The sequence below is a fragment of the Halomonas sp. MS1 genome, assembly GCF_024182575.1.
GTDB lineage: Bacteria > Pseudomonadota > Gammaproteobacteria > Pseudomonadales > Halomonadaceae > Vreelandella.
In genome coordinates this window covers 2,304,936-3,227,681 of the sequence record NZ_CP098926.1, presented here as the reverse complement: position 1 = coordinate 3,227,681, position 922,746 = coordinate 2,304,936, and the positions used below count along the sequence as shown (strand labels likewise).

810 protein-coding genes, 21 tRNA genes, 3 rRNA genes, 6 pseudogenes and 2 riboswitches (2 of these 842 running past the window's edge) are annotated in these 922,746 nt (G+C 53.0%); of the genes and pseudogenes, 348 read left to right on the top strand and 492 right to left on the bottom strand.

From position 1 onward, the window contains the following. Positions 1-781, top strand: the 3' portion of a protein-coding gene (locus NF683_RS14675) for a DMT family transporter (protein ID WP_253920313.1). Its footprint begins 158 nt before the window's first position; only the last 781 of its 939 coding nucleotides appear in the window; the start codon falls outside the window, past its left edge; its stop codon occupies positions 779-781. A 42-nt stretch (positions 782-823) separates the two neighbouring features. Here NF683_RS14675 and NF683_RS14670 read toward each other — a convergent pair whose 3' ends face one another. The 12 genes from NF683_RS14670 to cobT all read right to left on the bottom strand — a co-directional run bounded on the left by NF683_RS14670 (position 824) and on the right by cobT (position 11,865). Continuing rightward, the gene (locus NF683_RS14670; protein WP_253920312.1) at positions 824-1,594 is read right to left on the bottom strand and encodes an ABC transporter ATP-binding protein; all 771 of its coding nucleotides are present in this window, start codon (positions 1,592-1,594) and stop codon (positions 824-826) included. Next, positions 1,594-2,589 (bottom strand): FecCD family ABC transporter permease, encoded by a 996-nt coding sequence (locus tag NF683_RS14665; protein WP_253920311.1) that lies wholly within the window; start codon positions 2,587-2,589, stop codon positions 1,594-1,596. The genes NF683_RS14670 and NF683_RS14665 overlap by 1 nt, the downstream gene beginning before the upstream one ends. Then, entirely contained in the window at positions 2,590-3,555 is a 966-nt protein-coding gene (locus tag NF683_RS14660) for a cobalamin-binding protein (RefSeq protein WP_456362349.1), read from the bottom strand. It lies immediately after the preceding gene. Further along, positions 3,545-5,347, bottom strand: a complete 1,803-nt coding sequence (locus tag NF683_RS14655) for a TonB-dependent receptor domain-containing protein (RefSeq protein ID WP_253920310.1) — start codon at positions 5,345-5,347, stop codon at positions 3,545-3,547. The genes NF683_RS14660 and NF683_RS14655 overlap by 11 nt, the downstream gene beginning before the upstream one ends. 138 nt (positions 5,348-5,485) lie before the next feature. Continuing rightward, positions 5,486-5,714, bottom strand: a riboswitch (cobalamin riboswitch). Positions 5,715-5,747: 33 nt separating this feature from the next. Then, positions 5,748-6,179 carry a bifunctional adenosylcobinamide kinase/adenosylcobinamide-phosphate guanylyltransferase gene (locus NF683_RS14650; RefSeq protein WP_253920309.1) on the bottom strand — a complete coding sequence of 144 codons (432 nt, stop codon included), beginning with the start codon at positions 6,177-6,179 and terminating at the stop codon, positions 5,748-5,750. Next, positions 6,131-6,784, bottom strand: coding sequence for a histidine phosphatase family protein (locus NF683_RS14645; RefSeq protein WP_253920308.1), 654 nt, complete (start codon positions 6,782-6,784; stop codon positions 6,131-6,133). The genes NF683_RS14650 and NF683_RS14645 overlap by 49 nt, the downstream gene beginning before the upstream one ends. Further along, on the bottom strand, positions 6,721-7,497 hold the full coding sequence (gene cobS, locus NF683_RS14640; protein WP_253920307.1) for an adenosylcobinamide-GDP ribazoletransferase: 777 nt from the start codon (positions 7,495-7,497) through the stop codon (positions 6,721-6,723). Before cobS ends, NF683_RS14645 begins: the two co-directional genes overlap by 64 nt. Beyond that, on the bottom strand, positions 7,494-8,027 hold the full coding sequence (locus NF683_RS14635; RefSeq protein WP_253920306.1) for a bifunctional adenosylcobinamide kinase/adenosylcobinamide-phosphate guanylyltransferase: 534 nt from the start codon (positions 8,025-8,027) through the stop codon (positions 7,494-7,496). The genes cobS and NF683_RS14635 overlap by 4 nt, the downstream gene beginning before the upstream one ends. Then, positions 8,011-9,126 carry a threonine-phosphate decarboxylase CobD gene (cobD, locus tag NF683_RS14630; RefSeq protein ID WP_253920305.1) on the bottom strand — a complete coding sequence of 372 codons (1,116 nt, stop codon included), beginning with the start codon at positions 9,124-9,126 and terminating at the stop codon, positions 8,011-8,013. Before cobD ends, NF683_RS14635 begins: the two co-directional genes overlap by 17 nt. Continuing rightward, positions 9,123-10,112 (bottom strand): adenosylcobinamide-phosphate synthase CbiB, encoded by a 990-nt coding sequence (gene cbiB / locus NF683_RS14625; RefSeq protein WP_253920304.1) that lies wholly within the window; start codon positions 10,110-10,112, stop codon positions 9,123-9,125. Before cbiB ends, cobD begins: the two co-directional genes overlap by 4 nt. Then, positions 10,106-10,819 carry an adenosylcobinamide amidohydrolase gene (locus NF683_RS14620; RefSeq protein WP_253920303.1) on the bottom strand — a complete coding sequence of 238 codons (714 nt, stop codon included), beginning with the start codon at positions 10,817-10,819 and terminating at the stop codon, positions 10,106-10,108. The genes cbiB and NF683_RS14620 overlap by 7 nt, the downstream gene beginning before the upstream one ends. Then, on the bottom strand, positions 10,816-11,865 hold the full coding sequence (cobT, locus tag NF683_RS14615; protein WP_253920302.1) for a nicotinate-nucleotide--dimethylbenzimidazole phosphoribosyltransferase: 1,050 nt from the start codon (positions 11,863-11,865) through the stop codon (positions 10,816-10,818). The genes NF683_RS14620 and cobT overlap by 4 nt, the downstream gene beginning before the upstream one ends. Positions 11,866-12,158: 293 nt before the next feature. On the opposite strand from cobT, the gene edd reads away from it, so the two are divergent. Genes edd through NF683_RS14595 form a run of 4 tightly spaced genes read left to right on the top strand, consistent with a single transcriptional unit; the run spans position 12,159 to position 16,902 of the window. Further along, positions 12,159-14,048, top strand: a complete 1,890-nt coding sequence (gene edd, locus NF683_RS14610) for a phosphogluconate dehydratase (RefSeq protein WP_089037972.1) — start codon at positions 12,159-12,161, stop codon at positions 14,046-14,048. Then, positions 14,048-15,013 (top strand): glucokinase, encoded by a 966-nt coding sequence (gene glk, locus NF683_RS14605; protein ID WP_253920301.1) that lies wholly within the window; start codon positions 14,048-14,050, stop codon positions 15,011-15,013. Before edd ends, glk begins: the two co-directional genes overlap by 1 nt. A gap of 16 nt (positions 15,014-15,029) precedes the next feature. After that, positions 15,030-15,899, top strand: coding sequence for an aldo/keto reductase (locus tag NF683_RS14600; protein WP_253920300.1), 870 nt, complete (start codon positions 15,030-15,032; stop codon positions 15,897-15,899). Between the two features lie 40 nt (positions 15,900-15,939). Next, complete coding sequence (locus tag NF683_RS14595; protein ID WP_253920299.1) at positions 15,940-16,902, top strand: carbohydrate kinase family protein; 963 nt, start codon at positions 15,940-15,942, stop codon at positions 16,900-16,902. 66 nt (positions 16,903-16,968) lie between these two features. On the opposite strand, the gene NF683_RS14590 is transcribed toward NF683_RS14595, so the two are convergent. Next, complete coding sequence (locus tag NF683_RS14590; protein WP_253920298.1) at positions 16,969-18,465, bottom strand: glycoside hydrolase family 32 protein; 1,497 nt, start codon at positions 18,463-18,465, stop codon at positions 16,969-16,971. Between the two features lie 236 nt (positions 18,466-18,701). Further along, positions 18,702-19,514 carry an AraC family transcriptional regulator gene (locus NF683_RS14585; RefSeq protein WP_089040847.1) on the bottom strand — a complete coding sequence of 271 codons (813 nt, stop codon included), beginning with the start codon at positions 19,512-19,514 and terminating at the stop codon, positions 18,702-18,704. A gap of 98 nt (positions 19,515-19,612) precedes the next feature. On the opposite strand from NF683_RS14585, the gene NF683_RS14580 reads away from it, so the two are divergent. Beyond that, positions 19,613-20,734, top strand: a complete 1,122-nt coding sequence (locus NF683_RS14580; protein ID WP_089037967.1) for a multidrug effflux MFS transporter — start codon at positions 19,613-19,615, stop codon at positions 20,732-20,734. Positions 20,735-20,860: 126 nt separating this feature from the next. Here NF683_RS14580 and NF683_RS14575 read toward each other — a convergent pair whose 3' ends face one another. The 3 genes from NF683_RS14575 to zwf are packed head-to-tail and all read right to left on the bottom strand — an operon-like array spanning position 20,861 to position 23,740. Beyond that, positions 20,861-21,523, bottom strand: a complete 663-nt coding sequence (locus tag NF683_RS14575; RefSeq protein ID WP_038483316.1) for a bifunctional 4-hydroxy-2-oxoglutarate aldolase/2-dehydro-3-deoxy-phosphogluconate aldolase — start codon at positions 21,521-21,523, stop codon at positions 20,861-20,863. Positions 21,524-21,579: 56 nt separating this feature from the next. After that, positions 21,580-22,245 (bottom strand): 6-phosphogluconolactonase, encoded by a 666-nt coding sequence (gene pgl / locus NF683_RS14570; RefSeq protein ID WP_089037966.1) that lies wholly within the window; start codon positions 22,243-22,245, stop codon positions 21,580-21,582. A gap of 1 nt (position 22,246) precedes the next feature. Then, a complete protein-coding gene (gene zwf, locus NF683_RS14565; protein ID WP_089037965.1) occupies positions 22,247-23,740 on the bottom strand; it encodes a glucose-6-phosphate dehydrogenase in 1,494 nt (497 codons plus the stop codon). 376 nt (positions 23,741-24,116) lie between these two features. Between zwf and malE the strand changes: the two genes are divergently transcribed. The 4 genes from malE (at position 24,117) to NF683_RS14545 (ending at position 29,521) form a co-directional block, all read left to right on the top strand. After that, a complete protein-coding gene (gene malE / locus NF683_RS14560) occupies positions 24,117-25,304 on the top strand; it encodes a maltose/maltodextrin ABC transporter substrate-binding protein MalE (RefSeq protein ID WP_253920297.1) in 1,188 nt (395 codons plus the stop codon). Between the two features lie 59 nt (positions 25,305-25,363). After that, on the top strand, positions 25,364-26,932 hold the full coding sequence (gene malF / locus NF683_RS14555) for a maltose ABC transporter permease MalF (RefSeq protein ID WP_253920296.1): 1,569 nt from the start codon (positions 25,364-25,366) through the stop codon (positions 26,930-26,932). Between the two features lie 10 nt (positions 26,933-26,942). Continuing rightward, positions 26,943-27,833 (top strand): maltose ABC transporter permease MalG, encoded by an 891-nt coding sequence (gene malG, locus NF683_RS14550; RefSeq protein ID WP_089037962.1) that lies wholly within the window; start codon positions 26,943-26,945, stop codon positions 27,831-27,833. Positions 27,834-28,033: 200 nt separating this feature from the next. Next, on the top strand, positions 28,034-29,521 hold the full coding sequence (locus NF683_RS14545) for a TrkH family potassium uptake protein (protein WP_253920295.1): 1,488 nt from the start codon (positions 28,034-28,036) through the stop codon (positions 29,519-29,521). A gap of 16 nt (positions 29,522-29,537) precedes the next feature. On the opposite strand, the gene NF683_RS14540 is transcribed toward NF683_RS14545, so the two are convergent. The 6 genes from NF683_RS14540 to kdpF are packed head-to-tail and all read right to left on the bottom strand — an operon-like array spanning position 29,538 to position 37,461. After that, on the bottom strand, positions 29,538-30,260 hold the full coding sequence (locus NF683_RS14540) for a response regulator (RefSeq protein ID WP_089037960.1): 723 nt from the start codon (positions 30,258-30,260) through the stop codon (positions 29,538-29,540). Next, positions 30,250-32,934, bottom strand: a complete 2,685-nt coding sequence (locus NF683_RS14535) for a sensor histidine kinase (protein ID WP_253920294.1) — start codon at positions 32,932-32,934, stop codon at positions 30,250-30,252. Before NF683_RS14535 ends, NF683_RS14540 begins: the two co-directional genes overlap by 11 nt. Before the next feature lie 4 nt (positions 32,935-32,938). Next, positions 32,939-33,622, bottom strand: a complete 684-nt coding sequence (gene kdpC, locus NF683_RS14530; protein ID WP_253920293.1) for a potassium-transporting ATPase subunit KdpC — start codon at positions 33,620-33,622, stop codon at positions 32,939-32,941. A gap of 10 nt (positions 33,623-33,632) precedes the next feature. Beyond that, a complete protein-coding gene (gene kdpB, locus NF683_RS14525) occupies positions 33,633-35,669 on the bottom strand; it encodes a potassium-transporting ATPase subunit KdpB (RefSeq protein ID WP_253920292.1) in 2,037 nt (678 codons plus the stop codon). 10 nt (positions 35,670-35,679) lie between these two features. Beyond that, positions 35,680-37,371 (bottom strand): potassium-transporting ATPase subunit KdpA, encoded by a 1,692-nt coding sequence (gene kdpA / locus NF683_RS14520; RefSeq protein WP_198349914.1) that lies wholly within the window; start codon positions 37,369-37,371, stop codon positions 35,680-35,682. A 9-nt stretch (positions 37,372-37,380) separates the two neighbouring features. Further along, positions 37,381-37,461 (bottom strand): K(+)-transporting ATPase subunit F, encoded by an 81-nt coding sequence (gene kdpF / locus NF683_RS21445; RefSeq protein WP_084183678.1) that lies wholly within the window; start codon positions 37,459-37,461, stop codon positions 37,381-37,383. Positions 37,462-37,668: 207 nt separating this feature from the next. On the opposite strand from kdpF, the gene trkA reads away from it, so the two are divergent. Further along, positions 37,669-39,042, top strand: coding sequence for a Trk system potassium transporter TrkA (gene trkA, locus NF683_RS14515; protein ID WP_089037956.1), 1,374 nt, complete (start codon positions 37,669-37,671; stop codon positions 39,040-39,042). Positions 39,043-39,094: 52 nt separating this feature from the next. On the opposite strand, the gene NF683_RS14510 is transcribed toward trkA, so the two are convergent. The 7 genes from NF683_RS14510 to NF683_RS14480 all read right to left on the bottom strand — a co-directional run bounded on the left by NF683_RS14510 (position 39,095) and on the right by NF683_RS14480 (position 48,551). Next, entirely contained in the window at positions 39,095-39,817 is a 723-nt protein-coding gene (locus NF683_RS14510) for an anti-sigma factor (protein WP_253920291.1), read from the bottom strand. Then, entirely contained in the window at positions 39,814-40,395 is a 582-nt protein-coding gene (locus tag NF683_RS14505) for a sigma-70 family RNA polymerase sigma factor (protein ID WP_253920290.1), read from the bottom strand. The genes NF683_RS14510 and NF683_RS14505 overlap by 4 nt, the downstream gene beginning before the upstream one ends. Before the next feature lie 174 nt (positions 40,396-40,569). After that, entirely contained in the window at positions 40,570-41,094 is a 525-nt protein-coding gene (locus NF683_RS14500; protein WP_089037954.1) for a DUF3455 domain-containing protein, read from the bottom strand. Positions 41,095-41,253: 159 nt separating this feature from the next. Then, complete coding sequence (gene ugpC, locus NF683_RS14495; protein WP_089037953.1) at positions 41,254-42,369, bottom strand: sn-glycerol-3-phosphate ABC transporter ATP-binding protein UgpC; 1,116 nt, start codon at positions 42,367-42,369, stop codon at positions 41,254-41,256. Continuing rightward, positions 42,357-44,051, bottom strand: coding sequence for an alpha-amylase family glycosyl hydrolase (locus tag NF683_RS14490; protein ID WP_253920289.1), 1,695 nt, complete (start codon positions 44,049-44,051; stop codon positions 42,357-42,359). The genes ugpC and NF683_RS14490 overlap by 13 nt, the downstream gene beginning before the upstream one ends. A gap of 152 nt (positions 44,052-44,203) precedes the next feature. Further along, positions 44,204-46,909 carry an HTH-type transcriptional regulator MalT gene (gene malT / locus NF683_RS14485; RefSeq protein ID WP_253920288.1) on the bottom strand — a complete coding sequence of 902 codons (2,706 nt, stop codon included), beginning with the start codon at positions 46,907-46,909 and terminating at the stop codon, positions 44,204-44,206. Between the two features lie 118 nt (positions 46,910-47,027). Beyond that, positions 47,028-48,551, bottom strand: coding sequence for a carbohydrate porin (locus NF683_RS14480; RefSeq protein WP_193067663.1), 1,524 nt, complete (start codon positions 48,549-48,551; stop codon positions 47,028-47,030). 627 nt (positions 48,552-49,178) lie between these two features. Between NF683_RS14480 and NF683_RS14475 the strand changes: the two genes are divergently transcribed. From NF683_RS14475 to NF683_RS14450, 6 genes are all read left to right on the top strand, one after another. Then, positions 49,179-50,450 (top strand): ABC transporter substrate-binding protein, encoded by a 1,272-nt coding sequence (locus NF683_RS14475; protein ID WP_089037949.1) that lies wholly within the window; start codon positions 49,179-49,181, stop codon positions 50,448-50,450. A 14-nt stretch (positions 50,451-50,464) separates the two neighbouring features. Next, a complete protein-coding gene (locus NF683_RS14470) occupies positions 50,465-51,451 on the top strand; it encodes a carbohydrate ABC transporter permease (RefSeq protein ID WP_038483262.1) in 987 nt (328 codons plus the stop codon). Then, positions 51,451-52,293, top strand: coding sequence for a carbohydrate ABC transporter permease (locus tag NF683_RS14465; RefSeq protein WP_038483259.1), 843 nt, complete (start codon positions 51,451-51,453; stop codon positions 52,291-52,293). Before NF683_RS14470 ends, NF683_RS14465 begins: the two co-directional genes overlap by 1 nt. Before the next feature lie 37 nt (positions 52,294-52,330). Further along, entirely contained in the window at positions 52,331-53,947 is a 1,617-nt protein-coding gene (locus NF683_RS14460; RefSeq protein ID WP_253920287.1) for an alpha-glucosidase, read from the top strand. 92 nt (positions 53,948-54,039) lie between these two features. Next, complete coding sequence (locus tag NF683_RS14455; protein WP_253920286.1) at positions 54,040-55,146, top strand: ABC transporter ATP-binding protein; 1,107 nt, start codon at positions 54,040-54,042, stop codon at positions 55,144-55,146. 188 nt (positions 55,147-55,334) lie between these two features. Continuing rightward, positions 55,335-56,366 (top strand): LacI family DNA-binding transcriptional regulator, encoded by a 1,032-nt coding sequence (locus NF683_RS14450; protein WP_456362362.1) that lies wholly within the window; start codon positions 55,335-55,337, stop codon positions 56,364-56,366. A 14-nt stretch (positions 56,367-56,380) separates the two neighbouring features. Here the strand turns inward: NF683_RS14450 and gap are convergent, their stop codons facing one another. Then, a complete protein-coding gene (gene gap / locus NF683_RS14445) occupies positions 56,381-57,385 on the bottom strand; it encodes a type I glyceraldehyde-3-phosphate dehydrogenase (RefSeq protein ID WP_253920284.1) in 1,005 nt (334 codons plus the stop codon). A 211-nt stretch (positions 57,386-57,596) separates the two neighbouring features. On the opposite strand from gap, the gene pyk reads away from it, so the two are divergent. Together pyk and NF683_RS14435 are read left to right on the top strand one after the other, a co-directional pair. Further along, on the top strand, positions 57,597-59,063 hold the full coding sequence (pyk, locus tag NF683_RS14440; protein WP_038483243.1) for a pyruvate kinase: 1,467 nt from the start codon (positions 57,597-57,599) through the stop codon (positions 59,061-59,063). Between the two features lie 49 nt (positions 59,064-59,112). Beyond that, a complete protein-coding gene (locus NF683_RS14435; RefSeq protein ID WP_038483239.1) occupies positions 59,113-59,589 on the top strand; it encodes a methylglyoxal synthase in 477 nt (158 codons plus the stop codon). Positions 59,590-59,626: 37 nt separating this feature from the next. Here the strand turns inward: NF683_RS14435 and cra are convergent, their stop codons facing one another. Next, on the bottom strand, positions 59,627-60,604 hold the full coding sequence (gene cra / locus NF683_RS14430; protein ID WP_253920283.1) for a catabolite repressor/activator: 978 nt from the start codon (positions 60,602-60,604) through the stop codon (positions 59,627-59,629). A gap of 226 nt (positions 60,605-60,830) precedes the next feature. Here cra and ptsP point away from each other — a divergent pair, with 226 nt between their 5' ends. The 4 genes from ptsP to pgi all read left to right on the top strand — a co-directional run bounded on the left by ptsP (position 60,831) and on the right by pgi (position 68,316). Continuing rightward, entirely contained in the window at positions 60,831-63,698 is a 2,868-nt protein-coding gene (gene ptsP, locus NF683_RS14425) for a phosphoenolpyruvate--protein phosphotransferase (RefSeq protein WP_253920282.1), read from the top strand. Further along, a complete protein-coding gene (gene pfkB, locus NF683_RS14420; RefSeq protein WP_253920281.1) occupies positions 63,698-64,669 on the top strand; it encodes a 1-phosphofructokinase in 972 nt (323 codons plus the stop codon). Before ptsP ends, pfkB begins: the two co-directional genes overlap by 1 nt. Continuing rightward, the gene (locus tag NF683_RS14415) at positions 64,666-66,402 is read left to right on the top strand and encodes a PTS fructose-like transporter subunit IIB (protein ID WP_253920280.1); all 1,737 of its coding nucleotides are present in this window, start codon (positions 64,666-64,668) and stop codon (positions 66,400-66,402) included. The genes pfkB and NF683_RS14415 overlap by 4 nt, the downstream gene beginning before the upstream one ends. Before the next feature lie 249 nt (positions 66,403-66,651). Continuing rightward, on the top strand, positions 66,652-68,316 hold the full coding sequence (pgi, locus tag NF683_RS14410; protein WP_253920279.1) for a glucose-6-phosphate isomerase: 1,665 nt from the start codon (positions 66,652-66,654) through the stop codon (positions 68,314-68,316). A 126-nt stretch (positions 68,317-68,442) separates the two neighbouring features. Here the strand turns inward: pgi and NF683_RS14405 are convergent, their stop codons facing one another. The 4 genes from NF683_RS14405 to NF683_RS14390 all read right to left on the bottom strand — a co-directional run bounded on the left by NF683_RS14405 (position 68,443) and on the right by NF683_RS14390 (position 70,728). Continuing rightward, positions 68,443-68,838: a GFA family protein gene (locus tag NF683_RS14405; RefSeq protein WP_089037938.1), complete on the bottom strand. Its 396-nt coding sequence runs from the start codon at positions 68,836-68,838 to the stop codon at positions 68,443-68,445. A 57-nt stretch (positions 68,839-68,895) separates the two neighbouring features. Next, positions 68,896-69,261, bottom strand: coding sequence for a glyoxalase superfamily protein (locus tag NF683_RS14400; protein WP_089037937.1), 366 nt, complete (start codon positions 69,259-69,261; stop codon positions 68,896-68,898). Between the two features lie 90 nt (positions 69,262-69,351). Further along, entirely contained in the window at positions 69,352-70,035 is a 684-nt protein-coding gene (locus NF683_RS14395; protein ID WP_253920278.1) for an HAD family hydrolase, read from the bottom strand. A 114-nt stretch (positions 70,036-70,149) separates the two neighbouring features. Then, on the bottom strand, positions 70,150-70,728 hold the full coding sequence (locus tag NF683_RS14390) for a TetR/AcrR family transcriptional regulator (RefSeq protein ID WP_253920277.1): 579 nt from the start codon (positions 70,726-70,728) through the stop codon (positions 70,150-70,152). Between the two features lie 128 nt (positions 70,729-70,856). Between NF683_RS14390 and NF683_RS14385 the strand changes: the two genes are divergently transcribed. Further along, positions 70,857-71,339: an HPP family protein gene (locus tag NF683_RS14385; protein ID WP_038483211.1), complete on the top strand. Its 483-nt coding sequence runs from the start codon at positions 70,857-70,859 to the stop codon at positions 71,337-71,339. Between the two features lie 199 nt (positions 71,340-71,538). On the opposite strand, the gene NF683_RS14380 is transcribed toward NF683_RS14385, so the two are convergent. Then, positions 71,539-72,513: an Rpn family recombination-promoting nuclease/putative transposase gene (locus tag NF683_RS14380; protein ID WP_089037934.1), complete on the bottom strand. Its 975-nt coding sequence runs from the start codon at positions 72,511-72,513 to the stop codon at positions 71,539-71,541. A gap of 248 nt (positions 72,514-72,761) precedes the next feature. Continuing rightward, positions 72,762-73,628 carry a hypothetical protein gene (locus NF683_RS14375; protein WP_253920276.1) on the bottom strand — a complete coding sequence of 289 codons (867 nt, stop codon included), beginning with the start codon at positions 73,626-73,628 and terminating at the stop codon, positions 72,762-72,764. A gap of 226 nt (positions 73,629-73,854) precedes the next feature. Here NF683_RS14375 and uraD point away from each other — a divergent pair, with 226 nt between their 5' ends. The 3 genes from uraD (at position 73,855) to aceF (ending at position 78,923) form a co-directional block, all read left to right on the top strand. After that, a complete protein-coding gene (gene uraD, locus NF683_RS14370; RefSeq protein ID WP_253920275.1) occupies positions 73,855-74,388 on the top strand; it encodes a 2-oxo-4-hydroxy-4-carboxy-5-ureidoimidazoline decarboxylase in 534 nt (177 codons plus the stop codon). 103 nt (positions 74,389-74,491) lie between these two features. Next, positions 74,492-77,164, top strand: a complete 2,673-nt coding sequence (gene aceE, locus NF683_RS14365; RefSeq protein ID WP_193061858.1) for a pyruvate dehydrogenase (acetyl-transferring), homodimeric type — start codon at positions 74,492-74,494, stop codon at positions 77,162-77,164. Between the two features lie 58 nt (positions 77,165-77,222). After that, entirely contained in the window at positions 77,223-78,923 is a 1,701-nt protein-coding gene (gene aceF / locus NF683_RS14360) for a dihydrolipoyllysine-residue acetyltransferase (RefSeq protein WP_253920274.1), read from the top strand. 156 nt (positions 78,924-79,079) lie between these two features. Here the strand turns inward: aceF and NF683_RS14355 are convergent, their stop codons facing one another. The 8 genes from NF683_RS14355 to uraH all read right to left on the bottom strand — a co-directional run bounded on the left by NF683_RS14355 (position 79,080) and on the right by uraH (position 88,046). After that, positions 79,080-79,811, bottom strand: a complete 732-nt coding sequence (locus NF683_RS14355) for a GntR family transcriptional regulator (RefSeq protein ID WP_089037690.1) — start codon at positions 79,809-79,811, stop codon at positions 79,080-79,082. Positions 79,812-79,934: 123 nt separating this feature from the next. Then, complete coding sequence (locus NF683_RS14350; RefSeq protein ID WP_253920273.1) at positions 79,935-81,257, bottom strand: glycerate kinase type-2 family protein; 1,323 nt, start codon at positions 81,255-81,257, stop codon at positions 79,935-79,937. Between the two features lie 160 nt (positions 81,258-81,417). Further along, on the bottom strand, positions 81,418-82,302 hold the full coding sequence (locus NF683_RS14345) for a 2-hydroxy-3-oxopropionate reductase (RefSeq protein WP_193068404.1): 885 nt from the start codon (positions 82,300-82,302) through the stop codon (positions 81,418-81,420). A 109-nt stretch (positions 82,303-82,411) separates the two neighbouring features. Further along, the gene (hyi, locus tag NF683_RS14340) at positions 82,412-83,188 is read right to left on the bottom strand and encodes a hydroxypyruvate isomerase (protein WP_089037687.1); all 777 of its coding nucleotides are present in this window, start codon (positions 83,186-83,188) and stop codon (positions 82,412-82,414) included. Between the two features lie 68 nt (positions 83,189-83,256). Then, a complete protein-coding gene (gene gcl / locus NF683_RS14335) occupies positions 83,257-85,044 on the bottom strand; it encodes a glyoxylate carboligase (protein WP_089037686.1) in 1,788 nt (595 codons plus the stop codon). Between the two features lie 352 nt (positions 85,045-85,396). After that, positions 85,397-86,194 carry an IclR family transcriptional regulator gene (locus tag NF683_RS14330; RefSeq protein WP_009724987.1) on the bottom strand — a complete coding sequence of 266 codons (798 nt, stop codon included), beginning with the start codon at positions 86,192-86,194 and terminating at the stop codon, positions 85,397-85,399. Positions 86,195-86,394: 200 nt separating this feature from the next. Further along, the gene (locus NF683_RS14325; protein WP_089037685.1) at positions 86,395-87,594 is read right to left on the bottom strand and encodes a urate hydroxylase PuuD; all 1,200 of its coding nucleotides are present in this window, start codon (positions 87,592-87,594) and stop codon (positions 86,395-86,397) included. A 92-nt stretch (positions 87,595-87,686) separates the two neighbouring features. Next, a complete protein-coding gene (gene uraH / locus NF683_RS14320) occupies positions 87,687-88,046 on the bottom strand; it encodes a hydroxyisourate hydrolase (RefSeq protein WP_089037684.1) in 360 nt (119 codons plus the stop codon). Positions 88,047-88,563: 517 nt separating this feature from the next. On the opposite strand from uraH, the gene NF683_RS14315 reads away from it, so the two are divergent. The 4 genes from NF683_RS14315 (at position 88,564) to NF683_RS14300 (ending at position 93,261) form a co-directional block, all read left to right on the top strand. Beyond that, positions 88,564-90,018 (top strand): uracil-xanthine permease family protein, encoded by a 1,455-nt coding sequence (locus NF683_RS14315; protein ID WP_253920272.1) that lies wholly within the window; start codon positions 88,564-88,566, stop codon positions 90,016-90,018. A 120-nt stretch (positions 90,019-90,138) separates the two neighbouring features. Further along, positions 90,139-91,776 carry a methyl-accepting chemotaxis protein gene (locus NF683_RS14310; protein ID WP_253920271.1) on the top strand — a complete coding sequence of 546 codons (1,638 nt, stop codon included), beginning with the start codon at positions 90,139-90,141 and terminating at the stop codon, positions 91,774-91,776. A gap of 68 nt (positions 91,777-91,844) precedes the next feature. Next, positions 91,845-92,921: a PA0069 family radical SAM protein gene (locus NF683_RS14305; protein WP_089037681.1), complete on the top strand. Its 1,077-nt coding sequence runs from the start codon at positions 91,845-91,847 to the stop codon at positions 92,919-92,921. A gap of 43 nt (positions 92,922-92,964) precedes the next feature. After that, the gene (locus NF683_RS14300) at positions 92,965-93,261 is read left to right on the top strand and encodes a winged helix-turn-helix domain-containing protein (RefSeq protein ID WP_089037680.1); all 297 of its coding nucleotides are present in this window, start codon (positions 92,965-92,967) and stop codon (positions 93,259-93,261) included. An 11-nt stretch (positions 93,262-93,272) separates the two neighbouring features. On the opposite strand, the gene NF683_RS14295 is transcribed toward NF683_RS14300, so the two are convergent. Further along, complete coding sequence (locus NF683_RS14295; protein ID WP_198361447.1) at positions 93,273-94,052, bottom strand: sulfite exporter TauE/SafE family protein; 780 nt, start codon at positions 94,050-94,052, stop codon at positions 93,273-93,275. Positions 94,053-94,109: 57 nt separating this feature from the next. Here NF683_RS14295 and NF683_RS14290 point away from each other — a divergent pair, with 57 nt between their 5' ends. Further along, on the top strand, positions 94,110-94,994 hold the full coding sequence (locus NF683_RS14290) for a LysR family transcriptional regulator (protein WP_089037679.1): 885 nt from the start codon (positions 94,110-94,112) through the stop codon (positions 94,992-94,994). Between the two features lie 118 nt (positions 94,995-95,112). Here NF683_RS14290 and NF683_RS14285 read toward each other — a convergent pair whose 3' ends face one another. From NF683_RS14285 to NF683_RS14255, 7 genes are all read right to left on the bottom strand, one after another. Continuing rightward, positions 95,113-95,994, bottom strand: coding sequence for a DUF2797 domain-containing protein (locus NF683_RS14285; protein WP_089037678.1), 882 nt, complete (start codon positions 95,992-95,994; stop codon positions 95,113-95,115). Further along, the gene (locus NF683_RS14280) at positions 95,978-96,262 is read right to left on the bottom strand and encodes a YeaC family protein (protein ID WP_089037677.1); all 285 of its coding nucleotides are present in this window, start codon (positions 96,260-96,262) and stop codon (positions 95,978-95,980) included. The genes NF683_RS14285 and NF683_RS14280 overlap by 17 nt, the downstream gene beginning before the upstream one ends. Before the next feature lie 11 nt (positions 96,263-96,273). Next, a complete protein-coding gene (locus NF683_RS14275; protein ID WP_089037676.1) occupies positions 96,274-97,125 on the bottom strand; it encodes a rhomboid family intramembrane serine protease in 852 nt (283 codons plus the stop codon). Between the two features lie 207 nt (positions 97,126-97,332). Further along, positions 97,333-98,319, bottom strand: a complete 987-nt coding sequence (locus NF683_RS14270; protein ID WP_089037675.1) for a metallophosphoesterase — start codon at positions 98,317-98,319, stop codon at positions 97,333-97,335. Between the two features lies 1 nt (position 98,320). Further along, the gene (locus NF683_RS14265; RefSeq protein WP_089037674.1) at positions 98,321-99,301 is read right to left on the bottom strand and encodes an NAD(+) kinase; all 981 of its coding nucleotides are present in this window, start codon (positions 99,299-99,301) and stop codon (positions 98,321-98,323) included. A 116-nt stretch (positions 99,302-99,417) separates the two neighbouring features. Then, entirely contained in the window at positions 99,418-100,287 is an 870-nt protein-coding gene (locus tag NF683_RS14260) for a carboxylate/amino acid/amine transporter (RefSeq protein ID WP_089037673.1), read from the bottom strand. Positions 100,288-100,372: 85 nt separating this feature from the next. Next, entirely contained in the window at positions 100,373-100,918 is a 546-nt protein-coding gene (locus tag NF683_RS14255; protein WP_089037672.1) for a YqaE/Pmp3 family membrane protein, read from the bottom strand. Positions 100,919-101,175: 257 nt separating this feature from the next. Between NF683_RS14255 and NF683_RS14250 the strand changes: the two genes are divergently transcribed. The 8 genes and pseudogenes from NF683_RS14250 (at position 101,176) to NF683_RS14220 (ending at position 109,965) form a co-directional block, all read left to right on the top strand. Beyond that, positions 101,176-101,583 carry a CBS domain-containing protein gene (locus tag NF683_RS14250; RefSeq protein WP_038483124.1) on the top strand — a complete coding sequence of 136 codons (408 nt, stop codon included), beginning with the start codon at positions 101,176-101,178 and terminating at the stop codon, positions 101,581-101,583. A 292-nt stretch (positions 101,584-101,875) separates the two neighbouring features. Then, a complete protein-coding gene (locus NF683_RS14245) occupies positions 101,876-102,235 on the top strand; it encodes a hypothetical protein (RefSeq protein ID WP_089037671.1) in 360 nt (119 codons plus the stop codon). Positions 102,236-102,261: 26 nt separating this feature from the next. Then, complete coding sequence (locus NF683_RS14240; protein ID WP_089037670.1) at positions 102,262-103,155, top strand: AraC family transcriptional regulator; 894 nt, start codon at positions 102,262-102,264, stop codon at positions 103,153-103,155. A 248-nt stretch (positions 103,156-103,403) separates the two neighbouring features. Beyond that, on the top strand, positions 103,404-103,562 hold the full coding sequence (locus NF683_RS14235; RefSeq protein ID WP_157697980.1) for a hypothetical protein: 159 nt from the start codon (positions 103,404-103,406) through the stop codon (positions 103,560-103,562). Further along, positions 103,535-103,636: pseudogene (locus NF683_RS21440) on the top strand (1-pyrroline-5-carboxylate dehydrogenase); the annotation flags it as partial. The gene NF683_RS14235 and the pseudogene NF683_RS21440, both read left to right, overlap by 28 nt. Before the next feature lie 46 nt (positions 103,637-103,682). After that, on the top strand, positions 103,683-107,348 hold the full coding sequence (putA, locus tag NF683_RS14230; RefSeq protein WP_089037669.1) for a bifunctional proline dehydrogenase/L-glutamate gamma-semialdehyde dehydrogenase PutA: 3,666 nt from the start codon (positions 103,683-103,685) through the stop codon (positions 107,346-107,348). A gap of 237 nt (positions 107,349-107,585) precedes the next feature. After that, positions 107,586-109,076 carry a sodium/proline symporter PutP gene (putP, locus tag NF683_RS14225; RefSeq protein ID WP_089037668.1) on the top strand — a complete coding sequence of 497 codons (1,491 nt, stop codon included), beginning with the start codon at positions 107,586-107,588 and terminating at the stop codon, positions 109,074-109,076. A gap of 262 nt (positions 109,077-109,338) precedes the next feature. Continuing rightward, positions 109,339-109,965 carry an OmpW/AlkL family protein gene (locus NF683_RS14220; RefSeq protein WP_089037667.1) on the top strand — a complete coding sequence of 209 codons (627 nt, stop codon included), beginning with the start codon at positions 109,339-109,341 and terminating at the stop codon, positions 109,963-109,965. Positions 109,966-110,092: 127 nt separating this feature from the next. On the opposite strand, the gene NF683_RS14215 is transcribed toward NF683_RS14220, so the two are convergent. Further along, on the bottom strand, positions 110,093-110,425 hold the full coding sequence (locus NF683_RS14215) for a YqcC family protein (RefSeq protein ID WP_089037666.1): 333 nt from the start codon (positions 110,423-110,425) through the stop codon (positions 110,093-110,095). Between the two features lie 285 nt (positions 110,426-110,710). On the opposite strand from NF683_RS14215, the gene NF683_RS14210 reads away from it, so the two are divergent. From NF683_RS14210 to NF683_RS14195, 4 genes are all read left to right on the top strand, one after another. Then, positions 110,711-111,760, top strand: a complete 1,050-nt coding sequence (locus tag NF683_RS14210) for a DUF3549 family protein (protein ID WP_089037665.1) — start codon at positions 110,711-110,713, stop codon at positions 111,758-111,760. A gap of 69 nt (positions 111,761-111,829) precedes the next feature. Next, on the top strand, positions 111,830-112,270 hold the full coding sequence (locus NF683_RS14205) for an ATP-dependent zinc protease family protein (protein ID WP_009724956.1): 441 nt from the start codon (positions 111,830-111,832) through the stop codon (positions 112,268-112,270). Between the two features lie 40 nt (positions 112,271-112,310). Next, positions 112,311-113,219 (top strand): 30S ribosomal protein S6--L-glutamate ligase, encoded by a 909-nt coding sequence (gene rimK, locus NF683_RS14200; RefSeq protein WP_038483098.1) that lies wholly within the window; start codon positions 112,311-112,313, stop codon positions 113,217-113,219. An 87-nt stretch (positions 113,220-113,306) separates the two neighbouring features. Further along, the gene (locus NF683_RS14195; protein WP_089037664.1) at positions 113,307-113,753 is read left to right on the top strand and encodes a hypothetical protein; all 447 of its coding nucleotides are present in this window, start codon (positions 113,307-113,309) and stop codon (positions 113,751-113,753) included. A gap of 1 nt (position 113,754) precedes the next feature. Here NF683_RS14195 and NF683_RS14190 read toward each other — a convergent pair whose 3' ends face one another. The 10 genes from NF683_RS14190 to NF683_RS14145 all read right to left on the bottom strand — a co-directional run bounded on the left by NF683_RS14190 (position 113,755) and on the right by NF683_RS14145 (position 122,302). Then, positions 113,755-114,528 (bottom strand): SanA/YdcF family protein, encoded by a 774-nt coding sequence (locus NF683_RS14190; RefSeq protein WP_226912725.1) that lies wholly within the window; start codon positions 114,526-114,528, stop codon positions 113,755-113,757. 18 nt (positions 114,529-114,546) lie between these two features. Next, positions 114,547-115,116: a putative Fe-S cluster assembly protein SufT gene (sufT, locus tag NF683_RS14185; protein WP_193059323.1), complete on the bottom strand. Its 570-nt coding sequence runs from the start codon at positions 115,114-115,116 to the stop codon at positions 114,547-114,549. 22 nt (positions 115,117-115,138) lie between these two features. Then, on the bottom strand, positions 115,139-116,404 hold the full coding sequence (locus NF683_RS14180) for an aminotransferase class V-fold PLP-dependent enzyme (RefSeq protein ID WP_089037662.1): 1,266 nt from the start codon (positions 116,402-116,404) through the stop codon (positions 115,139-115,141). Between the two features lie 30 nt (positions 116,405-116,434). Beyond that, complete coding sequence (gene sufD, locus NF683_RS14175; protein ID WP_089037661.1) at positions 116,435-117,775, bottom strand: Fe-S cluster assembly protein SufD; 1,341 nt, start codon at positions 117,773-117,775, stop codon at positions 116,435-116,437. Continuing rightward, on the bottom strand, positions 117,772-118,521 hold the full coding sequence (gene sufC / locus NF683_RS14170; RefSeq protein ID WP_089037660.1) for a Fe-S cluster assembly ATPase SufC: 750 nt from the start codon (positions 118,519-118,521) through the stop codon (positions 117,772-117,774). Before sufC ends, sufD begins: the two co-directional genes overlap by 4 nt. A 69-nt stretch (positions 118,522-118,590) precedes the next feature. Continuing rightward, positions 118,591-120,033 carry a Fe-S cluster assembly protein SufB gene (gene sufB / locus NF683_RS14165; protein ID WP_089037659.1) on the bottom strand — a complete coding sequence of 481 codons (1,443 nt, stop codon included), beginning with the start codon at positions 120,031-120,033 and terminating at the stop codon, positions 118,591-118,593. Between the two features lie 71 nt (positions 120,034-120,104). Beyond that, positions 120,105-120,563 (bottom strand): SUF system Fe-S cluster assembly regulator, encoded by a 459-nt coding sequence (locus tag NF683_RS14160; RefSeq protein ID WP_083002775.1) that lies wholly within the window; start codon positions 120,561-120,563, stop codon positions 120,105-120,107. Positions 120,564-120,842: 279 nt separating this feature from the next. Then, entirely contained in the window at positions 120,843-121,184 is a 342-nt protein-coding gene (locus NF683_RS14155; RefSeq protein ID WP_089037658.1) for a zinc ribbon domain-containing protein YjdM, read from the bottom strand. 151 nt (positions 121,185-121,335) lie between these two features. After that, positions 121,336-121,899: a hypothetical protein gene (locus tag NF683_RS14150; RefSeq protein ID WP_089037657.1), complete on the bottom strand. Its 564-nt coding sequence runs from the start codon at positions 121,897-121,899 to the stop codon at positions 121,336-121,338. 28 nt (positions 121,900-121,927) lie between these two features. Beyond that, on the bottom strand, positions 121,928-122,302 hold the full coding sequence (locus tag NF683_RS14145) for a thiol-disulfide oxidoreductase DCC family protein (RefSeq protein WP_089037656.1): 375 nt from the start codon (positions 122,300-122,302) through the stop codon (positions 121,928-121,930). 81 nt (positions 122,303-122,383) lie between these two features. Between NF683_RS14145 and NF683_RS14140 the strand changes: the two genes are divergently transcribed. Next, positions 122,384-122,845: a flavodoxin family protein gene (locus NF683_RS14140; protein WP_089037655.1), complete on the top strand. Its 462-nt coding sequence runs from the start codon at positions 122,384-122,386 to the stop codon at positions 122,843-122,845. A 60-nt stretch (positions 122,846-122,905) separates the two neighbouring features. Here the strand turns inward: NF683_RS14140 and fadA are convergent, their stop codons facing one another. Further along, positions 122,906-124,084: an acetyl-CoA C-acyltransferase FadA gene (gene fadA, locus NF683_RS14135; protein ID WP_089037654.1), complete on the bottom strand. Its 1,179-nt coding sequence runs from the start codon at positions 124,082-124,084 to the stop codon at positions 122,906-122,908. A gap of 23 nt (positions 124,085-124,107) precedes the next feature. Next, entirely contained in the window at positions 124,108-126,282 is a 2,175-nt protein-coding gene (gene fadB / locus NF683_RS14130; protein ID WP_089037653.1) for a fatty acid oxidation complex subunit alpha FadB, read from the bottom strand. A gap of 271 nt (positions 126,283-126,553) precedes the next feature. Here fadB and NF683_RS14125 point away from each other — a divergent pair, with 271 nt between their 5' ends. Together NF683_RS14125 and slyA are read left to right on the top strand one after the other, a co-directional pair. Next, complete coding sequence (locus NF683_RS14125; protein WP_089037652.1) at positions 126,554-127,711, top strand: DUF5924 family protein; 1,158 nt, start codon at positions 126,554-126,556, stop codon at positions 127,709-127,711. Positions 127,712-127,782: 71 nt separating this feature from the next. Next, positions 127,783-128,235: a transcriptional regulator SlyA gene (gene slyA / locus NF683_RS14120; RefSeq protein WP_089037651.1), complete on the top strand. Its 453-nt coding sequence runs from the start codon at positions 127,783-127,785 to the stop codon at positions 128,233-128,235. 8 nt (positions 128,236-128,243) lie between these two features. Here the strand turns inward: slyA and NF683_RS14115 are convergent, their stop codons facing one another. After that, positions 128,244-128,786 carry a preprotein translocase subunit YajC gene (locus NF683_RS14115; protein WP_089037650.1) on the bottom strand — a complete coding sequence of 181 codons (543 nt, stop codon included), beginning with the start codon at positions 128,784-128,786 and terminating at the stop codon, positions 128,244-128,246. 179 nt (positions 128,787-128,965) lie between these two features. Between NF683_RS14115 and NF683_RS14110 the strand changes: the two genes are divergently transcribed. Further along, entirely contained in the window at positions 128,966-129,418 is a 453-nt protein-coding gene (locus tag NF683_RS14110) for a universal stress protein (protein ID WP_038483043.1), read from the top strand. Between the two features lie 50 nt (positions 129,419-129,468). On the opposite strand, the gene NF683_RS14105 is transcribed toward NF683_RS14110, so the two are convergent. Then, positions 129,469-131,388, bottom strand: coding sequence for an ATP-binding cassette domain-containing protein (locus NF683_RS14105; protein ID WP_089037649.1), 1,920 nt, complete (start codon positions 131,386-131,388; stop codon positions 129,469-129,471). A gap of 153 nt (positions 131,389-131,541) precedes the next feature. Between NF683_RS14105 and NF683_RS14100 the strand changes: the two genes are divergently transcribed. Then, positions 131,542-132,555 carry an AraC family transcriptional regulator gene (locus NF683_RS14100; protein WP_089037648.1) on the top strand — a complete coding sequence of 338 codons (1,014 nt, stop codon included), beginning with the start codon at positions 131,542-131,544 and terminating at the stop codon, positions 132,553-132,555. 3 nt (positions 132,556-132,558) lie between these two features. Here the strand turns inward: NF683_RS14100 and NF683_RS14095 are convergent, their stop codons facing one another. The 5 genes from NF683_RS14095 to NF683_RS14075 form a co-directional block, all read right to left on the bottom strand. Beyond that, positions 132,559-134,226 (bottom strand): fatty acid--CoA ligase, encoded by a 1,668-nt coding sequence (locus tag NF683_RS14095; RefSeq protein ID WP_089037647.1) that lies wholly within the window; start codon positions 134,224-134,226, stop codon positions 132,559-132,561. Positions 134,227-134,263: 37 nt separating this feature from the next. After that, positions 134,264-135,451 carry a beta-ketothiolase BktB gene (gene bktB, locus NF683_RS14090; protein ID WP_253920270.1) on the bottom strand — a complete coding sequence of 396 codons (1,188 nt, stop codon included), beginning with the start codon at positions 135,449-135,451 and terminating at the stop codon, positions 134,264-134,266. 76 nt (positions 135,452-135,527) lie between these two features. Further along, positions 135,528-136,670 carry an acyl-CoA dehydrogenase family protein gene (locus NF683_RS14085; protein ID WP_125746921.1) on the bottom strand — a complete coding sequence of 381 codons (1,143 nt, stop codon included), beginning with the start codon at positions 136,668-136,670 and terminating at the stop codon, positions 135,528-135,530. Between the two features lie 2 nt (positions 136,671-136,672). After that, a complete protein-coding gene (locus tag NF683_RS14080; protein ID WP_253920269.1) occupies positions 136,673-138,229 on the bottom strand; it encodes a fatty acyl-CoA synthetase in 1,557 nt (518 codons plus the stop codon). A 41-nt stretch (positions 138,230-138,270) separates the two neighbouring features. Beyond that, entirely contained in the window at positions 138,271-139,503 is a 1,233-nt protein-coding gene (locus NF683_RS14075; RefSeq protein WP_089037643.1) for an ABC transporter substrate-binding protein, read from the bottom strand. Between the two features lie 269 nt (positions 139,504-139,772). On the opposite strand from NF683_RS14075, the gene NF683_RS14070 reads away from it, so the two are divergent. Both NF683_RS14070 and NF683_RS14065 read left to right on the top strand, forming a co-directional pair. Then, the gene (locus NF683_RS14070; RefSeq protein WP_083002708.1) at positions 139,773-140,624 is read left to right on the top strand and encodes a TatD family hydrolase; all 852 of its coding nucleotides are present in this window, start codon (positions 139,773-139,775) and stop codon (positions 140,622-140,624) included. Between the two features lie 12 nt (positions 140,625-140,636). Then, positions 140,637-141,116 (top strand): hypothetical protein, encoded by a 480-nt coding sequence (locus NF683_RS14065; protein WP_038483013.1) that lies wholly within the window; start codon positions 140,637-140,639, stop codon positions 141,114-141,116. Here the strand turns inward: NF683_RS14065 and NF683_RS14060 are convergent. Continuing rightward, positions 141,113-141,694: an elongation factor P hydroxylase gene (locus tag NF683_RS14060; RefSeq protein ID WP_253920268.1), complete on the bottom strand. Its 582-nt coding sequence runs from the start codon at positions 141,692-141,694 to the stop codon at positions 141,113-141,115. The two genes, NF683_RS14065 and NF683_RS14060, sit on opposite strands and share 4 nt — an antisense overlap. A gap of 155 nt (positions 141,695-141,849) precedes the next feature. On the opposite strand from NF683_RS14060, the gene NF683_RS14055 reads away from it, so the two are divergent. The 3 genes from NF683_RS14055 to NF683_RS14045 all read left to right on the top strand — a co-directional run bounded on the left by NF683_RS14055 (position 141,850) and on the right by NF683_RS14045 (position 145,084). Next, positions 141,850-143,268 (top strand): MATE family efflux transporter, encoded by a 1,419-nt coding sequence (locus tag NF683_RS14055; RefSeq protein WP_253920267.1) that lies wholly within the window; start codon positions 141,850-141,852, stop codon positions 143,266-143,268. Between the two features lie 3 nt (positions 143,269-143,271). Continuing rightward, the gene (locus tag NF683_RS14050; RefSeq protein WP_253920266.1) at positions 143,272-144,270 is read left to right on the top strand and encodes a DUF3080 family protein; all 999 of its coding nucleotides are present in this window, start codon (positions 143,272-143,274) and stop codon (positions 144,268-144,270) included. Positions 144,271-144,382: 112 nt separating this feature from the next. Further along, the gene (locus tag NF683_RS14045) at positions 144,383-145,084 is read left to right on the top strand and encodes a hypothetical protein (RefSeq protein WP_089037638.1); all 702 of its coding nucleotides are present in this window, start codon (positions 144,383-144,385) and stop codon (positions 145,082-145,084) included. Positions 145,085-145,171: 87 nt separating this feature from the next. Here the strand turns inward: NF683_RS14045 and tusA are convergent, their stop codons facing one another. Beyond that, on the bottom strand, positions 145,172-145,423 hold the full coding sequence (gene tusA / locus NF683_RS14040) for a sulfurtransferase TusA (RefSeq protein ID WP_089037637.1): 252 nt from the start codon (positions 145,421-145,423) through the stop codon (positions 145,172-145,174). 28 nt (positions 145,424-145,451) lie between these two features. On the opposite strand from tusA, the gene NF683_RS14035 reads away from it, so the two are divergent. Continuing rightward, positions 145,452-145,739, top strand: a complete 288-nt coding sequence (locus NF683_RS14035; protein WP_089037636.1) for an antibiotic biosynthesis monooxygenase family protein — start codon at positions 145,452-145,454, stop codon at positions 145,737-145,739. 30 nt (positions 145,740-145,769) lie between these two features. On the opposite strand, the gene rlmM is transcribed toward NF683_RS14035, so the two are convergent. From rlmM to NF683_RS13995, 8 genes are all read right to left on the bottom strand, one after another. Beyond that, positions 145,770-146,837 (bottom strand): 23S rRNA (cytidine(2498)-2'-O)-methyltransferase RlmM, encoded by a 1,068-nt coding sequence (gene rlmM / locus NF683_RS14030; RefSeq protein ID WP_253920265.1) that lies wholly within the window; start codon positions 146,835-146,837, stop codon positions 145,770-145,772. Between the two features lie 537 nt (positions 146,838-147,374). After that, a 5S ribosomal RNA gene (gene rrf, locus NF683_RS14025) occupies positions 147,375-147,490 on the bottom strand. Between the two features lie 128 nt (positions 147,491-147,618). Continuing rightward, positions 147,619-150,512 (bottom strand): 23S ribosomal RNA (locus tag NF683_RS14020). Positions 150,513-150,806: 294 nt separating this feature from the next. Continuing rightward, a 16S ribosomal RNA gene (locus NF683_RS14015) occupies positions 150,807-152,341 on the bottom strand. The 16S, 23S and 5S rRNA genes sit together here, the layout of an rRNA operon. A gap of 671 nt (positions 152,342-153,012) precedes the next feature. Beyond that, the gene (locus NF683_RS14010) at positions 153,013-154,818 is read right to left on the bottom strand and encodes an acyl-CoA dehydrogenase C-terminal domain-containing protein (protein ID WP_193060501.1); all 1,806 of its coding nucleotides are present in this window, start codon (positions 154,816-154,818) and stop codon (positions 153,013-153,015) included. Between the two features lie 253 nt (positions 154,819-155,071). Next, positions 155,072-155,839 (bottom strand): SDR family NAD(P)-dependent oxidoreductase, encoded by a 768-nt coding sequence (locus tag NF683_RS14005; protein WP_089037914.1) that lies wholly within the window; start codon positions 155,837-155,839, stop codon positions 155,072-155,074. A 16-nt stretch (positions 155,840-155,855) separates the two neighbouring features. Next, positions 155,856-157,526 (bottom strand): AMP-binding protein, encoded by a 1,671-nt coding sequence (locus NF683_RS14000; RefSeq protein WP_089037913.1) that lies wholly within the window; start codon positions 157,524-157,526, stop codon positions 155,856-155,858. 191 nt (positions 157,527-157,717) lie between these two features. Beyond that, positions 157,718-158,281 carry a TetR/AcrR family transcriptional regulator gene (locus tag NF683_RS13995; RefSeq protein WP_253920264.1) on the bottom strand — a complete coding sequence of 188 codons (564 nt, stop codon included), beginning with the start codon at positions 158,279-158,281 and terminating at the stop codon, positions 157,718-157,720. A gap of 128 nt (positions 158,282-158,409) precedes the next feature. On the opposite strand from NF683_RS13995, the gene NF683_RS13990 reads away from it, so the two are divergent. Next, entirely contained in the window at positions 158,410-159,597 is a 1,188-nt protein-coding gene (locus NF683_RS13990; RefSeq protein ID WP_089037911.1) for an acetyl-CoA C-acyltransferase, read from the top strand. A 33-nt stretch (positions 159,598-159,630) separates the two neighbouring features. Here the strand turns inward: NF683_RS13990 and NF683_RS13985 are convergent, their stop codons facing one another. Beyond that, entirely contained in the window at positions 159,631-161,307 is a 1,677-nt protein-coding gene (locus NF683_RS13985) for a methyl-accepting chemotaxis protein (RefSeq protein WP_253920263.1), read from the bottom strand. A gap of 14 nt (positions 161,308-161,321) precedes the next feature. Continuing rightward, positions 161,322-161,747: an arsenate reductase ArsC gene (locus NF683_RS13980; RefSeq protein WP_089037909.1), complete on the bottom strand. Its 426-nt coding sequence runs from the start codon at positions 161,745-161,747 to the stop codon at positions 161,322-161,324. 154 nt (positions 161,748-161,901) lie between these two features. Here NF683_RS13980 and arsH point away from each other — a divergent pair, with 154 nt between their 5' ends. Genes arsH through NF683_RS13960 form a run of 4 tightly spaced genes read left to right on the top strand, consistent with a single transcriptional unit; the run spans position 161,902 to position 164,472 of the window. Beyond that, positions 161,902-162,621, top strand: coding sequence for an arsenical resistance protein ArsH (arsH, locus tag NF683_RS13975; RefSeq protein WP_089037908.1), 720 nt, complete (start codon positions 161,902-161,904; stop codon positions 162,619-162,621). A 15-nt stretch (positions 162,622-162,636) separates the two neighbouring features. Further along, positions 162,637-163,707: an ACR3 family arsenite efflux transporter gene (gene arsB / locus NF683_RS13970; RefSeq protein WP_089037907.1), complete on the top strand. Its 1,071-nt coding sequence runs from the start codon at positions 162,637-162,639 to the stop codon at positions 163,705-163,707. Between the two features lie 26 nt (positions 163,708-163,733). Next, positions 163,734-164,138, top strand: coding sequence for an arsenate reductase (glutaredoxin) (gene arsC, locus NF683_RS13965; RefSeq protein ID WP_089037906.1), 405 nt, complete (start codon positions 163,734-163,736; stop codon positions 164,136-164,138). A 40-nt stretch (positions 164,139-164,178) separates the two neighbouring features. Then, positions 164,179-164,472 carry a CC/Se motif family (seleno)protein gene (locus NF683_RS13960; protein WP_089037905.1) on the top strand — a complete coding sequence of 98 codons (294 nt, stop codon included), beginning with the start codon at positions 164,179-164,181 and terminating at the stop codon, positions 164,470-164,472. 10 nt (positions 164,473-164,482) lie between these two features. Here the strand turns inward: NF683_RS13960 and arsJ are convergent, their stop codons facing one another. From arsJ to NF683_RS13920, 8 genes are all read right to left on the bottom strand, one after another. Further along, positions 164,483-165,694 carry an organoarsenical effux MFS transporter ArsJ gene (arsJ, locus tag NF683_RS13955; RefSeq protein ID WP_089040843.1) on the bottom strand — a complete coding sequence of 404 codons (1,212 nt, stop codon included), beginning with the start codon at positions 165,692-165,694 and terminating at the stop codon, positions 164,483-164,485. A 16-nt stretch (positions 165,695-165,710) separates the two neighbouring features. Continuing rightward, the gene (locus tag NF683_RS13950) at positions 165,711-166,757 is read right to left on the bottom strand and encodes an ArsJ-associated glyceraldehyde-3-phosphate dehydrogenase (protein WP_089037904.1); all 1,047 of its coding nucleotides are present in this window, start codon (positions 166,755-166,757) and stop codon (positions 165,711-165,713) included. A 149-nt stretch (positions 166,758-166,906) separates the two neighbouring features. Beyond that, positions 166,907-167,746 carry a phosphate ABC transporter ATP-binding protein PstB gene (gene pstB, locus NF683_RS13945; RefSeq protein ID WP_089040842.1) on the bottom strand — a complete coding sequence of 280 codons (840 nt, stop codon included), beginning with the start codon at positions 167,744-167,746 and terminating at the stop codon, positions 166,907-166,909. 45 nt (positions 167,747-167,791) lie between these two features. Next, positions 167,792-168,958 (bottom strand): phosphate ABC transporter permease PstA, encoded by a 1,167-nt coding sequence (pstA, locus tag NF683_RS13940; RefSeq protein ID WP_089037903.1) that lies wholly within the window; start codon positions 168,956-168,958, stop codon positions 167,792-167,794. 18 nt (positions 168,959-168,976) lie between these two features. Next, positions 168,977-170,227: a phosphate ABC transporter permease subunit PstC gene (gene pstC, locus NF683_RS13935; protein WP_089037902.1), complete on the bottom strand. Its 1,251-nt coding sequence runs from the start codon at positions 170,225-170,227 to the stop codon at positions 168,977-168,979. Positions 170,228-170,323: 96 nt separating this feature from the next. Continuing rightward, on the bottom strand, positions 170,324-171,337 hold the full coding sequence (locus tag NF683_RS13930; RefSeq protein ID WP_089037901.1) for a substrate-binding domain-containing protein: 1,014 nt from the start codon (positions 171,335-171,337) through the stop codon (positions 170,324-170,326). Between the two features lie 130 nt (positions 171,338-171,467). Beyond that, positions 171,468-172,199: a sulfite exporter TauE/SafE family protein gene (locus NF683_RS13925; RefSeq protein WP_089037900.1), complete on the bottom strand. Its 732-nt coding sequence runs from the start codon at positions 172,197-172,199 to the stop codon at positions 171,468-171,470. 25 nt (positions 172,200-172,224) lie between these two features. Further along, complete coding sequence (locus NF683_RS13920) at positions 172,225-173,418, bottom strand: Bcr/CflA family multidrug efflux MFS transporter (RefSeq protein WP_089037899.1); 1,194 nt, start codon at positions 173,416-173,418, stop codon at positions 172,225-172,227. A gap of 162 nt (positions 173,419-173,580) precedes the next feature. Between NF683_RS13920 and tal the strand changes: the two genes are divergently transcribed. Continuing rightward, positions 173,581-174,519, top strand: coding sequence for a transaldolase (gene tal, locus NF683_RS13915; RefSeq protein WP_089037898.1), 939 nt, complete (start codon positions 173,581-173,583; stop codon positions 174,517-174,519). Between the two features lie 138 nt (positions 174,520-174,657). Here the strand turns inward: tal and NF683_RS13910 are convergent, their stop codons facing one another. From NF683_RS13910 to NF683_RS13875, 8 genes are all read right to left on the bottom strand, one after another. After that, entirely contained in the window at positions 174,658-175,173 is a 516-nt protein-coding gene (locus tag NF683_RS13910; RefSeq protein ID WP_089037897.1) for an STAS domain-containing protein, read from the bottom strand. Next, positions 175,163-176,356: a PP2C family protein-serine/threonine phosphatase gene (locus NF683_RS13905; RefSeq protein WP_089037896.1), complete on the bottom strand. Its 1,194-nt coding sequence runs from the start codon at positions 176,354-176,356 to the stop codon at positions 175,163-175,165. Before NF683_RS13905 ends, NF683_RS13910 begins: the two co-directional genes overlap by 11 nt. 8 nt (positions 176,357-176,364) lie before the next feature. Beyond that, a complete protein-coding gene (locus NF683_RS13900; protein WP_253920262.1) occupies positions 176,365-177,165 on the bottom strand; it encodes an MlaA family lipoprotein in 801 nt (266 codons plus the stop codon). A gap of 76 nt (positions 177,166-177,241) precedes the next feature. Further along, positions 177,242-178,363, bottom strand: coding sequence for a beta-ketoacyl-ACP synthase III (locus tag NF683_RS13895; protein WP_089037894.1), 1,122 nt, complete (start codon positions 178,361-178,363; stop codon positions 177,242-177,244). A 108-nt stretch (positions 178,364-178,471) separates the two neighbouring features. Then, positions 178,472-182,485: an ATP-dependent RNA helicase HrpA gene (hrpA, locus tag NF683_RS13890; protein WP_253920261.1), complete on the bottom strand. Its 4,014-nt coding sequence runs from the start codon at positions 182,483-182,485 to the stop codon at positions 178,472-178,474. Between the two features lie 100 nt (positions 182,486-182,585). Next, positions 182,586-184,256 carry an AMP-binding protein gene (locus NF683_RS13885; RefSeq protein WP_253920260.1) on the bottom strand — a complete coding sequence of 557 codons (1,671 nt, stop codon included), beginning with the start codon at positions 184,254-184,256 and terminating at the stop codon, positions 182,586-182,588. 185 nt (positions 184,257-184,441) lie between these two features. Next, on the bottom strand, positions 184,442-185,227 hold the full coding sequence (locus tag NF683_RS13880; protein WP_089037892.1) for a class II glutamine amidotransferase: 786 nt from the start codon (positions 185,225-185,227) through the stop codon (positions 184,442-184,444). Between the two features lie 33 nt (positions 185,228-185,260). Beyond that, on the bottom strand, positions 185,261-185,686 hold the full coding sequence (locus tag NF683_RS13875) for a hypothetical protein (protein WP_089037891.1): 426 nt from the start codon (positions 185,684-185,686) through the stop codon (positions 185,261-185,263). 62 nt (positions 185,687-185,748) lie between these two features. Here NF683_RS13875 and NF683_RS13870 point away from each other — a divergent pair, with 62 nt between their 5' ends. Both NF683_RS13870 and NF683_RS13865 read left to right on the top strand, forming a co-directional pair. Further along, the gene (locus tag NF683_RS13870) at positions 185,749-187,854 is read left to right on the top strand and encodes a S9 family peptidase (RefSeq protein ID WP_253920259.1); all 2,106 of its coding nucleotides are present in this window, start codon (positions 185,749-185,751) and stop codon (positions 187,852-187,854) included. Between the two features lie 174 nt (positions 187,855-188,028). After that, on the top strand, positions 188,029-188,196 hold the full coding sequence (locus NF683_RS13865) for a hypothetical protein (RefSeq protein WP_253920258.1): 168 nt from the start codon (positions 188,029-188,031) through the stop codon (positions 188,194-188,196). A gap of 56 nt (positions 188,197-188,252) precedes the next feature. Here NF683_RS13865 and NF683_RS13860 read toward each other — a convergent pair whose 3' ends face one another. The 8 genes and pseudogenes from NF683_RS13860 to grxD form a co-directional block, all read right to left on the bottom strand. Continuing rightward, positions 188,253-188,711 carry a YcgN family cysteine cluster protein gene (locus NF683_RS13860; RefSeq protein ID WP_038482916.1) on the bottom strand — a complete coding sequence of 153 codons (459 nt, stop codon included), beginning with the start codon at positions 188,709-188,711 and terminating at the stop codon, positions 188,253-188,255. Then, entirely contained in the window at positions 188,692-189,327 is a 636-nt protein-coding gene (locus NF683_RS13855; RefSeq protein ID WP_253920257.1) for an acyl carrier protein phosphodiesterase, read from the bottom strand. Before NF683_RS13855 ends, NF683_RS13860 begins: the two co-directional genes overlap by 20 nt. 47 nt (positions 189,328-189,374) lie before the next feature. Beyond that, complete coding sequence (locus NF683_RS13850) at positions 189,375-189,668, bottom strand: YcgL domain-containing protein (RefSeq protein ID WP_253920256.1); 294 nt, start codon at positions 189,666-189,668, stop codon at positions 189,375-189,377. Then, a pseudogene (rnd, locus tag NF683_RS13845) lies at positions 189,668-190,799 on the bottom strand (ribonuclease D). The gene NF683_RS13850 and the pseudogene rnd overlap by 1 nt, the downstream one beginning before the upstream one ends. Before the next feature lie 53 nt (positions 190,800-190,852). Further along, positions 190,853-191,458, bottom strand: coding sequence for a recombination mediator RecR (gene recR, locus NF683_RS13840; RefSeq protein WP_089037889.1), 606 nt, complete (start codon positions 191,456-191,458; stop codon positions 190,853-190,855). Positions 191,459-191,460: 2 nt separating this feature from the next. Beyond that, positions 191,461-191,787, bottom strand: a complete 327-nt coding sequence (locus NF683_RS13835; RefSeq protein ID WP_038482905.1) for a YbaB/EbfC family nucleoid-associated protein — start codon at positions 191,785-191,787, stop codon at positions 191,461-191,463. Positions 191,788-191,841: 54 nt separating this feature from the next. After that, complete coding sequence (dnaX, locus tag NF683_RS13830) at positions 191,842-193,857, bottom strand: DNA polymerase III subunit gamma/tau (RefSeq protein WP_253920255.1); 2,016 nt, start codon at positions 193,855-193,857, stop codon at positions 191,842-191,844. 135 nt (positions 193,858-193,992) lie between these two features. Further along, complete coding sequence (gene grxD, locus NF683_RS13825) at positions 193,993-194,343, bottom strand: Grx4 family monothiol glutaredoxin (RefSeq protein ID WP_038482899.1); 351 nt, start codon at positions 194,341-194,343, stop codon at positions 193,993-193,995. Positions 194,344-194,564: 221 nt separating this feature from the next. Here grxD and argF point away from each other — a divergent pair, with 221 nt between their 5' ends. Beyond that, entirely contained in the window at positions 194,565-195,488 is a 924-nt protein-coding gene (gene argF / locus NF683_RS13820) for an ornithine carbamoyltransferase (protein ID WP_253920254.1), read from the top strand. 181 nt (positions 195,489-195,669) lie between these two features. Here the strand turns inward: argF and NF683_RS13815 are convergent. Next, positions 195,670-195,745 (bottom strand) — tRNA-Ala (locus tag NF683_RS13815). A gap of 193 nt (positions 195,746-195,938) precedes the next feature. Between NF683_RS13815 and uvrY the strand changes: the two genes are divergently transcribed. From uvrY to nadB, 7 genes are all read left to right on the top strand, one after another. After that, on the top strand, positions 195,939-196,589 hold the full coding sequence (gene uvrY, locus NF683_RS13810) for a UvrY/SirA/GacA family response regulator transcription factor (RefSeq protein WP_253920253.1): 651 nt from the start codon (positions 195,939-195,941) through the stop codon (positions 196,587-196,589). Positions 196,590-196,635: 46 nt separating this feature from the next. Continuing rightward, positions 196,636-198,450 carry an excinuclease ABC subunit UvrC gene (gene uvrC, locus NF683_RS13805; protein ID WP_253920252.1) on the top strand — a complete coding sequence of 605 codons (1,815 nt, stop codon included), beginning with the start codon at positions 196,636-196,638 and terminating at the stop codon, positions 198,448-198,450. 97 nt (positions 198,451-198,547) lie between these two features. After that, positions 198,548-199,096, top strand: a complete 549-nt coding sequence (gene pgsA, locus NF683_RS13800; protein ID WP_038482886.1) for a CDP-diacylglycerol--glycerol-3-phosphate 3-phosphatidyltransferase — start codon at positions 198,548-198,550, stop codon at positions 199,094-199,096. Between the two features lie 84 nt (positions 199,097-199,180). Next, a tRNA-Gly gene (locus tag NF683_RS13795) sits at positions 199,181-199,255 on the top strand. Between the two features lie 87 nt (positions 199,256-199,342). Continuing rightward, positions 199,343-199,416: transfer RNA gene (locus tag NF683_RS13790), tRNA-Cys, on the top strand. A gap of 40 nt (positions 199,417-199,456) precedes the next feature. Further along, a tRNA-Leu gene (locus tag NF683_RS13785) sits at positions 199,457-199,543 on the top strand. A 337-nt stretch (positions 199,544-199,880) separates the two neighbouring features. Then, a complete protein-coding gene (gene nadB / locus NF683_RS13780; protein WP_253920251.1) occupies positions 199,881-201,575 on the top strand; it encodes an L-aspartate oxidase in 1,695 nt (564 codons plus the stop codon). On the opposite strand, the gene NF683_RS13775 is transcribed toward nadB, so the two are convergent. Together NF683_RS13775 and NF683_RS13770 are read right to left on the bottom strand one after the other, a co-directional pair. After that, positions 201,552-201,863, bottom strand: a complete 312-nt coding sequence (locus NF683_RS13775; protein WP_253920250.1) for a hypothetical protein — start codon at positions 201,861-201,863, stop codon at positions 201,552-201,554. The genes nadB and NF683_RS13775 overlap by 24 nt on opposite strands. Positions 201,864-201,909: 46 nt before the next feature. Continuing rightward, positions 201,910-202,203 (bottom strand): FAD assembly factor SdhE, encoded by a 294-nt coding sequence (locus tag NF683_RS13770; RefSeq protein WP_009722716.1) that lies wholly within the window; start codon positions 202,201-202,203, stop codon positions 201,910-201,912. Positions 202,204-202,408: 205 nt separating this feature from the next. On the opposite strand from NF683_RS13770, the gene NF683_RS13765 reads away from it, so the two are divergent. The 3 genes from NF683_RS13765 (at position 202,409) to lapB (ending at position 204,354) form a co-directional block, all read left to right on the top strand. After that, entirely contained in the window at positions 202,409-202,705 is a 297-nt protein-coding gene (locus tag NF683_RS13765) for an integration host factor subunit beta (RefSeq protein ID WP_009722715.1), read from the top strand. A 143-nt stretch (positions 202,706-202,848) separates the two neighbouring features. Further along, positions 202,849-203,154 (top strand): lipopolysaccharide assembly protein LapA domain-containing protein, encoded by a 306-nt coding sequence (locus NF683_RS13760; RefSeq protein WP_038482879.1) that lies wholly within the window; start codon positions 202,849-202,851, stop codon positions 203,152-203,154. Further along, on the top strand, positions 203,155-204,354 hold the full coding sequence (gene lapB, locus NF683_RS13755; protein WP_193068228.1) for a lipopolysaccharide assembly protein LapB: 1,200 nt from the start codon (positions 203,155-203,157) through the stop codon (positions 204,352-204,354). Positions 204,355-204,367: 13 nt separating this feature from the next. Here lapB and pyrF read toward each other — a convergent pair whose 3' ends face one another. Further along, entirely contained in the window at positions 204,368-205,066 is a 699-nt protein-coding gene (pyrF, locus tag NF683_RS13750) for an orotidine-5'-phosphate decarboxylase (protein WP_253920249.1), read from the bottom strand. Between the two features lie 274 nt (positions 205,067-205,340). Between pyrF and NF683_RS13745 the strand changes: the two genes are divergently transcribed. Further along, on the top strand, positions 205,341-205,625 hold the full coding sequence (locus tag NF683_RS13745; RefSeq protein WP_089038599.1) for a ComEA family DNA-binding protein: 285 nt from the start codon (positions 205,341-205,343) through the stop codon (positions 205,623-205,625). Between the two features lie 114 nt (positions 205,626-205,739). Here the strand turns inward: NF683_RS13745 and prpF are convergent, their stop codons facing one another. The 5 genes from prpF to NF683_RS13720 form a co-directional block, all read right to left on the bottom strand. Beyond that, positions 205,740-206,918: a 2-methylaconitate cis-trans isomerase PrpF gene (prpF, locus tag NF683_RS13740; protein WP_253920248.1), complete on the bottom strand. Its 1,179-nt coding sequence runs from the start codon at positions 206,916-206,918 to the stop codon at positions 205,740-205,742. 160 nt (positions 206,919-207,078) lie between these two features. Next, positions 207,079-209,718 (bottom strand): Fe/S-dependent 2-methylisocitrate dehydratase AcnD, encoded by a 2,640-nt coding sequence (acnD, locus tag NF683_RS13735; RefSeq protein ID WP_089038601.1) that lies wholly within the window; start codon positions 209,716-209,718, stop codon positions 207,079-207,081. 33 nt (positions 209,719-209,751) lie between these two features. Then, positions 209,752-210,879 (bottom strand): bifunctional 2-methylcitrate synthase/citrate synthase, encoded by a 1,128-nt coding sequence (gene prpC, locus NF683_RS13730; RefSeq protein WP_253920247.1) that lies wholly within the window; start codon positions 210,877-210,879, stop codon positions 209,752-209,754. A 57-nt stretch (positions 210,880-210,936) separates the two neighbouring features. Continuing rightward, a complete protein-coding gene (gene prpB / locus NF683_RS13725) occupies positions 210,937-211,833 on the bottom strand; it encodes a methylisocitrate lyase (RefSeq protein WP_226912621.1) in 897 nt (298 codons plus the stop codon). A gap of 43 nt (positions 211,834-211,876) precedes the next feature. Then, a complete protein-coding gene (locus NF683_RS13720; protein WP_089038604.1) occupies positions 211,877-212,620 on the bottom strand; it encodes a GntR family transcriptional regulator in 744 nt (247 codons plus the stop codon). Positions 212,621-212,872: 252 nt separating this feature from the next. On the opposite strand from NF683_RS13720, the gene pabB reads away from it, so the two are divergent. Both pabB and NF683_RS13710 read left to right on the top strand, forming a co-directional pair. Beyond that, entirely contained in the window at positions 212,873-214,231 is a 1,359-nt protein-coding gene (gene pabB, locus NF683_RS13715; RefSeq protein WP_089038605.1) for an aminodeoxychorismate synthase component I, read from the top strand. A gap of 115 nt (positions 214,232-214,346) precedes the next feature. Next, positions 214,347-214,967, top strand: coding sequence for a phosphoadenosine phosphosulfate reductase domain-containing protein (locus NF683_RS13710; RefSeq protein WP_253920246.1), 621 nt, complete (start codon positions 214,347-214,349; stop codon positions 214,965-214,967). Between the two features lie 64 nt (positions 214,968-215,031). Here NF683_RS13710 and cysB read toward each other — a convergent pair whose 3' ends face one another. Further along, positions 215,032-216,006, bottom strand: coding sequence for an HTH-type transcriptional regulator CysB (gene cysB, locus NF683_RS13705; protein ID WP_089038607.1), 975 nt, complete (start codon positions 216,004-216,006; stop codon positions 215,032-215,034). A gap of 298 nt (positions 216,007-216,304) precedes the next feature. Here cysB and trxA point away from each other — a divergent pair, with 298 nt between their 5' ends. Continuing rightward, positions 216,305-216,688, top strand: a complete 384-nt coding sequence (gene trxA, locus NF683_RS13700) for a thioredoxin (protein ID WP_009722702.1) — start codon at positions 216,305-216,307, stop codon at positions 216,686-216,688. A gap of 68 nt (positions 216,689-216,756) precedes the next feature. Here the strand turns inward: trxA and NF683_RS13695 are convergent, their stop codons facing one another. Further along, on the bottom strand, positions 216,757-217,854 hold the full coding sequence (locus NF683_RS13695; RefSeq protein WP_089038608.1) for an AI-2E family transporter: 1,098 nt from the start codon (positions 217,852-217,854) through the stop codon (positions 216,757-216,759). 192 nt (positions 217,855-218,046) lie between these two features. Here NF683_RS13695 and NF683_RS13690 point away from each other — a divergent pair, with 192 nt between their 5' ends. After that, positions 218,047-218,874, top strand: coding sequence for an SIMPL domain-containing protein (locus NF683_RS13690; RefSeq protein WP_089038609.1), 828 nt, complete (start codon positions 218,047-218,049; stop codon positions 218,872-218,874). Here NF683_RS13690 and serS read toward each other — a convergent pair. Then, positions 218,819-220,096, bottom strand: coding sequence for a serine--tRNA ligase (serS, locus tag NF683_RS13685; RefSeq protein WP_089038610.1), 1,278 nt, complete (start codon positions 220,094-220,096; stop codon positions 218,819-218,821). The genes NF683_RS13690 and serS overlap by 56 nt on opposite strands. A 339-nt stretch (positions 220,097-220,435) precedes the next feature. Here serS and NF683_RS13680 point away from each other — a divergent pair, with 339 nt between their 5' ends. The 3 genes from NF683_RS13680 to ydiJ all read left to right on the top strand — a co-directional run bounded on the left by NF683_RS13680 (position 220,436) and on the right by ydiJ (position 225,588). Continuing rightward, positions 220,436-221,689: a dicarboxylate/amino acid:cation symporter gene (locus NF683_RS13680; RefSeq protein WP_089038611.1), complete on the top strand. Its 1,254-nt coding sequence runs from the start codon at positions 220,436-220,438 to the stop codon at positions 221,687-221,689. Between the two features lie 116 nt (positions 221,690-221,805). Next, a complete protein-coding gene (locus NF683_RS13675) occupies positions 221,806-222,396 on the top strand; it encodes a DUF4202 domain-containing protein (RefSeq protein ID WP_089038612.1) in 591 nt (196 codons plus the stop codon). 87 nt (positions 222,397-222,483) lie between these two features. Then, positions 222,484-225,588 carry a D-2-hydroxyglutarate dehydrogenase YdiJ gene (gene ydiJ / locus NF683_RS13670; RefSeq protein WP_089038613.1) on the top strand — a complete coding sequence of 1,035 codons (3,105 nt, stop codon included), beginning with the start codon at positions 222,484-222,486 and terminating at the stop codon, positions 225,586-225,588. Between the two features lie 20 nt (positions 225,589-225,608). Here the strand turns inward: ydiJ and trpC are convergent, their stop codons facing one another. From trpC to NF683_RS13655, 3 genes are read right to left on the bottom strand one after another with little or no spacing between them, the layout of a single operon-like run. Then, positions 225,609-226,412 (bottom strand): indole-3-glycerol phosphate synthase TrpC, encoded by an 804-nt coding sequence (gene trpC, locus NF683_RS13665; RefSeq protein ID WP_089038614.1) that lies wholly within the window; start codon positions 226,410-226,412, stop codon positions 225,609-225,611. An 8-nt stretch (positions 226,413-226,420) separates the two neighbouring features. Next, positions 226,421-227,440: an anthranilate phosphoribosyltransferase gene (gene trpD / locus NF683_RS13660; protein ID WP_089038615.1), complete on the bottom strand. Its 1,020-nt coding sequence runs from the start codon at positions 227,438-227,440 to the stop codon at positions 226,421-226,423. Positions 227,441-227,476: 36 nt separating this feature from the next. Continuing rightward, entirely contained in the window at positions 227,477-228,082 is a 606-nt protein-coding gene (locus tag NF683_RS13655; protein WP_038482817.1) for an anthranilate synthase component II, read from the bottom strand. A 308-nt stretch (positions 228,083-228,390) separates the two neighbouring features. On the opposite strand from NF683_RS13655, the gene NF683_RS13650 reads away from it, so the two are divergent. Further along, on the top strand, positions 228,391-229,314 hold the full coding sequence (locus NF683_RS13650; RefSeq protein ID WP_253920245.1) for a metal ABC transporter solute-binding protein, Zn/Mn family: 924 nt from the start codon (positions 228,391-228,393) through the stop codon (positions 229,312-229,314). A gap of 26 nt (positions 229,315-229,340) precedes the next feature. Here NF683_RS13650 and NF683_RS13645 read toward each other — a convergent pair whose 3' ends face one another. After that, entirely contained in the window at positions 229,341-230,009 is a 669-nt protein-coding gene (locus tag NF683_RS13645; RefSeq protein ID WP_089038617.1) for a phosphoglycolate phosphatase, read from the bottom strand. A gap of 152 nt (positions 230,010-230,161) precedes the next feature. Here NF683_RS13645 and NF683_RS13640 point away from each other — a divergent pair, with 152 nt between their 5' ends. Then, positions 230,162-231,460: an NAD(P)/FAD-dependent oxidoreductase gene (locus tag NF683_RS13640; protein ID WP_193060904.1), complete on the top strand. Its 1,299-nt coding sequence runs from the start codon at positions 230,162-230,164 to the stop codon at positions 231,458-231,460. A gap of 9 nt (positions 231,461-231,469) precedes the next feature. On the opposite strand, the gene rpe is transcribed toward NF683_RS13640, so the two are convergent. Beyond that, complete coding sequence (gene rpe, locus NF683_RS13635; protein WP_253920244.1) at positions 231,470-232,171, bottom strand: ribulose-phosphate 3-epimerase; 702 nt, start codon at positions 232,169-232,171, stop codon at positions 231,470-231,472. Between the two features lie 220 nt (positions 232,172-232,391). Between rpe and cysP the strand changes: the two genes are divergently transcribed. From cysP to NF683_RS13615, 4 genes are read left to right on the top strand one after another with little or no spacing between them, the layout of a single operon-like run. Further along, positions 232,392-233,429 (top strand): thiosulfate ABC transporter substrate-binding protein CysP, encoded by a 1,038-nt coding sequence (cysP, locus tag NF683_RS13630; protein WP_253920243.1) that lies wholly within the window; start codon positions 232,392-232,394, stop codon positions 233,427-233,429. A 9-nt stretch (positions 233,430-233,438) separates the two neighbouring features. Next, positions 233,439-234,293, top strand: a complete 855-nt coding sequence (gene cysT, locus NF683_RS13625; protein WP_253920242.1) for a sulfate ABC transporter permease subunit CysT — start codon at positions 233,439-233,441, stop codon at positions 234,291-234,293. Continuing rightward, on the top strand, positions 234,293-235,120 hold the full coding sequence (gene cysW / locus NF683_RS13620) for a sulfate ABC transporter permease subunit CysW (RefSeq protein WP_089038622.1): 828 nt from the start codon (positions 234,293-234,295) through the stop codon (positions 235,118-235,120). Before cysT ends, cysW begins: the two co-directional genes overlap by 1 nt. After that, complete coding sequence (locus NF683_RS13615; RefSeq protein ID WP_089038623.1) at positions 235,117-236,211, top strand: sulfate/molybdate ABC transporter ATP-binding protein; 1,095 nt, start codon at positions 235,117-235,119, stop codon at positions 236,209-236,211. The genes cysW and NF683_RS13615 overlap by 4 nt, the downstream gene beginning before the upstream one ends. Before the next feature lie 119 nt (positions 236,212-236,330). On the opposite strand, the gene NF683_RS13610 is transcribed toward NF683_RS13615, so the two are convergent. Then, positions 236,331-236,945, bottom strand: coding sequence for an alpha-ketoglutarate-dependent dioxygenase AlkB family protein (locus NF683_RS13610; protein WP_253920241.1), 615 nt, complete (start codon positions 236,943-236,945; stop codon positions 236,331-236,333). A gap of 138 nt (positions 236,946-237,083) precedes the next feature. Here NF683_RS13610 and NF683_RS13605 point away from each other — a divergent pair, with 138 nt between their 5' ends. Both NF683_RS13605 and NF683_RS13600 read left to right on the top strand, forming a co-directional pair. Continuing rightward, positions 237,084-237,977 carry a DMT family transporter gene (locus NF683_RS13605; protein ID WP_253920240.1) on the top strand — a complete coding sequence of 298 codons (894 nt, stop codon included), beginning with the start codon at positions 237,084-237,086 and terminating at the stop codon, positions 237,975-237,977. Between the two features lie 136 nt (positions 237,978-238,113). Continuing rightward, positions 238,114-238,707, top strand: a complete 594-nt coding sequence (locus NF683_RS13600; RefSeq protein WP_089038625.1) for a YajG family lipoprotein — start codon at positions 238,114-238,116, stop codon at positions 238,705-238,707. Positions 238,708-238,762: 55 nt separating this feature from the next. Here NF683_RS13600 and NF683_RS13595 read toward each other — a convergent pair whose 3' ends face one another. From NF683_RS13595 to NF683_RS13585, 3 genes are all read right to left on the bottom strand, one after another. After that, a complete protein-coding gene (locus NF683_RS13595; RefSeq protein ID WP_253920239.1) occupies positions 238,763-239,395 on the bottom strand; it encodes a thiopurine S-methyltransferase in 633 nt (210 codons plus the stop codon). Between the two features lie 54 nt (positions 239,396-239,449). Further along, positions 239,450-240,085 carry a TIGR04211 family SH3 domain-containing protein gene (locus tag NF683_RS13590; protein WP_089038627.1) on the bottom strand — a complete coding sequence of 212 codons (636 nt, stop codon included), beginning with the start codon at positions 240,083-240,085 and terminating at the stop codon, positions 239,450-239,452. 84 nt (positions 240,086-240,169) lie between these two features. Then, on the bottom strand, positions 240,170-240,499 hold the full coding sequence (locus NF683_RS13585) for a DUF1820 family protein (RefSeq protein ID WP_083002455.1): 330 nt from the start codon (positions 240,497-240,499) through the stop codon (positions 240,170-240,172). A gap of 213 nt (positions 240,500-240,712) precedes the next feature. Here NF683_RS13585 and NF683_RS13580 point away from each other — a divergent pair, with 213 nt between their 5' ends. Genes NF683_RS13580 through NF683_RS13570 form a run of 3 tightly spaced genes read left to right on the top strand, consistent with a single transcriptional unit; the run spans position 240,713 to position 244,817 of the window. After that, entirely contained in the window at positions 240,713-241,936 is a 1,224-nt protein-coding gene (locus NF683_RS13580) for an ATP-grasp domain-containing protein (RefSeq protein ID WP_089038628.1), read from the top strand. A gap of 30 nt (positions 241,937-241,966) precedes the next feature. Then, on the top strand, positions 241,967-243,997 hold the full coding sequence (locus tag NF683_RS13575) for a hypothetical protein (protein WP_253920238.1): 2,031 nt from the start codon (positions 241,967-241,969) through the stop codon (positions 243,995-243,997). Positions 243,998-244,040: 43 nt separating this feature from the next. Continuing rightward, positions 244,041-244,817, top strand: coding sequence for a TlyA family RNA methyltransferase (locus tag NF683_RS13570; RefSeq protein WP_089038630.1), 777 nt, complete (start codon positions 244,041-244,043; stop codon positions 244,815-244,817). 43 nt (positions 244,818-244,860) lie between these two features. On the opposite strand, the gene mscK is transcribed toward NF683_RS13570, so the two are convergent. Further along, the gene (gene mscK, locus NF683_RS13565; RefSeq protein WP_253920237.1) at positions 244,861-248,202 is read right to left on the bottom strand and encodes a mechanosensitive channel MscK; all 3,342 of its coding nucleotides are present in this window, start codon (positions 248,200-248,202) and stop codon (positions 244,861-244,863) included. A gap of 177 nt (positions 248,203-248,379) precedes the next feature. On the opposite strand from mscK, the gene NF683_RS13560 reads away from it, so the two are divergent. The 4 genes from NF683_RS13560 (at position 248,380) to NF683_RS13545 (ending at position 250,490) form a co-directional block, all read left to right on the top strand. Beyond that, positions 248,380-249,399 (top strand): phospholipase A, encoded by a 1,020-nt coding sequence (locus NF683_RS13560; RefSeq protein WP_253920236.1) that lies wholly within the window; start codon positions 248,380-248,382, stop codon positions 249,397-249,399. A gap of 80 nt (positions 249,400-249,479) precedes the next feature. Beyond that, positions 249,480-249,812, top strand: a complete 333-nt coding sequence (locus NF683_RS13555) for a DUF883 family protein (protein ID WP_030070257.1) — start codon at positions 249,480-249,482, stop codon at positions 249,810-249,812. Then, positions 249,812-250,216 (top strand): phage holin family protein, encoded by a 405-nt coding sequence (locus NF683_RS13550; protein ID WP_089038633.1) that lies wholly within the window; start codon positions 249,812-249,814, stop codon positions 250,214-250,216. Before NF683_RS13555 ends, NF683_RS13550 begins: the two co-directional genes overlap by 1 nt. Then, entirely contained in the window at positions 250,191-250,490 is a 300-nt protein-coding gene (locus NF683_RS13545; protein WP_253920235.1) for a YqjK family protein, read from the top strand. The genes NF683_RS13550 and NF683_RS13545 overlap by 26 nt, the downstream gene beginning before the upstream one ends. 100 nt (positions 250,491-250,590) lie before the next feature. Here the strand turns inward: NF683_RS13545 and NF683_RS13540 are convergent, their stop codons facing one another. After that, positions 250,591-251,775 carry a BaiN/RdsA family NAD(P)/FAD-dependent oxidoreductase gene (locus NF683_RS13540; protein WP_253920234.1) on the bottom strand — a complete coding sequence of 395 codons (1,185 nt, stop codon included), beginning with the start codon at positions 251,773-251,775 and terminating at the stop codon, positions 250,591-250,593. A 193-nt stretch (positions 251,776-251,968) separates the two neighbouring features. Here NF683_RS13540 and NF683_RS13535 point away from each other — a divergent pair, with 193 nt between their 5' ends. Both NF683_RS13535 and NF683_RS13530 read left to right on the top strand, forming a co-directional pair. Continuing rightward, a complete protein-coding gene (locus tag NF683_RS13535) occupies positions 251,969-253,036 on the top strand; it encodes an efflux RND transporter periplasmic adaptor subunit (protein ID WP_089038636.1) in 1,068 nt (355 codons plus the stop codon). Next, complete coding sequence (locus NF683_RS13530) at positions 253,036-256,176, top strand: efflux RND transporter permease subunit (RefSeq protein ID WP_253920233.1); 3,141 nt, start codon at positions 253,036-253,038, stop codon at positions 256,174-256,176. Before NF683_RS13535 ends, NF683_RS13530 begins: the two co-directional genes overlap by 1 nt. 100 nt (positions 256,177-256,276) lie before the next feature. On the opposite strand, the gene NF683_RS13525 is transcribed toward NF683_RS13530, so the two are convergent. Beyond that, positions 256,277-256,705 carry a DUF3617 domain-containing protein gene (locus NF683_RS13525; RefSeq protein WP_193061666.1) on the bottom strand — a complete coding sequence of 143 codons (429 nt, stop codon included), beginning with the start codon at positions 256,703-256,705 and terminating at the stop codon, positions 256,277-256,279. A 167-nt stretch (positions 256,706-256,872) separates the two neighbouring features. Between NF683_RS13525 and NF683_RS13520 the strand changes: the two genes are divergently transcribed. Further along, the gene (locus NF683_RS13520; protein WP_089038639.1) at positions 256,873-257,082 is read left to right on the top strand and encodes a CPXCG motif-containing cysteine-rich protein; all 210 of its coding nucleotides are present in this window, start codon (positions 256,873-256,875) and stop codon (positions 257,080-257,082) included. 9 nt (positions 257,083-257,091) lie between these two features. Here NF683_RS13520 and NF683_RS13515 read toward each other — a convergent pair whose 3' ends face one another. The 4 genes from NF683_RS13515 to NF683_RS13500 form a co-directional block, all read right to left on the bottom strand. Further along, positions 257,092-257,934 carry an ABC transporter permease subunit gene (locus NF683_RS13515; protein ID WP_172420359.1) on the bottom strand — a complete coding sequence of 281 codons (843 nt, stop codon included), beginning with the start codon at positions 257,932-257,934 and terminating at the stop codon, positions 257,092-257,094. Next, on the bottom strand, positions 257,934-258,842 hold the full coding sequence (locus NF683_RS13510; protein ID WP_089038641.1) for an ABC transporter permease subunit: 909 nt from the start codon (positions 258,840-258,842) through the stop codon (positions 257,934-257,936). Before NF683_RS13510 ends, NF683_RS13515 begins: the two co-directional genes overlap by 1 nt. 31 nt (positions 258,843-258,873) lie before the next feature. Then, positions 258,874-260,058, bottom strand: coding sequence for an ABC transporter ATP-binding protein (locus NF683_RS13505; RefSeq protein ID WP_089038642.1), 1,185 nt, complete (start codon positions 260,056-260,058; stop codon positions 258,874-258,876). Positions 260,059-260,151: 93 nt separating this feature from the next. Further along, complete coding sequence (locus tag NF683_RS13500; protein WP_193061665.1) at positions 260,152-261,255, bottom strand: polyamine ABC transporter substrate-binding protein; 1,104 nt, start codon at positions 261,253-261,255, stop codon at positions 260,152-260,154. Between the two features lie 332 nt (positions 261,256-261,587). Between NF683_RS13500 and ahpC the strand changes: the two genes are divergently transcribed. Continuing rightward, a complete protein-coding gene (ahpC, locus tag NF683_RS13495) occupies positions 261,588-262,151 on the top strand; it encodes an alkyl hydroperoxide reductase subunit C (RefSeq protein WP_038482734.1) in 564 nt (187 codons plus the stop codon). Positions 262,152-262,364: 213 nt separating this feature from the next. Next, positions 262,365-263,921 carry an alkyl hydroperoxide reductase subunit F gene (gene ahpF, locus NF683_RS13490; RefSeq protein ID WP_193068057.1) on the top strand — a complete coding sequence of 519 codons (1,557 nt, stop codon included), beginning with the start codon at positions 262,365-262,367 and terminating at the stop codon, positions 263,919-263,921. A gap of 123 nt (positions 263,922-264,044) precedes the next feature. Here the strand turns inward: ahpF and NF683_RS13485 are convergent, their stop codons facing one another. Genes NF683_RS13485 through hemA form a run of 5 tightly spaced genes read right to left on the bottom strand, consistent with a single transcriptional unit; the run spans position 264,045 to position 268,594 of the window. Further along, positions 264,045-264,800, bottom strand: a complete 756-nt coding sequence (locus NF683_RS13485; protein ID WP_253920232.1) for a HesA/MoeB/ThiF family protein — start codon at positions 264,798-264,800, stop codon at positions 264,045-264,047. Between the two features lie 4 nt (positions 264,801-264,804). Beyond that, positions 264,805-265,305 carry an Lrp/AsnC ligand binding domain-containing protein gene (locus NF683_RS13480; RefSeq protein ID WP_038482725.1) on the bottom strand — a complete coding sequence of 167 codons (501 nt, stop codon included), beginning with the start codon at positions 265,303-265,305 and terminating at the stop codon, positions 264,805-264,807. 33 nt (positions 265,306-265,338) lie between these two features. After that, positions 265,339-266,184 (bottom strand): peptide chain release factor N(5)-glutamine methyltransferase, encoded by an 846-nt coding sequence (gene prmC, locus NF683_RS13475; protein ID WP_275050938.1) that lies wholly within the window; start codon positions 266,182-266,184, stop codon positions 265,339-265,341. Positions 266,185-266,198: 14 nt separating this feature from the next. Continuing rightward, positions 266,199-267,287: a peptide chain release factor 1 gene (gene prfA / locus NF683_RS13470; protein WP_089038646.1), complete on the bottom strand. Its 1,089-nt coding sequence runs from the start codon at positions 267,285-267,287 to the stop codon at positions 266,199-266,201. Continuing rightward, a complete protein-coding gene (gene hemA, locus NF683_RS13465; RefSeq protein WP_089038647.1) occupies positions 267,284-268,594 on the bottom strand; it encodes a glutamyl-tRNA reductase in 1,311 nt (436 codons plus the stop codon). Before hemA ends, prfA begins: the two co-directional genes overlap by 4 nt. A gap of 265 nt (positions 268,595-268,859) precedes the next feature. Between hemA and NF683_RS13460 the strand changes: the two genes are divergently transcribed. The 10 genes from NF683_RS13460 (at position 268,860) to NF683_RS13415 (ending at position 278,270) form a co-directional block, all read left to right on the top strand. Continuing rightward, positions 268,860-270,653: a tetratricopeptide repeat protein gene (locus NF683_RS13460; RefSeq protein WP_253920230.1), complete on the top strand. Its 1,794-nt coding sequence runs from the start codon at positions 268,860-268,862 to the stop codon at positions 270,651-270,653. A gap of 102 nt (positions 270,654-270,755) precedes the next feature. Next, entirely contained in the window at positions 270,756-271,409 is a 654-nt protein-coding gene (gene lolB, locus NF683_RS13455; protein WP_253920229.1) for a lipoprotein insertase outer membrane protein LolB, read from the top strand. 17 nt (positions 271,410-271,426) lie between these two features. Continuing rightward, complete coding sequence (gene ispE, locus NF683_RS13450) at positions 271,427-272,287, top strand: 4-(cytidine 5'-diphospho)-2-C-methyl-D-erythritol kinase (protein WP_253920228.1); 861 nt, start codon at positions 271,427-271,429, stop codon at positions 272,285-272,287. Between the two features lie 31 nt (positions 272,288-272,318). Next, positions 272,319-272,393, top strand: a tRNA-Gln gene (locus NF683_RS13445). 58 nt (positions 272,394-272,451) lie between these two features. After that, complete coding sequence (locus NF683_RS13440) at positions 272,452-273,393, top strand: ribose-phosphate pyrophosphokinase (RefSeq protein ID WP_171880177.1); 942 nt, start codon at positions 272,452-272,454, stop codon at positions 273,391-273,393. 96 nt (positions 273,394-273,489) lie between these two features. Further along, positions 273,490-274,131 (top strand): 50S ribosomal protein L25/general stress protein Ctc, encoded by a 642-nt coding sequence (locus NF683_RS13435; RefSeq protein ID WP_095602305.1) that lies wholly within the window; start codon positions 273,490-273,492, stop codon positions 274,129-274,131. Between the two features lie 162 nt (positions 274,132-274,293). Next, positions 274,294-274,875, top strand: coding sequence for an aminoacyl-tRNA hydrolase (gene pth, locus NF683_RS13430; protein ID WP_089038651.1), 582 nt, complete (start codon positions 274,294-274,296; stop codon positions 274,873-274,875). A gap of 109 nt (positions 274,876-274,984) precedes the next feature. After that, complete coding sequence (gene ychF / locus NF683_RS13425) at positions 274,985-276,076, top strand: redox-regulated ATPase YchF (protein ID WP_038482699.1); 1,092 nt, start codon at positions 274,985-274,987, stop codon at positions 276,074-276,076. A gap of 215 nt (positions 276,077-276,291) precedes the next feature. After that, positions 276,292-276,543, top strand: a complete 252-nt coding sequence (locus NF683_RS13420; protein ID WP_089038652.1) for an Arm DNA-binding domain-containing protein — start codon at positions 276,292-276,294, stop codon at positions 276,541-276,543. A gap of 326 nt (positions 276,544-276,869) precedes the next feature. After that, a complete protein-coding gene (locus NF683_RS13415; RefSeq protein ID WP_198361480.1) occupies positions 276,870-278,270 on the top strand; it encodes an aminotransferase-like domain-containing protein in 1,401 nt (466 codons plus the stop codon). 6 nt (positions 278,271-278,276) lie between these two features. Here the strand turns inward: NF683_RS13415 and panB are convergent, their stop codons facing one another. Next, a complete protein-coding gene (gene panB / locus NF683_RS13410; RefSeq protein WP_089038653.1) occupies positions 278,277-279,092 on the bottom strand; it encodes a 3-methyl-2-oxobutanoate hydroxymethyltransferase in 816 nt (271 codons plus the stop codon). A 322-nt stretch (positions 279,093-279,414) separates the two neighbouring features. Between panB and NF683_RS13405 the strand changes: the two genes are divergently transcribed. The 5 genes from NF683_RS13405 to NF683_RS13385 all read left to right on the top strand — a co-directional run bounded on the left by NF683_RS13405 (position 279,415) and on the right by NF683_RS13385 (position 282,091). After that, positions 279,415-279,756, top strand: coding sequence for a hypothetical protein (locus NF683_RS13405; protein ID WP_198361481.1), 342 nt, complete (start codon positions 279,415-279,417; stop codon positions 279,754-279,756). Positions 279,757-279,778: 22 nt separating this feature from the next. Next, positions 279,779-280,105: a hypothetical protein gene (locus NF683_RS13400; protein WP_198361482.1), complete on the top strand. Its 327-nt coding sequence runs from the start codon at positions 279,779-279,781 to the stop codon at positions 280,103-280,105. Between the two features lie 24 nt (positions 280,106-280,129). Beyond that, complete coding sequence (locus NF683_RS13395) at positions 280,130-280,342, top strand: amidase family protein (RefSeq protein WP_342760377.1); 213 nt, start codon at positions 280,130-280,132, stop codon at positions 280,340-280,342. A 61-nt stretch (positions 280,343-280,403) separates the two neighbouring features. Continuing rightward, the gene (locus NF683_RS13390) at positions 280,404-281,501 is read left to right on the top strand and encodes an OprD family outer membrane porin (RefSeq protein WP_198361484.1); all 1,098 of its coding nucleotides are present in this window, start codon (positions 280,404-280,406) and stop codon (positions 281,499-281,501) included. Positions 281,502-282,014: 513 nt separating this feature from the next. Next, positions 282,015-282,091 (top strand) — tRNA-Met (locus tag NF683_RS13385). Between the two features lie 64 nt (positions 282,092-282,155). On the opposite strand, the gene NF683_RS13380 is transcribed toward NF683_RS13385, so the two are convergent. Then, positions 282,156-283,460, bottom strand: a complete 1,305-nt coding sequence (locus NF683_RS13380; RefSeq protein ID WP_253920227.1) for a M18 family aminopeptidase — start codon at positions 283,458-283,460, stop codon at positions 282,156-282,158. A gap of 138 nt (positions 283,461-283,598) precedes the next feature. Here NF683_RS13380 and NF683_RS13375 point away from each other — a divergent pair, with 138 nt between their 5' ends. Then, complete coding sequence (locus NF683_RS13375) at positions 283,599-285,698, top strand: carboxy terminal-processing peptidase (RefSeq protein WP_253920226.1); 2,100 nt, start codon at positions 283,599-283,601, stop codon at positions 285,696-285,698. Positions 285,699-285,854: 156 nt separating this feature from the next. Here NF683_RS13375 and NF683_RS13370 read toward each other — a convergent pair whose 3' ends face one another. The 4 genes from NF683_RS13370 to NF683_RS13355 are packed head-to-tail and all read right to left on the bottom strand — an operon-like array spanning position 285,855 to position 288,825. Next, positions 285,855-286,514 (bottom strand): potassium channel family protein, encoded by a 660-nt coding sequence (locus NF683_RS13370; protein WP_253920225.1) that lies wholly within the window; start codon positions 286,512-286,514, stop codon positions 285,855-285,857. Next, entirely contained in the window at positions 286,511-287,692 is a 1,182-nt protein-coding gene (locus tag NF683_RS13365) for a low temperature requirement protein A (protein WP_253920224.1), read from the bottom strand. Before NF683_RS13365 ends, NF683_RS13370 begins: the two co-directional genes overlap by 4 nt. Before the next feature lie 48 nt (positions 287,693-287,740). After that, positions 287,741-287,992, bottom strand: coding sequence for a hypothetical protein (locus tag NF683_RS13360; RefSeq protein ID WP_253920223.1), 252 nt, complete (start codon positions 287,990-287,992; stop codon positions 287,741-287,743). A gap of 59 nt (positions 287,993-288,051) precedes the next feature. After that, complete coding sequence (locus NF683_RS13355) at positions 288,052-288,825, bottom strand: SDR family oxidoreductase (RefSeq protein WP_089038659.1); 774 nt, start codon at positions 288,823-288,825, stop codon at positions 288,052-288,054. A 145-nt stretch (positions 288,826-288,970) separates the two neighbouring features. Between NF683_RS13355 and NF683_RS13350 the strand changes: the two genes are divergently transcribed. Continuing rightward, positions 288,971-289,897, top strand: a complete 927-nt coding sequence (locus NF683_RS13350; protein ID WP_253920222.1) for a LysR family transcriptional regulator — start codon at positions 288,971-288,973, stop codon at positions 289,895-289,897. 64 nt (positions 289,898-289,961) lie between these two features. Here NF683_RS13350 and NF683_RS13345 read toward each other — a convergent pair whose 3' ends face one another. The 4 genes from NF683_RS13345 to NF683_RS13330 all read right to left on the bottom strand — a co-directional run bounded on the left by NF683_RS13345 (position 289,962) and on the right by NF683_RS13330 (position 290,878). Beyond that, on the bottom strand, positions 289,962-290,330 hold the full coding sequence (locus tag NF683_RS13345; protein WP_275050919.1) for a metalloregulator ArsR/SmtB family transcription factor: 369 nt from the start codon (positions 290,328-290,330) through the stop codon (positions 289,962-289,964). 212 nt (positions 290,331-290,542) lie between these two features. Further along, a tRNA-Asn gene (locus tag NF683_RS13340) sits at positions 290,543-290,618 on the bottom strand. A 39-nt stretch (positions 290,619-290,657) separates the two neighbouring features. Continuing rightward, positions 290,658-290,733 (bottom strand) — tRNA-Asn (locus NF683_RS13335). Between the two features lie 69 nt (positions 290,734-290,802). Then, positions 290,803-290,878, bottom strand: a tRNA-Asn gene (locus tag NF683_RS13330). A gap of 198 nt (positions 290,879-291,076) precedes the next feature. On the opposite strand from NF683_RS13330, the gene miaB reads away from it, so the two are divergent. The 5 genes from miaB to lnt all read left to right on the top strand — a co-directional run bounded on the left by miaB (position 291,077) and on the right by lnt (position 296,785). Further along, positions 291,077-292,420 (top strand): tRNA (N6-isopentenyl adenosine(37)-C2)-methylthiotransferase MiaB, encoded by a 1,344-nt coding sequence (miaB, locus tag NF683_RS13325; protein WP_038482686.1) that lies wholly within the window; start codon positions 291,077-291,079, stop codon positions 292,418-292,420. Positions 292,421-292,506: 86 nt separating this feature from the next. After that, entirely contained in the window at positions 292,507-293,586 is a 1,080-nt protein-coding gene (locus NF683_RS13320) for a PhoH family protein (protein WP_089040887.1), read from the top strand. Further along, positions 293,583-294,044 (top strand): rRNA maturation RNase YbeY, encoded by a 462-nt coding sequence (ybeY, locus tag NF683_RS13315; RefSeq protein WP_253920221.1) that lies wholly within the window; start codon positions 293,583-293,585, stop codon positions 294,042-294,044. The genes NF683_RS13320 and ybeY overlap by 4 nt, the downstream gene beginning before the upstream one ends. A 352-nt stretch (positions 294,045-294,396) precedes the next feature. Then, positions 294,397-295,290, top strand: a complete 894-nt coding sequence (locus NF683_RS13310) for an HlyC/CorC family transporter (RefSeq protein ID WP_089038679.1) — start codon at positions 294,397-294,399, stop codon at positions 295,288-295,290. Positions 295,291-295,327: 37 nt separating this feature from the next. Then, positions 295,328-296,785, top strand: coding sequence for an apolipoprotein N-acyltransferase (gene lnt / locus NF683_RS13305; RefSeq protein ID WP_253920220.1), 1,458 nt, complete (start codon positions 295,328-295,330; stop codon positions 296,783-296,785). Between the two features lie 237 nt (positions 296,786-297,022). Here lnt and NF683_RS13300 read toward each other — a convergent pair whose 3' ends face one another. Further along, positions 297,023-298,387, bottom strand: a complete 1,365-nt coding sequence (locus NF683_RS13300; RefSeq protein WP_249017706.1) for a metal-dependent hydrolase family protein — start codon at positions 298,385-298,387, stop codon at positions 297,023-297,025. A gap of 424 nt (positions 298,388-298,811) precedes the next feature. Between NF683_RS13300 and NF683_RS13295 the strand changes: the two genes are divergently transcribed. The 4 genes from NF683_RS13295 to NF683_RS13280 are packed head-to-tail and all read left to right on the top strand — an operon-like array spanning position 298,812 to position 303,577. Next, positions 298,812-300,245: a TolC family protein gene (locus tag NF683_RS13295; RefSeq protein ID WP_253920219.1), complete on the top strand. Its 1,434-nt coding sequence runs from the start codon at positions 298,812-298,814 to the stop codon at positions 300,243-300,245. Further along, positions 300,242-301,255 carry an HlyD family secretion protein gene (locus NF683_RS13290; RefSeq protein WP_253920218.1) on the top strand — a complete coding sequence of 338 codons (1,014 nt, stop codon included), beginning with the start codon at positions 300,242-300,244 and terminating at the stop codon, positions 301,253-301,255. Before NF683_RS13295 ends, NF683_RS13290 begins: the two co-directional genes overlap by 4 nt. Further along, a complete protein-coding gene (locus tag NF683_RS13285) occupies positions 301,242-302,387 on the top strand; it encodes an ABC transporter permease (protein WP_253920217.1) in 1,146 nt (381 codons plus the stop codon). The genes NF683_RS13290 and NF683_RS13285 overlap by 14 nt, the downstream gene beginning before the upstream one ends. Continuing rightward, positions 302,387-303,577 (top strand): ABC transporter permease, encoded by a 1,191-nt coding sequence (locus NF683_RS13280; protein WP_253920216.1) that lies wholly within the window; start codon positions 302,387-302,389, stop codon positions 303,575-303,577. The genes NF683_RS13285 and NF683_RS13280 overlap by 1 nt, the downstream gene beginning before the upstream one ends. A 163-nt stretch (positions 303,578-303,740) precedes the next feature. Here NF683_RS13280 and phaC read toward each other — a convergent pair whose 3' ends face one another. The 5 genes from phaC to prmB form a co-directional block, all read right to left on the bottom strand. Further along, on the bottom strand, positions 303,741-305,594 hold the full coding sequence (gene phaC / locus NF683_RS13275) for a class I poly(R)-hydroxyalkanoic acid synthase (protein WP_253920215.1): 1,854 nt from the start codon (positions 305,592-305,594) through the stop codon (positions 303,741-303,743). Positions 305,595-305,687: 93 nt separating this feature from the next. After that, positions 305,688-306,098: a phasin family protein gene (locus NF683_RS13270; protein ID WP_038482660.1), complete on the bottom strand. Its 411-nt coding sequence runs from the start codon at positions 306,096-306,098 to the stop codon at positions 305,688-305,690. Between the two features lie 155 nt (positions 306,099-306,253). Continuing rightward, complete coding sequence (locus tag NF683_RS13265) at positions 306,254-306,664, bottom strand: hypothetical protein (protein ID WP_089038687.1); 411 nt, start codon at positions 306,662-306,664, stop codon at positions 306,254-306,256. A 60-nt stretch (positions 306,665-306,724) separates the two neighbouring features. Then, on the bottom strand, positions 306,725-307,816 hold the full coding sequence (aroC, locus tag NF683_RS13260; protein WP_038482654.1) for a chorismate synthase: 1,092 nt from the start codon (positions 307,814-307,816) through the stop codon (positions 306,725-306,727). Between the two features lie 13 nt (positions 307,817-307,829). After that, positions 307,830-308,789, bottom strand: coding sequence for a 50S ribosomal protein L3 N(5)-glutamine methyltransferase (gene prmB / locus NF683_RS13255; protein WP_253920214.1), 960 nt, complete (start codon positions 308,787-308,789; stop codon positions 307,830-307,832). A 170-nt stretch (positions 308,790-308,959) separates the two neighbouring features. Here prmB and NF683_RS13250 point away from each other — a divergent pair, with 170 nt between their 5' ends. Continuing rightward, positions 308,960-309,526: a Smr/MutS family protein gene (locus tag NF683_RS13250; protein ID WP_089038690.1), complete on the top strand. Its 567-nt coding sequence runs from the start codon at positions 308,960-308,962 to the stop codon at positions 309,524-309,526. A 9-nt stretch (positions 309,527-309,535) separates the two neighbouring features. Here NF683_RS13250 and NF683_RS13245 read toward each other — a convergent pair whose 3' ends face one another. Next, positions 309,536-310,579: a patatin-like phospholipase family protein gene (locus NF683_RS13245; RefSeq protein WP_253920213.1), complete on the bottom strand. Its 1,044-nt coding sequence runs from the start codon at positions 310,577-310,579 to the stop codon at positions 309,536-309,538. Positions 310,580-310,613: 34 nt separating this feature from the next. Beyond that, positions 310,614-311,492: an alpha/beta fold hydrolase gene (locus tag NF683_RS13240; RefSeq protein WP_193068080.1), complete on the bottom strand. Its 879-nt coding sequence runs from the start codon at positions 311,490-311,492 to the stop codon at positions 310,614-310,616. A 462-nt stretch (positions 311,493-311,954) separates the two neighbouring features. On the opposite strand from NF683_RS13240, the gene NF683_RS13235 reads away from it, so the two are divergent. Together NF683_RS13235 and NF683_RS13230 are read left to right on the top strand one after the other, a co-directional pair. After that, positions 311,955-312,380 carry a LexA family protein gene (locus NF683_RS13235; RefSeq protein WP_038482639.1) on the top strand — a complete coding sequence of 142 codons (426 nt, stop codon included), beginning with the start codon at positions 311,955-311,957 and terminating at the stop codon, positions 312,378-312,380. Then, complete coding sequence (locus tag NF683_RS13230; RefSeq protein ID WP_253920212.1) at positions 312,377-313,723, top strand: Y-family DNA polymerase; 1,347 nt, start codon at positions 312,377-312,379, stop codon at positions 313,721-313,723. The genes NF683_RS13235 and NF683_RS13230 overlap by 4 nt, the downstream gene beginning before the upstream one ends. Here NF683_RS13230 and NF683_RS13225 read toward each other — a convergent pair. After that, on the bottom strand, positions 313,685-315,148 hold the full coding sequence (locus NF683_RS13225; protein WP_253920211.1) for a sodium-dependent transporter: 1,464 nt from the start codon (positions 315,146-315,148) through the stop codon (positions 313,685-313,687). The genes NF683_RS13230 and NF683_RS13225 overlap by 39 nt on opposite strands. A 157-nt stretch (positions 315,149-315,305) precedes the next feature. On the opposite strand from NF683_RS13225, the gene NF683_RS13220 reads away from it, so the two are divergent. After that, positions 315,306-316,589 (top strand): M20/M25/M40 family metallo-hydrolase, encoded by a 1,284-nt coding sequence (locus tag NF683_RS13220; RefSeq protein ID WP_253920210.1) that lies wholly within the window; start codon positions 315,306-315,308, stop codon positions 316,587-316,589. A 948-nt stretch (positions 316,590-317,537) separates the two neighbouring features. Further along, on the top strand, positions 317,538-318,338 hold the full coding sequence (locus NF683_RS13215; RefSeq protein WP_089038697.1) for a MipA/OmpV family protein: 801 nt from the start codon (positions 317,538-317,540) through the stop codon (positions 318,336-318,338). A 226-nt stretch (positions 318,339-318,564) separates the two neighbouring features. Here NF683_RS13215 and pdxR (NF683_RS13210) read toward each other — a convergent pair whose 3' ends face one another. After that, positions 318,565-320,031, bottom strand: coding sequence for a MocR-like pyridoxine biosynthesis transcription factor PdxR (gene pdxR, locus NF683_RS13210; protein ID WP_253920209.1), 1,467 nt, complete (start codon positions 320,029-320,031; stop codon positions 318,565-318,567). Between the two features lie 103 nt (positions 320,032-320,134). On the opposite strand from pdxR (NF683_RS13210), the gene NF683_RS13205 reads away from it, so the two are divergent. Together NF683_RS13205 and NF683_RS13200 are read left to right on the top strand one after the other, a co-directional pair. After that, positions 320,135-320,911, top strand: a complete 777-nt coding sequence (locus NF683_RS13205) for an aldolase (protein ID WP_125746622.1) — start codon at positions 320,135-320,137, stop codon at positions 320,909-320,911. 10 nt (positions 320,912-320,921) lie between these two features. After that, positions 320,922-321,803, top strand: a complete 882-nt coding sequence (locus tag NF683_RS13200) for a dihydrodipicolinate synthase family protein (RefSeq protein WP_253920208.1) — start codon at positions 320,922-320,924, stop codon at positions 321,801-321,803. A 373-nt stretch (positions 321,804-322,176) separates the two neighbouring features. On the opposite strand, the gene NF683_RS13195 is transcribed toward NF683_RS13200, so the two are convergent. Beyond that, positions 322,177-322,863: a type 1 glutamine amidotransferase domain-containing protein gene (locus NF683_RS13195; RefSeq protein WP_253920207.1), complete on the bottom strand. Its 687-nt coding sequence runs from the start codon at positions 322,861-322,863 to the stop codon at positions 322,177-322,179. A gap of 108 nt (positions 322,864-322,971) precedes the next feature. Continuing rightward, the gene (locus tag NF683_RS13190) at positions 322,972-323,709 is read right to left on the bottom strand and encodes a MauE/DoxX family redox-associated membrane protein (protein ID WP_089038701.1); all 738 of its coding nucleotides are present in this window, start codon (positions 323,707-323,709) and stop codon (positions 322,972-322,974) included. A 158-nt stretch (positions 323,710-323,867) separates the two neighbouring features. On the opposite strand from NF683_RS13190, the gene NF683_RS13185 reads away from it, so the two are divergent. Next, positions 323,868-324,653 (top strand): CLCA_X family protein, encoded by a 786-nt coding sequence (locus NF683_RS13185; RefSeq protein ID WP_253920206.1) that lies wholly within the window; start codon positions 323,868-323,870, stop codon positions 324,651-324,653. Between the two features lie 379 nt (positions 324,654-325,032). Here the strand turns inward: NF683_RS13185 and NF683_RS13180 are convergent, their stop codons facing one another. The 13 genes from NF683_RS13180 to NF683_RS13120 all read right to left on the bottom strand — a co-directional run bounded on the left by NF683_RS13180 (position 325,033) and on the right by NF683_RS13120 (position 330,932). Next, complete coding sequence (locus NF683_RS13180) at positions 325,033-325,797, bottom strand: SDR family oxidoreductase (protein WP_253920205.1); 765 nt, start codon at positions 325,795-325,797, stop codon at positions 325,033-325,035. Between the two features lie 343 nt (positions 325,798-326,140). Next, positions 326,141-326,228 (bottom strand) — tRNA-Ser (locus NF683_RS13175). Positions 326,229-326,321: 93 nt separating this feature from the next. Then, complete coding sequence (locus NF683_RS13170; protein WP_253920204.1) at positions 326,322-326,840, bottom strand: YiiD C-terminal domain-containing protein; 519 nt, start codon at positions 326,838-326,840, stop codon at positions 326,322-326,324. A 5-nt stretch (positions 326,841-326,845) separates the two neighbouring features. Then, entirely contained in the window at positions 326,846-327,406 is a 561-nt protein-coding gene (locus NF683_RS13165; protein WP_253920203.1) for a nitroreductase family protein, read from the bottom strand. Between the two features lie 47 nt (positions 327,407-327,453). Beyond that, entirely contained in the window at positions 327,454-328,287 is an 834-nt protein-coding gene (queF, locus tag NF683_RS13160; protein ID WP_253920202.1) for an NADPH-dependent 7-cyano-7-deazaguanine reductase QueF, read from the bottom strand. A gap of 57 nt (positions 328,288-328,344) precedes the next feature. Then, the gene (locus NF683_RS13155; protein ID WP_038482594.1) at positions 328,345-329,118 is read right to left on the bottom strand and encodes an ABC transporter permease; all 774 of its coding nucleotides are present in this window, start codon (positions 329,116-329,118) and stop codon (positions 328,345-328,347) included. After that, positions 329,115-330,077 carry an ABC transporter ATP-binding protein gene (locus NF683_RS13150; RefSeq protein ID WP_253920201.1) on the bottom strand — a complete coding sequence of 321 codons (963 nt, stop codon included), beginning with the start codon at positions 330,075-330,077 and terminating at the stop codon, positions 329,115-329,117. The genes NF683_RS13155 and NF683_RS13150 overlap by 4 nt, the downstream gene beginning before the upstream one ends. A gap of 263 nt (positions 330,078-330,340) precedes the next feature. Further along, positions 330,341-330,415 (bottom strand) — tRNA-Gly (locus NF683_RS13145). 32 nt (positions 330,416-330,447) lie between these two features. After that, a tRNA-Glu gene (locus tag NF683_RS13140) sits at positions 330,448-330,523 on the bottom strand. Between the two features lie 4 nt (positions 330,524-330,527). Next, positions 330,528-330,602 (bottom strand) — tRNA-Gly (locus NF683_RS13135). A gap of 27 nt (positions 330,603-330,629) precedes the next feature. Then, positions 330,630-330,705, bottom strand: a tRNA-Glu gene (locus NF683_RS13130). Between the two features lie 21 nt (positions 330,706-330,726). Further along, positions 330,727-330,801, bottom strand: a tRNA-Gly gene (locus NF683_RS13125). Positions 330,802-330,856: 55 nt separating this feature from the next. Beyond that, positions 330,857-330,932, bottom strand: a tRNA-Glu gene (locus tag NF683_RS13120). Positions 330,933-331,270: 338 nt separating this feature from the next. Here NF683_RS13120 and msrB point away from each other — a divergent pair. The 4 genes from msrB to htpX all read left to right on the top strand — a co-directional run bounded on the left by msrB (position 331,271) and on the right by htpX (position 335,059). Beyond that, the gene (msrB, locus tag NF683_RS13115) at positions 331,271-331,669 is read left to right on the top strand and encodes a peptide-methionine (R)-S-oxide reductase MsrB (protein ID WP_038482587.1); all 399 of its coding nucleotides are present in this window, start codon (positions 331,271-331,273) and stop codon (positions 331,667-331,669) included. Between the two features lie 120 nt (positions 331,670-331,789). After that, positions 331,790-332,743 carry a ribosome biogenesis GTPase YlqF gene (ylqF, locus tag NF683_RS13110; protein ID WP_089038710.1) on the top strand — a complete coding sequence of 318 codons (954 nt, stop codon included), beginning with the start codon at positions 331,790-331,792 and terminating at the stop codon, positions 332,741-332,743. Positions 332,744-332,798: 55 nt separating this feature from the next. After that, positions 332,799-334,046, top strand: a complete 1,248-nt coding sequence (locus tag NF683_RS13105) for a pyridoxal phosphate-dependent aminotransferase (RefSeq protein WP_253920200.1) — start codon at positions 332,799-332,801, stop codon at positions 334,044-334,046. Positions 334,047-334,153: 107 nt separating this feature from the next. Then, entirely contained in the window at positions 334,154-335,059 is a 906-nt protein-coding gene (gene htpX, locus NF683_RS13100; protein WP_089038712.1) for a protease HtpX, read from the top strand. 95 nt (positions 335,060-335,154) lie between these two features. Here htpX and pdxB read toward each other — a convergent pair whose 3' ends face one another. Next, positions 335,155-336,330, bottom strand: a complete 1,176-nt coding sequence (pdxB, locus tag NF683_RS13095; RefSeq protein ID WP_089038713.1) for a 4-phosphoerythronate dehydrogenase PdxB — start codon at positions 336,328-336,330, stop codon at positions 335,155-335,157. An 84-nt stretch (positions 336,331-336,414) separates the two neighbouring features. Here pdxB and NF683_RS13090 point away from each other — a divergent pair, with 84 nt between their 5' ends. Beyond that, the gene (locus NF683_RS13090; protein ID WP_038486583.1) at positions 336,415-336,696 is read left to right on the top strand and encodes a hypothetical protein; all 282 of its coding nucleotides are present in this window, start codon (positions 336,415-336,417) and stop codon (positions 336,694-336,696) included. A 62-nt stretch (positions 336,697-336,758) separates the two neighbouring features. Here the strand turns inward: NF683_RS13090 and NF683_RS13085 are convergent, their stop codons facing one another. Both NF683_RS13085 and rlmKL read right to left on the bottom strand, forming a co-directional pair. Further along, positions 336,759-337,094 carry a glutaredoxin family protein gene (locus NF683_RS13085; RefSeq protein ID WP_193068091.1) on the bottom strand — a complete coding sequence of 112 codons (336 nt, stop codon included), beginning with the start codon at positions 337,092-337,094 and terminating at the stop codon, positions 336,759-336,761. A 19-nt stretch (positions 337,095-337,113) separates the two neighbouring features. Next, the gene (gene rlmKL / locus NF683_RS13080; RefSeq protein ID WP_253920199.1) at positions 337,114-339,336 is read right to left on the bottom strand and encodes a bifunctional 23S rRNA (guanine(2069)-N(7))-methyltransferase RlmK/23S rRNA (guanine(2445)-N(2))-methyltransferase RlmL; all 2,223 of its coding nucleotides are present in this window, start codon (positions 339,334-339,336) and stop codon (positions 337,114-337,116) included. Positions 339,337-339,678: 342 nt separating this feature from the next. Between rlmKL and rmf the strand changes: the two genes are divergently transcribed. Continuing rightward, positions 339,679-339,888 carry a ribosome modulation factor gene (gene rmf / locus NF683_RS13075; RefSeq protein ID WP_009722578.1) on the top strand — a complete coding sequence of 70 codons (210 nt, stop codon included), beginning with the start codon at positions 339,679-339,681 and terminating at the stop codon, positions 339,886-339,888. A gap of 71 nt (positions 339,889-339,959) precedes the next feature. Here the strand turns inward: rmf and NF683_RS13070 are convergent, their stop codons facing one another. The 5 genes from NF683_RS13070 to NF683_RS13050 form a co-directional block, all read right to left on the bottom strand. Then, positions 339,960-340,973: a quinone-dependent dihydroorotate dehydrogenase gene (locus tag NF683_RS13070; RefSeq protein ID WP_253920198.1), complete on the bottom strand. Its 1,014-nt coding sequence runs from the start codon at positions 340,971-340,973 to the stop codon at positions 339,960-339,962. Positions 340,974-341,233: 260 nt separating this feature from the next. Next, positions 341,234-346,057, bottom strand: coding sequence for an NAD-glutamate dehydrogenase (locus NF683_RS13065; RefSeq protein WP_089038717.1), 4,824 nt, complete (start codon positions 346,055-346,057; stop codon positions 341,234-341,236). Positions 346,058-346,254: 197 nt separating this feature from the next. Then, positions 346,255-347,367 (bottom strand): tRNA (uridine(54)-C5)-methyltransferase TrmA, encoded by a 1,113-nt coding sequence (trmA, locus tag NF683_RS13060; protein ID WP_089038718.1) that lies wholly within the window; start codon positions 347,365-347,367, stop codon positions 346,255-346,257. 57 nt (positions 347,368-347,424) lie between these two features. Next, positions 347,425-348,222: a glutamate racemase gene (gene murI, locus NF683_RS13055; RefSeq protein ID WP_089038719.1), complete on the bottom strand. Its 798-nt coding sequence runs from the start codon at positions 348,220-348,222 to the stop codon at positions 347,425-347,427. A gap of 113 nt (positions 348,223-348,335) precedes the next feature. Continuing rightward, entirely contained in the window at positions 348,336-348,881 is a 546-nt protein-coding gene (locus NF683_RS13050) for a hemerythrin domain-containing protein (protein WP_089038720.1), read from the bottom strand. A gap of 254 nt (positions 348,882-349,135) precedes the next feature. Between NF683_RS13050 and NF683_RS13045 the strand changes: the two genes are divergently transcribed. Further along, complete coding sequence (locus NF683_RS13045; protein ID WP_089038721.1) at positions 349,136-350,470, top strand: replication-associated recombination protein A; 1,335 nt, start codon at positions 349,136-349,138, stop codon at positions 350,468-350,470. Between the two features lie 64 nt (positions 350,471-350,534). Here the strand turns inward: NF683_RS13045 and lolA are convergent, their stop codons facing one another. After that, positions 350,535-351,188: an outer membrane lipoprotein chaperone LolA gene (lolA, locus tag NF683_RS13040; RefSeq protein WP_089038722.1), complete on the bottom strand. Its 654-nt coding sequence runs from the start codon at positions 351,186-351,188 to the stop codon at positions 350,535-350,537. 168 nt (positions 351,189-351,356) lie between these two features. Further along, the gene (locus NF683_RS13035; protein WP_253920197.1) at positions 351,357-354,821 is read right to left on the bottom strand and encodes a DNA translocase FtsK; all 3,465 of its coding nucleotides are present in this window, start codon (positions 354,819-354,821) and stop codon (positions 351,357-351,359) included. 118 nt (positions 354,822-354,939) lie between these two features. On the opposite strand from NF683_RS13035, the gene aat reads away from it, so the two are divergent. From aat to infA, 3 genes are all read left to right on the top strand, one after another. Then, entirely contained in the window at positions 354,940-355,692 is a 753-nt protein-coding gene (gene aat, locus NF683_RS13030) for a leucyl/phenylalanyl-tRNA--protein transferase (RefSeq protein WP_253920196.1), read from the top strand. A gap of 62 nt (positions 355,693-355,754) precedes the next feature. Then, the gene (locus tag NF683_RS13025) at positions 355,755-356,489 is read left to right on the top strand and encodes an arginyltransferase (RefSeq protein WP_038482539.1); all 735 of its coding nucleotides are present in this window, start codon (positions 355,755-355,757) and stop codon (positions 356,487-356,489) included. 139 nt (positions 356,490-356,628) lie between these two features. After that, positions 356,629-356,847, top strand: coding sequence for a translation initiation factor IF-1 (gene infA / locus NF683_RS13020; RefSeq protein WP_007111068.1), 219 nt, complete (start codon positions 356,629-356,631; stop codon positions 356,845-356,847). Between the two features lie 172 nt (positions 356,848-357,019). Here infA and clpA read toward each other — a convergent pair whose 3' ends face one another. The 3 genes from clpA to NF683_RS13005 form a co-directional block, all read right to left on the bottom strand. Next, positions 357,020-359,296, bottom strand: a complete 2,277-nt coding sequence (gene clpA / locus NF683_RS13015) for an ATP-dependent Clp protease ATP-binding subunit ClpA (RefSeq protein ID WP_253920195.1) — start codon at positions 359,294-359,296, stop codon at positions 357,020-357,022. Between the two features lie 138 nt (positions 359,297-359,434). Then, complete coding sequence (gene clpS / locus NF683_RS13010; protein ID WP_174412716.1) at positions 359,435-359,779, bottom strand: ATP-dependent Clp protease adapter ClpS; 345 nt, start codon at positions 359,777-359,779, stop codon at positions 359,435-359,437. 310 nt (positions 359,780-360,089) lie between these two features. Continuing rightward, positions 360,090-362,327: an NADP-dependent isocitrate dehydrogenase gene (locus NF683_RS13005; RefSeq protein WP_253920194.1), complete on the bottom strand. Its 2,238-nt coding sequence runs from the start codon at positions 362,325-362,327 to the stop codon at positions 360,090-360,092. A 305-nt stretch (positions 362,328-362,632) separates the two neighbouring features. On the opposite strand from NF683_RS13005, the gene NF683_RS13000 reads away from it, so the two are divergent. The 9 genes from NF683_RS13000 (at position 362,633) to NF683_RS12960 (ending at position 371,478) form a co-directional block, all read left to right on the top strand. Next, on the top strand, positions 362,633-363,235 hold the full coding sequence (locus NF683_RS13000) for a pseudouridine synthase (protein ID WP_089038726.1): 603 nt from the start codon (positions 362,633-362,635) through the stop codon (positions 363,233-363,235). 8 nt (positions 363,236-363,243) lie between these two features. Beyond that, complete coding sequence (locus tag NF683_RS12995) at positions 363,244-363,693, top strand: NUDIX domain-containing protein (RefSeq protein ID WP_038482525.1); 450 nt, start codon at positions 363,244-363,246, stop codon at positions 363,691-363,693. 73 nt (positions 363,694-363,766) lie between these two features. Then, entirely contained in the window at positions 363,767-364,909 is a 1,143-nt protein-coding gene (mnmA, locus tag NF683_RS12990; protein WP_089038728.1) for a tRNA 2-thiouridine(34) synthase MnmA, read from the top strand. Continuing rightward, a complete protein-coding gene (gene hflD / locus NF683_RS12985; RefSeq protein ID WP_125746560.1) occupies positions 364,906-365,544 on the top strand; it encodes a high frequency lysogenization protein HflD in 639 nt (212 codons plus the stop codon). The genes mnmA and hflD overlap by 4 nt, the downstream gene beginning before the upstream one ends. 93 nt (positions 365,545-365,637) lie before the next feature. Further along, entirely contained in the window at positions 365,638-367,023 is a 1,386-nt protein-coding gene (purB, locus tag NF683_RS12980) for an adenylosuccinate lyase (protein ID WP_253920193.1), read from the top strand. Positions 367,024-367,078: 55 nt separating this feature from the next. Then, complete coding sequence (locus NF683_RS12975) at positions 367,079-368,260, top strand: cupin domain-containing protein (RefSeq protein WP_193061614.1); 1,182 nt, start codon at positions 367,079-367,081, stop codon at positions 368,258-368,260. 6 nt (positions 368,261-368,266) lie between these two features. Continuing rightward, on the top strand, positions 368,267-368,689 hold the full coding sequence (locus tag NF683_RS12970; RefSeq protein ID WP_253920192.1) for a GNAT family N-acetyltransferase: 423 nt from the start codon (positions 368,267-368,269) through the stop codon (positions 368,687-368,689). 447 nt (positions 368,690-369,136) lie between these two features. Next, the gene (locus NF683_RS12965) at positions 369,137-370,735 is read left to right on the top strand and encodes an isocitrate lyase (protein ID WP_038482507.1); all 1,599 of its coding nucleotides are present in this window, start codon (positions 369,137-369,139) and stop codon (positions 370,733-370,735) included. Positions 370,736-371,010: 275 nt separating this feature from the next. Next, a complete protein-coding gene (locus NF683_RS12960) occupies positions 371,011-371,478 on the top strand; it encodes an outer membrane lipoprotein (protein ID WP_030070161.1) in 468 nt (155 codons plus the stop codon). A gap of 122 nt (positions 371,479-371,600) precedes the next feature. Here NF683_RS12960 and NF683_RS12955 read toward each other — a convergent pair whose 3' ends face one another. Next, complete coding sequence (locus NF683_RS12955) at positions 371,601-371,882, bottom strand: hypothetical protein (protein ID WP_193061612.1); 282 nt, start codon at positions 371,880-371,882, stop codon at positions 371,601-371,603. 179 nt (positions 371,883-372,061) lie between these two features. On the opposite strand from NF683_RS12955, the gene NF683_RS12950 reads away from it, so the two are divergent. Next, the gene (locus NF683_RS12950) at positions 372,062-372,544 is read left to right on the top strand and encodes an FKBP-type peptidyl-prolyl cis-trans isomerase (RefSeq protein WP_009722554.1); all 483 of its coding nucleotides are present in this window, start codon (positions 372,062-372,064) and stop codon (positions 372,542-372,544) included. A gap of 63 nt (positions 372,545-372,607) precedes the next feature. Here the strand turns inward: NF683_RS12950 and nikR are convergent, their stop codons facing one another. Next, positions 372,608-373,009 (bottom strand): nickel-responsive transcriptional regulator NikR, encoded by a 402-nt coding sequence (gene nikR / locus NF683_RS12945; RefSeq protein ID WP_038482498.1) that lies wholly within the window; start codon positions 373,007-373,009, stop codon positions 372,608-372,610. Between the two features lie 106 nt (positions 373,010-373,115). Between nikR and NF683_RS12940 the strand changes: the two genes are divergently transcribed. Genes NF683_RS12940 through NF683_RS12920 form a run of 5 tightly spaced genes read left to right on the top strand, consistent with a single transcriptional unit; the run spans position 373,116 to position 377,971 of the window. Next, the gene (locus NF683_RS12940) at positions 373,116-374,696 is read left to right on the top strand and encodes an ABC transporter substrate-binding protein (RefSeq protein ID WP_089038734.1); all 1,581 of its coding nucleotides are present in this window, start codon (positions 373,116-373,118) and stop codon (positions 374,694-374,696) included. Next, positions 374,687-375,667, top strand: a complete 981-nt coding sequence (locus NF683_RS12935) for an ABC transporter permease (RefSeq protein ID WP_253920191.1) — start codon at positions 374,687-374,689, stop codon at positions 375,665-375,667. Before NF683_RS12940 ends, NF683_RS12935 begins: the two co-directional genes overlap by 10 nt. Continuing rightward, positions 375,664-376,464: an ABC transporter permease gene (locus tag NF683_RS12930; RefSeq protein ID WP_089038736.1), complete on the top strand. Its 801-nt coding sequence runs from the start codon at positions 375,664-375,666 to the stop codon at positions 376,462-376,464. The genes NF683_RS12935 and NF683_RS12930 overlap by 4 nt, the downstream gene beginning before the upstream one ends. 15 nt (positions 376,465-376,479) lie before the next feature. Beyond that, the gene (locus tag NF683_RS12925; protein WP_089038737.1) at positions 376,480-377,334 is read left to right on the top strand and encodes an ATP-binding cassette domain-containing protein; all 855 of its coding nucleotides are present in this window, start codon (positions 376,480-376,482) and stop codon (positions 377,332-377,334) included. Continuing rightward, positions 377,327-377,971 carry an ABC transporter ATP-binding protein gene (locus tag NF683_RS12920; RefSeq protein ID WP_253920190.1) on the top strand — a complete coding sequence of 215 codons (645 nt, stop codon included), beginning with the start codon at positions 377,327-377,329 and terminating at the stop codon, positions 377,969-377,971. The genes NF683_RS12925 and NF683_RS12920 overlap by 8 nt, the downstream gene beginning before the upstream one ends. Here NF683_RS12920 and NF683_RS12915 read toward each other — a convergent pair. From NF683_RS12915 to NF683_RS12900, 4 genes are all read right to left on the bottom strand, one after another. After that, entirely contained in the window at positions 377,928-379,115 is a 1,188-nt protein-coding gene (locus NF683_RS12915) for an MFS transporter (RefSeq protein ID WP_089038739.1), read from the bottom strand. The genes NF683_RS12920 and NF683_RS12915 overlap by 44 nt on opposite strands. Positions 379,116-379,151: 36 nt before the next feature. Then, positions 379,152-379,790 (bottom strand): C40 family peptidase, encoded by a 639-nt coding sequence (locus NF683_RS12910; RefSeq protein ID WP_089038740.1) that lies wholly within the window; start codon positions 379,788-379,790, stop codon positions 379,152-379,154. Between the two features lie 107 nt (positions 379,791-379,897). Next, positions 379,898-382,363: a DUF1266 domain-containing protein gene (locus NF683_RS12905; protein ID WP_253920189.1), complete on the bottom strand. Its 2,466-nt coding sequence runs from the start codon at positions 382,361-382,363 to the stop codon at positions 379,898-379,900. A gap of 259 nt (positions 382,364-382,622) precedes the next feature. Beyond that, positions 382,623-382,865, bottom strand: a complete 243-nt coding sequence (locus NF683_RS12900; protein ID WP_009722543.1) for a GlsB/YeaQ/YmgE family stress response membrane protein — start codon at positions 382,863-382,865, stop codon at positions 382,623-382,625. 159 nt (positions 382,866-383,024) lie between these two features. Here NF683_RS12900 and NF683_RS12895 point away from each other — a divergent pair, with 159 nt between their 5' ends. Genes NF683_RS12895 through NF683_RS12880 form a run of 4 tightly spaced genes read left to right on the top strand, consistent with a single transcriptional unit; the run spans position 383,025 to position 386,561 of the window. Next, a complete protein-coding gene (locus tag NF683_RS12895; RefSeq protein WP_253920188.1) occupies positions 383,025-383,894 on the top strand; it encodes a D-hexose-6-phosphate mutarotase in 870 nt (289 codons plus the stop codon). 60 nt (positions 383,895-383,954) lie between these two features. Then, positions 383,955-384,143: a hypothetical protein gene (locus tag NF683_RS12890; RefSeq protein ID WP_038482470.1), complete on the top strand. Its 189-nt coding sequence runs from the start codon at positions 383,955-383,957 to the stop codon at positions 384,141-384,143. Positions 384,144-384,147: 4 nt separating this feature from the next. Continuing rightward, complete coding sequence (locus NF683_RS12885) at positions 384,148-385,536, top strand: YcjX family GTP-binding protein (RefSeq protein ID WP_253920187.1); 1,389 nt, start codon at positions 384,148-384,150, stop codon at positions 385,534-385,536. After that, the gene (locus NF683_RS12880; protein WP_253920186.1) at positions 385,533-386,561 is read left to right on the top strand and encodes a YcjF family protein; all 1,029 of its coding nucleotides are present in this window, start codon (positions 385,533-385,535) and stop codon (positions 386,559-386,561) included. The genes NF683_RS12885 and NF683_RS12880 overlap by 4 nt, the downstream gene beginning before the upstream one ends. On the opposite strand, the gene NF683_RS12875 is transcribed toward NF683_RS12880, so the two are convergent. Further along, positions 386,558-387,460 (bottom strand): LysR substrate-binding domain-containing protein, encoded by a 903-nt coding sequence (locus NF683_RS12875; RefSeq protein WP_253920185.1) that lies wholly within the window; start codon positions 387,458-387,460, stop codon positions 386,558-386,560. The two genes, NF683_RS12880 and NF683_RS12875, sit on opposite strands and share 4 nt — an antisense overlap. Positions 387,461-387,567: 107 nt before the next feature. Here NF683_RS12875 and betC point away from each other — a divergent pair, with 107 nt between their 5' ends. Together betC and NF683_RS12865 are read left to right on the top strand one after the other, a co-directional pair. Next, positions 387,568-389,106, top strand: a complete 1,539-nt coding sequence (gene betC, locus NF683_RS12870; protein ID WP_253920184.1) for a choline-sulfatase — start codon at positions 387,568-387,570, stop codon at positions 389,104-389,106. An 84-nt stretch (positions 389,107-389,190) separates the two neighbouring features. Continuing rightward, entirely contained in the window at positions 389,191-390,831 is a 1,641-nt protein-coding gene (locus NF683_RS12865; RefSeq protein WP_253920183.1) for a BCCT family transporter, read from the top strand. Positions 390,832-390,915: 84 nt separating this feature from the next. Here NF683_RS12865 and NF683_RS12860 read toward each other — a convergent pair whose 3' ends face one another. The 15 genes from NF683_RS12860 to NF683_RS12790 form a co-directional block, all read right to left on the bottom strand. After that, positions 390,916-392,037 carry an ABC transporter ATP-binding protein gene (locus tag NF683_RS12860; protein ID WP_089038748.1) on the bottom strand — a complete coding sequence of 374 codons (1,122 nt, stop codon included), beginning with the start codon at positions 392,035-392,037 and terminating at the stop codon, positions 390,916-390,918. A 185-nt stretch (positions 392,038-392,222) separates the two neighbouring features. After that, positions 392,223-393,101: a carbohydrate ABC transporter permease gene (locus NF683_RS12855; RefSeq protein WP_253920182.1), complete on the bottom strand. Its 879-nt coding sequence runs from the start codon at positions 393,099-393,101 to the stop codon at positions 392,223-392,225. Then, entirely contained in the window at positions 393,094-394,008 is a 915-nt protein-coding gene (locus NF683_RS12850) for a carbohydrate ABC transporter permease (protein ID WP_253920181.1), read from the bottom strand. Before NF683_RS12850 ends, NF683_RS12855 begins: the two co-directional genes overlap by 8 nt. An 82-nt stretch (positions 394,009-394,090) precedes the next feature. After that, on the bottom strand, positions 394,091-395,386 hold the full coding sequence (locus tag NF683_RS12845; RefSeq protein ID WP_089038751.1) for an ABC transporter substrate-binding protein: 1,296 nt from the start codon (positions 395,384-395,386) through the stop codon (positions 394,091-394,093). A 168-nt stretch (positions 395,387-395,554) separates the two neighbouring features. Further along, the gene (locus NF683_RS12840) at positions 395,555-397,027 is read right to left on the bottom strand and encodes an ATP-binding protein (RefSeq protein ID WP_089038752.1); all 1,473 of its coding nucleotides are present in this window, start codon (positions 397,025-397,027) and stop codon (positions 395,555-395,557) included. Further along, positions 397,024-397,749: a response regulator gene (locus NF683_RS12835; RefSeq protein WP_089038753.1), complete on the bottom strand. Its 726-nt coding sequence runs from the start codon at positions 397,747-397,749 to the stop codon at positions 397,024-397,026. Before NF683_RS12835 ends, NF683_RS12840 begins: the two co-directional genes overlap by 4 nt. Before the next feature lie 119 nt (positions 397,750-397,868). Continuing rightward, positions 397,869-398,666 (bottom strand): Cof-type HAD-IIB family hydrolase, encoded by a 798-nt coding sequence (locus NF683_RS12830; protein WP_253920180.1) that lies wholly within the window; start codon positions 398,664-398,666, stop codon positions 397,869-397,871. A gap of 129 nt (positions 398,667-398,795) precedes the next feature. After that, the gene (locus tag NF683_RS12825; RefSeq protein WP_253920179.1) at positions 398,796-401,489 is read right to left on the bottom strand and encodes a beta-N-acetylhexosaminidase; all 2,694 of its coding nucleotides are present in this window, start codon (positions 401,487-401,489) and stop codon (positions 398,796-398,798) included. A 17-nt stretch (positions 401,490-401,506) separates the two neighbouring features. Then, positions 401,507-402,913: an OprD family outer membrane porin gene (locus tag NF683_RS12820; RefSeq protein WP_253920178.1), complete on the bottom strand. Its 1,407-nt coding sequence runs from the start codon at positions 402,911-402,913 to the stop codon at positions 401,507-401,509. A gap of 192 nt (positions 402,914-403,105) precedes the next feature. Continuing rightward, positions 403,106-404,860 carry an N-acetylglucosamine-specific PTS transporter subunit IIBC gene (gene nagE, locus NF683_RS12815; protein ID WP_253920177.1) on the bottom strand — a complete coding sequence of 585 codons (1,755 nt, stop codon included), beginning with the start codon at positions 404,858-404,860 and terminating at the stop codon, positions 403,106-403,108. A 1-nt stretch (position 404,861) separates the two neighbouring features. Beyond that, positions 404,862-405,818, bottom strand: coding sequence for a putative PEP-binding protein (locus NF683_RS12810; protein WP_253920176.1), 957 nt, complete (start codon positions 405,816-405,818; stop codon positions 404,862-404,864). Beyond that, positions 405,733-407,430 carry a glucose PTS transporter subunit IIA gene (locus tag NF683_RS12805; protein WP_253920175.1) on the bottom strand — a complete coding sequence of 566 codons (1,698 nt, stop codon included), beginning with the start codon at positions 407,428-407,430 and terminating at the stop codon, positions 405,733-405,735. The genes NF683_RS12810 and NF683_RS12805 overlap by 86 nt, the downstream gene beginning before the upstream one ends. A 29-nt stretch (positions 407,431-407,459) precedes the next feature. Beyond that, positions 407,460-408,479, bottom strand: a complete 1,020-nt coding sequence (locus tag NF683_RS12800) for an SIS domain-containing protein (RefSeq protein ID WP_089038760.1) — start codon at positions 408,477-408,479, stop codon at positions 407,460-407,462. After that, positions 408,480-409,595 (bottom strand): N-acetylglucosamine-6-phosphate deacetylase, encoded by a 1,116-nt coding sequence (nagA, locus tag NF683_RS12795; RefSeq protein ID WP_089038761.1) that lies wholly within the window; start codon positions 409,593-409,595, stop codon positions 408,480-408,482. It lies immediately after the preceding gene. Between the two features lie 8 nt (positions 409,596-409,603). Continuing rightward, positions 409,604-410,338, bottom strand: a complete 735-nt coding sequence (locus NF683_RS12790) for a GntR family transcriptional regulator (RefSeq protein WP_253920174.1) — start codon at positions 410,336-410,338, stop codon at positions 409,604-409,606. Positions 410,339-410,592: 254 nt separating this feature from the next. Between NF683_RS12790 and NF683_RS12785 the strand changes: the two genes are divergently transcribed. The 3 genes from NF683_RS12785 to NF683_RS12775 all read left to right on the top strand — a co-directional run bounded on the left by NF683_RS12785 (position 410,593) and on the right by NF683_RS12775 (position 414,802). Further along, on the top strand, positions 410,593-412,533 hold the full coding sequence (locus NF683_RS12785; RefSeq protein ID WP_253921900.1) for an exoribonuclease II: 1,941 nt from the start codon (positions 410,593-410,595) through the stop codon (positions 412,531-412,533). Positions 412,534-412,665: 132 nt separating this feature from the next. Next, positions 412,666-413,784 carry a glycosyltransferase family 4 protein gene (locus NF683_RS12780; protein ID WP_253920173.1) on the top strand — a complete coding sequence of 373 codons (1,119 nt, stop codon included), beginning with the start codon at positions 412,666-412,668 and terminating at the stop codon, positions 413,782-413,784. Further along, positions 413,762-414,802: a lysylphosphatidylglycerol synthase transmembrane domain-containing protein gene (locus NF683_RS12775; RefSeq protein ID WP_253920172.1), complete on the top strand. Its 1,041-nt coding sequence runs from the start codon at positions 413,762-413,764 to the stop codon at positions 414,800-414,802. Before NF683_RS12780 ends, NF683_RS12775 begins: the two co-directional genes overlap by 23 nt. A 66-nt stretch (positions 414,803-414,868) precedes the next feature. Here NF683_RS12775 and sucD read toward each other — a convergent pair whose 3' ends face one another. The 9 genes from sucD to sdhC all read right to left on the bottom strand — a co-directional run bounded on the left by sucD (position 414,869) and on the right by sdhC (position 426,716). After that, entirely contained in the window at positions 414,869-415,741 is an 873-nt protein-coding gene (gene sucD, locus NF683_RS12770) for a succinate--CoA ligase subunit alpha (protein ID WP_009722518.1), read from the bottom strand. After that, positions 415,741-416,907, bottom strand: coding sequence for an ADP-forming succinate--CoA ligase subunit beta (gene sucC, locus NF683_RS12765; RefSeq protein ID WP_009722517.1), 1,167 nt, complete (start codon positions 416,905-416,907; stop codon positions 415,741-415,743). The genes sucD and sucC overlap by 1 nt, the downstream gene beginning before the upstream one ends. A gap of 149 nt (positions 416,908-417,056) precedes the next feature. Further along, a complete protein-coding gene (gene lpdA / locus NF683_RS12760) occupies positions 417,057-418,496 on the bottom strand; it encodes a dihydrolipoyl dehydrogenase (protein ID WP_089038765.1) in 1,440 nt (479 codons plus the stop codon). Between the two features lie 114 nt (positions 418,497-418,610). Next, positions 418,611-420,176, bottom strand: coding sequence for a 2-oxoglutarate dehydrogenase complex dihydrolipoyllysine-residue succinyltransferase (odhB, locus tag NF683_RS12755; protein WP_089038766.1), 1,566 nt, complete (start codon positions 420,174-420,176; stop codon positions 418,611-418,613). 38 nt (positions 420,177-420,214) lie between these two features. After that, positions 420,215-423,049, bottom strand: coding sequence for a 2-oxoglutarate dehydrogenase E1 component (locus NF683_RS12750; RefSeq protein WP_253921899.1), 2,835 nt, complete (start codon positions 423,047-423,049; stop codon positions 420,215-420,217). Between the two features lie 434 nt (positions 423,050-423,483). Beyond that, on the bottom strand, positions 423,484-424,194 hold the full coding sequence (locus NF683_RS12745; protein WP_253920171.1) for a succinate dehydrogenase iron-sulfur subunit: 711 nt from the start codon (positions 424,192-424,194) through the stop codon (positions 423,484-423,486). A gap of 27 nt (positions 424,195-424,221) precedes the next feature. Next, positions 424,222-425,994 carry a succinate dehydrogenase flavoprotein subunit gene (gene sdhA, locus NF683_RS12740; protein WP_009722512.1) on the bottom strand — a complete coding sequence of 591 codons (1,773 nt, stop codon included), beginning with the start codon at positions 425,992-425,994 and terminating at the stop codon, positions 424,222-424,224. 3 nt (positions 425,995-425,997) lie between these two features. Then, positions 425,998-426,345 carry a succinate dehydrogenase, hydrophobic membrane anchor protein gene (gene sdhD / locus NF683_RS12735; RefSeq protein WP_038482412.1) on the bottom strand — a complete coding sequence of 116 codons (348 nt, stop codon included), beginning with the start codon at positions 426,343-426,345 and terminating at the stop codon, positions 425,998-426,000. Next, positions 426,339-426,716: a succinate dehydrogenase, cytochrome b556 subunit gene (gene sdhC / locus NF683_RS12730; protein ID WP_171880175.1), complete on the bottom strand. Its 378-nt coding sequence runs from the start codon at positions 426,714-426,716 to the stop codon at positions 426,339-426,341. The genes sdhD and sdhC overlap by 7 nt, the downstream gene beginning before the upstream one ends. Before the next feature lie 486 nt (positions 426,717-427,202). On the opposite strand from sdhC, the gene gltA reads away from it, so the two are divergent. After that, on the top strand, positions 427,203-428,489 hold the full coding sequence (gene gltA, locus NF683_RS12725) for a citrate synthase (protein WP_083002030.1): 1,287 nt from the start codon (positions 427,203-427,205) through the stop codon (positions 428,487-428,489). A gap of 143 nt (positions 428,490-428,632) precedes the next feature. Beyond that, on the top strand, positions 428,633-429,514 hold the full coding sequence (locus tag NF683_RS12720; RefSeq protein WP_089038767.1) for an NAD(P)-dependent oxidoreductase: 882 nt from the start codon (positions 428,633-428,635) through the stop codon (positions 429,512-429,514). A 420-nt stretch (positions 429,515-429,934) separates the two neighbouring features. Here the strand turns inward: NF683_RS12720 and NF683_RS12715 are convergent. The 3 genes from NF683_RS12715 to gltX form a co-directional block, all read right to left on the bottom strand. Continuing rightward, a tRNA-Glu gene (locus tag NF683_RS12715) sits at positions 429,935-430,010 on the bottom strand. A 75-nt stretch (positions 430,011-430,085) separates the two neighbouring features. Next, positions 430,086-430,161 (bottom strand) — tRNA-Ala (locus tag NF683_RS12710). Between the two features lie 137 nt (positions 430,162-430,298). Beyond that, complete coding sequence (gltX, locus tag NF683_RS12705; RefSeq protein ID WP_253920170.1) at positions 430,299-431,777, bottom strand: glutamate--tRNA ligase; 1,479 nt, start codon at positions 431,775-431,777, stop codon at positions 430,299-430,301. A 285-nt stretch (positions 431,778-432,062) separates the two neighbouring features. On the opposite strand from gltX, the gene NF683_RS12700 reads away from it, so the two are divergent. Continuing rightward, a complete protein-coding gene (locus NF683_RS12700; protein ID WP_089038769.1) occupies positions 432,063-432,587 on the top strand; it encodes a helix-turn-helix domain-containing protein in 525 nt (174 codons plus the stop codon). A gap of 23 nt (positions 432,588-432,610) precedes the next feature. On the opposite strand, the gene NF683_RS12695 is transcribed toward NF683_RS12700, so the two are convergent. Beyond that, positions 432,611-433,192, bottom strand: a complete 582-nt coding sequence (locus NF683_RS12695; protein WP_089038770.1) for a hypothetical protein — start codon at positions 433,190-433,192, stop codon at positions 432,611-432,613. Positions 433,193-433,525: 333 nt separating this feature from the next. Here NF683_RS12695 and dusA point away from each other — a divergent pair, with 333 nt between their 5' ends. Beyond that, positions 433,526-434,554: a tRNA dihydrouridine(20/20a) synthase DusA gene (dusA, locus tag NF683_RS12690; protein ID WP_253920169.1), complete on the top strand. Its 1,029-nt coding sequence runs from the start codon at positions 433,526-433,528 to the stop codon at positions 434,552-434,554. Positions 434,555-434,616: 62 nt separating this feature from the next. Here dusA and NF683_RS12685 read toward each other — a convergent pair. From NF683_RS12685 to NF683_RS12665, 5 genes and pseudogenes are all read right to left on the bottom strand, one after another. Further along, positions 434,617-434,721 (bottom strand): annotated as a pseudogene (locus NF683_RS12685) (catalase); the annotation flags it as partial. A gap of 19 nt (positions 434,722-434,740) precedes the next feature. After that, positions 434,741-435,109, bottom strand: a complete 369-nt coding sequence (locus NF683_RS12680) for a hypothetical protein (protein WP_253920168.1) — start codon at positions 435,107-435,109, stop codon at positions 434,741-434,743. A 75-nt stretch (positions 435,110-435,184) separates the two neighbouring features. Then, positions 435,185-436,852 (bottom strand): phosphoethanolamine transferase, encoded by a 1,668-nt coding sequence (locus NF683_RS12675; RefSeq protein WP_253920167.1) that lies wholly within the window; start codon positions 436,850-436,852, stop codon positions 435,185-435,187. 24 nt (positions 436,853-436,876) lie between these two features. Then, a complete protein-coding gene (locus tag NF683_RS12670; protein WP_253920166.1) occupies positions 436,877-437,569 on the bottom strand; it encodes a phosphatase PAP2 family protein in 693 nt (230 codons plus the stop codon). Then, the gene (locus NF683_RS12665; RefSeq protein WP_232471494.1) at positions 437,545-437,922 is read right to left on the bottom strand and encodes a diacylglycerol kinase; all 378 of its coding nucleotides are present in this window, start codon (positions 437,920-437,922) and stop codon (positions 437,545-437,547) included. Before NF683_RS12665 ends, NF683_RS12670 begins: the two co-directional genes overlap by 25 nt. A gap of 245 nt (positions 437,923-438,167) precedes the next feature. On the opposite strand from NF683_RS12665, the gene NF683_RS12660 reads away from it, so the two are divergent. Further along, the gene (locus NF683_RS12660; protein ID WP_089038774.1) at positions 438,168-438,830 is read left to right on the top strand and encodes a response regulator; all 663 of its coding nucleotides are present in this window, start codon (positions 438,168-438,170) and stop codon (positions 438,828-438,830) included. Beyond that, positions 438,827-440,239, top strand: a complete 1,413-nt coding sequence (locus tag NF683_RS12655; RefSeq protein WP_089038775.1) for an ATP-binding protein — start codon at positions 438,827-438,829, stop codon at positions 440,237-440,239. Before NF683_RS12660 ends, NF683_RS12655 begins: the two co-directional genes overlap by 4 nt. Before the next feature lie 71 nt (positions 440,240-440,310). Here the strand turns inward: NF683_RS12655 and NF683_RS12650 are convergent, their stop codons facing one another. Further along, positions 440,311-441,342, bottom strand: coding sequence for a succinylglutamate desuccinylase/aspartoacylase family protein (locus NF683_RS12650; protein ID WP_095602439.1), 1,032 nt, complete (start codon positions 441,340-441,342; stop codon positions 440,311-440,313). 207 nt (positions 441,343-441,549) lie between these two features. Between NF683_RS12650 and NF683_RS12645 the strand changes: the two genes are divergently transcribed. Together NF683_RS12645 and NF683_RS12640 are read left to right on the top strand one after the other, a co-directional pair. Further along, positions 441,550-442,161, top strand: coding sequence for a TetR family transcriptional regulator (locus NF683_RS12645; RefSeq protein WP_253920165.1), 612 nt, complete (start codon positions 441,550-441,552; stop codon positions 442,159-442,161). A 62-nt stretch (positions 442,162-442,223) separates the two neighbouring features. After that, positions 442,224-443,156: an alpha/beta fold hydrolase gene (locus tag NF683_RS12640; protein WP_253920164.1), complete on the top strand. Its 933-nt coding sequence runs from the start codon at positions 442,224-442,226 to the stop codon at positions 443,154-443,156. Between the two features lie 26 nt (positions 443,157-443,182). Here NF683_RS12640 and NF683_RS12635 read toward each other — a convergent pair whose 3' ends face one another. From NF683_RS12635 to NF683_RS12560, 16 genes are all read right to left on the bottom strand, one after another. After that, positions 443,183-443,857: a hypothetical protein gene (locus NF683_RS12635; protein WP_253921898.1), complete on the bottom strand. Its 675-nt coding sequence runs from the start codon at positions 443,855-443,857 to the stop codon at positions 443,183-443,185. Positions 443,858-444,104: 247 nt separating this feature from the next. Beyond that, positions 444,105-446,123, bottom strand: coding sequence for an oleate hydratase (locus tag NF683_RS12630; RefSeq protein ID WP_253920163.1), 2,019 nt, complete (start codon positions 446,121-446,123; stop codon positions 444,105-444,107). 204 nt (positions 446,124-446,327) lie between these two features. Further along, positions 446,328-449,519 (bottom strand): efflux RND transporter permease subunit, encoded by a 3,192-nt coding sequence (locus NF683_RS12625; RefSeq protein WP_253920162.1) that lies wholly within the window; start codon positions 449,517-449,519, stop codon positions 446,328-446,330. Beyond that, positions 449,519-450,787 (bottom strand): efflux RND transporter periplasmic adaptor subunit, encoded by a 1,269-nt coding sequence (locus NF683_RS12620; protein WP_253920161.1) that lies wholly within the window; start codon positions 450,785-450,787, stop codon positions 449,519-449,521. The genes NF683_RS12625 and NF683_RS12620 overlap by 1 nt, the downstream gene beginning before the upstream one ends. A gap of 91 nt (positions 450,788-450,878) precedes the next feature. Then, positions 450,879-452,342 carry a TolC family outer membrane protein gene (locus NF683_RS12615; protein WP_253920160.1) on the bottom strand — a complete coding sequence of 488 codons (1,464 nt, stop codon included), beginning with the start codon at positions 452,340-452,342 and terminating at the stop codon, positions 450,879-450,881. A 379-nt stretch (positions 452,343-452,721) separates the two neighbouring features. Next, positions 452,722-453,567 carry a fructosamine kinase family protein gene (locus NF683_RS12610; RefSeq protein WP_253920159.1) on the bottom strand — a complete coding sequence of 282 codons (846 nt, stop codon included), beginning with the start codon at positions 453,565-453,567 and terminating at the stop codon, positions 452,722-452,724. A gap of 89 nt (positions 453,568-453,656) precedes the next feature. Continuing rightward, positions 453,657-455,141, bottom strand: coding sequence for a xylulokinase (xylB, locus tag NF683_RS12605; RefSeq protein ID WP_253920158.1), 1,485 nt, complete (start codon positions 455,139-455,141; stop codon positions 453,657-453,659). After that, on the bottom strand, positions 455,141-456,628 hold the full coding sequence (locus NF683_RS12600) for a mannitol dehydrogenase family protein (protein WP_253920157.1): 1,488 nt from the start codon (positions 456,626-456,628) through the stop codon (positions 455,141-455,143). Before NF683_RS12600 ends, xylB begins: the two co-directional genes overlap by 1 nt. Positions 456,629-456,665: 37 nt before the next feature. Next, entirely contained in the window at positions 456,666-457,286 is a 621-nt protein-coding gene (locus tag NF683_RS12595; RefSeq protein WP_253920156.1) for a nucleoside/nucleotide kinase family protein, read from the bottom strand. 7 nt (positions 457,287-457,293) lie between these two features. Further along, complete coding sequence (locus tag NF683_RS12590; protein ID WP_253920155.1) at positions 457,294-458,079, bottom strand: L-iditol 2-dehydrogenase; 786 nt, start codon at positions 458,077-458,079, stop codon at positions 457,294-457,296. Next, positions 458,063-458,761: an HAD family hydrolase gene (locus tag NF683_RS12585; RefSeq protein WP_253920154.1), complete on the bottom strand. Its 699-nt coding sequence runs from the start codon at positions 458,759-458,761 to the stop codon at positions 458,063-458,065. The genes NF683_RS12590 and NF683_RS12585 overlap by 17 nt, the downstream gene beginning before the upstream one ends. After that, the gene (locus tag NF683_RS12580; protein ID WP_253920153.1) at positions 458,758-459,915 is read right to left on the bottom strand and encodes an ABC transporter ATP-binding protein; all 1,158 of its coding nucleotides are present in this window, start codon (positions 459,913-459,915) and stop codon (positions 458,758-458,760) included. Before NF683_RS12580 ends, NF683_RS12585 begins: the two co-directional genes overlap by 4 nt. Before the next feature lie 11 nt (positions 459,916-459,926). Continuing rightward, the gene (locus NF683_RS12575) at positions 459,927-460,781 is read right to left on the bottom strand and encodes a carbohydrate ABC transporter permease (protein ID WP_089038790.1); all 855 of its coding nucleotides are present in this window, start codon (positions 460,779-460,781) and stop codon (positions 459,927-459,929) included. Between the two features lie 32 nt (positions 460,782-460,813). Further along, a complete protein-coding gene (locus NF683_RS12570; RefSeq protein ID WP_089038791.1) occupies positions 460,814-461,704 on the bottom strand; it encodes a carbohydrate ABC transporter permease in 891 nt (296 codons plus the stop codon). A 78-nt stretch (positions 461,705-461,782) separates the two neighbouring features. Next, on the bottom strand, positions 461,783-463,105 hold the full coding sequence (locus NF683_RS12565) for an ABC transporter substrate-binding protein (RefSeq protein ID WP_089038792.1): 1,323 nt from the start codon (positions 463,103-463,105) through the stop codon (positions 461,783-461,785). A gap of 251 nt (positions 463,106-463,356) precedes the next feature. Beyond that, complete coding sequence (locus tag NF683_RS12560) at positions 463,357-464,313, bottom strand: sugar-binding transcriptional regulator (RefSeq protein ID WP_089038793.1); 957 nt, start codon at positions 464,311-464,313, stop codon at positions 463,357-463,359. A gap of 95 nt (positions 464,314-464,408) precedes the next feature. Between NF683_RS12560 and NF683_RS12555 the strand changes: the two genes are divergently transcribed. Continuing rightward, positions 464,409-464,720, top strand: a complete 312-nt coding sequence (locus tag NF683_RS12555) for an NGG1p interacting factor NIF3 (protein WP_172422519.1) — start codon at positions 464,409-464,411, stop codon at positions 464,718-464,720. Between the two features lie 60 nt (positions 464,721-464,780). Here the strand turns inward: NF683_RS12555 and NF683_RS12550 are convergent, their stop codons facing one another. Next, positions 464,781-465,338, bottom strand: coding sequence for an NUDIX hydrolase (locus NF683_RS12550; RefSeq protein WP_089038795.1), 558 nt, complete (start codon positions 465,336-465,338; stop codon positions 464,781-464,783). A 94-nt stretch (positions 465,339-465,432) separates the two neighbouring features. Between NF683_RS12550 and NF683_RS12545 the strand changes: the two genes are divergently transcribed. The 4 genes from NF683_RS12545 to NF683_RS12530 are packed head-to-tail and all read left to right on the top strand — an operon-like array spanning position 465,433 to position 469,018. Next, positions 465,433-466,092 (top strand): CoA pyrophosphatase, encoded by a 660-nt coding sequence (locus NF683_RS12545; protein WP_253920152.1) that lies wholly within the window; start codon positions 465,433-465,435, stop codon positions 466,090-466,092. After that, positions 466,089-466,778: a 2OG-Fe(II) oxygenase gene (locus NF683_RS12540; protein WP_193061563.1), complete on the top strand. Its 690-nt coding sequence runs from the start codon at positions 466,089-466,091 to the stop codon at positions 466,776-466,778. The genes NF683_RS12545 and NF683_RS12540 overlap by 4 nt, the downstream gene beginning before the upstream one ends. Before the next feature lie 6 nt (positions 466,779-466,784). Then, entirely contained in the window at positions 466,785-468,317 is a 1,533-nt protein-coding gene (locus tag NF683_RS12535) for a PAS domain-containing sensor histidine kinase (RefSeq protein ID WP_089038798.1), read from the top strand. Next, positions 468,314-469,018 carry a response regulator transcription factor gene (locus NF683_RS12530; protein WP_232471495.1) on the top strand — a complete coding sequence of 235 codons (705 nt, stop codon included), beginning with the start codon at positions 468,314-468,316 and terminating at the stop codon, positions 469,016-469,018. Before NF683_RS12535 ends, NF683_RS12530 begins: the two co-directional genes overlap by 4 nt. Here the strand turns inward: NF683_RS12530 and NF683_RS12525 are convergent. Continuing rightward, positions 469,011-469,976, bottom strand: coding sequence for a L,D-transpeptidase family protein (locus tag NF683_RS12525; RefSeq protein ID WP_089038799.1), 966 nt, complete (start codon positions 469,974-469,976; stop codon positions 469,011-469,013). The two genes, NF683_RS12530 and NF683_RS12525, sit on opposite strands and share 8 nt — an antisense overlap. A gap of 391 nt (positions 469,977-470,367) precedes the next feature. After that, on the bottom strand, positions 470,368-470,790 hold the full coding sequence (locus tag NF683_RS12520) for an OsmC family protein (RefSeq protein WP_038482328.1): 423 nt from the start codon (positions 470,788-470,790) through the stop codon (positions 470,368-470,370). Between the two features lie 238 nt (positions 470,791-471,028). Between NF683_RS12520 and NF683_RS12515 the strand changes: the two genes are divergently transcribed. Next, positions 471,029-471,934: a DMT family transporter gene (locus NF683_RS12515; protein WP_089038800.1), complete on the top strand. Its 906-nt coding sequence runs from the start codon at positions 471,029-471,031 to the stop codon at positions 471,932-471,934. Here NF683_RS12515 and NF683_RS12510 read toward each other — a convergent pair. From NF683_RS12510 to NF683_RS12485, 6 genes are all read right to left on the bottom strand, one after another. Further along, positions 471,888-472,733 carry an MOSC domain-containing protein gene (locus NF683_RS12510; protein ID WP_089038801.1) on the bottom strand — a complete coding sequence of 282 codons (846 nt, stop codon included), beginning with the start codon at positions 472,731-472,733 and terminating at the stop codon, positions 471,888-471,890. The two genes, NF683_RS12515 and NF683_RS12510, sit on opposite strands and share 47 nt — an antisense overlap. Positions 472,734-472,826: 93 nt before the next feature. Then, the gene (gene gntR / locus NF683_RS12505; RefSeq protein ID WP_089040895.1) at positions 472,827-473,822 is read right to left on the bottom strand and encodes a gluconate operon transcriptional repressor GntR; all 996 of its coding nucleotides are present in this window, start codon (positions 473,820-473,822) and stop codon (positions 472,827-472,829) included. A 132-nt stretch (positions 473,823-473,954) separates the two neighbouring features. Then, positions 473,955-474,479 carry a gluconokinase gene (locus NF683_RS12500; protein WP_089038802.1) on the bottom strand — a complete coding sequence of 175 codons (525 nt, stop codon included), beginning with the start codon at positions 474,477-474,479 and terminating at the stop codon, positions 473,955-473,957. 12 nt (positions 474,480-474,491) lie between these two features. After that, positions 474,492-475,772: a TRAP transporter large permease gene (locus NF683_RS12495; RefSeq protein ID WP_089038803.1), complete on the bottom strand. Its 1,281-nt coding sequence runs from the start codon at positions 475,770-475,772 to the stop codon at positions 474,492-474,494. A 2-nt stretch (positions 475,773-475,774) separates the two neighbouring features. Continuing rightward, on the bottom strand, positions 475,775-476,401 hold the full coding sequence (locus NF683_RS12490) for a TRAP transporter small permease (RefSeq protein ID WP_089038804.1): 627 nt from the start codon (positions 476,399-476,401) through the stop codon (positions 475,775-475,777). Between the two features lie 72 nt (positions 476,402-476,473). Next, on the bottom strand, positions 476,474-477,547 hold the full coding sequence (locus NF683_RS12485; RefSeq protein WP_089038805.1) for a TRAP transporter substrate-binding protein: 1,074 nt from the start codon (positions 477,545-477,547) through the stop codon (positions 476,474-476,476). Positions 477,548-477,796: 249 nt separating this feature from the next. Here NF683_RS12485 and NF683_RS12480 point away from each other — a divergent pair, with 249 nt between their 5' ends. Together NF683_RS12480 and NF683_RS12475 are read left to right on the top strand one after the other, a co-directional pair. Further along, positions 477,797-478,246: a MarR family winged helix-turn-helix transcriptional regulator gene (locus tag NF683_RS12480; RefSeq protein ID WP_089038806.1), complete on the top strand. Its 450-nt coding sequence runs from the start codon at positions 477,797-477,799 to the stop codon at positions 478,244-478,246. Positions 478,247-478,418: 172 nt separating this feature from the next. Next, positions 478,419-478,844 carry an organic hydroperoxide resistance protein gene (locus NF683_RS12475; RefSeq protein ID WP_193060485.1) on the top strand — a complete coding sequence of 142 codons (426 nt, stop codon included), beginning with the start codon at positions 478,419-478,421 and terminating at the stop codon, positions 478,842-478,844. Here the strand turns inward: NF683_RS12475 and NF683_RS12470 are convergent. Further along, entirely contained in the window at positions 478,841-479,536 is a 696-nt protein-coding gene (locus NF683_RS12470; RefSeq protein WP_253920151.1) for an aspartate/glutamate racemase family protein, read from the bottom strand. The two genes, NF683_RS12475 and NF683_RS12470, sit on opposite strands and share 4 nt — an antisense overlap. A gap of 154 nt (positions 479,537-479,690) precedes the next feature. Here NF683_RS12470 and yghU point away from each other — a divergent pair, with 154 nt between their 5' ends. Both yghU and NF683_RS12460 read left to right on the top strand, forming a co-directional pair. Continuing rightward, the gene (gene yghU, locus NF683_RS12465) at positions 479,691-480,554 is read left to right on the top strand and encodes a glutathione-dependent disulfide-bond oxidoreductase (protein ID WP_089038809.1); all 864 of its coding nucleotides are present in this window, start codon (positions 479,691-479,693) and stop codon (positions 480,552-480,554) included. Between the two features lie 161 nt (positions 480,555-480,715). Beyond that, a complete protein-coding gene (locus tag NF683_RS12460; protein ID WP_089038810.1) occupies positions 480,716-480,946 on the top strand; it encodes a DUF2798 domain-containing protein in 231 nt (76 codons plus the stop codon). A 210-nt stretch (positions 480,947-481,156) separates the two neighbouring features. On the opposite strand, the gene NF683_RS12455 is transcribed toward NF683_RS12460, so the two are convergent. The 10 genes from NF683_RS12455 to NF683_RS12410 form a co-directional block, all read right to left on the bottom strand. Further along, positions 481,157-481,474 carry a DUF6693 family protein gene (locus NF683_RS12455; protein ID WP_089038811.1) on the bottom strand — a complete coding sequence of 106 codons (318 nt, stop codon included), beginning with the start codon at positions 481,472-481,474 and terminating at the stop codon, positions 481,157-481,159. A gap of 179 nt (positions 481,475-481,653) precedes the next feature. Beyond that, positions 481,654-482,643: a lipid A deacylase LpxR family protein gene (locus NF683_RS12450; RefSeq protein WP_253920150.1), complete on the bottom strand. Its 990-nt coding sequence runs from the start codon at positions 482,641-482,643 to the stop codon at positions 481,654-481,656. A gap of 196 nt (positions 482,644-482,839) precedes the next feature. Continuing rightward, on the bottom strand, positions 482,840-483,379 hold the full coding sequence (locus NF683_RS12445) for a YaeQ family protein (RefSeq protein WP_253920149.1): 540 nt from the start codon (positions 483,377-483,379) through the stop codon (positions 482,840-482,842). A 124-nt stretch (positions 483,380-483,503) separates the two neighbouring features. Further along, positions 483,504-484,121, bottom strand: a complete 618-nt coding sequence (locus tag NF683_RS12440) for a LysE family translocator (RefSeq protein WP_193068260.1) — start codon at positions 484,119-484,121, stop codon at positions 483,504-483,506. A 100-nt stretch (positions 484,122-484,221) separates the two neighbouring features. Then, on the bottom strand, positions 484,222-484,995 hold the full coding sequence (locus NF683_RS12435) for an enoyl-CoA hydratase-related protein (protein ID WP_253920148.1): 774 nt from the start codon (positions 484,993-484,995) through the stop codon (positions 484,222-484,224). A 121-nt stretch (positions 484,996-485,116) separates the two neighbouring features. Continuing rightward, positions 485,117-485,965: a 3-hydroxybutyryl-CoA dehydrogenase gene (locus NF683_RS12430; protein WP_253920147.1), complete on the bottom strand. Its 849-nt coding sequence runs from the start codon at positions 485,963-485,965 to the stop codon at positions 485,117-485,119. An 18-nt stretch (positions 485,966-485,983) separates the two neighbouring features. Further along, positions 485,984-487,615, bottom strand: coding sequence for an acyl-CoA synthetase (locus NF683_RS12425; RefSeq protein ID WP_089038816.1), 1,632 nt, complete (start codon positions 487,613-487,615; stop codon positions 485,984-485,986). Between the two features lie 46 nt (positions 487,616-487,661). Next, positions 487,662-489,035, bottom strand: coding sequence for a solute carrier family 23 protein (locus NF683_RS12420; RefSeq protein WP_089038817.1), 1,374 nt, complete (start codon positions 489,033-489,035; stop codon positions 487,662-487,664). A gap of 199 nt (positions 489,036-489,234) precedes the next feature. Further along, entirely contained in the window at positions 489,235-491,025 is a 1,791-nt protein-coding gene (locus tag NF683_RS12415) for an acyl-CoA dehydrogenase (RefSeq protein WP_253920146.1), read from the bottom strand. A gap of 180 nt (positions 491,026-491,205) precedes the next feature. Continuing rightward, positions 491,206-492,576, bottom strand: a complete 1,371-nt coding sequence (locus NF683_RS12410) for an MFS transporter (protein WP_253920145.1) — start codon at positions 492,574-492,576, stop codon at positions 491,206-491,208. A 347-nt stretch (positions 492,577-492,923) separates the two neighbouring features. On the opposite strand from NF683_RS12410, the gene NF683_RS12405 reads away from it, so the two are divergent. From NF683_RS12405 to NF683_RS12390, 4 genes are read left to right on the top strand one after another with little or no spacing between them, the layout of a single operon-like run. Next, a complete protein-coding gene (locus NF683_RS12405) occupies positions 492,924-494,426 on the top strand; it encodes an efflux transporter outer membrane subunit (protein WP_253920144.1) in 1,503 nt (500 codons plus the stop codon). Positions 494,427-494,443: 17 nt separating this feature from the next. Next, positions 494,444-495,514 carry an HlyD family secretion protein gene (locus NF683_RS12400; protein WP_089038820.1) on the top strand — a complete coding sequence of 357 codons (1,071 nt, stop codon included), beginning with the start codon at positions 494,444-494,446 and terminating at the stop codon, positions 495,512-495,514. Continuing rightward, complete coding sequence (rbbA, locus tag NF683_RS12395; protein WP_253920143.1) at positions 495,511-498,276, top strand: ribosome-associated ATPase/putative transporter RbbA; 2,766 nt, start codon at positions 495,511-495,513, stop codon at positions 498,274-498,276. Before NF683_RS12400 ends, rbbA begins: the two co-directional genes overlap by 4 nt. A gap of 1 nt (position 498,277) precedes the next feature. Further along, positions 498,278-499,402: an ABC transporter permease gene (locus NF683_RS12390; protein WP_253920142.1), complete on the top strand. Its 1,125-nt coding sequence runs from the start codon at positions 498,278-498,280 to the stop codon at positions 499,400-499,402. A gap of 24 nt (positions 499,403-499,426) precedes the next feature. On the opposite strand, the gene NF683_RS12385 is transcribed toward NF683_RS12390, so the two are convergent. Then, on the bottom strand, positions 499,427-500,074 hold the full coding sequence (locus NF683_RS12385) for a class I SAM-dependent methyltransferase (protein ID WP_089038823.1): 648 nt from the start codon (positions 500,072-500,074) through the stop codon (positions 499,427-499,429). A gap of 39 nt (positions 500,075-500,113) precedes the next feature. Here NF683_RS12385 and NF683_RS12380 point away from each other — a divergent pair, with 39 nt between their 5' ends. The 4 genes from NF683_RS12380 to NF683_RS12365 all read left to right on the top strand — a co-directional run bounded on the left by NF683_RS12380 (position 500,114) and on the right by NF683_RS12365 (position 502,282). Next, positions 500,114-500,497, top strand: a complete 384-nt coding sequence (locus tag NF683_RS12380) for a VOC family protein (protein ID WP_038482244.1) — start codon at positions 500,114-500,116, stop codon at positions 500,495-500,497. A gap of 87 nt (positions 500,498-500,584) precedes the next feature. Continuing rightward, on the top strand, positions 500,585-500,977 hold the full coding sequence (locus NF683_RS12375; protein ID WP_038482241.1) for a DUF4870 family protein: 393 nt from the start codon (positions 500,585-500,587) through the stop codon (positions 500,975-500,977). 3 nt (positions 500,978-500,980) lie between these two features. After that, the gene (locus tag NF683_RS12370) at positions 500,981-501,913 is read left to right on the top strand and encodes a lysophospholipid acyltransferase family protein (protein ID WP_253920141.1); all 933 of its coding nucleotides are present in this window, start codon (positions 500,981-500,983) and stop codon (positions 501,911-501,913) included. A gap of 18 nt (positions 501,914-501,931) precedes the next feature. After that, positions 501,932-502,282, top strand: coding sequence for a DUF4870 family protein (locus NF683_RS12365; protein WP_089038825.1), 351 nt, complete (start codon positions 501,932-501,934; stop codon positions 502,280-502,282). Positions 502,283-502,332: 50 nt separating this feature from the next. On the opposite strand, the gene NF683_RS12360 is transcribed toward NF683_RS12365, so the two are convergent. Next, entirely contained in the window at positions 502,333-503,946 is a 1,614-nt protein-coding gene (locus NF683_RS12360) for an alkaline phosphatase family protein (RefSeq protein ID WP_253920140.1), read from the bottom strand. 176 nt (positions 503,947-504,122) lie between these two features. Here NF683_RS12360 and NF683_RS12355 point away from each other — a divergent pair, with 176 nt between their 5' ends. The 4 genes from NF683_RS12355 to NF683_RS12340 all read left to right on the top strand — a co-directional run bounded on the left by NF683_RS12355 (position 504,123) and on the right by NF683_RS12340 (position 509,273). Then, the gene (locus NF683_RS12355; RefSeq protein WP_253920139.1) at positions 504,123-505,652 is read left to right on the top strand and encodes a glucan biosynthesis protein; all 1,530 of its coding nucleotides are present in this window, start codon (positions 504,123-504,125) and stop codon (positions 505,650-505,652) included. After that, complete coding sequence (gene mdoH, locus NF683_RS12350) at positions 505,645-507,624, top strand: glucans biosynthesis glucosyltransferase MdoH (protein WP_253920138.1); 1,980 nt, start codon at positions 505,645-505,647, stop codon at positions 507,622-507,624. Before NF683_RS12355 ends, mdoH begins: the two co-directional genes overlap by 8 nt. Then, a complete protein-coding gene (locus NF683_RS12345) occupies positions 507,624-508,406 on the top strand; it encodes an FkbM family methyltransferase (protein ID WP_253920137.1) in 783 nt (260 codons plus the stop codon). Before mdoH ends, NF683_RS12345 begins: the two co-directional genes overlap by 1 nt. A gap of 78 nt (positions 508,407-508,484) precedes the next feature. Next, complete coding sequence (locus tag NF683_RS12340; protein WP_253920136.1) at positions 508,485-509,273, top strand: creatininase family protein; 789 nt, start codon at positions 508,485-508,487, stop codon at positions 509,271-509,273. Here the strand turns inward: NF683_RS12340 and ribA are convergent. Further along, positions 509,270-510,373 carry a GTP cyclohydrolase II RibA gene (gene ribA / locus NF683_RS12335; protein ID WP_253920135.1) on the bottom strand — a complete coding sequence of 368 codons (1,104 nt, stop codon included), beginning with the start codon at positions 510,371-510,373 and terminating at the stop codon, positions 509,270-509,272. The two genes, NF683_RS12340 and ribA, sit on opposite strands and share 4 nt — an antisense overlap. A 64-nt stretch (positions 510,374-510,437) precedes the next feature. Between ribA and NF683_RS12330 the strand changes: the two genes are divergently transcribed. Next, on the top strand, positions 510,438-511,295 hold the full coding sequence (locus tag NF683_RS12330; protein ID WP_342760376.1) for a RibD family protein: 858 nt from the start codon (positions 510,438-510,440) through the stop codon (positions 511,293-511,295). Positions 511,296-511,358: 63 nt separating this feature from the next. Here NF683_RS12330 and NF683_RS12325 read toward each other — a convergent pair. From NF683_RS12325 to NF683_RS12310, 4 genes and pseudogenes are all read right to left on the bottom strand, one after another. Next, positions 511,359-512,240: pseudogene (locus NF683_RS12325) on the bottom strand (lysylphosphatidylglycerol synthase transmembrane domain-containing protein); the annotation flags it as partial. A gap of 4 nt (positions 512,241-512,244) precedes the next feature. Then, a complete protein-coding gene (locus NF683_RS12320) occupies positions 512,245-514,191 on the bottom strand; it encodes a glycosyltransferase (RefSeq protein WP_253920134.1) in 1,947 nt (648 codons plus the stop codon). Continuing rightward, a complete protein-coding gene (locus NF683_RS12315; protein ID WP_253920133.1) occupies positions 514,188-514,586 on the bottom strand; it encodes a 6-pyruvoyl trahydropterin synthase family protein in 399 nt (132 codons plus the stop codon). The genes NF683_RS12320 and NF683_RS12315 overlap by 4 nt, the downstream gene beginning before the upstream one ends. Positions 514,587-514,620: 34 nt before the next feature. Continuing rightward, a complete protein-coding gene (locus tag NF683_RS12310; RefSeq protein ID WP_253920132.1) occupies positions 514,621-515,610 on the bottom strand; it encodes a zinc-dependent alcohol dehydrogenase in 990 nt (329 codons plus the stop codon). A 227-nt stretch (positions 515,611-515,837) separates the two neighbouring features. Here NF683_RS12310 and NF683_RS12305 point away from each other — a divergent pair, with 227 nt between their 5' ends. Further along, positions 515,838-516,572: a CDP-alcohol phosphatidyltransferase family protein gene (locus NF683_RS12305; RefSeq protein ID WP_253920131.1), complete on the top strand. Its 735-nt coding sequence runs from the start codon at positions 515,838-515,840 to the stop codon at positions 516,570-516,572. Between the two features lie 168 nt (positions 516,573-516,740). Here NF683_RS12305 and NF683_RS12300 read toward each other — a convergent pair whose 3' ends face one another. Together NF683_RS12300 and NF683_RS12295 are read right to left on the bottom strand one after the other, a co-directional pair. Further along, positions 516,741-519,902 (bottom strand): efflux RND transporter permease subunit, encoded by a 3,162-nt coding sequence (locus NF683_RS12300; protein WP_253920130.1) that lies wholly within the window; start codon positions 519,900-519,902, stop codon positions 516,741-516,743. A 6-nt stretch (positions 519,903-519,908) separates the two neighbouring features. Continuing rightward, positions 519,909-521,093, bottom strand: a complete 1,185-nt coding sequence (locus tag NF683_RS12295) for an efflux RND transporter periplasmic adaptor subunit (RefSeq protein WP_253920129.1) — start codon at positions 521,091-521,093, stop codon at positions 519,909-519,911. Positions 521,094-521,573: 480 nt separating this feature from the next. Between NF683_RS12295 and NF683_RS12290 the strand changes: the two genes are divergently transcribed. Both NF683_RS12290 and NF683_RS12285 read left to right on the top strand, forming a co-directional pair. After that, positions 521,574-522,533 (top strand): AraC family transcriptional regulator, encoded by a 960-nt coding sequence (locus tag NF683_RS12290; RefSeq protein WP_253920128.1) that lies wholly within the window; start codon positions 521,574-521,576, stop codon positions 522,531-522,533. Between the two features lie 394 nt (positions 522,534-522,927). Next, positions 522,928-523,494: a manganese efflux pump MntP gene (locus NF683_RS12285; protein WP_253920127.1), complete on the top strand. Its 567-nt coding sequence runs from the start codon at positions 522,928-522,930 to the stop codon at positions 523,492-523,494. Positions 523,495-523,844: 350 nt separating this feature from the next. Here NF683_RS12285 and NF683_RS12280 read toward each other — a convergent pair whose 3' ends face one another. The 5 genes from NF683_RS12280 to NF683_RS12260 form a co-directional block, all read right to left on the bottom strand. Beyond that, positions 523,845-525,041, bottom strand: coding sequence for a multidrug effflux MFS transporter (locus tag NF683_RS12280; protein ID WP_253920126.1), 1,197 nt, complete (start codon positions 525,039-525,041; stop codon positions 523,845-523,847). 159 nt (positions 525,042-525,200) lie between these two features. Continuing rightward, positions 525,201-525,629: an SRPBCC family protein gene (locus NF683_RS12275; protein ID WP_253920125.1), complete on the bottom strand. Its 429-nt coding sequence runs from the start codon at positions 525,627-525,629 to the stop codon at positions 525,201-525,203. After that, positions 525,616-526,107 carry an SRPBCC family protein gene (locus tag NF683_RS12270; protein WP_089038842.1) on the bottom strand — a complete coding sequence of 164 codons (492 nt, stop codon included), beginning with the start codon at positions 526,105-526,107 and terminating at the stop codon, positions 525,616-525,618. The genes NF683_RS12275 and NF683_RS12270 overlap by 14 nt, the downstream gene beginning before the upstream one ends. After that, positions 526,100-526,429 (bottom strand): ArsR/SmtB family transcription factor, encoded by a 330-nt coding sequence (locus NF683_RS12265; RefSeq protein ID WP_083007844.1) that lies wholly within the window; start codon positions 526,427-526,429, stop codon positions 526,100-526,102. Before NF683_RS12265 ends, NF683_RS12270 begins: the two co-directional genes overlap by 8 nt. Before the next feature lie 37 nt (positions 526,430-526,466). Next, entirely contained in the window at positions 526,467-528,062 is a 1,596-nt protein-coding gene (locus NF683_RS12260) for an MFS transporter (RefSeq protein ID WP_253920124.1), read from the bottom strand. 93 nt (positions 528,063-528,155) lie between these two features. Here NF683_RS12260 and NF683_RS12255 point away from each other — a divergent pair, with 93 nt between their 5' ends. Continuing rightward, complete coding sequence (locus NF683_RS12255; protein ID WP_253920123.1) at positions 528,156-528,950, top strand: helix-turn-helix transcriptional regulator; 795 nt, start codon at positions 528,156-528,158, stop codon at positions 528,948-528,950. A gap of 48 nt (positions 528,951-528,998) precedes the next feature. On the opposite strand, the gene NF683_RS12250 is transcribed toward NF683_RS12255, so the two are convergent. Beyond that, complete coding sequence (locus NF683_RS12250; RefSeq protein WP_253920122.1) at positions 528,999-529,847, bottom strand: LysR family transcriptional regulator; 849 nt, start codon at positions 529,845-529,847, stop codon at positions 528,999-529,001. Between the two features lie 140 nt (positions 529,848-529,987). Here NF683_RS12250 and NF683_RS12245 point away from each other — a divergent pair, with 140 nt between their 5' ends. Beyond that, a complete protein-coding gene (locus NF683_RS12245; RefSeq protein WP_231657379.1) occupies positions 529,988-530,656 on the top strand; it encodes an FMN-dependent NADH-azoreductase in 669 nt (222 codons plus the stop codon). A gap of 57 nt (positions 530,657-530,713) precedes the next feature. On the opposite strand, the gene NF683_RS12240 is transcribed toward NF683_RS12245, so the two are convergent. The 12 genes from NF683_RS12240 to NF683_RS12185 all read right to left on the bottom strand — a co-directional run bounded on the left by NF683_RS12240 (position 530,714) and on the right by NF683_RS12185 (position 539,018). Beyond that, the gene (locus tag NF683_RS12240; protein ID WP_253920121.1) at positions 530,714-531,049 is read right to left on the bottom strand and encodes a TfoX/Sxy family protein; all 336 of its coding nucleotides are present in this window, start codon (positions 531,047-531,049) and stop codon (positions 530,714-530,716) included. A gap of 162 nt (positions 531,050-531,211) precedes the next feature. Then, a complete protein-coding gene (locus NF683_RS12235) occupies positions 531,212-531,811 on the bottom strand; it encodes a GNAT family N-acetyltransferase (protein ID WP_253920120.1) in 600 nt (199 codons plus the stop codon). A 164-nt stretch (positions 531,812-531,975) separates the two neighbouring features. Further along, positions 531,976-532,443, bottom strand: a complete 468-nt coding sequence (locus NF683_RS12230) for a GNAT family N-acetyltransferase (RefSeq protein ID WP_253920119.1) — start codon at positions 532,441-532,443, stop codon at positions 531,976-531,978. A gap of 98 nt (positions 532,444-532,541) precedes the next feature. Next, positions 532,542-532,835, bottom strand: coding sequence for a YciI family protein (locus NF683_RS12225; RefSeq protein ID WP_253920118.1), 294 nt, complete (start codon positions 532,833-532,835; stop codon positions 532,542-532,544). Positions 532,836-532,931: 96 nt separating this feature from the next. Then, complete coding sequence (locus NF683_RS12220; protein ID WP_253920117.1) at positions 532,932-533,378, bottom strand: hypothetical protein; 447 nt, start codon at positions 533,376-533,378, stop codon at positions 532,932-532,934. 203 nt (positions 533,379-533,581) lie between these two features. After that, positions 533,582-533,734: a transposase gene (locus NF683_RS12215; RefSeq protein WP_253920116.1), complete on the bottom strand. Its 153-nt coding sequence runs from the start codon at positions 533,732-533,734 to the stop codon at positions 533,582-533,584. A 56-nt stretch (positions 533,735-533,790) separates the two neighbouring features. Then, positions 533,791-534,024, bottom strand: a complete 234-nt coding sequence (locus tag NF683_RS12210; protein ID WP_253920115.1) for a transposase — start codon at positions 534,022-534,024, stop codon at positions 533,791-533,793. A 186-nt stretch (positions 534,025-534,210) separates the two neighbouring features. After that, positions 534,211-534,525, bottom strand: a complete 315-nt coding sequence (locus NF683_RS12205) for a chorismate mutase (protein WP_253920114.1) — start codon at positions 534,523-534,525, stop codon at positions 534,211-534,213. Between the two features lie 100 nt (positions 534,526-534,625). Continuing rightward, positions 534,626-535,084 carry a GNAT family N-acetyltransferase gene (locus NF683_RS12200; RefSeq protein ID WP_253920113.1) on the bottom strand — a complete coding sequence of 153 codons (459 nt, stop codon included), beginning with the start codon at positions 535,082-535,084 and terminating at the stop codon, positions 534,626-534,628. A gap of 546 nt (positions 535,085-535,630) precedes the next feature. Continuing rightward, entirely contained in the window at positions 535,631-536,278 is a 648-nt protein-coding gene (locus NF683_RS12195; RefSeq protein WP_253920112.1) for a response regulator, read from the bottom strand. Between the two features lie 204 nt (positions 536,279-536,482). After that, positions 536,483-538,057, bottom strand: coding sequence for a transposase (locus NF683_RS12190; protein ID WP_253920111.1), 1,575 nt, complete (start codon positions 538,055-538,057; stop codon positions 536,483-536,485). A gap of 154 nt (positions 538,058-538,211) precedes the next feature. Then, complete coding sequence (locus NF683_RS12185; RefSeq protein ID WP_253920110.1) at positions 538,212-539,018, bottom strand: FRG domain-containing protein; 807 nt, start codon at positions 539,016-539,018, stop codon at positions 538,212-538,214. Positions 539,019-539,245: 227 nt separating this feature from the next. Beyond that, a riboswitch (TPP riboswitch) is annotated at positions 539,246-539,404 on the top strand. Between the two features lie 78 nt (positions 539,405-539,482). Here NF683_RS12185 and tenA point away from each other — a divergent pair. The 3 genes from tenA to NF683_RS12170 all read left to right on the top strand — a co-directional run bounded on the left by tenA (position 539,483) and on the right by NF683_RS12170 (position 544,063). Beyond that, entirely contained in the window at positions 539,483-540,181 is a 699-nt protein-coding gene (tenA, locus tag NF683_RS12180) for a thiaminase II (protein ID WP_253920109.1), read from the top strand. 44 nt (positions 540,182-540,225) lie between these two features. Beyond that, complete coding sequence (thiC, locus tag NF683_RS12175) at positions 540,226-542,172, top strand: phosphomethylpyrimidine synthase ThiC (RefSeq protein WP_089038857.1); 1,947 nt, start codon at positions 540,226-540,228, stop codon at positions 542,170-542,172. Positions 542,173-542,353: 181 nt separating this feature from the next. Continuing rightward, positions 542,354-544,063, top strand: coding sequence for a hypothetical protein (locus tag NF683_RS12170; protein ID WP_089038858.1), 1,710 nt, complete (start codon positions 542,354-542,356; stop codon positions 544,061-544,063). A gap of 139 nt (positions 544,064-544,202) precedes the next feature. Here the strand turns inward: NF683_RS12170 and NF683_RS12165 are convergent, their stop codons facing one another. Beyond that, positions 544,203-545,282, bottom strand: a complete 1,080-nt coding sequence (locus tag NF683_RS12165; RefSeq protein ID WP_193084889.1) for an NAD(P)-dependent alcohol dehydrogenase — start codon at positions 545,280-545,282, stop codon at positions 544,203-544,205. Positions 545,283-545,470: 188 nt separating this feature from the next. On the opposite strand from NF683_RS12165, the gene NF683_RS12160 reads away from it, so the two are divergent. After that, complete coding sequence (locus tag NF683_RS12160) at positions 545,471-546,937, top strand: DASS family sodium-coupled anion symporter (RefSeq protein ID WP_253920108.1); 1,467 nt, start codon at positions 545,471-545,473, stop codon at positions 546,935-546,937. Between the two features lie 65 nt (positions 546,938-547,002). Here NF683_RS12160 and NF683_RS12155 read toward each other — a convergent pair whose 3' ends face one another. From NF683_RS12155 to NF683_RS12085, 15 genes are all read right to left on the bottom strand, one after another. Continuing rightward, positions 547,003-547,182 carry a CsbD family protein gene (locus NF683_RS12155; RefSeq protein ID WP_038486547.1) on the bottom strand — a complete coding sequence of 60 codons (180 nt, stop codon included), beginning with the start codon at positions 547,180-547,182 and terminating at the stop codon, positions 547,003-547,005. Between the two features lie 106 nt (positions 547,183-547,288). Further along, entirely contained in the window at positions 547,289-548,371 is a 1,083-nt protein-coding gene (locus NF683_RS12150; RefSeq protein ID WP_253920107.1) for a DUF2955 domain-containing protein, read from the bottom strand. Beyond that, positions 548,361-549,422 carry an HlyD family secretion protein gene (locus tag NF683_RS12145; RefSeq protein ID WP_253920106.1) on the bottom strand — a complete coding sequence of 354 codons (1,062 nt, stop codon included), beginning with the start codon at positions 549,420-549,422 and terminating at the stop codon, positions 548,361-548,363. The genes NF683_RS12150 and NF683_RS12145 overlap by 11 nt, the downstream gene beginning before the upstream one ends. Before the next feature lie 173 nt (positions 549,423-549,595). Next, positions 549,596-550,924, bottom strand: coding sequence for a TRAP transporter large permease (locus NF683_RS12140; protein ID WP_253920105.1), 1,329 nt, complete (start codon positions 550,922-550,924; stop codon positions 549,596-549,598). Then, complete coding sequence (locus NF683_RS12135; protein WP_253920104.1) at positions 550,921-551,436, bottom strand: TRAP transporter small permease subunit; 516 nt, start codon at positions 551,434-551,436, stop codon at positions 550,921-550,923. The genes NF683_RS12140 and NF683_RS12135 overlap by 4 nt, the downstream gene beginning before the upstream one ends. 95 nt (positions 551,437-551,531) lie before the next feature. Next, positions 551,532-552,584, bottom strand: coding sequence for a type 2 periplasmic-binding domain-containing protein (locus tag NF683_RS12130; protein WP_253920103.1), 1,053 nt, complete (start codon positions 552,582-552,584; stop codon positions 551,532-551,534). Positions 552,585-552,935: 351 nt separating this feature from the next. After that, positions 552,936-553,445 (bottom strand): porin family protein, encoded by a 510-nt coding sequence (locus NF683_RS12125; protein ID WP_193059933.1) that lies wholly within the window; start codon positions 553,443-553,445, stop codon positions 552,936-552,938. A 117-nt stretch (positions 553,446-553,562) separates the two neighbouring features. Then, complete coding sequence (locus tag NF683_RS12120) at positions 553,563-554,483, bottom strand: EamA family transporter (protein WP_089038864.1); 921 nt, start codon at positions 554,481-554,483, stop codon at positions 553,563-553,565. 311 nt (positions 554,484-554,794) lie between these two features. Further along, positions 554,795-556,576, bottom strand: a complete 1,782-nt coding sequence (locus tag NF683_RS12115; protein ID WP_253920102.1) for a DUF4153 domain-containing protein — start codon at positions 556,574-556,576, stop codon at positions 554,795-554,797. 222 nt (positions 556,577-556,798) lie between these two features. Beyond that, positions 556,799-557,722, bottom strand: a complete 924-nt coding sequence (gene cyoE, locus NF683_RS12110) for a heme o synthase (protein WP_038482136.1) — start codon at positions 557,720-557,722, stop codon at positions 556,799-556,801. Beyond that, positions 557,680-558,009 (bottom strand): cytochrome o ubiquinol oxidase subunit IV, encoded by a 330-nt coding sequence (gene cyoD, locus NF683_RS12105; protein ID WP_089038866.1) that lies wholly within the window; start codon positions 558,007-558,009, stop codon positions 557,680-557,682. The genes cyoE and cyoD overlap by 43 nt, the downstream gene beginning before the upstream one ends. A 1-nt stretch (position 558,010) precedes the next feature. Then, positions 558,011-558,622, bottom strand: coding sequence for a cytochrome o ubiquinol oxidase subunit III (gene cyoC / locus NF683_RS12100; RefSeq protein ID WP_089038867.1), 612 nt, complete (start codon positions 558,620-558,622; stop codon positions 558,011-558,013). Then, entirely contained in the window at positions 558,622-560,649 is a 2,028-nt protein-coding gene (cyoB, locus tag NF683_RS12095) for a cytochrome o ubiquinol oxidase subunit I (RefSeq protein WP_193084777.1), read from the bottom strand. Before cyoB ends, cyoC begins: the two co-directional genes overlap by 1 nt. A 2-nt stretch (positions 560,650-560,651) precedes the next feature. Further along, positions 560,652-561,704, bottom strand: a complete 1,053-nt coding sequence (cyoA, locus tag NF683_RS12090) for a ubiquinol oxidase subunit II (RefSeq protein WP_193084776.1) — start codon at positions 561,702-561,704, stop codon at positions 560,652-560,654. 273 nt (positions 561,705-561,977) lie between these two features. After that, the gene (locus NF683_RS12085) at positions 561,978-562,745 is read right to left on the bottom strand and encodes a DeoR/GlpR family DNA-binding transcription regulator (RefSeq protein ID WP_089038870.1); all 768 of its coding nucleotides are present in this window, start codon (positions 562,743-562,745) and stop codon (positions 561,978-561,980) included. A 260-nt stretch (positions 562,746-563,005) separates the two neighbouring features. On the opposite strand from NF683_RS12085, the gene NF683_RS12080 reads away from it, so the two are divergent. From NF683_RS12080 to cdd, 7 genes are all read left to right on the top strand, one after another. After that, entirely contained in the window at positions 563,006-563,848 is an 843-nt protein-coding gene (locus tag NF683_RS12080; RefSeq protein WP_253920101.1) for an outer membrane protein OmpK, read from the top strand. A 33-nt stretch (positions 563,849-563,881) separates the two neighbouring features. Next, positions 563,882-565,165, top strand: coding sequence for a NupC/NupG family nucleoside CNT transporter (locus NF683_RS12075; RefSeq protein ID WP_089038872.1), 1,284 nt, complete (start codon positions 563,882-563,884; stop codon positions 565,163-565,165). Positions 565,166-565,248: 83 nt separating this feature from the next. Next, the gene (gene deoC / locus NF683_RS12070) at positions 565,249-566,067 is read left to right on the top strand and encodes a deoxyribose-phosphate aldolase (protein WP_193084775.1); all 819 of its coding nucleotides are present in this window, start codon (positions 565,249-565,251) and stop codon (positions 566,065-566,067) included. Then, positions 566,068-567,420, top strand: coding sequence for a thymidine phosphorylase (deoA, locus tag NF683_RS12065; RefSeq protein WP_089038874.1), 1,353 nt, complete (start codon positions 566,068-566,070; stop codon positions 567,418-567,420). Next, on the top strand, positions 567,420-568,664 hold the full coding sequence (locus NF683_RS12060) for a phosphopentomutase (RefSeq protein WP_253920100.1): 1,245 nt from the start codon (positions 567,420-567,422) through the stop codon (positions 568,662-568,664). The genes deoA and NF683_RS12060 overlap by 1 nt, the downstream gene beginning before the upstream one ends. Positions 568,665-568,718: 54 nt before the next feature. After that, positions 568,719-569,444, top strand: a complete 726-nt coding sequence (deoD, locus tag NF683_RS12055) for a purine-nucleoside phosphorylase (RefSeq protein WP_083001709.1) — start codon at positions 568,719-568,721, stop codon at positions 569,442-569,444. Positions 569,445-569,467: 23 nt separating this feature from the next. Further along, entirely contained in the window at positions 569,468-569,875 is a 408-nt protein-coding gene (cdd, locus tag NF683_RS12050; protein ID WP_089038876.1) for a cytidine deaminase, read from the top strand. Between the two features lie 4 nt (positions 569,876-569,879). Here cdd and NF683_RS12045 read toward each other — a convergent pair whose 3' ends face one another. The 6 genes from NF683_RS12045 to NF683_RS12020 all read right to left on the bottom strand — a co-directional run bounded on the left by NF683_RS12045 (position 569,880) and on the right by NF683_RS12020 (position 576,535). Beyond that, complete coding sequence (locus NF683_RS12045; RefSeq protein WP_253920099.1) at positions 569,880-570,872, bottom strand: LacI family DNA-binding transcriptional regulator; 993 nt, start codon at positions 570,870-570,872, stop codon at positions 569,880-569,882. A 76-nt stretch (positions 570,873-570,948) separates the two neighbouring features. Next, positions 570,949-572,211: an ABC transporter substrate-binding protein gene (locus tag NF683_RS12040; RefSeq protein WP_253920098.1), complete on the bottom strand. Its 1,263-nt coding sequence runs from the start codon at positions 572,209-572,211 to the stop codon at positions 570,949-570,951. 60 nt (positions 572,212-572,271) lie between these two features. Then, a complete protein-coding gene (locus tag NF683_RS12035; protein ID WP_253920097.1) occupies positions 572,272-573,321 on the bottom strand; it encodes a Gfo/Idh/MocA family protein in 1,050 nt (349 codons plus the stop codon). Continuing rightward, the gene (locus NF683_RS12030) at positions 573,318-574,097 is read right to left on the bottom strand and encodes a ThuA domain-containing protein (protein WP_089038880.1); all 780 of its coding nucleotides are present in this window, start codon (positions 574,095-574,097) and stop codon (positions 573,318-573,320) included. Before NF683_RS12030 ends, NF683_RS12035 begins: the two co-directional genes overlap by 4 nt. Before the next feature lie 194 nt (positions 574,098-574,291). Beyond that, on the bottom strand, positions 574,292-574,981 hold the full coding sequence (locus tag NF683_RS12025; protein ID WP_253920096.1) for a CBS domain-containing protein: 690 nt from the start codon (positions 574,979-574,981) through the stop codon (positions 574,292-574,294). A 123-nt stretch (positions 574,982-575,104) separates the two neighbouring features. Then, positions 575,105-576,535: a hypothetical protein gene (locus NF683_RS12020; protein ID WP_253920095.1), complete on the bottom strand. Its 1,431-nt coding sequence runs from the start codon at positions 576,533-576,535 to the stop codon at positions 575,105-575,107. Positions 576,536-576,647: 112 nt separating this feature from the next. Here NF683_RS12020 and NF683_RS12015 point away from each other — a divergent pair, with 112 nt between their 5' ends. Together NF683_RS12015 and NF683_RS12010 are read left to right on the top strand one after the other, a co-directional pair. Continuing rightward, positions 576,648-577,646 (top strand): J domain-containing protein, encoded by a 999-nt coding sequence (locus tag NF683_RS12015; RefSeq protein WP_253920094.1) that lies wholly within the window; start codon positions 576,648-576,650, stop codon positions 577,644-577,646. Between the two features lie 65 nt (positions 577,647-577,711). After that, positions 577,712-578,143: a hypothetical protein gene (locus NF683_RS12010; protein ID WP_253920093.1), complete on the top strand. Its 432-nt coding sequence runs from the start codon at positions 577,712-577,714 to the stop codon at positions 578,141-578,143. Here the strand turns inward: NF683_RS12010 and NF683_RS12005 are convergent. After that, positions 578,060-580,558, bottom strand: coding sequence for a mechanosensitive ion channel family protein (locus NF683_RS12005; RefSeq protein WP_253920092.1), 2,499 nt, complete (start codon positions 580,556-580,558; stop codon positions 578,060-578,062). The two genes, NF683_RS12010 and NF683_RS12005, sit on opposite strands and share 84 nt — an antisense overlap. A 128-nt stretch (positions 580,559-580,686) precedes the next feature. On the opposite strand from NF683_RS12005, the gene NF683_RS12000 reads away from it, so the two are divergent. Together NF683_RS12000 and NF683_RS11995 are read left to right on the top strand one after the other, a co-directional pair. Beyond that, complete coding sequence (locus NF683_RS12000; protein WP_089038886.1) at positions 580,687-581,694, top strand: amidoligase family protein; 1,008 nt, start codon at positions 580,687-580,689, stop codon at positions 581,692-581,694. Between the two features lie 29 nt (positions 581,695-581,723). After that, the gene (locus tag NF683_RS11995; RefSeq protein ID WP_172420176.1) at positions 581,724-582,395 is read left to right on the top strand and encodes a gamma-glutamyl-gamma-aminobutyrate hydrolase family protein; all 672 of its coding nucleotides are present in this window, start codon (positions 581,724-581,726) and stop codon (positions 582,393-582,395) included. Positions 582,396-582,416: 21 nt separating this feature from the next. On the opposite strand, the gene tpx is transcribed toward NF683_RS11995, so the two are convergent. After that, on the bottom strand, positions 582,417-582,920 hold the full coding sequence (gene tpx / locus NF683_RS11990) for a thiol peroxidase (RefSeq protein WP_089038888.1): 504 nt from the start codon (positions 582,918-582,920) through the stop codon (positions 582,417-582,419). 150 nt (positions 582,921-583,070) lie between these two features. On the opposite strand from tpx, the gene NF683_RS11985 reads away from it, so the two are divergent. Beyond that, positions 583,071-583,787, top strand: a complete 717-nt coding sequence (locus NF683_RS11985; protein ID WP_193061405.1) for a glutamine amidotransferase — start codon at positions 583,071-583,073, stop codon at positions 583,785-583,787. Here the strand turns inward: NF683_RS11985 and nfi are convergent. After that, positions 583,780-584,472 carry a deoxyribonuclease V gene (gene nfi / locus NF683_RS11980; RefSeq protein ID WP_193061406.1) on the bottom strand — a complete coding sequence of 231 codons (693 nt, stop codon included), beginning with the start codon at positions 584,470-584,472 and terminating at the stop codon, positions 583,780-583,782. The two genes, NF683_RS11985 and nfi, sit on opposite strands and share 8 nt — an antisense overlap. A 158-nt stretch (positions 584,473-584,630) precedes the next feature. Further along, on the bottom strand, positions 584,631-586,343 hold the full coding sequence (locus tag NF683_RS11975; RefSeq protein ID WP_089038891.1) for a DEAD/DEAH box helicase: 1,713 nt from the start codon (positions 586,341-586,343) through the stop codon (positions 584,631-584,633). 507 nt (positions 586,344-586,850) lie between these two features. Between NF683_RS11975 and NF683_RS11970 the strand changes: the two genes are divergently transcribed. Both NF683_RS11970 and NF683_RS11965 read left to right on the top strand, forming a co-directional pair. Beyond that, positions 586,851-587,048 carry a CsbD family protein gene (locus NF683_RS11970; protein WP_038482059.1) on the top strand — a complete coding sequence of 66 codons (198 nt, stop codon included), beginning with the start codon at positions 586,851-586,853 and terminating at the stop codon, positions 587,046-587,048. A 49-nt stretch (positions 587,049-587,097) separates the two neighbouring features. After that, a complete protein-coding gene (locus NF683_RS11965) occupies positions 587,098-587,580 on the top strand; it encodes a PRC-barrel domain-containing protein (protein ID WP_089038892.1) in 483 nt (160 codons plus the stop codon). Between the two features lie 119 nt (positions 587,581-587,699). Here NF683_RS11965 and NF683_RS11960 read toward each other — a convergent pair whose 3' ends face one another. Next, positions 587,700-588,737, bottom strand: coding sequence for a glutathione S-transferase family protein (locus NF683_RS11960; protein ID WP_253920091.1), 1,038 nt, complete (start codon positions 588,735-588,737; stop codon positions 587,700-587,702). 99 nt (positions 588,738-588,836) lie between these two features. Next, positions 588,837-589,757, bottom strand: a complete 921-nt coding sequence (locus tag NF683_RS11955) for a LysR family transcriptional regulator (RefSeq protein WP_146942787.1) — start codon at positions 589,755-589,757, stop codon at positions 588,837-588,839. A gap of 636 nt (positions 589,758-590,393) precedes the next feature. Between NF683_RS11955 and NF683_RS11950 the strand changes: the two genes are divergently transcribed. Further along, a complete protein-coding gene (locus tag NF683_RS11950) occupies positions 590,394-592,079 on the top strand; it encodes a peptidoglycan DD-metalloendopeptidase family protein (RefSeq protein WP_253920090.1) in 1,686 nt (561 codons plus the stop codon). 134 nt (positions 592,080-592,213) lie between these two features. Here the strand turns inward: NF683_RS11950 and NF683_RS11945 are convergent, their stop codons facing one another. Then, positions 592,214-593,854, bottom strand: a complete 1,641-nt coding sequence (locus NF683_RS11945; protein ID WP_253920089.1) for a L,D-transpeptidase family protein — start codon at positions 593,852-593,854, stop codon at positions 592,214-592,216. Positions 593,855-593,981: 127 nt separating this feature from the next. Here NF683_RS11945 and NF683_RS11940 point away from each other — a divergent pair, with 127 nt between their 5' ends. From NF683_RS11940 to NF683_RS11905, 8 genes are all read left to right on the top strand, one after another. Beyond that, positions 593,982-594,707 (top strand): murein L,D-transpeptidase catalytic domain family protein, encoded by a 726-nt coding sequence (locus NF683_RS11940; protein WP_089038896.1) that lies wholly within the window; start codon positions 593,982-593,984, stop codon positions 594,705-594,707. 279 nt (positions 594,708-594,986) lie between these two features. Next, positions 594,987-596,084, top strand: coding sequence for a CZB domain-containing protein (locus NF683_RS11935; protein WP_253920088.1), 1,098 nt, complete (start codon positions 594,987-594,989; stop codon positions 596,082-596,084). 104 nt (positions 596,085-596,188) lie between these two features. Continuing rightward, the gene (locus NF683_RS11930; RefSeq protein ID WP_253920087.1) at positions 596,189-597,208 is read left to right on the top strand and encodes a patatin-like phospholipase family protein; all 1,020 of its coding nucleotides are present in this window, start codon (positions 596,189-596,191) and stop codon (positions 597,206-597,208) included. Between the two features lie 301 nt (positions 597,209-597,509). Continuing rightward, positions 597,510-598,862 (top strand): NarK family nitrate/nitrite MFS transporter, encoded by a 1,353-nt coding sequence (locus tag NF683_RS11925; protein WP_253920086.1) that lies wholly within the window; start codon positions 597,510-597,512, stop codon positions 598,860-598,862. A gap of 115 nt (positions 598,863-598,977) precedes the next feature. After that, entirely contained in the window at positions 598,978-600,264 is a 1,287-nt protein-coding gene (locus NF683_RS11920; RefSeq protein WP_253920085.1) for a nitrate regulatory protein, read from the top strand. A 76-nt stretch (positions 600,265-600,340) separates the two neighbouring features. Further along, positions 600,341-601,027 (top strand): SDR family oxidoreductase, encoded by a 687-nt coding sequence (locus NF683_RS11915; RefSeq protein WP_089038901.1) that lies wholly within the window; start codon positions 600,341-600,343, stop codon positions 601,025-601,027. A gap of 133 nt (positions 601,028-601,160) precedes the next feature. Further along, complete coding sequence (locus NF683_RS11910) at positions 601,161-602,153, top strand: LLM class flavin-dependent oxidoreductase (RefSeq protein WP_089038902.1); 993 nt, start codon at positions 601,161-601,163, stop codon at positions 602,151-602,153. A 23-nt stretch (positions 602,154-602,176) separates the two neighbouring features. Then, a complete protein-coding gene (locus NF683_RS11905) occupies positions 602,177-602,671 on the top strand; it encodes a GNAT family N-acetyltransferase (protein ID WP_253920084.1) in 495 nt (164 codons plus the stop codon). Positions 602,672-602,729: 58 nt separating this feature from the next. Here NF683_RS11905 and NF683_RS11900 read toward each other — a convergent pair whose 3' ends face one another. Further along, a complete protein-coding gene (locus tag NF683_RS11900; protein ID WP_089038904.1) occupies positions 602,730-603,278 on the bottom strand; it encodes a DUF1415 domain-containing protein in 549 nt (182 codons plus the stop codon). A 97-nt stretch (positions 603,279-603,375) separates the two neighbouring features. Further along, entirely contained in the window at positions 603,376-604,044 is a 669-nt protein-coding gene (locus NF683_RS11895) for a GntR family transcriptional regulator (RefSeq protein ID WP_089038905.1), read from the bottom strand. Positions 604,045-604,234: 190 nt separating this feature from the next. On the opposite strand from NF683_RS11895, the gene NF683_RS11890 reads away from it, so the two are divergent. The 8 genes from NF683_RS11890 to NF683_RS11855 all read left to right on the top strand — a co-directional run bounded on the left by NF683_RS11890 (position 604,235) and on the right by NF683_RS11855 (position 612,591). Beyond that, on the top strand, positions 604,235-604,792 hold the full coding sequence (locus NF683_RS11890) for a chromate transporter (protein WP_089038906.1): 558 nt from the start codon (positions 604,235-604,237) through the stop codon (positions 604,790-604,792). After that, positions 604,789-605,319, top strand: coding sequence for a chromate transporter (locus NF683_RS11885; RefSeq protein ID WP_089038907.1), 531 nt, complete (start codon positions 604,789-604,791; stop codon positions 605,317-605,319). The genes NF683_RS11890 and NF683_RS11885 overlap by 4 nt, the downstream gene beginning before the upstream one ends. Before the next feature lie 96 nt (positions 605,320-605,415). Further along, positions 605,416-606,366, top strand: coding sequence for a tripartite tricarboxylate transporter substrate binding protein (locus NF683_RS11880; protein WP_089038908.1), 951 nt, complete (start codon positions 605,416-605,418; stop codon positions 606,364-606,366). Positions 606,367-606,393: 27 nt separating this feature from the next. Further along, a complete protein-coding gene (locus NF683_RS11875; protein WP_089038909.1) occupies positions 606,394-606,891 on the top strand; it encodes a tripartite tricarboxylate transporter TctB family protein in 498 nt (165 codons plus the stop codon). A gap of 8 nt (positions 606,892-606,899) precedes the next feature. Continuing rightward, positions 606,900-608,423 carry a tripartite tricarboxylate transporter permease gene (locus tag NF683_RS11870; RefSeq protein ID WP_089038910.1) on the top strand — a complete coding sequence of 508 codons (1,524 nt, stop codon included), beginning with the start codon at positions 606,900-606,902 and terminating at the stop codon, positions 608,421-608,423. Positions 608,424-608,431: 8 nt separating this feature from the next. Continuing rightward, positions 608,432-610,039: a gamma-glutamyltransferase family protein gene (locus tag NF683_RS11865; protein ID WP_089038911.1), complete on the top strand. Its 1,608-nt coding sequence runs from the start codon at positions 608,432-608,434 to the stop codon at positions 610,037-610,039. Between the two features lie 161 nt (positions 610,040-610,200). Next, positions 610,201-612,051 (top strand): ABC transporter ATP-binding protein, encoded by a 1,851-nt coding sequence (locus tag NF683_RS11860; protein WP_253920083.1) that lies wholly within the window; start codon positions 610,201-610,203, stop codon positions 612,049-612,051. Between the two features lie 291 nt (positions 612,052-612,342). Beyond that, positions 612,343-612,591, top strand: coding sequence for a hypothetical protein (locus NF683_RS11855; protein WP_089038913.1), 249 nt, complete (start codon positions 612,343-612,345; stop codon positions 612,589-612,591). A gap of 116 nt (positions 612,592-612,707) precedes the next feature. On the opposite strand, the pseudogene NF683_RS11850 reads toward NF683_RS11855, so the two are convergent. Next, positions 612,708-612,989 (bottom strand): annotated as a pseudogene (locus NF683_RS11850) (IS30 family transposase); the annotation flags it as partial. Positions 612,990-613,074: 85 nt separating this feature from the next. Between NF683_RS11850 and NF683_RS11845 the strand changes: the two are divergent. Continuing rightward, complete coding sequence (locus tag NF683_RS11845) at positions 613,075-614,316, top strand: IS110 family RNA-guided transposase (protein ID WP_089038914.1); 1,242 nt, start codon at positions 613,075-613,077, stop codon at positions 614,314-614,316. A gap of 224 nt (positions 614,317-614,540) precedes the next feature. On the opposite strand, the pseudogene NF683_RS21435 reads toward NF683_RS11845, so the two are convergent. The 8 genes and pseudogenes from NF683_RS21435 to rhmD all read right to left on the bottom strand — a co-directional run. Next, a pseudogene (locus tag NF683_RS21435) lies at positions 614,541-615,213 on the bottom strand (IS30 family transposase); the annotation flags it as partial. An 84-nt stretch (positions 615,214-615,297) separates the two neighbouring features. Then, positions 615,298-615,519, bottom strand: coding sequence for a hypothetical protein (locus tag NF683_RS11835; protein ID WP_253920082.1), 222 nt, complete (start codon positions 615,517-615,519; stop codon positions 615,298-615,300). Between the two features lie 41 nt (positions 615,520-615,560). Then, positions 615,561-616,997: an aldehyde dehydrogenase gene (gene aldA / locus NF683_RS11830; protein ID WP_089038917.1), complete on the bottom strand. Its 1,437-nt coding sequence runs from the start codon at positions 616,995-616,997 to the stop codon at positions 615,561-615,563. 106 nt (positions 616,998-617,103) lie between these two features. Next, positions 617,104-617,901 carry an HpcH/HpaI aldolase family protein gene (locus NF683_RS11825; protein WP_253921896.1) on the bottom strand — a complete coding sequence of 266 codons (798 nt, stop codon included), beginning with the start codon at positions 617,899-617,901 and terminating at the stop codon, positions 617,104-617,106. 21 nt (positions 617,902-617,922) lie between these two features. After that, complete coding sequence (locus NF683_RS11820; protein ID WP_089038918.1) at positions 617,923-619,206, bottom strand: TRAP transporter large permease; 1,284 nt, start codon at positions 619,204-619,206, stop codon at positions 617,923-617,925. Beyond that, positions 619,203-619,682: a TRAP transporter small permease gene (locus tag NF683_RS11815; protein WP_089038919.1), complete on the bottom strand. Its 480-nt coding sequence runs from the start codon at positions 619,680-619,682 to the stop codon at positions 619,203-619,205. Before NF683_RS11815 ends, NF683_RS11820 begins: the two co-directional genes overlap by 4 nt. 20 nt (positions 619,683-619,702) lie before the next feature. Beyond that, a complete protein-coding gene (locus NF683_RS11810; RefSeq protein ID WP_089038920.1) occupies positions 619,703-620,707 on the bottom strand; it encodes a TRAP transporter substrate-binding protein in 1,005 nt (334 codons plus the stop codon). Positions 620,708-620,781: 74 nt separating this feature from the next. Next, positions 620,782-621,966, bottom strand: a complete 1,185-nt coding sequence (rhmD, locus tag NF683_RS11805) for an L-rhamnonate dehydratase (protein ID WP_089038921.1) — start codon at positions 621,964-621,966, stop codon at positions 620,782-620,784. A 250-nt stretch (positions 621,967-622,216) separates the two neighbouring features. On the opposite strand from rhmD, the gene NF683_RS11800 reads away from it, so the two are divergent. Further along, on the top strand, positions 622,217-623,152 hold the full coding sequence (locus tag NF683_RS11800) for a LysR family transcriptional regulator (protein ID WP_232471498.1): 936 nt from the start codon (positions 622,217-622,219) through the stop codon (positions 623,150-623,152). Between the two features lie 102 nt (positions 623,153-623,254). Here NF683_RS11800 and arfA read toward each other — a convergent pair whose 3' ends face one another. The 4 genes from arfA to NF683_RS11780 form a co-directional block, all read right to left on the bottom strand. Next, on the bottom strand, positions 623,255-623,404 hold the full coding sequence (gene arfA, locus NF683_RS11795) for an alternative ribosome rescue factor ArfA (protein WP_084183661.1): 150 nt from the start codon (positions 623,402-623,404) through the stop codon (positions 623,255-623,257). A gap of 162 nt (positions 623,405-623,566) precedes the next feature. Beyond that, complete coding sequence (cobA, locus tag NF683_RS11790) at positions 623,567-624,454, bottom strand: uroporphyrinogen-III C-methyltransferase (protein WP_253920081.1); 888 nt, start codon at positions 624,452-624,454, stop codon at positions 623,567-623,569. Continuing rightward, positions 624,442-624,831: a hypothetical protein gene (locus tag NF683_RS11785; RefSeq protein WP_253920080.1), complete on the bottom strand. Its 390-nt coding sequence runs from the start codon at positions 624,829-624,831 to the stop codon at positions 624,442-624,444. Before NF683_RS11785 ends, cobA begins: the two co-directional genes overlap by 13 nt. After that, on the bottom strand, positions 624,791-627,544 hold the full coding sequence (locus NF683_RS11780) for a nitrate reductase (RefSeq protein WP_253920079.1): 2,754 nt from the start codon (positions 627,542-627,544) through the stop codon (positions 624,791-624,793). Before NF683_RS11780 ends, NF683_RS11785 begins: the two co-directional genes overlap by 41 nt. Positions 627,545-628,303: 759 nt before the next feature. Between NF683_RS11780 and NF683_RS11775 the strand changes: the two genes are divergently transcribed. From NF683_RS11775 to nirD, 3 genes are read left to right on the top strand one after another with little or no spacing between them, the layout of a single operon-like run. Next, positions 628,304-629,623, top strand: coding sequence for an NAD(P)/FAD-dependent oxidoreductase (locus NF683_RS11775; protein WP_253920078.1), 1,320 nt, complete (start codon positions 628,304-628,306; stop codon positions 629,621-629,623). Beyond that, positions 629,623-632,145, top strand: coding sequence for a nitrite reductase large subunit NirB (gene nirB, locus NF683_RS11770; protein WP_253920077.1), 2,523 nt, complete (start codon positions 629,623-629,625; stop codon positions 632,143-632,145). Before NF683_RS11775 ends, nirB begins: the two co-directional genes overlap by 1 nt. A gap of 37 nt (positions 632,146-632,182) precedes the next feature. Continuing rightward, complete coding sequence (gene nirD / locus NF683_RS11765) at positions 632,183-632,572, top strand: nitrite reductase small subunit NirD (RefSeq protein ID WP_253920076.1); 390 nt, start codon at positions 632,183-632,185, stop codon at positions 632,570-632,572. Between the two features lie 23 nt (positions 632,573-632,595). Here nirD and NF683_RS11760 read toward each other — a convergent pair whose 3' ends face one another. After that, positions 632,596-633,483 carry a MurR/RpiR family transcriptional regulator gene (locus NF683_RS11760; protein WP_253920075.1) on the bottom strand — a complete coding sequence of 296 codons (888 nt, stop codon included), beginning with the start codon at positions 633,481-633,483 and terminating at the stop codon, positions 632,596-632,598. Between the two features lie 188 nt (positions 633,484-633,671). On the opposite strand from NF683_RS11760, the gene NF683_RS11755 reads away from it, so the two are divergent. Both NF683_RS11755 and NF683_RS11750 read left to right on the top strand, forming a co-directional pair. After that, entirely contained in the window at positions 633,672-634,997 is a 1,326-nt protein-coding gene (locus NF683_RS11755) for an aspartate aminotransferase family protein (RefSeq protein WP_089038932.1), read from the top strand. 32 nt (positions 634,998-635,029) lie between these two features. Further along, positions 635,030-635,584: a carboxymuconolactone decarboxylase family protein gene (locus NF683_RS11750; protein WP_089038933.1), complete on the top strand. Its 555-nt coding sequence runs from the start codon at positions 635,030-635,032 to the stop codon at positions 635,582-635,584. Between the two features lie 291 nt (positions 635,585-635,875). Here the strand turns inward: NF683_RS11750 and NF683_RS11745 are convergent, their stop codons facing one another. After that, on the bottom strand, positions 635,876-636,394 hold the full coding sequence (locus NF683_RS11745; protein WP_089038934.1) for a GNAT family N-acetyltransferase: 519 nt from the start codon (positions 636,392-636,394) through the stop codon (positions 635,876-635,878). A 142-nt stretch (positions 636,395-636,536) separates the two neighbouring features. Between NF683_RS11745 and NF683_RS11740 the strand changes: the two genes are divergently transcribed. After that, complete coding sequence (locus NF683_RS11740; protein ID WP_089038935.1) at positions 636,537-637,472, top strand: cation diffusion facilitator family transporter; 936 nt, start codon at positions 636,537-636,539, stop codon at positions 637,470-637,472. A gap of 83 nt (positions 637,473-637,555) precedes the next feature. Here NF683_RS11740 and NF683_RS11735 read toward each other — a convergent pair whose 3' ends face one another. Further along, a complete protein-coding gene (locus NF683_RS11735) occupies positions 637,556-638,983 on the bottom strand; it encodes a Glu/Leu/Phe/Val family dehydrogenase (RefSeq protein ID WP_253920074.1) in 1,428 nt (475 codons plus the stop codon). A gap of 233 nt (positions 638,984-639,216) precedes the next feature. Continuing rightward, complete coding sequence (locus NF683_RS11730; RefSeq protein ID WP_089038937.1) at positions 639,217-640,377, bottom strand: MFS transporter; 1,161 nt, start codon at positions 640,375-640,377, stop codon at positions 639,217-639,219. A 136-nt stretch (positions 640,378-640,513) separates the two neighbouring features. Here NF683_RS11730 and NF683_RS11725 point away from each other — a divergent pair, with 136 nt between their 5' ends. Next, positions 640,514-641,890 carry an aminotransferase-like domain-containing protein gene (locus tag NF683_RS11725; protein ID WP_089038938.1) on the top strand — a complete coding sequence of 459 codons (1,377 nt, stop codon included), beginning with the start codon at positions 640,514-640,516 and terminating at the stop codon, positions 641,888-641,890. Positions 641,891-641,902: 12 nt separating this feature from the next. Here the strand turns inward: NF683_RS11725 and NF683_RS11720 are convergent, their stop codons facing one another. Continuing rightward, positions 641,903-642,667, bottom strand: a complete 765-nt coding sequence (locus NF683_RS11720) for a metallophosphoesterase (protein WP_089038939.1) — start codon at positions 642,665-642,667, stop codon at positions 641,903-641,905. Between the two features lie 34 nt (positions 642,668-642,701). After that, positions 642,702-643,529: an alpha/beta fold hydrolase gene (locus tag NF683_RS11715; RefSeq protein ID WP_089038940.1), complete on the bottom strand. Its 828-nt coding sequence runs from the start codon at positions 643,527-643,529 to the stop codon at positions 642,702-642,704. Positions 643,530-644,134: 605 nt separating this feature from the next. Here NF683_RS11715 and NF683_RS21290 point away from each other — a divergent pair. Next, the gene (locus tag NF683_RS21290; RefSeq protein WP_264298800.1) at positions 644,135-644,257 is read left to right on the top strand and encodes a hypothetical protein; all 123 of its coding nucleotides are present in this window, start codon (positions 644,135-644,137) and stop codon (positions 644,255-644,257) included. Between the two features lie 57 nt (positions 644,258-644,314). On the opposite strand, the gene speG is transcribed toward NF683_RS21290, so the two are convergent. Then, a complete protein-coding gene (gene speG / locus NF683_RS11710) occupies positions 644,315-644,830 on the bottom strand; it encodes a spermidine N1-acetyltransferase (RefSeq protein ID WP_253920073.1) in 516 nt (171 codons plus the stop codon). A 98-nt stretch (positions 644,831-644,928) separates the two neighbouring features. Here speG and ltaE point away from each other — a divergent pair, with 98 nt between their 5' ends. Continuing rightward, positions 644,929-645,936, top strand: a complete 1,008-nt coding sequence (gene ltaE / locus NF683_RS11705) for a low-specificity L-threonine aldolase (protein ID WP_089038941.1) — start codon at positions 644,929-644,931, stop codon at positions 645,934-645,936. 16 nt (positions 645,937-645,952) lie between these two features. On the opposite strand, the gene NF683_RS11700 is transcribed toward ltaE, so the two are convergent. The 4 genes from NF683_RS11700 to fhuB form a co-directional block, all read right to left on the bottom strand. After that, positions 645,953-646,564, bottom strand: coding sequence for a LysE/ArgO family amino acid transporter (locus NF683_RS11700; protein ID WP_089038942.1), 612 nt, complete (start codon positions 646,562-646,564; stop codon positions 645,953-645,955). Positions 646,565-646,739: 175 nt separating this feature from the next. Further along, positions 646,740-648,398, bottom strand: coding sequence for a multidrug ABC transporter permease/ATP-binding protein (locus tag NF683_RS11695; RefSeq protein WP_253920072.1), 1,659 nt, complete (start codon positions 648,396-648,398; stop codon positions 646,740-646,742). Between the two features lie 46 nt (positions 648,399-648,444). Beyond that, complete coding sequence (fhuF, locus tag NF683_RS11690) at positions 648,445-649,224, bottom strand: siderophore-iron reductase FhuF (RefSeq protein WP_253920071.1); 780 nt, start codon at positions 649,222-649,224, stop codon at positions 648,445-648,447. Beyond that, positions 649,221-651,221, bottom strand: coding sequence for a Fe(3+)-hydroxamate ABC transporter permease FhuB (gene fhuB, locus NF683_RS11685; protein ID WP_253920070.1), 2,001 nt, complete (start codon positions 651,219-651,221; stop codon positions 649,221-649,223). Before fhuB ends, fhuF begins: the two co-directional genes overlap by 4 nt. A gap of 175 nt (positions 651,222-651,396) precedes the next feature. Here fhuB and NF683_RS11680 point away from each other — a divergent pair, with 175 nt between their 5' ends. Beyond that, positions 651,397-652,338, top strand: coding sequence for a siderophore-interacting protein (locus NF683_RS11680; RefSeq protein ID WP_253920069.1), 942 nt, complete (start codon positions 651,397-651,399; stop codon positions 652,336-652,338). 153 nt (positions 652,339-652,491) lie between these two features. Here the strand turns inward: NF683_RS11680 and NF683_RS11675 are convergent, their stop codons facing one another. Beyond that, complete coding sequence (locus tag NF683_RS11675; RefSeq protein WP_253920068.1) at positions 652,492-654,138, bottom strand: cyclic peptide export ABC transporter; 1,647 nt, start codon at positions 654,136-654,138, stop codon at positions 652,492-652,494. A gap of 177 nt (positions 654,139-654,315) precedes the next feature. On the opposite strand from NF683_RS11675, the gene NF683_RS11670 reads away from it, so the two are divergent. The 4 genes from NF683_RS11670 (at position 654,316) to NF683_RS11655 (ending at position 660,118) form a co-directional block, all read left to right on the top strand. Next, entirely contained in the window at positions 654,316-655,608 is a 1,293-nt protein-coding gene (locus NF683_RS11670) for a lysine N(6)-hydroxylase/L-ornithine N(5)-oxygenase family protein (RefSeq protein WP_253920067.1), read from the top strand. Between the two features lie 177 nt (positions 655,609-655,785). Beyond that, complete coding sequence (locus tag NF683_RS11665; RefSeq protein WP_193085808.1) at positions 655,786-656,631, top strand: formyltransferase family protein; 846 nt, start codon at positions 655,786-655,788, stop codon at positions 656,629-656,631. A gap of 240 nt (positions 656,632-656,871) precedes the next feature. Further along, on the top strand, positions 656,872-659,073 hold the full coding sequence (locus NF683_RS11660; RefSeq protein ID WP_253920066.1) for a TonB-dependent siderophore receptor: 2,202 nt from the start codon (positions 656,872-656,874) through the stop codon (positions 659,071-659,073). A gap of 172 nt (positions 659,074-659,245) precedes the next feature. After that, positions 659,246-660,118: an ABC transporter substrate-binding protein gene (locus tag NF683_RS11655; protein ID WP_089038951.1), complete on the top strand. Its 873-nt coding sequence runs from the start codon at positions 659,246-659,248 to the stop codon at positions 660,116-660,118. Between the two features lie 92 nt (positions 660,119-660,210). On the opposite strand, the gene NF683_RS11650 is transcribed toward NF683_RS11655, so the two are convergent. From NF683_RS11650 to NF683_RS11615, 8 genes are all read right to left on the bottom strand, one after another. Next, positions 660,211-672,111: an amino acid adenylation domain-containing protein gene (locus tag NF683_RS11650; protein ID WP_253920065.1), complete on the bottom strand. Its 11,901-nt coding sequence runs from the start codon at positions 672,109-672,111 to the stop codon at positions 660,211-660,213. A gap of 3 nt (positions 672,112-672,114) precedes the next feature. After that, positions 672,115-677,505 carry a non-ribosomal peptide synthetase gene (locus NF683_RS11645; RefSeq protein WP_253920064.1) on the bottom strand — a complete coding sequence of 1,797 codons (5,391 nt, stop codon included), beginning with the start codon at positions 677,503-677,505 and terminating at the stop codon, positions 672,115-672,117. Between the two features lie 51 nt (positions 677,506-677,556). After that, positions 677,557-678,558, bottom strand: a complete 1,002-nt coding sequence (locus NF683_RS11640; protein ID WP_089038953.1) for a TauD/TfdA family dioxygenase — start codon at positions 678,556-678,558, stop codon at positions 677,557-677,559. A gap of 30 nt (positions 678,559-678,588) precedes the next feature. Continuing rightward, entirely contained in the window at positions 678,589-679,245 is a 657-nt protein-coding gene (locus NF683_RS11635; protein ID WP_089038954.1) for a 4'-phosphopantetheinyl transferase family protein, read from the bottom strand. Further along, positions 679,223-679,963 carry a thioesterase II family protein gene (locus tag NF683_RS11630; RefSeq protein ID WP_089038955.1) on the bottom strand — a complete coding sequence of 247 codons (741 nt, stop codon included), beginning with the start codon at positions 679,961-679,963 and terminating at the stop codon, positions 679,223-679,225. The genes NF683_RS11635 and NF683_RS11630 overlap by 23 nt, the downstream gene beginning before the upstream one ends. After that, entirely contained in the window at positions 679,953-680,198 is a 246-nt protein-coding gene (locus tag NF683_RS11625) for an MbtH family protein (protein WP_089038956.1), read from the bottom strand. The genes NF683_RS11630 and NF683_RS11625 overlap by 11 nt, the downstream gene beginning before the upstream one ends. Positions 680,199-680,425: 227 nt before the next feature. Continuing rightward, complete coding sequence (locus NF683_RS11620; RefSeq protein WP_089038957.1) at positions 680,426-680,632, bottom strand: FecR/PupR family sigma factor regulator; 207 nt, start codon at positions 680,630-680,632, stop codon at positions 680,426-680,428. A 131-nt stretch (positions 680,633-680,763) separates the two neighbouring features. Beyond that, positions 680,764-681,291: an RNA polymerase factor sigma-70 gene (locus NF683_RS11615; RefSeq protein WP_041157719.1), complete on the bottom strand. Its 528-nt coding sequence runs from the start codon at positions 681,289-681,291 to the stop codon at positions 680,764-680,766. A gap of 236 nt (positions 681,292-681,527) precedes the next feature. Here NF683_RS11615 and NF683_RS11610 point away from each other — a divergent pair, with 236 nt between their 5' ends. Continuing rightward, positions 681,528-682,325: an inositol monophosphatase family protein gene (locus NF683_RS11610; RefSeq protein WP_089038958.1), complete on the top strand. Its 798-nt coding sequence runs from the start codon at positions 681,528-681,530 to the stop codon at positions 682,323-682,325. Positions 682,326-682,740: 415 nt separating this feature from the next. On the opposite strand, the gene ykgO is transcribed toward NF683_RS11610, so the two are convergent. Then, complete coding sequence (gene ykgO, locus NF683_RS11605; RefSeq protein WP_082072625.1) at positions 682,741-682,881, bottom strand: type B 50S ribosomal protein L36; 141 nt, start codon at positions 682,879-682,881, stop codon at positions 682,741-682,743. A gap of 12 nt (positions 682,882-682,893) precedes the next feature. Then, positions 682,894-683,163, bottom strand: coding sequence for a type B 50S ribosomal protein L31 (locus NF683_RS11600; protein ID WP_253920063.1), 270 nt, complete (start codon positions 683,161-683,163; stop codon positions 682,894-682,896). Positions 683,164-683,431: 268 nt separating this feature from the next. On the opposite strand from NF683_RS11600, the gene NF683_RS11595 reads away from it, so the two are divergent. Then, positions 683,432-684,199, top strand: a complete 768-nt coding sequence (locus NF683_RS11595) for an ABC transporter ATP-binding protein (RefSeq protein WP_089038960.1) — start codon at positions 683,432-683,434, stop codon at positions 684,197-684,199. Positions 684,200-684,297: 98 nt separating this feature from the next. Here the strand turns inward: NF683_RS11595 and NF683_RS11590 are convergent, their stop codons facing one another. Then, positions 684,298-685,401, bottom strand: coding sequence for a zinc ABC transporter substrate-binding protein (locus NF683_RS11590; RefSeq protein WP_253920062.1), 1,104 nt, complete (start codon positions 685,399-685,401; stop codon positions 684,298-684,300). A gap of 157 nt (positions 685,402-685,558) precedes the next feature. Between NF683_RS11590 and NF683_RS11585 the strand changes: the two genes are divergently transcribed. Further along, the gene (locus NF683_RS11585; protein ID WP_089038962.1) at positions 685,559-686,299 is read left to right on the top strand and encodes a metal ABC transporter ATP-binding protein; all 741 of its coding nucleotides are present in this window, start codon (positions 685,559-685,561) and stop codon (positions 686,297-686,299) included. After that, positions 686,289-687,092 (top strand): metal ABC transporter permease, encoded by an 804-nt coding sequence (locus NF683_RS11580; RefSeq protein ID WP_193060928.1) that lies wholly within the window; start codon positions 686,289-686,291, stop codon positions 687,090-687,092. The genes NF683_RS11585 and NF683_RS11580 overlap by 11 nt, the downstream gene beginning before the upstream one ends. Positions 687,093-687,099: 7 nt before the next feature. Here the strand turns inward: NF683_RS11580 and NF683_RS11575 are convergent, their stop codons facing one another. The 4 genes from NF683_RS11575 to NF683_RS11560 form a co-directional block, all read right to left on the bottom strand. Beyond that, entirely contained in the window at positions 687,100-688,188 is a 1,089-nt protein-coding gene (locus NF683_RS11575) for a DUF1513 domain-containing protein (RefSeq protein ID WP_253920061.1), read from the bottom strand. Positions 688,189-688,191: 3 nt separating this feature from the next. Then, positions 688,192-689,223 (bottom strand): imelysin family protein, encoded by a 1,032-nt coding sequence (locus NF683_RS11570; RefSeq protein ID WP_253920060.1) that lies wholly within the window; start codon positions 689,221-689,223, stop codon positions 688,192-688,194. A gap of 49 nt (positions 689,224-689,272) precedes the next feature. Beyond that, positions 689,273-690,712, bottom strand: a complete 1,440-nt coding sequence (locus NF683_RS11565) for a di-heme oxidoreductase family protein (protein ID WP_253920059.1) — start codon at positions 690,710-690,712, stop codon at positions 689,273-689,275. 77 nt (positions 690,713-690,789) lie between these two features. Next, positions 690,790-692,070 (bottom strand): imelysin family protein, encoded by a 1,281-nt coding sequence (locus NF683_RS11560; protein ID WP_253920058.1) that lies wholly within the window; start codon positions 692,068-692,070, stop codon positions 690,790-690,792. A gap of 173 nt (positions 692,071-692,243) precedes the next feature. Between NF683_RS11560 and NF683_RS11555 the strand changes: the two genes are divergently transcribed. After that, on the top strand, positions 692,244-693,110 hold the full coding sequence (locus NF683_RS11555) for a LysR family transcriptional regulator ArgP (RefSeq protein ID WP_089038967.1): 867 nt from the start codon (positions 692,244-692,246) through the stop codon (positions 693,108-693,110). 141 nt (positions 693,111-693,251) lie between these two features. Next, entirely contained in the window at positions 693,252-695,045 is a 1,794-nt protein-coding gene (locus tag NF683_RS11550) for a diguanylate cyclase (RefSeq protein WP_253920057.1), read from the top strand. 22 nt (positions 695,046-695,067) lie between these two features. Here the strand turns inward: NF683_RS11550 and NF683_RS11545 are convergent, their stop codons facing one another. The 3 genes from NF683_RS11545 to NF683_RS11535 all read right to left on the bottom strand — a co-directional run bounded on the left by NF683_RS11545 (position 695,068) and on the right by NF683_RS11535 (position 696,955). Beyond that, entirely contained in the window at positions 695,068-695,625 is a 558-nt protein-coding gene (locus tag NF683_RS11545) for a cytochrome b (RefSeq protein WP_089038969.1), read from the bottom strand. A gap of 225 nt (positions 695,626-695,850) precedes the next feature. Further along, positions 695,851-696,045 (bottom strand): tautomerase family protein, encoded by a 195-nt coding sequence (locus NF683_RS11540; protein ID WP_089038970.1) that lies wholly within the window; start codon positions 696,043-696,045, stop codon positions 695,851-695,853. A gap of 37 nt (positions 696,046-696,082) precedes the next feature. Beyond that, entirely contained in the window at positions 696,083-696,955 is an 873-nt protein-coding gene (locus NF683_RS11535; protein WP_253920056.1) for a LysR substrate-binding domain-containing protein, read from the bottom strand. 101 nt (positions 696,956-697,056) lie between these two features. Between NF683_RS11535 and NF683_RS11530 the strand changes: the two genes are divergently transcribed. After that, positions 697,057-697,935 (top strand): DMT family transporter, encoded by an 879-nt coding sequence (locus NF683_RS11530; protein WP_253920055.1) that lies wholly within the window; start codon positions 697,057-697,059, stop codon positions 697,933-697,935. A gap of 4 nt (positions 697,936-697,939) precedes the next feature. On the opposite strand, the gene NF683_RS11525 is transcribed toward NF683_RS11530, so the two are convergent. Together NF683_RS11525 and NF683_RS11520 are read right to left on the bottom strand one after the other, a co-directional pair. Then, the gene (locus tag NF683_RS11525) at positions 697,940-698,713 is read right to left on the bottom strand and encodes an RsiV family protein (protein WP_253920054.1); all 774 of its coding nucleotides are present in this window, start codon (positions 698,711-698,713) and stop codon (positions 697,940-697,942) included. A gap of 112 nt (positions 698,714-698,825) precedes the next feature. Beyond that, positions 698,826-700,259 carry a hypothetical protein gene (locus NF683_RS11520; protein ID WP_253920053.1) on the bottom strand — a complete coding sequence of 478 codons (1,434 nt, stop codon included), beginning with the start codon at positions 700,257-700,259 and terminating at the stop codon, positions 698,826-698,828. Between the two features lie 316 nt (positions 700,260-700,575). Between NF683_RS11520 and NF683_RS11515 the strand changes: the two genes are divergently transcribed. The 3 genes from NF683_RS11515 (at position 700,576) to NF683_RS11505 (ending at position 704,900) form a co-directional block, all read left to right on the top strand. Further along, positions 700,576-700,950: a septal ring lytic transglycosylase RlpA family protein gene (locus tag NF683_RS11515; protein ID WP_089038975.1), complete on the top strand. Its 375-nt coding sequence runs from the start codon at positions 700,576-700,578 to the stop codon at positions 700,948-700,950. A gap of 194 nt (positions 700,951-701,144) precedes the next feature. Continuing rightward, positions 701,145-702,149, top strand: a complete 1,005-nt coding sequence (locus tag NF683_RS11510; protein ID WP_253920052.1) for an NADP-dependent oxidoreductase — start codon at positions 701,145-701,147, stop codon at positions 702,147-702,149. 273 nt (positions 702,150-702,422) lie between these two features. Beyond that, positions 702,423-704,900 (top strand): glucose/quinate/shikimate family membrane-bound PQQ-dependent dehydrogenase, encoded by a 2,478-nt coding sequence (locus NF683_RS11505; RefSeq protein WP_253920051.1) that lies wholly within the window; start codon positions 702,423-702,425, stop codon positions 704,898-704,900. A 75-nt stretch (positions 704,901-704,975) separates the two neighbouring features. Here the strand turns inward: NF683_RS11505 and NF683_RS11500 are convergent, their stop codons facing one another. Continuing rightward, positions 704,976-707,024: a TonB-dependent receptor family protein gene (locus tag NF683_RS11500; RefSeq protein ID WP_089038978.1), complete on the bottom strand. Its 2,049-nt coding sequence runs from the start codon at positions 707,022-707,024 to the stop codon at positions 704,976-704,978. Between the two features lie 354 nt (positions 707,025-707,378). On the opposite strand from NF683_RS11500, the gene NF683_RS11495 reads away from it, so the two are divergent. Next, positions 707,379-707,552, top strand: a complete 174-nt coding sequence (locus tag NF683_RS11495) for a YqaE/Pmp3 family membrane protein (protein ID WP_038481890.1) — start codon at positions 707,379-707,381, stop codon at positions 707,550-707,552. Between the two features lie 151 nt (positions 707,553-707,703). Here NF683_RS11495 and NF683_RS11490 read toward each other — a convergent pair whose 3' ends face one another. Next, complete coding sequence (locus NF683_RS11490; RefSeq protein WP_038481887.1) at positions 707,704-708,177, bottom strand: nucleoside deaminase; 474 nt, start codon at positions 708,175-708,177, stop codon at positions 707,704-707,706. Between the two features lie 364 nt (positions 708,178-708,541). Between NF683_RS11490 and NF683_RS11485 the strand changes: the two genes are divergently transcribed. Next, positions 708,542-708,748 (top strand): cold-shock protein, encoded by a 207-nt coding sequence (locus NF683_RS11485; protein WP_009722287.1) that lies wholly within the window; start codon positions 708,542-708,544, stop codon positions 708,746-708,748. A 161-nt stretch (positions 708,749-708,909) separates the two neighbouring features. Here NF683_RS11485 and NF683_RS11480 read toward each other — a convergent pair whose 3' ends face one another. After that, positions 708,910-709,773, bottom strand: a complete 864-nt coding sequence (locus tag NF683_RS11480; RefSeq protein ID WP_253920050.1) for a putative RNA methyltransferase — start codon at positions 709,771-709,773, stop codon at positions 708,910-708,912. 86 nt (positions 709,774-709,859) lie between these two features. Next, positions 709,860-710,789, bottom strand: a complete 930-nt coding sequence (locus tag NF683_RS11475) for a DMT family transporter (protein WP_089038980.1) — start codon at positions 710,787-710,789, stop codon at positions 709,860-709,862. 97 nt (positions 710,790-710,886) lie between these two features. On the opposite strand from NF683_RS11475, the gene NF683_RS11470 reads away from it, so the two are divergent. After that, complete coding sequence (locus NF683_RS11470) at positions 710,887-711,822, top strand: LysR substrate-binding domain-containing protein (protein WP_253920049.1); 936 nt, start codon at positions 710,887-710,889, stop codon at positions 711,820-711,822. Between the two features lie 27 nt (positions 711,823-711,849). On the opposite strand, the gene NF683_RS11465 is transcribed toward NF683_RS11470, so the two are convergent. Then, entirely contained in the window at positions 711,850-712,581 is a 732-nt protein-coding gene (locus NF683_RS11465; RefSeq protein WP_089038982.1) for a helix-turn-helix domain-containing protein, read from the bottom strand. Between the two features lie 134 nt (positions 712,582-712,715). Here NF683_RS11465 and NF683_RS11460 point away from each other — a divergent pair, with 134 nt between their 5' ends. The 4 genes from NF683_RS11460 (at position 712,716) to NF683_RS11445 (ending at position 718,946) form a co-directional block, all read left to right on the top strand. Next, positions 712,716-715,889: an acyl-[ACP]--phospholipid O-acyltransferase gene (locus NF683_RS11460; protein WP_253920048.1), complete on the top strand. Its 3,174-nt coding sequence runs from the start codon at positions 712,716-712,718 to the stop codon at positions 715,887-715,889. Positions 715,890-716,410: 521 nt separating this feature from the next. Beyond that, positions 716,411-717,997, top strand: coding sequence for a flavin monoamine oxidase family protein (locus tag NF683_RS11455; RefSeq protein ID WP_253920047.1), 1,587 nt, complete (start codon positions 716,411-716,413; stop codon positions 717,995-717,997). A 12-nt stretch (positions 717,998-718,009) separates the two neighbouring features. Next, positions 718,010-718,411 (top strand): c-type cytochrome, encoded by a 402-nt coding sequence (locus NF683_RS11450; RefSeq protein WP_089038985.1) that lies wholly within the window; start codon positions 718,010-718,012, stop codon positions 718,409-718,411. Between the two features lie 43 nt (positions 718,412-718,454). Further along, positions 718,455-718,946, top strand: coding sequence for a RidA family protein (locus NF683_RS11445; protein ID WP_232471500.1), 492 nt, complete (start codon positions 718,455-718,457; stop codon positions 718,944-718,946). Between the two features lie 56 nt (positions 718,947-719,002). Here the strand turns inward: NF683_RS11445 and NF683_RS11440 are convergent, their stop codons facing one another. Then, complete coding sequence (locus NF683_RS11440) at positions 719,003-719,176, bottom strand: hypothetical protein (protein WP_157698031.1); 174 nt, start codon at positions 719,174-719,176, stop codon at positions 719,003-719,005. A 236-nt stretch (positions 719,177-719,412) separates the two neighbouring features. On the opposite strand from NF683_RS11440, the gene NF683_RS11435 reads away from it, so the two are divergent. After that, a complete protein-coding gene (locus tag NF683_RS11435) occupies positions 719,413-720,198 on the top strand; it encodes a glutamate racemase (protein WP_253920046.1) in 786 nt (261 codons plus the stop codon). A 93-nt stretch (positions 720,199-720,291) separates the two neighbouring features. Here the strand turns inward: NF683_RS11435 and NF683_RS11430 are convergent, their stop codons facing one another. Next, complete coding sequence (locus NF683_RS11430; protein ID WP_253920045.1) at positions 720,292-722,022, bottom strand: mechanosensitive ion channel family protein; 1,731 nt, start codon at positions 722,020-722,022, stop codon at positions 720,292-720,294. A gap of 247 nt (positions 722,023-722,269) precedes the next feature. On the opposite strand from NF683_RS11430, the gene NF683_RS11425 reads away from it, so the two are divergent. Next, positions 722,270-723,151 (top strand): pirin family protein, encoded by an 882-nt coding sequence (locus NF683_RS11425; protein WP_253920044.1) that lies wholly within the window; start codon positions 722,270-722,272, stop codon positions 723,149-723,151. A 104-nt stretch (positions 723,152-723,255) separates the two neighbouring features. Here the strand turns inward: NF683_RS11425 and NF683_RS11420 are convergent, their stop codons facing one another. The 3 genes from NF683_RS11420 to ycaC all read right to left on the bottom strand — a co-directional run bounded on the left by NF683_RS11420 (position 723,256) and on the right by ycaC (position 725,698). After that, positions 723,256-724,203: a pirin family protein gene (locus tag NF683_RS11420; RefSeq protein ID WP_253920043.1), complete on the bottom strand. Its 948-nt coding sequence runs from the start codon at positions 724,201-724,203 to the stop codon at positions 723,256-723,258. A 187-nt stretch (positions 724,204-724,390) separates the two neighbouring features. Continuing rightward, complete coding sequence (locus tag NF683_RS11415; RefSeq protein ID WP_253920042.1) at positions 724,391-724,972, bottom strand: antibiotic biosynthesis monooxygenase; 582 nt, start codon at positions 724,970-724,972, stop codon at positions 724,391-724,393. A gap of 90 nt (positions 724,973-725,062) precedes the next feature. Then, positions 725,063-725,698, bottom strand: coding sequence for an isochorismate family cysteine hydrolase YcaC (gene ycaC, locus NF683_RS11410; protein ID WP_193060975.1), 636 nt, complete (start codon positions 725,696-725,698; stop codon positions 725,063-725,065). Positions 725,699-725,843: 145 nt separating this feature from the next. Between ycaC and NF683_RS11405 the strand changes: the two genes are divergently transcribed. Beyond that, positions 725,844-726,755, top strand: a complete 912-nt coding sequence (locus tag NF683_RS11405) for a LysR family transcriptional regulator (RefSeq protein ID WP_089038993.1) — start codon at positions 725,844-725,846, stop codon at positions 726,753-726,755. A gap of 8 nt (positions 726,756-726,763) precedes the next feature. On the opposite strand, the gene NF683_RS11400 is transcribed toward NF683_RS11405, so the two are convergent. The 3 genes from NF683_RS11400 to NF683_RS11390 are packed head-to-tail and all read right to left on the bottom strand — an operon-like array spanning position 726,764 to position 729,364. Further along, positions 726,764-727,309, bottom strand: a complete 546-nt coding sequence (locus NF683_RS11400; RefSeq protein ID WP_089038994.1) for a GDYXXLXY domain-containing protein — start codon at positions 727,307-727,309, stop codon at positions 726,764-726,766. Beyond that, positions 727,299-728,393: a DUF4401 domain-containing protein gene (locus tag NF683_RS11395; RefSeq protein WP_253920041.1), complete on the bottom strand. Its 1,095-nt coding sequence runs from the start codon at positions 728,391-728,393 to the stop codon at positions 727,299-727,301. Before NF683_RS11395 ends, NF683_RS11400 begins: the two co-directional genes overlap by 11 nt. Beyond that, entirely contained in the window at positions 728,390-729,364 is a 975-nt protein-coding gene (locus NF683_RS11390; RefSeq protein WP_253920040.1) for a DUF2157 domain-containing protein, read from the bottom strand. The genes NF683_RS11395 and NF683_RS11390 overlap by 4 nt, the downstream gene beginning before the upstream one ends. Before the next feature lie 207 nt (positions 729,365-729,571). Here NF683_RS11390 and NF683_RS11385 point away from each other — a divergent pair, with 207 nt between their 5' ends. The 5 genes from NF683_RS11385 (at position 729,572) to msrQ (ending at position 733,862) form a co-directional block, all read left to right on the top strand. Next, positions 729,572-729,874 carry a hypothetical protein gene (locus NF683_RS11385; protein WP_253920039.1) on the top strand — a complete coding sequence of 101 codons (303 nt, stop codon included), beginning with the start codon at positions 729,572-729,574 and terminating at the stop codon, positions 729,872-729,874. A gap of 61 nt (positions 729,875-729,935) precedes the next feature. Continuing rightward, positions 729,936-730,637, top strand: coding sequence for a response regulator transcription factor (locus tag NF683_RS11380; protein WP_253920038.1), 702 nt, complete (start codon positions 729,936-729,938; stop codon positions 730,635-730,637). A 3-nt stretch (positions 730,638-730,640) separates the two neighbouring features. Further along, positions 730,641-732,140, top strand: coding sequence for a sensor histidine kinase (locus NF683_RS11375; RefSeq protein ID WP_253920037.1), 1,500 nt, complete (start codon positions 730,641-730,643; stop codon positions 732,138-732,140). An 85-nt stretch (positions 732,141-732,225) separates the two neighbouring features. Then, positions 732,226-733,242 carry a protein-methionine-sulfoxide reductase catalytic subunit MsrP gene (gene msrP / locus NF683_RS11370; RefSeq protein ID WP_253920036.1) on the top strand — a complete coding sequence of 339 codons (1,017 nt, stop codon included), beginning with the start codon at positions 732,226-732,228 and terminating at the stop codon, positions 733,240-733,242. After that, positions 733,242-733,862 (top strand): protein-methionine-sulfoxide reductase heme-binding subunit MsrQ, encoded by a 621-nt coding sequence (gene msrQ, locus NF683_RS11365; RefSeq protein ID WP_089039001.1) that lies wholly within the window; start codon positions 733,242-733,244, stop codon positions 733,860-733,862. Before msrP ends, msrQ begins: the two co-directional genes overlap by 1 nt. 29 nt (positions 733,863-733,891) lie before the next feature. Here the strand turns inward: msrQ and NF683_RS11360 are convergent, their stop codons facing one another. Continuing rightward, positions 733,892-734,470, bottom strand: coding sequence for an NAD(P)H-dependent oxidoreductase (locus NF683_RS11360; protein ID WP_253920035.1), 579 nt, complete (start codon positions 734,468-734,470; stop codon positions 733,892-733,894). Between the two features lie 186 nt (positions 734,471-734,656). Here NF683_RS11360 and NF683_RS11355 point away from each other — a divergent pair, with 186 nt between their 5' ends. Next, positions 734,657-735,559, top strand: a complete 903-nt coding sequence (locus tag NF683_RS11355; RefSeq protein WP_253920034.1) for a LysR family transcriptional regulator — start codon at positions 734,657-734,659, stop codon at positions 735,557-735,559. A 9-nt stretch (positions 735,560-735,568) separates the two neighbouring features. Here NF683_RS11355 and NF683_RS11350 read toward each other — a convergent pair whose 3' ends face one another. The 5 genes from NF683_RS11350 to NF683_RS11330 form a co-directional block, all read right to left on the bottom strand. Continuing rightward, positions 735,569-736,441, bottom strand: a complete 873-nt coding sequence (locus NF683_RS11350; protein WP_253920033.1) for an alpha/beta hydrolase — start codon at positions 736,439-736,441, stop codon at positions 735,569-735,571. A gap of 31 nt (positions 736,442-736,472) precedes the next feature. After that, complete coding sequence (locus NF683_RS11345; RefSeq protein WP_253920032.1) at positions 736,473-738,884, bottom strand: TonB-dependent siderophore receptor; 2,412 nt, start codon at positions 738,882-738,884, stop codon at positions 736,473-736,475. 83 nt (positions 738,885-738,967) lie between these two features. Then, positions 738,968-739,942 carry a FecR domain-containing protein gene (locus NF683_RS11340; RefSeq protein ID WP_089039005.1) on the bottom strand — a complete coding sequence of 325 codons (975 nt, stop codon included), beginning with the start codon at positions 739,940-739,942 and terminating at the stop codon, positions 738,968-738,970. After that, positions 739,939-740,463, bottom strand: coding sequence for a sigma-70 family RNA polymerase sigma factor (locus tag NF683_RS11335; RefSeq protein WP_089039006.1), 525 nt, complete (start codon positions 740,461-740,463; stop codon positions 739,939-739,941). The genes NF683_RS11340 and NF683_RS11335 overlap by 4 nt, the downstream gene beginning before the upstream one ends. A 55-nt stretch (positions 740,464-740,518) precedes the next feature. After that, positions 740,519-741,403, bottom strand: a complete 885-nt coding sequence (locus tag NF683_RS11330) for a helix-turn-helix transcriptional regulator (protein ID WP_253920031.1) — start codon at positions 741,401-741,403, stop codon at positions 740,519-740,521. Between the two features lie 174 nt (positions 741,404-741,577). On the opposite strand from NF683_RS11330, the gene NF683_RS11325 reads away from it, so the two are divergent. The 4 genes from NF683_RS11325 (at position 741,578) to NF683_RS11310 (ending at position 746,145) form a co-directional block, all read left to right on the top strand. After that, positions 741,578-742,744 (top strand): MFS transporter, encoded by a 1,167-nt coding sequence (locus tag NF683_RS11325; protein ID WP_253920030.1) that lies wholly within the window; start codon positions 741,578-741,580, stop codon positions 742,742-742,744. A 231-nt stretch (positions 742,745-742,975) separates the two neighbouring features. After that, the gene (locus NF683_RS11320) at positions 742,976-743,194 is read left to right on the top strand and encodes a DUF1656 domain-containing protein (protein ID WP_193068032.1); all 219 of its coding nucleotides are present in this window, start codon (positions 742,976-742,978) and stop codon (positions 743,192-743,194) included. Further along, on the top strand, positions 743,194-744,066 hold the full coding sequence (locus NF683_RS11315) for an efflux RND transporter periplasmic adaptor subunit (RefSeq protein ID WP_089039010.1): 873 nt from the start codon (positions 743,194-743,196) through the stop codon (positions 744,064-744,066). Before NF683_RS11320 ends, NF683_RS11315 begins: the two co-directional genes overlap by 1 nt. Positions 744,067-744,069: 3 nt before the next feature. Further along, positions 744,070-746,145 (top strand): FUSC family protein, encoded by a 2,076-nt coding sequence (locus NF683_RS11310; protein WP_253920029.1) that lies wholly within the window; start codon positions 744,070-744,072, stop codon positions 746,143-746,145. 44 nt (positions 746,146-746,189) lie between these two features. Here the strand turns inward: NF683_RS11310 and NF683_RS11305 are convergent, their stop codons facing one another. Continuing rightward, complete coding sequence (locus tag NF683_RS11305) at positions 746,190-747,128, bottom strand: LysR family transcriptional regulator (protein ID WP_253920028.1); 939 nt, start codon at positions 747,126-747,128, stop codon at positions 746,190-746,192. A gap of 139 nt (positions 747,129-747,267) precedes the next feature. Here NF683_RS11305 and NF683_RS11300 point away from each other — a divergent pair, with 139 nt between their 5' ends. Then, positions 747,268-747,660, top strand: coding sequence for a RidA family protein (locus NF683_RS11300; protein ID WP_253920027.1), 393 nt, complete (start codon positions 747,268-747,270; stop codon positions 747,658-747,660). 99 nt (positions 747,661-747,759) lie between these two features. Beyond that, on the top strand, positions 747,760-747,897 hold the full coding sequence (locus NF683_RS11295; protein WP_253920026.1) for a RidA family protein: 138 nt from the start codon (positions 747,760-747,762) through the stop codon (positions 747,895-747,897). A gap of 209 nt (positions 747,898-748,106) precedes the next feature. Here NF683_RS11295 and NF683_RS11290 read toward each other — a convergent pair whose 3' ends face one another. Beyond that, positions 748,107-749,303 (bottom strand): MFS transporter, encoded by a 1,197-nt coding sequence (locus tag NF683_RS11290; RefSeq protein ID WP_253920025.1) that lies wholly within the window; start codon positions 749,301-749,303, stop codon positions 748,107-748,109. A gap of 88 nt (positions 749,304-749,391) precedes the next feature. Between NF683_RS11290 and NF683_RS21380 the strand changes: the two genes are divergently transcribed. After that, positions 749,392-749,529 (top strand): MerR family DNA-binding transcriptional regulator, encoded by a 138-nt coding sequence (locus tag NF683_RS21380; RefSeq protein WP_342760362.1) that lies wholly within the window; start codon positions 749,392-749,394, stop codon positions 749,527-749,529. A gap of 96 nt (positions 749,530-749,625) precedes the next feature. Here the strand turns inward: NF683_RS21380 and NF683_RS11285 are convergent, their stop codons facing one another. Continuing rightward, positions 749,626-750,381 (bottom strand): ion transporter, encoded by a 756-nt coding sequence (locus NF683_RS11285; RefSeq protein ID WP_275050918.1) that lies wholly within the window; start codon positions 750,379-750,381, stop codon positions 749,626-749,628. 51 nt (positions 750,382-750,432) lie between these two features. Beyond that, complete coding sequence (locus NF683_RS11280) at positions 750,433-751,461, bottom strand: SO_0444 family Cu/Zn efflux transporter (RefSeq protein WP_253920024.1); 1,029 nt, start codon at positions 751,459-751,461, stop codon at positions 750,433-750,435. A gap of 73 nt (positions 751,462-751,534) precedes the next feature. Between NF683_RS11280 and NF683_RS11275 the strand changes: the two genes are divergently transcribed. Then, on the top strand, positions 751,535-751,978 hold the full coding sequence (locus tag NF683_RS11275; RefSeq protein ID WP_089039014.1) for a MerR family transcriptional regulator: 444 nt from the start codon (positions 751,535-751,537) through the stop codon (positions 751,976-751,978). Positions 751,979-752,029: 51 nt separating this feature from the next. Then, entirely contained in the window at positions 752,030-752,557 is a 528-nt protein-coding gene (locus tag NF683_RS11270; RefSeq protein ID WP_253920023.1) for a hypothetical protein, read from the top strand. A gap of 78 nt (positions 752,558-752,635) precedes the next feature. Here NF683_RS11270 and NF683_RS11265 read toward each other — a convergent pair whose 3' ends face one another. Beyond that, positions 752,636-754,141 carry an MFS transporter gene (locus NF683_RS11265; protein ID WP_253920022.1) on the bottom strand — a complete coding sequence of 502 codons (1,506 nt, stop codon included), beginning with the start codon at positions 754,139-754,141 and terminating at the stop codon, positions 752,636-752,638. Positions 754,142-754,321: 180 nt separating this feature from the next. Here NF683_RS11265 and NF683_RS11260 point away from each other — a divergent pair, with 180 nt between their 5' ends. Continuing rightward, positions 754,322-754,957: a TetR/AcrR family transcriptional regulator gene (locus NF683_RS11260; RefSeq protein WP_193068219.1), complete on the top strand. Its 636-nt coding sequence runs from the start codon at positions 754,322-754,324 to the stop codon at positions 754,955-754,957. Positions 754,958-754,983: 26 nt separating this feature from the next. Further along, entirely contained in the window at positions 754,984-756,165 is a 1,182-nt protein-coding gene (locus NF683_RS11255) for an AAA family ATPase (RefSeq protein WP_089039018.1), read from the top strand. A gap of 26 nt (positions 756,166-756,191) precedes the next feature. Here NF683_RS11255 and NF683_RS11250 read toward each other — a convergent pair whose 3' ends face one another. The 3 genes from NF683_RS11250 to NF683_RS11240 form a co-directional block, all read right to left on the bottom strand. Further along, positions 756,192-756,983: a PhzF family phenazine biosynthesis protein gene (locus NF683_RS11250; RefSeq protein WP_253920021.1), complete on the bottom strand. Its 792-nt coding sequence runs from the start codon at positions 756,981-756,983 to the stop codon at positions 756,192-756,194. Positions 756,984-757,192: 209 nt separating this feature from the next. Then, the gene (locus NF683_RS11245) at positions 757,193-759,319 is read right to left on the bottom strand and encodes a TonB-dependent siderophore receptor (protein WP_253920020.1); all 2,127 of its coding nucleotides are present in this window, start codon (positions 759,317-759,319) and stop codon (positions 757,193-757,195) included. Positions 759,320-759,558: 239 nt separating this feature from the next. Next, positions 759,559-760,758 (bottom strand): multidrug effflux MFS transporter, encoded by a 1,200-nt coding sequence (locus NF683_RS11240; protein ID WP_253920019.1) that lies wholly within the window; start codon positions 760,756-760,758, stop codon positions 759,559-759,561. Between the two features lie 223 nt (positions 760,759-760,981). Here NF683_RS11240 and NF683_RS11235 point away from each other — a divergent pair, with 223 nt between their 5' ends. Next, positions 760,982-761,278, top strand: coding sequence for a DUF1330 domain-containing protein (locus NF683_RS11235; RefSeq protein WP_089039021.1), 297 nt, complete (start codon positions 760,982-760,984; stop codon positions 761,276-761,278). Positions 761,279-761,513: 235 nt separating this feature from the next. Here the strand turns inward: NF683_RS11235 and NF683_RS11230 are convergent, their stop codons facing one another. Both NF683_RS11230 and NF683_RS11225 read right to left on the bottom strand, forming a co-directional pair. After that, on the bottom strand, positions 761,514-762,143 hold the full coding sequence (locus tag NF683_RS11230) for a virulence RhuM family protein (RefSeq protein ID WP_253920018.1): 630 nt from the start codon (positions 762,141-762,143) through the stop codon (positions 761,514-761,516). Positions 762,144-762,357: 214 nt separating this feature from the next. Beyond that, positions 762,358-763,167 (bottom strand): sulfite exporter TauE/SafE family protein, encoded by an 810-nt coding sequence (locus NF683_RS11225; RefSeq protein ID WP_089039022.1) that lies wholly within the window; start codon positions 763,165-763,167, stop codon positions 762,358-762,360. A gap of 107 nt (positions 763,168-763,274) precedes the next feature. Here NF683_RS11225 and NF683_RS11220 point away from each other — a divergent pair, with 107 nt between their 5' ends. Both NF683_RS11220 and cml read left to right on the top strand, forming a co-directional pair. After that, positions 763,275-764,066, top strand: coding sequence for an AraC family transcriptional regulator (locus NF683_RS11220; protein WP_089039023.1), 792 nt, complete (start codon positions 763,275-763,277; stop codon positions 764,064-764,066). 257 nt (positions 764,067-764,323) lie between these two features. Beyond that, on the top strand, positions 764,324-765,517 hold the full coding sequence (gene cml, locus NF683_RS11215; RefSeq protein ID WP_198361514.1) for a CmlA/FloR family chloramphenicol efflux MFS transporter: 1,194 nt from the start codon (positions 764,324-764,326) through the stop codon (positions 765,515-765,517). Between the two features lie 183 nt (positions 765,518-765,700). On the opposite strand, the gene NF683_RS11210 is transcribed toward cml, so the two are convergent. Further along, positions 765,701-766,651 carry a DUF808 domain-containing protein gene (locus tag NF683_RS11210; RefSeq protein WP_089039025.1) on the bottom strand — a complete coding sequence of 317 codons (951 nt, stop codon included), beginning with the start codon at positions 766,649-766,651 and terminating at the stop codon, positions 765,701-765,703. A gap of 147 nt (positions 766,652-766,798) precedes the next feature. Next, positions 766,799-767,932, bottom strand: coding sequence for a Fic family protein (locus NF683_RS11205; RefSeq protein ID WP_089039026.1), 1,134 nt, complete (start codon positions 767,930-767,932; stop codon positions 766,799-766,801). Positions 767,933-768,082: 150 nt separating this feature from the next. Between NF683_RS11205 and NF683_RS11200 the strand changes: the two genes are divergently transcribed. The 3 genes from NF683_RS11200 to NF683_RS11190 all read left to right on the top strand — a co-directional run bounded on the left by NF683_RS11200 (position 768,083) and on the right by NF683_RS11190 (position 769,074). Next, entirely contained in the window at positions 768,083-768,331 is a 249-nt protein-coding gene (locus NF683_RS11200) for a type II toxin-antitoxin system ParD family antitoxin (protein WP_089039027.1), read from the top strand. Further along, positions 768,331-768,630, top strand: a complete 300-nt coding sequence (locus NF683_RS11195) for a type II toxin-antitoxin system RelE/ParE family toxin (RefSeq protein WP_089039028.1) — start codon at positions 768,331-768,333, stop codon at positions 768,628-768,630. The genes NF683_RS11200 and NF683_RS11195 overlap by 1 nt, the downstream gene beginning before the upstream one ends. Before the next feature lie 102 nt (positions 768,631-768,732). Then, positions 768,733-769,074 carry a LysR substrate-binding domain-containing protein gene (locus NF683_RS11190; RefSeq protein ID WP_232471505.1) on the top strand — a complete coding sequence of 114 codons (342 nt, stop codon included), beginning with the start codon at positions 768,733-768,735 and terminating at the stop codon, positions 769,072-769,074. Between the two features lie 119 nt (positions 769,075-769,193). Here the strand turns inward: NF683_RS11190 and NF683_RS11185 are convergent, their stop codons facing one another. The 3 genes from NF683_RS11185 to NF683_RS11175 form a co-directional block, all read right to left on the bottom strand. Further along, positions 769,194-769,793, bottom strand: coding sequence for a lysozyme inhibitor LprI family protein (locus NF683_RS11185; protein WP_089039029.1), 600 nt, complete (start codon positions 769,791-769,793; stop codon positions 769,194-769,196). 24 nt (positions 769,794-769,817) lie between these two features. Further along, complete coding sequence (locus NF683_RS11180; protein WP_089039030.1) at positions 769,818-770,582, bottom strand: CPBP family intramembrane glutamic endopeptidase; 765 nt, start codon at positions 770,580-770,582, stop codon at positions 769,818-769,820. Between the two features lie 90 nt (positions 770,583-770,672). Then, the gene (locus tag NF683_RS11175) at positions 770,673-771,539 is read right to left on the bottom strand and encodes a LysR family transcriptional regulator (RefSeq protein ID WP_089039031.1); all 867 of its coding nucleotides are present in this window, start codon (positions 771,537-771,539) and stop codon (positions 770,673-770,675) included. 122 nt (positions 771,540-771,661) lie between these two features. Here NF683_RS11175 and NF683_RS11170 point away from each other — a divergent pair, with 122 nt between their 5' ends. Genes NF683_RS11170 through NF683_RS11150 form a run of 5 tightly spaced genes read left to right on the top strand, consistent with a single transcriptional unit; the run spans position 771,662 to position 777,424 of the window. Beyond that, on the top strand, positions 771,662-772,888 hold the full coding sequence (locus NF683_RS11170) for a pyridoxal phosphate-dependent aminotransferase (protein ID WP_089039032.1): 1,227 nt from the start codon (positions 771,662-771,664) through the stop codon (positions 772,886-772,888). Then, entirely contained in the window at positions 772,885-773,757 is an 873-nt protein-coding gene (locus NF683_RS11165) for a phosphonopyruvate hydrolase (protein ID WP_089039033.1), read from the top strand. The genes NF683_RS11170 and NF683_RS11165 overlap by 4 nt, the downstream gene beginning before the upstream one ends. A 16-nt stretch (positions 773,758-773,773) precedes the next feature. Then, complete coding sequence (locus tag NF683_RS11160) at positions 773,774-774,775, top strand: ABC transporter ATP-binding protein (RefSeq protein WP_089039034.1); 1,002 nt, start codon at positions 773,774-773,776, stop codon at positions 774,773-774,775. After that, the gene (locus NF683_RS11155; RefSeq protein WP_253920017.1) at positions 774,768-776,432 is read left to right on the top strand and encodes an ABC transporter permease; all 1,665 of its coding nucleotides are present in this window, start codon (positions 774,768-774,770) and stop codon (positions 776,430-776,432) included. Before NF683_RS11160 ends, NF683_RS11155 begins: the two co-directional genes overlap by 8 nt. An 11-nt stretch (positions 776,433-776,443) precedes the next feature. Beyond that, complete coding sequence (locus NF683_RS11150) at positions 776,444-777,424, top strand: extracellular solute-binding protein (protein ID WP_089039036.1); 981 nt, start codon at positions 776,444-776,446, stop codon at positions 777,422-777,424. Between the two features lie 686 nt (positions 777,425-778,110). Here the strand turns inward: NF683_RS11150 and guaA are convergent. Together guaA and guaB are read right to left on the bottom strand one after the other, a co-directional pair. Further along, positions 778,111-779,688: a glutamine-hydrolyzing GMP synthase gene (gene guaA, locus NF683_RS11145; protein WP_253920016.1), complete on the bottom strand. Its 1,578-nt coding sequence runs from the start codon at positions 779,686-779,688 to the stop codon at positions 778,111-778,113. A gap of 96 nt (positions 779,689-779,784) precedes the next feature. After that, positions 779,785-781,254 (bottom strand): IMP dehydrogenase, encoded by a 1,470-nt coding sequence (guaB, locus tag NF683_RS11140; protein WP_038481789.1) that lies wholly within the window; start codon positions 781,252-781,254, stop codon positions 779,785-779,787. A gap of 175 nt (positions 781,255-781,429) precedes the next feature. On the opposite strand from guaB, the gene xseA reads away from it, so the two are divergent. Beyond that, complete coding sequence (gene xseA / locus NF683_RS11135) at positions 781,430-782,770, top strand: exodeoxyribonuclease VII large subunit (protein ID WP_089039037.1); 1,341 nt, start codon at positions 781,430-781,432, stop codon at positions 782,768-782,770. Between the two features lie 189 nt (positions 782,771-782,959). On the opposite strand, the gene argA is transcribed toward xseA, so the two are convergent. The 3 genes from argA to NF683_RS11120 all read right to left on the bottom strand — a co-directional run bounded on the left by argA (position 782,960) and on the right by NF683_RS11120 (position 786,378). Beyond that, positions 782,960-784,276, bottom strand: a complete 1,317-nt coding sequence (gene argA / locus NF683_RS11130; RefSeq protein ID WP_253920015.1) for an amino-acid N-acetyltransferase — start codon at positions 784,274-784,276, stop codon at positions 782,960-782,962. Positions 784,277-784,422: 146 nt separating this feature from the next. Further along, complete coding sequence (locus NF683_RS11125) at positions 784,423-785,688, bottom strand: inorganic phosphate transporter (RefSeq protein WP_089039039.1); 1,266 nt, start codon at positions 785,686-785,688, stop codon at positions 784,423-784,425. Positions 785,689-785,697: 9 nt separating this feature from the next. Beyond that, complete coding sequence (locus NF683_RS11120; protein WP_089039040.1) at positions 785,698-786,378, bottom strand: TIGR00153 family protein; 681 nt, start codon at positions 786,376-786,378, stop codon at positions 785,698-785,700. 135 nt (positions 786,379-786,513) lie between these two features. On the opposite strand from NF683_RS11120, the gene NF683_RS11115 reads away from it, so the two are divergent. Then, positions 786,514-787,422, top strand: coding sequence for a CYTH domain-containing protein (locus tag NF683_RS11115; protein ID WP_089039041.1), 909 nt, complete (start codon positions 786,514-786,516; stop codon positions 787,420-787,422). A 29-nt stretch (positions 787,423-787,451) separates the two neighbouring features. Continuing rightward, the gene (locus NF683_RS11110) at positions 787,452-788,375 is read left to right on the top strand and encodes an ion transporter (RefSeq protein ID WP_089039042.1); all 924 of its coding nucleotides are present in this window, start codon (positions 787,452-787,454) and stop codon (positions 788,373-788,375) included. A 73-nt stretch (positions 788,376-788,448) separates the two neighbouring features. On the opposite strand, the gene NF683_RS11105 is transcribed toward NF683_RS11110, so the two are convergent. The 4 genes from NF683_RS11105 to NF683_RS11090 all read right to left on the bottom strand — a co-directional run bounded on the left by NF683_RS11105 (position 788,449) and on the right by NF683_RS11090 (position 792,923). Next, a complete protein-coding gene (locus NF683_RS11105) occupies positions 788,449-789,879 on the bottom strand; it encodes an esterase-like activity of phytase family protein (protein WP_089039043.1) in 1,431 nt (476 codons plus the stop codon). 366 nt (positions 789,880-790,245) lie between these two features. After that, entirely contained in the window at positions 790,246-791,022 is a 777-nt protein-coding gene (locus NF683_RS11100; RefSeq protein ID WP_089039044.1) for a 5'-nucleotidase, lipoprotein e(P4) family, read from the bottom strand. A 269-nt stretch (positions 791,023-791,291) separates the two neighbouring features. Next, positions 791,292-791,915: an L-threonylcarbamoyladenylate synthase gene (locus NF683_RS11095; RefSeq protein ID WP_089039045.1), complete on the bottom strand. Its 624-nt coding sequence runs from the start codon at positions 791,913-791,915 to the stop codon at positions 791,292-791,294. 63 nt (positions 791,916-791,978) lie between these two features. Then, the gene (locus NF683_RS11090) at positions 791,979-792,923 is read right to left on the bottom strand and encodes a PHP domain-containing protein (RefSeq protein WP_193061496.1); all 945 of its coding nucleotides are present in this window, start codon (positions 792,921-792,923) and stop codon (positions 791,979-791,981) included. Positions 792,924-793,087: 164 nt separating this feature from the next. On the opposite strand from NF683_RS11090, the gene NF683_RS11085 reads away from it, so the two are divergent. Both NF683_RS11085 and mnmC read left to right on the top strand, forming a co-directional pair. Then, positions 793,088-793,387: a YciI family protein gene (locus tag NF683_RS11085; RefSeq protein ID WP_038481742.1), complete on the top strand. Its 300-nt coding sequence runs from the start codon at positions 793,088-793,090 to the stop codon at positions 793,385-793,387. 171 nt (positions 793,388-793,558) lie between these two features. Further along, a complete protein-coding gene (mnmC, locus tag NF683_RS11080; RefSeq protein ID WP_253920014.1) occupies positions 793,559-795,571 on the top strand; it encodes a bifunctional tRNA (5-methylaminomethyl-2-thiouridine)(34)-methyltransferase MnmD/FAD-dependent 5-carboxymethylaminomethyl-2-thiouridine(34) oxidoreductase MnmC in 2,013 nt (670 codons plus the stop codon). On the opposite strand, the gene NF683_RS11075 is transcribed toward mnmC, so the two are convergent. The 13 genes from NF683_RS11075 to ccmA form a co-directional block, all read right to left on the bottom strand. Next, positions 795,565-795,837, bottom strand: a complete 273-nt coding sequence (locus NF683_RS11075) for a YheU family protein (protein ID WP_089039048.1) — start codon at positions 795,835-795,837, stop codon at positions 795,565-795,567. The genes mnmC and NF683_RS11075 overlap by 7 nt on opposite strands. Then, positions 795,834-797,897 carry an NAD-dependent DNA ligase LigA gene (gene ligA, locus NF683_RS11070; RefSeq protein ID WP_089039049.1) on the bottom strand — a complete coding sequence of 688 codons (2,064 nt, stop codon included), beginning with the start codon at positions 797,895-797,897 and terminating at the stop codon, positions 795,834-795,836. Before ligA ends, NF683_RS11075 begins: the two co-directional genes overlap by 4 nt. An 87-nt stretch (positions 797,898-797,984) precedes the next feature. Beyond that, a complete protein-coding gene (gene zipA, locus NF683_RS11065; protein ID WP_089039050.1) occupies positions 797,985-799,889 on the bottom strand; it encodes a cell division protein ZipA in 1,905 nt (634 codons plus the stop codon). An 888-nt stretch (positions 799,890-800,777) separates the two neighbouring features. Further along, a complete protein-coding gene (gene smc / locus NF683_RS11060) occupies positions 800,778-804,269 on the bottom strand; it encodes a chromosome segregation protein SMC (protein ID WP_253920013.1) in 3,492 nt (1,163 codons plus the stop codon). Between the two features lie 33 nt (positions 804,270-804,302). After that, positions 804,303-805,550 (bottom strand): c-type cytochrome biogenesis protein CcmI, encoded by a 1,248-nt coding sequence (gene ccmI, locus NF683_RS11055; RefSeq protein WP_253920012.1) that lies wholly within the window; start codon positions 805,548-805,550, stop codon positions 804,303-804,305. Continuing rightward, positions 805,547-806,017 carry a cytochrome c-type biogenesis protein gene (locus NF683_RS11050; protein ID WP_089039054.1) on the bottom strand — a complete coding sequence of 157 codons (471 nt, stop codon included), beginning with the start codon at positions 806,015-806,017 and terminating at the stop codon, positions 805,547-805,549. Before NF683_RS11050 ends, ccmI begins: the two co-directional genes overlap by 4 nt. After that, positions 806,008-806,535: a DsbE family thiol:disulfide interchange protein gene (locus tag NF683_RS11045; protein WP_089039055.1), complete on the bottom strand. Its 528-nt coding sequence runs from the start codon at positions 806,533-806,535 to the stop codon at positions 806,008-806,010. Before NF683_RS11045 ends, NF683_RS11050 begins: the two co-directional genes overlap by 10 nt. After that, positions 806,532-808,550 carry a heme lyase CcmF/NrfE family subunit gene (locus tag NF683_RS11040; RefSeq protein WP_275050917.1) on the bottom strand — a complete coding sequence of 673 codons (2,019 nt, stop codon included), beginning with the start codon at positions 808,548-808,550 and terminating at the stop codon, positions 806,532-806,534. Before NF683_RS11040 ends, NF683_RS11045 begins: the two co-directional genes overlap by 4 nt. A 52-nt stretch (positions 808,551-808,602) precedes the next feature. Further along, positions 808,603-809,112, bottom strand: a complete 510-nt coding sequence (ccmE, locus tag NF683_RS11035) for a cytochrome c maturation protein CcmE (protein WP_253920011.1) — start codon at positions 809,110-809,112, stop codon at positions 808,603-808,605. Further along, positions 809,102-809,335, bottom strand: a complete 234-nt coding sequence (gene ccmD, locus NF683_RS11030; RefSeq protein WP_089039057.1) for a heme exporter protein CcmD — start codon at positions 809,333-809,335, stop codon at positions 809,102-809,104. Before ccmD ends, ccmE begins: the two co-directional genes overlap by 11 nt. Beyond that, positions 809,335-810,075 (bottom strand): heme ABC transporter permease, encoded by a 741-nt coding sequence (locus tag NF683_RS11025; protein ID WP_089039058.1) that lies wholly within the window; start codon positions 810,073-810,075, stop codon positions 809,335-809,337. Before NF683_RS11025 ends, ccmD begins: the two co-directional genes overlap by 1 nt. A 14-nt stretch (positions 810,076-810,089) precedes the next feature. Further along, the gene (gene ccmB / locus NF683_RS11020; protein ID WP_172422509.1) at positions 810,090-810,788 is read right to left on the bottom strand and encodes a heme exporter protein CcmB; all 699 of its coding nucleotides are present in this window, start codon (positions 810,786-810,788) and stop codon (positions 810,090-810,092) included. A 48-nt stretch (positions 810,789-810,836) separates the two neighbouring features. Then, entirely contained in the window at positions 810,837-811,457 is a 621-nt protein-coding gene (ccmA, locus tag NF683_RS11015; protein ID WP_089039059.1) for a cytochrome c biogenesis heme-transporting ATPase CcmA, read from the bottom strand. Between the two features lie 260 nt (positions 811,458-811,717). Between ccmA and NF683_RS11010 the strand changes: the two genes are divergently transcribed. Together NF683_RS11010 and NF683_RS11005 are read left to right on the top strand one after the other, a co-directional pair. Further along, positions 811,718-812,116, top strand: coding sequence for a LexA family protein (locus NF683_RS11010; RefSeq protein ID WP_089039060.1), 399 nt, complete (start codon positions 811,718-811,720; stop codon positions 812,114-812,116). Positions 812,117-812,143: 27 nt separating this feature from the next. After that, positions 812,144-812,770: an IMPACT family protein gene (locus NF683_RS11005; RefSeq protein ID WP_253920010.1), complete on the top strand. Its 627-nt coding sequence runs from the start codon at positions 812,144-812,146 to the stop codon at positions 812,768-812,770. A 115-nt stretch (positions 812,771-812,885) separates the two neighbouring features. Here NF683_RS11005 and NF683_RS11000 read toward each other — a convergent pair whose 3' ends face one another. The 3 genes from NF683_RS11000 to NF683_RS10990 form a co-directional block, all read right to left on the bottom strand. Continuing rightward, positions 812,886-814,208 (bottom strand): sodium ion-translocating decarboxylase subunit beta, encoded by a 1,323-nt coding sequence (locus NF683_RS11000; protein ID WP_089039062.1) that lies wholly within the window; start codon positions 814,206-814,208, stop codon positions 812,886-812,888. A gap of 12 nt (positions 814,209-814,220) precedes the next feature. Beyond that, positions 814,221-816,035: a sodium-extruding oxaloacetate decarboxylase subunit alpha gene (gene oadA, locus NF683_RS10995; RefSeq protein WP_253920009.1), complete on the bottom strand. Its 1,815-nt coding sequence runs from the start codon at positions 816,033-816,035 to the stop codon at positions 814,221-814,223. A gap of 93 nt (positions 816,036-816,128) precedes the next feature. Beyond that, the gene (locus NF683_RS10990) at positions 816,129-816,386 is read right to left on the bottom strand and encodes an OadG family protein (RefSeq protein ID WP_089039064.1); all 258 of its coding nucleotides are present in this window, start codon (positions 816,384-816,386) and stop codon (positions 816,129-816,131) included. A gap of 127 nt (positions 816,387-816,513) precedes the next feature. Between NF683_RS10990 and NF683_RS10985 the strand changes: the two genes are divergently transcribed. Then, a complete protein-coding gene (locus NF683_RS10985; protein WP_253920008.1) occupies positions 816,514-817,512 on the top strand; it encodes a tRNA dihydrouridine synthase in 999 nt (332 codons plus the stop codon). A 152-nt stretch (positions 817,513-817,664) separates the two neighbouring features. On the opposite strand, the gene NF683_RS10980 is transcribed toward NF683_RS10985, so the two are convergent. From NF683_RS10980 to NF683_RS10915, 14 genes are all read right to left on the bottom strand, one after another. After that, positions 817,665-817,741, bottom strand: a tRNA-Arg gene (locus NF683_RS10980). Between the two features lie 67 nt (positions 817,742-817,808). Continuing rightward, positions 817,809-817,885: transfer RNA gene (locus tag NF683_RS10975), tRNA-Arg, on the bottom strand. Between the two features lie 29 nt (positions 817,886-817,914). Then, positions 817,915-818,007: transfer RNA gene (locus NF683_RS10970), tRNA-Ser, on the bottom strand. Positions 818,008-818,131: 124 nt separating this feature from the next. Continuing rightward, positions 818,132-818,320, bottom strand: a complete 189-nt coding sequence (csrA, locus tag NF683_RS10965; protein ID WP_009722197.1) for a carbon storage regulator CsrA — start codon at positions 818,318-818,320, stop codon at positions 818,132-818,134. Positions 818,321-818,514: 194 nt separating this feature from the next. After that, a complete protein-coding gene (locus tag NF683_RS10960; protein ID WP_089039066.1) occupies positions 818,515-819,765 on the bottom strand; it encodes an aspartate kinase in 1,251 nt (416 codons plus the stop codon). Positions 819,766-819,862: 97 nt separating this feature from the next. Next, positions 819,863-822,472 (bottom strand): alanine--tRNA ligase, encoded by a 2,610-nt coding sequence (alaS, locus tag NF683_RS10955; protein WP_089039067.1) that lies wholly within the window; start codon positions 822,470-822,472, stop codon positions 819,863-819,865. Positions 822,473-822,641: 169 nt separating this feature from the next. Continuing rightward, on the bottom strand, positions 822,642-823,103 hold the full coding sequence (locus NF683_RS10950) for a regulatory protein RecX (protein ID WP_089039068.1): 462 nt from the start codon (positions 823,101-823,103) through the stop codon (positions 822,642-822,644). A gap of 16 nt (positions 823,104-823,119) precedes the next feature. After that, complete coding sequence (gene rfbC, locus NF683_RS10945) at positions 823,120-823,668, bottom strand: dTDP-4-dehydrorhamnose 3,5-epimerase (RefSeq protein ID WP_089039069.1); 549 nt, start codon at positions 823,666-823,668, stop codon at positions 823,120-823,122. A 3-nt stretch (positions 823,669-823,671) separates the two neighbouring features. Continuing rightward, a complete protein-coding gene (locus NF683_RS10940) occupies positions 823,672-825,018 on the bottom strand; it encodes an NAD(P)H-dependent oxidoreductase (RefSeq protein ID WP_089039070.1) in 1,347 nt (448 codons plus the stop codon). Between the two features lie 7 nt (positions 825,019-825,025). Beyond that, positions 825,026-825,802, bottom strand: coding sequence for a glucose-1-phosphate cytidylyltransferase (gene rfbF / locus NF683_RS10935; RefSeq protein WP_089039071.1), 777 nt, complete (start codon positions 825,800-825,802; stop codon positions 825,026-825,028). Beyond that, positions 825,799-826,917 (bottom strand): NAD-dependent epimerase/dehydratase family protein, encoded by a 1,119-nt coding sequence (locus NF683_RS10930; RefSeq protein ID WP_089039072.1) that lies wholly within the window; start codon positions 826,915-826,917, stop codon positions 825,799-825,801. Before NF683_RS10930 ends, rfbF begins: the two co-directional genes overlap by 4 nt. A gap of 48 nt (positions 826,918-826,965) precedes the next feature. After that, positions 826,966-828,000, bottom strand: coding sequence for a glycosyltransferase family 2 protein (locus NF683_RS10925; protein ID WP_253920007.1), 1,035 nt, complete (start codon positions 827,998-828,000; stop codon positions 826,966-826,968). 555 nt (positions 828,001-828,555) lie between these two features. Beyond that, positions 828,556-829,617, bottom strand: a complete 1,062-nt coding sequence (recA, locus tag NF683_RS10920; RefSeq protein WP_089039074.1) for a recombinase RecA — start codon at positions 829,615-829,617, stop codon at positions 828,556-828,558. Positions 829,618-829,706: 89 nt separating this feature from the next. Continuing rightward, positions 829,707-830,240 carry a CinA family protein gene (locus NF683_RS10915; protein WP_089039075.1) on the bottom strand — a complete coding sequence of 178 codons (534 nt, stop codon included), beginning with the start codon at positions 830,238-830,240 and terminating at the stop codon, positions 829,707-829,709. Between the two features lie 161 nt (positions 830,241-830,401). On the opposite strand from NF683_RS10915, the gene mutS reads away from it, so the two are divergent. Then, on the top strand, positions 830,402-832,969 hold the full coding sequence (gene mutS / locus NF683_RS10910) for a DNA mismatch repair protein MutS (protein ID WP_253920006.1): 2,568 nt from the start codon (positions 830,402-830,404) through the stop codon (positions 832,967-832,969). A 155-nt stretch (positions 832,970-833,124) separates the two neighbouring features. Continuing rightward, positions 833,125-833,448 carry a ferredoxin FdxA gene (gene fdxA, locus NF683_RS10905; protein WP_009722190.1) on the top strand — a complete coding sequence of 108 codons (324 nt, stop codon included), beginning with the start codon at positions 833,125-833,127 and terminating at the stop codon, positions 833,446-833,448. 445 nt (positions 833,449-833,893) lie between these two features. Here fdxA and eno read toward each other — a convergent pair whose 3' ends face one another. From eno to pilM, 12 genes are all read right to left on the bottom strand, one after another. Then, positions 833,894-835,183 (bottom strand): phosphopyruvate hydratase, encoded by a 1,290-nt coding sequence (eno, locus tag NF683_RS10900; protein WP_193061514.1) that lies wholly within the window; start codon positions 835,181-835,183, stop codon positions 833,894-833,896. Positions 835,184-835,253: 70 nt separating this feature from the next. Continuing rightward, positions 835,254-836,123, bottom strand: a complete 870-nt coding sequence (gene kdsA, locus NF683_RS10895; RefSeq protein ID WP_038481648.1) for a 3-deoxy-8-phosphooctulonate synthase — start codon at positions 836,121-836,123, stop codon at positions 835,254-835,256. A 17-nt stretch (positions 836,124-836,140) separates the two neighbouring features. Then, entirely contained in the window at positions 836,141-837,796 is a 1,656-nt protein-coding gene (locus NF683_RS10890) for a CTP synthase (RefSeq protein ID WP_089039078.1), read from the bottom strand. A gap of 138 nt (positions 837,797-837,934) precedes the next feature. Beyond that, positions 837,935-839,353, bottom strand: coding sequence for an FAD-dependent oxidoreductase (locus tag NF683_RS10885; protein WP_089039079.1), 1,419 nt, complete (start codon positions 839,351-839,353; stop codon positions 837,935-837,937). Between the two features lie 33 nt (positions 839,354-839,386). Further along, a complete protein-coding gene (gene gltB, locus NF683_RS10880; RefSeq protein WP_089039080.1) occupies positions 839,387-843,844 on the bottom strand; it encodes a glutamate synthase large subunit in 4,458 nt (1,485 codons plus the stop codon). Positions 843,845-844,372: 528 nt separating this feature from the next. Then, positions 844,373-845,479 carry a 3-dehydroquinate synthase gene (gene aroB / locus NF683_RS10875; protein WP_089039081.1) on the bottom strand — a complete coding sequence of 369 codons (1,107 nt, stop codon included), beginning with the start codon at positions 845,477-845,479 and terminating at the stop codon, positions 844,373-844,375. Continuing rightward, positions 845,476-846,042, bottom strand: a complete 567-nt coding sequence (aroK, locus tag NF683_RS10870; protein ID WP_038481630.1) for a shikimate kinase AroK — start codon at positions 846,040-846,042, stop codon at positions 845,476-845,478. The genes aroB and aroK overlap by 4 nt, the downstream gene beginning before the upstream one ends. Beyond that, on the bottom strand, positions 846,042-848,087 hold the full coding sequence (gene pilQ, locus NF683_RS10865; protein ID WP_253920005.1) for a type IV pilus secretin PilQ: 2,046 nt from the start codon (positions 848,085-848,087) through the stop codon (positions 846,042-846,044). The genes aroK and pilQ overlap by 1 nt, the downstream gene beginning before the upstream one ends. Positions 848,088-848,121: 34 nt before the next feature. Then, positions 848,122-848,643, bottom strand: coding sequence for a pilus assembly protein PilP (locus NF683_RS10860; RefSeq protein WP_089039083.1), 522 nt, complete (start codon positions 848,641-848,643; stop codon positions 848,122-848,124). Continuing rightward, complete coding sequence (locus NF683_RS10855; RefSeq protein WP_089039084.1) at positions 848,640-849,266, bottom strand: type IV pilus inner membrane component PilO; 627 nt, start codon at positions 849,264-849,266, stop codon at positions 848,640-848,642. Before NF683_RS10855 ends, NF683_RS10860 begins: the two co-directional genes overlap by 4 nt. Next, on the bottom strand, positions 849,263-849,832 hold the full coding sequence (locus tag NF683_RS10850) for a PilN domain-containing protein (protein WP_089039085.1): 570 nt from the start codon (positions 849,830-849,832) through the stop codon (positions 849,263-849,265). Before NF683_RS10850 ends, NF683_RS10855 begins: the two co-directional genes overlap by 4 nt. After that, positions 849,829-850,890: a type IV pilus assembly protein PilM gene (gene pilM / locus NF683_RS10845; protein ID WP_089039086.1), complete on the bottom strand. Its 1,062-nt coding sequence runs from the start codon at positions 850,888-850,890 to the stop codon at positions 849,829-849,831. The genes NF683_RS10850 and pilM overlap by 4 nt, the downstream gene beginning before the upstream one ends. Positions 850,891-851,083: 193 nt before the next feature. Between pilM and NF683_RS10840 the strand changes: the two genes are divergently transcribed. Next, a complete protein-coding gene (locus NF683_RS10840; protein WP_089039087.1) occupies positions 851,084-853,612 on the top strand; it encodes a penicillin-binding protein 1A in 2,529 nt (842 codons plus the stop codon). A 79-nt stretch (positions 853,613-853,691) separates the two neighbouring features. Here NF683_RS10840 and NF683_RS10835 read toward each other — a convergent pair whose 3' ends face one another. From NF683_RS10835 to NF683_RS10825, 3 genes are read right to left on the bottom strand one after another with little or no spacing between them, the layout of a single operon-like run. Next, positions 853,692-855,704: a TRAP transporter permease gene (locus tag NF683_RS10835; protein WP_089039088.1), complete on the bottom strand. Its 2,013-nt coding sequence runs from the start codon at positions 855,702-855,704 to the stop codon at positions 853,692-853,694. Positions 855,705-855,737: 33 nt separating this feature from the next. Next, positions 855,738-856,250, bottom strand: coding sequence for a DUF1850 domain-containing protein (locus tag NF683_RS10830; RefSeq protein WP_089039089.1), 513 nt, complete (start codon positions 856,248-856,250; stop codon positions 855,738-855,740). Between the two features lie 44 nt (positions 856,251-856,294). After that, positions 856,295-857,254, bottom strand: coding sequence for a TAXI family TRAP transporter solute-binding subunit (locus NF683_RS10825; RefSeq protein WP_089039090.1), 960 nt, complete (start codon positions 857,252-857,254; stop codon positions 856,295-856,297). Between the two features lie 262 nt (positions 857,255-857,516). On the opposite strand from NF683_RS10825, the gene csiR reads away from it, so the two are divergent. From csiR to NF683_RS10785, 8 genes are all read left to right on the top strand, one after another. Beyond that, positions 857,517-858,206 (top strand): DNA-binding transcriptional regulator CsiR, encoded by a 690-nt coding sequence (csiR, locus tag NF683_RS10820; RefSeq protein ID WP_089039091.1) that lies wholly within the window; start codon positions 857,517-857,519, stop codon positions 858,204-858,206. A gap of 83 nt (positions 858,207-858,289) precedes the next feature. After that, on the top strand, positions 858,290-859,468 hold the full coding sequence (locus NF683_RS10815) for an acyl-CoA dehydrogenase (protein WP_083001338.1): 1,179 nt from the start codon (positions 858,290-858,292) through the stop codon (positions 859,466-859,468). A gap of 22 nt (positions 859,469-859,490) precedes the next feature. Further along, positions 859,491-860,705 (top strand): CaiB/BaiF CoA transferase family protein, encoded by a 1,215-nt coding sequence (locus tag NF683_RS10810; protein WP_253920004.1) that lies wholly within the window; start codon positions 859,491-859,493, stop codon positions 860,703-860,705. Positions 860,706-860,944: 239 nt separating this feature from the next. After that, positions 860,945-861,748: an EAL domain-containing protein gene (locus tag NF683_RS10805; protein WP_089039093.1), complete on the top strand. Its 804-nt coding sequence runs from the start codon at positions 860,945-860,947 to the stop codon at positions 861,746-861,748. A gap of 241 nt (positions 861,749-861,989) precedes the next feature. Further along, positions 861,990-863,264 carry a 4-aminobutyrate--2-oxoglutarate transaminase gene (gene gabT / locus NF683_RS10800; RefSeq protein WP_253920003.1) on the top strand — a complete coding sequence of 425 codons (1,275 nt, stop codon included), beginning with the start codon at positions 861,990-861,992 and terminating at the stop codon, positions 863,262-863,264. A 232-nt stretch (positions 863,265-863,496) separates the two neighbouring features. Further along, the gene (locus NF683_RS10795; RefSeq protein ID WP_193068637.1) at positions 863,497-864,516 is read left to right on the top strand and encodes a TRAP transporter substrate-binding protein; all 1,020 of its coding nucleotides are present in this window, start codon (positions 863,497-863,499) and stop codon (positions 864,514-864,516) included. Beyond that, the gene (locus tag NF683_RS10790; protein ID WP_193068636.1) at positions 864,513-865,025 is read left to right on the top strand and encodes a TRAP transporter small permease; all 513 of its coding nucleotides are present in this window, start codon (positions 864,513-864,515) and stop codon (positions 865,023-865,025) included. The genes NF683_RS10795 and NF683_RS10790 overlap by 4 nt, the downstream gene beginning before the upstream one ends. A 24-nt stretch (positions 865,026-865,049) precedes the next feature. Beyond that, positions 865,050-866,354, top strand: a complete 1,305-nt coding sequence (locus tag NF683_RS10785) for a TRAP transporter large permease (RefSeq protein ID WP_193068635.1) — start codon at positions 865,050-865,052, stop codon at positions 866,352-866,354. Positions 866,355-866,405: 51 nt separating this feature from the next. Here NF683_RS10785 and NF683_RS10780 read toward each other — a convergent pair whose 3' ends face one another. The 5 genes from NF683_RS10780 to NF683_RS10760 all read right to left on the bottom strand — a co-directional run bounded on the left by NF683_RS10780 (position 866,406) and on the right by NF683_RS10760 (position 871,119). Continuing rightward, complete coding sequence (locus NF683_RS10780; RefSeq protein WP_089039095.1) at positions 866,406-866,654, bottom strand: YkoF family thiamine/hydroxymethylpyrimidine-binding protein; 249 nt, start codon at positions 866,652-866,654, stop codon at positions 866,406-866,408. A gap of 18 nt (positions 866,655-866,672) precedes the next feature. Further along, complete coding sequence (locus NF683_RS10775; RefSeq protein ID WP_253920002.1) at positions 866,673-867,494, bottom strand: alpha/beta fold hydrolase; 822 nt, start codon at positions 867,492-867,494, stop codon at positions 866,673-866,675. Positions 867,495-867,637: 143 nt separating this feature from the next. Beyond that, the gene (dinB, locus tag NF683_RS10770) at positions 867,638-868,684 is read right to left on the bottom strand and encodes a DNA polymerase IV (protein WP_253920001.1); all 1,047 of its coding nucleotides are present in this window, start codon (positions 868,682-868,684) and stop codon (positions 867,638-867,640) included. 63 nt (positions 868,685-868,747) lie between these two features. Next, positions 868,748-870,223, bottom strand: coding sequence for a protein adenylyltransferase SelO (locus NF683_RS10765; RefSeq protein ID WP_253920000.1), 1,476 nt, complete (start codon positions 870,221-870,223; stop codon positions 868,748-868,750). Between the two features lie 47 nt (positions 870,224-870,270). Further along, on the bottom strand, positions 870,271-871,119 hold the full coding sequence (locus tag NF683_RS10760; protein WP_253919999.1) for an NAD-dependent protein deacetylase: 849 nt from the start codon (positions 871,117-871,119) through the stop codon (positions 870,271-870,273). A gap of 115 nt (positions 871,120-871,234) precedes the next feature. Between NF683_RS10760 and NF683_RS10755 the strand changes: the two genes are divergently transcribed. Next, on the top strand, positions 871,235-872,407 hold the full coding sequence (locus tag NF683_RS10755) for a UbiH/UbiF/VisC/COQ6 family ubiquinone biosynthesis hydroxylase (RefSeq protein ID WP_253919998.1): 1,173 nt from the start codon (positions 871,235-871,237) through the stop codon (positions 872,405-872,407). 77 nt (positions 872,408-872,484) lie between these two features. After that, complete coding sequence (locus tag NF683_RS10750; protein WP_253919997.1) at positions 872,485-873,681, top strand: E22 family MetX-like putative esterase; 1,197 nt, start codon at positions 872,485-872,487, stop codon at positions 873,679-873,681. Between the two features lie 136 nt (positions 873,682-873,817). Here the strand turns inward: NF683_RS10750 and NF683_RS10745 are convergent, their stop codons facing one another. The 14 genes from NF683_RS10745 to NF683_RS10680 form a co-directional block, all read right to left on the bottom strand. Further along, positions 873,818-874,780: a ribonuclease Z gene (locus tag NF683_RS10745; protein ID WP_253919996.1), complete on the bottom strand. Its 963-nt coding sequence runs from the start codon at positions 874,778-874,780 to the stop codon at positions 873,818-873,820. A gap of 117 nt (positions 874,781-874,897) precedes the next feature. Then, positions 874,898-875,191, bottom strand: a complete 294-nt coding sequence (locus tag NF683_RS10740; RefSeq protein WP_009722157.1) for a HigA family addiction module antitoxin — start codon at positions 875,189-875,191, stop codon at positions 874,898-874,900. Next, positions 875,191-875,469: a type II toxin-antitoxin system RelE/ParE family toxin gene (locus NF683_RS10735; RefSeq protein ID WP_089039103.1), complete on the bottom strand. Its 279-nt coding sequence runs from the start codon at positions 875,467-875,469 to the stop codon at positions 875,191-875,193. The genes NF683_RS10740 and NF683_RS10735 overlap by 1 nt, the downstream gene beginning before the upstream one ends. 185 nt (positions 875,470-875,654) lie before the next feature. Continuing rightward, positions 875,655-876,197 carry a DinB family protein gene (locus NF683_RS10730; RefSeq protein ID WP_253919995.1) on the bottom strand — a complete coding sequence of 181 codons (543 nt, stop codon included), beginning with the start codon at positions 876,195-876,197 and terminating at the stop codon, positions 875,655-875,657. Positions 876,198-876,290: 93 nt separating this feature from the next. Continuing rightward, positions 876,291-876,698, bottom strand: coding sequence for a hypothetical protein (locus NF683_RS10725; protein WP_089039105.1), 408 nt, complete (start codon positions 876,696-876,698; stop codon positions 876,291-876,293). Positions 876,699-876,843: 145 nt separating this feature from the next. Next, the gene (locus tag NF683_RS10720) at positions 876,844-877,485 is read right to left on the bottom strand and encodes a CatB-related O-acetyltransferase (RefSeq protein ID WP_089039106.1); all 642 of its coding nucleotides are present in this window, start codon (positions 877,483-877,485) and stop codon (positions 876,844-876,846) included. A 233-nt stretch (positions 877,486-877,718) separates the two neighbouring features. After that, positions 877,719-878,171, bottom strand: coding sequence for a GFA family protein (locus NF683_RS10715; RefSeq protein WP_456362348.1), 453 nt, complete (start codon positions 878,169-878,171; stop codon positions 877,719-877,721). 151 nt (positions 878,172-878,322) lie between these two features. Beyond that, the gene (locus NF683_RS10710; protein WP_253919993.1) at positions 878,323-878,856 is read right to left on the bottom strand and encodes an AAA family ATPase; all 534 of its coding nucleotides are present in this window, start codon (positions 878,854-878,856) and stop codon (positions 878,323-878,325) included. Between the two features lie 246 nt (positions 878,857-879,102). Then, entirely contained in the window at positions 879,103-879,924 is an 822-nt protein-coding gene (locus NF683_RS10705; protein ID WP_232471376.1) for a GNAT family N-acetyltransferase, read from the bottom strand. Positions 879,925-880,572: 648 nt separating this feature from the next. Further along, entirely contained in the window at positions 880,573-881,439 is an 867-nt protein-coding gene (locus NF683_RS10700) for a DUF7281 domain-containing protein (protein WP_089039110.1), read from the bottom strand. Beyond that, a complete protein-coding gene (locus NF683_RS10695; RefSeq protein WP_253919992.1) occupies positions 881,436-882,665 on the bottom strand; it encodes a hypothetical protein in 1,230 nt (409 codons plus the stop codon). Before NF683_RS10695 ends, NF683_RS10700 begins: the two co-directional genes overlap by 4 nt. Beyond that, positions 882,662-883,291 carry a condensin complex protein MksE gene (locus tag NF683_RS10690; protein ID WP_038481552.1) on the bottom strand — a complete coding sequence of 210 codons (630 nt, stop codon included), beginning with the start codon at positions 883,289-883,291 and terminating at the stop codon, positions 882,662-882,664. The genes NF683_RS10695 and NF683_RS10690 overlap by 4 nt, the downstream gene beginning before the upstream one ends. Continuing rightward, positions 883,288-886,953 carry an ATP-binding protein gene (locus NF683_RS10685; RefSeq protein ID WP_253919991.1) on the bottom strand — a complete coding sequence of 1,222 codons (3,666 nt, stop codon included), beginning with the start codon at positions 886,951-886,953 and terminating at the stop codon, positions 883,288-883,290. Before NF683_RS10685 ends, NF683_RS10690 begins: the two co-directional genes overlap by 4 nt. A 168-nt stretch (positions 886,954-887,121) precedes the next feature. Beyond that, positions 887,122-887,796, bottom strand: a complete 675-nt coding sequence (locus NF683_RS10680; protein WP_089039113.1) for a GntR family transcriptional regulator — start codon at positions 887,794-887,796, stop codon at positions 887,122-887,124. 248 nt (positions 887,797-888,044) lie between these two features. Here NF683_RS10680 and NF683_RS10675 point away from each other — a divergent pair, with 248 nt between their 5' ends. From NF683_RS10675 to NF683_RS10650, 6 genes are all read left to right on the top strand, one after another. Next, complete coding sequence (locus tag NF683_RS10675) at positions 888,045-889,601, top strand: ABC transporter substrate-binding protein (protein WP_253919990.1); 1,557 nt, start codon at positions 888,045-888,047, stop codon at positions 889,599-889,601. Between the two features lie 76 nt (positions 889,602-889,677). Beyond that, positions 889,678-890,655 (top strand): ABC transporter permease, encoded by a 978-nt coding sequence (locus NF683_RS10670; protein WP_253919989.1) that lies wholly within the window; start codon positions 889,678-889,680, stop codon positions 890,653-890,655. Beyond that, positions 890,652-891,485, top strand: coding sequence for an ABC transporter permease (locus NF683_RS10665; protein ID WP_193085579.1), 834 nt, complete (start codon positions 890,652-890,654; stop codon positions 891,483-891,485). The genes NF683_RS10670 and NF683_RS10665 overlap by 4 nt, the downstream gene beginning before the upstream one ends. A gap of 9 nt (positions 891,486-891,494) precedes the next feature. Then, complete coding sequence (locus tag NF683_RS10660) at positions 891,495-893,150, top strand: ABC transporter ATP-binding protein (protein ID WP_253919988.1); 1,656 nt, start codon at positions 891,495-891,497, stop codon at positions 893,148-893,150. Positions 893,151-893,186: 36 nt separating this feature from the next. Then, complete coding sequence (locus NF683_RS10655; RefSeq protein WP_253919987.1) at positions 893,187-894,569, top strand: FAD-binding oxidoreductase; 1,383 nt, start codon at positions 893,187-893,189, stop codon at positions 894,567-894,569. A gap of 25 nt (positions 894,570-894,594) precedes the next feature. Next, positions 894,595-895,704 (top strand): pyridoxal phosphate-dependent aminotransferase, encoded by a 1,110-nt coding sequence (locus NF683_RS10650; RefSeq protein WP_253919986.1) that lies wholly within the window; start codon positions 894,595-894,597, stop codon positions 895,702-895,704. Positions 895,705-895,872: 168 nt separating this feature from the next. Here NF683_RS10650 and NF683_RS10645 read toward each other — a convergent pair whose 3' ends face one another. The 10 genes from NF683_RS10645 to NF683_RS10600 form a co-directional block, all read right to left on the bottom strand. Continuing rightward, entirely contained in the window at positions 895,873-896,829 is a 957-nt protein-coding gene (locus tag NF683_RS10645) for a branched-chain amino acid transaminase (protein ID WP_253919985.1), read from the bottom strand. Then, positions 896,826-897,932 carry a class II histone deacetylase gene (locus NF683_RS10640; protein ID WP_253919984.1) on the bottom strand — a complete coding sequence of 369 codons (1,107 nt, stop codon included), beginning with the start codon at positions 897,930-897,932 and terminating at the stop codon, positions 896,826-896,828. Before NF683_RS10640 ends, NF683_RS10645 begins: the two co-directional genes overlap by 4 nt. A gap of 10 nt (positions 897,933-897,942) precedes the next feature. Then, positions 897,943-898,992, bottom strand: a complete 1,050-nt coding sequence (locus NF683_RS10635) for a histone deacetylase family protein (protein WP_253919983.1) — start codon at positions 898,990-898,992, stop codon at positions 897,943-897,945. Positions 898,993-899,010: 18 nt separating this feature from the next. Further along, entirely contained in the window at positions 899,011-900,285 is a 1,275-nt protein-coding gene (locus tag NF683_RS10630) for a TRAP transporter large permease (RefSeq protein ID WP_038481516.1), read from the bottom strand. Beyond that, positions 900,282-900,827, bottom strand: a complete 546-nt coding sequence (locus tag NF683_RS10625) for a TRAP transporter small permease (RefSeq protein ID WP_253919982.1) — start codon at positions 900,825-900,827, stop codon at positions 900,282-900,284. Before NF683_RS10625 ends, NF683_RS10630 begins: the two co-directional genes overlap by 4 nt. 57 nt (positions 900,828-900,884) lie before the next feature. Next, on the bottom strand, positions 900,885-901,958 hold the full coding sequence (dctP, locus tag NF683_RS10620; RefSeq protein ID WP_253919981.1) for a TRAP transporter substrate-binding protein DctP: 1,074 nt from the start codon (positions 901,956-901,958) through the stop codon (positions 900,885-900,887). Positions 901,959-902,094: 136 nt separating this feature from the next. Next, positions 902,095-903,030 (bottom strand): bifunctional Delta(1)-pyrroline-2-carboxylate/Delta(1)-piperideine-2-carboxylate reductase, encoded by a 936-nt coding sequence (gene lhpI, locus NF683_RS10615; RefSeq protein ID WP_253919980.1) that lies wholly within the window; start codon positions 903,028-903,030, stop codon positions 902,095-902,097. Position 903,031: 1 nt separating this feature from the next. Beyond that, positions 903,032-903,388, bottom strand: coding sequence for a RidA family protein (locus tag NF683_RS10610; protein WP_009722132.1), 357 nt, complete (start codon positions 903,386-903,388; stop codon positions 903,032-903,034). A gap of 130 nt (positions 903,389-903,518) precedes the next feature. Continuing rightward, a complete protein-coding gene (locus NF683_RS10605; protein WP_038481501.1) occupies positions 903,519-904,286 on the bottom strand; it encodes a helix-turn-helix transcriptional regulator in 768 nt (255 codons plus the stop codon). A 74-nt stretch (positions 904,287-904,360) separates the two neighbouring features. Further along, a complete protein-coding gene (locus tag NF683_RS10600) occupies positions 904,361-905,284 on the bottom strand; it encodes a LysR family transcriptional regulator (protein ID WP_193068544.1) in 924 nt (307 codons plus the stop codon). 109 nt (positions 905,285-905,393) lie between these two features. On the opposite strand from NF683_RS10600, the gene NF683_RS10595 reads away from it, so the two are divergent. From NF683_RS10595 to NF683_RS10585, 3 genes are all read left to right on the top strand, one after another. Continuing rightward, positions 905,394-906,377, top strand: a complete 984-nt coding sequence (locus tag NF683_RS10595) for an MBL fold metallo-hydrolase (RefSeq protein WP_193060766.1) — start codon at positions 905,394-905,396, stop codon at positions 906,375-906,377. 185 nt (positions 906,378-906,562) lie between these two features. Continuing rightward, complete coding sequence (locus tag NF683_RS10590; RefSeq protein ID WP_157698032.1) at positions 906,563-907,096, top strand: TetR/AcrR family transcriptional regulator; 534 nt, start codon at positions 906,563-906,565, stop codon at positions 907,094-907,096. Positions 907,097-907,553: 457 nt separating this feature from the next. Further along, the gene (locus tag NF683_RS10585; protein ID WP_253919979.1) at positions 907,554-908,177 is read left to right on the top strand and encodes an FMN-dependent NADH-azoreductase; all 624 of its coding nucleotides are present in this window, start codon (positions 907,554-907,556) and stop codon (positions 908,175-908,177) included. Between the two features lie 10 nt (positions 908,178-908,187). Here the strand turns inward: NF683_RS10585 and pdxR (NF683_RS10580) are convergent, their stop codons facing one another. Beyond that, complete coding sequence (gene pdxR / locus NF683_RS10580) at positions 908,188-909,594, bottom strand: MocR-like pyridoxine biosynthesis transcription factor PdxR (protein WP_253921866.1); 1,407 nt, start codon at positions 909,592-909,594, stop codon at positions 908,188-908,190. A gap of 177 nt (positions 909,595-909,771) precedes the next feature. Here pdxR (NF683_RS10580) and NF683_RS10575 point away from each other — a divergent pair, with 177 nt between their 5' ends. The 3 genes from NF683_RS10575 to NF683_RS10565 all read left to right on the top strand — a co-directional run bounded on the left by NF683_RS10575 (position 909,772) and on the right by NF683_RS10565 (position 913,656). Next, on the top strand, positions 909,772-910,863 hold the full coding sequence (locus tag NF683_RS10575) for a TlpA family protein disulfide reductase (RefSeq protein ID WP_253921865.1): 1,092 nt from the start codon (positions 909,772-909,774) through the stop codon (positions 910,861-910,863). Positions 910,864-910,940: 77 nt separating this feature from the next. Beyond that, positions 910,941-913,088, top strand: coding sequence for a protein-disulfide reductase DsbD family protein (locus NF683_RS10570; protein ID WP_253921864.1), 2,148 nt, complete (start codon positions 910,941-910,943; stop codon positions 913,086-913,088). A 295-nt stretch (positions 913,089-913,383) separates the two neighbouring features. Then, positions 913,384-913,656 (top strand): hypothetical protein, encoded by a 273-nt coding sequence (locus tag NF683_RS10565; RefSeq protein ID WP_089039132.1) that lies wholly within the window; start codon positions 913,384-913,386, stop codon positions 913,654-913,656. Positions 913,657-914,125: 469 nt separating this feature from the next. Here NF683_RS10565 and NF683_RS10560 read toward each other — a convergent pair whose 3' ends face one another. The 3 genes from NF683_RS10560 to NF683_RS10550 form a co-directional block, all read right to left on the bottom strand. Continuing rightward, positions 914,126-915,160 (bottom strand): hypothetical protein, encoded by a 1,035-nt coding sequence (locus tag NF683_RS10560; protein ID WP_253921863.1) that lies wholly within the window; start codon positions 915,158-915,160, stop codon positions 914,126-914,128. Then, entirely contained in the window at positions 915,157-915,306 is a 150-nt protein-coding gene (locus NF683_RS10555; protein ID WP_253921862.1) for a hypothetical protein, read from the bottom strand. Before NF683_RS10555 ends, NF683_RS10560 begins: the two co-directional genes overlap by 4 nt. A gap of 65 nt (positions 915,307-915,371) precedes the next feature. Continuing rightward, complete coding sequence (locus NF683_RS10550; protein WP_253921861.1) at positions 915,372-915,656, bottom strand: helix-turn-helix domain-containing protein; 285 nt, start codon at positions 915,654-915,656, stop codon at positions 915,372-915,374. A gap of 153 nt (positions 915,657-915,809) precedes the next feature. Between NF683_RS10550 and NF683_RS10545 the strand changes: the two genes are divergently transcribed. The 10 genes from NF683_RS10545 to NF683_RS10505 form a co-directional block, all read left to right on the top strand. Beyond that, positions 915,810-916,019, top strand: a complete 210-nt coding sequence (locus NF683_RS10545; protein ID WP_240645136.1) for a helix-turn-helix domain-containing protein — start codon at positions 915,810-915,812, stop codon at positions 916,017-916,019. Continuing rightward, positions 916,019-916,687: a hypothetical protein gene (locus NF683_RS10540; RefSeq protein WP_253921860.1), complete on the top strand. Its 669-nt coding sequence runs from the start codon at positions 916,019-916,021 to the stop codon at positions 916,685-916,687. The genes NF683_RS10545 and NF683_RS10540 overlap by 1 nt, the downstream gene beginning before the upstream one ends. A gap of 376 nt (positions 916,688-917,063) precedes the next feature. Next, the gene (locus NF683_RS10535) at positions 917,064-917,402 is read left to right on the top strand and encodes a hypothetical protein (RefSeq protein ID WP_253921859.1); all 339 of its coding nucleotides are present in this window, start codon (positions 917,064-917,066) and stop codon (positions 917,400-917,402) included. Between the two features lie 11 nt (positions 917,403-917,413). Then, entirely contained in the window at positions 917,414-917,512 is a 99-nt protein-coding gene (locus NF683_RS21430; RefSeq protein WP_420038471.1) for a tail virion protein G7P-2, read from the top strand. A gap of 109 nt (positions 917,513-917,621) precedes the next feature. Next, the gene (locus NF683_RS10530; protein WP_253921858.1) at positions 917,622-917,876 is read left to right on the top strand and encodes a major coat protein; all 255 of its coding nucleotides are present in this window, start codon (positions 917,622-917,624) and stop codon (positions 917,874-917,876) included. Between the two features lie 139 nt (positions 917,877-918,015). Then, on the top strand, positions 918,016-919,692 hold the full coding sequence (locus NF683_RS10525; RefSeq protein WP_253921857.1) for a hypothetical protein: 1,677 nt from the start codon (positions 918,016-918,018) through the stop codon (positions 919,690-919,692). Next, positions 919,693-920,043, top strand: a complete 351-nt coding sequence (locus NF683_RS10520; protein ID WP_253921856.1) for a DUF5455 family protein — start codon at positions 919,693-919,695, stop codon at positions 920,041-920,043. Next, positions 920,043-921,107: a zonular occludens toxin domain-containing protein gene (locus NF683_RS10515; RefSeq protein WP_253921855.1), complete on the top strand. Its 1,065-nt coding sequence runs from the start codon at positions 920,043-920,045 to the stop codon at positions 921,105-921,107. The genes NF683_RS10520 and NF683_RS10515 overlap by 1 nt, the downstream gene beginning before the upstream one ends. Beyond that, positions 921,088-922,506, top strand: a complete 1,419-nt coding sequence (locus tag NF683_RS10510) for a secretin N-terminal domain-containing protein (protein ID WP_253921854.1) — start codon at positions 921,088-921,090, stop codon at positions 922,504-922,506. Before NF683_RS10515 ends, NF683_RS10510 begins: the two co-directional genes overlap by 20 nt. Before the next feature lie 68 nt (positions 922,507-922,574). Continuing rightward, positions 922,575-922,746 carry the 5' portion of a hypothetical protein gene (locus NF683_RS10505; protein ID WP_253921853.1) on the top strand. The gene runs 1,121 nt beyond the window's last position, so the window shows 172 of its 1,293 coding nt (coding positions 1-172); it begins with the start codon at positions 922,575-922,577; the stop codon falls past the right edge of the window.

The window sequence follows — 922,746 nt, the reverse complement described above, 5'->3', positions numbered from 1 at the left end:
CTTGTCGCCTTTTGTTTTTATCCAAATGCGCAGGCATAAAATAGCTATTAAAGACCTTCCTTGGGTAAAACTGCTAATAATTGGTAGTTTTCAAACAGCCGGTGTCATGTCGCTACTCAACATTGGACTAACGGCGACCAGCTCTTCAATAGCGGCCATTCTTATGGCCAGTAATCCTTTACTGGTGGTTGTCTTGGCATGGTTTATTTTAGGCGAGCGCTCCTCGACGTTTGCCTTATTCGGCTTAGCCTCTGCATTTATTGGAGTGGTTATTTGTATTGGGATCGACGTTGACGGCTACCACGGAATCGGGCATGGGGAAGTATTGGTGATGCTGGCATCTACCTGCTGGGCCTGCTCTACCGTGTTAAGTAAGAAATTTGCCATGACGCCCTCACCTTGGGTAGTCACTTTCTGGCAGATGTTGATTGGCTCCCTGCTGCTTATGGTGATAGCTGCATTCAGCAAACAACCTTTTTCCCTGCCGACGGATGCTTACCACTGGGGAATGTTTATGTGGCTGGCAATTCCCGCGTCGACTGGAGCTATCGGGCTTTGGTTTGCGGCGTTAAAGATTGGCGGCTCCGTACATACAAGCGGCTTCTTGTTTCTGTGCCCACTGTTTGCCGCCCTGGTTGCATTTATATTGATCGGACAACACCCGGCATGGCATGAAGTGATTGGCGGGGTTTTGGTGGGCACAGGCCTGTTTCTGATGTCCCGCCAGCGTCAACCAAACCAGCGACAGCAAAAACCAGCCCCCTTATTAGATGCCCGCTAACGTAGCAGCGAGCGCTAACTGTTGAGCTAGCTAAGCTTGTCATCACTCTTTTATGGGCACGAATACCGGTGCCCCTTCAACCTCGACCACCGCCAGCCGCTGCTGGTAAAGGCGCTCTAATGCACTGGGCACCAGCGTGCTGTCTCGCGTGCCCCAGCAAGCCTCGCCACTGGGGTAAAGCAGCAAAAGGTGATCACACCAGCGGGCGGCTAGATTTAAATCGTGCAGGCACATCATCACCGCGCTGCCCTGGGCTGCCTGCTGGGCCATCAGCGCCATCACTGCGCTTTGGTGGTGTAGGTCGAGGTGGTTGGTGGGTTCGTCAGCCAGCCAGATATTGGGAGCCTGAGTCAGTACCGTGGCCATCGCCACGCGCTGACGCTCGCCACCAGAAAGCGTACTCACCAAACGGTCGCGCAGGTGCGCAACGTCTAACCGTTCAAGCGCTGCCTCGGCTTGGGCGTAGTCGGCGGCGCCCTCCATTTGCCACAGCGATAGGTAGGGGTGGCGGCCAATCAGTGCGGTTTCCAGCACGGTCGCGGGAAAACCATCCAAGCGTTCCTGGAAGACAATTCCCAACATTTGCGCAACTTGCCGTCTGCTCAGCGTCTCAAGCGACTGCCCTCCCAATAGCACTTGCCCGGAGCGCGGCGCGTTCAGCCCTGCCAAGGTGTGCAGCAGCGTCGTTTTACCTGCTCCGTTGGGGCCGAGCACGCCCCATACCTGCCCTGGTTCGATGACAATATTCAGCGCCGTGCCATCGTCTCTTCCCGGCACGTTGATGATGAGGTCTTGGGTAACCAAACGGCTCATCAGCGGCTCCGGTAAAGCAGAAAGAGGAACGTCGGCACACCTAATAGCGCGGTAATCACCCCCACTGGCAGTTGTTCCGGAGCAATCATCGTGCGCGCCAGTGTATCGGCCAGCACCAGTAAGGTGCCCCCAGCCAGAGCACAGGCCGGTAAGATTAACCGCTGATCATTACCCAGCAATAGACGCAGCATATGTGGCACTACCAAGCCGACAAAGCCGATGCTGCCCGCCGTAGTAACAGCCGCGGCGGTTAACAAACTGGCGACAATATAGATGCACCACTCAAGTGGCCGGACGGCAACGCCCAGCGCAGCAGCTTGCTGCGGGCCACGGGCCAGCACATTTAAGCTGCGTCCAAGGGGCATCAGTACCACGCAAGTAGCCAGTAACAGCAGCAGCGGTGGCCAGGGAGCACGCGCGTAAGAAAGATCGCCCATTAGCCAATACAGCATGCCCGGTAACCGCTCAGCAGGGCTCAATGCCAACATCAAGGTGATCACCGCGCCCCAACCTGCCGCAACCACTACGCCGGTTAGCAGTAACCGCGAAGGTGTCCAACTACCGCTGCCGTGGGCCAAACCAAAGACTAAGAACGTCGAAAATAGCGCACCGCCAAATGCCGAACCTGAAATTGCCAATCCACCAAGACCACCTAGCATGGCAGCAAGTGCACCAATCGAGGCACCGCCGGAAAGCCCGAGTACATAAGGGTCTGCAAGAGGATTACGCAGCAGCACTTGCATCAGAGCACCCGCTACCGCTAACAATCCACCGACAGCAAAAGCCGAAAGTGCTCTTGGCAAGCGCAGCTCCAGCACCATAGTACGCGCAAGCGCATTGCCCTCGTCCTGGCCGATATAACCAAGATGACCGAGAACCACTTGCCAAATTTGCCCAGGGGAAAGCTGCGCACTACCAATGCCAAGGGCGATAATCAGCGAAGCCAGTGCCGCCAGCAGCAACAGGCCTAGCGGGAAGCCCAATCGTGCTAACATTTAATGGCGCTCGCGTTTTTGTCGGGCGATATCAAGCTTCTCGCAGAGAATTTGGCTACCTTCCATCAAGCGCGGGGTGGGCCGCTGAATCAGAGAAGGCGGGACAAAAAAGAGATTATCATCGGCAACCGCCGTTACGTTTGAGTACTGCTCCCAGTGGGTCAGCCAATGGCGATTCTCTTCACCCATGCCGCCGGCAACAATCGCTTCAGGGTTTGCCGCCAGGACAGCCTCATCATCAATACGTGGCACTAAGCGCGCCTGCTCACCAAACACATTTTCACCGCCGCAGATCTCGATCACCTGGCCGATAAGGTGTGCGTCATTGACACTCATTAACGGCTCATCCCACACTTGATAGAAGGTGCGCACTGGCTCCCGATCACGATAGCGAGCGGCCAGATCAGCCATCCTCGACCGGAAATTATCAGCGACCGCCTGACCGGCACCTTCAGTGCCTGCCAGCTTCGCCAAGCGCTCAATTGCGCTGGCCACGCCCTCAAAATTCCTAGGCTCAATATAGAATACCGGCATACCCAGCGCTTCAAGGGTTTCCAGCTGTTCAGCGGGGTTTCCGGTTACCCAGCCGATCACTAAATCAGGCGCCAGCCCTACCAGGGCTTCTAAATCAATGCGCGTATGGCTGCCAACAGACGCAACGTCTTTGGCCTCTGGTGGATAATCGCTGTAACTAACCACCGCCACCACCTGATCCCCGGCGCCCGCAGCGTAGGTCAGCTCTGTCGCCCCTGGCGAGAGCGTGGCAATACGTTGAGCCGGCGTGTATAGACACACTTCACGCTCACGATCATCCACCGCGCAGCGGCTGTGATCATCTGCCAATACGACGTTTGCAACCACACCACTGAGCATCGATAAGCTTAGTATGAGCCGGCTTAATAACAGTGCGGGGCCAGTGGCCCCGCGATGTTTAAACAATGTCTGATTCGCTGTTTTATTGGCCATAGTGAACGCTTAAGAATCCTGCACGGCCTGCGTTAAGATAGTCGGCACCATCAAACGAGCGCGTTGTAATGTAATCTTGATCCAACACGTTTTCCAACGTTACACGCGCACTCCATAACGGGGCAAACTGCCAACCTGCGCGCAGGTTAACCTGCCCGTAACCGCTGAGGCGATCTTGGTTCTGCGTATCGCGGTAACGGTGGTTTTGAGCAATCCAGGAGCCACCCACCGACCAGTCGCCCAGTTCACGGTCTACGTCTAAGCGAAGGCTTTGTGAGGCGCGGTTTTGCAGACGTTTACCTGTTAGGCGGTTTTCAGGATCGGTGTAGGTCAGCGCAGCGGCTAGCGTCCAATCGTCCAGCTCGACGCCTGCAGCCAGCTCAGCTCCACGAATACGGGTTTCGGGTACGTTAAACAGCAACCCCTGGCCAGCAATCAAGTTGTCGATATCGGTTTGATAGAGTGCCGCATCCCAGAACCAATGGGCGTACTGACCGCGCACACCGACCTCGATGCTTTGCGACGTTTCAGACTCTAAGTCGGGATTACCAAAGCCTGGGAAGTAGAGCTGGTTGTAAGTGGGTGCGTTAAAGGCTGTACCGTAGTTGGCACGCAAGGTGTGGTGGACGTCTAGGTCATAGCCCACGCCTACGCTGCCGGTGACTTCTTCGCCGTAAGCTTCATTGTCATCAAAGCGCAAGCTGGCTTGCAGAGTAAACGGCGCAAAATCGAGCAAGGCTTGGGTAAATACCGCCGCGTTGCTTCGGCTAGTTTCATCGTACGCCGTAGTGCTATTAACGCGATCTTCGCTGTATTCAGCGCCTGCAATCAGCTCGTGTGCACCCGCTGTGAAGGTATTTTCCCAGCGCGCAGTACTCACCTTGGTGTTAAACACGGAGTCACCAAAGCTATTGATGTTATCACTTTCATCACGAGATTCGCTGAGTGTTAAACGGCCGCGCCAGTTATCGGTTATCGGCAGCTCGCCGTAGATACCCGCCACTTGCTGAACGAACTCGTTTTCACCGCCATCGTATTCGTTATGACCACGGGCACGAAGCGCCAACACGCCCGCTTCTGCACCGCTTTCAAAGGTGTGAGACACCCGCGCTAACGCCGTGGTGTTGTCATAGCTCTTATCGTCGCCGTCGCGTCGAATCGGTTGACCATCCGTGGCGAAGTGGCTAGCGGAAAAGCTATAGCGGGTGCCGCCCTCTTTGCCGCTAATACCGGCACTTAGGCGCTGGGTATTAAACGAACCACCACCGACAGAAATACGCGGTTGCGGACCCTCTTCTTCGCCTTGGGGGGTAAACAACTGAATAACGCCGCCAATCGCGTCGGCACCGTATAGGCTGCCACGCGGACCACGCACAATTTCAGCGCGATCAAACATGCGCGGCTCCAGATGCTGCCAGGCAGCCCCACCACTAGTGGCGGAGCGAAGACGAATACCATCAATCAACAGGACATTTTGGCCGCTACCGCTGCCACGAATAAAAACGCTACTGTTTTTGCCAAAGCTGCCGTTCGTGGAAACATCCACCCCTGGCTGGCCGCGCAACAAGTCGGTAATACTTACCGGATCTTGACGGCGTAGCGTTGCCTCATCCAGTACAGTCACCGAGGACAGGCTTTCATTGGCAGTACGCGGAGCAAGTGCGGCGGTAACAACAACGGGGTTTAATGCATTCGCAGCAGACTGCGCGTTAGATTGGGCTTGAACGGCCATGGGCAATGCGGCCATCGCAAACGCCGCCAGCGTGGCGGTGGAATGAAAACGGTAAGGCATGAGGAGATCCCTTGCTCACTGTGCTCACCCGCACAGCGTATTTTTTTGACCGGGCAGAGGGATGATGGGGGATCAGCAGCCTAAGCTAGCGATATCACCCTGAGCACGCCCTCCGCGTCTCGGCATGTTGTGGTCCTGTAGAACCATGCCTCTTAGGCCGGTCTCCGGGCTGACGAGCGAAAAGCGGATAACAGCATCATGCCTTTCCGAACGACCACCTTCCCATGCGTTAGCACAGTGGCATCTTTAGCCGTTCTTATCTCGATCACCGTTGCGGGGGCAGCGTTGGAATCACGTAAGTGTTCACCAACTTCCCGTTTAACTGATGGCGATAATGACCATCAGCACCTGAGAGTGCGCGTAAACTAGCAACTTGTTAGGGGCTGGTCAATTTAACCGACTAGGGTTTAAGCGCCTGCACGAGCCCATGTCGTACATGCCAGACCTGCTCAGATTGGGCGGCAGCGTCTTGGCTAAACCAGCCGCTCAAATCGCGCAGGCGACGCTGGTCTCGGGCCATGGGGACGATTCCCCGCCCTAGCTCATTCATAATGACCACCAGCGTTGCACTGTGGGTTTGTGCGGCAGTGGCCAAGCTTTCCAGATCTCCCCGCCACTGCGCGCGCGACGCATCGCTGCTCATATCCGAGTGCAGCACGGCCGCTAACCACTCAAACACACCGTGCAGAACGAGCGGCACATTAGGCTGCATGATGTGGGTCGCTTCGTGTAAACGCTGCCCTGGAGAAAGCCGCCACCAAACAGCGCTGGGAAAGCGTGCTTTTACAACATCGCGCTTACCTGCGCAGGCACCGCCGATGAACAGCTGCATTGCCACTCTCCTTTGCCATCTTCACGTTTTAGATACGTCAGTTGCCAACGCCGTCCTTGTGCTTGGTGAACGATGCCTTCCCAAAAGCCAATGGTTTCGAAACGACGCCGCAACTCGCGTATTACCCCGCCGTGGGTAACAACCAGCACTTTTTGATAATGATGTTCGCGGGCGTGCGCCGCCACCTCTTCAAGCCAAGCATTTAAACGCTCACGTAGCTGGCCAGACGATTCACCGCCGGGAATTTGCAGCTCACCCACGCTGTCAATCCAGGCGCGATAATGGGGTAAGTCTTTTAGTTCATCGTAAACTTTGCCTTCATAGTCACCAAAATCCAGCTCACGTAATCGTGGTTCTAGATACAGCGGCACACCCGGCTTTGCCGCCTGTGACCACTCAAGAGTTTGCTGACAGCGGTTTAAATCACTGGAATAAACAGCGTCAAAGCACTCTTCTGCCAATGCGTCACGCAGTGCCAGCAGCCCCACTTCTGCATCAGGAAATAGCAGCGGAATATCGCGCTGTCCTTGGTAGCGGCGCTCTAAATTCCAGGCGGTGATACCGTGGCGAACTGCCACCAACTCCACATTAAGACCAGTAGCCAAAGCTCTCCTCCTTCAATGGTGGCACCTACCATATCGCCATTGATGCCGTTAAATAGCCGCAGCAGTGCCTTTCTGGCGATTGCTACCCACACGACGATGACTACCCCCCAGGCAAGCAATGTCGGTGAAACCGCAACAACCAGCACCAACGGTAGCAAGGCATAACCAACATCACGGGCACTTAGCGACTGCTGCCAGCTCCATGCGAGCCCCTTCGAGTGAGCACAGGGGGTAAAAATCAGCAGCGCGACCCCAGCCAATCGACCCAATGCAGGCACGGCAACCAGCCACCACAGCGGCGCCTGATAAGCCACCAGTGCCCAAAGCAATACGCCCTTCCAGGCCAGCAAAAACAGCAATGCCAGAATGCCGAAACTGCCTATCTGAGCGTCCTTCATGATTTCCCAACGCCGCTCAAGGGGCTGGTTACTGCCTAACGCATCGGCAAGGTCCATTACGCCATCAAGATGCAAACCACCCGAAAGCGCTACCCATAGGCTTAGCAGTAGCAACGCAGTGATTGGCGCTGGTGACTCTATGAAACTTAATAGCAGCGCGCTTAACGCCAGCACGCTGCCAATTAATAACCCTACCAACGGATAGGCGCGAATTGCCCAGCGACGGGTGGCAGGTGTCCATGGACAGGCAACAGGAAGCGGAATTCGGGTTAGAAACTGCAGCGCGAGTATTAGGCCGAACAGCGCATTTTTCATCGTTTCCACTCCATGGCACAGCCCGCGATGACTTCAAGCACTGAGTCAGCTTCCGCCGCTAACCAGCGGTGTAAGCACTGGATAAACTCAACGTAGCGCCAGGTAGCCGGCTGATTGGGAATCAGCTCTTCGTTGAGATCGTTCGATACAATCACCAGTGTTAGTCCCCGTGCTTGTGCATCACGCAGGCAGCGAGCCAGCAGCGCTAGACCTTGCTCATCACTGAATTCTTCATTTGGCTCAGCGCCAAACAGCACTTGCCCTGCCCAGAGAGTTAAACAATCGAGTAGCACCGCGTGGTGATCAGGCACTTGGGCAATCGCTTGGTCAATCGCCAGGGGCGCTTCTAGCGTCACCCACTGGCCTTCCCGGCGTGCCTGGTGGCGCGATACCCGGTCGGCCATTTCGGCGTCGTAAACATTGGCGGTGGCAATGTAGTAGCAGCTGGCGTCCCCCGCTGCACTGAGCACACGCTGCTCAGCTACTTGGCTTTTTCCTGAGCGAGCGCCCCCGCTAACAAAGACAATCATGCAGCACCTTTAGCAAGCGGTTATTTGCCGACTCATTACGCAGTGCCAAGCGTAACCAACTGCCCTCAAGCCCTTTAAAGCTGTGGGTATGCCTCGCCAGTAGTCCTTTATAAAGCATGCGTTCAAACAGGTCTGCGCTGGTCACGCCGCGTTCACGCTGTAAAACACTTGGCCGCACAAGGAAAAAGCAGCTGTGACTGGGCACCACCTCAAGCCCTAGCGCCTGTAACGCCCTGCCCAGACGTGGCTGCTCACTAGCCAGCCACTGCTGGGTGAGCCGTGCAAACTCGCTATCCGCTAACAGCGGTGCCACCAGTTCAGCAGCAAGATAGTTCACACTCCAAGGCGGTTGGTGGTGACTCATGGTGTCTACTAGGTTTTTCGAAGCCAGCACGTAGCCTAGGCGTAACCCAGGCAAGGTATAAAACTTGGTCATTGAGCGTAGCAGTACTAAATGACAGTAACGCTTAAGCAGCGGCGTCAGCGCCTCGACGTCTATTGATAGATCGATAAAGGCTTCGTCGACCACCACTTGGGTTCCAGTAGCCTGCGTGTGCGCTAGCAGTGCCTCTACTGCCTCGATGGCTATCAGCGTGCCAGTCGGATTATTCGGACGACACAGAAACACCACGTCGGCGTTTGCTGCACTCTCTAGCAGGTCGTCCATCTGACAAGCGAAATGCGGCTCGCGCAATACATGCTCGGTCATTTCAATACGGTGGGCAGAACAGGCTCTGGCATATTCACCAAAGCTGGGAGCCAATAATAAGGCTCGGCCACCGGCATGCAGCGCAGCGGCAAGAAAAATGGCCTCTGCCCCACCATTGGTCAGCAGCACTTGTGCTGGCTGAACGCCATTTTGCGCCGCAATGGCCTGCCGGGCTGAGGCGTAATCCGGCGAGGGATAGCGGCTAAGCCCACCAAGTCGTGTTACCAACCAGCCTGCCAGCCATTCGGGCGGCCCAAATGGGTTAAGGTTAGCGCTTACATCGTCAATCACATGATCGGCAGGTAGCCCAAAACGCTTCAGCAGCGCTGCGGCCTGGCCACCATGGCTTGGCCAATCAGTCGCCTTGTGAACGTTGGTTTGACGACTCATAGCCATGAAATCCCCTCGCTTGTTAAGCCCGTTAATACGCCCATTAACAAGAAAAACAGCAGCCAAGCGCCGTGCATTAATTTAATAGTGGCGTTGATATGCGAACACGTCAGCGTTTCCAGTGGCGAGCCAAGGGTTGCTCGATGGGAAACCGCGCCCTGATAAACATTAGTGCCGCCCAACTGCACACCCAGCAGATTCGCGACCATGGCTTCTGGCCAACCCGCATTAGGGCTTGGGTGACGGGGCGCTTGGCGGCAGGTGGCCAACATGGCCCGGCGCCAATAGAGAGTTGAGGATTGCCAGCTGATTAGCCCCCCAGCAACCCACAAACAGAGCGCAGTCAGCCTGGCGGGCAGCCAGTTAGCCATATCATCGAGCTTCGCCGAGGCATAGCCGAAGTCGCTATAGCGTTCGTTTTGATACCCCACCATGGAATCCAGCGTGTTGATTGCTTTATAAGCCAGCGCCAGCGGCGCACCGCCGATAAACGCGAAGAATAGCGGCGAGGTGATGCCATCCACGGTATTTTCTGCAATGGTTTCCACCGCGCCACGGGTAATCTCCGCCTCATCCAGCTGCTCGGTATCACGCCCCACCACCATGGAAAGCGCCTTTCGCGCCGATGCTAAATCACCGTTAGCCAGCGGCACGGCAATAGCGCGCCCCGCTTCCGCCAAGCCTTTTATGGCCAGCGTTGTCGCCAGCAACCAAAGCTCAGCAGCTAGCCCAAGCCAAGGGTGCACCCAAGTCAGTAGTTCCAAACTCAGCCAAGCGAAACTAAACGTGCCCAGCACAATGGTGGCGGTGAGTAAAAAGCCTAAGAGCCGACGGCGCTTGTCACTGCCCTGGTTCCAGCGCTGCTCAAGTGCGCTGATAGCACGCCCAATGATGACCACTGGGTGCGGCAATGGGCGCGGGTCACCCACGATCAAATCAATGACAATCGCCATCGCGACTAACCCAACAGTAGCTACCCCTAGCATGGTGAAACCTGCTGCGATTTGCTCAGCGAATCTAGCGTTGCTCGATACACTGCTTGTCCAATCGCCCGTCCAAGCGCCGTACCAGAGCCTGCATAAGAGGTCTGACAACCGCGTTGAGTAGCAGCGATAGACAGGCTATCGGTTGATGTTCCAGTTGCAGGCGTATCACTGAATGGATCATTAACGCCCACTTTTCTCAGCGCCTGAACTTTCGCCTCCGTTGCCGAGATAGAAGCATTAACCAGCGCACCATCGGTCAAATGGGCATCTAAAAAAAGGAACGTATTGATCGTGCCCACCTTGGGTGTGCTTCGCAGCACTAAACGGGGGTCTGAATCGCTTGAAACGCTAATATCTACCGCATTGCCAACACCTGCTGTCACCAATGCCAGTACACCATTGGCTGTATTAACTAGCGGCACACTGGCGACACATGCGTTGCGCAGGCGCACTGCCGTCATCATCGCAACAGCACATAACGGTAGCCGCTGATTGTCCAGCCAGCGTATTAGGTCACCTTCCGGGTGATGGCCATCGTAATCTTTATCGACGTGAAAATTTGCGAAGTGTTGGCGATATCCAAACCCGCCCCCCACGAGTGCGCTACTCAGGGTATACAGTGGCTCAGCAGCAGACACCACCAAGCAGTGCTCGCTTTGCGACCACGTTAGCGGCTGGCTAAATGAAAGCGTTTCTTGCTCACTCATAGGGCACTATTATCGTGAATACCCGCATCGGCAAAGGTGGCCATTTCACTAAGCATCGCGGCGGCAGCCTGCAATAAAGGAAACGCCAACGCCGCGCCACTGCCTTCTCCCAGGCGCATTCCCAAGGCTAGCAGCGGCGAGGCATCAAGTGCCTCAAGGGCCGTGGCATGGCCGGGCTCTTCAGAGCGATGCCCAAAAATCAAATAACCACGCACCGCCGGACATAAACGGCAGGCCGTCAGGGCGGCTACCGTAGCAATAAAGCCATCCACAATGGCCGGCAGTCGGTTTGCTGCCGTGGCCAAATAAGCCCCTGTCATGGCAGCAATCTCTAACCCGCCGAGCTTGGTTAGCACCTCCATGGGGTCTTCGGCATTGACTTGGCGTGCCTTTAGCGCCCGCTCGATCACCGCTACTTTATGGGCCTGCTGGGCGCTGTTAATACCAGTGCCAGCGCCCACCAGCTGGGCCACTAGCTTACCGGTTAGCGCCGCCAGCATGGCGCTGCTTGCCGTGGTATTAGCAATGCCCATTTCACCAACAATAATGCATTTCGCGCCCGCCTGAACGGCTCGCTCAACGGCTTCGCAGCCTACCTGTAACGCAGCCAGCGCTTCGTCACGGCTCATGGCATCTTCAAGCACCATATTGGCGGTGCCCGCGCGCACTTTGGCATCAATCACGCCAGGCATTGCCAGCGGTGACGCAACACCAACATCCACAACCTCAATCTGGGCACCAATTTGTCTGGCAAAGACATTGATCGCCGCCCCGCCATGGGCAAAGTTAGCCACCATTTGGGCCGTCACTTCTTGTGGAAAGGCCGACACGCCCTCTTCAGCAACCCCGTGATCAGCAGCAAAAACAATGATCGCCGGTGGCGTGATGCTTGGCTGACATTCACCAGTGATCTCACTAAGCGTAACGGCCAATGCCTCTAACTGGCCGAGGCTGCCCGGCGGCTTAGTGAGCGTATCAATATAGCGAAGCGTTAATGCGCCAGTGTGACTATCAAGTGGCGTGACTTGGTTAACGATGGGATGCATAGCAGCTCCAGGGCAGCAATCGAATTCATTTTGCGCCAGATGGTAGCAAAAGCGCGGCTGCTATACTTGCGCTTTAAGCTGCTTCAACACGCAACAACCCCATCCGGGGACGGATTGCCCTGTTAGCTGTAATGTTCATAAAAGCATCATCATTTACGACGATAGTTGCTATTAATCAGGGGTAATAAAACTACAAATATGGTTTTTATTGCCGTAAAGTCTCTTATATCGACACAAAAAGATGTAAAATAACTACAAACTTGACTCACCGTCTCTACCATGCAGAGGTCTCTATGCCGAGCTCAACACCCGCTACTTTAAATCCTACCGTTGCTGAGGTTACCCAACGCATTCGTGAGCGCTCTGCTGAGCGGCGTGCTCTCTATGAGCAACGCATGGCGGACCAACATAAGCGTGGTGTGCACCGTGCAGAGCTATCCTGCGGTAACCTGGCCCACGGCTTTGCCGCCTGTAGCCCCCAAGAGAAAGACTCCCTGAAGCTAATGAATAGCGCCAACTTGGGGATCATTTCTTCTTACAACGATATGTTATCGGCCCACCAGCCGTTTGAAACCTTTCCGGAAACCATCAAAGCCGCTGCTAGCGCCATGGGCTCAACCGCCCAGTTTGCCGGTGGTGTTCCTGCCATGTGTGATGGGGTTACCCAAGGGCAACCGGGTATGGAACTGTCGCTGTTTTCCCGCGACGTGATTGCGATGGCTGCTGCGGTTGGGCTTTCACACAACATGTTTGATGCTGCCCTTTATCTGGGCGTGTGCGACAAGATTATCCCTGGTCTGTTTATCGCAGCGGCACGCTTTGGTCACCTGCCTGCTATGTTCGTACCCGCCGGCCCAATGCCCAGCGGCCTGCCGAACAAAGAGAAAGCGCGCATCCGTCAGCTATACGCAGAAGGCAAAGTGGGCCGCGAAGAGCTGCTGCAAGCGGAGTCTGACTCCTATCACAGCCCAGGCACCTGCACCTTCTACGGCACTGCCAACTCAAACCAACTGATGATGGAAGTGATGGGGCTTCACCTGCCAGGCACCTCGTTTGTGAACCCAGGCACGGAAATGCGCGAAGCCCTGACCCGCTACGCGACCGAACAGGCTATTCGCAACACTGAACCTGGCGGCGACTACCGCCCTTTCTATAAGCAGATCGATGAACGCGCCATCGTCAACGCGGTGGTAGGTTTATTGGCATCTGGCGGTTCAACCAACCATACGATGCATTTGATTGCCATGGCCGCTGCGTCGGGCATTACGCTGAACTGGGACGACTTCACCGACCTCTCCGCCGTAACGCCCAGCCTGATGCAGGTATACCCTAACGGCCAAGCGGACATTAACCACTTCCAGGCGGCAGGCGGCATGAGTTACCTGTTCCGCGAACTGCTGGGCGCTGGCTTGTTGCACGGCGATATCCCGACGGTGTTCGGCACCGACCTGACTGCCTACACACAAGAGCCCTTCCTGGAAAATGGCAAAGTGGTTTGGCGCGAAGGTCCAGAAAGCAGCTTAGATGAAAACGTTTTACGCCCAGTCGCTACCCCCTTCGCAGCGACTGGCGGCCTAACAGTAATGAAAGGCAACCTGGGACGCGGCGTAATCAAAGTATCCGCCGTTGCCGACGAACATCGTGTAGTAGAAGCACCGGTAAAAATCTTCGCCGACCAGAACGAAATGAAGGCTGCGTTTGAATCCGGCGACTTAGATCGCGATGTCATCGTTGTGGTGCGCTTCCAGGGGCCAAAAGCCAATGGCATGCCGGAACTTCACAAACTGACGCCGTTCCTGGGCGTACTGCAGGACCGTGGCTTCAAAGTGGCACTGGTGACTGATGGCCGTATGTCTGGCGCGTCGGGTAAAGTGCCCGCTGCGATTCATATCAGCCCAGAAGCACTGGACGGTGGCCCGCTATCGAAACTGCGTGACGGCGATATTGTGCGCCTGGACGCCAACGCAGGTACGCTGGAAGCCAAAGTCGAGGCGGCTACCTGGGCCGATCGTGAGCGCGTAGTGGCGAATTTGGACCACTACCACGTTGGCCTAGGCCGCGAACTGTTTAGCGGCTTCCGCCACCTGGCCATGCGTGGCGAAGAAGGCGCAGGCTCGCTGGGCGGCTTTGAAGCCGATGATCTCGCTCGCCAACAGGGCCAGATTCTTCAAGAGGATGCCTAATGCGACCGGCCTTAATTGGTGATATTGGCGGTACCAATGCCCGCCTGGCGCTCGTCACGCCAGGTGAGGTGACGCCCCACGATATTATTAATCTTCCCTGCGCGGACTACCCTGGGGTTATCGACGCGATTCAGGACTACCTGGAGCGCGTGGGCGCCACGGGTGAAAATGCACCGGTGGAAGCCTGCTTGGCGTTTGCCTGCCCGGTTCACGCCGAGCGGGTCAAGATGACCAATAATCACTGGGATTTTATGAAAAGCGATGTTCAGCAGACGCTGAACCTATCGCTGTTTAAAGTGATTAATGACTTTACCGCACAGGCACTGGGCGTACCCCATGTGGACACCGACAACCTGGTGGAAGTGCAAGCAGGTGTGGCTCAGTCTCACTCTACCCGCTTGGTGATTGGCCCCGGTACAGGTCTGGGCGTTGCTGGCGTTTTTCCCGGCCAACACGCCTGGATACCGCTTCCCACCGAGGGCGGCCACGTCACGTTCGCCCCCACTGACAGCACCGAGCGGGCGCTGCTGGATGTTTTTCTACAGCGCTACCAACGGGTCAGCGTAGAACGTATTTTATGCGGCCAGGGCTTACTGGAGCTGTATCAGGCCCATTGTGCTCTGAACGAGCAAACGCCTGGCTGCACGACGCCAGCCGAGGTTACCCAAGCCGCTAACCAGGGTGACTCTATCGCCACCGCCAGCCTACTGCGCTTTTTAAAAATCCTCGGCGATGTATGCGGCGACGCGACCCTAACAATGGGCGCAAGAGGCGGCGTTTATCTATGCGGCGGGATTTTACCGCGCCTACTGGAGTGGCTACCCAAATCCGAACTGCGTGATAGCTTTGCGAACAAAGGCCGGATGGGCGCGTATAACGCCGATATTCCCGTGTGGATTGTGACTCACCCGTGGACAGGGCTGCTCGGCGCCGCCGAAGCGCTGCATAACGAAGAAGTCTTTTAACTTATTAGGAATGTCCATGCCTGCTCACACCTTCGATGTGCCTTTTGTTCTCGGCATGATGCGCCTGCATGAAGCACCAGAGATGCACCAGGCGAGCTATCTCGCCGACTGGATCGAAGCCCGTATCGAGCAGGGGTTGCACTGGTTCGACCATGCCGACATTTACGGGAACGGTGCGTGTGAGACGCTGTTTGGTCACGCGCTAAACACGCGCCCCGGACTGTCAAAACGGCTTAAGGTGGTGACAAAAGCGAGCATCGCCAACGATAACCCAGCCCACGGCTCTGGCAAGGTGAAACACTACAACGCCAGCCCGGATTATCTAAGCCGCGCCATCGACAATGCACTTAACCGCCTTGGCGTCGAGCGGCTAGATCACTTTTTAATTCATCGCCCTGACTTATTAATGAACGCAGAAGCAACTGGCCGTGCCCTTGATGATGCTATCGATGCAGGCAAAATTGGCGCTGCGGGCATTTCCAACCATTTGCCAAGTCAGTGGCGTAGGCTGCAAAACGCCATGCACCACCCTTTACGTGCCAACCAAATCGAGCTTTCCATTAGCCATAACGCCCCCCTGTTTGATGGTAGCTTTGATGATCTATGCGCCGACGGCCATTGGCCGATGGCGTGGTCACCACTAGCGGGCGGCACACTAATGCAAGGCGACGTCGGTAACGTTCTTAACCGCGTAGCCCGAGAGCAAAACGGTACCTCTAACGCGTTAGCGCTGGCTTGGCTGCGGTCACTGCCTAGTCGGCCGATTCCCGTTGTGGGCAGTGTGAAGCCTGAGCGTATTGCTGACATGCTCGACGGGCCTGAGACGCTCTCAAGGGAGACATGGTACGAGCTATTAGAGGCCGCGCGAGGCCACTGCGTCGCGTAACCCCTTCATCAATTAATAATATAATGACAAGGAATGACTTATGACGCCGGTGATTGCTTTCGGTGAAGCCTTGGTTGATATGTTGTCCAGCCGCTTAGGCGATGATACTGGCCAAGAAACCTTCACTCCTTACGCGGGCGGCGCACCTGCTAACGTCGCGGTTGCCTGTGCCCGACTTAACGTACCCAGCCAGTTTTTAGGCATGGTGGGTGACGATACGTTTGGCCACTTCCTGATTCGTGAGCTAAAAAGCCATGGTGTGGATACTCAGGGTGTGGTGTTGACCAAAGAGGCACGCACTGCGCTGGCGTTTGTTTCCCGGGACAGCAGCGGCGAGCGCACGTTTGATTTTTATCGCCCACCGGCGGCCGACCTGCTTTATCGCTTAGAGCACCTGCCCCACGGCGTGTTTGAACAACCGGCGATTGTTCACTTATGCAGCAACAGTTTGACTGACCCCGAGATTGCCGACACCACCTTAGCGATTGCCGCTATGGCAAAGCGCGCAGGCTGTTTAGTCAGCGTGGATGCCAACCTCCGCCACAATCTGTGGACCGAAGGGTCAGCCGACCTTTGGCTAGTAACCGAGCTATTGGATAGCGCCGAGCTCGTTAAAGTCTCACTGGAGGAGCTTGATTATCTTCGTGGCGGGCATTCTCAGGAAGCGTGGCTATCTCAGCGACTAGCCGCCGGGGTAAAAGTAATTTTAATCACCGACGGCCCTAACAAGGTGGTGCTGAAAGGTGTTGGCCTTGACCACACCATCACACCGCCCCAAGTGACCGCTGTTGACACTACGGCTGGCGGTGATGCGTTTATTGGCGGCCTGCTGGCTGAGCTTTCACGGCACGGCATTGATGAGAACTGGTACCAGGACAACAGTGCCTTTCTAACCCGCGCGGTGGATATTGCCTGCCGCTGTGGTGCTCACGCAGTAACACGCCCAGGCGCCTACGCCGCACTGCCGACCCATAGTGATATTGAAGCGCTAAGAAATACGTAACGTCTGTAGCAAAAAAGGGCGTGCAACAGCACGCCCCTTAACTATGTAATTACATGCTAAATCCTACTAACGCGCTACCGCACCTTTACTCGATACCACACTGCCACCGAGCAACCCTGCGCTGCCTTCCAAGACGTTGACCTCAATCGAGCCTGTTGTTTGAGTTGTAAAGCTCACCTGAGTAATCGCTCGTTGTTGCGTATCACCGTTCACCAGGATCTCCAGCGAGCCATGATCACACCACCACTCTAGCGTGATCGTTAAACCATCAACGCTGCCCGCCGCATGGTCACAGGCGAAATGGTCATCGAAAGCTGCTTGTCCGTTCACGCCTCTACGCGTGTAGCGAAGTGCAACATCCTCTTCTACCGCTTCAAGCATGAGCTGTTGATGATCTCCCTGCTGAAGCGACAACGCCACTCGGCTGCCAGCCGTTAAGGTCAGTTCAAGCACACCACGACTTACCGGTGGCAACGAGGTTAAGACGCTATATTGCCCAACACCCAGCATCGCCTGTGGCGGGATAGTATGCGGTACGGCTGTCAGCGCCTCATGGCACTCGCTGGCGATACGTTGGCAAAGCTGAATGCCGCTCGATGTCGCACGCAGGGTTAACTCTCTGGGCAGACTCATCATTCCCCGCCAGCCAGCTTCAGGCGCATGATTGGCATACTGCCAATTATTCAGCCAAGCCACGACTAAACGGCGCCCCGGAATATTCGACCAGCTCTGCACGGCGTAAAAGTCACGTCCTTCGTCCATCATCATGACGTCATCAGGCGAGTGGTCGTTAGTAAAACGCTGGCCATCGAACTCGCCCACAAAATATTGCGTGAACGAGCCAAAGGCATTATCTGGCGTAGCCCCAATGCCAACGATTAATACCCAGCGGCTAGATAGCTGCCCATTGCTAGCGCCTTCCACTGGCAGCTCGAACAAATCGGGGCATTCCCAAGGGTGCTGAGTATGCGCGCCGTGGCCCTCGCCAAACGCACTGGCAAACTGCCAGTCCAATAGGTTTTCCGAGGTGTAAAAATGAATTTCCTGACCACAAGCCAGCGCCATTACCCAACGCTGGGTAGCGGCATGCCACAACACTTTTGGGTCGCGAAAATCGTTAAACCCTGGCGCGGGTAGCACTGGGTTATTGGCGTACTGATGCCAAGTGCGCCCCTTGTCGCGGCTATAAGCCAAACACTGTGACTGCTCATAATCTTCAGGGTCATCGGAAAGCACTCGGTGGCAGGTATAAAACGCCAGCAGCCCCGGCTGGCCGTCAAACAGACCCGTCACATCATGCTCATCCACGATGGCACTACCTGAAAAACACGCCCCTTGGGCGTCTGGCATCAGTGCAATAGGTAAGTGTTCCCAACGGCAAAGATCGGTGCTTACCGCATGCCCCCAGTGCATGGGCCCCCATACCGTATCGTGGGGATGGTATTGATAAAAGAGATGATACTCCCCTTCGAAATATACAAGCCCGTTGGGGTCATTCATCCAGCCAGTAGACGGCGTAAAATGCAGCGTTGGCCTAAGAGGAGTAAATTTGACGAGATTCAATGTAAAAAACCCTAACTTAATCGATTAAGTTGAGGCTATCACGCTTTTTTCTTCCCGGCTCTAGGTTTAGTACGAAAGCTCGGCTAAAGGAGGCTAAACAAGGGAAAAATTAACAAAAAACCATCACGCTGCCTATTCCTGCACTTCCTCGATGGCACTGAATAGAGGTTGATCTAGCCGGGTCGATCTTTACGATGATTCAAAGACTCAAACGTCGACATGGCACGAGAGGTTCTTCAAGCAATGTCGACAGTGGACCTGCCAGGCTCAGCCTCCCACTGCCCGTGCATATACTTCAGTGGAGTCATCCCTGTGTGCTGACGGAAGAAATGAATAAAGGCGCTGTCCGAAGAGAACCCCAACAGGTAGGCCACATCGTTAACCTGACGTTGCATTGATAGCAGTTCGATAGCCGCAAGCAGACGCCATTGCTGGCGCCAGGCCTGGTAGCTCATCCCGGTTTCACGGCAAAAAATCCGGCTGACTGTCTTAGCACTAGCACCAAACTGTCCTGCAAGCGGGATCAGAGCTGGGGGTAATTCCCCCTCAGGGCTCCAGCGTTCAACCAGCGCCTTCAAACGCGTGTGTAACGGTAGCGTCAGTTGCAGTGACTCACGCTCAGCCTGCTGCATCTCTTCTATAAACAATGCCAGCGTGTTGTGCGTACTAACATCCGTTATATCCCAAGGCCACCAGGCCATACGTTCGATCAGTGCGCGCAAAAGCTCATTCACCACGACCACTTTCACCTCCTGGCCAAGTAACTGAGACACCTCGAGGCTGAAGTAGACGGAGCGATATGACACCACATTGGTCATCATCGCCTGATGCTTAACCCCAGCAGGGATCCACGCCGCTCGAGTTGGCGGCAACACGCATCGCTGACCATCAAGCACAATGCGCATACACCCACGTGGGGCATACAACAGCTGCCCTTTGGCGTGACTGTGCATACCTGAATCATGACGACCGACCTCGGCGGCAATTCCCACCACGTTGCCTACTACCAAGTCCGGGTCAAAAGACTGCTGCTGGTTGATCAGTGCCACTGTCTTATTTTCGACATATTTGGTTTGAATAACGTTATTTGAACAACACAAGACTAAGTAAGCTAGCACCACGTTTCAAGAGACATGGAATCGTCACGATGAACCCGCTACTTTATTTGATCCTGGCACTGATGATGTTCCCCCAGGTGGTCGAGACTATCTACAGCCCTGCACTACCGTCGATGGCGAGCTTTTTCGGCGTATCAGCCTCCACTGCGGGTCTGACCCTCTCCTGCTATTTTTTAGTGTTCGCCTTCGGCGTAGTGTTCTGGGGCATGATGGCGGACAAGCTAGGTCGTCGCTCGGCTATGCTGCTTGGGCTGGGGTGCTACGCACTCGGTTCCGGCATTGCTATCTACGCTCCCGATTTTCATTGGCTACTGCTAGCCCGAGCGCTAAGCGCCTTTGGCGCAGCGACCGGCTCAGTGGTCTGCCAGACAATCTTGCGTGACCGTTGGCAGGGAGCGAAACTGGCGCAGATTTTCTCTTACATGGGAATGGGTATCGCCCTTAGTCCGGTGGTCGGTCTATTTGCTGGCGGGCAGTTGGTCAACTTTGGTGGTCATCAGGCAGTGTTCAGCGCACTGCTTGTGCTGGCACTCCTGCTGCTTGCCATCACCGCTAAAATACTGCCAGAAACCCGTAAGGTACAGGTGCCTGTTGACCTAGTCACGCTAGGAAAACAGATGGTGAAAGACGCTGCGCTATGGCGCGATGTCATTCTGGTGGCCTGCTTTAACGTGCTGCTGTTTGGCTATTATCTACAGGGCCCATTCCTATTTGATAGGCTTGGACTGAGAGCGCAGGCGTTCGGTTACAGCGGGTTAGCGCTGGCAACCGGCAGCATACTTGGCAGCTATGCTAACAAGACGCTACTGAAGAATGGCAGGAGCCCCCATCAACTTATCGTCCGAGCCTGTCAACTAGCGATGGTCAGCGCCCTGGGCGTCTACACCCTGCAATCTTCCTTGCTATTCCTGTTACCGATGATGGGTATAGCAGCAGCGTTTGCGGTGGCTATTCCCAATATCCTCAGCCGAGCACTTAAAAACTACCAGCAGCAATTGGGCAGCGCGGGCGCCCTATTCGGCCTCGGCTACTACCTGCTAATAGGAGTAGGGCTCGGAGCCAGCAGTTGGCTAAATAATATGGGCCAGAGTGCATTACTGTGTGCCATCACGGCACTACTCGCCACGGGTTGGGAAAGGTCGCGCCGGTAGCCCCTACCTGGCGCACCACAAAAAAGCCCGAGCATGGCAATATGCTCGGGCAAATGACTTACCCACACGACCCGATATCAGTGAGGCAAGTAACGAGAGTGCTCGTGTCGATTTACATCGTATTCGTTAGTGGTGAAAACGCTCAGCGGCCTGACGGGCCAGCTCGCGAATACCGTCCCAATCTTCTGCTTCAACCATGGCTTTCGGTGTTAGCCAAGAACCGCCTACACACATAACATTGGGTAGTGACAGGTAGGTTTCAGCGTTATCAACCGTGATACCGCCGGTTGGGCAAAAGCGTGCTTCGGGAATCGGCGCGCCAAAGGCTTTAATGGCTTTGGCACCACCGCTGGACTCAGCCGGGAAAAACTTGAAGCGGCGATAGCCGTACTGCCAGCCTGTCATCAGCTCAGAGATCGTTGATACGCCGGGCAACATCGGCACCGGGCTCTCTACGCCATAGCGATAAAGCGCTTCCGTCGCGCCAGGTGTCACTACAAAATCCGCACCTACCTGTTCAGCTTGGCGGTATTGCGCGGGCGTCAACACGGTACCAACACCGATGCTGGCTCCCGGCAGCGCTTCTTTCATGCGTTTAATTGCTTCCAACGCGCAGTCGGTACGCAAGGTAATTTCCAACACGCTTAAGCCACCTTCAACCAAGGCGCGACCTAGCGGTACCGCATCTTCAAGACGCTCAACGGTAATCACCGGAATGACCTCAGCCTTTAAGCAAATGCTGTCAAGCTCGGCAGTACGTGTTGAGGGTAGCTGTTTATCGATTGTCATCAGTGAGTCTCCAAGCAGGTGTTACTGGCAAACGTTTATTGGCGAAAGCCCAGGCGTTACGGCGCCCAGTAGATCGCTAACGGGCAAGATAAAAACGCGCGAATAGGTAGCTTACGGACATCATCACCATTCATGGCGTTTGCCAATACGCTGCGCTTATCATCGCCAGTAATATGTAAAATATGTCGATGCGCCTGATGCAGGCGATCTGCTGAGAAAGTAATACGCGGCTGCGGCTGACTAGGCGTGCGTACCGCGACAAGCGGCTCATCGGTAGAGAGCGCTAAACCTAGTTCTAGGCTGTCGGGGAACAGCGACGCCGTATGGCCATCGCCGCCCATTCCCAAGATCACAACGCTGGCGGGCCAAGGCAGAGATGCCGTGCGTTTGGCAACCTCATCAACCCCCTCTTCCGGCGTCGAGGCATCCGAGGTTAGCGGTACGAAGTTGGCGTTCGCCGCCGCTCCTTGAAGCAGGTTTTCGCGCACCAGCTTGGCATTGCTATCGCTACTTCCCTCATCCACCCAGCGTTCGTCGGCCAAGGTGATATCAATGCGCTCCCAAGGCAGCGGTTTGGCTGCCAGCGCTTTAAAAAAAGGCACCGGCGTAGAGCCACCCGAGACGACCAGTAGCGCGCGCTCTTGGCGGCTCAAGTCTTCGGCCAATGCCTGGAAGACCGCTTCTGCCAGCTGTTGTGCTAGCGCTTGACGTGCTTCGCTCATATTAATAGTCCTCGTACCAACTGCGGCCATCTTGGGTAATCATGGCGATGGAGGCGACTGGCCCCCAAGAGCCTGCCGGGTAACGGCGCGGCGGGGTTTCACGGGCTTTCCAACCGTCGATGAGCTGGTCGCACCAACGCCAAGCGTGCTCAACTTCGTCGCGGCGCACGAACAGATACTGTTGGCCTTTCATAACTTCCAGCAGCAAGCGCTCATAGGCATCTGGGATACGTGATTTGGGGAACGCGCTGTTAAAGTCCAGGTGCAACGGGCCAGGGCGTAAGCGCATGCCTTTATGCAAACCGCTGTCTTTGGTGAGCACCTGAAGCGCGATCCCTTCATCCGGCTGCAGGCGAATGATCAGCTTGTTAGACGCAATCCCCCGCTGATCAGGATCAAAAATATAGTGCGGCTGCTGGCGGAAGTGGATCACGATTTGGGACAGTTTTTCAGGCATGCGCTTACCGGTACGCAGGTAGAACGGCACACCCGCCCAGCGCCAATTTGAAACCTCGGTTTTCATTGCCACAAAGGTTTCGGTCTGGCTCTGGGTATTCGCCCCTTCTTCTTCCAGGTAGCCGGGTACCGGCTGACCATCATTGGTGCCCGCGGTATATTGCCCACGTACTACATCACGCCCCAGCGCTTCACCGGTAAACGGCTTTAGGGCTTTAAGCACTTTTACTTTCTCATCACGAATCGCGTCGGCATCCAGGTTGGAAGGCGGGTCCATGGCAATCAAGCATAGCAATTGGAGCAAGTGGTTTTGCACCATATCGCGAAGCTGCCCGGCATCATCGAAGTAGCCCCAGCGCCCTTCAATGCCGACCTTTTCTGCAACGGTAATTTCTACATGGGAAATGTGGTTCTGATTCCATTGCGTCCCGAATAACGGGTTAGCAAAGCGCAGCGCAATCAGGTTCTGTACCGTTTCTTTACCTAAATAGTGGTCAATACGGTAAATACGCGACTCAGGAAAAACGGCCCCAATAGCGTCGTTAACTTCTTCTGATGACACTAAGTCGTAGCCGATGGGCTTCTCAACGATGACCCGCGTTTGCTCATCCAGGCTGCCACTCGCCTCAAGGTTGCGGCAAATATCGCCGTAGATCATGGCGCCAACGGATAAGTAAACCACCATGGGGCGATCAGAGCCTTCGCGCCATTCACGTATTTGCTCAAAGCCCTCAGCTTTTTTGAAATCCAGCTGGCAATAGTCAAGCCGATTTAGAAAACGCTCGAGACTCTCTTTATCCTGCTCATCTTTTTTTAGCCGCTTTTGCAGCGCGCCGCTGACCAATTGGCGGAATGCAGCGGTGTCATGCGCTTGACGTGCCAGCCCCATAATCCGCGTGCTTGCGGGCATTAAGCCCTCACGGTCAAGGTGATAAAGCGCAGGAAACAGCTTGCGCATCGCAAGATCGCCCAGCGCCCCAAACAGCGCTAAATCAATAGCGTGTTTCTGATCGCCCAGCGGGGAATGTGACTGGCTCATCTCAGCTCCTATTTATAATTAGATGATCTAATGTAGTTAGATTACCTAAAATCTATCTGATATCGGGCATTATACGCAACATTACATGTAATTTTACTACAAAAAAATAGCACTGCCTCCCCAATTACAACTTTAAACGTTATTTACGTCTCTATTTGAGCAGTGTCGACCCTGAGCAGTACCGATGCCGACACCTAACGTTATACCGCTTTATTGTTACCTTTCATTCCACTCTACGCCCCTTGGATACGCCATCGCTACGCCCCTTGAGGATGAGATGACGTTGCGCGTAATTGGCGACGCTGGCACTGACTAAAGCGCTGCTCATCAAAATATTCGCAGCACTCTACGACAACAACAATGAGGTATTTACATTATGGCAACGTCTCGCCCAATTATGATGCCACTGTTAGCCGCCACGCTGGCTGCCAGTGCCGCCCTTCCCGCCGTTGCGTTTGAGGACGACCGCCTGACTATCTGGATGGGTGATAATAAAGGTCAAGCAGGCATTCGCGCAGTTGCCGAGCAGTTTCTTGAAGAAACAGGCATCGAAGTTGAGGTGGTATTTCCCGATAACCTTACCGATCGCTTTCAGCAAGCGGCAGGAAGTGGCCAGGGACCGGATATCGTCATCTGGGCTCACGACCGCATGGGCGAGTGGGCACAAAGCGGCTTATTGAAACAAGTCGCCCCAAGTGACAGCTTCCGCGAGGCGTTTTACGACTTCACCTGGGAAGCTGCGCTGTGGAATGGTGAAACCTACGGCTACCCGATATCGGTAGAGTCACTGGGCCTCATTTACAACAAAGCCTTGGTAGAAACACCGCCAGAAAGCTTTGCCGAACTGATGGAGCTTGACGAAACGCTCTCTCAAGACGGCAAAAAGGCCATCCTATTTGATTACAGTGAGCCGTATTACGGATGGACCTTGCTAGCGGCCAACGGCGGCTACCCTTTCAAGCAGACCGACAGCGGCTATGACGTCAACGATATAGGCGTTAACAACGAAGGTGCCTTACAAGGGGCAGAACTGTTGGTTGAGTTGATCGAAAGCGATGTATTACCCCGCGGCACTGATTACAACTTGATGGACACCCGCTTTAACCAGGGCGAAGTGGCTACCATGATTAGCGGCCCATGGGCCTGGCCGAACCTGGAGCGTAGCGGAATTGACTACGGCGTCGCGTTACTGCCGAAAGTGGGGGATGAACGTGCTAAACCCATGTTTGGCGTGATGACGGCAATGATTAACTCCGCCACACCCAATGATTTTCTCGCCGTGGAGTTTTTAGAAAACTATCTGCTTAGCGAAGAGGGCATGCACACATTCAACAGCGACGGCTCACTGGGAGCGGTTGCCCATATCGATTATCAGGCTGAGCTTGCTGATAACCCCAACATTGCCGCGACGCTTGAAAATGCCGAAGTCGGTATGCCCATGCCAAATATTCCTGAAATGGGTGCTTTCTGGGCAGCCATGGAGCCCGCCCTGCAAAACATCGGCAGTGGACGCCAATCGCCCCAAGAAGCGCTGGATGCCGCTGCACGGCGTATGCGCCAGTAAGCTTTTTCTGCCCTTCTGCCCGGTAGCCAATGCCACCGGGCAGCTTTCAGGATGTCACTATGTATACCACTAACGCCTCTCGTGGCCTTCCCCGCCACCGCTCTCGCCATCTCACCGAACGTTACACCCGCTGGACACTTCGCTGCGTCATTGCCACCTTGGTAATCGCGCTGTTATGGCTGGTAGTCGCCTTTCACCTTAATGGCCAGTGGATGTTCGCGCTGCTCTTTCTAGTGCTGGGCGCCTCGCTGGGCGTGGTGTTTACCAAACGCACGTTAATGAGCCACCGGTATATTTTTCCTGCCGTGGCGGGGCTGGGTGTATTTGTTATTTTCCCGCTGCTTTACACCATCGGCATTAGCTTTAGTAATTACAGCTCAAGCAACTTGTTATCGGAAGAGCGCGTGCGCGGCCAGTTGATGAGCCAAACCTATCAACAGGAAGGCAACGCGTTTGAGCTAACGCTCTACCAAGAAGGTGAGCTTGTCCGCTTATACCTGGAAAACAGTGAGGCAGACACGACCCAGCGTTTCGTTTCTTCACCGCTCAACTTCGCCAACCATGAAACCCGTCAAATAGGCATTCAGGCAGTAGACGCTTCGCCTGCCCAAGAGCCACTGGGAGTGCGCGCTATTATCCAGGCACGTGATTCTCTGCAAGGGCTTAGGCTGCTGACACCGGATGGCGCGGAGCTGCGTATGGCAGGGTTACGCCAGTTTGCTCCGATGGTAGATCGCTATGAAGCACGTGAAGACGGCGCGCTTTATGATCGCCGCGATGACCGCGTTCTTACCCCCGACCCCGCTAGCGGATTTTTTGTCGCTGATAACGGCGAAAGCATCACGCCGGGATGGCCAGTCAATGTAGGATTTACCAACTATACGAAGATATTCACCGATCCCGACATTCGCGGTCCCTTCATGCAGATCTTTGTGTGGACCTTTGTGTTTGCCGCACTGACGGTGGTCTTCACCCTGGCCGTTGGCTTTGTGTTGGCGTCACTGTTGCAGTGGGACCAACTCAAGGGCAAAGCCGTTTATCGCACGCTGTTAATTCTGCCTTACGCCGTGCCCGCCTTTATCTCCATCCTGATTTTTAAAGGCATGTTTAACCAGCACTTCGGTGAAGTGAATATGATTCTGGACGCGCTGTTTGGCGTTCGGCCAGAGTGGTTTACCGACCCGTGGCTGGCGCGCTCCATGCTGTTGATTGTTAATACCTGGTTGGGCTACCCCTATATGTTGCTGCTGTGCATGGGGCTAATCCAAGCCATCCCCCAAGATCTCTACGAAGCCTCGGCAGTCGATGGCGGCGGCCCTATTACCAATCTGTTCAAGATTACCCTGCCACTGATTATTAAACCGCTTACACCGCTGTTAATTGCCGCCTTTGCATTTAACTTCAATAACTTTGTGCTAATTGCGCTATTAACCGGCGGCAACCCTGACATTTTGGGCGCCAGCACTCCTGCAGGCACCACCGATCTATTGGTCAGCTACACCTACCGTATTGCCTTCCAGGATGCCGGACAGAACTTTGGGCTGGCAGCCGCCATCGCAACGCTCATTTTCCTCTTGGTCGCGGGTATGTCGTTGCTTAATTTGCGCCTTTCCAAGGTTAAGGTTTAGGAGGTTACTCATGGCCATGGTTCAACCGCGTTCTGTGGGTGCGCGCCGCTTGGGCGCACACCTTGCACTGATCTGCTTTGTTTCACTGATTGTCTTCCCGCTGTTGCTGGTGATTTCAATCTCATTTCGCGAGGGTAACTTTGCCTCTGGCAGCTTGATTCCCGAGAATTTCTCGTTGGAACACTGGTCGCTAGCACTGGGAATTCCCTGGGAACGCCCGGATGGCAGTATTGTTCAACCGCCCTTTCCCGTGCTGTTGTGGCTGTGGAACTCGATAAAAGTGGCGGTAGTTTCTTCGGTGTTGATTCTCATGTTAGCGACGACGAGCGCTTACGCCTTCGCACGCATGCGCTTTAAAGGCAAAGAACCGCTTTTGAAAGGTATGCTGATTTTCCAGATGTTCCCAGCCGTACTGTCGCTTGTGGCGCTCTACGCCCTGTTTGATCGACTGGGACAGTTTGTTGGCTGGTTAGGCATCAACACCCACGGCGCGCTGATCGTGGCATCACTGGGCGCGGTCGCGCTGCATATATGGACCATTAAAGGCTACTTTGAGTCGATTGATGGCTCGCTGGAAGAAGCGGCTATGGTTGATGGCGCCAGCACCTGGCAAGCGTTCCGCTACATTCTGCTGCCGCTGTCGATTCCCATTTTGATGGTGGTTTTCATTCTGGCTTTTGTGATGAGCATCATGGAATACCCCATGGCCTCAGTACTGCTGGTGGATGAACACAAACTCACCCTGGCGGTAGGTGCCCAACAATACCTTGCCGACCACAACCAGCGCTGGGGCAACTTTGCCGCCGCTGCTGTGCTTTCCGGCCTGCCCATTACCGTTGCGTTCTTGATCTGCCAGCGCTGGATTATTGGTGGATTAACCGCTGGGGGCGTCAAAGGCTAAATTCCTGGATTTAACTACTAAGTGCAGCACTCCCGATTCCTCGCTTGAGCACCTTGCTCGTCACCGACCCTATTGATGGGGTCGGTTTTTTCATCACTGTGTTTATTACTTGAGTATTTTTTAGAGAAATTTTACGGACTTTTTGTGGTTGTCATGGTGTTATATCGCGATAAACATTAGGGCAATTTAAGAGCGGATCTATGACCACCTTTCCCAGCGGAATTTACTATCGAGACGCTTACCGCAATTGGGCACAAATATTTAAAATCATGGCAGTATTATGGTTAGTGCTTGCCATGTTTATGGCACTGCCTTGGATTGTTCTCATTATTGAAAAAGATCCTGACGCCCCCGCTTTTGGGGTGTCGCTTCTCATTATTCTGAGCGCCACGCTGATCACTTGGTTACTAACCCGCCGAGTATCGCTGGAGCTGAAGCCTTGGCAAATGTTTATATTGACGGCGGGCAGTTGGACCAGCATTAGCTGTTTTGCCAGCCTCCCGCTTATCTTAGGTGCGCCCCAACTTAGCGTTACGAATGCCGTCTTTGAGTCGGTCTCCGCGATTACCACTACCGGTTCCACCATTTTAACGGGGATCGAAGAGTTATCCGACGGATTAAAGCTGTGGCGAGGCTTAATGCAGTGGATGGGTGGTATCGGCATTATCGTCATGGGCATCGCTATTCTGCCATTTCTTAAAGTAGGCGGCATGCGGCTATTTCACACTGAATCTTCGGATTGGTCCGATAAAGTAATGCCTCGTACGGGAGGTATTGCAAAAGCGACGCTAACTATCTACGTGGCGCTGACACTACTGGCCATGTTGAGCTATTGGGTCGGTGGAATGCTGCCACTAGATGCCGTGGTTCACGGGATGACATCACTGGCGACCGGTGGCTTTGCCAACTCTGACGCCTCGTTTGGTGCCTACGCTGAGCAACCGTGGTTGGTATGGATGGGTAGCCTTTTTATGCTGAGTGGTGCGCTACCCTTTGTCTTATATATTCGCTTTATTCGCACCTCCCGCAGCGCCCTGTGGAAAGACCAACAGGTGCGTGGTTTGTTAAAGCTCCTGCTAGCGGCAATTTTAGTTCTTAGCACATGGCGCGTTTTACAAGGCGATGATTGGTTTGTCTCGCTCACCCACGTCACGTTTAACGTCATTTCAGTTGTAACCACCACTGGCTATGCATCCGACGACTATACGCTGTGGGGTTCATTACCCATCGCGGCGTTCTTCTATCTTACGTTTATAGGTGGCTGTAGCGGCTCTACCAGCGGTGGTATGAAAGTTTTCCGGTTCCAAATCGCTATGCTGATGCTGCGTAATCAGTTGCGCTATCTGATTCACGCTAATGGTGTTTTCACAACGCGCTATAATCAGCAGCCGGTGACCAACGATATTTCCCGTAGCGTAGTGGCCTTCTCTTTCTTCTTTTTTATCACGATTGCAGTGCTTGCCTTGAGCCTTTCAGCATTGGGACTGGACTTAGTCACTGCCCTTTCCGGTGCGGCCACTGCGGTGGCGAATGTAGGCCCGGGGCTCGGTGACACCATTGGCCCGGCAGGTAACTTTGCAACACTACCCGATGCCGCCAAATGGCTACTGTGCCTTGGCATGTTAATGGGCCGCCTGGAAATTTTAACGGTCGTGGTGCTGCTCACACCGATGTTCTGGCGACGCTAACCTTGTTAGAACCGTGCTACGTTTCAGGGCGTAGCGCGGCTTCTACCAGCAATCGATATCCGACGCCTGCTTCTGTTTGAAGCAAGGTGGGTGTTTGTGGGTCATCCCCCAGTTTCTGCCTTAGTCGGCTGATCACGATGCGCAAATAGTGCGTATCATCAACATGCGTTGGCCCCCAAATTTCTTTTAACAACTGGGTCTGGGTAACGACCCGCCCGGCGTAGCGGCACAGGCGCGCTAACACAGCGAACTCTTTGCGCGTTAAGTGCACATCATCTTGCTGTAGTGTGACCCGCCTTAGCTCCAGATCAATCGCTAACCCCTGACTTACATAGTAACTTGATGTTTGCTCTCCCCGAGCTTTCTGGGCCAAGCGCAATACCGCTCTTATACGCGCTAGTAACTCTTGAATGCCAAAGGGCTTAGTAACGTAATCGTTGGCACCGTTATCCAACGAAAAGACTTTCTCTTCTTCCCGATCACGAACAGATACCACAATGACCGGTACGGTACTGTGCTCACGTATACCCTGCAGTACTTCGTGGCCGTCCATATCAGGCAAGCCTAAATCGAGCAGCACGACGTCAGGGGCTTGGGTATACACCATGGCTAACGCTTGCTCGCCATTCTCTGCTTCCAATACTGCGTAGCCCTGAGAGGCTAAACTGATACGCAGAAATCGCCGAATCTGCTGCTCATCATCAACAATTAGAATGCGACCGCTGCCTTCACTCTTCATCACCCCTCCTAATATCTGCACCTAACAGTGGCAGCGTTATAATAATCGCGGTGCCTCGCCCACTTTCGCCCGTACCGGCCATAATAGTGCCGCCATGGGCACCAATCATGCCACGACATATGGCCAAACCAAGGCCGCTGCCATGAGCACTTCTATCGCCGTCGCCACCGCTGTAAAACATATCGAATACCTGCTCGCGTAGCTCGGGGGAAATACCAGGGCCTTGATCTTCAACAGTAATCACCAACGTTGCGGGATCACCTTCAGTGAAGTGCGCCTTTATGCTCAATTCACCCCCTGGTGGTGAAAAACGTTGAGCGTTATCCAAGACATTGACCAACGCTTGTTCTACCAGCGCAGGGTGGACATAAAGTAGCGGTAACGAAGGAGGCCAGGACTTGCGGACAACGACATGCTTAAGCGACTGACCCAAGCGCTTGAGCGCTGAGTTAATAACGTCGTCAAACGCTACCCAGTCTCGCTCAATTTTTAACGTGCCGTGACCTAGTCGGGTCATATCCAACAAGTTTTGTATGTATCGATTGAGGCGCTCACTTTCGGACAAAATGCCATCAAGCAGCTCACGCTGGTCGCTATCGCTTAGCTGCGGTTTGAGTTCAATCAACGAACTGGCTGAGCCAATAATAGAAGAGAGTGGTGTACGTAGGTCATGAGACACCGATGAGAGTAACGCAGAGCGCAGGCGTTCGTTCTCTTCGGAGACACGGGTTGTATTCAACTCTGCCACTAGCCGGGTACGCTCTAGCGCCATACTAAGCTGACGCACCAGCGTATCCATTAACGACTCTCGTTCGAAGGTGAGCGCTTTTAGGCTTTCCGACAGTTTAAGCGCCAGCATCCCTACTTTTTCGCCCTGCACTGTCAGGGGTATTAAGCGCCAAGCCTGTTGACTCAGGGTGTCTGTGCCTTGGCCACTGGGCTTTTGATGCTGCCAACTCCACACCGCCGCTTGCTTAGCGGTCATGTCCAAACGGACCGAATCCGGCAGCGCATGCACAACTCGCACTTCATTCGCGCTTTCGGCGCTTTCAATAAATACCGTGGGCACCGCAAAGCACTGCACCAATGTATCAACACCAATTTTTGCTGCACTGGCGCTGTCTGTCGCGGTTGATAGCTGTTCGGCATAACGCAACAAAAGCTGGGTCTGATCGCGGCTAGCGCGCAGTGCAATTAAACGCCGCCGTCCCCTACCCGCAAGCTGCCCAACCACCACGGCGACGAGCAAGAAGAACACTGCGGTCAGCAGTTGACCACGCTCCACCATGGCAAAGGTTAGACGCGGCTCGGTAAAGAAGAAGTTGAATGCTAAAAAGCTCGCGATGGCACTGAACATCGCCATGGCGGTACCCGCCCATACGGCACTAAACAGTACGGCCACTAAAAACACTAAGGGTAAGTTGGCCAGCTCAAGCCAGGGCTCTAGCACGACAGCCACCCCTAGGGATGCCATCACCGCCAAGCTAGTGGCCAGTAATTGGGGAGGATGCAGTTTCCAGCCATGCCACCATCTATTGGCACGTTGTTTTAAGGCCCCTTGTGCCACTACAACAATATCGAACGCTTCGGCATGCGCCATCAAGCGTTGGGCCAGTGGCCGTGACCATTTCCACCAGCGACGCTTCGCTTCGCGGCCGACTACAATGGTGGTCGCATTAATTGAACGTGCATAGTTGAGCGCTTCGCTTAGCTGACTATGCCCTTGTAAACGTATTGAATCGCCACCCAGCCGAGTAACCAGGCTGAAAACTTGTTCAATGGCCAGTTGCTGCTCTGGGGAGGCAATTCCTTTATCAACATAGACCGCTCGCCAGACCGCCAAGCGCCGCTCTGCCATCCGATGAGCCGCGCGAACCAGCGATACGTCGTCTTCACTGCCATTAATCACCACCAACAGGTGCGGTCTTACCGGCCAGGGGCCTGACCTACCACCAGCATCCATTGCCACTTTAACATCCGCATCCACCCGCTCGGCCATGGTTTGAATTGCCAGCTCACGCAGCGCGTTGAGATTGGATTCATTAAAGTAACCTTCCATGGCAGCACGGGCTTGTTCGGGTATATAGACCTTGCCACGCCTTAAGCGCTCAAGGAGCTCATCGGGCGTTAAGTCAACAAGCGATACATCGCGGGCGCGCTCTAACAGCGCATCGGGCACCGTTTCGCGCATGCGAATCCCAGTAATCCGCGCGACATCATCATTCAAACTTTCGAGATGCTGGACGTTAACGGTTGTCCACACGTCAATACCTGCATCCAGCAGCTCCTCAATATCCTGGTAACGACGCGGGTGCCGACTGCCGGGGATATTACGGTGGGCAAGTTCGTCCACCAGCAAAATAGTGGGACGCCGCGCCAGGGTGGCATCAATATCAAATTCATAGAAGGTTCGGCCATGGTGCTTTAAAGGCGCTAGCGGAAGCCGTGCCATCCCATCACACAAGGCTTCGGTATCAGCGCGGCCGTGTGACTCCACCACGCCAATGACAATATCTTCACCTTCCTCTGCCCGTTCACGGGCGGTGCGAAGCATGGTGTATGTTTTACCGACACCGGGTGCGGCTCCCAGAAATACACGCAAACAGCCGCGCGCCTCTCGGCGCGCGGCTTTTAGCAATGTATTGGGATCGGGTCGCTGATCCGCTGAATACATTGGTTTACTCCATGGTGTCTGAAGCCATCGGGGTGACGGGTGCTGAGGTTAATGGCGCTGCGGTGGTTGATGATACTGGAAAACGATCATCCAAACTGACATTCAGCCGCAACACATTCACCACCGGCGAGCCCAGCCAGCCTGTGTTTTCAAGTGCTTGATCAATTAGCGCCATCACAGTAGCTTCGTCGATGCCACGTGCTTGCGCTACTCTGGCAACCTGTAGCTCAGCCGCCTCGGGGGAGATATGCGGGTCGATACCGGAGCCAGACGCGGTAATCAGATCAACAGGGATTTGATCGACACTTACGTTTTCACGTTGAGCAATGGCATTTGCATCTGCCTGGGCACGCTCGCGCAGCGATACATTACTCGGCGCCAGATTAGAACCTGAGACGCCACCTGCGTCATTGCCCGCCGCTGATGGACGACCAATAAAGTACTCATCGCTGACAAACGTCTGAGATACCAGGCTTGACCCGACCACCCGACCAGAGGCATCTCGAACCAAACTGCCTTGCGCCTGTTCGGGGAATAACCAGCCACCCAGTGTTGTGGTAACCAGCGGATAAATCAGCCCTAGAAGAACGGCCATTACCACCATAAAGCGAAGTGCATTGCCCCAGGAGGCCTTTGCCTGCAGCACATCGTCATTCACTGCGATCTGGCGTTTCATATCTACATTCATCACGTTTCTCCTAGATAAATAACGCAATCAGCATGTCGAGAAGCTTGATGGCGGGGAATGGCAGTAGCAGCCCACCCAGGCCATAAATCAGCAGATTTCGACGTAACAACTCCGTCGCCGATGCCGCTTTCACAGACACACCGCGCAAGGCAAAGGGAATCAATGCCGGAATGATTAATGCGTTAAATAGCACGGCTGCAAGCACCGCCGTAGTCGGAGAGTGCAAATTCATAACGTCGAGTACGCCAAGTGCAGGAAAACTGGCGGCAAACAGCGCTGGCAAAATAACAAAGTACTTAGCCACATCATTCGCCAGCGAGAACGTCGTCAACGCGCCTCGGGTAACCAGTAACTGCTTGCCAATTTCCACCGCACTAATCAGCTTGCCAGGGTCAGAGTCCAGATCCACCATATTGGCCGCTTCACGGGCTGCCTGGGTGCCAGAGTTCATTGCCAACCCTAGATCCGCTTGAGCAAGAGCGGGAGCATCGTTAGTACCGTCACCCACCATGGCAACCAAGCGACCACTGGCCTGCTCTTCGCGAATCAACGCTAGCTTGCGCTCTGGCGTGGCTTCGGCAATGTAGTCGTCCACGCCTGCCGTCGCGGCAATAGCCGACGCCGTAATCGGGTTGTCGCCCGTAATCATTACGGTTTTGATACCCATGGCACGCAGTTCAGCAAACTTCTCCGCGATACCGCTTTTAATCACATCAGACAGCGCCACCACGCCCAAAATCTGACTGCCTTCTGCCACCGCAATGGGGGTTGCGCCATCCCGTGAGATACGCGCAATGACCTGCTCGTAATCGCTGGGTATGTCACCGCCCTGGGCTTTTACCCATTCCGCAATCGCATTCGGTGCTCCCTTACGCAGCTTTTTACCGCTGGTCAAATCAACGCCTGACAGGCGTGTTTCAGCACTGAACGCTTCAAAGGCTGCACCATCGGCTTCTTGTCTAAGTTGGACATCGACACCCTGCTCAGTGGCTAGCTCCACAATTGAACGCCCTTCTGGCGTAGGGTCTTCCAGGGACGTTAAAAACGCCACGTCACGGACTCGCTGACGCGGAATCTGTTGGCAAGGAGCAAACTCCGTCGCACGGCGATCGCCAAGCGTTATCGTGCCGGTTTTATCCAGCAGCAAGGTGTCGATGCTGCCAGCAATCTCGACGGCTTTACCTGATTTAGCCACCAGGTTAGCCCGCATAGCGCGCTCCATACCCGCAATACCGATAGCAGGCAAGAGGCCACCAATAGTGGTCGGAATTAAACAGACCAGCAATGCCACGAGCATAACCGTGGAGGTTTCAACGCCCACGAAAGCCGCCATGGGTACCAACGTGACGACCACGATCAAAAACACCAGCGTTAGCATTGCCAAGAGTACCGATAGCGCCAGCTCGGAAGGTGTCTTCTGACGGTTGGCGCCTTCAACCAAGGCAATCATGCGATCTAACAACGATTCGCCAGGGTTAGCGCTAACTTCAATAATCAGATGATCTGACAGCACTTTGGTCCCGGCACTGACACCGCTGTTATCAGTGCCCGCTTCACGCAGTACGGGCGCAGATTCACCGGTGACAGCCGACTCATTGATCGAGGCAGCCCCTTCAACGATATCGCCATCGGCGGGAATCAGCTCCCCCGCGACAACCTTCACACGATCGCCTTTGCGGAGAGAGTCGGCCGTAACATTACTCGTCGTACCATCAGCGTTCAGCTTAACTGCCTTCAACTCTCCCTTGGTTTTACGCAGCGCCCCAGCATGGGCTTTACCACGTGACTCTGCCAGCGACTCGGCACCCGTGGCGAACAGAACGGTGGCCAGTAACAACAACGCGATAGCCAACGCAAAACCGCCATTTTCTCCCTGGGCGAAAGCAATGGGCGTCAGCCCAAAGCACACTACGGTACCAATGGCGACCACGGCCATCACGGGGTTTCGCGCAAGTTGTTGAGGCGCAAGTCCTTTCACAGCCCCAGCGACGACCTGGCCAATGGGTAGCGGACGACGCGGCTGTTTAGCAAGCTCAGTATGTGACATCTCGTTTCTCCTAGAAGCCTTGCGTCACGGCTTCAGCAATCGGGCCAAGCACTAACGCCGGTAAGAAGCCCAGCAGGTTAACAATCACAATCACACCGGCGGTCAATCCCATAAATGCCGGGCTATCCATCGGCAAGGTGCCGCGTCCCGCGGGTGCAGTGCGCTTCGCTGCCAGCCATCCGGCCACCGCTAATGGCACCAGCATGGGCAAGAATCGACCGACCATCAGGGTGATAACACAGGCAAGGTTCCACCACGGCGTATCATCGCCAAGCCCTTCAAAACCAGAGCCGTTATTGGCAAATGCAGAGGCAAATTCGTAAAGCACTTGGGTTAGGCCGTGAAAACCAGGATTTGAGGTTCCAGCAGCGTTAGGCATCGCTACGGTAAGCGCGGAGAGACCAAGAATGACTAACGGCTGTACCAGGATCGCTAGAGAGATCCAGCGCATTTCACGGGTTTCTAGCGGTTTGCCAAACAGCTCAGGCGCTCTACCAACCATCAATGAGCCAACGAAAGCCGCCAACATCAGATAGAGAAAGAAACCGATAAGCCCAACACCGATGCCACCAAAGGTGACGTTCACAAACATATCCATCAACACCATCATGCCGCCCATGGGGTTGAAGCTGTCGTGCATGGCGTTAACTGAGCCGTTCGATGTTTGTGTCGTCCAACTGCCCCACAAAGCGGAAAGATCGGTACCAAAACGCAGTTCTTTGCCTTCCAGATTAGCGCCGGGCTGGGAAAGCTCGACAAGCGCAGCATTCGGCATACGTTCCGAAGAAACCACAACCGAGGTGGAAATCAGCGAAAACGTCAGCATCACAGCACCAATACCCATCATTAATCGGCGTCGGCCACTAATAAGTGCGATGGCAATCAGTAATGCGAAGGGAATAATCGTCAGCGAAGCGGTTTCAATCACGTTGGCCAACGGCGTTGGATTTTCGAGCGGAACGCTAGAGTTTGGTCCATACCAGCCACCACCATTGGTGCCTAGCTGTTTGATCGCAACCATTGATGCAACCGGCCCTAAGGGAATCGACTGCACCTCTTCCACTTGCGAATCCAGCATTTCCACCTGATGCGCCGCTTGGTAGCTAGAAGGTACTCCTTGCGAGGTCAGTAACAGCGCCACCACTGCTGCCAGCGGCAACATAACGCGCACTAACGTGCGGGTCATATCATGATAGTAATTGCCAACCCCTTTTACCGTTCCCGCAGGCCGAGCCACTAGCAAAGTACGCGCTATGGCGACTAGCACAGCGAGCCCCGTAGCGGGGGTTAAAAACTGCAGCGTTACAATGGCAAAGGTTTGGCTTAGGTGGGAAAGCTGCGCCTGGCCCGAGTAGTGCTGCTGGTTAGTGTTGGTGGCAAACGATACCGCCGTATGCAGCGCTGTATCCCACTTCATACCAGGTATGCCGTCAGGATTCAGGGGCAATAAGCCCTGACACATAAACACCAGCCATGCCAGCAGTATCAAGCCTACATGCAGTTTCAGAATAGCTAGCGCATAGACTTGCCACGTCATTACGCTTTGACTATTAACGCCTGCTAATCGGTAGATAGGCGTTTCTATCACTCTGAATAGCGTGTCGATTCGACTGGGCTGAGTACTTAGCGCGCGGGCAATGTATATCCCTAATGGCACACCAAGTAATGCCACGATGGCATAAATGGCGATCATGTCGTTCATGGCAATCTCCTAAAAACGCTCGGGGCAAAATAGCGCGTAAAACAAGTACGCTGCTGTGCCGGTGGCGATTATCAACAGTGCAATATTCATCGATGTGCCTCCTTTGATTGGCCCCCAGAGCTTAGAGATTGCCTGCGTAAAAAATCGATGGCGTTTAAGGCGTTAGCCGTCAAAAAGATGTAAAAAAAACAACTTTTGGCCCATTAAGAGAGCTGCCTGCCATTGCTGCACTCGACAGCTTCCCTATAGATAGGTGACTATCTTCAGTGACATGTCGCCAGAGTGATCTAACCACCGATGAAGATTATTATTTTGGGTGCCGGCCAAGTTGGTGCCACCCTGGCGGAGCACCTTGCCCGCGAAGAGAATGACATCACCGTTGTCGATACCGACGGCGCAAAACTGCGCGAACTGCACACCAAACTGGATATCCGCACCGTGACGGGCTCGGCGTCATATCCCATTGTGCTGCGTCAGGCGGGCTGTGAAGACGCCGATATGTTGATTGCGGTGACCAACACCGATGAAATCAACATGATCGCCTGCCAAGTCGCCCATACGCTGTTTCGCACGCCTACCAAAATTGCCCGCGTACGCTCAACCGCCTACCTCACCCGTAAGGGGCTGTTTGCCCACGAAGCGATCCCTATTGATGTACTGATCAGCCCTGAACAAGTGGTCACGGATCATGTTCGCCGCCTGATTGAGCACCCCGGTGCGTTGCAGGTGTTGGAGTTTGCCGGTGGTTTGGTGCAGCTGGTGGCGGTCAAGGCGTTCTATGGTGGCCCGTTGGTGGGACAGGATTTAGCCTTTTTAGCCAAGCACATGCCCAATGTGGAAACACGCGTGGCGGCAATTTATCGCCGCAATCGGCCGATTATTCCCCGTGGCGATACGGTGATTGAAGCCGACGACGAGGTGTTTTTCCTGGCGGCACGGCGTGATATTCGCGCGGTAATGAGCGAACTACGCCGCGTTGAACGGGATTTCCGGCGGGTGGTGATTGCCGGTGGGGGCAATATCGGTGAACGTTTAGCCGAACACCTGGAGCACAGCCATCAGGTCAAGATTATCGAGCACAGTTTAGAGCGCTGTACTGCGCTTTCCGAGCGGCTTGACCGAACGGTGGTGCTACACGGCAGCGCCACCAGCAAGCGGCTGCTGGAAGAAGAGAACATCGAAGACTGCGATATCTTTTGTGCTCTGACCAACGACGACGAGGTCAATATTATGTCGTCGCTGCTGGCCAAACGCTTGGGCGCCAAGAAGGTACTGACGCTGATTAACAACGCTGCCTACGTGGACTTGGTTCAGGGGGGCGAAATCGATATCGCCATTTCACCCCAGCAAGCAACCATCGGTAGCCTGCTTACTCACGTCCGCCGCGGCGATATTGTCAATGTACACTCACTGCGCCGTGGCGCTGCGGAAGCCATCGAGGCGATCGCCCACGGTGACAAGCAGTCGTCCAAAGTGGTGGGCCGGACCATTGCTGAGATCAATCTGCCTGAAGGCACCACCATTGGTGCCATTGTGCGAGGCAAAGAGGTCATGATTGGCCATGGGGATGTGATGGTAGAGAGCGGCGACCACGTCATTCTGTTCGTGATTGATAAGCGGCGCATTCGTGACGTGGAGCGGCTGTTCCAAGTGGGATTAACGTTCTTTTAAGCCACCCGGAACTCGCCTGTGATGTCGTTAGCATCGTTCATAATGCTATGCGTTAAATCTCCACCGCGCGGCCAATAAACTCTATCGGGCCAGTTGGTAAACCAGTGGGCGAACCGGTGTCCTCTTCTAGCGTGAGTTCAAAGAGCTGGTTATTTTCAAGCGGCGGTAACTGGTCTAAACGCAGGCGCAGCGGTTGCCCTGGTTCTACTAGACCAAGTGAAACCGGCGCTTGCCAATCATCCGCCTTGGTCCAGAACTCCAGTGCTTTGCCTTCGGGCACTTCAAAAGCGCCTAACGGGATCAGTTGAATTTCCTGGCGGTTGGCGGCCTGTACGACCCACCCGGCTGATTGAGTTTGCGGCGCTAACAGCACCACCATATATTCCGGCGTTGTTGGTGCAGTGGAGACATTGGTCAATATCACGCCCATGGTCACCGCGGCAGCCAAACCAAGGCCGGTAGCGGTGCGCCAAAATGGTAGGCTGTGCACCAAGCGGCGTGGCGTTGGTGCCACCCTTGGAACACGCGCTGATCTTTTCGATGCGACGTGCATGCTGCGCTCTATGCGCGGCCACAAATAATCTGATGGGGTAACAGGATCAACGATCGCGGTGTAGGGGAAAAACTGCTCTTCCCAGTCAGCCACGATGGTTTGTAATTCTGGATCGTTGGCCAAGCGTGCCTCAAAGGCTTCTCGCTCAGCGATGGGTAACGAACCTAGCACGTACTCCCCTGCAAGTGCATAAAGGTCATCATTTTCGTTTGAACGCGTCATGACATACACTCCCGCAGGCGAAGCAAACTTCGCTTAATCCAGGCTTTAACAGTGCCTAGCGGCGCGCCAGTGTGTGCAGAAATCTCGGCATGACTTAACCCATCCACGTAGGCATGTAGCACACAGTTGCGGCGCTCGGTTTCCAATTGCTGCAAGCACTCATCCATCTGTTGGCCAGTCTGCCAGTCAAAGGCTTCCGCCGTTGTCGATAATGACTGTTGGTAGGTGTCATCATCGGCTAGCTCGCCTGGGTCGTTGATATCCACCCTGATTTCTCGGTCGCGCTGGCGAATAGCGTTTAATGCTAAGTGGCGGGCAATACTGAATATCCAGGTACGGGCAGAGCCCCGTTCGGGGTCGAAACTATCGGCTCGCTGCCAGATGTTCAGGCAAGCATCGTGGACAATGTCCTCAGCCATGCCGCGGTCTTTCACAATGCGCATGACAACGCCAAGCAGTCTGGCACCCTCTTGACGATAAAGCTGATGTAGTGCCGCTTGCTCACCACGCGCGCAGCGGGCAAGTGCATCAGCATAATCGAAGTCGTTAGCTATCGTAGACACGCCTATATCAGACACTTGCTAGCTCCCTGGTGACGCGCCGATACAGTCGCCACTACTGTTATCGCCGCTCTTTTGGCTAGCATAGCGGCTAGAGACTCGCGAGACGAGCCTCTAGCCTTACTTAGATGTGTTTCTTGAGAAAAACATTGCTTAGCAAAAGTGCTACTTACCACTAAGCAATAAAAGGACTTAGTTAGCTGTCCAGAAAATATAATCTGCTTGATAGGTGACGACTGCAGTGGCACCGTCATGGCCATCATCGCAAGCCACATCGGGTGCGACACCACCTTGAGTGTTCAGGCGTTGAATGTAGCTAACGCCAGTCATTGCGCCCTCACCTTCCGCAGGATTGGCTTCAACGAGCTGCAACGGGATATTGCCATCACCATTCGCGGCAGTTGCCAACTGAGTGCCGGTAACTTTGGAGCCATCCAACGCTTCCCAAGTAGCAGGCGGGCCATAGTAGCTGCCAACTTGAGCACCATTACTGTCGTTCAGCGCAGCGTGGGGGCCTTTGAATACCCAGCCCATAGTACCGTCACCTTTAGCTTCGCACATGTAGGTAATCGCACCCACACCCACTGTTTCCAGAGCGACGGTATTGCCATCGGGCACTTGAACGTCGGCAGGCGTCATATCGGCCAGCGCAACGTGACTGAAGGATGCAATCAAGGTAGCGGCGAGTGCTGCACGCGTAAGAGGTTGGATAGTCATTTCAGTCTCCTTGGGTTTTGTATCAACCACTACAAAGTGTGGCTGTATAGGGGATACACACGAGAAGACGTTTTGGATGCACTCTTTATAGAAAATAATTAAGAAAAAAGCGCCTAAAAAATTTGAGGCGCTTTTTATGTATATAAATCAGCTGATTAATTATTGGCTAACGCCATCTACTGCAACCTGCCGGGGGCAGGCATTGCCACTGTGATCAAACAGGTGGCAATGCTGGCCTGCAAGCCCCAAACGCACCGTTTGGCCCTCTTCCAGATGGGTCAAACCATCTAAACGCTGGGTGAGCGGAACGCTAATACCTGCTACCTGCCAATGCGCCAACGTTTCGTAACCCAGCTTTTCCGCCACCATTAAGGTCGCACTCAGTGTGGCTTCTGCCTGTTCGGCTGCGACAAAATCTTCTGCCCGCAGCCCAAGCGTTGCGCTATCCCCTGCCTGAAGATGCTTGCCATTGACCGCCACTGCCAGCGTGTCACCGCTATGCAGACGCACGACTGTTTGACGTTCACCTGGGTCTACCACCGTGACGGGAAAGGTATTAATCCGCGGCGAGCCGATGAACTCGGCCACTTCAAGGGTTTTAGGGAAGTGATAGAGCGAAAGCGGCGCGCCGACCTGGGCGATACGGCCACGGGAAAGCAGCACAATACGGTCAGCCAGCGTCATCGCCTCCACTTGATCGTGGGTCACGTAGATCATGGTGGCGTTCAGGCGCTTATGCAGCGCCGCAATTTGCACCCGCATATCCACCCGCAGCGCGGCATCCAGGTTAGAAAGCGGCTCATCGAACAAAAAAACCGCGGGCTCTTTTACCAAGGTACGGCCAATCGCTACCCGCTGACGCTGGCCACCGGAAAGATCTTTAGGTTTGCGTTCCAGCAGTTCAGTCAAGTGCAACATGTCAGCGGCATGCTGAACGCGACGACGAATCTCGGCTTTATCAGTGCGCGCCAACTTTAAGCCAAAGGCCATGTTTTCCGCCACGCTCATGTGCGGGTACAGCGCATAAGATTGGAACACCATGCCGATATCCCGCTCCTGGGGCGGAATCTCATTGATCCGCTGACCATCAAGCTGCATATCGCCTTCGGTGATGTCTTCCAGGCCTGCGATCATACGTAGCAAGGTGGATTTTCCGCAGCCAGAGGGGCCAACGAAGACCACGAACTCGCCATCTTCGATCGTAAGATCGATATCCCGAGAGATTTCCACACCGTCAAAGGATTTACCAATACCGCTAAGCGTTAAACGTCCCATGGTGCATCCTCCTCGGACTGTGGGCAGCAGGCAATCGCCACGCCGTAAGGTGGCAGCCGAAGTTGCCCATCCTGCCACTCGCCGTTTAGCCAAGCAGGCGAACCCTTGAGAGATTCAGCGCTTTTAGGCGCCGTGCGAGTGACGGTTTGGTCGCTAAAATTCAGTGCAATCAGCAGACGTGAGTGTTGATAGGTACGCTCTAAACAGAGCACCTCATCATGCACGGCGTGATAGCGCACCTGGCCTTTTACTAGCGCAGGCTGGGTGCGGCGAAACGCTAAAAAATCACGGTAGGCATTGAGCAACGAACCGGCATCGTTATCTTGCTGATCAACGGCGAGACTGGCGTGCGAATCGGGCACTGGCAGCCAGGGCGTGACATCGCTAAAGCCAGCGTGTCGCGCATCGGCTTGCCAAGGGTGTGGCGTTCGGCAACCATCGCGACCTTTATAGGCAGGCCAAAAGGTGATGCCCGCCGGGTCAACCAACTGCTCAAACGTCAGTTCGGCTTCTGGCAAACCAAGTTCTTCACCTTGGTAAAGGCACACACTGCCCCGCTGGGTAAGCAAAAACACCATATAAAGCCGTAGCTTATCCAGCTGTCCTTCAGCCTGCCAGCGGGTGGCAAGGCGGGTGACATCGTGATTTCCTAGTGCCCAACAGGGCCAACCATCGCCAATCCGAGCTTCCATTTCGGTGAGCGTTTTATGCAAATAACCAGGATCGGCTTTGTCGGTCAGCAGGTTAAAGGAGTAGCACATGTGCAGGCGATTGCCGCCTTGGGAGTATTCCGCCATCACGCCCAGGGCGTCATCGTCACCAACTTCTCCCACGCTCGTCGAGCCAGGGTACTCATCGAGCAGGCCGCGCAGGCGTTCTAAAAACACCACGTTTTCCGGCTGGGTTTTATCATGCTGATGCAGCTGGTAGCCATAAGGGTTGTCCGGGCGAACACCTAAAAAGCTTTCGGTTACTGCTGCGCGCGGAGGATTATCCTTGAGCTCGCCGTGGGTGCAGAAATTCACAGCATCAAGACGGAAGCCATCGACGCCCCGCTCCAGCCAAAAGCGCGCTTCTTCCAGAATGGCATCCACCACGGCGGGAGTGCGGAAATTGAGATCCGGCTGACTGGCCAGGAAGTTATGCAGATAGTACTGGCAACGGCGCGTATCCCACTGCCAGGCGCTACCACCAAACACCGACTGCCAGTTGGTCGGTGGCGCACCATCAGGTTTGGGATCGGCCCAGACATACCAGTCTGCTTTCGGGTTATCACGACTTTTGCGGCTCTCTTCAAACCAGGCGTGCTGGTCAGAGGTATGTGACATTACCTGATCAATCGTCACCTTCAGCCCTCTGGCATGGGCAGCTTCAACCAGGCGATCAAAGTCTTCCAGGGTGCCAAACATCGGGTCAACACCACGGTAATCGCTAATATCGTAGCCGAAGTCTTTCATGGGCGAGGTGAAAAACGGCGACAGCCAAATGGCATCGACGTTTAGCGAGGCAATGTAATCCAGCTTATCGATCAGCCCTTTTAAGTCACCAATCCCATCGCTCTGGCCGCCCTTGCCGTCGCTATCCATAAAGCTGCGCGGGTAAATTTGGTAAATCACTGCGCCGCGCCACCAGTCAGCGCCTTGGCTGCCAACGTAGTGGGAAGTAGAAGATGCCTGCATCATTATATTGTCCTTATCATTTCCTGTTGATTGGCATGATGCAGCGTTGATCGAAAGATAAAATCCTCCCCTAGAGGTAGCGGTGGGCGTAGGTATTAGGAGTAGGTGTTAGGAGTAGCCGCTACCGCCGCCCTTAAGCACTGTTTACTCGCCTCTTATTCTCCTTGAATATGCGCCAATAATTGCCCCGCCAGCGCAATAGCTTCATCCCGCCGCCGAATATTCTGTTTTTGATAAAGGCTGCGGATATGCGTTTTGATGGTGGTGGGCGCCACCGATAGCTGTTCAGCGATCTGCTCATTAGAGAGCCCAGCATGAATCAGCCCCAAGATTTGCCACTCTCGGCGAGTGAGTGGCGACGTACGGATAAGTTCAGGCACATCGGGCCGTGCCACAATGTTGGCAATGACTGTCTCGTCCAGCATCAAGCGGCGAGCGCTGCCAAAATCTTTTTGGCGGCCAGCTAAGGTCAACAACCGCTCCGCGCGAGCCTGTTCAAGGGGGGCTAAGCTGTTACTTGCTAATAACGTCGACAGCAGCTCCCCAAGTGGTTTGCCTATCCGTAAAAAGCTGCCTACCAATGCGGTGCGGGAAGCTAAACGGAGTGCCTGCTGTATATGGTTACTTGCCTGAGTGGTTTTCCCCTGATGCCAAGCCACCGCCGCTAAGCACAGCTGGTTGCGATTCGCATCAGTCACTAATCCCAGCCGCTGGGTGTGCTCTTCAAGGGCATCCAGCAGTTCGCGGGCCTCTGCGTAGCGCCCCAATAGTGTTAATGCACGGGCATGGTTACGCACGTTGCACTGGGAAAAGTGATTGGTGGCATGCTCGGTAAGTGGTTCTGGCGCTTCTTGGCGCCAACGCTCGACCGCATCCATATCGTGTGTCGACTGCCACCACGCCAACAGCGTTGCATGGGCATTGGCTACCCAATCAATGTGGTAATCCCCTTCTGAGAGAATTTTACGCAGCCTACGAATGTGGTCGGCACACTGCGCTTGGTCTCCCCGGCTCTGGGCGACTTTAGCGAGCTGAATATGGCACTGAAGTGTCCAGCGCTCGCCTTGATTGTCTAACACCGCAATACCTTTCAACGCTGCCTGCTCGGCTTCGTCTAAGCGATGCCACTCCCAAAGCACCTGGCTGCGAATGCGGTACAAAAACTCCGCGACCGGCAAATGTTCAAGTTCGGCGCGTTCTAGATGAGCAAAGGCGCGCTCTTGAATATCGTAGGCGGCCTGCAAGCGTCCCTGAGCCACCAGGGTTTCAGACTGATGACAGTATGACCACAGCAGCAGTTGATGATCGTTACGCTGACGAGCTTGGCGCTCTACTTCTCTAACGCGCTGAAGCGACTCTTCCAGATAACCCAGAACAAAGCGTGCTTCACTAAGAATAGCGGTGGCGGTTAGCGGTGTTGACGCCAGATAGCGAGCAGGCGCCGCGAGCGCTTGCTCAGCCAGTGGCGCTGCACGCTCAGCATCACCATGGTTAATCGCCAATTGGGCACGCAATGTGGCAAATTCAGCACTCAATGCCTGCCATTCGGGCTCATCCAGCTGCGCCTCTATCCATCCGATCACTCGTGCCGTGATATCAAACTGAAATTGCCCATGGGATACCCAGCCATAGAGCAGCGTATGCTCCGGACGTTTTGAAAGTCGCGGTTCGCCCAACAGCGCAAAACCTTGCGCTAATAACGCATAAGCTCCACTGGCTAGTAATGCAGGGCCCTGCGCGGTCAATAAGCTGGCAACGTCCTCTTGCTCCTCGGCTAAGATTGCCTGGCGCAGCGCCATGACCGGATCATTTAGCGCTAACCACGCCTGGCTTGCACGCTGGTGTAGCCTTCGCTGGGTGGCTAAATCAAGCTCGTGGCGGCGGTGGCGAAGATACTCGCCAAACAGTCGCTGAAAGCGAAACCACTGGCTATGCGGGTCGGGGCGTTCAATGAATAGCCCAGCTTGCTCAAACGCTTCCAAGCGCTGAGTTAATCGCTCCCCTTCCAAAAGGCGCGCCATTAGCTCGGGCGAAAAGCGTTCTAATACTCCCAACTGAAGCATCAGCTCGCGCTCTTCAGCAGGAAGCGCGGCAGCGAGCAGTTCATCAAACCAAGCGACAAAATCAGGATGCGCACCGCCTAAACGCTCTACCAGCGCATCAAATCCCGCACGCGTGGTGGTTCGCTCAACCAGCCAGTTAAGCGCTACAATCCAGCCACCGCTTCTACGCAACGCACGTTCAAGGCTTACTCGGGTGGGCGGAAAACTTAGCTGTTCGGCACACAAGGTGTGTGCTTCTTCGCTGTCAAAGGCCAATCCATGAAGGTCGATCTCTTCAAGCTCCCCTCTCAATCGCAAACTCGCCAAACCAAGCGCGGGTCGCGAGCGGCTCGCCAGTGTCAAGGTCAACCAAGGCGGCTGATGACGCAGCCAGTGAGCGACACCCGCCAAAATATCGGGATGGGTCACGTGTTCAAATTCATCGACGACGAAACGACACGGGGAACGTTGTTCGGGTAACTCTCCCAACCAGCGTTCAAGCTGCTCGATGCAGTCAGCATTGTCAGCCATGGGCGAAAGCACATAGGTGTCATCGAACAGTTTGTTCAACGCTGCCCGCCAGTAGGTTAGAAAGCGAGCTGGCTGGTTATCACGCTGATCCAATCGTAACCAAGCGGCCTCCTGCTCCAGCGCGGGTAACCGTTCGGCCAACAGTGTCGTTTTGCCATAACCCGAGGGCGCTGCCAGCACTAGCAGGCGGGTACGCTCGTTTAAGGCGAAATGATCATTTAGACGTGGCCGGGCCACCACACTAAGCGGCAGCGGCGGAGCCTTTAGCTTTTCTTGGAGTAACGACATCAGCGCCTCCCGATATCAGTGCTTTTACCTAACAAAAAGCCCGCGACACGTCGCGGGCAATCAGCATTGGAGAAACAGTTTTCGCTAGCGAGCAGCGGCTTACGCTTAGAACCTCTTCTTAGAACCATACCTCGCTTTGTATGCCAAAGGTAAATTCACCGCCAGTAAATCCATCGCTACCTAGAGAGCTGGCACCGTAGCTATTAAGGCTCTCGTCCCAGTCGCTGTAAGTCGTGAATAAACGGATCTCAGGACGCTTCCAGAAACCACCGACTTCCGGCTTGAAAGTCGGTGCGATAGTGAACTTCATATAGTCACCATCAACCGCGTTACGGTCACTGTAACCCTGTGGATCTAAATCCATCCACTGATAGCTAGCTTCGTACTGCATTTCGAAATTCTGATTGATTTCATTGGCCAGACGCACGTTTAGCGTAGCCCAATCATAGCTGTCACCGTTAGCGAAACGATCTTCACTGGTTTCAGCCAGTATCGACGGTGCAATACGCCACGTCGGTGCAATATAGGTCGTTCCGTATAGCGCCAGCCGCGTTGCGGTCGCATCATCCGTCAGGTCGCCGTTGCTACCCAACCCTTTAACTTCGGCCCCTAAGCCTTGGCCGTGCAGTACAGCGGCCTTAAAGTTACCTTCGCCCATGCCGAAGAAACTGTCGCCGTGGTAAGCCACCATGGTATGCCAGCCGGTATCAGCCGCGGTTTGGCCCACGCCAATATCACGCTCATCGTTATCAGCAGCAGACATGCCGTTGACCATGACCTGCCAGTTACCGAAGTAATTATTAGAGGTCAGCACGAGGTTATCCGTATCGCTATTTTCTCCATCTAAACCGGGATTTTCACGGTTGACGAGCGGATAGTCGCTGAAGCTGCGGCCATAAACTGAAAGGTTACTCTTCCAGTTATCGGCTAGCTGCATGTCGTATATACCGCCACCGGTACCGGCGAGGAAGACAACATCGCTATCTAGCCAATGGATATCAAAGTTATCGCGGTCAAAACGCTTACCGGCCCAAATGGAAGCGTTTTCAAACGCGCCGGTAAAGCTTGGTAAGTCACTAAATTCGGCATACACCTGGCGCACGTTTAGGTTGGTATCGTCACCTACCCAATCGTTACTGGAATTAGTACCAGCAGCCAACATCGTGGTGTAACGGGCTTTTGCACCGTTATCAAACTGCATGCGGTAGTTAAGAATGGCTTCAGAGTATGTATCCGGCTCGTTGCCCAAACGACCAACGGCACCGCCATTGCCACCCGCGGGTGTTAGATAAGGACCAGCTGGTGCGCTTTTGCCATCTTCACCAATTAGCAGGCCGGAACGCGCATAGACATTAAAGGAGAATCCCTCTTCACCGCTGGATTGGCGCTCTACACGGGCAAGGCGTTCTTCAATATCAGCATTGGTGGCGGGCGCACTTGACGATGGTGCAGCATGTCCCTGCTCAGCTAACTCCGCGCGACGTTCTGCAGCCTCCGCCCGCTGCTCGGCAGCCGCAATTCTTGCTTCTAACTGAGCAAATCGCTCTTCCAATGTTGTGTCGGCGCTAGCAGTGCCACACAGCCCAAAACTGGCAGCGGCGATGGCAATGGCGAGAGGTGTTTTGAATGTCATTTTGTGCATTGTTTTAAACCCTAATTTATTAAGCCCTTGTTTTTAAAAGCCACACCCTTAAAACCCATGCTCTTAAAAGCTGTATTCCTAAGAGCTGTATTCCAAGGAGCTGTGTTCCTAAGAGCTATGCTTTAAGAAAAGCGTTTTAAAAATCGCTTTAAAAACTTGGCTTTAAATCTTTTATTTTTGAGATTTTGTTGAAAACGTAAGTTTCTGATGCTTTTGCTTTAAACCTTCCTTCGAGCCAAAGCCATCAGTCTGTCGCTTTACTGCACGGATAGCCCACGCTCATCAACACGCCCAACGACTCTCCCACTGAGTGGCGCTAAACGCTGTTCTGCGAACCGAATCCAGCAGATTATGTTGCAAAGCAACTACGTTTTATCCCGCTAGATAACGGTAGAAAGAACTTAATCGATTAAGAGGTAGTAAACCAACAAGAAATCACTAATTATCGACCAATGTCTAAACTGTTCATTAGGTTAGAAAAAAGTGATGCAATGGCATTAGACAAAAGTCGCTATTGAACTTGTCACGAGGAGACGGCTAACTGGCACCTTACTTAATCGTTTAAGTAGGCACTACAAGCGCTTTTAACACTCATTACCCATAACAACAAATGCCGAGGAACGCCCTATGAAAAAGACACTACTCACTTCTGCCATTGCTTTGGCTAGTCTCGCTAGCGCCACAGGCTCTGCCCAGGCGGCTGAGTTAACCATTTCTTGTGGAGCTGTTGGTGCGGAACTTACTCTTTGCCAAGAAGGTGTGAGCGCCTGGGAAGAGAAGACCGGCCACAGTGTCGATGTGGTTTCAACGCCAAACTCATCTACTGAACGTTTGTCACTCTACCAACAAATTTTATCCGCCAATTCTAGCGACATTGATGTCATGCAGATCGATGTTGTCTGGCCCGGCCTACTCGCTAATCACCTGCTTGATTTAAGCGAAGTGCTTGGTGAAGACGCCGCGGCAGGCCACTTCGACACCATTGTCACCAACAACACTATCAATGGCCGCCTAGTTGCGATGCCCTGGTTTACCGACGCAGGTGTTCTGTATTACCGCGAGGACTTGCTGGAGAAACATGGCCATGACGTACCGACTACGTGGCAAGAACTGACCGACATCGCGCGTGATATCAAAGATGCCGAGCGCGCAGAAGGCAATGATCGTATGCAGGGTTTTGTCTTCCAGGGGCGTGCTTATGAAGGACTTACCGTCAATGCACTGGAGTGGGTATCAAGCTTCGGTGGCGGCACCGTGGTAGATCAGAATGGCGAAGTCACCATCAATAACGAGAAAGCTGCTGAAGCGCTGAATTTAGCAGCCTCATGGATTGGCGATATCTCTCCGGAAGGCGTGCTGAACTATACCGAAGAAGAAGCCCGTGGTGTCTTCCAGGGCGGCAATGCCGTATTTATGCGCAACTGGCCATACGCCTGGTCACTGGCTCAAAGCGAAGATAGCGATGTACGTGGCAGCGTCGGCGTTACCCAATTGCCCGCAGGTGGAGAAGACGGTCGAAGTGCAGCCGGCTTAGGCGGTTGGAACTTAGCAGTATCCCGCTATAGCGAACATCCCGAGCTTGCCGCTGACCTGGTCGCTTTCTTAACCGGTGAAGAAGAGCAAAAGCGTCGTGCTATCCAAGCGTCCTACAACCCCACCATCGATGCGCTTTACCAAGATGAAGAGGTACTGGAAGCCGTGCCATTCTTTGGCACTCTTTACGACACCTTCACCAACGCCGTCGCCCGTCCGTCAGCACCTACCGGGGATGCCTATGGCCGTGTTAGCAATGCCTTTTTCAGCACTTCCCATGATGTGCTTTCGGGCACTAAAACTGGCGCTGACGCCGTCGCTGACCTCGAAGGCGATTTACTCCGCCTGAAGCGTCGCAACTGGTAACCGCGGAGATACCTATGTCGACCTCTTCTAACAACAGCGCGCCCCTGGAGGCGCGCTCAGCCGCAGCGCCAGCGCGTCGGCATCGCGGCACTAAAGTACGCCGTCAGCGGGTCAAAGCGGCTTGGCTGTTCTTGGCTCCCATGCTGATCGCATTAACATTGGTGGCTGGCTGGCCGTTAATGCGAACATTTTTTCTAAGCTTTACCGATGCCTCACTGTCGGACCTGGGTGCGGCTAATCTAATCGGGTTTGAAAACTATCTGGTTTACGACAATGGCCGCTGGTTCGGGGTGCTTGCTGACCCAGTCTGGTGGCAATCTGTTTGGAATACGGTTTATTTTTCGGTGGTATCTGTCTCTTTAGAAGTCATTTTCGGTGTCATTGTGGCGCTGATTCTAAATGCGGAGTTTAAAGGTCGGACGATTGTTCGCGCGGCAGTGCTGATTCCGTGGGCAATCCCTACTATCGTTTCCGCGCAAATGTGGGCATGGATGCTCAACGATCAGTTCGGCATCATCAACCACCTGCTAATGACGGTTGGGATTATCGATAATCCTATCGCCTGGACGGCTAGCGCGACTTACTCAATGTGGGCCGTCATCATGGTTGATGTCTGGAAAACAATTCCGTTTGTTGCTCTGTTGGTATTAGCCGCCCTACAGATGTTGCCAAAAGACTGCTACGAAGCCGCAGAAGTAGACGGCATTCATCCCGTGCGTGTGTTCTTCAAAGTTACCTTGCCGCTGATTACGCCTGCCTTGATGGTGGCGGTGATTTTCCGCCTTCTAGATGCCCTGCGAGTGTTCGACGTGATCTACGTACTGACGTCTAACTCGACCAGCACGATGTCGATGTCAGTCTATGCGCGTCAGCAGTTGGTTGAGTTCCAGGATGTTGGTTACGGCAGTGCTGCCTCTACCCTGTTGTTCTTGATTATTGCCCTGGCCACCGTTGCTTACCTCTATTTAGGCCGTAACAAAATACAACTAGGAGGTGACTGATGAACCAACGTCAGTTAGCCAAAATTGCCAAGCGCGTCGGCTTTTGGGCCTTAATTGCGCTGATTATGGTATACGCCGTTTTCCCATTTTATTACGCGGTCATTACCTCACTTAAACCTTCCAGCGAGCTTTTCCGGGTTGAACTTTGGCCCTCAAATTGGAACCTGGATAACTATGCGCAGATTTTTAGCCAGTCGAGCTTTATCCGTGCGATTTTTAACTCAATAGTCGTAGCATTTAGCGTTGTTTTCATCGCGCTGCTACTGGGGATCACCGCCTCCTATGCGCTGGGCCGAGTTCGCTTCCGTGGTCGCTCGACCGTCATGCTGGTCATTCTTGGGGTTTCCATGTTTCCTCAGGTTGCGGTGCTCTCAGGTTTGTTTGAGGTGATTCGCGCACTAAATCTCTACAACAATCCCGCTGGTCTCATTCTGAGCTACACCATTTTCACGCTGCCCTTCACCGTCTGGGTACTTACCACCTTCATGAAAGAACTGCCCATGGAGTTGGAAGAAGCCGCCATTATGGATGGCGCTACGCCCTGGATTACGATTACTAAAGTTTTCCTACCGCTAATGTGGCCCGCCATGGCAACCACTGGCCTGCTCGCCTTTATTGCTGCGTGGAATGAGTTTCTGTTTGCCTTAACCTTCACACTCACTGATGCACAGCGCACCGTGCCTGTTGCCATTGCCCTGCTGTCAGGTGGTAGCGCCTACGAGCTGCCCTGGGGGCCAATCATGGCCGCGTCGGTCGTCGTCACCGTGCCCCTGGTTATCTTGGTCATCATTTTCCAACGTCGCATTGTTTCAGGCTTAACTGCGGGCGCAGTTAAAGGCTAAGCGTGGGTGTTATTTACGTTTTATTAAGGATTTATTCATGCAAGACAACCTGACCTGGTGGCGCGGCGGCGTTATCTATCAAATTTACCCGCGCAGCTTCCTAGACAGCCGTGGCGACGGCATTGGTGACTTGAAAGGCATTACCGAAAAGCTCGATTACGTCGCTTCTTTGAATGTTGACGGTGTCTGGCTGTCGCCTTTCTTTACGTCTCCCATGCTCGATTTCGGCTATGACGTCAGCGACTACCGTGACGTTGATCCGATGTTTGGCACCCTGGATGATTTCAAGGCGTTGCTCGACAAGGCCCATTCACTTGGGCTGAAAGTGATGATTGATCAAGTCATCAGCCATACCTCTGAACAGCACGCTTGGTTTAAAGAGAGCCGCCAGAATCGTACCAATCCCAAAGCCGATTGGTTTGTATGGGCAGACCCTAAGCCCGATGGCACACCCCCTAATAACTGGCTATCTATTTTTGGCGGCCCTGCCTGGACCTTTGATTCACGCCGCCAGCAGTATTATCTACACAACTTTTTGACCAGCCAGCCGGATGTCAACTTCCACAACCCGGAAGCTCGTCAGGCACAACTGGACAACATGCGCTTCTGGCTGGATCTTGGCGTTGATGGTTTCCGCCTTGATACCGTCAACTTCTACTTCCACGACACCGAGCTGCGCGACAACCCACCGGTGCCCAAAGGCGAATCCAAAACCCTGGGCGCTCCAGAGGCTAACCCCTACACGTGGCAGCGTCATGTCTACGATATTAGCCGCCCTGAAAACGTAGATTTCTTAAAAGACTTACGCGCCTTGATGGACGAGTATCCCGGCACTACGACCGTGGGCGAAATCGGCGATGACAACCCACTTGAGCGCATGGCTGAGTACACCGCAGGCGGTGACAAACTGCACATGGCTTACACCTTTGACTTGCTCAATAAGCCACGCTCCGCCAGCTATATTCGTCATGTTATTGAGCGCTTTCAGCGCTTAGCGGGCGATGCCTGGCCCTGCTGGGCAACATCCAACCATGATGTTGAACGCAGCGCGTCACGCTGGGGTGCTGAAGAAGATCCCATTGCTTATCCTAAAGTGATGCTCGCCATGCTGTTTTCCCTACGCGGCAGCGTCTGCCTTTATCAAGGGGAAGAGTTAGGGCTGCCAGAAGCCGACGTGCCCTTCGAGCGCATTCAAGACCCTTACGGCAAAGTGCTCTGGCCAGAGTTTAAAGGCCGAGACGGGTGCCGCACGCCGATGCCATGGACCGATGGCACCCAGGCAGGTTTCTCGGCCATTGAGCCATGGCTCCCGGTAGAAAAACGCCACCTGCCATTGGCGGTTAGCCGACAGCAAACGAACCCGGACTCAACGCTTAACGGTGTGCGCCGGATGCTGGCTTTCCGCCAAGCGCACTCCGCGCTGTTCGACGGTGATTTACAGCTGATTGAGGTTGGCGAGGAGTTACTGGGCTTTATTCGTCAAAATGGCCAAGACAAAGTGCTGTGTGTCTTTAACCTGACGGGGAATGAGCTGCAAACAGCACTCCCCTTAGACGTCATCGGTGACCTGGAAGGACACGGCTTCACTACGGCACGTCAAGATAATGTGCTGACGCTGCCCGCCTATCAAGCCGCCTTCATGCACGTTGCTTAGTCACATCAATGGCAATACTCAATAACAACATTCAATAACGATAGTCGGCCCGATACGAGGAATGCAGCATTGAGGCCGACAAGGAGCTAACCATGGCAAGTGTTACGCTTGAAAAGATCAACAAAGTATTTGGTCGCGATCACATTATTAAAGACGTTGACCTGACCATTGGCGATGGTGAATTTGTCGTCTTTGTTGGCCCATCCGGCTGTGGCAAATCCACGCTGCTGCGCCTTATCGCGGGTCTTGAGTCAATCACCGACGGTGACTTAAACATTGGTGACACGCTGGTCAATGACCTTCCCCCACGTGAACGTGGTGTGGGCATGGTGTTCCAGTCGTATGCTCTTTACCCGCACATGACCGTTTATGACAACATGGCCTTTGGCTTGAAGCTTGCCAAAACAGACAAAGAGACGGTCCATGAACGGGTAATGAGTACCGCTAAAATTTTGCAGCTTGAAGACCTGTTACACCGCAAGCCGAAAGCACTGTCGGGCGGTCAGCGCCAGCGTGTTGCAATGGGCCGTGCGATGGCTCGGGAACCTCGCATTCTGCTTTTTGATGAGCCGCTTTCCAACCTGGATGCGTCGCTGCGAGTACAAATGCGCAACGAGATCGCTAGGCTGCACAATCGCCTGGGCTCTACGATGATTTATGTGACCCACGACCAAGTCGAAGCAATGACCCTGGCAGATAAAATCGTGGTGCTAAAAGGCGGCCATATCGAGCAAGTAGGCAGCCCACATGAACTTTATCAACGCCCAGCCACCAAGTTTGTCGCCGGTTTTATCGGTTCACCGACGATGAATTTTATGCCCGCGGAGCTTGCCAGCGGTTCAACAGATGGTTGCCGGGTGACTGCAAAAGGCTTGGGAGAAGTCTCACTTCCCCAAGCCGCAGATAGCTATCACACAGGCAGCTCGCTTACCTTAGGCATACGCCCCGAGCACCTACGTTTAGAGGCACCCAAGGGCGATAATTGCTTTGAAATTTTCAATGTTGAGTACCTGGGTAATGAGGTCTATGTCTACCTAGAACCCAAAGAGGGCGATACACTGCTTATCCACCGCAGCGAAGCCCCAAGCAAGTGGGAAGAAGGCCAAAAAGTATCCCTGGTGCCTGACATTGAGCATGTGCATCTATTTGATGAAAGCGGTGCGGCGTTGATGCTTTCTGAGGCACGCTCTGCGGCTTAACGAACGCTATCGACTGAGCTGTTGCTGAGCGAACAACGGCCTTTGATGCTACTACCTGTATAGCAACGGTAGTGGAAACAACGTCAAGGCCGTATTTTTGTGCGCCAGATTCAATTCATTAGCCTGCGATGTAAAATAACGCCCAAATAATTAAACAGGATAGGAAACCCGTGACTGCCCATCGTCGAATGACTCTCAAGGATCTTGCCACAGAACTCGGCGTTTCCACCGCGACAATATCAAACGCTTTCAACCGCCCCGACCAGCTTTCGCCTCTGCTACGCGATCGTATTTTAAGCGAGGCCAAACGCCTGGGGTATAACGGTCCAGATGCCAAGGCCCGGAGTTTGCGCACTGGGCGCTCTAGCATTGTTGCGGTTATTCTTGCCGAAAGCCTGACCTACAGCCTCAATGATGCTGTCGCCAGTGAATTTTTATCCGGTGTCGCTGAAGTACTCGATGCACATGGGCATACCATGCTGCTACTGCCTGGCCGGGGTCATGCCTCCCAGCCGCCAGGGTCTGCAAACATTGCCGATGGCTTTATCGTTTACGGCCTGATGCCTAATAACAAGCTGCTAAGCGAGCTGCCTGCGCAGCGGCCACTGGTGTCTGTGGATTTCGACATTGATGGCAGCCCGACTGTGCATATCGATGACCAAGACGCGAGCTACCACCTTGCCCAGCACGCGTTAAAAACGCGTCCACAGCGGCCTGCGGTGGTTAATCTTCGTCTGACAAAAGAGTATTGCAACGGCCGAATAAGCAATCAGCACACCCTACTTCCAGACAGCAGCACCATCAGCCGTGCGCGCCTGGCCGGATTTCATGCTGCACTCACCGAACATGGCTTTGATGCTGAACAGATCCCACTATGGAATATCGAAGAGAACGTGTTTGATGTGTGCTCTCCTGTGATCACAGAAATCCTCGACCAGCCTGCCACGCAGCGCCCGGATCTGCTGCTATGCATGTCAGACCGCATTGCACTTACCGCGCTGACGCTGGCCGAACAGCGTGGCATTCACGTACCGGGGGAGCTAAGAATTACCGGCTTTGATGGCATTGCTGAAGGGCAGTATAGAGCACCGCGTTTAACGACCGTGCGCCAGGACAGTGCGGGCAAGGGCCGCGTGGCGGCAAAAATGATTCTAGGACGGATACCCAAAACCCAGCAGCTACTCAAAACAGAGTTGCTGCTGGGCGACACTTGCCCATAAGGGTCAGTCAGGTGTTATTTGGCCGTTTTCTGTATGGCAAGGGCGGTATCTAACATACGGTTGGAGAAACCCCACTCGTTGTCGTACCACGCCATAATTTTCACCAGGCGGCCATTCACACGGGTGTGATTAGCATCAAAAGTAGATGAATGCGCATCATGATTGAAATCAATAGACACCAGCGGTTGTGCATTAACCGCTAGCACAGACGAGTTCGCCGCTGCTTTTTCAACAATGGCGTTGATCTCTTCTTTGCTGGTATCGCGACTTGCCGTAAATGTTAAATCTACCAGGGAAACGTTGATCACCGGCACGCGTACGGCTAACCCATCAAACTTACCTGCTAGTTCCGGCAAGACCAAACCAACGGCCGCTGCTGCGCCTGTTTTGGTCGGAATCATCGAATGCGTCGCACTACGCGCGCGGTAAGGGTCGGAGTGATAAACATCCGATAGGTTCTGGTCGTTGGTGTAGGCATGGACCGTGGTCATCAAGCCATTTTCAATGCCTACAGCATCGTTTAACGCTTTGGCGACAGGCGCCAAGCAGTTAGTCGTGCACGACGCATTGGAGACCACCGTATGTTCAGCCGTCAAAATATCGTCATTAACGCCATATACGATAGTAGCGTCAGCATCGGGGCTGGGGGCAGAGATCAACACACGCTTGGCACCCGCTTCTATATGCTTGGCAGCGGCTTCTCGCTTAGTGAACAAGCCTGTGCACTCCATGACGAGATCAATGTTCATGGATGCCCAAGGAAGCTGGCTAGGATCACGCTCAGAAGAGATCGCGATGCGATCGCCATCCACACGAATACTTTCGGCATCATGCTCAACGGCAAAAGGAAAGTGGCCGTGAACCGTATCGTGACGCAGCAGGTGCGAGTTTAGGGAAGGATCACCCAAATCATTAATCGCAACCACTCGGACACGATCCCGATAGCCATTTTCGTACAGCGCACGTAGTACGTTACGACCAATCCGTCCAAATCCGTTAATAGCAACTCTTATTGTCATGATGGCACCTCAATCAAGCAGTGGTAGTCGATGGCGTATCCAGTAAAAAAATTACTAAAAATACGTATTTATTCACCTTTAGGTCAATTTTTACCTATCCAAACTGCCCTTAAAGGCTAATAACATCCCAATATGTAGTAAAATTACTATATAAAGGCTATCGTAGTCCAATAATTAATCACCGCCAAGATGGTCAACAGGAGTAACGTTTATGACTCGCTCAACATCTCCCACTCCCCTTCGCCGCACCAAGATTGTCGCGACGCTTGGTCCAGCAAGCGATCGCCCTGGCGTGCTGGAAGCCATGCTAAAAGCGGGCGTTGATGTCGTGCGGCTAAATTTCTCCCATGGCGCTGCAGACGACCATCGCCGCCGTTTGAAAGAGGTACGCGAGATTGCCCAGCGACTAAATCGCAGCGTTGCCGCCTTGGGTGACCTGCAAGGGCCAAAAATCCGTATATCGCGCTTTGCCGAAGGTGCCGTTCACTTGGACATTGGCCAGGCCTTTGTGCTCGACATGGCGTTGGATGCCAACAGCGGCACGGCCGAGCGCGTCGGCTGTGATTACAAGTCGCTGATTGACGATGTCGCCCCTGGTGACCGGCTACTGCTGGATGATGGCCGTGTCGTGCTGGACGTCACCTCGATTATTGGTCAAGAAGTCCACACACGCGTTCACGTAGGTGGCAAGCTTTCCAATAACAAAGGCATCAACAAGCAAGGCGGTGGATTATCCGCCCCGGCGCTTACCGAAAAAGATAAAGAAGACCTTAAAACCGCGATCGATATCGGGGTGGATTACCTGGCGGTATCGTTCCCACGCAGCGCTGCTGATATGCAAGAAGCGCGTGACCTGCTCGGCGAAGCAGGCAAGGAAATAGGTCTGGTTGCCAAGCTTGAGCGCGCCGAAGCGGTTGCCGATGATGAGACACTGGATGGCATTATCGAAGCCTCTGAAGCCGTGATGGTCGCCCGAGGCGACTTAGGCGTAGAAATTGGCGATGCCGCACTGATCGGCACTCAAAAACGCATCATCAAGCATGCTCGCACGCTTAACCGTGCGGTCATTACCGCCACACAAATGATGGAGTCGATGATTGAGTCGCCACTGCCCACCCGCGCGGAAGTATTCGACGTGGCTAACGCAGTGCTGGATGCCACCGACGCCGTCATGCTCTCTGCGGAAACCGCCGCGGGTGACTATCCGGTAGAAACCATTCAAGCGATGGATCGAGTATGCCTCGGCGCTGAGCGCGAACGTATTGCTCAGTCATCCGGCCACCGTATTCATGAAGGCTTCGAGCGCATTGATGAAACCATTGCCCTCTCTGCCATGTATGCCGCTAACCACCTCACCGGGGTACGCGCCATAGCCTGTATGACCTCGACAGGTTATACGCCACTGATTGCCTCACGCATTCGCTCTGGTCTGCCGATTGTGGGACTTGCACATAGCCCGATTGCCCAACGGCGCATGGCGCTTTATCGCGGCGTCGTGTCGATCCCCTTCGACACCACCCATATGGACCCTAAAGAGCTCAACCAAGAAGCCGTCAAGCTACTGCAAGCGCATGGTTTGGCACACCCTGGCGATCATGTCATTCTTACCCGCGGCGACCACATGAACGCCCACGGCGGCACTAACACCATGAAAGTGCTGGCCGTTGAAGAAGCGTAAATCTAACTGTGACCTGAAATAGCCGGAATGTTAACTGGAGAGCCATGCCATGAGCGACGCACGTCCACCCCGCCAAGCCGTTCGTACGCTGCAACCGCGTAAACGCATTGCGCTAATTGCCCACGACGGCAAAAAAACCGAAATGCTGGAGTGGGCAACACGCTGGCAGGAAACGCTCAGCCAGCACACTCTCATTGGTACGGGGACGACCGCTGGGCGGCTCAAAAATGCGCTTGGCCTAGAGGTCGAGGGGTTGATGAGCGGGCCGCTGGGCGGTGATCAGCAAATTGGTGCGCGGATTGCCGAACAACAGCTAGACGTGCTGATTTTCTTCTGGGATCCGTTTGCCCCTCAGCCCCACGATCCTGATGTCAAAGCGCTGCTGCGTTTAGCCGCGCTATGGAACGTGCCGGTGGCATGCAATGCGGCGAGCGCCGACTTTTTACTGTCGTCGCCCTACCTCAGTGAACGCTACGATATGTCTATTCCGGATGCACAGGCCTGGGCTCAAGCCCGCACGGTATAGCTCTTAACAACTCAAGCTCTGAACGAATCAATGGGGCTTATCGGGTACGCAGGTGGCGCGCCACAACCTGCTGCCCACACTGATAGTCACCGTTCATGGCACTCAAGGCGCAGCGCAGGGTGAGTTCAGCAATGCGATCATAATCTTGCAAGGCTGAATTCACCGGTTGCGGCAGAAAATCCAGCAAACGGTGGTCGCCAAAGGTGGCTAACCGCATATTCTCTGGCAGCCCACCGCGCTCCAGAAACACGTCAAACACCCCTTCCATCAGCACATAAGACGCGGTGATCAACGCATCAGCGCCCCCCTTCTCATCCAGCAGTTGAGCGGCAAGACGGGCGCCTTCGCTACGCTCGTAGTGCGTACCGCTAAGTAAAACCGGCTCGATAGAGGTGTCTTGTAGCGCTGACTGAAAACCCACCCTCCGCTCGCGACTGATCGACAAGCTTGGCATCGCTTCTAACCACGCCACCCGCCGCGTGCTACCCGTAATGACCGAGCGCGTTAGCGCATATGCCGCGTCTTGATCGTTACTGACGACACTGGCAAAACGCGTCGGCGCAAGCCCTCGGTCCATTCCCACAACGCACCAACCTTCATCTACCAACTCAGAATAGAAAGTGTCCTCTTCGGCAAGGCAGCTGGCGGTAATAAGCACCTCACAACGCTGCGCGCGAAGCGCCAATGCCAAAGCCCGCTCGCTATCGGCACAGTCATCTGAGCTAGCCACCAACAGCTGATAGCCCTGCTCTCTCGCGCCACGCTCTAAGCGCTTCGCGAGCCGCGCATAGCTGATATTTTCAAGGTCCGGCACGATCAATCCAATCAGCCGACTTGCCCCACGACGCAGCGCCGCTGCCTGCGGGTCAATGTGATAGCGATGCTGCCGCACGACCGCCATTACTTTCTCAATGGTGGCATTACTAATACGCCGTTGCTCGGCCTGGCCATTAATTACATAGCTCGCCGTGGTGCGCGATACGCCCGCAAGCCGGGCAATGTCGGCAAGTGTCATGCAATTCTCCCTCTGGTTGCCGGTGTAGTTTATCAGCCGATTCTCCCCACCCAGACTAAAGTCTAGAAAGACAACCCTTGTGTCTTTAAGTGAATCGATTCAGCATAGCCAACTAACCACAGATGACACGATTCATCCAGCGAAGCTCAACGCTCTACGACCAACGTTTAAGCATGATCACGCTGCAGACATTACCCTTGGCTGACAGCGTTTACAGGAGAACCCTATGTTAACTCTCGGCCCAGATGACATCTTGCTCGACCGCCATGCGGACGACTGGCAAGCTGCACTCGACATCGCCGCTAAGGCGCTAACGGATGCGGGCTTAGTTGAGGCCGAGTACCGTGATGGCCTCCATGCCCGTGAAGCGCAGTCGTCAACATATCTTGGTAACGCGATTGCCATTCCACACGGCACGCCGGAAAGTCGTCAGCACGTAAAACATACCGGCGTGAGGGTGCTGCAGTTCCCCAAAGGCGTTCAGTGGCATGACGGCCAGACGGTCTATGTTTTGGTGACGATAGCCGCGCAAAATGACGAACACCTGGATATTCTGCGCCAGTTGACCCACGTCTTAGACCGCGAAGGCGTCGCCAACCAGCTCGCCAGCGCTAGCTCGGCTGTCGAGGTAGCGCGTTTACTTTCCAAACCAGCGCTTGAGCCACGCCTGGATGCCGATACGCTGTGCATTAACTTTCCTGCTCGTGACCCTCAAGAGCTCGCCCTGGCCGCTGCCGCTCGGCTGCGCCAAAGTGGCTGCGTTGATAACGCTTTTATTAGCGCCATTGCCAGTGCTTCCCCCCAATGGCTGGGCAAAGGATTTTGGTTGGCAAGCCACGCCCAAGGGGTGACACAACCCGCATTAGGCGTTGCCACGCCAGCCGATCCTAAACTTGAGCATAGCGGCCACCCTGTCCACGCGCTGTTCTGTTTAGCGGCCAGCGGCGATGCCCATCGCCCACTGCTGGAACAGCTATTAGCCGTGTTGGAGAACGGCGAGAGCGACAGCTTGGTAGGCAAAAGCAGCGCACAGCTGCTGGCCACGCTGGCGGGTGAAACCGCCAGTACTCAGACTCGCCGCGTGCGCGTCTTGAACCCCCATGGCCTGCACGCCCGCCCGGCAAAACAGTTGGTACAGATCGCCCGCGCGCAATCAATGCCGATTAATGTACGCCTTGAAGAAGGCAGTGCCTCCACGGTTTCAGCCGCCAGCCTAACCAAAGTGATCGGCTTAGGAGCACGGCGTGGTCAGTGGCTGATCCTTTCTGCCGAAGGTGAGCAAGCAAGGGCTGCACTGGACGCCGTTTCCGCTGCGATCGAAGAAGGCTTGGGCGAGAAAGTAACGCCGTTCGACGGCGGCTTTGATGCCAAGTCGGTGACTAACACGAGCAAGCCCGTTGAGCCGTTAGTCGCTGATGCGCCCCACACCGGCGTTGCCGCTTCGCCGGGCTTAGCCATTGCGCCGGTGTTTGTGATTCGCCCGATGCAGTTCGACTACGCTGAACACGCCAGTGACCCCGAACATGAAATTAGTCGCCTGAAAGTGGCACTCAAAGAAGGCGCTGCTCAACTTCAAGCACTTGTGCATAACGCCCCTGGCGGCGAAGTGGCCGATATTCTCTCGATGCACGAAGAGATGCTCGACGACCCCGAACTGCATCACGCTGCCATTGATGCGATTCGTGAAGGTCGTTCAGCAGAAGCCGGTTGGTGGAACGCCATTGAAACCGCCGCCCACGCCCAGGAAATGCTCGCCGACCGCCTGCTGGCTGAGCGCGCCGCTGACCTGCGCGACGTAGGCCGCCGCGTGCTGGGGGTATTGTGCGATGTCCAACTGCCCGAGCCGCCTGACCACCCGTATATTCTGGTGATGGATGACATCGGCCCTTCCGATGTTGCCCGCTTGGATACCTCGCGCGTACGCGGCCTGCTTACCGTGCGCGGCGGCGCCACCGCACACAGTGCTATTCTGGCTCGTGCGCTGGGTATTCCCGCTGTTGTCGGCGCCGGTGAAGCCGTCATGGCGTTGCATAACGGCAGCATGATGATTCTGGACGGTGAACGGGGGCGGGTTACCTCCCAGCCTTCCGAAGAGCGCCTGCAGCGCGCGGAACAACAGCTTCTCGACCAGCAACAGCGCGAAGCCGATGCCTGGAAGCTACGCTTTGAGCAAGCCCAAACCCGCGATGGGCATCGGGTAGAAGTGGCAGCCAATCTTGGTAACACCGCCCACGCCGCCGATGCAGTTGAACGCGGTGCTGAAGGCGTTGGCCTGCTGCGCACTGAATTCCTGTTTATGGCCTACTCAAGCGCTCCGGACCTAGCCACCCAAATTGCCGAGTACCGCGAAGCCACCGATGCCTTGGATGGCCGTCCGCTGGTCGCGCGTACTTTGGATGTGGGGGGCGACAAGCCGCTGCCCTACTGGCCGGTTCCCCAGGAAGACAATCCTTTCCTTGGCCTACGCGGCATTCGCCTCGCGCTGACCGAGCCGGAAGTGCTGGAAACACAAATCCGCGCGCTGCTGATGGCAGCTGTCGGCCGTCCGCTACGCATCATGCTGCCGATGGTTAAGGATGTCGCTGAATTCCGCGCCGCCAAAGTCATCTATGACCGCCTGCTTAGCGAAATCCCACCACAGCAGCGCGCCACTGATGTGCAACTGGGCGTGATGATCGAAGTACCCTCCAGCGCACTGCTAGCACCTACGCTGGCGGCCGAGGTGGACTTCTTCTCCGTTGGTACTAACGATTTAACTCAGTACACCCTGGCCATCGACCGCGGCCACCCAGAGCTTTCTGCCCAGGCCGATGGCCTGCACCCCGCCGTGCTGCGTTTGATTCAAATGACCGTCGATGCCGCCCATACCCACGGTAAATGGGTCGGCGTATGCGGCGAGCTTGCCTCGGACGCCATGGCCGTGCCGGTGCTGGTAGGGTTAGGCGTTGATGAGCTTTCCGTCAGTGCGCGACAAATTCCGCTAGTCAAAGCTCGCCTGCGTGAATTTGATCTTGCCGATGCAAAAGCCACTGCCCAATTAGCACTGAGTAAAGCCACCAGCGATGAAGTGCGTGATGCCCTGGAGGCCCGCTAATGGCTCAGGTAGTGTGCATTACACTCAACCCCGCGCTGGATTTAGCGTTCAACCTTGAAACGCTGACACTCGGTCATGTAAACCGCCCCCACAGCGCCCAGTTAGAAGCTGCGGGCAAAGGCGTTAACGTAGCACGCGTGCTGGCCAGCTTAGGCCATCAAGTGATTGTTAGCGGCTTTCTCGGCCAGGATAACGACGCGCCGTTCAGCTTGGCATTCCCCCACTACGGCGTGGAAGATGCCTTTGTACGAGTACCCGGCAGCACGCGCATTAACGCCAAGCTGGCGGAACAGTGTGGCCGCGTCACTGATATTAACGGCCCCGGCATGCCGATTGAGGCTGACCATCTAGATGCCTTACGAACTACCCTAGACGATTTGTTTCAGCGCTCCGCTCCGCCCCAAGCGGTCGTCGTTGCCGGTAGCCTTCCACCGGGTATTGATCAGTCGCTGTTTGCTGAACTACTAACCACCCTAAAAAGCTATGGCGTACCACTTTGGATAGACACCAGCGGCCCAGCACTGCTGACCGCCATTGCTGTTCAGCCTGCGGCTGTAAAACCTAACGAAACGGAACTCGCCGACTGGGCTGGCAGCACGTTAGATTCAAATCAACAGCGCCAGCTCGCCGCCGAGCGACTGCACGCCAGTGGCATAGAGCACGCACTGATTTCCGCAGGCTCAGAGGGCGTTTTATGGGTTAGTTCACAGGGCACTTGGCAATCCACACCGCCTAGCGTAAACGCCACCAATACCGTTTGTGCGGGCGATACCTTTGTGGCTGGCATGCTCCATGGGCTGCTCAGCGACTTCGCCCCGCAAGACACCCTTCGCTTCGCAACGGCACTCTCTGCCGAAGCGGTTCGCCACGTCGGCGTGGGCACCCCCCACGCCGACGACTTTGACTTACTCCAACAACAGACTTTGGTACGGCGTCTTGACGACACCATCACCAAGGGAGCTACGCGATGAAGCTTATTCTAATTACCGCCTGCCCCAGCGGCATGGCGACCACCTTTCTGGCCGCCAAGCGCCTTGAACAAGCGGCCACGCGGATGGGCTGGAGCGCCCATGTGGAAATGCACGGCGAAATTGCGCCGCTGCAGGCAGCCACCGCCGAACAAATTGCTCATGCCGATCTGATCGTGGTCGCTGCCGATCATGTTCCTGCCCCGGAACGTTTTGAAGGCAAACGACTTTTCCAGGCGCCGATTGCCAGCGCCCTGCCCGACCCCAGCGCCTTTTTAACTCAAGCCAAGCGTGAAGCACCGATTTACACTGCTCCTGCAACCCCTACCGCTGCTGACACTCCAGCGAGCAATACGGGTAGCAAGAAGATTGTCGCTGTTACTGCCTGCCCCACCGGTGTTGCTCATACCTTTATGGCCGCTGAAGCGCTAGCCGAAGCAGGCAAAGCCATGGGACATGCCATTCGCGTGGAAACCCAAGGCTCAGTGGGCGCTCAGGATCATTTAACCGAACAAGAGATCGCCGACGCCGATGTGGTCGTACTGGCCTGCGATATCGACGTTGACCCTGCGCGGTTTGCAGGTAAGCGCATCTACCGAACCTCAACCGGCAATGCGCTAAAAAAGCCACGTCCCACGCTGGAAGCTGCTCTTGTTGATGCTAGCGTAGAAAACGCCAACAGCGCTTCGGGCAACGCCAATAAGAGTGTTAAAGAGAAAGGCGTTTATAAGCACCTACTCACTGGCGTGTCGTTCATGTTGCCCATGGTGGTAGCGGGCGGCTTGCTGATTGCGCTGTCGTTTGTGTTCGGCATTGAAGCCTTTGAGCAGGAAGGCACACTGGCCGCTGCGCTTATGCAAATTGGCGGTGGTACCGCCTTCGCGCTAATGATTCCGGTGCTGGCAGGTTACATTGCCTACTCCATCGCCGACCGCCCCGGTATTGCTCCAGGTATGATTGGCGGTATGTTGGCGGCTGACATTGGCTCCGGGTTTATCGGCGGCATTTTGGCAGGCTTCCTGGCTGGCTACGTAGCCCTCGCGGTTACCCGCTACGTTAAACTGCCTTCCAGCGTTGAATCGCTCAAGCCTATTCTGATCATCCCGCTGGTGGCCAGTCTGGTCACCGGCCTGACGATGATCTATGTGATTGGCGAGCCTGTCGCTGCATTGCTGAATGCGCTGACCAGCTTCCTGGCCTCAATGGGTTCTACTAACGCAGTGCTGCTGGGCATTCTATTGGGCGCCATGATGTGCTTCGATTTGGGCGGCCCCGTCAATAAAGCAGCCTATACCTTCGGCGTGGGCTTGTTGGCTTCAGAAACCTACGGCCCAATGGCAGCCATTATGGCGGCAGGCATGGTGCCAGCGATTGGCATGGGTATTGCCAGTTTCGTAGCGCGCAATAAATTTTCTGAACCAGAACGGGAAGCAGGCAAAGCTTCGTTTGTACTCGGCTTTTGCTTTATTAGTGAAGGCGCCATTCCCTTCGCGGCGAAAGACCCGTTGCGGGTTATCCCCGCGTGCATGGTGGGCGGTGCGATCACCGGTGCGCTTTCCATGCTGGTAGGCGCGAAACTAATGGCACCTCACGGGGGTATCTTTGTCCTGCTCATTCCCAACGCTATCACTCCTGCACTACTCTACCTTGGTGCGATTATTATCGGCTCGCTGGTAACCGGTTTAGGCTATGCCTTTATCAAACGCGGCGCCGCTCACGTCGCCGTTACCAGCTAAACGCTTGAACGTCAGTGCTGAGCAGGCGGCCACCTGCTCAGCGCCTCTTTTGCTACGCATCTCCCTCCTCAGCCCCACACCAACAACGGTTTATTACTAATTTTTTAACCATCAATCGCTTAATAGTTGCTTAAATTGGGGTTTTATGTAGTATTTTTACCTAAATAGAGCCATAAATAGTACAAGGCACGAGCCAGCAACATAGCGCTCGTCACTTAATAATGATCTAAAACAACAGGACCGCCTTCTATGTTTCAACTCACCCGCAGCGTTACTTGGCAGGCACTTGAACGCCTGCGCGACAAAACCGCCAACGACCGCATTCGTGATTACTTCACCAATGACCCGCAGCGCTTTGAAAAAATGAGCCTACGGGTGGGTGGCCTGTTCCTGGATTACTCCAAACATCACGTCTCTGATGAGGTACTCACCAAACTGCTTGAGTTGGCCGACCACTCTGCCCTGGTTCAGCGCCGAGCGCAGATGTTCTCTGGCGATATTATCAATGTCACCGAAAATCGCCCGGTACTCCACACCGCACTGCGCAATTTAAGCGATGAACCGGTGCATGTAGACGGCAACGACGTGATGCCGGAAATCAATCGCACCCGGGAACAAATCAAGCAGTTCTCAGAAGCGGTTAGAAGCGGTGAGTGGAAAGGCTATAACGGTCAACGCATCAAAGACGTGGTCAATATTGGCATTGGTGGCTCAGACCTTGGTCCCAACATGGCCGTACGCGCGCTACTCAAATACCGCCACCCGGAACTGCACTTCCACTTCGTCTCCAACGTCGATGGCACCCATATTCAGAAGGTGCTTTCACGACTAGATCCGGCGACCACGCTGTTTATCGTTTCCACCAAAACCTTCTCTACCCAGGAAACCCTGCTTAACGCCAAAACCGCACGGCGCTGGTTCGTGGAAAATGCCGGTGAAGATGCCGACGTAGGCGCCCACTTTATTGCCGCTTCTACTAACCGCAAAGCGGCAATGGAGTTCGGCATTCGTGAGGAGAACGTGTTCGAGTTTTGGGCCTGGGTGGGCGGCCGCTACTCCATGTGGTCATCTATCGGGCTGCCGATTGCGCTTTCGGTTGGTTTTGAAGGCTTTATCGAGCTGCTGGAAGGCGCTCATGAGATGGACCGCCACTTTATCGAAGCGCCCTTCGCGCAGAATATGCCAGTACTGATGGCGCTGATTGGTATCTGGTACATCAACTTTATTGGCGCCGAAACCCAGGCCATCGTGCCCTACGATCAAGCCTTGAACCAACTGCCTTCGTTCCTGCAGCAGTTGGATATGGAGTCTAACGGCAAGTCAGTCGATATTTTCGGCCATCCGGTTAACTATAAAACCGGCCCGATTGTCTGGGGGCAAACAGGCTCTAACGGTCAGCACGCTTTCTTCCAACTACTGCACCAGGGCACCCGCTACGTGCCGATTGATTTTATTGCCTCGCTGAAACCCGAGCCCGGCGTGGAAGACCATCACTTCGCCTTGCTGACTAATATGCTCGCCCAGGCCAATGCCTTTATGGAAGGCAGCCAAGGGGACAGCAAAGAGCTTAGCCAGCATGACCCCTACAGCTGCCCCGGCAACCGGCCTTCCAGCACCCTTTTGCTTGATGAGCTAACGCCAAAAAACCTAGGCGCGCTGATTGCCCTCTACGAACACAAGGTGTTTGTGCAAGGCGTTATCTGGAACATCAACTCATTTGATCAATGGGGCGTGCAGCTTGGCAAACGCATTGCCGGTGAAATCAGCGAGCGCATCGATACCAACGCCGCCGACTTCGACACCTCAACACAAGGTCTACTGGAGCTGGTACGCGCTCATTTTCCTGGCGACAGCAGCGCAAAGCAAAGCGCGCCAGCCAGTACTGATAAAAAGCAGACAAGGAAGAAGCGTTAAGCGAAGAGTTGGGTAAACGTTAGATAAACAAACGCCTTGGCTTTTCAGCCAAGGCGTTTTTGGTTTGATCTTTGATGCCAGTATCGACACCGGTTGAAGGCAATCAGAAGCCCCGAGCCGCCTAAATTAATCCGGCGCAAATTGCTCGAAGACCTGCTGTCCGGTCATTTTCTCTGTTTGGTTGTTAAACTCGTAATAATCGGGCTTCTCATCAATAAATATTTCGCTGGTGAGTTGGAACGTCTGATCCTGGAACAGGCCTGCTGGGAGAATATACTCATTGCTGGGTAGCAGGTGATAGAACAGATGCGTCCCGCAGGTTGCACAGAAACCCCGCTCCGCCCAATCAGATGAGCGGTACGCGGTAGGCTCAGCACCAGAGAACTCTACCGGACCACCGCAATGCACGGCGAACATAGGCCCACCCGACCAGCGCCGACATAGTGAGCAATGACAAACACTGACCTGCTCGTGGTTAGGCGCAGTCACTTCGATGGAACCGCAAAGACATGTGCCTTTCATCGCAAACTCCTTTACCGTTAGCCCCCATGACAGCCGCTATCGTGATGCCAACCAATGTTAGGCTGCTGTAGGCTCATTGAACAATATTCTGTTGGAAAACGGATCGACCACTTCAAACACCCTATCGCCCCACGGAGCTGTGGTTATTTCCGGGCGGCTATACTTGTAACCACGGGATAGGATCTCGCGGTACAAGCCTTCAAGATCATCAGTATTCACAAACGTTTTAGCGCCGGGGGAGCAATCCCCAGAATGTTCACTGAGATGAAAAACCAGATCACCTCGGGATACCTGCATATAGACAGGAAAGTCTGCTTCGAAGCGATGCTCCCAATCAAGCGACATCCCCAAAAACTCAAGATAGAACGCCTTGGCTTTAGATTCATCAAAAATTCGTATAATCGGAATGGCTTGAAAATGCACTTATGCTCTCCTGACAAACAGCGCTTTAACGAATAGCTAGCCAGCTCTGGTTAGAAAGCCTAAAGCCCCCTTTACCCTTAGGCGTTCGATTTAAACAGGCGCAGAGTTGCTCTCTACGCCATAGCCATGGCGTATATACTCAACGGCTTCAGCCATGCCACTAAGAATCGCTGTCGCTGAATGAAAGTTTTGCTGTTGAGACATTTCCGTGGGTAGTGCCAAGCAGCTTATGCCAGCTCGAAAGGCAGCTTCAAGACCATGTTGTGTATCTTCAATGGCAAGACACTCATCCGCAGCAACGCCAAGTCGTTGCAGAGCCAGAAGATAGCATTCAGGTGCGGGCTTGCTGTTTCGGACATCATCGTTAGAAACAATCGTAGAGAACTTCTCTTCAAACCCATTGGCCTGCAGTGTTTTTTGAACACCATTTGCACTAGCGCCTGTCACCACTGCCAGCTTCAAACCCGCACTGTGGAAGTAAGCAATCGCCTCTCGTACGCCAGGCATTAACGGGAATGCCTGGCTAGCAAGGTAGTCCTGCGTCGCGGCGTTCTTCGCTTCTATAAGTTGATCAGGGGACGCATCAATCCCAAACCTCTGCACCATATCCAGGGCATTGGCGCGCGTTGGCAGGCCTGCATAGTGGGTTCTGTACTGCAGCTCGGACAATTCAACGCCATATTGGCTCAGAATATGTACCCACATTTGAAAATGGATATGTTCAGAACTGACGATCGTCCCATCGTGATCTAGCAAAATTGCGCGAAGTGCCACAAGACCTCCTAGAAATAGAGCGTTTAAAACCCAAGGCAAAGCTACTATCACATGAGCTGCAAGAGAGCGTTTACGAGTAAGTTACTTACTCACGGCCTTGAAAAAACCAAAACACTAAGGCTCTAACCTTGCCCTCAACAACTCTTTAGCAATTGCTTTGGCTTTTACGGCAGCTGTTAAATCCCCCATCACCTGAGCCTGAACAGTCGCCCCTTCTTTTAAAGTAGCTATCGCTTCCGACAACGTAGTCACCGTCTTTTCATCAACGAATATTTGTGACGTATACCGGTTTATTAAGCCAAGCATGGCTCTTTTATGGCTAGCGCACTGTTGATGTACGGGATGATTTAAGTCACTGAATTCAGCACTGACATTGATGAAATAACAGCCATGGAAAGGATAAATTAGCGTTTCTCTCTCATTAAACCAATCATCCAACGCATCGAACAAAGCAAAAATTGCGCTTTGTCCATCAGGTGCGCCCTGGGTGCGCCCTTCAATCCAGGAAAAAAATTGTCGATCACGATAGTCAACCGTTGCAGCGATCAGGGCTTCTTTGCTGGAAAAATGATGGTATAGCGTTTTTTTTGCCACGCCTGATTCAGCGATGATCCGGTTGATACCAATGGCATGCACCCCATGGCGGTAAAACAACCCAAAGGCGACCGAAACTAACTGCTCTCTTCTGTCCACAGCACAACCTCACCTTCATTTTACGAGCAGCATAATATTGACGCGCAGAGACCGATCTGTCTACCATAGTCAAAAAAGGAGACAGATCGGTCTCCCTTGTCTCAACTCTTTCGCCCAAGGATGCATTTATGAGAATTTCCCTGTATTTACCTGCTCAACAGAAAGCAGCCCTGCTCGCTGGCATTGGAGCGACTGGATGCATCACAGCACTCAGCTTTCTAAGTTCACACAGTGACGCGTTATGGCTAATGGCCCCCTTTGGCGCCACCATGGTGATACTGTTTGGATTACCCGCCAGCCCATTAGCCCAACCACGCAACGTGATTGCGGGTCACTTAATAACGGCGGCATTAGGACTGATGGTGGCTCATTTTTTTGGCGTGCACGAATGGACGCTGGGCTTGGCAGTCGGTTTATCGATAGTCGCTATGATGCTTACCCACACCATCCACCCGCCTGCAGGTGCTAATCCCCTACTGATTATGCTAGCGGGAGAACACTGGCATTTTTTGATCACTCCCGTAGCGTCTGGAGCCCTTTTAATTGTGGGATTCGGATACGTCTATCACCGGTTTGTTTCAGGGCAACCGTACCCCAAGCAATGGTTTTAGTTGAGAAGATGTTAACAGCACAAAACCAATGTCCAGGCCATGCAAGCTCGGATTCGACATAACAGCATCTGAGGCATAAAAAAATACCCCTTGGCACTTTCGAACCAAGGGGTACCGGTTACGTCAGCAACATCGCCTCGTTTTTCAGTTCGACGCACAGGCCTACTACCCGGTCGATGGCTTACAGGCTGTAAGAATGCTAGCGCTTGAACATATCATCCAGGCGATTGGCGAACAGTACATCGCGCATCCAGCCTTTCAGTTGGTCGTGATCAGCTTTCACAAGCTGTGCTTCTACCCAGTCAGGCACGTCACCAAACTTTAAGGTGAGCAATGTGCGCATAGTTTCACGTGCTTCAGCTAAACGCCCTTCTTGCCGCCCTTCCAGGCGTTCTTTCTTGACCAAGTTCTCTAAGTTCTCTGCCAACATATCTTTGTCCTCCATCAGACTGTCGAGCCGATCCAGGTTGACCTCGGCGCCCAGCCGGTACAAATGCCGCTTGAGCCAGCGGGTGATAATCCGGTCGATGCGTTCCTTATTGGGGTCAGCCTGAATGATGGCGACGACCCGGTCCACAGCGTTCTGTAACGCTTCCCAGCTTTCTCCGGCGTTTTCCACACCGAATACACCGCTAAGCGGTGTCTGGCGTAAGCCTAATTCTTCGTTAGTATAGCGCCCTTCATCGACCAGAAAATAGCGCAGGCGCGGTTGATAGACCTGCAGAAAACTCGGCGGTTCCGGCTGTACCATCTCGTAAATATCCAACGGAGCTGTCCAGGGCTTGGAGCCATTGTACAGCACCACCGGAAATACCGGTGGAAGGCCCTGGCTGGGCGTAATGACCTTCTGTTTGAGTAGTTCACTGTAAAAGCAGGCGACGTAGTGCATCAGCCGAATCGGCATGCTGCGATCAACCGCTGACTGGAACTCTAGGAGGATGTACAAAAATACCTCCTGCGTCATGCCCTTCCAGGTGACTTCCACCGACCACACCACGTCTTCGATCTTCTCTTCGAACAGCGGTGAGATGTAATGACCACTGTGCTTCTTGAGCGTCGTGAAGTTCATTAACCCGGCAATTTCAGGCGGGGCAAAGCCTTCGATCAGTTGCTCAACGAACTCGGGGTGGCTAAATAGCTCTTTATAGCCCGTATCATGGTGATGAGTCGCCATAACGCGTCCCTGTTAATCGTAATAACGTCAGAATACCATGGAGAGCGATAGTCGACGTACCGCATGATTGATATGTGGTGATTCAATAAAATCAGAAATCAATGCGATATTTGCCGCAAAAGCTGATCCGCTTTTACAGTTTGATAGTGCCTATTGATTGAACACAGCGCGTACCTGCTCACCTAAAAAATACCCCTTGGCACTTTCGAGCCAAGGGGTATCGGTTAAGCCAGTAGCAGTGGTTGGTTTTAGAAGTGCCATTCCAGATTAAAGGTCATGGCATCGGTATCGACACCCGGTTGGCTGTGGTTTCCGAATTTGTTGCGCCAATACTCATAACCGACGCCCATCCATAAGGAATTTTCCGTGCCCCAGGCAATTTGCCCGACGTCTAGCATCAGCGAGGTGCGCATTAACTGCTCAGGCTCGGTCGCTTCCCCAAAGTAATCGTCTCCTTTTTCGCTGTTGTAGTTATAGAACCCTTGGAATTTTAGCGGTAACGCCGCCGCTTCAAACGGCAGCCCCCAGGCCAAGTTAATTTGGTAATAGGGATCAAACGAAATGCTGTTCTGATTTTCTGGCAATCCACAAGGTGGCAAGCCGCAGTGGTTCCACTCACGGCTATAGAACAGGCTCAGATCCACAAAGCCTCTCGGCACATCAAATTTAAACGTTGGCCCCACCACTAATTGGCGTTTACGTGGTGCAAAGCCAGTATTTTTGGTGTTTAGGTCAAACCCAAACGTCAGCGCCATGTCTTTGACGGGCCCGAAAGCGATGGGCTCATTGAATACGCCGCCCCCATGGAGTTGATGACGGTATGTCAGATAAGCTTCCGTCGCCCCTGAATCACTGTTACTGGCCGGGTCTTGGCTGCTGGACTGAAGCACGTCCAGATTTAAAAAGTTTTGGCCCAGTGAGTAACCACTAACATGGGTGAACTGGAGAATGTGCTTCTCTATGTTCTCTGGGTTATTCGGCTCAGTAAACTGCGTTCCATAGCGATACCCCACGAACGTATCGCTCCATGTCGCTGCCTGGGCACCTGCCGAGATAGTGCCAAGAGAAGCGCCTATCGCCAGATACGTTGCCACTGCTCGATTGCTCTTCAACATGCAAAACCCTTTGTTGTTTGATTTTGTTTTTAGACATCTTTCTAAGAGCCCCACTATCAAGGCCCTTCTATAAAGACCTTTCTATAAAGACCTTCCTAACGCCGTTATGCCTGCTTTTCGCGGATGCGATAGCGATTTTTTTGCGGAAACGGCACTTCTTAGAGTACATTTAGCAATATTTATTGTATACAATAAAACAGATAAACAAATACAAACGGAGGACACAATGTCGCGTATTTTAGAAGCAGCTCGCCCCAGCCGCCTTGGTTTAGACGCCTTTCTTGAGCACTACGGGGACGTTTTTGAACATTCACCCTGGGTAGCCGAAACCGCCTGGAAACAGGGATTTACCGACCAACACGATTACCCGGATGTGCTAGCTGACTGCATGGGCAATGTGCTTAAGGGTGCTGATATTGATCAGCAAATTGCTGTCATCCGCGCTCACCCAGACCTTGCCGGGAAAGCAGCTCTCGCGGGTGAGCTAACCCAGGATTCCACTCGCGAACAGGCTGGTGCGGGGCTAGATCAGTGCTCAACCGAAGAGTTTGAACGCTTTCAACGCCTGAATCAGGCCTATCAAGATAAGTTCGGTTTCCCCTTTGTGATTGCTGTTAAAGGGCTTGATCGACACGCCATCCTTTACGCGTTCGAAAAGCGCCTTGAAAACGACGCCGCTACCGAGCGTCAAACCGCTATTGAGCAAATCATCCAGATAGCGCGCTTTCGCCTGCACATGCGTGCGGCCGAGGCAGCGTAATTCTCACGCGCTTAGCGCTTCTATTTTCCTTTCAGCCTGACCTGTGGTGCTCGGCCCTTCAGGCTGTGAGGCTTACCTTTTATCGTCATTCGGAGAGACCTCTATGAGTCTGGAGACAAGAGAAGATCTCGATCCGCTCGAAACCACGGAGTGGCTGGAATCCCTGGAATCAGTACTGGATCGTGAGGGCGAAGATCGTGCCCGCTACCTGATGACCCGCTTGGCGGATCGCCTGCGCCGGGACGGGATGAAGGTACCCTTCTCGGTGACAACCCCGCACCGGAATACGATCCCTGTGCATCGCGAAGCACCGATGCCCGGCGATCTGTTTATGGAGCGCCGCATTCGGTCGTTGATTCGTTACAACGCCATTGCCCAGGTCATCCGTAATAACCGCGCCAACCCCGGGCTGGGCGGCCACATTGCCAGCTTTATGTCGTCGGCCACGCTGTACGATGTTGGCTTTAACCACTTCTTCCGTGCCCCCAAAGGCGATTTTGAAGGCGACCTGATTTACATCCAGGGCCACGTTGCCCCGGGGATTTACGCGCGTTCCTACTTGGAAGGCCGTTTATCAGAAGAGCAGATGGACAAATTCCGTCGCGAAGTCGACGGCGATGGCCTGTCTTCCTACCCGCACCCGTGGCTGATGCCGGACTACTGGCAGTTCCCCACGGTGTCCATGGGCCTTGGCCCGATTCAGGCCATCTATCAAGCCCACGTGATGAAGTACCTGCATCACCGTGAGCTGAAAGACATGTACGACCGTAAAATCTGGTGTTTCATGGGCGACGGCGAGTGTGATGAGCCAGAGTCACTGGGCGCCATTTCCCTGGCGGGGCGTGAAAACCTCGATAACCTGATCTTCGTTATCAACTGCAACCTGCAGCGCTTGGACGGTCCGGTGCGCGGCAACTCCCGCGTCATGGACGAGTTCGAAGGCGTGTTCCGTGGTGCCGGTTGGAACGTCATCAAGGTGGTCTGGGGACGTCATTGGGATCCGCTGTTCGAGAAGGACAAGAAAGGCATCCTGCAAAAACGCATGGATGAAGCGGTCGACGGTGAGTACCAGAACTACAAGGCCAACGGCGGTTCGTACACCCGTGAGCACTTCTTCGGTAAGTACCCCGAAACCGAAGCGATGGTCAACGACCTGTCTGACGAAGACATCTGGAAGCTCAACCGCGGTGGCCACGACCCGTTCAAGGTCTACGCGGCCTACCACGAAGCGGTCAACCAGACCAACGGTAAGCCCACGGTCATTTTGGCGCACACCGTCAAAGGCTACGGCATGGGCAGCGGCGATGGCGAAGCCGCCAACGAGTCTCACCAGGTCAAGAGCATGGAGTACGAAGCGTTGCGTAAATTCCGCGACCGCTTCGGTATTCCGCTCACCGACGAGCAGCTCAAAGATGTGCCCTATTACAAGCCGGAAGAAGACTCCCCCGAGCTGAAATACATGCACCTGCAGCGGGAACGCTTAAACGGCTACCTGCCGAGCCGCCGCAGTGACTTTGAGGCGCTGGAGATCCCCAGCCTGGAAGACAAAACCTTTGCCTCGCAAATGGTCGGCTCTAAAGGGCGTGAAGTCTCGACCACCATGGCGTTCGTGCGCGTGCTGAACGGCCTAGTGAAGGATAAGAAGCTCGGCAAACATGTCGTCCCGATTATTCCTGATGAAGCGCGTACCTTCGGCATGGAAGGCATGTTCCGTCAGCTTGGCATCTACACCTCGGAAGGTCAGAAGTATGAGCCGGTCGATAAAGGCCAGATCATGTTCTACCGCGAGGATCAGAAAGGCCAGATTCTCGAAGAAGGGATTAGTGAAGCCGGTGCCATGTCCGCGTGGATTGCCGCCGCGACGTCCTACAGCAACAACAACGTCACCCTGCTGCCGTTCTACGTTTACTACTCGATGTTCGGCTTCCAGCGCATTGGTGACTTGGCCTGGGCGGCGGGTGACCTGCAAGCCCGCGGCTTTATGGTCGGCGGCACTGCCGGGCGTACCACGCTCAACGGTGAAGGTCTGCAGCACCAGGATGGCCACAGCTTGATTCAAGCCTCCACCATCCCCAACTGCCGCAGCTACGACCCGACCTACGCCCACGAAGTAGCGGTCATCCTCCAGGATGGTCTGAAGCGCATGTTCTCCGATAAAGAGAATTGCTTCTACTACCTGACGGTGATGAACGAAAACTACGAGCACCCCGCGCTTGAGAGCGTGCCTACCGACGATATCGTCAAAGGCATGTACCTGCTCAACGAAACGCAGGGCGACAAAGGCCGCGTGCAACTGATGGGCTCCGGCACCATCCTGCGCGAAGTCGAAGCGGCTGCGGAGCTGTTGGCCAACGACTGGGGCATTGGTGCGGATATCTGGAGCGTGACCAGCTTTAACGAGCTGCGCCGCGAAGCGCTGCTGCTGGAGCGTGAAGGCTTCCTGAACCCGGATGCCGAGGCCAACAAGCCCCACGTGACGAAGTGCCTGGAAGGCCGCGACGGCCCGGTGATTGCCTCCACCGACTACATGAAGCTCTACGCCGACCAGGTGCGTGCCTGGGTGCCCAGCGAGTACACCGTGCTGGGCACGGACGGCTTTGGCCGTTCCGACACCCGCGAGAAGCTGCGCTACTTCTTTGAAGTAGACCGCTACTTCGTCACCGTGGCGGCGCTACGCGCGCTGGCAGACCGCGGTGAGCTTGATCGCAAGCACGTCGGTGAGGCGCTGAAGAAGTATGGCATTGATGCCAGCAAGCCGAACCCGCTGACCAGCTAAACCGCTGCCCGGCGGGCAGAAGCCCGCCGGCTCGATCCGATTTGGAAGGAGCGCGACCTTGAGTAGCGAAATCATCAAAGTTCCCGATATCGGTGGTGATACCGATGTCGAAATCATCGAGATTGCGGTGTCAGAAGGCGACGTCATTGAAGCGGAAGACACCCTAATCACCCTGGAATCCGACAAAGCCAGCATGGACGTCCCGGCCCCGAAAGGCGGCAAGGTGCTCAAAGTGCTGGTCAAAGAAGGCGATACTGTCTCCGAAGGCGACGACATCGTTGAGCTGGAGGTTGAAGGCGGTACAGACGGTGGCGAAGAAACGTCAGCCCCCGCGTCTGACAGCCAGCCCAACGACGCGCCAGCGAAACAAGACAAACCAACGCAGGAAGACGCCCCCGCACCGGCAGCGAAGAAAGCCAGCGGCGGCAAGCAAACGGTCGATATTAAAGTGCCTGACCTGGGCGGTTCCGACAGCGTTGAGATCATCGAAGTCGCGGTCAGCGCCGGTGATGAGGTCAACGCCGAAGACACCCTGATCACCCTGGAGTCTGACAAAGCCTCCATGGACGTGCCCAGCCCGCACGGCGGCAAGATCGTTGCGCTCACGGTAAAAGAAGGCGATACCGTCTCGGAAGGCGACGTGATCGGCCAGATGGAAATCGCTGGCGAAGACAGTGATGCATCGGCTGAAGAAGATGCATCGCAGGCGCAAGCCGCTGCTGAAGAGCCGGTCGTTGAAAAACCTGTCGCTGAAGCACCAGTAAAACAAGCGCCTTCTCCTGAAGGCCCCCCAAGTCCGGAAGCACAAATCGCTGCTTACCAACCGCGGGATAGTAAGCTAGTACACGCAGGTCCCGCAGTACGCATGCTGGCACGTGAGCTCGGCGTCGACCTCGGTCTAGTTAAGCCTAGTGGCCCGAAAGACCGGGTGCTGAAAGAGGATGTGCAGGCTTACGTGAAGCAGGCCATTGCCAACCAAGGTAAAGCGCAAGCAGCGGCTGCCCCTGCGGCGAGTGGTGGTGCTGGCATTCCCGCGATACCGGAAGTCGACTTCAGTCAGTTTGGCGACGTAGAAGAGAAGCCGATGGGTCGCCTGCTCAAGATGGGCGCGACCAATCTGCACCGCAGCTGGCTTAACGTGCCTCACGTGACGCAGTTCGACGAGGCCGACATTACCGAGCTTGAAAGCTTCCGTAAGGCCATGAAAGCCGAGGCCGAAGCCCAAGGCGCCAAGCTGACACCGTTGCCGTTTATGGTCAAAGCCTGTGCCTTTGCCCTGCGTAAATTCCCCCAGTTCAACGTCAGCCTGAAAGGCGACGGCGAAACGCTGGTATGGAAAAACTACGTGCATATCGGGATTGCCGTGGATACGCCTGATGGCCTGATGGTGCCGGTCGTGCGCAACGCCGATAAGAAATCCTTGATCGAGATTGCCAAGGAGATGGCGGAGCTAGGCAAGAAAGCGCAAACCAAGAAGCTTAAGCGTGATGAGATGACCGGTGGTTGCTTCACTATTTCGAGCCTTGGCTCGATTGGTGGAACCGCGTTCACACCGATCGTTAATGCGCCGGAAGTGGCGATTCTGGGAGTATCGAAAGCGCAGATGAAACCGGTATGGGATGGCAGTGCCTTCCAACCGCGCTTAATGATGCCGCTCTCGCTCTCCTATGATCACCGGGCGATTAACGGTGCGGATGCCGCCCGCTTTACGGCCTTCCTGGCCGATGTGCTGACGGATATTCGCCGATTACTGCTGTAATCGTCTCGCAGTAAGCCACAAGCGGCGCCCAATGGGCGCCGCTTTTTTGAGACATCAGTTTGGAGCATTGAAACCTATTGTTCGCGAAAACCCAGGGTTACCGAAAATCGATGGTTAGCGAAAACCCGGGGCTAACGAAAACCTAGTTCTAGCGAATCACGCCCTAACAGATTTACCGCCTAGAATAGTCATCAAATCGTCGTTTTCTGGCTCTTGAGACGACAGTACCAGCAAAGACTCTAAGCTATTAAGGTGCGTGTATATCGCCTGCTTAGCCGCCTGCGCATCACCACTCGCTAAGTGTGCAAGCAAGTTGGCATGGTCTCCTTCCAAGTAGCAAGAAGACAACCCCGGACGCTTATAGAGAGCGATGACAATTGACGTTCTCAAGACGAGATCGGTCAGCATCGCGCCCAAAATACGATTAGGGGCATACTGGGCGAGGAGATGATGAATATTGAGGGAGTGTTCGATGCGTGACGGTTCGTCACTGTTTTCAAACGCCTGCTTTTCAAGGGCGACCTGCTTCTCTAACGCCTTATAAGTCGCCACATCCAGCTTACCCGCCAACAGTGAGACAATCTCACCTTCCACTAGCCTACGTGCGGAAAACGTCTCTCGCGTTTCGTCAATCGAAGGCGCTCTGACGCGGGCAACCTGGTTCGGCCGTTGGTCGATAACATGTTCAGCATCAAGCCGTGTTAACGCTTTACGCACCACTGAACGGCTGACGCCAAATACATCGCCGATGGTGACTTCAGGCAGTTTTGTATTCGGTGCCAGTCGCTGCATCAGTACCGCAGACCGGATGTGTTCAACAATGTCTTGATCGCTAACGCGACCTTCTTTCGTTTTAGTAAAACTTTTCTTGTGCCAGCCGAGGGTCATGGCCTAACTCTCTAATGAACCTCGACGAAACTTATCATGTTTACCCCTCAGACAACCACTCAGAACCACGCAAAACAATGCCTTAACGGGTAATCGGGTCAATATGCGGGCACAACCACAGCCTTACGACGGGTTGGGTAGAATAAGAATCGCGCGAAAATCGTTAACATTGGTTCGGGTTGGCCCCGTTACCACGAGGTTATCTAACGCGTCAAAGAAACTGTACGCATCGTTACGGGCAAGGTAATCCTGTGCAGAAAGCTTTAATGCCTTAGCCCGCTGCCAGCATTCAGGCCCAATTAACGCGCCTGCATTATCTTCAGAGCCATCAATGCCATCGGTATCAACAGCAATTGCATAAATGCCATCACACCCTTTTAGCGTATCAAAAAGCCCCAGCAGGTACTCAACGTTGCGCCCTCCTCGACCATTACCACGCACGGTAACGCTGGTTTCACCACCTGACAGCACCAGCAGCGGACGAGTAATTTCAGACTGCAACTTGCACGCCATACGCCCTTGGGCAATACCTAAATCTCTTGCTTCCCCCTCAAGATCATCGCCTAACACTCTTACCTCTAGGCCACTCTCTTCGGCGCTGAGCTGGGCGGCTTTCAGTGCGTCCCGCGCACGGGCTAGGATAGTCGATTTATCCCGTGAAAATCCTTGGTTCCAGGTCTGAGGCGCACGATGATCGGCCATTAAATGGCGCTTCACATGCTCAGGCACCTCAATCTCATGGCGGTTTAAAATTGCCAATGCATCTAACGACGTGGTGTTATCCGGCAGCGTCGGGCCTGAGGCAATTAATGACGGCACATCACCAGGGACATCCGAAATAAGCAGCGTCACCACTTGCGCGGGGTGCGCAGCGGTGGCCAACCGCCCGCCTTTAATTGCAGACAAATGGCGCCTTACGGTGTTGATTTCACGGATCGGTGCACCGCAGCGAAGCAGCGCCTTATTCAGAGCCTGTTTGTCTTCTAACGAAATGCCGTCCGCCGGCAGAGTCATTAACGCGGAGCCGCCGCCGGAGATAAGCGCGATCACTTGATCGTCTTCACCCAGGCCTTTTACTTCATCAAGCATGCGCTTAGCGGCTTGCTCACCCAGCGCATCAGGCATTGGATGAGAGGCTTCCAGTACATCGATATAACGACAGGCTGCCCCATGCTGATAACGGGTCACTACCACGCCTGTTAAGTCGACCTCTTCGCCTGACTCACGAGCGCGTTTTTCCCACGCCAACTCTAATGCGCGCGCCATGGCGGCGGCGGCCTTACCCGCGCCCACGACGACAGTTCGGCCTGGCGGTTTTTCAGGCAACTGGGCAGTTAATAAGCTATCGGGATGTACCGCAGCAATGGCCGTTTCGGCCAGTTGATTCAGCCACTGGCGGGTTGCCTCTTCACTGGTAAAAGGCGCCAAGCGAACAAGGGAATTCATCAAAAGACTCCTCGGGCAGGGATCAGGAAAAAGGCTCAGAAAGGAGCTTAGAAAAGAACGTAAACAAAGAGCTTGGAAAGCTTAGTAAAAAGAACTTAAAACTTAGTAAAAAGAACTTAATGGCAGGCCAACAGACGCTGGCCTGCCTGACAAAGGCGCGTTATTGGCCAACCTCATGGTCTGCCAGCTTCTCTAAAGCGCGCACAATACCTGCGTGATCCCAATCCTGGCCCCCGTTGGCAACACACGCTTGGAACAACTGCTGTGCATTGGCAGTGCCTGGCAATGACAGGTTTAACGTTCTGGCACCCTCTAACGCCAAGTTGAGATCTTTCTGGTGCAGACGAACGCGGAACCCAGGCTCAAAGGTACGCTTGATCATGCGCTCGCCGTGAACATCGAGGATTTTCGATTGGGCTAAACCGCCCATCAGTGATTCACGCACTTTAGCGACATCAGCACCTGCTTTAGAGGCAAACAGCAACCCTTCTGCCACTGCTTCAATGGTTAGCGCAACCACAATCTGGTTAGCCACTTTACACGTCTGACCTGCACCGTGGCCGCCGATGTGGGTAATCGTCTTCCCAACAACGTCCAGGTATGGCTTGGCTCGCTCAAACCCTTCCGTTGTTGCGCCCACCATAATGGTAAGCGCAGCGTTAATTGCACCACCCTCACCACCAGAAACCGGCGCATCGACAAACTCCCCGCCCGCATCGGTAATCCGCTTGGCAAATGCCTGGGTCTGCATTGGGGCAATGGAGCTCATATCAATCACCAGGGTGCCGGGCTTCAGGCCTTCAATCACGCCTTCCTCACCAAATAACACGCTTTCGACATCGGGCGTATCGGGCACCATGGTGATAATGACGTCAGACGCTTCAGCCACCGCTTTGGGTGAAGCGACTTCACTCATGCCTTTCTCGGCAAGCGCAGCATCCAAGGTGCCGCGTTTAACAGTCACCAACGAGTGACCAGCGTCGAGCAGGTGCCCCGCCATAGGACGACCCATAATGCCTAAACCAATAAAACCAATCTTACTCATAATTGTTCTCCATTCGCGTCTTTTAGAAACCAACCTATTGTTTCTAAATGATTTAGATTTCCTGAGTTAACGACTATCTACTCACTTGCCTGTTTTAAGTCATACAGGGTTAACGCGCCTTATCTAACCAACCTAAACCTTCTACCGTCGTGGTCTTGGGCTTGTACTCGCAGCCGATCCAGCCGTCATAGCCAAGCTGCTGCAGGTGGCTAAATAAGAAGGGATAATTGATCTCACCCGTTCCTGGCTCATGGCGCCCTGGGTTATCCGCCAACTGCACGTGAGCGATACGTGCAAAATGCTTTTCAATAGTGGGCGCAAGATCACCCTCCATGATTTGCATGTGGTAGATGTCATACTGCAGCTTTAAGTTATCGCTGCCGACTTCGTCAAAAAGTGCCAACGCCTGCTCGGTGCGATTAAGGAAAAAGCCTGGAATGTCACGGGTATTGATAGGCTCTGCAAGCAGCAAAATGCCGGCTGCTTTGAGTTTTTCGGCAGCGTAGCGAAGGTTTTCGACCAAGGTACGGTGAGCTTCAGCATCACTAACGCCATCAGGCTGAATACCCGCAAGGCAGTTCACCTGCTTGCACTCAAGCGTAGTGGCATAGTCGATCGCTTTATCTACACCGGCACGAAACTCTTCTACCCGATCGGGATGGCAAGCAATGCCTCGCTCGCCTGCTCCCCAATCTCCCGCAGGTAAGTTGTGCAGCACTTGGGTTAGGCCATTCGCATCCAAGCGCTGCTTGATGTCAGCTGCCGCATAGTCATAGGGAAAAAGGTACTCAACCCCTTTAAAACCCGCCTTTGCGGCGGCCTCAAAGCGATCAAGAAAATCGACTTCAGTGAACAGCATACTGAGATTCGCGGCAAACTTAGCCATAGTGTTCTCCTAACGTTTTAGCGTCTTAATAACGACTTCAGCGACTTGCCTGGAAGCACCTTGGTGCGTTACGTCAGGCTGGCAATAGAACTCGGTGCATCGGTAAGGTTTTCAGCTAACGCTTCGAACTCATTAACCCCATCAAGGTCAGTGCCCATCGAGATATTGGTAACGCGCTCGAGAATGATTTCCACCACGACCGGCACACGGTATTGGCGCATTAGCTCACGCGCTTTCTCTAACGCAGGTGCAATCTCATCGGGTGTCGTGACACGCAGCGCTTTACAGCCAAGGCCTTCAGCAACCGACACGTGATCTACGCCGTACTCCGCGAGCGCCGCTTCTTCGTCGGTATAGTTAATGTTCTTGAACGAGAGCTGGACACAGTAGTCCATGTCGAAGCCACGCTGGGCCTGACGAATCAAACCGAGGTAAGAGTTGTTCACCAGCACGTGGATATACGGCAAGTTAAACTGCGCCCCTACCGCTAGCTCTTCCACCATGAACTGGAAGTCGTAATCGCCAGACAGCGCAACCACTTCGGCATCAGGGTCGGCACGGCAAACACCCAGTGCTGCAGGCACTGTCCAGCCTAGTGGCCCAGCTTGGCCACAGTTAATCCAGTGACGAGGCTTGTACACATGCAGGAACTGAGCGCCGGCAATCTGCGACAAACCGATGGTGCTGATATAGCGCGCATTTTTGCCAAAAACCTTGTTCATCTCTTCGTAAACACGCTGGGGTTTCACCGGCACATTATCGAAGTGCGTTTTGCGCAGTAGCGTGCGCTTACGCTCCTGACACTCTTCCGCCCAGGCACTACGGTTTTTAAGCTGTCCGTTGGCCTTCATTTCACGCGCGACATCGATAAACAGGTCTAGGGCGAGCTTAGCGTCAGAAACGATGCCGTAGTCAGGTCCAAAAATGCGGCCTATTTGCGTAGGCTCGATATCAACATGAACAAACTTTCTATCTTTTGTATACGTTTCAACATTGCCGGTGTGTCGGTTAGCCCAACGATTACCAATCCCCATGACAAAGTCAGACGCCAACATGGTCGCATTGCCGTATCGATGCGACGTTTGCAGCCCCACCATACCTGCCATTAACGGGTGGTCATCAGGGATCGTTCCCCAGCCCATCAGCGTCGGGATCACCGGTACACCGGTTAGCTCAGCAAATTCAACTAATTGCTCGGCAGCATCGGCATTGATGATGCCGCCACCAGCCACGATCAACGGCTTATCGGCTTCGTTGAGCAGCGTCAGTGCTTTTTCAATTTGGGCACGAGATGCTGAGGGTTTATAAGCCGGAAGTGATTCGTAGGTGTCCGGATCAAACTCGATTTCGCTCATCTGTACATCGATGGGAAGATCGATCAGTACCGGTCCAGGACGGCTAGAACGCATAAGCTGGAAGGCTTTCTGGAATGCGCGCGGTACCTGGGCAGGTTCCATCACCGTAACAGACCATTTGGTCACCGGGCCTGCAATCGCCTGAATGTCGACGGCCTGGAAGTCTTCTTTATGCATCTTGGCGCGGGGCGCTTGGCCAGTGATACATAGAATCGGAATTGAATCAGCACTGGCGGAATACAGGCCCGTAATCATATCCGTGCCCGCGGGGCCAGAAGTACCGATACACACACCAATGTTGCCAGCGGTTGTGCGGGTATACCCTTCCGCCATGTGTGAAGCGCCTTCCACGTGGCGTGCTAACACGTGATCTACGCCGCCCACTTTACGCATCGCAGCGTAGAAAGGGTTGATCGCAGCACCTGGCACACCAAAGGCAACATCAACACCTTCTTTTTTCAGGACGTGAATGGCGGCTTCTGCAGCTGTCATTTTAGCCATCACAACTTCTCCTCGAAGAGTGAATACATTTAGTATTCATTTTTGTATTTAATTTTGTATACGAGACAATATTCAAAGTATGCGCCATCCGACGCACTGTCAATATTTAATGGAAAATATTTCCACTAAATTCAACAGAAGCAATAAAAGTCATTTAAAATCAAATTCTTAATATGGATTATATTGAGTATAAACACGTATAAGGGAGCGCCAGTGTTACTAACGAAACGCTCTCGGTATTGGTAAAAACAGGCATGCCAACTGGACCGGTGCTTTTGCATCCAGTCCATACAGGGGTGAACATTATGTAAATTTAATCCCGCGCGCAGCGTGCTATTGTCGTCTGCAACACCTAGCCATCGCGTTTCGCAAGGGCTTGATCGTGCCCTAGCATGTCGGAGATTGTTCTCGCGGCCTCTTGCACCAGCGCTTGCAGCTTGGTTCGCTCATCCTCGGCAAACTCATGTACCGGCACCATGATACTAACGACGCCCTCCACTACCCCATCATGGTTGTAGAGCGGGTAGGCAATCGATGAAATACCAAAGTGATAATAAGAATCGGCAATGACATAACCACGCTGACGGTCTTCCTGAACTAAGTCCCACAGAACATCACGCCGGATCGGTGCACCGAGTTCTTTATTAAGTAGTTGGTCGTCAGGATAGAGCGATTCAAATTCCTCTTTTGAGAGATCTGTCAGCAGTAGTCGCCCTAATGACGTGCAGTGCAGTGGAATTCGTGTTCCTACACTAACGCGACGAATCGTGGCGTTAGTGGCACCCACACGGGCCACATAAACGGCGTCCCTTCCATCGCGAACGGCAATATGACTTGAGCAGCCGGTCTGCTCGCATAGCGACTCAATAACAGGATGGCCTACCTGCACAACATCCAATGAGGCCACATATTCAAAGCCCAGCTTTAGCACGTTAACACCCAGCGAATACAATCCAGTGACCGGGTGATGGCGTAGAAACCCCATATGCTCCAAGGTCTGTACTGCGCGATACGACGTCGACTGGGGATAACCAACGCGTTTGACGATCTCAGCAAAACTCATTTCACGATGATGACGATTGAGCTCCATTAAAATCGTCAGCCCTCGTTCAAGCGCGGGAATTAAATGCTTTTTTTCCTTATCACTCATGGCGGGTTAACTCACTTCGTTATTTGTATTATCGAGATAACGTAAAACCCCCAACGCCTGCGCAAATCTACCACTGGCCGATTGCCATTAATGATTTAAAGCAACATTGAGCATGCGTTAAGGAACTCAGCTAATACAGCAGCTATCACCTCTAGAGTGCTAGAAAGTGCTAGCTGCTGACGTCACAACGAGCGAGCTAGTTACTCAGACCACTCTCCAATCAAGGCGCGCTCTTCATCTGTCATATTGGTCATGTTGCCAAGGGGCATGTATCCACTGGCCACGACTTGCTGAATGCTCTCTTTGTGATGCAAAATTTGCTCAAGGTTATCGTAGGCAAAGCCCGCAGGAGGAGCAGAAAAACCAGGCTGTGTTGGTGACTGGGCATGGCACGCAATGCAGCGCTGCTCAATAACCGCCTGCACGTCAGTTATATCTGGCCCACTCTCTGCACCAGCATTAGCTTGTTGGTTAGCTGGCATCCCTATCCAAAACGCCACCATAATCAAGAGGACACCTGCCGCAGGATAACCAGGCCGTATTTTGCCAGCATGCATCAACACGAAATACTGACGAATTAATGCACCCGCAAAAATCAGCAATGCCATGATGACCCATGCATAGGCGTGAGAGTATGCAAAGGAGTAGTGGTTACTGATCATTAATAAGACAACGGGTAACGTAAAGTACGTATTGTGTACCGAGCGTTGCTTGCCACGTTTGCCGTCTAACGGATTTGGCGTTTCGCCAGCTTTCATCGCCTTAACAATGCGGCGCTGCCCTGGAATGATCCAGAAGAACACGTTGGCAGACATCGCCGTTGCCATAACAGCCCCGGTCAATAGAAATGCGGCACGACCTGAGAACATGTGAGTACTCAGATACGCGACGACCACCATCATGATCGCAACACCAATACTTAATAGGCCATCGCGCTCCATGTTGGGGCTGATGCGCTTACACATTTCGTTATAGACCACCCACCCCATCAGCAAGAAGGCCAGCGCCAAAACGTTGGCCTGCCAGCCGGTCATATTGGCAGCCCACTCCCAACTACTATTGGGATTAACCAAATAAAAGCCAGGATTAAACATGTACAAAATGATGAATAAAGCGAAGCCAGATAACCAAGTGGTATAAGCCTTCCAGAAAGACCAGTGGAGGTCATCAGGCAGCTTTTCCGGGCTGGTGGCATATTTCTGATTGTGATAGAAGCCGCCACCGTGCACGGCCCACATCTCACCAAACACGCCTTTTTTGCGGCAGTTTTCATCTTTGGGGGATTTTAAGCCGTTATCTAGCATGACAAAGTAGATAGACTCACCAATCCAGGCAATCGCGGCAATAACGTGTAGCCAGCGAAGCATAAAATTAGAAAAATCAATTAAGTAGGACAGCATGTCGGCTTCCTCGCCTCATTTGTTTGTTGTTAGTCGGCAGCATTAGGTTTTTTATCAGGGCTATTTTTATCGGGACTATTGATTAAGTCTCTTTAGCTGCCGCGATACGTTGAGTAGGCATAGGGCGATAGCAGCAATGGCACGTGATAGTGCTGTGTGGCGTCATTGACCCCGAAGCGAAGCGGTATCACGTTTAAGAAGGCAGGCTCGTTATCCGCAACTCGGCCAGCCCGACTGGCGAAGTAATCGCCTGCATGAAACGCCAACTCGTACTCCCCTTCTTGTAGCTCGTCGCCATCTAATATGGGATGGTCACAGCGGCCATCATCATTGGTGGTTACCGTTTTGAGGAAGCTGCGTTCGCCGTTAACGACACGATACAGATCAATTTTGACGCCCTCGCCTGGGCAGCCTTGCGCGGTATCTAGAACATGAGTTGTCACGTAACCCATTGGTTTCTCCGATATTTTATTAATGTAATTAGAGCCATTACCATGTCTTTTCCCTATGCATTGCTAACAATAAGCAGCTCAACAGCGGGTGAGACACGTCACAGCCCAAAACCCAATGACTACATTTCTATATAAAAAATCGACACATTTCAAAGAATTTTTGTATACATTTTCATTAAGAAGCGTTGTTCACCCTGTCCAGCGCCAAAATTTTGACGCCACCTTAGCTGCTCAGGTTTTCTTTCCTAGACGACAACTAGGCATCTAAACATAAGCCTCTCCCTGGCAGAGATATTTAAAAATAAATTAAAAATCAAAAACTTGAACAAAAAACATGATAGACGTAGCTGAGAAACCAGCACGCTATTTTTCGTATCAAGAAGCGCTATTAGCCAAATAGATGAGCATAAACAGGGCGAAATTATTTATTTTCAGCAGATTTTTTGTGTACAGTATTAACTTTAAAAATGAACAATAATTTCAAATCATTGAATACAACAACAAAGGAGAGTCCCTCATGAGTGACGCCACATCCTCGTCGGAAGAGCGAGCGCGAATAGATGGAAAGAGCACCTCCCTCTTTGATTTTTATGGAAAACCTAAATTTCTAAAGGTACTGCCACTTTCTCTGCAGCACCTACTCGCCATGATTGCTGGGGTGATAACACCGCCTATTATCGTTGCAGGGGTTGTCGGCGCGAGCGTTGAAGAAAAGCTTCTACTTATTCAGATTGCTGTGCTGGCATCAGGTGTCTGCACCGTGTTCCATCTATACGGTGTGTGGAAATTCGGTGCGCGCTTACCTGCCATTTTTGGTGTTGGCTTTGCCTACGTGCCCACGCTTGTTGCAGTTGGCGCTCAGTATGGGATTGAGGGCATACTCGGCGCCCAGTTGATTGGCGGTATGACCATGGTCGTGGTGGGCTACTTCATCCAATATATTCGCCATTTGTTCCCCCCTGTCGTGGCAGGAACAGTGGTATTGGTGATCGGTCTGTCGCTATATGACATCGCTATCCGCTATATGGCGGGCAGTGGAAACGTTAATGCTGCCAATTTTGGTGATCCAATTAATTGGATAGTCGCTGTCGTTACGTTGCTCACTGTTTTAATTGCTGCCCAATTTGGTAAAGGGGTGATTAAGCTCTCTGCCATTATTGTGGGCATTGTGGTGGGCTATTTACTCTCCCTATCGCTGGGCCTGGTTAGTTTCGACAACGTAGCCAATGCATCCTGGGTAGCCGTTCCTAAACTAATGCCGTTTGAGATGGAGTTTCACACCGCGGCCATTGCTTCGATGGTCGTCATTTGTGTTATCAACTCCGTACAAACTATTGGGGATTTATCTGCCACAACCGTTGGCGGTATGAACCGTGAGCTAAAAACAAAAGAGCTTACCGGCGGCCTGCTTGGCAATGGTTTAACCACTACCATCAGCTCTTTCTTCGGTGCCCTGCCCACGTCCACGTTCAGCCAGAATGTTGGCATCGTAGCTATGACCAAGGTAATTAGCCGATACGTACTGGCGCTGGCAGGTATTTTTATGATTCTGGCGGGTCTCAGTCCGAAATTCGGCGCAATGATCACGACGATTCCTTACCCCGTTTTAGGTGGTGCAACAATTACCGTGTTTGGCATGATTACCATGACTGGCATTCAGTTGTTGGTTAAAGATGAGATGTCTGCACGCAATATGACCATCGTCGGCCTTTCCTTAGCACTAAGCTTAGGTATCGCTGCAGAGCCATCCGCTATTGAGCAGTTTCCTGCGGTATTAAGAGACTTGATTGGTGGTGCCCCCATCGTTGTGGCCGCTATTACGGCTTTCACGCTGAATATTGTCCTACCCAAAAAATCTCTTTCAGATGAGGCTAAGGAGAGAGAAAAAATTGCTAACGAAGATAAAGACACGAAGGACGAAGCCAATAACCAAGGTGATAACCTTAGTCAACGTAGCGTTCATGCCGAATAATGATGTGTTAATTAGCAACAAGACCATCATTTAAAACATGTACGACGCTTTAGAACTGCCGCTAGCCGGCAGTTCTATTTCTCTATGCAGAACATAATAATGAGACTAATGGAGTGACACATGCACCGCTTAAACAATCTAACAATGAGAATGAGCTGGTCACTCGTTTTATTCTCTTTTCTGACATTACTGCTACTGCTGAGTGGCACCGGCCTCTACGCGGTCAATCATAGTCAGGAAAGCATCGAGCAATTTACCAACGTCAACGTCAATCAACAATCGACACTGAACAGAACCAATTCATCGATACAAAATGTACGTTTACAAATGGGCCGCCTGTACGAAGAGCTGCTAGAGGCGCCCCCTTCTCTTACTGCCGTTGAAAGACGCCAACGAGCTGATGAAATGCGTAATCTGCTTGAAAGCGCAGACAACGTGTTCGCTGAATTTCTTTCTTTATCATTCAACCCGTCTCATGAGCACTTCATTCGTGAAATAGAGAGTAGCTTCAATAGCATGATGAGTCACCAGCTACTTCCTCAACTTGACTCACTTTATCAAGGGGAAACTGCTGGTTACCAACGCCTGCGCAATGGTACCCATGATGCCTATGACACTTTTTATCAAGATGCCGTTAATTTTTTTCATACGGTAGAAGACGAAGGTAATAAGCGTTTGGATAACTTCTCTTCAGTGGTCAACTTAGCTAATTCAACTATTGTCAGTGTATTCATCATCGCGTTAATCATCACTGCCATTGTCTACTGGGGCGTAAGCGTCAACTTAATTAGCCCAATGCAACGCATCAACGAGCACTTTCAATATATTGCTAAAGGTGACCTTTCTAGAGAAATTGAAGTGCATGGCCGAAATGAAATCGGCATTCTCTTCAACTCACTACGCAACATGCAAAAAGATTTGTTGGAAACGGTGGCAACCGTGCGTCATAGCAGTGAAGAGGTTTTTGCAGGCGCACGGGGAATTGCGTTAGGCAACCAAGATCTCGCCTCGCGAACCGAGCGTCAGTCCGCGTCATTAACACAAACTGCCTCCAGTATTGAAGAGATGACGGCCACCATGGAACGCAACAGTGACAACGCAGCGCAAGCTAGCCGCGTTGCTCAAGAAGCTGCGCATAATGCACAGCAAGGTGGTGATGTCGTGACTCATGTGGTTAGTACAATGCATGAGATACGTCATAGCTCGCAACAGATTACCGACATTATTGGCTTAATTGACTCAATCGCTTTTCAGACCAATATTTTAGCGCTCAATGCATCAGTTGAAGCAGCCCGAGCAGGTGAACATGGTCGAGGATTTGCCGTGGTAGCCAGTGAAGTTCGCCTGCTGGCAACACGCAGTGCGGATGCCGCAGCGGATATCCGCCAATTGATTGCAACGTCAGTAAGCCAGGTAGAAGCAGGCACTCAACAAGCGGATTTAGCCAGTGAGTCAATGGCCGCCATTATGGAATCCGTTAAGCGTGTTACCACTTTAATGGATGAGATCGCAGTCGCTAGCGAGGAGCAACGTGTTGGCATCAACGAAGTCAATAGTGCTGTTGGCGAAATGGAGCAGACGACTCAGCAGAATGCCGCCATGGTGGAGCAAGCCAGCACCTCCGCCACTCAGTTAGAGCATGAGGCTGAACGGTTAACCGAGGTTGTGCTTAGGTTTAAACTCAACGCCAGCAGTGAAAACACTCAATCACATGCTCAGCTGACTTCGCTACCTCATCAAGCCGTACCTTGCACATAGAGCCAAACGCCATATACTGTATATATAAACATATATGGCAACTCTAGTCCGTGCAGAGGTGGCAACTAATGGCTTCTTCCCCTTCCAGCGCTACCGTGTATAAAGGGCGTGGTGCGACCTACGACCCGCATAACCGCTTTTCGCCAACTTGCAGCGTGGTAGAGGATGATGGCTGGTGGCATGAAGAGGCCACTACTTCGCTTGCAACGGAGATACGCGAGGAACCCAGCAAGAGCGCGCTTTCCTGGAACCAATCGCCGGACTTGCCTTTTGACCGCTCACTCAACCCTTTTCGCGGCTGCGAGCATGGCTGTATTTACTGCTACGCTCGCCCTTCCCACGCCTACTGGGATTTATCACCGGGGCTCGATTTTGAAACTAAATTAATCGCCCGCACAGGCTTAGTTGAGCACTTAGCAGACGAGCTTAGCCACCCCCATTATGTCTGTCGTCCTATCAACCTTTCCGGCAACACCGACTGTTATCAGCCACTGGAAGCGAAATACCAAACAACACGTCGTTTATTAGAGCTGCTACTGGCATGCAGGCATCCGGTCACCCTGGTGACTAAAAGCACGCTAATACTGCGGGATTTAGACCTGCTAGCAGAAATGGCCGAGCATCGGTTAGTGCGGGTGTTTGTTAGCCTGACAAGCCTGGATGCCAACCTAAAGCGTACCTTGGAACCCCGGGCGGCCTCGCCTCAGGCACGCTTAAAAGTGATCCGCGAGCTCAACACCGTAGGCATTCCAGTCGGTACGCTGGTCTCACCGATTATTCCTGGCCTTACTGACCACGAAATTGAACGCATTCTAGAAGCGGCCAGCCGGGCTGGCGCGCGCACAGCAACGTGGATGCTGCTGCGCCTGCCCTATGAAGTCGCACCAATGTTTGAAGCCTGGTTACAAGCCCACTACCCCGAGCGAGCCGCTAAGGTAATGAGCCTGATTCGCCAATGCCGAAGCGGCAAAAACTACGATGCACAATTTGGTAAACGCTTCCGTGGTGAAGGTGTCTTTGCCGACTTGATCGCCCAGCGCTTTAATCGCGCCAGCCGCCAGTGGAACATGCAGCCACGCACCGAACAGGGCCTGAACACCCACGACTTTCGACCACCACGGGCGCAAGGCGATTTATTCATTTAAGCTAAGCCTTTTGATGTAGTAGCTTCCCGCAAAAGGAAACCCAATGACATCGCTTAGCAAGACCAAATCAAGTTTTTACCGCCGCTTGTATGTCGCGCATTTAATTGAGCAAGGCGTCGCAAGCGTACCAGCGTTAATCGAGGCCACCGGTATGCCTCGTCGAACCGCGCAAGACACTATCGCCTCACTTGCGGAGCTAGATATCGAGTGCGTATTCGAGAAAGGCGAAGGTGAGCGCCATAATATTGGCCACTACCAGATACGTGACTGGGGGGCGATAGATCCCCGCTGGGTTGCTGCTCATGCGGAACGGCTAAAGGTGGCACTTGGCTATTGCTGACGCACAAGTACTTAGCGAAAGGGTCGTGACATCAGGTCTACGGCCAACAGCGACAACGTTAGCAAAAACCAGCAACGAAACTGCACTGTCGATATACGGCTTCTAATCAAGCTCCCCAACCACATACCGGCTAATGCAGGGAGTACCGCGTACAGCGAAAGCGTCAGGTGCACGGTTTCCAAAGAGTGTTGCACCGCTAGGCTGCTGAGTAGCGCCAGGGTAGAAACCGTAAACGAGAGTCCCAATGCTTGGATCAGTTCATTCCTTTCTATCCCAAGTGCCTGCAAATAAGGCACAGCTGGAAGTACAAACACACCTGTTGCCCCTGTAATCCATCCAGTCAAAAGGCCGATAATGGGTGACAACCAGGACTCATACTTGGGCAGAATATTAATCACAGGCGCCCAAAAAGAGTATATGGAATAGAGCATTAAGGCGCTTCCCAGACTAAACGCTGCCCAATCTGCGTCAAGCTGGCTCAATAGCGGCGCACCCAAAAAGGCACCAACGGGAATACCAAGCATCATGCTAAAAAAGCGGCTTAGAACGTGCCAGTGATAACCGCCCTTCAAAAACTGCCAAATGTTGGTAATTAACGAGGGCACTATCAATAATGCAGCGGCAACAACGGGAGAGTAAAGCGCCCCCAGCAGAGCCATCGCAACGGTAGGCAACCCCATTCCGGTTACCCCTTTGACCAAGCCTGCCAGCAGGAATGCGCCCAACAACCAAATTAGCGTAGCAATATCGTTTGTCATGGCGACATTGAAGCGCGGCTGGAACCCCGCCACAATCAGGTATTTTCCTCTCAGGCTTCGGCTCAGCCTTAGGGTGAAATAGGAGCTTTTATGCGCTTGGATTTATCAGACCTTCATCTTTTTCTGTGCATTGTTGAAGCAGGTAGCATCACTCAAGGGGCCATGAATGCTCACCTAGCCTTGGGTTCTGCCAGTGAACGCCTGCGCCGTATTGAGACCGATGTTGAAGTCAAACTGCTTGAACGCCACCCCCGCGGTGTTATGCCAACAGAAGCCGGAGAAGCCCTAGCTCACCACGCTCGGCAAATGTTGCTGCAGCATAAAAAAATGCGCGGTGAACTTAAGGCGTTTGCTAAGGGGCTGTCAGGAACGCTTAGACTGCATGCCAATACTGCTGCACTTGCCTCGTTTTTACCTGGCAAGCTCGCGCCCTGGTTACAAGCCCACCCTTCGCTGCATATGGACGTTAAGGAGCGAACCAGCCTAGCGATCATTCAATCAATCCAGGCCGGCATTATTGAGGGGGGGATCATCACCGATGTGGTTAACGCAGAGGACTTAAAACGCGACGTTCTGGTGCCTGACCATTTAGTCGTTGTAGTGGCCAAGGGGCATCCACTATCTAACCAATCATGGATTAGCTTTCACGAAGTTGTCGGACTGCCAATGGTTGGATTGAGCGAGGAAAGTGCGCTGCAAGCTCAAATCGAAGAGCAGGCTCGCCAGCTTGGGGCTTCATTAACACTACGGATACGCATGAAAGGATTTGGTGAGCTGTGCAATTTGGTAGCCCACCAAGTAGGCATCGCCATTATTCCTAAAGGCATTGCGCAACAATGGCTACAGCGTTACGACCTTAGCGTTGTGAATCTAAACGACCCGTGGGCCAAACGGCAACTGTGCTTGTGCTACCGCGATGAAGCATCACTGTCACCGGCTATGCAAAGCCTGTTTACTCATTTACGGCTTCCCTAAGCATTGAACGAGAACTACCTTCCGTTTAACTATCCGGCTCTGACCATGCTAATCGTGCGGCGTTAAGCGTCACGCTGAGCGAGCTTATTGCCATGGCGAGTACTAGCATTAAGGATGGCTAGTTAAGCGGTGACGACGAGACGGCGATTTCGTAACCGGTGAATTTACGCAGGTTAATAACCCCGGTATCAAAAATCAGGTACTGCCCTTTTACACCTTGAAGAGTACCTTCAATCAGCGGTTGCTTATCAAAATTATGGGACGTCACCTTACTTGGGAAAGTCGCTACGGGATAATGAAAGTCCAGTGGCGTTTCATCCAGCGTACGAATGGCATCCGCACCGTGCACGTCACGTAACTGCCCTAACCCATCGGCTAACAGGTTAAAAAGACGGTCACGCTCTGCGCACAAATCCAATGGCTTCACCTCGCCTTTAAGCATGGCACGCCAGTTAGTTCGGTCGGCCACCTGCTCTTTAAAGAGCATTTCGACAAAACCAGACTGTTGCCGGGTATTTACCTCAAGAATGGGCAGCGCCTGTATGGCCCCTTGGTCCAACCAGCGAGTTGGCATTTGCGTTTTGCGAGTGATACCTACCTTCAAACCGGATGAGTTCGCTAAGTAGACAATGTGTGGCTGGAAGCAATGTTTTTCGCCCCACTCGGGGTCCCGGCAGGTGCCCTGATGATAGTGGCAAGTCTCGGGTTTCATGATGCATGTATCACACTGGGCTAAACGCTTAAAGCAGGGGTAACAGTAGCCTTGAGCAAAACTTTTTTTGGTTGCACGTCCACAGTGGGTGCAAGCAATCGCGCCACTCCAGGCAAGTCGCATCGGTGAGCCGATACGCTCATTGAGTGGTATTCGATGGTCGCCCGCACGAAGGTGATACACCACCCGATCACCTTGGCGGCTGGGTAAGTCAGCCGCCATTTTTTGCAAACATCCTTGCACCGGGGATGCTACCGAGGCAAACAGATCATCAGTCACGCGTGGCATCCCGGGCAAGGCCTGCCATTTCAGGGGAAACACCGGCACCGGTCGCGCTAGCACCACAGGTACGCTGCTCCAGATAGCCGACACGGCTCTCTTCAGGAACGTTATTCTCCACCTCAAAACGCATTACCGCTTCCAGGCACAACTCGGTCTGTTCTGGCGTCAAATACCGGCCATCGGGCCATTTGCGCAACGCCACTGCCTGCTTAAGGCTTTCATAAATAGCGGGCGTCATTTGGTTAATCATTTTATCGAAGGTCATGTCACTCATCGTAGGCACCTTTAATGTTTGCTTCGTTTGGATGAATAATACCAGCCTGTGACCAGCCCCACGAGCAGCCCGCCCAAGTGCGCTTCATTCGCGACGTTGCCAAAGCCCACGCTACCGGCAATATCGGTCATGGTGAACACCAACCAGCCCAGCATGAAGACGACTAGCATCTGGGGGACGAAAAATCCGCTTTGCGGGGCACGATAGGACATCAGCCACACATGAGCCAGCAAGGCGTAAACAACACCAGACATACCGCCAAACAGCACGGTGCCAGTGACATATTGCGCAATGTTAGCGCCAATACCGGCAATCAGAAGCAGTAACAGCATGGTACGACTACCCTGAAGCTGCTCGATTTGACGCCCGAAGTACCATACCCACATCAGGTTGAAGATCAAATGCATCCAGCCAAAGTGTAAAAACGCAGGCGACAGTAAGCGCCATACTTGGCCAGACATTATTGTGTCACTAAGGTTGCCATATACGAGCTGCCCACCTGAAACGCCCACCGGCACGATGGTGAGCCCTACAATTAGTAAGTCGCCAAATACCCCTGTTAAGGCAAAAATAAATAGGCTAATACCAATCATCAGCGCTGTAACCGGCACTTGGCGCAGCATCGGCACCAAGCGATTCATCCCGCTTCGGTGACGGGGTCGAACAGTCGTCGTAATCAGAGGCTCACCTCGCTCCCAGCGGCTCACCAACGATCTCATTTCATCATGCTGGCGCGGGTCGGCAACCCATAGCAGCTGGCCATCTGCTTCATCGGTAATGCGGTGACCAATGCGGTAGTGCCATAGCGCTTTACGCAGCTCTTTGGTGTCCGCGCCCGTGGGTAAAAGCATTACTGGATGCATGGCAGGTTCCTTTCAACCAATAAGAATCGGCGTAACGTCACGCCGCGTCACCAACGGATAGACGAAAAAAATCCGGCGGAGGGGGCCGCCGGATCAAAAAGCAAGGGATCATTCAAGGGAACACTTACTCTGATAACCGACAACACCGTTAGTTCAGCTATTTTGAAAAAAATATGTAACCGAGTGTAAAGATTAACAATATCGCTATTAATCAAAATCTATTTCCCACGGTTTAGGCAGTGCACGCTCCTCTTTTGGCACCTGTATCCACACAAAATGATCAGCATTGAGCCGCGCTTCTCCGCTCCAGCGATAAGCCACTAAACGGCCAAATTTCACCGCACTATAATCCAAGCAGGCAATGTTGTGTGCTGGTAAGGCGGGAATACCCTCGCACCAGTAATGGCCGATAAATAAAGGGGGCTGTTCAGGGCCGTAATAACTAAGGCGCTGACGTTCAGTATCGGTCAGCGTTCTGGTCTCTAGGTCACCAGGAAGGTTATCTGGCTGAAATACCACGTCCCCCCACTGCTGCGGGTTCGCTGACCAAAAGTGCGCACGAAAACTCTGCCTAGTAAAGCCATCGCCTGAGTGTATCGCAATGCCTTTTGGTAACGGTATATGAGGCCCACGGGTTAGGCGATCAAGTATACGAAAGGCTTGTGTTGAGGGGTCAGTGGACTCAACCAGAAAGTGGTTGTCCATGCAGGCGTTGGGCGCACGCTGTTTAAGCTGTCGAATCAATTCGTCATCCCAGCAGGCATGCACCACACGAATCCCATCCAGCTCCAGGCAGAGTGGAATCGTCTTAAACCACGCCAAGGTGTCTTCCCACTCGTTTGTATAATCGCGGTACTGAGCCAGCGTGTCTTCAATAATACGGTTATGGCGCGGCGTATGTTCGCGCAGCCAGCGCTTGTTGCTACCAGGGGGCGCAGGGTGCGTATAGGCCAGAGCATTGTATTCATGGTTACCCATAACAATATACGCTTCGCCCTCTTCAACCATCCTGCGTGCGATAGTAACCGCTAGACGAATACGCGGACCACGATCAATTAAATCACCTAAAAAGATCACTTTTCGGCGTGGGTGACGATACACCCCACCCCGCTGATGATAGCCAAGCCGTTCTAATAACGCTGCCAATGTTGCACCACAGCCATGTACATCCCCGATTAAATCGTAGCCCTCCATATTAATCCCCTAGCCGATGGCTCCAGCCGAGTTTACTGCGCAACACTTCATAGAAGTTATGCCCAATAGGATGCACGAGCTGAACTCGTTGCGGTTTTCGTTGAATAACGAGCACATCGTCAGGTTTAGCCACGGCACGGGTTTGTCCGTCGCAGCTGATATGGGGATAGGTCTGATTGGTTTCACCAATGTGAACACGGATTTCACTGGCAGCGTCAATCACAATAGGACGACTCGACAGCGTATGGGGGAACATAGGCACCAAGGTCACCACATCCAGCTTGGGGTGCATGATTGGCCCGCCGCCAGAAAGTGCATAGGCGGTTGAACCAGTGGGCGTGGCAATAATTAAGCCGTCACTACGTTGGCTATACACAAACTGCCCGTCAATAAACAGTTCGAACTCAATCATGCGCACCGCTTTACCTGGATGAACCACCACTTCATTGAGCGCAACACCGCTCCCCACCGCTTTACCGTTTCGGTACAACACGGCATCTAGCAAGAAACGCTCTTCAACTTCATACTCTCCCGCCAGCACTTCGCCAACCCGACTTTCCAGCTCATCAGGGGAAATATCCGTTAAAAAGCCTAACCGCCCCCGGTTCACGCCTAACATCAACGTACCGCTAAGGCATAGCGTGCGGGCAGCCCCGAGAAGGCTACCATCTCCCCCCACAACGATGACCAAATCGCACAGTTCCCCCAACATGCGGCGGCTGGCTTCAGGCAGTCCATGGTTCGGTAGCACCGTTGCGGTCCGGTCTTCAATCAGAACTTTATAATCGTGGGCAACGAGATAGCTGACCAACCGCTTAAGCGAATCGACCACTTTGTCACTGCCTAAACGACCGATTAAGCCGATTGTTTTAAAGGAGGTCGCTTTAAAGGACGTCGCTTTTTTAAGGGGCGCTTCTGCTAAAGGCTGCGTGCGTTCGGCCTGGCTCAAGGGTGCTAAACCTGACGATGGGGTGTTAGACATGGACAACTCTCGCTGGCATCAGCCCACATTATGGAGAGTATGAGGGTGTCGAGCAAATTGCCCAGCGTAACGCGAAACCGCTGGTTACTCTGGGCAAAAACAATAGCTTGAATTAGTTAGACCGGTATAGCGCGACGACGCTGCAGCCACCAGTGATTTAACCACAGCGAAGCGGCCATGATAGCGGCGCCCAATAGTAGCTTGCCTATATCTGCATCCCGGTTCCAAATCACCAGATTAACCACCAAACCAGCGGGCACCAGCGCATTGTTCATTATCGCCAGCGTTCCTGCATCGACCTTGGTGGCTCCTTGGTTCCAAGCGAAATAACCCACGCCAGAAGCGACTAGCCCAAGCCATGCCAACACACTCCACTGCACCGGTGTACTGGGCAGCGCTGCGGTATTACCAAACAGCAAAAAGGCCGGGAGTGCCACTAGCATTGCGCCGATAAAGAACCAGCCAAAAACGTTATGCCACGCCAAGGTGGGCGGCAAATCGGCTGCGAGACGACGATAGCCAACCTGACCTAACGCAAAACAGAGATTAGCCCCCTGCACTACCAAAAAGCCCATCCAGAACCCACTATCAATACCATCGTAACGAATGACGCCTGCCCCGATCACCGCCAATAGTGCGGTCACTAGATAAATAGGCGTGAAGCGCTTAAACATTAGGTCATCTAGAAGTGCAATATAAACCGGCGTGAAAATCGTGAATAACAGAACCTCAGGAACCGATAGCAGTAAAAACGAGTGATAGAAGAAGGTGTACATGACACCTAGCTGCACCGCACCCAGCGCCATTAACGCTAAACGCTGTTTTCCACGCAGCAAGCTGGGCCGTAAAAATGGCAGGAACACCAGCATGGCGAGCGTTACCCGTACAAGCACCGCAAAGTAGCTGTCTACTTGGCCTGCCAGATATACACCAATCAACGAGAATGAGAACGCCCACAGCGCCGTCACGCCAACAAGGTAGCCCATAGTAAACCCCACCAAAAAGAAAAGTTGACAGGGATTATACGCGCTTCACAACAACTGCCAATGGGCTAGACGAAGAATCGCTAGCTTAGTGCTTTTTTAACCATATAAACGCATGCACTACGCCAGGAAGCCAGCCCAACAACGTCAATACAACACTAAGAGCAACACGTTTTGCCCCGCCCTCTGTTAACCCAACGGCCAAAGGCGGTAGCAAAACGGCTAACGCGCGGTAGGCAAACAGAACCGATGTCGGTTGAGGCGATGCTGGCGCTGCTTCAGAAGCAATAGGTGATTGGGTTTGATGCTTAAGCGCACTATCAGCCTCATTTGTTTGCACGGTAGGCGTAAAGTGCTCTACCGCCGCTTGCGCTTGTTTAGCTTGCTGCTTCTCTTTAGCTAGTGCTTTTTGGTGAGCCTCTTTATCAATTTTCTGCTCTAACGTTTCCGCGCCGTCTGCCAAATCATCGTGATGGCGCTCCCAGTCTTCCCAATCATGTGGTGTACCGGATTTTGGACGCTGGCTACCTGCCCCACGAGCTCTCTCCCACGCTTTTTCTTCTAATGTGTTGGGCCGTTCAGGGTCTCTTTCTATGCCAACGCCTTTGCGATTGAGGTATTCACGTGCGTCCATACTGACTCCTTGCAGCTTCTGGAATGAAGCAAAGCGTTGAATGTATCAATAATAAGGACAACGCAGGGTGAGTTAAATCTTCTACATTAATAGAATTATAAGTCTCGTGGCTCATGGCTCTTATGACTCATAGGTCTTGTGACTCATAGCTCTCGTGACTCATGGTTCTTGTGATTCATGGCTTTCATGCCGCAAGCGGTTATTGCTCTACTCTCTCTAAGAGTGAAACTGCGCGTATTACGTCAAGGAGTGTCAAGATGAATAATAGAACCCCCGATACCGTACGCGATGTCATGTCACGGGACTGCTACCGCGTCACTGGCCAAACCTCTATCACCAACTTAGCTCAAGGTTTGGCATTGCATCGCTTACCAGGCGCTCCAGTGGTAGATGCGTCTGATCGGTTGATTGGTTTTATATCCGAACAGGACGTGATGGGTCGCGTATTGGACAGCATCTACCACGATGATGAAGCGCCGCTGGTACGTGAGTTAATGCGCCAAGACGTGCTCACCACAACGCCCAATAAAAGTATCACCGACTTAGCACAGGAAATGCTCGGAGCAAAACCAAAGGTTTATCCCGTTGTGGAGCAGCAACGTTTAGTGGGGATTGTCACGCGCCGCGACATCTTAATGGCGCTGCTAACGATTCGTCGACACTAACTATCGCCATACTACCTATCGCCGTACTATCTATTGCCGTACTACATCAGAAAACGACCGATTGATAAGCAAAAAAAACCGCTGCTTGATAAGCAGCGGAAGCAAGGGATCGAAAACAATAGCCAGAACAACACTATTAACGACTGCTATCGCGATGTTGCCTGTACACACTCTGACACCTTGTAGGGGAAAAGTTCGCAAAACTGCAAAATTTTCGTCTTAACGAGCAGCAGGCGTATACTGTCGTGCATTGTTAAACGAATGCTGATACTGATTTTGCAGGGAGTGTAGTATGGCGCTGTACTTATTAGTGTTTGGCGTCTGTTTGCTGGTAATAGGTGGCGTGCTGGTAATATTAATGACCGTAGGTACGCCACGCTACCGCACTGAGCCTAACGACCTGATCAATTTGTTCGACAAAGCGCTGGAAAGCAGCATCAGCGAAACGGAGTGGAATGCCATCATTGGCTACCCCATTCGCCACGATGAGTACCTGGATAATGTCCGCCGTCGTGCATCACATTTAATGGACATCCACGGGCGCCATTGGCAAATTGCTCGAAGCAAACCGTTACTTAACCAAGAGGGTTACGCGGAACTGAAAGCATTACGTGATCATTTAGCGGCACACACAGCGCTGCGCCAGCAGTAATAGGCCAGTCGTGTCGAGGAGACCCCATGCCGAGTACTATTCGTCAAATCCCTTTAGAAAGTGCCACAAAGCATCACTCCCACGATTTTCACCAAATCGTCATTACGCTGTGCGGCTCTTCAGAATTTGAAATCGAAGGCCTCGGCGGCCGGGTAAACGCATTTTCAGGCTGCATTGTTCCCGCGAATCACGAACACTTCTATTCAGGTAATGGCTACAATCGTCAACTGATACTGGATCTGCCTGAAGATGCGCCTGCTTTAACGGGCGAACACCGCGAGTTGGTAGCACTGTTTGATGCACCGCGTTTTTTTGCACTCGACAACCCATTGCGCCACTACCTTGCTTTCGTAGAAAGCGAGCTCGCCCAAGGATTTGACACATCGGCAATGTCTTTTCAGCAAGACCGGCTTGCTGCCACGCTGTTAGGTTCATTAAAGGCTCGTCTGGGCGCATCAGAGAGCGCATCACAACGGCGGCTCAATCTTGATCAAATCGATCGATTTATTCGCCACCACTTGGCCGATGAGCTGAGAGTCGCTGATTTAGCAAAATTGGCTTGCCTTAGTGAGGCACACTTTTCTGAACGCTTTCGCGTCCAAACGGGCCTGTCCCCTTGGCAGTATGTACGACGCCAACGCCTACACGCAGCTCGGCAGCTTGTATTACAAAGCCGTCTACCACTCACTGACATAGCCATTCAAACAGGCTTTGCCAATCAAAGCGCTCTTTCGCATGCTTTTCGGCGTAGTTACGGCTTGTCTCCCCGCCAGCTACGCCAAGGAGTAGGCGTAACCAATACGCCGCTCGATTCGGCTACCCACTTAGCGCCGTCTTCAACATCCGGTGCAACCTCGTTAGCATCTTCCGCGCCCTCTTCAGGAGCAAGCGTCAAGACTGGTGCACTCTCATTTCGCTAGTGATGAAGCAGTTAGCTTGGGCACATAACACGCTATTTTGCGTGCTGGCAGCCGTTTAGAGACTAAACTAAAGTCTTAAAAAGCGTTTCTTGCCGAGAATTTGACACGTTTTGCCATGAAAACGACATACACCTAATGGCAGCTCGCTCTACATTCGACCGTTATCTTGGGCGCAGTGCCCTACCATCGCTTTATTTCGGTTATTTGATTCAGCTTTTCGCTTTCTGTTTAGACTTATGGGGGCCTCAATGCTCAATGCCAAGAAAATGCGTGACCCTGCCATCTGGCAAACTGATCTTGATACGCTTATGGAGTGTATCAGTGATCATTATCTTGTCGATGAGGATGCCTTCGTCAGTGAATCAAGGCTCTCAACGCTGGCCCACACTACCTACAGCGTTTTGTGACTGAAAAAACAATCACCAACAGCACTGCCGCGCTGGGTGGTAACGCGTCGTTTCTGGCGCTTGGCGATAAGTGAACAGCTCAGCAATGCTGACGTGTCGACTTGCAAGGAGAACCCCATCATGAACAAAACTAATCTTAATTTGCATAGCGACGTGAGTGATCTTCGCTCACGCATCCGCAGCAACTATGACGCCGATGAAACAGCGGTGCTGCATGAGCTGATCGAACGCATCAAGCTGTCAGAGGATGACCGACGTAAAGTTGCTGCCGCCGGTGCCAACTACGTGGAGCGTGTGCGCAAAGAGAGGTCTCCCTCGATGATGGAGGCGTTCCTCGCTGAGTACGGCCTTTCCACCACCGAGGGCGTCGGCCTGATGTGCTTGGCAGAAGCCCTGCTGCGCGTGCCTGATGCGGAAACCATCGACGACCTGATCCACGATAAAATCGAGCCGTCCGACTGGGGCGCGCACCTGGGAAAATCGTCCTCATCGATGGTTAATGCCTCGACCTGGGCGCTGTTGCTAACCGGTAAAGTACTGGAAGAAGATCCCAAGGGCCCAACCCGGGCGCTACGTGGCCTAGTACGCCGCATGGGCGAGCCGGTAGTGCGTAAGGCCGTTGGTCAGTCGATGAAGATTCTCGGCCGCCAATTCGTACTCGGCCAGACCATCGAAGAAGGCATGAAGAATGCCCGCGAGCTTGAGAAACAGGGCTACACCTACTCTTACGACATGCTTGGCGAGGCGGCTCGCACAGATGAGGATGCCGTCCGCTACCACGAGGCTTATGCCAAGGCGATCACCGCAATCGCCGAACAGGCCAAGGGCGATGTACGTGGCAGTCCCGGTATCTCGGTAAAACTATCAGCCCTGCATCCGCGTTATGAGTACACCCACCGTGACACGGTAATGGCAGAGCTCGTACCCCGTGCGTTGGAACTGGTAAAACAAGCGGCCAAAGCCAATATCGGTTTCAATATCGATGCAGAAGAGCAGGATCGACTGGATCTGTCACTCGACGTGATCGAGGCACTGATGTCCGACCCCAGCCTCGATGGGTGGGACGGCTTCGGGGTCGTTGTACAAGCCTACGGGCGCCGCGCCGCGCCGGTGATAGAGACACTTTACGAACTTGCCGAGCGGTTCGGCCGCAAGATCATGGTGCGTTTGGTCAAGGGCGCCTACTGGGATTCCGAAATCAAGCTCTCCCAGGAGATGGGCGTTAAAACCTTCCCGGTCTTCACCCGCAAGGTCAATACCGATGTCAGCTACATGGCCTGCGCCCAGATGCTGCTCGACCGGCGCGACCGCATCTATCCACAGTTCGCCACACACAACGCCCATACCTGCGCCGCCGTAGTGGCCATGGCAGGCGATGACAAGGACAGCTACGAGTTTCAGCGCCTGCACGGCATGGGCGAATCGCTGCACCACATCGTTAAGGAGGCTGAGGGCACGCACTGCCGCATCTACGCCCCGGTCGGCGCTCACCGCGACCTGCTGGCCTACTTGGTACGTCGCCTACTAGAGAATGGCGCGAACTCCTCGTTCGTCAACCAGGTGGTGGATAGCTCGATTCCCCCGAGCGAAGTATCAAGAGATCCAGTGGAAGGGTTTAAACAGCTTGGCGACGCCATCTCAAGCCCGTTGATTCGCCAGCCCGGTGAGCTGTTTGCGCCAGATCGCAAGAACTCCAAGGGTTATCGTATCAACGAACCCGCCTCGATCCTGCCGCTGCTTAATGCGCGGGAAACCTTTGCTGACAAGACCTGGACAGCAGGCCCCATGCTAGTGGGAAATCCTGCCCCCCAAGGTCCGGCTCGCGATGCAGTCTCTCCCGCCGACAGCTCGCGTATTATCGGCAAGGTGCATGAGGCCACCCCTGAAGAGGTAGCCGCCGCTCTCGACGCTGCAGAGGAAGGTTTTCGTGAGTGGTCAGCACGTCCTGTGGCCGAGCGTGCCGAAGTGCTCCGTCGTACCGCGGATCTCTATGAAGAACATATCGCTGAGCTGACCGTGATCACCACCCGCGAAGCCGGCAAGATGATGTTTGATGGCATCGCTGAAGTGCGCGAAGCGGTGGATTTCCTACGCTACTACGCCAATGAGGGTGAGCGGCTGGAAGCGGAAGAACCCGGTAGCGCCCGCGGCATCTTCGTCTGCATCAGCCCTTGGAACTTCCCACTGGCCATCACCACCGGGCAGATCGCCGCAGCCTTGGTGGCTGGCAACGCGGTACTTGCCAAGCCCGCCGAGCAAACACCGCTGATCGCCGCCCGCGCCGTCGAATTGATGCGTGAGGCAGGCCTTCCAGAAGCAGCACTTCAACTGCTGCCTGGCGATGGGCCCACGGTGGGCGGCCCGCTGACTAGCGATCCACGTATCGCTGGTGTCTGTTTCACTGGCTCAACCCCCGTAGCACAGATTATCCACAAAGCCCTGGCGCAGAATGCAGGGCCCGATGCGATACTGGTTGCCGAAACCGGCGGCCTCAACTCGATGATTGTGGACTCTACGGCGCTGACCGAGCAGGCAGTCCGCGATATCTTAATCTCCTCCTTCCAATCGGCTGGGCAGCGTTGTTCAGCGCTACGCATGCTGTATGTGCAGGAAGAGGCGCGCGACCGGTTACTCAACATGCTTTATGGCGCCATGGACTCGCTCACCATCGGCGATCCTTGGAATACTGACACCGACGTATCACCAGTGATCGACGCCGATGCCCAAGCCGAGATAAGCGACTACGTAGCAGCGCACGAGAAGACAGGTAAGGTGTTGAAGAAACTGTCCGCACCGGAAACTGGCACCTTCGTCACCCCCGCGGTCATTGAGGTGGGGGGCATTGCGGATCTCGAACGCGAGATATTCGGCCCAGTTCTACACGTAGCTACTTTCAAGGCGCGAGACATCGACAACGTGGTCGACGACATCAATGGCAAAGGCTACGGATTGACCTTTGGCCTACATACCCGCATCGATGATCGTGTGCAGCAAATCGTCGAGCGCATCCATGTCGGCAACGTTTATGTTAACCGCAACCAAATCGGCGCCATTGTCGGCTCCCAACCATTTGGGGGCGAAGGCCTTTCGGGCACCGGGCCCAAGGCTGGCGGCCCGCTCTATGTCACGCGCTTCCGCCGCACTGCCACCGCCGAGCGCCACGAGGCTCCGGAGGGCAAGACCCTCTCACTCAGCGACCTCCAATCGGCCTTAGATGGGCTGGATGCGCGGAACTGGGCGGTACGACCTAATCGGATCGAGGTACTCCGCAAGGCACTCTCCGGTAAAGGCGGCGTGATCCGCAAGGCCCTTAACGAGACAGCGGCCCTCGACATGACACCGCAGACGCTTCCAGGACCCACAGGGGAAAGCAACCGCTTGGCGATGTATCCAAAAGGCGCTGTTCTGTGCCTTGGACCAACGCTGGATATCGCCGCTGCCCAAGCAGTACAGGCGCTTGGCGCGGGCTGTACGGCAGTAGTGATTGCACCAGGCGCAGCTCAAGCCGTCCAGCCGCTGGTCGACGCAGGCGCCCCCGTGATTGGGCTCGACGGTAGCATCACAGCAGATACACTAAGCGAGGTCCAAGGGATTGCCGCCGTCGCCGCGGCTGGCAAAAGTGATTGGACGCATGAACTGCGGATAGCACTCGCTAAGCGCGACGGTGCCATCGTGCCGCTCGAGACTCAGACCATTTCACCAGATCGCTACGTGGTGGAACGTCATCTGTGCATCGATACGACCGCAGCGGGTGGCAACGCCAGCTTGCTGGCAACGGCTGAATAGGCCCGCTGGCTTTGTCGGCGCCATGCTTCTCAACTAAACTTAGACGACAATAACCTCGTGTTGCCGGGAAGTGGCCAGTACAGGCGCTTCCCTAGCAAGGAATATCGAGGACCAAGCGGTAGCGCCTTGCTACACGAATAAGAAGCGGAGTTAAACATGCGTGCTACTAGCGGTTCTGCACGGCAAGCGCGCTAACCTGTCGGAGCTAGCTCCGTCCTGACAAATTGGAGAACTTTCATGGCTATCGGTGTTTGGATTAGTCTTTTTGCCTACTTTGCGCTCATGATCGCCATCGGCATTTATGCCATGCGCAAAGCGACATCTTCATCAGAAGATTACATGCTGGGGGGACGTGGCCTCAGTCCACAAGTAGCAGCTCTATCGGCTGGCGCTTCGGACATGAGCGGCTGGTTGCTGCTGGGGTTGCCCGGCGCAATGTTTGTTTCCGGCTTGGGATCCGCCTGGATCGGCATTGGCCTTCTGGTGGGTGCGTTCTTCAACTGGACCCTGGTCGCCCCCCGACTGCGTGAACAGACGGTTCACTACGGTAATGCGATTACCATTCCAGCCTTTTTGGCAAACCGATTTCCGACACGTGCGCTTTCACTGCGCACGGTGTCTGCTATCGTTATCGTCATCTTTTTCGCGGTTTACACGGCATCAGGTCTAGTCGCTGGGGGCAAACTGTTTGAAAGCGCGTTTGCCGGTATTTTTAACATCGGCGGCATGAGCGACTACGCTATAGGCATCCTCATTACACTTGGCGTGGTACTTGTCTACACCGTTGTTGGCGGCTTCCTGGCCGTGAGTATGACCGACTTCGTGCAAGGCTGCATCATGATGCTGGCGCTAGTAATCATGCCTGCAGTGGTGCTATTTGGCGAAGGCGGCGGCGGGTTCTCCCAAGCATCACAGACGCTAAATGAAGTCGACCCCACCCTGCTATCCTGGACGTCAGGGCTGACCTTTATTGGCTGGCTCTCTGCGGTTACCTGGGGACTGGGGTACTTCGGTCAACCACACATCATTGTGCGCTTTATGGCCATTCGGACGCTGAAAGATGTGCCTACTGCCCGTAATATCGGCATGAGCTGGATGCTTATTTCCCTGATTGGCGCGGTCTCTCTAGGTCTGTTTGGCCGGGCTTATGCAGTCCGCAACGGCATGGATATCGAGGATCCAGAAACGATCTTCATCATTCTGGCGAACCTGCTATTCCACCCGCTGGTCACCGGCTTCCTCTATGCGGCACTGCTTGCTGCGATTATGAGCACCATTTCCAGCCAATTGTTAGTATCGTCGTCTTCATTGACCGAAGACTTCTATCGCCTGTTCCTAAGAAAGGAAGCAACCGATAAAGAGTGCGTAAAGGTCGGTCGAATCTGTGTCGTACTGGTTGGTCTGGTGGCCGCTGTGATTGCATCAAATCCGGACTCGCAAGTTCTTGGGCTCGTAAGTAATGCCTGGGCTGGCTTTGGCGCAGCATTTGGCCCGCTGATCATTCTGTCGCTAATGTGGTCTCGCACGAACGGAGCTGGCGCCATTGCAGGCATGGTAGTGGGTGCTGCTACCGTCATGATTTGGATTGCATTAGGCTGGAACGGAGAATTTATGGGTGGCCCCGGCGTGTACGAGATCATCCCCGGCTTCATCGCTGCCTTTATTGCCATCTTGGTGGTTAGTAGCATAACTGCCGATGCGGGTGAATATCAGCATATTGATCGCTAGACGAGCGTCAATGACACACTCAGCTTAATTAAAAATTAGCTGATTATTGAGGCCTTCCCATGCCACGGGAAGGCCTCTTTCACTTCTGACAGCCTCTTTTAAAAGCCCATTATTTAGCGGCGGAGCTCCACTCTTTGCCCCAGGTCAATAACCTGCCCTCCTCTACCCGATACACTCTTTGCATGGTTCGCGATCATGTCGAACAACGGTTCATGTTAACCACTCACTGCAAAGACTCACATTAATGGTCAGGAGCAATGCTATGCGCCATAACTCTCTTTCAACACTGCTCACCACTGGACTTGCAGCAGCCACATTGATGGCAAGCGGCCAAGTTTTAGCTTACGGCGCTGGCGATTTCTTTACTCGCGTGGGTGTTGCCAAAGTGGAGCCAAAAAGCGACAACGGTTCATTAGCCGGAGGCGCGTTCGCGGTTGATGTTCAGGATAAAACCGATTTCGCATTTACCCTGGGCTACCGCTTCCACGACAAAATGGGCATCGAATTACTGGCAGCCCTGCCGTTTGAGCACGATATCGCCCTGAACGGTGATAATCTTGCCTCTACCAAGCACCTTCCACCAACTCTAACGCTCCAGTACTACCCGCTAGGTGGCACTGATGCGCGCGTACAGCCTTATGTCGGCGCAGGTATTAACTACACCTTTTTCTCTGATGAAGAGCTAGCCATAGGCGAACTGGAGCTGGACGACTCCTGGGGTGCCGCTGCTCAAGTGGGTATCGATTTGCTTATCGATGAAAACTGGGCACTTAACGCAGCAGCGTGGTATATCGACATCGATACTGACGCGACCGTTAACGGTGCCGCTGCAGGCACGGTAGAGATTGATCCCTTAGTGGTTATGGCAGGCTTAAGCTATCGCTTCTAACACCGCTAAGGCTGTGCTAGCCGCATAATCGCATGAAAAATGCCCAGTCCCGCTGCTTGCGGCGCTGGGCATTGTCTTTGCCGATACCCTCATAAAACTAGGCTTCAGCTTCTCGTATTAGTGCGACCTAGTTTTCGGTAACTAGCTGATCTATCTTTTCAACGGCTCGAACAACCAGTAGCTGGTCACTGGCACGAACTTTTTCCTGCATTAGATATGCAGCCACTGCCGGCGCTACATCGCACTTGGCAGGCATAGCGGCCTGGGCATCAATCAGTGCATTTAATCGAGCGATAAAAACAAATCGAATCCACTGAGGCAGCGACATCGTGTCGATACAGAAGGGTTGCTGACTATTAAATGCTGAAATATCAGGCGTTGGCATACGCCATAAGTTAGCGGCCTTCATAGTGGCTTCAAGCTCAAGAAGCGCGGTTTGAAGCTGTTGATGGACGCTCATAAGCACCTTTTCCATTTGAATCAGTAAAGCTTTATTATCCCAGCACTGTGGGTAAGTTGCCAACCGTCTGACAGAGTTTGTGTCTTATTCACAGATTCACAGAAAACCTGCAAGAGGCTGTGGATAAACTATGGAAAGATGTCGCTACTGTTACTCTCATGCGGGTTACACCATGTTGTGCAATTTTTAACCATTTTGATAATAAAGCACGGATTAATCAGCGTTTGCGGCTGACAGTGACACATCAGCAAGGTAGAGTGCAGGCTTGAAATGCGGAAGGATGTCATGCAACCAATCCAGACACTTGATGAGTTTTTTACCCGTAGCGGCGCAGACGTTTCCCTTTACCATATGGGACGACGAGTAACAGACTGCCCACGAGAAACGCTGCGAGCATTTGAAAACGGCGAGATAGCCTGGCCGGAACCCTGGCAGCAGCAGGCACGCCTTGGCGTAGTATTTCGTATGGGTGACATGCCTGAGCCAGCCATCTGGTTTTTGGCGCTGCCGCTAGACGAACAGGGCAAGCTCTCCCCTGCCCAACGAGACGGTTTTATTAATCGCTTGCTCGAAACCCTTGGGCGAAATGCTGCGCAGCTAGAAAATAAGCTAGGCCAGGCAGAAACTACTGACGTGGATCATCTAATGAAGGATAATCCGCTCGCTTTTTCGCCTGATATTACTTTTCAAGCAATGCTTAATGCTCAGGCCAGTTATGCATTAGAGCTTGCCGCTAGCCAACACTTAGAGCCTGTCGAGGCCTATCTTAGCGGCCAGCAGACTATTGACTGGCAAGCACTGGGGTTACAAGGCATCGCTGATTATGTGGTACGCCTCGACTTATCCACATCAGAAGCGCTAGCGCTGCGCCTTCCCCAGTTGCCCACTAGTGTCGCTCACTCGCTGTGCTATTGCCTGGAGCATAGGCCTCTTGCAGAGCCGCTGGTCAGTGCATTACGGGCGCGTGGAGAGCAGGCAGCCATTGATGGTGACGTAGAAACCCTGTGCGCCTGCGTTCGCGCCGTGGGCTGTACTCCGTCAGTTAGTGTCGGCAAATGGTACTCAAGCCTGTTAAATGACCCTGTTGCTTGCGGCCCAGACATTATCGCAGCCATTGCTGGCCGCGGGTGGCTACTGTTAGAAGACGCTGAACGTTTACCGTTGCTTTTGCAGCGTTTAGCAGAAGACAAACGCACTAATTTTAATGCAGTCGTACGTGACCTTGCACTGGTACCCAAACTTCGCCTTTTGGTTATGCTGACACTACGCGACGCGCCACCTGACTCCGCGATTCAGCTAAGGCTAAGTGCGTTGATTAACCAAGCTAGAAGCTAGCTATTTATTTATGAGACGCTAGATCGACTCATTTCTTGATGACAAACCTTCATTTGCCAGGAGTATGCCGTGAAGGAATTACCCTATCAGGCCAAAGCAGTCATCGGCCGCCGTGAAATGGTGACGTTACCTGAATTAGGGCTTCACCTTTGCTGCAAAGCCGATACTGGCGCGCGCACCTCTGCTTTGCATGCCGAAGAGATTGACACTCATGAAGATGAGGATGGGCAGCTGTGGGTAAGTTTTATTACCCATAGCGGTGGCCCGCAAACGCCTGCCCACCGCTACCAGCTCCACTTGCACGACCGGCGGCGCGTTACCAGCTCTAATGGGCACAGCGAGTGGCGTTATGTGATTCGCACCCCGATGCAATTGGGTGAACTAAATTTTCCGGTTGAACTAACCCTGACTGACCGTAGCAATATGCGCCATCCCATGCTGCTTGGGCGCCGCGCTATGCGACGCTTGCTTATAGCCCCTGGGGCTGCATTTTTGCACGGCGAGCCTTAAACTAACTTATTAGCCATATTTTTTGGCCCCGGAGCCCTGCATGCATATTGCCCTGCTTTCGCGCAATCGCAATCTATATTCTACTCGCCGCCTTATTGAGGCCGCCGAGCAGCGTGGACACACCGCTCGCGTGGTCGACACGCTGCGCTGCTATATGAGCATCGCCTCCCACCATCCGTCGATTCATTATAAAGGCGCTGAAATCGAGCCCTTCGATGCCGTCATTCCTCGCATAGGGGCATCGGTTACCTTTTATGGCTGCGCCGTACTGCGTCAATTTGAAATGATGGGCACCTACGTTATAAATGATTCAGTAGCCATCACTCGTTCACGGGATAAGCTGCGCTCGCTACAGCTTCTCTCTAGGAAGGGGCTGGGCTTACCCATCACGGGTTTCGCCCACTCTCCTGATGACATTCCCGACCTTATTACCATGGTCAAGGGTGCTCCGCTGGTCATCAAGCTGCTGGAAGGTACACAAGGTATCGGCGTTGTACTTGCTGAAACCAACCAAGCAGCTGAGTCGGTTATTCAAGCGTTTATGGGCATGAAAACCAACATCATGGTGCAGGAGTACATTAAAGAGGCGCGCGGTGCCGATATTCGCTGTCTGGTGATTGGCGATAAAGTGGTTGCGTCGATGAAGCGTCAGGCAGCCGAAGGTGAGTTCCGTTCAAACCTGCATCGTGGGGGCACCGCCAGCGTCATCCGCATTACCCCCGAAGAGCGCTCAACGGCCATTCGAGCGGCAAAAGCCATGGGACTGCGCGTTGCAGGTGTCGACTTACTGCGCTCTAACCATGGACCGGTGATTATGGAGGTCAACTCATCACCTGGATTACAAGGTATTGAGAATGCAACAGGCAAAGATATCGCCAGCATGATCATCGAACACATCGAAAAAAATGCCATGCCAGTGCGTAAAGCGCCACCCAAGCCTAAAGGCTAAGGCTTAATGCAAAAATAATCCGCATTAGGGGTGGCAAATTAGCGCTGCCACCCCCACAATCTGCGTCACCGAAGGAGGTAGACGCTCATGTTTCTCGACAATCGCCAAGTGGCGATGGACAGCGTGCTGGAAGCGCTGGCCGATAGCATTGATTATTTCCAGGATAATATCGAACGCCTGAGACCCACGCTGCGTGATGCACTGAAACCGCACTATACCGAGCGGTTAAACCAGATGCGTAAACTTCAGGAACTGGCCCGTGCGCACTTAAAAATGCTGCCTCGAGATGCTGACGTTGAGCGTGACGACTTTTTATGGCTATGGAGCCGTTTAAAAAGCTTTGTGGGCAACGATAGTCAGGTATTAATCAATGAGCTGTTGGAACAAGAGCGCGTACTGATGCAGGCCCTTTCAACGCTATTCACTCACCCCCTGCCCGACCCCATTGAGCCGGTAGTGGAAGAGTGCATGCAAGGTTGCCGCAAGCTAATACGCGAATTGTATAGCTTACAAAAGCGCAAAACGCATCGCTAGCCTATTGATCACCCGCCGCCTGCTCATGTGACGTCTCCGCCGACCTCACAAAGTAGTGGTAAATATCAAGGCCAACAGGGAGGCGAGACACTTCGCCGACGTTGCTACTAGCGTTTAATTCGATAGGTTCTGGAGAGCCTAGAAAGTAAGGCTCTCTTCCCCAAATATATAGATCACCTAACGTAGCGACCCGCGCCACCCATTCGCGCATTTTCAACCGCCACTCCCCGGCAGCAGATTTCTCTTCCGCCACACAGCCAGTTACATCCATTCCTAATGCGCGACCAATAAAAACCGCACGGGGAAGATGCCAGCTCTGAGTAACCAGCAACGCCTTATCTAACTGAAAGACATCTCTAGCGCGCGCAAGCGTGTCATAGGTACTGAACCCAGCAAAATCCATGGTGAGCTGGTCTGCTGGCACACCGCGACGATAAAGATCACGCCACATGGCGCGAGGCTCGTTATAGGCTTGAGTACGATTATCCCCAGAGATCAATAAATGACTGACCCGCTGATCGGCAATCAGGCGCGCTGAGGTTCGCATACGGGCGTTAAAGTGTGGGTTGCGAAAGCCGCTGCGTGTCCAGTTAGAGGTCCCAAATACGATCGCCACATCGGTTGGGCGGCACTCCGCAAAGCTGTCATCAATATAGCGTGCCGTACTGGCAACCACCCAAAAATTACCAACTATAAACAGCAATGTCGCCAACAGCATAAGTGCTCCTAGCGACATCAAAAAACGTTTTATGTAACGTAATAGCAAGCTGTGCATCCAGCTCCCCATCAGGGGTTAAAACATGCCGAGCTCAAGCTTGGCTTCGTCGCTCATCATGTCACGGCTCCAGGGCGGGCTGAAGACAATTTCAGTATGCACCTTGTTAATCTGAGGCGCACCTAGGATTTTATTTCGCGCATCCGCCGCAATGACATCGCCCATTCCACAGCCTGGTGCGGTCAGCGTCATACGAATAGTGACCATCCGCTCGCCACTGATCAAGCGCTCAAGACGGCAACCATAGACCAACCCTAGATCAACAATATTAACCGGTATTTCGGGATCGAAGCAGGTACGCAACTGCTCCCAGACAAACTGTTCAATTTCTTCATCGCTGGCACTTTCAGGCAGCGTTGGGCGAGGCAATGGCTCGAGCCCCAAGGCATCCAAATTACGCCCTTCAATAAGATAAAGCCGCCCTTCATAGCCAACACTTACCGAGCTGCCCTTCGCCTGCATCACGCTGACAACGCTGTCTTCGGCCAGTGTCTCCGTTTTGCCAAACGGAATAGCAATGGCGTCAACATCACGCTGAAGCGGCAGTTTTTGACCACGTTCAAGGCTGGCCACTTGCTCAATATCCATAACGGTCCTTAAATGACGGCCTTTAACGTACCATTCCAATCACACGCTTTAGCGCTGCAACAAACGTATCTATCTCTTGAAGCGTATTATACGCTGCAAATGATGCACGACATGTGGCATCTACGCCAAAATGATGTAGCAATGGTTGCGCGCAGTGATGCCCAGTACGAATAGCGACGCCTAGCTGATCAATCAGCAGCCCAATGTCCTGGGAATGGGCGCCTTCGACCACAAACGACAGCACGCCAGCTTTATGCGGCGCTGTGCCAAGTATGCGCAAGCCATCTATCTGGCTCACCTCTGCAGTGGCATGTTCCAGCAGTACGGCTTCCCAAGCACCAATCGCCTCCACGCCTACGCCTTCTAGCCACTCAATAGCGCGCCCCAAAGCAATCACCTCCGCAATCGCGGGAGTGCCAGCCTCGAATTTATGCGGAAGCGCCGCAAAGGTGGTGCCGACGTCAAAAGAGACCGTTTTAATCATCTCGCCACCACCCTGCCAAGGCGGCATCGCATCTAATAAGGTCTGCTTACCGTACAGCACGCCAACGCCAGTAGGGCCATAAATTTTATGCCCAGAGAACGCATAGAAATCAGCATCAATATCCTGAACATCAACCTGCTGGTGCGGTGTTGCCTGAGCACCATCGACCAGGATAAGCGCACCGTGCTGATGGGCAAGCGTTGCCATCTCTTTCACTGGGTTAATGGTGCCCAACGCATTAGAGACATGATTGACTGCCACTAGTTTAGTGCGCTCATTGAGCAGCGCGCGGTACGCCGTCATGTCTAGCGCCCCATTAGCCTCAACGGGAATGACTTTAATGGTAAAGCCGATTTCAGCCGCCAATAGCTGCCAAGGGACAATATTGGAGTGATGCTCCAACATTGAAATTAGCACTTCATCGCCCGCAGCCAGCTGGGAGCGCCCCCAACTTTGAACCACTAGATTGATTGCTTCAGTCGTGCCCCGCGTGAAGATAATCTGGCGTGCATCTTCCGCATTGAGAAACGCCTTAACGCGATGCCGTGTGGCTTCAAACGCTGCTGTCGCCTCATCTGACAAGGTGTGCAGCCCCCGGTGGATATTGGCGTTATAGCGCGAGTAATAGTCGCTGAATACGTCAATAACCTGCTGGGGCGTTTGGCTTGTCGCGGCATTATCTAGATATACCAACGGCTTTCCGTGCACTTCCCGTTTTAGTATCGGGAAGTCGTTGCGCAGCGCCTCAACATCAAACGCTGCAGGGGCGAGCACGGAGGGTTTCTCAATCACGCTATGGGGCATCGATGACTCCTTGGCTAGTCGTTGAGTGCGTTAGTCGTTGAGCGCAGCCGCTGCTTCTACCAATCCAGCGAGATTGAAGCGTTCCGGCAGCTTGCCCGCTACCGCCAACTCCACCCGCTCAGCAATCACATCTAGCGCGACCTGTTCAAGCACCTCGCCAGCAAATGCAAGCGTTAACAAGCCTCGCGCTGTCGCTTTGTCGATGCCGCGGGTACGCAACGCGTAGATCGCGTCTTCATCCAACTGCCCCGTGGTGGTGCCATGAGAACACTTCACGTCATCAGCATAAATTTCAAGCTCAGGCTTGGCATCAATATGCGCGCGATCGGAAAGCAATAAGTTTTGGTTACTTTGGAAACCTTCGATCTTCTGGCTATCGCGCTTAACGTACACTTTACCGTTAAAGACGCCGTGGGCACGGTCATCCAAAATGCCTTTGTAGTTCTCGTTCGAGAACGTCAGCGGCGCATTGTGATTAACCTTGGTGTGGTTATCCACGTGCTGGCGACCCTGACCAAAGAACAGGCCATAGAAGTTGGTTTCCGCGCCTTGGCCGTTTAAATCACTAATCAGGTCGTTGCGTACCAGCGCACCGCCCAAATTCAGATTGTAGGAGCTGTAGCGGCTGTCTCGGCCCTGTTCAACATGAATACTGGCGACATGCAGATCACCCAAGGGCGCTTCTTGCAATTTGTAGTGATTCAGAATCGCACCGCGATCCAGCATCAGCTCTGCAACCACGTTGGTGAAGTTGGCCGCATCGGCTTCACCGATATAGTGCTCAATTAACGTTGCTTCACTGCGCCCTGCTGCTTCAACCAAAATACGCGGATGGCACATTACTGGCGTGCCCGCGCGGGACAGAAACTGCAGTAGGATGGGTTTTTCCACCACGCTACCCGGTGCAATGCGCACCACAGCACCCTCTTCCATAAACGCGGTGTTGAGCGCGGCGAACGGGGAGAAATCTACTCCCGTTAAGCGCCCCAGCGGCCCACCCACGGCTTCATGGTTATCAGCCAGAGCCTTAGAGAGCGGCATTACCTGAACGTTACTCGGCAGTGCTTCTAAGTCCGACAATGCGGCTGAGAAAACACCATCCACGAAGGTCAGTCGGTACGCATCCAACGGCAGCGTAAGCGCGGCTGCTTGTGCCTGGGAAAAGTCCGCAGTCTCAGCCAGCGCAAAGTTGCCCTGGGCAATCGTACGTACGTCAGTATATTTCCACTCTTCATCGCGGCGAGTTGGAAACCCCATGGCTTCAAAGCGGGCAGCTCCCGCTTGGCGGCGGGCCGCGATCCAAGTTGGCTCAACTCCGCGCTGTTGGCTACGCGCTTTCAGCGTGTCCAAAAACGTTTGCGTATCGCTCATGCCACAGACTCCTCAATGCCTTCATAGCCGTTGGCTTCCAGCTCTTTAGCAAGCTCAGCGTCGCCGCTCTTCACAATACGACCGTCGACTAAGACGTGCACTTTATCCGGTACGATATAGTCAAGCAGACGCTGATAGTGAGTGACCAGCAGAATGGCTCGCTCTTCAGCCCGCAGACTGTTAACGCCATCGGCAACGACTTTCATCGCGTCGATATCGAGACCAGAGTCAATTTCATCAAGCATGGCAAGCTTTGGCTGAAGCACCAGCATCTGAAGAATTTCGTTGCGCTTTTTCTCACCGCCAGAGAAACCTTCATTGACGGCACGCTGCAGGAAACTGGCATCCATCTTCATAAAGCCCAGCTTCTCTTTGACGAGCTTCATAAACTCAGGAGCGGGCATTTCTGCTTCACCACGTGCGGCACGCTGTGCATTAAGCGCCGATTTGAGCAGATAGATATTTTTCACCCCTGGAATTTCCACTGGGTATTGGAAACCTAGTAGCAAGCCCGCTTGAGCGCGCTCTTCAATTTCCATTTCCAGCACGTCCTGCCCCTCAAAGGTAACGCTACCCTGGGTCACTTCGTAGCCATCTTTACCGGCAATCACTGCCGACAATGTGGATTTACCCGCGCCGTTCGGGCCCATAATGGCATGCACTTCACCGGCATTGATGGTGAGCGTTAAACCTTTCAAAATTTCTTTGCCGTCGACGGTGACGTGTAAATCTTTAACTTGCAACATAGTCATAACCTTTTAAATTCTTGCGGGACGCTTGCGCGTCTCCCATAAAATAAGTCGGGGCCGAAGTGGTTAACCCACTGCGCCTTCAAGCGTCACACTTAGAAGCGCTTCGGCTTCTACCGCGAATTCCATCGGCAGCTCTTGGAAAACGTCTTTACAGAAGCCGTTAACAATCATGCTGACCGCATCTTCTTCAGAAATCCCACGGCTTTGGCAGTAGAACAGCTGATCTTCACCGATCTTCGACGTGGTGGCTTCGTGCTCAATTGTGGCGGTGCTGTTGCCAATTTCTTGATAAGGAAAGGTATGGGCACCGCACTTGTCGCCAATTAACAACGAATCACACTGAGTGAAATTACGTGCCCCTTTGGCACGAGGGCCAATTTTGACCAAGCCACGGTAAGATTGATCGCTCTTACCTGCCGAAATGCCTTTGGCAACAATATAGGAACGGGTACCTTCGCCAATGTGAATCATTTTGGTGCCAGTATCCGCTTGCTGACGGCCGTTAGTCACCGCCACGGAGTAGAACTCACCGATACTGTCTTTGCCACGCAAAACACAAGAAGGATATTTCCAGGTGATCGCCGAACCGGTTTCTACCTGTGTCCAACTGATGCGCGAACGCTCACCGCGACAATCGCCACGTTTGGTAACGAAGTTGTAAATCCCGCCCTTGCCGTTCTCATCACCGGGATACCAGTTCTGAACGGTGGAATACTTAATGTAGGCATCATCCAGCGCAACGAGTTCTACCACAGCCGCGTGAAGCTGGTTTTCATCACGCATTGGCGCCGTACAGCCTTCCAAGTAAGACACCTGAGCACGACTCTCGCAGATAATCAGAGTGCGCTCGAACTGGCCAGTGTTGGCCGCATTAATCCGGAAGTAGGTCGACAGTTCCATAGGGCAAGTCACGCCTTCAGGAACAAACACAAACGACCCATCGGTAAATACAGCCGAGTTTAGTGCGGCAAAATAGTTATCAGCCACCGGAACGACCGTACCGAGATACTGTTTGATGAGGTCTGGGTAATCGCGAATAGCTTCAGAAATTGAGCAGAAAATAACGCCCGCTTCGCCTAGCTGTTTTTTAAACGTGGTTGCCACGGAAACAGAGTCAAATACAGCGTCGACGGCCACACCGGCAAGCGCCGCACGCTCATGCAAAGGAATACCAAGCTTTTCATATGTTTCAAGAAGCTTAGGATCAACTTCATCCAGGCTCTGAGGGCGATCTTCCGGGCGCTTGGGCGCACTGAAATAAGAGATCGATTGATAATCAATGGGCGGATAATCAAGATGCGCCCAGGACGGCTCTTTCATCTTCAACCACTGACGGTATGCATCTAGGCGCCACTCCAGCATCCATTCCGGCTCGCCTTTCTTATTAGAGATAAAGGCAATGGTGTTTTCATCAAGGCCAGGTGGCAGGGTGTCGCTTTCAATATCGGTTATAAAACCATCTTTGTATTCGCGACGAACCAACTGTTCCATTTCTTCGCTTGCCATGGTGATACCCTCCGGGCAGTTGGGTGGCGAGCCTAGCTCGCCGTCAATAGGGTTAGTCTATGTTGCATTGCCTAAGCAGATGCCAGGCTAATGCTTTGAATCGGTAGCTGTACGGGTAGCTTGATTGGCGTCGTATCGGCCAAGTGCGCCAGCGTAACGCTTTCCAGTAACGTGCGAATCGCCAGTGAGACTCGCTGCCAGTTATCAGCGACACCGCAGGTAGCCGCCAGATCACACTCACCCTCCGCTTGGCTACACTCGGTCATTGCCACCGGCCCTTCAATTGCAGCAATAATATCGGCAGCCGTAATATGCGACGCTGGTCGCGCCAGTCGATAACCACCCTGGACACCGCGCTGTGACTCCAGAAGGCCGGCTTTCACCAGCATCTTGAGCGTCTTACTAACAGTCGGATGTGGTAGCTGCACTGCATCTGCTAAATCAGCCGCCGCATGCGATGCCTGTGGATGGCGAGCAATTTGCGCCATCACGACAGCGGCATAATCTGTCAGCCGAGAAAGCTTGAGCATGTTGACTCCCATTCGCCGTTACAGTTGGCTTACCCGTTAATGGGTACCATTTTAGTCCTGTATAAATTTGATGTGAAGCCCTAGAGCAAAATCGTTATCAATTTGTGCAAAATAACAGCACGTTCGGCTCTGATAGCATCAAAAACAACAATCATTATCATTTGAAAAAACTATCGATGCGCTAAACGAAAAAAACCTGCGAGGATTTCGCAGGTTTTTTTAAAAGAGCAGCACCTTGTGGTGAAGGCGCTATGCCTTTAAGTACTATGTCTTTGCGTACTAGGCTTTTTTGACGAACTCTGACTTAAGCTTCATGGGCCCAATACCGTCGACCTTACAATCAATATCGTGATCACCATCGACTAAACGGATATTTTTAACCTTAGTGCCTACCTTAACCACCAGTGAACTGCCTTTGACCTTGAGGTCTTTAATGACAGTGACGCTGTCACCATCTGCCAGCATATTGCCGTTAGCATCACGAATACCAGAGTCAGCTTCTTCAGCGCCCTCTTCTGCTACTTTTGACCATTCGTTGCCGCATTCCGGGCAGACATACTGAATCCCATCATCGTAGGTAAACTCAGAGGCACAGGCAGGACAATTGGGTAGATCACTCATGATAGGCTCCAACGCATCAGGCTAATACACAGGACTTAGTCATACACAGAACTTAGTCATTCACAGAACTTAGAAAGCGATGGAGCCTACACGGCTTGAGCACAATACTCCAGTTGGATACGCCAATTTGCGCTATCAATACAGCGCATTACTACTCACCTAGCTGTGCTGAATGCCGCTGCCACCAGTGACGCGCGATGCGCACATTTTCAGCATTTGCCGTCGCATCTAACACGGTGGGCAACTGTATATAGTCACCTCGAGTTCTTGCCATCAATAGCGGATCCTGGGTGGCAAGCTGAAGCGCATACAGGGCTAACATCAACTCATAGTCATCGGTTGTATTGAGGCGCGTAAACAGCAAAGGCACAGCGGGCAAGCCAATTTCTCCTAACCGCTCTGCCGCAATATACCAAGTTCGGGGATTGTCTTGTCCGCCGTACTGCGAGACAAACCGCCTGTCTGCCAATCGGCTAACATAGTAGGCCGCCTTCTCTTCCGGGCTGGTTAACAGCGGCGGCACCCAGTCGGTTACTTGGCGGCTAGTTACGTAGCCTGGCTGCGCCGCTCCTGAAGATACCTGAGCCACGCCAGGTGAAACCTTCTGAGCAACGGCAGCATCAGGTGCTTGAGAGGAGGTTGGCTGACCAGCGCATCCCGCTAACATAGTAAACATTGCGAATGCTGGCACTAACCATTGAAGACGCTGCTTCATGATAAATTCCCTATATCAATATCCATACTTATTCAGACCAACGCCCTTCCCGCTTTAGGCGCTTTCTCACCCAGCGATCATAATACCAGCGTAACGCTTTTTTGATCCCTGGCAGGCCAATAAGCCATGCGATTGGCACAAGCAGAGGAATACGCATCATCAGCAAACGGTAGGCATCAATACCTTCGATAAGCGTGCCATCAGCTTTTTCGATATGCAGCGAGCGTAAAGCAGTTTCTGGTGTTACCCCTTTTTCACGCAATCGTTGCTGATGCTCAGTCACATCACACCAGTTAATCCCGTTACCATGCTTGCCAGCCCAACGCTCAAAAAGACGTCGATCCTTCCGACAAACAGGGCAAACAGCATCGTAGAAAACATTGATAGAGGCATTATCAGACATATAGGCTCTCATCGTAGTCGTACTTAGCAGTGTGACACTTTGCGCTTACTACGCAAATTTCCAGTTAACAGGGGCACTACAATGAAACAGCTATTAATCGTTGCCCATGCTCCATCAGTTAATACACGCACTCTGCGTGATGCCGCTAAGCGGGGCGCAAGCCAAGACGTTGTTGAGCAGGTTGCCTGCATAGTAAAAACGCCTTTCGAGGCTGGTCCCGATGATATTCGCGCCTGCGATGGCATCTTGCTGGGCACGACAGAAAACCTGGGCTACATGAGCGGTGCACTTAAGGATTTTTTTGATCGCAGCTACTACAGCATATTGGAAGAGAAACAAGGGCTTCCATGCGCTCTCTATATTCGCGCTGGACACGACGGCACCGGCACCCGGCGTGCAGTAGAAAGCATTGTGACAGGACTACGTTGGCGCTGGGTCCAGGAACCACTAACGTTACGTGGTCAATGGCAGGACACTTTTGCCGACCAAGTAGAAGAGCTAGGCCTTTACATGGCAGCGGGACTGGATAACGGTTTATTTTAATGCCGCTCTGAACGCAAAAACGGCACCGCATGGGTGCCGTTTTGTGGGTAAACGCGGTGTTTATTTGAGTCGTTCAAACACCGTCGCAACCCCTTGCCCCATGCCGATACACATAGTGGCAAGGCCGAGAGTAGTATCGCGCTGCTGCATAACGTTAAGTAGCGTCGTACAGATGCGCGAGCCCGAACAGCCCAGCGGGTGGCCTAGCGCAATGGCACCACCGTTGAGGTTTACTTTTTCATCCATGGCATCTAGGAAGCCTAGATCTTTCAAAACGGGCAGACCTTGTGCAGCGAACGCTTCGTTAAGCTCAACCGTTTGAATATCGGCTGCCGACAAGCCAGCGGCTTTCAGCGCTTTTTTAGACGCAGGCACTGGGCCGTAACCCATGATAGAGGCATCACAACCTGCAACACCTGTTGAAAGCACTTTTGCAATCGGCTCAAGCCCCAGCGCCTGAGCGCGCTCGTAGCTCATAACAGCCATTGCCGAAGCCCCTACCGACAATGCAGATGACGTGCCCGCAGTAACGGTACCGTTGCGAGGATCAAATACCGGCTTGAGGCTGGCCATTGACTCGATACTCGCCTCAGGACGAATCACTTCATCGTTCTTGAACAGAATTTTAAAACCGCGCTGATCGTGGCCTTCAACACCAATGATTTCGTTATCGAAGTAGCCTTTTTCCATCGCGGCCTGGGCACGCTGGTGGGAGCGCACGCCAAACTTATCCTGGTCTTCACGAGAAATACCGTGCATTTTGCCCAGCAGTTCAGCGGTCAGCCCCATCATCATGGCGGCTTTTGCGGCGTATTTACTGGCAGCGGGGTTAACATCAACACCGTGAGCCATGGGCACGTGCTCCATGTGCTCGACCCCACCAATCACGTAAAAGTCGCCCATGCCTGCTTTAATGTTGGCCGCAGCAATATGTAGTGCCGTCATCGAGGAACCACACAGACGGTTAACAGTTTGCGCAGGCACCGAGCGTGGAATACCGGTCATGATTGCCGCATTACGCGCAATGTTCATGGACTGCTCGAGCGTCTGGTTAACACAGCCCCAGATAACATCATCAACTTCGGACGGGTCTAAATTCGCGTTACGATCAAACAGCGCCTGCATGACGGCTGCTGACAGGTTCTCAGCGCGCACATTGCGGAATGCACCATGTTTAGCTTTCGCCATGGCGGTACGTACACCGTCAACCACCACGATATCTCTTGGGTTCAAACTCATCTTATATCTCCTTTGCGTGGTGGTTAGGCCTGAGAGCCAGCATAAAATTGCTCGTTATTTTGAGCCATCTGACGCAGCTTCTCAGTGGGCGCGTAAAGCGGGCCTAACTCTTCCGCAAGGTTTTCGGCTAGCTTCACGAATTCGGCAACACCCATCGCGTCAATGTAGCGCAGTGCGCCACCGCGGAAGGGAGGGAAACCGATGCCGTAGATTAATGCCATATCGGCTTCAGCGGGAGTTTCCACGATGCCATCTTCAAGGCAACGAACAGTTTCCAGACAAAGCGGTACCATCATGCGAGCGATAATGTCTTCATCAGAAAACTCTTTCTGCTCTTTCACGACGTCTTTCACCAGCGCGTAGGCTTGTTCGTCGGTAACTTTCTTAGGCTTGCCTTTCTTATCTTCTTCATAGGCATAGAAGCCTTTATCGTTCTTCTGGCCCAGACGCTTATTGTCGTACATCACCTGAATAGCGGTTTTGCCGTCACGCGCCATGCGATCCGGGAAGCCTTCCGCCATCACTTCGTTAGCGTGTACCGCTGTATCTAGCCCCACTACGTCTAGCAGGTAAGCAGGACCCATGGGCCAGCCAAATTTTTCCATCACTTTGTCAACGCGTTGGAAATCAGCGCCCTGCTCTACCAGGAAGCTAAAGCCACCAAAATAGGGGAACAGTACGCGGTTGACCAAAAAGCCGGGGCAGTCATTCACAACAATCGGGGTTTTGCCCATTGCACGAGCGTAGGCAACTGTGGCGGCCACCGCTGCATCTGACGTCTTCTCGCCACGAATAACTTCCACCAGCGGCATACGATGCACAGGGTTAAAAAAGTGCATGCCGCAGAAGTTTTCTGGACGCTTAAGGTTTTTGGCTAGGCGGTTGATAGAAATCGTCGAGGTGTTGGAGGTAAGGATGGTATTTTCGCTCACCATGCCTTCCACTTCGGTCAGCACGGCGTCCTTGACCTTGGGATTTTCAACGACAGCTTCAACCACTAGATCAACATTGCCGAAATCACCGTAAGAAAGCGTGGGGCGAATGTTGGTCAGCTTTTCAGCCATCTGCTCAGTCGTCAGCTTTTTACGCTCTACCTGCTTAGCAAATAGCTTACGCGCCTCTTTCAGACCCAGCTCAATCGCCTCATCGTTAATATCTTTCATTATGATGGACGTGCCTTTGCTGGCACTCTGATAGGCGATACCACCGCCCATAATGCCAGCACCCAGCACAGCGGTCTGCTTAACGGGCTGCGACTGCTTCTCGTATTTGCTACCTTTTTTCTTCACAACTTGATCGTTAAGGAACAAGCCAACCAAGTTAAAGGCAACGCTACTGAGTGCTAGCTTGGCAAATGCTTTTGCTTCAATCGCCTGGGCGCGGGCACGGGTCTCGCCAGCGCCTTTCTGAATCACCTTAATCGACGCTACCGGCGCAGGATAGTGAGGGCCAGCCTTGCCAGCGACAAACCCTTTGGCAGTTTCAAACGCCATCATTTGCTCAATGGCATTAAGATTAAGCGGTGCTTTCTTCTCTTCACGGCGCGCCTGGTAATCTAAATCACCGGCATTGGCACGGTCTAGAATGTCCAGCGCGGCTTCTTCAAGCAGCTCGTGAGTAACGACAGCATCGACTGCGCCGACTTTAAGTGCTGCGTTAGCACGATTTTCAGTGCCGCCAGCAATCCACTCAATGGCGTTATCCGCACCAATCAAGCGGGGTAAACGTACACATCCCCCCCAACCTGGCAGAATGCCTAGCTTGGTTTCAGGCAAGCCAATTTTGGCTTTCTCGCTCATTACTCGGAAATCGGTGGTCAACAGTACTTCGCAGCCGCCACCCAGTGCCAAGCCATTAATGGCCGTCACGGTTGGAAAAGGCAGGTCTTCAATCGCATTGAAGATGTCGTGAACCTTAAGGTTCATCTCGACGAGATACTCTTCGCCTTTGTCAAAAAGGCTGTGAAATTCGGTGATGTCAGCGCCGACAATAAACGCATCTTTGCCGCTGCTAATCATCAACCCCTGTAGGCCGCTTTCAGCTTGAAGCGCTTTTACTGCCTCGCCCAACTCTGCCACAACAGCACTGGACAGCTTATTAACGGACTCATCTTTCAGATCGAAAGTGAGCTTAGCGATGTCATTGCCACCTTGGGTGTCACGACGCTCCACCGTGATGGCATTGCCTTGATAGATCATCCGCGCTCTCTCCACAAGTTCGGGCTGGCACCTTTAATCGGACCTGCCACGCATTTCATACGGTCGTTTGATTGCGTAAGCTTGGTTGAGATAATGAGGAACGTCAAGCCCTGACTTTTGGCTAATGCGCTTATCTCTCAAGTGCACTTACACAAATCAACTTACAGCAGGCCCACATTTTTTGCGCTTTTTATAGACAGGATAGGGAACGCATCGACTTTACTGACGAATCCAACGATCATGCTGTTTTCATTTATGAGCCAACAACGCCATGGGTAGTTTCTTTACTCCCGCCCGTATTACGGCACTACAAGCACGGGTTGAACGTACCGTCGAACGCTTAAAACCCTGGAGCTGGCTGTGGCCACCTATCGCGTTTGGCGCCGGGCTAGGTAGTTTTTTTCTGGTGGACCGCCAACAGTGGCTAGGAGCGGTATTAGCGCTGGGACTTCTTTTTGCCTGGCTGCTATTGCTTTCTGAGAGCCTCATCGGGCGCTGGCTTGCTAAACGCGGCCATCCCACCTTGCCCCGCGGTGTTACTACCTTTATCGCCCAAATGATTCACCAGGAAACACTTTTCTTTACGTTGCCATTTATCCTGGTTACAACCGTGTGGAACAGCGGGCAGACACTATTTGCGCTGTTAGTGATCGCAATGGCAATACTGTCGATCATAGATCCGCTCTATTACAAACTCGCTGGGCGCTGGCGAAGCCTCTATTTTATCTTTCATGCCCAATGTGTCTTTTTAGTGGTACTGGTTATTCTGCCTATCATGCTGCAGCTGACGACTGGCCAAAGTTTGATCCTTGCGCTAGTGATCACCATATTGGTAGCGCTGCCCAGTTTTTGGCACTTACTTAAAAAACGCTCGTTAACGCGCTGGTGCGGATTCTTTGTGCTCACTATCGTGCTGGCCTATGCGGCTTGGCTCGGCAAAATATGGGTACCTCCTGCCAGCTTATGGATGACAAACAGTGCACTTTCTCCAGCGCTAGATATTCAGAGCCGCGAGCCGCAGGGAGCCATGGCGCTTACGCCAGACGCAATTCGTTCTACCGGCCTTTACGTTTACACCGCCATTCGGGCACCGCGTGGATTAAGCGAGACAATTCATCATGCATGGCACCACAACGGCGAATTGTTAGATGAAGTAGAACTTGCTATCAACGGTGGACGGGAGCAGGGCTATCGTGCCTGGAGCCATAAGCAAAACTTCCCAGAAGCACCGTCGGGAGAGTGGCGTATCGACATTATGACCGCCAGCGGACAACGGCTGGGGCTGATCCGGTTTACTGTTTCGGAAGATTTGGAAAAAGCCACGATAGCGGATAGCAAAATCCAACCTAGCGGCTTGAGTGCGCTAAATTTGCGGCGCTTTATACCCGGAAACAACAATTCTGAAAACGATCTGTCAACGGACGAATAACATAACGCCTTGCATTCAGCGGCGCAGCTTATGACAATTCGCCTACTTACATTTTTCGGTAGCTGTTTACTATGGCTTCAACAATTGGTTTTCGCATTGCACGTCTGCCCCACTTGTGGCGCTCTATTCTTGATCGAAGGCTGGCACCCTTGGGGTTAACACAAACACGCTGGGTGACGCTTTACCATTTATGGAAGTTAGGTGAAGGCAACCCACAGTGTGATTTAGCAAGGGTGATTGGCGTAGAAGCGCCCTCATTAGTCAGAACCCTTGGACAACTTGAGGAGCAAGGGCTGGTTGAGCGACGGGCCTGCGATAATGATCGCCGAAGCAAACGACTCTATCTGACGCCAGCGGCAATGCCGCTACTTGAACAAATCGACAGCGTCGTCCTGGAGGCACGCAAAGAGATGCTGGCGGGCCTAAGTGACAGTGACCTAGATCAGTTAGACAAGTGGCTAGCGCTAATAGAGTCCAATGGTATGGCGATTCAGTTAAGAGACCAAGACAGTCCCACGGCGTAAGACGCCCATCACTGCCCTGCTGTTTCGCCAGCCCCGTTTAGCGGCTTTGCAGCAGGGCGGTCTGACAATCCGCTAAGCGCCTTTCTTAGCGTCTGAAAATCTTCTCCATAGATAGCAAAACGCTCTGCAGTTTGTGACTCCCACCACCATAGTGTTAACGCCGTCGCGTTTGATTCGACCACCAAAGCATCTTGTGGAAGGCGCTCTAGCAGGGCTTTCAAAGTAGCGCTTGCCTCTTCTGGCAATGGCCGTAATGGTGCAATGCGCCAACGCCACCCGGCATGATAAAGCTCCAGCGCTTCACTTGCGTTCGATTCACGCACTAACACAAAATCAGGCCCTGGCGCGTGATGGGAAAAATACCACCGATAGGCGGGCATCGTGCCTCGAAAATTATGCAACGGGGGCTTCTCCATCTTGATCACTACCCCGTGCTTCTTGGCGGCACTCAAACGCAGCGCCATATGGCGCTTCTGCCGCGGGCTGGGCTTAAGCCACATTACCGGTGCGATAACAAACAGCGATATAAAAATAATAATAAGCCACTCCATCTAACCACTTCTCCTAGTCGCAAATACTGGCCATCAGCATGGATGTTAAAATTAGTCATACTATCGGGTTAACTTAAAAAAGCATGACATAGATCGTTGTTAAGATGGCACTTGAAGCCTAAAGTAAAGGTCATCTAACAAAGCGTTCTCTTTGTTAATTATCACGAAGGAGATAAGCCATGAGCTATCACCACATTTTAGTAGCCGTTGATTTAACTAAAGACTCCCATAAAATCTTGGAGCGTGCGGTCGCGATTGCCGCTCGCAATGACGACGCCAAGATTTCGATCATGCATACCCTTGAGCCATTGGGCTTCGCTTACGGTGGTGACATTCCGATGGATCTCACCAGCATTCAAGACCAGCTGGATGACCACGCGAAGAAGCGGCTGACTGAGATTGCCGCCCCTCACGTCGAGCCTGCTGATCAACATGTCGTCGTCGGCATGCCAGACACGGAAATTCATCGTTTTGCAGAAGAGCACAATGTCGACCTGATCGTTGTTGGCTCGCATGGGCGCCATGGCTTTGCCCTGCTGCTAGGCTCCACGTCTACCGGCGTACTTCACGGCGCGCAGTGCGACGTTTTGGCCGTTCGGGTCGGCAAAAAAGGTGAAGAGAGCGACGAGTAACTCGTGTAGAAAGGCACCCATTGGGTGCCTTTACTCATTCGCTGCTGGTGTCAGTCACCGCTGGCCATCGCCTCAAGCTCCATCCAACGCTCCATTGCCGTTTCAAGCGTTTGCTGTACGTTCTCTAACGCTTGCAATTTTGCTGTGACGGCACTGGCTTCTTGCTGATAGAAAGCGGGGTCGCCAATCTCTTGCTCTAACGCCTCTACTTCATTCTCAAGGCGCTCAATCTCCGCAGGTAACGCATCTAACTCCCGCTGCACTTTGTAAGAGAGCTTAACGGTTTTTTTAACAGGCTCAGCAACCGGCTTCTCTGGCGCTTTTTCAACTGCAATGCTGGTCGGTTCAGTGTTCTGGCGGGCAGCGCCTTCCCACGGAGCAGGTGGCAGTTTACCTCCTTGGCGAATCCAATCCGTGTAGCCACCCACGTATTCACGCACAACCCCCTCACCTTCAAAAGCCAGCATGCTGGTCACGACGTTATCCATAAATGTCCGGTCGTGAGAGACCAGGAGCAGCGTGCCATCAAAGTCCAGCAGCAGCTCTTCAAGCAGTTCCAGGGTTTCCATATCCAGGTCGTTGGTAGGCTCATCCAACACCAATACGTTGGCAGGTTGAGTAAACAGCTTGGCTAACAACAGACGGTTGGATTCGCCGCCAGAAAGGGCTTTCACCGGCTGTCGAACACGATCTGGCGTGAATAGGAAATCCTGAAGGTAGCTCATCACGTGACGATCTTTTCCACCAACGGTTACCCGATCGCTGCCTTGGGCGACGTTGTCGTAGACGGTTTTTTCCAGCTCTAAACCGGCACGTAATTGATCGAAATAAGCGACCTTTAAATTGGTCCCCAACTGAACACTACCTTCTGTTGGAGCAAGCTCGCCTAGCAAGATTTTCAGCAGCGTTGTTTTACCTGCACCGTTGCGACCAAGGAAACCAATGCGGTCGCCGCGCATCACTTCAAGATTTACATCACGCAGAATGACATCATTACCAAAGCGCTGTGTTACGCCTTTCAGCTCGACTACCCGCTTACCAGTACGCTCGCCGCTGTCGACAGTGAGGTTGGCAGTCCCCTGACGTTCACGTCGCTGGCTACGCTCCAAACGCATCTGCTCAAGCTCACGCACACGCCCTTCGTTGCGTGTACGCCGCGCTTTGACGCCTTGACGAATCCAGACTTCTTCTTGGGCCAGTTTTTTATCGAAAAGCGCATTTTCCCGCGCTTCTACTTCTAGCTCGTGCTGCTTACGCTCTTGATACTCGGCATAGTTACCGGGATAACGACCAAGCTTGCCTCGGTCTAGCTCAAGAATCGTGGTGGCCAGCTTAGATAAAAAGGCACGGTCGTGGGTAATCAGTAATACCGCGCCGTTGAAGGCCAGCAGTTGCTCTTCCAACCAAGCAATCGTGTCTAGATCAAGATGGTTGGTAGGCTCGTCAAGAAGCAGCAAGTCCGGCTCAGAAACCAAGGCACGCGCCAACGCAACACGGCGGCGCCAGCCACCGGAAAGCGCGCTCATTTCAGCTTCAGGGGGTAACCCTAAACGAGTGAGTACGACGTCAATGCTCTGATGGAAAGACCAGCCGTCGATAGCCTCGATGCGGGTTTGCAGCTTGGCCATGCGATTCATGTCGGGGTCTGGATCATTGATCAGGTGCTGGTATTCAGAAAGCAATTCCCCCGCTTCCGGCAGCCCCTGAGCAACCATGTCAAAAATCGTCATGCCTGAGGATTCAGGTAGCTCCTGGGACAATACGCCAATCTTCAAGCCCGGCGCACGCCAAATGGAACCATCATCGGCATGAATATCGCCCGCGACTAGTTTTAATAGCGTTGATTTACCGGTGCCGTTGCGCCCGACCAGCGCCAGCCGCTCGCCTTTTTCAACCGTTAGGTCGGCGCGGTTAAGCAGTACTTGGGTGCCGTAAGCGAGTTGCAGCTGTTCGAGTCGTAACAAGGTCACGCAGTGTCCTCCTTCATCATGAGGCGCACAGTGTAACGCATGCGCTCGCGTTAAGGAGAGCCCTTATAGAGCCAAACGACACATCGTGCTAACGTCCCACCATCACGTGATAATAACAAGGTAGCGCCAAGCTACTCGTTTAGGGCTGACATCGTGACCGTTACCGTCTCAATGCACTTTGTGAACGAACTACTGTGTGGCTTACCCGCCACTGATCATTCCCCTGTCCGCTATCTGGAGCTTGCTGGAATTTCTCCCTTTCTACTCAGCGCACCGAACGGCCGAGTCACTGTTGAGCAGTTTGCCGAACTTTACCGCCTCCTCGCCCTTGAGATAGATGATGAGACGCCATGCTTTTTCTCCAGGCCGCTACGCTGTGGAACGCTAAAGCTGCTGTGCTTGAGCTTGCTAGATGCGCCTACGCTGCATGTTGCGCTTCACCGCTATACGCAGTTTTTTCGGATTCTCTTGGATGATTTCGGCTACGACTTTACTATTGAAGGCGACTTTGCTCGGATGGCGCTTGAAGAACGCGCCCCGCTTCACGGCAGTCGAATATTGATTCATGAATTGATGTTGAAACTGTTTCACGGTATCGCCTCCTGGATGATCGCACGCAAAATTCCACCTATCCTGATGGAGTGCGGCTACGCCCAACCCGCTCACAGTGCTGACTATCTCTACTTCTATCCCGGCAAGCTAAAATTTGATCAACCGCAAACAGCTGTTTACTTTGATAAGGTGTTTCTAAACCACCCCATACGCCAAACGAAACAGCATCTTGGCGCATTTCTACAACGCGCACCGGCTGACTGGTTCTACGTCTCTTTTGAAGATCGTTTGATTACTCATCGCGTTCGCGAACATCTTAGCCGTCACTTACCCACCTCATGCACGGTTCAGCATGTGGCCGACGCGTTACATATGTCCGTGCGCACACTCTCAAGGCACCTGAAACTTGAAGGTACCCATTTCCAGGCGGTTAAAGACGAATACCGTCGCGACTATGCTATTCAAGCACTCACTCGCAGCACACAGCCACTGACAGCCATCGCAGAAAAACTAGGATTTGAAGACCTTGCTTGTCTTAGCCGAGCGTTTAAACAGTGGACGGGGAATTCACCCGCCGCTTACCGCAAGGCGCAAACGGCGGGCATAAAACGCTAGCGTTTATATCTCAGTGCGAATGCGCTTTTTATCCAGCTTACCCACACTGGTTTTAGGAATTTCATCTACGAAACGAATCAGCGATGGAATACCCCAGCGATTAATGCTGCCCTGTTCGACGAACTGCTCCATAAACGCCTGTACCTCTTCTGCCGTGGGCGGGTTATTGACGTCGCTGGGAACAACCAGCGCTGCTGGACGCTCACCCCATTTATCATCCGTAACGCCAATGACCGCCACCTCAGCGACACCTGGACATTGGCTGATATAGCTTTCCAGCTCAAGTGAAGAGAGCCACTCTCCACCGGTTTTGATGACATCTTTAATACGGTCGCTAATGGCCAAGAAACCATGCTCATCAATCGAGCCAACATCACCGGTATGCAGCCATCCATCCCGCCAAAGCTCTTCACTGCGTTTCTCTTCTTTGTAGTACGCCTGGGTTAACCAGGGTGCCTGGGCACGCACTTCACCAACACTGACGCCATCATGGGGTAACGGCTCTCCATTGGCATCAACCACCTGCAATTTCACTAGGGGCACGGGTAAACCAGCTTTACACCGCCAGGGAAGCTGCGTTTCAAAATCAGCCTCGGCAACATCCTGAGGTAAAATATCAGCGGTTAGCAGCGGGCAGGTTTCTGACATGCCGTAGGCACTACGTGTATCAATGCCGAGTGACCAAGCACGGCTAGCCAGGGCTTGGGTTAGCGCACTGCCGCCGACAAGCACCTTCCAACCGGTTAAATCAATTTTTTTCGATGCGATAGCGTCAGCGCTCACCACCATATTTAACAGCGTTGGCACGCAGTGGGAGAAATCGACCTTTTCGTTCACCAACAGTTTGACCAACATTTCCGGCTCATAGCGGCCAGGGTACACCTGGGTCGCTCCCATCAACGTGGCGGTGTAAGGCACGCCCCAGGCATGCACATGGAACATCGGCGTGATGGGCATGTAGACCTTGTCACGGTTGAGCAGCTCAAAACCCGGTGCTTGGAAGGTACTGGCTTCGCCTAGTGTGTGTAGGACTAATTGGCGATGGGTAAAAAACACCCCTTTCGGATTGCCGGTGGTGCCCGTGGTGTAGAACAGCGTAGCCACTGCATTTTCATCAAAAATAGGGAACTCGTAATGAGTTGGCTGCTCACTTAACAACGCCTCAAACTCACCCACTAATGGCAGCGACGTGCTGACGGTGCTTTGTGTTTCTTGACTCGCCGCTTCTTGGCAAAGTAGGTAACCGCGTATATTAGGTAGTTGATCAGCCAGCGGCTCCAGTAGCGGTACGAAATCCTCATGTACCAGCACAAAGACGTCTTCAGCGTGCTCCATCGTGTAGTGAATTTGCTCAGGCGCCAAACGTACATTGACGGTGTGTAGCACGGCACCAATCATGGGAATGGCAAAAAAGCACTCTAAATAACGATGGCTGTCCCAGTCCAGCACCGCCACCACATCACCCGCCTGAACGCCCTGTGCTGTTAGCGTATGGGCAAGCTGGTGTACCCGCTCACGAAAACGTTGATAGTCATGACGGCTCTGGTCTCGATAAACAATCTGGTTGTTCCCCGCCATTCGAACACCTGACTCCAGCAAGTCGCTAATTAACAGCGGCAAGCTAGTCGCAGAGGGCGTAGAAGGAAGTATTTTTGGCGTTATCGTAGACATAAAACACACCTGTCGATTGTTATTGGAAAACCGTTTGTTATTCGCGCTCTATTAACAGCGCAATGCCCTGCCCACCGCCGATACACAGCGTGATCAAACCATAGCGGCCCTGACGTCGCTCCAATTCGTGTAAGGCTTTTAGGATCAAGATGGCACCGGTCGCGCCTACTGGATGACCGAGCGCCACCGCACCACCATTCGGGTTGAGTTTTTCCACTGGGAAACCCAGCGTATCGGCAACCGCCATTGCTTGTGCCGCAAAGGCTTCATTGGACTCAATCACATCAATGTCATTGATCGTCAGCCCTGCCTGCTGGAGGCAGCGTTTCACCGCAGGGATTGGCCCTAACCCCATTACCGAAGGCTCCACACCGGCGGTGGTTGCCACGCGCAGTCGCGCCCTAACCGTTAAATTGCGCTGCTGTGCTTCATCAGCATGCGCCAGCACCAAGGTCGCTGCGCCATCGTTGATCCCAGAGGCATTGCCTGCCGTAACCACTCCCTCTTTTTTAAAGGCCGGTTTAAGCCGTGCTAAATCGCTTAACTCAACGCCTTCTCGCACATGCTCATCACGGGCAAAGGAAACCGTCTGTTTTCCTTTTGTCACCTCAACAGGCACGATTTGCGCGTCAAAATACCCTTCTGCAATGGCTTTTGCCGCTTTACGATGGCTATCCACCGCAAACTGATCTAGCTGCTCGCGGCTTAAGCCATACTGCTTGGCGATATTTTCAGCGGTCATGCCCATATGTCCGCTGCCAAATGGGTCACTAAGAATACCGAGGGTAAGATCCTGGATATTGGCATCGCCTAGGCGTATGCCATTGCGTGCTTGAGGCGGCAGTAGATAAGCACCCCGCGACATCGACTCAGCCCCACCTGCCAAGGCTAAGCGGCTGTCGCCCAGAGCGATTTGCTGCGCAGCGGATATCACTGCCTGCACGCCGGAACCACATAACCGGTTAACATTAAAGGCACCGGCTTCTTTTGGCACACCCGCACTTAACGCGATATGACGGGCAAGATAGGCATCTTCTGGGCTAGTGGTAATAATATGGCCATACACAGAGTGGTCGATATCAGCGCCAGCAATGCCTGCACGGCGCAATGCTTCCTGAGCAGTGATAGTGCCTAACTCATGGGGCGCGAAAGATGAGAGCGACCCACCAAACCCGCCAATAGCGGTACGAGCACCGCTTACAATAACAACGCTATCCAGTTGCATAATCTCTCCTTAGTAATGACGCACAGCGGAAAAGGACTTAAGAAAAGGGCTTAAGAAAAGTACTTAAGAAAAGCGCTTAAGCCACTTTGCCCAACAGCGAGCGTGCGACCACTTCTTTCATAATCTCAGAACTACCGGCGTAAATAGTTTGCACACGTGCGTCTAAATAGAAGCGTGAAATGGGATACTCATGGGTATAACCATAACCACCAAACAGCTGAAGGCACCGATCAACAGCACGACACTGCAGCTCGCTAAGCTGTAATTTGAGTATCGCGGCTTCGGTACTTGTCATCGTGCCGTGGCGGTACTTATTAACGCACTGATCAAAGTAGGCACGCGCGACATCCAGCTGTGCCTTGATCTCAGCCAGCGTAAAGCGGGTATTTTGAAAGTCGGCCACGCGCTGACCAAATGCGTGACGCTGGGTAACGTAATCAAGCGTTAATGCCAACGCGCCCTCTACCGCGCCAAGCGCTTGCGCACCTACGCCTAAGCGCTCCCGGGGCAGCTCTTGCATTAGATAGCGAAACCCAGCGCCCTCTTCCCCTAATAAGGCACTGTTAGGCAGTTGCAGTTGGTCAAATGCTAGTTCTGCCGTATCGCTGGCGTGCTGGCCAATTTTCTTAATGGGCTTGCCACGGGAAAAACCGGCAAGTGACGTATCGACCAAAAACAGCGAGACCCCTTTTGCACCTGCACTGGGGTCTGTTTTTGCACAGACAATAACGAGATCGGCCACTTGGCCATTGGTAATAAATAGTTTGCTGCCGTTAAGCGTCCACCCGTCAGCTGTTTTGGTCGCGCGGGTTTTCATCGCCGCCAGATCGCTGCCAGCATGCGGCTCGCTCATAGCAATCGCCCCCAACCACTCCCCGCTTGCCATGCGGGGAAGCCAGGTTTCGCGCTGTTCATCAGTGGCTAAATTTTGCAGGTAAGGCATTACGATATTAGCGTGAATGTTGTAAGCGCTGGCTAGCCCACCAAATCCTTGTCGAGACATCTCCTCCAGTACTAGTTGGGTGATAGCAATATCGGCACCTGAGCCGCCATAGGTCTCATCAAGATCAATCCCCAATAGACCAGCGGCACCCAGCGCTAGCCATAAAGAGCGTGGTATTTCACCATCCGCTTCCCACTGGTCATAGAAAGGCGCCACTTCCTGCGCTAAGCAGCGGCTGATCATGTCATGAAACAGCGCTTGTGTTTGCTCGTCCATGCTCACTCCTTTAGGTCTTTGCGCAGGTGACGTTTAAGAATTTTACCTGCGGTGCTTTTTGGCAGAGCCTCTGCAAACACCACACGCTTAGGAACTTTGTAGGGTGCAATCAAGCTTTTTGTATGGAGGATGAGTTCATCCTCGCTAACCACTTGCCCCTCTTTCACCACAACGACGGCGGTAATCGCTTCAATCCACTTTTCGTCAGGTAGCCCCACCACCGCTACTTCCGAAACAGCCGAGTGCTTAAACAGCGCCTCTTCCACCTCACGGCTGGCAACCAGCACGCCCCCCGTATTGATAACGTCTTTAATCCGGTCCACGACATATAAATAGCCTGCTTCATCGAAGTAACCCACATCACCAGAGTGAAACCAGCCGCCTTGGAAAGACTCAGCGGTCATCTCCGGCTTATCCCAGTAGCCCGTCATTAACTGCGGCGAACGATGGACAATCTCGCCATGCTCACCGGGGGCAACGTCGTTCATTTCCAAATCAACAATGCGCGTTTCCACCGTAAGTATCGGCCGCCCCGCCGACGCAGGACGCTCAGCATGCTCATCTGGACGTAATACCGTTGCCAAGGGGGCAATTTCACTCTGCCCATAACAGTTATATAAACCAACATCGGAGAAACGCTGCTGCATCTCTTCCAACACAGGCACCGGCATGATCGAGGCGCCATAGTACGCTTTCTTGAGTGTGGTTAAATCGAACTGATCAACGTCAGGATGACGTAGCAAGCTGATCCACACCGTGGGCGGCGCAAAGAACGATACGATTTTTTGTTTGGTAATCGTCGCCAGACAGCTATCCGGAAGCGGTGCTTCAAGCAAATGAATGGGGGCGCCCAGTAGTAAAGCCGGCATCAAAAAAACATGCATTTGTGCGGAGTGGTAAAGCGGAAGAGCGGCCAACATGGCGTCACTTCCCTTGATATCCAACTCCACCATGCAGGCCATATATTCCGCCATCAGCGCTTGGTGGGTCATCATTGCCGCTTTAGGCGCTGCCGTTGTGCCAGAGGTATAGAGCAGTTGTGCCAGACTGCTTCCCTCCACGGCGACCGCTGGCTCCCTTGTTGATGGCGAGGAATGCACATAAGCCAAGACATCAAAACGACCTAACTGGCTATCTTGTTGATCAGTATGCAGTGTTCCATTGACCGTTAATGCTAACCCTTGGGTTGCCTGCTGCACTTTGTCAGCTAGCGAACTATCGCTTAGCACTCCTTTCGCCCCGGACTGCTCAAGGATATAGCGCAGCTCATCACTACTTAGCGCAAAGTTAATAGGCACATGTACTAAGCCCGCTTTAGTGGCAGCAAGCCAGGCAATGACATAGGCATCTGAGTTTTTACCGTATACCGCCAACCGATCCCCAGGAGAAAGACCGGCCGCTAACAAGCCACTAGCTACGCTGTTAGCGGCATTGTTAAGCGATTGATAGCTCCAGGTTCGTTCACCAAACGTTAACGCAAGCTGGTGAGAATATTTGCGAGCGCTGCGGTTTAGCGCAGCGCCAATCGTATTACGGTGAATTAAGGGTGTCTGTTCCATGCCAAGTCCTTATTGTTATGTGTTGTTAGGGCTTCAGCGTTTTACGAATTGTTGACGAGTGGGCAAACGCTTTCAGAAAGTGGCCGGAATGCTTCCTCGGCGGGAATAGTGCGCACAACTCTGAAGAGGTCATCCTCATCAGCTGACTCTTCCGGTGTTTTCACTTCAACGAGATACATGTCATGGACCATACGGCCGTCCTCACGAATGTAGCCGTTCGTTGCAAAAATATCGTTAATGGGGGTATCGGCCATCTGCTGACGAACGGTTTGCGTGTCGTCTGTTCCCGCTGCCTCTATGGCTTCTAAATAGTGGCGGGTGCTGGAATAGAGCCCTGCATGCACCATGGTCGGCATGCTGCCGGTGCGCTCACGGAAACGCTCTGCCCAGGCACGCGTTTCATCATTTAAGTCGTAATACCATGCTTTAGTGAACTGCAGTCCTTGAGCGCTCTCCAATCCAATGCTGCGTATATCAGTACTGAACAGCACCATGCCTGCTAGAATCTGCCCGGCTTGAGTAATGCCAAATTCGCCTGCCGTTTGCACCGCATTGATGGTGTCTCCACCGGCATTATTGAGCGCAATTACATCAGCACCCGATGCCTGGGCTTGCAGCATGAAAGAGGAAAAGTCACTGTTCGGGAAGGGATGGCGCGCGCTACCGACTATCGTTCCACCGTTTTCGGTGACCACTCGCTCTACATCCGCTTCAAGTGCATGGCCAAACGAATAGTCGGCACTGAGCAAATACCAGTTTTTATAGCCTTCCTGAGTAATTGCCTTGGCCGTACCGTTAGACATCGCCCAGGTATCGTAAACCCAGTGGATATGGTTAGGAGAGCAGTGCTCGTTAGTGACACTGGAAGAAACAGCACCGTTCACTAAGCCAAGTTTATCCGCCTCTTCTAACAAGCCTACTGCTGCTAATGTAACCGATGAAGCCACTAGGCCAGTGACCATGTCGACATTGCGTTCATCAATCCATTCACGCACCACGCTTGAGCCAACGTCAGGGCTATTGCGATCATCAGCGCTAAAGACGACAACTTGGGCACCGTGTACGCTGCCGCCAATATCCTCAATCGCCATCTCAATGGCATCTTGCCCTAATGGGCCTATGGGGTCGCGATAAACGCCCGACATATCAGCTAGATAACCAATGCGGATTTCATTATCTGAAATACCTTCACTGGCGGCCACGCTGGGGGCATAGCTAGCCGTAATGACCGCAGCCGATAGCGCAGAAATAGCGCAATGACGTGATAGATGCATGCTTTTCACCTGTCTATTGTTGTTATTAAAAGAGCCTTAAGCCCGATTTATTTCATGCTTCATCCTCATGTTAAAAGTAAAAACCGCTTTACTGTTTACCTATCGAGCCAGTTTTTTTGCAATTCGTGCCATTCGATTGAGACACCTACCCGGGATAGACCATTAGTCGTTGTTACTCTCCAGCGTTACAATGGCGTTTTACAGCTGGCTAAATAATTAACGGGAGCTGGCTGCTATCGAATCTTTAACTGACACTGGGAGTGTGACGCTTGGCGACAAGTGCTGTGGATAGTTTTTTACCCGAGGCGCTGCAGTTTCGCTCTGGTGCCCCCTTGGTGGATATCGGCGCTAACCTGACTCACGAGAGCTTTCAGCGTGATTTAGCTGATGTCATTGCACGGGCGAAAGCGGCCAATGTAGCTACCTTAATAGTGACGGGTACTGATATTGAACACGCTGAGCAAGCCGTAGAGCTGGCTAAACAGACCCCAGGCATATATGCCACTGCCGGGGTTCACCCACACGATGCTAGCGGGTGGAATAGTGATGTGGCGCGCCAGTTGAAAGCGCTTCATCAAAAACCTGAAGTGGTTGCCGTGGGCGAGTGTGGACTGGACTTTAATCGCAATTTTTCAACGCCTCACGAGCAAGAGCGAGCGTTTGAAGCTCAGTTGGCGCTCGCTGCTGAAAGTGGCTTACCGCTATTTTTGCACGAACGCGACGCGGGGCAACGAATGCGTGAAATGCTGCATAGCTGGCGAGACGACATCAGCCAAGCCGTTATTCACTGTTTCACCGCTGACCGAGATACGCTGCACGGCTATCTCGATTTAGATCTTCATATTGGCTTAACCGGCTGGATTTGTGATGAGCGCAGAGGTCATCACCTTCGCTCAATAGTGAAAGATATTCCGTTAGAAAGGTTAATGGTAGAGACTGACTGTCCTTACCTGCTGCCTCGCAATCTTCCAGCCAAACTAAAAGGACGCCGTCACGAGCCAGCCTTGCTACCATGGATTGTAAGAGAGATTGCCCAGTGGCATGACGTGACTGAAACCGAGCTGGGGAACGCAACAACCCGCACTGCCCAGCATTTTTTCCGCCTTGATGCGGAAGCTTAAAAGGAGCGAAGCGTGGCTGATTACCCAGGATTTATTGCCATTGAGACGGGCGAAGATGACGGCTTGCCGCTGGCTATTGCCTGGTCTCTACCTGATGGTCGCATTAAGCAAACACTCATTCAGCCGGACGATAGCTGGATCAGTGAAGACACGAACGTGATGGGGTCTTATAGTATTGAAGAGCTAGAAAGCCTCGGCGTCAGCCCTTTGGATGTCATACGTGAACTAGAGACCGATCACTTCTCGGCTACGCTGTACACCAGCGATAACGGCGAGGATGAAGCAGCGCTGGCTCGACTCTTTGACACCTACGGCTTGGATCCTTTTGTTGAATTAGCGCCGGCACAGGTGCTTTATGAAGCGATTAGCGCGAGAGATTGGCACCGTTTACGCAGCGAAATTTTTAACGACATGGGGCTCGAACCGATGCGGCCCGAGCACGAAATTGAAGTAATGCTAACGCTTCACAAACAGCTTACCGAGAAAGACTAAGCCGACGCGACCAGCGCCACGTCAAGTTCTAGCTGCCCCTGTTTAATGGCCTGCACCAAGGTATCTTGATGCTGATAATAGCGTGTCAATGCGATAAAGAAAGCGTTGGCACGCAATGGCAGCCCCTCTGCTAAATAACGTGCTGCTCTGGCCTCTACTTTGTTGGCAAACGCATCTCGATCAACCTCAACGTCCCCACCTAGATTATCGACACTAACGTGGAATGTGCGTCCGCAGGCGTGGGTAAACAGCTTTTCCAGCGCCTGCGGGGCAATCTCCGCTTGTTCGAAGGCGTGCTGCTGCTGGGCGTCGCGCCCATCAGGCAAGTACCAGTACCCGTAATCTTCCAGCTGCCGACGCTTCTCTCCTGCGATGCACCAGTGGCTGATCTCGTGCAGCGCACTAGCAAAAAAACCGCGCGCAAAAATCACCTGATGATAAGGTGTTTCAGATGTAGCTGGGCGATATAGGGGTTCATCGCCACCTTTGATTAATCGCGTCTGATAGCGTGCTAAAAACACACCATCAAACAGCGCCGTTATGTCGTGAAGCGTCCAACGCTCCTGCTCTTGAGTCACTATATACCTACGTCGTCGTTCATTTCGTAAAGTATACCCGCGCCTTGTCCAGATGATAAAGAGATGGCAAATCATTAGACAGCTACCGAGATCCTAGTAACTCCTGCTACTCTATCGGCTTTTGTTGGGTCACTTTGCTAAACAGGAAACATACCGTGGGCGGCTTTACTAGCAATATAAAATCCATCTATTGGCCAGAAACACGCACGTTGGTAGCGTTAGCACTACCCATCTGTGGTGCTCAACTCGCGCAGGCGGGTATGAGCGTGGTCGACGTCATCATGACCGGCAGGCATAACGCCACCGACTTAGCTGCCGTTTCGGTTGGCTCAAGCCTGTGGATGCCACTGATGCTATTTATGACCGGTACATTAATGGGCCTTACGCCTATCGTGGCGCACCTTTTGGGTGGCAAGCGAAACAGTGATATTCGCCCTGCGGTTCACCAGGCATTGTGGGTCGCATTAGTACTCGGGCTCACTGCCGCTGTATTGCTGTGGACAGTCGTGACACCTATCTTCGAACTTATGGGGGTGCCTCCAGCGGTTGCAAGAGAGTCTGCTGCCTACCTTTCCGCGGTTGCCTTCGGCATGCCCGGAATCGCCTTGTTTCAGGCGCTTAGAGCCTTTTCAGATGGCATGAATCACACCCGCCCCGCGTTATGGATTAGTTTAGTGGGATTAACCGTTAATATTCCCAGTAACTATTTACTTATCTATGGCGGCTATGGCCTAGTTAATCTATTAGGTGATGGATTACCCAGCGCTCTGCAACAGCTACCGGCACTAGGCGCATTCGGCTGCGGCATCGCCACAGCACTCTCGATGTGGACAATGGCCGTTGCAATGGCTCTCTATACCCGTAAAGGACACGCCTATCAAAGCGTCTCAATTTGGCAAACGCTAACCCCACCAACACTGTCCGGCATCCGCGAGCTTGTCGTAGTGGGTATGCCCATCGGTGTGGCTATTTTCGTGGAAGTGACGTTATTTACCCTGATAGCCTTGTTTATTGCCAGTTTCGGAGAGGTCACAGTCGGGGCTCACCAAATTGCCCTAAGCTTCACGTCTATTCTCTTTATGCTGCCGATGTCATTGAGCATGGCACTTACCGTACGTGTTGGTAATACATTGGGCCAACAACGTTCTGCTATGGCGCGCACTGTCGCTTGGAACGGTATCGTGATCAGTGTCATTGTGGCCGTCATCAACAGTACATTGCTTTGGTTTACAGCGGTGCCGGTGATTGCGTTGTACACCTCCAATGCCGACATCCAGGCTTTGGCGCTCACCATCATATCCCTGGCAGTCATTTTCCAGCTATCCGATTCACTTCAAGTCAACTTAGCAGGTGCATTACGAGGCTATAAAGACACCCGAATCGTGATGGTCATTACCGTACTTTCTTACTGGATTGTTGGTTTAGGCGGTGGTCACTGGCTGGGAACTCACGGTCTAGGCGGTATGTCTGGCCCACTGGGGGTCCATGGTTACTGGATGGGCCTGATTGCGGGGCTCAGCACAGCCGCACTATTACTTGCTTGGCGGTTAAAGTGGATTAGCCAACAGGAGTAAGCAATGGCGCTCTACCCACAACCTATATTATGGCTGACTGCCAGTGCCAGCTTGCTACTAGTGAGCTGCGGAAACAATGGTGCTGAACAGCCTTGGGTAGAGTATCACCAACAGCTCACTAGCGATCTTTCAATTGCCGATATTGAGCGTCACCCTCCACCTAATATTGGTAAATTTCCTGAACGTCGAGAGCGGCTATTCAATATTCCTGAAACCCGAGAGGGTATGCTCAATATCTATGCGTTACGTGAGTGTCAGATAACATCACTCATTGCAGCGCGGAACAATCAGTTGGGGCGCGTTGCTCCCCCTAGCCAGCACTGGCTTTACGAACGCGCACTATGGCAACGCCTAAGTGCCTGCTGGAACAGTGATGTTCCTGACGGCCTAAGTGATGACAATAAGGCGCGGTTGGCTGAACTAACTGAGCTTAAGACAGAACAGCTACCAGCGGTCAGCTGGAATGCCATTTTTGATTCTGAAGAGTGGGAAAAAAGCTTTTCCCGAGCAAGTGCCCCCCTAAACAGCGCTGAACTACCTAATATTGACAATCAACTGGTTGCCGTTGATTACCTTGAGCGAATGGTGACGCACCAATTTAGCCAAGCATGGCAACAGGACTCTTCAGCACTTGAAAACCACCTTAAAGCGCTGCAAGAGAGGCCATTAACAGCAGAAATTTTACGCACACTGTTACTCGCCCGCCAACGCTTAACAGAGGCAAACATAGCGCTTGAGTCAACGCGCTTAACCACTAGCGAGTGCCTGCAAGGTGACTTTCCAGCAGGATTTAATCAAGTTGAGCAGATTTCCCTCAGGTGGCTTACAGCAATTAACCGACTAATTAATGCCCACCAAATAACGCCACCTGAAGCGGTTAAAAACTATCAGAACACCTGGTTATCATTGAATAACCCGCAAGCTCCCTGGCAGCAGCTCCAACAAGTAAAAGCACAACACCAAGCGCTGCGAGATCAATTTACTAGCTGCTCCGATAATTAAAAATCACAAACCCCCTTAACCTTCTGGGCAACCTGTGCTATTGGTGAACTAAGTGGTAGGCAGCATACGCTGTTTACCGATGTCGTGACCACGCAGCACAAGGAGGGACATTATGGGCGCATCCCTGTCACCCCGCTCTGCCCAGGTCATCGACCTGGAAACCGTGCGTCAGCGTCAGCAGGCGCAAAAATGTTTGATCCGCCTAGCCCCTGAGCTAGATGGGTTAGAGATGGTCTACCAGCTCGCTGCGAGTCCCGACACGTATTACGGCCTACCTATTTTGGCCTGGGGGCTGCAAGAGAACGGTAACATCATTGGCCTTGTGCCATGGATGGAAAAGCTCGCTGCTTGTCATGAACTCGACAGCCATGAAAATGGCCAGTTTATTGGCTACCGCGATCCAGAAACTGAAGAAATTTTCGCCCTTCCTCCTGATCATAAATACGACGAGCTAATGGCCTCAGCCAGTTACTTCGAGTATGAAGCGTCAGGAGAGGTTACGCTGATTCAACAGCTTCCAGACACCCTTGGCACTCATGCTTTATGCATGAATCATCCCGATGCACCCTGGAATATGAAGCAAGTCTATGGATGGCGCCTCTATAGCGATGGAAGCGTTGAAGCAGTTCTTGCCGATGAACAGCAAGCCACGATGTCCCCCATCCTACTGGGCGATAAGTGCCTTTACGATGCCCACTCTCGCCATCGCACGGTTTACTTTTTTCAACGCCATATCGCTAACCGCATAATGGATGAAGACCCTGCGACACTGGAAGCTTTGGCGATGATGGTTGTTCCAAATAAAGAGGGGTGATCTTAACTAAGCACTTGCGAGGCTACCCAATCAAAGCCAAAGCCTAAAGCCAATATTAATGGCTAGCCTCGCATAGCTGCAGAAGCTTTACGCTAGGCGAATAAAATACACGTAGTGGTCATCAGACTCCTCTTGCTGCAGTAGCTGGTGTCCCAAAAATTGACAAAATTTTGGCACATCACGAGTCGTTGCGGGGTCTGTTGCTATTACCTTCAACACCTGCCCTGGCGTCATATCACGCACCTTGTTATGCATTAACATAATAGGTTCAGGGCAATATAAACCCGTTGTGTCTAACGATGCATCAAAGGCACTTGGGTCATACGTATTATCAGTCATCTACAATCTCGTTTAGGAAACAGACAGCATGATCAAAGTAATCATTGAACGGCGTATTATGCCTGGCCTGGAAGAAGAATATGAACTGGCTGCCCGCGAAGCAATGCGCGTTTCACTTGGCGTACGAGGATTTGTCGGTGGAGAAACGCTCGTCGAACTTGGCCATACAGATCGCCGCCTGATGATTACCAAATGGCGCGACCTTCGGGCTTGGAAAGAGTGGCATTCAAGTGAAGCACGTGCAGCGGCCATGCAGAGCATCCTACCTCTGTTAACAGAAGACGAAACTGTCCGCGTGTACGAACCAGGCTGTTAACACCCTTACGTTACTCCGCCGACCTTTAAATTAGTGAGCGAGCCTTACATGAACCGTCACTTCTTCCCGATCATGGTAGAGGTGGCGACATGTAATCGTAGCGCGCACTCCCGCCGTTTCCAACGCATCTTCCAAAGTGCTAATACAGCGATTAACCTCGTCCCAGCGTTTCTTCATGGGCAGTTTTAAATTAAAAATTGCCTCTCGACACCATTTGCGAGTTAACCATCTTTCCACCATTGCTAACACGCGCACAGGCTTATCGACGATATCACAAACTAGCCAATCCATTCGTTGCGGCGGTTCCCAAGTAAATCCATCTTCTTTAAGATGATCTATCTGTCCCGTAGCCATTAGCTGCTTGTCCATTGGCCCATTATCAATGGCATAAACATACATGCCACGCTGGACTAACTGCCAAGTCCAACCACCTGGGGCGGCCCCTAAATCCGCTGCCTGCATATGATCCGCAAGCCGTGTATCCCACTCTTCTCGTGGAATAAACTCATGCCACGCCTCTTCTAACTTCAGCGTTGATCGGCTTGGCGCACGGGATGGGAAACGTAGGCGGCGTATACCATTAATCAGCTCACTTCGATTATCAGGAAAGCTCATACCCAACTGAACACGATCACCATCCGTCCAGAAAATATGTAAACGACGTGCACCGGCTTTACCGCGCAAGGCGCCCCGTTTTTTTAGCATACTCTGCAATGGCTTAGTCAGCGCTTTAATTAAGCCTGCCAATGCTTTGCCATCATTGGTATCTGGCGTTTCGTGCCAAATTTCTTCAAAACTCCAACGACTTGACTTTACCTGATCGAGAATAGCCGTAAGCCTATCATCTCGGGACAGCGTGAGCGCAGGCAGTGCAGCTAGACTTTGACGAGCAAAAATAAGTTGCTTAAACGCCGCTTTACGATGCAAATCATTAATCGGCTCTTTATCTAAGCGCGTTAAACTCACCCAACCTTCGCCTTGTGCAGGTTCGCAACTCACCTCGTGCTGTTTGGCGTGGTGTTGCATTTCAGCCAGAGCGTCGCTTTCAAACCCTGGGCGGCAATAGACAAGCCACGATGTGGGTACTGTTTCACTCACCCTTTCACCTCGAAAGTAATTTCATGTCATAGGTGAACATCTATTCAGAATAAAATGCCCCCGCTAATCGCCGCATCATAGCACTTTCTTTCAAATGCTTTCTAAGTAGTGAGATTAGTAGCGATAATTTATCTGCTTGATGTGCTTAAAACATTATCAGCGACTAACAAAAAAACCCCAGCTTCAACTGAAACTAGGTGTTTGTTAATAAGTACCTGGCGATGACGCCCCCCAGCCCTCCGCGTTGCCCTCGTCATTCCCGCGGGCCCTTGCTCTCATCATTCCCGCAGGTCCTTAGCGGGAATCCATGTTGAATTGGGGTTTCAGGCTGCTGCAGGTCAAGGTCAAGGTAGATTCCCGATAACCCCACTCGGGAATGACGGCGTAGTGGCTCGGGAATGACGGTGCGGTGATTCGAGTGTGACGTGCGGTGCATGCTTCGGGAGGTAGCCGCTTTGTTATAGGGGCTAGGGAGTGCTTTTTCTTCCGCGCAAACAAAAAACCCAGCCGGTTGGCTGGGTTCTTTGTTAAATAAGTGCCTGACGATGACCTACTCTCGCATGGGGAGACCCCACACTACCATCGGCGCTAAGCGGTTTCACTTCTGAGTTCGGCATGGGATCAGGTGGTTCACGCGTGCTATGGTCGTCAGGCGTAACTGGTCATGTATATCATGCTGAACATGTAATCGATGTTTTGTGGCGTCTCTTGTTTCCTGCCACTGACAGGAAGCGCGTATCCGGTTTTCATTATCACTGCGACCAGACCCCTTGGGTGTTATAGGGTCAAGCCTCACGGGCCATTAGTACACGTTAGCTCAACGCCTTGCAGCGCTTCCACACCGTGCCTATCAACCAGCTGGTCTCGCTGGGCCCTTCAGGAGGCTCTAGGCCTCAGGGATGTCTCATCTTGAAGGGGGCTTCCCGCTTAGATGCTTTCAGCGGTTATCCCGTCCGCACATAGCTACCCGGCAATGCCACTGGCGTGACAACCGGAACACCAGAGGTGCGTCCACTCCGGTCCTCTCGTACTAGGAGCAGCCCTTCTCAAACATCCAACGCCCACGGCAGATAGGGACCGAACTGTCTCACGACGTTCTAAACCCAGCTCGCGTACCACTTTAAATGGCGAACAGCCATACCCTTGGGACCGACTTCAGCCCCAGGATGTGATGAGCCGACATCGAGGTGCCAAACACCGCCGTCGATGTGAACTCTTGGGCGGTATCAGCCTGTTATCCCCGGAGTACCTTTTATCCGTTGAGCGATGGCCCTTCCATACAGAACCACCGGATCACTAGAACCTGCTTTCGCACCTGCTCGACGTGTCTGTCTCGCAGTCAAGCACCCTTATGCTCTTGCACTCACTGCACGATGTCCGACCGTGCTGAGGGTACCTTCGTGCTCCTCCGTTACTCTTTGGGAGGAGACCGCCCCAGTCAAACTACCCACCACACACTGTCCTCGATCCGGATAACGGACCTGAGTGAGAACGCCAATGATGCCAGGCTGGTATTTCAAGGTTGGCTCCCCTCGAACTGGCGTCCGAGATTCAAAGCCTCCCAGCTATCCTACACAGGCAACATCAGCGTCCAGTGTGAAGCTATAGTAAAGGTTCACGGGGTCTTTCCGTCTAGCCGCGGGTACACCGCATCTTCACGGCGATTTCAATTTCACTGAGTCTCGGGTGGAGACAGCGTGGCCATCATTACGCCATTCGTGCAGGTCGGAACTTACCCGACAAGGAATTTCGCTACCTTAGGACCGTTATAGTTACGGCCGCCGTTTACCGGGGCTTCAATCAAGAGCTTCGGACGAATCCTAACACCATCATTTAACCTTCCGGCACCGGGCAGGCGTCACACCCTATACGTCCGCTTGCGCGTTAGCAGAGTGCTGTGTTTTTACTAAACAGTTGCAGCCACCTGGTATCTTCGACCGGTTCGGGCTTAGAGAGCAAGTCTCGTCACCCTACGCCGGCGTGCCTTCTCCCGAAGTTACGGCACCATTTTGCCTAGTTCCTTCACCCGAGTTCTCTCAAGCGCCTTGGGATTCTCACCCTGACCACCTGTGTCGGTTTGGGGTACGGTCGCACATGATCTGAAGCTTAGAGGCTTTTCCTGGAAGCGTGGCATCAATGACTTCCTGACCGTAGTCAGTTCGTTTCGTGTCTCGGCCTTAAAGGGTCCCGGATTTACCTAAGACCCAAGCCTACTCACTTTCACCAGGACAACCAACGCCTGGCTCACCTAGCCTTCTCCGTCCCCCCATCGCAATCATGTCCGGTACAGGAATATTGACCTGTTTCCCATCGACTACGCCTTTCGGCCTCGCCTTAGGGGCCGACTCACTCTGCTCCGATTAGCGTCGAACAGAAACCCTTGGTCTTCCGGCGAGGGAGTTTTTCACTCCCTTTATCGTTACTCATGTCAGCATTCGCACTCGTGATACCTCCAGCAGACTTCTCAATCCACCTTCATTGGCTTACACGACGCTCCTCTACCGCTCACACCTAAGTGTGAACCCGTAGCTTCGGTACCTGGTTTAGCCCCGTTACATCTTCCGCGCAGGCCGACTCGACTAGTGAGCTATTACGCTTTCTTTAAAGGATGGCTGCTTCTAAGCCAACCTCCTAGCTGTCTGAGCCTTCCCACATCGTTTCCCACTTAACCAGGATTTCGGGACCTTAGCTGACGGTCTGGGTTGTTTCCCTTTTCACGACGGACGTTAGCACCCGCCGTGTGTCTCCCACGCTTGCACTCACCGGTATTCGGAGTTTGCCTCGGGTTGGTAAGTCGGGATGACCCCCTAGCCGAAACAGTGCTCTACCCCCGGCGGTGATACGTGAGGCGCTACCTAAATAGCTTTCGAGGAGAACCAGCTATCTCCGAGCTTGATTAGCCTTTCACTCCGATCCACAAGTCATCCAAATCTTTTTCAACAGATCCTGGTTCGGGCCTCCAGTTGATGTTACTCAACCTTCACCCTGCTCATGGATAGATCGCTCGGTTTCGGGTCTATATCCAGCGACTGTGTCGCCCAGTTAAGACTCGGTTTCCCTACGGCTCCCCTAAACGGTTAACCTCGCCACTGAATATAAGTCGCTGACCCATTATACAAAAGGTACGCAGTCACAGAACAAGTCTGCTCCTACTGCTTGTACGCACACGGTTTCAGGATCTATTTCACTCCCCTCTCCGGGGTTCTTTTCGCCTTTCCCTCACGGTACTGGTTCACTATCGGTCAGCCAGGAGTATTTAGCCTTGGAGGATGGTCCCCCCGTCTTCAGTCAAGGTTTCTCGTGCCCCGACCTACTCGATTTCACATGATCAGATTTTCGACTACGGGGCTATCACCCACTATGGCCGCGCTTCCCAGCGCATTCGCCTAATCAGTCACATGCTTAAGGGCTGGTCCCCGTTCGCTCGCCGCTACTAGGGGAATCTCGGTTGATTTCTTTTCCTCAGGGTACTTAGATGTTTCAGTTCCCCTGGTTCGCCTCTTACGCCTATATATTCAGCGCAAGATACTCATCTTATGATGAGTGGGTTTCCCCATTCAGAAATGCCCGGGTCACAGGTTGTTTGCCACCTCGCCGAGCCTTATCGCAGGCTTCCACGTCTTTCATCGCCTCTGGCTGCCTAGGCATCCACCGTGTGCGCTTCATTGCTTGACCCTATAACCCGAAGGAGTCTGGTGTCTCGCAATGATAACGATTGCCGGATACGCTTGAGACGTATCACAAAACAATTACGTATAAACGTTTTAAAAACGTTTATGTCAGCATGATATACATTGTTAAAGAGCGACTGCTATGCGCAGTGATAAGCGAGTGCTTTTTTCACATTAAAAGGAAAAGAAAGACCTTTTTCTCTTTTTAACGTGAAAAAAACGCTTATCACTGCGTATCAACAGCATTCTGATCAGGTAATTCATTGTGAGCGCTTACCGTGAGGGATGATGCATCGTTTAAGGAGGTGATCCAGCCGCAGGTTCCCCTACGGCTACCTTGTTACGACTTCACCCCAGTCATGAACCACACCGTGGTGATCGCTTTCCCGAAGGTTAAGCTAACCACTTCTGGTGCAGTCCACTCCCATGGTGTGACGGGCGGTGTGTACAAGGCCCGGGAACGTATTCACCGTGACATTCTGATTCACGATTACTAGCGATTCCGACTTCACGGAGTCGAGTTGCAGACTCCGATCCGGACTGAGACCGGCTTTTCGGGATTAGCTGACTCTCGCGAGCTCGCAACCCTTTGTACCGGCCATTGTAGCACGTGTGTAGCCCTACTCGTAAGGGCCATGATGACTTGACGTCGTCCCCACCTTCCTCCGGTTTGTCACCGGCAGTCTCCTTAGAGTTCCCGGCATTACCCGCTGGCAAATAAGGACAAGGGTTGCGCTCGTTACGGGACTTAACCCAACATTTCACAACACGAGCTGACGACAGCCATGCAGCACCTGTCTCTGCGTTCCCGAAGGCACCAAGTGATCTCTCACAAGTTCGCAGGATGTCAAGAGTAGGTAAGGTTCTTCGCGTTGCATCGAATTAAACCACATGCTCCACCGCTTGTGCGGGCCCCCGTCAATTCATTTGAGTTTTAACCTTGCGGCCGTACTCCCCAGGCGGTCGACTTATCGCGTTAACTTCGCCACAAAGTGCGCTAGGCACCCAACGGCTGGTCGACATCGTTTACGGCGTGGACTACCAGGGTATCTAATCCTGTTTGCTACCCACGCTTTCGCACCTCAGTGTCAGTGTCAGTCCAGAAGGCCGCCTTCGCCACTGGTATTCCTCCCGATCTCTACGCATTTCACCGCTACACCGGGAATTCTACCTTCCTCTCCTGCACTCTAGCTTGACAGTTCCGGATGCCGTTCCCAGGTTGAGCCCGGGGCTTTCACAACCGGCTTATCAAGCCACCTACGCGCGCTTTACGCCCAGTAATTCCGATTAACGCTTGCACCCTCCGTATTACCGCGGCTGCTGGCACGGAGTTAGCCGGTGCTTCTTCTGCGAGTGATGTCTTTCCTAATGGGTATTAACCACTAGGCGTTCTTCCTCGCTGAAAGTGCTTTACAACCCGAGGGCCTTCTTCACACACGCGGCATGGCTGGATCAGGCTTTCGCCCATTGTCCAATATTCCCCACTGCTGCCTCCCGTAGGAGTTCGGGCCGTGTCTCAGTCCCGATGTGGCTGATCATCCTCTCAGACCAGCTACGGATCGTTGCCTTGGTGAGCCATTACCTCACCAACTAGCTAATCCGACATAGGCTCATCCAATAGCGAGAGCCGAAGCCCCCTTTCTCCCGTAGGACGTATGCGGTATTAGCCTGGGTTTCCCCAGGTTATCCCCCACTATCGGGCAGATTCCTATGCATTACTCACCCGTCCGCCGCTCGTCAGCGGGTAGCAAGCTACCCCTGTTACCGCTCGACTTGCATGTGTTAGGCCTGCCGCCAGCGTTCAATCTGAGCCATGATCAAACTCTTCAGTTTAAAATCATTGTGATACTTACTCGTCACCAGAAGGTAACAAAAGCGCATCAAACTTGGCTCAAGGTTCAAACGAATTCATTCAAACTTTCGTTTTCATGACCGCTTGCCTTGATATTTGGTGATTTATCACCCTCATCGGCAAGCGCCCACATGAATTACCTGATCAAATTGTTAAAGAGCTGTTTTCGCTGCTGAACTTCCGAAGAAGTAACTGGCTAACCGATGAACTGGCTTGCCTCAGCGAGGAAGGCGTATTCTACGCACTTCCTGGTGTTTGTCAATCACTGTTTTAAGTGAGTGAAGCGAGTGAGCGAAGAAAGCGAGATAACGTTGCTTTCTGGCGTGGCTCGTTTCAAAAAGCGTTGGAAGACATCGAAGCATGTTGCTGCTGAGTTCTTCTAACTCTCTGACAAACCGAAGGTTTTCACCTTCAATCACCGCTGGTAACGCTGTGCGTCCCCGGCAGCGGATGCGTACTTTACGGATTCGCTGCCGTCTTGGCAAGGGCTATTGGAAAATAAATTGAAATAAAAAAAGCGGCAGGTTTTGTTCTAAGAACAAGCCTGCCGCAAACCACCGATCAGTCCCCTGACCAGAGAGTGCTCAGTTAAGCCTACAGATGAATCTGCTTTTGCAGAATAACCACTCCTATTGAGCTAAATCTCAAAAGCTTAAATCTCAAAGCCCAAGCCAAAATCTTCGCTCGACATCGCCATAAGGCTTCCCGCACCCGCTTGAATCATCTGAGCATGTGCTTTAGTACGCGGCAGCAGGCGCTGGTAATAGAAACGAGCAGTATTCAACTTGGCCGCATAAAACGCCTTATCGTCACCCTCTAATTCCACCAACGACTGCTTAGCTGCGCGGGCAAAAAGGTACGCCAAGGTGACATAGCCGGAGTACATGAGGTAGTCGACGCTGGCCGCCCCCACTTCTTCACGGTCTTGCATGGCTTTCATACCCACGCCCATCGTTAGCTCGCCCCACTCAGCATTCAGCTTCGCTAGCGGCTCAACAAACTCTTTTAGAGCAGGGTTATCAGCTTCCGTCTTACAGAACTTATGAATCTCTTTGGTGAATACTTTTAGCGATTCACCCTGGCTCATCAACACCTTTCGGCCAAGCAGGTCTAACGCCTGAATGCCGGTAGTACCTTCATAGAGACGGGTAATACGCGCATCACGCACCAGCTGTTCCATCCCCCACTCTTTAATGAAGCCGTGCCCACCAAAAATCTGCACGCCTTCATTGGTGCACTCAAAACCAACTTCAGTGAGAAACGCTTTCACGATAGGCGTTAATAGACCAAGCAGAGTTTCAGCCCGCTCTTTCTCTTCGCCAGGCTTACCGTGTTCAACGATATCTAGCATTTGAGCGGTGTATAGCACCAGCATGCGACCACCCTCGGCGAACGCCTTCTGGGTTAGCAGCATACGGCGCACATCCGGATGAACAATAATCGGGTCTGCTGCTTTCTCAGGCGCTTGAGCACCAGAAAGGGCACGCATTTGTAACCGGTCACGAGCGTAACTGAGCGAGTTTTGGAAACTGGCTTCAATTAAGCCTAAACCTTGAATGCCCACCCCAAGACGTGCGGCATTCATCATAGTGAACATGCACGCTAAGCCTTTGTTAGGCGCTCCAACTAAATAGCCCGTCGCACCATCAAAGTTCATCACACAAGTCGCATTACCGTGGATGCCCATTTTGTGCTCAAGCGAGCCACAGGAAACGCCATTACGATCGCCGGGATTGCCTTGAGCATCTGGCATAAACTTAGGCACAACAAATAGAGAAATACCCTTCGAGCCCTCAGGAGCGCCAGGCAATTTGGCTAATACGAGGTGCACAATGTTTTCTGCCAGATTATGGTCGCCAGCAGAAATAAAGATCTTAGTACCCGTAATGGCGTAGGCACCACTTTCATTAGGCACCGCACGCGTCTTAATTAACCCGAGGTCAGTACCACAGTGCGGCTCGGTGAGACACATGGTGCCCGTCCAAACGCCTTCAACCAGCTTGGTAAGGTAGGTTTCCTTTTGCTCATCAGTACCATGGTGCCGAAGTGCATCGGCAGCACCATGGGAAAGCCCTGGATACATACCCCACGCTAAGTTAGTTGCGCAGATCATTTCAGACAGCATCATCGCCAATGATGGCGGAAGACCTTGGCCGCCCTGTTCAGGATCTGCTGCTAGGCTTGGCCAGCCACCTTCAACATATTGCTGATACGCTTCTTTAAAACCTTGCGGCGCTTTAACTTCGCCACCTTCTAACAAGCACCCCTCTTCATCGCCACTTTGATTGAGCGGAAGCAGCACATCACGGGCAAAGCGCGCGCCCTCTTCAAGAATCGCATTCACGACGTCTGGAGACGCTTCATCACCACAGGGTAGCGCTGCATAGTGGCTGGGATAGTCAAACATTTCGTCCATAACGAAACGCATATCACGTAAGGGGGCTTGATAGCTGGGCATGTCACTTCTCCTGAGCTGGGGGCTGAAAGCGGCTTACATTTTTAGTACGGCTGGGATTTCAAAAAAGCCGCTTTCAAACACATGTTTGAAAACTAGCGCGCAGCCGTGCCATAGTCAAGCGGTCGTTTGAATATAACACCCAAAACCGCTACAACTTTGGTCGACCAACCGGTAAAAATTTGATCTATAAACAAAAAAACCTGCCAGCAAAAGTGCTGGCAGGTTATTAGACGCTACTAATTTTCCAGCCTATTTACTGCATTCGAATGCCGCCATCCAGCCGAATCACTTCACCATTCAACATTGGGTTAGTAATAATCTGCTCGGCCAACTGAGCAAACTCATCTGGCTTACCCAACCGCTTGGGGAAAGGCACCGCAGCGGCTAAGGCTTGAGCCGCCTCGTCAGGAATCTCACTCATCATGGGCGTTTCAAAAACGCCAGGCGCAATCGCCATAACGCGAATAGCATGACGCGATAGCTCTCTAGCAGCAGGCAAACTCATTCCCACAACACCGGCTTTCGACGCACTGTAAGCACACTGCCCCACCTGCCCATCGAATGCCGCGATAGAAGCAGTATTAATAATTACGCCCCGCTCACCGCTTTCATTGGGGGTATTTTTGGCCATGGCGGCGGCCGCCAAACGCATCACATTAAACGTACCCACTAAGTTGATGTTGATCGTTTTTGCATAGCTTTCCAGGTCTGCGGGGTTGCCATTACGGTCAACCAGTTTGGCCACGCTGACGACGCCAGCACAGTGAATAACACCGGAAAGGCCGCTGTCACCTGCCAGCGCAATCGCTTCGTCAATCGCCTGCTGCATTTGCTCGGCAGAGGTGATATCAGCTATGCAGGCCACTGCACGATCACCTAAGCGCTTAGCATGCTCCAACACGCTATTATTCATGTCACACAATACAACGCTTCCACCAGCCGCTATTAGGCGCTCTGCTGTTGCCGCGCCCAGCCCTGAAGCAGCACCAGTAATTAAAAACGTACAATCCTTCACCTGCATTTCAACTTTCCTTTGATTATTTGTCGTTGCGTGCTTGCTCAGTCGCTTGGGCACGAAGTTTGAAGCGCTGAATCTTGCCGCTAGGCGTTTTGGGCAGCTCATCGACGAATTCGATAACCCTGGGGAACGCATGAGTAGAAAGACGCTCACGCACTTGCTGGCGGATCTCATCAGCAAGCGTTTCACTAGCCTCATACCCATCACGCAGCACGATATAAGATTTAATGACCTCGCCACGAATCTCGTCTGGCTGGCCAACTGCTGCCGATTCGGCAACCGCAGGGTGAGTCATGACACTGTTTTCAACATCCGTAGGGCCAACCCGATAGCCTGCGGTGGTAATAATGTCGTCATCGCGTCCGGCAAATTGAAACGAGCCGTCTTCATTGCGGATAACGACATCGCCAGTTAGGTAGTAACCGTTCACAAAGGGGTCTTTTTCTTGCCAGGTATACCCTTGGAAGAAGTGGGCGGGTGAGTTTTTGATATCAACTGCAAGCACACCCGGTTCACCGGGCGGCAGTTCGTTATACTCGGCGTCCAAGATAGCCAAGCGGTAGCCCGGCATTGGCACACCCATCGCTCCCACATGTTTAGGGTGATCAAGGGAGTGATGGTTATTACAGGTCATACCGGTTTCTGTTTGACCATAGTGATCCATGACCGGACAACCTAACGACTTCTCCACCCAGGTCACTACTTCTGTGTTTAGAGGCTCGCCTGCAGAGCTTGCCGCGCGAAGCTCTAAGGTTTGGTGGGCGTCATCGAACAGTCCTGACGCTTTCATTAAGCGGTATGCCGTGGGCGCCGCGGCGAAGTTAGTAATACGGTGGCGCTTCATGAAAGCCAAGGCACCTTCTGCACTGAAACCTGCCTCGCAGAAGTGCGTGGTAACACCGAGCAGCAGCGGCCCAGTAATCGCGTAATAAAGCCCATATGCCCAACCCGGGTCAGCCATATTCCAAAAGCGATCATCGTCACGAAGATCGACTGCCAGCTCCATATAGAGAGCAAACGCGGTCATACCGGAAAGCGGCACAGCCACTCCCTTTGGCTTGCCTACCGTGCCCGACGTAAACATCTGAAGAAAAGGTTTTTCAGGGGCAAGACGAGGTGGCTTTTCGCTCATTGACGTATGCGTCAACGCAGCCTGCCAATCATGATCATCAGGATGCTCGCTAGTAGCCCCGCCTACTGCCAAAACAGGCGGGCACTGGCTTAGCCCATCAAACTTAAAGCGATTAGCATGATCGGTAATAACCAGCTTGGTGTCAGCGCGCCCCAGGCGATAATCCACCGCATCAGGACCGAACGCGGTAAATAACGGCTGATAAACCGCACCAATTCGCCAGGTGGCAAGAACCGCCACTAACAGCGCTGCTGAGCGCGGCAGCATGCAGGCAATACGGTCCCCTTCACCAAGCCCTTGGGCCTTAAACCAGCCAGCAAGCTTGCCACTCTGCTCGTCTAGTTCTGCATACGTCAGCGTATGGGTTTGTCCATTGATATCTTCCTGCACGAGCGCAAGCACATCACCTCGCCCCTGGCGTACATGACGACCGCAGCATGCCTCAAAGGCATTAAGGCAACCATCCTGATGGTCATCCAGCCTGGCAATCATGGTGTCAACCGTAAAGCCTTCCAGGAAGGTGGAATATGTGGGTAGTGACGCTGATGTTGCTGTCATGATGGCTCTCTTATGTTGTTAGTCGTGAGCAGTTGTACGCAAACAGACAGGCCAGGTTTCGATTTTACGCTTTATTGTTGTCCGTTTACGTTAACGGAAACCTTGCAATTAAACTAACGCTAAAAGCATTTGCGCGGGAGCGCAAGCAATCAGCGTCGTAAACGGATTAGACGTTGGTCGAGAAGGGGGTATTAACGGGCCATAATCATCGCAACTAGTTCATCGGCTAGGTCATCGGGTGTGCGCGGCCCACTGGGATCGTACCAGCGTACCGTCCAATTCAGCGCACCCAATATAAACCGCGATACAAGAAAGCGGTCACCGTGAATAAGCTCTGCTGCCAGCGCATCATCGATAACCTCTACCCATAGTGCTTCGTAGGCATCCCGCAGGTGGCTTAAATGGGCACTCGCATCTGGATCTAACCGTCGCCACTCAAATAACGCGACCACATGGGCATTGCGATCAGCGAAAAGCGTCTCTAAGTGCGCTCGGGCCATAGCATGCAGACGCGCCTCAGGGTCATTGTCGCACTCTTGAAGCGCTGCTTTAGCAATGCTAAGAGCATTATGGGTACCCTCCTCTATTACTGCAGCTAAGATTTCCTGCTTATCTTTGAAGTGATGGAACAAGCTGCCAGACTTGATACCCATTTCTTGCGCCAGCATACGCACCGTGGTGCGATCAAAGCCTTCTTGGACGAATAGCTGAGCCGCTAAACGTGTCAATTCCTTGCGGCGAGGGGAAGCATTCATTACATTCATGTCATTTACACTAGCGCTTGCTTGGTTACTTAGGAGAAGACCACAGCCCCGCCAACGGGTCAACGCATCACTAAGCTTACAGCAAGATAATCACAAGAAATCCGACAGGAGACGCACAAATGAGTAATGCCACCGAGGTTGTATTTTTATCTGCCACCCGCACGCCAATGGGCGGCATGATGGGTAGTCTTTCTAGCATGACGGCTCCCGAACTTGCGGCCGTTGCAATCCGCGCGGCCATAGAGCGAGCGGGTATCGAAGCATCCGTTATTGAAGAAGGCATCATGGGTTGTGTACTACCCGCCGGCGTAAAACAAGGGCCAGCCCGCCAGGCCATGCGTCAGGCTGGCATTCCCGATGCCAATGGTGCGACTACGATCAATAAACTGTGTGGTTCTGGCATGAAAGCCACCATGCTAGCCCACGATTTGATCAAAGCCGGGACGGGGGAAGTGCTGCTCGCGGGCGGCATGGAATCGATGTCTAATGCCCCACACGTACTCACTAAAGCGCGTGGTGGTTATCGTCTAGGTCATGGCGAGCTAAAGGACCACATGTTCCTTGACGGCTTAGAAGATGCCGAAACCGGCAAATTGATGGGCGTTTTCGCTCAGGATGTTGCCTCAGAGCGTGGCTACACGCGCGAGCGTCTGGATGACTTTGCCATTGCATCCCTAGAGCGCGCTATGGACGCTACCAATAACGGCCACTTAGCGGCAGAAATGGCACCGGTAACAGTCACCAGCCGCCAAGGTGAAACGCTGGTCGAGCATGATGAACAGCCTTTCCAAGCGAAGCTAGATAAAATCCGCCAGTTGCGCCCGGCGTTTGCTAAAGACGGTACTATTACTGCTGCCAACGCTAGCTCAATTTCCGACGGTGCATCCGCACTTATTTTGGCCAGCCATGAAGCCGCAAAGCGCCATGGTGTAAAGCCACTAGCGAAAATGCTTGGCCATACCACCCACTCCCGCCATCCAAGCGAATTCACCATTGCGCCAGTCGGTGCCATTGAAAAGCTGATGAAAAAGCTTGGCTGGGGCGTTAACGACGTTGATCTGTTTGAGATTAACGAAGCGTTCGCTGTCGTTACGTTAATGGCGATGGATGACTTGGGGCTACCCCACGAGAAAGTCAACGTGTTTGGCGGCGCTTGTGCCCAAGGGCACCCAATTGGCTCAACAGGTTCACGCGTCATTGCGACGCTTATTCACGCCCTACGCACCAAAGGCGGCAAACGTGGTATTGCCAGCCTGTGCATTGGTGGTGGCGAAGCCACCGCTGTGGCTGTTGAACTAATCGACTAATATAATCAACCCATCCGCGCCTTGCCATACTGATCATGCCAAGGCGCGTCTATCTTCCCTATCGCCATACTTTTCTGAAGTGGCCAATGTCTGCCAGTCCAATGACTTGAGCGCCTCTGTAGCTTCACTGATATCATCATGATTATTGCTAAGCTGATCCTCAACCATGCGAAATTGACCAGCATATTCACGCATTTTCAGAGCTTCTTGAGTTAGTCCTTCAGCACTTTGTGCCGCGTGATTGACCAGCTTCAGCGTATCTTGGGTTGTCATATCAATTTGCGTGACCGCCCTGTTCACTTCCTCAATACCACGACGCTGCTCTTCCGACGCGCTGGCTATCCTTGCCATCAACTGCTCTACCTGAGTGGCCGACTGCATAATATCGCGCGTATGCTCACCCGCTTGCTGAGATAACTCACTCCCCTCCTCAACACTCTGGCGAGATGCTTCAATACGCGACCGAATCTCATGTGCCGCATCAGCACTGCGCGTTGCTAACGCCCTTACTTCGCTAGCCACCACCGCAAAGCCACGCCCGTGCTCACCCGCACGCGCTGCCTCAACAGAGGCATTCAAAGCCAGAATATTCGTTTGGAAGGCAATACTTTCAATCATGGAAATAATGCTTTGTATTTCTTCGGAGTGCTTGTTAATGGCCTGCATAGTCGCTATGAACTGGGCAATCACTTGATCACCTTGCTGCGCTTTATGAGCGACCCCCGTCGTCGCTTGACTCACATGCGCCGCACTTTCTGCATTCTGATTTACGGTTGCGGTTAACTGCTTGAGGCTTGCCGCCATTTGTACGAGCGCGGCTACTTGCGAGTCAGTTTGCCCCGCCAATTGTTGGCTTTGAGCTGCCATCACTTGGCTATCGGTATAAACCTGTTGGCTACTGTTGTTAAGATGGTTCACCGTCGACGTTAGCGAATGCTGCATATTTGCCAATTCGCTAAACAACAGACCAATTTCATTCGCGGCATGGGCGTCGACTGGCGTTGATAAATCGCCCTTGGCGATGCGTTTAAAGTGCTGCGTTATTACACGCAAAGGCTGCAAAACATTGTTACGCACGCCCCATACCACTAACGCGATGACCAGCATTGCCACAACAACAACGCCAAGCACTCCCCAAAATAGTAGCGACGATACTTTTTGAAAGCGATCAAGCAGCCCAGCGCCACGGGCGACCGAGTAAGCGTAGAAGGCTTCCGCAGCAGTCACAAACTGCTGACTACTCTCATCCACGCGAGACTCGCCAGATAGGAAGCCTCGAACATCGCGCTCTTCCAGCATCATCATTTGCAAACTTAAATTATTATTAACCAGTGAGTGGAAATCATTCGCCAACTGATCCACAAGCTCAAGCCGCTCATCCTCAGCAAAACTTGAGTGGAAAGCGTTAAAGCGGGCTGACGCCGTACTCAACAAGCTCCCCGCTTCCTCTAACAAAGGTTCTGGACGCTCAAAAGAGGGAGTACGAATTAGCTCAGCAGCTCGGTTCATTTGTATACGAGCACGCAGCAGCTGGGTATAGGCCCCGTTAAGCTCACGTACCTGATTCATATCTCGTTGCTGCAGCGACGTAAACGCCTCACGGCCAAAGTGATTGGCAAATAACCCCAACCCACCAATCGCCAATATGAGGCAGGTGAAGGTCACTAACACCAGCGCCCAGCTCGCTTTAACGCTTAAACTATTCACCATACGCATAAATTCTTTCAACCACGTGGCTGATCATGAGCATGCAGGGACAGCCATAGCTGCAGACGCCGACGAATCTCCAGTAGCGCTTGCTCGTATGCATCTAATTTACTAATTAGCCTCGGATCACGAATATCCCAGAAGAGCACTTCTCTGGCGCGCCCTTGCCAGTCTCTGCAAACCTGTTGCGCCTTATCGCAAAGTACAATGACAAAGTCGAAGTAGTCGTCCTCAAACTCATCCAGTGACTTACTACGCAACCCTTCCGTAGCAAGGCCTTGTTTATGCAGTGCCTCTAACGTTAGCGCATGGGGTTCATCTGGCTCGGAACCTGCGCTGAAAGCATCAAAGCGATCACTGGCCATCTGGCGAAGCAGCGCTTCTCCCATCAAAGACCGTGCAGAGTTGGCATTACAAAGGAACAGCACGCGGCGCTTTGGCATAAATAAATGACCTCTTGATGGGTGTGATTTCAGCAATTTACGCCTTCAAGATGACGTCATTATTGCAGCCTGCTAGTTACCGGTACAAATATACGAAAAAACATATATCATAACGATCAATAACCACTTCTTCGACATCAAAGGGCCACCACCAATGGCATTGTTTGACGATTTACCCAACGTAGACAGTAGTCTGTTTGAAGCTCCCAATCATGAAACGTTGAGGCTTCCCTCGAGTGACCAGCCTGCCCCCAAAATCCTGCTGCTTTACGGCTCATTACGCGAGCGTTCATTCAGCCGCTTAGCCGTTGAAGAAGCCGCTCGGCTACTCAATGCAATGGGGGCAAGTACAAAGATTTTTGATCCGCGTGGCTTACCCCTGCCGGATGCGGAAGATGCGAGCCACCCTAAAGTGGATGAGCTGCGTACACTGGCACAGTGGGCCGATGGCATGGTGTGGTGCTCACCTGAACGCCACGGTGCAATGACTGGCATTATGAAAGCACAAATTGACTGGATTCCTCTTGCCTTAGGCGGCGTTCGCCCCACCCAGGGCAAAACGCTTGCAGTAATGCAGGTGTGCGGTGGCTCCCAGTCGTTTAACACGGTAAATCAGCTGCGTATTTTAGGGCGCTGGATGCGCATGGTGACGATTCCAAATCAGTCATCGGTACCTAAGGCTTTTATGGAGTTTGATGACAACGGTCGCATGAAGCCTTCTCCATTTTATGACCGCATTGTTGATGTTATGGAAGAACTGGTGAAGTTCACCCTGCTGGTTCGTGAGCGCAGCGATCTGCTAACCGACCGTTACTCTGAGCGTAAAGAGAGTGCAGAAGAAGTCTCCAAACGCGTCAGTCAACGTGCTATTTGATCAGGGAGTGGCTTTATGACGACCCAGAGCAATTCATCACCCACCAGTGCCGATATGGGGCTGTTTGAACGCTACCTTTCCGTATGGGTAGCAATTGCCATTGTTACCGGGATTGCACTTGGGCAGTTCGCCCCTGCCGTGCCAGAGGTGTTATCACGGTTTGAGTATGCCCAGGTCTCCATTCCAATTGCCGTATTAATCTGGGCGATGATTTTTCCCATGATGGCGCAGATTGATTTCAGTGCGATTGCAGGAGTGCGCCGCCAGCCAAAGGGCCTGACCATTACCACCACGGTCAACTGGCTGATTAAACCCTTCACAATGTTCGCCTTGGCCTGGCTGTTTTTCATGGTGATTTTTCAGCCATTTATTGCTGAGGAACTGGCCAGCCAATACCTAGCGGGCGCCATACTATTGGGGGCAGCCCCTTGCACCGCGATGGTATTTGTATGGAGCTACCTGACTCGAGGTGATGCGGCTTACACGCTGGTTCAAGTAGCTTTGAATGATTTGATTATGCTGTTTGCCTTTGCGCCGCTTGTGGTGCTGTTACTAGGAATCTCAAACATCCAAGTGCCCTGGGACACGGTTATTTTATCGGTGGTGCTGTACATCGTCATTCCGCTTACCGCTGGCTATATCACCCGTAAAACGCTGATCGCCAAGCGCGGAGCTGAATGGTACGACAACGTGTTAATGAAGCGCGTTGGCCCAATCACGCCCATCGGGTTAATCATTACTCTAGTGCTTCTATTCGCTTTCCAAGGCGACGTTATTCTGAATAATCCGCTGCATATCGTATTAATCGCCATTCCGCTGATTATCCAAACATTTTTGATCTTCTTTATCGCCTATGGCTGGGCCAAAGCATGGCGTGTACCGCACAACATCGCTGCCCCAGGTGCAATGATCGGTGCCAGCAACTTTTTTGAGCTGGCAGTTGCAGCCGCCATTGCACTGTTTGGCTTACAATCAGGCGCCGCGCTAGCCACAGTAGTGGGTGTTTTAGTTGAAGTACCGCTTATGCTCGCACTGGTACGCATTGCCAACAACACGCGTCAGCATTTTCCTTCGCCTGCTCATTAGCATAAACCTGAGAGGAAGTACCCTGAATGGTCACCATCTACCACAACCCTAACTGCAGCTCTTCGCGCAATACGCTGGCAATGATCAAGGCGTCGGGCGAAGACCCCGAGGTAATTCACTACTTGGAAACACCGCCCAGCCGAGAGCGCCTAGTAGCGCTACTCGCGATGATGAAGATATCACCACGAGAGCTGCTGCGCCAAAAGGGCGCGCCTTTTGATGAGCTCAAATTGAATGACTCTTCGCTAGACGATGATCAGTTGATTGACGCCATGCTAGCGCACCCGATTCTGATCAATCGTCCTATCGTCATTAGCCAAAAAGGCGCGCGCCTGTGTCGCCCACCCGAACGAGTATTGGAGCTGCTTGAGCAACCCGTTGCACACTTTACCAAAGAGAATGGCGAAACCATCCACTATCCAGCGAGCTAATATAGGAACCACATGCCAGGACAATAGTAAGGGGTGAGCAATGAGCCATGTCATTGATATCGACAGCAACGCAGTGGCGTTCATTAAACAACAAGGCGGAAGCGTCACTGTTCGGCTTTCCCCTCGCCACGGCTGCTGCGGAGGCCTCGCCAAGCTAGCGGTAGCCGAAGCGCACCATCCAGAAGATACCCAACACTATCAGCACCATCTTCAAGATAGTGTTTCGATCTACATTGACCCCGACCTTGCTAACCAAGGACTGCGCATTGGCGTTGAAGGTTGGTGGAAATTGCGCCACCTTTATGTGGACGGTGCAGCGTTATCAGCAGGCTAGAAACTGGCCTTTAAGCAGCTTGTCTAGGCAACGCCAGTGCCATCACGGAGCTGGCTGTCACGAAGGCCGCCGATACCCAAAGACAGGCGCTCAATCCGTACGCCATATATAGCCAGCCTGACAGCAAGGTTCCTACCAAACGCCCCATGGCGTTGGCCATATAGTAAAAGCCGACATCCATCGAGACGCCATCAGCACGAGCGTAATGAACGATCAGGTAACTGTGCCAGCTGGAGTTAATCGCAAATAGCACACCAAACGCTAAAAGCCCGACCACCAGCCAACCCACCTGCGCCAGCGGTAACAACGCCAATAAAATCGCTAGTACTGCTAAAGCGGCTGCCCATCCTGCGGTTAGCGAGCGGGCATCCCCTTCAATCAACTGGGTCAGTTTAGGTGCCTGGGTTTGTACCCCACCGTAGCCAATAATCCATGCTGCCAGTAGCCCCCCCACCGTCCAGTGGCTCCAGCCGTGCTGATCGTATAGGAACACCGGCAGTGCCACTACGAACCAGACATCTCTTGATGCAAACAAGCAAAAGCGCGCCGCTGAAAGCACGTTGATGGCACGAGACTTGGAGAAAATCTCCGAAAACTTGGGTTTTACTTTTTGGCGTCCTAGGTCTGCTTTTAAGCGCAACAAGGAGACCATTAATACCGCGCTAAGCATCACCGCCATGGCAATCACCGCGCCTCGGAAACCAATCAGCGTTAGCAGTACTCCCCCAACAAAAAAACCCAAGCCTTTTAGCGCATTTTTAGAACCGGTCAGCATCGCTACCCAGCGGTAGAGAGAGCTATTAGCGTTGGCACTCTCTTTAGGCACCAATACTTTGACCGCACTTTTAGCACTCATTTTATTTAAGTCTTTGGCAATGCCAGACAGTGCCTGCGCCGCCATCACCCAAACAACCGTGAGCATCCCTGCGGGCACCATCAGCATGGCAAGCGCAACAATTTGTAGCCCCAGCCCCACATTCATCGTGCGGTTCAAGCCTAACCGCGCACCAAGCCAGCCGCCGACCAAGTTGGTCACGACGCCAAACGCTTCATAGAACAGAAACAGCATGGCGATTTGCAGCGGCGAGTAACCTAGCTGGTGGAAATACATCACCACCAGCATGCGTAGCGCGCCGTCGGTAATGGTAAACGCCCAGTAGTTGCCAGTGATCAACATGTATTGGCGAACTTCAAACGGCAGCGCTCTGACTCGGACGCGCATTTTGAGAAACGGCGAATCAGCCACGGCCCATCTGCTCTTTAACTGTCTTCTCACCAGCTACCATTAGCGCCAACTCGGCCGTGCGGTTGGCATAGCCCCACTCGTTGTCATACCAGGCGTAAAGCTTAAGCTGGGTGCCGTTGACCACCATGGTAGAAAGCGCATCAATAATGGAGCTGCGCGGGTCAGTGCGATAATCAATCGATACCAGCGGGCGCTCTTCATAACCCAAAATACCGGCGAGTCCTCCCTCCGCGGCCGCTTTCAGCGCTTGATTGACCTCTTCCACCGTGACCTCGCGCTCAAGCTCAAACACCATATCGGTGAGCGATGCATTGGCCAGCGGCACACGAATGGCATGACCATTCAGCTTGCCTTCCAGTTCGGGAAAGATGGCAGTGATTGCTTTTGCAGAGCCCGTTGTCGTCGGAATCAAACTCATACCACAGGCACGAGCACGACGTAGGTCTTTGTGCGGCGCATCTAGAATTGTTTGGGTGTTGGTAATGTCGTGTACCGTCGTCATCGAACCATGGCGAATACCAAAGGTTTCCTGAATCACTTTAACCACCGGGGCTAAGCAGTTTGTGGTACAGCTAGCGGCCGTTACGATCCGGTGCTGAGCAGGGTCATAAAGATGATCGTTGACACCTACTACCACGTTCAGCACGCCCTCTTCTTTAATCGGCGCACTCACCACTACGCGCGCAACGCCTTGATCAAGATACGCCTGGAGCTTGGCGGTTTCTTTCATTTTACCCGAGCACTCGATGACCACGTCACAGGCAGACCAGTCACTGTCGGCAATCGCTTTATTGGCGCTAAACGCAACCGTTTTACCATCTAAAACAATCGCATCGTCATAAGCTGCAATCCCTTCACCTGGAGACCAGTGGCCATGCACCGAATCAAACTCAAGCAGGTGGGCAAAGGTTGCCGAATCACCGCCTGGGTCGTTAATACGCACAAGCTCTACTGCCCCAGCTTCAACCTCAGCCCATAAGCTTCGCAGTGCCAATCGGCCAATACGACCAAACCCGTTAATACCGATACGTAATGTCATGGGGCCTCCTATTTAGATAAACGTATGCATGAACGTCTAAATAAATGAATAGTGCAAAAATTCGCAATGCCAATATACGAAAAAACATATATGAAAAAATAAAAAAATGCCTGCAGGTTAGCTTGGGGCTAGCCTACAGGCAGTCTTAGTTAACCGTAACGACCGGAGATATAGTCTTCGGTTTTTTTCTGTGCCGGGGTTGAGAACATCACTTTGGTATCGTTGTACTCGATGATTTCCCCCAGGTGGAAAAATGCCGTGTAGTCGGCTACCCGTGCGGCCTGCTGCATATTATGCGTCACGGTAATAATGGTGAACTGCTCTTTCAGCTTATCCATCAAATCTTCGATGGTTGCGGTCGAGATCGGGTCAAGCGCCGAAGTCGGTTCATCCATTAAAATCACATCTGGCTGTACTGCAATCGCTCGGGCAATACACAAACGCTGTTGTTGACCACCAGAGAGAGAGGTACCTGGCTCATGCAGCTTGTCTTTCACCTCGTTCCACAGCCCGGCGTCGCGTAGCGCCTTTTCAACCAACTCTTCCTGCTCGGCTTTACGACTGACCAAATCGTGCATGCGTGGTGCGTAAGCGATATTTTCAAAGATCGACTTAGGAAACGGATTAGGCTTTTGGAATACCATGCCCACCCGGCGACGCAGCGCCACTTCATCCATTTTAGGCGCATTAACATCTAGCCCATCCATCTCAACCAAGCCTTCGACTCGTACGCTAGGAATCAAGTCGTTCATGCGGTTCAAGCAGCGTAAAAACGTCGACTTACCACACCCCGAAGGGCCAATCAGTGCCGTCACATTTTTCTGAAATAGATCAATATTCAGATTATTCAACGCTTGGTTTTTGCCATACCACAGATTCAAATCGCGAACCCGGAAGCTCAGGTCGTGGCACGCAGCGTCGTTTCGTGTGTAGGGTTGCCCAGCCGCAGGGACTTGCTGGCCATTCATTACAGATGCTTGGCTATTCATTACGGGTGCTTGGCTATTCATAATCATGTCCTCTATCGCGCTGGCCTACCAGCGACGCTCAAATTTCTTACGTAACACAACGGCAAAGGCGTTGAGTGAGATGAGTATGGTGAGTAGCACCAAAATACCGCCGGCGGTTTTTTCTACAAACGCCTGCTCTGGCTCACCTGACCAGGTAAATATTTGAGCTGGCATGACGGTGGCTGCTTCGGTAAATGAAGCACCCACATCGGGGATAAAAGCCACCATACCCACGATAATCAACGGTGCTGTTTCACCCATCGCTTGCGCCAAGCCAATAATAGAGCCGGTCATAATACCTGGCATAGCTAACGGTAAAACGTGATCCCGCACCACTTGCCAGCGCGAACACCCCACCCCAAAACCAGCATGGCGGATGGATTCCGGCACGCTACGCAGCGCAGTACGTGTTGAGATAATAATAACGGGGAGCGTCATCAGCGCCAGAGTCATACCACCCGCTAACGGCGACGAACGCGGCACCCCAAAGAAGTTAATAAAGATCGCAAGACCCAGCAGACCAAACAGAATCGAGGGAATCGCAGCAAGGTTGTTGATATTAATTTCAATGAGCTGAGTAAAGCGGTTGTCTGGAGCAAACTCCTCCAGATAAATCGCCGTCATAACGCCGATAGGAAACGAGATAGCTAGGGTGACGATCATTGTCATCACGGTACCGACAACGGCCGAGAGGATACCTGCATTCTCGGCAATTTTTGAATCACCCGAACCAAAAAAGGTGCTATTGAAGCGAAGATCTACCTGACCCGCTTCAACCAGGGCATCAATAGCCGCCTGTTCTTCTTCACTTAAACGATGCCGGTGACCTTTCAGATACTGATCCACCCCACTGGTCGATAGCACCCACTGGGTTTCGCTGGTACCAATCATGTCAGGATTATTGCGAAGTTCCATCGGGATCACGCGCACTACCGTGCGGCTGATAATGGGCAGCAGCTCTTCATCAAACGCCTTCCGCCCATCGGTTTCGGCTTCTTCGGTATAGTTGATCTCGACTTGTATATACGCTTGCTGAAAAGCAGGCAGACCTTTAGTCAGCATGTCTGCAAAAAACAGCACCAGGAACAAGCCTGCCAGCCCTAACGACCCCATGGTTATCCATTTGAGGCGGGTAGACTTCCGGTGGCGCTTTTTAAGCTGCTGGCTGATTTCGTCAAAAGTATGGCTCATCGAAACAGTTCCTCGACGTTACAGGTTATTCACGCGATATTTTTCGCGGAAACGACGGATCATCAGAACCGACACCAAATTAAGCACAAGCGTAACAACGAACAGCACAAGCCCTAACGCGAAAGCCGATAGCGTTTCAGCACTTGCAAACTCTTGGTCGCCAGTTAATGCTGCCACAATGCGCACGGTGACCGTGGTCATATCTTCCAGCGGGTTGGCGGTTAAGTTGGGACGCATACCTGCGGCCATCACCACAATCATTGTTTCACCCATCGCACGCGACATACCTAAGAGCGCAGCAGAGATAATCCCGGGCATTGCAGCGGGCACTACCACATCACGAATGGTCTCCCCTTTGGTCATGCCCAGTGCCAACGACCCTTGGCGCATGCTATCTGGCACCGAGTTGATCACGTCATCAGACAGCGATGAGATAAACGGTATGATCATAATGCCCATCACAATGCCAGGCGCCAGCGCATTGTTATAAGAAGCGTCGAGCCCCAAAAAACCAGCGATATTAACGATAATCGGCGCTACGGTGATGGCGGCAAAAAAGCCGTAAACCACGGTAGGAATGCCCGCCAAAACCTCTAACACCGGCTTGGCAACGGTGCGCACTTTACTTGGCGCAAATTCGGACATGTAAATTGCTGAGAGCAAACCGACAGGCACCGCCACCAGCATGGCGATAGCAGTAATCATAAAGGTACCAGCGAACAGCGGTACCGAGCCAAACTCAGCACCGCCACCATCGCCGCGACCCGCTGCAGCTAAAAAGCTTGCCCCCGGGTTCCAGGTGGTGCCGGTAATAAATTCCCAGAAGCTGTGCATTTGAAAAAAGCGCAGCGCCTCGGAAATGATCGAGAACAAAATGCCAAAGGTAGTGAAAATCGAAATTAATGCTGCCCCAGCCAAGACTTTACCGATTACCGATTCTATGGCTTGACGGGCATGAAAATCAGGCTTCACTAGGTTAAGGCTCACCATTAGCCCTATGGCTGCCACTACCAAACTCGCCGCAAATAAATAGAGCGTGGGGATATTTGCCCCCATTAATAGCAGCGCAAATGCTCCTAGCGCACTAACAAGTACCGCAGGCCCGGCGGTAGAGAGCACGGTAAACCAGGCATATTGATCTGGCTGAGCAAACATAGCCGTGCCCGCGCTACGGAACCGAGCGGCTTTTGAACGGCCAGCAAAAAAAGCCAGCAGCCCCAGCAGCAATAGTGCAGCACAAAAAATCAGTAGAAGCTGGTTGGTCTGCATCGCATCTCTCTCACGTCGTCACCGGTTAAGAAACTTATCAACAATAATGGGCCGACAGCTTGCGCTGCCGGCCACCTTTACACTTGACCTACCAACTTACTTAAGAACGTCTGCTGTCATTGTCGTGCGGTCAGCGACACTTTGGCGCCACTCTTCACGCTCAGCTTCTGGCAGAACGATCAAGCCGATATCGCGCAGATAGCCATCGCTGCCAATCATCATCTCGCTCATAAACATATCGACGTAGTCGTACATCGGCGATACTTCTTCAGCATGCTGGTTCTTCACGTAGAACCACAGTGAGCGTGCTACCGGGTACTCACCTGAACTGATCGCGTCGGCCTCAGGCACTACGCCATCAATGCTGGCGGCGCTGATAGTGTCAGCATTCTCTTCAAGGAAAGAGTAGCCGAAGATACCAAAGGCACCGGTGTCTTCTGAAAGGCGCTGAACGATCAGGTTGTCGTTTTCACCGGCATCGATGTAAACACCGTCAGAGCGAATTTCGGTGTAGGCTTCATCGCCGTAAACATCCATGCCCTCAGACGCAGATTCCATTACCAGCTCTTCAAATGCATCGCGGGTACCAGAAGTCGTGGGCGGTCCATAAATGGAGATTTCGCGGTCTGGCAGCGAAGCGTCGATCTCGCTCCAGTTGGTGTAGGGGTTTTCAACCAATTCGCCATCAACAGGCACCATGGCAGCTACCGCCATGAAAATCTGTTCACGGGTTAAAGCAACGTCATCATTTTCGCCTGATTGGCCCAATACGATGCCGTCAGAACCGATTTTAGCTTCGGTGATGTCGGTAACGCCGTTCTCTTCACAACGCTCAAACTCGGAAGCCTTCATGCGACGAGAAGCGTTGGTGATGTCTGGCGTACCTTCGCCAATACCATTACAGAACAGGCGCAAACCGCCGCCCGAACCTGTTGATTCAATAACAGGAGTAGGGTTACCAGTAGTGGCACCGAACTCTTCAGTAACATAGCTGGCAAACGGATAAACGGTACTGGAACCTACGATGCGGATCTGGTCACGTGCCTGGGCAACACCGGCAACGCTCATTACTGCAGCCGCGATAACGGTGGTTTTTAGAATACGGTTCATGCGAAATACTCCTGTCGATGTAGGGTTCTGGCCTTCGCAAGACGTACTTTGCACCGTTTCGATGACAACTTTATGACACTCTAAGTCATCGGCATGATTTTTCAGTTAAGAGTGCTGCATTGCACAAGTGCTACATTAATAAGCCCAATGCGGCTAACGTACATAGCCCAAGCGAGACTCCCTGCAGCAACCGTCTATCCAACCGGTGGGCGATCACATCTGCCAGCGCATTCCCGATTAGCACGGCAGGTAGAAACGTCAACGCCAATTTAAAATGCCAAGCAGACACCTGGCCCGCAAGCGCTAGCGTTATAAGCGTTAGAAGAGATGTCAGAATAAAGAAAGCAGCCAAATTGCCGCGCAGGCGATCGGGTGGAAAGCCGTGCATTAGCAGAACGATTGGAGGGCCACCGATGGCGGCCACCGTGCCAAAGACGCCTGACAGCACACCTGCCAGGAACAGCGTCACACGGTTGACGGGGGGATGAAAACGAAACAGCGTTACTATCACAGCAAACAGCACGATAGCGGCGATCAGTTTTTCGAGCACCACCAACGGAGCAGTTAACAATAACCAAATGCCCAGCGCATTCCCTGGCAAGCGGCCAATCAAGGCAATGCCTATCGCGTCCAGGCGTATTTCTTGCCAGTAGTGGCGCACCATCAACAATGAAACAGTGAACCCAAACAACACGAGTACTACCGGCACCAAACGTGGTTCTAGCATCAACAGTAGTGGCGCCCCTACCACTGCCAAACCGAAACCTGTCGCACGCTGTACGAAAGCACCCAGCATTAATACGGCTGAACAGGCTAGCCACACGCCAAGTGGCATATCTATCCATGGCAACGAGTTATTCATTTAAATCAATCATCCGCACAAAGCATCAGTACGAATCTCCGTAGCCGGGCTTTCTTGTCAGCTTTCGGACGCCGATATTACCCAGCAACGCAGCCCCCAGCATAGTAAGCACCATCGGCCATAGGTGCTCTACCTGGAACAAGCCCACCAGCACCCCAGCAATTGCTCCACAACTAAACTGGATGCCACCTAGTAGTGCAGTCGCCGTGGCACTGATATGCCCAAAATGATCCAATAACGCAGAAATCGCATTAGGCGTGATCAAACCAATCATGCCGGTAAACAGCATGACTAGAGGCACCACCACATACAGCGACGCAAAATTAAGCGCTGTCGCGATAACCAGCCCCAGTGCTGCAATTAACTGAATCGTTAACCCTAGTCGTAAGTTCTGTTGTGGTGAACGCTTACGCAGCAAATGAATATTGACGCGATTAGACAGCGCAATCACCACAACATTGACGCCAAATACCATTGGGTAAACGCTAGGCGATAGTGAGAAGTAGTCTAAGTATAAAAATGGAGAGGCGGTTACAAAAGCAAACAGCCCAGCGAATGAAGCTGCGACAGCGCAAATGTAGCCCATCCCCTCTTTATGACGCAGCACACTGACATAGTTTCGTACGACTTGACGCGGCGAAGCAGCTGGCAAGTTAGTATCTCGTGTTTCGGGTAAACGAGTACCTAGCAGCCAAAGCAAAAACCCTGCATAAGCGGCTAAAAACACAAATATCAGCCACCATCCCGCAATGTGCAGCAAGAGGCTACCCACGGCAGGTGCCACCAACGGCGCCAGCATCATGATCATGGCCATCGTCGACATGACTTTGGCGGCTTCACGACCGCTAAAACAGTCGCGCACAATCGCCGCAGAGTTAACCACGCAAGCGCCGCCACCTAATGCTTGAATGAATCGCCATACCAGTAAAGAGGGCAAGCTATCAACGGTGGTGATCATTAGGCTTGCGAGCATAAACACCACTAAGCCACTGAGCAAAACAGGCTTACGCCCCACCCTATCCGACAGTGGCCCAAAGCACAGCTGGCCGATTGCGAAGCCAAATAAAAACATACTGATTGAGAGTTCAGTATGATGAATACTCGCATTGATGTTTTCTGCCAGTACCCCAATGGCTGGTAAGTAAGCATCAATCGCAAACGGCGCAAGCGCTGTGTTGGCCGCCACCAACAGCGCCACCCGACGAGGATTAAGTTCCATAAACATCCTTGAAGTTGGCATTATTCAGCAGAGAATGCCGCTGAATAGATAGGCCGCTAATAATAATCGATTTCAATTCATTTGTCGGTCTCTGTTCGCCACGCAATGCCCTTGCTAAAGTATCCCAACGACAACTATCTCAACGACGACAAGGAACGATGCATGGCCACTAGCCTACTAACTCAATTAAAAGAGATGACCACGGTTGTCGCTGACACCGGCGACCTTGACGCTATCCGCCGTTTTAAGCCACAAGATGCCACGACCAACCCCTCGCTCATTTTGCAAGCGGCCCAGCAGGAAGATCGCCGTGCACGACTCGCCAGCATTGCTAAAGAAAGCACCAACCTGGAAGACGCAGTAGATCGAGTAGCCGTTGATATCGGCAGCGAAATCAGCGAGCTGGTACCCGGCTACGTGTCGACTGAAGTCAGTGCCCGACTATCGTTTGATCGTGATGCCACTATTGCCAAAGCACACTCGCTGATTGAGCGATACGCCCAGCAAGGCGTGGGTCCAGAGCGTATTTTGATCAAGATGGCATCGACCTGGGAAGGCATCCAAGCCGCTCGCCAACTTGAACGTGACGGCATTCGCACTAACTTAACCCTACTATTTGGTTTTGCCCAGGCACAGGCCTGTGCAGATGCTGGTGCAACGCTTATTTCACCGTTCGTAGGCCGTATTCTCGATTGGCATAAAGCCAAAGCCCCTGACACAGATTTTAGCGGTGCCAACGACCCAGGCGTGCAGTCTGTTAAGCGCATTTATGACTACTACAAAGGCCATGGCTACTCCACCATCGTCATGGGCGCAAGTTTCAGAAACGTGGGTGAAATTCAGGCGCTCGCTGGCTGTGATCGCTTGACGATATCCCCTGCACTACTCAACGAACTAGACGAACTTCAAGGAGAGTTGCCACAACAACTCATTCCCAAAGCAGCCAGCAGCGCACCGAGTGAAGCGTTAGCGCAGGCAGATTTCCGCTGGGCAATGAACGAAGATGAAATGGCGACGGACAAACTGGCAGAAGGTATTCGCAAGTTTATGGCTGACCAGCGCAAACTCGAAGAATTGCTAAGTAAGCTTCGCAGCAGCTAATTCGATTGCTGACTCCGCTGCATCGCTAACACAGCTATAGGCGGCAGCAAAAGTCAAAAGGCCCTCCAGGATGTTTATCTCAGGAGGGCCTTCTTATTTAGTATGCTCTTGAAACCTACATACAGATGAAGTGCGCTGCTAGTGGGCCGTCGAATTTTGCGCTTCGAGCATTTCCACAAGCGGTTGAAACTGTTCGCGGTTGTGCTCGTTCATATGCATCAGAATTCGATGGGCCTCTAAAATACGTTCACGCAGCCCCTCTTCGTCAGCGGGTTCAGCAGGCAAGTCTTCTAGGGCCGATGTTAGTTTCGACGCTTGTTGCAATGGGGCTTCCATCAGCGTAAAAAAACGTGCAAAACCCATTACATCCAGCATTTTCCGTACATCTGGGTTATCAGCAATGATGGTGGGTGGGTGCTCTAAGCGCCCTTTTACCGCCATAGCAACTTTGGCCAGAAAACCCAGCGCCGTCGAATCAACATTCGTCGCTTCGCGCAGGTCGATCATTACCGCCGTTAGCCCAGGCGTTTCAGCTAGCCGCTGAGCCTGAGAATCAAGCGTAGCGCACAACGTCAAGCGCACGTCGCCGCATAATTTTAAAACAAAAACACCGGAGTCGAACGCCGCTTTAATGCGGCCTTCTTCAATCAGCATGACCAAATCCGCTCACCATCATGATTGTCAGGTCATCGGGTAAAGCATCGCGGTCCTGGTTCGCCTCACTGTCCGCATCACCTTCTATAAGAAGAGAGTTGGTGTTGGCTAGCCGGTCGCGCAACTGCTCAAGCGTGACACTTTCACTTACTAATTGCTCAAGTTCCTTGAGCCGCGTGTCGAGTGTCTTACCCGGCAAGCATTCCAATACACCGTCTGAACACAGCCATAAATGAAAATCGGCCGGTAAAGCACAGCTGAGCGAAGGATACTCTACATCTGGAAAAAGACCTACTGGCATTCCCTCTCCTGCCAGACGTACTAGCTTACCACCAGACACTAGCAATGGCATAGGAAGCTGTGCACCGAGCGAATAGTGAAGCGTCCGCTCCTGATGGTCAATGACACCAACAAACAAGGTCGCGTGTTTGCCAATATCAGTATCCTGCAACTCTCTGTTTAATGCCGCCAACCAGTTAGGGGCCAACTGTTCTGGCGATTGGCCATCCCACTCATTAAGCCATCGATTGCATAGATACTTGAGCAGTACGGTAACAAACGCAGAGGACGCCCCATGCCCAGACACATCGGCAAAATAGAACGCGCTATAGCGATCGTTATAGCGCTGATAGTCAAGGAAGTCTCCCGACAAATACAGCGAAGGTGCAAACCAGTAATCGTAGTACACACCATTGATGATTTTGGGATGAATAGGCAATAAACGGCGCTGAATATGACCACCGCTCTGTTGATCCATACGCAGCAAGGCTAAATGCGTTTCCAGGCTTTCGTTTAATTCGGCCAGACGCTCTCGGTCTCGGTCTCGCTCCTGAGCCAATGTATGAAGCTCAATGGCTTTGCGAATCATCCGGCGCAACAGTTCTGCGTGGCGTAGTGGATGAACAATATAGTCAACTAAACCAACATCGACTGCCTTAATCAGGTCCGCGTCCTGACGGGAATCACTGACAACTAAGGTAGGCAAACGATGTGTCAGCTGCGACCACTGCTGGCGCGGCACTGCCCTTGCATGAGCAACGATAAGCGCTGTGTCGGCAGGCAAATTGTCAATATTATCTGCTGCAAATACCCACAAGCCATCGCACGTAATCGCTTCTGCTAGCGCGTCACGCTCTTGCCCTGGCTCATCGATCACCGCGATCAACTGCTTGGAATGATCCATATTAAGCCTCAATCGGCGAAATCGTCGTCACCAAAATCGGTATCGTCGAATTCAAAATCGTCCATAGCAAACGGGTCATCCCCAAGCTCACCATCATTAATCTCAAACTGACGGCGTTGTAAGAAGGCATCACGAACAAAGCGGTAACGGTCGCCACTAATCAAGTCTTCTTGATCAAGTAGCCCTGCGCGAATATGAATAATATCCAGTGCCGTTAAACCAGCCCTTAGCGTATGGTCATCCAGATAAGTAAGCGGATGAGCTGCAATATCAAAAGGTAGCCCAGTGGTATCCCTAAGTGTTCTAGGACCGAGCAGCGGTAGCACTAAATAGCGCGAGTCATCCCAGCCCCACACCGCCAGCGTTTGTCCGAAATCTTCCTTATCAGCATTGATTTCCATCAACGTAGCGTAATCCAACAGCCCGCCGATACCCACCGTCGAGTTGATTAAAAAGCGTGAAGTAGCAAGCCCTGCATTAGCGGGCTTACCTTGGAGTAAACTATTTAACGCGGTACGCACGTCGCTAAGGTTAGCGAAAAAGTTACCTACCCCAGTTTGCACGGGATCGGGGGTAACCGTCTGGTACCCTTTAGCGATTGGCTTTAACGTGTAACGGTCTAGCACGTCATTAAAAGCAAACACGCGACGGTTAAACCCTTCCCAAGGATCTTCAGGGTGGACTTGCTCGCCAACATTCCCCCCTGAACTAGCACACCCACTCATGCTTAATACGGCTAGCAGCAAGACAGGCAATCCCTTGTAGCACCAACTAAACGCGCTTTTTGGCTTTGCTAACAACCCAAGCATGGTAGCTCCTTTCTCAACATGTGTGGCGTGCGGCTCGTCGCATTTCACGCCTGAAAACAATTAACCAAAAGCACTGTTATTGACGACGTATAACAACACTACCGGCGCTGTAACCTGCGCCAAACGAACAAATCACACCAATATCACCACTTTCTAACTGTTCACGATGCAGGTGAAAGGCAATAATCGATCCCGCTGAGCTGGTATTAGCATAGCGATCAAGAATAATGGGCGCTTGCGTTTTACTAGGCTCCACACCTAGCACTTTTCGCGCAATCAGGTCATTCATATGCTGATTAGCCTGATGCAGCCACATGCGCTTCAAGTCGCTTCCAGAAAGCTCTAGAGAGGCTAAATGGCTCGAAATCAGTTGAGCAACCATGGGGCACACTTCTCGGAACACCCGTCGCCCTTCTTGTACAAATAACTTATCCAGCGCCAGTGGGTCACTGTCGGTGACGCGATTTAGGAAGCCTGCATTATTACGAATCGCATTAGAGAACTTCGTCACTAGACGCGTACCTAATATTTCGTACTGCTCATCAGACACAGCGCAATCACTGCTTTCAAGCACCATTGCGGTACAAGCATCGCCAAAAATAAAGTGGCTATCGCGATCTGTAAAGTTGAGATGTGCCGAACAGATCTCTGGGTTTACAATCAGAGCCCGCTTTACGCTACCAGATGCAATCGCATTGGCCGCTGTTTCAAGCGCAAATGTGGCTGAACTGCAGGCTACATTCATATCGAAACCGTAACCGCCGGTGCCTAACGCCCGCTGAACTTCGACAGCCACAGCTGGATAGGCACGTTCTAGGTTCGAACACGCCACGATGACAAGCTCGATGTCAGCGGCATCAACGTTAGCGGCTGCCAATGCTTGTTGTGCCGCCTGGGTAGCCATATCGCACTGAATAGACGGTTCATCATTGCTGCGCTGTGGCAGTTTAGGCCGCATTCGCGCTGGGTCGAGAATTCCTGAGGCATCCAACACATAACGACTTTTAATGCCAGATGCCTTTTCAATAAACTCGCTACTGGAGTGTGACAACGGCTCTCGTTCACCACGTGAGATCGCATCAGCATGCCGAGCATTTTGGCTGTCTACCCACGCGTTAAATGCTTTCACCAACGACGCGTTATCAATGGCGTGTTCCGGCGTGTAAAGTCCTGTACCGGTAATCACCACATGTGTCATGCCTTTCTCCTTTTAGCGGCTTACTGAGAGTCGCTGGCTGTCAATCGATGTTGTCATCTGGGTGCATTGGCTTAACGACGTAAGCCTATTATCGTATTACGACAAGCGTTAAACGCTAACAAGCTCTTCCCAACGCTTTTCTAGGCGCTTCACAGAAACGGGCATTTTAGTACCCAGCTGCTGGGCAAACAGAGACACCCGGAGCTCCTGAATCCACCAACCAAATGCCACTAACTCTGGGTCTTCCGCGTCGCCTCTGCGCTCACTTTTACGGCGCGCGTCAAAACGCGTTTCCAATGCTTGGACATCGTGCATTAGCATTTGGTCGCGCCCTCGCTCGCGCGCGGCTTTTTCCAGCCGGATTAACGCAGCCTCTGTATAACGAGGATACTCCGTTAACCACTCTCCTGCATCGCGAATGAAACCGGGGTAAACCAATCGCTTCATCTGCGCGCTGACATCACTGTAAACAAGCGCCAACGCAAAATTGAGCTTCCCTTTTAAAATTTTGGTCACTGCCAAGTGCCCTTTCAGCGCCGCCTCAACTTGCGTTAACAGTGCTTGTGCATGCGCTAACAAGCTTTCTTCAGACGTTTGCAAGCGCTGCTTAAGGGCTTGCTCCGAACGTGGCAGAGGATGCGCAGCCACTACTTGAGTAAACACCGCCAGTAAAAGATCATCAACCAGCTCATTTTTGCTCCCAACCTTCGCAAACAGCAACGCGCATTTTTCCACCCCCGGCAAACGCTTAATCGCTTTCACCTGATCCGGCTGTTGTGAGATCGCCAAACGCGCCACACCCATTTGATGCGCTGCCGCTGCCTTGGCGGGATGATCGAAAAGTGCCACTTTGAAGCGTGCATCTTCTGCTACCAGTGCCGGGTAGGCCTCAACACGAATACCCGCTTGAGTCGTCACCCGAGACTCGGGAAGCGGCTCAATAGGTAGACCTTCAAGCGCCGGAGCCTGATTAGCCTGCTCCGCTAACGCCTGAGCTCCCCTGCTGGCGGCTTCTTCAAAGCGCCTTTCCAGGGCACGTACGTCACGCCCCTGGCCCAGCGTTTTACCAGCGTGATCAACAACGCGCACGTTCATGATTAAATGTGGTGCTAGCAGGTCAAGCCGCCAGTCATCTGGGTGTACCCGCGTACCCGTTCGCCGCCGAATAAACTCGCCAAGCGCCTCGGTCAGTGGGCGGTTATCAGGCACGAGCATTTCCAGCGCCGCATCGACCCAGTCAGGAATGGGGACCACTTGACGACGAATGCTTTTCGGCAGTGATTTAAGTAGCGCAATACACTTTTCGCGCAGCAACCCCGGCACTAACCACTCAAGGGCGTGTACGGGCAACTGAGGCAACATAGCGGCTGGTACGGTCAGCGTAACGCCATCATCTTCTGCATCAGGATTAAAGTGATAGCTAACCGGATAGGCAACCCCTGCCAACGTTAGGTGGTCAGGGTACTGCGCCTGAGTCACGTCGTTAGCATCCCGTGCTTTAAGTGCCTCAATATCGAATTTTAATAAGTCAGGAGACTCACGCTCTACCTGCTTGCGCCAGTGCTCAAATCCTTTGCCATTAACGATATCGTGAGGGAGCCGTTCATCATAAAAAGCAAACAACGTCTCTTCATCGACCAGAATATCGCGCCGACGTGCACGATCTTCGAGTGCCTCGACTTCTTCAATCAACGCTCGGTTATGGGCAAAAAACTCACCCTTAGTCTGAAATTCGCCTTCCACTAGCGCACGACGAATAAACAGCTCACGGGACTCTTGGGGAGCAATAGGGCCATAATGCACGCGGCGACGGGCAACGATAGGCAGACCAAACAGGGTTACTTGCTCGAACGCAACTACCTGGGCACGTTTCATTTCCCAGTGCGGCTCGCTATAGCTGCTTTTTATCAAGTGCTGCGCTTGAGGCTCAATCCACTGGGGGTCAATTTTCGCCACTGTCCGGGCGAACAATTTAGTGGTTTCAATCAGCTCAAACGCCATTACCCACTTCGGCGTTTTTTTCGCCAGCCCTGAACCGGGGTGAATCATAAACTTACGATTACGCGCACCGAGATATTCACGATTTTCCAGCAGGGTTCCCAGGTTAGAAAGCAGCCCAGATAACAGCGCTTGGTGCAGTTTTCCTGACGTTTTACGACGCGCTTGCTTGGCTTGCTCTTCGCTTTCGTCTTCATCTCTGGGCAACGGTGCAGGCACGTCGATGTCCATATCGCGCAGCAACTGACGCAATTGACGGAACGTGTCATGCCATTCGCGCATGCGCAGATAGTTAATATAGTGCTCGCGACACCAGCGACGTAGTTGGTTGCCTGAGAGAGCCTCGCGGGCATTTTCGATGCCATGCCATAAGTTTAGCAACGCAACAAAATCAGAATCGGGATCATGCCAGCGCTGGTGGGCTTGATCCGCCGCTTGGCGTTTGTCAGCAGGCCGATCTCTAGGATCTTGTATCGCCAGAGCCGATACCACTATCAACACATCCCGCAGGCTGCCCCGTTCGGCGCCTGCCAGCACCATACGTGCTAGGCGTGGGTCGATGGGTAGCTTAGCTAGCTTACGGCCCAGCGGGGTCAGGCGCTGCTGGTCGTCTACCGCCCCCAGCTCAAACAGCAAACGAAAGCCATCTTTTACGAATCGGCTATCGGGCGGGTCGACAAAGGGAAAGGCTTCTATACTGCCAAGTTTCAGCGCCAGCATGGAAAGGATGACTGACGCTAAATTGGTGCGCTGGATTTCTGGGTCGGTAAACGCTGGCCGCGACAGGAAGTCTTCTTCATCATAAAGACGAATACACACCCCTTCCGCTACACGGCCACAGCGGCCTTTACGCTGATTGGCGCTGGCCTGGCTAATCGGCTCAATCGGTAGCCGCTGTATTTTCGCCCGATAGCTGTAGCGACTGATCCGCACTAAGCCAGGGTCAATAACGTAGCGAATACCCGGTACCGTGAGCGAGGTTTCCGCAACGTTAGTCGCCAGCACAATTCTCCGCCCTTTGTGGGAAGCGAAGACACGATTTTGCTCTTCGTTGGAAAGCCGAGCATAGAGCGGCAATATTTCGGTGCCGGTTAAGTCAGCCCGTCGCAGCGTATCGGCTGTCTCACGAATCTCCCGCTCCCCGGGTAAAAACACCAGCACATCGCGTGGACCATGCAGCCAGCCCTTCTCACGCTCGATGGTTTCGATTTCGCGCACGGCGTGCAAAATGCCTTCTTGCAGTGTCCGGTCATCCTCATCCTCTTCGCTACGCGCCAGCGGGCGGTAATGCACATCGACGGGAAAAGTGCGGCCAGAGACTTCAACCACCGGCGCAGGCGCGTTGGCACTGCCGAAATGGGCAGCAAAACGATCTACATCAATGGTGGCTGAAGTAATAATAACTTTTAGATCAGGACGTTTCGGCAGCAGGCGCTTTAAATAACCCAGCAAAAAGTCGATGTTAAGGCTGCGCTCGTGCGCCTCATCAATAATCAGCGTGTCGTAACGCAGCAGCAAAGGATCGTGCTGGGTTTCTGCCAGCAGGATACCGTCCGTCATCAGCTTTACGAGCGTATTTGGGGAGCTTTGATCATTGAAGCGTACTTGGTAGCCCACCTGCTCACCCAGCGGCACGCTCATCTCTTCCGCTAATCGCCCAGCAACGCTACGCGCTGCCAGTCGGCGTGGCTGGGTATGCCCAATCACCCCTTTACGCCCACGGCCAAGCTCTAAACAAATTTTAGGCAGCTGAGTGGTTTTACCTGACCCTGTCTCCCCCGCCACGACCACTACCTGATGGTCGCGGATAGCGTTTAGGATATCCTCTCGTCGTTCTACTACAGGCAACTCGGCAGGATAATCCAGCGCCACCTTCAGTGCTTCACGGTTAGCAAGCAGGCGCTTAGCTTTTTCAAGGTCGCGCTGAACTTGTTGGACACCGTGGTCGATCGGTTTTCTGTCTCGTTGACGCCGCTTAAGGCCTGCCACACGACGCGCTAGCTGCTGTGCATCACGCAGCATAACGTGCCTTATCTCCTCATCTAATACGGTGAGTGGATAAGCGTTCTGGGCGTCAGCATGGGAAGTTTGCGTGTCGGTGGTCACGTTAGGCTCGGTTTCCATCTCAGAATAAAATCGGCCCACTGCATGAGTGGGCCGACTATTGTAACGCCTTCGATAACAGGACGCCTAACAGCCACCTAATAGCGAACTCATTAAGCGCTTAAGCGTTGCTTGTTTCCTGATCGCGGAGCTGTCGACGCAACACCTTGCCAACGTTGGTTTTGGGAAGCTCATCACGGAACTCTACATACTTCGGAACTTTGTAGCCGGTTAGCTCTTTTTTGCACCACTTGCGCAGCGTCTCAGCGTCTAACTCACTGTTTTTGGAAACAACGAATAGCTTGATGGCTTCTCCAGCACCTTCATCTGGCACACCCACTGCTGCAGACTCCAACACATCTGGATGCGCTGCCACTACATCTTCTATTTCATTTGGGTAGACATTAAAGCCAGATACTAAAATCATATCTTTTTTACGATCAACGATCTTGATGTAGCCATCATCTTGCAACACGGCAATATCGCCCGTATGGAACCAGCCGTTTTCATCAATAGAATTGCGGGTTTCATCATCGCGCTGCCAGTAACCTTTCATCACCTGAGGCCCTTGCACGCAAAGCTCACCGGGCTCACCCATGGGAACATCATTGCCGTCTGCATCTATCACTTTCACAGCGGTACCAGCCACTGGCTTACCAATGGTGCCCAGCTGTATAGCGTTTGTAGGGTTAAAGCTAACAATCGGCGATGTTTCCGTTAGCCCGTAGCCCTCTGCAATCGGGCACCCCGTTGTCTCTTCCCAACGCTGAGCCGCCGCTTTAGTCAGTGCCATACCGCCGGAAATGGTCAGTTTCAGCTTGGAAAAATCGAGCTGCTTAAAGTCATCTCGGTTACACAGCGCATTAAACAGCGTGTTCAGACCAATAAACCCGGTAAACGGCAAGCCTTTAAGCTCTTTGACAAAGCTAGCTAAGTCACGAGGATTAGTAATCAATAGCGAGTGGTTGCCTGTTTCCATCAGGAATAAACAGTTAACGGTAAACGTATAAATGTGATAAACCGGCAATGGCGCAATTACCAGCTCTTCGCCATCGGTCAAGTGTTCACCGATAGCAGCACGCGCCTGAAGCATATTGGCCACAAGGTTCTGGTGGGTCAGCATCGCGCCTTTAGGCATACCGGTGGTGCCACCGGTGTATTGCAGTGCAGCCACATCATCCATGGTGCGTTGCACCTCAGTATGATGTAACGACGCGCCTTTTTTCAGTGCATCGCGGAAGCCAATAGCATTGGGTAGCGAGTAGGCAGGCACCATCTTTTTAACGTGCTTAACAACGGCGTTAATTAGCCAACGCTTCGGCACATCGTGCATATCGGCAAGCTGGGTCACCAAGACGTGTTGGATATCCGTTTTATCCAGCACTTTCTCAAGCTTATCCGCCATATTGGCCAAAATCACAATGGCTTTGGCATTTGAGTCTTTGAACTGGTGCGCCATCTCCCGCTCGGTGTAAAGCGGGTTGGTATTAACGACCACGAGCCCCGCTCTTAGTGCACCAAACACCGCCACGGGAAACTGCAGCACGTTAGGCAACTGAATGGCGATTCGATCCCCAGGAACCAAGTCGGTTTCATGCTGCAACCAAGCTGCAAAATTGGCAGACAGACGATCAAGATCGGCAAACGTTAGGGTTTTGCCCATGCAGCTAAATGCCGGCTTGTTGGCAAAACGTTTAACCGCTGAATGAAAGACATCCGTGACTGAGTTGTACTGATCCAAGCCTTCAAGCACTGGGCCACGTAGTACGTGGGCATTGGCGTGTTCGCTCATGGGCAATCTCCGCTATCCGTGTCGATATTTGACCGACCTTGTTATTGTGCGTGACTAAGTAGCAAGCCTAAAAGAGCCAACCATATACGACAGGCAGCACGCTGTAAAACGATCGATTGAAACTGGCGTTTCAACTTTAGCTTAAAGCACGGCCCTGTTACTGTCGCTCACGCTGTGTCGCCACCCTATTTGCTATGACCGTAACGCGCTTTGATCTCTCCCTCGCGCCATACCAATAATTCACCAGGAACCATTCGCTGCCACGCTTCATTTTGGGTAAGTGGTTCGGTGGCAATCACAGAGACAATATCGTTAGGCGTCGTATGCTCGATAAAATTAACCGTCAACTCTGCATCGGACAGCTCCGCCTCACCAAAGGGTGCGCGGCGAGTAATATGAGCCAATTTAGTCGAGCAGTAGCTGTATAAGTAAACGCCATCAGATAACAGTAGGTTAAAAACGCCTAGTCCGCGCAACTCTTCACATAGCCCGTGCAAACGCTCCCACAATGATTCAGGAGACGCAGGCGGCGTAGGAAAGCAACGACGCAGTTCGCCCATTAGCCAGCAGAAAGCGTGTTCACTGTCTGTGTTACCTACCGGGGTGTACGTACCTAACGGCAACTGCTGCCAATCACTCAACTGACCATTATGGGCGTAGCACCAGGGTCGCCCCCACATTTCACGGGTAAATGGGTGCGTATTTGCCAGCCGTACGCCACCCACATTCGCTTGGCGAATGTGGCTAATCACTACATTGGACTTGATAGGATATTCACAGATTAAGCGGGCTATCGGGGAATTAACCGAGGGGTGAGGGTCACGAAACTCGCGGTACCCCCCCTCCTCGTAAAATGCGATGCCCCACCCATCGCGGTGAGGCCCAGTGCCCCCACCGCGGTGTAAAAAGCCGGAAAAACTGAAACAAATATCGGTAGGAACATTGGCGCTCATGCCTAGTAACTCACACATTGGCTAGCTCCATCATCGCGCCTTGTACTCGCATTAGTTAATCACTGGCTCCCGGCGCCGGGTTGGCTGAGGATCTTCTTCCTGGGGCTGATGCTGCGACACATCATCATAAGGTTCTGGCCTACGCCACCACCACAGGGCAATGCCAACACATGCGCCTAAGGCAATGCCTAAAATCAACCACAGCAAACCACCACGTAGTGCACTGGCGCTATGCTCAAGAAAAGCAACCGCAGACACCATGGCAGCCGGTGCCCAACCGGTATAAAACTCACCCTCTTCTACTAACGGTAACTGATACCCTGCAGGTATCCACATCGCTCCCGCCACACACCAGGTAATTACCAAACGCGGTAGGCGAGGCAAGAATGCTAGCGCAAAGTAGACAGCAACCAGCACAACCAGTGAAAGAACGTAATAACTTGACCACAGCAGTGACATTGAGTCTTCAAACAGCATAATACCCCTCATGTGGGTGGAGACACCCGACGTTGATTTCCCGTTATGGTACCTATCAATTTATGAAAGCACAGCCTGATAAGCACGAAGGCTCGCCTGTCACACATTATTATCGCGCTAATTCTCCAGAATGGCACTGGTTAGAAGAGCGTGATGCGCCTGACGTATCGCTTTTTTTAGAAGCCGCGAACCATCAGCATGATGAATGGTTTGCTCCTTTACGGCCGCTTGCTGAAACACTTTATCAAAGCCACTTAGCGCGTCGTGAATTGGCAATAACCAGCCTTAAGACAGCGCTTGACCACTTTACGTTCTGGAGTGACACCACCGCCGAGGATGATTACCCCTGCTGGTGGCGCCACCCTAACAACCAGCCCGATGCTCACGAGTGCTTTCTTGACGTACGTGAACGTGCCGCCGATCAGCCTTTTTATGACATGGGCGACATGGCACTTTCCCCGAATGAGCAGTGGCTTGCCTGGACGGAAGATACCCAAGGCGACGAGCGCTTTACTCTATGGCTAAAGGCGCTACCCGACGGTAAACCTCAGCAACTACTTAGCGATATTGGCCCTAGCGTATGCTGGGCAGAGGATGAGACAACCAACGGCGCAACGCTGCTATTTACACGCTTTGATGACACTCAGCGCCCGGACTCCATCTGGCGTGTGTGGATACCGTTTTCAACGCCAGAGCGCCTTGCTGAGCCAGCCTTAGTAATGCGTGAGAACGATTCGGAGTTCTGGATTGGGATTGGCAAAACGCGCTCGAAAGCATGGCTTTTGATTGAAAGCGGTTCGAAAGATACAACAGAAATCCATGCCGTGCCGGCAGATCAGCCCCATTCTCCCCCGATGTGCCTACATGCCCGTCAGGCAGGGGTTGAAGTGAGCATTGATCATCGCCCTGGTACGTTTTATCGCTTACAAAATCTCTCAGGCCCGCATTTTCAACTCGACTTCACACGCGCTGATCAACACAGTAACCCTGCTGCCGAGTGGAAGTCGCTGATAGCTCACCGTGAAGACACTACCCTAGAAGGGATCGATGCGTTTGAATGGGGGCTAATCACCGCCGAGCGAAGCCATCGTGATGCCCAGGTTATGTTACGCCGCTTAGTGCTAGATAAAGATCACAACCTCACACTCGATAAGCATATCGAACTACCTGAAACACCCTGCTCGCAGTTGCTAGAAGATTCGCCACACTTCGATGCAAATACCGTACATCTACGCGAAGAGTCGTTCACTCGCCCTCCCAGCTGGTATGCGCTAAACCTGGATAGCGGTGAACGTACGTTGCTAAAGCAAGTCCCCGTTTACGGCCAACTGCAGCCTGATCAACTAGTCAGCCAGCGCATATGGGCAACCAGCGCTGACGGCGAACGCGTGCCAGTATCCATTGTCATGCGCGCTGACTTAGCCGGCCAACCACTGCCCACGCTGCTGTATGGTTACGGCGCCTATGGTGAAGCGCTTGATCCCTGGTTCTCAATTGCTCGGCTCGAACTACTGGAGCGTGGCGCAGCCTTTGCAGTTGCCCACGTACGCGGCGGCGGTGAGCGAGGCGAACCGTGGTATCTAAAGGGCAAAATGGCTCATAAAGAGAATAGCTTTAACGACTTCTTAGCTGCCCGAGAGGCGCTAGTAAACCAGGGGCTTAGCCAGCCAGAACGGATCGTGGCTTGCGGGGCAAGCGCAGGCGGTTTGCTAGTCGGTACCTGCGTCAATCGTAAACCTGAGGCATTTTGCGCAGCGGTATTGGAGGTGCCGTTTCTGGATGTGCTCCGTACCATGCAGAACCCAGAGTTACCGCTTACCACCGCCGAATATAGTGAGTGGGGCAATCCTGAAGACCCTGAAGTCGCCGAGCGTATCGCTGGCTACTCACCTATCGACAACATACGCGCCCAGCACTACCCAGCACTATGGATAGAGGGCAACTGGTTTGATACTCGCGTTAGTTACTGGGAGCCTGCCAAGTTTTATGCCCGCGTTAGCGAGGCACAGCAAGGCAATGCCCCTGTACTGCTTCACACCGACATGACCAGCGGCCACGGCGGCGCATCCGGCAGGTTCAAAGCTTGGCGAGATACGGCTCGCCAAGACGCATTTATCCTGTGGGCACTCGGGCTAGCCCCTATGGATGCGGCAAAGCAAGCGCAATAATTGCTTATCAAGCAACAGCCGACAGCTCCAAAATAACATTCAAGCAGCGCCCAGGCGCTGCTTTTTTTGTGAAAAAAACATTTTATGGAAAACATTTCCATAAAATTATTTTTACGTCATACTATCTATAAGTTTTATAGACAAACGTCTAGTTCACAAAGTCAGGAGCACACCATGAGCTATCAGGAACAGTTTCCAACAATTTGGGATACCCCGCCAAAGACAACAGCGCCAACCGATCAAGCGGCGACGCGAGAAACCACAGCGAAGCCACAGCCCTCACCGTTTAAAGAAACGTTTTTAACCATTTGGGATAGCACAAAAAGCAAAACCGCCAGCTAACGTTATTACCGTTAGCCAGCGGTTAGTGAGCATGCCAGGGAGGGCGACTGTTAGGTTTAGGACATCGGCAATACAGCGATAATATGCTCTTCCAAAAGGCGCTCGGGCACGTCATCTTGGGAAACCGCAAAACTTCTTACGCTTACCCCTTTACGGTGAACGCGCTCAGCATCGTTACTCAGCAATGGATGCCACCCCGCTAGCTTGCGTCCTTCAGCAACACGCCGATAGCCACATGTGTGCGGCAGCCAGGTAAACTCTTTGACGAGCTCAGGCGTCAATTGGGTACAGTCAGGTACGCTATCGAAGCGATTTTCATAGTCACTGCACTGGCAACTGTGAATATCCAGCAACCGACAGGCAACGTTAAGCACCGCTAATTCTTGCGTTTCATCGTCGTGGAGCTTCAACAAGCAACACTGGCCGCAACCATCGCATAACGCCTCCCACTCTTGGGGCGTTAATTCTTCTAGCGAGTATCTTTCCCAGAAGCGCTCACGCATGGCCGCCACCATCATTGATTCCCTTTACTTTCAACATGTCTGAATAACTCCCACTCTCCGCAGCACCACCGCTGCTGGTTAGCGTGGCACGACACTCTTGCCATAACACTGCGAAGTCGGCCGCTAAGCATGGATAGTCTTCGTAAAGCCAAGGCACTAACTCTGCTAAGCGGTTCGGCCCCGATAGCCGCTGACCAACGCCTGCTACTGCACGGCAGGTAAAGTCAAAATCAGCGTAACGGTGCAGCCAGTCATGCTTAATCATCAACGGCATCATGGTAGACAACCGTTGCGGTGCAGGCCAAGCCTGTAACAGCTGATAGCAGCGCTCGATTAACTGGTGCTGCTGCTCTCCCGCCTGCTGACGGGCAAGAAAATGATCCCACACGATATCTAACGCAATACCGACATAACGCCGCTGAGCGTGTGGCGCGCGCCGCTTTGCTTCTAAAACGTTTGGGTGCCGATCAATCCAGGCATCCACGCGGCGATGATGACGTATGCCGCGAGCAACATCTGGCGACCAAGCCGTTAAGTCTTGCCCCTTCACGCCGTCAGCAATCAGATTTCCGTACAGAAACTCATCACTACCAGGATGGGCAAGCCAAGCATGGGCAAGAAAGTTCATGGCAAAACGCTCATGACAGAACGTTCATGACAAGAAGCTCATTACGCTCATTCGCGGTTAGCCGCCTGAGCGCGATGAACATCCAGCAAATAGGCTTCTTTCGCAGGCGGCATTTGCAGGTAAAAGCCTTGCTCTTGGATTGCCTCCATCACATCAGCAGCATTCACCCGAGCCAGCTTTTTATCGGCGGTGAGTATCATTGTCAGCACCGGCACTGGCTTACCGAAGGTATCCATCAATGCGTCGGGCACGGATGACAACCCTTTCTGTTTGTCTATGTAGAGATACATCTCGTCTTTGCGTGAGCTTTTTAAAATCTCACAAAGCAGTTTCTCGCTCATTACGATAACTCCTCAAGCGCTTGATGAATTTCTTGAGTTAAATAGGCATCACGCCAGCCGCCAGGAGTGGTTAATGGCTGATTAGCAAGCTGCTGCATCACAAGCGCCTCAATATCTCGCCGCCGCAGCAACATCTCGGGCGCTATTTGCAGCTCAGCAGCCTTCTCAGCCACTACTTTTTTAAGTGCTTTAAAGCGCCGCTTAAACACAGGATGCATCGGGTCTGGCCAGCGCGCCAGTAAATCACCTTCGGGGCAATGCTGAGCCTGTTTCACCAGCGACAGCAGCGTATCGCCTTCTTTTTTAACCAGGGGCGGCTTAACCCCTTCAATTTCCGCTAGCTCATAACGATTTTTAGGCATTTTTTCAGCCACCGCGAACAGCAGCTTATCGCTAACCAACCAATTGCGCGGCAAATCCCGACGGCGGGTTTCGCCTTCCCGCCAAATGGTCATTAAGCGGTAGGCTTCAAGCTGGCGAGGATCCAGGCGCCACAACTGCCGCTGGCGCGTATACCATTGGCCATCGCTCTCTACGCTGCGACCTGCCTGCTCGATAAGACTGGCACACTCATCGTCAAGCCACTCGCGCCGCCCCAGTTGTTCAAGCTTCTCCGCTTGAAGCCTCCAGACCTTCAGCAAATAGATAACATCTAACGCCGCATATTCGCACTGGGAGGGCGTTAAGGGGCGCTCTAACCAGTTGGAACGCGTCTCTTCTTTAGGCAGCGTTTCCCCCATCCAGTGCTCTACCAATTTTTGATAGCCCATGCCGGGAGTTTCCCCCAAAAAAGCCTGAGCGACTTGCGTATCGATAAGCGGTGCTGGCAATACGCCGGCCCAGTGCTGAAAAACCTCGAGGTCTTCGCTGCAGGCATGCAGTAATTTGATGGCACTATTCTGCAACAAATCACGAAAAGCAGCGGTGCAAGGCGTGCTCAACGGGTCCACTAAATACGCCATGTCACCAGTGGTGAACTGAATAAGCGCTGGCACCGGAAAAAAACGTGTTTTCACGGAAAAATTCAGTATCTAGAGCAATCACACTGGCACCGGCGACTTGCTCGCATGCAGCATCTAAGGCGTCGGCACTATCAATCCATTGATACAACGAGGGGGCTAAAGAGGACAAAGCAAACTTCCGGGTTGGCACAATCGCAAAAGCGCTTGCGTTTTTTATAAGGGTCAATCGCTGGCGAAAGGCTGGCGACCATTAAAGGCGCGGCTTAGCGTACCACCGTCTACATACTCAAGCTCCCCTCCCATGGGCACACCATAGGCGAGTCGCGAAAAAGAGACACCGTAGTGAGCAAGCTGGGCGGCAATGAAGTGCGCTGTCGCTTCGCCTTCTACGGTGGGATTGGTGGCAAGCACGATTTCGCGAATATTGCCTTCTGCGACGCGGCTTTCCAATAGATCCAATCCAATGGCATCTGGACCAATGCCGTCCAGCGGCGAAAGATGACCATGCAATACAAAGTAACGCCCTTGGAAGCCACCCGCTTCTTCAATAGCAAGCTGATCAGCAGGCGACTCAACGACACACAGCAGCGCATCATCACGGCGGGGACTTTCGCACAGCACGCAGATATCCGCTTCGGTCAACGTACGGCAGCGCTGACAATAACCGACCTCTTCAATGGCCTGCTGAATTACCGCTGCCAACCGCTGCCCTCCTGGGCGCTCGCGTTCTAACAGGTGCATGGCCATGCGTTGGGCCGTTTTTGGCCCAACGCCCGGCAGCACGCGAAAAGCGTCCATCAGTTGCTCAACAAGCGGGGAGAAGCGCATGCTTAGAACGGCATCTTAAAGCCGGGCGGCAAGTTCAAGCCTGCCGTCGCTTCTTCCATCTTCGCTTTGGAGTTTGCTTCCACTTTTCGAACAGCATCATTCACGGCAGCGGCGAGCAAATCTTCCAGCAGCTCTTTGTCTTCTTCAAGAACGCTGGGGTCGATAGTAACATTGGTAACATCGTGGCGGCCGTTCATGGTGATTTTCACCATACCGGCGCCCGCTTCGCCATGGACTTCCGCTTTAGCAGCTTCTTCTTGAATCTGCTGCATCTTTTCCTGCATCTCTTGGGCTTGCTTCATTATGTTGCCCATTCCACCTTTAAACATGCGGTTATCTCCTGAAGGAATAAAAAATAAGCATCGCGAGTCAATCGTCAGCGGCTAAGAACGCTTGTCAGACGCGGGTTTAACGGTTGACTCAATGAGAGTAGCCCCAAATGCCTGCTGTAGCTTCTGTATATTGGGGTCGCGGTGTAATAGATCAACAGCCAACGCGTGGCGCTCTTTCTGCTGACGCTCTTCCTGCTGGCGGGGCGTTTCAATATCAGGCGCTAAGTCAGCCACCGTAAACTCGATACGCCGAGGCAGCCCATAATTACTTAGCGCGCGCTCAATACGGCCATTGTGAACATCGGCCTGCATAGCGGATTGCCCAGGGTCAAGCCGCAGCACCACCGTGTGACCATCATCGCTTTCAAGCTGACAGTGCGCTGCCAAATTACGGGTAAGGCCGCCTAACCCAAGGGCACTGAAGCATGCAAGCCAGCCAGCATGGTTTAGACGATCGTCAGCAGCGATCTGGCTGTTGGCAGCATTTGCAGGCACCTCACTGGAAACTGGCTCTGGCTCTGGCTCTGGCTCTGGCTCTGGCTCTGGCTCTGGCTCTGGCTCTGGCTCTGGCTCTGGCTCTGGCTCTGGCTCTGGCTCTGGCTCTGGCTCTGGCTCTGAAGAAAGCATGGCGGCACTCTCCACCTCGTCAAGCGACCAGGGTGGCGCTTGCTCTGATGAAACAGCGTCAGGCGTGCTTAACTCGTCAGTTGCACCCGGGGCAGCACTCGCCTGCACCGCGGCTGAGTCAGGCATTGTTGCCTGATTGCTCGGCAGCGCAGGCTCAGGCTTTTTTGCCGCTGGCTCATGGGCAGAGACTGGTTCAGGTGCGCCGCTATCCTCAGATGCAGCTACCTGAGCAGCAGGTTCGTGAGAGACAGGTTCATGAGACACCGCTGCTTGGGAAACAGCGTCACTGGAAGGTTCGCGACGCAGCGGAAGCGGCGTGGCAGCAGGCTTTGGTACGCCCTGGGGGCGAAACGCCAGCATTCGCAACAGCGTCATTTCCAGCGCACTGCGCAGATCAGGTGCATGCACCATGTCGCCGCGCCCTTGAATGCCGATCTGGTAATAGAGTTGAATATCCTCGGCAGTAAAGCGGCTCGCCAGCTGTTGAATAAGCGCTCGATCACCGTGGCTATTATCAACGGCATCAGGCACCATCTGCGCCACGGCCAAGCGATGCAGAACCGCACTTAACTCATCCAATACTGCTGCAAAATCAGGCCCCTGCTCCGATAACTGAGCAACCTCGGCTAGCAGACGCTGAACATCAACATCAGCCAGTGCTTCTACCAGCGCCAACACATGGCGATGATCCAAGGTACCCAGCATGGCAGCGACATCCGCATGGCGAATCGCCCCCTGGCCAAAGGCAATGGCTTGATCGGTCAGGCTCATTGCATCGCGCATAGAACCTTCCGCGGCCTTACCTAACAGCCACAGAGCGCTCTCATCATACTCGACCCCTTCCTCCCCCAGCACATAGGTTAGGTGCTCTACCACCCGTACAGGGGGCATATGCTTAAGCGTGAACTGTAAACAGCGGGATAGGACGGTGGCGGGCAGTTTTTGCGGATCCGTGGTGGCCAGCAGAAACTTCACGTGGGGTGGCGGCTCTTCCAGCGTTTTAAGCAACGCATTGAAACTGCTGGTCGACAGCATGTGTACCTCGTCAATCAGGTACACCTTATAGCGCCCTTGCGTTGGCGCATACTGCACGTTATCGAGCAGCTCTCGGGTATCTTCAACCTTTGTCCGCGAAGCAGCATCGACCTCGATCAAGTCAACGAATCGACCTTCATCAATCGCGCGACAGCTGTCGCACTGACCGCAAGGCGTCGAGGTAATGCCTTCATTACCGCGGCCATTTGCGGTGCAGTTAAGGCATTTAGCCAGGATACGCGCAAGGGTGGTCTTGCCTACCCCGCGAGTACCCGTAAATAGGTAGGCATGGTGAAGACGGCCTTGGTCGAGCGCATTGACCAAGGCGCGCTGAACATGGGCCTGGCCCACGAGCTCGTGGAATGTACGCGGCCGCCATTTGCGGGCCAGAACCTGATAGCTCATTGAGCATTACTTCCTTTGGCGGGCTAACTGTCGATGCGAAAAGGACACCATTCTAGCGGCTGCGCTGCAGCCCGCCAACCGCTCAGCCCAATAGACTAGCAGTCCACCAGACCAAGCGGCATTGGGCAATAAACGTTAAGCGTTGTTGTCACTTTCAGCAGCGCCAGCACGCTGGGCAGCTTCTTTGATTAGCTTTTCGAGCTCACCACTTTGATGCATCTCGATCACGATATCGCAGCCGCCAACCAATTCGCCTTCCACCCAAAGCTGCGGGAAGGTCGGCCAGTTAGCAATTTTTGGCAGCTCAGCGCGAATATCTGGATTATCCAGCACGTTAACAAAGGCAAAACGCTCACCGCAGCCCATCAGCGCCTGCACTGTTTGTGCAGAAAAACCACACTGCGGCAACTGGGGGGTACCTTTCATGTAGATAAGAATGGGGTTTTCACTAATTTGGCGCTGAATATTTTCGGCAGTCGTACTCATGATGTGCTCCTAAAACAAGTGATGTTATCTCGCCAGTTTACGCAATTCGTTAACTCGCTTTAACCCTTAAAGCCGAAGATTACCTTTTGTTGCTGTGCAACCTAATACTTGAGCAAACTACTCGGCCTTACCATGTGGGTCGTCATTCTACGCATGCCGAGCGCGTTGCGCATCCCCCGCCGCATCGCTAGGATAGTGTTTTTGCGCGGAGAGATATCATCATGGCGACACGCCATTTCTTAACCTTGCTGGATTTAACCCCAGATGAGCTGGCGTACCTGATTCAGCGTGCGATTAAGATCAAAACCGAGCTCAAGGCTAATGGCCCCATCTATACGCCACTGCCTAACCGCACGCTGGCGATGATTTTTGAAAAATCATCGACTCGCACCCGAGTGTCGTTTGAAACCGGCATGGCGCAGTTCGGCGGTCACGCCCTCTTCCTCTCTCCCCGCGACACCCAGCTAGGGCGTGGAGAGCCGATTGAAGACACCGCCCGCGTACTGTCCGAAATGGTCGATGCGGTAATGATTCGGACCTTTTCACACGCAGGCTTAGAAGCCTATGCCAACGCCAGCAGCGTGCCGGTGATTAACGCATTAAGTGACGATTACCATCCTTGCCAATTGCTAGCAGACGTGATGACCTGGACCGAGCTGCGTGGCAGTGTAGAAGGACGCACGGCTGTTTGGGTAGGTGATGGCAATAACATGTGCCACTCCTGGATTAATGCTGCCCGTCAGTTTGGTTTCAAACTGCGCGTTTGTTGCCCTAAAGGCTATGAACCCCGCGCTGACATTATGGAAGCCGCCGGGGGCTGCGTAACGTTGCATCACAACCCCCACGAGGCTGCCAAAGACGCCGACTTGATCACGACAGATGTGTGGGCATCCATGGGGCAGGAAGAAGAACAAGCTAAGCGCGAAGCAGACTTTGCAGGCTTCCAGGTCACTGAAGCAATGCTTGATAGCGCACAACCTGATGTGCTTTTCCTACACTGCCTGCCTGCCCACCGCGGCGAAGAGATCAGCACTACCTTATTGGACGATCCACGCGCTGTCGTGTGGCAAGAAGCGGGGAATCGCCTGCATGCACAAAAGGCGCTAATCGAATTTTTACTGCTTGGCAAAATTGCCAACGAGTAGCGCTTAAGGGTACGTGCTTTTTGGTACAGGCTTTCAGCCACGTGAGCGCCCAACAGCACGTACTCTCACACGTACTCCCGCATGTACCCTCGCACAAACTATCAATTGAAAATGATAAGCATAAAAAAACGCCTCGTTACTGGTAACGAGGCGTTTTTTTGGATTCTGTGGGTCTGTAAAATGGTGGAGCCTAGCGGGATCGAACCGCTGACCTCAACACTGCCAGTGTTGCGCTCTCCCAGCTGAGCTAAGGCCCCACATAGTTTTACATGCCGCTTTTTTCAAACCACTCATTGAGCGGCGAGATACTACGCCAGTAATTTGTCTAGCGTCAAGCTAATCATGAACAACTATCAACTAAATTCTCCTTTGTTTAGAGCTGTGGCACTCTATATCATGCAACGCGGCTTAGGCCCACCACTACGATGATTTCATGCAGGAGCCTGCACCTTGATCAAAGTTTTAATCGCCGATGATCATCACCTAGTGAGAACCAGCATTGCTCATCTGCTAAACGAAGAGTGCGATATTGAAGTCGTAGGTGAGGTCGACGATGGCGAAAGCGCAGTGGCTCAATGCCGTCGTTTAAAACCTGACATTGTCGTTATGGATATTCGCATGCCGGGCATCGGCGGACTCGAAGCTACTCGCCGCATCCATAGAACAATGGAAGACGTCAAAGTACTCATATTAACCGCTCACATTGAAGATAGTGCGCTGCGGCTCATGCTGGAAGCGGGTGCGATTGGCTTCCTCAGCAAAGGGGCTGACACGTCAGAAATGACCGACGCTATCCGCCAAGTCTTTCACGGAAAGCGCTATGTCAGCCAAGAAATCGCCCAGCGGTTGGCGCTTTCCCATTTTACTGACGAAGACAATCCGTTTAGACACCTATCGCATCGTGAGCTACAAATCGCCCTGATGATTGTCAACTGCCAGCGCGTCCAGGATATTTCAGACCGCTTGCACCTTAGCCCCAAAACAGTGAACACCTATCGCTATCGGCTATTTGACAAACTAGAGGTCGCTACCGATGTAGAGCTTACCCACCTGGCACTACGCCACGGTTTAGTTGAGGGCTTTGACGCCATGCTGGGATAGACCTACCATCGCAGCTTCCGTTGCCTAGAAGCGCCGATTTCCAGCCATGACTTTTGATGCCAAGCAATTTTTAAGCTCTGTCAGTGCCTCGCCCGGTGTTTATAGGATGCTGGACGAGCACAGCAACACTCTCTATGTCGGCAAAGCCAAGCGCCTGAAAGCTCGACTTGCTAGCTATTTCCGTGGCCAGCTTAATGCCAAAACCCAGGCGATGGTGGCACGAATTGCAGATATCCAAATTACCGTCACCCGTAGCGAAACAGAGGCCCTGCTGCTAGAGCAGACGCTGATAAAAGAGCTGCGTCCGCCCTATAACATTCTGCTAAGAGACGACAAGTCCTACCCTTTCGTATTTGTGACTGATCGGCACGCTTACCCTGCGCTTGAATATAAACGCGCGCGACAGCGTCGAGGAGATGGCCGCTATTTAGGTCCTTATCCAAGTAGCGGAGCGGTGAAAGAAAGCCTAGCGCTGATGCAGAAAATTTTCCGCATACGTAATTGTGAAGATAGCGTGTTTGCCCACCGCTCTCGACCATGCCTGCAATACCAAATTCAGCGTTGTAGCGCGCCTTGCGTTGGGTTCATTTCGGAAGCAGATTACCGACGCGATGTTGAGCATGCAGTGATGTGCCTTGAAGGTAAAAGCGAACACGTCACCCAGCTTCTTAGCGAGGAGATGGAAACGGCCAGCCGCGCTTTAAATTTTGAAGAAGCAGCAAGGTTGCGTGACCAAATACAGCAGCTACGCCAGTTGCAGCAACGCCAGTTTGTCGATAACGAAAGTGGTGATGCCGACGTCTTTGCGCTGGCCCAACGCCCTGGAGCGCTAGGCATATCAATACTTAGCGTTCGCGATGGCCGCTTACTGGGCGCTCGCCATCACACGCCTAAAAACGACCTCGACCTGCCACCGGACATGCTGCTGACGGAAGTCGTTAGCCAGTACTACTTTGGTCAACCCCACAACGTACCCAGTGAAGTAATTACCAGCCACCCACTGGAAGATAGCCCACTGATTGCCGACGCACTTTCACAGCAAGCGGGTAAACGCGTTCGCGTCACCAGCCAAGTTCGGGGGCATCGCGCCCAGTGGCAGCATCTGGCTATGACCAATGCCGAGCAACAGCTTGCTTCGCAGCTAGCTAACAAAACCCAGCTTACTCAGCGGTTTGAAGCCCTCCAGAAAGCGCTCGCATTGGACAAAATACCCCAGCGCCTTGAGTGTTTTGACATTAGCCACAGCCACGGGGAAGCAACCGTTGCTTCCTGTGTAGTATTTGACCATCAGGGCCCACGCAAGAGCGATTACCGCCACTTCCGCATCGAAGGCGTCGCCGCAGGCGATGATTATGCAGCCATGCAACAAGCACTAACACGCCGCCTTAAACGGGTAAAAAGTGGCGAGGCAGTGGCGCCTGACATTTTGATCGTCGATGGCGGCAAAGGTCAGTTGAACATGGCTCGCGGTGTGTTAACCGAGCTAGCGGTTACCGATATCATTTTGCTCGGCGTTGCTAAAGGCACCACTCGTAAAGCAGGTCTAGAAACGCTCTTTCTAGAAACCACTGACAATCCCTTACCCCTTGACCCCGCGTCGCCAGCATTACACTTAATTCAGCATATACGCGATGAATCTCACCGCTTTGCCATTGCCGGCCACCGCGCTCAACGTGACAAAGCACGCCGCACCTCTACACTTCAAGACATTCCCGGCATAGGCCCTAAAAGACGGCGCGAACTATTACGCTTCTTCGGCGGCTTGCAGGGCGTTCAGAAAGCTAGCCGCGATGAGCTGGCGCGCGTACCCGGCATTAATGCCTCGCTCGCTGAGACAATTTACCAATCCCTAAATGGATAAACCTACTGTTAACATGGATGCCAAGCACCAAGGGGGATAGAATATCCCCCACTACACTCCGTCTTCCATGACTCTCCGGCAAGGATCGCGCCCCGCGATGAATATACCCAACATACTTACTCTGGCAAGAATCGTTTTTATTCCACTGTTAGTAGTGCTTTTTTACCTACCTTTCAGTTGGAGTATGCCAGTCGCTGCAGGCTTATTTGCACTAGCATCCATCACCGATTGGCTAGATGGCTACTTAGCCCGCCGCTGGAATCAATCAACGCCGTTTGGCGCGTTTCTCGATCCTGTAGCTGATAAATTGATGGTCGCTGTTGCACTGGCGCTACTCATTGAGCGCTTTGACACACTGGTATTAACACTGCCCGCATTGGTCATTATCGGCCGCGAAATCGTCATTTCGGCACTTCGTGAGTGGATGGCCGAAATGGGCAAGCGAGGTATGGTTGCGGTGTCCTGGATCGGTAAGCTTAAAACAACACTGCAGATGGTTGCCTTGCTCATACTTCTGGCCTTCCCTCCAGGACATGAGTTTGCGCTAATGGGTGTGGTTGTTCTTTACGCTGCAGCCATTCTTACGCTGTGGTCCATGGCGCAGTACCTTAAAGCGGCCTGGCCTCACTTGAGCCGTTCCATGTGATCGACTCTCTAGACGACTGAACCTTCAGACAAATTCATTAATTGACAAGCGCGTAGCGATGCGTATAATTCGCCCTCGAGTCGAGCGGGAATAGCTCAGTGGTAGAGCATCGCCTTGCCAAGGCGAGGGTCGGGAGTTCGAATCTCCTTTCCCGCTCCAACTTGGATAGCGTAGTAAAGCAAGAGAAGGTCGTGAGCTGGAACGCCAGTCCGATCGCATCTACTTTCTCGCTCCAACGACTTGTTAGGCTGGATGGCAGAGTGGTTATGCAGCGGACTGCAACTCCGTGTACGCCGGTTCGATTCCGACTCCAGCCTCCATTAAGTGTGGCGATGAATAGCAATATTCCTACGATGCACTGCCCGGATGGCGAAATTGGTAGACGCAAGAGACTTAAAATCTCTCGGAGGCAACTCCGTGCCGGTTCAAGTCCGGCTCCGGGCACCATATTTAATTAGCACCTCCCCCTCTTTCAGCAGCAAACGTTTCCCATCTTGTTTTAAGAGCACTAGAGAAGCTTTTTTGTGCTTCTTACAAGGCTCTTCAATTTTTTGATTACCCCTCTTTTTTACCCATCCTGTTGTATCCGATCGTCAAATAGCTTGCCCTCTCTTAAATATCGCACTAGAGCGCTTAGCCGCTATCTATATGCGCTGAAAGCAATTTTTCACAGACCCTCATCGCCAAGTGACAACAGTCACGCTATGATGCCTTCCTCTGCTGTCTACAGCACGCGAAGCATTTAGCACCTACTGCGTTTGAATGTAAAAGAGGATCCGGCCCCATGAGCTCGCCAACATCCGACGTACTTGTCATCGGCGGCGGCGTCGCCGGCCTAACTTTAGCCCTTGAAGTTGCTGACCACCTTTCGGTAACCCTGGTTAGGCCCGCTCTGGATGACCAAGGAGCCAGCCGCTGGGCGCAGGGTGGAATAGCCGCCGTACTCTCGCCAGACGACGATCTGGACGCCCATGTGCGAGATACGCTCATTGCTGGTGATGGCCTATGTGATGAAGAGGCTGTTCGATTTACCGTGACACACGGCCCAGATGCCATTCAGTGGCTAATCGACAACGGCGTCCCCTTTACACCGGATCCAGACCCGAGCGCCCGCTACCCTTATCATTTAACACGGGAAGGCGGTCACAACGCACGTCGCATTATTCATGCTGACGATGCAACTGGACGCGCGGTAGTCGATACGCTGTACGAAAAAGTCACTTCTCACCCCAATATTACTCAGCGCAGCGACTTAACCATCCTGCACTTAATCAGCGATACCACAGGCCGCTGTATTGGCGCGGAAGGCGTAGATCAACAGCAGCATCGACAAACACTGCTTGCCAAGCACATCGTACTAGCAACAGGCGGTGCAAGTGGCCTTTATCGACACACCACCACCCCATCGCCCAGCAGCGGGGAAGGCATGGTGATGGCCGCTGAACTGGGCGCAAAACTGATGAATCTTGAGTTTCAGCAGTTTCATCCTACCTGTCTGTTTGACCCAGAAGGACCTGCTTTTTTAATTAGCGAAGCCGTACGAGGAGAAGGCGGGCACCTGCTAAATGAGGCGGGTCATCGGTTTATGCCCGATATCGATTCTCGCGCTGAGCTGGCTCCCAGAGACGTCGTTGCTCGAGCAATCGATTCGCAAATCCAACAAAGCAGCCAAGGGCATGTGTGGCTAGATATCAGCCACCTTGGAGCAGCCGCTATTCGCCACCATTTCCCTACTATTTTGGCACACTGCGCCTCTCGGGGAATTGATATAACCCGCCAACCCATTCCAGTAGTGCCTGCCGCTCATTACAGCTGTGGCGGTGTTGCCACAGACCACCGCGGTGCAACTCACGTCACCAATCTCTATGCGGTTGGTGAGCTTGCCTACACAGGCCTACATGGCGCAAATCGCATGGCTAGCAACTCACTATTGGAGTGTCTGGTATACGCCAGGAGCTGCGCAAAGCACTTACTCACGCAGGAAAAACGCGCACAAACACGGCCAGTTGCACCTAAAGAGACTCTTAGCGATACCCCCGATACAATGCCGCTGCTAGGCCAGCAGTGGTCATCCACTTCCTTGGAAGCCCTGGCGGCTATACGTAGCGAACTGCGGGCAACAATGAGTCAGCACGTTTCGATTGTTCGCAGCAATCAGGGGCTAACTATCGCTCACCATAAGCTGAACGAACTTGAGACGCAGCTTAACGACATTTTAAACGACAGTCTTGACGGTGTTGCTGACAGCTCTAAGAGTGGCTCTAACAACGCTTTTGAAGGCACCGCAGACAAGCGCAGCCACCCTGAAAGCGTGCGTTTACAGCAAGCACTGTGGCTTGCAAAGCTGACGGTATTGGCGGCACTTCAAAGACATGAATCACGAGGACTGCATTACTCTATCGACTGGCCTGAGCACCAGGAAAATACAGCGGCTTCGGAGATGTCACTTGATCAGCTATCGCCCGGGACGATGGCATAAGCGCCGCAGCGAACGCTGACTGTGTGCAGGCAAACTATCTGGCCACAACCAAAGCCGCTGCGGCCCGACACGGAGCCCGATTAACCAAGGGCCCACGTAATCAGCATTAACAGGCTGTTCGTTTTCAAGCTCACCCTCTTCCGATAACCACTGCGCACTTAAGTGATGGCCGCTTTTTGAAACTCTTAACTCTCCCATGGGTTGATAGCGATACTCACGGCTCAGCAACAGTATCGCGATTACTGCCACAAGCAACGCTACCCATGGGCTAATAAGCCATGCTGTCACCGCACACACCCCGAATGCCAAGAATGCGTGAAAAGCGCACTGGATTTTAGAGCGTGCGATAAGCAGAGTTATCGGTATTTTCTGCATGTTCTACGATCATCTGCACGATGCGCTTTAATGATGGCTCCTCGGGCCATTCACGACGCATCAACCATCCAAAGAGATCTTGATCCTCTTCCTCAATTAAGCGCTGATAGGCCAACTGCTCATCTTCACTCAGTTCATCAAAGCGGTGTTCAAGAAACGGTATCAGCAGCAGGTCAAGCTCCCACATGCCACGGCGAGAGTGCCAATAAAGCCGTTTACGCAATATGGCTGCAGGGGAAGTATCGTCGTTCAACGTCAGCCTCTCCAGTTACAAAATGAGTCGCCAGTATACCTAAGCCACAGGGTCGCGCCAGCGCCTCACTTCGCCTATGCTGATATTCATTCTAGTACCTTGTTTTATCTGAATTGTTTTATCCTGTTATGCGCAGTATGCTGACTCTGTTGTTATCGAGGTCGCAAGCGCGTCACGGCCATTAAAGTTCGCAGGGAGCCAACCGATGACCAAATCTGAACTAATCGAACAAATTGCGATGCGTCAACCGGAGCTATCCGCCAAAGAAGTAGAAACGGCGGTGCGTATTATTTTAGACGATATGACCGATGCTCTTGCTAGCGGGGGACGGGTTGAGATCCGGGGGTTCGGCAGCTTTTCGCTACACTACCGAGAGCCTCGTGTCGGGCGCAACCCTAAAACAGGAGACCCGGTCGACTTGGACGGCAAGTATGTGCCGCACTTCAAACCGGGCAAAGAGTTGCGCGAACAGGTAGATGCAAGCCGCGCACTTGGCTATTAATGAGCTAACCGAGGCTACATAACCTCGGCGTTGCCAATAGCAAGGCTCTTTTGATCTTGTTATCCGACTTTATGTGGGATGACGCCGCGCCACGACTCATACACAATAGAGCCATTATGAACGTCACTGACTAGGAAACTCTCATGCGTTGGATCAAAGGGCTGATTCTGGCCGTCATATTGCTGGTTGTTCTACTGGTGGGCATTTTATTTGCCGTCAACAACCAACAAACCATTGCCTTAAACCTAATTTGGGCAGAACTGCCGCCTGTGTCACTCTCTGTCTGGCTGCTAGCTACGTTAACTTTCGGCGTTATCTTAGGCATGCTTGCCATGCTAGGTGTTTACGTGCGCCTTAAAGCGCAGCTAGCACGAAGTGAACGACACAATAAGCAACAGCGCAAAGAGCTAGACCGCTTACGCACTCAGGAGCTTAAGGAACTGGCTTAAATGTATGATGTCGTGCTGCTAGGCGTTCTACTGGCAGCCATTGCCATCGGCTTTGGCCTGGGTGTTCGTCACGCTTCCCGCCGCCGCCAGCGCACTCACGACTCTCGCCCATCTGGTTTATCGAGAGAGTACTTTGTCGGGCTGAATTACCTGCTCAATGAGCAGCCCGACGAAGCTATCAATACGTTTGTCAATGCACTGGATGTTAACAGCGATACTGTGGAAACCCACATAGCGCTAGGTAAGCTGTTTCGCGCACGCGGTGAAGCAGACAAAGCCGTTAGCATTCATCAAAACCTACTTGCTCGCCCTGCCCTTTCCACCAGCACTAACGAACATGTGCAGCTTGAGCTAGCACGTGACTTTATGGCGTTAGGCGTTCACGACCGAGCTCAGCGAATGCTGAGAGCGCTGCTGGATAAATCAGACAATGACACCTATCGCCAGGAAGCCAAGCGGCTACTGATTGATTTGCTTGAGCGCGAAAAAGACTGGCAAGAAGCACTCGACGTGGCTCAATCACTGTTCAAGCAACAGCCCGGCATGCAACGACCTGCTGCTCACTGGCTATGTGAACTCGCCCAGCAGGAGATACATCAAGCAAGTCGCGCGATCGCCCGTAAGCACTTAAAAAAAGCACTTCAATTGGATGAGCGATGCGTCCGCGCGACGTTACTACTTGCTGAGCTGGAGATGGATAATGGGCATTACACACGTGCCATTGAGCGCCTAAACCATATTCCCCAGCAGGATATTGCCCACATCCCCACCATGCTGCCCACCCTCCAGCATGCCTATGAGCGTAATAACGACATTCAAGGGTTTGAAACGCATCTTTATCGACTGCTGGGACAAGCACCGTACACCAGCATTATTATCGCCCTCGGAGAGCTCGTTCATCAAAGAGATGGCGTAGATAGTGCTATTGAGCAAACGGGAGAGTGGCTAAGGGAGGCACCCAGCCTGGGGGGACTCGATTACTTAATCGATCTTTATCATGAAAGCCAACGTTTGAGTGGAAAAACTCCGCCAGACACGCGTTTGCTGTTACTTAAGCACCACACCAATGCCCTTTTAGAGGGCAAAGCCCGCCATCGCTGCCGCCGCTGCGGCTTTGCCAGCGACAGCCTGGCATGGCAGTGCCCTAGCTGCCGCCGCTGGGGCACCATTAAACCTATTACCGGGGTAGATGGCGAATAAGCGATGATTACCGTCAGTCAGCCAGCTCAGCTTCTATGGCTGCTAGCGCCATCATTGGCTCTTCCGCCTGTGTTACCGGTCGCCCAATCACTAAGTGCGTACTGCCAACACGCATCGCATCACTGGGTGTCATAATACGCTGTTGGTCATTAGCCGCAGCAAAGCTAGGGCGTATTCCAGGAGTTACCTTCAAAAAGTCGTCGCCACACAGCGCCTTGATTTGCGCCGCCTCTTGGGCTGAACAGACAACACCGCCTAATCCACTCTGCTGAGTTAATGCGGCTAAACGCAATACATGCTCTTCCGGCGTCGCAGCTATGCCTACCTCATGCAGATCCTCAGCTTGCATGCTGGTTAGCACCGTAACGGCAATAAGATGTGTACTTAGCCCATGATCATCTAAACGCTTAGCGGCCGCTTCCATCATCTTGCGCCCGCCCGAAGCATGCACGTTAACCATCCATACGCCTTGCTCAGCTGCCGCCTGCACCGCGCCTGCCACCGTATTGGGAATGTCATGAAATTTTAAGTCTAGAAAAATTTCAAAACCACGCCCATGCAAGGCTTCCAGTACCGCAGGGCCACTGCGCGTAAACAACTCTTTACCCACCTTTACCCGGCAGCGCTTAGGGTCAAGCTGATCTGCCATGCATAAAGCCGCATCAAGAGAGGAATAATCCAACGCGATAATCAACGGGGTATCAGTAGACACTGTGCTTAACTCCATTTTTCATTTGACAGCATTATAACAGCCATCCCGACCCCGCTGTGTAAGTGATTAACCATTATCAGAGAGCAAAAATCTTACAAACACCATCGTTAATGTCTTACAGCCTACCTCCTATAAACGTATTAGTTTAATTAAGGCAAAAGGTATTGAAGGAACAGTCAACCTTTTTGCATACGCAAACCGCCACAGCCTATCACTCCAAGTACAACAACCGATGGGAAAGGCGGCTTTAGGGAAATCTATGAGGATATTAACAATGAAAATAACGCTAAAAGGACTATTGGCTGCACTGCTATTGAGCCTAAGCTTAGGGGTTTCGGGCCTTGCATTGGCACAAGACATCGCGCCTATTAATGTGAATACAGCGGATGCTGAGCTGCTTGCTGAGTTACCTGGTATCGGACCCAGCCGTGCGGCCGCTATTATAGAAGAGCGCGAAAATAATGGCGCATTTGCTAATGTAGATGATCTCACCCGCGTTAGCGGCATTGGCCCCGCCACTGTTGATCGTATGCGCGAGCAAGTAGCGATTGAAGAGTAAACTGCTAAAGCAAAGATAAGTATAAAACTTACATCTCTCTAGGCTGAAGCCGCCGTTTAGGGCATTCCCAAAACGGCGGCAAGGCGTCACCTAGCATTCACGCGCGAATACTCTTTAAAAGCTATCACCGGGTATGCGTACAGAGCCTTCCATTAACACCCGCGCGCTGCGGCTCATGACAGCTTGATCAATCTGCCAGCGCCCATCAGTCAGGCTTGCTTTTGCACCTACACGCAACGAGCCAGAAGGATGCCCAAAGGTCACCGCTTCACGCTCCTCACCACCTGCGGCTAAATTTACTAACGTGCCTTGAATGGCTGCTGCCGCGCCGATGGCAACCGCTGCGGTACCCATCATTGCGTGGTGCAGCTTACCCATGGAAAGCGCCCTTACCACAAGATCGATGTTTTCCGCACTCACCGCTTTACCACTGGACGCCGTATAGCTGGCTGGCGGGGCAACGAAAGCCACCTTCGGCGTGTGCTGCCGGCTGACCGCTTCATCAACATGCTTAATCAATCCCATACGCACCGCAGCATGGGCACGAATGGTCTCGAACATGACGAGTGCTTTGGCATCGCTGTTAATTGCTTCCTGCAGTTCACAACCGGTATAGCCTATGTCCTGGGCGTTAACAAACACGGTGGGAATACCCGCATTAATCAGCGTCGCTTTTAAAACGCCAACCCCGGGCACTTCCATGTCATCAACCAAGTTCCCGGTTGGGAAAATTGCCCCTTCACCATCCGCAGGATCCATAAAGGCCACAGGAATCTCAGCCGCAGGAAAGGTCACACCATCTAGCTCAAAATCGCCGGTCTCCTGCACCTGTCCATTAACAATAGGCACTTGAGAGATAATGGTTTTACTGATATTGACCTGCCAAATACGTACTTCAGCGACACCGTTTTGCGGTATTTTGGCGGGGTCAACTAACCCATTAGCAATCGCATAAGGGCCTACTGCTGCCGATAAGTTGCCGCAGTTGCCGCTCCAATCCACAAACGGCTTATCAATTGAAACCTGGCCAAACAGGTAGTCCACATCGTGATCCGCGGACTCGCTCTTGGAAAGAATAACCGTTTTACTAGTGCTGGATGTCGCCCCTCCCATCCCATCGATCTGCTTTTCATAGGGGTCTGGGCTACCAATCACCCTCATCAGCAGTTTATCTCGCGCCTCGCCCGGCACTCTTGCCGCCTCGGGCAAGTTGTCCAAGGTGAAAAACACCCCCTTACTGGTGCCACCGCGCATATACGTCGCAGGAATACTAATTTGTCCAACATGAGACATAAATAACGCTCCCTAACCATTTTCAATGACGATGCCTGAACATTCTCAATGTCGATTATCAATGACCATGTTCACTAATCGCATGCCGAAAAAAGAGCCCGGCGCTTAGCGACGGGCTCTTTCATTAATCGCCTTGGCGCTACGTTACACGCCAATTTGGCTAAGCCGTGGTGGACTCAAGAAAGTCTTGGGCAAAACGCTGCAAGACCCCACCGGCAGAGTAAATCGTGACCTCTTCGGCGGTATCAATACGGCAGATCACCGGCACACGTTCAGTGGTACCATTTTGACGATGAATAACCAGCGTTAGCTTGGTGCGCGGCTGAGGAGTGCCCTCTACGTCGAAGACTTCCGTACCGTCCAGCGCCAAGGTTTTACGTGTGGTGCCCTCTTCAAACTGCAGCGGCATCACGCCCATACCAATTAAATTGGTACGGTGAATACGCTCAAAGCCCTCGGCCACAATGGCTTCAACACCCGCTAGCGCAACACCTTTCGCCGCCCAGTCACGTGAGGAGCCCTGGCCATAATCCGCACCGGCAATAATAATCAGCGGCTGTTTACGCGCCATATACGTCTCAATGGCTTCCCACATCCGCGTCACGGTGCCCTCTGGCTCAACCCGTGCCAACGACCCCTGCAGCACATTGCCCTGCTCGTCGTGGACCATTTCATTGAACAGCTTGGGGTTCGCCAACGTCGCCCGCTGGGCAGTTAAATGATCGCCACGGTGGGTCGCGTAGGAGTTAAAGTCCTCCTCAGGCAAGCCCATCTTGTGTAGATACTCACCTGCTGCGCTGTCCAGCATAATCGCGTTAGAAGGCGACAAATGGTCGGTGGTGATATTGTCCGGCAAAATCGCCAACGGACGCATACCTTTCAAACCACGTTCGGCAGCCATATTGCCTTCCCAGTAGGGAGGCCGACGAATATAAGTGCTCTGAGGCCGCCACTCATAAAGCGGGCTGACCTGAACGCGCGCGCTCTTGTCGAGGTCGAACATCGGGATATAGGTTTGACGGAACTGCTCTGGCTTCACGGAAGCCTTCACAATCGCATCGATTTCGCTATCGTCGGGCCAGATATCTTTTAGCGTGACGGGGTTTCCGTTTTGGTCGGTGCCCAGTACGTCTTTCTCAATATCAAAGCGAATCGTGCCAGCAATTGCATAGGCAACCACTAAGGGCGGTGATGCCAGAAATGCCTGCTTCGCATAGGGGTGAATGCGCCCGTCAAAGTTACGGTTACCGGAAAGTACCGCTGTGGCGTATAGATCACGGTCGATAATTTCTTTCTGGATGACCGGATCTAACGCCCCGGACATGCCGTTACAGGTCGTACAGGCGTACGCCACGACACCAAAGCCAAGTGTTTCCAGCTCATCCATCAGCTTGGCTTCTTCCAGATACATCTTGACGGTTTTCGATCCCGGCGCCAGCGACGATTTCACCCACGGTTTGCGGGTTAACCCTAAGCGGTTAGCATTACGAGCAATTAAGCCAGCTGCCACCATGTTGCGCGGGTTAGAGGTATTCGTGCAGCTGGTAATCGCGGCGATAATCACCGCACCATCTGGCATTCTACCTGCTTGCTCGTCGGCCCTTGCTTTATCCAAGTCGATCGCGATACCGCGCTGGGCCAGCTCCGAGGTGGGCAAATGAGCATGAGGGTTGGAAGGCCCTGCCAAGGTGCGATTAACGCTTGAAAGATCAAAGCGCAGTATCCGCTCATACTCAGCAGTTTTTAGACTATCGGCCCATAGCCCTGTGTGCTTGGCATAGGCTTCAACCAGAGCAACCTGCTCATCCTCACGCCCCGTGAGCTTGAGGTAATCAATGGTTTGGTTGTCGATGTAGAACATCGCCGCCGTGGCGCCGTACTCTGGCGTCATGTTGGAAATGGTCGCCCGGTCGCCTACGGTTAACGCGTCGGCACCTTCTCCGTAAAACTCCAGGTAGGCACCGACGACGCGCTCTTTACGTAGAAACTCGGTAATCGCCAACACCATATCGGTGCTGGTAATGCCTGGCTGCAGTTTGCCAGAGAGTTCTACACCTACGATATCCGGCAGACGCATCATCGAAGCACGGCCCAGCATCACACTTTCGGCTTCAAGACCACCCACACCAACGGAAATAACACCCAGCGCATCAACCATCGGCGTGTGGCTATCGGTGCCCACACAGGTATCTGGATAAGCAATACGCACGCCTTGCTCATCAGGGCGGCACTGCACCACCGGCGACATTTTTTCCAGATTGATCTGGTGCATAATGCCGTTACCCGGAGGAATAACATCAACGTTCTCAAATGCCACTTTGGTCCAGTTAATGAAATGGAAGCGGTCATCGTTACGGCGATCTTCCACCTGGCGGTTTTTTTCGAACGCGTCTTTCTCAAACCCAGCGTGCTCAACGGCCAATGAGTGATCAACAATCAGCTGTGTAGGTACCACAGGATTCACTTTAGCCGGATCACCGCCCTTCTCAGCGATGGCATCCCTTAGGCCAGCAAGATCGACTAGCGCGGTCTGCCCCAGGATGTCATGGCATACAACGCGTGCCGGGTACCAAGGAAAATCCAAATCTTGCTTGCGCTCGATGAGCTGTTTCAGTGCATCGGTTAACAGCGCTGGATCGCAGCGGCGTACCAACTGCTCAGCCAACACTCTGGACGTGTAGGGCAGCGTCGCGTAGGCGCCGGGCTTGATATCTTCAACGGCTTGATGCGCGTCGAAGTAATCTACCGGAGCACCCTCTGCCGTCACGCCTGGCAGCGGCTTACGATAATTCGTGTTCATAATGCCTCTCACTTAATCACGGCCCGTTAAGGGTTAGTCACGCGCTTCGATGGGCACCCACTCGCTCTTCTCAGGACCAGTGTAGTCGGCGCTGGGGCGAATAATGCGGTTATTGGCGCGCTGCTCAAACACATGCGCTGCCCATCCCGTTAAACGGGACATGACGAAGATTGGCGTGAACAGTTTGGTCGGAATATCCATGAAGTGGTAAGCACTGGCATGGAAGAAGTCCGCATTGCAGAAAAGCTTCTTCTCGCGCCACATGACTTCTTCGCAGCGCACAGAAACGGGATAAAGCACGCTGTCGCCAACGTCTTCAGAAAGTTTCTTCGACCACTCTTTGATAATTTCATTACGCGGGTCAGACTCGCGATAAATGGCATGACCAAAGCCCATGATTTTCTCTTTGCGCTCAAGCATACCAAGCATTTCACGCTCAGCTTCTTCCGGCGAAGCCCAGTTCTCGATCATCGCCATGGCCGCTTCGTTAGCACCGCCATGTAGCGGGCCACGCAACGAGCCAATTGCGCCGGTAACACAGGAGTGCATATCGGAAAGCGTCGAGGCGCAAACCCGCGCCGTGAACGTTGACGCATTGAACTCATGCTCGGCGTATAGAATCAGCGATACGTTCATAACCCGCGCATGCAGCTCAGAAGCGGGCTCGCCGCGCAGCATATGCAAGAAGTGACCACCTACCGAGGCATCGTCGGTTTCAGTATCAATACGAACGCCGTCGTGGCTAAAACGGTACCAGTAGCAAATAATTGAGGGCAGTACCGCTAGCAGTCGATCAGAAACATCCTGCTGCTGGTCAAAGCTCTCTTCTGTCTCCAGGTTACCCAGCATGGAGGTACCGGTGCGCATAACATCCATCGGGTGCGCATCTTTGGGAATTTGCTCCAGTACGGTTTTCAAAGCATCGGGTAAGCCACGCAGCCCCTTCAGCTTGGTAATGTAGCTATCAAGCTCGGCTTGATTGGGCAGCTTGCCTTTCAGTAATAAATACGCGACTTCTTCAAACTTCGCCTTCTCGGCCAGCTCTTTGATATCAAAACCACGGTAGGTTAATCCGGAACCCGTTTTACCCACCGTACACAGCGCTGTAGCACCGGCGCTTTGACCACGGAGTCCTGCGCTGTTTTGCGGTTTGTCAGCCATGTCGTGTCTCCTGTTAGCTCTTTTTATATGTTTTAGTATTGATAATGTTAACGGCTATTAAGCGTCTTTCTGCTCAGCAAATAGCGCGTCGAGCTTTTGCTCGAAATCGTGATAATTTAAAAAGTCGTACAGCTCATCGCGAGTCTGCATGGTATCGACCACCTCTTTTTGATGACCGTTATCTAAAATGCTCTGATACACCTTCAATGCGGCAGCATTCATAGCGCGGAAGGCCGATAGCGGATAGAGCACCATGCGGCACCCCACCTCGCCCAGCTCCTGCTGAGAGAACAGCGGCGTTGCGCCAAACTCAGTGATGTTGGCCAGTATTGGCGCATTCACGCGCGAACAGAACGCACGATAATCATCCAGGGTGTGCACGGCTTCGGCGAAGATTGCATCCGCACCCGCCTCCACACAGGCATTAGCACGCTCGATAGCGGCGTCTAAGCCCTCTTTCTGGAACGCATCGGTACGCGCAATTAGATAGAAATCGGGATCAAGCTTGGCATCTGCCGCAGCTTTGATGCGGTCAACCATTTCCTGCTGGGACACAATGGCTTTATTCGGGCGGTGGCCGCAGCGCTTTTGAGCCACTTGGTCTTCCAGGTGAACCGCAGCAACGCCTGCGCGCTGCATCTCTTTAACGGTACGCGAAATATTAAAAGCACCGCCCCAGCCCGTATCGATATCTACCAGCAGCGGAAGATCGGTAGCGCCGCAGATACGATGTGCATCTTCCACCACGTCGTTCATGCTGGTCATACCCAAGTCCGGCAAGCCAAAAGACGCGTTAGCCACGCCGCCGCCCGACAGATAAATCGCTTGGTGGCCTACTCGCTCGGCCATCATCGCGGTATACGCGTTAATCGTGCCTAGAATCGGTAGAGGGCGGTTCGCGTCTAGCGCAGCACGAAAGCGAGCACCTGGCGTGAGAGTAGATGAAGTGGACATTGGCATTGCTCCTTTAAAAGGCTTGGCGGATAGGCGTAACGAACTAATCCGCTGATGACGTTGATTGTTGTTCAAGAACAGCAGCGTAACGGTCGGCGACGTTGGCTCGGGAAGCGCTAACGTGGCGGCGCATCAGCAACTCCGCTAGCTCGGCATCTCCGGCTTCAATGGCATCTACAATACGATGGTGCTCGACAAAGGCGAGCTGGGGCCGCTTACCGCTGGCGCTGAACTGGGTACGGTAAAGACGCACTAAGTAGTAGAGATCATCGCAAAGCAGGTTCATCAGCATTTTGTTATGGCTGCCTTGAACAATGCGATAGTGGAAGTCGAGATCGCCTTCGCGCTGATAGTAAGCTTCGCCACGCTTGAGATCTGCCTGGCCTTCGTGAAGGGCCAACACCTCACGCAGCCCTTTAATCTCCTCGGCAGACATATGCTCAGCAGCCAAGCGGGCTGCCATGCTCTCAAGCGCTTCGCGCACATCAAACAACTCAAGCAGCTCTTTCATAGAGAGTTTGACAACGCGAGCGCCAACGTGAGGAACACGCTCAATTAGACGGTGCGCTTCTAAACGCCGCATGGCTTCGCGCAACGGACCGCGAGAGATACCGTACGTTTTAGAAAGCCCCGGCTCGGTAATTTTGCTGCCCGGCGCCAGCTCTCCACGTACGATAGCGTCTTGAAGCTGGTGAAAGACCCGCTCAGCCAGCGTTCGGACTTCTGGTGAGGTCTGATCACTGGGCGAATCAGCTTTAGAACGAGAAAGAGTAGCAAGTGAGGTCATGGCTAATTGTCGACAATTATGAGGTAGGAGAACTTTAGCCCGCCACATTTGTGCCGTCAACTAGTCAAAATGGTCGATTTTATTCACCTTTCGTGTAACCCAGCCATTTATTCTTGGGCTAATGTCAACAATCATGCTCTTTCCGTTAACCGTGTTTAACCTACCGTGAGAAAGGCGTCAGTGGTTAACACTGGTGTCATCTATTAACGACCTCTAGAATGCGATGCCTTCCATCGGCCTGGCGTTTGCTCCATGACATCGGCGTTGACCATTAAAGCCCTGCCCTACTCTCCTACTCCCCTGGAGATCTTTGCTCACCTGCGAAAGCGTCATGGTGCGGTATTACTTGATAGCGGCCGCCCATCAGCAAACGGGCGCTACGACATTATCAGCAGTGATCCGTTAGCTACACTAGAAGTCATGCCTGATGGACAAACTAACTTCACTTCAACGCAGCTGGACCTTCCCTCGGCACTCGCTGGAGATATGACCGCCCAGCAGCAATGGATGCTTGAACAGCTACCCAGCACAGATTTCCCCAGCGAGCTGCCTTTTTTAGGCGGCCTGATGGGGTATTGGAGTTATGACCTAGGACGTAATAACCTCGCGATTTCCAGCCGCCACCCCAATGTTACTAATCTGCCATTGGCACGTTTGGGGCTTTACGACTGGTGCATTACCTTTGATCACGAAAAGCAGGCAACATGGCTCATTGCAACAGCAACTCGCCAACAGCAGGTCATGAAATGGCTAGCTCAGCCACCTGCCAGTGTTGCTAAAGACTTTCACTTAACCAGCCCCTTTCATGGCGAGCTAAGCCAAGCGGATTACACCGAACGTTTTAACACTGTTCAGCACTACATTCGCGCCGGCGACTGCTATCAAATTAACCTTGCTCAGCGGTTTACAGCGAGCTATGAAGGCGATGAATGGCAGGCTTACCTACGCCTTCGCAAGGCAACGCCAACGCCCTTCTCAGGCTTTATGGCATGGAAAAACCAGGCGGTACTCTCGCTTTCCCCCGAACGCTTTATCCAGTGTAAAGACGGGCGAGTGGAAACGCGCCCAATCAAAGGCACGCGACCACGTGGTAAGTCGCCGGAGGAGGATATCACCCTAGCGGAACAGCTATTAAGCAGCACGAAAGACCGCGCGGAAAATGTCATGATTGTTGACTTGCTGCGCAATGACTTGGGACGCGTATGCGCTCCTGGGTCTATTCGTGTACCGCAGCTATGTCAGTTAGAGAGCTACCCCAACGTGCATCACCTGGTAAGCGTGGTTCAAGGTCAGCTCGCCAAACATCGCTCACCGCTATCTCTGCTGACAGCAGCGTTTCCTGGCGGCTCTATTACTGGCGCGCCTAAAATACGCGCCATGCAAATTATCGACGAGTTGGAGCCTTGCCAACGCAGTGTCTATTGCGGAAGCCTGGGGTACATTGATAAACGGGGCAGCATGGACACATCAATTGCGATACGCACCATGGTGGCAGATGCAGGCAAGCTACATGTTTGGGGCGGCGGAGGATTAGTCGCCGACTCTAGAGCAGACGAGGAGTACACAGAAACACTGGATAAAATCCGTCATCTAATCGGCGCTTTGGAATAAATAACAAAATTCTTACATCAAAAAGGAATATAAAAGCCAAACCAAACGGTATTGGGGCTAAGCCCCTTCTCTTTGATAGCCTAGTGTCATACTCGACCTTATGACAGGAGGCAGCATGTCTTCAGCGCTTGACAGCATTAACCGTGATTTTGCCAATAATCCCCAAGAGCTTATCAAGTGGGCGCTTAGCCAAGGCGAGCGGCCTATTTGCACAACCAATTTCCGGCCGTTTGAGGCGGTGATTCTGCATATGGTCACTCAGGCACGCCCAGACATACCCATCGTATGGATGGATAGTGGCTATAACACTGAGGCCACTATCCAATTCGCCGATGCCTTAATCCAGCGGCTGAACCTAAACATGGTCAGCTTTATTCCGCAGCGAACCCGTGCTCACCGCGAAGCGCTAGAGGGGGCAATGCCCAGCATTGACGACCCACGTCACGCAGCCTTCACTCAAGAAGTAAAGATTGAGCCGTTTGAGCGTGCCCTGCGGGAAATGCAGCCGGATGTATGGTTCACAGCCCTGCGGGCAGAGGACACCCCAGAGCGGGCTAAAATGCAGCCTGCCAGCCGTAACAGCGATGGCTTATTAAAAATTGCCCCGCTGCTGCAGTGGACAGCAAAAGATATGTACTACTATCTTGAGGCACACGACCTGCCCAACAACTTCGACTACTTCGACCCCACCAAGGTAGAAGACAAACGTGAGTGTGGCCTGCACTTACAGCACTGATTAGGCAGAGAACGGTGAATAGCGCCCAGACACCCACGTCAAGCGCTATTCACCCACTACGCTCCTAATGCTCAGGAAGCTCTACTCCCTCAAACAACTCATGCTCAAAACGTGGGCCAGCCAACAAGGCTTCGTCTACCAGGTCCCGGGTAAGATGAGGTGCAAAGCGTACGAGAAAATCGTACATGTAGCCACGCATAAAAGTGCCACGACGAATCCCAATCTTAGTCGTAGAACTCGCGAAGAGATGGCTGGCGTCCAATGCGACCAAGTCTTCATCTAGCACCGGATCAACCGCCATTTGGGCGACAATACCAACCCCCATGCCCAGTCGCACATAGGTTTTAATCACATCAGCATCAGCGGCCGTTAACACCACATTGGGCGTAAGTCCCTGTGCTTTAAACGCATCATCTAACTGCGAGCGGCCGGTAAACCCAAACACATAAGTAACGAGAGGATGTTCGGCCAACGCTTGAAGCGTCAGCGGCTTGTCTATCGATGCCAGTGGGTGGTCTTTAGGTACTAAAGCGCAGCGATTCCAGCGGTAGCAAGGTAACAACACCAAGTCGGTGAATAGCTCTAGCGATTCAGTGGCAATTGCAAAATCGGCCTGACCTTCGCTAACCATCTGAGCGATTTGCTTGGGTGTGCCCTGCTGCATATGTAGGGCAACATCAGGATACTTGAGGGTAAACTCGCTGATGATAGGAGGTAGTGCATAGCGCGCCTGAGTATGAGTAGTAGCAATCGACAAACTCCCCCGGCGCTCGTCACTGTGCTCTTGGGCGACTTGTTTGATGTTTTCGGTCAGCTTCAACACCTGACCTGCCAGCTCAATGATAGACAGCCCTGCAGGCGTTACGCGGGTAAGGTGCTTTCCGCTACGTGCAAAAATCTCCACACCTAGCTCATCTTCAAGCAAGCGTATCTGCTTGGAAATACCCGGCTGCGAGGTAAACAAACTCTGCGCGGTGGCTGACACATTCAGGTTGTGTCGATTGACTTCCCAGATATAGCGAAGTTGCTGTAGCTTCATATCCTCACCTTATTATCTATGCAGGAAGCACGTTGAAGCGCATCCTCGCGCCGCTGCTAACTTGCACCACCCGCGAAGCACCAAAAGGTGCAATACGCGGGGGGCGACACGCCTCATACATACAATTTTGAATAAAAAATTCTCTTATAATTCACTTATAGTATAAAAAATAGCCGTTACGAACACCTCAAAATTTTTCATAATGGTTGTCTAAACGTCATAGGAAATTTGCCAGCACCTTCTTCGCCCGCTAACATCTGCCAACTTGGCGCGGTGAAGTGCGCTAGTAAAACGCGTAATGACCGTTGCTCCATTTGAGGCAACGAAACAGCAAGAGCAACGCAAACGGGAGAAACAGATGGCTAACAATGTTGATGTCACCAACGCCAATTTTGAGCAAGAAGTCCTCAACGCCGAACAGCCAGTCCTACTGAAGTTTTGGGCCCCCTGGTGCGGTCCCTGTAAAGTAATGGCACCTGTGGTTGATGAAGTTGCCGCCGAACGTGGTGATAACCTGAAAGTGGTTAGCGTGAACGTTGACGATGCGCCTGAAATTGCTGCAGAACAAGGTGTGCGCGGCGTTCCGACAGTGATGTTATTTAAGTCGGGCACGAAAGTGGCATCGCTGGTAGGTGCACAGTCTAAATCCCAGCTGACCCAATTTATCGATCAAAACGCCTAACGCGCGCGAACGCTACCGCTGGCACTGCCAGCGGTAACTCTCTGCACTTCCCATCCTAAACGCTCCCTTTATTCTCGACGCTTCCAAGGCGGACGACGTGCATCACCAAGACGCGTTCGACGCTGCCCTCCCGGCCCCAGCAAATGAGCAATCCAGCGAGTCTGAGGATGGCTATCCAAGGCGATTTTTAATGTCATCGTCAATACGACCGACAACAACATCCCCGTAGCGCCAAAGATCCACCCCCACACAACCAACGAAAGAAACGCCACGAAGGTAGATAGCCCCAGCGCTTGCCCCATCACTCGCGGCTCAATCAAGTTACCCAAAACAAAATTAATCACCAAATAGGCGGATGCGAGTAACAGCGCCTGTAATACTCCGCCATCTTGAGATACTAACAATAGCAGTACGGGAGGAATCGCCGCCAAAGCCGAGCCGATATTAGGGATAAAGTTAAGCGCAAAAGCCAATACCCCCCACAGCAACGGAAACTCCACTCCCACTATCAAGCAAGAGAGCCATACGAGTACCCCGGTGGCCAAACTAATAACGGTCTTCACTGCTAGATAGCGTTTCAGCGTTAAACTAAACTCGCTAAACCGCTTTAGGCTTGGCGCTGGGTTCTCAAGAGCGCGGGACACTTTATCTCGGAAATTAAGCGTCTCAAACAGCATGAAAATAACTAACAGCCCAATAATACTGCCTTGCATAAAGAGATTGCCGAGCTCGCCTAACAACGTTGCCACCCACGACCCATCGTCCTCCATAGCAAGCATATTGCTAAGCTGATCAGGATTAATGGCTAGCCCACGGCTGGAGAGCGCGTTGAGCAAAGCCCAATAGTGCTCATACAAGCGCGACTCGATATCTGGCAGCACCTGAACAAAGGTGCTAAAGCTGTTGACCACCAGCAAACCAATTAAGGAAATAAAGCCCAATAGCACCATCAGCGTTAAAAAAGCAGAAGCTCCCCTACTGAGGCCACAACGATGCAGCCACTGCACAGGCGACGTACATACAACAGCAATAAATACTGACAGTAGCAGAGGAACCAAAAGATCCGCCCCGGCCTTCATACCCGCCACAATAACGACTAGTGCAGCAAGCGCCAGGGTCGCATTTAAGGGGATGCTACGATAATCCTCATCCGATAATTTCGACATTGCCCTTTCCTTAGCGTGTTATCCAGATATCATGGCCGCTCGCACAATATTGCACAAACCATGACAACATTAAGCAATTGCTTTGCATCGACTCTTAGCCAGTGAACTTTATTGCGCTTTGCCCTTCCAAGCAGCGTCACAGTATAAGTTAGTTAACATTAAACATTGGCTCGATCAGTAAGGAAGTGACTTATGAACCTAGTAACACCACAGCTAAAACGCTTGCGCTACGGCGTGCTTGGCAGCGCACTGCTCGCCCTTCTGGCAACGTCTACGGCTCATGCTGCTCCCACTACCCCGCCTAGCTTACAGGTCCAAGCCCAATCATGGGTGGAAGTAGAGCCCGATAAAGCCACTCTGTCCGCACGGCTGTGGGAAAATACTCCCGCGGTTTCCACGCTGGAAGATACCGACAGCGGCGAACTGAGCGACGCACGCGAACGACTGGAAAATCGTGCCAGTGAGCTAATTAAGGCCATGGAAGACATTGGCATTGAGCAGCGCGCCATCAATGCAGGGTCACTCAATGTTTATCCTGAGCACGTCGCCGGCCCGCGCAACGATGATGGTGAGCGTGAAACGTTAATGCGCACCCGCTTAGAGCGCCCTTTCAGTATTGAGCTTACCGATATAGATCAGTTGGGCGAGGTGCTTGACGCCATGATAAGTGCTGGCGTGAACACGCTAGACGGCGTTCAGTTTGATCTTCAAGACCGCAACGCCGCTACCGATGAAGCGCTGACCAAAGCACTAGAGAAAGCCCGCCATAAAGCGGACCTAATGGCCAGCACCCTAGGCGTAAGCCTTGGTCAAGTACAGCGCATTGAAGAAGCCCAAGCTCCCGTCTTCCAGCCCCGCATGATGGCCATGCGCGCTGAGAGCGATTCCATGGGCAGTGGTTCCGCTAGCGACTATCGCCCCGGCACCATTCGTATCGATGCCGAGGTCAACGTCGTGTGGGCAATTAGAGGGCAAGACGCTCAAGACCGCCCAAGTAATGCTGGAGAGGCTCAGGAATAGCAATAGAGCCATCCGCCTGCTGGTGGTTTTCAAGCACCGCCAGCAGGCAACGCCCCACTGCCAAACCTGAACCATTCAATGTATGTAACAACTGCGGCTTTTTAGCGTCTGGGTGGCGGAAGCGAGCTTGCATGCGCCGCGCCTGGAAATCCTCACAGTTAGAGACTGAAGAAATCTCCCGATACGTTTCTTGGCTAGGTAACCAAACTTCCAAGTCGTAGGTCTTCGCCGCACCAAAGCCCATATCACCGGTACATAACGTGACTACGCGGTAAGGCAACTCCAACGCCTGCAGAATTGCTTCAGCATGGCCACGCATCTCTTCCAGTGCTTCATAACTCTTTTCTGGCTCAACAATCTGCACCATTTCAACTTTATCGAACTGATGCTGACGAATCATGCCGCGGGTATCGCGCCCATGAGAACCTGCTTCGCTGCGGAAACAAGGCGTATGGGCAGTCAACTTCATTGGCAACGCCGCCTGATCGACAATCTCATCACGCACAAAGTTAGTTAGTGGCACTTCCGACGTCGGAATTAGGTGGTATTCCCGCTCGTCGTTAAGTTTAAACAGATCTTCGCCAAATTTTGGCAGCTGGCCGGTGCCCATCAGCGAATCGCGATTCACCATGTACGGCACATAGCACTCTTCGTAACCATGCTGCTGAGTTTGCGTATCCAGCATAAATTGCGCCAGTGCCCGATGCAGACGCGCAATCGGCCCACGCATTACCGCAAAGCGAGCGCCAGTCAGCTTAGCCGCCAGTTCAAAATCGAGATAACCCGATTTCTTACCAAGATCCACGTGATCCAGCACCTCAAAATCAAACTCACGCGGCGTACCCCAGCGGTGAAGCTCAACATTATCGTCTTCGCTTTTGCCTTCAGGCACGCTTTCATGAGGAAGATTGGGAATACCACTGATAGCGTCATCCCACTCTTCCTGCACCTCAGCCAGTTCTTTCTTGGCTTTATCCAGGCGCTCGCCTAAATCGCTCACTTCATCCAGCAACGGCTGAATATCTTCACCGCTAGCCTTCGCCTTGCCAATCGCTTTTGAACGCATATTGCGCTCGTTTTGCAGCTGCTCGGTCTGGGTTTGCAACTCACGACGGCGCGATTCCAGCGCTTGCAGTGCCGCTTTATCAAGTTCGAAGCCCCGCCGGGCCAGTTGTTGCGCAGCCGCATCAAGATCACCGCGCAGCAGTTTCGGATCGAGCATGAGTTATCCCTTGGCCTGAAATCAGTGGAACACGGCGTACATCGCCCGTGATGAAAGAGGCCTATTGTAGGCAAAAGCACGGCGGGGAGCTATGGGGGAGCGCCAGCGAGTTATTACCTAATACAGCAAGTTATGAAAAGCAGGTTGGAAAACGAGAATTAGGGGTTCACATCTCCAAGAAAGATTCCTTCCGAACGTTTACTGCACAAAACTCCCGCTCCCCTGCATACGCTATTACCAATCGGCATAAAAACCTTGGCTCACTAGCCCAAAGTGATAGAGTGCCCGCCGATTTGCAGCGCGAATCACTAATAATGGATGTTAAACAGGAGAAGCGTAGTGCAGGAAACAGCAAAAAAGGGAAAGTTTTCTTGGTGGAGTAGAATCGCGCTGTGGAAAAAAATTTTGGCGGGGTTGGCACTGGGGATCTTAGCCGGTGCGTTACTAGGTGAAACCGCCAGTGTCTTTAAGCCGCTCGGCGATATTTTCATTAATGCCATAATGATGCTGATTGTACCGCTAGTGTTTTCGACGCTAGTAGTCGGTATTACCTCAATGCGTGACCCGCAAAAAATGGGTCGCATTGGTGCGCGTACTATTACCTTGTATTTGGTGACGACGGCCTTTGCGATCAGCATCGGTCTACTGCTGTCCACCTTGTTACAGCCAGGGGTAGGCGTCGATTTAAGCTTCGATACAGAAGTGACTGCAAACGAAGCCCCCTCTCTGATTTCTATTCTGGTTAACTTGGTGCCGCGCAACCCTCTCGATGCCCTGGCTAATGGCAACATTATGCAGATTATTGTATTTGCCATTGGCTTAGGTATTTCGCTAACGCTGATTGGCGAAAAAGGCGAGCCGGTTATGAAGGTTTTCGATAGCTTTGCTGAAGCTATGTACAAGCTCACCGGCATTGTGATGGCCTTTGCGCCCTTTGGTGTATTTGGCTTAATCGCTCACGTTTCGGGCCAGTACGGCTTAGAAATCCTGCTGCCGCTGGCCAAGCTGATTGGCGTGGTATATCTCGCCTGCATTCTGCATGTGTTGGTAATTTACTCTGGGTTTATTTCACTACTTGGCCGCTTGAACCCTGTGCGCTACCTGAAAGGCAGCTTGGATGCCATTGTGGTGGCGTTCTCCTCTGCCTCGTCTGCTGGCACGCTACCGGTGTCGATTCGCTGCGCGCAAAAAAACCTAGGGGTTTCAGAGGGCGTTTCTGGCTTTGTGCTACCCGTGGGCGCGACGATTAACATGGATGGCACAGCGCTTTACCAAGGCGTAGTCGTGCTGTTTATTGCCCAAATGACCGGCACCGATCTAACCATGATGGATTACGGCATGATTGTGGCCACCGGCACGCTGGCCTCAATTGGCACCGCGGGCGTTCCCGGCGCGGGTCTTATAATGCTGTCGATTGTAATGGCACAAATTGGCCTTCCTCTGGAAGCGATTGCGGTGGTTGCCGGTATCGACCGTATTCTGGATATGGCCCGCACCAGCGTAAACGTGGCGGGTGATTTGATGGTCACGACCCTGGTGGGGAAAAGCGAAGGCGAGCTAAACGAAGAGGTTTATAACAACAACCGCGCATAGACTTCTTTATGAATGTTACTTTAGCGCTTGCTGCCTTTGTGCAGCGGGCGCTTTTTTTATGGCCTGGCGCTAACCTGCTAGCATGTCGTTAATCTTCCCTAATCATGCGAGCTCTTATGCCCTCTGCGTTTGAACAAACTCTAACGGCCATTGATGCGCTTCACGCCCAAGATCCGCGCCAAACCACCCTTACCGATGGTACACCCCTGCCCCAGGAGCTTGCCTACGCCCAGCGTATGAGCCATTGGTTAGCGCAGTTGCAATCTGCCCCTGCCGAACTGCTGCGTTTGGCGGTACGCGCCCAGCATCTCCAGCGCTGGCTTGTGCCGCGCAGCGATTACCCTGAAGGACGCATAGGCTATTTAACCTGGCGTCGCGATCAGGGTGAGCGCGCGGGCGATACCACTGCCCAACTGATGCGTGACGCTGGCTATAGCGCTGCAGACGCCGAACGAACCGCAACGCTTATCCGCAAGAAAGGTCTTGGCCGCGATGCCGATGTGCAAGCGCTGGAAGATTGCGCCTGCCTGGTGTTCTTGGAAAATTACTTCGCGGATTTCTCCCGCAAGGTCGAGCACGACCATATGGTGCGTATTGTGCAAAAAACCTGGGGCAAGATGTCCCCCCAAGCACATGCACTTGCTCTGGCACTACCCATGAACGCGACCAGCGCAGCGCTGGTGAAAGAGGCGCTTGGCAGCGCATAAGACGCGCCATCAAGATGCAGAGCCGCGGTAGCTGCGGTAAAGTAGCGTATCCCCTATCCGCTCCCAGCAGTGACGGCTTGATCAACTATGATTGCATCTTTGGATTCTCGTACGGCCCCGTTTAAACGCCTGAGCACTCATTACGTGCGTTTCCTCGACGCCTTGCGCGCCCGTGGCTTCGAAGGCGAAATAGCCCCTGACTATGCCAACCGCACGGTGCTGGCAACGGATAACTCGATTTACCAGCGCCTGCCCCAGGCGGCGGTGTTTCCTAAGCACGCGGAAGACCTTGAGCGCCTTGCTAAGCTGGCTGCTGAGCTGCCCCACCGCGATGTCGTACTCACGCCTCGTGGCGGCGGTACCGGTACCAACGGCCAGTCGTTGACCGATGGTATCGTGGTGGACGTTTCCCGTCATATGAACCAGATCCTCGAGATCGATGTTGAGGCACGTCGGGTACGTGTTCAGGCGGGCGTGGTAAAAGATCAACTCAACGCGGCGCTGAAGCCCCATGGGCTGTTTTTTGCCCCAGAGCTATCCACCTCTAACCGCGCCACCATCGGCGGGATGATCTCCACCGATGCCAGCGGCCAGGGCAGCTGCGAATACGGCAAAACCCGTGATCATGTGTTGGAGCTGGATACGGTTCTGCTGGGAGGCCAGCACCTGCATAGCCGTGCGCTTAGCGCTGACGAAGAGCAGCAGGCCGTTGCCCAATCCGGCATGCTCGGCCAGGTGCATACCACCGCGGCTGAGATTATCGATCAACAGCGCGGGCTGATTGAGGCGAAATTTCCGCCGCTCAACCGCTGCTTAACCGGCTACGATCTGGCGCATCTGCGGGAAGCAGAAGGCCAACTGAACCTGAACAGCCTGCTGTGTGGCTCGGAAGGCACGCTGGGCTTTTTGAATGAAGCGGTACTCAATGTGCTGCCGATTCCCAAGCACGCCACTTTGGTCAATGTGCGTTACGTCAGCTTTATGGACGCGCTACGCGATGCCAAGGCATTGATGACGACCAGCGCGCGCCCCACCTCGATTGAAACCATCGACGACACCGTGCTGCAGCTGGCCATGGAGGACTTTGTCTGGGACAGCGTGGCGGCGTTTTTCCCCGCCACCGGCAGCACGCCGATTCGTGGCATTAATCTGATCGAATTTAATGACGATGATCCTGAACGCTTGGCCGAACGGGTGCAGGCGTTCACAGACCACTTAAGCCAAGATCCCACGGTCGAACGTTTAGGCTACACCTTGGCCGAAGGCCGCCCGCAGATTCAAAAAGTTTACGCCATGCGCAAACGTTCGGTGGGCTTGCTAGGCAATGTGCAGGGCGAAAAACGCCCAATTGCGTTTGTCGAAGATACCGCCGTACCACCGCAGCACTTGGCTGACTTTATTACTGAGTTTCGCGCCGCACTGGATGCCCGCAAGCTCTCCTATGGTATGTTTGGCCATGTCGATGCGGGGGTGCTGCACGTTCGCCCGGCGCTGGATATGAAAGATCCCGAACAGGAAAAACTGATTCGTGAGATTTCTGATCAAGTGGCTGACCTGACCCAGAAGTACGGCGGGCTGTTATGGGGCGAGCATGGCAAGGGCGTGCGCTCGGAGTACGGCCCCAAATTCTTTGGCGAGCTGTATCCCAGCCTACAGCGCGTTAAAGCCGCGTTTGACCCGCATAACCAGCTAAACCCCGGCAAGATTGCGTCGCCCGCTGAAGGCAGCGAACTAATCGCCAAAGACAGTGACCCTGAGCTATTAACGATTGATGGCGTCACCCTGCGCGGCCAGTTGGATCGCACCATTGATGAGCGGGCGTGGCAGGCCTACGACGCAGCTGTGTACTGCAATGGCAATGGTGCCTGCTACAACTACGATGTTGATGACCCCATGTGCCCTTCCTGGAAGGCTACCCGTGACCGCATGCATTCGCCCAAAGGCCGTGCCAGCTTAATGCGTGAGTGGTTGCGTCTGCAGTCCCAGGCTGGGATCGATGTCGTGGAAGAGTCGCGCAAAAAGAAAGCCGAAAACGGCTGGGGCTTTATCAAAAGCTTTCCGCTCCGCGTCGCCAATACGCTCAGCCGCAAACAACACCGCGACTATTCTCACCAAGTTTACGACGCCATGGCGGGCTGCTTGGCATGTAAATCCTGTGCCGGCCAGTGCCCGATTAAGGTCAACGTGCCGCAGTTCCGTTCGCAGTTTTTAGAGGTCTACCACGGCCGCTATTTACGCCCGCTGCGTGATTACATCATCGGTGGCACTGAGTTCATGCTGCCTACGCTTGCCAAGGTGGCGCCGCTGTATAACGCCCTACTCAACCAGCGCTGGGTCGATAGCCTAATGCGTAAAGGGCTGGGAATGAGCGACTCCCCGCAGCTTTCCCGCGCCAGCGTGAAAAAGCAGCTGCGCGCCTGGGGCGTGGCCGAAGCTACGCCTACCTCGCTTGCACTGCTGACTGAACAGCAGCGTGCCAACAGCGTGATCATTGTCCAGGACGCCTTCACCAGCCACTTTGAAGCCAAGCTGGTGATAGACGTGGTGGAACTGCTGTCGCGGTTGAATCTGCGCGTGTTTGTGATGCCGTTTTCTGCCAACGGCAAACCGCTGCAGGTACAGGGCTTTTTAGGCGCCTTTGAGCGCACGGCGGAAAAACAGGCCAAGCGCCTGCGGGCACTGGCAGAGTTCGACGTACCCATGTTGGGGATCGACCCCGCCATGACGCTGACCTACCGCCAAGAGTACGTCAAAGCCCTGGGGGCTGAGCAAGTGCCCAACGTGCTGATGCTGCAAGAGTGGCTAGCCACGCGTATGAACACGCTAGTGCCTCGCCCACTGAACCTAACCGACCCTGGCTTTAAGCTGCTGTCTCACTGCACCGAAAAGACCAACGCCCCGGGCAGCCCAAAGGCCTGGCAGCAGGTGTTTGCGGCATTTGGTTTAGAGCTGGAGTTAGCCACCACAGGGTGTTGCGGCATGTCGGGCACTTACGGGCATGAAACGCGTAATGTCGCAACCTCCAAAACCATTTATGCTCAATCCTGGCAGCCCCAGGTGGAAGCCGACGAAAACATGGGCAAGCTGCTCGCCACCGGCTACTCCTGCCGTAGCCAGGTGAAACGCTACTCAGCACAAACGTTGCACCACCCGCTTCAGGCACTACTTACATGCCTCAAGCGGGAAAGTTAATAAGCGTTTAACACCATTGATTAAAAAAACAGCTGCTTGAGGGCTTGGCCAGGGTCCTCTTCACGCATAAAGGCTTCACCAACCAAGAAACCGTTCACCTCATGGTCGCGCATTAGCTCCACGTCATCGCGGGTATGGATTCCGGATTCAGTGATGACCGTGACGCCTTCAGGAATGCGCGGCAGCAGGTCTAATGTGGTGTTCAGACTGGTCTCGAAGGTATGCAAATTACGGTTGTTGATGCCCACCAGCTTTAGATCCAGCGCTAGGGCACGCTCTAACTCAACAGCGTCATGCACTTCTACCAGTACATCCATGCCTAACGCATTGGCTTGCTGATGCAGATCGCGCAGCTGGGTGTCGTCTAGGGCAGCAACAATCAGCAGGATGCAGTCTGCACCGATGGCACGCGCCTCGGTCACCTGATAGCGATGGGTAATAAAATCTTTACGAATAACGGGAAGGTCACAGGCATCGCGGGCAGCGATCAGAAAGTCTTCATGCCCCTGGAAGAAATCGGCATCCGTTAATACTGACAAGCAGGCTGCGCCGCCCTCAGCATAACGCTTAGCGATATCATCAGGATGAAAATCCTCACGTATCACGCCTTTGGAAGGCGAAGCTTTTTTCACCTCAGCGATAACCGCTGCGTCACCAGCGGCAATACGCGCATTCAGTGCAGCAATAAAGCCACGGGGGGCGCTTTGCTTGTCAGCCAACGCCAGCAGTTCTGCTTCAGAAACCGCTTGTCGGCGCTCGGCTACTTCTTCGTCTTTACGAGCCAAAATACGCGTTAAAATTGTTGGCGTTGCCTGGTCAGTCATTAGATTTTTTACCTTTTAAAGACGCTAGTGAAGTGTGAAAGCTCTCGAAGCTTCTCTAGCGGTAACTTTGAGGCCTGCGCATCCTGGGCCACCATCACCCCTTCTTTTAAGCTGTCGGCCACACCAGAGCAGTAAAGTGCAGCACCCGCATTAAGGGCCACTATATCTGCCGCCGCACCCTCGCCACTCAATGCGGCTTTTACCAGTCGTAAGCTGTCTTCAGCGCTGGCTGCTTTAAGCGTAGCTAAGCTTTGTCGCTCAATACCCAACTCTTCTGGAGTGATGGTGTACTCAGTAATTTCGCCATCTTTTAGTTCAGCCACGCGCGTCGGTGCCGCCAAGGAAATTTCATCCAAGCCATCTTCAGAGCACACCACTAACACGTGGCGACTGCCAAGCTTGCGCAGCACTTCAGCCATCAACGGCACTAACTCCAGCGAGTAAACCCCCAGCACCTGGTTAAGCGCACTTGCAGGGTTAGTCAACGGGCCAAGGATGTTAAACAGCGTGCGCACGCCCATCTCCCGGCGCGGCCCGATAGCGTAGCGCATAGCCGGGTGATGATTGGGGGCAAACATAAAGCCCACGCCAACCTGTTCGATACAGCGCGCTACCTGTTCAGGCTTAAGATCAAGGTAAATGCCGGCGATATCAAAAAGGTCTGCACTGCCCGACGAAGAAGAGACGCTGCGGTTACCATGCTTGGCGACATGAGCGCCCCCTGCAGCCGCCACAAAGCTAGCCGCCGTAGAAACATTAAACAGGTTCGCACCATCACCGCCGGTGCCGACAATATCCACTACGTTATCGGTGTGCAGTTCAACGCGCTTCATGAGTTCGCGCATCACCTGTGCCGCCGCGCTAATTTCCTCGGCGCTCTCGCCTTTCATGGCAAGCCCCACTAGCAGGCCACCAATTTGCGCATCGGAGGCTTCGCCGGTCATGATCTGGCGCATTAGCGCGTGCATCGCATTGAAAGAGAGGTCTTCGCGGCGCATCACCGCGTTAATTGCATCTCGCATTTGCATGAACAGAAAAGCCCCTAAAGCGTATAAATTTGGCAATCAGCCGCGTTTTAAAAAGTTAGCCAATAACGCATGGCCTTGGCGCGTGAGTATTGACTCAGGGTGAAACTGTACCCCTTCAACATCCAGGCTGCGATGACGAAAGCCCATTATCAGCCCTGGCGTAACGTCATCGTCTGCGGTCCAAGCAGTGATTTCAAAACACTCCGGTAAGCTTGTTTTGTCTACCACGAGTGAATGATAACGGGTCACTTCTAACGGGTTTTCAAGCCCGCTAAAAACACCCTGCCCACTATGTACAACGGCAGATGTTTTACCATGCATCACCTGGGGCGCTCGCACCACTTTACCACCGTAGACTTGTCCAATCGCCTGATGCCCAAGACAAACCCCCAAAATAGGCAGTTTACCCGCAAAGTGGTCAATCGCCGCCAACGATATGCCCGCCTCATTAGGGGTACACGGCCCCGGTGAAATGACTAGATGAGTAGGCGCTAAGGCGTCAATCTGCTCAAGGGTAAGCTCATCGTTGCGATAGGTCATGACCTCGGCACCCAGCTCACCCAGGTACTGGACGATATTGAATGTGAAGCTGTCGTAGTTATCAATCATCAATACACGTTGCACTACCTGCACTTGCGCCATCGCCGCAGCTACTCCATCACATTAATCAAACCCCTTGGTAGGGATGATACCCCAACCCAAGCACCACTTGCAGGGCCAAGGGTCGGCTAAAACATTCGCACTTCTAATACTCTGGTAATTTTCAGTGAGGAACAAACACTGAGTTTATCAGTAAATTATGAAGAGCTTTTCAAGGTAATCAAAAATCCTTAAAGCGACTGGTTAGCCCTTCCTGCTAGGTTTAAACAACTTGGCAGCATGACGAAACTGGCAACAGGCCATGACTGTCTTTATCATCTGCCGACTTTTTAATGCGTTAGGAGCGTGACATGGACAATCGAGCACCCTGGATAATAACGCTCGTATTGATGACGACTGTCAGCAGCCCTCACGCGCTGGGAGACACCTCGTTTAACGTCATCGCTTCGTTTTCAGTCATTAAAGATTTAGTGAAGCGTGTCGCAGGCGACAGCATCGGCATTACAACCATTGTGCCCACAGGTGAAGATGTGCACCGCTGGGAGCTTCAACCGCCAAATGCCCTGGCTGTCGAGGAAGCTGACATTGTTTTCTACAACGGGTATGGGCTAGAGCCATGGATACGGCATATTGAAGCCATGGCAGACGATTCACTAACGCTGACAGCACTTGCAGAAAGTGCCGACTATGAGCCGCTAGCGATTCCGGTAGGCCAATATAGAGACAGCGCTGATCCGCATATGTGGATGGACCCAAAAGGGGCAGCCGCTTATGTTGATGTGATAGAAGAAACGCTTATCGAACGCTATCCCGAGCAGGCTGAGGCGTTTGCCACGCGCGCCGCTGAAACTCGTGAAGCACTGGCGCTGTTAGATCATCAACTTAGGGAGCGCTTGGAAGGCATTCCGCAAACGAATCGCATGCTCACTACCAGCGAAGCCTCCATGGCTTACTTTGCCCGTGCCTACGGTTTTGAATACGCCGCCATTTGGGGGATTGGCAGTGAGACAATTGGCAGTGCGCAGGCGATGGAAGCAATGAGCATGCACCTTTCACAAAAACGCCCGCCTGCACTGTTCTATGAAAGTACCTCACCCTATATCCACATGGATGCACATGCCCGAGCAACGGAGCTTTCGCTGGCAGGGCCTTTATACGTAGATACCTTGAGTGATACTGACGGCCCCGCCTATAACTACCCTGCTATGTTGCGCCATAACGCTGAATTACTGCATGAATACCTAGGCGGCGCACGGGCAGAAAAGCAGCCCTAGAAAAAACAGCCCCATCACCGACTGTTTTACTCCGTCAGCGCCAGCAATGAGCTAATGATCACGTCAGGCTGGCTATGCTCAATCGGCTCGCCGTGGTTATAGCCGTAAGGTAACGCCACGGTAGTAAAGCCAGCAGCTTTGCCCGCGGCGATATCGTGGCGTGAATCGCCTACCATGACACTTGCCGAAGGTGGGATATCCAGCTGTTGGGCTACATGGAGTAGCGGCAACGGGCTGGGTTTTTTCTCGGCAAGCGTGTCACCGCCAACACAGTGCGCAAATAGCGCCAATAGCTCAAAATGGCTCAAAATTGGCGCAATAAAGCGCTCAGGCTTGTTGGTAATCAGCACCAGCGGATAGCCCGCCTTGTGCAAATCGTGCAGTGCTGTTCGCACGCCTGGGTAGAGCCTGGTTAGCGCATTGGGGGCAGCACCGTAATGGCGCATAAAAGCGTCATAGGCGGTGGTTTGTAATACCTGCCCCGGCGCCTCTGATAACGCCCAGGTTAGTGCTCTTTCGACAAGTACCTGCGCACCATTACCCACCCAGTTACGCACATGCTCTTCACTGGGCACAGGCAGCCCAACATCGCTGAGCGCGCGCTGAACCGCTATCGCTAGATCCGGGACCGAATCAATTAAAGTGCCATCTAAATCAAATGCAATTAACCGTTTACCCTGCAAAATGGCATGCACGCTCTCTCCCCCTAGGCTAGGTAAAAATATTTTTCAAAAAATGGCCGTTAGTAAACGTAATCGCCATTAATTCTTTTATCCTACCGACTTAGCACGTCGCCAACCACGCCCGAAAGCTCTATGCTGTGATCATCTTATCCGAGGAGAAAGTAATGACCATCCCCCGAATTGTGATCGTCGGCGGCGGCGCTGGCGGACTTGCTCTAGCAACACGCTTAGGACGCACGCTGGGCAAAAAAAAGCGCGCCGAGATTGTCCTGCTAGACCGCAATGCCACCCATGTATGGAAACCACTTTTACACGAACTCGCGACCGGAGTATTGAACTCCAGCATGGATGAAGTGGATTACCGTGGCCACTCTTCCACACACCATTACCGCTACCAGCGCGGCTCTTTAAATGGCCTTGACCGCGAACAAAAAGTCATTCACCTAGCACCCATCAAAGATGAAGACGGCGTTGAAATCCTTCCCTCTCGAAAACTAACCTACGATTATTTAGTAATAGCGCTCGGCAGTATTTCAAATGATTTTGGCACGACGGGCGTTGCGGAACACTGCCACTTTATTGATTCGCCTCAGCAGGCCAAAGCGTTTCAGCGCGATATGATCAATACCTTTTTGCGTTATACCGATCCAACGCTGCGCCAAAACGCTGAACTGACCATTGGCATTGTAGGCGGCGGCGCAACGGGCGTAGAGCTTTCTGCCGAGCTTCTAGATGCTTCGCGCTTGCTTAACGCCTACGGCGTAACCGCTGTTGACCACCAAACGATTAGCGTACACCTCATCGAAGCTGCTCCCCGCCTGCTGCCCGGTTTGTCAGAGCGTATTAGTGAAACAGTGCAGCAAGAGCTGGAAAATATGGGGGTCACCGTTCACGTCGGTACCGCTATTCAAGAAGCTCAGCAGTATCAATTGGTAACCGGCGATGGCGAGGTTATCGAAACGGATCTGAACGTGTGGGCAGCGGGCATCAAAGCACCGCCATTTTTGGCTGAATTAGACCTGACCACTAATAAGAAAAATCAGATTAACGTCCACCAAACGCTGCAGAGCGTCGATGACCCTTATATTTTTGCCATGGGCGACTGCGCCGACTGCCCTCAGGGCGAAGGCAGCTCCGTGCCACCCCGGGCACAGGCTGCTCATCAACAGGCAACGTTACTCGCCAAAAACCTGATGCACTGCCTGGATAGCAAACCACTGCAAAGCTTTACTTATCGTGACCATGGTTCGCTGGTGTCGCTCGCCCGCTACGATGCGGTAGGAAAGTTGATGCGCAGTTCCGCGTCTCGTGGGCTGTTTTTAGAGGGTTGGTTAGCGCGCCAAGCCTACGCTTCACTCTATCGAATGCATCAGTTGTCTATTCATGGCGCGCCCAAAACGGGACTCGCATGGCTGGTTGATAAGTTAAACCGCTACTTAAAGCCCCGCATGAAATTGCATTAAGCTGTTCGCTTAGCCGTTATTCTTTGCCAACTCGGCGCGCATTTGCTGGATAACGCTATCGTAACCGTGCGGGTCGCTTGACTGGTGAGCGTTAAAAATAGCTGAACCAGCGACGAAGGTGTCGGCACCCGCAGCGGCGATATCAGCAATGTTATCTACCTTAACGCCACCGTCGATTTCTAAGCGGATCGGACGACCTGAAGCATCGATACGTGCCCGCGCCTCACGCAATTTATCCAGCGTGCCGGGAATGAATGACTGACCGCCAAAGCCTGGGTTAACGCTCATCAACAGCACCATATCAATTTTGTCCATGACATAATCGAGATACGAAAGCGGTGTTGCCGGATTAAATACCAGCCCTGCTTTACAGCCGCTATCGCGTATTAGCTGTAACGAGCGATCAACATGCTCAGAAGCTTCCGGGTGAAACGTAATGTAACTCGCCCCAGCCTCACTAAAATCGCCAATCATACGATCTACGGGCTTAACCATTAAGTGGACGTCTATGGGCGCCGTCACGCCGTGCTGGCGCAGAGCTTTGCAGACCATCGGCCCAATCGTCAGGTTCGGCACATAGTGATTATCCATGACATCGAAATGGACAATATCGGCTCCAGCGGCCAACACATTGTCGACCTCTTCACCAAGACGCGCGAAATTAGCGGAAAGAATCGAAGGGGCAATCAGGAAGTCCTGCTCAGCGCTCATAGTGCATTCCTAGGTTAACAGGGGAAAAGGAAGGCCCCTATCTTACCAGAGCCACCTAAGAAGCCCCATCTCCCTGCCGTTAAAGCTCAGTCGGCAATGAATGCATATCTTTAAATACATATTTCCAAATAGAATATAAAACATAATTGTAATTCCACAATCACAGGTTTAACCTTATCCTCATTGCGATTAAATCGCCCCCAGATGTAAGGAGCCTGTAATGACGCGATCTACTTTTTTCCGTACTGGCCTGCGCCGCAGCCTGATAGCCACCGCTGTTGGCGCGACTATGGCTGCCACAGCTGTTTCAAACACGGCGATGGCGCAAGAGCGCGAGTTACTGAACTCCTCTTACGATATTGCCCGTGAACTGTTTTCAGCTATCAACCCGGAATTCCAAGCGTGGTGGCAAGAAGAGCACGGTGAAGAGATTGCCATTAGCCAATCCCACGGCGGCTCTTCAGCGCAAGCGCGCGCGATTATGCAAGGAATGCGTGCGGATGTCGTTACCTTTAACCAGGTGACTGATGTCCAAGTACTTGCAGATGCAGGCCTAGTGGCCGAAGACTGGCAAGATGCATTCGACAATAACGCCTCCCCTTACTACTCCACTACGGCGTTTTTGGTGCGTAAAGACAACCCGAAAGGCATCGAAAGCTGGGATGATCTCGCGAAGGAAGGCGTACAAATCGTTTTTCCCAATCCTAAAACATCCGGCAACGGCCGCTATACCTATCTAGCGGCTTGGGGCTTTGCGGAAAATGAATTCGACGGTGATGAAGAAAAGATTCAAGACTTCATGCGCACCTTCCTACGTAATGTTGCGGTGTTTGATACCGGCGGCCGAGGTGCCACCACGAGCTTTATCGAACGCGGCATCGGCGACGTATTGATCAGCTTTGAATCAGAAGTAAACAACATCCGTGGCGAATACGGCAGCGACGACTACGAGGTCATCGTGCCGCCGGTCAGCATTCTGGCAGAGTTCCCCGTTGCGGTGGTGGGTGAAAATGCTGAGCGCAATGGCAACAGCGACCTTGCCCAGAGTTACCTTGAGTATCTCTACCGTGAAGACACCCAGCGCTTGCTGGCAGGCTTTAACTATCGCGTTCACGATGAAACGGTTGTGGCCGAATTTGCCGATCAATTCCCCGATACCGAACTTCTTGAAGTTGAAGATGTGTTTGGTAGCTGGGAAGAAGCAATGGAAAACCACTTTGAAGGCGGCGCCCTACTTGATCAACTGCAACGTCGTTAACGGAACCCCATGAGCCAGCTAGCATTATGGCGGTCCGGCAGCGCACGCGTGCTGCCGGGCTTTGGCCTATCTATGGGGATCAGCGTGCTGTTTATTTCGCTGGTTCTCCTTCTCCCGATCACCGGGCTGTTTGGCCAGTTGGCAGGGCTTAGCCTTGCCGAATACTGGGCCATTATTACCGAAGGCCGTGTGGTAGCCAGTTACATGGTCACCATAGGAGCGGCGGCTGTCGCGGCGCTGGTTAATGCAGTATTTGGCTTACTACTTGCCTGGGTACTGGTTCGCTACGAGTTTCCCGGCAAGCGCCTGCTAGATGCCTTAATGGACCTGCCCTTTGCGCTTCCCACAGCGGTAGCCGGTATTACCCTCGCTACGCTGTATGCGAGTAACGGCTGGATGGGCAGCTTATTAGAGCCGCTAGGGTTCCAGGTAGCTTACACCTGGGTAGGCATTGCACTGGCCATGGCGTTTACCAGCATTCCGTTCGTGGTGCGCACCGTACAGCCGGTGCTAGAGGATTTACCCGCAGAAGTTGATGAAGCAGCGATGTCTCTTGGCGCAACCGATGGCGTGGCGTTCTGGCGTGTGATCATGCCGCATCTGTGGCCAGCTCTCGTTACTGGCACCGGGCTAGCCTTTGTGCGCTCGTTAGGTGAATTCGGGGCGATTATTTTTATCGCGGGTAATATGCCCTACGAAACCGAAATCACTGCGCTGATGATTTTCGTCAAACTGCAGGAGTATGACTACGCGGGTGCCTCCGCAATTGCCTCCGTCGTGCTCTTTGTGTCACTGACCCTACTGCTGGCGATCAATATTTGGCAAGGCCGCTTTGTGCGCCGCTTGCATGGAGGAACAGGCTAATGCGCCGGATAGGTGATGCACCCGCTGTGCGGCGTTTACTGATTGGTGCCGCTCTGTTGCTGTCAGCGCTATTTTTGCTGCTACCTTTGGTGGCAATTTTTGCCCAGGCCTTCTCCCAGGGCGTGATGGTCTTTTGGGCCAACGTTAGCGATACGTTCACCCTGCACGCGATTGGCCTGACGCTCGTCATTGCGTTATTAACCATACCAATTTGCCTAGTATTCGGTGTCGCCTTGGCGTGGCTGGTTACCCGCTTCAGTTTCCCAGGCCGGCGTATTTTACAAACGCTGATCGATATTCCATTTGCCGTTTCCCCCGTTGTGGCTGGGCTTATCTATCTGTTGCTATATGGCCGTAATGGCTGGATTGGCAGTTGGCTAGACACCCACGATATTCAACTGATGTTCGCTTGGCCCGGCATTTTGATGGTAACTATTTTCGTGACCTGCCCGTTTGTGGCACGTGAACTTATTCCGCTCATGCAGGCCCAAGGTTCCCGGGAAGAAGAAGCCGCCGTGACCCTCGGCGCTGGCGGCTGGACCACTTTTCGGCGTGTCACGCTACCCAACATTCGCTGGGCACTGCTCTACGGGATCATCCTCACTAACGCGCGTGCCGTGGGTGAATTTGGTGCCGTTTCGGTGGTCGCCGGGGCTATTCGCGGAAAGACCAACACCTTACCGCTGCATCTAGAGCAGCTTTATCAGGATTACAACGCAGTGGGCGCGTTTTCTAGCGCCGCACTACTGGCCCTTATTGCCCTGTTAACCCTTGCGGCCAAGGCAGGCCTGGAATGGCGCGCAGCGCGCCAGGAGGCATTTTTATGAGTATTCGCCTACAGAATATCGCCAAGCACTTTGCCAATACTCAAGCGCTTGAGCCGATCAACCTGGACATTCATGAAGGCGAACTAGTCGGTCTGCTTGGCCCGTCTGGCTCAGGAAAAACCACACTGCTGCGTATTATTGCCGGCTTGGAGAGCGCTGATCGCTCTCCTCAACCCGGTAAAATACTGTTCGGCGACCGCGATGTAACTAACGTTCACGTTCGCGATCGCCGTATTGGATTTGTTTTCCAGCACTACGCTCTCTTCCGCCATATGAGCGTGTACGACAATGTAGCCTTTGGGCTAACCGTGATGCCCAAAAAGCGACGCCCATCCAACGGCGAGATTCGCGCCCGCGTCTTTAGGCTGTTGGAAATGGTTCAGCTGCAGCATTTAGCTAACCGTTTGCCTGCCCAGCTCTCTGGCGGCCAGCAGCAACGTGTTTCTCTCGCCCGCGCCTTGGCCGTTGAGCCTGACGTATTGCTTTTGGATGAGCCATTTGGCGCGCTGGATGCCAAGGTGCGCCAGGATCTACGACGCTGGTTACGCCGCCTGCATGAAGAGCTTAACTTTACCAGCGTGTTTGTTACCCACGATCAAGAAGAAGCGCTGGAGCTGTCTGACCGTGTGGTGGTGATGAGCAACGGACGTATCGAGCAAATTGATACGCCTGAAACGCTCTATCGTTCGCCCAAAAATCGTTTTGTATTTGAATTCCTTGGCGACGTTAACCACTTGGAAGGCAAGGTACACCAAGGTGTGCTCACCTGCGGTGACGCCCATCTCAATGTTGACTTGCCTGACGGTAACGAAGAGCTATTGCTACGTCCTCATGAAGTGCGCCTTGCCCAGCAGCCTAGTGCAGAGAGTCATCTGCCGGTGACAGTGACTGCCATTTCACCGGTAGGTGCTGAAGTGCGTGTTGAGCTGGAAGCCGACTGGCTGGCTAAGCCATGGCTTGCAACGGTGCGTCATGCTGATTTCGAGCAGCTTGAGATGCGCCGTGGACAACGCCTCTTCGTCCATCCACGGCAATGGCACCGCTTCCCAGCAACAGAGTCAAAAGTGACAGAGCAAAGCCGCGCCGCTTAGGGCATGCCAACAACGGCACAAGCAGAGGGCAGCTTTAGTTCGCGACCGATTTAGAGCTGCCACCTCCTACCTTTCTTTCACTCGCGACAGATAAGCTATCAGCCTGTATCAACAGTTGGTTAGCGCATTTGCCTAAACGTGAGGCTCACCCGCGGCTCACAATCTTTCTTGGTTTTAGGCAGGCTATGTAGCCAGTTTTGCTGCGTGGCACCTTTCATCACCAACAGACTACCGTGCTCTAGATTAAGCGATAGACTCTCCCCTGTTTGTTTATGTTTAAACGAAAATCTCCTTTCGCCACCTAGGCTCAACGCACCAATCACACCATTCTCAACCAGGTCTTTTTCAGCATCACTGTGCCAACTCATACCTTCCGCGCCTGAACTATAGAAGTTACACAAGCACGAATTAAATACGTCACCGCAGTTACTCTCCACTACCTGCTTAATCTCTTGTAAAAAACCAGGCCACACTGACGCCATCTTGGTATATCCAGAGTAGGTATAAGAGACCGGCGCATCTGCATACCAGGCTATTTTCCTCTTGGTAACGATCTCTTTTCCGTAAATAAACGCTCGATCATGCTCCCAACTTAGTTCGTCCCGACATTTAGCTAGATACATATCGGCAATGGCCGTCTCTAGAAGTTTGCCGTGGTAATAGACCGCCCCATCTTGTGGAAGCAGGTTAATCAACTTCATATCGTCGTTTTCAAACAGATCTGTAAACGTCATAGCGATGCCTATTTTGTACCGACTACAAAGACAGCAAGAAACGGGTTTCTCCCATGTTCCAAAGGCGGCAATACTGAGCCACACGAGGATAACCCTAGGGCTTGTTGACTAATAGAAAACCTTAAAATGGGGAATAAAATGAAAGCAATCGACTATATACGACTCCTATCATTAGCCGCTATCTGGGGAGCTAGCTTTCTTTTCATGCGCATCGCCTCCCCAGCGATAGGGCCAATCAACACAGCATTTTTTAGAGTCTTTTTTGGCCTACTGGGTTTAGCTTTTATCATCTTAATCATACGCAAAAGCCTGGAATTCAGAGGTAAACTAGGCAAGGTTTTGATATTGGGCGCTATCAACTCAGGCCTTCCTTTTCTTATGTACAGCATAGCAGCAACATTATTACCTGCTGGATACTCCGCTATTTTAAATGCCACAACGCCTTTAACGGGTGCCATGATTGGCTTATTTATCTTTAGCGAGCGTTTATCGTTAAGAAAATGGATAGGTGTCACATTAGGTATTATCGGTATTACGGTCATTACTACGGTGGGTGATTCAAATATCGTCGGCAATATATACATTGGCGTGGCGGCTTGTATCATAGCCACTGTTGGTTACGGCTTTGCGGGATTTCTCACCCGAAAGTGGATAACCCAACAGGGCGGCCTGGATTCAACGCTGGTAGCGTTTGGCAGTCAAATAGGCGCGACCGCTTTTCTCAGCCCCTTTTTGATCTGGAATATTTCATATGGCCCTAGCATTGATTGGCTTCAAGGTGATGTGTGGATCAGTCTGTTAGCCGTCGGATTTTTATGCACCTCTCTCGCTTATATCCTCTATTTTAGATTGATCGCCGACATCGGGCCTTTACGGTCGCTCACTGTCACCTTCTTAGTACCACCCTTCGCTGTGCTATGGGGCTTTTTAGTGCTTGATGAAACGATTTCCAGCGGATTCTTATCAGGGTCTGCCGTCATTTTATTGTCCGTCTGGTTAATCGTTGGTCCTGATTCCCAAAAAACAGCCTAACGCATTTGATCGATATCGCTGACGGCGCTTCTCACGACACGGCGTTGAAAGCGACGGCACAACCCACGCCACCAGAACATACCGCCAGCACACTACCCGCGTTATACTGACGTTTTAGCCATAGCGGAGGAAGACCATGCGTCGGCGCCATTTTTTACACCTCTCTGGTGCGCTGCTTACCAGCGTTTTGCTAGCGGCCTGCGCTAGCCCTCAGTACCTACAGCTAAGCCCAGAGCGCAGCGCCAGCGTGCCGCAGACAGGCTCTGGCCAACAAGTCACCGTGATAACTGCTGATGCCAGAGAAAGTGAAGTGATTGGAACACGCTCAGGTGGCAGTATGTCGACCGCGCAGATTACCGTGAGCAGTCATGAGCTCATTCCGCAGCTGCAAGCCGAAGCAGAACGCGCTGTGCGCGATATGGGGTTCACTCCTACTCGCGATGCTGCCCAAGGCCGCCCGAGCATTACTCTTGAACTCGCTGGCCTTAACTATGCCAAAGGTGAAAGCGGCCAACCGCTGATCGACGAAGCGCGTATTGAGGGAGTTTTCCGAGCGATTGCCCAGAACAAAGGCACGACGTATACCGGCACTTACACCTCGCGACGCACCCAAGGCTATGCCATCAAGCCCAGCGAAGATGCCAATGCACGCATGCTAAACGATTTGTTAAGTGATGGTTTAAATCGTGCGTTTAGTGACCCAGAGTTGGGCCGCTTACTCGCTCGCTAAACCGTTTTATCCTGATAGCTTATTCTGAGAACATCTGCCCGCTTTGCGGGCAGATTTATACGTGCGGGCCACGACGCTCCAGCACCCAAATGCTTTCGCTGCGGCCCCGTTCATCAGCCTCTCTATTCTCAACCAATTCAACGCGGAAGTTGGGCATAAACAAATGCTCAATTTCGCCGTTGGACACACTGTAAGGTGGGCCTGCATTGTCTTCATCGTGGGTTAACCCCACTAATAACCCTTTAGCACCAGGCGGCACTAATTGGGCAAGGTGGAAGGCATAGCGCTCTCGGGTAGCCGGAGGCAGTGCAATTAATGAAGCTCGGTCATAAAATGCGCCCACTTCCGCTGCCTGTTTGATGTGCAAGTGAAAAAAATCGCCGCACCACACTTCCACGCTACCCTGGCGTGAGACATTAAAACCTGCCTGGGTATAGCGCGATACACTCGCATTGCTCTGGGCCAGAAACTGCTCGATTGCTTCAGGAGCCAACTCAATGCCCAGCACGGGGTGCCCTGCATCTGCTAGCCAACGCATATCCAGGCTTTTTCCGCATAACGGCACAAGTACTTTGGCCCCAGGCGTCACATTAAGCGTAGGCCAGTACTGGACAAGCGCCGGGTGCGTATCGGACAAATGAAAGCCAATACGTCCCTCTTGCCAACGTTGGCGCCAGGGGTTTTCCATTGCGGCCACCTCGTACTCGAAATTTATCCGAAACGCTTATTTTTTAACGTCGTTTTAAAACCAGCGGTCTCTCTTTTTACGACGACGCGGCAAATGGGGAACAATCAGACCCACTAATAACCCAGCACCGGCAACCCCACCACCGTACATGAAATAGCGCATCAGCAGATCTTCTTCCTGCGTTTCTAGGCGCGCCTGCAAGGCACGCACCTGCTGGCGAGACTGCTCTGCTTCACTATCAAGCTCGTGGTTACGCGCTTCTAACTCGACGATCCGCTTTTCACGGATATCAAGTGTTTCCGTCATAGAAGAAATGCGCTGCTCCCAAGTATCGTTAATGCCATCCAATTCTTGGGTAAGCTCATCGACTTGGGCTTGTAGTACGGGTAACTGTTGACGGGCACTCGGGTCTTGCTGTAGTTCGCTACTGAGCACCCACACCGTATCGCCGCTACTACTACGTACGCGAGTATAATCACCGCTTGTTTCAAGCGCCTCGACCTGCTCACCTGCATTTAACGTTCCCACAATACGATAACCATCGGTGGGGCCACTACGCACATACGTGCTTAACTCATCGCTTACCCAAGCTTGGTTATCAGACTGAGCAAATGCAGGAGCTCCTCCAATACTCAACAACACGCCAACGGCAGTGGCGTAACAACTACTACGAAGTTTATTTACTTGCATGACGTCATGTCCTGATTGTAAAAACGCGCGAGGCAGACGAAGCCGTCGCGCGTATCGCTCAAAGCGGTGCGCTTGTCTAGGCGCTTACCCTTCTCCACGAGGCGGCAATGGAAAGGGACGAGGAAACTCTGCGACGCGGGCATCGCTTTTAACTGCTTTCAAAGGGCCTTCACGTTCTACTTCGTCAATACGCACAATGGCGTTAAGCGGCAGATAACTGCGCTTAACACCGTCAAAGGTACGCTGTAGCTTTTCCGCCCCTGGATCAACAACAACCCGCGACGCATCGTCAAAGACAAACTCCTCGACTTCAATAAAGCCCCAGAGTTCGCTTTGAAAGATTTCTCTGACGTATAAATCCCATATTTCACCCTGCTGGTGAACCACCACACGGTAGATCGGCTTGGCCGCCATCTTGGCCTATTCCTCTTGCCACTTGAACATAATGTTAAGGAGCCTAGCCTAACATACTCAGGGGTTTGCTCTTTAGTATGCCACCCTCAAAAGCGCTTATTTTTGGCTACTTTCACCTTCAGTGGCTGCTAATTAGCCGACGGAAGGCCCTATCGTGTATGGTGAAGTAAGTGGTATGGCAACTTTATTCACTCACCCACAGGAGTCACCGTCATGCAAAAGGATACCAATAAGGGCTATATCGCCCTACTAGGTTGGAGCCTCAATGCGATCGAAGCGGCTGAGAATTTTGACCGCCGCTACATCGTGGTTGCACCCGACTGGGCCGAGGAGTACTGCCAGAAACATGATATTCCCTACGTTCCATGGAATTTTGAGCGTCTCAATGATCGCTCCATCGAAATTGCTGAAACGCTGAAAGAAAAAGGCGTCGACGTCGCTATTCCGCTTTATGAGGAAACCGTTGAGTGGGCTGGCGCTATTAATTCTGTGCTACTCGACAATCCACGTATTTACGGGCAATCGCTGTTGCTGCGCGACAAAGCATTGATGAAGCGTCGCGCCCAGCTTGGCGGCATCCGTGTGGGTATTTTCGAAGAAGCCCACGATAAAGATGACGTAGTACGCTTCCTTAAACGCGTTAATCAGACGCTACTCAAGCTGGATGGCGACCCCAACGACCCTATTCACCTGAAGGCGTTCGATAAGGCTGGCTGTCTTGGCCACCGCGTTATTCGCACACCGGATGAAGTCGATACTATCCCCGACGAAGAGTTCCCTGTGCTGATGGAGTCTCACTTAGACGGCTGGGAATTCGCCGTTGAAGCGTGGATTCACGATGGCAAGATCGCTTTCCTGAATATTTCAGAGTACGTCACACTTGGCTACTCAGTATTTGTGCCCGCGTCTCCAGAGCTTGAAAAATACCGCGAGCAGATTACGGCACAAATCGAAAAGCTGATCAAAGCGTTTGATATTGAATTCGGCCTCATTCATCCCGAGTACTTTGTCACCAGCGACGGGGAAATGTACTTTGGTGAAGTCGCTTACCGCCCACCTGGCTTTAAAGTCTTCGAACTTCTTGAGCGGGTTTATGGATTTAACGCCTATCAGGCATCAATGCTGGTATTCGATCCTAAAAGTACAAAAGAAGAAGTCGCTGCTTTCTTTCCCAAAGAAGTGGTGGACGCAGATGGGTTCGCGGGCTGCTTTGGCGTTTATCCCCGCCGCCGGGTTGTTAGCCGCCTGGAGATTCCTGAAGAAACAGAGGATCACCCCTATTTTGAATCCCACGAGCTGACATCACCGGTTGAAGAAACCGTCACTAAACGTACGGCGTTTGGTACCCACTGGGGCTTGGTCTACTTTAAAGGCGAAGACGCACATACACTGCGTGATCTGCTTAAACGCCAAGAAGACCTCGACTTCTATGTATAATCCCTGCCTCGGCTGGGATAAGGAGTCAATGTGACGATCAATCAAGAGGCATCTTCAACTGAAGATGGCAAGCTCAATGGATTGCTGAGCAAATTTGATGATGCGGTGCGCCTGCTTTCGCAGGCGCCTGCTTTTTCTAAACCGGCGAAACTGCCCCGCGTAATGGATACTGCGCGCCGAATCTTGATGCAGGAGGGTGGCTGCGCTGCCCTCGAAGCACGCGCGGCGGATTTTGAATCCGCCGGTGTGTTTGCAGGTTCAGACTGGGAAACCCCACAGTTCCTAGTACCTACTCTCACTACGTTCTCTCTGAAAAGCCCTGACGCCAATGTGGTCGTTATTGAGGCGCTGAGTGAGCTGCGACTTTTAGCAGTCGCCAAAGGTGATTACTTACATGCTCTGGTATCCCAAGAGCATGCACACCACTATTTAACCCAAGTAATGGCCATCAATCTGTGGCTGTTATTTAACGCACCTAGCGAAGCCGAACGGGAAACCCAGGGTCGATTAGCGACTATTCCCCGGCAACTGTTTCAACACCTAGCCGACCGAATTGGCTACGAACACGTTATTGATCAGCTAATTGATGAAATATGGCGCATTTTAAAACAGCGCCCTATACAGGTTGATCCCATAAAACAGATGATCACCCAAATTGCGCTGTGCCAAGTTAATCCAGCCATTGACTTGGGAGCAAGTGGTCAAGGGGCTGACAGGCTGGTTAGTTCACTTTTCGGGCCGACCCAAGCTTGTCGTGAAGACCCCGGCGTTGAGCTATACCGTGAACGACTGGAGCGTATGGATAACGCGGCTTTGCAAGCGGAATCCACAGGCTTCGCCCGTGCGATGCATGACACAGGGCTGGTGTCGCCCTATCACACGATACTGATGCGCTATTTACTCGAAGAGGGCGACCACCTTCTATCAGAGGCACTGGGTCTCTCGTCGACGGGGCGTGACTGCCTACTCTGCTATCGCGAGCTAGTGCATGCACTGATTCGCGGTGGTGTTTATCCCGCCACAGCCCAAGCGGTGTATGGCTTGGCACTGTTACTGGAGCGGGGCATTCTCTATCAACCCCCGGTTGCCCCAGCGATGTGGCGGCAGCTAAATCTAAAGCTTTCAGAGTGGTCAGAAGCACGCTTGAATCTTGCTTATGGTGAAGATGCATCACCCCGCGCACGTTTAATTGAAGGTGTGCTTTGCATGCTAGGACTGCCGCTGGGTGTAGGACAGGGCAACAACCCTACCTGCCAGTCAGCGAGAGCGCTTTCTATGTGGGCTTATAACGACCCTGACTATCTACTGCAAATGGTGGCTTGGGCTGCGCGTGATGATGAAATCATTATGCATTTCGAGGGTCAGCCAATCTCTTCAATGGAGAGCGCCTCAGGCGTTGCCTCCGAGCTTCCGATGGACCTCGACCCAGCCTCGTTGATCGTTGTCCCCCATCTTGACCGTATTTACGCTGAGATGGGCAGGCGCTGCATTGGCCGCGAAGGCGATCCCCACCGCTGGGTTAACCCAGAATTTCACGGATGGTGGTCAGGTCGGGGCTTTAGCATCAACGTTGATGTTGCCTCCGGCCAACTTAGCGGCGTAGATAGTTTTATTCGTCACTTCTACGCCAGCTATCACCCTTACTACAATGGCAACCAACCGCTAATTCATCCTCAGCCTGCTGGCATTGCCGTCACTGACAGTGCTGCCCGGTTTATTGGTTGGCATGCAATTACCATTTTGCGCGCCTCACTAGATCCCAACGATGTGATGAGGATCTATTTTTACAACCCCAATAACGACAGCGGCCAAGATTGGGGAGACGGCGTTAAAGTTAGCACCTCAGGTAACGGAGAACGCTTTGGCGAAGCCTCACTCCCCTTCGAACAGTTCACGTCTCGATTATATATTTACCACTTTGATCCGTTGGAGCGTGGCGAGTTAGCCACAGTAACGGAAGAAGAACTTGAATCTGTAAAAGGCTATCTGCATCGCAGCTGGGGAGCTAGCCGCTTACCCCCTACCGAACTGCAGGCAGACAAAGGGCCACATACTCCGTAGCGAGACTCGCTAGCAGCGTTTAATAACCGCCATATTGACGACAATGACTCAACTAACACGATTAGACCAATTATTGGTCAGCCAAGGGCTGGCCAGTTCACGTACACGCGCGCAGCGATTAATTCGCAACGGTCGCGTGTTTCTTCAAGATGGCACGCCACTCGTAAAACCATCCGAAAAATGGCCGCTGGATACTCCACTTCATATTGATGAAGACCCTGAGGAACGTTACGTTTCCCGGGCAGGATTAAAATTAGAGGGCGTTCTTAACGCTCTAGACATGCGCCTGGAAGGGTGCATCGTGTTAGACGTTGGCCAATCAACGGGAGGTTTTACCGATTGCTCACTTCAATTTGGCGCCCGACATGTTATCGGTGTTGAAGTCGGGCATACCCAGCTAGCCGAGTGCTTACGTGATGACCCGAGAGTCACGTGTCTTGAAGGCTTAAATGCTCGTCACATGGCATCATCGACAGCCCTTCAACACGCCGTGGCTAAACACCCTATCGATATAGCCGTGATGGACGTTTCGTTCATCTCGCAAACCCTGATTTTGCCTGAGATCGCCGCCCTTCTTCCCACTGGGGGGCAACTACTCTCATTAGTAAAGCCACAGTTTGAGTTAGCACCAGGCGCACTGGATAAGCGTGGCATCGTGCGTAACGCTAGCCGCTATGCAGAGGTAGAACAAAAGATACGCGATGCTTGCACAGAGTGCGGCCTAGTCATTAGCCACTGGCAGGAAAGTCCGATTACCGGTGGTGACGGTAATCGGGAGTTTTTACTGTTCGCCACCAAACATGAAGAACCAAGCGTTTAAAAACCAGTACTTAAACACAAGCCCCTCGATGCTAACCTAGTCATTAGCTTAGGTTATCAGGAGGCAGCCGGTTAGCTGACTGCACTTTAACTGACTCGCCTCGGTCGCGGTGCAGCCACACGTCCATCTGCTCGAAGGCCACCCTAACGCCCGCTTCACGGAACAGCTCGTCGATCCGGCAGTTAACTTCGTCAGCAGCAAACAAGCGGTCAAGCAAATCGTTAACGAAAATGCGCAGCTCAAAATTCAGGCTGTGCGGCCCGTAGTTCAGGCAGAAAACCTGAGGTTCTGGGTCTTCTAACACTCGTTCATTTTCGTCGGCAGCCTGGCGCAGCAATGTATGCACTAAAGGCAGATCAGACCCATGAGCAACACCGTAAGTCAGCACCACGCGGGTCACGTTATCCGAAAGTGACCAGTTAATGAGCTGGTCCGTCACAAACGTTTTGTTCGGAATGATAATTTCTTTTCGGTCAAAGTCGGTCACGGTAGTCGCCCGGATGCGAATCCGACTGACCGTGCCATGTAGATTACCCAGCGTGATGGTGTCACCAATGCGAATTGGGCGCTCAAACAGAATGATCAAACCAGAAATAAAGTTGGCAAATATTTCCTGAAGACCAAAGCCTAAGCCCACGCTCAGCGCCGCCACCAGCCACTGCAATTTATTCCAAGAAACGCCCAGCGTGGCCAATGCCATCACTACGCCAGTACCAACAATGGTATAAGAAAGCAGCGAGCTAATGGCATAAGCACTACCCTGCTTTAAGGACAAGCGTGAAAGCACCATTACTTCCAACAAGCCAGGCAAGTTACGCGCCATAATGAACGTGATGGCAATCACAAGTAGCGAGGTAAACACATCGGAAATCGATAGTGCGTCTCCGACCAAATCCCCCTCTTCCGCATCCCATATTGACACTTGGTCTAAATAACTCAGTACCGCCAGCAGGTCTGACCACACCAGATACAGCAGGGCACTGAAGCCAATCAACAAAATCAACTTTGATAGGCGTAACGACTGAGAGTTAATTTTCTCCATATCCAAAGGTGGCTCTTCAACGACCTCCAGCCCACCTTCTGCGCCCTCTTGTACTTGAGCACGACGTCTAGCGAGCGCACGCCGGTAAGCTAGCCGCCGTGCTGCAACGGCTAAACTACGTACGACCGTGGCCTCAACGACGACCCACAAGCCCAACAGGTAAAGGGTGATTGCAAAGCGAGCAACTAGCCGCAACGCCGTATACTCATATCCCCACACCACAAGTCCAAGGAGTACTAGCGGCACTGAAGCCATCGCTAGACCTAACACCAACCGGAAGAGTCGCACTCCGAAAAATGGCACATGGGCCAGGATTAATAGTGCCAACCACCAGCTCATTGCCACCAGGCCCGCGGCAAACAGCCCTATCGCCACTGGGCGCAACGCCAGCGGTGTTTCCATTTGTCCAGAGAGCGCGGCAATAACAACCACGGGCGCTAACGCCAGTCCGAAACCACCCAGCAGCTTACGCAACCTCGCTGTATAAGCAGGAGCCCAGGTGAAATGGCGCTCAGCAACCCCGTCATGAACGAGTAGCCGACGGCCCCAAGCCACGACAGCCCAACTAAGCGCCAGCTGCAGCAGCGCTGGCGAAACACTGCTTGCCAAGGCACCTTCAGCCTCACTTAGGCCTATGCCAATACCTGCTAACCCCAACGGCCCTGGCAACGCAAGCAGAGCGTTTAGCAGCACCGCCTTGGTGGTATGCAGCTGAGTATCGCTTTTCAGTCGACCAATTTGTGAGTGAATGAGCGCAAGCCGTGCTTTAATCCGCCGACGCAGCCCAACCAGAACCACGCCAAGCAAAATAAACGGCGCGCCAATCAGCATTTTCCAAGAAAAACCTTTCCACTGAGAGGGCAAAACCGCCCGCCACTCGCCTTCTCGCCACTCCAGTTGAAGGTTGTGGGGAATTTGTCGTAACCAATTGAAATCTAGAGGACGGCTATTAGCTACCCAGAATAGCTGTTCATCAATGGTCGCCCGTAAATCGCGCGTCGTCTCTAATAGCTGTTGTTGATTAAGTTGAAGTTCAATAGCGGCGCTCAGCAGGCTACCGTAAGATTGTTCAAGCTGCTCTACCAATTCACGGCGCGACTGATAAAGGCGTGTTAGGGAGTCCACCAAGCCAGGCGTGACGTCAACCCCTGCTTCCTGCAAGCGCTGGGTCGCTAAGCGATCGCTTTGGCGCAACTGATCACGCTGCCGAATCAAATCAAACTGTTTGAGACGCAAATCAGCAATTTCATCTTGTAAATCACGCCTTGGCGCGACTAAAGGTAACGACTGGCGCTGCTCTCGAAGAATACGCGACAACAATTGGCTACCACGAATAGCATCAATTTGTTCGTTCAGGCTACGCTGAAGTTGCCGCACATGATCTAACTGACGCTGGGCTTCAATATTCTCACGTATAATGCCATTCGCTCTATCCGTTGTTCGCAACAGTTCAAGGCTCAGTGCTTGGTTCGCTTGCTGAGCATTGAGCACCACAGGGTGCCCTTCAGCGATCAGTGGATCATTCTTTGCGGCGTCAGCAATTGCCTGCTCAGATTGTAGCCGCCGCTGACGATCAATGACGCCTTGCAATAAATTAAGCTGCTGCTCCTGCTGGTCTATTTGCAGCTCAATGAGTTCCCGGCGCTCCTGGGCCAACTCTCGCAGCCGACTGTTGGCACTTAGTTCACGCTGGTTAAGGTTTACTTCCTGCTCTGCAAGGGCTCGCTCAATGCGCCACTGAATTAACTGTGCATCGTGGCGTGCCGATAGTTGCCGATCACCCAGCAAGGCTTCTCGCTCATCAGACTGACGGCGTAAACTTTCAGTGCGCTGTAACGCATCTGAAATTGCTTGCTGAGCGCGCTCAGGCAGTGTTTGCGCGGCCAACAGCTGGGAGTTAACTTCGGCTAATTGGCTTTGAAGCCGCTGAAGCTCCACGACGGCCTCTGCTTGCTGCGCTTCCAGCTGATTCAGTGGCATATCACTAAGGCTATCCACCGACAACTGTCGGCTTTGTTCTTCCGCTTCGTTCAGCTCACGCTCTAGGCGAAGCAATATTTCGGGCGCTTGGACAACCCGTTGCTCTAATGCCTCAATGCGCTCTTCAACCGCGTGCAGGCGCTCATAGCCTTGTAGCGCAGCCGTCAACGCTTCTTTGACCTGAGTTTGCTCGGTGGTTAGCTCGCTTTCTTGCGACTCAAGCTCGGCTAATCGCTCAGATAGCTGCTCCTCAGAGGGGACCTGATCAAGCAACGCAGCCTGCGCGTATACGGCACCAGCAGTCGTAAACAATAGATAAATAAAGCAGAGCTTGAGGAGTGCCTTCAGTACATTTTTGACCACGTTAGATATGCCTCATCGACATGGATACTACTCCAATCAGGAAGATCGCCATTGTCAGGCGTTCTGGCTTCTTACGCAATCTAACGCGTTTGACGAACGGGAGGAGTTGACTTACGCGATGGGCGTGTATAGAAGAGTCTCTGATAACTGCCTTTTATTTATTTGCGAGCCATTTTGATGGTCATTCGAAAACTGCTGTTAACTAGTTTAATTGTTTTGCTAGGCACTGAAAGTGCCATTGCAGAGACCCGCGAGGAAATTGAGGCTCGTATACGCGCACTCAACAGCGAACTTTATCAGTTGCGTCAGCAGCTGCAACAGGTTGAAGATCCGGCAGGAAGCGAATCCACGCCCGCTCCGCAGTTGCTTCCAGAAGAGATGGCGCTTGAGGATCTCAGTGAACGCCGCCAATTTGAGCACGAGTCGTCACGCAATCCGTTTGCGATTACGACTCACCGAACTAATTATCTTTTCCCAATTAGCTATAGCACCAACCAGAACAGCGAAAACTTTCGTAGCATTTCCGCAGACTCTCCACCTAACGACGTCGAAGTAAAATTTCAGTTCAGCGCTAAATTCAACCTCGCAGAGGATGTGTTTGGCGACATTGGCGATGTCTATTTTGCCTACACCCAGCGTAGCTGGTGGCAGGCCTATAATACTGATGCTTCTTCCCCCTTTCGGGAAACTAACTATGAACCTGAAATTTTTATTGATTTTGATAACGCCTGGAGCGCATTAGGCTGGGTAAATACGCGCAATCGTCTCTCTTTCATTCATCAGTCTAACGGCCGTTCAGACCCGCTTTCACGCAGTTGGAACAGAGTTTATCTGGAAAGCACGTTCCAACGTGGTGACTGGGCACTATCACTCGCTCCTCATTGGCGCGTACCTGAGTCCAGCGGCGACGATGACAACCCAGACATAGAACGCTATGTCGGTTATGGCGATATCCGCCTGGCAAAACGACTCAATGGTAACCACGAGGTCGCGGGGCAACTGCGTGGCAACCCAAGCGCGGGTAACTATGGCACTCAAATAGACTACAGCTGGCCTGCATTTAACAATGTACGTGCCCATCTACAGTACTACTACGGCTACGGAGAGAGCATGATTGACTACAACAATCGCGTGCATCGTCTCAGCATCGGCTTTAGCTTAAACCCCCTGTTCAGTACGTCAGGGCTGAACCGATAGCGCCTAAGGTTGTCTTATGATTAACGGCTGCTATGCTGGAGTTGACACTTATTCATATTCACTCGTCAAAGGATGACATCATGGCTAAACGTAATACTGATACCTCTGCTCGTGCTGACCAGTTGAAGGAAGATCTCCGCCACCTGAGTGAAACCGTAGAAGAGTTGATGAATGCCACGTCAAAAGATGCAAGTGGCGAGATGCGTGACCTTCGTGAGCGCGCAGAAAAACGACTGAAAGACACCCGAGCGCGCTTAGAAGCTCGCGGTGAACGACTTTACGAAGACACGCGTGAAACGCTGTCTCAGCAAGTTGATTGCTGCGATCGTTACGTGCACGAAAACCCTTGGGCTAGTATTGGTATTGGTGCCGCGGCTGGTCTAGTGGTGGGTATGCTTCTCGGTCGTCGCTAATGGCTTTAGGGCCAACACAACGCGTATTCTCTGCCGCCAAACGTCTGCTGAGATCATTAGTCGCTAATGGTGAGACTCGGCTCCGTTTGGCGGTTTTAGAGTTAGAAGAGGAGCGCGCTCGTTTATTGACCCTGCTTTTGTTGGCAGGAGCCAGCCTTTTGTTGCTGTTGTTAGGCGTCGCGACACTTACCGCGCTGGTAGTCGTACTGTTTTGGGACACTTATCGGCTGACTGCGATTGGCGTGAGTGCAGGCGTTCTTATTGCCTTAAGTTTTTTACTAGCGGTTATTGCTATTCGGCAAGCCAAGCAACATACGCTGTTAAAAGAAACACTTAAGCAACTCTCCGCTGACCGAGCCTTGTTGGAGGTGAATGAGGATGACTCAACCCAACACCGTCAATAAGCCTCCCAGCCGAGCGGAACGCAAAGCCGCCTTGTTAGCGGAACTAGAGCAACAGCGTATCGATATATTAGTTGATAGCGATACGCTTACCAAGGCAGCCTCTCCGCTAGACAAGAACTGGCGCAGCCTTAAAGTACCTTTGTATGTGGTTGGTGGCATCGCCGCGTTGCGTATTTTGCGTCATCCAGGTGGCGCGATGGCGGTTGGCAGAAAAGCATTGGCTAGCTACATGTTGATAAGAAAACTGAAGCTGCTAGCGAAAGTGGCTAGCTAGCGAGTTACTAGCGATATTTTCTGAGAACGACGCTGGGCCATTTTTTATAAACGCAAAGTTTGAATGCTTTACGTATTGATGGCCCAGTTCTTGAGACTTATCAGCACGCCTGCCCACAAGCGACACCACTTGCCCAAGCCCACTGAAAGTTGTACCCCCCCAATTCCCCCGTCACATCGAGTACTTCACCGATAAACCTAAGCTGTGGTAAATCTTTCACGGCAAATGTTTTTGATGAAATCGCTTCCGTACTTACCCCGCCCATGGTTACCTCAGCTGTTCGCCACCCTTCTGTACCTGACGGTTTTAACTGCCACTGATTTAGCCGCTGCGCCCAGTGATCAAGCGCATCATTGCTGTACTCAGCCATAGGGCTGGTAAGATTGGCGTCTGGGTACCACTCTAGCAACGCTTGGGCAAAGCGCTTTGGAAAACGCTCTCCCAGCCAAGTGGACAGCAGACGCTTAGGGCTCGCATGCCGTGCATAGCGTAATACGTCAGCGGCATCTTCAGTTGGCAGTAAATTAATAGTGATCGCGTCGCCAGGTTGCCAAACGCTGGAAATTTGCAGCATCGATGGGCCTGATAGGCCACGATGAGTAAATAGCATTGGCTCTATATAGCGTTTCCCATTGCAGCTAACTTCGCATGGCACACTGACCCCAGAAAGTGCTGCTGTACGCTCTTTCCAGCTATCGCTTAAGGTAAACGGTACCAAGCCTGGGCGAGTAGGCAGAACATCTAAGCCAAACTGACGGGCAATATCATAACCAAACCCTGTCGCCCCCATCGTGGGTATCGAAAGTCCTCCCGTCGCAATCACTACCGTACCCGCGTCGATGCTTCCCAACGACGTGGCTAAGCGCATGCTATCCCCCATTCGCTCCAGCCTAGAAATTGACGTGCTGAGCGACACCTCGACGCCGGCCCATTCACACTCGGTGAGTAAGACGCTAACAATGTCTTTAGCGGAGCTCGCACAAAAAAGCTGGCCTGGGGCTTTCTCCACATAGTCAACACCATGCCGCTCTATCAACGACACAAAATGCTCAGGACGGTAACGCTTTAACGCAGAAATACAAAAATACGGATTTTCCGAGTAAAAATTCTGAGGCGTAGTCGCAAGATTGGTAAAATTGCAGCGCCCTCCTCCCGACATCAATATTTTCTTGCCCGCTTTTTTGGCATGGTCCACTAACAGTACACGACGCCCCGCGTAACCCGCTTGAGCCGCACACATTAAACCAGCGGCTCCTGCACCAATGACGACGACGTCGTAGACCATAAAATTAGGCTCCCAGGGTGAAAAAATGAGAGGCATTTTAACAGGTAAATAGCTCAAAATTACTGTACATTAAAAATTACATGTACAAAAAACGTACATCTATTTAACAAAATATCACTGTAGACACTTCACCCTCTAACACGGTGATCCCCTAAGTGGTATTACTAGGCATTTTGATAACACTGAGACGCTCATGCTTGTTTGTAAACGTATCTTTCTCTTCTGGTTGTTTACCCTGATATGGGCTAGTCCGCTGTTGGCACAGTCTCCCCCTCCGGTTATTGGGCACTACGCCGCCATAACGACTTGGTCTGATCCGCTTGAAGCATTAGGGACACTGAGTGCAGATGAAAGCGTGACACTTTCTGCCACGGTGACCGATACGATTGCCGAGATCAATTTTGAAGATGGCGAACAAGTAGAGCGCGGAAGGCTGTTAATTCGTTTAGAAGATGCTGAAGAACAGGCTCAGCTAAGGGCTGCGCAAGCCCTCAATGATGAACGTCGCAATGCGCTAGGCCGAGCCACCCAGTTGCAACAACGCAACCTCGCCCCGCGGGCTGATGTAGAAGACACCCAGGCTCGTTTACGCCAATCACAGGCTGACGCACAAGCGTTAGAAGCTAGGCTGTCAAATTATCGCTTACATGCCCCTTTTAGCGGGCGAGTTGGCTTGCGTAACGTCAGTATCGGTGCATTAGTAACGCCCGGCATGGAGCTTGTCACGCTTGATAAGCTAGATGTCATGAAGCTCGACTTTACCGTACCTGAAGTATTTTTAGGGCGTTTATCCAACGGCCTAAAGCTGAGTGCTACTACAGCGGCATTCCCTGACGAGCTCTTCAGCGGTGAAATCTCTAGCATTGGCACCCGCATAGACCCTATCACCCGCAGTGTTAACGTTCGCGCTGAAATGGTAAACCCTGGGCTGCGTCTGCGGCCTGGGATGTTAATGGAGGTCGTGGTTCAGCAACGAGTCCGCAACACCCTGGTACTTCCTGAAGCAGCGATCGAACCCAGTGGCAACCGCCACTTTGTGATGCTGATCAACCAGCAGGACGACACCTCTCGATTAGAGCGGCGAGAAGTCATCATTGGCGAACGACGAAGCGGTGAAGTAGAGGTGCTGGAGGGTATCAGTGCGGGCGACCTAATCGTGATTCACGGATTACAACTCGCGCGAGATGGCCAGCAAGTCAGGCTGCTAGGTATCGCTGATGAAGAGACGGATATTCGCACGCTACTGGAGGCTGATCGCTAATGCGTTTATCCGACATTTCAGTTCAGCGGCCCGTGCTGGCGATGGTGATTGCCACGCTGATTATCGCGTTTGGTTTACTGGCACTCAACCGGCTGCCCCTGCAAGAATACCCAACGGTTGATCCTCCTATTGTTAGTATTGATACCCGCTACCCTGGCGCATCTGCAAGCGTTGTAGAGACACGTATTACCCAAGTGCTCGAAGACCGTATCGCCGGAGTGGAAGGCATTGAGTTAATTACCTCGCAAAGTGAGGATGGTCGTTCGCGAGTGGAAATCGAGTTCGCCATCACCATGGATATCAATGCTGCCGCCAACGATATCCGCGATCGTATTTCAGGAGCACTGCGCAACCTTCCAGATGATGCCGATAATCCTGAGGTCACTAAAGCCGACAGTAGCGAGACGATTGTCGTGTGGCTAAGTCTCTCTGGTGCGGATTACTCGATCACCGAACTGACCGATTATGCCAATCGCTTTCTGGTAGACAGCCTTTCGGTACAACCCGGCGTGGCAAGGGTGCGCGTGGGTGGTGGACGTGATTACGCGATGCGAGTTTGGCTGGACCGCAATGCACTCGCCGCACGGGGGCTAACTGTTGGTGATATTGAGGATGCGCTACGTGCTGAAAATGTTGAGTTGCCAGCGGGCTCAATTGAGTCCGAAGATCGCCAATTTATTGTTCGTTTGCCGCGCAGCTTCGCGACCGCTGATGATTTTAAGCAGATTGCTTTAATTGAAGGCAGTAACGGTTATCTAGTACGTCTGGGCGATGTAGCGCGTGTCGAGATAGGCTCAGTAGAGGACCGATCTGTGTTTCGTGCCAATGGCGTCCCGATGGTGGGACTAGGCATGATCATGCAATCAACGGCTAACGTAGTGGAGCTATCGGAAGCCGTTCGACAAGAACTTGACCGGCTTCAAGGCACCTTGCCGGAGGGGATGTCACTCAGCCTTAACTATGATGCGTCAGTATTCGTTTCAGGCGCTATCGAACAAGTAGTGATGACGCTGTTTATCGCCATGGGGCTAGTCGTCGTGGTGATGTTTATGTTTTTAGGCAATCTGCGCACCACACTAGTGCCTGCAGTGACGGTACCGATTGCTGTCATTGGAGCATTTACCGCCCTAGCCGCCATGAACTTTTCGATTAATCTACTCACGCTATTGGCGCTGGTACTGGCGATTGGGTTGATTGTTGATGACGCGATTGTAGTGCTTGAAAATATCAATCGGCGTATGCACGACTACGCAGAAACACCTCTGGTCGCAGCATTTCGAGGCACACGGCAAATCGCTTTTGCGGTGATTGCTACCACGCTGGTGCTAGTGGCAGTCTTCGTTCCCCTCAGCATGCTGCAGGGGGATATTGGTCGGCTATTTTCAGAGTTCGCACTTACCATGGCGGCAGCGGTTGTTGTCTCAACCCTACTAGCCCTTACCCTCACCCCAATGATGGCTTCTAAGATTCTCAAGCCGGGCATGCATGATAGCCGGCTTAGCCAAGCCGTTCAGTGGCTGCTAACGGGCACCCAGCGTCGTTACCAGCGCGCATTAGAAATCGTACTCACATTAAAGTGGCTGGTCGTTGCCCTGTTTTTCTTGTTGATAGCCGCTACCGCCTGGCTGGCAACCGAGCTGCCCAATGAATACACCCCGCAAGAAGATCGTGGCAATTTCATTATCCTTGTCAACGGCCCAGAAGGCGCAACGTTTGACTATATGATGGACTATATGGATGAGATAGAGGCTAGATTGACGCCTTTTGTGGACAATGGTGAGCTTGAACGAATTGTGGTTCGTGCACCACGTGGCTTTGGTAATATCGAAAATTTCAACAGCGGTTTTATTATCGTCAACATGGCTGACTGGGGAAGCCGTCGTAGCGCTTGGGAAATCATGGCCGAGATTCGCCAGCAGCTACGAACACTGCCGGGTGTTCAGGCCTTTCCAGTGATGAGACAAGGTTTTGGACAGCGCACTCAAAAGCCTGTGCAATTCGTACTCGGGGGCGGCACTTACGAGGATTTAGCGCGTTGGCAGGATAGGTTGATTACTCATGTTCGTGAAAACAACCCACGTATTACCGCTATCGAAAGTAATTATGATGAGACCCAGCCCCAGTTACGCGTGGATATCAATTATGAGCGCGCTGCAGCGTTAGGCGTCACGGTGTCAGAGATAGGTCGAACGCTGGAAGTGCTACTCGGCGGGCGTAACGTCACGCGCTATGTAGATGACGGGGAAGAGTACGATGTCATCCTTGAAGGTGACCGCAGCGGTCAAAATAGTCCTGCTGCGCTAAACAATATTCAAGTGCGTTCAGCACGTTCAGGCGAGCTGATTCCGCTAGCCAGCCTGGTAACGCTCTCTGACTTCGCGGGTGCTAGCACGTTGAACCGCTTTGATCGCGTTCGCGCCATTACGATTGAAGCCAATCTAGCCGATGGTTATCCCCTTGGTGAAGCATTGGAATACTTACAACAAGCCGCCGACAATGTATTGCCTGAAGAGGTACAAACGAACCTTGCCGGGCCTTCTCGCGATTTTCAACAGGCCAGTGGCGCTACCATGTTCTTATTAGTGCTCGGTGCCGTGGTGGTTTACTTAGTACTTGCGGCCCAATTTGAAAGCTTAATTCACCCGTTTGTTATCATGCTGACCGTCCCGCTAGCCATGATTGGCGCCCTGCTTGCTCTGCTGCTTAGCGGACAATCACTCAATATCTATAGCCAAGTAGGCTTAGTACTGTTGATTGGCCTTGCCGCTAAAAATGGCATTCTGATTGTTGAGTTTGCCAACCAGCTACGCGATGAGGGCCAAGCGTTTCGCTCTGCCTTGATTGAAGCGTCGGTAACACGCCTGAGACCGATTCTAATGACTGCGGTCACTACGATGGCGGGTGCGATACCGCTGATACTATCAAGCGGCCCGGGTGCGGAATCACGGCTGGTTATTGGCACTGTCATTATGGCGGGTGTTGGCTCTGCGACCGTATTTACGCTGTTTGTCGTCCCGGTAGCCTACGATCTGCTTGCACGATACTCAGGCTCGCCTGGGGCCGTTAAACGCCAATTAGAAGAAGAGATAGCCAGCGCTCCTATCGCTCATCATACGCCGCTTAATACCCCCGAGCGCTAACATGAGCCATTGCGGAAGGTCATATAGCGGCCTTCGCACTAAGCAAAAGGCGCCACACAGGCGCCTTTTGTTTTAGGTCATGAAGATGCTAACTGCCGTCTTATTCGCAGTTACCAATACGCTCGCCTTCAATCACTGTATTCATGGTCAGCTCACCCATCGGCGATTGAGTGAATATATCCACGTTGCCTTCGATCTGCTCACCCATAAAACGCATTTCGCCATCGATAGTCGCTTCACCGCCATCGGCACGGCAAATCATGCTGTAGGAAAGGCCATCGGCATTCATATCCTGGCTGAGCAGCTCGCAACCCTCTTCTTCTTCAATGAAGCCAAACTCAGCGCTATCCAGCTCTTCTTGAGTGATGCACTGACGTTCGGTTTCCGTTTGATCGGGGATTTGCATGTCACCACTCATGCTGGTCACGCTGACAAACTCCCACTCGCCAGGCGTGACGTTAGGGGTTTCTGCCTGGGCGACCATCGGGAAGGCCAAAAAGGCCGCTACTGCCATGTGTCGTATCATCATCGCACTCATCTCTAGGTGGCTTTAAGGAATACGTTATTATCCTACCTGATTCATTACTTACATGTCCTACCGGACAAGGTCACTGCTACACTATTATCTTCAGAGTTACTCATTTTCAGGGCTTTTCGATAAAAGGGCGCTAGCGATCACATTAAGGGGAAATAGCCATGCAGGATGACGCGCTAGTAAATTATGATTTTTACTGCCCCTACTGCGATACACCACTTACGTTTCTTATCGACACCTCTCAAGGTAGCCACGATACCTGGGAGGATTGCCACCAGTGCTGTGCGCCGATTCAATTACACATCATTGTCTCGCTAATAACCGGTGAGCTAGAAGCAGTGCTCACCGGGCGAGACGACGATGTGCTTTAGCGCCCGTCGCTAAGCACTCTCGGCTTGTCGCAGTAGTGCTTTTCGTTTTGCTTCACCCCGGCGCATGAAGAACCACGCCAATAGCGTCGTGAGCGATACCGCCAGAATAATCAGCGTAGCCAGCGCATTGATCTTAGGCGACACCCCCATCCGCACCGACGAAAACACCACCATTGGCAGCGTGTTGGCACCAGGGCCAGAGACAAAGCTGGCAATAACCAAATCATCTAGTGACAGCGTGAATGCCAGCAACCACCCCGCTGCTAAGGCAGGCGAAATAACAGGCAGCGTAATAAAGAAGAAGGTCTTCACCGGTGGCGAGCCTAAATCCATGGCAGCCTCTTCAATAGAGCGATCAATTTCGCGTAAGCGGGCTGCTACAACCACCGCAACATACGCACTGCAAAACGTTGTGTGAGCAATCCAGATAGTCGCCATGCCACGATCAGCCGGCCAGCCAATCAGTTGAGCCATCTGCACGAATAGCAGTAATAGCGACAGCCCCGTAATAACTTCCGGCATTACAAGCGGCGCGGTAACCATACTCGACAGTGCCGTCTTGCCGCGAAAATGGCCATAGCGCGTCATAACGAAAGCAGCCACTGTACCCAAGCATACCGCCATGCTGGCGGCAAAAAAGGCAATTTTCAGACTTGTCCAAACCGCAGACAGGATCTGTTGATCACGAAATAATTCGCCATACCATTGTGTCGAGAACCCTGCCCACACTGTCACCAGCCGTGAGGCATTGAAGGAATAGACCACCAATACCACCATGGGCAAATAAAGAAACAACAGACCCAACACCAACATCACGGAGGTAAAGCGTGGGCGTCTACGCAGTCTCATCATTATTCAAGCTCCCGTGACTGGTAGCGATGGAACCACACAATGGGAATTAACAGCAGCAATAGCATTACCATGGCTAACGCCGAAGCCACAGGCCAGTCGCGGTTTAAGAAGAACTCTTCCCACAACACTTTACCAATCATCAGCGTATCCGGCCCCCCGAGTAGCTCAGGGATCACGAACTCACCGACGGCGGGAATAAATACCAGCATAGAGCCCGCGATGATTCCGCCCATAGAGAGTGGCAGCGTGACTTTGATAAAGGTATTAAGCTTGCGTGAACCCAGATCAGACGCCGCTTCTAGCAGCGAGTTATCCAACCGCGTTAGATGGGCATAAAGCGGTAGCACCATAAACGGCAGATAGGCATAAACAATGCCGATAATGACAGCAAACTGAGTGTTCATCATGCGTAGCGGTGAGTCGATCAGCCCCATTCCCAGCAATACGTTATTGATTAACCCGCTATTACTTAAAATACCCATCCATGCATAGACGCGAATCAAAAACGACGTCCACGACGGCAACATCACCAACAGCAGCAAAATAAGCTGCCAGCGCCCCGGAGCACGCGCCATCGCATACGCCATCGGATAGCCAATCAACAGGCATACTGCTGTCGCTACAAACGCGGTTTTTATCGAGCCCCAGTAGGCCGCCACATAGAGAGAATCTGACAACAAAAACAAATAGTTGCCCAGATTCAAAAAGATATTGAGCGTTTGATCAGCATACTCAACCAGCGGCCCATAGGGTGGGATAGCAATTGCTGCTTCCGAAAGGCTAATCTTTAGGACCAGCGCAAACGGCAACAAAAAGAATAGCGTAAGCCACAAAAGCGGAAGCGCGATAACTGCGCGACGACCTAATTGCAACCGCTTTACGAAGCCTGCAATGCGAGATGGCATCATGATAGGCGATCTCCTGTCAGCCACTGAGGCATTAGCGGTTCAGCACGATAGCGCTATGGTCTTCCCAATAGACATAAACACTATCCTCCCAGGTTGGGCGATCACCACGCCGCTCAGTATTGGCCATACTCACTTTGATCATTTGCCCAGAGGCAGTACGCACGTAGTAAAGCGAGTAGCCCCCCAAGTAAGCGATATCATCAACCTTACCTGCTTCCCAGTTGTACTCAGCGGATGGCTGCTCACGGGTTAGCCAGATTTTTTCAGGGCGCAGCGCAGCCCACACGCGGCGATCTACCGCCTGAGTCGTAATGCCATGATCAATATAGATCGGCCGAGATAAGGCGGGTGATGCAATGCGACAGTGGTCCGCAGCGTCTTCGACGATTTCACCTTCGAACAGATTCACCGTACCGACAAATTCCGCCACCATTCGGCTGGCCGGGCTTTCATAAATATCGACCGGTGAACCCACCTGCTCTATCCAGCCATCGGCCATAATCGCAACGCGGTCCGCCATGGTCATGGCTTCTTCTTGGTCGTGGGTAACCATGATGCAGGTAACCCCCACCTGCTCAATGATTTCAACAACCTCGAGCTGCATTTCAGTGCGCAGCTTTTTATCTAACGCCCCCATCGGCTCATCCAACAACAGCAGCTTGGGACGCTTGGCCAGCGAACGTGCAAGCGCTACCCGCTGGCGCTGTCCGCCGGAAAGCTGATGCGGTTTACGCTTAGCAAAACGTTCCATATGCACTAGTTTGAGCATCTGTGCGACACGGGCATCGACATCTGCCTTAGCTAGCTTGTCCTGCTTGAGCCCAAAAGCGATGTTTTGCGCTACCGTCATGTGGGGAAATAACGCGTAGGATTGAAACATCATATTGATTTGACGCTTGTGTGGCGGCATAGAGGTAATATCTTCGCCGCCTAGCAGAATCCGCCCTTCGCTGGGCGTTTCAAACCCCGCCAACATACGCAACAACGTCGACTTGCCTGATCCTGACCCACCTAGCAAGGCGAAAATTTCGCCGCGCTTTACCTGTAAATTAACATCATCGACCGCAAGCGCATCGTCGAAGCGCTTACTTAAGCGCTTTACCTCAAGCACACTATCTTCTGCAAACCTTGGCGTTTTTCCCTGAGCGCGCTGAGCGGCGGGAGGAGTTACCGCAGGAGAGGATGACGACTCGTTCGACAGGGGCGTAGTGACCATTCGCCACTCCCATCAAAAGGCCCGGAAACCGGGCGTTAAAAAAGTAACAGCGAGCCCAGCATTGGCTTGGCTCGCTGTTAGGCGATGACTAAATTAACGACCTGATTTGACGCGATTCCAGATACGCGTACGTGCGCGCAGAACGTCTTGAGGTTTTTCAGCCTGCAAATAGAGGTTTTCCATCACCTCGGCTTCAGGGTAAATAGCCGGGTCATTGATAATTTCATCGGAGAGATATTCATTAGCCGCCGCATTAGGATTGGCATAACGCACGTACTCGGTAATTTCAGCGGCGATTTCCGGATCAAGAATAAAGTTAATGAAGGCGTGGGCATTTTCAGAATTCGGCGCATCAGCAGGCACTGCCATCATATCAAACCACAGCGCAGCCCCCTCTTTGGGAATGCTGTAGCCAATAGTGAAGTCACGGCCGGCTTCTTCGGCACGATCAGCCGCCTGGAAAACATCGCCGGAATAGCCTGCGGCCACACAAACATCACCATTCGCCAAGTCGGAAACGTAACGAGAAGAGTGGAAATAGGTCATATCGTCACGAACACTGGCAATGAGTTCACCAGCGGCTTCCAGGTCTTCGATATTTTCACTGCGCGGATCAAACCCTAGATATGCCATGGCGGGAGACAGCATTTCATCAGCAGAATCCAGCATCGACAGCCCACAACCGGCCTCGCTCAACGCGCCGGTAATTTCAGGATCAAAGAGCAGCGCCCAGCTATTCAGTGGCGCGTCATCGCCTAAAATGTCTGTCACACGGTCAACATTATAACCAATGCCGTTGGTACCCCACATATAGGGCACCGAGTATTCGCTACCCGAATCGATCTCTTCCAGGCTAGCCATCAATTCAGGATTGAGGTTATCTAAATTAGGCAGCAACTCATGATTGAGCGGCTGAAAAACACCGGCCTTTACCTGGCGGGTAAAATAATAAGTAGAAGGAACCACAACATCGTAGCCAGAGCGGCCAGACAAAAGCGCAGCGTCTAATATTTCATTGCTGTCATAAACATCATAGGTCACTTCAATACCGGTGCGCTCGGTAAACTTTTCTAGCGTTTCAGGGGCGATATAGTCGGACCAGTTGTAAACTCGCACTTCATTCGCTTGTGCATTAGCAGCCGCTACGGCAAAAGATAGGGCCGTAACGGCCACTGAAAGTTTGTGAATATTGCCCATCTCACTACTCCTTATATCGCTAAGAATATTTCGTTAACTGCCAAGTCACTCAAACGTCAAGCTTACGCTAAAACATTAAAAACAGCTGTGGCTACTATGCCAGATAAGCGAATTTTGCGGTGCAGCGACATCTATCGCAAGCCCATGGGGAAAATTCTTGTATTCTGCTTCATGCGACCCCACTTGTAGGGTAGCCAACTCAGAAAAACACATATTGATAGTCTAATACTATTGCTTATATGCATTTTTACAATTTTAGCTATTGGTCGTAGTTGGTTACCATGAGCGATAACTTTTTCCACTGCCACTCACTTATTTTGGAGACGTTCTGAATGTCCCTGATCAACACTGAAGTAAAACCGTTTAAAGCGACTGCCTACCTGAACGGCGAATTTATCGACGTCACTGAAGCAGACTTGCAAGGTAAGTGGTCTATTTTCTTCTTTTACCCTGCTGATTTCACCTTTGTCTGCCCGACTGAGCTGGGTGACTTGGCTGACAACTACGCTGAATTTAAAAAGCTAGGTGTTGAAATCTACAGCGTGTCTACTGACACCCACTTTACTCACAAAGCTTGGCACGACAGCTCTGAAACCATCGGCAAGCTGCAGTACCCGATGATTGCTGATCCGACCTTACAGATCTCTCGCAACTTCGAGGTATTGATTGAAGAAGCTGGTCTTGCAGAGCGTGGTACCTTCGTTGTTGACCCCGACGGCAAAATTCAGATCGTCGAAATCAACGCTGGCAACATCGGCCGTAACGCTGAAGAGCTACTGCGCAAAGTGAAGGCTGCCCAGTACGTTCGCGAGAACCCAAACGAAGTATGCCCGGCTAAATGGAAAGAAGGCGAAGAGACGCTTGCTCCGTCTCTGGACCTCGTAGGCAAAATCTAAACGGCCTACCGCTGCCGTTCAGGATTGCCCCTTAAGGCAGCACGACACCCGGGCATACCCCGGGTGTCCTGTTTTTGAGTACCCGTTTTTGAGTACCCGTGTTAACGCAAACATCGTTTTCCCTATCGCTCTTACTCATGCTGCGGTCTTTCGACAGCAGCGAGCGTGTTAGGTTGAGAACTCATTACTGCTGACTGCGAGGAAGCCACTGTCATGCTGGACGCCAATTTAAAAAATCAGTTGAAAGCTTATTTAGAAAAAGTGACTCAACCGTTCGAGATCGTTGCGTCCCTCGATGACGGTGCCAAGTCACGCGAATTGCTAGGTTTGCTCGAAGACATCAGCAGCCTATGCGACAAGATTACACTGCAAACTGACGGTCAAGATAATCGCACGCCGTCATTTGCCATTAACCGCCCCGGCGAAGAAACCGGCGTGGTATTTGCGGGCATTCCGATGGGGCACGAGTTCACCTCGCTGGTGCTGGCACTACTACAAGTGGGTGGGCATCCCCCAAAGACGTCCGAAGAACTGCTAAATCAAATCAAGGCGCTCGACGGCGAACTGCTGTTCGAGACGTACTACTCGCTCTCCTGCCAGAACTGCCCAGATGTTGTTCAAGCGCTCAACTTGATGGCGATTTTCAACCCCAATATTCGCCACGTGGCCATCGATGGCGCCCTGTTCCAGGATGAAGTCGAAGCTAGGGAAATCATGTCGGTTCCCAGCATCTATTTAAATGGCAAACCGTTTGACCAGGGACGTATGACCTTAGAGCAGATTCTAGCCAAGGTTGATACGGGTGCTGCTGAACGAGAAGCGAAAAAACTTAGCGAAAAAGCCGCCTTTGACACGCTGGTAATTGGTGGTGGCCCTGCGGGTGCCTCAGCAGCAATCTACTCTGCCCGTAAAGGGATCAACACAGGCGTTGCTGCTGAGCGTTTCGGTGGACAGGTGGCAGACACCATGGGCATTGAAAACTTTATCTCCGTCAGCCATACCGAAGGCCCTAAACTAGTTAGCGCTTTAGAAGAACATGTTAAAGAGTACGATGTTGACGTTATGAACCTTCAGCGCGCCACGTCGTTTAAAGCCGCTGAAAACGAAGGTGATTTACACGAAATAACCTTCGAGTCAGGCGCCAAACTGAAGAGTAAAACGCTCGTCCTGGCAACCGGTGCGCGTTGGCGCGAGATGAATGTGCCTGGCGAACAACAGTACCGCAACAAAGGTGTTGCTTACTGCCCCCACTGCGATGGCCCGCTATTTAAAGGCAAACGCGTAGCAGTGATTGGCGGCGGCAACTCTGGCGTTGAGGCCGCTATCGATCTGGCCGGTATTGTAGGCCACGTCACCCTAGTCGAGTTTATGGGTGAGATGCGTGCAGACGCCGTGCTACAGAAAAAGCTTAAGAGCCTGCCTAACGTCGACATTGTTTTAAACGCTGAAACCACGGAAGTGACAGGCGACGGCAGCCGAGTTAACGGTTTAGCCTACAAAGACCGCAATACCGATGAGCTTAAAACCATCGCACTAGAAGGTATCTTTGTTCAAATTGGCTTAGTGCCTAATACCGAGTGGCTGAAAGGTTCACCGATTGAAATGACGCCACGCGGCGAAATCATTGTCGATGCCCATGGCATGACGTCAGTTCCAGGCGTATTTGCAGCAGGCGACGTGACTACCGTGCCATACAAGCAAATTATTATCGCCATGGGTGAGGGTGCAAAAGCATCACTGGGTGCGTTTGACTATTTGATTCGCCACTAATCTGATTCGACATTAGCTAGCCTGCTGGGCGGATCCCCTGCCACCCTTTAGGCTGTTTCCTTTGACGTAAAGACCGTGACGTCACGCCCGCTGCCCTGCGGGCGTTTTTTTTTGTTCGCAGGGTTAATCAGCGCGACCGCACACTGAGCAAGCAGGATCACGCGGCACCTGAAAATGACGCCACTGCCCGCTCAAGCCCTCAAAAGTGGCAAGCCCTTGATGCGGTTTTCCTGCACCGCTCAACAGCTTAAAAGCTTCTATCGCTTGAAAACAGCCAATCAACCCAACCAGTGGCGCCATGACACCGCTTTCTGCACAACTCAAGGCTTCATCTTCGCTATCGCCAGGAGGATACAGGCACGCATAACAGGGGCATGCTGGATCACGAGGATCAAAGACGGCTAACTGCCCAGAAAAACGAATTGCCGCTCCAGAGACCAGCGGTACACCGGCCTGCTGAGCAGCAGCGTTAATCGCATAACGGCTTGAAAAACGATCGGTGCAATCCAGCACCACATCTGCCGACGCTACCAGTGCCTCAAGCGCCTTGCCATCCGCATGTTGCTCCAAGGCGATTACATGGCACTCAGGGTTAAGTGCCTGCATGCTCGCTTTTGCTGAACGTGCCTTATTGGTGCCGATACTCGCCTGCTGGTGAGCAATCTGGCGCTGCAGGTTTGACAACTCTACCGTGTCAGCGTCGGCAATCGTGATTTTGCCCACGCCAGCGGCCGCTAAGTAAAGCGCCACAGGAGACCCAAGCCCACCTGCACCGACAATCAGAGCATGAGCATTTCTCAGGCGCTCCTGCCCCTCAATATCAACCTCGGGTAGCATAATTTGGCGGCTATAGCGCAGCAGCGCCTGATCATCCATCATGGGATTACTTATCCTCAAATTCCTCGAAATCGGGTATGTGTAAGTTGAAGCTCTCTTTCACTTCTTCCATTACCACATAGCTTTTGGACTCTTTTACCCCAGGCAGCGTCAGTACAACATCGCCTAGTAGCTGCCGGTAAGCGGACATCTCAGGAATGCGGCATTTTAAAATATAATCAAACTGACCAGACACCAAATGACACTCTTGGATTTGCGGCAGTTTCTCGACCGCCCGACGAAACTCATCAAACACAGCAGGTGACTGAGTTTCCAGGCTAATCTCCACAAAGACTAACAAGTTAGCTTTCAGTGCCTGCGGATCAAGAATGGCTTGATAGCCGCGAATGATGCCCGCACGCTCAAGGCGCTTAACACGCTCTAAACAAGGGGTTGTGGATAAGCCGACTTCAGCGGCAAGGTCGACATAGGAAATTCGCGCATTTTCCTGCAGACAGCGCAAAATTTTAAGATCGATCCGGTCCAGCGTTCTATTTTTTGGTTTCATGGCAGGATCCAATACTGATGAATCAGGCGGTTATTAAAGGTGGCCCAGGGTAACCCGTTCATGACCTCCAACGTCTAGTACACTTTCAACGTTTTGGAAGCCAGCGCGCACTAATGCCGTGCGTACGTTGGCCGCTTGCGTATAACCATGCTCTAAGGCAAGCCAGCCGCCATCGGAAAGATAGCCACGAGCGGTACAAATCAAATGCAGCAAATCCGCCATTCCGTCAGCATCGGCCACTAGTGCCGATAATGGCTCAAAACGCACATCACCCAGGCGCAAATGTGGGTCGTCGGCAGCGATATAGGGCGGGTTACTAACAATAATATCGAATGCAACCGCTTGTGGGGGCTGAACAAACGCGCTAAACCAATCGCTAATTACGAACTGAGCATTGTCGATCTTCAGCGCTTGTGCATTGCGCGTTGCGAGTGCCACTGCTTCTGGGCGAATATCCGCCCCGATTACTTGCCAGTTAGGTTTCTCGCTGGCAAACGCAAGTGCAATAGCGCCAGTGCCGGTGCCAAGATCCAGCAATCTTCCTGCCCTCGCCTTGGCACGCATCAGGACAGCCTCAACCAGAGTTTCGGTATCAGGACGTGGAATCAGCGTTTCTGGCGATGTCGCCAGCCGCAGCCCCCAAAACTCTCTTTCACCAGTCAGATAGGCAATTGGCAACCCCTGGGCACGCGCAGCCACCAACGCATCAAATCGTGCTTGCTCCCAGAGGGGGCACTGACGATCCCCCCAGGTATACAGCCAAGTACGGTCATGCCCCGTAGCGTGACTGAGCAGCACCTCGGCATCAATTCTAGGGGAAGGCGACCCTACCGCTTGCAGCCGAGCCGCCGCTCGTCGCAAAAGCATATCGAACGTCACAACATCAAAGCTCATTAGGCGTCCTGAAGGGCCGAAAGCTGCTCTGCTTGATATTCGTGAATGAGCGGCTCAATGACATCATCAAGCTGCTCACCCGTAATGACTTCCGTTAGTTTGTAGAGTGTCAGGTTAATACGGTGGTCGGTAATCCGGCCCTGGGGGAAATTGTAAGTACGAATGCGTTCACTACGATCCCCTGAGCCTACCAATGAGCGGCGAGCGTCTGCTTGCTCTTGGCGCTGCGAGTCAACCGCATTGCGTTTGAGTTTGGCTGCCAGCAACGACATCGCCTTTGCACGGTTTTTATGCTGACTGCGCTCTTCCTGGCACTCCACCACGACGCCTGTAGGCAAGTGAGTAATACGGATAGCAGAATCTGTGGTGTTGACGTGCTGACCGCCCGCGCCACTGGAGCGATAGGTATCAACGCGCAAATCAGAGGGATTAATATCGATATCGCCCACGTCGTCCACTTCAGGCATGACCGCCACCGTGCAGGCGGACGTATGTATCCGGCCTTGCGATTCCGTCGCGGGCACGCGCTGTACGCGGTGCGCGCCAGACTCAAATTTCAAGCGCGCATAGACACCATCGCCTTTCACGCGAGAAATAACTTCTTTGTAACCGCCCTGCTCACCGTGACTGGCACTAACAACTTCAACGCGCCAGCCACGTTTTTCCGCATAACGTGAGTACATGCGAAACAGATCACCCGCAAAAATAGCGGCTTCATCCCCGCCCGTACCAGCGCGCACTTCCAAGAATACACCGCGGCCATCATCGGGGTCTTTAGGCACCAGCAGGCGTTTCAGCTCACTATCCAGGGCTTCGAGTTTCTCACGCCCCTCACTGATTTCCAGTTCCGCCAGCTCGCGCATATCGGGGTCGCTGTCGCGACTTAACTGCACGGCTTCTTCGATGCTTTTTTCTACCTCGCCGTAGCGCTGCCAGGCGGCGACCAGCTCTTCTAATTCCGCGTACTCACGGGAGTAGTCGCGAAAACGCTGCTGATTATTAATCACTTCAGGGTCAGACAGCAGCATTGCCAGCTCTTCAAAACGGTCGGAAAAGCTATCTAGACGTTGGCGCAAAGTCTCTTTCATGCGGGTGTATCATCCTTCTGGCATTTTACCGCGGCCACTGGTTGCTCAAAGGCAGGCTTAGCAGGCAGTAGTATATTGGGCGCGGCATTCAGCAACTCGTTATTTTCTTGGGATGCAGCGTCGCGCAAGGCAAGCGTGGGCTGATGCATTAACCGATTCGCCAATTGGTGAGCTAGACGTTCAATCACCTTGGCAGGATCTTCACCCTTTGCTAATCGCTCAAGCGCTTGCTCACGAGAATGGTCTCGAATGGCCTCTCCGTGACGTCGATAGTCGCGAATAATTTCGCCGCCATTACGGATTCGACGCTCATGCTGCCAACTACCCACCCCGTGCTCGATAAGCGATTCTGCCTGATCAGCGGCAACTTGACGGTGACGGCGATTCTCTTCAATGACCTCTTGCAAATCATCAACGGTATAAAGGAAGACATCTGCAAGCTCACCCACTTCTGGCTCGATATCACGCGGCACCGCGATATCCACCATAAACACCGGTCGATGGCGACGCTTTTTCAGCGCACGCTCTACCATCCCCTTCCCTAGGATCGGCAGCGGAGAAGCCGTAGAGGATATGACGATATCAGCCTGCTCTAACGCTTCCGGTATTTCTGGCAGTGTAATAGCAGAACCACCCAGAGGAGCAGACACTAGCTCAGCGCGTTCCCGGGTACGATTGGCTACCGTTAGATGCCGCACGCCGGCTTCATGAAGATGACGCGCTACCAGTTCAATGGTTTCTCCCGCCCCGATCAAAAGCGCTCTGGCACGACTAAAGTCATCAAAAATACGGCTAGCCATACTGACCGCAGCATACGCCACCGACACTGGATTTTTGCCAATGCCCGTTTCCGTGCGCACCTGTTTGGCTACCGCGAAGGTGTGTTGGAATAACCGCTCCAATTCACCACCCAACCCATTGGCTTGGCGGGCCTGCTGATAAGCATCTTTTAACTGACCGAGTATTTGTGGTTCGCCCAGCACCATAGAGTCCAGGCCAACGGCGACGCGCATCAGATGACGCGCAGCATCGTTGTCAAGATAATGATAGGCACAGCGGGAAAGGTCTTCGATGCGCAAATTATGAAAGCGCCCAAGCCAATCCAGCACGGCATGCTCACCGGCGGCATCCGTCACGCAATAAAGCTCGGTACGGTTACACGTCGAAAGCACAGCCGCTTCGCTGATTTGCGGCAGGTTACGCAGCTCCGTCAACGCGCTTTCCAGCTGCGTTGGCGTAAATGCAACCTGCTCACGTACGGCCACGCTGGCGGTACGATGATTTATTCCCAGGGCAAGAAGCGTCATGCGTTATGCGTCTTCGCTAGTGGATCGGTCGTCACGTCACTTGTCGATCTGAATGTCTGAAGCTTGCTATAGCAAGTCTAAAAAGAGTAGGTAGATACGATGAACTATAAGTAGATACTATGAGTAGATACCATGGATTGCACCACCCCACTCCGTTTTCAAGGTGTAATATTCTATCACAGCACAGCATGTTCTGGCGCACACCACTTTGCCGCAGGCAACCAAGCCGCTATGCTGAGCACTCGGCCACCTGATCGAGAGACGCATGCCCCTTCGCGCGACACTACTGGGTCACCCCCTATCGTTACCGGGTTTACCCTTACTGCCCTTGGCCACAACGCTACTACTGGGCGGCTGCCAGCTTTCCCCGTCTTCCTTTGAGAGCGGGGTTCAAAATGATGCTTATGATCCCATGCAGTCAGCGCCGCCGATTACTCGCGGGCTGGATGCCGAGGGTCTTCGCTCGTTGCTGGCAGCAGAACTTGCTGGCCAACGGGGCGATTATCGCTATGCCAGCCAAGGCTATCTGGAAGCGTCCCGGCGCTATCGCAACCCCGCGTTAGCCGAGCGCGCCACTTTTGCAGCGCGCTTTGGCAATGATGTCGCCTTAATGGAAGCCTCCGCGATACGCTGGCGCGAATTAGCACCTCAAGCAGAAATGCCGAACAGGTTGCTGGCCACCCTCTCATTACAACGCGGAGACTGGCTGGACAGCTTAGAGCAGCGTCTGGCGATCGCTGAAGCAGGAGGCAATGGCGAAATAGCGGCTTTTTCTGAGGCGGCGGTGGCCGAAGAGGCGCCACTGAATCTATTAATCGAGCCATTGCGCGACTATCTTGCCCAGCCTGGCGCTCAGCAAAATGAATTCCACAGCGATGTTTTACTTGGCGCCGCACTGATCGAGTCAGCACTAGGGCAAACACGTCAAGCGCAACAGCATCTGGATCAAGTAACGCAGCTGTCACCTGAATCTGCCGCTTTGTGGCTTGCTAAGGCGCGCCTAGCATTAGAGATTGGCGATCATCGTGGTGCTCAGAACGCCGCGCAAAGGGGGCTAGATTTAGCGCCCGACGATGTCCGTTTTATATTAATGTTAGCCCAAGCTGAAATTCGCCTGAACAACATTACCGCTGCGGAAGCACACACCACTACATTGCTAGAAACACATGGTGGTAACGAAGAATTACGCATTGCTCTCGCCCAACTCTATTTGGAAGAAGGCCATAGCGAGCCAGCGTATCGATTACTGCAACCTCTGATTGGTCAGGACCGCGTACCTAACACGGCCTACTTCTTACTGGGGGCCATTGCCCAGTCTCAAGGAGAAGTCGATAACGCGCTGCTTTATTATCGGCAAGTACAAGACGGCAACGAATTTCTTCCAGCCCGAGCCGCCGCTGCACGCATGCTGATTGAAAATGATCGCCTGCTAGATGCTCGCGCTATGCTGCGTGTCGAGCGAATGCGCCATGACGACTACTTCGGTGAGCTGGTAATGCTAGAAATACAGCTACTGGATGAATTTAATCTGCAAGAAGAGGCCATGGCACTACTTGATAGAGAGCTGGCTCGTACGCCAGATGACACCAGCCTGCTTTATTTAAGGGCAATGCGCGCGTGGGAAATGGGCGATCTTGAAGCGATGGAGCGCGACCTGCGCCAAATACTACATACCGAACCTAATAATGCAGATGCATTAAACGCATTAGGCTACACGCTTGCCGACCTGAACCTCCAGGGGCGCCTTGAAGAAGCACGCGATTTGATTGAGCGTGCCTATGAAGCTGATCCCAGCAACCCTGCAATACTCGACAGCATGGGCTGGGTCTATTTCCGGCTCGGCCAGCCTGACAATGCACTTGCGTGGCTAGAGAGCGCCTACGCACAAGTGCCTGATCAAGAAATTGCCGCTCATTTAGCCGAAGTTCTGCATGCCCTAGGACGCAGTGAAGAAGCACGCCAGCTTATTGAGCGCATTCTTCAGCGAGCAAGCTATCACCCGCAAATTGATGACTTACTTGAGCGCCACCCTGAACTAACACCGTTAAGCGCGCCCTAACATGACATGCCTTTATAAAAGCATGCCCTTATAAAAGCACGCCCTTATAAAAGCACGCCCTTATAAAAGACAGTTTACGCAGTACTGACATGGAGCCAGTTTATGTTGACCAATTCCCTGCCCGCGAGCCGTTTATCACTCTGCAGTCGTTCAACTCGTTTGTTACTGGCCGGTATTGCCCTATTAACGCTGGCTGGGTGTGCCACCCAAACGCCTGTAGATGATGGCGGACGCCAAGCTGGGCAATGGGAACGCCAGCAAGCCGACGTTGAAGCCTTCGATACCTGGACTCTCGTGGGCAAAGCAGGACTTCGCACTCCCCAGGAAAATACCAGCGCCAATCTAGACTGGAATCAACATCCCCACTATTTCCGCATGCTGATCAGTGGCCCCTTTGGCGGCGGGCGCAGTGTGCTAGAAGGTCGTGAAGGGCGCTTTTCGCTAACCACTAGCGATGGTCGCTTTGAAGCCGAAACGCCGGAAGCATTAATGGAAGAGCAACTTGGTTGGTCATTGCCGGTTCGCGCCATGCCTGACTGGGTGCGCGGCCTGCCGGGCGAGCACGCCAGCTACCAGTTGGAATCAGACGAGCTCGGCTTCCCTAACCACTTACAGCAAGATGGTTGGGAGATCGACTACCGTGACTGGGAGCAAGTAGAGGGGATGTGGCTACCTCGTCGACTAGTGATGAACTATGGCGACCTGCGCATCACCCTGGTGGTCAATCAGTGGCAATCCACTAACTCGGACTCTTAGATCAGTAGAGAGATCACATGCCTGCAACACCCTCGGCGTTGACACTGCCTGCTCCCGCTAAGCTAAACCGCATGTTGCATATCGTAGGCCGTCGTCAAGACGGCTATCACGAGCTGCAAACGCTTTTTCAGTTTATCGATTTGTGTGATTACCTTACCTTCACGCCACGCACTGACAGCGCCATTACACTTTCCAACACGCTTAGTGGCGTTGCCCATAACGACAATTTAATTGTCCGTGCAGCACACTTATTGCAACAGGCAAGCGGCATTCAGCAAGGCGTCTCAGTCGCCATCGAAAAAAATCTGCCGATGGGAGGCGGTCTTGGCGGTGGAAGCTCTAATGCAGCTACCACCCTGGTCGGGTTGAATCACCTGTGGCAACTAGGACTAAGTAGCGAAGCGCTTGCAAAACTAGGGCTGACGCTAGGTGCCGATGTCCCGGTATTCGTTCACGGTCACAGCGCCTGGGCGGAAGGCGTTGGCGAAAAGCTTACGTCTGTCACGCTAGATACGCCCTGGTTCGTGGTCATCCATCCAGGCGTTAGCGTCTCAACACCAGCAATCTTCCAAGACCCGGAATTGACACGCGACAGCCTCCCCATTACTATGGCGCGCGCACTGCAGGGGGGAGCGCCGGAGTGGCGTAACGACTGCGAAGCTATCGTCAAAAAACGCTATCCGCCAATTGCGGAAGCATTGGACTGGCTCACGCAGCATGCACCTAGTCGGTTGACCGGTACCGGCGCCTGCTTGTTTGCGGCTTTCGATTCACAGCAAGCCGCACAAGCCGTCGCATATATGGCAGGTCAACATTGGCATTCATGGGTAGCGCGCGGACTCAACACCTCTCCCCTACAAGATGCTCTGGGCCGCTGAAAGCGCCCGGTCATCGCATTAGGTTTATTGCTGGGGTATCGCCAAGTGGTAAGGCACCGGTTTTTGGTATCGGCATTCCCAGGTTCGAATCCTGGTACCCCAGCCAACCTAATTATGATCTGCGTTTTCTCCCCTGATCCCCAACACTGCAAAGGTGGCTGCGCGTGTCAAAATTGATGGTTTTCACCGGGAATGCCAATCCCGAACTCGCTCAAAAGATTGCCGAGAGCTTAGACAGCCGTATGGGTAATGCTACGGTCGGTCAATTTAGCGACGGCGAAATCGCGGTCGAGATCAATGAGAACGTGCGTGGTAAGGATGTGTTCATCCTGCAATCCACCTGTGCCCCCACGAACGATAACCTGATGGAACTGATTCTGATGGTGGACGCCCTGCGTCGCGCCTCAGCTACCCGTATTACGGCAGTCGTTCCCTATTTTGGCTATGCACGCCAGGATCGTCGCGTCCGTTCAGCCCGCGTTCCCATCTCAGCGAAAGTTGTTGCTGATATGATGGTGAAAGCTGGCGTTGATCGCGTCATGACGATGGATCTGCACGCTGACCAAATTCAAGGTTTCTTCGACGTACCGGTTGACAACGTTTACGGCTCACCTATTTTGCTGGACGACATCGAGCGCCAGAACTACGACGACCTCGTTGTGGTTTCTCCCGATGTCGGCGGCGTTGTGCGCGCTCGCGCTATCGCCAAACAGCTGAACGCTGATCTTGCCATTATTGATAAGCGTCGCCCCCAGGCCAATCAGGCCCAGGTAATGCACATCATCGGTGAAATCGAAGGCCGCACCTGTGTGGTTGTCGATGACATGATTGATACCGCTGGCACGCTCTGCAAAGCTGGCGAAGCGCTAAAAGATCACGGCGCAGCACGCGTTGTCGCTTATGCAACACACCCGATTTTGTCCGGCCCTGCGGTCGACAACATCACCAACTCGGTGCTGGACGAGGTTGTCGTGACCGACACTATTCCGCTTTCCGACACTGCCCGTCGCAGCGGAAAAATTCGCCAGCTGAGCGTTGCCGGACTCATCGCGGAAGCCATCCGTCGAGTCAGCAACGAAGAATCCGTTAGCGCGATGTTCCATTAATCGCCTGACGTAGCAGCCCCCTACTGGGGCCCTGGAAGCGTCGTCGTCTGGTCGCGGTCGGCGGCGTTTCCTTACTTAAACCAAGAGGCAAATTAAATGTCTGATTTTATCCTGAAAGCCAGCGTTCGTAACGACCTGGGGAAAGGTGCGAGCCGCCGCCTGCGTCGTGCGAACCAACAAGTACCGGCCGTTGTTTATGGCGGTGAAAAAGGCGCTCAGTCTATCTCTGTAGAAAAAACTGCTTTCTACAAAGCGATTGAAGACGAGTCCTTCTTCTCTTCGGTGATCAAACTGGTCATCGACGGTACTGAAGAGCAAGTGGTTGTTCGTGACCTACAGCGTCACCCCTTCAAGCCGCTGTTAACCCACGCTGACTTCCTGCGTGTTGACGCTACTCACGAAATCACCATGAACGTGCCGCTGCACGTCGTTGGCGAAGAGAAGTGTGTCGGCATCAAAGATCAAGGCGGCGAACTGCACGTCCTGGCCAATGAAGTAGCCATTAGCTGCTTGCCGAAAGATCTTCCGGACTTCTTGGAAGTGGACATCAGCAACGTCGAGCTGGGCACCACCCTTCACCTGTCTGACCTGACCTTGCCTGCAGGCGTTACGTCTGTTGACCTGTCTCACGGTGAAGAGCATGACAACGCCGTTCTAAGCATCACCAAAGTAAAAGTACGCGGCGGTGATGACGAAGAGAGCGAAGGTGAAGGCGAAGAAGAGTCCAGCGCTGAGTAAAGCGCTAGCTCTCGGCGCTGCCAGCTGATGCTTTTCAGTGCCACCTGGGTCATGCCTGCATGACCCAGGAATGATAAAATCAAGCGCTTCGGCGCTTGATTTTTTTTTGCGGCCTGACATGACGTCGAAAATTTCGTCTAGAAATTTTTATGAGGTGGGACAATGAGCCAGGTAACGGCCATTATTGGCCTGGGAAACCCCGGTGCAGAATACGATGCAACTCGCCATAATGCGGGCTTTTGGCTGGTAGACGCCATTGCACGCAGTGCGCACACAGAGCTTCGCCCGGAAAAGAAATTTTTGGGCCTGTACGCCAAAGCACGTGTTGGCGACCATGAACTGCACCTTCTCAATCCCACTACTTTTATGAACCGTAGCGGTGCTGCCGTCGCAGCGCTTGCACAGTTTTTCAAACTAACGCCTGACAATTTACTGGTTGCTCATGATGAGCTAGACCTTCCCCCAGGACAGGCACGCTATAAGACCGGCGGTGGTCATGGCGGTCATAACGGCCTGCGAGACATCATTAGCGCCTTAGGCAACCAGAAGCAGTTTCATCGGGTAAGAATTGGCATTGGCCACCCGGGAGAAGCACGTCAGGTCGTTAACTATGTGCTAGGCCGACCCGGCAAAGCCGAACGGGAAGCCATTGAAAGCGCTTTGGATGAGTGCCTAGCTACGCTACCACTTGCACTCTCTGGCGACTGGGCTAAAGCCATGAACCGCCTTCATAGCGTAAAATAGCAGCACACTTTATAAGCACCCTTAGAATCAGGCGTTCTAGCACGCCCTTTTTTTCAATATTGGCAGACGCTTCCCTTGTTGCGCTGCCCTAGCGGCCAGGAAGTAATTTATGGGCTTTAACTGCGGTATCGTCGGCCTACCTAATGTAGGCAAATCCACGCTTTTTAATGCGCTGACCAAATCAGGTATTGATGCAGAAAACTTCCCATTCTGCACCATTGAACCGAACGTAGGCATCGTACCAATGCCTGACCCGCGACTTGATAAGCTTGCGGAGATCGTCAAGCCACAAAAAGTGCTGCCGACAACAATGGAATTTGTCGATATCGCAGGCTTAGTCGCCGGGGCATCCAAAGGCGAAGGCTTGGGCAACAAGTTCTTGGCCAATATTCGCGAAACCCAGGCGATCGCCCATGTCGTACGCTGCTTTGATAACGACAACGTAATCCACGTTGCCAACCAAGTGGATCCACGGGCAGATATTGAAACCATCAACCTGGAACTGGCACTTGCCGACCTGGATACCGTCGAAAAAGCCAGCCAACGCCTCGTTCGTGCAGTAAAAGGCGGCGACAAAGATGCCACTGCCACCAAGGCCATTCTCGACCGCATTCAGCCACACCTCGCTGAAGGTATGCCGCTGCGTAGTTTTGGTCTTGATGAAGATGAGAAGCGCCAGATTAAGAGCTTCGGTTTCTTAACGCTCAAGCCCACCATGTACATTGCCAACGTTAACGAGGATGGCTTCGAGAACAATCCCTACCTGGATATCGTTAATGAGATTGCAGCAGAAGAAGGCGCTGCAGTGGTGCCGGTATGCAACCAGCTAGAAGCTGAGATTGCCGAGCTGGATGACGAAGAACGCAGCATGTTCCTATCAGAAATGGGCATGGAAGAGCCAGGGCTTGATCGCGTCATTCGCGCAGGCTATGCCCTGCTTGGCCTACAAACATATTTCACCGCTGGCGTTAAAGAAGTCCGCGCCTGGACAGTGAAAGAAGGCGCCAGCGCCCCAGAAGCCGCTGGCGTGATTCACACCGATTTCCAGAAAGGTTTTATCCGCGCGGAAGTGGTTGCTTACGAAGACTTTGTCGCCCTCAATGGCGAGCAAGGGGCTAAAGATGCTGGCAAATGGCGCTTAGAAGGTAAGGACTACATCGTTAAAGATGGCGATGTTATTCATTTCCGTTTTAACGTCTAAGTTGTAGCTGGCATTGCAGGTGATTGCTTAGAGTTGCGAGACAGTCCTTTAATCACCCCGAAAGCCCCCATATATGGGGGCTTTCGCGTTTATACACCTTGCATAAAATTGCATGATCATACAGAGAAAAAGCGACTACACCGGTGTATATGATTCTTGGACAGCGCGATTTTAGGTGTATACGATGAAAGGATCCTGAGAAATCGAGTCATTCCATGCTCACCGACGCTCACTGCTGGGCTGCAAAACCCAGAGACAAGCTGTACCGCATCAACGATGCCCGGGGCCTCTACCTTGAGGTCAAGCCTAACGGGGTGCGAGCATGGCGATATCGATTCAAATTGAGCGGCAAGGCTTCGTGGTTCGCCCTAGGCGATTATCCAGACACCTCGCTGGCTAATGCTCGTGATAAGTGTAACGATGACCGTGGATTCACACGGACCTCAGTAAACTCAAAATCCCCGTAATCACTTGCTGATACGGGGATTTTGTTTATTGGGCTCGCCCCCCTCCTCCATTGTGATCCGGAATGTTGATGGGGTGGGACTCCTCAGCAGCCTGTCCGGCAAGCTGGGGCACGCCGCCGAGTTATGCAAGAATGATTGTATTGGCAATCACTACAGGGATTGAAGAGCATGCCATTTCCTCTCAAACGTCGTCTGGTTTTGCTTGATGTCATGGCCATGAGGTCCAGAATCATCGCTGGACTTGAACATCAGGAAAGAAAAACCTCAGGCATGTCACGCCAGGTCTCCAGCGTTGACGTGAAGTGGGCACACAGGATTTTCAGCAAGTGAGCCTGGATACAACCAAAGATGCTTTCTTCGCCTATCAGGCTGTGTACCGCTATCTCGTCGAGTTGATCGAGACCGCCAATTCGGAACATGAACAGAAATTGCCGTCCTTGCGGCAACTGGCCCAGCGCCTGAACGTGTCGGTGTCGACGACCAAGTACGCCTATTCCCTTCTCGAGGACGAGGGGCGGATCTATGCCAAACCCAAATTCGGTTATTTCACCAAGGCGAGGCCGGCCCCCTTATTGAGCGAGGGCTCGCCCAATCTGCTGGACAACGTATTCTCCAATGCACGCCAGCCGGGGATGCTAGCCCTTAGTAGCGACGCGCCAGCGATGCTGTTGTCGCTGGAAAACCCATTGTTGATGATGGAGCGCGAACTGGCCCGGCAATACCCCCGATCCCATGCACCACTCTATCAGCCGTTCGGGGAGCCCGAGTTACGCGGTGCTCTGGCCGACCGCTACACCAGTTCCACGCACTGCTACTGGCAGGCCGAGCATGTATATATTGGCTCGGACCTGCACAGTGTGCTGGAGTTATCCCTCAGTGCCCTGAATCTGGGTGGCACTGTGGCGTTGGTGGAATCGCCGTGTTCATGGGCGATCCTACGCCAGTTGCAAGCAGCAAAGATTCGCGTGATCGAAGTGCCCCTCGGCGAGGATGGACGTTTCAACTTGCCCGCACTCAATGATTTGCTCAGGCGTGAGCCCATCCGGCTGGCGGTGCTGTCGTCCACCGTGAACATTCCCCAAGGCAACCTGATGCCGGCGCAGGATAAGCAGCAGATCTGTCGATGGTTGGCGGAGCGGGATGTCTGGCTGTTCGAAAATGACAGCTACGGCGAGTTCTATTTTTCCCCCAATCCCGCTCGCTATCGCGACTTTGCCGACCCGGAAAAGCTGCTGGTGTTTTCGACCTTCGACAAAATCATTGGCTCGGAAGCGCCTTATGGTTATGTGCTGTGTCGCCGACACCGGCCTCAGTTGCATCGTCTGTTCCTGGAACGGGCATTTCGTCTGTCGCCGATCCGTCAGAAAGCAATCGCCAAACTCTTCAGTTCCAAGCGCATCGATCAGCATTTGATGGTGCTGCGGGCCATGCTGCTGGACCGCATGAAACGGATGGAGGCTCTGCTGGAGGAACATGGTGATGGCCAGTTACGGATTGTCGCCCCGCAAGGCGGCGCGACCTTCTGGCTCGAAGCCCTGCGCTCGGTGGACATGCGACGGGTGTTCGAGCGCTTGTTGGCCCAGCGCATCGTTATCGCCCCCGGGGAAATCTTCAGCCAGCAGGGGGCCTGGCGGCATCACGTGCGCTTGAGCTACACTCTCGACTGGAGCAAGGATATCCCCCAGGCCCTGAAGAAACTGGCCCAGGCTATCAGCGAAGAGTACTAGACATGCCTAGAGCCCATAGCAATGCCGCGATTCAGGGAATCGGCCATCGCGCACTTCTTCAGCAAAACGCTCACAAGCGTCGCGAATAACCGCGCCGACATCGGCGTACTGTTTGACGAAGCGCGGTACCTGCTCACCGCCCAAACCCAGCACGTCTTCGGTCACCAACACCTGGCCGTCGCAAGCCGGTGAGGCGCCGATGCCGATGGTGGGTATTTTCGAATCCAGGGTAATTTGCCGAGCGACACCTTCGGCCACACCCTCGAGCAACAGACTGAAAGCTCCAGCTTCGAGGTTGGCCCGGGCATCTTCGGCAATTACCGCGCCGGTTTCGGTGGTCAGGCCCTGGGCCTTGAATCCCCCCATGACATTGACGAACTGCGGCATCAGCCCGACGTGGGCCATGACCGGAATACCACGTGCCACCAAAAACTCGATGGTACCCGCCAGAGCCTTATTGGTTTCCAGCTTGACGGCATCGCAACCGGTGCGCGCCAGGACCTGGGCGCAATTGCGAAAGGCCTGCTCGCTAGATTCCTGATAGCTGCCGAACGGCATGTCGGCGATGACACAAGACAGGCGTGTGCTGTCGACTACGGCCCGGGTATGGCCGATGATTTCTTCGAGCTGCATGCTCAGCGTCGAGGCCCGACCATAACCGACCATTGCAGTAGAGTCACCGACCAGGATGAAGTCGACGATAGGGTCGATCAGCTTGGCAATAGAGCTGGAGTACGCCGTCAGGGATACGATTTTCTGTTGGCCCTTCATCGCGACCAGTTGCGGAACCGTCAATCGTTTAGTACGAGTATGAGTGCTCATAAGTGTCTTCCTGTGATGATTGAAAACCCCACGGGATGGGGCGTCTGTCATTACAACCAGTCTTTCTCCCGTTCACGTCAGGCCTCATGGTCCTGGTGAGGAAGTGTCCGATTATTGGTTAAACGCAAGAAAACTCAATGTACAGATTTGCACTAAAAAGCAACCCAGATGCATTGTCTGGTTGTCCCGTCCGGTAATTGGATGGACCATTGCCGGCTAGATACCTGATGGCATTATTCGAACGACATGGCCTGTTTAAGGGTTTGATCTCGAATGCTGTTTCAGTCGCGAATTTTCATGAGTACCTGTTTAGAGTCCCCTTATGACGGCCCATATTTATCCACAACCTGGTCGCTTTTCCCGGTCTGACCACAAGACCCTGGGTCTGGCGGCGCTGGGTGGTGCACTGGAAATCTACGACTTCATCATCTTTGTGTTCTTCGCCCTGACTCTCAGCCAGTTGTTCTTTCCGCCAGAGATGCCTGAGTGGCTGCGTTTGCTGCAAAGCTTCGGGATTTTCGTCACCGGCTATCTGGCACGCCCGCTGGGCGGCATCCTGATGGCGCACTTCGCTGATCGAGTGGGACGCAAGCGGCGTGTTCAGTCTGAGCATTCTGATGATGGCCTTGCCCTGCCTGCTGATCGGGATCATGTCGACCTATGAATAGATCGGTTATTGGGCTCCCTTGATCCTGCTGCTATTGCGGGTGCTGCAAGGAGCCCCGGTGGGTGGCGAAGTGCCGAGCGCCTGGGTGTTCGTGGCCGAGCATGCCCCAGTCGGGCATCGTGGCTATGCCCTGGGTGTGTTGCAGGCCCTGAGCCCCGAGCGGCTCGACCAAGCCTTGCCCTACATACGCGACTGGGCGGCGGCGGCCGAGAGCCTGACCGCCGTGCAGGCAGTCGAGGGGTTCAACCAGACGTTCGAAATCCGACGCCGAGCAGCCGAAATCTTTCATGATGTCGATCTGGTGTTGCCTTCGACGAACCAGGTCAGCTCCTTTTCGGCAGAATAGGCTTCACCTACCAATGACCCACGCCTGCCGTTCGCGCACATCGTCTTTACCGTGCCCTGGAACATGGGTGAGCAACTGGCGCTATCGATCAACTGCGGCTTTACCGACCAAGGCATGCCGATCGGCCTGCAGATGATCGTCTCACGCTTCGCTGATCAGTGGTTGCTTCAGCTCGGTAAAGCCTATGAAAACTGGCGCGGCACGATTCGACACTGGCCCAAACCGCCGTCTCACTGAAAACGTTTTGTTGTCCTGCGGGAGCGTGCGGCTGCTTTTTTTCCTCTAGAGATTTATCGAAATGGATTTTCGTGTACTTCTGATGGCCGGCGTAGCCGTCGGCAGCCCTTTGCTTGCCATCGCGGGCGAAGCGGTGACCAAGCAAGATGAGGCTCCGGGATTTATCGACGGCAGCCATTTGAGGCAGAACTTGCGCCATTACTATGCCAACCAGCACACCCGACGCTCTACCTATCTAAGGATCAAGAAAGCCGATGGCCTGGAGCAGACCCGCATCCGTGAAACCTGGGTGCAAACCGCGATGCTCAACTACAGCTCCGGATATACCCAGGGGCCGATCGGCTTCGGGCTGGACGCCTCATTGTTCAGTGCTGTCAATCTGGAGCGAGGACATGGGCGTGTCGCCAATGGCGGCGATCGAGTGCTGGTTGATAGCGACGGCGATGCGGTGCCGACCTGGAGCCGATTGGGGGTCGGTGATCTGCGGTTGCGTTTTTCCAGTACTGAAATAAAGGCCGGGCGCTTGCTCACCGACAACCCTATTCTGCGCTACAAGGATAATCGCGCCCTGCCCTCGAGCTTTCAGGGCGTGGGACTGTTCATTAATGAAGCCGATTGGTTGTCATTGCAGGCTGGCAGCTTCGACCGGGCGATTCCACGCTCCGGTACCGGCAGTGAGAAACTCACCACCACCTTCGGCAACAGGGCGTATTCGGGGTCGCGTATTTCCTATCTCGGCGGGATGACCAAGACCTCTTACGGCCTGGACGTCAGCCTCTACGCTTCACGCTTCGAGGACATGTGGCAGCAGACCTATCTGGCATTGACCCAATTGATCGGGGATCAACGTCAGATAGCGCTCAAGACCGCACTGAATTACTACCATACCGAGGACCAAGGCGAGCAACGCCTGGGCTATATCGACAACGACGCCTTCAGCCTGGCCTTTACCGCATCACATCTGGCCCACAGCCTGACGCTCGCCTGGCAGCAGGTGTATGGCGACGAGTACTTCGACTATGTTTGGGAGTCCACGGGCAATTACATGGCCAACTCGTTGTACTCGGACTATAACGGGCCGAACGAGAAGTCTTGGCAACTGCGCTACGACCTGGATCTGGCGTTCTTAGGGGTGCCAGGCCTGACTACAAGCCTATGAATTGCAACAGCATGCAGAAAAAATCAGCGCACCGCTTTGTTTGAAGCCTTAGACAGCCGGGGAGGGAAACACTCATTGAGCCTCAGTCCTCAGACATCCAACCAAGACTGTGATCTTTGAGAAAAGCCGCTTCTGATGCCAGGCGCCTTTCTCAATCCCTAAAGCTAGTCGTCGAGCTAGATGTCAAACACTTTGATCACGGCTGTGGTGAGAGCATCAAAATTTCTAGTCAGATTAAATCGCTCGACGCGACGGCTGATCGCCTAGAGATAGTAATTAACCTCGTTCGATTCTTAAGGCATTGCACGCGTTTCCGTTATTGAAAACACTTGCTCTCTACAATATCCCTCCAAGCACTCGAAATGATTTTACGAGCAGAGGGACCAGCGCTAAAGATGTAGACAAAAATATATTTCTACCTGATTTAACTGCTGACCAGTCGCCGCGTAATAAACAAAAAAAGAAACACTTGACGAACAACGGGCTACTGAGTAATATTCGCCCCCGTTGAATGGCTACGTAGCTCAGCTGGTTAGAGCACATCACTCATAATGATGGGGTCCCCTGTTCAAATCAGGGCGTAGCCACCACACGAATATTGAAAGCCCGCTGACTGAGTCAGCGGGCTTTTTTCGTTATTGATCAGTAATGTACTCAGCACAACTCAGAACGATTCAAAAACACCGTCAACGCCTGGGTCAAATAATCAACATCTCGGGTACCTGCTGTTTCACGTACTGAATGCATTGCCCACTGAGGAAGCCCTACATCAATCGTCGGCACACCCACCTCAGTAGCCGTAATCGGCCCAATAGTGCTACCACAACCCATATCTGAACGAGTAACAAACGACTGCACGGGCACATCTGCCTCACGGCACACATCCCGAAACAGCGCCCCCGTTACACTATTAGTGGCATAACGCTGATTAGCATTTACCTTAATAACTGGACCACCATTAATAGCAGGGCCATGACGTTCATCGTGTTTATCTTGGAAATTTGGGTGTAAAGCGTGAGCGTTATCGCATGAAATCATAAGCGATGACTGAATCAGCTGAATCAGCGACTCTTCAGTAGCACCACCTACCTGGGCATTTAAACGCTTCAGCACATCACCCAAGAAAGGCCCCTGAGCACCGCAGGCACTGGCACTACCCACCTCTTCATGGTCATTGGCTACCAACAAGGCCCCTTGACTAGCATCACACGCTAGCATCGCCTCGAGCCCCACAAAACACGACAATAAGTTGTCTAGCCGCGCACTGGCGACCAACTCCTGACGCAACCCTACCAGCGATGGCGGTTGTACGTCATAAAACCCCAACTCAAAGTCAACGACTTCCACAGCACGCAGGCCATGCTGCTCTTCCAACCAATCAGCCAATAAGTCGCTAAGCTGCGCGCTATCACTCTGCATGACAACAGGCGACATTTGCGTTTGTGGGTTAATAATACGCCCAGCGTTAACATCGCGGTCTAAATGAATCGCCAAACTAGGCACCATGGCAATCGGCCGGTCCACATTTAGCAGCACACTTTCTAAATGACCATCAGCGTGACGTACATGCACACGCCCTGCCAACCCCAAGTCGCGATCAAACCACGGGGCTAACAACACACCACCATATATTTGAACCCCTAACTGCAACCATCCCGCGGCATACTGGGTAGCATTGGGCTTTAAACGCAGCCCCGGGCTGTCAGTATGCGCACCTAACATGCGCAGGCTGGCCAACCTCTCAGCAGGCAGTTGAAATGCAATCACTGACGAATCATTGCGCGTCACGTAATAGCGCTTGCCCGGCTCAAGCTGCCAGTTATCCGTCTCCTCAAGGCGCACAAAGCCCGCCTGCTCCAAACGCTTCGCCATACAGCGAGTCGCATGCCAGGGCGTAGGCGACTGGTGCAGAAAATCACATAGCCGCGTTACACGATCCGCATTGAAAGCTTCGGACATAGAAATCCTCATAACAGTAATGATTGAGTATCACAGGGTAAATGACCTGCTACAATGCTCCCTCGGCCTACGCAACTCATAGGCTATCTGCGGGTCTAGGGAAGAATAAGTGTACACAAATCCGGGAGAGCTTGACTGATGAGCTTGTTTGCAACGTTTTCGCGCTCGGTCGCCCTTGCTGTGATGCTGGTCATTGCCAGCCCAGCAGCGCTGGCGCAACTTGAGCCGACCGACGAACAACGCCAAGCGGCAGAGGAAATAGCGGATTCACTTCGCTATGGGCATTATGCCGATATTAACTTCGACGAGCAGTGGTCAGCGGAAGCTTTCCAACGCTATCTAGACATTCTGGACGGCCAGCGCTCCTACCTATTGAGCCGCGACATAGAGCCTTACCGCCACTTAGAGCGCGACATGGCTGAAGCACTTTTCGATGGTGATCTTGACGATGCATTTGCACTCTATAATCGTCTCAGCGAACGCCACACCGCCCGCCTAGAGTGGTTGCTAGAACGCCTTGATGAAGGGCTTTCATTCGAATTCGATAGCGACGAGCGCTTAGAAGTCGATCGCGAAGATGCCCCATGGGCAACCCGCGAAAGTGAATTAGACGAACTCTGGCGTAAACGACTCAAAAACGATGCGCTAACACTTGCTCTAACCGACCAAGATGACGAGCAGATAGAAAGCAATCTGCGCCAGCGCTATGAAGGACAACTATCCCGCTTGCGTCAGTCAGAGTCTGAAGACGTCTTTGGGTTAATCATGGCGGCAGCCTCCAGCACTATCGATCCTCACACCAGCTACCTTTCCCCTCGCCAAAGCGAATCGTTTGATATTCAAATGAGCCTTTCACTTGAAGGTATCGGCGCACTACTTCAAGCCGATAGCGAATACGTCAAGGTAGCCAGCCTGGTTCCCGGTGGCCCTGCCGATCGAGCGGGCGTGCTTGAGCCCGCCGACCGAATTATCGCCGTGGGCCAAGAAGAAGGCGACATGGTCAATGTGGTAGGCATGCGCCTGGACAACGTCGTCGACCTGATTCGCGGCCCTAAAGGCTCCGTTGTACGCCTGGACGTGGTGCCTGCCCAAGCAGTGGACATGACCCGCTCTCAAATTGTTGAAATTACTCGCGACACCGTCAGCCTGGAAGATCAGGCAGCGCATAGCGAAGTGATCAACATTGAGCGAGACGGCCAACCTCATCGCATTGGCGTAATTGACGTTCCGACGTTCTACGTCGACTTCGATGCCTGGCAAGCCGGTGAAGATGAGTATCGCAGCACCACCCGCGACGTCGCTCGAGAAATTGAAAGTCTCAAGAAAGAAGGCATTGAAGGTATTGTCCTAGATCTTCGCAATAATGGCGGTGGCGCACTTCAAGAAGCCAACTCCTTGATAGGTCTGTTTATTGACCGAGGCCCCACGGTACAGGTTCGTGATGCCCAAGGCCGCATTCAGCTCTACGGCGACACCGACGCAGGCACGACTTACGACGGGCCACTAACCGTACTGGTTAATCGTCTTTCCGCTTCAGCATCGGAGATTTTTGCTGGCGCTATTCAAGATTATGGCCGCGGCATTGTGGTAGGCGCTCCCACCTTTGGCAAAGGCACTGTGCAAACGCTCAATGATCTTAGCCATGGTCAAATCAAGCTTACCCGCGCCAAGTTTTACCGCATTTCAGGTGATAGCACCCAAAACCGCGGTGTTGAGCCCGACATTATATTCCCCAGCCTGATTGACCCAGAACGCATTGGTGAAAGCAGCCTAGATAATGCTCTTGCTTGGGATACCGTGCAGAACGTTCAATACCGCCGCTATGGCGCTCCGGAGAACACCCTCGCTGCCCTGACTTCTCAACACCAAGAACGTGCCAAGGAGAATCCTAACTTCCGCTATCTAGAGCGCCAGTCCACCTTGGCTCGCCAGCTACGCGAACAGCACACCAGCGTTAGCCTGAACCGCGAACAGCGTCAACGAGAGCTAGAGGCTCAAGAAGCTGAACAGCTTTCGCTTGAAAACCAACGCCGTCGCGCTTTAAACCTGCCAGAGCTGGATGAGTGGATGGATGCGCGCAGTGATAACTCGCAGCCCGAAGGTAGTGACGCAGACGCTGACAACGAGGAGGATAAGGATGAAGACATGCCGGTTGATCGCGCCCATGTACTAGAAGCCGCCGAAATCTTACTCGACTACGCCCATCTTCAGGGCGCACAGCGCATGGCGAAATACTGAGACCCCACCAATGAATGTACCAGTCCATTTTCTGGACTGGTACATTCACATATACCTTTCATAAAGCTTCTTGAGACGGCTTCTGAGTAGATATTACGCTACCCTTTTTGCCAAAACTCTCTTTAAAACCCTCTTTGTCGAAACACTGACTGTCAGCTATTTTGGCTGTGTACTCGTCTGAAGGCCTACTAGGCGCGACAGCAGGATCACCGTATATAGTACGCCAATCATTGCCTCGAAGATCGCAAACGACTGGGCGTAGAACCCTTGCGGGGTAATATCACCGTAGCCCACGGTTGTTAGCGTGACATAACTATAATAAAACAGTTGCTGCCAGTTGATCGGCACCCCTGACGACACTACAAAAGAGCCTGGCGCGATCCATTCAATTAGCGAAAAGATTGCAGTAAAGCCCGATCCAATCACCAGATATATCGAAGCGGCAGCCACTAGCACATCAGACATCATCTCGGTCGCGCGGAAGATATAAAGTGCCAGCACCACGCCAATGACAAGATGGTAGGCGATGGAGGTGAGATAAACCGCCAGAGTGGTATAAGCACCTGGAGTATAGGAGTTCGCCAGTCCAGCCACGATCACAGCCGCTCCACTGACAACCGCCAGCGCGCGCAAGCGGCGGTCAGCCAACAGCAAGAAGGTCGCTACGACGAAGATAGAGCCATAAAAAAGATAAAACAGCGCAGGCCAGACACCCTCCGCACCCGATAATGGATAGGTCAAATTGTGCAACAAAATCGCCACTAAAAGGCCAATTGTTACCCGCAAACCGCCAAGCCGAGAGGGAGCACTAGTCATACTGCCGCCCCTTCGCGATGAGCGGTTGCTGCCAGGGTGATCATCACGACCAACATCCCGCCTCCTAACCACAGGCCATTAAGGTGCATTGTTAATGCCAGCCAGGCCCAAGCCGCAAGAGCTACCCCGGCAAGCAGATAGCAGACGGGTAGTTTCGAGGCCATGGTGCGATGAAACATTGCCGACCCCACCAAAAAGATCGTTGGACCAGCGAAAGCGAACAACGCCGTTGGGGTATGAATGGCATCATGCGGATGGGCAACAATCAGCTCGATAGCGACAGCCACCACAATAGCACCGCAGACCATTACTCCGTGGGCATAGGCCAGGCCCGCCCGAGCCAGCCGCGTATGATCAGCCGCATGTTCAAAACTGTGCTCGCCTGCCTCAGCAAGATGCACGAAATAGATCCACCATAGTGTAATAATCAATAAAAAGCCGATAGCCGCAGCCGCGATGACACCCGCCCCCAAAGATTGACTAACGAGTAAACCGCCCATAAGCAAGATGGATTCACCAAGCGCAATAATGAAGACTTGCTGGTTACGTTCCAAAAGATGCAGGCCGCGCAAAGGCCAGCTATCCATTGGCGTGGCTCCTTGACCAGGCAACCAAAAACCAACATAGGGCGCGGAATAGTCGATTACTACAGCGATGATCCACAACTCTAACCTAGCGCTTGGAAACACAACGCCTGCAATCCAGAACACGCCCGAGATCGCACTCCATGCACAAAGCTGTGCATAGTTTCGCCCCATCTGTTCGCCACGAAAAACGATGGACATATAGCCCGCGCGTATCAGCGCCATGGCAACATAAGCACCCACGAAAAGGCCTGCACGAGATGAGAAAGCATGCGGGATCGCAATCGCCATCAGCAGTGCGCAAGCCATGAGTACAATCATCAGAACGCGCCCACTGGCATGATCTGGGTCAAGCCAGTTGGTTGCCCATGACGTGTAATTCCACGCCCACCAAGCCGCCGCAAAAAGCGTAACGGCCTCAAGCGCACCTACCCAGTTGTCGTGGGCTAATAGGAAATGCGAAAGCTGAATAATTGCAAAAACATAGACCAAGTCGAAAAACAGCTCAACATTGGTCACACGCGGAGTTTCGCCCGGACCAATATTGCGCAACGCAGCCTTTGGAGCAAGATTGTGAAAAATTGTTGCCTTCATGAAACATTCCCTCTATGATCAATAGCAGCAATCCGCGGCGCTCCTCCCTCAGTTTCTCCGCGACCACAAAATAGCAACAAGCGCAGGTACAGTAAAAACGATCAACATGAACGGCAGCTCCTGCATTACGCTGTAGCCAGCCTGGCTGACACCAATCCACATATTGATCGCAGTACAAATTAACCAGACCACGAGATAAACAGGCAAAAGTCGCGCGAACTGTATTGAAGCAATACGAGCAAAGACGACAAAAACCGCCAGCAATACCAATCCAGCGAGGATGACCATAACCGTATGCATGAAACGTATCCTTTGAATCTAAATAGGTAGCCGGCGGTGATATTCGTCAACCAGCTAATTTATTTGGTGGTATAGCCGCCGTTGACAAGAATCGTCTGACCCGTCATCCACCAGCCATCAGATACCATGAAAAGTATCCAAGGGGCGATGTCTTCAATATCAGTCAGACCGGTTTTAGAGAAAGGCGAAAGTGCCGCAGCTGTCTTATGGTAGGCAACCGCATCCTCTCCTTCAGCAGGGTAAAAGAAAGGCGTATCCATCGGTCCTGGCCCAATCGCAGTAACAGAAATGCCCCGCTCCCCAAGCTCTTTTGATGCCGCCCGAGTAAAGTGCTCGACGGGTGCCTTAAGCCCTTCATAAGCCGCATAAAATGGCGTGTAAGCCCCCAGGAGTGATGTCACAAGGGTACAAACCTTGCCATGATCGTTAACGTAGTTACCTGCCTCCTTCAGGAAAAAGAACGCCGCCTTAACATTGACTGCGCACGACTGATCAAAAGCCTCTTCGGTCACTTCTGCCATTGGCCGCTTAACCACCATACCAACGGTATTGATGGCAATATCGGGCCTACCCACTGCAGCAACGGTATCCTGAAAGAGTTTTTCCATGGCTGCCGCACTCGTCAGATCAGCCTGAAATGCGACCGCTTCGGCTCCTGCCGCCCGAATCGATGCCACAGTTTGCTCAGCAGCCTGCTTAGCAGAATCACTATTGTAGTGAATCGCCACAGCCTTGGCCCCCGCTTTTGCAAATTCTTGCGCGAGCAAGCCACCTAAGTTCTTCGCACCACCAGCGATCAGAACTACTTTACCTTCAATGCTATTATTAGACATCGCTCATCCCTCACGTTAAGTATCATCACCGTTCAGCAGAACGGCTTACGGATAAGATGACGCGTTGTGTGATCATGATAAACATGTGAATATCGACAAGACCTGTCGGAATATACGAACAATAGCAATGGATCGCATCAGGCAAATGCAAATCTTCATCCAAGTGATGGAGAGTGGAAATTTCACGCGGGCAGCTGAGGCACTGGCTATACCTCGCTCTACTGTCTCAACGGAAATCCAAGTATTGGAAGACCGGCTGCAAACGCAGCTTTTGTTTCGCAGCACTCGCAAGGTCGTTCCAACCCAGGATGGTAGGCGGTTTCTAGAAACGGCACAGAACATCGTCGATGCCGTAGCTACCTCCGAGCAGATGTTCCTACCTGGCAACCTGTGTCTAAGCGGTCGACTTCGCGTCGACATTCCTAGCCGTATCGCTCGCAGGCTCGTCTTCCCTGCATTATCAGACTTTATCGCCCAGCACCCTTACCTAACGATTGACATAAGCGCAAGCGATAGGATAGTAGATCTGGTCGCTGACGGCGTCGACTGCGTGTTGCGGCTCGGGGTACTGCTAGATTCAGACCTTGTTTGCCGCCCTCTTGGCGAAGTGGATTTCGTGACCTGTGCCAGCCCCGCCTATTTGGCTCGCCACGGGCTACCAAAGAAGCTTGATGACCTGAGCTCTCATTTACTGATCAACTACTCTCCCCGGCTTCCGGCCTCAACCGCGACGCTGGAATTCCAGCAGGGCGAGCACTTGATAGAAATCAAAATGCGCAGCGCCATTACCGTCGACGGAGCCGAGGCCTATGTCGCGGCTGCCCTGTCTGGGCTGGGCTTAATTCAAGTGCCCGCCTATGATGTACGCCATCTTCTTGAAAGAGGTGAACTCAAGGAGATACTGCCGGACACACCGCCACCATCAATTCCACTCTCATTTTTGTTCACCAAACGACGCAACCTATCCCCCAAAGTGCGCGTTTTTTTACTCTGGCTGGAAAGCATACTTGAGAGGCACGGCGTTATTTCGCAAAGCCCCACCCAAAGAGAGAGCATTGACAAGTCAGCATAACCCCCGTCAACCAACAACCAAGCTCAGCTTTTCTAGCGAGTAACGATAAAAAATTTCGCTAAAATTAGTAGCAAGAAAGCGCTGCCCGCCGCGTCGGCCGATCACCCATCTTAACTAATCGCTGAGTAAGCGTGCTCAACCGCACTGCACTGCCCTCAGCGCCTGCACGAATAACATCTTGCGCCCATCCAGGTAGTTGAGGCGACAAACGATAATAAACCCACTGCCCCTCTCGCTGATCGACTAACAACCCACACTGACGCAACTGGGCCAAATGACGCGACACTTTAGGCTGCGACTCCTCTAGCGCATAGGTCAGTTCGCACACGCACAGCGATTGCTCGTTGGCGATCAAGAGCACCAGCATTAACCGTGTCTCGTCACTTAGGCACTTGAACACCTGCAGTGCATTCAAACTGGCAGCATTTCCCACGGACACCTTCCAAAAAAATGAGTAGCCAAAACAGTTTATACGCCCCTAACCGGTAGATACAAAAATCTACCCAGAATGCCTTAGAATATTGAGCAAGGGCATTGAGTATTATTATAAACAGGTCGTAGGGATGCGAAATGGTCGTTTCAGGCTAGCGACTGCGAGAGAATGCTTACTAGAAAGGTGAGACTGAAAGGCAAGAAAAAACAGAATGGCTCCCCGAGCAGGACTCGAACCTGCGACCCAATGATTAACAGTCATTTGCTCTACCAACTGAGCTATCGGGGAACATTTACCGTAGGCGGTAATTAAAGCAGAACAGCAATTTGGCTCCTCGAGCAGGACTCGAACCTGCGACCCAATGATTAACAGTCATTTGCTCTACCAACTGAGCTATCGAGGAACATTACATTTTGCTGCTGTGTTTTGAGCGAAGCCACTGAAAGCATTTATATAACTTACTTCAGTATGTTGGCTCCTCGAGCAGGACTCGAACCTGCGACCCAATGATTAACAGTCATTTGCTCTACCAACTGAGCTATCGAGGAACTGCTCAAACACGGTGCGTAGTATACTGATAGAAACGCTCGGGTCAAGTATCGATTATAGGTTAACGGCTAGCCCCGGGTTTCTTGTGTCCGTATAATGCCGCCATTCAATGGCTGTACGTTACACTGCCCATTACGATTGCAGTCATGTTTTCATTCATCCCTCGTCCCCCGACGACTCATAGATGACAGGTACCGATGGCGAAGAAGCTCTTTATCAAAACGCACGGCTGCCAAATGAACGAGTACGACTCCTCGCGGATGGCAGATCTGCTCGGCGAATCTCACCAGCTGGAATTGACCGATAACGAAAAAGAAGCTGACGTTATCTTGTTGAACACCTGCTCTATTCGCGAAAAAGCGCAGGACAAGGTGTTTCATCAACTGGGTCGCTGGAAAAAGCTAAAAGACGCCAACCCGGACCTCGTGATTGGTGTTGGCGGCTGTGTGGCAAGCCAAGAAGGTGAAGCGCTGCGTAAGCGCGCGCCTTTTGTCGATATGATTTTTGGCCCACAAACGCTTCACCGCGTGCCCAAAATGCTGGATGCGCGCAATAACAATCAGATTGCTGCGGTCGATGTCACTTTTCCAGAAATCGAAAAGTTTGATCACCTGCCGCAGCCAAAATCTGATGGCGCAACCGCTTTTGTTTCTGTCATGGAAGGCTGCTCGAAATACTGCACATTCTGTGTCGTGCCTTATACCCGCGGTGAAGAAGTCTCCCGCCCCTTTGAATCGGTTATTGATGAAGTCATTCACTTAGCCGATCAAGGGGTGCGCGAAATTAACCTGCTTGGCCAGAACGTGAACGCTTATCGCGGTGAAAATGACGAAGGCGACGAGATCGACCTTGCCGAGCTAATCGCCTGCGTCGCTGCAGTGGATGGCATTGATCGCGTGCGCTTTACGACCTCTCACCCGGTGGAATTTACGGATAGCCTGGTAGATGCGTTTGCCGACATCCCGGAACTGGTGAGTCACCTACATTTACCGGTACAGTCAGGTTCTGACCGTATCTTAAGTGCGATGAAGCGCGGCCATACCGCAGAAGAGTACATCGAGAAGATGGAGCGTATTCGCGCCAACCGCCCGGATATTAGCTTCTCTTCTGACTTCATCATCGGCTTCCCTGGCGAAACTGAAGAGGATTTCGAAGCAACGATGGACCTGATTCATCGCATCGGCTTTGATCACTCGTTCAGCTTCGTTTACTCGGCACGCCCGGGCACACCCGCCTCCGGCCTGCCGGACGAAACGCCGGAAAGTGTCAAAAAACAGCGTCTCGCCATTTTGCAGGAGCGAATTCTGCAGCAGGCAGCGCAGATCAGCCGACGCATGGTAGGCACGACCCAGCGGGTGCTGGTATCCGGTTTCTCACCGCGAGACCCGGGCCAACTCTCTGGGCGCACCGAAAATAACCGCGTGGTTAACTTCCGGGCAGCCAACCCAACAGAACTGATCGGCTACTTTGTAGACGTGGAGATTACCGAAGCGCTGCCCAACTCGTTGCGCGGCGATCTCGCCTCTCCAGAGCGTTATTAACTGCTCACTTATCCTAGGTAATTGCCCCGGCATCGCCGGGGCAGTAAGCTGAGTCTCACATACATCAACTAATGGGTTTCTTACTCTTGAGCCAGCCATCACCTCAGGCCAATCGCATTATCACCCTAAGCCTTGAACCCAATGACCCGCAGCGTCTCGCTAGCCTCTGCGGCCAACAGGACGAGCATCTAAAGCTGATTGAGAGCCGCCTGGACGTGACGTTGCGCAACCGTGGCAACGTGTTTCAGCTGGCCGGCGCCGCTAACCGGATCAAAGCCGCTGCTAACGTGCTTGAGCACCTTTACCGTGAAACTGCGGCAGAAGAACTTGCAGCGGACACAGTTCACCTCTTCCTTCAGGAATCTGGCTTAGAAGCGCTAGAAGAAGAGGATGATAGCGACATCAACAGCGATGACGTGATTATGCGTACACCGCGCACCATGATTAAGCCTCGCGGCCTTAATCAGCAGCGTTACGTACAAAGCATTCGCGAGCACGATATCAATTTCGGTATTGGGCCTGCCGGTACGGGAAAAACGTACTTGGCGGTTGCCGCGGCGGTAGAAGCACTAAACCAGCAGGAAGTGCGGCGCATTCTGTTAGTTCGCCCAGCGGTAGAAGCAGGCGAAAAGCTAGGCTTTCTTCCTGGCGACCTTGCCCAGAAAATCGATCCTTACCTCCGCCCGCTCTACGATGCACTGTACGAGATGATCGGCTTCGAACAGGTCGCTAAGCTTATTGAGCGTCAAGTGATCGAGATTGCCCCGCTGGCCTACATGCGTGGGCGTACGCTGAATAACTCCTACATCATCCTGGACGAAAGCCAGAACACCACGCCGGAACAGATGAAGATGTTCCTGACACGGATTGGTTTTGGCTCAACGGCGGTGATTACCGGCGATATTACCCAGGTAGACCTTCCTCGCGGACAGCGCTCTGGTCTTTCACAGGTGCTGGATGTTCTGAAGGAAACTCCCGGCATCGGCGTGACCCACTTTGCTGCGAAAGACGTTGTGCGTCACCCGCTGGTTCAGCGGATCATCGAAGCCTATGACGAGTTTGAGTCGCAGCAGGAAGTGCAAGAGCGCGCGCGTCGTGAAGCTCGCCAACAGGAGCGCGAAGCCCGCATGCAAGCACTTGAGCGCACAGGAGAGGCACCTCGATGAGTAACATCGTGATTGACCGCCAGGCGGCCATCGATGAGCCGTTGCTTCCTACCCTTGAGCAGCTCACCCACTGGGTGGGCTGTGTCTTCTCACACCACCCCGATGATGACCGCTTAGAGCTGACGATTCGCTTTGTGGATGAAGCAGAAAGCCAAGCACTCAATCGAGATTATCGGGGTAATGATAAATCAACCAACGTACTCTCGTTTCCTTTTGAGAATCCTCCCGGCGTCTGTTTACCGTTACTTGGCGACCTGATTATTTGCCATGCCGTGGTTGCCTATGAAGCCCAAGAACAACAGAAGCCTCTTGAGCATCATTACGCGCACATGGTGGTGCACGGCACACTGCACTTAATGGGCTATGACCACATTGAAGAGCAAGAAGCGGAAGAAATGGAACAATTAGAGCGCGAGCTGCTTGCCACTCTCAATATTCCTGACCCGTATCACGAGTAAGCTGTTAACCTGAACGATAATTACTTTTAGGGTGGTGTATCCCCCGACTCAGTGATAAAACGACAGACTGTTTACCCGTAGCCATCTTCACATAGGGAACCTCTGATTAATGTGATGAGCGCAGGCCAGATAAGGCAAAAATTAACGAAAAAAGGATCGGACTCGCGTTCGAGTTTACGGGTTGTAAATGAGCATTTTGACCGGACTCACGCACGAGGCGATTTTTAACGCAGTATGGCCAAGCGTAGTTAATCAGAGGTTTCATAGCTGTTTTTTAGTAGTGCTTTGACGTACTGTTTGCACACAACTATTTGCAAGTCACTATTTGCACGTAATAGAGAGATTAAACGCAATGAGCGAAGACCGATCGAGCAACTCAAATCAAAAATCCTGGCTCGAGAAACTCTTTGGCGCCCTTTCCGGAGACAATGACGAACCTAGCTCGCGCGATGAGCTAATGACGTTTTTACGCCACACCGCAGGGAAACTGAAGCTAGATCAAGACGCTATTATGATTATTGAAGGCGCTCTTGAAATCAGCGATCAGCAAGTGCGTGAAATATTGATTCCACGCTCTCAAGTGTCGGCCATTACCCTTGATCAAACCAGCGATGGCTACTTGCCATTGATTCAAGAAACAGGGCACTCCCGCTATCCGGTCATTGGCGAGAATCTTGACGATGTAAAAGGCATTTTACTGGTTAAAGATTTGCTCCCCCTGCTCTCTCAAACGCAAGAAAGCCGTGATGCCTTTAAGCTGGAAGACGTGCTGCGCCCGGCAATGTTTATTCCCGAGTCCAAACGCCTAAACAGCTTGCTGAAGGAATTCCGTGATACCCACAATCACATGGCCATTGTGGTGGATGAGTACGGCGGCACGGCTGGTATTATTACTATCGAAGATATTCTGGAGCAGATCGTCGGGGATATCGAAGATGAGCATGATACCGATGAAGAGGACGATATCCGCACGCTGGACAATGGCCACTTCGCCATTCGTGCTCTCACACCGATTGAAGACTTCAACGAACGCTTTGGCAGCGAATTTTCTGATGACGAATTCGATACCGTCGGTGGCCTTGTGATGCAACAGTTTGGCCACTTACCAGGCCGTGGCGAACATACTAGCCTGGGCGGCTGGCGATTCGTCATTCTTAATGCCGATAATCGGCGTATTCGGTTGCTGGAAGCTTATCGCGATGACGCCAGTGAAAATGCTACCGATGGCGACGACAGCGACGGCTAGTCAACCGCCCACTTCAACCTGCCGATAGGATATCACCATGGGGTTGACGCCCACCTTTGCACTTCAGCTGCTGGCTGCCCTCGTGGCCGGTGGTTTCACGACGCTTACCGCTTCACCGTTTGAATTATGGTGGCTAGGGCCCATCGCCATCGGCCTGCTTTATGTTGGCCTACATACATTAAGTCCTGCTCAGGCAGCACTAAAAGGCTGGCTATACGGCGTAGCGCTCTTCGCCAGTGGCACGTCTTGGGTATACGTATCCATTCACGATTACGGCTATACCGGCGTTCCCCTGGCGGTATTTCTGACCGCTCTGTTTGTGTCCGTATTAGCCCTCTTTTTTGCAGGCACGTTTTGGCTTTATCGACGTTTTTGCAGCCCGCGCTGGGCACTGGCTAGCTTTGCAGGGGCATGGGTACTGGGGGAAGTACTACGCACTTATCTGTTTACCGGCTTTCCGTGGCTGCTGGTTGGCTCCAGCTATGTAGATTCACCGCTGGCTAACTGGGCGCCAGTAGGCGGCGTTTACTTGCTTTCCCTGCTGGTAGTGCTCACAGGCACCTTAGGCGCTGAGCTGCTACGACGCCAATGGTGGGCAGCGCTGCCATTAGCCGCCATTTGGCTCGTTCCGTTGGCACTGCCCTCACTGTGGACAACACCAGCAAGCGAGCCCACGCGCGTTGCGCTACTTCAGGGCAATCTACCCCAGCTATTAAAGTGGACCCCCGAAGGCCAGCGCGTAGCGGCAAATACCTATAGCGATTTAACCCGCCGTGTCGCGGATGATGCCGACCTCATTTTGTGGCCCGAAACCGCCCTACCAATGATCGATAACCAAGCTCGCCCGGTGTTAGAACGCGTACAAGCCAACTTACCGCCCAGCACTGCGCTATTAACTGGCATTGTCCAACTCGACGAGGACAACCGTTATTTCAATAGTGTGATTGGTGTTGGCAACGTAGAGGGCAATTACCAAAAAGAGCACCTCGTGCCGTTTGGCGAATACTTGCCGCTTGAAAGTGTGTTACGGGGTGCTATCGACTTCTTTGATCTACCAATGTCGAGTTTTTCTAAAGGCGCCTCCGAACAAACACCCATGCAGGCCGCCGGCGTGACCATTGGCAACGCTATTTGCTATGAGATTATCTACCCACAACTGGTGGCACGCCGTGCAGCAGACAGCGACGTGATTGTAACGGTATCTAATGACACTTGGTTTGGCGCTTCCATTGGCCCACACCAACACTTGCAAATGGCCCGCCTGCGCGCGCTAGAGAATGGCCGTTACGTCGTGCGCGCCACCAGCAACGGCATTACCGCAATTATTAATCCCCGTGGCGAGCTGGTAGATAGCGCCGCACAATTTGAAACCACCTACCTTATTGGCGAATTTTACGCCATGGAAGGGGCAACACCGTTTACCCGCACAGGTAGTTGGCCTGCATGGCTATTCGCTGGCCTACTACTGTTGCCGGGCTTGATACGCAAGCGTTAAAACCAAGAAGGCCGTTTCCAGTGGACAAGGGCGATGTAACCGCCCTTGCTAAGCCATGCGTATCAGTTGAATTATCGTCGCAGTGCCAAGTGCTGATGCATACATTGCAAGAATATAGATACTATCGAACCAATGATTACCTATGATCAGTGCCCGCTTAATATTATTCAGGCACTGGTCAACAAGTAATATAATGTCGTTTTAACAGAAAATTTTTAAAATTATATTCAGCAGTTGTTATAGCTGCTCTTTATAAATTCGCCCACCTTTCATAATCATTCGAAGATTGCTCTCTGGATCGTTTAGAAAGTCTAGATCGCGACTTGGATCGCCATCGACGACCAAGAGATCAGCTAGTGCACCCGGTTCAATTCGTCCAAGTACACCAGGATAGGGATTACGAGGACCGGAAAGCGACAACAAATCACCGTTATGCCCAGTTGCCATTGCCAATACGGTTAGCGGATCGTAAAAGCGCGTCAATTTTGCCAAATGTCGCAGCTGGTTCGGGGTGTTTTTAGGGCTAAAAAGAATGTCTGTACCCCAGGCAGTTTTCACATTAAACCGCTGCGCCATTTCATAAGCGCGTACGGTGCCTTCAGCCACTTGGCGCTGAGACTCTCGGCGCGCGGCATCAGGATAAACGTTGGCATCTTCATCTTGTAGGAAAGGCTGAAGGCTCCACCATGCGCCCTCTCCAGCCATCATTCTTACCGACTCTTCATCGGCCAATTGGCCATGTTCAATCGACTTAACACCAGCCCGCAGAGCGCGCTGTATGCCGCGGGGCGTATATACATGCACCATCACATAGGTGCCCCAGTCATCGGCAGCCTCAACCGCTGCGCGTAGTTCTCGTTCTGTAAACTGAGTACTGTCTAAAGGGTCGTAGAGCGATGCTACTCCACCGCCTGCCATCAACTTGATCTGCGAGGCGCCTAGCATTAGCTGCTCGCGCGTGCGCCTAAGCACTTCAGCCTCACCATCCGCAATCATTGCAACGCCTTGACGTTCTGCTTCACTTAGCGGCGTTGTGCTGCCACGAGGTACGTCATGGCGCATTCTAAAATCACCGTGCCCCGATGTTTGAGAAATCATCGCCCCTGCGGGAAACACCCTAGGGCCATTCACGATCCCTTCATCAATAGCACGCTTTAACGCAAACGATGGCCCTCCCACATCCCTGACTGAAGTCACGCCACGCATTAAGGTTCGTTCTGCTTCTCTGGCTGCCACCAAATGCACATAGCCAATATCAGCAGTCATAGCTTCCACCTGAGAGATGGCTGCCAAGGTGGTATGCCAATGGGCATCAATCAAACCGGGCATCAATACACGACCGCCGCAATCAATGACATTAATACCGCCCACCTCGCCACTACCGTCCAGAATAGCGTCGATACGGCCATTCTCCACCCTGACGGATACGCCATCACGCAGCGGGCCACCACTGCCATCAAACAGGCTTAAATTGGTTAACAGTAGCGGTCCATCATCGGCTTTTGGTTGTTGGCCAACGGCAAACGGCACATGTAAACCTGCGAAGAGAGCCATCACCGCCGCTGTTCCCCCAAGCATTTGGCGACGGGTTATTTCTGCCATCACCCGTTCATGAAAGCGTTGCAATATCGGCGACCCACAACAGCATGCCCCGTGGCTATGATGGGCGTGGGCATCTGTTAACACTGGCGAAAATAAAGAACGGGCACTCGGGGGCATGGCTAGAGCCTCGATTAGCAGTAAGAAGTACAAGCAACTTTTCAAGACTTAAATCCAGAAGACCAAGTCAAATTTATTCCAATTAACACTACTTAATATATCTCAAATTACCCAACAGGCAATTTCATAACAGTCGCTTTATTGAAAACTTGCAATGAATGCTAGCCAGCTAACATAGATTACTAACGCTTTTGGCGATGATCAACGAAAAACCAACGAATTTCCGATAAACTTTTTTCATTTATTGTGCTTAACACCTACATTGTGGTTTAACATTTTTAATAAACAACAAATGAGGTGATGAGTTGTGAAAAGCTCGGGCATTTTTTTATGGGCATTACTACTTGTGATAGCCACAGCGTCACCCAGCCAATCTGCTCAAGCACAACCACTCTCACTAGAAGACGCTTGGCAACAACTGCGCAGTCAAGACGATGATGTTGCCGCAGGCCAAGCCGCCCAACAACGCGCCGCTGCACTGCTTTCCACCCGCGATAATTTGCTGCTGCCTCAAATAGACCTGTTAGGCTCTTATACCCATCTCGATAACCCAATTGAAGTAGACGCACTTGCGCTTAATCCGCTTAGCAGCGTAGCTGACTCTTTGCCTGGCCAACTGTTAGTTGACCTTATTGGTGGTCCCAATGCATTTCGTACACCAGTCACTAACCGCAATGTTGCCAGAAGCTCGTTAGCGATGTTTTGGCCGCTCTATACGGGGGGCAAAATCAGCTCTGCGCGGGAACTATTAACTCTGGAAGAGCGGGAAGCCTCCCTGCTACTTGAAGAGGTCTACCGAGTCCGTTTCATGGATCTAGTAACCGCTTATTACGGACTAGTCATGGCAGAGCGGGCGCTGGCGACTCAACAGCAAGCTGAAGACACCCTTGCTCAGCATTACCGCTCTGCTCGTGCACTTGAAGACCAGTATCAAATTGCCCGGGTAGAACGCTTAGCCGCCGAAGCAGCCTATGACCGTTCACGCATCACTACCCGCGCTATTCGCGAACAGCGTGATAGCGCCCAGCAAGCATTAGCGTCGTTGGTGCACTATGCACCTTCTGGATCTAGCTTAGGAGGTCACTCATCGGGCCCAACGCCTACGTCTCCCCTGTTTACGCTTGCGTCGCTGCCACCGATTGGGCATTTTCAACCAGGGCTAGCCGACCATCCTGCTCTCAGGCTATTAGCTAATACCCAGGCACAGGCTGAAAGCGTCGTTGAGGCAAGCCGTGGACTTTATCATCCCAATGTTTTCATGTTTGGCAGCTACAACCTTTATGAAGACGACTCTTTAGCAAGCGATCTCACACCGGACTGGCTGGTTGGCGTTGGCGTCAGCATGCCACTGGTAGACCGTAGTGGACGGAGTGGCAAAGTACAGGCAGCGGTGAGCACTGTTTCGGAATTACGCTATCGCCAGCAAGCCGCTTCCCGCAAGCTGGAATTACTGCTTGACCAACACTACCGTGAAGCGAACCAAGCGCTTGAAGAATATAACGACCTCGCAAGTACAGTGGCGTTGGCAGAAGAGAGCCTGCGCCTGCAAACACTGGCTTTCTCAGAAGGGGTTGGTCGAGCGCTTGATGTGATTGATGCCCAAACCTTTCTATCCACGACCCACACGCGCCGTGATGCTGCCGCCTTCCGGTTCGTCATGTCACTTACCCAGTTACTCAGTATTACAGGTCAACAAGAAGCACTGTTTGCTTACCTTAGCGAGGGGGATCCAATTCCGTGACCACGCGCAGATTTCTTATCCTGGCCATATTGGCAGGGATCGCCATCGCAGTCTCCGTTGTTTTTTGGCACACCTATAGCACACCGCCTCTTCGCTTACAGGGTCAGATAGAAGCTCGACAATATATGGTGTCTTCGAAAGTCCCTGGTCGGCTTGCAGAGATTGACGTACGACGTGGAGATAGCGTCAATGTCGGTGATCGGGTATTCCGTATTGATAGTCCTGAGCTTGAGGCAAAACTCACTCAGGTCGATGCTCTCGATACAATCAGCCGTTCGCTGGCACAAGCAGTGGAAGGCGGTACTCGGGAAGAAAAAATTGCTGCTGCACGCAGTGAGTTTCAGAAAGCCCAAGCAGCAGAAACCATGGCACGCACAACCTATGAACGTACTCGCGTACTAGCAGAGCAAGGCGTTGTGGCACGCCAACGACTAGACGAGGCCTTTACACTGCTACGGGTAGCGGAACAGACGCGGGTAACCGCAGCGGAAGTACTTAGATTAGCAGAGGCTGGCCCTCGCGAAGAAGCTCGCACCGCTAGCCGCGCTGGCGAAGAGATGACCACCAGCTTGCGCGACGAGATCAACGAGCTGCTTGAAGACTCAATGGCGTTTGCCCACCATCAAGGCATCATCAGCAATGTCCTACTAAATACGGGTGAACTGGTGCCCCAGGGTTTCCCAGTGGTCATGATTACTGATTTAGATGAGGCATGGGCACTCTTTAATGTGCGTGAAGACCTGCTACAGCATTTTTCGCAAGGAACCGAGTTCGATCTGGATATTCCCTCTCTTGGCCAACAGGCACGCTTTCGAGTCAGCCACATCGCAGCGTTGGGCGACTTTGCTACTTGGCGTGCCACGGTGCCCGGGCGCGGCTTTGATATGCGCACGTTTGAAGTGGAAATGCACCCGGTCGAGCCAGTACCTGGCCTAAGGGCAGGCATGAGTGTATTGCTTGATTTACCTTCTGAGGATGCGCGGTCAGGTAGCCAACATGGAACCGACTAGGCTGAATGGCTGGCAGGCGCTGCGCAGCCAGCCTTGGCTGCTAGCCCTGGCAGGATGGCTCCCCCCGTTAATGACGCTGTTATTTATTGCCGTATTTGAAATGGGCACCCCACAATCGCTGCCCGTGGGCGTAGTCGATTTAGACCATACCGCTGAATCCCGTTCGCTACAGCGTTATTTAGATGCCAGCCCAGCGTTAGATATGCTTAACCCCTACCCTTCGGCAAGCGAAGGGGCCGAAGCGCTACAGCGTGGTGACGTCTTAGCACTATTGATCATTCCACGTGACTTTGGCCGCGACTTGCGCCTCTCTCTCAGCCCTGAAGTCGTCGCTTTCTACAATAGCCAATACCTGCTGGCCGGAAAATTCATATCCTCCGCGTTAACTCAATCAGGTATGACCTTCGCCGCCGAAGCAGGTGTCGCATTGCGGCTTGGTCAAGGTTATGCGTTACCACAAGCCGTAGCCGCAGCGGCTCCTGTGCGCCCACAAATCACCTCCCTTTATAACTCTGGGATGAGCTATGCCCGCTTTTTAGTCACCACGATCACACCCGCACTTTGGCAAATTGTGATTGTTGTCGCCACGCTGCTTACACTTTGCTGGCGGCTCGAAAAAGCCCCTTTACCAGCCACTTTCTCCGCTAGAAGTATCGCACTTTGGCAACTACTGACGCCTATTTCGTTGCTGCTTTGGCTTCAGGGAGTATTAATGCTGGGCCTGTATAGTTACTTTCTCGGCTGGTCACCAGAGGACAGCCTTGCTTGGTTAGTGGCCGGAATGGCACTGATGGTACTGGCCGTGCAAAGTATGGCTACGCTGATTCTCTCCGCGGTTGCCAACAAAGTACGCGCACTAAGCCTTTGCGCCGCCTATCTAGCGCCAGCCTTTGCCTTTATGGGAATTACCTTCCCAAGAGGCGATATGAATATGCTGGCACGGGTCTGGGGAAACTTAATGCCATCCACACACTATATTGAACTCCAGGTAGCAGTGGCTGACCACGGAGCACCGCTGGCTACTCTGCTACCCCCCTTGTTGATATTGCTGCTGTTTCTGCTGCCACTCCCCTTAGCCATTCATGCCTTGCCAAAACAATTAAACATCAACCCTGCCGAGCAGGTGTCCTAATGAGTGCCTGGCAACGGTGTTGGCAAGCGTGTCAGGTAGAGATTGCGAATATATTTGCTGATCGGGCCGTGCTGCTCGTTATTGTTGGCGGCTTACTGTTTTATGCCGTTCTTTACCCTCTTCCCTATCATAAGAGTGTGCCGGGAGAGCAAGCGGTGGCGGTGGTGGATCATGACCACACTCATCTAGCGCGGCAACTTATCCGCATGGCAGATGCGGCTCCCCAAATTCGAGTCGCCGCTCAGCCTTCCAGCATGGCGGAAGCAGAAGCCTTACTGGCCAATGATGATGTTCATGGACTCCTGATTATTCCGTCTGGCTTCGAGCGGGATGTTTATTTAGGTCGCCCTACCAGCCTGTCTTTCGCTGGGGACGCCAGTTACTTTCTAATTTACGGCAATGTTGTCGAGGGCTTGCTGACGGCCGCGACGACACTCAGTGTACAAACCCAAATCGTTGGTAGCTTAATGAAAGGAGAAAACCCTGCTCAGATTCCCGGTCAGATCATGCCTATGCGAATCACTACTAAGCCCGCGTTCAACCCCACGTCTGGCTACATCAATTACATTGTGCCGGCTGTCTTCGTATTAATTCTGCACCAGACGCTGCTAATTGCCGCGGGTAGTGTAACCATCAAAGATCGTGCACGCAGGCGCCTGGGGCAAACCGCGCCATCGCTTGCATTAGCACTGCCGCTTCGACTTGTCACCTTTATGCTTATCTACCTGTTATTTGCCATGCTCTATTTTGGCTTTTTCTTTCAGCTTTATGGTGTCCCCCATGTAGCGGCACCTAGTGAATTACTGGTCTTCAGCGTGCTATTTTTCATGAGCGCCACGCTGTTCGCCATTTGGCTGGGCTACTTGCTTCCGCGACCGGAGCTTCCCACTGTCCTGGTGCTCCTCTCGTCCCTACCGATCGTCTTCACCGCTGGGTTTGCTTGGCCTGCAGAGAGCTTGCCCAAGTGGCTAGATACCCTAAGCCTGCTGATTCCGGTAAAACCTGGCATACAAGGTTTTTTGGCGATTAACCAAATGGGGGCTCCACTGCTCAGTATCGGGCGGGAAATTAGCGTACTGGTTGGATTATGCGTTCTGTATGGCGGATGGCTTTGGTGGCTCGCTTGGCAGCAACGCCAGCCAAGCCCACGACAAGCTCATTGCAGTGACATTGCTGACAGGGACGAATAAAGGGCTACTAACAGAAGAGGTATTAATAGCAGAGACGCAAATGGCGGTGATGTCTCGATCGGTCAACGCCAACGAGACACACCGCCATTTTCTACCACTCTAAACGTTACCGTAAAGATAAACGTAACGGTTTTTCATCAGCCCATCATGCCATGATGGCAAATTATTCTGCGGCAGGGAGTTCGCCCAGCACTTCGGGAATTGTCATTTTCACATAGCGACCAGGCGCGCTTTCAATAATACTTAGCCCACCTTCTCCAGGCTGACGCGCGGGCACCATTTTTTCCGGATCAGGATCTGCATAGCCGTTCTCCGTTACCCAGGCCTGCCAATGCGGCCACCAGGAGCCTTCATTAAAGGTCGAGCCTTCTTGCCACTCATCATGCGTTTTGGGCAGCGCATCGTTGGTCCAGTAGCCGTATTTATTCTTATGAGGGGGGTTCACAATGCCCGCAATATGGCCAGAACCACCCAACACAAACGTCACCGGCCCTTTGGGCAACAGCGCACCATAATACGTACTGTTCCACTTCGCGATGTGATCTTCTTTCGTCGATACGAAATAGCTGGGGGCCGATATTTTACGAAGGTCAATCTTCACCTCGTCTAACTCAATGCCACCCGGCTCGACCAAGCGATTTTCCAAGTACATATGGCGCAGATACCACGCATGCGTACCTGCTGCCAGGTTTGTGCCATCGGTATTCCAATACAACAGGTCAAACGCTGCGGGCGTTTCGCCTTTCAGATAATTATTGATGTAGAACGACCAGAAGAGATCATTTTCACGCAATAAATTAAAGGTATAGGCCATTGAACGGCCATCCAAATACCCCTTCACTGCTAGCGTGTTTTCGATTCCCTCAACCACGCGCTCGTTAAGGAATACGCCAATATCACCGGGATCGCGGAAATCTTGCAGCGTCGCCATGTAGGTAACGGACTTCACCTTGCGACCACGCCGCGTGCTTGTCAGATAAGCGACTGTAGAGGCGGTTAGTGTGCCGCCCACACAGTAGCTCAACAGGTTGACTGACTTCTCGCCACAGGCTTGCTCAATGGCCTCCATCGCGCTAATGGGGCCCATTTGCATGTAATCAGCCCAGGTGATGTCACGCTGCTCTGGGCCTGGGTTACGCCAGGAAATCAGAAATACCGTATGCCCTTGATTCACCATCCACTTGACCAGCGAATTGTCTTCTCGCAGGTCGAGAATGTAATACTTATTGATCCATGGGGGCACGATCAACAGTGGCGTTTTAAAGGTTTTTTCCGTAGTGGGGGTGTATTGAATCAGCTGAATCAGCTCATTTTCATACACCACGGCACCCGGGGTAACCGCAATGTTATCGCCAATACCAAAGGCACTTCGATCGGTCATGCGTACATTGATACCTTCGGCTGAGTTCGCCAGGTCTTCTCGCAGACGCGTCAAACCATCCACCAAGTTCTGCCCGCGAGTTTCCAACGTACAGCGCATCACTTCCGGATTAGTCGATACGAAGTTAGTCGGCGACATGGCGTTTACCAACTGCCGAGCATAAAACGCCAGATTGCGCTTTTGCGTCGGGTCTAGGCCATCCAGGTCTTCTATGAGTTCTTCTACCATCTGCGAAAACAGCAGATACTGCTGCATAATCGCCAAGTAGTAAGGCTCTTGCGTCCAGGCTTCATCTTTAAAGCGGCGATCGCCTTTAGCAGGTGTGATCAATGGCGTCACCTGCTCACCAGACATAGCGCGCACACCCTGTTGCCAAAGCAGCCACTGATCTTGCATAAGGCGCGATTGGGTTTGCCACAACAGGTTAGGGTTACTCATAAGCGATTGTGCGGCGGCTTCAAAGCTTTCGCGCATATCACTGTAGACGGAGTCAGCAGCTTCGCTGGGGGCTATCCGTGACAGTAAATCCTCAAGCAGTCCTTTGTACTGTTCACCGACATCGCTTAGCTGCACTTTCCATGCTTCAAGCTCTTCTTGAGAAACACCTTGAGACGGCATTTTCCACCCTGACAGCATACTCACTCTCCCCTCACCTGCTTGGCATTTTCTGCCCAGGCACATCATCCAAAAGAACGCGGCGCCTTGAAGGCGCCGCGAACATAGTTGCGTTTAGCTTTTACGTGAAGACTGGCTAGTCGCTTTCGCAGGCTGTTCACTTTTCGTGGCAGAGGTGGCTTGCTCGCTCATTTTCTGCCCAGCTTCGCTGAACAGCTTTTCCATTTCGGATTTGAATTGCAAGCTCATCTCACCCATGACACGGGCATCTTCCTGCATTTGCTGAGAAAGCTCGTTCATCATTTCGGCTTGTTTGGTGCCAAAATCACGCAGGCTCTCTGCATCGTCAATTTCCGTCGCGCTACGAATGCGCTCGGTGCCCATCTGGCTGTAGCGTTTCATTGCTTCCAGCTGATACTGGGTCATTTTTTCCATGTTGTTGAGCATCAGCGAGTTCATCTTACGCATTGGCTCAAACATTTGGCGGGTTTGGGTACTAAAGGCGTCCATCATTTTATCTTGCATAGTGTCTGCTCCTGTCTCTCGTTCCTTGGCATGAGCCTGGAGTGGCTCATCACATGGCAAAATTGCTGCACTGCAAAAAGAGTAAACGCTGCAATGCTGCTTTGCAACATTCTTAGCAGCTCGCTCAACCACGCTACACATTTCACATGACAGTTCTACCCTTTAGTGCGAGAACGTGAAGAAGCCGTCGCTTTCGCTTTGGAGCTTCTCGCACTTGATGCGCTTCTACCTGACGCTGCTGGCTTAGCAGCCTCTTGAGACTCGCCTTGATCTGTGCCGTCATCCTGTTCGGCACCGCTGCCGGAGGAACCCGCTTTGCGTAACATGTCCAACATCATCTGTTGATACGTGCCAAAGTTAGCTAACCCTTGGGAGAGACCTTGTTGCATCATCGGCTGCTGCAGGAAAGGACGCATTAGATTCATAGGGTCATAGCCATCCTCCCCTGACTCCATTTGCCGCTGAATATTTTCCAGCAGGCTTTGCTGAAACGCCTCAACATCCGGCAGCCCTAGTGATTGGCGAAACTCATCCGGTGTCAGGTCAAATTCAACGTTGATCTTCATAGGCGACTCCTTAACCATCTTCCTAGAGTGTAGCAGCGTTACGCCAAGCGCACCGTGCTGTTATTGTTGTTCTAAACGTGGCGTGTCAACGCTAACATCGCCATTTTGTCCACGATGACGTAGCCAATGATCTAGCAGCGTGATTGCCATCATCGCCTCAGCGATAGGCGTCGCACGGATACCGACACAAGGGTCATGGCGGCCTTTCGTTATTACCTCAACTGGCTGACCATGTATATCAATTGATCGCCCAGGCGTGGTAATACTTGACGTTGGCTTCAACGCTAATCGAGCGACAATCGGTTGGCCACTGGAGATTCCGCCCAACACCCCGCCCGCGTGATTAGAAAGAAACCCTTCAGGCGTCATCTCGTCACGGTGCTCGCTGCCACGCTGGGCAATGCAACCAAATCCAGCGCCGATTTCTATCCCTTTTACCGCATTGATGCTCATCAAACCATGCGCCAGATCAGCATCTAAACGGTCGAAGACCGGCTCGCCTAACCCGACCGGCACACCATCAGCAATCACGGTAATTTCAGCGCCTACGGAATCTTGATCCCGACGCAGCTGATCCATATAGGCTTCAAGTTCGGCCACTTTGTCCGGGTCAGGGCAGAAAAAGGCATTTTCGCCTACCGCGTCCCAGGTTTTGAATTCGATTTTAATGGGCCCCAACTGGCTCATATAACCGCGAATCTGAATTCCTTGCGCGGCCAGTACCTGCTTGGCAATAGCGCCAGCAGCAACACGCATGGCTGTTTCTCGCGCGCTAGAACGACCGCCGCCCCGATAATCGCGATGGCCATACTTATGATGGTAAGTGTAGTCAGCGTGGGCAGGACGGAATTGATCTTTGATTTTAGAGTAGTCTTTGGAGCGCTGGTCGGTGTTCTCGATCAATAAACCAATCGACGTCCCCGTAGTTTTGCCTTCAAACACGCCAGAAAGAATCCGCACCTGATCCGGCTCTTTACGCTGAGTGGTGTGTCGAGAGCTACCTGGGCGGCGGCGATCTAGATCAAGCTGCAAGTCTGCTTCACTGATCGGTATGCCAGGCGGGCAACCGTCAACAATAGCGCCTAAAGCAGGGCCGTGGCTCTCACCAAACGTGGTAACGGTAAATAGCTTGCCAAAGGTATTGCCAGACATGGGCGTTAGTTCCTCACGCAAAAGACGCCACATGGGCGTCGAGTTCAGCGGCGCTCAAGGCAAAAACACCCTGGCCGCCACGCTCGAATTCAAGCCAGATAAAGGGCACTTCAGGGAAAGCAGCCTCCACATGGCGGTCGGAATTGCCAACTTCAACAATCAGCCAGCCCTCGTCGGTTAAGTGCTGGTGTGCTTCACGCAAAATGCGTCGCACGATATCCAACCCGTCGTTACCAGCGCCTAACGCCAGGGCAGGTTCATGGCGGAACTCGGCAGGCATGGTGGCCAGATCACGCGCATCAACATAAGGTGGGTTAGACACGATTAGGTCAAAACGCTGCCCTTCCAGGCCATCAAACACATCGGATTCGACAGCCCGCACGCGATCACCAACGTCGTGACGCGTAATGTTTTGACGAGCAACTGCTAAGGCATCCTGGCTAATATCCGCCAACGCCACCTCGCAGGTAGGCAACACCAATGCAGTGGCAATGCCGATACAGCCAGAACCGGTACATAAGTCCAATACTCGGGCAGGCGGCTCTTCCGGGAACCATGCAGCAAAGCCGTCTTCAATCAGCTCGGCAATGGGCGAGCGCGGAATTAACACGCGTTCGTCAACGCTGAACGGGAATCCTGCAAAAAAAGCTTCGCCCAGTAAGTAAGGCAGCGGGCGGCGAGTCGTCACCCGCTCTCGCGCTAACCGGATAATGCGTTCGCGCTCTATTGGCAGCAAGCGGGCATCCAGCACAGCTGGGTCGACGTTCCATGGCAGATGCAGTGCGCCTAAGCAAAGCGCAACGGCTTCGTCCCAGGGCGATTCCGTGCCATGCCCATAGTGCAGCCCCGCCAGATAAAACTCGCTGGACACCCAGCGTAAGTAATCGCGCAGTGTAAAAAGCTCGCTCACCAATGCCGATTCCGGCAACGAAAGCATTGAGTGGGAGGTCTCATCATTGAGATGCGTAGTCACAGCGGCTCCTGGCGTGTAAAAAGTTCATGGAAGGATTGTACCTTTGACGCCGTCTGGTTCACAGCGCGTGGTTCACGGTGAACGGTTCACAGCAACGACAAGCTCGCTATACTGTGCGCTTCTCAATTATGCTTATTTGTTAACACTTCATTTCTCTATTTGAGCCGACCATGACGCGACACCTGCCCAACGACGACGATATCAGTGTCTTTCGCCAAGCGCTGCAGGCAGCAGGCGTGCGCCGTATTGCCAGTAACCAAGCTGATCCCGGCAAGCCTAAGCGCAACGACGAAGCTGCCCAGCAAGCACGTCGACAAGCGGCGGTAGAGAGCAACACGCTGCAAACCAGCGGTCGCACGACCGACGGTCGAGTAGAGGCGGTACGCCCCTCAGAGTATCTGGAATTCAGCGTGCCCGACCTGCCCTGGCGCACCTTAAGCCAGTTAAAACGTGGCCAAACCGCGTGGCAAGCGGGGTTGGATTTACACGGTTATACCCTAGAAGAAGCGAGGATTGAGCTTGAAAGTTTTTTGCGCGACGCCGCTGCACAAGGCATGCGCTGTGTTCTAGTCGTGCATGGTAAGGCCTGGGGCACCACCTCTGACTTTCCGGTGCTTAAAAGCCATACCAATGCGTGGTTAAGAGAGTGGCCCGGCGTCTTGGCGTTCTGTTCCGCCACCGATATCGATGGCGGAACAGGCGCGGTGTATATTCTGCTGCGCAAGCGCGGGCAGTAGGCGGCTATGTCACTCGGTCGCATCCGAAGCAATGCTAGGCATGCGGCGCTCTAACGCTTCATCAGCAAGATGCCGACCCAGCCGAATTAATTCGTTGGCCCGGTGAAACTCGTAAGTGCTGCAAACAGTTTTGGGAATTTCGATCAATACATCCGGCGGATAGCCTGCGATTTTATACTTCGCGAGCGCCGCTTGGGTGATATCAAACGACTCTAGAATCATATCGAGCTTGCCCCATTCACGCCGACCACGCAGGTCAACGGTTTCATCAACGTCGCTCTCTTCACCATTGCTGCCCCCCAGCCCATCCCACAGGCGGCGCGTGGTGGCACGCACATCGTCCATCCAACCGCCAATATTAGCATCACGGTCGCGCTCTAACGCGGTGCGGCTGTCGCTTGTATCTTCGCTGGGTAACAACTCCTCTAAGGTGATCGGTTGTGGGCTGTGCGCCGTCACGTTAACCGCCACCACAAAATCCGCTTCGTGGGTGGCTAATATCGGCATGATCGGCAGTGGGTTCAGCAAGCCGCCATCAACGAGTACTTGGCCACCCACATGTACTGGGGTAATGACACCCGGCACGGCAATAGAGGCACGGATTGCCTGGAGTAACGGGCCATTTTGAAACCACACCTCACGTTGACGAACCAGATCCGTCGCGACGGTCGTCACCGGAATAGGCAGGTCTTCGATCAGCATATCGCCGACCAGCTCTTCAAGTTTGCTCATGACCTTATTCGCTCGCATGGCGCCCATCGGGCTCCAGGTCACATCGACCAGCTTGAGCACATCTAAATAGTCCAGGTTACACACCCACTCCCGGTATTCAGGCAGCTTGCCAGCGGCATAAATACCAGCAATTAGCGCGCCCATAGAGCAACCCGCAATCGAAATTATCTCGAAGCCGCGCGCTTCTAATGCTTCGATAACACCGATATGGGCATAGCCCCTGGCCCCTCCACTCCCTAATACCAGCGCAACCTTATTACCGCCATTCAAGCAGCTACTTGCCACAGGTGTTTTAACAACATGCGCTACTTTTTTCTTCATCGTCATCTTCCTAACGCGAGCAATCAGGTACCCGCTACGCTTGCTGACTGATTGTGCTGGCCACGTGATGAACCGCCTGGGGCTCAAGATGCAGATGATGGCCACCCGCTAGTACATGGCGCGTTAACTGTGGTACTGCTTGGCGCGCTTTTTCTGCCCAGTCCCGCTCGCCTAAAATGCCTCGTTCTCCTTCTATCAATAGTACTGGGGCCTGAATCTCCGCCAGTAGCGCCAACACTTGCTGGGGCGTAAAGCGCACCAAAGAAGGCTTTAACAAACGGCTATCCGTGCGCATTTGCACATGCCCATCGGCAGTGGCCTGGGTGTTGCGCTCGACAAGTGGCGTAGCGGTGATGCTGTCCAGCGGCGTGACACCTCCGGCTACCCGCGCTGCAACTGCACTCTCAACATCGGGATAACGAGGAGGACGGGAAAGCGGCCGCCGATAGGCCACTAGCCCTTTGCGTAGTTGGCTGGCAGTCTCTTCGGCAGGTGTGTTTAGCGCTCCTAAGCCATCTAACAGAATTAGCTTATCTACCCGCTCAGGCAGCGCTGCCGAGACTAGGCAAGCCACGGCTGCCCCCATCGAGTGAGCAAGTAGCGTCGCCTTTTCGATCTCTAATGACTCCATGGTATCCAGCACGTCCTGGGTATAGTCCCATAGTGCATAGTCGCTTCCTGCAGGCGCATGAGCCGAATGCCCGTGACCGCGGAAGTCGATCGCCACAATGCGAATATCCAGTGCTTTCACCAATAGCGGCGCCAGCCGACTGAAGCTCGCCGCGTTGTCTAGCCAACCATGTAGCGCCACCCAAGTAGGCGCAGTGCTACGCCCCCAGCTAAGCGCCGCCAGCCGACCATTCGCCAGGGAAAGCGGCTGCGCAGCGGTACCGACGTGGGTCGATTCATTCATAAGCAGGATCTCTTAAAAGCCGGATAACCAAGCAATGTCATATACGTCAGATGACGCTCTAAGGCGTAAACGTTACCATGCTAAGCGCAGCGCATCTGCCGCTTTTATGCAGATAACGCTTGCGTGCTGCAACTACTTCGAAATGCTCTTAACGATGATGACCAACAGGAAAATGACTATGAAACCACGTCGTGACACCCGTGCTCGCAACCTTGTGTTCTTGATTACCGTGATCAGTGCGTTGGTGGTTGGTCTGTGGCTTGCTCGCTAAGCCAATTGCACCCACTAAGCCAGTAGCTCCCAGCGTTGAGCGTCGCTTGCAATTTCTCCTTCATGAATAAATACTGTTTATAAACACACTATTTATTCATGAGGATGCCGACGATGCCGTCCCAACCCGCCGCTTTAAAAACTGCCACGTTGGCAACAAGTACGTTTACAACGAGTACATTTCCAACAACGATGGTCGCGACAGCCCTGCCGTTAACCTCTCAGCCATTGCCATTTCCAACGTTATACGGCCGCGCTGGGTTTAGCGGCTTCCCTTCACCTGCTCAAGATTACGAACCACGCACGTTAGATCTCAATGAGCGACTGATTAAACATCCCAACCACACGTTTTACCTCACCGCCGCGGGCGACAGCATGGAAGGCTGGGGGATATTCGAAGGTGATTTGCTGGTGGTAGATCGCAGCATACCGCCCCGCTTAGGGCATATCCTGGTCGCCATGTTTGAAGAGGAAGTACTGATAAAGCGTTATGCGCTCTATCAAGGCACACCACACCTCTGCTCGGCACATCCCCACTATCCACCGCTGCCGTTAGAAGAGACAAACTGCCAGCTATGGGGTGTGGTGCGCGCCGTGGTGCATGAGTATTTGCCATGATTGGCCTTGTTGATGCCAATAATTTTTATGTTTCCTGCGAGCGTGTTTTTAAGCCCGCGCTTGAAGGCAAACCCGTGGGCGTGATGTCGAATAACGATGGCTGTGTGATCGCCCGCTCGGCCGAAATGAAAGCCTTGGAAATCCCCATGGGCACTCCCGCTTTCCAACTGGAAGGTTTGCGCCGACGGGGAGAGATTCACTTACTGTCATCAAACTACGAGCTGTATGGCGACATGTCCGCACGACTCGCCCAGCTACTGCGGGATGCCTGTCCAGACGTCGCGCCTTACTCTATTGATGAAATGTTTATCTACCTGGATGGCTTCAACGACACTCAATGCCAAACACTCGGGGAAGCTGTGCGCCGCCGTGTTCGCCGCTATTTAGGGCTACCTGTATGCGTAGGGCTGGCACCTACCCATACGCTAGCCAAGCTCGCTAATCACGTTGCCAAACAGCAGCCTCACTACCAAGGCGTCTGCCTACTCACTGCCAACAGCCCGACCACTACGGCGCTGCTTAAACAGCTGCCGGTGAATGACGTATGGGGCGTCGGCAGACGCTTAGCAGAACGGCTTGCAGTGAGCGGTATTCGCACGGCGTGGCAGTTGCGGGAGTTCGATCCAAAGCAGCTTCGCAAACGATTTTCAGTGGTGCTTGCACGTACAGCGCTAGAGCTACGTGGCACCTCCTGCTTGGCAATGAACGCATTAGAAGAGCCGCGTCAGCGTATTATGACGTCACGCTCTTTTGGCCAAGCAACCGGTGTAAAAGCGGAATTGCACGCAGCGCTGCGCCGCCATGCTCAGCGCAGTGCCGAAAAACTGCGCCAGCAGAAAAGCCTTACCCGCGCCGTATTGCTATTTCTAAACACCAACCGCCATCGTAAAGACCAGCCTCAGCTTTCACCTAGCGCGATGATTCCCCTGGCATCGCCAAGCGACGATACCCGCACCATTTTAGAAGCCGTGCGCGAAGGGTTGGAACAGATGTATCGGCCGGGTTTTCAGTTTATGAAGGCCGGTGTCATGCTATTGGACTTAGTCGATGCACAGCAGTATCAGCTTTCGCTGTTGCAGCCTTCACATAAAGCGCACCCGCACTTGATGAACGCCGTTGACGCCATTAATCAGCGCATGGGGCAAGGCACGATTCGCTTTGGAATGACAGAGGCGGAAGCACCGTGGCAGTTGCGCTGTGCGCACCGCTCTAACCGTTACACCACCTGCTGGGACGAACTCATGGAGGCAGGCACTCACCCTGGCGCCATTGCAGCTGCCAGGGTGAAGCGTGAACAACAGCGGCTAGCGCGAGCTCAGCGCTTGGCGCAGCCGAGGGCTTAGGGTCTCCCCCACTGCAACCATGACCACCAAAACCACTAGCAGCCACGGCCAATGCACCGCGAACGAAACTTGGTAAAGCCCCAAGGCATCAGCAAAGATAACCAAAATACCCAACGGACTAACGTAGCGCACCATGGTCAGCCATAGCGCATAAGGCAACGGAGCAAGGCCCAGTTCGTCGCGGAAGGTTTCGCTTTTCAGCACAAACCCCGCCAACACGACCGTACCCAATCCCCCTAGCGGCATCATCCAGCGCGAGGTCAGGTAATCAAGCCAGTCGAAAAAGGTTTTACCCGCCAGTGTCCAATCAGCGCCCAGGTTAAACGACAGCATCGCCAGCGTGCTGATCAGCCATAGCACAATGCCCGTCGCCCAAGAGGCCGATTTGCGGGTCATGCCTTTGTTATCGCATAACCACGACACCGTGGCTTCCACCATCGAAATAGACGAGGTCAGCGCCGCCATCGAGAGCATCAAGAAAAACAGAATGCCAAATAGCGTGCCCATTGGCATCGCCTGGAAGGCCAGCGGCAAGCTCATAAAGATAAGCCCCGGCCCTTCACCAGGATTCATACCGTTAGCAAAAATGACCGGGAAGATCGCCAACCCCGCCATTAGTGCAACGACGGTATCAGCAATGGCCACGCTTATCGTGGTACGCCCAATCGAAGCTCCTTTGGGCAAGTAGCTACCGTAGGTCAGAATCGCACCGGATGCCAACGACAACGTGAAAAAGGCGTGGCCCAACGCCGCCAGCATGCCTTCACTAGAGAGGCTGCCCGCGTTGAACGAGAACAAGAAGCTCACTGCCTCGCCAAACCCACCCGAAAACACCCCGAAAATAATCAGTAGAATGAGCATGAGCACCAGCCCAGGCATCATCCAACTGACATTTTTCTCGATACCTTCCTGAACGCCTTTGCCCACAATCACCATGGTCAGCACTGCCACCAGGGTGCTCCAACCGCCCAGAATGAACGGGTTGGCATTATTAGCTCCAAAGACCGCCGCCATGTCATCAACGCTACTGCCTGCAAGGCCACCGGTGAGCATTTTCCATAAATAGGAGAATGACCAACCTGCGACCACGACATAAAACGACAGAATCATAAAGCCGCAAAGCATCGCCATCCAACCAATCAGCGACCAGGCAGAAGAGCGGCCAGACTCATTGACAACGCGCCGTATCGCATCAATCGGGCTGCCGCGCCCACGCCGACCAAAGGCAATTTCGGTCATCATCACTGGAACGCCAACGGCTAAAATGCACGCCAGATACACCAGCACAAAGGCCCCACCACCATACTCCCCGGTGATATAGGGGAATTTCCAAATATTGCCCAGCCCCACCGCCGAACCGGTGGCTGCCAGCATAAAGCCCCAGCGGCCCAGCCACTGAGTGCGAGGTTGCCCAGAAGACGCCATGACCTTCCACCTTGTCAGAAAAAAGCGCCTATCCTAGAGGATTTTATAACCAAAGCCCAAAATTCTTGTCTCTCTAGGCGAACCAGCCATGCGCATCTGAAGCAAGAATCTGGCAGACTAGTGAGCGATGAACACCACCCAACGGAGAGTGCTTAACATGAGCGACAGCGCCAAACCCTGGACGCAACCCATGCCCGACGCGCAGTTCAACATCATGCGCGACATTCTTGCTGCCCCCAGCCCGGTAGGCCTGGAAGGCGCCATGACCTACGGCGTACTGAAGCCTTACTTCGAAAGCTTCGCGCCCAGCGGCTGGCATCTGCATCAATTTAAAGGCAATGCTGGCGTGGTACTGGACACCCACCCTGATCGCGATGACATGTTCAAAGTGATGATCATCGGCCATGCAGACAAAATCCGCATGCAGGTTCGCTCGATTGGCGAAGACGGCAAGATCTGGATCAACACTGACTCCTTCTTGCCGACTGTGCTTATCGGCCATGAAGTGAAGCTATTCAGCGAAGATCCTGACGCTCCCGGCAGCTATCGCTGCATCCAAGGCGGTACAGTAGAAGCCTTGGGCGCTATTCACTTTTCTGATCCTGCACAACGCGATGGCAGCAAAGGTATCAAAAAAGAGCAGATCTACCTGGACCTGCAAATCCACGGCGAAAATAAAAAGCAGCAAGTGCTGAATTTAGGCGTTCGCCCGGGTGACTCCATTATTTTCGACCGCCCCATTCGCCCTGGTTTTAGCCCGAACACCTTCTACGGCGCTTACCTGGATAATGGCTTGGGCTGCTTTGTTACCGCAGAAGTAGCGAAGTTAATCGCAGAAGCCGGCGGTACTGAAAACGTACGCGTGCTGTTTGCCATTGCCAGCTACGAAGAAATTGGCCGTTTCGGCAGCCGCGTATTGGCTGGCGAACTAAAGCCAGACGCGCTGATTGGCGTAGACGTTAACCACGACTACGTAGCCGCCCCCGGTATTGGCGACAAGCGCATGCAGCCGCTAGAAATGGGCAAAGGCTTCACGATGTCCGTAGGCTCGATTGCCAGCGAACAGCTCAACCGCATTATCGCCAGCGCCGCCAAAGAGCAGGATATTCCCCTGCAGCGGGACATCGTTGGCGTGGATACGGGCACTGACGGCATGGCAGGCGTGCTGGCCTCTATTGATAGCGCAGCTACCTCAATAGGCTTCCCGATTCGCAACATGCACACTATTTCCGAAACCGGCAACACCCAGGATGTACTCGCGGCAGTTCACGCGCTGACCCACACCTTAAAAGCACTGGATGCCCTACCCGACCTGCAGCGGGAATTCCTGGACAACCATCCACGGCTTGACCAGGCCAGCCCACTTAGCCATCAGGGTAGCGACAAGCCTGATACTGATGAAGACAAAAAAGCCTCAAAGCCCAAAAAAGCAAAGAAGTAGTGAAAAGAAAGTTAGTGAAGAGTTAGCGAAGAACGAGTGTAGCCAAGTACTAGCGTAAAAAAACCCCGGCCATTCCTGGCCGGGGTAGTAGTATTTCCTCCGTAATCCTTCTTCACGAACGTCCTGTTCGTGCATCCTTGGTTTAACAAGCCTTCCTGCTTGGTCGTCCCTAACACCTTTCCCTGTGTTTACCTACCTTGAACCTCATATATGTCAAAAACATTAACCTGGGATATCAAAACATAAGTTTTTTTAAATTTTTATACTACCCGTTTATAAACAGATAGCTGCTTATATAAATGGCGAACTAGCCGTTTGCTGTTTATACTTTTTAAGCATCGTCACGGATGCACCTCTACACGGAACGTTACCACGACTGAACCCATTAACTCCCTTACGTTAGGAGGTCAGCGTGAGACATATCATGATTAGCCCGACAGTCTACGGTGTGGATATTATTTGCCGTCATTGCGGCAACGCGGAATCCTCGAAAACGTCGTACCTAAAACGATTTCGCCTTGAGGGCACCGGCAAAGACAGCGCTACACTACGCTGCATGAATTGCCAAACGGCGGTATCCACACCAATGAGCAAACTCAGCGCACTGTTTTATCATCACGCTTGTTAGTCAGCAGTGCCGTTTGCCCATAAAAAAACCCCGACCATCGCACTGGCCGGGGTTTTATCAGGTCCTCCTTGATTTTTCTTCACGAACCTCCTGTTCATGCGTCCTTGTGCACCACAAGCACTCCCTGCTTGCACTTCCTTGTAGCGCTATCCCTGCGCTATGTGTGCACAGTGCGCCCTATAGCCGTTGAGTTATCTAACCTAAGCTATGAAACAGAAAATAGTTCCAATTCATGGACCACGCAGGTCTCTAGAGCGCTTGCAGTAGTTTGAAACAAAAACATACAATCACGCAGGTTTGAACAATTTAAAGGACACCCCGTGACGACTCTCGTTTCTCGCGCGACCCAAAGCACTTCTAACTATAAGTACTTCACCCCCTGGTTAGCAGCGGCTTTCATTAGCATCGCATTCGCTGCCCCCGCATTGGGGGACAGCTGGGAAGGCAGTATAGGCGCAGGCGTAACCTACTCACCTGACTACCTGGGCAGCGACGACTATGAAACACAAGCGTGGCCTGTCCTTAACCTGACGTACGGCGACCAGCTCTCAATCAATGTGCGCGACGGTATTGAGTGGCACGCTATCCGTAGCGGAAACTGGACCGCCTCTCCGTTCATTGGCTACACCTTTGGGCGAGACAATAAGGGCGATATCAGCCGGTTTGAAAAAGTCGATGACGGAGCCACGTTAGGCTTGCGGATTAGCTATCAGCAAGGGTTCTGGCGCTATAGCGTTGCAGGCAGCACGCCGGTAAGCGGCGACGTTGAAGGCGCGAAATTTTCAGCCAATGCTGTTATGCGTATGCCGGTTAGCGAACGGACATTCTTCACGCTATCGCCCAGCGTTACCTATTCAAACGAGAAGTGGACCGAGTCGCTGTTTGGCGTATCAATGCAAGACAGCGTACGTAGCGGCGTGGCTGCTTATAACCCAGATAGCGGTTACTGGCGCATGGGGGTGAATGCCAGCCTTAGCTATTTCCTAACCCCTGAATGGACTGCTACCGGTTTCGTCGGCGCAACTCACCTGACTGGCAGCGCGGCCGACAGCCCAATCGTTGATGAGCTAGGCAGCGATTGGCAAGCCCTCACCGGAGTATCGTTAAGCTATCGTTTTTAAAATCGGTCGTTTTTAACATAGGCAGTTGGCCATGCCTTAATAAGGCTAGCTTTTGGGGCATACGGATTTAATGGTTGATGGGGCACTTTAGCCCTATCAACCTGATACCGCCCTCAGATGGTTGACAGAATCCCCCCCGTAGCCGAGCTCCTCTGCCCTGTGGTGTGTCGACATAACAAAGCAGAAACGAAACACTAATGCGCTAGCCCTACCTGTCGGCTTCACTTCATTCTGATACAAGCAGGGCCTTTGAAAGCTGTTCTACTGACTGCGTAATCTCAGATTTACTCAATGCTCCGAACCCAAACCTTAGGTGGGTCGGTATAATCTGATCATCGTTGTAAACGGTGCTTAGAGTTGAGTCTTTACCGGGAAGCTGTTCCAACGCCCTCCCATTAACAAGCTTTGAAATATTTACCCATATAGCCATTCCACCTGTAGGCAGCTTAAAAGAAACCTTATCACCAAAAAAACGGACGAATTCTTCTGCAGCGAAATTACGCCTTGCCTCATATTCCTTTCGCGTTTTTCTGATATGACGCCTGACTTCACCTGATTCCATCAGATTTGAAAGCACAAGTTCAGATACCGCATTACCCTGCCTGTCAATCAATACGATTTCCTGTGCGGCACGCTCAATAAACTGAGCATTGGCCGCCATATATCCAAGTCTTAGACCAGGAGCAAAGACCTTCGACATCGAACCTATATGCACAACATTCTCAGAATTCGGCAGGCTTGCGAGCGGAGGAATTGGGTTTGTTTCATAGTGAAACTCATGATCATAGTCATCTTCCAGAACCGCAAACTTGTATGTTTTGGAGAGTTCCAGAAGTACCAGCCGCCTGCTCATGTGCATACAGACAGTTGTTGGATATTGATGGTGGGGGGTGACATAAATGGCTGCGACTGAATGTTCAGCCAGTATCTCTCTCAAGTGTTCGATATCTAGCCCTTTATCATCAAGCCTGCATTTCAAGACTTTAAAGCCATTTGACTCAAACGCAGCTCTAGCAGGCAAATAACAAAGGTCCTCCATGACGATGGCACCTTTTCCCGGATCTAAAATTCGAGAAGCGAGATAAATCCCCATTTGACTCCCTCTGACAACACAAACCTGCTCTGCAGAGCAGTTCATAAAACGGTCACCGGATAGCATTTTCGCGATCGATTTCCGTAATTCAATGCTCCCTTTAGGGTCGCCATAACCCAGCTTTGATTGACGGCTAAGGTCTATACACACCCGTCGATAGGTTCGCGCGAGCAGCTCATAAGGGATAAGACGCGAGTCCGGAGTACCATCATTCATTACCGGTATGTCGTTATAAGAGCCGCGTGCCCCCTGGTAGAGTATTTCAACCAGCTCCGAGGCCGATTTTGTCCTGTCGGTACTGTTGACCAAATAGTGGTCTGACGTGGACAGTCCTTGCTCGGGAAGGATTTCAGAAACAAACGTACCCGACCTCGAGCGTGTCACCAGCCACCCCTGAGCTTCCAGCTCTTCATATACCTGCTGTACGGTTTTCCGATTAACGCCTAATTGCTCGGCTAAAGCGCGGGACCCCGGCAACATGCTGCCGGGCATCAGCCGCCCTTCCTTAATATCCGCCGTTAACGTGTTCAACAGTTTTGAATGCAAGGTTTTACCAGAGCTGTCTTCCAGCCACAGCTGAGTTTGCCAAGGCCTTAACATGCCACCCCTCCTGGACCACTTAAATTAAAAAAACTGGCCCTTATTAAGGGTCCAGAACGGCGATATTGTACAACCATTATCAAAGCCACCTGAGGAAAAAAGCATGAAGACCGCCACTAAAGCAAAACAGGAACTAATGCAGATCGCAGAAAGCAATATGCAAGAGCGTATACAAGACATAGAGCTGACTGTTCGTGAAAAACTCGCGCTGACATGCCGAATCCTGTTCGATAAAGGTCACGATTCAGGCTTGGCAGGCCAGATTACCTGCCGTAGTGAGCAGCCCAATACTTTTCTAACTCAACGATTGGGTTTGGGGTTTGATGAAATCACAGCCGAAAACTTGTTAATCGTGGATCATGACCTGGAGCTATTGGCTGGCAAAGGCATGCCTAATCCAGCCAACCGTTTCCATACTTGGATCTATAAAGAGCATCCAGAAGTTAATTGCATCATTCATACCCACCCTACCCATGTGGCCGCATTGTCGATGCTAGAAGTACCACTGATCATTTCCCAAATGGACACTGCCGCTTTGTACAACGATTGCTCGTTCGTTGCTGAATGGCCAGGCGTCCCTGTTGGAAATGAAGAGGGCGTATTAATTTCAAAGGCGCTGGGTAATAACCGAGCTGTATTTCTTGCCCACCATGGACAACTTGTAACCGGCAAAACGATTGAAGAGGCCTGTAACTTGGCCATCCTGATCGAGCGAGCGGCAAAACTGCAGCTTCTAGCAATGTCTGCTGGTCAAATTAAGCCCCTACCTCATGATCTGGCCCAGGAAGCACATGACTGGGTATCGTCCGATAAACGAAACAAAGTGAATTTTGCCTACTACGCAAGACAGGCTCTAAAAAATCACCAAAACTGCATTTAAGGGATAAATCATGAACTTATCAGGCATCATTGGCTATCCGGTAACTCCCTTTAGCCAAAATAATAAACAGGTGGATCTCAACAAACTCGGTAGCGTAATAGATGTGCTACTTGAAGCCAAAGTAGATGCTATTGCTGCATTAGGCAGTGCCGGTGAGGCCGCCTATTTGAGTGAAGAGGAGTGGAAGCAGGTCGCTGAATACACTGTGAAGTATGTTGCAGGTAGGGTACCTGTGGTCATTGGTATCGCAGAGCTTACCACCGAGCAAGCCGTTAAATACGCGCAGCATGCTCATCACATCGGGGCCGATGTAATTATGCTCTCTCCATTTTCGTATTATAAGTTGAGCGAGGCTGAAATCTTCCAGCACTACGAAGCAGTCTCAAGTGCAAGTCCGCTGCCCATTATGGTTTATAACAACCCAGCCACCTGTGGCGTGGATATGAGTCCCGAGTTCATGCTTAAAATGGTCGACAGCATACAGAATGCAAGCATGATCAAGGAAAGTACTGGCGACATACAACGCATGCACAAGATCTACACACTATCGGATGGCAAAGTGCCCTTCTTTAATGGCTGTAACCATATGGCGTTAGAGGCTCTCAATGCAGGTGCCAGCGGTTGGTGTACAGCAGCTCCTTGCCTGATAGGCGATAAACCGAAACAACTGTTCGATGCAGTCAAGAGCGGTGACAACGAGAAAGCTAAGGCACTGTTTTATCAGCAATACGAGTTTCTTGAATTTATCGTTTCATTCGGCCTAGCAGCAGCAGTTAAATCAGGGCTTACACTTCAAGGAAAAGAAGCGGGCAACCCAAGAAAACCGCTTCTTCCTTTAAATAAGACAGCGCAGCAGCGACTTCAAAGTATGTTGGATAATCTTAATCAATAGAAGGTAGGAATAGCGATATACGGTGATTTCCAAACCAACTGCCCAAATGGCTGCTCTTAAGCAGCCTGTTTATTACGCTCGATTTCGTGCACTTTTTCAGGGCTGATCGACAACGGACCGGTTACCTTACAGTTTCGAGTGCTGCCTGACTGCTGCAAACGCTTGGATGGCTAGGGCTACCTTTTAAAGCCAAAAAATAGATAACCCTAGTGCCACCGCTTTAGATGAGTTATCCCGAAATCACGATTACTAATGGTAGGCACATCACGATGGCCATAATCAGGATGAACTGCACTGTCGGTTCATAGTCGCACATGAAAACGGCGGGCACACTGCCCGCCGTCATGCTTTCTACCGCTAAAAAAAGAACTACTTAACGAGCCAGCCATGCCATCAGTGCTTCGGCGGTAGCCGCAGAAGAAGGCGGATTTTGGCCGGTAATCAATTGGCCGTCTTCACGCACGTAAACCGTAAAGTCGTCTGCTTTGCTGTAAATACCGCCGCACTGTTGCAACGCATCTTCTACCAAATGCGGGACGATATCCGTCAGGCCAACCGCATCTTCTTCACCATTAGTAAAGCCTGTGACTTGGCGCCCTTTTACCAGTGGTTCACCAAGACTATTTTTTGCATTAATCAACACGATAGGCGCATGGCATACCGACGCCAATGGTTTGCCCTGGGCAATAAAATTTTCGATCAGCTTGATAGAATCTTGATCGTCCACTAGGTCCCACAGCGGGCCATGACCGCCGGGATAAAACACTGCATCGAAGTCACCCGCGTACATATCGCTTAGGCGATGCGTTGCCGCTAGCGCCGCATTCGCTTCATCATCTTGCTTAAAGCGCCGAGTTTCATCGGTTTGGCTATCGTCTGCATCACTTTTCGGGTCAAGTGGCGGCTGCCCTCCGTTTGGCGAGGCCAGCGTTACGTCTGCACCTGCATCTTTAAAGACATAGTACGGCGCTGCTAGCTCTTCTAACCAAAAGCCAGTTTTTTCGCCGGTGTCTCCTAACTGATCATGTGATGTCAGCACCACCAAAATACGCTTGCTCATCTAATGACTCCTAAGTGTGAAGCGTGCGATAGCGTCTTGCGTTACTTACTCTACCTTGGGGCGTGTTTTCTGGGTTGCAAGGCGCATAACCTTTTCTACTCACTTGCGTTACAGCAGACTCTTCAGCGGCATCCAAAGCCCCATGGCGATCATGACAAGGTTTTCCGTCAATGAAATAAAGCCCAGCGGCACATTGCTATTACCGCCCGCACAGGCACATTTCAGTTCTCGCTTATCGATATACACCGCCTTAATCACCGACACAGCACCCACCGTACCAATGAACAGTGCCAGCGGTGCTGCCAGCCATATCAATGCCCCCGCCAGCATCAAGACACCCGCCAAGGTTTCCGCATAAGGGTAAACATATCCATAGGGCACATAGCGCTTAGCCAGCAAATCGTAATTCAGAAACATGGTGCTGAAACTTTCCACGTCTTGAAGCTTTTGTAACCCAAGCAACACCATAGCGCTAGCCACTGCATATTCAGGTAATCGCGCCGTCAATAGCGCCCCATGGGCCAGCCAGCTAATCGCCAAACCAATCAACAGCGCCGTAGCAAAAATAGCGATCACTGGCCGATAGGATGTTTCCTGAGCACCCGGCACGTTTAAGCCCAAATACTCGCGCACCTCTTCATAGCCACCGATGCGCTTATCATCAATATAGGTTTGCGGCGTCGTATCGACCTGTTCTTTCGCTTTAAATGCATCGGTTTCGTCGCGGGATGTTAACGGGTGGTCATGCACCTCGTAGCCCTTACGCTGCAGCAATGAAACGGTTTTCAAACCAAAGGGGCACTGGTGCGCATCCGTTTTCATGCGATAAACATGTGCCGTTGCCATACTCCCTCCCTGTTGTGCAACAAAGTGCAGCCCATCATTCGCTGCCTAGGTATAAGGGTAGCCACATTAGGCAAGCTTGCCGAACAGCCTTTGGCGCTTACTCGTTACCTTCGATAAGATAACGCGGTGAACTTCTTTTTTAGGTTAGCGAGCACGCCGTGAGCATTGAAGCGCGAGAGTTTTATCGCCAAGGGCCAATGCACCGCCCAGAGCGTGCCAGCAGCTTTGCGCTGATCCGTCGCCAGTTCGATTTTCGCTCAATTGAAATAGGCCGCTGGGTGACCACTGCAGAGCGCGACCGCGCCGCCGAGCTTTTTCACGATGCGCTGTGCGATTTAATGCTGATACTGCACGGCAATGAAGCACTGATTTCGCTGCGTGGCTCGTTAGCCCTACAGTACGGCAGCGGTGGTAGGCCCGGCGTTTCTGCCCATTACGACCCCAGCCAGCGCAGCTTTTCTCTCGCCAAGAATGCGGGGCCTGGCAGCATTGCCCATGAATGGTTTCATGCCTTCGATCACTACATTGCCCAGAAGTGTTTTAACAACATGCCCGCTAGCGCCTTCGCCTCGGCGGCATGGCTAGCGGATGCAGCCCCGATTAACCACCCGCTCAACCAGCGCCTACTCGCTTGCTTCCACGCCATTCTGCTTCACCCCGACGGCCAGCAGCCCAGCGCGCTTTTCAACCACTCCGTCGCCATGGACAAAGCTCACGGCCAGCTCTATTACAGCAAACCAGAAGAGCTATGCGCCCGAGCCTTTGAAGCTTTCGTGCAAGACGCCAGCATCAAAAACCACTTCCTGGTGAAAGGCACCAAAACCTCCCCTGAGGCAGAACACGGCCTATACCCACAAGGCGAACAGCGCGAACGCATCAACGCGCTATTCAGCGCCTATTTTGCCAGCTTGGGGAAAGCACTCAATAAAGAGCGCCGTTCATAAAACGTGAGTTGTGCGAAACACGCCAATGGCGACTACGCTTCAATGACACTCATTTCTCAAAGGAAGAGAAAAATGCCCTCTACCACGACCATTGTCGTTATCGTTGTTGTAATCGTCGCCGTCGCAGGGATAGGTTTCAGCGGCATATTTCCCTTTTAAGGGGAAGTGACACACACCTCATCGCTGAGAGTGTAATGAGCGGTGGGTAGGCAAGGGCTTTAAACATGATCTTAGCCTCGCAGCACCGCTGCGTCTCACGGCTGGAGATGATGCCTAACCGCCACCAAAATGCACTAGGGCGGCTATCTCTTCAAGCCTGAGCTGATCAATTGCCCGATCAGTCAAATGATTCGGTCATAGCCTGACATGGCGCAGCCTCTCAGACACGGTTTATGGATACACCGCCATCTACCAGCATCGCAGAACCCGTTGTGAAACTGGAGGCATCAGATGCTAAGTACAATGCGGATTGAGCAATCTCATCTGGTGTCGCCATACGCTTGAGAGCATGCAGGTTATGCACAAACGCCAATGCTTCCGGCGTATTGGCAAATTCACGTCCCGCTGGTGTATCAGTACCACCGGGCAGAAGGGCATTGACCCGGATATTCTGTGGCCCATGCTCTGACGCCAGCACTTGAGTCAACCCAATAAGGCCCGCCTTACTGGCTGCGTAGGCAGCCATGCCAGGCATACCTGCGGTGTAACCAACGAAGGTAGAGGTGAAAATTAATGAACCTCCTTTTCGGGCAGCCATGGCGGGCAGTTGGTACTTTGCGCCCAAAAATGCGCTGGTTAAGTTGGTCGCAATAACCTGATTCCAGTCCGTATGCGACATCTCCGGGACAGGGCCCATAGCACCCAGGATAGCCGCATTGTTGAAAGCGATATCCAATCCGCCAAAGTGACTTACCGCCTTATCTACCAACGCTTTGGCAAAAGCTTCTTCGCTAACGTCGCCCGCAACTGCCAGCACCTGCCCGCCTTCCGCGTTGATTGCGTCCGCAAGGTTATCAAGCTCCTTTTGTCGCCTTGCGGCCACCACGACGGCAGCTCCTTCTTTCGCAAAAAGCTTCGCGGCTGCGTAACCAATTCCGGTGCTGGCACCGGTAACAATAGCTACTTTATTGGCAAGTATAGTCATCGTTATTCCTCTAGGATCTGCTTACTATAAAAGGGCATATGCCCGAACAGATGCCATATTAGGAGACCGAACGACTACTGCCGACCCGAATCTTGCTGTACTTCAAGGCGCTATAACAGTTTATTAGTGTGCATGCGCGTTAACATTATCGTCAGCCTTTGAAAATTGCGTATAAAAACAAACACACTACTCATAAACCATTGTTTTATTTATACTTATGCGAAACTTTGTCACCTTTCATGGGCAAAAACAGGACTAGCGTAGCGCAAACTGCATGTGGATAACTTAAATGGCAGGCACGAAAAAGCCCGCTGATTGCTCAGCGGGCTTTTTCTATATTCTGTGGCGGAGAGGGAGGGATTCGAACCCTCGAAGCCTTTCGACTTACACACTTTCCAGGCGTGCTCCTTCGACCACTCGGACACCTCTCCACTTTTTTGCTCGGTTGTTAAGGCGTTGCCTTTCCCAACAGAACGGCGCATATTCTATGGTCTAAGACCTAAAATAGCAAGCCTTTTAAAGATTTAAGCAACAGGCAGCACAGCGTAGCGCCCGCTGGCTTCCAGGCAGAGCGTGTCGCCACAGTAGAGCTGCTGAGTGAGCGCAATGCTGCCCCTGCCCCGCGCGTTAAGCTTTTCCGCTAGCTGCTCAGGGCCTTGGGAGTCGCTGGGAGTGCAAATGATGCGGTAGTCGCTAGTGACTGGCGCAAGAAAGCGCTGGCTGGCTTCGGCCACTACCACATCTTGCGCCCGCCCTTGGGCACGCAGCCATAGCGTTACCCAACACCAGCCCTGCAGCGTGGTTTGCGCCGTTAGCGCACCACCGAAGCCTGTGCCTTTGTCGTTTAGGTTGGGGCTAAGCGCTAGCTGCCACATCAACGCCCCGCCCTCTCGAGCGGTGCTTTGGGTCATGCCCTGAATCCCCAGCGCGCCTACCATGGGAATTGCTTCCCCTAGCCACCGCTGAAAGGCGGCAAGGTCTTCCTGGGTTTCAGGGAGTGGCAAACGGGGATAAGGCACTCCTGGTTGACGTGGCTGGCTCATGACCGTTAGTCCCAACGCTCTACAAAGTCTTCCACATTGTGCTGAGGTAGCGGTTTATGGCGACCTGCCAGGCTACCCAGATAGATAAACGCGACCACTTCGTCATTTTCGTCTAGCGATAGGCCTTTACGCACCACGGGGTCAAAGGCGTACTTACCGCTGCGCCACATGGCACCTAATCCTAGCGCGTGGGCGGCCAGCAGAATGCCGTGGGCGGTGCATCCGGCGGATATCACCTGCTCCATTTTCGGTACACCAGGAATATCCGGGGTGACCTTGGCAATCACGGCAATGATCATCGGCGCACGCAGCGGTTTTTTACGTGCGGAATTTAGCGTGTCGTCGCTGGCACTGGGGTCTTCTTGAAACTCTGCTTCTGCAAACAGCTCACCCAGGCGTTCGCGCCCTTCGCCGATAAATTCGATAAACCGCCAGGGGCGCAGCTCTTTATGGTCTGGGGCGCGCAGCGCGGCTTGGTAGATAGCGCTGAGCTGGTCGGCACTGGGCGCAGGCTCGGTGAGTTTCCCCATAGAGCTACGTTCGTGAAGCAGCGTGAGTGCGTCCATGATGACTCCCCTTTTATTGATCGTTGAGCGCTAGATTAGCGCCGTTGTTACTGCCTTGCTAGGCGCAATGGGGTGGGCGGCGTTAACCCCAGCGTTGCTCGCCATGGGCTGATATCAAGCCCGCCACGGCGAACATAGCGGGCCAACACCAGTAGCTCATCAGGCTTAGCCAGTTGCATCAGGTCGGTAAAAATATGCTCGACACAGTGCTCGTGAAAGTCCTGATGCTGACGATAACCGATTAGGTAGCGTAGCAGCCCTTCACGGTCGATTTTAGGGCCTTTGTAGCGAATTAATACACTGCCCCAATCAGGCTGACCAGTCACAGGGCAGTTAGATTTAAGTAGATGGGAGTGCAGCGTCTCTTCAACGATCTCTTCGCTGACTGCCAAATGCGCCGCACTGGGCGTGTAATCGCTGATGTCGATATCCAGGTCATCCAGGCATTCGCCCGGCAAGCGCTGGGGGGCAAGCTCAGCGTCGTCTACCGCTAATAGCTCTACGCTAACGGCAGCACCCGCCGCCGCGGCTAGGTCGCGCACAAGCACACGTTGCACCGCGTCTCGGCTTTCAAAGCGCGTTTGGTTTAGGCTATTGAGATAGAGCTTCCAGGATTTGGATTCGATCAGGTTGGGTGAATCCGCAGGCAGGCGGAAACGGGCAACCGCCACGATGGGTTTACCCCGGTTATTCAACCAGGAAACTTCAAACGCGTGCCACTCATCTTCCCCCACAAACGGTAGCTTACTGTCTTCAATGCCCAATGGGGCACGGTTCGCAGCACGGGGAATAGGATACAACAGCCCTGCGTCATAATGCTCTGGGTAGGCGGAATCGCGCCCTAAGGGCGCGTGTTCTAAGGTATCGGGGCGGTGTGCCATGACGGGTTGCTCTCTTGATTAGTAGCGTGCTTTTTTCTACTGGGCGTTATCACACGTTTAACTGCGAATGCCTTTGCCGCGCTCTAGCATGGTGAGTGCCACCATAAACAGCACAACGATAAAGGCAAAGATAGCGGCCAGCGCCCAGACGACCGGAATGTCAGAAACGCCTAAAAAGCCGTAGCGGAAGACGTTCACCATATACAGTATTGGGTTGAGCATGGAGACGCCCTGCCAGAAATCGGGCAGCATCGAAATCGAGTAAAACACGCCGCCTAAATACGTCAGCGGGGTCAAAATAAACGTCGGCACGATGGAGATATCATCGAACTTATTGGCCAGCAGCGCGTTAATAAAACCACCGATGGAAAACAGCGCCGAGGTCAGCACAACGACCAGCACCGTGAGCAGCGGATGCTCGACAGTTAAACGGGTAAAGAACAGCGACACCAGCGTAACAATTAACCCCACCCCCAAGCCGCGGGCCATACCACCCAAAATAAAGCCGGATAAGATCACCCAGTTGGGCATAGGAGAGACCATCATCTCTTCAATAGAGCGCTGAAACTTATTGGAAAAAAAGCTAGAGGCCACGTTGGAGTAGCTGTTGGTGATCACCGACATCATAATCAGCCCTGGCACAATGAAGTCCATGTAGCTGAAGCCGTCCATATCGCCAATGCGCGAACCAATCAAGTTACCGAAGATGATGAAGTACATCGCCATGGTAATGGATGGCGGTAGCAAGGTTTGCGGCCAAATCCGCGTAAAGCGTTTGATCTCTTTAAGCACTAAGGTCCACAGCGCAATGAGGGTCTGCGTTGCATTCATGCCCGCGCCTCCTGCTGCTTGCGTTGATCAATCGCTTGCTGGCTACTTTCCACCATGGAAACAAACATCTCCTCTAAGCGGTTGGCGCGGTTGCGCATGGAAACCACGTTTAGCCCCTGTTCGCTTAAGGCACTGAACACATCGTTAAGCTGCTGACCACGATGAATCACCAACGCTAGCTGGGAAGGCTCGATCTGCTGAATTTCAAACCCTTCAACGACGGGCGCTTGCTCAACTGGGGCGGACAAGTCGAGCAGGAAGGTTTCAGTGTTCAGCTCAGTCAACAGTTCACGCACACTGGTGTTACGCACGATTTCGCCTTGATTGATAATGGCGATATTGCGGCACAGGCTCTCGGCTTCTTCGAGGTAGTGTGTTGTGAGAATAATGGTAGTGCCCTCATCGCGATTAATACGCCGCATGTATTCCCACATACTGCGGCGCAGCTCGATGTCGACACCCGCTGTTGGCTCATCAAGAATCAGTAGCTTTGGGCGATGCATCAGCGCACGGGCAATCATCAAACGACGCTTCATACCGCCCGAAAGCATACGCGCACTGCCGTTACGCTTGTCCCATAACCCAAGGTCAGTGAGCAGTTGCTTAGCCCGGGGCAACGCCTCATTACGAGTCATTCCGTAATAACCCGCCTGGGCCAAAATGATATCAATGACCTTTTCAAACTGATTAAAATTGAACTCCTGGGGCACCACGCCAAGCTGGTATTTGGCTTTCGCGAAGTCTTTATCAATATCGATGCCAAAAATCGACACCTTACCGGCGGATTTCTGCACCAGCGAGCAGACCACCCCCAGGGTGGTCGACTTACCCGCGCCGTTAGGTCCTAACAAAGCAAAAAAATCGCCCTGCTGGACGTCTAAATCAATACCTTTTAACGCTTGAAAGCCGTTGCCATACACTTTTGTGAGGCCACGGATAGACAATGCCGGTTCGGCCATGAATATGTCCTGTCAGCAAATGGGGAGCACAAGAAAAACAAGTTAGACGAGAGGATATCGGGGCATCCGTATGTTTTTTCAAGTCGCTCGAAAGACGGCCACGCGAAAATATCGCCAATTGATGTGCGATACAGTGTTCAAAAAACACAGGAAAACAAGCAATAAAGGAGGATAAAGGGAGTGTTTGTTTGGAGCGGGAAAAGAGATTCGACCGGGCTGGCGCTCCAGCTCTCGACCCTTGGCACCGATGTAAAACCGTTGTATGGAGCGGGAAAAGAGATTCGAACTCTCGACCCTCGCCTTGGCAAGGCGATGCTCTACCACTGAGCTATTCCCGCGTACAACAAACAGTGCTACAAAAAATGCGAGATGGCGTCCCATAGGGGGTTCGAACCCCTGTTACCGCCGTGAAAGGGCGGTGTCCTAGACCACTAGACGAATGGGACGTTTTGGAGCGGGAAAAGAGATTCGAACTCTCGACCCTCGCCTTGGCAAGGCGATGCTCTACCACTGAGCTATTCCCGCTTAACCTGTATTACTCGCAAATCGGATTGGCGTCCCATAGGGGGTTCGAACCCCTGTTACCGCCGTGAAAGGGCGGTGTCCTAGACCACTAGACGAATGGGACACTGTAAGCATATAAAATGCTTGGAGCGGGAAAAGAGATTCGAACTCTCGACCCTCGCCTTGGCAAGGCGATGCTCTACCACTGAGCTATTCCCGCACATCCGATACCTTGACGACCTCTTACTCTATACCACTAACTCTATAAGAGTAAGTGGCGTCCCATAGGGGGTTCGAACCCCTGTTACCGCCGTGAAAGGGCGGTGTCCTAGACCACTAGACGAATGGGACGTTTCATTGCCTCGTCGAGGTGGCGCGTATATTACTCAGCCCTTAATGTGCTGTCAAGCACTCTGAAATCGAAACGTTTTATCCTGCCATGAGTCGCGCCTTCAAAATGGGGCGCTTTGATCCCCCCAGCACTTTATATAAGCGCACCTACTTATTTCTCATGCACTTACTATACCGTCACGGTAATGTTGCTAGCGTGTAAACGCCATACTGGCGGTTTTCTTACCTTTCACACATGCTGAACCTGAACAGGCTATCTACTGTCACTCTGCGTAGTGATACGCTAGCCTGCTTAGTAAGCCTCTGTTTAACGGTAACCAGAGGGAGAGGAGATCCCCATGGCGAAAATAGAAAAATCCCCTGATGAATGGCGCAAGCAACTCACCCCGGAACAGTACCATGTGGCACGTGAGAAAGGCACTGAACGCCCCTTCACCGGAGATTATCAGGTCAGTGATGCCCAAGGTATTTACCACTGTGTGTGCTGCCATGCGCCGCTGTTTGAAAACGAACATAAGTTTGATGCGGGTTGCGGCTGGCCAAGCTTTGATCGCCCACTGGGAACACGCTGCATTGAAGAGCATAGCGACACCTCCCACGGCATGCGGCGCACTGAAGTCGTTTGCTCCCACTGCGATGCCCATCTGGGTCACGTATTTCCTGATGGTCCGCCAGACACGACGGGGTTGCGCTACTGCATCAATTCGGTGTCACTAGAGTTTCATCCTGACGAGTAATCGTCACTAAATCCTCGTTCAACGTCAGAAAGGCGGGCGCCATCTGCTAGAATGGCAGCCCGCTTTTTTTGTGCCCGTTTTTCGTGCTTGTATTTGCTTTGCGCTAATTAGGAGAAACTCATGCTCGGCTGGTTCCCCGGACATATGAACAAGGCCCGCCGCCAGATTAAGGACGCGCTGCCCGAAATTGATGTCGTGATTGAAGTACTTGATGCGCGTCTGCCCTACTCCAGCGCCAACCCGATGCTGGCCGAGCTGACTCGCCATAAGCCGGTATTGAAGATTTTGTCGCGGGCGGATCTTGCCGACCCTGAGCGTACTGCGGAGTGGGTGGCTTTTTTCGATGCCCAAGAAGATACCCGCGCCCTGGCAATTACCACTACCAATATTCGCGAGCTTAAAAAAATCCCTAAGCTATGCCACGAGCTGGCAGGCGCGGTACGCGCTGATAGAGATGTCCGCGTGATGGTAATGGGCATTCCCAACGTCGGGAAGTCGACGCTGATCAATGGGCTCGCCGGTCGTAAAATTGCTAAAACTGGCAATGAACCCGCGGTCACCAAGCGCCAACAAAAGGTGCGAATTGACGGCCGCGTCGCGCTGATCGACACCCCGGGGGTGCTATGGCCAAAAATCGAAGACCAGGCTAGCGCCTATCGTTTGGCTGCTAGCGGTGCAATTCGTGATACCGCGATTGAGTATACCGATGTAGCCATCATCACCAGCGCCGAGCTTGCCAAGCGCTATCCTGCAGAGTTGACCGCCCGCTATAAGTTAAAGGCGCTGCCAACTTATGAAGCGCCCGTAGCACAAGAGGTGGATGCTGATGGCCCGCAAAAGCCGGACTTCTTAGCCCTTGCCGGTTTTGACGGCCACGCCATTTTGAAAGAAATTGCGAGTAAGCGCGGCGGCTTACGCCCCGGTGGCGAGGTCGACATACACCGCGGCGCCGAAGTGCTGCTTCACGAGCTACGCGATGGCAAGCTCGGTAGGCTTACTTTAGAAACCCCAGGTGATATTCCACCGCCACCGATACAAAACGACGAAGACAGCCACCTACAATCCGACGCATAATGAGCTGATCATCAACAGCACCCTCGGCCACAGGACATTTTGGATAATAAACCCCATGGACACCCCGCAGCCTACAGAATCACACACACTGAAAAAATCGCACAAACTGCATAACGTCTGTTACGACATTCGCGGCCCAGTGCTCGACCATGCCAAGCGCCTGGAAGAAGAAGGCCAGCGAGTTTTAAAGCTTAACATTGGCAACCCGGCGCCATTTGGCTTTGAGGCGCCGGAAGAGATTCTTCAAGACGTGATGCGCAACCTGCCCACTGCCCAGGGCTACTGTGATTCTAAAGGCCTTTACTCGGCGCGTAAGGCAATTATGCAAGAGTGCCAACGTAAACGGATTCCTGGGGTTGGCATTGAAGATATCTACATCGGCAACGGCGTTTCCGAGCTGATAGTGATGTCCATGCAGGCGCTGTTAAACGACGGTGATGAAGTACTGATCCCCGCCCCTGACTACCCGCTATGGACCGCCGCAGCGAATTTATCTGGCGGTCACGGCGTGCACTACTTATGCGATGAACAAACCGATTGGGCACCGGACATAGCAGACATTCGCGCCAAAGTTACCAGCCGCACCCGAGCCATTGTCATTATCAACCCGAACAACCCTACCGGCGCGGTTTACCCGCCTGAAGTGGTAAGGGAAGTGCTGGATATTGCCCAAGAGCACAATTTGGTGGTGTTCTCCGATGAGATCTACGACAAGATTCTTTATGACGGCGTAGAGCACACTGCCACGGGTGCATTGGCCGATGATGACCAACTGGTCATTACCATGAATGGGCTCTCGAAAAGCTACCGCTGCGCGGGCTTTCGTTCCGGCTGGATGACCATTTCCGGCACGTTAGCCAAACAGCGTGCCAGTGATTTCATTCAGGGCTTAACCATGCTGGCCTCAATGCGCTTGTGCGCTAACGTCCCAGCCCAGCACGCTATCCAGACCGCACTGGGTGGCTACCAGTCAATCAATGATTTGATTCTGCCAGGCGGCCGACTATTGGCTCAGCGAGATATCACGATAGAAAAACTTAACGCCATCCCAGGGGTCTCTTGTGTGACGCCTAAAGGTGCGCTGTATGCCTTTCCCCGCTTAGATCCCAAGGTGTTTAACATTCAGGATGATCAACAGCTGGTGCTGGACTTACTGCTCCAGGAAAAAATTCTGCTGGTGCAAGGCACTGCGTTCAACTGGCCAGAACCGGATCACGTGCGCATTGTTACTCTGCCATGGGCCGATCAGCTGGGTGATGCGCTTGATCGCTTTGCTAATTTCTTGTCTCGCTATCGCCAATAAAAACGGCGGTCAATAAAAACGGTGACTTGAAACTGACGTTAACAGCACGTATCTAAACTGTCATTCCACTAACGCTTTTTAATGACCTTTGAGGGAGAACCCGCATCATGATGCGAATTGTGCTGTTTTTAGCCACCAACTTAGCGGTGTTGCTGGTTGCCAGCTTAACGCTGCGACTGTTTGGGGTGGAAAGCTACCTAAGCAGTCAGGGCATCAACTTTACTAGCCTGCTGATTTTCTGCTTTATCTTCGGCATGGTCGGCTCGCTGATATCGCTGTTTATTTCCAAGTGGATGGCAAAGCGTTCGACTGGCACCGTAATTATCGAAGCACCCTCTAATTCAACAGAGCAGTGGCTGTTGGATACGGTGGCTGAACTTTCCCGCGAAGCGGGTATTAAAACGCCAGAAGTGGGCATTTTTCCTGCTCAGCAGTCCAACGCGTTTGCCACCGGCTGGAATAAGAACGATGCATTAGTCGCCGTTTCAGCGGGCCTATTAAACCGTATGCGCCCTGAAGAAGTGCGCGCGGTGCTGGCCCACGAAATCGGCCACGTGGCCAACGGCGATATGGTCACGCTGGCGCTGATTCAAGGCGTCGTGAATACCTTTGTTATGTTCTTTGCTCGGGTCGTGGCTCAGTTAGTCGACAACTTCTTAAGAAGTCGTAGCGACGGCGAAGGTGGCCTTGGTTTTATCGGTTATTTTGCCGTGGTGATCGTAGCAGAAATCGTCTTTGGTCTTGTCGCCTCTGCAATCGTTGCCTGGTTCTCACGCTATCGTGAATACCGTGCTGATGAGGCAGGCGCACGCCTAGCGGGCACCGGCGCGATGGTGAATGCGCTGGCACGTCTGAAAGCGGAAACTGAAATGCCTGACCAAATGCCTGATACTCTGCGCGCGATGGCTATTACTAAAGGCCAAACCCGCTCTTTGCTAGAGCAGCTGTTCGCCAGCCACCCGCCGCTGGACGATCGCATTCGCGCCTTAAAAGAAGCGGCTTACCGTCAGTAAACGCATAGTCGCTAGCTGCATAACACACAAGGCCCGCAAATGCGGGCCTTGTGCTTTCTAAACCACCTCACAATCAACACACCGTCACCACACAGCTATACGCAGCGCACTTGAAAACCAGCCGCTAGCAATGGCGCTTCCAACACCGTTGCGTCGTTCTCTAACAACACGCGCAGCGTGGCAAACTCTCGACGCAGTGGGTAGTTTGATCGGTAGTCATCAAAACCCTTTTTGATTCCCTGGTGAAACACGTGTCGCTGCAACGCATCGTGGTCGCGGCGCACATCGTAAACCGCGCGCGTGCATAGCCGGAGTGCTTCTTCTATCGGCATCGCTTGCTGCAGCGTTAATGCCGACAGCGCAGGTCGTGGGCAGAGTTCGCTAAACGTAACGCCACTTGGCCGCTCGATATGCTGAGCCAGCGCCTGCTGAATCATCCACGTACCACGCAACTTACCATCAAGGCTATGCCCGGCAATATGTGGTGTCGCCAGCGCTACCAAATCACGCAACCCGGCATCGATCTCCGGCTCATCTTCCCAAACATCGAGAATCGCCGTGATATCGCCTTTACCCGCTAAACGACTACGTAGCGCCAGACCATCAATACAGTCGCCCCGCCCGGCGTTTAGCAACACAGTCCCAGGGGTTAGGTCATTAATACGCTCAGCATTAAGCAGTTGATACGTGGCATGGAGGCCCTCTTTCACCAGCGGAGTATGCAGGCACACTACGTCGCAGTGTTCGATGACGCTATCCAGCGAGCAAAACAGGCCCGCCTCCTTTACTGCTACGGGCCCTTTTCCAGGGTGTTCTTTTTCTGCGCGAGGCGGATCACACACCATGGTTTCCACACCCAGTGCTTGCAAACGCTGCTGCAAACGGCTGCCAACGTTGCCAGCCCCCACGATACCCACCCTACGTGTCAGCAACGACCAACCTTGTCGCTCACTTATCAGCAGCAAGCTACTAAGCACGTAGTCCACCACGGCGTCGGCATTACAGCCAGGCGCACTAGCAAAGCCAATGCCGCGATCGCTTAATAACGCACGATCAATATGGTCAGTGCCAATGGTGCAGGTACCCACAAAACGGACAGGGCTTTGTGCCAATAGCGCGTGGTTGACCTGAGTAATCGAGCGCACTATCAGTGCGTCGGCATCAGCCACATCGGCAGGACGAATCTCACGCCCGGGCAAGCGATGCAGCGTGCCAAACGACTCAAAACAGAGGTCTGCGGCGGGGATATTCGCGTCGATAACAAGTTTCATAGGCGTTTTCGTATCCGGGCTTTACAATACGCCCGCAACGGCTTGCTGTGCAGGCATGATCAAGAAGCAGTTAAGGAGATGGGTGTGATCGTACGCTGGGAAACCGACCATGACTATGTGTTGGTGCATATTCACCAGGATATGTTTGGCGACTGGATTTTCAGCCGCGCCTGGGGGCAAATCGGCACCCAGTTTGGCGGGCTAAAGCATCAGTTGGCAGACACCCTGGAGCAAGCACAAATGTGGATGGAAGATGAGGCCACCATCCAGGCCTCGCGAGGGTTTCGCAAGGTACTGGAAGCAGCCGATCATACGCCCGAAGGACAGGAAGCCATGCGGCAGTTGTCGCTACTTGATGCACTTTAGGTGCATCGAACTCCATGTTAGCGACAATAATTCAAACCCTAAAGGCTTTTTCAAGAGCGGTTTCAACCCAAATAGCGCCGTCCATTGCGCTGATGCGCGCCAATTGGCGGCGCATTTTCGGGCGGTGTGGTAAGTGCCGCCAGCGCAGCCTCATCCAACCAGCCGCGCGCTTGTAACCAAGCGCTCAGCTTATCAAGATCAAAGCCTCGATCCAGTTCTTCCCCATTAGCATCCATCAAAACCGGAATGCGCACACCATAACGCGCCGCTAACGTATCGTCGTCGCTGATTTCAATGTGATGCAGCGATACCTCTTGGTTCGCCAACGTTACCACTAGCGCCTCTAACTGAGCGCACAAGTGGCAGCCTAACGTTGTATAAATCGATAGCTGAATCATATCCGATCTCTTTGTGCCCTTACGCTTTATGCCGTAGCAAAAACACATGATGCAGGTTGGTTCGGCGTTGAAAATCCGGATCAAACGTACGCGATGTAATATCTTCTACTGCGTAGCGCTCGCTGAGCGCCTCGTCTAGCTTGAAGCGTCGCTGATTGTTCGAGAACACCAGGGTACCGCCGGGCGCAAGACGCGCCATGGCCAGTTCCACTAACCGCGGATGGTCACGCTGAACATCAAGGGTATCGCGCATTTTCTTGGAGTTAGAAAATGTCGGCGGATCCATAAAGATCAGGTCAAACTCGGCGTTTGCGGTTTCAAGCCAGCGGAAACAGTCATCCCGCACCACACGATGTAGCCTTGGGTCCAGCTTGTTCAGCGCAAAGTTGTCTCTCGCCCACTCAAGGTAGGTATTCGACATATCAACGCTGACACTGTCGCTTGCACCGCCCAAGGCTGCTTGCACGGTTGCCGTGGCAGTGTAGCAAAACAGGTTTAAGAAGCGCTTCCCGCTAGCCATCTCGTTAAGCAGGCGGCGCACTGGCCGATGATCCAAAAACAAGCCGGTATCCAAGTAGTCACGCAGGTTAACCCACAACCGAGCGTCACCTTCCTGCACTTCAAAGCGTTCACCGCTGGCATCCCGCTTCTGGTACTGGGCACTACCCGTTTGCCGCTCACGACGCTTTATATACACCTTGCCTGGGTCGACGCCGAGGGCATCTGGCAGCACTTCCAAGGCATCAAACAAGCGCTTTTGAGCCTGAGCGGGGTTGATTGAGCTGGGTGCGGCGTACTCTTGAACGTGCACTCGGTCACCGTAACGATCGACTGCCAGCGCATACTCCGGCATATCAGCATCGTAAACGCGATAGCAAGTCTCAGCGCTTTTCTTGAGCCACTTTTTCAGACGTTTTTGGTTTTTCGCCAGTCGATTGGCAAACATTTGGGCATTTTCGGACACAGCAGGCTTGGCACTGGTGCTTATTTGCTGCGCCTCTCCAGCATTTTCTGAGACAGAAGAAACGCTGTCACTGTCTGGCGTGCTGGCCGTGTGAGTGGCAATTTCCATCAGCAGCAACTTCGCATCCAGCGCACCGTTCTTCAGCGCATACTGCTTGTGAGCACGTAGCCCAAGGCGATGCCCCAAATCGGGGTTACCGGTAAACAGCGCCAGTGTCCAACCAGGAAACAGCGCTTTCGCCTTTTCTCCCAGCTGGGCATACAAACGCACCAACTCAGGCAATTCGCCTAAGCGCTCGCCATAAGGCGGGTTAGTTATCAATAGCCCACGTTCGGCGGTAATAGTCTCTGGCCTGGTTAGCTGACTTAGGCTCTGCCCATGCAAGGTAATTAGCGCAGGAATGCCCGCACGCATGGCGTTAGCTTTCGCTGCTGTCAATGCCGCCGGACTCTGATCAAAGCCCACCAGCGCCGTTTTACAGCGTTTACGGCCTATCGACGCCCGTGCCTCAGCTTCGCGCTTTAACTCTTTCCACAGCGGCTCGTCGTGGCCTGCCCAGCCCTGAAAGCCAAAGCGCTCCCGATTGAGATTGGGCGCTTGGTCGGCAGCCATTAGCGCCGCTTCAATCAGCAACGTGCCTGCACCGCATAGCGGATCTAACAGCGGCTCACCGGCTTTTGCTCGTTCAGGCCAGCCAGCACGCACTAGCAATGCGGCTGCCAAGTTCTCTTTCAGCGGTGCATGTCCAACATCACGGCGGTAGCCACGGCGGTGCAAACTTTCGCCTGAAAGATCAATTCCCAGACTTAAGTTAGCGCGGTGTAGATGGGCATAGATGCGCAGATCAGGTGTTTTGGTATCAACATTTGGACGCTCCTGCCCTGCTAGCTGCAGCGAATCAACAACGCCATCTTTCACCGTCTGGGCACCAAACCGGGTATGGCGAATGTGGTCGCTGCGACCATGAAAATCTACCGCCAGCGTTTTGCCTGGCGTTAAATGCTGTGTCCAGGGAAGCCGGGCAACCACATCACGCACTTGCTCAGCGGTATCAATCATCGGCTCCCGAGCCAACAGCAAAATAATGCGGTTAGCTAGCCGTGACCATAGGCATATGCGATAGGCGGTTGCTAGATTGGCGGAAAAATAAACGCCCGCCACGGTCGTTTTACCTGGCTCGGCTCCTAGCGCTGAAAGCTCATCAGCTAAAAGGCCTTCAATGCCTTTTGGGCAGGTAGCAAGGAGGTTTAGAGGGGCAGTTTGGCTCGACTCAGTCATGTTTATCGCCGCGCGTAAGAGCGCGATATTCCTATATATGGCAAATGAGTTTACGTCTTATGACAATTTGATGGTCGACAAGTGACCCCATAATGAGCTAACAATAAGAGTGTAGCTACTGAAAAACGCATGCGTTGTTTGTCAGGGTTCTATTAGCAACTTGCTTTCAAGACCCCTAATTTGTCGAGTCTGCCGCTTTGCCCGTTCAGCACGTGAGTGCTAGGCACTAGCGTTGAGTGGCAGCTTGCCAAAGTTATCTATCGAAATAGCACTGATGCAAATATAGCATTTTTGCCCAGCGTGCTTTTCTTATCAAAGGCTTTCGTGAAAAGAGGTTAGCCAATGAAACGACAAAAACGTGATCGCTTCCAACGGGCTTATGTTCACGGCTATAAAGCGGGCATTACGGGTCGCTCCCGAGATGACTGCCCCAGTCAAGATGTCAATTTACGCGAATATTGGATGAGTGGTTGGCGTGAAGGTCGCGGTGATCAGTGGGACGGGATGACCGGCGTCTCCGGTATCCATAAAAATCCCATGGTGATGACCTAGTTTTTTTACCTTTTCAAACATGACATTTGGAGTACGGAGCCCGCTGACAAGCGGGCTTTTTTATTGCTCAATTATGGCTGTTTCAATGCCTCGGCGCACGCTTTCACTAACCCAGGCCCTTGGTAGATCAACCCTGAATAGAGCTGCACCAAGTCTGCGCCAGCGGCAATTTTAGCAGCAGCGGCTTCACCGCTATCAATCCCGCCCACACCTATAATAGGCAGCGTTGGCAGTTGCGCGCGTAACAGGCGAATCACCCTATTCGATGCTTCAAAAACGGGTTTTCCAGAAAGCCCACCCGCCTCTTCTGACTGAGGGTCACTCTTAACGGCATCGCGAGCTATCGTAGTATTTGTCGCAATAACACCATCCAGCGCATTACGAGCAATACTGCCAGCCACCAGAGCGACCTCTTCTTCACTCATATCTGGGGCGATTTTAACCAGAAGCGGTACCTTGCGACCTAACGCGTTGTCCAGTGCTTGGCTACGCGAACGAATAGGCCCAAGCAATGCATCCAGCTGCTCGCCGAACTGTAATGTCCGCAGCCCAGGCGTATTAGGCGAGGAAATATTGACCGCAATATAATCAGCCACGCTGTGCACCGCCTCTAAACAAAGCAGGTAATCATCGAGCGCGTTTTCCACAGAAGTGGTTAAGTTTTTACCAATATTGATGCCCACAACGCCTCTGTAGTGACGCTTTTTCACCTGGGCGACAAGGTGCTCAACCCCTTTGTTATTAAATCCAAAGCGGTTAATGATCGCCTCGTGGCCTGCAAGCCGAAACAGGCGTGGCTTCGGGTTGCCTGGCTGCGCTTTGGGCGTCACGGTGCCTACTTCTACAAACCCAAAGCCCAACGCGCCCAGCGCATCCAAGTGATCGGCATTTTTATCCAGCCCTGCGGCAAGCCCTACCCGATTACTAAAACGCAGCCCCATCAGTTCGACAGGGTCGCTCACAGGCTCACCATATACCCGCTGCACACCACCCACCCGATGCAGAGTATCTAACGCACCCAGCGCCAACCCATGAGATGCTTCTGGGTCGAGTCGAAACAACAGCGAACGGGCGAAGTTATACATCAGCGAGGCTCTCCAGAGCAGTGGGCATAAAGCAGACGAACGGACACGCTACATGTGGGCAAATAAACGACATAGCGCGCGGCGCGCAGAGTATAGCGTAAATCAAGTTATCTTCGCAGCGCTGAGCGGCGAGAAAGGCGATGCCGTGAAAAAGCGCTCACAAGAACGGTCTCAAGAACCGTCATAAAAAAACCGCGCCCTGATTCAGGACGCGGTTAGGTGGTGTTACTTATCGAGCAAGTCGATAGCTAGCTTGTGACTTACGCTTCGCTATCACTTTCAGCAAGGTCGACCAGTTCACGTACGGCGACGGCAAACAGTGCAAAGCCACCTTCACTGCCACCGCGCACTTCGTCAATCAGATGGCACCAGCGGCGGTGTAGCTCGGCGTGCTGCTCAAGCCACTGAGCCACACGCTCTTGGGTGTCACGACTACCCGCTTCCAGCTTCAGAACACTGGTCGTTAGTGCCAGTTGCTGGCGATCAATATCGTCGCGGAAGGTTTCTCGCGCTTGCGCTTGCCACGCATCACGCACTTCCAGCTGGGTCACCTGCTGTATAATCCAGGGTAGCTCTAGACGGCTGCCAATTTCGTAGAACACTTCGGCCACACGCTGAGGCTTCTCATTGGTGACCCGCGCTGCGTGAATAATGCCCAAACCTGCATAGAGACTAGGCGATGCAGCCACCGTAGAGGCTAGCGCTTCTGGCACACCTGCTTCTAGCAGCTCGTCGCAACGCTTACGCCATGTAGCCTTCTCTTCTCCGCTAAGCAGTTCACCAATCCCTTCTTGCAGTTGAGCAAGGCGAGGTCCGAAGTACTCAATTGTATCTTGGGTCGACAATCCCAAATGCTGACGCAGGAACCAGCGCGTCGCGCGGCGAATCATGCGCATCAGGTCGAGCATCATTGAGTACTGCACACGGTTCGGCACTTGGTTGTCCAGCGCCTCAATCTGTTCCCACAGTGTCGTCAGGTTAAACGCGTCTCGAGCGACCACGTAAGCACGAGCAATATCAGCTCGACCCGCGCCGGTAGAGTCCATTAGACGACGAACGAAGACGATGCCCATGTGGTCAACTAGATCGTTGGCCACTTGGGTGGCAACAATTTCACGCTTCAGACGGTGGTCATACATCTCGGTCTGGTAGCGTTCCGTCAACACCTCAGGGAACAAGCGCTCTAAATGACGATGAATGTAGGGATCATCCGGCACATCAGAGTTGATCAAATCGCCTTTCAGAGTGCTCTTAGCGTAAGAAATCAGCACCGACAGCTCAGGTAACCGCATGCCCTGGTCATGGCTGGCGCGCTCTTTAAGCACATCATCGGCAGGCAAGAACTCTAATTCACGATCAATTTGACCAGCTGACTCAAGTTCACTGATAAAGCGACGGTATGGCCCCATGCCTTGGAGAGACAGAATTCCGGACAGATCCAGCGCTTGGGTTTGACGATAGTTATCGAGAATAACTAGGTTAGCAACTTCCTCGGTCATATCGGATAGCAGCTGGTTACGCTGCTTGTCGGTCATGTCACCACGCTTAACCACTTCATCAATCAATATCTTGATATTGACCTCATGGTCAGAGCAGTTAACACCCCCGGCATTATCGATGAAGTCTGTATAAACGCGCACACCTTTAGCGGCCGCTTCCATCCGGCCACGCTGGGTCAAGCCCAAGTTTCCGCCCTCACCAACAACGCGGCAATTCAACTCAGCGCCGTTAATACGCAACGCGTCGTTGGCTTTGTCGCCCACGTCAGCGTCAGTTTCATCGGAACTCTTCACATAGGTACCGATACCACCGTTCCACAACAGATCAATCTTGGCCTTCAGCATGGCACGGATCAGATCATTGGGTGAAAGGCGCGTTTCTTCGATACCAAACACCTGCTGCATTTCCGGGCTAATCGGGATCGATTTCGCGCTGCGGCTAAAGACACCGCCCCCCTGTGAAATCAACTCAGCATTGTAGTCTTCCCAACTGGAGCGCGGCAGATTGAACATGCGCTTACGCTCGGCGAAAGCAGCTTCCGCGTCGGGGTTTGGATCGACAAAAATATGCAGGTGGTTAAATGCGCCTACCAGCTGGATTTTATCCGACAGCAGCATGCCGTTGCCGAAAACATCGCCAGCCATATCGCCAACGCCCACTACCGTGAACAAATCTTGTTGGGTATTCACGTCAAGGTTTTTGAAGTGACGCTTGACGGATTCCCAGGCACCTCGCGCGGTAATCGCCATTTTCTTATGGTCGTAACCGTTAGCACCGCCAGAAGCAAAGGCATCCCCGAGCCAGTGGCCATACTCTATGGATATCTCATTTGCGATATCCGAGAAAGTTGCGGTCCCTTTATCGGCTGCAACGACAAGGTAGGTGTCGTCGCCATCATGGCGAACCACATTTTGCGGTGGCACAACCTCACCACCCACTAGGTTGTCAGTGACATCCAGCAGTGCGCGAATAAAAATTTTGTAGCAGGCGATACCTTCTTTCTGCTGGGTTTCACGACCAGCATTTTCTGGCATGCGTTTGCATACGAAACCGCCTTTAGCTCCCACGGGCACGATAACCGCATTTTTTACCTGCTGGGCTTTTACCAGACCCAACACTTCCGTACGGAAATCTTCGTGGCGATCTGACCAGCGCAAGCCACCACGAGCGACTTTACCGCCACGCAGGTGAACGCCTTCTACGCGAGGTGAACAAACAAAAATCTCAAACGCCGGACGGGGCTTGGGCATGCCCGTGACTTTCGAGGGCTCCAGTTTATAGGAGATGTAATCTTTAAAACGGCCATCATCCGCTTTTTGGTAGTAGTTAGTGCGCAGAGTTGCTTGAATAAGCTCCATAAAGCGACGCAGCAACTGGTCATCATTAAGGCTGGCGACACTTTCCAGGTTCTCATTTAAACGAGCAATACAGTCATCTAAGCTGCTTGGCTGATGCTTGGGATCAAAGCGCAACCGGAATAGCTCAACGAGCGCCTGGGTGATTACCGGGTAATTAGCTAGAGTAGCCGCGATGTAGTCCTGCGACATACCAAAGCGAATCTGCTTAAGGTAACGGGCATAACCGCGCAGCATGGCGACTTCACGCCAATCAAGGCCAGCACCAATTATCAGACGGTTAAAAGCGTCGTTATCCGCCTCTCCGGCCCATATACGCTTAAACGCTTCGCTGAAGGTGTCACGCATTTCACTTAAATTGACGCCTTCGCGACTATGTTCCAGTTCGAAGTCATGAATCCAGTAACGCTGCTGCGGGGCATTAATGTCATAAGGACGCTCGCCGATAACGCGCAATCCCAAGTTTTCCATCATCGGTAGCACATCAGACAGCGGGATCTGCGTTTCACGATGGAAAAGCTTTAAGTTCATACCGCCCGCTTGCTCTTCCAGGGGGCGATACAGTGACAACGAGAGATCGTCACCGCTATCCAGGGTCAGTAGATGCTGAACATCAAACACCGCTGTGCGCGCGTTGAAATCTTCTCGGTAGCTGGCCGAGAATGCATCATGGAAGTGATCCATTTCGTGGTTGGCACGCTCTTCACCAAACCCTTCGATCATTGCTTCTTGAAGCTCATCACGCCAGCTACGTGCCAAACGTGCCACTTTGCTTTCTAAGCGCTTAAGATCGTATTGACTTGGTCCTTCACCATTAAAGCGCAGAATAAGCTGAATACGGGCTAAAACCGACTCTGACAAATAGGTGTTAAAGTCGCCAAAATGAGCGTCTAGCTCATCGCATAGCATCGTTTGTATGCGCTGGCGCAGGTCGGTAGAGAACACATCTCTTGGAACAAAGACTAAGCAAGAGTAGAACTTACCGCTGACGTCCGCGCGAATAAACAAGCGCACTTGGCGGCGTTCGCGGATATTAAGAATACCGAGTGCGGTGCTGGCCAGGGATTCGGTGCTGATCTGGAATAAGTCATCACGCGGATACACTTCCAACACTTGCAACAGCTGTTTGCCGTTATGCCCCTGGGGGTTAAACCCGGCAATATCCATCACCGCTTTCAACTTGCGACGCAGCAGCGGGATATTGCGTGGCGATTCGTTATAAACCGTAGATGTGAACAAGCCAAAGAAGCGCCGCTCGCCGATCACATTGCCATCGTCGTCGTAGCGATCAACGGTAATATAGTCTGGGTATGTGGGGCGATGCACCCGGGAGTGATGCGCACTTTTAGCAAACGACAGTAGCTGGGGTACCAGCACGTAGTCGCCATTCTCATCAACCCCCTCTTCAGTGCGGATACGCTCGCGGTAACGGGGCTGATCAAGGCGGAAAACCCCCAGAACACTATTAGGATCGCGCTGCAGCTCTTTGCCTTCCAGCAGATACTCGTCGTAACCCAGGAAGGTAAAGTTGTCTTTGAGCAGCCACTCTAAAAACGCGATGGCCTCTTCATGATCGTCAGGATCAATTTGCGGGGGGCAGTTTTTCTCTAACTCTTGAATAGCCGACGTGATTTGACCGCACATCTCGTCAAAATCGCTGACGGCGGTTCTAACATCACGTAGCACTTCATGTAACTTATTCTCAATTTTGGTCAGCGATTCAGGATCCGAGTGGCGATCCACTTCAATGACCATCAGCGACTCACGCGCCTCAGGCGCATCTTCATCTCTTGGCGAGGCGAGTGCTTTGAGCTGATGCTGACTATCACGCGCCACGGCAAGCACAGCGTTCTGAATAGCGTGAACCGTCAGTCCGCGACGATTAAGCTCTATCCGTACCGAGTCAACCAAAAATGGCATATCTTCGTGCAAAACGGCAACGAAGGTGTGGGTTGACTGCCAGCCATGCTCTTCAAAGTCGGGATTGAAGATGCGCACCTTGGGATTTTTGGGATCGTGATGCTGTAAAAACTGCCAAATCGACAGTGTGGCCCCATACAAGTCGTCTAAACGCCGGTCAACCAAGTCTTCAACGGGTACCGTGGCGTAGAAGTGGCGAGCAAAGGCTTCGACATCTGCCGCTCGCTCCGGCTCCAGTCGCGCATCCAATCGCTCTTGTAGCTGCTTCAAAAGATCCCGCCGACTCTCTTCAATCGCAACGTAATGCATCCATCACCTCGACTGCCTGGGGCCACAATTTAGGCCAAAAAACGAAGGACAATAGGCCTTTAGGCCACACTATCCACTAGCTTACGCTACCGTTGCTTATCCCCCTAACCATCTGACAGGTTATTCATGGTGTATGCCGCTTATGCATCATAAGCACTATTGACAAGAGCTCTTAAGCATTATCGGCAATTTCTCAATTACCCAGCGCTCTTTCGTGTGAGTAATACACCGCATTCACAATGCTCGGTAAACGGAAACTGATCAAAAAGCGCGAACCGTTCAATATGGTGTGTTTGAGTCAGTATGGTTAAGTTTTCAGCTAGCGTTGCCGGATTGCATGAAATATAGACGATTTGAGCGTATTCGCTGATTTGATGACAACTTTCGGCGTCCAGACCCGCTCTTGGTGGATCGACTAGCACGGTGGAAAACTCATACGCATCCAACGCCATCTCCGTCACTCGGCGACCTGTTTTCTCGCCCTTTAGCGCCAAGGCGAACTCTTCAGCGGACATTCTTGCGACCTGAGCATTGGTTACACCGTTAGCGTCCAGATTGACGTTAGCGCTGGCAACCGAGGTGCGCGAAATTTCCGTCGCCAAAACGCGGCGGAAGTTATCCGCTAACGCAATGGTAAAGTTACCGTTACCACAGTAAAGCTCCACCAAGTCTTCATCCTGCCTTCCAGCGGTGGCCTCCCTGGCCCAGCTAAGCATGGTCTGGCAGATATGCGCATTTGGCTGAGTAAAGCTGTTTTCGACCTGCTGATAAACCAGCTCACGACCATCAACTGTTAAGCGCTCCCACACATGATCTCGGGTTAGCACCAAGCGCTGCTTGCGCGAACGGCCAATAATCATGATGCCAAGCGCCTCTTCCAGTGCGCGCGCTTCGGCTTCCCAGGCCTCGCCTAACGGGCGGTGGTAGATCAGCGTCACCAAGGCTTCACCAGACAACGTGGTTAAAAACTCAACTTGAAATAAGCGCCGACGAAGTTCATCGCTGGCAAGGAACGCTTCTCGCAGACGCGGCATCAGCGCATTGATATGCTCACTGGCGACGGGGAACTGATCCAAACGCACGACACGCTTGTTTTTGGGATTATCCGAATCGACCTCAAACATGGCGTAGAAGAGGTCATCATCTTCATGCCAAATACGAAATTCGCAGCGTTGCCGATAGTGGCTTGGCGGTGAGGGATAGACTTCAAGCGTGGGCGTGGTGAACGCTGCAAAGGTTTTCTCCACGTAGGCTTGCTTTTCAGCGAGCTGTTCGGCGTAGCGTTCTGGTTCTACAGTGGGGATCGCCAAGGTAGTTCCTCATTTAAGTAAATAACATCAATAAAAACAAACAGCCTAACAGAGGGACTACACCGCGTTAGGAATCGTTAATCGTTGTGGCGCGTGAAAACCAAAGCGTGCCAACCCGTTAGTAAGTTGCGACGCTGATGCTGTCGTGAAGCAACGCCCATCTTGGGCGCTATTGGCTATGGTCGGTGCCACTTGCCCTACCCGGCGGGCAATTGCATCGCCAGAATCCACCCACGCCAAGGGTACCGGCGACAGCCGGATTAGCTCAGTTTTCAACAGTGGAAAATGGGTACAGCCCAGCACAACGGTATCGAGTGCTGGGTTGGTCTGGGTAGCCTGCCATAAAGGTGTTAGCGCTAGGTTTATGCGCTGCTGGTTAATCGGTATGCCGGATAGCCACGCTTCTGCCTCTGTAACAAGCTCACCTGCTGCCACCCTGGTGATCACACAGTCACTCGCGAAACTATTAATTAACGTCTGCGTATACGGCCTATTGACGGTCGCCGCTGTGGCGAGCAAGCCAATGTGACGTGTCTGACTACTCAACGCAGCAGGCTTGATAGCAGGCACCGTTCCAACAACCGGAATATCTAACGCTGCACGCAATCCCTCTAACGCTAGAGTGCTAGCGGTATTACAGGCAACGACCAAGACACTCGCCTGACAGGCATCTACGGCCGCTTTGCATACCGAGACAATACGCTGGGAGAGCGTCACATCATCACGTAGACCATAGGGTAGCCACGCATTATCACAGGCATAACACATTGCCAGATGCGGGTAATGCTGGCGAAGCGCATGGGCAACAGAAAGGCCACCCACACCTGAATCAAACAGTAGTACAGGCCCTGACATCACTGCTTAACCATCCAATACGCGTTGTACATACCACCCTCCTCAAGCCGCCAATAAAAAACGGGGCGTTAGTCTAACACGCCCCGTTACACCTTGAGTGATCAGCTTACGCGCTACATTGGTGGCACTTCGGCACCACGCAATTCAGCGTAAAGTTCGGGGTACGCTTGCTGTAGGCGCTCTAGTTCTTGTTCAGCCCCTTCAGGTAGCGCTTGACGAAGCTCCTCCATATCCTCTTCGCTGAAATGCTCATCTATCAATGGGAACAGGCCCTCTCTCTCATGACGGAGATAGGCACGGTGGGCATCAAGGTACGCTTTCAACGCCTCTGCAAAAATATCCATGGGCAGCACGTTATCCATTAGAATCATGTCGATATCATTGGATAAACGAGACAGACGTGGCTTTAATTTACGATAGTCACTGGCCATCTGCTCCATCAATGGAAGGTGCTCAGGGGCCTGCTTCTGCAGACGTTCCACGCAGATTTTTTCCAGCGGAGAAGCAAAACCATCCATATAAGACAAAATGTAGTCCACCACCTCACGCATCAACTGGAAGTCGGGCCGTTCACCGCTCGCGAGTGTTTTTTGTTTCAGTTGCAACACATGGAGCATTCGCGCCATGTTGGCATGATCTAGACGCAGTTGGTTTAACATCTTGCCGTCTCCTTTGTAAGTGCCTTACCTTTCGCCCATTGTCTGCTAACGCTTAGGCGCATGGCATGAGCTGGGTTCAACTACACTGGTGTTAATCGTTACCATGCGCCTTTGGCATTACCTAGGCAAGCAGGCGCTTATCCGTCGGTTATGCCCAAAGGTAGCCCGACGTTACATTATTTACCACAGACACGTGTTAATCGTTGATTGTTCAACGGCAAGATTTACGCTGGAAATTTATAGGGAACGTTTATATGGATCTTTTTGACCGCGCGTCCGTTACCACGAGTGAAGACGTGCCCCTTGCCTACCGTATGCGCCCTCTAACCCTTAACGATTATGTCGGCCAGCAAGCATTAGTGGGGCCTGAAAAACCGCTACGCCGAATGGCGGAGTCTGGGGTCGTGCGTTCAATGATTTTATGGGGGCCGCCTGGCGTGGGCAAAACCACGCTAGCAGAGTTACTAGCCCGCGCTTCTGGCGCTCATCTTGAGCATTTAAGTGCCGTTATGGCCGGTGTGAAAGAAATCCGTTCAGCAGTAGAGCGAGCACAGCAACGCACATCGCCCACACTTCTATTCTTAGATGAAATCCACCGTTTGAACAAGAGTCAACAGGACGCGCTGCTGCCCCATGTAGAGTCCGGCCTGCTAACACTGATCGGCGCAACAACAGAAAACCCCTCATTTGAGGTCAACTCGGCGCTACTTTCCCGTGCTCGGGTGTATGTACTTAAACCGCTGAGCCATGACGAACTTCTCCAGGTGTTATCTCAAGCATTAAACGATGCGGAGCATGGCCTGGGGAAGCGCCGCATCGAGATGGAAGAGGGAGTATTAGAGGCTCTTGCTCATGCCAGTGCAGGCGACGCACGTCGCGCGCTGGGACTACTAGAAACGGCCTGCGACTTTACTGAACAGCATGGTGATAAAGAGGTGCTACACAAAGCGGTGTTAGCCGATGTGGTAGGTCATCAATCAAGCGCCTTTGATAAGCAGGGTGACGCTTATTACGATTTATTATCAGCCGTTCATAAATCAATTCGCTCATCACGCCCTGATTCAGCCCTGCTGTATATGGCACGCTTTTTACAGGGGGGCGGCGACCCGCTTGATATTGTGCGCCGCTTAACGGCGATTGCCTCAGAAGATGTCGGCAATGCTGACCCTCGAGCACTGCCCCTGGTCATTGCTGCCTGGGATGCCTACTTACGTTTAGGCGATTATGAGGGCCAGCGGGCGATTGCCCACGCCGCTATTCATTTAGCGGTTGCTCCAAAAAGTAATCGTATTGATCGTGCCTGGAAAGCTGCACAGCAGTTTGTGCAGCAGCAACCACAGCTGGAAGTTCCCAGCTATCTTCGTAACGCTCCCACCAAATTGATGGAGCAGTTAGGACATGGCCAAGGTTATCGCTACGCGCATAACGAAACCTATGGCTACCCTGCTGGCAGCGCTCATGACTGTTGGCCAGATGACGTACCTAAAACACGATTTTATGAACCGAGCGCCTTTGGTCAGGAGAAACGCTTTGGTGAGATAATGGCGTGGCGGGAACAGCAGGACCTAGAAGCAGATCAGGCACCTTAAGGTGCCTGATCTAGTCATCGTGCGACATTATTGCGAGCGTGTATTGCTCTTCTCACACCATTTTTTACAGCTCTTCGCGGATAACATCCGTACCTTCAGGAATATCAAAATTGAATAAGCTGCGGTCAATACTACCGTTACGAGTAATGTCGCTAAACGTAATCGCGGTGCGCTGACCAGTACTGTCCATCATCCACAGCTCCGTTAGGGTTTGATCGTCAAAGATCATGCTCAGCTCTTCAAATAACGTATCCGCTGAGATAGGAATCAGCGTAAATACGTCATCACCGTCCTGCTGCTCATGAAATACGTCATAGCTAGCAGTTAAATCGCTTGCACTGCCTGAAAGCAACAGCGCGGGGGTATGAGTGACCCGGTCATCCATTGCCTGAATGGTGACTTGCTCAAGATCAGGGTCATAGAGATAAACATCATCACCATCCGAGACGACGACTTGCGTATAAGGCGCATCGACTTCCCAACGTAGCATGCCAGGGCGCGAGAGCCACATTTCTCCACGCGCGCTTTGTAAACGCTCACCACCACCGTCCAAAATTTGCTGTTCAAACGTCGCTTGATAGTTCTCAAGCGGGTCAAGCCGCTCAGTAAGGCGCTCTGCAGCCTCGTTTGCCCACGCAATAGGCGATGCAAAGGCTAACCCTAGCGCACTGGCTGCTAACGCTAACGCTGATGAGCGTCGAGTATGTGTATCGCGCATTATTTTCTCCCTAGGCAGTCATTGCCGGATAGCGGACAAGGCAAGGAGCGTTAAGACGATCCGTGTAGCCTCTCAGACGCAAAACGCGCCGCAGGGTTTCACCTACGGCGCGACTTTCACGCTTATTGCATTATTGAACCAAGCGCCGGGCACTCATTAACAGATAAGTCAGTGGCCTATCGGTGGCGGTGCTAACACTTCACGGGCACCGTTAGACCCCATAGAGGTAACCACACCGGCACCTTCCATTGCTTCCACCAAGCGCGCAGCGCGGTTATAGCCGATTTTGAAGCGACGCTGAACGGCAGAGATAGAAGCTTTGCGTGTTTCGGTAACGAACTGAACCGCCTCATCGTAAAGCGCATCCTGCTCAGCATCATCGCCATCTACGCCCTCAGCCTCAAGACCCGTCAGTGCATCGGCAGTCACGCCGCCTGACAAAATCTCTTCAATGTACTCAGGCGCGCCACGTCGTTTCCAATCATCCACGACCCGGTGCACTTCGTCATCGTCTACAAAAGCACCATGAATCCGGTTAGGCGGCCCTGAACCAGCGGGTAGGTAAAGCATATCACCATGGCCAAGCAGGCTTTCGGCGCCCCCCTGATCCAGAATGGTACGCGAATCAATCCGCGACGATACCTGGAAGGCCATTCGCGACGGAATATTCGCCTTAATCAGCCCCGTCACCACATCAACAGAGGGGCGCTGAGTAGCCAAAATCAGGTGGATACCCGCGGCACGCGCCTTTTGTGCCAAACGAGCAATGAGTTCTTCAACTTTCTTGCCGACGATCATAAACATGTCGGCGAATTCGTCGATCACCACCACAATGTAGGGCAGTTTTTCAAGGATCGGCGGCGTTTGATGCATTTCCCAAGGCTGCGGCTCCCAAAGCGGGTCGGCAACTTGTGCGCCGGCACTCTCAGCCTCATCTAAACGGCCATTAAAGCCTGCAATGTTACGCACCCCCATTGCCGCCATTAATTTGTAGCGGCGCTCCATCTCCGCAACACACCAGCGCAGACTGTTTGCAGCTTCCTTCATATCCGTGACCACGGGGGCCAAAAGGTGCGGAATACCATCGTAAACTGACAGCTCCAGCATTTTTGGGTCAACCATGATCAGCTTGAGCTCATCTGGGGTCGCTTTTAGCAGCATGGAAATCAGCATGGCATTAACACCCACTGACTTACCAGACCCCGTCGTACCTGCAACTAGAAGATGGGGCATCTTACCTAGATTAGCGACAACGGGCCCACCGCCAATGTCCTGACCCAACGCCATGGTCAGTGGCGAGCTTTCCTGTTGATAGCGGTCAGAGTCAATGACTTCGCGCAGACGAATCATCGCTCGATGGGGGTTGGGTATTTCAATGCCGACCGTTGGACGCCCAGGAATGACCTCAACCACACGTACACTCTTGACCATTAACGAACGTGCCAGGTCTTTAGCAAGGTTACTGATTTTGGAAACCTTCACCCCAGCCGCTGGCTTAATTTCAAACCGGGTGATAACAGGGCCAGGCCATGTATCAACGACTTCCGCCTTAACACCATACTCACGCAGCCGCACTTCCAAGAGCTCCGCCATATCAGCAAGCTGCTCGTCCGTGTAATTTGGCTCATGCGGTTCTGGAGGCGTCAGTAATTGGAGACTGGGCACATCCCCTTCTGGCTCATCGAAAGTTTCAAACGCCGGACGCTGGCTCTGCAGATGCTCAACCGTCCACAGAGTAGGCCCATTGTCGGCTTCTTTCTCCTCAGAAGACGCCACGTCGGCAGACATGTCATTTGAATCCACCGTCTCAGAAGACTCACCTCGGGGAACCTCAACCCTAGGTGCCTCCGCCCTGGATACCTCAGTCCTGGATACATCAGAATCATGTAGCGTTGGCTCTTGGCGCACGCCAGTAACGGCTGGTCGTGCGACAGGAAGGTCATCTTCCTCATCATCCCATACTGGCTCTGGCACGACTTCAGGTACCCGTTCGGAACGCGGTTCAGGGGTCGTCGCATGTACAGGGCGAGAGTAAGATTCATCTCGCGGCGTGATTGCGGGCGTATGCTCGGGTTCAGGCATGCTCGTCGAAACAGAGGCCATCTCACGTTCAACGTCGTCGCCTTGCTTAGCTGCATCATGCTGTTTTATTTCATGCGCTGCATAAGACATCGCCTGAGACGTAGCTTGATGCTCTGTTTCATCGCCGTCTGTCGATGAATTAAATGGCTGCGTTTCTGCTGGCTGGAAACTAGGCGCAGGATGAGAAGCCGCTTTTTCACCGGCTAGCTCATCACGCGATGGCCGATCGAACGTTGGCTCTGCCTCTCGCGCGGAGAGCGGTACTGAAGGTGTCGGCTCGCTGCTTTCATCCTTGATGCGCACCGCAAAAGCATCCTCGCGAGGCGCGCTGGGCAATTTTTCCTCGACATCTTCTACAGCGTCTTCCGCAACCTTTTCCACATCGTTGCTCACAACAGGCTCTATTTTAGGCTCTGTTTTAACTTCTGTTTTAACTTCTGTTTTAACTTCTGCTTTAGCTTCACGCCGCTCTTCAACTGCGGTTTCAAGCGGCTGGTCATTAGACTCAACCGGCGGAGCATCCTGAGGGGCGTCCATCTTAGGAGCAGGCTGCTCAGGCGCAGTTGAGGATGCACGTTTGGGCATCTCTTCCTCAGGCAACGCACCTGAAAATGCAGCAGCTGCCCATGGAATTGAGGTATCTGTCGTCGTTGAAAAACTAGGCTCACGACGTACGCGGCTGCTTTCTTGGGCGGGTGCTTGCTGGTGACTACTCTCTTTTGGACTTGGGCGTTGCGAGTCACTCTCTGGCTTAGCCGCTTTAAATTCAGCTAGTGGTTTCTCTTTTACTTTCTGAGACGCCGCTTTCGCGGCAGCACGCACAGCAGCACGCTGGGAGCGCCTCTCACGCCCTTTAGCGCGCCGAGCGCTGAACCAGCCGCCTACTTTACACAGACGACGACCAAGCTCATCAGCCAGCTGTAACCACGACATGCCGCTAAACAGGGGAAAACCGATCAAGATTAGCGCAGCAGAAATAAGCCCAACGCCACCACTGCTGACAAGTGGCTTTAGAGTGCTGACTAACCCTTCGCCCAATATGCCGCCAGAGGCGTAAGGCAAAATGCTGTCAGGATGATAAAAATGCAGTGCACCCAACATCGTCGTGCCGAAGATAAGCAGCACTAATCCTCCGGTATGGACAGCAATCGCTACCGGATCGATATCAAAGCGCACTTGGCGTGACCTCATTAGCCACCAGGCTGCATAACCAAACATTCCCGGCCACCACAAGGCACTTGCTCCCAGCAGCGAATAAAGCACGTCCGCAAGCCAAGCACCAACAGGCCCCATCCAGTTATGAACATCCGTTTCCGGCCCTTGATAAGACCAACCTGGGTCGGCAGGGTCATAACTAAACAGTGCCAATAACAAAAATACGCACAGCGCAAGCAGCACCACGACCACGCCTTCGCGCGCCGAGCCCTGCAAGCGCAGACCAAATCGACGAGCTTTATCCTTTGCGGCTTTAACTCGCCCAGTTGAGGCCGTTGATGATGGTTGACGCGAGTTACGTTGCGTTCGCTTGTCTACCGCCTTATTTACTTTCAAGCGATTCTCCCTTTACACCTCAATGGTGTCTTTAATCCACTTGCGAGTTTGCATCATACCGAGCATCCTTTCGCCGTCACAGCGCTTCTATCGAAGTGTTCAGTAACAGGAGCAAACAATGCTACCTTGGCTTTCATCGCCACAGCCTATCTTTCCGTCTACCGACCTTGCCCTCGAGTCACCGAACGGCCTTCTTGCCGCAGGCGGAGAGCTCTCCCCCCACTGGTTAATCCACGCTTACCGAAAAGGTATTTTTCCATGGTATAGCGATGATGAACCTATTTTGTGGTGGAGCCCCAACCCACGTATGGTATTGCAACCAGCACAGTTTAAACGACGTCGTAGCCTTGTTAAGCGATTGCGTCATGGTGGCTTTATCGTCACTCTGGATCAACAGTTTGAAAACATTGTTAAAGCATGCGCTGCGCCACGTTTCGGGGAACCAGGCACCTGGATCAATCAAGATATGCGTCACGCTTACCAACGTCTACATGAGCTAGGCATCGCGCATAGCATTGAAGTGCATCTTGATGGCCAACTGGTTGGCGGGCTTTATGGATTAGCAATGGGGCCAATTTTCTTTGGTGAATCAATGTTCTCGAAAGTGCCCGATGCCTCTAAAATCGCCCTCGCCCACTTAGCCCATGCTATGCAGCACCATGAGGGTAAACTGATCGACTGCCAGATGCACACACCTCACTTGGCGAGCCTTGGTGCGACAACAGTCGCTCGTAAGACGTTCATCAACTATCTTGAAAAGTGGTTGCCTAACGAGGCATTTAACTTAACGAATATGACCAATGAAGCGCCTACTATACCTGGATCACCGTGGCTTGGTGCCATTGCCTCAGGCCACTGTTCAGAATGGTAAGCGTATTCAAACTAGTCCATATTCAAGATAGTCCATGTTCAAACTAAGCAAGGAGGCAAGCCGTGAGTAGTAACGCTCCTCGCCGCCCGGTGCGGGATTTGCGCTTCTTCCTAACCGTTCCCCATGCCTGCAGCTATCTTCCTGGCAAGGAAGCAACCACTCTGTTTCTGGATCCCCAGGAATCTCCCGTTCCCGGCGTTTATGACTCACTTTCGTTACTCGGCTTTCGTCGCAGCGGTCGCCATCTATACCGCCCTCACTGCGAGGGTTGCAATGCCTGTCGCTCAGTACGCATTCCTATCAGCGACTTTAGCGCTAATCGCACCCAACGCAAACTCCGGCGTCTTAATGCCGATATTGCTACACGGGTAGTGCCTGCACGCTATGAGGCTGAGCATTATGCACTCTATGCAGACTATATCCGCTTACGCCACGCCGATGGTGACATGTATCCGCCAAGCCGAGAGCAGTATCGTACCTTTTTAACGCTTGAAGAACCCTATGCACACCTTTTAGAAATGCACCTGGATGGGAAGCTCGTCGCGGTCGCGGCATTTGATCAACTTGAGCATGGGCTATCGGCTATTTACACGTTTTTCAGTGTCGACAAGGCCTTGGAAAAGCGATCACTGGGAACGTTTGCTATTCTCAAACTTATTGAGCTGTGTGGTGAAAAGTCTCTCCCCCACTTGTATCTTGGGTATTGGATTGAGGAGTGTCGTAAGATGCGTTACAAACGCGCGTTCACCCCAATAGAGGTGCTCGACGGGCGACATTGGCGGCCTTTAATTTGCTAAACTTGCCAGCTTTTTTGCCTTGATGGCAGGCTTACGGCACAATATAGCGCTGCTTGCTGGGTAACCGTCACCTGACGACGCCCATTGAAGTGACTAATTAGACCAAACCATTACGTTAAATAAGTGAGGATCTGCCTATATGGCACGCGAAGATCATATTGAAATGGAAGGCGTTATTGTTGATACCCTTCCCAACACCATGTTCCGTGTTGAGCTGGAAAACGGCCACGTCGTTACCGCTCATATTTCAGGCAAGATGCGCAAAAACTACATCCGTATCCTGACAGGTGACAAGGTAAAAGTAGAGCTGACGCCCTACGATCTGTCAAAAGGCCGTATTGTTTATCGCTCGCGCTAAGCCTTGGTAACGCCTACAAGCAAATACTGCCCGCGCATGCACGCATCCTGACTGAAAATATAGCGTAAGTACGGCGCCGCTCTCTGCAAACGACAACGCCCCGTCGGATGACAGGGCGCTGTGCTTTAGTGAGGCATGAGATAAGGGCTTAATGTAGACTTAGCGCCCTTTTTCAGGGCGCATCCGCCATCTCCGACTCCGTCGACAAATGCAGCTCTCCCTCTTCGAGGCTAACGTGCACAATGCCGCCTTGATCAGCCAGCTCGCCAAACAGAATCATCTCGGCCAACGGCTTTTTCAGTTTCTCTTGGATCAAACGGGCCATTGGGCGCGCACCCATATCGGGATCGTAGCCCTTCTCTGCCAACCAGTCTCTCGCGGTATCATCCACTTCAAGCTGCACACGCTTTTCGTCCAGCTGCGCTTGTAGCTCGATCAGGAACTTATCGACTACGTTACGCACAACAGACGTCTGCAACGCATGGAACTGGATAATGCCATCCAAGCGGTTGCGGAACTCAGGCGAGAAGGTGCGGCGAATCACTTCCATCGCGTCGGTAGAGTGGTCTTGGCTTTGGAAGCCGATAGAGCGCCGTGATGCCTGCTCTGCCCCTGCGTTCGAGGTCATGATCAGGATAACGTGACGGAAATCCGCCTCGCGGCCATTATTATCTGTCAAGCGGCCGTGATCCATAACCTGCAGCAGCAGGTTAAACACTTCAGGGTGCGCCTTCTCAATTTCATCTAGCAGCAATACACAATGCGGCTGCTTGGTGACGGCCTCAGTTAACAGCCCCCCTTGGTCATAGCCGACATAGCCTGGTGGGGCACCAATCAAGCGTGAAACAGTATGACGCTCCATGTACTCCGACATATCAAAGCGTACTAGTTCGATACCCATGATATGCGCCAACTGCTTAGCCACTTCGGTTTTACCAACACCGGTTGGGCCAGCAAACAAGAAACTACCTACCGGCTTATCTGGTGATTTCAAACCGGCACGGGAAAGCTTAATGGCAGCGGAGAGAGTATCGATGGCCTCATCTTGACCGAACACCAACATTTTCAAGTCGCGGTCGAGCTTCTCTAGCAACTTACGATCAGAACTTGAAACACTCTTTGGCGGAATGCGCGCAATAGACGCCACTACCGCTTCTACCTGCTCAACATCAATGGTGTCAGTCCGAACTTCTGGCGGTAGCATACGCTGATGCGCGCCTGCCTCATCAATCACGTCGATGGCTTTATCGGGTAGGTAACGGTCATTAATATAGCGATCAGCCAAACGAGCGGCACTCTCTAGCGCGCCATCGGTGTACTTAATCTCATGGTGTTCTTCAAAGCGCGAACGTAACCCTTTGAGGATCTTGATGGTGTCATCCACAGAAGGTGCTAGCACATCCACTTTTTGGAACCGACGAGCCAGAGCGCGATCTTTCTCAAAAATACCGCGGAACTCTTGGAACGTTGTCGAACCGATACACCGCAACTCACCGGAGGAAAGCAAGGGCTTCAGCAAGTTAGACGCATCCATTACGCCACCCGAGGCAGCACCCGCCCCGATGACGGTGTGAATCTCATCAATAAAGAGCACGGCGTTAGGCTGCTTGCGTAATTCACTAAGCAAGCTTTTAAGGCGCTTCTCGAAATCACCGCGGTATTTAGTACCCGCTAACAACGCTCCCATATCAAGCGAGTAAACCACTGCATCGGCAATCACATCCGGCACGTCTTCTTCAACAATGCGCTTTGCTAGGCCTTCTGCGATAGCGGTTTTACCAACGCCAGCCTCGCCAACCAGTAACGGGTTATTCTTGCGCCGGCGGGCAAGGATTTGCACCACGCGCTCAAGTTCATGGTCGCGCCCAATCAATGGATCTATTTTGCCTTGGCGCGCCTGCTCATTCAGGTTGGTAGCGTAACCGGTTAACGGATGCGCAACTCCTTCAGAACTACCCTCTTCAGCATCTTCACTCTCTTGAGAAGACGGCGATGGAGCAGGCCCATGGCCAGCCACCTTCGAAATACCGTGAGCGATATAGTTAACAGCGTCTACGCGCGCAACGCTTTGTTGCTTGAGGAAGTAAACGGCTTGGCTTTCCTGCTCAGAGAAAATAGCGACCAGCACATTAGCGCCAGTCACTTCACTCTTTCCAGATGACTGCACATGAAATACAGCACGTTGCAGTACGCGCTGAAACCCAAGGGTAGGCTGGGTTTCGCGATCCGCCTGACTCTCAGGAATCAATGGCGTGGTCGAATTAATAAAATCCTGCAGATCGGACCGCAGCTTATCGAGATTCGCCCCACACGCCTTTAGCACGTCAACTGCTGACGCATTATCCAACAACGCCAGGAGCAGGTGCTCAACGGTCATAAACTCGTGGCGCTTTGAGCGAGCCACGGTGAAGGCCGTGTTCAGGGTAAGTTCAAGTTCTTTGCTCAGCATGGCAGTCCCCTTTTCGCTACTACCTAGGGCGTGTCGCCACCTAGGGCTTGCGTCGGATCAGTTTAATCGACCGGCACTTTCAACATCGGGTACAAATGGCGCACTTGCAAGGCCCATCGCTAATTTTTTTCAACGCTTTCAGTCAGCAGCTTCGATATCACACATTAAAGGATGCTCGCATTCGCGGGCATATTCATTGACTTGGTAACTTTTCGTTTCTGCAATATCCCGCGTAAAGATACCGCACGTCGCTTTACCTTGGGTATGCACCGCAAGCATGACCTGGACCGCTTGCTCACTATCCATATTAAAAAATTCCTGTAATACCTCAACAACGAACTCCATCGGTGTGAAATCATCATTGTGAAGTATCACTTTGTACAACGGCGGCCGAGCAAGCTCTGGCTCAGCCGGCTGAACGGCTAGGTCATCATCATATTCAGGCGCATCTGGCCGAGTCATTCCTGCGTGCAGGATAGCCATGACGCATAGGCTGTCTGTAGTAGGCATAAGCAGCAAGGGTTATCGTCTCTTAGCTGGCAAGTGGTGTCTTACGGCGCTTGAATCATCCATCCTAGCTTGAAATGCACTAACATTAACTGCGCTAGATTTGATCACTCTGATTTTGCTCTCCAAAGTAAGACGCCCGTTACCAGCAAGGGTTCATGGAAAATACAAAAACTAGCATACTAAATAAGACAAAAAACCCTCGCCCACCAAAGCGGGCGAGGGATATCACAGCGTTTTCATGCGTATTGCCCAGCGGCAGCGCAGACTACTGGTGATTTAAGTCTTAATCGTTTGCGACCATAGCAAGGGCTTCATTGAGCGTCTTACTCGGGCGCATGACTTGACTAGCTACTTCCCCATTCGGGTGGTAATAGCCTTTAAGGTCAACAGACTGGCCTTGCACGCCATTCAGCTCGTCAATGATCGTAGCTTCATTGGCTTTCAGCGTTTCTACCAAACGGGCAAAGCGCGTTTTTAGTTCAGCGTCTTCATCCTGAGCTGCCAATGCTTCTGCCCAATAGAGCGCTAGATAGAAGTGGCTTCCTCGGTTATCAAGCTCACCCACTTTGCGCGAAGGTGATTTATTGCTCTCAAGGAACTTGCCGTTAGCTTCATCCAACGCTTTCGCCAGCAACTTAGCACGGTCATTGCCAAAACGTTTGGCGAGGTGTTCCAAAGAAGCAACCAGCGCCAGGAACTCGCCAAGGCTGTCCCAACGTAGGTGGTTCTCTTCAAGCAACTGCTGAACGTGCTTAGGCGCGGAACCACCGGCCCCCGTTTCAAACAGGCCGCCGCCATCCATCAACGGCACGATAGAAAGCATTTTGGCACTAGTGCCCAATTCAAGAATCGGGAATAGGTCTGTCAGGTAATCGCGGAGAATGTTGCCCGTCACCGAGATCGTATCGAGACCACGAATCACGCGCTCAAGGGTGTAACGCATCGCCCGAACCTGAGACATGATATGAATTTCGAGGCCATCAGTATCGTGATCTTTGAGGTACGTTTTGACCTTTTTGATCAGCTCATTCTCGTGCGGACGGTAAGGATCAAGCCAGAACACCGTCGGCATACCAGAATCACGGCAGCGCTCAACCGCCAACTTCACCCAGTCGCGAATCGGCGCGTCTTTGACCTGACACATACGCCAGATATCGCCCTGCTCCACCGTCTGTGACAGCAGTACTTCACCCGTGTCCAGGTCAGTGATGTTGGCAACACCATCCGCAGGCACTTCGAAGGTCTTATCATGTGAGCCGTACTCTTCGGCTTTTTGCGCCATCAAACCAACATTGGGAACAGTACCCATTGTGGCCGGATCAAACGCGCCGTGCCACTTACAGAAGTTGATCATTTCCTGATAGATACGCGCGAACGTTGACTCAGGCATGACGGCTTTGACGTCCTTGAGACGACCATCAGCGCCGTACATCTTACCGCCAGCGCGAATCATTGCAGGCATCGAAGCATCGACAATCACATCGCTGGGTGAGTGGAAGTTGGTGATGCCGCGAGCCGAATCAACCATTGCCAGTTCTGGGCGCTTGTCATGGCACGCATGTAGGTCACTAATGACTTCATCACGCTGGGATTCTGGCAAGGTCGCAATTTTATCGTAGAGGTTAGCGATGCCGTTGTTAACATCGACACCCAGCTCTTTGAAGAGCTCACCGTGCTTCTCAAAGGCGTCCTTGTAGAAAATTTTGACGCAGTGCCCGAACACGATGGGGTGCGAGACCTTCATCATCGTCGCTTTTACGTGTAATGAGAACATCACACCGGTCTTACGCGCATCCTCGATTTCACGCTCGTAAAACTCCAGCAGCGCTTTCTTGCTCATAAACATGCTGTCAATGATTTCGCCTTCCAGCAGCTCGACCCGAGGCTTGAGCACCTTGGTTTCACCGCTGGCAGTGATCAGCTCCATCTTGACGTTGCGGGCGCGATCCAGGGTCATCGACTTCTCGCCATGGTAGAAGTCGCCACTATGCATGTGCGAAACATGGGTACGCGACGCCTGGCTCCACTCCCCCATAGAATGCGGGTACTTGCGGGCGTACTCTTTCACGGCCTTCGGTGCGCGGCGATCAGAGTTACCTTCACGCAATACGGGGTTAACTGCGCTGCCTTTCACTTTGTCATAGCGCGCTTTGATATCTTTCTCTTCATCGCTGCTTGGGTCATCCGGATACTCGGGCAGCTTGTAACCTTGTTCTTGCAGCTCTTTGATCACCGCCCGCAGCTGCGGCATAGAGGCGCTGATATTCGGTAATTTGATGATATTGGCTTCAGGAACCTTGGCCAGCGCACCTAATTCGGCCAGGTGGTCTTCGATACGCTGCTCTTCAGTCAAGTAGTCGGGAAATAAAGAGAGAACGCGAGCCGCCAGGGAAATATCCCGGGTTTCCACCTCGATACCCGCAGCGTCGGTGAAAGCGTCAATAATCGGTAGCAAAGAGTATGTCGCGAGCGCAGGCGCTTCGTCGGTGAGCGTGTAAATGATCTTCGGCGTTTTAGACATTTTGCGTTAACCTCTTTTTTCTATCGCTGTGATTATAGAGATCCTGAGCGACGCGACTTCTTCAACGAGAGACCATGCCGCGAAGCAGGCGGGGCCATTTTATTTGGCTTTCCCGGTTATCAATCGGTGGTTTTTACGGTGGTTATTTCAGTGGAAATTACGACAACTCCAGCACGACATAAACGCTATTCAAAGGCGACTTTTCAAGAACTGCCTTTGAAAGATTAGCCTCAAAGTATACCAGCGCTGCATTTTAATCGCATGAGAGATTGTCGACAAATCAAGGGCACCCTTCTAAAGAGATTATGAGCACTTTATATTTACTGCATAAACCCTATCGTATGCTCTCTCAGTTTACCGACAAACAAGGCCGCGCCACATTAGCCGATGTTATAGATGTGCCTGGCGTGTACGCCGCAGGGCGGCTTGATTATGACTCTGAGGGTCTGCTGTTATTAAGTGATGACGGCAGTCTCATTCACCGTATCGCCCACCCACGTCACAAGCAGCCCAAAACTTACTGGGTGCAGCTCGAAGGGCAGATTAATGATGAGGCGATTAACGCCCTGAAAAACGGTGTCATCTTGAAAGATGGCCCAACCCAGCCAGCAAAAGCCCGGCGCATTGAGCCACCTGCCATTGCACTACGCGACCCAAGGATTGACCCTAAGCGCCACCCCACCACCAGCTGGTTAGAGTTAACAATCAGCGAAGGCCGCAACCGCCAAGTACGGCGCATGACCGCCCATGTAGGGTTTCCTACGTTGAGATTGATACGCGCGGCGATTGGCACATGGCAACTTGGCGACTTGGCCCCAGGCGAGTGGCGCAAACAAACACTACACGCTCCACGCCCCACTAAAGCGCCAAAGCGCAGCGGCGCACCTCAGCACAGGCACTCCAAATGAGCAGTGAGATGATAAAAAATGCCATCATCAGAAGTACCGTTGCCTGCGTGATTCAGCGCAATGACCACTTTTTGATGGTGGAAGAAGCCCGCGGCGGTAGGCAAACCGTGTTCAACCAACCGGCAGGACATGTAGAGCCAGGCGAAGGCCCAATGGCAGCCATCTTGCGTGAAGTGCAAGAAGAAACTGCTTGGCAGGTGACGCTAACCGACTACTTAGGTCTTTATATCTTCCACACGCCAGAAGGCCTTACCTTTCATAGCCATGGTTTTATAGCCACACCAGACGTCATGCTCTCGTCCCCCATTGATAGCGACATCACTGCCACTCACTGGCTCACATTGAATGACATCAAAGCCCTCGGCAATGCCGGTCGGCTGCGCAGCCCCCTGGTGCTTAAACGGATCGAAAACGCCATTAACGGCCAATGTTATCCCCTGACCGTGATTCATGAGTGAAGCACTCGAAGCACCAAGCCTCCATCGTGTATAATCAGCATCCAATTGCACACCACTTCAACTGAGGATGCCAATGACATCCACCCATGGCACGTCTATTCCTGAAGCGCCCGAGACCCAAAAAGTAATTGTTGGCATGTCGGGCGGCGTTGATTCATCGGTTTCTGCTCTCCTTCTACTCCAACAAGGGTATGAGGTTGAGGGCCTGTTTATGAAGAATTGGGATGAAGACGACGGCACCGAATACTGCACGGCAAAAGAAGATCTTGCCGATGCAGAGGCTGTGTGTGAGAAGCTGGGCATCAAATTGCATACGGCCAATTTCGCATCCGAGTATTGGGATAACGTCTTCGAGCATTTTTTAGCCGAATATAAAGCGGGCAGAACGCCCAATCCCGATATCCTGTGCAACCGAGAGATCAAGTTTAAGGTCTTTCTAGACTACGCTGAAATGCTAGGCGCCGATAAAATCGCAACCGGGCATTATGTTCGACAAGGGGTTCGCGGAGGACGCCCGCGCCTGTTAAAAGGTGTGGATAGCAATAAAGATCAAAGCTATTTCCTGCATGCGGTGCCTGAAGCAGCGATTGCGCGCACCCTGTTTCCTGTTGGTGAGCTTGAAAAACCTGTCGTTAGAGCCTTGGCTGAACAACACGATCTTATTACCGCCAAGAAAAAAGACTCTACTGGTATTTGCTTTATCGGCGAGCGCCGCTTCCGCGACTTTTTGCAGCAATACCTGCCCGCACAACCCGGCAATATTGAAACGCCCGAAGGCGATGTCATTGGCAAGCATATGGGACTGATGTACTACACCCTGGGGCAGCGCCAAGGGTTAGGCATTGGTGGTCTCGCCAACTATTCGGAAGACCCATGGTACGTAGTGGCCAAAGACCTTGAGCGTAATGTATTGATTGTCGTCCAAGGCAAGCATCACCCACTGCTGTTCACCAATGCGTTGGCCACTGAAGCCATGGACTGGGTAGCAGGTGAACCGCCTGCCGCACAGGGCCGTTACACCGCCAAAACCCGCTATCGTCAAAGTGATTGCCCATGCGAAATCCATACACTGCCCGACGGCACTGTTGAGGTGGTGTTTGATGATCCTCAGTGGGCGGTCACACCAGGCCAGTCATTGGTACTTTATGATGGTGAAATTTGCTTAGGCGGCGGTGTTATTCGCGCCACTTGGAATACCACGGAGACCGCTGCATGAGCGCTACCCCTATTCATCGCGCGCCGGAGTCTCAAGCCGCTCGCCAAGCACTGGCGCTGGCTGGCGTTTTTCAATCCGCGAGTTTGGTAGATGAACTCGCGCGTACTGGACAAGTAGACCCTCGCGCCTGGGAAACACTCATCAATGCAACCGTGGACACCAACCCGGAAAGCTTTGAAGCTATTTATGGTGGCCATCCCAACAATTTACGCCGCGGATTAGAAACACTCGAAGCCCTTGTTGGCCGCAAACAAGCCAACCCTGTGGTTCTCCGCTACGGTTTTTCGCTGCTACTGTTAATGAATAAACTGCGCACTGACCGCCATATGATGGATTTACTTGGTCAAAAGCTGTCCCACGTACAGGGGCAGGCAGAGCACTTCGGCAGCACTCATGAAAATGTGATCGCAAGCCTGGGCGATGCCTACCAAGAAACCATTTCGACGTTCAAAACCCGCATCGTGGTTCAGGGCGACCCCTCTTTACTGCAGACTCGCATGATGCCCGAGCGGGTGCGCGCCTGTTTGATGGCGGGTATCCGTTTTGCGCTGCTATGGCACCAACAAGGCGGCCGTCGCTGGAAGCTTGTCTTCCAGCGTAAAGCATTGAGGCGCGCGCTTGATAGCCTTGGCTAACGCGCCCAAAGATCATCTAGGCACTTCGCGCCATTTCTTTTCGATATTTTGCTGTTCGAACCATTGACTTCAGACCACCTTGGAAACCAAGCCATGCAACTCTCTGCTTTGACCGCCCTCTCCCCCGTTGACGGACGCTACGGCGCAAAAGCCGCCGCACTACGGGAACACTTCAGCGAATTCGGTCTTATCCGTGCGCGCGTGATTGTGGAAGTGCGCTGGCTGCAGCGCCTTGCTGACCACAGCCAAATTGTCGAAGTACCACCGCTGTCAGTGGAAGCGACGGCTTTTCTTGAACAGTTAATTCGTGACTTTTCTGTCGAAGATGCCGAACGCATTAAAGAAATAGAGCGCACCACCAACCACGATGTCAAAGCGGTTGAGTATTTCTTAAAAGAGAAGATTGCGGGGCAACCCGAGCTCAACGCGGTCACTGAGTTTATCCACTTCGCTTGCACCAGCGAAGACATCAACAACCTTTCCTACGGCGTTATGCTGGCAGATGGTCTAAAAGCCACTCTACCTACCTTGCATGAAGTCGCCGATGAGATCGCCAAACTGGCCATTGCCCATGCGGCTCAACCGATGCTTTCGCGCACCCATGGGCAAACCGCCAGCCCCACAACGTTAGGCAAGGAAATGGCCAACGTGGCCTACCGGCTTAAGCGCCAGCTCAAACAAATCGAACGCGTTGAGATTTTGGGTAAAATTAACGGCGCTGTAGGTAACTACAATGCCCACCTGACAACCTACCCAGACATTGACTGGGAAGCCAACGCACTCACCTTTGTGGAAGGCTTAGGACTAAGCTTCAACCCCTACACCACACAGATTGAGCCCCACGACTACATTGCCGAGCTTTTCGATGCAGTTTGCCGCTTCAACACTATTTTGATCGACTTTGATCGCGACGTATGGGGCTATATTTCGCTGGGCTACTTTAAACAGCGCACTGTCGAAGGCGAAATTGGCTCATCGACCATGCCGCATAAAGTTAACCCAATTGACTTTGAAAACTCGGAAGGCAACCTTGGGCTGGCCAATGCCGTGCTTAATCACTTGGCCCAGAAACTACCGATTTCACGCTGGCAGCGCGACCTGACGGATTCCACTGTGTTGCGCAACCTAGGCGTTGGCTTGGCTTACGGCCTGATTGGCTATCACGCTAGCCTCAAGGGTATCAGCAAGCTTGAAGCAAATCCTGAGCGCCTCGCTGAAGACCTGGATAACAGCTGGGAAGTATTGGCTGAGCCAATTCAAACGGTCATGCGTCGCTACGGCATCGAAAAGCCCTACGAAAAGCTTAAAGAATTAACCCGCGGCAAACGTATTGACCAAGCAGGGTTTGCCGCTTTTATTGATACGCTAGAGCTACCCGAGTCGGTTAAAAATGAGCTGAAGGCCCTCTCTCCTGCCAGCTATATTGGTAATGCAAAGGCTCAAGCCGAAGCACTTAACCAGCGGCTTGCTGCACTCTAAACGACGCACTGCGCCCTTAGTCAGGCGCAGCGCTCATTTGAACTAGGATAACGCCATGAGCCAACACGATAAGCCACTCACATTGCTGGGCGATTTAACGCCCGAAGACTTCTTGGCCAATTACTGGCAGCAGAAGCCGCTGCTGATTCGTGGCGCTATCCCCGACTTTATTAGCCCCATCGACCCCGATGAGCTAGCCGGGCTTGCCTGCGAACCCGGTGTAGAAGCGCGCCTTGTGGAAGAAAACGGGCCTGATGGCCCCTGGCAGGTTTCCCACGGCCCGTTTGACGACGCAACCTTTGAGCGCTTGCCGGAAGGCAACTGGAGCCTCCTGGTTCAAGCCGTCGATCACTACGTACCGTCTATCGCCGCACTAATGGATGAATTTGATTTCCTTCCCCGTTGGCGGTTGGACGACATCATGGTCAGCTATGCGCCGCCCGGTGGTAGCGTCGGCCCACATATCGACCAATACGATGTTTTCCTGTTACAGGCTAGCGGCCACCGACGTTGGCAACTAGGCGGTAAGCAGCCAGACAACGCGCCCATTATCCAAGGTATCGATCTACGTATTCTTGAAACCTTTGAGATTGAAGCTGACTCTGACTGGACGCTATCACCGGGCGATATGCTGTATCTCCCCCCTGGCTGGGCGCACCACGGCGTTAGTCAAACCGACGACTGCATGACTGTTTCGGTAGGGTTTAGGGCACCCTCAGCGGATGAAGCCATCACATCCTACGCCGACTATCTAGGAGAGCAGCTCTCTGACTCCCACCGCTATAGCGATGCCGGCATGTCTCCTGCAAGCCAAGTGGGTGAACTAGATGATGCGGCCGTTGAACGTATGCGCCAGTTCGTACTCTCCACCTTGGACAATCCTGAGCAAATAGCCCAGTGGTTTGGTCGCGTCATGACACAACCAAAATACATTGACCAAGTAGCGCCCCTTGAAGTGCCAATGACGGAAGCTGACCTTGTTGCGCAACTACAACACGGTGAACCACTGTTTCATATGCCGGGTTCCCGCGTTGCTTGGCGAAGCGATGCCAACGGCACCACGCTCTTTGTCGACGGCGACGGACACTCCTGTTCAACTGAGTTAGCCAAGCGGCTTGCCGACCCATCGCCTATGTATGAAGACGTACTTGCCATTGATGGGGCAGCAGCGCTGATAACACAGTTAGTAAACACCGGAAGCCTAGGCTTTATGGGCGAAGAGGATGATGAGGAGTAGCTAGCGGTGTCGACGACAACCATTATTAACGGTGATTGGAGTACGCTAAAGGATATAGCTTCCAAAATCCGCCGCGTGGTGTTTATCGAAGAGCAGTGCGTGCCTCAAGAGGAGGAGTGGGATGGCCGTGACGAGGAGTGCAGCCACTTCATTGCCTATCTTGAAGATCAGCCAGTGGGGACTGCGCGACTGCTGCCCGACGGCCATATTGGGCGCGTCGCGGTACTCGATAGCGCGCGTGGCGCTGGCATTGGCTATCAACTCATGGAAGCAGCCATTCAGGCTGCTCGAGAAGCAGGCCATACCCATGTAGCGCTGAGCGCTCAATTGCACGCCCTCGCCTTTTACCAACGCTTGGGATTTGTGGCGCATGGTGGCACCTTTATGGATGCCGGAATACCTCACCGGGAAATGCTGCTAACGCTGTAGTTGCTTTTTTTGACTACGATTGTGATCAATCAATGAGAGCGCCACTGCTATGTGGCGCTTTTTTTTGCTCCATTTTCAGCCCACCTGACGAAAAACGACTACACAAACAGAGCGTTTCAGCACGCTCCTGTAGTTGAACTACAACCCCTTCTGCCCCCAAGTGACAATTGTTGAACCTGCCGTTCTCGTTGATAGTTATTGCACCGCAGCGTTATGGCGCAACATCGAAGTTAGCCAAACAGGAAACGCTGTAACCGACGTTTAAATAAGCGTCTCCACAATGATGACTCTTCGATGCGACGTTTGACTAAGAGACGTTTTGCTCAGAGACAATTGGCGTAGAGACAGCGCGTTAAATTTCGATAATGCTGAACACATCTTCGCAGGTGCAGCATAAGAATAAGCTAACTTGCGAAATAGCTATCATGACCCCGGAGGAAACAGCTTATGTCAGGACTGCTCGACGATATCAAAGCAATGGCCCAACTGCGCGAAGCTCAAGGCGGCAAATGGGAAGCGATCAAACCTGAATACGCTGCACGCATGCGTGCTCAGAACCGTTTTCATACCGGTTTGGATATTGCACGCTACACTGCAAAAATTATGCGTGACGATATGGCGGCCTACGACGCTGACACGTCTAAGTACACGCAGTCTCTGGGGTGCTGGCACGGTTTTATTGGCCAACAAAAACTGATTTCCATTAAAAAGCACTTTGGCACGACTAAACGCAGTTACCTCTACCTGTCAGGCTGGATGGTAGCCGCCTTACGCTCCGAGTTCGGCCCACTGCCCGATCAGTCCATGCATGAAAAAACATCCGTCGCTGATCTGATCGAAGAGCTGTACACCTTCCTGAAGCAGGCAGATGCTTGGGAGCTTAACCACCTGTTCCGTGCCTTGGATGAGGCCAAAGAAGCAGGCGACAGCGCTCAAGAGCAAGAGCTGATCAGCAAAATCGATAACTACGAGACGCATATCGTACCGATCATTGCTGATATCGATGCCGGTTTTGGTAACGCTGAAGCGACTTACCTGCTGGCCAAGAAATTCATCCAAGCGGGCGCTTGCTGTATCCAGCTTGAAAACCAAGTTTCCGATGAGAAGCAGTGTGGCCACCAGGATGGTAAAGTCACCGTTCCCCACGAAGACTTCCTAGCCAAAATCAATGCAGTGCGTTATGCCTTCCTTGAGCTCGGCATCGAAGATGGCGTTATCGTAGCGCGTACTGACTCGCTAGGCGCAGGCTTAACCCAGAAAATCGCAGTGACTAACGAACCTGGCGATCTAGGCGACCAGTACAACAGCTTCTTAGATGGCGATGTCATCGAAAATGCTGGCGACATCAATAATGGTGACGTGGTTATCAAACAAAACGGTAAGCTTGTTAAGCCGAAGCGTTTAGCGTCAGGCCTCTACCAGTTCAAACCGGGCACCGGCGAAGACCGCGTTGTGCTTGACTGTATCACCAGCCTGCAAAACGGTGCTGACCTGCTGTGGATTGAGACCGAGAAGCCCCACGTCGGCCAAATTGCCAGCATGGTTAACCGCATCCGCGCCGTCGTGCCCGACGCCAAGCTGGTTTACAACAACTCACCGTCATTTAACTGGACGCTGAACTTCCGCCAGCAAGTATTTGATGCCTGGGAAAAAGAAGGCAAAGATGTTTCCGCTTACCAGCGTGACAAGCTAATGGGTGTTGAATACGACAACACTGAGCTTGGTCAGCTAGCGGATGAGTGGACACGTAACTTCCAACGCGATGGCGCTCGTGAAGCCGGTATTTTCCACCACCTGATCACGCTGCCAACTTACCACACAGCGGCACTATCGACTGACAACCTGGCTAAAGGCTACTTCGGTGATGAAGGCATGCTGGCCTACGTCGCAGGGGTACAGCGTCAGGAGATTCGTCAAGGCATCGCTACCGTAAGACACCAGGACATGGCTGGCTCTAATATTGGCGACGACCATAAAGAGTTTTTCCACGGCGACGCGGCACTTAAAGCCGGTGGTAAAGACAACACCATGAACCAGTTCGGCTAATCATTTAATTAGCACGACACAACAGGGGGCTTAGGCTCCCTGTTTTTTTATAAGCTAGCCTTACAACATCCCTCTCCTGATCAAGCATCGTAGTCACTTTTACACATTGCTTTCTTAATACTTGTCTACACTTTAATCCATGATCTTTCCTGTTGATGGCTAGTCAAAACTAGTCGCTTAGGTTATCTTTGGCGAACGCTGTTCTATAACTAGCTTACGTATTACCCCCGTTGCGGCTTAGCAGCCATGCGGGTCAAGACACACTGGAGGTTTGAATGAAACGTTTACTACCTATTGCAGCATTGAGCATTCTCACGCTGGCAGGTTGTGCCAACACTGCGCCTTATTCAGGTGATGTATACCGTGGCAATCAAGCGCAAACAGGCCAAAGCGTGACCTATGGCACCATCGTGGCGGTCCGTCCTGTACAAATCCAGGCAGACAGCCGTACAGGCAACCTGTTGGGCGGCGGTGGCGGTGCTGTCATCGGCGGCCTGCTGGGTAGTCAAGTTGGTGGTGGCTCTGGTCGTCAACTAGCAACCGTTGCAGGCGCATTAGGTGGCGCAATTGCCGGTACCGCAGCAGAAGACCGCGCTAACCGCATTAATGCGTTGGAAATGGAAATTCGTCGCGACGACGGCACAGATGTGATCGTGGTTCAAAGCGCAGACCGTCAATATCAAGCAGGCCAGCGTGTTCGCCTGATCGGTAGCGGCGCTAACTTAAGCGTAGCTCCTTACTAAGTTCGTCTTACCAAACGCTTCCTAGCCAGTAACACAGGTAGCGCCGTAATAGAAAAATGCCCGACCAAGCCTACTTGGTCGGGCATTTTTGTCGCCTTCGTTAATGGCTAACAAGGCATAAGTTAGTGAGCTACTTTATTGCTCGCCCAGCTTGCCAGCTTTGCGATTACCAAACCAATAATGGTCAACAGGATAACGACCAGAAGAATATCGACTGGACGAATCAACGTTGTAGCACCCAACACGGCTAATGCTGCCACCCATAAATAGCGGTTGTCGCCATGTGTTTTTAATACCTCAGGCAGCATTTTATCCAGCCCCTGACTGACACTGCTATCCCAGCGTTTGTTCGCAAAGTAGGCAATTAGCACAAAGGCGATAACCCAAATCAAGAAAATCGTCATAACCAGCTCCAGTGAATGTTGTCTAAAGGGGGAAAAGAAGTTGTCGTAGGGTATCCCCGGTTACCCCGTGGCGCAATAGCGCCAAAGGAGTGGGAGGAGGAAAAAGCCTGTTTACCCCCTGACAAGCAAGCTCTCACGCGTTACCATGTTGGGACATGCACTCACCGAAAGGTTATTAAATGCAAATTGCGCAAAACTCGGTTGTCGCGTTCCACTACACCCTGACCAATGATGCAGGTGAAGTGCTAGACAGTTCCGAAGGCCGTGAGCCGCTGACGTATCTACACGGCGCTGGCAACATTATTCCGGGTCTGGAAAAAGAGCTCGAAGGCCGTGCCGAAGGCGATAAGCTGAACGTAAAAGTAACCCCAGAAGAGGGCTACGGTGAAGTTCAAGAACAGCTGATGCAAGAAGTACCTCGCGATGCGTTCCAAGGCGTTGAAAGCATTGAGCCGGGCATGCAGTTCCAAGCCCAGACTCAAGGCGGCCCGCTGATGGTTACCGTCAAGAAAGTTGAAGGCGATACTGTTGTAGTTGATGGCAACCACCCGCTGGCTGGCCAACATCTTAACTTCGATGTTGAGATTGCAACCGTTCGTGAAGCAAGCCAGGAAGAAGTCGAGCACGGTCATGTGCACGGCGAAGGCGGCGTAGAGCACTAAGTTGCTTAACGCGTGCTTATAGGGCGGCCTAGGGCCGCCCTTTTTAATGGGCGCTCCCCCGCTTTACTCCTCAGGGATAATCACCAACTGTCCATAGCGCACGCTACGTGATGATGTCACTTCATCAGAAAACTGCTTCAACGCGCTGCCCTGCCCCTTTAATAACGCCACTTCCAGACAGCTATCATGATTAATATGCACATGAAGCGTCGATAGCGTTAGATCATGATGATCATGAGAGTGTCGGGTTAAGCGTTTCGATAAGTCTCGCGCCGCATGATCGTACACATAGACAAGCGCGCCCATACACGGCGCTTCGGGCGCAACCTCCTCTTTGGCCTGCTTTAACCCACTGCGTGTTAAATCGCGTATCGCTTCTGAGCGGTTTTGGTAGCCGCGCGCATGCATCAATGCATCGACCTCGCTCAGCAGTTCCTCATCCAGCGTTACCGTTACCCGTTGCATATTCTCTCCTAAACTAACGCCGCAAGCGCGGTGCTGCCGTGACTTTCAGCCCTTATAGTATGATGTTATTGTAAAAACATCATACGATCGGTTTCTGGGGTGTCTCATGCGTCGTACTATCTTACTGGGTCTGGCGGCTACGTGCGTCGCGTTTAGCTCCCCCGCCATCAGCAAAGAGCAATTGGTGTTGGCAATCGGCGGAGAGCCCGAGCAGGGATTCGACCCACTGCTTGGCTGGGGCCAGTACGGTAGTCCGCTTTTTCAATCGACGTTGCTAACCCGCGGACGTGACCTTACACCTGAAGCTGGTTTGGCTACCGCGTGGACACTGTCAGAAGACCGACTCACCTGGATACTCACTCTGCGCGATGACGCTCGCTTTAGTGACGGCACACCGTTGACTGCCAAGGATGTTGCCTACACCTTTAATGCCGCAAAGCAAGCCGGTGGCCGGGCCGATTTAAGCGCACTGAACAACGCCAGCGCCATCGATAACACTACCGTGGAACTGTCTTTAAACGCGCCGCGGATTACCTTTATCGATCAGTTAATGACGCTTGGTATCGTTCCTGACGCTAACAGAGAAAATGGTTATCGCGAAGGGTACGGTAGACAACCGCTGGGCTCAGGCCCTTATCGGCTAGTCGAATGGCAAGAGGGTGAGCAACTAATTGTAGAGCGGAATCCCTATTTCCATGGCCCCATACCGGCCTTTGAACGACTGGTGTTTGTATTTACTGGCGAAGAGTCCACGTTAAGCGCGGCCCATGCTGGGCAGCTCGACCTTGCCGCTGTGCCACCAGCACTAGCCACCAATCTGCCAAGTCATATGCAGCGCATCGTCATGGAAAGCGTCGATAATCGAGGTATTTTGTTTCCTATGCAGCCTGCCGCAGGCGAGCAGGCCGCGTCTGGTGCGCCTATCGGTAACGATGTTACTGCCGATAGTGCGATACGCCGGGCGGTTAATCTTGCCCTTGATCGAAACACCCTCGTTGACGTCGCTCTTAATGGTTTTGGACGCCCCGCCTTTGGCCCAGCCGATGGGCTACCCTGGAGCCTGGATGACGAAGCCTTTGCAGCGCCCGACAGTGACCGTGCCAATGCGCTACTCGATGCAGCAGGCTGGGAGCGCCATGCCGACGGGCTACGCTATAAAAACGGCCAGCCCGCCCGTTTTCGCTTGACCTACCCTGCCAGCGACACCACTCGCCAACTGCTCGCCCAGGTAAGCGCCGAGATGGTACGCCCGCTGGGCATTGAGATGCAGCCGACAGGCCGCCACTGGGACGAAATACAGCGTGAAGCACTGCACCAAGACGCCATCGTCTTCGGCTTTGGCAGCCACAGCCCACAAGAGGTGTACTACCTGTTTCATAGCCAGCACGCGGGGTTTGGCTTCTATAACAGTGGCTACTACTCAAACGCGACGGTGGATGGCCACCTAGAAGCTGCTCAAGCGGCCGCAGGGGCAGAAGAAGCTAACCGCCACTGGCAAGCCGCCCAGTGGGATGGCAATACGGGCTATGGCTTTAGGGGCGATACTAGCTGGGCATGGATGGTTAACCTAGCCCATGTATATGCAGCCAATTCCTGCCTGGACCTTGGGGAATTAGGCATTGCGCCTCACGGCCACGGCTGGCCGATTACCGCCAACCTGCTTGAATGGCGCTGGACGTGCGATTGATTAAGACACTGGCAAGCCGCTTAGTACGGCTAGCATTGGTATTGCTGTGCGTCGCTATAGTGACGTTTGGGTTAGTCATGCTCTCGCCTATTGACCCTGTGGATGCCTATCTTGGCCCTCAAATGGCACAGGTAAGCCCCGAACAGCGCGCCCTAATCGCTGAAAGGTGGGGCTTTGATGCCTCGCCTGCCGTTCAATTTGGTCATTGGCTAAGCCAATTGCTAAGTGGCGAGTTAGGCTGGAGTCATATCTACAATCAACCGGTTAGCGAAGTTATCAATCAGCGTTTCCAACGCTCTTTTATCTTGCTGGGTAGCGCTTGGCTAATGTCGTTGCTTGTTGGCTTTGCGCTGGGCGTCATCGCCGGTGCGAAAGAAGGCTCACCACTCGACCGGCTGATTAGTGGCTACGCCTATGTCACCGCCTCAACGCCTGCTTTTTGGCTTGGCATGCTGGCAGTGCTGCTATTCTCCGTTTATCTCGGCTGGACCCCGACCTGCTGCGCCGGGCCGGTGGGCGTACTCAACCAAGACGTTAGCATGCTGACTCGATTGCACCACTTAGTACTCCCAATGATGACACTGGCCCTGCTAGGCATCGCCACCATCACCCTTCACACCCGCGCACGCATGATAGCGCTGATGAACTCCGACATCGCCCTTCACGCTTTTGCCCAGGGAGCCAGCCGATCAGATATCGCCTGGCGTCATGGCCTACGTCATGCCAGCCTCCCGGCACTAACGCTCGCTTTTGCTTCGCTGGGAGAGTTGTTTGGCGGCTCAATACTAATTGAGCAAGTATTTGCCTACCCCGGCCTTGGGCAAGCCACTGTTGAAGCAGGACTACGTAGTGACGTCCCCCTACTGCTTGGGATAGCGCTGTTTACCGCGCTGTTTGTCAGTGTCGGCAATCTGATCGCAGATAGCCTGTATCCACTTATCGATCCACGCATGGCACAGGAACAGCCATGAGAATGATCCAACCACGCTTAGCCGCCGCTGGCTATATTGGCCTTCTACTCATAGTGTTAGTTTTGCTGATTAGTAGCCCATGGTGGGCAGGTCATAGCGCGGCACAAATGCAGTTTGATGCGCGCCTTATGCCACCGAGCACCAGCCATTGGCTAGGCACCGACGCTTTGGGACGCGAGCTATGGTCGCGAACACTGGCTGGGTTAAGGCTCAGCTTTTGGGTAGGACTAAGCGCTGCGCTACTCGGCACACTCATTGCGTTAACGCTTGCGACGCTGGCGACACTTTCAACCACGTTAGATGCGCTCGTTAGCCTGCTGATTGACACGCTGCTAAGCGTACCGCATCTGATATTACTACTACTGTTAGCCTTTGCTTTAGGTGGTGGTACACAGGCAGTGATTATTGCCGTGGCGCTTACCCATTGGCCAAGTTTAGCCAGGATACTGCGAGCGGAGCTCTTTTCGCTACGCCATGCCCCCTATGTCGCTATTTCCCAGGCACTAGGAAAAAGCCGCTGTTTTATTTTAGTACACCACTTACTCCCCCATTTAATTCCCCAGTGCATTGTTGGCGCACTGTTGTTGTTTCCTCACGCCATTCTGCATGAAGCCGCACTGACTTTTCTGGGCGTAGGTTTAGACCCAACCCAACCCGCTATCGGGGTATTACTCGCCGATGCCATGCGCTACTTAACCGGGGGCTTTTGGTGGTTAGGGGTATTCCCAGGCCTAGGGCTACTGCTGATGGTGCTATCGATTGATCGTTTAGCGGTGCAATTGCGTCGCGCTCTATAACGGGAGGAAGCTAGCATGCTGAATATAGAAAACCTGACGCTGCAATTGCCCTACTACAAGCACTGGTGGCGACGAGAGTGGACCACCTGCGTTGATAACCTGTCGTTAAGCATACAACCCGGTGAAGTACATGCCGTCATTGGCGCATCCGGCGCCGGAAAAAGCCTGCTAGCCTATACGATTATGGGGTTACTGCCGGAAGCGGCAAAAACCAGTGGCCAGCTATTTTTTAAAGACACGCCATTGACCACTGAGCGCCAGCGCCAGCTAAGAGGCCGCCAGCTGGCCCTCATTCCGCAATCGCTCAATGCCCTAGACCCCCTCGCGAGTAGTCAACGCCAAGTCAGTTGGGCGGCTCGCCGGGCAGGGCAAAGCAAAACCGTCGCTTGGCGCAGCGCAGAGCGCACACTCAATCATTATCAGCTCAACCATCACGCCCAGCGGGCATACCCCCACCAGCTTTCAGGCGGCATGGCGCGGCGTGTTTTAGCCGCCATGGCCCAAATCGGCAACGCCAGCCTAATTATTGCCGACGAACCAAGCGTAGGTTTGGACCCTCAACAGCGCGATCGTGTATTGGCCTCTCTAAAGGCGCTCGCGCTTGAGGGGAAGGCCATCATGCTAATTACCCACGATTTGCGCCATGCGTTACCCATAGCCAACCATGTAACGATACTGCGCCAGGGAAAGTGCATTGAAGCCACCCCTGCCATTGCCTTTCAAGGCAATGGGGAACAGCTTAAAAGCACCTATGCCTGCGCACTATGGAATGCTCTGCCCGACAACACCTTTAGTACTCAGGTGCGTGCTAACGAAAGCGCCACCCATGCTGATGCCATCGACCCGCCTAAGGAGCCAACCATTGCTTGATGCGCAAAAAATCACCTTTGGCTTCCGTTCTCAAGCACCTCTATTAACGCAACTTTCGCTATCACTTGAACGGGGAGAATGGCTGGGGCTAAGCGGTGATTCAGGGGCAGGCAAATCTACGCTGGGAAAACTCTTGGCTGGCTTACTGCGGCAACAACAGGGGGCGATTTATAGCGACGATAAGCCATTACTATCTCGTGGACTGCGGCCGGTACAGTGGCTGCCGCAATCACCGGAGCTTGCCGTCAACCCACGTTGGCGAGTAAAGAAAGTACTCTGCGAGGCATGGTGCCCTTCCGAATCATTAATACAGGACTTTGGCATCCAACCTGATTGGCTATCGCGTTTTCCAACTACCTTATCTGGCGGAGAATTACAGCGGGTATGCGTATTGCGGGCGTTAGCCCCGGGTGTGCGCTATCTGATCGCTGATGAAATCTCAACCATGCTCGATCCCATCACCCAAGTGGAGCTATGGCAGGCAATAAGAAAAGTTGCCGACCGCCACCAACTTGGCGTGTTAGTGATCAGCCATGACGCAGCACTGCTAGCGCGATTGTGTACTCGACGCCTCCATTTAGCCCAAGGTACGCTTAGCGCAGTTCACGACGCTCGAAGCGCCATAAACCAATGCTAATGATTAGCGTGACGCAAAGCAGCAGCCAAGACCCCACCGCTACGCCCTGCCACTGCGCCCAACGCCAAAATGGCTCTAGCCAGAATCCACCAATACTTGCCCCGAGATAGTAAAATACCAAGTACAGCGCTGAGGCACTGCCCCTAGCACCTTGTGCATAGCGACCCACCCAGCTAGAGGCCAGAGAGTGTGCTAAGAAAAAACCAAACGCGTTAATGGTGAGACCAACAATAATCAGCGGCAGAGAATTGGCCAGCGTTACCGCCGTACCTAGCATCAAAATTAAGATGCCCACGCTCATGCAGCTCGCGGGTGAAAAACGTCCGGCTAATCGGCCTGATAGCGTAGAGCCAAGCGTCCCCCCCAGATAGGTCAGAAAAATCAGCCCCAAGCTGCTAGCCGCTAATTGATAAGGCTCACCAGCCAAACGGAACGTGATATAGCTGTACTGATTGATAAAAATAAGAAAGTTAATTCCGCCCAGGCAATAAGCCGCCAACAGCACCGGCGTGCGCAAATGCCCAAGCAGATCACCGGCCGCTTGGCGAAATTTAAAACGCTTGGCTTTAAAGGCTCGACTATTGGGTAGCAGTCGCCAAAAAACTGCGCACCCGATTACCGTCATGATTCCTACCGCTAAAAATGCCGCCGAGGAGCCACCTAAGGTCGCTGCCCCACCGCCTACAATTCGGCCGCTAATACCGCCCAGCGAATTGGCCCCAATATACAGACCAACCGCACTGAGCAAAGCGGGCTTTTCAAACTCATCTCCCATCCATGCAATCGCAACGGCTGGCAACCCGCCCAGCACAAAACCCTGCAGTAAACGCAGCAATAATAAGCTTTCGAACGTAGGTGCAAACGCCAATGCGAGGGAGAGACCGCCTGCTAAGAGCAACGTGATGCGCATAATAGCCTCACGGCCAATCGCATCAGACAGGGGGCCAAATACGAGTAGCGCGAAAGCAAGGGAAAGCGTGGAGGCGGACATCAAAAAACTAACACCTAAGGTAGATACCCCATAGGTGTCCTTCAGCCCGGGGAGCAGCGGTTGCGGGACATATAAGTTGATAAAAACAAGGAACGACCCTAGGCAAAGAGCCGCAGTCGCGCGCCACCAGGCGCGCGTTCTAGCCTCGATCATATGATGTCCACACTAAGCAAAACTGATAGCAGACATTTACGGCATATAGCGGTTACTAAGCTGGGCTAAATTGGTCGGCTCTAGCGCGCGCCGGGACTGCCAATAGTAGCGCTGCCAGTAGCTGTTATCCAAACGAGAGATCATGACTCCCTTGGAAGAGGACGCGTGTAAAAAACGGCCATCCCCTACATAAATGCCCACATGGTTGTATCGACCTGGGGGGCGGAAGAAGACCAGATCGCCCGCCTGCAGCTCTTGGCGGTCGATCGGGCGTCCCTCATGTACTTGATCATAGGTAGAGCGTGGCAGCTCTAAATTAAATGTGTCACGAAACACATTTCTTACCAGAGCAGAGCAATCAATGCCTTGTTTCGAGGTGCCGCCAATTCGGTACGGCGTCCCCGCCCATCGCTGATGCTGCTCTAAAAGTGCTTGCCGAATGATCGTAGGTGGCGGCGTCTGAAGGCTACGCAGTTGGCCAGTGGCGTTACTGACCGGGGACATTGCGAGGTTTTCACCTTCTGCCAATCCCGGCAGCGCCATTGAGAAATAATTCTCGGGTGGCTCCATGCCCTGGCGTGAGGCGGAGCCCGCACAACCAGTTAAAACAGCGACAACAGCACAAACACTTACAACACGGACAGCGGTCACAGCGGGGTGTGGTGACGCAACCATGCGATTAACCTCGTAACAATAAAAATATTTAATGGGAATGAGGTATGAAAAAACTCATTTTTTTCAAACCCTGGACTATAAGCTAATTACCCTGTGCTTGGCGAGCTTCAATGCAAAATTCGCTGATCGCCCGGTAACGTATCGATATGTAGCGGCGCAAAGTGGCGCGGTTTATTACCAGGAAAATCAAGGCTCGCCCAGGGACCAGCCAGTATAGGGGCGCCACACAACCATGCGACTAACGCCTGCCGAAACCCAGCCAGAAAGCTTTCTCGCTCAGGTGTTTCGCCCATAAAAAACGAAAAACCGGCGTACATTCCCGCGGAGTACTCTTGCCAGCCAGAATAGTGATTAGCCGCCAGCTTATAAGCACGATCCAACACGTCGGCAAACGCTTGCCGGTCTAACCAACCAAGCTGGCGCGCCGCAATGGCGAGGTCGACTAATTGAGCAATGTCCCAGGCAGCCATATCTACATCGTTACAACCATCTTCATTACTTTGCACCCGGCGCAAGCGCAGCAGATGATGGCGCTCCTCCTCGGCACAATCACCCGACTCTAAAATAGCGATTTCGGCATCTAAGCGATCAGGATTAAGTGTGTAGGGCGCATAGTTAATCTGGTACTCCTGACGATCCCCAGATTCGAGCATGAAGGTCAAGAATTCCTGCATGTCATCAGCACTGGTCAGATGATAATGGCTTTCCACCCATTCACGGATATCAGCGCACTCTCTAGGGCTTTCCACTTGAGGCTCACTCCACACAGCGCTATTAAGCGGCCCAACCAGCGACATGGCCGTAAAATGACTTAGCGTTGGCCGTTCACCAGGTTCACACCACGCATCAGGATGCCAATTCAACCAATGGAAAAGACTGCCGGGATCCTCTAAGTGCCAGGCAATTTCATTAATTAATGAATCGTGCTCCGGCTCTGGTAAGCAGCTTTCCCAAGCAAACCATGCTTCAAGCAAACGCTTTGGTGTGGCATAAAAGCGACACAGGCAACTACGCAAAGCGCTGGCATGCGTCATCAGTGGTTCACGCTCAAAGAGGCTGCTGTCCAGCGCCATATGTAAGTAGAACGCGAACTTCTCTGCCATATGAATAGTGGCAGCATGACGGCTAACCCCTTTTACTGCATTACGCTGCTTTAGCTCGTCAGGCGTAGGCTGACCAAACGGCGTCTGCGATGGCGGTATAACGCCATGAACGGCGTCTGCGGCAAGCTGATTAAGATGGTGCGCCTGGGCCGGTAGCCAATAGCGCACCAACGCTTGGTGTCCCTCATCAGCATGCAGGTCCAACGAATCCTGAAGGTAGACCGCCGCCTCGGCTCGGCGCTGCTCTGAAATAGGCGCTGATGGATTCAACTGACGCAGCATTACATCAGGTTCTCGCACGCTGGCCAGGGCCAGTAACCAATGATGGGAAGTATTTCTCCACTGTTTAATGCGTTCACGAGATGCACTCAGCGTTGGCTCATCCAGCAGCGAGCTTAGTGGACATTTCCACGGACTATGAGGCGCCTGCGTCAGGAGCTTATGCCGTGTAATCGGCGTCATACCACGCCGATCGACCCCTTCAAACAAGCTTTGGCCTCGCATATAGGCTTTCAGCACCGCGTACCAATCATGGTAACGACGGCTTATTAAGTCAGCCGCATGCGCTGCCAAATCATCAGCCTCCGCTTGGCTTAACCAGCCGCAGCAAGCGCCCGCCCACGCCAATTCAACCAGGCGTAGCCAGTCCCAAGCGGCCCACTCCAGTGGCTCACCTTGGCTGACGAATGTAGTCAACACCGGTGCATAAGGGGCATCCGCAACAGCACCCCGCTGCCACTCTTGGCGCTGAGCATGGTCCATAGTGAGCAGTTCACGGGCTTCGATATCCCAGCTCTGCCGCTCCCCCTGGGCGCTTAACCACAGCATCACTTCAAGCAACTGATCGCGATCATGAACCTGCCAGATACGTGCTAGCCATTCGGGGGCGTCTGGCCAGTCAGCAGCACTTGCCGGGTAACTGAGCACAGAGCGAAAAAGCGCACATAGACGCCACGGCTGTGCTGATTGGCTCTCTGGCCATAGCGCCTGGGGTTCACATAATCGTGCCAGTGCGGCATCAAGAACTTGCCAAGTGATGCCTTCGCCTTCACTTTCTAAATCCGCTAGCGCCTGACAAGCGTCAATAAAGCGATCATCCGCGCCGGTTTCCCACCCTTTCACGCCAAGCGCTCGGCGCAGGTCGGAAAGCCAAGCGCGCAGATCGCTGTAGTCAGACGTAATACGAAGGGTAATATGATGCGCCCACGTTTGCGCCTGAGATTGTGTCAGCCAGCCTGCCGCGCCTGCTAGCGCTGCCCACTCTAGCGCCCCCAATAGTCGATCAGCTTCACCGGCTGGGGCATCCAGCGCAAAAAAGAGCTGATCAGCCAACTCGCCACGGTGTGCAATACCCAGCTGTAGCAGACGTTGTTCGGCCGCTCCCGCATCCACCGTCAGCGGATGCGGCGTAAAGGCCCAATCACACAGCACAAGCTGTTGAGCCCACCAGGCATTCAGTGCATCGGCCAAAAGACACCTCTAAGAAACAGGAAGCTATTAATGAAAATAAAAAAGAGTGAGCAGCCTACACAATAAGGCCGCTTAAAATAAAAAGAGACGCCGTTGTAACGACATCGTCAAAATGGCATTGCTAAGAGGGCATAGTGTAACGGAAAGTGGCGCGCAGGCCGATAGCGATGAAACGTTAAAACGAGGCAAAAAACGAGCACCTAAAACAGCACTGCCCGGCGCAGGGCCGGGCAGCAAATAATGCACTAGGTTGGCTATGCTAAGCGCTTTTAACTTTACTGATTATCCATAACAACACGACTGCACCGACGGTTGCGGTCACCAACGAACCGATAAAACCGCCCGCTTGCAGACCTAACAGGCTAAATAAAAACCCGCCAAGCACTGCGCCAACAACACCGACACCAATATTGCCCAAAATACCAAAACCACCGCCACGCATGATGTTGCCAGCGATCCAGCCAGCCAAACCACCAATAATCAACCACGCAATAAAGCCCATAGTGCCTCCTTGATGTTCACTTTCGTCAGGGTTTTACCTATAACATCTTAACTGCAACGTTTTATCCGCAGTGTTTTACGTATAACTGTTGCTTGTCCTACCATAGCACACGGCGCTACTGTCCTGCCCATTTGATCCCCTTCCTTACAAGGAAACCCTATGATTCCCGATTCTCTCAAGCAATTACTGTCCGATGTAGACGGCCACCAGCAGGTAACCTGGCAAGGGCGCGACATAGCGCTGTTCAAGATGGCTTGGGGAGAAATGGCAATTAGCCTACAGGGCGCACAAGTGCTGCATTTTTCACCCGCTGACGACACCGGCTGGCTTTGGGTTACCCCCACACCGCAGGCGCTTCCAGGTGCGATCCGTGGTGGTATCCCCCTATGCTGGCCCTGGTTTGGCGACGAACGCTATGCCGATGAAAGCCCTGACCGTAACGGCCCTTTTCACGGGCTTGCTCGTCACGCTCAGTGGCGTTTAGACGCGATTGATGACCATGCTGAAGGTATTGAAGTGCATCTCTCTCCTATCGAGCGTCTACATAGTCAGCTAACCGCTCGCGTCGTCATTCAAGCGAATGCCCAACGCTTGAACGTCGAATTAATTAGCGAAAATATTGGCGAAGTACCGGTCAAGATCAGCGGTGCGCTACATACCTATTTGGCGGTTAGTGATGTGCACCAGTGCCGCCTGGAAGGGTTGGCCGGCGCACGTTATTTAGACAAACTGCGCGGTTTTGGCGAAGACCAACAACAGGGTACGCTGGCTATTCGCGGCGCCGTCGACCGTATTTATCACACCAATGAAGCCGTACTGTTGAACGATGGGCAGCGTACGCTGCGTATTGCCAAACAATCCAGCGACTCCACCGTGGTGTGGCACCCAGACAGTGATTTGCCCAGCGATACGCCAGCCGACGCGGCACGTCACTTTTTTTGCGTTGAAGCTGCTAACACCCGCCTAGATCCAGTATGGCTAGTCCCCGGCGCACAACACCTATTAGGTACGACATTAAGCCGCGGTTAATCCTCGGTTCATCAAGGCTTTGTTATCATCAAAGCAATTAATGTTTTTAAGGGAAACATAATGGATCCACAGCAATGGCTGGAGGCTGCCACCTTTGCCTTTAACCTGATCGGCATGGTGGTATGCTTAGTTGGCTTAACACTTGCGCAAAAAATGCAGCGCCGCTGGCCAGGGTATAGCGTCGCTGTGGTTGGGTTTATCATCGCCACCCTACCCATGCTTTCCCAGGTTGTACTAATAAGGAATTGATAGGATGCGCCAGCCGTTAAGTCGCGAACTGAGCAATTTATTAGAGCGAGGCCGTGACCGGCAATTAAGGCTGGCGGTAACGGGGCTGTCTCAGGCAGGGAAAACCGCGTTTCTAACGTCACTGGTTAACCAACTGCGCCACGCTGGGGTGGAGGCTCAACTGGACTTGTTACCCGCCGCCCGTGAAGGGCGTTTGCTCGGTGCGCAGCGGTTGAACCAGCCTGACCTTGGCGTGCCGCGTTTCCCCTATGATCCTGGCATGGCGGCGCTACGTGCTACGCCGCCGCGCTGGCCCGAACCCACCCGTGGCATCAGTGAACTGCGCTTACAGCTACGCTACCGCCCTGCCCAACAAGGCTGGTTCACCCCAGACATTGCCCACTTAACCCTCGACTTGTTCGACTACCCAGGCGAGTGGCTGCTGGATTTACCCCTGCTACAGCACGATTTTTACAGCTGGTGTCAGGCGCAGTCACTGCATGAAGGGCCACACCGGAAGGTGTTATTCAGCGAATGGCTAACGGAGGCTGAACAACTAGACCCTGCCGCCGAGGCTGATGAAGCTAAACTGGCAGCGCTCGCAGATGCCTATGCCCAAGGTCTTCGCCGGGCCAAACAAGCAGGATTTTCCGATCTTCAGCCAGGACGTTTTCTGCTCCCCGGCGAGCTAGATGGCGCGCCAGTCCTGCAATTTTTTCCGCTACCTGAATTAAATGCACCAAAAGAAACCCTGGAAGCACTACCCGATACTAGTATTTACGCCACCTTGGCCGCGCGCTTTCGCTACTATCAGCAGCAAGTGGTACGGCCCTTTTATCGTGACCATTTCCGTCGTTTCGACCGTCAGATTGTGCTGGTCGATGTGCTTGGTGCGCTTAATGCCGGGCCGGAACGCTTTGAAGACCTTTCCCATGCGCTGCGCCAACTGATGCAAAGCTTCGATTACGGCAAGCGCAGCCTGTTGACGCGCCTATTTGCGCCGAAAATAGACCGTCTGGCCATTGCTGCAACTAAAGCTGATCACGTGACGCCCGACCAGCACGGCAATGTTGTGCAACTGCTGGAGGCGTTACTCGCTGAGCCACTTAAAGACCTGCGCTTTGCCGACATTCCGGTGAAGGCATTGTCACTGGCAGCCATACGCGCCACTGAAGCCCGTGAAGTGCTCCACGAAGGCAAACGCACCCCCGCGCTAAAAGGCACTACCCTTGAAGGTGAAGACGTACTGGTCTACCCGGGTGACGTGCCAAACCGCCTTCCGAAACCCGACTTTTGGCAGCAACAAGGCTTCGACTTTCCCAGCTTTCGCCCAATGTCTGTTGACAGCGAAGCGCTTTCACACATCCGCATGGACGCCGCTATCGACTGGCTGATTGGAGATAAATTGATATGAGTAATCCTCAGCCGCGCCGGGATTTTCAAACAGAAGAAGCACCCGCCCCCAGCCCCGAACAGTTGCGGCAGCGTGAAAGCTTTGCCGCGACTGAATCGCATCAGCCGCTGACTCCCCAGGCAGACATCAAAGCACTTCCGGAAGCGAGCCTGAGCACACCCCGAAAGCGCCGTTGGGGGTTGATGTTTGCCCTGGTCGGCGGTGCTACGTTGGGCAGCGTAGAACTTGCCACCGGCATTCCAGACGCCTTTTCCCAGTCACAGTGGATGACCATGGCCTGGCAGCTGTTTGGCATTAGCTTGATCGGCTTAGGCGGTCTGTCGTTGTTGAAAGAGCTTGGCCGTCTGCGCCGTTTAAAGCGCCATGATCGATTACGTCATGACCTCGCCGAGCTGCCACAGCGCTCTACCAAGCAAGCCCAATCCATGGCAGAGCAGCTCAAGCGCCAGCTAAAACTGAGCGACGATGATCCTCATTGGCAGGCATTTCAACGCGCCTGCCAGCCCCACCATAGCGGTGAAGAGATACAAACACTGCTGCGCTACCACCTACTGGCACCCCGCGACCGCGAAGCCCAACGCCTGATTACCCGTATGTCCGGCGAAACGGCCATTATGGTGGCTATCAGCCCGCTTACATTGGTGGATATGGCACTGGTGGCCTGGCGCAGCCTTGCCATGGTCGACAGACTCTGCCGCCTTTACGGACTTGAGCTTGGTTACGCTAGCCGTCTGCGACTGTTTCGCAATGTGCTGCATAACATGGCCTTTGCCGGGGCCAGCGAACTGGCCACTGATGCCAGCATGGATATGCTTTCGCTTGATTTGGCAGGCAGGCTTTCCGCCCGTGCGGGCCAAGGCTTGGCCACGGGCCTACTGAGCGCCCGTTTAGGGCTACGCGCCCAGCGTCTATGTCGCCCTGTGGCCTTTACGGATGAAGAGCAACCCAAGCTGGCCGATCTACGCCAAGACCTATGGAGGCAAATCAAACGGCTCGATAAAGAGCCCGTTGCACAAGATCGTTAAACGGGATGGTTCGAGGCGATCCAATCGAGAAACGTGCGTTTGCCAGCCCCATTGTCATTTGGGTTGGCATCAATGATGCCGTAACCATTAGGCGTCGCCAGACTGAGATGCTTCAGTCCGACCAGCATGCCACGCTCGAGCATGTCTTCGACTAGCCCTCTCCAACCCAGCGCTACACCTTGTCCTGCAATCGCCGCTTGAATCAACAGCGTATAGTTATTGAAATCCAATTCGGAAGATTGCCCATAAGGCGCCCCGCCCATTTGCTTGAAGTATGTCGGCCAATCCAGCCAGTGCTGCCGTTGATCAGCGGTAAGGGTCAGCAGGGGGACTTCAGCAAGCGATGAGAGCTGTTCCAAAGGGCCGTACTGCTTCAAAAAACCAGCACTACAGACGGGAAAAACCTCTTCCTGAAACAATGGAGAGGCGTTTTTCATCCCCCGTTCATCACAGAACATAATGGCCACATCGACCTCTTGCCCTCTCCAGTCAAAGACTTCCTGGCTAGTTAAAATGCGCACATCGATATTAGGGTGCTGCTGCCGAAATATCGGCAGCCGCGGCATCAGCCAGTAAGCAGCCAACGAAAAATCGGTCAAAATATTGACGTGCGGATTATGCTGGCGATGCTGCAGCCGTTCGATCGTCTCCTCGATGATCGAAAACCCCTCCTGAACACTGGCAAACAGCGCATGACCAGATTCGGTCAGTAGCACGCCACGGTATACCCGGTCAAAAAGCCGCAAGCCAAGCTCTTCTTCCAACGCCCGAACCTGCTGGCTGACCGCCGACTGGGTCGAACGCAGTTCATGGGCAGCGGCAGTAAAGCTCAGATGTCTGGCTGCTGCTTCAAAGACTCTCAACCCATTCTGCGACACCCTTTTACCCGTCACTGACATTAGTTCACCTAATGGGAAACATTAAAAAATAGCCAGTTTACAGCATAACGGATTAGCAGAGAGACTGGTTAAGAATTGATACGCGCCACGATCTGGAGTTTCTGCATATGACTACTCGACAACCTAACATTCTCTTTCTGATGGCCGACCAGATAGCAGCCTCGGCGATGCCCTTCCACGGCCACCCCATCGTAAAGACTCCCCACCTCTCACGATTGGCAGATGAAGGGGTAGTGTTCGACTCAGCCTACTGCAACACCCCGCTGTGCGCGCCATCTCGTTTTACGCTGATGGCCGGTCAATTGCCGTCACGCATTGGAGGTTATGACAATGCCGCTGATTTTCCAGCGGACACTCCCACTTTCGCCCATTATCTACGCGATGCTGGTTACTACACTGCCCTCACCGGCAAGATGCATTTCTGCGGCCCTGACCAGTTGCATGGTTTCGAGGAACGGCTGACCACCGATATCTACCCGGCCGACTATGGCTGGTTTGTCGACTGGGAAAACTTTCATGAACGGCCTAGCTACTACCACAATATGTCGTCGGTGATTCAAGCGGGGCCGTGCGTGCGCTCCAACCAGCTCGACTTCGACGATGAAGTCGCTTTCCGCGCTAAGCGCTTTCTTTACGATTATGCCCGCAATGGCGAGCAGCGCCCCTTCTGCCTGACTGTTTCAATGACGCACCCACACGACCCTTACACCATTCCTCAGGAGTACTGGGACCGCTACCAGCACGACGCCATCGACATGCCACGGGTGCCCTATTCACGAGAGCTGATGGATCCACACTCCAAGCGGCTGCGTCATGTTTACCAGTGCGATGAGGGCACCATCAACGATGAGCAAATCCGCAACGCGCGCCATGCTTATTATGGGGCGCTAAGCTATGTCGACGATCAAATCGGTGACGTGCTTAAAGCGTTGAAGGAGACTGGCCTCGCTGAAAACACCATCATTGTCTTCTCCGGTGATCACGGTGATATGCTCGGTGAGCGCGGCCTGTGGTACAAGATGAGCTGGTTCGAGGGCTCGGCACGCGTGCCGATGATTATCCATGCGCCACAACGCTTTACTCCAGGCAGGGTGCGTGAATCGGTGTCGACCATGGATCTGCTGCCAACGTTTGCCGAACTAGCCCACGGTGGAAGTGCACCGGAGTATGCCGTGCCGATTGATGGTCGCAGCCTCTTGCCGCACCTGACGGGTAACGGTGGTCACGACGAGGTAATCGGCGAGTATCTTGGCGAAGGGGCTATTGCACCGCTACTAATGATTCGTCGCGGTCGTTACAAATTCGTCCACACTGCACCAGACCCAGATCAGTTATTCGATCTCGAAGCTGATCCGCTAGAGCTCAACAATCTCGCCGAAAGCCCTGCTTATCAGGAATTATGTAAGGAGTTTCGCAATGAGGTCGCCAGTCGCTGGGACTATGAGCGAATGCATAATGAAGTGATTGCCAGTCAACGGCGCCGTAAACTGGTTTCGCGGGCCCTTAAGCAAGGCAAAGTGACGCCATGGGATTATCAGCCCACTTTCGATGCCAGTACCCAGTATATGCGTAACAACATAGACTTGGACGACCTAGAGCGTCGAGCACGTTTATCAGCCGCCGCCTCCGTAACAAACAACCGTTGATTCATCATTTAACCACTACCACCCTAAAATAAAGATGATAAGACGGCGGATGCGCCCATTATTAATAATAAGGGAAATTCTATTATGAGTACTAAAAGCGACCCTGAGTCGCCGCCTATGGCTAGTGATATGCAAACCGACTACGTGGTCGGGCAGGATAATATCGAGGGGAGCTTTGGCCCCATCGGATTTGATATCCATAATCGCGTTTTTGCTGTATCCGCCCTTTCTTCGGTCGTGTTTATTATCCTTACGCTGCTATTTCCTGAACGCGCAGGGAGCATTTTTCAGTCGATTGTCGCTTTTTCCACGGGAACCCTGGACTGGTATTTCATGATCCTGGTGGATTTCTTTATTCTGTTTTGCTTGGCACTCGTGGTCTTGCCTTATGGATCAGTCAGGCTAGGGGGGCCTGACGCTCGCCCGGATCATAGCTATCTCTCTTGGTTTGCAATGCTGTTCACTGCAGGCATTGGCATCGGCTTACTGTTTTTTGGCGTTCTAGAGCCGGTTTATCACGCCAATGTTTCGCTGCCTTTAGGCATTACGTCGCCCTTCGGAAGTGACGGAACACTGAACCCAGACGCTATTGCGGATGCTAGTGCCATGGGGCTTGCGGGCACCTATCTTCACTGGGGGCTGCATGGCTGGGCAGTGTATGTTGTGATGGCTCTTGCACTGGGCATTTTTACCTATAACAAAGGCCTGCCATTTTCGATACGTTCAGCATTCTTTCCAATTCTGGGCGAACGTGTCTGGGGCTGGTGGGGCCATGCCATCGACATTCTGGCAGTGTTTGCCACCCTCTTCGGACTGGCCACATCCCTTGGGCTTGGCGCACAACAAGCGAATGCGGGGATGAACTTCGTCTTTGGCATGGAGGTAAACACCACCACCCAGGTGATCGTCATCGTGCTGGTAACGGCAGTCGCGCTAGTGTCAGTATGGCGCGGACTAGAGGGCGGCTTAAAGAAGCTGTCTGAATTCAATATGATCCTGGCCGTATTGTTTTTCTTCTTTGTATTGTTTGCCGGCCCTACGTTGATTGCGCTAAGCGGTTTTATGTCCGGGCTTGTCACCTATGTTGCTGACTTCCTGCCTCTATCTGCCCCTTTTGGCCGTGACGATGATGCCTACCGTCAATCCTGGACTATTTTCTACTGGGCGTGGTGGATCAGTTGGGCACCTTTCGTCGGCATGTTTATCGCCCGCGTGTCACGAGGCCGTACAGTGCGAGAGTTCGTGCTCTGTGTGCTGCTTGTTCCCAGCTTGTTCATCTTTATTTGGATGGGCGTCTTTGGCGCTACGGCGTTAGATCAGCTCTACGCAAACCCCGCCAGCAGCTTGGTTAAAGAGTATGTCATCGACAACTACAGACCTGAATTATCGCTATTTGGCATGCTTAATGAGCTGCCTCTAACAGGTATTATGTCTACCTTAGGTATCGTGTTGGCACTGATATTCTTCGTTACCTCGTCGGACTCGGGGTCTTTGGTGATCGACACTATCACTGCCGGTGGAAAAATTGACGCTCCCCGCCCACAGCGCATGTTTTGGGCGATTGTTGAGGGGCTTATCGCTATCGTACTGCTGATTGGTGGCGGCTTATCAGCGCTTCAGGCAGGCGTGACAGCAACGGCCATTCCATTCTCAATTGTTATGCTGCTGATGTGCTACTCGATCATTAAAGCGCTGAATGGCGAGTTAAAGCATCTGCGCCGCTAACGAGGACATTAGGACGATAGTAAAGAGCCTCTGCTAACATCAGCAGAGGCTCTTCACTTATCAGTACGACATAACACTAACGCTTCAAGCCAAGCGCTGTTCAGTCTCGGCATCAAACAGCACGGCGCGGGCCATATCGACGCGTAGCGACAAGCGTTCGCCGGGTGCAATTGCGCATTTAGGCCCTACCCTAGCGGTGATTTCCTGCTCTCCCAGCGGCAGGCGTAGCAGAATATCGGCACCGGTCGGCTCAACGACGCTTACCTTGGCCTCCATTAGTGTCCCTTCCGCCTGCTCGCTCAGCCGAACATCCTCCTCGCTGAAGTGTTCTGGTCGCAGCCCAAGAATAATTGGCTTATTCAGCTGTTCCACAAGCCCCGCTGCATTGCGTCCAGAGGGCCATGGCAGCAAGAGATCGTCTTCATCAGGGGTGGCAATACGTAGTGCATAGCCATCGCCCGCCGCCTCTAGCGTCGCACGAATAAAGTTCATCGATGGTGACCCCATAAAGCCTGCGACGAACATATCGACCGGGTTGTTATACACCTCATCGGGGCTACCAAGCTGCAGGATATTGCCATCACGCATCACCGCAATGCAGTCGGCTAGGGTCATTGCTTCGACTTGGTCATGGGTGACGTAAACAATTGTGGTGCCTAAGCGCTGGTGGAGCTTTTTAATCTCGGTACGCATATCCACCCGCAGCTTTGCGTCCAGATTCGATAGCGGCTCGTCAAATAGATACACCTTGGGCTCACGTGCCAGCGCCCGCCCCATGGCCACCCGTTGACGCTGGCCACCCGAAAGCTGGGCAGGCTTACGCTCAAGCAGGTGGGAGATTTGCAGCAGGTCGGCCACGCGCTCTACGGCACCGACACGCTCAGCTTTGGGCACCTTGCGCATTTCCAGCCCAAAGCTGATGTTTTGCCGTACGGTCATGCTGGGATAGAGCGCGTAGGACTGAAACACCATGGCAATATCCCGCTCAGCGGGCGTGCGCCAAGTGACGTCTTCGCCGTCGATATAGATATTGCCGCTAGTCACTGGCTCCAGCCCGGCGATGGCATTCATCAGCGTGGATTTACCACAGCCAGATGGCCCCACCAAAATCAGGAACTCACCGGAGTCAATCGAAATACTGACATCTTTCAGCACCCGCTCGCTGCCGAACTCTTTGCGCACGTTGTGAATTTCTAACGCTGCCATAATGAAAACCCCATTGTAAGACTGCTGACAAAGTTGTTATTCCGGTCTGAACAACCCTTGGCGGGGGCGCTGTAAATCCTTCCCTGGACGCTACTTTCGCCATCCATGGCGAAAGACCCCCGCTACGGGTTGATTCTGACCTTGCTAAAGAAACCTTTAGAAAGTTGTCACCAATCTGATTGTTATTAGCCTTTCACGGAGCCTGCCGTCAGCCCGCGCACGAAATACTTTCCGGCCAGCACATACACCACCAGCGTTGGCAGTGCTGCAATCATCGCGGCGGCCATATCGACGTTGTACTCACGCACACCAGTGGACGTATTGACCAAATTGTTGAGCGCCACCGTCACCGGCTGGGTGTTATGAGCCGAAAACGCTACGCCAAACAGGAAGTCATTCCATATCTGGGTGAATTGCCAGATGACTGACACCACAATAATCGGCGCGGAAACCGGTAATAAAATGCGCCAGAAAATACGGAAGAACCCTGCGCCATCCAGCTTCGCCGCAGAGACCAGCTCGTTAGGAATACCGACATAGAAGTTGCGGAAAAACAGCGTGGTGAAGGCAATGCCAAAAACCACATGCACCAGAATCAACCCCGCACGTGAACTGGAAAGCCCTAACCAGCCCAAGGTTTGTGCCATTGGTAACAGCACCACCTGAAACGGGATAAAGCAGCCAAATAGCATCAGCGCAAAGACCAATTCAGAGCCTTTAAAGCGCCATTTGGTCAGCGCATAGCCGTTTAGCGCCCCGACCGTGGTGGAGATCAGCACGGCAGGAATCACCATCGCAAAGGAGTTCCAAAAATAACCGCCGACACCTTCACAGCGCATACCGGTACACGCTTCTCCCCAGGCTTTCGTCCAGGGTTCAAGGGTTGGGTTTTGCGGCAGCGATAGCAGCGTTCCCGCACTTATTTCGCTCAACGGTTTGATAGAGGTCATCAGCATGACCACCATCGGCAGGATATAAAACAGCCCCGCCACAACAAGTACGCCATAAAGCACAGCACGCAACAGCCGTGCGGCAAGCGTTTGCCGACGAATCACGTTAGCCATGTTTGCGGCTCCTTAGTTCGGAATAGAGGTAAGGAATCAAAATCGCCAGAACACCGCCGAGCATTAACATCGCGCTAGCAGAGCCGAGCCCGATCTGAGCACGATTAAAGGCGTGGGTGTACATAAAGGTGGCCGGCAGATCGGTGGCGTAGCCAGGCCCGCCGCCGGTTAGTGCTACCACTAAATCAAAGCTCTTAATCGCAATATGGGCCAGAATCATCACCGCGCTGAACACCACCGGGCGCAGGCACGGCATCACCACCCGCCAGTAAATACGCGGCAGGCTAGCACCGTCTAACTGAGCAGCTTTGACGATGCTGTCATCAATGCCCCGCAGCCCTGCCAAAAAGAGCGCCATCACAAAGCCGGATGCTTGCCAAACCGCTGCAATCACCAGGGTATAAATCGCCATATCAGGATCAACGATCCAGTCGAAGCGAAACGACTCAAACCCCCAGCTTTGCACCATCGCCTGAATGCCCAGTTGGGGATTCAGCAGCCACTTCCATACCACGCCCGTAACAATAAACGACAGTGCCATGGGGTAGAGATAAATCGTGCGCAGCGCGCCCTCTTGGCGAATTTTCTGATCCAGTAGAATTGCCAACAGCGCGCCAATCACCAAACAAATCACAATAAACAGCACGCCAAACAGCATCAGGTTGGTAGAGGCTATCCACCAACGCTCGTTGGCCATTAGCCGCGTATATTGGCCAAAACCAACAAACTCGTAGCTAGGCAACATGCGCGAGCTGGTTAGCGACAACACAAAAGTCCACAACATAAAGCCGTAAACAAAAAACAGAGACACCGCAACAGAAGGGGCAAGTACCAAACGGGGCAGCCAGGCTTGAAGCCAGCCAGACGCCGTCGGCCGCACTGCAGTCCGCGTCGTGGGTTCACTCATGAGAATATCCCTCGCCAGTCAGCCGCTAGCACCGCCGTTGCGGCGGCGCTAGTTACGTCACTAATTAAAAGTACGCAGTGGCTTAGAAAGAGGCGGTTTCAGCCGCACTTACCAACCGTTCAGCAGCTTCTTCGGCAGGCATATTGGTGTCATTGAAGTAGTTGGTCACAACATCAAAGATCGCTCCCTGGACATCCGCGCGCACCGCCATCCCGTGAGCCAAGCTGGGGACTAAACCGCCTTCATCAGCGGTGCGTTGGAAGTCAGCAAGTGACTGCTGAGCACAGCTATCAAACTCACTTATATCTAGGTCGGCTCGCGCAGGAATGGAGCCTTTGGCAAGGTTAAAAGCTTCCTGGAAAGTCGGCTCTAAGACTAAGCGTGCCAGGGTCTGCTGAGCCTCACGCCCGGCGTCGTCGCTCATTCGAAACATCGTTAGGCTATCGATATTCAACGTAAAGGCGTCTTCAGTACCGGGCGCCGCCGCGCACAGATAGTCTTCACCGGCAGTAAGGCCTGCGGCGGTGAACTCCCCTTTGGCCCAGTCACCCATTATCTGGAAGCCTGCAGTGCCTTCAATGACCATGGCAGTGGCAATGTTCCAATCGCGGCCAGACATGCCCTCATCCATCAGCTCACGTAGACGCTTAAAGTCTTCTAGCGCAGCGATCATCTGCTCCCCACCAAGCGCCTCTGGGTCTAGCTCCACCAGCGCCTGCTGATAAAACTCGGCTCCCTGGCTACCCAGCACGACACTTTCAAACACCGTTGCGTCTTGCCACGCTTGGCCACCATGGGCTAGCGGTACAAAACCCGCCTCACGAATGGCTTCACCAGCGGTAAAAAGCTCATCCAGCGTGGTGGGCATTTCAACGCCTGCCGCTTCAAGAACGTCAGGGTTCGCCCATAGCCAATTAACACGGTGAACGTTCGCGGGGACGGCAACATAGTGGCCGTCGTAGCGCATAATATCGGCAACTATTTCAGGTAGTAGGTCATTCCAGCCTTCAGCGGCAGCGACCTCGTCTAAATTACCCAGAAGGCCGAGCTTGCCCCACTCTTGAATTTCGGGGCCATTAATGAGCGCAGCGGAAGGCGGGTTACCAGACATTGCACGAGACTTAAGTACCGTCATGGCGGTTTCACCACCACCCCCGGCCACAGCGAAATCCTGCCAGCCATAGCCTTCGGCTTCCATTAACTCTTTGAGGACGTTTGCTGCGCGGGCTTCACCGCCTGAGGTCCACCAGTGCAGCACTTCCACTTCGTTGGCTTGGCTGGTGCTGGCCGCCATGCTGGTGCCAGCCGCCACGGCTAATGCGAATACGGACTTTTTAAACGTAGGCACGTTAAATACGGGCATATTGATACTCGGCATGAATAGCTCCTGCTGTTGTTATTGTGCTGTTGTTTTTGTGCTTATGAGATGTCGTTGCTGATGATGCTCGACTGAACGACTCACAGCAGAGTACGCCACCCTGGCACACAACGGGAGTTACCGAGTCCTGCATAGTCTTGGCAATTTATTAATAGTGTTAGGGTTTTATTACAAGTCAGTAACACTCGTTTGGCGCGGTAGCGTTAACGTGGCCACTAACCCGCCTGCCGAGTGATTCGATAAGACGATATCACCTCCATGAGCACGGGCAATATGTCTGGCAATGCCAAGTCCCAGGCCACTGCCACCGGTATAACGGCTTCGAGAGGCTTCCAGACGCACAAAAGGTGAAAATACTCGGGAAAGCTGCGCATCAGGAATACCTGGCCCATCATCATGAATGCGCAATGTTACGATGCCCGCCTGCTCTGCCAGCGTTACGGTTGCTTTCTGGCCGTAAAACACCGCGTTTTCAAGCAGGTTTGCTAAGCAGCGTTTTAGCGCCAGAGGCTTAACGGTTAGCGGTAACACAGCGCCATGGAGTGATACCTCACCGCCGTACAGGCGTAACCCTTCGGCAATCTCCAACAACAGCGCGTTAAGATCTGTAGGCTGGGGTTCTTCATGCAGATCCAACCCTTTGACCGAGGCCAGTGCGCCTTTGACCAGCTCACTCAACTCGTCAAGCGAGGCGCAAAAACGTTCACGCTGAGCCGCATCATCGAGCATTTCGGCACGCAGCCGCATGCGTGTAATGGGAGTCTTAAGATCATGAGAAATCGCCGAAAACAGCCGCTCGCGCTCATCAACCTGTTCTTGAATGCGCCGCTGCATACGATTAAAGGCCGCTGCGGTAGCGGCCACTTCTTTAGGGCCGCTCTCTTTAAGTGGCGGGCTAGCCAAATCATCACCCAACTGACGTGCTGCTCGGGAAAGCCGTGCCAACGGCCGAGTTACACTGGTAATACCTAGTAACGAAAGCGCCAGCACGCTTAGCAGCACCAACACGCCGACCAATAAACGCTCTTCAGACAGCCAACGGTAGCCGCTAAAAATATCCGGGACGCCCAGTAGTGTGGCCACGTAAAGCCAGGTATCCGGAGCCAACTCCAACTGCACCACTAAGATAGGGGGCGAAAGCGGCTCCATTAACAGACTGTGCTGCCCCCAACGGGGTGGTAAATCGTAAAGCAGCACTTCGTTATTGAAGACACGCAAGCTTTCCGGGCGGGAAAATTCCACTACCACATCGTCAATGGAGAGCTGCTGGGTCAAAATAGAGCGCACGTTGTCTACCACGACCTCTTTTTCCGGGCCGCTGCCAATATCTTCGACATGAATGCGTCGCTCATTCACGCTGACAAAAAAACGCGTGCCACCCATGCTACGCAGCTGATCCAACACAATGTGTCGATAATCTACCGGCAGCGAACGGAAAAACCGCATGGTCGAGGCAATACTGAAGGCCATGTTGCTGGAAAGCTCATCTAACTGTTCAAGCTGGCTGGCCCGCACCTGGGAAGTCCATAGCGCATAGCTAGCCGCTTGAGCAACCAGCACGCCCGTAATCATAATGACCACAAAGCGCCCACGTAGACTGCTTGGCAACCAGCTCGCGAGGATGCGCTTAATGCCTTTCACGAAGCGGCTTCTACCCTGGCGGTCAACACATAACCAGCCCCACGCACGGTGCGAATCAGTTGTGAGTGCTGTGCATCTTCCCCCAACCGCTGGCGCAAGCGGCACACATGTACGTCAATCGAGCGGTCTAGCGGTGGTGCTTCACGGCCGCGGGTCAATGTGTAGAGATCATCGCGAGTAATGACGGTGGCAGGCCGCTCCAGAAACACCTGCAGTAGTTGGAAGTCTGCACCGGAAAGTGCGGTGCGAATACCTTCCTGGTCAATCAGTTCGCGGGTCATACGATCCAGTTGCCAGTCGCCAAAGCGAACCCAGCGAGCCTCTTGGGTCGGCGCGCCAGTTGCTGCCGGGCGGGCTCGACGCAACACCGCTTTAATCCGCGCCAGCAACTCACGAGGATTGAAGGGCTTAGCGATATAGTCATCAGCGCCTAACTCAAGCCCCAAAATGCGGTCGGTATCATCGGCACTGGCGGTGAGCATAATAATCGGCGTATCGCTGGTTTTGCGCAGCTCCCGGCAGATAGTAAAACCGTCATCCCCCGGCATCATGACGTCAACGACCAACAAGTCTGGCGATTGATCAACCAGTTGCTGATACAGCGAATCTGCCCCGTCGGCGGTCAACACGTGATAGCCGTGACGCCCTAAATAGTCTGCCAACAGTTCGCGGATTTCCGAGTCGTCATCAACGACCATCAAGGTAGCAGGCGTGGTTGTCATGGTAGCAATATGCCCTGGGTTATTATTACTCGTTATTATCATTTTAGGGGCTAGATGATGGTGGAGTGGCCACCCTATCGCAAGCGGCCATCGACCAAGGTTGCAGCGTGAAGCGGTTATTACAGCGCGAAGCGTTTTGCTAGCCACCGAGCCACAGCCGCTTCGCTATGATGGCCGATACGCTCAGCGCTGGAAACTCGATCGAAAAGCGCAGGGTGGGCGTTGTTCATTACCTGGGCTTCCCCTGCCAGATTAAGCATTTCAGTATCGTTTAGGTTATCGCCAAATGCTAAGCACTCTACCGGCGTTAGCTTTAGCTTTTCCAGCAGCGCCGTTAAGGCCACGCCTTTATTAACGCCACCCGCCATAATTTCTAAAGAGTCGATCGTTGAGTATGTGATATGTAGGCTGTGGCCATGCGCCTCCTGGGCCTGACATTCCAGTTGCGCTAACGCAGCCGGATCACCTATATAGAGCACTTTACCAACCCCATCAGCATCCATCGCTGCCTGCGGCACAACCTCGTAACGAAAGCCCGTCGAGGCATGCAATGACAACAGATGCGGTGCGTCGGCATCGATATACCAGCCGCTTTCACGATAAAGGTTGAGCCTTACCTGAGGCGGGCGCGGCAACTGAATAAGCGTTTCGACGTAGGCTGGTTCAAGATGGGTCGCGCTCAAAAGCGTGCCGTCTGGAGCATGGACATATGCCCCGTTGGTACTGATTAAATAGGCCGGGATATCCAACTGATCGCGAAACACGCGCATATCGTTATAGTGGCGACCAGACGCCAGCGCGACATGATGGCCTTGCGCTACAAGCGCTCTCAGCACCTCAATAGTGTTGTCGTGCAGCCGGTGGTCGCTGCCTAACAGCGTACCGTCAAGGTCGGAAACGATAAGGCGTGATGTCATGGTGCACTCCTGATGATAGAACTTCTCAGCTTATCCGATTACGCTCGCCGCTCCCAGCCGGACTAAAGAGACTCAGAGCCCTCTAAGGCAACGCCGCCTGAAGAGGACTCTTCGCTATCTTAACGCTGGTTAATTTAGCGTCACGACACGGCTATGCCGCTGACCATTGGCACTGGCGCTGCGCAGTAGCACCGTGTTTTCCACCTCAGGGCGCGCGCTGTCCTGATAGACCTGCCAGCTCGCCCCGTCGTCCAAAGAGTACTCAATACTTACTCCAGGTAACGCGACATTGGCCACTAGCCTACCCGCTTCAACCCGCGCTCCTGGCAACGGCAGACGATAAGCGATCCCATCGCGCTCCAGCCGTGGCAGAACACGTTGACCAAGCAGGTTGGCAAAACGCTGCCAGTCCTCGATCAACGATTCATCGTCGACAAAGGACGTCTCGCCACCGATGAACACCTGACCAGGTTGATAATCGAGTTCCCACTCGGCTTGGTGCCAGGCTCGCTCGGCCAACGCTAGCAGACGCGGGAAGATCATGTACTCCATCTGCGTCTCGCTACGAACCGTTTCACCCCAGGCTTGAGCGGAAATCCCCCGAGCACCTTGCCACCCCTCGGCGCTCTCGGAACGAAAGGTATTGCCGTCTCGATCAACTGAGGTTTCCGCATTTTGCGCCAGATTATCGGGGGCAAAGGAGAACACTTTGCGCGTATCGGTGAAACGTGTCGCCCAGTAGTAGCCTCGTTCGTGTGGATTGACCTCGTAGGGCATGTCGAAGTAGAGATAATCTGGGCTCGAAAGAATCACCTCATAACCCCGCGACTGCCACTCGGCCACCGACTGACTACCGCCCCAAAACAGCGGGTCCCAGAAATTGACCGCGACCTGCGGCGTCGCAAACTCGGCGGCGGACTCAACATGCTTAAGGCCGTCTTGCCAGGCTGACATCCGCGCTATTCCGTAGCTGTCAGCGAGTTGGTTAACCTGTAGGGCAAAACGGCTCGGCAGTTCCTCTACAGAAGCGACCTCTCCATCGGCAACGCTCTGTTGGCAAATTGGCGACGCCTCCCAGGGATGGTGCTGATCACTCTGGTCGATGGTTCCTCGCCAGTCGACCGGTTCTTCAGCATCGATATCCTGAAAACCATGACCTAGCAGGATATTCTTGGCTTCATCACCACCAAAGTGCCAGTTGTCCAGCGCCTGGCCCGCCTCTTGGTGCATCGATACCACTTCGCCCATCACCTTATCGACAAAGCGGTTCGTCGACTCAAGACAGGGGTTGAGGTAGCTGCGACGATCATAGAGCTGAACCGACAGCGTATTGGACGTATCTTCGGGGTCGATTAATCGATACTCATTAGCTGCCGCACTATCGCCCTCCTCCATCAGCCGACGATATCGCGCTTCCATAGCCACCACAGCGGCGCGAGCATGAGCCGGCATATCAATTTCAGGCACCACCTGAATATGGCGAGCCTCGGCATAGCGAACGATATCGATGTAATCCTCACGGGTGTAGAAACCGCTACCGGCAGTATCGTCCTCTGGCCCAGAGCCCAGCTGAGGTAAAAGACAGTTCGTTTCTGCCAGGTCATGACAGCGCTTGCTGCCTACTTCGGTTAATTCCGCCAACCCCGGAATTTCCAGCCGCCAGCCCTCATCATCGGTGAGATGGAAATGGAAACGGTTGAGCTTGTACGCAGCCATCTGATCAAGCAAGCGCAACACGGCGGCCTTATCTTTGAAATTCCGTGCAACATCCAGCATGACGCCGCGATAGTCGTAACGTGGAGCGTCATCAATGTCCATCGCTGGCACCAATCCCGCCTCATCCATGGCCGCTATTAGCGACTGGACAGCATAGAAAGCCCCAGTGGCGTCAAAGGCCAGAATATCGGCACCGGACTCATTGAGCTGCAGGCGATAGCCCCCCTCCCGTGCCAATGCTTCATCGAGAACGTCTGACTCAGAGACCAAGCGGGCACGAATCACCAAGCCGTCGCCACCTTCGTTAACGGGAATGTCGAGCCGTTCGAAGCGCTCTCCCAGTACCGCTAGGCTGGCCTCGCTCAGCATTGGCATCACTAGGCTGACCCCTTCAGATAAATCGAGGGTAGCCTCTCCCAGGCGAGATGATCGCGGTGTTGGCAAAATAGCTCCCCGCAATGCGTCGGCGGGCATTGCAGTGGCCGCAGCGTTGCGCTCGAAGCGTGTCTCGGCCGTCATCACCACGTTGTTATCGTCCGGTGTACGCATAAGCTGCTCACCGAACGGAGCACGGACAAAATCGGTCAGCACTTCATCACGGGTATTATCGATCACCGCTGTTTCATCGCCCACTGCCAGGTACCAGTTGGGCATCACATCGGTCATGAATAGCTGCCAGTACTCACCCACGATGGGAATTTCCAGGCTCTCTCCAGCGTCCAGTCCAGTAAATGTGTCATTGGGTTCAAGGCGATGGAGATCCCCTGTGATACGCGTCAGCGACAGTTCAGGATGATCCATCTGCAGCAAGCGGCGAATACTCGAAAAATAGAGCTCCCAATCGCTCGCCTCAATGGCCTTATCAGAGGTATTGGTCAACAGGATCGTCGCGGTGAAACAGGCGGCGTAATCCGCCCCCAACCTCTGGCAGTCGATATCATGCGCCTGTGGCTGATTGGCGGTTATCGTGTACTGCACGTCTAGCCGCTGCGCCAAGTCACGGGCAGACGACGCGTCAAGCTGTGTGGTTTCGCTGGCCTGGGCTGTCGCTGAGTTGATTGCAACCCCGATAGCCAGTGTCGTTAGGGCCTTCGTCAATGTTGTCATTGTTTTCACCTCAAGCATTACAGAATCGAGAAAGGAGCCACAACCGTGAACTTGATGTCGTGCTCATCTTGAAAGGCATTTTTAAAGCCGCCATCTCCCCAGGAGGCGTAGTCGGTGCGGTTGTCGTAGCGGGTATAGTGCAGTTGAAAACGCGTGCCCTCGGCCCAGCCATTCTGAACTTTGTAATGCACGTCAAAGTTCCAGGCGGACTCACTAAAGCGGCGACCGGGGTCCTCAAAACCTGAGTAGGGTCGAGCATCCCAGCCATAAGCATGAGCCACGCCCAGCGACCAACCGGGCAAATTCCAGCCTTCCAGGTCATAGGTGACACCGGCGTAGAGGGACTTCTCGCCATCGTGATTCCAGTCGGATCGGGCATCCCACCAGATATCCAAGCGGCCGTTGGACGATGCATAAGGGGTGGTCATTCGCGGTAGGAAATAGCCCTGAGATCCTGGGGCATGCACCCAGCTAAACTCAAGCCGCCAATCGAAGGCACCTTGATCATAGTGAGCGGTAAGCACCTGCTGCCAGGCAGTACCGTCATAGACGTCGTTGGCTGAGCCATCGTCATGGCGGTCACGGGCGGCGTAGGTTTGGTAACTCAAACGCAGCGAGGAGTCGTTCAACTGGGTGGCATAAGACACCTTGCCGAACCCTTGATCCATATAGCCCTGGGCTTGCCCAAAAGCTGCCTCGACGGCCAGATCATCGGTGACGTCGTAGCGTGCTCCCAGCGAGTGTAGGTAGTCGATCGTCTCTCCATCGGCTTGGCGAAACTCGTAGAAGCTCTGATACCAAGGGGCCTTGTAACGATCAGCATGAAAATAGCTCAGCGATAGGTCACCTATCCTGGCGCCGAGTTCTCCACCGCGATAAGTGCCTGGCAGGAAGGACCAGTTGGGGGCGATAACACTGGTGCCTTGGGGCTGCAGATACCCTAACCGCCCCCACATATCGCCAAACTTAAACTTGAGTGCGGCCCGGTAGAGGCTTGCACCATTCGTTTCCTTACCGTCCCAGCGCTCTTCCCACAGAGTGCTTGCTGGACGAAAATTGAATTCCGTGCCCTGGTGGCGGTTCTGAAAGTCGTAAGCAGCAAAGGCGGCTAGATCCAGCCCCACAACGCCCCCCGCATGACCACTCGAGAAGTCGACAGCCAGATTGGCGGTGGAGTGCTGCAGATTGGAAGCGTAAGCCCCTGGGCTGCCCTCGCCATCCGGCCCCATACCTCCCGAACGACGATCACGGTCGCGATAGATATAAAACAGGGTGGTCTCAAGACTGGCCTCTTCCATAAAGCCCTGAGGCTCGTCGGCAGAAGACGTCAAAGGAACCAACGATAAGGTGCCGATCAGGGCTAGTTGACCAAAGCGACCTAACGGCTGCCCTTTTTGGGGCGTAGGTATGCTTGATATCAGCATGGTGTCGTATCCGATTGTTGTTGATTTTGGATTAGCGTTGCAGTGATGTGCACGTTTTAAAGACGCGCGGGGTCTGTGGGGCAGCGCAACGCTGCCCCATAAACATGGGTCTATGACGTAGAAGTCTTGGCTAAATCGCCACGGCTACCCGTTACTCAGCCGTTGCCGAGTAACGGGTGTCGATTACGAGCGTTAGGCTCTTAGTGAATGCGCGATAGCAGCGGCTTGATCGCCGACGATCAAGTGCCATGTATTGCCGTTCAACGCCTGGATGCCTCTGCATCCCAGTTGGTCAAGCGCTGCGCTGTCTAGCCCAGCGCCATCGACTAGCTCTACGCGCAGGCGTGTCTGGGCTTGAACGTCCAGCCGTTGTACGTTGGCATTACCACCTAAGGCAGCCATCCAGCGTTGGGCCACCTCGGCGGGCAATGCCGTTGGTTGAGAAGGGTTTGCGGGGGTGCCAGGGCTCTGTTCAGAAGGAGTATATTCAGAAGGGCTATGTGCAGCAGGGCTATGAGAAGAGGTATTGGCATCCATCGCCGCTCCACTCTGCTTGAGCGCTTGTCGAATCTCATCTGCGATACCATCCGCAATGGGCCCCATCACTACCTGGAGACCACCGCCCTGGAGACGCATGATCCCCCGAGAGCCCAGCGATTTCAGAGCCGGCTCATCAATTGCCTCAGGATTCTCCAGCACCAAGCGCAACCGAGTCGTACAGGCACCTACGCTTTGCAGGTTGCTCGCGCCACCTAACGCCGTGACAAACGCGGGGCCACGTTCACCGAGTGGTGTTGGGGCTGCTGCGGAGGAAGCACTTTCCGGCTCGCGCCCTGGGGTAGGTAGATTAAAGCGGACGATGGCCCAGCGAAATACCGTGTAGTACAGAACAAAATAGACGAGGCCGACAGGCAGCATCAGCCAACCATTGGTGGAAAGCCCGTAAGAGAGTGCAAAGTCAAAGGCTCCAGCGGAGAAAGTGAAGCCAAGCTTCACGTCCAGCCAGTGCAGCAGCGCCATGGAAATGCCCGTTAACACTGCGTGCATGCCATAAAGCAGCGGTGCCAGAAACATAAAGGTGAATTCGATGGGTTCGGTGACACCGGTCAGGAAAGCCGTCAATGCCAGCGAAAGTAACAAGCCACCCACCTGGGCACGGCGTCCTTTTGGTGCGGCATGGTACATGGCCAGCGCCGCGGCTGGCAGGCCGAACATCATCACCGGGAAAAAGCCCGCCATAAAGCGCCCTGCTTCAGGGTCACCAGCAAAGAAACGGTTAAGGTCGCCATTGGCTACTACCCCAGCGGCTGTCTCAAAATTGCCGAAGACGAACCACACCAGGCTATTCAGCACGTGATGCAGACCCGTCATAATCAACAAACGGTTAATCGTTCCGTAAACGAAAAGCCCCAGTTCACCAGCGCCAATCAGCCAGTGACCAAGAGCATCAATGCCATGTTGAATAGGCGGCCAAATCACCCCAAAAACCACCCCCATTGCTACTGCCGCTAGGCCAGTAGCAATAGGTACAAAGCGTCGCCCACCAAAAAAGGCCAGATAGTCAGGGAGCTGAATCGACTTATAGCGATTATAAAGCAGGCCTGCCACGCTGCCGGCAATAATCCCTGCCAGCACCCCCATATCAATCTCAGGGTTAAGCGCGGTCAGCACCGCATCTAGCACCAGATAGCCAATCACCCCGGCCAGGCCGGCAGCGCCGTTACTATCATCCGCGAAGCCTACGGCGAGGCCGATGGCAAAAATCAGCGCCAGGTTGGCGAAAATGGCCTGGCCAGCGCCAGCAATAAAGGCAATATCCAGCAGATCAGGCTGCCCAAGGCGCAGCAATAGACCTGCAATAGGCAATACCGCGATGGGTAGCATCAGAGAGCGGCCAAGCCGCTGTAGCCCGCCCATCAGGCGGGAACCGAAGGTCGTAGAAGACATTTCAGCACCTCTCAAGGGTCGTTGTTGTTATGTCGGTTTGGTTGGCCTTAGCAAGCCACGCGCTTAAGTGCTGGCGTACAGCAGTCGCATCGTCCAAGGCCAGTAGTGCGGGAAGTTCATCTGCCAGTGCGGCAGCATTCAGGCAACGCAGGGCAGCTTTCACTGCAGGCACACGTGCAGGTTCTACAGAGAGTTCATCGACACCCAGCGCGACGAGCAGAAGCGCGACCCGCTCATCACCCGCGGCGGCACCGCAGACACCCACGGGGCAGTGTCCTTTCGCGCCGTCTACCGTCGCTTGAATCAGCCGCAGCACCGCGGGATGCAATACATCCGCTCGTGCGGTGAGCGCCGGGTCCTCACGGTCCATCGCCAGGGTGTACTGGGTTAAATCGTTGGTGCCGATTGACAGAAAGTCGGCTTCAACAGCGAGGCTTCTGGCGCACAGAGCAGCACTAGGCACCTCGATCATGGCACCAAGGCGCGGACGCGCATCGAGCCCCATTTCGCTGGCCAACGTCTCTAAGCGCTTGCGCACTTCGCGCAGCTCGCCAACCTCGGTCACCATCGGCAGCATGATATGTAACGTTTCCAACGGCGTAACGCCGAGTAGCGCTCGCAGCTGAGTCTCCAGCAGTTCAGGCTGGCTGGCCCACAAACGAGCGCCCCGCACGCCCAGCGCTGGGTTAGGTACTGACGGCAATCGCAGATAAGGAAGCTGCTTGTCTGCACCAATATCCAGGGTGCGAATAATCACAGGCTTGCCATCTAAGGCCTTCACAGCAGCCTGATACTCATCACGCTGAGTCGCCTCACTGGGGGCGCTATCTCGCTCAAGAAACAGGAACTCACTGCGCAGTAGGCCTACACCATCAGCACCCGACTCTGCCGCCAAACGCGCCTCTTCGGCGCCACCGATATTGGCGCTCTCGCCCGTCCAGAGTGATCGCTGGTTCATGCGCTAACGCTTGCGCTTGCTCAGCTTCATAACGGCGAGCATCAATGCGCTCTGCCACTTCCGCCCGTTGAGTAGCGCTAGGGCTCAACGCCAAGCGCCCATTTTCCGCATCTAGAATGACGCTCTCGTTTGTGGCGCTATTAGCAGCGTCGATTAGGCTCGCCCCCATGGCCACGAGGCAGGGAATACCTCGGGCGCGTGCCAAAATGGCCACATGAGAAGTGGTGCCCCCGCCCGCGAGACACAGCCCAGCAGGATGCTGGGTAGCAACGGCCACCAGCTCTGAGGGTGTCAGCTCATCAGCAACGACGACGGCCCCTTTAGGCAGCTCAGGAAGTGCCGCTTGCTGGTCGTCGCTTAGTTCCACCATCACACGGCGCTGCAAGTCGCGCAGATCTGCAACCCTGGCGGCAAGCAGCGCATTTCCGCTCGCCGCAAGCCTTTCGGCCTCGTCATCAAGCGCCTCACGCCAAGCTTGGCCAGCGCTGCGACCTTCACTAATGTGCTTACCTGCCGCTGCTGCCAAATCGGGATCATCGAGCCAGGCGCCATGGGCAGCAAAGATTTCCGCCTCGGCGCTCTGCCCCTGGCGCGTTGCTTGCGTTTCAGCGTTGGCTAACGCCTCGCCAACGCTTAACAGCGCCTTTTTCAAGCGAGCTGTCTCAACGGCTTCGCCCTCGCCCATCAAGGGCACGGCGGGTAGCGGCAATTGATAAGAGACAAGCGGACCGATGGCTAAACCAGGGCTAGCCACTAAGCCAGCCAGTTCGCCCTCTTTAAGTGCCACTGCGGTTAATGTAGACGACGCAGGTGCGCTATGTTCGTCGGCTTCAGGCGTGGTCAACAGACGCTCGGCGGCATCCAGCGCAACCTCAGCAGCCTCTCCCTGGGCCGTCAGTTTTAACGTTGCGCCTTCGGTCAGGCCCAAGTTCATTAATGCGCTAAGACTAGCGGCGCTAGCACTGGCAGCGTTGTCGCTTGAACCCTCCTGTTGCACCGTCAGATTAACGTTATGCTCGCGAGCAATAGCACGCAGTCGGGCAGCCGGTCGCGCATGCAGCCCCGATGCCAAGGCTAGGGTCACGCGGCGCTCAGCTAACGGCCCGTCAGTACGTGTATCGGATTGCTCAGTAGCCGTGCGGGTTAGTACCAGCAAAGGCTCACCAAGGGAAACCTGCTCACCCTCGCGGTGCTTCGACGGCAGTAATTGCCAACCAGCCGCTTCGGTGATCACCAATGGGGTAATCAGCGCACTTGCGCCCAGCGCTAACGCATCGGCATCGAAGCGGCACAGCGGGTCACCCGCGCGCACGTGATCACCTACGGCGACCAAAGGCTCAATACCTTTTCCGTTTAACTCAACCGTATCCAGGCCAAGGTGAAGCAGTAATTCAACACCCGCCTCGGTTCTCAAGGTGAACGCATGATGGGTACGCGCGCACTGCACCACTTCACCATCACAGGGAGCATGCAGGCATTCGCCCAGTGGATCGAGAGCAATGCCCTCTCCCAGGGTTAGGCTGGCAAAAACCGGATCGGGCACCGCTGTTAGGGGTACCACAACCCCCGCCACGGGGGCCCGCAGCGTTAATGACTGATTTGAATCTGACATGGGAGGACTCCCAAGATTGTTGTTATACGTTACAGGGTGCAGGTAACTTTATTGAGGTGCCGTGGGCGATCTGGATCGCTTCCCCGGGCCTCTGCAAGACCAGCCACCATTTGATAAAAGCTCTGAATCACCGACAGTGGCTGCAGAGCCTCATGACCAGCATCTACCAAGGTCAAATTGCGCTGTACCACGCTCTTGTCGGCAGCAAGGACGACTCGGGCGCCAACACTCTTGAGCCAATCGGTTAACTCCAGCAAACCAGCCTGTTCGGGCCCTGGTGGCGCGAATACCAACACCGGATAATCAGGGCCAATCAGCGCCATCGGACCATGGCGAACTTCGGCACCGCTAAAGGATTCCGCTTGAATCGCACAGGTTTCTTTAAACTTGAGCGCCGCTTCCTGAGCGACTGCAAGACCTGCTCCACGACCAATCACCATCATCTTGTCGGCATTTAGTAATGCCTCGATGGCTGGGGACCAATCCATCGCCAGGGCCTGGGTCAGGCGTTCTGGAAGTTGTTCCAAAGCAGTGAGTAGCAGGCGGTCTTCCTGCCAGTGGCCGATAAGCTGCGCCATGGCAGAAAGCGTGGCCAAGTAGCTTTTGGTGGCAGCGACACTTTTTTCTTCTCCCGCGTAGAGCGGAATTTCACTATCGCTGGCCGCGCCCAGAGGCGACTGCGGCGTATTGACTAACGCTATCGTTCGAGCCCCAGCGGCAGCGAGCGACTGCTGCATCGCCACTAGGTCAGGGCTTTGTCCAGATTGGGAAACCGCCAAGGATAATTGCCCTGTTAGTCGCCAAGGTGCCTTAGCCAGGGTAGTCAGCGAGGGAGGCAGCGAGGCCACCGGAATGCCTTTACGCTGCATACATTGGTAGGCGAAGTAGCTGGCGGCATGATCGGAACTGCCCCGCGCCACGGTGACTGCGGCAGTCGGCTCGGCAAGGCGCAAGCGTTCACCTAGTGCAGCAAGCAACGCGTGATTACGCTGCAACTGACCGCGAACACGTTCAGGGGCGTTGCGAGTTTCTTCAAGCATCAAAGACATTTAAGAGGCTCCTTGGGCGTTTCCACAGATATGACGGCCTTCGACATAGACCGCTTGGAGTTGAAGTTGGGGGTCAAGGATGACCAGATCCGCCAATGCGCCCTCTTGCAGGCGGCCAATGTCGTCGATCCCCAGGAAGTCGGCGGGGAAACGTGACAGGCGATCCGAGGCGTCCGCCAGGGTAAGACCGAGGCTAACGAAGTTACGTAACGCCTGATCCATGGTCAGCGTACTGCCTGCCAAAGTGCCGTCAGCCAAACGCACACCTCCCAGACATTTGGTGACGGTCTGCTCACCTAGACGGTAATCACCGTCTGGCATGCCTGCCGCTGCCGTGGAGTCGGTAACCGCGTAGAGATTAGGGATGCAACGTAAGGCGGCACGGATGGCACCAGGGTGTACATGCAGCAGATCAGGAATCACTTCGGCGTACTGCGCATGGGCGAGCGCTGCGCCGACCATTCCCGGTTTGCGGTGATGCAGTCCGGTCATGGCATTGAACAGATGCGTAAACCCGCAGGCACCATGAGCCAATGCCTCAACACCCTCTTCATAGCTGCCAAGCGTATGCCCAATCTGAACCCGCACGCCGCGCTCGCTGAGATGGCGAATTAATGCATAGTGGCCAGCTAACTCAGGGGCAAGTGTCAGTAAGCGGATGGGAGCCAAAGCACACAGCTCATCCACCCCCTCAATCACCCCATTACGCGCATAGGCGGGTTGAGCACCCAGCTTGCCGGGATTGATATAAGGACCTTCCAAATGGACGCCCAACACCTTGGCGGCGTCCGGCTCCTGCGCTTCCATATAGCGGGCGATATCGCCTAGCACCTGACGGATCCGCTCATCTGGCGCCGTCATGGTGGTAGCAAGCAAACGGGTAGTTCCAAAGCGCACATGGGTGCGCGCTAGGGTGGCAACAGCTGTGCCGCCCTCCATGGTGTCGGCACCACCACCACCATGCACATGCAAATCTATAAAGCCGGGAATAATGCGTGGATGGTCATTGGTATCAGGATCTACCGGATCGCCGTCAATGCGCTTAATACGCCCGTCTTCCCAGTGGATCTCGCCCAGGCGCCAGCCCTCAGAGGTGAGAATATTGCCAAACTGCATAAAACCTCCTAGCGGGTCATCTCGACCATAAAGTCGTAATAATCAGTGCGGCAGTAGGTAACGGTAAGCTCCGCCGGAGAGCCATCTGCGAGATAGCCTAGACGCGTCACTTTGAGCAACGCCTGGCCCTCAGGCACCTCAGCCAGCATGGCTAGTTCTGCGCTGGCATTGATAGCCGTCACATGCTGCAAAGCACGTGCTATGCCTCTGCCGCTGGCTTCCAACGTTGCATAAAGCGATGTATCGACCCGGAGAGGATCGGGCAGCACCGAGATGGGCAGGCAACTCTCTTCCACCGCCATTACCACTTCATCGGCTAAACGCAAACGCTTGAGACGCGCGACTTGAGCGTCAGCCCCCAGGCCAAGGCGCATGCTCTCTTCTGCACTGGGATTGGCCAGCTTGCGTTCCAACCAATGAGAACTCGGCGTAAACCCACGCTGGGTCAGCAGCTCGGTAAAACTAGCGAGCCGTGACAAGGACTGATTGAGGCGAGGGGCAATAAACGTGCCCGAGCCACGGTTACGGTGAATCAATCCAAGCTCTGCTAGGCGATCCAATGCCTTCCGCGCAGTGATGCGCGAAACCGCTAAGCTTTCAGCCAAATTGCGCTCCGAAGGCAACGCTTCGCCAGCTTGCCAAGCGCCCGTCTCAATGGCTTGTTCTAGTTGGCGCGCTAACTGCTGATAAAGCGGTGTCGCGCCCTGAGGATCAAGATGAAGCTGAGTAAAGCGTGGGTCCATGAGTGTCTACCAGTAGCGGCCATACCAATTAGATACCACTATAGACCCAATAAGATACCAATCAAATACCAATTAGATACAACTATGGTTGAATAGTGGCGTCCAGCCCGGCCAATAAGGCAATAAAGCGCGCACATAATTGAACGCAGATCATTGATAGTTCGGGGCCAAAGCGAACTTCAGGGTAACCACGATTGGCGCGGCCTTTGGGAATCCGTATAGTGGCAGGCTACTCTCGCCAACTGATTGAACACATGCTGCAAAACAACTCATTGCTTGCCCAGCTCAAGCAACAGATCCGTGACACCACTCCACGCGCTGAAGGGGTGATCAAAGCCACCGAAAAAGGCTTCGGTTTTCTTGAAACCGACAGCGGTGAATCTTATTTCGTGCCGCCCCCCGCCATGAAGCAAGTACTCCATGGCGATCGCGTCGAGGCGGTGATCCATGAAAACGGCGACAAAAAGTCCGTAGAGCCTGAGAAGCTGATCGAAGCTGGGCTTGACCGCTTTGTTGCCCGTGTTCAGAAGCGCGAAGACCGTTTAGCCGTTGTGCCCGACCATCCGTCGATTCGCAATGTGCTGAAGGCGCGCATAAAGAACAGCCTGGATGAAGCCACCATTGCTGATGGCGACTGGGTTGTCGCGCGGCTGGTACGCCACCCGCTGAAAGAGAACGATCGCGGCTTCTTCACGCAAATTGATGAGCTAGTGGCTAAGGCCGACGACCCCGCCGTTCCGTGGCGCGTCACCCTTGCCCGCCATGCGCTGGAACAAGAGTGCCCGGACGCAGGTACCGAGTGGCCACTGCATGATGAAGGGTTAACCCGTGAAGACCTCACGGCGCAGCCCTTCTTTACTATCGATGGCGAAAAAACCCGCGATATGGACGACGCGCTACACGTGGAAGCGCTGGAGAGCGGCGGTTGGCGGCTAAGCGTTGCGATCGCTGACCCAACGGCCTACGTCGAAGAGGGCCATGCGGCCGACCTTGAAGCGCGCACCCGTGCTTTTACGGTTTACTTACCCGGCCAAAATGTAACGATGTTGCCTGAACAGCTGGCCGATGACCTCTGCTCGCTATGGGAAGGTCAGGACCGCCCTGCCCTTGCCTGCTCGTTAGACATTAATGCCGACGGCAGCCTAGGTGACTACCGTTTCTTTGCGGCTAACGTAAAATCCCACGCCAAACTAGTCTATGACCGCGTTTCCGACTGGATTGACGGTCAAGGCGAGTGGGCTCCCGCTGACAATATCGCTGAACAGCTGAAAGCACTGCGCGATTTGACTGAGGCGCGCACCGCTTGGCGCAACGAACATGCGCTGGTGTTTAAAGATCGTCCTGATTACGTTTTCGACCTGGACGACGCGGGCAACGTCTTAGGCATTCGCACCGAAGATCGCCGCATTGCCAACCGTATGATTGAAGAATCGATGATTGCCGCTAACGCTTGCTGCGCGGATTTCCTCGCCAAACATATCGGTCACGGTATCTTTAATGTGCACCGCGCTTTTGAGCCTGAAAAAGCCGAATCTGCTCAAGAGTTCTTAGCCACTCAGGAGATTGAGGTTGCCCAGGAAGCGCTGACTGAGCTAGCTCACTACAAAGAGCTGAAGCGCGCTCTGGAAAGCCGTGATGATGCCTGGCTGGACGCGCGCCTGCGCCGCTTCCAAGGCTTTACCAGCATGTCAGCTCAACCTGGCCCGCACTTTGGTCTTGGATTACCGGCTTATGCCACCTGGACGTCGCCAATTCGTAAGTACGGCGATATGGTCAACCATCGTTTGATCAAGCGTGTGCTTAAAGGTGAACAGGCTCCGGCAGAAGCCAGCCAGCAGCTCACCGAGCAACTCACCGAGCGGCGGCGCCTGAACCGTATGGCCGAACGCGACGTAAAAGATTGGCTCTACGTTCGCTACTTAACGCCAGCGGCTCAAAACCAAGATGCCTTCGACGCAGAGGTCATGGCGATCAACCGTGGTGGTATGCGAGTACGCCTGTTGGAAAATGGTGCTACCGCCTTCGTACCCGCCCCGCTAATGCACAGCGATCGCGATAAAGTGGTCATTGATGATAAAGAGGGTCGCATTCAAATTGAAGGCGAAGAGCGCTACAAGCTGGGCGACAGCCTGCGCATTGCGCTAACAGAAGCCCGTGAGGAAACCCGCTCGCTGGTCGCCAAACCCACAGAATAACGTTACCTTGCACCGCCCACGCCACGGCATTGCCGTGGCGTTTTATTTTCCCGCCACCCATTAACTGTCGCAGAACTGACTTATTTCTTCCTTATGGTAATCCGATGACACCCTTGTAGTTCGGAGGTTACCTTGCACATCGCTGATGTGACCATGTTTCACGCCCCGGCAAGCGGCGGCGTTCGTACTTATCTGCAAGCTAAACACCGGGTGCTAGCGCACACGGCAAACCTACGCACTAGCCTGTTAGTGCCGGGAGCTGAGCGCGATAGCCTGGGTGACCACCACACCTTGCCAGCGCTACATCTCCCCTTGGGCCAGGGCTACCGCTTTCCGCTGAGAGGGTCACGCTGGCGCGATGCACTAATCGAGCTAAAACCTGATCTTATCGAGGCTGGCGACCCATATGTAACGGCATGGGCAGCCCTTGCCGCAGGCCAAACGCTTGGGGTACCGGTGGTCGGATTTTATCACTCAGATCTGCCGCGCTTAATGGGGGATCGCTTTGGCCGCTACGTAGAGAAACGCTTAACGCGCTACGTCAAAGACCTCTACTGCCAATTTGATAGCGTGCTGGCACCCTGTAACGCTATGGCTAATCGACTCAGGGAGTGGGGAGTCGATAACGTTCGCGTACAGCCATTAGGGGTCGATTTAAACCATTTTCACCCCCAGCAGCGAGACCCTGCTTTCCGCCAAGGGATGGGCATTCCCAGCGATAAAAAGCTGCTGATTTTTGTGGGTCGCAATTCCCGCGAGAAAAATATTGATGTGCTGCTGGCGACGATGCGCCAGCTCGGCAGTGATTACCATTTATTGCTGATGGGTCCCGGCATGCCCCATCAGGTGCCTAGCAATGTCACTGTCGTGGATCGCTGCTGCGGCGCACATGAAGTGGCCAAAGCACTCGCCAGTAGCGATGCCCTTCTGCATGCGGGTACCCGGGAAACCTTTGGCTTGATCGCTCAAGAAGCGATGGCCTGCGGTATTCCTATCGTGGGTGCCAGGGCCGGTGCGCTGGCTGAAAATGTGCCATTAGGCGCCGGCATTCTGTGTCAGCCACTCGACCCGGATGCCATGGCCGAGGCATGCACAGCCTTGTTCAGTAATGACATCGCCGCCAGCGGGCGTTATGCCCGTCATTTTGTCGAACGCCAGTTCAGTTGGGATAGCGTTATCCAGTCTCTTCTTGAGCACTACATCGACCTTTGCAACATTGAACGGCCCAATGCCCTCGCCCACCACCACTAAGCCCCAACGATTACTGCGTTTTCGCCCACTGCATGGTTTTCTACTAGCGGGGGCACTCTTGGCCCCGCTAGTGCTTACCACTTGGCTGGGCGGTGCTGAGGCGCTGCAGCGTATTAAACATTTTCCATTGGCGTTATTGCTGTTGATGCTGGTGTTAGCGTTTCTGTGTTGGAACCTGAATGCAACAAGACTGCGGCTAATGTTAGGTGGCCGCGCAGGGCAACTTGGCCAACGTGGTGCGCTGGGCATCGAGCTGGCATCAAAGTTTGCATTGTGCGCTACGCCTGGAGGGAGTGGAGGACCAGCCACTCTACTTATCCTGCTTGCACGACGCGGCTTTCCTCCTGCCAAAGGGGCAGCGGTGTTTTTGATTGACCAAGGCTGTGACTTGCTGTTCTTCCTTACCATGCTGAGCGGTTTGGTGCTCTTCTCTCTGGCCAGCGATACCCAGTGGCCGCATCAGTCACTAGTACAGTGGTCACTGGTCGGTTTAGCATTTATGGCGACGCTGGTCAGTGGTGTGATGTGTTATTTACCCAGCCTGCTGCGTGCAGGTGGCGTTATAACGACATGGCCAAGCCGTTACCGACGGCGCTGGATAGTAAGGCGCTTATTACGATGCCGATATGCGCTCAAGGTCACACTCGCGCTGCCTTTTACGACGCTGCTCGCGATGATGATGCTTACCGCAGCGCATTGGCTAATGCGCTATAGCTTGCTCTATGTCGCGGTGCTGGGCGTGGGCGGCCATGCCGATTGGATGTGGACGTTTTTAACCCAGATGCTGGCCATGGCGGCCAGCCAGCTGAGCTTTCTTCCTGGCGGAGCAGGTGCCGCCGAAGTGGGCGTTGGCAGTTTGTTGCTACCCTTGATGGAACGCGAGCAGGCCGCAGCAGCCGTCTTAGTATGGCGTCTGGTGAGCTACCACCTCTATTTAGCGGTGGGGGCACCACTATTTATTCTGTACAGCTACCGAATGCTAAACAGAAAATCCGATAATAAAACGCCGGCAAAATAACCGTACACCAACGAATAAGGGCGCCCCGAGGGGCGCCCTTATCGCGTGCGACTAGAGGTCGATAGCTTACCAGCCAGTGACTTCTTTCAGTGCATCGCCGATTTCAGCCAGAGAACGCACGGTTTTAACACCGGCATCTTCCAGGGCAGCAAACTTCTCATCCGCAGTACCTTTGCCGCCAGAGATGATTGCGCCCGCATGGCCCATACGCTTGCCAGGAGGTGCAGTGACACCGGCAATGTAGGAAACCACAGGCTTAGAAACGTTGGCTTTGATGTAAGCCGCTGCTTCTTCTTCAGCCGTACCACCGATTTCACCGATCATCACGATCGCTTCGGTTTTTGGGTCTTTCTCGAACATTTCAAGAATGTCGATAAAGTTAGAACCCGGAATCGGGTCACCACCGATGCCTACACAGGTAGACTGACCGAAACCATGGTCAGTTGTCTGCTTAACGGCTTCGTAAGTCAGGGTGCCTGAACGCGACACGATACCGACTTTACCCGGCTGGTGAATGTGGCCCGGCATGATGCCAATTTTACATTCGCCAGGCGTGATAACACCTGGGCAGTTCGGGCCGATCAGACGCACGCCCAGCTCGTCACATTTTACTTTTGCTTCGAGCATGTCTAGCGTCGCGATACCTTCGGTGATGCACACGATCAGTTTGATGCCAGCGTTAGCAGCTTCAAGAATCGAGTCTTTACAGAACGGTGCCGGAACGTAGATCACGCTGGCTTCCGCGCCGGTTTTCTCAACCGCTTCTTTCACGGTGTTGAAAACGGGCAGGCCCAGGTGCGTCTGGCCGCCTTTGCCCGGCGTAACACCACCGACCATTTGCGTGCCATAGGCAATCGCCTGTTCGGAGTGGAACGTGCCCTGGCCACCCGTGAAACCTTGGCAGATGACCTTGGTGTTCTTATCGATCAGGATGCTCATTACTTGCCCTCCGCTGCTTTTACAACCTGCTGAGCCGCGTCGGTCAGACTGGTAGCAGCGATGATGTTCAGACCGCTAGACGCCAGTTTTTCAGCGCCCAATTCAGCGTTGTTACCTTCCAGACGCACAACCACTGGAACGTTAACACCAACTTGTTCAACAGCACCGATGATGCCTTCAGCAATCATGTCGCAACGAACGATACCGCCGAAGATGTTCACCAGAACCGCTTTGACGTTGTCGTCAGACAGGATGATCTTGAACGCTTCTGCAACGCGCTCTTTGGTCGCGCCGCCACCAACGTCCAGGAAGTTAGCAGGCTTGCCGCCACTCAGGTTGACGATGTCCATGGTGCCCATGGCCAGGCCAGCACCGTTAACCATGCAGCCGATGTTGCCATCAAGCGCTACATAGTTCAGTTCCCACTTCGCTGCATCAGCTTCACGCTGATCTTCCTGGGAAGGATCGCGCATCGCTTGAAGGTCTGGATGACGGTACAGCGCGTTGCTGTCGAGCCCCAGTTTTGCGTCGAGGCAGTGCAGATTGCCTTCGTCGGTAATAACCAGCGGGTTAATTTCTAACAGTGCCAGATCTTTGTCATGGAACAGCTTAGAAAGGCCCAGGAAGATCTTGGTGAACTGCTTGATCTGATCGCCTTTCAGGCCCAGAGCAAATGCCAGCTCACGCGCTTGGTAGGGCTGTGCGCCGACCAGCGGATCGATTTCAGCTTTCAAAATCTTTTCTGGCGTTTCTTCTGCAACGGTCTCGATTTCAACACCGCCTTCGGTAGAGGCCATGAAGACCACGCGACGGGTGGTGCGATCGACGACGGCGCCGAGATACAGCTCGTCAGCGATGTCGGTGCAAGTCTCAACCAAAATTTTAGCAACCGGCTGACCTTTTTCGTCAGTCTGGAAGGTGACCAGGTTCTTACCTAACCACTGCTCGGCGAAAGCTTTTGCTTCAGCCGGATCTTTAATCAGCTTAACGCCACCCGCTTTACCGCGGCCGCCAGCGTGAACCTGGGCTTTAACCACCCACATGTCACCGCCGATCTTTTTGCACGCTTCTTCAGCTTCTTCGGGAGTGTCCACGGCAAAGCCTTTAGACACTGGTAGACCATAATCAGCAAACAGCTGTTTGCCTTGATACTCGTGAAGGTTCATCGATTCATGCCATTGGTTGCATGTGACTCGAACGATGACCCGCTGCTTTAAAAGAGCGGGGCATCCCCGTACCTTCGTCCCCGCTGATTTCTCACAGAGCCGAAAGTGTTGCGCCACCTGACGGTGGCGCTTGGTTGTTGCTTAGCGAATTACTTGCGCTTCTTACGGTTAGCCATATGAATGGCATGGCCGTCTACCGCAAGAGCGGCTTCATGCACAGCTTCCGACATAGTCGGGTGTGCATAGCAGGTCAGAGCTAGGTCTTCAGCGCTAGAGCCGAATTCCATTGCAATCACGCCCTGGGCAATCATCTCACCCGCGTGCTGACCAACAATATGCATGCCGAGAATACGGTCAGTTTCCGCATCGGCGATAATCTTGGCGCTACCCTCGGTGGCGTTATTCGCCATCGCACGACCACTTGCCGCGAACGGGAAGCTACCAGTCTTAACTTCAATACCTTTCGCTTTGGCATCTTGCTCAGTCATACCGACCCAAGCGACTTCCGGGAACGTGTAGATCACGTTCGGAATCGTGTCGTAGTTCATCTCGGCTTTGTGGCCAGCGATGATATCAGCGACCATGATGCCTTCTTCAGATGCTTTGTGCGCCAGCATGGGGCCACGCACACAGTCACCAATAGCATAAACACCGGGTACGTTTGTGCGGCACTGGTCATCAACAAAGATAAAACCGCGTTCGTCCAGTTCAACGCTCACACCATCGGCAATCACACCCTTGGTGTACGGACGGCGACCAACGCAAACAATCAGTTTGTCGAAGGTCATTTCCTGTTCGCCATTGGCATCGGTGTACTTAACGATGACTTCATCGCCATTGGATTCCGAGCCTGTTACGCGGGCGCCCAGTTTAATATCCAGCCCCTGCTTTTTGAGCAGTTTCTGTGTTTCTTTTGCGATCGCCGTATCGACCATCGGCAAGAAGCTATCCATCGCTTCCAGAACAGTAACTTCAGAACCTAAGCGGTTCCAAACGCTACCCAGCTCTAGGCCGATAACGCCAGCACCAATAACGCCTAAACGCTTCGGCGTTTCCTGGAATTCCAGCGCGCCGGTAGAGTCAACAATCAAGCCTTCGGTTAGCGGCGTCGGTGGAATTTCAACCGGCACGGAACCTGCAGCAACAACGATGTTATCAGCGTCGTAAGTGGTGGTATTGCCGTCTAGATCGGTCACTTCGACTTGCTTACCGGAAACCACTTTACCGGTGCCCTCAATAGCCGTAACACCATTGGCTTTAAATAAGCCAGAGATGCCGCCGGTCAAGTTCTTAACGATCTTGTCCTTGCGAGCCATCATTTTTTTGACGTCCATCGTGACGTCACCGGCATTAATACCCATGTCGTCGAAATCGTGCTTGGCTTCGACGAACTTGTGCGAGGCTTCAAGCAACGCTTTAGACGGGATACAGCCGACGTTCAAACACGTACCGCCGTGAACGACGTTGCCTTCTTTACCAATCCATTTTTCAACACAGGCGGCCTTCAGGCCCAGCTGCGCAGCGCGGATAGCCGCTACGTAGCCACCAGGACCTGCACCGATAACGATCACATCAAACTTGTCAGCCATGTTGGCTCCTTTAGCTTGGTTGCCTCCCCCCGTTTGAACTTAAAACGGGCAGGAGGCAAGGTGCGATTGCATTAGAACGCTAATACAGCAGAGGAGGCGGATCAGCGCGCTCCGTTATACGTCCAGCAGCAAGCGAGCCGGGTCTTCCAGCAGCTCTTTAATAGTAACCAAGAATCGTACCGCATCTTTACCATCAATCATGCGGTGGTCGTAGGACAGCGCCAGATACATCATCGGGCGAATCTCGACCTTACCATTCACAGCCATTGGACGATCCTGGATTTTATGCATACCCAGGATAGCGGTTTGAGGTGGATTGATAATCGGGGTCGACATCAAAGAACCAAAGGTACCGCCGTTAGTGATAGTGAAGGTGCCACCGATCATGTCATCCATGCCCAGCTTACCGTCACGACCACGCTTACCGAAATCAACAATCGTGCGCTCAACGTCGGCAATTTTCATGCTATCGGTATCACGTAGCACCGGTACCACCAGGCCACGATCCGTTGATACCGCAACGCCGATATCTTGATAACCGTGGTAAACGATATCGGTACCATCAATAGAGGCGTTAACATCCGGGAAGCGCTTGAGTGCTTCAGAAGCCGCTTTTACAAAGAAGCCCATAAAGCCCAGTTTAATATCGTGGGTTTTCTGGAACGTATCTTTGTACTGCGCACGAAGCGCCATGATTTCAGTCATGTCCACTTCGTTATAAGTGGTCAGCATGGCAGCCGTTTGCTGCGCCTGAACCAGACGCTTAGCAATGGTTTGACGCAGACGCGTCATCGGAACGCGCTTCTCGACGCGATCACCTTCCACTGCCGGTGCGGCGGCAGCTGCTTTCGCCGGCGCTGAAGATTTCGCTGCTTTTTTGGCAGAACCATCTTTCACGGCTTTTTGCACGTCTTCTTTCAAGATGCGGCCACCTTTGCCGGTGCCCTCAATCTTGGCAACATCCAAATCATGCTCAGCAACCATCTTGCGTGCCGCCGGCGCTAGGATCTTATCGCCGACCTTCTCATCAGCGCCTTCATCATCGCTACCCGCAGCACTTGAAGCAGAGGCACTGCTGCTCTCTTCACCGGCGCCACCAGCACCTTCGGTAAAGATGGCCAGAACCGCTTCGGATTCAACCTGACTGCCTTCTTCGGCTTTAATTTCTGCCAGTGCGCCGTCGGCAGGTGCGACAACTTCGAGCACTACCTTGTCGGTTTCGATGTCGGCTAACACTTCATCGCGTTTAACCGCTTCACCAACCTTCTTGTGCCACGTTGCCACGGTGCCTTCCTGGATAGATTCAGGGAAGCTTGGGGCTTTTACGTCATGTTGCTTACCACCGCCGTTACCGCCGCTGGCTTTTTTCTCTTCACTTTTCTCAGCAGGCTTTTTAGCACTAGCATCATCAGAAGATGTATCTTCTTTGCCACTTGCTGCGCTGCCTTCACCGATTTTGCCTAACACTTGCTCTGACTCAACGGTATCGCCTTCTTCTGCCATCACGTCAGTCAGGGTACCCGCTTCCGGTGCGACGACTTCTAGCACCACTTTGTCGGTTTCGATTTCAACAATCAGCTCGTCACGTTCGACGCTGTCACCCGGCTTTTTATGCCACGCAGCCACAGTGCCTTCGGCAACGGATTCCGGAAAGGTTGGCGCTTTGATATCAGTAGCCATGTCGTTTCCCTTATATGTTCTCTAAACCCGGTGGGCGCTTATAGGTTAAAAGCGTCTTCCACCAGCTGGCGCTGCTGTTCAGTGTGGACGGACATATAGCCCGCTGCCGGTGCGGCAGAGGCAGGACGTCCTGCAAATTTCAAATCACGTCCGAGACCATCTTTCAGCATATCGGCGACGGCGCGCATGTGGTGCTGACTTGAGTACCAAGCGCCCTGGTTTAGCGGCTCTTCCTGGCACCACACGATGTCTTCCACATTGGCATACGCCTGGAGCACTTCCAGAAGTTCTTCTTTCGGGAAGGGGTAGAGTTGCTCGAGACGAATAATCGCCGTGTCATCACGCTCGTTTTCTGCACGCCAGTTGGCTAGGTCGTAGTACACCTTACCGGCACACATAATAACGCGAGTCACCTTTTCTGCCTCAAGATTCGCCTGATCCGGTAGCACCATGTAGAACTTGCCGTGAGCAAGATCTTCTAGGCTAGATACCGCTTCTTTGTGGCGCAGTAGCGACTTCGGCGACATGATTACCAGTGGCTTACGCAACGGACGAATGACTTGACGTCGCATCAGATGATAAATCTGTGCGGGCGTCGTCGGCACACACACCTGCATGTTGTGCTCAGCGCACAGCTGCAAGAAGCGCTCTAACCGCGCGGAGGAGTGCTCTGGCCCCTGACCTTCATAGCCGTGCGGCAACAGCATGGTCAGTCCACACAGTCGTCCCCACTTGGTCTCACCAGAAGAGATAAACTGGTCAACCACGACTTGGGCACCGTTGAAGAAGTCACCAAACTGGGCTTCCCAAATGACTAAGTCACCCGGCGCTGTCGTGGAGTAGCCGTACTCAAACGCCAGCACCGCTTCTTCCGATAGGAAAGAGTCGTGAATGGTAAAGCGCGGCTGACCGTCTGACATATTCTGCAGCGGTACGTACGTAGAACCATCTTTCTGGTTATGGATAACCGCATGACGGTGAGAGAACGTCCCACGACCAACATCCTGACCGGTAATACGAATCGGATGCCCTTGATCAAGCAGCGTGGCATACGCTAGCGTTTCAGCGAAGCCCCAGTTAAGCCCCATGCCGCCCGCCTGCATTTTGCGACGGTCTTCATAGATTTTAGCGACTTGGCGCTGTACTTCGACGCCATCAGGAACCTCACACATTCTCGCAGCCAGCTGCTGCAGACGCTTCATATCGAAGGTAGTGTCTGCATTACCGGTCCACTCATGCCCCAGGTAAGGTGCCCAGTCCACAAAGAGTGATGTATTAGGCTCCTGCACCAAGGCATTAGCTACGTGATTGCCTGCCACAAGATCATCGCGGTAGGTTTCAACCATTGCCTTAGCGTCTTCTTCTGACAATACGCCCTGTTCGACCAGACGCTTCGCATAGAGTGAACGCGAAGAAGGATGATCTTTAATCTTGGCGTACATCATCGGCTGGGTACCCGATGGCTCGTCGGCCTCGTTGTGGCCGCGGCGGCGGTAGCACACCAGATCAATAACAACGTCTTTCTTAAACTGTTGCCGGTAATCCAACGCCACTTGGGTCGCATGGATAACCGCATCAGGATCATCGCCGTTAACATGGAAAATCGGCGCCTGAACCATCTTAGCGATGTCAGTACAGTATTCGGTGGATCGCGCGTCCAAGGGGTTCGACGTCGTAAAGCCCACCTGGTTGTTAATCACGATGTGTACTGTGCCACCGGTTTTATAGGCACGGGTTTGAGACATCTGGAATGTCTCCATGACCACGCCCTGACCAGCAAACGCTGCATCGCCATGAACGTTGATTGGCAGAACTTTGCTGCCCTCTTCATCATTACGGCGATCTTGACGTGCGCGTACCGAGCCTTCTACTACCGGCGCAACAATTTCCAAATGCGACGGGTTAAACGACATTGCCAAGTGAACTTCGCCACCAGGCGACATGACGTTAGAGCTGAAGCCTTGGTGATATTTCACATCACCAGAACCACGCTCGATCACCTTTTTACCGTCGAACTCGTCGATCAATTCAGCGGGATTTTTGCCCAGAATATTAACCAACAGGTTCAAACGGCCACGGTGAGCCATGCCAATAACAACTTCTTTAGTGCCATAGCCACCGGAGCGCTGAATCAACTCGTCCATCATCGGAACAAATGATTCACCACCTTCAAGACCGAAGCGTTTGGTGCCTGGATATTTAGACGCTAGGTAATTTTCCAAACCTTCGGCAGCGGTAAGACGCTCAAGCACATGCTTACGCACATCGTTGCTGAATTTCGGCGCACTGCGCACCGATTCAAAACGCCGTTGCAACCAACGTTTCTCTTCGGTATCAACAATGTGCATGATCTCGCAACCGATAGAGCGACAATAAGTCTGCTCCAGCGCGTCAACGATCTCACGCAACGGTGCTTTATCAATACCTAGAAAAAACGAACCGGTCTGGAACTCGGTATCAAGATCAGCTTTGGAAAGCTGATGAAATGACAGATCGAGGTCTGGGACGGGGGTGGGATTACGCAGTCCTAGCGGGTCGATATTGGCCTTCTGATGGCCACGAAAGCGGTATGCGTTAATCAGCTGCAGGACTTTTACCTGCTTTTTATTCTCACCGCTATCGGAGGCGGCGGCTACCCGGCCTGGGCGACTTTCACGACCCAGTTGGTAGAACTGATCACGAGTGGGGCTTAGTGGAACATCGTGGGAGGCACTGCCCTCAGAACGAGGCAACTGATCAAAATAGCTGCGCCATTCATCTGAGACAGAATCAGGATCGGCGAGGTACTGCTCATAAAGCGCTTCCACGTAGTGGACATTGCCACCACTAACGTGAGAGGAACGCCACATCAACTCCATTATGCCTTGTTGCATCTCTCGGTCACCCTGCACTGATGGGGTGGTATCGGTATCGCTGCAATCGCGCAACGACATCGCTATTGCCCTGCCGGCGGGGCGGGACATATGCCGGCGGCGCCGACCGAAGGCCGGAAGCCCTATTCATACTAGCTGTAAGTACTACATTTTCACTACGTACCACTTCAGTACGCTCTATTTCACTACGTACTATTATACCTTCGTCTACTTACTACGTTAATACGAAGGCTTCTTTTATCTAGTCATACTCAATCAGTTCATGCTCAAAAGCCGGTACTTGCGGCACCGGCTTTTAAACTTGACTGGTTAGATGGTGCGACGCGTCGCCGCACCACCTAACGCCCCTATGATAACAAGCGAAGCGCCACGATTTAAGTGGCTTTGTGCAGCAACTTACGTAGCGATCGCATTTTTTTCATAGGATTAGGCGTTTACGTCGCATCAGCCAACAACATTTCACGAATTTTACCAATTGCACGGGTCGGATTTAGTCCTTTTGGACAAACCGCAACGCAATTCATGATGCCGCGGCAACGGAACACGGAGAACGGATCTTCCAGGCTGGTAAGACGTTCGCGGGTAGCCGTGTCACGTGTATCCGCAAGAAAGCGATAAGACTGAAGCAAACCAGCCGGACCGACAAACTTGTCTGGATTCCACCAGAACGATGGGCATGACGTAGAGCAGCATGCACAAAGAATACACTCATACAGGCCATCTAGCTTGTCGCGCTCTTCTGGTGATTGCAGACGCTCAATCGCCGGTGCAGGCTCATCGTTCTGCAAGTACGGCTGAATGCGCTCGTACTGCTTATAGAACAGCCCCATATCCACAACCATATCGCGGATAACCGGCAGACCCGGCAACGGGCGCAAGGTCAGTTTATTGCCTTTCACAACATCTGACAGCGGCGTAATACATGCCAAGCCGTTTTTACCGTTCATGTTCATGCCATCGGAACCGCATACGCCCTCACGGCAGCTGCGACGGAACGCAAGTCCGCTATCCTGCTCTTTCATCAGATGCAGAACATCCAGCACCATCAGATCGCGGTCTTTGGTATCGACCTGGAACTCCTGCATATAGGGCGCGGAGTCGGTTTCCGGATTGTAGCGGTATACGGATACCTGAAGGTTAGACATGGTGACTCCCTCTCGTCAGTGCAGAGATTAGTAGGTGCGAACCTTAGGCTCGAATGTATCAACAGTTTTCGGCTTGAAGTTAACGTCGCGCTTCTTCAGCTCTTTCGTGGCCGGGAAGTAAAGCGAGTGCTTCAGCCAGTTGACATCATCACGGTCAGGATAGTCGTAGCGCGAGTGCGCACCACGGCTCTCATTACGCTCAAGGGCAGCAATCGCCGTTGCTTCTGCCACTTCCATTAGGTTATCAAGTTCTAAAGCTTCAACACGCGCCGTGTTGAACGCATTGGACTTGTCAGGCAGGTGCGCATTGGCAATTCGGCTGCGCAGATCCGCCAGTTTCTTGACACCTTCCTGCATATTCTTCTCTTCACGGAATACACCGAAAGAGGTCTGCATGATGTCTTGAAGCTCAGCTTTAAGCTCAGGAATGCTCTCACCACCTTCCGATTCATTCCAGCGCGTAATACGTTTCATCGCTGATTCGATATCAGATTCAGAAGCATCCAGGTAATCAATACCTTCGTTCAGCGCGCCTTCAATAAACATACCCGCCGCACGACCGAAGACCACCAGATCCAGCAGTGAGTTACCGCCCAAGCGGTTAGCACCGTGAACCGATACACACGCCGCTTCACCACAAGCAAACAAACCGTTAACGATATGATCGTTGCCGCTTTCGTCCTGGGTAATTGCCTGACCATGAATATTGGTCGGAATACCGCCCATCATGTAGTGACATGTAGGCACAACAGGAATCGGATCTTTAGCAGGATCAACGTGAGCAAACGTTTTCGACAGCTCAACGATACCCGGCAGGCGTTTACCAAGAACTTCTTCGCCCAGGTGATCAAGCTTCAAGAAGACGTGATCGCCCTTCTCGCCACAACCACGACCTTCCAGAATTTCCATGACCATTGAGCGAGCAACAACGTCACGGCCTGCCAAGTCTTTGGCGTTCGGCGCATAACGTTCCATGAAGCGTTCGCCATCTTTATTGATCAGGTAACCACCCTCACCACGGCAACCTTCAGTGACCAGCGTACCCGCACCATAAATACCGGTCGGGTGGAACTGCCACATTTCCATGTCCTGCATCGGGAAGCCAGCACGTAGCGCCATACCGATACCATCGCCAGTATTGATCAAGGCATTAGTAGTAGAGGCGTAGATACGACCTGCACCACCCGTGGCCAGAACAGTGGCTTTCGATTTAACGTGGACAACTTCGCCAGTTTCGATGCACATGGCGATACAACCCACCACATCACCGTTGCTGTTTTTCACCAGATCTACCGCGTACCACTCATTCAAGAACGTGGTGTTGTTCTTGAGGTTGTTTTGGTAGAGCGTGTGAAGCAGTGCGTGGCCAGTACGGTCAGCGGCTGCACAGGTACGTGCCGCCTGACCGCCTTCGCCGAAGTTTTTCGACTGGCCACCAAACGGACGCTGATAAATACGGCCATTATCAAAGCGCGAGAACGGCAGCCCCATGTGCTCAAGTTCAAACACCGCTTTCGGGCCTTCTGAACACATGTACTCAGCTGCGTCTTGGTCGGCAATGTAGTCGCCGCCTTTAACAGTGTCGTACATGTGCCAGCGCCAATCATCGTTCGGATCTGACGATGCGATGGCGCAAGTAATACCACCCTGGGCAGAAACCGTGTGAGAGCGTGTCGGGAACACTTTGGACAGTACGGCTGTCTTTTTACCAGATTTGGCAAGTTCTAAAGCAGCACGCAAGCCAGAGCCACCGCCACCGATGATAATGGCGTCAAATGTCAGGCTACGAAGGTTAGACATGTATCAAGCTCCCCACAGAATTTGAATGCCCCACACCAGATATACGAAGATGGCCAGAATAATCAGAGTCTGGGCACCCACGCGCAGGCGAGTGGACTTGAGATAATCGGTGGTGACCGTCCACAAACCGATCCAGGCGTGCGCTGCAATGGAAACAAATGCGAGCAGCGAGAAAATACGCATCCAAGTTTGATCGAACAGTCCACTCCAAGCGTAGTAATCCAGATTAGGATTGAGCAGCAGGTAGGCGACGATAAAGACGGTATATACAGCCAGGATTACCGCTGAAACGCGCTGCATTAGCCAATCGGATAACCCGCTACGGCCAAAACTTGTGATGTTGGTTACCATACCCAAACTCCTGCCAGGATGATCAGAACGACACTGACGACAACAGTGATTTGTGCTTTTTTCACGCCACCTTCTAGGGTCACGCCGATATCCGCATCCATCAACAGGTGTTTGATACCTGCTACAAAATGGAATGCCAATGCGGATAACAATCCCCAGGCAATGAACTTGGCGAAAAAGTTATTGGCCAATGCGTTGCTGACGGCATCAAAGCCAGCCGGAGACGATAGTGATTTACCCAGCGCCCAAAAAGCGAAGATCAGGCCAACGAAGAGGATGACACCCGTAATACGGTGTGTAATCGACGTTAGCGCCGGTAGTGGGAAATGTATCGTAGTAAGGTCTAAGTTTACGGGTCGTTTGCTATTCACGGCGTTATACACACTCTCTTGGCCCGCTCTGCGACAGGTCGGGCATGGCCCGAGCGGGCAGTGGTTGCTGGAAGGGGCTCGGCCGTTGCCAAGTCGAGCACGACCTCCTACCTGCCGGTCGCGCGCCGTGGATTATAAGAACCTTCGCCCCTGCTGACAAACCGAACTCAAGCTTAACTCGACTATGGTGCAAGAAAATTGAGGTCAACCTGAGTCGATTTTGCGTTGCAGCATGGTTATAGTGACAGGAGATTGATGGTTTGATAAGTCCGTTAACGTGTCGTCAACCCCCTGACGCCTCTACCACGAACTCCACACTTACCATATACAAAGATTACCCAATACAACAACAGCTGTACAAGGATACCTAGCGCTTAGGCTAATTGACAAAATGTCGCACACTTCTATAGTAGGCGAGCCTTTTCGCCGGCGCGGTATGCGAAACAACGACATTACGTCCCAAACCGAATTCGAAAGGAGGCCAGCATGGCTGACAGGAAAGCGACATTGACGGTAGACGGTCTAGAAAAATCGATCGAACTACCCATGTATTCCGGCACACTTGGCCCCGACGTCATCGACGTACGCGGCTTAGGTGCTGAAGGCCTGTTTACCTACGATCCCGGCTTCATGGCCACCTCTTCCTGCCAGTCCGCTATCACTTATATTGATGGCGGCAAGGGCGTGCTGCTACACCGCGGTTACCCTATCGACCAACTGGCCAAAGAGTCTAATTTTGTCGAGGTATGCTACACCCTGCTATTCGGTGAGCTGCCTAACGATGAACAGTATGCAGATTTCGAGTCGCGCATTCGTAACCACACCATGGTGCACGACCAAATCAACAATTTCTTCAAAGGGTTCCGCCGCGATGCGCACCCGATGTCTATTCTTTGTGGCGTCGTTGGCGGCCTAGCTGCTTTCTACCATGATCACATGGACATCACCCAAGAAGAAGATCGCGTGATCAGCGCTATTCGCCTCATTGCAAAAATGCCGACCCTGGCCGCAATGTCGCACAAGTATAATGTTGGCCAGCCGTTCAACTACCCCCGCAACGACCTGAGCTATGCAGAAAACTTCCTCTACATGATGTTCAGCAATCCGTGCGAAGAGTACAAAATCAACCCAGTGTACGCGAAAGCCATGGACCGCATCTTTATGTTGCACGCGGATCATGAGCAAAACGCTTCGACCTCTACAGTACGCTTAGCAGGCTCAACCGGTGCCAATCCCTTTGCCTGCATCAGCGCCGGCATTGCAGCACTTTGGGGCCCAGCACACGGCGGTGCCAACGAAGCCGTACTGAATATGCTTGATGAAATTGGCGACGACTCTGAAGAAAACATTCAGCGCTTTGTCGACAAAGCCAAAGATAAAGACGACCCCTTCAAGCTGATGGGCTTTGGTCACCGCGTATATCGCAACTTTGACCCGCGCGCCAAAGTAATGAAAGAGACCTGTGATGAAGTCCTTGCTGAGCTTGGCTTAGCTGACGACCCGCAGCTCAAAATCGCCAAGCGCCTTGAGCAAATCGCCCTTGAAGATGAGTACTTCATTGAGCGCAAGCTGTATCCAAACGTCGACTTCTACTCCGGCATCATTCTCAAAGCCATGGGCATACCGACCAATATGTTTACCGTTATTTTCGCGGTATCTCGCACCATTGGCTGGATCTCTCACTGGCATGAAATGCTCAGCGAAAGCTACAAAATTGGCCGCCCGCGCCAGCTGTATATTGGCCACGACATGCGCGATTATCCTAAAAAATAACGCCACGGTAACAACGTAGCGTCACTAGGATAATAAAAGGCCACCCACGGGTGGCCTTTTGCTTATCGTAAATTCTTTTTTTTATTACTCTACACAAAATATTCCACACCCCTAATACTCTTCACACACCCACAAGGTGCTCTATGCGAACCATCACTACTGTTGCTTTTATTGGCCTGGGCGTTATGGGCTACCCCATGGCAGGCCATCTTGCCAAACAAGGCCTTACAACGCGTGTTTACAACCGCACAAGCAGTAAAGCAGATACCTGGGCAAACGAGTATGGCGGCACCGCACACGCCACCCCCAAAGAAGCCGCTGACGGCGCTGACCTTGTTTTGATATGCGTAGGTAATGACGACGACGTCAGGCAAGTAACTATCGGCACCGACGGCGTGCTGAGCAGCATGACAGCCGGCACCTATCTCATCGACCACACGACTGCTTCTGCAGACCTCGCTCTGGAATTAGACACCACCTGCCGCGAGCAAGGTGTAGCCTTTTTAGACGCCCCCGTCTCCGGCGGGCAGCAAGGGGCTGAAAATGGCGCACTAACGATTATGTGTGGTGGTGAACAGGCACACTTTGACGCTGTCCACCCTATCCTTAATCACTACGCCCGTGCCGTCACACTGATGGGCAGCGCTAGCAGTGGCCAGCTTACTAAAATGGTTAACCAGATCTGTATTGCTGGCTTAGTGCAAGGTCTTGCCGAAGGTCTTCACTTTGCTGAACAAGCAGGACTGGATCAACAACAGGTAATTGATGTGGTATCCAAGGGTGCTGCTGGCTCATGGCAGATGGAAAACCGCCACAAAACGATGATTGCCAATGAGTACAATCATGGCTTTGCAGTGGACTGGATGCGCAAAGATTTAGGCATTTGCTTAGAGCAAGCTCGTCGACTGAGCGCCACGCTACCCGTCACCGCCCTTGTTGACCAATTTTATGCTGATGTGCAACGCATGGATGGAGGACGCTGGGACACTTCGTCGCTTTTGAAGCGCCTCCAAAAGCCAGAATAATGCTTGACTTTTAAGCGTCTCGATCTTGAAAAGGGTTTTCCACACTATCTGTGGATAACCCTGTTCACAACCACTACAAAACGTCCCACAATCGCCATGAACAGTGACCCAGCCTTAAATTGATCATTTTTTAACCTAATGTAACTTATTGATTTAAAAGAAATAATGCTAAATCACTGATTTTTTGAGACAACAGCGCAGGGTTGTGCACAACCCCTTCCGCAAACTTGCAAAAGTGGACAAGTCAAGCACAAAATCGTCCAAAAACGATTGAAATGAGAATGATTTCAGCCAACAGCCATAATAACGGGAACGCAAAAACCGACAGATGAGTTGCCTCATTGTCTTTAATTAAAATGCGTATTTTGAGAAATGTTTGCCGACAATAAATCTGCAAATAAATTTCGGGGAAGTAGGAGATGGCGTCCCATAGGGGGTTCGAACCCCTGTTACCGCCGTGAAAGGGCGGTGTCCTAGACCACTAGACGAATGGGACGTTATTAACCTAAATAAATACGGCCTTGAGACGCTATATTGAAAACTTTGTATTAAAAATCAGAGTTTTCGATATTGGTGGAGCCTAGCGGGATCGAACCGCTGACCTCAACACTGCCAGTGTTGCGCTCTCCCAGCTGAGCTAAGGCCCCACATGCCTCGAAGACGGAGCGTATATTACTGATTACGCCCGCCTTCGTCAAGCCTTTCAAGCACCCTTTTCAAGCACTCGTATTACAGGCACCTTTAGAAAGCCCGCTAGTGCCATATCCTAAACATCAACTAGACATTAGAGATCACGAAACTCTTTTTCAAAGCGTTTGGCTTGCTTCTTGGAAACACCGCCCAATACGTCAATGGCACTACGTAGCCGTGCTCGCGTCACGTCGGAACCTAAGATCGCCATGGCATCCATTACAGAGGTGCTCGACGTACTGCCCGTAATGGCAATAAAGACAGGGGCCAGGAAAGCCTTCATCTTAATATCGAAATGCTCAGCAAGCACTTTAACTTCAGCCAAGAGCAGCTCTTTCGTCCATGCAGGCACGGCTTCAAAACGCCACACCAAGAATTGCAGCAGCTTAACCAGCTCTTCTTTCTCAAGCTTCACGCTAGCAAAGTCGTTTTCCGTTAGCGTAGGCAGCCCAGAGAAGAAGTGCCCCGCCAGCGGAATTACTTGGGAAAGGGTTTCCACACGAGGACGCACCTGAGGAAGTATTTGCTTCACGTACTCTTCATTGAACGCCCATTCGCGAAGCGCCTGAAGTAGCGCGTCGTCATCTAAGTCTTCACGAATATAAACGCCGTTCAACCAGGTCAGCTTTTCCAAATCAAACACTGGCCCACCTAACGATACTCGCTGAATATCAAACTCAGCCATCATATCTGACAGGCTAAACTTCTCGCGTTCGTCAGGCATCGACCAACCCATACGGCCTAAGTAATTAGTGACGGCCTGCGGCAAGAATCCCATACGACGATAATAGTTAATCGACGTCGGATTTTTGCGCTTGGATAGTTTGGACTTATCGGGATTGCGCAGCAGCGGCATATGGCACAACTGCGGCATTTCCCAGCCGAAGTATTCATAAAGTAACTGATGCTTAGGCGCTGAATTAATCCACTCTTCGCCGCGCAGCACATGGGTAATGTTCATTAGGTGATCATCAACCACGTTTGCCAGATGATAGGTAGGCATGCCATCCGACTTCAGCAGAATTTGCGCATCAACTTGCGCCCATTCAACTTCGATTGTGCCGCGCAACATATCGTTCACCACACAAACGCCGGCACTCGGCACCTTCATGCGAACGACATAAGGCCAACCCTCCTGCTCACGACGAGCTTGCTCATCTTTGCTCAACGCTAAATCAACGGGCTTCAAAGCTAAGTGCATACCCGCCGCTTTGCGAGCTTCCCGCAGTTCATCCAACTCTTCACTGGTGCGGTAACACTTAAAGGCATGCCCCGCATCCATAAGCTGCTGGGCGTACCGAGCGTAGATATCACCACGCTCGCTTTGCCGATACGGGCCGTGAGGGCCGCCCACATCAGGGCCCTCATCCCACTCCAGCCCCAGCCAACGTAACGAATCTAAAATCATCTGTTCTGATTCAGCGGTAGACCGAACCCGATCGGTGTCTTCAATGCGCAGAATGAACTGGCCACCATGCTGGCGCGCAAAACAGAGATTAAACAGCGCGATATAGGCAGTACCTACATGCGGATCACCCGTTGGAGAAGGCGCGATACGAGTACGAACGGTCATCAAAATGTCCTTTTGGCAATAAAGCGTCTCGGCATTATACGCACCCTTAAGGCAACCAGCAGTACCTTGCAGGGAACGAGTTTGACTTAAAAGCGTCTGATCAGAAGTTGGAGGCTCATTAATAGGAAGATGCGCGTTAAAGCACAATCGCTTAGTATGGCGCAGCCCCTATGATTCGTGTTCATACTTGAGAGCGCCTCGCGATTTTTAGTATGCACAGAGCGCCGCCGAATAGGGTGGAAGTACACTCAACGAGCTTGTTTAGCTCAACGATAGGAAAATGAAATGGAATCGCTAGGCTCACGTATAAAGCAACTGCGGCTTCGGGCCAAGCTCAACAAAGCTGCCCTCGCACGTAAAGTAGGCGTATCAGATGTCACCATTTCTTACTGGGAATCCGGTGCTATCAAACAAATCGGCCACGAACGCCTTGTTGCGCTCGCCGATGCCCTTGATTGCTCTTTGGCAACCCTACTAGAAGGTGACAGTGCCGCTCCTCTGTTGATCCTGACACATACTGGTCCCCTCCCCTGGGAACAGGTTCAGGCAACGATGATGACGGTACCGCATTATCTGCCGCTAAAGATTGACTGGAAAGCTCCCTGCATAATGGCAACCCCCGGCCAAGAAACGGATTTCTCACCGGTGTCAGCAGGCGACTTAGTGCTATTAGGCCCTACCCATGTATTTCACAAAGCTGGTCATTATCTGATCCAGCAAGAACAAGGTTATGTTATTGAGCATTTTGCTAAAGCGCCCAGTGACACCACCATACATGCGGTACTGCTAGCACACTGGTCTCCTGCCTAAAGCATCTTTATCCCCCCCACGTCCTACATTTCTTCAACTACGTCCACCTGGTCGCGCGTACGTCTTGGTTCACTGCCCACTAAGAAACTGCGCGAGTAGGTGGCAACCTGCCCTAATCCATGGCGAGTTTGGCTAACCAGCTCGCCAGCTAAATGCTCCCCTTCACTGCCAATGCGCGCCTGAACCGCTTCTGGCTGCACGGCGGCTTCTGAAAGCTGGACCTGCACACTATATCGTCCATCCGGTAAGCCACTGCCAGAACCCAAGGGGCCAGCATTAAACTTCTCTTGCGAAACGCTGGTACGTTCCTGCCAACGCACGCGGCTTATCTCACGCTCAATGGTTACCTGAATAAGAGCGCCGTCCGGCAGGTTGGTTTCGCCTTCTACCATTAAACGACGATCAGAGCGCAGAGAGGCCCTAGCCGAAATGGCTACAACGAGAGGATCGACCACCTCTTGTGGTTCGACGCTTTGCTGTGGGCTAGGCACTTCAACGACCGGCTCAGGCGACTCTGAGGGTGACTCCTCCTCCTGACCGCCACAACCAGCCAGCAGCAGCACGCTCACCAACACTAAACTGATACCACCTAGTGTCTTATGCATAGAGACTCCTCAACAACGAAATATCAGCTTACCACTGCCTAGCCCTCATCACATTGAATAAGACCGCAAAACAAGCAAAGTGCTGCAGGGCTCAAAAGGCTTATTTCATTGGCAGACGAAACTAATTTCGTTTTTGTGGATTCAATACCTACGCGCCGGACTATGAACAAGCGATATTCACCTTCCACCTTTGCCAGCCTCTACCCTCACAATTGAGCAGCGCCTGCTTTGTACTCAAACCCGCTTTTTGCGTACAATCGCTCGCCAACGACTCCCCCGCTGTTAAGCAACCACGACTGGCTTATACCGCATCGAATGATGCAAGTGATTGATATGACTAAAACAAGCCCAGCAGACGCTGCTCGTCTGTTTTCTGTGGCACCTATGATGGATTGGACAACCCGCGATTACCGCGCGTTTGCACGCACGTTAACCAAGCGGACATTGCTGTATACCGAGATGGTGACCACTGGTGCCATTTTGCATGGAACGCCCCGTGAGCGCTTCTTAGGCTATAGCGATGTAGAGCATCCGATTGCGTTGCAGCTGGGTGGCAGCGATGCGGGAGAGCTGGCCGAGTGTGCAGCTATTGCCGAGGCGTGGGGTTACGACGAGGTCAATCTGAATGTCGGCTGCCCCAGCGACCGAGTGCAGAACAATATGATTGGCGCTTGCTTGATGGGCTACCCTGAAAAAGTGGCGGCGGCGGTGAAAGCTATGCAGGCGGCAGTGTCGATTCCGGTCACGGTGAAGTGCCGTATCGGGATTGACGATCAGGATGAAGATGCTGACTTGGCGCGGTTTATTGAGATCGTAGCGAATGCTGGTTGCAACGTCTTTACGGTTCACGCGCGCAAGGCGTGGCTGCAGGGTTTGTCGCCTAAGCAAAACCGGGATGTACCGCCCCTTAACTACCCCCGCGTGCATCGTCTGAAGCAGAGCCACCCAGAGCTGCATATTGGCATTAATGGGGGGATTAAAACCCTTGCCGAGTGCAAAGCACAGCTTGAGCACGTAGACAGTGTGATGGTGGGCCGCGAGGCGTATCAGAACCCGTGGCTACTCGCCGGGGTAGATGAGCTGCTGTTTGGTGAAGCGGGGCCTGCGCGCACGCGCTTGGAAGCGGCTAACGCATTTCGCCCGTATATTCAGCAGCGGTTAGATGAAGGGGCCAAGCTGAATCACATTACCCGCCATTTACTGGGGTTATTTCAGGGCTGTCCCGGAGGCAGACGCTTCCGTCGCCACCTGTCTGAGCACGCGCACAAAGAGGACGCGGGCCTGCGCCTTTTCGATGAGGCACTGAGCTTGGTGCGCGAACCAGAAACAGAGATTCAGGAAGCACTACAACCCGCGACCTAATTCGGCTTGCATGTTAATACGACGCCTAGCGGCTTGGGCAAGCTAGGCGTAAAACACCATCATGGATTGCGGTCGAGCGTCAGCTTACCAACGTCGATTAATGGGTAATCTTTATAGGACCAGACCTTGGTTAAATCGAAGGGGTTGATGCGGTATTTTTTGGCATCACCACACATATTAATCGCGCTAACCCAATAAATATAAAATTATTAATGTTCCAGCCCCAGCAGCTCCTAATGCGCTTAAAGCATCTATCAAATCATTTTCAACCACTTCCAATACATTGACAGAAAAATAGCGTTCAAGTAACTGTGACATACCATTCGACGTTATGCTGAATATGGCAATAATGATCTCGATTTTTTCTATTCCTATTAACCACAGCAGAGTCGCTAGCAAAGCAATTAAAACTACACTGGCTCTAAAGGAAAGCCATTTAGCAGAACTTATAGATGCATTGACACCACCTATCAAGCCCTCCTCTGTTGTCATTTTTGTAGGTAGAAGCCGTCTCCAAAAACCTTGGTTAGAGTCCAATAGATGCGATAAAACCATGTGCACACACCAGAATAGTTGAGCAGAGTGAAAAACAGCTTGCCATCTAATACTTAACGATCAGTTAAACATTCATTAATTGACGCGGCTCTGGCACAGTTGGCTAATATCTTCTGCCTGCAGATAAACGTCCGTTGTTATGTCAAGCAAACCCAGTACGCTGTGAAATAAGTTATCGTGCGAGGCGGCTTGATCAGAGATTTGTCGTAGACAGTCCGTATCAAGCCCTTGCTGCTGTGAAAATGAGTTGGACAGCCACCAAACCATAGGCACATGCGTCTGTTCGTCGGGGGCAATGGCGTAGGGAATACCGTGCAAATAAAGCCCTTTTTCGCCTAGTGATTCACCATGATCAGAGAGATAGATCATCGCTGTTGCGTATTCATCCTGATGCTTTAGCGTCTCAATCACCTGATCCAACACAGTGTCGGTATATAGAATGGCATTGTCATAGCTGTTGGTAATGGCATCTCTTGAGCACTTGGCTAAATCAGCGGTAGTACAAGCGGGAACAAAACGTTCGTAGTCATCAGGGTAGCGTTGGTAATAGCTGGGGCCATGGTTGCCTAGCTGGTGCAACACGACCACCTGATCAGTTGAGGTACCACTAATTTGCGCGGTTAAAGCTTGAACCAGTGCCTCATCCAAGCATCGCCCATCTTGGCACAAAGACGCATAGTCCTCTGGCGCAAGCGCTTTTGTCGTCACTCCCTCGCAGACGCCTTTACAGCCTGACTGGTTATCAAGCCAGGTGACCTCTAAACCGGCGTGGGCTAATACATCCAGCAAGGATTCATGTTGCTGAGCATACGATTTAGCGTAATCGGCGCGTCCTGGTAATGAAAACATGCAGGGTAATGAGACTGCTGTGCTTGTACCGCATGAGGAAACATCTGAAAAATTGATAACGTCAGGCTGCTGGGCAAGCTTAGGAGTGGTTTGGCGTTCATAACCATTTAACCCCCAGTTCGACGCCCGCACCGTTTCGCCCACCACAATGACGAGTAGTGTAGGTTTGTCGCCTACTTGCGAACTGATACGGGCGTCCTCCCCCACAGGAGAACGCACCGTATTCGCGGTAGCGTGTTGGCTGGAAAGAGCCTGCGCCATCGAAACAATATAATTACCTGGGGTCACCAAGTAGCGAAGCTCTTTATTGTTGCGCATGAGTGACGACAACTCTTGATAAGATAAGAAGATCGCCAACAGCAATATAGCAGTGCTGGCAAGACAATAAGCCAAGCGACGCAACATTGCTTTCTGCCAGGTTGAAGGTGTTATTTTAACTCGCCAAATCATGACGGTAGGCAAACCAAAAAAGATTGCCAAATGAATCAGCAAACCAACTGTGAGTAGTTCCTGTGCTTCGTTAGCGTCCGTTTGAAGCACATTTTCTAGCATGGAAGTATCAAAATAGGTGCCGTAGTAACTGGTAAAGTAACTGACGAAGGCGGCAATTAGAAATAGCAAGGTTAACAAGGGTTTTACTAGCGTTCGCAAAGCAAGGCTAACGAAGACCAAATAGTTAAGGCAGGTCATCACCAAAAACATATTGGCAAAGGTTAGCCACGTCTTGGCGACAAAAGGGTCATAGCCAGCAAAGGCCTGTTGCCAAAAAGGGACATTGTAAAAAACACTGAATATGACAACGACCCATAATACAAGCTGCTCCGTGCTTAATGCGGGACGATAATGCCAAACGGTGTCAACGGTTTTTGAAGGCAATGATAGCAAAGAGGGCATCGAAAGAATCTCTGTATGAAAAGATTAATGAACACTGGGGCGTAATAAGAACCTTGAAAGAACAAAACTTACGGTCCAACAAATCATGACGGTCCAGAGGTCATGGGAGAGAAAGTGCGCCCCACGAAACTGCTGAGTAATTCCAAACGTAAGGCCAAGCCCTAAACCCAGTGCGAGCCCTGCCCATCGCCACTGGGGCCATATGGCGGCAAAAAAGAAGTAGCTGGCTATCCACGTGTATCCTGCGCTGGCATGCCCGGCGGGAAAGCAGGCGGACGCTGGCATTGAGGGAGGCCGCATGTTGAACAAGCCTATAAAGTCACGCGCTCCACCATAGCGAACTAAATCCCAGGGGCATTCCATGCTCACCAGGTGTTTAATAGTTGCTACAAGTAGCGCTGAAAGAAGCGTTGCGGAAAAAAGATAAAATAGCGGCGTGCGATATGTTTTAAGACAAGTAACCTTGGTGCTTAGTATCAATAGTAGGAGTGTGGCTAACCCCATAGCCAAGCTTAGCCATTTACCGCCTTTATGGAGAACTGCTTGGGTAAGATAGGTATCTTTCCATGCCCAAGCATTACCTTGAAGGTGATAGATAAAATCAGTTATCTTGAAGTCTATTTTTAAACTACCAAAAACCGACATAGCGATTAGAAATAAAATCCATGCGCATGCTACAGGTTTGATAACATTTAGTTGATCAGCACGCACAGCCATACACCCATCATCATAAAAATGGTCATCATGACGGCGGCAGCTCCCATGTCTTTAGCACGCCCGCTAAGTTCGTTATTTTCTAGCCCGATACGGTCGATCGTGCTTTCTATGGCGGAGTTAATGAGTTCCACTATCACTACAAGGGTGAGTGAAGAAAACAGCAACGCTTTTTCTACAGAAGTGGCATTAACAAAAAATATAAAAGGGTAGAGAATGAGACAGAGCATTACCTCTTGTCTAAAGGCAGATTCATTTAGCCAGCAAGCTTTTAAACCCGACACTGCATTTATAGAAGCGCGAAAGATGCGTTTAACACCGGCACCATTGCGTTTTGGTGTAGTTAAAATAGGCAAGACAGCACTCTCGATAACGTAATAGTAGCGTCACTATAAAGTGCGAAACTTAACGAACAGTTATGCCGTTAATTCAGTCGCTAGAACATAAACACCCATCACTGAGTGGTGATGTTACCCACTGTATTGGTTGGCCTACTGGCTGAATTCAGATGAGTGTGCTATTTGGAAAGTAAGTTACCGTATTTAAGAAAAGCTTAAGTTTTGGTAGCGAAGATAACAGTTTGTCGATTGAGGGGATCAGCATGCGCGCACTGCTAATAGAAGATGACCCCTTGCTTGGGGATGGCATTAAGACGGCGCTAGAGCGTGAGGGCTATACGGTCGATTGGTTTATGCTTGGCCGCGAGGCAATCAGCGCTATCGACAGCGAGACCTTCAGTGTGATTATTTTGGATCTTGGCCTGCCCGATATGGACGGTATGCAGGTACTGCGTTTACTCCGGCAGCAATCTACTCTACCTATTCTGATTTTGACGGCTCGTGATGCGATGGAAGACCGTATTGGCGGTTTAGATGCGGGAGCGGATGACTATGTGCTAAAGCCGTTTAATTTGCAGGAGCTACTCGCCCGTTTGCGGGTCGTAATGCGGCGCGCTGAGGGGCGTGCCTCGCAAATATTAACGCTGGGTGCACTGAGCATTGATGAAGCTCGCCATACAGTGAGCTGGCGGGGCAAAGACGTAAAATTGGGTCGACGCGAGTATGCCCTATTGCTAGAGCTAGCTAGACACCCAGACAGGGTGCTATCTCGCCCTCGTTTAGAAAGTTTGCTGTACGGCTGGGGCGAAGAAGTGGAGTCCAATACGGTGGAGGTTCACATTCATCATCTGCGTAAAAAACTTGCAAAGCATCTGATTATTAACGTGCGCGGGATTGGCTACCGGCTGGATAGCCAGGCGCAATGAGATCGATACGGCATTATCTGCTTCGCACGCTAGCCATTGCCATGGTTGTCGCCGGAGGCGTTGCGGTCACCGCGGCTTATTTAATTACCGATCACGAGCTAGAGGAGATCCTCGATACACAGCTCAGTCTGCATAGCCGGATTGTGGCTGGCCAGCTCAATCCTAACGCGACCATTGACGACTATGCTCGTCTGGCTTCGCGTATGGGCCTTCCTGAACATCCAGCTCAACTATATCGCGACGGTAACGCAGTGCCCGTGAGTAGCTCTGAATCAAGCCCTAAGCTTTACCACGAGGAAGAGCTTAAATTAGTCCTGGGTTTTTGGAATGCCGATGGCTCACCCAGGCTGCTAGGAGGCAAATGGAGTGATGCAGGCCCTTTCCCCGCGCCTTTAGAAGAGGGTTTTCGCTGGGAAAACTACGATGGCCATCGTTGGCGGGTTTTCAGCATGTTCGATGTTGCCAGCGATACCTGGATTAGCATGGGGCTGCGAGGTTCGTTTCATGATGCAGTGGTGGAGCGCATTACCTGGAACAATTTGTTGCCAATGCTCCTGTTGCTGCCACTCCTGCTTTGGCTGATGAGTCGCATTATCCAACGTGGCATTGCGCCCATCCAAGCGCTTTCCAGCCAGGTACAAGGCCGCTCCGCCCACGACCTGCGTAAAATTGATAATTCGGTTCCTCAAGAGCTTTATGGATTACGCCAATCGCTAAACGACTTTATCGCCCGGTTGAAAGAAACCTTAGAGCGCGAGCGGCGCTTCACTGCAGATGCAGCCCATGAGTTACGCACGCCCTTGGCTGCGCTGAGAATCCACTTAGATAATGCGCAGGCAGGCGGAGAGCAATCATTACAAAAGGCTTATGTCGGGGTTGAACGGCTTCAGCGGGTGGTAGAACAACTGCTTATTTTGGCTCGATTGGACCAAGTGGCCACAACCTCAACGGCCACTATCGACCTCTATCCGATTATTGCTGAACTGGTAGCCGAACTGTGGCCACTCGCTGAAGAGCGCAATCAGCACTTGAGGCTAATAGGCTTAACCCACCTGGAGGTTCGCGCCGACGAAATTGAGGTGGGAATTCTCTTTCGTAACCTGCTGGATAACGCCCTGCGCTATACGCCGCAAGGCGGTCAAGTGGAGGTAGAATTAGCGCGTTGTGAGGGGTTGCCTCAACTCACAGTGAGAGACACGGGCCCCGGACTCCCCGAAGCACTTTTGGATAAAGTCACTGAGCGCTTTAGGCGCGCTGCTGGCCAGGGTACCACCGGTAGCGGATTGGGTTTATCGATTGTCTCGGAGTTGGCCCAGCGCCAAAAAGCACGCCTTACGCTTAGTAATCGCACGCCCAACGGACTAGCGGCAAGTGTGACGTGGGAGCAAAACCAACATCAAGATAGTTAATTAGCTTCAGCACAGTGATTGTCACCAACTCCAAACACTAAGTAATACGCACCACGCACTAAAGCCGAGTATCAATACATCGCATCAGGCTGAGGCGTCAGGCTTGATTGAAAATTCTCAATCGCCGTCTCAGCTTCTTCAATTTCATCAAAGCGGGCGATGTGATAAAGCGCTTCACCTTCGTTTGCTAGTGGCAAGCGGCTCATACCAATAACAATCCCGTCGGCCATAGAGAGCACCTCACCTTCATCATTGCCGAAGGGGTCTGCCACTTTACCGAGCACCTCGCCTTTTGCTACCCGAGCGCCCAGACGCACCTTAGGACGCAAAATGCCATCAATAGGCGCCCTCGCCCAGCTGGAGCCATTGGCAAGTTCAGCAGGCATTGGCGAGCGGCGACGCTGCTCGCCGGTCAGCATACCTAAACGGCGCATCACGCGTAAAACGCCACGCACGCCGGGGGCAATTGCCCACTCATCAAAACGTAGCGCCTCACCAGCTTCATAAGTTAGCACCGGAATGCCACGGTTCTGAGCATAGTGGCGTAAGCTACCTTCGCGAAGCTCTGCATTGAGTACCACAGGGGCACCAAACGCATCGGCCATGCGCTCAGTTTCACTGCCTGGCTGTAGCTGAGCACGAATTTGCGGAAGATTGGTGCGATGAATAGCACCCGTATGCAAGTCGATAATATGCGTGGCGTGATCGACAATTTCATCGCGAAATAGCGCCGCAATACGCCCACCTAACGAGCCCTTTTCACTGCCCGGAAAACAGCGGTTCAAATCTCGCCGATCTGGCAAGTAGCGCGTTTGCTGTAAAAAACCGAAAACATTAACGACGGGTACCGCAATTAACGTGCCACGCAAGCTATTGATTGCTTTGGAACGCAGCAGGCGACGAACAATTTCAACTCCATTAATTTCATCGCCATGAATCCCTCCACATACCAGCATAACCGGGCCATCTTTACGCCCATGCACGACTTCGACCGGAATATGCAGCTGCGTGTGGGTATACAGGCGTGCCACAGGCACATCAATTTGTAAGCGTTGGCCAGGCATTACAGTGCGCCCAGCCAGGGTAAAGGGTGCTCGCGCCATGCTGAGAGTCCTATAGCGTACAATAACGGTTTCGTTTCAAAACAGCGTTTCTAAATAAATCTTATACGCTTTTTACTGGCAAATGACGAATTTGTTAATCCACGTTATGAGCTAAAGCAATTAACCATACAGTTTTGAATGTAAAAAGTGGTGCACATAAGATAAAATGGGCGTATCACGTGTCAATTACTGAGGTTACGTTTTTATATGGCAAGAAAAACCAAAGCGGAGGCTGCTGCAACTCGCGAGGCGCTGTTGGATGCGGCTGAAGAGGTGTTTTTCGCAAAAGGCGTAGCTCGCACATCGCTGGAGCAAATTGCTCGTCACGCCGACCTGACGCGCGGTGCTGTTTATTGGCATTTTAAAAATAAAGGCGACCTTTTTATGGCGCTAGTGGAGCGTGTGCGTATGCCCTTCCAGTCGCTAATGGAAGAGGTAAATAACGCCGACCCGACCATCTCACCACTAACGGCTATACAACTTGCCTGCTATGCCGGCTTAAACCGCATGGAGCAGCCATCCCATCAGCGAATTTTATCGATTCTTTTACACCGCTGTGAATTCTTTAGCGATATTAACCCGATTCAAATGCAAGACGAGATCGCAGACGAGTGTTTTGATGAAATGCTGTCGGTATTTCAATTGGCCCAACAGCAGCAATTGCTACGCGATGATCTAACCCCTGAGGTGGCAACGCGGCTTATGCAGGCGGCACTGGGGGGCTTATTTCATGATTGGTTGCGAAATCCAGAATCTTTTTCGTTGTGCGAACGTGGCGGTGAACTCATCGATACATTAATCACCATGATGAAGCGCTAACCGTCTCGCTGCAATGCAGCAATACACCTATACTGAGCAGATTATCTGCATAGGATAATTTTATGGATGCTCTTGAATTTGTTCGTATCCGCGAACTTGATATCGCTGTGCGCATTTGGAATCCCGACGCACCCCGCACGCTAATTGCATGGCATGGCCTTGCGCGCCACGGCGGTGATTTCGAGGCATTGGCCCGTCAGCTGGGCAGCGAATGGCGCATTCTTGCACCAGATACACCTGGCCGTGGCCTATCCAGCTGGTCACTGTTTCCTGCCCACGATTATCTCTACAGCCACTACATGACTATCGCGATAGGCGTGCTAGATCATTTCCAATTAAACCAGGTCGACTGGCTGGGCACTTCCATGGGCGGGCTATTGGGCATGCTGCTGGCTGCAGACAAAACACATCAACATAGGATTTCTAGGCTTATCCTGAATGATGTTGGGCCTGAGTTGAGTAAAGACGGCCTAATCGCACTTTCCAGTTATTTCAGCCTAACCCACCGCTTTACGAGCTTTGCAGACCTACAAAAAGAGCTGACACAGCACTACGCAAGCTTTGGAATCACCACTGATGATGAATGGCGAGCGCTGGCATTGGGAAGCGCGCGGCGACTACCTGATGGTAGCTGGACCTACCACTTCGATCCCCGTATTGGCGAGCAATTCATCCATGACACACCGCGAGATACATGGGCAGATTGGGCGAACATTCGCTGCCCTGTGATGGTAATTCGAGGTGCTGAATCAACGCTACTGGATGCCGAAACGCTGCCACGCATGAAAGAGGTGCAACCCGGCTTAGTCACTTTCACCGCCCCAGGCTGTGGCCATGCCCCTATGCTGAACCATCCCGAGCAAGTAACACCGCTCCGTCAGTTTCTCGACACGCCACTCAGCGCCTTCCCCTGCAGCAAACCAGCAAGCGCCACCGCCACTTCACACCCTATTGGCCAGTGGCTTATTAAGCAGTGGCGGCGCCTATTGGGCTAGGCAATGCGTTGGCTAGACAACATTCGCTAGGTGGAATAGCCGTTTGAATGATGCTTACGGCGCAAGCGAAGCTTATTCACGCGAACCCGCGTATCAAGATACTGTTGCTCAAGCACACTGCGGTACGCACCTTCGCTGGCAAGATATTTCACAAGCACCCGGCGCTCGCCAGTTTGAGGGCAGTCCCCCGCTTTGCAATGCAATTTAACGGCGCTGCCGGGCTCATTCTCCAGCTGAGCAGATGCGTATTCATCATTCTGGCGCTCTGAGACAACGACCGTAGCGCCCAATAAACAGCGGCGATTGAATGGCTGATAGCGATGAAGCGCGCGTTGCAATGAATGGCACACCGCTGCCGCAACTGGCGACGCAACTGCAAATGAGATCCACAGCACAAGCACGCCGACAGGCACCCTCAACATACCCAGCGATAACCAGCGGAGGGCTAGTAGCTCAATAGCCAGCGAAATAGCACCCGCAAAAAGTACCAAGAGGCTTAACGCAAGCGTAGCAGGCACACCTGCAAAGCCGAGTGACACCAGTGTGCTGGCCATATGATCGTCGCGCAGGCTATCGCGCTCATATAGCTCCAGCGGCGCAAGTCTGATTAACACCAGCAGCCAGTAGAGCGCTATCAAAGCCAACAAGAAGGTAAAGACAATCGTTGGAAATTGCAGTACGGCGGAAACAAGTGATTGCATCATGGCGTGTTCTCCTCCAGACGAAGCCTGGTGATGTTTTCGCTTGACGTTATATTTATTAGCACAAGCTAAAAACAGGGTCTCTTTTAGCGTAGACCACCTTACGCGTTTATGTGTTTAGCTACCTTGACTGCCATCACTTATCGACCAAAAGCTAAGCCCTGCGTTTTGTACGAAAACGGCCTCAACTCACCGCACAAAGGCAGCGAGCTGAGACAACTAATCAACAAAAATAAATTACCTTAAATCAGCGACGCCCCCGCAGCTTATCCCTTAACGCTTGAAACCGGCTTTTAACTTCATCTAGGGTATGGCTTTCGCCCATCAAACCACGTATAGCCTGGAGCTGATGTTCAAACAGTCCATGATGGTGGAGATCATCGGGGGTTTCTTCCCGACCAAGCGGCAGGATATTTTCGAAGTAGGTTCCCCCCAGAATACGCCGTAATACGCCTTCTCCCAGAAATGCTTCATCACTGTTCAGAGTGCGAGTTGCCCGCAGCAAGCGACGCACATCGTATTGACCAGGGTAGATGTCCGGCACCTGCTTCTTGAGCCCAAGCAAGCTATAAACACCAATACGGGCAGTTCTTACCGAGCTTTCCAGTGTGAACACGACATCGTTATGGGTTTCTACAAACTGCCCCATGCAGGCTAGGTTGGTACAGCCTTCAGGAACCACGCTGGGGCGATCTCCCTTGGCTCTTGGCATGAATTGAGCGGTGATATAAGGCATTAGCGCGATACGTGTTTTAGTTGCAGCCAGTATGGCGTCGAGCTGATCAATCAGGCCAAGGTGATAACACATCTCGGTCAGCACTTCTTTCCCGGTACACTCAGGCATTGGCTTTTTGACATAATTGCCGGGCTTGTCCATCAACAATGCGTATGTCCATAGCACAATCACATCATCGGGCTGGTCGGGAAAATGCGGTTGGCGATTACAGGTAAAGCTCATCAGCCAGGAGGAGTCGGTAAAGGTGATAATCCCGCCTGTAGCCGTAAACCCTGAATAGGGGTCATTAACCGACAGTTCTTTAAGTTTATCCATCAGGGGCGAAGGTTTACAGGTAAGCGTTACTGACTCCCAGGTAGAGCGTGGAATGTCCCCGCAGAACTTTTCTGGCTTCCCGAAGATGTCTGATTTTTCTGCGAGATTCTTCCACAGTTGCCAGCCTGAACCCTTGCCAGCCTGAACCCGATCCTTCAGGTGTGGAATGGTGTCGTCGTCGCCATAAGCAGTGTCTTCGGTCATCGAGCCCGTAGTAACAAACACCAGGTCGCGGGGGGCGATAGCAATGGTTTTGTTGCCATCACTACCACGGCACTGAAGAGCGGTGATGGTGCTGCTGCCGTCCTGGGTATCCATGTCCAGGTTCTCGACAACCGTATCGTACTGGATATTCACGCCCTGATCTTGCAGCCAGTTCATCAGCGGTCGAACAAAACTGTCGTACTGGTTGTACTTTGGAAAAACCAGTGACGTCATGTCGTTAAGCCCATCCATCAAGTGCAGAAAGCGATGCATGTACAGCTTCATTTCAAGTGCTGAATGCCAGTTCTGGAAGGCAAACATAGTGCGCCAGAAGGTATAGAAATTGGTTTCCAGAAACCCTTCACTGAACCACTGCTCTACTGTGACATCATCCAGATCCTCTTTGCGTGCTAGCAGTAGCTTAACAACCTCTAACTGCTGGCGTTTGGTGAGGTTCATGGTGGAAAAGTCTTTGATCTGGCCCTGCTTTTCCAACAGACGCGCTTTTGACCAGTTTTTGTCGGCGTCATTCACGATGCGATACTCATCCAGCACAGTAAATGGTGGCGGCAACTCCAGAGCCGGTATTTCCGAGAAGACGTCCCAGAAATTCTGGTAGGTCATCTCCATTTCACGACCTCCACGCACGATATAACCTTCTTCCGCGTTGCCAGCACCATCCAGCGAGCCACCTTCTATGCTCTGCTCCTCTAGGAAGGTGATATTGCCAGCCGGCATGTGGCCGTCACGAATTAAAAAGAAGGCAGCAGACAATCCTGCAATGCCGCCGCCAACGATCCAGGCACGGCGCCCCTCAATACCCTCGGTCGGAAGAGGACGGTGATTGGTGTAGCTTCCATGCAGGTCAGCGGGTGGAAATGGCGTATCGATACCGTTGTGTAAGTGTCTTGATGAAGCGTCTGGCGCAATATCGAGAGGCTGTCTCTCGAGTGCTTCAATATGGGCTTTCAGCGCTGAATCCGATGTTTTTGAAGCATTAGATTTACTCATTGATAGATATCCTTTTCTGGGTAGCCACTATCAATTAAGTGTAGTTTAAAAAACTCACTAAACGCTTATAACCATAAATAATTAATACAAAAAGCCATCTAAGCAGCAGTATTTATTACAAGCATCGGAAATAACAGAGATAACGCATTCAAAAAAACGGGCACCATGAAAACATGGTGCCCGCTAGCAAGTCGCTAAACAGCGTTACGCTTGGTCGTGACCTAGCGCTGCCTGCTCGTTGTTACCATCCCGGTCGGGGTGGCGTTTCCGATACAGCCAATCAGACACCGTGGCAATCATTGCGTAGAAGCTTGGAATAAACAGGCTTCCCAGCACGGCAACAGACGCCATACCGACCGCAACGGTGGTACCTATGTGGTGGCTGCTCACATCGCTCGCACCAGAGGCCAGAGCCAATGGCAAGGTACCGAAGATAAAGGCCAGTGACGTCATAACGATAGGACGGAAACGAAGCTCCGCGGCGGTAACCGCTGCTTCACGAATCGATTTACCATGCTCTTTGCGCTGCAACTCCGCAAACTCAACGATAAGGATCGCGTTCTTAGCGGCCAAGCCAACCACCACCAGCATCCCAATCTGGACATAGACACTGGTATCCAGGCCTCGCAACGCAATACCACCCACGCCGCCCAAGAAGGCAAACGGCGTGGCGGTAAGTACCGCTAGTGGTAGCGACCAACTCTCATACTGTGCCGCCAGTATCAAGAACACCATCAAAATACCAAACACAATGGCGAGTAAAGCGGTATTGCCAAGGTTAGACTCTTGGTAGGCAGTCCCCGTCCAACCCATTCCCCAGTTTTGGCCCAATGTTTCCCGAACCACTTCCTCCATCGCTGCAATAGCCTGTGTAGAGCTGTAGCCTGGCGCTGGATTACCCTGGAACTGAGCCCCCGCATAAACACCGAAGCGAGAAACAACAGATGGACCCGTTTGGCGTTCGAGCGTTACAAACTCAGAAAGAGGAATGCGCTCACCATTGCCACCACGTACATAAACGCTACTCACATCATCGGGCGTTTTACGGAATTTATCTTCATTCTGTAAATAGACCTGGAAGTTACGGTTTTGGTAGCTAAAGAAGTTAACAAAACCATTACCGAAGGTGTTGGCTAGCGCCGAGTTGATATTCTCAAGGGCGACACCATAGCTGAGCGCTTTTTGCTGATCTATTTCCGCACGGTAAGAAGGCACATTGACGTTAAACGTTGTAAAAACGCGGCTTAATGCCGGGTGCTGGTTAGCCGCCTGCATAATTTGCAATGACGCTTGATACAACTCACGAGGTGACGCGCCTTCAAAAGATTGCAAATAACCGGTGAAACCACCCGTTGTTGAAAGCCCCATGATCGGCGGTACGTTAAACGCCATCGCCGAACCACCATCAATGCTCGCCCCCAACTGCATAATACGACCAACCAACTCATTAGCCGTTAAGTCACGTTCTGCCCAGGTTTTCATGTTGATAAACATAATGCCCCGTGCAGTATTGACCGCACTCGACAGAATGTCGTATCCCGCGACAGCAGAGGAGTACTCAACGCCCGGAATGGCTTCTATCTGTGAGCTAAGCTCATTCATGTAGGCTTGAGTTCGGCTAAGCGACGCAGCATCGGGCAATGACACGCTAACCAGCACGATACCTTGGTCAGTTTCCGGCACCAGTGTGGAAGGCGTATTTGCATAGAGCCAGTAAGAACCGGCCCCCACCGCCACAGTCAGCGCAAGCGCTAACACCCAGAAACGCACCAGCTTTTTCACAAACCACATATAAACGGCGGTAAAGCCAGCGAAGAGGCGGTCAAACAGACGCAGCGGTGTGGTAATCGCACGCTTAAACGCGGACTGTTTCGTTTTATGCAGGTCATGCTTAATGAAGATGGCCGACAGCGCAGGAGTGAACGTCAGTGCCATCAGCGCCGATAGCGCCACCGATATTGCCACGGTAATCGCAAACTGCTGATAAATCTGGCCGGTAAAACCGCCCAGGAACGCTACGGGTACAAACACCGCCGCCATAATCAGCGATGTGGCAATAACCGGACCACCCACCTCTTTCATCGCGCGGATAGTAGCGTCACGAACCGTAATATCATCCTCTTCGCTCAATACCCGCTCAACGTTCTCCACCACCAGAATCGCATCATCCACCACGATGCCTATCGAAAGCACCAAGGCAAACAGCGTTAGAAGGTTGATTGAGAAACCAAACAAGTAAAAACCAGCAAAGGTACCGATAACCGAGACCGGTACGACCGACATGGCAATGACCGTAAAACGCCAGTTCTGTAGGAAAATAAACAGAATCACGATAACGATCAGGAACGCTTCAATAAACGTATGCAGAACGGTTTCTACCGAGGCATCAATAAACAGCGTGGTGTCGTAAGGCGTTACATAGTCAAGCCCTGGCGGAAAACGCCCCGATAGTTCTTCCATCGTGGCACGCACTGCTTCAGCGGTTTCCAGTGCGTTTGCACCCGGCTGCTGGTTGATGATGATCGGCGTCATTGTGGCGCCGTTTAAGCGTGCATCAACACCATAGAACGAAGCGCCTAGTTCAATACGTGCTACGTCCGCAAGGCGCAGCGAAGAGCCGTCAGGATTCGTACGCAGATAAATATTGCGGAAATCATCGGTTCCCGATAAACGTCCACCGGCGGTAATCGTATAGGTATAAGCACGCGGTTCGCTTTGCGGTGTTGCCGCTAAGTTACCTGCGGGAATTTCGGTATTCTGCGCGCGAATAGCACTGGCCACCTCACTGGGCGTGAGGTCATACTGAGCCAGCTTGTCAGGGTCCATCCACACCCGCATCGCAAACTCACCGCCGCCTAACACTTCGGCATTACCTACGCCGGGCACTTGGCGTAGCTCATCCAAGATATTCAGCGTGGCGTAGTTTTGCATGTAAATTTTGTTGTAGTCACCGCTAGGTGACGTCAAGGCAACAAGCATCAGAATAGAGTCAGAGCGTAACTCAACCGTCACCCCTTGAGACTGAACCGCCTCAGGTAACTGCGAAAGCGCGCCCTGCACTCGGTTATTGACATTGATGGTGTTGATATCACCATCAGTGCCAATGTTAAACGCAACACTCAGGCTCATAAGACCATTATCAGCGCTGTTTGAGGTCATATATAGCATGTCCTCAACACCATTGATGGCCTCAGCAAGCGGTGCCGCGACGGTTTGCGCAACCGTCTCAGCATCTGCCCCGGGGAACTGAGCCTGAACTGACACAGTGGGAGGTACAACGCTGGGATACTGCTCTATCGGCAGTATTCGCATCGCCATCGTACCTACCAGCGTCAAGATAATCGCCAAAACGGTGGCGAAAATCGGTCGGCTGATAAAGAAGTTGGAAAAGTTCATTATTGCGCGCCCTCTTCCCCTTCAGCGGGCTGTGCGTCAGCCGCCCCATCCTGCATTGCCTCTGCCTGCCCGGCTTCTTGCTGGGCGTCTTCCTGCTCAGCTTCTGCGACGATGTCGGCAGCGTTACCTTCAAATGGCTGGGGGTCAATTAGCATTCCTGGCTCCAGACCAGCGGGGTCGCCTACGATGACACGCTCGCCAGCAGTCAGGCCATCATGAATGATTTGCCATGGGCCAGCCACTTCACCGAGTTGAACCGTGCGCTCGCGCGCTTTATTTTCATCATCGACAATAAAGACCCGCGGTCCCATTAACCCTTGAGTAACGGCAATTTCTGGTACGGCCAGTACATCAAAACGCTTCAAGCCTTCAACACGAACCCGGACAAACTGACCAGGCAATACCGCGCCATCAGGATTTGCGAACGCTGCTGACGCCTGCACCGTACTGGTGCCGCTATCAACACGAGAACCCAGGAAGCTCAAACGACCTTCAAGCTCAGCGCTGTCGTCACCATACTGTCCTGGCACACTCAAACGCGCGGTTATGTCTGATGCGCTACCACTCTCACCCAGCTGTCGACGCAGCTCAAAAGCATCGCGCTGAGGTAGTTGAAAACGCACTTCAAGAGGATCAAGCGGGGTAATAGTGGCTAACTCAGTTCCTGGCGTCACCAAATTACCAACGTTTATCTGACTTAAACTGATCATGCCAGACACCGGTGCGGTGACGTTTGAATAGCCTAAATCAAGATTAGCACTGGTTAACGCAGCATCGGCTTGAGCGACACTTGCTTGGGCAACGCGCTGGTCAGCTAGTGCTTGGTCATACTGCTGACGACTGACCGAGTTTTGGCTCAGCAACTGCTCAAAACGCTGCGCATCACGCTGGGCACGAGCCAGTTCAGCGCGCGCACTTTGCAAGTCGGCCTCACGCTGGTTAACGGTTGCTTGGTAGAGATCTGGCTCGATGGTATAGAGTCGGTCCCCCTGCTCTACCAGTTGCCCTGGCTCAAAATGGCGCTCTTCAAGAAACCCGTTCACCCGTGCCACAAGCGTGACTTCACTGTCGCTGCGCAGCAGTGATGGGTAGGATTTATTCAGAGGAATATCCTGGCGGGCTATTTCAGCTACTTCTACCGCATGAGGCGGAGCTTCCTGCTGCCCAGCCTGCTGTTGCTGAGGTTGCTCCTGGCCGCATGCGGCTAGCGCCAATGCAGCTATCAGCGTCACTAGACTCGCTCTACCTGAGTGAATCGTTTTCTTCATACGTTGGTTTCCCATTAATCTTTTCAACATTGACGGATAGCAGCACAGCGAGAGGTTGGTTAATGTGTTAGAAAACTAACAACTCACTAGCTTACGCACCCGGCGTGGGTGGAGCGCCAATATCCATAGCCCTCTGGTAGGCGTCGGGGTCGCCACCCTCAGGCAGAGTGAAGTTCACCTCATCTCCCGTTAGCCACGCATTGACGTCTTCAATCGCCTCAACGTCTAACAGACCCGCCTGCTGGCGCAGTGAGAGCAAATTAACCACATAGTCATAACGCGCTTCGGCATAGTTAGCGATAGCGTTATAGAGGCTTTGTTCAGCGTTCAACACGTCCACGATATTACGTGTGCCTACTTCATAACCGGCACGGGTAGCTTCTAAAGCACTACGGTTAGAAACGATGGCCTGCTGACGAGCCTCAACGGTATCGACGTTGTTGCTAACCTGGGTATAGAGCGAACGCACTTGTTGGATGGTAGTGCGGCGTTGGGACTCGAAGTCGTATTGGCTACTTTCAAGCTGGAAGGTACCTTGGCGAATACGGGCGCTGGTGCTGCCACCGGTATAGATAGGTAGGTTCGCCGAGACACCCACTTGGCTTGACGTGTTGTAGCCACTCACCAAATCACTATCGCTATCCGAGTACTGGTAGTTAGCAAATGCCTGAACCGTCGGCATACGCCCGGCACGCGCCAGCTCGACGCCTACGCGGGAAAGCTCAATGCCTGCCTGCTGCGCTAATACCTGCGGGTTACGCTCAATGGCTTGCTCTACCCAATAGTTACGCTCCGTGGGGGTTGGCAGGGCAATCGGCATACTGTCGCCTAACGCGTCGATACTGGCGTAACGTTGCCCCGTCAGTTGTTCAAGCACCTCAAATGCCACCTGAAGATTGCTCTCTGCTGCTATGCGATCAGCGCGGGATTGATCAAAGCTCGCCCGAGCTTCTTCTACTTCAGTGATGGCAATGAGGCCAACTTCAAACTGCTCTCGAGCCTGCTCAAGCTGGCGACCAATCGCACGCTCTTGGGCTAAGCGCGCCTCGAGTACTTCATGGGCACGCAAAATATCGAAATAAGCGCTCGCGACATCAATCAGCAGCTGCTGCTCGGTAGCGGCCAATAAGTACACTTGTTGATCAATCTGGCGCTCCGCCTGATTCACTTCCTGACGCGTGACGGCATTGAATAGTGCCTGAGTCGCTTCAAGCGTTAACGACGCCGTGTTGTAGCGGTCATCGCTGACACCCGCCGCATCAGAACCAGCACTCTGCCCCGCCCTAGAGGAGGACTGGCTTTCGTACTGCTGGTTGTGGACGACATTGCCAGAGGCATTTACCTGGGGCAACAGGGCACCACTTGCCACATCGCTTGCCGCTTCAACACTTGAAAACTCAGCACGTGCTGAGGCCAAGGCAGCGTTATTGTTAAGCGCATCGCGGGTGATATTGACTAAATCTGCCGCTTGAGCAGGCAGGATGAAAGAAGATGTCAGCACTGCTAATAGCAGGGGACGAAAAGGGGCATTGACTGCCCAGTGTGCCAGTCGCATGGGATTGCCTCTAGGTGTCAACGTAGGGTGGCGATAATGATAGCCATTCTGAAAGGTGGCATTATAGTTACATTCATGTATGTATGCTAGGCTTGAACTTAACCTAAATATATGAACAGCGTCACGTATAGATAACCGTACTACACAAGACTCTCTATTACCTTAGTCCAAAGCTTCATGAGCTTGCAGCTTTTTAGCGCTCCTTTACCCACTCGAATCTTAAGTGAACCATGTTACAGCTAATGTAATAACACGCTAACTAAAGTGAGCGCTTGAGTCTCTCAACAACATGCGGCAGTGATTGGCAATCCAAACAGATAGCTAATAAAGCGAGAAAATCAGCACCATCACCACTATTGCTCCGCCAAACGCTGCCCCATTAACTCTCAAAAGCTTCCAATACTGCCACGCAGCGTTCAACGGCACTGCGATACCCTGAACCAAATAACAGCAGATGGTTAAGCAATGGATAAAGCTGAAACAGCGCTTCGCGTCTTGGCCATTCGGTTGGCTTATCGCCGTTCCAGTAAGCATCAAAAAAAGGTGCGCCAGGCGATCCAAACAGGGTCAGCATGGCCACATCAACGTCGGGATAATGGCGATAAACAGCAGGATCGATCAGTGCCGGCCCTCTAGTGGTTGTCAGCACATTACCCGACCATAGATCACCATGAATAAGGCTGGCAGACGAATCTGGCAGCCATGTTTCTAGTTGCTCTGCTTGGTGTTCAACACGGCGTCGCAACGCGCCATTCAGCAGGCCCTGCTGATAACAAGCTTGAGTAAGAGGCAGTAGACGCCGTTCGCGCTGAAACGCACGGCCATCTGCCAGCGGGGAGTTGGGTTGGGGCGTACGCCCACACGCATTGTCCTGATGCCAGCCATGGGCATCACCTATCACACCATGCAACTCACGCAGCCCTTCGCCTAAAGCGACGCTACTTTGGGTGTTTGCGGGTTGGGTATCGAGTGACTCTATCACCAGCCATCCCACCGTCTCTCCTAGCACCTCAGGTATCACTAATGACGTACCCGCCCCCTTGAGCGCGCGAAGCCCTTCTGCTTCGCCAAGCAATCGCGCGGAATCGTCGTGTTTGATAACGACTTGCCCTTGACGAGTAGTCAAGGCGTAAACAGCGGCTATGTCACCACCACTGAGTGGCTGAAGCTTATCAGTGGGGATTAATCCCAGCGTATCTAGCAGATCGCGCAAGATGGCATCCATGACTCTCTCCGCTCAAGCGTAGCGTGTACTCCGTACCTCTCCTTAAACGGTACAAGGCAAAGCAATATCTTTCTAGGCAATCCGCATTATTAAACGTTATGACGCTGAGCAAGCGCCTCGCGATAACGCTGATAAATCACCTCATAAGCAGAAACACGCTTAGCGTCAGGGTCGGCAAGGGAAGCGGCATCCAGGTGCACCAAGCGCTCACAAAGCGATGCCAGGGTCACGCCCTCCTGATGTAAGTCGCACCAAGCGGCTTGAATAGCCGCCCCTAACGCGGCGGCATCGGTAATCTCTGGGCAGATTACCTGGGTATTAGTAATGTCAGCCACCATTTGCCGCCAGACTGGGCTCTTGGCACCGCCGCCAATCAGCCTAATCTGGCTGGTACCGTCAGCTAGATCACCTAATAGTTCCAAGCCATAGCGCAGGCCAAAGGTAGCACCTTCCATCACCCCTCGGCAGAGGTTAGCTTGAGTCATATTAAGGCTGGTCAAGCCAAGGAAATCGCCCGTCGCATTGGGCAGCATCGGCACCCGTTCGCCGTTAAAAAACGGCAGTACAATCACTCCCTCGGCCCCAATCGGCGAGCTGGCAACCTGGTCGCCAAAGGCGGCTAAATCCAGCCCAAACAGCTCACGCACACGAGTAGTCGCAGAGGTAACGTTCATCGTGCAGATTAACGGCAGCCAGCCACCGTGGCTGGCACAGAAGTTGGCCACCATGGCGCTATCGCACACCACTGAATTAGGTGAATAAGCGCACACCGTGCCGGAGGTTCCTAAACTAAGCGTTACCAGCCCCTGAGTAATATTACCGGTGCCAATTGCGCCCAGCATGTTGTCGCCGCCGCCAGAAGACACCACCACATCATCATGAAGCCCCAACTCTTGCGCCACTAGAGGGCGCACTCGCCCTGCTGGCTCGTGCGCCTGGATAAGGCGAGGTAGCACACGGTCAGGGTCAAGTTCCGGCGCAATGGCTGCAAATACCTCTTTCTGCCAGCATTGGGCACGGGTATCAAAATAACCGGTGCCCGACGCATCACCCGCCTCAGTGACCCGCTCACCGGTCAGCCAGAAGTTGAGGTAGTCGTGGGGCAGTAGCAGAGTGGCTATACGCTGGTAGGCGTCAAGGTGATTCTCCCTCAGCCACGCCACTTTAGATGCGGTATAGCCAGTCTGTAACACCAGACCAAGCTTCTCCAGGCAGCCCGCTTCACCGCCAAGTCGGTCGACTAAATCGCTGTTTTGAGCACTGGTTTCGGTATCGCACCATAGTTTGGCGGGATACACCGGCACACCATCCGCATCCAGTGCCACCATGCCGTGCTGCTGTCCGGAAACGCCAATCCCCCGCACCTGCTTGGCATCAATGCCAGCATGCTCAAGCGCTTGAAAAAAAGCTCCTTTGAGCGCTGCCAGCCACTCTGCTGGCGCCTGTTCCCGGCGGCCATGCTCTCCCTCGTCTAGGCTATGGGGACGACTGCCTTCACCCAGGATGACGCCACGCTCCACATCTACCACCACAACTTTGGTACTCTGTGTACCGCAATCTACCCCGATATACATCACAACGTTCCTTTGGACGCGACCAGAGCCTCAAGAGTAGCCCGTGCTCCCCGTTCATGCAGCGACGTCAATGACTTTAGGTAAGCGTTTAGAAAGCGAGGCTGGTCAGCCAAGTCGCCAAACAGCTCGCGGTTCTCGACAAACGCAGCGGGGTTCGTGCGGTTGTTAGTGGCAATAGCCATCAATGGCTCACGCAGACGGTCCACAATATCGATAGCCTTTCCCTGCTCATCGACGCCTTCAGCGTAACGTGCCCAGCTGGCGACCACGGCGGCGCTGCGCTTAATCTCACCTCCCTGGGCAAGTTGCTGGCGAATGACAGGCACAAGCCATTTGGGAATGCGATCAGAGCTTTCAGCACAGAGTCGTGCCAGAGTGTCTTTAATTTTCGGGTTGGCGAAGCGTTCAATCAGGGTCAGCCGATAGGTTTCTAAATCTACCCCTGGCACTGGCGCCAGCGTAGGCGTGCCCTCTTCACGCATATAACCCAGCAAAAACTCGACAAACAGCGGGTCTTGGCACACTTCATGGGCGTAACGGTAGCCTGCCAAGTAGCCGAAGTAAGCAAGCGCCTGATGGCTGGCATTGAGCAGGCGCAGCTTCATCAGCTCATAAGGCTCTACATCATCGACAAGTTGCACGCCTACTTTCTCAAGCGCCGGGCGACCCAGGGGAAAGTGATCTTCCAACACCCATTGGGTGAAGGGCTCGCATACCACTGGCCAGGCATCTTCTATATCAAACCGCTGGGCCAGCTCGTCAATATCCGTGGGCGCTGTCACTGGTGTGATGCGATCCACCATGGCATTGGGAAACGCCACTTCGGCAGCTAGCCAGTCGCCAAGCCCTGCGCTGCGGGCACGGGCGTAGGCACTGAACATGCGTTTAGCCACGTCACCGTTACCTTGAATATTGTCGCAGGACATCACCGTAAAAGGTGCAATGCCCCGCGCCCGGCGGCGAACCAGAGCTTCCACCACTAAGCCAAAGCTGGTGGAAGGCTGCTCTGGATGGGCAAGATCATCACGTACCTGTGGAGAATCCAGATTGAATTCTCCAGTCACTGGATGGAAGTTGTAGCCACCTTCCGTCACGGTGAGCGACACAATCTTGATGCTGGGATCGGCCATTTTTTCGATCACCGCTTCGGGGTCTTCTGGCGCAAATAGGTAATCCACCATACTGCCGATCACACGGGGCTGATACTCGCCGTCGGGGTGTTTCACCACGAGCGTATAGAGATAGTCTTGCGCAGCAAGGGCCTGCTGCATACGCTTATCGCCGGGCATTACCCCCACTCCTACAATGCCCCACTCAAGCGCCTCACCCTGGTTCATTAGTGCGTCTAGGTACATCGCTTGATGAGCACGATGAAAACCACCGACGCCAATATGCACGATGCCTGGCGTCACGGCCTGCCGATCATAAGTAGGCGTCTCAACCGCCGCACTGAGAGCACCCATGTTGTGATTATTAAGCTGAGTCATCGTCACTCTCCGGGTCATTTGTTAGCCACGCCGCGCCCTAGCGCCAGCGCTGGTCAGGTGGCACGCTGCCGCTTTTAACAAGTTCAGCGTTAAGCATGTCTTTTTGATGAGCGCGCTCGAGGGCGCCGATATGATCTTGGCCCATGCACAGCCAGCGATTCACCAACCGCTCAACCAGTACGGCATCGTCCACGTCGATAAACAGCGTCCAGTCGAACAGCTTGTGCAACGCCCGCCAGGGCTCTTGATCCAGCAGCAGGTAATTACCTTCCACAATCACAATGCGCTGCGCTGGAGTAATCAACCGCCCCCCGGCTCGAGCAAGATCCAGCGGACGGTCAAACACCGGCACCGCTACCGGTTGATCTGCGCGACGAATGCGCGCTAAATCATGATGTAAGCCATCGACATCGAAGGTGTGCGGCGCGCCTTTCACCGGCAGTTGCTCATCACCTAGCACGGCGTTATCGAAGTGGTAGCCATCCATCGGCACCACGGCTGCCTGCCCTGGCCGCTGCTGATTTATCGCATCGCATAACAGCGCGCTGCGATAAGACTTGCCTGCCCCGGGTGGCCCCGCCAGGGCAACCATAAAGCGCGCTTTGCCTTCGGCGGCATCCAACAGTTGGTGGCTTAACGAAACAAGATCAGGGGTCATAGGCGTATCAACTCATCCAGTTGCCACCATCGACGTTGAGCGTCTGGGCAACGACGTAGTCACTATCCTGACTAGCAAGAAACACGGCGGCCCCCGTGTGGTCTTCCGGCAATCCCATACGCCCAAAGGGCACAGACTCGCCAACCAAACGCTTTTTCTCGCCCAGCGGGCGGTTCTCATAGCGTGCAAACAGTGCATCGACTTCTTCCCACATCGGCGTATCCACTACCCCCGGTGCAATGCCGTTCACGTTAATACGGTGCTTGATCAAATCCAGCCCGCAGGACTGGGTCAGGCTAATCACAGCGGCTTTACTCGCACAGTAAACGCTGACGAGTGGCTCGCCCCGTCGGCCTGCCTGAGACGACATATTAATAATTTTGCCCCCTTGGCCTTGTGCCACCATGGCGCGAGCCACGATCTGCAGGGTAAAAAACAGCCCCTTGGCATTCACCGCAAACTGCTTGTCAAAGCTGGCCTCTGTCACCTCGAGCACCGGTGCCATATCAAACACCGCGGCGTTATTGACTAAAATATCGATCCCACCAAATCGCTCGGTAACGCGCTCCACCATGGCGTTGATAGAGGCTTGATCGCACACGTTCAGCACGACCCCCATCACGCGCTCGGCGCTAGCGTCTTGTTGCAGCGTGGCGAGCGCATCGTCAACAGCGTTGGCATCGATGTCGGCCACAATGACCTTCGCCCCTTCGGCGAGGTAGCGCTGAGCAATGGCTAAACCGATACCACGGGCACCGCCTGTGATGACGGCGCGTTTATTGAGCAGTTTCATTGTTATCTTGTCCTTGCAAATGGGATTGCCACTCGTCTACTAAAGCGTGAAGTCCGCGCATATGGGGCAAAATTCGCCAAGCGCCCGCCGCCAGTAGCCGTGAAGACTGCTGTTCATCTATATGACTTGCCCCTACAAAACCAATCACTCGCATGCCTGCAGCATAAGCAGCGGTCACCCCTGCCACGCTATCTTCTACCACCAGACAGCGGCTGGGTGGGCAGCCAAGAGAACTGGCCGCTAAGTGATAAATAGCGGGGTCCGGCTTGGGGTTTTCGACCTGCTCGGCGGTGAAAATCGGCACATCGCCTAGCGCGCCGTTCAGCTGGGTAGTGGCGAGCGATGCCAGCACGCGGCAACGGCGGCTGTTCGAGACCACGGCCTTGGGTAAGTCGATCCCGCTGACGGCTGCATGCGCCCCTGCAATGGCGGTTAATTCCCTCGCCAAGCGCGCCTCAATGGCGCTATCGACCAGTTCAGCGGCATGGGGCGGCAACAAGTGGCGGCTTAGCTGTTCCAGGTGCTGGAGGATGTTGGCCGTTGTCATACCCAGGGCTTGGCTAAGTAACGTCGGTATATCCAGATCCGGTAGCCACTGTCCAAGGTGGGTTTCCAGAGTCTCTTCAGCGAGTGCTTCGCTATCCACCAGAACGCCATCACAATCAAAAATCAGCGCTTTCATACCTGCTCCCCCGGAGAGGCAGATTCCGTAGCCGCACGATTATCTTGGCGGGTCAGCCCCGCTAACGGGTGCTGCTGCAAGCTAGGTAGGGCTAGCCCGTCTGCGTCAAACAGATGGGCGCGCTCGGGGGCAAAACCAAAACGCACGCTATCGTTGACCCGGTAGGCCACATCGCCATCAGCCATAATAGTGATCAACTCATCGTCCATTTGAACGTAGAGCGAGGTTTGACCGCCGAGGCGCTCAAGCACTTTGATCTGCCCACTCAGCGGCCCCTGTTCATCAAGGACCAAGTGTTCTGGGCGAACACCCAGCTCAAGGGTGGCATTAGCGTCCAAGTGCCCACCGTCGACCGGCACACTGCGCTCACCGCCCCCGGGCAGACGAATCGCGACGCCTTCAGGCGTTACGCCGGTCAACGTCACCGGTAGAAAATTCATTTTCGGTGAGCCAATAAAGCCCGCCACAAAGCGATTGCGCGGGTGGTGGTAGAGCGCCATTGGCGAGCCCACCTGCTCCACCACGCCATCGTGTAGCACAACGATTTTATCGGCCATGGTCATGGCTTCTATCTGATCGTGGGTGACGTAAATCATTGTGGCATCTAGTTCTTCATGCAGCCGTGCCAGCTCAATGCGCATCTGCACCCGCAGTGCCGCATCCAAATTGGAGAGCGGCTCGTCAAACAGGAAGATGCTGGGGTTACGCACAATCGCCCGGCCAATCGCCACTCGCTGGCGCTGGCCGCCTGAAAGCGCTTTGGGCTTGCGGTCTAACAGCGGCTCCAGCTGCAGAATCTTGGCCGCCTCCAGCACTTTGGCGCGGCGTTCCTCTTTGGGTACTCCAGCCAAGCGCATGCTGAAACCCATGTTGCCCTCAACCGTCATGTGCGGATATAGCGCATAACTCTGGAACACCATGGCCAAGCCGCGGTCGGCGGGGCCCACATCGTTTATTCGCTTACCATCGATCAGAATGTCGCCGTCGCTTGCACTCTCCAAGCCCGCGATCATGCGCATCAGCGTGGATTTGCCACAGCCCGAAGGGCCAACAAACACCACGAACTCACGGTCGTTCACCTCGAGATCAATGCCTTTGATGACCTTAGTGTCGCCAAACTGTTTGATAATGTTCTTCAGTTGTAAGGTTGCCATGGGGAACTCCTTTACTTGACGGCGCCAAAGGTCAGGCCGCGCACCATTTGTTTTTGGGTCATCCAGCCGAGGATCAGGATGGGGGCGATTGCCATGGTGGAAGCCGCTGAAAGCTTGGCCCAGAACAGCCCTTCGGGGCTTGAGAACGAGGCAATATACGCGGTCAGCGGTGCCGCTTTCGACGAGGTTAAGTTGAGACTCCAGAACGCTTCGTTCCAGCTCAAAATCACTGAGAGCAGCCCGGTAGAGGCGATACCCGGCAACGTTAGCGGCAGCAGCAGGAAAAACACCTCCTGCAGAGTGGACGCGCCGTCCATCCTGCCGGCTTCCAGAATGTCTTTGGGCATATCTTTGAAGAAGGTGTAGAGCATCCACACCACAATGGGCAGGTTCATCAGGGTATAAATAATGATTAGCCCGGTACGGGTATCCAACAGCCCCACATCTCGGAAAATCAAATAGATAGGCACCAAGACACCGACAGGTGGCAGCATTTTGGTAGACAGCATCCAAAGCAGCGTGCCCTTAGTGCGCTTAGTGGGCAAAAAGGCCATGGCATACGCCGATGGAATGGCAATCAGCAGTGCTAAAAAGGTCGAGCCAAATGCCACGACGACGCTATTTAGCGCAAAACGCGCATAGCCCGAGCGTGCCTGAACGGCTTGATAGCTCTCAAGGGTGGGGGAAAAGATAAAGCTTGGATCTGCAATTGCTGCCGTTTCGGTTTTAAACCCGGTCAGCACCATCCACAGGATGGGAAAAAAGATAATCAGGGCAATCGACCAGCCCACTAGGGTTAAGACCAGTTGCCTGATGGGCAACGAGCGAGCGTTAGCTGGCGCGACGCTATTACGATGAAGTGTCATTGAAATGCTCCCAAGACGCCCTGTCACCGGGGTTAGTCTTCTAAGTTCTTAGCGACCATACGGACAAGGAAAATCGCGACGATATTGGCGAGAATGATGGCGATCACCCCACCCGCTGAGGCCAAGCCCACATCGAAATCCAGCAGCGCTTGGATATAGATCAAATAGGCTAAGTTAGTGGTCGCGAGTCCCGGCCCGCCGGAGGTGGTGACAAAAATTTCGGCAAAAATCGTCAGCAAGAAGATCATTTCAATCATGATCACCACGCTAATGGCACGCTTTAGGTGCGGCAGCGTAATGAAGAAGAAAATCGCCAGTGGCCCGGCACCATCCATACGCGCTGCTTCCACTTGGTCTTCATCCAGCGACTGCATGGCGGTGAGCAGGATCAATAGTGCAAACGGCAGCCACTGCCACGACACAATAATGATGATGGAGGTCAGCGGTAGCGATGAGAACCAGTCCAGTGCAGGCAGCCCCAGCGACTGCGCCAGCCACGCCAACACCCCGTTAGAGGGGTGCATCATCATGTTTTTCCATACCAGCGCGCTCACCGTTGGCATAACAAAGAAGGGAGAAATCGCCAGCACGCGCGCAATGCCACGCCCAGCAAACTCCTGCTGGAACAGCACCGCGAGCAGCGTGCCGCCCACCACTGTGATCACCAGTACCGACCCTACCAGCAACAGGGTGGTGCCCATCGCCGACCACAAGGCAGGGTCAGTCAGCAAGTATTCATAGTTTTCTAGCCCGGCGAAGCCGGTCATCCCGGGCATGAGTAAGTTATAGCGCTGAAAAGAGAACCAGATCGTCATGCCCAGGGGCACGATCATCCAGAGCAGCAGCAGCGATACCGCGGGCGCTTGAAGCGAAAGCGTTCTTAGCCCGCCGACCGTTCGGCCGGAAGCACGTGTTCTATTCATGGAAATACCTGCAAGAAAACAGACCTGCTAGAACCACTGAAATACGTCTGCCCATAACTGGGCAGACGCAAGAGTGCATTAACGTTCGATGTAGCCTGCCCGCTGCATGGTGCGCTCGGTGGCTCGCTGAGCGCTATCAAGCGCCTGAGCTACTGAGGTGTCACCGGTCAAGGCAGCGGCAATCGTTTGGCCCACTTGCGTACCAATCGACTGGAACTCTGGAATACCTACAAACTGAACGCCGACATAGGGGGTTGGCTCTAGGCTGGAGTCGGTAGGATCAGCTTCTTGTATGGCGTTAAGTACAAAATCGGCAAATGGCGCGGCATCAACGTACTGCTCGTTGGCGTAGGTGGATTCACGAGTCCCCGGCGGTACGCTGGTCCAGCCGTTCGTTTCACCAACAAGCTCGATGTACTCCTGTGAAGTCGCCCAGGTAATGAATTGCTGTGCTGCTTCTTTGTGCTCAGAGGAAGCGGGAATCGCCAGCGCCCAGGACCACAGCCAGTGAGAGCCTTTAGGGGTTTCGGCGATGGGTGCTGGCGCAAAGCCTAGCGTACTTGCTACGTCCGACTCGTTTTCATCGTAGAGCTTGCCTGCTGCCGAGGTGGCATCAACCCACATGGCGCAGTTCCCACGAGAAAAGAGCGCCAGGTTTTCGTTGAAGCCGTTGGAGCTGGCTCCGGGCGGACCGTAGTTGCTTAGCAGGTCAACATAGAACGCAATCGCATTGTTCCAGGCCTCGGAGTTAAGCTCCGGGTTCCACTGCTCATCAAACCAGCGGCCGCCAAAGGTGTTCACCAGCGTCGAGACAAAGGCCATGTTTTCGCCCCAGCCCGGCTTACCGCGCAAGCAAATACCTGCCAGGTTCTCTTCGCTACCGTGTAACTGCTCGGCCCAGTCGCGCACCTGCTCCCAGGTGGGCTGCGCTGGCATCTCGATGCCAGCCTGCTCAAACAGATCGGTGCGGTAGTACATCATGGAGCTTTCCGCATAAAACGGCAGGGCGTGCAGCGTGCCATCTAGGCTTAGGCCATCGCGTACCGATGCCAGCAAATCATCTTCATTGTAGTCATCGGGCAAGTTTTCCAGCGGCTCAAGCCAGCCACGTTCTGCCCAGATGGGCACTTCATAAGTACCGATAGTCATCACATCGAACTGCCCGCCACCGGTGGCAATATCCGTGGTCATACGCTGACGCAGCACATTCTCCTCAAGCACGACCCAGTCCAGAGTGATATCCGGGTGCGCTTGCTCAAAGGCATCGGTCAGGCTCTGCATGATGACCATGTCGTTATTGTTTACCGTGGCAACGGTGATTTCTGTTTGAGCGTGGGCTTGGCCAGCTACCGCAATAGCGGCCGCTAGGGTCGTGATGGGTAAATGACGGGCAAGACGCATACAGCTTTCCTCTTGGCAAATATTGGCATTGTTTTTATCGGCACAGCGATTACTGGAATTGTCGTTATTAGGGCTGTGGTTATTAAGGACTGTGGTTACTGGCAATGTCGCTATTGTCACCGCAGCCAAACTGATCAAATTGATCAACTGTCGATCAAATGATCGTACGAAAGCCAAAAAAAAGCAAAGCCTACCCTTTTAGACTTTATGCTAATTCATTCAGCTATTTGCATGTTGCACTGCGCTATAAATCATTGAGCAATAGTGTTAACGATTTGTCTCGCCGCAATTTCATCCGTTATCAATCCTTTTAACCAGCCTCCTCGCAATGCTGCCCGTATGGCGGGCGCTTTATCGTGCCCACCCGCTATTGCCACCATAAGATGCTTACCGAACCGCTCTAGAGGCAAACTGGTCACTCGCCGTGTTATTGAGCAATCAATCACTTCTCCCTGGTCGTTAAGCGGCCAGCCCAGCAACTCACCTACTGCTTTAAGGCTTAATAGCTCATCTAGCTCACTTTCGCTGATGAAGTGGTCTTGAAACAGCGTGGCTTGCCGGTCAATTCTGCCGACTCCAATAAAGGCAGCTTCAGACTCTCTCGCCACATCGGCAATCGCCTTAAACAGGCGCTGTGTCAGCATGGCCTCTTTCTCGACTAACGACTCCGCTACCACGGGTGCAGGTAGTAAAAAGCGCTCGCCACCCGTTTTATCCGCCAGCAGCATGACCGCGTCGTAGCGGTTAGCCGAACCATCCCTGGCAACATTCCCTACCAGAGAAACAAAGCGATGTTGGGGCCGCTCAATACGGCTAAGAGCCTCTACCGCAGCCCGAACCGAGCGCCCAGTCCCCAAAGACAGCGTTAATGGATCGCTGCGCTCCACCAAACGAGCCATCCGTTCAGCACCTGCAACAGCTAAATAATACGCAGCACTTTCAGGTGCCTGGCTATCGGCGGGTACAACATCGCAATACGCCAAGCCGAAATGATCGCGAAGCACGCTGCCTAATGTCATACAGGTAGAAATAGGATGGTCAATATGGACCTTTACCAACCCTTCTTGCCTTGCGAGTGCTAACAGGCGCTGGACACCGGGTCGAGAAACCCCTAACTGGTTGGCAATTTCATCCTGAGTCATACCGCCGACATAAGACATCCAAGCGGCTCTGGCCGCCTGATCAAGCTTCACCTCAAACTTATCCATTGACACACTCACTGCCCTATAATTTGAAATATTGTCGCACAACGCCTTCACTAGGGCTCTTGCGCCATGGTTTATTAATAAGGATAAAGATGACTATGTACAAGCTTGCTTTTTTTGTCCCCGTTGAAGATGCCGAGAGTGTTAAAGAAGCGGTCTTTGAGACAGGAGCTGGCCGACTTGGTGATTATGAGGCCTGCTGTTTTCAAACCCACGGTACCGGCCAGTTCCGCCCGCTAGAGGGCGCCCACCCCCATATTGGACACGTAGGGTCACTGGAAACTGTCGAAGAAGTGAAGGTTGAACTTGTTTGCCGCGATGAGTATATACGGGCAGCGATTGCGGCATTAAAGTTAGCCCACCCCTATGAAGAGGTGGCCTATGATGTTTGGCAATTGGCCGACCTGTAATTCAGTAATACAAGGCTTTAATAAATCACCTTGCTAGCAACGCCTAAATGCCAATAAAACTTAGGCACTGCCAAAATATCGCTCCCTATCTTCAGGGGTAATCGAGCTGATGTGCAGCGGGTAGTGCGCATTTTTACGGTCTTCATAGAAGTGCTGCAACGTGCGCTCAATCGTTGGAAAAGCAAGCTCGTCCCAAGGAATTTCATGCTCTTCGAACAGCGCTACTTCCAAGCTTTCAGGGCCTGCACTAAAGCCACCGAGAAGCTCTGCACGAAAAATCATATACACTTGATTGATATGAGGCAGATCAATCAGCGTGTATAACCCCTCCAGTTTGACCTCTGCAACGGCCTCCTCCCAGGTCTCGCGTGCGGCGGCCTGCTGAGTGGTTTCGGCGTTTTCCATATAGCCCGCGGGGAGTGTCCAATACCCTTTGCGCGGAGAAATCGCCCGTTTACACAGCAATATTTTATCGTCAATCACCGGCAGCGTCCCCGCCACAATACGCGGGTTCTGGTAATGAATAGTGCCACAGGCATCGCATAAATAGCGCGAACGGTCATCGCCTTCAGGAACAGCAAAACGGACTTTTTCACCACACTGACTACAAAAATTCATCGCGTTTTCTCTATGGCTGATGGGGCAAGGCTTTAACGTACTTGACGTCAATAACCGCTGCTGGGTAAAAGAGAACAAAGTAAATGGAAGCCCTATGTTAGAGAAACTGCGCAAACAACTGCAACAGCACTCCCCCCAACGGCTAGACCACGTTGTAATGCCCGAGGCTGCCGTGCTAATGCCTATTGTTGAGCGTCCATCGCCCACACTGCTGTTTACACGGCGAGCTAGCCATCTCAGCACTCACAGTGGCCAAGTGGCATTTCCCGGCGGCAAACGCGAGGCCTGCGATGCCGACCTCTATGCTACGGCTCTTCGCGAGGCACAAGAAGAGATTGCGCTAGCGCCTTCCCTTGTACAACCCTTGGGAAGGTTATCAGACGTTATTTCACTACATGGCATCCGAGTTACGCCATGGGTCGGCATTATTCCGCCAGATTTACCGTTGGTAGCAGATCCCTCAGAATTAGACACCATTTTCGAAGTGCCACTCAGCCATTTTCTAGACGACAAGCGCACCCACACCGATGTAATAACGGTAGATGGCGTTGCTCACTACGTACCTAGCTACCATGTCGACGGCCACGTGATCTGGGGGCTTTCTGCCATGATGCTGGTAGAACTACTGGCGGAAGGGTTTGGTATGCCAATTGACCTTTACCAGCGCCCACCAGGGGCGTTACGTCACTATCCTGAGAGAAGCAGTCGCCTACCAAAAGCAACTCGCATGCCGACTAAGAGAACCATGAAATGATTGCCTCTGCAGCGCCAAACTCTTTACCCAATGGCAATAGCCCCCCAGCGATCAACCCTATCGCCCATATTGCACTGGTTGATGCGCTTGTTGAGCAAGGCTGGTACGTGGGTAACAACGTGATAGACCTTGATCTTTGCCAAGCGCTGCACCGAGAGCTGCACCATATGGCCGAACACGATGTGCTTGATGAGGCTGGCATTGGCCGCGGCAAAGAACATCACCTTCGCAAAGATATTCGCGGCGATGCCATTCACTGGTTGGATAGAGAAAGCGCAGCCCAGCGCCGCTATCTTGACGCCATGGCAGAACTCCAGCTATCTCTCAATCAAGCGCTTTTCCTGGGGTTGTTTGAGTATGAAGCTCACTTTGCCCACTACCCGCCAGGCGCGTTTTATCAACGCCACTTAGACAGTTTTCGAGGGCGAGCTAACCGGGTTATTTCAACCGTCGGTTACTTAAACCCTCAGTGGCCCTTAGATGGCGGCGGAGAGATGGTCATTTATCACCCCGACACCCCTTCTCTGGAAGTCGCCCGCGTAGTGCCTGAAGCAGGAACGTTCGCCTGCTTTTTATCCGAAACCATTCCCCACGAGGTGCTGCCAACCCAGCATCCGCGTGCCAGCATCGCTGGCTGGTTTAGGCGTAACGCCTCGCTGGATGGCGTGCTCGACCCGGCGCGTTGAAACACTATGGACACCAGTAACGAAGCCACATTAAGCGCCAGAATCAAAGCCCTAGAAGCGCAAAATGCAGTGCTGGAAGAAGAGAAGCGTCATTATCAGTGGCTGGCAGAAAGTACCACTGACTTGATATCTCGCCATGCCCGCGACGGTACTTTTTTATATGCCTCTCAAGCGGCGCGAGACTTACTAGGGTACGAACCCGAAGAGCTGATTGGCGTATCGGCCTATCAGCTGTTTCATCCTGCTGATCTAAGTGATCTGCTAAACAAATCACCTCGGGTCTACTATCACGACGGTTTTTATCAGCAAACGTATCGGTTTCGGGCTAAGGCAGGTCACTACATCTGGTTTGAAACCACCAGCCGAACCCGCCGAGATGCTGCCACAGGCGAGCTAATTGATATTTTATGCGTCTCTCGGGACGTGAGCCGCCGAGTCCATGCCGAAGCCACAAGAGAGCGTTTAGCGCAGGTGGTCGAATCTACCACTGACTACGTACTTTTTTTAGGGCCTAACCACCATATCTTCAGCGCCAACGAAGCAGCTCGACGCTGTTTTTCACTCCCGCGCGATGCCATGCAAGTTGCTCTGTCAGCGCTTTACCCTAGTGACTCGTTGGCGCTGCTGGAACAGGTCGTCTTTCCGGCGGTGGAACGCTATGGCTCCTGGAGCGGCGAGCTGGAAATGCTCAGCACAAACGGCTCGGTTCCTGTGCTCAGTGTCGTGCTTACCCACCGCAGCCGCGGGGCGGAACCTGGGCACTTTGCCTTAATTAATCGCGATATTAGCGTGCGTAAAGCGGCCGAAGCCCAGGCACGTCGGCACCAAGAACAAATTGCCCATGCCAATCGGTTAGCCGCCGCCGGAGAGCTTGCGTCTAATATTGCCCATGAACTCAATCAGCCCCTTGGTGCCATCGCCAACTACACCAGTGGCGCCCTTTTGAAAACGACGCATACGCCTAACTTACCCGCCAGCGAACTACAGCTGCCACTGGCCCGCATTGATGAGCAAGTACAGCGTCTTGCCCAACGACTCCGCCATATGCGCAGCTTTGTGCGTAAACGCAGCCACTGTGTCAGACCCCTAGTACTTGAACACGTCATTGCCGCCGCCTTTCAACTGTGCGACTGGCAGTATAAGCAGGCCTCCGTTCAGCTTATTCAGCAATTGCCCCACGGGCTGCCACGTATTTATGCGGACCCTATTGCCCTTGAGCAAGTAATCGTTAACCTATTGCTCAACGCGCTAACCGCGAGCCGTGACTTCCCTGATGCCGATCAGGTCATCGTTGCCGCGCAAAAAAGCGGCAATCGACAGCTGACCCTTAGCGTTGAAGACCAGGGTCCAGGTGTAGCGCCAGACCATCAAGACACCATTTTTGATGCCTTTTTCACCACCCGCGATGAAGGATTGGGAATGGGTTTGGCAATTAGCCGTTCGCTAATCGAGAGCATGGGCGGGGCGCTGACTCTGCGCCCCCAGCAAAACGCGAAAGGCGCATGCTTTGACATCACACTTCGCACAGAAACAGTATGATTGCGCAATCAGTGCATCAACAGGGGCCAGTAATGACCAGTAGTGTTGAACGACAGTCTACCGCCACCATTGCGGTTGTTGATGATGATCAAGCATTGCGTGAATCGCTGGTTTGGCTGCTTGAGTCCGTCGGATTAACCGCTCAAGCGTTTCATGACGGCGAACAATTCTTAGCAAGTCAGCACGATAAACTGGGCGCACTGCTGCTTGATGTTCGCATGCCAGGCATGAGTGGACTGCAAGTGCAGCAGCAGCTGGTTGACCAAGGCGCTACCCTGCCGGTCATTATGATGACAGGGCATGGCGATGTCCCCATGGCAGTGGCTGCACTAAAGAACGGCGCATTTGATTTTATTGAAAAGCCGTTTAACCACCAGCAGCTGATTGACAGCGTGCAACAGGCGTTGGGCAGCGCTCACCAACAGCAGCGCGCTCAGCAGCAGTTGGCAATGCTGCGAACACGTTACCAATCGCTACGCCCGAAAGAGCAGCGCATTGTGATTCATGTAGCAGAAGGAATGACCAGTCGTGAAATTGCCGAGCACATGGAGATTAGCGGTAAAACCGTCGAGGTCTATCGGTTAAGAGCCATGAAGGCCATGCACGCTGCAAATTTGGCAGAGCTGGTGCGGCAAGCGGTGGCGCTGGAGCTCGTTTCCTCGCTCAGCGCCCCCCATGTTGATAGCGAACGGCCTAGCTAAGTGGCACAACCTGGCCATTGGCTTTTTCCAGCACATTACGCACCTGCTCGTAATCAATGCCGTGCTCATCACCCTCGTGAGCCTCAATTAGGCTAACCACCTCTAACAGCGTTTCCATTCCAAAACTCTGTTCATCCGTGGGCGTAAAAGCTTGAACATAGGCATTTTCGTTACTCCCCCAGCCCACCTTAACGGGGCTGTCGATAATGTTTACCTGCGTGCCGACTGGAATACGCCAAAATACCGATTCAATATCTTCTGGGTGCATCCGAATACAGCCACGGCTAGCGCGCATGCCAACACCGTCAGGCTGATTAGTGCCATGAATTAAGTAGCCAGGGATATCCAGCAAAATAGCGTATTGCCCTAATGGATTATCTTCACCAGGAGGAACAACCGCGGGCGCAGGATCACCGCGTTCAGCAGCTTCTTGGCGAATAGATTCGGGTGGATACCATGCCGGATTCTCAAGACGCATGGTGGTCTTAGTAATGCCCAGCGGCGTATTGAACGCATCGCGACCAATACCAATAGGATACGTTTCGACCCGCGGAGCCTTGCCCTCTTCTACCTCTGGGTAATAGTAAAGCCTAAGCTCAGCAACATTAATCACAATGCCAGTACGCGGCTCGTCTGGCAGAATATATTGGCCGGGTATTGTCACCTCAGTACCTTCGCCTGGTATCCAAATACTGGTATCCGGGTTGGCCATGCGAATCTCTTCGTAACCCACATTATGCTCGCGAGCGATGTCGAGCAGGGTATCCTCTTTTTTCGCCGTAACGGTATACACCTCGCCCACCATATTCCCTTCATCAGGGAGCAAAAAGTGGCCTTTGGGTAATTCACTTTCACTGGCAACGGCACTGGATGCAAACAACCAAGCTCCCAAAGCGACACTGCTAGCCCACAATTTTTTAACCTGTCGAAGCGTTTGATACCGTGCGGCAACTGTCATGGGGTCTCCTTTATTATATAGCCCCAAGGCGCTACCTGCTGTTAAGCAAGCCACTGTGGGGGCAATTTGCGTACGAATATGAACAAGCGGTCTGAATGGGTCAATTCGACAGACTGTCGCAGCAATCTCAACGACCAACGTGGGTGAGACGTTTCATTGAGAGTGATTTTAACGTTTATTAATAAATCTAACACGCCCTGGTTTAACGCTGATGTCCATTTAATTTGATCTTAACTATGCGTGCTTCATTAGCATTGCTAGACAGTGCATAGCATCTATCTTTCATAAACGCCTTTTCATAAATGCCTAAAGCGGCTATTGCGTACCCAGAAAAAATCATAAAAAAGCGCTGCATACATGCAGCGCTTTTCGGCGTTATCTGGCGTTCGAATCACCCCTTTAAGGTTGCGTCCATAGTTATGTCAGCATTTAATACTTTGGAAACAGGGCAGTTCGCTTTAGCTGTTTCAGCAGCTTCTTGAAAAGCAGCGTCATCGGCACCGCTTACGCTGGCAACAACGTCCAAATGAATGCTGGAAATATCGAAACCATCTGCGCTTTGTGAAAGCGTTACGCGCGCATTGGTATCAATAGCATCAGCGGTAAAGCCTTTCTCTCCAAGAATCATCGAAAGCGCCATTGAGAAACAGCTTGCATGGGCAGCGCCAATTAACTCTTCCGGGGTGGTGCCGGGTGCTCCTTCAAAGCGCTGTTTGAACGAATAGCCAGCATCCAATGCTCCACTTTCCGTCGCCACATTGCCCTGGCCATCTTTGAGTCCACCTTCCCAACGTGCGCTTGCTTTACTATCCATTCCGTTCTCCTTTCCTCTGATAGTTAGCGTCATCTCGTTTTAGGACGCAGTCACTGCGCCCGCCAACTCAATCAGCGTAGCTGATTCTGGCGCCGCTGCCGAATTTACTCGATCAACATGTCTATACTACTGCTTAGCTGTTATACGCTATTCGCTTTCCAACGCTTTATCGTTAAGCTGAGCAGCACTATGGCACTCACCACACCTATGGTCGCCGCAATGAATCTAAGGACACATCATGTCATCGGCTGATGCGCTGCGTTTGGTTTTGCTCTCCTCCCTATGGGGACTATCGTTTATTTTTATGCGTGTCGCCGCGCCAGAATTTGGTGCTATTCCGCTAGTGTTAGTCAGGATGGGAGTTGGTGCTTTGCTCTTGGTGCCGCTGCTCCTGAGCCTGCGCTACCTGCGGCTGATCTGGCAGCACAAAGGACCGTTACTCCTGCTGGGTGTGATGAATCATGTGCTGCCTTTCTCATTGTTGGCGTTAGCGACAACACGCTTAGAGGCAGGGTTTACTTCGCTGATAAACGCCACCACACCGATTTTCACGGCCCTACTAGGCGCCGCCTTTTTTGCCACTCCCATCCAACGTCAGCAGTACATTGGTCTCGCACTAGCGCTACTGGGTGTGTATGTGCTGTCTGCTGACCGGCTAGACTTCACTCTAGGCGGCGACGGCTGGTTTATTGTTGCGGTACTCGGTGCCACGTTTTGCTACGGACTTGCTGGTAACTACTCGAAAACACGCTTGAGTCATCTACCCAGCCGCGTGTTGGCGGCTGGTAGTAGCGCGATGTCAGCCCTGGTGTTACTGGTACCTGGTTTGCTGCTCTGGCCTAGCGAGCCTGTCAGCGTGCTCGCCTGGGGTAACGCCCTGGCGCTGGCGATGCTAAGCACCACATTAGCCTTCCTACTTTATTTCGGCCTATTAGCTAGCGCAGGGGCCACAGCGACCTCAACCGTCACCTTTTTGGTCCCTGTCAGCGCACTGCTATGGGGCTACTTGCTACTTAATGAGACGCTGAGTCTTCAAGTGGTGGCTGGCATGGTCATTACCCTAGCAGGCACCGCCATTGCTACCGGACTATTAAGGCTTAGGTCGCGCGGCGCGTTGGCACCACCTCATCCCCCACACGAATAGTGCTACCTTGCCCGGCAGTTAGCGTGGCGTTTTGGCCAAAATGCGCGCCTTTAAGATGAGGCTGAGTGTTTAAGGAAAGCAGCGTTTTTAGTGGTTCTGCCTGTTGCGGCACAGTGCCGGTTTGCTGGTCCACTGTGGTAATTTTGCAGCGCTGGCAGGGTTTGCGAAGCGTCAGCTCATAGCCACTCTGGCCCGCGAGTGTGGCCCACTGGTCTTCCGCCCAGGCATCATCACAATCGACCACAATATTCGGCCGAAAACGGTTCATCGGCACAGAGGATTGCCCATTGGCAACAAGCGCTTGATTCAAGGCATCCAGAGAGCCGGTGGTGGTTATCAAGAAAGGGTAGCCATCAGAAAAGTAGGTATGGGCCTCGCCTCCCGCCAGAAAATCTTCTTCAACAGAACGCGTAAACTCGGTAGCAAAGCGCACTAAGCTAATGCCTTGTGCTTGCTCGCCCAATGCCGCCACAAGCCAGTGCGATACATCCTCGCTTTCTGGCACTGCTTTGCAGTGGTCGTTCCACACTTTTACCAGGCGCAAATTACCTTGGGGGTCTTCAAGGGGAATCGCGATCGGGTCTACCTTCGGGTGAGATAGTACCAATGCCTGATCGGTTAACTCGACCGCGATGGTGGCAAGCTGTGGTAGCTGGCGCTGAGTAACAAAACGCTGCTGGGCATCCACCAGCATCCAGCGTCGATCCCAGGCTAACCCATGGTCATGGAGTTCACTTTGAGTAACGTTAATTCCCTTTAAGGATTTAACCGGGTAGACAATGAGTTGGGTAATATTCACGGCGGTCTCATGCTCTCTATAGCGATTTTTTAATGACCAATCTTTAATTAACAGCCTATCGAGTTTGCTGGCTCGCCGCTAGCCACCCTGAAGCTAAAGTGTTTTACCCGTCTCAATTCGATACCCCAAATCCATGATTTGGTGTTCAGGTACTTCGCCACGAATGCGCGACAATAGCGCTTTCGCAGCGGCTTCCCCAATGGCTTGCCGAGGTGTAATAACGCTAGCAAGGCGCGGGCTCATCGCCTGGCCGACATCGTGGCCATGAAACCCAGCAATCGCCATCTGTTCGGGGACATTAATGCCATGGCGCAAACACTCAAAGTAAGCCCCCACCGCAACATCGTCGTTGGTGCAGAAAACACCATCGGCACTAGGGTGATCTCGTTGAATTTCCTGCATGAGCGCCGCCCCGACGCTGTAGGAAGAGCGCTGACTGCTCTGCAGCGTTATCGGCGTTAACCCTTGCTCTTCCATAGCTTGGCGATAGCCTTGCTCACGCTGGCGTGTCCGCTCATCCAGACGCACAGCCAGATAAATCACCTGACGCCTGCCACGGCGAATCATCTCACTGACCATATCGTAAGCGGCCTGCACGTTATCGTAGCCCACCGCCTGCTGCAGTGGCGGGCGACGGGTATCCATAATCTCCACAATAGGAATACCGGCTGTCTCCAACATCCGCAGACTACGCGGAGTGTGATCGCGGTCAGACAAGATGACCCCATCCACATTATAAGAGAGCAGCGAGGCCAAACTACGCTCTTCAAGCTCAGGGCTGTAACCGTAGTGAGACAGCATTAAGTGATAACCGGCAGGCTCGGTGTACGCTTCGATACCGACAATGACATCAGCAAATACCTGGTTGGTCAGCGATGGTACCAGCACGCCGATAGAGTGGCTGGTTGCCCGAGAAAGCAGGTCTGGTGCCCGATTGGGAATATAGCCAATCTGTTCAGCAACGCTAAAAATACGTTCGCGAAGCCCTTCCGATACCGTTTCAGGGTCTCGCAAGCAGCGACTGACGGTCATTTTTGTCGCATCAACGCGATCAGCAATATCTTGTAATGTCGGGCGTTTTTTCTTCAATGGCGTCACTGACTGTTCTGTTAAGTGCGTAAGTCTGTTAAGTACGTAAGCCTACTAAATACAGGTCTGTAAAATGCGCAGGGGCCATACCATAGCGAATAGTACGGCCCCTCGCCTATCCCATCCTTTAGCCTAATGAACGCGTAGCGTAGGCGCTAGCGCCGCCGTAAAGTGCTCGACAATCTCGCTAGGCGATAGCGCAATGGAGACGGTCATCGCTTCATCACTGCTTGGCGGCTCTAAATCGGCGAGCTGGCTTGCCAGCATATTATCACCTTTAAAGAAGTGCCCTGCCCTGGTTGCTAACCGTTCACGCAGAAGCGCATGGCTTCCTTCTAGATATAAAACATGCAGCGCAGGGTCACCTTCGCGCAGGCGATCCCGATAGCGTTTTTTAAGGCCGGAACAGGCGATGACCACGGACGCATTGCGCGCTTTATGAGCCGCGAACAAGTCAGCAAGCGTTGCCAGCCAGTCACGACGATCGTTGTCATTGAGTGGCGTGCCGCTGGCCATTTTCGCCACATTGGCCGGTGAATGATGGTCGTCACCGTCAATAAACGTTGCGCCCAGCGCTGCTGCTAATTGCTGTCCGATATGCGACTTCCCTGATCCAGAAACGCCCATGACAAGAATACGATGTGATGGCTTATTCACTCGATGCTCCTATCAATTGCCGCGCACGGCGGTGAGGTCAGGCAGCCAAGTAACGATGCCAGGGAACGCAATCAGCACCACCAGAACAACGATCAAGGCGGCGTAGTAAGGCAGCATGGCTTTTACCAGGGACTCCATAGACACCTTGCCGACACCACACCCAACGTACAGACAGGTACCAACCGGCGGGGTTAACAACCCAATGCCTAAAATAAAGGCCATTAGAACGCCAAAGTAAGCGGCATCAACACCCACCGATGTCACGATCGGTGCAAGCATTGGCGCCATAATCACCATGGCTGGCGTTAGGTCCATTACAAACCCCACCAATAGCAGTAGCCCCGCCACGATCAGCAGCAGCAAAAACGGCTCCTGGGTAATCGCCTGTACTTGGCGCACTAAGGTTTGTGGAACCATGTTAATGGTTAGAAACCACGCAATAACGGTGGCAAAAGCCAACAACATCATCACCATGCCAGTGAGCCTTGCGGTGCGAATTAACATACCGCCCAACTCGCTGAGCTTAAATTCACGGTATACCAGCAAAGAAATGAACAGCGAGTAAAGCAAAGCAGCCACAGCGGCTTCAGTGGCAGTAAACACGCCGCCAATAATGCCGCCAATAACGATCACAGGGAGCACCAGCGCTAACCAGGCATCCTTAAACGCTTTCCACAACCGATCCCAGCGGAATTGGCGAACGCCGCCACCCTGCTTGCTCGCCAGAATAAAGGTGGTCACCATGAGCGCGGCGCCAATTAACAGGCCAGGCACAATCCCCGCGATAAACAGACGACTGATCGACGTCTCGGTAACAATGCCATATAAAATAAGCGGTATAGACGGTGGAATAATAATGCCGATCACCGACGACACGGTGTTAATCGCCGTGGCATTTGCGGCGGTGTAACCTTGCTGTTTCATCGATGGGATCATCATTGCGCCAGTCGCTGCGGTATCCGCAACCGCCGAGCCGCTGATCCCACCAAAAAACATCGAACCGGTAATCGCTACCTGACCAAGTCCGCCGCGCATAAAGCCAACTAAGGCGCCAGCAAGCTCCATCAAGCGTCGTGCAATACCACCATTACTCATCACTTCGCCGACGAGAATAAAGAAGGGGATCGCCAGCAGCGGGAAGCTATTTACGCCACGAATTGACTGCTCAATCATAATCGATAGCGGGATATCAGACAGCACCGCCATGACTAAGGCTGCTACCCCTAGGCCAAACGCAATCGGCAAACCAATCACAATAGACGCCAATAATATGGCTAGAAAAATCCACAGCATGATTAACGCTCCCCTGGTAAGTCAGCCGATTGGCGATGTGGTTGACGGATAACCCCCACGCTGACCCACATACGCCAGAGCGATACCGCCGCGATAAAAATAACGCACAACACCAACGACAGGCTGACCAAGCTTAGCGGTACGCCCATGATCGCGGAGCGTCCACTTGAGCGCGTGAGCACTTGATAACCGCCCCAAATCATCACTAGCATCAGCCCACTAATAATCAGGTGTTGTAAGCAATAGAGCATGTGCGCGACACGTAACGGCAAACGCCTCACCAGCGCATCAACAGCAATATGTTCATAGCGTGCAAACGCCGCCGCTGCGCCGATAAAGACCAGCCAAATAAATAGCATGCGCGCCAACTCATCGACCCAGGGCAGTGAGTGGTTGAACACAGAGCGGCCAACGACATTGCTGGAAACCGCGACAATCAGCGCCACCAAAATAGCGCCAATCAAATACTCCATAGCGAGTGTTAACCAGCGGAACAGCGCAGGACCGCGACGCGTCTCAGTATCAATCTCAAGCAGCTTGCGATTAGGGTCGTTCAAATAAACCGACGGATCTTCCAACGTTGGTGCTGTAGAGGTCACCACGTTTGGGGGAGTAGAGGAGGTAGTCATAAGAACTCCGAGGGGCACTGACAAGTCGGGCAGGCGTGTGGGCCTGCCCGATGGTGCGCTATACGTAGCAGATTAGTGGCTGCTGTCTTCGACGATTTGCTGAATTTCAGCGATCAGATCTTCACCGATACGCGGCGCCCACTCTTCATAAACAGGCTGCACGGCGTCTTGGAAAGCGGCTAACTGGTCATCATCTAAGCGGGTAATTTGCATACCGCGTGCTTCTAACTGTTCACGCGACCAGTCGTCATATTCGGCAGAAAGTTGGATTTCGTACTCAGCCGACTGTCGGGCGGCTTCCTGCACCAGTGCTTGGTACTCAGGTGCCATGCGGTTCCAGGTACGCTCGGAAAGCATCATGATAAATGGCGTATAAACGTGGCGTGTTTCGGTGCCGTAATCCTGCACTTCATTGAAGTTAGAGGTAAGGATGGTGCTCCACGGGTTTTCCTGGCCGTCCACAACGCCTTGCTCAAGCGCCGAAAATAGCTCGCCGAAGGCCATTGGTGTTGGGTTGGCACCTAACGCTTCCCAAATGGCTAGGTGAACCGGGTTTTGCATAGTGCGTACGCTCAGGCCGCGAACATCCAGGCCAGCCACATCTTCTGGTGATTCGACAGGGCGTGCACTGTTAGACAGCTGACGATAGCCGTTTTCAGAGAACGTCAGCGCTTTTAAGCCTGTACCCTCAAACGCATCCAACATTCCCTGAGCCACGTCACTCTGCATAACAGCCACTGCGGCTTCTCGGCTCGGTAGTAGGAACGGCAAATCAAATGCTGACAGTGCCTCCACGTACCCAGTCGTTGCCGAGCTTGAAGGATAGGTCATATCCAAGGTGCCGGTTTGCAGCATTTCCATCATTTGGACATCGTCGCCCAACTGACTGTTGGGAAAAACATTGACCGTAATACGACCATCGGTACGCTGCTCAAGAATTTCACCGAAGTACTGGCTAGAGAGAAACTGCGGCGATGTTTCGGACAGGCCAATGCCCATACGCAAGGTGTGACTGCCGTGGTCAGCCACTACGTCGCCTTCAATCGCGGGCGGATCAGAAAGTTCAGGGCCTTGAGCATGTGCCATGCCAAAAGTCAGAGTGGTCGCGCCGACCAGAGTAAGCGTGCTGCGCCAAATCGTTGTCATGACGTTATCTCCAGAATAGTCGTTGTTGTTGGTTGGCTATTTACCGAAAGGCTATCGAATCGTATCGGCCATTAGGTTTGCGGTTTATGTTTCAACAAATTGTTACCGGTAACATCCGATACGTGAAGGCTAGCTATCGCAGCACTCGGTGTCAAAACAAAACGTCCAACTTACGACCAACGTCTAGGGATAGCTACTCACTTCCCCGCGCGCTACATTACGCGTTATGCACCCTGTCCTGGAGCCGACATGCCAGCGCTAGACCCTTGTAGCGAATTAGAGCTAGATCACCAGCTCTGCTTTGCGCTGTATTCAACATCACTGATGATGACCAAAGTTTATAAACCTCTGCTCAAAGAGCTGGGGCTCACTTACCCGCAATACCTCGCCATGCTGGTACTGTGGCAAGAAGATGGCCTAACAGTAGGTACCCTAAGCAAACGCTTACTTACAGATCCTGGCTCGTTAACGCCGCTACTAAAGCGACTTGAAAGTGATCAGCTACTTATCCGGCAGCGTAGCCTGCAAGATGAACGTGTCGTCGAGTTATTCCTGACCGATAAAGGCCGCTCGCTTCGTGAACAGGCGCGCCATATTCCCAGCTGTGTGGTCAACGCCAGCGAAAAGTCGGTTGAAGCACTCAACCAACTGAAAGAGGATTTAGTCCAACTGCGCGAAAACTTACTTAAGGTCAAGTAACCAGCTGAACGTTGTGGCCGGGTAGGTAATTTCTTCACCCATTCACTTGCGCGCAAAATAAAGCTGCACTAAATTAAACCCCCAAACACACGTTTGGCTCATAACAGCCATGCCCATAACAACTATGTCCATAAGAACTATGTCCATAACAACCAAGTTTAGGAAATAATCTATGTCTATTGAAACTGTTGCTTACCGCGCACATGCTCACGCCACTGGCGGCCGCGAGGGCTATGCTAAGTCCTCTGACGGCGCGCTGGATGTTCAGCTCAGCACACCCAAAGAGCTAGGTGGCGCCGGCGGTGCAGGCACCAATCCCGAACAGCTGTTTGCTGCAGGCTACTCTGCTTGCTTTTTAGGTGCTCTTAAGCACGTCGCCAGCCAGGAAAAAGTTAAACTGTCCGACGATACCCAGATCGATGGCAGTGTCGGTATTGGCGCCATTCCTACCGGTTTCGGCATTGAAGTTGAGCTAAAAATTAGCTTGCCTGGTTTGGAAAAAGACGTTGCCCAAGCACTGGTCGATAAAGCCCATATTGTGTGCCCCTACTCCAACGCTACCCGCGGAAATATCGATGTCACTCTGACGCTGGTTTAATTACCTAGCGCCCAAGCCACCGCTTTGCTTGCGTGCAGGGCGGTGGTGTCATAAAGCGCTATCTGGGTGTGTTTCTGCTCAACCAACAGCGCTATCTCGGTACAACCTAGAATGATCGCCTCGGCGCCCTGCTGGTGTAGCGACGTCATAATATCCAGATAACGCTCACGCGATGAGGCGTGGATATGACCATGGCATAGCTCGTCGAAAATGACCTGGTGCACCTCGGCACGCTCTTGCTCATTCGGAATGACGACATCAATCCCAAAGCGCTCTTTTAAGCGCGCCTTGTAAAAGTCCTGCTCCATCGTAAAACGGGTGCCTATCAACCCAACCCGAGTCACGCCATCACTCTGACACTTTTCCCCGGTAGCATCGGCGATGTGCAAAAAGGGAATCTGAATAGCGGCTTCAATCGCAGGCGCGACGTTGTGCATGGTATTGGTGGCCAGCAGTAAACACTCTGCCCCAGCCTCTTCAATACGTTTGGCAGCGCTTGCGAGTAACTGGCCAGCAGTTTGCCAATCGCCCTGCTGCTGCAAGGTTTCTATTTCAGCAAAATCAACACTTACCATCACAATCTGCGCTGAGTGAAAACCGCCCAGAGCCTGATTAATCCCTTGGTTTAGCGCCTGATAATAGCTTTGTGTCGACTCCCAGCTCATACCGCCTAATACGCCAATAGTCCGCATCACATTTCTCCATGGTAAATAACTATTTATTATCAGACTAACAACCCACTATCCTTGTACCCACATTTTAAGGCCCCATAACGCCTTAGTAGCCGCAACATTTCGGGTGAGTCGCCGCACCGCCCTTTTTTATTGTAGGAATAGCGAGGACATCATGAGCGACAACACGACCTATACGCCACCGCGGGTTTGGAAATGGGAACCTGGTAACGGTGGAAAATTCGCTAACATCAATCGCCCCGTTGCTGGTGCGACCCACGAGAAAGTATTACCCGTGGGCAAGCATCCGCTACAGCTTTACTCTCTGGCAACCCCAAACGGCGTGAAAGTCACCGTAATGCTTGAAGAGCTGCTGGAACAGGGTATTAAACAAGCGGAATACGATGCTCACCTGATACAAATTGGCGAAGGTGATCAGTTTGGCAGCGGCTTTGTTGAGGTAAATCCTAACTCTAAGATTCCAGCGCTAATGGATCACAGCACCACTCCGCCCCAGCGGGTCTTTGAGTCAGGTGCGATTCTGCTTTATTTAGCTGAGAAATTTGCTGCGTTCTTACCCAACGACCCAGCGAAGCGGACCGAGTGCCTATCCTGGTTATTTTGGCAAATGGGCAGCGCGCCCATGCTGGGTGGCGGCTTTGGTCACTTTTATGCTTACGCACCAGAAAAATACCAGTACCCGATTGATCGCTATACCATGGAAGTGAAACGTCAGTTGGATGTATTGGATCGTCACTTAGCAGATAACCGCTTTATGGCGGGTGATGAGTACACCATCGCAGATATGGCGATTCACCCATGGTACGGCGCACTGGTAAAAAACCGCGTGTATGAAGCCGCTGAGTTTTTAGACGCCCATACCTATCAGAATGTCTTACGCTGGACCGATGAGATTGACGCACGTCCTGCCGTTCAACGTGGCCGAATGGTTAACCGCACCTGGGGAGAGCCTGGCGAACAGCTCCACGAGCGTCACGATGCCAGTGATTTTGATCACAAGACCGAAGATAAACGTTAAACCCAGGACAACTGTGAACCGGTAAGGCGGCCGCATTGGCTAACGATCGCTAAGGATGGCGATTTACCGTATTCCACTACCGCTCTTTACTGCATTATCGATCCTGATTTAGTTAGCGATTTTTACTTCATTATTCATAGTGTGTCTGACAGAGGCAGCCCATGTTTGATCCAAAATACGCCCAGCTGATATTTTCTTTCTTAATGGCACTGTTTATGTCGTGCATTATGTCGCTGGTGATTACGCTCTACAATGTCGGCTTCATTGAAGGCATTGTCTTTGTTTGGCTGAAAGCATGGCTCTTTGCTTTTGCAGTTGCTCTACCGGTAATTAACCTCGTATCGCCTATTGTACGGCGATTGGTTAAGGTACTTATTAAGCATCCACACTAACCATCTATACAAACCATCCAGACTAGGCGCTACTGAGGCACCACAGGGGCACTTCCCTTCATCGACAAAGCGCTCAGAACAATAAAAGCCTTGTCAGCCCAGCTCTAGCGCTACTACCTGAGGCAAGAACTGGGCAGAAACCTGGCTTTCATCTCCCTAACGATTGAGCCGCTGAGTGGCAAAAGCCTTTGAAAGCAGCACTTCTTCTAGTTACTGGACGCGAGAGTTATTCAGTGCGTAATTCCAAACACGATAGAAATAAAAAATATATCCAAGCCCAAGCGTCAAAACTGAGATAATCATCCACAAAATGATATGACCAATATTGCTAAAAATATTGATATCACACACCATCTTACGTTCTACGCCTGTTGCTGTATCCACCACTGAAGTACGATTAATCACAAAGCGTGAAAACGAGTAGGGGAAGAAAAACAGTGCAATCCCGAAAGTAATAATCGTTAGCACGACCCAAATCAGCAAGTGGCCAACAATATCTAGAATAGAGAGATTCGCTTTAATATTCACGGTGCGTCCTTAAGTGTTAAGAAACAAAGTGCCGCAGATTACCACTGTCGACTACTCCCGTCAGCGCAGTTAATTGCATAAGTGTATTTCACAAGAGGAAACACCCCGTTTCGTCATACTGACGGGCGTATCGATAATACGTTGATTACTTCTGTTTATCGCGTCTGTTTATCACCACTCTAAAAACGTCTCGTTAACGTAATCGCACCGAATTTGTCCTGCTCATCTTGTCCATCAAACTCACGAGTACGCTGAACAGCAGCATAGGTTATTTGCCAGTCTTCCCAGGCCATGGCAAGTCCTGCGGAGGCTTCAGCTACCCATTCTTCACGGTCAACGGAGTGGCTATCTCTGAATGTATTACCATCCAGTGTTAGGTTCTGCGCCATGTAATAGCCTTCTACATTTGCAAACAGATACCACTGCCACCCACGATGGCCACTCATTAGATGGCGGCTACCCGGGTTGGGTGTCAGCGCAGGAATACCTTCGGCACCATCTCCCCAGCGTACGCTATAGCCAGCACTAGCATAGGTATATAAGTTGCCTAACGCTGCCCCCACACTGGGCCCGTGGGAGAACTGTTTACCGGCTAGCGGTATGTCACTCCACCATTGGCGACGAACGGTTAAATTCACCAGCGCCTCATCGCCCAGCTGATTTTGCCAGCCTCGAGGACGATCGCTATCGGTGACTAGGTGTACTTCGCGCTGAATACTGTCAGCAAGGGAGGATGGCCCCACGAGCCCAATATCGAGATGTAAATCGGTCGCTTGCGTCCATTGCCCCATCGGCACGTCTTCATAGAGCGACACTCCGCCGTAGACAAGACCTGCATAAGGGCGATCATCCTCGATCAACGCGCGGCGCTCGATATTGTTCGGCGTATAAATCTGGTGAATCAAACGGTAAGACGCCCTATCCGCTTGGCCGATAAGGCTATCGGGCAGCGCTGTCGCAAGGCGTTGCACCCAACTTGCTTCTTGCGGCGCAAAGGTCCAGTTAAGCTCAAAGCCACTGGTAAAGTGGCCGTCATCGCTGCTGGCAAGGCCATCATTTGCAAACTTTACCGACAAGGAGCTATCGCTAGCCACGGCCAATGCGGGCATTAGGCTTAACGGTAAAATAACAAGCAGCACCTTCCTGCCTAGAGCAGAGGTATTATTCACGGCTCAATCCTTGAGTATTGGGGAAAGCAAGAGCGATCAATTATTAACAAACATGAATGATTGTATGTAATGGCACGAATAGATAGCAAGCGTACTTTCTTGCTATCTACATCGCGAACTCAATGCCTATCTCGACATCCTGTCGTGAAAAAAACGTCGCCCCACCATGCATGACTACTCGCTAGCTTTGAACTTTCTAACGATCCCGGAGAAGCCACTGAGGAGTTACTTCATGCTGCCCATTTTCATCGGTAATGAACAGCGAGCCGTCGCTGATCATGACTGCCCAGTTAATGGACCGTGGCAGACCCTCTGCGATAGTAGCAAGTGCCTCTTGCGGTAGACCCGCTACATGTACATTTTTGAGCGACGCCACCGCCGGTAGCACTTTGCTTTCCCATAGATCTACCCGCCCATAAGCTAATAGTGACACCCGCTCCGCACGGCGTGAACACCAAGTAAGACGCTCGGCATCTGGCAAGCCGACTTCTATCCAGTGCAGCACGCGGCCATCCAAACTTTTTTCCCACAAGGCGGGTTCGTCCACATCGGAAAGGCCACGACCAAAAGCGAGCGCTTCGCTGTACCACAATAGGTAGGCGATTAAACGTGCGCACATCCGGTCTTCGGTTTCAGAAGGGTGCCGAGCCACGGTAAAACGCAGCGTCTCATAGACATTGCGATCAAGGTCGGTCAGGTTGACATCAACTTTGTAAGGGGTAGCACTCAACGCCATTGGAAATATCCATCTAAAATTTGCGTCAGTGTAGCGGATTTATCGAAACACAGGGCATATCCGAAGCGCTGTGAATAAGTAAAGCACAGGATGGGAAATTAAATCCGTCGATATAAAGCCACTCTTAACGCGCCGCCTGAGCTAGGGTATTGCCTCCTAATCCCATTAATACGCCGCCGCCAATACGTTGAATCAATCTGGAGGAGCCATGGGACTTTTGTAGCCACTCCCGCAGCGGGCTAGCCAGCAGCACCACCATGACATCTGCCGAAGAGAACAACGCATTGGTGGCGATACCGAGCCAAAGCAGCTGCCAAGCCACCGGTATGGCGCTGTCAGGCTGGACAAATTGAGGTAGAAAGGCCACAAAGAAGAGCGCCGTCTTAGGGTTGAGCACTTCAACCAGAAAGCTGTCACGCAGTACGCGCTTAGTGGTTGCCAGTGGAACTTCATCGCCATGGGAGCGGATGCCCTGCTTCCAGAGGCGCAGCCCCATCCAGAGCAGGTAAAGCCCACCGATGACCTTCATCGCTATGTAAGCTGGCGGAATAGCCGCAAACAGTAGCGCTAAGCCTAGCGCGGCAGCAATAACATGGACATAGCAACCGATGTGCACACCGATAACCGCTAACCAGCCTGCTCGTCGGCCTCGCCCCAGCGTTTGCGCTGCGGTGTACAACATCGCAGGTCCGGGTAGGTAAGCAAAACCAAGCGCGGCGAGGATAAACGCGGCCCATTGCATCGTGGTAACTCCATAGAGAGTTAAGATAGTAAGCCTGAGAATAAAACGGGGGTAGCGCAAGCGCCACCCCCTAAAGAAGTAAAATTGAATGAGTGAACGCTTAGAAGTTGGGTTTACGCTTTTCAACGAAAGCGCCCATGCCCTCTTTCTGCTCTTCGCCAGCAAAACAGAGCGCAAACAGGCTGGTTTCCAGCGCCAAGGCGCTATCAAGATCTTGATCTAACCCATCGTGAACGGCTTGCTTCGCGCCGCGTACTGACAGCGGGCCGTTGCCTTTAAGTTGCTTGGTGAGCTCTTCTACATAGCTTTCAAGCTCAGCCTGGGGCATGACACGGTTGACTAGCCCAATGCGCAGCGCTTCCTGAGCATCGATTTTGCGGCCAGTGGTTACTAAATCAATCGCCATGGCGGGGCCAACACGACGCGGCAACCGCTGAGTGCCGCCAAAGCCGGGAATCACACCTAGCAACACTTCAGGCTGGCCGAAGACAGCGTTGTCGCTAGCTACCGCCCAGTCGCAGGCCAACGCCAATTCGCAGCCGCCGCCAAGACAAAACCCGTTCACTAGCGCGACCACCGGCACGGGCAATGTTTCTAAGCGTTTCATGGTGCGTAACGCCTGGGTAGCAAAAGCACGCGCCTCTTCTGGCGTTTTATCGCGCATTTCGGTGATATCAGCACCGGCAACAAACGACTTTTCACCAGCACCGGTAATGATGACAGCGCGTAAATGTGGATGCGTTTCAAGCTCCACAAGATAAGCTTCTAAGGCACTCAGCACATCACTATTCAGTGCATTCAATGCCTTAGGGCGATTAATCGTTAGGCGTACCACACCGTCGTTATCAACTTTTTCAATCACTGCATCGCTCATACAGGCTCCTTAATTGTTATTACGCATTTAAAGTGAACACCTACCAACCCTAGCGAACGCTTGGTTGGTAGGCAATCACTTCTTTTGTCGCGCTTGACTGACCTGATGCGCTTACGCGTGCTCACTCGTATATATGAAAGCCGCGACCGCTCTTACGTCCCAGATACCCCGCATCTACCATGCGCTTTAGCAGCGGGCAGGGGCGATATTTAGGATCGCCAAAGCCTTCCTGCAATACGTTCATGATCGCCAGACAAACATCAAGGCCAATCAAATCCGCCAGCGCCAACGGCCCCATTGGGTGGGCAGCGCCAAGCTTCATCGCTTCGTCGATGGCCTCTGGCGTTGCGGCTCCTTCTTGAACAATAAAGGCGGCTTCATTAATCATCGGCACCAACAAGCGATTAACCGCAAAGCCTGGCGAATCACCAATCGGTACCGCCGTTTTACCCAGCGCTTTTGCCAACGCTTCTATGCGCTCAACGGTGGTGTCAGAGGTCTGCTCGGCACGAATCACTTCCACTAACTTGAGCACCGGCACTGGGTTGAAAAAGTGCATACCCACTACCCGTTCGGGGCGTTCACACACAGCGGCCAACCGCGTTAGCGAGAGTGACGAAGTGTTAGAGGCAAGAATAGCATCGCTGCTTAAATGACTCAGATCACGAAACAGCTTTTCTTTCAGCGCGGGTTGTTCTGGTGCGGCTTCAATAATAATGCCGCAGTCACTCAACGCTTCGAGATCAGTGGTCGTGGAAAGCCGCGCCAGCGCTTCCTGCTTAGCAGGCTCGCTGATTTTTTGTTTCGCTACCAGCTTGCCAAGGCCTTTATCAATATTGGCTTGGGCGCGGCTAAGCTGCTCATCGGCGACATCAAAGAGACGAACCGTAAAACCACTGGCAGCGACGACCTGAGCGATCCCCTGCCCCATGGTGCCTGCTCCCACTACACCGATTGGTTGTTCACTCATCGTTATTTATCCCCTGAATCAGTGCTGTTTCGCTTCTTCGCGCAAAACAAATTTTTGAATTTTGCCCGTTGACGTTTTTGGCAATTCGCTAAAAATGATTGTCTTCGGTACTTTGAAGCTCGCTAAATGCTCTCGGCAATGAGCAATAATGTCGGCTTCGGTAATTTCACCATAACCGATTTTTAATTTAACAAACGCGCATGGAGTCTCGCCCCACTTTTCATCGGGCTTGGCCACAACGGCGGCTTCCTCTACCGCTGGGTGGCTATAAATGGCATCTTCCACTTCAATAGTGGAGATATTCTCACCGCCAGAAATGATGATGTCTTTAGAGCGGTCTTTAATTTCGATGTAGCCATCCGCGTGCCAAACTGCGAGATCGCCAGTGTGATACCACCCTCCTTCTAAGGCTTCCTCAGTAGCTTCGGCATTCTTCAGGTAGCCCTTCATTACGTTGTTGCCGCGCATCAAAATTTCACCAATGGTCTCGCCATCTTTTGCGACGGGCTCAAGGGTCAACGGGTCAGCGACACAAAGCGCTTCAAGCATGTGGTAACGCACCCCTTGGCGCGCCTTGATTTTGGCACGGGCTTCCAGCGGCAACTCATTCCACGATTCACGCCAAGCGCACACCGTCACCGGACCATAAACCTCGGTTAACCCGTACACATGGGTCACTTCAATCCCAAGTTTCTCAACGCCCGCAATCACTGATGCAGGCGGCGCGGCACCGGCAGTGGTCACTTTAACGGGATGATCAAATTCACGCTTCTGATCAGCAGGCAGGTTGACAAGGCCGTTCAGTATAATCGGCGCACCGCTGAAGTGCGTGACCTTCTCATCCACAATCAGGTCGTTGATCCGCTTTGGATCAACTTTGCGCAGGCACACGCTAACACCGGCGTTGGCGGCAATTGTCCAGGGGAAACACCAGCCGTTACAGTGGAACATCGGCAGGGTCCAGAGGTAGACCGGATGATGCGGCATGGCCCACTCTAAGATATTGCTGACCGCGTTTAGGTAGGCGCCACGGTGATGGTAAACCACCCCTTTGGGCTTGCCCGTGGTGCCCGAGGTGTAGTTCAGTGAAATCGCTTGCCACTCATTTTCAGGCAGTTTGTAGACATAGTCAGCATCACCTTCAGCGAGCAATGCTTCGTACTCAACCTCACCGATGCCTTGAGTTTCGCCTAAAAACTCTAGATCGAAAACGTCAATAATCAGCGGTTTATCGTCTAATAAGGCAACGGCTTCGTTGATGACCTGTGCAAATTCAGGGTCAACAAGAACGGCTTTCGCTTCACCATGGGCCAGCATGTAGCTGATGGCTTCGGCATCCAGGCGAATATTCAAGGTATTGAGCACGCAGCCAGCTAGAGGCACCCCAAAATGGGCTTCAAACATCGCCGGAATGTTAGGCAACATCGCCGCTACCGTTTGGCCGGGCTGAAGGCCGCGTTTTTCAAGCGCCGACGCCAATTGGCGACAGCGGGTCCAGGTTTCTGCCCAGGTGCGGCGTGTTGTGCCATGCACAACCGCCGGGTAATCAGGATACACCGCCGCCGAACGCTCAATAAACGTCAACGGAGAGAGCGGTACATGATTAGCAACGGTGGGCGGCATGCCCTGCTCAAAAATGGATGCGTTCATAAATCACCTTTTATGTTGATCGTTTTGGTGTTGGTCATCTTTATCGTTAGCGCTGATCTTGCTCTTCCGCTTCTTGGGTAGCCGAAGGCTCACGCCCGAACATATTTGTTTTTTGCACTAACACGTACAGTACGACTCCAGCGGCTAACCCCCACCCTGCACCATATACCGCCAGCACTACGGCCATCGTGCCTGCAACGCCACGCTCAGCAGTGGTTTTAGTCTGTTCAATACCCACCATTAAGCAAATATAGCCAGTCAGCAGAAGAGTAAGCGAAAGTGCAATGGGCAGCACCGGCTGAAACATGCTGACCAATGGCAGGGTGAATAGCGCAATAAAGCCGGTAATCCAGAAAGTGCCACCGCCGCTATAAATCGATTCCATCGCATGGCGGCCATTTTTATAACGCTCAGCCATGGTGGCCGTAACGGCCGTCCAGATCGGGCCCGCCAAACCAGGATAGGGGGCAAAGAAAGCGTGCATGCCGTTACGAATAGCGGTGACGTGGTGGATACGATCCGTGCTGTAGTCGATTTTTTCATCGCTACGAATATGGTCAACACGAGACATCAACGTACGCCCGACGACGATATCGCCGAACGCGATGACGTAGGCGATCACCGCGGTGGGTATGGCCAGCATAAAGACATCAGCGCCAGGAAAGCCGACCGTAAAGGGTAGGTAGTTCCACATCTCGGTGAAGTTCGGCTGGGTAATCCCCCACTCAATAGTAGGGCGCGGGTACTCACCAATCGCCCAAGCCACCAGGATCGCAATAATCATGCCTGGCACCATGCCGTAGTTGGCAATTTTGCGCATGATCGCGTGTTCTTCTACCCAGCGCTTAAAGGCCACTGAAAAAAGCATAAATATGGCAATTAACATACCAGCGATCAGTGACACCGGGGTCTCAGCTAAGCGCCCGCCCTGCTGTATTTCACCAGTAATAGCCGCAATACCGGCACCAATAATAATGCCTGCCTGGAGGGAGTTAGGCACCAAGTGAACCAGCTTACGGCCCAGCCCAGTGACGCCTAAAATTAAGAAAATCAGAAAGACCAAGAATTGAAGTGCAAACAGCGCCTGAATAGCCTCTGGGCCTGGCTCAAAATCTCCTAGGAAGGCTAACACCACCGGCACCGCAGGCGTAATCCAACCAGGCACCATTGGCACGCCTAACAGCGCAGGGAGCATAAAGCCGACGCCGCACACCACCACATAAGCCAAGGCAACATCATAAGGTAAACCAAGGTACTGCTCTAAAAGTGGAATCATCGCCAGACTAACCACAAACATGATGAGTCCTTGAATCATCTCCGCCATTTCCCAGCGATAATGGACAAAGGGGAGCCGCACTTTAAACGGCCCTAAGGGCCAATATGGCTGCTCTTCGCCGTGCTGGCGGTGCTTAAGTTGCATGAAGTACTCCTTGGTTTGAGTCATTAATGTTGTTGTGAACCGGGAAAAAGAGTCAGCGCAACAATACGCACAGGCGCACTGGCGCGGTTAAGCACAACGATACGTTTTAAAACGACCGTTTCATTGCGTCTTAACGTAAGCCGCCGACCCAATGGGTCGGCGGAAATAAGTGGTTAAAGCACTTAAGCTTGTCGGTGGTTTATGGCGTTAATTCGAAATCACTCAGGCACTGCATACCCGCTTCGATAACCGCGCGTTGCGCGCGGCCAGCAGGCAGCCACTGGGTGATAACAAAGTTGGCGCTGGACAACTTGACGCGATAAAACGGCTCATCGCTGCCTTTTTGCAGCGCTCTGGTCGCGTGAAGTGCGGCGTTGCCCATTTGCCAAGCACATAGCACATGGCCAGCTAGGTTGAGCAACGGCGTTGCATAAGCCTGCACTGCATCTGGGCCAGTTTGCGGGTCACTGCCTTGCTCAAGCACAAGCTGCATGGCGGCACGCAGATCATCGGCACCGACCGCCAGCGCACTGCCCATACCTGCAAGGCTAGGCTCTGAGCGCATTGTCTCAGCGGTTTTTTGCACTTCATCAATTAACGCAGATAACGCGGCTCCACCATCACGCTGTAACTTACGCCCCGCCAAATCGAGGGCCTGAATGCCATTCGTGCCTTCATAAATAGGCGCGATGCGTGCATCCCTAAGTAGCTGGGCGGCACCCGTTTCTTCCACATAGCCCATACCGCCATGTACCTGAATACCCATTGAAGCGATATCCACGGCTTGGTCGGTCGAAAAGCTTTTGACGATAGGGATCAGCACATCGGCGCACGCCTGAGCAGCTTGGCGCTCGCTGTCGCTTTCACTGTGTCGGGCAAGGTCAAGCTGGCCAGCGCAGTAAAGCGCCAGAGCACGAAGGGCATCGGTGCGGGCGCGCATTGAGAGCAGCATCCGGCGCACATCTAAGTGGTCGCTGATCGAGCATTCGTTACCACCACGAGATTTAGGCGCTCTCCCCTGAGTGCGATCCAAGGCGTAAGCAAACGCATGCTGGCAGGCACGCTCAGCCACCCCGATACCTTGAATACCCACTTTGTGGCGCGCTTCGTTCATCATGGTGAACATGTGGTTAAGACCACGTCCCTCTTCACCCACCAGATACCCAATAGCGCCGTCGTTTTCGCCAAAGCTTAAGGTGCAGGTAGGCGAACCATGAATGCCCAGCTTATGCTCGATAGAGGCGCAGGTGACGTCGTTGCGCTCGCCCAACGAGCCGTCTGCGTTAACCAGGAACTTCGGCACTAGGAACAGCGAAATGCCCTTGTTGCCTTCGGGCGCATCGGGTTTTCGCGCCAGCACAAGGTGAATGATATTTTCGGCGGCGTCGTGTTCGCCCCAGGTGATATAGATTTTTTGGCCGCTAATGCGGTAATGGTCGCCTTCAGGGGTGGCTTTGGTACGTACTTTAGAAAGGTCGGAGCCTGCCTGAGGCTCCGTCAGGTTCATGGTACCTGTCCAGGTACCTTCAACGAGCTTGGGGAGATAGGTCGTTTTTAGCGTTTCACTACCATGATGCGCCAGCGCTTCGATTGCGCCTGCCGTCAACATGGGGCAAAGACCCAAGGCCATATTGGCACCGTGAAGCATTTCTTGAACAGCGCTGGCGACCACCTCAGGTAGGTTTTGTCCGCCTAACGCTTCAGAAACACCAATGCCGTTCCAGCCGCCTTCTACATACGCCTGATAGGCCGCTGCGAAACCCTCTGAGGTGGTGACACTGCCATCGGTGTGGCGCTTAGCACCTTGTCGATCACCGACACTATTTAGCGGCCCCCACACATCGCCTGCAAGCTTTGCTGCCTCTTCCAGCACCGCCTCGACCAAGTCGGGCGTGGCTTCTTCGAAGCCAGGCAGTGCAAGCGAGCGGTGCGCGAGTAGCTCTTCGAGTACAAAACGTAAATCGCGTACCGGCGCGGCATAATAATTCATGGCGAAACCTCAGAGAAAATCGGTGATAAATAGCAATTAGTAAAAACACTATCACGAATAGTAGTTTCACTACTTTCATCACACCATTAGCCCAAGGTCTCACCTGCTGAATTAACGTCAGTCCGCTAGCTGCGTTTTTGGCTACGTTTTCAGCTACGTTTCACCCACTCACAGCACGGGTTATCGACGCGCCTCAGTTTCCACATCATCGTAATAAACAATATGAGCTTGATCTTCTGAGGGTGGGCCAACGATGGGTTCGACAGCATCCACGTCAGGTACAACATCAGAAAGGTCTTCCAGGTGCTCATGCTCGAGCGCGCCTTGCATCAGTTCCTCAGTAACCACTAGCTCGGCACCTGCTGCGGTCATCGGCGTTGTCGGTGTAAAGGGAGCCACAGGAACTGGCGCAGGCCGCACACTGCGTCGCCAGCTGAAAAATACAACAAAAAACAGGCTCAGCGAGCCAAACGCCCAGAACAACCCAGCATCGCCCATCGCGGTCATTACTGGAGAAATCATTAGCGGGCTGATGGTAGCCCCAATAGAGTTGATCAATAGCAGGCCCTGGCTCATGCGTACCAGCGCTCCCGCCGGAGCACGGTCGGCGGCATGGCTAACCGCCACCGGGTAAAGCGCAAAGACACCGCCACCGAGTAAAAACAGCAGCGCCGCCAGTAAAGGGGTCGACATCGGAAGCCATATCATGGCCGCGGAAATCACCACACAGAAAGTGCTGATGGCGATCAATACGATTTGGCGGTCGTGACGATCAGACCAGCGTCCAATCGGATACTGAAGCAGCATGGCGCCAAGAATCACGACAGCCATCATTTGCCCCACCTGGTTGACGCTCATACCAATGCGCTGCAAATACAATGGCAGCAAGGTGTAGGCGGCAGCCACCACCATGCCAGACCCTAAACTTCCCATTACCCCTGTTGGCGTCATCGTAATCAAGCGGTGCGGCGGTAGCGGCTCAGCGTGCTCCATAATGGGTGACACCCGCGGAATCATGGCCATAGGCAACACCGATAACGATGCCAATAGGCCAATCACCATAAAGGGCGCTGTCACCCCCATGGCACTGGTGACACCTAATAGCAACTGCCCAATCACGCCCGCGGCATATAGCGAGATCATATACATCGCTAGCAATCGGCCACGTACTTTTTGCTCGCCTGATGTCAGCAACCAACTCTCAATCACTAAATAAACGCCCACGGTGGCCCAGCCGCCAATTAAACGCAGTACAAACCACGCCCAAGGATCGAAAAACAGCCCTTGCAATAGCACCGTGACAGCGACCAACGAGGCGAAGCTACCGTATGCACGAATGTGCCCTATGCGCAGCAGCAGGCGGTCATTGAATAGCGCGCCAAGTGCTAAGCCAATAAAGTAAGCCGAGGAGACAATACCTATCACCGTTGCCGACTCACCCGCAGCGTCTAGCCGCACGGAGATCAGCGTGGCGAGAAAGCCATTGCCAATCCCAAGAATAAATAGCCCTAATAAGGGCGCTAACGCCATGGCTAGCAGTTGCCGCGACATATCGCTTCTTGCCTCACAGAATAAAAGCCCCCTTCAGGGCTAACACATGGCCGGAGAAAACTCCAACCGCAGAATCGGGCGGCGAATCTACACTCGTTCCGTGGGTTTCACCAGTTTTTTTCGCTACCCATTGCCAGTGTAATCCGCAATAGTGAGAAGCGCATTTGCAACTCACCAGAAAGCAGCCGATATTGAATGCGCTGGCTGCGTCATTAGCCCTCTTGCCCTACATCAACAAATGCTAGAACAAACATTGCCATACTGACGCCTTCCAGGCTGAGACACACGCACTGTATCGACTCATTTGACACGGAGAGGTCTCCTTTCTATTTGCCATGGCCAATCAGATGCCCAATACGTTCGCTCCCTTACCTGCGGTCATTCGCATGAAATATCGGTCCGCCCCTAAGCAACAAGACAAGGTGGCATATTTAGCGATCATGCTGCTAGTCCTGGGCCTGTCTGGCTGCACCTCGCTGGCCCCCCCTCACTCGGTGCCAGCAGCAACATTGCCCGATGTTTACCCAGATGAGCGCATGCCAACAACGGCTGCTGGTGCTGATATTGCTTGGCGCAGCTACTTCACCGACACCAGGCTACAAGCGCTGATCGAACAGGCACTGACCACTAATTATGATTTGCGAAGTGCTTTATTGCGCGTTGAGCAAGCACGTGCAGCCTATGGTATTCAACATGCAGAGTTGCTACCCACACTTGGCGTGCAAGCTGCTGGTGAGCGTTCACGCACACCCTCTGACCTGAGCCCTAGCGGACGTACGCGGATTGGCAATCAGTTCCAGGCGGGCGTCGGCTTTAGCAGCTGGGAACTAGATTTCTGGGGGAGAATACGCAGCCTTAATGAGGCTGCCCTCGAGCAGTACCTAGCCACCGACGAGGCACGGCGCGCCACCGAAATCAGCCTTATCGCTCAGGTTGCCGACAGCTATTTTCGTCTTCAGGAACTTGATGCGCGCTTGGAGCTAGCACGCCGCACCATCGACAGTCGGCAAGAGTCACTGCGGATATTTACCCGACGCGTCGAAGTAGGCGCAACGTCACCACTGGAACTCACCCAAGTTGAAATGTTGCTGCAGCAGGCCAAGGCACTAGGTGCTCAGTTGGAGCAAGCCCATGCTCAGCAAGCCAACGCCTTGGCGCTATTAGTTGGTTCACCTATCGAAAAGGTAACAAGTGACGGGGATAAAATAGCGGATGATACTCTGCCCCCTCTAGCACCGGGGCTGCCATCGGAGCTAATGACCCGCCGCCCCGACATTCGCGCCGCCGAGCACCTACTGCGTTCTACTAACGCTAATATTGGTGCTGCGCGCGCGGCTTTCTTCCCACGTATCGCGCTGACAGGTAGTTTGGGCACGGCGAGTGCTGACTTGAACGGCCTGCTAGGAACTGATAGCCAGGCATGGAATTTTTCCCCCACCCTGTCACTGCCCATTTTTGATAGCGGTCGCCGAAAAGCCAACCTGACACTGGCCGAGTTACGCCACGAACAAGCCATAGTCGAATATGAGCAAGTCATCCAGCAAGCCTTCCGTGATGTTGCCGACGCACTGGCTGCTAACCACTGGCTAGCTGAGCAAGTAGAAACTGCCAATGACATGTTAGCAGTACAGCGCGAGCGTGCCCGCCTAGCCATGCTGCGCTATGAAAACGGTGCGGTGCCCTACCTAGAAGTTCTGGATGCACAGCGCGACTTGCTTTCCGCCGAGCAGCAGCGGCTAGCAGTTCGCCGCCAACTGCTGTCAGCCCGAGTGGCCTTATACACGGCTCTCGGCGGCGGATCAGCTGCTGTGACAAGCACTTCCGCTCTTACTCCACCTCATGCTGAATGACATTAGGGCCTAGCAATATGCATTCTTCGCTTAAGAAACTGATCCTTGCCGCTGGGGTAATCCTTATTGCTGCTGGAGGCTACTATTACTGGACTGAATTACGCGACGAAGGCCTGGGGGAAGGCTTTGCTAGCGGTAATGGGCGTATCGAGGCCACTGAAATCGATATCGCTACCAAGCTTCCTGGACGCGTTGACGCAGTCCTGGTCGATGAAGGTGAGTTTGTCACCGTTGGTCAACCCCTGGCGCGCATGCAGATCCAGGTACTGGAGGCGCAACGCGATGAGGCAAGAGCCCAGTATCAACAAGCACTCAATGCCGTACTCAGTGCGGAAGCACAGGTTGCTCTGCGGCAAAGCGACCATCTTGCCGCTCAGGCCGTAGTGACTCAGCGTGAAAGTGAACTTGATGCGGCTCAACGCCGCTTGGCTCGCTCGGAAACCTTATCGCGTGAAGGAGCCGCTTCGGCACAAGAACTTGATGATGATCGCGCTCGGGTCAATAGTGCACGAGCAGCCGTTGCCGCCGCTAACGCCCAGGTGGATGCTGCACAGTCGGCCATAGCGGCGGCCCGCGCCCAGGTGACCGGCGCCCGCTCTGCGGTTACTGCCGCTGAAGCCACCATTACGCGTATCGAAGCAGACATCACCGACAGCCAGTTGGTTGCGCCTCGTGCAGGGCGTGTGCAATTTCGTATTGCCCAGCCTGGCGAGGTACTTCCAGGTGGAGGGCGAGTGCTGAACCTGGTCGATCTTAGCGACGTACACATGACGTTCTTCTTACCTGCCGAACAAGCAGGTCGTGTGGCGCTGGGCAGCGAGGCACGTATCATCTTGGATGCGGCACCTGACCTAGTCATACCGGCACGCATCTCGTTTGTCGCCAGCACGGCACAATTTACGCCTAAGACGGTAGAGACCGCTTCAGAACGACAAAAATTAATGTTCCGAGTGAAAGCACAGATTGATCGAGACCTTCTACAACGTCATCTTGAGCAAGTTAAAACCGGTGTCCCTGGGGAAGCCTGGGTTAAGCTTGACCCCGACGCAGAGTGGCCTGCTGAGTTGGCTGTTCGGGTACCACAATGATAGCAACACCGCCCTCATCATCTACGCCAGCGGTAGTAACACTATCAGCCATCCAACTGCACTATGGTAAGCAGGTTGCCCTGGCGGGCATCGATCTGGAAATCCCTGCGGGCAGCATGGTTGGGCTGATAGGGCCTGATGGCGTTGGAAAGTCCAGCCTGTTAGCGCTTATTGCGGGGGCACGCGCGATCCAACAAGGACAAGTAGAAGTGCTCGGCGGCGATATGGCCAACAAGCGTCATCGCGACACTATCTGCCCGCGCATTGCCTACATGCCCCAAGGGTTAGGCAAGAACCTCTACCCGACGCTTTCAGTAGAGGAAAACCTACAGTTCTTTGCCCGCCTCTTCGGCCATGAGCATGCCGAACGACGCCGCCGAATCGACGATTTAACCCGTAGTACGGGGCTGCACAGATTCCTCGACCGCCCAGCAGGCAAACTTTCCGGCGGCATGAAGCAGAAGCTGGGGTTATGCTGCGCGCTGATTCATGACCCCGATTTATTGATCCTCGACGAACCAACCACCGGCGTCGACCCGCTGGCCCGCGCCCAGTTCTGGGAATTGATCGCACGTATACGTCGCCAACGCCCGCAGATGAGTGTCATGGTTGCGACCGCTTACATGGATGAAGCCCAACGCTTCGACTGGCTAGTGGCCATGGACGACGGCAAAATTCTGGCTACCGGAACGCCAGCGGCATTGCTAGAGCGTACTGCCAGCAACTCCCTGGAAGCTGCCTTTATCGCCCTGCTACCGGAAGAGAAAAAACGCGACTATGCACCCGTGCATATTCCGCCGTTGGCACAAGATGACGATGAAGTCGCCATTGAGGCTAAGGGCCTCACTATGCGCTTTGGCGATTTTGTCGCCGTCGACCACGTCAGCTTTCGGATCCGGCGTGGCGAGATTTTCGGTTTTCTTGGCTCCAATGGTTGTGGCAAATCAACCACCATGAAGATGCTTACTGGTCTGTTGCCCGCCAGTGAAGGCCAAGCGTGGCTGTTCGGCAAACAGGTGGATACCCGCGATATCGACACCCGCCGTCGTGTGGGCTACATGTCCCAGGCATTCTCACTGTATGGCGAACTAACCGTTGAGCAGAATCTTATCTTGCACGCCCGGCTTTTCCAGGTCCCTGAAGCGGAGATAGCCACCCGCGTGGATGAGATGGTGAAACGCTTCGACCTACAAGAGGTACGCGGCAGCCTGCCGGAAAGTTTGCCACTCGGCATCCGTCAGCGTCTTTCGCTGGCGGTGGCCATGGTCCACAAGCCAGAACTACTGATCCTGGATGAGCCGACTTCTGGGGTTGATCCTGTTGCCCGCGACAACTTCTGGCGGCTGATGATTGAACTAGCGCGCCGTGACCGGGTGACCATATTCATTTCTACCCATTTCATGAATGAAGCCGAGCGCTGTGATCGCATGTCGATGATGCATGCCGGTCAAGTGCTCGATAGCGATACGCCTGCGGCACTGGTGAAAAAACGTGGAGCAGCGACTCTGGAAGAGGCATTCATCGGCTATTTAACCGAAGCAGGCGCCGACGAACAGAACCAAGAAGCGCCTGAGCCAACGCCCACCCCAGTGGCCAAAGTATCGCCCAGCACGGCGCCTAACAATGTAAAACACAGCGCTTTTAGTCTCCAGCGTCTACTTAGCTACACTTGGCGAGAATCGCTGGAGCTTCGTCGCGACCCGGTGCGCGGCACTCTTGCCCTGCTTGGCTCACTCATCCTGATGTTGGTCATTGGCTATGGCATCAGCCTGGACGTAGAGGATCTCAGCTATGCCATCCTTGATCGCGACCAGACGACCCTGAGCAATAGCTATGCGATGAATCTTGCCGGCTCCCGCTACTTTATCGAGCAACCGCCATTGATTGATTACGCAGATATGGACAAGCGCATGCGCAGTGGCAAGCTCACCCTGGCCATTGAAATCCCTCCTGGCTTTGGCCGTGATGTGAAGCGAGGAAGCCAGGTTGAAATCGGCGCCTGGATTGACGGTGCCATGCCCCAGCGTGCTGAAACCGCACGCGGCTACGTGCAGGGCATTCATCGACAGTGGCTGCTCGAGCAAGCAGCGCAAGCCGCGACTAATGTCACTGCCCCCGCTGCCAATGTCGAAACCCGCTTTCGCTACAATCCGGATGTTCAGAGCCTGCCAGCCATGGTGCCAGCAGTCATCCCGCTTCTGTTAATGATGCTACCGGCGATGCTGACCGCGTTGGCCGTCGTGCGGGAAAAAGAGCTAGGGTCGATCATCAACCTCTACGTCACGCCAGTCACCCGTAGCGAATTCCTAGTCGGCAAGCAGTTGCCTTATATCGCTCTCGCTATCATCAATTTTCTGCTAATGGCATTGCTCGCGGTCACGCTATTTGATGTGCCCATCAAAGGCAGCTTCCTGACGCTGCTGTTAGCAGTAGTGATCTACAGCATTATCGCAACGGGCATGGGATTGCTCGCTTCGACGTTGACGCGCAGCCAAATCGCAGCGATGTTCTTCGCCATCATCGGCACGTTGATTCCCGCCGTGCAATTCTCAGGAATGATCGACCCGGTCAGCTCACTAGAAGGCGCGGGACGTTTCATTGGCACCATCTACCCCACTTCCCATATGTTAACCATCACGCGCGGTGTGTTCAGCAAAGCACTGGGGCTTAGCGACCTCTATGCCTTATTCATACCACTGTTGATCGCGGTACCAACGATCATGGGACTGTCTATTTTCCTGCTAAAAAATCAGGAGCGCTGAGATGCATAGTGTCCTGACTATCTACCGACTGGGCGTCAAGGAACTATGGAGCCTGATCCGCGACCCGATTATGCTAATTCTGATCGCCTACGTGTGCAGTATCTCGGTCTACACCAAGGCGACCGCGTTGCCCGAAAGTCTCCACATGGCTCCTATCGCCATCGTTGATGAAGATAACTCGCCGCTGTCATCTCGTATCATCACGGCGTTCTATCCCCCCCAATTCGCTATCCCAGACAAGATCTCACTTCATGAGATTGACCCTGGGCTAGATGCAGGCCAGTACACTTTCGTCCTCAATATACCACCCGACTTTCAGCGCAACGTATTGGCTGGTCACGCCCCTCAGATTCAACTCAATATCGATGCCACACGCATGAGCCAAGCATTTACTGGCAATGGCTATATCCAACAGATCGTCATGGACGAGATCAACGCGTTTACTCAACGTTACCGCAGCTCTAGCGCTCCACCCGTCGACCTAGTGCTGCGAGCGCGCTTCAATCCTGGGCTCGAAAAAGCCTGGTTTGGATCGCTGATGTCTATCATCGATAACATTACCATGCTCTCTATCATTCTCACGGGCGCGGCATTGATACGCGAACGAGAGCACGGCACCATTGAACATCTACTGGCAATGCCAGTCACCCCGACGGAAATTATGCTGGCCAAGATATGGTCAATGGGCCTGGTGGTTCTGGTCTCCGCACTGCTTTCGCTCTATTTAGTTGTTAGCTGGGCCTTACAGGTGCCGATAGCAGGCTCAGTGGCACTGTTCGCTGTGGGGGCAGCGCTCCACCTCTTCGCGACCACCTCTATGGGCATCTTTCTCGCCACCCTTGCACGCAACATGCCACAATTTGGCATGCTAATGGTGCTGGTACTGCTGCCCCTGCAGCTGCTATCCGGGGGTACGACACCACGCGAAAGCATGCCGGAAATTGTCCAGCACATCATGCTGCTCGCCCCAACCACTCACTTCGTTGAACTGGGTCAGGCAATCCTTTATCGAGGTGCGGGGATAAACGTAGTATGGCCGCAGTTTCTGCTGCTGCTGTTGATCGGTAGCGTTCTATTCGCTTTTTCTTTATCGCGTTTTCGCAAGGCCATCGGCCAGATGGCATGAGTCATGAACTATGGCACCGAATCATCAAGATAATGGTCTGCGGCGGAGCAACACCACATCCGCTGCGGGAAATTCCACCACCATGCCCCAACGTTCGGCTATCCAACAAAACGTCGCTTCACTAAAAAAACTCACATGCGTCGGGTCGTTTATATAGTGCCAGCGGGCAAATGCTGCTGGGGTACTGACACGCTTTGTCATGACCCCAAGATAGCCCCCAGGGACTATTTTCTCGACCAGTCGACTAAGCTCTTCGCCGGGCCTCGCAAGGTGCTCTAACACCTCGGTAGCGGTAATAAAGTCATACTGGCGGTTGAGTACTTCAACGTCTGGGGCGTAAAAAATATCGTAAACCGCCATCGTGAACCCCGCCTCTTCAAACATCACCGACAGCGTAGGCCCTGGGCCACAGCCAAAGTCTAGCCCATGGGCATCTTGTGGCAGCTTAGCCACTAGCGGGGCAAATAAGCGCCCCAAAAAATGCCGATATCCCGTATCATGCGGCGAATTCTGGTGCTGGTCGTACTCTGCCTTTTCTTGATGCGCATCTAAATGCTGCTCGGCAGGCACAAACACCAAGGCGCACGTGGCACACTGGTAGTAATCGCGGCGACGGTCTTGGTGATAAAGGGCCGGTTTAGGCGTATTGCATAGCGGACAGCGTCGCATCATCGTATTCTCATGTTTTACGTTTGTTTTAAGGAAAGTGGCATGCTCTCAGGTTTTGACCATCTTGTTGTTACGGTGACTGATATGGGTCGCGCCGTGGATTTTTACTCCCGTGTGCTTGGGCTAGACGTGCGCTACCGAGACGCGCAGCGAGTGGATCTTATGCTAGGCGACACGGCACTGCGCCTGCATCAAACCGACACTGATATTGCGCCTGTTTCTGCCACCCCGACCCCAGGCAGCCTGGATTTATGCCTGCGCTGCCAATTGCCGCTGGATGAGTTCAAACAGCACTTGGATGCGCTTGCTATTGACGTAGAGCTTGGCCCGGTTGCTCGCCAAGGCGCTAATGGTCCCATTGAGTCAATTTACTTACGCGACCCAGACGGTAATTTGCTAGAAATCTGCCGACCTGCTACCCGCTAATGATAAGCCGCGCCAGCCGCGCTATCATAGTGAGCTTTAACGGCGTCCTCGGGGACGCCTCATGGCGAATAGCAAAAAGGATCGGTTATGCACGACGATGCCAACAAAGCACCTTTAGAAGGTGAAGTAATTAACGAAAGTACGTCTTCAGAACAGCCGGATACCACCATGGCGATGGTGATTTACGCGCTTTATTTGGCAAGCTTTTTGGTAGGGTTTACCTCACTGGTCGGCATCGTTATCGCCTATGTCTATCGTGGTAAAGGCCCTGAATGGCTAGATGAGCACTACCGTTACCAGATCCGTACGTTTTGGATTGGGCTGCTCTACGGCAGCATCGCCACGTTGCTAACGTTTATTCTGATTGGCATCCCCATGCTATTGGCACTGGCCGTATGGTTTATTGTTCGCTGTGTGAAAGGCTTTAAGGGTCTGCAGGAGAAGCGTGCGCCAACCAACGTTGACAGCTGGTTCCTGTAACTTATGGCAGAGCAGTCACCTTCTAACAAATCACGTTTCCAAGCACGTGCCATCACATCACTTTGGAAACTACTGGCGCGCTGGCCGCTTGGCGCGCTTTGGCGTATCGCCGTGCGGTTAGGTCCGCTGGTCTATCGCTTTAGCAAACGAGAGCGTCAGGTGACGGAAATCAATCTGGCAGTGGTTAACCCAGAAGCCACTGCCAGCCAGCGCAAAGCCCTTGCCATACAAAGCCTGCGCCACTCGGCAGCGACTATGCTGGAACTTGGCCATGCGTGGATGGCTGCGCCCGAAAAAGTAGAAGCCAGCATTTTGTCGGTTCATGGCCGAGATAAGCTAGACAGCGCACGTGCCGAAGGCCGCGGCGTCATTGTGCTTGCTCCGCACTTTGGTAACTGGGAGGTGCTTAATTTTTGGCTCTCCAGCCACTTCCCTTTTACCGCCATGTACGAACCACCCAAAATTGCCGACCTTGAGCCTATTATTCGCCATGGCCGCGAGCGCATGGGAGCCAGCTTGGTACCCACCAACGCCAGAGGCGTCGCTGCCCTTCTCAAAGCACTTAAGCGCAGCGAAGCTATTGGCATCTTACCGGATCAAGAACCTAACTGGGGCAGCGGTGTATTCGCCCCTTTTTATGGGCGCGATGCCTATACGGCAACGCTGCTACCGAAACTGGTCGCCCGCACTCAGGCAAGGGTAGTCACCGGCGTTGCCTTACGGGTGCCCGGCAAGGGATTTGAAATTCATTTCCTTGACGCCGATGAGCAGGTTTACAGCGCCGATGATGTGGTTTCAGCCACCGGTGTTAACGCTAGCGTAGAAGCGTCAATTGCACTTGATCCAACGCAGTATCAATGGGAATACAAACGCTATCGCAAGGTCATAGAGCAACAGCAAGGGCTGGCAAACGCCAAAGAATTTCGGATTTACTAACGGGTAACGAGGTAATTTATGACCCAGCGTTATAGTCCCACTGAGGAAACGCGCCCACCCCAGATCATTTACGCGCTCTACTTAGCGGGTCTAGTAACAGCCAATATTACACTGTTGATTGGCGTTATAGTCGCTTACGTATATCGCAAAGAGGCAGCACCGTGGTTGCAAGCTCACTACCGTTATTTGATCCGGACTTTTTGGATAGGCTGCCTCTACTTTTTCGTCACCTTTACCCTTAGCTTGATGTTAGTAGGCACCTTACTATGGCCGCTATTAGCCGTGTGGCTTGGTGTGCGCTGTATTATTGGCTGGCTCGCAGTGCGCAAGGGAGAGCCGCCAGCTCGTCCTGGCAGTTGGCTCTGGTAACACAACTAAGCAAGCCCCTATACCACCACCGCTAAGGATGACGGGCTGGATCATGGTGTCGCCCCTGTCGTTGACCCAGAAGAGGTTAATGCTGGTGTGCCAAAGTCTTGCTGTAACCAATGACGCAGTTGGCTCATTTTCGCGGCCTCTTCAGGGCTTTTCAGTGATGGCAGCATGCCATCAATAAAACCACGTGCCTTAAAAGGTGCTAAGAGTCGGGGGTCTCCGCTAATCACATGCACAGGCACCGCTGCACTGGCGTTGTCGCCGGTAATTAGCGGTGCCGCTTGATGGTCCCCAAGTACAATCAATAGTGTGTTGTCATCAACCACTCGCTCAGCCCAGCGCCCTGTGACCTTCACAGCGTAGTCTATTGACCACGCGTAATGGTCACGGATGCGTTCAATATCCTGCCAAAGCACTTCTGGCGGATCACCGGCCTCCTCCCAAGGGGCGAAAACACGCCCATCGCCGATCATCGACCAGTCTTCGAAAACGGGTAAAATTGGCGTCCATGGCGCGTGGCTGGAGATAAGTGCGAGTTGCGCGAATACCGGCGCCTCACCCAACAAATATCGCTGGGTGTAATCCAGCGTGAACTGATCGGGCATCGTGACCCAGTTCAGCGCTGGCCCGGCATAGGGTAAATCTTTCGCTACTGCAATCTGATCAAATCCGTAGGCCAGCCCTTCTGGCCAAGCCAGCGTAATGGCAGGCATGACACTGAGCGTCCGCTGCCCCGTGCGACTAAAATCATTAATCAGCGTTGAATGATCGCTTTCCAGCATCAGCCGATACCATAGCTGATTATCAATCCAGCGACCGCTTAGAGCCGTGGCATGGGCAAGCCAAGACTGACCTCCCCGAATAGGCGCTTCTAGCAACCCCGAAACAGCGTATAGATCCCGCTGACCCAAACGTTGCTGTATGTCATCTAGCGTAGGCAGTACGACACTGCTGTAGCGAGCATCATTAATGGCCGACACACCGTAAGATTCAATAAACGTTAATAAGACATTGCGCCCTAACAAACCAGGTAATGGTTTAGGAGCTAATGGTGACGCCTGTAGCTGTTCGCTAAACGCCACTCTCGCCCGATGAGTCGCCACCACCTGCTCCCACTGGAAACGCGTGGTGTTAACAGCAGGCAACGCTGATTTAGCGACTAATCGCTTGCCGTTAGCCTCGGAAACCGCAAAACCTGCCGCGGTGATCATCACGAGGATGGCTAGAGCACCTGAAGCACGCCTCACCAATAACGGTTGAGCGGGCAACAGCAATCGCAGCAGCATCCATAAACTACCTAGCAGGGTCGCACTGCCCAACAACATCAGGAAAGTTGCTGCCAGTTGACCTACATTACCTACTAGCAAATGGTAGATAGAGCGCACCAAGGGCACGTCTAGATAGAGGTTTAGTGATCGCCCAAACGCGGTGTGTGTCGCGGCATCGCCTAGGTTGGCCATCGTTACCAACGCCAGCCAACCTACCAACAAAATAGCTAACCAGCGACGTAAGCTACCGGGGCGAATAAGCAGCATCGCAGGGGCTATAAGCCATGCCTCCCACGCAATTAGAGGAGAGCCAATCTCACCGAAACGCCACCAAAGCGGCAATACCAGTAGAAAGTTGAGCGTTATACACGTGAGTAGAAGACGAATCATCAGCGCTTCAACAGCATAGTAATCACCTAAATATTACACGCTTAATGGAATTTAAAGCTTGCACATGACCATAAAAATCATGTACCAACAATACAAATGGTATAACTTTTGTTGAAATATTTCATATACTGATTTTATGGTTACTACGCTGGCATGCAATCGAAAGGAACTCGCCCATGAGTGTTCGTACTGCAGCAAAATGGATGTTGTCGCTTAACTGCCTGATCGCCTTTTCTGCGCCTGCTAACGATGATGATGTTTTTGACTACGTTATTGAGCGCGCCCAAACCCTGGCCGATGCGCCTTATCAACCCCCAAATGAGACGCTTCCCAGCGCTTTGACGTCGTTAGATTACGACCTGTATCGACAAATCCGTTTCAATCCCGAGCGAGCCTACTGGCGCGATGAAAGCCCTTTCAGCATGCAGCTATTTCATAGCGGATTTATATTTCAACCCCCCGTCACGATTAATGTGATCGACGATGGTGACGTTGAACCACTCTCTTTCTCGGCCGATGACTTTCAGTACGATGGCGATGCCAACCGTTTGTTAGAGCATGATTTAACGGGCAGCGGTCATGCCGGTTTTAGGCTGCACTATCCTATCAATAGTGATGTTTATGCCGATGAATTTGCTGTTTTTCTTGGCGCAAGCTACTTCCGTCTAGTTGGCCGCGACCAAGCCTACGGTCTTTCTACCCGTGGTCTTGCCATTGATACCGCATTAGCCAGTGGTGAAGAGTTTCCCGAATTTCGCGAATTCTGGCTCTATAAGCCTGATGAAGATTCTGACAGCGTTACGCTACTCGCACTCATGGATAGCCCATCGCTAAGCGGAGCCTACCGCATTACGTTAACGCCGGGCGAGAGCACCGAGGCAGATGTAGAAGCAACGCTGTTTGCACGTTCTGATATAGCAAAGCTAGGGGTTGCACCGCTCACCAGCATGTTCACCTTTGGGGAAGCCAGCACCGAACGAGCTGATGACTTTCGTCCTCAGGTACATGATTCTGATGGTTTGCTAATACACACGGGGGCCGACGAGTGGATTTGGCGGCCGTTGCAAAACCCCTCATCGCTTCGCGTATCAGCGTTTATCGACGATGCCCCTTCTGGGTTTGGTCTAATGCAGCGGGAGCGGGACTTTAGCCGCTACCTGGACCTTGAAGCCCGCTACCATCGCCGCCCTAGCCAATGGGTCGAACCCCTTGCTGACTGGGGACCAGGGCATGTAGAACTCGTCGAAATTCCCACGCCAGATGAGACTCACGACAATATAGTGGCTTATTGGGTCGCTGAAGAGCCGCTCACTGCTGGCGAGTCTCGCCGCCTTCACTATCGAACCTTTACGCTCAATGAACAGCCCGGGGCTAACTCACTGGGCAAGGTTGTGCGCACCCGCCATGGCAGCGCAGCGGTTCCAGGCGAGGCCGACTCCCCGTCTGCTGATCAGCGCCAATTCATCGTCGATTTCCAGGGCGGCAAACTGGATGATCTGACATCAAGCGAGCCAATCGAGCTGGACATCAGTGTGCTCAATGGCGAGGTATTACTACCTCAAGTCAAAACACTGCCCAACAACGGCCAACGGGCCACTTTCCGATTACCCCCCAGCAGCGAACCCAGCGATATCCGGCTACGGCTGATGGTCGAAGGAGAGCCGATTACTGAAACCTGGAATTACGTGTGGTATCCCGATGCCTGACCTCCACGCGTTGCGGCCTTCGATGCCCTGGCTTAACGGTCGCCGAGCCTTCCTTGCTTTTACAGTGTTAGCCACCAGCATCGGTGGCTGCGTTGCGATGGCGAAGGTCGTTGCCAACCTTGCCATTGGTTGGCAGCTCACCATGTTGATCCTATTTGCATTAACGTTCACTTGGATAGCGCTGGCTTTCTGGGGGGCACTATGTGGCTTTGTGCTTTGTGCGCTACGCCGAGATCCGCTCAGTTTACGTCGCCAAACTATTAAAAATCCTAATGCTAGCCTGTTAGTCAGCCGCACAGCGTTAGTAATGCCTATTTATGCAGAGCCTCCCATCCCGACCATTGCAGGGCTAGAAGCAACGTGTCGTTCACTTCTCCAGCAAGCAGAAACGTATGGTGCAGGGACACCCAGTGCTATCAACAAACACTTTGAAGTGTTTGTATTGAGCGACACCCAAGACATGACCATGGCAGACATCGAAGCGGCTCATGTAGCTGCCTTGCAACAGCGCCTTGCTGGGCAGATAGCCGTTCATTATCGGCGACGCCCTAATAATGACGGCCGAAAAGCTGGCAATATTGCCGAGTTTTGCCGCCGCTGGGGCCGCCGCTATGACTACTTGGTGGTGCTAGATGCCGACAGCTTAATGAGTGGCGCTACACTACTGCATTTAGTTCATCGGATGCAGCGCCAACCCAGCGTAGGCCTTATTCAAACGGTGCCTATTCCCGTTGGCCAACGCACGCTATTTGGTCGTTTTACCCAGCTAGCCTCAGCACTTTACAGCCCGATGTTGGCAGCGGGCCAAAGCTTCTGGCAGGGCGATGCGGCAAATTACTGGGGCCATAATGCGATTATTCGCACACGGGCCTTTATGGCCCATGCAGGGCTACCTATCCTTCCAGGAAAGCCTCCGCTGGGAGGAGAGCTATTAAGCCACGATTTCGTCGAAGCGGCTCTCCTGAAACGAGGTGGCTGGCAGGTGTTGCTCGATACCTCTGCGACCACCGCCGTATCTCGTCATAACCCTTACGCTAGCGCGTCACACAACAGCTTTGAAGCCATGCCGAGTAACATGCTCGACTTTGCCAAGCGTGATCGCCGCTGGCTACAGGGCAATCTGCAGCACTTACGCCTACTCACCGGCGCAGGGTTTCACCCGATTAGTCGACTCCACTTTTTATTCGGCGCGTTTGCCTACCTTTCTTCGCTTGTTTGGCTTGGGCTTCTGCTCTGCACCAGCCTGATGGTGGGGTATCAAGCCATTGAGACCACCTCAAACCCAGCGTTGCCTGAAGCCCTCTCTCTGGGGCTGTTAAGTGTAACGCTGGGTATGCTGATTGCGCCCAAGCTGTTGGGGCTATTGCTAACGTTCTGGCAATGCCCCCATGCGTATGGCGGACGACTCAAGCTTGTCACCAGCACGTTATTGGAAATTGTGTTTGCCGCTTTGATTGCGCCACTGATGATGGCGTGGCATAGCTTATTTATCATCAACGTGTTGATTGGCCGAGCTATCGACTGGCAAACCCAACACCGGGGGGAGCGCTCGCTAAGCTGGCGAGAGACATGGCACCACACCGGGTGGATGACGCTGTGCGGTATAGCCTGGGCAGGCACGATGATGCTTTTTTCACCCTCGGCGTTCGGCTGGTTAACCCCCGCATGGCTGGGGCTGATTGGAGCTGCTCCGCTGGTGAAATACTCCAGCAGTGCCACCTGGGGAGGCCTCGTTAGCCGCAGATTCGGCTTACTGCAAACACCTAGTTCAGCACAACAACCACCGCTTTTGGAGGACTTTGTCGCGTTAGAAAACCGCAGCCATCAACCCAATGCCACCTTAGCTCGCTCGTCGCTAACACTTGCTCTAGCGCCTCCCCAAGAACAGCCAGGCGATATGCCCTGCCAGTCATTTCGCCATCACGTTCAAACAGCAATCGAGCATGCACCATCCGTTAAGGAGCCCTACTAATGCCTTCTGCTTTTTTTGATCGGCTGCGCAGTGCCAGCGGTATGGCGCGTTCACTGTTTATTTACTGGCGGCCTGGAAGGCAAAAGGGTCTGAAACAGTTATATCGTCCGTTTATTCAACCGGGCGATATCGCTTTTGATATTGGCGCTCACTTAGGCGACCGTAGTGCCGCCTTCCACGCGCTAGGTGCTAAGGTAGTAGCACTGGAGCCACAGCCAGCACTGGCCAACTGGTTTAAACGGATACTTAATCAGCCTAACATCACGCTCTTACCACTGGCCGCTGGACCGCAACCCGGCTATGCGGATATCGCCATCAGTGTTAGCAATCCGACCCTCTCTACCCTAGCGACCGAATGGCGACATCAGGTGGGCGAACGAAATCCTGGCTTTCAGCACGTACAGTGGGAACAGCAGCTAAGAGTGGAAGTCACCACACTGGATCAACTGATCGCTACTTACGGCGAACCAAGCTTTATAAAAATTGATGTTGAAGGGTTTGAAGCAGAAGTCTTGATGGGTCTTAACCATCCGGTAGCAGCACTTTCAGTCGAGTTTGTTGCGGGCGTGTTAGAGGTCAGCCATGCCTGCGTTGAACAGCTGTCCCGTCTTGGCGACTACCGCTTTAATGCAATTGCCGGTGAGCAACGCCACTTTCGCTGGGCAACCTGGCAAACCCCTGAAACCATTACCCAGTGGCTTAACGATGGCGTTGACGGCTTAGCCTCTGGGGATCTCTACGCCTGCCGCGCCGATCATCCGCTGTTAAACGAAGCCGCATAACTCTTCAAAAAACGATTTTAAAACACGGCTTTTAAAACACTGCTTTTAAAACATAGCTTTCAAAACAAGAGAATCTGCATGATTTATCACTGGCAAACCCTCACCGCTCCCCAGCTCGCCTCGATTGCCGAAGGTGATCCAGTCGCAGTGATCACCTTGGGGGCCATTGAGCAGCACGGTACTCACCTGCCGCTGGGTACCGACCTGATCATTGGTGAAGGGTTACAAGCCGCCATGTTAGACATGATTGACCCAGCACTCGACGTGCTGTGTCTGCCAGCAATTGCCGTCGGTGCAAGCGACGAACACGCCAGCTTTGCTGGAACGCTTAGCCTACCCGCCCCACTCGCCATCGCGACATTAGAAGCTTATGGCACAAGCATTGCTCAGGCCGGGATAAAAAAGCTGGTGCTGATTAATAGCCACGGTGGCAATAAAGCCGTGATGGACCTTGCCGCGCTGACCCTACGCCGGCAGTTTGAAATGCGCGTGGTGAAAGCCACCTATACGCGGCTACCGCCGTTGGAAGGCGCTATCAACGCCGATGAGCTGCGCTATGGATTGCATGGCGGCATGCTGGAAACCGCCATCATGCTGCATTTAGCGCCGGAGCTTGTTCAGCTCGACAGCTACCAACCTACTCCACCGGCAATGCCTAAAGGTGACGCCTTGGTCAGTCCAGAGGGTAGTGCAGCGTTTGCCTGGCTTGCCGAGGACCTGAGTAGGTTCGGCGTTGCCGGTGATGCAACGGGTGCTCATCAAGCATTGGGTGAACGGTTAGTCAGGCACTACGCCACTCAGTTGGCGCAGGTGGTGGCCGAAACCGCCCACCTGCCACCGCTTATCACTGGTAAAACGCCAGATTAACGCCCACGACCCTCAAGCACTTCGTCTAAGAAATGCCCTGCCCGGTTAGCTTTGGCGCTTAGGTAGCGGTGATTGTGATCCGTCACACTGCCGTAGAGCGCCTGACGTGAGACGACTTCAATCCCCCCTTCACGCAGCGCTGCCATTTTTAGCGGGTTGTTGGTTAACAGCTGAACTTTATCGATCGCTAGCGCATTGAGCATATCCACCGCGACAGCGTACTGTCGCTCGTCGTCGCCAAACCCTAGTACTTGATCGGCATCGACGGTGTCTAAACCGCCATCTTGCAAGGTGTAGGCGCGCAGTTTATTGGCTAAGCCAATTCCCCGCCCCTCTTGTGCTAAATAAAGCAGCACGCCGCTACCCATCGCTTGAATATCAGCCACCGCGTTACGCAACTGTTCGCCACAGTCACAGCGCAGGCTGCCGAACAGATCGCCAGTGAGGCAAGCCGAGTGCATCCTCAAAGGAACCGCCCCATGATTGGCTTTCAAATCACCAATCACTACGGCCACATGCTCACGCAAACCATCAGGTTCACGGAACAGCACAAAACGGCTCTCAGGCGCATCTTCAAGAGGAATACGCGCTTCACTGACACGCTTTAGCATCCCCGGGGCACCGGCTAAACACGTCTCTGCATCGCGGGCATTCACTTCTAACAGCTCGCCTTTTGATAACTGCTGAGCAATATGCTCGGCGGATGTCGCACTGACCTCTGCGCAGAGCGCCGCCGGTATCAATAGCGCACGACGCATAAGTGCCACAGCGCCTCTCTCTCCCACGCCAGCAGGCTTCAGGCCGCTTAAAAGCGAATGAGCCTTCGACGCTTCATTGGACACAGCAAGGTGATGCAAATCACGCTCACTGATTTGCTCGGTGAGCGGTAAGCAGGCCGCATCCGCCTTAAGCGACATGCCCATTGCCTGCAAGCGATGACGCGTTAATACCAGTGCTGGCCGAGAGCCGGAGAGTTTCGCCAGTGAATCGACCGACACACTGCCTTCAAGAGCCTGTACCAACAGACGTTGCTCTCCGGTATTAATTACCACGGGCAATCCACGGCGAATATCGAAAATAGCGCGTTCAATGTGATACATGTAGGCCTCCAAGTTGCCGGTTGGGGCGGACAACGTTTGCTTGCGTCGGGCAACATGGCCCCGCATGATGAGTTGCTGTTTTTTGAGTGGAGATACCATGCCGAGTACCAACGACGTAACGATCGATATCGACCAAGCGTGGGCATGGTTGTTGGACACTCAACAGGACACCAAAAGTGACGCCACTATGACGCTTGATACCCATGGCGGCTGGCACTCTTCTGCCCCTGTTACAAGCGCCGCGCAGGAGCTGTTGACGTGTTTGCTGCCACTGGTGCGTCATTCGAGCTGGGTGGTTGCCCAACTGGGGCAAAGCCTGGATGGGCGCATCGCCACGGAAAGCGGTCACTCCCACTACATCAATGGCGTTGAAAGTTTGGTGCACCTGCACCGACTGCGGGCGCTGGCCGATGCCGTGGTGATCGGCGCGGGTACGGCGAGTGCTGATAATCCTCAGCTCACCGTGCGCCGCGTAACGGGGAAGCACCCTACCCGAGTGGTGATTGACCCACGAGGACGCGTGCCCGTTGATTTGGCGCTGTTCACCACGTCGGCCGCCCCCACGCTGCATCTCACCGGGCCAGAGGTAACGGTGGCGCCAACGGCCGCTGAACACTGCGTGCTGCCGCTGGATACCAACGGTCAGTTCCGACCCACCGACGTTATTGCCCTGCTGGCAGATCGTGGTCTTACGCGGGTATTGGTAGAAGGCGGCGGCGTCACTGTTTCGCAGTTCATTGAAGCGAACGCGGTTGACCGCCTGCATTTGCTGGTTGCGCCGCTGCTGATCGGTTCCGGCAGACCCGGGCTGCAGATGACGCCCATCGATACCCTCGAGAATGCGTTGCGCCCGACGATGCGCTCTTTCCGCTGCGGGGACGACACGCTGTTCGACGTAGTGCTGAGCGGACGCACTGCCTGACTGAGAACCAGACGGCGCAGCATGTGTTCGTGAAGCCAGCGCTGCCCAAATGCCTGGCAGGCTAGCCATCAGTACTAACACACCATAAGCCAGTGATATCGCCACACCTTGCGCCGATGGCAAGCCAACAAACATCCAAATGCCTGCGGCGGCGCCTTCTCGCACCCCCCACCCGGCAATCGAAAGGGGTACCAGCATGGCAAGCAGCAACACTGGAGCCAACGCCAAAATATCTAAGGTCGCCAGCTCTATGCCGATTGCCCGAGCCGCGCAGACCATTACCAGGCCATAGCTAAGCACGATAGCAAGAGAAGATATCAGTTGCCGTGGCCATACGTCGCGCTGCAGTAGCCCGCGACGCATATCCTGCCCTAATGCAGCGCACCAAGCGGGTAGCGTTACCGCCGAGCGCCGCAGCCAGACCATCAGCGTCACACCGGCCACCATCACGATAACCGCTACGCCCGCCACTACCATCAAGCCACTGAAGCCCAGCGCTGTTAGCCAGAGTGGTGACGTGAACAAGGCGATTAGTGTGTAAAGTGCAATCGCCAGCTGCCCAGAGGCACGCTCAATCACCACCGCACGCCAAGCACTTCCCTTCGAAGAAGACTGACGGGCATGGCGATGGGCACGACCCGCATCACCCAACACGCCGCCAGGCAGCAACTGGTTAACCAACAACGCTAAGTAGTACTCCCGCAGTGCATAACGGTAGCGCAGCGACACGTCGATTAAGCCTGCTGTCAACTGCCAGCGCCACGCGCTCAGCATCACTTGCAGCACACTGATCAACAGCGCCAGAGCCATCCAACCCGGCGCAAAACGCTGCACTTCGGCCATCACCGCGTCTGGCTCTACCCACAGGGCAACAGCGGCCAGCAGCCCTAAGCTCACTAGCCCTTTTTGCACCCACGGGGTTCTCAGCCAGCGCCAGCGTCGCATGGGGTTAGCCCTCATCCGCTGGCAGCGCCAGCAAGTCGCGGTGGCCTACCCAAATACCGATCTCGCCTTTGGCTACCTGACCCAGGCGCTGATCACGCCAAAGGGCAATCCGTGACGCCGCCTCAGGAGCCTGTTCGCTAGCAGCGCTCGCCCATCCTTCAATCAACGCGCACATTAAGGGGTACTGCGCTGGCTCGCCCGCCGCCAAGCGCCATGGTGTTTCAGCCTCGTTGACACGATAACCGTGGCCAGCCATCGCGTTAGCTAGCGCGCTGTGGGCAGCGCCGCCTAATGCACCGCCTAAGCCCTTATCGCGACGCTGGTGTGCGTTGAACAGCTCACCGACCCAGCGATCGTCAAGGTCGTTCAGAGGTTGCTGCTGAGCATTGGTAAAGCACCATTCGCCGGTAATGCTTAGAGCGATAAGAAGCGCTTGGCGATGTTTAGCACACTGTGCAGCCAAGGCATCGATCCACTCTTGAGACACCAGATCAATCAGCGCAGATGCCGTCACTACGTCACAGTGCGTAAGTGCTGGGTGATCAAGCTGTTTAAGGGAAACACAATGGGTTTCGACCTGCAGCGGCTCACCTTTCCCCGTGTTCAATTGGCTGGTTCGCGAGTAGGCTTCATTCAGTAAGGCCGGATCATGATCAATCAGCATCCAGCGCTGGTCAGCGTACAAGCGAGGTGCAATAAACTGGCTATTGCTGCCGCGTCCACAGCCTAAATCCGCTAGTGTGATTGGCGAGCAAGCTTCTGCTCTCCACTTATCTTCTGATAACCAGCTCGCTAATCCATCGACCAACGCTTGGCTGCGCGAATTGGCATCGACGCTTTCACGCAGCGATAGCCAATCCGCTGTAAACTGGCTTCCCGCCAACAATGTCGAAGGTTGCTGCTGCGCATTGGTAAACGCCTTCCCTGCAGCCTGCCAGTCGCCCAAAAGGTCGCGTGCAGCGGCGGCGCCTGCGCGTAGCTCAGTGCGTAGTGCCTCATCCTGGCAGAAAGCCTCCAGCGCCCTCGACAGCGCCTGAACATCCCCCGGTGCTACGCTGATGCCAGCCCCTTTTGGCAAGGTATCCCGCAGTGCTCCGCCGGTGGTGGTAATAACCGGCAAGCCATGGGCTAGCGCTTCAGTCACCACCATGCCGTAGCCTTCGTACCAAGAAGGTAACACCAGTGCATGGGCATTTTGATAAGCGGCTTCCAGGGTCGCAGCATCACATTCGCCGTGCAGCGTTACCCGATCACTCAGTTGATGGCTGTCGATCAGTGTTTGAACGCGCTCCGTAAACGCAGCATCACGCGCACCGCCAAAGCAATCACATCGCCAGTGACCACGCTCAACATCCGCCAAGGCTTGAACCAAAATATCCTGCCCTTTACGCGGGGTCAGCGTTGCCACGCATAGCAGGCGGATAGGCTCGTTGGGTTGCGCCGCGGGGCTGACCGGAGCACGTTCAACGCCAGGTTCCACCACGCTGATAGGGGCACCAAATGGCAGCGCGTATTGCTCCGCCAGTGCTGTTACACGGCGTTCAGTAAAGCGACTGGTCACAATCACTCTATTCACATGCGCCAGCCCGAGCAGTTCGCAACGGTGAAAACGCTGCTGATCCATCTCACTCAAGCCCTGCTCATCACCTAACGGATGATGCAGTAACGCAGTGATATCAAGGCGCTCAGCATGGTCAGCTACCACATCGGGCAATGCCCCCATGGCTAGGCCATCAATAATCACTCGCGAACGATCCTGTAATGCAGAAAGCGCACTGGCTAGCGCTTGAGCCGCCTCATCATCGGCATCAGGAAAACGCCCTGACAGCCCCACCACATTGATAGCCAGCCCACGCTTGCGCAGCGCAGCGACAATATGGGCGTCGTAAATATACCCGCCGGTACGCTGGTCTGGATCGCCAGCCACTATCAAGGTCAATGGCTGACTCATAGCGCTCCTTCATAACTTGCCCACGCCACATGAGATTCATGCAGTTTGATCTCCATATGCGTCAGCCCCTGAGCGGTGGCGCCCATTTTTCCTGCTTTAATGGCAGCCGCCAGCTGGTCAAAAATCACCTTGGCCATAAATTCCGTGGTGGTGTTTTTACCGCCAAACTCGCTTACCTCATCAAGGTTGCGATAGTTGTAATCCGCCAGCACCTCTTTAACCGTCTCACTAGCCAAACCGATATCAATCACTAGACCATCCTGGTCAAGTTCAGGGCGCTGGAATACTACGTCCACGACATAGGTGGCACCGTGGGTGCGTTGGGCGGGGCCGAATATTTCCCCATTAAAACTATGGGCGATCATAAAATGGTCACGAACGCATAAACGGTACATAGACACTCCTGTCGTGTTAAATAAGCCACATCGCCTAAGCGGGCAATGGATAACGAATTCGATGGCAAAGCGCTGTGCTATCAGGCCCAAACAGAGCAGGCGCCAGCGTTGGAAAATCGGCAAAATCGCTCTCACCGCTAATCAGCGCATCTAATCGCGGGTCGGTGAGTAAGCGTAAAGCGAGCGCTAAACGGCGGCGATAATTCCAGCGCGGCTGCAACTTGGTAGGCAGTTGCCCAACTTGGCTGGCGCGAAGCGTTAAACGCTGGGAGTGAAAAGCGCCCCCGAGTGGTAGCGACACATCGCCTTCGCCAAACCAGCTCATTTCAATCACCCGGCCTTCGTTGCCCAGCAAGCTCATGGCCAGCCTCAGACCATCCGACTGACCACTAGCATGGATCACGCAATCTTGGTCGCTGGGTGCCTGCTCTGGTGTACAGAAGGGAATCCCCAAATGCGTTGCCAACGCTTCTCGCTCGGGATTAATGTCGACCAGGCACACTTCTACACCTGGAATTTGCGCACACAGATACGCCACCAGTGCACCGACAACGCCAGCGCCCACCACACATACGCGCTCGCCAAGCATAGGGTTAGCATCCCACACGCCGTTAATGGCAGTTTCCATATTGGCGGCTAACACGGCACGGGAAGCGGGTACGTCGTCGGGGAGCGCTAAAACAGCGTCTACCGGAACGACGTAGTAGTCCTGGTGCGGAAAAAGGCAAAAAACGGTTTTATTCAGTAAATGATCTGGCCCCTGCTCCACATAACCAACGTTGCAGTAGCCGTATTTCACGGGCGTAGGAAACTCACCCGCTTGGAAGGGAGCGCGCATGCGCAAATATTCACTTTGCGGCACCCGTGCGTTAAACACGAGCGACTCAGTGCCACGGCTTACGCCACTATAAAGGGCACGAACCCGTACCTCATTGTCGTCGGGTGATGCTAGTGGCTCCTGCTTGAGCTCACCATGGGTAGGGTGGGTCACCCAAAAAGCCGTAGCGGTATCAGGCGGCAACATGACATTTCCTTATGGTTTAAGCGCTTCATCCCTCCATACAGCGTAGCCTAGAAAGCGAAGCGGCTGCTTAAGCCCTGGCTGCTTAACCCCTGTAAGCGCGAAGATGATTTGAAACAACTATATTCACATCATGGACAACCTTACCTTCTTATACAAGAATGGTACATAAGAAATAGTTTGCACACTTTAATTCAACCGCGGGCCAGTCAGCCGCTTTGCGAGTAAGCATGCCCTCTTTCTCCAACACCTCCAGTGTCTCTTTGCCCAAGCGTATTTACACCTTGGTTGAGATAGCGCTGGCCAGCCTATTACTCGCAGGCTTAGGATCGATGCTGCCGGGATTAGTCGCCAGCGCTGCAAACTGGTGGTTGGCAGCTGGCTTCTACGTCGTGATGGGCGTACTGGTGGTAAGTTTTTGGCCCCATGGCCCGCTCGGTTGGGCAAACCGGGTAACGCTTGGGCGCGGCGTACTCGTCGCCATCGTGGCAGGGGCACTGGCAGCGAATGCCTTTACTAACGCAATTTGGCTATGGCTAGCGGTGGCCGTCATCGCGCTATTACTGGACGGTGTGGATGGCTGGATTGCCAGGCGCACTAAAACCCACACCACGTTTGGCGCGCGCTTTGATATGGAGCTGGATGCAGTATTAATCCTGATACTCTGCATTGGCTTATTGCAGAGCGAACATCTAGGCGCTTGGGTACTACTGATTGGCGGCATGCGTTATTTATTTATCGCCGCTAGCTGGCCATTTGCCTGGCTAAAAGCACCGTTATTCGAAAGTTTCCGGCGTAAAGCAGTGTGCGTGTGGCAGGTCATTGCATTGCTGCTGGCGTTAACGCCATTCACCTCTCCTCTTGCTGCAGGCCTGCTGGCACTGAGTGCGTTAGCCTCACTCAGCTACTCATTTAGCTTCGATGTGTGGTGGCTGCATAGGCAACACAAACATAACGCCCACTAGCAAAGTAAAGGTCAAGATATCATCTCGGTAAGCGTCTCCAACACGCCACTTTGGCCGAGCCAAAGTGGCATGTTGGATTACTCTACTGCACTAAACCCTCTTGGTCAGAATGGCTATGAGTAGCTCAGGAGGCCCCCCCCCCTTTTTAACGCCCCTTCTTTGGCATCATTACTCAACGGCCAGAGTCGCGTTGTGATGGCTAACAAGCGGGCGAGAGCCAGAGAGTTTACGCAGCGCCACATAGAATACCGGCGTGAGGAAAAGCCCAAACAGGGTGACCCCAACCATGCCAGCAAACACCGCCGTACCCAGCGCTGCCCGCACCTCGGCGCCCGCCCCGGTAGCAATGACCAACGGTAGCACGGCGGCGGTGAACGTGATCGAGGTCATAATAATGGGGCGCAGTCGCAGTCGGCAGGCCTCTAGGGCCGCGTCCACCACGCTTTTGCCCTGCAGTTCCAGCTCGCGGGCGAACTCCACAATCAGTATGGCGTTCTTACACGCCAAGCCAATTAGCACCACCAATCCTACCTGTACGAAAATATTGTTGTCGCCATCACCAAACCAGACGCCGATAAGCGCTGATAGCATGCACATGGGGACAATCAGGATCACCGCTAAGGGCAACGTCCAGCTTTCGTAGAGAGCCGCCAGCACCAAAAACACCAACAGAATCGACAGTGGAAAGACCACCAGCGCAGCGTTCCCCTGGGTGGACTGCTGGTAGCTCAGGTCGGTCCATTCGAACGCCATGCCCGGCGGCAGCACCTCCATTGCCAAGGCGTTGATCGCATCCATTGCCTCGGCAGAGGAGAGCAACCTAGGGTCAGCCTCCCCGGCTAAGTCCGCCGCTGGGTAGCCGTTGTAGCGCAATACCGGGTCTGGCCCGAAGGTTTGTGTGATATTTACCATGGTACCAATAGGCACCATTTCTCCCTGGTCATTGCGGGTACGCAGGCGAGCAATGTCTTCCACGCTGGTCCGGTAAGGGGCGTCCGCTTGGGCAATGACCTGCCAAGTTCGGCCAAAGCGATTGAAGTCATTCACATAGGTCGAACCCAGATAGATCTGCAGAGTGTCGAATAGCTCGGTTAGTGGCACTCCCTGGGCTTTAGCCCTCAGCCGATCGACCTCGGCATCTAACTGCGGCACATTCGATTGGTAGCTGCTAATCGGGAAGCCCATCCCTGGCGTTTGGGCGATAGCGCCCTGGAGCTGATTAACCGCTCCCTGCAGCGCTCCATAACCCAGGTTGCCGCGATCCTCGATGAACATCTGGTAGCCCGACCCATTGCCAAGACCCAGAATGGGGGGCGGCATAAACGCAAACGCAAAGCCCTCTTTTAGGCCTCCTATGCCCTGATTAATCCTGGCGTTTATCTCTGCGGCGGTGAGGCTACGCTCGCCAAAGGGGCTAAGGGTGAGAAACACTACCCCTGTGTTGGAAGTGTTCGTGAACTGCAGCGCGTTGAGGCCAGGAAAGGCAATGGCGTGCTCAACACCATCGGTCTCCATGGCAATATCTACCACCTCTTGGAGCATCTGATCGGTTCTCTCCAGGGATGCCCCCTCTGGCAAAATAACGCCGGCAATCAGGTACAGCTTGTCCTGCACCGGAATAAAGCCGGGTGGCACCACCTTGAACATCAATCCCGTTCCGGTGAGTAATAGAGCGTAAACCATGAATACCGCGCCACGCCGTTTTAGGGAACGCGCCACGCCGCCCTGGTACTTTTCTGCGCTGGCGTTGAAGAAGCGATTGAAGGGCCGAAAAATCCAGCCGAATAGCCAATCGATTAGCCGGGTGAGTCGATCCTTAGGCGCGTCATGGGGTTTAAGCAGCATCGCCGCCAAAGCGGGCGACAGGGTTAAAGAGTTAATCGTGGAGATAACAGTAGAGATGGCAATCGTTACCGCAAACTGGCGGTAAAACTGCCCGGTCACCCCGGAAAGAAAGGCCATCGGTATAAACACCGCACACAGCACCAAGCCGATAGCAACGATTGGGCCAGAGACCTCTTTCATCGCCTGATGGGCCGCGGCCTGGGGATTGAGCCCTTCACCGATGTTGCGCTCGACGTTCTCCACCACCACGATGGCGTCGTCGACCACAATGCCGATAGCCAACACCAGCCCGAATAGGGTCAGCGTATTGATCGAGTATCCTAGTAGGTAGAGCGCCCCAAAGGTGCCGATCACCGATACTGGCACCGCCAATAGAGGAATGATGGAGGCGCGCCAGGTTTGCAGAAACAGAGTAACGACCAGTACCACCAGCAGCACGGCTTCCAGCAGGGTTTTGACGACTGCCTTGATCGAATCGCTAACAAAGATGGTGGTGTCGTAGACCGCTTCATACTCAACGCCAGTGGGAAACTGCGTGGCCAACTCATCCATGGTGGCCACCACCTGTTCGCGGATAGCCAGCGCATTGGCACCCGGGGCCTGGAAAATACCAATGGCGACCGCGTCATTGCCATCAAGCTGCGAACGCAGAGTATAGTCCCCAGCGCCCATCTCCAGTCGAGCCACATCCGATAGCCTTAGAATGTCGCCACTGTCACCGCGCTTCAGCACGATGTTGCCAAACTCCTCCGCCGTCTCCAAGCGCCCACGGGCGTTGATCAAGGTTAGAAAATCACTCTCTCCGATGGGCTCAGCGCCCAGCTGCCCGGCGGATACCTGGACATTTTGCTCGCGCATGGCAGCCACTACATCACTGGCGGTGAGACCACGCGCCGCCACCCGCTCGGGATCGAGCCAGGCACGCATGGCGTAGTCACCACCACCAAATATCTGGGCGTCCCCGACCCCTTCGAGCCGGGCCAGGCGATCTCTGACATGCAGCCGCACATAGTTACGCAGGTAGAGAGTGTCGTATTCGCCCCCGGGCGAGGTCAGATGAACGACCATCAGGAAAGTGGGCGACTGCTTCTGGGTGGTCACGCCCTGGCGGCGCACGGCTTCCGGCAAGCGCGCCTCGGCTTGACTTACCCGGTTCTGCACCCTGACGGCCGCCTCCTCCGCATCCGTACCAGGGCGGAAAGTGACGGTCATCTGCAGTACGCCATCAGAGCCTGCGACGGACTTGAAGTACATCAAGTCCTCGACACCATTGATGGCTTCCTCCAAAGGCGTCGCCACCGTCTCGGCGATCTCCTTCGGGTTGGCACCCGGATAGACCGTGCGTACCACCACCGAGGGTGGCACCACATCCGGGTACTCGCTGATCGGCAGGTTGGGGATGGAGATCAGTCCGATCGCCAGGATGATAATCGACAGCACCGCCGCAAAGATCGGTCGGTCGACAAAGAAACGGGAGAAATTCATGGCGGTTTACTCTTCCCTAGCAGCAAGGGTGGTGGGTGGGGCATCGACAGTCGATGCGGCAACGGCACTTTGCGGGCTCACTTCCATTCCAGGGAAGAACACTTTTTGCACACCGTTGACGATAATTCGATCACCGGGGCTAAGTCCTTCGGTGATCACCATCTGCTCCCCCATCTGACGACCGGTCGCTACTTGGCGACGCTCTGCCCGGTTGTCACCATCAACGACATAGACATAGCGACGATCTTGGTCGGTCAAAATTGCCTTACGTTCCACCAGCAGCGCCTGTTCCAAGCTCGCTATCGGCATTTCAACCCGGGCAAACTCTCCCGGCCGGATACGACCATCAGGGTTGGCCAACCGAGCCCGGAACTGCAGTGTTCCCGTGCTGGGGTTTAAACGGTTATCAATAAAGTCCAGCGTGCCACTGTATTGACGCTGCGGGTCGCCGCCCAACTCAATCTTCAGGCTGCTCTCTTCATCAGTTAGCAGGGCTTGGCTGGCAAAAGCGGCCTGTTCGTCCGCTTCGAAGTAGACATGAATCGGGTCGATGGTCACGAGAGTCGTCAACAGGCTTTGGTCAGCGTTAGCCAAATTGCCTCGGGTCACCATTGCCCGACCGGCACGACCACTGACCGGCGCTGTAATGCGGGTGTACTCAAGGTTAAGCTCGGCGGTCTGCAACGCAGCCTCGGCGGCATCGACCATGGCACGGGTACTACTCAGGGCCGATTGACGCTGGTCGTGCACCTCCTGTGAAATCGCCTGACGCCCCAGCAAGACCCGAGCACGCTCAGCTTCACTGCCCGCTTGAGCCTGCTGGCTCCTGGCCTGGGCTAGATCCGCCTGGGCGGCACTAACACGGGCTTGGTATGGGCGCGGATCAATCAGGAACAGTAGATCCCCCTGCTCCACAAGCTCTCCCTCCTCGAACGCCACCTCCTGGATATAGCCGCTGACGCGAGGTCTTAGTTCCACCGTTTCCGCGGCTTCTACTCGCCCGGTGAAGGTTTCACTCAACACTAGCGGTTGGGAAACCATACTCACCACCTCTACCTCTGGCGGCGGTGGTGGCGAAGCTGCTGCCTCCTCGCTCTTGGCCTCGCAGCCGGTAAGTAAAGCCATTACCAGTAGCAGCGGGATGATTCCCCGGCAACTCGTTGAGCGAGCACTTTGATCCAAACTTCCCATGATTACTTGCTCCAGTGACTATCGGAAACCGATATCAGCGTTGGTTATATAATTACGTACCGCATTGGTGGTTAGCGTTTAACTAGTCGGTTGGGTAGCGTCAGATTCGACATCCACTTTGCAACCTCAAGTTAAGTTGAGGTCAATAGGTCAACGGTCGATTTTTTATCAAGGAGGCTGACAGGGGATTGCTAGCTCCTAATCAGAAGCTCTCTACGGTAGGGTCTTTAAGGGCAATGGAGGTATCGGGTTCCTGCGGTAAGATTGCCTATTTCTGTCGTGAGGAGTGAAAAGCTTCACTTGGCGAGGTATTTGGATCATCGCGCTGTTTCGGTTTTTTAGCATAATGACCGTTTTCTGACACGCGGCACGGATTGTCGGTTTCTACCCAGTGCTTGCCCGATTCTGCAAAAACAACTGAAAAAACCTCCTATGCACGCGGCAAAGACATATACTGCAGGCTGTTAGGGAGGAGAGCCATTGACCGATACCGTGCCTGAGCAGACCACCTATTTCAGTGACAGCCTGCTGCAGCAATTAAGCAAGCTCGTCCGTCGTTGGACGCCCTTGGAGGAGCTTCAGAATACGGCGATTTCCGAGGTGCAACTGGTACGTGCTGACGCCCCCACCACCTTTCACTGCGCTGTATACGAACCGTGCCTGTGCTTTGTCATTCAGGGCAGCAAGACGGTGCTATTGGGTGACAAGGAGATCGTCTACACTGGGCCTAGCTACATTGGGAGCGCCGTTCACCTACCGATAGTAGGCAGGATTGATCATGCCACCCCTGAAACCCCCTACCTAGCGGTTAAAGTCTCGGTGGATCCACAGGAAGTGGCAGGGCTGATACTGGAACTGGGTGATAAAGCACCACCCGCGGGAAATGATACTATCTGCCCCGAGACAGACTGCGGATTAAAATCGGCGCCCATGGACACACCTATGCTGGGTGCGCTCTATCGGCTGTTAAGCCTGCTCGACTCACCGGAAGATATTCAGATACTTTCGCCCCTAGCTAGGCGCGAGCTAGTCTACCGGGCACTCATGGGTGCAATGGGGCCTCACATGCGCCGATTTGCCGCCTCTGACTCCCAAGCCAACCGGATTGCCAAGGTCATCTGCGCTCTTAAAGAACGCTACACGCAACCGTTCAAGATCAGCGAGCTGGCCGCCGCCGCCAACATGAGCGAATCGACGCTTTACCATAGCTTCCGACAAGTCACACGCATGTCGCCGCTGCAATACCAGAAGAAACTACGCCTACACGAAGCCCGACGGCTGATGCTGGCAGAAGGGCTGGAAGCGGCCACGGCCAGCTACCGGGTGGGTTATGAAAGCCCCTCCCACTTCAGCCGCGAATATAGCCGCATGTTTGGCGCGCCGCCACGTGCTGATGTTATCCAACTACGCGGCATCGCTGCTGCCTCGCAGCCAGCTTAATTCTGAGTGTATTGTCGCGATGATGAATCGATGCTGGCAATACCACTCTGATTACCGCGCGCTATTCCTCAACACCCATTACTTATGAAACTAAGCTAACAAACTCACTACTCTTTTCAACATCCACTTTTAGCCTCATACTATTTAAACAACCTTGAATTAACTATTATAAAATATATAAAAGCCAAGAAAATAAGCCAATATAAACACTGTTAGCCAAGGCTATACTAGTTCGCAACTACAAACTTTATTTTTAACTACGCTGCTTGTTTGTTTAATCAAATATGGTAGGATTCATCGCAACTGAATACCCGACCTTGTTACTCAGGCATACCGCTCTAGGTGATGCCCAAGGGATTTATGCGCGGTAATTTTTGGCGAGAGTTCACACTCAATGACACCGACCACCATGTTGTTTCTAGCCGTTTCCATGTCGGCCGATGCATTTGCCGCCTCGATAAGTAAAGGTGCCGAGTTAAAAAAACCCAGATTCCGACATGCCATTGGCATTGGTCTCGTCTTCGGCATTATTGAAACGTTAACCCCCTTACTAGGCTGGACAGCGGGCAAAGCATCTCAACAGTACGTTGAAGCCTGGGACCACTGGATTGCCTTTACCCTGCTAGCACTGATCGGCCTGCATATGATGCATGCTGGGATCACAAAGGAAGACAAAATAGAGCATCGCAAACAGACGCTCTGGTTATTGGTGTTGACCGCCACTGCTACCAGCATTGATGCCATGGCTGTGGGCGCCAGCCTCGCCTTCATCGATGCCAATATCATCGCCACCAGCCTAGCTATCGGTCTCGCTACTACGGTAATGGCCTCTATCGGCACTTTTCTGGGCAATAAGCTTGGCCATTTTGTCGGTCACTGGGCCGAACTTATCGGCGGTATTGTGCTAATCGGAATTGGCTTAGCAGTATTAGCCGAGCACACAGCTTTTTTTAATGCTTAACCAGCCAATTATAACCTTGCCCCCTTTTTAAACTTGGAACTCTTTCTTAAGCGATTGAGCTTTCACACATCAAGCCACCATAAAAAGCGTAAGAAGAAGCCATTTATTTAACTAAAGACTAAAGCTTCGGTAGCAGGTCAGCCAAATGGCGTAATTTATCTGGATTACGCATAACGTATAGTGCCTGGATACGACTATCCACAACTTCCAGTGTCATGATCTGGGTTAGCCCTTCGTATTCGATCGTTAACCACCCAGGAAGCCCATTAACAATTACAGGGCTTACCCTGCAAGGGCTGGATGACGCCAACTTGTGGGCCAAGCCTGCAAGTTGACGTCATCCAAAAACCCTAGACCACGGCCTCTTGTGGCGTACCGCGCAAGGTCAACAGCGACAAGCCCGCGGCCACCAACGAGCACAGTGCGATGGCTGCGGTCAGCATCAGTGGGGTTCCGTCGAACACCACACTGACCACAGCAATGGCGGCCGCGCCCAGCATCATTTGCAGAGTGCCGCCCAGGGCCGCCGCTGTACCGGCAATGGGGCCGTGTTCCTCCAGCGACAACACCATGGATGTGGGAATCACCAGACCAAGAAACGCAAAGGTTGTAATCAGCATTCCCACCAGCAGCGGGAAACTGGTGTATCCCAGCGCCACCAGCGTAAACATCAGGCAGGCCGACACGGCGTAACCGGCCACCGCCCATTTCACCACCGTGATGGAGCCGAAACGGACACCGAGATTGGAGGCAATCTGGCTGGTGGTAAAGAACCCCAGGGCGTTCAGTGCGAACGCAAGGCTGAACTGGAATGCTGTAAGGCCGTAGTAGCCGGTGTAGAGAAACGAGGCGGTGGCCAGAAAGGCAAAGAAACTGGCCATGCCCATACCACCAATCAACGTCAGGCCCATATATCCCGAGTCCCGGAACAATACGCCGAAAGCGTTCATCATGGCGTTGAAGCGAAAAGGTGCGCGGTCGGCCGGGGCCAACGTTTCCTTCAAAGCAAAGCCGGTCAGAAACAGGCCCAACACCGTGGCAATGGCGACCGCGACAAAGACAGCACGCCAGCCGAAGGGCACGATGATCGAGGTGCCCATCAGGGGTGCCAGCATCGGTGAAACGGCGATTACCAACATGATGGTGGACATCATGCGCGTCGCCTCGGTGCCAGTGTAGCGGTCACGGATCACCGCGCGCGGAATGGACATGACCGCAGCCGCCCCCATACCTTGCAAAAAGCGCAAAGCAATCAGCCATTCGATGGTGGGCGCAAATGCACAACCAATCGAGGCGACACCGAAGATACCAAGGCCAAAGTAGAGCGGTGGCTTGCGGCCGAACACATCGGAGGCCGGTCCGTAAAAAAGCTGGCAGATACCAAACGCAATGAAGAACGACATCAACGTCCACTGCGCGGCCGACACCGACGCCCCCAGGTCTTCACTGATGGCCGGCATAGCGGGCAAGTACATATCAATGGCAAAAGGGCCGATCCAGCTCAGCAGGCCGAGCACCAGTGCCATTTTTATCATATCGGCTTTCACTGAATATTCCTTTATCAATAAGTGTGTTCATCCGAAAGCCGAAATGGCTTCGTCCTATGCCAAGCAGTCGTGTGGGGGAGGTAAATATCGACAACAATTTGCAAAATATTATTCTGAAGGCTGATCGTGATTGCTTGTCACAATTGAACAGCGGCTCTACTAAAACGTCCGGGTCTGGTAATGAATACCGGCCCCTTCTTCACAGTATTGCTTAAGGCTCAGCAGGAATATCGCCCAGTTATAGTTGCAGAAACGGAAGAACTCGGTCACTTCACGCCAATCGGTATGCTTGAGAGTGACGGCCGTTTTGCCTCCTCGTTGTTCTAGCTCGAAACTGACGCTGGTCCCAATCCACTCCGGGTCTGAATCGATACATTGCCAAGTCATCTTAGCATTGGGCACCAGCTCCACGATCGTCATCTTTGTCGGGTGCTCATCCCCAAATCGGAATTCATTGACCGCATCAAGTTGGGCAGTGAATGTTAAATCCTGGGTCCACACCTCGGCCAGGCCACGAGCCGTGGTCAACACTTCGTAAACACGTGAAAGAGGGGCATTTACGTATTGAATATGTTCAATGCGCGCCATCAGTATCACTCCTTAGCAGAGGGCTGCCGCCTTCCAGCAAGCTTTTGAGACTGGAAAGAATGACTGGCCAGCCGACGCTGATGCCTTGCAGTACCTTGCTGTTCTCCTCGAATTGATCGTGAATCAGCGTTAGGCGTACTTGGCCCATATACTCGGCAATCTCAAACGTGACCCGAGACGGTTTTTCAGGTCTCGTCAGATCAACTTTTTCGCCCTCGTATCCTGGCATCTCGTCATCGTTTTCAGGAATGAAGGTATAGGACAAACGGTGCGGCGGGTCTGACTCCAGCACCTCGCCGCGCCAATCCAGTGATCCATCGGCCTTGACTAGTTTAACCGTTGCTCCCGCCGTCCACGCCGACGTAAGCTGCCGCCCACCCCAGTATTCGCGGGTAAACTCCCCTTCCGTCAACGCTTTCCACAGTTGCTCGGGCGTCGTGTTAATGTAAATAACGTAGGCAAAATCGGGCTTACTCATTGTGATGGTCCTCAAGCTTCTGTTTGAGACTGTCCACCGCCGCAATCCGCTGATGAGTGAACTTACTGACCCAGCGTTGGTGGATCTGCTGAATTGGCTCGGCATTGAGGTAATGCAGCTTTTCTCTCCCCCGCCACGCCGTAACCACCAGCCCCGCTTCTTCCAGCAGCGCCAAGTGTCTGGTAACGCCCTGTCGACTCATGGAGAGTCGTTCGCACAGTTCATTGAGTGCCTGCCCATTATTTTCAAACAGGCTATCCAGCAGCTGGCGCCGCGAGGGATCAGCGAGCGCTTTGAAAACAAGATTGAGATTAGTTGTCATAACGACATTATGCAACCAAATAGTTGCATGTCAAAATTTAGTGCTCATTCTCACCAACTGCCTGTACATGCCGGAGGCTAGCAACCGACAACAACGCCAGCACCAAAATAGTGATGCCACTGACGATGGCCACAGCATTCATTCCTTGCGTAAACGCTGACTGTGCTTGCTCAAGTATTCCGTCGGGAAGTCGTTCAGCAACGGACGTTGCGGACCACAAACTTTCTCCAAGGGCACGGGAGACATCGTCTGGCACCTCATCAGGAATCGCACTGGCAATCTCCACGCGATACAACAGGGTTGCCAGGCTACCGAGAAGTGCTACGCCCAGCGCCACACCCAACTCCTGAACCATCTCAGACATCGACGACGCGGACCCAGCTTTTTCCGCAGGAGCCGCGCCTACCACCAAGTCGGTGCCCAACGCGGCGATGGTGCCCAACCCCAGGTACACTAATGAAAATCCCAAAACGACCTGGAGTACCTGAACAGACAGCGGGTCTACTTGAGCCAGAAAACCACAGCCGATGCTTGCAAGCATCAGCGCGACAGCAATAACAAACGCAGGCCGAATACGGCGCGCCAAGATAGGAGCAAGAATACCGGCAAGCACCATCATCAGCGCTGGCGGCCCCATCCATAGCCCAGCAATCAGCGGCGTGTAGCCCGCCACTAGCTGAAGATATTGAGTGACTAGAAGCATCATCCCTGCCACTCCTACCAGCCCTAGCAACATTATGACCAGCGCAGCAGTGAAGGTTTTAATGGCAAACAGTTTGAGATCAAGCAAAGGATCAAGAAGCTGCTTTTGTCGACGCACAAAGAGCAGTGTTCCCACGATCCCTAGCGCAAGTGTGGCCAATACCAGTGGCGTCACACCTGCTTTAGAGAACGCCTTTATGGCATAGATACTTGGCAGAATTGCTATCAACAGCAGTAGAACACTTAAAATATCCAGACGGCCTGCCTGCGGATTGCGATACTCCGGCAGCAGTAATGGCGCAGTTAATAACAGTACGATGACGATGGGCACGGCAATTAGGAAAGCCGCTCCCCACCAAAAAGGGGCTAACAGCAACCCACCGACCACCGGCCCCAAGGCCATCCCCAGTGCAAACATGGTCGCCCATATCCCAATCGCCAATGCCCGCTGGCGCAGATCAAAAAACATATTGCTAATCAGGGCCAGTGTAGAAGGCATCAGCGTTGCTCCGGCAACACCCAGCGCTGCCCGAGCCACAATAAGCCACTCGGCATTAGGCGCATAAGCGGCAAACACTGACGCGACCGCAAACGCAAAGGCCCCGATCATTAGTAGTCGACGTCGGCCAACCCGATCCCCTAGCGTGCCCATCGTGATCAGAAAACCAGCGATCATGAAGCCGTAGGCATCCATAATCCACAGCGCCTGAGTACTGCTAGGCTGCAGCTCTACCGCTAAGGCAGGAAGCGCGAGGTAGAGAATAGTGACATCGAGCCCAAGCAGCATGGTGGGCAGAGCCAATACCGCAAGCCCCGCCCACTCTTTAATGCCAGCCTTGTTGCAGGGCCTTCCGCCGGTATCCGTATAACCTGTGTCCGTATTACCTGTGTCCGTATTAACAGGGGTGTGAACATCACAGCTGAATGACATGTCGCCTCCGACTTCATCATGGAAGTAGGCATTCTCAGACACTCTATATGGGGTTACAATATAGCTAATTATCCTATTACTAGAGGTAATAGCGTGGCCAATCATCGGCTTGAGCGAACACAGTGTGATCTCACCGAATTCATGCTGCGGCATCGTCAAAAATTAACGCCTGCTGACGTCGGGCTTCCCACTAGCGGGCGAAGGCGTACCCCGGGCTTAAGACGAGAAGAGGTTGCTGCGCTCGCTGGGGTAGGCCTGACGTGGTACACCTGGTTTGAGCAGGGCCGTGACATTAAGGTCTCCGAACGTTTTCTGCTCAACCTCTCCCGTGCCCTAAAACTGGATGACGCCGAGTGCTGTCACCTATTTCTATTAGCGCACCGCCGAGCACCGCCTGCAGAAGCGTATCAAGAGCAGAGTACTTCCCCCCGAATCCAGTCGCTGATGGATGACCTCTCTCGCCCTAGTTACGTGATGAACCTGCGTTGGGATGCTATTGGCTGGAATGCGCAGGCTGATGAACTACTTCAGTTCAGCAGCCGAGAAGCGTCTGAGCGCAATCTATTAAGGATGGTATTTACCGCTCCCGACCTGCGTCGACGACTCCCTGACTGGCAACAGGATGCGTCGAATATGCTGGCACAGTTTCGTTGTGACTTAGCTGTCGCCCCTGAAGACCCAGTCATGCAAACGCAAATTGAAGAGCTTTGCCAGTTATCGCCAGACTTCCGGCACTGGTGGGAAGCGTCAAGCATGGAAGGTTACAACCGAGGAATCAGCAGCCTCCTTGATACAGAGGGCGAGCATCATACCTATACCCATGAGACGCTCATCGTTGATGAACACCGTCATCTCAAGATGGTGGTTTACTTCGCAGCAGGAGAGTGAACAGACAAACCCTGTTATGGAGGAAGCTGATCAATCAGAATATAAATCTCAATCAATCACAGACTTAAGCCAATCGACAAAAGCCTGCATTTTGGCGCTATGCTGCCAGCTTTCGGTCGGGATGTAGTAACACAGCAATGAATCGACGCTTTGATACGAAATGGGCTGCAATGCGTTGGCTTTCACAAAGTCAGAAACCAGTGTCTCTGAACAAAACACCAGTCCTTTCCCAGCTATAGCTTCATACACACCATAAAGCTCCTGATCAAAATACCTTATTTCAAAATTTGGCAGTGACTCTCCATTTTCAATTAACCAGTTTTCCCAAGGCGCGTCCGGCAGTTTCTTGTTCTTCCATTTAGTCAGATAGACCGTTGCTGGCTTATCCACTGTGATGGAGCGGATAAAAGGACAGCTCCCATATAGGTTAAAACGCTCTTTTTTTAATAAATTTGATTCATCAACCCGGGTTACGTCCCCCAAACGGATAGAAAGGGTATTCACTTTCGACGCCACCACTTCACCCGTTGACACTTCAACATCAATATTTTGGTAAATTTTATTAAAGTCATGTAGCAACGGAATTAGCACCAGGGCGGCAAAGGATGAGGTGGTATCAACATTCAGTCGCGAGGCATCTGACTTTATATTATCTAGCGCAGTCTGAATTTTCTGCAAACCGGCGGTTGTCGCCTCAGAGAGCTGGTGCCCTTCTGACGTTAAAATCACGCCCCGGTTGATTCGGGTAAACAGCCGCACTCCCAACCTATTCTCAAGATTGCTGATGTGATGCGACACATTCGCCGACGTTATCGACAGCTCCTCGGCAGCATCTTTAAAGCTCCCCAGCCGAGCGGCTGCTTCAAACACCTTAATCGCCTGTAGCGAAGCATTCACCGCTAGCCTCCTATTTTTTGTCTCAACCCGGCTTCTCAATAGATAAGTTTTACTCACCTATCGATCCAGTTTATTCATTTGTCGCAGTATTGGCAAAAAGGCAGCATAGCCACTCCACATCGCTATCTGCTGAGGCCATCATGCGCACATTACTTCATATAGACGCTAGCGTACGTAAAGCGACAAACCCAAACCCTGACCACAACTCAATATCAAAACGTATTGCTATGCAGTTTGTTGATAAATGGCAATCTGCTAACAGTACAGATAATTACATTTATCGTGATATTGGTTTGAACCCACCTGATTTTATTGACCAAGATTGGATAGGTGCCGTTTTCACACCGGATGAGCGAAAAAGTTCTGAGCAACGTGAAAAACTAGCTTTATCCGATCAGCTATTTAGCGAGTTAGCGCAAGCGGATGTCATCTTAATATCTTCACCTATGTACAACTACGGCATGCCCGCCCCTCTTAAAGCGTGGTTCGATCAGGTCATGCGTATAAATAAAACATTTAGTTTTGATTTAGCTCGTGGCGACCATCCTATAGAGCCGCTTTTGTCTGGGAAAACACTAATTTTAGTCTCTTCATGCGGAGAGTTTGGCTTTGGGCCAGGAGGTGAACGTGAGCATATGAATCATCTCGGGCCGCATATTAAAACACTGGGCAGATACTTAGGCGTCGAGTCATTTCATGAAATAACGTCAGAGTACCAAGAATTTGGAGATGAAAGGCATCAGAGATCAGTTGCTAATGCGCTTAAAAATGCCGGATTGCTAGCAGTGGATTTGGCTAGCAACGCATAAACCTTTGCTTTGAGTGGCCGCCGGGCAGTCTTAAATGACTGCCCTCGTTGCTCTGCATCAACGAGATTTTTGCCGCAATGCCGCTTTATAAGCACGGTCAGCCCACTCCTTAGCATGTTCTGGATCTTCAAATATCTCCTCGGGGGCCGCGTAATAAGTCATTTTTACTCTTTTACCGCTCTTCTCGTATTCAAACTGCTCCATTCCCAGCTCGATAAAAGAGCCTACCGAACGTTCGTCGACTTTAAGGTAAAGAACATCATCAGCGACTAGCGCAAACATAAGGCCATCGCGATAAACGCCATATCCGCCAAACATGCGCTTAGTTTGGATGTCACCAAACAGTACAAATACGTCGCTAAGGTTCGCGATAAATTCGCTGGTAGCTTTCATTAACCTACCCCCCCGGTTTCAGCCGCATCGCGTAGCGGCGTTGATAAAGTTGCGAGGCTTGGTACTAAAGGGCATCCGGACATAGCAATCGATGCTGCTTAGCCTAGCGGTAGCGTCAGGCCAACCTTAGAAGCGACTCACTCCAGTCTCACACCATAAATCTCACTGGGCGCAGGATCGGCTGATCAAGTAGTTGAGGTGTGAGCACACCTCTGGCCACTCGCCCCTGCTCAGGCTATACATCACTGTATCGCGAATGGTCCCATCGCGGCGCATCGCATGGCCTCGGATGACACCATCTTTCTTCGCGCCCAGGCGCTCGATCGCACGTTGGCTGGCAAAGTTGAAGTTGTCGGTACGCCAACCGACCACGTTACAGCCCAATGTGTCGAAAGCGTGAGTCAATAGCAGTAGCTTACAGGTGGTGTTGACATGCGTACGCTGAACCCGCTTGGCGTACCAGGTGTAGCCAATTTCAACGCGTTTTACGTTGGGCAAAATATCATGGTAACTCGTGGTGCCAAGCACCCTACCACTCGCCTCTTCAATCACGGCGAAAGCAAAGCGATGGCCTTCCTCGCGGCTTTTCAAGGCGGTATCAATATAACTACGTGTCTCATCGGGCGCGGGCACCGAGGTAATGCGCAGACTCCACAACTCGCCATCCGCAGCGGCGGCGCGCAAACCGGCTTCGTGATTGAGTGAGAGCGGCTCAAGCGTTACGCCATGCGCAGTGAGAGTGATAGGTGCGATAAAGGCCATGTGTATACTCAACTATCTTCTTGGAAGGTGGGGCAAACGCTTAACCAGACTGAGTCATCTTAATATCGGCATTCAGCTAGATAACCATAACTCGCTAACGTCTCAATATTATCCACCAGGCAGTATAACTGCCACTGGCCCTTTCTACAGCCGCAACGCCTGAGTTAGAGCGCTTTCTCATAGATGGATACGTTATCCCCTCCGTAAAGCACGGTTTCGATATACGACCAGCCACTTCGCTCCAGAAGGCTGTTTGCTGTGCTTGTGCCGGAGTAGATTTTTTTGTATCCCAGCTTGCGTGCGATGCTTTCAAGCTCAACAGTCAATGTTGCGCCAATTCCACGACGCCGGTACTGAGGGAGTACCATGCCGCCACCCATCCAAGGGGTGAGGTGGTCGTGTGTAGAAACACATTTAGCCTTCAATACCGCGATACCAAGCGCAGAACCATCCTGCATCGCAACAACCCCAATAGGAAGTTTATTGTGATTGGAATATGCCAGCAGGTCTTCTTCTGCATTTCCCCTACCCTGCGCACCGTAATGCTCCGGCCATCCGCACTCAAACATTTCTCGAAGTGCTGGCAGTAGCTCGGGATGATTGGCTAGCAGAGCCAAGTCTAAATTACTCACCGTGGTTTCCAAAGTGTTCTAATGCTCGGCTCTGCGGCAGGAAAAAGTGGAGGCCGATTTTTGGCCGGAGCTTTTGACTGTCCGACAGAAGCCGATTGTTATATGAGATTTACAAGCGACTCAAAACCTTCGCCTACCTTGCTTGGAACAAACTCAGTCACTTCGTAACTTGCCACATCAGCTTTGAAAAAAGGATCTTCTTGCAATATGGCATTCAATTTTTCTCGGCTTTCTGCGTGGGCAAGTATTACTCCTCCGGTTCTTGGTACTTTGCGACCGGAAGCGATGAAATTACCTTTTTCGTAATGCTTTTCTAGATACGCAATGTGGTCATTTATGTGCTTATCCACTTCTGATAATTCTACTTTGTACGTTAGAGATACTACAAACACTGAACTCTCCTTTTCATATAACGTAAAGCACACGGGCGACGAGCCGCGCAGCGGGTTGGCGTCCCAGCGACCAACGGGAGCGAGTGATGCGTATTGTTAGGCATTTTCTACACCTAAAACTGACCACTGCTGCCAAGAACCTAGAGCAAACAGGCCGCCAATAAACAAACATATACCAGAACTAATTAACCAAAACGTCAGACTGTTTTCTGGGAACATTGGCATTAATCCGACGAAGGAAACGCCACGAGTTAAAAATATACTGGCAATGACGATTAGCGCCAATTTTGTCAGAGGTAAACGTTTAATTACACCTGCACCCGACAGGCCGTAAAGCGCCCAAACCAGAAGTAGCAATACGATGATAGAGGTGACGATTGTCGGATACCAAAGCCCTTGCTCAGCCATCCGAGCCATCTGCTCGCCTGCACCAAAGAAACGATACCAATCGCCTCCGAATATAATACAGCCCAGATGAGCAAGTGCAGCAGCAAAACAACATAATGCCGCAGCCAGAAGATACTTATTACTTGCAGAATGCATCTTTCCTCCTTGAATGCCTAACGAGGCTGTAGAAAAACCCGATTTCGAGCCGTTTCCACCGCCTGTTGTCCTTATTCATTTACTCAGCCGGTCATCTGGCTGAGTCATCTTAATATCGGCATTTAGCCACTTGAGCGCCCAGCTTAAGCCCGCTGAAGACGGCCTGGTGGGTTCACAAAGCAACTTACCCCGCTCCTAGCCCTTCATGACGCGGCCAAGTGGCCGTAATTCGCCAACTTCTCAATATTGTGCACCAAGCAGTAAAGCTGCCACTGACCTTGCACTTTTTTCTTACCCCGAAGGCTGAAGCGGTTCAGTCTTTTCGTTGTGCCAATGTTGCCGAAGACGGGCTTCACGACTTACATACGATGGCTGTAAATTTCTTTGCCCATGGGGCTATCCACTCGCCGTTTCATCCAATCAGTGTCATTGGGCAACCGATTGTTCTCGATGATAAAAGATACCTATCGGCCGGCACCGTTGCGATGGCGCTTGCCGTATTTGTCTTATGGAAAACTGACAAGTCGAGTTTATGCTCGATCAGGTAGTGCACAGCGTGTTCAGAGGTGCCTGGCTGGAGCTGATCTTGGTAGTTGATCACCACCATGGCGTTTTGATCGTAGTTATAAGCCTTGAAGCGCGGCATGCTGACCACTCCTCATCTATTTTTCCCGGTCCTACCAAAACTTTTAGGTGTCAGCGGAGTCTTTCTACAGGCTCAACGCCAAGTTAAGCGGTGACCGGAACGCAGCAGATTTTTTGTGCCAAATAATGAGCGAAGCGAATGGCACAAAAGAGCTGCGGAGTGTAGGGCATCCGCTTGAACATCTGGTTATGGTCGATCGCCGGCGCCTACTAGTGCAGCATGCTCAGTAAGCTCTGCATTTATGAACGCCGAAATCATTGAACGATAGACCGCCTCGGTGACTGTAGGTATAGCACCCTCTTCAGCCGACAACGCCAAAACCTTTGCTATTACCTGCTCAACTCGCTGAGGTGCCTTTACGTCGTCGGTTGTCTTCTTGAACTGAGCGGCTTGCTTCACATAACCGCCACGCTCTGCCAGCAGGCTAACGATTCGACGATCAATCCTGTCGATATTTTCACGAACTTCTTCGAGTGAGTTACAAATTACTGCCTTGCTCAAAGTACTCTCCTTAGTAGGCGACCATAACGTTTGGTTAAGGGGCGCGCTTTAGCCCGTCCCAGTGAGCGAAGCGAACGATTTGTTAGTGCCAATTATAAATTCACTTTTTATTAGTGAAGTATTCAAGTATCTCATCGCCCGCATCATCAAATAGACCAGTGGAGCGCCAGCCTAGGTGTCTATAAAAACCATATGAACGAGTTTTCGGATCGGATGAGCATCCGAGGAAAAGTCTTTCGAATCCTATAGAGTGGAAAGACTCAATCATTTGATCTAATAGTACTTTACCAACACCTTTACTTTCATATTTTGGTAATAGTGCCAAGACAACAATTTCTCCAGCGCGGCTATCACCGAAGCAATAGCCAATAATCTTCCCTTCACAAACACCAACGTAACCCGGTAAGGAGCCATCGCTAATTCCTGCTTTCCAGCTATCTAAAGTAATACCGAGTTCTTCCAATTGTTCGACAGAGAACGCATTTTCTCTCGTTTTTCCTCTCAAGGCGATGCATTCGGCCGTATCGTCAGGCGTTGCTATCCTGTATGCAACTTTCATTAGGGGGTGACGTCGCATGTTAAAAAACGAAAAGGTGTTTGATGAACAACGCTTTTTAACGAGTTAGTCACGCAGCAGGATGATGATCAACGTCTAACTGGATCATTACGGAGTGTGCTGAAACTAGGGGTGACGTCGTGCTGACTGGTTATTCAGACCTAAAACCCTGCTTCTACTACACCCAACTCGAAGCCCGTCGCTTTGATTATCCATCCTGCTGGCGTGCACCAATACCCTGAGCGAGTGAGCTTACACCGGCGCTGAACCTGAAACTAACTGGGACTATAAAGTAACCCGCTGTTTGAATAGGACAGATGCTGGTTAACCGATGAATGTCTAGTGCCCCAGACCAACTTGCAGGGAGCAACCTAGTCTGGCAGTGATTAACGATCACACTAAGAGAGCCTCAATAGGTGTTTGCTGTAAGCCATTCACAGCCAACGATGACAGATGAAGTAGGATCACTGGCTCAGGGACTTCATATTGACCGCTTACGCGGCCAATAAAAACACTACGGCCTATTGACAGACAGAAGGCTCATAGGTGTTAGCTGCCATTATCTAGTGGAAGGTGACTCAACAATGTTGTTCCAGATGAAGTTATCTCTGAAACACCGGCATCCAAAGCCTCTTGACGCAGATTCCTAGCAGCCCAACCGCCACAAAAGATAAAATAAGGGACTCCTGTCCTTATTGAGTGAACGGCCTTTGCCAACGTGATCCCAGCTTTTTCATCTTCAGGTCTTCCCATATCTGATATAACGATATCATAGTAGCGTTCTTTGAATTTACTGACGCCCTTATCCGTGGAAAGCGCGATATCCACCGAGTGCCCCATATCAGTAAGCGCAGCCACCAAGTAACTATTGTTTCTTGGGCTGTCATCAACCCATAGAATTCTCTTACTTTTTGGCTCTGGCCTAGACTCATTGCCAAGCGATATTTTTTCTTTTTTTTCTATGTGCTTTTCTATTTCTGCCAACCGAGACTGCATATCATTAAGTATCTTTCTCTGCTGCTCAGAGGCTTCTTCCATAGTGAGCTCATTTCCAGCAACTTTTATTGTGAACTTTCTTCCTCGTGCAGACTCGATAAGCTTTTGAATCGGATTATGAAATCTATAAATCAATAGAACAAATATAGCTGGCCATGCAAGAGAGGCTAGCGCTGAAATAAGTTTAGATAAAGACTCCATTGGTTGACCCTTATACAGCTAACGAGGCTGTAGAAAAACCCGATTTCGAGCCATTTCCACCGCCAGTTGTCCTTATTCATTTACCCAGCCGGTCATCTGGCTGAGTCATCTTAATATCGGCATTTAGCCACTTGAGCGCCCAGCTAAAGCTTGTTGAAGACGGCCTTTTGCTCTTAAAAAGCAACTTACTCCACTCTAAGCCCTTCATAACGCGGCCAAGTGGCCGTAATTCGCCAACTTCTCAATATTGTGAACCAAGCAGTAGAGCTGCCATTGGCCTTGCACCTTTTGCTTACCCCGAAGGCTGAAGCGGTTCAGTCTTTTCGTTGTGCCAATGTTGCCAAAGACGGGTTCCACGACTGACATGCGATGGCTGTAAATTTCTTTGCCCTTGGGGCTATCAACCCGATGCTTCATCCAGTCATTGTAATTGGGTAAGCGTTTGTTCTCGATAATAAAAGACACTTGTCGCCCTGCACCGTTGCGATGGTCGGCCGAGCTCGGGTTCTGCATACAGCGGTATTTCTTTGGGCAATGCCGACATTGCAGCAAGCGCCCTTCAAAGTGTACCCGGGTCTTGCCATTGTCAGTTTCTCGTTGCCCGCGATAGGACAGTTTTTCACCGGTTGGGCAGATACACGTTAGCTCTACTGGATCAAACTGGAACGCGCTAGCTGGCGTCGTCTCTCGCCAGCCTTTATCTGGTAAGTTCTGGTGGCGCTTGCCGTATTTGTTTTTCTGGTCGGTGAATTTCGGATCTCGGCTGCGGAACTGATTATCAGGGATATAGCCATTAATCCATCGCTCGTGAAGGTACTTCATATTGGCTTCATTCGCGAAACCGGTATCGGCGGTGACGACGGTGCCTTTTTGGTAGATATTCTCCGCAATCCCCAGTTTCTTAAAACGGGCTTCGACCATTTCCAGTACGGGCTGCAAGGTGTGATGTTCCTGGCCTTCTCCGAAGGCCTGAGCGTCAATGACGATCTGGTGCTTTTTATCCACCGTAGCGACACCGTTATAGCCCTGGATCGTGCCCTTACTGGTCGTCATTTTGGCACTTTCGTTATCGGTCAGATTGCTCTTCACTTCCTTGATTCGCTTCCCCCGCCCCATCCTTGGGCTGTGCGTCTTTAGGAAACGGTCAACTTTGTTCATGGCGGCATCTAGCGAGAGAATCGTCTTGGCCCGCCGGATATCCCGATCCAGATCGGCTTCCGTTTCAGCTTCATCACGCGCGTAGTGCTCTAGTAGGTGATGCCGAATCAGGCCTCTCAGTTTCTCCCGTTTCTCGCCCAATTCTTTGAACGTACCCGACCACTCTTTGGAGGCATCGGAGGACATCTTGCAGCCATCAATGGCAAAGAGTTCGTTGCCCAGTAAGCCTTGTTCGTGGCACACCAGCAGCACTTGCTCGAATAGCGCTTCAATCTCATCGGCATGGCGACTGACGAAGCTGGCCAGTGTGGTGAAATGGGGAACGGTATCGCAGGAAAGAGCTTTAAAAATAATATTGGTCTCGCAGCACCACTGCATTTCACGACTGGAGGTGATGCCTTTGGAGTAGGCAAACAGGATGATCTTCAACAGGATGGCCGGATCATAGGCCAGCCGACCGGTCGCGTCGTTGCGGTACTGGGGATGGAAAACGGACAAGTCGAGCTTGTGCTCGATCAGGTAGTGCACAGCGTGTTCAAAGGTGCCTGGCTGGAGCTGATCTTGATAGTTGATCACCACCATGGCGTTCTGGTCGTAGTTATAAGCTTTGAAGCGCGGCATGCTGACCACTCCTCGTCTGTTTCCTCGATCCTACCAAAACTTAGCCGTCAGCGGAGTTTTTCTACAGGCTCAACGCCGCCATAAACGGCGCGAGCTTGCGAGCGTCCGGCGACCGTAGGGAGCGAATTTAATGGCTTTGTTAGTTGCACTTAAGCTATACATCCAGTCTTCTATGTGCTATCGACCTAGCAAAACCTTCCATTCCAGGAAATAACGTTTCTGATGTAATGTTCATATGTTTCAAGTGCCCTAGGATAGTGAATCTCAGTTCTTTCTTCAGAATATACTTTTTAAATACTGGCTCAGTCTCACTGCAAGCCTCATTCACGTTTTCTAGAAAAGATGATGTTATATCTAATGGAAGTACAAATAACCCTTGCTGTGCTCTTAAACGCAAATTGTATTGAATTGGCTCAATAGCGACTATGCCAGCTTTAGTGGGGTTTTCTGAATAGCTTGACGCATTTGTAGCTGAGGAAAGTATATTTTTTAAAAATCCATTAGTGGCTCTATATACATCATCTTCCCATTCATCTCTCAAGCTACCACGTCTTATACTAAAAGTAGAGTGTCCAATATCGTGTAATAGGCTAAAGTCTATCGACCATACAGCTGCATCAACTTTTGAACCAATTAATGCAAAATAGCATGCGACATAAAATGAATGAGTGAAGTCTATTAATCTAGTCGGTGTGCCATAGTGCTGCATAAGCGCCAACCAACCGATATAGTCATCAGGCTCTGGAAGATTAGAGATATAGTGCGCTGCTCCTTTTTTAAATTCTCTTAAGAACCAGAATTCTGAGTTATTAGGATCATCTTCTTCCGCACCTAAAGCGCGGCTAATAGAGGTACTAATTTCCCAATTCTTGTCTGCTTGACCTCTATAAATTTCATTAGAGAATTCAAGCTGAAGATCTTCTACCTTCTTCCATTCATCAATAATTATTTCTTGATACATTCGCTAACGTCTCAAAATCATGGGGAAACTAACAGTGATTATACGCCTCGCCACAAAACCCCAATAAACGCGACGGCACATTCATTGGAGTTTTGCAGCCACCCAATTTGACTCTACCCCATTGATTCCCAAGAGAGCAAAGCCAATTTTGGCAGCATATCCAAAATTCGCGTGCTTGCGCGTGCCCCTTGCATCTCTTCTCTCGTCCTCCTAGACTGCTTGGCACTAACTGCTTGACGGGGTGCCGGTGAATCCGGCTGAGATGGCGCAGGGCGTATCCACTTGATACTGCCAAAGCGCTGGTCCCGCTGAACCTGATCCGGCTAATGCGCTGCTCCTATGACGAGCACGCGGGTACCGGCGTAGGGATCAAGCGATGGCCTCGGCTTAGCTTCACGCCACCTTCTGCGCCATTTACTCGATCTCAACCGCCCACCTTCCGGATCATTACTCCCGGAGGCACCATGGGCTACCGCTTTGCTGATCTTACTAATGCCTGCCATGACGACTGGCGCGCCTATATTGAGCATGATTTTGTCCGCCAGCTGGGTACCGCCGCGCTACCAGAAGCATCGTTTCGCCACTATTTGAAACAGGATTACCTGTTTTTGATTCACTTCGCCCGCGCCTACGCGTTGGCCGCCTATAAAAGCCCTACGCTGGCTGATCTTCGCCAAGCCCATGAAGGTTTAAAAGCCATTGTGGATGTAGAGCTAGGCCTGCACGTGGGCTTTTGCCAGGAGTGGGGAATTTCCGAGCAAGAGCTGGCGGAGCTTCCTGAAGCCAGAGCCACCTTGGCGTATACCCGCTACGTATTAGACACCGGCAATCGCGGCGACCTGCTCGATTTGCACGTGGCGCTGGCTCCTTGCTTAGTGGGCTACGGCGAAATCGCCAACTGGCTGAATGCTCAGCCTTCTACCCTACGCGGCAGCCAAAACCCGTTTGATGCCTGGATAGCGATGTACGAAAGCCAGGAGTTTCAGGCCGCCATGCAGGCTGAGCTTGAATGGCTCAATGCCCGCCTGGCCGATGTTACCCCCGCCCGCTTTGCCGAGCTGAGCAAGATCTTCCGCGACGCCACGCGTCTGGAAATCGATTTCTGGCAGATGGGTCTGGATCTGATAGACAGCGATCTAACAGACAAAAGCCTCACCCATTAAGCCAACACAATAACCATAATCAACAACGAAGGAAGACGACCGTCATGACGAAGACTTTAGAAACTGAAACTGTAAAAACTAAGACCTCAAAAAGTAAAACCAGCCATTTTTTAGCTGAAACTGCTCAGGTCGATGCGGCTGCCATTCAACCGCTGCCCGCCTCGCGCAAGGTGTACGTTGAAGGCTCACGACCAGATATCCGCGTGCCGTTTCGGGAAATCACCCTGTCGCCCACTAAAACCAGCAGCATTGATGAAGAGAATCCGCCGCTACTGGTGTACGACACCTCTGGCCCTTACACCGACCCAGCCGCCAACAACGATTTACGCAAAGGCTTGCCTGCCCTGCGCCGCGCCTGGATTGAAGAGCGCAACGATACCGAGTTCCTTGACGGCCCCACCAGTGAGTACGGCAATCGCCGCGCTAACGACCCCACGCTTGCCCAGTTGCGTTTTGATTTAACGCGCACCCCACGCCGAGCAAAACCGGGTAAGAATGTCACCCAACTGCACTATGCGCGCCAGGGCATTATTACTCCTGAAATGGAATTTATTGCCATTCGCGAAAACCAGCGCCGCCAAACATTAGGCACCGCTGAAGTTGAGCGTATTCTTGGTCATCAACATCCTGGCCAGAGCTTTGGTGCAAAATTGCCGGAAGAGATCACGCCGGAATTTGTGCGCGACGAAGTCGCCCGTGGGCGCGCAATTATCCCCAACAATATCAACCACCCAGAATCCGAGCCGATGATTATTGGCCGTAACTTCCTGGTGAAGATTAACGGCAACCTGGGTAACTCGGCAGTTACCTCGTCGATTGAAGAAGAAGTCGACAAAATGACCTGGGGTATCCGCTGGGGATCGGACACCATCATGGACCTTTCCACGGGCCAGAACATTCACGAGACCCGTGAGTGGATTATCCGCAACTCGCCGGTGCCGATTGGTACAGTGCCGATCTATCAAGCGCTTGAGAAGGTCAACGGCATTGCCGAAAACCTGACCTGGGAAGTGTTCCGCGACACCTTGATTGAACAGGCTGAACAGGGCGTGGATTACTTCACCATTCACGCGGGCGTACTGTTGCGCTATGTGCCAATGACTGCCAACCGAGTGACCGGCATTGTCAGCCGTGGCGGCTCTATCATGGCCAAGTGGTGCTTGTACCATCACCAGGAAAGTTTCCTGTATACCCACTTCGAAGAGATCTGTGAGATCTGCAAGCAGTACGACGTAGCGTTTTCTCTGGGCGATGGCCTGCGCCCCGGCTCAGTCGCCGATGCCAACGACGAAGCGCAGTTCGCTGAGCTGGAGACCCTGGGTGAGCTGACGAAGATCGCCTGGAAACATGATGTTCAGGTGATGATCGAAGGCCCTGGCCATGTGCCCATGCACCTGATTAAAGAGAACATGGATAAGCAGCTTGAGGCGTGTCACGAGGCACCTTTCTATACCCTCGGCCCACTGACCACCGATATCGCCCCCGGCTACGACCACATTACCTCCGGCATTGGCGCGGCCATGATCGGCTGGTTTGGCTGTGCAATGCTCTGCTATGTGACGCCGAAGGAGCACTTGGGTCTGCCGAATAAAGATGACGTCAAAACCGGCATCATCACCTACAAAATTGCTGCCCACGCAGCAGACTTGGCCAAGGGTCACCCGGCAGCACAGCGTCGCGATAACGCGCTTTCCAAGGCACGTTTTGAATTCCGCTGGGAAGACCAGTTCAATCTGGGGCTAGACCCGGACACCGCCCGTGAATTCCACGACGAAACCTTGCCGAAGGACTCCGCCAAAGTGGCGCACTTCTGCTCCATGTGTGGGCCGAAGTTCTGCTCCATGAAGATCAGCCAGGAAGTACGCGATACCTATCGGGACCGCACACCGGAGAATGCCGCTGAAAGCGATTCCGAGGCCGTTAAGCGTGGCATGCAGGAGCAAGCCGAGAAGTTTCGCCGAGAAGGTAGCGAACTGTACCAGGAAGTTTAAAATAGCAGCCTGTAAGTTTCACTGCTAACACGTGGCTCTTGGGTCTTACACGACCTCAAGGGCCATTTTCTTAACCAAGAAGAGGCTAGTTTAAATTAATTTGTGTATGATTATCATTCACAATGAGTGTTATTTGAAATGCTCACTTTAAAGTCACCATTTTTCAAAGGACTGATGTTAAATGAGAACTAAATTATCCTTGGCTGTTTCTCTTGCTCTTCTCAGCACGGGCGTACTGAGTGGCTGCAGCGATGATAGCGCGCCAACAGCAACAGACACCCAGCAGGAAGCACCAAAAAACCTCTCAGCTTCCCTGTTGAAATATATCCCCGCCGACTCTCCCTATTTTGTGGCAACACGGGAATCAATGCCTGAACAAGATGCTTTTGCTCTTTACCAGCGCATGCAGCCAAAGGGCAACCTGGAAGCTGACTTGGATGAACTGCGCGACATGCTGCACGACATAGACGATGACGTGTTGCATTCGCTGATGTCACTGTTGATCGCGATGGGTGAAGAGTTTGTCGGGGTTGAAACACTCGATGATATTCATGCACTGGGCTTTAAAATGAGCCCCCAGGTCGCTTTATACGGACTGGGTATCTTGCCCACTCTGCGTATGGAACTGCAGGATGAAGACGCTTTCCGCGAAACGCTGCAGCGCATCCTCACCAATGCAGATATCAACCCTAGTACGGCCACAACAGATGGAAAAGAGTACTGGGTGCTAACACAAGATGGTCCGATTAAAGCCATCATGGCCATTATCGATAAGCAACTGCTGATGTCTGTGGTGCCAGAAAATGTTAGTGATGAGTTGCTATCACAGGTGCTGGGTAGCACCCTGCCTGACAGCAACATTGGTGATACCGGCGCTCTAGAGGAAATTGAACAGCGTCATGGCTTCACGCCCTATGGTGCCGGGGAAATCGACTCATCACGCCTGCTTAGTGAGCTGAGTACACCCACACACTTAGCTACTCAAGCACTATTGGACGCGGCTGATGCAGAGCGGCTGGACCTCTCCGCCTGCCAAGCAGATATTGACCGCATCACCAACCGCTTCCCCGGTATTGTCATGGGTATGCGTGAATATAACCTCGACCGTATGGAGATGAATCTCATACTGGAAACCGATGAGGCTATTGTCAGCGATCTCCGTGCAATGACCGCTCAGGTTCCGGGCCTTGGTAGCACAGAGGGCATGGCCAGCTTTGGGCTAGGCCTGAATCTACCTGTACTGATGCAAACTGTTCAGAAGTATGCCCAGGAAGTGCGTCAAAACCCGTTTAGCTGTGATGAGCTGCAGGAGTTAAACAGCACCTGGAATGAGATCAATATGGCGATCAACAATCCAGTCGCCATGATGATTGGCCCATCTCTGTCTGGTTTCAGAGCACGCCTTAACAACCTGACAATGAAAGAGGGCGAACCCGCTGGTACCGGTCTTCTGACCCTCGCTTCGCAAAACCCGCTTGCCCTGCTGTCTACAGCAAGTGCGTTCGTGCCTGATTTAGGGGCACTTGGACTTGAACCCGGTGGAGAAGCCAAAAAAATTGACAGCATGATGCTGCCACCAGACTCACCAAAGCTCTACGCGGCTATGTCTGAAAGCGCCATTACCTTGGGCGTTGGCATCAGCGATTCCGAAACACTACAGGAAGAACTGCAAGCCCCTGTTTCCGAGCGTGACCTACTGGTTCATGGCCATCTGACTGGTGAGTTCTACCATTCGCTGGCCGATGTCATAGCACAAATGCCTTCCGATGAATTGGCAGAGTTTGATACTGATCTGCTCAGGCAATATAGCGATATCTATAAGAACATGGAGTACTGGTTCAGAGTGGATGACGCAGGCGTTGAAATGAGCTTCTCGCTGGAATTGAACTAAGCACTGGCTATCCCTAACATCCGAAAAACTCGCTATTGGATACAGCTGTCATCGTGTCACTGTGATCGTTAGCGAGTTTTTCGTCGGCAGCCACGCTGATAAAGGTGGCGTATGGATGGCTCTTGAACTTACTTAAGCGCTATGAGACCTCAAGGGCCACTTTCAACACACCATCGCGCTGGTGGGAGAACAGGTCATAAGCATCGACAATGTTCTCCAACGCATAGCGGTGCGTGACCATGGGGCCAAGATCTAGTCGCCCTGCGGCTATGATGCTCATCAGCCTGCGCATTCGCTCTTTTCCACCGGGGCAGAGTGACGTAATAATTTTGTGATCTCCAAGCCCAGCACAGAAAGCACCCAGCGGAATCGTCAGGTCTTCAGAGTAAACGCCCAGGCTCGACAGCGTGCCGCCAGGTTTTAGCACCCGCAAGGCAGACTCAAAGGTTTGCTGCAGGCCGAGTGCCTCAATGGCCACATCAACGCCGCGCCCGCCGGTTAGCTTTAGAACCTCCTCGACGACATCAACCTGACGAAAATCTAGCGTGACATCCGCGCCCATCTGCTTGGCCATTGCAAGCCGCTCATCAACACCGTCGACAGCAATAATCATCCCCGCCCCACGTAACCGCGCACCTGCTGTCGCACACAGCCCAATCGGACCTTGCGCGAATACCACCACCGTGTCACCAATATTGATACCGGCTTTTTCGGCACCCGCAAAGCCGGTCGACATGATATCGGGGCACATCAGCACTTGTTCGTCGGTTAGACCATCGGGCACGGGAGAGAGATTAGCCTGGGCATCGGGCACCAATAGGTATTCAGCTTGGGCACCATCGATGGTGTTACCAAAGCGCCAGCCGCCCATCGGTTTATAACCGTGGCTGTGGTGGCCGCCATCTTGTGAGGAACAACCATCTTGGCAAGCATAAGAAGTGAAGCTGGGACAAATCGCTCCGGCGATGACCCGCTGGCCCTCTTGATACCCCTTCACATTGGCACCTAACTTTTCAATCACGCCCACCGGCTCATGGCCAATGGTTAGGCCGCGCTCAACGGGGTATTCGCCTTTTAAGATGTGTACGTCGGTGCCGCAAATAGTCGTGGTGGTGACCCGCATCAACGCGTCATTGGGGCCAATCTCGGGAATGGGCTTGTCGTTAATCTCAATGCGCCCAGGCTCAACAAAAATAGCGGCTTTCATCATGGCAGGCATGTAACGGCTCCTATTGAAGTGAGTGATACCCCATCACTATTGAGCCCACTGGATTAAGGAACAGCAATTGACGTGGAACAATGAGAGATACATTAGATATATATAGACTTAAATAGCATTTACCGCGCTATCTTATTTATACCAAGTGTACCGCTAGCTGCTGTTTTTTTAATCTATAGGTATCCATTATGCCGACACTACCTTTCAAACTCTGGTCGACCGCAGTCGCTGTGGCCACCACTCTATTGATTTGGCTGGTAATTCCTTTGCCAGAAGGGCTGACGCCAAACGCTTGGCTCATGCTGGCAATATTTGTCGGCACTATTGTCGCTATCATCGGCAAAGCTATGCCTATTGGGGCGATCTCTGTAATTGCGATTTCTATTGTCGCGGCAAGTGGCGTTACCGGCGATACGCCAGGCGAGGCCATCAATGTCGCCTTAAGCAGTTATGCCAACCCACTTATTTGGTTAATTGCCATTGCGATTATGATTTCGCGCGGGTTGATTAAAACTGGCCTGGGTGCGCGTATTGGCTACTACTTCATCTCGATTTTTGGCAAGCGCACGTTGGGAATTGGCTATGGCCTCGCCTTTTCCGAGCTTTCAATTGCACCTGTCACACCAAGTAATACCGCACGGGGTGGCGGTATCATTCACCCCATTATGCGCTCTATCGCGCACAGCTTTGACTCACATCCTGAAGACAACACGTCGGGCAAAATCGGCAAATATCTAGCGCTGGTGAATTACCACAGCAACCCCATCACCTCGGCTATGTTCATCACCGCCACCGCTCCTAACCCATTAACCGTTCAACTTATCTCATCCGCTACTGGGGCGGAAATACAGCTGAGCTGGTTAACCTGGGCGATCGCCATGCTGCTGCCGGGCTTGGTCGCCATCCTGGCGATGCCGTACATTCTGTACTTGCTTTACCCACCGGAAATTAAAGAAACCCCGAATGCCACCCAGTTGGCGAGAGACAAACTTGCCGAACTAGGAAAACTAAGCCGAAACGAAGGCATCATGTTGTTCGTTTTCTTAGTGCTGCTTTTGCTTTGGGCGGATATCCCAGCGATATTCCTGGGGGATGCAGTCACGCTTAATACCACCACGTCTGCGTTTATTGGCTTATCGCTACTACTGCTAACAGGGGTTTTAACCTGGGAAGATGTGCTGAAAGAAAAAAATGCGTGGGATACGCTGCTGTGGTTTGGTGCTCTTATTATGATGGCTAGCCAACTTAACGAAACAGGCCTAATTAGTTGGTTTTCAGCGAATATGCAGAGCTGGATTACCACGATGGGGATTGGTTGGGCGGGAGCCTCTGCACTTCTGGTACTCACCTTTCTTTATACCCACTACTTTTTTGCCAGCACGACTGCACACATCACCGCGATGATGGCAGCATTTCTCACCGTTGGCTTAAGCCTCGGCGCCCCACCTATGCCTTTTGTGCTAATTATGGCGGCCACATCTTCGATTATGATGACCTTAACCCATTACGCCACAGGCACTTCACCAGTCATCTTTGGCTCAGGCTACCTGACGCTGGGAGAGTGGTGGAAAGCAGGTTTCATTATGAGCGTGGTGAACCTGCTCATTTGGGTAGTCGTTGGTGGTTTATGGTGGAAGCTGCTTGGCCACTACTGAGTTACCACCTAAAAGCCAACAGAGGTTATTGACCTCTGTTGGCATTGAAATGCCCTGGCTAGGCGCTATTTCTTAGCCTTCTCTTTGGCCTTACCTTTACCTTTCTGCAGTTCGCCCTTTACTTGTTGGGCTTTACCCTTAGCTTCGGTTTTACTACTTCCGGTTACTTTGCCAGCTGCTTCCTTCACTTTTCCGGCGGCCTTATTGACAGTACCTTTCACTTTATCTTCTTTGCCACTTGCCATGACGAACACCTCTAATCCGTTAGTGGGGATGATGTCGTTCACTAAGTGAACACTCACTTCGAATGGCGACACCTTCCTTAGCGTAGCCTTTGTTAGAAAAGTTACCTCAATTACTTTTAGGCAGGCGCGTTGGCTGCCAACTATTTAGCAAACAGTGCAAACAAGCCATGACCAACAAGGTGCCCACGAGCGCAACGCTCATCGAAGAGAACCGATAAAGCGCACTATAAACAAGGTCTTGCTGCGGGCCTAACGATTGGCCAAAGAGAATACCCAACGTTGTCAGCCCTCCAAAGCCAATGCCTGAGCCGCCACCTTCCAAAATATGTTCTCTAGCAAACAGCATTAGTCCAAGCCAATAGAGCAAAATCACCAGCAAAAAATGATGGCTTTGGGTGTAAAGCAATAGCTGCATTGCCAGCGCCAGATTACAGCCTAGTAGCGTGCCGATGGCTCGCTTACTTGCCGACACTCGAGCGCCGGAATAACCTAAAGCAAACAGAATCAGAATGGTGGCCATTTGCGCTGACAGCGAATCTCTGAGGTCAAACATTTGGAACACTACGAACGAGAGCGTGGCCGTAATGCCGCCCATCAATGTTTCATGGCGAATTTGGGCTGCAGGCTTTGCACCCCGCGGTGGTAACTGGCGGGGTTCAACATCGGGAAATAGCGTATGCATCAACATGGCGATAAATACCGCCAGCAGGCTGGCCATAATATTACTCGCCAAGAGATCGCTTAAATCAACACCAGGGTAGCTAGCAAAGTGCAGCAATATGCTTAGCGTCAACACACCATTCGCGCCAAACAGAAACAGCGGGCCTTTTGCCATTAGATTGAAGCGCAGCAAAAATAGACCTAGTACGACCAGCGTCATCACTACCGGCATATGCTTTAGAAGCCCCACCACCATGCTGACTTCCAAAGCATTCAAGCTAACGTTCGCCAAAAACTGGCGAATGATGCTGCCATTTAAAATGGGCACCATACCCAACAAGAACATCGGGAAAACGGTAAAAAAAACGCCATAATTCCAGCCCATCAATTGGCTAATAATAAAACCCAGCGAACCGCCTCCTGCTACCCGCAGGCACTGGCGCAGGCCGTTTTGAGAGAGCGCTGGCTTATTAACAGCGACTACAGGCGTCTTTTTAATAAACGTTCTAATAGCCGCTTTAATAAACATAGTGCAGCCAACTAATCAGGTGCGCCTGCAACCACGCAAACGGCTTAGCCATTGCATGTTCGCCCGGCACTAGTTGCACCGTTGCCCGCGCACCACTCGGGGGTAGTTCAGTCAATGGCGTATCTAACGCCACATGAATACGCGCACGTTGCGCATCTCGTATCCAACGATCTGAAGCAGGAATATCCACAAGTTGACCATCCACTGCCTGCTGGCCTGCGCGGGTGCCGGCATCAAAGGCACTGACATGCCCTTCAAAAATTTGTCCAGGCAACGCATCGAAGACCACTTTTGCTTCATCGCCAAGCACCACATGGCGCAGGCTCTTTTCACGAAAATCAGCCACGACCTCTACCGTGCTCGCGACCAGCGCCACCGCAGGCTGCCCCGCCTGCACATAATGGCCAGGCTGTAGCTGAAGATTAGCGACCACACCGGACTCTGGCGCTTTTACCACCGTATGGGCTAAATCCAGCTCAGCTTTTTCAAGGGCATTATTCGCTTGGCGAAGGCGTAAGTTATCGTCGCCCTCTTCTCCCAACTGTACCTCTAAGCTGTCAATTTGTGCCTGGGCAGATGCCACAGCCGCCTGTGCGGTATGTTCGGCCGCGACCTGCTGTTCGTACTGCTGGCGAGAAATTCCCTGACGCCCAAGCAGCGCTTCAGCACGGCGACGTTCACCGCTGCGCTCATCGAAAGTAGCCTGTGCCGAGGCAAGTGATGCCCTGGCAGCCGCTAGCTCTGCATTCAAGCGGGCGTTTTCTTGCTCCGCTTGCTCCCGGTTTAATTGGGCTTGGGAGTGAGCGATTTGAAAGGGCGATGGGTCTAAGCGAAATAGCACATCACCCTGGGTTACCGGCTGATGGTCGCTCACCACGACTTCTTGCACAGGGCCGCTTAGCTCGGGAGCAATACTGGTGACGGGGCGCATTGCCCGCGCCTCAGGCGTCATGGGCATAAAGCTGTCGGCCATTAAGAAGTAAACGAACAGCAATAGAAATACGGTCAGGGCTATTTTCACCCAGCGAGTAAATTTTTGATCAGGGGACATTGGGATTTCTCATTGACGAGCACCAAAGCGGCTATGTCACCGCTTGGAGATATTATTAGGTGGAATACTTTAGTCTAACAAACCATTAGCACGCTAACAATACTCTTACTCCCCATAAAAAAACCGCCCTTAAAAAAGAGCGGCCAATAGAAAGCCATTCTACAAGTGATTAATTAACGCCAGGAAGGTCCTCCCATGACATCTGGTAACCACAAAGCAATTTCTGGAAATGCTAACACCAAAGCCAACACGACAAGCTGAGCCAAAATAAATGGCACAACCCCTTTATACATATGCTTCAGTGTTACTTCAGGAGGTGTAATTGCCCGGAGATAGAAAATAGCAGGTGCCAAAGGCGGCGTCAGATAACTGGTTTGCAGCACCACTAAGAAAGCGACACAGAACCAGATTTCATCAAAGCCCAGCATCCTAACAATGGGCATTGCCACAGGGATAATAATGAGCACCACAGAGATCAAATCCAGTACAAAACCTGCGATAAAAGCGATCAGCAGAATAAGGCCTAAAATCATCCAAGGGCTCAAGCCCGTATCCATCAGCAGAGACTGCACTGTTGCCATGCCGCCTGAGGCAAAAAACACCCCAGCGAACATACTGCCACCCATAACGATAAGCAGGATCATTGCGGAAATATTGACGGTCTTCACTGCTGACGACCAAAGTACCGCTACATTTAAATTACGGTAAGCAGCTGCCAAGATGATGGCACCCAAGGCACCGCATGCTGCAGCCTCTGTGGGTGTTGCCATGCCCAAAAGAATAGTGCCCAGCACGGTAAAAATCAGCAGCATGGTTGGCACCAGCGCGACTAGCGTAATACGAATTTTTTCACCTAGCGCAATATCTGGTTCCTGCTCTTGAACACGTGGCGCCATTTCTGGTTTAAGGTAAGCAACCCCGATGATATAGATCAGGAACATTACCGCCATCAAGAAACCCGGTATTAGCAAACCACTAAATAGAGAACCAACAGAGACCCCTGCGACAGGCCCAAGTACTACTACAGTAATAGAAGGCGGAATTGCGGTACCTAAAGAACCACTGGCGCAAATAGTCCCTGACATCAGGCTTTTGCTGTATTGATGCTTAAGCATGACAGGAATGGCAAGCATACCAATCACCGCTTCTGTTGCACCAACAACGCCACTGGAAGCGGCAAACAACGTCCCTAATATAATGGCACCGATACCTAGCCCACCGGGTAAGCGACGCGTCCACATATGAATCGCTTCGAACAAGCGCTCAGCAATGCCTGAACGCTCAAGCATTGCGCCCATAAATATAAACAGTGGTACCGCTGCAAGAATCGAGTTAGAGGCCGTGTCTTCAATTTTGGTCAACAGTTGATAAGCCGCAACATCGCCAAACTGAATAATGCCAAAACCCGTTGCCACTAGGATCATTGAGAAGGCTATTGGAAATCCAGCAATGATTAACGTCATCAAGGCAGGAAACATCAGCAACGCAAGATAGCTACTCATTCGGCTGGCTCCTCAAGTTGATGTTTACCAGTTAACAAACAAATTGACTTCAGTAACTCAGCGAACACCTGAAGAGCTAACAGTGCAAAACCAACAAACCATACTGTGAAAATCGGCCATACGACGGGGTTCCAGGCAGAACGCCCCGAACGTTCATTGGTTTCAAAAGCAGAGAGTGCGTACTTAGAAAGCTCCCATACCAGCCATACCAGCACTGGTAGGAACAGCAAATAGCCAAGTGCCCGAACGGCGGCATTAGCTCGCTCACTCAATTGCAGAGACACGATGTCGACGCTGACGTGTTGGCCTATGCGCAACGCATTGGCCATGCCCAGCATAAACATTGCCCCCATTACCATGTAGCTAACTTCAAAAGCCCATAGCGTAGGGCGGCCTGCAACGTAACGGCTCAGTACTTCAATGATTAACGCGCCAATTAAAGGAAGTACAAGAAGAGCACCCAACCAGCCAGCAAAGCGGGTCAGAGCTTCTATGGATCGAATTAGTTTCATGACGGGATCTCAGCGTATCAGGGGGACAGCAAGCAGACACCAATAAAAGAGAGGCCTTAAGGCCCCTCTGTTCATTTACATAGCTACATAGCTTCTTAGCGGGCCATTACACCAATCGGAAGGCGATATTCTGACCAGCTATCCATGTCACTCTTAAAGGAGCGCTGAGATTCAAGAACACGGGCAAACCACTCGTTTTCAGCGGCATACTCATCTTCCCACTTAGTCGTTTCTTCATAGATAGCATCAATGAAGGACTGATCCAGCTCTACAATCTCGTTAGGGCCATCCACGAGCTCTTGGTAAGCACCTAAGTCAGCAAACGAGCTAGCAAGCCAAGTATCAAAAACCGATAACTTACCTGCGAGACGCAGCATACGCTGATCGTCTTCGCTCAGTTCTTCCCACGTATCGCTATTGACTTGGCACTCAAGAAAGCCACCCGATTGGTGTACGCCAGGAGTAATTACGTACTGTGCAACTTCCTGGAACCCTGTTGGCCGGTTCATTTCGGGGCTCCCCCACTCGGCAGCATCAATCACACCACGCTCAAGCGCGCTGTAGATATCACTCCCCGCCATGACGACCGTAGAAGCACCCAAGCGAGAAGCAATTTCTGCCCATGCTCCCGAAGTACGTAGCCGCAGTCCCTGAAAGTCTTCAAGCGTTCTGACAGGCTTATTTGAGTGTAGAAAAATTTCTGTGCCGAGAATGGCACACGGGAACGCTACGACATCAAACACTTCACGGCGATACTCTTCGTATAGGTCTGCACCACCGCCCTCGTACATCCATAGCATGAACTCTTCCGGCGTTAGACCGCTAGAGTGGCCTGCCAATAGAGCTGTGGTTGGGTCGGTGCCATAGTCATAGTTAATGTAGTTATGACTTACCTGAGCCACTCCAGATTTAACAGTGTTGGTAACACGCAATGCACTGCCCAGCGTACCGCCAGGATAGACTTCGATAGCGATTTTTCCGTTGGTCAGTTCGCTAACGCGATCAGCAAACAGCTGCGCATCGCGTTCGAGCCACGGACCACCACTCCACGGTGTTGCCATACGCCAATCGATTTCAGCGGCACTCGCAGCCGTTACAAGGCTGGCACTAAGACCTACTGCTAAGGCGATTTTACTAATCTTATACATGGTAGTTTCCCTTTATAGAGTGTTATGAGGTTGTTCGCTGGCTACCTGTAATAGTTATTAATTTTCAACACTATCAGCTTCGTAAGAGCAGCATTTGGCCCAAACTATGCAAAGATATGCTCATCCTCTGAAATTAGAGGCTATGCTGTCTCCAGCCGTCAGCGAAGGGAAAAATCGCCACCTAGCGAACTATCAAATACTCTTGGCTCAACAACGAGAACACACAAAAAGCCCCTACCACGTCAATGCGTGATAGGGGCTTCGCTGTGTTGTGATAACTGAACTGTTATATCAGTACGACTTAATGCCTATGTATTGGCACATTTCAGCGAAAGCTAAGCACCTGCCTTATTAAAAACGGTACTTTAGGCCTACACTGGCAGCATCAAAATCATAGGCAGATTTATCCAGGTAGCGCATGTAGTCAGCGCCTACCGATACATTGGAACTGATATCCATTTCTGCACCGGCACCGTAGGAGAAACCGGTTTCACGGTCGCTATTAATATCAACCTCCGTGAAGCCCGCTAAGCCATACAAACGCACTTCTGGAGCAATGGGTACGATACCTTTCGCATAAGCACCCGCAACATGATTTAGTTCGGCACCACCATCTGAACCACCGGTGCCCAAATGACCTTCTAAGGCAAAATAGTCATTGAACTGTGCCCCACCACGGAGACGCAAACCAACGTCATCGCGTGAAGAGCCTCTTTCTGGGTTCAGGCTCCAAAACATGGCATCGCCGCCCACATATCCTTGTGGGTACTGGAAGGATTGTTGCGCTTGAGCCGATGCCGCGAACGTACCCGCACCAACTAAAAGAGCGGCAGAGGTGAGTGATAATACGGTCATCTTCATAAGTTAAACCTCAGTTAAAAAACAGCGTTTCCTTACACTTTTTAATTTTGGCTTATACTTTAGGAGAACGCAATCTGCCAGCCCAACTTGCACACAGTTTCCTTTTTCCCCTCCTGTTTACCTACCTTTAGAAAGGCTGAGCACAACAATGCCACCAACCACTACTGCCCCACCTACGAGTTGGCTTGGGCTTAGCATCTGACCTAGAACGATATAACCAAGCAGTAACGACGCTACTGGCTCGAAGTTCATCACCGGAGCATTGCGCGCCATGTCCAGGCGTGGCACAAAAATAAACAGTAGGGAAAAAGCACTACCGTATAGCAAGGCTAACAAGGCTAGTCCTGTCCAGCCTGCGCTGTTATCTGGCAAGCTCATTCCCCCAGGAACCGCCCCCAGCACCCCACCAACGATCATGACAATAAACACCGTTTGCATGGTCAGCAGGCTACGTAAGGTGCTGCCAACCCCTGCCAATCGATGCTCAGTGACCCAAAGCGCGCAAGCAAACGCGAAAGCGGCACTTAACCCAAACCCAATACCAACCAACCACTCAGGCCCCATGGCGTTGGCATCCGCGAACCAACTCGGTATATCGAGTACCACGAGCAGCCCAATCAAAATAGTGCCCATAATCAGGCAACTGCGCAGCGAAGGCCGAGGTCCGCCCAACGCCCAACTTAACAGCGCTAATTGAATAGGAAAGGTGTTAACCAGTAACAACGCAATGACCACCGGCAAACGCGCAACCGCTGAATAAAGGCTCACGCTTTGAATGGCAATCAGAAGCCCTACTGCCAACTGCCATGGCCATGTGCCGGGCGGTAGCCAAAGCCGCTTTTTTTGAACCACGACCAACGTCAGTAAAATCAAACACGCCACGCCAGAACGCATCAATACCGCAAGAAGTAAGCCAGTACCATTATCAAACGCAAGCCGCGCGGAAACGTGGTTAGCTGCGAACATGGTAGCCACCGACATCATCAGAAAAATGGCTAGGTGGCGAGGCAGTAGCGTTGGTAACGAGGTAGAAGGCATAGGAACAAAACGGCTCACGATAAGTAGATTAAACAGCAGGATGACGACACTTTATGGTGAAGGCTAACGCAATACCGCGCCAACATCATGCAGCGCAGCATATTATACCAAGGTCTACCTCTCTTCTACGCTAACTACTTTACAAAGGTTGTTATGAACACACCGGTGCGGGTCATTAACTGTGGCTCTTCTTCTATCAAATATGCATTGATTGATTCAGATCCTCAGGCACCAGAATGCTGAAGCGAGAGGAAGTTGATAGCCTATTTTCCAAGCTACCCTGATCGACGCTATCCCCCCTTCACATCAAGCTAGTTCTCAGCGGTTGATAATTGCTGCCTGACAAACTCAAGAGAGGGCCGTAAAAAGTGTAAACAGGAGCCGGTTCGATAGATATTCAAAGATTCAGGTATACGCTGTAATTTGCTAAACGAGTAGCTATGTAGACACTCTTCGGCATGGTGTTTCTGCTCGCTACCCAACGAAACTAAATCACCTACCCAATGCCAGGCCTGATTGCGCTCGGCGTAGGCCTTCGCTTGAAAGGTGTATTGGTCGTAAATCAGCCACTGGATACTCGGGTCATCGTCAATACGAACCGCTCTGCAAGGATCCGGCTGGTTCAAGCACATCAAATCCTGTTTAGCCAGCAGCACCAGTAAAGACTCGGGCATCGTAGCCGTCTCAGGCCTTATACGAAACTGTTGGGCTAGATCATTAGTATCCAACAGAGACTCGGTGTTACCGGATTGAGCTTGCTTTATGTGAAGCTCGACACGACGTTTCAGCTCAGGATGCGCCTGGGCAAACTCGCTCTCGGCCAGCTCCTGCAGAGCTAGGTTGCCGGGTCGCCCAAGTCGATAGAGCACATAGTCGAAATCAAAATCTTCCACCGCTGTGTGCCCTTCCAATAATCGCTTTACCTGGTGCTGGGCAGACCAGTGGCGCATGTCAGCCAGCGGCGTATTAACCAGTATCAGCACACTGGCCACCAACAGAGCCAGCCACTTATTGACGCAGTGAAGGCTGGGTAACGCGGCTTGTCGGCGCCAAAGTAATATCAGGCTGTAACTGAAGGTAAAAGCCGCCGTCAGCGCTTGCAGCAGCCCAGCCCATAACCTGTCCAAACTGAGCCCGTACTGATCGATACGTAGACATAGTGCCCAAGCCGCCAATAGGCTTCCAATTGGCAGCAGTACGACCACCACCAAAACCACATTGCGTAGCCAACCAGGGTAAGGAGGATTGCCATGGGTTTGATGGAATACAGCGTTAAAGAACAGTAGCAAAGTTAACATCAGCGCCATGAGGATTTGCGCTGCCTTGCCTGTATCCCATATAGGCTCTAACCCTGTCCAAGGCAATACGGCAAAGAACAGCAGGATGACCAGGGCAACCAACGGTAAAAGTATCTTGATAAGCGCTTCACACATCAGCCTTACGCTGGCAAGAAAGCGGAAGCGATTGCGAATCATCACCACGGCGATACCGAGGATCAACCAGGTAACCGGATAGACAAACACCGGTTCCTGGAAAACCCGTGCAAAAAAGTCTATGCCAATGGCAGCAAAAAGCGCTCGCCAAAGCCCTAGAATTGCCCAAAACACCCCTATAAACAAACTGACCTGGGCAATTGTTAGGGCGAATTCCCATGAGTAATTCAGCAATGGTTGATAGGCTTTTGGCCATGTGCCACTAGAAGCACTGCTTCGAAAGAACAGAGCAAGAATGAACATAGCCACCCCCACAGTCATACAAAAGGAAGCAGTAAGGGGCTGTGAGTTCTGGTAAGGCACTTCCGGCATTGGGGTTGCCCAACCAAGATGCCACCCCATCCAAAACAGTAGAGGGATCAACAACAGCGGTATTAAATTGATACGCTCCCGCAGTCGCACCATGCTAATCAGATAAAAGGCAGGCACCACGATAGTGATGGAATAAAGTGCGCCCAGCCAGCGTTGGTCAGTGGCCAGCCAGTGTGCATGTTCAACAGCCAGGTGCAACGCGTAGAGCGCAACCCCCTGAAACAGGGCAATAAGGATCAACCCAATGCTGGTGCTACGATCCAAAGCGTTTAGACGGTTATCATCCATGACAATTCTCTGAGGAGCAGGTGACGAACGTGATATCACGTCATTAGTCGGCTCAGAATACCAATAATCTCAGGTAGACGTTATTCTTGGGTGACCAATATCAATTAACAGTTGCATCACGTCTTAAATAGTTACTGACCGTGACTCCACATAGAGAAATAGCCCCAGGCAGTGCCTGGGGCTATTTTTATTTAGCGAATTAACGTGTGTAAGAATTCCCTGTCACGCCCACATAGGCACCATGGCTTCCAGTACCATCACTAAGCTCATTGCGGTAATCGTCAGAATCGAGACACCGAACACCTTTTTGGCCCAGCGCACGTCATCACCCAGTCGAAAACCACACAGCGCTAAGTACAGCCAGTAGCCTCCCATTGCTAATGCAACACAGAGGTAGCCCGTACCCGCTTGACTGGCTAGCACCAAGGCGAGCGACGCAGGAATAAACGCGACGATGTAGCCCAGAATGTGGTGTTTTGCCCGTTTGATACCATGCACCACCGGCAGCACCGGAATCGATGCCCGGCGATAATCCGCATAGCGAAAAATCGCAATGGCATACGAATGCGGCATCTGCCAAAGGCAGAAGATGACCAGCAGCATGAAAGCACCGCTATCAAACTGCCCCGTCACCGCACAATAACCAACAACCGGCGGCATCGCCCCAGAAAGGCTGCCCACCAACGTGCCGTATTCAGAGTGCCGCTTCATGTAGAGGCTGTACACCCCAACGTAAACGCCCCAGCCGATCACCGCTAATGCCACGGTTAAGCCGTTGGTGCCCAGCGCCAAACACACCACGCCCGCTACTCCAAGCAGCGCCGAAACGCCTAATGCCTGAGTAATAGAGATACGTCCTTTGGCCAGAGGGCGATGGCGCGTACGCGCCATCAAAGCATCAATATCACGGTCAATAACGTTATTACAGGCGCAGCCAGACGCAATGACCAGTGCAATACCCAACATGACCGTACTAAACGTGACCCAATCAAAGGTACCGTGGGCGGCTAAAAAATAACCGCCTAAGGTCGCAATGAGATTGCCGCCAATAATGCCTGGCTTTGTTAGCGCGAGCAGGTCACGCCAACGGCTAGGCACCACCGTTAACCGATCATCATGTTGAGATGCAGATGCTGCATGATCCATAAAGAGCCCCCTACCACCAAGACAAGTATCGTCAGCGTGAAAACGAAAGACATCACGTTCCACCCTTCGTCGGCGTTGGTGTTCATATGCATAAACATGACCAGCTGAACCAAAATCTGCAGCACGGCTGTTACTGCGATAACGACCACCGTCGTGACGGTGCCTAGCGCACCGCTCATCACGACCGCGAATGGAATCACGGTTAGCACTAAAGATAGCAGAAGCCCAGTCACATACGATTTAACGCTGCCATGGGAAGAAGTTGAATTAGATGAAGAATGGCTCATCTCACAGCACTCCCATTAAATAAACAAACGAGAAAACACAGATCCAGACGATATCCAGAAAGTGCCAGAATAGGCTTAGGCACAGAATTCTGGGACGAGTCATCGGTGTTAGCCCTTTGGTAGAAAGCTGCACCAACATGACGAGAATCCATACCAAACCAACAGTCACGTGCAGCCCGTGAGTACCCACCAGGGTGAAGAATGACGAGAGAAACGCACTCTGATCGGGCCCATGCCCTTGATGAATCAAGTGCTGGAACTCATAAACTTCCATGCCAACAAACGCCGCGCCCAGCAGGAAGGTTATCGCTAACCACGCCTTTACCTGGCCAATGCGCTCAGCATTCATGGCCAACACGCCTATGCCGAAAGTAAAGCTACTAAACAGCAGTAAGAAAGTTTCGACGAGCACGAAAGGCAGCTCGAAAATATCTGCCGCCGTCGGGCCGCCCGCCGTGCCCTTCATGAGCACGGCGTAGGTAGCAAACAGTGACCCGAAGATCACCAGATCGCTCATTAGATAGACCCAAAAGCCGAATAATTTGGTGCCGCTGGCATCATGGTGCTCATGGGGCTCAGACGTTGCGCCATGGTGTAGGGTATCGGTAGCCATTACGCTCGCGCCTCCGCATAGTTGGTCTGCTTACTCTCAGTTGAGTCACTGGCGGTCGGGGTGGTTTTGCGCTGCTGGTGCTCACGCTCAATCCGCGCCACTTCTGCGGCAGGCACGTAGTAGTCGATATCATCGTTGAAAACACGCGCTAAGAAGCTGATGACTACGCCAAGCGCACCCACCGCGGCTAGCCACCAGATATGCCATACCAGCGCAAAACCAAGTACCAGGGCAAACAAACTAATGACCGGCCCTGCCACGGTATTACGAGGCATGTGGATATCGGTATAAGGCGCTTCATCCAACTGCTCGTTGCTACGCTGTTTTTGCGACCAGAAACTGTCGATATCGCCAACTTCAGGCAAACGGGCAAAGTTGTAGAACGGTGCTGGTGATGACGTTGACCACTCCAATGTACGGCCATCCCATGGGTCGCCAGTCACATCGGCATTCAGCTTGCGATCACGAATGCTCACCCAGAACTGAATAATGGTGCAGGCAATGCCCATCATGATGATGACAGCACCTACCCAAGCCAGGATCATCCACGACTGCCATTCAGGGTTGGCGTAGGACTGCATGCGGCGCACCGCGCCAAAGAAGCTCAACACATAGAGCGGCATAAAGGCGACATAGAAGCCAATAAACCAACACCAGAATGAACGCTTGCCCCACTTCTCGCTAAGCGTGAAACCGAATGCTTTGGGGAACCAGTACGTTAAGCCCGCCATCATGCCAAACACCACGCCACCAATAATTACGTTGTGGAAGTGGGCAATCACGAACAGGCTGTTATGCAGTACAAAGTTGGCAGCGGGTAGCGCCAGCATCACGCCAGTCATACCGCCTAAGGTGAAAGTAATAATAAAGCCTAAGGTCCATAGCACCGGCGAGGTCAGTTCCAGGCTGCCGCGGAAGATGGTGAACAGCCAGTTGAATACTTTCACCCCGGTAGGAATGGCAATAATCATCGTCATGATGCCGAAGAAGGCGTTGACGTTAGCGCCAGCCCCCATGGTGAAGAAGTGGTGCAACCAGACAATAAACGACAGCAGCGTGATCGCCACTGTGGCCCATACCATGGTGGTGTAACCAAACAAACGTTTACGCGCGAAGGTCGCGATCACTTCAGAGAACACGCCAAAGGCTGGCAGGATCAGGATGTACACTTCCGGATGGCCCCAAGCCCAGATGAGGTTGACGTACATCATCATGTTGCCGCCAAAATCATTGGTGAAGAAGTGCATGCCGAAGTAGCGGTCTAGAGTTAACAGCGCGATCGTCGCGGTAAGAATCGGGAAAGAGGCAATAATCAGGACGTTGGCACAAAGCGATGTCCAGGTAAAAATAGGCATGCGGAACATAGTCATGCCTTTAGTGCGCATTTTCAGGATCGTGACAAAGAAATTAATCCCGGTGAGCGTCGTACCTATGCCGGATATTTGTAACGCCCATATCCAATAATCGACCCCCACACCAGGGCTAAACTCTATCCCCGAAAGCGGCGCGTAAGCGAGCCAACCCGTTTTGGCGAACTCTCCTACTACTAGGGAAATATTAACCAGAATCGCGGACACCGCGAACAGCCAAAAGCTCAGGTTATTCAAGAAAGGAAAAGCAACGTCGCGTGCGCCAATTTGCAGTGGCACCACCAGATTCATCAAGCCGATGACCATAGGCATCGCAACGAAAAAGATCATAATCACGCCATGGGCGGTAAAGATCTGATCATAGTGTTCAGGAGGGAGGTAACCCGCGGCCCCACCAGCAGCCATAGCCAACTGGGTACGCATCATAATGGCATCGGCAAAGCCGCGTAGCAGCATCACCAAGGCAACCACAAAATACATAATACCGAGCTTTTTGTGGTCAACGGAGGTAAACCACTCGTTCCACAGCCAGCCCCACTTTCGGTAATAAGTTAATGCGCCGATAAGCGCAGCACCGCCAATCGCCATCATGGCGGCAACGATCATAATGATCGGTTCGTGATACGGAATCGACTCTAACGTCAGTTTTCCAAACATGCTTAACCCCCCGCTTCAACGCTTGTGGGATGGCCGCTCATCGCGTGATCCTCACTAGCATGCTGATTGGTAACGTGGCCAAACGCGGCCTGATGATGGGTAGCGCCTGCGCTTTCTAGCTCGCCAGACTCGCCGTGGCTATCGTCAACATCACTGACGGCTTCGTGGTTAACATGGTCGCCATGACCGCCGTGCCCACTGCCGCCGGTATGAAAGCTGGTCAGAATCGACGTATAGAGCGCCGGAGAAATCTCAGAGAAGTACTCGACCGGGTGGTATTCACTCGGTTTGGCTAAATCGCTATAACGGTCGGGATAGGTCAGGGTTTCATTGGAAGCCCGCACGTTTTCAACCCACGCCTCAAATTCTTCAGGGGTGGTAACGTGAGCATCGAAGGTCATTCCTGAGAAGCCAGCACCGCTGTAATTAGTGGAACGGCCTGGATAAACGCCGACGTCGTCTGCAATGAGATGAACATCGTTATCCATACCTGCCATGGCATAAATTTGGCTGCCTAAGCGCGGAATAAAGAACGCATTCATCACCGAGCCAGAGCTGACTCGAAAACGCACCGGCGTATCCACAGGAAAGGCAAGTTCGTTGACACTGGCAATGCCTTGTTCGGGGTAGATGAACAGCCATTTCCAGTCCAGCGCTACCACTTGAATTTCCATTGCGGCGGTATCGCTTTCGATGGGCTTATGGGGATCTAAGCTATGGGAGGTTTTCCAGGTAAGAAACGCTAAGACAGCGATGATTAAACAAGGCACTGTCCATACCGCGACTTCAATCGCATTAGAGTGCGCCCAGTCGGGTAGATATTTAGCAACATTGCGATTGCTGCGCCGATAACGCCAACCAAACAGCAGCGTCATCACTATCACCGGAATAACTACAATTAGCATCAGCCCAAATGAGGTCAGTATTAGCGAGCGTTGCTCAACGCCAATCTGCCCTTTGGGATCCAACAATGCAGAACTGCAGCCCGTTAACAACAGGCACAACATGACGAGCACGAATGTGCCTCGCCTGCGCCAGAGGGTATGTCGTTGCATGGTGTGATCTCGTCAGAGAGTTGTCCAAAACAGCGCACTATTTGACCAGCTGAATAGCTAGCTAAATAGCCCGCTAACTAACACCCCATACTTTTCCCAGAACAGTGAGTACGTATGCGTTGCTCCGGGAAAAATATGCGCTACCGAAGGGATTGGTAGCGAGTCATAGTCAATACACGCCACGCGCGCATAAACTAAGACTAAAGTATTTTCTATTGATCTGGATCAATCAGAAAGAGGCGCTTTGCCGCACCCTGTATACTCAAAAATATGTTAAGCGACTGTCACGCTGGGTGATGCATGAGGAAGGCAATCTTGTACTTTCGGTGCATGCTCATCGTCGGTCACGACAATATCGAAATCGGATAACGCGGCAAAATAGGCTGGGCGCACTAAACCAAATTTGCTGGCATCAACAATCAACAGGCGCTGCATAGCCGTCGCTATGGCAGCCTGTTTTGGCGCCACTTCATGAAAATGGAAACAACTAACCCCACGTTCGCAGTCCACTCCTGCGGCAGAGATCAGTGCTTTATTAATGCCTAAACGCTCAATCGCAGCACGCATACCATCACTACCAAACGATTGTGACGAGGCATAAAACAGTCCCCCTAGCAGCACTAACCGCACATTAGGCAGCGCGGCCACTGAGTTAGCCACGTTAAGGGCATACGTCACCACAGTGAGCTCGCGGAAATGGCTTAACTGACTAAGCAAAGGAATCAGTGTTGAACCGCAGTCAATGAATAGCGTATCGCCATCTTCGATAAAGCTGGCAACTCGCTGACAGAGGCGGTGCTTAATCTGATAATGGCTCGCCTGTTGCTCAGTCAAGTCATACACCGGCGTTACGCCAGGATAGTTTGCCATGACCAAGCGACCGCCCAACAAGCTAATCGCCGAAGGCTGCGTAGTAACGTCCCGACGGATCGTCATTTCAGAAACACCGCACAGCTCAGCAGCATCGCGCAGATGCAATGTTCCCCCGCTGGCAAGCGCTTCTTGCAACATTGCCAAACGCTGAGCGCTTCGGTCATTCATGGCAAACCTCTCCTTTAATCCCAAGTTCAGGCGTTATTTGTTATCAGCGGTGAGTGGGTATCCAAGGCCTATGCTGAGCCAGCCCTCATTATATTTCCACTGTCAGACGCTGCTCTTCGACTATTTGAGAGTCATATCACATATACAAAGCGTTGATGGGGTAATACTTGCAAATCAACGTTAAAAAAATAACACTCAATGTTATAATTTTAACATCAACGCCAGCCCACACGACTCATAACAACCCTGTTGAGGCTTCCATGACTGCTCAAAACCCTTCTCGCTCTTCTTTCGTCACGCTTGGCGCTGGCGTTTTACTGGCTAGCTCTGCGCTGGTAACACCAGCGTTAGCAAACGACACCCCAGCGTCACCAACGACGCCCCTTTGGTCGTTTGCCAACGTTTCGGTGAACTACTTGGATTGGTCTAACGGTACTGAAGCGCGTACCGCTAGTAACGCAGCAAAAAGCGACTTCACGTTTGTCGAAATCGAAGGCGGCGTAGGTTACAGCTGGGGCGAATTCTACGGTTTCTTCGATTTCGAGAACCCAACCAACGACCAGTTTGACGAATCAAGCGGTGGTAAAGACAACTTTCGTACTGCAGGCAAAGTCACCTCGCATATTTATTTAGGCGACAGCCCGCTATCGATCTACGCGCACCTGTACGACTTCCGCGATTATGGTTTCAACGCTCGCGAGCAGGATCAAATTCTCGGCCTCGGCTACCGCACGACGTTCGACAACGGCCTATGGTTTAAACCGTTTATTGGCGCAGCACGTGTACAGAGCGACGGCTACACTGGCATGAACGGCTTTATGGCGGGTTGGGTAGCAGGTTATGACTTCTCAGCGCTCAACCAGAACTTCAGCGTCACCAACTGGCATGAACAAACCTTTGGCCGTGACGACGAGTACCTGGAACAAAACTACGTAGGTGATAAAGCGGGGAGCGTAGGCACCAACGGCGCGCTTAGCTTGTGGTGGCATCCTTCTGAGCTAATTACCACTGGCGTGCAGTATCGCTACTCAGACAATAAGCTGGGTACCCCGAACGCTTACCAAAATGCGATGATTTACTCAGTAAAATTAAACTTACTGTAATCGCTCCACCTCACACGCTCGGAAGGTACCCACATGACTCTCATCATGAGCTTGGTAGGCATGGTTACGTTGGTAACCATCGCACTTATCTTCTCTTACGACCGTAAATCAATTCGGCTGCGCACCGTGCTTGGCGCGTTTGCCATCCAGGCGGGTATTGGTGCATTTGTACTTTATGTGCCCTTTGGCCAAGCAGTCCTGCAAGCCATTTCGTCCGGCGTTAGCCAAATATTGGTCTACGCCAATGACGGCATCGGCTTTCTGTTTGGCGGCTTAGCCGATGTCGATAACGTCGGCTTTGTTTTTGCCATAAAAGTACTGCCAGTGATTATCTTTTTCTCGTCACTCATTGCAGTGCTTTATTACATAGGCATTATGCAGTGGGTCATTCGGATTTTAGGTGGCGCGCTGCAAAAAGCGCTCGGCACTTCACGCACCGAATCGCTTTCTGCCACGGCAAATATCTTTGTTGGCCAAACCGAAGCGCCGCTGGTGGTACGTCCGTTTATCGCCCGCATGACGCCTTCGCAGCTATTTGCAGTGATGTGCGGTGGCCTGGCATCGGTGGCTGGTTCGGTACTGGCGGGCTACGCCGCCTTGGGCATTCCCATGGAATACTTGGTCGCCGCTTCGTTTATGGCGGCACCGGGTGGCCTCCTGTTCGCCAAACTCATCATGCCTGAAACTCAAGACGCGACCGATAGCGACAGCGTTTCTAAAGTAGAAGAAGAGCTTAAAGAGCAGGAAGACAAACCCGCCAACGTCTTGGATGCAGCCGCGGCGGGCGCTACGTCAGGCATGAAACTTGCCGCCAACGTCGGTGCCATGCTACTCGCGTTTATTGCGCTTATTGCCCTGATTAACGGTATTCTAGGCGGCGTTGGCGGTTGGTTTGGCTTTGAATCACTCAGCCTTGAACTGATTCTTGGCTGGCTGTTTGCGCCGCTTGCCTTCTTGCTTGGCGTCCCTTGGGAAGAAGCCACCCTGGCGGGTTCGTTTATCGGTCAAAAACTGGTGGTGAATGAGTTTGTCGCCTTTATCAACTTGGCTCCCTACATTGATGGGGAACAGGTGGTGGCCGCCACGGGTCAAATGATGACTCCACACACCATGGCGATTCTTTCCTTTGCGCTATGTGGCTTTGCCAACCTGTCCTCCATTGCCATTTTGTTGGGCGGCTTAGGCAGCATTGCCCCTACACGCCGCAAAGAGATTGCCCGTTTTGGCGTGAAGGCCGTATTGGCCGGTACACTCTCTAACCTAATGTCGGCCTCAATTGCAGGCTTCTTTATTGCGTTGAGTAGCGCCACGGCTTAACGCAGCAAGCACGACACTTTGCAACGGGCGCTGCTGTTTTCACGCAGGGCCCGTTTTGTCTTTTATTAATTTGCGAGAACTCCATGACTGCGACTGCCTCCTCTCAGCACACTCAAGCCCAACTTACCCAAGCTGCCCGTCAAGCACTCACCCTCATGGATCTAACGAGCCTGAACGACAGCGACACCGATAGCACGATTGAAGCGCTCTGCCAGCAACTTAAAACACCCTTTGGCAACCCAGCAGCGGTATGCGTTTATCCGCAATTTGTGGTTACCGCGCAGCGTGCACTAACCGCTCACAAGCTCAATGACCACGTTAAAATTGCCACGGTTACCAACTTCCCAGATGGTGGTGACGACATCATGGGGGCCGCCCGTGAAACCCGCGACGCTGTCGCTTCCGGTGCCGATGAAGTCGATGTGGTCTTCCCCTACCGCGCATTGATGGCAGGTGATGAAGCAATCGGCCTAGAGCTGGTCGAAATGTGTAAAGCTGCCTGCGCCGGTCAAGCACGCTTAAAAGTCATCATTGAATCGGGCGAACTCAAAGATCCCGCGCTTATCAAGCGTGCCAGTGAACTGGCCATTGAAGGCGGCGCTGACTTTATTAAAACATCGACAGGCAAGGTCGAAACAAACGCCACCCTGGAAGCCGCTGAGATCATGCTTAACGCGATTAAAGCCAGCGGTGAAGATGTCGGGTTTAAAGCCGCCGGTGGCGTGCGTACCACTGAAGAAGCCGCCGAGTATCTAGCACTTGCTACGAACATTATGGGCGCGCAGTGGGTAACGCCTGAGCACTTCCGGTTTGGTGCCTCCAGCCTGCTGGGTAATTTATTGAATACGCTAAGCGGCGCCCCACAAACTGCATCGCTCGCCACTACTAACGGAGGCTACTAAATGTCATCTACCGCTTCTCATCACGCTCTCCTGCCCCAGGAACTGATTCGCCTCAAGCGCGATAATCAGCCGCTACCCGCGGAAGAGATCAAAGCCTTCGTACAGGGCATTGCCGATGATCGCATTAGCGACGCCCAGATTGGCGCCTTCACCATGGCGGTGTTCTTAAACGGCATGAGCCGTGAAGAAGTCGTCGCCCTGACCACGGCGACCCGCGACTCTGGCCATGTCATGCAGTGGGACTCCCTCAACCTACCCGGCCCGATTGTCGATAAACACTCTACCGGCGGCGTTGGTGATCTAGTGTCGTTGGTGCTCGGCCCCTGGGTCGCCGCTTGCGGCGCCTTTGTGCCGATGATTTCCGGCCGTGGCCTTGGCCACACCGGCGGCACGCTGGACAAGCTGGAATCGATCCCCGGTTACGACCCCTACCCAGCGCCGGAACGCTTTAGCAGTGTGGTGAAATCCACCGGTGTAGCGATTATCGGCCAAACCGGCAATCTGGCCCCCGCCGATAAACGCATTTACGGCGTGCGTGATGTGACCGCCACCGTAGAGTCCATTCCACTGATTACCGCCTCTATTCTGGGTAAAAAACTGGCCTCTGGTTTAGATGCCTTGGTGATGGACGTTAAGGTTGGCAGCGGCGCCTTTATGCCCACGCCGGAAAAATCCCGCGAGCTAGCCAAAAGCATCGCCAACGTGGCAACCCAAGCCGGAACGCCGACCACTGCTCTGCTCACCGACATGAGCCAGCCGTTGGCCCCTTGCGCTGGCAACGCGGTCGAAATTGTCGAGACCCTGGCCCTACTGCGCGGCGAACGTGCCAACAGTCGCGTTATGCAGGTCACCCGCGAACTGGCGGTGGAAATGCTGATCGCTGGCAAACTGGTCAACAACCGTGAAGAGGCCCTTACTAAGCTGGAAAAAGCGCTCACCTCGGGTGCAGCAGCCGAAGTCTTCGCCCGGATGGTACGCGAGCTGGGCGGTCCCGCCGACTTTATGGAACGCTCGGATAGCTACTTGGCCACCGCACCGGTTATTCAGCCGGTGTACCCTGAGCAGAGTGGCATCGTACAGCGTATCGACACCCGTGCCGTCGGTATGAGCGTCGTCGAGCTAGGCGGTGGCCGCCTGCGCAACGACGCTAGCGTCGATCACAGCGTCGGTTTTAGCGATATTGTCGAGATTGGCGACCGTGTCGATAGCCAGCGTCCGTTAGCCATCGTTCACGCCCGCAGTGAAGATGCGGCCAAGCGTGCCGCTGCTCAGTTGCGTGCCGCCATGACCCTTAGCGAAGAGCCTGCCGCAGCGGACACACTGCTTCAAGACACCTTCCGAGGAGAAGCCTAATGCGTCGTGCGATTGTATTAGTCCTTGATTCGTTTGGGATCGGTAGCGCCCCCGATGCTGATAAATTCGGCGACCAGGGTGCTGACACCCTGGGCCACATCGCTGCCGCCTGCGCCCGCGGTAACGCCGATACCGCTGAGCGCTCAGGCCCCCTAAAACTGCCCAACATGGCGGCGCTTGGCCTGTTCTACGCCCACCGCGATGCAACGGGAAGCGTCGCCGAAGGCGTTAACCTGCCAGCTCAATTAACAGGTGCGTACGCCCACGCCAAAGAGATCTCCAGCGGCAAGGACACTCCCTCCGGCCACTGGGAAATTGCTGGCGTACCAGTGCGTTTTGACTGGGGTTATTTTCTTGATAAAACCAACTGCTTCCCCCTTGAACTGCTCGACGCCATCGTGCAAGAAGCCGGCCTCACTGGGGTGATTGGCAACTGCCACGCTTCGGGCACCGAGATCATCGCCCGTCTGGGTGAAGAGCACATAGCCACCGGCAAGCCCATCGTTTATACCTCGGCAGATTCGGTGTTTCAGATTGCCGCCCACGAGGAGCACTTTGGCTTAGAGCGCCTCTACGCGCTGTGCGAAACCGTGCGCGAGCTTCTCGAGCCTTACAACATTGGCCGTGTGATTGCCCGCCCGTTTAACGGCGATGACAGCACCAGTTTTGCCCGCACCGGCAACCGCCGTGACTACAGCGTTGAGCCGCCCAGCCCCACCGTATTGCAGAAACTGGCCGATGCCGGCGGCGAAGTGGTCTCGATTGGCAAGATCGCGGACATTTACGCGCATTGCGGCATTACCCATAAGGTCAAAGCCAGCGGCCACGACGCCCTGATGGAAGCCACGCTCGCCGAAGTAGCCCGCACCGCGAAAGAAACCAGCGACCGCCCAACCATGATCATGACCAACTTTGTTGATTTTGATTCGGTTTACGGCCACCGCCGTGACGTGCCGGGCTACGCCGCCGCACTTGAGCATTTCGATGCCCGCCTGCCGGAACTGCTTGCCGCACTCAACGATGATGACCTGTTGCTGCTCACCGCCGACCACGGTTGCGACCCCAGCTGGGAAGGCACCGAACACACCCGCGAATATGTGCCGGTGATGGTGCATGGCGCAGGGTTTGCCCCCGGCCCGCTAGGCGAGCGCGACACCTTTGCCGATATCGGCCAGACATTAGCCGCCTTCTTCGCCGTTGAAGCGATGGAAGACGGCAAGAGCTTTTTACCTAACGCTGCCTGAACCGCAGCGTTGAGCGAATTAATCTGATTAAAAAACGATCAATAGGAGCGTTTTATGGCAACACCACATATCAATGCTGAAATGGGCGATTTCGCGGATACCGTTCTGATGCCCGGCGACCCGCTGCGCGCCAAGTACATCGCCGATACCTACCTGGAAAATGTTCGCCAGGTCAACGATGTACGCAGCATGTTCGGCTACACCGGCACTTACCAGGGCCGCGAAATTTCGGTCATGGGCCACGGCATGGGCATTCCGTCGGTGTCTATTTATGCCAAAGAGCTGATTACCGACTACGGCGTTAAGTCGATTATTCGTGTGGGTTCCTGCGGCGCGGTACGCGACGACGTCAACGTACGTGACGTGGTTATTGGCATGGGTGCCTGCACCGATTCCAAAGTGAACCGCATGCGCTTTAATGACCACGACTTCTCGGCCATCGCTGACTTTGAGCTGACAAGCCATGCCGTTGCTGCCGCCAAGGCGCAGAATGTACCGGTAAAAGTCGGCAATATCTTCTCAGCGGATCTGTTCTACAACCCGCAGACCGACATGGCCGAACTACTCAAGCGCTACGGCATCGTGGGTGTGGAAATGGAAGCGGCAGGCCTTTACGGCGTTGCCGCAGAGTTTGGTGCTCGCGCACTAACCATCTGCACGGTGTCCGACCATATTCTGAAAGGCGAGTCGCTCTCCAGCGCCGACCGCCAGACCACCTTCAACGACATGATGACGATTGCGCTAGACACCGTATTGCGTGACGACGCTGCCAAGGCCTAATAGCCATTGATGAGGATAACGCCATGAGCCAAGCGGATCAGGCACTGGTTGACACGCTGCTGACCACTTTGGGCAACGCTTATGCGCCCTACTCCAACCACCCAGTCGCCGCGGTAATGGAGTGCCCGGATGGCCAGCAGTTTGCAGGCGCTAACGTGGAAGTGGCGCACTACAAAGGGCTGTGCGCGGAAGCCTCGGCGATTTCCGCCATGATCACCGCTGGCCAGCGTGAGCTTGCCAAGGTGTACGTGATGGGACCAGGCGAGCACCTGTGTACACCGTGTGGCGACTGCCGTCAGCGCATTCGTGAATTCGCCACCCCAGAAACGCAAATTATGGTGCTTTCACACCAGGGCGACGTGCTAAAAACCTATACCATGGAAACGCTGCTTCCCGATGCCTTCGGCCCCGAGCAACTGCCGCCGCGTTAAGTGTTCAGGCTGTTTCCCGCATGACGAGCGTCACCGGCAGCGATACATGCCGGGGCGCTTTGCTTGCTAGCGCTTCGCCCAACAGCTCGACACTCATTGCCGCAATCGCTGCGATATCTTGACGAATGGTGGTTAACCCAGAAGCAAGCGCTGGCAGGTCATCAAAACCGGTCACTGCGACTTGGCGAGGCACGTCTACTTCCCGGTCTTCCAGCGCAGCGATACACCCTAGCGCCAGTTCGTCGGTGGCGCAGACTAGCGCATCAAACGGCAGCGCTTGCCCAGTTGTGATCTGCGCCAACGCGCGATTTAAATAACGATAACTGGTCAGTGAGTCTGAGCTGAATCGATGTGGCAGGCTAATTAGTTGCTCAGAGAGCCCGGCTTCATCCAGCGCCCGTCGGTAACCCTCTAAACGGCTATGAGGCCCCGGCACTTCCAGCTCACCACCGACAAACGCAAGCTGTCGGCGTCCCTGAGCGATAAGGTGGTGCGTCATTTCATAAAACCCTTGGGCATCATTCGGTGCGACCGAAAAACCTCGCCCTGGGTTGCCAATGCGCACAAAAGGCACGCCAGCGTTTTCTAGCAAGGTAGGGCGCGCATCCTCAGAGGTTTCTCCCAGCAGAATAGCCGCGCCCGCCCGTTCTGGAAGCTCGGCAGTTTGATCGTGGTGGAAAAAGATCGGCACCATGCCCTGCTGGTGTAGAGCGACGGTTAAGTGTTGGTAGAGCAGAATATAGTAAGGACGCAGCTCGATATCCTGGCGTCCCAGGGAAATTCCTACCACTGCGGCCTTGCCACTAATCAGTTGCCTGGCCGCTGCGCTGGGCTGGTACGCCACATCGCGGCTGATGGTAAGAATTTTTTCCCGCAACGCGTCGCTTAGCCCTGGCTTACCATTAAGTGCCCGACTGACCGAAGCAATAGAGACATCGGCCCGCCGGGCTATTTCGCGTATGGTCGCCGTTTGAGCGCTCTGTTTGGTCTGTTTCATGCCATGCCTCAGCGATTCGACTTATGATTGTGCCAAAAATTGTGCCGAAAATCGCTGAGCATTGCGGTAAATCCAGCTACCAACCACGCCTCCCTATACGGGCAAGCTCGCTATCGAGCTGCTGAATTGCTTGTTTGGGGGAAATATCACCGGATAGGGCGTCATGCACACGGTTGAACACGGCGTTAGACACCCGCGGATACGCTTCTCCAGTAACGCTCGCAGGACGTGGCACACCATTCATAACGGTTTCATAAAGTTCGCCAATAAACGGGTGGGCTTCCAGCACCTCGGCATTTTCATAGAGCACAGGCCGCGTCGGGTTTCGACCAAACTCAACGGCGTGAGCTTTTTGTTGCTCTTCAGCGGCGAGATAAGCCACTAGGTCAGCGGCGATATCAGGATGCTCTGAGTAGCGTGAAACCGCCCAGTTCCAGCCGCCAAGCGTCGCGACAGACTGCCCTTCGGGCCCGCGAGGTAACGGCGCGACGCCAAACTTGCCTTGAATGGGTGTGCCATCGGCCTGCCCCAACGACCAAGCATAGGGCCAGTTACGCATAAACACGGCGTTACCCGATTGGAACACCCCGCGAGCTTCTTCTTCCATATAGTTGCGCACGCCCTCAGGGCTGATGTCCCCCACCCAAGAGGCTGCTAGCGCGATGGCCTCCACTGCTTGGGGATTATTGATGGTGACTTGTCCATCGGCATCCACAAAAGTGCCGCCACCGTAGCTGGCTATCCACTCCAATGCATTGGTGGTCAGTCCTTCATAGGCTCGCCCTTGGAACACAAACCCATGCATGCGCGCATTACCTGCGTCGCGCTCAGATTGCTGGATATGTCGCGCAGTGTCCGTCAACGCCTGCCAGGTTTGCGGCACTTCAGCGTCGTACTTGTCCAACAAGTCCTGGCGGTAATAGAGCAACCCTGCATCCGTAAACCACGGCAACGCCACCAGCTTGCCCTGCACGGTATTGTTATCCATCAGCGAAGGAATAAAGCCGTCAGCCGCGCCTTCCGGCAGGTAGTCATTTAGGTCAACCAAATGGTCGGCAAGTAGCCCTGGCCACACAATATCCACCATCAGCACATCCACATCTTGCGATTGGCTGCCTAATAGTTGCTGATAAAGCGACAACTTCTCAGTGGGTGATGCCGGGGTGGTGACGATATTCACTTGGTGACCATTAGCATCGGCCCACCGTTCTGCCAGGGTTGGGCAAAAATCTGCCGCCCCACCATCGCCACAGGCAATGGTAATTTCAGCCGCCATGGCAGGCAGCGTTGTGGGCAGCAGGGCAAACAGTATCGCTGACGAGCGCAGGTAGTGACGCATAGCATTCACCTCTATTGTTATTGGTAGGTAGGGAGCTAGTTAAAGGGTCGAGCCATCCACCTAGCTGGCAATCGCTAGGCTGCGGTCTTCCTGACTTGAAACAAAGCAGGCATCAAGCACGGTTTGAATTGCCGCACCACGCGCAAAGTCGGGTTGATCATTAGTCCCGCTGCGAATGCTCTCGACGAAGCGTTGGTAAATACTCGGCGTGGACGGTGCTTTCACAGTGCTCCAGCGGGCGGGATGTACGTCATCATCGAGACATACCTGCACATCCTCTTTTGAGGCGTCCAGGTCAATACGAATCGCGCCTTTATCGCCGTGCACACTCAGCGCCAGTGAGTTGTGATGCCCTGTTGCCCAGCGAGTGGCCTGAATAGTGCCTTTCGCACCATTGGCAAATGACACCCTCATCAGCGCGGTATCATTGGCATCCAGCACATACTCACCAATGCGATTGTCTGGGGCTTTTTCAAAGCAGGTTAACTCGCAGTTAACGCGGGTAATGTCGCCAACAGGGAAGCTGGCAAAGTCGACAATATGCACACCAACATCGCCTAATACGCCTTTGCTGCCGTGGGCTTCAGAAAGCCGCCACAGCCACTGGCTATCTTCATTCCAGCGCCCCCAGGCGTTACTCACTAGCCAGCTTTGCCTATAACTGGCATCGACATGACGAACTTGACCAATCGCCCCTCCCGCAACGAGTGCACGCGCGTGCTGAATCGCTGGGGCATCGCGGTAGCTTAGGTTGACCATGTTGATCACGTTAGCGGCCTGAGCAGCGGCCGCCATTTCATGGGCATCTTGTGCATTTGTCGCCAGCGGTTTTTCACACAGGATATGCTTACCTGCGGCAATGGCGACCAGCGACGTGGCTTTGTGAACACCATCTGGGGTGACGTTACTTACCGCGTGAATATCATCCCGAGCCAACATGGCCTGCAGGTCTTGATACACGTCGGCAATGCCATGATGCTCGGCAAACACCTGGGCTTTGGCAAGGTCTCGGTCGCACACAGCCACCACTTCGATGCCTTCAAGACGGCCAAAATGCTTGGCGTGCTCGCCAGCCATGCTGCCTGCACCAATTATCGCTAAACGGATCATTTAAAGCCCTCCTCGCCGGGTTTATGCAGGCTTTCGCCTTTAATCTCGACCGGATTAGGCGCTTGGTCAGCGGGTACATTAGGGCAGCTGTCGATCCATCGCGAGCCTTCCGGGCGTGCCCAGTTCACGGCGTTTTTCAACACGGTTTTCACCTGGGCATCGTAATAAATCGGATAGGTTTCATGGCCAGGGCGGAAGTAGAAAATCTTGCCGTTGCCACGTTTGTAGGTCAGGCCGGAGCGGAACACCTCTCCCCCCTCAAAGGCACTGATAAAGATCACTTCATCGGGGTTGGGCACCGCAAACGGTTCGCCGTACATTTCGGTATGGGGCAGCTCAATGTAATCCCCCAGGCCCTGAACAATCGGGTGACCTGGGTTCACTACCCACAGCCGTTCCCGCTCGCCCGCTTCGCGCCACTTGAGTGAACACGTAGTTCCCATTAAGCGCTTAAAAATTTTCGAGTAGTGCCCCGAGTGCAGCACAATCAAACCCATGCCCTGGAGTACGCGTTTTTGAACGCGATCAACCGTCTCCTCCAACACATCGCCATGGGCGGCGTGGCCCCACCATAGCAGTACATCGGTGCTTTCAAGCGTTGCTTCGCTCAAGCCCTGCTCTGGGTCTTGTAATGTGACAGCAGTGGCATTGATACCTTCTGCTTCGTTTAAACCTTCGGCGATGCACTGGTGCATACCCTTAGGGTAAATACGCGCCACGATGTCATTGGTCTGCTCGTGGACGTTCTCCCCCCATACAGTCGCGTTAATACTCATAGATTCTCCTTGCGAATTAAAACATCTTAAAAAATGACAGCTGAAGCTTAAAGTAAACGTTTACTCACGAAGAGTAAACGTTTACTTTAATACAACTTTAGTCGCTTTTTGCTCGTAAAAAGAGTGCGCATTAGCGCTCATAAAAAAGCCCGCTGCATAAAGCAACGGGCTGTTTAGCTAAGAAACACAACGTGTTAGAAGTAGCCTGCTCCACGAGGCATCATGCCAAGATGATTTTCAACATGCTTGACGCCCTGAGTATTTTCAGCCGCTACGGTCACTGCCTGCTTCTGTTCTACTGACTCTACTAGCCCCCAAATCTCTACGTTCCCACCATCAACAATCACACTGAAGCTTTCGGTTCGCACGCCGGTGTTATTGTCGATCTCTTTGAGAATGGCTTCACGGATAGAGCGATCATCCTCCGGCGACTGAGTGGGCGCTACAACCGCATTAGCAATCCCTTGAAGTAAGTTTGCGCGACTGACAATACCAACGAGCTTACCGTCTCGCACCACTGGCACCCGCTTGATGTGATGCTTTTCCAGCAAACGAGCAATGCTATGCAACGGTGCATTTTCTTCAACAGTCAGTGGCTTGGAGGTCATTACCTCATGCGCCTTACGCCCATGGGATTTAATATATGTCCCCGCGTCTTTACCGCCACTGAAGAGCGAGAGCCACCAAGAGCGGTTATCGTCCGTTTCATCTTTCACGCGACGCATCAAATCGCCTTCGCTCACGATACCCAACACCCTACGTTCATCATCGACAACCGGTACGGCACTAATGCGATTTTCGAGTAGCAACTGCGCGATATCGCGCACGTTTGCGTCGGGACCTACACTCACCACGTTGGGTGTCATAATGTCGATAGCTTGCACAGTATCCTCCAGGCGACAGGGTCGCAGTCGCAAATTATATGGCTCACCTTTGAGACTAGTGTGCTACTGGTGATTTCGCTATGCAGACCCAGCCTCAGTGCCAGTCTATTGATCCAACGCAGTTTATTTGCTGGTTTTCTCTACACTTTCCTCAGCGACTTTCTCGACATCGACAATGCCAGAACGGCTTACAACCACTTTCCAGCGAGCTAGGTAGGTTGTGTCCTCACTACCCGTCTCACGAATGACCAAGTTAAACAGGTGACGTCTCTCGACACTTTCTCTAACGGCCTGACCTTCCTTCAGACGGTAAATGAAGTGCTTCTCTTTGCTCATTAAGCGCGTCAGCATGGAAAGATCGATATGCAGCGTTTCACGGGTATGCTCATAACCGCTTAAAAAACGGGTGGGCGACATACGCGAGCTGGAACGATAATGAAGTACTTCTTCTTCACGCTGAGCGACCGTGCGACGGCGCATTTGCTGAATATCAGCATCTAGTGCGGCATAGCGCTTATAGTCGAACCACTCTAACTGCCGACCCACCGATTGATTGCGCGTGGGGTCGATATATTGCCGCCGCCACTTTGGCCTTCCACGCCGCAGCCAGCGCCATAACGTGTTACGCAGGTCGTCTTTAAACACTTCCCGCATCGCATAAAGCAGCGCCAACGCCAATACAAACAACGCAGTGACATCGCCCAGCACACTTCGCAAGTGGAGCACACCAAGCGATACAAAGGTCATTACCACTGCCGTCGCCAACGCTTTTACTGCCTTCTGCTCGCCGCTCCCAAGCTCTAGAGCACGCTGTTTGAGCGTAATTGGGTGCTCGATAAGCCGTCTTAGCAAGCGCATTTTATTCGACATCCGAGTGGGGTCTTCCATCACCCGTTCAGCGTTATACTCTTGCTCTTTTCGATAGTCGCTCTCACGCTGGCAGACAATGATAAAGCGTCGCTTTATCTCGCTAAATTCGCCGCCACGAGGCATATGCGCTACCAATGCCAACAGTTGCTGCTCGGTAAACCAGGAAAGGTAATTATCGATGTTGGCAAAGTACTTATAGAGCCGCTCGTCGGTGGGTGAATTGCGCCGTAAGCGTTTTAGAATGCCTTCGCTCAAATCGCTCATTTCATACAGTTGATCCCGGAGTCCATCGGCAAGCTCTTGAAGCTCGCCGCTCTCCTGGCGCTGATCGCTAGTGGCATGGCGTAGTTTTCGGGCGCTGACCAACATTGCCTGGGTCGTTCGTTCTAACGCCCCAACGTATTGGTAAGCGTACAAACTTAAACTCAACCGATAGGAATCACTGCCTAACTGATTACGGCTCGCTAAACGGCTATGGACCAGCGGTAAATGGTACTCGTCACTGTAGTAAGTGCGTGAAACGCTGATCGCGCCGTGATAAAACGCCTCTTCTGAAATGACATGAGTGCTAAGCCCAAGCTCTTTGGGCACAAATAGGTAAACATCGAGCGTGTGCGACGTTTCTTCCTTGAGCCGTCGAGTGAGCCTCAGCTGGAAGCTATTTTTACGCTCAACATTGATCACCTAACGAATCTCCTACTTCATTGCGTAACGCGATGATATACCATGGCCAATCATTATCAGGATGGCCGTTAAAGCACTTCTGCGGTTAACCTCTTTGCCTTGGAGCCAGGGAATGTCCATTGCCCGTTTTTCACCCTTTGAGCTGTTGCTGCTAAAGAGCCGCAGCCAAGTGGATACGGCAACACTACTACTGTTAGCCTGGGTGCTTGTCCATCGCCAGCAGGTGTCTGAAGGCCAGCGGCGACGCCGACTGGCTCAAGTCACCGCGCAATTTCGTCACGGGCACGAACTTGGGCCGGTGATGAGCATTGCCCATAGTCAAGACCTTCAAGCCATTCAGCTAGCGGCCGAGGTTGTGCGCAAAGAGTGTTCCAACGAGCGCAGTCTCAGCATACTTTACCAAGCGATCACGTTAGCCACCGACGATGGCGAGCTATCCCTGAATAACCATTACATTCTGGGCTTTCTCGCTGATTTGCTAAATGTCACGCCTGCCACATTCAGCACTCTCTTTCATGAGTTAACGGGCAAACCACTGCAACCAGCAGAGGACCCCAGTCGAGATGCTTACTGGCAGGTGCATGATCCAGAATATCACGCGCGCAAGGCACGTGATGCACACGCGGCTGAGCAGAAAGCAAAAGAGGCCAAAGAGCGCCAGCGTGCTAATAAAGAACAACAGCAACAAAAGCAGCAGAATAAACAACGCCAACAGGAAGAAGCACACCGCGAGAAGGCAAAACAGCAGCAGGCCAAGCAAGAACAGAGCAAGCGAGAACAGGACAAACAAAAAGAGCACCGCAAACGACAGGAACAGACTCAACAGCAACAGCGTCAGCGCTGGCAACAAGAGCAGAAGCGTCAGGAAGAAGCCCGTCGCCAACAGCGGGAGCGCCCCTCTTCACCACCCGATCGCCACACACGGGCGCTGGCAGTATTAGGACTAACACCAGGGGCTAATCGTGCCGATATCCGCCGTGCCTATCGCCGCATGGCGCAGCTGCACCACCCTGACCGTTTCTATTCGGGTAGTGAACATCAAATAGCACTGGCATCAACGCGCTTTCAGCGCATCAAAAGTGCCTACGATTATTTGATGCAGAACACCTGATCAGCCTACTGTTAACGATCAAGGGCAGAGCACCCAAACCGACAGTGAGTATCGACTCGAACATTATGCGCGATTTGTATCAACGACTGACACTAACCCCCGACGCGAGCGATCAAGAAATCAATAGCGCGGTGGCTCGCTGCCCAAACAGCGCGTTGCGCCAGGATGCTGAATCCGTACTTGGCGTTGCAGAACATCGCGACGCTTATAACAAGCTCCACAAAACCGTCAGCGACATAGGACAACTGCGGGCAAGGCTTGGACTCACCCACGCTGCTCATTGGCAAGGCGATGTGGCCAACGACTTTTCCCTACCACCCGATCATGCTATTTCGCGCCATGACGAGCTGATTGATCGCGTCAGTCTTGCGGTATCGCTTTATAACCGCTGGAGGCGTTTCAAAGGCCCTTGGCTACTCGTTGCCCTGTTCACCATTGGTACTGGCATAGGTCTCGCCTTTGGGCTCGCCTTGGGCCTTGGGCTTAGCATAGGATGAGGCCTCTGCCCGCTCGCGCTCATCTCGGCGGGTTTCAGCTTCTGTCGGGCGCGGAGCAGGTTTTGGCGGCGCTGGCCGCTTTCGCGGGCTATCGCCGTCTTCATCACTGATACTCCCTCCCCGGCTCTTACCACCCGGCTCATCGAGCGTGAAATCCGTGCCGGTGCGCTCTTTTACCGTAGGCTCTTCTCTCGCAGCCTCATCGGGCATACGATTTTGCCGACGATCTTCTGAACGCGCCTCCATGCTGACACTGAGACGCGGTACGCCCAGATCGATTTCCTGCGCTTCCATGCGTTGCTTCAATAGCAAGTTAAAGGCACGCGATACGTCCCACTGCATTTCGGGTGCTGTGCGAAAACGCATGCGCAAAATAGGGCAACCATCTTCAAAGCCCTGCACACCCTGCATTTCTAAAGGAGACCAAATATAGTGACGCATCATAGGGTCTTTGCGTAACTCTTGCGCTGTCTCTTGCATCAGCGTAATTGCATCATCGATTTTCATCGCATAAGGGATACGAATCCGCATTAGCGCAATACCGAATTGGCGCGACATATTATGAATCGACTCAATACGGCTAAAGGTAATGATATGGACAACCCCATCTAAATCACGCAGCTTCACAGTACGTAGTGTTAAGCCCTCAACGGTCCCCATATGGCCATTAATTTGCACGAAATCATCCACCGCCAGGGAGTCTTCAATCAGAATAAAGATCCCGGTGATTAAATCCTGCACCAACGTTTGGGCACCAAAACCAATCGCCAGACCGATGACACCCGCACCCGCAAGTAGTGGTGTGACGTTAACGCCAAGATTTGCTAGCCCGGCAATCACCGCGATAATCAAAATCGTCACAAAAATAACATTACGAATCATCGGCGTAATGGTTTGCGCCCGAGCTTGATTCACTCGCCTTCCGCGAGAGCGCGCGGATGACGTTAGCGCCCGCTGAATAGCCGTATCAGCAAAGATCCAGACCAGCCAAGCCAGCAGAATAGTTGACCCCAGACTTATTAAGGCTTGACCAATACGGGCACTGGCTACCGCTTGCTGACCAAGGCCAAACAGCGAACCGCCCCAAACCTGCATAAACAGTTCGGCGAATACCATCCAGGCGCAAAGGTGGGCAAGTACAAAGCCGAAGCGCTCTAAACGCTTACGATATTGGCTGTAACGACGGCGATGACGGCGCTTACCCAAGCGCTCTGACTGACGTCTTAACAAGCCCGTCACCACTAACGTCAACACCAATAAGCTTGCCGAGATAATCGAGCGCGCAAGCGCTGTACCCACATCACCCACGGTGATAAAGATCGCCAATAATGAGCCACCCACCATCAGCAGCGCAGGAATATGCCAGAGGCCGCCCAGCGCACGGATCATCTCAACGGCGGCACTAGCATCACGGCGCTGCTTGTAAGGGCGGTTACAGATCAAATGGCGAACAGGTCGTTTAAATTTAAAGATAAAGCGTGCTGAAAGCAGCGCAGCCAACATATTCGCAAGCACAGACACTAAGCTGGAAAGCTCACTACCCAGTAGCTCAACCAAGCGGGTAGAGTTCACCGCATCGCCCAAGGCGATTAATGCGCCAATGACAAACAGACCACGCAAGGCTTTTTGCTGCAGCACCTGTACCGCTGTAAAACGATGGCCACGGCTGAAAAACGCAATGACCGTTTCAATCACCACCGACAACGCGCGACCGCACACACAAACGTAAGCCACAACCAGTACAACCGCTCGGCCTGGGCTGTAAGGTAATATCTGCCCAATCCCTAGGGTAATCGCGAATGACAGTGCCCAAGGCAGCATGCGGCGTAAAAAGTGCACTGCCAATAACCAGGCTTTCGGGTCACGAGGCAAATCAAGCGGCCATTCTCGTCGTGTGGCGATCAAACGCCCAAACGCAATCATAACGACCAGCAGCGTCCCCCAAATAACACCAAGGACGGCGCCTTCAGCCACTGCGCGTAGCGCCTCCCCCTGGTCAGCACCATCATTTAATGCGCGTAAGTCGGCAGCTCCTTGAACCAATTGTCGTGACCATTCATCAACCGGCGAATCGCCAGCCTGAGCCTGCTCGCCAATATCGGTCAGCGTATCGGCTAGTGCGCCCAGCAGGCCTTGATGAACGATTTTATCCTCTTCGCCAGCCTCGGTGGCAAGCTGTAACTCACGCAGGGAGTCGAGCAGCGCTCTACGCTGCTCTTCATTTTCCAGCATTGCGATCACATCGCTAAGCGAGCTTTGGAAGCGTTCACTACTGACACTCTGCTCTTCTGATGCATCATTGCCTCCCCCCAGGCTTGGCAGAGAAACGCTCTGCGCCTGTGCGAAGGTCATCACACCTAGGAGTAGCGTCAAAAAAACGCCTAACACGATATTGATTGTCCAGTGCTGTCGCACGCTTAACTCCCGAAAATGAACTGACATAACACGCCGCTTAGTTAGCGTTTACTTAACTTTGTACGCTCAGCCTTAATGCGTGACTATGATAGGCTGTTGGCTTAAACGTTCACCTCAAGGATACCGAGATGACGCTGCACGCTCCTCCTAACCGTACAAATAGTGATGGAAAAACAAGGCGTGTCGGTGTGGAAATCGAATTCGCCGGACTCCCGCCGCATGATACCGCTGAGCTGGTACGCGAGCTATTTGGGGGTGAGCTTAACGTGGTCAGTCCCCATCGGCTACTCGTTGAAGCGACTCGATGGGGCGAATTCGGTATTGAGCTGGATACCCAGTATGCTCATCCTGATAAGACGTTACTGGAAGAACACCATGAAAGCGACAGTGAATGGGCACGTCAGCAGCGCCATCGGCGAATAGAGTTCCATCAAAAAACCCGCGAACTGATTGGTGACATGGTGACGGGCCTAGTGCCGACGGAAATTGTCTGCCCGCCGATTCCCTGGGATGAGTTAGGTGAACTAGACCAGCTATTTAGTGCCCTGCGCGACAAAGGCGCGAAAGGCACGGATGCCAGCTTACTCTACGGATTTGGCTTGCATCTAAACCCTGAAGTAGAACGGTTTGACGTTGCTTACCTTCTAGCCATGATGCAAGCGTACTTGCTTCTCGCCAGTTGGCTGCGCGATGAAATCAAAGTCGACATTACCCGTGAAGTACTGCCTCACGCCAATCCATTTCATAAAGAGTACGCTCTTAAAGTCCTGGATTCTGGTTATCAGCCTGATTTAGATACGTTTATCGATGACTATCTGCACTACAACCCAACGCGTAATCGAGAGTTAGATCTACTGCCGCTGTTTGCGCACCTGCGTCCTGACCATCCCCATGAGCTGCTGCATAGCCAGCTCACTAAACCACGCCCGACGTTTCATTACCGGCTACCCAATGCGCAGCTTTCTCAGCCCGGTTGGGGGTCAGTTGTGGAGTGGAATCGCTGGGTTGAGGTAGAAAAGCTAGCCGCAAACAGTGACGTGCTGCGCGCTCGCTGCGATGAGTATATTGCTGAACACAGCCAACCTTGGTGGAAACGCTGTAAAACGAAGCTGCTTGGCCTATTGAAGTCATCCTAAACACACTGCCTGAGTGAGAACGTGCCAGCATGTCTCGACCACTTATTGGGATTACAACCTCTGATCAAAAAAGCCACCTAGCGTGGTGGTTTGACTGGTTCGCCGTATGGCGACATGGCGGCAAACCGCTTCGCTTGTCCCCATCACGCCCATTGCCAGCCCACCTTGACGGGCTAATTATTGGAGGCGGCGATGACATCCAAGCACACCTTTACGGCGGCGAAGTACAGCTGGATGTGCGGCTAGACCCAGCCCGCGATGAACTGGAACTCAATCTACTCGGCCGATTTATTCCACAAAACACTCCTGTATTGGGAATTTGCCGGGGAGCTCAGCTAATCAACGTCCATTTAGGAGGCACCCTCGACCCTGATATTTATACCACCCATGAAGGCCTGAAACGACGGCGCACTGTGCTACCGCGCAAAACAGTGGATATTGTCGGAGGAAGCAAGCTTTATCAGCTGTTAGGTGTCACGTGGTGTCGCGTGAATAGCCTGCACCATCAGGCGGTCAATCAAACAGGTGATGGCATCAATATTGTCGCCCGCGACCGGGACGGGCTAGTACAGGGAATTGAGTCGACAAAACATGACTTTTTGATTGGCGTGCAGTGGCATCCCGAGTGGCTTATTTTCAACCGCCCCCAGCAGCGTTTAATTAGTGCACTGGTGGCGGCAGCGAAGCAAGGCGCAGGCTAGCAACCTGCGTACCGCCTCTGGCTAGCCTTTTAGGGCTGCCAGCGCGGCCTCATAATCAGGCTCATTTTTCAGCTCGCTTACCAGCTCACTGTGCAACACGCGGTTGTCTGCATCGAGCACTACCACGGCACGGGCGCACAACCCTTCCATTGCACTATTAGCCAATGCGACACCCCAAGCTTCTTGGAACTCTCGATGGCGGAAGGTAGACAAGGTTTCAACGTTATCTAACCCTTCTGCGCCGCAAAAGCGCTTGGCTGCAAATGGCAGGTCAGCAGACACCACCAGTACCACGGTATTATCCAATTGCGAGGCCAGTTCATTGAACCGCCGAGTAGACACCGCACAAGTGGGCGTATCCACACTGGGGATAATATTCAGTACTTTGCGCTTGCCCGAATAAGTATCAAGGGTGACATCATTCAAATCGGCATTGGTGAGCGTCATCAGCGGAGCAGTTTGGCCTGGAGCAGGTAGCGTTCCCGCCACATCCATGGGCTCGCCAGCACGGGTTATCTGTTGCATATTAGGCTCCTAATATAAAGCGAAAAAGGTGTATGGTGAGAACTACCACCTTACAGGGCAATGCCCTGATTGGGCTAACTTTTCCTCTCTAACCTTTCTTCGCTAACCTTTCTTCGCTAACCTTGCCTCTGACAGGACAACGAGAACGCCATGACCTCTTTAGTCATTATCAAAACCGGTGACGCCTTCCCTGAAGTGGTCGACCAATACGGTGATTTCGAGCAACTCTTTATCAATCAGCTTTCGACGGTACTGCCGACACATCTGTCACTCAGGGTTTGGGATGCGCGCAAACAAGGTGTTCCACCTACTCCTACCTCATTCGCCGGCATTATGCTCACGGGTTCCCACAGTATGGTGAGCGAACAGGAGCCATGGAGCGAGGCACTAAAGCCTTGGCTTGAGCAAGCGTTAGCCGAGAACGTCCCTATGCTTGGCGTGTGCTATGGTCACCAGTTGATGGCGTCAGCCTTCGGTGGCATTAGCGATTACCACCCTGCAGGAAGAGAATCAGGAACGCGCAAGGTACGGCTGACCCAAGCAGGCCATCAAGACCCCCTGTTTAGCAAGCTGCCCACACACTTCTCGGCTCACCTGACCCACGCCCAGTCCGTCATGCAGTTGCCACCCAACGCCACGGTGTTGGCGCATAACAACCACGATGCTCATCAAGCATTACGTTATGGCCCCCGCCAATGGAGCGTGCAGTTTCACCCAGAGTTCACCCGACCAGTGATGCATGCTTATATCGAGCGCCAGAAAGCCGCATTGCGCGACCAAGGTGAAAATCCCGACGCCCTCATTGACGCGATCACCGACACTCAAGCGGCCTCTAGCCTACTGCGCCATTTCCTACGCTTTACGTAAGCCGCTTTTGGTCGCGTCTTGATGCAAGCCGATCCGCTAATCGCGTGGGTTCTGGTAACTTGGTGCGTCCTAAACAGCGCACCACCCAGTCAAGCGATGTTTCAAGGGATAATCGATGCCCAGGCGATACGAACACCGGTTTCACATTTTCCCGCGAGCGTAGCACGGCACCAATAACGTCGTTACCTGATGTTAGAGGCACCCAATCCCCCCGCGTGTTTCCCACCTCTGCATGCTGCCCCGTTAAGCGGGACTTAGCGATGCCGATCGTCGGTAAATTCAGCCATAGCCCCAGGTGGGCAGCGACACCAAGCCGCCGAGGATGCGCAATCCCCTGCCCGTCGACCATTACCAGTTCGGGTGTGATCGCAAGCTTAGCGAACGCTTCCAGAGCGGCAGGGATCTCGCGAAAAGAGAGCAGCCCGGGAATATAAGGCATCCGCGTTGGCTCACGATGAACCACCTGCTCTACCATCGTTAGGTGTTGCGTGGTGTCAGGCTGCCATTTTAGGACAACGACCGCCGCCCGAGTGATATCACCACCCGCTTCAAACCCAATATCGACCCCAGCAATGTGGTGCACAGAACCGATACGATCAGTGGTTTCAAGTCGTTTCGCCAGCACTGTTTGCAGCGCTACGGCCTCTTTTGGAGCTAAATTCCAGTCATGTAGCGGTGCGTCCATGCAGCCTCCTTTTACTGAACCATAACCATACTAACGTAGCTCAACTTCCCAACTGCAATGACAGGCAAAAAAAATCCCCTTAAGCCGCTGGGCGTAAGGGGATAGAACGATCGTTAAACGTCGTTTTAAAGCACCATTATATGGCGCTATACATTAACTTAAGCGCGTTCGCGGCGACGAACGGGTGCATCACCGTCATCACGGCGACGACGTGGAGCACGCTCAGGTGCACTGTCTTCACTAATTTCTAACGGGCGACCAGCAACGCGGGCACGCGCCATTTTCGCCAGAATAGTGGAAGGCAGGCCACTGGGTAGCTCAACTACCGAGAAAGCGTTGCGGATATCGATACGACCGATACGCGCGCCTTCGATGCCACCTTCGTTCGCCAGTGCACCCACCAGTTGACCAGGCTTAACGCCATCTTTATGGCCAACAGAAACACGGTAACGAATCATACCTTCGCTAGGTGCGCTTGAGCGCTCGCGACGGCCACCGGGCTTGCCACCAGGCGCGCTATCACGCGGAGCACGCTCTTTACGCGGGGCTTGCAAGCGTCCAATCGGCGCTTCGTCAGCACGTGCCATCGCGGCAAAAGCACAAGCTAGCTCAACGGCATCATGGCCTTCTTCTACCAGGCGCTCAACCAGTGCACGCTGCTCTTCAGCACCTTTGGTCAGGGCTGCCACAACGCGATGATGGAATACGTCATCACGGTGAGCGCGAATAGCGGCTTCGTCTGGCAGCGGCATTTCAGTCATTTTCTGACCGGTAGCCTGCTCCATCCAGCCCACTTTACGGCCTTCACGGAAACCAGCGAACGTAATCGCGATACCGCTACGGCCTGCACGACCGGTACGACCGATACGGTGAGTATAAGCTTCTGCGTCTTGCGGCAGATCGTAGTTGATAACGTGCGTAATACGCGGAACGTCAAGACCACGAGCAGCGACGTCGGTCGCAATCAGCACATCAACCTTGCCACGCTTGAGGCGTGTAATGGTGCGCTCACGCAGGCTTTGGTCTAGATCGCCAGACAGGCCAGCGGCATTAACGCCACGGGCTGTCAGCTGTTCAACCAACGTGGTACAAGCAGCACGAGTACGCACGAAGACAATAGCGGCATCAACCGGCTCAACTTCAAGGATGCGTGCCACTGCTTCAAGCTTAGCGCCACCATCGACGCGTACAATACGCTGTTCAATGTTTTCACCGGTCGTCGTGCGCGACTCAATCGCAACTTTTACCGGATTAACCAGATAGCGGTTAACAATGCGCTCAATTTCAGTCGGCAGCGTTGCCGAGAAGAACACACGCTGAGCATCTTTAGGGGTATCGGCAACCACGCGTTTTACGTCGTCGATAAAGCCCATGCGCAGCATTTCGTCAGCTTCATCCAGCACGAGTGCCGAAAGACCGTCGAGTTTCAGACTACCGCGATCAAGGTGATCGATAATACGGCCAGGGGTGCCAACAATAACCTGGGCACCGCGCTTTAGCGCGCCTAACTGTTCACGGTACTCTTGGCCACCACAAAGGATAGCGACTTCAAGACCCTTGAGGTTTTGGCCATATTTACTGAACGAAGCCGCAACCTGCTGAGCAAGTTCACGGGTCGGAGCCATAACCAGTACTTGAGGCTCGCGACGGGTAAGTTCTAAACGCGATAACAATGGCAATGCAAATGCAGCGGTTTTACCGGTGCCGGTTTGTGCTTGGCCCAGCATATCGCGGCCTTCCAGCAACGCAGGAATTGTCTGCGCCTGGATCGGCGAGGGAATTTCGTAGCCTTGTGCTTCAACAGCAGAGAGAACGGCAGGCAACAGAGCAAGATCGCCGAAGCTCGGCGAAGCGACAGAAGTCGAGGTCATTAATCACACCTTGGTAGGCCGGTTTTTCCGGCAAAAAACATCGTAAGCGTCTCTGACTCTGCTCGTTAATACGCGTGACAATGCATATTAATAAACAAGGATCCGCAAGGCGGATATCATCATCAATGGAGTCGGAGACGCCGGTCGCACCTAGCATTCGGTTAGCAAACACCGCATAAGCGGGCTAACCGCTGTGGCGACCTTCTGCGCCGATTTCACCCGTTTGGTGAAATACTGGAGGCGCGCCATCTTCACAGCAATGAACATCTGCAGTTGGCAAGATGTTCCAGCAAGCATTTCACTTCGTAGTCAACGCTACCTAGGAAATTGCTTATCGTCGTGATGGAGGGGTCAACACATGCGAGGAGGGCGCATCCTAACACCGCCAGTCGCTTATGACCAGTTTTTTTGCTTTAACCGTTATTAATACTCCGACTTGCACATATTCACTGTTTGTCTAACATGAGAAGTGCCTGACGATGTTCACTAACTTCAAGGAGTGATGCTATGAACTGGGATCAAATTGAAGGCAGCTGGAAAGAAATGAAAGGAAAAGCTCGCGCAAGCTGGGGTGAATTAACTGACGATGAGCTTACCCAGATTGGCGGCAAAAAAGATCAACTTGTTGGCAAGCTACAGCAGAAATATGGTTTAGAGCGGGAAGAAGCCGAACGCCGCGCTGATGAATGGGCGAACGATCTTTAACGTTTGTCGTCCAATTAACCGCACATTAATAGCTACATGGAGAGATGCTATGCGCAAGACAATGCTTACCACTGCTATCAGTACCGCCCTTTTAGGCAGCTTAGCCTTCGGTGTTCAGGCCTCAACTGAACCCCAAGGTATGTATTCTGCAGATGACATCATGGATGCAGAGGTGTTTTTTGTTGGTGGTTCTGGTGAAGAAATAGGTGAAGTGGAAGATATTCTTTTTGATGAAGAAATGCGCATTTCAGCGTTAGTCGTTGAAAGCGGCGCAGTTCTGGGCCTGGGTGGTCGTGAAATTGTGATTAATACCGATCAGTTTACCCTGGAAACCCATACCGAGAGTGATGGTGGTACCGAGCACCGTATTATGCTCGAGGCTTCCCAAGAGGAAGTCGAATCCTTCCCTACCTATAATCGTGATTGGTGGGAGCAGACTAAAAATAGTGCTCGCGATGCGTGGCAAACGACCAAAGAAGGTGCCCAAAGCGCTTGGCAGACTACTCGCGAAGCCGTTAATGACAACCAGTAACTTAAATCGCTCAAGCTAGCGATTAACTAGCCAAATGGGCCACCCAGCAACTGGGTGGCCCATTTGTTAGTAACGAGATTTGAGATGCAATTTCTGAGAAGCTCTCTGCTTATCAACTATTATGAAGCTCGACGACGGATGCCCTGCCCTGGCAAGCGTTCACGATCATGAGGACGCTCTAAATCCAATAGCGGTCCGGCAGGCACAATGCGCGTTGGATTAATTGTGTCATGGCTGTAGTAGTAATGGCGTTTTATCTGGTCCATATTGATGGTCTCTGCAATGCCCGGCCACTGATACAGCTCGCGAACGTAATTTGCTAGATTGGGGTAATCTTCAATACGTTTTAAATTGCACTTAAAATGACCGAAGTAGACAGCATCAAAACGGATCAGCGTGGTGAAAAGCCGAATATCCGCCTCTGTTAACCACTCCCCCGCCAGATAACGATGCTCGCTCAAGCGTTTTTCCATTCGATCTAAAGCATCGAACAGCGCCAGCACATGTTTTTCATACACCTGCTGATCCGTCGCAAAACCCGACTTATAAACACCGTTATTAATATGCTCGTACACATCGTCGTTGATGTCATCAATAGTGCGACGCAGGTCATCAGGGTAAAAATCTAAATCGTTACCGGTCAACTCATCAAACGCGTGATTAAAAATGCGTATCAAATCAGCTGACTCATTATTGATTATTGCGCTACGTTGCTTATCCCAAAGCAGCGGTACCGTGACCCGTCCCGTATAGGCAGAATCACTCATCGTATAGAGCTGATGGTGATAGTCGACGTGGTTAACCGGATCCCCGCTGGAGCCCTCAGCTTGGTTATACGTCCAACCCTTCTCCTGCATCAAAGGGCTGACATGAGAAGCACCAATAAGTGATTCCAGCCCTTTTAATTTGCGCATAATCAGAACTCGATGCGCCCAAGGGCAGGCTAAAGAGACATAAAGATGATAACGGTCTGCTTGCGCGGGGTAGCGCTGCCCTTGCCACTGTTTGCCTGACGATGCGCCGCCTGACAGCACTTCTCTCATGGAATCGTCACCCACCCAGTCGCGCAGCTGAGCAGACTCACGGACAAATTCGCCACCATGCTTCTTAGTGTCGTACCACTGATCAACCCATTCGCCGTTAACAAGCAGTCCCATCGGGCGGTCTCCTGTTGTAATAATCGTATGTAGTAAACGCATTAATAATGCTGATGGCGTTTAGCATACGCCCGCTTTCCCGATGCTCAAGCGGATGTTTTACGGCGATTCATTCGATGAAATCGAATCCTTAGGACAGAGTTCGCTCACCCCCTGCTTCAATGCCTGCGCCATCGCGTGGGCTGCAGGGCCAGCGCGATCTCGGTCTCTGAATATCAACTGCATGGGCACCATACGTATCCCACCAGCACTCAACGGCAGAGGTTTGAGTTGCCCACTTGAAAGTTCATCAGCAATCCGGGTTTCTGGCATCCAGGCAAACCCTAACCCGCGCTTCAACATATCTAAAGACGTGTTTAAGTGACTCACCGTCCATCGTTGCTCCGCTTTCAGCCAGCCGGAATTAGTCGACTGGCGTAGCGCTGAATCACGTACGACCAGTTGGCGATGCTGGGTTAGATCCCGCAGGTCTAGCGAGCGGCTAAGCTGGTGTAACTCATGGCTTGGGTGTGCCACAGCGATAAACCGCACGTTCACCAGTGGTTCACCTAAATACCCCTGAGCCGCAATCCCTGAAACCACGAGATCGGCACGGCCATCGTGAAGCATCTCCGTACCACCATTTAGCACGCTTTCATGCAACTGTACTCTGACCTGAGGATACATTTCTGAGAAACGCTCAAGCGCTTTCGCTTGGGCAGCGGCTGGAAAAATCTGATCAATAGCGACCACGATTTCAGCTTCCAAGCCAGCAGCCAAACGGGTAGCAACATCTTCTAAAGAAGCGGCACTCTCAATTAACTGGCGAGCTCGGCGCAATAAGAGTTCGCCCGCCTCAGTTAGGCGTACCTGCCTACCTACCGGCTCTAACACCTGAACACCCAACTGCTCTTCTAACTTGTGCACGGCATGGTTAAGCGTAGATGGGCTTTTATGAATAGCCTCGGCCGCCCGCGCAAACCCACCATGGTCAACGACGGCTGCCAGCATCTGCCACTGTGCAAGAGTTACTCGAGACATTTCGATTCCCTCGACGCTAAACAGCGAAATAATCCGCTTTATGTTCGAAAAACCCTTATAGAATGCCAGGAAAAAGCGCGGAGTACTTGCTTGCAAACAATTATTCCTAGGTATCAGGCTGCCAAGGGGAGCTACCTGACACTTTTTCCCTTAAATCACGGCTAATCGACACTAAAATTGCCAAACACGACAAAAGAAACAATTTTTTACAAAAAAGACAGCATCTAACACCAGCCAATCACTAAGTCCTCTTAATAAATCTACTGGAGACTGCCTCATGATGAGTAATTGGCTTTCGAGCAGCCTTAATTTTTTGACAAAAATAATACAGATCTAATACAAAAGCATTATGAAATTAATTTAACTTTTAAATTTGGTGGAAAATATTGCTAAGCGTCACCTCCCTATGGTTAATTACTCTGCCCACTTAGCCCTAACGCGGCTATCAAGAAGTTACTTTTTTTAGCGAACGGTGTTCACAAATAGATTTACTTACTTATTACTTCCGTATTTCAATGAAGTACATTTAGTGTACAGGCATACAGTCTGTTCACTCTTACCCTCATGGGGTATGGTTCTTGGGTTTACTTTCTTTCATGTTATTCATTTACCACGAACTCGGCGGCCCATTTACCCATGTTGCGAATTCTTCATTCGCTGCCCCGCACACATAAATTGTTACTGTTACCCGTGGCTACAATGGTCACTGTGCTGGGCACACAAAAGTTAATTACGACCTACCACGACTTAAATCAATCCCATACACCACTGGAAAGCGTGCTTGTACCGCTTCCCAGCGACTCTGCTCCAGGGGTTCCTTCATTGCGTCAAGAACGCACCCCCGTTGCTGAAGCCATTGATCGCGCTTCTCGCGCTATTGATGCCACGCGAGATAATATTCCGCTGAACGACCTCGCGGCTACCGAAATTGTCGATCTAGATGTCATCACTAGCGCCGAAGCCTCGATGGCTAGCGTCACGACGCAACCTCCCACTAATGCCCAGCTGGATGACGGCGCGCTTCACATGGCCGTGGTCTTAGGGACCCTCTCAAGCGGTATGCTCGATGCTGATAAAACGGCTTCCTCCGAAGTGGATAACACGGCTTCCGTGGAAATTGCCGATGCCACTTCATATGAAGATTATGGCAATGAGCTATTTGGTGATATTTCGTTTCTCGAACTGGAACTTGCTGCGGACGAGCCCTACGTCCCTAGGTGGAAAACACATATTGTTGAGTCGGGTGAGACCTTTGCATTGCTGGCACAGAACAAGCTAGGCCTTGGCTACAGCGAAGTAATGGCGTTGCTAGAGGATCTCCCGGATCCACGTATGCTTACTCATTGGCGTGCTGGCCACAGTTTCGATTACAAGTTAGATGAAAATGGTCGTTTACTGTCGTTGCGCATGATGAAAAACACCCGTGACGGTATCTTGCTGGAGCGCGATGAAGAGCACTTTGCCGCCACGGTTATTGAGCGCCAGGGTGAAGCGGTACAGCGTCTTTACGCGGGTAGCGTAAGCGGTAGTTTTGCGCGCTCAGCCCAGGCAACGGGGCTAAGTAGCAGCGCCGTTACTGAACTCACTCACCTACTTGAGCAAAAACTCGATTTTCGGCGCGACAGCCGTCGTGGAGATCGCTTTCAAGTGCTAGTTGAGTCAGACATGATTGATGGAGAAGCGTTTGACTCTCGCGTGCTTGCTGTTAAGTACGATGGCGAACGTATGGACTTAACGCTTCTTCGCAATGCTACTGATAGCAATTTCTATACGCCCGAGGGGAGTAGCTTAGACCCTGCTTTCTCGCGCTATCCGTTTGAAGGCAATTACCGTCTAAGTTCCAATTTTAACCCGCGCCGCAAACACCCAGTGACTGGCCGGATAAGCCCACATAATGGAACCGATTTTGCGATGCCTATTGGCACACCTGTCGTTGCTCCCGCCAATGGCCGCGTGGAAAAAGTGGGCAACCATCATGCCGCGGGACGCTACATTGTCGTTCGTCATGATAATGGCTATCAAACCCGCTATCTTCACCTCTCTCGTCCGCTAGTCACCGAAGGTGCGCGTATTGAAATGGGTGAGCGCATTGCGCTTTCGGGCAATACAGGGCGGAGTACGGGGCCTCATCTGCACTATGAAGTCATCGTCAACAATTCGCCTGTCAACGCGATGAACGTAGAGCTGCCTGAAAATACCAGCCTAAGCGGAGATACTTTGATTGCTTTCCAGCGCCAGGCTGAGCCCATGATGGCAGCATTGGATAGCGGTGAGACAGGTACTATCAGCGTTGCAAACTACGAGCGCCAAGAAGAGCAGTAACCTTCCCTCTCTTTACATTGAACAATAACGCCGCCCTGAAGGGCGGCGTTATTGCTTTGAAGCAAGTCTACGTTTACAAACCTTGCTTATAAACCATTCTTATAGAAAACCTAGCAATCAATCCGCCCTTCACGTTATACCGCTCGTGACAATGCAGCCAACAGGTCGGCGTCACGACGGTAAATATCATCGCGGAATTCTACTTCCCCTTGAGCATTTGGCCAGGCCGTTAAGTAGTGCAGCGCGACAGGAATACGCTGAGGGAGATTAACATTACGATCACTTCCACTACTGTTAAGCAACGAAGACAGTTGGTAGCGACTGCCACTATCTTGAAGCAGTAACTGCGCAAATTCCGTTACGCCTTCAACGCGCACACAACCAGAGCTGAGCGCTCGCTGATCGCGCTGAAACAACCCTCTGGCGGGTGTATCGTGAAGATAGATCATTTCGCTGTTGGGAAAACGTACCACCACGCGGCCTAGCGGATTACCGCCACCTGATACTTGGCGCAACATCACTGCACCAGGCCGTTGCCAGTCAATAGCGTCAGCGTTTAACCGCTCGCCGGAGTGGCTTATCACTTGGATATTACGCCGGGCCAAATAGCCTGGATCTCGTCTAACCTGAGGTAAGACGTCCTCGCGCATAATGGTCGGTGGAATCGTCCATGACGGGTTGATGGTTAAGTGGCTAATCGCCGAATGAATAATAGGCGTTTCGCGCCGCGGTGTGCCGACTACCACTCTGGTATCCCAGTGCTCACCATTAGGCCGAGTGTAGTGCAATCGATACCCCGCAATGTCAACCCACACGCGCGGTTCATTGGTTTGAATGGGCCTGATCCAACGCGCCCGCTCTAAGTTGACACGCAGTTGATCGATTCGCGACGTGACCGGCGTGTTCAATGCAAGCCGCGTGCGCTGACCCACAACACCATCTTCTTGCAACTGATGACGACGTTGAAATTGCTTAACAGCCCCTTCTAACTCAGCATCATAGGTACGCTGGTTGCTAACCGCAGATTGAACCTCAATCATTGGGTAGGCATTGCTATCTGCCGCCAGCAAGTTGGTTTCTCCCCAATAGGCCAAGCGCTGTCGCAATACCAGCACATCCTCATTAGTATCACCTGGGCGTAACGCCTCATCTCGACCTGCCAGGTAGGGAACATTGCCTTTTTCAGCCAGCGTACGGTATTGACGCAGCGCATCGCGTAGCTGAGCGTACTCCGTTGATGAGGGCCTCACATAGTCAAACGCGCCCTGAATATCGTCATTTTCCACCGCATGGGCAATGCGCAGCAAAGAGTAGCGGCGCTCAGGCCTAGGGATATCCCATTTCGGCTCGACCTCGTTTGGATTCACCTTGCCCCGCGAAAGGTGCTCAAGTGCGAGTAAAAGTGCTGTCGTGGCCTGAATATCAAAGTCAGCTTGCGCCAACGCACCTGCTTGCTGGCTAGTCTGAAATGCGTTTAGCAGGATGCCCGCATCGTAATCACTAGGCGCTAAACCATCATCTTCAAGACTATTTAACGCCTGCACCAGTGCTTCAACACGGCTGATATCTTGCCAGACGGGCCGTTGATTTAGCTGCTGGTAAAAGTCCTCAACAGGCAGTAACGCACTGGATTGAGTATCTAAACGCTGAGCTAACGCCTGCTCAAGAGCGCCTGTATCAGCTTGCGCGCCGGTAACCAACTGAGGCGCTTGGATCAGCGTCAGACATAGAGCCACCCCTATCGCCCATCGTCTAATTAACGTTGTCTCGTTCATCGCTCCTCCTTGCGTTACTATTCATCGTCGCTATTTATCATTGCGATTCATCATTATTACGCTACATCTATTTATCATAGCCGTTTACATGTCTCCTTCGTCGATATCTATTGCAGGATTGCACTCTATGCCTTTTTACCTACGTGCTTCTACCGCCATTTTGTCGCTTCCACTGTTGTTATTGAGCCTTCCCTTACAAGCCGCTAGCTTTTTCTCACAGGTCGCTTCTGCAGCACCTCCCGGCGTTTCGCCCTTGCATCATCAACTACTCCAACTAGCCCCATCAGCAACGCCAGAGGCGCTGCGACTCGCCGCTCAATCGCTTAGCTGTGCGGACCCAACCGCTGAGCGCTTAGCCGTCATTGATTACTCGCTTCCGTCTACCGAGCCACGGCTTTGGGTCTTCGACCTGCATCGACATAAGCTGCTATTTGAAGAGCTGGTTTCTCACGGGCAAGGCTCTGGCGATGCGTTGGCAGAGGTCTTCTCCAATACCCCCGAGAGCCACCAATCCAGCATCGGGCTCTTTCGCACAATGAATAGTTATTATGGTCGTAATGGCTATTCATTGCGCCTGGATGGCTTAGAGCCAGAGGTTAATGACTTGGCGTTTGAGCGAGCGATTGTGATCCATGGCGCTGACTATGTTAGCGACGACTTTATTACCCAGACCGGCAGGCTCGGACGTAGCCACGGCTGCCCTGCCGTACGCGAAGACATCACGTATCCGCTTATCGACAGTTTGAAAGAGAACCAGTATGTCTTCGCCTACTACCCTGATGAAGAGTGGTTAGCAACGTCGCAGTTTCTGCGCTGCCCAAACGACAATGCTGCCCACCTAGCCCAACGCTGATAATCTTGCTATCAAAATTATCTAGCGGCGACGCTGCCCACTTTGTGAGACCAGCCTTAAGGCTGGTCTTTAAACTAGTCTTTAGAATTCGCCTTTGAGGCTGGTCTTAGAGACTAATCTTTGAGACTGATCCGGATACATTAAGAAACATAGTCCTCAAAAACGCAAGAGACTGGTTTTCATCATTAATACAAGGTAAATCCGGCACGCACAGCAACCACCTGCAATACTTTGTGACAAAACATCACAAAGCTATTTACTATTTTGCAGGTACTGGCCATGTTTGCTTTTATGCATCCGTATCAAACTATCCATCGCCTAGAGCAAGAAGTGGCAGCGTTGAATGCCCAATTAGAGGCTGAAAAAAAGCGCCACCGCTGTCGCGCGATCAGCTTGATGACGCCGGTTGAGTCGCTCAGCATGCTTCAGGCCAGAGGCGCGGACATGCTTTGTTCATTGAGCAAAGGCGTAGAAGTGCACGCTCAGCACCTTGCTGCCGAGCAATCGACACTTACTGACACTTTCAGCCGACTCCATAAAGCCGAGCAAAACGCACAAACGTTGCAGCAACACCGCCAACGCTGCCAGCAAATAGACGCGTATTTATCGTCCCCTTTAGTGACTGAGCAAGCCTTCCACGATATACGTCAGTTGAGTGTCGAATTAGGGCACAGCGCAGGCCATACACAAGCGTTAGCCATTACTGCGGCCTTGGAAGTCGCTCACTTTCATGAACAACCGGCAGGCATGCCAGCAATAGTCCAGGACCTGCAAGAGTTATCAGAACACTCTCGGCAATTAGCGCATCAGCTAGCGCAGTGGATCGAGCGCACCGCATTGCAAGTCAATGAAGATGCAAAGATCCGTGATTATCAGCAGCAGGAAATAAAGGCCTTAACCAGCGCCGCCCAAGCAGCAGAACAGGTCATTGAGCAGTTGATAGACCAGTCACGCCATATGTATAAGGTCATACACCACAGTACAACCACGGCTTATTTGCACGCCGCCAAACTCGAGCATGCGGTATGGAAAAGCCGCCTTTATAGGCAACTACTCTCTGCTCATCTGGAAGAGAATTTAGAAGATCACCAGCACTGCACGCTTGGGCATTGGTACTTTATGGGGGACGGTCATCGCTATAAGCATACGGAGGCTTACAAAGCGCTGGCGGCACCGCACAAGCGTTTTCATGAAAGCGGTTTAGAAGCACTTAAGTTTGCCCGCCAAGGTGATCATAATGGCCAGCTTGCGGCACTGGCTATGATGGAAGAAGCCAGCAGTCAGCTAGCGCTCCAGCTTGATAAACTGATGGAGCATGCCGTTTATGAGGTTCCCCTTTCAAATGGGCGCCCTTCACCATTAGCAGATTCACCTTGATGACGTGCTGTGGGCCTGCCTAGCAGGCGTACACATAACACACCCTTTTATGCCATGCTGAGTGGGTTACTGCGCTTTTAATCACTCACTCAGCAGGGAAGGCAATGTCGCAGATCAAAAAGCTAGATCTCGCTTTACAGGGCGGTGGAGCCCACGGTGCTTATACATGGGGTGTCATCGACCGCTTACTTGAAGATGACCGTATCGAAATAGAGGGCATCAGTGGCACAAGCGCTGGCGCAATGAATGGTGTGGTTATGGCAGACGCCCTCACCCGCGGTAACAAAGAAACGGCTCGTCAAGCGTTACACCAGTTTTGGAAAGCGGTTAGCCGAGCGGGGATGGCGAGCCCAATTCGCCGCTCACCACTTGATGTACTTACCGGAAACTGGTCCCTCGATCACTCACCGGGTTATGTGGCTATGGATCTTTTAAGCCGCTTGGTATCCCCCTACCAACTGAACCCTCTGAATATTAATCCATTGCGTGACATTGTCGCCGAACATATTGATTTCGAACGTGTAAGACGTTGTGAGCAGCTTAAGCTATTTGTGACAGCCACTAACGTTCGCACCGGCAAACAGCGCGTCTTTCGCCGCGAAGAGATGAGTGTAGATGCGGTGATGGCCTCTGCTTGCCTGCCATTTGTATTTCAAGCCGTTGAGATAGAGGGTGAAGCGTACTGGGATGGCGGTTATATGGGTAACCCAGCGCTGTTCCCGTTAATGGAGGAGTGCAGCGCACGCGATATTCTGTTGGTGCAGATTAACCCCATCAGTAGAGAAGAAGTCCCTACGTCTGCCTCAGCCATAATGAATCGACTAAATGAAATTACCTTTAATTCAGCCCTGATTAAAGAAATACGCATGATTGCGCTGCTTAAGCGCACCCTGGATGAACAGGGGATCGAAAACTGCTATCAGCAAGCGCTTTTCCACCGTATCAGTGGCGAACAGGCGCTAGAGGATCTCTCGGTATCCAGCAAAATGAACTCAGAGTGGCCGTTTCTATGTTACCTGTTTGAGCAAGGGCGAGAGGCCGCCGAACGCTGGCTAGAAACTCACTTTGAAGCGATAGGTGAACGTTCAACACTGGATATTGACGCTGTTTATTTGCACGAATAACCAGCACTCAGGTGTCGCACGTCTTCACCACAGATGCGCCACCTTGGTGCATTAGCAGCCTGCTACAACTCTCCATCTATCAAACAAACATATATAAGAAGCTGATTTTAAAATTAAAATAATTTTATGGCGAACTAATTGCTTAACTCTTACTGAATGATGGTAGGCGTGGACCAGGCCCAACGGGTACGAGTGCGTCGAACCTGCCCTTCAATGGCGAAGGCATGTTCTCGTTAACAACATAGCGCCTTTCCAAGCGCCATGTTTTGACCCACTCGTATCGTGCTCTGTGAGGCCATCCATGGACATTCGCAATAAAGCTAACCGCATTCGGCTATTCAACTTCTCTACCCCTCAAATGCGTGCGTTCCACTTCTCCTGGTTCGCGTTCCATATCTGTTTTTTTGGTTGGTTTGGCATCGCTCCACTGATGGCAGTGGTCCGTGAAGATTTATCACTCACCCAAACGCAGATCGGCAATACCATTATTGCCTCCGTTGCTATTACCGTTATTGTCCGCCTGCTCATTGGCGTGCTGTGCGATAAAATTGGGCCTCGTAAAACCTATACCGGTTTGTTGATGCTCGGCGCTGTGCCCGTTATGTGCATAGGTTTTGCCAATAGCTTTGAGACCTTCTTACTCGCTCGGCTGGCCATCGGCGCCATCGGTGCATCCTTTGTGATCACCCAATATCACACCACGATGATGTTTGCGCCAAATGTTGTGGGCACCGCCAATGCGACCAGTGCTGGCTGGGGGAACTTGGGCGGCGGTACGACGCAAATCCTGATGCCGTTGATCTTCTCAGGTCTACTAATGCTTGGCGTTAGTGAAACGCTAGGGTGGCGCTTAGCAATGGTGGTGCCTGGTGTCGTACTGTTTTTTACTGGGATTGGCTATTGGCTGTTTACCCAAGATGCTCCCGATGGCAACTTTAGCGACCTGCGCGCCCGCGGCGAGCTACCCGAAGCCACAGGTGAAAATAGCGCCGTACAAAGCTTTCTGACCGCAGCAAAAGATATTCGCGTATGGGCGCTGTTTATTGTTTACGGGCTCTGCTTTGGCGTCGAACTAACCATCAATAATATTGCCGCTATCTACTTCTTCGACAAGTTTGACCTGACGCTGGCAACCGCTGGTTTAATCGCTGGTTTATTTGGCCTAATGAATATTTTTGCCCGTACCCTTGGCGGCGTTTTTTCAGACCTGTTCGCCAAACAAGGCGGTTTAAAAGGGCGAGTCCGCTGGCTGTTTATCGCCTTAGTGTGTGAAGGAATAGCACTCATTGCCTTCTCACAAATGCACGTCTTAAGCCTCGCAATCGGCATCATGCTGGTCTTCAGCCTGTTTGTTCAAATGGCCGAAGGAGCAACATTTGGCGTGGTGCCCTTTATCAATAAAAAAGCACTCGGTGCTGTTGCCGGTATCGTGGGGGCAGGTGGAAACGTCGGTGCTGTATCCGCCGCCTTTCTGTTCCGTAGTGAAAGTCTTGGTTATCAACAAGGGCTTTTTTACCTTGGCATTACCGTATTAGTGCTTGCTTCCTGTGTACTGGTAGTACGTTTCAGCGATGCCACAGAAGCTGAAGAAGCAACTGCCTATCGTGATGCGGTTGGCGACGATACGAGCGCAGGCGCACTCTCACTGCGTTAGCACTCACTTACCCCTCTGTATGCTTTATCCGCGATGATTTTTTACGACACGTTTTCGCGACACATATCGCAACAGAGGGGATTTCATCTCAGGCGGGGAGTAAAAGGAAACCACTATGTCTTCAGCCCAACAGCTACTCTTAACCGCCCTTCGATGCGATATTGATAGCCTGCACCACTTAGCGACTACCTCAGAGATCGTTGGCGACATTAGCGGTTTTATCCATGCGCTCCAACGTGAACGAGGCGCCTCGACGATTTACCTTGTCTCGAAAGGTAAACGGTTTGCTACTCGGCGAAAGGAATTTGTACAGCATAGCCAAGAAGCCGAGACCGTTATGCGCCAGCGGCTAGAAGCGCTTACCGAAGAAGCACGACCACAGGCAGCGGCACGCTTACTCAGGCGGATCGCGGCGGTGTGGCTTGCCCTAGATGACTTAAACACGTTACGACAAGCCATTCATTCGTTTGCGATCTCTCCTGATGCGGCAACCCAAGCCTTTAACCACTTAATTAGTGGGCTCCTCGCCATTGTATTTGAAGCAGCAGATACCTCGGTAGACCCGGATATCACTCGCGCACTAGTGGCTATTTTCCACCTTATGCAAGGCAAAGAACTCGCTGGGCAAGAACGTGCCTGTGGTGCCTTTGGCTTTACTCATGGGCATTTCGACGATGCCCATCGCGAATTGATTCACCAATTAGTACGCGATCAGCAACGCTGCTTCGACACCTTTGAAGAGTTTGCCTCACCCGAGGCTGAACTTATTTGGCAGCAGACTCTTTCGCCGCGAACACTCGATGGGATTCAGCAGCTTCGCAATATTGCTTACCAACATGCCGGCCAAGACTCTCATCAAGAGGGCCGCGTAAACAAAACGCTTAGTGAAACATGGTACGACCTAACAACATTACGCATTGATAGCATCAAAGCCGTTGAAGACACCCTAAACCACCAATTAACGGCGCTATGTCATCAAAAAATCACTCAGGTGCATGCGACGTTAGAGCAGGCTAAAACACCTCTTAACCAGCCAACTCTTGCTCCCTGTGAGCAGCTTCTTGCCTTAAGCGATACACAGCCATTAGGAGAGCTGACAGCTAGCGCTTTAACCTCTCCATTAGGACGTTCACTGATTGAGCTTGCCCATGCCCAGTCGAGCCACCTTCAAGGTCTCAGTGATGAGCTGGAAAATACCCGTAAAGCTCTGCGTGAACGTAAGCTCATCGAACGCGCCAAAGGCCTTATCATGGCTCACCAGGAAATGACCGAAGAAGAGGCTTACCGTTTTTTACGTAAAACCTCGATGGATCACAGTAAAAGCATGGCCGATATGGCGCAGTCGATACTCGACCTTTCCTCTATGCTCAAGCGCAAAGACGAACACACGCACCCAAGCTGAAACAGCTATTTGCAACACTGCGGGCAATTAGCCATTCTAATATCTCCCCTTTCTGAATGAGCTAGGAGCACACGCTATGCAGCACCGTGTCCTAATGATCACTGGCGCCTCAAGTGGAATTGGTGCCGCCACCGCGCGAGCAGCCTCGCGTGAAGGCTATCAGCTGATACTTGCCGCCCGCTCTACCGAAAAACTTACCGCATTGGCCCAAGAGCTTGGCCCAGAAAACGTGCTGGCATGTGCGTTGGATGTCACCGACATGGCGCAACAGCAAGCAATGGTCGATCAAGCGATTGAAACATTTGGGCGTATCGATGCAGTCTTTGCAAACGCTGGGCGCGGTGGTTCTCCCGGCGGTTTTAGCGGTGCCGATCACGACGCTTGGCGTGAGATGATCCTGACCAATATTTACGGTGTAGGGCTAACGCTTCAGGCATGCCTTCCCGCGCTAAAGCGAAGCAAAGGGCATGTACTATTAACCGGCTCAGCTGCTGGACGAACGACGATTCCAGGCTCGATGTACAGCGCCACAAAATGGGCAGTGACCGGTATAGGCTATAACTTGCGTGAAGAGCTACGCGGAACGGGCATGCGCGTCACCTTGATTGAACCGGGCATGGTGGATACCCCTTTCTTTGATAAGTCACCAGAGCATGCGCTTGAAGATCGCGATATTGCCAACGCCGTGATTTATGCACTCTCTCAACCACCACACGTCGATGTGAACGAGATTTTAATTCGGCCAACGCCACCCACTGATTAAGCGACGCTACGAACGGGCAATAATGGCACCTTGCATTTCTTCTTACCTGCCCACATAACACTGGAATACCTAGCGTGCTAATAAATAACGCCGTAAATTTAGCCGCCCATACGCTTTTAAATGCAGGTGCCCCATGAGCCAACTCGCCAATACCGCCCTTTCCGTGCTCGATCTAGCACCGATTCGTCAAGGAGGTAGCGCTGAAGAAACATTTCGCAACAGCGTGTCCCTAGCGCAACGGACAGAACAGCTCGGCTATACGCGTTACTGGCTGGCTGAACACCACAACATTGCCGGCATCGCCAGCGCAGCAACGGCCGTATTAATTGGTCATGTTGCTGGGCAAACCTCCACGATACGCGTGGGCAGCGGTGGTATCATGCTACCCAACCATCCGCCCCTGGTGATTGCCGAGCAGTTCGGCACCTTAGAAACCCTTTACCCAGGCCGGATTGATTTAGGACTGGGCCGTGCGCCCGGTTCAGATGGCGCCACCATGCAGGCGATGCGCCGCAATGCACAGGCGGGCGTCGATGACTTTCCACAGCTGCTAAATGAGCTACAAAGTTACTTAGCAGATGCAGACCCTCAGCAGCGTGTGAAAGCCGTCCCTGGACAAGGCACCCACGTACCTATCTGGCTACTCGGTTCTAGTGGCTATAGTGCACAACTAGCCGCAAAACTCGGGCTCCCCTTTGCGTTTGCGGCCCAATTTGCACCGGGTTACTTATTTGAAGCATTGCGGCTTTATCGTGATAACTTCCGACCGTCGGAGCACTTAGACAAACCCCATGCCATGGTAGGGCTACCCGTTATCGCTGCCGAAAATGATGCCATGGCCCATTACTTAGCAACGACTTCTCAACAGAAATTTCTTAGCCTTATTCGAGGCAAGCCGACCCAGTCGCTGCCCCCGGTTGAGCAGATGGACTGGTCGCCGATGGAGCGCTCCCAAGTAAGCCAGTTCCTAGGTGCCGCCATCATTGGCGGGCCCGACACCGTCAAAGCTGAGCTAGAGGCCTTTCAAGCGCGGACTGGCGCGGACGAGTTAATGATCAATAGCGACTTTTATGATCATGCCGACCGCTTGCGTAGCTATGAAATCGTGGCTGACGTCGCTCGATAACTTATTAATGAAACGCTAAAACTATGACCACACTTAGCTTTACACCTATGACGCAAGAGGACTTCACGGTCTTCTGGCCTACTTTTCAGTCCATCGTTAGCGCTCAAGAAACGTACGCTATCGATCCTGACATTACCTTTGCAGCAGCTTATGCATTGTGGTGTCAGCAGCCCAAAGCGTCATTTGCGGTAAAAGATAGCCAAGGCGAGTTACTGGGCACTTACTATCTGAAAGCCAACGCTGCAGGCCCAGGCCAACACATCTGTAACTGCGGCTATATGGTAACGCCTGCTGCCAGGGGGAAAGGTGTCGCCCGCCAGATGTGCGAACACTCGCAGCAGGTAGCACGTCAACATGGCTTTGAAGCGATGCAATTTAATGCCGTGGTGGCCACAAACCAAGTGGCCGTTGCCCTGTGGCAACGGCTAGGGTTCACGATTGTCGGCACGATTCCTAACGCCTATCGGCACGCACCCCAGGGGTTAGTCGATAGCTACGTGATGTATAAAGCGCTGTAGTGACCACTTGATAACCAGGCACGCTTTATTGGTAGGACATCATAGAGAGGTCACCGAGTTATTTAAGGCAGCGCTGCAGAAGCTCTTCAGCGGCGACGCTGCCCAGCTCGGTTAAGTGGGCAATATTGCGTTCTGGGATTTGTTCCGTATCACCGTAAAAAGCAATCGCTTTTTCGACGCTGGCCTCGCGCAATAGATGAACCATCGCGTAGGGCGAGCGGTTAGTGTAATTCGCTGCGTCTTCAGGCTCAGCATCGGCAAAACAGTAATCAGGATGGAAGGTTGCTAGCTGATAGACACCTTCATACCCCAGGTCGACCAGCAGGCTTTCGGCAAGCTCGACATAATCCAGGTAGTGATCGAAGCTTTTAAACAGCGTAGGAAATACCAGCAGTGTGGTTTCCGTTTCCGGATGCTCGTTCAGCCACTCTACTTCGGCTATTAGTTCTTCCAATGCCACGTCGACTTTTTTCGAGCGCACCACCTCGACCCGAACGTTACCGCCGTCAAGCTCGCGCTTAGCAAACGGGCATATATTGTGCTCCACAATAAAGCCGCGTACCCACGCTAACGTTTGCTCTGCTATCTGGTTATCCGCCTCTTGCATCACGCCTACTACCTTACATTAGAGTGGCTATTACCACGGTTAGAACCTGCTCGTGTACCGGTAAGAAAGAGTGTACCTGCAAGAACCAGTAAATGCTTCAGACGTGTTCCTGAAACCGTGCCAACGCCACTTCATAAGACTTATGAATATGATCATCCATTAGGGCCCGAGCCACTTTTCCATCTCTGTTTAACGCCAGCTCCACCAATTGATGGTGTTGCTCGTCCAACTCTTGCCGAATAGAGGGCATTTTGGGCCCCAAGCGGCGATAGCGATCAAACTGGTCGTGCAGCTGCTCTATAAATCGCAGTAACCACACCGACCCACAAGGCGCCACCAGAGTGCGATGGAACTGAGTATGTAAACGCTCCCACTCCTCCCCTTTATCGAGTGATACATCCGCACGTTTTAAGCGATGAGCCGCCGCCAAAAGATCGGCTTCCCAGACCGCATCGCCGTGGGCAATGGCACGCTCAAACGCCATGCCTTCTAGTTCAGTGCGCAAGCGTGCAATATCATCCAGCTCTTCCCTCGACAGCTTCGGAACCCTGAAGCCACGTTGGTTTTCTTGGATTAATAAACCGTACGCCGCCAGTTTATTTAATGCTTCACGCAGCGGGCTTAGCCCTACCTGGTAGTACTCTTTCAGCGCATTAATGGCTAATTTTTCTCCCGCCGCAAAGCGGCCACCGACTAAATCTCTGCGCAACGCATCGTAAATAGGGCTGGAGGCTGTATCAGCAGCAGGAGGGATGTGCTTGTTCATTCCGTGATCCTTTTGCGCATCTTCGCGAACGCGTCTGTTAACGGAGATTCTAGGGCTAGGTGTTGACGTCTCACAATAGCCTAGCCTATATTCTATTTTATTCATAAAAATCGATTTTCAACAAAACAAACGATTAAGAGGCGAAACAGATGCTTTTAACTGAGATGCCGCTGCTAATGGCACTGGGCATATGAAACAGTCGGCACTCTTTTGGGCTTTCTTGCGTGTTGGCCTCCTCGGCTTCGGCGGGGGGCCGGCCATGATACCGCTAGTACGTGCTGAAGTTGTGACCCGGCACAAGTGGCTAACCGATGAGGAGTTTGCCGACGTACTTGCCATCGGCAACACGCTGCCCGGCCCTATCGCGACTAAGATGCCTGGCTATATCGGCTACCGGGTTGGCGGCATCAGCGGCTGTATTGCGGCGGTTATTGCCGTGATTGTGCCTATGATTGTGGCAATGATTGTCATGCTCGGTATTTTTAGTCGCTATCGCGACGTTGCCTGGATACGTGGCATGGGGCAGGCAGTTATTCCTGTCGTTATGATCATGATGGGGCAATTAACCTGGGATTTTTTCGACAAATCTCAAGCAGCTCTTGGCTGGCTAGCAAGCGTGCTAATGGCCGTTATTGCAGGTGGATTAATTTATTGGCTGGGTGTCCACCCTGGCTGGGTAATTGGTGCCATCTTGCTAACAGCCATGCTGCGCCCAACGGGTAAAAAACGCGTGGAGGGCTCGGCATGATCTATTGGGAGCTTTTCTTAGCGTTTTTCATTCCTAACATTATTGGCTATGGCGGCGGCCCCGCCATTATTCCTCTCATTGAAGCCGAGGTGGTTGGCCGTTATGGCTGGATGACCTCTCAGGAGTTTGCCGAAACCCTGGCCTTGGGCAACGCCCTCCCCAGCCCTATTGCGACTAAAATGGCGGGCTACATTGGCTATGACATCGCCGGCATTGGCGGTGCATTGGTGGCTGTTTCCGCGACGGTTATTCCTTCTTTAATGCTGATGCTGGGGGCATTGGGGCTGCTTTACCGTCATCGTGACTCTCCCCGCGTCAAGCGTATGAGCCAGTGGGTGCGCCCGGTCATCGCCATCATGATGGCGTGGCTAACCTTAGGCTTTCTACTCGAAAGCCTTAACACCAGCGGGGCTATCCATACGCTGATTATCGGCATAGCGGCCGCTATCGCCTTGTTGCGCTTCAACATGCATCCCGCCTTTGTGGTTATGGGTGCTTTAGCTTATGGAGGGATCATCATTCCATAACAGAAGACGCAGAAGCCTTATAACAATAAAAGCCATGCACCTAAGTTTAACGCGCCACAGCTCACAATAACTCAAGCACTATAAATGGGGAATCCAATGACCTTTAAATCACTCTTCACCACTACCGCGATAGCTGCAGCACTCTCTCTGCCTACCTTTGCGGCAGCCACAGAGCATTACCCTGAGAAGCCGATTGAATTTATCGTTCCCTGGGGGCCAGGTGGCGGCAGCGACCTGCTAATGCGCCTTGTTAGCAAGCACCTTGAAACAGAGCTGGAGCAGGCTGTCCCCGTTATTAATATGCCTGGCGCTAGTGGCACGGTAGGTCTGCGCGAAGCTTCCCGGCGAGATAGCGATGGATACACGATTTCGCAAATACATGAAGGTTTGCTAATTGCGCACCATTCGGGGGTTACCGACCTCAACTGGGACGATTTTGATGTCGTTTCCATGATGACCAGCGATAACTCAGTCATCGTAGTCAATGCCGATACGGGTTGGGAAACACTTGATGACATGCTCGAAGATGTCACTTCAAGTCCAGGTGAGTACCGAATGGGCGTTACGTTGGGTGGTATTCCACACTTATGGGCTGTGCAGTTTGAAGAATCCACTGGCACTCAGTTCGGCTATGTGGGGTATGAGGGGACCGGAGAGCGGTTACGCGCACTAGCAGGCGGCCATATCACAGTGGCTATTGAAGATTATTACTCCGCTCGCGCCTTCGTCGAAAATGGCGATTTGAATGTACTGGCAGCCGCGACCTCTGAACGCATCGAAGAGCTACCCGATACGCCTACGCTGAAAGAGCTAGGCCATGATCTGGAGTTTTTAGTCACCCGTGGCGTTGTTGTACCAAAAGGCACACCAGAATCGGTGATTACAACGCTGGAAAGCGCACTTAAAAATGTCGCTAACAGTACAGAATTTAAAACCGATATTGAGAACGTAGGCGGTACCGTTCGTTACCTTAACCGGGAAGATTACACCGCTTATTTAGAGCGCAATAACGCGTTCATTGAAAATAACGCCCACCTTCTTGATTAAGGTAACACCACGCTTGAGGAGGCCATTATGGAACGCAGAAGCCCTGAGATAGCGCTGACCTCTGCTTTACAGCTGCTGTCTTATCTCATTATCGCCCTAGGTGCTTTATTAATGGCCTTCAAGGCCGGCTCATTGCCGGCCTCTCGCTGGGAGCCCATGAGTGCTGGGGTCTTCCCACAAATTATTTTCGTTAGCATTGCAATTTTATGTGGTGTCGCTGCTATCTCTGACATTTCCAAGCACGGCTTACCACGCCTATCCTTTAGCGTTGCTTGGAAAAGGTTAATTGCGCTAAAGGCCGTCATCTTTAACCTAGTGTTCTTTATTATTTATGTGGCAATCATGCCTGTCGCCGGTTTTATTATCAGCACCTTTGCGTATTTACTTATTGCTCAATTTTATCTAGCGCCCAAAAAACCTATTACCGTATTGATTGCCATTTTCGTTGCCATCCTCTTTTCTACAGGGCCTTACTATTTATTTTCTGAGGTCTTCAATATCTATCTTCCCCGAGCTCAATGGTAAGGTGATCTATGACTGACGCTTTTCTCGTAGCGCTAGGGGGTGTCACTGAACCCTATACGCTATTACTCATGGCAGTAGCGACGTTTGCAGGTATTGTTGCCGCGGCAATCCCCGGCTTTACGATTACCATGGCAATTGTCCTTACCTTGCCACTCACCTTTGCTATGCCGCCAATGCAAGGTATTGCAGTCATGCTTGCTGTCTACGTTGGGGGCTTGAGCGGCGGCTTATTTAGCGCCGCTTTACTGGGCATTCCAGGAACGCCTTCGTCAGTTGCGACCACGTTTGATGCCTTTCCCATGGCAAGACAGGGCAACCCCGGCAAGGCGCTATCATTAGGATTATTTGCTTCATTTGTAGGCTCGATTATTTCTATTGCAGTGCTGATCGTTGCGGCACCACCGCTCGCACTTCTAGCCGTTAAGTTAGGCCCATGGGAGTATTTTGCCCTCATTATTTTTGCCTTAACCGTCATCGCCAGTCTGGTGGGTGATTCACTAATTAGAGGGCTGATTGCAGGCCTTATTGGTATCGGTATTGCAACGATAGGGCCTGATCCATTAATGGGTCGCGAGCGCTTTACCTTTGGTTATGAAATCCTTACGGCGGGCATCCCCTTCCTGGTTGTTTTAATTGGCATGTATGCCATGAGTCAATTGCTGTCAGAGCTGGAGAATAAAGGAGGAGATAATCACTCTTCTGGGGCACTGATTAGCGGGGATATGCGCCCTCACCTCTGGCAAACCGTAAAAGACATCACCCTGAAACCCATCAACGTTATACGCTCATCCTTACTCGGCGTATTTATTGGTGCAGTACCCGGTGCAGGTAGCTCAATTTCTAACCTGTTGGCCTACGACCAAGCTAAACGTGCTTCTAAACACCCAGAGACGTTTGGCAAAGGCGAGCCCCAAGGGGTAGTTGCTTCTGAATCAGGCAACTCCTCAACGGTTGGCGGTAGCATGATTCCCTTAATTGCATTAGGCATTCCAGGGTCACCCGCCGATGCAGTTCTCATGGCAGCCATTATGGTACACGGCATCAGCATTGGTCCGCGCTTAATCCTTGATCATCCCGACTTGGTTTACAGCATGTTTATTGCCATGGCGATAGCTTCTGTCTTCATGCTGTTAATCGGCGTTGTTTTGATGAAGGCTTTTTTACGGCTACTAAATGTACCGAAGTATATTGTTGTTCCCGTTGTGCTCGCTTGCTGCGCGATTGGTACTTACACCCTAAATAACCGCTTATCAGACCTTTATCTGCTTGCCTGCATCGGTGCCGTGGGCTACCTGCTGAAGAAATTGGATTATCCGTTAGCGCCTCTTGTACTGGGCGTTGTATTGGGCCCTATTGCAGAAACTAACTTAAGACGGGCTTTCCAGACCAGTGCTGACTGGACGCTCTTTTTCACTCGGCCTATATCAGCACTGCTGCTTACATTAGCGGTTGCCTCTGTGATTTACAGTATTTATAGCTATATAAAGCAGCGCCGTCTAATGGCTCAACGTCTAGGTGCCACCTCTAAATAGGAATACTAATGCACACTGATCCACACTATTACCCTTCCGCTTCACGTCGCATGGTTACCTTTGGCAAACGCGGGATGGTCGCGACATCTCAATCGCTTGCGGCACAGGTAGGTATTGATATTTTACGCAAAGGTGGCAATGCCATTGATGCTGCCATTGCGACAGCAGCTGCTTTAACGGTTGTTGAGCCGACCTCGAACGGTATTGGTAGCGATGCTTTTGCTCTGGTATGGGTAAAAGGTGAGCTACATGGCCTCAATGCTAGCGGCCCTGCTCCAAAGGGTATTTCATGTGATGCCGTTAAGGCTCTGGGCCATGAGGAAATGCCTGCCCATGGATTAGTCCCGGTCACCGTGCCTGGTGCGCCTGGCGCTTGGGCTGCGCTTTCAGAGCGTTTTGGTAAACTGCCGTTTGAGCAGTTGTTAGCACCAGCAATAGAATTAGCCGAAGAAGGTTTTGCTGTATCTCCAGTAGCGAGTCAGCTATGGGAAAGCGCCGTAAAGCGCTATGGTCAATACAAAGCAGCAGAGTTTACCCCTTGGTTTACGCACTTTACTTCCAATGGCCAGGCTCCCAAAGCGGGTGATGTTTGGCGCTCTCCAGATATGGCAAAAACGCTGCGTGAAATTGCCAACAGCCATGCGGATGCGTTTTATCAAGGAAGCCTAGCAGATGCGATGGATGCCTTTTCACGCCAGCATGGCGGCTTCTTACGCAAAGAAGATTTACAAGCATTCAAGCCGGAGTGGGTCAAACCCATCAGTGTCCGGTATCGGGGCCATGATATTTGGGAAATCCCCCCCAACGGCAGCGGGTTAATTGTGCTTCAAGCGCTGGGGATTCTTGAGTCACTAGATGACCAATCGACAGATCCGGTGGAAACCCTTCACCGCCGTATCGAAGCAACAAAACTGGGTTACGTAGATGGCTTACGCTACATCACTGAACGCTGTGCCATGCAACCCAGCGTTGAGCAAATGCTATCGAGTGATTACCTCTCGCAACGTGCAGGTCTTATTGGCCAAGACGCCATTAACCCGGTTCATGGCAATCCGCTAAAGGGCGGCACCGTCTACCTAGCAACAGCGGATGATGACGGTAATATGGTGTCATTTATTCAAAGCAATTTTGAAGGCTTTGGTTCTGGAATGGTCGTGCCTGGTACCGGTATCAGCCTACAAAACCGGGGTTGGTCATTCTCCCTAGATCCACAACATCCCAACGCGTTAGCACCCGGCAAACGCACTTACCACACTATTATCCCCGGCTTTATCACCAAAGATAACCAAGCCGTTGGGCCCTTTGGCGTGATGGGTGGCTACATGCAACCCCAAGGTCATGTGCAGGTAGTAACAGCGATGCTAGAGGATCACCTAAACCCACAGGCAGCACTGGATATGCCGCGCTGGAAGTGGACCAACGGCACAACAATTGAAGTCGAAGCCGATTTCCCCAACCACTTAGCACTTGCCCTAGCCCGCCGCGGGCATCACATCGTAAAAGTCGCCGACTCGATTACTTTTGGCCGGGGTCAAATCATTCTACGCGACCCTGACAGCGGCGTGCTCCAAGGCGGTACCGAGCCGCGCACCGATGGCGCGGTACTGCCTCTTTAAATTTTCGTTCACCCAACGTTCGCCACGAACTTTCAATATCCGTCTTGCAATACTGTCCGATAGCCAGCCTACTGCAGTTTACGCACTGCAGTAGGCTGGCTATCAACGCCAAAGCGTCGCATCATGGCACTCTTTCTTGCTAGGTACTTGCCTGTCTCACTATGCCGCCATTACCGTCCGACACTGCCTCCCCTTCACCGCTGAGCGGTTTCTTTAGTGTGTTCCGCTATAGCAGACGAGCGCTTGCACTCGTGTGGGAAACTTCACGCTGGATGATGCTGGGCTTAGCGTTATGCACCTTGGTGGCAGGGGTTCTACCTGCCGTGGCTGCCTGGGTCGGCCAACTGATTGTAGATGGCGTCGTGGCGGCGATGGACAGCTACCAGGCGGCGAGTTCGCCCAACCTCTGGGAAACACTAACGCCTGTATTAGGCTTAGTGGCCTTGGAAGGGCTGATTATTGCGTTTATTGCCCTGGCACAACGTGGCCTTTCGGCCCAGCAATCGCTACTGCGTGCGTTGCTGGGCCAGAAAGTTAATGTGATGATTCTAGAGAAAGCGGGCACGCTGTCACTCAGTCAGTTTGAAGATTCAGAATTGTACGACCAGCTCACTCGGGCACGGCGGGAAGCGTCTACGCGCCCGCTCGCGCTGGTGAATAAAACCTTTGGGTTGCTACAAAATGCTATTTCATTGGCTAGCTTCGGGTTTCTACTGGTGCAGTTCTCCCCCTGGGCGTTACTCATCTTGGTGGTGGGGGCATTGCCTGTGTTTCTCTCAGAAGCGAAATTTTCCGGCGATGCCTTTCGGCTATTTCGCTGGCGCTCACCGCAAACCCGTATGCAAATATACCTAGAAACAGTGCTTGCTCGGGAAGACAGTATCAAAGAGGTAAAGCTCTTCGGCTTAGAAGGTCTTTTTCTCCAGCGTTACCGGGATATCTTTACCAAACTATTTGCCGAAGACCGCCGCCTAACGTTACGTCGGGAAGGCTGGGGATTTATTCTTGGCTTACTGGGCACGCTGACATTTTATGCCGCTTATGGCTGGGTGGTGATTGAAACTGTCGCGGGCGCGCTTACCCTTGGCCAAATGACCATGTATTTGATGGTATTTAAACAAGGCCAAAGCGCCCTTTCAGCAAGTTTGACTGCTATTAGCGGTATGTACGAAGACAACCTCTATCTTTCCAATCTTTACGAATACCTCGAGCAACCCACCGAAGGTGAAGAAGGCCACCTCACCAAAGGTATAGCGCCAGGCGATGGGTTACGCTTCGAACACGTCAGCTTTGCCTACCCCGGTGGCAGCGACGTACTGCACAATATTTCGCTACATTTAGCGCCGGGCAAAAGTATTGCATTAGTCGGGGAAAACGGCTCGGGCAAAACCACGCTGATTAAGCTATTAACGCGGCTCTACCACCCGACCAAAGGACGCATTTTGCTGGACGGTAGTGACCTCAAGCACTGGGATACCCAGGCATTACGAATGCGAGTTGGGGTTATTTTCCAGGATTTTGTGCGCTACCAACTCTCTGTTGGCGAAAACCTTGGGGTTGGCGACACTCAAGCCTTTGATGACCAACAACGCTGGCAGCAAGCCGCTCACGATGGCATGGCGAATAGCTTTATCGACCGCATGCCACATGGCTACCAAACCCAGCTAGGGCGTTGGTTTAAAAATGGCCAGGAACTCTCTGGCGGTCAGTGGCAAAAAGTAGCGCTTTCACGCGCTTATATGCGCCACAATGCCGATATTTTAGTATTGGATGAGCCTACCGCAGCGATGGATGCCGCAGCGGAAGCCGAAGTATTCGCCCGCTTTCGCGAGCATAGCCACGATAAAATGACGATTTTAATCTCCCACCGTTTTTCGACAGTGCGCAGCGCCGACCAGATCATTGTGATTGACCAAGGGAGTATTATTGAGCGTGGCACCCATGAAGAACTGCTTACTTATAATGGTCGGTATGCAAAACTGTTTCGGCTTCAAGCCAAGGGTTATCGTTAACTGAACTGTTGACGCTTCTATAAGCATCGGTTAAAAGATAAAGGCTACTTTTAAAAAGTAGCTTTTATCTTTATTAACGAGACCTTCTCATGCGCTGGCAAATCCCCGCGACCCGAATGAATAAGCTGCACCGAGTTATTAATAATTCGGTATCGGCTTATTGTTGTCGCGCGCCAGAAATGTAGTGAGAAAATTGGCCGCGGCAGGTGTCGCGGCCATGTATTTTATCGTTACCTTTGATACTCCCTGATCGCGATGTTGCCCGGCCTCCTAACCCAGGAGACCGACCCCATGGCAGTAGCAACCATTACCCGCAAACTACTCAACGCTGTTAAGCACTATCGTACCCAGCGGCGTCTTTACGAAGACCCACGTCTCCAAAACTCGCACCTGTTAAAAGATATTGGCTTACGCTGGGAGCAGGGCCAACTGGTATCTATTCACGGGGTAGAGGAACCAAGTCAGCGCAACCAACGCCACCAGGCCGAAACCCGCGATGCCTATGAAACGTGTCCACACTGCGGGAGCAGCCTGACATAGCCAACGCCCCGGTCACAGGAAGTGGCCGGGGCGTTTTCTATTTCGAGTCCCACACCAGCTAATTTTTCGCTTCTGCCAAGAACCAGCCCTGCTCTTCTCATTGAACCTTAGTTCAACTAATAAGTGGTTTTTAGTGCTCCTGAGTATTCTCCTAAGAACACCTGGGGTGGGGTTCGGTATCCCAGCCGTCTTCTTGGTCTATCGTTCAGCTTATTGACGACCCTTCGTAGCTCTGTGCCAGACACATTTCGGAAATCAGTCCCTTTCGGAAAATATTGGCGAATCAGACCGTTAGTATTTTTATTGGTGCCACGCTGGCATGAGCAGTACGGGGCACAAAAATAGATATTGCCCGTGACCGCCTTGGCAACCTGGCAGTGCTCAGTGAATTCCGCCCCGTAGTACTTGCTGAATAAGCAGGTTGGAGCCAGCCATCTGTACCAAAATCTCTGATGCCAATCAGTGGATTTAGGAGATGTACACATGGCTGACAACTTAAAGAATAGCTCTGTGAAAGTGATGATCGCCATCGACATTGCCAAAACGTCCCATGATGCTGTCATTTTATGGCCGTCAGGTCGTACCAAAACGTTTAAGCTCCCTAACACGTTAGTGGGTTATCAGAACCTCATTAATGCAGCAGAAGCACCTGCTGAAGATATTTTGGGGGCCTTTGAGCCAACGGCTGACTTTCATCGTAATATTGCCTATTGGTTAAGGTCTCAAGGTGCCTTGTGCCATATGGTGTCGTCTTTAGCCTGCGCCAGAGCGCGTGAAATGTTGTTTAAAAGCTGGGATAAAAACGACAAGAAAGACGCGCGGGTTATCATGTACTTGATGCAGCAGGGCATGATGCAACCATTTTACGATCCGTTAGTGAATGAAATGCTAGATATTCAGGAGCTTGCGAATACGTATTATCAAATCTCACTCGCTAGATCCCGCTGTCAACATAGTTTATTTAATCATTACCTCACCCTCTTTTTTTCAGAAATGGAGCGTTTTTTTAATAGCTCCCGTGCCGTATGGTTTTGCCGCTTCTTGCTGAAATCCCCTACTCCACTAAGTATCACGCGCTATAAAAAAACGACCTTCGTGCAACGTGCTTGGGAGGTAGTGGGGAGGAAGGTGGCCAAACAGCGCTTTTTAGAAGAGATGTATGAAGTGGCAGAGCAGTCGATAGCGTTACCCGTACCGCTTAATAGCCCCGCAATTGCCACCTTCAAATTGCAGATCAGACGTTATTTGACGCTAACCGAGCAACGGCAGCAAATCGAAGAAGCCGCTGACCAGTTGATATCTCACCGCGATGATTACCAGCGACTTCGGACATTGCCTGGTATTGGTCCTGTCATTGCGTTAGTTATTATTGCCGAAAGCGGTGACCTAACGCGTTTTTGTCATTATCGCCAATACCTTAGCTTTTGCGGCTTCAACTTGTCGGCAAGTCAAAGTGGTAAACAACAAGGGCATTACCGCTTATCAAAGCGAGGCAATGCACGTTTACGGTACGCCTTCTGGTTGGCAGCCACGGTCGCCATCAGACAGCGGGAAAATACATTTCGACAGAAATACGAGCGCTATATTCGGGCAACCCCTGATGATCCTGATATCAAGCGGAAAGCCCGTGTGGCAGTGGCTGTTAAATTAGCCCGCGTTGCGCATGCTTTAATAAAGACAGGTAGTGATTATCGAGGCTATTATGAGTTTGGTTGTGAGACGTAAATCTGTGCCGTTAGGGCGCCCAGTGACCCTGTAGATAATGCTCAACGCTCACAACCGTTCCAAAATGCTTTGTTAAGTCCTGTTGGGCCATTTGGACCCTTGCACACTATGGTGAGCACCCTTTAGATCTGGTTGCGACGTATGCGCCTGAGTAGTGAGTAAGTGTTCCGATGCCGAGCACGAAGTGAGATTTTGTGTACATATTGAGCGGGTTCCGTAGGTAGTCCGTTATCCAAGGTGATGGTCTGCACTGCGCCTCGGCGTGATTCTAATAACCGTGTCATCGCCTTGGTCGTCCCAGTGGCCGTGATTTCGGCAGGCGCGCCACCAAGAGATAACCGCTGCGTCTTTCGACAAGGGTCACTAGGCCAGATTCTTTGTGGCCCTTGAGTACCGTATCGCCTTACCAGTGACCGATATAGCGTCGTTCTTCCACTTCAGCGGGGCGTTGTTCAATGCCCACTCTGGGATCTTGCCCAATGGCCAACTGACTCTGATAGCGCCGCTGGCGTGGTAGTCGAAGTCACTTCCATAATGCGCCGCCGTGTTTCTTGTCATCCCAGATTAACGCATAGATCCACTGATGGCTTACCCGCACCCCATTGGTATTCGCCATGAAGCCACTTATTTGCTGAGGGCTCCATTTATCCACCAGTTGATCAGTCACCCAGCGGATCAGGCTTGGCAGTTGCTTCGTGACTTTCCAAGCACTGCGTCGGCGCTGATCACTTCTCGATTGCGCTTCCTCGGGCACATAGCCAGCCTTCAGGCCATTGCGCTTTATCTCCCTGCTAATGGAACCCCAATCGCCTTGGCTATTTGTCGCTGGCTGATGCCGGTCTCAAGATAGGTAGAAAGTTGGTATCGTTGGGCTTGGGTCAGCTGTCGGTATCCCATGCTCTGCTTCACTTTGGTTGGTAAAGTTGAGAAGGTACTGGTGCTTCCCCTCCCTCCTCTACTGTGTGATCCAAAGTGCTATGGTTATTCTAGGAATCCTGGAAGTCCCATTACTACATCAAAAGCAGCGACCCCTGCTAATACAAAGAGCGGGCCAATCATCAACTCTGTACCTGCAGTGTGTTCACCTGCATACATACCGATAAAACTTTTGAAGCCAAGCCGGGCCTTTTCTGGCACCGGCGTACGCTCATACTCCCCCCCCAACAGCAGGCGTTGCTGCCGATGGGGCTGAGTAATTTGCATTACTCATAGCGAGTACCTCATATTGTTGTTAGCGTTGTGTATCAAGCCTCCAGATACACCACATGGCTATGGGTATATTCATAAAGACCGTGCTTACCATCCGCACCGCCGATACCTGACTTACGAACTCCAGCGTGGAAGCCTTGCATTGCTTCAAAGTTCTCTCGGTTGATATAGGTCTCGCCAAAATCAAGCTCACGACAGGCCTGCATGGCGTTATTAAGGCTCCGGGTATAAATCGATGAGGTAAGGCCATATTCACAGTCATTGGCCAGTGCTATAGCTTCATCAAGGTTATCGATGATTTGAATGGGCAGAACCGGGCCAAAAATCTCCTGGCGCATAATGGCCATGTCTTGGCGACAGCCTGCCAGCACCGTAGGCTGATAGTGGAATCCTGCCCCCAGATCCGCGACATTCCCGCCGGTAATCAATTCAGCCCCATTCCCACGAGCGGTTTCTACCATTTGGGCCACTTTATCCAGGCCCGCTCGGTTGATCATGGGCCCCATCTCAACATCGCTATCCACTAGCGGATCACCATAGCGGGTGGATTCCATCGCTTTAGCAATACGCGCAATAAACTCATCTGCAACGCCACGCTGAACGTAAACGCGTTCGGCGCAATTACATACCTGGCCGGTATTGATAATCCGTGAGCTGCGAATCGCATTCACCGCCAGGTCGAGATCCGCATCATCCAGCACAATAGCCGGTGCTTTACCACCTAACTCCAGATTGAGCTTAGTGATGTTGTTAGCAGCATTGGCCATGATGCGTGATCCCGTTTCCACGCTGCCCGTAAAGCTAATCATATCGACCTGCTGGCTAGCGGTAAGGGCGTTACCCGCTTCAGCGCCCGTGCCGCTCACCACGTTGAATACACCTTTTGGCAACCCCACTTCATCTAGCAGACGGGCGAACTCAAAACAGTTATTGGGTGTTTCTTCGCTGGGCTTAATTACGATGGTATTGCCCGTGACTAATGCCGGCGCCATCTTGCGTGCGATCAAGAAAAACGGGAAATTCCAAGGCAAAATGCCCGCTACCACCCCAAGTGGCTTACGGAAAAGGAAAATGTTCTCCTTAGGGCGATCGCTTTGAATGATTTCGCCTTCAATGCGGCGCCCCCACTCGGCCATATAATCCAAATAGTCGGCGGTAAAGTTAACTTCCACTTCCGCCAACCCACTGATTTTTCCCTGTTCTTCCGTAATGGTACGTGCCAAATGGGCAACGTTATCACGCAGTTTATTGGCTAAACGGTGTAGAAATGCAGCACGCTCAACGGCAGGCATCGCTGCCCAGCTCTTTTGTGCTGCACGCGCTGCATCTAACGCTCGCTCGACATCATCAGCATTGGAGGCGGGAACACGTGATAGTAATGCCTGATTGGCGGGGTTAAATACTTCCAGGTGCTGCTGAGCCGCTTCAAATGCGCCGTTGATATAGTTTTGGTAGGTGGTCGGCTGTGTCATCTTCATTCTCCTATTGTCGTTATATTGGCCCCGCAGAGACCATCTGTTGGTAAGTGCTCAACTGATAAGTACTGAGTTGACAAGTACTGAATTAAGAAACGCTTCGCTAATAAGTGCTGGAAGACTGGCTTGCGGCTTGCCCCTTGTAGCGGGCAACCGTTGCCAGCGCCCCCTGGCGAAGAAGGCTAATATCGATCCCTACCGCAATAAACTGGCAGCCCAACGCCTGATAACGACGTGCGTCATCTTCAAGCGGCGCCAGAATACCCACCGGCTTACCTGCCGCCTTCACCGTTTTAACAACCGTCTCAATGGCTTTTTGAACGTCTGGGTGCCCCGGATTGCCTGGATACCCCATTCCCACCGAAAGGTCTGCCGGGCCAATAAAGACCGCATCAACGCCATCAGTTGTCGCAATCGCTTCTGCCTGCTCAACGCCCTTAGGTGATTCAATCTGCACGATTAGGCAGAGCGACTCATGGGCCTGATTCAGGTAGTCATCCACCCCATCCCAGCGGGTTGCACGTACCAAGCCGCCGCCGACGCCGCGTATACCCTGGGGTGGATAGCGGGTAGCACGTACCAGGGCCGTAGCTTGATCACCGCTTTCCACCATGGGCACCATCAGTGTCTGAACGCCAATGTCGAGTAGTTGTTTGATCAACGCAGCGTCCTGGTTAACGCTGCGTACCACCGGCGCCGCTGAATAGGGCGCCACTGCCTGTAGTTGAGCCAAAATAGTCACCACCGTATTGGGGGCATGCTCACCATCAATCAGTAACCAATCAAAACCAGTGCTCGCCACTATTTCAGCGGCATAACCAGTCGCAAAACCAGCCCAGCAACCCCACATGGGGTCACTTTTAGCCAGTGCGCTTTTAAATGTATTAACGGGCATTTCCATCATCGTTACACTCCAGTGGTACTAGTCAAAAGCCCCAAGCAGGCCAGGTAAGCCAAGTGTTAAGAAGGGTAAATACATGATGCATAGCAACCCAATAACGAGAACCATGAAGAAAGGCACGAGAGGGCGCATTGTCTTCATGTAATCAACCTCAGCGATCTTGCACCCCAATAGAACGATTAAAGCCACAGGTGGCGTCAGCGAACCTAAAAGCAGAGCAATAATGACCACGACTGAAAAATGGATCATGTCAAATCCGAACATTTGGGCAATCGGCGTCAGTATTGGCACCATCAAGATTAGCGCTGAAATTGTTTCGATAAACATGCCAACCAGGATCAGTACCAGCACGATAAGCAGCAGTACGATGGCAGGCTCGCTGGTCATACTAGAAAGCCAAGTAGCTAATGTTGCGGGCACGCCCTCTCGAGCAATAATCCAACTGAACAAAGCGGCACTGCCGAGAATGATCAGAATACTGGCGGAGGTGACGACAGACTGAAGTGCGAAGCGGTAGGTATTTCTGACATTCAGGCGATGAGAAAGCAGGCCAAACCCGAGCCCATAGGCAACGGCCACAATGCCTGCCTCGGTAGGCGTGAATAAACCGCTCTGGATACCGCCTACAATGATCACCGGCATCACCATCGCGGGTGCTGCTTTCAAAAACACCTTGCCGGTTTCGCCTAAGCTGGCTCTACGGTGACGAGGCGCGCCGATCTCATCAGCTTTCCAGTAAACCAGTGCCATCATGATCATGGCGAGAAACAGGCCTGGAACGATACCGGCCAAAAACAGCGTGCCAATGGAAAGTCCCGTCATAGCCCCATAGATCACCATTAGTAGGCTAGGCGGAATAATGGGCCCCAAGATTGCTGAAGCGGCGGTAATCACTACCGCCCACTCTGGCTTGTAGCCCTCCTTTTTCATCGCAGGAATCATCATCCCTCCGACCGCAGCCACATCTGCCGAAGCCGAACCGGAGATACCCGAGAACAGCACGCTCGTCATGATATTCACCTGGCCTAATCCGCCCCGTATATGGCCCACTAAAGAACGGGAAAAACCGACGATTGACGAGGTGATACCACCGTAGTTCATTAGATTCCCGGCAAAGATGTAGAGCGGGATGGCCAGCAAGGGGAAACTATCCAAAGAGCTGAAAAAGCGTTGAGGTAACACTAGAAGCGGTACCCCGCCATCAATGACCAGGACGGTAACGGCACTAAGCCCCATGGCGAAGGCGATGGGCACGCCGAGAGCGAGAAGAACTGTAAATAACCCAAACATTAAGGCAACGATCATAGTAGCTCCTCTACGTCTGATGCTTTTTTAACTTCATCACGACGAACAATGAAAGCAAGAATCGTCAGCACGCCCCCAATGGGGATGGGTGCATACAGCCAAGCTCTAGAAATACCCAACGAGGGTTGCATGGTGCCCAAAGCGCGTAGTGTGAATAGGTACCCCCAGTAGGCTAAAACGGCACAAAAAACAATTGAGATAGCTGCCACTGCGAAACGCCTCACCTTTTCAAAGCGGTCGTTGTTAAACCGAAACAGCTCCACCTTTATTTCATCGCATTTGTAAACCACCACAGGGGTTCCCATAAGTACCAACCAAACCAGCAGCATCCTCACCACTTCTTCTGTCCAAAAAAGTGGCAACCCCAGGAGAAACCGGTTGATGACCTGTATGAAAATCAACGCCATGATCGCCGCAAAGATGGCGACGGTCATGGCGCCAAGGGTGGCAAATGCAGCATCCAGATAACGACGCATTTGCGAGCTCCTTTTTAGAGTCACTGCTGCCCAATGGACTCAAGTAGTTCTACGGCGCCAATATTGGCAGCAAACTCTTCGCGGAAGCCTGCCAATGCTTCTTGGAAAGGCACGGGATCCACCTCATTAATAGCGATTCCCTCTTCTTCTAGCCGGCTAAACCAGGACTGCTCACGCTCAAACCACTCGCTGCGCTGTATTTCAGCCGCTTCCCGGGCGGCCCGGTTGACTGCCTCGCGGTCGCTATCAGACAGGTTGTTGTAAAAGGACTCGTTGATGGCAAAACTGCCATCGAAAAGAATATGGCGTGTTTTGGACAGTGACTCCGCAACCTCAAATATGCGGAAGGTGTAACCAACTTCCGGGGTGCCTTCCATGGCATCGACGACACCTGCTTGTAACGCGGTGTAGACCTCCGGCATGGGTACAGGCGTCGGCTGAGCTTGCAGTGCGGAGAAGGTGCCCACAAACACGGGGGACTCCGGTACGCGAATCTTCAAGTTATTGAAATCTTCGGGGGTATTAATTTGTCCTTCGGCCAAATACGTATCTCGATAGCCTGCCAGAATCCAGTTAAGCGGTCTGATCCCGGAAGTGGTAACCAATTGCTCGATCAATTGGCCGCCTATTTCACCTGCTACCACGCTTTCCCAATGATCAACGTCTCGATAAAGATAAGGTAGCGTCAGCAGACCAAATTCGGGTACATAGTTGGCATAGAGGCCCGATTCGCCATACCCCATCTCCAGTACGCCAAGCTCAACAGACTCAATAATTTCTCGTTGCCCTCCCATTTGTCCGGCGGGAAAGATCTCCACCCGGACTTCACCGTCACTGTATTCAGCTGCCAGATCGCGAAATCTTTCAGCCGCTAAATGCTGCTCAGAATCAGTCGAAATATGGTGTGCGAAACGAATTTTCGTTTCAGCATAGGCAGTGCCAAAGGGCATCATGAAGAGCAGCCCTGCGGCACCAATCATGGTCAATTTAGAGATTGAAAGACGTGAGGTGTTATTCATTTTCATTGTAGTTTCCTCTGATATTACTTGTTTTAAGTTCCCTACTTTTTAGCGGGAACAATGCTTATCAGGCCATAATGTTAATGTTGGTAAGGCCTAGAAAGCTCGCAATCCGGATTAAGGCGAACGCCAAACCCTGGTTTGTCGAGCTTGGAAGCCGCCATACGACCATTTTCAGGCACAGGCTCATCCAGCAGCAGCGGATTAAACATGGGCACCACTTCATCGGCCTTTGGCGCCATCATCAAGAACTCAGCGAACGGACTGTTATGGCGTGTAATAACAAAGTGGTAGCTGTAGACCGATGAGCCATGGGGTACAACCAGCTTGTTATGCGCATCAGCCAGCGCTGAAATCTTGATCAGCTCGGTGATACCACCGCACCAACCCACATCCGGTTGGATAACGTCGCAGCACTCCATTTCCAGAAGCATACGGAAGCCCCAACGGGTGGCCTCGTGCTCACCGGTATTCACCAGCATGCCTTTGGGGACATCGCGTTTGAGCTGCGCGTAGCCCCAATAGTCATCGGGCGGAAGCGCCTCTTCGATCCATTTCAGGTCGTACGCCTTAGCTCCCTGAGCTAGCCGAGTGGCGTAATTAACATCCAGGCTCATCCAGCAGTCATACATCAGCCAGAAGTCATCGCCGACAGCGCTACGCATCTTCGCCAGGTGCTCGAGGTTTTTCTGTAGCCCTTCGTCGCCTTCAGCTGGCCCATGCACGAGGGGCATTTTGCCGCCAATAAAGCCCATTTTCTTGGCGAGATCAGGACGTGCGCCGGTGGCGTAAAACACCAGTTCATCGCGAACCGGGCCGCCTAATAGCTGATGCACCGGCAGTTGCCGCACCTTACCAAGCAGATCCCAAAGCGCCAGATCAACGCAGGAAATTGTATTAATCACCACCCCTTTACGGCCGTAATAGAGCGTGGCGTTAAACATCTGATCCCAAATTTTTTCGATTTCAGTTACCTGTTTACCCTCAATGAAGCGGGCAAGATGCTTTTCGACAATCCAGGCACCAATTTCGCCACCGGTGGTTACAGCAAACCCTACGGTTCCATCGCTTGCCTCTACCTCAACCACCAAGGTGCCCAGAACATTGAGCCCGAAGCTTCGACGTGTCATGCGGTACTCTGGGTACTTGCTCATGGGCGTGGCGATTTGGGAATCGATCCAGTGACCTTCGGCTTGGTCATGGTAGTCAGCACCGCCACCCCGGACGGTGTAGGCGCGCACCTGTTTGATGGTGGGTTCGCTCATAAACACTCCTCGTTATGCTTGTTTACGTCATCTTCTTGAGGAAGTTGTAAGTAAAAGCGGGCAAGGTAGCTAATGATTATCTGGTTCGACTCGATACCTTTAAGTTATCGAAGAGCGCTAAGCCAGTAATGACGCCAGATTACGCTAGGCCTTTTAATAACAGGAAACCGAATAACTAGACTAATGTCGCACAGCCAAATTAAGCGTAAACACCATACCGTTTGGGTATCGATTTAAAAGTGAGATGAGAATGGATAGCTTTCAAGCACTGGTAGCAAGACTGCGTTATAAGCACCTTCTTATGCTCTCGACGCTGGGCAAAGTCGGTAACCTACACCAGACTGCCGTGGTCATGCATATGTCACAGCCTGCCGCGACACGTATGTTGAGTGAAATTGAGCGGGTGTTTGCGTGCCAGTTATTCGAGCGCATGGCAAAGGGAATGCGCCCGACCAAAGTGGGCGAAATGCTGGTGGAATTTGCTGATAATGCATTAACCCGTTTGGATAGATGCGCCGAAGAGGTTCACCGCTACCAGCTTGGTGGGCGTGGCCAGTTGACCGTTGGCGCCATTATGGGGGCCGCACCCGACCTAGTGGCTCAAGCGATCATCGAGATGAAACGCCTGCGCCCCATGCTACAAATTCGTTTGATGGGTGAAACTAGTGATCAATTAGTGGCGCTACTCGAACAAGGAAAAGTGGATATAGCAATCGCCCGCTATGCGACCTCCATACAGCATAATCAATTCGATTTTGAGCCATTGGGTAACGAAAACATGGTTACTGTGGTACGCCGTGGTCACCCATTAACTGATGAACATTTGCCCCCCCTTGAGCAGCTACTGGAGCACTGGCCCTGGATACTTCAACCGATAACCACGCCAGCACGCCAAGCGCTAGAGAAAGAGCTAGAAATGGAAGGGTTAATGTCGCCACGCGATATCATCGAATGCGCTTCAATCTTTGCTGCCTTACAGCTAGTCCAAAAAAGCGATGCACTATTAGTAATGGCTGAATCCGTTCTCAGAGATCATCTCAATATAGGGCTCATTGAGATGCTGCCACTAACCCTTGGACGAACGCTTTCGCCGTTTGGGTTATTGACTCGAAAAGATACGTTTTATAGTGAACCGGTGACCGGCTTTTGCGACATTTTGCGTCGCAATGCAGTTCAATGGGAGTAAATAAAAAAGCCGACCTTAAGAGGTCGGCGAAGCTGATGAGAGTTGCTCGGTAAAAAGGCCGAGCAATAAGATGCCTGGGGAAGGCATCGCCAAAACGCCTACTCAAGCGGCTTGGCGATACCCTCGCCCGTCACTCTTACCTTTACGAGAGTAACTACCCTTTCCTTTTTTCGGTGTTTGCTGCTGCATTTTGAACATAGGCGTTCGCAGCTGCGCTTTCAGTGCGTTATCGCGTATCTTGCCTTTTTTCACGGTGTACTCCTCATCCTTTGAAACATAGTCTTTAAAAAATAGACATTAACAATCGTTTATTAAGCGGCGCATTTGCTTCCACCGCCTGCCGTTCCTATTGGTTTCTGCCGCTTGTATGACCCAATGAGATCGGCCAAGTTCCCAAAATGCTTATGCCGACGCTTAATCACCACAGGTGGTTAACGTGCTCGCGGCAGGACTTTCCGCCACCATGCTCACCACGCTGCCCACCATAATCAGGCATGGCGAGGGTAACGGTTGAGCAGCGAGTCGCATGGACATATCCGCCAACGTGCCCACCAACGATTGCTGTTCGGGCTGGCTAGCATTGGCCACCAACATAATGGGCCACGTATCCGGCAGACCCGCTTGGCGTAGGCCATGACAGATAGCGTCTACTTTGGAAAGCCCCATATAGAACACTAGGGTTTCATCCTGACGGGCAAGGGTTGCCCAGTCCGGCGTACCGCCTTCTCGGCACAGTTGCGCCGTAATAAAGCGCAGCTGCTGGGCATGGCCACGATCTGTTAGTGGAATCCCCATCCCCGCAGCGGCCGCCGAGGCAGCAGTAATACCTGGCACTATTTCAGCAGATATCGAGGCATTCGCTAGCGCCCCCAGTTCTTCGCCCATACGCCCAAATACGCCTGGGTCGCCACCTTTCAAACGTACAACTGACTTACCCGCCTGAGCAAGCGAGACGATCAATGCACCTATCTCATCCTGAGGCACGCTGTGATGCCCGCTTGCTTTCCCCACGTAATAGCGTTCAGTACCTGGCGGTATCAGCCCCAGCACATCGTCACCCACTAAACGGTCATAAACCACCGCATCAGCCTGCATTAACAGTCGCGCCGCTTTCAGGGTAAGCAGCTCCATATCGCCGCTTCCTGCACCGACTAAGTACACCGTTCCAGAACGGCACTCACCGCTTAGCGGTAGGCGTAAGCGCTCGGCTGACTCGCGACCAAAGGGCGCTAACACCCGCTGACTGAGGCGCATAAAGGCCTCAAGCCATTTCCGGGTTAGTTGTTTGCTTAGCGCACGCATGTGGCCGCTCCTCTCAGTGATGAGTAATGATTCACGCTCAGTAGAGGCTGTTTAGCGCGATTGAGTATCCCAGGGCTTGGCGAGCGAAGCTCAAAGACAAACGCCGAAAGCGCCAGATAACGGTAGTGAGAGTTAGGATGCCGGACCTTGTTGGGCACTTCATCCACCCAAGCGGGTAACTGACGATTTTCGCTTAGCGCCGATTGGTAAGCAAGCCTATGTTGCGCCGCCCAAGTAACCTGCCCGGCGCGGCACTCGCCACGCAGTGGCAAACGTATGTCTGCAGCCTGCTGAACCAACGGCGTTAGCGCGCGGTGCGACAACCGCATAAAGGCGTTAAACCACTTCTGTAGCAAGGGGTTGCTTAGTGCGGGCATTGGACCGTTCCTCTTCAATAAGTGATTTCAATTCGGGAATACAGCTACCGCACTGGGTGCCGCAGGCAAGCCTGGCGCCCAACGCTTCTATGCTGATGTCGCCCTCACGGATAGCGTTGACGATAGTGGTTTGGCCTACTTGGTGGCAGCTGCACACCACCGAGCCGGTATCCGCGGCGCCGTCGTCGCAGCCAGCTAACAGTCGGCGGCGGTGGGTATCGCTTAGTGCCGCTTCGTTAAAGCGCGCTTCCAGCCACGCTAACCCTGGCAACTCATTGGGCGGGCCGACCATCAGCCACCAGCGCAACTGACCATTTTCCACACAGGCGGCGCGCAGCCGTCCGTTAGTGGGGTCTTGGCTGACGACCGATACGTCGCCGGGCAGCCACGTTTTCAGCTGCGCTAGCCAGTCATTAACCGACTGCGTATTGGCAAGCTGCCAGCGCTGGCAGCCGCGCATGGGAATACGTGTCCAGTAGGCACTGGTGCACCAAGGTGTTGATTGCGCTGCCCCTTCGGAAACCAATAAGGTGGCCTGCCAATCAGTAGCAAGCGGCGCCAGCGCTACGGCGCCGTGCTTCGATTCCGGCTGCCCAGAGAGCGGATCGGTAATGCTGTCGATCAGCACGCTGCTTCTGGCCTGCTGGGTGAAACAGTCAGTCCAATGGATGGGTACGAAGACCTCACCACGGCGCTGGGCATTGGAGACCCGCACCCGAGCGCGAAATTCGCCTTTCACGGCGGTTAACACCGCCAGCCCTTGATCCATAACACCGGCAGTGCGGGCATCCTCTGGATGCACATCCATAAAGGGTTCGGCACGGTGATTCATTAACCGAGGTGAACGAGCGGTGCGGGTCATGGTGTGCCACTGATCACGAATCCGGCCAGTGTTCAGACGCAGCGGATAAGTGGCGCTCAGCGCCTTTTCAGGCCCTTGGGGATGAATCGCCAGCAACTTGGCGCGACCATTGGCAGTGGCAAATTCGCCATCCTCAAACAGCCGTGCCGTACCATGGGGTGCGGCTTTCGTGACCGGCCATTGAATGGGTGCTAAAGCGTCGTAACCCTCCCGGCCCAGCCCTATTAAGCCTGAGATATCAAACAACCGCTGTGGGCTATCAGGCACCGAACCGTTTTCAAACCCAGAGAGCTTGGCGTGCTCGTCGAAAATCTCCCAAGGGTGCGTATAGTTAAACGCCTCGGCAAACCCCAACCGTTTCGCCACCTCGCAGATTATCCACCAGTCATGACGAGCCTCACCTGGTGGCGGCAGCATGCCCCGCTGGCGAGAAATGCGCCGCTCGGAGTTAGTCACGGTGCCATCTTTTTCCGACCACCCCGAGGCAGGCAGCACGATATCGGCATAAGGCAGCAGATCGGTATGGGCAGCGCACTCGGAAACAATCACCAGCGGGCACTTTTCCAACGCAGCACGCACCCGCGCAGCATCGGGAAGACTGATGGCGGGATTGGTGGCCATCACCCACAGCGCTTTTATTTCGCCACGTTCAATGGCCTCAAACAGCTCCACTGCTTTATAACCCGGCCCTTCCGGCAGGATCGGTGTAAGGCTGTCGGTAGCCCAGAAGCGGCTGACCAGATCGAGGGCGCCTGGGGTGTGATAATCCATATGCGCGGCTAGCTGGTTGGCAAGCCCGCCCACTTCGCGCCCCCCCATGGCGTTGGGCTGGCCAGTAATCGAGAATGGCCCTGCCCCCGGCAAGCCGATTTTTCCGCCGGCCAAGTGGCAGTTAATAATTGCGTTGCACTTATCGGTGCCGCTTGAAGACTGGTTGACGCCCTGGGAGTAAAGCGTGACCACATGCAACTGGCTGGCGAACCAGTAGTAGAAGGTTTCTAGGCGCTCGGGGTCGACATCACAAGCCGCCGCTACCTCCGCTACCGAGCCCGCGGTTTGCTGAGCCGCCGCCAGGGCATCGTCAAACCCTTCGGTGTGGCGCTCAAGATAGAGGGTGTCGAGCTTGCGACGCTGCGCCATCCACGCCAGCAGGCCGTTAAATAGGTAAGCATCGCTGCCTGGCTTAATCCCCAGGTAGAGATCGGCTATTTCACAGCTATCGGTGACTCGTGGGTCGATCACCACCAAACGCATCAGCGGATTGCGCTCTTTAGCAACCTTAATCCGCTGATAGAGCACCGGGTGATTCCAAGCCAAGTTGGATCCCACCAGCACGATCAATTCCGCCTCTTCCAAATCTTCGTAGTTACACGGCACCGCATCCGCGCCGAAGGCGCGCTTGTAACCAACCACCGCCGAGGCCATACACAACCGCGAGTTAGTATCTAAATGAGGCGTGCCCAAAAAGCCTTTAAATAGCTTATTGGCAACGTAGTAATCCTCAGTTAACAACTGACCAGAAAGATACGCTGCCACGCTGTGGTTGCCATGCTCGGCCCGCAGAATGTTTAAGCGTTCGGCAGTGGTGCTTAGAGCGGTATCCCAGGAGACCTCAACACCATCTACACGCGGGTGCGTCAACCGCCCCTGTTGTCCCAAGGTTTCATGTAGCGCAGAACCTTTGACGCACAGACGCCCGTAGTTAGCCGGATGCTCGCGGTCGCCCTCGACAGCGCTCAGCGTGCCCGCTTCAACGGTTGCCGTCACGCCACAGCCAACGCCGCAGTAGGGGCATGTGGTTTTGGCTTGCTGCGTCGTTGTGGACTGCTGCCCTGCTTTTGCCCCTCGCATAACACCTCCTCGGGTCGAGCCTGAACGCCGTATATACGTATATAAATGCCGAGCATGAAAAAACGCCCAGTCCCGTTCTCTAATGCGCTTTATAAACGCATTGAGAGAAGAGGGCTGGACGTCGTTGCCACAGCGCACCTTCAGCGGTGCAAACTAGTTTTTACCACTACAGACTTTTACATCTGCCAAATCTCTAACAGCGACACATTTTCTAACGACTCGTTATTTTTCTAACAGCTTTGGAATTGTTCTCTGCCATCGCCTAGCAATGAGTGCTTATTGCTTGTTAACTTACTTATTGCCTTGGAAAATGCAAAAGCCAAGCCGAAAACTGATTAATTTAAATTTAATCATTTAAAAACAAAAACTTAAAAAATAAAAAACCATTTCACGACGTTCTTTTTTACACTCTGCACACGCTAAACGGTGTGTGAGAGTGCACGCCACCGCCCTTTTCGCACCATCACCGTGCAGCCTATCCGAAGAGTCGTGTCACCGACCTTCCACCAATCACATCTAAATATCTGAATTTAATTAAAAAAATATTCTAGATAGCCAGTTGGCCAGCTCCTTGCTTCAGACAGCGTAAGGTTTTTAATCAGTTGGCAGCCAATGGCGGTTGTCGCGCGTTTAAAAAGACGCTATCGGGCAACGACGCCCCTGTTACGTACGCTTTTGCAATGCTTTGCAAAGAGGTGCGCGACAGGGGCGTTTTTTGTTTGGTGCTCAAGCAGCCGCAACGACATAGAGGAGCCCCCCATGGAAACCACTTCCCGGTGCTCGCCCAACGATCATCAAAATGACCATCTGGTGATCATTGGCAATGGTATGGCAAGCCACCGCCTAATTGAGGCATTGGTAAAACAGCCCACACGCCCCCAGCGCATCACGGTGATTGGTGCAGAGCCAACCCCAGCCTATAACCGTATTCTGCTTTCGCCACTGCTGGCCGGTGAAATGCAGCAGGAGGCACTTTCCCTGCGCGATGCCCAGTGGTACGCCGACCAGGGCGTTACGCTGATAGTGGGTGAAAAGGTCGAGACGCTTGATCGCGCAAGCCAAACGTTGACCACCAATAGCGGCCGGTCGCTTGATTACGATCATTTGGTCATCGCCACCGGGTCGCGCCCAGCGCTGCCCGACATTCCCGGGATTGAGCTTGAGGGCGTACATGGCTTTCGCGACTTGCAAGACGCTGAAGCACTAGAAGCGATTGCTCAACAGGGCGGTGATGCAGTGGTGATTGGCGGCGGCCTGCTGGGCCTTGAAGCGGCTGAAGGACTGCGTAAACGCGGCAGTGACATCAACGTAAGTGTGCTCCAGCGCAGCGAGCGGCTGATGAACCGCCAATTGGATGCTACCGCTGCTCACTTACTTAAAGACACCCTCACTCAGCGCGGTTTACAGATCATCACTGGCGCGCAGTTAGCGCGGCTAGAGAGCGACGCCCAGGGCCGGGTCGCCAAGGTGCATCTTGCCGATGGCCGCCAATTGAACGCCTCCAGCGTGATCATTGCCGCAGGCATTACTGCCAATGCGGAACTTGGCCGCCAGGCAGGTCTGCGCACGGATCGAGCGATTGTGGTGGACGAATGGCTCACCACCAGCGACCCGACGATCTCAGCGCTGGGCGAATGCTGCCAATTCGAGGGCACCACCTACGGTTTAGTGGAGCCGATCTGGCGACAGGTAGAAGTGCTGGCCGCGACGCTGTGCGGCACGCCTAGCCAAGGCTACGCAGATGCCCCCAGCGCCACCAAACTCAAAATCAGCGGTGTGGCGCTCTACGCCTTTGGACCCACCGAGGCCAGCGCCGAGCATGAAGTACTGAATTACCACGACCTTGAGCGCGGCGACTATCGCCGCCTGCTACTGCGCAACGGCCAGATAGAGGGCGCGGTGCTTTACGGCGACACCAGCCAAGGCCCCTGGTACTTCGAGCAGGCGCTCGCGGGTACCGATCTCAACGCTTACCGCCAAGCCTTGTTGTTTGGTGCCGCTGATGTCGAGGTGCTCCAGACAGGCATGGCTGATCAGCAGAACGCCCCTTCCCATCTACCGATCTCAGAGGTGGCATAATGTCTACCCAAAAACTGGCAACTCCCGAACAGCTTATTATTATTGGTAATGGCATGGTCGGCCACCACCTGGTCGAGCAGCTCGTCGATAACGGCGCCCTTGAGCGCTATCAGGTCACCGTGTTTGGCGAAGAGCGCCATCGCGCTTATGACCGTGTGCATCTGTCTGAATACTTCAGTGGCCGCGATGCCGACTCGCTCGCGCTTTGCGAAGCGGATTACTACGCCACCAACGGCGTGGAGCTGCGCACTGGCGAGGCTGTGATTGAGATCGATCGCAACTCACAAGAGGTGGTCACCGAACAAGGCCGTTACCCTTACGACCGCCTGGTGCTGGCTACCGGCTCGTTCCCATTTGTGCCGCCGATTCCTGGTAACGACCGCGATGGCTGTCTGGTGTATCGCACCCTGGACGACCTAGACGCCATCCAGGCGGCCGCCGAAAACGCCACCACAGGTGTGGTGGTGGGCGGCGGCCTGCTGGGCTTGGAAGCAGCAAATGCCCTGCGCGGCCTGAACCTGGATACCGCCGTTGTAGAGTTCGCAGCACGCTTAATGCCGATGCAGGTGGATAACGAAGGCGGTGAGCTGCTGCGCGAAAAAATCGAAGCGCTGGGCGTACAGGTGCTCACCGAGCGCGCCACCCAGCGTATTGAAGATGGCGAGGCAAGCCGCCACCGCATGGTTTTTCAAGACGACAAAGTACTGGAAACCGACCTGATTGTGTTCTCAGCAGGTATTCGCCCCCGCGACCAGTTGGCCCGTGATTGCGGCCTGGAGATTGGTGAACGCGGCGGCGTGGTAGTGGATAACCAGTGCCTCACCAGCGACCCGGCCATTCTGGCGATTGGTGAAGTGGCGCTATGGAACCAGAGTATTTTTGGCCTGGTCGCCCCTGGTTATCAAATGGCCAAGGCAGCGTTTTCGACGCTGACCGGTGGCGATACTCAGTTTGGCGGCGCGGATATGAGCACCAAGCTCAAGCTGCTGGGCGTGGATGTGGGCTCGATAGGTGACGCCCATGGCAACCAAAATCCTGGCGCGCGAATGTTCCGCTACTTAGACCCGATCAAGCAGGAGTATCGCAAGCTGGTGGTCTCTAGCGACGGTAAAAAGCTGCTCGGCGCCATGCTGGTGGGCAATAACAGCGTCTACGACACGCTGCTGCAGTACTACTCCAATGGCATTGAGTTACCCGACGAGCCTGCCTCATTGATTCTGCCCCAAAGCAGCGGCGCCGCACCCACTCTCGGCCCCGGTGCGCTGCCGGAAACCGCCTCCATCTGCTCTTGCCATAACGTCACTAAAGGCGATATTTGCGCCACTATTGATGCGGGCGCGGTGGATCTAGGCGGTGTCAAAGCGGCCACCAAAGCCAGCACCGGCTGCGGCGGCTGCACCGCGCTGCTCAAAAGCGTGGTTGACCATGAGCTGGAAGCCCGCGGCGTAGAGGTTGATAAATCGATTTGCGAGCACTTCGCCCATACCCGCCAGGAGCTTTACGATATTGTGCGTGTGGAAGGCATCAAAACCTTCAGCGAATTGATCGAAAAACACGGCAATCAAGACACCCACTGCCTGGGCTGCGACATCTGCAAACCTGCTGTGGCGTCCATTCTAGCCTCCTGCTTCAATGAGCCGATCACCGACGCGGCGCATATTCCTCTGCAGGATACCAACGACACCTTTATGGCCAACATGCAGAAAAACGGCACTTACTCGGTGGTGCCGCGTGTGGCCGGTGGCGAGATCACCCCAGACAAACTCATCGTGCTGGGCGAAGTGGCCAAAAAATACAGCCTCTACTCGAAGGTTACTGGCGGCCAGCGCATCGACTTGTTCGGCGCCCGTCTGGAAGACCTGCCAGATATCTGGGGCGAGTTGATTGCTGCAGGTTTCGAGACGGGCCACGCTTACGGTAAATCGCTGCGTACGGTGAAATCCTGCGTGGGCAGCACCTGGTGCCGCTACGGTGTTCAGGACAGCGTCGGCATGGCGATCTGGCTCGAGAACCGCTACAAAGGCCTGCGTTCACCGCACAAGATCAAGTTTGGCGTTTCCGGCTGCACCCGTGAGTGTGCCGAAGCCCAGAGCAAAGACATTGGCATTATCGCCACCGAAAACGGCTGGAACCTCTACGTGTGTGGTAACGGTGGCATGCGCCCCCGCCACGCCGAATTGTTTGCTACCGACCTAGACGACGAACAGCTCTACCGCACCATTGACCGCTTCTTGATGTTCTACGTGCGCACCGCCGACCGTTTGCAGCGCACCTCGGTGTGGCGCGAAAACCTCGACGGCGGCCTGGAGTACCTAAAAGAGGTAATTTTGGAAGATAGCTTAGGCATTAACGATGAGTTAGAGCGTCAGATGCAAAGCGTGGTGGACACCTACCAGTGTGAGTGGGCGGATGCCATCAGCGACCCAGAGAAGCTTAAACGCTTCCGCAGCTTTGTTAACGACGACCGCCCGGATCCTTCGATCATCATGACTTCCGAGCGTGGCCAACTGCGTCCCGCTTAAACACTACATATTCGCAAACCAGACAACGAGGTAACTGATGACCGCGACCGCACTCAAGCACACCGTAAGCACCGACACCTGGCAGCCGCTCTGCACTAAAGCTGACTTAGTGGCATTTTCCGGCGTCGCTGCTTGGTTGAACACGTCAGAAGGCCCTGCCCAAGTGGCCATTTTCTACTTACCGAGGCAGCGCTTCCAAGGACAGGAGAAAGAACTCTACGCCCTTGACCACTTTGACCCGTTTTCTAACGCTAACGTCATTGCCCGCGGCATTATCGGTGATGTTAAAGGCAACCCGGTGGTTGCCTCGCCACTCTATAAGCAGCATTTTCGCCTTGAAGATGGCCAATGCTTAGAAGATGAGAACATCAAGCTGCGTACCTGGAAAGTCGCGTTTAGGGGCGAGGAGGTATGGGTACAGGGGTAACTGACAGCTGCTTTACGATGACGTTACTCCCGGCGAGGAATAGCGCTCGCATAGGTATTCAGGCTCAAGAAATGTTCATCTGCCCGCTGCAACGCATCAAGTGCCTGTGGTCGGTCATCTTCTGCCAATAAGGTGCACAGTACTTCGGAGATGGCTAAGGCGGGCGTTAACGTATGGAAAAAGCTGTCGCTTTCCGTGGGGCAAAAAATCGTCTGCTCTGACAGCCCTACCAGTGGCGATACTTCACTATCGGTGATCGACAGAATCGTCAGTCCCTTGTCTTTTGCCAACTGCGTCAGTTCCAGTGTCGCTACTGCGTAAGGTTTGACGGAGACAACCAGCAAGGCATCTTCGGGCGTGGCGCGAATTAGCGCATCACCGCCGGTTCCCGCCAGCCCATCCAAGTGAACCGAGCGGTCCCCCAACAGTGACATAACGTAATGGAAATGCCACGCCACGGAATGGCATGAGCGCAAGCCTAGCACATACACTTTTCTCGCTGATTTCAGCGTATTAGCGATGGCTTCCAACCTTTGCAGTGAGTCAGGCTCACAGAGCCGGGTAATCTGAGCACTCAGCCCATGCAGCATATGCGCGGCGATATTGCCGTCGGCCGAGGCTCTAGCGCCCTCGTTTCGCTGGCGAACCTTAGCGGCAAAGCCATCACTTCCCCGCCGCAGCGCTGCCACATAGTGCTCGCGAATATCATCGTATCCTTGCTTGCCCAGAAACTTTGCAAGCCGTGTCATGGTGGCAGGCTGCACCGCCGCATGGCGCGCCAACTCGCGCATAGAAACCAGTGCCACCTCATCAGGGTGTTCCAGCACGTAGCGGGCAGCCTGCTGGAGCTGCGGCGACATGGCATCGTACTGGGCGATAATCTGCTCCCTTAAAGGGTCGCGCTGCGGCATGTGTGTTGCCTCTTATACGGCTTGTTAAAACAGCCGCCGATTTAAACGTTACTGTTGTCAAAAAACAATGATCTATATGTTTTACTAAAAACACAAATGATTCAATTGTTGCATTAATAAGCCAAACTGTGCCAATCTTCTCCTTATGGCGTGCTCACATCGCTAAGTGACCCTAAGGAACCGTTTCCATGACTCGTATTCTTCATCGCAGTATCGGCCCAACTCTCCCCCATGCCGCGTCGGCTCAAGGCGTCTACATTACAGACACCACTGGGCGCCGATACCTAGATGCCTCAGGAGGCGCTGCGGTCACCAGTGTGGGGCACGCCCATCCGGAAGTACTGGCGGCGATGCGCGCTCAAATTGATAACCTCTGCTACGCGCATACGTCTTTTTTCACCACCGACGCTGCCGAAGCGCTTGCCGAGAAGCTTGTCAATTTGTCACCTGAAGGATTGAATTACGTCTATCTCGTGTCAGGCGGATCAGAGGCCGTTGAAGCGGCGCTGAAGATGGCACGGCAGTACTTCGTAGAAATTGGCGCCCCCCAGCGCAGGCACATCATTGCCAGGCGCCAGAGTTACCACGGCAACACAATTGGTGCATTGGCAACCGGTGGCAATGCGATGCGGCGTAAGCAGTTTCAGCCCATCCTGCCAGAAACTCATCATGTCTCCCCCTGCTATGCCTATCGCGAGAAAGGCGCCGATGAATCGCCAGAGGCTTACGCTATTCGGCTTGCCGACGAACTCGAAGCAAAAATTCTCGAACTCGGCCCTGAAGAAGTCATGGCGTTCGTTGCCGAGCCCGTTGTAGGCGCCACCCTTGGCGCTGTCGCCTCTGTCGCTGATTACTTTAAACGTGTGCGTGCGATTTGCGACAAATACGGCGTGCTATTGATACTCGACGAAGTGATGTGCGGCATGGGGCGCACCGGCACGGTCTTCGCCTGCGAGCAAGACGGCGTCATACCGGATATCGTCACGATAGCCAAAGGTTTGGGTGGGGGTTATCAGCCGATCGGTGCAGTGATGCTGTCCGACAAAATCTACGACAGCTTTGCCAATGGCTCTGGCCTGTTCCAGCACGGGCATACTTACATCGGCCACCCTGTTGCCGCGGCAGCCGCTAACAAAGTGGTTGAAATCATTGCGCGCCCCGAGACACTCGCCAATGTAAACGCCATGGGCGCGAGATTACACAGCGGCTTGGAAGCCGTTCTCGGTGCATCCCCTTATGTCGGCGATATCCGGGGAAGAGGGCTGTTTCGCGGTATCGAACTGGTGGCGGATCGGGACACTAAAACACCTTTCGATCCGAGCCGAAAGATCCACGCCAAGATTAAGCGACAGGCTATGGCGCGAGGACTGATCAGCTATCCTATGGGCGGCACCATTGATGGTATTCACGGCGATCATATTTTGCTGGCACCGCCTTATATTATTGAAGCCGATGATGTCGACCTAATCATTGAGCGTATTGCCGACGCCATCAACGCCGCCATCGCCGAGTGATGGCACGCAACCTATCTGAATGGAGCTCACCCATGACGCCCTCTCCCTGCCCGCCTATTGCTGATGCCGACTGGCCAAACGAAGCCGCTGAATTACGCGAAGACTTTGCTGGCGCGCTCAATGTCTATCGCACCATGGCCCATCACCCGGATTTACTCAAAGCCTGGGCACCTTTGCGTCAGCATGTTGTTAAGGAAAATGCCTTAGGGCCAGAATTAACCGAGGTGGTGATTCTACGCGCGGGCCTACGCATGGGGTCACGTTACGAGTGGGCTCATCACGTTAGCCGGGCACTCGCTCTAGGATTCTCCACTGCACGAATCGACGCCATTAGGACTCGCCCCGAAGGCGTTGATGGTCTTATCGTCGACGCGGTGGATGCATTGTTTGACCAGCGAATGCTGTCCCCTGAGCAAGAAGCAGAGCTCGCAGATGCTATCGGACGCAAGGCCGTTATCGACCTAATTGCGATGGTGGGGTTTTATTCGGTATTGGGCTATCTGCTCAAGACTTACGACACACCGGTCGACGACAACATTCAACAAGAAGCGCAAAAAATGCCAACGCTATTTTCATTAACTTCGTAGGCATGCCTGCCCCTGGTGCAGGCTTCAACCTATCCCAGGGCAGACCATTAAGCACTTATGCATACGTTTGCGAGGATTCAGGTCTCATTAAATCAGTGGCTGCCCATGATCAGTGCCCGCTTAATTTTATTCAGGCACTCAAGGCTTATCATCTAATGTAGGAGGCCGCTTTTAGCGGGCGATGGCGGCGTAGCCGCCCTTGCTATAACTAGGTAAATCAGTTGAATCATCGTCGAAGTGTCGAACCAAAGCTAAAGCCCTATCTCACAACAATACATTTGTTTCTAAACACTACACATCTGTTTTTTGCATCACCACACAGTCAAGCTTCCGCCCTGCTACTACCGAATACTCAGGTAGCTTTTCCATTACTTCGAACCCAGCTTTTTTCAGTACCCGCTGTGAAGCGTGATTGTCTAAAGAAACAGTCGCCGTGAGCGTATTAATTTGGTAAACGCAACGAGCTTCGCTAATAAGATGGTTCAATGCCTTTTGCGCCAACCCATTACCACTCGCATGTTGGGCTATCCGATACCCCACCTTAGCGTAACCATTTTCTATCTCACGTAGGTTGGCGCGCCCAACTATCGCACCTTGATGTTGGATAATAAGCGGCCTCATGCGTCCTTGGGCATTTAACGCCAAGCACTCATTAATATGCTGGCTAATACCTTCAGGCGTGTAGAAGTGCTCCGCTCTGGCCTCTATATGCTGCTCAAACCAGCCACGTTCAGTGGCTTCGAACAACAATAGTTCAGCGGCATCTTCCGGAGCAATTTGTCTGAAGGAAAAAGCATCAGCATGGCGCATAAGCACATCTCTCCTTGGGTGCTAAATTAGTGCATCAAAGACTATCTCCATAGCCTTAGAATAAACAAATCACTGACATTGCGACCACTGATATTGCTATGCTTGCCAGCCTCTTGGGTAGTTAATATTGGAGCAAACGTTCGTGAAAACAGAATCCAGCACCTTAGCGTTTTCTGCCTTTATGGCGCTGCTGATTGGGTGTGCAGGTATCACTGCGACACTGGCATCTAACTCCCAGGCTATTTTGCTGGATGGGTTATTTAACCTTATCTACTTTAGCGTAGCGCTGGTCACCATCAAGGTTAGTAAGCTAGCCAGCCGACCCGATAGCGAGTCCTACCCATTTGGCTACAGCTACTTCGAGTCACTGGTAAATCTATGCAAAGGCTTATTGATATTAGGCGTTTCCATCTTTGCATTGGTGGACGCCATCGCTGCGTTACTGACAGGTGGCCGGGAGATCTCAGCGGGGCTTGCGGTTATCTACGCACTGTTTGCCACCGCCGCTTGCTCGCTCACCGCTTGGGTAATGCACCGCAGTCAGCGCCACGTTAGTAGCCCGCTGGTGGCTGCAGACAAGCTTAACTGGCTGGTGAACAGTGTTATCTCGGCTGCCGTGCTGGCAGCGTTCTGCTTAGTGATGCTGTTTGAGCGCCTTGACTGGCGGGATATCGTACCTTATGTCGATTCACTGCTGGTGATGGCCGTGGTGTTGCTATGCCTTGGCGTACCGGTGCGTATGGCCTCCCAAGCACTGCGAGAACTGCTCAATAAAACGCCCGACGAAGCAGTCGCCGAGCCTGTGCGTCAGGCGGTTGCTCGTGGACTTGCCGATATCGACACCCAGGAAGTGCGAGTGCGCATGGTACGCCCTGGTCGCCTGCTATATATCATGGTCCACGTGGTGCTACCCAAAGCACTGCATGAGTCTACGCTTGCCCATCAAGATGCCCTACGCCAGCAAATTGATGAAGAAGCACGCCGCATTTACTCGCCGGTCGTCTGCGATGTGGTCTTTACCGAAGACGATCGCTGGGCAGCGCCTTCCTGCGGGCAGTTAGTGAAGAAACACACTTAATCCCACCACATTAAAAAGCGGCCTGTGGGCCGCTTTGAATGCTAGTACTGCCGTTATAAACCCCTTAAAAACATAACCCTCTGTTAAACACCGATATCGCGGTAGTGGCGGGCAACTTTCTCGATGGCGATCAGATAAGCCGCCATGCGGTAGTCGTTAACTTTTGGGTTTTCATTACGGGTGCGAATAATCTCTTGCAGCGCCAAACGCATGGTGTCGTCCAACCCAGAACGGACTAGATCAAACTCATCGGCGCCGCGGGCTAGCTCATCAGCCAGATGATCTGGCACCTTATGGCCCGTTGATTCTTCAATCGCCCGAATAATGTGCTGGCCACGTGCTTCATGAAAACGTTTATCGAGCCTGCCAAAGCGAACGTGATTCAGGTTACGAATCCACTCAAAGTAGGAAACCACTACGCCACCAGCGTTGCAGTACGCATCGGGGATAATCTCAATCCCCCGCTGTTGAAGAACTTTATCTGCTTCATAGGTAACCGGGCCATTGGCAGCTTCAGCAATAAGCGGCGCTTGGATATGGTGTGCATTCCCGGCATTGATAACGCCTTCCAATGCCGCTGGAATAAGAATATCGCAGGCACGTTCTAACGCCTTACTGCCATCTTCTTGGTACTCAGCTGCCGGATACCCCTTAACCCCACCGGTCTCAGCGATATACTCACGCACGGCCTTCACATCTAAACCATCGTCGTTAACCAAGGCGCCATCACGTTCGATGATCGCGGTAATCAAGCAGTTATCTTCGGTTTGCAGAAAATGCGCGGCGTGATAGCCCACATTGCCTAACCCCTGCACCACGACTCGTTTGCCAGCCAAGCTGCCAGACAGGCCACAACGCTTGATTTCTTCTGGATGGCGGAAAAGTTCGCGCAACGCATACTGCACCCCGCGTCCGGTCGCCTCGTTGCGACCTCGCACACCACCATGTTCGACCGGCTTCCCGGTTAACGCCCCCATGTAGTTGATGTCATTAGGAAACATCTGGCGGTAGGTATCTACCATCCAGCCCATTTCACGCGGCCCTGTGCCCATATCCGGAGCGGGAACGTTGCTGGCAGGGCTTAGATACCCTTTATTGATCAGCTCGCGCGCAAAACGCCGCGTAATGGCTTCCAGCTGTTTTTGAGTGTACTTGCTCGGATCAATGATCAGCCCACCCTTTGAACCGCCGAACGGCACGTCGACAATCGCGCACTTATAGGTCATCAGCGCCGCCAGAGCCTCAACTTCGTCCTGATCAACCATCATCGCAAAACGAATACCGCCTTTTGAGGGCAGACGGTGATCACTATGGGTGGCTCGCCAGCCCGTAAACATTTCAATCTTGCCGTCGATATCAATCGGAAATGATACCTGCACTACGCTCTGGCATACCTTCAGAGCGTTTCCAATGCCCTCTTCCAGCTCCATGATGTCGATGGCGTGATCCACCATGTGCTCGACACTTTCACGAAAAGACATACCCTGCTGGGCGAACTTAGTATCACTCATTAGTGGCGCTCCATTGCTGCGTTGTTTTTATCAGTATGATGATCAGTGCTGTTTCGGGGATAACCACGCTTCTCTTTGTGCTATAAGGTTTTAGCTGGTTTAAACTCCCTCAACTCACTGACTCTAACAAAGCCTCTACGCCAGCAACTTTCAACTATTGTTAAATAGTCTCAGCATATAAAACGCCACTAAATTTTTCGTCAGCTATTTGCTTAAAGAACCACGCAGCCAGCCTAATCCATTAGCACTTGGCGGTACTCTCGTTGATTCTGGATAACTAACCAGAGTGTTGCGAAAACTCCCCCCAATAAGGCAACTCCAAACAGCGTTAGTGCCGCGTTATGCCCTAGGGCATCGATAAGCACTCCCGTTGTGACCACAGGAATACTGAAACCAATGTAGGCCATTAGAAAATATCCAGCGCTTGCCTGGGTAGAAGATGGGCCAGCCACGGCTAACACGCCACTTAACCCGCCCAGGTAAATAAAGCCGTAACAGGCGCTGCTAGCCATGACCGTGCCTAGTAGTAATATGGGTAAGTGCCCCGCGATAGCTCCCCAAGCAATCAGCCCATAAGCCGGTGGCAGAATCGCAAGTCCTAATAACGTAGACCGATATGACGATAACTTTCTGGCCCAGGGTTGAAATAACACGCCACAGCTGCAAATACCGAAAACAGCGAAACCACTCCAAACGCTTAAACCATGCTGCTCTAATGCGGAAGGCAATATGGCAATCACCAACCCCACCGTGGCCCAGGCAATTAAAATCGCAAAGCCAAATCGAATAGCCCCTTTTGGGTAACTGGGCAAACGTAACATGCTGCCTTTCGGCCCACTCGGCATGCTTTTACGCAGCGTCAACACGCCAATTAATGCGAAAGCGCTAATACATAGATATAACCACAAACTGGGGGGCGTTAAGCTAGGCGTAGTAACGATAAAAACGCTGGTCACCGCTGCCCCTAAACCGAAGCCAAGCGCGCTGCTAATCGTGACATAACTGGTAGAAGCTTGCTTATCATCGCCTTGCCATAATTGTTGCATATAGGCTGGCGCTACCGCGGATGCCAACGCGGTCCCCACCCCAAGCAGAAAACGCGCCACGCCTAGCATTACGATGCCAGGCGCTATTAGCATCAGGGAAGTGGCCAGCATATTAAGCAGTAACGCAGCGACTATGATTGCTTTGTAACCTACCCGCTCGGCCAAGCCATTAAGCCCCAGCAATACAGGCATCACCCCTGCGACGTAACTGGCAAAAGCAATTGTCGTGGCACCAACACCAACCCCGCCTTGCGCTGCCAACGCACCATATAGCGGTGCCTGCAAATTAACGGCCGTGGTGATCATACATAGCCCGAAAGCAAGGCGGGCTGCGCTGTACTGGTTCATGCATTAACTCACTTGAGATTGCTAAAAGAACCATAAAGCTCGCACGCTTATTCAAGCGGGGTAAGATACACTGGGCCACTATTATTGAGGCACTGTTCCGGTTTTTTAATGAACAGTTGATCCAGCAGGACTATATATGAAGTTAACAGTTGATCGGCATGCCAATACGCCTATTGCACAGCAACTTGAAGAGGCGATCAGCACTTGGATTAAACAAAACAAACCTGGTAATGGCAGCCGCCTACCCTCGATTCGCTATTTAGCTGCGACACATCACGTTAGCCGCAATGCGGCTATTGAAGCTTACGAGCGTTTAATCGCGGCAGGGTTGGTCCGCTCAAAACCGGGGGCAGGATTTTTTGTTGCCGATAGTCCACCAAGCGAGCATCAAACAGTTTCCAGCCCACTGCAGGAAGTGACCAACGGGCTTTGGGGGCTTTTTAGTGCGGATGAGACGGCCCTGCCCCTTGGATGTGGCTGGCTACCCAGTCATTGGCGAGAGAGCGATGATTTAACCTATGCGATCCGCCAAGTTGCGCGTATGAATCGTGCGGACATTTTTGAATACAGTACCCCCCAAGGCCCCACGGCGTTACGGCAGTTAATACAAGAGCGACTTCGGCTTTTAGCGATCACGGCAAATCATCAGCAAATTGTCACCACCAGCGGCAGCAGTCATTCGCTAGATTTATTGGTGCGCTTGCTTCTCGAACCCGGAGACGTTGTCTTCGTGGAATCACCAGGCTATTACAACCTATTTGGCCTGCTACATCTGCAACGTGTTCGTGTTATCGGCGTGCCTCGCTTAGCCGACGGTCCTGACCTTGAACGCTTAGAAGAATTACTTGCAGAGCATCGGCCGACGCTTTTTTATACCAACAGCGTTTTTCAAAACCCCACAGGGGGAACGCTAACGCCCACCATTGCGCATCGCTTATTACAATTAGCCGAGCAGTACGATTTCAAACTGATAGAAGATGATATATACGCAGACTTTCAACATACGCCAAGTGCTCGCTTAGCTGCGTTAGATGGCCTTAGCCGGGTTATTTACTTGGGCAGTTTTTCAAAAAGCCTCTCCTCTTCGCTGCGCGTTGGTTATATCGCGGCGCCTTCTTCAATGGTGCAACGCATTGTCGATATCAAAATGCTAACCAGCATTTCTTCTTCACGCTTTGCAGAGCAAGTCATTACCACCATGCTTCAAAATGGTAGCTACCGAAAGCTGACGGAGCGGTTAAGTGCTAGGCTTTCCAACCACATGTCTATGGCGCTTGCGATGCTCAAAGATGCCAGTTGGGATGTTTATACTGAGCCGACCGGCGGGATGTTTGTGTGGGCAAAGCCACCGGCAGCGATAACATCTGAACGATTGAGTGAACTGGCTGATGACTGGAAAGTTACCCTGTCGCCTGGACATTTATTCTTTGCCGATCATCAGCCAACGCCCTGGCGGCGACTCAACGTTGCTTATATGCAGGATCCAAGAGCGAAAGGGTTTATTGAAGGATAATTCAATGACCTATCAATCAACCTCCACCACCAAACTCGGCTCAAACAGCTCTAGCGTGAACTCATAAGGATAACCGCCTGGATTAGCGATGACGCGCGTGCCGTTACATAAGGTATCGACGGGCTCATGAACATGGCCATGCACCCATAGGTCCATCTTGCCCATCAATTGAGGTAGGTGGGAGGCAAAGGCTGGGGACAATGCATCGCCAAGATACTGTTCAGGAATGCAGCTGTGTAAAGGTGCATGATGGCTAATAACAACGCGTGGCCCATCAAAGGGTTGCTCAAGCTCGTTACTAAGCCAAGCAAGTGCTTCAACGTGTAATGCTTGGCTAGCTTGAGGGGTAAAGACCTGATCTGGAGCTGTTGTCACGATGCTAAAATCGGGCATATAGCGCAACGCTTTAGCGTCGGTCTCTGCCGGGTTGTGCGTTGGGTCATCGGCATAGAGCGCAAAATCAGTCCATAACGTGGTGCCATAAAAACGCACTCCCCCGATAGTCACCGCTCGATTATCCAGCAACTCAATATTGTAGTGCTTGGCTTCGATGGCGAGCTCTTCACGGAGTAGCGGCATGCAGGTACCGTAAAACTCATGGTTGCCCGGCACATATAAAATAGGCATTTCTGGAAACCGCTGTCTGGCCCAGGCAAGCCCTTCCGTTTTCTGATGAATATCGCCCGCCAAGATGATGAGATCGGCCTCTACCTCTGGCAATTCGCGGTCTCCATCAAAAAACTCCAAATGAAGGTCGGATAAAATTCGTAAGCGCATAGTATTCCTCACTTTTCCCTGTGTAACGGTCGTTTTATGGCGTAAGCCGCTCAATAAACTCGCTAACATAGTGAACAACCACAGCTTCAACTTCACGGTGTGGCACATGCCCAACGCCCGGCAGTATTTCACTGTGTGCAGAACCTCGGGTATAGCGAGCGATGCGTTCAGGTTGGCGATGCGAACCATATTCATCGTTTTCACCATGAAGCACCAGCGTGGGGCAGTGAACGCGCTGAAGAGCAGGAGTAAGCGACCAGTGTTCAAATGCTGGATGTAACCACGTGTCTATCCAGCCATTCAGTACCCAACGAGCTTTATCACCGTGATACTTTTCTAATTTGGCAAATTGTTCCGGCATTTGAAAGGCAGCCCGTGCCTCTTCAATACCTTGTCGCGTGCGTGGCTCATTTAACGCCTGCGCTGCAATGGTAATCACTCCTTGGCACTGCTCTACATACTGCCCTGCACAGTGCACCGCCATACAACCGCCAACGCTATGTCCCAGCGCAATAAAATGCGTTAACTGAAACGCGTTCTGAAGTGCCGCAAAGCTAGTAGAGGGTTCATCGTCGATAAAGCTCAGCAGTGGCGGTGCCAGGCACGCATCGGAGCGCCCAAACCCTAGACGGTCATAAGCAATCACTCGTCGTTGGGTCGCCGCACATAGCGCTGCGGGAAAGCTACGCCATAAATCCACACAGCCTAACGAGTCATGGAGCAGGACAATGGGCACGTCCGAGCGTAAATGAGACGTTTCCCAAGTACGAGTAAACAGGCGACCACGTGGAGTTGCCACCCAGCGGTCTTGGAAGATAGGTTCAGGATTGAGAGTGTCAGAATCGGGAGTTGTTGGCACCATGATATAACTCGTTGTTTTATTGATTAGTTATAGGTATGTCATCAGCATACCATTCTAGGTACATAAGATTGTGCACCGCTTTCTTTGTTAACAATGGTTAAAATGCTGCACTGCAACAAAAATAGCCTATACTCTAGGTGTGTCCCAATAGGAGGACCACCTTATGATCCCTACATTCGAATTATCGACACAAGATGACGAGGTACTCGCTTTTTGGCACCGTCAAGCCCATTGGCAGCATGCTGCTAATGAAGCATTAGCGGCCTATTTCGGCTAAAAGAAGCATTTTTTATCGCCATCTCTCCCCTATAGACGAAAAGATAACGACACAAGCCGACTTTTTTAGTCGGCTTTTTTATATTATGAAAACCTTTTCCATTCAAGGATGTAGGTGATCAGCCATTGTTTTTGTAAGCCATTTCTTACACGTCATAGCAATTTTCCTACATCTTTAGGACTAGCTTTAAGGGCTGAAATGCGCATAGACTTTAACCCGCAGCTAACTTGCTGCGCCGCACAAAGCAAACTATGTATAACTAAACTAGGGTCACTAGAGCCCAGGATGGCTGAACCGTCCCTCAACCTCTGAATTAGGAGTACTCGCCATGTCATCTTTCGCTGCTCAAGATCAGACAGTAGAAGTGGATGTGATGCAAGTTTGGGCTAATCGTGCCCAACAGCAACGCGCAGCTTTCGACGCCATCGCTGCTTATATGAGTCAGCAGTAAGCAACAACGCCTCAGCCTTTGGTTAATTTTCGGCCTGAGGTGTTGTCGTCTTGTTTATCAAGCCAACTGCGCTAAGTAAGTGTCCTGCAAGATATACATTCGCTTCACATCGCGATATTTGCCGTTGATGAAAAACTCTTCAACCAAATGCCCCTCCTCTATGAAGCCGCTCTCCTCGTAAAGATGAATAGCTTTAACGTTCTCCACCGCCACAATCAGGTATATTTTGTGTAGGTTTAAAATCGTGAACGAGTAGTGCAGCGCTTGGCGGATTAATGACCGGGCAAACCCTTTGCCCTGATGATCTGGCGTGATAATGATCTGAAATTCACCGCTGCGGTGAATGTAGTCGATTTCAATCAGCTCGACTAAACCAATAGCATGCCCATCTGCTACAAAGCGCCGTTCGGCGTTGTCATGGATATGCTTGTTATAAAGCTCCTCGAGCTCATCAAATGATTCGTAAGGCTCTTCAAACCAATACGACATGATGCTCTGGTTATTATTTAGCTCGTGAACAAAGCGCAGATCGTTGCGTTCCAGGGCACGGAGCTTTAGATCGGTGGCGAGCATGACTCTGTCCTTTCTCTACGTATTGAGGTTTCGCTTTTCGCGCTGATCACACATGCAGTATGCTCGAAAAGAGTTTTTTGTCATCACAGGAGTTTCGCATGATTGACCTACGCAGTGACACGGTGACTCGGCCTTCCCCCGCCATGAAAGATGCCATGATGGCCGCTCCAGTGGGCGATGATGTATGGGGTGATGACCCAACGGTCAATACGTTTCAGGAAAAGCTAGCTGAGCAGGCAGGCAAGGAAGCGGCGCTGCTATTTCCAAGCGGCACACAAAGCAACCTAGTGGCACTAATGGCCCACTGCGAACGCGGCGATGAGTATATTGTAGGGCAGTCAGCCCATACTTATCGCTATGAAGGCGGTGGCGCAGCGGTGTTAGGCAGCATTCAACCGCAGCCAATTGAAAATGCCGCCGATGGCAGCCTGCCGTTAGAGAAAATAAGCGCAGCTATCAAAGCCGACGACTTCCACTTTGCCCGCACTAGGCTGCTAGCGCTGGAAAACACTATAGGTGGCAAAGTGCTGCCCGCCGAGTATGTGCTGAAAGCAACTGAATTGGCCCGTGAGCGCGGTTTGGCAACGCACCTGGACGGCGCACGGCTATTTAATGCAGCAGTAGCCACTGACACCTCGCTTAAACAGCTCTGTTTGCCGTTTGATAGCGTATCGCTGTGCTTTTCGAAAGGCCTGGGCGCTCCCATCGGCTCTGCCTTAGTGGGCTCGCAAGCCTTGATCGACCGCGCACGGCGCTGGCGTAAAATGGTTGGTGGTGGCATGCGCCAATCAGGCATTATCGCCGCCGCCTGCCAGTATGCTCTGGAGCACAATGTCGCTGACTTAGCCGACGACCATCGCCGTGCAGCACGCTTGGCGGAAGGCTTAGCGAAACTGCCCGGCGTCGAGATTACCGCTCAGGCAACCAATATGGTGTTCGCGCACTTTCCCGACGAACATGTGAAGCCACTCTCTGCTTGGCTGAAAGAGCATGGCATTTTGATTGAGCTACTTTATGCCACACGTTTTGTTGTCCACCGTGATATTGATGATGCCGATATAGATAAAGTAATCGCCGTTATGCAGAGCTACTTCAGCCGCCTCTAGTCAACCTTGAGACCTGTTAGAGCAACGTAGACCCCAGCGCTAAGTGTATGGCGATAGCCGCCATCATCAGGCCAATTAGCCCATCAATGGTACGCCACGCTACCGGGCGGGAAAGCCAAGGCGAAAGCGCGGCCCCGCCCCACGCTAGCAGACTGAACCAAAGAACAGAGGCAGTCGACGCACCGGCGACGAACACACCTGCGCTCTCCTGCTGAGCACCAATGGCAGGAATTAACAATAGCGTGTCCAGATACACCTGGGGGTTCAATACCGTCACGGCCAAGGTCGCCAACAGCACTCCGCGCAAGCTGCGCGCTTTTACGCTACCAGCCTGCAGCCCTTCGCGCCCGCTAACAGCCCGCAGTAATGCCTGTGCGGCCAGCCAGCTTAAAAACGCTACGCCTACCCAGCGCATGGCTTCCATCGCGTTCGGCATTGTCAGTAAAAACGCGCTAGCACCAAACATACCAGCGGTTAGCAAGATAATATCCGCGCTCATACACAGCCCCGCCGACCACCAGTGATGCTCACGGCGTACTGCCAACCCCAGCACGTAAGCATTTTGCGCCCCGATAGCCATGATGATACCGCCAGATACGACCAAGCCCGTTAAGTAACTTTCCCACATTGCCCTGTCCCCAGTACCAGAATTAGCGTCGCTTTAAAGAATCGTGGCACTAAGATAGCGGGCAACCTGAATAACAAAAAATTATCCTGCTAATGTGGCATTAGTTTTTCTTATATAGAAATCGTATTGATGGTTTGGGAAATAACGCTGGGTAATCGTACGGTGTATTAGCTAGCTACCCTGTCACCCTTGCCACCGCATCGCGGCTGGCCGCTTCTCGCTGTTCGCCGGTGAGTTCAACCAACCGTCCTTGGCGCATTTCCAGCAGCCGGTCGGCCTGGTCAAAGTAGTGATCATCATGGCTGATCACCACCAGCGTCTTACCCAGCGCTCGTAGCTGCGGCAGTAGCTCGCGGTAAAACACCCGTCGGAACTGCGGGTCTTGATCGGCGGCCCACTCGTCCAGCAGCAATAGGTCGCGCTGTTCAGCGACCGCCAACAGCATCGCCAGACGTTTGCGCTGCCCCTGGGAAAGGTTGATGTTGGTTATCCGATCGCCGTCAAAATCGAGTTTGTTGTGCATACCAAGGGCAGCCAGCCACTCCTCCACCAACATCGTATCGGGTGACTCCCCTTCAGGCCCCATCAAGCGGTCAAATAGATGCAGGTCGGTGTAAATAGCAGAGAAGTGCTGGCGGTAGGTCGTCCAGTCCTCCTCTTGCAGCGGCCTGCCATCGACCCGAACACAGCCGCCTTGGGGTTGGTAAAGCCCAGTCAGCAGCCTCGCCAAGGTCGACTTGCCACTCCCGTTACCGCCAATTAGAAACACCACCTCGCCGCGCTTTAAGGTCAAGTCGATAGGACCAATGGCAAAGCCTTGCCGTGCCTCTTCAGCGGGGTAACGATAGCAGACCTGCTCCAGTGCTAGCACCTGCCAGTCGTGGCGCTGTGTGTCACTATCAAAGGTATCGCGGTGTTCTGCTAGATCGAGCGCGCTGATTTTCTCGAACGCCACTCGGGCATTGATCAAGGGTGGAAAAGCGCCTATCGCTTGAATAAGTGGCGTGCGCAGAAACAGCAGCGTAAGAGAGAAGGTGGTGGCCACCTGCGCCGATGCCCAACCCAGGCCATTGGCTAAAAAGAACACCACGCCGATGGCCCCCAGCATCATGATATTGAACCAGTTCACCGCACTTAGATGGTAGGTATCGCCGCGAATGATATGGTGCCGATACTCTTCAGCGTTGGGGGTATAGACGTCGCGATACAACCATTCGGCTCGGTCGCGATTAAGCGCCAGTTCCTTACGCCCCTCAATCACCGATTGGTAATCTGCATAGAGACGATCTTCAGACTCACGCAGCTTAGCCATATGCCGATAAACCCGAGCCACCAAACGCATGCCAATTAAAACCGTTACGATCACCCAGAGTGCGGTGACAGCCAGCATGGAAGGTGAAAGCCAGCCTAGATAAACCGTGACACCTATCGTCAGCACCCCGCCTTGTACCAACTCTGGCAAACGTACAAAGGCAACGGTGATATAGCGCACATCGCTGGATAAGCTGGCCAACAAGCGCGCACTACCAATCTGCTCGACCCGCTCGATATTGGTATCCAGAATCCGCTTAATCAATTGCCCCCGCAGTCGATAGACGAAATAGTGCCCCAAAGTGGTCAGCGCCAATTGCGAGGCCAATGTTATTGCTAATAGCAACGCGATCAGCCCCAGGAATTCGGGCAGGATACGCCAGGGATCGGTAAAGGTGCCCAATAGCCGCTGATTGATAAAGGCGATAACACCGATACCCAAACCTGCACTGGCCAAACTAAGTAGTACCACGGCCACAAATGGCCAGCGATAATCACGCCATACAATCCTCAACAGCTCCATGAACAGGGCCTCCTGGCAGTTCGAAAAGTTAGCCGATATTTGAAAGCTAGCGTTGGCGTTTGGCCGGCTTATTCTCGGGTTTCAGCGGGCAACCGCCACACAGCGGCTCGCCGGGTAGCCGATATTTGATACAGCATAACCGCCGCACTCGAGCAGGCGTTTCACCGCCCAGCTCCAGATAACGCACCGGTTGATAAAGCGGGTTACGACGCCCATCGGGGAGCGTCTTGGTGGCGAGATAGTCCAGCAGCGGCTCACCCGCGCCAGCAAACTCCGGGTGCTTCGAGCAGGTTTTGCCCACGAACTCCACGTAGTGACCAAGGTTGCTCCAGAACACTTTGGCAGAAAGCCCGGAGACCTCGGCCAACGCTTCGATAAGCGGCGCACAGTGGTCATCGAATAGGCTGCTAAAGCGTGCCTGGAGCGCATTTGAGGCCAACGGCACGCCACCATGCGACAGCCAGATACGCGCCGTCTGACCGTGATCACCTAACGCCAGCCGCAGCTCACCCCCGCCGACCGGCAGCTCATAGCCCAACAGCAGGTTGGCCACCAGCGTCGGAATCGCGACACTGCTGAAGTGAAATTTCGACCAGATTGAAGCGGCCGCCAGAAAGTCGGCGTCGTCACCGTGGTATCGGCGGTAACGCGAAAGCTGAGCGCCTAGCACCTTATGATCCAGCAGTTCAGAAGCTGCCAGCGTCGGTATATTAGGCTGACCAAACGCAGGTGCCTTTAAGTTATCCAACGGCGGCTGGCGATAGAGCGCCAGCAAAGCATCTGCTGGATTCGTCGCTACCGATAGCACGCTCGCCGCTTCGCTCATAGCCGCCGCAGCCCCCACATAAAGTAGGCACCGCCAATCAAAGAGGCGACCAAGCCCGCGGGCATCTCATAGGGGAAGATAATCTGACGACCCACCCAGTCCGCCAGCACCATTAATAGCATGCCGATCAACGCAGCACCCAGCAGGTGCTGCCCTGCCCGAGAGAAGCCGACCAAGCGCGCCATATGTGGCGCCAGCAGACCAATAAACGACAGCGGCCCCACCACCAAGGTGGCGCAGGCGGTTAGCAGTGCCACCAGTAACAGCAATGCCAAACGGGCACGGTTGAGGGTTACCCCAAGCGCCTTAGCTGTCGGTGCGCCTAACGGCAAGATATCCAGCCAGCGAGTAAAGGGCAGCGTGACCAGCGCCAATACCGCGGCAATGCCGCCGACAACAACGGCATTGGTGACATCCACGTAATAGGTAGAGCCCGCCAGCCAAGCGATCACCTGCTGGCCACGTGGGTCGCCACCCGCCAGCATGACGCTTCGCACCGCATCAAACAGGGCGCTAACGGCTACCCCAGTGAGCAGCAAGCGCTCGGGGAGATAGCCGCTCTTGCGGTTGATGCCCACCAACACCAGCAGCGTCGCGAAAGCCCCCAGGGTACCCACACCAATCAGCATCATATTGGTGGGCGCGGGCAGTAAGAAGATCCCCAAAATTAGCGCAATGGCACAGCCACCGCTGATACCCAATACCTCGGGGCTAGCCATGGGGTTGGCGGAAAGGCGCTGAAGAATCGTCCCGGCAATCGCCAGCATCAACCCGCTGGCGGCTGCCGCCATTACCCGCGGCATGCGCCACTGCATCACGTTCCAGTTATCCGGCGACAGTAAGTACCAGCCATCGACACCCTGCCCCACCAGCAAGCCAAGCAATGTGGCGACCAGTAGTGCGAGGAGTAAACCCGTCGCCAAACGGGAAGGCGCAGGATGGCGATGAGCGAAAACACCCGCCCCTTTCGGCGGTTGATCGCCCTGTAGCTTCAGGCGCGGAATCAGCCACATTAACAGCGGTGCCCCCAGGGCACCGGTAATCGCCCCAGTAGGAATAAAGGCAGCCACCATGCCACCGAAATGCTGTAGCAGCAGGTCTGTGGTGGCCAACAACACAGCCCCTAGTAACGTCGACCAAAGCAGCCGTGGCCCTAAGCGGCGCGCACCAGCCATGCGCACAATATTAGGCGCAGCCAAGCCGATAAAGCCGATGATACCCACCACGCTAACAATGCTACCGGTAATAAATACTGCCAATCCCATTCCCGCAAAGCGCAGATAGGTCAGCGAGACCCCCAGGCTTTTGGCACTGGCATCGTCCAGTTCCAGCACCGCCAAAGGGCGTAGTAGAAACCAGGCTGCCACGCAGCTAATCGCCAGCCGTGGCCAGAGAACCGCCACGCCATCCCAACCGTTTTGCGCCAGCGAACCCGCGCCCCAAATCAGCAGTCCTGAAAGCGCCTCGTGGTTAAACAGCAGCAGCGCTGTAGAAAGCGCCCCTAAGTACAGATTAACCACCAAGCCTGCCAGCACCACCACGATCGGCGCCAACCCGCGCCGCCACGAGAGCAGAAAAACTAATCCAACCGCCAGCGCTCCACCCGCTAAGGCAACCCATTCACGGCCCACTACCAATAGCCCTGGGGCCATAAGAGTGGCGGTCATCAACGCCAGGTTAGCCCCCGATGCCACTCCTAGAGTGGTGGGCGAGGCCAACGGGTTGCGCAACACTTGCTGCATCAGTACACCCGCCAACCCCAAACCGCCCCCAGCTAGCATCGCGATCGAGAGACGCGGCCACCACGCATAGTGAAGCAACAACTCGTCGACGTTCTCAAAGGAGGGCGCCACTAACGCCTGCACCCCCAGCATAAAACCGCCCTGCCCCTGAAGGCCTACCCAAAACAGCACCACCATCGGCAAGCTAAGCAGCAAGCAAGCTTTTGCAGGCGACATCCCCCCCATTCGCTGGGTAACTTGCGCAGCGCTTAGCATAGCGAACAACCTCTTGTCATAGCCGGGCAGATCGCCACACAGGGCCTGATAGGCAGCAGAGTCATTTTCTTAGCCTTACTCTTTTCTGGAGTTGGTGATTGAATTATCCGCAACGATTCTAAATGATAATAATTAGCACTACAATTAACACCATTTATTAATGGAGACAGCTACGATGGCGGCTAAACAGACCTACCAGCTTTTCGATATCACTCTCGCTCGGCGAACCCAAGTCAGCGCTTCATTAGTTAAGTTTACCTTTACGGGCCCAGATGTTGGTCACATGGCAACCTACGCCCCAGATCAGCGCGTCAAGCTATTCTTCCCCGAAGGCGGTGGCAGCCTCGACCCGCTGTTTGAGATTGCCAAGCTGGAAGAGCACGACTGGTACAGCGCCTACCGCGCACTGCCAGATGCCCAGCGCCCCTCTGCACGCACCTACACCATCCGTGCCCTGCGCCCAGAGCAGGCTGAGGTGGATGTAGAGTTTGTGCTCCACGGCGACAATGGCCCCGCCTCACGCTGGGCAATGCACGCCCGTCCAGGTGACCGGCTAGCCATGACAGCCCCCGACGCTAACGCGGAAGGCCCAAAACAGGGCTACGAGTGGAAGCCACCCCAGGGCGTGCGCCGTATTCTGATCATCGCCGATGAAACCGCCCTCCCCGCTGCGGCTGGCATTCTGGAAACCCTTGATGACCTGCCGCTCAAACCCAAGGTTGAAGCGCTGCTCGAAGTGCCTCGCCGCGACGATGTTCAGCCGCTACCCCAAGCCGCCAAACTGCGCTGGCTAGCACGTGACGCTGAGCCGGCCTGTCAACACGGCGAGCTGCTGATGAGAGCGCTGCGCGATATCGATTTGCAACAAGAGATTGTCGCATTAGGAGGCTTCCCTTCGGCCGTAGCCAATGGAAGCGAAGATGCACTGAACCAGGATGAAGACGCCCCGCTTTGGGACCCCGCCACCCTGGATGACAGCGCACCCTTCTATGCCTGGATTGCCGCTGAAACCAAAGTCGCTATGAAACTGCGCCGCTATTTGGTCAACGAGTGCGGGCTACCCAAGCAGTACGTTACCAGCATGGGCTACTGGCGCCTGGGCAAAGCCAATGGTTAAAGGAACGGCAAATAACACGGTGTTAAACAGTGATTCCATAAACACGCCAGCTCAAACGCCTGAGCTGGCGAGACAACCAGCTCTCGTGGCTGCTATGTGGATTCGGCCATATCACGATGGCTTAAAGACCGGATACTGGCGTGCGCGGCAAGGTCAAGTGGCCGGTGAAGGTTCCGCTAGCGGCTCTTCGGCAGTTTCAGACTCAGCAGCCAACAGCTTGCCGCTCTCCAGCCTCACCAACCGATCCGCGAGGTGAAAGTAACGGTCATCGTGGGTGATCACCAGCACCGCTTTGCCCATGCGCTTTAGCTCGGGCAACACCTCGCAGTAGAACACCTCTTTGAATAACGGATCTTGGTCCGCCGCCCACTCGTCAAACACCAAAAACGGGCGATCTTCAAGGTAGGCCACTACCAAGGCCAAGCGCTTACGCTGGCCCTGGGAGAGCGCCTGAGTGGTGAACGCGCCGTTTTCAACCCGCACCTTGTGCTGCAGATGCAGCTTGGCCAGCAAGCGGTTGCCCTCTTCGTCGAGATCTTCCCGCGGCGCTTCCAACAGCCTTTCGAAAAGATGGAAGTCAGAAAAGACGACCGAGAAGAGCTGCCGGTAGGCATCCCAACCATCCGCCTCGACACGCTCGCCATTGAGCAACACTTCGCCACCATCCGGCGGATAAAGCCCCACTACCACTTTGGCCAGCGTGGTCTTACCGCTACCGTTGCCCCCCACCAGAAACACCACTTCCCCCGGCGTAAAGCTCAGATTAATCGGCCCCAGCTCAAAGAAGTCATCGCTCTGCTCGTGGTAGTACTGATGGGTGACGTCGCGCAACTCAAGACGCTGCAAAGCAGGCACCTGAGGTGACGCCTGCCTCTCCTGCCCCTGGGGCATCTCTCGTGTGATGTTATCAATTCGGCTAGCGGCTACTCGCGCCATATTGATCCGCGGAATATTGATCAACAAGCCTTCAAGGGGAGTCACCATAAACACAAACACCAGCGCAAAACCGGTCATTACCTGAGTTTGGTTAGGCCCATCGCCCGCCAATACAAACAGTACCAAGCCAATAAAGGCGTACATCAGGAACTGCCCCCAACTGGTCGAGATCACGAACAGCGACATGCCATAGGTGCGCAGCCGCCGCACGCCTTCAACCGACTCCCCCAATATCTGATCCATAAAGACCCGGCTCTTGCGCTGGTGCAGCCGCAACTCTTTCGCCCCATCGGTAAGCGCACGGAAGTGGCCAAACAGACGATCCTGCTCTGACGAGGCACTCTGGAGATAGTGAATAGCGCGCAAGTGCACCAAGTGGTAGCCGACAGCGCCCAAGCCAATCACCCCCAATGCAAACAAAAACACCTGCCATGAAAGCATTGCTAGGTAGCCCAAGCACCCCACCACGATGACCGTATTAGTCAAAATCACCGGCAAGCTAACGAACAGTACCGCCACGTTGTTGCTGTGCTCGGTAAGCGCCGACTGGATCCGCGCGCTGCCAACACGCTCGAACTGGGCAAAAGGGGTAACGGCCACACACTGGGCGATAAAACTGCGCAATTCAGCCAGGGCACGCTGCCCCAGCCGCTCAAACAGCGCCGTCGACACCATCCGACAGACCATTAGGGCCAAAGCAATCCCTGCGAAAGCCCAAGCAGCACTGGCACGGCTAGCGGCATCGCTGTTTAGCGCTGTATTAATTTGGGCTATCAGCAACACGCTGAAAAGCCCCGAGAGAATACTGGCCAGGGCAGCGGCGGTCATCAGCCCGCGGGTTCGACGAAACAGATAGGAAAGCACATTCACCTCGTTGGAAAGCAATTGAAAACCGGCAGCTACCTTTAAAGACGAATCACTCCCGCAAAAAGTTAACCAATTTTTATGTAAACAAGCCTCATTCTCATTCGTCATTAGATAAGGAAGTCAGTAACGCCCTTCGATGTTTTTTTAATTGACACATCAGCCACGAGGACTCTTATGCATATTCACGACTTGATCGGCATCGGCTTCGGCCCCTCCAATATTGCCCTAGCCATTGCGCTCGACGAACAGCGCCAGGCAGGGCAAGCGAAGGATGCCTTGTTTATCGAGCGCCAGCCCTGCTTTGCCTGGCACCCGCATATGCTGCTGGAAAATGCCCATATGCAGATATCCTTCCTCAAAGACTTGGTAACGCCGCGCAATCCAGGTAGCCGCTTCAGCTTTCTCAATTACCTCCACAGCAAAGGCCGCCTGCAGGACTTTATCAACCTGCAGACCTTCTTCCCCAGCCGCCATGAGTTCAATGATTACCTAAGCTGGACGGCCAGCTACTTTGAACACCAGTGCGCCTATGGAGAGGATGTGTTTGAAGTACTGCCTGAAACTGACCACGACGAGGTGGCCTACCTCCGCGTGCGTTCACGGGATGAAAGCGGCGCAGTGCAGGAAAGGCTCACCCGCTCATTAGTGGTCAGCGTCGGTGGCGCGCCCAATGTGCCTGAATGCTTCGCTGGGCTAAAAGACGACTCGCGGGTCTTCCACTCCAGCCACTACCTTCGTGAACTGGCAAAGCAAGACGCCCCCAAACGCATCGCTGTGATCGGTGCGGGCCAGAGCGCCGCTGAGATATTTCTCGATCTGCACGGCCGCGAAGGCATTCAGGTGGATCTGATTAGCCGGGCATGGGCCTTTAAACCCTCGGACGATAGCCCCTTCGTCAACGAGATATTCAACCCCGAATACACCGACTACGTGTTCAACAACCCCACCGGCCAGCGGGAAGCACTACTACAGGAGTACAAAAGCACCAACTATTCAGCCCCTGACTTGGCGTTGATCCAGGAAATTTACGATGTGTTCTACCAGCAAAAAGTAACCGGCCAGGCCCGCCACCGTTTCCGCCGCCGCCATGAGGTTATTGGCAGCGAAGCAGGCCCTGAAGGCGTTGAGCTACTTGTGCGCGATTTGGAGAGCGGCCATACGGAGCCAACCCGCTACGACGCAGTGGTGTTAGCCACCGGCTATGTACGCGACACCCATAAACGGCTGCTGGCCCCAATAGCTGAGTTCTTGCCGGAATATGCCGTTAACCGCAGCTACCAGCTCTATACCAAGCCTTCGTTCAAACCGGCGATTTTCCTACAGGGCTGCTGCGAACCCACCCATGGGTTAAGCGACACTCTGCTGTCGATTTTGGCGGCACGGACAAGTGAGATTTGTGAAGTGCTAAATCAGACAGAAGCCTCTTATGCCACTTCCCCCTGTAAGCAAGCAGCGGCTATATCTTAATTTTCACCTATTCACTTTTATAAAACGTACCTGTGGTCAGGCCACCTCTTGGCCACTGGGCGTGGCAATTAGATGCGGCTCTTCAATACGTTCTTGGTTAGAGCACAGGCGTTGAATCAGCATGGCTTACGCACCTTAAGACCACCACCATCTACTATTAAAAAGCATGGGTAAAACATGTCTAAACTAAAACTGGCTTATATCCTGTCACTGAGAAATGCTGCAGCCGATAAAGCGGGGCAATACATTGAGTATAAGGGAGAGAAACAGTACATGATGTCCCCTCTTGAGTATCTGGTGACATCTCTCAACGAGACTCCGCTAGGCGATGCCTACTCTCTGGAAACAGTGATTTATGATGACGATGAAGGCTCAATCAAAGATCAAGAGAAGCTCAAAGACTATGGCTTCTGTCGTCAACTTGGAAAGCCATGGATCTTGCCACAAGAACTCTCTATACAGGATCGCCACATTGACGATCTTTTCTGTTCTATACCATCCACTTACCGACGCTTACCAATCGATTCCCTCGACAGACCCCTTGCGAAATCAACTTTCGAAAAAAGCTTGCTAGAGAAGTTAGCCGCCGTAGGGGCTGACGTCGTCGTTCTTGATGGGCTACTAGTCATCTTAGACGAACTTATCCGCCCCCAGAGCCCTTTTTATCGCAAGATCGTCAATATACATCCCGGTATTACACGCCAAGGATCTCTTTACCAAAGGCGTGGTGCCTCAGCAACACTCGATGCACTGTATGGAGCTCTGGGAAAAAGAGTTATTAACTGGCAGACAATGGAGACCGAAAGCGTTCCTGCTATCAACAAGACTGGCGCCTCACTCCATTATGTCGACAGCGGAATTGATTCTGGCGAGGTCATCTACGACTTATTAGAAACTGATATCGAACCAGATGACTCCATCATTGAATTACGGTGGCGAAACTTCAATAAAAGCCTCTTCCCCACGCTTCACGAGGGGTTGGAAGCTCTAAAAAGCGATATCGCGGCTTCCTCAACATGCTGAATGAATTGAATAGCCGCAACATTAAATCAGGTAACAGCACTTCATGTTCCCCTATCTGTGAGCACGAAGCCATCGCACCATAATCTTAAGCCAATCCCCATTTTTTTGATTTTAATTCAGGATTTCCCCCTCTCGGATGCCCACACTAAGTTGACAGCGAGATATTGATGTTAATAATACAAACAATAACAATTAACATTTACATAAAATCAAAATGAACCTAATGCAAGGAAAACATTCGTGAACCAACCTTTTTTACGCAAGCGGTGGCTAACGGCCGCAGTTGCTTTGGCTGCCTGCAGCACGTCGGCAGCTGTGCTTGCTCAAAATGCTGAGCAGAACACGCAATTGGATAGCAATGCGCCGAACACATTGCCTACAGTACACGTAACGGGTAATAGAATTTCAGGTGCATTACAACCCACTGAGGGATATACCGCCGATACTAGTCTCAGTGCCACCAAGACTGACACTCCTCTGATGGAGACAGCCCAGTCAGTATCCGTGGTCACACGCGAGCAGATCGAAGATCAAAGCGCGCAAACGATACAGCAAGCCCTACGCTATAGCCCTGGTGTGTTCACAGGCACCCGCAATGGCATTGGAGGTCGTGTTGATTTTATCAATATGCGCGGCTTTGGGGGCGTCGGCAGTATCGACAACATCTATTTTGACGGCCTTAAAATGGCTAGCGATGTTTCTGGCTATAATTCATTACAAATTGATCCCTATTTTCTTGAGCGGATCGATGTGTTCAAGGGGCCGACATCCGTTTTGTACGGGCAAAGCTACCCTGGTGGCTTGGTTGGGCTGACCAGTAAACGCCCTCTATTTTCATCTAGCCATGAGATCCAACTAGAAACGGGCAGCCATAATAAACGTACAGCTCGATTTGACGTCAGTGGCCCCATAGGGGAAAACCAACAGGTCGCCTATCGCCTAGTAGGGCTAGCCAGCGGTTCGGACAGTCAGTTCGACCATGTAGAGAACGAGCGCTATACCATTGCTCCCTCTTTGACGTTCTTGCCAACCGATGCGACATCATTAACCGTCATGGCCTACCTGCAGCACGAGCCAAATCGTGGTTACTATGGTTGGACACCAGCCGACGGTACGGTGCGAGATTATAATGGTAGACGGATTGATAATAACTTTTTTGATGGCGAGCCAGACGTCAATGGGTTCGAGCGTTATCAACGACTAATAGGTTACCAACTAGAACATCAATTCAACGATCAGTGGCAAGCTCGGCAGAACTTCCGCTTTACCTCTTCAAATATCGATTATGATTCAATTTATTCCAGTAGTTACGTTGGTGATAGTGATCTGCTAAATCGACGCGCAGCGAGAGCCGATGAATCCATGCACGCCTACCATGTAGATAATCAGCTACAGGGGAGTTTTACGACGGGGTCTCTGGAACATACACTACTGGCCGGTGTGGACTACCAGTACCAACGCAACTCGGGGGAATGGCAGTTCGGATCAGCGTCTCCCCTGGATGCTTTCAACCCACAGTACGGAAACACACAAATCACATACGCAGCGCCTACTAATTTCATCAACAAGGTGGAGCAGACTGGGGTTTACTTGCAGGATCAAATCAGCTTCAATCGCTGGCGTTTCAACCTGTCAGGGCGTCAGGATTGGGCTGACACCAGTACCGCCTATACCAACTTAGGCATGTCTTCTGAAAGCGACAATGAGAAGTTCACTAGCCGTGCCAGCTTATTGTATGCCTTTGATAACGGTATTTCCCCTTACGTCAGTTACTCGGAATCATTTCAAGCAGCATCCGCTACAAGGACTGATGCATCCGGAAACACATTAGATCCGAGTGAGGCCTCTCAGTACGAGACAGGTATCAAGTATCAACCACCCGGCAGCAATGACCAGTACACAGCCGCTTTATATCATCTAGAGCAGGAGAATGTTTCCGAAGCCATTCCTAACACATCATTCTATGAGTCTATCGGAAAAGTACGTTCGCGCGGCTTAGAACTCTCTGCCATCTTACGTCCCACTGAACAACTTTCATTACTCGCCAACTATACATACACGGACATGGAGTACGTCGAGACCAACGATGAAACCCAAGGAAATACTCCTCATGCCGTGCCCCGTCATATGGCCTCTGCGTGGAGCAAATATGAATTCACGAAGGGGGCGTTAAACGGCCTGGGGATTGGCGCGGGAGTCCGCTACAATGACTCTACATGGGGCGATGAGACCAATACGTTCCAAGTCAGCGGCTATACGCTAGTTGATGCCATGTTGGAATATGATCTGGGTGCGTTATCAAGCGACCTTGAGGGCATGGACTTGCAGGTCAATGCCAACAATCTGCTTGATAAAGAGTATACGTCCTCTTGCTCTAGCTTCAGGATTTGTCATTTTGGCGAAGAGCGCAATGTGACAGCAACCGTCAGCTATCGTTGGTAGGTGGCTTGTCCTATTGAGGAATTAAGAAAAACAAATTCAGGCTAAAATGAGAAATCGAGGTGCTTTTATACTCATAGGCATCTCGTTTTTTATTTAAACTCCCCTATTTTAATGACAGATCAAAAACCAAAGTTTAATTTTTCATCTGTTAGTCAAGGTATACAAAGACGACATGACATCATCAGCCTATAAAAATCTTATGTTACCAATATTGCTTATATTAATTTTATTATCTGCGGCTAACGCTGATGATCAGCAGCGTGATGTTACTTTTGATTATGCGGTGGCAGATACGCTTAGTGCCTTACACCAACCACCCATTGCTTTAGCAGGCCTAGCACAATACAGGCAATTATACAAAGAACATTTACTTCCTGATACCTTTGATCTCGGACTTAGGTTTCAACCCAACCTTGAGTATCTTGCATCACTGAAACCTGATGACATAGTGATAGCACCACCAGCCCATCTGAACTTAGAAGACAAACTTTCCCGTATTGCTCATGTAGTAAAAATCCGGCCATTTATGCAAGGCCTGGATGTTTGGCTAAGCCTTGAACAATTGACCAGGGAGGTGGGGGAGCTGAATGGCGGGCAACAGCAGGCCGAAGCATTCATTGACTCTGTTGAAGCCAGAATGTCAGCGATTGCGGCACAGATTGGGAGGCCTGCAGAAACTCTACTGATTATCGAAATCCGAGACAACCAGCATGTGCGTGTCTATGGGCCAGGGAGCCTGGAAGATGCAGCTTTGACACGGCTTGGATTTGAAAATGCTTGGCAGGGGCCTACTAATAACTGGGGGTTCAGTACTCTTTCAGTTCGTGAAGCATTTGCACTAACAGGTCAAATCGTTGTTCTCCAGCCAGCTTATTCTCAAGACATATCTGGTTCAACATTACCAAAGTCAGGGCTATGGCAGCATTGGCTAGATGATACGTCGGTAAGTATGGAAAGAAACTATTGGCCATGGGGAGGCTTTCCTTCCATGCTCCGCTTTGCTGAATCTCTCCAAGAAGCACTACAAGCAGATACCCAAACTTAATCAAAGCGCGCTAAGCGTTCCTAGCGCGCTAAGCGTTCCTAGCGCGCTACTGAAACCACCTTAAGAGTTATAAACTCAAAAAATTATATTATTCAAAATAGGTTTTTCTCCACTTCGTACGAGTGTTGCCCAGCACTAACTCCTAACCGCTTCTCCAGCTGAGAGAGCAAGGCACTATCAGTAATGATTGAGAAATGATCATTGAGAGTCTCAATTGAGGTTTTCGGGACGCTATTCAACTGATTCGCCAGCGCCTGCTGTTCTTCCCAAGCTCTTCCCGCTTCCCACCAACAGTCCACTTCACAGTTTAACGCTGGCAAGGTATCAAGCTGCTGTGAAAGCAATTTCAGATAACGCGCCACACAAAATATCCGAGCAAGTGCTTCACTACCCAGTGCAGCATAACCCTCGCGGCCATGTATATCGGATGATGCTATTGATCTCTCCAACTTAATGGCAATTTCTTCCTCACTCGGCTCTTTCGTGTCCTCTTCATTACTTTCGAATGCTTCAAGCGAAGCACCTGGCAGTATGACCGATGAGAAACTAACAAGATCTCGCTGCCAGCTATCCTCACTATGCAGACCACCGCCCGGTATATAGGGATCTATCAAAGCCAGTTGACTCACATCTTGCCCGAGCCCTTCAAGTCGAGCCGCGATCATCGCAGCCAATGCCCCGCCAAGAGACCATCCTAATAGCCGATAGGGGCCCACAGGCTGTATGCGACGTATTGTCTCCACATAATCATCAGCCATTGCTTCAAGTGAGGAATCTCGATGCTGTGGATCGGTCAACATTCGGCTTGGCAGACCGTAAACCGTGCATACTCCGTGCAAGCGCCGGGCTAACGGCTGATAATCAAAAACTGTTCCCATTACGGCATGGATGCAGAACAGCGGTGGCTGATTAGCACACTCGCCATTTAACATGATAGTCCCTTTGGGCAGCGCCTCAGTGTTTTTCCTCACTCCCAGCAGATCAGCAATGGTCGGTTTCTGCATTAGGTCAAATAGCTTAAAGTTAAGCTGTGGTTCCTCTAAAACTTGTACTCGGCTCATCACTTGTAGGCTCAACAGAGAGTCTCCACCCAGCTCGAAGAAGTTGTCGGTCTCGCCGATCCGTTTAATGCCAAGCACTTCTTGCCATATCTCGGCGAGCTTTCGGGCTGCCCGCGTCGAGGGAGCGACATACTTGCGGCCTTCCTCAACATTAGGTTCAGGTAGTGCCTTGCGCTCCACTTTGCCGTTGGCATTTAGCGGCAGTGAATCGAGCATGATCACGACTCCTGGCACCATATAGTCAGGCAATCGTTGACCCAAACGCTCGCGTAGTATGGTGGTGTCGAGTTCAATGCCGACTTGGGGAACTACGTATGCCACTAGTCTCGAACCATTTGGGCCCTCTTGGGCGACCACAACCGTCTCACGAACCTCTGGCTGAGATAACAGTTCAGCTTCAATTTCTCCTAGCTCAATACGCAGGCCGCGGATTTTCACTTGGTGATCAAGGCGGCCCAGGTACTCGAGCTGGCCATCCTCCCGCCAGCGAACCAGATCGCCGGTGCGGTAAAGGCGTTCGCCTGCAGCAAATGGGTCGGCAACAAAGCGCTCCGCCGTTAAATCACTTCGATTGAGATATCCACGGGCCAGACTTACCCCGCCCAGGTATAACTCACCCGCTACACCCTGTGGGACGAGAGTGAGCTCATCATCTAATACATAGGTGCGGGTGCCACTGATGGGACGTCCAATGGGTATTTGACGTTGAGTGTCACCACGACACCACCAGTGAGTGACATGAATGGTAGTTTCGGTAGGGCCATAGAGATCGTGAAGGTTGGCACCACCCAGACACTCAGCCACATCCTTCTGTAGCGTGGCTGGAACGGCCTCGCCACCACACATAATATGCTTGAGCCGCGTCCTGGTCTTAACATCGGGATAGGTCAGGAAGGCCTTTAACATTGAGGGCACAAAATTGAGCGTGGTGACGCCGTGCCGCTGGATCAGCTCGATGATGCGCTCTGGATCCCGATGGTCGCCCGGTTGGGCGATCACCAAACGTGCCCCGACACTTAGCGGCCAGAAAATCTCCCAGACTGAAACGTCAAAGCCGAACGGCGCCTTGTGCAGTACGGCATCCGCATCGGTGAGCTGGTAGGTCTCCTGCATCCAGGCCATGCAATTGGTCAAGGCATCATGGCGGATAGCGGCACCTTTAGGCCGCCCGGTGGAGCCTGAGGTATAGATCACATAAGCAAGATGCTCCCCATGGATCGCCACCTTTGGATTGATAGAGGCGTGATGTGCCACATCCAGACGATCCAACTCAACAACGCTTAGGCTATCAGCTACTGGCAATGACTCGCGCAAGTGATGCTGAGTCAGCAGCAGCTCAATGCCACTATCTTCGACGATAAAGGCCAACCGCTCCATGGGATACTCAGAGTCTAGCGGCACATAGGCGCCTCCCGCCTTAAGAATAGCCAGAAGCCCCACCACCATCTCAATGGAACGCTCTGCGGCAATACCTACCCGGGTTTCAGGGCGCACACCCAAGCCAATCAAATAGTGCGCTAAACGGTTGGCACGAATATTAAGCTCGCCGTAGCTGAGACGGTGCTCTGAGAAGATCAATGCCATTGCCTCTGGCGTCTTCATGGCTTGGCATTCAATCATTTGGTGGACTGGCTGACCACTGGGATGCTGGAGTGAGTTCTCGCCCCACTCGCTCAACAATTGCCGTTCGTCTTTTCCTAGCAGGCTTATGTCACTTAATGATTGCTGAGGCGCCTTTTGAAGACTATTTACAATGCCGACCAGTGCCGCACACATATAATCACACAACCGCTGAGCCCCGAGTTTGCGGCTAACCTGCCCCACTAGTTGAAACCCCTCCCCAAGGTCGTCTACTGACATCACAATTGGGTAGTTAGTACGACCTCGATTGCCCAGGGCTTTCATCCCTTCCCACGCCCGGCTAGTTGCATTCTCCCTCTCCAGAGTACTATAACGATAGTTCAATAAGGTTGAGAACAGTGGTGATCCTCCACCTACTCCGCTGCATCGCTGTGCTAGTCCGAGACTAGCATGCTCATGGTTCAACAATTCGGCCAACTCACTATGGGTCTGGCGTAAACAGTCGCCCACGCTGTTAGTACCTAGTCTAATACGAATAGGTAACGTGTTAATGAACATCCCAAGTGCTCTTTCGGCGCCTTCACTACCTTGCATACGGCCAAATAGTAGGGTGCCGAACACCACGTCGTCCCGCCCGGTCGTTTTACTCAGCACTTGCGCCCAGGCTAGGTGAAATAGGGTAGCGGTACTGACACCATGTCGCTGTGCCTGCTGTCGAACTTGTTGGGCCAGTTCTGCTGTCAGTGGTAAGCGAATCTCCTCAATACCACTGCCATCGCCACGTACATCCAGTAATCCGAATGGAGCAGTAGGCTCCTCAACATCGCCCAATTTTTCTCTAAAGAAGGCTTCATGCTCTGTCTGACTCACTCCCAACCTTGCCTGTGCTACGAAGTTTCGGAATGGCGGCGGTTTGGGTAACTCACCTTCTCGTCCTTGCTGGATTAGGGCAATCTCGTCCACTAGCAGATCAAGTGTGGTGTGATCCAGCACCAAGTGGTGGCTGGGCAGTTGCAGTAGCCATCGTCCTTGCTCAGCATCTTGTGCCGCAATAACTCGCACCATCGGCGCCTGGCGTACATCGATGCGATAATGTTCAGGATCAACATGAGCATTTAGTCGCTCAGAAACGCTGCACGAAACACTGGTTTCTTCCATTTCCAGCCATTCCACCTCTAGGGAGGCGTACCGATACACTACTTGCACTGGTTCATGAAGCCCTTCCCAGAGTACTGCAGTGCGCAAAATATCGTGACGGGCAATAAGTTGATTGAAACCGGCAACGAACTGCTCAAGTCGTTCCTTACTATCAAAACCCAGCAGGCAAGGGAGTACATAAGTGTCACCCTCTTGCTGTAATCGGTGATGGAAAAGGATGCCCTCCTGCAATGGTGCCAGAGGGTAGATATCCTGGATATTGATCGCCCCGCCTGACACTGCATCTTCTATGCGACTGATTTCATCTATATCCAAATCGATCAGCGTCAGCATCTCCGGCTGGATCGACCGACAATGCTCTGGAATCCTGTTGGGCGGTACAACCAGTTTTTTCCTATCAGATTTTAGGGACAGCGCCTTGGCAAAGGCCGCTAGTTCTGGCGACTGGAACAACGTCCGCACTTGAGACTCCAGGCCTCGAACCCGCATACGCTCAAGCACACTCAGTGCCAGCAGCGAATGCCCCCCTAACTCGAAGAAGTTGTCGTAGCGCCCTACCAGCTCGACACCCAGCACCTCACTCCAAATCGCTGCTAGTGTCTCTTCAATCTCACCTTGGGGCGGCTCGTATTGCGAGCTACTAGCGAAGTCAGGCTCGGGCAATGCCTTGCGATCCACCTTGCCGTTGGGCGTTAGTGGCAAGGCATCGAGCATCACCACCACACTTGGCACCATATAGTCGGGCAATACTTGCCCCAGGCGTTCGCGTAGCTCGGTCGCATCAATCGACTCATGTGGCTGGGCGACGGCATAAGCCACTAACCTAGCTCCTCCTGGCCCTTCCTGGGCCACCACTACCGCTTCTCGTATTACATCGAACTCCACCAACCGAGACGTTATCTCTCCCAACTCAATGCGCTGGCCCCGTATTTTGACCTGTTGATCGGTGCGCCCGATGTATTCAAGCGCCCCATCGGTGCGATAGCGGGCCAGATCGCCTGTCCGGTAGAGCCGCTCCCCAGGCACATCGGCAAACGGGTTGGGCACGAAGCGCTCGGCCGTCAGCTTCGGCTGATTCAGGTAACCCCGCCCAACACCGACACCGGCGACATATAGTTCGCCACTCACCCCTATTGGTAGTGGGTTCAGTTGATTGTCGAGGACGATTAACTGGGTGTTGTCGGCCGGTTTACCGATTGGCACCACGGCTACGTGCTCGTCATCGTCGCTACGCAGTAAGTGCAGGGATACATCATCAGCACATTCTGCAGGGCCATAGGCATTGACCAATGGGATCGCCGGGTAGCGTGCGAACCATTGGCGGACTAGCTCAGACGTGGAGGCTTCGCCCGTGGGCAGCAGCCAGCGCAGTGCTGGCAGGTCGACTGAGGCAGTATTCAACATTCCCTGGATCACTGCAGGTACGCTTTGCAGTACCGTGACGCCGTTGTCGCGCACATAAGGGAGCAACGCACTGGGATCGCGTGCAATCTCATCAGGCACGATCTCGATGCAAGCACCACACAACAGCCCCGCCAGCGTTTGCCAGACGGAGATATCGAAACTCAGCGCTGCAGTCTGGGCGATGACATCGCTGGCCGACAGATCCAGGTAGGGAACCTTACTCAACTGGTTATTGAGCATGCCACGATGGCTAACGACGACACCCTTGGGTTCGCCGGTGGAACCAGAGGTATAGATGACATAGGCAGCCTGATCAGGGTGCACCGGTACGGTGATATCACCCTCTAGCCCTTCCGCCACGGCTAGTTCCTCAAACACAAACATCTGCGGCGGGTTGGGCATGGATGCAAGCACAGCTTCGAGACGCTGTGTCTGCCCAGCGGTGACAACCAGAACTGATGCCTGGCTGGACGCCAGCATATCGACGATACGCTGATCAGGAAGCCGGGTATCCAGTGCTAGATACGCACCGCCAGCCTTAAACGTGCCCAGAATCATGCTCGGTAACGCCAAGCCACGCTCGGCATGCAGGGCTACGACATCATCCTTCTTCACCCCTGCTTGCCGCAGCGCCTGGGCAATGCGATTAGAGGTGCCTTCTAGCCGATCATAAGTGAGCGACTCTCCCTGGTGGCGAACGGCCACTTGGTGTGGATGCTGTCGTACTTGCTCACGGAACAAGCCGATATAGCCTCGCTCAAAGGGGTAAGCAACCGACTGCCCACTGCACTGTGCCCGCTGCACCTCTATCTCATCTACCGGCAATATTTCCAATTCATGATAGGTAGCGTCAGGTCTGTCAATAATTTGCCAGAGGATTTGACGGAAGCCCGAGAGCAGTCTCTCGACCTCAGAGCCGTCAAACTTTCGGGCGTCGTAGGAGAGCTGCAGCATCAGCTGCTCGCCAGGCACCACCACTACGGTCAAGGGGTAATTGGTGTGGGTACGGTTGCCCTTGATAGACACATGAAGATCATGGATTTTCTCCATTATGCTGGCATCTATCGGCGCATTTTCGAATACAAAGAGGCTATCGAATAGGCTGCGTGCTTGTGACCGCTCTCCCAACGATTGAATTTCGACTAACGGCAGATGCTCGTATTGACGCATCTCCAGGTTTTTCGCCAATAGTCCATGCAGCCAATCAAGGACAGATGTTTGCGGCGAAGGCGCTGACACACGTAGAGGAATCGTGTTGATAAACAGCCCCATCGTCTCCTGTATGCCCTCCAGTTCTAGCGGACGCCCAGCTACTGTCACGCCGAATAGGATGTCATCCACCTGAGAAAGCCGCCCTAACAGCAGTGCCCATGCCCCTTGTACGATCGTATTGATAGTCAATTGATGCTGTCGGGCAACGCTCTGTAGTCCTGCACTCTCATCGTGGGAGAGCGAGGAGAATACATCAGCCACCGTGGCAACGCTGTTGAGCGAACCGTGCGGTTTAAGATAAGGAATCGGCGTTACCTCATCGAAACCTTCAAGCTCATGTTGCCAATAGTTGCGTAGCACATTGGCATTCTGCTGCTGCAACCAAGCAATAAAATCACGATATGGCCTTGGTTGCGTCAACTCGTGACTCGTCCCGAGACGATAGGCATCGTAGTAGTGGAAAAAATCGCTGAGCAGCAGGGAACGACACCAGGCATCCATCAGGATATGGTGGAAACTCTGTACGACGTAGAACAGGTTCTCCGCCAGTTGAATAAGGCGTATCTTTAGCAGTGGTGGCCGTTCCAGATCGAAGCCATCATCAAGTTCCTGACGCAATAACTCCGACAAGCGACGATCGGCCTCATCCTCATCAATGCCGTGCCAATCGATATATTCCACTGGTGAAGGGGCTTGCCGATATACCACTTGCAACTGCATCTCTTCGGTGCGCCAAACAAACCCTGTACGTAGCACCTCATACCGTTCGACGACTCGCTGCCATGCTTTCTCGAAAGCATTGACATCAATCGGCGAAGCAAACCGATAGCGATCCTGCATCATGTACATACCCGCGCCCGGATTGAGCAGGGTATGCAATAGCAGCCCTTGCTGCATCGGCGCCAACGGGTAGATGTCCTCAACATTGGCGACATCCAACCTCAAATCGTCCAGTTGCCCTTGACTCAGCCCCGCCAGCGGGAAGTCCGATGGCGTAGCGCCACGAACTCCGCTATCACAGTGTTCAAGAAGTGCCTCTAGTTGCGCTTGGAAGCTTGCTTGCAAGGCATGCATCGCTGCCTCGCTGTGAATCTCACGACTGTAATTCCAGTCAAAGCGCAGTTGGCCCTTCTGAACCCAGGCCACCACCTCAATCCAGGTACGGCGTTCACTTTGCGGCGCGCGTGGCTGCCCTGTGCTCTCTTTGGCTAGCCGCCAGGCCGCATCGCCCTGCAGGGAGCGGTCAAACTGGCCTAGATAATTGAAGGTGACCTGGGGGTAGGCACCGCCGACCAGCGCGGGTTCCTCTTTCAAATAGCGCAACACGCCGTAGCCAAGCCCCTTGTCGGGCACTTGGCGAAGCTGCTCCTTGATGGCTTTTAGGCTCGAGCCCGGTTCCGCATTACCTGGCGTCAGGCGAACCGGGTAGAGCGAGGTGAACCAGCCCACGCTGCGACTGAGATCGATACCGTCGAACAGGTCTTCGCGGCCATGGCCTTCCAGTTCGATTAGTACACTGTCTCGCTCCGCCCATTGGCACAGGGCGCTCGATAGTGCAGTGAGGAGCAGATCATCCACCTGGGTGCGGTAGGCTTTATGCACTGGCCCCAGCAGTTGTATGGTTGCCTCAGTAGACAAGCTGCCGGCAAGTGATGCGGTATCGGCAACGGTGTTGCTGCCCAGGAGATTCTGTGCCGGTAGGCTAGGCTCCGGCTCTTTGACAAGACCTTCCCAATAGGGGCGTTGCTCAGCCAACGCCTCCGATGTGGCGTAGTCGGCCAGGGCGCGCGCCCATTCATCAAGCGAGGTGGTGGCTGGTGGCAGATCGAGCGCCTTTGCTGCACTTAACTGCGTGTAGGCCGTTTGCAGGTCGTCGAGAATCACGCGCCACGAGACGCCGTCTACCACTAGGTGGTGAGCTACTAGCAGCAATCGCCCACCATACTCGCCTCCCAGTTCCATCCAGATGGCACGGAACGGCCGCTCCAGGCTTAGGCTGTGTTGCGCAGTGCCGGCGGCCTGGATGATAGCCTGCGCCAGATCTGCATGATCGCTCAGGTCGAGGTGCTCGAAGAGATCACCAGCCAGCTTGCCATAGACTTGTTGCCAGCTATCGCCAACGCGCTCATAGCGCAGCCGCAAGGCACCATGGTGATCTACCACTGCCTCAATGGCACGCCGTAGCAGCGCGGCATCTACATCACTGGCCGCTTCCAGCATCAACGACTGATTCCAGTGATGTGGCTCGGCGAAGTTCTGCTCGAAGAACCAGCGCTGTACCGGCAGCAGTGCGAAGGGGGCGACCTTATCTGGTACAGCCACTTGTTTAGGGTTGGTAGCCGCCAAGGGAGTGGCCATCGCCGCTACGGCGGCAATAGTCTGCCCTTCCATCAACTGCTTGGGTGTTACCTTGTAGCCACGCTTGCGCGAGCGCGCGACGATCTGCAGGCTGAGAATGGAGTCGCCACCCAGCTCGAAGAAGTTGTCATTACGTCCCACCTGGTCGCAGCCGATTACGTCGGCCCAGACTGCTGCCAACGCCTCCTCTGCTTCTCCCTGGGGAGCTTCAAAGGCTTTGCCACTACCGGTTTGCACCGGCTCGGGCAGCGCCTTGCGATCCAGCTTGCCATTGGCGGTTAGCGGTAAGGCATCCAACCGCACCATGGCGCTGGGTACCATATAGTCCGGCACGCGCTCGCCAAGCCGCGCGAGTAATGCGGCGTCATCGACGCCGCTCCCGGCGGCTATCACCACATAGGCGTACAGTTGTGCGCGGCCTTCTTCGTTTTCCCGTGCAATTACTTCAGCTTCTGCAATATCAGGCTGATCGCGCAACAGGGCAGCAATCTCGCTCGGTTCCACCCGATAACCGCGAATCTTGACCTGATCATCCGCACGGCCAAGGAACTCCAGGCTACCATCGGCCAGTTGGCGCACCCGGTCACCGCTGCGATAGAGCCGTTCGCCTGCATGGAAGGGGCTGGCGACGAAACGTTCCGCCGTTTGCCCCTGACGCTGTAGATAGCCGTGAGCCAGCCCGGGGCCACCCAAGTAGAGCTCCCCAGCAACGCCTTGCGGCACCGGATTAAGCCAGGGATCGAGTACATAGGCCTGAGCATTGGCCAGCGGCGCGCCGATCGGCACGCCGCTGGCAGCTTGATCGGCCATATCGGCTTGCTGGGTGAGAATACCTACCGTGGTTTCCGTAGGACCGTAGTGATTAAGCACCTGGCAGGTTGGCTTGAGTTCGGTGAGACGTTCCAGTAGCGCCCAGTCGGTCGCTTCGCCGCCCAGAATCAGGCGCTCGTACGGAAGCACGTCAGCCGGAGTTGCCGCACTCAGCAGCGCCCGCAGGTGGCTAGGCACAATTTTGAGCACATCCACCTGCTGTTCGCGCATATAAGCCGCAAAGGCATCCGGGTCGAAGGCGCACTCGGGGGAAATAAGATGCAAGGTACGCCCGGTGCACAAGGCACCAAACAGCACGGTATGGCCCAGATCTGCCGCCACCGTCGACACCATCGCCATGTTGCGGGCACCTTTTGGTAGCGCCAGCGCCTCCAGAACACCCTGCACGTAATTGGCCAGAGCACCGTGACTTACCGCCACCCCCTTGGGCTTGCCCGTAGAGCCAGAGGTATAGATCACATAGGCGGTCTGCTGAGGATGGATGACGGGTAGTTCGTGCTCAGTTGCAGCCGGCATATCATTAGCAAACGCCAGCGCCATTACCTGAACGTCACCGCTCCAGTCGCACGCCGTACTGCTCAACATTAAACGAGCGCCACTGTCAGCCAGTTGATAGGCCAAGCGCTCCGCTGGCAGTTGTGGATCAAGCGGCACAAACGCCCCGCCCGCTTTGAGTACGGCGAGGATACCCAGCACGTACTCGCATGAACGATCGGCGTGAATGGCAACACGCACCTCGGGGCCTACGCCTTCTGCGATTAGTGCTTGTGCCAGACGCTGGGCTCGAGCATTCAGGCTGGCATAAGTGATGCCATGATCCGGCTCATCTTGCATCGCAAGTTGTTGGGAATGTTCTTCGACGGCTTGATCCCAGAGCTTTGTGACGCTGCCGCAAGAAAATGTGGTTGACTTGCCTGCAAGCGCCGAAGTCGGGGCTGGGATTTCGAGCGATGCCAACGGTGTATTAGGCTCTTTAAGAACCTGCTCAGCTAGGCTTTGCAGTGCTCCGGCGAGTCGCTTGATTGTCTGTTCGTCAAACAGTGCCATCGCATAGGCAAAGACACAGCGAATACCATCGGAGGAATCGGTAAAATCAAAGCTTAGATCGAAGTGAGCATCACCACCGCTGAGTTCTTCAAGATGTACCTTTAAATCACCTACGCTCTTTTCTCTTTCCAGCTCTTTCTGCTGGGTGCACTTGACCTGGAATAGCGGATGTACACCAGGCTGGCGCTCAGGTTGTAACGCTTCTACCAGAGTATCGAAAGGAATATCCTGGTAGTCCTGTGCATCAAGCACGGTTTCTTTAACGGCGCCTAATAAACTGGCAAACCCTTTGGTAGGATCTAATAAAGTTTTCAGCACTTGAACATTGAGCAGATAACCAATCAAACCATGTGTTTCAGCTCTGTTGCGATTCACACTTGGAGAGCCTATCCGTATATCGCTCTGTCCACTGAAGCGATGTAGCGTCAGCTTTAAAAGTGACAGCATCACCATATACAGTGAAGCGCCATGCTCACGGGCTAACTGGTGAATGCCGTGGCTCACTTCACGAGATAATTGAGCATGACATTGGCTGACTTTCGATGTTTCCTGGGAGCCTCTTGGGCGATCAAAAGGAAGATCCATCGGCGTGTGCGAGTCCCCCAGACGCTGGCGCCAGTGGTCTAGCTGCTGCTCCTTTTCGCCAGCCTCGAACCAACTTCGCTGCCACATCGCATAATCACCAAACTGGATGGGTAACGAAGGTAGTGCAGCATTGCGTTGTTGGATTCGGGCTTCGTAAAGCTCGAACAACTCACCGATGAGCAACTGAACCGACCAACCGTCACAAGCGATATGGTGCAATACAATGGCAACCGCATAATGGTTAGTATTCAACTGGTAAATTGCCATGCGGAATGGCGGTTCAACATCAAGCGCAAACGGGCGCTGAGAGAACTCGCCGATAAGGCGCTGTAGCTCTTTTTCCTGCCCTAACTCGTCGTGGTGCTGCAAATCATCGTGTAATACCGGAACCCGCCAGCCACTGAGAACCTCCTGCAGAGGCTCTCCATCCTCGCTCTGAGGATATATTGTGCGGAGTACTTCATGACGCATCACAAGGTCATTCACACTCGACTCGAATGCAGCAACATCCAGTGGGCCTTGCAAATGAAACACACCGGGCATGTTATAAGCCGGGCTTGCCGGATCAAGCTGCCATGTCAGCCATAAGCTACGCTGCGAATATGACAACGGAAATTGCTCAGCTCGGGTAGCCTGCACGATAGGAAGCTCACGAAAATCGATGCCACTACTTCTCAGCTTATTCAGAAAACTTCGCTGCGCATCGAGCTTTAGTTCTGCAAAACGTTGAGCAATCTTTCTTTCGTCCAATTCCATGTTTCACCCTTCCAATTCGTTGAGCAGTTGATCCATAGTGGAGAGCCGCTTCGCGCGACCACCATCGGCATTCACCTGTTTTAACGCGACTTGTGTTGCCATTTCCGCCAGCGTCGGATATTCGAATATCAGCCGTACTGGCAACGCCTCACCAAAGCGCTGCGTGAAACGTGCCGATATCTGAATTGCTGTAAGCGAGTGGCCTCCTACCTCAAAGAAGTTGTCATGACGGCCCAACTGTTCCCCCCCCAACACTTCGGACCAGATCGCCGCTAGCGCTTCTTCCACCTCACCTTGAGGCGGTTCATACTGCGAGCCACTGGCTAACTCCGGCTCGGGCAGGGCCTTGCGATCCACCTTGCCATTAGCATTCAGCGGCAGTGCCTCGAGCGTGACCACGACGCCCGGCACCATATAATCCGGTAGCTTTTGACCCAGCGCTTCACGTAGTGAGCTGGTGTCGAGTTCACTGTCGGCTTGGGGAACTACATAAGCGACTAACCTAGAACCACCGGGGCCTTCTTGGGCGACCACCACCGCTTCGCGAACTTCCGGCTGAGCTAATAGCTCGGCTTCGATCTCACCTAGCTCGATCCGCAAGCCACGGATTTTTACTTGATGATCAAGGCGGCCCAGGTATTCGAGCTGACCATCATCACGCCAACGCACTAGGTCACCAGTGCGATAGAGGCGTTCGCCCTCTGTGAACGGATCCGCTACAAAACGCTCCGCCGTTAGATCACTGCGATTGAGATATCCACGAGCCAGGCTTACTCCCCCCAGGTACAGCTCTCCCGCCACGCCCGGTGGAACCAGGTTGAGTCCACCATCCAAAACGTAGGTACGAGTACCGCTGATAGGCCGCCCAATGGGTATTTGTCGATGGGTTTCATCACGGCACCACCAGTGCGTGACGTGAATAGTGGTTTCGGTGGGGCCATAGAGATCATGTAAGTGGGCACCATCAAGACACTCAGCTACATCTTGCTGCAGCGTCGCTGGAACGGCCTCACCACCGCACATAATATGCTTGAGCCGTGTTTTGGCCTTGACATCAGGATAAGCCAGGAAAGCCTTGAGCATTGAGGGCACAAAGTTGAGCGTGGTAACGCCTTGCCGCTGGATCAGCTCGATAATGCGCTCAGGATCCCGATGGTCGCCTGGTTGGGCAATCACCAAACGTGCCCCGACACTTAGCGGCCAGAAAATCTCCCATACTGAAACGTCGAACCCGAACGGCGCTTTGTGCAGTACAGCATCCGCATCGGTGAGCTGGTAGGTCTCCTGCATCCAGACCATGCAGTTGGTTAAGGCATCATGGCGGATGGCGGCGCCCTTGGGTCGCCCAGTGGAGCCCGAAGTGTAAATCACGTAGGCGAGGTGCTCGCCGTGCAGCGCCACCGCTGGATCGGTAGAGGCGTGATGTGCAACGTCCAGCCGATCCAACTCAACAACGCTTAGGCCATCCGCTACCGGCAGTGACTTGCGCAAGTGGTGCTGAGTCAGCAGCAGCTCAATGCCGCTATCTTCGGCGATGAAGTCCAGCCGCTCCGAGGGATACTCCAGATCCAGCGGCACATAGGCGCCACCCGCCTTGAGAATCGCCAGCAACCCCACCACCATCTCGATGGAGCGCTCCATAGCGATGCCCACTCGGGTCTCTGGCTTTACGCCAAGGCCGATCAAATAGTGTGACAGGCGGTTCGCGTGGGTATTAAGTTCAGCGTAGCTGAGTGACTGATCAGCAAATACGAGCGCCGTGGTTTCAGGGATTGCCGCCGCTTGTTGCTCAATCAAATGATGAACTGGCGCAGCATCGGAATATCCTTGAGTGTTTACTCCCCATTGGATAAGTTGCTGCTGCTCAGAATTTTCAAGCAACTCGATATCACCCAGTGCCTGCCCTGGTGACATAAGCAACCTTTGCAGCAATGTCTCAAAATATCCCGCAAGGCGCTGAATGGTCTCAGGCTCGAACAGCCCCGACGCGTAAACCATGCTAAATTTCAGCTGTCCATCAGGGGACTCCCGCACCTCTAGTGTTAAATCGAACTGAGCATCCTGCTGTAGAAACCCTGACTCAGTCAGTGTCAAATCGGGCAATGTCTGAAAGCCAGAGAGATCCTCTTGCCGATAGTTGAACATGACTTGGACAAGTGGGTTATGAGTCGAATTACGTGTGGGCTGTAGCGCTTCAACAAGCTGCTCAAAAGGTAAGTTTGAGTGCGCCAGGGCACCGATAACAGCGTCTTGACACTGTGTCAGTATCGTTTCAAATGAGTGGCGACTATCGATGTTATTGCGCAATACCAAGGTATTAACAAAAAACCCGATTACCCTCTCTATTTCCTGACGCTGCCGATTAGCCACCGGCACTCCCACGCGGATCTCTTGCTGCCCGCTATACCGGTGCAACAGTCCTTGAAAGGCTGCCAAGAGCACAGTGAAAAGGCTTATATTCTGACTCTCGGCGAGTCGGCGCAGGCCCACTTGGAGCTCGTTGGAAAGAGAAAACCCATGCTGACCGGCACGCTTGGCCGTTGACGCCTGCCGGGGATGGTCGGTTGGCAAGTCCAACACAGGGTGCTCGCTGCCAAGCTGTTGTTGCCAATAAGCAAGCTGTCGCTCTCCCTCACCGTCTGCCAGCCAGTCACGCTGCCAACTTGCATAGTCAGCGTATTGGACACTCAACTCAGGCAACTGAGCAGGCTCACGGCGCATATGGGCACGATAAAAGGCCACCAACTCATCGAGTATGATCTGCATCGATACGCCATCGGAAATAGTGTGATGCATGACCACGACCAAGGCATAGGCATCGTCGCTCACACACAGCAACGCAGCTCGCAACAGCGGGCCTGTTGAGAGATCGAACGGCTCATCATTTATCCGTCGTATCGTGTCATCTTCACGCTGCTGAGCTTCCTCAGCAGGCATGCCACGAAAATCGACGACTTCCAGGTCAAAGGTAGGGTCAGGCCTAATTAACTGTTTAGGCCCCCCATCCTTATCAACGTAAAACAGAGTACGCAACGACTCATGCCGGGCTACCAAACCGTCAAAGGCATCACGCATTGCTGCAGTGTCCAATTGGCCTGATAAACGCAGAACGCCACCGATATGGTAAGCCGTACTCTCAGGTTCTAGTTGCCATAAAAACCATAGGCGTTGCTGGTCATGGGAGAGAGGCAGTGGCTCGGCACGGTGTGTAGGTGACAATATTGGGATCGGCGAGCGCCCCGAATTGGCATGATCACTGCTGATACGCTCGACTTCATTTGCCATAGCGCCCAGTGAGGAGTGTTCAAACACTGACTTAGCTGAAAAATCAATCACCCAATGATCGCTAATGCGTGAAGCCAACTGCACCGCCGCCAGAGAATTACCACCGCTGGCGAAGAAGTGGGCGTCTCTTCCTAGTGGCTTACTTTGCGACAGGGTCTCGTCATCCCCCAGCACTTGACGCCAGAGCTTCGCTAACGCCTGCTCCGTTTCGCTCCCAGATTCCGCGGTAGATTGCGATGCCTTACTACCACTGGCGTCATCGCCGCCGCCGCTGACAAAATGCCCAAAGGCGTGAATGGCGTAGGCATCCAGGCTACCCGCTTCCCAGCCTTGGCGGCAGGCACTGCGCTGCAGTTTGCCGCTGGAGGTTTTGGGGAGACCGCCAGGGTTGAGTAGTAGCGCGACAGAAAGCGGCTCATGGCAGGCGGATCCTACCGTCTCACTGAGCGCCTCGATCAGCTTTTCAGCGGGTACCAGTTTCTGCATACCACGGGAGACTTCTGCCGCAACGCCGATCCCTTCGGCGCCTTTCGGCGTGGTCACGGCAAAGGCCGCCACGCGCCCTTTGCGCACTGCTTCCACTTCCGCCTCAACAGCGCTCTCAATATCCTGGGGGTAGACGTTATGGCCGCGCAGAATGATCAGGTCTTTAATACGCCCGGCGATATACAACTGCCCTTGGTGTAAAAAGCCTAAATCGCCGGTGCGTAGCCAGCGATCGTCTTGGGCGTTATGGCCTTCTGCTTCGGCATCGTGAGCATCGCTATCGTGAGCACCGGTACGTTGCCAGCTAACGCCATCACGAGTGACAAAGGTTTTGGCTGTTGCTTCGGGGTTGTGCCAATACCCATGTGCCACGCTTGGCCCGTTGACCCAGATCTCGCCGACGTCTCCTTCGGGCAAAGAATGAAGCCCCTCGGGATCGACAATGTCGATTGTGTGATCTGGCTCTGGGGTGCCGCAGCCTACCAGCGTATTGCCTTCAACCGCTGAAGCGGCCTTCCCCTCGGCCAGCGACTGTTGCGAAAAAGCCGTGCCCACTACGCCTGTCCCGCGTGAATTGCAGCTGACCAGCAGCGTGGCTTCAGCCAAGCCATAGCAGGGTGCAGCGGTATCAGCGGCGAAGCCCGCCGGGCGGAAGCGTTCAATAAAGCCAGTGAGGGTTGCGTGGCGTACCGGCTCGGCGCCTGAGAACGCGACCCGCCAGCTAGACAAATCGAGTGTCTCAATCTGTTCGTCGCGGAGTCGCTCAAGGCACAGCCGGTAGGCGAAATCGGGGCCACCACTGATGGTACCCCCGTAGCGAGAGATCGCTTCCAGCCAGCGTATCGGCCGCTGCAGAAAGAAGGTCGGGCTCATCAGCACGGCGGGAATGCCACGATAGATAGGCTGCAGCAGGCCCCCGATCAGCCCCATATCGTGATAAAGCGGCAGCCAACTGACGAAGACATCATCAGCACCTATTGAGAAACCTGTCTCGATAGCGCGCTCATTAGCCATCAGATTGCCATGGCTGACCATAACGCCTTTGGGCGTGGCCGTGGAACCGGAGGTGTATTGCAAAAAGGCGAGATCATCACGCTTTGGGTGATGCTCGACCCAGTGTTCAGCGCGACTCTCATCTACAGCATCCACGGGGATCAATTCCGCACTACCGAAGCCTTCACTTGCCGATGCGACCACATCGATAATCGTCGTAGAGGTAAGCACACAAACAGCCTGGGAGTCGGCGGCAATAGCGAGCAGGCGCGCCAGGTGCTGCTGCTTGGCCGACTCGGGAGGGAAGACCGGCACGGCAATCACCCCGGCATACAGGCAGGCGAAGAACGCCACCACATAGTGCTCATCGTTATCCAGCAGGATCAAGGCACGCTCACCAACCGCGAACCGCTGCTGTAGCTCGCTGGCCAAAGCACGCGAACGCCGCTCCAGGGTGGCGTAATCAAGGGTGGTTTCACCTTGAGCGTTCACCACAATCAGCGCCCTGTCGCTGGGCCTTTCACGGGCTAAGCGACTTAAATGCTCGACATAACTTTTAAAAGCATCGTTTCTAAAAGCATCGTTATGGGACGGGTGGCTGTTCATTGTCTGGGCGTGCCTTATATTCATATGCGTACCTGCTGGAACTCCTGGCCGTGGCGTGAGATTGAGCCGCTGTATTCAGTCTTTGGAGAGGTTGCCGTGGCCTTCCGCCATGGCGACAACAACTTTGCGCGGCCCTTTAAAGGGTGTCCGTGCGTGGGCGACCAGCATGTTGTCGAGCATCAGCACATCGCCCGCCTGCCAAGGGAACATCACTGTTTCGTCGGCCAGTACGCCGCGGATCTCATCGAAAATGGCATCGTCAATGGGGCTGCCATCGGCAAAGAAGACGTTGCGCGGCATGTCTTCGGGGTCAAGCAGCTCTTCTAGCGATTCACGCACTTCTGGCTGCAGGTTGGAGACATGGAAAAGGTGGCCCTGGTTAAACCACACCTGCTCACCGGTGACAGGGTGAGTCTCTATGCTTTGACATAGCTGGGTAGTACGCAGGTCACCATCGGGTTTCCATTCACAGCGAATCCCCGCGCGCTGGCAGAATGCCTCCACTTCACTGCGCTCTTCGGTGTTAAACACCTGTTGCCAAGGCATATCGAAATCGCCGTAGTTGCGTACGTAGAGGATGCCAGGGGCAAAGCGCTCACGGATCTCTACTGGCATACGACGGTATATGGCTCGGCTATCGGCTATCGGCGTCTCCCCCCCTTCGAGGGAAGCGGTGACACAGTGGAACCAGATTTTCATCGGCCACTCGCGGGTGTAGGCCTGCTCATTGTGGAGTGGAATGTGTTGATGGGCGGGATATTCGGTCGAGGTATAAATGCCCGATGAAACCGATGAGCGTGGCGTCGAGGCGAACTCATAGCTCAGCAGAGGATGACCAAAGGCGGCGGCAAACTGCTGAAAATCATCAACCGTCGGCACGTCGAAGCCTCTTAGTAACACGCCGCCTACCCTGGCCACTAGAGTCTCGATATCAGCACGCAACTCGCTAAAGGCTTCCAGCAGCGACTGCCCTGGGTAGGCAGGAGAAATCATAATAGGCAGCTCTGAATCAGCTGGCCCCTGACGTTTGGATATGGCGTTGATTTGTTGCGTTAATGTTGCACTTTGGCTGTCCATTATTGAGCTCCTAAAATTCGTTGAGTAGCGTTAGCCTTGGACATAACCCAGGGCTGCCGCATAGCCACACGGCGCTGGCAGCGGCCATGCTTGCAAAGGTGATGAAATGGGAAGCGAGTGCTCAAGGTTGTAGGTGTCTGGCAGCTCTAAAGAAGGGGTGACTGAGAGCGACTGCAAATGATCCGCAATGCCCAGCCCCAAGGCTTTGAGCACCGCCTCTTTAACCACCCAGCGCTCCATAAAGGGCAGTGAGTGGTCGAACCGCTCACTCGGCGATAGCACCAGTCCTTGCAGCGGCGCCAGTTCGGCCTCAGGTCGGCAGCGCTCAATATCGACCCCCACCGCGCCGCCGGGAGCAAGCGCGATCAGGGCGACATGGCCAGAGTGGGAGACATTGAAGATAGGCCCATCAGCGTTTTCCAACGCTGGTTTGCCGTAAGCGTTCTGAGTGAACAGCAACTTTTCTGGCGCTATACCGGTGTGCGCTGATAGCAGTCGCCGAAGAGCCGCGCGAGTCGCCACGGCGCGTACGACATCGGCGTGACAGCGATGCCGCTGGGCGCGCTGCCACTCGGCTCGACTCAGCAACCGATCATCTTCGTCAGCCACCGGGGCGTTCAGATCGAGCGATAAGCGCCAGACTTCAAGCCCCTCAGGAGCCCCTTCAGCTAACTGCAGGCGCTGCATAAAGCACCTCCTCTAGCCGTAGGGTCAGCGCCTGCTTGATGGCTGCCAACACCTGCCTTTCCTGCTGGCGAATAAAGAAGTGTCCTCCCTCGAACCAGTTCAACGAGAACGCACCGCCTGCTTCGCGCTGCCACGCTTCCAAGCGCACCTTCTCGATCTCATCATCGAAGCCCGCCAAAGCCTTTACCGGGTAGTCGAATGGCGTCCCGCTGCGATGACGAAAACTACGGCAGAGACGATAGTCCGCCGCTAACACATCGAGAGTGAGGCGCAACAGCTCCGGGCTTTCGAATACCTCCTCTGGCGTGCCGCCCTGTTGGCGAAGATCCGCAATTAGGGCCTTATCGTTATCAAGACCCGCCAAGCGATCTGAATCACGCATTGAGGGCGCTGCACTCCCCGAGGCGAATAGCTTTCGTGGCTGAGGGCGCCCCACATCGCGCAAGCGTGCCGCCATGCCATAGGCCAGCAGCGCCCCCATGCTGTGACCGAACAAGGCAAAGTCGCCGCGCATTCGCGTTGCTTGCTCTTCACACAGCCGCACCACCTGGGTCTCGAAGTCATCGATAAGCGGCTCGCCCAGGCGCTCGCCACGTCCAGGTAGTTCAACAGGATGCACCTCGATCCAGGCGGGCAACTGACGCTTCCAGCGCAGATACATAGTGGCACTGGCACCAGCACAGGGCAGACAGAGCAGCTTTAAGCGCTTAACCTGCATTCACCTGCTCCGCCTCGCTATTAGCTTGTTCATCCATCCACTGACGCAGCGACAGCGGGCGCATATCGGTCCAAGTCTTTTCGACGTAATCGAGGCAGGTTGGCTTATCGCCAAGTACACCCGTATCTGTCCAGCCCGCAGGAATCGCCTTCCACTCGGGCCACAGGGAATACTGCTCTTCGTGGTTGACTAATACGCGGAAGACACCATCTTCACGATCAAAACAGCTTGTCATGGAACTAACCTCACCGTTGTCTAAGAAATGAGAAAATAAACACAATTGCTTCTCATTACATAATGACGAGTGAGGTATATAGAAATTTAATGCTGGGGAGAAAGAAAGTAGGAAAAATACGCGTGAGGGCAAACGGCTCTAGTGCTTAAAAACATGAAAGCCGTTAAACCATCAAGGAAGAAAACCAGGGGGGAACAAAAAAAGAATGGGCAAAAAGCGATGATTTGTCAGTTGCGCTCATCACTGCGGGGGATCATCCCCGTTAGCAGCCATAGCTGTTCGGCTTCATGAAATACCCTGCGATGCTGAGAAGAAGCCGCTAGCCACGCATGGAACGCCTCGCGATCAGCATCACTCAACGACTCTTCATGCTCGCGCATCAGCCAATCTAGCGCCACTTGCCAAACGGCATCATCGCCGCTGTCGTTATCCATCGTTACAGTCAAACCTCGCTACTGTTGCCTACCATCGACCAACTGACTCGGTAAGCGCCTAGGGTTTCAACGCTATCGTTGTTCGTTGACAGTGTAACAAAGCGACCACAAAGAAGGGACGGAACGTAGGCTTACCGATCTGGCAACGTCTGACCTTGAAGCGACTGGCGGCAATGAGTCAGTGCATCGCGAATCATAAAGTTAACTAACGTGGTGGAAATACCTAATAAGTGGGCCACTTCCCGCTGCGTATGGCTCCCCGACCGGTAGAGCTCAAAAGCGCGCCGCGTACGCTCAGGTAGCTCGTCCAACGCGTCCACCACCTGAGCCAAGGCCTGACGATCAATCGCGATCACCTCTGGAGAGTGTGACGCATAAGAGGCAGCCTCCCCCTCCTCTTCTTTGGCAAACAGCGTTGACTCAAATGCCGAACGGCGGCAACGGTCAATGGCGAGGTTGCGCACCACACGTGACACGTAGGAGATGGGCTGCTTCACCTCAAAAAGCGTGGTTGCTTCTGAAATTTTTAGATAAGCATCCTGCACAACATCATCGGCTTGATCAGCATTGCCCAAGACTCTTGCGGCGACACAGCAGAGCCGGGGCCGCTGATTAACGAAGATATCTTCTAACTCAGCGCTCCAGGTCTGGGTATCCACTGATTGGCCTCCTGCCTTAACTAACACCACAAAATAAATAACAATAATTATTATTTGCGTTAACGAGCAGTAAAGTCAATCAGAGAGGCCTAATCCTCTTTTCATAACGATATGCTTGTACTAAACAACTGATCTACCAAACCAAAAACGTCTACTGTCATCGCCACGTCATGGATGGTTAGTTACCTTTACCAAATGATTTGATAACAGCCATACAAGCCCCCAGGAGAAACGACATGCTTGAGAGCGAAAACAGCTTGCTGGAAACAGTTAAGCAAGCAGCCTATGAGGCTGGCGCGCTGTTGCGTGAGGGGTATTCGCAAAAGGGGCGAATTGCATTTGAGCAAAAGGGAACATCTGACTTCGTTAGCTACTACGATACGGCAGCCGAAAGTATCATTATCGACTGCATCAGCAGCGCTTTTCCCGATATCGCTTTCCTTGGCGAAGAAAGTGGCCTGACGCCCACCGATAGCGACTATACCGTGATCATTGACCCCCTTGATGGCACCAGCAATTTTCTACATGGCGTGCCTCACTTCTCGGTGTCTATTGCGGTCACCAAAGGCGATGCGCTGATCATCGGTGTTGTCTATCAACCACTGCTTGATGAAATGCTCTGGGCAGGCCAAGGCACAGGCGCCTTTCTCAATGATCGCCCATTAACAACACCAGCCCCTCGCCCGCTGACCGAGATGCTGGTGAGCACTTGCCTGCCTTACCATGCCAAAGGCGACTGCACGACAGCGCTAAATCAACTTGCTGCCCTAATGCCCCAGGTGGCGGGTATCCGCAGCCCTGGTTCAGCGGCACTTGAGATCGCTTATCTCAGCCTAGGTCGGTTTGATGCTTTTTGGTCGCAAGGCGCCGCGCTCGACTTCTGGGATATCGCTGCCGGTATTGTGATAGCTCGGGAAGCTGGATACACCGTCACGGATATCTCTGGTGAGGAAAATCCTGTTCAATGGAACAGCCTAATTGCTGCGCACCCCGAACAGCATAGCCAACTGCTAACATGTTTAAGCTCTTGCTAACAAAAGATCCGCTCCACCCCTAATGCAAGTCAGTTAAGCCGACCGGCATTATCTGATGGGCTGGTTTTTTTGTTTAATAAGTGCCTGACGATGACTCCACCCCAGCCCTCCGAGCCGCCCTCGTCACTCCTGCAGGCCCTACCACTTTGTCATTCCCGCAGGCCCTTAGCGGGAATCCATGTTGACCTGGGGTTTGCGCTGCTGCAGGTCAAGGTCAAGGTGGATTCCCGATAACCCCACTCGGGAATGACGGTGCGGTGACTCAGGAATGACGGCGCTGTGGCCGCTTTGCTATATGGAGCTAGGGGATAATGCTAGTCAGCCTTAACTGACTGATATTACGCACCATCCCTGAGTTCAAACGCCGTATTGAGCGTTGATAAAAATAAGCCGCTGGACCTGGGGTATGCCCTGCTTATTTTTTATGCTTTCCTCCCTGGCGCGCTTTGAAGCGCGGATTCGTTTTACAAATGACATACAGCCGTCCGCGACGTTTAACCACTTGGCAATCAGGATGGCGGTTTTTGGCGGACTTGAGCGAGCTAAGTACTTGCACTCTATATATCCTCTACTTAGCGCCAGAAGAGCGGCGCGAAACCAAACCGAAGCGCTGCTGAAAACGCGCCACCCGACCTTCAGCAGAAACTCTGCGTTGCTCACCGGTATAGAAAGGGTGAGAAGCACTAGAGACATCCAGGTCAATCAACGGGTAGGTATTGCCATCATCCCAAACAATCGTCTGCTTTGAGGTGCAGGTAGAACGGATCCGGAACGTGGTACCGCAACTGGTGTCGCGGAACACCACGTAGCCATAAGCAGGATGTATGCCCTTTTTCATATTCAATTCCTTCAAGCATAATTGATACAAGATAACATAACAATTAGATATGATTCTCATTAACATGTAAAGATTATCTTGCTGGCCTACCTTGTTGGCTCGCAACTGAACACTTTACCCCGCAGCACTACGCTAGCGGCCAATACTCAAACTCTCGTAAGGCTTACCTAAGCCAGCCGACAGAAATATTTTCATTTTTTGTTAAAAATGAGAACCATTAGCACTAGAATGGAACCATTATTATTAACCCTATCGCCAGGAGTCATTCATGTTCGAGGTCAAAGGCGCTACCTTTGAAATCAATGGTAAGCAGATTCTAAATCCCATTGACCACAGCTTTCATGAGGGCAAGGTTTACGGCTTGATTGGCCACAATGGCTCGGGAAAGTCGACGCTAATTAAGCTGATGGCCCAGCAGCAACCCACCAGCCAAGGCGAGATTCACTTTGACCAGCGCCCACTGAGTGACTGGGGAAACCGCGAGTTCGCTCGTCAGGTAGCTTACCTGCCCCAGCATTTGCCCAGCGCTGAAAGCCTGACTGGACGCGAGCTGGTGGCTTTTGGCCGCTACCCTTGGCACGGCCTGTTGGGTCGCCATAACCAGAAAGACAAAGACGCCATTGATCGCGCCATCGCCCTGACCCACACAGAGGCCTTTGCCGACCGCTTAGTCGATACACTCTCCGGCGGCGAGCGTCAGCGGGTATGGTTGGCCATGCTACTCGCCCAGGGAAGTCGTTTCTTGCTGCTCGATGAGCCACTAGCAGCACTGGATATTGCTCACCAAATTGAAGTGCTAGCGCTGGTTCGCAAGCTATGCGATGAGCTGAACCTTGGCGTCATTATTGTATTGCACGATATCAATATGGCGTCGCGTTACTGCGATGAATTGATGGCACTGCATAGCGGTCGCTTGCTGGCCCATGGCAGCCCAGATGATTTGATGAGCTGCAGCACCTTAGAAGCGATTTATGGCCTACCGATGCAGGTGATGAAACACCCCAATGGGGAGCACAATATTGCCGTGGCCCAATGAGTGAAGGTATACCGACGCGCTAATGCCAGACGAGATCACTGTGCACATTAGCGCGCCTATTTAATTACTCCTTCTTGATACAGGCTTTCCTGGCTGACTCATATCGCGTCGGTACAGTGTTGTATTTCATCCGCCATTTGGTTAAGCAGTGCGTCGTAAAGCCCTGCACTTAGTGTTAAGCCAACGCCCAGGGGATCCATCACACCACTATAGACATCGGTATCGCCAAAAACAGTATCAACAATTTGCGGATTAAATTGCGGTTCGCTGAATATACACGTAACGCCTTCTGCATCAACTAACTGCTGGATAGTTTCAATGCGCTTAGGGCTGGGCGAAGATGCGTCGCCGATAGAAATAGCACCAGCCGCAGTGACACCCAACGCTTTTTCAAAGTACTGATAGGCATCGTGAAATACGATAAAGCGAGTCTGCTCGCTATTGGCTAAGCGTTCCTTTAAATCTTGCTCAAGCGCTTCAAGTTCTTGCTGGCCTTGTGCCGCATTAGCACGATAGTGGGCGGCATTGTCAGGATCGATTTCGCTAAGTTGCTGGGCAATGGCATCGAGCCAGCGCCGCGCATTACCAGGATCCAGCCAACCATGTGGATCTTGCCCATCGTGATGATGGTCGTGGTCGTGGTCGTGGTCGTGGTCGTGGTCGTGGTCGTGGTCGTGGTCGTGGTCGTGGTCGTGGTCGTGGTCGTGGTCGTGGTCGTGGTCGTGGTCGTGGTCGTGGTCGTGGTCGTGGTCGTGGTCGTGGTCGTGGTCGTGGTCGTGGTCGTGGTCGTGGTCGTGGTCGTGGTCGTGGTCGTGGTCGTGGTCGTGGTCACCCAGATCAAACGTCGCGCCTTCACGATATGCAAACGTATTAATGCCGGGTACGCCCATTAGTTCCAGATGCTCGGCGTCGTTTGCCAAATTGGCGATCGGAGCCGATAACCAAGGCGTTAGATCATTACTTACCCATACGACCATATCAGCATCATTTAACACTTTGGCTTCCGAAGGCCTCAGTGAGTAGCCGTGGGGGGATGCACCAGGCTGAATGAAAAGGTCGGGCGATCCGAGATCTCCCATAACTTTGGCCACCAGTGAGTGTATCGGTGGAATGTCTACCGCCACTCGGGGAACATCTGCTAGGGCTGACAAGGGAAAGCTCGCTAATAGCGGCAGGGTGTAACGTGAAATTCTGTACTTCATGTTTTTCTCCAAATTATCAAAACCATAATTCCCCCACTCTCATACGACCTATCTAGAAAGCGCTTATAGCCGCAGAAGCATTAGCCCTTATTTTTTCAAAATGATATAACATAACAAATTGAATCAGAATAGCAATTAACCGAGAGGCTGCAAGCTGATGTCTCAATTCACACCCGGTAATGCCCCTCTCCTGCGCGCCAAACAAATCAATGTTCTGATCAGTGGCCAGCATATTTTGAGAGATATTAATCTGACATTGCACCGTGAAGAGATTGTCACGCTGATTGGCCCAAATGGCTCAGGAAAATCAACGTTAGTTAAAACATTAGTTGGGGCCATTAAGCCAACATCAGGTTACGTCGCCATCGATGAGAATTTGTCTATCGGTTATGTGCCCCAGCGACTCCATTTAGACCCAACGCTACCGATGACGGTCTCACGCTTCCTTAACCTTCCTCACCGCCATGCCCGTCGTGATGTGCAGCAAACATTAGCAAACGCTGGGGTCGAGGCATTGGAAAATTCCGCCATGAGCCACTTATCAGGCGGCCAACTCCAACGGGTACTGCTGGCCCGCGCGCTTATCACAAAACCAGACATCTTAATTCTCGACGAGGCAACACAAGGGTTGGACTATCGTGGCATCGCGGACTTTTATAAAAAAATTGAAGAGGTTCGTCAGCACTACCGCTGTGCCGTATTGATGGTCAGCCATGACCTTCATGTCGTCATGCGCACCGCCGACCATGTGCTGTGCTTAAACGGCCACATCTGTTGCGAGGGCAAACCAGAGCGTGTTGCGTCTTCCCCAGACTATCAAGCGTTATTCGGTGAACAGACAGCACAAATGCTGGCTTTTTATCGTCATCACCATGAGGAGGCAGCCCATGTTGGATGACTTCATGTGGCGCGCTACTCTGGCCGGCATATTCGTTGCCCTTGCCGCGGCACCGCTTGGCTGCTTTGTGGTTTGGCGACGTATGGCTTACTTCGGCGATGCGACATCTCACGCCGCCATCCTTGGTGTTGCACTGGCTTTAATGTTTAACCTCTCTATTTTTGCAGGCGTATTAACCGTTGCCCTCACCATGGCCGCTTGCGTAACGCTACTCAGCGGGCGCGGTTATGCCATGGATACGCTACTCGGTGTCATGGCTCACTCAGCCTTGGCGATCGGCCTGGTCGCCGTTTCATTTATTTCGGGAGTCCGGATTGACCTGACGGCATATTTATTCGGCGATATCCTGGCCGTTGGCCAGGATGACCTGTGGATCATCGGTGGCGGCGCATTACTGATATTGGCGTTACTCTTCTGGCGTTGGTCGGCACTTCTGACTGCCACACTGAGCGATGAACTTGCCTACGCCAATGGCATTCAGCCCCGCCGCGAGCAATTGGTCTTAACGCTCTCTCTTGCCATGGTCGTGGCTGTGGCACTCAAGGTGGTCGGTGCATTGCTAATTGCAGCCTTACTGATTATTCCTGCTGCAACGGCAAGGCCTTTCTCCAGAACGCCTGAAATTATGGCACTAGTAGCTATGTGTATTGCGACATTGGCGGTTACGTTGGGGCTCAGGGCCGCTTACTATTTTGATACCCCCACGGGGCCGACAATTGTTACCTTGGCCGCTGGCTTTTTCGCGCTTTCGACTCTAGGGATAAATGCTTTTCGCTATTTAGGCCAACGTTAGGTATCTGTCAGGTCAAATGGTTATCCCAGCGGAATTCCTGGCTGGCGAGCAACTCGGGCACTGCCGTGTCAGGGGTTACACGGTAGAGTCCGCCCTGGCCGGAGGAGACCAGAAAGCCGCCGCTCCCATCACAGCGGGCACCGGCAGCGTCGGGTAGCTCCAGGTTAGCGTTCAAGCGGCCCTGTTCAGCATCTAGCAGCAGCACCCGATTGCCGCGAGGAGCGGTCACCAGAACAGTTGCTGAAACACGGCTAAACGCGACGCTAGCGGTGTAGTGCCGAAGGCTGGTGGTGACCTCATCGGGCAGCGCCAGCTCAGAGAAGCCTCCAGCGGCGTCCAGTCGACAAATCAGCGGATAGGACTCCCACTCAGGGCCTTCAAATTGGTATCCGGCGATCACCGTGCCGTCCGCTGCCACGTCTAGATGACGGCAGCTAAGCTGGTGGTGCGAAGGAGCATGGCGGGCTACTACTTCACCGCTGTGGCGATTCATAAGCATCAGCGCCGGGGCCATAGTGTCCAGATTGAGCTTAACCCGACCGTAGTCAGGGTGAGTCTGGATTCCCCCCAAACCAATCACCAGAGTATCACCATCTGGCATCAGCCGAAGCTCATGGGGCCCGATACCATCCAGCGACATATCGCGCACATGAGCGTAGTCGTTGGCAGCATCGTAAACGCGCACTAGCCCGGCGCTGTCCGACAAACGATTGGCAGTGACATACAGATAGCGCCCGTTCAGGTCGAAAACCCCATGTCCATAGAAATGGTAACCTTCTCCCGCTGAAATGGTGTGAACTAAGCGCCGATTAGCCCCATCGATCACATGCATTCGAGTGCCGGGGCGGCGGGCAAAAAGTACTGCCTGGTGGGAGCTAGGACGTAGACAGCCCCCGTGACAGCGCTCGGGCACTTCAATCATAAAGCGGCTTTTACCATCCAGTGCCACTCCAGCGATGTAGTGCTTCCCATCAAGATCATCAACCGCGCTAAACAGCCAGTCAGCATTTTCGCGCCCCGGCACCGCCCAGCTCAGTGGTGTTAATGCCATTAAGACGCTTCCTAGCCCAGCTTTCAGCACCTGCCGTCGCTGCATCGCTCAATCTCCATCGCTAGAATTAAAGCCACGCACGAGGCCAAGTTCGGCCGCAATTTCGGTTCCCAGCAGATAGTTCAACTGACCAATATTGAGATAAAGCGACTGCAGGTCACGAAAAGCTTGATCGTTCAGTGACGTTGTCAGCCCCGAAGGCAGATCACTCGCCTTGGCTAACGTCTTGTCCAATTGATCACGAAATGTCTCGGCGAGTGGCACTGCATCGGCTTCGCGCAGCAACGTCGAGAGTCCTGGAAGAAACCCTGTACGCAGCCCTTCAAGCGTACTTTCCACCAAACGAATGGAGTTACCGCTACGCCAAGCTTCCGCTAAATAGCGATTAGCAGGCGCCCCTTGTAGCCCCATTGGCTCACCAAGACGTTTCTGCTCTAGGGTTTCGATTGCTTGAATGGCGTTAGCCAGTGTGGTTTCGGTGTAACGCGGGGTATCACGATAGTGCATACCAAAGGCCTGCCAGTCGCGCTCCAGTGCGCTACTCGTGTCTACGAGATGAGTAGAGATAGCCTGCAACAAGCCGCACATAGCCGGTTCACCAAGTGGCCGGTCACTCATAGCATCGTCATATAGCAAGTACTCAATAGCCGGAAATCCCTGAATCGCGACGCTATCGCTAGCAATATCTTCGGCCGTTGGCGTGGTGTCCGCTCTCAACCATCCTTCTACCTTGCTACCTACAAGGTTTTTGCGGTCTGGCCAGAACTGAAGTTGCCAGCCACGGCTATTCTGCTCAATGGGCCCAAACTGGACAAAGCGCACCGCCTGCCAAGCTTGATAAGCCCCCAGCCAGTCGCTTTCAAGCCGCTGCTTGAGCGATTCATCGGGCGCTTGGCAAAAACGCGTTGCACTAGCCTCCAGGCGCTCAGAGGCATTACTGAGTTCGGCATACTGCTGCGCTATCGCGCCATGCCAGATATCACGCGGTGTATTGGTGTCCGCATCAGCAGAAACCAATGTAGAAAGGGGGGCCGCTAAAAACGCAACCGCCACCCCCAAACGACGAAGAGAAGAAATCACATTAACTCCTTACGAATAGCCGACAGCCGTAACAGAAGAGTTGCAAAGCTCATAAAGACTCAAGAAAGCGAATAAGTTCCGCGCGCTGTTCAGTGGGTAGATGTCGATAGGCTTCAGTGGCCGCCTCTGCTTCGCCACCATGCCAGAGAATCGCCTCTTCGAGCGTGCGGGCACGGCCATCGTGGAGAAAGCCAGCTCGAGGATTCACCGTTTGTGTCAGGCCAATACCCCACAACGGTGGGGTGCGCCATTCGCGCCCATCCGCTTGAAACTCACTACGATGATCGGCCAAGGCTTCGCCCATATCGTGGAGCAGTAGATCGCTATAAGGCCATATTTCTTGATTCGCCAACGCCGCTCGGGGGGCATCCGAGGCGGTGTGATGGCGGGGGGTATGGCAGCTTGCGCAGCCCAGTGCGTTAAATGTCTCGGCACCCTGTATTACCTCAGGATCATCCATGTTGCGGCGCATCGGCACCGCCAGGCTAGAGGCATAGAAGGTGATGAAGTCTGCAATTTCATCGCTGACTTCAGGCGTTCCACCCTCAGGAAAGGCATCGCACCCCTGACTAACCATACAATCCGTTTGTGGCACTAAGCGAGAAGTTAGCCCCATATCGCCGGCGAAGGCGTGCATGCTCTGCTGCTCAATGCTGGGTTCACCCGCTTTCCAACCAAAGCGCCCCATCACCGTGGTGCCACTGCGCACATCCCAGACTTGGTTATAGCGCCCGGAAATGCCATCGCCATCGGCATCGTTGGGGTCGGCTGCAGCCATCAGGTCTGCTTCAGGAATCGCCTCCAGCAGGCCCAGGCCAATCATTGGTGGCGCCAACCGCGGCGACGTCAGCAACGTGTTCGGTAACTCACCGTAGGCAGGTTCGGCAATTGAGTAAAGCGGCTCCTGCAAGGTAACGCTATGGCCGTCGGCAAAGCCCACTTCCCGCGGACGGTACTCAATGATCAGTTTGCCCTCCGGCTGCACGCCAGGAATCGCAGAGGTTTGTAGCTGCAAACCGTAGTTGGGTACCGGGAGCGCGCCCCGTTGCTCCAAAATTTCCGGCTCCGCCTGATTGGAAGGCAGCGAAAGACGCAGAAACAACGCGATGGGGGTTTCATCTCCCATCGGAGGGTGGCCTCGCCCATCCTTGAGATGACAGCCTTGACAACTATTGGTATTAAACAACGGGCCCAGGCCATCACGGGCCTCAGTACTGGCAGGTGCTACCACCCAGGGGTTGCGGAAAAAGCTATTGCCGACGCTGAAATCAAGCCGCTTAGTCATCGACATGTTACGTAGCGGTAATGAATAAGCGTTGTGATCAAATTGCTCCACTGCCCCATCGCCACCGCTCATCGGCGACGATTGAATGGCGGGAGATTCAGCCGCCTGTAAAGAGACCACAAACAAAGAGGCCGCCAACAGTGCTAAGAAAAGGCAGCATTGAGCGAGTCGCCTGAAGGCAAAAAAGCGAGAGAGGTGGCACATAAATATACCTTGAAACAAACGACAAAAGCCGTCCGACAGCCAAGCTGCCAGACGGCTCATAAAATCAAACGAATGATTTAGAAACGATGGCCTGCATCATCCGGCTGCAAAGAGGTAACCCCCAACTCACCGGCGGCTTCTTCAAGGGATGCCGTTTGCGCCACCAGAGTGAGAATCGCCTCGTTGATCAATTCACTGCCCTGCTCATTACCCGGCGCAATCATCATATCGAATGCCATCGGCGAGCTTTCCGCTTCAGCCGCTTGCTTGATAGCATCAAGCCGCGCCATGGTGGCTTCAAGCTGCTCACCAAGGGTATCGGCTAGCTCGCTATCTGTCTGAGACAGTAAGTCTTGCAGCGAAGGGCCCTCTACCACACTGCCATCAAGGCGCTGATAGCTGCCGGTGTAGATATTCTGAATCCCCTGGCCATTGTAGTAGTGAGAGTTGTGGGTATTATCGCTGAAGCAGTCGTGCTCATCCTCAAAAGAGTTGGCTTCAAGCGCGACTTTCAAGCGCTCTCCCGCTAGTTCACCCAACGATAGCGACCCCATACCAAATAGCATACGGCGCAGGCCTTCCTGATCACTTTCAGCCAGCAGTTCCTGACGATAGTTGCCTTCAACTTCAGGCGACCACTGGGCAACCATCCACTCAAGATCACTGACCAGCAGGTCCGACACTGCATCCAGGTACGTCCGGCGGCGATCGCAGTTACCATGGGTGCAGTCATCGCCGGTTTGGAAGTCACTCACCGGACGCTCACCACTGCCTGCTTCGAAGCCATTAAGGTCCTGCCCCCAGAGCAGAAATTCGATGGCGTGGTAGCCGCTGGCGACGTTGGCTTCTGAGCCCCCCACTTCGTTAAGGTCGGCTAAGAGCTCTGACGTAATATCACTGACATCCAGGACTTCCCCTCCTATCGTGATACGCTCGTTGGCAATGATATTAGCAGTGGCCCCTTCATTACCCAGCTCATGCTGATAGCCATCGCTTTCGACATAATCAATCATGCCTTCATCCAGAGGCCAGGCGTTCAGTTGCCCTTCCCAGTCATCCACCACAACATTGCCAAAACGAAATACTTCGCTTTGCTGATACGATACCCGTGCTTGCAACCAGGCTTGCTTAGTTGCGTTCAGAGCCTCAACAGTAGGGTTGGCCAGCAATTCGTCGATACGCTCGTTCAACACCTCGGCGGCATTGAGCGCATCGGCGTAATTAGCATGCGCCAAGTCGGCATAGTGATGAACCACAGCGTCGGCGCTAACAGCATCGTCAGCGGAAACGGCTAAAGGCATCAACGCGCTAAGCGCAACGATACCTGCAAGAGGGCGACGGAGCATGATGACAGGCATTACAGTGTCCTTTAAGCGATGGCATTAAGAGTTTAGTGTCGTTTCCCTGCAGATTAATGTAATTCATTTACTTATGATATTCAATCTCACTTGCATAAAGATATGGCGCTTTTATTTGTTAAATACGCGCCTTTTGCATAACGTCATTACTTTCTTGTCCTGGGAAGACGGCCATGTTGGATTACAAACTTCTCCATGCCCTGGCCACTGTGGTGGAGTGCGGCGGTTTTGAACGAGCAGGCGATACATTAGGGCTTTCTCAATCAGCCATCTCCCAACGTATAAAAGCACTGGAAGTACGTCTAGGCCAGCCAGTGCTAATGCGCCATCCTAAGCTTTCACCTACACCTGCTGGTCAGCGGCTACTCACCCATTACCAGCAAGTACAGCTGTTAGAACGCGACCTACAGCAGACGCTACCTACGCTAGATAACGCAACGACCCGACTAAGAATCGCCATCAACGCTGACAGCGTGGTGACGTGGTGGGCAAACGCAGTGGCAGATATCTGTCAAACCGAGGGCGTATTGCTCGATTTAGTTATTGAGGATCAGGACGTTGGGCTTAACCGTCTGCGAGATGGCGATGTCGCAGCCTGTCTTTGCTCTACGCCAACACCCATCGCGGGCGCTCGCTGTATTAAAGTAGGCGAGATGCGTTATCTCCCGCTAGCATCACCTGCCTACGTGCAACGCTACTTTCCTGAAGGCCTTTCTCCAGAAGCTTTTCAGCAAGCCCCAGTGATTGTGTTCGGCCCTCATGACCAGCTTCAGCATCAGTTTCTTGCTCAGTGTGGCTATCACGGCCATTTCCCCTACCACCTGTGCCCTTCATCAGAAGGGTTTGTGCGTCTCGCCACCGCAGGCATTGGCTACGGAATGGTTCCACAACTGCAGGCACTAGACCAGCTGCAAAAAGGCCATCTTGTCAGCATCGCCCCCGGCCACTCGCTTACCGTGCCACTTTATTGGCATTTTTGGCGCCACAGTGGACAACTAGTCCAGCGCCTAACTAAAAGTCTGAACTGTCTCATGCTTTAGACCCATTGTCGGCCACTCGCTTTGAAAGAGGTCTACACTTTGCCTAGGAGCAAAACCCGCCCAAGGCAGGCAAGGGAACCTAGGCACTAAGACCTAGAAGCGATAAAGCCCAACGCAAAAACAACCAAAATAGCGATATTTATGGATGCTTACTGTTGGTTAAAGCGCCTTCCGGCTGGCTTGTTAGTGCTTATTATTAGCTGGCATTCACAAGCAAGTGCTGCAGCTACCATCGTCGTCTCTCCCGAGCAGGCGCGTTACGACTTAAATGAAGCAAGCGGTTACTGGAATACCTTAGAATCACTAAACCTACGCGATGTTTTAGCGCTATCTCCTTCATTTAAACCGGTCCGTCGCGCCTCTGATCTACATTTCGGCTATACACAAAGCGATGTCTGGCTAAAAACGCAAATTCATAATGCATCGCCCCGCCCCACCACCTGGATGGTTAAATTCGAATACCCATTTTTAGACCATGTCACCCTGTATACGCTGAGAGAACACGCTAGTGACGTTCAGCACAGCGGGATCGCCGTGCCAATTGACGAGCGATCAATCGCCCACCGACAGGCTGTTTTTCCAGTGATGCTGCTCGGCGGAGAAACCGTGACGCTTTATACCCAGGTAAAAGCCACGGGCAGTAAGTTTCTGAGCTATAGCTTAATGACGCCAGAGGCGTTTTATACTCAAAATGACCGGCATAATTTCTGGCTGGCGACTTACTTCGGCATGCTGCTAGCATTAAGCATTTACAACCTGCTGCTATTTTTTGTGCTTAAAGAGCACGTATTTCTCTACTACGCGCTATTTGCCTTCGGGTTTACACTGGCAAGTTTGACGTTCAATGGCCTTGGCACGCTGATGTTTTGGAGTTTCCTAGGCGATAACACCGCGCGCCTGGTAGCGATTGGTTTTACGTTTGCTTCTGCGATGGGCGCCCTATTCACGCAAAGTTTTCTTAACACGGCCATCTACTGCCCACGTTGGCATCACATCATTACGCTATTTCGCGGCTACTGCTATATAGCGCTGGTAGCGATGATATTTTTGCCACTTCAACCCGCCCTACGCTTAATGGATATAACAGGGTTTGCTGCCTCACTATTAATGCTCGTGTGCGGTATTTATTGCAGTTGGCACCGCGTGCCTAGCGCCCGTATTTTTGTGCTCGCCTGGTCAATATTTCTACTTGGGGCTAGCGTGTTTGCACTTCGAAACCTTAGTATTCTACCCGCCAATTTCCTAACCCTTCACGGAATACAAATCGGCTCAGCCATTGAGATGTTGCTGCTATCTTTCGCACTGGCCGCACGTTTTAATAAATTAAAATGGCAAAAAGAGCGTGCTCAAGCAGAAACCGTCGCAATGCTCAAAAAACAGGAAGCTGTTCTAGAAGCAAAAGTAGCCGCTCGTACTCAGGCACTAGAGAAGCTAGCCAATCACGATATGCTCACCGGCTTGCTTAACCGCAACGGGCTGACACGCTGCGCAGAAGCGGCTCTTGAACACTGTAGAAAAACGCATACGCCTTTAGCACTGGTCATGTGTGATCTTGACTGCTTCAAACCAATTAACGACCAGTATGGCCATGAGGTAGGCGATTTCGTGCTTCAGCAAATTGCCAAGCGTCTCGTGCACGTCGCACGTGGGAGTGATCATTGCGCGCGCTTTGGCGGCGACGAGTTTATTCTCTTACTGGAGGGGATAACTGATCAGACTGCGTTAGAGGAGATGCGTAACCGTATCGAACAGACCGTTCGCTCACCTATCAAGCTACCTGATGGCACGTTAGTTAGCGTAGGCGTCAGTATCGGTATTTGTATTAGCTATGCAGATAACGATACGTTAGCCAGCCTGCTTCGTGAAGCAGATAGCCAGATGTACGCCGTCAAGTCACGCCAAACCACCCGTTACTATGGCTATGGTTCAGCGTGATCTTAACGGATAGTAAACTACATCAGTCAAACAAGCTCATACGTTTCATAACGTTATCGCGCTTGATTCGCCAGTGAAATAGAGCACCCGCAATATGCAGCGTAATAAGCACAACTAACGCCCACCCTAAACGCTCATGCCAAACAAACAGCGTTTGCGAAAGCGCTTCGTTTTTGCCCAACACCCCCGGCAAATGCCATTGAAAAAACTCAACAGGAAAGCCGCCGGTAGCAGTGGCTGTCCAACCAATCAGTGGCATAACCACTAGCCCCGCATAAAGCAAGTGATGCACGCTAGTACTGATAATTCGCTCGAAGGCATTGAGCGGCGGTTCGTGGTCGGGCACAACAAAAGCTAGCCGCGTAATAATCCTCAGCGTCATTAGCAACAGTATCGTCACGCCTAAGGTTTTATGGCTGGTATAGAGCACGTTGGTAAGCGCATTCCCAAGCAAATCAACGGCGCGCTCATACCCCAGGAAGCCAAGCGTCAGGCCACTTGCCAATGACAGCAGCACGGCGACTGCCACTAGCCAATGCAACACTCGGTGAGGATAAATATAGTGATCTAGCTCGTGCATTCAGAACTCCTGGCTCATTCGCGTCATGGTAGTTAGCTTAGCTCAGTCAGGTTGCGTTAGAAAAACTAAGAAACCTCTGATTAACTATTGCGCTTGTCCATACTGCGTTAAAAATCGCCTCAAAATGCTCATTTACAACTCGTAAACTCCGCTTTTTCGTTGATTTTTGCCTTTTCTGGCCTACGCTCATAACATTAATCAGAGGATCCTAAATTATCGAGCCCCTCACTGAGCCGTATCACAATCAGCCCCCATTTGGCCGCCTTTGGACCAATTTTCCTGGGTTACTTCTTGAAAAAACACCTGCACGCTCACTGGGTCGGTACCATACACATCGCAGAACGCGTCAGTAATACGCTTTGCCAATTCTCGCTTTTGCGCAAGATCACGGGGGAATTGCTGGATAGTGACTATAGGCATCTTAGCTTCCTATCAATGAACATGTTAAAGCAACACCTTATAACGCTTCACTAGGTGCCGCTAGCTGTTCGCGAATCAATTCTCCTAAACGCCGCGCAGGCTCAGAAGGACGGTGTGGAGCACGATGGAGCGCTAGCTCAATCATTGGCAAGGCAGGAAGGCCACTACTGTCATCCAGCGGGCGCAGCGAGGGGGTTAACATACTACGCGTTACCACAACAACGGCTAACCCCGCGGTTACAATAGGGGCAAGACCCGCCATTGACTGGCTGGTATACGCAACGCGCCAATCACGCCCAGCCCCTTGTAACGCCTGCTCAGCAACCTCGCGAAAAACATCAGCGCCGGGAGAGTAAAGCGCCAGCGGAATAGGGTCACTTAGCGAAGGCTGCTGATTTACCCCTACCGCCCACATCAGTGGCTCACGACGAATCACATCGCCTCCTGGCGAATTTCGTTGGCGAGTCACCAGCGCTAAGTCCAACTCTGCTGCTTTGACCTGTTCGACTAAATGAGCACTAGTGCCACACTTTACGGTTAGCCCCACCGCAGGATACAGCTGGTGAAAGTACGCAAATACTGACGGCAATAGCGACGCATAGTCTTCAGGAATACCCAACGTTAAATCGCCCGTTATCTGGCGCGCCTGCATATCACTCCACGCGTCGTCATTGAGTGCCAATAGGCGGCGCGCGTGTACCAGCAAACGATCTCCTTCTGGGGTGAAACGTAGTCGTCGCCCAGCTCGCTCATGCAAACTCACATCAAGCTGCGCCTCTAAACGCTGTAACTGCATGCTCACTGTTGACTGGGTATACGCCAGCCGCTTTGCCGCTGCCGTAACGCTACCTGTATCGGCAATAGTAACCAGCGTACGAAGTAGCGTTAAGTCAAATGTTGGTGCGCGCATACATCACCATTATTGATAATAATGATCATAAAAGATCGATATTGTGATGAGTGTTTACTGAGTATGCTGCGCGTCTCAGGTTTAACGCAAGGAGAGATGCTATGCATCCCGTTCATTCCCCGGCCGTCATATCCCCCAGGTACAGTGTATGCGCAGCACTTGTGGCGGTGATGTTATGGAGCATAGCGCCGCTATTAGCAGAGTTCGCTCGGGATACCTCTCCGCTTCAGCTCACCGCACTTACGCTGCTGGCAGGTGCACTAGCGACGCTGCCACTCAGCCGTCGCGTTAACGTCGCGGCTTGCCGTCCTCGCTGGCAAATTAGCGTATGGCTTGGCCTACCACTATTGATCGTTGGTGCTGTTAGCAGTTACTACATTGGCATGCGTCTAGCACCTGCCGCAGAAGCCGCTTTGATCACCTACACCTGGCCAGTGCTGTTTGTACTATTAAGCCAATGGAGCCGGTTTGGTCGTCTGCACATCACCAGCGTGACAGGTGCGCTAATTGCTTTTTCGGGTGCCGCTATTTTGTTACTGCCGCAAGCCTTAAGTGGCGGCTTTGGCGGGGCTGCTTCAGGGTATGGGTTAGCGCTACTGGCGGCTTGTTGCTGGGCGCTCTACTCCTGGCTCGGGCAAGTAGCTCCTGTATCGCTAACACCATTGCTCCCGCGGTTACTTATGATCGCCTGCGCTGTTGCAACCTGCGCCAGCTTGATAGTGGAAGGAACCTTCATCATGCCGCAGGGTGAGGCTCTGTTGGCGGGTATCGCGCTGGGGCTTGGGCCGTACGGCATCGCTATGGTGGCCTGGGATAAAGCACTACGCTTTGGCCAAGCCAGCCTAGTCGGCAGCCTTGCCTATGGCGTACCGATCCTAGCGGCACTGCTACTGGTACTGGCAGGCGTCAGCGTGTTTGACTGGCGACTGCCAACGGCCGCCTTATTGGTCGTCGTAGGCTGTTTAAAAGCAAGCCGCTAAAACACTATTGACCTAAATAGCGAGGCTTTGCGATACCTTCCAGCGCATCAAGGGGGATCGTCAGAACAGGCTGGCCGGCTGCATAAGGGGCAATTTCATAGACGTTGTATTTAACTTCCCAGGCAGTTGCCAACGGGGCTATGTTGCGGCTCTCGCTGAGCGGCCAATTGAGGGCAAACTGCTCATCATGGCCCATCTCCTCTATCCAGCGTTGGTGGGCCTGATCAAGCAGTGCTTGAAAAGCGCCCTGCTGGCCTTCCAACAACATATCGTCTGGATCAACCACACGCTGCAGACGCTCGTCTATCACCATAAACTCAGTCATTGGCAAACCATGCGCCTGCCCCGCATGATAAACGTAGCTACTTAGTTCAAGTATCAATAAGTCGTTGTGCTGCCCATAAACCTTAGCTTCTAACATCGCTTCGCTAGTCATTGCTCCCGGTGCGGTGCGATTATCTTCCTCAGCTAGCTCAAAAAAGTTTTGTGCATAGGCCTCCCAGCTATCAGCTGGCAATGCATCCTCCTCAGTAATGCCCATTGCAAGCGTTAACAGCCGTTTTTGTAACTGCTCCGTTAGCTCTGCAGATTGCGGAAACGCGAGCGCAGACACGGTGACGGTAGAGCACTGTTCAGCCTGACACTCAGGTGCTATGTACTCTTTTTCAACCGCTTTGGAAGCAAGCGCAAGTGACTCTGCAGAAGCATCATCCGACGACTGACAACCACTTAATAACAATAAACCAATCACCGTTAAACCGAATGAATAGCGCAGCATAAAACCTCCTTGTGAATAACGTAGGCACCTTCAAGCCACGTAAATAGGAATACAAAAGCAAACGCCCCTACTGTCACCAGCAAGGGCGTTGCATCATACAACGTGCGCTAAATTACGCGTCAGGCTGCATCTCTGTTGGCTCTGCATTGACTTGCAGCTCAAACATACCACTGCCGCTAACAGCGAAACCACGTGCAATAACGGTGTAGGTGCCCGGCAAAAGCGCCTGCTCTAAACGCGAGTTAGTGCCGCTACCGCCGTCATCATCGCTGTAAGCATCGCCGCCGCCACTTAGCTCTAAATACGTATCAAAGTCACTTGAACGCATGCTAAGCCTGACCAAAGAGCTCTCTTCTAAGGTGAGTTCATAGGTCAACGGCTCACCGCTATACCAGCCATTGAGCGTTTCATTAGGTGTTAACTCACCTTCATTACGCAGCTCTACACCCTCCGGCAATTCACGCGGCTCTACTGAAAGCGTAAACAAACCGCTATCGGAGCCATACGCCGTGCGTGCTGTTAATTGATAACTGCCCGGTGCTAAAAAGTCGGCAATACTGGCGTCCAGATTGCCAGCACTGTCGTCATCTTCGCGGAAATAGCCATTTGGCCCTTCCAGCACCAGATAAGAGTCGATATCGCTTGAGCGCATATCAATTTGATACATACCCGCTTCTTCGATCTCTAGTTGATAGCTTCGCTCCTGGCCGCTAAACCAACCATTCAGCGTTTCGCTGGGCACAACACTCCCATCATTGCGCAGATCGTCAGGCAATTCACGTGGCTCCGCACTCAACGTAAAAAGACCACTCCCTTCGCCGAAGGCAGAACGTGCGGTGACGGTGTAATCACCAGGAGCAAGAAAGTCTGAAATACGTGCATTCAAGTTGCCAGCGCCATCATCATCCTCACGGTTGTAGCCGTTCGGACCAGACAGCTCCAGATACGCATCAAATTCATCGGCACGCATCTCGATTTGATACATACCTTCTTCTTCAACGGTTAACGTCACTTCCCGTGACGTGCCACCTAGCCAACTATCCATCGGCTCGCCAATGGTCAGCGTGTCAGAATCGCTCAGCTCAACCGTACGGCTATTAAGGGTGAATGGGCCATAGCTGCTTGCATCCGCCCCACTGACGGCCACTACGTATTGACCATCTTTTTCGATACGATGACGAACGGTCTCGGCATTCTCCAGCAGCTGCAGCCCATCGTCATAGAGAGCAACGACTCCCCTTAAGGCACCACTGAGAGAAAACTCGACTAACGAGTCCTCTTCCAGATTGATGACATAGCGCACATAGCGGCTACCATCATTACCGTTCAGCTCCGCTGCCGAGGTAATCTCTCCCCTAGTTTGCTCACCTAGCGTAATACTTTCGAGCCCTGCTAATGCTTGGGAAACCTGCCCCTGCTCCGCACTGGTAGGTTCTGCGGCGCTTGCCGTTGATGTAAAACTGGGCGCCGCCTGAGCGGCTAACAACCCAACAGCAACCCCACCGGCGGCAACCAAAATTAGCGTTAGAGAAGAAGACTTAGCCATAGGTGCATCCTTGTTTATTGGCAAACATGTAAAACCTAGCGAGTGCTAATTATATGATGCCTATCTGAGTAAAGTGAGCCTTTATCTAAAATTTATACCAGACACATGACACCGCCGAGTTACATCGACCACACTTCGTTAACTTGCTGAATCACAACGGCACTGAAGAAAGTTGCAAAAAATCTTAATTTAGAAGCCAATTGCATCGATCTTCGTAAAGCTTGCCGTATTAAAATGACCACGTTACTATCGGAGCAGATATCGGTAAATACTCCGACACATAAAGAATCGGCACAATGTAAACTGAGGCACTCCAATGGGAGCATCTAAACGGTTCATCCGCACGAGCTGTGCTGCGGCATTACTCACCTTCTTTTCCACTGGTCATGCATTTGCCACAGAAATTCAAGAGGGAATCGCATCCTTTTACAGCGATCGCTTCCAGGGCTCCCCTACAGCCAGTGGCGTACCTTTTGACCAACAAGCGCTAACGGCTGCTCATCCAACGCTTCCTTTTGGCACCAAGGTGCTAGTTACCCGCCCTGATACTGGCCAGGAGGTTGAGGTACTGATTAATGACCGCGGCCCCTTTGTTAAGGGACGTATTATTGACCTATCAAAACGGGCAGCTCGCCAACTCGGCATGATTAGACGCGGCGTTGCACCCGTCATGATCACCCTGGTCGATTAACGGATAACACACCCGCAAGCGTGTGATACCCCTTAAACAAACAGCGTTGCAGAAGATTCAGCTTAATTAAAAGCGGCTCACCAGAGCCGCTTTTTTATTGCACTACAAATTAATTCTTCGACGAACTTGAAAGCACGCTAATGGTCTCTATGCTGCAAGGAGATTTGTTTAAATCACACATGCAGGAGGCACCCATGCAATCTCGCTTTTTTACCTTAACGAATTACCCCACCGGCTTACCAAAGCGCGAATTATTTTCACTGGAAAGCCAGGAACTCCCCGACCTTGGCGAAGGTGAAGTAAGGGTTCGCAATCGCTGGCTGTCCGTTGACCCATATATGCGGGGGCGAATGACAGGGCTGCGCACCTATGTCGCCCCTTTTGAGCTGGGCAAGCCGATGGAAGGTGGTGCAATTGGCGAGGTCATTGCGTCTAACCACCCAACCATTAAGGAAGGCGATAAAGTCAGCCACATGGGCGGTTGGCGCGATATCGCGCAGGTGCCAGGCGACAGTGTCACGGCATTACCAGACAGTGACGTACCAGAACAAGCGTATCTAGGTGTATTAGGCATGCCAGGTATGACGGCATGGACAGGCTTGAACCTTATTGCCGAGTGTAAACCTAGCGACAATGTACTGGTAAGCGCTGCCAGTGGTGCTGTTGGCTCGCTTGCTGTACAGCTGGCGAAAGCCAAAGGTTGCCACGTGGTTGGCATTGCTGGGGCTGCCCACAAGCTTGCATGGCTTGAATCATTGGGCGTTGAGCCGGTTAGCTACCAAGGCCGAAGTGCACAGGAGCTCAGCGACGCTATTAAGCTTGCTAGTCCTAATGGCATTGACGTGTATTTTGAGAACGTTGGTGGTATCTGCTTAGAAGCAGCGCTAAGTCAACTCAATGACGGTGCACGCATTGCTGTATGCGGCATGATTGACAGCTATAACGCCGAAGCACCGGCACCAGGGCCGAGCAACCTTTCCCAGTTGGTGGTACGCAAAGCTAAGATGCAGGGATTTATTGTTGCCGATCACTGGTCTAGCTATCGCTACTTCCTCAATGAAGTCTCTCCTCAGGTAGCGAAAGGCAATATAGCCTATAAAGAAACCGTCAAAGAGGGTCTTGAAAGCACACCGGATGCCTTTTTAGCGCTTTTTGAAGGGGGCAACACCGGCAAAATGCTGGTGAAGCTCACTGACTAAGCCATGCTTACGTCAAGTTAACCCCACATTGCTACCTCACTATTTCCTACCTCAATAACAAGCCGCGCCACGGTAACAGGCGCGGCTTTTTGGTTTGCAGCACTACTTAGCAAGCAAATGATTAGACCAAAAGTGAATTGATTATTAAAATTACCCATAATCAATGTGTGTTTTAACCCATCACCACTGCCAATGGGTTAGGGCACGTTGCAGATCTGTCGCTTTTCTAATTTTACCAAGCGGCTTCAATTCGTTGTTAATAGGGGTTTTCTCATGGATGGACACACGCGTGCCCACGGCAAATGGCCAGCGCTACTGCTTGGCCTGCTACTCGCGGTAGCTGGTGTTGCACTGACCATTGGCGGCGCTAAGCTGCTTAGTTTAGGTGGCAGCGCTTACTACTTAATCGCTGGGGTCAGTATTTTTGTTGTCGGTGTACTGCTGGCAATGCGCAAAGGCATAGCCTTATGGCTCTATGCGGCGGTACTTTTTGCAACGCTTCTATGGGCACTCTGGGAAGTTGGCTTAGACTGGTGGCAGCTGGTCCCCAGGGTTGCCATTGTCTGTTTAATTGGCATCATTTTACTGCTTCCCTGGTGGCGCAAACCGCTACATTCACGCGGCGGCAGCCTAGCGCTAGTGGCAAGCATTGTCGCAGCGATTATTGTGGCAATTGCTAGTCAATTCACCTATCCAGGTACTGTGGCAGGCACGATGGAGTCTGCCAATAATAAAGAGGTTAACCCAGCCCAGGCTGCAGGCGATGACTGGCCTGCCTACGGCGGCACTAATGCAGGGACGCACTACTCCTCGCTTAGTCAGATTACTCCCGACAATATAGACGAACTGGAAGAGGTGTGGCGTATTCAAACCGGTGATGAACCCGGCCCCAATGCACCGCCTGAAATCACCAACCAAAACACGCCGTTAAAGGTCAACGATAGCCTTTATATTTGTACATCGCACAGCCGTGCGATGGCATTGTCGCCCGAAACCGGCGAAACCCTGTGGGCGTTTGATCCCAACATTAGCACCATGGGCGCAGACGACTTTTCCGGCTGGGCGCATATGACCTGCCGTGGCTTGGCGTATTATGATGCGGCTAATTATTCCAGCAGTGCTGAAGACTCCACCACCGATAAACCAACGCTGTATGCCGATGGCAGTCAGTTTGAACTCGACCTATCCTTCTCGCTCACCTCTGAAGAAGACTCAACTTCTGAGCTGTTAAGCGCCACCGATGTCATGTGCCCACGCAGGCTTTACCTACCCACCGCCGATGCCCGCCTGATTGCACTTAACGCCGATACCGGGGAGCGCTGTGAAAGTTTCGGCGAAAACGGTGAGATCGACCTAACGAACAATATTGGCGAGTTTAGCCCAGGAGGCTATTACTCGACATCGCCAGCGACTGTCACTGAAGACTTAGTGATTTTGGGTGGCCACGTTACCGACAACAGCTCAACCGACGAACCCTCTGGCGTTATACGCGCCTTCGACGTGCATACTGGCGAACTAGTGTGGAACTGGGACAGCGGCAACCCTGAAGACACCACACCATTAGCAGAGGGCGAGACTTACACACGTAACTCACCCAATGTGTGGGCGCCGATTAGCGTCGATGAGGAGCTTGGCCTCGTTTACCTGCCCATGGGTAACGCTACGCCGGACCAGTACGGTGCTAACCGCTCTGAAAATGATGAGACCTTTAGTGCCGGGCTAGTGGCGCTTAATTTGGACGACGGCCAGGTGGCCTGGGTGTACCAGTTTGTGCACCACGACTTGTGGGACATGGACACACCTGCACAGCCCGTATTGATTGACTTAGCGACAGCAGATGGCACCCAGCCAGCCGTCATTCAGCCCACTAAACAGGGCAGCTTGTATGTATTAAACCGTGAGACCGGCGAGCCGATTGTGCCCATTGAAGAAGTGCCCGCTCCTCAAGGTGCTATTGAAGGCGACTGGACGGCAGAAACCCAACCTCGCTCAGCGCTGAATTTGCTACCACCGCCGCTTACCGAGCGCGACATGTGGGGCGCATCACCCTTTGATCAGATGATGTGCCGCATCCAGTTCCGCTCGCTGCGCTATGAAGGCCAGTACACACCGCCTTCGCTGGAAGGCAGCATTATCTACCCTGGCAACGTTGGGGTGATGAACTGGGGGGGTATTGCGGTAGACCCAGAACGCCAAGCACTGTTTACCGGCGCGAAGTACTTAGCGTTTGTTTCCAAGCTGATTCCACGTGATGAAGTTGAGGATGGCCAAGGCTCAGCTAGCGAGCAAGGCCTGCAGCCCAACACGGGTGCCCCTTACGCAGTCGAACTCGGCCCGCTGCTGTCAGTACTCGGCCTTCCCTGCCAAGCGCCCTCCTGGGGGGATGTGGCAGGAATCGACCTGCAAAGTAACGAAGTTGTGTGGAAGCACCACAATGGCACCACCCGCGACAGCATGCCCTTTGATCTGCCGATTGGTCTGAATGTCGGCGTCCCTGCGCTAGGCGGCCCGCTAACCACTGCGGGTGGCGTTTCCTTCCTAAGCGGCACGCTGGATCAATACCTGCGCGGCTACGACATCACCACTGGCGAAGAGCTGTATAAAGCTCGCTTGCCTGCAGGTGGCCAAGCAACACCGATGACCTACACCGGTGCAGATGGCCGCCAATATGTGGTCGTTACCGCCGGTGGTCACGGCACCTTCGGCACCAAAATGGGTGACTACGTGATTGGTTACGCTTTACCGGAATAGCCATCACTTAGCGTAGCGACGAACGAAAACGGGCGACCCAATGGGTCGCCCGTTTTTTTGCGAGGGAACCTCTGATTAAAAACTCAGCTCCACGCCGCCATAAACACTTCGCCCTGGGGCTGGCTCATAAAAGCGGCCAAAGGTGCCGTTTAAGCGCACATTGGCATAGTGCTCTTCATCAAGCAGATTGCGCAGACCAAGATAAGCGCTTAGTCGCGTACCTTCACTTAACTGCCAACCATCACCTACCCGGAGGTTGAGCAGCCAATAGCTATCTACTTCCGTCGCATTAGCGTTATCCGCCACTAAATCACCGATGTATTCGGTTTCCAACGTGGCGAAACGCTGATCAAGGTTTTCCCAGGTCAATTGATTGACCCACGTCTGCTCTGGCAACCCAGGAATCCGGTTGCCATCAAAGCGTTCACTAGGTGTTGCAAACTTATCGAATTCATAACGCGCGAGGGTTAAAGCGCTATCCAGACGCCACTGGTCGGCAAGCTGCCAGCCCAGCGCCAGTTCTAGGCCATCGCGATTTGTGTCGCCTGCATTCTGATAGAAGGTACGGCCACCCTCATCATACGGCACCAGCTCATCGCGAACGCGGACCGAAAATAGTGCGAGATCGTAATCCATCGCCAACGGCTCAATGTAGCCACGCAACCCGATTTCGCGATTCCATGCTTTTTGCGGCTCAACAACGGGGTTGAAACCACCGCCAGTCGGGTCGGCAAACTCAGAAAACGTGGGCGTCTCAAACGCGGTGCCGGTATTAATATACGCTTGGTGCTGCGGACGATAGCGATAGCTTAGCCCCGCCGAGCCACTCCACTCGTTAAAGGTACGCTTTCCGCTTTGATCTCCGTCATCAAGAAACGTATCGTCGACGTCTAGCGCCACCCGGTCAAATCGCGCGCCCAACGAGAGCGAAAGCTGTTCCGATAGCGCTAAATCCCCTTGGGCAAACACACCCGCAGACGTCGCCGTTTGGGTTTCATCCGCTAACTGCTCGCCAACAACCCCTTGAGCATCAACATCGTTACGAAAACGCTCATCCTCTTGGCGCGCCACATCCACCCCAACGATATAACTCAGCGGCAAGCTCCCTAACGCCGCCTCGTGATGATATTCAGCGCTTGCGCCCATATAGTCACGCTGATAGCCCAAACGACTACTACCCACAAAAGGCAGTTGCTGTTCAAAATCACGCTGAGCAATAAAGCCTTTAAGATACAGCTCGCCATCACCCGCCGCTAAGTCCTCGTATTGCAGACCCAACAACTGCTGATCGACGTTTTGACCAGCATCTAGCGCTAGCGAATTGGGCGCGGCCTGATCGCGCCCAGCGGCAACTTCACGGGCATTAAGTGCCCCTGGATCTTCCGAACGGGGATTCTCCAGCAGATTAATAATCGCGGTAACTGCCCGCCCACTGCCGAGCTCTCGACGCAACTTTGCATTCAGCAAATACTTCTCGGTTGAGCTTTGTTCACGATAACCATCAACGTTAAGCGCCGTCAGACTGATATGGTGCGACCAATCGCCCCGAACGCCGCCATTTTGCAGTGCCACTTTTTGATAGCCATCACTACCTGCGCCCATCCGCAGCCGTGTACCGGGGTTATCACGCCCATCGGCAGTGGTCACATCAATCACTCCGCCCGCCGCATTACCATAAAGCACTGAAGACGGCCCGCGAATCACCTCAATACGCTCGGCGCTATCTAAATCAATGGCATCCAACTGCGCTTGACCATCCGGAAGTGTGTAAGGAATGCCATCTACCATAACGGTAATCCCACGCACACCAAATGGAGCACGTGCGCCAAAGCCGCGAATAGCAATGCGTTGCCCTTGGGCGAAGTTATCGCGGTTTTGTAAAAACACCCCCGGCACTCGGTTAAGCGCTTCATCCAACCTCACCCGTTGCTGACCTTGGGCAATTTCTTCGCGCTCCAAGGTAGAAACGGCCGCTGGTGTGGCATACAGCTCGCGGGCTAAGCGCGGAGCGCTCACCTCTACTGTAGGCAGTACCGCATCTTCACTGCTGGGCGCCTGCGCCCACACAGGGCTGGCTAGAACAACGCTCGCGAGCAGCAGTGATGGCGGTAGATAGTGACTCATGGCGTTCCTTATTCATCTGTAGTCGATGGGCTTTCGCAGCCCTAATTTCTTGAAGATCTAATTTTTTGAAAACCTAAGTTCTTGAAAATCTAAGCTCTTGAAAACCTAAGTTCTTGAATACGCCTGCCTAAGCAAGTGAACGATAGCCCAAACACGAGGTCGTACCTAAGTCGCACTGATTCGCCAAACTTAATCATTGCGACTACGTTACGCTCAATCGCTGAACCGCACTGTTGCTAAAAGGCCAGCATTAGCAATCAGCGCTAAAACCGTTATTGATATCTACATTCTAGAAACCCACGTTATTAACCTGTTCGTTATCAACCGACAGACTGTATAAGCAAAGGAGGCTGCATGGCGTTTACCGCAACTGACCCGATCAAGATGATCTTTGCCATTCTTCTACCCCCACTAGGGGTGTTTTTTGAGGTCGGTTTCAAAGGGCATTTCTGGCTAAATATCATTCTCACGCTGTTTGGCTTTATTCCAGGCATCATTCACGCCTTCTATGTCATATTGAAACACTAGGCATATTGAAGCACCGATGCTCTTTTTTGCACCGATTTAACAAACGCCGCCTTGACGAGCACAAGGCGGCGTTTGTCTTTATGGGCCATGCATTGCTCACCCAGTCTTGCCGGACAATTAATACCCAACCCTTCAAAACCCGGCCCTGACGTTATGCGTGCAAGCGGCGATGCAAGGCATGGACTTGCTCGTCCAGCCCAGGCACTGGGCCATCAACAGTCAAACCAGGTACCACCTCATTAATCGATAGCGGAGCGACAGGCGGTGGCGCTACGCCAAGTGCAGCCAACCATACTCCCAACTGCTCAGAAGAACTGACGTAAACGATACGTCCTAGCCCTACCCACCCATGAGCCGCTGCACACATTGGACAGTGCTCTCCAGAGGTATAGACAGTCGCTTTCGAGCGCTCTTCAGGCGTCATATGGTTCGCTGCCCAGCGGGCCAGCGAAAACTCTGGATGCTGAGTAGAATCTCCACCGGCAATGCGATTTCGATCCTCGGCTAATACCTTACCTTCAGCATTTACCAGCACGCTACCAAATGGCTCATCCCCTGCATTTAAAGCCTCCTCTGCTAAAGCCACCGCGCGCTTTAGGTATGCCAATTCATGTTCGGCAATCATTGGATTCTCCTCGTTTTGATAACGTGCCTTACCGATAGGGTTGTCGTTTCAAAAGTGCTTCGCCAAAGATACCATTTTTAACATTAAAGGTCTGACTCACCGTAAAGCCCCCAAGCACCTGAAAAGTGGGGTGGAAGTAACCGCTGTCCTGACACCACCCCCCAGAAAATATTCATAAAAAAGCTTTGACCCGAAGAAAAAATCATGTCACTGTAGCGTCAGTTGGTTAGCAAGCAGCATGGTTTCAGAAGTGTACGATCTATTTCGGCAGCCTGATATTGTATTCCTTGTTTCACCCGCTACTATTCATCTGGGTAATACCAGGAACTTTATTACGGCGCATTAGCGCGAAAGGATCTACATCATGGCAACTGGCACAGTTAAATGGTTTAACGACACTAAAGGTTTTGGTTTCATCGCTCCTTCTGACGGCGGCGACGACCTTTTTGCTCATTTCTCTGAAATTCAGTCTGACGGTTTCAAAACCCTTCAAGAAGGTGCTAACGTTTCTTTTGACGTTACCCAGGGTAAGAAAGGCCTTCAGGCTTCTAACATCAAGCAAATGTCCTAAGCCTTAACGGTTTAAGAATTTGCTCGAACCTTAACAGGTTCGAATAACAAGGCCCGCTTATGCGGGCCTTGTTGCGTTTGCATGTTGAAAATGAAAGACAAAATGAAAGACAGTTAGAATAAAGATGCAGAAAGAGAGTATGGTCGGATTTGTAACACCCCTTATTTACGCTCATACACCATTAGTTTGGCATCTACCGTCAGGGTAAGCTCATCAAGTGCCGCTGCACGTGCTCGGCCTTCCTGACTGGCGCGGTATAGATGTGGCGTCATCGTTAATAGGTCACCAATTAATGCCTGCCCTTCCAGCGTTATTTGATAGTTAAGTGACTCTGTGTGCAACTGGATAAAGCCCTCAGGCACTTCCCGTTCACTTGTCGTGTCTAGCTTAAGCGTGGGATAAATCACCTCCCTCAGCTCACGCAAGTGCCCCGCTCCTGCCTCAACCTGCACCAACAGGCCACCCGGCTTTAATACCCGCGCAAATTCGTGATGCACTGGAAAACCAAACATACACAGCACACTGTCGAGCGTCTTCGTTTGAACTGGCAAGTGTGCATTGCTCCCGACGACCCAACGACAAAGCGGAGATTTTTTATCATCTTGCCTGGCCGCCGACAGGACAGCCCACTTGGAAATATCTAACCCCAGCAATGAAAGTGACCGCGAATTCGATGCAGCACGAGATAGCTCACGCAAGTAATAGCCTTCACCGCAGCCAGCATCCAAGCAACCAAATAGCGAGCTGGCAGATTGCGCATCAGCATGGCTTATCAGATGTTTACTTACCGCCTGAGCAATAGGCTGATAGTAACCAGCCTCAAGAAAACGCTGCCTTGCTGCCACCATCAGCTTACTGTCACCAGGATCAGCGGAACGCTTTTGCTGTACCGGAAGCAAGTTGACGTAACCTTGCTTAGCAACATCGAAGCTATGCCCAACAGAGCAGCGCCAAGTACTGCCTGCCAGATGAAGCGGCTCGCCATCTAACGGACAGGCTAGTAATTGAAAAGGAGTGCTATTCATAAAAAATAATTCATAAAACAGTTAGGCCCATAAGTCAGTTCTTCACTGATTAAAAGACGCAAGGCCATCATTGGCGGCCCACGTGGTTAGCGCGTTACCAGAACAATGCCGGCTAAGATAACGCTCCCACCAATTATAAAATTGACGCTAAGCGGCTCATTAAGCAGCAGGGTACCAAAAAGCACACCAAAAAGCGGCGCTAAGAAAGAAAACACTCCTAACTGAGAAGCACGATAGCGGCGCAGCAACGTGAACCAAAGCAGTAATGCGCCAAACGAAATAATTAGTGCCTGAAAACCAAGGCTGGCAACCACCATAGGAGCAAACTGCGCGCTCATTAACTGGCCAGAGATAACCGCTACCGGCAACAGTAACAGCGCCGTTATACCCAGTTGATAGCTCAAGGTAAGTTCTGCTGGTGCCTCGGAAAGCGAGGTCTTGCGAATTACAACGGTCGTAGCCGACCAGGAGAGTCCAGCTAGCAAGCCCAGCGCATCACCGATGACAATCTCTATGTCATAAGTACCACTCGGCGCCATCGCAATCACCATCCCTGTGAATGCCAACCCTACCCCCCACCACTGCCGCATAGACAACTGTTCACCAGGCACCCAAAGATGTAAGCCAAGCGCGGCAAAAATGGGGGCCGTGTAAAGAAAGACCGACATGTGCGATGCCAAGGTATACGTTAACCCCCAGGCAACAAATGCGAACTCCGCCGCAAACCCTAAGCCAACCAACAAACCGGCAATCCAATGACGGCGCAAATCTGCCCAGCGAACGCCTCGCCAATAAGCTAGTAAACCGACCAGTGTTCCAGCGATAGCGGAGCGTAGAGCTATCTGCACCATGGGTGAGATATCCTCAGCCACACCTTTAATCGCTACTTGCTGAAACCCCAGTATCAAGCAAAATAGCAGCATTAGTGATGCTGCTGTGGTATCCACTGATTTACGCTGGAATACCACTACAGAGCTGTCATTAGCGTTAATTGACGCTACTCTTTGAGTATTCATTGCACGCTCCCATAACATTAAGGCGCCTATTGCACCAGGAAGAGAAACCTCGTACAAACGATTACTTCTCTGGCCTAGGCTTAGGAAAACTCATGCTATGAGAATTGAAAGATTACCACTTAATGCACTACGCGCCTTTGCCGAAGCTGCGCGAGAGAACAGCTTCAAAGCCGCCGCTTATCGGCTTGGCGTTACCTCTGGCGCGGTTAGCCGTCAGGTGAAGCAGCTAGAGGGGCATTTGGGGGTGGCGCTCTTTGAACGTCATGCCAATGGAGTATGTGTCACCGAAGCGGGGCGGATATTGGCGGAAGATGTGCAAGCGGGGCTTCTGCGTATCGCTAGTGGCGTACAGCACGTCACCGAGCGCTCGGAACAAGCCTTTCGCTTACTGATCAGCGCACCGCCTTCTTTTCTACAGCTTTGGTTGCTGCCTCGTTTACCTCGTTTTGAAGCAAGCGAGCGCGAAATAGAAATATCGCTGGATGCCGAGTCTCGCCTAACCCAACCGTTATGGCTGCCAAACAGGGCGCGCTTATCGCTGCGCTACGGACAAGGTCCTTGGCCAGGCGTCTCCAGCCGACGTCTTTTTGAAGACACACTATTTCCCGTTTGCTCGCCCACTTTATTAGCACAGGCAACGATAAAATCGCCCAGCGACTTACTAACACAGACGCTACTCACCGTGGATTGGTGTACCCATGCCAACCAGCGCCACATCCCAGGCTGGAGCGATTGGTTCAAAGCGGTTGGGATAGCGATAAATAAAATGCCTAACCAGCGCCAATATTCGCTCTATAGCCTGGCCTTAGATCAAGCCATTGCCGGCCAAGGCGTGGTACTTGCTAGCTACCCACTCGTTGCCGACCGGCTTGCAAGCGGCGTTTTAGTGCGCCCTTTTGAAGAGCACTACCCCCTCATTTCCCCCTTCGCCTATGATTTGATTTTGCCTCCTGATGGGGAAATGCCACCTGCGGTGGGCCGCTTTACCGAGTGGCTAGCACAGGAAGCAGCACTCTTTCGCAATACATCGTGACAGCCGCGTGGCATGTCGAACCTAGCCTTACCGCTTATAGCCCTGGAACAACGCATATTGCCACTGACGCACAGCCAGCACTGAGGTGGTACCAAAGCGCTGATGAATGGGCAGCCCGCTTTCGCGTTCACACAGGGCGTGAAACTCTTTTGCCAGCCGCTGCATCGTTTGTTGCCATTCAGCATTACCCGCATGAGAAAGCAGGCCATTCAGCACAATTAGCTTTTCGCTGTCGCTATCGAAACGGGACTGAAAAAACTCTGTGGCAATATATTGCTGGAAAAAACGCTGAATGGGGCCGCCAGGCCGCCAACGAAAATTCGCGGCCACACGCCGCCGGATCCGATTACCCGGCAATAGATCAATCAGCTTTAGCCGTTCTAGCGCCAGCAGTTGCCGAGTACACTGCGCCTCGCTGAGCTGGTACTGGTGATGAATTTCATCAAACCGATAGCCGTTAATCACACACACAGCGACCAAAAACAGCTCACGATCATCGACAATGCTCTGCTCCTGCGCCTGGGTCAGCTCCTGCAAACGGTGCTCTTCCTCTTGCATGGATTGCACCAACTCAGCAAATTCCAGGTTAAGCTGATCGCAAATACGCTCTAGCCGCTCTAGGGTGATGTGCTGCTCAGCGAATAGCCGTTTGACCGAGGCCTCGCTCAACCCAAGCCATAACGCCACATCAGCGTAGGTTTTCCCCTGGGAGCGCAACTGGCGTTTTAAGGTATCAATAAGCGCGCTTGTCTGAGACACACAACCTCCAGACATATAAAGTAGCGTATAACGATACCGTAAAGCCCAAATAACACAACTTTAACCACCAGAGTTGCAACATTAACCCCATTTACCGAAAGTGCCCTAACTTCTGGTTTATAAGGCGTCATTTCATGCAACCTTTACTACGCATCACGGGTGTTTGGCCCTACCTGATTGCCATTTTCTTGAATGCCTTTGTGGATTTAGGACATAAAATCGTCATTCAAAACACGATTTTTAAAAGCTACGATGGCGAAACCCAGGTGGTACTGACGGCATTGGTCAATGGGCTTATCCTTTTGCCGTTTATTTTACTGTTCAGCCCCGCAGGTCATGTGGCGGATAGCTACCCCAAAGTTCGCATTCTCCGGGTTTCCGCCTGGGCCGCTGTCGCTGTTTCACTGGGCATCACCGCCGCTTATTACCAAGGCTGGTTTTGGCTGGCGTTTGCCATGACGCTAATACTGGCAATTCAGTCAGCCTTTTACTCCCCCGCAAAGTATGGCTTGGTGAAAGGGCTATTTGGCAAACCCCGCTTGGCAGAAGCTAACGGACTTATCCAGGCCGTCACCATTGGTGCCATTTTGGCAGGCACCGTGGCCTTTACCGCGCTGTTTGAAAGCTGGATCTTGCCCAGCGCCCAAACACCCGGCGAGCTATTACGCAGCATTGCGCCGCTGGGTTGGCTGCTGGTGTTGAACAGCGTTATACAAGTGATGGCACTGTATCGCTTGAAACCGGATAACGCACAGCCCTCGACGACCCCGCTCACCTGGCAGCGCTATATCAAAGGCAGCGCACTCAAAGACAACCTGAGCATTCTGGGCCGCCAACCGGTGCTGCGGCTGTCAATTATCGGTCTTGCGACTTTCTGGTCGGTGGGCCAGGTGCTGCTCGCCGCGTTTCCCGCCTACGCCAAAGATGCACTCAGCATTGATAACACCTTAGTACTGCAAGGAATTCTTGCCGCTAGCGGTATTGGGATTGCGTTAGGATCATTGCTTGCCAGCAAGCTGTCGCGTAACCGTATTGAAACCGGTTTGATTCCATTAGGCGCTGTCGGCGTTGCGGTGGGCCTGTGGTGCCTGCCACTGCTCACCACCCCGATCAGCCAAGCACTAAACTTTGTATTTATTGGCATGATGGGCGGGTTATTCATTGTACCGCTCAATGCACTGATTCAATTTCATGCGGCAGACCATGAACTAGGCACTGTGTTGGCTGCTAATAACTGGATTCAGAACCTGTCTATGCTGGGTTTCTTGGCGCTTACCGCGCTGTTTGCCCTGGCAGGTGTAGATAGCCACTACCTGTTGCTGCTCGTGGCGACCGTTGCCATGGTGGGCGGTGGCTACACTATCTTCAAACTGCCCCAAAGCTTAGTACGCTTTCTACTCAGTTTCCTGCTGACCCGCCGTTATCGTGTTGATGTTCATGGGTTAGAGCACCTGCCTGCCCAAGGCGGCGTGCTGCTGCTTGGCAACCATATCAGCTGGGTAGACTGGGCAATGGTGCAAATCGCCTGCCCTCGCCCCGTGCGCTTTGTCATGCTGAAGGATATTTATCAGCGTTGGTATTTACGTTGGTTTTTTAAGGCGCTGGGCTGTATTCCTATCGAACGGGGCGCAGGAGCCGATAACGCCCTAGCCGCCGTTGCCGAACAACTGAATAACGGTGAAGTGGTATGCCTGTTCCCCGAAGGCGCGATTAGCCGCAACGGCCAGTTAGGCGAGCTGCGCCGAGGCTATGAACGCGCGTGTAAGCTGGCCAACCCAGAGGTACGTATTGTGCCGTTTTACCTGCGCGGGCTGTGGGGTAGCCAGTTTTCTCGCTCATCCAGCAAACTCAAAGAGCTGCGTAACGCGCCTCTCCATCGCTCAGTCGTCGTTGCGTTTGGCAAGCCGCTGCCTAAAGACACCCCTGCCGACGTGCTCAAACGGCGCATCTTCGAACAAGCAACTAACTCGTGGCAACATGCTATCGATGAACTGCCCTCGCTGCCCGACGCCTGGATTCGTAGCGTGAAGCGTAACCTTGGCGCACAAGCACTCACTGATACCCTTAGCCACCCGCTGACGGCAGGCCAAGCACTTACCGCCAGTCTGCATGTTGCAAAGCGCATCCACACGCTAACCCCTGAGCAAAACGTGGGCCTACTGCTGCCCAATAGCAGCGCGGGTGCACTGGCCAATATGGCAACACTTCTGGCTGGAAAAACACTGGTTAGCCTCAACTATCATTTTAACGACAGACCCAATGGCACCGCGAAAGAAGACGCGTTTTCTGCGGCGCTCACCCAAGCCGACATCAATACAGTGCTGACCTCGCGCCACTTCGTCGAAAAACTCCAGCAACAAGGGTTAAACATCAGCCAGCGGCTAGCAAATACCCAGACGATTTACCTGGAAGACCTACAAGCCGATATCCGACGCCATGAACGCGTCAGCACTTGGCTTGCCGTTCGCCTGCTACCTGCGTGGCTGCTTCAGCGCCTTTACTGCCGCAGTAGAGATGCCAATGCCACCGCCGCCATTGTGTTTCCAAGTAGAAGCGAAGGACAGCCTAAAGGCGTCATGCTGAGCCACCGCAACCTGATGGCAAATATTAAGCAGACCTCCGATGTGCTTAATACCCAACATGACGATGTGGTGATCGGCTCGCTGCCGCTGTTTCATGCCTTTGGTCTCACCGTTACCCAACTGCTGCCACTTATCGAAGGCCTGCCACTGGTCTGCCATGCAGACCCCAACGACACTGCTGGCATTGCCAGCGCTGTTGCCAAGCACAAAGCCACCCTGATGTTCGGCACATCAGACTTTCTACAGCACCTAAACAACAGCCCCAACGTGCACCCACCCATGCTAGAAAGCCTACGGGCAGTCGTTGTCAGTGCCGAAACATTGGATGAGCAGGTATGCAGCGACTTCGTCCTAAAATTCCATAAGCCTATTTATAAAGGCTACGGGGCAACCGAAACCGCTCCTGTGGCATCGGTCAATCTACCGGATTCGTTGGGCGCTCATTACCAAACAATACAGCAAGGCAGTAAAGCGGGTACCGTCGGTATGCCGCTCCCCGGCACCAGCTTTAAAATCGTTGAACCGGAAAGCTTTGCGGAACAGCCTACCGGAGAAGCAGGCATGATTTTGATCAGCGGCCCTCAGGTGATGCAGGGCTACTTAAACGACCCGAAACGCACAGCCGCCGCCATTAAAGAACTCGATGGCCAACGCTGGTTTGTCACCGGCGATAAAGGGTTTATCGATGAAGACGGCTTTTTAACCCTGATTGGCCGCCATGCTTAGACTTTCGCCAACTCAATAGAAGCCATTGTTGCCGACAGGATAAAACGTTTAGCTAGCCAAGCTTCGTATTCAGACTTGGCTAGCTGAGTTACGTATTAGCGGTTTGCCTAAAACGGCCATCCTTACAGCCACAGCTTTTAGCTAACGAGACGGCTTTCTGATTGGAGAGAATAACGTTCAGCAATGGATAAAACCTGGTATTTGCTCACCCGCAAGCGATCTCCCCTTCTCGCACCAAAAAGGAGATAACCCCTAAAGGCGCGCACTAATCTGGAATTTATACCTACGCTTGTGATTCTTATAACATTTATAAACTTTAACTAAATTAGTTAAAACAATGGGTTATTAAATCTGGCATGGTACATGCATATATCTGCATGTACCGTATATCGGCTAGATAATTAGAGCCCTGCAGATTAGTCCTTAAATTCAAAACATTGCTCTTAATGCTATGCATAGGATGAAACTGAAAAGCTGAATGGACTCTAGTTACCTGCCTATGACTTCATAGAGAGGTAGCAATGTCATTCAACCCAGAAGGTGTTACGCGTCGGTCTTTTTTAGGCATGGTGGGCGCAGTCGCAGGGGCGGCGGCAATGTATTCCGCAATGAGCACAATGGGTTTTGCTTCACCGTCTAACTGGCGGGGTCGACTAAACCTACAGGGAGCCCCTGACAATACCAACATTTTAATTTTAGGCGCTGGGTTAGCAGGCATGACAGCAGCCTTTGAGTTGCGTAATGCAGGCTACAACGTAAAAATTCTCGAGTATCGCGATAAGGCCGGAGGCCGTTGTTGGACATTACGTGGAGGCGATAGCTATACCGAATTAGGTGGATTTACCCAGCATATCGACTTTGCCGAAGGCAATTACTTAAACCCTGGCCCTTGGCGAATCCCTTCAGATCATTTTGCTGTATTGGATTACTGCAAACGCTTCGGAGTTAAACTGGAGCCTTTCATTCAGGTAAATTATAACGCCTACCTACATGACTCAGAGGCCTTTAATGGTAAACCTCAACGCTTTAAGGAGGTGGCCACTGATTTCAGAGGACACGTCGCAGAATTACTTGCCAAAGTCGTTGATCAAAAGGGTCTAGATGAAGCGGTTAGTGCTGAAGATGCAGAAAAACTCGTTGCCGCACTCAAACGCTATGGGGCGCTAAACGACAATTTAGATTATGTAACAGGGAGTGAGTCTTCCACTTTCCGCGGTTGGTCGCACCCTGAAGGTGGCGGCGTTGATGGAAAGCCTGAGCCATCTCAAGTGAACGCCCTTTCTGACATACTGAATTCAACGCTTTGGCGCAATCTAACGACAGGCGATAACTTGCATATGCAGTCCACCATCTTCCAACCAGTGGGTGGGATGGACATGATTGCTAAAGGGTTTGAAGAGCAAGTTGGCGAGCTGATCACTTATAACGCTAAAGTTACCCGAATTAGCCACGAAGGTAATCGCGTAACAGCCTCTTGGGCCTCCGCCGATAGCGGCAGTAATGAACAAACAGAAACCGCCGATTATTGCATCTGCACCATTCCTTTTTCGGTACTCAGCCAGATTGATCATGACTTCTCACCACGTATGAGCAAGATCATTGATTCCATGCCCTACGCATCAGCCTTCAAAGCGGGCATTGAGTTTAAGCGACGCTTTTGGGAAGAGGATGAACACATCTACGGCGGCATTAGCTATACCAACCTGCCTATTACGCTAATTTCTTACCCGCCCTACAACATGTTTAGCGATGGCCCGGGCGTGCTTTTAGCTGCTTACCCATGGGGTGCTTACGCCTATCAATTTAACGCCCTCTCTCCCGAAGACCGAATCGCCAAGGTCATGGAATACGGATCGCAGATTCACCCTCAATATTACGATGAGTTCAAAACCGGCGCTTCAGTGGCATGGCATCGTGTTCCATGGACATTGGGCTGTTATGGGCTATGGCAAGATCGTGAAGCGGACTACCAAGACGCCACCGTAATGGACGGGCGAACGTTAATGGCAGGCGAGCATATTTCGTATCTTCCGGCCTGGATGGAAGGGGCCGTACTCTCCGCTCTGGATGCCGTCGAACGCCTACACACCACTATTACAGAGGCTTAAGGAGTTCGCGATATGAAAACACTATTCACTTCAATGACTGCACTCTTACTCTCTATGCCACTTATGGCCCAGGAGACTTCCATTGATACGAGCAACTGGTTCGATGACCCTTCCATGCTGACACAAACTGACGGCGCATCCATCTATGCAGGTGTTTGTGCCGGTTGTCACATGCCCAGTGGGCAAGGTGCCAAAGGGGCAGGAGAATACCCAGCGCTTGCTAACAATCCCAACTTAATGACGGCTGCCTACCCAATCAGCTTGGTTATCCACGGTCATAAAGCTATGCCCGCTTTAGGTGGCTTATTGGAAGATGAACAAGTTGCTTCGGTAGTGAACTTTATCCGCACCAATTTTGGCAATAATTACACTGACAACCAAGCTAGTGCAGAACAGATTGCGAGTATGCGCTAACTTTTTTTCACTCAACCACAAGCAATTCAAAAGGAATTAAATGATGAGTTTTAGAAGCGCTATTATCGGGCTAACGTTGCTCTCCGCCTATGCTGGCACTGCACTAGCGGAAGACATTATTCGCCACCCTATTCCCAATTCTGATTTTCCTATCCTACAAGCGGTTGAGATACCCTCTAGCAGTGCGACGGTTTATCTTAGTGGCACCGTTCCTAGTATCATCAATGAAGATGCCGATCCAAATAGTGCAGAAGCGTTTGGAACCACCGAAGAGCAAACAGTGACGGTAATGAACCGCATTAAAGCGCAGTTAGAAAACCTAGGTTTAGGGGTAGGCGATATTATAAAAATGCAGGCGTTTCTTGTCGCGCCAGAGGGCGAGACAGTCGATTTCCAAGGCTTTATGGCTGGCTACACGCAATTCTTCGGTACCGAAGAACAGCCTAACCTACCCGTTCGCTCTGCCATGGTCGTCGATGCACTGGTCAATCCCGGTTGGCTAGTAGAAATTGAAGTTACCGCCGTTCGACCGTAGCCTACAGGGCTGAAAAGAAAGCAAAACAGCCGATCACATAAAAGTAGTCGGCTGTTTTAATAGCAAGCTGTTAGCAGACCACAAACGACATCTGAGGCACTATGTACAGCGCTAGCATCGGGCGCGCCTTCTGGCATGATCGCCGGAAAAGGGCCATCGCCAGCCGGGCCGTAGGTAACGCCCCAGTCGGGAAGAAAACGCTGCACTACCTGTAATTGTGATTTCATCATGACAATTTCCTAACGTCCTTGTATTTCCTTTCGCTAGCTGTATCGTTAAAAACGATTAGTAAGCTAGAGCCAGCATTCAGCCGTTTGATCAACGGGTGCATCTATAGCTATCCCTTCCTCTCTCTTGCCTTAAATATGATTTCCTCCTTCTTTAGCAGTCGCTGGAAATAACGCTTCCATAGCGTTTAAACATTATGGATCATTAGGATTTACCAGCCGACGTCAAGGATCTTGCTATGCACCAACCTATCGCTGTTTTCGACGCGGGTATTGGTAGCTACGCCATTGTTGCCGAGATACACAAACGCCTTCCCAAACAGGATATTTTATATTTCGCTGACCGAGCGAGCTTTCCTTATGGCAGCAAAGGACGTGATGAACTACTCACAGTCATGCATCGCACGCTGCTCTTTCTAGAGAGCTACACTCCATCCGCCATTGTCATCGCCTCGAACGCTCCTTCAATTATGGTGCTGGACGATATTCGTCAAAGCACATTGGTCCCCTTGTTCGGCGTCTACCCGCCTATCGCAGAAGCGCTTGCCGCATCGGTTACAGGCCAGATTGGCATTATGGGGGTGCATTCTCTCATCGAAAGTTCACCTCTGAAGCAATTCATCGCTCACCATGCGCCTAATCCGGAAAATGTCAGCCTGATCAATGCCTCCTCCATGGTGGAACTTGTCGAGAATGGTGCCTTCCTATTCGACCCGAAGACAACTCAGCAAGCGGTCACTGCTTTTATAGACGACGTTTTCCAACAGAATCCTGATATCGATACTCTGACGCTTTCAAGTACCCATCTACCTTGGTTGCGTACTTTCTTCGAACCGGCGAGACCAAACTGCCGCTTCCTCGATCCCGCCGAAGCGATTGTCGCGGGGCTAGGCAACGGCACACAGGGCACAGGACAGATTCGTGGCCTAGTAACAGAAAGTGATGCCTATAACGTCGAAACCTTCCAACGTATGTTGCAGCAGTTCGGCGTAGATATCCCGTTAGAGGTGGTCTCGCTACCATGACGTATGGCCTGCTGACATTTCAACGTGAACCACGATGAAATACCCACAAGCTGATACTCCAGACAGCGGCGCATGCCGCTGCCTAGTTGCCCTCTACTCAGACGGTTTATCCGCAGAGCTATCCGCGTCCTGTGAACGCTTGCCTTGCCCTTCTCCGCGTGCAATATCCTCATGGCTGATGACCATGATTTCCCTTGGCCACCACTCTGGATGGTTATCGCGGATAAAGGTCATCATTTTCTCACGAATGTTCATCTCGGCAGTCCAGCCCGCCATAGGATCTGATGTCATTAAATAGCAAGTGACCGTTTGCGCGTAGGCCGTTTGTTTGGTCACGTAACAAAGCAACTTATGGTGTTCAATGACATTATCTTCTTCCTGGGCATAGGCTAAAAACATCTCCCGCACCTGAGAAATATCAGCGCTTAAATGCAGCGTCAGTTCTAAGAAGCGGTACATTTTAGTGCTCTTAACCGAGAGGTTTTCAAACGGCTTAGACGTAAAGTAGGTAACCGGCACGATGACACGTCGTTCATCCCAGGAGCGCAGTCGAATAAAGGTATAAAAAATGCCCTCAACATAGCACCATTGCCCTTCGAAGATGACCAAGTCACCAATTCGTATAGGCTTGGCAAGCGACAGCTGAAAAGAAGAGAGGATATTGCCTAACACCGCTTGGCCGGCAATACCTACCAGTACGGCCAGCACACTAGCCGACGCCAGCAGCGACAAGCCTAAAGACTCAAACAGCTGGATCTGCCCCAGCACATAAACCGACACACCAATGACGGTGATTAAGATAATCACGCGGCGCAAAGCATACAGCGAGGTTAACAGACGACGTTTATCTTTAGGCTTAGTATCGTCAATTTCCCCGACTAAGCGCCGGGTCATGCGCAGCATGATCGTGTCGATCAAGCGTAGTGCAATGGTACCAGCCCCCCAGGCCATAATTGAGATCAACAATACGCGGAACGTCGTCGTCACAATGGCGGAAAACGATACAACGTAGTCCAGCAACATCTGCGTTACCAGCGACATAACAATCATCGCCATGGGCACGCCAATTTGATCGGCGAAAATAGTAGACACGCCTGAAGGCAGAATGCGTGCCACTAACCCAACAACGTAGTAAGTCACCATGCCTACCGTGCCAATGGCGATTAAAAAAACTGGGATCGCTAACCATTCCCAAATTTTTAGTATGCCAAACGATGCCTTCAGCCGTTCTGGAATATAGCTTTCTAGCATTGAAGGCCCATACTCTTCATAGAGAGCTGGAATAGACGACACACTCTCTGGCATTACTAGCCAAACAGGATCTTCTTCATTGATTCGATAACGCCCTATCCGAACATCATAAGCCTGTCCTTCTACTTTTAATGCTGCCAGCTCTATATTTCGTCGTGGCGACCCCGCTAAAGGGTTCTGACCAGAGGCGTCTTCAATAGCTGCGTCTTGGCGAGCCGGTAGATTCGAGGCATTTAGCCACTCGCCACGCTTGAGTACCTCCGCTAACTGCCTCGCAAGCTCAGCTCCCCTCGCCTGCTGCTCACTTGGATCAATGCCGTTTAGATTAAGCAAATGCGCGGCTGAGGCGTAATTTCCACTCTCGGTGAAGGTTAAAAAGCTACGGACCGCTTCCCGTGGCGACATTCGTTTAGCCTCTTCAGGCACCTCTCCTAGCCCTGCGTTAAGCGAGTCAATAGCGAACCACCGCTCATTTTCGCTCTCATCTCCTTGAGTTTGCGCTGTGCTAACGCTGGAAAACACCAAAGTGACAACCAGCACAACCCACACAGGCCACAAGCTGTTTTTTTTCATACCAACCTTGTCATTAAAAGTAAGTGAGCCAAACAACCAGCCACTAACTGGCAATAAAACCGCCAGCCCTGCGCTGAACACAGTGCATCCATGCCAGTGGTTGAGCAAAGTACAGACGACGTTCTTCAATCCAGCAAGCATCTAGTGTTCCAACACTGCAACACTGAGTCTCAGTTGCACTATCTATTACATGCACCACTTAACACGTACCCTTCTTAACCAGCAACGTACTCTTTAAGGAGAAACGATGAAAAAGTTAGTAGGTGTTACCAGCGCTCCACGCCCTCACTGGGTGGGTGACGGCTTTCCGGCGCGTTCGCTGTTCTCCTATGGCCCACGCTCCGAGCAGTTGAGTCCTTTTTTGTTACTGGACTATGCCGGGCCTGCCGACTTTACTCCCACCACGCGGCCACGCGGTGTCGGGCAACACCCGCACCGCGGGTTTGAAACCGTCACGATTGTCTACCAAGGAGAAGTGGCGCACCGCGACTCAACGGGCAAAGGCGGCGTAATTGGCCCAGGCGACGTGCAGTGGATGACGGCGGGTGCGGGTATCCTGCACGATGAGTTTCATTCGCCCGCGTTTACAGAGCAAGGCGGCACACTTGAGATGGTGCAGCTGTGGGTAAACTTACCCGCCAAAGACAAAATGGCGACGCCAGGCTATCAGGCAATTTTTAATGCCCAGATTCCTGTGGCAGCGTTACCTGATCAAGCTGGGAGCGTCCGCGTGATCGCCGGCAGCTATATAGATGGCAACCGTAAGGCCCACGCGGGCCCAGCACAGACGTTCTCGCCGATGAACGTATGGGATGTGCGGCTAAACGGTGGCCAGACAACCACGCTGACACAGCCGGATGGATGGACAACCCTGCTGGTCGTGCTAAAAGGGACGGTTCAAGTCAATGGCGAAGAGGTACTGCGCGACGCGCAAGTAGCCGAGTTTTCTAGAGCGGGTGACGCACTGACACTTGAAGCCAACAACGACGCAACCCTGTTGCTGCTGAGTGGCGAGCCGCTCAATGAGCCAGTGGTAGGTCATGGGCCGTTTGTGATGAATAGCGAACGTGACATCATTGAAGCGATAGAAGACTTTAACAACGGCCGCTTTGGCCACATGCCAAGCTAATGACGTCGCTATTTAAGTAGCAACTTTTCAAGCAGCTACTGTTGAAGTAATTACTGTTGAAGTAACAATTGGGCTGGCTTAATAGCCAGCCCTTCCGCTACGAATTAATTACGCTGCTGGTCTGGAAAGGGAATGAATTCTTCATCGTCCCCCGGCGGCAATTTAAATCGCCCATGCTCGAAGTCACCTTCCATCCACGCCTGCTTAGCAGCCGCTAGCTTTTCTCGGGAAGACGCCACGAAGTTCCAGGAGATATAGCGTGGTCCATTGAGCGTTTCGCCGCCGAGCAGCATTAGCCGAGCTCCGCTTTCGCCCGCGGTTACGGTGATGGGATCACCCGGACGGAACACCATCATTTGTCCCGCATCGAATGTATCCCCTGCAACACTAACGCTACCCGACGTTACATAGAGGCCACGATCTTCGTGACCATCGGGCAAAGGAAGCTTAGCGCCGGGCTGGAGGACTGCATCCGCATAGAACATCTCCGAAAAGGTCTGTACAGGCGCCTGTTCACCCCATGCCGTACCAAGAATCAAACGAACCTCTTTACCCTCACCTTTAAGCAGCGGCAATGTCTCCTGCCCATGATGCGCAAAGCTGGCGGGTTTATCTTCGTATGCTTCAGGCAATGCCACCCACGTCTGAATACCAAACAGGGAGTGCTTATTCTGACGTGTAGCGGGGCTAGTACGCTCGGAATGGGTCACGCCATTACCAGCAACCATCCAATTAACCGCCCCAGGATGAATCATCTGATTAGTCCCCAGACTGTCACGATGCTGGAACTCTCCCTGGTACAAGTAAGTGACCGTAGCAAGTCCAATATGGGGATGAGGACGAACATCGATACCATCCTCTCTAAGAAATTCAGCGGGGCCCATCTGATCGAAAAAAATAAATGGACCCACCATCTGGCGCTTGGGCGCGGGAAGCGCACGTCGTACTTCAAAGCCACCTAGGTCGTGTGCACGAGGAACGATCAGTGTTTCAATATCGTGTAGGTTGCCTGCGGAAGGACATTTGGGCTCAATATCGGGCATCCAGCTCATAGGAGTTTCTCCAGAAGTGAGAGGCAGGAAAGTGTCGAATACTCGTTAAGCGAGCACATAGCGTCCCTTGGTATCGCTGGTTTCATGTTCAATGGTAAAGGGGCTTGCAGGTGTATCAGACATCGCCTTCTCCTTCTTATATTGCACGTTACCCAGCCAAGGGCCTATTGCTATAACTTAATAGATATCAGCGAAACATCCATGACGCGACTAGACGCACCACACGGGGCATCACCACATAGACCACCAGCCCGACCACGCTGGCAGCAACAACACCGTGTCGAATACCCCATGTATTCAACCAGGGAAATAACGCGAAAAGCGGCCCCCAAAGAAACGGAACCAACATGGTGAGAGGCCAGATAACCGAGGTTGTAACAAGCCACTGCTTCCAGCGCACAGGCTGTTTGTTAACAGGTGCATTAGGTGGCGAGAACCAGTAATCGATACCGCTTTGAATCTGGATGACTTCCTCTTCCTGAAAGGCCGGTAACGCATCATTGATCAACGCCTTTCGTTCGGCAGACTCAAGCCATCTTCCGGCTTCAGCATGGGAGGCAAACCTAAGCGCTATTTCATAATCATGGTGCCCCTCAGCAGGACGAAGAATATGCACGCCAAGATGACCAGGATACTGACCCGCCACATGGATGATTTTTTTTAACCATGCTTCATACTCAGCCCGCGCATCGGGTTTCACGCGATGACATATCTTCAGTGTTATCGCACCGGACTCTTCGGGTGACTCTGCACTATGTTCAGGGGGCATGGCGGTATTCCATAATTGATGGACAACGGATTAATGCCATCCTTGCAAGCAATGACCAGGGGCCTACCTGCCCCCAGTCATTAGCATGGTTTACTTCTTATCAGAGGATTGTGTCAAAGTGCTGTAGCTATTCATTAAGTTGCGATAGTCGGGGATATGATTAGAAAAGAGCGCCCCTAGGCCTTCAATATCATTTCTCCAATCACGATGAAGTTCGCAGGCAGCACCAAACCAGGTCATTAACTGGGCACCGGCGCTACTCATGCGGTCCCAAGCAGCATCACGGGTAAGTTCGTTAAAGGTCCCCGATGCATCGGTGATCACGAACACATCAAACTCTTCTTCAAGTGCGGAAAGCGCCGGGAAAGCCACACACACTTCTGTCACCACGCCCGCAATAATCAGCTGTTTCTTACCCGTCGCCTTAACCGCTTTTACGAAGTCCTCGTTATCCCAGGCATTAATTTGTCCAGGGCGTGCGATGTAAGGCGCCTCTGGAAACATCTCTTTTAATTCAGGCACCAGCGGCCCATTAGGCCCATCTTCGAAGCTTGTGGTAAGAATTGTTGGCAGACCAAAGTATTTCGCCAAGTCAGCAAGCGCCAGTACGTTATTTTTGAACCGATCAGGGTCAATATCACGAACTAAGGACAACAGCCCAGTTTGGTGATCTACTAAAAGAACGGCAGCGTTATCTTTATCGAGACGAACATAGGGGTTAGCCATGACATACTCCTTTATCTATTAGCCTGAGTGGGCTTTTGGAAAACACAGATCCAACAGCTCTTGCGCATGCCATACAGAGTTTAGTAGTTCGCTGACTCGATGATTAGATAGAAAATTAAGACACAGCGTTGCATAGGGAGAACACATGACGCCCCCTAATCTGAATGATCTTTATTATTTTGTGAAGGTAGTCGACCATGGAGGGTTTTCTCCAGCGGGCCGTGCGCTGGGCATTGCCAAATCAAAATTAAGCAGACGAGTGGGAGAGTTAGAAAGTCAGCTTAACGTGCGCTTGTTGCACCGTTCTACCCGCCACCTAACACTCACTGATATTGGCCAACGCTACTACCAGCACTGCAAAGCCATGTTAGTGGAAGCTGAAGCGGCCCAGCAGTTCATCGAAGAAACCCAACAAGTGCCCTGCGGTACCATCCGCATCAGTTGTCCCACGGGGCTATTGAGCTTTCACGTGAGTGCAATACTGGCGGATTTCATGGTGCTCTACCCAGATGTCCTGATACATCTGGAAGGAACTAACCGCCGTATTGACCCGTTTGTTGAGGGATTTGATATTTCGCTCCGCGCCCGCCCCTTTCCTTTAGAAGATAGCGAGCTTGTTCTGAAGGTACTTTCGGATCGCGGGCAATGCTTGGTAGCAAGCCCAACACTGATTGAACAACACGGCATGCCATCAACGCCCAACGATCTTCGCAAACTGCCTAGCCTAAGCAGAGCAAGGCCAGAGGAAGCTCACGCTTGGCACCTTCAACGCGACGGTGAAGAGTGCCAAATTGAACATTCGCCACGGTTTATTACCACTGATATGACCGCACTTTATAGAGCAGCACTGGCTGGTGTTGGTGTGGTGCAACTTCCAAGTTTAATGCTAGGCGATTCGTTGGCCTCAAATAAGCTAGTGCAAGTAGTGCCTGAATGGGAGCCTCGACGGGAAGTTATTCATGCGGTTTATCCTTCCCGTCGAGGCTTGCTGCCCTCTGTTAGAGCACTGTTAGACTTTCTTGCCGAACGATACGCAGCCATTGGAATGGAACGCTAACACACGCATCAACGCTCCATTTCACCCAGCGCCTTGAGTTCTTCGTCATATAGCGCGACTAGTAGCAGCTCGCCGTGCTCGTTGACTCGAAACTGACCATAACGGGCGGGCTCAAAACGCTCAGCGTGGCCTTCCTGAAAGAAAAATGCATCCGTAGCAAAGCGCACGTTCCCATTGCGCAACCGGTAGCGTAAGCGTCTTTCGTCATCGCCTAGCGGCGTGCCATCATCCAAGCGTTGGAAGTGGGCGATTGATGCTTCATCCAAACGAACCACCACGCTGTCATTGGCTGCCGTTTGCATGGCATTTCCATCCGCCTCTTCGTGGCGATCAATTGCACGCTGCATACGAATACGGTTAGCCAAGGCAAAACTTAGCACCATGTAGTCACCCTGCATTAACGAGCGCGGATCAACCGGGGCAAGCTCCAAATAGACAATTTCACCTTCGGCTAAGTGATGCTCTTTCTGCCAAATGGCCCAGTTAACCACCGCTAGCACAACAGCAGTGGTCGCAATGACTATCCAGCGGTTTCGCTTCACGTTACGGCTCATTAGCATCTCCTAGCGGCGTGGGCTTATGCACTGTTAACCATCGGTTTAGCCACCAACGCTTCAGTACCCAGCGAATGGATAACAGCAACGCCCCCATTGCCAGCAACATGAGTGATTTCATCAACAGCGTCACCTCCAGCCAGTAGTAATAATTACTAGCCGCCATCAGTAGTAACAAAATACCGCTTCCCATCAGCACCCGGTGACCAAGCGTAAATCCGAGCAATAGTAAGGTAACCCCAGCGCCAAGCCCCGGCATATAAACTGATACCACCGCCACTAGCGCGACTGCGCCATAAATTACCAAGCGTTGCGCAATGGCAGGCTGAGAATGCTGACGAAATGCCTGATGAATAACGCACACTAAGGCCAGCGCGACCAAAGCAGTGCTCAGCCAACTGGCAAGCCATGGGTCAAACCACTGAGCGTCTGAATCGTAAAGCCAAGCAAACTGGTTAGAGTACGCCTGCCCTTGAAGCACCAACACTCCCATTAACAGACCAGCCCCCCATGCCTGAACCGCCCCTATGCGCCTTGGCCAACGACATTCATTCAACCAGAGCAGTGTCAGCACCAGCACCACCATGCCAATCGCCACCGGTGCCAGTCCATTGGCTGCTAGCGCCATCGTTAACGCTAAAGTTGCTAAAAACGCCGACATACTGCGGTGAACCTGGCTCGGCATGATCAGCGCCAGCACGCACTGCAGCGCCAGCAAACTCCACCATAGGCTGGCGGAAAAATCCCACCTCTCGACCGCTGGCCAGGCCACTAATAATTGCCCAGCTAAGCTAAACGCCAGCGCCATGTGCTCCAACACATCGCTTCGTGCGGCGCGCAGTAGCGCAAATGCCCCGCCAATCAGCAGGCCGCCTACGACAAGCGAAGCCACTGAGCTTTCCAGTACAAATACCACTGCCGTGGCAATAAAGCCCAACAAAAACAGCGCTGCTAACCAGCCGGAAAACGCCTGCAGAACCCGCACAAACCAGGGTGATTCCAGCGGCGCTGTAGATGAAGGCTCATTTAGCGCAATGCCAGCCTGAGTTAATCGCTGCTTTAACGTACTCATCGGCTGACTCATGACGCCTCCTCCGCGTTTAATCGCTTCAGCCACATCACCGCTGCCGCCCCCATGGCAAACACCGCGCCTGCCAGCAACAGCAAGCCGCCTTCATTCCACTGGCCTTCCCATAATACGTAGCGTGCAAGCAGCAATGTGACCACCGTAATCAGCGAGACGCAGCCCCCTGCCAACATAAATAGCTCAAGCCGCCACTGACGATAAACGCCATACAGCACTACCAACCACACGGGGTAAACCGCCACAATCGGTGTCAACGCATGCGTTTCCCCACTCACCCACGCCATCATCAATAGTGTTAGCGGCACGCCGCTACCCAACGCCAACAAACAAATTGCCCAACGTCCCGGCCAATTTCGGCGCTGCACGCCCCACTCCCACACGACTTGAGCCGCTAAGTTGATCAGCACCAGCCCCCATAAACCGGCGTTATCAGTAAACAACACGCTGCCTAAAATACCGCCCCAGGTGCTGCTATACAGCCACACGGATAGGTTCAAAAGCCCTATCCACGCTACCCAAAGTGCATCAAAGCGTGCTACCCATACCAACGGCAAAGTGAGCAGAGACCAGAGGAAAAACAGCTGCCATGGGTCTGCGCCAGTTTGGTAAACCTGACCCACCAGCGCCAGCAGTACTCCTATCAATAGAAACGCCGCGGCTAACGCCACGCGAAAAAGCATCACGCTCGCGCTACCCCACACCGCTATGCCTGCCGCCAACACCAACGCGGCCTGCACTAACGCAAAGCGCGGCAGGCGGCCCATGTCCGACCAATTGAAAGCCACGAAAAACAGCACCGCGCAGGCCAGTGCCAAGCCACCCAGCCACAGCAGCAGCCGGTCAATCAACAGCGCCCAGGCGTGGGGCGACGGGTGTAGTCCCGCCACTTTAACCGCTAACGGCACTTGTTCAGGAGGTATCACTCCCTGCTCAATTAACGACATGAGTTTACGGCGTGTAGTGGCCATGAGCGCTCTCCTTGCTGAAACACACTTGTTGAAATAAGGGGAAGCGTTATTACAAACATCGCTCTATCGTTAGAGTCCCCGTGACACATTTGTGAACTTTGCGCGATACACTCTTTATCACCCCGTGACCCAGCTGTGATGCTGAGCATCTAGGATAGGATTTGAACCTGCCAGGTCGGCAGGCTTAAATTTTGGGGAGACACCTCTATGAACAAGCTTACTACAGTCACTGCTATCTGCTTATTTAGCCTAATGGCAACGGCTAGCCACGCCGATGACATGATGTCCGAAGAGGGCATGATGGAAGATGACATGTCTCAGTCTATGGAGAGTGAGTCAATGGAAAAAAGTGACATGGCGATGGATGATATGTCCGACGCGATGGACGATTCCATGGACGGTTCTATGGACGGGGATATGCATGCTGACAGCATGTCTGACGATGGCATGGAAATGGAGAAAGACATGGAAATGGAGAAAGACATGGAAATGCAAGACGAGGACATGTAAGACGAGGACATACAAGCTTCTGCCACACTATTAATCTGAGCACTCAAAAGCTGGGATACCTATGACACGAAACGTACTGATTATTGAGGACAACCCGGGTATCGGTGAGCTCGTCCGCATGCATGTGGCCGAGCTTGGCATGAACCCCGTTCTTTGTGAACGGGGTGATACCGGGCTTGAACGTTTTCGTGAAGGCGGTATCGATCTAGTGATTCTCGACCTGATGCTGCCCGGCTTGGATGGGCTGTCGATTTGCCGCGAAATCCGCTCCGGCCCAGGTTACGTTCCGGTACTGATGCTAACCGCTAAAAGTACTGAGCTGGACCGGGTTCTAGGCCTGGAAATGGGGGCGGATGATTACCTCACTAAGCCTTTCAGTGTGGCTGAACTATCGGCAAGGGTGAAAGCCTTGTTCCGACGCGTAGATGCCATGGCATCTGCCACCGTCACGCAACCCAGCCAGCAAGAATTAATCACCGACGGGCTGCGCATTGATCCGCTGCGTCGGCGGGTGTTTATAAAAGATCAGCCCGTCGAACTCACTGCCCGGGAATTTGACCTGCTATGGCACTTTGCCAGCCACCCAGGTCGGGTATTCAGCCGTATCCAACTGCTCGACACTGTGTGGGGCTACAGCCACGAAGGTTACGAGCATACCGTCAATACCCATATCAACCGCTTACGGGGCAAGATCGAAGCAGACCCCGCTGACCCGGCGTTTATCCAAACCGTTTGGGGGGTGGGCTATCGCTTCCGCGAATAAGTTATGCTGAAAACACTCTATACTCGGCTAGCCTTAGGCTTGTTTCTGTTATTGCTCGTCGTCGGCCTGCTATATACCTTCATCAGCCTCTATTCGCTGCGTGAATACAACGCTTCGGTCAATCTGGCGTTACACCAGAATCTGGCCAAAAATCTAGTGTCAGACAGAAACCTAGTCAGCAACGGGCAGCTTGATAGTAGCGCCCTGGAAGAACTGTTCGCACTCTACATGGCCATTAATCCCAGCATCGAGATCTACCTGTTAGGGCTGGATGGCACCATTCTGTCTTATTCAGCAGATCCAGCGAAGATTAAACGCAAGCAAGTCTCGATGGCCCCCATACACAGGCTGATGGATGACACGAGCCTTTATCCGATACTCGGCGATGACCCCAGAAGTCACGATCGGCAGAAAGTCTTTTCCGTTACCCCAGTGCCAACAGCAGACAACCCCGAAGGATACCTTTATGTGGTGTTGCGGGGTGAAGAGTACGACGCGGCGGAAACCATGGCCCGTGGTGGCAAACTACTGGAAATGAGCGCCTGGGCGTTGCTGGTCAGCCTAACCGTGGCGATGCTCGCGGGGCTGACTATTTTCCGCCTGCTGACCCGCCGCCTGAGATCATTAACACGGCGAGTAGAAGCGTTCGAGAACAGCGACATGAGCCAGCCCCAACTCGACAACAGATGGCACGACAAACAGTCCGTGGTGCGTGATGAGATCGACTATCTGGACGTTACCTTCGACGACATGGCTCGCCGAATTGCCACCCAGATCGAACAACTGACAGAAAAAGATGCCCAGCGCCGTCGCTTGATCGCCCAGGTATCCCACGACCTGCGTACCCCACTAGCCTCCATGCAAGGCTATATCGAAAGCCTGAAATTAAGACGTGACCGTCTCAGCCCCCAAGAACAAGATCGCTTTCTCGACATTGCCCTCAAAGAGGGCCGTCGCTTAAGCCGCTTGGTGGATGAGCTCTTCGAGCTTGCTGCACTTGAGGCAAGAGAGAAACAGCCGGTGTCAGAACCCTTCCCGCTAGCGGAGCTGGTCCATGACGTGGTGCAGAAGCACGACCAAACTGCACGCGACAACCACTTGGCGCTAACGTTAAGTGGCAACCCAGCACTGCCAACCGCATACGCCGACCTAGCGATGACCGAACGTGTGCTGGACAACTTAATCAGCAACGCCATTGCCTACAGCCCCGCTGGCGGCCACATCGACGTTGTGCTTAGTCAAACGAATGGAGAACCACAGGTTTGCATACAAGACAGCGGCCCAGGCATTGCAGAACAGGATCTGCCGCATATCTTTGACCCGTTTTATCGTGGTGAAACCTCTAGTGGCGCCGGCCATGCCGGGCTAGGGCTGGCTATTGCGCGCAGAATCATGACGCTTCAGGGCGGTGATATCGGCGTCGAAAACCTAGCCAGTGGCGGGGCATCGTTCTGTATACGGTTACCCACCGCCCCCTCATCCGCCAACGTTATAAATACGTAATAACCTAGAGAGTTGGTTGTGATAACTCTCATGCAAACTGGTCACAGTAGTCACACCCTTTCCCCATAGCGAGTGGAGACACCACATGCTTATAAAGATTGCCAAACCGAGTGATTTACACGAATCCGATGTAACACCGGAATCTATTTACCTCTCCCGGCGGCGCTTTATGGGCGGCATGGCGGGTTTAGGCGCGGGGCTTGCCCTCTCCGGCCATGTCCGCGCCAGCGAAGATTATGCTGATGTGCCAGAAGGCGATGCCCCAGCCTGGCTGAGGGAAAAAATCAGCGACACCCAATGGCGAGCTATCACCCCCAGCGACCCTGATAAAGATAAAATCGCCCCTTTTGACGATGCCAGCGGCTACAACAACTTTTTTGAGTTTGGCACCGATAAACGCGATCCCGCCCGTCATGCAGGCAGCCTGGAAACCCAGCCCTGGAGCGTGGTGGTCGATGGTGAAGTGAATAACGGCGGGCGCTTTGCCCTAGAAGACTTCGCTAAGCCTGCGCAGTTTGAAGAGCGCATTTACCGCCTGCGCTGCGTAGAGGCGTGGTCGATGGTGATTCCCTGGCTTGGTATCCCCCTTGCGGAGGTGATTCGACGTGCCGATCCCACCAGCAAAGCCAAGTACGTGCGTTTTGAAACCCTGGTGGACCCAGAGCAAATGCCTGGCCAGCGCTCTTCGTTCTCGATAATCGACTGGCCTTATGTGGAAGGTTTACGCCTAGACGAGGCTATGAACCCGCTAACACTGCTCGCCATGGGCATGTATGGCCGTGAACTGCCCAACCAGAACGGCGCACCCTTGCGGCTGGTAGTGCCCTGGAAGTATGGCTTCAAAAGCATTAAATCGATTGTGCGTATCTCACTGGTGGAAGAGCAGCCGGTCAACTCCTGGCAGAAAATCGCCGCTGATGAGTATGGCTTCTACGCCAACGTTAACCCACAAGTTGACCACCCACGCTGGAGCCAAGCCACCGAGCGGCGGCTTCCCAACAGCCTGTTCAACGCTAATACCATTGATACCCAGATGTTTAACGGCTATGCCGACGAGGTCGCCGAGCTATATGCTGGCATGGATTTAAGGAAGCACTACTAATGGCTGCGCCACGGGTATGGTTACTGTGGCGGGTAGGCGTTTTCCTGGCGGCGCTCGCGCCGCTGGTGTTCTGGGGCTGGCAGGTAGCGATTAACGCCGCAGGCCCCGAGCCAGGCAATTATCTGCTGCTAAACATCGGCATTGGCGGGCTATGGATGCTGCTGCTCACGCTAAGCCTTACGCCGCTCACCAAGCTCACCCGCTGGAAAGGCTTTGCATTGATCCGCCGTCAGCTTGGTCTGTGGACACTCGCCTACGCCACCCTGCACATGCTCAGCTACGCGCTATTTATTCTAGGGCTTAACTGGGCACTGTTGGGTAGCGAGCTGGTCAAACGGCCCTACATCATTGTTGGCATGATCGCACTGATCGGCCTTGCCGTATTAGGGGCGACCTCTAACAAATGGTCGATGCGCCGTTTGGGTAAACGCTGGAAGCCGTTACACAAATTTGCCTACATCATTTTAGGGCTGGTACTGCTGCACTTCTTTTGGGTGGTGCGCGCCGACATGCAAGAGTGGGCCATGTATGCCGCCATTGCCGCGTTAGTCATGGCAACCCGCCTACCGCCCGTCGCGCGCACACTGCCCAAGTTGCGCTATCGATTGAGTCGTACTTAGGGCTTATAAGAGCTATCAACCGACGAAACCTAGCCAAGTACGCAGCGCAGATGCTTGCGATAGGCAGCTTTGTCACGCGCTACATCTGGCGCCTTCATTACGTCGTTGGCGATAAAGGTCGGCAACGCTTCTAAGCCGATAAATTCCTGAGACTTATGAAACGGGAAGTAGACACCATCCACACCGCGCCCTTCGAAGAAGTTATCCGGTTCATCGAACGCTTCCAAAGGCGCGTTCCAGGTTAACGACAACATATAGCGACGCCCCTGCAGCAGGCCACCACTGCCGTACTGCTTGGTCGGGTCTTGGCGGCTACGGCCATCGCTAGCGTAAAGCGAGCCGTGGCCTTCTGTGAACACCTCATCGATGTAGCGCTTCACAATCCAGGGCGCGCCCATCCACCAACCAGGCATTTGATACACAATCGTGTCCGCCCACAGGTAATTCTGCACCTCGGCCTTCAGATCATAGCCTTGATCAATCACCGTCTCGCGTATCTGATAGCCCATTTCCTGCAGAGTGCTTACCGCCACGCCGTGCAGCGTATTGTTGAGTTCACCGCCAGAGTGGGCAAACGCTTTACCGCCATTAATCAGCAGAATTTTCATTAATAAAACCCCTCATGATAGCCTGACACCCATGCTTATATTCTTTGGCATGGCGTTTAATGAGCGGTATTGTGAGTTCAAAACATGCGAAAAAATAGCGACGCTTCAGCAAGACACTTTTGATTTAAAATCAATAAATAGAGTATTCGCCATTAAGGCAACCGATAACGTTATGAACAGCACTCAATGAAAAGCACCCTTGAAGAACAACAGGCCTTTGTGACGGTCGTCGATAGCGGCTCAATCACCGGTGCTGCAGAACGGCTTGGCATTACGGTTTCTGGGGTTAGCCGTGCGCTCAACCGCCTGGAGCAAAAACTCGGCGCTACCCTGTTACGTAGAACCACGCGTCGCCTGGAACTGACCGAGGAGGGAGAAACATTCCTAAACCATTGCCGCCGTATTCTCGCCGCCGTGGAAGAAGCCGAAGAAGCGATGCTGAACCGCCACAACCAGCCCCAAGGCAGGTTACGGATCAACGCCGCTCCCAGCTTTATGCAGTTCGTGATTGTGCCGGTGATTGGCGAGTTCCGCGCACGCTACCCTGGTATTACGCTGGAACTCGACACCCACGACCGCTTTGTCGACCTATTGGAACAGCGGGTCGATTTGGCCATTCGCATTGGCAAGCTTGAAGATTCGTCGCTGCACGCCCGTCTCCTTGGCTACAGCCCGCTGCGCCTTCTGGCCAGCCCCGTCTACCTTAAACGCCACGGCACGCCGGAAAGCATCGACGACCTTCAAGATCACAGCTTGCTAGGCTTCAGCCAGCTCGATCATCTCAATCGCTGGCCACTGTGCCGCGCCGATGGCCAACCCTTGCATATCACCCCAACGCTGGCGGCCTCCAGCGGTAGCACGCTGCTTGAGCTAGCCCTTGGCGGGGAAGGTATTGTCTGCCTCGCCGACTTTATGACCATCACTCCCCGTCGCAACGGCACATTGGTGGATGTATTACCCGGCTGCATAGAAATGCAGACCCAAGCGGTCAATGCCGTGTACTACCGCCAAACCACGCTTTCACAGCGCACCCGGCTGTTTATGGAGTTTTTAGCTGAGCAACTGCCGGGGCGGTATTTGATCGCTTAAATCACTCAATTAGCCGCCCCGAGTGCCCAGAAGCTGTTTGAGAACCCGCGATTCCAGCACAAAGGGAACGGACATATGATCTTCGCCCTCCACGGTGTGAAAACTGCTACGCAAACCGTATGCCGACAATGCTTCAATCCGCTGGTATAGCTGGCTAGCATCCTGCTGGTTCTGCAGTGAGTCGTTATCGGCCACGGCCAATGACAAACTGTGATGGATAGCATTTACCTCTCCGGCTTCTACCTGCTGCCTGAAGTCGCGTTCATGCTTCAACAGGTAGCTATTGTTCCACCAGAGGCTGGGGCTGGCCGCGACAATGTGGTTAAACAGATCCGGCCGAGTAAATAAGGCATAAATCGCAAACATACCACCGAACGAGTGCCCATAAAGGCTCTGGTGATTAGCATCTACAGGGAAGCGCTCGGCGACCGCCGGCATTAGGCTATGCTCGATAAAATCCAGCAGTTCATCCTGTCCTCCTTGAGGTGGTTCGTTGTGTTCCTCGGCCACCGGCGGAGATAAATCGTAGGAGCGGCGCAAGAAGTTATGCGGCGCTTCACCCGGATAAGCAATACCAACGATAATGGCTTGGCGGAACTGCTCTTGTGCCCGCTTGGCCTCATGCAAAGAGGCGAAATAAGCGTTGCCATCCAACACATAGATCACCGGGTAACCGCCGCTGTAGGGCACCTCGCCTTCCGGTTTGCTGATCAGGATACGATAAGACGCCCCTTGCTCATTTTGCATTGCCCACTCAAGCGTCTGATCAAGGGTCACTTGACGTTCGGCCGTAACTGGCGACGCATGTGCATGCGTTGCTTGCCCTAAGACGGCCATTAAAGCCAGCCCGGTAAACACGAATATTCTGACGGATAATTGCATGACTAGTTGTCCCCGCGACGCTGCTGCTTAATCACCATTTGTATGAGAGGCTGCCAATCAGGCTGCGCCCGGCACCGCGATAGCAATAGATGCCCTCGCAGGAGATATGCTCTTCGTCCGTTACGTTAGTGGCGTTGAGGCTGGCACGAACTCCCTGAAAAGAGCCCGCGAAATCATAGTGAGCCGCCATATCAATCAGGCTGTATCCACCGTTTTTATTGCTGTTGGCGTTATCAATGTACTCACTCCCGGTGTAGCGCACGCCACCGGAAAGATGCAGTCGTTCCAACGCAGGAACGCGATAATCCACCCAAAGGGATGCCAGATGGCGTGGGGTATTCGCCAAGTCACTCCCCTCGTTGCCATCGTTATCTACGGTGATTTCGCTGCGGTTATAGTTGTAACTTGCGGTCATGCGCAGGTTATCGGTGACATTCCCAACAGCCTCAAGCTCCAACCCACGGGTGCGCACCTCTCCGGTTTGGATTTGAAACAGCGGATTGTCGAGATCGGTGGTTTTACGGTTGGTTTCATCAATCTGGTAGATCGCCGCAGTCAACATTGCGTTACTACCTGCTAGCTGGTATTTCACTCCCAGCTCAAACTGCTCACCCTCGGTGGGGTCAAAGTCATTGCCGCTGGCATCGGTGCCGCTCTCCGGCAAGAACGACTGCGCATAGCTAAAGTACGGTGATAGCCCTGAATCGAACGCATAAAGTGCGCCAAAACGCCAAGTGTTCTGCTCATCTTGGCTTTCGCTGGTAGTACCAGTGAGGTTGTTGCGAGTCTCGTCCTGCACCCAATCGCGACGCAGACCTGCGGTCAAACGCCAGTTATCGAGGTTAATCTGATCCTGTAAATAAAGGCCTCTACGATGGTTTTTACCACTGTCGTTGGTCCAAACGTTACTCGGCTGAGCGACAGGCTGACTATAATCCGGGTTGTCGATATCGATCGACGGCGCGCTGCCACCCGCATAAATAACATCGTTCTCAAAATAGGCGTAATCGACGCCTAACATCACCTGGTGCTCCACCGCGCCCTGATCTAAGGTCGCCATCAGCCGGGTGTCGGTGCTAAGCGACTCCATCTCTTCGTAAAGGCCGACACTGCTGCGGCTTAGTGTTGTACCGGCTAAGGTACCTGCGGAAAGGTACTGGTTAGTGGCATCTACCTGACCGTAGCGTACATTTTGCTGCAGCTGCAGTTGGTCACTCCAACGGTGGTTAAATTCATAGCCCAGTGCCCACTGCTGTTGATCCAGCTTGTCGTAGTCTTCATCGCCAGCCCAAAAATGGGTCAGGTTATCGCCGTCCTGATAAGGGCGCGGTGATGCGGAGGTCTGGCGCTCCTGGTACTGCGTAATAAAAGTAATGTCGGTACGTTCGCTCATCTGCCAATGGAGAGTGGGCGCCAGCAGGGTGACATCATTATCCACCTGTTCGATATCTGTTTGTGCATCGCGCATAACACCCACCAAGCGGTACTGCACATCGCTACCTATATCTCCTCCCACATCGAACTGGCCTTGCAGATGGTCATGACTGCCGACCTGCAACTGCACTTCCTTCGTCGCATCTACCTGCGGGCGTTTGCTGACCCGGTTCACCAGCCCACCGGGTGAAAGCTGACCATAGCGCATCGAATCGGGGCCTTTAACTACCTCAATGCGCTCCAGGTTATAGGGCACGGTGGAATAGTAAGAGAGCCAGCCACTATTGGGTTGGCGCAAGCCATCAAGAAAATCGCCATGATATACCGTCGGAAACCCCCTCACCGAGATCAAGTCAAAGCGCGGGTCCATCCCCGACGCTTCCACTCGAACCCCAGCCGTGTAAGCCACCGCCTGCTCTACGGACGACGGCTGGCGGTCACGAAGCTGCTCTTCGGTGACCACACTGACACTTTGCGCAAGCTCTATCAGCGGCGTATCGGTTTTGCTACCTGCCGAGGTGCTAAAGGCCAAATAACCATCACTATCGATTCGGTTGCCCACCACTTCCACGGTATCTAACACCATGTTCTCTGCGCTAGACGCTTTTTCCATGACATAGTCCGCAGGCCCCCGCTTGACCACTTTCAAACCACTGCCCTGCAGCAACTGGGCGAATCCCTCTTCCACACTATAACGTCCATGCAATCCAACGCTTTGCAGGTCTTCAGTGAGATAAGCAGAAAAAGACAACACAACGCCCGCATGACTAGCGAACTGGCTCAATACACTGCCCAGTGCTCCCGGTTCGATGTTGTATGCCTGTTGGCTAGCAGCCTGTTGCGACTGTCCGCCCGCTGTTTGCGCCTGTGCTGCCTGTAGGGGCAATAGCGCCATCGAACTCATCAGGGCGCAGCCCAGGGCGATGCCGCCAAGCGCACGCGTGGGTTTGCCATCATGGTGGTATCGAAGTGATATGAGTGTCTGCTTGGGATTAAAGGGTGTGGTCATCGTAATCTCGTCAATTCCAGAATCGGTTGCTTTATCTCTGGGTCGAACGAGATTGAAAAAGGGACAATAAATAATTCAACTTTTTATTCGCTAGGTTTTAGGGTTACCCAATATTGGGTCAAGCGGTCGACGCTAACCGGCAACGCATTGGCAATGGCTTGGAGCGCCCGGTCGATATCATCAATAGGGAAAGCGCCTGACACTCTCAACCCAGCAATAGAGGGGGCACAGCGCAGTACACCTGTGCGATACCGGCTCAGCTCTGCTACCAAACGGCTCAGTGGCCAGTCCACCGCCACCAGTAGACCGCGCGTCCAGCTATCCGCCTGGGCGTTGGCGGTGACGACTTCCACATTAATCGAGCTCATCTGCGCCTGCTGTCCGGCAACAAGACGTTGCGTCTCACCACCCGCCGACTGCGGGATCAACTCGACCTGATCTTCCATCACGGTAACCTGGGTCGACGTATCCAGCTTACGCACGGTAAACACGGTGCCCAACGGCACCACAGCGCCCTGCTCGGTATGCACTTGAAGCGTTTTGGCAGCAGTCACGTTTCCAGTTCCATCCCGCGTGCGAATAAAGATTTCGCCTGCATAAAGGCGAATCAACCGGGCAGTCGAGGTTTCCACTACATCCAGTGCGGTGGCGGTATTGAGCACCAGTTGCGTACCGTCCGCCAGCGTATATTGGCGCCGCTCTCCCCGTGCGGTACGGTGGCTGGCCATCCAGCTTTCCACAGGTGCCTGCTGCCAGGCCAACGAGCCCAGGGCACCTCCTACTGCCAACAAGGCAAAGCCGCGCAGCACGGCTCGTCGGCTATGACTCTGGCGTTGTTTGATCTGCAACGCATTGAGCGAAAGAGTGCCAGGCATCACCTGCAATTGCTGACGCAGTTTTTCCACCTGCTGCCAAGCCTGAACATGATCCGGATCTGCTTCCAACCAAGCATTATGTGCCTGTTTTTGCTGCTCAGTAACATCCTCCGAGCACAGCAGTGCGTACCAGCGGGCAGCCGCTCTGAGAGTATCTTTGCGGGCTGACTGGGTATCGCTCATAGCGATTCTTCGCACATCAACAGCAGACAATGTTCAGTCGCCTTAGCCATGTACTTTTTCACCGAGCTGACGGACACCCCCAAGCGTTCGGCGATCTCGGCATAACGCAGCCCTTCCAAATGGCAGAGCAAAAATGCTTGGCTTACCTTGTTGCCTAACCCTTCCAACATTTCATCAATCTGCAACAGGGTTTCCAGAATCAAGGCCTGCTCTTCTGGCGAGACAACCACCGGCTCAGGTTGCTGCTTCAAGGCTTCTAACCAGGCTTTTTCCAATGCATCCCGACGCACAAAGTCCACCCATACCCGGCGGGCGATGGTGGTCAGAAAGTTACGTGGCTCATGCAGTTTGCTAATTTGGGAGGAATTACTTGGGGAGGAGAGAATGCGCAGGAAGGTATCCTGAGCCAGATCAGCCGCCTGCCAGCTACAGCCCGTTTTGCGCTGCAGCCAACGCTGCAACCAGCCATGATGTGCATTATACATCTCGGCTAATGGCGTATTCTCAGCTGAAACAGGCATTCCCCCTCCGATAAACGATCAGCAAACGGAGAGACATTCTAATAACAGCCATTAGTTAATACAAATCATTATTATTTTCTTTAAGAATACTATTGCCCTCACTAGCAGCGACCCACTCATGAAAGGACCTCTCCTCGGCGTCGCTCCCCTTGAGGGCATAATAAACCAGCCGTAAGTGGCGCTCTTCATCAACGGTTAACGTCGTGTGCTCGAACGCCACCTCGCCCAGCTCCTCAAGGTAAAGATGACGCACTCCCTGGCAAGGGGCGTTGACCTCCTGGGTTTTCCACATCAGCTTAAACTCAGGCGAAACCTTGGTTAACTCTTCGACAAGCTCATCAATAGCGGGGTCTTGCGCCGCACGGGCAAAGTCGCGACGAAAGCTGGAGAGCATTTGGCTGACCTGCGCTTCCCAGGGTGATAAGCGCTGACGCATACCAGGGTCGGTAAATAACAGCCACAGCAGATTGCGACGCTCGGGCATATGGGATGAGAAGTTGAACAGCTTATCGGCGGCACCGTTCCACGCCAGCACATCCCAGCGTAAGTTAAGAATATACGCAGGTCGTGTCGGCAAATCGTCCATCAACGTTTGGATCAGCGGTGGCACGCTGCACCAGGTTTTGCCTAGCTCAGAGGGTAACCGCTGATGAGTCAGTAAGAACAAATGGCGTCGCTCAGCCGCATCCAACTTAAGCGCTTTGGCTAGATTGTCCAGAAAAGTCGCCGATACGCTAATATCGCGCCCCTGCTCCAACCAGGTATACCAAGTTAGTCCCACGCCCGCTAAGGCGGCGACTTCTTCGCGCCTTAACCCCGGCGTACGCCTTCGGCGGCCACGAGGCAGGCCCACCTCTTCTGGGGCGATTTTCTCTCGATGTTTACGTAGAAACTCAGCCAAGTCTTGCCGCGCTCGAGTCTGCGTCCGGGGAGCCGTCATTTTGTTACCTTTAATAACTTATCATTTTTAATAACTTTGCACTTTTAATAGCTTAGTACTTTTAGTAATAGCATAAACAGTTAAATTGTACCCCTCTTAAAGCCTCTCCAGAATAGCCCTTCGCTGGCAGAACGCCCGGTGATTTTTCGATCCTTAATTAACATGGAGAGCGTGATGGCTGACCAATCTCGTCTATCGGTATATCTAGTGGCACTGGGTGCTTTTGCGCTTGGGATGGCCTCTTATGTAACGGCAGGGCTCATTCCACTCATTGGAGATGCCTTTAGTGTCTCTGCTGCCACGGCTGCTCAGCTAGTCACGGCATTTACCTTAGCCTATGGCTTAGGCTCGCCTGTCGTTGTTGCCCTTCTGCCCGGTCATCATCAACGCGTGGGCTTATTACTGGCGCTAGCCGTGTTTATTGTGGCCAATATCGCCAGCGCCCTGGCCACCAGTTTTATATCCCTGGCAATATGGCGTGCGGTCGCTGGCGTTGGCGCAGGGGTTTATCTTGCGATGGGCATTGCCGCCTCTGCTGCTATCACACCCGAAGTAAATCGAGGCAAAGCCATTGCGATTATTATGGGCGGCATGGCGAGTGGTACTGTATTGGGTGTACCGATCTGTCTATTGCTGGCGGAACGTTTTGGCTGGGCGTCAGCGATGTGGCTTATTTCAGTACTCGGCATCATCGCCTATGCTGGGCTTCACGCCAAACTGCCTGCACTCCCCTCCATGCCGTCACTGCCGCTTGCCCGCAAACTGGCTATTTTGAAAGCCCCGCATGCCATGGCCATTCTGGCAGTTTCTTTATTGGGCGCCGTTGCCAGTTTGGGTATGTATACCTTTATCGCCCCTTTTATGGCGGCTACCGAGTCAGGCGCTGTTCAGTCGATTACCGGCTATTTATGGGTATGGGGGATTGGCGGCGTCGTGGGCAGTTTTCTGATTGGGCCTCTGGTGGACAGATTTATCGGCCCTGTGATTACCCTGGCAATTATGTTGCTGCTCTCTCTAGCGCTCATTGCTCTTCCTGTCACGGCGTCGGTTCACCCACTGCTGACGTTACTGCCTATTGCGCTTTGGGGTGCTGTGGGCTGGGCGCTGCAAGTGCCACAAAACAACGAGCTGATTCGTACGCGCCAACCCTACGGCGACGGTAACCTGGCGGTTGCCCTCAATGAATCAGCGCTCTATTTAGGCAGTGCGATAGGCGCTGCCAGCGGAGGCATTATATTGGCCCTCCAGCTTCCCGTTTCGACACTAGCGATGGGGGCGGGGATTGTCGCCGCGGTAGGTGCGGCAACCCAGCTAATCATCGTCATGCGCACGAAGCACTAGCTCAGTTCGTGCACGCCAAGTGGCATGAAGAGTGCCGCTTGGCGGTTGTGCATAGATCGGCCTCATGCTTAACACCTGAACAGCGCGTATTGCAATAAAGCAAGATTAGCTTACGCTTTCTATACTGCTGGTTATTGGCAGCGTCAGAAGTGGTCGCAAAACAACTGACCCTCCGAGAGTTAACGTACTCATATTGTTTCTCTTATTGTTCTCCAGCTATTCAAGGATATTATGGGTCTTCAGGAAATCGCTGTCGGTGGCATCCTTCTTAGCCCACTGCTGATCTATGCCCTTTTGGGCTTCATTGTCACGTTGGTGACCCGCACGCTGCTTCACTGGGTGCTGGGGCAGCATACGTTGTGGTACGCAGCGTGGTTCGACCTGTCGCTCTTCGTCATCCTTACGGCTGGCATTACCTGTGTATTTACTATCCTGCTCGGGGGTTCTTGATGCGCCATTCGCTCCGGCTGCTACTTACTCTGGTTATTGTCGCACTTGCTATTGCCGCCGGTACTTGGCTATGGCGTTACTATCTTTATACTCCCTGGACCCGCGACGCTCGTATTCATGCAGAGGTCGTTACGATTGCGCCTGATGTATCGGGTTGGGTGCATACGCTCAATGTCACCGATACCGATTACGTTACCCAGGGCGACGTACTGTTTGAGATTGATGACACCCGTTATCAAACGGCAGTCGACAGAGCCCAGGCCACGGTTGAACACCGTCAAGCAACGCTCGAACTCAGCCGCGCGGAAGAGAGCCGGCGGAACCAACTGCGTAGCAGTCGTGCGATTAGTGCAGAAGACCAGCAGGTTGCCCAAATCAACTCACGTATTGCTGCCGCTGATCTCAATCAATCCCAGGCCGACCTCATCAGTGCCCAGCTTGATCTAGAACGAACACAAGTAACCGCGCCGGTCAGCGGCCATGTGCTTAACGTGCAATTTGTGGCGGGTAACTACGTAAATCGCGGCACCTCGGTAATGGCACTGATCGCCGCCAACTCTTATTACGTGGTGGGCTATTTCGAAGAGACCAAAATGGCGTCGATCAACGTAGGCGACCCGGTCGAGATCATTCTAATGAACGGCGCCCCCCATCTGGATGGCCGGGTGGCGGGTATTGGCCGAGGCATTGCCGATAGCAACACCACCCTTAACCAGCAACTGCTACCGCAGGTGGCGCCAACGTTTAACTGGGTGCGCTTGGCACAGCGTATCCCAGTGCGCATTTCGTTAGATAACGTCCCTGACGACACGCTGCTTAGCGTCGGCATGACAGCAACGGTACGCGTCCACGCTGCCGAACAGCCTGAGTGATTCATGTCGCCGTTTGTTAATACCTACCTGACGCCCAATGCCACGGCGGTTAAGTTCGCTATCAAAACCACCTTGGCAATGATGCTGGCACTCTATGTGGCTCTCTGGTTCGACCTGGAAAGACCTTACTGGGCGCTAATGTCGGCTGCTTTTCTCCAGGTTCGACCGATGAGCGGCATGGTGATCGAAAAAGGCATCTGCCAGCTTAGCGGCACTTTTATCGGTGCCGTTGCAGGTATCGTGATAATGGCGCTGTTTGTCCAAGCGCGCATACCCGCGCTGATCGTATTGACGGCCTGGATTATGCTGTGCACGTATGTCGGTTCACTGTGGCGTAACAACTACACTTACGGCTGCCTGATGGCTGCCGTCACTGCGATGCTGATTGTGGTGATTTCCAGCGGCAGCACACCAGCGGGTATTTTCGATATCGCCGTGGCCCGGCTTTCCGAACTGGGGCTAGGTGCAGTCTGCGCGATGCTGGTCAGCTCGCTACTCTGGCCATCCCATGTGGGCACGCACCTTGCCACCCAGGCCGACAGCGTCATCAACGAAGCCTTCGAGCATGCCGCCCTGCGTTTGGAAGCCAGCAACGATATTCCAGCGATGCAGAAAGCTCTGCGGAGTAGCCTAGCGCCATTAACACTACTGGAAACCGATAGCCAAGCGGCCCGTTTTGAGGGCCCTGTCGGCCCCGGCCGAGTACGCGCCACCCACGTGCTAACGCGGCGTACGCTGCGCTTTTTCGCCAACCTCCAAGCACTTCATCAACTGATGTACGACCACGCCGATCGGCTCGACCCACAAAGTATCGAGCTTGCATGCCGGGTCGCTCAGGGCTTTCGTGAGGCAGAACACGTCAAGGGGGTCGCTAAAGCAAGAAAAGCACTCCAGGTGCTACGCCATCAGGTTCATGAAAGTGACCAGGAGAACAGCATCGCCCCGCTCGACCAGCGCCTTCGCTTGGGACTTCGCGAATCGATTGGCCATGCGCTGGTGATGCTCGACGCCCGCGAGGCAATTGCTTCACCGGGGCGCCATAAACTACGCTCATCGCCGCTAGCCTGGCACCGTGACCACCTTGCCGCCACTATTAACGCCATACGCTCGGGATTATTGTTTGCGCTACTGGCAACCTTCTGGATTGTTACCGCTTGGAATAGTGCCATGATCGCTATGATGCTGGGCACGTTGTTCTCAGCCTTCTTCGCCAGCCGCGAAAACCCAGTCGCTATCACGATGATGTTTTACAAAGGCATGTTGGCGGCGATTCCCAGCGCCTTTCTGTTCGGCCATGTACTGCTCTCCCAAGCCAATGGTTTTCCGATGCTAGCGATGCTGTTTGGCACGCCACTATTTTTAGGCTTACTGGGAGCCACGAACCCGGCCACCATGGGGTACTGTTTAGCCTTTGCTATTTTCAACATTCTGCTGACCATGCCTGGCAACGGCATGGATTTCACTTTCGACAGCTTCGCCAACCGGGTGGTGGCCGTGGTGATTGGGCTAACCTGCGTCGTTATGGCTTTTCGCCTACTGCCAGGGCCAGGTGCACGACTTAGGAGGCGGCGTCTGATTAAGGCAATTTCCCAGGATATCGATGGGCTACGCCGACGTTCGATTCGAGATGCTGAAACCCGCTTCAGCGGCCATATGGCCGACCGACTACTGCAGCTCGCTCAGCACGACGACATGCTCCCTGAGGACCAACGCCACCTGTTTATTTTAGGCCTGACAGGGCTCGATTTGGGCACCGCGATGTTACGCCTGCGTGACCGTCTCGACGATGCGCCGCATCCGTTAATCCGCCGAACGCACCAAGACCTGCTGCAGACGCTGGCCAACGGTTTTGCAGAGAGTGCCAACGGACGGCCGCCCCAAGGCATTCGCGAAGCCGGTCAGCAGTTGGAAGCGGCGATTGAGACCTACGGTGACATTCCCGCCGACCGTCTCGTGCTCATGAAAGGCTTGGTTGAACGACTCGAACTGGCCTTAGAGCGTCTTGCGCGCATTATGGCGGAGCGGCCAAAGATTAAGTCTATGCATAAAGCCACGAGCGCTCCCGTGCTAAAAAAATAAGTGTCCGCTCATGGAATTACCAGGGTAAAGCGCGAGTGAACTAGCTACTTGTATCGCTGTTGTTCCCGTCGATCAATCATGGGCGCATGCTGAGCCATCAACTCCACGACCCAATCGATAAACACGCGCAGCTTGGCGCTTACATGCCGATTCGGTGGGAAAGCGACGTACATCGGCATTGGATCAAGATACCAACCATCAAATAGGCGAACCAGCTCCCCGCGAGATACGTGTTCCCTGGCCATGTAGTCAGGAAGCCACACTACGCCGAGCCCTGCTAGGCCTGCCGCAAGACCGGCATTACCGTCGTCGACCGAAATCACATAGCGCCCTTGTACGGTGACGCGCTCCCCGTTGCGGTACATGGCGTAGGGTGAATCCACTCCGGCACGGGCCCATCGGAGCCCTACAATGTAGTGAGGCGGAGCAGAGAGTTCTTGCGGGTGTAAAGGCAAACCAGCACTTTTCAGATAGCTCGGCGCTGCGTAAACGCCGATCTGAAGGTCGCCTACGCGGCGCGCCACTAATGATAAATCCGTGAGTTCTCCGCCGCGCACCACACAGTCCACGCTTTCACCTATCAGATCCACCATGCGATCACTCGCCCCCATATCGATTTGAATATCGGGATATTGAGCGTGGAAAGCAGGCAACGCTGGAATCAAGATCATGCGCGCGAAAGGGCTGGGCACGTCCACCCTTAATCGACCGCGAGGCAACACCGAAGCGTTGGACAGGCTGGTTTCAGCATCATCCATATCAGCTAATAGCTTTATAACGCGCTCGTAATAGGCGGCACCGTCAGCCGTAACGTTAACCTTACGTGTGGTGCGGTTGAGCAGCTTTACACGCAGGCGCGCCTCTAGCTGTTGCACCAGTTGCGTCACGCTGGTCTTGCTCATGTGGAGCGTCTCGGCTGCCTTGGTAAAGCTGCCCGTTTCCACTACTCGGGCAAATGCCTGCATGGCGTTAAAGCGATCCATGGCTATACCATCCCCCGTGATTGTTTGAAAATTACAAATAATGTTGAACAGAATTCGCCGTTTATCCACCCAAGATGGGGGCTTAAAGTGACTTCATCGTAAACAACGGGTCGGTTTCGACCTACTGATGGAGATTCACATGGCTAAGCGTGACGTTATTTTCCCCTCCGGCCGCCAAGCGCTTTATGACCAAAACACCTATTCCGCCGCCGTTCGTTCTGGCGACTTTCTGTTTGTGTCGGGCCAAGTCGGCAGTCGTGAAGACGGCTCTCCCGAGCCAGATTTTGCCGCCCAGGTGCAGCTTGCTTTCGACAACCTACAGAGAGTACTGGAAGCAGCGGGCGCAAGCTTCGAGGACATCGTTGATGTGACAAGCTTCCATACTGATCCGGAAACTCAGTTTGCCACGGTAATGGAAGCCAAGACGCGCGCGTTCCCCGAGAAACCCTACCCGAACTGGACGGCGGTTGGTGTGACATGGCTGGCGGGTTTCGATTTTGAAATCAAAGTCATTGCAAAATTACCTGAATAAGCAGGAATACTTCTCATAGGACTATGCGCTGCTACGTAGCGACGCTTCTAGTGGCGGCCTCGATAGACTCCTGGAAGCGCAGAATGTCGCGAGGACTTGATGGAGGCACTAAAACACCGCTTTCCCACCGCGCCACCAGCGGCCACTTGGTTGATAGTGCACGGCCTTGCCGAGCCGGAATGGCTGATCGCTTTCGAGGCCGAGGCGGTACTGCCAGGATACGCCTTAAACAACTAAATGATCGCACCACGTTTAGTAGCAACTCTGGAAAGCGACGAGGCTTGCAACTCTATCGCTCCGAATAAAGACTTTGGTGAAACGATTATGTTGGGTCAAGGATGGCTGGACGAACCACCCTGGCAGTGGTTGGATTAAACTGAGTGCCAACGAACCGAGGGCACTAGCGTTTTATCTTTTCCATTGAGATTGTCGAGAATCTCCTTGCCCTAACTAAAGCGTAGCTGCTGGGACGCTTTAGATTGATCAAAACGGAGGCTCATCACTATCAGTCCAATAAAAATCACCCCAAGCATCAGCCATGCCTGCTCAAATCCTCCCAGCAAGTCTTTTATCAACCCCGCCGCGATAGGTGCTAAAGACGCAATGAGATAGCCGATGCCCTGTACCCAAGCAGTCAGTTGGCCAGCTAGCACGGGGTCGTCTGAGTGATCCATAGTGATGATCAAACTTAACGGAAAAAGGCCACCTATTCCTAACCCCAGCAGCGCGGTTGCCAACCAAGCCATGGTTTTAGGCATTAGCCCAAGAAGCAAAAAGCCCGCCACCGACAACAGAAGAACCAGCAATAACACCGGGCGACGGTCTTTCATTTGTTGAGCCAGTATCGGAAACGTTAGGCCAGCCATCACCTCGATGGCCGTTAGCCAACTAAGCGCCAGCCCCGCTTGCGTTTCAGACCAACCTAAATGGATAAAGGTGGGCGGAATCCAAGCAAGAAGGCAGGTATAACCCGCCGTGCCTAAACCAAAGAAAATCGCCAACGACCAAAATCGAGGCTGCCGCGCCATCGCTGAAAAAGCGATGCTAACGCTGTTGTTTTGACTAGGGGCTGGCAGTACTTTCCTGCGCATCACCCAGCCAACGAGCCCCGCAAGTGCTAAAAGTCCCCATAACGCCAAGGCGCTCTGCCAGCCAAAATAGTCACTCACTACAGGGGTAATGGCAGAGGCAAGCGCCGCGCCCCCCATAATGGAGGCAATATAGAACCCCATCACCATTGGGGTTTTCTCGCCTGCTGCCTGTTTTATCACCGCAGGAAGTGCGGCCTGGATAAACGCTATGCCAATGCCGGCGCCCAGTGCAGCTGTCCATAAACCTGCATACCCGAAGTCAAACCAATGCAACGCATCCGATAAAGCAATCGACACAAGCGCCAGAGTAATCACGCTGTTAAAGCCGATCCGCTTTGCGAGCAATGCGCTAGCAAAACACCCCAGCCCCATCGCTAATACCGGTAACGTGGTTAAAAGCGACAGCTGTGTAAATGAAAGGCTTACATCGTGACGGATTGCCTCAACCAGCGGCCCAATAGCTGCCATGGATGGCCGCAGGTTGAGCCCAATAAGAATGATCAGCAGGATCGTTCTTACCAACGGTATTGATCTCGAATTGCTATTGCGCATACCCACTGCCCACCCTTTATCGTCCATTGCTAAATAAGAATCGGCGCTTACTGTAAAACCTCAGGTTAACTTGAGGTCAAGAGAAATAATGGATCAGCGCATAGACTCTGGGGAAAGGGCATTGAGTGTGGGCGAGGTGGCGAAAAGGAGCGGACTTAAGGTATCGACGATTTATGACTACGCCGCTGAAGGACTAATAACAAGCTGGAGAATTGAAGCTTCGTAGTCAGGTAGGATGTGTATTGTCTATGGCGGCCTGTCTCTTCATCAATACACATTTCATAACCCAGGAGATATCAGGGCGCTTAACTTTACTGTTTCCTTATTTCTGTTTCTTCTGAAATGCATCGCTAAACGCCGCCGCTAAAATGCCAGTGGGCATGGCGATAATGCCGATACCTGCAACGGCCGTTAACCCCGCAAAGAATTTCCCTACCGCAGTTACTGGCGTGACGTCGCCATAACCTACCGTCGTCAGCGTAGCGATACTCCACCAAAGCGCTCGGGGCACGCTACCAAACGCTTCAGGCTGAACTGCTGCCTCCACCACATAAAGGCAGCAGGATGAAAACAGCAACAATAACCCAGCCACGCCTGCGCTTAACCATAGTTCGTGAGAACGAGACTGCAGCGCTTCTGCCAGCGCGGTCCATGCTTGGCTAAACCTGCCTAGTCTAGCTAGCCGCAGCATGCGCGCTAAGCGCAACAGCCTCAGTAAGAACGCATTGTTCTGAGCAATAAATCCCAGAAAATACGGCAAGATCGCTAATAAATCGACCAAAGCCCAGAATGAAAATACATAGCGTAACCGCCCTTTCCAGCCGCGATAACGGGGATCTTCACCAATGGCATACAGCCGCAGCAAATACTCCACAATAAAGATCACTACAAACACAGCTTCCAACGTAGGGAAAAGATACGGTAGAAGCATCCGCAGCGTTGGTTCCGTCTCCAGAATTGCTGTCAGCGCTGCCAATAGAATCAGTACACAAATGACTTTATTGGTTACCGACAGCCCTAACTGTAAACGGACTTCTGGTGCCAACTCCCGATAGAGCGCGGCTTTTGATATTTTCATGCTTAGCAGGGCTTATGAGTAAATTTTAGCTTGGAAGCGACCACTATACCCCTAAAACCCCAACAACCGCTTACGCATAGGACGAATAGAGAACAGTACCAATGCGCCTAAAGCCAACCACTCGACAGATGCAGGTAGCAGCTCCTGAACTTGGTTCGCCTGCTGAACCGGATCCCAACCTGTCATCGCCAGCCCTTGATCAAACACCCAGCCAATCAGCACCGTCACCAGAAGAATGCTGACGAGATAAACCGCTAACGCTTGGTTTCCAAACTCACGCCGCAGAATAGCCAGGGTGGCTAGGCTCGTCACAGGGCCAGCCAGTAGGAAAACTAACGCCATCCCCGGTGAAATGCCTGCCAATAGCAAGCCAGCGGCTACCGGTGTGGCTGCGGTAGCGCAGATATATAAAGGAATACCGATGACTGCCATAAGGATTAGCGCCAACAAGCCACCCGAAAAACCTACCAGGGTTTCCGGCGGCACAAAGGTAACCAGCACCCCCGCCAGCAATAAACCGGCAAACATCCAACTACTAATGTCATCCAATAAATCGCTAAAGGCATACTTTAACCCTGCGATCACCCCTGTCGACTCAGTGGCATGTGCGTGAGCATGGCCATCATCAGCTCCTTTTGATGCACAGCAGCTGCTAACAGGGGTGCTTTTCGGCAGCGCTGCTTGGCCGGTAAAGCCCACTAAAATGCCCGTCACTATCGCCGTTACCAAGGCTCCCAACACTCGCGCCAGCGCCATTAAGGGGCCTAACAGCACACTGGTGATGAGCATTGAATCCACCCCAACGCCAGGTGTGCTAATCAGGAAAGACGTGGTTGGCCCACGGCCCGCCCCACCCCGATGCAACGCCAGCGCGGTGGGAATCGCTCCGCAGGAACACAGTGGCAACGGCATACCAATCACCGCTGCGCGTAAAATGCTGCCCAGCCCACGCCCCCCCATCCAACGCTGTAATAGATGTTCTGGCATTAAGGCCTTAATTAATCCCGCAATTACCAGCCCCAGCAGCAGCCAAGGCGCGGCGCTTAACGCAATACTCAACAACTCATTGATCAAACTCATCGTCGGTTACCTGCTTGTTAGTCAAGAGAATAACGACTAGCCTAAACCCTGTAATCGTTACAGGGTCAAGCCAATGAAACGCTACTATCGTATCGGTGAAGTTGCTAGCCGAACCGGATGCTCGCCGGAAAGCATTCGCCATTATGAAAAGCTGGGATTACTGGCACCGCCACAGCGGGGAGAGCAAGGCTACCGGTCTTATGATCAGGCGGCATTAGAACGCATTGGCTTTATTCGCCATGGCCGTAGCCTGGGGTTAGATCTGCACAGCATTCAGGAGTTGTTAGCACTTTCCGACAACCCCGACACCGACTGCACCGCCGCCGATAATATTGCCAGCCGTCATCTAGAGCACTTAGAAGAACGCATCGCTGCCTTACAAGCACTGGCGGGGGAACTGCGCCAAGTGGTGCATCAATGCCGAGGCGGCAAGGCGGCTAACTGTCAGATCATTCAAACGCTGTATGACCACCAACCCACCTGCACCGAGCGGGGATGCGGAGAAGTGACGGCGTAAAGACTGCCCGCTGCAATATCGCAGTTCAGTATCGTAACAAAGGAACACCGCATGATTGAGACAAGGGAACAACTCGACGCTATTAAAAAGTCATGCTATTCGATGGTGACCAAAAGCGCTGGGATCTCGGCAGGTACCGCCATTATTCCCATACCTGGGCTGGATATCGGCTCAGACGTGGCCATCTTGATGCGCATAATTCCCAAAATTAATGCCCAGTTTGGTTTATCGCCTGAACAAATCGAAAGCCTAGATACTGAAACCAAGCTTTTTGTGATGACCGCCATTTCCAATACGGGAAGCAAGTTAGCCGGAAAATACATCACCAAGACGTTAATCATAACGCTACTGAACAAGATGGGCGTTAAAGTTGCTGCCAAAGGTGTTTCTAAGTTTGTTCCCTTTATTGGCAGCGCTGTGGCGGGCAGTATTAGCTTTACTGCCATGAAGTACATGGGCAACAGACATATCGAGGATTGCTACAAGATTGCCTTGGCAACTCTGGAAAACAAGCAGCTACTTCCAGAAGTAGAGACTGCAACCTTTATCCCTGCCGACCACCCTGCTAATTCCCATTAGCGGGTAGCGTACGGCCTGACAGAGTAGTTTCCACCTTGAGACAGCGATTAACACGCCTAGAGGAAGTTACAGTGTCATCTATGGACTGGAACTAGGGCTATATCGCTGGCCTGCATGAATATTACCCATGAGCAGCAAGCTTAGTACGCCAAAACAGGCTAGCCCTGCCAACAACATTGCCAAATGAAAACCACTTTCCATCGCGCGGGTAAAAAGGTCTTGAAGAGCGATTGAGGTGTTGGGGAATACGTGCTGAGTAATAGCCTCACGCGCAATCTGTTCCACACTACCCACTCCTTGCTCAACTCCTCTCTCAGCTACGGCAGAGGCAAAAACATCAATTGCCCGTTCACTCATTAGTGTACCAAGCAGCGCAATACCAATTGTCATGCCAGCTTGGCGGAGTGCATTCATTGTTGCAGAGGCGGCTCCCGATAGTTCGGCCGGTGCTAGGCTCATCACGGCAATACTCGTGGCAGGAACGGCAAGCCCCACCCCGACACCCAGTAACGCAAACCATCCCCCCACAATCCAGTAAGGTGTTTGTGCCGTGGCCGTTGCCATTAATAGCAAAGCAAGCCCAGCGAAGCCGTATCCTACTGCCGTTAACCGCCGCAGGGGAATCAGCTTATTTAATCTTCCGAATAACAGAGAAACGCACAGCGTCATGACAAATTGCGGCATCATGCGCCAGCCAGCCTCAACAGGCGACCAATGCTGAATCTGCTGGAGAAAAATCGAGAAAAAGAACAGGCTACTGTAGTAAGAGAATCCCAATATGAACGAGGCAAAATTCACCACTAAGAAAGTGCGCCCCTGCAGTAGTGCTATCGGCAGTAAAGGCCGTTCTACTCGACTTTCTACCACCGCGAACAGTGAAAAGCTGATCGCGGCGACCATCAATGCAATGCCCCCCATTTTGATATTTCCCCCTGCCTCAATCATGCCAAACGCCAATGCGCCCAGGGCTACCACACTGAGAACTTGGCCCAACGGATCACGTGCAGCGTGTTCGGGATACTTACGCTCGGTAATGCCGTACATGCCTAGCACCACGACCAATATACCCAGAGGAAGATTAATCAAAAAAATGCTCTGCCAGCCAAAATGATGCAGCAATAGCCCCCCGCATAACGGCCCCAGGATTAGCGCCAAGGCGTTGGAGGCTGACCAAGCACCGATTACGTGCGAACGCTCCTTTGGGTCGGGAAAAGCAGAGGTAAGAATAGGCATAGCACCACAGATCAGGAAAGCACCTGCAGTTCCCTGGATGGCCCTACCCACCAGCAACACGGGCAATGACGGTGCCCAACCGCACACTGCCGAGCCCAGTGTGAACAGGACGACACCACTGAGCCAAGCGCGCTTTTGACCATACCTATCCGCTATTGGACCCGCAGACAGCATGAACCCAGATAGACAGATCGCATAAGCGTTGACTACCCACTGCAGCCCTACGATATCGGTGCGTAATGCCGTCTGCATGGTAGGGAGTGCCACGTTGACGATGCTGATATCAAGTGTGGCAATAAAGCTTCCAAGACAAACAGCGCACAATGCGCCGTAGCGGCGAGAAGGCTGCATGACAGTTCCTTACGGTGAGATAGAAAATTGCGTGCTCTTTGCTTAAGCATACAAACCGACCGACCGTCGGTCAATACATTATGCTGTATCGATCGCCTATGCTCTGAGCCTTAGCTCGCCTAAACTAGGCCGTATTTTCTAAGGGATGTTGAAGCCAACCAAGAGTTAAAAATCGACATAATGGATCATAAGACAACGAAGCCAACGCCGCAGGCAGCTAAAGCGCCAAGAACCAAACCGGCTGAAATTCGCCTAAATGAGCTGATGACTGCCGCCGAAAAGCTCTTCCTGGCCAAAGGCGTTGAAGCCACAACAATCAACGAAATTGTTAAGGAAGCCCAAGTTGCCAAAGGCACGTTCTATCACTACTTCTCATCCAAGAACGACATGCTGGTTGCTTTGGGTGAACGGTACACGGCTGACTTTCTAGCGCGCCTCCAGAAAGCCCTGGACGCCTGCCCAGACCACGATTGGCTGCAGCGATTGAGAACATGGATTGAAGTCAGCGTCGACGTGTATGCACAAACATACCGAACGCACGACATCGTCTACACCAACCATCACCATCATGATCGTTCTAACCAAGCCAGGAACGCCCTTCTTGATCAACTGCTAGACATCATTGAAGGTGGACAATTGGCGGGCACCTGGCGAGTGGAGCAACCAAGGGTAGTGGCTCTGGTTATTTATTCAGGGGTGCATGGCGCTACAGACGATATCATTGCAGCCAAGGCTAACGACCGTGCACGCTTTGCACACCAAGTGGCAGATGCTTGTCTGCGTATGCTGCCCCCTCCGGAAAAGACAGCCAGGTAAACTTTTTATCGCGGATCTCAGCACCTATGATTAACGCCTTTGCCGTATCCAACTATCGCAGTCTGAAAAACGTTGTCTCTCCCCTAACAGGTCTCAATGTGGTTACCGGGCCCAACGGATGTGGAAAATCCAACCTGTATAAATCGCTGCGGCTACTGGCAGAGACGGCTAAAGGCAATTTGATCTCATCGATTGCCCAGGAAGGCGGGCTTGATTACACCTTTTGGGCTGGCCCGGAAAAACTCACCAAAAGCATGAAAGATGGCACTGCGCCCATTGAAGGCTCCGCCAAGAGAAACAATCCCCGCCTTAGGCTGGGTTTTGTGGGTGAAGACTTTGGTTACGCCATTTCACTGGGAATGCCCGCGCCGCAGGGGTTTGCTGGCTACGGGGACCCTTCCATGTTCCAGTTCGACCCCGAGATAAAGCGCGAGTGTATCTGGGCTGGCGACGTCTGCCGCCCCAGCAGTTGCCTGATCGACCGAGTCGGATCAGTGGTGAAAGTGCGTGTTGGCCGCAAATGGCAGGTTTACGACGCCCATCTCAATAGCTACGAAAGCATTTTGAACGAAATCAGTGACCCGATCGCCGTACCTGAGGTTCATGCGGTCCGGCAAGCCATTCGTAGTTGGCGCTTCTATGATCAGTTCCGAACCGATTCGCAATCTATTATCCGCACACCACAGATTGGTACCCGCACCCCGGTGCTGGATCACGATGGCCACAGCCTAGTGGCCGCATTACGAACCATCCACGAGATTGGCGACAGAGAAGCGTTGTACGAGGCGATTGAAGACGCCTTTCCCGGTGCAACCATCAATTTTGCAGCCGACGCCGGTAACCGCTTCCTATTACAATTTCTTCAGGATGGGCTACTACGCCCCTTAAACCAGTCGGAATTATCCGACGGAACGCTTCGCTATCTACTGCTGGTGGCGGCACTGCTTACCCCTCGTCCGCCCTCCCTATTAGTGTTAAACGAACCGGAAACCAGCTTGCATCCGGATCTGCTGCCTGCCCTAGGACGCCTGATTATTCGCGCATCGCAGGAAACCCAAGTGTGGGTGGTCTCCCACGCGCCACGCTTGGTGGCCACTTTGGAAAAAGAGGCTGCCTGTAACGCGATTGCTCTGAATAAAGAGTTTGGCGAGACCGTTATCCTCGGCCAGGGATGGTTGGACGAACCACCCTGGCATTGGATGGATTAAACAAGAGAAACGGCGCGGTAAGCGGCCTAGCAGCTGGGCAGCGTAATCACCCCTTTCAAGTAAGGCGCAACGCGGCCTTTGATAATCACGCGGTCGCCTTCTATCTCGCAGCTCAGCGCACCTTTGCGGGCTCCACCCTGGCGTGCAGTAAGCTGCCGTTTACCCAGTTTTTTCGCCCAGTAAGGCGCAAGCGAGGTATGCGCCGAGCCAGTAACGGGGTCTTCTTCCACACCGACTTTGGGGCCGAACCAACGGGAGACAAAGTCTACATCGCTGCCTTTCGCGGTAACGACAATGCCGCGCCCTGGGAGGTGCTTCAATTGCTGCATATCCGGCGTTAGCGATTCAATCAACTGCGCATCGTTAACCACCACCACGATATCGTCAGATATCAGCAGCTCTTCGATCTCGTTAATCCCTAGCGCTGCCTTTACCTCAGCTTCCATCGCCAAGGGTTCGACTACCTTTGCGGGAAAATCCATCGCCAGCTCGTCGCCGTCACGCTGCACTAAAAGCTGCCCACTGCGGGTCTCGAACTGCAGTGTTTCAGCGCTATCGCCCAGCGCATTAAAAATCACCCACGCCGCCGCCAGCGTGGCATGACCACACAAATCTACTTCTACAGAAGGGGTAAACCAGCGCAGGTGATAGCCAGACTCGGTCGGCACAAAGAAGGCGGTTTCAGAGAGGTTGTTCTCCATGGCGATTGCCTGCAACAACGTATCATCCAACCACGTTTCTAGCGGGCAAACCGCCGCAGGGTTACCTTCAAACGGTTTAGCGGCAAACGCATCTACCTGGTAAAGATCAATATTCATTACAGCCAGCCTTTTCTAACATTAGGGGTCATTTAAGAGATCGCATTAAAGCCTGCCCACGATAATACCAAGCCTTGATTGGCGGAGTGAGACTCAGCAGATGTCACAGCTGCTCGAACTCTATGCCACACAGGGAACTGGCCTGATACCAAAACGCCCCGAACCAAGTCGGGGCATTTTGCGATTGCTGGGATATAGACGAAATTATATCACCAGCGATAGCTCACTTTCGCGCTGATTTCACGCCCCGGATTATAGTAATCAGCCGTGCTTGAACCAACCACGTGTTGCTCGTCGAGCAAGTTGCTGACATTAACGGCTAGGTCGGCGTCTTTGGTGAGCTGGTAGCTGAAGGCCGCGTCGAAGAGCGTTGCTGCACTGCTCTTTGACGTATTGGCAGTATCAAAGTAGTAGGAGCCAACATAACGGGCGCCGAGGCCAACACTCATATCCTGGCGTGGCAAGGTATAGTAGCCCCACAGCGACGCCGTATGTTTAGGTGCCGCAGTGAACTCGTTACCTTCTCTGGAGGCGTTGCTGTCGCGTACCACTTCCGACTCCATATAGGAGTAACCACCGGCCACGCTAAAGCTATCGGTCAACTCAGCCTTGGCTTCCAAATCAAGCCCCCGTACGCGGGACTCACCTACAGTTTCCCGCTCAATAACGCCATTGTCCTGTACAACCGAGATGGTGACGTCATCCCTGGTCAGGTCATAGATGGCCGCCGAAAACAGCGCATTCGTACCAAAGGGAGAATATTTCGCACCAATTTCGTACTGCTCGCCCCGCTCGGGATCGACGCCAATCGTGGGCGGTGCGACCGACTCCACCATGCTGACATAGGTAGAAATTTCGTCGGTGACGCGATAGGTCAGAGCACCACGGAATGAGGTCTCCGAGAAATCATCGGAATCGGTAACGCCCTCCATGTTGGTACTTGAGACATCCATTGAGTCGTTGCGCACGCCCGCTGTCACGATGAAGCGGTCATAGAAGGACAAATTCTGTGTCAGGAAAACCGACTCGGTGGTGAAGTCCTGCTTGTTGCGGCTATAGACGTTCAGGCTACTTGGGGCACCGCTAAAGACGGGATTTGCGATATCAATGGAGGTCGCATCGCCGTAAAACGAACGGTCTTCGGTTGAGGCATCACGATACTCGATACCCACGAGCGTGCTGCTATCGACCTGATCAAAGCGGGCGTCATATTGCAGGATAGCGTTGCCGATCAACTCCTGGGCTTCATTGTCGGTACCAAAGTAGTCACGATCCACCACGCTGCCAACGCGCGCCGCAGAGTCGGTGATATAAACGTAACCGAAGTCGTCGGTCAGGTCACTGTAGCGTAGATTCCCCCGCAGCGTCAGCCCGTTGTTGAAATCGTGAGTGAATTGCCCGGTGAGACTGGTACGCTCGACGTCATGATAGTTAAAGCCGGGCTCGCCAAAGAACTCGCTGCGGTCGTACTCCCGATCAAGCGGATAACCGCCGCTATTAGGGGTGTCGTCACGCTTCAGGTAATCGAAGATAACGCTTGCCGAGGTGTACGCCGTCGGCTCCCAAGTCAGGCCTCCCATCAGGAAACCATTGTTATCTTTGGAGTGATCGTATTCGCGATCGCTGTCCCGGATGGTGCCGGTAAAACGGTAGGCCACTGTCTCGTCAGCGTTCAGCGTGTCCCCCACATCAACACCGGCCTCTTTTGCATCAAATGAACCGTAGGAGAGATAGCCCTCTCCAAAACGCTCAAAGCGTGGCCGTTTGCTCACGAAGTTGACCGAACCGCCCGGATCCGCCGGGCCAAACAGGGTGGAGTTGGCGCCACGCAACACCTCAACGCGCTCGTAGGCATAGGGTTCCTCACGCACACCGCGCATTGAGCCTAGCGTCAGTCCATCACGGTAGGTGGTCGCCTGAAATCCGCGAATTTTAAAGTAGTCGTTACGGTCATCAGTGCCGTAATAATCGGTGAGAACGCCTGGCGTATATTGCAGCACTTCCTCGGTAGTAGAAGCGTTACGCTGCTCGATCTCCTTCTCAGTGACGACCGACACGGAGGCGGGGGTATCGAGGATACTGGTAGCCACCTTACCGCCGACCCATAGCTCCTGAGCCACTATCGAATTGGCATCATCATCAGCGTAGGCCTGGGCGTTGACGATAATAGGAGCAAGGCGATAGCCCTCATTATCGTCAACGCCTTCGCCTGTCTCCTGCGCATTCCCGATCATGGGAATAGTCACCAGCGTCGTGCCGCACAGAATGGCGGTAGTGGCCTGCTGCCACCGTAACCAATTTGCGTTGCGCCGGGCTGTGCTACGGCTATCAATCATGTTGAAGACCCCTTGAAATACATAAACCTACCCTGCTCGCTTCGTGGTTTTCTTTTGAAAGGCCGGGAGAGTATCCAAAGGGGATAGCACGGAGTCAATAGTGCTAATACCAATCATAATCATTTATTTTAAAAGTTGGCCATATTGACAACCCGCCAGCAACACATGTTCACGAAATAAAAAAGCCCCATGTTTTGGACAACACGGGGCTTTTGGCAAGTGCGTACGTACCTTCTGGCTCAGTTTTCCTCGACAGCGGCACGCCCTTTGATGATAGAGCGGGCAAGCATCAGGTACGCTACCGAGCCACAGGCGGCCATGGCCAGGATGACCGCTTCAAGCGTATGCGGCAACATGGCAGACAGTGCGCTCAGCAGCCCGGCAACACCGAACTGGGCCGCACCCAGAAGCGCTGCGGCCGTCCCGCCACTGGTGGGAAAGTACTCCAAAAAGCAGGCCTGAATATTCGGCGAGATCGCCCCTACCGCACCGATGGTCAGCATCATGGCGGGCAAGAAAGCGTACAGCGGCCACTCCATAAAAGCCGCCATCACCAACAACAGTATGCCAACACCCTGACAGCCCGTTGCCAGCTGCAGGATACGCAGTGACGATAGCCTGGAAAGCAACACGCGATTGAGAATATTGAAGATAAGCATCGCGACGATATTCGCCGCAAACAGCATCGAAAAGCTTGAAGGCGACTGGCCGAAATGCCCCTGATAGATAAATGATGCATAGGTGATAAACATCATCAGAGTAGAAAATGAGGCAGCCTGCCAAACGATGAACGGCAGGGCTGGCTTTGTCGACAGTACCAGTTTGTAACGCGCCAGCAGGCTCATCTTAGGGCTTTTCGCTCGAGACACCTTACCCGTACCGGTAAAAAGCACCCGCACCAACAACGGTACCAGCAGCACCGCGTATACCGCCAAGGCGAAAAAGATATAGTGCCAGGAACCCAACGCCAGAATCGCACTGCCCACGCTCGGCGCAATGCCAGGCGCCAGCACCATGATAAAGCCCATCATCGAAAACAGTTTCGCGGCATCGCGGCCCGCCACCCGGTCGCGCACCAACGCCGGCACAGATACCAGAGTAAAGCCAGCGCCAAGGGCCTGAACAGCTCGCCCGACGAGCAGCGTGTTCAAAGAATCCGCCATACCAATGACAATGCTTGAGAGCGCAAAAATCGCCAGGCCGCTCATCAACACCCGCTGGCGCCCGAAGCGGTCTGAAAGCGCACCGCCGATTAACTGACCAAACGCCATCGCGAAGACATACACTGAAACGCTCAGCGACACCGCCTGCTGAGAAACTCCCAGCGATTCGCCAATAACCGGAAAAGCCGGCAGGTACGTATCCATGGAAAACGGGCCCAGCATCATGGTCAATGCCAAGCTCAGCACCACAATGAACGGCGTTTTAGATTGGGTCATAGAAGCTCGCGGTAAAGGGGCGTAATGATAGACAACACCCACAATATGATACCGACAGTTGCTATCAAGGCAATCGAATAGGTAGGTGGTTTGCTAATGGGGCTTTGGGAGCAAGGTTTTGAGAGCTGGGGTTTGAGAGTAAGGCTATGAGAGTAAGTGGACAGCGCCCAAGCAACAACAGGTATGATTGCATAGCGCATTTAATACCAACGAGGAGAGCCGAATGCCCGCCTACATCGTACTAACCCGTGAACACACTCACGACAACGAAGAAATGAAGCGCTACAGCGAAAAGGCCAAAGCCGCCCGCGAAGGCCACGACCCACAGCCGCTCGCCTTTTATGGTGATTTTGAGGTGCTAGAAGGAAGCGCCATGGAAGGTGCGGTGATTCTACGCTTCCCCGACATGGCCGCCGCCCGCGCCTGGTACGAAAGCCCCGCCTATCAGGAAGCCCGCAAACACCGTTTCCAAGGTGCCGACTATCGCGTTTTTCTAGTGGATGGAATAGCAGAGGCTTAATGGTCAAAGCCCCTGCGGGTCGCCAGCGAGGGGTACAGCTATCGCAACAAGATGAAATGTTCGATCAGTCGAATCATCAGCGTTTTCTGATCCGGTAGGCTTTCTGCCACCAATAGGGCCAGGGCCACTAGGGTATTGTCATTAATCAGTTGCTCTACTGGCTTTGCCAGCAACGCGGCGTTGCGGCGCAGGTACCACAAGAATAGAAACGAGCCGCAGCGTTTGTTGCCATCGGCTAGAGGGTGAGGGTCTGCTTCAACTCACCGATGGCCTGAAGTGCCTCTTCCAATCCTAAAGGCTGCATACCCGGCTGTTTGATGCCCACTTCCGCCAACTGCTGCTCATCGTAGCCCTGTAGCAAGCTCCAGGAACGAGCGTAATCGCTAATCACACGGGCAACTGCTTCACCTTCAGTTGATACCAAGCCTTGATTGGTCAGGGTTCGGCTTAGCAAACTCACCGCCTGCTCAAACTCAATGCCACGCTCGGTTAGGCGGCGCTGGTTTAAGGTATAGCCTTGAATCAAATATCGTTTGAGAACATCTGTAGCCCACTTGCGAAACTGTACGCCACGCGGAGATTTAACGCGGTAGCCAACTGAAATAATGACATCAAGATTGAAGTGATCAACCTGATAAGATTTGCCATCTTCAGCAGTATGTGCAAATTTTGCACATACTGAATTTCGCTCTAACTCCCCTTCTTTAAAAACATTGCGAATGTGCTTCGTAATGACAGAACGCTCGCGCCCAAATAATTCACACATCTGCGCCTGGCTTAACCAAACGGTCTCTTGTTCCAGCGTTACCTCGAGGTGTGATTGTCCATCTTCGCTGGTGAATATCTGTATTTGCTGATCATTCATGAGTGCTGCCTCCCTGGTTTACATCAAACGCTTTATGTCTTTAAAACAAGCACCTCCCAAGCAAGCAGCACTCAATACGGCAGTAGTCACCTTTCCATACTAAAAGAGAGATTCAAGCGCGCCCACAATCAGAGATTAAGTAAAACTTACCACAAAAGCTGTTTATTTATACAGCAAAATATCGCCATGATTCTGCCAAGTAAATCTGGGCGTTTCAACTCACAAAAATCATCACCACCAGCACCATGGTCAGCAGTAGCAGGTATACCCTGGCATGAATACGCTCAGGGATACGCCCGATCCAAGTCGATGCCAGTCGGATGCCGAGCCATGAGCCCACTGCGAGTACCAGCAAGGCGCGCAGATCCACATAACCGGCATACCAGTCCCCCAGCGCGGGGTGATTTGCCGACAGCAACACATACGTCGCGGTGCCACTTACCGCCATGGGCAACGATAACGGGTTGGCCATGGCGGTGGCTGCCGTCATGCTCGCGCCTCTACGGCGCATGAGCGGTACGGTCATCACACTGCCGCCAACACCCAGCAAGGCGGCCACCGCGCCAATCAATGTCCCTGTCATCGCCGTTACCCCACGCCCCATAGGGCGCACCTCGCTCTCCGCTTGATGCAGAAAACCGGGCCGCAGCACGGCATCCATAATCGTGAGGGCCAAATAGCCTATAAATGCCCAGCGCACCCACTCGCCACTTAACAACACGGCCGCCGCCGCGCCCAGCACAGCCCCAATGGCGATATAGCCCACCAACGGACGCACCAGATGCCACGGCACAGTCTGCAGTTGATGGTGACGCCATGTAGACAGTGAAGCAGCAAAGACCATCAACGCCGTCGAGGTAGCCACCGCGATATGCATAGCCGCCTGACCGATGCCACTATCCAGCCCATGGACGGCCATCAGCAGGGTATACAGCAAAGGAACCACCACAAACCCACCGCCGAAACCGAACAACACGGTGGTCACTCCGGCCAACCCGCCACAAAGAAGCAATACGCTATACACCGGCACTCTCCTGATGAAACGAAACAGCAGGCACTATATGCTGGCGAGGATTGGCCGACATTCGTCATTCGGACAACCATCAACGCGTTTCAGCCAGGTTCACGCTAATGCTCAATACGCCTCTTTCAGATGTGGATCATGTGGCACGGCCCATAGTGGCCATCGGTACTGATTACCGCCCCGGCACCCTCCTCGATTTTCATACCCATCGGCGTGCCCAGTTTCTCTATGGCATGAGCGGCGTGATGGAAGTCAATACGGATGACGGCACCTGGATGGTGCCACCCTACAGCGGCGTCTGGCTGCCTGCGGGCAAGCGCCATCAGGTGCGTATGAATGGAGTGAGCACCCGAAGCCTGTATATCGAGCCCCACGTCGCGCCACGCGCTTCGCCCAACTGCGAGGTGCTGGTCGTAACGCCTCTCCTGCACCACCTACTGCTGGCTTCCGCCCACATCCCCGCGCGCTATGACGAAAACGGCCGCGATGGTGCCCTGGCGCAACTACTTCTATACGAACTGGAGCAGGCTCAGGCCTTGCCGCTGTTTGCGCCCCTGCCCCACGATATTCCACTCGCCAACCTGTGCAGAGCATTTCTCGGCCAGCCAAACATTCACACGCTGCCTGATGAATGGGCCCGGCAGTTACATTGCAGTCAGCGCACTTTCAATCGCCTATTCCGTCAGCAGACCGGGCTCTCCTTTGGCGTATGGCGCCAACAGGCCTGCCTGATGGCGGCTATTCCCAGGCTGCTCTCCGGCAGTTCCGTTACCCAAACCGCGCTGGAACTCGGCTACGACAGCCCGGCCGCTTTCTCCAGCATGTTTCGCAAGGTGCTCGGCCAATCTCCCAGCGCTTTCGTCCGGGAGGCGTTAAAAGAGGACGGCGCCTTAAAATGATATATTCGGATCACAAATTGAGCCGAATAGGCTTTTTATTCGGCTCAAGGATGAAATAGCCCTGCGCTGCTTATTCCTGTTAAGCTGTTAATGTCGTTAAGCCAGTCATGAAGTACCGATATATGGATTCAAAAAAGTCAGACCACTAAGCCGCAGCAACTTTGTTTTCTCGTTGTTGCGGCCGCCTGCTTAAACCACTTCCTTACATGTAGGCCGCCGCCAAATCATCTTGTTTGCGCGGAGATTTTATCGTGCCTATTAAACATCCTCGGCTGTGGACTTACAGCCTGCCGGTAGCGCTGGTTCTGCTGGCTCCCTTCAATATTCTCGCGTCGCTCGGCATGGACATTTACCTGCCGATTGTGCCCGCCATGCCAGCGATTCTCGGCACAACGCCCGAGGTAGTTCAGCTAACGCTTACTCTCTACATGATTATGCTTGGCGTCGGTCAAATTATTTTCGGGCCGCTTTCAGACCGCTTGGGTCGGCGCCCGATTCTGATTAGTGGGGTATTAGTATTCGCGGTAACTTCATTGGCACTCGCGGTTACCACGTCAGCTTGGCTTTTCGTTTTACTACGACTAGTACAGGCTGCTGGGGCAGCTGCGATGCTAGTGGCCGTTTTCGCAACGGTGCGCGACGTTTATGCGGATACTCCCGAGAGCGCAGTTATCTATAGCTTAATGAACGCGATGTTGGCTTTCGTTCCCGCGCTCGGCCCCATTGCAGGAGCCACAATTACGAGATATTTCGGCTGGGAAGCCATATTTCTTGCTCTCTGTATCTCAGCACTCATAGCACTCCCCTTCGTATTACCAAAATGGCATGAGACACGAAAAAGCAGAGAACACTCCAGCAGAGCCGATTTTAGCTTAGTGCTTAAGAGCCCTTGCTTCTGGGTTTATACGCTGGCTTTTGGCACTGCGATGGGCTCGTTTTTTGTGTTTTTCTCTAGTGCGCCTCGGGTACTCATCGAAGGAACTGGCTTATCCGAAATGGGTTTTAGCGTTGCCTTCGCCACGGTAGCTATCGTGATGATTGCCACAACACGCTTCGCCAAGCGCTTCGTGGCACGCTGGGGAATCCCGGGCTGCGTGGCTCGTGGCATGCTAATGCTACTTTTCAGTGCGATCTTGCTTGGGGTGGGCGAGATCTTCCTGACACCCAGCATCTGGTCTTTCGTGTCACCCATGTGGCTGGTTGCGGTCGGTATCGTGTTCACAACATCGGTGACAGCCAATGGTGCGCTTCATGAATTCAGCGAGATGGCAGGTACTGCTGTTGCCCTGCACTTCTGCGTTCAGAGCCTTATCGTCGGTGTGATAGGCACAGGGGCAGTGATAGCACTTGATGGAAGCAGCGCTTGGCCACTTATCGCCTATACTGGCGGCATGGCAGCGATGACACTCGCTATGCTTATAGGACTAGCGCGATATAAACAGCAGAGGTAGGTTGATTCAATCAGCCCTAACGCCAATGCAGGTTTGCGGTAATTCTCTCTGAAGTACTGCTTATCTTTTCAGGCCATTCGTTCCAAAATGAATGGCCTGAGCCGTTAGCTCGCCCACCATCACCGCCACTAGCTTTCTCACTTCGAGTGTTACTTCGAGCGTGCCAATCATGATGGTGAGCACCTAGTCGGCGTGTACCTTTTTAGTCGGCATAAGGTGCAACACACCCACCACTACTGAGCCTACCAGCAAGCCAATCACCGCAGAACACAGCGTATTGAAACTCCAGCCCAGCAAACCGCCCAAGGCACCGGTTGCCTCGGCAATGCCGTGCTCGACATGGTGTACCCACGCATAGGGCGCGTTGAACCAACCCGTTCCATCGGCACCCAGATTGGCCATCAGAATATGCCCACCTACCCAGAGCATGGCGACGGTGCCCACGGCCGAGATGGTCGCTAGCACCTTGGGCATGGCCGTCACCAGCCCACGGCCCAAGGCCTGAATTCCCGAATTATTCCGCTGGGCAAGTTTCAGGCCGATATCATCCATCTTGACCAACAGCGCCACCACGCCATACACCAGCAGCGTGATAACAAACGCCACCACCACCAGGCTCGCCATCTGTGACCAGAATCCCTGATGGGAGACCGTGGCAAGCGCGATTACCATGATTTCAGCAGACAGAATCAGGTCGGTGCGAACGGCACCACTCACGATCTTTTTCTCGGCTTCCGGCCCCTTCTCTACCGCTGGTTTTTCGTCGTCATGCTGACCGGATAGCTTATGCCAGACCTTCTCCGCGCCTTCAAAGGCTAGGTAAGTGCCGCCCACCATCAGGATGATCGGCAATAGCGCGGGCAGAAAGTAATTCAGCAGCAGCGCCACCGGCAGGATAAAAATCAGCTTATTGCGGATCGACCCCAGCGCGATCTGCTTCACAATCGCCAGCTCACGCTCCGCTGTCACCCCCTGCAAATATTGCGGCGTCACCGCCGTATCATCGACCACCACCCCGGCCGCCTTCGCCGTTGCACGCCCAGCGGCGGCACTCACATCATCCAGTGATGCTGCGGTCAACTTCGCCAATGCGGCAATGTCATCCAGTAATCCTATCAAGCCGCCTATGGCCATGGATGTTTCCCTCCGTGAATAACAGGTGCAGATAGTAAAGCATACAGCGGGTGAGTTACCTTCAAAGTGCTTTGAGGCAAAGGCATTCACTTGCTATAGGTCGATTTTCATTGCAAGCGATATGATCTCACTGACCAAGCCCACTACTTACTGCGTGCCTTCATAAGCTTGCCCAAGTAACACCGTATAGCGCGTACTGCGCCCACCGCCGGGAAGCTTGGAAAGGCAGCCTTTTTCCAGCAGCTCGGCCAAATCCCGCGTTGCGGTGGCTTTACTCACTTTGGCCAACGATTGGTACTTACGAGCATTGATGCCCTGCTCAAACCCCTCCCCTGCTGTATCCAATAAGCGGTTCAGCACCTTGATTTGCCGTTCGTTCAGCACGGTAGTGGCATGGCGCTGCCAGAAGGTGGCTTTCATTAACACACGGTCGATTCTTAACAGCGCCTGCTCAAGCGCCTCTTTCAGCGTATCCAGAAACCACAACAACCACGGCGTAATATCTAGGCTGCCTTTCTGAGTGCTTTCGAGATAATCGTAGTAAGCTCTACGACGCGACATGATCGCTGCACTTAGAGAGTAGAAACGCACCGATTGACGCTCTGCTTGTGCAAGCGCCCGGTCGGTGACTGCACGAGTGACGCGCCCATTGCCATCATCAAAGGGGTGCAAGGTAATCAACCATAGATGGGTAATGCCCGCGCGAACCAGCCCATCAAGCCCCTGCGGCGGCTGGTTGAACCAAGTAATAAAGGCATCCAGCTCAGCCTCCAACTGCCCACGGGGCGGAGCTTCAAAATGCACATTAGGTTGATCAAGACGCCCCGACACCACTTGCATGGGGTGATCCCCACGCAGCTCGCCTACTCGTACATTGCCAAGCACGCCGGGGCCTTGCACAAAAAGCATGGATTGCCAGAGGCACAACTGTTCGCGGGAAAGTGGCTCATCCAACTGGTGCGTGGATTGCAGCAATAGCTCTACGAGTGCTTCAGATTCCGGTGTTGTTCTGGCAGAGACACCGGCCTGTTCTAAACCCAGCTGGCGCGCAACGGAAGACCTCACGGAACCAACATCCAGGCGCTCACCTTCGATTTCGCTGGTACGAATCGCATTCTGGATCAGTGCATCCATCTCCACATCCAAATCGGCCTGACCGTGGACAGCCTCTGCTTTACCCAACACCCGGCCCTGCAGTAACCGCAAGGCATCCAACGTAGGTCGTAAAGCAGGCTCATCCCACTCAAAACGCGGCCAATTTCGCTGTTCCCAGATATACATGAGCCGATTGCCCGCCTATTCAGATCATATTATGAGCCGATTATGGTTGATATTCGGCTCATAGGCTAGTCAGAGAGCTTGTGAGTATTGTCTTTCTTGTCAAACATACCTATGTTCATATTTGTTACTTTTGAATATAGGAAGCAAATCATGGCTACCACCAGTCTTAGCTTAGGGGAGCACTGGGAAGTCTTTATCAGAAACGAAGTCTCTAGCGGACGCTACGGCTCGGCAAGTGAGGTTGTGCGTGATGCGTTACGTGCAATGGAAGAGCGCAAAAGCAAACTTGAAGCGCTTCGAACTCACTTGGCCCAAGGTGCAGAGCAAGCAAGAACCGGTGAATTCGTGGATGATTTTTCGATGGATGCATTAATCAACGATTTGGATAGTGAAACGTAATGCTCAGCTTCCGTATCACGCCAAGGGCAAGAGACGATTTAAAAAATATCGGCCGCTATACGGAGTGGCAATGGGGCAAGAACCAACGAAATACCTATCTAAAGAATTTTGAAAAACGGTTTCACTGGCTCGCAGAAAATCCCCAGTTGGGAAAGCACCGCTCGGATGTTAGCGAGGGTTATTACAGCTACTCTCAGGGCCAGCACGTTATCTTTTATCTTATCGGCCAGGAATGTATTGAAATCATTGGCATTCCTCACAAAGAGATGGATATCGTTTCATATTTTCTGCCTGAATGAGCCAAAATAGTTTAACGACGGCCTACTTAAATGTTTGCCAAGCGCACATCCTGAATAGCCTTCAGCGTTTTGCCATTAGCATCCTTCCAAGCAAGCCGACCGTTGGCGCTGCCGCCCACCAATACGCCTGCCGCTGTTCCATGGCGCTTTCGCATTGACGGAAAAAGTACTGAGTATCAACATTTGACTGGCAACGTGTGCTTTGACCATGGCGATCCATTGGTCGACGCCGCCCTAGGCATAATACAAGTACTGCGCTGCGTGGTGAGCACTCAATTGGCACGAGGTGAACTCAAAGAAGTCTTAGCAGAATTCCGCCCGCAAGCGTATCCGTTTCATTTGCTGTACCCGCCATCACGCCAACGCTCGGCTAAGCTCACGGTGTTACGCGATGCTCTGGACCTGCACTGGGGGCGAAAACCTCTTAACCCGCGACAGGTTTAATACCAATGTTCCAATCTGCCGTGTTCTAAGGCATGAACTGAGCTTTCTCCTTAGACTAAACCGAACCGGCCGTCATCAGACGGCCTCTTGAAACCCTCAAGTGTTTGACGCGAGGCCGATCAGCGAATATCGCAGGTCGTTTCCTTGCCATAGACATCGCTGACACGCGGTGCCCCGTCGCCCATTACCAGCCCTCCGGCGCTACGCAGGTAGTAAGTACCGGGGGTATCAGCAGCGAATTGCGCCCCGATGTAAACGCTGTCGCCTTCTTCGACTCGGATACCGGAAAACTCGGTTGCGAAGGTATCCACAGTTAGGGCCCGCTGACCGCAGACCAGTTCGAGAGTTTGTGACGGCGGCTCGAGCATCAGTTCAGCCACCAGCTCGGCCTCGCGTTGTAAATACTCGGTCTTGACGCAAGCCCTGAGGTCGGGCTCCTTCCAGCACTCGTCCCGGCCCGAGATCCAGCCGCGCTGCATGGCGCGCAGGGTATCGGTGGTTTCATCAGCTCCCACGTCCAGACCCTGCGCCGCAGTGACAGCCGCGGCGAACCGGTCGGCCAGACGCCGATCCAGCGCGGCCAGCTCGGTGTCTTCGCAGATCAGTTTTTCCGCAGAACTTTCGGCCTGCGCGCAATCGAAGGAGGGCCCCTCTTGCGCCAGTCCTACAGCGGGCACCAGCGCCAAACAGGTGAGGATCGAGAGGGATCGCATATTCATCGGTTTTCCTTTTCTTGATGGGGTTCAGTCCGCCTGCATCCCGGCATAGACAACCATACCGAACGTCGTCCAGTCGTTCAGAATATGGGTGCCGGTCGAGGCCCAGATATTACGGGTGATAAGGTAAGGCAAAAGCAGGACGATTCGGATCGGAATGAGCGCAACGGCCTGCGCCATGTTCCCCTGATACGTCGGCAAGTGAGCCAGCCCGAAGATGATCGACGCAACCAGCACAGCGAGACACAAAGCGGATTTACGCGGCATGGCTCGGTGCAGCAGCGCGAGGCTACCGAGAAAAATCAGGACGGTAAAGATTTCTTCGCCCAACAGTTGAACAGCACTCCAGCCAAAGAATAGGACCTTGTCTAGCCCAGATGCCGTCGTCAACATGTCCCCCACCGGATTCGCCGCGGTGTGGAACACACTGTTGATCAGGGTGCCGACGACGATCGTCACGATCACGTTCAGCAAGAAGAACAGTACGATGAGTCCGATATCTCTAAGACCAAGCGGCCGGAACAAGGCGAACGGCGCCTTGGCGCCGCCGACTGCGGCGACCGCAACCAAAGGAATGAGGACGAACAACAGCGGAGGGATGAAACCGCCGAAGCCGCTGTGGAACAATGGCTGGGCGACGATGAGCACGACGAAAGAGACCGCGACGGCTGCAAGCACGATGCCCCAGCCTGTCAGGCTGAAGCCGTTGGGAAACCTCCGATAGTAAGGCAAATCCAAGTCTTGCCTCTCGAAGAACAACATAGTGTTGGCCGCAAGATCGTTCGCACTCATGGGCGTAAACCTTTTCACCTATTCACACCGTTCAATCTGGTCTGTGTCGACTGACGCCAGTTCCACCAGATATTAGGCACCTGAGTTCAGTTAAGCGTACAGCTGTAGTTTAAGCCAGCGGCAAAAATCGATGGCCAGCTGCACTTTCAGGCTGGATCGGTTGATAAAAGCAGAGTACTGCGCGGTATACCTGAGGGGAGCGTGCACCGCTACCAAAGAGCCAAGCTTGATTTGTTCACGCACCAGTATTTCAGGCGTAATTAAAAAGCCGATGCCTGCCACTGCCGCCGCGACCGAAAGGTAAAGATGGTCATAGGTGGCTTTGGTCTGGATTGCGGCAGCAGACACTTCCCGAGTCTGACTCCAGAAAGGAATAACATCCGGTCGTGAACGTGTTTTGATCATGGGCCAACTATGCACCTGCGTCTGCATCGCATAAGCGTTCACCAGTTCGGGAGCCCCCACACAAACTAGCTCTTCCCCGCACAGCTGCCAGTGGTCTGTGCTGTTCAACTTCAGATCCCGGGAAATCAGAATATCAAATTCATCATCAGGTTCCGGCTGTGACATGGAGGTCAGCAGGCTAACCTCCACACGTGTTTGTCGTGTGTATTCCGCAATCAACGGCACTAATACCGCCATGGAGAAGCTAGCCATGGACGTCCGTAATAGCAGGCTGGATGGAGCATTAGCCACCTGTGGCAACTGACGTGCAGCCATTTCAATCGTTCCGACAGACTCTTCCACCAGTTCGAAAAACTGCAACCCGGTCGGCGTGAGCTTAAACGGAGCACGTTCAATAAGTTTCTGGCCGGCATAGTGTTCCAAAGACGACAGATGACGGCTGACAGCACTTTGTGAAATGCCAAGCGCACGTGCAGCCAGCGTCAGGCTGCGATTCTGGACAATGGTGACGAAGACACGAATAGCATTCAGTGGTAGTTCGGACTTTGACATAACAAAAAGTCAATCCAACATGAGTTATTATCAATTAGAGCGTTTTTTGTCATTAAAATGCAAGGGCCTCACACCATACTGCGCCCTCTTTCACGATTCAGCAGTTTGGAAAAGGCACTCTTATGACCATAAACTCTTTCTTGGCTCGGCGCGTTTTGACAGCCAACCCTTCAGCAACCAAAGCGGTGACACTGAAAGCAAAACAACTGCGAGATCAGGGGCATGACATCATTACCCTGAGCCAAGGTGAGCTTGATTTCGATACACCTAAGCCTATCCGTGAAGCGGCCCGTACTGCGATGGATCAGGGACAAACCCGTTATACAGAGGTTGCGGGTAGCGCCGAGCTGCGTCAGGCGGTGCAGCACAAGCTCCAGTCTGAGAACGGCCTGAACTACTCACTTGATCAGATACAGGTTGCCAGTGGGGCCAAGCAAATCCTGTTTAATGCCTTTCAGGCAACGCTGAATGAAGGAGATGAAGTCCTCATTCCTACTCCCTCCTGGCCGTCCTATCCAGAAATGGTGCGACTGGCATCCGGAGAACCCCATCTCTTGCGTTGTGAAGAGGAGGCCGGATTCAAACTGACGCCCGAGCAACTACGCGCAGCAATCAGTGACAACACCAAATGGTTGTTACTGAATAACCCCGTCAACCCCTCAGGTGCACTCTACACCCGCTCGGAACTCAGGGCGTTGGGTGACGTGCTGCAAGATTACCCACAAGTATGGGTGATTACAGATGAAATCTATGAGCACCTGCGCTATGACGATCAGCCTTTCACCAGTTTTGCTGCCGCCGTGCCGGAACTGCTGGAGCGCACTCTGACGATCAATGGGCTGTCCAAAGCCTGGGCGATGACAGGATGGCGCGTAGGTTACTGTGCAGGACCGGAGATATTGATCAAGGCACTGAATCTGCTGCAGTCCCAGTCTACATCCCATGCCAGCTCCATCAGCCAGGCGGCAGCGCTGAGTGCCCTGCAACAGCCGCATACCTTTATCACCGACTGTGTGGCTGAGCTGACACGACGTCGGGATCTGGTTATGACGTCGATACAGCAAATCCCCGGGCTCAGTTGTCGTGTTCCGCAAGGAGCCTTTTATATGTTCGTTAACTGCCAATCCTTGCTGGGATTGGTAATGCCCTCGGGCCAGACACTACAAACCGATCAGGATGTAGCGCTTTATCTACTGGAGGAAGCTGGCGTGGCGGTGGTCCCCGGAAGTGCCTTTGATCTGCCAGGATACTTCCGCTTGTCTTACGGCAATGCATTACCGCAGTTGGAAGAAGCCATGCGTCGTATTGCAGTCGTCTGCAACAGCCTGATGACGAGGGATAACGCATGAACAGAAGCCGACAGTTACGTGAATTTCTAAAAGCCGGGCACATGCAAACTGCCATGGCTGTGCACAATCCACTCTCAGCCAGACTGGTCGAAGAAGCAGGGTTTGATTGCCTTTGGGGCAGCGGGTTTGAGCTGTCTGCCAGCTATGCAGTACCGGATGCCAATATCTTGCCCTTCGGGACACACCTGGAAATGATGCGGGCGATTGCCAGCGTAACAACCATACCGCTCATTGCTGACCTGGACACCGGCTTTGGCAATGCCGTGACCCTGGGATACATCCTGCCGCAGTATGAGGCAGCCGGTGTGGCAGCAATAGTCGTAGAGGATAAAACCTTTCCCAAGGACACCAGCTTGCGTGAAAACGCACGTCAGGTGCTAGTAGATGTGGCCACGTTTGAAGGCAAGATCCGCGCCTGTAAAGCGGCACAGCTAAATCCGGACTTTGTGGTGATCGCGCGCACCGAAGCACTGATTGCTGGACTGTCAATTGAAACAGCGTTGGAACGGGCGAAGGCCTATGCCGGTGCCGGTGCTGATGCGGTGCTGGTGCATTCTAAACAGACAACGCCTGACGAAATACTCGCCTTTGTCGAGCGATGGGATCTGGATACACCATTGGTTCTGGTACCGACTGCATATCCCCAATTGCGCGAAGCCGATATCCGGGCCCTTAAAAAGGTTGGCATCGTGATCTATGGCAATCATGCCATTCGCAGCGCGACCTGGGCAATGCGTGAAATCTTCCGGCAAATCAGGGAGCAAGGAGGTATTCATTGCTTGCCGGACGACTTCACCAGCGTCAACGAAATCATTGAACTTCAGGGGGACGCTAAGATGCGTGACCTGGAGCGCCTATATCTGCGTTAAGTATCCGGTAACGATCATGTCTGATATCCATATCAACAACCTCAGCATTCAGTATGAACAGACAACGGTCATCGAGCAGCTCAGCCTGCACATTGATCAAGGCTGCTTTTTTACACTCCTGGGACCCAGTGGTTGCGGTAAAACAACCCTGCTGCGTACCTTGGCGGGTTTCATAACCCCTGCAGGCGGAGAGATCCGCTTCGGGCAGCAGAACGTGACCCGACTGCCAGCACACAAACGCGATATAGGGCTGGTGTTTCAGGACTATGCGCTGTTTCCACACCATAACGTCGCTGACAATATCGGCTATGGCCTCAAGGCCCGGGGAATTGCCAGAGGCGAACTTCAGGCTCGCGTGGATGAGGCACTTGAGCAAGTTGCCTTGAGCAACTATCGCGACCGTTTTCCTGCCCAGTTGAGCGGTGGTCAGAAGCAGCGTGTCGCCTTGGCACGCGCCCTGGTCATCAAACCTCGCTTGCTGCTAATGGATGAACCTCTCTCCAATCTAGATGCTCGCTTGCGTTTACAGATGCGAGAGTTGATCTGCCGCCTGCAGAGCGAGAGTGGTATTACCACAGTATTTGTGACCCACGATCAGGAAGAAGCCTTGGCCATGTCAGACCAGATCGCCATTATGCAGTCTGGCAAGATTGAGCAGGTCGGCACGCCCAAAGAGGTATACGCCACCCCTACCAATGCTTACGTCGCGGACTTTATCGGCTCAGCTAATCTGTTGCCTTCCCATGTGCAACAAACAGATGCCCATGCATCTCGAAAACAATGGGTAGTGCGTCCGGAACAACTGATACTGCACCGTTCGGCACACCCGGATTGCCAACAAGTACTGGTACGCTCTGCGCAATATCTGGGCTATAAAACCAGCTACCGGGTCGAGTGGGCATACGAAGGCGAAGTGTATCAGCTGCGTGTGGATAGTCCTTATCCTCACCATCAGATTGAGCTCAATGAAGGAGACCGAGCTTATCTGGCGTTTCCAAAGAGGATGCACCGTGTCTAGTTCGAGCTGTTCATCCTGGCTGGTTTACCTATTTTCTTGGCGCAGCCTGAGTATTGTCCTGCTGATTCTGTTGGCGCTCCTGATTGCCTTGCCACTGGTCAACCTCTTGCTGATGAGCATTCAGGGAGTGGATGGAGGTTTTTCGCTGCAAGGCTTTCGCACGTTTTTCAGCGAATCTGAGTACCTTGAAGGGCTGTTTAATTCGATGCTTCTAGCAGCCCTGGTGACACTGACGGCATCCATACTCGGCGCCTCCCTGGCCTATATCACTCAGGTTTACGAGTTTCCGTGCAAAAGGTTGCTGAGCTTACTGCCGATCAGCATCATCGTGATACCTGAAATCATCAGTGTGCAGTCCTGGTTACTGGTATTTGGCAACAACGGTGTCCTGACGCGCGCCTTATCGGATCTCGGGATGGAGCTACCCAGCTTTTATGGCTGGTTTGGCATGGTGTATGTGATGACATTCACTTACTACGCCTACGTCTACATGGCGGCACTGTCGGCGCTGAAAGGCTTTGACCGTCAGTTGCTGGAAGCCGCGACCAACCTCGGTCTGTCAGAATTTCAGGCACGCCTGAAAGTGCTGGTACCGCTCTTGTCCCCGGCGATCATTTCCGGAGCCCTGGTGGTATTCACACTGGTACTGGGTAACTTTGCCATCGCCATGACACTGGGGCACGGGATTCCACTGCTGTCTATCCTGACCTACAAAACCTTCCTCAGTGAGATTGGCTTTAACCCCGCCATGCAAAGCACACTGGCAACTGTTTCTACGCTGCTGTTGGTCTCGGTCATGCTGGCCCAACGCTGGATTTTGGGACGGGGACACTATGAAATGGCCCAGGGCCGCCCCTTGCTGGCCAAACGGCTCACAGGGCTTTCAGCCTGGCTGCATACCCTGCCGGTTTTACTGGTCGTGATTGGTTCACTGCTGCCGCTGGCATTGCTGCTGGTAGGTGCCTTTACTCGTGCTCAGGGCCCGGTAATGCAATGGGGCGAGTGGACTCTGGACAATTTTGAGCGTGTCTGGACCTATGGTATGGGGACCATTCTTAATTCGCTTAGCTTTGCGGCTTTGGCAACACTGATCGGAGTTATTCTGGGCACCCTGGTGGCCTATGCCACGGTGAAAAAACGTGGTGGCCTATCTCCAGCACTAGAGTTCATTGCCATGTTGCCATTGGCCGTATCCGGTACGGTATTGGGTATCGCTCTGGCGCAAGGTGTCAGCAGCTTCGCGGTGGGACTGGCAGGCAGCTCCATGCTGATGGTATTGGCTTATTCCGTTCGCCGCCTGCCTTTTGCTGTGCGCAATGCTGCCAACAACCTGCATAATGTGGATGGCAGCCTGGAAGCTGCCTCTATCAGCCTGGGAGTGTCACCGTGTAAAACTTTCTTCAAGGTATCCCTGCCGTTGATGTCTGCAGGTATCGCTGCAGCCGGTGTGTTGATGTGGGCAACCAGTGTGGCAGAGCTTAACTCCAGCATCGTGGTGTATTCCGCCGGACAGGAAACCCTCCCTATTCAGATTTTCCGTTTGATCGACAGTGACATGATGGCCATGGCCTCCGCCTATGGTGTGATCATGATCAGCCTTATTTTACTGCCGGTCATCGCTGCAACCCGAGTGTTTAACCTAAAACTTTTTGCCTGACTGGAGGCTTTATGAAAAAGGTATATGCAGGTGTTTTGCTGGGAATGACTATGACGTTTAGCGCAGCGGCCCAAGCGGACGAAGAAGTGACCTTCTATGCCGCTAATAGTGAAGATGCAATACAGACAGTGCTGGATGTTGCGCATGAACTGGAGCCGGAACTTAAAATCAATGTTGTCACAGCCAGTACTGGAACCTTGTTGCAGCGAATTCGTGCCGAAAGCCAAGCACCCCAGGCCGATGTATTCTGGAGCAGCGGGTTTGGTACCCTAGCGGATTACACTGAATTGATGCAGCCGGTTCAAGCCAGCGCCGAGCTACCTGTTCTGGCAGCCCTGAATGGACCAGACCACCTTTGGACCGGTTCCAATGTGCATGTTGTGGTACTGATGACGAACGCCAGCCAACTGGATGGAGATGCCCCTAAAGGTTGGGAAGATCTTCTGTCCGGTCGTTATCGAGGGCGTATTGCGTTTGGTGATCCGACCGCCTCCAGTTCCGCATATTTGCAGCTATTTGGCATTTACAAGAAGTATGGCGAAGAAGGCGTGCGTAAACTGGCCGAGAATGTGGTGGTTACAGGCGGATCCAGCAGCGTTTACCGCGGCGTGGCTAACGCAGAATACCCTGTGGGAATCACCATTGAGTATGCGGCCTATCGCTATGTAGCAGGTGGCCAGCAAGACATTGAATTAATCTATCCCCAGGAAGGTACTTTCCTGTCACCTGAGGGTCTGTTCATGGTGAAAGACGCGCCGCACCCTGAAGCGGCCGGCAAGCTGTATGCTGTGCTAACATCTGCAGAATTTCAACAAGCCATACTGGAAAGCAGCTACCGCCGTCCAGTCCGCTCCGATATTGACCTGAACGCAGTCTCCTCATTGCCCAACCTGGAACAGATTGAAGTATTCGAACTGGATCAACAAGAAGCAGGTGAACAGCGCGAGCTGCTGATTAACATATGGCAAGATGCACTGGACGCCGCGCAATAACCTGCCCCTCGGAGCGCTCCAGAGGGGCGCTCTATTCTCCCCCTTCCGCTCACTTTCCCCTATTTCGCCAACATACAACAAGACAGCTTGTAAATACCTGCACATCGGTAACGGCGGACATTCCCGCTCGCTACGATTTACACCTTGAATGAGAAGTAATTGCCTGAGATATTCTTAGCAAGTTCATTACTCTTGTGCCGTCTTACGCGGCGACCTGAGCCTTAATATTCAGCATAAACAAGTCATCCATACCATACTCAGGCCAGGACCAAGCCCACTTAGCTGAAGCAAAATGCTGCCCGACATTACTAGGCGTATCCTTGACCTGACTTCCTTCAAGAGCATCCCGCTAGGCTCGCCAGTGTGGTTTTATAGTCATACCCCATGGCTCTTAAACACAACCGTTTCGATGACCAGCATGTGGTGCTCTTCACATTTTCAATAGCAACTTTGGCTACAAGCAAATCACTGCGTTAAAAGACAAGGTGATGCAGTACAGGCTATGGAAGTCCAGACCAGCGTATCATTACCGACCTTACATACCTTTAAAGCCGATATCGTAGAGCCCGAACACGCTTAGTAAGGGGTCTGTTCCCGTGCCTTTCTCATTTCAGACGACACAAGGCATGGGAAGGCCATAAAAACCCCTGCATTGCAGGGGCTTGTCTTATTCACCAATAACCGACCTACTCCCACTCAATAGTAGCAGGCGGCTTGCTGCTCACGTCATAAGTCACCCGAGAAACGCCTTCCAACTCATTGATAATCCGGTTGGAGACCTTCTCCAGCAGCTCGTAGGGCAGGTGCGCCCAGCGGGCGGTCATGAAGTCGATGGTTTCGACCGCGCGTAGCGCGATGACCCATTCGTAGCGGCGGCCGTCGCCGACGACACCTACCGATTTCACCGGTAGGAACACGGCGAAGGCTTGGCTGGTTTTTTCGTACCAACCAGCGGCGCGCAGTTCTTCGATGTAGATGGCGTCAGCATCACGCAGGATGTCGGCGTACTCTTTCTTCACTTCACCGAGGATGCGCACGCCCAGGCCGGGGCCAGGGAACGGGTGGCGGTAGACCATATCGTAAGGCAGGCCGAGTTCGAGGCCGAGTTTGCGCACTTCGTCTTTAAACAGTTCGCGCAGCGGCTCTACCAGCTTGAGCTTCATGGTTTCCGGCAGGCCACCAACGTTGTGGTGGGATTTGATCACGTGCGCTTTGCCGGTTTTAGAGGCAGCGGATTCGATCACGTCCGGGTAGATGGTGCCCTGAGCCAGGAAGTCGACGCCTTCAATTTTGCTCGCTTCTTCATCGAATACGTCGATAAAGGTGTTGCCGATAATCTTGCGCTTGGCTTCCGGGTCGTTTTCGCCCTGCAGCTTGCCCAGGAACAGCTCTTCGGCGTCGACACGGATCACCTTCACGCCCATGTGCTTGGCAAAGGTTTCCATCACTTGGTCGCCTTCGTTTTTGCGCAGCAGGCCGTTATCGACGAATACGCAGGTCAACTGGTCGCCAATGGCTTTGTGCAGCAGCGCCGCCACAACCGAGGAGTCGACACCACCGGAAAGGCCAAGCAGTACATGGCGGTCGCCCACTTGCTCGCGCACGCGCTGTACTTGGTCTTCGATGATTTGCGCAGGCGTCCAGAGTTTTTCAGCGCCGCAAATATCCAGCACGAAGTGCTCAAGAATGCGCTGACCTTGCAGGGTGTGGGTCACTTCCGGGTGGAACTGTACGCCATAGAACTGCTTCTCTTCCCAAGCCATGGCGGCAATCGGGCAGCTCGGCGTGGAAGCGGTCACGGTGAAGGTGTCAGGCACCTGGGAGACCTTGTCGCCGTGGCTCATCCATACGTCTAGTAGGCCTTTGCCGCTGTCGGTATCGATGTGGTCTTTGATGTCTTTGAACAGCGGGGTGTCGCCGTCGATTTGAATTTGGGCGTAGCCAAATTCGCGCTGATTGGAACCTTCAACTTTACCACCAAGCTGCTCGGCCATGGTCTGCATGCCGTAGCAGATACCAAATACCGGCAGGCCCATTTCGAACACGCACGCCGGTGCTCGCGGGGAATCCAACTCGGTCACCGATTCCGGGCCACCGGCCAGGATGATGCCGTTAGGGTTGTATTCGCGAATTTCTTCTTCGGTGATGTCGAAGGCGCGGATTTCGGAGAACACACCGATCTCACGTACACGGCGGGCGATCAGTTGGGTGTACTGGGAGCCGAAGTCGAGAATCAGGATCTTATGGGCGTGAATGTCACTCATGGCGGGGTCTCGGTTAAGCGGTGTGGGTGCCGCTGTTAAGGCCAAAAAGCAAGCGGCGGGGCAATGCCCGCCGCGCCATTTAACTAAACGTGCTGGTTAGCTCACCCGGTAGTTGGGAGCTTCTTTGGTGATCTGCACGTTGTGAACGTGGGATTCGTTAAAGCCAGCGCTGGTAATTTGTACAAATTCCGGCTTGGTGCGCATTTCTTCAACACTGCGGCAGCCGGTGTAACCCATGGAAGCGCGCAGGCCGCCCATCAGCTGGTGAACGATAGCGCCCATCATGCCTTTATAGGGTACACGGCCTTCAATGCCTTCCGGCACCAGCTTCTCGGCACCTTCGCTCTTATCTTGGAAGTAGCGGTCGGCGCTGCCCTGGTTCTGAGACATGGCACCCATGGAGCCCATGCCACGGTAGGCTTTATAGGTGCGGCCTTGGTAAAGCTCAACTTCACCCGGCGCTTCTTCGGTACCGGCCAGCAGGCCACCGACCATCACGGCGCTTGCGCCAGCGGCGATGGCTTTGGCTAAATCACCCGAGAAGCGAATGCCGCCGTCGGCGATCAGCGGAATATCGAACTCTTTCAGCGCTTCCGCGACGTTAGACACTGCAGTGATTTGCGGAACGCCAACGCCTGCCACAATACGTGTGGTGCAGATAGAGCCAGGGCCAATGCCCACTTTAACGGCGTCTGCGCCCGCTTCAGCCAACGCTTTAGCGGCAGCGCCGGTGGCAATGTTGCCGCCAATCACTTGAATGTTGGGGAAGTTCTCTTTGATCCAGCGCACGCGGTCGATAACGCCTTTGGAGTGGCCATGGGCAGTATCAACAATGATCACATCGACACCGGCTTCAGCCAGCGCAGCAACGCGATCAGGCGTTTCCGGGCCAGTGCCAACGGCTGCACCTACCAACAAGCGGCCGTCGCTGTCTTTGGCAGCCATCGGGTAAGTGCGGGCTTTTTCGATGTCTTGGAAAGTTACCAAACCGCGCAGATGAAACTCGTCATCGACGATCAGCATTTTCTCGATGCGGTGTTCGCGCATTTTGGCTTTGCTGGTTTCAAGGTCGGTGCCTTCCTTGACGGTAACCAAGCGCTCGCGGGGGGTCATAATGTCCGCAACGCTGTCGCCGTGGTTGGGCTGGAAGCGCATATCACGCTCGGTCACAATACCCACCAGGGTTTCGCCTTCTACGACGGGGAAGCCAGAAAACCCGTTCTCACGCGCCATCGCCAGCAGGTCATCCAGCTTCGCCTTAGGGCTAACGGTGACTGGATCTTTTACAATCACGCTTTCGTGCTTTTTAACCTTACGCACTTCAGCGGCTTGCTGACTCATGGTCATGCTTTTATGGATAATGCCAATGCCGCCTTCCTGAGCCATCGCAATTGCTAGACGCGCTTCGGTAACGGTATCCATTGCAGCGGAAAGCAGCGGGATATTGAGTGAAATATTGCGGGTCAGGCGGGTTTTGAGGCTGACATCCTTGGGCAGAATATCGGAGAAGCCGGGAACGAGGAGTACGTCATCGAACGTAAGTGCTTCTTGGGCCATACGTAGCATAGCGGCAACACCCTGATAGAAGAGGAAGTGGGGCGTGGAAAGTTAATCCCCTATTATAGCGTTTTGAGGGCCTTTCCAGCAATGTGAAGAAGGTTTTCAATCCAGACCAATGGCTAATAAGCTAGGATTCTTACGAAAGCTACCCGCTCGCTCACTCTCTTTTTAAGGTTGCTCTATGCCCGATACACCACAAGCGCTTTCTGTTAGTCAGTTGAATCAGCGCGCCAAACAGACCCTTGAGCGCGATGTGGGCGAAGTGTGGGTAGAAGGCGAGCTTTCTAATGTTTCCCGCCCGGCGTCTGGGCATATTTACTTCACCTTGAAGGATGACCGGGCACAAATTCGCTGTGCGCTGTTTCGCCAGCGGGTGCGTTTTGTATCGGCGCCTATGCGTGATGGCGATCAAGTAAAACTGCGCGGCAGGGTCTCGTTGTTCGAACCGCGCGGCGATTATCAGTTGATTGCCGACGCCGTACAGGCGGCGGGCTTGGGGGAACTGCTGGCGGCGTTTGAGCGCCTAAAAGCGCAGCTGGAAGGCGAAGGCGTGTTTGCCAACACGCGCCCCCTGCCCTTTCCTCCCCGCAAAATTTTGATATTGAGTTCCGCCAGCGGCGCAGCGATTCGCGATGTATTGGCGGTACTGGCGGCGCGCTGGCCACTGGCAGATGTCACGCTGATTCCAGTGCCTGTACAAGGCAACGAGGCCGCCCCTGCGATGATTTCGGCACTGGGGTTACTGAACCGACAGGCGCGCTTAGACCCTGACCAGGATGTGGTGCTGATCACCCGCGGCGGCGGTAGCTTAGAAGACCTGTGGGCGTTTAATAACGAGCATCTGGCACGGGCGATCTTTCACTCCCGCTTGCCAGTGATGTCGGCGGTGGGTCACGAAGTGGATGTCACCCTGGCGGATTTCGCCGCCGATATGCGCGCCCCTACCCCGTCAGCAGCGGCCGAACGTTTAGTGCCTGACCAACATGCGCTTAAGCAACAATTAACCCAGGCCGAAAACCGCTTACAGCGTGCCATGCAGGCACGCTTAGAGCGCGATAGCCAACGGTTGGATACCTTGCGCGCCCGCCTTCGCCACCCAGGCGAGCAGCTTGAGCGTCAACGCCAGCACGTTACCGCCCTTTGCCAACGGCTGCAGCGCGCCATGCAGCAACACGTTTATCAGCAGCAAGCGCGGGTCACCCAGTTAAGCAAACGCTTATCCAGCCAAGACATGGTGCGCCTGCACCGCGCAGAGCAAGAGCGTGTTAGTCAGCTGCAACGCCGTTTAGCCAGCGCTATGCAGCGGACGTTGGAAGTGCGTCAGGCACGCTTGAGTAGCGCCGCCCGTGAACTAAATGCCATCAGCCCACTGGCGGTGCTGGGGCGTGGCTATGCCATTGCCCAGGATGAAAAAGGCCATGTCATCCGCCGGGCAGAGGACACCGCGCCAGGCCAGAAGCTCTCGCTACGGCTGGGAGAAGGTCGGCTAAACGTAGAAGTAAAACGGCGCTACAAGCAGTAGCGCTGTGGGAATAACATCTTATTGAAGGGCGGTTACACTTGCTTATGTTGCTTCCTATCCCATGATGACCATCATGGGACTATCGGTTGACTGGCCACGCTTAATATAACGTGGCAATACTTACTTCAGCTGCAGCAGGAGGTCTTGCCGCTGATGGCGCACGATTTGCCCCTCACGAATCACTACGTTCTATCCTGCCAGCGTCTTCACCAACACCTTGGATTTACGGGCGTGGTTGTAGGCTTCGCGTTTTAGCGGTGGCAGATCATCTAGGCTAGCAGCACGGAAGCCGTGCTCCACAAACCAATGGGCCGTGTGGGTAGTTAACACAAACATTTCGGAAAGCCCACGCTGCCGGGCGCGGCGTTCTAACGCTTCCACTAAGCGCTCGCCGCGCTCACCGCCGCGATAGTTACCGTGCACCGCGACACAGGCCATTTCCCCCACCGTGGTGTCTGGAAAAACATGCAGTGCGGCACAGCCAATCACCATGCCATCACGTTCGATGACCATGTAGTCGTCGATTTCGTGCTCTAGGCGTTCCCGCGAACGAGCCACCAACATGCCACGTCGCTCCAGTGGCTCCAGCAGCTCTAGCAGGCCAGCGACGTCGTTCAACGTGGCTGGGCGCAGTTGCTCGTAGCGGTGTTGGGTGATCATCGTGCCAACGCCGTCACGGGTGAATAACTCCCCTAGCAACGCATCGTGGTTGCGCCAGGAAAGTAGGTGGGTGCGCGCCACCCCTTCCCTGGCGGCGGTGCAGGCGGCGTTCAAGTGGCGTGCCAGCTCACTGCCCGGTAACGCCTGCTGCAGGCACGGCTCGGCCTCTGCCGGGGAAAGCTGGCGCAATAGTGCACCGTGTTCGTCTTCAAGCCCTTCCGACTCGCCTAATAGAATCAGCTTATCCGCTTTCAGCGCGACGGCAGCCTGTTGTGCGACTTCCGAGGCATCTAAATCAAACACTTCACCTGTGCTGGAGAAGCCCAGCGGCGGCAGCAGCACCAGTGAGCCTTTTTCCAACAGCCCTTCAATAGCGCTCGAACGCACTCGGCGGACTTCACCGCTGTGATCAAAATCGATGCCTTCACGCACCCCTAATGGCTTAGCGGTCACCAAGTTGCCGGAAATCACGCTAAGCTCTACACCGTGTAGTGGCGTGCTAGGCAGCCCCAAGGAAAGACGAGCTTCTAGCCATAAGCGCTGGTGCGCGGCCACCTGTTCCACGTGGGCCATCACCGCTCGGTCAGCTACCCAACGGCCATCCACCCGTGTTGGCTCGACACCGGCAGCCGTCAATGCGTCATGCACTTGTGGGCGAATACCAAACACCACAACTAGCCGCACCCCCAGGGTGTGTAGCAGCGCTAAATCTTGAATCAGCTGCTCTCCTCGGCCAGACGCCATGGCTTCGCCCTCAATTAAGATGACAAAGGTTCGTCCCCGGTGCGCGTTAATGTAAGGGGAAGCGTTACGAAACCAATCAACAAAAGGGAAGCGTGTGTCCAAGGGCCGCTCTCCGGCAGCAGGTGAATGAAAGTATCAGCGTTTACTTTAACAGAGCATAAAAAACAGCGGCACCTTCTTGTGTAAAAGAAGATGCCGCTGTGCGTTTGGCCAAGCAGTCACGTATTGGGCGGGGTTACCCCTTGCTGTTAACCAAACATGCCTTTGAACATAAAGAAGAACAGAATAGCCAAACCAGCCCCGGCAGGTAGCGTAATCAGCCAGGACATGGCGATGGTGCCAATAACACGCAGGTTAAGCGCCGCCATACCCCGGGCAAGCCCTACGCCTAATATCGCCCCCACCAGTGTGTGGGTGGTTGAAATCGGCAGACCCGTGCCGGAAGCTAATACCACTGTGGTCGCGGCTGCCAGCGTGGCGGCAAAGCCACGGCTGGGGGTAAGCTCAGTAATACCGGTTCCCACGGTGGCAATGACTTTGTGGCCGTAAGTTACTAAGCCCACCACGATGCCAGCACCGCCCAGTACCAATACCCACCAGGGCACTAGCGCAGAGCCTTCAATTTGGCCGCCAGTTTGCACCACGCTAATGACCGCCGCTAGCGGACCAACCGCGTTCGCAACGTCGTTAGAGCCGTGAGCAAACGCCATGGCACACGCAGTAAAGATCATTAATACGCCGAAGACCCGTTCAACGTTGGCGTATCCAAAGTGGTCGTTGACATTTTTCTCGAACTTGATACGACGCTGCATCACCAGGCCTACACCCATGATCACAAGTCCTAACAAGATAGACAGCAGCAGGCTTTGACTAAAGGTCAGGTCCAGCCCAACGTGAGACAGACCTTTGGTTAGCGTGACCATCGCCACAATAAAACCAACCAAAAATACGTAGCCCGGTACATAGCGTTTGGCAGCCGTGAAGGGATTATCATTTTCAAAAATCAGGTGGTGCACTGATTTAAACAGCACGAAGCCGATAGTACCCGCTAAAAGAGGAGAAACGACCCAGCTTGCTGCAATGGTGCCAACAGCGCCCCAATCAACCGTAGAGGCACCCAGTCCCGCTACGGCAAAGCCCACAATGGCACCTACAATGGAATGCGTCGTGGAAACCGGCCAACCTTTCATCGATGCTGCCAGTAACCAAGTACCCGCTGCTAGCAGCGCTGATAACATACCGTACACTAGTAACTGTGGATCTTCCTGGAGCAATTCTGGGTCGATAATGCCTTTACGAATGGTGTTGGTCACCTCACCACCCGCCAGCCATGCGCCTAAAAATTCAAAGACTACCGCAATCAAAATTGCTTGTTTGATGGTGATCGCTTTCGACCCCACCGAGGTCCCCATCGCATTGGCAACATCATTCGCGCCAACGCCCCAAGCCATAAAAAAGCCAAACAAACAGGCCAGGATGATAAAAATTTCACCGTGCTGGGCAATAATCTGCATGGGTACCCCTTAGCGTGCGGTCAAAATCTGTAGGCGGCTGCCCACGCGTTCAGCGCGATCAGAAACTTCACCGACCCACTCAATGATTTTGTAAAGGAAAATCACATCAACAGGCGGAAGTTGGCTTTCAAGCTCAAACAGTTGGCGACGTATCGCGATCTGCTGGCTGTCGGCTTGGTGCTCAAGTGTGTGCAGCTCACGGATCATATTCTGAATAACATCGGAAACATTGCGTCCAAAACCGGACTCAAGCAGCTCTTTCAGCTCTTCAAGCGCTTGGCGAGCCTGGGACACACACGCCACGCTGGTACGCATATAATCGCGCATGGGATCGGCCAACTCATTGGGCACACGCATTTTACGCCCCAGCATAATGCCGGTAATGTCGCGCACCTTGTTGGCGATTTTATCCTGCACGCTGATAAGGTCGAGCAAGTCGGACCGCGAGACGGGAAGGAACATCGTATTGGGCAGGTTAAGCCGAAGCTCTGTTTTCAACGTGTCGGCGTCATGCTCTAAGCGGGTAACGTTTTCACGCAGTACAGCTGCGGTATCCCAATCACCGGCAAGCGATGCTTCGAAGAACGGCAACAGTTGGTCGGCACATTCATTGGCCTTGACGATGTGGGCCAGCAGCGGCTGGAATGGCGAGCGGCCAAACATCGCGGAAAAAGGGTTGGAGGTAACCATATAGCCTTTAGCCTGTTTTCGGGGAGCCTGGAAATGGCGGCGCCAGTATAAAGAGTGCGCTCGCCGCCGTCATGAAAAGTTCACAATGTCATGAAAAATTAATTGAAACGTCACAATACAAAGGTGGCTAATGTCATGAAAAATTCAACATCTACTGCTGATTCTGTTTCAGCGCCTACCGAAATAGAGCTTAAACTCGCCCTTGCGCCAGCTCAACTAAACACGCTGCTGTGCCACGCAGCACTAGCCGAAACACCCCAACGGCAACATCTTTCGAACACCTATTTCGATACCCCTGCGGGCGATATGGCGAATGCACGGATTGCCGTGCGCTTACGCCAAGTTGATGATCGCGTGCTGCAAACGGTGAAAACCGCCGGCCATGGTGGTGGCGGCCTTTCTACCCGACAAGAGTGGGAGTGGCAAGTTCCTAGCCCACAGCTTGACCAGCATGGCTTGGCTGCCCTTCCGCCGTTCAACGGTTCACTAGGCACCGTCATTTCCGCGCTACAACCTGCGCTGCGCACCGACTTTACCCGGCGCAGCTGGCAAATCGACTGGCAGGGCAGCCATATCGAGCTCGTGTTGGACGAAGGAGAGATTGTCAGCGGTGGTGCTCAAGCAGCTATTTGCGAGGTCGAGCTGGAACTAAAAGCGGGTGAGCCAGAGGCGCTTTGGGGGCTAGCATTAACGCTCGCGGAAAGCGTACCGCTGCGCCCTTCGGATACCAGCAAAGCCGCTCGCGGCAATGCGTTAGGCGTGCAGCAGTGGTCACTACCTGAAGCTGACGCACCGGCTGAGTGGCTACACAGAGCCACAGTGGCGCTGGACGCCTACCACGACAGTGGCCTTGCGGAACACTTAACCATTGCACAGCAGGCGTTAGCCACACTGGCGACCCATCCGCAGTTGGATGAAGGTACCCGCCGTAACGCTCAGACGCTGACCACAGCACTGACTGATAATGGCCACCCAACGCCCGCTTATGGCGCTGCTGCGTTAACCCTGGCGCATCGCTTCGCCTATCAAACCACGCTACGCTAGAAACATTCAGCCCACTTCAGGATGTCGCGATGAGTTTTCAATTAACTCCCGGTGCAGAAGGACTGCGCACACGGCTTTTCCATATTATTTTCGAGTCCGATACGCCGGGAGCCAAAGGGTTTGATATTGCGCTGATTATCGCCATTCTGATCAGCGTGGCGGTCATTTTACTGGACAGCGTAGCGAGTTACTCCGAACGCTACGGGCACATTTTTTACTATGCAGAGTGGCTATTTACGCTACTTTTCAGCATTGAACTGGCGGTGCGGATTTACTGCTTAGAGCGCCCAACGGTTTACCTAAAAAGCTTCTACGGTATTGTCGATGTGATCGCGATTTTGCCAGCCTGGTTAGTACTGCTGGTGCCTGGTGCTCACGGGCTGGTCATCGTACGGGTACTGCGGGTACTACGCATTTTCCGGATTTTGAGATTGATGGAGTTTATCGGCGAGGGGCGTTTACTACTCGATGCGCTTAGACGCAGTCTTCGTCAAATCCTGCTGTTTTTTAGCAGCATCATGATGGTCGTCATACTGTTTGCTGCGCTGATGTACACCATCGAGTCACCAGAAGCCGGTTTTACCAGCATTCCTATGTCGATGTATTGGGCGATCGTGAGTATGACCACGGTAGGCTACGGCGATATTGTCCCCGCCACGTCGATAGGCAAAGCGATCACGATGATTCTGATGCTGTTGGGGTATTCGATTATTGCCGTGCCTACCGGGGTATTTTCCGCCCAGGTAATCCGCTCTATTCGCGAAGACCGTTATTCAGAAGAAGCCTGCCCCGGCTGTGGCCATGACCGCCATGAAAAGCGCGCTCGTTACTGCCTGCGCTGTGGCACCTGGCTGGATGAAGAAAGCGAAGACCCGCGTAAGAAAGCAGCAGACCAAAAAGAAAAAGATAGCCACGGGGGAGACGAAGACACAAACACGCCCCAGGACAGCTAACCAAAATAGCCAAACCCAGGGCGCGCAGTAATTCATTTAGGGAGATTATGTGATTGCTAGGCCGTTACGTTGATCAATCGGTGCTCAGGTCGGCCTCGATAATAAACAGGCGGCCGCCATCCACAGTGTTAGCGTCCAGCATTTTCTGCTCGAGTTGACCATCGGTGGACCAGGTGGCGAAATCATCGTCGTTCAGTACCCCCAGGCGTTGGTCATCAATCACCCATAGACCTTCCATTTTATCGTGGGGATAGTTGACTTCCGCCACCATATCCACCACCAGAGACTTGCTCACTGGCTCAATTCCAGCGCTGGCCAGAGCGCCCCACCCCTGCTCTAGAACCACTTCTTCCAAGGTTTTGCCTGCCAAGGTTAGCCCCAGTTCGGCATCCTGTTTCAGGTCGCCGTTGGCTGAGACCGCCTCAAGATTGGTGCCCGAGGTAAGGTCAATGCGATAAACCTGCTTCTGAGCATCCGGTGTCGCGGCCTCGACACCGTCGGGACCACCGCTTAGAAAACGGCCATCTCGTTCAAGCACCAAAAACTCAGTGGCGCTCAGCGCAACAAGCTCTGAGTTGGAATTCTGATTTTGCTCTTGGCGGTAGAGGTACTGTCCAGTCTCGCCCGAGTCCAGGTCCACTGTAACGATGCGGGTGATATCCAGGTCTTTCACCGTACTGCCCGGGTTGTACAGAGTGGACTGCATAATGCCTACCAGCGTTGTCTCATCCGGTGTGATAGCCAGCCCTTCCATACCTCGGTTGGCACGCCGATTGGCAAACTCTGCTGGCAGGTTCATCTCGACCCGGTCATCGTCGGCAAAGGGGTTGATTCGACCGATTTCACGACCTTCGGCATCGAAGTGGACCATGTGCGGACCGTACTCATCGCTAACCCAGAAGGTGCCGTCCGATAGCGCCACCAGCCCTTCGCCATCCAGACCATAATCATCCAAGCGGATCGGATTAGTAACTTCATTATAGGGCTGGCTATCGTCTACTAAGATCGGCTGGCCATTGGCATGGTAAGGGGTTTCACCTGTTCCACCGAGTGCCAAGCTGTTAGGCAGACCACTGATCTCGGTTCCATCGGGGCGCTTAAGCAGAATGGTAGCAACCTGTTCGATCACACCGTTCGCTTGAAGCTCAAACAGGCCGATACGGGGCGTATAGTCCGGTGTCGGAAATATTTTCCCCTTGCCATAGTCACCAACAAAATTGGCATTGGGGCCGCGGTCAGTCAATGCATAGAAGCGCGTTGAATCCGTGGGATGAGCCGTCATTGCCGACCCAAAGCCGCCATTACGTATCTCAAAAGCCTGCTGAGATTTGCCATCTAGTAGATCATCCCGTAATACGCTGTGGGGAAGAAACACACCAGCGGCGGGGAAGCTGTCGAACACGGAGGCATTGGTGTCATCAGCGTTAGCGTTAGCGTTATCAGCGCAGCCCACCAGCAGAGAGGACGTCAGTAAGGATGCCATAAAAAGCTTATGACGGTTCATTGGTTGATTTCCTTATTGAATACAGGTTGACGCCCGTTGGCGTCTCAGCCGCCTCCACAGGCACAATTTCCAGCGTGCCCCAGGGCAAGGCAAGTTACGAAAAGTCTAGTGGCAGGAATATCGAATGGGGGTGGCGCCGTCACAGCTGTCTAACTGAAACGCGCTCACACCGACAAGGTTCGATTTGTTATGGCATATCGCTATGTTCACGGCCACCACGATAATTTAGTGACAACCAATGACAGGTGAATGACATGTTAGTGACTAGCGGCACGGGGACAACTTGCGGGGCTAATAAGGAAAACGCCCTGGCTATTAACCAGGGCGTCTCCTCTATAGTAACGGCACGATGGAAGTGGTTACATTTTATTCGCTTTCAAACGGTGCTTCCCACGCGTTAAGCTCCGCGTCGCTCCAGCTTCCGTAACTGGCATTGGGGAAAACAATCCAGTCTTGACCAAAGCGCTCGGCGTGGTCGTTAACTAGGTCGCGCTGCTCTTCAAGACTTGCATCGACAAAATCACCCGAGAAGTCATGCAGCGTATCGCCCAACTGCATCACCAACGTATGACTGTCTTCGACGATAGCGCGACGCTCGGTCTTGGGTGGGCCAAGTAGCATGACGCGCTCGTCAGATACCTGGGGAAGCTCTAATGCTTCCATAGTGGCCAGCGTATCCGCTTTATTTTCTTGGTAGCGATCCGACACATAGTAGATCGACACACCTTGCTCATCGGCAAATTCGAGAAAGTCTTTCGCGCCTGGGATCAAACGTGGCTCGCCCTCGCGCTCCCAATGCAACCAAGTATCCCAAGTAGTGAAGTCGTGGCAGGCCTGCATATCGCGCACTAGCAAAGCGCTATTATCGATGAGCGTCTCATCCACATCGGTAATGATGGCCAAATCGGCACCCTCACCATGCGCCTCAATTTGTTTTTCCAAGCGATAGGTCGCCAGTTCAAAGCCTTGGCGCTGTAAAGCAGTTATTTCTGCGGATTGCTGTTGGTAACGAAGCCCCATGGCGTACTCAACTTGATCACAAGCGCTAGCGTCGTCGGCTACTGCGTTCCCTGATAAAGGAAGTAGCGCCAAGCTTGCAAATGCGGTTGCAGTGGCAGCGTTGCGGTATCGAGATATCGTCATTAAGCAATCTCCTGTCAGTGATGGTTATCAGGTTAAGAGGGGAATCCCACACCATCCATCATTATTAATTATCAATAATAAGCATAATCATCATAATTTATTTTTATTGATCATTCAAATAAGAAAGATAGCGCGCTAAATGAATAAGTTGATACGCATGCCTTGTTTAACGATTTTGTGGATTTTAGGTGATGGAGAGACAGGCGGACGACAGCAACCCCCTCGTGACTTGTCACCAGGAGGTTGCCAATACAGGCTAGAGAACGGTGTTAACTCGTAAACGGCGTAATATCGCCGCGCCCTTCCCGCACAATTTTGGGCGGCAGCTCGCGTAGGTCAATCACACTGGTGGGGTCAAGGTGGCAAGCACCGCCATCGATAATGGCATCAAGGTGTGACCCGAAGCGGTCGCGAATCTCCTCAGGATCGCTCATTGGCAGGGTATCTCCTACCGGAATCAAGGTGACGCTCATCAACGGCTCACCCAACGCATCAAGCAGCGCGTGGGTAATTTGGTGATCAGGCACACGCACGCCAATGGAGCGGCGCTTCGGGTGCAGCAACAGGCGCGGCACCTCTGTGGTGGCATCCAAAATAAAGGTGTATGGGCCAGGGGTATGAGCCTTCAGCAGCCGAAACACTGCGTTATCCACTTTCGCGTAAGTGCCAATCTCGGAAAGATCCGAACACATCAGCGTGAAATTGTGTTTATCGTCTAACGAGCGCAGCCATTTGATCTTCTCAATGGCTTTTTTTTCACCCAAGTGGCAACCCAGTGCATAGCCCGAATCCGTCGGATACGCGACCACACCACCTTTGCGGATAATATCTATCGCTTGATCAATCAAGCGTTTCTGCGGGTTTTCGGGGTGAATCTGGAAATATTGACTCATCGCTTGCTCCTGCCCTTGGGCATATCGTTGTCCATTTAGTTTCTAGGTTAGCCGATATGCGGTTTAAGACCCAGGACCTAACATACCACTGGGCGCATCGCGCAAATGAACTAAGCGCGGATGCTGCCAAATCGGCGGCGCAGCAGTGCGCGGTATTAAGCTCATACTGCCGGGGGCGGCGTGGCTGCCAGGAAAATGAAAATCGCTGCCCATGGAGGCGTATAAATCACGTTCCACTAATTGCCGAGCGAGATCGCGAGTGCTGTCTGGATTCTGCTGACCACTCACCAGCTCAACGCTCTGCCCACCGGCGGCTTGAAAGGTATCCATCAGCAAACCTCGCTTGCGCCGAGTAAGCCCATAGCGCAGCGGGTGCGCCAGCACTGCCACACCGCCTGAGGCCACTACCCAGGCGACTGCATCACTGATTTCCGGCCAATGAGCTTTTACATCGCCTTTTTTACCACTGCCTAAATAGCGCTTAAACGCGCCGGCCCAGTCATCAACCACTCCTTCAGCGACCAGCGCGCGGGCAAAGTCGGGCCTGCCTAAGGGGCGGTCGCTGCCTGCCTGGGCACGTGCCTTTTCGAGCGCGTCAGGTAAGCCCATTTTTTCCAGCCGCTCGGCGATCACTTCAGCACGTTTGATCCGTGCTTCGCGCTGCAGTGCAAGCCCTTCTACCAGAGGCCCCTGCAAGCCGCCGGGCATAAGCGCCACTACGTGGATATTAATTCCCTGCCAGCGCGTGGATAACTCACAGCCAGGCACCAGGCAAAGCCCAGCTTGCTGAGCCGCGATGTCCGCTTCTTCAATACCTTCCATGGTGTCATGGTCTGTCAGCGACATGTGGGTAAGACCACGTGCAGCGCACAGCTTTACCAACTCAGTAGGAGTAAGCGCGCCATCTGACGCGGTAGAGTGCATGTGTAAATCCACCGTATAACGCTGGTCGGCATCAAACACGCGGGGCAGGTTTACAGGAAGATAGTTCGCAGGAAGTAGGGGCATAAGCATGACGCCGTGTGGCGAGTTTGTCAGAATAGGGTGGTGTGAATAAAACAGGCACCCTGTTTTCCCTTAACGGTATACAGTCGCTCACCATGGTGCGCGCTTACAGGGGCGCGGTCAATTCAGTACGGAACAACCGCCCTAGCATTCAAGGAGTTATCCCCATGCTTTACGCTATTATCAGTGAAGATGTATCCAACAGCTTGGAGCGCCGTCTAGCGGCACGCCCGGATCACCTTGGTCGCCTGGAAAAGCTACGTGATGAAGGCCGTTTGGTTCTGGCTGGCCCCCACCCCGCTATTGATACCGATAACCCAGGCGATGCAGGCTTTAGCGGCAGCTTGGTCGTTGCCGAATTTGACAGCCTTGAGGACGCGCAAGCCTGGGCTGACGCCGACCCATACATCATTGCTGGGGTCTATGCCAAGGTAATTGTTAAGCCATTTAAAAAAGTAATGCCTTGACCGATAGAGGCGAGTGTGAAGAGTCCGCCTTCTTTTTCACAGAGCCTGTGGAAAACTCTGTGAAAACTCGGCGGACGCTTTCCCCAAAGCTAGAGCTGATGCCCTTATCAACAAGTTGATCAATTTTTAACCTATCTTTAACACAAACTTCATCAGTACGGGGATACCCGCGTGACTCAACGCTCTACTGCCCTGCCCCCGCTCGCGGCGTTAACGGCTCCTTTACTCACTTGGAACGAGGCATCCCCCCATTCAGAGGCCTTCGACGATGTGTATTTTTCCAGGGAAGATGGCCGGGCTGAAACCGAGCACGTTTTCCTGGGGGCGAATCACCTGCCTAAGCGCTTTGCGGACTGGCGACACAGCCGCGCTTTTGTGATTGGCGAAACAGGCTTTGGCACCGGGCTTAATATGCTGTGCGCGTGGGACTGTTTTGAACAACACGCACCGAGCACTGCACGTCTTCATCTGTTATCCACCGAGAAATTTCCGCTTGACCGAGTATCTCTTGAGCGCGCGCTAAGCGCTTGGCCTTCATTGGCACACTATGCACAAGTGCTATGCGCCCAATGGCCTGAAGCCGTCAGCGGCATTCACCGTCTGCATCTCAACGAGCGAGTGACTCTCGACCTGCACTTTGGCGACACCACCGAACGACTGAACCGACTCGACGGTCAAGTCGACGCATGGTTCCTAGATGGCTTTGCTCCTGCTAAAAACCCCGAAATGTGGCAGCCTGAGCTATTCGAAGCCATGGCAGCACGCTCTCGCCCTGGGGCAACATTTGCCACGTTTACCTGTGCCGGTGTCGTTAAACGAGGGCTAAAAGCAGCGGGGTTTAGCTGGCAAAAGGTCCCTGGGTTTGGGCGCAAGCGGGAAATGTTAGCAGGCTATATCGACACACCGCCCAAAGACACTCGCCGCCAGTCAACACCATGGTTCACGCCGCCTGCGGCAAGGCCAGCTAACCATGTGGCGGTCATTGGGGCAGGCATGGCCGGTTGCAGCGTGGCCGCAGCGTTAGCCAAACGTGGGGTTCAGGTAACGGTCATTGAACGCGACACCCCTGGTGCCGGTGGCTCCGGTAATCGTCAGGGTGCGCTGTATGTAAAGCTAGCCGCGGAAACGAATAACCAGAGCCGGTTTTATTTATCAGGCCTTCTCTACAGCCAGCGCTGGCTTAGCCAGTGGGCTTCAGCAACACCACAGGAAGCGCCGCTATGGCAACCATGTGGCGTGGTACAACTGGCGTTAAGCGACAAGGAGGCTGTTCGCCAGCAGCGTTTTATGGCACGCCATCCGCTGCCAGAAGCGGTGGTATCCGCTCAAACCGAGACGCTGGGCGAGCTGGCGGGTGTTCCCATCACAGCGAGTCACGGACTGTTTTATCCCCAGGCAGGCTGGGTGCGCCCCAAACTGCTCTGCGAACAGCTACTACAGCACGCGAATATCACCTTGCACCAGGGGGAAGTGACAACCCTTCAGCCCGACGGTAAAGCTTGGCAGATCATGTTAGCCAGCGGCGAAACGCTGACCGCTGATCACGTTGTAGTAGCCAATGCGTCTCTGGCTAACCGCTTTGAACAAACCGCAGCGCTGCCGCTACAGCAGGTTCGCGGACAAGTGAGCGAAGTGAAGCTACCCGAGGGCTTTCAAGGCCCGCAACGTGTGGTATGCGCGGGTGGCTATGTGTCGCCGCCAGTGGACGGCGTGCTGACGTTCGGGGCCAGCTTTGTGCCTAATAACGCCACGAGCGACGTTACGGCAGCAGACCATCAGCGCAATATTGAGGAACTACGCCAAACACTGCCTGAATGGGTCGCCACCCTTGAAACGGCGGGCGTAACGCTAAGCCCCGACACGCTCGCAGGTCGTGCTGCGGTAAGGGCAGCCAGCCCTGACAAAAGCCCCTACGCGGGGCCAGTGCCCAATGCTGACGCATGGCAGCAGGATTACGCGGTGTTGCAAAAAGATGCTTCTAACGTGCCAGATACCCAAGGAGAGCACCATTCAGGGCTGTGGATATCTAGCGCACACGGCTCTCGGGGCCTTTCCAGCGCTCCGCTCTGCGCCGAAATCATTGCCTCGCGAATGTGTGATGAGCCGATGCCGCTAGAGCTATCGTTAGTGGATCATTTACACCCTGGGCGACGGATTATCAGTGCGCTAGTACGCGCTCAGTAATCGCCCTCTTCCTCATCATCGGCAAGTTCTCGCCCAAAGGAACGCCATTGGGCGAGCGTCATCACCTCAGTCATTTCTAACTCAAGATCGTGAGCAATAATCAGCTCGTGACGCTCAAGCTGCTGTTTAAGCTCGACTACCCAGCCGCTCATACCTGCACCGGTATCGGTGGTATCGTATCCTTGGCGTGTCACAAATGCTTCAAGCAAAGCATCCAGCGTTTCCGGCGGCAGCATGCGTGCTGGCACTTCAATAAAACGGCTCATTCACTCTGCTCCCAGGCAGCTAGACGCTCGATAAAGGTGGCTTCATCGATCACTTCAACGCCCAGTTGCTCTGCTTTGGTTAATTTGCTGCCTGCAGCCTCGCCCGCTACCAAGCAGGTGGTTTTCTTGGAAACACTACCCGCTACTTTAGCGCCTAGCGCTTGCAGCCGTGCCTTACCTTCATCGCGGGTCATGCTGTCCATCGTGCCGGTGAGTACCCAGGTCTGTCCCTCTAAGGGCGTCGGGCCTTGCGTCACTTCACTCTCTTGCCAGGTGATGCCCGCATCAAGCAGTGCTTTCAGCGTTGCCAGATTATGCGATTGACGGAAAAAAGTATGAACATGGGCAGCGACAATCGGACCAACATCATTCACCGCTTCCAGCGCCGTTTGATCAGCTTCTTGCAAGGTCTGAAGTGTACCGAAGTAGCTGGCTAAATTTGCCGCTGTGGCTTCGCCTACTTCGCGAATACCCAAGGCGTAAATAAAACGTGCCAGCGTGGTGTGCTTAGCCTTATCCAGGGCATTTACCAAGTTGGTCGAGGACTTTTCACCCATGCGTGGCAGCGTCTGAAGCTGCTCAGCGGTGAGATGAAATAAGTCTGCTGGCGTTTTCACCCAGTCCAAGTCCACCAACTGTTCAATCAGCTTCTCACCCAGCCCATCGACATCTAGCGCTTTACGGCTAGCGAAATGCTTCAGCGCCTCTTTACGCTGCGCGGCACAATAAAGCCCGCCTGAGCAACGAGCGACCGCCTCGCCTTCCAGCCGTTCAATATCCGAACCACACACCGGGCAGTGCTCAGGAAAGGTGATCACGCGCGCCTGGGCAGGACGCTTGTCGATATCGACGCGTACCACTTGGGGAATCACGTCGCCTGCCCGACGAATGGCCACCGTATCACCAATCATCACACCTAAGCGGGTGATCTCATCCGCGTTATGCAGCGTCGCATTTGATACCGTTACACCAGCAACGGTGACCGGCTCTAACCTAGCAACCGGAGTGATCGCGCCGGTACGGCCTACCTGGAACTCCACATCGTTAAGGGTCGTGACTTCTTCTTGGGCAGGAAATTTAAATGCTACCGCCCAGCGTGGCGCCCGCGCTACAAAGCCAAGCTCTCGCTGGTGGCGCAGATCGTTTACTTTAATCACGACGCCATCGATGTCGTAACCCAGCTGGTCTCGCTTTTCACCCAGCTGCTCGCAGTAATCAGCCACCAGCTCAGGGCCATTGACAGTCCGCAGCTCCGTGCTGGAGCGAAAGCCCCATGCCTTAAGCCTTTCCATTTGCTGGCTATGAGTTGTCATTGGGCTACTGCTAAGCTCACCGTCGCCAAGATTCGTCATATCGAGCCGGGCAACTTGATAAGCATGAAACTCTAATGGGCGCGTTGCGGTAACCCGCGGGTCAAGCTGGCGCAGGCTGCCAGCCGCCGCATTACGCGGGTTAGCAAATACCTTACTGCCTTCCTCCCTCGCTCGATCATTCAGCGCTTCAAAGCCCGCATGGCGCATAATAACTTCGCCGCGTACTTCTAATAACGCAGGAATATTGTCGCCCATTAGCTTTAACGGAACAGACCGCAGGGTGCGCAAATTCGATGTAATGCCTTCGCCGGTACGGCCATCGCCACGGGTTGCGCCACTAACCAATACGCCCTGCTCGTACACTAACGATACCGCGGCTCCGTCGAGCTTTGGCTCACAGCTAAACTCAACGCTACTCGCCTGACACTCCAAACGCTCAGCGACACGCTCGGCAAACGCAGCAATATCATCACGGCTAAATGCGTTATCCAAGGAGAGCATGGGAATCGCATGAGCAACTTCAGGAAACCCTTCCGCTGGCGCGGCCCCTACGCGCTGGGTAGGGGAATCCGGTGAGACTAAATCGGGGTACTCAGACTCCAATTGCTTCAACCGCTGCAGCTTGCGGTCGTAATCTGCGTCGGTCAGCTTAGGTTCATCTAAGATGTAATAGCGGTAATTAGCGTCATCCAAATCGGCACGCAGTTGGCTAATTTCTTCCAGAAGTTGTTTCTCAGGCTGACTCATTCAGATGTTCCGGCATACAAAAACAGGTGTTTAGTAACAAAAACACCCGCCTTCTTTGGGAAGGCGGGTGTTAACGCAATGCGATGCTTAACGCGCTTGCAGTTGGCGCTGCAAGCGATGGCGACGTTCAAACTCATGAACGCGCTGCCTTGCAAACTCAATGGTTTGCGCCGTCATTACGCTACGGTTTTCATCTTTAAGCTCACCGCCCATATGGCGTACGACAACCATTGCCGTTTCGACCATCGCTTCAAACGCTGCTGAGCTATCTTCAGCGCCCGGCAGCGGCATCAGGAACGTAATACCTGGGGTCACAAACTCATCCATTTCTTCAATGGGGAACGTACCAGGCTTAAGTACATTCACCATTGAAAATTGCAGTTCGCTATCGAAGCTTTCTGTTTCAAAACGGTGAAAGACGCCCATCTCACGGCTGTAGCGAAGACCGCAGGCCATGATTAGCTCAAGCAATTTACCGCCATCAAAACCTTCAGGTTCCCGCGAAAGCACACTGATCACGACCATTTCAGAAGCGTCGGTGAGTGCATCTCTGGCCCGCTCGCTATTAACATCGTGGCGTAACGCTTTTTCTAACGTCGGGTGTGTACGAACAACATTATCCCGATGACCCGTTTCAGGCACATAATCGTCGTAGTCATCAACATCGTGATAACTCTCGTCGTGCGCAGAAATCGTCGGCTCATTGTATTGCGCAGCCTCGCGCTCCGCGGCAGCGGTCTCACGCGCTTCGGCTTGCTCTTGAGCAATACGCGCTTTTTCAGCGTCGGCTGCCTCTTTTGCTTCACGGCGCTGCTGCGCCTCAAGCGCTTTACGCTCGGCTTCAAGTGCTTTACGTTCTGCTTTTTGCTTGGCTAGTGCTTCCGCACGTTTCGCCTTCTCTGCTTTCTTACGCTCTTTCTCTTTACGACGCTCAATCAAACGGCGTTTAAAGGAACGCCCAATGCCTTCGAAGTCAACCAAGCGGTATTCATCAACCTCATCGTCGTCTAGCTCTCTGTCTTCACCGGCAGTATCTGCACGTAGTTGACGTCGCTTGGGCGTGTCGGCTGCATGTTGTACGGCATCTTCAGGTTCAACTCTTAGCGTCGGTTCTGCTTCTGCAGTCGGCTCAGCTGCAGCACTGGGTTCTTCTGACGCTTTCTCGGTTGAAGCCTTTACGGTTGATGCAACTTGTTCTTCAGTTCCAGCTGATACCGCCTCTAGGCGACTGTTAGCTTCAAGATTTTCAGCTTCTTCGTGTTGCGCCGTTGGCTGTTCTTTCTCAACATCAGCTTGCTGACCGCTAACGCTCTCGTAATGCTCGGTTGGTTCAGATACTGGCTGTGGATCGTGGCTATCAGGGCGATGGGCTTCAGCTGTAGAGGCAGGCTTGCTACTCGTCGTTTGGCGAGTAGCGTCTGTGTGCTGAGTTTTATTGCTAACAGTATTGCTGGGATTCTCATCAGCCATAAATATGCTAGGCTCCCGGCGCTCGGGTTCAGGAATTGCAGACATGCCTAACGTGTGCTCGGCTGAAGCAGTATCTGGCTGAACGGATGTATGATTCGTCGACGTGGGATGCCCGACAGCAGAAGGCTGTTCATGTTTTCGAGGCTCATTTTTACGAGACCACGAAAAGTGCGCATTGGCTTTTGACTTGGCCGAACTGGCAGAGCTGGAAAAAGAACGGCGAAAATCAGACAGTACTTTGGAAGGCCCCGGGTGCTCTTGGCGTTCCAGCTTAGGTTTTTGACCAAGGTTGCTGTAGTCAGCAGGCTTAACGACCCGCGCACCACCGTTAGGCAGTTCCCAGTTTATTTCCGCCTCTTTGACTTCATCATTAAATTCTTCGGATTTAGCGGCTGGCAAGTCTTTGACTGCTTGATCCAGGCGGGGCACACGGCGTTGGCGCTGAAGCCTTCGCACACCGTCAACGACGATGAGCGAAACCAGTGCCAGTCCTAGAATGATTAACCACTCTCTTAATTCCATGTCGAGCATTCCATGGGTCAATATACCGGTTGCAAAGGCGCAATGCCTTAATGACGTAACATATCCGAAATTAGCTAATTATCATCAAGCATAGCGCGGTTGCTACGAAAAGGGCCACTTTTTGCAGATTTTCACGCTTTAACACCCCCATAAGGTGTGTTTTAGGCCAAATCTTTGACTATATCAACTAAGAAAAGTGCCATTTTAGCGCTAATTTATCCCGACAGGACACATCGTCACATCATCGTCTGCTTTCTACAGGGAGAATTTCGCTCCCTTGCTCGCCTTCTCACACCGTAATATGACAAGCCCACATTCAAACTTACGTAACGAAACGCCACTGCTCTTCTGCTCAATTGCCCAGCCAACTGCTGTTCGATCAAAAGCTATTCTGCTACAAACCTATCTGTTACAAACCTACTTCACCAAAAATTCCGTCGTAACGAATAGTATTTAATAGCTAATGAAATCATAGCATATATGTTTTAAACCCTTAACTAACGCTATACAAAGGTAATGAAAGTTCACATTTCAGATTTGTCAATTTTAGATAGATGAACATGCTTAACTGCACGATACGCTTTAGCAGGAGCAGTCCTCAGCGCCCATGATCAAAGCAGTTAATCAGAAACCGAGAATAAACATAAATCGCTGATAAATAAGATATTTTACAATCAAAAAAAATAAAGAAAGAAACGCTATCAATAGCCACTAATGAAGCTAATCTGGGATAGCTAAGCAAAAGCAGAAAGGCTCACTATCGGTTCAGCACACAACCCGTCATAGGCTTGCTCTACCGCAATTTTTGCATATTTCCCGAGGCTTTTAATGGGTGAAAACTCGTTTAGTTCACCACCATTGAAGGCACCGCATTTGCCGATAAAGCATTTAATCAACCAGTGCTGCAGCCTCATCAATCCCTACCGAAACAAGCCTAGACACACCAGGCTCCTGCATGGTTACACCCATCAAGCGCTCAGCAGCCTCCATAGCAATTTTGTTATGGGTGATATAGATAAACTGAACGCTTTCAGACATTTCTTTAACAAGTTTGGCGTAGCGGCCTACGTTGGCATCATCCAGCGGAGCGTCGACTTCGTCCAACATACAGAAAGGCGCAGGGTTCAACTGGAAAATTGCGAAAACCAACGACAGTGCAGTTAACGCCTTTTCTCCCCCCGACAGTAGATGAATAGTACTGTTTTTCTTACCTGGCGGCCGCGCCATAATTGCCACACCGGTTTCCAGCAAATCATCCCCGGTGAGGGTTAGCCAAGCAGCTCCCCCACCGAAAACCCGTGGAAATAGCGTTTGTAGACCCGTATTAACCTGGTCAAATGTTTCTCGAAAGCGAACGCGAGTTTCCTGATCGATGCGTTTAATCGCACGCTCTAACGTTTCTAATGCTTCGGTAAGCTCAGCATGCTGAGCTTCCAAATAGTTACGCCGCTCGGCTTGCTGATCGTACTCTTCGATCGCGGCAAGGTTAATGGCACCTAAACGACGAATCTTATCTGTGGTGTTTTCCAACCGCTCCTGCCAAGCAGTTTCACTGGCGTCGCTAGGCAAGTGCTCTGCTAAAGCATCGGGATCATGGCCTAGTTCTGCTAATTGCTCATCTTGGGTTGCCGCTTTCAGCGCCAGTGCTTGTACATCCATACGGCGCTGTTGTAACTGCTCACGACTTTGTTCCAAGTTGCGCTCGTGCTGCTGGCGAGCCAGCTCGTCGTTGCGCAGCTGCTCTGCCAATGCCTGAGCCTGCTGACGAGTATCATTAAGGCGCCGCTCCTGCTGCTCGCGCTGGTGTAGCAACTCCTCTAATTCTTCAGCAGCCAGTTCGTCTGGCTCTACCAGCATTTCCCGAGACTCTTCTAACTCAGCAATACGCAGCGAAAGGCGCTCTTCACTATCGCTACTACGACTTTGCTGGGCTTGCAGGCTATTCCGCTCAGCATTCAACCGCTCTCGCTCTAGCGCCAATGCCTGCTGACGCGCCTTCATGGGAGCATGTTGTTGATTTAACTGGTCACGCTGCTCACGCTGGCGACTGCGATGTTCAGCGCTGGTTTCACGGGCTTCGGCAGCAGCTTCTAACTGCTCCATCGCTGCATGCCAGCGAGCACGCTGCTCTTCTAAAGTGAGCGTTAACTCCGCCTCATCCTCTTGTAGTTGGGCGAGTTCATCATCCAACTCAGTGGCGCGGCTCTCTAAATGTTCCAGGCGTTGAGCTAGTCGCTGCTCTTTCACCGCAAGCTGCTGAAGCGAAGCGGCGTGGGCACGCTCTTGCTCAGCCTGCTGCTCACGGGTTTGCTCTAGCACTTCAATGGCTTCGCTAGCGGCTTCGCACTGCTCATCCAGCAACGCTAACGCGTCTTCATCCTGTGTAAGACGGGCGTCTAATTCGTCAAACCGACGGCGTGTCACCAACAGTGCATCAACACCTTCACCATTGGCCTGTTGATGCAACCAGCCGCGTCCACGCCATACGCCTTCTCGGCTGACAACACTCTCTCCAGGCGCCAAATTACCTAGTAGCGTCTCAGCATCTTCGTTCGTTTCTGCGAAGTGAATACTCGCTAACCATTCGCCTAACGCACCTGCCCCAGACACCAGAGAATCCAAGCGCTGCGCGGATGTCGCTGGCCGCTCAGCCTGGTCGATTAAGCACCAATCAGTGGCTAGGGCATTAGGTAGCGCGTTTAGCTGGTTCGCTGACACTAAACGGGCGTTTAACCACGGCGCAAGCAGCCAGGAAATCACTCGCTCCCAGCCAGATGCAACACTAATCGCTTCACCAAGCCGTGGCGCATCGGCTAAGCCGTGAGCCGCTAATGCATCGCTAAGATCTGGGTCGTGATCAGCCAAGGCGGCATCAATTAACGCCTTCAATGACGCGAGTTCGCCTTGATGTTGACTTAGTTCAGCACGCTGCTGATCACGCGCCTGGGTGGCCTGCTGATAAGCGGCTTTGGCATCGCTATAGCGCTGCTGCCAATGGTCACGTTCGGTTTGAAAGGCTTCAGCACGCTGTTCAGCCTCTTCCCGCTGGGCTTGGCATTCAGCGTGTTCATTGCGCAGCTCAGTAACATCGGCAAGTTCGCCACGCTGCTGACGGCGGCGCTGGTTCTCCGCCTGCATGCGCGCAATACGCTGCTCTAAATCGCGTAATTGGTCTTGGCTACGGTCCGCTTCCCGGCTGGCATCGCGCCAGTGATTTTCTGCATCGGCCCACTGCTGTTCGGCAGTTTCAAGAGCAGGAGTCGCATCCGCTAAGGTTTGTTCAAGTGTTTCTAGCTGCTCTTCAAGGGCTTCATGCTCTGGAAGCAAGTCCTCTAAACGAGCTTCTATCGCGACAAGTCGCTCTTGATCGCCTTCGCTGACTCGGCGCTGTTCATCAAGGTCGCGGCGCGCCGTTGCTATATCGCTCGCCAATTGAGCTTCACGGCTGCGGCGGTGCGCTTGGTCCTGCTCCAGGCGGGCAATCCGGGTGGTGGTTTCAAAGAACTGTTGCTGGTGGCGCTCTAGCACATCGGCAAGTTCATCGTGCTGTTCGCGCGCTTGTTCCAGGCGCGTTTCACACTGACGTACGCCAAATACGTCTTTCTCAACCGCAATTTCCAGCTCGCGCACTCGGCTTTCTTGGTGAGATTGCTCATTGCGCAATGCGCGTCCGCGCACTAACGCCAGCTCACCTTTTAGCCGGTACTCCTGCTGCTTTAACTCTTGGTAGCGCTTGGCTGCTTCTGCCTGACGCTTAAGGCGTTCGAGCTGTTTGTCCAATTCTTCACGGATATCATCCAGGCGTTCCAAATTCTCCTGGGTGCGGCGCATACGGTTTTCGGTTTCCCGGCGGCGCTCTTTATATTTTGAAATCCCCGCAGCCTCTTCCAGCGTGGCACGCAGGTCATCGGGGCGTGCTTCGATTAGCCGTGAAATCATCCCCTGGCCGATAATGGCGTAAGAACGCGGGCCTAAACCAGTGCCCATGAACAGATCAGCGATATCTCGCCGACGACACTTTTGACCATTAAAGAAGTAATTGGATTGGCCGTCGCGGGTGACTAAGCGCTTTACCGCAATTTCTGAGTACTGCGCGTAAACGCCCCCCATGCCACCATCGCGGTTATCGAACTTGAGCTCGATAGAGGCTTGGCTGATCGGCTTACGACCGGTGGAGCCGTTGAAGATAACATCGGCCATCGATTCACCGCGCAGGGTTTTAGCTGAGGATTCCCCCATTACCCAGCGCACCGCATCGATGATATTAGATTTGCCACAACCGTTTGGCCCAACGATGGCGGTCATATTGCCATCGAAGGGCACCGTTACTGCATCAACAAAAGACTTGAACCCAACAAGACGAATAGAGGTTAAGCGCATTGCGACCCTTAGCTGCGGTTGTTTGCGTGGACGTTATTCAAAAACGCGGTCAATAACAACATTTGCCGCATCATCCTCATTAATAGGTCCAACGCTTACGCTCTCCAGCTCGCCAAACAGATCACCAGGTTGAGGGGTCGCCTGACCAGATTGCGAAACGCGAACAACTAAGCGTGCTTCACGCACCTGGGAGATTTGCGCTTGGGGGGACATAGCTGCGGTGTCGTCCAACACGACGGTCATGGGAAGCTCTGACACCTGGGCACGAATAACAGCCAGTGGCGGCAGTTCGCCTTGCATGTCTCGAGCAGTAATAAACACGCTAGCATCGTCACTGACGTTATCCATCAGTGCTTCGTCTAATGAAACATTCACACGCACGCCTTGGCTTTGGGCGGCCTCAACCGCCGCTGCTTCTGGCTCTACTCCTAAACGCTCTTGAGCAACGCGAATACCTTCGCGCAAGGAGGATGCCGTTTCGGGATCTTCTATGTTTGCGACAGCACGACGCCAGTGGTCTACCGCTGTTTCATAGTCACCATTATCAAACGCATGAATGCCAAGCAAGCCGAGCACTGTGGGCTGGCGTGGGTCTTGCGCTAGCGTCTCATCCACTAGCGACTGTACCTCAGGAGTCAGTTCACGCTCCGCCATAAAAAAGCGCAGTTGAGCAAGTTGCGCCAACAGCGGAGGAATCCGCCCTTCAATAGCAATCAACCGTTCTAACGCATCGGCTGCTTTATCGGCCTGACCGGTTTCACGGTAAAGCGGAAACAGTGAACTCCACACATTGGGATTATTCGGCTGACGCTCGGCTTCTGCTTCCATGCGCTCTAAATACATGACCAGTGAGCCATCGGGGTCGTTTTGCACTTCTTGCTGAATAGCGTAAAGTGTTAAATCGCCTTCCGCGCCGTTCTGCTGGTACCAAAACGTACTCGCTCCCACCACGGCCACCATCACCAAGGGGATAGCAAGCCTGCCTGCCGTCGCCGTTTTTAAGGGGCGCTTAGTACGGCTGGCGGTGTCTTCCAACAGGCTACGCTCTAGCTCCAGGCGGTCTTCTTTAAACCGCTCCTCATCCATATCGCCACGTTCGTGAGCAGCTTCCAAGGAGGCCAAACGACGCTTAAAAATCGCCACGTTTTGCTCATCAGCAGTATCGTTAGCTTCGAAGTGATCTAGCTTGTCGCGTAGCGCGCGGGCATCGCGCATCGGCGCTATCAATAACCAAAGCGCGGGGAGTAATAGTAAAGCAATCGCAATCCACAGCGGTGTCATGAAGACCTCTCGCGGTTAATCAGGGCATCCAGGCGGGCACGTTCTTCGGCGCTAAGCGCTTTCGCTGAGGCATTACGACGAGCGCGAACCATCATCACGACGACCACTACGCCGAGCAGCACCAAACCTATCGGCAACCCCCACAGCAGGTAAGTGCGGTTTTCTAAACGCGGGTTATAGAGAATGTACTCTCCAAACCGCTGCACCATGTGGTTAACAATCTCGATATCCGATTGACCATCCTGGAGCAATTGATAGACACGTTCACGCATGTCCGCGGAAATTGGCGCATCAGAATCATCGATTGCCTGGTTCTCACACAGAGGGCAGCGCATCGAAGCGGTGAGATCATGGTAACGCTGCTCCGTAACAGGATCGTCGAACTCACGTATCTCAATACCGCCGGCCAACGCGCCGCTAGTCAGTGTCAGCAGCGCGACGGTAAGCATTAAGCGTATTAGCGCCATTTTTCCACCTCCGGCAGAATGCGTTCACGAACGTCTTCCGGTGACACGTAACCTTTGTGGTGGTAGCGAATGACACCGTCAGCATCAACCAAGAAGGTTTCCGGCGCACCGTAAACCCCCAGATCAAAGCCAAGGTTACCGTCAGGATCAAACACATTAACTTCGAAGGGATCCCCAAACTCGCTCAAGAACTCCAGCCCTTTTTCGCGAGTATCACGATAGTTAATGCCGACCATGCGAATGCCCTGATCAGCCAACTCCAGCAACTGCGGCATTTCCTGCTTACAAGCGGGGCACCATTCGCCCCACACATTCACCAGGGTGACATCGCCAGTTAACAGGGTTTGATCAACTTGGCGATTTTCATCGCGCAGTGTCGTGGCTTCAAAGGTAGGAAACTGCCTGGCCATTAGCGCCGAGTCGCGGTGCGAAGGGTCGCGCCCTAGCCCTTGATAAAGGAATAAGGCAATCCCCAGAAAGCCAATCGGTAGTAGTAAAAGTAGTAGGCGACGTGTCATACCATAGCTTCCTTCGACGTTGCAGACTCAGACGTTGCAGAAGCCGGGCTAGCAGGCGCTTTGCGCGATACGACACGACGGTACCGCTTATCAACTATCGCCAGAATGCCACCGAAAGCCATCAACAACGCACCGAGCCATAACCAGCGTACAAACGGTTTGTATTGAACACGCATCGCGTAGCTACCATCGCCAAGGTCTTCCCCCATGGCGACATAGAGATCGCGGAAAAGCCCGGGACGAAGCGCCACCTGGGTCATTGGCATTCTGGTAGCGAGATAGAGGCGCTTTTCTGGACGCATCACAAAACTACGTCCAGAGTCGCCACGCTGCACTTGAATGATAGACGTGTCTGCCAGGAAGTTCGGGCCCCGGCGATTTGCCAGTTCCGTCATGGTGAACTGATAACCTGCCACTTCAACAGTCGTGCCCGGCGACATCCGCACGTTGCGTTCGATGTTGTAATTGGAAACAACCGCCACGCCAACAATGGTGACCGCAATGCCCACATGACCAAGCACCATGCCCCAATATGCTAACGACAGCTTGCGCAGCCCCGCCAAAAAGGAGCTGGCATGGCGGACTTTATTGAACACGTCACGCACGATAGGCAGTACGATCCAGAGCGCCGAAACAATGCCCAAGGAGACCCAAAGATTCCACTCGCCGCCATATAGCAACGGCATAGCACCGCCCAGGACCAGTGCAGCGGCGCCTGACAGCCAAAGCTTACGCCACAGTTCACTGGCACTCATGCTTTTCCAGCGGGCGATCGGGCCCAGTCCCATAAACATGCACATCACCACCGTTAGCGGTACAAAAAGTGCATTAAAGTACGGAGGCCCTACGCTGATCTTACCTAACCCAAGGGAGTCCAGAATTAGCGGGTAGACCGTGCCTAACAGTACGGTGACCGTCATAATGACCAGTAGAATATTATTGACCAACAACAGCGAATCACGGGATAACCAATTAAAGCCGACTTTATGGCTCACACGGGGGGCGCGCAGCGCAAATACCAGCAGCGACAGCGTTACGGTAATCGCCAACAGCATTAAGATAAAGAAGCCGCGGGAAGGGTCATTAGCAAACGCGTGCACTGAGGTCAGCACGCCAGAACGCACCAGGAACGTGCCCATTAATGACAGCGAGAAGGTTGAAATAGCCAGCAGTACTGTCCAGCTTTTAAACGAACCGCGCTTTTCAGTGACCGCCAACGAGTGCACCAGCGCCGTTCCCGTTAACCAGGGCAGCAGTGAGGCGTTTTCAACCGGATCCCAGAACCACCAGCCGCCCCAGCCCAGCTCGTAATAAGCCCACCAACTACCTAGCGCGATGCCTACGGTTAGAAATGCCCAGGCCACATTAGTCCAGGGACGTGCCCAACGTGTCCAGGCAGCGTCTAAACGCCCACCTAGCAACGCGGCAATGGCAAATGCAAATACCACCGAGAAGCCGACATACCCCATATACAGCATCGGAGGATGCACAACCAACCCGAAGTCCTGCAGCAGCGGATTCAGATCAGCCCCGTCTTGAGGCATATTCGGCAGTAGCCGCTCAAATGGATTGGAGGTCATCAAGATAAACAGCAGGAAGCCAACGCAGACCATTCCCATGACGCCTTGCACTCGCGCCACCATATCGCGCGGCAAATCACCGGAAAATACCGAAGCGGCATACCCCCAACCAGCCAGCATTAAGCTCCACAATAAGACGGAGCCTTCATGATTTCCCCACACGGCACTAAACTTGTAGTACCAGGGCAGTAGCGAGTTGGAATTATTGGCAACGTTCGCCACGCTGAAGTCATCCAGCATATAACTGGCTGTTAGGCACAAATAGGCAATGGCAATAAACAGGAACTGCCCCGTGGCCATAGGTCGACCATAGGCCATCCACAGCGGACGCCGAGTGGCCGCGCCTGCCAGCGGCATCACAGCTTGTATCACGGCCATCAACAGGGCAATGACCAGAGCAAAGTGGCCTATTTCAGGAATCATCTTGATGAACATGCGCGCTCCGAATTAGCAGTGGGCATAACCGCCTGCTTGACACGATAAAACATTAATAATCGCTTGTTTGGGGGGTGCCTTCCTGCTCCAAACGCTTACCCACCTCAGCCGCTTTTGCCTGATAATCTGCCGGGGAGTAACCTGCTTCTTCCAATGCTTGCGCCACTTCGGGCGGCATATAATTTTCATCGTGGCGGGCTAAGACTTTATCGGCATATAAGCGCCCATCTGCCTGAAGTTCTCCTACCACGACCACCCCCTGCCCTTCACGGAAAAGATCCGGCAGAATCCCGCTGTAGTAGACCTCCAAGTCATCGACGTAATCCGTCACGGTAAACTCAACATCAAGGCTTTCAGGATCACGCGACACCGATCCCTCTTTAACCATTCCGCCCGCGCGAATCTGGCGCTCCATGGGCGCGTCGCCCTGAGCAATCTGTACCGGGCTAAAAAATAAATTGATGTTGGAGCGCAGCGCATAAAGTGTCAGCCCCACCGCTATCGCGGTTAATGAAACCAACCCTAAAATAACGAACAGCTTCTGTTTACGTTTAGGCGTCATGACGAACGTCCCTTTGAGCAGAGTTAACTGGTGCTTGCGCGGCCTGGGAGTGGGCGTTTTGGCGGCGCACACGGCGCTTCACGCCTTTCAGCAGTTGGCTGCGCTCGAGGCGCGCATGCCAAACTATCACCAGCATCAACAACGCAGTCATGCCCCAAGCAGCCCACACATAAAGCCCGTGGCCACCCATGGCAAAAAATTCATTAAGTGAGGAAAAAGCCATTATCTCACCTCCTCTACTAGCTCTTGCACCCAGCGCTTATTGGTTTCACGGCGCAGTATTTCACTGCGCGTGCGCATCAGGGTTAACGCTATAAAAAAGCAGTAGAAGCCGAGTACCATAATGAGCAGCGGTGCCCACATTTCCATAGGCATTGCCGAACGTCCGGTAATCGTAAACGAGGCAGGCTGGTGCAGGGTGTACCACCACTCCACCGAATATTTGATGATCGGAATATTAATCACGCCCACCATCGCCAGCACTGAGGCTGCACGAGATCCACTATCGCGACTACTGAAAGCACCGCGCAGTGCAATGACCCCTAAATACAAAAACAGCAAAATCAGCATGGACGTTAAGCGTGCGTCCCACATCCACCAGGTTCCCCAGGTAGGCACCCCCCATACTGCGCCTGAAAAAAGTGCTACAAAGGTCATCGCAGCACCTAATGGTGCCATCACGGTGGCTGCCATATCGGCTACTTTGATTTTCCAGACCATATATACCAAGCCTGAAATTGCCATTGAGACAAAAATGGATTGTGCTAGGAAAGCGGCAGGAACGTGGACATAGATAATCCGAAAGCTATTGCCCTGCTGATAATCCGCGGGAGCAAATACCAGCCCCCAAACGCTTCCCAGCAGCAACAGGAGCACCGCCGCTGCCCAGAACCAGGGCTGAAGCTTGGCGCTAATCGCGTAGAACCACTTGGGTGATCTCAGTTTATTTATAAAGGCCCACATGGTGTTTTCGTCCTTTAACCGTTGATGCTGATGCGTAGCGAGGCGGCAATAGCCCAAGGTGCTAGCATTAACGAAATCGCTAAAAGTGCGCCCAAAATAGCCAGATGCGCCGCGATACCATCGCCTAAAATAGCGGCCTGCACGGCGCCAGCACCAAAAATAAGCACTGGAATATAGAGCGGCAGCACCAGCAGTGACAGCAATACACCGCCGCGAGCTAATCCGACGGTCAGCGCGGCGCCAATCGCACCAATCAAGCTGAGGCTTGCGGTTCCCAATGCCAGCGATAGCGCTAAAACCATGTAACTACCGGCAGGAAGTGCCAACATGATACCTAAAATCGGCGCCATAAGTGCCAAAGGCAGTCCTGTCAGCAGCCAGTGAACAGCAACTTTGGCAAGGCTAAGCGCCGCCAGCGGCTGAGGGGCTAACAGTAGCTGCTCCAAACTACCGTCGTCGTAGTCGCTCCGGAACAGACTATCCAGAGAAAGCAATGCCGCTAGCAATGCCGCCACCCACAGCAACCCAGGCGCTATTTCTGCCAGTAACTGGGGATCAGGTGAAATGCCGATCGGAAAGAGCGTAATCACCAAGGCAAAGAACACCAATGGGTTAAGCACTTCACCACGACGACGTAGCAACAGCGTTAGATCTCGCTTAAAGGTGGCACTAATGGCGACCATGAGCCCACCGGAAGGCGCATGCATCGACATTTCTGGGATGCCTGTCGTGGCGTGTGAGCTTGGCAACGCTGTCTCCTTCTACCCCAGTTGAACGCGCCTAAGCACGGATGATGCGGTTAACTCATGATGTGTCGTCACTAAGACACAGCCTCCCGCGTTGGCATGCGCAACAAGCTGCGCTTCTAGTGCTGCCACTCCGTGGCGATCAATGGCTGTAAAAGGTTCATCCAGGACCCACAATGCCCGCTTAGTAAGCGTCAGTCTCGCAAGGGCAATTCGCCGCTGCTGCCCAGCAGAAAGCTGCCCGGCGGGTACATCCTCAAAGCCACTCAGCCCAACCTGTGCCAGCGCTTCTTCACGCTGGTAATCGTCGCCTTTTTCGCCGCTAAGCGCTTGGTACCACGCTAAGTTTTCCAGCGGAGAAAGCCCCGCTTTTATGCCAGGGGCATGCCCTAAATAGAGTAGATTGGCGAGAAAATGTTCACGCACCTCGCGCATTGAGTCGCCATTCCAATAAATGTCGCCATGGTAGTCGCTCAACTGGCCTGAAAGAATTTTCAACAGTGTCGTTTTTCCGCTCCCGTTAGGGCCTTCGATACGCACTATTTCGCCACGTTGAATATCAAGATCTAGCCCCTCAAACAGCCAACGATCATCGCGTTCACAGGCTAGCTGTCGGGCTTGTAGGCAGAGGCTCAAGGATATCTCCAGGCACGTAGATTTTGCGTCGAACTCTACACGGAAAGCCCCTTTCTCGCCAGTCGCTCTCTGCGGTCAGGGGTCGCATCACACTTCAACCAATCTTCGCTTAAGAACAATAGACAATGCAGAGCACTAGCACTGTATGCAAAAACAGGTCTATACTACAAACACTGTATGAAAAAACATTACCGATTATAAACACAGCAATCTGCTCAATTACACGCCTAGGGAGCGGGCGCTGCATTGGAGAAAACTGCATGACGATGACAATGCCAACACCCTTGAACATAACTCAACATGCGCTATCTCAAACGACGTCGAATACAGGTCGCCCTATTTATTCGGCACCTCGTGTAACGCGGCGCAACACTTATGCGCTTCGCGTGCGCGGCAACAGAATGCGTGAATGCAATCTATTCGATGGCGATGTCATCATTATTCGCCGCTATCAACAAGGTAGCCATCAAGAAACCGCTATCGCGACGATAAACCAGCGAGAAGTTGCCCTAAAGCAACTTTCCATTAGTCGACTGGGCGTTCACTTATGGCCCGAAGATGCAGCCATGCCTGCCGTCTTCCTGCATAATTGTGATATTCAAGTGCTGGGAATGGTAATGGGCGTCGAGCATGGCGCTAACAACACTCGGCACCACTAATTCGCCACCCGCTTTAGGGAGCATCGATTGCGTTACCGAGTTCCAGACCTAGCATCCGCCACATGGCATACCGCTGAAATTGAGGTTGAAAAAAGTCGCTTCCTCACGTGGATATGCCATGCACCCAGCACAGCTGACCATCATGCAATGCTGCAGGCAGCAAAAACCGCCCACCCCAACGCAAGTCATCACTGCACGGCCTTTATTGCTGGCCCTCCTGGTGAACAAACACACATAGGGTTCTCTGATGATGGCGAACCCGGCGGCACAGCCGGCAGGCCCATGTATCAAGCCTTGCTCGGTAGCCAGATGGGTGAAGTAGGCTGTGTGGTGATTCGTTACTTTGGCGGCACCAAGTTGGGCACGGGTGGACTCGCCCGAGCTTACGCACAGTCGGTTAACGCCGGGATTGAAACATTACCTACCCGCGAAGTCGTCGAGCGGGATAACTACCAACTGCGTGTCAACTTTGCCCATGAAGCCGTCGCGCGCGCTTGGTGTGATGAGCAGAAAATTCCCGTCCAACAGGCAGAGTACGATGGCAACGGCGTATGCCTTACGATTGGCTGGCCAAGAGATGAGGCCTTAAATTTCACTACGCTTGAAAATCGCCTAAAGACAGCCCTCGATATTCAAAAAGTGCCGCCACAATAAGATTATTATATCGCTGACAAAAAACGCGACTTACGCGAGCAATTGCTCGGTAAGCCGCGTTTTAGTCGCTAACCATTACGTAACGATAACTGCGCAATGGCACTGCTAGCGGGTTTTAGCCTAAATATTTAATCATCACACCCGCCGCAACAGCAGAACCGATAACACCGGCCACATTAGGGCCCATGGCATGCATCAGCAGGAAGTTATGCGGGTTCGACTCCAAGCCAACCTTATTAGCTACTCGCGCGGCCATCGGTACTGCCGAAACACCTGCGGCACCAATCAGCGGATTAATCGGCATTTTGCTGACAAGGTTCATCAGCTTCGCCATCAACACGCCTGCGGCCGTGCCAATACCAAACGCCACAATACCCAGACCCAAGATACCCAGCGTTTCGAATGCCAGAAAGCTATCTGCCATCAGCTTGGAACCCACCGATAGTCCTAAGATAATCGTCACGATATTGATCAGAGCGTTTTGCGCCGTATCCGATAAGCGCTCAACCACACCGCATTCACGCATCAAGTTACCAAAGCAGAACATCCCTAACAGCGGCGCTGCATCAGGTAGGAAAAGCGCGACGGCAATCAATAACATCAGCGGGAAAACGATCTTTTCCAGTTTGGATACCGGACGCAGCTGCGTCATCTTAATTTGACGCTCTTTCTGCGTGGTCAGCAGCCGCATAATCGGCGGCTGAATCAGCGGCACCAGCGCCATGTAGGCGTACGCCGCCACTGCGATAGCACCCAGCAACTCAGGAGCCAATACGCTTGATACATAAATAGACGTTGGACCATCAGCACCGCCGATAATACCAATGGCGGCCGCTTGATTAAGCGAAAAGTCCATCACCCCCAGTGAGGTCAGCATCACAGCACCAAACAGTGTGGCAAAAATGCCAAACTGAGCAGCCGCGCCTAAAAAGAGCGTCCGCGGGTTAGCCAATAACGGGCCGAAGTCGGTCATGGCCCCCACGCCCATAAAGATAATCAGTGGCGCAATACCAGAGGCAATCGCTACTTTATAGAAGTTATAGAGCATTCCATCGCTATAACCTACGCCAACCGCAATATCCTTTGCCGCACGCAATTGATCGGGAGCTGCAGTATCGTGGGCAATCGCTTTAAGCGACTCTCGCCAAGCTTCCACACCACTTAATGGATCAAGGGTAGCGCCCAGTACGGAAGCTATCTGCTGCAGCACAGCAGGTTTTGCCACCTCAATCGCTTGATCGAGCGCTGAGATTGCCAAGCCCGCCTCAGGGATATTGGCAAGAATGCCGCCAAACCCAATTGGCACCAGCAGCAACGGCTCAAACTTCTTGTGAATGGCAAGATAGAGCAGCCCAAGCCCTACCAAAATCATGGCCGCCTGACCAAGCTCAAGGTTATAAAGCCCCGAGCCCTCCCATAAGGTAATTAGTTTTTCCATTGCCAAATGCCCTTAAAGCTCGATCAGCGAATCGCCGACGGTGACGCTGTCACCCTCGCTGACGTTAACTTTCGATACGGTACCGGCACTACTGGCACGCACTTCGGTTTCCATTTTCATGGCTTCCAAAATAATCACCACATCGCCATCCGCTACTTGGTCACCCGGGCGTACATTGACCTTGAAGATATTGCCAGCAAGCGGTGCATCAATGCTTTCTCCACTAGATGCAGGCGCTTCCTCTTTGGGTGCGTTAGCACTCATTGCCGCCTGTTCCTGCACCGCGCCTATCTCGCCACCTTCAGACACTTCCACTACAAACGCTTTGCCATTGAGCTTAACGGTGTACGTTTCCGGGCCACTCGAAACCATTGGCGCTTTGTTTGCGGCTTTTGCCGGTACGTTAGCGCTTTTCGCCTCAGCCACTTGAGGGGCGGGTTCAAAGGCATCCGGGTTGTCACGATTTTTAAGGAATTTCAGACCAATTTGCGGGAACAGCGCGTAGGTCAGCACGTCATCTATTCCCTGCTCGCCGCTGGCAATACGAATGCTGTCTGCGCTCGCTTTTTCTTTAAGCTCGGTCGCTAGTCGGTCCATTTCTGGCGACAGGTTATCTGCCGGGCGACAGGTGATCGGTTCGCCACCTTCGAGCACGCGTTTTTGCAGCTCTGCATTAAACGGCGCGGGCGCGGAGCCGTATTCACCTTTTAGCAACGCCTGAACTTCTTTGGAGATGGACTTGTAACGCTCGCCCATCATCACGTTCATCACTGCTTGAGTACCCACAATCTGAGAGGTCGGCGTCACCAGCGGAATAAAGCCTAGGTCTTCGCGTACCCGGGGGATTTCATTCAACACATCGTCGAGTTTATCGCCGGCGCCCTGCTCTTTAAGCTGGCCTTCCATGTTAGTGAGCATGCCGCCAGGCACTTGGGCAATCAAAATGCGTGAGTCAATACCGCGCAACGAGCCTTCGAACGCCGCATACTTTTTGCGCACTTCACGGAAATAGCTGGCGATATCTTCCAACAATTCCAGGTCAAGACCGGTATCGCGATCGGTATCTTTGAGCATGGCCACGACAGATTCAGTCGGACTATGACCATACGTCATGGACATGGAAGAGATCGCAGTATCGACATTATCGACGCCTGCCTCGACGGCTTTCAAAATTGTCGAGGTCGACAACCCGGTAGTCGCATGACAATGCAAGTGAACGGGAATAGACAGCTCTTTTTTCAACCGCGTGACAAGATCATAGGCAATATAAGGCGTCAGAAGCCCCGCCATATCCTTGATAGCCAGTGAGTCAGCGCCCATTGCGGCAATGGTTTTAGCGAGCTCTACCCAGCTATCCAGGGTATGTACCGGGCTAACCGTATAAGAGATGGTGCCTTGTGCATGTCCACCTACTTGGCGAACCGCCTTGATCGCACGCTCAAGATTGCGCGGATCATTCATCGCGTCAAACACGCGGAACACATCAACCCCGTTGGTCTTAGCGCGCTCGACAAATTTATCAACCACGTCATCGGCGTAGTGGCGATAGCCTAATAAGTTTTGGCCACGCAACAACATCGCTTGAGGTGTATTCGGCATCGCCTCTTTCAGTGCCCGAATACGCTCCCAAGGGTCTTCACCCAAATAGCGAATGCATGAATCAAACGTTGCTCCACCCCAAGTCTCTAATGACCAATAGCCAACATTGTCGAGTTTTTCGGCAATCGGTAGCATGTCATCAAGACGCAAACGGGTGGCAAACAGCGATTGATGGGCATCGCGAAGAACAACATCAGTGATCCCCAGAGGACGTTTTGTTTCATTCATGGTCGTGGCTCACAATTTTCACGTTATGGATTTGTAGTAAATTTAACAAAATAAATAGTAATTGAGCGGTAGGATAGCTACAAAACTAGGGCCTTACTTACGGCGCGAAGAACGATAACGGTGCACTGCAGCACTAATCACTGCCCTGACTTCATCATCCTGGCCTTTCGGTGCAGATGGTTTTGCATTATTTCGGCCGCTTGGCGCTGCTATAGGAGCAGGCTGGAAGCGGCTAATCAACTTCGACATTAGCGTAACGCTAATTACCAAAACCGTAAGAAAAACAAATACAAAACCCATACCCAACCCCATAAGGGCAAGCCCTTCCTGGAGCAACTCTGACTCTTGCATACCGCATTCCCCCTCTTTCAAATGCTTTTCGGCACACCAATAGCCTCTAAAGGCGCTTGGCGCAGTGAGGCTAATACACTAACCTGCCACATCCAGGATAGATTGCAATCGCGCCATAGTGGAAGTCATGGTTGTTAATTTACTACATAAAGGCAGGATAGGCCTAGCGCCTATGGAAGGTGTCATCGACGCCTTAACGCGTGATTTACTGACTCAGCAGACAGGTTTTGACTGGGCAGTGACTGAGTTTGTCAGGGTGGTCGACACACGACTCCCCCCTCGCGTGTTCTATAAACATTGCCCCGAACTGTCAGCAGGCAGCGTCGCCACCCCTAGCGGCGTTCCCGTGCATTTGCAGCTTTTGGGATCAGACCCCGTGGCGCTAGCCAGCAATGCGCAACAGGCGCTCTCGCTGGGCGCTATCAGCGTTGATCTTAACTTTGGCTGTCCCGCCAAACTGGTTAATCGTCATGATGGTGGCGCATCGCTACTTCGCCAGCCAGATCGCGTCTATCGCGCCGTAAAAGCGGTCGCCGAAGCATTAGACGGCGAAATTCCAGTGACGGCTAAAATCCGCCTTGGCTTTTCTGATCGTCGCTTAGCAGTCGCTTGTGCCCAGGCCACAGAAGCTGGCGGCGCTGCACAGCTTGTTGTCCACGGCCGCACACGAGATGAAGGCTATCGCCCGCCTGCACACTGGGAGTGGATTGGCAAAGTTCGCCACCAGGTATCAATCCCTGTCGTTGCAAACGGCGATATTTGGACACTAGAGGACTACTGGAAGGCTCGCACGCTATCAGGTTGCGAGGATGTCATGCTTGGCCGTAGCGCCCTCTCAGACCCATGGCTTGCAGCTCGCATACGCCACTGGCAGGGCACAGGAGAGCGCCTCCCTGACACCACCTGGGCAATGCGTGCCAACGTGCTAAAGCGATACGCCGACCTACAGAGGCGACAACTACCAGATAGAGTCGTGGTGTCACTCGTCAAGCAGTGGCTAGCACAAATGCGCCAAGGCAATAGCGAAGCGAACCAACACTTTCAGCGCCTGAAACGCCTTACGGATCTCGATACGCTGCTTAACAACCTGATTCCCAGCGCATCACTTTACTGCGAGCCCGCATAAGTCGTTTTCAGCATTAGATTAGAACAAAAAAAGCGCCCTTCTGCTGTGCACAGAAGGGCGCTTTAAACGATCGCAAGACCAAAGTACGAGCCACCATGGCCAGGCTAGAAAAGAAAAAACCCGCTTTCAGTAGAAAGCGGGTTTTTCGAATTTGGCGCGCCCGGGAGGATTCGAACCTCCGACCCCCTGATTCGTAGTCAGGTACTCTATCCAGCTGAGCTACGGGCGCTTAACAGTTTTTAACATCGCCTTCGCGAAGAAAAACATAATAACATCAATAACTTCTGAATTCAAGCTGGCGCGCCCGGGAGGATTCGAACCTCCGACCCCCTGATTCGTAGTCAGGTACTCTATCCAGCTGAGCTACGGGCGCTTATCCAAATTGATGTTACTTTATGCAGTTGGCGGAGAGAGAGGGATTCGAACCCTCGATAGGGCTATAAACCCTATACTCCCTTAGCAGGGGAGCGCCTTCAGCCACTCGGCCACCTCTCCTCAACGGCACGGCGCGAATATTACCGATTTTGACGACTGCTGTCCAGCCCTATGCCAATTTTTTTCGCACCGCCCCGTAGTTACCGCTTAAACGCCTTGTAGTAGACGCAACACAGACAACCATTTACTCAGATTCGCTTTCGCTGTTACGTTCACGCTGAATGCGCTGGTAAATCTCTTCACGGTGAACCGCGACGTCTTTTGGCGCGTTTACACCAATACGTACTTGATTACCTTTCACACCTAACACTGTAACGGTGATCTCATCACCTATCATCAGTGTTTCGCCGACACGGCGGGTTAGGATGAGCATGGCTGATCTCCTTCTCAGACGTTTTTATACAACGGGTTGTGTCCGCTCACAGCGGCACCACACTATTATGCGGTATGGGTGCCGCCACCACCAATGGCTCAAGCTCCTATGACACCTTAACCTCCCGTTGAAAGAAAGCTCACCACCACACGGCAGCAAGTATCCTTCAGCGTAGAAGGTTTAGTGCGCAATTGTTATTCAGATTCGATATCAGATTTATCTAAACCGAATGCTTTGTGCAAGGCATTAACCGCAAGCTCCATATGCTTTTCATCAATAACGACGGAAATTTTAATTTCCGACGTGGAAACCATACGGATATTGACGTTCTCGTCGGCCAAAACACGGAACATTTTAGAGGCAACACCGGCATGAGAGCGCATACCAACACCCACAAGCGATACTTTGGCAATGTTGTCATCGCCACGCAGCTCACCGCCGCCCAAATCAGGAATTACCGTCTCTTCAAGTAACTTCTTGGTCGCTTTGTAATCGCCTTTAGCAACCGTAAAGGTGAAGTCAGTGTAATCGCCAGCAGGCGCCACGTTTTGCACAATCATATCGACTTCGATATTGGCATCGGCGATAGGACCAAGAATACGCGATGCGACACCTGGCACATCAGGCGTATTCAACAGGGTCAATTTAGCTTCGTTTTTAGTAAAAGCGATACCGGAGATTAGCGGTTCTTCCATAGCGTCCTCGTCTTGGTCTGCGTCTGCAACAATTAGGGTGCCGGGGCCATCTTCAAAGCTCGACAGCACACGAAGTGGTACGTTGTACTTGCCCGCAAATTCGACGGCGCGAATCTGTAGAACTTTGGAGCCCAGGCTTGCCAGTTCAAGCATCTCTTCCACGGTAATGCTCTCAAGGCGCTGAGCCTTGGAACACACGCGAGGGTCAGTGGTGTAAACACCATCAACGTCGGTGTATATCTGACACTCATCAGCACCAAGCGCTGCAGCAAGCGCAACACCTGTGGTATCAGAACCACCACGCCCCAGCGTCGTAATATTGCCGTCTTCATCGACACCCTGGAAGCCAGCCACCACAACCACTTTGCCTTCATCAAGGTCAGCTTTCAGGTCATCGGTTTCAATGCGCCGAATACGTGCTTTGGTGTGGGCGCTATCGGTGTGAATGCCGACTTGAGCCCCCGTATGAGAAGTAGCAGAAACACCTATCTGCTGAAGCGCCATTGCCATCAGCGAAATGGTCACCTGCTCGCCCGTTGAGAGCAGCATGTCCATTTCACGCGGCGCTGGGTCATCATTGATTGCGTTTGCCATATCCGTCAGGCGGTTGGTCTCTCCGCTCATCGCGGACACCACCACTACCACTTGGTGGCCTTGATCGCGAAAGCCTTTAACCTTTTCCGCCACGGCCTTGATACGGTCGACAGAGCCCACAGAGGTGCCGCCGAACTTCTGTACGTATAATGCCATATGCCGTTTTTTCCTATAGGTTCGGGAATGGAGAGTGAGTATTGTTATTGCTATTTAACAAAAAGCCGGTAGCAAATAGTGCCACCGGCCTTTGTAATTAGCTAAGCGTATTTTCCAGCCAAGCCGGCACGCTGCCTAATGCTGCTGGCAAGGCATCGGGTAAACTTCCACCCGCTTGAGCCATATCCGGGCGACCACCACCCTTTCCGCCTACCTGCGAAGCCACATGATTGACTAATTCACCCGCTTTTACGCGGCCGATTAAGTCCTGGGTAACCCCAGCAATCAAGCTCACCTTACCTGCCGCGGTATCTGCAACCCCAAGCAGGATAACGCCTGAGCCAAGCTTGTTTTTCAACTGATCAAGCACGCCACGTAAATCTTTACCCGAAACACCCTCAAGCTGGGTGACCAGTAACTTAACACCGTTGATCTCTTGCACCTGGCTAAGCATGTCACTCCCCGCAGCGCTTGCCAGCTTCGCTTTAAGTTGCTCAAGCTCTTTTTCCAGCGCGCGGTTACGCTCAACCAGCGATTCAACCCGAGCTTCCACTTGCTCGGGCTTGGTTTTCAGTCGTTCGCCAAGCCGCTGAACACGAGCTTCCTGCTCACGGAAGTAAGCCAGCGCATTTTCACCGGTAATCGCTTCGATACGACGCACGCCAGAAGCGATACCTACTTCGCTCACCACATGGCAACAACCAATATCACCACTGCGGTTCACGTGAGTACCACCACACAGCTCGATAGAGAAGTCATCAGCGCCAATGGTCAGCACCCGCACGTTATCGGCATACTTAGCTTCAAATAGCGCGGCCGCCCCTTTAGCTTTCGCCTCTGCAAGGCTCATCTGCTCCGTTTTGGTCGGCGCATTCGCTAAGATCTGCTCATTTACCAGCCGCTCTACTTCCGCTATTTGCTCTGCGGTCATCGGCTCGAAGTGGCTAAAGTCAAAGCGCAGGCGCTCTGCGTTTACCAGTGAGCCTTTTTGCTGAACATGATCACCCAGCACCATACGCAGTGCTTTATGCAGCAAGTGAGTCGCCGAGTGATTACGGATGGTCGCGCTACGCAAGCTGGCATCCACCTCGCCTCGCACGTTAGCGCCGACGCTCAACGCGCCATCGACCATAATCCCCTGGTGAAGGTGGTGGCCACTCTGTTTCTGCGTGTCGGTTACCTGGAAGCGACCGCCATCAACATATAAGTAACCGGTGTCGCCCACCTGGCCGCCCGATTCACCATAGAATGGCGTACGGTCCAGTACAACGGTGCCTTTCTGGCCAGCTTCCAGAGCCGCTAACGCATTACCTTCGCTATCCACGATGGCAGTAACTGTCGCTTGGTCGGCCAGATGTTCGTAACCGGTAAACTGGGTTTCACCCTCCAGGTCAATAGCAGCGCTGTAGTCAGCGCCAAACTGGCTGGCCGCCCGCGCACGTTCACGTTGCGCTTCTAGCTCGCGCTGAAAACCGGCTTCATCCAGTGTGACTTCACGCTCACGGCATACATCCGCCGTCAGGTCGAAGGGGAAACCGTAGGTATCGTAAAGCTTAAAGACGGTTTCGCCAGGCAGCACGTCACCTTGCAGCTCTTCAAGCGCCGCATTCAATAGCCCCATGCCGTGGTCCAGCGTGCGAGCAAACTGCTCTTCTTCTTTAAGCAGCACGCGGGTAATTTGTTCACTCGCTTCACGCAATTCAGGATAGGCGTCGCCCATCTCAGTATCTAGTGCGGTTACCAGCTTGTGGAAAAACGGCTCGGAAGCACCCAGTTTATGCCCATGGCGAATCGCCCGGCGAATAATCCGACGTAGCACATAGCCGCGCCCTTCGTTGGAAGGCAGAACGCCGTCTGTAATCAAGAAGGCACAAGAGCGAATATGGTCGGCAATCACGCGTAACGAAGGCGTCGTGGTGTCACCATGGCCTGTCGCTTCAGCAGCAGCTTTCAGCAGGTTTTGGAACAGATCGATCTCGTAGTTGGAGTGAACGCCCTGCATAACAGCAGCCACCCGCTCCAAGCCCATTCCCGTATCGATGGAAGGCTTAGGCAGCGGATTCAATGTTCCAGCGGCATCACGATCGAACTGCATGAACACCAGGTTCCAGATTTCGATGTAGCGATCGCCATCTTCTTCAGGGCTGCCAGGCGGGCCGCCCCATACTTCCGGACCATGATCAAAAAAGATTTCAGAGCTGGGGCCACAAGGACCGGTGTCGCCCATTTGCCAGAAATTATCTTCATCAAGCTTTGAGAAACGCTCAGGGTCAATGCCGATCTCATCTTTCCAGATACGCTCGGCTTCATCGTCACTGATATGCACCGTGACCCAGAGCTTCTCTTTGGGCAGGCCCAACGTTTCCGTCAGAAATGTCCAGGCAAAGCGAATGGCATCACGCTTAAAGTAGTCACCAAAGCTGAAGTTACCCAGCATTTCAAAAAACGTGTGGTGACGCGCCGTGTAGCCAACGTTATCTAGATCGTTGTGCTTACCGCCAGCACGCACGCAGCGCTGGGCTGACGTGGCGCGTACATAGGGTCGCGGGTCACGGCCAAGAAAAACGTCTTTGAAGGGCACCATGCCTGCATTGGTGAAGAGCAGCGTCGGGTCATTGCCCGGCACTAGAGAGCTGGTGGGCACAATAGTATGCCCCTGCTTTTCAAAAAAAGATAAAAAGGCCTGTCTGATCTCTGCGCTTTTCATAGGGTATCCGTGACAAGAAAGCATGATGCCCCAGGGCGCTATCGCCGCCACCCGCTGGGGTCGCAAAAGGGGCATTATAACGCAGTTGTCAAACGACTAAAGCCGCAGTTAGTGCCAGAACTAAAACAGAGGGTGAAAAAATACCCGGAGAAGGCTCATATAAGGGGAGTTACAAGCAAGACAACGCGTAGCGGATTTGCTCAAAATTAAAGCCGCGTGTGGCGAGAAAACGTTCGCGTTTAGCACGCTCTTTGGGAGTATCACCTGGCGAGGAAAAGCGCCGAGCCAAGGTATCGCGAGCTAGCTCAAACCAATCTACGGCCTCGCGCTCTTCTACTGTGGCAAAAGCCGTCGTTGACGTTTCTTGATCTACGCCCCGCTGGCGCAGTTCCCCCTTAATGCGAATAACCCCTTGCCCACGAAGAATCCGTGAACGTATAAAGCTTTCGGCAAAACGTTCATCGGACTGTAAATCCTGCTCTTCTAAGCTATTCAGACAGACATCAATTTCATCAGGCTGAAATGATTTTTGCTGCAACTTGCGCGCTAGCTCAGCACGAGAGTACTCGCGCCGAGACAGCATTTGAATCGCCACTTCACGCGGCGTTAACTCACTACTGGGGGGGAACATACTGTTCTCTCAACGGTTAGAAGAGTGCGTCAATTCGCTCACTGATCAATGGCCAATTGGCGTCCTTCTCGGATACAACTGTGGGCGGAATAGGCCATTCAATCGCGAGGCGCTCATCATTATAGCGCAAACCACTTTCAGCCTCGGGATGATAGGCAGCCGACACCAGATAACTGACCTCAACATCGTCGCTCAGCGTCTGAAAGGAGTGCGCAAAGCCTGGCGGCACATAAAGCTGGTACCGATTGGTCTCGGTCAGCTCGAACAGCTGATGGTGCAGGTAGGTTTCTGAGTCTTCACGAATATCCACAATAACGTCAATAATGCTCCCCCGGAGGCAGCGCACCAGCTTGGCTTCAGCATGCGGCTCTCGCTGATAATGCAGCCCCCTCAGAGTACCTCTCTTGGCTGAGAACGAGGTATTCTGCTGTACAAAATCGCCCAGCAAACCATGGCGCTCAAACTCCGCGCGGCACATAGTCCGGGCAAAAAAGCCCCGCTCATCACCATGGGCCTCAAGCTCTATCAGCTTGGCATCCTTGAGTTTCGTTTGATGAAATAGCATGGCTTACTCCACAAAAGTAGCGGCGGTGCCAGATAGGGGTTCCAAGGCAAACATGGCTTCTTGTTCAGCATACAGACGATCGATCAAGCGCAATGGTGGAATAAGAACATCATCGAAGGTCAGTGCCGCGTCCTTTTCGACACGACCAACCACCTGGCACCCCAGCGCTAGACCGATAGGCAGTAGCCGTTCACGCCGTATCACCTCGATGTTTTCAGCCATGCCGTAGACTTCGAAGCCTCCGAGTTCTTCGATTTTATCGCCCTCATGCAAGGTTTTCTTGGCCATAGCGATCACACCCACCCTTGGGCCGCCTAAAGGAGATAAAACCGGATCACGGAACAACACTGCTCGCGCAACGGACGTGGGCACTTCAAAATGGCAAAGGTGATAAGGCGTTGAAAAGCAGTAATATGGCCCCTCGCCCATTTTATAAAGCTCGAGATAATGCCGTTGACGGGGATTATCGATGGTGCCCAATACGAACACACCCGGCCCCGGCCGTGCTCCAACAACGTAATCCACCAGCCCCGGCCCTGCCGGATCTAGGTAGGGTTCAAACGCCGCTATCGTCTCCTCGATAGGTACCAAGGGTCCACCAGGCACACCACCGGAAAAATCAGGACCGAGCATGCCGCGTTGAGCGACTCGCATGCCGGTACCATTGGCGACAATCGCCTGTTCAAACGAAATCTTGGTGCCATCGGCAAAAGACGCCACCATCGCCGCCTTCTGTCCCCAGCGTTTAGCAAAACTTTCCTGGGTAGCCGGATTGCGATAAGGGTCATGCAGCCCCTTGATGTTGCCACACAGCACAGGCTTAACACCCAGACCGGCGACGAAGCGATAGAGATTCATCTGTACGCCTGGCTGGTCGCCATCGGCAAAACTATAGATAACGCCTGCAGCATCAGCCTTCGCTTTTAAAATAGGGCCGATCGTACCGTCGAGTTCCGCGTTCATTTGGATGACGTCTTTACCACTTTCAAGTGCCGCTAGCACAACATGTGCCGCGTACTCCAACGAGCCGGTTACCTCGATGATCGCATCCAGCCCTTCCGCGCGAGCCAGAGCCACGGCATTCTCAGTAACTGCCGCTCGCCCCGCAGCAATCGCCATTTCAAGCTCCTGCTGAGTGTCACAGGCGATTGGTTCAATATCGGCTTGTTGATAGACCTTGACCGCTGCATCAAGGTGACGATTGGCAATAGCGCAAAGACGCATTCCCGCTGTTGCCGTCATAATCTGCAGGCCGATCCCCCTCGCTTGGAACCCGGCTCCGATCATTCCTACTCGAATGGGATTGCCTTGAGCCTCTCGCTTGGCAAGTGCTGTATCAACGATAATCATCGGAGACTCACTCCTTCCAAAGCTTCCAGGGAGCACTTTCCGCCCAAGCGGCCTCCAGTACCATCTTGTCCCTCAGAGTATCCATGCTTTGCCAGTATCCGTTGTGATGGAAATATCCCAATCTGCCCATTTCAATCATTCGCTGCATGGGCTCGTTTTCCCATACGGTCTGGCTGTCGTTAATCGTCTCGAATACTTCCGGCTCACAGACGAAAAAGCCGCCGTTGATCAGGCCACCATCTATTTCTCCCTTTTCGCGAAAGCCTTCCACCTGATTGTTACCTTCTTGCAAGCGCAGCGCACCATAGCGGCCCGGCTGCGTTACTGCCGTCAGGGTGCACCAATTTTTTGAGGCCAGATGAGAATCGATCAGCGCGGTAATATCCAGGTCGCTCAGCCCATCGCCATAGGTCAAGCAGAAAGGCTCATCCGCCAGTAAATGCATGGCCTTCTTAAGCCGCCCACCTGTCATGGCATCGGCGCCGGTATCCAGCACGGTGACTTTCCAGTCATCGTTCACGCTTTGAAGCCAGGCGACTTTGCCTGTTTTCAGGTCAATGGTGTAGTCGGTTCGGTTACCGCGATAATTGAGAAAGTAGTCGCGAATATACTCAACCTTATAGCCACCCAGCACGACGAATTCCTTCAAGCCGTGATGGGCATACATTTTCATGATATGCCAAAGAATCGGTCGCCCTCCTACTTCCACCATAGGCTTTGGACGAATCGCCGTTTCTTCACTCAAACGCGTGCCAAACCCTCCCGCAAAAATTGCAACTTTCATGGCTTAGCCTCCATTTCAGGCATCGAAGTAACCGAGGAAGAGCCCGGCGAAGCAGTGGGAGTCACTCCATTACGAATTTGCCAACTCAGGTTCTCGGACAGGCGACCCTCGTCGATATGCGCTTGTAGCGCGTGCAGGCGCACATAGCGTGAGGTTCGGAATTGGGCATCAGTAAACTTCATGCCTTTTAGCCCATTAGCCACCCCTATTATCGAATCCCAAAGTGTCATTTTTGGCTGATGTTCTGGTGCTAACTTAGCGAACAGGCTGAAATCTACTTGGTAGGAGCGGCTGTCCGCCGGTGCTTGGGTATTGATACTCAGAGTGGTACCAGGAATTGCCTGGGCAACCGCCATCGCTAGATCCCGCACCTGATGGTTGCGTTCGTTAGAGCCGGTATTGATATTGAGGATGCGCCCCCCATTTTCGGGCTTACGCTGTATCGCCCAACTAATGGCCCTTGCCATATCGGAGACATCGATCAAGGGTCGCCAGGGTGACCCATCGCTAAGCACGGTAATATGCTGCTGACTAAGCGCGCAGGCGACAAAATCGTTGAGCACTAGATCCAGGCGTAGACGTTCCGACATTCCACAGGCAGTCGCAAAGCGTAAACTAGTAATCACCATGTCCCCCTCAATGCCCGCCAAGGCTTCTTCTGCGGCAATTTTTGAACAGGCATAGGCGGTAACCGGAGCCACAGCATCTGCTTCACAACGCGGCGCACCGAGGGCAATACCATAAATACTGCAACTCGAGGCAAACACGAAGTTTTCCACTCCCGCTTGAGCCGCTGCTTTGGCCATGGCCACCGTAGCGTATTGATTGACGTCAGCCGTGACGGCAGCAAAACGATCTCCCATGGGGTCATTGGAGATAGCAGCCAGTTGCACCACGGCCGTGTAGCCTTCAAAAAAACCAGCAGGAATATCCCTAACGTCGCCCAAAAACTGTTGGGCGAGATAACGTTCGGGAAGGGAATCGGCTCCCGTGAGACAGTGCGCGAAATAGGCATTGTCGTAACCATGAAGAGTGGCAGATGGATATCGTGCGGCTAACTCTCTTACCAGTACGGAGCCGACGTACCCCATATTGCCCACGATTAATATTTTCAAAATATCACCCCATCATTTAGCGCCTGAGCGTCATTAAACCAAGTATTCTCACGACCCTGTCTTAAAGCTGCTTTTATTTTTTATCCTGTTTTTTTCCTTCAAGTCAGCTTGCTCTTGGCATAGCTGGTCTAACCGCCACGTGGAAGTTTGCATTTTTTCAATAGGTGTATCTGCAGCTTCAGACTCAGGGTAAAACCACAGACTTTCTAACATTCCGTGCAGAACTATCTTGGCCTTACGAACTTCACCTCTAAACAAAAGTATAAAAAAGAGCCGAGCAACTCGATAAACTTCTGAAATCATAAGGTAGCGATAATGTGGAAAATGGCGATATTTACGAGCGATATAAATTTTATTTCTAATAAAGTAGCGGTATAACCTAAAGCGCGCCGGATTACTTTCATTAAGAATACTGATAGGGCCATTTTCTTGGCGTAAATGTTGCACTTTACTCATACCAACAACATAACCGGGGTTTTCTTGAGTGACTCTTAAGGTAAATTCACTATCTTCTCCCCAGATGAACATCGCGGTAATTGGTAAGCCATGTTGCGCCAAGGTAGTCCGCGGCAGCAGTATTGAAACGAAAGTAGCGCGATGCACAGCCACTACACCCAGCTCAAGCAGCTCGTGCCAGTCTCGATAACCAATGGCATTTTTCAAAGGACTAATAATAGGAGTATTAGTAACCAGTCCAGTTTCAGTGAAGGCCTGGGAAAGAAGAAAAGCTGGTTTTTTTCCTTTATCTTTAAGCGCTTCATCGGCTAATAACAAAAAGTGAAGTGCGTCAGAACCAGGTATGACATCATCGTCCATTGTCCAAATAAAATCGGCACCCTCTTGATAGGCGAGACGCATACCTGCATTAAATCCCCCAGAGGCGCCAATATTATCCTTCAGCACATGTACCATAAGACCAGGGTAACTGCTTTCGGACAACATCTTTTGGGTACCATCAGTGCTTGCATTATCAATGACGATGACACGATCGCAAGAGCGGCACTGGGAATACACTGCATCGAGACATCGCTTCAGTAGTTCCTTTCGATTATAAGTAAGGATTACCGCGAATACTTTATGCATAGCACACTTTCCCCAAAGATGAGCTTTTTCTTTTCGCGATAAAGGTTAGCCTTTAAACTTAACCACCAGGCTCTCCATCATATGAAAAGTTATATTTCATTCTTTTATAATTATATAAGCAGCCCCTAACCTACAATCACCGAACGCTCCGTCATAGAAACGTAGTAGCAACGAAACGTAGTAGCAACGGCGACTGTAAGTTACAATCTGATACCTAATGATATTAAAAGTTACATTTAAAAAATAAGCGACATGTTTTTTTCTGTCAAGCGCATGGACGGATCAAAAATCTAGTTTGCAGTACCATTTTTCTCATACAGAAAAGCAAAAGGGGCACCTTTTTAGGTACCCCTTTTTTTCATGCTAAAAATACAGGCTAGGCTTATCGCCAAATTTAGCTTGCTACTGCAGACAGCAATCTCACCAGGCTGAAATGCTTTTTGCTGCAACTTGCATACTCGCTCAGCGCGAGAGCACTCGCGCCGAGACAGTATTTGAATCGCCACGTCACACGACGTTAACTCAACGGCTTAGAGAACGGCATCATAAAGAGGCTTACAGCAAATCATCATCGCTCTCAGCGGCAACATCTGCCTCAGGAGCTTCTTCTTTTTTTGCATCCGGCGGAGCAAGCAATTGTGCTCGGATTTGCGCTTCAATTTCTTCCATGGTTTCAGGGTGCTCTTCTAAATACTGAGCTGCATTGGCTTTGCCCTGACCAATCTTTTTGCCTTTGTAGCTGTACCACGCGCCCGCTTTGTCTACCAAGCTGCACTGCACGCCCAGGTCAATCACCTCGCCCGCATGGTAGATACCCTTACCGTAGAGAATTTGAAACTCTGCCTGACGGAATGGCGGCGCCACTTTATTTTTAACTACCTTCACACGGGTTTCGTTACCAGTGACTTCGTCACCCGATTTTACGGAGCCTGTACGTCGGATATCCAGACGCACGCTGGAGTAGAACTTAAGTGCGTTACCGCCGGTCGTGGTTTCGGGCGAACCAAACATCACACCGATTTTCATGCGGATCTGGTTGATAAACACCACTAAACAATTGGCGTTTTTGATATTACCGGTAATTTTACGCAATGCCTGAGACATTAAACGTGCTTGCAGACCAACGTGGGAGTCGCCCATTTCGCCTTCGATTTCAGCACGCGGCGTTAGTGCAGCCACGGAGTCGATCACGATCACATCTACCCCGCCAGACCGTACCAACATGTCGGTAATTTCCAGCGCTTGCTCACCGGTATCAGGCTGGGAAACCAGCAAGTCGTCTAGATTAACCCCGAGCTTTTCTGCATAGCTGGGGTCCAGAGCGTGCTCTGCATCGACGAACGCACAGACTTTGCCCTGTTTTTGCGCCTGCGCAATGACTGACAGGGTCAGCGTCGTTTTACCTGATGACTCTGGGCCATAAATTTCACATACGCGCCCAAACGGCAACCCGCCGATACCAAGCGCGATATCAAGCCCCAGTGAACCGGTGGAGACAGACGGCATTATCACGCGCGGTGCATCGCCAAGGCGCATAACAGTCCCTTTACCAAACTGGCGATCAATCTGGCTAAGTGCAGCATTTAGCGCTTTGGTGCGGTTGTCATCCTGAGCCATGCAGAAATTCCTCATCACAAACTGTATAATTAGCCAGTAGTATGCCAAAGATTAGCGGCTAAACAAATCCTCAGCACCATATTTAATGTTTATTTCTTTTCACTGCCGTTGGCCTGGGCCGTCAAGCGCGCAACTAGGCCGGCCAATGCTTCACGTACGGCTTGTTCGCGTACCGCCTGTCGGTCGCCGTGAAAGTGGAAACACGCTGCCTGTTGGCTTTCTGCACTGCCCCAGGAAAGCCATACGGTACCAACAGGCTTCTCTTGACTGCCACCATCAGGACCAGCCACTCCACTGACGGCAACCGCTAAGTCAGCCCCACTTGCTAAGCAAGCACCTTTAACCATTGCATTAACTACTTGCTCACTGACCGCGCCATGGGCTTCGATAAGCGCCTCGGGCACATCCAACATACGCGTTTTAGCAGCATTGGAGTAGGTTACATAACCCGCTGTAAAATACGCAGAGCTACCTGCCACAGAAGTAATTGCGCTGGCGATACCGCCGCCTGTACAGGACTCTGCGGTAGAAACTTCAACCTCAAGCTGCTGACACAGCCTTCCCAAGCGTTGAGCGAGCAGTGATAGGTCAAGATTCTTCAGGCTTGAAACGCTAGGTGCCATGGTGACTCCTTCATGTGAGACCTCAGTTCAGCGTAGAATACCGTGTTTAACTTTCTCAAAGAAATTGCTCAAAGAAATTGCCCAAAGAAGTCGCTTAAAGTAACTGCCAAAGAACATGCCGCAAGCTGAGACTGCTTGCGCAACGCTCAACCAGGACGCCCATGTCACAGGCCAGCCCCGCTCATACGCCAATGATGGCGCAATATCTTAAGATCAAACGCGATCACCCTGAGGTACTTCTGTTTTACCGGATGGGGGATTTTTACGAGCTATTTTTCGATGATGCCAAGCGCGCCGCATTGCTGCTGGATATCACCCTTACCCAGCGCGGCCAGTCAGGTGGCAAACCTATTCCTATGGCAGGTGTGCCCTACCATAGCGCTGAAGGCTATTTAGCTCGCTTGGTGTCAGCCGGTGAATCCGTCGCTATCTGCGAGCAAATCGGTGACCCTGCCACTAGCAAAGGGCCCGTTGATCGACAAGTAGTGCGTATTGTCACCCCTGGCACGCTTCACGATGAAGCCTTACTGGATGCTCGCCGAGATAACGTGCTGGTCGCCGTTGCGCCCGGCAAAGACGGCTGGGGCCTTGCATGGCTGGAGCTTTCCAGTGGGCGCTTCAATGTCTTGGAAGTAGAAAGTGAAGCCGAGATGCAGGCAGAGCTAACCCGCCTGTCGCCTGCCGAACTGTTAGTGCCCGAAAGCTTGACCCTGCCCGACGCATGGTCACAAAAGCGCAGCTTACGACGCCAAGGGGAGTGGCTGTTTGACTTAGACAGCGCCACGCGCAGCCTGTGCGATCAGTTTGAAGTCCAGGATTTACGCGGCTTTGGTTGTGCGCACTTAACCAGCGCACTCATCGCGGCGGGCGTACTGATCGATTACGCCCGAGATACCCAACGTTCACGACTGCCCCACGTAACGGCCATTAGCGTCGAAAACCGCGATGATGCCGTAGTGATTGACGCGGCCAGTCGGCGCAATCTGGAAATTGATATAAATCTCGGCGGTAACAGCGATAACACCCTGGCCAGCGTGTTAGACACCTGCACCACCGCGATGGGTTCGCGATTACTGAAGCGCTGGCTTAACCGCCCGCTGCGCCAGCGTAATATCGTGGAAGGACGTCACGCGGGCGTGGCGTTGCTCTCTATTGAAGCCGCCTACCTACCGCTACGCGATACGTTGAGTGATGTAGGCGACGTCGAGCGCATCCTGGCCCGCGTCGCACTGTATAGCGCGCGCCCCAGGGATTTGGCGCGCCTGCGCGACGCCCTGGTAACGCTACCCGCACTTGAGCAATTGCTAAGCGAAATTGATAGCGGTAGCGCTATCGATGGTCTTAAACCTCACATTCGCCCCTACCCAGAAATAGCCGATACCTTAACTCGCGCATTGGTTGAAAATCCGCCTGTGGTGATTCGCGATGGCGGCGTGATTGCGAATGGCTTTGACGCCGAGCTAGATGAGCACCGCGGCATGGCTGAGAATGCCGGTGAGTACTTAGTGCAGTTGGAGCTGCGCGAGCGCGAACGTACTGGCCTGGCCAATTTAAAAGTCGGCTATAACCGGGTTCATGGCTACTTTATTGAACTACCTCGCTCTCAGGCTCAGCAGGCACCCGCCGACTACATCCGTCGTCAAACGCTAAAAAATGCTGAACGCTTTATTATTCCAGAGCTTAAAGAGTTTGAAGACAAAGCACTCTCGGCCAAGTCCAGGGCCCTCACGCGAGAGAAATGGCTCTACGAGCGCCTGATGGGCGAGCTCAACGCGGCGCTTCACGCACTGCAAAACACCTCGCGGGCATTGGCTGAACTTGACGTACTCTGCGCCTTTGCCGAGCGTGCAGAGGCACTCAATTGGGTAAGGCCCCTGCTACGGGATGCCACTGGCCTTAGAATTACCGCTGGACGGCACCCCGTGGTCGAACATGTCAGCGATACACCGTTTGTACCCAACGATGTCACGCTAACACCTGATCAGCACATGTTGATTATCACCGGCCCCAACATGGGCGGTAAATCAACCTATATGCGCCAGACCGCGCTCATCGCGCTGTTGGCGCATAGCGGCAGCTTCGTACCCGCCGATAGCGCTGAAATAGGCCCTGTAGATCGCATCTTTACCCGTATAGGCTCGTCAGATGATCTAGCGGGTGGTCGCTCTACATTTATGGTAGAAATGACCGAAACCGCTAATATCCTGCACAATGCTACCGAGCATAGCTTGGTGTTAATGGACGAAATTGGTCGTGGCACCAGTACTTTTGACGGCCTTTCACTGGCCTGGGCAAGTGCTGAATACCTAGCCGAAGCAAAGGCACTCACCCTGTTTGCCACACACTATTTTGAAATGACCGCGCTGCCGGAACAGGCCGAGGGTGTGGCAAATATTCACCTAACAGCCACCGAGCACGGCGACAGCATCGTGTTTATGCACCGCATTGAAGCGGGCCCTGCGAGCCAGAGCTATGGCTTGCAGGTAGCCCAGTTGGCAGGTGTTCCCAACCATGTAATACGCAGAGCCCGTGAAAAACTAATGGCCCTCGAGCAGCGCGATGTGGATGAGTTGCAGCGCCCTAGCGGCGTTTCTGCAGCACCGCAACAAAACGACTTGTTCGCCAGCGCACCGCACCCGGTGGTGGAAGCGTTAGGCAAAGCCGATGTAGACGATTTAACACCCCGCGAAGCGCTAGCGCTGCTATATCAGTGGCGAGAGCTACTGTAATGGTATGAAAGGAAAGCCATGAGCGCTTGCCGCCGCGTAAGGGCACCACTAGAATGTCGCCCATACTGTTTTATCTTATAAGAAACGGCCGATTTATAACCATTAACTATTGACCACGACCGGGAAGCTCCCGGTCCCGCAAGAGGGATAGCAAGATGACGTTTGTCGTTACCGAGAACTGCATCCAGTGCAAATACACCGACTGTGTTGAAGTCTGCCCGGTCGACTGCTTCTACGAAGGCCCCAACTTCCTGGTCATTCACCCAGACGAGTGTATTGACTGCGCCCTGTGTGAACCGGAGTGCCCCGCAGAAGCTATCTTCTCAGAAGATGAGCTACCGGATGGCCAAGAGCAGTTTATAGAAATTAATGCTGAATTAGCCGATGTATGGCCGAATATTGCCGAGAAAAAAGACCCGCTGCCCGATGCAGAAGAGTGGGACGGCAAAACAGGTAAGCTGGAAAAGCTCGAACGCTAATCTTAGAAGCCACGCATTTTCAGACCAGCGTTCGCGCTGGTTTTTTTGTGTGCCACGGGCTGGGCACACAAAAAAAGGCGGCCCGTAGGCCGCCCGCTCCAAGCACTTCCTCTGACCACTCCCTGTGTCAAACTCCTCAGATAACATCCTTGCCAGAACCCACATCACTGTGTCACCTAGCGTATCTGACCTGCATCCCGTTGCATCCTGCCTGAAGCATCCTTGCCTCCCCTGTCCTGAATGCATTGTGGCAGAAAGCCATCACAACTCAAGCAGACCAAAACGGCAACGGGCGAGCCACTGCGGCTCGCCCGTTATAAAAAAATCATAAAAATCAAAAGCATAAACTAAAACAAAAAAGCAATTAAGCGATTAGCGCCGGCATTTGTAAGATATCTCTTACAAAATCTTGAGACATCTCTTACACGCCGACGCCCATTTGCGCTTACTGCCCTTTAATGGCTTTCAAGCCAGGGTAAGCCACATCGCCCAACTCCGCTTCGATGACGAGCAGGCGGTTATATTTCGCGACACGGTCGGAACGACACAGAGAGCCCGTTTTAATTTGGCCGGCACAGGTGCCCACGGCCAAATCGGCAATCGTGGTATCTTCAGTTTCACCACTACGGTGTGAAATAACCGCGGTAAAACCAGCGTCCTGGGCCATTTTGATCGCATCCAGCGTTTCAGACAGCGAGCCAATCTGGTTGAATTTGATCAGAATCGAATTACCAATTTGCTCGTCGATACCACGCTTAAGAATCTTGGTATTGGTAACAAACAAATCGTCGCCAACCAGCTGTACTTTGTCGCCTAGCTTGTCAGTCAGTGCTTTCCAGCCTGCCCAGTCTGATTCATCCATACCATCTTCGATGGAAACGATCGGATAGTCCGCACAGAGGCCCGCCAGGTAATCGGCAAACCCTTCGGCATCGTAGCTTTTACCTTCGCCGGAAAGGTTGTACTGGCCATCTTTGTAGAACTCGGAAGACGCGCAGTCTAGCGCCAAGGTAACGTCTGTACCCAGTGCGTAACCGGCATCAGCAACAGCTTGCTTAATGATCGCCAGGGCATCTGCGTTAGATGCCAAGTTAGGAGCAAAGCCACCTTCATCACCCACGGACGTAGAAAGACCTTTAGCAGACAGTACTTTTTTTAGCGCGTGGAAAATTTCCGCGCCCATGCGTAGGCCTTCACGGAAGTTTGCCGCGCCTACTGGCTGTACCATGAATTCCTGGATATCAACGTTATTATCGGCGTGCTCACCACCGTTAAGAATGTTCATCATCGGTACCGGCATGCTGTACTGCCCCGGCTGGCCATAAAGCTCAGCAATGTGCGCATATAGCGGCACACCTTTAGCGTTGGCAGCGGCTTTAGCGGCAGCCAGCGACACCGCCAGAATGGCATTCGCGCCCAGATTCGCCTTATTTTCAGTGCCATCCAGGGCTAACATTGCGTCGTCCAGCCCACGCTGATCACGCGCATCCATTCCTAACAACGCAGCACTGATTTTGCCATTCACGGCCTCAACGGCTTTTAAAACGCCTTTGCCAAGGTAGCGTGTCTTGTCGCCATCGCGCAGCTCGAGCGCTTCGCGGGAGCCTGTAGAAGCACCGCTGGGCGCACATGCTTCACCTACGGCGCCACTTTCCAGGCGAACCATGGCCTGAACGGTCGGGTTGCCGCGGGAATCGAGCACTTCTAGTGCGCTGATTTCAACAATTTTGGTCATAACAGTGTCCTTTGGTTGTCAGTCTAATGGATGATTGTGGGTCCAATGTATACCATATTTGCCGTCGCGGTTAACGGATGGTCAAAGGCGTAAACCCCTTCACCAAGGCATCTAGCTGCGAAAGCTGAGTCAAAAACGGCTCTAATTGATCTAATGGCAGTGCGCAGGGTCCATCGCACTTAGCATTATCTGGGTCAGGGTGGGCTTCCAGGAAGATCCCCGCCAAACCAACGGCCACACCCGCACGAGCCAACTCTGCCACTTGGGCACGACGGCCATCGGCACTGTCCGCACGGCCACCTGGGCGCTGCAAGGCATGGGTGACATCGAAAAACACCGGGTAACCGGTCTGTTTCATATCGCCAACGCCCAGCATATCCACCACCAGGTTGTTGTAGCCGAAGCTGGTACCACGCTCGCATAGCATCAAACGGTCGTTACCGGCTTCCTGAAACTTAGTGAGGATATGGCGCATTTCGTGAGGTGCTAGAAACTGCGGTTTTTTGATATTAATCGCCGCGCCGGTGTTAGCCATCGCCACCACTAGATCGGTCTGGCGGGCAAGAAACGCCGGCAACTGAATTATGTCAGCGACTTCAGCCGCAGGCTCTGCCTGCCAAGGCTCATGAACGTCGGTAATGATGGGCACGCCATAGCGCGCTTTAATATCCGCTAGGATCTGCAAACCTTTTTCTAGCCCAGGTCCACGATAAGAGTGGATAGAACTACGGTTCGCTTTATCAAAGCTTGCCTTAAAGACATAAGGCATTCCGAGCTTTTGCGTCACATTAACGTAGGCCTGCGCCACTTCATCAGCAAGCGTCGCTGACTCCAGCACATTCATGCCGCCCAATAACATTAGCGGCAAAGAATTGCCGGCGGTTAGGCCGGCAACGTTAATATGACGCTCTGGAAAGGATGATTGAGAAGTCGAAGACATGTTATTCGCTCTCCCTCTTATTCCTGAGTCGTTGTATGAGCGCGCGTACGTGCCGTTTTGTGCTCTAAGGCAGCATTAACAAACCCAGAGAACAGCGGGTGTCCGTCACGTGGTGTCGAGGTAAACTCCGGATGGAACTGACACGCCACGTACCAAGGGTGGTCAGCCAGCTCGACGACTTCTACCAAGGACTGATCGACGCTCTTGCCAGAAATGACCAGGCCTGCCTGTTCTAACTCATCAATAAACTGGTTATTGACTTCAAAGCGATGGCGATGACGCTCGACAATCTCATCAGCACCGTAGGCTTCACGAGCTTTGCTACCAGATTTCAAGTGGCAGACCTGACCGCCTAGACGCATGGTGCCACCTAAGTCAGATGCAGCATCACGCAGCTCGATCTTACCTTCAGCGTTAATCCACTCGGTAATCAGGCCCACCACGGGGTGCTTGGTGTCGTGGGTAAACTCGGTAGAGTTAGCATCTTCCCAGCCAGCCACATTGCGGGCAAATTCGATGACCGCTACCTGCATGCCCAAACAAATACCCAGGTAGGGAATGTTGTTTTCACGCGCGAACTGAGCGGTAAGAATTTTGCCTTCCACACCGCGCTCGCCAAAGCCGCCAGGTACCAGGATGGCATCTTTGCCAGCTAGCCGCTCGGTACCGTGACGCTCGATATCTTCGGAGTCGATATAGTCGACATTGACCTTAATACGTCCTTGAATGCCCGCGTGAATAAGCGCTTCGTTGAGCGACTTATAGGCGTCCAGCAGTTCCATGTATTTACCGACCATGGCAATGCTCACCGACTTCAGCGGATTCAACTTGGAATCCAGCACCTTGACCCATTCGGAAAGGTCGGCAGGCTCTGCTTCCAGACGCAGCTTATCGCAAACAATGTCATCTAGGCCGTGCTCGTGCAGCATCAGCGGAATCCGATAAATAGTATCGGCATCCTGTAACGGTACAACGGCACGCTCTTCCACGTTAGTGAACAGGGCGATTTTACGGCGCTCGCTCTCTTCGAGCTCTACTTCGCTACGGCAAATCAAAATATCCGGCTGGATACCAATCGAACGTAGCTCTTTGACGCTGTGCTGAGTCGGCTTGGTCTTGGTCTCGCCTGCCGTCTTGATATACGGCACCAGCGTAAGGTGCATGTAAATCGCCCGACTAGCGCCAAGCTCACTACGAATCTGACGAATAGACTCTAAGAACGGCAGTGATTCGATATCACCCACCGTGCCACCGATTTCTACCAGCGCCACATCAAAGCCTTCACCGCCAGCATAGACGCGCTGTTTGATTTCATCGGTAATATGAGGGATGACCTGAACGGTACCGCCCAAGTAATCACCACGGCGCTCTTTGCGTAGTACATTCTCGTACACGCGCCCCGTCGTGAAGTTATTCCCTTGGGTCATTTTGGTGCGAATAAAACGCTCATAGTGCCCTAAGTCCAAGTCCGTCTCGGCGCCATCTTCGGTGACGAACACCTCGCCGTGCTGGAAAGGACTCATGGTGCCCGGGTCCACGTTGATGTAGGGGTCGAGCTTGAGCATGGTGACCTTAAGGCCGCGGGCCTCTAGAATCGCCGCCAGCGAGGCCGACGCGATGCCCTTGCCAAGAGAGGACACAACGCCGCCGGTCACGAAGATATATCGTGTCATGGAAAACCTGTCGAAACGTGATCAAAAGGCGTAACAGAAAGCCACACCAGGATGGGATGACAGAATAGCAGAGTACGCCTAAAGGCTCAATTTGAACTGCAGGTGGCAGAGGGGCGAAGACGCCCCTCACTATCAAAACTAAACGCCTAGGTAATCCAAAATCCCCTCAGCAGCTTGGCGGCCTTCGTAAATCGCGGTGACCACCAGGTCAGAGCCGCGCACCATATCGCCACCGGCAAAAATTTTCTCATTGCTGGTTTGGTAGGCGTACTGGCCATGCTCTGGCGCTTTTACGCGATCGCGCTCATCGACCTGGATGTTGGCGCTATCGAACCACGGTGCCGGGCTTGCCTGGAAGCCGAAAGCTACCACTACTGCGTCGGCGGCAATAATTTCTTCAGACCCAGGCACGACTTCAGGACGTCGACGGCCATTTTCATCGGGCTCACCCAAACGTGTGCGCACGACCTTCACCCCTTCGACCTGCTCTTCGCCCACCACTGCAACCGGCTGGCGGTTGAACAGAAACTCAACGCCCTCTTCTCGCGCATTAGCCACTTCACGGCGGGAACCGGGCATGTTTTCTTCATCACGGCGATAAGCGCAGATCACGCTGTCGGCGTGCTGACGAATCGAGGTCCGATTACAATCCATCGCCGTATCACCACCGCCAAGCACCACCACACGTTTACCTTCCATCGAGATAAAATCGTTAGGATCTTTTTCAAAGCCTAAGCGACGATTAACGTTGGCGATCAGGAAATCGAGCGCTTTATACACACCAGGTAAATCTTCGCCGGGGAAGCCACCTTCCATGTACTTGTAAGTGCCCATCCCCAGAAAAACAGCATCGTACTCCTGCAGCAGCGTATCGAATTCGATGTCGGTACCAATTTCGGTATTCAGTCGAAACTCGACGCCCATCTCTTCAAAGACGGCGCGGCGACGCTCCATCACGTTCTTTTCCAGTTTAAATTCTGGAATACCGAAGGTAAGCAGACCGCCAATCTCGGGATACTTATCAAATACGACGGGTTTGACGCCATTACGTGCCAAAATATCAGCGCAACCAAGACCCGCAGGCCCGGCACCTACGATGGCGACCTTCTTATCGGTCCACTCCACCTTAGACATATCCGGGCGCCAGCCCATCGCAAACGCGGTGTCGGTAATGTACTTCTCTACCGACCCAATGGTAACCGCACCAAAGCCATCGTTCAGCGTACAGTCGCCTTCACACAAACGATCTTGCGGGCACACGCGGCCACACACTTCCGGCAGCGAATTGGTTTTGTGTGAAAGCTCGGCTGCTTCAATAATATTGCCTTCCACCACTAGCTGAAGCCAGTTGGGAATGTAGTTATGTACCGGGCACTTCCACTCGCAGTACGGATTGCCGCAGTGCAGGCAACGGTGCGCCTGGCTCGCCGCATCGGTGGGCTTAAAGGGTTCGTAAATTTCAGCGAACTCTTTGGACCGTGTGTGTGCGGCTTTTTTCTGCGGGTCTTGACGACCCACATCAACAAACTGGAAATCGTTATTTAAACGGTTAGCCATGATTTCTCTCCTCGAAGCGTAGGCTCTGGCGGGTTATTCCGGCTGACGCCGAGATTGATTCAGCAAACTACCCAAGCTTGCCGCTTTTGGCTTCACTAGCCAGAAGTGGCGCGCGTAGTCGCCGAAGTCTTCCAGAATCGCCGCGCCTCGAGCAGAGCCTGTCGCTGCAACGTAGGCTTCAATCATTTCACGCAAATGACGACGATACGCTTCCATCGCTTCGGTATTGACCCGGTGGATTTCGACCAGCTCGTGGTTGTACTTGTCCACAAAGGTACGGTCTTCATCCAAGACGTAAGCAAAACCACCGGTCATACCCGCGCCAAAGTTAACGCCCGTTTCACCCAATACGCAGACCAAGCCCCCAGTCATGTATTCACAACAGTGGTCGCCTGCACCTTCAATCACAGCAGTCGCCCCAGAGTTACGCACGGCAAAGCGCTCACCCGCAGTACCTGCGGCAAACAGCGTGCCGCCTGTCGCACCATACAGGCAGGTGTTACCAATAATGGCGGTTTTGTGGCTTTCAAACTGGCTAACCTTGGGCGGCACAATCACAATGCTGCCGCCGTTCATGCCTTTGCCCACGTAGTCGTTGGCATCGCCTTCGAGATAGAGGTTTAAGCCACGGGCGTTCCACACCCCGAAGCTTTGACCAGCCACCCCGGTAAAGCGCGCAGTGACCGGGGCTGATTCCAAGCCATCTTCACCGTAGCGTTTGGCAATCGCGCCTGAGCTCAATGCACCTACGCTGCGGTCACAGTTAGTGATGGTGAAATCAAACTCTCCGCCAGACTGACTTTCAATGGCCTCTTTTAGTGCTGCCAGCACTTCCTGGTTCTTAGCGCCTGGATCGTGGGGCACATTACGACTCACCTTACAGAACTGCGGTGCATCTGCAGGCACAAAATCATTCGAAAGCAGCGGGGTTAGATCCAATTTACGCTGAGCGGCCGTATTGCCTTCCAACACCTCAAGCAGATCGGTGCGGCCAATCAGGTCCGTCAACTGACGCACCCCTAGCATCGCCATCAGTTCACGCACTTCTTCAGCAATAAAGCGGAAGTAGTTTTTGACCATATCGACAGTGCCGCGGAAGTGCTCGCCACGCAGGAAGTCATCTTGTGTCGCTACGCCGGTGGCGCAGTTATTCAAGTGACAAATACGCAGGTACTTACAGCCCAGCGCCACCATCGGCGCAGTACCAAAGCCAAAGCTTTCAGCCCCCAGAATCGCCGCCTTAACGACATCCAGACCCGTTTTGAGACCACCATCGGTCTGCAGGCGAATCTTGTCGCGCAGGCCGTTAATACGCAGCGCTTGGTGCACTTCGGGTAACCCAAGCTCCCAAGGAGAGCCCGCGTGTTTGATAGAGGTCAATGGGCTTGCCGCGGTACCACCGTCGTAACCAGAAACAGTGATCAGATCCGCGTAGGCCTTCGCCACACCGGTGGCAATAGTGCCAATACCTGGCTCAGAGACCAGCTTCACGGAAACCTGGGCATCTGGATTGACTTGCTTGAGGTCGAAAATCAGCTGCGCCAAGTCTTCAATCGAGTAGATATCGTGGTGTGGCGGCGGTGAAATCAGCGTCACACCAGGCACCGCGTAGCGTAACCGAGCAATCAACTGGTTCACTTTGCCGCCCGGCAGTTGACCACCTTCACCGGGTTTGGCACCCTGGGCAACTTTGATCTGCAGTACTTCCGCATTGACCAAATAGGCCGGGGTAACGCCAAAGCGGCCAGAAGCAATCTGCTTGATTTTCGAACTACGGATGGTGCCGTAGCGAGCTGGGTCTTCACCACCCTCGCCTGAGTTGGAGCGCCCGCCCGCCTCGTTCATCGCTTGGGCCAACGCCTCATGGGCTTCCGGAGAAAGCGCACCTAGCGACATACCGGCGCTATCAAAGCGCGGAATCAGCGCCTCAATCGGCTCAACATCCTCTAATGGAATGGGCGCTGCAGCAGGCTTTAGCTTAAGCAAGTCACGAATCGTGGCAACCGGACGCTCGTTGACCAGCAGAGCAAACTTTTTCCACTTTGCGTAGCTGCCTTCTTGCACCGCCGCCTGAAGCGACTTCACGACATCGGGGTTGTAGGCGTGATATTCGTAGCCATGAACATACTTCAGCATACCGCCTTGAGAAATGCCTTTGCGGGCAATCCAGGCATCCTTCGCCAGCAGCTCTTGCTGCATTTGCAGCTCAGCAAAGCCAGCGCCCTGAATGCGGGATGCCATGCCGACAAAGCAGGTATCCATGATCTCATCGGACAGCCCCACCGCTTCGAACAGCATAGAGCCGCGGTATGAAGCTAACGTTGAAATACCCATTTTCGAAAGAATTTTGAACAACCCTTTCTGCAGGCCTTTGCGGTAATTCTCACGAGCATCGGCAGGGTTGCCTGTTAGCTCACCGGTGCGATGCATATCGGCCATGACCTGATAAGCGAGCCATGGGTACACAGCCGTTGCGCCCACGCCAAACAGCACGGCCATTTGGTGGGCATCCCTTGCAAAGCCGGTTTCCACCACAATGTTGGCGTTCGGCCGCAGCGCCAAACGACCAAGATGAGAGTGAACGGCTCCCACCGCCAAAGCCGCCTGGATGGGCAACTGTCCTTTGGGAAGGTCAGCATCGGTCAACACCAGAATCACCTTACCCGCTCTTACCTGCGCCTCAGCTTCCTGGCAAAGCAAGGTGACTGCCCGCTGCAGACTGGTGTGCTCCGGGTCGTACCCGAGTGACAGCGTGTGGCTAGCAAAGGCAGGATCATCCTGGCTGACCAGCGCAGTAAATTTACGCGGTGACAGCACGGGTGTTGTCAGAATCAAGCGGTGGGCATGCTCAGGCGTTGCCTTAAAGACGTTTAGCTCCGCACCACAGCAGGTCTCCAGTGACATAACAATCGCTTCACGCAGGGGGTCGATCGGCGGATTGGTCACCTGGGCAAACTTTTGACGGAAGAAATCAGTTAGCAGACGCGGACGGCTAGACAACACCGCCATGGGGGTATCATCACCCATCGAGCCAACCGCTTCCTGGCCACTTTCTGCCAGCGGGCGCAGCACCTGATCACGCTCTTCAAAGCTCACCTGGAACATTTTCTGCTGAACATTTAGCGCGTCAGTGTCCATTGTCTGGAAACGCGCAAGCTCAGTCAGCGCTGACTCTAGGTAATTGGCTTCCTGCTTGAGCCAGCGCTTGTAAGGGTAAGCTGACTTCAGGCGGTTATCGATATCCTGAGTGTGCAGCACTTCGCCGGTCTGAGTGTCTACCGCCAGCATCTGGCCTGGGCCAACGCGCCCCTTAGCGACGACGTCCTCAGGACGATAATCATAAGTGCCAATCTCAGACGCTAGCGTAATGTAGCCATTCTTGGTAATCACCCAGCGTGCGGGACGAAGGCCGTTGCGATCCAGCATACAAACAGCTTGGCGACCGTCGGTCATTACTACACCGGCCGGGCCATCCCAAGGCTCCATGTGCATGGAGTTGTATTCATAGAACGCACGTAACTCGGCGTCCATGGTCTCAACGTTTTGCCAAGCAGGCGGCACCATCATGCGCACCGCACGATGCAGCTCCATACCGCCAGTTAGCAGCACTTCCAGCATGTTATCCATGCTTGAGGAGTCTGACCCAGTGGTATTAACAATTTCCTCAAGCTCAGCAATATCGGGCAAGCGCTCGTTAACAAAATTGGCTTTACGGGAGTTCGCCCAGCCACGGTTGGCTTCAATCGTATTGATCTCGCCATTATGAGCCAGCAGGCGGAATGGCTGGGCCAGCGGCCAGCGCGGTGCAGTGTTAGTAGAGAAACGCTGGTGGAACACGCAAATGGCGGTTTCCAGACTTGGATCATTCAGGTCTTTGTAGAATGCCGGCAAATCTTCCGGCATGACCAAGCCTTTATAGGAAACAACTTCTGATGAGAGCGAAGCTACATAAAAGTCTTCATCGCTACGTAGCGCTTGCTCTGCATAACGGCGCGCCATAAACAGATCGACATCGAAGCGATCACTGCCTAAATCTCCACGACTAGCTGGCTGAACAAACAGCTGCTCAATTCGCGGCAGACAGTCCAGTGCCATCGGACCACATACGCTAGAGTCAGTGGGCACTTCGCGCCAGCCCAATACCTCTAAACCACGGCTGCTTAGTTCACGCTCAAGGGTTTCTTTAGCATGAGCGGCACGCGCATCGTCATCTGGCAAAAAGATGACACCTACAGCAAAGCGCTCGCCAAGCTCCGCATCAAGCGCTTGCTTCGCGGCAGCGCGCATGAATTGCACCGGCATTTTCAGCAACAAACCGCAACCGTCACCGGTTTTTCCGTCTGCCGCAATACCGCCGCGATGGGTCATGCAGGTAAGTGATTCAATAGCAGTTTTCAGCAAGTCGTGGCTGGCCTGCCCTTCCATATGGGCAATAAGGCCAAAGCCACAGTTATCGCGAAACTCGCCAGGCTGGTGAAGACCTCTATTCATGGGCGTGCCTCTAGTCAGCGTATTTATTTAGCAGTGTTTTCATGTTATCGTAACGGGTTTTTTCTTATTTTTGGCTTCTTACTGCTCATTAAAAACAGGGCATTTCCCGCTTCCACCGCTTCAAGAAAAGGTCGCTCAGCATAGCGATTTGCCTACGTGTAGCGCAATCACCCAGAACCTGCCAATCCTTAAAAAACCTTGTCAAATCTTGCATTTGCATTCGCGCTTAATAAAAAAACATATTAACTTCAACCACTTGCAAAGCAACTAAACGATGTTTAAACGATCACAGCACGTAATTAGACTTTAGTATCAAACGGCTCAAAAAACCCATGCCGATAGCGCATAAGGCATACGGATTACATACAGAACGATCATCACTTAACGGCCAGACAACAAAAAACCCACGCGATGGTGGGTTTTCCGTGCAGCTTTGCTTGCTAAATCTGTTTAGCAATACGGTCTATCAGTACTGTTTATCCATAAGGGCTGTCGATTGTTTATCTATACGCTAATACGCCTCGGCATTTAGTCGCGCGGATAGTGATGAAGCAGCTCACGCAGCATATCAGGCGGCGTGGCGTCACTTACGCAGGCGTCGCCCAGGGCATTGAGCAGCACCAAACGTAGACGAGTATCAATATTCTTTTTATCTAGCTTCATGCGAGCTAAAAAGTCGTCAGCTGACATTCCGGCAGGCGCCGCTAGCGGCAATCCGGCGCTTTCAACAACCGCCTTAGCACGCGCGAGTGCCTTGCTATCAATCCAGCCAAGCTGATGCGAGAGCGTTGCTGCCATCGCCATGCCTGCACCCACGGCCTCACCGTGTAACCAGTTGCCATAACCTTGATGCGCTTCAATAGCATGACCAAACGTGTGCCCCAGGTTCAGCAACGCGCGAACGCCCTGCTCAGTTTCGTCATCCGCCACAATGTCGGCTTTAATCTGACAACTTTGAGCAATCGCTTCAGCAATCACTGCAGGCTCAACACTGAGTAGCGCCTGCATATGCTCTTCTAACCAGCTTAGAAAGCGCTCATCACGGATTAACCCGTACTTGATCACTTCTGCCAAGCCTGCGGAAAGCTCCCGGCTAGGCAGTGTGGTCAAAGTGTCGATATCCACGATGACGGCTTTTGGTTGCCAAAACGCACCGATCATATTTTTACCCAGCGGGTGATTAACACCGGTCTTCCCACCCACCGAAGAGTCTACCTGGGATAATAACGTAGTAGGCACCTGAATAAAGGCAACGCCACGTTGATAAGCTGCCGCTGCATAACCGACCATATCGCCAATCACACCGCCCCCTAAGGCAATCAGCGTACAGCGACGATTGAAGCCGGCCTCTAACAGCGCATCCCAAATCCGGCTTACCTGCTCGATGGTTTTATACTGCTCCCCGTCAGGCAGCACTACTGTGCGAATATCTAAATGACCAGGCAGACCGGCGCAAAGTGTTTCTAAATAAAGCGGCGCGATAGTCTCATTGGTGACGACCATCACCTGCTGACCCGCGAGATACGGCTCTAGCATATTGGCGCGCTTTAGCAGCCCAACACCAATATGGATCGGGTAGCTACGCTCACCCAATGCGACGGTTAGCGTACGCTGGGCACTTGTCATTTCAGTCATTGTGATACCTTTTTACTTTGAGCCCGCGCAATTTCCAAAGGGTCCACCATGCGATGGACACGACGCAGAATTTCGTTGACCACCGCACGTGGGCTGCGCCGATCCGTGCGCACCGTAATATCCGATGTCGCTCGATACAGCGGATCTCGTGTGGCGAACATGTCGTTCAGCACCTGTTCGCGATTATCACACTGTAATAGCGGTCGATTTCGATCTTTAGCAGTGCGCTTCAGTTGCTGGTCAACGGTGGTCAGCAAATAAACCACGGCGCCTCGCTCACGCAGAGCACGTCGATTCTCTTCGCGCAGCACTGCGCCACCGCCAGTAGCCACTACCACACCAGACAACTGAGTGAGTTCGTCAATCATCTGACTTTCGCGCTGACGAAAGCCGGGCTCACCTTCAACGTCAAAAATCCAGGGGATATCCGCACCACAGCGGTCTTGTATGGCGTGATCGCTGTCAAAGAACGAGCGCGACAACTCAGCCGCGAGTAAGCGGCCTATCGTGCTCTTGCCAGCCCCCATGGGGCCAATTAAAAAAATATTGGGTAACTCTTGCATCAGCGAACCGCCAAACCATCATCAAGTAGTCGTGGAGTAATAAAGACCAATAACTCTACCTTTTCATTGCTCTCTTCGGTATAGCGGAATAGCCGCCCAAGCCAAGGAATATCTCCTAGCAGCGGTGTTTTCGCTATTTGGCTCAACTGCTCTGTTGTCAAAATACCGCCTAACACTACCGTTTGCCCATTATCGACCAGCACTTGGGTCTCTATCTGGTTAGTATCAATCGGCGGCTCACCACCAAACTCACTTTCCCGGAAGCTATCGTTTTTAATCACCAAATTCATAATGATGCGGTTATCCGGAGTAATTTGTGGCGTTACCTCCAAGGAAAGCTCGGCCTCCTTGAACTCTGTATCTGGATTCCCTTCTGTATCTACACTCTGAAAAGCACGCTCTTCGCCTTGACGAATAATAGCTGTTCGTTGGTTAGCTGTGATCACTCGGGGCTGAGAAATCGTCTGGCTTTTGCCCTCACTTTCCAGCGCTCGCAGCTCAAGATCTAGCAGTACGTCCCCTGATAGATAACCAAAACTAAACCCCGTGTTGGCAGCCGCCGCTGAACCTAGATCTACCGCAAGGCCACCCTGGGCACGGTTAATGTTGCTAGGGTTAAGGTTACGCCGAGAAAACGTACCATCATCGTTTTCTAAAAAGCCGCGAGTACTCGACACGCCCCAGTTAATCCCTAGCTCCCGAGACGCGGTATCTCGGGCAATGACAATTCTTGCCTCAATTTGCACCTGACGGACGGCGACATCCAAGCGATCTAAAGTGCCGATAATAGTGCGCACCTGCTCTGCAGTATCTTGCACCAGTAACATATTAGTACGCTGATCAATACTGACTCGCCCTCGGTCAGTTAACAGCCCAAAGCCGTCGCCACCACGTAACAGCTGAGCAAGGTCTTCGGCGCGGGCATATTTTATTTCAATAAACTCAGTGACTAACGGCGCAAGCGTTTGGCGTTGGTTGCGTGTTTCTATCTCTTGCCGCTCAAGAGCCGCTAGCTCGCTGGCAGGCGCCACTACGATCACATTACCCTGCTCCCGACTTGCCAGCCCTTGGCTTTGTAAGATCAGCGCTAGCGCTTGATCCCAGGGAACATCGTTCAAGTTAAGCGTAATGCGTCCAGCAACGCTATCACTGGCCACTAGGTTTAGGCCAGTAAACTCTGCCAGAGTAGCCAGCACTGCACGCACTTCAATATCTTGAAAGTTCAGGCTTAACCGCTCTCCGGTAAAAGATATTCCCTGCTGCTCTCGCTGCTGTTGTGTAGCTTGACTCACCGGCTGCACTTCAATCGTCAACGTACGCCCGCTTTGCGATGAAGCCATCGCGATGGGGCCGTTCGTTTGTAGCTCCAGCCGCACATCACGCTGTCCAAGATGAGGGGTAATACGGGTAACCGGCGTCGCAAAATCAGTGACATCGTAAACCTGGTTAAGCGCATCAGGCAGCGCCACATTACGCAGCTCCGCTACAATGCTGCCCTCACTACCTTCACGCACGTTAGCGACCACGCCAGCACGATCAAATGTCACCACGACACGCCCTGCACCATCACCTCCACGCCGGAAATCAATATTTTCAACACGCAACCCCTGGATGGACGGGGAAGGCTGGGGAACGTTAGTCGCTTGGGGTGCCGGCATAGACACAGAACTACCTGATGCGAGTGTGACTCTTAACTGTTCACCGACTACTCGAGCGGTATAATCAAGGGATTCATTCGAATCAACCACGAGGCGCGTCCGTCCACTACCCTCTAACACCGTCACTTGTTCAACAACACCACTACTGACGCCGATACGGCGTTGGGCAAGCGCACTTTGCGTATCTGCCAAATCCAGCGCTAGACGAGGAGGTGCATCTAATCGATAGCCACTTAGCTGGGCAACGCCGCCACTGAACTGCAGCACTAGCTCTATGTCACCGCTATGAGTTTGCCGCACATCGACATTAGTAAGCACTGATGCCATGCAGACCGATGGCACTACCGCAATTAATAACAGCAACGTTCGATAACATATAGCAGCCATAAGCGATATCCATATCTGATAGCGAGTGAAGAAGCTATTCCTCAAGGGTGAGCGTTACCTGGCGTTGTTGCCACCCTTGCTGAGGGCTAAAAACACGTTCAACAATAGTGATTCCTTGTGGTTCAATCTGGTTAATAAAGCCATGGTTGGTGCCTAAATAATCACCTTCTCGAACACTAACAACCTCCCCCTCGGGAGGCTCAATCAATGCAACTTGCTGCGCCCCCATACGTAGCGTACCCACTAAGCGCAACGTCTGGAGTTGAAAACGCTCTAAAGGCTCTTGAGCGCGCTGCTGTTCGGGGGCAAACTCGCTCACTGCCTGCTCCACTTGCAATACGTTTTCGCGCATATCCTCCGGTGCTAAGAAGGGACTGCGCGCATCGCTAAAGCGATAATCGAGCGACTGATACGTTGGCAATTCCTCCACTACCTCGGGCACTTTCCCATCAGCAGTACGGCGTATTTCTGCAAGGGTTTGATCTAACTGCCCCAGCTGAGGGTCACTGCAGCCAGCTAAGCCAGCAATACACAGCAGGCCTACCAAACGCTTCATGGTGCAGCCTTTTCGCTGTAAGTGCGTGCAAGCAGCGACATGCGTAGCGTGTCGCCATTCTGCTCAACAGGCGCTAGCGTTAAATCGTGCTGGGTAATAATTCGCGCCAAACCGCTAATGTCCGAAACAAACTGCGCCAATGCATGGTAATCACCGCGTACCTGTATATCTAAGGGGTGCTCTATATAGTGCGTGTTACTCACCGTAGGTCGCAAACGGATAGTTTCAATGGTTAGTCGATTTTCGATAGCGGCATCACTGATGCTATCTAATAAAGAAGGAATTTCTGCACTGGTAGGCAGCATCGCCTGCATCTGCACCATTTGATTTTCAAGAGCAGTCAACTGACTGCGAATATCCGGCAGAAAAGCGGCTTCAGACGCCTTGCGTCGATACTCGACCAGCAGACGCTCCTCTTGACGCTGCTCTGCTGCAAGCGAATCGCGAGCCTCCCCCACCAGCCACCCGTTGATAGCTAATAGAGCAACTAAAAAAGCAAGTACCGCTATCACGGCTTTAAACAGCCAGGGCCACTCACCTGCTTCTTTGATATCCAACGATTGCCATTCAACGCTGCGCAGGCGCTGCCAGTCATTTTTTATGCGTTCACGGATAGGCGTCATGGTGCCGCCTCCATGGAAACGGCTTCTTCAGGAGACAGTTGCCTTACTTCAAACTGGAAAACACGCCGACTGTCATCTTGGCCACTAGCAACCTCGGAAAACAGCGGTACGCCTAACCCTGGTATAGCTGCAATTTGGCGTAGTTGCTCAGAGACCTGACGTTCATTACTGGCAACCGCTGAAAGACTGATTTGCTGTCCGCTACGTGACAGACGCTGATAGACAACCCCATCGGCGACGCTAGCAGCAATATCGTTAAACAGCCCCACTGTACTCATGCGTTCGTTATTAAGCGTGTGGAACAGCGCCAATTGCTCTTCCAACCGCCCGATATCGCCCTGATAGCGTTGTACATCAGCGATTTCATTGTCTAACTGCTCAATACGAGTAGAGATATGGGCATTGCGCTGCTGCTGGGCAGCTAACTGCTGTTGATATACGTGCAATACCACAACGCCACACGCCACGCCCAGCAGCAACATAAACAACATAACACCGTAAAATTGCCGCGTCCGTCTCTCTCGCCACCCCTCACGCCAGGGTAAAAGATTAATATTAATGCTCATTGGCTAACTCGCATCGCCAACCCACCCGCCGTTAGCATCGCTGGGGCAGCGTTTCTTAACGCTTCTTCACTTAGCCGCTTGTTAATGCGTAAACGTTGCAATGGGTTGGCGATACTCACCGACATACCACTATCATCAGCAATACGCTCAGCGAGGCCTGGAATGACACTTGAGCCACCCGCGAGTACCGTATGTTGTACCTCATGCTGACGACCGACAGTGTAATAAAGCTGCAGCGAGCGTCTCCCCTGCTGTACCAGCGTGTCTAGAAAAGGAGTGAGCACTTTCTCTTGGTAGTCGCCTGGAAGACCTCCACGCTTCTTAGCAACTCCGGCCTCAGCGATGTTCATGTGGTAATAGTCGCGGATGGCCTCTGTCAGTTGGCGTCCGCCAAACGCCGTATCACGGCTATAAACAATATGCCCACCCCGCACGACATGGAAAGCGCTCATATTGGCCCCGATGTCGAATAGCCCCACACAAGCAGCTGAGTCGTTTGCCGCGCTTGACTGCTTACGTAGCTCGGCCAATGCGCGCTCTAAGGCGAACGTTTCTACATCGACAGCGACAGGCTCCAGCCCCGCACGCTCCAGCGTTTCGGTAAGCAGAGTCACGTCTTGCTGACGACACGCTACTAAAACAATTTCTTGCTGGCTCTCATCGAAAGGAGCAGGGCCTAGGCACTGAAAATCAAACGCCACCTCACTGAACGGAAAGGGAATATAGCGGTCAGATTCGGCGGTTATTCGCTCTTCGATTTCCTCTTCGCTTAACGAAGCAGGAAAAGTAAGCGTTTTAGTAATGGCAGCGCTCGCTGGGACGGCCACTGCTGCTTTACGAGTAAAGGGCTTTGCACGCTCGACAGTACGCCGAAGCACACTCGCCACTTCATTAATGTCGCGGATGCGGCGCTCAACAACTGCACCTTCGCGCAGCGGTTGAACAGCGTAGCTGTCTACTTGGTAGTTATCGTTAGACTGTTTGAGCTCTAACAGCTTGACGGTCGCCGATGTAATATCGACGCCAATCAACCCTTTACCGGGCTTGAGTAAACGCATCCTGGGTTCGGCTCCGCCTGCCTATCATGCGAATTTCGAGGTTACATGATTTTTAGTGAAGTCACACGCGAATGGCATTACGGCATATCAACACTGGTGACTGCTGCCTCGCCTTCCTATAATGGCAGCCAATTGCGTGATACGGTCGTTTAGTTACCGTGTCTATTCTCCTTTTCACGGGTGCACTCTGTTCATGACGTTTTTTCGAACCCTCATCCTGTCACTTTTTTCGCTAATCGTTGCGCTCATTGGCGCCACCGTGTTGGCAGTGGTGGGTGCCGCTATCTATTTTTCCCCTGGCCTGCCTGATGTACGCCAGTTGCAAGATTTCGAGCTACATACACCGCTTCGCATCTTCACCAATGATGGCAAACTCATTGGTGAATTTGGCGAAGAGCGCCGTATGCCCGTCGACTTCGCTGATATCCCACAGGACATGATCAACGCGCTGATCGCAGCGGAAGATGCCAGTTACTTTGATCATGCAGGCGTTGATCCTCGTGGTATCGCCAGGGCGGCGGTTGAACTGGTCCAGAGTGGCGGCTCCATTCAGTCTGGCGGCTCGACCATTACCATGCAGGTTGCGCGTAACTATATGTTGACGCTTGACCAGACATTCACGCGGAAAATTCGCGAGATTCTGCTTGCCCTACAAATGGAGCAGATTCTTGATAAAGATGAAATCTTCGAGCTCTACGTCAACAAGATATTTCTCGGTCATCGCGCCTATGGCATCGCAGCCGCATCAGAGACTTATTATGACAAGCCATTGGCGGAATTAACGCTGGCTCAAACGGCAATGATCGCGGGACTGCCTAAAGCACCCTCAGCCTTTAACCCACTGGCTAATTCAGAACGCTCGCTTATTCGCCGCAACTGGATTCTGTTTCGCATGCGCGAGCTAGGACATATTGATAATGATGCTTATCTAGCGGCGGTGCAGGAGCCGGTGACAGCCCGCCGGCACTACACCCAAACTGAAGTCGACGCGGCTTATGTTTCAGAAATGGCTCGCCAATATGCCATCGAACGATTTGGCGATAAGGCGTATACCGGTGGCTACCGAATTTACACCACGATTGATAGCGAAATGCAGCCCTATGCCCACCAAGCATTAGCAAATGGCCTGCTGGCTTACGACCTTCGCCATGGCTGGCGCGGTTCAGAACAGCAAGATATCGCAGCCAGCTTGGTAGAAGCTCAAGAGCAAACCGCTACTCAAGGGCTTGAAGAGGAACTTTCAGAATCACCGGAAATTCGTCAAACCGCTCGCCAAGCAGCTGAGCGTAGCCAAACACAAGTTGAGGGTGTCGATGGTGACGTCAGCAACTGGCTGCAGGTATTAGAGCGCACGCCCAACTATGGCCTGCTTCAGCCAGCGATTGTGGTTGAGAGCAGTGGCCGTGAAATGCAGGTACTTACTCGCGGTGGCGAACTGCAAACGATTGCCTGGAGCGGCCTAAACTGGGCACGCCCCTATTTGAGCCCACGCAGTCGTGGTGCCGAACCAAGTAGCGCGGATCAAATTGCTGTTCGCGGCGACTTAGTCCGCGTGATTGAAAACGAAGATGGATCGCTACGCTTGTCGCAGCGCCCCGACGCCGAAGGCTCTTTGGTTGCACAAGATCCACGCACTGGCGCTATTTTAGCCTTACAAGGCGGGTTTGATTTTAATGCCAGTAAGTTCAACCGTGCTATCCAGGCTCAGCGTCAATCCGGCTCCATCTTTAAACCGTTCATCTATCTGGCAGCCCTAGAAGACGGCGGTATGAACGCAGCAAGCGTGGTCAATGATTCCCCCGTCGTATTAGATGACGGTAGTAATTCATTATGGCGCCCAGTCAATTCAAGCCGTGATTTCCTAGGCCCGATGCGCTTGCGAACAGCGCTTGCTCGTTCGCGTAACTTGGTCACCATTCGTGTGCTTCAAGCCACGGGGTTGGACCATACTATTCGCTACCTAGAAGGATTTGGCTTCTCCCCCGATCGCCTACCACGCGGGCTGTCTCTCGCCTTGGGCAGCGCCAGTTTAACGCCCATGGAAATGACCAACGCGTATTCTGTTCTTGCCAACGGTGGTTTTCAGGTCGCGCCATGGTTTATTGAACGCGTCACGCGTAACGATGATGAGGAACTTGTCGATGAAGCAACACCTCAGGTTGCCTGCCCTAGCTGCGCTGAGGGGCAGGAAACAGTTGAAATCGACGGCAAGGAGTACCCTGTAGCTGCTCGGGTCGCTGACCCTGCTGCTGTCTATATTCTGCGCGACATGCTGCGTGACGTCATTACGTCTGGCACCGGTCGTGGTGCTCTTAGCCTGAACCGCGACGATATCGTCGGCAAAACGGGCACCACCAATAACCAGCGTGATGCCTGGTTCGCAGGCTTTAACAGCGACTTAGTGACCACAGTATGGGTAGGCAAAGATAGCAACGAGTCCACCGCTGAATATGGCTCTAACGCAGCACTACCTATCTGGGTTGACTTTATGGGCGATGCACTAGAAGGCACCCCTTCAGCGATACCCGAACGCCCGGATACTGTTGTTAGCGCACGGGTAGACCCCTCCACCGGATACCGCTTGGCGGATGGTCAGTCAGGGGGCATTTCTGAGCTCTTCCACCGTGACCATCTTCCCGGCTACCAGCAACGTCGCATTAGTCGTGAACTGGAAGAAGCCAGTGGCTCGCAGGGGTCTGGTACCGCAGAGTCCATTTTCTAAGCCGTACCTGCACAAAGCAAAAGCCCGGAGACCTAATGGTCTCCGGGCTTTTTTTATGGCGTACATTAACGCCCTACGATTAGCCGTCCATCGGCAGACGTTCTCGCTTGCTGGCAAACCAGTTGGCACCAATCGCGGCAATCATCACCACCACGCCCGCAATTTCCGTTAGTAGATTTGGGTAGAAAACCCCGAAAATAGCAGCGCCAATCGCCAAACGCGGCAACCAAGACATCTTGGCAAACAGATAACCTTCAAGCGCGGCAGCAAATGCACACAGTGCCAAAATAGCAATCAGCGCATTCCAAACCACCACGGGCACGGGGCCACCGACAATGATTTCGGGATTAAACACCATAAATAGCGGAATTAAATAGAGACCTTTGGCAAATTTCCAAGCTTGGAAGCCAGTCTCCATGGGTTTACTGCCTGCAATTGCGGCCCCCGCAAAACCGGCCAGGGCGATAGGCGGTGTCACATTGGAATCTTGGGAGTACCAGAACACCACTAAGTGAGCAATCAGTAGCGGCACTCCAAACTCAGCGGTCAACGCTGGGCCCACCAGTACGATCAAGACAATATAGCTCGCGGTAACCGGCAGTCCCATCCCCAAAATCAAGCTTGCCAGCAGCACCATCACCAACGCCAACACTAGGTTGCCGCCAGAAAAAGCCAGCATCATTGAGGAAAACTTCAACCCTAGCCCTGTCAGGCCCACAACGCCGACAATAATCCCCGCCACGGCACAAGCCATAGAAACCGCAACGGCATTCCGCGCACCCAGCTCCAACCCCTGAACCAACTTAACGAGCCCCGCCCACACCACACCTTTGGTGCGGCTCATGGTGACCGGCTGACCTTGCTTGGGAGCAATAAAGAAGTACCAAAGCGCATAGCGAAGAACCGCCACAGCGATGATGGTGACCACGGCGTAATACCCCACGCGCATTGGCGACATACTCATCGCTAGCAGCCACACTAGTACCGCTAGAGGAAGCAGGAAGTGCCAGCCATCTTTCATGACTTGGCGCATTTGCGGCAGCTCGCTTTTCGCCAATCCCTGCATTCCCTGCTTCAATGCAATGATATGGACAAATAGATACACCGTTGCAAAGTACATAATCGCCGGCAGAATGCTGACTTTCACGATTTCCAAATAGGGCGTGTTGGTATATTCCGCAATTAAAAACGCCCCGGCCCCCATTAAAGGCGGCATAATTTGCCCACCGGTAGAGGCGGCTGCTTCTATTCCTCCCGCCTGCTTTGGCTGATAGCCCAGCTTTTTCATCAGCGGAATGGTAAATGCCCCGGTGGTCACCACGTTGGCAATCGCACTACCCGAAATAGAGCCCATACCGGCTGAAGCCAGCACGGCAGCTTTCGCAGGGCCGCCCCGCTGGCGGCCAGTGGCCGCATAGGCCATATCAATAAAAAACTTGCCTGCGCCAGTGCTTTCCAAAAAGGCACCAAAGAGTACAAATATAAAGATGTAGGTCGCCGCAACTCCCAAAGGCAAACCAAAGATGCCTTCTTGTCCTAAATAGAGCTGCCCTGCGACGCGCTCCAAGGTATAGCCACGATGCTCTAAAATGCCGGGCATCCATTCGCCTAGCCATGGCAGTTCGCCCCTAGGCCCTGCAAATGCGTAGATAATGGCAAGTAGGCCGATCACCGTCATGCCAAACCCAACGGCTCGACGACTTGCTTCCAACACGGTAACCGTCGCAATACAGGCCACTAAAATATCGGTGTCACTCCAGAAGCCGGCTCGATTGATAATCTCATCCAAAAAGAGCACCAGATAGCCACCGGTAGTCAAAGCCCCAGCAAAGAAAATTAGATCAATGCCCCACCCCAGCACTCCACGTTTGCGCGTTGGCCCAAACACAGGAAACATCAAAAATGCCAGCAGCATAATCAACGCTAAGTGAATACTGCGCTGATAGAAAAGCCCAAGGGGCTGGATACCAGCAGAATAGAGCTGGAAGAGTGAAAGCCCCACCGCAACCACGGTGATACACCACAGAACCATGCGGGGCTGCATCGCATTCGCGCCGGGCATCACAACCGGCGGTGGAGTGGATTCGTTCATGAACGTCCTCGGAAGCGTTAACTACTATCGTTTTTATTCACGCGGAGCGGTGCTAGGTGATAATAATTGGATAATCACACGTTGCCCGGCTGCGTACTCACTTAAACTCACCGGTGAATGCTCACCATTCGGCCACACCACTTGATGATTGACGGCAGGAGAACCGACTCTTAATGCATAACGGTTATTTGCTACGGGCTCATTAATAGCATTAATCCAATAACCGCCCTCACCATCTGAGACTTGTTCCCCACGGCCAAAGATATGACCAAGCCCTGCGGCAAAGTCTGGTTGATGACTACGCTCAAGTTGCATAACGCCTGCCGCATTACGATAACAATCCAGTACCGTAAAGTGCTCAACAGAGTGTCGCCACTGGATACACCAGCGCCCTTCTGAAGGCACCAGCGCATCCACTAGAACATCGCCTTGTTCAGTCACTACAGCTAAACGCATAGACGCATTCACCGAAGCGGGGGAAGCCCCCACTTCGGTGAGCGGTAGACATGCAAAAAGTAGCGCCATCAGTCGTTGTTGCCACTGCATGGCAATATCCTTATGGCAATGTCTATGGCAAGACCCTTTAACCGTTAAGGGCGCAGACGATCAGGAATATCCGCTCCTACTTCTTCAAAGTAGCGAATTGCCCCCGGGTGCAACGGCACAGGCGTAGAGTTCATGGTGAACTCAATAGTGGTGTCGTTGGCGGCCGGGTGAACAGCAATCAGCTCATCGGTGTTTTCAAACAGTAGCTGAGTCAGTTGGTAAGCAAGCTCTTCGTCCATATCAGAATTCACCACCAAGACGTTAGGAACACCGATAGTCTGAACAGACTCGTCCATACCGTCATACATACCCGCTGCCAGCTCGTAGGGGGCGAACACTGCCTCCGCTTCCTGTGCATTGGCAACTTCTTCATCGGAGAGGCCAATTAAGCGGATATCACGGGTAGCGGCAAGGTTAAGAATAGAACTGGTGGGAGGACCAACGCTCCAGAAACCGGCGTCGATATCACCATCACGAATGGCATCTGCGGTTTCGTTAAAATTAAGCCGCTGAGGGGTAAAATCTTCATAACTAATGCCGTTGGCTTCCAAAACGGCACGCGCATTTAGCTCGGTGCCACTGCCTGGTGCACCCACGGAAACGCGTTTCCCAGCCAGGTCAGCGATGGTCTCGATATCCGACTCAGCCAGCGTTACCAACTGCACCGCATTCGGGTAAACAGAGGCCAGAGCACGGGTATTTTCAATCTGACGACCGTCAAAGTCGCCGCTGCCGTTATAAGCCTGATAGACCGTGTCGGCCAGCGCTAGCGCCAAATCGGCGTCGCCACGCATAATCAGCCCCATATTTTCAACTGAGGCACCAGTAACCTCAGCCGTCGCCTGAGCGCCTTCAATATGGTTATTAATCATTTCAGCGAAGCCACCGCCGATCGGATAATAAACCCCGCCGGTACCGCCGGTCGCGATTGAAAGCTGTTGCGCACTGGCTGGAAGTGCAACAGCCAACAAGGATGCTGCCACTGTATATTTTAGAGTTCGCATAAGCGGTTCCTCCGTCCTGTTTGGACTTATAAGTATGGTTGACGATAAGGAGGTGTGAAGTCCCAGCCTCTGGTTACCGTAAACGGCAAGCAAACGCGGTGCAATGACGTTAGCACGGCTTTAGCGTGAGATGCTAATGCAACGCTATTCGCCGATGGCATCCGTATAAATGTCGTTACCTGTGCTAAATGTCTAAAATTTATTGATAATAGCGATTAGTTAATGCAGATCGCCACGCCCAACGTTGGCCTAAGGAGATATCATGGAGCACGATGCGCCGCGCCCGAACCTAGCCATCAGTGCCTATCGCGCCCTGAAGCACGACATCATTCGCGGCCGTTATGCGCCTGAAGAGAAGCTTTTAATGAGCCGCCTCAAGGAGTATTACGGCGCCAGTACCGGTCCTCTACGCGAAGCGCTTTCCCAATTAGTTGCCGACCGCTTGGTGATTGCGATTAGCCAACGTGGCTATCGCGTTGCCCCCATGTCGCTGGCCGAGCTGAACGATATTTACGACGCACGCGCTCAGTTAGAAGGCCTGATTTTGCGCCTGGCCATTGAGCGCGGCGACGACGACTGGGAAGCCAACGTCCTCGCCACCGCTCATCGGCTAGCTAAAGTGACCGAGGTCAGCTCCCCCGATGAGCTGCTTGATGGCTGGGATTTGCGCCATAAAGCATTTCATACCGCCATTGCTAGCGGCTGCAACTCGCCACACCTGTTACAGATGCGCGACACGCTGTTTGATCAGGTAGAACGCTACCGCCACCTGTGGTTGCAGGAAACGGTGATGTCCCCCCAGGCACTTGAAATCAAAAGACAAGAGCATGCCGCCTTGGTAGACGTCATCCTGGCTCGTGATACAGAGCAAGCGGCCAACCTCATGCGTGATCACTTAATGACACCGGTCCCGATTATTACCCGTGTTCTCGAGGAACGAGGGATCAATTAAATTGTTTATTTTAAAATGTAGATATTTCAATAAAACGACGATACATTGGATCGTATCAAAATGACTACGTAGGAGTTCACGCCATGACCCGCTTCAACTGGGACGACCCGCTGCTGCTCGAACACCAACTCACCGATGAAGAGCGCCAAATTCGTGATGCCGCTCACGACTACTGCCAGGAAAACCTGCAGCCACGCGTGCTGAGTGCTTTTCGTGAAGAGCGCTTTGATCGTGAGATCATGAGCGAGATGGGTGAGCTTGGCCTGCTGGGTGCCACTGTTGCCCCGGAATATGGCGGCTCAGGCGTGAACCATGTGGCCTACGGACTGATTGCCCGCGAAGTAGAGCGCGTTGATTCAGGCTACCGCTCAGCCATGAGCGTGCAGTCATCACTGGTGATGTACCCGATTGAAGCCTATGGCTCTGAAGAGCAGAAGCATAAATATTTACCTAAGCTCGCCAGCGGAGAAATGGTCGGCTGTTTTGGTTTAACCGAACCTGACCATGGCTCAGACCCTGGTTCAATGATCACTCGGGCAGAAAAAGTTGACGGCGGCTACCGCTTAACCGGTGCCAAAATGTGGATTACCAACAGCCCGATTGCCGATATTGCGGTGGTTTGGGCAAAGTCCGCCGCCCACGACAATCAAATCAAAGGCTTTATTGTTGAGCGCGGTACCGAAGGCTTCAGCACACCCAAAATTGAAGGCAAGGTGTCACTTCGCGCCTCCATCACCGGTGAAATCGTACTGGACAATGCCTTTGTCCCTGAAGAAAACCTATTGCCTAACGTTAGCGGTTTAAAAGGACCTTTCGGTTGCTTGAATAAAGCGCGTTATGGCATTGCCTGGGGCGTTATGGGCACCGCTGAGTTCTGTTGGCATGCCGCACGCCAATACACCTTAGACCGCAAACAGTTTGGCCGCCCGCTGGCTGCAAATCAGTTGATCCAGAAGAAACTCGCAGACATGCAAACCGAGATCACCCTGGGCTTACAGGCAGCACTACAGGTAGGTCGCCTGATGGATAGCGGCAATTGGGCACCGGAAATGGTCTCACTCATCAAACGCAATAACTGCGGTAAAGCGCTGGATATCGCTCGCCAGTCTCGCGACATGCACGGCGGCAACGGCGTTTCCGATGAGTACGGCGTTATTCGTCATATGGTGAACTTGGAATCGGTAAACACCTACGAAGGCACTCACGATGTACATGCCTTAATCTTGGGCCGTGCCCAGACCGGTATTCAGGCATTTTTCTAAATAGCGACAAGTGAGGCACTTAATGAGCACAGCAGCCAAGCCACTAGCAGGCATCAAAGTACTCGATATTTCACGTGTACTGGCTGGCCCGTGGTGCGGGCAAATGCTCGCAGACATGGGGGCTGATGTGATCAAGGTAGAGCGCCCCGTCAGCGGCGATGATACTCGCCACTGGGGCCCTCCATGGCTCTCTGGCAGTTCAGAGTCGGCCTACTACCTCTGCGCCAACCGGGGCAAACGCTCGGTCACCGTCGATATGGCCAAGCCTGAAGGCCAGGCATTGATTAAGCAGCTCGTCGCCACCTCCGATGTGTTACTTGAAAACTTCAAAGTGGGCGGTTTGAAAAAGTACGGTCTGGACTATGAGAGCCTGAAGGCACTGAATCCTCGGCTTATCTACTGTTCAATCACCGGCTTTGGCCAGGAAAGCCCTTACGCACACCGCGCCGGTTACGACTTCATGATTCAGGCAATGGGCGGCATTATGAGCCTGACTGGCAAGCCTGATCATGAGCCCGGCGGTGGCCCCGTCAAAATCGGCGTTGCCTTTACCGATATTTTCACCGGCCTATATGCCGCCAATGCCGTTCTGGCAGCGCTTTACCAGCGCCGCGATAGCAACGCTGGATGTCATATTGATATGGCGTTGATGGACGTGCAGGTGGGCGTACTGGCGAACCAGGCGCTCAACTACTTAACCTCCGGTCAAGTACCTCAGCGGCTGGGGAATGCACATCCCAATATCGTTCCCTACCAAGCATTTGCCACTGCCGATGGCCATATGATTGTTGCCGTCGGTAATGACGAGCAGTTTAAGCGTTTCTGCGAAGTGATCGATCAGCCAACGTTGCCGCTGGACCCACGGTTCGCCACCAACGGCGCACGGGTGCAGCACCGCACTGTATTGGCTCCTCTACTGGAGGCTGTATTACTAACGCAGAAAACTGATGAATGGCTGGCTGCCTTTGAAGCCGCCGGTGTGCCTAGCGGGCCAATCAACACCTTGGATCGCGTCTTCGACGATCCCCATGTCAAAGCACGTGGCTTGAAGCAAACGCTTCCCCACAGCCAAGCCGGTCACGTCGACTTAGTCGCAAATCCTATCCGTATCAACGGCGAGTCCATCAGCGCTCAGACTCCCCCACCCTCACTGGGTGAGCACACGCAGCAGGTGCTTGACGAGCTTGGCATTACCAGCGAACAGCGCCACGCACTGCAACAAGCTGGCATTATTTAACGCTCGTTATTCTCCCTTTTTCATATCTACTTAACGATTCATCTTAGCGCCCGCCTGGGCGCTTTTTTGTCGGTTCGGCGCACCTATCAATTTCTATACAAAACCTATACGAAAAGCTCACAAGCGACTAAACTGACTTCGTCTATGATTAGATAGTTAAAAAAAATTTTAAATTAACCGGCAACGGCTAACGTAGATTGGCCAGCGAGTAACTTGGCGCACTGCTATAGGGGGATTTCATGGGTCACTGCGCACGGGTAGACGGTAGCTGCAAACGATGCGAGGGGGACCTTCCTTTTGATTTCACTATGGCCTTTCAACCGATTGTAGACGTGTCACTTGCTCGCGTGGTGACACATGAGGCGCTTGTCAGAGGGGTTAATGGCGAATCTGCCTGGAGCGTTATCTCTCAGGTGACTGACGGCCTACTGTATCGGTTTGATCAAGCTTGTCGCGTTAAAGCGATTGAGATGGCAAGCGCTTTGAATATGCCAACGGCGTTATCAATCAACTTTTTACCCAATGCTGTCTACGAACCGGAAGCCTGCATTCAAGCAACGCTTGATATTTCTCGACGCGTTGGATGGCCAATGGAGCGGCTAATTTTTGAAATCACTGAAACCGAACGCGTACGTGACCGCCAGCACCTGCGCAATATCATCGAAGCCTATCGCGAGATGGGCTTTAAAACAGCCCTTGATGACTTTGGCAATGGCTATGCCAACCTGGATCTGTTGACTGACCTAACACCGGACAAGCTCAAAATCGACCGCGAGCTGGTGATGAACTGTGACCATGATACGCGTCGCCAAGCGCTGCTCAACTCCATCATTTTGCTAGCTAAAGAGTTGAACATGACGCTCATTGCCGAAGGGGTAGAAACACGCGAAGAAGCATTATGGCTAGCGCGGGCGGGCATTGTTCGTCAACAAGGCTTTTTCTACGCCAAGCCGGCTATTAATTCCTTAGGCCCAGACCTAACCTCGCAATTATTAGACTTAAGAGAAGAGGTGTACGCAGGCTTAGAAGCATCAAGCTACTGATGCAAGCCTATTGCTTACTGCCTATTACCGATTATCTTTTAACTACTCTCCATTAACTACTATCTTTTAATCAGCGTCTTTTAACGACTGTCTGTCACCTGCTGTCTGTCACCTACTACCCATTACCCCCGTTTTATCGTCTATATAACGAATTTGAAACAATGACGACCGAACCTGTCACATAAACAGTGACACTGCACATTTCTCACAGGCACCATCCAACACCCAAAGGAGTTGAGCCATGAGCAACGCCGAGCTAAACGAACTGAAGCAGAAGTATGTCGCAGCGGGCGCCGCCAGCCCCGCCACTGCTTTTGCAGATCGCGCTGAGAATGCTGAGATCTGGGACGCCGACGGCAATCGCTTTATCGACTTCGCGGGCGGTATTGGCGTTTCGAACGTAGGCCACCGTCATCCTAAAGTGGTTGCTGCGGTGAAAGCCCAGCTGGATAAGGTCATGCACACCTGCCAAACAGTGATGCCTTATGAAGGCTATGTAAAAGTTGCTGAAAAACTTAGCCACCTCGTACCGGTTCGCGGCCACGCCAAAGTAATGCTGGCTAACTCCGGTGCAGAAGCGTTGGAAAATGCCGTTAAAATTGCCCGCGCTGCCACCGGCCGCTCTAACGTCATTTGTTTTGACGGTGGTTATCACGGCCGAACGTTCTACACCATGGCCATGAACGGCAAAGTAGCCCCGTATCAGACTGATTTTGGCCCGATGCCAGGCACGGTCTTCCGCGCTCCTTATCCGGTGCCCTACCACGGTGTCAGCGAAGACGAAGCCCTTCGTGGTCTGAAAATGACCCTGAAAACCGACGCCAACCCAAAAGACACCGCCGCGATTGTCTTGGAGCCGGTGCTTGGCGAAGGCGGCTTCTATCCTGCATCGAAAAGCTTTCTGGAGAAGATCCGCGAAATTTGCGATGAGCATGGCATGCTGATGATCATCGACGAAGTGCAGTCTGGCTTTGGCCGAACCGGCAAAATGTTCGCCATTGAACACAGCGGCGTTGAGCCGGACATCATGACCATGGCGAAAAGTATGGCTGACGGTATGCCAATCTCTGCGATTGTCGGCACCGACAAGGTCATGGACGCCTCAGGCCCCAACTCGCTCGGCGGCACCTATACCGGCAGCCCTACCGCCTGCGCCGCGGCACTAGCCGTGATGGAAGTCTTCGAAGAGGAAAATATTCTTGAGAAAAGCCGAGCGCTGGGTGAAAAATTAGCGGCGCGTTTTGGCGAGTGGCAAGCCAAGTTCGACTGCATTGATAATGTGCGCAACATGGGCGCTATGGCGGCATTTGAGCTGGTCTCGAACAAAACGGATCGCACGCCCAATCCAGAACTTGCCGCAGCGCTGTGTAAGAAAGCCCGTGAGGAAGGATTAATCCTGCTCTCCTGCGGCATGTACGGCAATACGATTCGCTTTTTGATGCCTGTCACGATTGAAGACAGCGTCCTCAACGAAGGGCTGGATATTATCGAATCTTGTTTGGAGTCGCTGGTTTAGCAGTTACTAGCGCCAACATAGACGCCGCCCAATCGGGCGGCGTTTGACTATTTCTTGTATACGTAGTGCAAGAACCAGTGCAAGAACCAGCACAAGCCAAAGCCCCCCTCCCAGACCGATTTCAACCGCCCTGTCGCTATTCAGTCCCTTCTCGTCGCTATTAGAAATAGTTGGCTGGTCAATGACTGTAGTTTAAGAAATATCTTCAATAATAAACAGTGGGGAAGATTGCATGATTTCTAAAACTACTATGAAAAACAGCAGTTTTAAACCGGTCAGTAAAGCGTCCATGGTGTTAGGCATGTTGCTGGTTAGCGGCTACTCCTATGCACAGTCAATCAATATGGATTTTTCTAATGAATATAACGCTACGTCAATACATGCTCAGGGAGATGCTTACTTTATTGATAAAGTAAAAGAGCTAACAGATGGCGATATAGGTATTACGCTGCATACGGGGGGAGCATTAGGTTTTAACTCAGGTGACCACTTTTATGCTGTCGCCGATGGAGCCGTTGATATAGCCGATACATTATCGGGCACCATGAGCGGGATCGATTCTATTTTTCTGCTCTCTTCCTTACCGTTTATTGTAGAAGACATCGAAGATGCACGGCGCCTATATGAAATAGCTAAACCCTACTATGAAGAGGTATTTGAAGATAATGATCAAATATTACTCTATGCATCTCCCTGGCCACCCAGCGGTATCTGGTCAAAAACAGCAATAGCCAATCAGAGCGATCTTGAAAATTTGAAAATCCGTACCTTTGATCGCAATGGAACGGAGACCTTTCGCAACGTGGGAGCTTCCCCTGTGAGTCTGTCCTGGGGCGATGTGGTGCCGCAGTTGGCGACCGGCGGCATCAGCGCGGTATTAACCTCGGCAGAAGCCGGCGCCAACGGCAGTTTCTGGGAACATCAAGATCATTTTTCAGCGGTTCAATATGCCATTCCGCTTAATATGGTCCATATGAATAAGGCCGTATTTGATTCATTGAGCGCTGAACAGCAACAAGCCCTTCTTGAAGCAGCCAACCTGACCGACCAGCATAACTGGGCGGCGGTTGAGGTCCGTACCGAAGAAAACTACCAGACGCTTGGCGAGCATGACGTAGCTATCAGTGACCCCGTCTCAGCTGATTTGCTGAATGCCCTCTCTGAAGCATCCACCAGCGTTGTTGAGAACTGGCTTGAAAACACCGGTGATATGGGTCAGTCAATTTTGACTGAGTTCAGAGGCCAGCAATGATCTTGCTAAAAGGCATGGAGCGTATCTCCATGCTGCTTAATAGGATCGGTGCAGTGATTGCTATCATGCTGATTGTTTACATGCTGGGGCATATTCTGCTGGAGATAGCACTGAGATTTTTTGGCCACTCCACCTATATTCTGGATGAGTATATTGGCTATGCAGTCGCCACCATGTCTTTTCTGGGCCTTCCTTATGTGCTTGAAAAAGGAGGGCTTATCAGAGTCTCCCTGTTACTTGAGCGGATCCCGGTAAATAGGCGGTGGCCGCTTGAGTTTTTCAGTAGCCTATTAACTGCCAGCTGCTTTTTATGGATATCTACGTTCTGGTTTCAGAATGTTCAGCGAAGCTTTAGCCGCGGTGTGGTCAGTGAAACACTCGCGGAAACGCCTATCTGGATACCAGAAGGCGCCATACTGATTGGCATGTGGCTGATCTCTTTTTCGCTTCTTGTCAGAGCCTTGAAAATACTGATGCTGCGCTCTCAGTACTTGCCTGTAGCTGAATAAGATTTAACTGATGGGAAGTGACTCATGGACATTTTTTGGACGGCTATCGGCGTTGCGTTTCTGCTGCTTTTCTTACTGACCATGGGGACATGGATTTTTGCCGCCATGCTGGCAGTTTCCATTGGCTCTCTGTGGCTGTTTGGAGATTTCAGTGCAGACCGCATTGGCCTGATTTTATCGCGAATTTTATACCGAGCTAGCAATAGCTGGGAGTTATCTGCGATTCCCCTGTTTATTCTCATGGGAGAATTGATATTTCGCTCCAATATCTCTGAGCGCCTGTTTAAGGGTCTGGTGCCGATTACCAGCCACTTGCCCGGCGGAATTCTGCATACCAATGTTTTGGGCTGCACCCTGTTTGCGGCGGTGAGCGGTTCGAGTGCGGCGACAACGGCCACGATTGGTAAAATTACCACGCAAGAGCTGAAACAGAGAGGCTACGACAGAAACCTATCCATTGGCTCATTGGCGGGTGCCGGTAGCCTGGGTCTATTGATACCACCATCGATTGTGATGATCGTCTATGGTGTTCAGGCCGAAGTATCCATCAGTCAGCTGTTTATGGCGGGAGTTGTGCCCGGGCTGTTGATAGCCTTTCTATACAGCTGCTATATCGGCTTCAGATCATGGATGGCGCCATCATTGGCACCGAAGAGTGTGATATCTGATCAGACGATCTGGCAGTCCTTTGTATTGCTGCTGCCCATATTGGTGCTGATCTCCATCGTGATTGGATCAATCTATAGCGGTATTGCAACGCCTTCAGAGGCGGCAGCGGTGGGTGTCGGCGCCACTTTGCTGCTATTAGGGTTTGAAAGACAGTTAAACATCAGGCTGTTTGTTGATGCATTTCGTGGAACGCTAATAACGTCGATCATGGTCTGTAGCCTTCTCATCGCGGCCACGCTTTTATCCACGGCGATGGGGTATCTACACCTGCCGCGTGAGTTGGCCGGATGGATTGCCGAGCAGGACTTCAGCCCCATGGTGCTGCTGTTTGCCCTGGCCATTTTCTATATCGTGCTGGGGCTGTTCCTGGATGGCATTTCGATTACCGTGATGAGCCTGCCAATCACGCTGCCGATTGTCTTGCTAGCGGGATTTGACCCCATCTGGTTCGGTATCTTCCTGATTATCATGATTGAGCTTGGACAAATTACGCCGCCCGTCGGTTTCAATCTCTTTGTGCTGCAAAGCCTGACAGGCGAAAGTATCAGCCGCGTGGCATGGGCTTCGCTACCGTTTTTCCTGCTCATGTGTGTAGCCGCACTGCTTGTCAGTATCTGGCCACAAATAGCCCTATGGTTGCCCAGCGTCATGGCCGGTTAAGTGCAGGTAGCTGTTAAAAAATGCCGCCCGATCCAATCGGGCGGCGTTGCTTTAGCGCGGACGTCGGTCGCCTTCGAGGAAATTAGCCGTAAAGACCGCTTTGCCGTGAGTCTCGAACGACCACTTCATCACATCGCTTAAAGCGGTCATCACCGCATCGAACTCTCCGAACACCTGGGTACTCATTCGATTAGGGTGAACTTCTAATCCTGTCGCTTCCAAACGTTTTACCACCTCTTTCACCACTGGCTTAAAATCATCGGCCAGCGGGTAATAGCTTAGCTGTACGGAAAGATACATCCTGCCTCCTTATACGCTTTATGCGCGCTTACTGGCTCCCTGTGAAAAGCTCTGCCATGCCGCCAGTATGGCCGCCCGCGTTTCATCAGGATGTTCCATAGGGAACATGTGAGTACCGGGAACCTCGCTGATAGCTAACCCACGACGCTGAAGCCGCTTGACCCGTGTGGGAGTGAGTAAGTGCGACTCCTTCCCTGCTACCAGGTGGATCGGCACACCGACGCGACGTGGCAATCCCGATAGATGATCCGGCAGATGGCGAAATATCTCTACCTCAATACCTGGGTCGAAGGTTAGCTCAGCGCTACCGTCATCCAGCAAGCGCGTGCCTGCTTCAATGTAGTCGTTCAATGCCTCTGGGGTAAAGCGGCGAAATAACCCACGGCGGCGCAGCGAGTCAGCCATTGCTTCTCGGCTAGGCCACACACTGCGCCGCCCCTGGGTTTTACCAGCAGGGGTGATGCGGTCCATAAAACCAAATCGCTTCGCCGCTTTCATCACCCAGGCATCCGGCCCCAGCATCAACGGCGGGTCAAGCATAATGACGCCGCAGAAGCGTTCTGGCTGTTTATCTGCCGCCATGGCCATCAGCGTACCGCCTAACGAGTGACCAACACCCAATAACGGCGCGTCTGTAACCGGCAAGTAGCTCAACAGTTCATCGACTAAATTGCCCCAGTTATGGTTCACCGGGTAATCCGGGTGATGCCCCAATCGATCTAGCGGATGGAGGTCAAACGACTCTGCCAGTGGTTCCAGCAGCGTGCGATAGCTTAAGCCAGGAAAGCCATTCGCATGGGCAAACACTAAACGAGGGCGTTGGGTGGCATGGGCAGACATGGTTAGCTCGCAAGGTAGGAAGACAGGAAAGCAGCGTGGCAGCAGCACCCACGCTAACTAGCTAGCAAGTAGACAAACTATCATACGTCTGTTTTAACGCGCCTTTGTATGAGCGTCAATCGACATAAGTATTAACAGGCTAATTAAAACAGCGAGAGTTGCTGAACGGTGGCTTCTTCTGCCAAGCGATAGCCCACGCCTAATAGCCGAACGGGCCTCTCCCCTCGCGCCCAACCAATAGTTAACAGGGATTCGAATTGATCCAGGCTAGGTGCTGGGTCGGCGTGTTCAACCGTGGTTTGGGTAAAGTCGTTGAATTTGACCTTGACCATGACGCCACGCACGCCGGGCGCGGGGTCTAGTCTGGCATAGCGCTGCTCTAAGTCGTTGAGCAGATCTGGTAATTGTCGGCGACAGGCTTCCAGGGTGGGTAAGTCCTGGGAGTAAGTTTGCTCGGTGCTGATCGATTTCCGCTCACGATGAGTTTTCACTGGTCGCTCGTCGCGCCCAAAGCTAAGCTCGAACAGCCGATGCCCGAAGCGGCCAAACTGTTCGACCAGCTCAGTGAGCGGACGAGACCGCAAATCCGCACAAGTTTGAATACCCAACCCCGCCAATTTTTCAGCCGTGCGCGGCCCTACGCCGTGGATTTTCTTGACCGGCAGTTGCTGCACAAAGCCATCGATATCGTTCGGCGTGATCACAAACAGACCATCGGGCTTGCGCCAGTCGCTGGCAATTTTGGCAAGAAACTTATTGGGTGCGACACCTGCCGAGACGGTAATGCCTACTTCCTGCTTAACCCGCTGGCGAATCGCTTCGGCCATGCGGGTGGCGCTGCCGTTGCACAGGGAAACATCAGTAACGTCTAAAAAGGCTTCATCTAGCGAGAGTGGTTCAATCAGTTCAGTCACATCGCGATAAATCGCAAACACTTGACGCGCCACCGCTTTGTATTTGGCCATATCACCGCGGATAACGGTCAAATGTGGGCAGCGTTTGAGTGCCTGCGCCATGGGCATCGCCGAGTGGATGCCAAATTCGCGGGCGGGGTAGTTACAGGTAGCGACAACCCCGCGCTGCTCAACGCTGCCGCCTATCGCAATAGGCACATCGTTAAGCGCTGGGTTGTCGCGCATTTCAACCGCTGCGTAGAAGCAGTCACAGTCGCAATGAATAATTTTGCGCACAGGTTGCCCTTGCCTCCGCCCTTACCTGTAAATAATTACAGTTTATCACAGGAAAAGCCGAGGTTACGTACCGCAAAACGTTCTTAGTACCTGTTCTTTTTCCCTCGCTGGGGCTGCAAGGCGGCGTGCTTCTGCGGATTCATCAAAGGGCTGGGTGACCACAGCAAGTAAGCTGTGAAACGGCGCAAAATCGCCCTCGTAAGCCGCATCGATAACTTCCTGAATGCGGTGATTGCGGGGAATGATCACTGGGTTAGCACGCCGCATGGCGGCTAAGCGCTCGCTGTCTTGGCTGGCAACCTGTGCGGCTTGCCACTTAGCTAACCATGCCGCCAACTCATTGGGTTGGGTCGTCAGCGCCAGCAGTGCTTCCTTATGCGTTTCACTTGAAGTGCTGGCGTAATGTGTCAGCGCATCAAAGGTAGCGGTCATATCCATCCGCCCCTGGTGCATCTGGCTTTCCAGCATCTCCATTAGCGGTACCGCTTGGTCGCTGTCTGCTGCAAGGCCGAGCTTATCCGCATGCAGGCGGCGCTGCTCGGCATCAAACAGTGGCCCAAAGCGGCGGATGATATCGGTGGCCTGCTCGACGACGGTATCGCCCTCTTCTCGCATCAGCGGCAGCAGCGTTTCGGCAAAGCGGGCTAGGTTCCATTGAGCAATGGCGGGCTGGTTATCAAAGGCATAGCGCTTGCCTTGATCAATCGAGCTGTAGACTTTTTGCGGGTCAAACTGCTCCATAAAGGCGCAGGGGCCATAATCAATGGTTTCTCCGGCAATGCTGCAGTTATCGGTATTCATCACGCCATGAATAAACCCAAGGCTCATCCACCGCGCCACTAGCGCTGCTTGGCGAGCAACCACCGCCTCTAACAAGGCTAAATAAGGATCGTCTGCACTAGCGGCTTCGGGATAGTGACGCTCAATCACATGGTCGGCCAACGCTTTTAGGGCAGCTTCGTCTCTGCGTACCGCAGCAAATTGAAAGGTGCCCACACGAATATGACTGCTTGCCACACGGGTAAAGACTGCGCCGGGCTCAGGCAGTTGGCGCACGACTCGCTCGCCGGTCGAAACGGCGGCTAACGCACGGGTGGTGGGTACGCCCATTGCAGCCATAAATTCGCTGACCAGATACTCCCGCAGCACCGGCCCCAGCGGCGAACGACCATCGCCACCACGGGAAAATGGCGTGCGCCCGCTGCCCTTGAGCTGAACATCGCGCCGTATGCCGTTCTGGTCGACGACCTCCCCCAGTAACAATGCGCGGCCATCGCCCAACTGCGGTACAAAGTTACCAAACTGATGCCCAGCGTAGCCCAGCGCCCGTGGCTCTGCGCCCGGCGGCAGCTGATTGCCACTAAACCACTGGGCAAGGGTGGCATCATCAGGCTTACTCTTCAGCCCTGTCTTAACTCCCAGCGTTTCTGCCAGGCGCTCATTAAATACAATCAGCGCGGGCCGGCTCACTGGCGTGGGCTGACAGGCCATCCACAGTGGCTCGGGAAGCGTTGCAAACTGGTGTTCAAATGACAGCACGGGCGACTCCGCTGTTGGTGACAATCGTTGCCTAATACCCTAGCACTTTAGTCAAGTAAACGCTGCTGCAAACAGCCGACAGCGTACTCTAGCACCGGCGTTAACGGCGCACGCCACTGATGGGTTAGTAGTGCATCGGCGCGAGTAACGCCCAGCGACAGCGAGGCCACCGGTAAGCCCATGGCGTGGGCATCACGGCAGAAGCGGTAGCCGGAATACACCATCAACGAGGTGCCCACAGCCAGTACGGCATCGGCGTTTTGTAGCCCTGCTTGGGCAGCCAAGCGCCGCGCTGGCGGCACCACATCGCCGTAATAAACAACTTGGGGCTTTAAGATGCCTTGGCAGCGCGGGCAATCCAGCACCTTAAACGTCGAAAAATCAGTCTCTAAATCTGCATCGCCGTCAGGCGCATGGTGGGCATCTAGCGCTGCAAAACGCGGGTTCATCCTGGCCATTTCGCTGTGCATGGCGTGACGCATGAGTTGATAACCGCATGTCATGCACGCCACCACGTCTGCTCTTCCATGCAGATCAATGACCTTGCTAGAACCCGCCCGCTGATGCAGGCGATCTACGTTCTGTGTCACCAGCAGCTCCACATAGCCCATGCTTTCAAGCGCCGCTAACGCCTTATGCGCACCGCTCACTTGAGCTTCACGCATAGCTTTGAAGCCGATCAACGCCCGCGCCCAATAGCGCTGGCGCACGGCAAGTGAGGCCATAAAATCGCTATGCTGTACCGGCGGCGGTCGCTTCCACTGCCCGTCGGCATCGCGGTAATCAGGAATGCCGCTGTCGGTGCTTACTCCCGCGCCAGTAATCACCCACAGTTTAGGGTGGCGCTCAATAAACCCAGCCAGCGCTTCCCCCGCCTGCGCGATGCTATCTGTCATTTCCACGGCCTGCGTCAATGGATCACCCTATGCAACACTGCGACAAGTAACCGATACTGTATGACAATAAAGGGGTATGCAATATGCCCTCGTTATTCAACGTAAGGAGTGTCTCATGCAGTGGGATCACGAGATTATCATTGTCGGCGGTGGCATGGTGGGTGCCGCGCTAGCGGCCCGTTTAGGCCATACCGGCATGTCGGTTGGGCTGGTAGAGCGCGGCAGCGCCCCCACCCCGCTCAGCGGCGATTATGACCTGCGTATCTCCTCACTTAATGCCCGTTCGCTGGCGTTTGTAAAAGCGAGCGGCACCGTGCTTCCTGAAGAGCGCTGCTGCCCGTTTCGCCATATTGATGTCGCCAATCAGGATGGCTCCGGCCATTCGCTGTTTTCTGCCCAAGACAGCGGCATGGACGACTTCGGCATTTTTATCGAAAACCGCACCCTACAATATGCGTTGTGGCAACGCTTAGAGAATCTTCCCAGTGTGACCTGCTACACCCAGTGCGCACCGCTCAGCACCATGGCGGCCAGCACCGGCCGCATGCTGGAGCTAGATAACGGCAAAACCTTAAGCGCCCGTTTGATTGTTGGTGCAGATGGTGCGCATTCGACGCTACGAGAACTTGCTGGCATTGCCGTTAGTAGCTACGACTACCATCAGCGGGCGATGATTATTAACGTGGAAACCGAGCTACCCCAACAGGATATTAGCTGGCAGTGCTTCACCCCCACCGGCCCGATTGCCATGCTTCCCTTACCAGGCCATCGTGCATCGTTGGTGTGGTATGACAGCGACGAAGCCACCAAAGCCCGTGAACAGCTCTCCAACGACGCCCTAAAAACGACCGTTGAAACAGCCTTTCCCAAGCGGCTAGGCAAGCTAACCCGTGTGGTCGCAAAGGCGAGCTTTCCAATTAGACGCCAGCACGCCAAACGCTATATCGGTAAGCGCTTAGCCCTGATTGGCGATGCCGCCCACGTGGTGCATCCGCTGGCAGGGCAAGGGCTGAATATTGGCCTGCACGATGCCGACACACTGGCAGAGCTGATCATCAAGAGCCGCGACCCAGGTGACTCTATCAGCCTGCACCGCTTCGAATGCCAGCGCCGCTTGGCCAACCAAGCCATGATTGCCGCCACCGACAGCTTCCATCACTTGTTTACCGGTGCAAAACCGCTACGCCAGCTGGGTGATCTCAGCCTACATCTTGCCGAACGCGTACCGCTCGCCAAACGCATGATGATGCAACAAGCTAACGGGCTAAACCCATTTAAAATGCGCTAAAGCCGACTACGCTATGAGGGTGGCAACGCAGCCGTTGCCAACAATAATCATAACAATCCCTCATTTAAGGAAGGCGTATGGTTCTCAAGCAACGACACTCTTTATTGACCGTGGTGACAGTTACCAGCCTCGGATTACTTGCAGCATCACCGCTACTGGCCTGGGATGGCGTCGTCGAAAAGCAAACCTTCGAGATGCAAGACTTCACCACTCAAGGTGGCGAGATGATTCCCGAACTTGCGGTGGGCTGGGAAGCCTACGGTGAATTAAACGACGCTCGTGACAATGCCATTTTAATTACCCATTTCTTCTCTGGCACCAGCAACGCAGCAGGTCGTTATGACCCGGATGGCGAGCCAACCGGCTATTGGGATGCCATCATTGGCCCCGGCAAACCACTGGATACCGACGAGTACTACATTATTGCGTCCGATACGCTGGTGAACCTCAACGCCCACGACCCCAATGTCACCACCACTGGCCCCGCCTCTATTAATCCAGACACCGGCGAACCGTGGGGAATGGATTTTCCTGTGGTAACGATCCGTGACTTTGTCGAGGTACAGCGTGCGTTGTTAGAGAGCCAGGGCATTGAGTCGCTACACGCGGTCATGGGTGCCTCGATGGGGGCGCTTCAAGCGTTTGAATGGGCCAGTGCTTACCCTGACAAAGTGGATAGGTTGATCCCCGTTATCGGTGGCGGCGTTACCGACCCCTGGTTGCTGGCAACGCTTAGCGCTTGGGCGGCGCCCATCCGCTTAGACGCCAACTGGAATGAGGGGGACTACTACGATGGCGAGCCACCCACCGATGGCCTAAAAGAAGCCCTCAAGATCGTCACCCTCAATGCCAATCACTGGCAGTGGGCCAACGAAACGTTCAACCGCGACTGGGCCGATGAAGAGCGCGACCCCGCTCAAGATATCAACGCTCGCTACGCCATTGAGCAAACGCTGGATGACGTCGCCGCCGCCCGCGCCGAGCTTTCCGATGCCAACCACCTGCTGTATTTGGTTCGTGCCAACCAGCTCTTCATGACTGGCCACGGTGATTCGTTAGAAGAAGGACTGGCTGCCATCGACGCCCCGACGCTGATGCTGTATAGCGAAAACGACCTCGTCTTCGCCCCCGAAGGCGTGCGCCGCACTGCCGAGCTGATAGAAGCCGACGGTACCGAAGTGACGCTTGAAACCCTGGAAGGCAACCGCGGTCATTTAGATGGCGTCGTCTCCATCGACCAAGCCAGCGAAACGCTGCGGGAGTTTTTGAAGTAGCTCTTGAGACAGTTCTTGAGACAGCTTTTGAAATAACGAAGTAAGCACTGGCTTCCCTGGAAGCCAGTGCTTGAAGACTACGAAGCGTTGCTAATCGCCCAGTTTCGGTATCACTACTGATACACGCGCGGAAAAACTACTCGCCCACCATCTCAGAAAAGTAACCCGTTTTTTCCAAGCTGTATTCGCCAAAATCCCGCGCCAAGAAAAGCGAGCCTGAATAGGCACCCTCAGCTTCTTTGCGGATGTCCTCGATGGACGGCGACGCATTGGGGCTAAACTGATAACGCGGGCTGAAGTGCGTCAGCACCAAATTAGGTAGCTTTATCGATTCGGCAAAAGCTGCGACAAGCTTGGCGTAACTATGCCCCACATCACCGACCTTCTCAGCCATCTCTTCGGTATAGGTGGCCTCATGCACCAGCACCTGCGCCTCTGCACACGCCTCGTTCAATAAGTCAGGTTGATCATTATCCCCAGCGATCACTACTTTCCTGGGCGTGTTCTTGAAGATTAGGTAGTCATGGCTTTTTAACTGCTCACCTGCAAACTCAATATCAACCCCTTGCTTCAACTGCCCCCACAACGGCCCTCTTGGAATCCCCTTTTGCGCTAGCTTATCCACGTCCAGGGCAGCATCAACCTTTCGCTCCGTAAATGCATAGGCATAAGACGCCACCCGATGTGAAAGGCTGAATGTCTCAACCGCGATGTTCTCAAACTCAACGCTTGGCAGGTCGTCTGAGGCGATAAACTCCAAGGCAAAAGGTAAGCATAGCTGCGTCACCTCACAGGTTACCTCCAACCAAGTTTTGATACCCGCGGGCGCAACAATGGTCAGTGGCGCTTTCCGGCCACCCATGGCGGCACTCGCCAAAATGCCCGGCAGCCCGTAGCAGTGATCGCCGTGCACATGGGTAATCAAGATGGCTTTCAACGAATGAAACGACAGCTTGGTACGCAAGACCTGATGCTGGGTGCCCTCACCACAATCAACCAGATACCAGCCCTTCCCTTTGCTTTCACGCAAAGCGATCCCGGAGACATTTCTTTGTTTGGTGGGCACACCAGCGGAGGTACCGAGGAAGAGTAGGTTCATATCGCGTCCGTGCTTTCTCTTTAGAAACCTGAACCTAGTCTGGCGGCATACAGATTTCCAATAAGTTTGGTTGCTCAGCTTTATACGACAGGATGCCAACGACGACAGTCGCAATCGTTAAGCGGCCTCAAAATCCAATGGCTGCAGGTCGTCCAAATTAATTGTGCTGCGAGCCATCCATAGGTCGTACATGTCCTGCATTGATAGCCAGCTCTCCGGGGTACGTCCGAGAACCTTCGACAAGCGCAAAGACATTTCGGGGCTAATGCCACTATCCCCTTTGAGCAACCGTGACAAGGTGGATGGTGAAACGCCCAAGTTGGAAGCAAGCTGACGGGAGCTGATACCAAAAGGTTCTAGGTACACTTCCCGAATAAATTCGCCGGGATGCGGCGGATTATGCATCGTCATTAGTGATAATCCTCATAATCAAGAATGTACGCATTGCCATCTCGAAATTCGAACGTCATGCGCCAATTTCCGTTGATCCAAATTGACCACCGCGCTTTGTCTCTCCCCTTCAAAGGGTGGAGCCTAAAACCAGGGATATCCATATCTTCTACTGACACGGCCGTGTCCAGAGCGGCAAGCTGCATACGCAATTTCTTGGCATGATCCGCCTGTATACCAGAGGTGCTGCCACTAGCGTAGAACCGCTTGAGTCCCTTGTGGCGGAATGATTTAATCATAAACACATCATAGCTTGTTGCGCACCGCGCAACAAGCAGGCTTATATTATTTGAATTACCCGAGCCCGAGCCCGAGCCCGAGCCCGAGCCCGAGCCAACAACGTACTCTTTCGGGATTTGGAGTAGCGCTAATCTAATTTTTCCAGTGTAGGGAATCGCTCTAGGATTCGTCAGTACATACCTGGCTATACATGGGTTTCCTCTGGAATATGAACCATAAGATCAGTAACCCCGATATCCACACCCGCCTGAGATAGCAAGGTAGAAACTTGCCCACGATGGTGAGTTTGATGATTAAAGAAATGAAGAACCAGGCTCGAATATCGTTTATTTGCAGGAATCCCTTTGCTATTGCGATAGCTGAGAACGACATCCAGGTCACCGTCGGATAGTTCGGCTACCCAATCGATAATCCTCTGATCCAACCAACTACGGTGTTCAGATAGACGACCAAAATCTTCAAAGACAATCTGATCCAACGTAGTCGGCTTTGGAAGATCAGCAACCTCGCGCAAAGAGGCCACACAGGAGGGATGCGTAGCAAACCGTTTGAGCCAGATAGTGTCACCCACTAGGATATGATTCAGGGTTCCTAAGATGGAACCGAAGAAGGCCCCACGGTCTTTGGCTAAATCAGTGGCAGAGAGGTGGCCTGCAGCCTCATAAACCTTTGAGTTCATCCACTGATTGTAGGAAGCCAGCATTGCAAAGTGATCTTTAAGGCTCATCCGAGGTTCCTCTCAGGTACAACGTCGAGTATAGAGGCGCGAGCTTGCGAGCGTCCTGCGCGCGAAGGGCACGTACTGCTGCGCCTAGTCATACTATTTTTCTTTCGGGGTTACCTTCAGCAAGTTAAGTTTGGTGCTCAATACTCTAAGCCCAAGCTCTGACCTGATAAAATTCCTAACCTCAACAACCAACTCAGTATGATTAGCACTTCCTGACAAGGCTATGTCATTCACAAACTTATCGCATAATTCAACTTGTTTGGTATTTCCGTACAAATGAATATAGCTAATCGCTCGCTCAACTTCCCTATAATTACCGAGAATGTCAACATTTCTTCCAAGCTCAATAAAGACATCATATGCTTCAGAAAGGTATTTTAGTCTAATTTCACGCTGCTTATTCCTAACATCACGCGCAGCATTAAGTTTGTGGGCTACAACCCAGCCAATCACTGCCGCCAGAGTGGCAATTGTAGTTGGTATCAATAACTTCCAGTCCATCTTTTGGGTACACCTCACTTTATGTATAACGCCGTGTTAAGTAGTGAGCAACGCTGTCACCAAGCCTAAACCATTGCACCGCAAACACGAAACCCAACCTTGAACTGAAAATACCAAGCGTTGGGTATCACTCTTAAATGCCTTGTTATGTGCTATTTTTACCATCATAGGCTAAAGCAGCACTTTTTAGTTGCTGAATATCTGATGCACACAAATGGCGTTTTAATGCTTCAAATTTTTCTGTAGGCCAATCATATATTTTCAACTGCAAAAGCTCATCAATTACAGATATCTCAAAGCGATACTTGACTAGTTTTGCCGGTGTACCACCAACTACACTATAGGGAGCAACGTCTTTAGTAACAACACTATTGGCTGCAACAATAGCTCCTTCTCCGATAGTGACGCCAGGCATTATCATCGCTCTCATTCCAAGCCATGCACCATCACCTATAAAGGTATCCCCTTTACCAACATATGCTTCATCAATGTAGTCCATAAATGGGTATAAACAGAACCAATCTGCTCGATGGGTATGATTTCCTCCCATCAAAATAATGACTTCCGCGCCAATACAGACATAATCACCAATATGAAGCTTATCGATTTCCCAACGCGGCTCCCACTTACGACTCACTTCGTCACCATGTAGATACCTAATAACCGACTCTTCAAAGCCGTTGTCCCAGCAATCACTGTAATAACTGTGAGTACCCTTTATTGAGATATTAGGATTAGTCACTACTTCATGTAGCAACTGATATTTTGACCAATGTTTATTCTGCATACTAAACCTCAAGCTAATATTAAACAATAAAAACTATTGAGTTAACACTTTGCTCGTCAGTGAATTCGAGGTTGATTTAATAGAGGAATAGGTTTCATAAAAACACTCTGAGATAGAAGGTAACTGATTATAGCAAATGACACCAAACTCAGCGGACGATTGAAGCGACGTGTAAACTGTTCCACTGTAGCTGATTGTTTAGTGCCGCACCCTATTCATCGCTGCTGTGTTTATCATTGTTTTTGCGCATATTCTTGGAGCAATTCGGGAAGCTTTTCCTGCGGTGGAAACTTACAAAAACTATGCTCTGCGCCAGTGGTAGCCCACTCCAGTTTTTCATCTGTGTAAGTTTCAATAAATGGTTTGTAGGTTCGAGAATCCTCTAGCAACGTTGAGCGAACATTAACAAAGTTATCCATACCTTCGGGTCGAGTGAACAGCCAGCTCATACAATGCTCGCAGAAATAGTGGCGAGTGTTCCCATGCAGCCCACCGATAACAGGCTCTCCGGTTTTGATTGAGAATGCCTCGCTCGGATAAAGCGAACTCAAGCTAAACGCGCTAGATGTCATTTGCTGACATCCTGTGCAGTGACATGCCATGGTGATCATTGGCTTAGCGCCAACCTCAAATTCTACCTGTCCGCAACGGCAATAGCCTTTAACCTTACTTGATGTACTGTCCACTTCAATTTACCTCTTAGTTGGATATGGTTAGCGCTCTCCCCCTTCCCTAGTCCAGAGGTTGGGAAAATGGCTATATGGCGCATAACGCCGCGCTCTGCGGAAAATTTTGAGCCGCGAAGCGTTAGAAAGATTGTCCGCCAACAGTAAATCCTTAGGGAGTATGTATACGCTGCAAAATGAACGCAACACGCTCATTAATATTGCCTCGTGGGACTTCTAGTGTTTCGTACCCCCACTGCGAATACCACCTTTTTATACCGTCAAACACCGCTACGGACTCCTCAAACGTTTGATCACGCTCTGAATCAGTATCGTAAATTTCTTTCCATGGCGGCAGAAGAAAGATAACGCTGTTATATGGAAATTTTTGAACGTATTGCGCTATTTCAGCTCGCGTTAATGCGCTCTCCGCATCGAGCATATACAGCGCATCCAGTACTCCGCGATCAAACAACATGGCATAGTCGCAGGAGGCTGCATTCTGATACTTTTCGATATCCGCACTAAGTATCTCTTTGGCAAAAGAGACAGGGTCCGGTCGAGGCGATAACCCCGCCGCTAACCGCTCTTTGATTATTTTCCTAGCGGACTCCGGTGCGAAGCTATATCCACGCTCCGCTAGAGCACTCAGAATGGTCGTTTTTCCACCACCAGGGCCGCCGGTGACTACGAATCGATGGTTCATCTCACTCCTAACGAGGCTGTAGGAAAACTAGATTTCGAGCTGTCTCCCCTGCCTATCATCCTAATTTATTTACTCAGCAAGTTTTGCCCCATGCGGTGAATCAACGGAGTGGCAGAGCCGATCCAGGGCGTGGGTTGCCCACAGGGCAACCAGACTGGGTCGTGCTTCACGATTTGAGGTAAATCTCCGATAGCCATGGGATTGAGCGTCACTTCATAGTAGAAGTCGGCTTACCCCATCACCCGCTCATCCGATTTCAAAAGACGCCACGCCAAATAGGCGAGCTAACGGCAGGGTTGGCGCCTCCCCCCGGTACATTCGGGCGGTTTCAAATGACTCCCTCATGCCATACTGCTCAGCCAATGACACAGCCGCAGGGTTGATGGCTGGCACATCAAGGAAAATCGGGTCCGATGGCGTCGTGCGGGCTCTCAAGGCGAGAAGAAGCGACTCGGCCAATGCCGGGCTGTCCGCTAACAGGGGACCGACCTTGTAACCGTTGCGGCATTTCCGGATAACCCCATAGCCAGACAGCCTGTCATGCTGCATCACGCCCAGTGCATGAGCATCGGGCTGGCTGATCCAGGCACGGGTGAACTGTTCCCTGTTGGCAGGAAAAAAGGGCCGGTCATAGGCGTCAATGGTCTCAAAAGGCAGGCTGGATAGCTCGACGACCCCAGCGTGTTGAGGCGCCTTTCCGCCACCCCTTCCCTCGTAGCGAATGTTGCGATAGGCCAGCGTAAAACCGGATTTCCGGTAATTTTCCTGCTGATCAAAGACACCATCGAGTCCGATGTGCAGGCCTTGAAGATAGCTCATCCCGGCCTGCCATAGTTGAAGCCCATACCCTTGTCCCCGGTATTCCGGCTTGACGATATAGAAGCCAAGAAAACCAAAGGCGTCGTCGTATTTGATCACCGAGATGGTGGCGATAGGCTCGTCGTCAAGCAGGCCGACGAGGAAACCCTTCGGGTCGGCGGAAAAATAGCAGTCGGCATCGTGGAACCCCGGATTCCAGCCTTCCTTTGCGGCCCATTCCATCGCGAGGTCCAACTCTTCGCGACTCATCGCCCTGATCCTGTAGCGGTTATTGTTCATTGGTTGCTCTACGGAACATGAAAACGTCTTTATAGCTTAGGCCTTATCAGAAAAGCGCGCATTGCTAACTAACAGGATCTGTAAATATGCACTGGCAGATGGCCGCTTAGGCTCGAAAACGGTTGATGCAGTCCTCTCACCTGAATCTACCCGATTTATTCCTTTTAGAGCAAAGCCAATTTTGGAAAACAGTCCAAACGTCGCTTGTCGACAAGCCTGTTAGCGGTCAATTAAGGAAGAGCTTGAAATAGTAGAGTTAAGTGACAGCCCTAATACTAATGCCAGTCATTGAAGGCTGACTGGCATTATCCCCTAGCCCCATATAGCAAAGCGGCCACCTCCCGAAGCGTGCACCGCACATCATTCCCGAGTCACCGCACTGTCATTCCCGAGTGGGGTTATCGGGAATCCACCTTGACCTTGACCTTGATCTTGACCTGCAGCAGCCCGAAATCCCAAGTCAACATGGATTCCCGCTAAGGGCCTGCGGGAATGACGGGGGCGGCTCGGAGGACTTGGGTGGAGTCATTTTCAGGCACTTATTAAACAAAAAAACCCAGCCCATCGGCTAATGCCAGTCAGCCTTAACCGACCGGCATTACAGCCCTAAGACTGCTTTTAACTGAGCGATACACACACTAGCTCCCCTCCGAACCATTGCTGTTTTAGCCCGCGCTGTTTTTCCAGCAGGGTTAAGTATGGGCGTAGAAGGTGGTGGCTAGGCAACGTAACGTTAAGTTGACGTAGGCGGCGTTGGAATGGCAGTTGTTCAGCGGGTTGGTGTAGGGGCGTGACGTGCTGGGTAAGCCACTCGATGTCGGGTAGCAGCAGATGTGTGGCGCCGCTGTCTAGGGCTAGGGTCACGCCCTTGGCATCGAAGTCACCGGCGTAGAGGTGTGGCCGATTGGTTTTGCGCCATGCTGTTGTCAGTTGGGCAAAGCCACCACCGTAATGGCTGTCACCACGGTAAACGACCAGCGGGTTAGCGTAGCCGCTCAGCGCTGCTATCTCTGGCGAAAACGCGTAGAAGCTATCCAGGTTTTCCACTTGGACGAGCGCACCAAACACCGCCAGCTTCAAGCCGCTTACATCAACATCGCGTATGCTGCGCGGCTCTGGCGCAAGCCATGCAGAGGGCTGCGGCGGCAAGTTAATCAGCACGCGTTTTGCACGAGGGCCTTCGCGGCGGCTTTTATCCTCTTCAACCCCTTCAGCTGCTTGGGCGGCACTGCTTAAACCACTTAACGAGCGCCCTAGCGGTGCCAAACGGTCACTCTCCAACATGCTGTCGATTTGCGCCATGAGCTTAGCATCAAAACGCAGCGCTTGGCTGGAAAGCCGCATACCTAGGTCAATATCTTGCTGATGGCACCATGCCACTACATCTTCGACCCACTTGCCACGAGATTTTTCTACCACGGGCTGGCGGTTAAGCTCTCGAACAACACTGTTAAGCCCGGCACGGGCGCGGCCTGATAACGTCATACCGCCACCGCCAGTGCAACGTCATGAATCAGGCGCAGATCATTAAATGGGCTGGCAGGTGACTCGTCTTGGTGTAGGCGAAACGCCTGCTGCTCGCTACGTGGCAAGCCCTGGTATTCGGAGATAACCTGAAACAGCCAAATTTCATCGGGCCAATCGAGCTGGCTGTCATACAGATAAGCGAGGGCGCTGATTGGCTCGGCGGGGGGCTGGTCTAACACTGCGAGGTAAAAGCGTTCAACATCTTGTTTAAGCGCCTGCTGGCGCGCAGCGGCGAGGTTATCTTCCGGCGTGAGCGCAGGCACTGCCGACTCAACGGTTTGCGTGGCATGGCGTGGGGTTGGCAACTCATGCAGCAGTTCTGCCAGCACGCGACTTTCCAGCGCGCGATCTAGCGCTGGCGCAGCGGCGGCGTGTAACGGCGCAGCGTGGTTGAACAACGCTGGTACATCGCTGCGTTTGGCGTAATTACTCGGCACAAAGCCTGGATGTTCGCGCATAAACGCGACCATGCCGCTGATCAGGCGGCTGCGTGCCTGCTGTTTGCGAAAGCGTGCGATTAGCTCAATTAACCGCCGTTGCACTTCCCGCAGGCTGGTGTAATGGTGGCTTAAGCGCTGCTGTAGCTGGCTGATGAGTAGCTTGCGCAGGCTGCCATCGCTGCCTACTAACGCAATCAGTTCATCGAAGTCGATCAGTGCCAGGCCATCTAGCAACCTAACAATCTGCTTCTGGGCACGGTCGTTTTCGCGGATCTTATCGCTCAACTGGCTAACAAAGCCGAAATCGCTATTGAGCCGCTGCCAAAGGCTATCAATGGCATCGGCAAAACGACCGTTTAGATCGTCAACTTCCTGGCGCAGGCGCAGCAGTTGCTGCTCCTGTCGCCAATGCTCACCTTGGCTGCGAGCTTCACGGTAGCTGTGCACCAACGAACGCATTAGCTCAAGGGTTTCCGCAACATCGGCATTCACATGGCGGCGGGTTTCGTCGGCCAGCATTTCAGCGATCAGCTCGCGCACCTTGGGAGCGAGCTTTACGCCGCTCTGCTCATCGGGCCGCCATAACACTCGAGCAGCCAACAGCTTGCGCAGCGCACTGTCGTTGAGTCCGTCTAACGGCACGTCATCGCGAGTGTAGCCCTGCATCAGTCGTTCGGCATGCTTGCCCAACAGCGCCAGCCGTTCAGCGCCGGTTTTGAGCAGGCGGCTTTCCAGTTCGCTCACAGCAGCGCCTCCTGGGCACCCTCTTCCCGCTCCGCATCGATGGGCAAGTTTTCCTCATCGCGGATAAAGCGCACCACCTCGATTAGGTAATCAATTTTACCGGTGACCACAAACACCTGACGCTCAGTGTGGGGCTGAAGCAAGTAGCCATGCTCTTTCAAGCGCTTGAATAGCTGCTTTACTTGGGCATCCAACTGGTCGCTCTGGGAACCAAAGAAGCTGTCTGTGGCTAGCCGTTCCAAACGCTCACGCAGGCTTTGGTTGTCTTCGCACTTAGCGCTGAACTCAGCGGGCTTGAGCACGTCGCCAGGGGCCGCTAAGGTGTCGCGGCCTAGCGCTTCTTGAACCAGCTGCAACCATTCCAGCAATGGCAACAGGCTGTTGACCGTGTCACTCAACTGGCGCGATAGCTGCTCCCGAGCGGCCTCGTTCAGCTGTCGCCAAGCTAAAAAGTAGACACTGCCTTCATCATTGCTCGCCAGCCTACGGTTGAGCGGGCGCAGGTAGTCATCAATCGCGTCGCGGGTCTCTTCATTTGCCAGATGGCGAAAGGCGTTGTCATCACTGACGGCGCAGACAAACTCACCAGCCAGCAAGCGTTCCAATAGCGGGCCATGTTCGATCATGCGGTCACCTCTTGCTGACGCTCCTTGATCCGCTGCGCAAGCGGGCTAAGGCGCGGCTCAATACGTTTTAGCAGGCGCTGGCTGGGCTGGTTAGGGTCCCGCTCAATCAGGTAGCGATTAGCAAACAGCAGCAGCACATCCGATTCTGGGTTGGGGAAAGCCCCCACAATGTGGATACGGTTGCTGTCACAAGCGTCGAACAACTTTTCGACATTGTGATAGGCCAGCGTGCCGATTTCATCAATCGGCCAGTGGATAGCGATTTGCGCATCCCCCCGTAGCAGCCGCGTAAACGCCAGCAGGAACTTACATAAAATCAGGTAGGCCATGCCATGGCTTGAAGACTCCAACAACTGGCGGTCGTTTTTGATCACTAGATCAGTGCCGCCTTCGTTTAGATGCAGTTCAAGGCGCAGCAGGCTTTCGAAGCTGTACTGCTGGTCGCTGCGCAGCAAATCGACCACATCGGCCAGTGCATTAAGATAGTCGTCGCTGGGCAGCATCTGGCCAGATTCTCGCCACGCTTTGTAGCGCTGGGCGAACAGCTTTAAAGGCTCCCAGAAGCCCAGTTCATCAATCGTCGATTGAATGCGTACTTCCGCTTTGCTGATGCCTTCTAAACGCAGGTCATCCGCCACTTCGTCGGAAAGCCGACGGCTTTGCGCACTAATACGGCGATTTAAATCTCGGAAGACAATAAAGAATTTATCCAGATCATCGCTTAAATTGCGTCCTTCCTGAATCAACTGCTGCTGTTGATCTTCTAATAGTTTTAGCATGTCGCGCAGCAGCGGCAACACCAGTCGTGGGCTGTCGTTTGGCAGTTTCTCACGTTCGCTTTGCAGTGCATCGGCAAAGCCGCTGCTGGCATCTTTAATCAGTTGGCTTTCTACCTCCAGGCAGCCCCGGCGCAGCTGTTCAAGCTGCTGATGGCGGCTGGTTAACGCTTGGCGAGCACGCTCAATGCGCTCCTCCATGTCACCTACGGCCTCCGCTAAGGGCGCTCCCTCTGAAACGATGTCCAAACTTTCCAACTGGGTCAGCAGCGGCTTTAGGGCTTCTACGCTGCCGTGGGCATTTGCGCGCTGAATTTTTAGTTCATTAACCGCCGTTTGATGCGCTTCACGTGCGCTATGGAAGTCGTTCTTGAGGCGCGCTTTTTCGCGCTTCAACTGTTGATCAAGCTGAACAAGTTCTGCTTCCTGCGCCACCAACTGGGGCTTGTGCTGGCTCCACTCCACGCGCATAAAGCGTTGATACTCGGTGAGTTCTTCCTGGCGAGCGGCGATTTTACGAATGCGTTCACTCTGCTGTTCTAAGCGTTTCTTCGTTTCCTGAAGCTGCGCGGGGTCCACGCCCTGCTCGGCAAGCTCCTGGCTGAAGGCGGCTTCTAACTCGCTGCACTGGCGCTGATGTTCCTTGTTGGCGTCGCTAAGTTGCTGCTTGTACTGACGTAGCTGCGCATCCAGGCTATCCAATTGGCTTTGCGCGTCGGCTTTCAACTCCAGCAACTGGCCTTGATGCGTCTCAGCAAGCTCGTCAAGCGCCTGGCGTTTCTCTTCGCGCAGTTCGGCCTGAGCCTGCTCTTGGCGAGTCAACGCCGCTTGGTGCTCGGCTCGGCGAGCCTGCTGACGCTTGGTATGGCGCTCTTGCTGCTGGCGGCGAGCCTCAAGGGCATACTCCACTTCCTGTTCGGCCCGCTGAGACCCCATGCGCGCCTGATCTTGCGCCTCATCAGCCTGCTGAACCCGTTCGTTGTGCTGCTTTAGGGCTTTTTCGGCAGCGACACATTCCGTTTGAGCACGCTGTTTAGCGCCATCCGCCTCTTCAATCGCCGCCAGCAAACTGGCTTCGTCTTGAGCGTAATCCGGCAGCGCAATAGCGCTTAGGTCCAGCGCTAGCCCGAACAGGTCATCGCTGGCGTCTTCAGCAAGCTGCGGGGCGAGATCTCGACGTTCAAGCAGTTCTGGGGCAATGACCTTGCCGAGTTGCTGCTCCCAACCAGGACGGTGGTAGCGCAAGAAGTGGCGCAAGCTGCCCTGTTCGGGGTCGCGCTGTTGATAGAGCGCATAGCAGTGTTGTTCAGCTCGCTCACGCTGCTGACGACACTGCACCAACTGCTGCTCGGCGGCATCGCGTTCACGTTTGTGGCTTTCAAGCTCGCGGCGTAGAGCTTCCAACGTGGCCGCAGCGGCGCTGCGTTCCTGCTGTGTTTGGTCTAAACGCGCTTGGGCAAGCTCGGCTTCTTGAGCCTCTTCAACGGTTTGGGTGGGCATTGCCAGCTGCGCTTTTAATTCGGCAAGCTGCTCAACACCCAACTCTAACTGCGCTTGATACTCACCCTCTAGCCGTTGGCGCTCTTGCTGATAACGCTCGTTATGCTGCTGTTCGGCTTGCCATTGCTGCTCTCGGCGTTGGGCTTTTTCCTCGACCAGGGCATCTATCAACTCCTGGTTTTCTTGGGTTTGGCGGGCAAGTGCTTCGGAAAGCTCGCGTAACCGGCCATCTAAGCGCGCCTGGCTCTCTTTTACCGCGTCTTGCATGACCTGCAGATGCTTCTGAAGCTGATCACGCTGTTCACGCCACTGGGGCAAGGCGTTGATGTCTCGCTCCAGGCCAGTCATGTCGGCATCGGCGTAGTGCTCAAACTGGGTTTGCAGATCATTCAGGCGGCGCTGCGTGTGCTGCAAGTCGCTTGCGACTTCACTGTGGCGATCGTTCAGCTCATCGCGCTGCTGGGTGTAGGCATTTTCACGCTGTTGGAACTCGCGCTGGTGGCGGTTTAGCTCACCATCCAGATCCGCAATGCGCTGCTCTGCCTGCTGATGGTCGGCGCTTAGCTGGGGTTTCAACTGCCAAAGCGTGGTCTCTAACTGGGCCAATTCGCGGTCGATACCGCCAAGCTTAGTCAGCGAAGCTTGCAGCGGCTCAAGGCGCATGGACTGGCGCATCTGGGCAATCCACTCCCGCGCTTTGGCACTGCGAATGCGGGTGACCGGCAGCTCGACGCCATCCTCTTCGAAAATTGCCGCCAGCATGGTTTTGAGGGTATCCATCTTGCCCTCTTTCGCATGCACAGCAGAGACCAGTTTTTCGATATGACGGATACGCCGTTCAGGGTTAACCAAACTAAACTGCGCTGCAATTTGGCGCAGCTTTAATCCATCGCGGCTATTACCGTGCAGCTGGGTAAAATCGTTTTGAATCACCGAGCGAAACTCGGAGGTGGCTCCCAATTTGGAAGAGACAGCAATCCCGCTGCGACGCAGTCCGCTAGACCACTGTGGGTACTCCAGCGCTAAGGGGCCTTTTTCAGTTTCGATCAGATAGTCTTCTGGCCGGTAAGGGGCACCGACAAAACGGTACTCCACGCCACCTTCTTGCTTGCGCGTCAGCACGACTTGGCAAACATTGCCTGCTTCGCGGCGGTATTCGTAAACGAGATAGCTTTGACGAGTGGGCAAGTAGAAGGCATCAAACTTCATGCGGGTTTTCGGCACCACCTTATTGGGCAGCTCACCGTAAAACACCGGCACTAACCGCTGAAGCGTGGTTTTGCCTGACGCGTTGGTGCCGCAAATATTGGTGTGGCCATCCACATTGAGTTCAACCACCCCCGACAAGTGGCCGTGAATCATAACGATGCGTAGCAAATGCGCCATGCCGTGTCCTTGATCGTCAAACGTCCGAAAACGCTATCTTGCCAGACCTGGAGCAAGGCGACATCTGTTCAGGTGTGAACTATTGATTTATCTAATGACAATGCACATTGTGATCGACTGCTAACACCATTTGTATTCCTACCTCTCACTCTTCATTCGCTCTCTTAGTCACTCTCCCACGCTGTTGACCACAAAATCCCTAGCAACGCCTATATGGTAGTCAATGGCCTCACGGCAAGCCTCAGAACTGCCGCTACCTAATGCATCCAGCAGCTTAAAGTGACTGGTGGCAATGGTATCGGGGGCTTCGTGGGTTTTGGTGATCAGCGTAATGCACAGGCGAAGTTCGTGGGTTAAGCCATCAAATGCCCGCAGCAGCCGCTCATTACCCGCGTGATGAATCATTAAGCGATGAAACTGCAGATCCTCCTCAATGCGGCGTGTTCCATCATTGCTGACTGCCGCGTCGCACAAAATCTCTACCTGCTGTTTTAGCGCGCGCTCAGCGTCGCTGCTGTAGCGCTCCGATAAGCGCTGGATAGCATGGCGTTCAAGACAGAGCCGCAGATCGAAAACATCCTCTAATTCAACGGCATTCAACGCCCTAACAAAAAAACCGCGTCTTGGTTTTGAGATCAGCAGCCCACGACTTTCCAATAAGCGAGCAGCTTCGCGAACCGGCGCACGGCTAACGCCTAAATCCCGGGAAAGCTGCACTTCTGAAAGCCGCTCACCAGGCAAAAAGTGTTGCTGGATAATCGCTTGCGTCAAATAGTCGGCCACCTGCTCAACAAGGTTTTGCTGTTGAATAAAGCCGCCAGGAGCCACTGGGGAAGAGGCCATAGAGTTTACTCTTATTAGGTATTACGTACTTTTAGTATGACGCAAAAAAGTATTCTGTCGACGGCCGATTGACGACTGTCGACAGTTTTACAAACCAATGCTATGTTCAAAAAGGCCTCATATAACGATCTATAACCAAAATCCATAACAACAACTGGGCTGTTTTGTATCACGCCTCGCTCGCCTAACAATAACGTAAATCCATTACGTGACAGGCTTTGGCCTAGTAACCGAGGAGCAGAAACAAAATGAGAACACCTTTGGCTTTGGCAATTTCCGCTGCAGCACTCGCTTTTTCGTCGGCTGCCCTAGCAGACGACCCGAAACAAGGAGGTACGGTTAACACTATTATTCAACCAGAACCGCCAGGCTTAGTGCTGGGAATGGTGCAAAACGCGCCTACACGCACCGTGGCAGGCAATATCTATGAAGGGTTGCTGCGCTACACCACGGATCTGGAACCCATGCCGCAGTTGGCTGAATCATGGGACGTCAGCGACGATGGCCGCACCTATACTTTTCACCTAAGGGAAGATGTTACCTGGCACGACGGCGAGCCCTTCACCGCTGACGACGTGGTATTTTCTGCCGATGTTTTCCACCGCGAACTGAACCCCAGTGCGCGGGCCGTTTTACAACATGTGGAAAGCATCGAAGCAACGGATGACCACACGGTGGTATTTACCTTAACCGACCCCTTCGGCCCGTTCCTGATCTCCTTTGAGGCAGGCACCTTCACCATGGTGCCTGAACATCTGTATGCGGGCACTGACTTCCGCAACAACGAACACAACGACCACCCGATTGGCACAGGCCCTTTCAAGTTTGCTAACTGGGAACGCGGCACCGTGATCGAGCTGGTTAAAAACGATGACTACTACGAAGACGGGCTCCCCTATCTGGATGGCGTCAACTGGCACATCATTCCTGATGGTGGCTCCCGTGCCGTTGCCTTCGAGAACGGCACTATTGATGTACTACCCAGCGGTACCGTTGAGAACTTTGATATCCCGCGTTTATCCGCGATGGATAACGTCTGTATGACGGAAGAAGGACACGAATACTTCAGCCCCTTCGCCATGCTGTGGATGAACAACCGTGAAGGCCCCACCGCCGACAAACGCTTCCGCCAAGCAGTGATGTATGCCATGGATCGCGAGTTTGCCAAAGATGTGCTGTGGAATGGCTTAGGCAATGTGCCGCTCTCAGCCTTTGGCTCCAACGCGCGTTTCCAACATGACGGTTTAGAACCCTACGATCACAACCCAGAGCGCGCTCGTGAACTGTTGGCAGAAATGGGTTACGACGGTGAAGAGGTCACTATTCTGCCGCTTCCTTACGGTGAAACGTGGACCCGTTGGGCTGAGGCCGTACAACAGAATCTGCGTGAAGTGGGCATTAACGTAAGCACCCAAGCCACCGACGTGGGCGGCTGGAACCAGCGCCTGGGCGATTGGGATTACGACCTCGCCTTTACCTACCTATACCAGTACGGCGACCCGGCACTGGGTATTTCACGCACCTACCTGTCCGACAATATTGCCAAAGGCTCGCCCTGGAATAACGTCGAAGGCTACGAAAACGAGCGTGTCGACGAGCTATTCAACGAGGCCGCCACGGCTTTCCCCGACGAAGAGCGCGAAGCGCTTTACAGTGAAGTTCAGGAAATCCTGCACGAAGATGTGCCCGTTGGCTGGCTGATGGAACTGGGCTTCCCGACCCTGTACCGCTGTGATGTGCAGAACCTCGTCACTTCCGGCGTGGGTGTCAACGACGGCTTTAAAGATGCTTGGCTAGATCGCTAAACCCAAGCCACCCAGGTAGCGAGAGCTACCTGGGTTTTTTAGCTATGTCTTGAAGGTATTAGCCAGGAAACGACTTATGGTTTACGCGCGCCTCATTCTGATGCGGCTGTTTAAAGCCGTGATTGTGCTGTTTTTAATCGTTATTTTTAACTTCCTGCTGATTCAGTTAGCCCCCGGTGACCCGGCCGCGATTCTGGCTGGCGAAGCGGGTGCCGCGGATCAGGAGTTTCTCAACCAGCTGCGCGAGCGGTTTGGACTCGATCAGCCGATGTACGTGCAGCTGTGGCGCTACGTATCGGGTATCGCCATGCTCGACTTTGGCTACTCCTATCGGCTTGGTGTGCCCGTCTTTGATCTGATTATGGATCGTTTGCCCGCCACGCTGCTGCTAACCGGTACGGCGTTTGTGCTCTCGCTGGTACTCGGCATTGTGGCAGGTTCCATGGCGGCGGCGCGGGTTAAAAAGCCCTCTGGCTCACTGATTATGGCGCTAGCCCTGGTGTTTTATGCCACACCGCTGTTTTGGGTAGCGCTGATGTCGGTGGTGGTGTTTTCCGTTTACCTCGGCTGGTTGCCCGCTTACGGTCTTTACACGGTTGGCGCTGACCACACTGGCTTCGCGCTTGTGCTTGATGTCGCCACGCATTTAATACTGCCTGCCACCACGCTGGCGCTATTTTTTATGGCGATTTATACCCGCATGACGCGCACCTCGATGCTCGATGCAGCCCAGCAGGACTTCGTTAAAACCGCCCGTGCGAAGGGTTTAAAACCTAGCGTCATTCAGCGCCGACACATTCTTCGCAATGCCTTACTGCCGATCATCACCCTGGCAGGCTTGCAGGCTGGGCAGATGGTTGGTGGCGCTATTTTGACGGAAACCGTGTTTGCCTGGCCGGGTATCGGGCGGCTGATGTTTGAAGCGTTACAGCAGCGTGACTACAACCTGCTGCTGGGGATTTTCTTCTTCTCGGCGGGGTTAGTGATTGTCTTCAATATTATTACCGACTTGGTTTACCGCCTGGCTGATCCGCGCATCAAGGGGGCCTCATGAGCTTTTTCGCACGCTTTGCGCAAAACCGTGGCGCCCTGGTAGGGCTGATTATTCTGCTGCTAATTATCGTCATGGCGATTCTGGCGCCGCTGCTATTTCCTGAATCTCCCTGGCGCATGGTTCAGCGGCCCTTTTTACCGCCGCTATCCCAGGAAGGTTTCCTGCTGGGCACCGATACCATGGGGCGCAACGTCGCTGCAGGATTAATGCATGGTGCCTGGGTATCGCTGCTGATTGGTTTGGTATCCACTAGCGTTGCCCTGCTGATTGGCGTGCCACTGGGGGCGATTGCGGGGTACTACGGAGGCCTGATTGATGACGTACTCATGCGCTTTACCGAGTTTTTTCAAACCATCCCCAACTTTGCCCTGGCAATAGTGCTGGTAGCGATTATGCAACCCAGCATCACCTCCATTGTGCTGGCGATTGCGCTGGTCAGCTGGCCCCCGGTTGCCCGTTTGGTAAGGGCAGAGTTTATGTCGTTGCGGCACCGTGAATACGTTGAAGCGGCTCGCTTAGTCGGCCAAACCAACAGCACCATTATCCTGCGCCAGATTCTGCCTAACACGCTGTCGCCGATTATTGTGCTGGCCTCATTAATGGTCGCCACCGCTATTTTGCTGGAATCGGCGCTGTCGTTTTTAGGCTTGGGCGATCCCAATGTGATGTCCTGGGGCTACATGATTGGCGCGGCACGTACGGTTATTCGCCAAGCGTGGTGGCTGAGTTTCTTCCCTGGTGTGGCGATTCTACTCACCGTTCTGGCGTTGAACTTAGTCGGTGAAGGGCTAGACGATGCGCTTAACCCCAAACTTTCCCGCGAGCGCTAGGAGCCCTTCATGACGGTCACTATTGATTCTAAAAAACAGCACCCATCAGTTGAAACAGTGCTTAGCATTCGTGACTTAAGCGTGGCGCTACCCAAAGGGGCCGACCGTGCCTTGGCGGTGGAAAACGTTAGCTACGACGTTAATCGCGGCGAAATCATGTGCGTGGTAGGGGAATCCGGCTCGGGTAAATCGATGGCTGCTAACACCGTGATGGGCTTGCTCCCTAAAGGCGTGCGCCCCGTTCAAGGTGAGGTTAACTTTCTCGGCCAAGACGTCATCACCCTAACCGAGAAACAGCATCGCGCCCTGCGCGGCCTCAAAATCGGCATGATTTTTCAGGAGCCCATGACCGCGCTTAATCCGTTAATGCGAGTGGGCGCCCAAATCGCCGAGGTGTTTGAAGCGCATGGTCAACTGACCCCGAAACAGCGCCAGGAACGTGCCCTGGAGCTGTTGATTGAAGTGGGTATCCCACAGCCAGAAAAAGCTATCAGCGCCTACCCTTTTGAGCTATCCGGTGGTCAGCGGCAACGCGTCATGATCGCCATGGCATTAGCCCTTGAGCCCGTGCTGTTGATCGCCGACGAGCCCACTACAGCGCTGGATGTGACTACCCAGGCGCAGATCCTTGAGCTTATTCGTGATTTACAGCGCCGCCGTGGTATGGCGGTGATGTTTATCACTCATGATTTTGGGGTCGTGGCTGAAATCGCCAACCGCGTCTGTGTCATGCGCCATGGTAAAATTGTCGAAATCGGAGAAGCCAAAGAGGTGCTGGAAAATCCGCAAAACACCTACACAAAAGCACTGATTGCCGCCATTCCCAGCAATGCAGTGCCACCCCACCGTGAAACAAGCCAGGTAGCTCCGCTGCTAGAGATCAAACAGCTTAATAAAGTCTTTCGTTCACGCGGAGGCTGGTTTAAACCTGCCCGAGAAGTCCGCGCACTGGATGATATCTCGCTAACTCTGGCCCGCGGCGAGACTATGGGTATTGTTGGTGAATCGGGATCGGGGAAATCCACCCTTGGCCGCTGTGTGGTGCGCCTTGAACACCCAGACAGCGGTGAACTGTTGCTCGATGGCGTTAATCTTTCACAGCTAAAAGGCGACGCGCTGCGTCGTGAACGCCACCGCGTGCAGATGATTTTTCAGGACCCCTACGCCTCGCTTAACCCACGCACTCGGGTCGGCATGGCGATTGCGCAAGGACCGATGGCCAATGGCACACCCAAAGATGTGGCACTCAAGCAGGCAGGAGAACTACTTGATCTAGTGGGCCTTGGTGCAAGCGCCGTGGAGCGCTACCCACATGAGTTTTCCGGCGGGCAGCGTCAGCGCATTGGCATTGCCCGTGCGTTAGCGCTAAACCCTGAGCTTATTGTGGCAGATGAAGCGGTCTCGGCACTGGATGTGTCTATTCAAGCCCAGGTGCTTGAACTGCTTGAAGAACTGAAGCAACGGCTTTCGCTTTCACTGCTGTTTATTACCCACGATTTACGCGTCGCCGCGCAAATTTGCGACCGCATCGTGGTGATGCAGCATGGCCGTATTGTTGAACAAGGCAGCGCTGAACAAATATTCCTTCAGCCGAAAGAGGCCTATACCCAGTCACTGCTTGATGCGATTCCTGGTCGTCAAGCGCCAGTGGCTGCTACCGCCTAATCACTGAACCGTTAACCTCTTTATCAAGGAACACCCATGCAGATACCCCTGGAGGCGCTGCGCACACTTGTTGGTTCTGCCCATGTGCTCACGGGCGATGATGTCACTAGTCGCCGTGTTGACTGGATGACCGGCGCGCCCTGCCAAGCAGGCGCCATCGTGCGTCCGGCAGACACCGAACAGTTAGCGGCTGTCATGCAGGCATGCCATGCGCTTAAACAGCCCGTCGTGACCCACGGTGGCTTAACCGGTTTGGTCCATGGCGCGGAGGCGAGCCCAGAAGAGTTGGTCATTTCCCTGGAGCGCATGACCGCTATCGAAGAGATTGATCAGGTCGGCGGTACGATCACGGTGCAAGCGGGCGCCCCCCTTCAGCGGGTTCAAGAAGCCGCTAACGAGGTAGGTCTGCAGTTCCCGTTGGATTTAGGCGCACGGGGAAGCTGTACGATTGGCGGCAATATCGCGACTAATGCTGGCGGTGTCAGGGTGATTCGCTACGGCATGATGCGCCAGCAAGTACTGGGGCTGGAAGCAGTGATGGCCGACGGGCGTGTTGTCAGCTCCATGAATCGCATGCTGAAAAATAATGCAGGGTTTGATTTAAAGCAGCTGTTTATTGGAAGTGAAGGCACCCTGGGGATTATTACTCGCGCCGTGCTGCGGCTTCAGCCGCCTACCCCTAGCGAACAAACGGCACTGGTGGCTTGCCACTCGTTTGACGCGCTAACCGGGCTATTAAGCCATATAGGCAAAGCGCTTGGGGGTGGCCTGGGTGCGTTTGAGGTAATGTGGCAAAACCACTATCGCCTGCTCACTGAAACGCTGGCGAGGCACACGCCCCCGATTCCACCAGAACACCCCTTTTATGTGATTATCGAGTCACTCGGCAACGATGAAACTCACCATGCAGAGCAGTTCCGCGAAGCGCTTGAACAGGCATTTGAACACGACTTAATCGTTGATGCTGTGATTGCTCAATCAAGCACTCAACGCGATGGTCTCTGGGCGATACGAGAAGATATTGAAGGGCTCATCAAGGGGCTGGCACCCGTATTGACCTTTGATGTCAGCCTCCCCATTGCCGATATGCAGCGCTATACCGATGCATTAGAGAAGCAACTGGTACAACGCTGGCCAGATGGCCGCCTGGTGGTATTTGGCCATCTTGGCGACGGCAACCTGCATATTTCTGTTAGCGTTGGCAGCGATGCACCAGAAGAGCGCCACGCAGTAGAAACACTGGTTTACGAGCCCCTTAAAGCGTTGGGAGGTTCTGTCTCAGCAGAGCATGGCATTGGTTTGGAAAAGCGCCCCTGGCTCAGCACCTGCCGCTCTCAGCCGGAAATTGAATTAATGCACACATTGAAGCAGGCGTTTGATCCACACCAGTTGCTTAATCGCGGTAAAATTTTGAGCTGAAAATTTTCACTATTAGGATATCGATATGCCCTCCTACCCCCATCATCTTACTGGTGAAGGTCCCCTTAATCCGTTTCCTGGGATTAAAGTTTTGGAGCGCCGCATTGGCCGCGAGATCCCTCATCGATTGGGCTCTAATGAAGGGCTGGACATGCCCCATCGTGCGCTACGTGAACATTTTGGCGATGCTGTCGCCGAGCATGTGTACTGTTACGGCGATGCGGAAGCTCTCGGAGTTCGCCAGCGGCTTAGCGCCCAGCAGGGCATACCGCTCGATCACCTGCTGGTAGATGCTGGCGCCGATAGCCTAATCGCGTTAGCGCTACGCACTACCTGCACACCGGGCGACACCGTGGTTAGCACGGCGGGCACTTACCCAACCTTTGGTTACTTTGCCAAAGGCCAGGGTTGCCACTTAGTAGAACCTAGCTATGTTGAAGCCCCAGGCCTACTGGCCCCTGACTTAGAGGCGCTAGCGGCGGCAGCACACCAGGAAAATGCCCAGCTGGTCTATTTAGCCAACCCCGATAACCCTAGCGGCCATCTGCATAGCGACAGTGCCATTCTCAAGCTGCGCGACGCACTGCCGGACACCTGCTGGCTGCTGCTGGATGAGGCGTATGGCGATTTTCGTGATGACGCCAACAGTGACTTCGCCGCCAAGGCACTTCCAGGTGTCATTCGCCTACGCACGCTGTCAAAAGCCCACGGCTTAGCAGGCTTACGCATTGGCTATGCGATTGCTGACCCTGATGTGCTCGCATTGATGATGAAGGTGCGCATTCACTACGCGGTATCCACCTTTACCCAGGCCGCCGCAGAAGTCGTGCTCGATCACCCAGCTGAAGTCCACCAACATATTGCGGAAGTGAAAGCACGCAGGGAACAGTTAGCGGCCCATTTCCAAGCACTGGGTGCCGACGTACTGCCTAGCGCGACCAACTTTATCGGCATTCGCTTACCAACTGCCGAACTGGCCGAGCGTATAAACCGCGAGCTACTGGAAGCAGGCAGATTAATCGCCCGCCCCGCTCACCCAGCACTTGGTCATGTCTTACGCATCACCGCCGTCGCGGATGCTCTGGAGCCAGGGCAGTTGGCGATTCTTGAGCAGGCCATTAAAGAGAATGCCTGACTCAGTTAGAAAATCTGCCAGTGGTGTTGGTGTGCGGGGGCAGATTGAAACGAGGGTCTTTCGCCATGGATGGCGAAAGTAGCGCCCATGGATGGGTTTACAGCGCCCTCGTGGCAAACTGCCCCCGCTAATTAAATGCAAAACGCTCGCTAATAGCGGGCAATGAGCCTAAGCGGGCGTTAACCAGTGCTTGAACGCGGCCAGCTCGCCACGCACTGCTTGGCGATACAGGCGCTGCAGACGCGCGGTCACACTGTCGTCCGGTATCGGCGCGTCGACAGCCGGCGCGCCCGCTCTTACCCCGATGCGGCGGCCATCCAGTTCACGCAGAGGAAGAATTTCCGCAGCAGTACCGGTTAAAAACGCTTCATCGGCGGTATATAGCTCATCGCGAGTGATGCGTCGCTCGCGCACTTCAATGCCCAGCGCCTCGCGGGCCAACTGAATCACGCTGTCGCGGGTGATGCCCTGCAAGCAGGACGTCACTTCAGGCGTGTGCAGTACACCATCGCGCAATAAGAAAACATTCGCGGCGGATGCTTCGGCCACATAGCCTTCTGGGTCAAGCATGATGGTTTCATCAAATCCTGCTTTCACGGCGGTATTCAGCGCCAGCATCGAATTCACATAATGACCGCTGGTCTTGGCACGACACAGGCTGATATTGACGTGGTGGCGCGCCCAGGAAGACGTCAGCGCACGTAACCCACAGCGTGTTGCCTGCGGCGACAGATACGGCCCAAGATCCCAGGCAGCAATCATCACATGGGTGCTTAACCCTTTAGCCCGTAGGCCAAGGCCTTCCGCGCCAAGAAACACCGTTGGCTTAAGATAAGCGTTCGTCAGTTGATTTTTACGCAGGCACTCCTGCTGAGCCTCGATAAGCGCCTCTTCGTTAAAAGCGATTGGAATATCTAAGGAGTGGGCGCTCTCTGCTAAACGGCGGGTATGCTCGGCAACCCGAAACAGTGCCGCTCCTTGCTCCCCTTCATAGGCGCGCACGCCCTCAAAGCAGCCCATTCCATAGTGCAGCGTATGGGTAAACACATGAACCTTAGCCTCTCGCCAAGCCAGCCATTCACCATCCTGCCAAATCCAACCATCACGATCATAAAGCGGTGTCATTGCGTAACTTGCTCCCACTGTTGGCGCCAGTCGTCGATTAGCGCTTGCTGGTGCGGTTGTAAGGCTTGATATCCCCAGGCAGCAATTTCATCGTTTTGCGGGTCGGGGACACTAATGGTGCTACCTGCCAAGGTTTGAATAACGCTATGTCCACATAGCGGTACATAGCCTTCTGAGTAACCACCTTCATGGACGAAGACCAGCTTCCCCTGACAGCAACGGGCGGCAAGTGCTTTTAGCTGTGCGGTCATTTCGGCAAACGCGGCACTGTTGAGCAGCATCTTGCCTAGCGGGTCTTTGGCACAGGCATCATAGCCACAGGCCACCACGATTAAGTCTGGGTTAAAAGCTTCCAGTGCTGGCAACACCAGCGACTCCATCGCATAGCGATAAGCGCCCAAACCACAGCCCGGCGGCAGCGGTAGGTTAAGATTCGCCCCTAGCCCCTCGCCTTCTCCCTGCTCTTCAAAACTGCCTGTATCAAGGGGATAGTTCGCGGCTTGGTGAACGGAAACGGTAAACACCTCAGGCTCGGCATAAAACGCCGACTGCTGGCTATTACCGTGATGCACATCCCAATCAAGAATCGCTACCCGCTTCACTTGCCCCAAGGCTCGGGCACGCATCACCGCTACCGGGATATTGCCCAGCAAACAGAAGCCTCGCCCCTGATCTGCCTCGGCGTGATGCCCCGGTGGGCGGCAAAGCGCATAAGCGTTATCGACATGCCCAAGCGCCACGTCCTCTACCGCTGCGACGGCAAGCCCCGCGGAGTGCCTTGCGGCGGTCCAGCTGCCAGGAGTAAAGGGGGCGCAGTCACCGCCATTGCCACCACCACTCGCATCGGCGTCCGCAAGCATTTGCAGGTAACCTGGGGTGTGAAAGCGCAGCAGGTCTTGCTGCGCGACAGCGGGTGGCTTGACCACCCTCAGTTCATCTATCAGGCCGCTGACTTCAAGAATATTCTTCAGTCGCCGCTTGCTTTCGGGGCTTTCCGACGCAGGCTGAGGCTGCAGAAATTCACCGGGAGCAGAAAAAACACCAATTGCCCCCTGGTCGTGCCAAAAGCAGCGTTCGTGCCAGTAAAACCCTGTCTTACTCATTGAGCTTCTCTCAACTTCTCTGATAACCGCGCATAAAGGCGGCAAGGTTAGCGCTTAGCTGCTCAGTCGGATAGCCGCCCTCTTGGATCACTACGGTGGGGTACGGCAAACCGCTCAACTGCTCACCCAATGCGACAAAGGCTTCGGTTTCCACGCTTAACCCGGCAAGCGGATCATCCTTGTGGACATCCAATCCCAAAGACACCACGACCGCCTCTGGCTGGTAACGGTTGAGCTGCTCAATCAGCGCGGCCACCGCGTTAAGATAGGTCTCGCCGTCACTGCCCAATGGCAGAGGCAAGTTGACGTTGGCGCCTTCACCCTCTTCGCACCCTATCTCGTCCACGCCACCCCAGAAGAAGGGATAAAAAACACTTGGGTCGACGTGTACAGAGCCCGTCCAGACATCCCCGCGGGAGTAGAAAATATCCTGAGTACCGTTGCCGTGATGCAGATCCACGTCAATGATCGCTACTTTGGCAAACTTCTCACGCAGCACGCTGGCAGCCAAAGCAGCATTATTCAACAAACAGAAGCCACCCGCGTTATCCGGCCCCGCATGATGTCCCGGTGGCCGGCATAAGGCGTAAGCGCGAGAGGGATCGGCGAGCGATGCGCCACTCATCACTTCCTCAGTGGCAGCCACGGCTGTCGCAGCCGAAGCCAATGCCCCTTGGAAGCTTGTTTCGCTTATTGGGCATGCCATATCGTGTAAATGCCAGCCCGCCTGGCCAACGGGGTGGCTCGGGTAGTGGCTAGCACCACCACAAGGGTGAACGTTCGGTGCCACCAGCGCCGCTGCATTAGGCAGTGCTTGCCAACGCTCATAAATCGTTTCCAAAAAGCGTAAATAGCGCGGCGTATGAATCTGCTCAAGACGTTTACGCAGCATCGGCGAGTCAGTTTCACTGGGCGCCGTCAGGCTCAAACCAGCCGCGGCCAGCCCTTTGCTTAGCAGCTCAGCACGCACCGGCCCTTCCGGGGATGGCGCTGGCTGTCCACGCAGCAGAAAGGTCGGCGGCGCATGGTAGTCCTGGTCAGGGTGGTAGAAGCACTTCATGTGTTGCACATCCGCCTTTTAAAGTAGTGAGGGAATCCAGGTTGAAAGCGCTGGAAATGCCGCTAACAGCACAATAACGCCAATAAAAGCTACATAAAATGGTAGTGATGCCACAATGGCCCGCTCATAAGGCACTTCGGCTATTCGGGCCGCCGTCATCAACGTCATCCCCACTGGGGGCGTCACATTGGAAACGTTAAGCACCACAATCATCAATATGGCGAAATGCAGCGGGTCAAAACCCAGCTGAATCATGGCTGGCACAAGTACTGGCGCAACCACTACGAGTGCAGGTAACACGTCCATCACCGTACCAATCACCAACAGTAGTAAGCACACCAGCATTAACTGCAGGAATGCGGCATCACTAAAGGTGGTAATAAGCCCAGCAGCGTCTCTGGCAATCCCTGAGCGTGTTACAAACCAGCCCAGTACCGCCGAGGTGGCAAGCAAGAAAAACACCACCCCAGAGAAACGTACAGTCACGACCAGCGCGTCCCAAATTTTTCGCCAAGTGAGATTCCGATAAAATACGACGCCAATCACGATGGCATACACGGCTGCAAACCCAGAGGCTTCAGTGATGGTGGTTAAGCCCGACAGAATGCCACCCAAAATAATCAGCGGCACCACCATGGCAGGCAGCGCAACCACAAACGACATCAGTGCTACCTTAAACGGCGTGGGCGCCTGTTTGGGATAACCCCGTTTCCAGGCTAGGAAAAAACTCACACCTAGCAGCGCTAAAGCCATCAACAGCCCAGGTACAATGCCACCCGCGAAAAGGTCGATCACCGAAATATCACGCAGCAACGTTGCATACACCACCATCACCACACTGGGTGGAATAATCGGCCCAATAATCGATGAACACGCCGTAACGGCGGCCGCGTACTCGGCGTCGTAGCCCTGCTTTTTCATTTCGGGAATCATGATTTTGCCGATTGCCACGGTGTCAGTAACAGCGGCACCGGTTAACCCGGCAAAAAACACCGATACCGAAATATTGACGTGGGAAAGTGCACCACGAACACGGCCAAACAACGAGTTATTAAACGCAATCAGCTTGTGGGTTAGTCCGCCCTGATTCATTAGCTCGGCGGTAAAAATAAAATAAGGCACCGCAATTAACAGAAACCCTGAGACCCCTGAAAACATGCGGTCAGCAATGATGCCAAGCATGCGTTCTCCCCCCAGGGAGAAACCACCAGCCAGCCCGGACATGGCCATGACGACCGCCACGGGAGCCCCAATAAACAGCAACAGCACAAATACAATAATCGTAGGCGTCATGGTCGAGCCTCCTCTTCAGAGCTCTCAAGAAGCTCATCAATCACCTCATGCTCGCTTGTAAAGTGCTCAAGCAGTGCAAAGCCGTGAACGAGATGCAGCAACATAATCAGGCCGCTGATAGGAACAACAATGGCCGTCACTTTGCTAGGAATGCGGATTTGATCCGACACCATGTAGACCTGCGTCGCGTTGGTGAAGTAGCCCCAGCCATACCAAGTGAGCATGAGTGCAAATAAGCCGAGAACTGCCAGACACATCACCGCCGCTATTTTCACCATGATTTTGGGCAGGCTACGCACTAGCAGCGTCATCGCTACATGCTCGCCATAGCGCAGTGAAATGGTCATGGAGAGAAAGCCTATCCACGGCAAAAAAAGCCGGGCCAGCGAATAGGTCCAGCTCAGCGTGCTGCCGGTAAACAGTTTGTAGAGAAAGGCAGTAAAAGAAATGCCTAGCATCGATAAAATACAGCCAACGCATAACACAATCGCCGCCTGATTGATGTGATCGCTTAGGCGGCGTAACGGGAGTAAAACGCTCATGGTGATTCCTCACGCTGGGGTAGCCTTGCTACCCCAGCGTTTGTCCGTCGCTAAGTCTTACTGGCCGTAAATGCGCAGATCATCATCTGCAAGCTGCTGACCAATCCGCTCGACTTCGTCAAGTAGCCCCTGCACACGGGCTTCATCCATACCGAAGTCATCGACAATCCACTCTTTCCAAGCGGGTCGAGCAACCTCTGCCATGCGTTCCCGCTCGGCATCAGGCATCAGGTAGCAAGCTTCGAAACGTTCGCAGGACTCTACCCAACTGGCGGTGGAAAGCGCACCAGACATGCCATGGCTTAGCTGAATCGCTTCGCGGGCAGAGCTGATTAACGCCTGTTGATGCGTTTCCGGTAGCGACTGATACCAGGATTCACTGACGACCCAAGGGGCGCTGTTGTACACATGCCCTGTCAGGGTGGTGTAGTCTGTTACCGCATCAAAATTGAACGTGGTATTCAGCACGGGAGCGTTAAACTGGCCATCCGCCAGCCCCGTTTCAAGGGCAGTAATCAGCTCACCCCAAGGTAGGGGCGTGGCAGAAGCACCCAGTGAGCGCATGATAGCGACGTGAGCAGGGTTCTCTTCGGTACGGATATTGAGCCCTTCGAGATCTTCCATGGTCTCAATCAAGCGCACGTTGTTAGTGAAGGCTACAAAACCACCGCCATCATCGAACGTACCTAAGTAGCGCATATTGGCATCTTCAACGGTTCCAGACATGAAGTCAGCAAACCATTCGCTGTCGAAGAAGCTCCACGCTTGGCGCCAGCTGGTAAACAAAAAGGGTGCCGTTACCGCTTGGTAGTCGCCATAAAACGACGACATCGCACCCGCTGACATAATGGTCGATTGCAGGGTACGGCCACCCTGCACTTCTGAGCCATTTTCGACTTCTGAACCTAACTGACCACCACCAAAAATAGAGACCTCAAGGTCTCCATCGGTACGCGCTTCCACAAGGTTTTTGAAATGCACCAGGGCAGGATAGATTTCGTTATTCTTCATATCCTCTGGAAGCTGGGTGGCGATGACCATTTCATAGGACTGTGCTTGGGCAGTGGCACTGGCAATAGCCAGTGGCAAAGCTGCCATAGCAGCGAATAAAAAAGATTGTGTAGGTTTCATAACTTACCTCGTTTTGGTTATTAGCTGGTTTGCGTTATGACTGACGTTTCCACTCGTAAGCGATTGTTTTATTATCGTTATCATCCAAGCCGTAGACGGCGAACGCGACTATTCCCTGTGAGTTACTGGCTGTTAGCTACTGGTTAATGGCCTCCCACACTTCAATGGCCGCTGCTAAGTCTTCAAGCGACGCGCCAACTGACTTAAACAGCGTGATGGTTTCAGCAGAGCGCCGACCTGGCTTGGTTCCCGCAAGCACCTCAGCGAGCTCTGCCTTGATATCCTCGAAACGGAACGCACCTTCATCGATTGCCTGAAGAATATCGCCGGCTTCGCCCTTAGCCCCTGCATAGGTGTCCACAAATACGGCAGATCGACGCAGGCACTCAGCATCGGTTTCGCGCATTTGGGGGCGGAAAGCGCCGATAAGGTCAACATGCGTGCCCGGTGTTAACCACTCACCTTTAATTAAAGGCTCTGTGGAGAGCGTGACGCAGCTGACAATATCAGCCTGTACAACCGCGTCTTGCAGATCACTAACGACCTGGGTGTCAAATCGGTCGGCATAGGCCTCGGCGATAGCAGAAGCCTTTTCAGAATTTCTGCCCCATACCAGCACACGTTTAATTGGTCGAATGCTGGCATGGGCTTCAATGACCATAGGGGCCAACTTGCCAGTTCCCACCACCAGTAGCGTTTCCGCTGCCTCGTTGGCTAGTGCTTGTGCCGCCAAGGCAGAGGCAGCCGCTGTACGCCGGCGCGTTAGTTCACTGCCATCAATGCACGCCAGTGGTTGGCCGTGTTTACCTTCACTAAGCAAATACAGCCCTGAAATAGCAGGAATATTGTGCTGGGCGTTCTGAGGAAAGACGTTGACCATTTTGACGCCGATATAGCCTGCTGGCTCCCAGGCAGGCATCAGCAGCATGGTGGCTTCACCGTCGGGGCGATGCATCGCGTGATGATGGCGTGGCGGAGATTCAACGCCGTTCACAAAGGTGGTATGTAGCCGCTTAATCAAACCTTTCCAGGTTAGATAGCGTTCCACTTCCGCCGCAGACACAACCCGCATATCAGGCCTCCGGCAGCGCAGCAACAACCATGATTTCTACTTTCCATTCCGGCTTAGCAAGCTTGGCTTCAACCGCTGCACGTACGGGCGGGCGGCCAGGCACTACCCAGGCATCCCAAGCAGCGTTCATTTGATCAAACTCGGCCATGCTGGTAACCCAAATTTGCGCCGAGATAAGCTGCTCTTTCGAGGTGCCTGCCTGGGCTAACAGTTGGTCAATGCGCGCGAGCACTTGCTCGGTCTGGCCACGCATATCAGCCGTTGCGTCACTAGGCACTTGGCCGGCGAGATAAACGGTGCCGTTGTGAATCGCGACTTGGCTCATGCGGGCATTGCTGTCTTGATAGGTAACGCTCATGGTGTCTCTCCAAGGAAAATGAGGTTCCTTTTGAGACTACGATGATGATGAGCGGCGTGCTTGCCCGAAACTCTGGCAAATTTGCCCGTAAGTGTTGTAACTCATCGAGCAATAATTTCTGTTTGCCAAGCTAGCGGTCTGAGGAGGGGGCAATCTCAAAGTAACGCCGATAGGCGCGAGAAAAGCTTCCTTGGTCACGGAAGCCAACCAGCATGGCAATATGGCCCAGGCTTAGTGCGCTGTGCCGAACCAACGTGCGGGCGTGTTCAAGCCGTCTGCGCTGAACATATGCTAATGGCGTCACACCGGTTAGATCACGAAAGCAGGCATGAAAGTGTCCAGGGCTTAGCGCACATAATGCGGCTAATTGCTCAACCCGAATATCGTCCGCCAAGTGCTGATCCAGCCATGCATCCAGCCTTTCCAGGTCAAGCCGTTCACTGATACAGCGAACACCAATCTGATCGGCAACTTGCTTCGGCTCATCTTGAAGGTACATATACAGCGCTCGAAGCAGCAGCACGGCAATTTCATTTTGCAGCGCGGGACACTGCTCCAGCTGGTTCGTTAAGGCATGGGTCAGCTGATTAAGCGCTGGAGGCACGGTAAAAAAACGGGGTTTGTCGAATAGCCGCTCGATTTCACTGCCTTTTTCTAACACTGCTAAGTGCTTAACAGGAATGTCCAACACCAGCGTGCGGTTACTGCCATCGCCTTGGTACTCATGGTGTCGAGACGATGGGATCAAGCAGCCGCGGCGTGCCGTGACGCGCTCGCTCTGCCCTTCCATAGCAAGCTCAGTCACGCCACACGTTGCCAGAATTAACTGATGAAAATCGTGTGAGTGAGATACCTGTTCGGGGGCTAAATTGCGGTTATGCAGCTCAAACTGGACCATGAACGTACCGTTTGGTTCTACGTTGACGATTGCACTATAAAACGTCTGCCAGTTGAAAAGCGAGAAAGCTCCCATTACCCCCGAGAGATATCACCAATCACTAACCTGATTTGCTCTCGCAACCAACTCAGTCCGACATCCTTATCCGTCCATATCGCCCAATTCATAGTTACCGGTGGGAAATTAAGCGGAATCGGCATTTCACAAAATGCCAGCCCGAATAACGGTGCATACTGCACGGCAATCCTTCTAGGCACTGTTGCCACAACAGGTGCATTGCGTGCTGCAGCAAGCAGCGGCATAAAATCAGGCGCCGCTAAGATGACATTGAGCTCTATTCCCAATGCTTCCAAAGCATCACCGACACAGCCCGCGACATTTGCCGTCTGGGACAGAACAGCGTGCCGTGCGCCAAGATAATCGTCACGCGATAATGGCGGTACCAATCGACACAGATCGGCATTAAAGCAGCATGCCACGTTGGATTCGAACAGGACTTCTCCTAGATGACGAGACTGTTTACAGCCAATGGCCAGATCAATTTCGCCCGAATCCATCATCATATCTACTGTTTCTACCGTAATCGCGCGACTTAGCAGCCTAACCCCTGGTGCCGTTGATTGCAGTCGATCCACCAAGGCAGGTAGCAGAACCATCTCCATTTCACCGGCAATACCCACCCGAAAAATCCGGTCTGCCGTTTGCGGCTCAAAACTATCCGATGACTGAAGCGCATTTTGCGCCTGCGTCAACGCTACTCGCACCGGCCCAGCCAGCGCTCGAGCTTTGGCCGTTGGCTGCATTTTTTGCCCGACACGAACGAAAAGATCGTCCTGCAATAACATCCGCAGTGTTGATAAATTATGGCTCATTGCCGACTGACCAATACGGAGTTTCTCGGCAGATTTGGTGACACTCAGCTCTTGCATCATTGCGTCAAACGCGACCATAAGATTGAGGTCGAAGGAGCGTAAATTGAAATGATCAATATTATCCATGATTGGCATCGATTTGATTACTGACCAATGGGAATATACCTTTTCCTCATCGCGTTACAAACCGCTAGTTGAATTCTGGCCTTTTGATTGATTGAGAGAGGGTGTTTTTATGCTGTCACGCAGAGATATGCTTAAAGGTTCGCTTGCTGCTATGGCCGTGGGTGCAGCCGCCAGCACCGTTTTCATCCCATTACACGCTGCAGCCAGTGCACCGCTAGTTGGCACGCAGGCGCCGGGCTATTACCGCTTGATGGTGGGTGATGTCGAAGTCACCGCACTCTCGGATGGTACGGGCCTGTTTCCGATCGCCGACCTTTACCTGAATATCACCCCCGAACAGGCTCGCACAGCACTTGCCAATGCGTTTCAAGGCACGCCAACCCATCTGTCAGTTAATGCTTATCTGCTGAATTTCGGTGATCGGCTGATTCTTCTGGATGCAGGGACCGGTGATCTGATGGGCCCAGCCTTGGGCAAACTGACAAACAACATCATTGCATCGGGCTATCACCCCGATCAGATCGATGATGTGGTAATTACCCACATTCATTCCGATCATGTCGGCGGACTCGTTCTAAACGGTGAAAAGGTGTTTGCCAACGCGCTGGTCCATGTACCGAAACTGGATGCGGAGTATTGGCTTAGTGCCGAAAATCGTGACAAGGCCCCAGACGACGCCAAGCCGTTCTTTGATCAGGCGGTCTCGTCAACCAAGCCCTATATCGACAGCGACACACTTAGAACCTACGACACGGATATGCCAGCCATTCCAGGCGTGATTAATTCAACCCATCGTCCAGGCCATACCCCTGGTCACAGTGCCTTATGGTTTGAAAGCAAAGGCGAAAAATTCGTCTACTGGGGTGATATCACGCACGGCGATGTCATTCAATTCGACGTACCAGACGTGGCAATTGCCTTTGATGTTGACCCGGCTCAGGCGGTCATCACTCGTGAAGCGGCCTTTGCCGAAGCGGTAGCGGAGAAATACATGGTGGCTGGTTGCCATATCGCATTCCCAGGCATCGGGTACGTGGTCGAAGACAGCACGATGTTTGACTGGGTACCCGTCAATTATCGCGCTGACGTCTGACCTGTCGCCATTATTTGCACCTGCACGACAAACGATTGATCACTGTTCGAGATATTCCTGCTTTCGGCGACATGATGATACCCCTCACCAACAAATCTGGTTTTTTGCATTAGGCGCCTGTCTTTGAGCCTAAGCCGTGGGCAGGTATCATCAGTCAGTCAATGGACATCTCGGGGAGCGAGAGGATGAGCAAGAAGGAAGTCACCCGCAAGCGTATTCGTGAGGCTGCCTGGGCGCTGTTCTCCGAACGCTCCTTTTCCTCTACTACCACTCGTGAGATCGCTCGTCGTGCTAGTGTCGCCGACGGCACTGTGTTCAGCCACTATCCCAACAAGATTGATATCTTGCGGGAGGGTATGGAAGAGCAGATCAGCCACATCGCTAAGACCTTCCTCGCGAGTTGGGCGGGCGGCAACGAGCATGAAGCATTAGTTGAGCTGGCCTCCCACTTCTATCGCTATTACTTCGATCATATCGCCTTGAGCCGTAGCCTGCTGAAAGAGGCACTCTGGGACCTTGATTATTTACGCAACGTCGACGATTCACTGCTGCCTTGTATCTTAAGCGCAACGACTTTGCATGACGCCACTCGTATGCGCCTGATCGAAAACAGCTACCTCATGACACTTGTCCGCCATCTTAGCCACGATAAGCCTTGCCGAGAGGCTGCCATCAACGACTTTCGAGCCGAGCTCACGGTTATCTTACCCACCAATTAAGACCTTCCCCACCGTATTCCAGGTCTCATCTCGAAGGCCGGCCAGAGCAAAGCTGCTTGACTTTTTGAGCACGCTCAATTAAAAATTGAGCATGCTCAAAAAAAGAGAAGCCTCATGCGACATATAATTGTGAAATCCATCGACTACCTGGTTGGCATGCCATTCCTTGTGCTGTTCTGTTACATCATTGGCCCCATAATCGGCTTAGCACTGGGATTCAGCGGGTTACTTGCACTAACCTTGCTCGCAGGACGGAGGGGAATAAAAGCCTTTTATCGCGGTATGATATTAGGAGTAGGTTCTGACGGCCTTCCAGCGTCAGATAGGCAAGTACAGGATCAAAAGTTGACTGCAGGTCAGGATCGCCCTGTCACCTGATTGATCGGCTGAACTCCTTCAAGACAATAAGGAGGAGATCACTGTCGTTTTAAAAAGAGGGTTTTAAAAAGAGAGGTTTATGCACAACACCTTGTTCGTTCACGCTAGCCCGCATGGCAAGCATGCGCTGGGCTATCGCCTGGCTCAAAAGATCCTAGCCGAGGAGACAGCCAGGAACTCACACGTAGGGTTGATAGAACGCGATTTAGTTGCCGCTCCTCTGTCGCCACTAACCCACCATTACTCTTCGGCGCTACTCAGCCACAATATCGGCGATCGTGTTAACGCTGCCCTGTCAGAGTCCGAGCAACTGATTCGTGAGTTGGAGCAGAGCGACCGCTTATTAATCGCGCTGCCTATGCACAACTTCAGCGTACCGGCAGCGCTGAAACTCTGGATAGACCACGTGGTGCGTATTAACCGCACATTTATCGTCTCAGAGGGCAAACAAGGGTTATTGCACGATCGTCCCACCACCGTTCTGGTGAGCGCGGGCGGTATGTTACAAGGCGATAACCCACAACCGGATTTTCTCACTCCCTACCTCACCCTTATTCTCAACACCATCGGCATTCGGGATGTCCACTTCGTATATCTGCAGGGCTTAGTGTTCGGCGAAGCCGCGATCGCCAAAGCGTGGCAACAGGCGCAGACTACGCTAATCGAAGCTGGCGTACTGACTAATGACGTGTCATCGATTTAAAGCCCAGCCACTATTGGTGATGGCGATCAATAAGCGCTGCCAACTGCTGATAGCCTTCTTCGCAGGCAGGGCTGGATAGATTGGTTACGCCTAGCAGTAACCCTTTTCGCGCCCCGGCTTGGGTGGCATACCAGGGAGACAGCGGCATCGGGGCCAAGTTAAAAGCTTGGGCGGCCTCGGCAATAGCAACGTCGTCCATGTCATCCTCCAAGGCGAGCATCAGTGACAGACCGGCCATATCGCTCAGTGAGACCGATCCATTCATGAGTGCCAGTAGCCCATCTCGTCGCTGTCTATACAAGCGTTTCATACGTCGAATATGACGCAAGTAATGACCATCGCGCAGAAACTCCGCCACGGCTAGCTGGCTCGGCAGTGCAGACGCGGGTGATAAGGCGGCAGCCGTATCGCCAGCGCGCTCTGACAGCTTGGCCGGTACGACCATAAAACCGAGCCGCAAGCGTGGGCTAATGGTCTTACTGAAAGTACCGATGTGAATCACCCTTCCTTCACGATCCAGCGAGGCCAGTGCCGGTGTTGCTTGTCCGCTTAGCTGCAGTTCGCTTAGATAATCATCTTCGATGATCCAACCCGCATTTTCTCGAGCCCATATCAGTAGTGCTTGGCGTCGATTCAGCGACAACTGCATCCCCAAGGGGGCTTGCTGGCTTGGCGTTACAATCGCTAAGCGGGCATCCGCAGCCAGCGCTATGCCTTGCTCCACACACATTCCCTGATCATCCACCGGAACGGGAACTGATGTATACCCTGCCAGCGACAAGGCATGCCGAGTCAGCGGATAGCCTGGGTTCTCAACCCACACCCGCCGTGAATCTAGGCGCAGCAAGTGCAATGCCAAACCCAGCGCGCCCGCATAACCATTGGTAATGATGATTTGCTCGGCAGAGCAGAGTAGCCCTCGAGATACCGCTAGATAGGCAGCAATTTCCTTGCGCAGCTGAGACTCGCCTCGAGGATCTGGATAACGCAGCGACTCAGCCACTGCCTTTCGCGTACAGCGCAGCATGATGCGCGACCACTGCTTAAAGGGAAACGCGTCCTGAGCTGGCACGCCCACTTGAAAAAGCTTGGGAACACTATCCAGATCCTGATACAGGTCAGGCAGTGGCAGGCGAGAGGCCACCGCGGCCATCTCTGGCACTGCGGGTAGCACGGAGCTAACAAAGGTGCCTGCAGCCCCCTTGGAAACAACTAGCTGATCATCGCTGAGCCGGTCATAGGCCGTTTTAATGGTGCCCCGCGAAACACCCAACTGCGCGCCAAGATCACGCCATGAAGGCAGCCGCGCGCCCTCATACAAATGCCCTTGTCGAATAGCATCCGCAATGCTGAAGCGTATTTGCTCGGAAAGAGACTGCTTGCCCTGGCGATCAAGCGAAAAGCGAAGTTTGTTCATAACGCAATGGTACATAAAAACCAGTCATTCTTGGTTCTTTTTTTAGACCATGATGCCATTCACAATCCTGCTCATGCTCCACACTACTTTTATCGGTCTGAAACCTTGTTCTCGTTCTTTGAACTAGCCCAAAGCAATTGCGCCAGACCTGAACCCTTTACCCAGAGGACCTCCCCTATGCGAATAAACAGCACCAGGCTTTCAACGGCGATACTGCTCGCCATGTTGCTCGGCTATGTTGGCCCTTCACTAGCGACCGAGACCACTGAACAACCGGAATCTGACCAGACCTATGATGCCGACGCCGATGGCGAACAGCGCGCCAAAGCGGCTGGCGAGTCGCTGATTGGTCAACCCGGCCCCGAGTTAAGCATTACCACGCTGGAGGGTGACACCATCGATCTCAGCACCCTGTATGGCGTCAAACCGGTGTATATAAAGTTTTGGGCAACCTGGTGCGTACCTTGCCGTCAGCAGATGCCCGGCTTTCAGGCCATCCAGGAAACACATGGTGACGACATTCAGGTCATCGCCGTTAACACTGGCTATGCAGACAGCGCAGCATCTGCGCGTGCATATCGCGAAGAAATGGGCCTGACGATGCCTATTACGGTAGATGACGGCACGTTGGCCGAAGCACTGAATCTTCGCGTCACTCCGCAGCACGTACTGATTGATCGCAGTGGCCACATCACTCACATTGGCTATCGTGACGATCAAGCCCTGGAAGAGGCATTACAAGCAGCACTGACAACCACTGAACCCGACTCATCAGCAGCCACCCACGGTGCCCCAGCCGAGGATATCGACGTCAATGCGTTCGCGGTAGGCGAGACGGTTAGCCAGATGAATATCACCACGCGTGACGGCGACACCATCGACCTATCCCGCACAGCGACAGATAAGCCCCTGGGCATGGTGTTCTTTGCTTCATGGTGTGAGTCCTACCTTGCCGAGAGCCAGCCGGCCACCGCTTCTGCTTGTCGCCGCGTTCGCGAAACCGTCAACCAACTGAGTAAAGACTCGGACACTCAATGGGTAGGCATTATTTCTGGACTCTGGACCAAAGAGTCCGATGTCGAAAGCTATTTAGATACCACCGAGACGGCGTTTCCCGTGCTACTTGATGCCGATGGTGACATACACCGCCGCTTCGGCATTCAACAGATACCCACCGTTGTGCTTATTGATGCCGATGGCAAGGTAGCCGACAAGCTTGGACCACAAGACCCCGAGTTCGCCGAAGCCATCGAACGCATCAGCCAATAACCTACCGCCATTTCGCGCCAGCCACGGCGCGATATACCCCTCAATGGAGCAGCCCGTCTCAAGCGGGCTGATAACCAATGCCCCGATCCCTTTACCGCTATTGTGTCCTCTTTTATCTGGCGTTAATGCTGCTCCCCCAGATCGGGGCTGCTCAAGAGTTTCCCGGCACTTCGGGCGAGACACTCATTAAGAGCAGCTTGATAGCGGAAACGAACCAACCCGCAGCCGGCACCTCCAGCACGTTAGCCGTTTTCATGGAGCCGCAATCGGGTTGGCATGGGTATTGGAAACAGCCGGGCAGCATTGGCCTGGCACCGCAGTTCGACTGGCAATTACCGGATGGTGTCAGCGTGGGCGATGCCAGCTTTCCAGTGCCACATACGCTGATGACCGGCGACTTGATGAATCATGTCTTTGAGCATCCTTACGCGCTACTAATCCCCGTTGAGATAGATGGTTCGGTCGCGCCGGGAACGCCTCTGCCAATCACCGTCGGTTTGAACTATCTCGCTTGCCGTGCGGATGCCTGCGTTCCCGAACAATCGACGCTAGCCATTACCCTCACCGCAGGCGATGGCCATATTACGCAAGAGCGCAAAGCGCGCTTCGATGAGTGGCGGCGTGAGTTACCCAGGCCGCTGGGCTCGCAAGCCAGCTTTATGACGACCAACGATGCTCGGCTACGAGTCAGCATCCCCTTGCCCGCTAGAGTGAAGCTGAATGATCCACACTTATTCGTCGACACCGACAACGTCGTGGATCCCGCGGCTGAACAAATATTCAGCCGTGAAGGCGATGTCTTGATTGTTGAAACTCAGCGGGCTAACTCCTGGTCGGCAAATAGCCCGCCCGATGCGTTCGAGGCGCTGTTGTCACTGGGAACTGGGACTGGCTTAACACTGGTTAGCCATAGCACTGAGATGCAAGCGGCGAGCACAAACGGATATCAGAGTGCCCCCGCCTCCAGTACCACCATCGCCAGTACCACCGACGAACAAGGCAGCCCTACTCTGCTGCTGACAGCATTCTTCGGCGCCCTATTGGGCGGTGTTCTGCTCAATATCATGCCCTGCGTTTTCCCGATCCTCAGCCTCAAGGTGCTTAGCCTTACGCGTTTAACCGGTGGTCAGCGCGAAGCCCGACGCGAGGCGTTAGCCTATACCGCTGGCGTGGTTATCGTTTGTTTAATACTTGGCGCGACGATTATCGCCTTACGTGCGGTGGGTACTCAGGTTGGCTGGGCCTTCCAACTGCAAGACCCGCGAGTCATCCTGGTGCTGACCCTGTTGACCGCGGCCATCGGTTTTAATCTGGCCGGCCTTTTTGAGCTGGGATCCATCAATGCCGGTGGCAAGCTAGCAAGCCAGGGCGGTGTAGCCGGTGCCTTCTGGACAGGCGTACTGGCCGCCTTCGTCGCAACGCCTTGCTCGGGTCCCTTTATGGCCACGGCTCTTGGCGCAGCCTTGGTACTCCCCACGTTTGCCGCACTGACAGTATTCGCTGGTTTGGGCCTGGGCATTGCCCTGCCATTTTTGCTGCTTGGGTTCGTACCAGTGCTGCGACGCCTACTTCCCCGTCCTGGTCCTTGGCTTGCCAACTTTCGGCATTTCATGGCCATCCCCATGTTCCTAACCGCTTTAGCCTTGGCTTGGGTGCTTGGCCGCCAGCTCAGCCACAACGGCATGATTGCGAGCCTCGCTCTGATCATGTTGCTAGCGATAGGGCTTTGGTTTACCGGACTACGTCAACGAAGCGCCAAGCGATTGAGCTGGCTTCCGGCAGGACTCGCTGCTGGGCTCGCGCTGACTGGAAGCATACTCGTTCCTGGCACCCTTACCCAGCAAGCGGTAGCCCCCAATCCGCTCGTAAGTTCAGTCGACACACACTCACTCGACTTCGATGCGGACCGATTGACCGAGCTTCGTCAACAAGGTCACGCCATTTTGGTCTACTTCTCGGCAGACTGGTGCGTCACTTGCAAGATCAACGAACAGCGGGCCATCAACACACCCCGCACGCAGCAAGCATTCGAACAGGCGGAAGTGATCACAATGAAGGGCGATTGGACTAATGGAGACCCCGCCATTACCACTTTCTTGGAGCAGCACGGCCGTTCAGGGGTACCTCTCTACTTATGGTACGCACCAGGCGCAACAGAGCCTGAAGTTCTTTCACAGCTTCTTGCACCTAATACCTTATCTATGTTGGCGAGCAAATTGGATTAACTCTCTCTTATCCAGCACCGCCATATCGAAGATATTTTTCATGCTGCAAAGAGCAATGCCACACAGAAATAAAAATAAGCACTTGAATATTAACGAAAAAATTACAATTACTAATTTTCTATATTACGAACGTTCTGAAAAGACACCACGGCAGTAGAGACACGGTTTTAAGCAAGACACCCTGACTCAGAGCGAGCACACAGCGTATGAACTCAACGCGTTTAACTGCTAAGCCAAAACAGTTTCCGAAGGACGCTCCCGCGCCCCGAAAAACCACTACCTAAGGAAGATTTCCATGAAAAAATCAGCTTCACTCACCGCCGTTGTCGTAGCTTTTTTATCCAGTGCTGCGCTCGCCGAACAGGGTTCTAGCCAGCTCAATCAGATAGAGCAGCCAATTTCCAGCACTCACTACAGCCATAGCGAGCTTACTATGAAGCCAATCGACCTCATCGCATTGAATGGCGATGCGGCCAAGAACGAGGTTATGGATGTATCTACCTCGCCAGAAGACACACCAGCTCAAAGGGAATACACGCCGTCAGAACTCAATACGTTTAATCGCTAAGCTACATCTTTGTGATAGTCCCTACGGGGCGATAGTAAAATACCCTTACTAACCTGAACTGACCCCCAATAATTTGGCGCACCACAAAAAAGGGCTTAGCGATAAATCGCTAAGCCCTTGAATTTGGTGCCGGTGGCCAGACTCGAACTGGCACACCCGTAAAGGCGGCGGATTTTGAAGCCTTTGCTTATTAGCACGTTACAGCACACTGCCCGTATTTTCTGGCTTCTCTGCCTTATCAACAGCCTGCTTTGACCTGCTTTGGCATACAGCGATGGACAGTTTTTTTCCACTTCCCTTAAGCCATGCCAAAACAAGTATTATCAAAAAAACTTATCTTAACGCCCCAAAACCGAAAACTTATTTCTTAATTCTCAATTTCTCAAAATATTCGTTAATTCATTTTTCAACATTCAATAAAACAATCAATTAACGAAAGGAAAACACAAGCACATCACTCCCATCGAAATCATTTACTATTAATTTCTTTTATTATTTTAGAAATACTGCTAGAAAAATCAGGAAAGTCCCAATCTTTCTTCTCTATAGGGGAGTAAATTAATTTAAGAAACTCAGCATTTGCACCCTGTTTCTCATCATTTGACAAATTAACAGTATTATTTCTATGAAATAGAACCATTGCCATTTTATTATCTATTTTCGAAAGCATCTCCTCATACCAACCAATTTTCTTTATATTATCTCTCAACAAAGCTCCTAATATAACCATCAAAATAGTAAAGGCTGTATAGAACTGCCAAGCCGGATTAAAGATTATCGCAGCAAGCATAACTATTACAGGAGAAATAATAACAGACCTCTTAAGCTTACTCCCCTCCCTCCCTAACTCAGTCAGCTTACTACTTATATCACCCGAATATTTATCTAAATCTTTTAACAAGGAGGTCATTCCAAGGTCGCTCTTAAGCGTGGACAAATCGGCCTTAGCCTGCTCTAACGAAGAGCTTATATCTATACTCTCCTGCTTTATATTATGAAAGTCTTTTTCAAAAATATTATTTATTTCTGTCTTTATTTCATTTTCTATTCTTATTTCAGAAAACATACGATTAAAAAAATGCAAGTACTCGACAATCAGTCTATTGAAGTTTTTCGTAAACTCTTCATTATTTTGACCAGACAAAACCTTGTCGACATCTTTATTTAAACTTTCAAGCTCTGAATCAAACCTGTAGCTCGAACTCAGTCCATCCAAAATACATAATTTTACAAAGCCCAGTATAGTACCAAGCTTCCTCCTAATCATCTCTTCGGATGTTCCAGACGGGGTTTCCTTATACACTCTACTAATCCAATCTCTACCAATTTCACTATCATCAAAAGTTATGTCTTTATATTTCAGAAGAGTGTCGCACATATTTTCTATTTTTTTTGCAGCTGCACTAACGTTGGTAAAGCTATTCTCGTTCAAAGAAATACTATAACCATCAGAAATACTTACACACACATCTAGATATTTATTCAGAATATCGTCTAGTGTCATAACCGCCCCCTTTTTGTAATTTTATTTAGTTTTTTCCATTTTTTAATAAGCTTACTCTCAACCCATATATAGAAAATAGCCCCAGTCCCGAACAGGATCGCGATTTTCATGATTAGCCCGAAAGTTTCTTTAGCTGCTTCTTCCATTATCCCTGTCCCCTGTTACCCACAATCCCTGCCTCCCTGGAACCATCTATCCACAACCCGTTGCGCTAGTCGGTATCCGTCCCTGTTTGCTTCAACTCGCGGCGAGCCCTCTCTATTTCGGGGCTTACTTGTCCGCACTCATCGTTAGTTTGGCCAGTCATTAACCAAAGCGTGTACTTCGGCCATTGCTGACAAACAGCTTCTAGCATTTCACCTTTCGGTGCCCTACCGGTTAGCTCTATGTTCTCTAGAGTTTTCTTAGGAATTCCAATTAGTTGGGAAAACTCGGCCCGTCCGCTTGTCTCGGCTTCACGTATTTGACGGATTTTTTCGGTCAGCTTGCTTGACATATCCCGACTTCTAGATATCCTGAGTTTAGGTGATCCCGACTTATCGGGATACTGTTTAGCAAAACTACTGCATTAAAGATTTAACGCAATAACGCTTTAACGCATTTGCTGTTTTGAAGACTACCACAACATGCCACAGCGAGCAGGTACAGCATGGAAACGAGCAACACGCCCCACGTCCCAGCACCTCAAGTGCCCATCATGACGATAGAGCGTTTCTCTGAGCTAACTGGCCTTTCCCCCGACACCGTTCGCGGCCAGCTTAACCAAGGAAACCTCCCCCTTATTAAGGTGGGTCGTCGCCGTTTGGTAAATGTCGCGCTCTTTACCGCTGAGTGCCTGCAATCGGAGGATTGGAACTAATGACCGTTCTAGCCCCTATCGCCTCGCTTGCGGCCTCCTGCACCCTGCTGGACACCGACACTCTAACTATCAGCACGCAAAAGCTCTTGCTAGACGATCACACCACGCCTGACAACGTCACACTTCACCAACATATCGCGCCTGCGGGTGGCTTCTGCTTTATCGACGTACCTGCCGCTCACATGCTCGCCCTCGACCTAGACGACAGCACCATTACCTTTGTCAGCGTGCTTAATAACGGCCACCGCTACGGCATCGTCTTTAAGCACTACCACCACGCCCTGGCCTACCTCGCCAAGCACTACGGCCTTTCCCTGGCCGATCACTGCGCCCCTACAACCACCGATGCCTCCCCCTGTTCGTCGGCCATTGTTGTTCCTGCGCATCTATCCACACCCTCACGGCTAACGCGTCGCCCGTTATCCACAACGGCCTTTAGCCCTTTCGGAGTTATGCACATGGCTAAAAAACAGCCCATCCGCGTGTTTCTCGACCAAGAGATTCACAGTCGTTACTTAATCCAGGCAGGCACCAACAGCCTGACCCCTTCGGCACTGGGGGAACTGCTGATCGAGTACGGCATTACCCAGTTAGAACACGGTGACAAGGCACCGTTGAAAGCTCCTGTCGGTGACGCCACCCCCGCTCCCTACGGAAACGGGGCATAAACCTGTGTCCCCTGCCCGTCATCCGTCGCCCTTCGGTCGCACGGCTTTTAGAGCCCTCACCGGTGCGGCTGTCATACCCGAGGCACGAGCGGTTGACAGCCGTGCCGGGGTGGGCTGCCGTGCGGAACGACCGAAGGGTACGGATAGGGCTAAGGGGACACCCCCCTGCCTCGATTCCAGAGCTTTGAGGGAGCGGGGCCAGCGGTGCCTACACGGTAGGGACTATGCACGCGCCGCGACGTACTACGCCCAGGCTGAATACTGCCTATTAGTCGTCGATGGCATTACACCTGAAACCACTGAGCTAGCCATTCTCGCGGACTACTGCCTAACGCAAGCCGCCAGAACCCAACGCTAACGAAAAGGAAACACGACCATGATCAACACTATTCAAGCCCACGTTATCGGCGCATCACGTTACAGCATGGATAACGGCGTTAAAGGCGCAAAAATCACCGTTATGCAATCCGCCTCTGCTGACAACGAAAACGTCTTAGGCAACCAGGTCAGCGTTATGACCGCGCCTTATGAAATCTTCGATCAGCTCCACACCTCAGCTCCACACATGCCTTGCAGCATGGAACTTGATATTGAACTGCGCACTTCGGCCGCATCGGCGGGTGGCAAAACCACCATTCACGTTATTGCCGCCCGCAAACCCAACGCCACCGGTAGCCCCCAGCATCAACCCGCTACCAACAGCGACAAAAAATAGGATTTTGAGCCATGGACACTAGTGAACTCGCTGGTCTGTGGCTCCTGGTTTATTGCGTCGGCCTCGTCTTGGCCTTCGGGATCGGCGCGATAAATGGGGGCCAACGATGAACGATCCCAGCCTTACGTTTGTTGTTGGTTCTCTTTTCACGTCCTACGCCCTCGGTTGGGCCTTTGGACACATCATCCTTACGTTAAAACGTTTTATGGAGTCTGTCTCATGACCCTTAACACCATCGCACAACACGTTAAAAACGCCGCTACTACCACAAGCGGCAAAATCGCTGGCGGTGCTGCCCTACTCATGGCCTCCGCTGCCGCTAACGCCCAAGCCACCGACGCCTCGACAGCGTTCAGCGAAGTGCAATCAGCCGGTGCTGATATGGCCGGTTATGCCTGGCCGGTAGTGGCCTCCATCACCGCCGCGCTGATCGGTATCAAGCTGTTTAAGAAGTTTGCTAACCGCGCTTCTTAATACCGCTCATTAACCCCAGATGGTTAGGCGCGTCGAATTAGGGAGCGGCTGGGGTTGCCGCGAGTCTGTTCGGCGTGCTCTAACCATCCAGGGATCAACCAAGGGGCGAGCACGCCCCTTTTTATATCGCGAGGAAAACATGATTAAAAAAGCCGTTTTTTTAATGCTTACAGCATCTTTTTTAATGGTGTTTTCATCATCTTCTTTTGCTTCTTATCAGTATGGTTATGCTGCTCATTGTTTTATTGATCTTAAATATAGGTATTATACTGATGTAGAGGCTAGCATTCTTTCTAACGGTGATATTTCTTATTATAGGGTTGCTAGAGGTCGTTCCAGTGGCGATGTTATTTTTCATGGTACTTGTCGTGCTGAACGGTCTAATTATGCTCCAGAGTTATTTGATTGGATGGTTGAAAATCCATTAAGCGTTTATCCCGTTGATGATGAGGATTGTTCAACTTATTCTGGCTCATCTGTTCCTCTATCTTTGGGTTCTGCTAATTATTTAACCTCTGGTGGTTCGTACTCGACTAGAGGTGGTGCTTGTACAGTTACCGGTTCTTCATCTGTTTGTTCTCAAGTCGGTGATGAACCTATGTCCTGTACGGTTGATCTAGTTGCTACTTCTACCGAGAATCCTGGGGATCTTTTATCCTTTGTCGGGCAAACTGAATTTGATTTACAAAAAGGTACTCCTTCTTCTGACTTTTATTCTGACCTTGACGAAAGAGATTATTTACATGAACTTCCAGGAGGTTGTTCTGACTCCTCCAACTGCGTAACGATTGGTAATACTACTTATCTTGTTGATTGGGACACCGCTCCAGAGTGGTTTTCCTATGTCGATCACAATGGCAACACCATCACTAACCCCAACGCAGGGGGCAGCACTGACCCGACTAATCCCGACCCAACAGACCCTACCAACCCTGACGGCGGTGATTCGGGTGGTAGTAATAGTGGCGGAGACGACTCAGGTGGAAACGATAGCGGAGGGTCTACCGGTGGCGATGATTCAGGTGGTTCAACTGGCGGTGATACCGGTGGTTCATCGGGTGGTAGCTCTGGTGGTTCGTCCGGCGGTTCAACGGGTGGCGATTCCGGTGGCTCTACTGGCGGTGATACTGGGGGCAGTGATTCCGGTGGCTCGTCTGACGGCGGCTCTACCGTTCCCGATTTCGAATTTGATGAATCCGGCATTATTGAGGCAATTGGCTCTGCTGGTGACTCTAATCAGGCAGGGCTAGACGCTGTTTCAAATGATGTGACGGGGGCTATTGGCGAGCAGACCGAAGAAACCAAAGGTCTGTTCGATGACCTCGGCAATACGATCACTAACTCCCTTGGCTTGGGCACCTGCTACCCCGACAGCCAACAAACCGAGGAAGGACACACCGCTGCCACTAGCGATAAAGGCTTACTAGGCTGCGTTCAAAGCATTGCAAACGGCATGGTTAATAAGCTTGCCGAAAAATTCACGGAAGACGTCGGTGATGACAACGATCTATTTAATTCCTCTGGAATAGATCAAACCCTCGACGGCTTAGCCGTAGAACAACAGCTCTACAACGACGACGTGAACACGTTAATGGATGAGATCGGTGATGGTTCAAGCTCCGATATTGCTAACCAGATAACGTCCCGTTTGCCCTCTCTCCCCTCTGGTAGTTGCTCACCTCTCCCGTTTGGCCCCATGGAAATTTCTTGCCAAGCGTTCAACACCATCAAGCTTTGGCTTTCCTGGATCGTCTATTTCTGGACGGTCGTCAGCGTCGTAGACACCTTCTTCCGCTCTGGTATGAGGACTGCATAAATGGCCTTACCTGCAATGCTTGGCATGGGTGCCATCATGGCGTTTGCCACCCGTGTTATTGAATGGATTGTTACCCGCATCGCCTCCCGCTTTACCAATCGCTTAGCGGGAATCCTGATCTGGACAACGCTCTATATCTCACTTTTGGTGGGTTTAGCGGTCACGCTTGCCGCCATTATCAGCGGCATTAGTGCCACCCTTCCTAACGATCTAGCCCAGGGCATCGGCGCGATTAAGCCCAACAACTTTGAAGCCTGCATAGCGGCCATTTATAGCAGCAAAGTAGCTGTTTGGGTCTTCCAGCAGAAACGCCAGTTGATCGACTGGGAACAAGGGAGGCCCGTTCTCTAATGGCCGTCTACGTTGTCACCGGTAAATTGGGCGCCGGAAAAACCCTAGTGGCTGTCGGTAAGATCAAAGACAAGCTTACCCAGGGGTGTAAGGTCGCCACGAATCTGGACTTGAACCTGAATAAGCTGATCGGTGAAAAAGCCAAAGAAACCCGCTGCTACCGTATTCCTGATAAACCCGTTCTTGCTGACCTGGAATCTATCGGTACCGGCACCGACGCGTACGACGAACACAAAAACGGCTTGCTCGTCCTGGATGAATGCGGCACCTGGTTTAATGCCCGATCCTGGAACGACAAAAGCCGCCAAGACGTTATCAACTGGTTTCTCCATGCCCGTAAATTGGGCTGGGACATTATTTTTCTGATTCAAGACTTGTCGATCATGGACAAGCAAGCCCGTGTTGCCCTGGCAGAACACGTTGTTTACTGCCGCCGCCTGGATCGCGTCTCCATCCCTTTTATCGGTGCGATTTACTCGCTATTCATGGGCTCAAAAATACCGTTGCCAAAAGTCCACCTCGGCATCGTTAAGTATGGCGACTCTCCACAAAGCCTCACTGTTGAACGTTGGACTTACACAGGCCGCGCGCTTTACCCCGCCTACGACACCAAACAAGCCTTCTCTGATCACTACCCCCACGGCACGTACTCCGTGCTGCCGCCCTGGTACACCCACGGCATGCACCGCGTACCCCATGACGCGAGGTTCTATATGAAAATGACCCGTATCTACTGGAAACGCTTCAACCGCCCGCTTCTCTCGTTCGCCTCGTTTGGTCTCGGCTGCCTACTCACGGTATCCGTTTTGGTGGCTGATCGCGTTAATGCTCGCGCCCAGGATCAACCGCCCCCCACGGCACCGCTAGAACTTCCCAACCTAAGCACCACCCGCATCGCCAGTTTTAGCCAGTTTGGCGACCACACCAACTACCGCCTCATTGATAGCGACCGCAACACATCCACCACTGACGATCTCGCCCGCCAAGGCTTCGCCATCGTCCCCGTGAATGCTTGCCTCGTCCGCGTAGAAAATGGAGTTACCCATGAAGAAATTCGTTGCTAATACCGTTGCCGCTTTCACTCTAGCCACACTCACCAGCACAGCCAACGCCACGCCGATACAGATGCAAGACACCGATATCCGTGATTTTGTGCGCTGGTACGTAGAGCAAACCGATACCTCATTGGCCATTCACCCCACGGCTACCGGCACACTCACCGTTTACGCACCGAACGTGCCCGATCACCAGCTTGATGAGTTCTTTCAGGGGGTGCTGAATTCACACGGCTACACCATACAGCCAGGTAACCCACCCACCGTTGTACCTGCTAGCCAGCGCCCACCGGCATCAGCGCCTGAAAAAACACCTGGTGTTTCTGTAGAACCCGCCGATCCTGCTACCATAATCGCCAACGCGCCTACACTCACCCCACCATCAGCCCCCCAGGCAACGCACCTGTTTTCCTTCGACAACGTGCGTGCCGATGACATTGCCCCGCTAATCACTAGCTTCCTCACTCAGAACGCTCAAGATGGCATCACCCCGCCTCGGGTACAGGTGCTTCACGCCTCCAACGCCATTTTAGCCAAGGGGCCAGAAAAGCAGCTTGAACAGCTTCAAGGGTTCATCCCTCAAGTGGACGTCGCACACCCTCAGTTACTCATCCAGGCGGTAATTTTTGAAACCACCGATGGGGACACCTTCGATCTCGGTGTGGCCCTTGGTCGCGCCACCGGCTCTCGCATTGCGGGTGGATTTAACACCGGCAACTTAGGCACATCACTTGCTTCCACTGGTGCCACCTTCGGGATCTTCGACGGCAATGTACTTGCATTAGCTATTAATGCGTTACAGCGCGACTCAAGCTCTAATGTGTTATCCACACCGCAAATACTGACCCTGTCCGGCAAGCGTGGAACGATCTCCATCGGCCAAAATGTGCCGTTTGTGACTGGCCGCGTCACTGGCGAATCAGCCGACGTTAACAGCCCCTTCCAGACCATTGAACGCCGCGATATTGGTATTCGCTTAAACGTCTTGCCCGTGGTCACAGCCTCCGGCTTAGTGATCATGGATATCACTACCTCGGCTGACTCGCTAACGGATTCTGTGCTAGCCTCAGACATTATTACGAATCAACGGCAGATCAATACCACCGTTCAGATACGTTCCGGCCAAACGCTTCTTCTAGGCGGCCTCTCGTCCCAAAACGACCAACAACAGGTCTCGGGCGTTCCAGGCTTACAGAGCGTTCCCATTGCTGGTCGTCTATTCCAGAACGAATCCAATTCCCGCCAACGTACCAATCTCCATGTGCTGTTACAGGCCACGGTGCTCCCTCGCTATGACGTTACCCAGCCCGTTGCACGCCTAAACGCCGCTCAAACCGTGGCAGGGCTGACAACCACAAGCTGGCGTCACGAGGTCGAGACCCTCCCTGTAACACGTCTCGCAGAGTAATTATCCAACTTGAGCTATTGGCTCATTACAGCACATTGCGACATTTAGAAATTTACAGGGAATAGGCCATGGAACGTTGGAATCGTTATTCGTTGGCATCGTTACAGCGAGGAGAAGAAGATCAATTTGGCAAGCTGCTGATTAGCTCCGCTGGTCAGCGTGAAATGCACAAAATTCATCTTCTTAACGCTGGCGTCGATACCGTCCGCCAGCTTTATCAAGGCAAACCGTGCCTTAACC

Coding starts and splice junctions, on each gene's coding strand:
- NF683_RS14670 (WP_253920312.1), bottom strand. CDS start 1,594: ATGAGCCGTTTGGTTACCCAAGACCTCATCATCAACGTGCCGGGAAGA.
- NF683_RS14665 (WP_253920311.1), bottom strand. CDS start 2,589: ATGTTAGCACGATTGGGCTTCCCGCTAGGCCTGTTGCTGCTGGCGGCA.
- NF683_RS14660 (WP_456362349.1), bottom strand. CDS start 3,555: ATGGCCAATAAAACAGCGAATCAGACATTGTTTAAACATCGCGGGGCC.
- NF683_RS14655 (WP_253920310.1), bottom strand. CDS start 5,347: ATGCCTTACCGTTTTCATTCCACCGCCACGCTGGCGGCGTTTGCGATG.
- NF683_RS14650 (WP_253920309.1), bottom strand. CDS start 6,179: ATGCAGCTGTTCATCGGCGGTGCCTGCGCAGGTAAGCGCGATGTTGTA.
- cobS (WP_253920307.1), bottom strand. CDS start 7,497: ATGAAAAATGCGCTGTTCGGCCTAATACTCGCGCTGCAGTTTCTAACC.
- NF683_RS14635 (WP_253920306.1), bottom strand. CDS start 8,027: ATGATTGTCTTTGTTAGCGGGGGCGCTCGCTCAGGAAAAAGCCAAGTA.
- cobD (WP_253920305.1), bottom strand. CDS start 9,126: ATGAGTCGTCAAACCAACGTTCACAAGGCGACTGATTGGCCAAGCCAT.
- cbiB (WP_253920304.1), bottom strand. CDS start 10,112: ATGCTAGGGGTAGCTACTGTTGGGTTAGTCGCGATGGCGATTGTCATT.
- NF683_RS14620 (WP_253920303.1), bottom strand. CDS start 10,819: ATGAGTGAGCAAGAAACGCTTTCATTTAGCCAGCCGCTAACGTGGTCG.
- cobT (WP_253920302.1), bottom strand. CDS start 11,865: ATGCATCCCATCGTTAACCAAGTCACGCCACTTGATAGTCACACTGGC.
- edd (WP_089037972.1), top strand. CDS start 12,159: ATGCCGAGCTCAACACCCGCTACTTTAAATCCTACCGTTGCTGAGGTT.
- glk (WP_253920301.1), top strand. CDS start 14,048: ATGCGACCGGCCTTAATTGGTGATATTGGCGGTACCAATGCCCGCCTG.
- NF683_RS14600 (WP_253920300.1), top strand. CDS start 15,030: ATGCCTGCTCACACCTTCGATGTGCCTTTTGTTCTCGGCATGATGCGC.
- NF683_RS14595 (WP_253920299.1), top strand. CDS start 15,940: ATGACGCCGGTGATTGCTTTCGGTGAAGCCTTGGTTGATATGTTGTCC.
- NF683_RS14580 (WP_089037967.1), top strand. CDS start 19,613: ATGAACCCGCTACTTTATTTGATCCTGGCACTGATGATGTTCCCCCAG.
- NF683_RS14575 (WP_038483316.1), bottom strand. CDS start 21,523: ATGACAATCGATAAACAGCTACCCTCAACACGTACTGCCGAGCTTGAC.
- pgl (WP_089037966.1), bottom strand. CDS start 22,245: ATGAGCGAAGCACGTCAAGCGCTAGCACAACAGCTGGCAGAAGCGGTC.
- zwf (WP_089037965.1), bottom strand. CDS start 23,740: ATGAGCCAGTCACATTCCCCGCTGGGCGATCAGAAACACGCTATTGAT.
- malE (WP_253920297.1), top strand. CDS start 24,117: ATGGCAACGTCTCGCCCAATTATGATGCCACTGTTAGCCGCCACGCTG.
- malF (WP_253920296.1), top strand. CDS start 25,364: ATGTATACCACTAACGCCTCTCGTGGCCTTCCCCGCCACCGCTCTCGC.
- malG (WP_089037962.1), top strand. CDS start 26,943: ATGGCCATGGTTCAACCGCGTTCTGTGGGTGCGCGCCGCTTGGGCGCA.
- NF683_RS14545 (WP_253920295.1), top strand. CDS start 28,034: ATGACCACCTTTCCCAGCGGAATTTACTATCGAGACGCTTACCGCAAT.
- NF683_RS14540 (WP_089037960.1), bottom strand. CDS start 30,260: ATGAAGAGTGAAGGCAGCGGTCGCATTCTAATTGTTGATGATGAGCAG.
- NF683_RS14535 (WP_253920294.1), bottom strand. CDS start 32,934: ATGTATTCAGCGGATCAGCGACCCGATCCCAATACATTGCTAAAAGCC.
- kdpC (WP_253920293.1), bottom strand. CDS start 33,622: ATGAATGTAGATATGAAACGCCAGATCGCAGTGAATGACGATGTGCTG.
- kdpB (WP_253920292.1), bottom strand. CDS start 35,669: ATGTCACATACTGAGCTTGCTAAACAGCCGCGTCGTCCGCTACCCATT.
- kdpA (WP_198349914.1), bottom strand. CDS start 37,371: ATGAACGACATGATCGCCATTTATGCCATCGTGGCATTACTTGGTGTG.
- kdpF (WP_084183678.1), bottom strand. CDS start 37,461: ATGAATATTGCACTGTTGATAATCGCCACCGGCACAGCAGCGTACTTG.
- trkA (WP_089037956.1), top strand. CDS start 37,669: ATGAAGATTATTATTTTGGGTGCCGGCCAAGTTGGTGCCACCCTGGCG.
- NF683_RS14510 (WP_253920291.1), bottom strand. CDS start 39,817: ATGACGCGTTCAAACGAAAATGATGACCTTTATGCACTTGCAGGGGAG.
- NF683_RS14500 (WP_089037954.1), bottom strand. CDS start 41,094: ATGACTATCCAACCTCTTACGCGTGCAGCACTCGCCGCTACCTTGATT.
- ugpC (WP_089037953.1), bottom strand. CDS start 42,369: ATGGGACGTTTAACGCTTAGCGGTATTGGTAAATCCTTTGACGGTGTG.
- NF683_RS14490 (WP_253920289.1), bottom strand. CDS start 44,051: ATGATGCAGGCATCTTCTACTTCCCACTACGTTGGCAGCCAAGGCGCT.
- malT (WP_253920288.1), bottom strand. CDS start 46,909: ATGTCGTTACTCCAAGAAAAGCTAAAGGCTCCGCCGCTGCCGCTTAGT.
- NF683_RS14480 (WP_193067663.1), bottom strand. CDS start 48,551: ATGCACAAAATGACATTCAAAACACCTCTCGCCATTGCCATCGCCGCT.
- NF683_RS14475 (WP_089037949.1), top strand. CDS start 49,179: ATGAAAAAGACACTACTCACTTCTGCCATTGCTTTGGCTAGTCTCGCT.
- NF683_RS14470 (WP_038483262.1), top strand. CDS start 50,465: ATGTCGACCTCTTCTAACAACAGCGCGCCCCTGGAGGCGCGCTCAGCC.
- NF683_RS14465 (WP_038483259.1), top strand. CDS start 51,451: ATGAACCAACGTCAGTTAGCCAAAATTGCCAAGCGCGTCGGCTTTTGG.
- NF683_RS14460 (WP_253920287.1), top strand. CDS start 52,331: ATGCAAGACAACCTGACCTGGTGGCGCGGCGGCGTTATCTATCAAATT.
- NF683_RS14455 (WP_253920286.1), top strand. CDS start 54,040: ATGGCAAGTGTTACGCTTGAAAAGATCAACAAAGTATTTGGTCGCGAT.
- NF683_RS14450 (WP_456362362.1), top strand. CDS start 55,335: ATGACTCTCAAGGATCTTGCCACAGAACTCGGCGTTTCCACCGCGACA.
- gap (WP_253920284.1), bottom strand. CDS start 57,385: ATGACAATAAGAGTTGCTATTAACGGATTTGGACGGATTGGTCGTAAC.
- pyk (WP_038483243.1), top strand. CDS start 57,597: ATGACTCGCTCAACATCTCCCACTCCCCTTCGCCGCACCAAGATTGTC.
- NF683_RS14435 (WP_038483239.1), top strand. CDS start 59,113: ATGAGCGACGCACGTCCACCCCGCCAAGCCGTTCGTACGCTGCAACCG.
- cra (WP_253920283.1), bottom strand. CDS start 60,604: ATGACACTTGCCGACATTGCCCGGCTTGCGGGCGTATCGCGCACCACG.
- ptsP (WP_253920282.1), top strand. CDS start 60,831: ATGTTAACTCTCGGCCCAGATGACATCTTGCTCGACCGCCATGCGGAC.
- pfkB (WP_253920281.1), top strand. CDS start 63,698: ATGGCTCAGGTAGTGTGCATTACACTCAACCCCGCGCTGGATTTAGCG.
- NF683_RS14415 (WP_253920280.1), top strand. CDS start 64,666: ATGAAGCTTATTCTAATTACCGCCTGCCCCAGCGGCATGGCGACCACC.
- pgi (WP_253920279.1), top strand. CDS start 66,652: ATGTTTCAACTCACCCGCAGCGTTACTTGGCAGGCACTTGAACGCCTG.
- NF683_RS14405 (WP_089037938.1), bottom strand. CDS start 68,838: ATGAAAGGCACATGTCTTTGCGGTTCCATCGAAGTGACTGCGCCTAAC.
- NF683_RS14385 (WP_038483211.1), top strand. CDS start 70,857: ATGAGAATTTCCCTGTATTTACCTGCTCAACAGAAAGCAGCCCTGCTC.
- NF683_RS14380 (WP_089037934.1), bottom strand. CDS start 72,513: ATGGCGACTCATCACCATGATACGGGCTATAAAGAGCTATTTAGCCAC.
- NF683_RS14375 (WP_253920276.1), bottom strand. CDS start 73,628: ATGTTGAAGAGCAATCGAGCAGTGGCAACGTATCTGGCGATAGGCGCT.
- uraD (WP_253920275.1), top strand. CDS start 73,855: ATGTCGCGTATTTTAGAAGCAGCTCGCCCCAGCCGCCTTGGTTTAGAC.
- aceE (WP_193061858.1), top strand. CDS start 74,492: ATGAGTCTGGAGACAAGAGAAGATCTCGATCCGCTCGAAACCACGGAG.
- NF683_RS14355 (WP_089037690.1), bottom strand. CDS start 79,811: ATGACCCTCGGCTGGCACAAGAAAAGTTTTACTAAAACGAAAGAAGGT.
- NF683_RS14350 (WP_253920273.1), bottom strand. CDS start 81,257: ATGAATTCCCTTGTTCGCTTGGCGCCTTTTACCAGTGAAGAGGCAACC.
- NF683_RS14345 (WP_193068404.1), bottom strand. CDS start 82,302: ATGAGTAAGATTGGTTTTATTGGTTTAGGCATTATGGGTCGTCCTATG.
- hyi (WP_089037687.1), bottom strand. CDS start 83,188: ATGGCTAAGTTTGCCGCGAATCTCAGTATGCTGTTCACTGAAGTCGAT.
- gcl (WP_089037686.1), bottom strand. CDS start 85,044: ATGGCTAAAATGACAGCTGCAGAAGCCGCCATTCACGTCCTGAAAAAA.
- NF683_RS14330 (WP_009724987.1), bottom strand. CDS start 86,194: ATGAGTGATAAGGAAAAAAAGCATTTAATTCCCGCGCTTGAACGAGGG.
- NF683_RS14325 (WP_089037685.1), bottom strand. CDS start 87,594: ATGCTGTCCTACTTAATTGATTTTTCTAATTTTATGCTTCGCTGGCTA.
- uraH (WP_089037684.1), bottom strand. CDS start 88,046: ATGGGTTACGTGACAACTCATGTTCTAGATACCGCGCAAGGCTGCCCA.
- NF683_RS14315 (WP_253920272.1), top strand. CDS start 88,564: ATGAGTGACGCCACATCCTCGTCGGAAGAGCGAGCGCGAATAGATGGA.
- NF683_RS14310 (WP_253920271.1), top strand. CDS start 90,139: ATGCACCGCTTAAACAATCTAACAATGAGAATGAGCTGGTCACTCGTT.
- NF683_RS14305 (WP_089037681.1), top strand. CDS start 91,845: ATGGCTTCTTCCCCTTCCAGCGCTACCGTGTATAAAGGGCGTGGTGCG.
- NF683_RS14300 (WP_089037680.1), top strand. CDS start 92,965: ATGACATCGCTTAGCAAGACCAAATCAAGTTTTTACCGCCGCTTGTAT.
- NF683_RS14290 (WP_089037679.1), top strand. CDS start 94,110: ATGCGCTTGGATTTATCAGACCTTCATCTTTTTCTGTGCATTGTTGAA.
- NF683_RS14285 (WP_089037678.1), bottom strand. CDS start 95,994: ATGCCACGCGTGACTGATGATCTGTTTGCCTCGGTAGCATCCCCGGTG.
- NF683_RS14280 (WP_089037677.1), bottom strand. CDS start 96,262: ATGAGTGACATGACCTTCGATAAAATGATTAACCAAATGACGCCCGCT.
- NF683_RS14275 (WP_089037676.1), bottom strand. CDS start 97,125: ATGCATCCAGTAATGCTTTTACCCACGGGCGCGGACACCAAAGAGCTG.
- NF683_RS14270 (WP_089037675.1), bottom strand. CDS start 98,319: ATGGAGGGCTACGATTTAATCGGGGATGTACATGGCTGTGGTGCAACA.
- NF683_RS14265 (WP_089037674.1), bottom strand. CDS start 99,301: ATGTCTAACACCCCATCGTCAGGTTTAGCACCCTTGAGCCAGGCCGAA.
- NF683_RS14260 (WP_089037673.1), bottom strand. CDS start 100,287: ATGGGCTACCTTGTTGGCGTGACGGCGCTGTGGGCGTTCTCATTCTCG.
- NF683_RS14255 (WP_089037672.1), bottom strand. CDS start 100,918: ATGGACGCACGTGAATACCTCAATCGCAAAGGCGTTGGCATAGAAAGA.
- NF683_RS14250 (WP_038483124.1), top strand. CDS start 101,176: ATGAATAATAGAACCCCCGATACCGTACGCGATGTCATGTCACGGGAC.
- NF683_RS14245 (WP_089037671.1), top strand. CDS start 101,876: ATGGCGCTGTACTTATTAGTGTTTGGCGTCTGTTTGCTGGTAATAGGT.
- NF683_RS14240 (WP_089037670.1), top strand. CDS start 102,262: ATGCCGAGTACTATTCGTCAAATCCCTTTAGAAAGTGCCACAAAGCAT.
- NF683_RS14235 (WP_157697980.1), top strand. CDS start 103,404: ATGCTCAATGCCAAGAAAATGCGTGACCCTGCCATCTGGCAAACTGAT.
- putA (WP_089037669.1), top strand. CDS start 103,683: ATGAACAAAACTAATCTTAATTTGCATAGCGACGTGAGTGATCTTCGC.
- putP (WP_089037668.1), top strand. CDS start 107,586: ATGGCTATCGGTGTTTGGATTAGTCTTTTTGCCTACTTTGCGCTCATG.
- NF683_RS14220 (WP_089037667.1), top strand. CDS start 109,339: ATGCGCCATAACTCTCTTTCAACACTGCTCACCACTGGACTTGCAGCA.
- NF683_RS14215 (WP_089037666.1), bottom strand. CDS start 110,425: ATGAGCGTCCATCAACAGCTTCAAACCGCGCTTCTTGAGCTTGAAGCC.
- NF683_RS14210 (WP_089037665.1), top strand. CDS start 110,711: ATGCAACCAATCCAGACACTTGATGAGTTTTTTACCCGTAGCGGCGCA.
- rimK (WP_038483098.1), top strand. CDS start 112,311: ATGCATATTGCCCTGCTTTCGCGCAATCGCAATCTATATTCTACTCGC.
- NF683_RS14195 (WP_089037664.1), top strand. CDS start 113,307: ATGTTTCTCGACAATCGCCAAGTGGCGATGGACAGCGTGCTGGAAGCG.
- NF683_RS14190 (WP_226912725.1), bottom strand. CDS start 114,528: ATGCACAGCTTGCTATTACGTTACATAAAACGTTTTTTGATGTCGCTA.
- sufT (WP_193059323.1), bottom strand. CDS start 115,116: ATGGATATTGAGCAAGTGGCCAGCCTTGAACGTGGTCAAAAACTGCCG.
- NF683_RS14180 (WP_089037662.1), bottom strand. CDS start 116,404: ATGCCCCATAGCGTGATTGAGAAACCCTCCGTGCTCGCCCCTGCAGCG.
- sufD (WP_089037661.1), bottom strand. CDS start 117,775: ATGAGCGATACGCAAACGTTTTTGGACACGCTGAAAGCGCGTAGCCAA.
- sufC (WP_089037660.1), bottom strand. CDS start 118,521: ATGTTGCAAGTTAAAGATTTACACGTCACCGTCGACGGCAAAGAAATT.
- sufB (WP_089037659.1), bottom strand. CDS start 120,033: ATGGCAAGCGAAGAAATGGAACAGTTGGTTCGTCGCGAATACAAAGAT.
- NF683_RS14160 (WP_083002775.1), bottom strand. CDS start 120,563: ATGCTCAAGCTTTCTCGGCTGACAGATTATGCCGCTGTCGTGATGGCG.
- NF683_RS14155 (WP_089037658.1), bottom strand. CDS start 121,184: ATGAGTGATCTACCCAATTGTCCTGCCTGTGCCTCTGAGTTTACCTAC.
- NF683_RS14150 (WP_089037657.1), bottom strand. CDS start 121,899: ATGAAGCAGCGTCTTCAATGGTTAGTGCCAGCATTCGCAATGTTTACT.
- NF683_RS14145 (WP_089037656.1), bottom strand. CDS start 122,302: ATGTCTGATAATGCCTCTATCAATGTTTTCTACGATGCTGTTTGCCCT.
- NF683_RS14140 (WP_089037655.1), top strand. CDS start 122,384: ATGAAACAGCTATTAATCGTTGCCCATGCTCCATCAGTTAATACACGC.
- fadA (WP_089037654.1), bottom strand. CDS start 124,084: ATGAGTTTGAACCCAAGAGATATCGTGGTGGTTGACGGTGTACGTACC.
- fadB (WP_089037653.1), bottom strand. CDS start 126,282: ATGATCTATCAAGGCAATGCCATCACGGTGGAGCGTCGTGACACCCAA.
- NF683_RS14125 (WP_089037652.1), top strand. CDS start 126,554: ATGGGTAGTTTCTTTACTCCCGCCCGTATTACGGCACTACAAGCACGG.
- slyA (WP_089037651.1), top strand. CDS start 127,783: ATGGCTTCAACAATTGGTTTTCGCATTGCACGTCTGCCCCACTTGTGG.
- NF683_RS14115 (WP_089037650.1), bottom strand. CDS start 128,786: ATGGAGTGGCTTATTATTATTTTTATATCGCTGTTTGTTATCGCACCG.
- NF683_RS14110 (WP_038483043.1), top strand. CDS start 128,966: ATGAGCTATCACCACATTTTAGTAGCCGTTGATTTAACTAAAGACTCC.
- NF683_RS14095 (WP_089037647.1), bottom strand. CDS start 134,226: ATGTCTACGATAACGCCAAAAATACTTCCTTCTACGCCCTCTGCGACT.
- bktB (WP_253920270.1), bottom strand. CDS start 135,451: ATGCAACTGGATAGCGTTGTTATTGTAAGCGGTGCTCGTACCGCTATT.
- NF683_RS14085 (WP_125746921.1), bottom strand. CDS start 136,670: ATGGACGAGCAAACACAAGCGCTGTTTCATGACATGATCAGCCGCTGC.
- NF683_RS14080 (WP_253920269.1), bottom strand. CDS start 138,229: ATGGAACAGACACCCTTAATTCACCGTAATACGATTGGCGCTGCGCTA.
- NF683_RS14075 (WP_089037643.1), bottom strand. CDS start 139,503: ATGCATCTATCACGTCATTGCGCTATTTCTGCGCTATCGGCTGCGGTC.
- NF683_RS14050 (WP_253920266.1), top strand. CDS start 143,272: ATGGCGCTCTACCCACAACCTATATTATGGCTGACTGCCAGTGCCAGC.
- NF683_RS14045 (WP_089037638.1), top strand. CDS start 144,383: ATGGGCGCATCCCTGTCACCCCGCTCTGCCCAGGTCATCGACCTGGAA.
- tusA (WP_089037637.1), bottom strand. CDS start 145,423: ATGACTGATAATACGTATGACCCAAGTGCCTTTGATGCATCGTTAGAC.
- NF683_RS14035 (WP_089037636.1), top strand. CDS start 145,452: ATGATCAAAGTAATCATTGAACGGCGTATTATGCCTGGCCTGGAAGAA.
- NF683_RS14010 (WP_193060501.1), bottom strand. CDS start 154,818: ATGCCCAGCTATCAAGCCCCCTTACGTGATATGCGTTTCGTTATGGAC.
- NF683_RS14005 (WP_089037914.1), bottom strand. CDS start 155,839: ATGCAGGTGAAGGATTGTACGTTTTTAATTACTGGTGCTGCTTCAGGG.
- NF683_RS14000 (WP_089037913.1), bottom strand. CDS start 157,526: ATGACAGCAACATCAGCGTCACTACCCACATATTCCACCTTCCTGGAA.
- NF683_RS13995 (WP_253920264.1), bottom strand. CDS start 158,281: ATGAATGCTTCCCCTCGCCGCAAGGAATTGACACGTTTAGCGGCTCAG.
- NF683_RS13990 (WP_089037911.1), top strand. CDS start 158,410: ATGAGTAATGCCACCGAGGTTGTATTTTTATCTGCCACCCGCACGCCA.
- NF683_RS13985 (WP_253920263.1), bottom strand. CDS start 161,307: ATGGTGAATAGTTTAAGCGTTAAAGCGAGCTGGGCGCTGGTGTTAGTG.
- NF683_RS13980 (WP_089037909.1), bottom strand. CDS start 161,747: ATGCCAAAGCGCCGCGTGCTGTTCCTTTGTAATGCCAACTCTGCACGG.
- arsH (WP_089037908.1), top strand. CDS start 161,902: ATGGCATTGTTTGACGATTTACCCAACGTAGACAGTAGTCTGTTTGAA.
- arsB (WP_089037907.1), top strand. CDS start 162,637: ATGACGACCCAGAGCAATTCATCACCCACCAGTGCCGATATGGGGCTG.
- arsC (WP_089037906.1), top strand. CDS start 163,734: ATGGTCACCATCTACCACAACCCTAACTGCAGCTCTTCGCGCAATACG.
- NF683_RS13960 (WP_089037905.1), top strand. CDS start 164,179: ATGAGCCATGTCATTGATATCGACAGCAACGCAGTGGCGTTCATTAAA.
- arsJ (WP_089040843.1), bottom strand. CDS start 165,694: ATGCGCGTCCGAGTCAGAGCGCTGCCGTTTGAAGTTCGCCAATACATG.
- NF683_RS13950 (WP_089037904.1), bottom strand. CDS start 166,757: ATGACATTACGTATCGGTATTAACGGGTTTGGTCGTATTGGCCGATTG.
- pstB (WP_089040842.1), bottom strand. CDS start 167,746: ATGAATAGCCAAGCATCTGTAATGAATGGCCAGCAAGTCCCTGCGGCT.
- pstA (WP_089037903.1), bottom strand. CDS start 168,958: ATGAGCCATACTTTTGACGAAATCAGCCAGCAGCTTAAAAAGCGCCAC.
- pstC (WP_089037902.1), bottom strand. CDS start 170,227: ATGCAGACCAACCAGCTTCTACTGATTTTTTGTGCTGCACTATTGCTG.
- NF683_RS13930 (WP_089037901.1), bottom strand. CDS start 171,337: ATGAACCGTATTCTAAAAACCACCGTTATCGCGGCTGCAGTAATGAGC.
- NF683_RS13925 (WP_089037900.1), bottom strand. CDS start 172,199: ATGAATAACTCGTTGCCATGGATAGATATGCCACTTGGCGTGTGGCTA.
- NF683_RS13920 (WP_089037899.1), bottom strand. CDS start 173,418: ATGGAACTTAATCCTCGTCGGGTGGCGCTGTTGGTGGCGGCCAACACA.
- tal (WP_089037898.1), top strand. CDS start 173,581: ATGGCCACTAGCCTACTAACTCAATTAAAAGAGATGACCACGGTTGTC.
- NF683_RS13910 (WP_089037897.1), bottom strand. CDS start 175,173: ATGCTGATTGAAGAAGGCCGCATTAAAGCGGCGTTCGACTCCGGTGTT.
- NF683_RS13905 (WP_089037896.1), bottom strand. CDS start 176,356: ATGGATCATTCCAAGCAGTTGATCGCGGTGATCGATGAGCCAGGGCAA.
- NF683_RS13900 (WP_253920262.1), bottom strand. CDS start 177,165: ATGCTTGGGTTGTTAGCAAAGCCAAAAAGCGCGTTTAGTTGGTGCTAC.
- NF683_RS13895 (WP_089037894.1), bottom strand. CDS start 178,363: ATGACACATGTGGTGATTACCGGTACAGGACTTTACACGCCGGAACAC.
- hrpA (WP_253920261.1), bottom strand. CDS start 182,485: ATGGAAACCGAGCCTAACGTGACCACCGACACGCAAACTTCCCATGCT.
- NF683_RS13885 (WP_253920260.1), bottom strand. CDS start 184,256: ATGAGCGAACACGCCAATGCCCACGTACTACGTGGCCCAGTGCTTGAA.
- NF683_RS13880 (WP_089037892.1), bottom strand. CDS start 185,227: ATGTGTGAGTTACTAGGCATGAGCGCCAATGTTCCTACCGATATTTGT.
- NF683_RS13875 (WP_089037891.1), bottom strand. CDS start 185,686: ATGCTGTTTGAAGACTCAATGTCACTGCTGTGGTCAAGTTATTACGTT.
- NF683_RS13870 (WP_253920259.1), top strand. CDS start 185,749: ATGAAAGCACAGCCTGATAAGCACGAAGGCTCGCCTGTCACACATTAT.
- NF683_RS13865 (WP_253920258.1), top strand. CDS start 188,029: ATGAGCTATCAGGAACAGTTTCCAACAATTTGGGATACCCCGCCAAAG.
- NF683_RS13860 (WP_038482916.1), bottom strand. CDS start 188,711: ATGGTGGCGGCCATGCGTGAGCGCTTCTGGGAAAGATACTCGCTAGAA.
- NF683_RS13855 (WP_253920257.1), bottom strand. CDS start 189,327: ATGAACTTTCTTGCCCATGCTTGGCTTGCCCATCCTGGTAGTGATGAG.
- NF683_RS13850 (WP_253920256.1), bottom strand. CDS start 189,668: ATGAGCGAGAAACTGCTTTGTGAGATTTTAAAAAGCTCACGCAAAGAC.
- recR (WP_089037889.1), bottom strand. CDS start 191,458: ATGCGCTTCTCCCCGCTTGTTGAGCAACTGATGGACGCTTTTCGCGTG.
- NF683_RS13835 (WP_038482905.1), bottom strand. CDS start 191,787: ATGTTTAAAGGTGGAATGGGCAACATAATGAAGCAAGCCCAAGAGATG.
- dnaX (WP_253920255.1), bottom strand. CDS start 193,857: ATGAGCTATCAGGTTCTGGCCCGCAAATGGCGGCCGCGTACATTCCAC.
- grxD (WP_038482899.1), bottom strand. CDS start 194,343: ATGAGTACGACTGCCGAAAATATTCAGCGCCAAATTAGTGAAAACCCC.
- argF (WP_253920254.1), top strand. CDS start 194,565: ATGGCGACACGCCATTTCTTAACCTTGCTGGATTTAACCCCAGATGAG.
- uvrC (WP_253920252.1), top strand. CDS start 196,636: ATGACTTTTGATGCCAAGCAATTTTTAAGCTCTGTCAGTGCCTCGCCC.
- pgsA (WP_038482886.1), top strand. CDS start 198,548: ATGAATATACCCAACATACTTACTCTGGCAAGAATCGTTTTTATTCCA.
- nadB (WP_253920251.1), top strand. CDS start 199,881: ATGAGCTCGCCAACATCCGACGTACTTGTCATCGGCGGCGGCGTCGCC.
- NF683_RS13765 (WP_009722715.1), top strand. CDS start 202,409: ATGACCAAATCTGAACTAATCGAACAAATTGCGATGCGTCAACCGGAG.
- NF683_RS13760 (WP_038482879.1), top strand. CDS start 202,849: ATGCGTTGGATCAAAGGGCTGATTCTGGCCGTCATATTGCTGGTTGTT.
- lapB (WP_193068228.1), top strand. CDS start 203,155: ATGTATGATGTCGTGCTGCTAGGCGTTCTACTGGCAGCCATTGCCATC.
- NF683_RS13745 (WP_089038599.1), top strand. CDS start 205,341: ATGAAAATAACGCTAAAAGGACTATTGGCTGCACTGCTATTGAGCCTA.
- prpF (WP_253920248.1), bottom strand. CDS start 206,918: ATGTCTCATGTTGGACAAATTAGTATTCCTGCGACGTATATGCGCGGT.
- acnD (WP_089038601.1), bottom strand. CDS start 209,718: ATGAACACGAATTATCGTAAGCCGCTGCCAGGCGTGACGGCAGAGGGT.
- prpC (WP_253920247.1), bottom strand. CDS start 210,879: ATGGCTGACAAACCGCAAAACAGCGCAGGACTCCGTGGTCAAAGCGCC.
- prpB (WP_226912621.1), bottom strand. CDS start 211,833: ATGTCCACTTCATCTACTCTCACGCCAGGTGCTCGCTTTCGTGCTGCG.
- NF683_RS13720 (WP_089038604.1), bottom strand. CDS start 212,620: ATGACCTCACTTGCTACTCTTTCTCGTTCTAAAGCTGATTCGCCCAGT.
- pabB (WP_089038605.1), top strand. CDS start 212,873: ATGACATCGGCGTTGACCATTAAAGCCCTGCCCTACTCTCCTACTCCC.
- NF683_RS13710 (WP_253920246.1), top strand. CDS start 214,347: ATGTCTTCAGCGCTTGACAGCATTAACCGTGATTTTGCCAATAATCCC.
- cysB (WP_089038607.1), bottom strand. CDS start 216,006: ATGAAGCTACAGCAACTTCGCTATATCTGGGAAGTCAATCGACACAAC.
- trxA (WP_009722702.1), top strand. CDS start 216,305: ATGACCGTTGCTCCATTTGAGGCAACGAAACAGCAAGAGCAACGCAAA.
- NF683_RS13695 (WP_089038608.1), bottom strand. CDS start 217,854: ATGTCGAAATTATCGGATGAGGATTATCGTAGCATCCCCTTAAATGCG.
- NF683_RS13690 (WP_089038609.1), top strand. CDS start 218,047: ATGAACCTAGTAACACCACAGCTAAAACGCTTGCGCTACGGCGTGCTT.
- serS (WP_089038610.1), bottom strand. CDS start 220,096: ATGCTCGATCCGAAACTGCTGCGCGGTGATCTTGATGCGGCTGCGCAA.
- NF683_RS13675 (WP_089038612.1), top strand. CDS start 221,806: ATGCCCTCTGCGTTTGAACAAACTCTAACGGCCATTGATGCGCTTCAC.
- ydiJ (WP_089038613.1), top strand. CDS start 222,484: ATGATTGCATCTTTGGATTCTCGTACGGCCCCGTTTAAACGCCTGAGC.
- trpC (WP_089038614.1), bottom strand. CDS start 226,412: ATGACTGACCAGGCAACGCCAACAATTTTAACGCGTATTTTGGCTCGT.
- trpD (WP_089038615.1), bottom strand. CDS start 227,440: ATGCAAATGCGAGATGCAATTAACGCGGTGATGCGCCGCGAAGACCTC.
- NF683_RS13655 (WP_038482817.1), bottom strand. CDS start 228,082: ATGGCGCAAGTGCAGGTAGTGCAACGTGTATTGATGATTGATAACTAC.
- NF683_RS13650 (WP_253920245.1), top strand. CDS start 228,391: ATGGACAATCGAGCACCCTGGATAATAACGCTCGTATTGATGACGACT.
- NF683_RS13640 (WP_193060904.1), top strand. CDS start 230,162: ATGACCATCCCCCGAATTGTGATCGTCGGCGGCGGCGCTGGCGGACTT.
- rpe (WP_253920244.1), bottom strand. CDS start 232,171: ATGAGCGCTGAGCAGGACTTCCTGATTGCCCCTTCGATTCTTTCCGCT.
- cysP (WP_253920243.1), top strand. CDS start 232,392: ATGACGCGATCTACTTTTTTCCGTACTGGCCTGCGCCGCAGCCTGATA.
- cysT (WP_253920242.1), top strand. CDS start 233,439: ATGAGCCAGCTAGCATTATGGCGGTCCGGCAGCGCACGCGTGCTGCCG.
- cysW (WP_089038622.1), top strand. CDS start 234,293: ATGCGCCGGATAGGTGATGCACCCGCTGTGCGGCGTTTACTGATTGGT.
- NF683_RS13615 (WP_089038623.1), top strand. CDS start 235,117: ATGAGTATTCGCCTACAGAATATCGCCAAGCACTTTGCCAATACTCAA.
- NF683_RS13610 (WP_253920241.1), bottom strand. CDS start 236,945: ATGACGTTTACAGATCTGTTTGAAAACGACGATATGAAGTTGATTAAC.
- NF683_RS13605 (WP_253920240.1), top strand. CDS start 237,084: ATGAAAGCAATCGACTATATACGACTCCTATCATTAGCCGCTATCTGG.
- NF683_RS13600 (WP_089038625.1), top strand. CDS start 238,114: ATGCGTCGGCGCCATTTTTTACACCTCTCTGGTGCGCTGCTTACCAGC.
- NF683_RS13595 (WP_253920239.1), bottom strand. CDS start 239,395: ATGGAAAACCCCTGGCGCCAACGTTGGCAAGAGGGACGTATTGGCTTT.
- NF683_RS13590 (WP_089038627.1), bottom strand. CDS start 240,085: ATGCAAGTAAATAAACTTCGTAGTAGTTGTTACGCCACTGCCGTTGGC.
- NF683_RS13585 (WP_083002455.1), bottom strand. CDS start 240,499: ATGGCGGCCAAGCCGATCTACCGTGTGGTGGTTCACCAGCAGGGTGAA.
- NF683_RS13580 (WP_089038628.1), top strand. CDS start 240,713: ATGCAAAAGGATACCAATAAGGGCTATATCGCCCTACTAGGTTGGAGC.
- NF683_RS13570 (WP_089038630.1), top strand. CDS start 244,041: ATGACTCAACTAACACGATTAGACCAATTATTGGTCAGCCAAGGGCTG.
- NF683_RS13560 (WP_253920236.1), top strand. CDS start 248,380: ATGGTCATTCGAAAACTGCTGTTAACTAGTTTAATTGTTTTGCTAGGC.
- NF683_RS13555 (WP_030070257.1), top strand. CDS start 249,480: ATGGCTAAACGTAATACTGATACCTCTGCTCGTGCTGACCAGTTGAAG.
- NF683_RS13550 (WP_089038633.1), top strand. CDS start 249,812: ATGGCTTTAGGGCCAACACAACGCGTATTCTCTGCCGCCAAACGTCTG.
- NF683_RS13545 (WP_253920235.1), top strand. CDS start 250,191: ATGACTCAACCCAACACCGTCAATAAGCCTCCCAGCCGAGCGGAACGC.
- NF683_RS13540 (WP_253920234.1), bottom strand. CDS start 251,775: ATGGTCTACGACGTCGTCGTCATTGGTGCAGGAGCCGCTGGTTTAATG.
- NF683_RS13535 (WP_089038636.1), top strand. CDS start 251,969: ATGCTTGTTTGTAAACGTATCTTTCTCTTCTGGTTGTTTACCCTGATA.
- NF683_RS13530 (WP_253920233.1), top strand. CDS start 253,036: ATGCGTTTATCCGACATTTCAGTTCAGCGGCCCGTGCTGGCGATGGTG.
- NF683_RS13525 (WP_193061666.1), bottom strand. CDS start 256,705: ATGATGATACGACACATGGCAGTAGCGGCCTTTTTGGCCTTCCCGATG.
- NF683_RS13520 (WP_089038639.1), top strand. CDS start 256,873: ATGCAGGATGACGCGCTAGTAAATTATGATTTTTACTGCCCCTACTGC.
- NF683_RS13515 (WP_172420359.1), bottom strand. CDS start 257,934: ATGATGAGACTGCGTAGACGCCCACGCTTTACCTCCGTGATGTTGGTG.
- NF683_RS13510 (WP_089038641.1), bottom strand. CDS start 258,842: ATGATGCCATCTCGCATTGCAGGCTTCGTAAAGCGGTTGCAATTAGGT.
- NF683_RS13505 (WP_089038642.1), bottom strand. CDS start 260,058: ATGGTCACTACGCCCCTGTCGAACGAGTCGTCATCCTCTCCTGCGGTA.
- NF683_RS13500 (WP_193061665.1), bottom strand. CDS start 261,255: ATGGGCAATATTCACAAACTTTCAGTGGCCGTTACGGCCCTATCTTTT.
- ahpC (WP_038482734.1), top strand. CDS start 261,588: ATGTCCCTGATCAACACTGAAGTAAAACCGTTTAAAGCGACTGCCTAC.
- ahpF (WP_193068057.1), top strand. CDS start 262,365: ATGCTGGACGCCAATTTAAAAAATCAGTTGAAAGCTTATTTAGAAAAA.
- NF683_RS13485 (WP_253920232.1), bottom strand. CDS start 264,800: ATGATGGATGATCAGGCGCTGCTGCGCTATAGCCGCCAAATTATGCTA.
- NF683_RS13480 (WP_038482725.1), bottom strand. CDS start 265,305: ATGAAACCAAAAAATAGAACGCTGGACCGGATCGATCTTAAAATTTTG.
- prfA (WP_089038646.1), bottom strand. CDS start 267,287: ATGAAAGAGACTTTGCGCCAACGTCTAGATAGCTTTTCCGACCGTTTT.
- hemA (WP_089038647.1), bottom strand. CDS start 268,594: ATGACGCTTCTTGCCCTGGGAATAAATCATCGTACCGCCAGCGTGGCC.
- NF683_RS13460 (WP_253920230.1), top strand. CDS start 268,860: ATGCCCCTTCGCGCGACACTACTGGGTCACCCCCTATCGTTACCGGGT.
- lolB (WP_253920229.1), top strand. CDS start 270,756: ATGTTGACCAATTCCCTGCCCGCGAGCCGTTTATCACTCTGCAGTCGT.
- ispE (WP_253920228.1), top strand. CDS start 271,427: ATGCCTGCAACACCCTCGGCGTTGACACTGCCTGCTCCCGCTAAGCTA.
- NF683_RS13435 (WP_095602305.1), top strand. CDS start 273,490: ATGTCTGATTTTATCCTGAAAGCCAGCGTTCGTAACGACCTGGGGAAA.
- pth (WP_089038651.1), top strand. CDS start 274,294: ATGAGCCAGGTAACGGCCATTATTGGCCTGGGAAACCCCGGTGCAGAA.
- ychF (WP_038482699.1), top strand. CDS start 274,985: ATGGGCTTTAACTGCGGTATCGTCGGCCTACCTAATGTAGGCAAATCC.
- NF683_RS13420 (WP_089038652.1), top strand. CDS start 276,292: ATGCTCACCGACGCTCACTGCTGGGCTGCAAAACCCAGAGACAAGCTG.
- panB (WP_089038653.1), bottom strand. CDS start 279,092: ATGAGCACTCATACTCGTACTAAACGATTGACGGTTCCGCAACTGGTC.
- NF683_RS13405 (WP_198361481.1), top strand. CDS start 279,415: ATGACGGCCCATATTTATCCACAACCTGGTCGCTTTTCCCGGTCTGAC.
- NF683_RS13390 (WP_198361484.1), top strand. CDS start 280,404: ATGGATTTTCGTGTACTTCTGATGGCCGGCGTAGCCGTCGGCAGCCCT.
- NF683_RS13380 (WP_253920227.1), bottom strand. CDS start 283,460: ATGTCCGAAGCTTTCAATGCGGATCGTGTAACGCGGCTATGTGATTTT.
- NF683_RS13375 (WP_253920226.1), top strand. CDS start 283,599: ATGAGCTTGTTTGCAACGTTTTCGCGCTCGGTCGCCCTTGCTGTGATG.
- NF683_RS13370 (WP_253920225.1), bottom strand. CDS start 286,514: ATGACTAGTGCTCCCTCTCGGCTTGGCGGTTTGCGGGTAACAATTGGC.
- NF683_RS13365 (WP_253920224.1), bottom strand. CDS start 287,692: ATGAAGGCAACAATTTTTCACAATCTTGCTCCAAAGGCTGCGTTGCGC.
- NF683_RS13360 (WP_253920223.1), bottom strand. CDS start 287,992: ATGCATACGGTTATGGTCATCCTCGCTGGATTGGTATTGCTGGCGGTT.
- NF683_RS13355 (WP_089038659.1), bottom strand. CDS start 288,825: ATGTCTAATAATAGCATTGAAGGTAAAGTAGTTCTGATCGCTGGTGGT.
- NF683_RS13350 (WP_253920222.1), top strand. CDS start 288,971: ATGCAAATCTTCATCCAAGTGATGGAGAGTGGAAATTTCACGCGGGCA.
- miaB (WP_038482686.1), top strand. CDS start 291,077: ATGGCGAAGAAGCTCTTTATCAAAACGCACGGCTGCCAAATGAACGAG.
- ybeY (WP_253920221.1), top strand. CDS start 293,583: ATGAGTAACATCGTGATTGACCGCCAGGCGGCCATCGATGAGCCGTTG.
- NF683_RS13310 (WP_089038679.1), top strand. CDS start 294,397: ATGAGCGAAGACCGATCGAGCAACTCAAATCAAAAATCCTGGCTCGAG.
- lnt (WP_253920220.1), top strand. CDS start 295,328: ATGGGGTTGACGCCCACCTTTGCACTTCAGCTGCTGGCTGCCCTCGTG.
- NF683_RS13300 (WP_249017706.1), bottom strand. CDS start 298,387: ATGGCAGAAATAACCCGTCGCCAAATGCTTGGGGGAACAGCGGCGGTG.
- NF683_RS13285 (WP_253920217.1), top strand. CDS start 301,242: ATGGAACCGACTAGGCTGAATGGCTGGCAGGCGCTGCGCAGCCAGCCT.
- NF683_RS13280 (WP_253920216.1), top strand. CDS start 302,387: ATGAGTGCCTGGCAACGGTGTTGGCAAGCGTGTCAGGTAGAGATTGCG.
- phaC (WP_253920215.1), bottom strand. CDS start 305,594: ATGCTGTCAGGGTGGAAAATGCCGTCTCAAGGTGTTTCTCAAGAAGAG.
- NF683_RS13270 (WP_038482660.1), bottom strand. CDS start 306,098: ATGCAAGATAAAATGATGGACGCCTTTAGTACCCAAACCCGCCAAATG.
- NF683_RS13265 (WP_089038687.1), bottom strand. CDS start 306,664: ATGAAGATCAACGTTGAATTTGACCTGACACCGGATGAGTTTCGCCAA.
- aroC (WP_038482654.1), bottom strand. CDS start 307,816: ATGTCTGGCAATACCTTTGGCAAGCTATTTACCGTTACCACGTTTGGT.
- NF683_RS13250 (WP_089038690.1), top strand. CDS start 308,960: ATGACGCGACACCTGCCCAACGACGACGATATCAGTGTCTTTCGCCAA.
- NF683_RS13245 (WP_253920213.1), bottom strand. CDS start 310,579: ATGAAGAAAAAAGTAGCGCATGTTGTTAAAACACCTGTGGCAAGTAGC.
- NF683_RS13240 (WP_193068080.1), bottom strand. CDS start 311,492: ATGAATGAATCGACCCACGTCGGTACCGCTGCGCAGCCGCTTTCCCTG.
- NF683_RS13235 (WP_038482639.1), top strand. CDS start 311,955: ATGGTCGCGACAGCCCTGCCGTTAACCTCTCAGCCATTGCCATTTCCA.
- NF683_RS13230 (WP_253920212.1), top strand. CDS start 312,377: ATGATTGGCCTTGTTGATGCCAATAATTTTTATGTTTCCTGCGAGCGT.
- NF683_RS13225 (WP_253920211.1), bottom strand. CDS start 315,148: ATGGCGTCTTCTGGGCAACCTCGCACTCAGTGGCTGGGCCGCTGGGGC.
- NF683_RS13220 (WP_253920210.1), top strand. CDS start 315,306: ATGAGCGACAGCGCCAAACCCTGGACGCAACCCATGCCCGACGCGCAG.
- pdxR (WP_253920209.1), bottom strand. CDS start 320,031: ATGTTAAGGCCTTGGCAAACTCAGCTGTGGCTGGAAGACAGCTCTGGT.
- NF683_RS13205 (WP_125746622.1), top strand. CDS start 320,135: ATGAAGACCGCCACTAAAGCAAAACAGGAACTAATGCAGATCGCAGAA.
- NF683_RS13200 (WP_253920208.1), top strand. CDS start 320,922: ATGAACTTATCAGGCATCATTGGCTATCCGGTAACTCCCTTTAGCCAA.
- NF683_RS13195 (WP_253920207.1), bottom strand. CDS start 322,863: ATGAGCAAGCGTATTTTGGTGGTGCTGACATCACATGATCAGTTAGGA.
- NF683_RS13190 (WP_089038701.1), bottom strand. CDS start 323,709: ATGGCAACGGCACATGTTTATCGCATGAAAACGGATGCGCACCAGTGC.
- NF683_RS13180 (WP_253920205.1), bottom strand. CDS start 325,797: ATGACTATACTTGCCAATAAAGTAGCTATTGTTACCGGTGCCAGCACC.
- NF683_RS13170 (WP_253920204.1), bottom strand. CDS start 326,840: ATGAGCCAGCCACGTCAACCAGGAGTGCCTTATCCCCGTTTGCCACTC.
- NF683_RS13165 (WP_253920203.1), bottom strand. CDS start 327,406: ATGGACGCACTCACGCTGCTTCACGAACGTAGCTCTATGGGGAAACTC.
- queF (WP_253920202.1), bottom strand. CDS start 328,287: ATGGCACACCGCCCCGATACCTTAGAACACGCGCCCTTAGGGCGCGAT.
- NF683_RS13155 (WP_038482594.1), bottom strand. CDS start 329,118: ATGAATGCAACGCAGACCCTCATTGCGCTGTGGACCTTAGTGCTTAAA.
- NF683_RS13150 (WP_253920201.1), bottom strand. CDS start 330,077: ATGGCCGAACCGGCATTGTCTATCCGTGGCCTCACAAAAGTGTATGGC.
- msrB (WP_038482587.1), top strand. CDS start 331,271: ATGGCGAAAATAGAAAAATCCCCTGATGAATGGCGCAAGCAACTCACC.
- ylqF (WP_089038710.1), top strand. CDS start 331,790: ATGCTCGGCTGGTTCCCCGGACATATGAACAAGGCCCGCCGCCAGATT.
- NF683_RS13105 (WP_253920200.1), top strand. CDS start 332,799: ATGGACACCCCGCAGCCTACAGAATCACACACACTGAAAAAATCGCAC.
- htpX (WP_089038712.1), top strand. CDS start 334,154: ATGATGCGAATTGTGCTGTTTTTAGCCACCAACTTAGCGGTGTTGCTG.
- pdxB (WP_089038713.1), bottom strand. CDS start 336,330: ATGAAACTTGTTATCGACGCGAATATCCCCGCCGCAGACCTCTGTTTT.
- NF683_RS13085 (WP_193068091.1), bottom strand. CDS start 337,094: ATGATTCAGCTATCGATTTATACAACGTTAGGCTGCCACTTGTGCGCT.
- rlmKL (WP_253920199.1), bottom strand. CDS start 339,336: ATGACTGAGTCGAGCCAAACTGCCCCTCTAAACCTCCTTGCTACCTGC.
- rmf (WP_009722578.1), top strand. CDS start 339,679: ATGAAACGACAAAAACGTGATCGCTTCCAACGGGCTTATGTTCACGGC.
- NF683_RS13070 (WP_253920198.1), bottom strand. CDS start 340,973: ATGTATAACTTCGCCCGTTCGCTGTTGTTTCGACTCGACCCAGAAGCA.
- NF683_RS13065 (WP_089038717.1), bottom strand. CDS start 346,057: ATGCATTACGTTGCGATTGAAGAGAGTCGGCGGGATCTTTTGAAGCAG.
- murI (WP_089038719.1), bottom strand. CDS start 348,222: ATGTCAGGGCCTGTACTACTGTTTGATTCAGGTGTGGGTGGCCTTTCT.
- NF683_RS13050 (WP_089038720.1), bottom strand. CDS start 348,881: ATGTTAAACCAACTGCGTCTAGATCATGCCAACATGGCGCGAATGCTC.
- NF683_RS13045 (WP_089038721.1), top strand. CDS start 349,136: ATGGATCTTTTTGACCGCGCGTCCGTTACCACGAGTGAAGACGTGCCC.
- lolA (WP_089038722.1), bottom strand. CDS start 351,188: ATGCGCGATACACATACTCGACGCTCATCAGCGTTAGCGTTAGCAGCC.
- aat (WP_253920196.1), top strand. CDS start 354,940: ATGCTACCTTGGCTTTCATCGCCACAGCCTATCTTTCCGTCTACCGAC.
- infA (WP_007111068.1), top strand. CDS start 356,629: ATGGCACGCGAAGATCATATTGAAATGGAAGGCGTTATTGTTGATACC.
- clpA (WP_253920195.1), bottom strand. CDS start 359,296: ATGCTGAGCAAAGAACTTGAACTTACCCTGAACACGGCCTTCACCGTG.
- clpS (WP_174412716.1), bottom strand. CDS start 359,779: ATGGCTATCCTGCACGCAGGAATGACTCGGCCAGATGCGCCTGAATAT.
- NF683_RS13005 (WP_253920194.1), bottom strand. CDS start 362,327: ATGTCTAAAACGCCGAAGATCATTTACACGCTCACCGACGAAGCGCCT.
- NF683_RS13000 (WP_089038726.1), top strand. CDS start 362,633: ATGAGCACTTTATATTTACTGCATAAACCCTATCGTATGCTCTCTCAG.
- NF683_RS12995 (WP_038482525.1), top strand. CDS start 363,244: ATGATAAAAAATGCCATCATCAGAAGTACCGTTGCCTGCGTGATTCAG.
- mnmA (WP_089038728.1), top strand. CDS start 363,767: ATGACATCCACCCATGGCACGTCTATTCCTGAAGCGCCCGAGACCCAA.
- hflD (WP_125746560.1), top strand. CDS start 364,906: ATGAGCGCTACCCCTATTCATCGCGCGCCGGAGTCTCAAGCCGCTCGC.
- purB (WP_253920193.1), top strand. CDS start 365,638: ATGCAACTCTCTGCTTTGACCGCCCTCTCCCCCGTTGACGGACGCTAC.
- NF683_RS12975 (WP_193061614.1), top strand. CDS start 367,079: ATGAGCCAACACGATAAGCCACTCACATTGCTGGGCGATTTAACGCCC.
- NF683_RS12965 (WP_038482507.1), top strand. CDS start 369,137: ATGTCAGGACTGCTCGACGATATCAAAGCAATGGCCCAACTGCGCGAA.
- NF683_RS12960 (WP_030070161.1), top strand. CDS start 371,011: ATGAAACGTTTACTACCTATTGCAGCATTGAGCATTCTCACGCTGGCA.
- NF683_RS12955 (WP_193061612.1), bottom strand. CDS start 371,882: ATGACGATTTTCTTGATTTGGGTTATCGCCTTTGTGCTAATTGCCTAC.
- NF683_RS12950 (WP_009722554.1), top strand. CDS start 372,062: ATGCAAATTGCGCAAAACTCGGTTGTCGCGTTCCACTACACCCTGACC.
- nikR (WP_038482498.1), bottom strand. CDS start 373,009: ATGCAACGGGTAACGGTAACGCTGGATGAGGAACTGCTGAGCGAGGTC.
- NF683_RS12940 (WP_089038734.1), top strand. CDS start 373,116: ATGCGTCGTACTATCTTACTGGGTCTGGCGGCTACGTGCGTCGCGTTT.
- NF683_RS12930 (WP_089038736.1), top strand. CDS start 375,664: ATGAGAATGATCCAACCACGCTTAGCCGCCGCTGGCTATATTGGCCTT.
- NF683_RS12925 (WP_089038737.1), top strand. CDS start 376,480: ATGCTGAATATAGAAAACCTGACGCTGCAATTGCCCTACTACAAGCAC.
- NF683_RS12915 (WP_089038739.1), bottom strand. CDS start 379,115: ATGATCGAGGCTAGAACGCGCGCCTGGTGGCGCGCGACTGCGGCTCTT.
- NF683_RS12910 (WP_089038740.1), bottom strand. CDS start 379,790: ATGGTTGCGTCACCACACCCCGCTGTGACCGCTGTCCGTGTTGTAAGT.
- NF683_RS12900 (WP_009722543.1), bottom strand. CDS start 382,865: ATGGGCTTTATTGCGTGGTTGATTATTGGTGGTTTGGCTGGCTGGATC.
- NF683_RS12895 (WP_253920188.1), top strand. CDS start 383,025: ATGATTCCCGATTCTCTCAAGCAATTACTGTCCGATGTAGACGGCCAC.
- NF683_RS12890 (WP_038482470.1), top strand. CDS start 383,955: ATGGATCCACAGCAATGGCTGGAGGCTGCCACCTTTGCCTTTAACCTG.
- NF683_RS12885 (WP_253920187.1), top strand. CDS start 384,148: ATGCGCCAGCCGTTAAGTCGCGAACTGAGCAATTTATTAGAGCGAGGC.
- NF683_RS12880 (WP_253920186.1), top strand. CDS start 385,533: ATGAGTAATCCTCAGCCGCGCCGGGATTTTCAAACAGAAGAAGCACCC.
- NF683_RS12875 (WP_253920185.1), bottom strand. CDS start 387,460: ATGTCAGTGACGGGTAAAAGGGTGTCGCAGAATGGGTTGAGAGTCTTT.
- betC (WP_253920184.1), top strand. CDS start 387,568: ATGACTACTCGACAACCTAACATTCTCTTTCTGATGGCCGACCAGATA.
- NF683_RS12865 (WP_253920183.1), top strand. CDS start 389,191: ATGAGTACTAAAAGCGACCCTGAGTCGCCGCCTATGGCTAGTGATATG.
- NF683_RS12860 (WP_089038748.1), bottom strand. CDS start 392,037: ATGGCAGCGTTAGAAATTCACAACGTGCGCAAAGAGTTCGGCAGCGAG.
- NF683_RS12855 (WP_253920182.1), bottom strand. CDS start 393,101: ATGGCTAACGTGATTCGTCGGCAAACGCTTGCCGCACGGCTGTTGCGT.
- NF683_RS12850 (WP_253920181.1), bottom strand. CDS start 394,008: ATGAGTGAACCCACGACGCGGACTGCAGTGCGGCCGACGGCGTCTGGC.
- NF683_RS12845 (WP_089038751.1), bottom strand. CDS start 395,386: ATGCCGAGTATCAATATGCCCGTATTTAACGTGCCTACGTTTAAAAAG.
- NF683_RS12835 (WP_089038753.1), bottom strand. CDS start 397,749: ATGACAACCACGCCTGCTACCTTGATGGTCGTTGATGACGACTCGGAA.
- NF683_RS12830 (WP_253920180.1), bottom strand. CDS start 398,666: ATGACATCACGCCTTATCGTTTCCGACCTTGACGGTACGCTGTTAGGC.
- NF683_RS12825 (WP_253920179.1), bottom strand. CDS start 401,489: ATGACAACATTGACGAAGGCCCTAACGACACTGGCTATCGGGGTTGCA.
- NF683_RS12820 (WP_253920178.1), bottom strand. CDS start 402,913: ATGCTGATATCAAGCATACCTACGCCCCAAAAAGGGCAGCCGTTAGGT.
- nagE (WP_253920177.1), bottom strand. CDS start 404,860: ATGTCTTCTACGACCTTCGGTTCCCGCCTGATGGGCGGGCTACAGCGG.
- NF683_RS12810 (WP_253920176.1), bottom strand. CDS start 405,818: ATGAACCAGCGATCACTCTGGACGGGCGAGAGCGCCAATATCGGTGGC.
- NF683_RS12805 (WP_253920175.1), bottom strand. CDS start 407,430: ATGTCAGATTCAAATCAGTCATTAACGCTGCGGGCCCCCGTGGCGGGG.
- NF683_RS12800 (WP_089038760.1), bottom strand. CDS start 408,479: ATGTCTTTGATGCTTGAAGAAACTCGCAACGCCCCTGAACGTGTTCGC.
- nagA (WP_089038761.1), bottom strand. CDS start 409,595: ATGCAGTTTGGCAATATTCTCACCTCTGAGGGCTGGCGCCTGGGCGAG.
- NF683_RS12790 (WP_253920174.1), bottom strand. CDS start 410,338: ATGGACCCACGCTTTACTCAGCTTCATCTTGATCCTCAGGGCGCGACA.
- NF683_RS12785 (WP_253921900.1), top strand. CDS start 410,593: ATGCTGCAAAACAACTCATTGCTTGCCCAGCTCAAGCAACAGATCCGT.
- NF683_RS12775 (WP_253920172.1), top strand. CDS start 413,762: ATGCCCTCGCCCACCACCACTAAGCCCCAACGATTACTGCGTTTTCGC.
- sucD (WP_009722518.1), bottom strand. CDS start 415,741: ATGAGCATCCTGATCGATAAGAACACCAAGGTCATCTGCCAAGGTTTC.
- sucC (WP_009722517.1), bottom strand. CDS start 416,907: ATGAACCTTCACGAGTATCAAGGCAAACAGCTGTTTGCTGATTATGGT.
- lpdA (WP_089038765.1), bottom strand. CDS start 418,496: ATGGCTGACAAGTTTGATGTGATCGTTATCGGTGCAGGTCCTGGTGGC.
- odhB (WP_089038766.1), bottom strand. CDS start 420,176: ATGGCTACTGATATCAAAGCGCCAACCTTTCCGGAATCCGTTGCCGAA.
- NF683_RS12750 (WP_253921899.1), bottom strand. CDS start 423,049: ATGCAACAAGGCATAATGGAGTTGATGTGGCGTTCCTCTCACGTTAGT.
- NF683_RS12745 (WP_253920171.1), bottom strand. CDS start 424,194: ATGTCTAACCTTCAGGTATCCGTATACCGCTACAATCCGGAAACCGAC.
- sdhA (WP_009722512.1), bottom strand. CDS start 425,994: ATGTCTAACCTTCGTAGCCTGACATTTGACGCCATTATCATCGGTGGC.
- sdhD (WP_038482412.1), bottom strand. CDS start 426,345: ATGGTAACCAACATCACAAGTTTTGGCCGTAGCGGGTTATCCGATTGG.
- gltA (WP_083002030.1), top strand. CDS start 427,203: ATGGCTGACAGGAAAGCGACATTGACGGTAGACGGTCTAGAAAAATCG.
- NF683_RS12720 (WP_089038767.1), top strand. CDS start 428,633: ATGCGAACCATCACTACTGTTGCTTTTATTGGCCTGGGCGTTATGGGC.
- gltX (WP_253920170.1), bottom strand. CDS start 431,777: ATGACCGTTCGTACTCGTATCGCGCCTTCTCCAACGGGTGATCCGCAT.
- NF683_RS12700 (WP_089038769.1), top strand. CDS start 432,063: ATGGAATCGCTAGGCTCACGTATAAAGCAACTGCGGCTTCGGGCCAAG.
- NF683_RS12695 (WP_089038770.1), bottom strand. CDS start 433,192: ATGCATAAGACACTAGGTGGTATCAGTTTAGTGTTGGTGAGCGTGCTG.
- dusA (WP_253920169.1), top strand. CDS start 433,526: ATGACTAAAACAAGCCCAGCAGACGCTGCTCGTCTGTTTTCTGTGGCA.
- NF683_RS12680 (WP_253920168.1), bottom strand. CDS start 435,109: ATGGTTTTATCGCATCTATTGGACTCTAACCAAGGTTTTTGGAGACGG.
- NF683_RS12675 (WP_253920167.1), bottom strand. CDS start 436,852: ATGCCCTCTTTGCTATCATTGCCTTCAAAAACCGTTGACACCGTTTGG.
- NF683_RS12670 (WP_253920166.1), bottom strand. CDS start 437,569: ATGGCTGTGCGTGCTGATCAACTAAATGTTATCAAACCTGTAGCATGC.
- NF683_RS12660 (WP_089038774.1), top strand. CDS start 438,168: ATGCGCGCACTGCTAATAGAAGATGACCCCTTGCTTGGGGATGGCATT.
- NF683_RS12655 (WP_089038775.1), top strand. CDS start 438,827: ATGAGATCGATACGGCATTATCTGCTTCGCACGCTAGCCATTGCCATG.
- NF683_RS12650 (WP_095602439.1), bottom strand. CDS start 441,342: ATGGCGCGAGCACCCTTTACCCTGGCTGGGCGCACTGTAATGCCTGGC.
- NF683_RS12645 (WP_253920165.1), top strand. CDS start 441,550: ATGGCAAGAAAAACCAAAGCGGAGGCTGCTGCAACTCGCGAGGCGCTG.
- NF683_RS12640 (WP_253920164.1), top strand. CDS start 442,224: ATGGATGCTCTTGAATTTGTTCGTATCCGCGAACTTGATATCGCTGTG.
- NF683_RS12635 (WP_253921898.1), bottom strand. CDS start 443,857: ATGCAATCACTTGTTTCCGCCGTACTGCAATTTCCAACGATTGTCTTT.
- NF683_RS12630 (WP_253920163.1), bottom strand. CDS start 446,123: ATGAGTAAATCTAATGCTTCAAAAACATCGGATTCAGCGCTGAAAGCC.
- NF683_RS12625 (WP_253920162.1), bottom strand. CDS start 449,519: ATGAACTTTTCCAACTTCTTTATCAGCCGACCGATTTTCGCCACCGTT.
- NF683_RS12620 (WP_253920161.1), bottom strand. CDS start 450,787: ATGAAGAAAACGATTCACTCAGGTAGAGCGAGTCTAGTGACGCTGATA.
- NF683_RS12615 (WP_253920160.1), bottom strand. CDS start 452,342: ATGCGACTGGCACACTGGGCAGTCAATGCCCCTTTTCGTCCCCTGCTA.
- NF683_RS12610 (WP_253920159.1), bottom strand. CDS start 453,567: ATGGATGCCATCTTGCGCGATCTGCTAGATACGCTGGGATTAATCCCC.
- xylB (WP_253920158.1), bottom strand. CDS start 455,141: ATGTATATCGGGGTAGATTGCGGTACACAGAGTACCAAAGTTGTGGTG.
- NF683_RS12600 (WP_253920157.1), bottom strand. CDS start 456,628: ATGACTCAGCTTAATAATCACAACATGGGTGCTCTCAGTGCGGCGGTT.
- NF683_RS12595 (WP_253920156.1), bottom strand. CDS start 457,286: ATGACCCCTGATCTTGTTTCGTTAAGCCACCAACTGTTGGATGCCGCC.
- NF683_RS12590 (WP_253920155.1), bottom strand. CDS start 458,079: ATGAAACTGCTCAATAAACGCGCCGTCATCACAGGCGGTGCCCGTGGT.
- NF683_RS12585 (WP_253920154.1), bottom strand. CDS start 458,761: ATGAAAGCGCTGATTTTTGATTGTGATGGCGTTCTGGTGGATAGCGAA.
- NF683_RS12580 (WP_253920153.1), bottom strand. CDS start 459,915: ATGGCAACCTTACAACTGAAGAACATTATCAAACAGTTTGGCGACACT.
- NF683_RS12575 (WP_089038790.1), bottom strand. CDS start 460,781: ATGACACTTCATCGTAATAGCGTCGCGCCAGCTAACGCTCGCTCGTTG.
- NF683_RS12570 (WP_089038791.1), bottom strand. CDS start 461,704: ATGAATAGAACACGTGCTTCCGGCCGAACGGTCGGCGGGCTAAGAACG.
- NF683_RS12565 (WP_089038792.1), bottom strand. CDS start 463,105: ATGCGTCTTGCCCGTCATTTACCCATCACGACCCTAGCGGCCGCTATT.
- NF683_RS12560 (WP_089038793.1), bottom strand. CDS start 464,313: ATGGATAAGTTTGAGGTGAAGCTTGATCAGGCGGCCAGAGCCGCTTGG.
- NF683_RS12555 (WP_172422519.1), top strand. CDS start 464,409: ATGTACAAGCTTGCTTTTTTTGTCCCCGTTGAAGATGCCGAGAGTGTT.
- NF683_RS12550 (WP_089038795.1), bottom strand. CDS start 465,338: ATGAATTTTTGTAGTCAGTGTGGTGAAAAAGTCCGTTTTGCTGTTCCT.
- NF683_RS12545 (WP_253920152.1), top strand. CDS start 465,433: ATGTTAGAGAAACTGCGCAAACAACTGCAACAGCACTCCCCCCAACGG.
- NF683_RS12540 (WP_193061563.1), top strand. CDS start 466,089: ATGATTGCCTCTGCAGCGCCAAACTCTTTACCCAATGGCAATAGCCCC.
- NF683_RS12535 (WP_089038798.1), top strand. CDS start 466,785: ATGGACACCAGTAACGAAGCCACATTAAGCGCCAGAATCAAAGCCCTA.
- NF683_RS12530 (WP_232471495.1), top strand. CDS start 468,314: ATGATTGCGCAATCAGTGCATCAACAGGGGCCAGTAATGACCAGTAGT.
- NF683_RS12525 (WP_089038799.1), bottom strand. CDS start 469,976: ATGACAGTTGCCGCACGGTATCAAACGCTTCGACAGGTTAAAAAATTG.
- NF683_RS12520 (WP_038482328.1), bottom strand. CDS start 470,790: ATGGATAGTAAAGCAAGCGCACGTTGGGAAGGTGGACTCAAAGATGGC.
- NF683_RS12515 (WP_089038800.1), top strand. CDS start 471,029: ATGTCATCGGCTGATGCGCTGCGTTTGGTTTTGCTCTCCTCCCTATGG.
- NF683_RS12495 (WP_089038803.1), bottom strand. CDS start 475,772: ATGCTGTGGATTTTTCTAGCCATATTATTGGCGTCTATTGTGATTGGT.
- NF683_RS12490 (WP_089038804.1), bottom strand. CDS start 476,401: ATGACTACCTCCTCTACTCCCCCAAACGTGGTGACCTCTACAGCACCA.
- NF683_RS12485 (WP_089038805.1), bottom strand. CDS start 477,547: ATGACAACGATTTGGCGCAGCACGCTTACTCTGGTCGGCGCGACCACT.
- NF683_RS12480 (WP_089038806.1), top strand. CDS start 477,797: ATGCCAGCGCTAGACCCTTGTAGCGAATTAGAGCTAGATCACCAGCTC.
- NF683_RS12475 (WP_193060485.1), top strand. CDS start 478,419: ATGTCTATTGAAACTGTTGCTTACCGCGCACATGCTCACGCCACTGGC.
- NF683_RS12470 (WP_253920151.1), bottom strand. CDS start 479,536: ATGCGGACTATTGGCGTATTAGGCGGTATGAGCTGGGAGTCGACACAA.
- yghU (WP_089038809.1), top strand. CDS start 479,691: ATGAGCGACAACACGACCTATACGCCACCGCGGGTTTGGAAATGGGAA.
- NF683_RS12460 (WP_089038810.1), top strand. CDS start 480,716: ATGTTTGATCCAAAATACGCCCAGCTGATATTTTCTTTCTTAATGGCA.
- NF683_RS12445 (WP_253920149.1), bottom strand. CDS start 483,379: ATGGCGTTGAGTGCTACCCCTTACAAAGTTGATGTCAACCTGACCGAC.
- NF683_RS12440 (WP_193068260.1), bottom strand. CDS start 484,121: ATGCAATGGGCCGCGTTTATCCTCGCCGCGCTTGGTTTTGCTTACCTA.
- NF683_RS12435 (WP_253920148.1), bottom strand. CDS start 484,995: ATGAGCGATGCAGTGATTGAAAAAGTTGATAACGACGGTGTGGTACGC.
- NF683_RS12430 (WP_253920147.1), bottom strand. CDS start 485,965: ATGAGTGAACAACCAATCGGTGTAGTGGGAGCAGGCACCATGGGGCAG.
- NF683_RS12425 (WP_089038816.1), bottom strand. CDS start 487,615: ATGAACGCATCCATTTTTGAGCAGGGCATGCCGCCCACCGTTGCTAAT.
- NF683_RS12420 (WP_089038817.1), bottom strand. CDS start 489,035: ATGCAACTTAAGCACCGCCAGCACGGCGAAGAGCAGCCATATTGGCCC.
- NF683_RS12415 (WP_253920146.1), bottom strand. CDS start 491,025: ATGAATTATTATGCCGCGCCGGTACGCGATTTACGTTTTGTACTCGAA.
- NF683_RS12410 (WP_253920145.1), bottom strand. CDS start 492,576: ATGTCGCGGCAACTGCTAGCCATGGCGTTAGCGCCCTTATTAGGGCTA.
- NF683_RS12405 (WP_253920144.1), top strand. CDS start 492,924: ATGCCCAATACGTTCGCTCCCTTACCTGCGGTCATTCGCATGAAATAT.
- NF683_RS12400 (WP_089038820.1), top strand. CDS start 494,444: ATGCATTCTTCGCTTAAGAAACTGATCCTTGCCGCTGGGGTAATCCTT.
- rbbA (WP_253920143.1), top strand. CDS start 495,511: ATGATAGCAACACCGCCCTCATCATCTACGCCAGCGGTAGTAACACTA.
- NF683_RS12390 (WP_253920142.1), top strand. CDS start 498,278: ATGCATAGTGTCCTGACTATCTACCGACTGGGCGTCAAGGAACTATGG.
- NF683_RS12385 (WP_089038823.1), bottom strand. CDS start 500,074: ATGATGCGACGCTGTCCGCTATGCAATACGCCTAAACCGGCCCTTTAT.
- NF683_RS12380 (WP_038482244.1), top strand. CDS start 500,114: ATGCTCTCAGGTTTTGACCATCTTGTTGTTACGGTGACTGATATGGGT.
- NF683_RS12375 (WP_038482241.1), top strand. CDS start 500,585: ATGCACGACGATGCCAACAAAGCACCTTTAGAAGGTGAAGTAATTAAC.
- NF683_RS12370 (WP_253920141.1), top strand. CDS start 500,981: ATGGCAGAGCAGTCACCTTCTAACAAATCACGTTTCCAAGCACGTGCC.
- NF683_RS12365 (WP_089038825.1), top strand. CDS start 501,932: ATGACCCAGCGTTATAGTCCCACTGAGGAAACGCGCCCACCCCAGATC.
- NF683_RS12360 (WP_253920140.1), bottom strand. CDS start 503,946: ATGATTCGTCTTCTACTCACGTGTATAACGCTCAACTTTCTACTGGTA.
- NF683_RS12355 (WP_253920139.1), top strand. CDS start 504,123: ATGAGTGTTCGTACTGCAGCAAAATGGATGTTGTCGCTTAACTGCCTG.
- mdoH (WP_253920138.1), top strand. CDS start 505,645: ATGCCTGACCTCCACGCGTTGCGGCCTTCGATGCCCTGGCTTAACGGT.
- NF683_RS12345 (WP_253920137.1), top strand. CDS start 507,624: ATGCCTTCTGCTTTTTTTGATCGGCTGCGCAGTGCCAGCGGTATGGCG.
- NF683_RS12340 (WP_253920136.1), top strand. CDS start 508,485: ATGATTTATCACTGGCAAACCCTCACCGCTCCCCAGCTCGCCTCGATT.
- ribA (WP_253920135.1), bottom strand. CDS start 510,373: ATGTATCACATTGAACGCGCTATTTTCGATATTCGCCGTGGATTGCCC.
- NF683_RS12330 (WP_342760376.1), top strand. CDS start 510,438: ATGATGAGTTGCTGTTTTTTGAGTGGAGATACCATGCCGAGTACCAAC.
- NF683_RS12320 (WP_253920134.1), bottom strand. CDS start 514,191: ATGAGTCAGCCATTGACCTTGATAGTGGCTGGCGATCCAGACCAGCGT.
- NF683_RS12315 (WP_253920133.1), bottom strand. CDS start 514,586: ATGTACCGTTTATGCGTTCGTGACCATTTTATGATCGCCCATAGTTTT.
- NF683_RS12310 (WP_253920132.1), bottom strand. CDS start 515,610: ATGTTGCCGCCTGATACCGCTACGGCTTTTTGGGTGACCCACCCTACC.
- NF683_RS12305 (WP_253920131.1), top strand. CDS start 515,838: ATGCCCTCTTTCTCCAACACCTCCAGTGTCTCTTTGCCCAAGCGTATT.
- NF683_RS12300 (WP_253920130.1), bottom strand. CDS start 519,902: ATGAATTTCTCCCGTTTCTTTGTCGACCGACCGATCTTTGCGGCGGTG.
- NF683_RS12295 (WP_253920129.1), bottom strand. CDS start 521,093: ATGGGAAGTTTGGATCAAAGTGCTCGCTCAACGAGTTGCCGGGGAATC.
- NF683_RS12285 (WP_253920127.1), top strand. CDS start 522,928: ATGACACCGACCACCATGTTGTTTCTAGCCGTTTCCATGTCGGCCGAT.
- NF683_RS12275 (WP_253920125.1), bottom strand. CDS start 525,629: ATGGCGCGCATTGAACATATTCAATACGTAAATGCCCCTCTTTCACGT.
- NF683_RS12270 (WP_089038842.1), bottom strand. CDS start 526,107: ATGAGTAAGCCCGATTTTGCCTACGTTATTTACATTAACACGACGCCC.
- NF683_RS12265 (WP_083007844.1), bottom strand. CDS start 526,429: ATGACAACTAATCTCAATCTTGTTTTCAAAGCGCTCGCTGATCCCTCG.
- NF683_RS12260 (WP_253920124.1), bottom strand. CDS start 528,062: ATGTCATTCAGCTGTGATGTTCACACCCCTGTTAATACGGACACAGGT.
- NF683_RS12245 (WP_231657379.1), top strand. CDS start 529,988: ATGCGCACATTACTTCATATAGACGCTAGCGTACGTAAAGCGACAAAC.
- NF683_RS12240 (WP_253920121.1), bottom strand. CDS start 531,049: ATGAAAGCTACCAGCGAATTTATCGCGAACCTTAGCGACGTATTTGTA.
- NF683_RS12235 (WP_253920120.1), bottom strand. CDS start 531,811: ATGGCCTTTATCGCACCTATCACTCTCACTGCGCATGGCGTAACGCTT.
- NF683_RS12220 (WP_253920117.1), bottom strand. CDS start 533,378: ATGCATTCTGCAAGTAATAAGTATCTTCTGGCTGCGGCATTATGTTGT.
- NF683_RS12210 (WP_253920115.1), bottom strand. CDS start 534,024: ATGCCGCGCTTCAAGGCTTATAACTACGATCAAAACGCCATGGTGGTG.
- NF683_RS12200 (WP_253920113.1), bottom strand. CDS start 535,084: ATGAAAGTTGCATACAGGATAGCAACGCCTGACGATACGGCCGAATGC.
- NF683_RS12195 (WP_253920112.1), bottom strand. CDS start 536,278: ATGGAGTCTTTATCTAAACTTATTTCAGCGCTAGCCTCTCTTGCATGG.
- NF683_RS12190 (WP_253920111.1), bottom strand. CDS start 538,057: ATGCCGCGCTTCAAAGCTTATAACTACGACCAGAACGCCATGGTGGTG.
- NF683_RS12185 (WP_253920110.1), bottom strand. CDS start 539,018: ATGTATCAAGAAATAATTATTGATGAATGGAAGAAGGTAGAAGATCTT.
- tenA (WP_253920109.1), top strand. CDS start 539,483: ATGGGCTACCGCTTTGCTGATCTTACTAATGCCTGCCATGACGACTGG.
- thiC (WP_089038857.1), top strand. CDS start 540,226: ATGACGAAGACTTTAGAAACTGAAACTGTAAAAACTAAGACCTCAAAA.
- NF683_RS12170 (WP_089038858.1), top strand. CDS start 542,354: ATGAGAACTAAATTATCCTTGGCTGTTTCTCTTGCTCTTCTCAGCACG.
- NF683_RS12165 (WP_193084889.1), bottom strand. CDS start 545,282: ATGCCTGCCATGATGAAAGCCGCTATTTTTGTTGAGCCTGGGCGCATT.
- NF683_RS12160 (WP_253920108.1), top strand. CDS start 545,471: ATGCCGACACTACCTTTCAAACTCTGGTCGACCGCAGTCGCTGTGGCC.
- NF683_RS12155 (WP_038486547.1), bottom strand. CDS start 547,182: ATGGCAAGTGGCAAAGAAGATAAAGTGAAAGGTACTGTCAATAAGGCC.
- NF683_RS12150 (WP_253920107.1), bottom strand. CDS start 548,371: ATGTTTATTAAAGCGGCTATTAGAACGTTTATTAAAAAGACGCCTGTA.
- NF683_RS12145 (WP_253920106.1), bottom strand. CDS start 549,422: ATGTCCCCTGATCAAAAATTTACTCGCTGGGTGAAAATAGCCCTGACC.
- NF683_RS12140 (WP_253920105.1), bottom strand. CDS start 550,924: ATGAGTAGCTATCTTGCGTTGCTGATGTTTCCTGCCTTGATGACGTTA.
- NF683_RS12135 (WP_253920104.1), bottom strand. CDS start 551,436: ATGAAACTAATTCGATCCATAGAAGCTCTGACCCGCTTTGCTGGCTGG.
- NF683_RS12130 (WP_253920103.1), bottom strand. CDS start 552,584: ATGTATAAGATTAGTAAAATCGCCTTAGCAGTAGGTCTTAGTGCCAGC.
- NF683_RS12125 (WP_193059933.1), bottom strand. CDS start 553,445: ATGAAGATGACCGTATTATCACTCACCTCTGCCGCTCTTTTAGTTGGT.
- NF683_RS12120 (WP_089038864.1), bottom strand. CDS start 554,483: ATGCCTTCTACCTCGTTACCAACGCTACTGCCTCGCCACCTAGCCATT.
- NF683_RS12115 (WP_253920102.1), bottom strand. CDS start 556,576: ATGGATGATAACCGTCTAAACGCTTTGGATCGTAGCACCAGCATTGGG.
- cyoE (WP_038482136.1), bottom strand. CDS start 557,722: ATGGATCATGCAGCATCTGCATCTCAACATGATGATCGGTTAACGGTG.
- cyoD (WP_089038866.1), bottom strand. CDS start 558,009: ATGAGCCATTCTTCATCTAATTCAACTTCTTCCCATGGCAGCGTTAAA.
- cyoC (WP_089038867.1), bottom strand. CDS start 558,622: ATGGCTACCGATACCCTACACCATGGCGCAACGTCTGAGCCCCATGAG.
- cyoB (WP_193084777.1), bottom strand. CDS start 560,649: ATGTTTGGAAAACTGACGTTAGAGTCGATTCCGTATCACGAACCGATC.
- cyoA (WP_193084776.1), bottom strand. CDS start 561,704: ATGCAACGACATACCCTCTGGCGCAGGCGAGGCACATTCGTGCTCGTC.
- NF683_RS12085 (WP_089038870.1), bottom strand. CDS start 562,745: ATGAATGACCGAAGCGCTCAGCGTTTGGCAATGTTGCAAGAAGCGCTT.
- NF683_RS12080 (WP_253920101.1), top strand. CDS start 563,006: ATGACTGCTCAAAACCCTTCTCGCTCTTCTTTCGTCACGCTTGGCGCT.
- NF683_RS12075 (WP_089038872.1), top strand. CDS start 563,882: ATGACTCTCATCATGAGCTTGGTAGGCATGGTTACGTTGGTAACCATC.
- deoC (WP_193084775.1), top strand. CDS start 565,249: ATGACTGCGACTGCCTCCTCTCAGCACACTCAAGCCCAACTTACCCAA.
- deoA (WP_089038874.1), top strand. CDS start 566,068: ATGTCATCTACCGCTTCTCATCACGCTCTCCTGCCCCAGGAACTGATT.
- NF683_RS12060 (WP_253920100.1), top strand. CDS start 567,420: ATGCGTCGTGCGATTGTATTAGTCCTTGATTCGTTTGGGATCGGTAGC.
- deoD (WP_083001709.1), top strand. CDS start 568,719: ATGGCAACACCACATATCAATGCTGAAATGGGCGATTTCGCGGATACC.
- cdd (WP_089038876.1), top strand. CDS start 569,468: ATGAGCCAAGCGGATCAGGCACTGGTTGACACGCTGCTGACCACTTTG.
- NF683_RS12045 (WP_253920099.1), bottom strand. CDS start 570,872: ATGAAACAGACCAAACAGAGCGCTCAAACGGCGACCATACGCGAAATA.
- NF683_RS12040 (WP_253920098.1), bottom strand. CDS start 572,211: ATGCGTCACTACCTGCGCTCGTCAGCGATACTGTTTGCCCTGCTGCCC.
- NF683_RS12035 (WP_253920097.1), bottom strand. CDS start 573,321: ATGATCCGTTTAGCGATAATTGGTGCAGGCAGCATGGCTGGCGAGCAC.
- NF683_RS12030 (WP_089038880.1), bottom strand. CDS start 574,097: ATGAGTATTAACGCGACTGTATGGGGGGAGAACGTCCACGAGCAGACC.
- NF683_RS12015 (WP_253920094.1), top strand. CDS start 576,648: ATGTCCATTGCCCGTTTTTCACCCTTTGAGCTGTTGCTGCTAAAGAGC.
- NF683_RS12010 (WP_253920093.1), top strand. CDS start 577,712: ATGCGCGATTTGTATCAACGACTGACACTAACCCCCGACGCGAGCGAT.
- NF683_RS12000 (WP_089038886.1), top strand. CDS start 580,687: ATGACGCTGCACGCTCCTCCTAACCGTACAAATAGTGATGGAAAAACA.
- NF683_RS11995 (WP_172420176.1), top strand. CDS start 581,724: ATGTCTCGACCACTTATTGGGATTACAACCTCTGATCAAAAAAGCCAC.
- tpx (WP_089038888.1), bottom strand. CDS start 582,920: ATGCAACAGATAACCCGTGCTGGCGAGCCCATGGATGTGGCGGGAACG.
- NF683_RS11985 (WP_193061405.1), top strand. CDS start 583,071: ATGACCTCTTTAGTCATTATCAAAACCGGTGACGCCTTCCCTGAAGTG.
- nfi (WP_193061406.1), bottom strand. CDS start 584,472: ATGGACGCACCGCTACATGACTGGAATTTAGCTCCAAAAGAGGCCGTA.
- NF683_RS11975 (WP_089038891.1), bottom strand. CDS start 586,343: ATGACCTCGACTTCTGTCGCTTCGCCGAGCTTCGGCGATCTTGCTCTG.
- NF683_RS11970 (WP_038482059.1), top strand. CDS start 586,851: ATGAACTGGGATCAAATTGAAGGCAGCTGGAAAGAAATGAAAGGAAAA.
- NF683_RS11965 (WP_089038892.1), top strand. CDS start 587,098: ATGCGCAAGACAATGCTTACCACTGCTATCAGTACCGCCCTTTTAGGC.
- NF683_RS11960 (WP_253920091.1), bottom strand. CDS start 588,737: ATGGGACTGCTTGTTAACGGCGAATGGGTTGATCAGTGGTACGACACT.
- NF683_RS11955 (WP_146942787.1), bottom strand. CDS start 589,757: ATGTCTCGAGTAACTCTTGCACAGTGGCAGATGCTGGCAGCCGTCGTT.
- NF683_RS11950 (WP_253920090.1), top strand. CDS start 590,394: ATGTTGCGAATTCTTCATTCGCTGCCCCGCACACATAAATTGTTACTG.
- NF683_RS11945 (WP_253920089.1), bottom strand. CDS start 593,854: ATGAACGAGACAACGTTAATTAGACGATGGGCGATAGGGGTGGCTCTA.
- NF683_RS11940 (WP_089038896.1), top strand. CDS start 593,982: ATGCCTTTTTACCTACGTGCTTCTACCGCCATTTTGTCGCTTCCACTG.
- NF683_RS11935 (WP_253920088.1), top strand. CDS start 594,987: ATGTTTGCTTTTATGCATCCGTATCAAACTATCCATCGCCTAGAGCAA.
- NF683_RS11930 (WP_253920087.1), top strand. CDS start 596,189: ATGTCGCAGATCAAAAAGCTAGATCTCGCTTTACAGGGCGGTGGAGCC.
- NF683_RS11925 (WP_253920086.1), top strand. CDS start 597,510: ATGGACATTCGCAATAAAGCTAACCGCATTCGGCTATTCAACTTCTCT.
- NF683_RS11920 (WP_253920085.1), top strand. CDS start 598,978: ATGTCTTCAGCCCAACAGCTACTCTTAACCGCCCTTCGATGCGATATT.
- NF683_RS11915 (WP_089038901.1), top strand. CDS start 600,341: ATGCAGCACCGTGTCCTAATGATCACTGGCGCCTCAAGTGGAATTGGT.
- NF683_RS11910 (WP_089038902.1), top strand. CDS start 601,161: ATGAGCCAACTCGCCAATACCGCCCTTTCCGTGCTCGATCTAGCACCG.
- NF683_RS11905 (WP_253920084.1), top strand. CDS start 602,177: ATGACCACACTTAGCTTTACACCTATGACGCAAGAGGACTTCACGGTC.
- NF683_RS11900 (WP_089038904.1), bottom strand. CDS start 603,278: ATGCAAGAGGCGGATAACCAGATAGCAGAGCAAACGTTAGCGTGGGTA.
- NF683_RS11895 (WP_089038905.1), bottom strand. CDS start 604,044: ATGAACAAGCACATCCCTCCTGCTGCTGATACAGCCTCCAGCCCTATT.
- NF683_RS11890 (WP_089038906.1), top strand. CDS start 604,235: ATGAAACAGTCGGCACTCTTTTGGGCTTTCTTGCGTGTTGGCCTCCTC.
- NF683_RS11885 (WP_089038907.1), top strand. CDS start 604,789: ATGATCTATTGGGAGCTTTTCTTAGCGTTTTTCATTCCTAACATTATT.
- NF683_RS11880 (WP_089038908.1), top strand. CDS start 605,416: ATGACCTTTAAATCACTCTTCACCACTACCGCGATAGCTGCAGCACTC.
- NF683_RS11875 (WP_089038909.1), top strand. CDS start 606,394: ATGGAACGCAGAAGCCCTGAGATAGCGCTGACCTCTGCTTTACAGCTG.
- NF683_RS11870 (WP_089038910.1), top strand. CDS start 606,900: ATGACTGACGCTTTTCTCGTAGCGCTAGGGGGTGTCACTGAACCCTAT.
- NF683_RS11865 (WP_089038911.1), top strand. CDS start 608,432: ATGCACACTGATCCACACTATTACCCTTCCGCTTCACGTCGCATGGTT.
- NF683_RS11860 (WP_253920083.1), top strand. CDS start 610,201: ATGCCGCCATTACCGTCCGACACTGCCTCCCCTTCACCGCTGAGCGGT.
- NF683_RS11855 (WP_089038913.1), top strand. CDS start 612,343: ATGGCAGTAGCAACCATTACCCGCAAACTACTCAACGCTGTTAAGCAC.
- NF683_RS11845 (WP_089038914.1), top strand. CDS start 613,075: ATGGCTGACAACTTAAAGAATAGCTCTGTGAAAGTGATGATCGCCATC.
- NF683_RS11835 (WP_253920082.1), bottom strand. CDS start 615,519: ATGCAAATTACTCAGCCCCATCGGCAGCAACGCCTGCTGTTGGGGGGG.
- aldA (WP_089038917.1), bottom strand. CDS start 616,997: ATGACACAGCCGACCACCTACCAAAACTATATCAACGGCGCATTTGAA.
- NF683_RS11825 (WP_253921896.1), bottom strand. CDS start 617,901: ATGGAAATGCCCGTTAATACATTTAAAAGCGCACTGGCTAAAAGTGAC.
- NF683_RS11820 (WP_089038918.1), bottom strand. CDS start 619,206: ATGATCGTTGCCTTAATGTTTGGGTTATTTACAGTTCTTCTCGCTCTC.
- NF683_RS11815 (WP_089038919.1), bottom strand. CDS start 619,682: ATGCGTCGTTATCTGGATGCTGCATTTGCCACCCTTGGCGCCATGACC.
- NF683_RS11810 (WP_089038920.1), bottom strand. CDS start 620,707: ATGAAAATGAATAACACCTCACGTCTTTCAATCTCTAAATTGACCATG.
- rhmD (WP_089038921.1), bottom strand. CDS start 621,966: ATGAGCGAACCCACCATCAAACAGGTGCGCGCCTACACCGTCCGGGGT.
- NF683_RS11800 (WP_232471498.1), top strand. CDS start 622,217: ATGGATAGCTTTCAAGCACTGGTAGCAAGACTGCGTTATAAGCACCTT.
- cobA (WP_253920081.1), bottom strand. CDS start 624,454: ATGCGTGCGCTAAGCAAACAACTAACCCGGAAATGGCTTGAGGCCTTT.
- NF683_RS11785 (WP_253920080.1), bottom strand. CDS start 624,831: ATGCCCGCACTAAGCAACCCCTTGCTACAGAAGTGGTTTAACGCCTTT.
- NF683_RS11780 (WP_253920079.1), bottom strand. CDS start 627,544: ATGCGAGGGGCAAAAGCAGGGCAGCAGTCCACAACGACGCAGCAAGCC.
- NF683_RS11775 (WP_253920078.1), top strand. CDS start 628,304: ATGGAAACCACTTCCCGGTGCTCGCCCAACGATCATCAAAATGACCAT.
- nirB (WP_253920077.1), top strand. CDS start 629,623: ATGTCTACCCAAAAACTGGCAACTCCCGAACAGCTTATTATTATTGGT.
- nirD (WP_253920076.1), top strand. CDS start 632,183: ATGACCGCGACCGCACTCAAGCACACCGTAAGCACCGACACCTGGCAG.
- NF683_RS11760 (WP_253920075.1), bottom strand. CDS start 633,483: ATGCCGCAGCGCGACCCTTTAAGGGAGCAGATTATCGCCCAGTACGAT.
- NF683_RS11755 (WP_089038932.1), top strand. CDS start 633,672: ATGACTCGTATTCTTCATCGCAGTATCGGCCCAACTCTCCCCCATGCC.
- NF683_RS11750 (WP_089038933.1), top strand. CDS start 635,030: ATGACGCCCTCTCCCTGCCCGCCTATTGCTGATGCCGACTGGCCAAAC.
- NF683_RS11745 (WP_089038934.1), bottom strand. CDS start 636,394: ATGCGCCATGCTGATGCTTTTTCCTTCAGACAAATTGCTCCGGAAGAT.
- NF683_RS11735 (WP_253920074.1), bottom strand. CDS start 638,983: ATGAGTGATACTAAGTTCGCCCAGCAGGGTATGTCTTTTCGTGAAAGT.
- NF683_RS11730 (WP_089038937.1), bottom strand. CDS start 640,377: ATGAACCAGTACAGCGCAGCCCGCCTTGCTTTCGGGCTATGTATGATC.
- NF683_RS11725 (WP_089038938.1), top strand. CDS start 640,514: ATGAAGTTAACAGTTGATCGGCATGCCAATACGCCTATTGCACAGCAA.
- NF683_RS11720 (WP_089038939.1), bottom strand. CDS start 642,667: ATGCGCTTACGAATTTTATCCGACCTTCATTTGGAGTTTTTTGATGGA.
- NF683_RS11715 (WP_089038940.1), bottom strand. CDS start 643,529: ATGGTGCCAACAACTCCCGATTCTGACACTCTCAATCCTGAACCTATC.
- NF683_RS21290 (WP_264298800.1), top strand. CDS start 644,135: ATGTCATCTTTCGCTGCTCAAGATCAGACAGTAGAAGTGGATGTGATG.
- speG (WP_253920073.1), bottom strand. CDS start 644,830: ATGCTCGCCACCGATCTAAAGCTCCGTGCCCTGGAACGCAACGATCTG.
- ltaE (WP_089038941.1), top strand. CDS start 644,929: ATGATTGACCTACGCAGTGACACGGTGACTCGGCCTTCCCCCGCCATG.
- NF683_RS11700 (WP_089038942.1), bottom strand. CDS start 646,564: ATGTGGGAAAGTTACTTAACGGGCTTGGTCGTATCTGGCGGTATCATC.
- NF683_RS11695 (WP_253920072.1), bottom strand. CDS start 648,398: ATGGAGCTGTTGAGGATTGTATGGCGTGATTATCGCTGGCCATTTGTG.
- fhuF (WP_253920071.1), bottom strand. CDS start 649,224: ATGAGCGAAGCGGCGAGCGTGCTATCGGTAGCGACGAATCCAGCAGAT.
- fhuB (WP_253920070.1), bottom strand. CDS start 651,221: ATGCTAAGCGCTGCGCAAGTTACCCAGCGAATGGGGGGGATGTCGCCT.
- NF683_RS11680 (WP_253920069.1), top strand. CDS start 651,397: ATGGCGGCTAAACAGACCTACCAGCTTTTCGATATCACTCTCGCTCGG.
- NF683_RS11670 (WP_253920067.1), top strand. CDS start 654,316: ATGCATATTCACGACTTGATCGGCATCGGCTTCGGCCCCTCCAATATT.
- NF683_RS11665 (WP_193085808.1), top strand. CDS start 655,786: ATGTCTAAACTAAAACTGGCTTATATCCTGTCACTGAGAAATGCTGCA.
- NF683_RS11655 (WP_089038951.1), top strand. CDS start 659,246: ATGACATCATCAGCCTATAAAAATCTTATGTTACCAATATTGCTTATA.
- NF683_RS11650 (WP_253920065.1), bottom strand. CDS start 672,111: ATGGAATTGGACGAAAGAAAGATTGCTCAACGTTTTGCAGAACTAAAG.
- NF683_RS11645 (WP_253920064.1), bottom strand. CDS start 677,505: ATGAATATAAGGCACGCCCAGACAATGAACAGCCACCCGTCCCATAAC.
- NF683_RS11640 (WP_089038953.1), bottom strand. CDS start 678,558: ATGGACAGCCAAAGTGCAACATTAACGCAACAAATCAACGCCATATCC.
- NF683_RS11635 (WP_089038954.1), bottom strand. CDS start 679,245: ATGCAGCGCCTGCAGTTAGCTGAAGGGGCTCCTGAGGGGCTTGAAGTC.
- NF683_RS11630 (WP_089038955.1), bottom strand. CDS start 679,963: ATGCAGGTTAAGCGCTTAAAGCTGCTCTGTCTGCCCTGTGCTGGTGCC.
- NF683_RS11625 (WP_089038956.1), bottom strand. CDS start 680,198: ATGACAAGCTGTTTTGATCGTGAAGATGGTGTCTTCCGCGTATTAGTC.
- NF683_RS11620 (WP_089038957.1), bottom strand. CDS start 680,632: ATGGATAACGACAGCGGCGATGATGCCGTTTGGCAAGTGGCGCTAGAT.
- NF683_RS11610 (WP_089038958.1), top strand. CDS start 681,528: ATGCTTGAGAGCGAAAACAGCTTGCTGGAAACAGTTAAGCAAGCAGCC.
- NF683_RS11600 (WP_253920063.1), bottom strand. CDS start 683,163: ATGAAAAAGGGCATACATCCTGCTTATGGCTACGTGGTGTTCCGCGAC.
- NF683_RS11595 (WP_089038960.1), top strand. CDS start 683,432: ATGTTCGAGGTCAAAGGCGCTACCTTTGAAATCAATGGTAAGCAGATT.
- NF683_RS11590 (WP_253920062.1), bottom strand. CDS start 685,401: ATGAAGTACAGAATTTCACGTTACACCCTGCCGCTATTAGCGAGCTTT.
- NF683_RS11585 (WP_089038962.1), top strand. CDS start 685,559: ATGTCTCAATTCACACCCGGTAATGCCCCTCTCCTGCGCGCCAAACAA.
- NF683_RS11580 (WP_193060928.1), top strand. CDS start 686,289: ATGTTGGATGACTTCATGTGGCGCGCTACTCTGGCCGGCATATTCGTT.
- NF683_RS11575 (WP_253920061.1), bottom strand. CDS start 688,188: ATGCAGCGACGGCAGGTGCTGAAAGCTGGGCTAGGAAGCGTCTTAATG.
- NF683_RS11565 (WP_253920059.1), bottom strand. CDS start 690,712: ATGTGCCACCTCTCTCGCTTTTTTGCCTTCAGGCGACTCGCTCAATGC.
- NF683_RS11560 (WP_253920058.1), bottom strand. CDS start 692,070: ATGCCTGTCATCATGCTCCGTCGCCCTCTTGCAGGTATCGTTGCGCTT.
- NF683_RS11555 (WP_089038967.1), top strand. CDS start 692,244: ATGTTGGATTACAAACTTCTCCATGCCCTGGCCACTGTGGTGGAGTGC.
- NF683_RS11550 (WP_253920057.1), top strand. CDS start 693,252: ATGGATGCTTACTGTTGGTTAAAGCGCCTTCCGGCTGGCTTGTTAGTG.
- NF683_RS11545 (WP_089038969.1), bottom strand. CDS start 695,625: ATGCACGAGCTAGATCACTATATTTATCCTCACCGAGTGTTGCATTGG.
- NF683_RS11540 (WP_089038970.1), bottom strand. CDS start 696,045: ATGCCTATAGTCACTATCCAGCAATTCCCCCGTGATCTTGCGCAAAAG.
- NF683_RS11535 (WP_253920056.1), bottom strand. CDS start 696,955: ATGCGCGCACCAACATTTGACTTAACGCTACTTCGTACGCTGGTTACT.
- NF683_RS11530 (WP_253920055.1), top strand. CDS start 697,057: ATGCATCCCGTTCATTCCCCGGCCGTCATATCCCCCAGGTACAGTGTA.
- NF683_RS11525 (WP_253920054.1), bottom strand. CDS start 698,713: ATGCTGCGCTATTCATTCGGTTTAACGGTGATTGGTTTATTGTTATTA.
- NF683_RS11520 (WP_253920053.1), bottom strand. CDS start 700,259: ATGGCTAAGTCTTCTTCTCTAACGCTAATTTTGGTTGCCGCCGGTGGG.
- NF683_RS11515 (WP_089038975.1), top strand. CDS start 700,576: ATGGGAGCATCTAAACGGTTCATCCGCACGAGCTGTGCTGCGGCATTA.
- NF683_RS11510 (WP_253920052.1), top strand. CDS start 701,145: ATGCAATCTCGCTTTTTTACCTTAACGAATTACCCCACCGGCTTACCA.
- NF683_RS11505 (WP_253920051.1), top strand. CDS start 702,423: ATGGATGGACACACGCGTGCCCACGGCAAATGGCCAGCGCTACTGCTT.
- NF683_RS11500 (WP_089038978.1), bottom strand. CDS start 707,024: ATGAGTCACTATCTACCGCCATCACTGCTGCTCGCGAGCGTTGTTCTA.
- NF683_RS11495 (WP_038481890.1), top strand. CDS start 707,379: ATGGCGTTTACCGCAACTGACCCGATCAAGATGATCTTTGCCATTCTT.
- NF683_RS11490 (WP_038481887.1), bottom strand. CDS start 708,177: ATGATTGCCGAACATGAATTGGCATACCTAAAGCGCGCGGTGGCTTTA.
- NF683_RS11485 (WP_009722287.1), top strand. CDS start 708,542: ATGGCAACTGGCACAGTTAAATGGTTTAACGACACTAAAGGTTTTGGT.
- NF683_RS11480 (WP_253920050.1), bottom strand. CDS start 709,773: ATGAATAGCACTCCTTTTCAATTACTAGCCTGTCCGTTAGATGGCGAG.
- NF683_RS11475 (WP_089038980.1), bottom strand. CDS start 710,789: ATGAATACTCAAAGAGTAGCGTCAATTAACGCTAATGACAGCTCTGTA.
- NF683_RS11470 (WP_253920049.1), top strand. CDS start 710,887: ATGAGAATTGAAAGATTACCACTTAATGCACTACGCGCCTTTGCCGAA.
- NF683_RS11460 (WP_253920048.1), top strand. CDS start 712,716: ATGCAACCTTTACTACGCATCACGGGTGTTTGGCCCTACCTGATTGCC.
- NF683_RS11455 (WP_253920047.1), top strand. CDS start 716,411: ATGTCATTCAACCCAGAAGGTGTTACGCGTCGGTCTTTTTTAGGCATG.
- NF683_RS11450 (WP_089038985.1), top strand. CDS start 718,010: ATGAAAACACTATTCACTTCAATGACTGCACTCTTACTCTCTATGCCA.
- NF683_RS11445 (WP_232471500.1), top strand. CDS start 718,455: ATGAGTTTTAGAAGCGCTATTATCGGGCTAACGTTGCTCTCCGCCTAT.
- NF683_RS11440 (WP_157698031.1), bottom strand. CDS start 719,176: ATGATGAAATCACAATTACAGGTAGTGCAGCGTTTTCTTCCCGACTGG.
- NF683_RS11435 (WP_253920046.1), top strand. CDS start 719,413: ATGCACCAACCTATCGCTGTTTTCGACGCGGGTATTGGTAGCTACGCC.
- NF683_RS11430 (WP_253920045.1), bottom strand. CDS start 722,022: ATGAAAAAAAACAGCTTGTGGCCTGTGTGGGTTGTGCTGGTTGTCACT.
- NF683_RS11425 (WP_253920044.1), top strand. CDS start 722,270: ATGAAAAAGTTAGTAGGTGTTACCAGCGCTCCACGCCCTCACTGGGTG.
- NF683_RS11420 (WP_253920043.1), bottom strand. CDS start 724,203: ATGAGCTGGATGCCCGATATTGAGCCCAAATGTCCTTCCGCAGGCAAC.
- NF683_RS11415 (WP_253920042.1), bottom strand. CDS start 724,972: ATGCCCCCTGAACATAGTGCAGAGTCACCCGAAGAGTCCGGTGCGATA.
- ycaC (WP_193060975.1), bottom strand. CDS start 725,698: ATGGCTAACCCCTATGTTCGTCTCGATAAAGATAACGCTGCCGTTCTT.
- NF683_RS11405 (WP_089038993.1), top strand. CDS start 725,844: ATGACGCCCCCTAATCTGAATGATCTTTATTATTTTGTGAAGGTAGTC.
- NF683_RS11400 (WP_089038994.1), bottom strand. CDS start 727,309: ATGAGCCGTAACGTGAAGCGAAACCGCTGGATAGTCATTGCGACCACT.
- NF683_RS11395 (WP_253920041.1), bottom strand. CDS start 728,393: ATGAGTCAGCCGATGAGTACGTTAAAGCAGCGATTAACTCAGGCTGGC.
- NF683_RS11390 (WP_253920040.1), bottom strand. CDS start 729,364: ATGGCCACTACACGCCGTAAACTCATGTCGTTAATTGAGCAGGGAGTG.
- NF683_RS11385 (WP_253920039.1), top strand. CDS start 729,572: ATGAACAAGCTTACTACAGTCACTGCTATCTGCTTATTTAGCCTAATG.
- NF683_RS11380 (WP_253920038.1), top strand. CDS start 729,936: ATGACACGAAACGTACTGATTATTGAGGACAACCCGGGTATCGGTGAG.
- NF683_RS11375 (WP_253920037.1), top strand. CDS start 730,641: ATGCTGAAAACACTCTATACTCGGCTAGCCTTAGGCTTGTTTCTGTTA.
- msrP (WP_253920036.1), top strand. CDS start 732,226: ATGCTTATAAAGATTGCCAAACCGAGTGATTTACACGAATCCGATGTA.
- msrQ (WP_089039001.1), top strand. CDS start 733,242: ATGGCTGCGCCACGGGTATGGTTACTGTGGCGGGTAGGCGTTTTCCTG.
- NF683_RS11360 (WP_253920035.1), bottom strand. CDS start 734,470: ATGAAAATTCTGCTGATTAATGGCGGTAAAGCGTTTGCCCACTCTGGC.
- NF683_RS11355 (WP_253920034.1), top strand. CDS start 734,657: ATGAAAAGCACCCTTGAAGAACAACAGGCCTTTGTGACGGTCGTCGAT.
- NF683_RS11350 (WP_253920033.1), bottom strand. CDS start 736,441: ATGCAATTATCCGTCAGAATATTCGTGTTTACCGGGCTGGCTTTAATG.
- NF683_RS11345 (WP_253920032.1), bottom strand. CDS start 738,884: ATGACCACACCCTTTAATCCCAAGCAGACACTCATATCACTTCGATAC.
- NF683_RS11340 (WP_089039005.1), bottom strand. CDS start 739,942: ATGAGCGATACCCAGTCAGCCCGCAAAGATACTCTCAGAGCGGCTGCC.
- NF683_RS11335 (WP_089039006.1), bottom strand. CDS start 740,463: ATGCCTGTTTCAGCTGAGAATACGCCATTAGCCGAGATGTATAATGCA.
- NF683_RS11330 (WP_253920031.1), bottom strand. CDS start 741,403: ATGACGGCTCCCCGGACGCAGACTCGAGCGCGGCAAGACTTGGCTGAG.
- NF683_RS11325 (WP_253920030.1), top strand. CDS start 741,578: ATGGCTGACCAATCTCGTCTATCGGTATATCTAGTGGCACTGGGTGCT.
- NF683_RS11320 (WP_193068032.1), top strand. CDS start 742,976: ATGGGTCTTCAGGAAATCGCTGTCGGTGGCATCCTTCTTAGCCCACTG.
- NF683_RS11315 (WP_089039010.1), top strand. CDS start 743,194: ATGCGCCATTCGCTCCGGCTGCTACTTACTCTGGTTATTGTCGCACTT.
- NF683_RS11310 (WP_253920029.1), top strand. CDS start 744,070: ATGTCGCCGTTTGTTAATACCTACCTGACGCCCAATGCCACGGCGGTT.
- NF683_RS11305 (WP_253920028.1), bottom strand. CDS start 747,128: ATGGATCGCTTTAACGCCATGCAGGCATTTGCCCGAGTAGTGGAAACG.
- NF683_RS11300 (WP_253920027.1), top strand. CDS start 747,268: ATGGCTAAGCGTGACGTTATTTTCCCCTCCGGCCGCCAAGCGCTTTAT.
- NF683_RS11295 (WP_253920026.1), top strand. CDS start 747,760: ATGGAGGCACTAAAACACCGCTTTCCCACCGCGCCACCAGCGGCCACT.
- NF683_RS11290 (WP_253920025.1), bottom strand. CDS start 749,303: ATGCGCAATAGCAATTCGAGATCAATACCGTTGGTAAGAACGATCCTG.
- NF683_RS21380 (WP_342760362.1), top strand. CDS start 749,392: ATGGATCAGCGCATAGACTCTGGGGAAAGGGCATTGAGTGTGGGCGAG.
- NF683_RS11285 (WP_275050918.1), bottom strand. CDS start 750,381: ATGAAAATATCAAAAGCCGCGCTCTATCGGGAGTTGGCACCAGAAGTC.
- NF683_RS11280 (WP_253920024.1), bottom strand. CDS start 751,461: ATGAGTTTGATCAATGAGTTGTTGAGTATTGCGTTAAGCGCCGCGCCT.
- NF683_RS11275 (WP_089039014.1), top strand. CDS start 751,535: ATGAAACGCTACTATCGTATCGGTGAAGTTGCTAGCCGAACCGGATGC.
- NF683_RS11270 (WP_253920023.1), top strand. CDS start 752,030: ATGATTGAGACAAGGGAACAACTCGACGCTATTAAAAAGTCATGCTAT.
- NF683_RS11265 (WP_253920022.1), bottom strand. CDS start 754,141: ATGCAGCCTTCTCGCCGCTACGGCGCATTGTGCGCTGTTTGTCTTGGA.
- NF683_RS11260 (WP_193068219.1), top strand. CDS start 754,322: ATGGATCATAAGACAACGAAGCCAACGCCGCAGGCAGCTAAAGCGCCA.
- NF683_RS11255 (WP_089039018.1), top strand. CDS start 754,984: ATGATTAACGCCTTTGCCGTATCCAACTATCGCAGTCTGAAAAACGTT.
- NF683_RS11250 (WP_253920021.1), bottom strand. CDS start 756,983: ATGAATATTGATCTTTACCAGGTAGATGCGTTTGCCGCTAAACCGTTT.
- NF683_RS11245 (WP_253920020.1), bottom strand. CDS start 759,319: ATGATTGATAGCCGTAGCACAGCCCGGCGCAACGCAAATTGGTTACGG.
- NF683_RS11240 (WP_253920019.1), bottom strand. CDS start 760,758: ATGACCCAATCTAAAACGCCGTTCATTGTGGTGCTGAGCTTGGCATTG.
- NF683_RS11235 (WP_089039021.1), top strand. CDS start 760,982: ATGCCCGCCTACATCGTACTAACCCGTGAACACACTCACGACAACGAA.
- NF683_RS11230 (WP_253920018.1), bottom strand. CDS start 762,143: ATGAATGATCAGCAAATACAGATATTCACCAGCGAAGATGGACAATCA.
- NF683_RS11220 (WP_089039023.1), top strand. CDS start 763,275: ATGCTCAATACGCCTCTTTCAGATGTGGATCATGTGGCACGGCCCATA.
- NF683_RS11210 (WP_089039025.1), bottom strand. CDS start 766,651: ATGGCCATAGGCGGCTTGATAGGATTACTGGATGACATTGCCGCATTG.
- NF683_RS11205 (WP_089039026.1), bottom strand. CDS start 767,932: ATGTATATCTGGGAACAGCGAAATTGGCCGCGTTTTGAGTGGGATGAG.
- NF683_RS11200 (WP_089039027.1), top strand. CDS start 768,083: ATGGCTACCACCAGTCTTAGCTTAGGGGAGCACTGGGAAGTCTTTATC.
- NF683_RS11195 (WP_089039028.1), top strand. CDS start 768,331: ATGCTCAGCTTCCGTATCACGCCAAGGGCAAGAGACGATTTAAAAAAT.
- NF683_RS11185 (WP_089039029.1), bottom strand. CDS start 769,793: ATGAATATGCGATCCCTCTCGATCCTCACCTGTTTGGCGCTGGTGCCC.
- NF683_RS11180 (WP_089039030.1), bottom strand. CDS start 770,582: ATGAGTGCGAACGATCTTGCGGCCAACACTATGTTGTTCTTCGAGAGG.
- NF683_RS11175 (WP_089039031.1), bottom strand. CDS start 771,539: ATGTCAAAGTCCGAACTACCACTGAATGCTATTCGTGTCTTCGTCACC.
- NF683_RS11170 (WP_089039032.1), top strand. CDS start 771,662: ATGACCATAAACTCTTTCTTGGCTCGGCGCGTTTTGACAGCCAACCCT.
- NF683_RS11165 (WP_089039033.1), top strand. CDS start 772,885: ATGAACAGAAGCCGACAGTTACGTGAATTTCTAAAAGCCGGGCACATG.
- NF683_RS11160 (WP_089039034.1), top strand. CDS start 773,774: ATGTCTGATATCCATATCAACAACCTCAGCATTCAGTATGAACAGACA.
- NF683_RS11150 (WP_089039036.1), top strand. CDS start 776,444: ATGAAAAAGGTATATGCAGGTGTTTTGCTGGGAATGACTATGACGTTT.
- guaA (WP_253920016.1), bottom strand. CDS start 779,688: ATGAGTGACATTCACGCCCATAAGATCCTGATTCTCGACTTCGGCTCC.
- guaB (WP_038481789.1), bottom strand. CDS start 781,254: ATGCTACGTATGGCCCAAGAAGCACTTACGTTCGATGACGTACTCCTC.
- xseA (WP_089039037.1), top strand. CDS start 781,430: ATGCCCGATACACCACAAGCGCTTTCTGTTAGTCAGTTGAATCAGCGC.
- NF683_RS11125 (WP_089039039.1), bottom strand. CDS start 785,688: ATGCAGATTATTGCCCAGCACGGTGAAATTTTTATCATCCTGGCCTGT.
- NF683_RS11120 (WP_089039040.1), bottom strand. CDS start 786,378: ATGGTTACCTCCAACCCTTTTTCCGCGATGTTTGGCCGCTCGCCATTC.
- NF683_RS11115 (WP_089039041.1), top strand. CDS start 786,514: ATGAAAAATTCAACATCTACTGCTGATTCTGTTTCAGCGCCTACCGAA.
- NF683_RS11110 (WP_089039042.1), top strand. CDS start 787,452: ATGAGTTTTCAATTAACTCCCGGTGCAGAAGGACTGCGCACACGGCTT.
- NF683_RS11105 (WP_089039043.1), bottom strand. CDS start 789,879: ATGAACCGTCATAAGCTTTTTATGGCATCCTTACTGACGTCCTCTCTG.
- NF683_RS11100 (WP_089039044.1), bottom strand. CDS start 791,022: ATGACGATATCTCGATACCGCAACGCTGCCACTGCAACCGCATTTGCA.
- NF683_RS11095 (WP_089039045.1), bottom strand. CDS start 791,915: ATGAGTCAATATTTCCAGATTCACCCCGAAAACCCGCAGAAACGCTTG.
- NF683_RS11090 (WP_193061496.1), bottom strand. CDS start 792,923: ATGCCCCTACTTCCTGCGAACTATCTTCCTGTAAACCTGCCCCGCGTG.
- NF683_RS11085 (WP_038481742.1), top strand. CDS start 793,088: ATGCTTTACGCTATTATCAGTGAAGATGTATCCAACAGCTTGGAGCGC.
- NF683_RS11075 (WP_089039048.1), bottom strand. CDS start 795,837: ATGAGCCGTTTTATTGAAGTGCCAGCACGCATGCTGCCGCCGGAAACG.
- ligA (WP_089039049.1), bottom strand. CDS start 797,897: ATGAGTCAGCCTGAGAAACAACTTCTGGAAGAAATTAGCCAACTGCGT.
- zipA (WP_089039050.1), bottom strand. CDS start 799,889: ATGGAATTAAGAGAGTGGTTAATCATTCTAGGACTGGCACTGGTTTCG.
- smc (WP_253920013.1), bottom strand. CDS start 804,269: ATGCGCTTAACCTCTATTCGTCTTGTTGGGTTCAAGTCTTTTGTTGAT.
- ccmI (WP_253920012.1), bottom strand. CDS start 805,550: ATGACACCGCTGTGGATTGCGATTGCTTTACTATTACTCCCCGCGCTT.
- NF683_RS11050 (WP_089039054.1), bottom strand. CDS start 806,017: ATGGCGCTAATACGCTTAATGCTTACCGTCGCGCTGCTGACACTGACT.
- NF683_RS11045 (WP_089039055.1), bottom strand. CDS start 806,535: ATGACACGTCGCCTACTACTTTTACTACTACCGATTGGCTTTCTGGGG.
- NF683_RS11040 (WP_275050917.1), bottom strand. CDS start 808,550: ATGTTCATCAAGATGATTCCTGAAATAGGCCACTTTGCTCTGGTCATT.
- ccmE (WP_253920011.1), bottom strand. CDS start 809,112: ATGACGCCTAAACGTAAACAGAAGCTGTTCGTTATTTTAGGGTTGGTT.
- ccmD (WP_089039057.1), bottom strand. CDS start 809,335: ATGGCTTTTTCCTCACTTAATGAATTTTTTGCCATGGGTGGCCACGGG.
- NF683_RS11025 (WP_089039058.1), bottom strand. CDS start 810,075: ATGTGGGCCTTTATAAATAAACTGAGATCACCCAAGTGGTTCTACGCG.
- ccmB (WP_172422509.1), bottom strand. CDS start 810,788: ATGTCGATGCATGCGCCTTCCGGTGGGCTCATGGTCGCCATTAGTGCC.
- NF683_RS11010 (WP_089039060.1), top strand. CDS start 811,718: ATGACGATGACAATGCCAACACCCTTGAACATAACTCAACATGCGCTA.
- NF683_RS11000 (WP_089039062.1), bottom strand. CDS start 814,208: ATGGAAAAACTAATTACCTTATGGGAGGGCTCGGGGCTTTATAACCTT.
- oadA (WP_253920009.1), bottom strand. CDS start 816,035: ATGAATGAAACAAAACGTCCTCTGGGGATCACTGATGTTGTTCTTCGC.
- NF683_RS10990 (WP_089039064.1), bottom strand. CDS start 816,386: ATGCAAGAGTCAGAGTTGCTCCAGGAAGGGCTTGCCCTTATGGGGTTG.
- NF683_RS10985 (WP_253920008.1), top strand. CDS start 816,514: ATGGTTGTTAATTTACTACATAAAGGCAGGATAGGCCTAGCGCCTATG.
- csrA (WP_009722197.1), bottom strand. CDS start 818,320: ATGCTCATCCTAACCCGCCGTGTCGGCGAAACACTGATGATAGGTGAT.
- NF683_RS10960 (WP_089039066.1), bottom strand. CDS start 819,765: ATGGCATTATACGTACAGAAGTTCGGCGGCACCTCTGTGGGCTCTGTC.
- alaS (WP_089039067.1), bottom strand. CDS start 822,472: ATGAAAAGCGCAGAGATCAGACAGGCCTTTTTATCTTTTTTTGAAAAG.
- NF683_RS10950 (WP_089039068.1), bottom strand. CDS start 823,103: ATGTTCCCCCCCAGTAGTGAGTTAACGCCGCGTGAAGTGGCGATTCAA.
- rfbC (WP_089039069.1), bottom strand. CDS start 823,668: ATGCTATTTCATCAAACGAAACTCAAGGATGCCAAGCTGATAGAGCTT.
- NF683_RS10940 (WP_089039070.1), bottom strand. CDS start 825,018: ATGATTATCGTTGATACAGCACTTGCCAAGCGAGAGGCTCAAGGCAAT.
- rfbF (WP_089039071.1), bottom strand. CDS start 825,802: ATGAAAGTTGCAATTTTTGCGGGAGGGTTTGGCACGCGTTTGAGTGAA.
- NF683_RS10925 (WP_253920007.1), bottom strand. CDS start 828,000: ATGCATAAAGTATTCGCGGTAATCCTTACTTATAATCGAAAGGAACTA.
- recA (WP_089039074.1), bottom strand. CDS start 829,617: ATGGCTCAGGATGACAACCGCACCAAAGCGCTAAATGCTGCACTTAGC.
- NF683_RS10915 (WP_089039075.1), bottom strand. CDS start 830,240: ATGGCACCTAGCGTTTCAAGCCTGAAGAATCTTGACCTATCACTGCTC.
- mutS (WP_253920006.1), top strand. CDS start 830,402: ATGTCACAGGCCAGCCCCGCTCATACGCCAATGATGGCGCAATATCTT.
- fdxA (WP_009722190.1), top strand. CDS start 833,125: ATGACGTTTGTCGTTACCGAGAACTGCATCCAGTGCAAATACACCGAC.
- eno (WP_193061514.1), bottom strand. CDS start 835,183: ATGACCAAAATTGTTGAAATCAGCGCACTAGAAGTGCTCGATTCCCGC.
- kdsA (WP_038481648.1), bottom strand. CDS start 836,123: ATGTCTTCGACTTCTCAATCATCCTTTCCAGAGCGTCATATTAACGTT.
- NF683_RS10890 (WP_089039078.1), bottom strand. CDS start 837,796: ATGACACGATATATCTTCGTGACCGGCGGCGTTGTGTCCTCTCTTGGC.
- NF683_RS10885 (WP_089039079.1), bottom strand. CDS start 839,353: ATGGCTAACCGTTTAAATAACGATTTCCAGTTTGTTGATGTGGGTCGT.
- gltB (WP_089039080.1), bottom strand. CDS start 843,844: ATGAATAGAGGTCTTCACCAGCCTGGCGAGTTTCGCGATAACTGTGGC.
- aroB (WP_089039081.1), bottom strand. CDS start 845,479: ATGACTGAAATGACAAGTGCCCAGCGTACGCTAACCGTCGCATTGGGT.
- aroK (WP_038481630.1), bottom strand. CDS start 846,042: ATGCAAGAGTTACCCAATATTTTTTTAATTGGCCCCATGGGGGCTGGC.
- pilQ (WP_253920005.1), bottom strand. CDS start 848,087: ATGGCTGCTATATGTTATCGAACGTTGCTGTTATTAATTGCGGTAGTG.
- NF683_RS10860 (WP_089039083.1), bottom strand. CDS start 848,643: ATGAAGCGTTTGGTAGGCCTGCTGTGTATTGCTGGCTTAGCTGGCTGC.
- NF683_RS10855 (WP_089039084.1), bottom strand. CDS start 849,266: ATGACGCCTATCCGTGAACGCATAAAAAATGACTGGCAGCGCCTGCGC.
- NF683_RS10850 (WP_089039085.1), bottom strand. CDS start 849,832: ATGAGCATTAATATTAATCTTTTACCCTGGCGTGAGGGGTGGCGAGAG.
- pilM (WP_089039086.1), bottom strand. CDS start 850,890: ATGCGTTTACTCAAGCCCGGTAAAGGGTTGATTGGCGTCGATATTACA.
- NF683_RS10840 (WP_089039087.1), top strand. CDS start 851,084: ATGACGTTTTTTCGAACCCTCATCCTGTCACTTTTTTCGCTAATCGTT.
- NF683_RS10835 (WP_089039088.1), bottom strand. CDS start 855,704: ATGAACGAATCCACTCCACCGCCGGTTGTGATGCCCGGCGCGAATGCG.
- NF683_RS10830 (WP_089039089.1), bottom strand. CDS start 856,250: ATGCAGTGGCAACAACGACTGATGGCGCTACTTTTTGCATGTCTACCG.
- NF683_RS10825 (WP_089039090.1), bottom strand. CDS start 857,254: ATGCGAACTCTAAAATATACAGTGGCAGCATCCTTGTTGGCTGTTGCA.
- csiR (WP_089039091.1), top strand. CDS start 857,517: ATGGAGCACGATGCGCCGCGCCCGAACCTAGCCATCAGTGCCTATCGC.
- NF683_RS10815 (WP_083001338.1), top strand. CDS start 858,290: ATGACCCGCTTCAACTGGGACGACCCGCTGCTGCTCGAACACCAACTC.
- NF683_RS10810 (WP_253920004.1), top strand. CDS start 859,491: ATGAGCACAGCAGCCAAGCCACTAGCAGGCATCAAAGTACTCGATATT.
- NF683_RS10805 (WP_089039093.1), top strand. CDS start 860,945: ATGGGTCACTGCGCACGGGTAGACGGTAGCTGCAAACGATGCGAGGGG.
- gabT (WP_253920003.1), top strand. CDS start 861,990: ATGAGCAACGCCGAGCTAAACGAACTGAAGCAGAAGTATGTCGCAGCG.
- NF683_RS10795 (WP_193068637.1), top strand. CDS start 863,497: ATGATTTCTAAAACTACTATGAAAAACAGCAGTTTTAAACCGGTCAGT.
- NF683_RS10790 (WP_193068636.1), top strand. CDS start 864,513: ATGATCTTGCTAAAAGGCATGGAGCGTATCTCCATGCTGCTTAATAGG.
- NF683_RS10785 (WP_193068635.1), top strand. CDS start 865,050: ATGGACATTTTTTGGACGGCTATCGGCGTTGCGTTTCTGCTGCTTTTC.
- NF683_RS10780 (WP_089039095.1), bottom strand. CDS start 866,654: ATGTATCTTTCCGTACAGCTAAGCTATTACCCGCTGGCCGATGATTTT.
- NF683_RS10775 (WP_253920002.1), bottom strand. CDS start 867,494: ATGTCTGCCCATGCCACCCAACGCCCTCGTTTAGTGTTTGCCCATGCG.
- NF683_RS10760 (WP_253919999.1), bottom strand. CDS start 871,119: ATGACAGATAGCATCGCGCAGGCGGGGGAAGCGCTGGCTGGGTTTATT.
- NF683_RS10755 (WP_253919998.1), top strand. CDS start 871,235: ATGCAGTGGGATCACGAGATTATCATTGTCGGCGGTGGCATGGTGGGT.
- NF683_RS10750 (WP_253919997.1), top strand. CDS start 872,485: ATGGTTCTCAAGCAACGACACTCTTTATTGACCGTGGTGACAGTTACC.
- NF683_RS10745 (WP_253919996.1), bottom strand. CDS start 874,780: ATGAACCTACTCTTCCTCGGTACCTCCGCTGGTGTGCCCACCAAACAA.
- NF683_RS10740 (WP_009722157.1), bottom strand. CDS start 875,191: ATGACGATGCATAATCCGCCGCATCCCGGCGAATTTATTCGGGAAGTG.
- NF683_RS10735 (WP_089039103.1), bottom strand. CDS start 875,469: ATGATTAAATCATTCCGCCACAAGGGACTCAAGCGGTTCTACGCTAGT.
- NF683_RS10730 (WP_253919995.1), bottom strand. CDS start 876,197: ATGAGCCTTAAAGATCACTTTGCAATGCTGGCTTCCTACAATCAGTGG.
- NF683_RS10725 (WP_089039105.1), bottom strand. CDS start 876,698: ATGGACTGGAAGTTATTGATACCAACTACAATTGCCACTCTGGCGGCA.
- NF683_RS10720 (WP_089039106.1), bottom strand. CDS start 877,485: ATGCAGAATAAACATTGGTCAAAATATCAGTTGCTACATGAAGTAGTG.
- NF683_RS10710 (WP_253919993.1), bottom strand. CDS start 878,856: ATGAACCATCGATTCGTAGTCACCGGCGGCCCTGGTGGTGGAAAAACG.
- NF683_RS10705 (WP_232471376.1), bottom strand. CDS start 879,924: ATGAGTCGCGAAGAGTTGGACCTCGCGATGGAATGGGCCGCAAAGGAA.
- NF683_RS10700 (WP_089039110.1), bottom strand. CDS start 881,439: ATGACGTTATCAGGCCGCGCCCGTGCCGGGCTTAACAGTGTTGTTCGA.
- NF683_RS10690 (WP_038481552.1), bottom strand. CDS start 883,291: ATGATCGAACATGGCCCGCTATTGGAACGCTTGCTGGCTGGTGAGTTT.
- NF683_RS10685 (WP_253919991.1), bottom strand. CDS start 886,953: ATGGCGCATTTGCTACGCATCGTTATGATTCACGGCCACTTGTCGGGG.
- NF683_RS10680 (WP_089039113.1), bottom strand. CDS start 887,796: ATGGCCTCTTCCCCAGTGGCTCCTGGCGGCTTTATTCAACAGCAAAAC.
- NF683_RS10675 (WP_253919990.1), top strand. CDS start 888,045: ATGAGAACACCTTTGGCTTTGGCAATTTCCGCTGCAGCACTCGCTTTT.
- NF683_RS10670 (WP_253919989.1), top strand. CDS start 889,678: ATGGTTTACGCGCGCCTCATTCTGATGCGGCTGTTTAAAGCCGTGATT.
- NF683_RS10665 (WP_193085579.1), top strand. CDS start 890,652: ATGAGCTTTTTCGCACGCTTTGCGCAAAACCGTGGCGCCCTGGTAGGG.
- NF683_RS10660 (WP_253919988.1), top strand. CDS start 891,495: ATGACGGTCACTATTGATTCTAAAAAACAGCACCCATCAGTTGAAACA.
- NF683_RS10655 (WP_253919987.1), top strand. CDS start 893,187: ATGCAGATACCCCTGGAGGCGCTGCGCACACTTGTTGGTTCTGCCCAT.
- NF683_RS10650 (WP_253919986.1), top strand. CDS start 894,595: ATGCCCTCCTACCCCCATCATCTTACTGGTGAAGGTCCCCTTAATCCG.
- NF683_RS10645 (WP_253919985.1), bottom strand. CDS start 896,829: ATGACACCGCTTTATGATCGTGATGGTTGGATTTGGCAGGATGGTGAA.
- NF683_RS10640 (WP_253919984.1), bottom strand. CDS start 897,932: ATGAGTAAGACAGGGTTTTACTGGCACGAACGCTGCTTTTGGCACGAC.
- NF683_RS10635 (WP_253919983.1), bottom strand. CDS start 898,992: ATGAAGTGCTTCTACCACCCTGACCAGGACTACCATGCGCCGCCGACC.
- NF683_RS10630 (WP_038481516.1), bottom strand. CDS start 900,285: ATGACGCCTACGATTATTGTATTTGTGCTGTTGCTGTTTATTGGGGCT.
- NF683_RS10625 (WP_253919982.1), bottom strand. CDS start 900,827: ATGAGCGTTTTACTCCCGTTACGCCGCCTAAGCGATCACATCAATCAG.
- dctP (WP_253919981.1), bottom strand. CDS start 901,958: ATGAAACCTACACAATCTTTTTTATTCGCTGCTATGGCAGCTTTGCCA.
- lhpI (WP_253919980.1), bottom strand. CDS start 903,030: ATGCGGGTTGTGTCTGCGGCGGAAGTGGAACGCTATCTAACCTGGAAA.
- NF683_RS10610 (WP_009722132.1), bottom strand. CDS start 903,388: ATGAGCGTTACCTATCAAGACAGCAATGCCCGCATGAGCCAAGTCGCG.
- NF683_RS10605 (WP_038481501.1), bottom strand. CDS start 904,286: ATGGTCCAGTTTGAGCTGCATAACCGCAATTTAGCCCCCGAACAGGTA.
- NF683_RS10600 (WP_193068544.1), bottom strand. CDS start 905,284: ATGGATAATATTGATCATTTCAATTTACGCTCCTTCGACCTCAATCTT.
- NF683_RS10595 (WP_193060766.1), top strand. CDS start 905,394: ATGCTGTCACGCAGAGATATGCTTAAAGGTTCGCTTGCTGCTATGGCC.
- NF683_RS10590 (WP_157698032.1), top strand. CDS start 906,563: ATGAGCAAGAAGGAAGTCACCCGCAAGCGTATTCGTGAGGCTGCCTGG.
- NF683_RS10585 (WP_253919979.1), top strand. CDS start 907,554: ATGCACAACACCTTGTTCGTTCACGCTAGCCCGCATGGCAAGCATGCG.
- pdxR (WP_253921866.1), bottom strand. CDS start 909,594: ATGAACAAACTTCGCTTTTCGCTTGATCGCCAGGGCAAGCAGTCTCTT.
- NF683_RS10575 (WP_253921865.1), top strand. CDS start 909,772: ATGCGAATAAACAGCACCAGGCTTTCAACGGCGATACTGCTCGCCATG.
- NF683_RS10570 (WP_253921864.1), top strand. CDS start 910,941: ATGCCCCGATCCCTTTACCGCTATTGTGTCCTCTTTTATCTGGCGTTA.
- NF683_RS10565 (WP_089039132.1), top strand. CDS start 913,384: ATGAAAAAATCAGCTTCACTCACCGCCGTTGTCGTAGCTTTTTTATCC.
- NF683_RS10560 (WP_253921863.1), bottom strand. CDS start 915,160: ATGACACTAGACGATATTCTGAATAAATATCTAGATGTGTGTGTAAGT.
- NF683_RS10555 (WP_253921862.1), bottom strand. CDS start 915,306: ATGGAAGAAGCAGCTAAAGAAACTTTCGGGCTAATCATGAAAATCGCG.
- NF683_RS10550 (WP_253921861.1), bottom strand. CDS start 915,656: ATGTCAAGCAAGCTGACCGAAAAAATCCGTCAAATACGTGAAGCCGAG.
- NF683_RS10545 (WP_240645136.1), top strand. CDS start 915,810: ATGGAAACGAGCAACACGCCCCACGTCCCAGCACCTCAAGTGCCCATC.
- NF683_RS10540 (WP_253921860.1), top strand. CDS start 916,019: ATGACCGTTCTAGCCCCTATCGCCTCGCTTGCGGCCTCCTGCACCCTG.
- NF683_RS10535 (WP_253921859.1), top strand. CDS start 917,064: ATGATCAACACTATTCAAGCCCACGTTATCGGCGCATCACGTTACAGC.
- NF683_RS21430 (WP_420038471.1), top strand. CDS start 917,414: ATGGACACTAGTGAACTCGCTGGTCTGTGGCTCCTGGTTTATTGCGTC.
- NF683_RS10530 (WP_253921858.1), top strand. CDS start 917,622: ATGACCCTTAACACCATCGCACAACACGTTAAAAACGCCGCTACTACC.
- NF683_RS10525 (WP_253921857.1), top strand. CDS start 918,016: ATGATTAAAAAAGCCGTTTTTTTAATGCTTACAGCATCTTTTTTAATG.
- NF683_RS10520 (WP_253921856.1), top strand. CDS start 919,693: ATGGCCTTACCTGCAATGCTTGGCATGGGTGCCATCATGGCGTTTGCC.
- NF683_RS10515 (WP_253921855.1), top strand. CDS start 920,043: ATGGCCGTCTACGTTGTCACCGGTAAATTGGGCGCCGGAAAAACCCTA.
- NF683_RS10510 (WP_253921854.1), top strand. CDS start 921,088: ATGAAGAAATTCGTTGCTAATACCGTTGCCGCTTTCACTCTAGCCACA.